The organism is Cupriavidus sp. SW-Y-13 (assembly GCF_009793345.1).
GTDB lineage: Bacteria > Pseudomonadota > Gammaproteobacteria > Burkholderiales > Burkholderiaceae > Cupriavidus.
This window is the reverse complement of the sequence record NZ_WHLX01000001.1, coordinates 857,214-1,779,959: the sequence shown is the minus strand read 5'-3', so window position 1 is coordinate 1,779,959 and position 922,746 is coordinate 857,214. Positions and strand designations below refer to the sequence as shown.

The 922,746-nt window shown below is 63.5% G+C and carries 794 protein-coding genes, 14 tRNA genes, 4 pseudogenes and 2 riboswitches (2 of these 814 running past the window's edge); of the genes and pseudogenes, 372 read left to right on the top strand and 440 right to left on the bottom strand.

Features of this window, described 5'->3' with window-relative positions; translation table 11 throughout:
- The 4 genes from GA566_RS07930 to GA566_RS07915 form a co-directional block, all read left to right on the top strand.
- Positions 1 to 474, top strand: the end of a protein-coding gene (locus GA566_RS07930; RefSeq protein ID WP_237380096.1) for a site-specific integrase. The gene continues 1,122 nt to the left of window position 1, outside the view; the window shows 474 of its 1,596 coding nt (coding positions 1,123–1,596); the start codon falls outside the window, past its left edge; its stop codon occupies positions 472 to 474.
- A gap of 26 nt (positions 475 to 500) precedes the next feature.
- Entirely contained in the window at positions 501 to 2,795 is a 2,295-nt protein-coding gene (locus GA566_RS07925; RefSeq protein ID WP_237380094.1) for a hypothetical protein, read from the top strand.
- Positions 2,788 to 3,267 carry a hypothetical protein gene (locus GA566_RS07920; protein ID WP_008648465.1) on the top strand — a complete coding sequence of 160 codons (480 nt, stop codon included), beginning with the start codon at positions 2,788 to 2,790 and terminating at the stop codon, positions 3,265 to 3,267. Before GA566_RS07925 ends, GA566_RS07920 begins: the two co-directional genes overlap by 8 nt.
- Before the next feature lie 112 nt (positions 3,268 to 3,379).
- Positions 3,380 to 3,877 carry a hypothetical protein gene (locus GA566_RS07915; protein WP_008648464.1) on the top strand — a complete coding sequence of 166 codons (498 nt, stop codon included), beginning with the start codon at positions 3,380 to 3,382 and terminating at the stop codon, positions 3,875 to 3,877.
- A gap of 333 nt (positions 3,878 to 4,210) precedes the next feature.
- On the opposite strand, the gene GA566_RS07910 is transcribed toward GA566_RS07915, so the two are convergent.
- Positions 4,211 to 5,770 (bottom strand): methyl-accepting chemotaxis protein, encoded by a 1,560-nt coding sequence (locus GA566_RS07910; protein WP_137924760.1) that lies wholly within the window; start codon positions 5,768 to 5,770, stop codon positions 4,211 to 4,213.
- A gap of 196 nt (positions 5,771 to 5,966) precedes the next feature.
- Positions 5,967 to 6,890 carry a LysR family transcriptional regulator gene (locus tag GA566_RS07905; RefSeq protein ID WP_160472418.1) on the bottom strand — a complete coding sequence of 308 codons (924 nt, stop codon included), beginning with the start codon at positions 6,888 to 6,890 and terminating at the stop codon, positions 5,967 to 5,969.
- Positions 6,891 to 7,030: 140 nt separating this feature from the next.
- Between GA566_RS07905 and GA566_RS07900 the strand changes: the two genes are divergently transcribed.
- The 6 genes from GA566_RS07900 (at position 7,031) to GA566_RS07880 (ending at position 13,487) form a co-directional block, all read left to right on the top strand.
- A complete protein-coding gene (locus GA566_RS07900) occupies positions 7,031 to 8,119 on the top strand; it encodes a tartrate dehydrogenase (RefSeq protein WP_160472417.1) in 1,089 nt (362 codons plus the stop codon).
- 161 nt (positions 8,120 to 8,280) lie between these two features.
- Positions 8,281 to 8,433 carry a hypothetical protein gene (locus GA566_RS32885; RefSeq protein ID WP_171020366.1) on the top strand — a complete coding sequence of 51 codons (153 nt, stop codon included), beginning with the start codon at positions 8,281 to 8,283 and terminating at the stop codon, positions 8,431 to 8,433.
- A 10-nt stretch (positions 8,434 to 8,443) separates the two neighbouring features.
- Positions 8,444 to 9,715, top strand: coding sequence for a glycerate kinase (locus tag GA566_RS07895; protein ID WP_370459280.1), 1,272 nt, complete (start codon positions 8,444 to 8,446; stop codon positions 9,713 to 9,715).
- Positions 9,716 to 9,727: 12 nt separating this feature from the next.
- Positions 9,728 to 11,146, top strand: coding sequence for a pyruvate kinase (gene pyk, locus GA566_RS07890; RefSeq protein WP_160472415.1), 1,419 nt, complete (start codon positions 9,728 to 9,730; stop codon positions 11,144 to 11,146).
- Between the two features lie 11 nt (positions 11,147 to 11,157).
- Positions 11,158 to 12,450 carry a phosphopyruvate hydratase gene (gene eno / locus GA566_RS07885; RefSeq protein WP_160472413.1) on the top strand — a complete coding sequence of 431 codons (1,293 nt, stop codon included), beginning with the start codon at positions 11,158 to 11,160 and terminating at the stop codon, positions 12,448 to 12,450.
- A 44-nt stretch (positions 12,451 to 12,494) separates the two neighbouring features.
- Complete coding sequence (locus tag GA566_RS07880; protein WP_160472411.1) at positions 12,495 to 13,487, top strand: tripartite tricarboxylate transporter substrate binding protein; 993 nt, start codon at positions 12,495 to 12,497, stop codon at positions 13,485 to 13,487.
- 232 nt (positions 13,488 to 13,719) lie between these two features.
- Here the strand turns inward: GA566_RS07880 and GA566_RS07875 are convergent, their stop codons facing one another.
- Positions 13,720 to 14,994: an MFS transporter gene (locus tag GA566_RS07875; RefSeq protein WP_370459279.1), complete on the bottom strand. Its 1,275-nt coding sequence runs from the start codon at positions 14,992 to 14,994 to the stop codon at positions 13,720 to 13,722.
- Between the two features lie 178 nt (positions 14,995 to 15,172).
- On the opposite strand from GA566_RS07875, the gene GA566_RS07870 reads away from it, so the two are divergent.
- Positions 15,173 to 15,655 carry a (2Fe-2S)-binding protein gene (locus GA566_RS07870; protein ID WP_137924755.1) on the top strand — a complete coding sequence of 161 codons (483 nt, stop codon included), beginning with the start codon at positions 15,173 to 15,175 and terminating at the stop codon, positions 15,653 to 15,655.
- Positions 15,652 to 17,958, top strand: coding sequence for a xanthine dehydrogenase family protein molybdopterin-binding subunit (locus tag GA566_RS07865; RefSeq protein WP_160472410.1), 2,307 nt, complete (start codon positions 15,652 to 15,654; stop codon positions 17,956 to 17,958). The genes GA566_RS07870 and GA566_RS07865 overlap by 4 nt, the downstream gene beginning before the upstream one ends.
- Here the strand turns inward: GA566_RS07865 and GA566_RS07860 are convergent.
- Both GA566_RS07860 and GA566_RS07855 read right to left on the bottom strand, forming a co-directional pair.
- Positions 17,930 to 18,865, bottom strand: a complete 936-nt coding sequence (locus GA566_RS07860; RefSeq protein WP_137924753.1) for a LysR family transcriptional regulator — start codon at positions 18,863 to 18,865, stop codon at positions 17,930 to 17,932. The genes GA566_RS07865 and GA566_RS07860 overlap by 29 nt on opposite strands.
- A 231-nt stretch (positions 18,866 to 19,096) precedes the next feature.
- A complete protein-coding gene (locus tag GA566_RS07855; protein WP_160472408.1) occupies positions 19,097 to 19,960 on the bottom strand; it encodes an alpha/beta fold hydrolase in 864 nt (287 codons plus the stop codon).
- 249 nt (positions 19,961 to 20,209) lie between these two features.
- On the opposite strand from GA566_RS07855, the gene GA566_RS07850 reads away from it, so the two are divergent.
- Positions 20,210 to 20,785 (top strand): redoxin domain-containing protein, encoded by a 576-nt coding sequence (locus GA566_RS07850; protein WP_160472406.1) that lies wholly within the window; start codon positions 20,210 to 20,212, stop codon positions 20,783 to 20,785.
- 34 nt (positions 20,786 to 20,819) lie between these two features.
- Here the strand turns inward: GA566_RS07850 and GA566_RS07845 are convergent, their stop codons facing one another.
- Positions 20,820 to 21,308, bottom strand: a complete 489-nt coding sequence (locus tag GA566_RS07845; protein WP_160472404.1) for a VOC family protein — start codon at positions 21,306 to 21,308, stop codon at positions 20,820 to 20,822.
- A 241-nt stretch (positions 21,309 to 21,549) separates the two neighbouring features.
- Here GA566_RS07845 and GA566_RS07840 point away from each other — a divergent pair, with 241 nt between their 5' ends.
- The 3 genes from GA566_RS07840 to poxB all read left to right on the top strand — a co-directional run bounded on the left by GA566_RS07840 (position 21,550) and on the right by poxB (position 25,895).
- On the top strand, positions 21,550 to 21,711 hold the full coding sequence (locus GA566_RS07840) for a hypothetical protein (RefSeq protein WP_160472402.1): 162 nt from the start codon (positions 21,550 to 21,552) through the stop codon (positions 21,709 to 21,711).
- A 63-nt stretch (positions 21,712 to 21,774) separates the two neighbouring features.
- The gene (locus GA566_RS07835) at positions 21,775 to 24,009 is read left to right on the top strand and encodes a phosphocholine-specific phospholipase C (protein WP_160472399.1); all 2,235 of its coding nucleotides are present in this window, start codon (positions 21,775 to 21,777) and stop codon (positions 24,007 to 24,009) included.
- A 152-nt stretch (positions 24,010 to 24,161) separates the two neighbouring features.
- Positions 24,162 to 25,895: a ubiquinone-dependent pyruvate dehydrogenase gene (gene poxB, locus GA566_RS07830; RefSeq protein WP_160472397.1), complete on the top strand. Its 1,734-nt coding sequence runs from the start codon at positions 24,162 to 24,164 to the stop codon at positions 25,893 to 25,895.
- 30 nt (positions 25,896 to 25,925) lie between these two features.
- Here poxB and GA566_RS07825 read toward each other — a convergent pair whose 3' ends face one another.
- A complete protein-coding gene (locus tag GA566_RS07825) occupies positions 25,926 to 26,921 on the bottom strand; it encodes a tripartite tricarboxylate transporter substrate binding protein (RefSeq protein WP_137924747.1) in 996 nt (331 codons plus the stop codon).
- Between the two features lie 65 nt (positions 26,922 to 26,986).
- Complete coding sequence (locus tag GA566_RS07820; RefSeq protein WP_160472396.1) at positions 26,987 to 28,201, bottom strand: CaiB/BaiF CoA-transferase family protein; 1,215 nt, start codon at positions 28,199 to 28,201, stop codon at positions 26,987 to 26,989.
- Positions 28,202 to 28,345: 144 nt separating this feature from the next.
- Here GA566_RS07820 and GA566_RS07815 point away from each other — a divergent pair, with 144 nt between their 5' ends.
- On the top strand, positions 28,346 to 29,209 hold the full coding sequence (locus GA566_RS07815; protein WP_137924764.1) for a LysR family transcriptional regulator: 864 nt from the start codon (positions 28,346 to 28,348) through the stop codon (positions 29,207 to 29,209).
- A gap of 62 nt (positions 29,210 to 29,271) precedes the next feature.
- On the opposite strand, the gene GA566_RS07810 is transcribed toward GA566_RS07815, so the two are convergent.
- On the bottom strand, positions 29,272 to 30,750 hold the full coding sequence (locus tag GA566_RS07810) for a SulP family inorganic anion transporter (RefSeq protein ID WP_237380090.1): 1,479 nt from the start codon (positions 30,748 to 30,750) through the stop codon (positions 29,272 to 29,274).
- Positions 30,751 to 31,045: 295 nt separating this feature from the next.
- Between GA566_RS07810 and GA566_RS07805 the strand changes: the two genes are divergently transcribed.
- Complete coding sequence (locus tag GA566_RS07805; protein WP_160472394.1) at positions 31,046 to 31,483, top strand: DUF2501 domain-containing protein; 438 nt, start codon at positions 31,046 to 31,048, stop codon at positions 31,481 to 31,483.
- Positions 31,484 to 31,494: 11 nt separating this feature from the next.
- On the opposite strand, the gene GA566_RS07800 is transcribed toward GA566_RS07805, so the two are convergent.
- Entirely contained in the window at positions 31,495 to 31,899 is a 405-nt protein-coding gene (locus GA566_RS07800) for a DUF1801 domain-containing protein (protein ID WP_160472393.1), read from the bottom strand.
- 109 nt (positions 31,900 to 32,008) lie between these two features.
- On the opposite strand from GA566_RS07800, the gene GA566_RS07795 reads away from it, so the two are divergent.
- The 3 genes from GA566_RS07795 to GA566_RS07785 all read left to right on the top strand — a co-directional run bounded on the left by GA566_RS07795 (position 32,009) and on the right by GA566_RS07785 (position 35,586).
- Positions 32,009 to 32,554, top strand: coding sequence for a GNAT family N-acetyltransferase (locus GA566_RS07795; protein WP_160472391.1), 546 nt, complete (start codon positions 32,009 to 32,011; stop codon positions 32,552 to 32,554).
- 178 nt (positions 32,555 to 32,732) lie between these two features.
- On the top strand, positions 32,733 to 34,529 hold the full coding sequence (locus tag GA566_RS07790) for an FAD-dependent oxidoreductase (RefSeq protein WP_160472390.1): 1,797 nt from the start codon (positions 32,733 to 32,735) through the stop codon (positions 34,527 to 34,529).
- Between the two features lie 55 nt (positions 34,530 to 34,584).
- Complete coding sequence (locus GA566_RS07785; protein WP_160472388.1) at positions 34,585 to 35,586, top strand: aldo/keto reductase; 1,002 nt, start codon at positions 34,585 to 34,587, stop codon at positions 35,584 to 35,586.
- Between the two features lie 22 nt (positions 35,587 to 35,608).
- Here the strand turns inward: GA566_RS07785 and GA566_RS07780 are convergent, their stop codons facing one another.
- On the bottom strand, positions 35,609 to 36,043 hold the full coding sequence (locus GA566_RS07780; RefSeq protein WP_160472386.1) for a nuclear transport factor 2 family protein: 435 nt from the start codon (positions 36,041 to 36,043) through the stop codon (positions 35,609 to 35,611).
- Between the two features lie 415 nt (positions 36,044 to 36,458).
- On the opposite strand from GA566_RS07780, the gene GA566_RS07775 reads away from it, so the two are divergent.
- From GA566_RS07775 to GA566_RS07730, 10 genes are all read left to right on the top strand, one after another.
- Positions 36,459 to 39,452 carry a metallophosphoesterase gene (locus GA566_RS07775; RefSeq protein ID WP_160472384.1) on the top strand — a complete coding sequence of 998 codons (2,994 nt, stop codon included), beginning with the start codon at positions 36,459 to 36,461 and terminating at the stop codon, positions 39,450 to 39,452.
- A 68-nt stretch (positions 39,453 to 39,520) separates the two neighbouring features.
- The gene (locus GA566_RS07770; protein WP_160472382.1) at positions 39,521 to 40,744 is read left to right on the top strand and encodes a pentapeptide repeat-containing protein; all 1,224 of its coding nucleotides are present in this window, start codon (positions 39,521 to 39,523) and stop codon (positions 40,742 to 40,744) included.
- Between the two features lie 249 nt (positions 40,745 to 40,993).
- Positions 40,994 to 42,217: a hypothetical protein gene (locus tag GA566_RS07765; RefSeq protein WP_160472380.1), complete on the top strand. Its 1,224-nt coding sequence runs from the start codon at positions 40,994 to 40,996 to the stop codon at positions 42,215 to 42,217.
- A gap of 180 nt (positions 42,218 to 42,397) precedes the next feature.
- Positions 42,398 to 43,690: a hypothetical protein gene (locus tag GA566_RS07760; protein ID WP_160472378.1), complete on the top strand. Its 1,293-nt coding sequence runs from the start codon at positions 42,398 to 42,400 to the stop codon at positions 43,688 to 43,690.
- A 296-nt stretch (positions 43,691 to 43,986) separates the two neighbouring features.
- The gene (locus GA566_RS07755; protein WP_160472376.1) at positions 43,987 to 45,531 is read left to right on the top strand and encodes a glycosyltransferase family 39 protein; all 1,545 of its coding nucleotides are present in this window, start codon (positions 43,987 to 43,989) and stop codon (positions 45,529 to 45,531) included.
- A complete protein-coding gene (locus tag GA566_RS07750) occupies positions 45,528 to 45,998 on the top strand; it encodes a GtrA family protein (protein WP_137924732.1) in 471 nt (156 codons plus the stop codon). The genes GA566_RS07755 and GA566_RS07750 overlap by 4 nt, the downstream gene beginning before the upstream one ends.
- The gene (locus GA566_RS07745; RefSeq protein WP_160472374.1) at positions 45,995 to 47,422 is read left to right on the top strand and encodes a UbiA family prenyltransferase; all 1,428 of its coding nucleotides are present in this window, start codon (positions 45,995 to 45,997) and stop codon (positions 47,420 to 47,422) included. Before GA566_RS07750 ends, GA566_RS07745 begins: the two co-directional genes overlap by 4 nt.
- Complete coding sequence (locus tag GA566_RS07740; RefSeq protein WP_160472373.1) at positions 47,419 to 48,753, top strand: FAD-binding oxidoreductase; 1,335 nt, start codon at positions 47,419 to 47,421, stop codon at positions 48,751 to 48,753. The genes GA566_RS07745 and GA566_RS07740 overlap by 4 nt, the downstream gene beginning before the upstream one ends.
- A complete protein-coding gene (locus tag GA566_RS07735) occupies positions 48,750 to 49,487 on the top strand; it encodes an SDR family oxidoreductase (RefSeq protein ID WP_160472371.1) in 738 nt (245 codons plus the stop codon). The genes GA566_RS07740 and GA566_RS07735 overlap by 4 nt, the downstream gene beginning before the upstream one ends.
- A gap of 410 nt (positions 49,488 to 49,897) precedes the next feature.
- Positions 49,898 to 50,440, top strand: a complete 543-nt coding sequence (locus tag GA566_RS07730; RefSeq protein ID WP_137924728.1) for a cupin domain-containing protein — start codon at positions 49,898 to 49,900, stop codon at positions 50,438 to 50,440.
- A 41-nt stretch (positions 50,441 to 50,481) separates the two neighbouring features.
- Here the strand turns inward: GA566_RS07730 and GA566_RS32880 are convergent, their stop codons facing one another.
- The 15 genes and pseudogenes from GA566_RS32880 to tssB form a co-directional block, all read right to left on the bottom strand.
- The gene (locus tag GA566_RS32880) at positions 50,482 to 51,105 is read right to left on the bottom strand and encodes an OmpA family protein (RefSeq protein ID WP_370459302.1); all 624 of its coding nucleotides are present in this window, start codon (positions 51,103 to 51,105) and stop codon (positions 50,482 to 50,484) included.
- 9 nt (positions 51,106 to 51,114) lie between these two features.
- Positions 51,115 to 51,699: pseudogene (locus GA566_RS33660) on the bottom strand (DotU family type IV/VI secretion system protein); the annotation flags it as partial.
- Positions 51,699 to 55,562 carry a type VI secretion system membrane subunit TssM gene (gene tssM / locus GA566_RS07720; RefSeq protein ID WP_160472367.1) on the bottom strand — a complete coding sequence of 1,288 codons (3,864 nt, stop codon included), beginning with the start codon at positions 55,560 to 55,562 and terminating at the stop codon, positions 51,699 to 51,701. The gene tssM and the pseudogene GA566_RS33660, both read right to left, overlap by 1 nt.
- 12 nt (positions 55,563 to 55,574) lie before the next feature.
- The gene (gene tssL / locus GA566_RS07715) at positions 55,575 to 56,888 is read right to left on the bottom strand and encodes a type VI secretion system protein TssL, long form (RefSeq protein WP_137924725.1); all 1,314 of its coding nucleotides are present in this window, start codon (positions 56,886 to 56,888) and stop codon (positions 55,575 to 55,577) included.
- A complete protein-coding gene (gene tssK / locus GA566_RS07710) occupies positions 56,888 to 58,231 on the bottom strand; it encodes a type VI secretion system baseplate subunit TssK (RefSeq protein ID WP_137924724.1) in 1,344 nt (447 codons plus the stop codon). Before tssK ends, tssL begins: the two co-directional genes overlap by 1 nt.
- 3 nt (positions 58,232 to 58,234) lie before the next feature.
- Positions 58,235 to 58,753 (bottom strand): type VI secretion system lipoprotein TssJ, encoded by a 519-nt coding sequence (gene tssJ / locus GA566_RS07705; protein WP_137924723.1) that lies wholly within the window; start codon positions 58,751 to 58,753, stop codon positions 58,235 to 58,237.
- A gap of 2 nt (positions 58,754 to 58,755) precedes the next feature.
- The gene (locus GA566_RS07700; protein WP_137924722.1) at positions 58,756 to 59,037 is read right to left on the bottom strand and encodes a PAAR domain-containing protein; all 282 of its coding nucleotides are present in this window, start codon (positions 59,035 to 59,037) and stop codon (positions 58,756 to 58,758) included.
- Positions 59,038 to 59,155: 118 nt separating this feature from the next.
- Entirely contained in the window at positions 59,156 to 60,355 is a 1,200-nt protein-coding gene (locus GA566_RS07695) for a type VI immunity family protein (protein ID WP_160472366.1), read from the bottom strand.
- A gap of 43 nt (positions 60,356 to 60,398) precedes the next feature.
- A complete protein-coding gene (locus GA566_RS07690) occupies positions 60,399 to 61,598 on the bottom strand; it encodes a type VI immunity family protein (protein WP_160472364.1) in 1,200 nt (399 codons plus the stop codon).
- 43 nt (positions 61,599 to 61,641) lie between these two features.
- Complete coding sequence (locus tag GA566_RS07685; RefSeq protein WP_160472362.1) at positions 61,642 to 62,841, bottom strand: type VI immunity family protein; 1,200 nt, start codon at positions 62,839 to 62,841, stop codon at positions 61,642 to 61,644.
- A 24-nt stretch (positions 62,842 to 62,865) separates the two neighbouring features.
- On the bottom strand, positions 62,866 to 64,050 hold the full coding sequence (locus tag GA566_RS07680) for a VRR-NUC domain-containing protein (protein WP_137924719.1): 1,185 nt from the start codon (positions 64,048 to 64,050) through the stop codon (positions 62,866 to 62,868).
- A 14-nt stretch (positions 64,051 to 64,064) separates the two neighbouring features.
- Positions 64,065 to 66,686, bottom strand: coding sequence for a type VI secretion system Vgr family protein (locus GA566_RS07675; RefSeq protein WP_160472361.1), 2,622 nt, complete (start codon positions 66,684 to 66,686; stop codon positions 64,065 to 64,067).
- A gap of 145 nt (positions 66,687 to 66,831) precedes the next feature.
- Positions 66,832 to 67,317, bottom strand: a complete 486-nt coding sequence (locus tag GA566_RS07670; protein WP_137924717.1) for an Hcp family type VI secretion system effector — start codon at positions 67,315 to 67,317, stop codon at positions 66,832 to 66,834.
- 109 nt (positions 67,318 to 67,426) lie between these two features.
- On the bottom strand, positions 67,427 to 68,920 hold the full coding sequence (gene tssC, locus GA566_RS07665) for a type VI secretion system contractile sheath large subunit (RefSeq protein ID WP_160472359.1): 1,494 nt from the start codon (positions 68,918 to 68,920) through the stop codon (positions 67,427 to 67,429).
- A gap of 58 nt (positions 68,921 to 68,978) precedes the next feature.
- Positions 68,979 to 69,512 (bottom strand): type VI secretion system contractile sheath small subunit, encoded by a 534-nt coding sequence (gene tssB / locus GA566_RS07660; protein WP_160472357.1) that lies wholly within the window; start codon positions 69,510 to 69,512, stop codon positions 68,979 to 68,981.
- A 706-nt stretch (positions 69,513 to 70,218) separates the two neighbouring features.
- On the opposite strand from tssB, the gene GA566_RS07655 reads away from it, so the two are divergent.
- The 9 genes from GA566_RS07655 (at position 70,219) to GA566_RS07615 (ending at position 81,050) form a co-directional block, all read left to right on the top strand.
- Positions 70,219 to 70,737, top strand: a complete 519-nt coding sequence (locus GA566_RS07655) for a TagK domain-containing protein (RefSeq protein WP_160472356.1) — start codon at positions 70,219 to 70,221, stop codon at positions 70,735 to 70,737.
- Complete coding sequence (locus tag GA566_RS07650; RefSeq protein WP_160472354.1) at positions 70,727 to 71,566, top strand: type VI secretion system accessory protein TagJ; 840 nt, start codon at positions 70,727 to 70,729, stop codon at positions 71,564 to 71,566. Before GA566_RS07655 ends, GA566_RS07650 begins: the two co-directional genes overlap by 11 nt.
- Positions 71,567 to 71,748: 182 nt before the next feature.
- Complete coding sequence (tssF, locus tag GA566_RS07645; RefSeq protein WP_160472352.1) at positions 71,749 to 73,629, top strand: type VI secretion system baseplate subunit TssF; 1,881 nt, start codon at positions 71,749 to 71,751, stop codon at positions 73,627 to 73,629.
- Between the two features lie 2 nt (positions 73,630 to 73,631).
- A complete protein-coding gene (gene tssG, locus GA566_RS07640; protein WP_160472350.1) occupies positions 73,632 to 74,672 on the top strand; it encodes a type VI secretion system baseplate subunit TssG in 1,041 nt (346 codons plus the stop codon).
- Between the two features lie 3 nt (positions 74,673 to 74,675).
- A complete protein-coding gene (tssA, locus tag GA566_RS07635) occupies positions 74,676 to 75,746 on the top strand; it encodes a type VI secretion system protein TssA (RefSeq protein ID WP_160472348.1) in 1,071 nt (356 codons plus the stop codon).
- Positions 75,743 to 78,256, top strand: a complete 2,514-nt coding sequence (locus tag GA566_RS07630; RefSeq protein WP_160472347.1) for a type VI secretion system Vgr family protein — start codon at positions 75,743 to 75,745, stop codon at positions 78,254 to 78,256. The genes tssA and GA566_RS07630 overlap by 4 nt, the downstream gene beginning before the upstream one ends.
- Positions 78,253 to 79,266 (top strand): DUF4123 domain-containing protein, encoded by a 1,014-nt coding sequence (locus GA566_RS07625; RefSeq protein ID WP_160472345.1) that lies wholly within the window; start codon positions 78,253 to 78,255, stop codon positions 79,264 to 79,266. The genes GA566_RS07630 and GA566_RS07625 overlap by 4 nt, the downstream gene beginning before the upstream one ends.
- Positions 79,267 to 79,338: 72 nt before the next feature.
- Entirely contained in the window at positions 79,339 to 79,758 is a 420-nt protein-coding gene (locus GA566_RS07620; protein ID WP_160472343.1) for a hypothetical protein, read from the top strand.
- 68 nt (positions 79,759 to 79,826) lie between these two features.
- On the top strand, positions 79,827 to 81,050 hold the full coding sequence (locus GA566_RS07615) for a hypothetical protein (protein ID WP_160472342.1): 1,224 nt from the start codon (positions 79,827 to 79,829) through the stop codon (positions 81,048 to 81,050).
- A gap of 29 nt (positions 81,051 to 81,079) precedes the next feature.
- Here the strand turns inward: GA566_RS07615 and ampC are convergent, their stop codons facing one another.
- Complete coding sequence (ampC, locus tag GA566_RS07610; RefSeq protein ID WP_160473251.1) at positions 81,080 to 82,243, bottom strand: class C beta-lactamase; 1,164 nt, start codon at positions 82,241 to 82,243, stop codon at positions 81,080 to 81,082.
- A 157-nt stretch (positions 82,244 to 82,400) separates the two neighbouring features.
- Between ampC and GA566_RS07605 the strand changes: the two genes are divergently transcribed.
- Both GA566_RS07605 and GA566_RS07600 read left to right on the top strand, forming a co-directional pair.
- Positions 82,401 to 84,146 (top strand): Na/Pi cotransporter family protein, encoded by a 1,746-nt coding sequence (locus tag GA566_RS07605; protein WP_137924705.1) that lies wholly within the window; start codon positions 82,401 to 82,403, stop codon positions 84,144 to 84,146.
- Entirely contained in the window at positions 84,143 to 84,565 is a 423-nt protein-coding gene (locus GA566_RS07600; protein ID WP_137924704.1) for a VOC family protein, read from the top strand. Before GA566_RS07605 ends, GA566_RS07600 begins: the two co-directional genes overlap by 4 nt.
- Positions 84,566 to 84,571: 6 nt before the next feature.
- On the opposite strand, the gene GA566_RS07595 is transcribed toward GA566_RS07600, so the two are convergent.
- Complete coding sequence (locus tag GA566_RS07595) at positions 84,572 to 84,934, bottom strand: glyoxalase superfamily protein (RefSeq protein ID WP_160472340.1); 363 nt, start codon at positions 84,932 to 84,934, stop codon at positions 84,572 to 84,574.
- Positions 84,935 to 85,102: 168 nt separating this feature from the next.
- Here GA566_RS07595 and GA566_RS07590 point away from each other — a divergent pair, with 168 nt between their 5' ends.
- Positions 85,103 to 86,266: an AAA family ATPase gene (locus GA566_RS07590; RefSeq protein WP_137924702.1), complete on the top strand. Its 1,164-nt coding sequence runs from the start codon at positions 85,103 to 85,105 to the stop codon at positions 86,264 to 86,266.
- A gap of 29 nt (positions 86,267 to 86,295) precedes the next feature.
- On the opposite strand, the gene GA566_RS07585 is transcribed toward GA566_RS07590, so the two are convergent.
- Positions 86,296 to 86,490: a hypothetical protein gene (locus tag GA566_RS07585; RefSeq protein ID WP_137924701.1), complete on the bottom strand. Its 195-nt coding sequence runs from the start codon at positions 86,488 to 86,490 to the stop codon at positions 86,296 to 86,298.
- Between the two features lie 306 nt (positions 86,491 to 86,796).
- Between GA566_RS07585 and GA566_RS07580 the strand changes: the two genes are divergently transcribed.
- From GA566_RS07580 to GA566_RS07555, 6 genes are all read left to right on the top strand, one after another.
- Complete coding sequence (locus GA566_RS07580) at positions 86,797 to 87,492, top strand: FadR/GntR family transcriptional regulator (RefSeq protein ID WP_160472338.1); 696 nt, start codon at positions 86,797 to 86,799, stop codon at positions 87,490 to 87,492.
- Positions 87,493 to 87,535: 43 nt separating this feature from the next.
- Positions 87,536 to 88,948: an FAD-binding oxidoreductase gene (locus tag GA566_RS07575; RefSeq protein ID WP_160472336.1), complete on the top strand. Its 1,413-nt coding sequence runs from the start codon at positions 87,536 to 87,538 to the stop codon at positions 88,946 to 88,948.
- Between the two features lie 115 nt (positions 88,949 to 89,063).
- Positions 89,064 to 90,272 (top strand): efflux RND transporter periplasmic adaptor subunit, encoded by a 1,209-nt coding sequence (locus GA566_RS07570; protein WP_160472335.1) that lies wholly within the window; start codon positions 89,064 to 89,066, stop codon positions 90,270 to 90,272.
- Positions 90,273 to 90,275: 3 nt separating this feature from the next.
- Complete coding sequence (locus GA566_RS07565) at positions 90,276 to 91,007, top strand: ABC transporter ATP-binding protein (protein ID WP_137924697.1); 732 nt, start codon at positions 90,276 to 90,278, stop codon at positions 91,005 to 91,007.
- A 12-nt stretch (positions 91,008 to 91,019) separates the two neighbouring features.
- On the top strand, positions 91,020 to 92,174 hold the full coding sequence (locus GA566_RS07560) for an ABC transporter permease (protein WP_160472333.1): 1,155 nt from the start codon (positions 91,020 to 91,022) through the stop codon (positions 92,172 to 92,174).
- 3 nt (positions 92,175 to 92,177) lie between these two features.
- Positions 92,178 to 93,344, top strand: coding sequence for an ABC transporter permease (locus GA566_RS07555; protein WP_160472331.1), 1,167 nt, complete (start codon positions 92,178 to 92,180; stop codon positions 93,342 to 93,344).
- A gap of 172 nt (positions 93,345 to 93,516) precedes the next feature.
- On the opposite strand, the gene GA566_RS07550 is transcribed toward GA566_RS07555, so the two are convergent.
- Positions 93,517 to 94,407, bottom strand: a complete 891-nt coding sequence (locus GA566_RS07550) for a LysR family transcriptional regulator (protein WP_160472329.1) — start codon at positions 94,405 to 94,407, stop codon at positions 93,517 to 93,519.
- A 126-nt stretch (positions 94,408 to 94,533) separates the two neighbouring features.
- Between GA566_RS07550 and GA566_RS07545 the strand changes: the two genes are divergently transcribed.
- Together GA566_RS07545 and GA566_RS07540 are read left to right on the top strand one after the other, a co-directional pair.
- A complete protein-coding gene (locus tag GA566_RS07545; protein WP_160472327.1) occupies positions 94,534 to 96,426 on the top strand; it encodes an FUSC family protein in 1,893 nt (630 codons plus the stop codon).
- A 133-nt stretch (positions 96,427 to 96,559) separates the two neighbouring features.
- Positions 96,560 to 96,877 carry a hypothetical protein gene (locus tag GA566_RS07540; RefSeq protein ID WP_137924692.1) on the top strand — a complete coding sequence of 106 codons (318 nt, stop codon included), beginning with the start codon at positions 96,560 to 96,562 and terminating at the stop codon, positions 96,875 to 96,877.
- A gap of 101 nt (positions 96,878 to 96,978) precedes the next feature.
- On the opposite strand, the gene GA566_RS07535 is transcribed toward GA566_RS07540, so the two are convergent.
- The 4 genes from GA566_RS07535 to GA566_RS07520 all read right to left on the bottom strand — a co-directional run bounded on the left by GA566_RS07535 (position 96,979) and on the right by GA566_RS07520 (position 100,106).
- Positions 96,979 to 97,464, bottom strand: coding sequence for an SRPBCC domain-containing protein (locus GA566_RS07535; protein WP_137924691.1), 486 nt, complete (start codon positions 97,462 to 97,464; stop codon positions 96,979 to 96,981).
- Positions 97,448 to 97,813: a helix-turn-helix transcriptional regulator gene (locus GA566_RS07530; protein ID WP_160472326.1), complete on the bottom strand. Its 366-nt coding sequence runs from the start codon at positions 97,811 to 97,813 to the stop codon at positions 97,448 to 97,450. Before GA566_RS07530 ends, GA566_RS07535 begins: the two co-directional genes overlap by 17 nt.
- Before the next feature lie 69 nt (positions 97,814 to 97,882).
- A complete protein-coding gene (locus tag GA566_RS07525) occupies positions 97,883 to 98,482 on the bottom strand; it encodes a TetR/AcrR family transcriptional regulator (RefSeq protein ID WP_160472324.1) in 600 nt (199 codons plus the stop codon).
- Between the two features lie 112 nt (positions 98,483 to 98,594).
- Positions 98,595 to 100,106, bottom strand: a complete 1,512-nt coding sequence (locus tag GA566_RS07520; protein WP_370459278.1) for a DUF1254 domain-containing protein — start codon at positions 100,104 to 100,106, stop codon at positions 98,595 to 98,597.
- A 289-nt stretch (positions 100,107 to 100,395) separates the two neighbouring features.
- Here GA566_RS07520 and GA566_RS07515 point away from each other — a divergent pair, with 289 nt between their 5' ends.
- Genes GA566_RS07515 through GA566_RS07485 form a run of 7 tightly spaced genes read left to right on the top strand, consistent with a single transcriptional unit; the run spans position 100,396 to position 107,753 of the window.
- Positions 100,396 to 101,076 carry a CDP-alcohol phosphatidyltransferase family protein gene (locus GA566_RS07515; protein WP_137924687.1) on the top strand — a complete coding sequence of 227 codons (681 nt, stop codon included), beginning with the start codon at positions 100,396 to 100,398 and terminating at the stop codon, positions 101,074 to 101,076.
- A 37-nt stretch (positions 101,077 to 101,113) separates the two neighbouring features.
- Positions 101,114 to 101,926, top strand: a complete 813-nt coding sequence (locus tag GA566_RS07510) for a 2OG-Fe(II) oxygenase (RefSeq protein WP_137924686.1) — start codon at positions 101,114 to 101,116, stop codon at positions 101,924 to 101,926.
- Between the two features lie 6 nt (positions 101,927 to 101,932).
- Positions 101,933 to 102,967, top strand: a complete 1,035-nt coding sequence (locus tag GA566_RS07505) for a flippase-like domain-containing protein (RefSeq protein ID WP_137924685.1) — start codon at positions 101,933 to 101,935, stop codon at positions 102,965 to 102,967.
- A 39-nt stretch (positions 102,968 to 103,006) separates the two neighbouring features.
- On the top strand, positions 103,007 to 103,762 hold the full coding sequence (locus GA566_RS07500) for an NTP transferase domain-containing protein (RefSeq protein ID WP_160472322.1): 756 nt from the start codon (positions 103,007 to 103,009) through the stop codon (positions 103,760 to 103,762).
- Positions 103,759 to 105,465 (top strand): phosphoenolpyruvate mutase, encoded by a 1,707-nt coding sequence (gene aepX, locus GA566_RS07495; RefSeq protein WP_160472321.1) that lies wholly within the window; start codon positions 103,759 to 103,761, stop codon positions 105,463 to 105,465. The genes GA566_RS07500 and aepX overlap by 4 nt, the downstream gene beginning before the upstream one ends.
- Positions 105,462 to 106,649 carry a phosphonopyruvate decarboxylase gene (gene aepY / locus GA566_RS07490; protein ID WP_160472319.1) on the top strand — a complete coding sequence of 396 codons (1,188 nt, stop codon included), beginning with the start codon at positions 105,462 to 105,464 and terminating at the stop codon, positions 106,647 to 106,649. Before aepX ends, aepY begins: the two co-directional genes overlap by 4 nt.
- A 36-nt stretch (positions 106,650 to 106,685) precedes the next feature.
- On the top strand, positions 106,686 to 107,753 hold the full coding sequence (locus GA566_RS07485; protein WP_160472317.1) for a 2-aminoethylphosphonate aminotransferase: 1,068 nt from the start codon (positions 106,686 to 106,688) through the stop codon (positions 107,751 to 107,753).
- Positions 107,754 to 107,830: 77 nt separating this feature from the next.
- Here GA566_RS07485 and GA566_RS07480 read toward each other — a convergent pair whose 3' ends face one another.
- Positions 107,831 to 109,414: a phospholipase D family protein gene (locus GA566_RS07480; protein ID WP_160472315.1), complete on the bottom strand. Its 1,584-nt coding sequence runs from the start codon at positions 109,412 to 109,414 to the stop codon at positions 107,831 to 107,833.
- Between the two features lie 129 nt (positions 109,415 to 109,543).
- On the opposite strand from GA566_RS07480, the gene GA566_RS07475 reads away from it, so the two are divergent.
- Positions 109,544 to 110,644, top strand: a complete 1,101-nt coding sequence (locus GA566_RS07475; RefSeq protein WP_160472314.1) for an alkene reductase — start codon at positions 109,544 to 109,546, stop codon at positions 110,642 to 110,644.
- Positions 110,645 to 110,672: 28 nt separating this feature from the next.
- On the opposite strand, the gene GA566_RS07470 is transcribed toward GA566_RS07475, so the two are convergent.
- The gene (locus tag GA566_RS07470; RefSeq protein ID WP_160472312.1) at positions 110,673 to 111,815 is read right to left on the bottom strand and encodes an aromatic ring-hydroxylating dioxygenase subunit alpha; all 1,143 of its coding nucleotides are present in this window, start codon (positions 111,813 to 111,815) and stop codon (positions 110,673 to 110,675) included.
- A gap of 283 nt (positions 111,816 to 112,098) precedes the next feature.
- Between GA566_RS07470 and GA566_RS07465 the strand changes: the two genes are divergently transcribed.
- Complete coding sequence (locus GA566_RS07465; protein WP_160472310.1) at positions 112,099 to 114,006, top strand: PAS domain-containing sensor histidine kinase; 1,908 nt, start codon at positions 112,099 to 112,101, stop codon at positions 114,004 to 114,006.
- Between the two features lie 70 nt (positions 114,007 to 114,076).
- Here the strand turns inward: GA566_RS07465 and pdeM are convergent, their stop codons facing one another.
- Genes pdeM through GA566_RS07440 form a run of 5 tightly spaced genes read right to left on the bottom strand, consistent with a single transcriptional unit; the run spans position 114,077 to position 120,419 of the window.
- On the bottom strand, positions 114,077 to 114,757 hold the full coding sequence (gene pdeM, locus GA566_RS07460; RefSeq protein WP_160472308.1) for a ligase-associated DNA damage response endonuclease PdeM: 681 nt from the start codon (positions 114,755 to 114,757) through the stop codon (positions 114,077 to 114,079).
- On the bottom strand, positions 114,754 to 117,417 hold the full coding sequence (locus GA566_RS07455; protein ID WP_202126670.1) for a ligase-associated DNA damage response DEXH box helicase: 2,664 nt from the start codon (positions 117,415 to 117,417) through the stop codon (positions 114,754 to 114,756). The genes pdeM and GA566_RS07455 overlap by 4 nt, the downstream gene beginning before the upstream one ends.
- Positions 117,414 to 119,081, bottom strand: a complete 1,668-nt coding sequence (locus GA566_RS07450; RefSeq protein WP_160472307.1) for an ATP-dependent DNA ligase — start codon at positions 119,079 to 119,081, stop codon at positions 117,414 to 117,416. Before GA566_RS07450 ends, GA566_RS07455 begins: the two co-directional genes overlap by 4 nt.
- Entirely contained in the window at positions 119,078 to 120,148 is a 1,071-nt protein-coding gene (locus GA566_RS07445) for a ligase-associated DNA damage response exonuclease (RefSeq protein ID WP_160472305.1), read from the bottom strand. The genes GA566_RS07450 and GA566_RS07445 overlap by 4 nt, the downstream gene beginning before the upstream one ends.
- Position 120,149: 1 nt before the next feature.
- Positions 120,150 to 120,419, bottom strand: coding sequence for a hypothetical protein (locus GA566_RS07440; protein ID WP_137928445.1), 270 nt, complete (start codon positions 120,417 to 120,419; stop codon positions 120,150 to 120,152).
- Between the two features lie 283 nt (positions 120,420 to 120,702).
- Here GA566_RS07440 and GA566_RS07435 point away from each other — a divergent pair, with 283 nt between their 5' ends.
- Genes GA566_RS07435 through GA566_RS07410 form a run of 6 tightly spaced genes read left to right on the top strand, consistent with a single transcriptional unit; the run spans position 120,703 to position 126,281 of the window.
- A complete protein-coding gene (locus GA566_RS07435; RefSeq protein ID WP_160472304.1) occupies positions 120,703 to 121,557 on the top strand; it encodes an STAS domain-containing protein in 855 nt (284 codons plus the stop codon).
- A gap of 34 nt (positions 121,558 to 121,591) precedes the next feature.
- A complete protein-coding gene (locus GA566_RS07430; RefSeq protein ID WP_137928447.1) occupies positions 121,592 to 121,951 on the top strand; it encodes an STAS domain-containing protein in 360 nt (119 codons plus the stop codon).
- 1 nt (position 121,952) lies between these two features.
- On the top strand, positions 121,953 to 122,363 hold the full coding sequence (locus tag GA566_RS07425) for an anti-sigma regulatory factor (RefSeq protein ID WP_249359759.1): 411 nt from the start codon (positions 121,953 to 121,955) through the stop codon (positions 122,361 to 122,363).
- Positions 122,338 to 123,384, top strand: coding sequence for an ATP-binding protein (locus tag GA566_RS07420; protein WP_370459277.1), 1,047 nt, complete (start codon positions 122,338 to 122,340; stop codon positions 123,382 to 123,384). The genes GA566_RS07425 and GA566_RS07420 overlap by 26 nt, the downstream gene beginning before the upstream one ends.
- Before the next feature lie 16 nt (positions 123,385 to 123,400).
- The gene (locus tag GA566_RS07415; RefSeq protein ID WP_160472302.1) at positions 123,401 to 124,312 is read left to right on the top strand and encodes an ATP-binding protein; all 912 of its coding nucleotides are present in this window, start codon (positions 123,401 to 123,403) and stop codon (positions 124,310 to 124,312) included.
- Complete coding sequence (locus GA566_RS07410) at positions 124,302 to 126,281, top strand: response regulator (protein ID WP_160472300.1); 1,980 nt, start codon at positions 124,302 to 124,304, stop codon at positions 126,279 to 126,281. The genes GA566_RS07415 and GA566_RS07410 overlap by 11 nt, the downstream gene beginning before the upstream one ends.
- Before the next feature lie 168 nt (positions 126,282 to 126,449).
- Here GA566_RS07410 and GA566_RS07405 read toward each other — a convergent pair whose 3' ends face one another.
- Positions 126,450 to 127,601: an acyl-CoA dehydrogenase family protein gene (locus tag GA566_RS07405; protein WP_160472298.1), complete on the bottom strand. Its 1,152-nt coding sequence runs from the start codon at positions 127,599 to 127,601 to the stop codon at positions 126,450 to 126,452.
- Positions 127,602 to 127,734: 133 nt separating this feature from the next.
- Here GA566_RS07405 and GA566_RS07400 point away from each other — a divergent pair, with 133 nt between their 5' ends.
- From GA566_RS07400 to purT, 4 genes are all read left to right on the top strand, one after another.
- On the top strand, positions 127,735 to 128,514 hold the full coding sequence (locus GA566_RS07400; RefSeq protein WP_160472296.1) for an IclR family transcriptional regulator: 780 nt from the start codon (positions 127,735 to 127,737) through the stop codon (positions 128,512 to 128,514).
- Positions 128,511 to 129,350, top strand: a complete 840-nt coding sequence (locus GA566_RS07395) for an IclR family transcriptional regulator (RefSeq protein WP_160472294.1) — start codon at positions 128,511 to 128,513, stop codon at positions 129,348 to 129,350. Before GA566_RS07400 ends, GA566_RS07395 begins: the two co-directional genes overlap by 4 nt.
- Before the next feature lie 297 nt (positions 129,351 to 129,647).
- Positions 129,648 to 131,843 carry a TonB-dependent siderophore receptor gene (locus GA566_RS07390; RefSeq protein WP_137926743.1) on the top strand — a complete coding sequence of 732 codons (2,196 nt, stop codon included), beginning with the start codon at positions 129,648 to 129,650 and terminating at the stop codon, positions 131,841 to 131,843.
- Positions 131,844 to 131,968: 125 nt separating this feature from the next.
- Complete coding sequence (purT, locus tag GA566_RS07385; protein WP_160472293.1) at positions 131,969 to 133,171, top strand: formate-dependent phosphoribosylglycinamide formyltransferase; 1,203 nt, start codon at positions 131,969 to 131,971, stop codon at positions 133,169 to 133,171.
- Between the two features lie 163 nt (positions 133,172 to 133,334).
- Here purT and GA566_RS07380 read toward each other — a convergent pair whose 3' ends face one another.
- The 7 genes from GA566_RS07380 to GA566_RS07350 all read right to left on the bottom strand — a co-directional run bounded on the left by GA566_RS07380 (position 133,335) and on the right by GA566_RS07350 (position 140,267).
- Positions 133,335 to 134,675, bottom strand: coding sequence for a mechanosensitive ion channel family protein (locus GA566_RS07380; RefSeq protein WP_137926741.1), 1,341 nt, complete (start codon positions 134,673 to 134,675; stop codon positions 133,335 to 133,337).
- A gap of 165 nt (positions 134,676 to 134,840) precedes the next feature.
- Positions 134,841 to 136,028 carry an HD-GYP domain-containing protein gene (locus GA566_RS07375; protein WP_160472291.1) on the bottom strand — a complete coding sequence of 396 codons (1,188 nt, stop codon included), beginning with the start codon at positions 136,026 to 136,028 and terminating at the stop codon, positions 134,841 to 134,843.
- A gap of 126 nt (positions 136,029 to 136,154) precedes the next feature.
- Positions 136,155 to 136,760, bottom strand: coding sequence for a hypothetical protein (locus GA566_RS07370; protein ID WP_202126669.1), 606 nt, complete (start codon positions 136,758 to 136,760; stop codon positions 136,155 to 136,157).
- Positions 136,757 to 137,470 carry an SCO family protein gene (locus tag GA566_RS07365; RefSeq protein ID WP_137926739.1) on the bottom strand — a complete coding sequence of 238 codons (714 nt, stop codon included), beginning with the start codon at positions 137,468 to 137,470 and terminating at the stop codon, positions 136,757 to 136,759. Before GA566_RS07365 ends, GA566_RS07370 begins: the two co-directional genes overlap by 4 nt.
- Positions 137,436 to 138,086: a cytochrome c gene (locus tag GA566_RS07360; protein WP_160472290.1), complete on the bottom strand. Its 651-nt coding sequence runs from the start codon at positions 138,084 to 138,086 to the stop codon at positions 137,436 to 137,438. Before GA566_RS07360 ends, GA566_RS07365 begins: the two co-directional genes overlap by 35 nt.
- 4 nt (positions 138,087 to 138,090) lie before the next feature.
- Positions 138,091 to 138,678, bottom strand: a complete 588-nt coding sequence (locus tag GA566_RS07355) for a cbb3-type cytochrome c oxidase subunit II (protein WP_370459276.1) — start codon at positions 138,676 to 138,678, stop codon at positions 138,091 to 138,093.
- A 2-nt stretch (positions 138,679 to 138,680) separates the two neighbouring features.
- Positions 138,681 to 140,267, bottom strand: a complete 1,587-nt coding sequence (locus GA566_RS07350) for a cbb3-type cytochrome c oxidase subunit I (protein WP_160472288.1) — start codon at positions 140,265 to 140,267, stop codon at positions 138,681 to 138,683.
- A 304-nt stretch (positions 140,268 to 140,571) separates the two neighbouring features.
- Here GA566_RS07350 and GA566_RS07345 point away from each other — a divergent pair, with 304 nt between their 5' ends.
- On the top strand, positions 140,572 to 141,651 hold the full coding sequence (locus GA566_RS07345) for a J domain-containing protein (RefSeq protein WP_237380086.1): 1,080 nt from the start codon (positions 140,572 to 140,574) through the stop codon (positions 141,649 to 141,651).
- Positions 141,652 to 141,680: 29 nt separating this feature from the next.
- Here GA566_RS07345 and GA566_RS07340 read toward each other — a convergent pair whose 3' ends face one another.
- From GA566_RS07340 to mltG, 7 genes are all read right to left on the bottom strand, one after another.
- Positions 141,681 to 142,424: an ankyrin repeat domain-containing protein gene (locus GA566_RS07340; protein ID WP_137926736.1), complete on the bottom strand. Its 744-nt coding sequence runs from the start codon at positions 142,422 to 142,424 to the stop codon at positions 141,681 to 141,683.
- Positions 142,417 to 143,214 (bottom strand): TatD family hydrolase, encoded by a 798-nt coding sequence (locus tag GA566_RS07335; RefSeq protein ID WP_137926735.1) that lies wholly within the window; start codon positions 143,212 to 143,214, stop codon positions 142,417 to 142,419. Before GA566_RS07335 ends, GA566_RS07340 begins: the two co-directional genes overlap by 8 nt.
- Before the next feature lie 17 nt (positions 143,215 to 143,231).
- Positions 143,232 to 143,741 (bottom strand): GNAT family N-acetyltransferase, encoded by a 510-nt coding sequence (locus tag GA566_RS07330; RefSeq protein ID WP_137926734.1) that lies wholly within the window; start codon positions 143,739 to 143,741, stop codon positions 143,232 to 143,234.
- 42 nt (positions 143,742 to 143,783) lie between these two features.
- A complete protein-coding gene (locus tag GA566_RS07325) occupies positions 143,784 to 144,239 on the bottom strand; it encodes a PilZ domain-containing protein (protein WP_370459275.1) in 456 nt (151 codons plus the stop codon).
- A 143-nt stretch (positions 144,240 to 144,382) separates the two neighbouring features.
- Complete coding sequence (locus tag GA566_RS07320; protein WP_160472286.1) at positions 144,383 to 145,399, bottom strand: DNA polymerase III subunit delta'; 1,017 nt, start codon at positions 145,397 to 145,399, stop codon at positions 144,383 to 144,385.
- A gap of 85 nt (positions 145,400 to 145,484) precedes the next feature.
- Positions 145,485 to 146,087: a dTMP kinase gene (gene tmk, locus GA566_RS07315; protein WP_160472284.1), complete on the bottom strand. Its 603-nt coding sequence runs from the start codon at positions 146,085 to 146,087 to the stop codon at positions 145,485 to 145,487.
- 4 nt (positions 146,088 to 146,091) lie between these two features.
- Positions 146,092 to 147,090 carry an endolytic transglycosylase MltG gene (gene mltG / locus GA566_RS07310; protein ID WP_137926731.1) on the bottom strand — a complete coding sequence of 333 codons (999 nt, stop codon included), beginning with the start codon at positions 147,088 to 147,090 and terminating at the stop codon, positions 146,092 to 146,094.
- A gap of 223 nt (positions 147,091 to 147,313) precedes the next feature.
- On the opposite strand from mltG, the gene GA566_RS07305 reads away from it, so the two are divergent.
- Genes GA566_RS07305 through GA566_RS07295 form a run of 3 tightly spaced genes read left to right on the top strand, consistent with a single transcriptional unit; the run spans position 147,314 to position 149,548 of the window.
- Entirely contained in the window at positions 147,314 to 148,327 is a 1,014-nt protein-coding gene (locus GA566_RS07305; RefSeq protein ID WP_160472282.1) for a folate-binding protein YgfZ, read from the top strand.
- A gap of 19 nt (positions 148,328 to 148,346) precedes the next feature.
- Positions 148,347 to 148,637: a DUF4936 family protein gene (locus tag GA566_RS07300; RefSeq protein ID WP_137926729.1), complete on the top strand. Its 291-nt coding sequence runs from the start codon at positions 148,347 to 148,349 to the stop codon at positions 148,635 to 148,637.
- A 53-nt stretch (positions 148,638 to 148,690) separates the two neighbouring features.
- Positions 148,691 to 149,548: an NRDE family protein gene (locus tag GA566_RS07295; RefSeq protein ID WP_137926728.1), complete on the top strand. Its 858-nt coding sequence runs from the start codon at positions 148,691 to 148,693 to the stop codon at positions 149,546 to 149,548.
- A gap of 196 nt (positions 149,549 to 149,744) precedes the next feature.
- Here the strand turns inward: GA566_RS07295 and GA566_RS07290 are convergent, their stop codons facing one another.
- On the bottom strand, positions 149,745 to 150,179 hold the full coding sequence (locus GA566_RS07290) for a GNAT family N-acetyltransferase (protein WP_137926727.1): 435 nt from the start codon (positions 150,177 to 150,179) through the stop codon (positions 149,745 to 149,747).
- 188 nt (positions 150,180 to 150,367) lie between these two features.
- Between GA566_RS07290 and GA566_RS07285 the strand changes: the two genes are divergently transcribed.
- The 7 genes from GA566_RS07285 to denD all read left to right on the top strand — a co-directional run bounded on the left by GA566_RS07285 (position 150,368) and on the right by denD (position 157,274).
- Positions 150,368 to 151,105: a FadR/GntR family transcriptional regulator gene (locus GA566_RS07285; protein WP_137926726.1), complete on the top strand. Its 738-nt coding sequence runs from the start codon at positions 150,368 to 150,370 to the stop codon at positions 151,103 to 151,105.
- A 33-nt stretch (positions 151,106 to 151,138) separates the two neighbouring features.
- A complete protein-coding gene (ltnD, locus tag GA566_RS07280) occupies positions 151,139 to 152,032 on the top strand; it encodes an L-threonate dehydrogenase (RefSeq protein ID WP_137926725.1) in 894 nt (297 codons plus the stop codon).
- A 4-nt stretch (positions 152,033 to 152,036) separates the two neighbouring features.
- On the top strand, positions 152,037 to 153,308 hold the full coding sequence (gene otnK, locus GA566_RS07275) for a 3-oxo-tetronate kinase (protein ID WP_160472280.1): 1,272 nt from the start codon (positions 152,037 to 152,039) through the stop codon (positions 153,306 to 153,308).
- On the top strand, positions 153,305 to 153,943 hold the full coding sequence (locus tag GA566_RS07270) for an aldolase (protein WP_160472278.1): 639 nt from the start codon (positions 153,305 to 153,307) through the stop codon (positions 153,941 to 153,943). The genes otnK and GA566_RS07270 overlap by 4 nt, the downstream gene beginning before the upstream one ends.
- A 180-nt stretch (positions 153,944 to 154,123) precedes the next feature.
- Positions 154,124 to 155,476 (top strand): MFS transporter, encoded by a 1,353-nt coding sequence (locus tag GA566_RS07265; protein WP_160472277.1) that lies wholly within the window; start codon positions 154,124 to 154,126, stop codon positions 155,474 to 155,476.
- Positions 155,477 to 155,504: 28 nt separating this feature from the next.
- The gene (otnI, locus tag GA566_RS07260) at positions 155,505 to 156,287 is read left to right on the top strand and encodes a 2-oxo-tetronate isomerase (RefSeq protein ID WP_160472275.1); all 783 of its coding nucleotides are present in this window, start codon (positions 155,505 to 155,507) and stop codon (positions 156,285 to 156,287) included.
- 15 nt (positions 156,288 to 156,302) lie between these two features.
- Positions 156,303 to 157,274, top strand: a complete 972-nt coding sequence (denD, locus tag GA566_RS07255) for a D-erythronate dehydrogenase (protein WP_137926720.1) — start codon at positions 156,303 to 156,305, stop codon at positions 157,272 to 157,274.
- A gap of 85 nt (positions 157,275 to 157,359) precedes the next feature.
- Here the strand turns inward: denD and GA566_RS07250 are convergent, their stop codons facing one another.
- From GA566_RS07250 to GA566_RS07240, 3 genes are all read right to left on the bottom strand, one after another.
- Positions 157,360 to 157,797 carry a YbgC/FadM family acyl-CoA thioesterase gene (locus GA566_RS07250; RefSeq protein ID WP_160472273.1) on the bottom strand — a complete coding sequence of 146 codons (438 nt, stop codon included), beginning with the start codon at positions 157,795 to 157,797 and terminating at the stop codon, positions 157,360 to 157,362.
- A gap of 68 nt (positions 157,798 to 157,865) precedes the next feature.
- Positions 157,866 to 158,849, bottom strand: a complete 984-nt coding sequence (locus GA566_RS07245) for a tripartite tricarboxylate transporter substrate binding protein (protein ID WP_137926718.1) — start codon at positions 158,847 to 158,849, stop codon at positions 157,866 to 157,868.
- A 133-nt stretch (positions 158,850 to 158,982) separates the two neighbouring features.
- Entirely contained in the window at positions 158,983 to 159,981 is a 999-nt protein-coding gene (locus tag GA566_RS07240) for an alpha/beta hydrolase (RefSeq protein ID WP_160472271.1), read from the bottom strand.
- A 261-nt stretch (positions 159,982 to 160,242) separates the two neighbouring features.
- Between GA566_RS07240 and GA566_RS07235 the strand changes: the two genes are divergently transcribed.
- Positions 160,243 to 160,764: an O-acetyl-ADP-ribose deacetylase gene (locus tag GA566_RS07235; RefSeq protein ID WP_137926716.1), complete on the top strand. Its 522-nt coding sequence runs from the start codon at positions 160,243 to 160,245 to the stop codon at positions 160,762 to 160,764.
- Positions 160,765 to 160,779: 15 nt separating this feature from the next.
- Here the strand turns inward: GA566_RS07235 and GA566_RS07230 are convergent, their stop codons facing one another.
- The 10 genes from GA566_RS07230 to GA566_RS07185 form a co-directional block, all read right to left on the bottom strand.
- Complete coding sequence (locus tag GA566_RS07230) at positions 160,780 to 161,700, bottom strand: alpha/beta fold hydrolase (RefSeq protein WP_160473244.1); 921 nt, start codon at positions 161,698 to 161,700, stop codon at positions 160,780 to 160,782.
- Positions 161,701 to 161,766: 66 nt separating this feature from the next.
- Entirely contained in the window at positions 161,767 to 162,669 is a 903-nt protein-coding gene (locus GA566_RS07225; protein ID WP_137926715.1) for an SDR family oxidoreductase, read from the bottom strand.
- 180 nt (positions 162,670 to 162,849) lie between these two features.
- Complete coding sequence (locus GA566_RS07220; protein ID WP_137926714.1) at positions 162,850 to 163,785, bottom strand: glutathione S-transferase family protein; 936 nt, start codon at positions 163,783 to 163,785, stop codon at positions 162,850 to 162,852.
- Between the two features lie 40 nt (positions 163,786 to 163,825).
- Positions 163,826 to 164,668 (bottom strand): class II aldolase/adducin family protein, encoded by an 843-nt coding sequence (locus GA566_RS07215; RefSeq protein ID WP_137926713.1) that lies wholly within the window; start codon positions 164,666 to 164,668, stop codon positions 163,826 to 163,828.
- Positions 164,669 to 164,740: 72 nt separating this feature from the next.
- On the bottom strand, positions 164,741 to 165,754 hold the full coding sequence (locus GA566_RS07210; RefSeq protein ID WP_137926712.1) for an NADP-dependent oxidoreductase: 1,014 nt from the start codon (positions 165,752 to 165,754) through the stop codon (positions 164,741 to 164,743).
- 57 nt (positions 165,755 to 165,811) lie between these two features.
- Complete coding sequence (locus tag GA566_RS07205; protein ID WP_160472269.1) at positions 165,812 to 166,243, bottom strand: PaaI family thioesterase; 432 nt, start codon at positions 166,241 to 166,243, stop codon at positions 165,812 to 165,814.
- Positions 166,244 to 166,428: 185 nt separating this feature from the next.
- The gene (locus tag GA566_RS07200; protein WP_160472268.1) at positions 166,429 to 167,211 is read right to left on the bottom strand and encodes an SDR family oxidoreductase; all 783 of its coding nucleotides are present in this window, start codon (positions 167,209 to 167,211) and stop codon (positions 166,429 to 166,431) included.
- 22 nt (positions 167,212 to 167,233) lie between these two features.
- Complete coding sequence (locus GA566_RS07195) at positions 167,234 to 169,093, bottom strand: acyl-CoA dehydrogenase (protein ID WP_160472267.1); 1,860 nt, start codon at positions 169,091 to 169,093, stop codon at positions 167,234 to 167,236.
- A 206-nt stretch (positions 169,094 to 169,299) separates the two neighbouring features.
- Complete coding sequence (locus GA566_RS07190; protein WP_137926708.1) at positions 169,300 to 170,478, bottom strand: acetyl-CoA C-acyltransferase; 1,179 nt, start codon at positions 170,476 to 170,478, stop codon at positions 169,300 to 169,302.
- A gap of 116 nt (positions 170,479 to 170,594) precedes the next feature.
- Positions 170,595 to 172,676 (bottom strand): 3-hydroxyacyl-CoA dehydrogenase NAD-binding domain-containing protein, encoded by a 2,082-nt coding sequence (locus tag GA566_RS07185; protein ID WP_160472265.1) that lies wholly within the window; start codon positions 172,674 to 172,676, stop codon positions 170,595 to 170,597.
- Between the two features lie 506 nt (positions 172,677 to 173,182).
- On the opposite strand from GA566_RS07185, the gene GA566_RS07180 reads away from it, so the two are divergent.
- The 5 genes from GA566_RS07180 (at position 173,183) to GA566_RS07160 (ending at position 175,833) form a co-directional block, all read left to right on the top strand.
- Entirely contained in the window at positions 173,183 to 173,821 is a 639-nt protein-coding gene (locus GA566_RS07180; RefSeq protein ID WP_160472263.1) for a hypothetical protein, read from the top strand.
- Positions 173,808 to 174,053 (top strand): hypothetical protein, encoded by a 246-nt coding sequence (locus tag GA566_RS07175; RefSeq protein WP_160472261.1) that lies wholly within the window; start codon positions 173,808 to 173,810, stop codon positions 174,051 to 174,053. Before GA566_RS07180 ends, GA566_RS07175 begins: the two co-directional genes overlap by 14 nt.
- A 33-nt stretch (positions 174,054 to 174,086) precedes the next feature.
- The gene (locus GA566_RS07170; protein ID WP_160472260.1) at positions 174,087 to 174,377 is read left to right on the top strand and encodes a hypothetical protein; all 291 of its coding nucleotides are present in this window, start codon (positions 174,087 to 174,089) and stop codon (positions 174,375 to 174,377) included.
- Positions 174,378 to 174,956: 579 nt separating this feature from the next.
- Entirely contained in the window at positions 174,957 to 175,595 is a 639-nt protein-coding gene (locus GA566_RS07165) for a DUF2778 domain-containing protein (RefSeq protein ID WP_160472259.1), read from the top strand.
- A 52-nt stretch (positions 175,596 to 175,647) separates the two neighbouring features.
- Positions 175,648 to 175,833: a hypothetical protein gene (locus GA566_RS07160; protein ID WP_160472257.1), complete on the top strand. Its 186-nt coding sequence runs from the start codon at positions 175,648 to 175,650 to the stop codon at positions 175,831 to 175,833.
- Between the two features lie 29 nt (positions 175,834 to 175,862).
- On the opposite strand, the gene GA566_RS07155 is transcribed toward GA566_RS07160, so the two are convergent.
- The 6 genes from GA566_RS07155 to GA566_RS07130 form a co-directional block, all read right to left on the bottom strand.
- Positions 175,863 to 176,576 (bottom strand): ABC transporter ATP-binding protein, encoded by a 714-nt coding sequence (locus tag GA566_RS07155; protein WP_137928123.1) that lies wholly within the window; start codon positions 176,574 to 176,576, stop codon positions 175,863 to 175,865.
- Positions 176,573 to 177,352: an ABC transporter ATP-binding protein gene (locus GA566_RS07150; protein ID WP_137928122.1), complete on the bottom strand. Its 780-nt coding sequence runs from the start codon at positions 177,350 to 177,352 to the stop codon at positions 176,573 to 176,575. The genes GA566_RS07155 and GA566_RS07150 overlap by 4 nt, the downstream gene beginning before the upstream one ends.
- Positions 177,349 to 178,662, bottom strand: a complete 1,314-nt coding sequence (locus tag GA566_RS07145) for a branched-chain amino acid ABC transporter permease (RefSeq protein WP_160472255.1) — start codon at positions 178,660 to 178,662, stop codon at positions 177,349 to 177,351. Before GA566_RS07145 ends, GA566_RS07150 begins: the two co-directional genes overlap by 4 nt.
- Before the next feature lie 3 nt (positions 178,663 to 178,665).
- A complete protein-coding gene (locus GA566_RS07140; RefSeq protein WP_137928120.1) occupies positions 178,666 to 179,613 on the bottom strand; it encodes a branched-chain amino acid ABC transporter permease in 948 nt (315 codons plus the stop codon).
- 145 nt (positions 179,614 to 179,758) lie between these two features.
- Positions 179,759 to 181,018, bottom strand: coding sequence for a branched-chain amino acid ABC transporter substrate-binding protein (locus tag GA566_RS07135; protein ID WP_137928119.1), 1,260 nt, complete (start codon positions 181,016 to 181,018; stop codon positions 179,759 to 179,761).
- Positions 181,019 to 181,181: 163 nt separating this feature from the next.
- Positions 181,182 to 182,807 (bottom strand): 3-(methylthio)propionyl-CoA ligase, encoded by a 1,626-nt coding sequence (locus GA566_RS07130; protein ID WP_137928118.1) that lies wholly within the window; start codon positions 182,805 to 182,807, stop codon positions 181,182 to 181,184.
- A gap of 321 nt (positions 182,808 to 183,128) precedes the next feature.
- Between GA566_RS07130 and GA566_RS07125 the strand changes: the two genes are divergently transcribed.
- From GA566_RS07125 to GA566_RS33540, 8 genes are all read left to right on the top strand, one after another.
- Positions 183,129 to 184,679, top strand: a complete 1,551-nt coding sequence (locus GA566_RS07125) for a YdiU family protein (protein ID WP_160472253.1) — start codon at positions 183,129 to 183,131, stop codon at positions 184,677 to 184,679.
- Positions 184,680 to 184,759: 80 nt separating this feature from the next.
- On the top strand, positions 184,760 to 185,167 hold the full coding sequence (gene msrB / locus GA566_RS07120) for a peptide-methionine (R)-S-oxide reductase MsrB (protein ID WP_137928116.1): 408 nt from the start codon (positions 184,760 to 184,762) through the stop codon (positions 185,165 to 185,167).
- A 107-nt stretch (positions 185,168 to 185,274) separates the two neighbouring features.
- Entirely contained in the window at positions 185,275 to 185,829 is a 555-nt protein-coding gene (locus tag GA566_RS07115) for a septation protein A (protein WP_137928115.1), read from the top strand.
- Between the two features lie 52 nt (positions 185,830 to 185,881).
- A complete protein-coding gene (locus GA566_RS07110; RefSeq protein WP_137928114.1) occupies positions 185,882 to 186,196 on the top strand; it encodes a BolA family transcriptional regulator in 315 nt (104 codons plus the stop codon).
- A gap of 4 nt (positions 186,197 to 186,200) precedes the next feature.
- Complete coding sequence (locus tag GA566_RS07105) at positions 186,201 to 186,995, top strand: peptidylprolyl isomerase (protein ID WP_137928113.1); 795 nt, start codon at positions 186,201 to 186,203, stop codon at positions 186,993 to 186,995.
- 188 nt (positions 186,996 to 187,183) lie between these two features.
- Positions 187,184 to 187,525, top strand: coding sequence for a hypothetical protein (locus GA566_RS07100; protein WP_137928112.1), 342 nt, complete (start codon positions 187,184 to 187,186; stop codon positions 187,523 to 187,525).
- A 133-nt stretch (positions 187,526 to 187,658) separates the two neighbouring features.
- Positions 187,659 to 188,105, top strand: coding sequence for a hypothetical protein (locus GA566_RS07095; RefSeq protein ID WP_137928111.1), 447 nt, complete (start codon positions 187,659 to 187,661; stop codon positions 188,103 to 188,105).
- Positions 188,106 to 188,134: 29 nt separating this feature from the next.
- Complete coding sequence (locus GA566_RS33540; protein ID WP_255459310.1) at positions 188,135 to 188,269, top strand: hypothetical protein; 135 nt, start codon at positions 188,135 to 188,137, stop codon at positions 188,267 to 188,269.
- Between the two features lie 72 nt (positions 188,270 to 188,341).
- Here GA566_RS33540 and purL read toward each other — a convergent pair whose 3' ends face one another.
- The 3 genes from purL to GA566_RS07080 form a co-directional block, all read right to left on the bottom strand.
- Positions 188,342 to 192,388, bottom strand: a complete 4,047-nt coding sequence (gene purL / locus GA566_RS07090; RefSeq protein ID WP_160472251.1) for a phosphoribosylformylglycinamidine synthase — start codon at positions 192,386 to 192,388, stop codon at positions 188,342 to 188,344.
- Positions 192,389 to 192,509: 121 nt separating this feature from the next.
- Positions 192,510 to 193,133 carry a winged helix DNA-binding protein gene (locus GA566_RS07085; protein ID WP_160472249.1) on the bottom strand — a complete coding sequence of 208 codons (624 nt, stop codon included), beginning with the start codon at positions 193,131 to 193,133 and terminating at the stop codon, positions 192,510 to 192,512.
- Positions 193,134 to 193,260: 127 nt separating this feature from the next.
- Entirely contained in the window at positions 193,261 to 193,968 is a 708-nt protein-coding gene (locus GA566_RS07080) for a 4'-phosphopantetheinyl transferase (RefSeq protein ID WP_160472246.1), read from the bottom strand.
- Between the two features lie 357 nt (positions 193,969 to 194,325).
- On the opposite strand from GA566_RS07080, the gene GA566_RS07075 reads away from it, so the two are divergent.
- From GA566_RS07075 to pgi, 6 genes are all read left to right on the top strand, one after another.
- Positions 194,326 to 195,297, top strand: a complete 972-nt coding sequence (locus GA566_RS07075; protein WP_137928107.1) for a TRAP transporter substrate-binding protein — start codon at positions 194,326 to 194,328, stop codon at positions 195,295 to 195,297.
- Positions 195,298 to 195,454: 157 nt separating this feature from the next.
- Positions 195,455 to 196,024, top strand: coding sequence for a TRAP transporter small permease subunit (locus GA566_RS07070; protein WP_160472245.1), 570 nt, complete (start codon positions 195,455 to 195,457; stop codon positions 196,022 to 196,024).
- Entirely contained in the window at positions 196,024 to 197,334 is a 1,311-nt protein-coding gene (locus GA566_RS07065) for a TRAP transporter large permease (protein WP_160472243.1), read from the top strand. Before GA566_RS07070 ends, GA566_RS07065 begins: the two co-directional genes overlap by 1 nt.
- Positions 197,335 to 197,426: 92 nt before the next feature.
- Positions 197,427 to 199,046, top strand: a complete 1,620-nt coding sequence (locus tag GA566_RS07060) for an NAD(P)H-hydrate dehydratase (RefSeq protein ID WP_160472241.1) — start codon at positions 197,427 to 197,429, stop codon at positions 199,044 to 199,046.
- Positions 199,043 to 199,981, top strand: a complete 939-nt coding sequence (locus GA566_RS07055; RefSeq protein WP_160472239.1) for a DMT family transporter — start codon at positions 199,043 to 199,045, stop codon at positions 199,979 to 199,981. Before GA566_RS07060 ends, GA566_RS07055 begins: the two co-directional genes overlap by 4 nt.
- A gap of 213 nt (positions 199,982 to 200,194) precedes the next feature.
- Positions 200,195 to 201,823, top strand: a complete 1,629-nt coding sequence (gene pgi / locus GA566_RS07050; RefSeq protein ID WP_160472237.1) for a glucose-6-phosphate isomerase — start codon at positions 200,195 to 200,197, stop codon at positions 201,821 to 201,823.
- A 16-nt stretch (positions 201,824 to 201,839) separates the two neighbouring features.
- Here pgi and GA566_RS07045 read toward each other — a convergent pair whose 3' ends face one another.
- Positions 201,840 to 202,538 (bottom strand): ABC transporter ATP-binding protein, encoded by a 699-nt coding sequence (locus GA566_RS07045; RefSeq protein ID WP_137924479.1) that lies wholly within the window; start codon positions 202,536 to 202,538, stop codon positions 201,840 to 201,842.
- On the opposite strand from GA566_RS07045, the gene GA566_RS07040 reads away from it, so the two are divergent.
- Entirely contained in the window at positions 202,537 to 203,238 is a 702-nt protein-coding gene (locus tag GA566_RS07040) for an arylesterase (RefSeq protein ID WP_237380083.1), read from the top strand. The genes GA566_RS07045 and GA566_RS07040 overlap by 2 nt on opposite strands.
- Before the next feature lie 94 nt (positions 203,239 to 203,332).
- Here the strand turns inward: GA566_RS07040 and GA566_RS07035 are convergent.
- The 11 genes and pseudogenes from GA566_RS07035 to mnmC all read right to left on the bottom strand — a co-directional run.
- Positions 203,333 to 203,602 (bottom strand): annotated as a pseudogene (locus GA566_RS07035) (IS3 family transposase); the annotation flags it as partial.
- 7 nt (positions 203,603 to 203,609) lie between these two features.
- Positions 203,610 to 204,986, bottom strand: a complete 1,377-nt coding sequence (locus GA566_RS07030; RefSeq protein WP_160472234.1) for an IS30 family transposase — start codon at positions 204,984 to 204,986, stop codon at positions 203,610 to 203,612.
- A gap of 68 nt (positions 204,987 to 205,054) precedes the next feature.
- Positions 205,055 to 206,154 (bottom strand): annotated as a pseudogene (locus tag GA566_RS33195) (IS3 family transposase); the annotation flags it as partial.
- A gap of 84 nt (positions 206,155 to 206,238) precedes the next feature.
- On the bottom strand, positions 206,239 to 208,170 hold the full coding sequence (locus tag GA566_RS07015; protein WP_137924477.1) for a SurA N-terminal domain-containing protein: 1,932 nt from the start codon (positions 208,168 to 208,170) through the stop codon (positions 206,239 to 206,241).
- Positions 208,171 to 208,607: 437 nt separating this feature from the next.
- Positions 208,608 to 208,684 (bottom strand) — tRNA-Asp (locus GA566_RS07010).
- A gap of 40 nt (positions 208,685 to 208,724) precedes the next feature.
- Positions 208,725 to 208,800 (bottom strand) — tRNA-Val (locus GA566_RS07005).
- 242 nt (positions 208,801 to 209,042) lie between these two features.
- Positions 209,043 to 211,454 (bottom strand): endopeptidase La, encoded by a 2,412-nt coding sequence (gene lon, locus GA566_RS07000; protein WP_137924476.1) that lies wholly within the window; start codon positions 211,452 to 211,454, stop codon positions 209,043 to 209,045.
- Between the two features lie 266 nt (positions 211,455 to 211,720).
- Positions 211,721 to 212,998: an ATP-dependent Clp protease ATP-binding subunit ClpX gene (clpX, locus tag GA566_RS06995; RefSeq protein WP_137924475.1), complete on the bottom strand. Its 1,278-nt coding sequence runs from the start codon at positions 212,996 to 212,998 to the stop codon at positions 211,721 to 211,723.
- Between the two features lie 267 nt (positions 212,999 to 213,265).
- Entirely contained in the window at positions 213,266 to 213,916 is a 651-nt protein-coding gene (gene clpP / locus GA566_RS06990) for an ATP-dependent Clp endopeptidase proteolytic subunit ClpP (protein WP_137924474.1), read from the bottom strand.
- A gap of 113 nt (positions 213,917 to 214,029) precedes the next feature.
- On the bottom strand, positions 214,030 to 215,376 hold the full coding sequence (gene tig, locus GA566_RS06985) for a trigger factor (protein ID WP_137924473.1): 1,347 nt from the start codon (positions 215,374 to 215,376) through the stop codon (positions 214,030 to 214,032).
- 168 nt (positions 215,377 to 215,544) lie between these two features.
- Positions 215,545 to 217,485: a bifunctional tRNA (5-methylaminomethyl-2-thiouridine)(34)-methyltransferase MnmD/FAD-dependent 5-carboxymethylaminomethyl-2-thiouridine(34) oxidoreductase MnmC gene (gene mnmC, locus GA566_RS06980; RefSeq protein ID WP_160472229.1), complete on the bottom strand. Its 1,941-nt coding sequence runs from the start codon at positions 217,483 to 217,485 to the stop codon at positions 215,545 to 215,547.
- A 125-nt stretch (positions 217,486 to 217,610) separates the two neighbouring features.
- Between mnmC and GA566_RS06975 the strand changes: the two genes are divergently transcribed.
- The gene (locus tag GA566_RS06975) at positions 217,611 to 218,468 is read left to right on the top strand and encodes a 23S rRNA (adenine(2030)-N(6))-methyltransferase RlmJ (protein WP_160473243.1); all 858 of its coding nucleotides are present in this window, start codon (positions 217,611 to 217,613) and stop codon (positions 218,466 to 218,468) included.
- On the opposite strand, the gene GA566_RS06970 is transcribed toward GA566_RS06975, so the two are convergent.
- The 3 genes from GA566_RS06970 to GA566_RS06960 form a co-directional block, all read right to left on the bottom strand.
- Positions 218,443 to 218,805 (bottom strand): VanZ family protein, encoded by a 363-nt coding sequence (locus tag GA566_RS06970; protein WP_237380081.1) that lies wholly within the window; start codon positions 218,803 to 218,805, stop codon positions 218,443 to 218,445. The two genes, GA566_RS06975 and GA566_RS06970, sit on opposite strands and share 26 nt — an antisense overlap.
- Before the next feature lie 287 nt (positions 218,806 to 219,092).
- Entirely contained in the window at positions 219,093 to 219,806 is a 714-nt protein-coding gene (locus GA566_RS06965) for an Abi-alpha family protein (protein ID WP_160472227.1), read from the bottom strand.
- A 154-nt stretch (positions 219,807 to 219,960) separates the two neighbouring features.
- Positions 219,961 to 220,758 carry a hypothetical protein gene (locus GA566_RS06960; RefSeq protein ID WP_160472225.1) on the bottom strand — a complete coding sequence of 266 codons (798 nt, stop codon included), beginning with the start codon at positions 220,756 to 220,758 and terminating at the stop codon, positions 219,961 to 219,963.
- A 1,012-nt stretch (positions 220,759 to 221,770) separates the two neighbouring features.
- Between GA566_RS06960 and GA566_RS06955 the strand changes: the two genes are divergently transcribed.
- Complete coding sequence (locus GA566_RS06955) at positions 221,771 to 222,280, top strand: hypothetical protein (protein WP_160472224.1); 510 nt, start codon at positions 221,771 to 221,773, stop codon at positions 222,278 to 222,280.
- A 43-nt stretch (positions 222,281 to 222,323) separates the two neighbouring features.
- Here the strand turns inward: GA566_RS06955 and GA566_RS06950 are convergent, their stop codons facing one another.
- Both GA566_RS06950 and GA566_RS06945 read right to left on the bottom strand, forming a co-directional pair.
- Positions 222,324 to 223,355, bottom strand: a complete 1,032-nt coding sequence (locus tag GA566_RS06950; RefSeq protein ID WP_160472222.1) for a phage portal protein — start codon at positions 223,353 to 223,355, stop codon at positions 222,324 to 222,326.
- Positions 223,352 to 225,145: a terminase ATPase subunit family protein gene (locus tag GA566_RS06945; RefSeq protein WP_160472220.1), complete on the bottom strand. Its 1,794-nt coding sequence runs from the start codon at positions 225,143 to 225,145 to the stop codon at positions 223,352 to 223,354. Before GA566_RS06945 ends, GA566_RS06950 begins: the two co-directional genes overlap by 4 nt.
- A gap of 138 nt (positions 225,146 to 225,283) precedes the next feature.
- Between GA566_RS06945 and GA566_RS06940 the strand changes: the two genes are divergently transcribed.
- From GA566_RS06940 to GA566_RS06880, 13 genes are all read left to right on the top strand, one after another.
- Positions 225,284 to 226,132 (top strand): GPO family capsid scaffolding protein, encoded by an 849-nt coding sequence (locus GA566_RS06940; protein ID WP_160472218.1) that lies wholly within the window; start codon positions 225,284 to 225,286, stop codon positions 226,130 to 226,132.
- A 26-nt stretch (positions 226,133 to 226,158) separates the two neighbouring features.
- Positions 226,159 to 227,172, top strand: a complete 1,014-nt coding sequence (locus tag GA566_RS06935) for a phage major capsid protein, P2 family (protein WP_160472217.1) — start codon at positions 226,159 to 226,161, stop codon at positions 227,170 to 227,172.
- Positions 227,172 to 227,894 carry a terminase endonuclease subunit gene (locus GA566_RS06930; protein WP_160473242.1) on the top strand — a complete coding sequence of 241 codons (723 nt, stop codon included), beginning with the start codon at positions 227,172 to 227,174 and terminating at the stop codon, positions 227,892 to 227,894. Before GA566_RS06935 ends, GA566_RS06930 begins: the two co-directional genes overlap by 1 nt.
- A gap of 117 nt (positions 227,895 to 228,011) precedes the next feature.
- Positions 228,012 to 228,479, top strand: a complete 468-nt coding sequence (locus tag GA566_RS06925) for a head completion/stabilization protein (protein ID WP_160472215.1) — start codon at positions 228,012 to 228,014, stop codon at positions 228,477 to 228,479.
- Positions 228,479 to 228,682: a tail protein X gene (locus GA566_RS06920; RefSeq protein ID WP_160472214.1), complete on the top strand. Its 204-nt coding sequence runs from the start codon at positions 228,479 to 228,481 to the stop codon at positions 228,680 to 228,682. Before GA566_RS06925 ends, GA566_RS06920 begins: the two co-directional genes overlap by 1 nt.
- Before the next feature lie 15 nt (positions 228,683 to 228,697).
- Entirely contained in the window at positions 228,698 to 229,105 is a 408-nt protein-coding gene (locus GA566_RS06915) for a putative holin (protein WP_160472212.1), read from the top strand.
- Positions 229,102 to 229,449: a phage holin family protein gene (locus GA566_RS06910; protein ID WP_160472211.1), complete on the top strand. Its 348-nt coding sequence runs from the start codon at positions 229,102 to 229,104 to the stop codon at positions 229,447 to 229,449. The genes GA566_RS06915 and GA566_RS06910 overlap by 4 nt, the downstream gene beginning before the upstream one ends.
- A complete protein-coding gene (locus tag GA566_RS06905; RefSeq protein ID WP_160472209.1) occupies positions 229,427 to 230,242 on the top strand; it encodes an N-acetylmuramidase domain-containing protein in 816 nt (271 codons plus the stop codon). Before GA566_RS06910 ends, GA566_RS06905 begins: the two co-directional genes overlap by 23 nt.
- On the top strand, positions 230,239 to 230,751 hold the full coding sequence (locus tag GA566_RS06900) for a hypothetical protein (RefSeq protein ID WP_160472207.1): 513 nt from the start codon (positions 230,239 to 230,241) through the stop codon (positions 230,749 to 230,751). Before GA566_RS06905 ends, GA566_RS06900 begins: the two co-directional genes overlap by 4 nt.
- Positions 230,748 to 231,188, top strand: coding sequence for a phage tail protein (locus GA566_RS06895; protein ID WP_160472205.1), 441 nt, complete (start codon positions 230,748 to 230,750; stop codon positions 231,186 to 231,188). The genes GA566_RS06900 and GA566_RS06895 overlap by 4 nt, the downstream gene beginning before the upstream one ends.
- On the top strand, positions 231,185 to 231,649 hold the full coding sequence (locus GA566_RS06890) for a phage virion morphogenesis protein (RefSeq protein WP_160472204.1): 465 nt from the start codon (positions 231,185 to 231,187) through the stop codon (positions 231,647 to 231,649). The genes GA566_RS06895 and GA566_RS06890 overlap by 4 nt, the downstream gene beginning before the upstream one ends.
- A gap of 185 nt (positions 231,650 to 231,834) precedes the next feature.
- Positions 231,835 to 232,911 (top strand): AAA family ATPase, encoded by a 1,077-nt coding sequence (locus GA566_RS06885; protein ID WP_160472202.1) that lies wholly within the window; start codon positions 231,835 to 231,837, stop codon positions 232,909 to 232,911.
- Positions 232,912 to 232,914: 3 nt separating this feature from the next.
- Positions 232,915 to 235,113 carry a S8 family peptidase gene (locus tag GA566_RS06880; RefSeq protein ID WP_160472200.1) on the top strand — a complete coding sequence of 733 codons (2,199 nt, stop codon included), beginning with the start codon at positions 232,915 to 232,917 and terminating at the stop codon, positions 235,111 to 235,113.
- Between the two features lie 181 nt (positions 235,114 to 235,294).
- On the opposite strand, the gene GA566_RS06875 is transcribed toward GA566_RS06880, so the two are convergent.
- Positions 235,295 to 236,542: a hypothetical protein gene (locus GA566_RS06875; RefSeq protein WP_160472199.1), complete on the bottom strand. Its 1,248-nt coding sequence runs from the start codon at positions 236,540 to 236,542 to the stop codon at positions 235,295 to 235,297.
- A 289-nt stretch (positions 236,543 to 236,831) separates the two neighbouring features.
- On the opposite strand from GA566_RS06875, the gene GA566_RS06870 reads away from it, so the two are divergent.
- Genes GA566_RS06870 through GA566_RS06845 form a run of 6 tightly spaced genes read left to right on the top strand, consistent with a single transcriptional unit; the run spans position 236,832 to position 241,259 of the window.
- A complete protein-coding gene (locus tag GA566_RS06870; RefSeq protein WP_160472197.1) occupies positions 236,832 to 237,449 on the top strand; it encodes a phage baseplate assembly protein V in 618 nt (205 codons plus the stop codon).
- Complete coding sequence (locus GA566_RS06865; protein ID WP_160472195.1) at positions 237,446 to 237,808, top strand: GPW/gp25 family protein; 363 nt, start codon at positions 237,446 to 237,448, stop codon at positions 237,806 to 237,808. The genes GA566_RS06870 and GA566_RS06865 overlap by 4 nt, the downstream gene beginning before the upstream one ends.
- Positions 237,805 to 238,710, top strand: a complete 906-nt coding sequence (locus GA566_RS06860; protein ID WP_160472193.1) for a baseplate J/gp47 family protein — start codon at positions 237,805 to 237,807, stop codon at positions 238,708 to 238,710. Before GA566_RS06865 ends, GA566_RS06860 begins: the two co-directional genes overlap by 4 nt.
- Positions 238,703 to 239,245, top strand: a complete 543-nt coding sequence (locus GA566_RS06855; RefSeq protein ID WP_160472191.1) for a phage tail protein I — start codon at positions 238,703 to 238,705, stop codon at positions 239,243 to 239,245. The genes GA566_RS06860 and GA566_RS06855 overlap by 8 nt, the downstream gene beginning before the upstream one ends.
- A 3-nt stretch (positions 239,246 to 239,248) precedes the next feature.
- Complete coding sequence (locus GA566_RS06850) at positions 239,249 to 240,583, top strand: phage tail protein (protein ID WP_160472190.1); 1,335 nt, start codon at positions 239,249 to 239,251, stop codon at positions 240,581 to 240,583.
- Positions 240,584 to 240,593: 10 nt separating this feature from the next.
- Positions 240,594 to 241,259, top strand: a complete 666-nt coding sequence (locus tag GA566_RS06845; protein WP_160472188.1) for a tail fiber assembly protein — start codon at positions 240,594 to 240,596, stop codon at positions 241,257 to 241,259.
- Here the strand turns inward: GA566_RS06845 and GA566_RS06840 are convergent.
- A complete protein-coding gene (locus GA566_RS06840) occupies positions 241,216 to 241,572 on the bottom strand; it encodes a hypothetical protein (protein ID WP_160472186.1) in 357 nt (118 codons plus the stop codon). The two genes, GA566_RS06845 and GA566_RS06840, sit on opposite strands and share 44 nt — an antisense overlap.
- Positions 241,573 to 241,733: 161 nt before the next feature.
- Between GA566_RS06840 and GA566_RS06835 the strand changes: the two genes are divergently transcribed.
- Genes GA566_RS06835 through GA566_RS06805 form a run of 7 tightly spaced genes read left to right on the top strand, consistent with a single transcriptional unit; the run spans position 241,734 to position 248,064 of the window.
- Positions 241,734 to 242,903 carry a phage tail sheath protein gene (locus GA566_RS06835; RefSeq protein WP_160472184.1) on the top strand — a complete coding sequence of 390 codons (1,170 nt, stop codon included), beginning with the start codon at positions 241,734 to 241,736 and terminating at the stop codon, positions 242,901 to 242,903.
- 32 nt (positions 242,904 to 242,935) lie between these two features.
- The gene (locus GA566_RS06830) at positions 242,936 to 243,445 is read left to right on the top strand and encodes a phage major tail tube protein (RefSeq protein ID WP_160472183.1); all 510 of its coding nucleotides are present in this window, start codon (positions 242,936 to 242,938) and stop codon (positions 243,443 to 243,445) included.
- A gap of 36 nt (positions 243,446 to 243,481) precedes the next feature.
- Complete coding sequence (locus GA566_RS06825) at positions 243,482 to 243,817, top strand: phage tail assembly protein (protein ID WP_160472181.1); 336 nt, start codon at positions 243,482 to 243,484, stop codon at positions 243,815 to 243,817.
- A gap of 23 nt (positions 243,818 to 243,840) precedes the next feature.
- A complete protein-coding gene (locus tag GA566_RS33655) occupies positions 243,841 to 243,915 on the top strand; it encodes a GpE family phage tail protein (RefSeq protein WP_370459301.1) in 75 nt (24 codons plus the stop codon).
- A complete protein-coding gene (locus GA566_RS06815; protein WP_160472177.1) occupies positions 243,912 to 246,482 on the top strand; it encodes a phage tail tape measure protein in 2,571 nt (856 codons plus the stop codon). Before GA566_RS33655 ends, GA566_RS06815 begins: the two co-directional genes overlap by 4 nt.
- A 3-nt stretch (positions 246,483 to 246,485) precedes the next feature.
- On the top strand, positions 246,486 to 246,926 hold the full coding sequence (locus tag GA566_RS06810; protein ID WP_160472175.1) for a phage tail protein: 441 nt from the start codon (positions 246,486 to 246,488) through the stop codon (positions 246,924 to 246,926).
- Positions 246,927 to 246,963: 37 nt separating this feature from the next.
- Positions 246,964 to 248,064, top strand: coding sequence for a phage late control D family protein (locus GA566_RS06805; RefSeq protein ID WP_160473241.1), 1,101 nt, complete (start codon positions 246,964 to 246,966; stop codon positions 248,062 to 248,064).
- 14 nt (positions 248,065 to 248,078) lie between these two features.
- Here the strand turns inward: GA566_RS06805 and GA566_RS06800 are convergent, their stop codons facing one another.
- Positions 248,079 to 248,399: a hypothetical protein gene (locus GA566_RS06800; protein ID WP_160472174.1), complete on the bottom strand. Its 321-nt coding sequence runs from the start codon at positions 248,397 to 248,399 to the stop codon at positions 248,079 to 248,081.
- A gap of 232 nt (positions 248,400 to 248,631) precedes the next feature.
- On the opposite strand from GA566_RS06800, the gene GA566_RS06795 reads away from it, so the two are divergent.
- Entirely contained in the window at positions 248,632 to 248,838 is a 207-nt protein-coding gene (locus tag GA566_RS06795; protein ID WP_160472172.1) for a Com family DNA-binding transcriptional regulator, read from the top strand.
- Positions 248,792 to 249,523, top strand: a complete 732-nt coding sequence (locus tag GA566_RS06790) for a site-specific DNA-methyltransferase (protein ID WP_160472170.1) — start codon at positions 248,792 to 248,794, stop codon at positions 249,521 to 249,523. The genes GA566_RS06795 and GA566_RS06790 overlap by 47 nt, the downstream gene beginning before the upstream one ends.
- A gap of 34 nt (positions 249,524 to 249,557) precedes the next feature.
- Here GA566_RS06790 and GA566_RS06785 read toward each other — a convergent pair whose 3' ends face one another.
- The 5 genes from GA566_RS06785 to GA566_RS06765 form a co-directional block, all read right to left on the bottom strand.
- On the bottom strand, positions 249,558 to 250,118 hold the full coding sequence (locus GA566_RS06785) for a PH domain-containing protein (RefSeq protein ID WP_160472169.1): 561 nt from the start codon (positions 250,116 to 250,118) through the stop codon (positions 249,558 to 249,560).
- Positions 250,119 to 250,156: 38 nt separating this feature from the next.
- The gene (locus GA566_RS06780; protein ID WP_160472167.1) at positions 250,157 to 250,945 is read right to left on the bottom strand and encodes a hypothetical protein; all 789 of its coding nucleotides are present in this window, start codon (positions 250,943 to 250,945) and stop codon (positions 250,157 to 250,159) included.
- A 126-nt stretch (positions 250,946 to 251,071) separates the two neighbouring features.
- A complete protein-coding gene (locus tag GA566_RS06775) occupies positions 251,072 to 251,557 on the bottom strand; it encodes a BRCT domain-containing protein (RefSeq protein ID WP_160472166.1) in 486 nt (161 codons plus the stop codon).
- Between the two features lie 263 nt (positions 251,558 to 251,820).
- A complete protein-coding gene (locus GA566_RS06770; RefSeq protein ID WP_237380079.1) occupies positions 251,821 to 252,276 on the bottom strand; it encodes a hypothetical protein in 456 nt (151 codons plus the stop codon).
- A gap of 78 nt (positions 252,277 to 252,354) precedes the next feature.
- Positions 252,355 to 252,789 (bottom strand): helix-turn-helix domain-containing protein, encoded by a 435-nt coding sequence (locus GA566_RS06765; RefSeq protein ID WP_160472163.1) that lies wholly within the window; start codon positions 252,787 to 252,789, stop codon positions 252,355 to 252,357.
- 291 nt (positions 252,790 to 253,080) lie between these two features.
- On the opposite strand from GA566_RS06765, the gene GA566_RS06760 reads away from it, so the two are divergent.
- The 4 genes from GA566_RS06760 to GA566_RS06745 all read left to right on the top strand — a co-directional run bounded on the left by GA566_RS06760 (position 253,081) and on the right by GA566_RS06745 (position 256,721).
- A complete protein-coding gene (locus GA566_RS06760; RefSeq protein ID WP_370459274.1) occupies positions 253,081 to 253,332 on the top strand; it encodes an ogr/Delta-like zinc finger family protein in 252 nt (83 codons plus the stop codon).
- A gap of 78 nt (positions 253,333 to 253,410) precedes the next feature.
- On the top strand, positions 253,411 to 256,119 hold the full coding sequence (locus GA566_RS06755) for a toprim domain-containing protein (protein ID WP_160472161.1): 2,709 nt from the start codon (positions 253,411 to 253,413) through the stop codon (positions 256,117 to 256,119).
- Between the two features lie 40 nt (positions 256,120 to 256,159).
- On the top strand, positions 256,160 to 256,369 hold the full coding sequence (locus GA566_RS06750) for a hypothetical protein (protein ID WP_160472159.1): 210 nt from the start codon (positions 256,160 to 256,162) through the stop codon (positions 256,367 to 256,369).
- Positions 256,370 to 256,373: 4 nt separating this feature from the next.
- Complete coding sequence (locus tag GA566_RS06745; RefSeq protein ID WP_160472158.1) at positions 256,374 to 256,721, top strand: hypothetical protein; 348 nt, start codon at positions 256,374 to 256,376, stop codon at positions 256,719 to 256,721.
- Here the strand turns inward: GA566_RS06745 and GA566_RS06740 are convergent.
- The 6 genes from GA566_RS06740 to GA566_RS06715 all read right to left on the bottom strand — a co-directional run bounded on the left by GA566_RS06740 (position 256,695) and on the right by GA566_RS06715 (position 262,434).
- The gene (locus GA566_RS06740) at positions 256,695 to 257,699 is read right to left on the bottom strand and encodes a site-specific integrase (protein WP_160472156.1); all 1,005 of its coding nucleotides are present in this window, start codon (positions 257,697 to 257,699) and stop codon (positions 256,695 to 256,697) included. The two genes, GA566_RS06745 and GA566_RS06740, sit on opposite strands and share 27 nt — an antisense overlap.
- 186 nt (positions 257,700 to 257,885) lie before the next feature.
- Positions 257,886 to 257,972 (bottom strand) — tRNA-Leu (locus tag GA566_RS06735).
- A gap of 193 nt (positions 257,973 to 258,165) precedes the next feature.
- Positions 258,166 to 259,491 (bottom strand): MFS transporter, encoded by a 1,326-nt coding sequence (locus GA566_RS06730; RefSeq protein WP_137924471.1) that lies wholly within the window; start codon positions 259,489 to 259,491, stop codon positions 258,166 to 258,168.
- Between the two features lie 182 nt (positions 259,492 to 259,673).
- Positions 259,674 to 260,996, bottom strand: coding sequence for an amidase (locus tag GA566_RS06725; protein WP_160473239.1), 1,323 nt, complete (start codon positions 260,994 to 260,996; stop codon positions 259,674 to 259,676).
- Positions 260,997 to 261,026: 30 nt separating this feature from the next.
- Entirely contained in the window at positions 261,027 to 261,701 is a 675-nt protein-coding gene (locus GA566_RS06720) for a DUF2848 domain-containing protein (RefSeq protein ID WP_137924470.1), read from the bottom strand.
- A 34-nt stretch (positions 261,702 to 261,735) separates the two neighbouring features.
- The gene (locus GA566_RS06715) at positions 261,736 to 262,434 is read right to left on the bottom strand and encodes a GntR family transcriptional regulator (protein WP_160472154.1); all 699 of its coding nucleotides are present in this window, start codon (positions 262,432 to 262,434) and stop codon (positions 261,736 to 261,738) included.
- 233 nt (positions 262,435 to 262,667) lie between these two features.
- On the opposite strand from GA566_RS06715, the gene GA566_RS06710 reads away from it, so the two are divergent.
- Entirely contained in the window at positions 262,668 to 263,453 is a 786-nt protein-coding gene (locus GA566_RS06710) for an IclR family transcriptional regulator (RefSeq protein WP_137924468.1), read from the top strand.
- An 83-nt stretch (positions 263,454 to 263,536) separates the two neighbouring features.
- Here the strand turns inward: GA566_RS06710 and GA566_RS06705 are convergent, their stop codons facing one another.
- On the bottom strand, positions 263,537 to 264,784 hold the full coding sequence (locus GA566_RS06705) for a Zn-dependent hydrolase (RefSeq protein ID WP_160472152.1): 1,248 nt from the start codon (positions 264,782 to 264,784) through the stop codon (positions 263,537 to 263,539).
- A gap of 191 nt (positions 264,785 to 264,975) precedes the next feature.
- Here GA566_RS06705 and GA566_RS06700 point away from each other — a divergent pair, with 191 nt between their 5' ends.
- The 7 genes from GA566_RS06700 (at position 264,976) to GA566_RS06670 (ending at position 272,652) form a co-directional block, all read left to right on the top strand.
- Positions 264,976 to 266,661, top strand: coding sequence for an ABC transporter substrate-binding protein (locus GA566_RS06700; RefSeq protein WP_160472150.1), 1,686 nt, complete (start codon positions 264,976 to 264,978; stop codon positions 266,659 to 266,661).
- Between the two features lie 199 nt (positions 266,662 to 266,860).
- On the top strand, positions 266,861 to 267,811 hold the full coding sequence (locus tag GA566_RS06695) for an ABC transporter permease (RefSeq protein ID WP_137924465.1): 951 nt from the start codon (positions 266,861 to 266,863) through the stop codon (positions 267,809 to 267,811).
- A gap of 12 nt (positions 267,812 to 267,823) precedes the next feature.
- Positions 267,824 to 268,711: an ABC transporter permease gene (locus tag GA566_RS06690; RefSeq protein WP_160472148.1), complete on the top strand. Its 888-nt coding sequence runs from the start codon at positions 267,824 to 267,826 to the stop codon at positions 268,709 to 268,711.
- 2 nt (positions 268,712 to 268,713) lie between these two features.
- Complete coding sequence (locus GA566_RS06685) at positions 268,714 to 269,796, top strand: ABC transporter ATP-binding protein (RefSeq protein WP_160472146.1); 1,083 nt, start codon at positions 268,714 to 268,716, stop codon at positions 269,794 to 269,796.
- A 17-nt stretch (positions 269,797 to 269,813) separates the two neighbouring features.
- Positions 269,814 to 270,824 carry an ABC transporter ATP-binding protein gene (locus GA566_RS06680; protein WP_160472144.1) on the top strand — a complete coding sequence of 337 codons (1,011 nt, stop codon included), beginning with the start codon at positions 269,814 to 269,816 and terminating at the stop codon, positions 270,822 to 270,824.
- A gap of 44 nt (positions 270,825 to 270,868) precedes the next feature.
- Complete coding sequence (locus GA566_RS06675) at positions 270,869 to 272,059, top strand: amidase (RefSeq protein ID WP_160472142.1); 1,191 nt, start codon at positions 270,869 to 270,871, stop codon at positions 272,057 to 272,059.
- Positions 272,060 to 272,238: 179 nt separating this feature from the next.
- On the top strand, positions 272,239 to 272,652 hold the full coding sequence (locus GA566_RS06670) for a DUF3830 family protein (protein ID WP_137924460.1): 414 nt from the start codon (positions 272,239 to 272,241) through the stop codon (positions 272,650 to 272,652).
- 18 nt (positions 272,653 to 272,670) lie between these two features.
- On the opposite strand, the gene GA566_RS06665 is transcribed toward GA566_RS06670, so the two are convergent.
- The gene (locus GA566_RS06665; RefSeq protein WP_160472141.1) at positions 272,671 to 275,790 is read right to left on the bottom strand and encodes an efflux RND transporter permease subunit; all 3,120 of its coding nucleotides are present in this window, start codon (positions 275,788 to 275,790) and stop codon (positions 272,671 to 272,673) included.
- Between the two features lie 9 nt (positions 275,791 to 275,799).
- Positions 275,800 to 276,948, bottom strand: coding sequence for an efflux RND transporter periplasmic adaptor subunit (locus tag GA566_RS06660; RefSeq protein WP_237380273.1), 1,149 nt, complete (start codon positions 276,946 to 276,948; stop codon positions 275,800 to 275,802).
- A 422-nt stretch (positions 276,949 to 277,370) separates the two neighbouring features.
- Here GA566_RS06660 and hpnD point away from each other — a divergent pair, with 422 nt between their 5' ends.
- Together hpnD and GA566_RS06650 are read left to right on the top strand one after the other, a co-directional pair.
- Entirely contained in the window at positions 277,371 to 278,201 is an 831-nt protein-coding gene (gene hpnD, locus GA566_RS06655; protein ID WP_160472137.1) for a presqualene diphosphate synthase HpnD, read from the top strand.
- A 38-nt stretch (positions 278,202 to 278,239) separates the two neighbouring features.
- Entirely contained in the window at positions 278,240 to 279,505 is a 1,266-nt protein-coding gene (locus GA566_RS06650; protein WP_160472135.1) for a Zn-dependent hydrolase, read from the top strand.
- A gap of 25 nt (positions 279,506 to 279,530) precedes the next feature.
- Here the strand turns inward: GA566_RS06650 and GA566_RS06645 are convergent, their stop codons facing one another.
- Positions 279,531 to 279,905, bottom strand: a complete 375-nt coding sequence (locus GA566_RS06645) for a hypothetical protein (protein ID WP_160472133.1) — start codon at positions 279,903 to 279,905, stop codon at positions 279,531 to 279,533.
- A gap of 286 nt (positions 279,906 to 280,191) precedes the next feature.
- Between GA566_RS06645 and ompR the strand changes: the two genes are divergently transcribed.
- The 6 genes from ompR to GA566_RS06615 all read left to right on the top strand — a co-directional run bounded on the left by ompR (position 280,192) and on the right by GA566_RS06615 (position 285,962).
- Positions 280,192 to 280,914, top strand: coding sequence for a two-component system response regulator OmpR (gene ompR, locus GA566_RS06640; protein WP_010810107.1), 723 nt, complete (start codon positions 280,192 to 280,194; stop codon positions 280,912 to 280,914).
- A 22-nt stretch (positions 280,915 to 280,936) separates the two neighbouring features.
- Positions 280,937 to 282,286 carry an ATP-binding protein gene (locus tag GA566_RS06635; RefSeq protein WP_137924454.1) on the top strand — a complete coding sequence of 450 codons (1,350 nt, stop codon included), beginning with the start codon at positions 280,937 to 280,939 and terminating at the stop codon, positions 282,284 to 282,286.
- A 184-nt stretch (positions 282,287 to 282,470) separates the two neighbouring features.
- Positions 282,471 to 283,769: an MFS transporter gene (locus tag GA566_RS06630; protein ID WP_137924453.1), complete on the top strand. Its 1,299-nt coding sequence runs from the start codon at positions 282,471 to 282,473 to the stop codon at positions 283,767 to 283,769.
- Positions 283,770 to 284,014: 245 nt separating this feature from the next.
- Positions 284,015 to 284,563 carry a peroxiredoxin gene (locus GA566_RS06625; protein ID WP_130390292.1) on the top strand — a complete coding sequence of 183 codons (549 nt, stop codon included), beginning with the start codon at positions 284,015 to 284,017 and terminating at the stop codon, positions 284,561 to 284,563.
- 122 nt (positions 284,564 to 284,685) lie between these two features.
- Positions 284,686 to 285,207 (top strand): carboxymuconolactone decarboxylase family protein, encoded by a 522-nt coding sequence (locus GA566_RS06620; RefSeq protein ID WP_137924452.1) that lies wholly within the window; start codon positions 284,686 to 284,688, stop codon positions 285,205 to 285,207.
- A gap of 173 nt (positions 285,208 to 285,380) precedes the next feature.
- The gene (locus GA566_RS06615) at positions 285,381 to 285,962 is read left to right on the top strand and encodes a GNAT family N-acetyltransferase (protein WP_137924451.1); all 582 of its coding nucleotides are present in this window, start codon (positions 285,381 to 285,383) and stop codon (positions 285,960 to 285,962) included.
- Positions 285,963 to 285,977: 15 nt separating this feature from the next.
- Here the strand turns inward: GA566_RS06615 and ispF are convergent, their stop codons facing one another.
- The gene (gene ispF, locus GA566_RS06610) at positions 285,978 to 286,484 is read right to left on the bottom strand and encodes a 2-C-methyl-D-erythritol 2,4-cyclodiphosphate synthase (RefSeq protein ID WP_160472131.1); all 507 of its coding nucleotides are present in this window, start codon (positions 286,482 to 286,484) and stop codon (positions 285,978 to 285,980) included.
- A 28-nt stretch (positions 286,485 to 286,512) separates the two neighbouring features.
- Positions 286,513 to 287,265, bottom strand: a complete 753-nt coding sequence (gene ispD, locus GA566_RS06605; RefSeq protein ID WP_137924449.1) for a 2-C-methyl-D-erythritol 4-phosphate cytidylyltransferase — start codon at positions 287,263 to 287,265, stop codon at positions 286,513 to 286,515.
- Between the two features lie 177 nt (positions 287,266 to 287,442).
- Between ispD and mfd the strand changes: the two genes are divergently transcribed.
- From mfd to GA566_RS06575, 6 genes are all read left to right on the top strand, one after another.
- Positions 287,443 to 290,895: a transcription-repair coupling factor gene (gene mfd, locus GA566_RS06600; protein WP_160472129.1), complete on the top strand. Its 3,453-nt coding sequence runs from the start codon at positions 287,443 to 287,445 to the stop codon at positions 290,893 to 290,895.
- 64 nt (positions 290,896 to 290,959) lie between these two features.
- Positions 290,960 to 292,168, top strand: coding sequence for an acetylornithine deacetylase (gene argE / locus GA566_RS06595; RefSeq protein ID WP_160472128.1), 1,209 nt, complete (start codon positions 290,960 to 290,962; stop codon positions 292,166 to 292,168).
- An 88-nt stretch (positions 292,169 to 292,256) separates the two neighbouring features.
- Positions 292,257 to 293,111, top strand: a complete 855-nt coding sequence (gene serB / locus GA566_RS06590; protein WP_160472126.1) for a phosphoserine phosphatase SerB — start codon at positions 292,257 to 292,259, stop codon at positions 293,109 to 293,111.
- Positions 293,112 to 293,350: 239 nt separating this feature from the next.
- Entirely contained in the window at positions 293,351 to 293,674 is a 324-nt protein-coding gene (locus GA566_RS06585; RefSeq protein ID WP_160472124.1) for a hypothetical protein, read from the top strand.
- The gene (locus GA566_RS06580; RefSeq protein WP_137924444.1) at positions 293,671 to 293,970 is read left to right on the top strand and encodes a hypothetical protein; all 300 of its coding nucleotides are present in this window, start codon (positions 293,671 to 293,673) and stop codon (positions 293,968 to 293,970) included. The genes GA566_RS06585 and GA566_RS06580 overlap by 4 nt, the downstream gene beginning before the upstream one ends.
- Before the next feature lie 10 nt (positions 293,971 to 293,980).
- Complete coding sequence (locus tag GA566_RS06575) at positions 293,981 to 295,612, top strand: PepSY domain-containing protein (RefSeq protein WP_137924443.1); 1,632 nt, start codon at positions 293,981 to 293,983, stop codon at positions 295,610 to 295,612.
- Positions 295,613 to 295,689: 77 nt separating this feature from the next.
- Here GA566_RS06575 and GA566_RS06570 read toward each other — a convergent pair whose 3' ends face one another.
- The 9 genes from GA566_RS06570 to phaC form a co-directional block, all read right to left on the bottom strand.
- Positions 295,690 to 296,904 carry a cystathionine beta-lyase gene (locus GA566_RS06570; RefSeq protein ID WP_160472123.1) on the bottom strand — a complete coding sequence of 405 codons (1,215 nt, stop codon included), beginning with the start codon at positions 296,902 to 296,904 and terminating at the stop codon, positions 295,690 to 295,692.
- Positions 296,905 to 297,003: 99 nt separating this feature from the next.
- On the bottom strand, positions 297,004 to 297,582 hold the full coding sequence (locus tag GA566_RS06565) for a hypothetical protein (protein ID WP_370459273.1): 579 nt from the start codon (positions 297,580 to 297,582) through the stop codon (positions 297,004 to 297,006).
- Between the two features lie 79 nt (positions 297,583 to 297,661).
- Positions 297,662 to 298,846 carry a beta-ketothiolase BktB gene (gene bktB / locus GA566_RS06560; RefSeq protein WP_160472121.1) on the bottom strand — a complete coding sequence of 395 codons (1,185 nt, stop codon included), beginning with the start codon at positions 298,844 to 298,846 and terminating at the stop codon, positions 297,662 to 297,664.
- Positions 298,847 to 298,958: 112 nt separating this feature from the next.
- Positions 298,959 to 300,332: a 30S ribosomal protein S12 methylthiotransferase RimO gene (gene rimO / locus GA566_RS06555; protein ID WP_160472120.1), complete on the bottom strand. Its 1,374-nt coding sequence runs from the start codon at positions 300,330 to 300,332 to the stop codon at positions 298,959 to 298,961.
- Between the two features lie 187 nt (positions 300,333 to 300,519).
- Complete coding sequence (locus GA566_RS06550) at positions 300,520 to 301,305, bottom strand: hypothetical protein (protein WP_160472118.1); 786 nt, start codon at positions 301,303 to 301,305, stop codon at positions 300,520 to 300,522.
- Between the two features lie 280 nt (positions 301,306 to 301,585).
- The gene (gene phaR, locus GA566_RS06545; protein WP_137924438.1) at positions 301,586 to 302,137 is read right to left on the bottom strand and encodes a polyhydroxyalkanoate synthesis repressor PhaR; all 552 of its coding nucleotides are present in this window, start codon (positions 302,135 to 302,137) and stop codon (positions 301,586 to 301,588) included.
- Between the two features lie 458 nt (positions 302,138 to 302,595).
- Entirely contained in the window at positions 302,596 to 303,336 is a 741-nt protein-coding gene (locus tag GA566_RS06540) for a 3-ketoacyl-ACP reductase (protein ID WP_137924437.1), read from the bottom strand.
- A gap of 143 nt (positions 303,337 to 303,479) precedes the next feature.
- Positions 303,480 to 304,658 (bottom strand): acetyl-CoA C-acetyltransferase, encoded by a 1,179-nt coding sequence (locus tag GA566_RS06535; protein ID WP_160472116.1) that lies wholly within the window; start codon positions 304,656 to 304,658, stop codon positions 303,480 to 303,482.
- 76 nt (positions 304,659 to 304,734) lie between these two features.
- On the bottom strand, positions 304,735 to 306,645 hold the full coding sequence (phaC, locus tag GA566_RS06530) for a class I poly(R)-hydroxyalkanoic acid synthase (protein WP_160472114.1): 1,911 nt from the start codon (positions 306,643 to 306,645) through the stop codon (positions 304,735 to 304,737).
- 318 nt (positions 306,646 to 306,963) lie between these two features.
- On the opposite strand from phaC, the gene GA566_RS06525 reads away from it, so the two are divergent.
- Positions 306,964 to 307,224, top strand: a complete 261-nt coding sequence (locus GA566_RS06525; RefSeq protein WP_137924434.1) for a hypothetical protein — start codon at positions 306,964 to 306,966, stop codon at positions 307,222 to 307,224.
- Here the strand turns inward: GA566_RS06525 and pgeF are convergent.
- Both pgeF and GA566_RS06515 read right to left on the bottom strand, forming a co-directional pair.
- Complete coding sequence (gene pgeF, locus GA566_RS06520; protein WP_160472113.1) at positions 307,221 to 308,027, bottom strand: peptidoglycan editing factor PgeF; 807 nt, start codon at positions 308,025 to 308,027, stop codon at positions 307,221 to 307,223. The two genes, GA566_RS06525 and pgeF, sit on opposite strands and share 4 nt — an antisense overlap.
- The gene (locus tag GA566_RS06515; RefSeq protein ID WP_137924432.1) at positions 308,017 to 309,234 is read right to left on the bottom strand and encodes an RluA family pseudouridine synthase; all 1,218 of its coding nucleotides are present in this window, start codon (positions 309,232 to 309,234) and stop codon (positions 308,017 to 308,019) included. The genes pgeF and GA566_RS06515 overlap by 11 nt, the downstream gene beginning before the upstream one ends.
- A gap of 16 nt (positions 309,235 to 309,250) precedes the next feature.
- On the opposite strand from GA566_RS06515, the gene GA566_RS06510 reads away from it, so the two are divergent.
- The gene (locus GA566_RS06510) at positions 309,251 to 310,081 is read left to right on the top strand and encodes an outer membrane protein assembly factor BamD (protein WP_137924431.1); all 831 of its coding nucleotides are present in this window, start codon (positions 309,251 to 309,253) and stop codon (positions 310,079 to 310,081) included.
- Between the two features lie 119 nt (positions 310,082 to 310,200).
- Here GA566_RS06510 and GA566_RS06505 read toward each other — a convergent pair whose 3' ends face one another.
- The 3 genes from GA566_RS06505 to GA566_RS06495 all read right to left on the bottom strand — a co-directional run bounded on the left by GA566_RS06505 (position 310,201) and on the right by GA566_RS06495 (position 313,515).
- A complete protein-coding gene (locus tag GA566_RS06505) occupies positions 310,201 to 312,324 on the bottom strand; it encodes an ATP-dependent DNA helicase (RefSeq protein WP_370459300.1) in 2,124 nt (707 codons plus the stop codon).
- 159 nt (positions 312,325 to 312,483) lie between these two features.
- Positions 312,484 to 312,687 (bottom strand): DUF465 domain-containing protein, encoded by a 204-nt coding sequence (locus GA566_RS06500; protein WP_137924430.1) that lies wholly within the window; start codon positions 312,685 to 312,687, stop codon positions 312,484 to 312,486.
- 54 nt (positions 312,688 to 312,741) lie between these two features.
- Positions 312,742 to 313,515: a hypothetical protein gene (locus GA566_RS06495; RefSeq protein WP_137924429.1), complete on the bottom strand. Its 774-nt coding sequence runs from the start codon at positions 313,513 to 313,515 to the stop codon at positions 312,742 to 312,744.
- 177 nt (positions 313,516 to 313,692) lie between these two features.
- Here GA566_RS06495 and GA566_RS06490 point away from each other — a divergent pair, with 177 nt between their 5' ends.
- A complete protein-coding gene (locus tag GA566_RS06490; RefSeq protein WP_137924487.1) occupies positions 313,693 to 316,056 on the top strand; it encodes a Tex family protein in 2,364 nt (787 codons plus the stop codon).
- 101 nt (positions 316,057 to 316,157) lie between these two features.
- Here the strand turns inward: GA566_RS06490 and GA566_RS06485 are convergent, their stop codons facing one another.
- The 8 genes from GA566_RS06485 to GA566_RS06450 form a co-directional block, all read right to left on the bottom strand.
- Positions 316,158 to 318,059 carry a potassium transporter Kup gene (locus GA566_RS06485; RefSeq protein ID WP_137924428.1) on the bottom strand — a complete coding sequence of 634 codons (1,902 nt, stop codon included), beginning with the start codon at positions 318,057 to 318,059 and terminating at the stop codon, positions 316,158 to 316,160.
- 356 nt (positions 318,060 to 318,415) lie between these two features.
- Entirely contained in the window at positions 318,416 to 319,132 is a 717-nt protein-coding gene (locus GA566_RS06480; RefSeq protein ID WP_137924427.1) for an ABC transporter ATP-binding protein, read from the bottom strand.
- Positions 319,129 to 319,908 carry an ABC transporter ATP-binding protein gene (locus GA566_RS06475; RefSeq protein WP_137924426.1) on the bottom strand — a complete coding sequence of 260 codons (780 nt, stop codon included), beginning with the start codon at positions 319,906 to 319,908 and terminating at the stop codon, positions 319,129 to 319,131. The genes GA566_RS06480 and GA566_RS06475 overlap by 4 nt, the downstream gene beginning before the upstream one ends.
- Positions 319,905 to 320,969 (bottom strand): branched-chain amino acid ABC transporter permease, encoded by a 1,065-nt coding sequence (locus GA566_RS06470; RefSeq protein WP_137924425.1) that lies wholly within the window; start codon positions 320,967 to 320,969, stop codon positions 319,905 to 319,907. The genes GA566_RS06475 and GA566_RS06470 overlap by 4 nt, the downstream gene beginning before the upstream one ends.
- 159 nt (positions 320,970 to 321,128) lie before the next feature.
- Entirely contained in the window at positions 321,129 to 321,995 is an 867-nt protein-coding gene (locus tag GA566_RS06465; protein WP_137924424.1) for a branched-chain amino acid ABC transporter permease, read from the bottom strand.
- A 56-nt stretch (positions 321,996 to 322,051) separates the two neighbouring features.
- Positions 322,052 to 323,272: an ABC transporter substrate-binding protein gene (locus tag GA566_RS06460; protein ID WP_160472111.1), complete on the bottom strand. Its 1,221-nt coding sequence runs from the start codon at positions 323,270 to 323,272 to the stop codon at positions 322,052 to 322,054.
- An 88-nt stretch (positions 323,273 to 323,360) separates the two neighbouring features.
- Positions 323,361 to 324,176, bottom strand: coding sequence for an alpha/beta fold hydrolase (locus GA566_RS06455; protein WP_137924422.1), 816 nt, complete (start codon positions 324,174 to 324,176; stop codon positions 323,361 to 323,363).
- Positions 324,177 to 324,217: 41 nt separating this feature from the next.
- Positions 324,218 to 325,825, bottom strand: coding sequence for a benzoate-CoA ligase family protein (locus GA566_RS06450; protein WP_160472109.1), 1,608 nt, complete (start codon positions 325,823 to 325,825; stop codon positions 324,218 to 324,220).
- A gap of 244 nt (positions 325,826 to 326,069) precedes the next feature.
- On the opposite strand from GA566_RS06450, the gene GA566_RS06445 reads away from it, so the two are divergent.
- From GA566_RS06445 to aat, 10 genes are all read left to right on the top strand, one after another.
- Positions 326,070 to 327,020, top strand: a complete 951-nt coding sequence (locus GA566_RS06445; protein ID WP_160472108.1) for a helix-turn-helix transcriptional regulator — start codon at positions 326,070 to 326,072, stop codon at positions 327,018 to 327,020.
- 118 nt (positions 327,021 to 327,138) lie between these two features.
- Entirely contained in the window at positions 327,139 to 328,821 is a 1,683-nt protein-coding gene (gene boxC / locus GA566_RS06440) for a 2,3-epoxybenzoyl-CoA dihydrolase (RefSeq protein WP_160472106.1), read from the top strand.
- 40 nt (positions 328,822 to 328,861) lie between these two features.
- Positions 328,862 to 330,286: a benzoyl-CoA 2,3-epoxidase subunit BoxB gene (boxB, locus tag GA566_RS06435; protein ID WP_137924418.1), complete on the top strand. Its 1,425-nt coding sequence runs from the start codon at positions 328,862 to 328,864 to the stop codon at positions 330,284 to 330,286.
- A 34-nt stretch (positions 330,287 to 330,320) separates the two neighbouring features.
- Positions 330,321 to 331,556, top strand: a complete 1,236-nt coding sequence (gene boxA / locus GA566_RS06430) for a benzoyl-CoA 2,3-epoxidase subunit BoxA (RefSeq protein WP_160472104.1) — start codon at positions 330,321 to 330,323, stop codon at positions 331,554 to 331,556.
- 89 nt (positions 331,557 to 331,645) lie between these two features.
- The gene (locus GA566_RS06425; protein ID WP_137924416.1) at positions 331,646 to 332,035 is read left to right on the top strand and encodes an MbcA/ParS/Xre antitoxin family protein; all 390 of its coding nucleotides are present in this window, start codon (positions 331,646 to 331,648) and stop codon (positions 332,033 to 332,035) included.
- A complete protein-coding gene (locus GA566_RS06420; RefSeq protein ID WP_370459272.1) occupies positions 331,995 to 332,759 on the top strand; it encodes an RES family NAD+ phosphorylase in 765 nt (254 codons plus the stop codon). The genes GA566_RS06425 and GA566_RS06420 overlap by 41 nt, the downstream gene beginning before the upstream one ends.
- A 130-nt stretch (positions 332,760 to 332,889) precedes the next feature.
- Positions 332,890 to 332,966: transfer RNA gene (locus GA566_RS06415), tRNA-Met, on the top strand.
- A gap of 261 nt (positions 332,967 to 333,227) precedes the next feature.
- On the top strand, positions 333,228 to 333,644 hold the full coding sequence (locus GA566_RS06410) for a hypothetical protein (protein ID WP_137924415.1): 417 nt from the start codon (positions 333,228 to 333,230) through the stop codon (positions 333,642 to 333,644).
- Between the two features lie 93 nt (positions 333,645 to 333,737).
- Complete coding sequence (locus tag GA566_RS06405) at positions 333,738 to 334,322, top strand: NUDIX hydrolase (RefSeq protein WP_137924414.1); 585 nt, start codon at positions 333,738 to 333,740, stop codon at positions 334,320 to 334,322.
- Positions 334,323 to 334,353: 31 nt separating this feature from the next.
- Positions 334,354 to 335,109, top strand: coding sequence for a leucyl/phenylalanyl-tRNA--protein transferase (gene aat, locus GA566_RS06400; protein WP_160472102.1), 756 nt, complete (start codon positions 334,354 to 334,356; stop codon positions 335,107 to 335,109).
- A gap of 3 nt (positions 335,110 to 335,112) precedes the next feature.
- On the opposite strand, the gene GA566_RS06395 is transcribed toward aat, so the two are convergent.
- On the bottom strand, positions 335,113 to 335,670 hold the full coding sequence (locus GA566_RS06395; protein WP_137924412.1) for a hypothetical protein: 558 nt from the start codon (positions 335,668 to 335,670) through the stop codon (positions 335,113 to 335,115).
- A gap of 213 nt (positions 335,671 to 335,883) precedes the next feature.
- On the opposite strand from GA566_RS06395, the gene GA566_RS06390 reads away from it, so the two are divergent.
- Entirely contained in the window at positions 335,884 to 336,684 is an 801-nt protein-coding gene (locus GA566_RS06390) for an arginyltransferase (RefSeq protein WP_137924411.1), read from the top strand.
- A 69-nt stretch (positions 336,685 to 336,753) separates the two neighbouring features.
- Positions 336,754 to 337,794 (top strand): quinone-dependent dihydroorotate dehydrogenase, encoded by a 1,041-nt coding sequence (locus tag GA566_RS06385; RefSeq protein WP_137924410.1) that lies wholly within the window; start codon positions 336,754 to 336,756, stop codon positions 337,792 to 337,794.
- On the opposite strand, the gene GA566_RS06380 is transcribed toward GA566_RS06385, so the two are convergent.
- Positions 337,778 to 338,854, bottom strand: a complete 1,077-nt coding sequence (locus tag GA566_RS06380; protein ID WP_237380074.1) for a HAMP domain-containing sensor histidine kinase — start codon at positions 338,852 to 338,854, stop codon at positions 337,778 to 337,780. The two genes, GA566_RS06385 and GA566_RS06380, sit on opposite strands and share 17 nt — an antisense overlap.
- A gap of 156 nt (positions 338,855 to 339,010) precedes the next feature.
- Positions 339,011 to 340,429, bottom strand: coding sequence for an aldehyde dehydrogenase family protein (locus GA566_RS06375; RefSeq protein ID WP_160472100.1), 1,419 nt, complete (start codon positions 340,427 to 340,429; stop codon positions 339,011 to 339,013).
- A 224-nt stretch (positions 340,430 to 340,653) separates the two neighbouring features.
- On the opposite strand from GA566_RS06375, the gene GA566_RS06370 reads away from it, so the two are divergent.
- From GA566_RS06370 to GA566_RS06355, 4 genes are all read left to right on the top strand, one after another.
- A complete protein-coding gene (locus GA566_RS06370; RefSeq protein ID WP_137924408.1) occupies positions 340,654 to 341,190 on the top strand; it encodes a cytochrome P460 family protein in 537 nt (178 codons plus the stop codon).
- A gap of 360 nt (positions 341,191 to 341,550) precedes the next feature.
- Complete coding sequence (locus GA566_RS06365) at positions 341,551 to 342,531, top strand: ABC transporter substrate-binding protein (protein ID WP_137924407.1); 981 nt, start codon at positions 341,551 to 341,553, stop codon at positions 342,529 to 342,531.
- 96 nt (positions 342,532 to 342,627) lie between these two features.
- The gene (locus GA566_RS06360; RefSeq protein ID WP_137924406.1) at positions 342,628 to 343,524 is read left to right on the top strand and encodes an ABC transporter permease; all 897 of its coding nucleotides are present in this window, start codon (positions 342,628 to 342,630) and stop codon (positions 343,522 to 343,524) included.
- A 1-nt stretch (position 343,525) separates the two neighbouring features.
- Positions 343,526 to 344,320 carry an ABC transporter ATP-binding protein gene (locus GA566_RS06355; RefSeq protein WP_137924405.1) on the top strand — a complete coding sequence of 265 codons (795 nt, stop codon included), beginning with the start codon at positions 343,526 to 343,528 and terminating at the stop codon, positions 344,318 to 344,320.
- Positions 344,321 to 344,483: 163 nt separating this feature from the next.
- Here GA566_RS06355 and GA566_RS06350 read toward each other — a convergent pair whose 3' ends face one another.
- The 3 genes from GA566_RS06350 to GA566_RS06340 are packed head-to-tail and all read right to left on the bottom strand — an operon-like array spanning position 344,484 to position 346,921.
- Positions 344,484 to 344,750: a hypothetical protein gene (locus tag GA566_RS06350; protein ID WP_160472099.1), complete on the bottom strand. Its 267-nt coding sequence runs from the start codon at positions 344,748 to 344,750 to the stop codon at positions 344,484 to 344,486.
- Positions 344,750 to 346,159 carry a LutB/LldF family L-lactate oxidation iron-sulfur protein gene (locus GA566_RS06345; protein WP_137924403.1) on the bottom strand — a complete coding sequence of 470 codons (1,410 nt, stop codon included), beginning with the start codon at positions 346,157 to 346,159 and terminating at the stop codon, positions 344,750 to 344,752. Before GA566_RS06345 ends, GA566_RS06350 begins: the two co-directional genes overlap by 1 nt.
- A gap of 36 nt (positions 346,160 to 346,195) precedes the next feature.
- Complete coding sequence (locus tag GA566_RS06340) at positions 346,196 to 346,921, bottom strand: (Fe-S)-binding protein (protein WP_160472097.1); 726 nt, start codon at positions 346,919 to 346,921, stop codon at positions 346,196 to 346,198.
- 266 nt (positions 346,922 to 347,187) lie between these two features.
- On the opposite strand from GA566_RS06340, the gene GA566_RS06335 reads away from it, so the two are divergent.
- A complete protein-coding gene (locus tag GA566_RS06335; RefSeq protein ID WP_160472095.1) occupies positions 347,188 to 347,976 on the top strand; it encodes an IclR family transcriptional regulator in 789 nt (262 codons plus the stop codon).
- Between the two features lie 93 nt (positions 347,977 to 348,069).
- Here the strand turns inward: GA566_RS06335 and pbpG are convergent, their stop codons facing one another.
- The 4 genes from pbpG to GA566_RS06315 all read right to left on the bottom strand — a co-directional run bounded on the left by pbpG (position 348,070) and on the right by GA566_RS06315 (position 351,737).
- Positions 348,070 to 349,272, bottom strand: a complete 1,203-nt coding sequence (gene pbpG, locus GA566_RS06330) for a D-alanyl-D-alanine endopeptidase (protein ID WP_137924400.1) — start codon at positions 349,270 to 349,272, stop codon at positions 348,070 to 348,072.
- A 210-nt stretch (positions 349,273 to 349,482) separates the two neighbouring features.
- Entirely contained in the window at positions 349,483 to 350,178 is a 696-nt protein-coding gene (locus GA566_RS06325; protein WP_137924399.1) for a nitroreductase, read from the bottom strand.
- 14 nt (positions 350,179 to 350,192) lie between these two features.
- A complete protein-coding gene (locus tag GA566_RS06320; protein WP_160472094.1) occupies positions 350,193 to 350,660 on the bottom strand; it encodes a thioesterase family protein in 468 nt (155 codons plus the stop codon).
- Between the two features lie 129 nt (positions 350,661 to 350,789).
- Positions 350,790 to 351,737, bottom strand: a complete 948-nt coding sequence (locus GA566_RS06315; RefSeq protein WP_137924397.1) for a histone deacetylase — start codon at positions 351,735 to 351,737, stop codon at positions 350,790 to 350,792.
- 444 nt (positions 351,738 to 352,181) lie between these two features.
- Here GA566_RS06315 and phaP1 point away from each other — a divergent pair, with 444 nt between their 5' ends.
- From phaP1 to GA566_RS06300, 3 genes are all read left to right on the top strand, one after another.
- On the top strand, positions 352,182 to 352,760 hold the full coding sequence (phaP1, locus tag GA566_RS06310) for a TIGR01841 family phasin PhaP1 (protein WP_137928596.1): 579 nt from the start codon (positions 352,182 to 352,184) through the stop codon (positions 352,758 to 352,760).
- A gap of 402 nt (positions 352,761 to 353,162) precedes the next feature.
- Positions 353,163 to 361,145, top strand: a complete 7,983-nt coding sequence (locus GA566_RS06305; protein ID WP_237380072.1) for a hemagglutinin repeat-containing protein — start codon at positions 353,163 to 353,165, stop codon at positions 361,143 to 361,145.
- Between the two features lie 937 nt (positions 361,146 to 362,082).
- Positions 362,083 to 363,852, top strand: a complete 1,770-nt coding sequence (locus GA566_RS06300) for a ShlB/FhaC/HecB family hemolysin secretion/activation protein (RefSeq protein WP_160472092.1) — start codon at positions 362,083 to 362,085, stop codon at positions 363,850 to 363,852.
- A gap of 60 nt (positions 363,853 to 363,912) precedes the next feature.
- Here the strand turns inward: GA566_RS06300 and lpdA are convergent, their stop codons facing one another.
- From lpdA to aceE, 4 genes are all read right to left on the bottom strand, one after another.
- The gene (lpdA, locus tag GA566_RS06295) at positions 363,913 to 365,694 is read right to left on the bottom strand and encodes a dihydrolipoyl dehydrogenase (RefSeq protein WP_137925814.1); all 1,782 of its coding nucleotides are present in this window, start codon (positions 365,692 to 365,694) and stop codon (positions 363,913 to 363,915) included.
- A 39-nt stretch (positions 365,695 to 365,733) separates the two neighbouring features.
- Positions 365,734 to 366,372, bottom strand: coding sequence for an MFS transporter (locus GA566_RS06290; protein WP_237380070.1), 639 nt, complete (start codon positions 366,370 to 366,372; stop codon positions 365,734 to 365,736).
- 168 nt (positions 366,373 to 366,540) lie between these two features.
- A complete protein-coding gene (gene aceF, locus GA566_RS06285) occupies positions 366,541 to 368,211 on the bottom strand; it encodes a dihydrolipoyllysine-residue acetyltransferase (RefSeq protein WP_160472091.1) in 1,671 nt (556 codons plus the stop codon).
- 208 nt (positions 368,212 to 368,419) lie between these two features.
- The gene (gene aceE / locus GA566_RS06280; RefSeq protein WP_137925812.1) at positions 368,420 to 371,107 is read right to left on the bottom strand and encodes a pyruvate dehydrogenase (acetyl-transferring), homodimeric type; all 2,688 of its coding nucleotides are present in this window, start codon (positions 371,105 to 371,107) and stop codon (positions 368,420 to 368,422) included.
- Positions 371,108 to 371,541: 434 nt separating this feature from the next.
- Between aceE and GA566_RS06275 the strand changes: the two genes are divergently transcribed.
- Together GA566_RS06275 and GA566_RS06270 are read left to right on the top strand one after the other, a co-directional pair.
- The gene (locus GA566_RS06275; protein WP_137925811.1) at positions 371,542 to 374,142 is read left to right on the top strand and encodes a PAS domain S-box protein; all 2,601 of its coding nucleotides are present in this window, start codon (positions 371,542 to 371,544) and stop codon (positions 374,140 to 374,142) included.
- Between the two features lie 139 nt (positions 374,143 to 374,281).
- Entirely contained in the window at positions 374,282 to 374,914 is a 633-nt protein-coding gene (locus GA566_RS06270) for a response regulator transcription factor (RefSeq protein ID WP_137925810.1), read from the top strand.
- 82 nt (positions 374,915 to 374,996) lie between these two features.
- Here the strand turns inward: GA566_RS06270 and GA566_RS06265 are convergent, their stop codons facing one another.
- Positions 374,997 to 375,692 (bottom strand): energy-coupling factor ABC transporter permease, encoded by a 696-nt coding sequence (locus GA566_RS06265; RefSeq protein WP_160472089.1) that lies wholly within the window; start codon positions 375,690 to 375,692, stop codon positions 374,997 to 374,999.
- A 155-nt stretch (positions 375,693 to 375,847) separates the two neighbouring features.
- Between GA566_RS06265 and folD the strand changes: the two genes are divergently transcribed.
- The 5 genes from folD to GA566_RS06240 all read left to right on the top strand — a co-directional run bounded on the left by folD (position 375,848) and on the right by GA566_RS06240 (position 382,029).
- Positions 375,848 to 376,705 carry a bifunctional methylenetetrahydrofolate dehydrogenase/methenyltetrahydrofolate cyclohydrolase FolD gene (folD, locus tag GA566_RS06260; protein ID WP_160472087.1) on the top strand — a complete coding sequence of 286 codons (858 nt, stop codon included), beginning with the start codon at positions 375,848 to 375,850 and terminating at the stop codon, positions 376,703 to 376,705.
- Between the two features lie 134 nt (positions 376,706 to 376,839).
- On the top strand, positions 376,840 to 378,945 hold the full coding sequence (locus tag GA566_RS06255; RefSeq protein ID WP_160472086.1) for a M3 family metallopeptidase: 2,106 nt from the start codon (positions 376,840 to 376,842) through the stop codon (positions 378,943 to 378,945).
- A gap of 24 nt (positions 378,946 to 378,969) precedes the next feature.
- Entirely contained in the window at positions 378,970 to 379,368 is a 399-nt protein-coding gene (locus GA566_RS06250; protein WP_137925806.1) for a hypothetical protein, read from the top strand.
- 48 nt (positions 379,369 to 379,416) lie between these two features.
- Positions 379,417 to 380,214: an exodeoxyribonuclease III gene (xth, locus tag GA566_RS06245; protein WP_137925805.1), complete on the top strand. Its 798-nt coding sequence runs from the start codon at positions 379,417 to 379,419 to the stop codon at positions 380,212 to 380,214.
- 3 nt (positions 380,215 to 380,217) lie between these two features.
- The gene (locus GA566_RS06240) at positions 380,218 to 382,029 is read left to right on the top strand and encodes a SulP family inorganic anion transporter (protein ID WP_137925804.1); all 1,812 of its coding nucleotides are present in this window, start codon (positions 380,218 to 380,220) and stop codon (positions 382,027 to 382,029) included.
- Positions 382,030 to 382,184: 155 nt separating this feature from the next.
- Here GA566_RS06240 and GA566_RS06235 read toward each other — a convergent pair whose 3' ends face one another.
- Positions 382,185 to 382,448, bottom strand: coding sequence for a DUF1488 domain-containing protein (locus GA566_RS06235; protein ID WP_137925818.1), 264 nt, complete (start codon positions 382,446 to 382,448; stop codon positions 382,185 to 382,187).
- Between the two features lie 331 nt (positions 382,449 to 382,779).
- On the opposite strand from GA566_RS06235, the gene GA566_RS06230 reads away from it, so the two are divergent.
- Positions 382,780 to 382,855, top strand: a tRNA-Lys gene (locus GA566_RS06230).
- A 129-nt stretch (positions 382,856 to 382,984) separates the two neighbouring features.
- Here GA566_RS06230 and GA566_RS06225 read toward each other — a convergent pair.
- Together GA566_RS06225 and GA566_RS06220 are read right to left on the bottom strand one after the other, a co-directional pair.
- On the bottom strand, positions 382,985 to 384,376 hold the full coding sequence (locus tag GA566_RS06225) for an 8-oxoguanine deaminase (protein ID WP_160472084.1): 1,392 nt from the start codon (positions 384,374 to 384,376) through the stop codon (positions 382,985 to 382,987).
- 123 nt (positions 384,377 to 384,499) lie between these two features.
- Positions 384,500 to 385,399 (bottom strand): LysR family transcriptional regulator, encoded by a 900-nt coding sequence (locus GA566_RS06220; protein ID WP_137925802.1) that lies wholly within the window; start codon positions 385,397 to 385,399, stop codon positions 384,500 to 384,502.
- A 121-nt stretch (positions 385,400 to 385,520) separates the two neighbouring features.
- Here GA566_RS06220 and GA566_RS06215 point away from each other — a divergent pair.
- The 5 genes from GA566_RS06215 to GA566_RS06195 all read left to right on the top strand — a co-directional run bounded on the left by GA566_RS06215 (position 385,521) and on the right by GA566_RS06195 (position 393,187).
- Positions 385,521 to 385,596, top strand: a tRNA-Lys gene (locus GA566_RS06215).
- A gap of 228 nt (positions 385,597 to 385,824) precedes the next feature.
- Entirely contained in the window at positions 385,825 to 386,805 is a 981-nt protein-coding gene (locus GA566_RS06210) for a tripartite tricarboxylate transporter substrate binding protein BugE (RefSeq protein WP_160472082.1), read from the top strand.
- A gap of 158 nt (positions 386,806 to 386,963) precedes the next feature.
- The gene (locus tag GA566_RS06205; protein WP_137925800.1) at positions 386,964 to 387,335 is read left to right on the top strand and encodes a hypothetical protein; all 372 of its coding nucleotides are present in this window, start codon (positions 386,964 to 386,966) and stop codon (positions 387,333 to 387,335) included.
- Positions 387,336 to 387,650: 315 nt separating this feature from the next.
- A complete protein-coding gene (locus GA566_RS06200) occupies positions 387,651 to 388,172 on the top strand; it encodes a MarR family winged helix-turn-helix transcriptional regulator (RefSeq protein WP_137925799.1) in 522 nt (173 codons plus the stop codon).
- A gap of 134 nt (positions 388,173 to 388,306) precedes the next feature.
- Positions 388,307 to 393,187, top strand: coding sequence for an NAD-glutamate dehydrogenase (locus GA566_RS06195; protein WP_160472079.1), 4,881 nt, complete (start codon positions 388,307 to 388,309; stop codon positions 393,185 to 393,187).
- 27 nt (positions 393,188 to 393,214) lie between these two features.
- On the opposite strand, the gene GA566_RS06190 is transcribed toward GA566_RS06195, so the two are convergent.
- Positions 393,215 to 393,601, bottom strand: a complete 387-nt coding sequence (locus tag GA566_RS06190) for a hypothetical protein (RefSeq protein WP_137925797.1) — start codon at positions 393,599 to 393,601, stop codon at positions 393,215 to 393,217.
- A 95-nt stretch (positions 393,602 to 393,696) separates the two neighbouring features.
- The gene (locus tag GA566_RS32865) at positions 393,697 to 393,999 is read right to left on the bottom strand and encodes a hypothetical protein (RefSeq protein WP_202126814.1); all 303 of its coding nucleotides are present in this window, start codon (positions 393,997 to 393,999) and stop codon (positions 393,697 to 393,699) included.
- Between the two features lie 120 nt (positions 394,000 to 394,119).
- Here GA566_RS32865 and GA566_RS06185 point away from each other — a divergent pair, with 120 nt between their 5' ends.
- Positions 394,120 to 394,380 carry a hypothetical protein gene (locus GA566_RS06185; protein WP_137925795.1) on the top strand — a complete coding sequence of 87 codons (261 nt, stop codon included), beginning with the start codon at positions 394,120 to 394,122 and terminating at the stop codon, positions 394,378 to 394,380.
- Positions 394,381 to 394,402: 22 nt separating this feature from the next.
- Here the strand turns inward: GA566_RS06185 and GA566_RS06180 are convergent, their stop codons facing one another.
- Complete coding sequence (locus GA566_RS06180) at positions 394,403 to 395,845, bottom strand: HAMP domain-containing sensor histidine kinase (RefSeq protein ID WP_137925794.1); 1,443 nt, start codon at positions 395,843 to 395,845, stop codon at positions 394,403 to 394,405.
- Positions 395,842 to 396,594, bottom strand: a complete 753-nt coding sequence (locus GA566_RS06175; RefSeq protein WP_160472078.1) for a response regulator transcription factor — start codon at positions 396,592 to 396,594, stop codon at positions 395,842 to 395,844. Before GA566_RS06175 ends, GA566_RS06180 begins: the two co-directional genes overlap by 4 nt.
- A gap of 160 nt (positions 396,595 to 396,754) precedes the next feature.
- Here GA566_RS06175 and msrB (GA566_RS06170) point away from each other — a divergent pair, with 160 nt between their 5' ends.
- The 3 genes from msrB (GA566_RS06170) to msrA all read left to right on the top strand — a co-directional run bounded on the left by msrB (GA566_RS06170) (position 396,755) and on the right by msrA (position 399,952).
- Positions 396,755 to 397,285 (top strand): peptide-methionine (R)-S-oxide reductase MsrB, encoded by a 531-nt coding sequence (gene msrB / locus GA566_RS06170; RefSeq protein ID WP_160472076.1) that lies wholly within the window; start codon positions 396,755 to 396,757, stop codon positions 397,283 to 397,285.
- A 35-nt stretch (positions 397,286 to 397,320) separates the two neighbouring features.
- On the top strand, positions 397,321 to 399,144 hold the full coding sequence (locus GA566_RS06165) for a cytochrome c biogenesis protein DipZ (protein ID WP_160472075.1): 1,824 nt from the start codon (positions 397,321 to 397,323) through the stop codon (positions 399,142 to 399,144).
- 61 nt (positions 399,145 to 399,205) lie between these two features.
- Positions 399,206 to 399,952 carry a peptide-methionine (S)-S-oxide reductase MsrA gene (gene msrA / locus GA566_RS06160; RefSeq protein ID WP_202126665.1) on the top strand — a complete coding sequence of 249 codons (747 nt, stop codon included), beginning with the start codon at positions 399,206 to 399,208 and terminating at the stop codon, positions 399,950 to 399,952.
- Positions 399,953 to 400,262: 310 nt separating this feature from the next.
- Here msrA and GA566_RS06155 read toward each other — a convergent pair.
- The 13 genes from GA566_RS06155 to GA566_RS06095 form a co-directional block, all read right to left on the bottom strand.
- A tRNA-Pro gene (locus tag GA566_RS06155) sits at positions 400,263 to 400,339 on the bottom strand.
- 56 nt (positions 400,340 to 400,395) lie between these two features.
- Positions 400,396 to 400,824 (bottom strand): MerR family transcriptional regulator, encoded by a 429-nt coding sequence (locus GA566_RS06150; RefSeq protein WP_137925789.1) that lies wholly within the window; start codon positions 400,822 to 400,824, stop codon positions 400,396 to 400,398.
- 210 nt (positions 400,825 to 401,034) lie between these two features.
- The gene (locus tag GA566_RS06145) at positions 401,035 to 401,451 is read right to left on the bottom strand and encodes an integration host factor subunit alpha (protein ID WP_137925788.1); all 417 of its coding nucleotides are present in this window, start codon (positions 401,449 to 401,451) and stop codon (positions 401,035 to 401,037) included.
- Positions 401,452 to 401,527: 76 nt separating this feature from the next.
- A complete protein-coding gene (gene pheT, locus GA566_RS06140) occupies positions 401,528 to 403,975 on the bottom strand; it encodes a phenylalanine--tRNA ligase subunit beta (RefSeq protein WP_160472073.1) in 2,448 nt (815 codons plus the stop codon).
- A gap of 73 nt (positions 403,976 to 404,048) precedes the next feature.
- Complete coding sequence (pheS, locus tag GA566_RS06135; RefSeq protein ID WP_171020427.1) at positions 404,049 to 405,074, bottom strand: phenylalanine--tRNA ligase subunit alpha; 1,026 nt, start codon at positions 405,072 to 405,074, stop codon at positions 404,049 to 404,051.
- A 234-nt stretch (positions 405,075 to 405,308) separates the two neighbouring features.
- The gene (gene rplT, locus GA566_RS06130) at positions 405,309 to 405,665 is read right to left on the bottom strand and encodes a 50S ribosomal protein L20 (protein WP_071070014.1); all 357 of its coding nucleotides are present in this window, start codon (positions 405,663 to 405,665) and stop codon (positions 405,309 to 405,311) included.
- Between the two features lie 27 nt (positions 405,666 to 405,692).
- Positions 405,693 to 405,890 carry a 50S ribosomal protein L35 gene (rpmI, locus tag GA566_RS06125; RefSeq protein WP_006575466.1) on the bottom strand — a complete coding sequence of 66 codons (198 nt, stop codon included), beginning with the start codon at positions 405,888 to 405,890 and terminating at the stop codon, positions 405,693 to 405,695.
- A 170-nt stretch (positions 405,891 to 406,060) separates the two neighbouring features.
- Positions 406,061 to 406,582: a translation initiation factor IF-3 gene (gene infC / locus GA566_RS06120; RefSeq protein WP_130390413.1), complete on the bottom strand. Its 522-nt coding sequence runs from the start codon at positions 406,580 to 406,582 to the stop codon at positions 406,061 to 406,063.
- Between the two features lie 47 nt (positions 406,583 to 406,629).
- Positions 406,630 to 408,537 (bottom strand): threonine--tRNA ligase, encoded by a 1,908-nt coding sequence (gene thrS / locus GA566_RS06115; protein ID WP_160473233.1) that lies wholly within the window; start codon positions 408,535 to 408,537, stop codon positions 406,630 to 406,632.
- Positions 408,538 to 408,899: 362 nt separating this feature from the next.
- A tRNA-Val gene (locus tag GA566_RS06110) sits at positions 408,900 to 408,976 on the bottom strand.
- Between the two features lie 21 nt (positions 408,977 to 408,997).
- Positions 408,998 to 411,229, bottom strand: coding sequence for a bifunctional (p)ppGpp synthetase/guanosine-3',5'-bis(diphosphate) 3'-pyrophosphohydrolase (locus tag GA566_RS06105; RefSeq protein ID WP_160472071.1), 2,232 nt, complete (start codon positions 411,227 to 411,229; stop codon positions 408,998 to 409,000).
- A gap of 16 nt (positions 411,230 to 411,245) precedes the next feature.
- Positions 411,246 to 411,608, bottom strand: a complete 363-nt coding sequence (locus tag GA566_RS06100; protein WP_137925784.1) for a RidA family protein — start codon at positions 411,606 to 411,608, stop codon at positions 411,246 to 411,248.
- Between the two features lie 38 nt (positions 411,609 to 411,646).
- The gene (locus GA566_RS06095) at positions 411,647 to 412,528 is read right to left on the bottom strand and encodes an alpha/beta fold hydrolase (RefSeq protein WP_137925783.1); all 882 of its coding nucleotides are present in this window, start codon (positions 412,526 to 412,528) and stop codon (positions 411,647 to 411,649) included.
- A gap of 192 nt (positions 412,529 to 412,720) precedes the next feature.
- Between GA566_RS06095 and GA566_RS06090 the strand changes: the two genes are divergently transcribed.
- Positions 412,721 to 413,497, top strand: coding sequence for a 3-hydroxybutyrate dehydrogenase (locus GA566_RS06090; protein ID WP_137925782.1), 777 nt, complete (start codon positions 412,721 to 412,723; stop codon positions 413,495 to 413,497).
- A 12-nt stretch (positions 413,498 to 413,509) separates the two neighbouring features.
- Positions 413,510 to 413,980, top strand: a complete 471-nt coding sequence (locus GA566_RS06085) for a DUF411 domain-containing protein (protein ID WP_137925781.1) — start codon at positions 413,510 to 413,512, stop codon at positions 413,978 to 413,980.
- A gap of 53 nt (positions 413,981 to 414,033) precedes the next feature.
- On the opposite strand, the gene GA566_RS06080 is transcribed toward GA566_RS06085, so the two are convergent.
- Both GA566_RS06080 and GA566_RS06075 read right to left on the bottom strand, forming a co-directional pair.
- Positions 414,034 to 414,672, bottom strand: coding sequence for a CoA transferase subunit B (locus GA566_RS06080; protein ID WP_137925780.1), 639 nt, complete (start codon positions 414,670 to 414,672; stop codon positions 414,034 to 414,036).
- Between the two features lie 11 nt (positions 414,673 to 414,683).
- Positions 414,684 to 415,382, bottom strand: coding sequence for a CoA transferase subunit A (locus GA566_RS06075; protein WP_160472069.1), 699 nt, complete (start codon positions 415,380 to 415,382; stop codon positions 414,684 to 414,686).
- Positions 415,383 to 415,536: 154 nt separating this feature from the next.
- Between GA566_RS06075 and GA566_RS06070 the strand changes: the two genes are divergently transcribed.
- A complete protein-coding gene (locus GA566_RS06070) occupies positions 415,537 to 416,082 on the top strand; it encodes a PAS and helix-turn-helix domain-containing protein (RefSeq protein ID WP_137925778.1) in 546 nt (181 codons plus the stop codon).
- 64 nt (positions 416,083 to 416,146) lie between these two features.
- Here the strand turns inward: GA566_RS06070 and GA566_RS06065 are convergent, their stop codons facing one another.
- From GA566_RS06065 to GA566_RS06045, 5 genes are all read right to left on the bottom strand, one after another.
- Complete coding sequence (locus GA566_RS06065) at positions 416,147 to 416,548, bottom strand: thioesterase family protein (protein WP_137925777.1); 402 nt, start codon at positions 416,546 to 416,548, stop codon at positions 416,147 to 416,149.
- A complete protein-coding gene (locus tag GA566_RS06060; protein WP_160472067.1) occupies positions 416,548 to 417,576 on the bottom strand; it encodes a DctP family TRAP transporter solute-binding subunit in 1,029 nt (342 codons plus the stop codon). The genes GA566_RS06065 and GA566_RS06060 overlap by 1 nt, the downstream gene beginning before the upstream one ends.
- Before the next feature lie 52 nt (positions 417,577 to 417,628).
- A complete protein-coding gene (locus GA566_RS06055; protein ID WP_137925775.1) occupies positions 417,629 to 418,933 on the bottom strand; it encodes a TRAP transporter large permease in 1,305 nt (434 codons plus the stop codon).
- Positions 418,930 to 419,529 (bottom strand): TRAP transporter small permease, encoded by a 600-nt coding sequence (locus GA566_RS06050; RefSeq protein ID WP_137925774.1) that lies wholly within the window; start codon positions 419,527 to 419,529, stop codon positions 418,930 to 418,932. The genes GA566_RS06055 and GA566_RS06050 overlap by 4 nt, the downstream gene beginning before the upstream one ends.
- 111 nt (positions 419,530 to 419,640) lie before the next feature.
- Positions 419,641 to 420,426 (bottom strand): SDR family oxidoreductase, encoded by a 786-nt coding sequence (locus GA566_RS06045; RefSeq protein ID WP_137925773.1) that lies wholly within the window; start codon positions 420,424 to 420,426, stop codon positions 419,641 to 419,643.
- Positions 420,427 to 420,860: 434 nt separating this feature from the next.
- Between GA566_RS06045 and GA566_RS06040 the strand changes: the two genes are divergently transcribed.
- Positions 420,861 to 422,540, top strand: coding sequence for an electron transfer flavoprotein-ubiquinone oxidoreductase (locus GA566_RS06040; RefSeq protein ID WP_160472065.1), 1,680 nt, complete (start codon positions 420,861 to 420,863; stop codon positions 422,538 to 422,540).
- Between the two features lie 77 nt (positions 422,541 to 422,617).
- Here GA566_RS06040 and torA read toward each other — a convergent pair whose 3' ends face one another.
- From torA to GA566_RS06020, 4 genes are all read right to left on the bottom strand, one after another.
- On the bottom strand, positions 422,618 to 425,098 hold the full coding sequence (torA, locus tag GA566_RS06035) for a trimethylamine-N-oxide reductase TorA (protein WP_160472063.1): 2,481 nt from the start codon (positions 425,096 to 425,098) through the stop codon (positions 422,618 to 422,620).
- Positions 425,088 to 425,756 (bottom strand): molecular chaperone, encoded by a 669-nt coding sequence (locus GA566_RS06030; RefSeq protein WP_160472061.1) that lies wholly within the window; start codon positions 425,754 to 425,756, stop codon positions 425,088 to 425,090. The genes torA and GA566_RS06030 overlap by 11 nt, the downstream gene beginning before the upstream one ends.
- The gene (locus GA566_RS06025) at positions 425,753 to 427,384 is read right to left on the bottom strand and encodes a c-type cytochrome (RefSeq protein WP_160472059.1); all 1,632 of its coding nucleotides are present in this window, start codon (positions 427,382 to 427,384) and stop codon (positions 425,753 to 425,755) included. Before GA566_RS06025 ends, GA566_RS06030 begins: the two co-directional genes overlap by 4 nt.
- A 137-nt stretch (positions 427,385 to 427,521) precedes the next feature.
- Positions 427,522 to 428,460 carry a flagellar brake protein gene (locus GA566_RS06020; protein WP_137925768.1) on the bottom strand — a complete coding sequence of 313 codons (939 nt, stop codon included), beginning with the start codon at positions 428,458 to 428,460 and terminating at the stop codon, positions 427,522 to 427,524.
- A 342-nt stretch (positions 428,461 to 428,802) separates the two neighbouring features.
- On the opposite strand from GA566_RS06020, the gene GA566_RS06015 reads away from it, so the two are divergent.
- Both GA566_RS06015 and GA566_RS06010 read left to right on the top strand, forming a co-directional pair.
- Entirely contained in the window at positions 428,803 to 429,504 is a 702-nt protein-coding gene (locus GA566_RS06015) for a FadR/GntR family transcriptional regulator (RefSeq protein WP_160472057.1), read from the top strand.
- A gap of 64 nt (positions 429,505 to 429,568) precedes the next feature.
- Positions 429,569 to 430,672: an NAD(P)/FAD-dependent oxidoreductase gene (locus GA566_RS06010; protein ID WP_160472055.1), complete on the top strand. Its 1,104-nt coding sequence runs from the start codon at positions 429,569 to 429,571 to the stop codon at positions 430,670 to 430,672.
- Positions 430,673 to 430,834: 162 nt separating this feature from the next.
- Here GA566_RS06010 and GA566_RS06005 read toward each other — a convergent pair whose 3' ends face one another.
- The 5 genes from GA566_RS06005 to GA566_RS05985 form a co-directional block, all read right to left on the bottom strand.
- Complete coding sequence (locus GA566_RS06005; protein WP_237380271.1) at positions 430,835 to 431,965, bottom strand: MFS transporter; 1,131 nt, start codon at positions 431,963 to 431,965, stop codon at positions 430,835 to 430,837.
- Positions 431,966 to 432,033: 68 nt separating this feature from the next.
- The gene (gene aroC, locus GA566_RS06000) at positions 432,034 to 433,149 is read right to left on the bottom strand and encodes a chorismate synthase (RefSeq protein ID WP_160472054.1); all 1,116 of its coding nucleotides are present in this window, start codon (positions 433,147 to 433,149) and stop codon (positions 432,034 to 432,036) included.
- A 54-nt stretch (positions 433,150 to 433,203) separates the two neighbouring features.
- Complete coding sequence (locus GA566_RS05995; RefSeq protein WP_137928204.1) at positions 433,204 to 433,968, bottom strand: glutathione S-transferase family protein; 765 nt, start codon at positions 433,966 to 433,968, stop codon at positions 433,204 to 433,206.
- A 14-nt stretch (positions 433,969 to 433,982) separates the two neighbouring features.
- Positions 433,983 to 435,887: an MFS transporter gene (locus GA566_RS05990; RefSeq protein WP_160472052.1), complete on the bottom strand. Its 1,905-nt coding sequence runs from the start codon at positions 435,885 to 435,887 to the stop codon at positions 433,983 to 433,985.
- Positions 435,888 to 436,079: 192 nt separating this feature from the next.
- A complete protein-coding gene (locus GA566_RS05985; protein WP_137928206.1) occupies positions 436,080 to 436,553 on the bottom strand; it encodes a CBS domain-containing protein in 474 nt (157 codons plus the stop codon).
- A gap of 253 nt (positions 436,554 to 436,806) precedes the next feature.
- On the opposite strand from GA566_RS05985, the gene GA566_RS05980 reads away from it, so the two are divergent.
- The 3 genes from GA566_RS05980 to GA566_RS05970 are packed head-to-tail and all read left to right on the top strand — an operon-like array spanning position 436,807 to position 439,298.
- Complete coding sequence (locus GA566_RS05980; protein WP_137928207.1) at positions 436,807 to 438,114, top strand: O-acetylhomoserine aminocarboxypropyltransferase; 1,308 nt, start codon at positions 436,807 to 436,809, stop codon at positions 438,112 to 438,114.
- Positions 438,111 to 438,935 carry an alpha/beta fold hydrolase gene (locus tag GA566_RS05975; RefSeq protein ID WP_160472051.1) on the top strand — a complete coding sequence of 275 codons (825 nt, stop codon included), beginning with the start codon at positions 438,111 to 438,113 and terminating at the stop codon, positions 438,933 to 438,935. The genes GA566_RS05980 and GA566_RS05975 overlap by 4 nt, the downstream gene beginning before the upstream one ends.
- Positions 438,936 to 438,980: 45 nt before the next feature.
- Entirely contained in the window at positions 438,981 to 439,298 is a 318-nt protein-coding gene (locus GA566_RS05970) for an Mpo1-like protein (protein ID WP_160472049.1), read from the top strand.
- 19 nt (positions 439,299 to 439,317) lie between these two features.
- Here the strand turns inward: GA566_RS05970 and GA566_RS05965 are convergent, their stop codons facing one another.
- A complete protein-coding gene (locus GA566_RS05965) occupies positions 439,318 to 440,682 on the bottom strand; it encodes a YihY family inner membrane protein (protein WP_160472047.1) in 1,365 nt (454 codons plus the stop codon).
- Positions 440,683 to 440,875: 193 nt separating this feature from the next.
- Here GA566_RS05965 and wrbA point away from each other — a divergent pair, with 193 nt between their 5' ends.
- Genes wrbA through GA566_RS05950 form a run of 3 tightly spaced genes read left to right on the top strand, consistent with a single transcriptional unit; the run spans position 440,876 to position 443,358 of the window.
- Positions 440,876 to 441,469, top strand: coding sequence for an NAD(P)H:quinone oxidoreductase (gene wrbA, locus GA566_RS05960; protein WP_137928211.1), 594 nt, complete (start codon positions 440,876 to 440,878; stop codon positions 441,467 to 441,469).
- Positions 441,466 to 441,894, top strand: a complete 429-nt coding sequence (locus GA566_RS05955; RefSeq protein WP_160472046.1) for a DUF2069 domain-containing protein — start codon at positions 441,466 to 441,468, stop codon at positions 441,892 to 441,894. The genes wrbA and GA566_RS05955 overlap by 4 nt, the downstream gene beginning before the upstream one ends.
- Positions 441,895 to 441,924: 30 nt before the next feature.
- Positions 441,925 to 443,358, top strand: a complete 1,434-nt coding sequence (locus GA566_RS05950; protein WP_160472044.1) for an FAD-binding oxidoreductase — start codon at positions 441,925 to 441,927, stop codon at positions 443,356 to 443,358.
- Between the two features lie 59 nt (positions 443,359 to 443,417).
- Here the strand turns inward: GA566_RS05950 and GA566_RS05945 are convergent, their stop codons facing one another.
- The 8 genes from GA566_RS05945 to GA566_RS05910 form a co-directional block, all read right to left on the bottom strand.
- Entirely contained in the window at positions 443,418 to 443,783 is a 366-nt protein-coding gene (locus tag GA566_RS05945) for an ArsR family transcriptional regulator (RefSeq protein WP_370459271.1), read from the bottom strand.
- Entirely contained in the window at positions 443,780 to 445,210 is a 1,431-nt protein-coding gene (locus tag GA566_RS05940; RefSeq protein WP_137928214.1) for a PLP-dependent aminotransferase family protein, read from the bottom strand. The genes GA566_RS05945 and GA566_RS05940 overlap by 4 nt, the downstream gene beginning before the upstream one ends.
- Before the next feature lie 48 nt (positions 445,211 to 445,258).
- Positions 445,259 to 446,092, bottom strand: coding sequence for a formate dehydrogenase accessory sulfurtransferase FdhD (fdhD, locus tag GA566_RS05935; protein WP_137928215.1), 834 nt, complete (start codon positions 446,090 to 446,092; stop codon positions 445,259 to 445,261).
- 51 nt (positions 446,093 to 446,143) lie between these two features.
- On the bottom strand, positions 446,144 to 448,459 hold the full coding sequence (locus tag GA566_RS05930) for an FdhF/YdeP family oxidoreductase (protein WP_160472042.1): 2,316 nt from the start codon (positions 448,457 to 448,459) through the stop codon (positions 446,144 to 446,146).
- A 405-nt stretch (positions 448,460 to 448,864) separates the two neighbouring features.
- Positions 448,865 to 449,773, bottom strand: a complete 909-nt coding sequence (locus tag GA566_RS05925) for an amino acid ABC transporter substrate-binding protein (RefSeq protein WP_160472041.1) — start codon at positions 449,771 to 449,773, stop codon at positions 448,865 to 448,867.
- A 4-nt stretch (positions 449,774 to 449,777) separates the two neighbouring features.
- Entirely contained in the window at positions 449,778 to 451,067 is a 1,290-nt protein-coding gene (locus GA566_RS05920; RefSeq protein ID WP_137928419.1) for a dicarboxylate/amino acid:cation symporter, read from the bottom strand.
- Positions 451,068 to 451,244: 177 nt separating this feature from the next.
- Positions 451,245 to 452,441, bottom strand: a complete 1,197-nt coding sequence (locus GA566_RS05915; RefSeq protein ID WP_160472039.1) for a mechanosensitive ion channel family protein — start codon at positions 452,439 to 452,441, stop codon at positions 451,245 to 451,247.
- 180 nt (positions 452,442 to 452,621) lie between these two features.
- Positions 452,622 to 453,539: a LysR family transcriptional regulator gene (locus GA566_RS05910; protein WP_160472037.1), complete on the bottom strand. Its 918-nt coding sequence runs from the start codon at positions 453,537 to 453,539 to the stop codon at positions 452,622 to 452,624.
- A gap of 164 nt (positions 453,540 to 453,703) precedes the next feature.
- Between GA566_RS05910 and GA566_RS05905 the strand changes: the two genes are divergently transcribed.
- On the top strand, positions 453,704 to 454,990 hold the full coding sequence (locus GA566_RS05905) for an MFS transporter (RefSeq protein WP_160472035.1): 1,287 nt from the start codon (positions 453,704 to 453,706) through the stop codon (positions 454,988 to 454,990).
- A 26-nt stretch (positions 454,991 to 455,016) separates the two neighbouring features.
- Positions 455,017 to 455,766 (top strand): creatininase family protein, encoded by a 750-nt coding sequence (locus tag GA566_RS05900; protein ID WP_160472033.1) that lies wholly within the window; start codon positions 455,017 to 455,019, stop codon positions 455,764 to 455,766.
- Positions 455,767 to 455,787: 21 nt separating this feature from the next.
- On the opposite strand, the gene GA566_RS05895 is transcribed toward GA566_RS05900, so the two are convergent.
- The 4 genes from GA566_RS05895 to GA566_RS05880 form a co-directional block, all read right to left on the bottom strand.
- Positions 455,788 to 456,543 (bottom strand): SDR family NAD(P)-dependent oxidoreductase, encoded by a 756-nt coding sequence (locus GA566_RS05895; protein ID WP_137928414.1) that lies wholly within the window; start codon positions 456,541 to 456,543, stop codon positions 455,788 to 455,790.
- 219 nt (positions 456,544 to 456,762) lie between these two features.
- A complete protein-coding gene (locus GA566_RS05890; protein WP_160472032.1) occupies positions 456,763 to 457,380 on the bottom strand; it encodes a hypothetical protein in 618 nt (205 codons plus the stop codon).
- On the bottom strand, positions 457,377 to 458,768 hold the full coding sequence (locus GA566_RS05885; RefSeq protein WP_160472030.1) for a cytochrome-c peroxidase: 1,392 nt from the start codon (positions 458,766 to 458,768) through the stop codon (positions 457,377 to 457,379). The genes GA566_RS05890 and GA566_RS05885 overlap by 4 nt, the downstream gene beginning before the upstream one ends.
- Before the next feature lie 89 nt (positions 458,769 to 458,857).
- On the bottom strand, positions 458,858 to 461,071 hold the full coding sequence (locus tag GA566_RS05880; protein WP_160472028.1) for an alkaline phosphatase family protein: 2,214 nt from the start codon (positions 461,069 to 461,071) through the stop codon (positions 458,858 to 458,860).
- A gap of 275 nt (positions 461,072 to 461,346) precedes the next feature.
- Between GA566_RS05880 and GA566_RS05875 the strand changes: the two genes are divergently transcribed.
- Entirely contained in the window at positions 461,347 to 462,240 is an 894-nt protein-coding gene (locus GA566_RS05875) for a 2OG-Fe(II) oxygenase (protein ID WP_160472026.1), read from the top strand.
- 160 nt (positions 462,241 to 462,400) lie between these two features.
- On the opposite strand, the gene GA566_RS05870 is transcribed toward GA566_RS05875, so the two are convergent.
- Positions 462,401 to 463,117 carry a CbtA family protein gene (locus tag GA566_RS05870; protein ID WP_160472024.1) on the bottom strand — a complete coding sequence of 239 codons (717 nt, stop codon included), beginning with the start codon at positions 463,115 to 463,117 and terminating at the stop codon, positions 462,401 to 462,403.
- A gap of 12 nt (positions 463,118 to 463,129) precedes the next feature.
- The gene (locus tag GA566_RS05865; RefSeq protein ID WP_137926549.1) at positions 463,130 to 463,351 is read right to left on the bottom strand and encodes a CbtB-domain containing protein; all 222 of its coding nucleotides are present in this window, start codon (positions 463,349 to 463,351) and stop codon (positions 463,130 to 463,132) included.
- Between the two features lie 50 nt (positions 463,352 to 463,401).
- Positions 463,402 to 463,491: riboswitch (cobalamin riboswitch) on the bottom strand.
- 35 nt (positions 463,492 to 463,526) lie between these two features.
- Here GA566_RS05865 and GA566_RS05860 point away from each other — a divergent pair.
- Positions 463,527 to 464,117, top strand: a complete 591-nt coding sequence (locus GA566_RS05860) for a histidine phosphatase family protein (RefSeq protein ID WP_160472022.1) — start codon at positions 463,527 to 463,529, stop codon at positions 464,115 to 464,117.
- Here GA566_RS05860 and GA566_RS05855 read toward each other — a convergent pair.
- Positions 464,092 to 465,288 (bottom strand): hypothetical protein, encoded by a 1,197-nt coding sequence (locus GA566_RS05855; RefSeq protein WP_160472020.1) that lies wholly within the window; start codon positions 465,286 to 465,288, stop codon positions 464,092 to 464,094. The two genes, GA566_RS05860 and GA566_RS05855, sit on opposite strands and share 26 nt — an antisense overlap.
- 176 nt (positions 465,289 to 465,464) lie before the next feature.
- On the opposite strand from GA566_RS05855, the gene GA566_RS05850 reads away from it, so the two are divergent.
- The 3 genes from GA566_RS05850 (at position 465,465) to GA566_RS05840 (ending at position 467,712) form a co-directional block, all read left to right on the top strand.
- Positions 465,465 to 466,211 (top strand): hypothetical protein, encoded by a 747-nt coding sequence (locus tag GA566_RS05850; protein ID WP_160472018.1) that lies wholly within the window; start codon positions 465,465 to 465,467, stop codon positions 466,209 to 466,211.
- Between the two features lie 221 nt (positions 466,212 to 466,432).
- Positions 466,433 to 466,786 carry a hypothetical protein gene (locus GA566_RS05845; protein WP_137926553.1) on the top strand — a complete coding sequence of 118 codons (354 nt, stop codon included), beginning with the start codon at positions 466,433 to 466,435 and terminating at the stop codon, positions 466,784 to 466,786.
- A gap of 146 nt (positions 466,787 to 466,932) precedes the next feature.
- Positions 466,933 to 467,712 carry a helix-turn-helix domain-containing protein gene (locus GA566_RS05840; RefSeq protein WP_160472017.1) on the top strand — a complete coding sequence of 260 codons (780 nt, stop codon included), beginning with the start codon at positions 466,933 to 466,935 and terminating at the stop codon, positions 467,710 to 467,712.
- Positions 467,713 to 467,723: 11 nt separating this feature from the next.
- Here GA566_RS05840 and GA566_RS05835 read toward each other — a convergent pair whose 3' ends face one another.
- From GA566_RS05835 to GA566_RS05825, 3 genes are read right to left on the bottom strand one after another with little or no spacing between them, the layout of a single operon-like run.
- Complete coding sequence (locus tag GA566_RS05835; RefSeq protein ID WP_160472015.1) at positions 467,724 to 468,209, bottom strand: RidA family protein; 486 nt, start codon at positions 468,207 to 468,209, stop codon at positions 467,724 to 467,726.
- Positions 468,206 to 469,054: a PhzF family phenazine biosynthesis protein gene (locus GA566_RS05830; RefSeq protein ID WP_249359512.1), complete on the bottom strand. Its 849-nt coding sequence runs from the start codon at positions 469,052 to 469,054 to the stop codon at positions 468,206 to 468,208. Before GA566_RS05830 ends, GA566_RS05835 begins: the two co-directional genes overlap by 4 nt.
- A complete protein-coding gene (locus GA566_RS05825; protein ID WP_137926556.1) occupies positions 469,047 to 470,018 on the bottom strand; it encodes a tripartite tricarboxylate transporter substrate binding protein in 972 nt (323 codons plus the stop codon). The genes GA566_RS05830 and GA566_RS05825 overlap by 8 nt, the downstream gene beginning before the upstream one ends.
- Positions 470,019 to 470,424: 406 nt before the next feature.
- Between GA566_RS05825 and GA566_RS05820 the strand changes: the two genes are divergently transcribed.
- Positions 470,425 to 471,351, top strand: a complete 927-nt coding sequence (locus GA566_RS05820) for a helix-turn-helix transcriptional regulator (protein ID WP_160472013.1) — start codon at positions 470,425 to 470,427, stop codon at positions 471,349 to 471,351.
- Here the strand turns inward: GA566_RS05820 and boxA (GA566_RS05815) are convergent.
- From boxA (GA566_RS05815) to boxC (GA566_RS05805), 3 genes are read right to left on the bottom strand one after another with little or no spacing between them, the layout of a single operon-like run.
- Positions 471,345 to 472,631, bottom strand: a complete 1,287-nt coding sequence (gene boxA / locus GA566_RS05815) for a benzoyl-CoA 2,3-epoxidase subunit BoxA (RefSeq protein WP_160472011.1) — start codon at positions 472,629 to 472,631, stop codon at positions 471,345 to 471,347. The genes GA566_RS05820 and boxA (GA566_RS05815) overlap by 7 nt on opposite strands.
- 51 nt (positions 472,632 to 472,682) lie before the next feature.
- Entirely contained in the window at positions 472,683 to 474,110 is a 1,428-nt protein-coding gene (gene boxB, locus GA566_RS05810; RefSeq protein ID WP_137926559.1) for a benzoyl-CoA 2,3-epoxidase subunit BoxB, read from the bottom strand.
- Between the two features lie 38 nt (positions 474,111 to 474,148).
- Entirely contained in the window at positions 474,149 to 475,807 is a 1,659-nt protein-coding gene (boxC, locus tag GA566_RS05805) for a 2,3-epoxybenzoyl-CoA dihydrolase (RefSeq protein WP_160472009.1), read from the bottom strand.
- 342 nt (positions 475,808 to 476,149) lie between these two features.
- Here boxC (GA566_RS05805) and GA566_RS05800 point away from each other — a divergent pair, with 342 nt between their 5' ends.
- The 4 genes from GA566_RS05800 (at position 476,150) to GA566_RS05785 (ending at position 481,565) form a co-directional block, all read left to right on the top strand.
- Entirely contained in the window at positions 476,150 to 477,700 is a 1,551-nt protein-coding gene (locus GA566_RS05800) for a 3,4-dehydroadipyl-CoA semialdehyde dehydrogenase (protein WP_160472008.1), read from the top strand.
- 67 nt (positions 477,701 to 477,767) lie between these two features.
- Complete coding sequence (locus GA566_RS05795; protein WP_160472006.1) at positions 477,768 to 479,348, top strand: benzoate-CoA ligase family protein; 1,581 nt, start codon at positions 477,768 to 477,770, stop codon at positions 479,346 to 479,348.
- Positions 479,349 to 479,377: 29 nt separating this feature from the next.
- Positions 479,378 to 480,745 (top strand): MFS transporter, encoded by a 1,368-nt coding sequence (locus GA566_RS05790; RefSeq protein WP_160472004.1) that lies wholly within the window; start codon positions 479,378 to 479,380, stop codon positions 480,743 to 480,745.
- A 349-nt stretch (positions 480,746 to 481,094) separates the two neighbouring features.
- Positions 481,095 to 481,565, top strand: a complete 471-nt coding sequence (locus tag GA566_RS05785; RefSeq protein ID WP_160472002.1) for an adenylyltransferase/cytidyltransferase family protein — start codon at positions 481,095 to 481,097, stop codon at positions 481,563 to 481,565.
- A 28-nt stretch (positions 481,566 to 481,593) separates the two neighbouring features.
- On the opposite strand, the gene GA566_RS05780 is transcribed toward GA566_RS05785, so the two are convergent.
- Positions 481,594 to 482,604, bottom strand: coding sequence for a tripartite tricarboxylate transporter substrate binding protein (locus GA566_RS05780; protein WP_137926565.1), 1,011 nt, complete (start codon positions 482,602 to 482,604; stop codon positions 481,594 to 481,596).
- A gap of 53 nt (positions 482,605 to 482,657) precedes the next feature.
- On the bottom strand, positions 482,658 to 483,839 hold the full coding sequence (locus GA566_RS05775) for a M20 aminoacylase family protein (RefSeq protein ID WP_160472000.1): 1,182 nt from the start codon (positions 483,837 to 483,839) through the stop codon (positions 482,658 to 482,660).
- Positions 483,840 to 483,991: 152 nt separating this feature from the next.
- Here GA566_RS05775 and GA566_RS05770 point away from each other — a divergent pair, with 152 nt between their 5' ends.
- Positions 483,992 to 484,915: a LysR family transcriptional regulator gene (locus tag GA566_RS05770; RefSeq protein ID WP_160471998.1), complete on the top strand. Its 924-nt coding sequence runs from the start codon at positions 483,992 to 483,994 to the stop codon at positions 484,913 to 484,915.
- A gap of 22 nt (positions 484,916 to 484,937) precedes the next feature.
- Here GA566_RS05770 and GA566_RS05765 read toward each other — a convergent pair whose 3' ends face one another.
- From GA566_RS05765 to GA566_RS05745, 5 genes are all read right to left on the bottom strand, one after another.
- Entirely contained in the window at positions 484,938 to 486,440 is a 1,503-nt protein-coding gene (locus GA566_RS05765; RefSeq protein ID WP_137926568.1) for a tripartite tricarboxylate transporter permease, read from the bottom strand.
- Positions 486,441 to 486,450: 10 nt separating this feature from the next.
- Positions 486,451 to 486,912 carry a tripartite tricarboxylate transporter TctB family protein gene (locus GA566_RS05760; protein WP_160471996.1) on the bottom strand — a complete coding sequence of 154 codons (462 nt, stop codon included), beginning with the start codon at positions 486,910 to 486,912 and terminating at the stop codon, positions 486,451 to 486,453.
- Positions 486,913 to 487,184: 272 nt separating this feature from the next.
- Positions 487,185 to 488,114 (bottom strand): dihydrodipicolinate synthase family protein, encoded by a 930-nt coding sequence (locus tag GA566_RS05755; protein ID WP_160471995.1) that lies wholly within the window; start codon positions 488,112 to 488,114, stop codon positions 487,185 to 487,187.
- 32 nt (positions 488,115 to 488,146) lie between these two features.
- Positions 488,147 to 489,457, bottom strand: coding sequence for an MFS transporter (locus tag GA566_RS05750; protein ID WP_160471993.1), 1,311 nt, complete (start codon positions 489,455 to 489,457; stop codon positions 488,147 to 488,149).
- A 30-nt stretch (positions 489,458 to 489,487) separates the two neighbouring features.
- Positions 489,488 to 491,230 (bottom strand): IlvD/Edd family dehydratase, encoded by a 1,743-nt coding sequence (locus GA566_RS05745; protein ID WP_160471991.1) that lies wholly within the window; start codon positions 491,228 to 491,230, stop codon positions 489,488 to 489,490.
- A gap of 224 nt (positions 491,231 to 491,454) precedes the next feature.
- Between GA566_RS05745 and GA566_RS05740 the strand changes: the two genes are divergently transcribed.
- Positions 491,455 to 492,417, top strand: coding sequence for a LysR family transcriptional regulator (locus tag GA566_RS05740; protein ID WP_160471990.1), 963 nt, complete (start codon positions 491,455 to 491,457; stop codon positions 492,415 to 492,417).
- Positions 492,418 to 492,466: 49 nt separating this feature from the next.
- On the opposite strand, the gene GA566_RS05735 is transcribed toward GA566_RS05740, so the two are convergent.
- Both GA566_RS05735 and GA566_RS05730 read right to left on the bottom strand, forming a co-directional pair.
- Positions 492,467 to 493,432, bottom strand: a complete 966-nt coding sequence (locus tag GA566_RS05735; protein WP_202126749.1) for a TerC family protein — start codon at positions 493,430 to 493,432, stop codon at positions 492,467 to 492,469.
- Positions 493,433 to 493,567: 135 nt separating this feature from the next.
- On the bottom strand, positions 493,568 to 494,074 hold the full coding sequence (locus tag GA566_RS05730) for a universal stress protein (RefSeq protein WP_160471988.1): 507 nt from the start codon (positions 494,072 to 494,074) through the stop codon (positions 493,568 to 493,570).
- A gap of 197 nt (positions 494,075 to 494,271) precedes the next feature.
- Between GA566_RS05730 and nhaR the strand changes: the two genes are divergently transcribed.
- Entirely contained in the window at positions 494,272 to 495,204 is a 933-nt protein-coding gene (gene nhaR, locus GA566_RS05725) for a transcriptional activator NhaR (RefSeq protein WP_137926576.1), read from the top strand.
- A gap of 207 nt (positions 495,205 to 495,411) precedes the next feature.
- Complete coding sequence (locus GA566_RS05720; protein ID WP_160471987.1) at positions 495,412 to 495,879, top strand: Rid family hydrolase; 468 nt, start codon at positions 495,412 to 495,414, stop codon at positions 495,877 to 495,879.
- A 2-nt stretch (positions 495,880 to 495,881) separates the two neighbouring features.
- Here GA566_RS05720 and GA566_RS32860 read toward each other — a convergent pair whose 3' ends face one another.
- From GA566_RS32860 to GA566_RS05705, 3 genes are read right to left on the bottom strand one after another with little or no spacing between them, the layout of a single operon-like run.
- The gene (locus tag GA566_RS32860) at positions 495,882 to 496,166 is read right to left on the bottom strand and encodes a hypothetical protein (RefSeq protein ID WP_202126664.1); all 285 of its coding nucleotides are present in this window, start codon (positions 496,164 to 496,166) and stop codon (positions 495,882 to 495,884) included.
- A 7-nt stretch (positions 496,167 to 496,173) separates the two neighbouring features.
- Positions 496,174 to 497,829, bottom strand: coding sequence for a cation acetate symporter (locus tag GA566_RS05710; protein WP_160471985.1), 1,656 nt, complete (start codon positions 497,827 to 497,829; stop codon positions 496,174 to 496,176).
- Entirely contained in the window at positions 497,826 to 498,131 is a 306-nt protein-coding gene (locus GA566_RS05705) for a DUF485 domain-containing protein (RefSeq protein WP_137926579.1), read from the bottom strand. Before GA566_RS05705 ends, GA566_RS05710 begins: the two co-directional genes overlap by 4 nt.
- Before the next feature lie 352 nt (positions 498,132 to 498,483).
- Between GA566_RS05705 and GA566_RS05700 the strand changes: the two genes are divergently transcribed.
- From GA566_RS05700 to GA566_RS05675, 6 genes are all read left to right on the top strand, one after another.
- Positions 498,484 to 498,708 (top strand): hypothetical protein, encoded by a 225-nt coding sequence (locus tag GA566_RS05700; protein ID WP_160471983.1) that lies wholly within the window; start codon positions 498,484 to 498,486, stop codon positions 498,706 to 498,708.
- A gap of 257 nt (positions 498,709 to 498,965) precedes the next feature.
- Complete coding sequence (locus tag GA566_RS05695) at positions 498,966 to 499,481, top strand: sigma-70 family RNA polymerase sigma factor (RefSeq protein WP_160471982.1); 516 nt, start codon at positions 498,966 to 498,968, stop codon at positions 499,479 to 499,481.
- Positions 499,457 to 500,455 (top strand): FecR domain-containing protein, encoded by a 999-nt coding sequence (locus GA566_RS05690; RefSeq protein ID WP_160471980.1) that lies wholly within the window; start codon positions 499,457 to 499,459, stop codon positions 500,453 to 500,455. Before GA566_RS05695 ends, GA566_RS05690 begins: the two co-directional genes overlap by 25 nt.
- Before the next feature lie 93 nt (positions 500,456 to 500,548).
- Positions 500,549 to 502,933, top strand: a complete 2,385-nt coding sequence (locus GA566_RS05685; RefSeq protein WP_160471978.1) for a TonB-dependent receptor — start codon at positions 500,549 to 500,551, stop codon at positions 502,931 to 502,933.
- A gap of 185 nt (positions 502,934 to 503,118) precedes the next feature.
- Positions 503,119 to 503,643, top strand: coding sequence for a sigma-70 family RNA polymerase sigma factor (locus tag GA566_RS05680; protein ID WP_137926584.1), 525 nt, complete (start codon positions 503,119 to 503,121; stop codon positions 503,641 to 503,643).
- Positions 503,644 to 503,772: 129 nt separating this feature from the next.
- Positions 503,773 to 504,030 carry a DUF4880 domain-containing protein gene (locus tag GA566_RS05675; protein WP_137926585.1) on the top strand — a complete coding sequence of 86 codons (258 nt, stop codon included), beginning with the start codon at positions 503,773 to 503,775 and terminating at the stop codon, positions 504,028 to 504,030.
- 54 nt (positions 504,031 to 504,084) lie between these two features.
- On the opposite strand, the gene GA566_RS05670 is transcribed toward GA566_RS05675, so the two are convergent.
- Together GA566_RS05670 and GA566_RS05665 are read right to left on the bottom strand one after the other, a co-directional pair.
- On the bottom strand, positions 504,085 to 505,389 hold the full coding sequence (locus GA566_RS05670) for a lysine N(6)-hydroxylase/L-ornithine N(5)-oxygenase family protein (protein WP_137926586.1): 1,305 nt from the start codon (positions 505,387 to 505,389) through the stop codon (positions 504,085 to 504,087).
- On the bottom strand, positions 505,376 to 506,215 hold the full coding sequence (locus GA566_RS05665; protein ID WP_370459270.1) for a GNAT family N-acetyltransferase: 840 nt from the start codon (positions 506,213 to 506,215) through the stop codon (positions 505,376 to 505,378). The genes GA566_RS05670 and GA566_RS05665 overlap by 14 nt, the downstream gene beginning before the upstream one ends.
- A 172-nt stretch (positions 506,216 to 506,387) precedes the next feature.
- Here GA566_RS05665 and GA566_RS05660 point away from each other — a divergent pair, with 172 nt between their 5' ends.
- The 5 genes from GA566_RS05660 to GA566_RS05640 are packed head-to-tail and all read left to right on the top strand — an operon-like array spanning position 506,388 to position 513,102.
- Complete coding sequence (locus tag GA566_RS05660; RefSeq protein ID WP_160471975.1) at positions 506,388 to 508,076, top strand: cyclic peptide export ABC transporter; 1,689 nt, start codon at positions 506,388 to 506,390, stop codon at positions 508,074 to 508,076.
- Complete coding sequence (locus GA566_RS05655) at positions 508,073 to 508,579, top strand: transcriptional repressor (protein ID WP_160471973.1); 507 nt, start codon at positions 508,073 to 508,075, stop codon at positions 508,577 to 508,579. Before GA566_RS05660 ends, GA566_RS05655 begins: the two co-directional genes overlap by 4 nt.
- Positions 508,580 to 508,605: 26 nt before the next feature.
- Positions 508,606 to 509,757: an efflux RND transporter periplasmic adaptor subunit gene (locus GA566_RS05650; RefSeq protein WP_160471971.1), complete on the top strand. Its 1,152-nt coding sequence runs from the start codon at positions 508,606 to 508,608 to the stop codon at positions 509,755 to 509,757.
- Positions 509,757 to 511,700, top strand: coding sequence for a MacB family efflux pump subunit (locus tag GA566_RS05645; protein ID WP_160471970.1), 1,944 nt, complete (start codon positions 509,757 to 509,759; stop codon positions 511,698 to 511,700). Before GA566_RS05650 ends, GA566_RS05645 begins: the two co-directional genes overlap by 1 nt.
- A gap of 1 nt (position 511,701) precedes the next feature.
- Positions 511,702 to 513,102, top strand: coding sequence for an efflux transporter outer membrane subunit (locus GA566_RS05640; RefSeq protein ID WP_160471968.1), 1,401 nt, complete (start codon positions 511,702 to 511,704; stop codon positions 513,100 to 513,102).
- Positions 513,103 to 513,187: 85 nt separating this feature from the next.
- Here the strand turns inward: GA566_RS05640 and GA566_RS05635 are convergent, their stop codons facing one another.
- The 9 genes from GA566_RS05635 to GA566_RS05595 form a co-directional block, all read right to left on the bottom strand.
- Complete coding sequence (locus GA566_RS05635; protein WP_160471966.1) at positions 513,188 to 521,062, bottom strand: non-ribosomal peptide synthetase; 7,875 nt, start codon at positions 521,060 to 521,062, stop codon at positions 513,188 to 513,190.
- A complete protein-coding gene (locus GA566_RS05630) occupies positions 521,063 to 536,611 on the bottom strand; it encodes a non-ribosomal peptide synthase/polyketide synthase (RefSeq protein ID WP_160471964.1) in 15,549 nt (5,182 codons plus the stop codon).
- 2 nt (positions 536,612 to 536,613) lie between these two features.
- Positions 536,614 to 539,913, bottom strand: coding sequence for a non-ribosomal peptide synthetase (locus GA566_RS05625; RefSeq protein WP_160471963.1), 3,300 nt, complete (start codon positions 539,911 to 539,913; stop codon positions 536,614 to 536,616).
- 18 nt (positions 539,914 to 539,931) lie between these two features.
- A complete protein-coding gene (locus GA566_RS05620) occupies positions 539,932 to 544,491 on the bottom strand; it encodes a type I polyketide synthase (RefSeq protein WP_160471961.1) in 4,560 nt (1,519 codons plus the stop codon).
- Positions 544,491 to 549,761: a non-ribosomal peptide synthetase gene (locus tag GA566_RS05615; RefSeq protein ID WP_237380067.1), complete on the bottom strand. Its 5,271-nt coding sequence runs from the start codon at positions 549,759 to 549,761 to the stop codon at positions 544,491 to 544,493. The genes GA566_RS05620 and GA566_RS05615 overlap by 1 nt, the downstream gene beginning before the upstream one ends.
- Before the next feature lie 58 nt (positions 549,762 to 549,819).
- On the bottom strand, positions 549,820 to 550,803 hold the full coding sequence (locus tag GA566_RS05610; protein ID WP_160471958.1) for a TauD/TfdA family dioxygenase: 984 nt from the start codon (positions 550,801 to 550,803) through the stop codon (positions 549,820 to 549,822).
- Between the two features lie 83 nt (positions 550,804 to 550,886).
- On the bottom strand, positions 550,887 to 551,645 hold the full coding sequence (locus GA566_RS05605) for a thioesterase II family protein (RefSeq protein WP_137925669.1): 759 nt from the start codon (positions 551,643 to 551,645) through the stop codon (positions 550,887 to 550,889).
- A gap of 5 nt (positions 551,646 to 551,650) precedes the next feature.
- The gene (locus GA566_RS05600) at positions 551,651 to 551,887 is read right to left on the bottom strand and encodes an MbtH family NRPS accessory protein (RefSeq protein WP_137925670.1); all 237 of its coding nucleotides are present in this window, start codon (positions 551,885 to 551,887) and stop codon (positions 551,651 to 551,653) included.
- Between the two features lie 145 nt (positions 551,888 to 552,032).
- Positions 552,033 to 554,429: a penicillin acylase family protein gene (locus GA566_RS05595; RefSeq protein ID WP_160471956.1), complete on the bottom strand. Its 2,397-nt coding sequence runs from the start codon at positions 554,427 to 554,429 to the stop codon at positions 552,033 to 552,035.
- Positions 554,430 to 554,650: 221 nt separating this feature from the next.
- Here GA566_RS05595 and GA566_RS05590 point away from each other — a divergent pair, with 221 nt between their 5' ends.
- Both GA566_RS05590 and GA566_RS05585 read left to right on the top strand, forming a co-directional pair.
- The gene (locus GA566_RS05590) at positions 554,651 to 555,616 is read left to right on the top strand and encodes an alpha/beta hydrolase (protein WP_160471955.1); all 966 of its coding nucleotides are present in this window, start codon (positions 554,651 to 554,653) and stop codon (positions 555,614 to 555,616) included.
- 173 nt (positions 555,617 to 555,789) lie between these two features.
- Positions 555,790 to 557,952 carry a TonB-dependent siderophore receptor gene (locus GA566_RS05585; protein WP_160471953.1) on the top strand — a complete coding sequence of 721 codons (2,163 nt, stop codon included), beginning with the start codon at positions 555,790 to 555,792 and terminating at the stop codon, positions 557,950 to 557,952.
- Positions 557,953 to 558,097: 145 nt separating this feature from the next.
- On the opposite strand, the gene GA566_RS05580 is transcribed toward GA566_RS05585, so the two are convergent.
- From GA566_RS05580 to GA566_RS05545, 8 genes are all read right to left on the bottom strand, one after another.
- Complete coding sequence (locus GA566_RS05580; protein WP_137925674.1) at positions 558,098 to 558,829, bottom strand: amino acid ABC transporter ATP-binding protein; 732 nt, start codon at positions 558,827 to 558,829, stop codon at positions 558,098 to 558,100.
- Positions 558,810 to 559,466 (bottom strand): amino acid ABC transporter permease, encoded by a 657-nt coding sequence (locus tag GA566_RS05575; protein WP_137925675.1) that lies wholly within the window; start codon positions 559,464 to 559,466, stop codon positions 558,810 to 558,812. The genes GA566_RS05580 and GA566_RS05575 overlap by 20 nt, the downstream gene beginning before the upstream one ends.
- Positions 559,463 to 560,131 carry an amino acid ABC transporter permease gene (locus tag GA566_RS05570; protein ID WP_160471952.1) on the bottom strand — a complete coding sequence of 223 codons (669 nt, stop codon included), beginning with the start codon at positions 560,129 to 560,131 and terminating at the stop codon, positions 559,463 to 559,465. The genes GA566_RS05575 and GA566_RS05570 overlap by 4 nt, the downstream gene beginning before the upstream one ends.
- 24 nt (positions 560,132 to 560,155) lie before the next feature.
- Positions 560,156 to 560,968, bottom strand: a complete 813-nt coding sequence (locus GA566_RS05565; RefSeq protein WP_160471950.1) for a transporter substrate-binding domain-containing protein — start codon at positions 560,966 to 560,968, stop codon at positions 560,156 to 560,158.
- Between the two features lie 11 nt (positions 560,969 to 560,979).
- A complete protein-coding gene (locus tag GA566_RS05560; RefSeq protein WP_137925678.1) occupies positions 560,980 to 561,744 on the bottom strand; it encodes a GntR family transcriptional regulator in 765 nt (254 codons plus the stop codon).
- Between the two features lie 185 nt (positions 561,745 to 561,929).
- The gene (gene mdeB, locus GA566_RS05555) at positions 561,930 to 564,629 is read right to left on the bottom strand and encodes an alpha-ketoglutarate dehydrogenase (RefSeq protein WP_160471948.1); all 2,700 of its coding nucleotides are present in this window, start codon (positions 564,627 to 564,629) and stop codon (positions 561,930 to 561,932) included.
- Positions 564,630 to 564,742: 113 nt separating this feature from the next.
- Positions 564,743 to 565,717, bottom strand: coding sequence for a tripartite tricarboxylate transporter substrate binding protein (locus GA566_RS05550; protein WP_137925680.1), 975 nt, complete (start codon positions 565,715 to 565,717; stop codon positions 564,743 to 564,745).
- A 139-nt stretch (positions 565,718 to 565,856) separates the two neighbouring features.
- On the bottom strand, positions 565,857 to 566,873 hold the full coding sequence (locus tag GA566_RS05545) for a 1-aminocyclopropane-1-carboxylate deaminase (protein WP_160471946.1): 1,017 nt from the start codon (positions 566,871 to 566,873) through the stop codon (positions 565,857 to 565,859).
- Positions 566,874 to 567,076: 203 nt separating this feature from the next.
- Between GA566_RS05545 and GA566_RS05540 the strand changes: the two genes are divergently transcribed.
- The 5 genes from GA566_RS05540 (at position 567,077) to GA566_RS05520 (ending at position 573,163) form a co-directional block, all read left to right on the top strand.
- Positions 567,077 to 567,631: an Lrp/AsnC family transcriptional regulator gene (locus GA566_RS05540; protein ID WP_237380065.1), complete on the top strand. Its 555-nt coding sequence runs from the start codon at positions 567,077 to 567,079 to the stop codon at positions 567,629 to 567,631.
- 407 nt (positions 567,632 to 568,038) lie between these two features.
- Positions 568,039 to 568,617 carry a hypothetical protein gene (locus GA566_RS05535; RefSeq protein ID WP_160471945.1) on the top strand — a complete coding sequence of 193 codons (579 nt, stop codon included), beginning with the start codon at positions 568,039 to 568,041 and terminating at the stop codon, positions 568,615 to 568,617.
- Positions 568,614 to 571,811, top strand: coding sequence for an autotransporter outer membrane beta-barrel domain-containing protein (locus GA566_RS05530; RefSeq protein WP_160471943.1), 3,198 nt, complete (start codon positions 568,614 to 568,616; stop codon positions 571,809 to 571,811). The genes GA566_RS05535 and GA566_RS05530 overlap by 4 nt, the downstream gene beginning before the upstream one ends.
- Positions 571,812 to 571,988: 177 nt before the next feature.
- Positions 571,989 to 572,735 carry a YoaK family protein gene (locus GA566_RS05525; RefSeq protein WP_137925684.1) on the top strand — a complete coding sequence of 249 codons (747 nt, stop codon included), beginning with the start codon at positions 571,989 to 571,991 and terminating at the stop codon, positions 572,733 to 572,735.
- Between the two features lie 257 nt (positions 572,736 to 572,992).
- Positions 572,993 to 573,163, top strand: coding sequence for a DUF1214 domain-containing protein (locus GA566_RS05520; protein ID WP_160471941.1), 171 nt, complete (start codon positions 572,993 to 572,995; stop codon positions 573,161 to 573,163).
- Here GA566_RS05520 and GA566_RS05515 read toward each other — a convergent pair.
- A complete protein-coding gene (locus GA566_RS05515) occupies positions 573,144 to 573,815 on the bottom strand; it encodes a cupin domain-containing protein (RefSeq protein WP_202126663.1) in 672 nt (223 codons plus the stop codon). The genes GA566_RS05520 and GA566_RS05515 overlap by 20 nt on opposite strands.
- A 226-nt stretch (positions 573,816 to 574,041) precedes the next feature.
- Between GA566_RS05515 and gabT the strand changes: the two genes are divergently transcribed.
- The 7 genes from gabT to GA566_RS05480 all read left to right on the top strand — a co-directional run bounded on the left by gabT (position 574,042) and on the right by GA566_RS05480 (position 584,242).
- Positions 574,042 to 575,343: a 4-aminobutyrate--2-oxoglutarate transaminase gene (gene gabT / locus GA566_RS05510; RefSeq protein WP_160473229.1), complete on the top strand. Its 1,302-nt coding sequence runs from the start codon at positions 574,042 to 574,044 to the stop codon at positions 575,341 to 575,343.
- A gap of 26 nt (positions 575,344 to 575,369) precedes the next feature.
- Positions 575,370 to 576,911 (top strand): acetolactate synthase large subunit, encoded by a 1,542-nt coding sequence (locus GA566_RS05505; RefSeq protein ID WP_160473228.1) that lies wholly within the window; start codon positions 575,370 to 575,372, stop codon positions 576,909 to 576,911.
- Between the two features lie 596 nt (positions 576,912 to 577,507).
- Positions 577,508 to 578,953 carry an amidase gene (locus tag GA566_RS05500; protein WP_160471940.1) on the top strand — a complete coding sequence of 482 codons (1,446 nt, stop codon included), beginning with the start codon at positions 577,508 to 577,510 and terminating at the stop codon, positions 578,951 to 578,953.
- A gap of 70 nt (positions 578,954 to 579,023) precedes the next feature.
- Positions 579,024 to 580,643 (top strand): ABC transporter substrate-binding protein, encoded by a 1,620-nt coding sequence (locus tag GA566_RS05495; protein ID WP_160471938.1) that lies wholly within the window; start codon positions 579,024 to 579,026, stop codon positions 580,641 to 580,643.
- Positions 580,644 to 580,691: 48 nt separating this feature from the next.
- Positions 580,692 to 581,633, top strand: coding sequence for an ABC transporter permease (locus GA566_RS05490; RefSeq protein WP_160471936.1), 942 nt, complete (start codon positions 580,692 to 580,694; stop codon positions 581,631 to 581,633).
- Between the two features lie 25 nt (positions 581,634 to 581,658).
- Positions 581,659 to 582,549: an ABC transporter permease gene (locus GA566_RS05485; protein ID WP_160471935.1), complete on the top strand. Its 891-nt coding sequence runs from the start codon at positions 581,659 to 581,661 to the stop codon at positions 582,547 to 582,549.
- A 31-nt stretch (positions 582,550 to 582,580) separates the two neighbouring features.
- Positions 582,581 to 584,242, top strand: coding sequence for an ABC transporter ATP-binding protein (locus GA566_RS05480; RefSeq protein ID WP_160471933.1), 1,662 nt, complete (start codon positions 582,581 to 582,583; stop codon positions 584,240 to 584,242).
- Here the strand turns inward: GA566_RS05480 and GA566_RS05475 are convergent.
- Positions 584,235 to 585,164: a LysR family transcriptional regulator gene (locus tag GA566_RS05475; RefSeq protein ID WP_160471931.1), complete on the bottom strand. Its 930-nt coding sequence runs from the start codon at positions 585,162 to 585,164 to the stop codon at positions 584,235 to 584,237. The two genes, GA566_RS05480 and GA566_RS05475, sit on opposite strands and share 8 nt — an antisense overlap.
- A gap of 97 nt (positions 585,165 to 585,261) precedes the next feature.
- Here GA566_RS05475 and GA566_RS05470 point away from each other — a divergent pair, with 97 nt between their 5' ends.
- Together GA566_RS05470 and GA566_RS05465 are read left to right on the top strand one after the other, a co-directional pair.
- Positions 585,262 to 585,783: a DMT family transporter gene (locus GA566_RS05470; protein ID WP_160471930.1), complete on the top strand. Its 522-nt coding sequence runs from the start codon at positions 585,262 to 585,264 to the stop codon at positions 585,781 to 585,783.
- 60 nt (positions 585,784 to 585,843) lie between these two features.
- On the top strand, positions 585,844 to 586,650 hold the full coding sequence (locus GA566_RS05465) for a hypothetical protein (protein WP_237380063.1): 807 nt from the start codon (positions 585,844 to 585,846) through the stop codon (positions 586,648 to 586,650).
- Positions 586,651 to 587,150: 500 nt separating this feature from the next.
- On the opposite strand, the gene GA566_RS05460 is transcribed toward GA566_RS05465, so the two are convergent.
- The 5 genes from GA566_RS05460 to GA566_RS05440 all read right to left on the bottom strand — a co-directional run bounded on the left by GA566_RS05460 (position 587,151) and on the right by GA566_RS05440 (position 592,620).
- A complete protein-coding gene (locus tag GA566_RS05460) occupies positions 587,151 to 587,669 on the bottom strand; it encodes a hypothetical protein (RefSeq protein WP_160471928.1) in 519 nt (172 codons plus the stop codon).
- A 291-nt stretch (positions 587,670 to 587,960) separates the two neighbouring features.
- Positions 587,961 to 588,278, bottom strand: a complete 318-nt coding sequence (locus tag GA566_RS05455; protein WP_160471926.1) for a hypothetical protein — start codon at positions 588,276 to 588,278, stop codon at positions 587,961 to 587,963.
- 566 nt (positions 588,279 to 588,844) lie between these two features.
- The gene (locus tag GA566_RS05450) at positions 588,845 to 590,617 is read right to left on the bottom strand and encodes an acyl-CoA dehydrogenase (protein WP_160471925.1); all 1,773 of its coding nucleotides are present in this window, start codon (positions 590,615 to 590,617) and stop codon (positions 588,845 to 588,847) included.
- Between the two features lie 130 nt (positions 590,618 to 590,747).
- Complete coding sequence (locus GA566_RS05445; RefSeq protein WP_160471923.1) at positions 590,748 to 591,791, bottom strand: phosphotransferase family protein; 1,044 nt, start codon at positions 591,789 to 591,791, stop codon at positions 590,748 to 590,750.
- A 40-nt stretch (positions 591,792 to 591,831) separates the two neighbouring features.
- Positions 591,832 to 592,620, bottom strand: a complete 789-nt coding sequence (locus tag GA566_RS05440; RefSeq protein ID WP_160471921.1) for an SDR family NAD(P)-dependent oxidoreductase — start codon at positions 592,618 to 592,620, stop codon at positions 591,832 to 591,834.
- Positions 592,621 to 592,876: 256 nt separating this feature from the next.
- Here GA566_RS05440 and GA566_RS05435 point away from each other — a divergent pair, with 256 nt between their 5' ends.
- The 4 genes from GA566_RS05435 to GA566_RS05420 all read left to right on the top strand — a co-directional run bounded on the left by GA566_RS05435 (position 592,877) and on the right by GA566_RS05420 (position 597,642).
- Positions 592,877 to 594,598 carry a fatty acid--CoA ligase gene (locus GA566_RS05435; protein ID WP_160471919.1) on the top strand — a complete coding sequence of 574 codons (1,722 nt, stop codon included), beginning with the start codon at positions 592,877 to 592,879 and terminating at the stop codon, positions 594,596 to 594,598.
- Between the two features lie 66 nt (positions 594,599 to 594,664).
- Positions 594,665 to 594,979 (top strand): DUF485 domain-containing protein, encoded by a 315-nt coding sequence (locus GA566_RS05430; RefSeq protein WP_160471918.1) that lies wholly within the window; start codon positions 594,665 to 594,667, stop codon positions 594,977 to 594,979.
- The gene (actP, locus tag GA566_RS05425; RefSeq protein WP_160471916.1) at positions 594,976 to 596,547 is read left to right on the top strand and encodes a cation/acetate symporter ActP; all 1,572 of its coding nucleotides are present in this window, start codon (positions 594,976 to 594,978) and stop codon (positions 596,545 to 596,547) included. Before GA566_RS05430 ends, actP begins: the two co-directional genes overlap by 4 nt.
- Positions 596,548 to 596,622: 75 nt before the next feature.
- Positions 596,623 to 597,642 (top strand): NAD(P)H-quinone oxidoreductase, encoded by a 1,020-nt coding sequence (locus GA566_RS05420; protein WP_160471914.1) that lies wholly within the window; start codon positions 596,623 to 596,625, stop codon positions 597,640 to 597,642.
- Positions 597,643 to 597,709: 67 nt separating this feature from the next.
- Here GA566_RS05420 and GA566_RS05415 read toward each other — a convergent pair whose 3' ends face one another.
- Positions 597,710 to 600,481, bottom strand: a complete 2,772-nt coding sequence (locus tag GA566_RS05415) for a LuxR C-terminal-related transcriptional regulator (RefSeq protein WP_160471912.1) — start codon at positions 600,479 to 600,481, stop codon at positions 597,710 to 597,712.
- A gap of 645 nt (positions 600,482 to 601,126) precedes the next feature.
- On the opposite strand from GA566_RS05415, the gene GA566_RS05410 reads away from it, so the two are divergent.
- Complete coding sequence (locus tag GA566_RS05410; RefSeq protein WP_160471910.1) at positions 601,127 to 602,092, top strand: enoyl-CoA hydratase/isomerase family protein; 966 nt, start codon at positions 601,127 to 601,129, stop codon at positions 602,090 to 602,092.
- A 198-nt stretch (positions 602,093 to 602,290) separates the two neighbouring features.
- Positions 602,291 to 603,166, top strand: coding sequence for a glyoxalase III HchA (gene hchA / locus GA566_RS05405; protein ID WP_137925687.1), 876 nt, complete (start codon positions 602,291 to 602,293; stop codon positions 603,164 to 603,166).
- A gap of 558 nt (positions 603,167 to 603,724) precedes the next feature.
- On the opposite strand, the gene GA566_RS05400 is transcribed toward hchA, so the two are convergent.
- Positions 603,725 to 606,520, bottom strand: a complete 2,796-nt coding sequence (locus tag GA566_RS05400) for an autotransporter outer membrane beta-barrel domain-containing protein (protein ID WP_160471909.1) — start codon at positions 606,518 to 606,520, stop codon at positions 603,725 to 603,727.
- 318 nt (positions 606,521 to 606,838) lie between these two features.
- On the opposite strand from GA566_RS05400, the gene GA566_RS05395 reads away from it, so the two are divergent.
- The 3 genes from GA566_RS05395 (at position 606,839) to GA566_RS05385 (ending at position 609,100) form a co-directional block, all read left to right on the top strand.
- Entirely contained in the window at positions 606,839 to 607,612 is a 774-nt protein-coding gene (locus GA566_RS05395) for an SDR family oxidoreductase (protein WP_137925689.1), read from the top strand.
- Positions 607,613 to 607,803: 191 nt separating this feature from the next.
- On the top strand, positions 607,804 to 608,199 hold the full coding sequence (locus GA566_RS33650) for a low temperature requirement protein A (RefSeq protein WP_370459269.1): 396 nt from the start codon (positions 607,804 to 607,806) through the stop codon (positions 608,197 to 608,199).
- Complete coding sequence (locus GA566_RS05385) at positions 608,192 to 609,100, top strand: LysR family transcriptional regulator (protein WP_160471905.1); 909 nt, start codon at positions 608,192 to 608,194, stop codon at positions 609,098 to 609,100. The genes GA566_RS33650 and GA566_RS05385 overlap by 8 nt, the downstream gene beginning before the upstream one ends.
- A gap of 197 nt (positions 609,101 to 609,297) precedes the next feature.
- Here GA566_RS05385 and GA566_RS05380 read toward each other — a convergent pair.
- Positions 609,298 to 609,968: pseudogene (locus tag GA566_RS05380) on the bottom strand (IS30 family transposase); the annotation flags it as partial.
- A 330-nt stretch (positions 609,969 to 610,298) separates the two neighbouring features.
- Here GA566_RS05380 and aspA point away from each other — a divergent pair.
- Positions 610,299 to 611,726, top strand: coding sequence for an aspartate ammonia-lyase (gene aspA, locus GA566_RS05375; protein ID WP_160471903.1), 1,428 nt, complete (start codon positions 610,299 to 610,301; stop codon positions 611,724 to 611,726).
- Between the two features lie 12 nt (positions 611,727 to 611,738).
- Here aspA and GA566_RS05370 read toward each other — a convergent pair whose 3' ends face one another.
- The 11 genes from GA566_RS05370 to GA566_RS05320 form a co-directional block, all read right to left on the bottom strand.
- Positions 611,739 to 612,482, bottom strand: coding sequence for a sulfite exporter TauE/SafE family protein (locus GA566_RS05370; protein ID WP_160471902.1), 744 nt, complete (start codon positions 612,480 to 612,482; stop codon positions 611,739 to 611,741).
- 48 nt (positions 612,483 to 612,530) lie between these two features.
- Positions 612,531 to 613,625, bottom strand: coding sequence for a tripartite tricarboxylate transporter substrate binding protein (locus GA566_RS05365; RefSeq protein WP_160471900.1), 1,095 nt, complete (start codon positions 613,623 to 613,625; stop codon positions 612,531 to 612,533).
- 235 nt (positions 613,626 to 613,860) lie between these two features.
- On the bottom strand, positions 613,861 to 614,775 hold the full coding sequence (locus tag GA566_RS05360; protein WP_160471899.1) for a LysR family transcriptional regulator: 915 nt from the start codon (positions 614,773 to 614,775) through the stop codon (positions 613,861 to 613,863).
- A 78-nt stretch (positions 614,776 to 614,853) separates the two neighbouring features.
- Complete coding sequence (locus GA566_RS05355) at positions 614,854 to 615,687, bottom strand: amidohydrolase family protein (RefSeq protein WP_160471897.1); 834 nt, start codon at positions 615,685 to 615,687, stop codon at positions 614,854 to 614,856.
- Between the two features lie 37 nt (positions 615,688 to 615,724).
- On the bottom strand, positions 615,725 to 616,408 hold the full coding sequence (locus GA566_RS05350; RefSeq protein ID WP_160471895.1) for a fumarate hydratase C-terminal domain-containing protein: 684 nt from the start codon (positions 616,406 to 616,408) through the stop codon (positions 615,725 to 615,727).
- Positions 616,402 to 617,337 carry a fumarate hydratase gene (locus tag GA566_RS05345; RefSeq protein ID WP_137925697.1) on the bottom strand — a complete coding sequence of 312 codons (936 nt, stop codon included), beginning with the start codon at positions 617,335 to 617,337 and terminating at the stop codon, positions 616,402 to 616,404. The genes GA566_RS05350 and GA566_RS05345 overlap by 7 nt, the downstream gene beginning before the upstream one ends.
- Positions 617,338 to 617,349: 12 nt before the next feature.
- Positions 617,350 to 619,098, bottom strand: coding sequence for an L-aspartate oxidase (locus GA566_RS05340; protein ID WP_160471893.1), 1,749 nt, complete (start codon positions 619,096 to 619,098; stop codon positions 617,350 to 617,352).
- A gap of 1 nt (position 619,099) precedes the next feature.
- Entirely contained in the window at positions 619,100 to 619,447 is a 348-nt protein-coding gene (locus GA566_RS05335) for a succinate dehydrogenase (RefSeq protein ID WP_137925699.1), read from the bottom strand.
- The gene (locus tag GA566_RS05330; RefSeq protein WP_137925700.1) at positions 619,444 to 619,779 is read right to left on the bottom strand and encodes a succinate dehydrogenase; all 336 of its coding nucleotides are present in this window, start codon (positions 619,777 to 619,779) and stop codon (positions 619,444 to 619,446) included. Before GA566_RS05330 ends, GA566_RS05335 begins: the two co-directional genes overlap by 4 nt.
- Before the next feature lie 2 nt (positions 619,780 to 619,781).
- Positions 619,782 to 620,516 (bottom strand): succinate dehydrogenase/fumarate reductase iron-sulfur subunit, encoded by a 735-nt coding sequence (locus tag GA566_RS05325; protein ID WP_137925701.1) that lies wholly within the window; start codon positions 620,514 to 620,516, stop codon positions 619,782 to 619,784.
- A 179-nt stretch (positions 620,517 to 620,695) separates the two neighbouring features.
- Positions 620,696 to 621,661 carry a LysR family transcriptional regulator gene (locus tag GA566_RS05320; RefSeq protein WP_137924394.1) on the bottom strand — a complete coding sequence of 322 codons (966 nt, stop codon included), beginning with the start codon at positions 621,659 to 621,661 and terminating at the stop codon, positions 620,696 to 620,698.
- 185 nt (positions 621,662 to 621,846) lie between these two features.
- Here GA566_RS05320 and GA566_RS05315 point away from each other — a divergent pair, with 185 nt between their 5' ends.
- The gene (locus GA566_RS05315; protein ID WP_160471891.1) at positions 621,847 to 623,361 is read left to right on the top strand and encodes a CoA-acylating methylmalonate-semialdehyde dehydrogenase; all 1,515 of its coding nucleotides are present in this window, start codon (positions 621,847 to 621,849) and stop codon (positions 623,359 to 623,361) included.
- A gap of 82 nt (positions 623,362 to 623,443) precedes the next feature.
- Here GA566_RS05315 and GA566_RS33535 read toward each other — a convergent pair whose 3' ends face one another.
- Entirely contained in the window at positions 623,444 to 623,575 is a 132-nt protein-coding gene (locus GA566_RS33535; protein WP_255459302.1) for a hypothetical protein, read from the bottom strand.
- A gap of 401 nt (positions 623,576 to 623,976) precedes the next feature.
- On the opposite strand from GA566_RS33535, the gene GA566_RS05305 reads away from it, so the two are divergent.
- A complete protein-coding gene (locus tag GA566_RS05305) occupies positions 623,977 to 624,336 on the top strand; it encodes a DUF2750 domain-containing protein (protein WP_160471889.1) in 360 nt (119 codons plus the stop codon).
- Between the two features lie 190 nt (positions 624,337 to 624,526).
- Here GA566_RS05305 and GA566_RS05300 read toward each other — a convergent pair whose 3' ends face one another.
- The 6 genes from GA566_RS05300 to GA566_RS05275 form a co-directional block, all read right to left on the bottom strand.
- Positions 624,527 to 625,885 (bottom strand): MFS transporter, encoded by a 1,359-nt coding sequence (locus GA566_RS05300; RefSeq protein WP_160471888.1) that lies wholly within the window; start codon positions 625,883 to 625,885, stop codon positions 624,527 to 624,529.
- 127 nt (positions 625,886 to 626,012) lie between these two features.
- A complete protein-coding gene (locus GA566_RS05295) occupies positions 626,013 to 626,828 on the bottom strand; it encodes an enoyl-CoA hydratase/isomerase family protein (protein WP_160471886.1) in 816 nt (271 codons plus the stop codon).
- A gap of 4 nt (positions 626,829 to 626,832) precedes the next feature.
- Positions 626,833 to 628,386 (bottom strand): AMP-binding protein, encoded by a 1,554-nt coding sequence (locus GA566_RS05290; RefSeq protein ID WP_160471884.1) that lies wholly within the window; start codon positions 628,384 to 628,386, stop codon positions 626,833 to 626,835.
- On the bottom strand, positions 628,379 to 628,957 hold the full coding sequence (locus GA566_RS05285; RefSeq protein ID WP_137928487.1) for a (2Fe-2S)-binding protein: 579 nt from the start codon (positions 628,955 to 628,957) through the stop codon (positions 628,379 to 628,381). Before GA566_RS05285 ends, GA566_RS05290 begins: the two co-directional genes overlap by 8 nt.
- The gene (locus tag GA566_RS05280; protein ID WP_137928488.1) at positions 628,954 to 629,769 is read right to left on the bottom strand and encodes a xanthine dehydrogenase family protein subunit M; all 816 of its coding nucleotides are present in this window, start codon (positions 629,767 to 629,769) and stop codon (positions 628,954 to 628,956) included. Before GA566_RS05280 ends, GA566_RS05285 begins: the two co-directional genes overlap by 4 nt.
- Positions 629,766 to 632,798 (bottom strand): molybdopterin cofactor-binding domain-containing protein, encoded by a 3,033-nt coding sequence (locus GA566_RS05275; RefSeq protein ID WP_160471883.1) that lies wholly within the window; start codon positions 632,796 to 632,798, stop codon positions 629,766 to 629,768. The genes GA566_RS05280 and GA566_RS05275 overlap by 4 nt, the downstream gene beginning before the upstream one ends.
- Positions 632,799 to 633,072: 274 nt before the next feature.
- Between GA566_RS05275 and GA566_RS05270 the strand changes: the two genes are divergently transcribed.
- Positions 633,073 to 633,984, top strand: coding sequence for a LysR family transcriptional regulator (locus tag GA566_RS05270; RefSeq protein ID WP_137928490.1), 912 nt, complete (start codon positions 633,073 to 633,075; stop codon positions 633,982 to 633,984).
- 224 nt (positions 633,985 to 634,208) lie between these two features.
- Here the strand turns inward: GA566_RS05270 and GA566_RS05265 are convergent.
- The 6 genes from GA566_RS05265 to cysS form a co-directional block, all read right to left on the bottom strand.
- A tRNA-Ser gene (locus GA566_RS05265) sits at positions 634,209 to 634,302 on the bottom strand.
- Positions 634,303 to 634,474: 172 nt separating this feature from the next.
- Positions 634,475 to 635,725, bottom strand: coding sequence for an aspartate kinase (locus GA566_RS05260; protein WP_137926290.1), 1,251 nt, complete (start codon positions 635,723 to 635,725; stop codon positions 634,475 to 634,477).
- A 140-nt stretch (positions 635,726 to 635,865) separates the two neighbouring features.
- Positions 635,866 to 637,335, bottom strand: a complete 1,470-nt coding sequence (tilS, locus tag GA566_RS05255) for a tRNA lysidine(34) synthetase TilS (protein ID WP_202126662.1) — start codon at positions 637,333 to 637,335, stop codon at positions 635,866 to 635,868.
- On the bottom strand, positions 637,301 to 638,272 hold the full coding sequence (locus GA566_RS05250) for an acetyl-CoA carboxylase carboxyltransferase subunit alpha (RefSeq protein WP_137926289.1): 972 nt from the start codon (positions 638,270 to 638,272) through the stop codon (positions 637,301 to 637,303). Before GA566_RS05250 ends, tilS begins: the two co-directional genes overlap by 35 nt.
- Before the next feature lie 135 nt (positions 638,273 to 638,407).
- The gene (locus GA566_RS05245) at positions 638,408 to 639,211 is read right to left on the bottom strand and encodes a DNA-3-methyladenine glycosylase (protein ID WP_160471881.1); all 804 of its coding nucleotides are present in this window, start codon (positions 639,209 to 639,211) and stop codon (positions 638,408 to 638,410) included.
- Positions 639,208 to 640,605 carry a cysteine--tRNA ligase gene (gene cysS, locus GA566_RS05240; RefSeq protein WP_137926287.1) on the bottom strand — a complete coding sequence of 466 codons (1,398 nt, stop codon included), beginning with the start codon at positions 640,603 to 640,605 and terminating at the stop codon, positions 639,208 to 639,210. The genes GA566_RS05245 and cysS overlap by 4 nt, the downstream gene beginning before the upstream one ends.
- A gap of 210 nt (positions 640,606 to 640,815) precedes the next feature.
- Between cysS and GA566_RS05235 the strand changes: the two genes are divergently transcribed.
- The 4 genes from GA566_RS05235 (at position 640,816) to GA566_RS05220 (ending at position 643,610) form a co-directional block, all read left to right on the top strand.
- Positions 640,816 to 641,508, top strand: coding sequence for a tetratricopeptide repeat protein (locus tag GA566_RS05235; protein WP_160471879.1), 693 nt, complete (start codon positions 640,816 to 640,818; stop codon positions 641,506 to 641,508).
- A 78-nt stretch (positions 641,509 to 641,586) separates the two neighbouring features.
- Complete coding sequence (locus tag GA566_RS05230) at positions 641,587 to 642,207, top strand: peptidylprolyl isomerase (protein WP_137926285.1); 621 nt, start codon at positions 641,587 to 641,589, stop codon at positions 642,205 to 642,207.
- A gap of 39 nt (positions 642,208 to 642,246) precedes the next feature.
- Positions 642,247 to 642,747 (top strand): peptidylprolyl isomerase, encoded by a 501-nt coding sequence (locus tag GA566_RS05225; RefSeq protein ID WP_137926284.1) that lies wholly within the window; start codon positions 642,247 to 642,249, stop codon positions 642,745 to 642,747.
- A 74-nt stretch (positions 642,748 to 642,821) separates the two neighbouring features.
- Entirely contained in the window at positions 642,822 to 643,610 is a 789-nt protein-coding gene (locus GA566_RS05220; protein ID WP_137926283.1) for a UDP-2,3-diacylglucosamine diphosphatase, read from the top strand.
- On the opposite strand, the gene cysE is transcribed toward GA566_RS05220, so the two are convergent.
- Positions 643,611 to 644,354: a serine O-acetyltransferase gene (cysE, locus tag GA566_RS05215; RefSeq protein WP_137926282.1), complete on the bottom strand. Its 744-nt coding sequence runs from the start codon at positions 644,352 to 644,354 to the stop codon at positions 643,611 to 643,613. It abuts the gene before it with no gap.
- 298 nt (positions 644,355 to 644,652) lie between these two features.
- Complete coding sequence (locus GA566_RS05210; protein WP_160471877.1) at positions 644,653 to 645,564, bottom strand: RNA methyltransferase; 912 nt, start codon at positions 645,562 to 645,564, stop codon at positions 644,653 to 644,655.
- Positions 645,565 to 645,793: 229 nt separating this feature from the next.
- Here GA566_RS05210 and GA566_RS05205 point away from each other — a divergent pair, with 229 nt between their 5' ends.
- The gene (locus tag GA566_RS05205) at positions 645,794 to 646,627 is read left to right on the top strand and encodes an inositol monophosphatase family protein (RefSeq protein WP_137926280.1); all 834 of its coding nucleotides are present in this window, start codon (positions 645,794 to 645,796) and stop codon (positions 646,625 to 646,627) included.
- 20 nt (positions 646,628 to 646,647) lie between these two features.
- Here the strand turns inward: GA566_RS05205 and GA566_RS33185 are convergent, their stop codons facing one another.
- A complete protein-coding gene (locus tag GA566_RS33185; protein ID WP_304523589.1) occupies positions 646,648 to 647,145 on the bottom strand; it encodes a pilin in 498 nt (165 codons plus the stop codon).
- Between the two features lie 609 nt (positions 647,146 to 647,754).
- Between GA566_RS33185 and mutS the strand changes: the two genes are divergently transcribed.
- Together mutS and GA566_RS05190 are read left to right on the top strand one after the other, a co-directional pair.
- Entirely contained in the window at positions 647,755 to 650,361 is a 2,607-nt protein-coding gene (mutS, locus tag GA566_RS05195; RefSeq protein WP_171020443.1) for a DNA mismatch repair protein MutS, read from the top strand.
- Positions 650,358 to 651,431 (top strand): hypothetical protein, encoded by a 1,074-nt coding sequence (locus GA566_RS05190; protein ID WP_237380061.1) that lies wholly within the window; start codon positions 650,358 to 650,360, stop codon positions 651,429 to 651,431. Before mutS ends, GA566_RS05190 begins: the two co-directional genes overlap by 4 nt.
- Positions 651,432 to 651,570: 139 nt before the next feature.
- Here GA566_RS05190 and GA566_RS05185 read toward each other — a convergent pair whose 3' ends face one another.
- The gene (locus tag GA566_RS05185) at positions 651,571 to 652,104 is read right to left on the bottom strand and encodes a peptidylprolyl isomerase (protein WP_137926277.1); all 534 of its coding nucleotides are present in this window, start codon (positions 652,102 to 652,104) and stop codon (positions 651,571 to 651,573) included.
- 11 nt (positions 652,105 to 652,115) lie between these two features.
- On the opposite strand from GA566_RS05185, the gene GA566_RS05180 reads away from it, so the two are divergent.
- Positions 652,116 to 653,324, top strand: a complete 1,209-nt coding sequence (locus GA566_RS05180; RefSeq protein WP_171020441.1) for a cupin domain-containing protein — start codon at positions 652,116 to 652,118, stop codon at positions 653,322 to 653,324.
- A gap of 198 nt (positions 653,325 to 653,522) precedes the next feature.
- Complete coding sequence (locus GA566_RS05175) at positions 653,523 to 653,759, top strand: hypothetical protein (RefSeq protein ID WP_084003951.1); 237 nt, start codon at positions 653,523 to 653,525, stop codon at positions 653,757 to 653,759.
- A 97-nt stretch (positions 653,760 to 653,856) separates the two neighbouring features.
- Here the strand turns inward: GA566_RS05175 and GA566_RS05170 are convergent, their stop codons facing one another.
- The 7 genes from GA566_RS05170 to GA566_RS05140 form a co-directional block, all read right to left on the bottom strand.
- A complete protein-coding gene (locus GA566_RS05170) occupies positions 653,857 to 654,645 on the bottom strand; it encodes an MBL fold metallo-hydrolase (RefSeq protein WP_137926276.1) in 789 nt (262 codons plus the stop codon).
- Between the two features lie 70 nt (positions 654,646 to 654,715).
- Positions 654,716 to 655,963, bottom strand: a complete 1,248-nt coding sequence (gene bamC, locus GA566_RS05165; RefSeq protein WP_137926275.1) for an outer membrane protein assembly factor BamC — start codon at positions 655,961 to 655,963, stop codon at positions 654,716 to 654,718.
- A 58-nt stretch (positions 655,964 to 656,021) separates the two neighbouring features.
- Positions 656,022 to 656,906 carry a 4-hydroxy-tetrahydrodipicolinate synthase gene (gene dapA / locus GA566_RS05160; protein ID WP_160471876.1) on the bottom strand — a complete coding sequence of 295 codons (885 nt, stop codon included), beginning with the start codon at positions 656,904 to 656,906 and terminating at the stop codon, positions 656,022 to 656,024.
- A gap of 137 nt (positions 656,907 to 657,043) precedes the next feature.
- Positions 657,044 to 657,628 carry a bifunctional 2-polyprenyl-6-hydroxyphenol methylase/3-demethylubiquinol 3-O-methyltransferase UbiG gene (locus GA566_RS05155; RefSeq protein ID WP_137926273.1) on the bottom strand — a complete coding sequence of 195 codons (585 nt, stop codon included), beginning with the start codon at positions 657,626 to 657,628 and terminating at the stop codon, positions 657,044 to 657,046.
- Between the two features lie 43 nt (positions 657,629 to 657,671).
- Positions 657,672 to 658,337 (bottom strand): site-2 protease family protein, encoded by a 666-nt coding sequence (locus GA566_RS05150; RefSeq protein ID WP_137926272.1) that lies wholly within the window; start codon positions 658,335 to 658,337, stop codon positions 657,672 to 657,674.
- Positions 658,338 to 658,443: 106 nt separating this feature from the next.
- Positions 658,444 to 659,079 (bottom strand): L-threonylcarbamoyladenylate synthase, encoded by a 636-nt coding sequence (locus GA566_RS05145; protein ID WP_137926271.1) that lies wholly within the window; start codon positions 659,077 to 659,079, stop codon positions 658,444 to 658,446.
- Positions 659,080 to 659,122: 43 nt separating this feature from the next.
- Complete coding sequence (locus GA566_RS05140; protein ID WP_137926270.1) at positions 659,123 to 659,968, bottom strand: 3',5'-nucleoside bisphosphate phosphatase; 846 nt, start codon at positions 659,966 to 659,968, stop codon at positions 659,123 to 659,125.
- A gap of 118 nt (positions 659,969 to 660,086) precedes the next feature.
- Between GA566_RS05140 and GA566_RS05135 the strand changes: the two genes are divergently transcribed.
- Positions 660,087 to 661,148, top strand: a complete 1,062-nt coding sequence (locus GA566_RS05135; RefSeq protein ID WP_160471874.1) for an NAD(P)/FAD-dependent oxidoreductase — start codon at positions 660,087 to 660,089, stop codon at positions 661,146 to 661,148.
- Between the two features lie 157 nt (positions 661,149 to 661,305).
- Here GA566_RS05135 and GA566_RS05130 read toward each other — a convergent pair whose 3' ends face one another.
- Complete coding sequence (locus GA566_RS05130; protein WP_137926268.1) at positions 661,306 to 662,202, bottom strand: alpha/beta fold hydrolase; 897 nt, start codon at positions 662,200 to 662,202, stop codon at positions 661,306 to 661,308.
- 165 nt (positions 662,203 to 662,367) lie between these two features.
- Between GA566_RS05130 and GA566_RS05125 the strand changes: the two genes are divergently transcribed.
- On the top strand, positions 662,368 to 664,107 hold the full coding sequence (locus GA566_RS05125; protein ID WP_160471872.1) for an acyl-CoA synthetase: 1,740 nt from the start codon (positions 662,368 to 662,370) through the stop codon (positions 664,105 to 664,107).
- On the opposite strand, the gene GA566_RS05120 is transcribed toward GA566_RS05125, so the two are convergent.
- Entirely contained in the window at positions 664,104 to 664,952 is an 849-nt protein-coding gene (locus GA566_RS05120) for a ferritin-like domain-containing protein (protein WP_160471871.1), read from the bottom strand. The two genes, GA566_RS05125 and GA566_RS05120, sit on opposite strands and share 4 nt — an antisense overlap.
- Positions 664,953 to 665,082: 130 nt before the next feature.
- On the opposite strand from GA566_RS05120, the gene GA566_RS05115 reads away from it, so the two are divergent.
- From GA566_RS05115 to GA566_RS05105, 3 genes are all read left to right on the top strand, one after another.
- A complete protein-coding gene (locus tag GA566_RS05115; RefSeq protein ID WP_160471869.1) occupies positions 665,083 to 665,607 on the top strand; it encodes a gamma carbonic anhydrase family protein in 525 nt (174 codons plus the stop codon).
- A gap of 33 nt (positions 665,608 to 665,640) precedes the next feature.
- Entirely contained in the window at positions 665,641 to 666,645 is a 1,005-nt protein-coding gene (locus GA566_RS05110; RefSeq protein ID WP_160471867.1) for an Hsp33 family molecular chaperone HslO, read from the top strand.
- A gap of 147 nt (positions 666,646 to 666,792) precedes the next feature.
- Positions 666,793 to 667,185, top strand: coding sequence for a hypothetical protein (locus tag GA566_RS05105; RefSeq protein WP_137926263.1), 393 nt, complete (start codon positions 666,793 to 666,795; stop codon positions 667,183 to 667,185).
- Positions 667,186 to 667,284: 99 nt separating this feature from the next.
- On the opposite strand, the gene ftsB is transcribed toward GA566_RS05105, so the two are convergent.
- The 12 genes from ftsB to edd all read right to left on the bottom strand — a co-directional run bounded on the left by ftsB (position 667,285) and on the right by edd (position 680,420).
- Positions 667,285 to 667,626 carry a cell division protein FtsB gene (gene ftsB / locus GA566_RS05100; protein ID WP_137926262.1) on the bottom strand — a complete coding sequence of 114 codons (342 nt, stop codon included), beginning with the start codon at positions 667,624 to 667,626 and terminating at the stop codon, positions 667,285 to 667,287.
- 182 nt (positions 667,627 to 667,808) lie between these two features.
- A complete protein-coding gene (eno, locus tag GA566_RS05095) occupies positions 667,809 to 669,098 on the bottom strand; it encodes a phosphopyruvate hydratase (RefSeq protein WP_101681942.1) in 1,290 nt (429 codons plus the stop codon).
- A gap of 72 nt (positions 669,099 to 669,170) precedes the next feature.
- Entirely contained in the window at positions 669,171 to 669,461 is a 291-nt protein-coding gene (locus tag GA566_RS05090) for a DUF1330 domain-containing protein (protein ID WP_137926260.1), read from the bottom strand.
- A gap of 112 nt (positions 669,462 to 669,573) precedes the next feature.
- A complete protein-coding gene (kdsA, locus tag GA566_RS05085) occupies positions 669,574 to 670,443 on the bottom strand; it encodes a 3-deoxy-8-phosphooctulonate synthase (RefSeq protein WP_137926259.1) in 870 nt (289 codons plus the stop codon).
- A gap of 24 nt (positions 670,444 to 670,467) precedes the next feature.
- Positions 670,468 to 672,120, bottom strand: a complete 1,653-nt coding sequence (locus GA566_RS05080; protein ID WP_137926258.1) for a CTP synthase — start codon at positions 672,118 to 672,120, stop codon at positions 670,468 to 670,470.
- Between the two features lie 117 nt (positions 672,121 to 672,237).
- Positions 672,238 to 673,056, bottom strand: a complete 819-nt coding sequence (locus GA566_RS05075) for an alpha/beta fold hydrolase (RefSeq protein WP_137926257.1) — start codon at positions 673,054 to 673,056, stop codon at positions 672,238 to 672,240.
- 105 nt (positions 673,057 to 673,161) lie between these two features.
- Positions 673,162 to 673,965 (bottom strand): peptidase, encoded by an 804-nt coding sequence (locus GA566_RS05070; RefSeq protein ID WP_137926256.1) that lies wholly within the window; start codon positions 673,963 to 673,965, stop codon positions 673,162 to 673,164.
- Between the two features lie 91 nt (positions 673,966 to 674,056).
- Positions 674,057 to 674,878, bottom strand: a complete 822-nt coding sequence (locus tag GA566_RS05065) for a transglutaminase family protein (RefSeq protein WP_160471865.1) — start codon at positions 674,876 to 674,878, stop codon at positions 674,057 to 674,059.
- A gap of 93 nt (positions 674,879 to 674,971) precedes the next feature.
- Complete coding sequence (locus GA566_RS05060) at positions 674,972 to 675,931, bottom strand: alpha-E domain-containing protein (protein WP_137926254.1); 960 nt, start codon at positions 675,929 to 675,931, stop codon at positions 674,972 to 674,974.
- Positions 675,932 to 675,964: 33 nt separating this feature from the next.
- Complete coding sequence (locus tag GA566_RS05055) at positions 675,965 to 677,440, bottom strand: circularly permuted type 2 ATP-grasp protein (RefSeq protein WP_137926253.1); 1,476 nt, start codon at positions 677,438 to 677,440, stop codon at positions 675,965 to 675,967.
- A 380-nt stretch (positions 677,441 to 677,820) separates the two neighbouring features.
- Positions 677,821 to 678,339: a gluconokinase gene (locus tag GA566_RS05050; RefSeq protein ID WP_137926252.1), complete on the bottom strand. Its 519-nt coding sequence runs from the start codon at positions 678,337 to 678,339 to the stop codon at positions 677,821 to 677,823.
- A 170-nt stretch (positions 678,340 to 678,509) separates the two neighbouring features.
- A complete protein-coding gene (gene edd, locus GA566_RS05045; RefSeq protein ID WP_160471863.1) occupies positions 678,510 to 680,420 on the bottom strand; it encodes a phosphogluconate dehydratase in 1,911 nt (636 codons plus the stop codon).
- A 287-nt stretch (positions 680,421 to 680,707) separates the two neighbouring features.
- Between edd and GA566_RS05040 the strand changes: the two genes are divergently transcribed.
- Entirely contained in the window at positions 680,708 to 681,646 is a 939-nt protein-coding gene (locus GA566_RS05040) for a MurR/RpiR family transcriptional regulator (protein WP_137926250.1), read from the top strand.
- A gap of 21 nt (positions 681,647 to 681,667) precedes the next feature.
- On the opposite strand, the gene GA566_RS05035 is transcribed toward GA566_RS05040, so the two are convergent.
- The 4 genes from GA566_RS05035 to GA566_RS05020 all read right to left on the bottom strand — a co-directional run bounded on the left by GA566_RS05035 (position 681,668) and on the right by GA566_RS05020 (position 687,298).
- Entirely contained in the window at positions 681,668 to 684,343 is a 2,676-nt protein-coding gene (locus GA566_RS05035; protein WP_237380059.1) for a DNA internalization-related competence protein ComEC/Rec2, read from the bottom strand.
- A 122-nt stretch (positions 684,344 to 684,465) separates the two neighbouring features.
- Positions 684,466 to 685,293, bottom strand: coding sequence for a TatD family hydrolase (locus GA566_RS05030; RefSeq protein ID WP_137926823.1), 828 nt, complete (start codon positions 685,291 to 685,293; stop codon positions 684,466 to 684,468).
- Between the two features lie 24 nt (positions 685,294 to 685,317).
- Positions 685,318 to 686,055: a lipoprotein-releasing ABC transporter ATP-binding protein LolD gene (gene lolD, locus GA566_RS05025; RefSeq protein ID WP_137926822.1), complete on the bottom strand. Its 738-nt coding sequence runs from the start codon at positions 686,053 to 686,055 to the stop codon at positions 685,318 to 685,320.
- Entirely contained in the window at positions 686,048 to 687,298 is a 1,251-nt protein-coding gene (locus GA566_RS05020; RefSeq protein ID WP_160471862.1) for a lipoprotein-releasing ABC transporter permease subunit, read from the bottom strand. The genes lolD and GA566_RS05020 overlap by 8 nt, the downstream gene beginning before the upstream one ends.
- Before the next feature lie 98 nt (positions 687,299 to 687,396).
- On the opposite strand from GA566_RS05020, the gene GA566_RS05015 reads away from it, so the two are divergent.
- The 6 genes from GA566_RS05015 (at position 687,397) to GA566_RS04990 (ending at position 694,743) form a co-directional block, all read left to right on the top strand.
- Complete coding sequence (locus GA566_RS05015; protein ID WP_160471860.1) at positions 687,397 to 688,521, top strand: hypothetical protein; 1,125 nt, start codon at positions 687,397 to 687,399, stop codon at positions 688,519 to 688,521.
- 23 nt (positions 688,522 to 688,544) lie between these two features.
- Positions 688,545 to 690,245 (top strand): single-stranded-DNA-specific exonuclease RecJ, encoded by a 1,701-nt coding sequence (recJ, locus tag GA566_RS05010; protein WP_137926819.1) that lies wholly within the window; start codon positions 688,545 to 688,547, stop codon positions 690,243 to 690,245.
- Positions 690,246 to 690,367: 122 nt separating this feature from the next.
- Positions 690,368 to 691,072 carry an ABC transporter ATP-binding protein gene (locus GA566_RS05005; protein ID WP_137926818.1) on the top strand — a complete coding sequence of 235 codons (705 nt, stop codon included), beginning with the start codon at positions 690,368 to 690,370 and terminating at the stop codon, positions 691,070 to 691,072.
- Positions 691,069 to 692,499, top strand: a complete 1,431-nt coding sequence (locus GA566_RS05000) for an ABC transporter permease (RefSeq protein ID WP_160471858.1) — start codon at positions 691,069 to 691,071, stop codon at positions 692,497 to 692,499. Before GA566_RS05005 ends, GA566_RS05000 begins: the two co-directional genes overlap by 4 nt.
- 145 nt (positions 692,500 to 692,644) lie before the next feature.
- On the top strand, positions 692,645 to 693,463 hold the full coding sequence (locus tag GA566_RS04995; protein ID WP_370459299.1) for an outer membrane lipoprotein-sorting protein: 819 nt from the start codon (positions 692,645 to 692,647) through the stop codon (positions 693,461 to 693,463).
- On the top strand, positions 693,463 to 694,743 hold the full coding sequence (locus tag GA566_RS04990; protein WP_160471856.1) for a hypothetical protein: 1,281 nt from the start codon (positions 693,463 to 693,465) through the stop codon (positions 694,741 to 694,743). The genes GA566_RS04995 and GA566_RS04990 overlap by 1 nt, the downstream gene beginning before the upstream one ends.
- 9 nt (positions 694,744 to 694,752) lie before the next feature.
- Here GA566_RS04990 and GA566_RS04985 read toward each other — a convergent pair whose 3' ends face one another.
- Positions 694,753 to 695,490 carry a peptidoglycan DD-metalloendopeptidase family protein gene (locus GA566_RS04985; RefSeq protein WP_160471854.1) on the bottom strand — a complete coding sequence of 246 codons (738 nt, stop codon included), beginning with the start codon at positions 695,488 to 695,490 and terminating at the stop codon, positions 694,753 to 694,755.
- 210 nt (positions 695,491 to 695,700) lie between these two features.
- Here GA566_RS04985 and prfB point away from each other — a divergent pair.
- The 4 genes from prfB (at position 695,701) to GA566_RS04965 (ending at position 700,238) form a co-directional block, all read left to right on the top strand.
- Positions 695,701 to 696,805 (top strand): peptide chain release factor 2 gene (gene prfB, locus GA566_RS04980; protein WP_137926814.1). Its coding sequence is split into 2 segments (ribosomal slippage): positions 695,701 to 695,781 and positions 695,783 to 696,805, totalling 1,104 coding nucleotides; the frame shifts between segments, so codons are not numbered across the junction.
- Between the two features lie 122 nt (positions 696,806 to 696,927).
- Positions 696,928 to 697,698, top strand: a complete 771-nt coding sequence (locus tag GA566_RS04975; protein WP_160471852.1) for an SDR family oxidoreductase — start codon at positions 696,928 to 696,930, stop codon at positions 697,696 to 697,698.
- 47 nt (positions 697,699 to 697,745) lie between these two features.
- A complete protein-coding gene (gene lysS / locus GA566_RS04970; protein WP_137926812.1) occupies positions 697,746 to 699,287 on the top strand; it encodes a lysine--tRNA ligase in 1,542 nt (513 codons plus the stop codon).
- Positions 699,288 to 699,632: 345 nt separating this feature from the next.
- Positions 699,633 to 700,238: a glycine zipper 2TM domain-containing protein gene (locus tag GA566_RS04965; RefSeq protein ID WP_137926811.1), complete on the top strand. Its 606-nt coding sequence runs from the start codon at positions 699,633 to 699,635 to the stop codon at positions 700,236 to 700,238.
- Positions 700,239 to 700,318: 80 nt separating this feature from the next.
- On the opposite strand, the gene iscX is transcribed toward GA566_RS04965, so the two are convergent.
- From iscX to uvrB, 11 genes are all read right to left on the bottom strand, one after another.
- Entirely contained in the window at positions 700,319 to 700,513 is a 195-nt protein-coding gene (iscX, locus tag GA566_RS04960; protein ID WP_137926810.1) for a Fe-S cluster assembly protein IscX, read from the bottom strand.
- A gap of 22 nt (positions 700,514 to 700,535) precedes the next feature.
- Positions 700,536 to 700,874 carry an ISC system 2Fe-2S type ferredoxin gene (gene fdx / locus GA566_RS04955; protein ID WP_160471851.1) on the bottom strand — a complete coding sequence of 113 codons (339 nt, stop codon included), beginning with the start codon at positions 700,872 to 700,874 and terminating at the stop codon, positions 700,536 to 700,538.
- Positions 700,875 to 700,907: 33 nt separating this feature from the next.
- On the bottom strand, positions 700,908 to 702,773 hold the full coding sequence (gene hscA, locus GA566_RS04950; protein WP_137926808.1) for a Fe-S protein assembly chaperone HscA: 1,866 nt from the start codon (positions 702,771 to 702,773) through the stop codon (positions 700,908 to 700,910).
- 9 nt (positions 702,774 to 702,782) lie between these two features.
- Positions 702,783 to 703,301: a Fe-S protein assembly co-chaperone HscB gene (gene hscB, locus GA566_RS04945; RefSeq protein WP_137926807.1), complete on the bottom strand. Its 519-nt coding sequence runs from the start codon at positions 703,299 to 703,301 to the stop codon at positions 702,783 to 702,785.
- Between the two features lie 114 nt (positions 703,302 to 703,415).
- On the bottom strand, positions 703,416 to 703,736 hold the full coding sequence (gene iscA / locus GA566_RS04940; RefSeq protein WP_092292575.1) for an iron-sulfur cluster assembly protein IscA: 321 nt from the start codon (positions 703,734 to 703,736) through the stop codon (positions 703,416 to 703,418).
- 22 nt (positions 703,737 to 703,758) lie between these two features.
- Positions 703,759 to 704,154, bottom strand: a complete 396-nt coding sequence (iscU, locus tag GA566_RS04935; RefSeq protein ID WP_137926806.1) for a Fe-S cluster assembly scaffold IscU — start codon at positions 704,152 to 704,154, stop codon at positions 703,759 to 703,761.
- A 55-nt stretch (positions 704,155 to 704,209) separates the two neighbouring features.
- Positions 704,210 to 705,430, bottom strand: coding sequence for an IscS subfamily cysteine desulfurase (locus tag GA566_RS04930; RefSeq protein WP_137926805.1), 1,221 nt, complete (start codon positions 705,428 to 705,430; stop codon positions 704,210 to 704,212).
- 74 nt (positions 705,431 to 705,504) lie between these two features.
- Positions 705,505 to 706,059: a Fe-S cluster assembly transcriptional regulator IscR gene (gene iscR, locus GA566_RS04925; protein ID WP_160471849.1), complete on the bottom strand. Its 555-nt coding sequence runs from the start codon at positions 706,057 to 706,059 to the stop codon at positions 705,505 to 705,507.
- 229 nt (positions 706,060 to 706,288) lie between these two features.
- The gene (locus GA566_RS04920) at positions 706,289 to 706,528 is read right to left on the bottom strand and encodes a hypothetical protein (RefSeq protein WP_137926803.1); all 240 of its coding nucleotides are present in this window, start codon (positions 706,526 to 706,528) and stop codon (positions 706,289 to 706,291) included.
- Positions 706,529 to 706,574: 46 nt separating this feature from the next.
- Positions 706,575 to 706,796, bottom strand: coding sequence for a hypothetical protein (locus GA566_RS04915; RefSeq protein WP_137926802.1), 222 nt, complete (start codon positions 706,794 to 706,796; stop codon positions 706,575 to 706,577).
- Between the two features lie 128 nt (positions 706,797 to 706,924).
- The gene (uvrB, locus tag GA566_RS04910; RefSeq protein ID WP_137926801.1) at positions 706,925 to 709,018 is read right to left on the bottom strand and encodes an excinuclease ABC subunit UvrB; all 2,094 of its coding nucleotides are present in this window, start codon (positions 709,016 to 709,018) and stop codon (positions 706,925 to 706,927) included.
- A gap of 156 nt (positions 709,019 to 709,174) precedes the next feature.
- Here uvrB and GA566_RS04905 point away from each other — a divergent pair, with 156 nt between their 5' ends.
- Both GA566_RS04905 and GA566_RS04900 read left to right on the top strand, forming a co-directional pair.
- Positions 709,175 to 710,371 (top strand): amino acid aminotransferase, encoded by a 1,197-nt coding sequence (locus GA566_RS04905; RefSeq protein ID WP_137926800.1) that lies wholly within the window; start codon positions 709,175 to 709,177, stop codon positions 710,369 to 710,371.
- 242 nt (positions 710,372 to 710,613) lie between these two features.
- Entirely contained in the window at positions 710,614 to 711,852 is a 1,239-nt protein-coding gene (locus tag GA566_RS04900; protein ID WP_137926799.1) for a polyhydroxyalkanoate depolymerase, read from the top strand.
- Between the two features lie 72 nt (positions 711,853 to 711,924).
- On the opposite strand, the gene GA566_RS04895 is transcribed toward GA566_RS04900, so the two are convergent.
- Complete coding sequence (locus GA566_RS04895; RefSeq protein ID WP_137926798.1) at positions 711,925 to 712,560, bottom strand: TetR family transcriptional regulator; 636 nt, start codon at positions 712,558 to 712,560, stop codon at positions 711,925 to 711,927.
- A gap of 214 nt (positions 712,561 to 712,774) precedes the next feature.
- On the opposite strand from GA566_RS04895, the gene rsxB reads away from it, so the two are divergent.
- From rsxB to GA566_RS04870, 5 genes are all read left to right on the top strand, one after another.
- A complete protein-coding gene (rsxB, locus tag GA566_RS04890) occupies positions 712,775 to 713,623 on the top strand; it encodes an electron transport complex subunit RsxB (protein ID WP_160471847.1) in 849 nt (282 codons plus the stop codon).
- Complete coding sequence (gene nth / locus GA566_RS04885; protein ID WP_160471846.1) at positions 713,620 to 714,264, top strand: endonuclease III; 645 nt, start codon at positions 713,620 to 713,622, stop codon at positions 714,262 to 714,264. The genes rsxB and nth overlap by 4 nt, the downstream gene beginning before the upstream one ends.
- A 130-nt stretch (positions 714,265 to 714,394) precedes the next feature.
- Complete coding sequence (locus GA566_RS04880; protein WP_160471844.1) at positions 714,395 to 715,960, top strand: NAD(P)/FAD-dependent oxidoreductase; 1,566 nt, start codon at positions 714,395 to 714,397, stop codon at positions 715,958 to 715,960.
- The gene (locus GA566_RS04875) at positions 715,957 to 716,925 is read left to right on the top strand and encodes an alpha/beta fold hydrolase (RefSeq protein WP_370459267.1); all 969 of its coding nucleotides are present in this window, start codon (positions 715,957 to 715,959) and stop codon (positions 716,923 to 716,925) included. The genes GA566_RS04880 and GA566_RS04875 overlap by 4 nt, the downstream gene beginning before the upstream one ends.
- 33 nt (positions 716,926 to 716,958) lie before the next feature.
- Positions 716,959 to 717,684, top strand: coding sequence for a Coq4 family protein (locus GA566_RS04870; RefSeq protein WP_137926794.1), 726 nt, complete (start codon positions 716,959 to 716,961; stop codon positions 717,682 to 717,684).
- A gap of 73 nt (positions 717,685 to 717,757) precedes the next feature.
- On the opposite strand, the gene GA566_RS04865 is transcribed toward GA566_RS04870, so the two are convergent.
- Positions 717,758 to 718,345, bottom strand: a complete 588-nt coding sequence (locus GA566_RS04865) for a malonic semialdehyde reductase (RefSeq protein WP_160471842.1) — start codon at positions 718,343 to 718,345, stop codon at positions 717,758 to 717,760.
- A gap of 97 nt (positions 718,346 to 718,442) precedes the next feature.
- Positions 718,443 to 719,375: a DMT family transporter gene (locus GA566_RS04860; protein ID WP_137926792.1), complete on the bottom strand. Its 933-nt coding sequence runs from the start codon at positions 719,373 to 719,375 to the stop codon at positions 718,443 to 718,445.
- 103 nt (positions 719,376 to 719,478) lie between these two features.
- On the opposite strand from GA566_RS04860, the gene GA566_RS04855 reads away from it, so the two are divergent.
- Positions 719,479 to 719,910, top strand: coding sequence for a DUF1841 family protein (locus GA566_RS04855; protein WP_160471840.1), 432 nt, complete (start codon positions 719,479 to 719,481; stop codon positions 719,908 to 719,910).
- 177 nt (positions 719,911 to 720,087) lie between these two features.
- Positions 720,088 to 721,431, top strand: a complete 1,344-nt coding sequence (locus GA566_RS04850; protein WP_160473220.1) for a phospholipase A — start codon at positions 720,088 to 720,090, stop codon at positions 721,429 to 721,431.
- A 2-nt stretch (positions 721,432 to 721,433) separates the two neighbouring features.
- Here GA566_RS04850 and GA566_RS04845 read toward each other — a convergent pair whose 3' ends face one another.
- Both GA566_RS04845 and grpE read right to left on the bottom strand, forming a co-directional pair.
- Entirely contained in the window at positions 721,434 to 721,838 is a 405-nt protein-coding gene (locus GA566_RS04845) for a co-chaperone YbbN (protein ID WP_137926790.1), read from the bottom strand.
- An 84-nt stretch (positions 721,839 to 721,922) separates the two neighbouring features.
- Complete coding sequence (grpE, locus tag GA566_RS04840) at positions 721,923 to 722,483, bottom strand: nucleotide exchange factor GrpE (protein WP_137926789.1); 561 nt, start codon at positions 722,481 to 722,483, stop codon at positions 721,923 to 721,925.
- A gap of 262 nt (positions 722,484 to 722,745) precedes the next feature.
- Between grpE and GA566_RS32855 the strand changes: the two genes are divergently transcribed.
- Entirely contained in the window at positions 722,746 to 722,937 is a 192-nt protein-coding gene (locus GA566_RS32855; protein ID WP_137926788.1) for a hypothetical protein, read from the top strand.
- A gap of 34 nt (positions 722,938 to 722,971) precedes the next feature.
- Here the strand turns inward: GA566_RS32855 and GA566_RS04835 are convergent, their stop codons facing one another.
- From GA566_RS04835 to hrcA, 3 genes are read right to left on the bottom strand one after another with little or no spacing between them, the layout of a single operon-like run.
- Positions 722,972 to 723,367, bottom strand: a complete 396-nt coding sequence (locus GA566_RS04835) for an RNA-binding S4 domain-containing protein (protein ID WP_160471839.1) — start codon at positions 723,365 to 723,367, stop codon at positions 722,972 to 722,974.
- Between the two features lie 15 nt (positions 723,368 to 723,382).
- On the bottom strand, positions 723,383 to 724,498 hold the full coding sequence (gene hemH, locus GA566_RS04830) for a ferrochelatase (protein WP_160471837.1): 1,116 nt from the start codon (positions 724,496 to 724,498) through the stop codon (positions 723,383 to 723,385).
- 51 nt (positions 724,499 to 724,549) lie between these two features.
- Positions 724,550 to 725,605: a heat-inducible transcriptional repressor HrcA gene (gene hrcA / locus GA566_RS04825; RefSeq protein ID WP_137926785.1), complete on the bottom strand. Its 1,056-nt coding sequence runs from the start codon at positions 725,603 to 725,605 to the stop codon at positions 724,550 to 724,552.
- A 100-nt stretch (positions 725,606 to 725,705) separates the two neighbouring features.
- Between hrcA and GA566_RS04820 the strand changes: the two genes are divergently transcribed.
- The 4 genes from GA566_RS04820 to mprA all read left to right on the top strand — a co-directional run bounded on the left by GA566_RS04820 (position 725,706) and on the right by mprA (position 730,707).
- Positions 725,706 to 726,623 (top strand): NAD kinase, encoded by a 918-nt coding sequence (locus tag GA566_RS04820; protein ID WP_137926784.1) that lies wholly within the window; start codon positions 725,706 to 725,708, stop codon positions 726,621 to 726,623.
- Positions 726,624 to 726,687: 64 nt separating this feature from the next.
- The gene (gene recN / locus GA566_RS04815) at positions 726,688 to 728,424 is read left to right on the top strand and encodes a DNA repair protein RecN (RefSeq protein WP_160471835.1); all 1,737 of its coding nucleotides are present in this window, start codon (positions 726,688 to 726,690) and stop codon (positions 728,422 to 728,424) included.
- Positions 728,425 to 728,464: 40 nt separating this feature from the next.
- Positions 728,465 to 728,914 (top strand): hypothetical protein, encoded by a 450-nt coding sequence (locus GA566_RS04810; RefSeq protein WP_160471834.1) that lies wholly within the window; start codon positions 728,465 to 728,467, stop codon positions 728,912 to 728,914.
- Positions 728,915 to 729,093: 179 nt separating this feature from the next.
- On the top strand, positions 729,094 to 730,707 hold the full coding sequence (mprA, locus tag GA566_RS04805; RefSeq protein ID WP_160471832.1) for an MprA protease, GlyGly-CTERM protein-sorting domain-containing form: 1,614 nt from the start codon (positions 729,094 to 729,096) through the stop codon (positions 730,705 to 730,707).
- A gap of 196 nt (positions 730,708 to 730,903) precedes the next feature.
- Here the strand turns inward: mprA and GA566_RS04800 are convergent, their stop codons facing one another.
- The 3 genes from GA566_RS04800 to glnE are packed head-to-tail and all read right to left on the bottom strand — an operon-like array spanning position 730,904 to position 735,824.
- On the bottom strand, positions 730,904 to 732,154 hold the full coding sequence (locus GA566_RS04800; protein WP_160471830.1) for an IS256 family transposase: 1,251 nt from the start codon (positions 732,152 to 732,154) through the stop codon (positions 730,904 to 730,906).
- A gap of 57 nt (positions 732,155 to 732,211) precedes the next feature.
- The gene (gene rrtA / locus GA566_RS04795; protein ID WP_160471828.1) at positions 732,212 to 732,778 is read right to left on the bottom strand and encodes a rhombosortase; all 567 of its coding nucleotides are present in this window, start codon (positions 732,776 to 732,778) and stop codon (positions 732,212 to 732,214) included.
- Positions 732,779 to 732,830: 52 nt separating this feature from the next.
- Positions 732,831 to 735,824 carry a bifunctional [glutamate--ammonia ligase]-adenylyl-L-tyrosine phosphorylase/[glutamate--ammonia-ligase] adenylyltransferase gene (glnE, locus tag GA566_RS04790; RefSeq protein WP_160471826.1) on the bottom strand — a complete coding sequence of 998 codons (2,994 nt, stop codon included), beginning with the start codon at positions 735,822 to 735,824 and terminating at the stop codon, positions 732,831 to 732,833.
- 99 nt (positions 735,825 to 735,923) lie between these two features.
- On the opposite strand from glnE, the gene GA566_RS04785 reads away from it, so the two are divergent.
- From GA566_RS04785 to tldD, 3 genes are all read left to right on the top strand, one after another.
- Complete coding sequence (locus GA566_RS04785; protein WP_160471825.1) at positions 735,924 to 740,225, top strand: YhdP family protein; 4,302 nt, start codon at positions 735,924 to 735,926, stop codon at positions 740,223 to 740,225.
- A 58-nt stretch (positions 740,226 to 740,283) separates the two neighbouring features.
- Positions 740,284 to 741,132, top strand: coding sequence for a carbon-nitrogen hydrolase family protein (locus tag GA566_RS04780; protein ID WP_160471823.1), 849 nt, complete (start codon positions 740,284 to 740,286; stop codon positions 741,130 to 741,132).
- 69 nt (positions 741,133 to 741,201) lie between these two features.
- Positions 741,202 to 742,662, top strand: a complete 1,461-nt coding sequence (gene tldD, locus GA566_RS04775; protein ID WP_137928025.1) for a metalloprotease TldD — start codon at positions 741,202 to 741,204, stop codon at positions 742,660 to 742,662.
- Positions 742,663 to 742,828: 166 nt separating this feature from the next.
- Here the strand turns inward: tldD and GA566_RS04770 are convergent, their stop codons facing one another.
- Complete coding sequence (locus tag GA566_RS04770) at positions 742,829 to 743,884, bottom strand: class I SAM-dependent methyltransferase (protein WP_137928024.1); 1,056 nt, start codon at positions 743,882 to 743,884, stop codon at positions 742,829 to 742,831.
- A gap of 479 nt (positions 743,885 to 744,363) precedes the next feature.
- On the opposite strand from GA566_RS04770, the gene aroG reads away from it, so the two are divergent.
- On the top strand, positions 744,364 to 745,443 hold the full coding sequence (gene aroG / locus GA566_RS04765; protein ID WP_137928022.1) for a 3-deoxy-7-phosphoheptulonate synthase AroG: 1,080 nt from the start codon (positions 744,364 to 744,366) through the stop codon (positions 745,441 to 745,443).
- A 69-nt stretch (positions 745,444 to 745,512) separates the two neighbouring features.
- Here the strand turns inward: aroG and GA566_RS04760 are convergent, their stop codons facing one another.
- Both GA566_RS04760 and GA566_RS04755 read right to left on the bottom strand, forming a co-directional pair.
- Positions 745,513 to 745,908: a c-type cytochrome gene (locus GA566_RS04760; protein WP_160471821.1), complete on the bottom strand. Its 396-nt coding sequence runs from the start codon at positions 745,906 to 745,908 to the stop codon at positions 745,513 to 745,515.
- 11 nt (positions 745,909 to 745,919) lie between these two features.
- Entirely contained in the window at positions 745,920 to 746,264 is a 345-nt protein-coding gene (locus GA566_RS04755) for a cytochrome c (RefSeq protein WP_137928020.1), read from the bottom strand.
- A gap of 505 nt (positions 746,265 to 746,769) precedes the next feature.
- Between GA566_RS04755 and GA566_RS04750 the strand changes: the two genes are divergently transcribed.
- From GA566_RS04750 to GA566_RS04740, 3 genes are read left to right on the top strand one after another with little or no spacing between them, the layout of a single operon-like run.
- Entirely contained in the window at positions 746,770 to 747,654 is an 885-nt protein-coding gene (locus tag GA566_RS04750) for a MoxR family ATPase (protein ID WP_137928019.1), read from the top strand.
- A gap of 10 nt (positions 747,655 to 747,664) precedes the next feature.
- Positions 747,665 to 748,258: a GNAT family N-acetyltransferase gene (locus GA566_RS04745; RefSeq protein ID WP_137928018.1), complete on the top strand. Its 594-nt coding sequence runs from the start codon at positions 747,665 to 747,667 to the stop codon at positions 748,256 to 748,258.
- A 26-nt stretch (positions 748,259 to 748,284) separates the two neighbouring features.
- Complete coding sequence (locus GA566_RS04740; protein WP_160471819.1) at positions 748,285 to 749,460, top strand: VWA domain-containing protein; 1,176 nt, start codon at positions 748,285 to 748,287, stop codon at positions 749,458 to 749,460.
- 15 nt (positions 749,461 to 749,475) lie between these two features.
- Here the strand turns inward: GA566_RS04740 and GA566_RS04735 are convergent, their stop codons facing one another.
- Complete coding sequence (locus GA566_RS04735; RefSeq protein ID WP_137928016.1) at positions 749,476 to 750,378, bottom strand: LysR family transcriptional regulator; 903 nt, start codon at positions 750,376 to 750,378, stop codon at positions 749,476 to 749,478.
- A gap of 182 nt (positions 750,379 to 750,560) precedes the next feature.
- Here GA566_RS04735 and GA566_RS04730 point away from each other — a divergent pair, with 182 nt between their 5' ends.
- The 3 genes from GA566_RS04730 (at position 750,561) to GA566_RS04720 (ending at position 753,450) form a co-directional block, all read left to right on the top strand.
- Positions 750,561 to 751,547: a tripartite tricarboxylate transporter substrate binding protein gene (locus GA566_RS04730; RefSeq protein WP_160471817.1), complete on the top strand. Its 987-nt coding sequence runs from the start codon at positions 750,561 to 750,563 to the stop codon at positions 751,545 to 751,547.
- 24 nt (positions 751,548 to 751,571) lie between these two features.
- A complete protein-coding gene (locus GA566_RS04725) occupies positions 751,572 to 752,444 on the top strand; it encodes an N-formylglutamate amidohydrolase (RefSeq protein ID WP_160471816.1) in 873 nt (290 codons plus the stop codon).
- A 247-nt stretch (positions 752,445 to 752,691) separates the two neighbouring features.
- Positions 752,692 to 753,450 (top strand): BspC domain-containing protein, encoded by a 759-nt coding sequence (locus tag GA566_RS04720; protein WP_370459266.1) that lies wholly within the window; start codon positions 752,692 to 752,694, stop codon positions 753,448 to 753,450.
- Between the two features lie 65 nt (positions 753,451 to 753,515).
- Here GA566_RS04720 and GA566_RS04715 read toward each other — a convergent pair whose 3' ends face one another.
- From GA566_RS04715 to yaaA, 3 genes are all read right to left on the bottom strand, one after another.
- Positions 753,516 to 754,469 (bottom strand): IS110 family transposase, encoded by a 954-nt coding sequence (locus GA566_RS04715; RefSeq protein WP_160471606.1) that lies wholly within the window; start codon positions 754,467 to 754,469, stop codon positions 753,516 to 753,518.
- Positions 754,470 to 754,762: 293 nt separating this feature from the next.
- Positions 754,763 to 755,905: a M14-type cytosolic carboxypeptidase gene (locus tag GA566_RS04710; RefSeq protein ID WP_137928013.1), complete on the bottom strand. Its 1,143-nt coding sequence runs from the start codon at positions 755,903 to 755,905 to the stop codon at positions 754,763 to 754,765.
- A gap of 42 nt (positions 755,906 to 755,947) precedes the next feature.
- On the bottom strand, positions 755,948 to 756,733 hold the full coding sequence (gene yaaA / locus GA566_RS04705) for a peroxide stress protein YaaA (RefSeq protein ID WP_160471814.1): 786 nt from the start codon (positions 756,731 to 756,733) through the stop codon (positions 755,948 to 755,950).
- Positions 756,734 to 756,773: 40 nt separating this feature from the next.
- Between yaaA and GA566_RS04700 the strand changes: the two genes are divergently transcribed.
- Positions 756,774 to 757,316 carry a putative toxin-antitoxin system toxin component, PIN family gene (locus GA566_RS04700; RefSeq protein WP_160471812.1) on the top strand — a complete coding sequence of 181 codons (543 nt, stop codon included), beginning with the start codon at positions 756,774 to 756,776 and terminating at the stop codon, positions 757,314 to 757,316.
- Positions 757,317 to 757,369: 53 nt separating this feature from the next.
- Positions 757,370 to 758,539 (top strand): pyridoxal phosphate-dependent aminotransferase, encoded by a 1,170-nt coding sequence (locus GA566_RS04695; protein WP_137923064.1) that lies wholly within the window; start codon positions 757,370 to 757,372, stop codon positions 758,537 to 758,539.
- 179 nt (positions 758,540 to 758,718) lie between these two features.
- Here the strand turns inward: GA566_RS04695 and GA566_RS04690 are convergent, their stop codons facing one another.
- Positions 758,719 to 759,360: a glutathione S-transferase gene (locus GA566_RS04690; protein ID WP_137923063.1), complete on the bottom strand. Its 642-nt coding sequence runs from the start codon at positions 759,358 to 759,360 to the stop codon at positions 758,719 to 758,721.
- Positions 759,361 to 759,548: 188 nt separating this feature from the next.
- Here GA566_RS04690 and GA566_RS04685 point away from each other — a divergent pair, with 188 nt between their 5' ends.
- From GA566_RS04685 to GA566_RS04670, 4 genes are all read left to right on the top strand, one after another.
- A complete protein-coding gene (locus tag GA566_RS04685) occupies positions 759,549 to 761,072 on the top strand; it encodes a 3-hydroxyacyl-CoA dehydrogenase (protein WP_160471810.1) in 1,524 nt (507 codons plus the stop codon).
- A 67-nt stretch (positions 761,073 to 761,139) separates the two neighbouring features.
- Complete coding sequence (locus GA566_RS04680) at positions 761,140 to 761,919, top strand: oxepin-CoA hydrolase, alternative type (protein WP_160471809.1); 780 nt, start codon at positions 761,140 to 761,142, stop codon at positions 761,917 to 761,919.
- A gap of 61 nt (positions 761,920 to 761,980) precedes the next feature.
- Positions 761,981 to 763,057, top strand: coding sequence for a phosphotransferase (locus GA566_RS04675; protein ID WP_160471807.1), 1,077 nt, complete (start codon positions 761,981 to 761,983; stop codon positions 763,055 to 763,057).
- A gap of 256 nt (positions 763,058 to 763,313) precedes the next feature.
- Entirely contained in the window at positions 763,314 to 764,318 is a 1,005-nt protein-coding gene (locus GA566_RS04670; RefSeq protein ID WP_137923059.1) for a tripartite tricarboxylate transporter substrate binding protein, read from the top strand.
- A 130-nt stretch (positions 764,319 to 764,448) separates the two neighbouring features.
- Here GA566_RS04670 and ggt read toward each other — a convergent pair whose 3' ends face one another.
- Entirely contained in the window at positions 764,449 to 766,371 is a 1,923-nt protein-coding gene (gene ggt, locus GA566_RS04665) for a gamma-glutamyltransferase (RefSeq protein WP_160471805.1), read from the bottom strand.
- A 210-nt stretch (positions 766,372 to 766,581) separates the two neighbouring features.
- Between ggt and GA566_RS04660 the strand changes: the two genes are divergently transcribed.
- Genes GA566_RS04660 through GA566_RS04650 form a run of 3 tightly spaced genes read left to right on the top strand, consistent with a single transcriptional unit; the run spans position 766,582 to position 770,312 of the window.
- Positions 766,582 to 768,339: a VWA domain-containing protein gene (locus tag GA566_RS04660; RefSeq protein WP_237380052.1), complete on the top strand. Its 1,758-nt coding sequence runs from the start codon at positions 766,582 to 766,584 to the stop codon at positions 768,337 to 768,339.
- A 39-nt stretch (positions 768,340 to 768,378) separates the two neighbouring features.
- Positions 768,379 to 769,008, top strand: a complete 630-nt coding sequence (locus GA566_RS04655; protein WP_137923056.1) for a sigma-70 family RNA polymerase sigma factor — start codon at positions 768,379 to 768,381, stop codon at positions 769,006 to 769,008.
- Positions 769,005 to 770,312, top strand: coding sequence for a hypothetical protein (locus GA566_RS04650; RefSeq protein ID WP_160471803.1), 1,308 nt, complete (start codon positions 769,005 to 769,007; stop codon positions 770,310 to 770,312). Before GA566_RS04655 ends, GA566_RS04650 begins: the two co-directional genes overlap by 4 nt.
- A gap of 49 nt (positions 770,313 to 770,361) precedes the next feature.
- On the opposite strand, the gene GA566_RS04645 is transcribed toward GA566_RS04650, so the two are convergent.
- Entirely contained in the window at positions 770,362 to 771,519 is a 1,158-nt protein-coding gene (locus GA566_RS04645) for a CAP domain-containing protein (RefSeq protein WP_160471795.1), read from the bottom strand.
- Positions 771,520 to 771,725: 206 nt separating this feature from the next.
- Positions 771,726 to 772,670, bottom strand: a complete 945-nt coding sequence (locus GA566_RS04640) for a LysR family transcriptional regulator (RefSeq protein ID WP_160471793.1) — start codon at positions 772,668 to 772,670, stop codon at positions 771,726 to 771,728.
- Between the two features lie 207 nt (positions 772,671 to 772,877).
- Here GA566_RS04640 and GA566_RS04635 point away from each other — a divergent pair, with 207 nt between their 5' ends.
- Positions 772,878 to 774,140, top strand: a complete 1,263-nt coding sequence (locus GA566_RS04635) for an acyl-CoA dehydrogenase family protein (protein WP_137923052.1) — start codon at positions 772,878 to 772,880, stop codon at positions 774,138 to 774,140.
- A gap of 185 nt (positions 774,141 to 774,325) precedes the next feature.
- Positions 774,326 to 775,018, top strand: a complete 693-nt coding sequence (locus GA566_RS04630) for a glutathione binding-like protein (RefSeq protein WP_160471791.1) — start codon at positions 774,326 to 774,328, stop codon at positions 775,016 to 775,018.
- Positions 775,019 to 775,035: 17 nt separating this feature from the next.
- On the opposite strand, the gene GA566_RS04625 is transcribed toward GA566_RS04630, so the two are convergent.
- A complete protein-coding gene (locus GA566_RS04625) occupies positions 775,036 to 775,602 on the bottom strand; it encodes a hypothetical protein (protein ID WP_137923050.1) in 567 nt (188 codons plus the stop codon).
- Positions 775,603 to 776,016: 414 nt separating this feature from the next.
- On the opposite strand from GA566_RS04625, the gene GA566_RS04620 reads away from it, so the two are divergent.
- Positions 776,017 to 776,394, top strand: a complete 378-nt coding sequence (locus GA566_RS04620) for a helix-turn-helix domain-containing protein (RefSeq protein ID WP_137923049.1) — start codon at positions 776,017 to 776,019, stop codon at positions 776,392 to 776,394.
- Between the two features lie 42 nt (positions 776,395 to 776,436).
- On the opposite strand, the gene ureG is transcribed toward GA566_RS04620, so the two are convergent.
- The 53 genes from ureG to GA566_RS04355 form a co-directional block, all read right to left on the bottom strand.
- Positions 776,437 to 777,060: an urease accessory protein UreG gene (ureG, locus tag GA566_RS04615; protein ID WP_160471790.1), complete on the bottom strand. Its 624-nt coding sequence runs from the start codon at positions 777,058 to 777,060 to the stop codon at positions 776,437 to 776,439.
- 16 nt (positions 777,061 to 777,076) lie between these two features.
- The gene (locus GA566_RS04610) at positions 777,077 to 777,769 is read right to left on the bottom strand and encodes an urease accessory protein UreF (protein WP_160471788.1); all 693 of its coding nucleotides are present in this window, start codon (positions 777,767 to 777,769) and stop codon (positions 777,077 to 777,079) included.
- Complete coding sequence (locus GA566_RS04605) at positions 777,766 to 778,353, bottom strand: endonuclease domain-containing protein (RefSeq protein WP_160471787.1); 588 nt, start codon at positions 778,351 to 778,353, stop codon at positions 777,766 to 777,768. Before GA566_RS04605 ends, GA566_RS04610 begins: the two co-directional genes overlap by 4 nt.
- 12 nt (positions 778,354 to 778,365) lie before the next feature.
- A complete protein-coding gene (gene ureE, locus GA566_RS04600) occupies positions 778,366 to 778,947 on the bottom strand; it encodes an urease accessory protein UreE (protein WP_160471785.1) in 582 nt (193 codons plus the stop codon).
- Between the two features lie 3 nt (positions 778,948 to 778,950).
- Positions 778,951 to 780,669 (bottom strand): urease subunit alpha, encoded by a 1,719-nt coding sequence (gene ureC / locus GA566_RS04595; protein ID WP_137923044.1) that lies wholly within the window; start codon positions 780,667 to 780,669, stop codon positions 778,951 to 778,953.
- Positions 780,669 to 780,974 (bottom strand): urease subunit beta, encoded by a 306-nt coding sequence (locus tag GA566_RS04590; RefSeq protein WP_160473218.1) that lies wholly within the window; start codon positions 780,972 to 780,974, stop codon positions 780,669 to 780,671. Before GA566_RS04590 ends, ureC begins: the two co-directional genes overlap by 1 nt.
- A gap of 30 nt (positions 780,975 to 781,004) precedes the next feature.
- Positions 781,005 to 781,658, bottom strand: coding sequence for a HupE/UreJ family protein (locus GA566_RS04585; protein WP_160471783.1), 654 nt, complete (start codon positions 781,656 to 781,658; stop codon positions 781,005 to 781,007).
- 54 nt (positions 781,659 to 781,712) lie between these two features.
- A complete protein-coding gene (locus GA566_RS04580) occupies positions 781,713 to 782,015 on the bottom strand; it encodes an urease subunit gamma (protein ID WP_137923042.1) in 303 nt (100 codons plus the stop codon).
- 54 nt (positions 782,016 to 782,069) lie between these two features.
- Complete coding sequence (locus GA566_RS04575; RefSeq protein ID WP_160471781.1) at positions 782,070 to 782,945, bottom strand: urease accessory protein UreD; 876 nt, start codon at positions 782,943 to 782,945, stop codon at positions 782,070 to 782,072.
- Positions 782,946 to 783,051: 106 nt separating this feature from the next.
- Positions 783,052 to 783,744: an urea ABC transporter ATP-binding subunit UrtE gene (urtE, locus tag GA566_RS04570; RefSeq protein ID WP_137923040.1), complete on the bottom strand. Its 693-nt coding sequence runs from the start codon at positions 783,742 to 783,744 to the stop codon at positions 783,052 to 783,054.
- 2 nt (positions 783,745 to 783,746) lie between these two features.
- Entirely contained in the window at positions 783,747 to 784,595 is an 849-nt protein-coding gene (gene urtD / locus GA566_RS04565) for an urea ABC transporter ATP-binding protein UrtD (protein WP_160471780.1), read from the bottom strand.
- Positions 784,592 to 785,791: an urea ABC transporter permease subunit UrtC gene (gene urtC, locus GA566_RS04560; RefSeq protein ID WP_160471778.1), complete on the bottom strand. Its 1,200-nt coding sequence runs from the start codon at positions 785,789 to 785,791 to the stop codon at positions 784,592 to 784,594. Before urtC ends, urtD begins: the two co-directional genes overlap by 4 nt.
- 1 nt (position 785,792) lies before the next feature.
- Complete coding sequence (urtB, locus tag GA566_RS04555; protein WP_137923037.1) at positions 785,793 to 787,433, bottom strand: urea ABC transporter permease subunit UrtB; 1,641 nt, start codon at positions 787,431 to 787,433, stop codon at positions 785,793 to 785,795.
- Positions 787,434 to 787,646: 213 nt separating this feature from the next.
- Positions 787,647 to 788,903: an urea ABC transporter substrate-binding protein gene (gene urtA / locus GA566_RS04550; protein ID WP_160471776.1), complete on the bottom strand. Its 1,257-nt coding sequence runs from the start codon at positions 788,901 to 788,903 to the stop codon at positions 787,647 to 787,649.
- A gap of 332 nt (positions 788,904 to 789,235) precedes the next feature.
- The gene (cyoD, locus tag GA566_RS04545) at positions 789,236 to 789,586 is read right to left on the bottom strand and encodes a cytochrome o ubiquinol oxidase subunit IV (protein WP_137923035.1); all 351 of its coding nucleotides are present in this window, start codon (positions 789,584 to 789,586) and stop codon (positions 789,236 to 789,238) included.
- Positions 789,587 to 790,231, bottom strand: coding sequence for a cytochrome o ubiquinol oxidase subunit III (cyoC, locus tag GA566_RS04540; protein WP_137923034.1), 645 nt, complete (start codon positions 790,229 to 790,231; stop codon positions 789,587 to 789,589).
- A gap of 5 nt (positions 790,232 to 790,236) precedes the next feature.
- On the bottom strand, positions 790,237 to 792,210 hold the full coding sequence (cyoB, locus tag GA566_RS04535) for a cytochrome o ubiquinol oxidase subunit I (RefSeq protein ID WP_160473217.1): 1,974 nt from the start codon (positions 792,208 to 792,210) through the stop codon (positions 790,237 to 790,239).
- An 8-nt stretch (positions 792,211 to 792,218) separates the two neighbouring features.
- The gene (gene cyoA / locus GA566_RS04530; protein ID WP_137923033.1) at positions 792,219 to 793,187 is read right to left on the bottom strand and encodes a ubiquinol oxidase subunit II; all 969 of its coding nucleotides are present in this window, start codon (positions 793,185 to 793,187) and stop codon (positions 792,219 to 792,221) included.
- Positions 793,188 to 793,777: 590 nt separating this feature from the next.
- Complete coding sequence (locus GA566_RS04525) at positions 793,778 to 794,251, bottom strand: MaoC family dehydratase (RefSeq protein WP_137923032.1); 474 nt, start codon at positions 794,249 to 794,251, stop codon at positions 793,778 to 793,780.
- Positions 794,252 to 794,287: 36 nt separating this feature from the next.
- Positions 794,288 to 794,740 carry a MaoC family dehydratase gene (locus GA566_RS04520; RefSeq protein WP_137923031.1) on the bottom strand — a complete coding sequence of 151 codons (453 nt, stop codon included), beginning with the start codon at positions 794,738 to 794,740 and terminating at the stop codon, positions 794,288 to 794,290.
- A gap of 63 nt (positions 794,741 to 794,803) precedes the next feature.
- Positions 794,804 to 795,922, bottom strand: a complete 1,119-nt coding sequence (locus tag GA566_RS04515) for an acyl-CoA dehydrogenase family protein (RefSeq protein ID WP_137923030.1) — start codon at positions 795,920 to 795,922, stop codon at positions 794,804 to 794,806.
- Positions 795,923 to 795,935: 13 nt separating this feature from the next.
- Positions 795,936 to 797,138 (bottom strand): acyl-CoA dehydrogenase family protein, encoded by a 1,203-nt coding sequence (locus tag GA566_RS04510; RefSeq protein ID WP_160471774.1) that lies wholly within the window; start codon positions 797,136 to 797,138, stop codon positions 795,936 to 795,938.
- Positions 797,139 to 797,230: 92 nt separating this feature from the next.
- A complete protein-coding gene (locus GA566_RS04505; RefSeq protein ID WP_160471773.1) occupies positions 797,231 to 797,698 on the bottom strand; it encodes a DUF1178 family protein in 468 nt (155 codons plus the stop codon).
- Positions 797,699 to 797,879: 181 nt separating this feature from the next.
- Positions 797,880 to 798,551 carry an NUDIX domain-containing protein gene (locus GA566_RS04500; RefSeq protein WP_137923027.1) on the bottom strand — a complete coding sequence of 224 codons (672 nt, stop codon included), beginning with the start codon at positions 798,549 to 798,551 and terminating at the stop codon, positions 797,880 to 797,882.
- A 48-nt stretch (positions 798,552 to 798,599) separates the two neighbouring features.
- Positions 798,600 to 798,908 carry a DUF2818 family protein gene (locus GA566_RS04495; protein WP_137923026.1) on the bottom strand — a complete coding sequence of 103 codons (309 nt, stop codon included), beginning with the start codon at positions 798,906 to 798,908 and terminating at the stop codon, positions 798,600 to 798,602.
- 26 nt (positions 798,909 to 798,934) lie between these two features.
- A complete protein-coding gene (gene nuoN, locus GA566_RS04490) occupies positions 798,935 to 800,410 on the bottom strand; it encodes an NADH-quinone oxidoreductase subunit NuoN (RefSeq protein WP_137923025.1) in 1,476 nt (491 codons plus the stop codon).
- 18 nt (positions 800,411 to 800,428) lie between these two features.
- Positions 800,429 to 801,895 (bottom strand): NADH-quinone oxidoreductase subunit M, encoded by a 1,467-nt coding sequence (locus GA566_RS04485; protein ID WP_137923024.1) that lies wholly within the window; start codon positions 801,893 to 801,895, stop codon positions 800,429 to 800,431.
- Positions 801,896 to 801,922: 27 nt separating this feature from the next.
- The gene (gene nuoL, locus GA566_RS04480) at positions 801,923 to 804,013 is read right to left on the bottom strand and encodes an NADH-quinone oxidoreductase subunit L (protein WP_160471771.1); all 2,091 of its coding nucleotides are present in this window, start codon (positions 804,011 to 804,013) and stop codon (positions 801,923 to 801,925) included.
- Between the two features lie 59 nt (positions 804,014 to 804,072).
- On the bottom strand, positions 804,073 to 804,378 hold the full coding sequence (nuoK, locus tag GA566_RS04475) for an NADH-quinone oxidoreductase subunit NuoK (RefSeq protein ID WP_029050842.1): 306 nt from the start codon (positions 804,376 to 804,378) through the stop codon (positions 804,073 to 804,075).
- 16 nt (positions 804,379 to 804,394) lie between these two features.
- Positions 804,395 to 805,036 (bottom strand): NADH-quinone oxidoreductase subunit J, encoded by a 642-nt coding sequence (locus GA566_RS04470; RefSeq protein WP_137923022.1) that lies wholly within the window; start codon positions 805,034 to 805,036, stop codon positions 804,395 to 804,397.
- A gap of 161 nt (positions 805,037 to 805,197) precedes the next feature.
- Positions 805,198 to 805,689 carry an NADH-quinone oxidoreductase subunit NuoI gene (nuoI, locus tag GA566_RS04465; RefSeq protein ID WP_137923021.1) on the bottom strand — a complete coding sequence of 164 codons (492 nt, stop codon included), beginning with the start codon at positions 805,687 to 805,689 and terminating at the stop codon, positions 805,198 to 805,200.
- Between the two features lie 71 nt (positions 805,690 to 805,760).
- Entirely contained in the window at positions 805,761 to 806,825 is a 1,065-nt protein-coding gene (gene nuoH, locus GA566_RS04460) for an NADH-quinone oxidoreductase subunit NuoH (RefSeq protein WP_137923020.1), read from the bottom strand.
- Between the two features lie 18 nt (positions 806,826 to 806,843).
- Positions 806,844 to 809,213, bottom strand: coding sequence for an NADH-quinone oxidoreductase subunit NuoG (gene nuoG, locus GA566_RS04455; RefSeq protein ID WP_137923019.1), 2,370 nt, complete (start codon positions 809,211 to 809,213; stop codon positions 806,844 to 806,846).
- Positions 809,214 to 809,226: 13 nt separating this feature from the next.
- A complete protein-coding gene (gene nuoF / locus GA566_RS04450) occupies positions 809,227 to 810,522 on the bottom strand; it encodes an NADH-quinone oxidoreductase subunit NuoF (protein WP_137923018.1) in 1,296 nt (431 codons plus the stop codon).
- 1 nt (position 810,523) lies between these two features.
- Positions 810,524 to 811,024 (bottom strand): NADH-quinone oxidoreductase subunit NuoE, encoded by a 501-nt coding sequence (gene nuoE, locus GA566_RS04445; RefSeq protein ID WP_160471769.1) that lies wholly within the window; start codon positions 811,022 to 811,024, stop codon positions 810,524 to 810,526.
- 221 nt (positions 811,025 to 811,245) lie between these two features.
- The gene (locus GA566_RS04440) at positions 811,246 to 812,499 is read right to left on the bottom strand and encodes an NADH-quinone oxidoreductase subunit D (protein WP_160471768.1); all 1,254 of its coding nucleotides are present in this window, start codon (positions 812,497 to 812,499) and stop codon (positions 811,246 to 811,248) included.
- 10 nt (positions 812,500 to 812,509) lie between these two features.
- On the bottom strand, positions 812,510 to 813,109 hold the full coding sequence (locus GA566_RS04435) for an NADH-quinone oxidoreductase subunit C (protein WP_137923015.1): 600 nt from the start codon (positions 813,107 to 813,109) through the stop codon (positions 812,510 to 812,512).
- Between the two features lies 1 nt (position 813,110).
- A complete protein-coding gene (locus GA566_RS04430) occupies positions 813,111 to 813,593 on the bottom strand; it encodes an NADH-quinone oxidoreductase subunit B family protein (RefSeq protein ID WP_008643342.1) in 483 nt (160 codons plus the stop codon).
- 6 nt (positions 813,594 to 813,599) lie between these two features.
- A complete protein-coding gene (locus GA566_RS04425) occupies positions 813,600 to 813,959 on the bottom strand; it encodes an NADH-quinone oxidoreductase subunit A (protein ID WP_137923014.1) in 360 nt (119 codons plus the stop codon).
- A gap of 178 nt (positions 813,960 to 814,137) precedes the next feature.
- Positions 814,138 to 814,222: transfer RNA gene (locus tag GA566_RS04420), tRNA-Leu, on the bottom strand.
- 209 nt (positions 814,223 to 814,431) lie between these two features.
- Entirely contained in the window at positions 814,432 to 814,794 is a 363-nt protein-coding gene (gene secG / locus GA566_RS04415; protein WP_137923013.1) for a preprotein translocase subunit SecG, read from the bottom strand.
- A 50-nt stretch (positions 814,795 to 814,844) separates the two neighbouring features.
- Positions 814,845 to 815,582: a triose-phosphate isomerase gene (gene tpiA, locus GA566_RS04410; protein WP_137923012.1), complete on the bottom strand. Its 738-nt coding sequence runs from the start codon at positions 815,580 to 815,582 to the stop codon at positions 814,845 to 814,847.
- 122 nt (positions 815,583 to 815,704) lie between these two features.
- Positions 815,705 to 816,709: an NAD(P)H-quinone oxidoreductase gene (locus GA566_RS04405; protein ID WP_160471766.1), complete on the bottom strand. Its 1,005-nt coding sequence runs from the start codon at positions 816,707 to 816,709 to the stop codon at positions 815,705 to 815,707.
- A 143-nt stretch (positions 816,710 to 816,852) separates the two neighbouring features.
- Positions 816,853 to 819,012 (bottom strand): polyribonucleotide nucleotidyltransferase, encoded by a 2,160-nt coding sequence (pnp, locus tag GA566_RS04400; protein WP_160471764.1) that lies wholly within the window; start codon positions 819,010 to 819,012, stop codon positions 816,853 to 816,855.
- A 463-nt stretch (positions 819,013 to 819,475) separates the two neighbouring features.
- Entirely contained in the window at positions 819,476 to 819,745 is a 270-nt protein-coding gene (rpsO, locus tag GA566_RS04395; RefSeq protein WP_137923009.1) for a 30S ribosomal protein S15, read from the bottom strand.
- Positions 819,746 to 819,916: 171 nt separating this feature from the next.
- Positions 819,917 to 821,212 carry a branched-chain amino acid ABC transporter substrate-binding protein gene (locus GA566_RS04390; protein ID WP_160473216.1) on the bottom strand — a complete coding sequence of 432 codons (1,296 nt, stop codon included), beginning with the start codon at positions 821,210 to 821,212 and terminating at the stop codon, positions 819,917 to 819,919.
- A gap of 233 nt (positions 821,213 to 821,445) precedes the next feature.
- A complete protein-coding gene (locus tag GA566_RS04385) occupies positions 821,446 to 822,987 on the bottom strand; it encodes a 2-isopropylmalate synthase (protein WP_160471762.1) in 1,542 nt (513 codons plus the stop codon).
- A 311-nt stretch (positions 822,988 to 823,298) separates the two neighbouring features.
- A complete protein-coding gene (gene lysM, locus GA566_RS04380; protein ID WP_137923007.1) occupies positions 823,299 to 823,802 on the bottom strand; it encodes a peptidoglycan-binding protein LysM in 504 nt (167 codons plus the stop codon).
- Positions 823,803 to 823,895: 93 nt separating this feature from the next.
- Positions 823,896 to 824,810: a CDP-diacylglycerol--serine O-phosphatidyltransferase gene (gene pssA, locus GA566_RS04375; RefSeq protein ID WP_137923006.1), complete on the bottom strand. Its 915-nt coding sequence runs from the start codon at positions 824,808 to 824,810 to the stop codon at positions 823,896 to 823,898.
- A 34-nt stretch (positions 824,811 to 824,844) separates the two neighbouring features.
- Positions 824,845 to 825,498 carry a phosphatidylserine decarboxylase gene (locus GA566_RS04370; RefSeq protein ID WP_137923005.1) on the bottom strand — a complete coding sequence of 218 codons (654 nt, stop codon included), beginning with the start codon at positions 825,496 to 825,498 and terminating at the stop codon, positions 824,845 to 824,847.
- A gap of 273 nt (positions 825,499 to 825,771) precedes the next feature.
- Positions 825,772 to 826,788, bottom strand: a complete 1,017-nt coding sequence (gene ilvC / locus GA566_RS04365; protein ID WP_160471760.1) for a ketol-acid reductoisomerase — start codon at positions 826,786 to 826,788, stop codon at positions 825,772 to 825,774.
- 134 nt (positions 826,789 to 826,922) lie between these two features.
- Positions 826,923 to 827,414, bottom strand: a complete 492-nt coding sequence (ilvN, locus tag GA566_RS04360; RefSeq protein WP_137923003.1) for an acetolactate synthase small subunit — start codon at positions 827,412 to 827,414, stop codon at positions 826,923 to 826,925.
- Complete coding sequence (locus tag GA566_RS04355) at positions 827,414 to 829,177, bottom strand: acetolactate synthase 3 catalytic subunit (RefSeq protein WP_137923002.1); 1,764 nt, start codon at positions 829,175 to 829,177, stop codon at positions 827,414 to 827,416. The genes ilvN and GA566_RS04355 overlap by 1 nt, the downstream gene beginning before the upstream one ends.
- 377 nt (positions 829,178 to 829,554) lie before the next feature.
- Between GA566_RS04355 and GA566_RS04350 the strand changes: the two genes are divergently transcribed.
- The 8 genes from GA566_RS04350 (at position 829,555) to GA566_RS04315 (ending at position 835,757) form a co-directional block, all read left to right on the top strand.
- A complete protein-coding gene (locus GA566_RS04350; protein WP_160471758.1) occupies positions 829,555 to 830,121 on the top strand; it encodes an RNA polymerase sigma factor in 567 nt (188 codons plus the stop codon).
- Positions 830,118 to 830,561 (top strand): DUF3619 family protein, encoded by a 444-nt coding sequence (locus tag GA566_RS04345; RefSeq protein WP_160471756.1) that lies wholly within the window; start codon positions 830,118 to 830,120, stop codon positions 830,559 to 830,561. The genes GA566_RS04350 and GA566_RS04345 overlap by 4 nt, the downstream gene beginning before the upstream one ends.
- Positions 830,562 to 830,571: 10 nt before the next feature.
- Positions 830,572 to 831,345 carry a DUF3106 domain-containing protein gene (locus GA566_RS04340; protein ID WP_370459265.1) on the top strand — a complete coding sequence of 258 codons (774 nt, stop codon included), beginning with the start codon at positions 830,572 to 830,574 and terminating at the stop codon, positions 831,343 to 831,345.
- Between the two features lie 125 nt (positions 831,346 to 831,470).
- Entirely contained in the window at positions 831,471 to 832,010 is a 540-nt protein-coding gene (locus GA566_RS04335; protein ID WP_137922998.1) for an RDD family protein, read from the top strand.
- The gene (locus GA566_RS04330) at positions 832,007 to 832,999 is read left to right on the top strand and encodes an alpha/beta fold hydrolase (protein WP_160471755.1); all 993 of its coding nucleotides are present in this window, start codon (positions 832,007 to 832,009) and stop codon (positions 832,997 to 832,999) included. The genes GA566_RS04335 and GA566_RS04330 overlap by 4 nt, the downstream gene beginning before the upstream one ends.
- A 50-nt stretch (positions 833,000 to 833,049) precedes the next feature.
- Positions 833,050 to 834,108, top strand: a complete 1,059-nt coding sequence (locus GA566_RS04325) for a UDP-2,3-diacylglucosamine diphosphatase (protein ID WP_137922996.1) — start codon at positions 833,050 to 833,052, stop codon at positions 834,106 to 834,108.
- A 106-nt stretch (positions 834,109 to 834,214) separates the two neighbouring features.
- Entirely contained in the window at positions 834,215 to 835,333 is a 1,119-nt protein-coding gene (locus tag GA566_RS04320; RefSeq protein WP_137922995.1) for a glycosyltransferase family 1 protein, read from the top strand.
- Entirely contained in the window at positions 835,260 to 835,757 is a 498-nt protein-coding gene (locus tag GA566_RS04315; RefSeq protein WP_137922994.1) for a diacylglycerol kinase, read from the top strand. Before GA566_RS04320 ends, GA566_RS04315 begins: the two co-directional genes overlap by 74 nt.
- Before the next feature lie 27 nt (positions 835,758 to 835,784).
- Here the strand turns inward: GA566_RS04315 and GA566_RS04310 are convergent, their stop codons facing one another.
- The 7 genes from GA566_RS04310 to GA566_RS04280 form a co-directional block, all read right to left on the bottom strand.
- Entirely contained in the window at positions 835,785 to 836,369 is a 585-nt protein-coding gene (locus GA566_RS04310) for a TIGR00730 family Rossman fold protein (RefSeq protein ID WP_137923072.1), read from the bottom strand.
- A gap of 11 nt (positions 836,370 to 836,380) precedes the next feature.
- On the bottom strand, positions 836,381 to 837,091 hold the full coding sequence (locus tag GA566_RS04305; protein WP_160471753.1) for a TetR/AcrR family transcriptional regulator: 711 nt from the start codon (positions 837,089 to 837,091) through the stop codon (positions 836,381 to 836,383).
- Between the two features lie 100 nt (positions 837,092 to 837,191).
- Complete coding sequence (locus GA566_RS04300) at positions 837,192 to 837,800, bottom strand: DUF924 family protein (protein WP_160471751.1); 609 nt, start codon at positions 837,798 to 837,800, stop codon at positions 837,192 to 837,194.
- Positions 837,787 to 838,212: a group II truncated hemoglobin gene (locus GA566_RS04295; protein WP_160471750.1), complete on the bottom strand. Its 426-nt coding sequence runs from the start codon at positions 838,210 to 838,212 to the stop codon at positions 837,787 to 837,789. Before GA566_RS04295 ends, GA566_RS04300 begins: the two co-directional genes overlap by 14 nt.
- 7 nt (positions 838,213 to 838,219) lie before the next feature.
- Positions 838,220 to 840,790, bottom strand: a complete 2,571-nt coding sequence (locus GA566_RS04290; protein ID WP_137922991.1) for an ABC transporter permease — start codon at positions 840,788 to 840,790, stop codon at positions 838,220 to 838,222.
- Positions 840,791 to 840,844: 54 nt separating this feature from the next.
- Complete coding sequence (locus GA566_RS04285; RefSeq protein WP_160471748.1) at positions 840,845 to 841,459, bottom strand: DUF4126 domain-containing protein; 615 nt, start codon at positions 841,457 to 841,459, stop codon at positions 840,845 to 840,847.
- A gap of 115 nt (positions 841,460 to 841,574) precedes the next feature.
- Positions 841,575 to 842,531: a LysR substrate-binding domain-containing protein gene (locus tag GA566_RS04280; RefSeq protein ID WP_160471746.1), complete on the bottom strand. Its 957-nt coding sequence runs from the start codon at positions 842,529 to 842,531 to the stop codon at positions 841,575 to 841,577.
- Between the two features lie 288 nt (positions 842,532 to 842,819).
- On the opposite strand from GA566_RS04280, the gene xdhA reads away from it, so the two are divergent.
- The 7 genes from xdhA to GA566_RS04245 all read left to right on the top strand — a co-directional run bounded on the left by xdhA (position 842,820) and on the right by GA566_RS04245 (position 852,519).
- Positions 842,820 to 844,334 (top strand): xanthine dehydrogenase small subunit, encoded by a 1,515-nt coding sequence (gene xdhA, locus GA566_RS04275; RefSeq protein ID WP_160471744.1) that lies wholly within the window; start codon positions 842,820 to 842,822, stop codon positions 844,332 to 844,334.
- An 11-nt stretch (positions 844,335 to 844,345) separates the two neighbouring features.
- On the top strand, positions 844,346 to 846,703 hold the full coding sequence (gene xdhB / locus GA566_RS04270) for a xanthine dehydrogenase molybdopterin binding subunit (RefSeq protein ID WP_160471743.1): 2,358 nt from the start codon (positions 844,346 to 844,348) through the stop codon (positions 846,701 to 846,703).
- An 18-nt stretch (positions 846,704 to 846,721) separates the two neighbouring features.
- The gene (xdhC, locus tag GA566_RS04265; protein WP_160471741.1) at positions 846,722 to 847,726 is read left to right on the top strand and encodes a xanthine dehydrogenase accessory protein XdhC; all 1,005 of its coding nucleotides are present in this window, start codon (positions 846,722 to 846,724) and stop codon (positions 847,724 to 847,726) included.
- 45 nt (positions 847,727 to 847,771) lie between these two features.
- Complete coding sequence (locus GA566_RS04260; RefSeq protein ID WP_137922985.1) at positions 847,772 to 848,836, top strand: adenosine deaminase; 1,065 nt, start codon at positions 847,772 to 847,774, stop codon at positions 848,834 to 848,836.
- Positions 848,837 to 848,928: 92 nt separating this feature from the next.
- A complete protein-coding gene (gene guaD, locus GA566_RS04255; RefSeq protein ID WP_137922984.1) occupies positions 848,929 to 850,260 on the top strand; it encodes a guanine deaminase in 1,332 nt (443 codons plus the stop codon).
- A 182-nt stretch (positions 850,261 to 850,442) separates the two neighbouring features.
- Complete coding sequence (locus GA566_RS04250; RefSeq protein ID WP_137922983.1) at positions 850,443 to 851,615, top strand: fatty acid desaturase; 1,173 nt, start codon at positions 850,443 to 850,445, stop codon at positions 851,613 to 851,615.
- Between the two features lie 84 nt (positions 851,616 to 851,699).
- A riboswitch (yybP-ykoY riboswitch) is annotated at positions 851,700 to 851,873 on the top strand.
- 67 nt (positions 851,874 to 851,940) lie between these two features.
- Positions 851,941 to 852,519 (top strand): TMEM165/GDT1 family protein, encoded by a 579-nt coding sequence (locus tag GA566_RS04245; RefSeq protein ID WP_137922982.1) that lies wholly within the window; start codon positions 851,941 to 851,943, stop codon positions 852,517 to 852,519.
- Positions 852,520 to 852,652: 133 nt separating this feature from the next.
- On the opposite strand, the gene GA566_RS04240 is transcribed toward GA566_RS04245, so the two are convergent.
- Positions 852,653 to 853,858, bottom strand: coding sequence for a urate hydroxylase PuuD (locus GA566_RS04240; protein WP_137922981.1), 1,206 nt, complete (start codon positions 853,856 to 853,858; stop codon positions 852,653 to 852,655).
- Positions 853,859 to 853,886: 28 nt separating this feature from the next.
- The gene (gene uraH / locus GA566_RS04235; protein WP_137922980.1) at positions 853,887 to 854,240 is read right to left on the bottom strand and encodes a hydroxyisourate hydrolase; all 354 of its coding nucleotides are present in this window, start codon (positions 854,238 to 854,240) and stop codon (positions 853,887 to 853,889) included.
- Positions 854,241 to 854,588: 348 nt separating this feature from the next.
- Here uraH and GA566_RS04230 point away from each other — a divergent pair, with 348 nt between their 5' ends.
- The 6 genes from GA566_RS04230 (at position 854,589) to GA566_RS04205 (ending at position 860,457) form a co-directional block, all read left to right on the top strand.
- On the top strand, positions 854,589 to 855,338 hold the full coding sequence (locus tag GA566_RS04230; protein ID WP_137922979.1) for a GntR family transcriptional regulator: 750 nt from the start codon (positions 854,589 to 854,591) through the stop codon (positions 855,336 to 855,338).
- A gap of 208 nt (positions 855,339 to 855,546) precedes the next feature.
- Positions 855,547 to 856,953 (top strand): nucleobase:cation symporter-2 family protein, encoded by a 1,407-nt coding sequence (locus GA566_RS04225; RefSeq protein WP_137922978.1) that lies wholly within the window; start codon positions 855,547 to 855,549, stop codon positions 856,951 to 856,953.
- A gap of 209 nt (positions 856,954 to 857,162) precedes the next feature.
- Complete coding sequence (gene puuE / locus GA566_RS04220; protein ID WP_137922977.1) at positions 857,163 to 858,107, top strand: allantoinase PuuE; 945 nt, start codon at positions 857,163 to 857,165, stop codon at positions 858,105 to 858,107.
- Positions 858,104 to 858,634, top strand: coding sequence for a 2-oxo-4-hydroxy-4-carboxy-5-ureidoimidazoline decarboxylase (gene uraD / locus GA566_RS04215; RefSeq protein ID WP_137922976.1), 531 nt, complete (start codon positions 858,104 to 858,106; stop codon positions 858,632 to 858,634). The genes puuE and uraD overlap by 4 nt, the downstream gene beginning before the upstream one ends.
- Before the next feature lie 214 nt (positions 858,635 to 858,848).
- A complete protein-coding gene (locus tag GA566_RS04210) occupies positions 858,849 to 859,952 on the top strand; it encodes a porin (protein ID WP_137922975.1) in 1,104 nt (367 codons plus the stop codon).
- A 259-nt stretch (positions 859,953 to 860,211) separates the two neighbouring features.
- Positions 860,212 to 860,457, top strand: coding sequence for a hypothetical protein (locus GA566_RS04205; RefSeq protein WP_137922974.1), 246 nt, complete (start codon positions 860,212 to 860,214; stop codon positions 860,455 to 860,457).
- 128 nt (positions 860,458 to 860,585) lie between these two features.
- Here GA566_RS04205 and GA566_RS04200 read toward each other — a convergent pair whose 3' ends face one another.
- Together GA566_RS04200 and GA566_RS04195 are read right to left on the bottom strand one after the other, a co-directional pair.
- On the bottom strand, positions 860,586 to 862,907 hold the full coding sequence (locus tag GA566_RS04200) for an NADP-dependent malic enzyme (RefSeq protein ID WP_137922973.1): 2,322 nt from the start codon (positions 862,905 to 862,907) through the stop codon (positions 860,586 to 860,588).
- A 212-nt stretch (positions 862,908 to 863,119) separates the two neighbouring features.
- The gene (locus GA566_RS04195) at positions 863,120 to 863,773 is read right to left on the bottom strand and encodes a DUF4136 domain-containing protein (protein WP_137922972.1); all 654 of its coding nucleotides are present in this window, start codon (positions 863,771 to 863,773) and stop codon (positions 863,120 to 863,122) included.
- Positions 863,774 to 863,948: 175 nt separating this feature from the next.
- Between GA566_RS04195 and pepN the strand changes: the two genes are divergently transcribed.
- Complete coding sequence (gene pepN / locus GA566_RS04190; protein WP_160471739.1) at positions 863,949 to 866,642, top strand: aminopeptidase N; 2,694 nt, start codon at positions 863,949 to 863,951, stop codon at positions 866,640 to 866,642.
- Positions 866,643 to 866,719: 77 nt separating this feature from the next.
- On the top strand, positions 866,720 to 867,742 hold the full coding sequence (locus GA566_RS04185) for a class 1 fructose-bisphosphatase (RefSeq protein WP_137922970.1): 1,023 nt from the start codon (positions 866,720 to 866,722) through the stop codon (positions 867,740 to 867,742).
- Between the two features lie 54 nt (positions 867,743 to 867,796).
- Here the strand turns inward: GA566_RS04185 and GA566_RS04180 are convergent, their stop codons facing one another.
- The 6 genes from GA566_RS04180 to GA566_RS04155 form a co-directional block, all read right to left on the bottom strand.
- The gene (locus GA566_RS04180) at positions 867,797 to 868,711 is read right to left on the bottom strand and encodes an aldose 1-epimerase (protein WP_349304708.1); all 915 of its coding nucleotides are present in this window, start codon (positions 868,709 to 868,711) and stop codon (positions 867,797 to 867,799) included.
- 88 nt (positions 868,712 to 868,799) lie between these two features.
- Positions 868,800 to 870,083 (bottom strand): TRAP transporter large permease, encoded by a 1,284-nt coding sequence (locus GA566_RS04175; protein WP_137922968.1) that lies wholly within the window; start codon positions 870,081 to 870,083, stop codon positions 868,800 to 868,802.
- The gene (locus GA566_RS04170; protein ID WP_137922967.1) at positions 870,074 to 870,646 is read right to left on the bottom strand and encodes a TRAP transporter small permease; all 573 of its coding nucleotides are present in this window, start codon (positions 870,644 to 870,646) and stop codon (positions 870,074 to 870,076) included. Before GA566_RS04170 ends, GA566_RS04175 begins: the two co-directional genes overlap by 10 nt.
- A gap of 85 nt (positions 870,647 to 870,731) precedes the next feature.
- Complete coding sequence (locus GA566_RS04165) at positions 870,732 to 871,718, bottom strand: TRAP transporter substrate-binding protein (protein ID WP_202126659.1); 987 nt, start codon at positions 871,716 to 871,718, stop codon at positions 870,732 to 870,734.
- A gap of 34 nt (positions 871,719 to 871,752) precedes the next feature.
- Positions 871,753 to 872,658 carry an SMP-30/gluconolactonase/LRE family protein gene (locus GA566_RS04160; RefSeq protein WP_237380047.1) on the bottom strand — a complete coding sequence of 302 codons (906 nt, stop codon included), beginning with the start codon at positions 872,656 to 872,658 and terminating at the stop codon, positions 871,753 to 871,755.
- A 5-nt stretch (positions 872,659 to 872,663) separates the two neighbouring features.
- The gene (locus GA566_RS04155) at positions 872,664 to 873,500 is read right to left on the bottom strand and encodes an NAD(P)-dependent oxidoreductase (protein WP_137922965.1); all 837 of its coding nucleotides are present in this window, start codon (positions 873,498 to 873,500) and stop codon (positions 872,664 to 872,666) included.
- A gap of 679 nt (positions 873,501 to 874,179) precedes the next feature.
- On the opposite strand from GA566_RS04155, the gene GA566_RS04150 reads away from it, so the two are divergent.
- Both GA566_RS04150 and GA566_RS04145 read left to right on the top strand, forming a co-directional pair.
- Entirely contained in the window at positions 874,180 to 875,241 is a 1,062-nt protein-coding gene (locus tag GA566_RS04150) for a porin (protein ID WP_137922964.1), read from the top strand.
- 263 nt (positions 875,242 to 875,504) lie between these two features.
- Positions 875,505 to 875,580, top strand: a tRNA-Thr gene (locus GA566_RS04145).
- A 104-nt stretch (positions 875,581 to 875,684) separates the two neighbouring features.
- Here the strand turns inward: GA566_RS04145 and GA566_RS04140 are convergent.
- Positions 875,685 to 876,116, bottom strand: a complete 432-nt coding sequence (locus GA566_RS04140) for a response regulator (protein WP_202126658.1) — start codon at positions 876,114 to 876,116, stop codon at positions 875,685 to 875,687.
- Between the two features lie 274 nt (positions 876,117 to 876,390).
- Positions 876,391 to 878,004: a DUF342 domain-containing protein gene (locus GA566_RS04135; protein WP_160471737.1), complete on the bottom strand. Its 1,614-nt coding sequence runs from the start codon at positions 878,002 to 878,004 to the stop codon at positions 876,391 to 876,393.
- A gap of 210 nt (positions 878,005 to 878,214) precedes the next feature.
- Between GA566_RS04135 and GA566_RS04130 the strand changes: the two genes are divergently transcribed.
- Positions 878,215 to 879,054, top strand: a complete 840-nt coding sequence (locus GA566_RS04130; protein WP_160471735.1) for an SAM-dependent methyltransferase — start codon at positions 878,215 to 878,217, stop codon at positions 879,052 to 879,054.
- Positions 879,055 to 879,075: 21 nt separating this feature from the next.
- On the opposite strand, the gene GA566_RS04125 is transcribed toward GA566_RS04130, so the two are convergent.
- The 3 genes from GA566_RS04125 to GA566_RS04115 are packed head-to-tail and all read right to left on the bottom strand — an operon-like array spanning position 879,076 to position 881,643.
- Positions 879,076 to 879,651 (bottom strand): DUF1415 domain-containing protein, encoded by a 576-nt coding sequence (locus GA566_RS04125; RefSeq protein WP_160471734.1) that lies wholly within the window; start codon positions 879,649 to 879,651, stop codon positions 879,076 to 879,078.
- Between the two features lie 2 nt (positions 879,652 to 879,653).
- A complete protein-coding gene (locus tag GA566_RS04120) occupies positions 879,654 to 881,276 on the bottom strand; it encodes an NAD(P)/FAD-dependent oxidoreductase (protein WP_137922960.1) in 1,623 nt (540 codons plus the stop codon).
- Positions 881,260 to 881,643, bottom strand: a complete 384-nt coding sequence (locus GA566_RS04115; protein ID WP_160471732.1) for a hypothetical protein — start codon at positions 881,641 to 881,643, stop codon at positions 881,260 to 881,262. The genes GA566_RS04120 and GA566_RS04115 overlap by 17 nt, the downstream gene beginning before the upstream one ends.
- 176 nt (positions 881,644 to 881,819) lie before the next feature.
- Here GA566_RS04115 and GA566_RS04110 point away from each other — a divergent pair, with 176 nt between their 5' ends.
- Together GA566_RS04110 and GA566_RS04105 are read left to right on the top strand one after the other, a co-directional pair.
- Entirely contained in the window at positions 881,820 to 883,277 is a 1,458-nt protein-coding gene (locus GA566_RS04110; protein WP_160471730.1) for a PLP-dependent aminotransferase family protein, read from the top strand.
- An 86-nt stretch (positions 883,278 to 883,363) separates the two neighbouring features.
- Positions 883,364 to 884,863, top strand: coding sequence for a sensor domain-containing diguanylate cyclase (locus GA566_RS04105; RefSeq protein WP_137922957.1), 1,500 nt, complete (start codon positions 883,364 to 883,366; stop codon positions 884,861 to 884,863).
- Between the two features lie 68 nt (positions 884,864 to 884,931).
- On the opposite strand, the gene lpxO is transcribed toward GA566_RS04105, so the two are convergent.
- The 3 genes from lpxO to GA566_RS04090 form a co-directional block, all read right to left on the bottom strand.
- The gene (lpxO, locus tag GA566_RS04100; RefSeq protein ID WP_137922956.1) at positions 884,932 to 885,834 is read right to left on the bottom strand and encodes a lipid A hydroxylase LpxO; all 903 of its coding nucleotides are present in this window, start codon (positions 885,832 to 885,834) and stop codon (positions 884,932 to 884,934) included.
- Between the two features lie 124 nt (positions 885,835 to 885,958).
- Entirely contained in the window at positions 885,959 to 886,264 is a 306-nt protein-coding gene (locus GA566_RS04095; protein WP_137922955.1) for a hypothetical protein, read from the bottom strand.
- A gap of 24 nt (positions 886,265 to 886,288) precedes the next feature.
- A complete protein-coding gene (locus GA566_RS04090) occupies positions 886,289 to 887,707 on the bottom strand; it encodes a DUF2252 domain-containing protein (RefSeq protein WP_370459264.1) in 1,419 nt (472 codons plus the stop codon).
- 251 nt (positions 887,708 to 887,958) lie between these two features.
- On the opposite strand from GA566_RS04090, the gene GA566_RS04085 reads away from it, so the two are divergent.
- Together GA566_RS04085 and GA566_RS04080 are read left to right on the top strand one after the other, a co-directional pair.
- Positions 887,959 to 888,249: a hypothetical protein gene (locus GA566_RS04085; RefSeq protein WP_137922954.1), complete on the top strand. Its 291-nt coding sequence runs from the start codon at positions 887,959 to 887,961 to the stop codon at positions 888,247 to 888,249.
- A 47-nt stretch (positions 888,250 to 888,296) separates the two neighbouring features.
- Positions 888,297 to 888,560, top strand: a complete 264-nt coding sequence (locus GA566_RS04080; protein ID WP_137922953.1) for a hypothetical protein — start codon at positions 888,297 to 888,299, stop codon at positions 888,558 to 888,560.
- Positions 888,561 to 888,682: 122 nt separating this feature from the next.
- Here the strand turns inward: GA566_RS04080 and GA566_RS04075 are convergent.
- From GA566_RS04075 to GA566_RS04060, 4 genes are all read right to left on the bottom strand, one after another.
- Positions 888,683 to 888,759 (bottom strand) — tRNA-Met (locus tag GA566_RS04075).
- Positions 888,760 to 888,867: 108 nt separating this feature from the next.
- The gene (locus GA566_RS04070; RefSeq protein WP_137922952.1) at positions 888,868 to 889,113 is read right to left on the bottom strand and encodes a hypothetical protein; all 246 of its coding nucleotides are present in this window, start codon (positions 889,111 to 889,113) and stop codon (positions 888,868 to 888,870) included.
- A 165-nt stretch (positions 889,114 to 889,278) separates the two neighbouring features.
- On the bottom strand, positions 889,279 to 889,557 hold the full coding sequence (locus GA566_RS04065) for a hypothetical protein (protein WP_137922951.1): 279 nt from the start codon (positions 889,555 to 889,557) through the stop codon (positions 889,279 to 889,281).
- A gap of 137 nt (positions 889,558 to 889,694) precedes the next feature.
- Positions 889,695 to 889,771 (bottom strand) — tRNA-Arg (locus GA566_RS04060).
- A gap of 124 nt (positions 889,772 to 889,895) precedes the next feature.
- On the opposite strand from GA566_RS04060, the gene greB reads away from it, so the two are divergent.
- Positions 889,896 to 890,468, top strand: coding sequence for a transcription elongation factor GreB (greB, locus tag GA566_RS04055; protein ID WP_160471728.1), 573 nt, complete (start codon positions 889,896 to 889,898; stop codon positions 890,466 to 890,468).
- Between the two features lie 3 nt (positions 890,469 to 890,471).
- On the opposite strand, the gene GA566_RS04050 is transcribed toward greB, so the two are convergent.
- The 4 genes from GA566_RS04050 to GA566_RS04035 form a co-directional block, all read right to left on the bottom strand.
- Entirely contained in the window at positions 890,472 to 892,892 is a 2,421-nt protein-coding gene (locus tag GA566_RS04050; protein WP_137922949.1) for a bifunctional (p)ppGpp synthetase/guanosine-3',5'-bis(diphosphate) 3'-pyrophosphohydrolase, read from the bottom strand.
- Positions 892,893 to 893,205: 313 nt separating this feature from the next.
- The gene (gene rpoZ / locus GA566_RS04045; RefSeq protein ID WP_006578656.1) at positions 893,206 to 893,409 is read right to left on the bottom strand and encodes a DNA-directed RNA polymerase subunit omega; all 204 of its coding nucleotides are present in this window, start codon (positions 893,407 to 893,409) and stop codon (positions 893,206 to 893,208) included.
- Between the two features lie 84 nt (positions 893,410 to 893,493).
- Positions 893,494 to 894,144, bottom strand: coding sequence for a guanylate kinase (gene gmk / locus GA566_RS04040; protein ID WP_137922948.1), 651 nt, complete (start codon positions 894,142 to 894,144; stop codon positions 893,494 to 893,496).
- A 4-nt stretch (positions 894,145 to 894,148) separates the two neighbouring features.
- Complete coding sequence (locus tag GA566_RS04035) at positions 894,149 to 895,084, bottom strand: YicC/YloC family endoribonuclease (RefSeq protein ID WP_137922947.1); 936 nt, start codon at positions 895,082 to 895,084, stop codon at positions 894,149 to 894,151.
- Between the two features lie 206 nt (positions 895,085 to 895,290).
- Here GA566_RS04035 and GA566_RS04030 point away from each other — a divergent pair, with 206 nt between their 5' ends.
- The 5 genes from GA566_RS04030 to hemW all read left to right on the top strand — a co-directional run bounded on the left by GA566_RS04030 (position 895,291) and on the right by hemW (position 900,092).
- Positions 895,291 to 896,367: a serine/threonine-protein kinase gene (locus tag GA566_RS04030; RefSeq protein WP_137922946.1), complete on the top strand. Its 1,077-nt coding sequence runs from the start codon at positions 895,291 to 895,293 to the stop codon at positions 896,365 to 896,367.
- Positions 896,368 to 896,454: 87 nt separating this feature from the next.
- Positions 896,455 to 897,369, top strand: a complete 915-nt coding sequence (locus GA566_RS04025) for a PP2C family serine/threonine-protein phosphatase (RefSeq protein ID WP_137922945.1) — start codon at positions 896,455 to 896,457, stop codon at positions 897,367 to 897,369.
- Between the two features lie 115 nt (positions 897,370 to 897,484).
- Complete coding sequence (gene rph / locus GA566_RS04020; RefSeq protein WP_137922944.1) at positions 897,485 to 898,201, top strand: ribonuclease PH; 717 nt, start codon at positions 897,485 to 897,487, stop codon at positions 898,199 to 898,201.
- A gap of 17 nt (positions 898,202 to 898,218) precedes the next feature.
- On the top strand, positions 898,219 to 898,833 hold the full coding sequence (gene rdgB / locus GA566_RS04015; RefSeq protein WP_137922943.1) for an RdgB/HAM1 family non-canonical purine NTP pyrophosphatase: 615 nt from the start codon (positions 898,219 to 898,221) through the stop codon (positions 898,831 to 898,833).
- A complete protein-coding gene (gene hemW / locus GA566_RS04010) occupies positions 898,830 to 900,092 on the top strand; it encodes a radical SAM family heme chaperone HemW (RefSeq protein ID WP_160471726.1) in 1,263 nt (420 codons plus the stop codon). The genes rdgB and hemW overlap by 4 nt, the downstream gene beginning before the upstream one ends.
- Before the next feature lie 80 nt (positions 900,093 to 900,172).
- Here hemW and GA566_RS04005 read toward each other — a convergent pair whose 3' ends face one another.
- Positions 900,173 to 900,664 carry a glycine zipper 2TM domain-containing protein gene (locus GA566_RS04005; protein ID WP_171020300.1) on the bottom strand — a complete coding sequence of 164 codons (492 nt, stop codon included), beginning with the start codon at positions 900,662 to 900,664 and terminating at the stop codon, positions 900,173 to 900,175.
- Positions 900,665 to 900,985: 321 nt separating this feature from the next.
- Between GA566_RS04005 and GA566_RS04000 the strand changes: the two genes are divergently transcribed.
- A tRNA-Ser gene (locus tag GA566_RS04000) sits at positions 900,986 to 901,075 on the top strand.
- A gap of 84 nt (positions 901,076 to 901,159) precedes the next feature.
- Here GA566_RS04000 and GA566_RS03995 read toward each other — a convergent pair.
- The 5 genes from GA566_RS03995 to gudD form a co-directional block, all read right to left on the bottom strand.
- Positions 901,160 to 901,822, bottom strand: coding sequence for a DUF799 domain-containing protein (locus GA566_RS03995; RefSeq protein WP_137922940.1), 663 nt, complete (start codon positions 901,820 to 901,822; stop codon positions 901,160 to 901,162).
- The gene (locus GA566_RS03990; protein WP_137922939.1) at positions 901,819 to 902,262 is read right to left on the bottom strand and encodes a DUF4810 domain-containing protein; all 444 of its coding nucleotides are present in this window, start codon (positions 902,260 to 902,262) and stop codon (positions 901,819 to 901,821) included. Before GA566_RS03990 ends, GA566_RS03995 begins: the two co-directional genes overlap by 4 nt.
- A 30-nt stretch (positions 902,263 to 902,292) precedes the next feature.
- Positions 902,293 to 902,925: a CsgG/HfaB family protein gene (locus GA566_RS03985; RefSeq protein WP_137923068.1), complete on the bottom strand. Its 633-nt coding sequence runs from the start codon at positions 902,923 to 902,925 to the stop codon at positions 902,293 to 902,295.
- 352 nt (positions 902,926 to 903,277) lie between these two features.
- A complete protein-coding gene (locus GA566_RS03980) occupies positions 903,278 to 904,306 on the bottom strand; it encodes a tripartite tricarboxylate transporter substrate binding protein (RefSeq protein ID WP_137922938.1) in 1,029 nt (342 codons plus the stop codon).
- Between the two features lie 60 nt (positions 904,307 to 904,366).
- Positions 904,367 to 905,716, bottom strand: coding sequence for a glucarate dehydratase (gene gudD, locus GA566_RS03975; protein WP_160471724.1), 1,350 nt, complete (start codon positions 905,714 to 905,716; stop codon positions 904,367 to 904,369).
- 275 nt (positions 905,717 to 905,991) lie between these two features.
- Here gudD and GA566_RS03970 point away from each other — a divergent pair, with 275 nt between their 5' ends.
- Entirely contained in the window at positions 905,992 to 906,741 is a 750-nt protein-coding gene (locus GA566_RS03970) for a FadR/GntR family transcriptional regulator (RefSeq protein ID WP_137922936.1), read from the top strand.
- A 193-nt stretch (positions 906,742 to 906,934) separates the two neighbouring features.
- A complete protein-coding gene (locus tag GA566_RS03965; protein WP_137922935.1) occupies positions 906,935 to 908,512 on the top strand; it encodes an aldehyde dehydrogenase (NADP(+)) in 1,578 nt (525 codons plus the stop codon).
- 68 nt (positions 908,513 to 908,580) lie between these two features.
- Here the strand turns inward: GA566_RS03965 and GA566_RS03960 are convergent.
- From GA566_RS03960 to GA566_RS03940, 5 genes are all read right to left on the bottom strand, one after another.
- Positions 908,581 to 909,944, bottom strand: a protein-coding gene (locus tag GA566_RS03960; RefSeq protein WP_160471670.1) for an IS3 family transposase whose coding sequence is annotated in 2 segments (ribosomal slippage) — positions 908,581 to 909,443 and positions 909,443 to 909,944 — 1,365 coding nt in all. Because the reading frame shifts where the segments join, the coding sequence is not laid out codon by codon here.
- A 139-nt stretch (positions 909,945 to 910,083) separates the two neighbouring features.
- The gene (locus GA566_RS03955; protein WP_137922934.1) at positions 910,084 to 911,301 is read right to left on the bottom strand and encodes a betaine/proline/choline family ABC transporter ATP-binding protein; all 1,218 of its coding nucleotides are present in this window, start codon (positions 911,299 to 911,301) and stop codon (positions 910,084 to 910,086) included.
- Complete coding sequence (locus tag GA566_RS03950; protein WP_137922933.1) at positions 911,298 to 911,942, bottom strand: ABC transporter permease; 645 nt, start codon at positions 911,940 to 911,942, stop codon at positions 911,298 to 911,300. The genes GA566_RS03955 and GA566_RS03950 overlap by 4 nt, the downstream gene beginning before the upstream one ends.
- A gap of 11 nt (positions 911,943 to 911,953) precedes the next feature.
- On the bottom strand, positions 911,954 to 912,892 hold the full coding sequence (locus GA566_RS03945) for a glycine betaine ABC transporter substrate-binding protein (RefSeq protein WP_137922932.1): 939 nt from the start codon (positions 912,890 to 912,892) through the stop codon (positions 911,954 to 911,956).
- Positions 912,893 to 912,907: 15 nt separating this feature from the next.
- Entirely contained in the window at positions 912,908 to 913,621 is a 714-nt protein-coding gene (locus tag GA566_RS03940; RefSeq protein ID WP_160471722.1) for an ABC transporter permease, read from the bottom strand.
- A 744-nt stretch (positions 913,622 to 914,365) separates the two neighbouring features.
- Here GA566_RS03940 and GA566_RS03935 point away from each other — a divergent pair.
- The 6 genes from GA566_RS03935 to GA566_RS03910 all read left to right on the top strand — a co-directional run bounded on the left by GA566_RS03935 (position 914,366) and on the right by GA566_RS03910 (position 920,860).
- A complete protein-coding gene (locus GA566_RS03935) occupies positions 914,366 to 915,283 on the top strand; it encodes a pirin family protein (RefSeq protein ID WP_137922930.1) in 918 nt (305 codons plus the stop codon).
- Positions 915,284 to 915,579: 296 nt separating this feature from the next.
- The gene (locus GA566_RS03930) at positions 915,580 to 917,145 is read left to right on the top strand and encodes an ABC transporter ATP-binding protein (protein WP_160471721.1); all 1,566 of its coding nucleotides are present in this window, start codon (positions 915,580 to 915,582) and stop codon (positions 917,143 to 917,145) included.
- Positions 917,138 to 918,232, top strand: a complete 1,095-nt coding sequence (locus tag GA566_RS03925) for an ABC transporter permease (RefSeq protein WP_160471719.1) — start codon at positions 917,138 to 917,140, stop codon at positions 918,230 to 918,232. Before GA566_RS03930 ends, GA566_RS03925 begins: the two co-directional genes overlap by 8 nt.
- A gap of 15 nt (positions 918,233 to 918,247) precedes the next feature.
- Positions 918,248 to 919,168, top strand: coding sequence for an ABC transporter permease (locus GA566_RS03920; protein ID WP_137922927.1), 921 nt, complete (start codon positions 918,248 to 918,250; stop codon positions 919,166 to 919,168).
- A gap of 97 nt (positions 919,169 to 919,265) precedes the next feature.
- A complete protein-coding gene (locus GA566_RS03915) occupies positions 919,266 to 920,405 on the top strand; it encodes a BMP family ABC transporter substrate-binding protein (RefSeq protein WP_137922926.1) in 1,140 nt (379 codons plus the stop codon).
- Between the two features lie 161 nt (positions 920,406 to 920,566).
- Positions 920,567 to 920,860, top strand: coding sequence for a YkvA family protein (locus GA566_RS03910; protein ID WP_137922925.1), 294 nt, complete (start codon positions 920,567 to 920,569; stop codon positions 920,858 to 920,860).
- A 62-nt stretch (positions 920,861 to 920,922) separates the two neighbouring features.
- Here the strand turns inward: GA566_RS03910 and GA566_RS03905 are convergent, their stop codons facing one another.
- The 3 genes in view from GA566_RS03905 to GA566_RS03895 are tightly spaced (at most 51 nt apart) and all read right to left on the bottom strand, a layout consistent with a single transcriptional unit that may run on beyond the window.
- Positions 920,923 to 921,342 (bottom strand): methylglyoxal synthase, encoded by a 420-nt coding sequence (locus GA566_RS03905; RefSeq protein WP_137922924.1) that lies wholly within the window; start codon positions 921,340 to 921,342, stop codon positions 920,923 to 920,925.
- The gene (locus GA566_RS03900) at positions 921,342 to 922,130 is read right to left on the bottom strand and encodes an SDR family oxidoreductase (protein ID WP_137922923.1); all 789 of its coding nucleotides are present in this window, start codon (positions 922,128 to 922,130) and stop codon (positions 921,342 to 921,344) included. Before GA566_RS03900 ends, GA566_RS03905 begins: the two co-directional genes overlap by 1 nt.
- 51 nt (positions 922,131 to 922,181) lie before the next feature.
- Positions 922,182 to 922,746 carry the 3' portion of a DMT family transporter gene (locus tag GA566_RS03895; RefSeq protein ID WP_370459263.1) on the bottom strand. It continues 368 nt past the right edge of the window, so the window shows 565 of its 933 coding nt (coding positions 369–933); its start codon lies beyond the right edge, outside the window; it ends in the stop codon at positions 922,182 to 922,184.

Below are 922,746 nucleotides of genomic sequence, written 5' to 3'. Positions count from 1 at the left end.
CTCGCCGAGTTCATGGGGCATTCCGATGTACGGACGGGGCTGGTGTACTTTGCGGCATCAGCCTCTCACGCGGAACGGGTCAACAGAGCACTCGGCGCGTCAGATATATACCGGCGGGTGGCAAAGATCGCGCACGATCGGTTCATCTCCCCGGAAGAACTCACCCAGCTCAAGGGAGAACAGCAGATCGCCGGCGTGCCTCACGGCATCCCGATCGCCGGCATCGGCGGCTGCACGTCGGGGCAACCAGCCTGCCCCTACAATCCGGTGACGTCGTGCTACGGGTGCAGGAAGTTTATGCCTTTGCACGACAAAACGATGCACGAGAGTGTGCTGGCCGCAATGCGTGAAGTGGTCTTGCTCTTCGAGCAGAGTTCTCGTGGTGATGCCCAATCGCCGGCCTACCTGCAACTGCAGCGCACGATCGCCGAAATACAGGCGGTCATCGACGAGTTGGAAGGCGAGCGCCGATGAACCCACACTACTCTGCCTTCATCGAGTTGGGCAAGGCACTCGTCCGTGAAAAGGGCCTGCACTGGGACATACCTCTGGACGAGGCAGGCACTGCTCGTGACGGTGTCGGCTGGAATCTGACGGCGGTTACCGGTGACGTGCCACCCCCAAACCACTACCTGCGAGATCTCGGCGCTGAGGCGAAGGCGCTGGCTATCGTCAATGCAGAGCGCGTCGAGCGTGGCCTGATGCCACTGCCCCGGCGAGCGCTGGCTGTCTCGTGGCAAGACCTGATTAAAGCAGCGGTGGCTGAACAGTTGCTGTTCAGGCGTAACACCACGCGGTATGTGGCACATAGCATCGCGCGTCCATTGCGGGTGCTCGCTACGTGCGTGGACAAGGCCCCGTGGCAGCTGACCGCCGACGATCTGCGTGCGGCTGTTCGTATTGCAACAGCATGTCAGGCGACCGGCAAACTGGGGGATCAGGTGGTCGGCATCGTCAAGACGGTGTTTGATGGTCAACACATTTGCGATGCGGGCCCATTGTACTCGTCGCTAGCTGTGCCGCGCATGCAAGTAAAAGGTACGAGCAAGGCAAAGCATACCTGGTCGCAGGATGAACTACGGGCCGACTTGGAGGCTCGCAAGCGCGGCGAACGCCTGCCTGAGCGCCGGGCGTTCTGGGAGCTGACCCGCATCGTGATGACCGAACGGCCACGCACGTTCATGGACGAGCTGCGATTCGCTGCAGTGCGCACTCTGATCGTGACCGGCATGCGTGCAGGGGAAGTTGCGTTGCTGCCGGCCGACTGGAAGCGTGAGCGGACGTATCTGGACTCGAAGGGTCGTCCAGCCGGTGAGTCCGGTGGCATCTCGACATCCTTGATGGTCCGCCACTTTGCGGAAAAGCAGCAGGACGCTGAAACGGACAGTCGCGTCCTGTTTGAAAGCGCTCAGCCGGTCCCGGAAATGTTCCGGGCGTTGCTGACAGAGACACTCGACCGTGTAGCCAAGCTCACAGAACCGCTCCGCGCGACGCTGAAACTGCAATGTGAGACGGAGCGACTATTGCCATGGTATCCGGTCGACAGTCTCGTACCTGTCATCGAGCTTTACACCCGTCTGGCAGGCAACCCGTTCTGGCTAGGCATTGAGCGAGATCCGTTCATAAAACGCTACCGCGATGGCCTCGATCCGTCAGTGTTTGATGAACTGTATGACCACCAGTGTGCGCTGTGGCGAAATGGCACACTGACCCTCGACATGTCTGTCTACGTGTTTGGGAATCGTCTGGTGAAGGCGATGCGTGAAGGCAAGACAAGCATGCGCTTCCGATACGCTAATGGCTCGCCGATCAGCCTTGTAAAGCGAATGGAGTGGCACGCTGCGTACTTGCACGTTGGCGAGCTCGAGGAGCATATGCGGTTCACGACGCCAACGAAGATATCCGACACCATGCGGCTTCCGCTGGCCACTGGGTTCGTTGGGCCCTGGGAGTTACTGTTCGTGCAGCCCAAACGGTCCGTGGCCGAGGAACGCGACGACGGGCTTTGCGATGTGACCCGCTACATGTCGGTCAACCGACCAGACCCTACGTTCATCGGACAGTCACTGGGTGACGCAAAGCAACTGCCGACGCTGTTTGAAAAGTACGGACAGACTGACGAAGACCGGGCCTTGAAGATCGAGGCACACATGCTGCGCCACATGCAGAACACCGAGCTGTTCCGGCTTGGCGTTGCCGACACGATCATCTCAAAGCGCTTCAACCGGCGCAGCGTTGCACAAAGCTATGAATACGACCATCGCAGCCTGGCGGAGGATCTTGACCAGATTGAAATTCCACAGGACGTCGAGATCCTCCTCGGCGAAAAAGCCGGCACGGTTGCCCGACTCATCAAGGGTGGCAAGGCAAGCGGTCCGATCGTCGATGCCTTCCGGCGCATCCAGAAAACGGAGGGCGACGCGGCCGCATACGAGTACCTGCGCGCCGAAGCGGACGGATTCCATGCCACCCCTTATGGGCACTGCCTGAACTCGTTCACGGTCGATCCGTGCGCCAAGCATCTGGAATGCTTTGCCGACTGTCGTCACCTCTCGGCCACTGACCTGCCGGAGCACAGGCGGAACCTGATCCGGCTCGAGGGTCAGCTCAAGCTCGCCGTGGAAACGATCAAGGCCCGCCCATCGATCAGCATTGGTTGGCAAAACCAGCTCGACCACGCGGAAAAACGGCTGACTGGCGTACAAGGGCTGCTCAAAACGCGGCCGGGCGACCGTCCCTTCCCCGACGGCATTGACCTCTCCTTGCCCCGACAACAGGGAATACTTGATGAATAAAGCCAATGAAGCGGCGTCGGCCGATGATGGGAAAATGCGCGAGATTCTTGAGCTGTTGCTGACCGACGACGAGGACATCTCGGCGCGCGCCGTCGCCCGGCTGCATCCGTCCATCAAGGCAGCGTCGTCGATCACCCGCAGCGAGTCACGCCGCAGGCTGCTTGCCGAGTATCAGCAGCGCCAAGCGGAATACCGGCGCTGGCGTGGCCGCGCTGCCAAGCGACCTGGCGCTGACATGGCCGCGACGCTTGCCGACAAGGACCTCAGGATTACGGAGCTTGAAGCCACCGTGCAATTGCTGACGGCTTCCCACCTCGCAATGCTACGTGCCGTTGGTGAGCTGGGCGGATTCAGCAAGTGGGCCAGATTCTACGAGCAGTATCGTGACGCCCGGGACAAGCTTGCAAAACTTGGCGCCCTACCCGAAGCGGCAATCGTCGCGATGCCTGAGAATCCTAAACGCCGGAACTAAGCGCGGCGACGCTGAATGCCATCCGGCGTGATACTGTCTGCATTGATGCTCGCAGCCACGAAATGGCTGCGGTTCCGCGGCGGAAGCCGTCTCTCTCCCGAAAGGAGCGTTCATGTCCTATTGCCCCTTCTTCCAGACCCTGCATGACGAAACCCGCCCTGTGGGCAACCTCGGCCGGGGAACACATTACTCCATCCTTCGGGCGCCGGTCTGGCATGACGAGCTTCTGAACCGGCTCGATCGCTGCGCATTCCTTGACCTCGCAGTCATCTGGGACGAGGACCATGACGATCGCGTGATCGACGCGCTCATGATGCTTTACGTCGGCGGCCTGCTCTCACCTGTGCGGTATATCGGGGAGCGCAAGGGTACGCTCTCTGTGTTGTTGGCTCCAAATGCAATGCGGACCTGGACCCCGAAGGCGCTGCAGCAGTATCGCGACGATATTGAGGATGTTTGCCAGTGCCTGGAAGATCCGTGGACGGCAAAAGTTGACTCCGTCGATGGGCGCGAGCACTCGATCATCCACAGTTCGGCCGAGAACGTCTCCATATATCTCCGCAACATCGACGTGCTGTGGGAACTGGGGGTCAAACCAAGGACGCGATAGTAGTCCCACGCCCAAGTGTGCAACGCGCAACACCGCAGCCGTCAGACTCCCGGCCTGGCGTGTCCTTCCGTTGCGCCTCCACACAAAGCTCAACGCAACGAAGACTGGTGCCACGGGCACGCAACACGTGCTAGCCAAAAAAGTGGGGGCCCTGTGGAAAATCCGTCCGTCTTCCGGCTGAAATACAACAAAATCTGAAAACCAAAACCAACGCAACACTAGGCCATAGGTGCCAAGAATAGCTAATTGCGATTGTAAGGGCCAAATCCCCGGCGGGTAGACCCACACGGCGGATGGTCGCTGTGTTGTTCTCGAACCAGGCGGACGGGCTGCTTAAGCGAATTGGACTGCGGTCTTGAAATACATCACCTCGTCCTTCATACCCACTGCCTGCTCGCGCAGAGCCTGCGCTGCTGCGGAAGACTCCTCGACCAGCGCTGCATTTTGCTGGGTCGCCTGGTCGATCTGGGTAATGGCAAGACTCACCTGTTCAAGGTTCTTGCTTTGCTCGTCGGAAGCCGCGGAGATTTCGCCGATGATGTCCGAGACGCGCTCGATTGCCGTATTGATCCGTTCCATTGCGGCACTGACGCCTTCGGCCTGCTGGGCACCCACTTGCACCTTCACGGTTGATGCCTCGATCAGTTCCTTGATTTCCTTGGCTGCGCCAGACGCCCTTTGTGCCAGCGATCGTACCTCGCCCGCGACAACCGCGAAGCCTCGTCCTTGCTCGCCAGCACGTGCTGCCTCGACTGCGGCATTGAGTGCCAGGATATTCGTCTGAAATGCGATGCCTTCGATCATGCCGGTGATCTCTGCGATCTTCCTCGACTCGGCACTCACCTCCCCGACCGTCTGCACCATCGCGGCCACATCGGAACGCCCGGACTCCGTCATTTCTCTGGCACTGCCGGCGAGGGAAGTCGCCTGGCGCGCATGGTCGGCATTCTGATTCACCGTTTCCGTCAGCTCGACCATGCTCGCCGCAGTCTGCTCGATCGAAGCAGCCTGCTGTTCGGTGCGAGAAGAGAGATCCAGATTGCCGGATGCGATCTGGCCCGCAGCGCTGGCGACCGCCACGCTGGCCGTTCGGATATTTCCGACCGTGCCCCCGAGCTTGTCATTCATGTCCTTCAGCGCTTGCAACAGCTCGCCGGTCTCGTCACTGGATTTCACAACGATCTCGCTGGACAAGTCACCATCGGCCACGCGACGCGACACGCTGACAGCTTGTGCCAGCGGACGGCTGATGCTGCGCGTCAGGAAGTACGCACAGATGATCCCAAGTACCAGGATGAGTCCTTCGAGCACCAGCAGCAGTGCGCGACTCTTGGCGGCAACGCCATCAATCTCCTGGGCGGTATCGTCAATGGTGCGTCGCTGCACTTCAACCAGCTCGCGCATCGTGCCCTGATAGGCGTTCGCCGCTGGGGTGAACACCTTGTCCAGAATACGCGTGGCTTCATCGACATTACCAGCCGCCTTGGCCTTGTTGATCTCGTCGCGAGAACTCAGGTAGGCCTTCCGGGATTCGCCGATCTTGCTGAACAGCGCCCTTTCTTGTTCCGTGGAAATCAGTGCTTCCACTTTTTTCTGAAGTTCGCCCGAGCTCTTGGACGACGCCGCGGCCTCTTCGGCGAAATATGGGCCCAGCGCCGGATCAGTACTCTTCGCAATGGCGCTAGTGCGTCGGATGCCCGATGCCAGATTGGCATACCAGTCGCCAATCAGTCTCTCCTTGAGGAGCGGCACCTTCATCATCTCGCGCGTCGCGGCTGCAACGTTGTCAAGCCGCCAGATGGCGATAGCGGTAATAGCAATGGAAAATGCCAGAATCAGGGAGAAGCCAAGCCCCAGCCGCTTGCCAATCTTCATATTGCCGATAAACGCCATCCGTATCTCCGTTGTCCCTACGCCCTCGGCAATAGGTTCTGCTTGGTTTTTGTCTGCCCTGCCGCGTAGTCGACGCGCAAGATTAGGCACTGTCGCTTGCAGAACGGCTGTTCAATTGCCATCCTCAACCCAACTTTGGTGGGGTATAGATAGCGACCAAGACGGATCCTCGGTCCCTGCTGGCCCAGAGATGGGCCTACTGGCCAAAGGCCGCGAATTTTTCGCCGAGATATTCGACGAACAGCCGGATTCGGGACGACAGTTGGTGCCTTTGCTGGTACACCGCGTAGATGTTTGCCTCCGGGGTGGCATATTGCGGCAGCACCTGCACCAGCCTTCCGCTGCGGAGATAGCGGTCGACGTCCCACTCGGCGCGCAGCACGATGCCGTGCCCCTCCAACGCCCAGTTCACGGCAATTTCGCCATCATTCGTGGTGAGGTTGCCTCGGACATGGATTGCTTCGGTACGTGCCTTGGCACCCTTGACTGGCGTGAGCCGCCAAACGCCGTAGGCATCGCTCCCCTGCCTGATGCCAATGCAGTTGTGGCGCTGCAGGTCTGCGGGCGTTTGCGGCATGCCGTGCTCGCGCAAGTAACGTGGCGAGGCAACCAGCAGCCGCCGGTTTGGTGCGAGTTTGCGCGCCACGATGCGCGCGTCGGGCGGCTCGCCGAATCGCACGCAGACATCGAATGCATCTTCGGTCAGTGGTGGCGGGTCCGCAGACAGTTGCAGTTGGACATCGACTTCGGGGTACATCCGGCTGTAGTCGGAGATCACCGGCGCCACATGCATGCGGCCAAAGCCGAGCGTGGCATTGACGCGGAGCAAGCCGCTCGGCTTGCCCTTGGCACTGGTCAGCAGTTGCTGCAGATCGTCCAGTTCGCCCAGGATACGGCGGGCATGCTCGAGCAAGACCTCCCCTTCCGGTGTCAGGCTCATGCGCCGCGTGGTACGCGTCACCAACGGCATGCCGATGCGCGCCTCCATCTGGCCCAGCCGCTTGCTGACCGCCGCCGTCGTGATGCCCAGATCCCGCGCTGCGGCGCTCAGGCTGCCAGCCGTGGCTAATGCCGCGAAGAAGCCCAGCTCGGCCGGTTGGATCGCACTGTTGGCAACCATATTCACTTTCAACCTACAGGTTAAGAATGGTTTAACTTTAGCCACGATCCAAAACTTCGTCCACCGTCCAGAATCCGTCCCATGCTCTCGACAGCACGAAGGCACCAAAACGGATTTCCAGACCAGACAGGAGACGAAAGATGAAGACGTACAAGATCGCAACTATTCCGGGCGATGGCATTGGCAAGGAAGTGGTCCCCGCTGGCCGCGAAGTCATGGAAGCCTTGGCCGCCGCTGGCGCAGAATTCCGCTTCGAGTTCGAAAACTTCGACTGGGGCGGCGACTACTACCGCCAGCATGGGGTGATGATGCCGGCCGATGGCCTCGACGCCCTGCGCAACAAGGACGCGATCCTGTTCGGCTCCGCTGGCGACAACCAGATCCCGGACCACATCACACTCTGGGGACTGCGCCTCAAGATTTGCCAGGGCTTTGACCAGTACGCCAATGTGCGCCCCACGCGCATCCTTCCCGGCATCGATGGGCCGCTCAAGCGTTGCGCACCGGAGGACCTGAACTGGATCATCGTCCGCGAGAACTCCGAAGGCGAATACTCCGGCGTGGGCGGCCGCGTGCATCAAGGTCATCCGATCGAAGCCGCGACCGATGTGTCAATGATGACGCGCGTCGGTGTGGAGCGCATCCTCCGGTACGCGTTCAAGCTGGCCCAGTCGCGGCCGCGCAAGCTGCTGACCGTGATTACCAAGTCGAACGCACAGCGTCACGCGATGGTGATGTGGGATGAAGTGGCCGTGCAGGTAGCGAAGGACTTCCCTGATGTCACATGGGACAAGGAACTGGTGGACGCCGCCACCGCACGGATGGTCAACCGCCCCGCCACACTCGACACCATCGTCGCCACCAATCTCCACGCCGACATCCTGAGCGACCTGGCCGCTGCGCTGGCTGGCAGCCTGGGCATTGCCCCCACCGGCAACATCGATCCGGAGCGCCGCTATCCGTCTATGTTCGAGCCGATCCACGGCTCCGCCTTCGACATCATGGGCAAGGGCCTGGCCAATCCGGTCGGCACGTTCTGGTCCGTGGTCATGCTGCTGGAACATCTGGGCGAGAACGCCGCCGCGCAACGCGTGATGGCCGCGATCGAAGCCGTGACCGCCAATCCGGCGCTGCATACCGGGGACCTCGGCGGCAAGGCAAAGACCGTGGATGTGACCAAGGCGGTCTGCGACTACCTGGCGGCGCACCACCAGGCCAAGGCTGCATAAGGCTGCGTTCGCCCCTTCACCTGTAGACCCTTCGCACCCGGCCATGGCCGGGCTGCCAGCAGGCGCGCGCCCACCGTGCGTCTGCTTCCTTGCGGACTCCGACAACGGCCAGCAGAGCCCTCGACCGCAGGCGACTCACCTCGAATCAGCAGGAGACAGCCATGATTCAAAGGCTATTGGGCAAGCTGTACGTGCAGGTATTGCTTGGCGTCGCACGCATGAAGAGCAGGAAGGAACTGGGCCGCGTGGGCGTGCGCGCCCTGCTCTGTCGTTTGTCTCGCGTCGCCGATGCGCACGCTGGCCTGATGCACTGAGGCGATGACGATGACATTCGACACCCCACAGGCCAGCGCGTTGCTGCGCAGCATGTTCGATGCGGCCATCGCCGCCGCGCAGCCGTCGCTCACGCTGGCGCGCCATTTGCCAGACCGCCCCAAGGGACGCACCATCGTGATCGGTGCCGGCAAGGCATCGGCAGCCATGGCGCACGCCTTCGAGAAAGCCTGGCAAGGTCCGATGCAGGGTCTGGTGGTAACCCGCTACGGCTATGCGGTGCCATGCGAGCAGATCGAGATCGTGGAAGCGGCGCATCCCGTGCCCGACACAGCTGGCAACGAGGCGGCCCGCCGCATGCTGGAACTGGTATCCGGGTTGACGGAGGATGATCTGGTCGTAAGCCTGATATCCGGTGGAGGTTCCGCCCTGCTACCGCTGCCGCTTGCAGGTATCTCGCTCGATGACAAGCAGCAGATCAATCGCGATCTGCTCAAGTCAGGCGCCACGATCACCGAGATGAACTGCGTCAGACGCCATCTCTCGGCGATCAAGGGGGGACGATTGGCGGCAGCCTGCTACCCGGCCCGTGTCTGCAACCTGCTGCTTTCCGATGTGCCGGGCGATGACCCGATCGACATTGCATCCGGCCCAACGGTCCCCGATCCCACGACGCGCCAGGAGGCGATCGACATTCTCCGGCGCTATGGACTGGCGTTGCCAGAGCACGTCATGCGCGTGCTGGATTCCGATGCGGCCGAGACCGTCAAGCCCGGCGATACGCGGCTGCCGCGCATCGACACGACGTTGATCGCCACACCACGGATGGCACTGCAAGCGGCTGCGAGCGTTGCCCGCGACGCGGGCCTCGGGGTGCATCTGCTGGGCGATGCGATCGAAGGCGAGTCGCGCGACGTGGGGCTGGTGCTCGGCGCTCTTGCGCTGGAATCGGCCAATCACCAGTTGTTTCCGTCGCCGTGCGTGCTGTTGTCGGGCGGAGAAACGACCGTGACCGTACGCGGCACAGGACGTGGCGGTCGCAACGTCGAATTCCTGCTCGCGCTTGCCATGACGTTGCGCGGCGATGCTCGCATCCATGCCCTCGCGGGTGACACCGATGGCGTCGATGGCCAGGAAGAGATTGCCGGCGCCATCGTGACGCCCGACACCTTGCGGCGTGCCTGGGCAATGGGTATCCGTCCGCAGGATGCGCTGGGCAACAACGATGGCCACGGCTTCTTTGAAGCCCTCGGGGATGCCGTCGTAACCGGCCCCACCCTCACCAACGTCAACGATTTCCGCGCGATTCTGATCGCGCCCTGATGGAGTATGACCATGAGACGCCTCCGCAACGCGAAGATCGTGGCGACGCTGGGCCCCACCAGCACGTCACCCGAAATCATCGAGGCCCTGTTCGACGCTGGCGCCGATGTGTTCCGCCTGAACTTCAGCCATGGCAGCCATGACGACCATCGGCAACGGCTCGATACGATCCGGGAAATCGAGCAAGCGCGCGGTCGCCCTATCGGCGTGCTGCTCGATCTGCAAGGCCCGAAGCTGCGGATCGGCACGTTTGCCGACGGCCCCATCCAGCTTCCGGCGGGCGCATCGTTCCGCCTCGACCTGGATCGCGATCAGCCGGGCACGGTTTCCCGCGTCAGCCTTCCGCATCCAGAGATATTCGCCGCACTGCGTGAAGGCACCGAACTGCTGCTTGACGACGGCAAGATCCGCCTGCGCGTGGACCATTGCGGTAGAGACTTTGCCGAAACCACGGTCGTCAATGGCGGGCCCCTGTCCGAACGCAAGGGCGTCAACGTGCCGGGCGTGGTGCTGCCGCTGTCGGCGATGGCCGAGAAGGACCGTCGAGACCTCGACTTCGGACTCACGCTCGGCGTCGACTGGATTGCGCTGTCGTTCGTGCAGCGTCCCGAGGATATCCAGGAGATCAAGGCGATCGTGCAGGACCGCGCCGGAATCGTTGCAAAACTGGAAAAGCCTGCCGCGATCCAGAGCCTCGACGCCATCGTTGCCGAAGCCGATGCGGTGATGGTTGCGCGCGGCGATCTCGGCGTGGAGATGCCGGCCGAGCAGGTGCCATCGCTCCAGAAGCAGATCGTTCGTGCTTGCCGCAAAGCAGGCAAGCCAGTCATTGTGGCCACGCAGATGCTGGAGTCGATGATCGCGACGCCTGTGCCCACGCGTGCCGAAGCCTCCGATGTGGCGACGGCCGTCTACGACGGCGCCGATGCGGTCATGCTCTCGGCGGAATCGGCCTCGGGCCGGTATCCCGTGGAAGCCGTGACGATGATGAACAGCATCATCACACGTACCGAATCCGATCCGCTTTATCACGACGCGATTCAGTCTTCGCATACCCCACCGCGCGCCGAGGCAGCCGATGCCATCGGCTATGCGGTGCGACATGTGGCCGGGCTGCTCAAGGTCCCGGCCACCGTCGCCTACACCAGTTCGGGCTATTCCGCGCTGCGCATGGCACGTGAGCGCCCCGAAGTGCCAATCCTGGGCATGACGCCGCGTATCGCCACGGCTCGCCGCCTGGCACTCGCCTGGGGTGTCCATGCCGTGCTGTGCCATGAAGTCGTGGATGTGCTTGAAATGACCGACCTGGCAAGCCGAACCGTCGTCAAGGAACGCTTCGGCGAACCCGGCGAGTCGATCGTGATCTCCGCCGGCTTGCCGTTCACCGTGGCGGGCACCACCAATCTTCTGCGCATCGCGCAGGTCCAGTAAGGGGAAACCGCATGTCAGTGATCCAGGAAGTGCGTGGCTACGAAATCCTCGACTCGCGCGGCAACCCAACCGTGGCTGCCCGGGTGCTGCTGGCCGATGGCAGTGAAGGGTTCGCGGCGGCCCCCTCGGGCGCTTCGACGGGCGCGCGCGAGGCCATCGAGCTGCGCGATGGCGAGCGGGATCGCTACGCCGGCAAGGGTGTGCGCAAGGCCGTCAGGCACATCGACGGCGATATCGCACGCGCGCTGGCAGGCATGCGCGCATCGGAGCAGGCAGACATCGATCAATGCATGATCCGGCTGGATGGCACAGCGGACAAGTCGCGACTCGGCGCCAACGCGCTATTGGCCGTCTCACTGGCGACGGCGCGGGCCGCAGCCGAGTCGGCAGGTGTGCCGCTCTATTGTTCGATAGGCGGCGACGGCGCACAGATGCGCTTGCCCATGCCGATGATGAACATCATCAACGGTGGTGCGCATGCCGACAACAGCGTCGATATGCAGGAGTTCATGATCCTGCCAGTTGGTGCCCAATCGTTCTCGGAAGCCGTGCGTTGGGGTGCGGAAGTGTTCCATACGCTCAAGGCGCTTCTGAAACAGCGCGGCTTTTCCACGGCAGTCGGCGATGAAGGCGGCTTTGCCCCGGACCTGAAGTCGAACGAACAGGCGCTGGAAGTCATCATGCAAGCCATCCACGCCGCCGGCTTTCAGGCTGGCCGCGATATCGCACTGGGCCTGGACGTGGCGAGTTCCGAGTTCCATCGGGACGGAAGCTATGTCCTGCAGTCCGAGAACCGCAGCTACGACAGCAGCGGTTTTGTCGAACTGCTCGCAGGCTGGGTGTCGCAATACCCCATCGTCACGATCGAAGACGGCATGGCCGAGGACGACTGGCAAGGATGGAAGTTGCTGACAGAGCGTCTGGGCGACCGCGTGCAGCTGGTAGGCGACGATCTGTTTGTCACCAACACCGCCATCCTCCAGGAAGGCATCGACTGCGGCGTGGCCAATGCCATCCTCATCAAGCCGAACCAGATTGGCACGTTGAGCGAAACACTGGCGGCCATCGAGATGGCGCATCGCGCGGGCTATGCATCGGTGATGTCGCACAGGTCCGGCGAGACCGAAGATACGACGATCGCCGATCTCAGCGTCTGCACCGCTGCCACGCAGATCAAGACCGGTTCGCTGTCGCGTTCCGACCGCGTTGCCAAATACAACCGCCTGCTCTACATCGAGGCCGAACTTGGCTGCGCAGCCACGTTCGCCGGTCGTGCTGCGTTTTCAAGTTCGCGCCAGATCTAGCACATCAACACGCATTGCCATCACTACAATCAAAGGAGACAAACATGCGTACATTCACCACTCAACGCGTCCGTAGCCTCTGCGGGCTTTTCGTGATCGGCTTTGGAATCTGCGCAGCGTCGCAGGCATCTGCACAGGACTGGCCGGCCAAGCCGATTAGCCTGGTCGTTCCGTTCCCGTCTGGCGGCACGACCGATGTCCTGGCACGCGCGCTGGGCGATCAGTTGTCCAAAGCGCTCGGCCAGCCCGTCATTGTCGAAAACCGTCCAGGCGCGGGCGCCACGGTCGGAGCTGACTACGTTGCGAAAGCCAAGCCCGATGGCTACACGCTGTTGATGGGCGCTGTGCACCACACCATCGCCACGTCGGTCTACAAGAAGCTCCCCTACAGCTTCCAGAAGGACCTGACCCCGGTCTCCACACTGGCGATGGTCCCCAACGTGCTGGTCATCAACAGCGCGAAGACGCCTGCAAAGAATGTGGCCGAGCTTGTCGCACTGGCGAAGAAGGCATCTCCAGAGTTGTCGTATGGATCCAATGGCAACGGCACTGCGCAACACCTGATCGGCACCCAGTTCCAGGCGACAACCGGCGTCAAGTTGCTGCATGTGCCGTACAAGGGGAGTGGTCCGCTGACCACGGACCTGCTGGGCGGTCAGGTCTCCATGTCCTTCGACACCCTGACGACGGTGCTGCCGCATATCAAGGGCGGCAAGCTGAAAGCGCTGGCAGTCACCACGGCAAAGCGTTCCAGCGCCTTGCCTGACGTACCGACGATGGATGAGGCGGGTCTCAAAGGCTTCGACATTGGTACGTGGTTCGGCGTGCTCGCTCCCGCAGCAACACCCAAGCCCGTCGTCACCAAACTTAACACCGAAATCGTGAAGATTGTCAGCTCACCCGACTTCCAGCAACGTATGCTCGCTGCAGGTGCCGAGCCAATGTCTAGTACGCCTGAAGCTTTTGCCAAGCGCATCAATGATGAGACCAGCAAGTTCGCTGCCCTCGTAAAGGAGGGCAATGTCACCATCGAATAGTTTCGAGATGCTGCCTCAGGGGAAGTGAACAGTGATGCGCGACTGGAGACAGACCGCCGAGTGGGTCTCCTGCGCCCCAGCCGCGCAGAGCATTAGATATGACGTGGCATCTGTCTGATAGGGGATATCAACGGCCCCGCACGCCCGTGCCGACATCTGAAAATGGCCAGCCCTACGACATATGAGCAAAGCCTGGACACGTGATGTTGGCGCATTATCCGGATGAACAACTTCACCGCGCTTTCTCCGGGTGCATATGAGCGAGTGGCTTATTGACAACTTGAGCATCGTCAATCTGCGCGGCACGGGCCGTCATCCATGCCAGTACTGCACCGATGAGCAGCAGCGTTGCGCTGGCTTCAAGCGTGCTGCGGTAGCCGTATGTATCGAAGAGGATGCCACCCACGGTAGAGCCCAGTGCGATCGAAAGTTGGACGACTGCCACCATCAGGCCACCGCCTGCCTCGGCATGGTCCGGAAACGTGCGCGTGATCCAGCTCCACCAACCGACGGGCGCGGCAGTTGCCACCAGCCCCCACAATGCCAGAAGCACGACCACACTGATGGTGTGATGGCCCAGGCCGATCAGTGCGAGTGCGATGGCGGCCATCAACATCGGAATTGCCACGAGCGTGGCGTGGAACGCCCGCTTCAGCACGGCGCCGATCAGCATGGTGCCGACAAATCCCGCCACGCCGATGGCCAGCAGGATCAGGGACAAGCCGGATGCATCGACATGCGTGACCGTTTCGAGAAACGGCCGGACGTAAGTGAACAGCGTGAATTGCCCGGAGAAGAATACGCCGGCTGCGAGCATGCCCAGCCGCACTACCGGGCGCTTCAGGTGCACGAAAACATTGCTGCTGCCTTTGGGTCGGATCGGCACTGGCATGGCGGGAAGGCTGAACCATTGCCAGGCGAGTGCGAGGAGGGCAATCGGGACGAGGCAATAGAATGCGCCGCGCCAGCCGATGAGTGCGCCGAGATAGCTGCCAACCGGTGCCGCCACGACTGTGGCCAATGCGTTGCCGCTATTGAAGATTGCCAATGCGCGTGGCACCTGGTGCGTGGGCACCAGGCGGATTGCCGTGGCCGCCGACATCGACCAGAAGCCGCCGACCACAACCCCGATCAATGCGCGCCCGGCCATGTAAACGCTGTAGTTCGGGGCCGCCGCGATAACGGCACCCGATGCCGCCATGACCGCCGTAAGCCCAAGCAGCAGCAACTTTCGGTTCATGCTGCCCGCCATGGCTGAGATGAACAGACTCGTGACGACGGCAAAGGCGCCGGAGATGGCAATGCCCTGCCCTGTCATTCCTTCAGTGACATGCAGGTCTGCGGACATTGGTGTCAGCAGACTTACGGGCATGAACTCCGAGGCAATCAGCGCGAAGACACAGAGCGTCATCGCGAAGACGCCGCTCCAGTAGGCCGGCGGCTGCGAACCTTGCGCAGGCGAGTCCGGATATGTTGGGGAGGTGCTGGGTAGTGCGGTGTTTTCCATCGGCCGAATGATCCGGGCTACGGCCGCCGGCGACTAGCCGGTCAATACTTGTTGCCTTGATGAGCCGGACTCATGAAACGATTGATGAACTGCTTTCATGATGGCAATGAGCCATTGTGCGTAATCGAAACGCCGCCTATTCGATACCATACCGCGATCCCCCGCCTCTCTTCCGTCCATGACAACGATAAACATCAACGGCCAGGTTCATGAGGTCGACCTCTCCCCCGACACCCCACTGCTGTGGACGCTGCGCGATGCCCTGGGCTTTACCGGTACCAAGTTCGGTTGCGGCATGGCGCTTTGCGGCGCCTGCACCGTACATGTGGATGGGCAACCCGTCCGCTCCTGTGTCACGCCGATCTCCGGGATTGGTACCAAGCGCGTACGCACGATCGAATCGATGGATGCCGATCGCGTAGGCCGGGCCGTCCAGGATGCCTGGGTCGAGCTGGGCGTGGCCCAGTGCGGCTATTGTCAGGCCGGGCAGATCATGACGGCCACCGCTCTGTTGAAAGCGAATCCGAAGCCCACTGACGAGCAGATCGTGGCGGGGATGAGCGGCAATCTGTGCCGCTGTGGCACGTACACGCGCATCAATGCTGCGGTGAAGCTGGCATCGTCACGCCTTGCGGCCAACAAGACGGGAGCCAAGGCATGACTCGCACCGACCTCGAAACCCTCGAACAACCGGCGCGCCGTCGCATCCTGCAGGCAGGCGCGGTGTTCGCGCTGTCTCTGCAGTTCGGCGGACTGGTCACCAAGGCCGCCGCTGCCGAACCCGAGAAGAAATTCGGTGGCGCGGCGATGCCGGGCGGTGTCGTTGACGATCCGCTGGTGTTCGTCTCGATTGCGCGAGATGGCACCGTGACCATCGTGGCGCATCGAGCCGAGATGGGCACGGGTGTGCGAACCAGCCTGCCGATGGTTGTCGCCGACGAGATGGAGGCGGACTGGAGCCGCGTCAGAATCGTTCAGGCCGATGCCAACGAAGCGCGCTACGGCAGCCAGAATGTGGACGGATCGCGCAGCATGCGGCATTTCCTGGCGCCGATGCGCCGGGTGGGTGCGTCGGCAAGGCAAATGCTCGAAGCCGCTGCTGCCGCGCAATGGAAGGTGCCGGTCACGGAGGTGCAGGCGCGTAACCACGAAGTGATTCATGCAGCCACGGGACGCCGGATCGGATATGGCGATCTGGCCGCAGCCGCGATGCAGCAGCCAGTGCCGAAGCGCGATCAACTTCGGCTCAAGCAGCCGGACGCATTCCGCTACATCGGCAAGGGCAGGATCATGCCGGCCGACAGTCGTGATATTGCGCAAGGCAAGGCGACCTACGGTATCGACGTGCGGCTGCCGGGCATGGTCTACGCGGTCATCGCCCGCCCGCCTGTCCATGGTGGCAAGCTGCGCAAGGTCGACAGCACCGATACGCTGAAGGTTCCGGGAGTCCTGCGGGTCGTCGAGCTGAAAGGCTACGACGGTCCGCCGTTGTTCAATCCCGTGGGTGGGGTGGCCGTGGTGGCTACCAATACATGGGCGGCGATGCACGGCCGCGCGGCGCTCAAGCTCGAGTGGGACGATGGCGCCAATGGCCACTACGATTCCGTCGTGTTCCGCCGCACGCTCGAAGCGGCCGTGCGACAGCCAGGCAAGGCGCTACGCAGCGATGGCGATGCCGTGGCGGCGTTGTCGGCGGCCGGCAGCCAGCGCAAGGTCTCGGCCCAGTACTACATTCCGCATCTTGCGCATGCCTCGATGGAAACGCCCGTGGCAACGGCGCGTTTCGTTGACGGCAAGTGCGAGATCTGGGCGCCTTCGCAAGCGCCCCAGGGTGCATTGGAAAGCGTGGCGAAGCACGTCGGCCTCGACGTCAAGGACGTCACGCTGCATGTCACGTTGCTGGGCGGCGGCTTCGGCCGCAAGTCGATGGCCGACTTCATTTCCGAAGCGGCGTTGGTGTCGAAGGCGATGGACGGCAAGCCCGTCAAGCTGCAGTGGACGCGCGACGACGATATCCACCACGACTATTTCCACACGGTATCAGTCGAGCACATGGAGTCCGTGCTGGATGCCAGCGGCAAGCCGACGGCATGGCTGCACCGGTCCGCCGCGCCGACCATTACCTCCACGTTCAAGGTAGGCGTCGAAGGCAAAGCTGCATTCGAAGCGGGCATGACGGCCATCAACGTCCCGTTCCAGATCCCGTCGATCCGGCTGGAGTCGGCTGACGTGCCGGCGCACACGCGCATTGGCTGGTTCCGCTCGGTGTCCAATATTCCGCACGCGTTTGCCGTGCAGAGCTTCGTTGCCGAGCTGGCGCATCAGGCGCGGCGCGATCCGAAGGATTACCTGCTGGAGCTGATCGGCCCGCCGCGCAAGATCGATCCCTCGACACTCTCGGACACGTGGAACTACAACGAATCGCCGGACGTGTATCCCCTGGATACCGGACGCATGCGGCGCGTCATCGAGGAAGCGGCGCGCAGGGCGAATTGGGGTCGCAAGCTGCCCAAGGGGCACGGCCTTGGCATTGCCATGGCGTACAGCTTCGTGACCTATGTGGCCACCGTTGTGGAAGTGGCGGTGGATGGCAAGGGCCAGATCACCATTCCGCGCGTGGACATGGCGATCGATTGCGGACCGCAGGTCAACCCCGAGCGCATCCGTTCCCAGGTGGAAGGCGGATGCGTGATGGGTATCAGCCTGGCGATGCTGGGCGAGATCACGTTCAAGGACGGCCGCGTCCAGCAAAGCAACTTCCACGACTTCGAGATCCTGCGCTCGCACATGGCACCTCGGGCCATCCATACGTGGATGGTCGGTGGCGATTTCGACGTACCGCCCGGTGGTGTGGGCGAGCCGCCCGTGCCGCCCATCGCGCCTGCACTCTGCAACGCGATCTTTGCAGCAACGGGGACACGGATCCGGTCCCTGCCTATCCGTGACCAGCTTTCGCAGGCTTAGCAGCGGTGACGCCATCCGGGTGGTACCGGATGGCGTCGATCACGATCTTGAGCGCGCGCGACGACTGCCTGCGGCTCGGATAGAACGCGTGATAGCCCGGGAAGGTCGGGCACCAGTCCTCCATCACCTTGATGAGTTTGCCTTTCTCCACGTAGGACTGGACGACCGGCGTCGGCAGGAACACCAGCCCAAAGCCATCCAGGGCGGCATTGATCATCTGGTTGACGCTATTGCAAATGACCTGCCCTTCCACACGGGCCTGCAACTTCCTGGATCCCTTCGCCAGTTCCCACGCATAGAGGCCGCCGCTAGTGGGAAGGCGCAGGTTGATGCATCGGTGCGACAACAGGTCGCGCGGCACCATCGGTTTTTCGCGGCCCTTGAAATATGCGGGTGACCCCGCCATGGCCATTTTCACATCGGGACTGATGCGCACTGCAATCATGTCCTTCTCGATCTGGTCGCCAAACCGCACGCCGATGTCGTAGCGATCACCCACAATGTTGGTGAGTCCGTAATCGACCGTCAATTCGACGTTGAGGTCCGGATAGTGCGGAAGTACCTTGGCGAGGCGTGGCCAGATGATGGCATCGATCGGATGGTCGACGGACGTAATGCGAATGGTGCCCGCCGGGCGTTCGCCAAGTTCGGCCACGGCGGACAGGTCGGCTTCGATTTCCTCGAATTTGGGACCAATGGACCGGACCAGCAGTTCGCCCGCGTCGGTCGTCGACACACTGCGCGTGGTCCGCGTCAGCAGCCGCACACCTAGTTTCGCTTCCAGATTGCGGATGGTGTGGCTCAGCGCGGATTGCGTGACGTCGAGGCGCGCTGCTGCGCGCGTGAAGCTCCGCTCGCGGGCGACGGTGACCAATGCAAGCAGATCGTTGAGATTGTGGCGGGGCATCGCAGCTCGCTGTGAAAAAATGCAGCCTGGCGTCGAGAGTGACGCAATGAAACCATTTCATGAATGGTCCGGCTATTGTTCAGCTTGGCACGTGCGACGCGCAAATGTTTTGTGGATAAGCCCTGTGCAACCCTCGGATATTCCAAGTCTCCCCGCTCAGCGTCCTAGCCGACGAAGCACCCATTGCCCGCGAGTTGTAGGTAGCGCAGATGTCCCCGCCCTCTCCTGCTCTCACCCGCTGAAATACTGCGACATCACGCGGATGAACATGCCCGGCGTTTCCGAGAACGGAAAATGCCCGGCATCCTCGAACTCCACCAGCAGCGCACCGGGAATGCCGCGTGCAATGGCGCGGCTGGCGCGCGGCGGGCAGACCCAGTCGTGCTTGCCGACGAGCACCAGGGTCCGGGTGTCGATCTGGTCGAGCCGGGGTCGCAGGTCGTAGGACGGGGCCACGGCGGTCATGAAGTGCCGCATCATGTCGACCGATGCGATGCTGAGCGCGGTCAGGACGGGTGGCACGTCCATATGCGCGGGCGCCGCGTAGTACGGGCCCACATGGCGGAAGAACGCCTCGACGCTTTCGGCGGAGATGTCGCCGCCGAACAGGCGGGCCGCCACGGCCAGTGTTTCCGGGTTGGCGCGCGAGGCCAGCGACGGTGCTGGCTCGTCGGTGTCGTCCATGATCGGCTGCACGGTGGGCGAGCTGCTGCACAGCACCAGCCCCTTCACCAGCGCCGGATGGCGCAGCGCCATGTGCATGGCGACGAAACCGCCTGCCGAGTGGCCGAACACGTGCACGTGATGCAGCCCGAGGTACGCGCAGAGTGCGGCAACGTCATCCGCCATCTGCTCCAGCGTGCAGGTTTCCAGCGGCGGACGCCCCGAGCGACCTTGCCCGCGCAGATCGACGTAGAGCAGTTGTGCCTCGTCGCGCAGGCCGGACAGGCCGGGTTTCAGATAGCCGTGATCGAAGCCGAGTCCGCCGTGGATCACCACCAGCACCGGCTTTTCAATCAGCCTGCCCGCCCCTGGGCGAAAACCTTCGCCGTCGATGTCGAAGAAGATTTCTGTGCCGTTGATCGTGGCCTGCATGAACGTCTCGCGGTGTCTGTGGTTTAAGCCGCGAAGCTTCTCAGGGACGGCGATCGCGATTTGTCGGAATCGCCCGGTTTTTCCGAAGGTGCACCGGCTTTTGGTATTAGCTCGCTAACTTGGAACGCGATGTCTTGCGAAGTGGCGGTCTCGTCGCTGGACGAAAGGATATCTTTCCCGGACGAATTGGCATCCCGGAAGGTCGCCGCGAGCCAATACTAGGGACACCATCCAGCAGGAGATCCCATCATGAATGCCCGCCACCCCCAACCCGCCCCCGCCCTGACCATCCAGCAGTGGTTCAACACCGACCGTCCCATCACGCTGGAGAGTTTGCGAGGCAAGGTTGTTGTGATCGAAGCCTTCCAGATGCTGTGTCCGGGTTGCGTATCGCATGGCTTGCCACAAGCGGTACGGGTGCACCAGACGTTCTCCGCATCAGAGGTGGCCGTGATCGGCCTGCATACCGTGTTCGAGCATCACGACGCCATGACGCCCACGGCACTGAAGGCGTTCCTGCACGAGTACCGCATTCCTTTTCCGGTCGGCGTGGACCGGCCCGACGGGCACGATGGCGTCCCGCAGACCATGCGGGCCTATGCGATGCGTGGCACGCCGACGCTGATCCTGATCGATGCCCGGGGCAATCTGCGCCAGCAGCATTTCGGATCGGTGGCGGACCTCACGCTCGGCGCGCAGATCGCGGAACTGGTGCTGGAAGCGCGGCAAGATGCGGCCCGGACGGACGAGGTTGCGCGTCAGGCGGAAGGTGCCCCAGTCGAGGAAGGCTGCGCGTCAGGTGCGTGTTCGGTTGACGCGCGATGAGTGTCGCGTGAAGCCAGCGTGAGGGTGGCGTGTTTTAGCCGCCTTCGCCCCGCACCGCCGCCTCGATCTTCGCCACGTCGATCTTCTTCATCGTCATCATCGCGTTGAAGGCCCGCTTGGCAGCCGCCTTGTCCGATCCCATCACGGCATCGGTCAGCACGCGCGGCGAAATCTGCCACGACAGGCCCCAGCGGTCCTTGCACCAGCCGCAGTCGCTTTCCTGCCCGCCGTTGTTGACGATGGCGTTCCAGAGCCGGTCGGTTTCTTCCTGATCATCTGTAGCGATCTGGAACGAGAACGACTCGTTGTGCTTGAAGTACGGCCCCCCGTTCAGGCCCATGCACGGAATGCCGGCCACCGTGAAATCCACCGTCAGCACATCGCCTTCCTTGCCGTTGGGATAGTCGCCTGGCGCGCGATGGACGGCCGTTACCACACTGTCGGGAAACGTCTCTGCATAAAAGTTGGCGGCGTCGAGTGCGTCGCCGTCATACCACAGACAAATGGTGTTCTTGCTCGTCATGCGGGTCTCCTGTTTGTCATCACTGCGTAAGAATTGGCGCCGGGCGCGGTGCTGCGCCGATGTGCCTCGCGTGTGTCAATCAATGTACTGCAATGTCGGCGAGCGAATGTGGACACCCGCGTGCGGAGATCGCCCGCAAGTGCGTCTCGCGTCATGAACCTGTCACTGGTGTCTCCTAGTCTTGCGGCCTGCCTCACCGGGCAGCCCCGATTCGAATAACGAGCCGATAAAAAAAGACACCATGGAAGAAACCAGATTCATACGCGGATTCGCAGCCGCGTGCCTCGCCGCGCTGTTGCTGAGCGCCTGCGGCGGGAGCGATGACGACAAGCCCACGCAACCTCCGGCCGGCACGCAACCCGGCGCCTCGGCCCCCGCCGTCGACAAGCGCTGCGCGCCCTGATCCGCTCGCATCGTCTCGCACGCCCGCTCCGCTCACTGACTCATTCGCTCAGTCATAAAAAACATGATCTCCCGCCGCAAGTTTCTGCAGGCGGCCACTGGCACGGCATTCTCCGCCGCCGCCCTGGCCGCCTTCCCGCCCAGCATCCGCCGCGCACTGGCCATTCCCGCCAATAACGCCACGGGCACCATTGCCGATGTCGAGCACGTCGTCATCCTGATGCAGGAAAATCGTTCCTTCGACCACTACTTCGGCACGCTCAAGGGCGTGCGCGGTTTTGGCGATCGCATCACGGTTCCGCTGCCGAACGGTCGCAACATCTGGCAACAAGGCCGCGCCAACGGCAGCATCCTGACGCCGTATCACCTCGATGGCACCAGTAACAACGCGCAGCGCGTGTCCGGCACGCCGCATACGTGGGTAGACAGCCAGAACGCCTGGGACCATGGCCGCATGTCGCGCTGGCCCGTGTCGAAGAACGATGTCTCGATGGGCTACTACAAGGAACAGGAAATCCCGTTCCAGTTCGCGCTCGCCAGGGCGTTCACGATGTGCGATGCGTATCACTGCGCGATGCACACCGGCACCGACGCCAATCGCTCGTTCCACATCACCGGCACCAACGGCGTGATGCCACAGAACCGTGCCTTCGTGAACAACGAGTGGGATGCGATCAACGGCATCGCCGCCGATGCCAACGTGGGCTACACGTGGACCACCTACGCAGAACGTCTGGAGACTGCCGGCATCAGCTGGATCAGCTACCAGAACATGCCCGATGAGTGGGGCGACAACATGCTGGGCGCGTTCCAGAACTTCCGCCGCGCGAACCTGGCTTCGGGCTTCCCGGTCTCCAGCGGCGGCGCGCCGCAGTCGGCTTACACCAACACCGGACAAGCGCTGCCGTACAAGGCTTACGATGCGGCCACGGACAACGCGGCCAATCCGCTGTACAAGGGCATCGCCAACACGCTGCCGGGCACCACGCCTGACCAGTACCTCGACGCCTTCAAGCGCGATGTCACGAATGGCACGCTGCCCAGCGTTTCGTGGATCAATGCCCCGTCGATCTACTGCGAGCACCCGGGCCCGTCGTCGCCGGTACAGGGCGCATGGTTCCTGCAGGAAGTGCTGGACGCGCTGACCAGCAATCCCGAGGTCTGGAGCAAGACCGTCCTGCTGATCAACTTCGACGAGAACGATGGTTACTTCGACCACATCCCGTCGCCGTCCGCCCCGTCGCGTCATCCGGACAACACGCTCGCCGGCAAGAGCACGCTGTCGGATACCGACATGGCTGCCGAGTACTACACGCAGTCGCCGCCCGCTGGCAGCACCGCCCAGCCCGCGCGCGATGGCCGCGTGTTCGGCCCCGGCCCGCGCGTGCCGATGTTCGTGATCTCGCCGTGGAGCCGTGGTGGCTGGGTCAATTCGCAGGTGTTCGACCACACCTCGGTGCTGCGCTTCCTGGAAGCCCGTTTTGGCGTACAGGAACCCAACATCAGCCCGTACCGTCGCGCAGTCTGTGGCGACCTGACCTCGGCCTTCAACTTCAAGACGCCGAACAACGAATTGCTGCCGCAGTTGAACGGACACCAGACGCGCGCCGCAGCGGATGCCCTGCGTGCGTCGCAGGGTGCCCTGCCCGCTGTGCCCGTGCCTACCACCGCGCAATTGCCGCAGCAGGAAGCCGGCTCGGTGCCGTCGCGCGCCCTGCCCTACGAGCTGCACACCAGCGCCCGCGCCAACGTCAACGGCACCGTGCAACTGCTGTTCGCGAACTCGGGCAAGCAGGCTGCCGTGTTCCACGTCTACGATCGCAACGATCTGGACAGCGTGCCGCGCCGCTACATGCTCGAAGCGGGCAAGACGCTGTCCGACACCTGGGCTGCATCGTCGTCCGATGCCGGCCAGTACGATCTCTGGGTGCTCGGGCCGAATGGCTATCACCGCCACTTCAAGGGCGATACCAAAGTGCTGGCCACTGCGCGTGCCAATCCGGAAATCCGCGTCTGCTACGAAGTGACGAATGGCGATGTCTACATCGACCTGATGAACCTGGGCAGCGGCTCGACCACCTTCCACATCACGCCGCTGGCCTACCGGACCGACGGTCCGTGGGAAGCCACGGTGGCGGCGGGCGCCACGCAGACGCTGAACTGGTCCCTCAAGGACAGCGGCAGCTGGTACGACTTTGCCGTCACCAGCAGCAGCGATCTCACGTTCTACCGCCGCTTTGCAGGTCGCGTGGAGACCGGCAAGGATTCAGTGACCGATCCGGCAATGGGACAGTTGTAAGAATTGCTGCCAGGCCAGCGTTGCGGACGGGTTTCCGGCCCGCCGTGACGTAATCCGTGCAAATCGGAAGGCCATGGCGCGAACCTTCAAGCGGGGAACGTGACGAATGACTATGGTTTAAGCCACGCCACCCACAAACAAGGAGCAGCGCCATGGCCAAGACGATTGCAGCGGACCTCATCACCCAAACGCTATACAACGTGGGGGTCCGCCGGATCTACGGCGTGGTGGGCGACAGCCTCAACGGGCTGACTGAATCGCTGCGCGTGCGCGGTGACATCGAATGGATTCATACGCGCCATGAGGAAGCCGCCGCCTTCGCGGCCGGCGCCGAAGCCCACCTGACCGGCGAACTCGCGGTCTGCGCCGGTAGCTGCGGCCCGGGCAACCTTCACCTGATCAACGGGCTGTTCGACTGCCACCGCTCGCGCGTGCCGGTGCTGGCCATCGCTGCCCATATCCCGAGTGCCGAAATCGGCCGGGGCTACTTCCAGGAAACGCACCCGGACCAGTTGTTCCGCGAGTGCAGTCACTATTGCGAACTGGTCACCAGCGTCGAGCAACTGCCCGGCGTGCTGGAGACCGCCATCCGCGCTGCCGTGGGTCATCGTGGCGTGGCCGTGATCGTCATTCCGGGCGATGTGGCGCTACGCGAGGCGGCCACGGCGATGCTCTCTTCGCCGGCTTCGCTGACCTTCTCGCAACCCGTGGTCACGCCGGATCGCGCGTCGCTCGAATCGCTCGCCACGCTGCTCAACGATGGCAGCAAGACCACGCTGCTATGCGGACGCGGATGCGCTGGCAGCCATGAACAGGTGCTGCGCCTGGCCGAAACGCTGAAGGCGCCCGTGGTGCACGCGCTAGGCGGCAAGGAGCACGTGGAGTACGACAATCCGTACGACGTGGGCATGACGGGCCTGATCGGCTTCAGCTCTGGCTATCACGCGATGGAACAGTGCGACACGCTGGTGATGCTGGGCACCGATTTCCCGTATCGCCAGTTTTATCCGACCGATGCGAAGGTCATTCAGATCGATGTCCGCCCCGAGAACCTCGGTCGTCGAACCCGGCTCGATCTCGGGCTGGTCGGTGATGTCGGCGCCACGCTCGATGCGCTGCAGCCGCTGCTGACCGTGAAAGCGGATCGCGCGCATCTGGACCAGAGCGTGGAGCACTACCATCGCGCCCGCGCCCAACTGGATGACCTGGCCACCGGTGACAGCGGCCGAAAGCCCATCCATCCGCAATACCTGGCAAAGCTGGTCAGCGACATGGCTGCCGACGATGCCGTCTTCACGTTCGACGTGGGCACGCCAACGATCTGGGCCGCACGCTACCTCAAGATGAATGGCCGCCGTCGCATGATCGGCTCGCTGGCGCATGGCTCGATGGCCAACGCGTTGCCGCAGGCCATCGGCGCACAGGCTGCGTTTCCGGGTCGCCAGATCATCAGCCTGTCTGGCGATGGCGGCTTCGCGATGATGATGGGCGACTTCCTGACGCTGGTGCAGGAGCGGCTGCCCGTAAAGGTCATCATCTTCAACAACAGCGTGCTTGGCTTTGTGGCGCTGGAAATGAAGGCGTCGGGATTTCTGGAAGAAGGCACGCGGCTGGAGAACCCCGATTTCGCGGCCATGGCGCGCGCCATCGGCGTGCATGCACAGCGCGTGGATGATCCGCTGCTGCTGCCCGATGCCATCGAGGGCTTCCTGCGCCACGACGGCCCCGCCCTGCTGGACGTGGTCACCAACACGCAGGAACTGGCCATGCCCCCTTCCATCAAGGCCGAACAGGTGAAGGGCTTCAGCCTGTGGGCGCTCAAGGCCGTCATGAACGGCCGGGGCGACGAACTGCTGGAACTGGCGAAGTCGAACCTGCTGCGCTAGGCCAGTTCCACCAAGGGGATCGATGCCTGATCAGTTGGCGCTGATCCCCTTCGCCTTGACGATGGCGCTCCAGCGGTCATAGTCCTTGTTGAGCCGCGCCTGCATCTGCTTGCCGTCCTGGAACGAGGCGATGGCACCTGCGGTGACCAGCTTCTGCTGCAGTTCCTTGTCGTTGCCGATGATGTCGCGTGTCTCCTTTGCGATACGGTCCACGATGGCCTGCGGCGTATCCAGCGGCGCAATGAGGCCGCCCCACGAATCGAAGTCGAAGCCCGGAAAGCCCTGCTCGGACACCGTCTTCACATTCGCCAGCAGCACCTTGGCGTTCGGCGAACTCAGCGCGATGGCCTTGAGCTTGCCCGCGCGGATATGCGGCAGCGCTGCCACCACGTCCGCAAACATTACACCCACCTGACCACCCAGCAAGTCGGCCACGGCCGGCGCACTGCCGCGATACGGCACGTGCAGCATGTCGAAATGGCCCAGGTCCTTGAGTTGCTCCATCGCCAGATGGCCAAAGCTGCCGGTGCCCGAGCTGGTGTAGCTCAACGGCGTCTTGCTGGCCTTGGCAAAGCGGATGAGGTCGGGCAGCGTCTCCACGCCTGGCACCACCGCCGGGTTGATGACGATGGCCATCGGCAGCACGTAGACAGTTGCCACCGACGTGAAATCCTTCTTCACGTCATAGGCGTTGGTCTTGTACATCAGCGGCGCCAGCAGCGCGGGCATGCCGAACATCGACAGGTTGTAGCCATCGGCCGGACTCTTGATGAAGCTGGCCGTGCCAATCGACCCCGACGCACCCGGCTTGTTCTCGATGATGACTTGTTGCCCGAGCCGCTCCGACAGCTTCTGCGCGACGATGCGCGCGGCGGTGTCCGTGGGACCGCCCGCGGGGAACGCCACCACCATCTTGATGAACTTGTCGGGCCACTCGCTCTTGGCAAAGGCGGCGGGCATGACGGCCGCCAGCGCGGCAGCGGCGCCAGCCTTCAGTACGTGGCGGCGGGTGATGGTTTGGCTCATGGTCTTGTCTCCTGCTTCCGAAATCTAAATCGTTGAATGTTGTCTTGATGTTCGATGCCTGGTGTTCAGATCACGCCCTGCGCCTGCAGCGCGGCAATGGTGTCGTCATCGAGCTTCAGCAGATCGGTGAACACCTCGCGGTTGTGCTCGCCCAGGTGCGGGGGCGCACGGCGTACCGGCATGCGCTGGCCATCGAGCGCGTAAGGCGGGGCAAGTACGGCCTGCGGACCGGCCTCGCTGTCGTCGAATCGATGCAGCAGCCCGGCCTGCGCGGTGCGCTCGGACTCCAGCGCTTCCATCAGGCCCAGCACCTCGCCACAAGGAATCTGCGCGGCGGTCAGCCGCTCCAGCAGTTCGGCACGCGTGAATTGTGCGAGCGCCTGCCGTACCTCGGCCAGCAGGATCTCCCGATTGGCCGAGCGCGCGGTGTTGGTCGCAAAACGCTCGTCCTCGGCCCATTCCGGACGCCCGATTACCTCGCGGCAGAAGCGCACGAACTGGCCGTTGTTGCCGACCGTAATGACCAGCGGACCATCGGCGGCTTCGAACACGCCGTAAGGCACGATCGACGGATGCGCATTGCCGAACTTGGGCGGATCGCCGGCCTTGAGCAGCGCTTCCATGCCGTAGTACGAGGTGATCATCAGCCCGCAGTCATACAGCGCCATCTGCACGTGGCGGCCCTGCCCGGTGGACTGGCGCGCGAACAGCGCGGCAAGAATGGCCTGCGCCGAGTACATGCCGGTGAACATATCGACGGCAGCCACGCCGAATTTCAGCGGACCCTGCCCGGCTTCACCGTTCGTCGCCATCACGCCCGATTCGCCCTGCACGACGAGGTCGTAGCCCGGACGCTCGGCTTCCGGCGTGAAACGCGCGTAGCCCGAGATCGAGCAATAGACCAGCCGCGGATTGATGGCGCTGAGCTGTTCGTAGCCGAGACCCAGTTTCTCGGCGCCGCCCACCTTGAAATTCTGGATCACCACATCGCTGATCGCTGCCAGTTCGCGGGCCAGCTTCACGCCGGCTTCGCTCTGCAGGTCCAGCGTGATCGCCCGCTTATTGCGGTTGGCGCTGTTGAAGTACGAGGTATTGCGCGATCCGATGCGCACGCCCCAGTCGCGGGTATCGTCGCCGCGCGAGGGGTGCTCCACCTTGATGACATCGGCGCCGAGGTCGGCCAGCGCCATGGCGCACATCGGCCCGGCCAGTACGCGCGAAAGGTCCAGTACCCGCACGCCTGCCAGAGGCAGCGCTGCGGCTGTGTTCGTTGAAATCATGCTGTGTCTCCCCGGTCCACGCGGATCCAGGGAGTGGTCCGGTTGTTTCTGGTGAAGCACGATTGTGGATATGTTCTCGATGCTTGACAATTGCAACGGAATTTCACCATATCTGCATATCAAAGGTTGACAATGGACCCGAATGTGGACCTGAACGCACTGTCCCTGCTGGTCGACATCATCGACGCGGGCAACCTGAGCCGCGCCGCAGCCCGGCTTGGCATGAGCCGAGCCAACGTCAGCAAGCGGCTCAATCACTTCGAACGGCAACTGGGCGCCGAACTGCTCCGCCGCAGCACGCGGCAACTGGAGCCCACGGAACTGGGCTGGCAACTCTATGAAAACGGCCGCGCCATCCGGCACCAGTTGCTGGCCGCGCAGGAATCCGTGCAAAGCCTGGGAAAGAAACTCAGCGGTACGGTTCGGCTCAGCGTGCCGAGCGGCTTTGGGCAACACACGATGTCCGCATGGTTCATCGAATTCATGCGGCGCTACCCCGACATCACGCTCAACGTGATTTTCGACAACGACCTGGAAGACCTGATCAAGGGCGCGGTGGATTTCTCGGTACGGGTGATGGCGGAGACGCCATCGAACGCGGTGGCCTGCAGCCTTGGCGATGTGGAATACGTGGCCTGCGCCACGCCGGGCCTGCTGGCCGAACTCGGCGAACTTCCGGATACGCTCGCCGGCTTTGCAACGTTGCCACTGGTGACATCGGAACTCACGGGCCAGAAACTGCGCGTCAATCGCCCCCGACTGGTGTCGGCCAATTTCTTCTTCCTGCGCGACACCATCCTGCAGGGCCTCGGCGTGGGGCTGGTGCCGCGCTACATGGTGGATCAGGACATCAAGGCCGGGGCACTGGTCCGCCTGCCTCTACCGCAGCAGGAACTGGCATTCCTGCGCACGACGATGTATCTGCTGTATATGCCAGCGCGGTATCAGACAAAGGCAGTGACGACGTTGATTGCGTTTTTGAGGGAGAAGGCGGGGGCGTTAGTCTGACTGCTGCATTGCTCCCCTCTCCCACTTCGCGGGAGAGGGGAGAAAACCGGGAGCGAATCAAATCAGTGCCCAGCCTCGCGAGTCGCCCCCACCTTGTCATGCGTCCCAAACCTCTCCACCATCGTCACGCTCGCACGATTCAGCCCAAACACTTCAACCTCCACCCCATTGCGGCGGAACTTGTGGACGACCCGGTCCAGCGCGTCGATGGCCGTGATGTCCCAGAAATGCGCATGCGAGAGATCGAGCACCACATGGCGCACCGGCTCCTTGAAATCGAACTCGCTGACCAGCGATTCTGACGAGGCAAAGAAGACCTGTCCGCGCACGAAGTAGCGGCGCGTATCGGCTGCGGTGGATTCCGACGTCACTTGCAGTACACGGGTCACCTTCGACGCGAAGAACAGCGCGCTGAGCAGCACGCCTACCAGTACGCCTAGTGCCAGGTTGTGGGTCAGCACCACGATGGCCACGGTGGCCAGCATCACCACCGACGAGCTTTTCGGATGGGTGAGCAAGTTCCTCAGCGACTGCCAACTGAACGTGCTGATCGACACCATGATCATCACGGCCACCAGCGCGGCCATCGGGATCTGCTTGACCCACGGCCCGAGGAACACCACCAGCACCAGCAGCAGCGCACCAGCCACGAAGCTCGACAACCGGCCCCGCCCGCCCGATTTCACGTTGATGATCGATTGCCCGATCATTGCGCAACCGGGCAGGCCGCCGAGTATCCCCGCCACGATATTGGCAATGCCCTGCCCCCGGCATTCCCGGTTCTTGTCGCTGCCCGTATCGGTGAAGTCATCGATGATGGCGGCCGTCATCAGCGATTCCAGCAGGCCCACGACGGCCACCGCCATCGCATAGGGGAAGATGATGCGCAGGGTTTCCCAGGTCAGCGGCACGTTGGGCAAGGCTGGCACGGGCAGATGCTCGGGGAAGGCGCCCATGTCGCCGACGGTGCGCACCGGCAGGTCCAGGTAGATGGCGATGGCGGTCAGCACGACGATGCAGACCAGCGGCGACGGAATCGCCTTGGTAATCCTCGGGAACAGGTAAAGGATGGCCAGCCCGCCTGCGGTCAACCAGTAGACGGCGGCCGGCGCGTGCGTCAGTTCCGGCAACTGCGCAAGGAAGATCAGGATCGCCAGCGCATTGACGAAGCCCGTCACCACCGAGCGCGATACGAAACGCATCAGCGCGCCCAGCTTCAGCCAGCCCGCGCCGATCTGCAGCACGCCAGCCAGCAGCGCCGTGGCGAACACGTATTGCACGCCATGGTCCTTCACCAGCGAGGTCAGCAGCAGCGCCACCGCCCCGGTGGCCGCCGAGATCATGCCGGGCCGACCGCCCGCAATCGATGTCACCACGGCAATCGAGAACGCGGCATAGAGCGCCACCTGCGGGTCCACACCGGCGATCACGGCAAATGCCAGGGCTTCGGGAATCAGCGCCAGCGCCACGACAAGGCCAGCGAGACAGTCGCCACGGATATTGGAGAGCCAGTCCTGGCGAAAGGTGTTGGGGGCGAACAAGGGAAAACTCCAGCGGAAACAGCGACTTAGGCGAGGCGCGGAATGATAGGGGGTTGAGGGGTTTTGAGCAACCTGCGTTGGCTTCCTCACCGCTGGTTTTCTCCCCTCTCCCGCGAAGTGGGAGAGGGGCGGGGGTGAGGGCATGAGGTTCAAATTGCGATTTGTTGGTGATTGCACCGCTGGCCCTCACCCCCAACCCCTCTCCCGCCATGCGGGAGAGGGGAGCCAAAACCCGAGAGGATCGCCCAAACCGCATATAGTAAAAAACCCCGTCCCCGCGTTAAGGAGTCTCCCCATGGCAGCATTTCGCACCGCTACCGTTCTTGCTTTCGCCCTCCTCGTCACCCCCCTCGCCCACGCCCAGCTCGGCGATCTCATGAAATCCGCCCCCGGCGGCACTTCTGGGCAGAGCGCCACCGGTGCCCTGGGTACGCTAGGCAGCCTCGCACCGTCGTCGGTCAGCGCGGGCACGGCCGGCAATGCCGCAGGCGTGATCGAGTACTGCGTGAAGAACAACTACCTGAACGCCGATTCCGCCACATCGGCGGTCAAGGACAAGCTGCTCGGATCGACGTCGGGCGGGACCAAGGACGCCGGCTATGGCGAAGGCGCGAAAGGCATGCTGTCCACCAGCAGCGGCAGCAAACTCGATCTGAGCGGCGGCGGGCTCAAGGCCGAAGTGACGAAACAGGTCTGCGAGAAAATCCTGGCGCAGGGCAAGTCGATGTTCTGAGCCGCAATCTCTCAGCCACGCGGTTTCTTCTCCGTATTGAGCGCCACGGCCGCCCGGATCAGTGCCGTGAGCGCCTTTTCCACCTTGGCATCGATCTTGTCGCCCTCATGGAAGTCGATGGCGCGACGGGTGTTGCCCTCAAGGCTGGCATTGAACAGGCCGGCCGGATCGGGTAGCGACGCCCCCTTGGCGAACGTCATCTTCACCGCGCTCTTGTAGGTCTCGCCCGTGCAGAGGATGCCGTGATGTGACCAGGTCGGCACGCCGCGCCATTTCAGTTCCTCGATGATCCCCGAATCGGCGGCACGGACGATCTTGCGGACCCGCGCGAGGGTCTCGCCCCGCCAGTCGTCCAGCGAGGCAATCTTCTCGTCGATCTGTGCGGACACATCGGATACATCGGAATCCTTGGTCATCGGGTCTCCTTGTCGTTATCGCGGGGGGCTGCGTGTGCGTGAGGATAGTGCCACGGCATCTATCGGCTGTCCTACCATGACAGCACCCGTCCCCACCTTCAGGCCCCCCATGTCCGAGATCGCCTCTCCTGTTGTGCTGCCCCTGCAAACCACCCTCCGAGGCGGCCGGGCCGTGCTGCTGCGCGAGATCTGCGAGGCTGACCGCGCCGGGGTGATCGAAGCCTTCACGCATCTCTCCGACGCGTCGCGTTATACGCGCTTCATGGGTCTGATGAAGACACTGCCCGATGCCCTGCTTGACGATGCCGTGCACTCGGAGCCGGGCCACGACTTCGCACTCGTGGCCATGGCCGTTCCCGGCGAGGGCCTGATCGGCGGCGCCCGCTATGTGGAAATCCCCGACCGTGGCGCCTGCGAGTTTGCCATCACCCTGCTGGACGCCTGGCAGGGGCAAGGACTGGCGCGGCTCTTGTTGCAGACGCTGATCGGGCATGCCCGCACGACCGACATCCGGACGATGGAAGGCTATGTCCTGGCCACGAACCGCCCGATGCGCGGCCTGGCGCATCGGCTCGGTTTCTCCGATGCGCCGTGTCCGGACGATCCCACCGTGCGCATCGTCACGCTGGCGTTGCAGGCCCTCCCCCGCTCCTGAAGTCTCTGACCTATCTGATCCATCCGTGTGGGCAACCGTACGGAAGCGCACCCGTGCGCGCCCGTACATTGAGTTCCGGACAGGTCCGCGGGCACGCCCTGCGGACCATCCGCATGACGCCAACGACAGACGCCCGTAGACAAGACGCCACACCGACGGCGAAACCGGAGAGGCTCCCATGGCACTGACCACCTCGTCGCCGGCCGCGACAATGCAGACGCGTGTCTGCGTGATCGGGTCCGGACCCGCCGGTATCGCGTGCACGCTTGAACTGGCCAAGCAAGGTATCGACGTCATCCTCGTTGAGGGCGGCGGAGATGCGTTGCAGCCAGACAAGCAAGCCGCGAGCGATGCGGAAATCGTCGATGGTCTGCGCCACGCGCCAATGGCCGATGCCGTGGGACAGGCGCTGGGCGGCACTTCCTGGCTGTGGGGGGGCCGCTGCATCCCGTTCGATCCGGTGGATTTTGCGCCCCGTGACCATGCACCGGGCGCGGCCTGGCCGATTGCCTATGAAGACGTGGCGCCGTGGTATCGCGCAGCGTGCGAGTACGCCAACTGCGGCCAGCCGAGCTTCACGCTCGGGGAGATGGACGTGATGGACGCGGCGACGGCCCGGCAGCCGCTGACCGGCTCCTTCCGCGCTGGCGACGTGATTGCCACCGATCTGGAGCGTTGGGCCGGTGAGCCCGTATTTGCGCGCCGCTACGCCGAAACCCTGCGCGACCATCCCAACGTCCGGCTGCTGCTCGACGCGACGTGCATCGACATTGATCTCGATCCCGATACCGAGGAAGTGCGCAGCGTCGTGGTGGCCCAGGGCGGCGCGGAACATGGGCTGCTGCGCATCCGTGCCGACCGCTTCGTGCTGGCCTGCGGCGGACTGGGCGTGACCCAACTGCTGCTGGACGCCAACACGCGATGCGACAACCGGCTCGGCAATCGCAGCGACATGCTGGGCCGACACTACATGGGCCATATTTCCGGCAAGATCGCCAGCGTGCGGTTTCATGCCGACCCCAGGCGCACGGTCTACCACTTCGAGCGCGATCGCGACGGCTTCTATGCGCGGCGCCGACTGACCGTGCCGGCCGAGGTGCAGCATCGCGAGCGGCTGCTCAACACCGCGATGTGGCTCGACAACCATCCACCGGCAGATCCCGCGCACGGAAACGGCGTGCTGTCGCTGGCCTACCTCGCGCTGCGCACGCCCGGGCTGAACCGGATGCTGACGGCGCCAGCCATCGCCAAGGCCGTGACCGCCGCCAGCGCACGCGGCGGGCTCGGCGCGCACTGGGGCAACGTGCTGCGTGCCCTGCCACAGATCGCGGGTTTCGTGCCGCCCTTTATCTATCGACGCTATCTGGCGCGGCCCCGGCTGCCCGGCTTCTTCCTGCGCAGCCCGAACAATGTCTACGCACTGCACTATCACGCCGAGCAGTTACCGCATGCCGACAGCCGCGTGACGCTGGCCGATGCCACGGATCGGCACGGCCTGCGCCGGCTCCGAATCGACCTGCGCTACCAGCAGGCCGATGCCGAATCGGTGGTGCGCACCCATCAACTGCTGGACCGGCACCTGCGCGAAACCGGCGCCGGGCAACTGGATTTCTGGATGCCGGAAGCCGAGCGCGTGGATCACGTCATGGCGCATGCGTCGGATGGCTTTCACCAGATCGGCACCGCGCGCATGGCGTTCGACTGGCGCGGCGGCGTGGTGGATACCAATTGCCGCGTCTTCGGCACGCGCAACCTGCACGTGGCCAGCAGCGCCGTGTTCCCGTCATCGGGGCAGGCCAATCCCACCCTGACCATCCTGGCGCTTTCCGCCCGACTGGCCCACCACCTCGGGGCGCAGTTGCGCGGCGGCGGCACGCTGTACGACATCAACACCCTTGCTGCCACCCCCGCAGTGCCAGAAACGATTGCCGATGTGCCCATGGCTGCGCGCGCAGCCGGAGGAATTGCGACATGACCGCCAAGCCACCCTTGCGATCCGGGCCTGACAACCGTTCACCGAGGAGCCCTGCATGAGCCGGTTGGGATTCGGATGCGGCGCCATGCTCGGTCGGGTTGGCCGCGCGCAAGCACTGCGCGCTCTGGAACTGGCGTTCGATAACGGCATCACCCATTTCGATGTGGCGCGTTCTTACGGATTCGGGGAAGCGGAGATGCTGCTGGGCAGGTTCCTGCGCGGCAAGCACGATGCCGTGACCATCACGACGAAGTTCGGCATCGTGCCGCCTCGCAATGCATCGGGGCTGGGCCTTGCCAAGTCCGCCGCGCGTACCGTGTTGTCGCACCTGCCCGGAGGCCGCCGGCTGGCGCGGGTCGCGGCGCGCAAGATGCTGGCGCATCGCGACTATTCGCCGGCCTATGCCCGCGCATGCCTGGATACGTCATTGCGCGACCTCGGCGTGGAACGCGTCGACAACTATCTCGTCCATGATCCAGCCGAGGCGGACCTGACCGATGAATTGCTGCGATTCCTGGAAGACGCATGCTGCGCGGGCAAGATCGACCGCTGGGGCATCGCCACGGATCATCATCCGGTACTGTCGAGCCCCGCTGCGGCGCATGCCCAGGCGCTGCTCTATGAAGGCAACCTGAACGTGCTCGACGCGCTATGCAAGGCCCCCGACGCCGCCGGCCGCCCGGTATTCCTGGCGCGGCCGTTCGGCGGCGGAGGCGGCGCCGTCCAAGGAGCGGTCATGCGCCCGCCTATCTATCACGTGCTGCAGACACTCGGCCTGACGCCGGTGGATGACAGCACGCTGGCCATGTATTTCGCACTGAGTCACGCCGGGCGAACCGGCATGGTCGTCACATCCATGTTCACCGAGGCGCATCTGCGGCAGAACCTGGCGCTGGTCAGCCAGTTCGAGGCGCTGGGCGAACGCGGCCACTGGATCGCGCCGGCCATCCTCCAGGCCGTATGCCCGCCGGACTGCTCCCGCGACCGCGCCCGCAACGCGCTGGCCACCGCACTGAGCGTGGCGGCCACGGTGCCCGTGACGATGCTGCTCGACTAGATGCTGGCCAACTTCTGCCCGGTCAGCCCTGCCCTTTCAGCACGGCCTGCTGACCGCTCAGCTTCGCACCCATGGCCTCGGCCAGTGCGTGCAGGCCGGACATCGGCCGCACCATCACCTCGAATTCCTCGATCTTGCCGGCATCGTCGAAACGCAGCATGTCGATGCCCTTCATTGCCTTGCCATCGATGGTGGCACTGAACTCCAGCACAAGGCTCTTGCCGTCCTCGGTGGCAAACATGCGGTGATACGTGAAATCGCGGAACACGGTGTTCACGGTCTTCAGCACCAGCTTGATGGCTTCGCGCCCCGGATAGGCCGTATGCGCCACCGGCGAGCGGAACACGATCCTGTCCGAGAGCAGCGGGTCCAGTTCCTCCATGGCATTGCGCTTGAGCAGGTCATGCCACACGGCAAGCGTCGATTGCGCGGCGGGAATCAGGCCAGGTACATGCATGCGTGTCTCCTTGATGTTGACTTCTTTTGCGATGGCTCATGCAGCCTTACATATGCAACTGGTTGCATAACGTCGATGGTAGCCGGTTCTTGGCGAAACCGCCAGTCGGTTGGGCCAACGAGCGCCTGAATACTACCCAGCTCATCTGATCCCGCATCGGACGACGCCTTTCCTGCGATACCCGCTGACCGCAGACCTCCACGAATCCCCTTGCCGCATCGGTAATTTCATTTAATCAATAGATATTTCTTTAAATCGATATGAAATCATTGTCTTCATTTCGGTAAAAATATTCACGTACATATTTAATCGCTTTTCTAGTCGTCATAATTCTCGACTACTGTCCGCATGGACTACAGCAACTCCTCAGAAAGCGGAGGCAATCTGCCAACGCCTTGATTTCGAAGACCGCATCATGAGCACAGCAGATCGCACCATCGCCGAGAAGGTCCGCATCGCAGCAACGACAGAAAGCCATGAACCCGCAATCCTGGGCTGCGTCGACTGCGAGGACAAGGCGCCTATCAGGGCCATCATCCTGTACCCCAATCTGGGCACCCCTTTGATCCTGTCCCCGGGCCAGAACAAGTGCAGCTTGTTCATCGCGGCGGAATCCAATGCGGAACGTTACTTCGGTGTAGTTCCACCGCGCGAACTTCAGCCAACCTGGCATTTCGGGAACCTTGTCAAGGAGACCATGCGAGGTGCTGTCTTTGTCGATCGTCACCTTCGCCTCTATCCGATCAAGGAAAAGAGCAAGGAAAGGGAACCCAAGGACACCATGCTCTTCGCCGACGGCAAGGCCGCGTCCAGAGCCATGGAGGCTGTAGACGTCTGGCAAGTGGGCCGATTCCGTGGCGGCATCATGATCAACCGCCTTGGTGAACCGGTTGCAATTGTCCGCCATTCGACTGCCAGGATGTATGCCGGCCTGACTCACATTTACGAGATCGAGATCGATCTCGCGAAGCTTCCCCCTGGGATTAGCCTGGACAGCATGCACACGTTTGCCTGGATGGTTCCTGTTCCGGAGACGTTCGCGGCGCGCCCCGAGCTCAAGGGGGTCGGCGCGTGGGAATATCAGGATCAGGTCATCCTGGAGTTCCTCGACAAGCAGGTGGCCGATCAACAGCAGAGTCACTATGAACGGCTGTATGAATTCGATCTGACGAAACCGCCGTCAGCAATGGCGATGCCCCCGCAAAAGGCCGACACCACACATCGACTCATGGCATGGCACCCGGTGGTTCGCGGAAAGGCGCCCGCCCTGAAGATCGGCCACCTTTCCGATGTCCATGTGAACGTCAGGCAAACGGCGCTGGCCAAGTCCCCTGCCTATCTGCTTGAGTTGCCGGGTGGCCAACCGGCACCAGGATCGCCCTCCATGCCTCCGGCCGCCAACCTGTGCAACAGCTTCATCGCCCTCCATGGCTTGGTCGAGCAATTCGCAAAAGGTGGCGACGATGTTCCCAGGGCTGATGCGTTGGTCATCACGGGCGACCTTCTGGACTTCAACCGCAACATCGATCCTGACGCCGTAGCACCGAACAGCATTGTTGATCAGTGGAAGGCATTCAACGTCCTGAACAAAGTCCGTGACCGTTCGCTATACAAGCGTGGGCTCGATGACATGCTGGTCTTTTCCCTGCTGCGACACGCGTACCGGGAATTGAACATGCCAGTGTTTCTGACCACAGGCAATCACGAAGCCTACCAGGTTCCGTATGGCATTTCTCCGAGACAGAATGCATGGGTGCTGGCTTCCGGTGTCTTGGAAAACGCCGGCGCGTTTGACAACGCTCCACACGGCCTCCGACCTGTCAACCTTGATGCTGCCGGGCTTGCCGGCGCGGCTGCCCAATACAAGGCACTGATCGCCGCGGGCAAGGATGTCGACGTTATCAATGGTCCCTCCGGAGTTTATGCAGATCCCGAAAGGGCTAGCGAATTTTCCGAACAGAAGGCCAATGATGGCATCGCAGCAGACCATAACCTCACCATCTACGAGGCATGTCTCGCTTATGGTCCCACTTACGGTCAGGTACTCACCGCAAAAAACTACGATCCAGGGCAATACGACTGGTTCTTCACCTTGTTCACCCCCCTTTCCGATTGGCGCCACATCTACGGCAATCAGTGCATGGTCGGCCTGGACTGGGGATCTGGCGAGGAATTCGTCAATCTATCCGGCGTTGTGCCGTTGCGGGCCGACAAGCAAGGCAGTGGGATTCTGCCACGGGCCACGCAAGCGATTAGCGACGCCCAGCGTGCATTGCTCGATCAGTCCCAGCGTCTGGCCAAGGCCAAGTACGCCGCACAGACCCTCGTCTTTTCTCACTTCACGTTCATCAACTATGACCTCAGTGTGGCGTTCTCCGACCCGGACCGTCAAATCAAGCCGTCGGCGACCCTGGGCCGGCTGACCAAATGGGGCGAAAACAGCGGTGGGTGGAACTTCAACAACATGGGTACCTGCGAGCGTAACCAGCTCTGGTTCTTCGAGAACTGCGTCAACCAGACCCGGACGGGCGGCGTCGCTCTTCACTTCAGTGGTCACTCGCACCGGGCCGGTGTCTATTCCGTTACGCAATCGGCGGATACCGTGCACATCGTGAGCGCGTTCGACCCGGGATTGCAGACTACACATCCGGACAATAAACAGATGGCAGGACGCACAAGATTCATTGTGAGTTCTTGCGGCGGACCTATCGGCGTCCAGAATCTGAACCATGAATTTGGCGGCTGGACCTTGACGCCGCCGTCAGGGACGCTCTACGACAGCACGGCGCAAGCCCCCTTCCGTCAAATTGCCCACACGCAAGGCGGCGCGCAACCACGACTCGCGGTGGCACTCGACTACATGCAAATCAGCAAGGTTGAGCGGGTGATTGCGTGGGAACGTGCCAGGGGCAAGGACTTCTTCATGATCGTAGGGCCGAAAACGCACAAGCTCGCGTGCATTGAATCGGTGCGGTTGTGGGGATTCGACAAGCCTCCGGGTAAGACCGATGCCACCTGGTTACAGTTCGAGACGGAACTCGAGTTTCGAAAGATGGCCAAGGGTTCTCCACATGAAACATTCAATGCGGCGCCCCAGAGTGGAATTTACCTGATGAAAATCCCTGTCGCGCAGCAGGAGGTTATTTCTCGCCTCAGGAAAAGCGACGCGACCCGCTGGTTTTGTGAGGTTGGACTCAGAGCACCAATGGGCTTCCCATCGGCTCATTTCAAGCTCGATCCTTGGTTCTTTCCGGTAGATTTCCTTTTACGACCTACGGGTAGCGGACTCATGCCCACGCTGCGCCGCCGGCCGGGCGAGCACGGGGAAGTGCCCGATTGGACGTGGCTGACGAAGACGTTTGAGGGCCGCTACCCCGATCGGCGAAGCGCGACAAAAGTTGATCGCTAATGACCAGTCGCCGAGACTTTCTAGCCATGCTTGGCATGGCCACGCTGACTAATACCGGATGCACACGGATGAACGCCAAACGAATTGAAGACATGCCACACGAGTATGCGTTGCTGATGAACCCCAAACAGCGTCGCAACGCGTTAGGCGATCAACGACTGAAGATTCGTGGGGCCGACTTTGGGATGGGCGGAACGGATTTTTATGAAAAGGAATGGGAGAACATCCACTTCTACAATTGCATTTTTTATGGCGTCATCCATCTAGCCTGCATTCGCAACTGCGTGTTCGAGCGCTGCCAGTTTCCCGGATCCAATTTTCAGGCCTACGACTTCGAAAATGTTGTTTTTCTACGTAGTGATACGCTGGGAGAAGCTAATTTAATGGCCGGTAACACGAGCAGAAATGTGCGATTCGTGGAATGCGATTTTGGCGGAAAAAACTCGGATGAAAATCACTACGGTGCCATCTACTTCAATCAGGATGTCTCCTATGAGGAATGTACTGGGCAGTACATGAGTTTAGCTGGAAATGGCATAGTTCTTTACCGAAACTGCAAGTTCGGTCCCGTTTACGTAAATAGCGGTGAATCAATAAATGGGAAGAAGGTATATTCCACAGTCTTAATCGAGAACTGTGAATTCAAGGGCTCAACGGGACTTGGACCTTCATATTCAACGAGCCTGACCATCCTAAACAGCAAGTTCGACGTTCTCGATATTGGTAGTTCCAACGTAAGCGGTGACGTGCTGATTGAGGATGTGCAGGCCGGAGCGATGATCAACGAGTTTTACAGTGCGCGTTCCATCACTGTTCGCAACAGTAAATTCCGTAGCGTCAACGTTCGACCTCCAGGGGTCTATCCGAAAGTCTACCGGTCATTTAAATGTCTCGTCCCCGTCGAGAACCGAGGGAATCTAAAGTCCGTGGTCCTCGACGGTGTCGAATGCGGGCATGATGAGGGCGACGATGGCTATCTTCCGAATCTGATCGACGACACGGTTTCCGGATGCTGGATCATGGGAGGCGTCGACACCACGGTCATTCGCAACTGCAAGATCCCCAAAGCCTCTCTCTGGCTGGAATCTGCCAACGTAACGATCGAGAACTACGAAGGCGAAAAAGCCAGCTTCGTCACAAGCAAGATCGGATCGCTGACGTTCCGGGCCACCGCTATCGCCAAGGCGATCGACTTTACTGGCGTGCAGGTTCAGAAGCTTGATGCCAAGGGCCTTGTGCGTTTCGCGGGACAAAAGATTGTCACTGCTGACAGCAACGTTTACCTGCCATAAGAAAGCGCCTTGCTTGTAGCGACTTATCAATGGTGCTCCGGCCCAAAACGCGCCAACAGCCGGACCCGTCGCCCAACTGCGCCGGCCGAGCGAGCACGGAATTTCCCGACTAGACGTGGATGAACAAGACGCTTCCTGATCCCTATCCCAATCTCAAGTTTCGATCCGCATTCACCCGCCATGACCAACCGCCGCCAGTTTCTCGCCGTATGCGGAACAGCCTGCCTTAGTACCGGTGGATGTACCCGCATGGCTGCCAAGCGAATCGAAGACATGCCGCGCGAGTACGCGCTGCTGATGAATCCCGAGCAGCGCCGTGCCGCGTTGGGAGACCAGCGCCTAAAAATCAGCGGGGCAGACTTTGGATTCGGGGGGACCGATTTTTATCAACTTGAATGGGATAATGTTCACTTCTACGATTGCATCTTCTACGGTGTCTTCCACTTGACGAGTATCCGAAACTGCGTATTCGAGCATTGCCAGTTTCCGGGCTCCAACTTTCAGGCTTATGACTTCGAAGATGTCCTTTTTCTACGAAGCGATACCATTGGCGAAGTGAACCTGATTGCCGGCGACACTAGCAAGAATGTCCGGTTCATGGAGTGCGACTTCGGCGGAAAGAATTCGAATGTCAACCGCTACGGCGTCATCTACTTCTACCAAGATGTCTCCTTCGAGCGTTGTAGCGGACAGTACATGGACGTCAGTGGCAATGGAATCGTGACGTACCGCGACTGTAGCTTCGGCCCCATCCAAGCCAGCAACGGTACTGCATCAAATCGCAAGAAAGCCTATGCCACCGTCACGGTACACAACTGCACATTCAAAGGGGGCACAAGAATCGCCCGGTCTGCGCTCACAAGCTTGACCATCCGCAACAGCAAGTTCGACGTTCTCGATATTGGCAGTTCCGACGTAAGCGGTGACGTGCTGATTGAGGATGTGCAGGCCGGGGCGATGATCAACGAGTTTTACAGTGCGCGTTCCATCACTGTTCGCAACAGTAAATTCCGTAGCGTCAACGTTCGACCTCCAGGGGTCTATCCGAAAGTCTACCGGTCATTTAAATGTCTCGTCCCCGTCGAGAACCGAGGGAATCTAAAGTCCGTGGTCCTCGATGGTGTCGAATGCGGGCATGATGAGGGCGACGATGGCTATCTTCCGAATCTGATCGACGACACGGTTTCCGGATGCTGGATCATGGGAGGCGTCGACACCACGGTCATTCGCAACTGCAAGATCCCCAAAGCCTCTCTCTGGCTGGAATCTGCCAACGTAACGATCGATAACTACGAAGGCGAGAAAGCCAGCTTCGTCACAAGCAAGATCGGATCGCTGACGTTCCGGGCCACCGCTATCGCCAAGGCGATCGACTTTACTGGCGTGCAGGTTCAGAGGCTTGATGCCAAGGGCCTCGTACGTTTCGCGGGACAGAAGATTGTCACCGTTGGCAGCAATGTCCACCTGCCGTAAGGAAGCGCCTTGCTTGTAGCGACTTACCAATGGTGCTCACGCCCAAAGCGCGCCAACAGCCGGACCCGTCGTCCAACTGCGCCGACCGAGCGAGCACGGAATTTCCCGACTAGACGTGGATGAACAAGACGCTTCCTGATCCCTATCCCAATCTCAAGTTCCGATCCGCATTCACCCGCCATGACCAACCGCCGCCAGTTTCTCGCCATATGCGGAGCAGCTTGCCTTAATGCCGGTGGATGTAGCCGCCTAACCGCCAGGCGAATCGAAGACATGCCGCGCGAGTATGCGCTACTGATGCATCCCGAGCAGCGCCGTGCCGCGTTGGGAGACCAGCGCCTAAAAATCAGCGGGGCAGACTTTGGATTCGGGGGGACCGATTTTTATCAACTTGAATGGGATAATGTTCACTTCTATGACTGCATCTTCTACGGTGTCTTCCACTTGACGAGTATCCGAAACTGCGTATTCGAGCATTGCCAGTTTCCGGGCTCCAACTTTCAGGCTTACCATTTCGAGAACGTGTTGTTTGCGCGCAGTGATACGCTGGGAAAGGCCTATCTCATGGCGGGAAGTTCGAGTAAGAACGTACGATTCATGGAATGCGATTTTGGGGGGAAAAACCAAAATCGTAACAATTTCGGAGCCATCTACTTTCAGCAGGACGTTTCCTATGAACGCTGTACTGGACAGTACATGGACATCGGCGGTAGCGGAGTTGTCAACTACCGGGACTGCAAGTTTGGCCCAATCGACGTCAACTGTGGTGACGTAACTAGTGATGGGAAGAGGCTCTATGCCACTATCCTCATCGAGGGCTGCACATTCAAGGGATCGGCTCATCTCTCGAGATCCGTACTCACCAACTTGACCATCCGCAACAGCAAGTTCGACGTTCTTGATATTGGAAATTCTGAGGTAAAAGGTGACGTCCTGATCGAAGGCGTGGAAGCCGGCGCCATAATCAACATATTCAACACCGCTCGCTCCATCACGATTCGCAACAGTACGTTCCGGGGGCGGAACGTCCGCTCTCCGGAACTGTATCCCGAGATCTACCGCTCGCTTGACTGCGGGGTCGACCTCGATAACCGCAGTGACCTGCAATCCGTGGTCCTCGACGGTGTCGTATGCGGGCGTGACGACGGTGACTTCTCAGTTCCAAACTTGATCGACGATACGGCTTCGGGTTCCTGGGTCATGGGAGGCGTCGACACCACGGTCATTCGCAACTGCAAGATCCCCAAAGCCTCTCTCTGGCTGGAATCTGCCAACGTGACGATCGAGAACTACGAAGGCGAAAAAGCCAGCTTCGTCACAAGCAAGATCGGATCGCTGACGTTCCGGGCTACCGCTATCGCCAAGGCGATCGACTTTACTGGCGTGCAGGTTCAGAAGCTTGATGCCAAGGGCCTTGTGCGTTTCGCGGGACAAAAGATTGTCACTGCTGACAGCAACGTTTACCTGCCGTAAGAGCATCATGGCCGCTGCGGCTTCGCTCCGCATTTCCTATCTGCGAAAGCCCACCATCCTACAGGCCTTGCCGGACGACGAATGACCGCACTTCGTTCGATGCAGTGAAATAAATGTCATTAAAATCATGGGCTTATGCAAGGTCACGTGAATTCCTTGAGGAATTCCGGCTGAACCTCCTCCGCGGCAGTGGGTGCGCTATCCAACAGACCCTCCGAATGCACCGCCAGATACTGCGCTGGTCTGCCCGGGGTCTTTGTTGCCCGGCTGCCTGACGCCTCAAGGAGAGAGCCGACGTGCTGCCCAACGCCAATGCGAACGATGCCGTAGCTGCCCACGTGGTCAGGCCCCGTCTGCCCGCGCATGGGTTGGCGTGGGCGTTCCCGGTGGGTTACGTTCTGCTGTGCATGCTCTATGGTGCCGTGGCCTGGCTGTCCTACGGCTACGACGACGAATTCTCGAACATCCTGCAAGTGGAGCGCCACGGCTTTGGCGTGGTGGCGCTGATGCAGACGCAGGATGTCCATCCGCCCGGCTCCTACTTCATCAACTGGCTGTTCCACAGCGTCACGGGCGATTGGTCGCTGGTGCGGCTGGCCACGGCTTTGCTGACTGTGGCGTCGCTGGTCTACGCCACCGAGGCTATCCGTCAGCGCCACGGCGAACGCGCGGCGGGGCTGCTCTTCGTGCTGCTGTGCCTGAACCCCGCCATCCTGATGTGGTGCACGGGGTTGCGGTGGTACGCCTACTTCGTACCTGTGCTGATCTGGCTCAGCATCACGCCGCGCCGCGATGGCTGGCGCTACTGGGCCAAGTGTTTCGGCGGACTGGTGGTGCTCGGCTACATCGGCTATGCGGTGTTTGTCGTGGCGCTGCCGGTGTTGCTGCTCTACTGGGCGGGCTCGCAGCAAACGGTGCGACAGAAACTCTCAGGCATCTTCTGGGGCGGGCTGATCGGCGCCCTGCTCTATGCCTACCAGTTCCATGTGTTCCTGACCGTCCATCTGCTGTCGAAGGATTCGCAGGTCACGTCGATGGCCAGCAACTTCATGGGCTTTGCCATCGCACAGGTGTCCAATCAGGGCGTGTTCCCGATATCAGTGCCCGCCGTGCTGTCGGCGCTGGGCCTGGCGGGCATGGTGATCTTCGCGGTGCCGGGCAACCCGGCGAACCTGCGCGACCGATACCTGCATGCCTACGGCATCGGCGCGGTAGCGACCATCGCGCTCGGCATCGCCGGCAAATGGCGCAACCTCGTGATCATCTCGCCATGGCAGGCGCTATGGCTGGCCACGCTGGACGTGCCGCAGCGCCGCATGCGCGCGTTCCTGCGGAGTTTTGCGCTGCTGGCCGTGGCCAATCTCTGGGGCGTCTACAACGTGGCGACGCATCAGGACACCACCAAGAACAGTTGGGACCTGCGCATCGGGCCGGTGCTGGCCGATCTGGCGCGCGAACGTGACGCCTGCAATGACGACCTGGTCATCGTGGCGCACGATCCGGCGCTGAGTTGGCATGTGGATCATGCGGGCTTTGTGCAACTGGGACCGTTTTCGCGCCAACACCTGCCTGCAGCCACGCTCGATGCGCCGCACCGCTGCGTGGTGGTGGTGCGCAGTTTTGCGGGGCACCTTGGCGATGACGAATACGCGCGCATGGTCACTCAGCTCGGCACGCTTGGCACCGCCGAAGGCACACCGCGCCAGTATGGCCGCGACAGCTTCTTCCGCATCAAGCAGCGGCTTGACGCGCGCTATCCCGAATACCAGTTCGAGATCACCACGTACCGCAACGTGAACAGCGTGGCGGGCCTCACCGCATGGCAGCCGCTGACACCATGAACGAGACCACCCTGGAACCCAGCGGCGCGCGCATCGCCACCACGTATGCGGTGCTGGCCGCCATCGCTATCGTCGTGAACATCGGTGCGCAGGACGCCTTCCTTCAGGTGTACGACGGCGACTACGCAGCGCTGCTGTCCGTGGCCGTGGGCACTGCCGTGGGGCTGGTGGTCAAGTACGTACTCGACAAGCGCTACATCTTCGATTTCCAGGCCGACAACGCCGCGCACGACGCACGCACATTCGTGCTCTACACCGTCATGGGGCTGGCCACCACTGCCATTTTCTGGGCGTTCGAATTCGGTTTCGACTACGTGTTCGGCACGCTCGCCATGCGCTACCTGGGCGGCGTACTGGGTCTGACGCTGGGCTACTACACCAAGTATCAGCTCGACAAGCGCTACGTGTTCCGGCGCGCCGATACCGAGTCATCTGAACTACCCCTTCGCATGGGAGAAGGACAATGAGCCACGCCGCCGTTCCGCTATGCGTCGATCTCGACGGCACGCTGATCCACGGAGACCTGCTCATGGAGACCTGCGTGGCGCTGCTGCGCAAGAATCCGCTCTACCTCTTCCTGCTGCCGTGGTGGCTGTTCCGGGGCGGCAAGGCACACCTCAAGGCGCAGATTGCCAGTCGTGTGCTGCTCAACCATGCCGTACTGCCTTTTCATCGCGAATTCGTGCAGTGGCTGACCGACGAGAAACGAGACGGCCGGCAGATCTGGCTCTGCACCGCATCGAACCAGCGGCTGGCCGAGGCCGTGGCCACGCACCTGCAACTGTTCGACGGCGTGCTGGCCAGCACCGACACACTGAACCTCTCCGGCAAGCAGAAGGCAGACATGCTCGTGGCCAAGTTCGGCTCGCGCGCCTTCGACTATTGCGGCAACGATCGCGTGGACCTGCACGTCTGGTCCGTCAGCCGTGGCGGCGTGGTGGTCAACGGCCACGGCAATCTGGAAGCGCGCGCACGCAAGGTGACCGAGGTCTATCGCACTTTCGGCTCGCCCGGCCACCATGCCCGCGCCGTGTGGAAGCTGCTGCGTCCGCACCAATGGGCCAAGAACGTGCTGTTACTGGTGCCACTGCTGGCCGCGCATCGTGGGCTCGATCCCACGGCACTGGGTCACGCGGCGCTCGGTCTGCTGGCGTTCTGCCTGTGTGCGTCGTCGGTCTACGTGCTCAACGACATGCTCGATGTCGAAGCCGACCGCCAGCATCCGCGCAAGGCATTGCGACCATTCGCCAGCGGCGCGCTGCCGCTCAAGGCTGGCTTTGTGCTGATTCCGCTGCTGCTGTTCGCCACGGCGGGCATTGCCATGCTGCTGCCGCTCAAGTTCGGCCTCGTGCTCGCCGCGTATTACCTGCTGACGCTCGGCTATACGCTCGGCATCAAGCAGTTGGTGATCGTCGATGTGCTGTGCCTGGCCGGTCTTTACACGATTCGCATCGTGGCCGGTGCCGCCGCCGTGGACGTGCCGCTGTCCCTGTGGCTGCTACTGTTCTCACTGTTCCTGTTCCTGAGCCTGGCGCTGGTCAAGCGCTTTGCCGAACTGCAGGTGATGAAAGGCGAAGGCAAGCTTGAAGCGGCGGGACGTGGATATCGGCTCGACGATCTGGCGCTGCTGGAGAGCCTGGGCACCGGCGCCGGCTATATGTGCGTACTGGTGCTGGCGCTCTACATCAACAACCCTGTGGTGGAGGTCCTGTATCGCCAGCCGCAGGTGCTGTGGGCGCTGTGTCCGCTGATGCTGTACTGGATCACGCGCGTCTGGGTAGTTTCGCATCGCGGCCAGATGCATGACGATCCGGTGATGTTCGCGCTGCGCGACCGCGCCAGCGTGGTCATTGGCGTGCTGGCAGCGGTGGTGGTCTGGGCCGCGACATGATGCAGCAGACGGTCTATGCCTGGGGACACACGACGCCAAGCGATAGCGAGGTGCGCGCACTGCCCAGCCGCTTCGACACCCTGCCACCCGTGCCCGAAGGCCAGACCATGCTGCCATTCGGCAACGGGCGCAGCTATGGCGACAGTTGCCTGAACCCGGGCGGCACGTTGCTCTCCACGCGCTACCTCGACCATTTCATGGCATTCGATCCGGCGACCGGCGTGCTGCGCTGCGAAGCCGGCGTGTTGCTGGCCGATATCCTGCGCGTAGCCGTGCCGCAGCACTGGTTCCTGCCCGTGACGCCGGGCACGCGATTCGTCACCGTGGGCGGCGCCATTGCCAACGACGTGCACGGCAAGAACCACCTCAGCCACGGCACCTTCGGTCGCCACGTGCGGACGCTGGTGCTGCGCCGCTCCGATGGCACGCTGCTGCAATGCTCCCCCACGGAGAATGCCGACTGGTTCGCCGCAACAATTGGCGGCCTGGGGCTGACCGGCGTGGTGCTATGGGCCGAGATTCAGTTGCGGCCCATCGAGTCGCCATGGGTAGCCGAGACCACCGAGCGCTTCGGCAATCTCGACGAATTCTTTGCGCTGTGCCGCGCGGCCGATGACGAATACACGGTGGCATGGATCGATTGCGCGGGCGGTACACGCCGTGTTGGGCGTGGACTGTTCACGCGCGCGCATCACGCCGAGTCGGGCGCCGAGCCAGCCGGTCAGCATCGCACGGCGTCGCGCAGCATGCCCTTCACCCCGCCGTTGTCGCTGGTCAATCGGATCAGCGTCACCGCCTTCAACACGATGCATTTCCACCGCGCCAGCCGCACACCGGCCAGCAGGCTGGAGCATTGCGAAACGTTCTTCTATCCGCTCGATCACATCCTGCAGTGGCATCGCATGTATGGACCGAAAGGCTTCTTTCAGTACCAGTGCGTGATTCCGCCAGAGGATGCGCCGCGTGTATTGCAGACACTGCTGACCGAAATCGGACGCAGCCGTGCGGCGTCGTTCCTGGGTGTGCTGAAACAGTTCGGGCCGCTGGTGTCGCCGGGCTTGCTGTCGTTTCCGCGTCCGGGCTTCACACTGGCTTTGGATTTTCCGAATGCAGGGCACGCGGTGCATGCACTGTTCGAACGGCTCGACGCCATCGTGATCGGCGCGGGCGGCCGGCTGTATCCAGCCAAGGACGGACGCATGAGCGGCGCGTGCTTCCGCGCAGGCTTTCCGCAGTGGGAAGCACTGGCACCGTATCTCGATCCGGCGTTTTCGTCGGGCTTCTGGCGACGCGTCACGGATGGGCCATCCCATCGGGAGTTGGAAACATGAAGAAGACCTTGATCATCGGTGCAACGTCGGCCATTGCCGAAGCCACCGCCCGACGCATGGCCCAGCGCGGCGACGCGCTGTTCCTCGTGGGCCGCAGCGCCCCACGCCTGCAGACCATGGTGGACGACCTGCGCGCCCGTGGCGCCAAGCAAGTGCATATGGCCGTGATGGACGCCAACGACTTCCACGCTCATGACGCGATCCTCCGCGCGGCCGACACGGCCCTGGACGGCATCGACACCGTGCTGATCTCGCACGGCACGTTATCCGATCAAGCCGCGTGCGCGCAGTCGGTTGACCTGACCATGGCCGAGCTTCGCACCAACGCGTTGTCCGTGGTGGCCATGCTGACATTGATCGCCAACCTGTTCGAACGCCGCCGCGCCGGCACCATCGCCGTCATCTCGTCCGTCGCCGGCGAGCGCGGCCGGCAAAGCAATTACGTGTACGGCAGCGCCAAGGCCATGGTCACGGCCTTCATGTCCGGCCTGCGCCAGCGACTCGCCAAGGCAGGCGTGTCCGTGGTCACGATCAAGCCGGGTTTCGTCGATACACCGATGACCAGCGCATTCCGCAAAGGCGCACTCTGGATCAGCCCAGATGCAGCCGCCGGCCACATCGTCAACGCCATCGACAGCGGCGTGGCCGTGGCCTATGTGCCCGGTTTCTGGCGATACATCATGCTGATCATCCGCGCGATCCCCGACGTGGTGTTTCGACGCCTCGCACTTTAAATTTAGTGGGGCTAATGCCTTGTTGTCTGTTAGATCATGCAATGATGCAAAGCCGCAAAATCCCCGCAAACCGTTGGCACGACTAGGCATTCCGCAGGGCAGCTCAATTTCGCCAAACCTGTATAGAAAATGCTAGAAATGCAAAATCAGACAAACTCCTACAGCCGCATGCTGCGACGCACCCTACGATGCATCACAGGACCTTGACCCGTCCTGTATGACAACTCCCCCTGCAGCCCGCCTGACCTCACCGCCAGGCGGGTTCTTTTTTTGGAAGTCGCACCGGGGTGCGATGCCTGTTCCTCCATGAACGTCCACTCTTTGTACGCCACCGCATATTTCCGCCGCGCCGCTTGGTGAACCATCGCTCTTATCCGACCACACCTGCATAGACGGGGGAGAGAGAAGCCATGGGAGACTTGCCCGAACAGCAGCGCCATGCCGGGACCTTCGGGAGTATTCGCGCCCTGCCCGATTCGCCGTGTCCGATCGAGGCATCGTGGATGCGCAGCGGGTCGCCCACCACGCGCTGCAACCTGCATTCGTCCACCGTCGACGGTTTTGCCTGGACCATGGTATGGGACTGCACGCGCAGCTCATTCGAGTGGCACTACGACATCGACGAGATCGTAGTCGTGCTCGAAGGCAGCGTGCGCGTGACTGACAGCCAGGGGGTGACGCACACGCTCGCGGTGGGCGATGTGGGGTATTTCCCGCAAGGTACGTCGTGGTTCTGGGAGGTGGATGACTACGTGCGCAAGGTGGCGTTCTGCCGCAACGAAGTGCCTCGGGGCGTGCGGCTGCCGATGCGGATCGTGCGCCGACTGGTGCGTGAGTTCCACGGCGCCAATCCCATCCGGGCCATTGCACGTATCGCAGGCGAATGCTGGCGGCGCGTGGTCGGTGTGAGCCGGACCACGGCCACGGTGATGCTGATGGGGATTCCGCTGTAGGCGGGCAGCGCAACTATCGCTGCTCTCGGGTGAGACAAAGACTACCGGCGGTGAGAGGTGTCGGCCCTGGTGGGAGGGCCGCCGCTCGTGGCCGGTGCGGCGTCTCGTCGGCTTCGATCAATGACAATCTCGATACGTCGGTTCAACGCCCTGCCCGTCTCGGTCCCATTGTCGGCGATCGGATCCGCGGACCCGCGGCCGAGTACGGTAATCCTGCCGCCTGCGGCGCCTTTCTCCTGCAAGTATCGGCCCACCGCCATGGCGCGGGCTTGCGATAGCGCCAGATTTACAGCCTCGCCGTTGTATGCCCCCAGAGATGCATCGGCGTGTCCGATAACCGTCACAAGACCATCTGTGTCGTCCAGCACAGTGCCAAGCTGATCAAGCTGCCTGGCGAGTTGTGGCTTGATTACCGCGCTATTGGCTGCGAATCCCGAATCGCTGCTGAAAAGCAGGAAGACACGATCCCCCGTCTTGCCCAGGCTCGTCGTGCCCGATGCGATCTCTGGTGCCAGCAATCGCGCCATGCGTTGGTCCATCGAAGCTTGCTCTGAAAGGACGCGCGCCGAGAGTTGCTCGACCTCTCTGACCAGCGCCTGATTGTCATTGTGCTGTCGATAGAGAAAGTAGGCCAGGATGCATAGCAACGCAATGCCGGCTCCCACCCACCTCGCCAGCCACACGCGTCCCGCCTTGCGTTCCGCCAGGACGTGTAGGGTGGCGGGCTCCAAGACCGCTGGCGGAAGGAGTATGTACTGCATAGCCGCCGGAGACAGACTATCGTCGTGCCGCTGCGGTACAACGCCTTGATAATTGGAGATCGGGGCACCCCGCTCGTCGCGTAGCCCACGGGATATCAGATGGCCGATAACTTCCAGCGCATCCGCGTGACGTTTGCCGTTGCGCTGCAATTTGGCAATCCATGGACGACACTGTTCGCCGCTGCCATTCTCTTTGTAGTACTCCTTCAGCAGACTCCGCTGCAGCCACAATCCTCTGCAACTATCCGCCCTGCCTCGGATGCGGCTTCCGGCCTGATCCATTGCGGCACAGAAACAGTAGTGAACTGCCTCGATTGCATCGTGATGTAGCGAAGACGCACGACAAGCAGACCTGAACTTTCCAAGCCCACTGCGGGCTTCGGTCTGCAACACATCCATGTGGGCTGCCGATTCCAGGTCCGGACTCAGCGCGTGGAGTGTCCAGAACAAAGGCTGGGCGTGCTGGAGCAGAGAGTTCGTGGCTCGATGTCCGCTCATCATCCCGACCTTCCCGGGCATTGGAATGATTGAAGCATGCCGGTGGTCCATGGATTTGTAAGACTCCCCGTATTGATGTCCAGTTTTGCCTTGCGACCATCGAAGTCATATTCGGCTACGAAGTGGCTGGCAGATGCGGAACCGGCCAGCCGTCCTTTGGCAATCACCCTCAGCAACGCCCACGGTCCGTCTGCCGAAAGCGTAGAAGTATCCGGCCGTACTCGCGGATTTGCCACAATCCCCGCCCCCTGTCCTCCGCGGGGTCCGGGCCAGGTGATCTTGAGCGGGATCACAGGCCCATGCACATAGCGCTGACTCTGACCATCGAAGTCCATATTCAACTCCATGATCTCGGGGTCGAGCTCTACGACCTTGATATCGACCTTCCACGCCATCTTCTTTCCTCCGGGTTCCCTGAAGAAAACCTCGCGGATATCCCTGGCGCGCTGAAACGGGACGAGACTGGGACCCGCCACGGGCGGCACGTCGGGCGCCGTCAACTTGTAGCGCCACGGTGACACGGTCATGTCGACATGAGGGAGCAGGACCTTCTGGAAAAAATCATCGAGCACACCTCCAGTCGCGAAGATTCTGGCGAAATCCTCTGGATCAACGTCATGCATTGAGTTCACAGAGAACGGATACTTTCCGTCGATTGCGCTTCGGCAGCTTTCCCCTATCACGGCATCCATCTGGGCCACCAGGATATCGCCGATCCCTTTGTTGACGTCGCGCGCGCCCTGCACCACCAGGTCGGCAAGCACGGTTTTGAATGGCGCTGGCAACTTGTCTGCTTCCATGCGGAGTTGCGCGCCCGCGTCCCCCGATGGCGGCAGGTTGCGAGTGTTCAATGCATTGTTGGCAACCACAAGGCTGGTGTAGTACGCGTTGACCAGTCCGGCAATACTATCGAGCTGTGCCTTGCCGGCAATGGTCGTTGCACTCGCGGGGGTGGCGTCCGCATGGCCGGTCACCACTTCCCGCAACGCGGCGAAGCGGCTGTCCACCAGTTCCCGCTCCTGGCGTGCTTCGGCCCGGACTTTCAATCCTGCAAGCCTTTCGGTCTTTTTATCGAGAACAGCAAGCGCCTTGTCGGCTAGTGATTTCTCTTCGTCATCGGTTGGCTTGCTTAATGTCGTTTCATGTACTGTGGCGCGCCCGAGCCGCGCCAGAGGCGAATCCGGCGCAGCGAATGTACGCACGATCTCCAGGTCGAAAGCGAGATTGTTTCCTGTAACGGTCCTGATATCCGAGAGGAACTCGGTCCACAGTTGCGCATACTCGTTCAGATAGAGTCGCCGAATCTCGCGCGTGAGTGGATCGTTAATGGCAAGCTTGCCTGCTACGCTTTCAAGCCTTTTTTTTTGAGCACCGATGCTTTGGCTTCTGCCCATCACCCAGATGTCCATGCGTTGGGCCTCGCCCACAAACTCCGGCAGACGGGAATTGAACAGCTCATGGTAACCCGCGTACGTGAAGAGTCCCGGTATGCCCCGTTCGAGTGGCTCCCCGCTGGCCCGGGTAAATACTGTTCCTGCCTGCGGCCCAACTGCCCGAACCAGCGTGAAATCCTGCGGCGCATCCCCCAGCATGGCCGACTTCGCCCGGTCATACAAACGCTCGACGGACGTACTGCTGTCGAGGAAGTCTCTAGCTGCGCGAATCAATGCCTCATTCTTCGCGTAGGGAGACTGCACCGGTCTCCGACCATCGAGTAATGCGTTCATGTGATCGAGGATGACAACACGATCTCCAAAGGCATCGGCGCCGCTTCCGTTCGTCCAATCGTCTTGCACCCAGTTGCGCACATCCGATGCTTCGTACTTTTCCTTGTCATGCAGCATCAGGTAGATGCGCAAGGTATCGTATGTGTGCTTGGCATCCTGTCTACCAACCGCCTCGCCGAGTACCGATTCGATTCTACGCACAAGAATCGGCACCAACAGGTTGTCTTCCAGCTTGGCATGGGTCAACGTCGCAGCATCCAGAATCTGCGGTGCGGCATACAATCCGTAGCGCCAGTCCAAGGATGGCGCCAGAAGGTTCAAACCGAGGTGGGTCGGCAAATCCTTGGCGGCTGTCAGCACTTCCGGTGTCGCTTGCGGCTGCGGCTCCCTGTAGTACCCCGTCACGGTGCTCGTCAGCATCCTGGCTTTGTCCTGCACCAGATCCAGATAGTCTCGATTGTTTTTGAAGCTGGCATACAGGGATCCCGCCAGCCACAGGAAAAACACCAGTGCGAGACCGTGACCGAGTATTCGCAACAGCCTGAAACGCATTTCCCAGCGAAGATTGGGCTTTACGAGGTGCGCCTCCGGGACGATGATTCCCTTGATGACGTCCTGCAGGAAAAAGCTGCGGCTACCGGTCGCGATAGGGGGGGCAGCATATCCGGCGGACTCTCCCAACGCCGACGGCAGGTAATCCGGGTCATCTCCGGTACTCGACTGGTCGCGGTCAAGCCGTCGCAGGAGCGTTCCATGATCAGCCACCACGCTCCCCTCCGTCTGGGCAGCGCTGGTGAAGTACACGCCCCGCAGCATGTGGGTGCGCTCGGTATCGTCGAAGCGGGATCCGAGGAACACTTGCGAGAGCATGTCGACCAGCGGCTCGGTCAGGCAAGTCACTTCTTGGGGCAGCCCAAAGAGCGCCTTTCGCCGATTGGTGTCGTACTCTTCATACAGCCGCGCGTCCAATCCGCTCTGCAATCGCTTGACCAGCAACGCCATTTCATGGCGGCATCGCTGGTCAAGCGGTACAACCACCTCCCCCCGCTTGCGAGGCCTATTGCGATAGGGCAGCGTAAAGCCCCAAGGCTGTGCGCGCCCCTCGCTGCCGAGATACTGAAAATATTCCTCGAAACCGGAAAGCAGATCCATCTTCGTGACCAGCACGTAGATCGGAAATTGAATGCCGAGGTCACGACGCAAGTCACCAAGCCGAGCGCGCAGGTTCGCCGCTTCAAGCGCACGCTCCTGGTGCGTTTGGGTCAGGAGTGCTTGCACGCTGATTGCAACAATGACGCCATTGATTGGTGCGCGGCTACGGTGCTTGCGCAGCATGCCGAGAAGCCCTGTCCATTCCGCCGAGTCAACTTTCGCGTCCCTTTCGTGGGTGGTGTAGCGACCGGCCGTATCGATCAAGATCGCTTCGTTCGTAAACCACCAATCCGTATTGACGGTGCCGCGCAGGGTTCGCGCCGCCTTGCTCATCTGTTCAGGTAGCGGGAACTGCATGCCGGCATTGAGTAGTGCGGTGGTCTTGCCGACGCCTGGCGCCCCGACCGTCATGTACCACGGCAACTCATAGAGATAGCGCTGTCCCTCGAAAAGGCGCGCCAGGCCGCGGTGGGTGCGCATGCTCTTGAGCTGGTTCAATGCTTCGCAGACGACGATGCGCACCTTTGCGATGTCCTCCTTGCCGACGAGTTCTGGTCGCTTGGCGCCAAAATTGAGAATCTTGTCGAGCGACGATCCATCGGCTTGCGAGCGACGGAGGAACTGATAGACCTCGTAAGACACGACGACGAAAATGAGCGCCGCGATGATAACGACTCGGACCGTCTCGGATGACAGCGGATGCACGCTGTCGAATGCAAGCAAGGGACCTGCATACCAAATCAGCACACAGAGCGCACCCACTGCGATCAGCGCAATGGACCATCGTAGGAGCAGGAACATCCCCAGCGCCAACAAGAGAACAATGACCGTGACCCGAGCTCCGATTCCGGAGAGAGGTTGAAGTCCGCCAAAACTCAATAGCGGTCCAATGAACCAGACGGCGAGCCCCACGACGGCCAACGCCAGGATAAGCAGCGTCTGCCGAGAGCACAGCACGGCGACACAACGTTTCAGGAATTCCATACCGTATCTCTGTTAATGCGTCACCACAATTTCCACACGCCGATTCCGGGCGCGTTCCGCGGGCGTCTTGTTGGGACCTATCGGTATGCTCTCGCCCTTTCCGCTCGCCTCCAGGCGGCCCTTGGCTACGCCTCGTCCTGCGAGGTATTCGACAACGACCGCCGCCCTTTCTTCGGACAGGATCTGATTGGAAGGAAACCGCCTAGTCTTGATAGGAGCATTGTCCGTGTGGCCAACCACCGTCACCTTGCCTTTGATCTTGTTGATTTCGCTTGCGACCTTGTCCAATACCGGAAGAATGTCTTTGCTGACATCGACTTGTCCCGCCGAGAACATGTCGTCGCCGCGGAAGATCACTTCGCTGCGCGTCGCGTCTTCATTGACACTGACAACGCCCCGTGCAATCTCATCCTTCAGCAGATCCGTCAGACGCAATGCCTTGGGAGGCTCCGGTGGTGTGGCGTGACCGATAGCGATGATCTGTTGCTCGATGTCATGCGTGCGGAACAGCAGCTGATACTTGAACCACCCGAACAAGCCGAACAGCACGACCGTGAGCAATGAAAACGTGAGCCATACCGGCACCGTGCGCAGAAGCCCTAGTTTGCCTGCCGCTTCGCCGCGCCAATGTGGTGACAAGTCACGTGGCACGCTCTCCCGTGCACCCGTGAGCAGATTCAGCAAACGTTGTCGAATCGCATCCAACTCGCGTTGTCCATCAGTACGCTTGGCATATCGCCCTTGAAATCCCAGGCACAGGATCTGATAGATCACCTCGATCACGTCCATGTGCTCTTGCGGTGAATTCACTAGCCGGCCAAGCACCTGAAAGACTTTTTCGCCCCCATCGCCCTCCTGATGGCACTGGATAAGAAGGCTCTGGATCGCCCAGTTGCCTTGCCGGCCCCAGTACGTACCATTCGCGGCCTCGTCGAGGGCCGTGCACAGGCTGTATCGCGCGGCCAGTGCGTGCTCCCTCCGAACGTTGGCTCGGTCGCAGACAGCTTGAAATTGACGGACTTCGTCCACCAGCATTCGCTTCAGCGTGCCGCCGACCCGACTCGCATTAGGCAGTTCCACAGGCAGGTCTGCCAGCGCTCTAAGGAGTGGCTGCGCGGCGGCCAGCAGCGGATTGGTGGCCGCGGCGATGCGCGCGGCGCGTGCCTCGAGCGTCTCCGGCGCAGCCCATTGCCACGGAGCACGCGTGGCGCCCTCCAGCAGCCGTCCGCGCTGCGGGGGCTCCGACGAATCCAGCGCTGAATAGTCGTAAGTGCTGGAATTGGAATCGGCAGCAACGCTGCCTGCGATGTTCGGTGAGTTCTCCATTAGTCCCGCACTCCCCACAACTCGAGCCGCAGCTCAGGGAAACTTCCTGCAACATGTAGTGCAAGTCCGCCGTAGCGCTGTACCTGGCCCCACAATGGGTGGTCCTGCATCAGTTCGAAGTAGACCTGCCCGGCATTGAAGGAGATCTGGCGTGGTGGTACGGGCATTGGTTGCATGGGAATGCCCGGCAAATGGGAGCGAATCAGTTCGGACAGACGTTCCGATGGCCCCGCCTTGGCCTGCGCCGGGAATTGTTGGAGCAACACATCCGCCGGCATCTGGGCGCCCACAGCCAGCACAAAGGTTCCGAATCGCTCGAACTCCGCTGGGTCCAGTACTGCCACGCGAATGCCATGAGACTGGTCGCGCAACTCGATGCGTTGCGCACTGCGCTCCAGCACGACGTTCAGGAGGAACCGCAGATCATCCACAACAGGCTTGATGCATGTATGAGGCTCGTCATGGCGATAGGCGTCATAAGCCTTGGGCCTGCGCGTAGCCGTCCGTACGAACGTTGAAAGTTCGCCAGCAAAGGCGATCAATTCAGCGTACATGGCTTCCGGCGAAGCCGCCTTCGCGTCGAGCATGTGTGTCAACACCGGCTCATAGCGATTCAGCAATTGAAGAATGAGGTACTCCGAGACCTCCGCCGACTCCGCTCCCCGCGTGCTTGACGCCGTCAGGCGCTCCGCCATCGCATTCGCACGAAGACGCAGCAATCCATGTACCTCACTCAGCCACGTCTGCAGTTGCGAACTCGCCGTATAGACGTTGACCGGCGGAATCAGCGCGGCATCCAATCGGGCACTACCGTCCGCGCGGATCTCGATCACCCTGGCGAGCGGCAATCCCAGCCAGGATTGCGTCAGCTCCCTTTCGGGCAGCAGTCGCAGGCGCATATCGCCCAGTTGCACCAGCTTTGCCCCCTGGGAAATGGAGTTGGCATCGAGCAACTCTTCCTCGAAGCTACGAAAGCGAGCGAGAGAATCTGCGGCATCCTCGAAGTTCGTCTCTTCCGTGTTCGGCGTGCGGATGGGGACGGCTAGATAGATGATCTGATTCAGGTGTTCATGGCGAAGCGCGAGGGGCGAAGGCAGCTTCGCGTGCGCCGGAGCATCGAAGGGTGTGCCATCCTGGAATATCCCGGCGGCACCGGAGATGACCAGTTTGCCAAGAGGGAGCGCTTCGGCATCGACGACCAGATGGTGGAAGCCCCAGAAAAATGGACTCAGTGCTGCCGCGCGCTTGTGAGCAAAATGCTCCAGGTAGCGTTCCTGCTGCTGGAAAAGCTGAGGGCGCAAGAACAGCCCCTCGCTCCAGACGACCTTGTTATACCAGCTCATGAATCAGTCAGGTTTTGAAACGGTAATCGATTGCTGATCAAGTACGACCTGCAACTTGACCTTGCGTGATGGCACCACCGCGCGATACCAGGAGACCTCTGGCGCCGGCGGCAGCTTGTAGACGGCACGCCATGTGGCCTTGCCGAGATCGCGATAGCCAACCAGAACCCCCAATGCTGTGGTCTCGGGATTCAGCTTGCGCTCGATATTTCGGGATTCGCCAGGCCGCAGAATGAACTCATTGCGCATCAGCATGTCCTGTGTCAGAACGTTTTTGTCGTTTTTGTCGAGCGAGAAATAATCAGCACCCTGAAACGTGAACTCCGTCTTGAGTTCATAAAGGCGTACCTGCACGGGTGAAGCTCTGTCCTTTTCGTCGGGGTTTACGGCCAACCCGGCTTTGATTGCCAAGTCCAACTTGATCGGTTCCTTTGGTGATGTGGCTTGGGGTCCGGTACAAGCTGCAAGGAGGAGGACCGCAAGCAATACGACCGCTGGTGTCGCTCGATGCGATGCGAACATTCCTAGTCTCCCACCGCTGCATTGCCGCTCGCGATCAACACGCAACCACATTCGCTATGGCAGCCGTCCACGGCAACGGGAACGCCACCCATCGTGACAGTGGGATGCGCGTCGACAATCTTGTTGACACCATGCGGACGACCGCCTGGATACTTCTGGGGGCAGTCCACCAGATCACCGAGGCGCGCAATGGCCTTGCCGCCTACGGTGTGCGTCGGAGACCCGCTGATCACCTTCCCGCCGTGGTCGGTAGTGTCACCAACCGTGATAATGCCCAGACTCATATGTACTATCTCCTGCCTTTAAGTTGCGTCAAATTCACGCTGTTCGTTCTCACTTTGACCGCTATCACGAACAATGAGCGCGATGCCGTCAGGGTCCAGTCGAGCACCTCACCGTGATTCAGATCGCGTCATGAATGAGGTGCCAGACGACCTGATTCCCCGCATCGCTACGTTCGGGGCCTGGCATGACGTCCCCGGCTTTGACGTGGACGATTTGATTACCTAGATGGTTGGCCACCCACCGTCCGCTATGGGGACACGTCTGGAATGGCAGTGCGGACATTCCTCGACTCGCCTGCGGCGTGCCGTCATCCATTGAGGCATCCGGTTCGTCGAATCTCGCAACCCACCGCCGTGTTTCCTCTTCGGCAAAGCTCTCGACGCCTTCCATATAGGAATGCATGGATTTTCGAAGCGGATTTCTCAGCCCGTTGATCACACGATTTACGAAGATGTACGGATCAAGCGGGCCTTCCTCCGGTGCGCCCAATAGTGGGAAGCGTCCCGCCCGGATAATCAGCGCATTGCCACAACGCTCGATGTCGATGTCCTCGCGGGCAAGACGCTCTCGTACCGTTTGCTCGCCGCCCAACTTTTCAACGAAGGGCTCGCCGAGTATGGTGTACCAGTTGGTGCTTTTGATATAACCCGCTTCGAACTGGCGGTTCTCCGCGAAGCCCCACGAGTCGACCTCGAGACCCGTGAAGCGTTGCGCAAGTTGATACTCCATCGGCATGTACCGATCGAAGTCATAGGGTAGGACCGCGGACAGTCCGCCATATCCGCCTCTGACCGGAAGTGTTGTACAGCAGAAATTCATGAAGGCGTGGTACTGCGCTAACCCTTCCTCGCGTTCTGCGAAAGACCATGGCAGTATGAATTTTATATAAGACAGGTCACCGTAATGCGTCTCGTGATAATCACGCGCTGTAAGCGATTTGATTAAATATTCCGGTGCAGTGTAGTAATCCGTTGCATCGCAGAAAACAAACTCAACTGCGTAGTTGACGTCGGTCGACAAGATGTACTGTCGCATCGACTCAATGCCTTTAATCGTCTTGCGTGAGTACTTTGTGTCGGCCATTCTTCCGCCACTCAACTTGTCTCCATACGATGCGCGAAATTTGTCGAAGCAATGCAGCAATGCCTGCCGTATGGCCGGTTGAGATCCCCGCTCAAAGAACAGCGTGCCAATCAGTGCAGGACGAATGACTATGCGATTGCCATCCGATGGGTCTGCGAAGGTCAGTTCGTGACCGTAGCGCCCAATGGCTTCGGTGGGTGTCAGCGGCGATAAAGAAGTAACGATTTGAGTCATATCCATTCTTATGCGAAAGCAAGCGGCAGTCAGCAGTCAGCCGTCACTGCGCCTCATGAATGAGGTACCAGACGACCTGATTCCCCGCATCGCTACGCTCGGGTCCTGGCATGAAGTCCCCGGCTTTGACGTGGACGATTTGATTACCTAAATGGTTGGCCACCCATCGTCCGCTACGGGGACACGTCTGGAATGGCAGTGCGGACATTCCTCGACTCGTCTGCGGCGTGCCGTCATCCATTGGGGCATCCGGTTCGTCGAATCTCGCAACCCACCGCCGTGTTTCCTCTTCGGCAAAGCTCTCGACGCCTTCCATATAGGAATGCATGGATTTTCGAAGCGGATTTCTCAGCCCTTTGATCACACGATTCACGAAGATGTACGGATCAAGCGGGCCTTCCTCCGGTGCGCCCAGTAGTGGGAAGCGTCCCGCCCGGATAATCAGCGCATTGCCACAACGCTCGATGTCGATGTCCTCGCGGGCAAGACGCTCTCGTACCGTTTGCTCGCCTCCCAACTTTTCAACGAAGGGCTCGCCAAGTACGGTGTACCAGTTGGTGCTTTTGATATAACCCGCCTCATATTGAAAAGCCTCCGCGAAGCCCCATGAATCCACCTCGAGACCCGTGAAGCGTTGCGCCAGTTGGTACTCCATGGGCATGTACCGATCGAAGTCATAGGGCAGGACAGTGGATAGTCCGCCATAGCCGCCTCTGACAGGAAGCGTTGCGCAGCAGAAACTCATGAAGGCGTGGTACAGCGCTAACCCTTCCTCGCTTTCCGCGAACGACCATGGCAGTATGAATTTTATATAAGATAGGTCACCGTAATGCGTCTCATGATAGTCACACGCTGTAAGCGACTTGATTAAATATTCCGGCGCAGTGTAGTAATCCGTTGCATCGCAGAAGACAAACTCAACAGCATAGTTGACATCGGTCGACAAGATGTACTGTCGTATCGACTCAATACCTTTAGTCGTCTTGCGCGAGTACGTTGTGTCAGCCCTTTTTCCGCCCCTCAACTTTTCTCCATACGACGCACGGAATTTGTCGAAGCAATGCAGCAATGCCTGCCGTATGGCCGGTTGAGATCCCCGCTCAAAGAACAGCGTGCCAATCAGTGCAGGACGAATGACTATGCGATTACCATCCGATGGATCTGCGAAGATCAGTTCGTGGCCGTAACGCCCAATGGCTTCGGTGGGTGTCAGCGGCGATAAAGAAGTAACGATTTGAGTCATATCCATTCTTATGCGAAAGCAAGCGGCAGTCAGCAGTCAGCCGTCACTGCGCCTCATGAATGAGGTACCAGACGACCTGATTCCCCGCATCGCTACGCTCGGGTCCTGGCATGAAGTCCCCGGCTTTGACGTGGACGATTTGATTACCTAAATGGTTGGCCACCCATCGTCCGCTACGGGGACACGTCTGGAATGGCAGTGCGGACATTCCTCGACCTGCCTGCGGCGTGCCTTCATCCATTGGAGCATCCGGTTCGTCGAATCTCGCAACCCACCGCCGTGTCTCCTCTTCGGCAAAGCTCTCAACACCTTCCATATAGGAATGCATGGATTTTCGAAGCGGATTTCTCAGCCCTTTGATCACACGATTCACGAAGATGTACGGATCAAGCGGGCCTTCCTCCGGTGCGCCCAGTAGTGGGAAGCGTCCCGCCCGGATAATCAGCGCATTGCCACAACGCTCGATGTCGATGTCCTCGCGGGCAAGACGCTCTCGTACCGTTTGCTCGCCGCCCAACTTTTCAACGAAGGGCTCGCCGAGTATGGTGTACCAGTTGGTGCTTTTGATATAACCCGCTTCGAACTGGCGGTTCTCCGCGAAGCCCCACGAGTCGACCTCGAGACCCGTGAAGCGTTGCGCAAGTTGATACTCCATCGGCATGTACCGATCGAAGTCATAGGGTAGGACCGCGGACAGTCCGCCATATCCGCCTCTGACCGGAAGTGTTGTACAGCAGAAACTCATGAAGGCGTGGTACTGCGCCAGTCCTTGCTCACTTTCCGCGAATGACCACGGCAGTATGAATTTTATGTACGAGAGTACACCATACTTTTCTTCTAAAAGATTTTGTTTGGTCAAAGATTTAACCAAATACTCCGGTGCGGTCATATGATTCACTGCATCACAAAGTACAAATTCAACCGTTCGATTAATATCAGTCGACACGATGTGCTGTCGCATCGACTCAATGCCTTTAATCGTCTTGCGCGAGTACTTTGTGTCGGCCATTCTTCCGCCACTCAACTTGTCTCCATACGACGCGCGAAATTTGTCGAAGCAATGCAGCAAAGCCTGCCGTATGGCCGGTTGTGATCCCCGCTCAAAGAACAGCGTGCCAATCAGTGCAGGACGAACGACTATGCGACTATCATCCGATGGGTCTGCGAAGGTCAGTTCGTGGCCGTAGCGTTCCATGGCTTCGGTGGGTGTCAGCGGCGAGAATGGCATCGTGATCGAGGTCATATGTAGATGGAGAACGAAGAGGGGTCAGGCAGTAGCCAAGGCTCCCGCGCTCCCGATAGCCAGCAGCGCCAGCAGTGCTGCAAGCAGCGCTTCTGAAATGGCGACAACAACAATGGCGCCGGCAAGCGCCAATGCCACCACTGCTACCGTCGCGGCAACCGTGATGACGATTTGTCCCCAATCGATTTCCTTGATTTGTTCCCACGCCAGATCGGTCTGTCGCTGGACCTCTCGCCAGGCGGCGATCAGGATCTCCTGCGTCCAACGTACTACTGCCTGGCCGCTCTCATTGATCCAGATCCACGTACCGGTTGCGGCATCTCGAATCCACTTTCCGGCTTCGAAAAGCCATGCGGCCTGGCGTCGTAACCACGCCTGCGTTTCGACAGACAAGTCACGGATACCTCGACGAGCTTCGTCGATAAGAGACTTCACATCTCTACTGATGTTTTCCACATCGTCATGGATCTGATTTAGCCATTGTTCATAGAACGCGGGCTCGGCTATGGGACTGCGTGACCGAACTGGTGCTCGTGTTCGGTCATCATTCGGAAACGGAAGCGGCACCGAAGAGGATTGTTGGAGCTCTTGCCGAACCCTCTTCAGATCGCCGTAGCAGTCATTCACATCCACGATAACTAATCGTCGAGCGTCATCCCCAGCGATCTGCAAGTATGCGTCTCTCTGCTCCTCGGGTAGCAAATCACCTGGAAATTTCATTTCCACAACACGGCGCAAATTACCTGGATGAACACTGCCTTCATGGTCAGAGGTTGGTAGCCCGGGCCATCTGACATTGGAGCTTTCGACAATAATGATATCCGGCCGACGCAAGAAGCCAGCAATGTACCCCGGGGGAAACGGGTTAAGGCTATGTCGACGGCTTGGCCCCTCTGCAACGTTTCCTTTGCTCAGAAACGGCTTTGGCGGGATATAACTCATATCAAAGCAAACCTCAGCCTTGTAGTGCCAGTAGAAATCCGCGAGGAATTCATCGGCGCGAATCGCAGCGCTTACTACAAGCTGTTGTAACAATGCCTGGGTCGTGGTGCCATCCTTCTTGCGAACTGTTCGGATTCGCGGGAATCGCAGCGCATATTCTGCCTTCTCGGTGAGATAGCCCTTATCGGCAGGGAGAATGCGCCCATACTCCTTACGCTCCTCCAGTGTGGTGCAAGCGGTTCCCACAGTCCTGTACGTGATGTTCATCTGAATGCCTTGCCTCAGTAATAGTCCCGCCCGATCTGGTTGCTCCCACCCCCGGCAAGGTGCCACGCTTCCGTTTGTTGCGAATCTGGCTGCGGGACGTCCAATGTCACGTCTTCGGCGGTTGCAGAGAACAGCTCCAGTGTTTCGCCGTCGCTATTGCTAAGACCCGCTATCACTCGTCCGGAAGCGGTCTTGATGCGATAGGGAAAGTTGGGAACGGCCTGACCGTCAGTCTTATTCTGCAAAACATACTGAGCGCGATATCCCGGTCGAAGCGCGGGCAGCTTGTAGGGAAGAGTGATTGGCCCCGGCATCTCATGCAACGCGGCATGCGCCCTCCAACTCCCCTTGGTGCCATGCTCGATTCCGCTCGCGTTGATGCGGATGTAGCTGCTGCCGCCGTTGATCAGAATCTCCTTCTTCGCGGCAATCTCCACCACCGCAGAGACACTGATGAGCTTGAGTACCTTCTGGGCGATGATCTCGATGTCGTCGGACTGGGCCTGGATGTCAATCTTCCCTTTGGCGGCGAATAGGCGCATGCCCAGCTTCTGGGCGAACAGCACCGCACGATCCGTGACACTGCCGAGAAAGCTCTTTCCCGCAGCCATCGACAGATGCCCGCCTGTCGTGATCGCCGTGTGCCGGCCACTGTGCAGGTGCGTGGTTTCCGTCGCGGCGCTCACGATGCCTGCGGGGCTCGCCACTACGAGGTGCGGCGCGCTCAGTTCCCCCTGTTCGCCCTTGCCACGGATCTCGTCGCTGAGCGTCTTGAGCGCCTGGGCGACGTCAAGTTGCTCGCCGGATTGCGCCTTCTGGTGTGTGGCCTGATCACCGAGGCTCCTCTGGGTCTCGTCTGCGCGCGCGAGTCGTTGCACGGTTTCGTGCATGTCCTTGTGGTGCCCCTGCGCATCGGGGCGAGCTTCGGTACTGACGAGCATGCCCTGACCCGCGCGAAGTACGCCCCATCCGTCGGTGCGCAACTCAAAACCTTCCCCTCGCTTTTCCTTCCGTCCCTCTGCATCGGCAACGCGCGTGATATAGCCGAGGCTCAGCAGTGACGCGTGGTGGTCGCTGCCGATCTGTGTCTGGATCTGCCCATCCGTGTCGTCCTGCAGGAAGGTATTGTGTCGTTCGCCGTGGAGTTCCTTGCTGCGGAACCCTGACAACGCATGCTGGCTCGGCAACTCCCATTGCGGCATATTCACGCGATTGGGCACTCGCCCAATGATGATCGGGCAGTCCGGATCGCCGTTCATGAAATCCACGATCACCTCTTGTCCGATACGCGGCAAGTGGCTCGCGCCGAACTGGTTGCCCTGCCAGGCGGAGGACTGGCGTAGCCAGCAGGAACTATTCTCGTTGCGCTGTCCGATCCGATCCCAGTGAAACTGGACTTTCACGCGTCCGTACTCGTCCACCCAGATCTGCTGGTCTGCGGGTCCCACGACCATCGCGGTCTGAGGTCCATGCGTGCGGGGCTTCATCACTTCCCGGCCCGGACGATAGACCTCCTTCGTTGCCTGGGCTTCGAATGCGAATGCGCACGCCCAGCGCTGCGCCTGTCCGGATTCTTCCGCCAAATCCTCAAGCGTCAGATGCGTGGCGAAAACCAGGTACTCGGTGTTGGCAGCTTCCTGCGGATGGTGCGCGAGTGTGAAGGTGCATCCCGCCGGTAGCCCTCGAAGGTTCCCCTTCCCCGCCGCCCGGGTGCCGTGTTGGCGCAGCGTTTCCAGGCGGACACGGGAGAGCATGTCCCCTTCCTTCCATGGATCATTGCCAGTGGCAGGCTGCGTGTAATCCCCCGGCCACTCGTAGACCTCGTGTTCAGCGTGCGCCGTGCGACGCGCATCCCGCGTCCCGACGCTCAGGTCCGCCCGAGGCTTGCCGAAATCGTAGTCGTTTGAAACCCACGCGCCCGAAACGAGCGAGTCGATCGTCGAGAACTCGTAGAGATGTTCCTCGTCGATTCGCCCCGTCGAATCGTGCCATCGTACCGCGTGATATGCAGCGCTCGCGGGCTTGCGAAAGGCGCCGTTACCATCCGTCAGCACGAGCCGATGGCGGCCGTCCGAGTGCTCGAAAAAGAAGCTGATTCCCCATTCTTCAGTCAGTCGCTTGAAGAAGGTGTAGTCGGTCTCGCCGTACTGGACCTGGTACTCGCGCGCCGGATAGCGCGCCACATCCAAGCGCTTTTCCACCGGGAACGCATAGTCGACCAGCAATTCATCGAGTATCTCGATGACTGTTTTCTGCTGAAATATCTTGTGGTCCGATGTGAGCGACGCCAGGAACAGCCACGGACGGAGCGTCAGCGTATAGGCGAGACAACGTCCCTCGCTGGTCGGCCCTTTCACCTCGGTGACAAGCCCTGAAATCTCGCGGCTGCCTGAACCGATGCGCGCCGCCCGGCCCGTTCCGCTCCCATCCAGCTCAATGACAATCGTCAGTTCCCGGCCTTGCAACGCAGGCATGTCCAGGTTTGCGGCGGGTCCAGAGACGGCGTTCAGACTATCTGGCGTCTTGAGCGTGACACGGTACTCGAACAAATCGCAAAGGTCTTCGCGACCTTCGACACGCGCAACCGTAAGCGCAGACTGCCCCATCAATGCCGGAAGACCGTCGCCCTTCAGCATGACGGTACGGCTATCGAAGCGGTCAGCCGTGCCCGGCAGATTCAACGAGGCACTCATGGTTCTCCTGCACAACGAACGCTTCGCATACCGAAGCTCGCATAGCCTGCCGAAGCGCATGTTGGTTGCGCTTCGGCAGGCGCATTGATCAAGCTTCCTTGTTGCCCTTGATGTCGTAGCCGGCCGTCACGGCACCACCGCTGCCGCCCTGGGCGTTCTGCACAACGTACTCCTGCTTGATTTTCGAGAACGAGAGCGCCACGGACTCACGCATACGAACCTCATCGTCCACCGAACCCCGCGGCGCTACCTGGGTGACCAGCACGTCGGTCATGGTGAGTTTCAGAAACTCCAAAGGGTTGCCACCGGCCTTGCGCACCACCAGTACAGCCTCGTTGATATGCTTGCCGGTCAGGCAGTACTTCATCAGGTTCGGCGAAGCACGATCGATGAAGTGATCGAACTTCAGGTCGGACACTGTGGCCTTGCCCGCGCCGCCACCGCTGCCGGCATGCATGTTCGACTGCTGCTCGATGCTCCACTCCCAAGCCAGCACTTCAATCTCGTTCTTATGCGACGAATCCTGCGATTCGCCGTCGATCCCATTGATCTTCAGGAAGATGTCCTGTGCCATTACAAAGCTCCTTTACGTTGAGATAGGTACTACCAACAAAGCCACAGTTGCCCCGCAGACCGTGCTCGCCGGCTGCCCGTTGGGCGCTGCGAAGATTCTCTTGGATGCCTTAGGCGGCGTCCTTGACCGAAGGCAGACGCGCCACGAGTCGCAGCGAGACGGTCAGGCCTTCAAGCTGGAAGTGCGGGCGCAGGAAGAACTTCGCGCTGTAGTAGCCCGGGTTGCCGTCCGTTTCCTCGACCACTACTTCGGCGGCGGCCAACGGGCGACGGGCCTTGGTTTCCTGCGACGAGTTGGCAGGATCGGCGTCAACGTAGTTCATGATCCATTCGTTGAGCCAGCGCTGCATGTCCTCGCGCTCCTTGAACGCCCCGATCTTGTCGCGGACGATGCATTTGAGGTAGTGCGCAAAACGCGAGCATGCGAACAGATACGGCAGTCGAGCCGACAGGTTGGCGTTGGCCGTAGCGTCTGCATCGTAGTACTCGGCCGGCTTCTGCAACGACTGTGCTCCAATGAAGGCGGCATAATCGGTGTTCTTCCGATGCACCAACGAGATGAAGCCGTTCTTCGATAGTTCGGCCTCGCGTCGATCCGAGATGGCGATCTCGGTTGGGCACTTCATGTCGATACCGCCATCATCCGTTGGAAAGCTGTGGCAAGGCAGGTTTTCCACCACGCCGCCGCTTTCCACACCCCGAATCAGCGTGCACCAGCCATAGAGCTTGAATGATCGGTTGATATTGACCGCCATCGCATAGGCAGCATTGCTCCACACGTACTTGCGATGGTCTGCGCCGTCGATGTCTTCCTCGAAATCGAACTCATCCACCGGATTGGTCTTGATGCCATACGGCAAACGGGCCAGGTATCGCGGCATCGCAAGACCGACGTAGCGTGCGTCCTCCGAGTTGCGCAAGCTGTTCCACGGCGCGTACTCCAGGTTCTGGAAGATCTTGGACAGATCGCGCGGGTTAGCCAGCTCTTGCCAGGAATCCATCTGCAATACGGATGGAGACGCGCCGGCGATAAACGGCGCGTGGGCAGCGGCCGAGATCTTGGCCATCGAGCTGAGCAACTCCACATCGGGAGGTGTGTGGTCGAAGTAGTAGTCGGCAACGAGGCAGCCGTACGGCTCGCCCCCAAGCTGACCGTACTCTTCCTCATAGATTCGCTTGAAGAAGGGGCTCTGATCCCAGCCGATGCCCTTGTAGCGCCGCAGGGTTCGGCGTAGTTCCTCCTTTGACATATCCATCACGCGGATACGCAGCTTGTCGTCGGTCTCCGTGTTCGAGACCAGGTGGTGCAGGCCGCGCCACGCGGACTCCAGCTTCTGGAAGTCCTCATGATGCAGGATGAGGTTGATCTGCTCGGAGAGTTTGGTGTCGATGGCACCAATAATGGATTCGATGCTCTTGTAGGCATCGTCGCTCATCGTAAAGGTTGACTTCAGGGCCTGTTCGGCAAGCGTCTTGACGGCCAGATCGACAGCTTCACGGGCCTGGTCGGTCTTGGGCGAGAACTCGCGGTTGATCAGGGACGCGAAGTCGCTCTGATCAACGGTCTTGACGGTCTGTTCTTGTTGATGCTGTGCGGAAGCCATGGATTGCTCGATCAATGGTTTGGATCACGAAGACGCTGAATTGCTTCAGCCGTTTCAGTCAGGATTGGGCTACGTCGCTATCGCCCTCGGTGGCCGGGGGCTTTGGCGCCTTGGCCAGTGCCTGCAGCAAAGCCGGGTCCTGCAGCAGTTGGTTGATCAGCGATTCGGCGCCTGACTTGCCATCCATGTAGGTCTGCAGATTGGCCAGTTGGGTGCGTGCCTCCAGAAGTTGCCTGAGCGCATCGACCTTGGCGGCCACAGCGGCCGGAGAAAAGTCCTCGATGCTTTCGAATGTCATGTCAACCATCAACTGGCCGTCGCCGGTCAACGTGTTCGGCACGGCGAATGCTGCACGGGGCCTCATGGCCTTCATGCGTTCATCAAAGTTGTCAATATCGATATCGAGAAACTTGCGGTCGGCAACAGGCGGCAGTGGCTCAGCCGGCCGGCCAGAGAGGTCCGCCAGCACCCCCATGACGAACGGCAGCTCGATGCGTTTCTCGGACCCGTACACCTCGACGTCGTACTCGATCTGCACGCGCGGTGCGCGATTTCGCGCAATGAATTTCTGCGAACTATTCACAACAGACATCAATTCCTCCAACGAGTTGTGTATGAGGCGAGCCGCACGGCGTCGGAGCCGTACTGGCTAAGAGGTTCCCGGCCGCTCTCGCGTGGCGGTCGGCGCGGGGCCAGGGATGACAGGTATCCGATCAGATGCTTTCCTTCCGCCAGATGGGTTTCTAGCGGGTACGCGGCACCTAACCGGATCACGCGGCACCTAACCGGTTCAAATAGGTTTTCTGAGCGCGGAAGCCGCCAAGGACGACCGGCTTTAAAAAGACACCTTTTTTAGGTTATTTGAAAGTAGACGATCGCGCAATTTCATAATTATCCTAAATCACACGAGAAAATTATTTGCGAAATTCCAACATCGTAATATTCCTAAATATTTGTGATGAGCAAGTAACTAGATCGTAAAAATCTACGGTAATTTAGATTTTTTAGGCGAAATATTAACGATTCAGTTGCAAACAAGAAAATTCGTCACAGAAATTAAGTTGATTATCATATGTAAATAGTAGAAGTCTTAAACTTAATTTAAATTAATGATAATCTGAATTTAGTTTTAATAAGATTGAATAATTTCGTGCTCCTAATCTCTTTGAGATGCGATTATCATCCGCGCTTGGAACGATAAGCGGGAGAAAGGTATGCACATGCGGAACTTGGGAGAGGCCGCTTCAACAGGAGACTCTGAGGCGCCTTCTTCCGGAGACTTGTGGGATACAGACCGCGTGTTTGGTCAATCCTTGCCAGAGCTATCCGATCCGTTTGCATTGCTCGCCTCCGCCGCTTGCTCGACGACTATGGCGCAGTCGGATGCAGGAGTTGACGAGACGGTTGATGTGCTCGAGCAATTGAAGCGGGAAGCTGAGGCGGCCCTGCGCGATCCGAACTACGTAAGCGAACATTGGTCTCCGGTCGCTGCGCCTGCGGAGCCAGAGGCGACACAATCGGCGTTGGACCCGCTCGATTCGTTGGTCGCGGCAGGCCATTGCCACAGCAGCTTGCTGGAATTGCTTGAGGGTCCTGCGAGCATCAACCGGTTGACCGATCCCATCGAATCTCTGGAGAGTCATGAACTGTTCTCCGTGGAACGCGCGCCGGACGTCCTGCGCCTCTTTGCCGGAGACATCGTCTCCATACGCCCCCAGGACGTCGCGGCGCCGCTTGCCCGGCGGGAGCATCACCTTGTCTCGATGGACAGTGCCTATCGCCTCGCCCATGCGGAAGGGGCCGAACTTGGAAAATGATGTGATAACAGGCGGCAGCTCTGCCCGCCTAAATCTCAGCCAGCTACTTGGAGAAGTAGGTACGACGTCGAATGCGGTAGCTGCTGCCGAGCGCCTGGTGCGCCAGCACCCGACTGCATTCGAGGCGCGTTGGCAATTATTTCAATGGCTCTGTATTGTCGGCGCCTGGACCCGCTCACTCGGACTGCTGCAAGTTGCCGCACAGTTGAAACCAGACTTTGCGAGTCGGGCACATCTGTATCGGGAACTGGTCCGGTCTGAAGTCTTCCGCAGCGAAGTTTTCGAGGGCAAGCGAGAACCGGGCACGCTGATGCCCATGCCGGATTGGCTGGGACGTCTCAGGGAGGCTGCGACGCGCAGCGGAGCGGGCGATGCATGCGGAGCAGACCGCATCCGTAACCTGGCGTTGGCGGAAGCACCGATGTCGGTGGGAGACCACGACGGCACGTCATTCGCCTGGATGACAGACTCCGACACGCGACTGGGACCCACTTGCGAACTCGTCTCGGCGGGCCGCTATACCTGGCTACCTTTCTCGCAGGTTCGCAAGCTTGCCATGCCTCCGGTCGAGGGGCTACTGGACCTGATCTGGCGGCCGGTGACCGCAACGCTCATGGACGATACCGTCGTGCATGGCTTTGTTCCGGTCCGCTACCCGGGATCGGAACATGGCAGCGACGAGATCCGGTTGTCGCGGCAAACACAGTGGCTCGAATTTGGTAATACCGGAGTCTTTGGTCGAGGCCAGAAGACCTGGATGACCAACAAGGGAGATATCGGAATGCTCGACGTGGACACGCTGAGTTTTACGGTGGCAAACCGTGATTGAGTTTCACACACCGTCCTGGCTCCAGACACCGTGCCGATTGACACCGCCGGATCCGCGGCGGCGCAGATCTCTCGGCCAAGTTCCTTCGGCCCGAAGCCCGGCACTCCTCGAAAAGGCCAGAGTGTCTCGGGATTTCAAGGTCCGCCGCAAGCAACTCCGGTCACCTCGCGCCCACTGACGACATGGATCCAAAACTGCTCGATTACTACAACCGGGAACTCGTCTACATGCGCGAGCTATCCGGCGAGTTTGCACACCAACATCCCAAGGTAGCCAGACGCCTGGGGATGCACGGTATTGAAGTTGCCGACCCCTATGTCGAGCGTCTGATCGAGGCCTTCTGCTTTCTTTCCGCGCGCACGCAGATCAAGCTGGACGCCGAGTTTCCTCGCTTCACGCAGCGTCTGTTGGAAGTGATCTATCCCAATTACATCGCACCGACACCTGCGATTGCCGTTGCGCAGTTTTATCCAAGCCACAAGGAAGGCGACCTGAGGCGCGGCGTTTCCGTCCCTCGCGGCACGGCACTGATGGGGCATGCGCCGGCAGGCGAATCCACGCAATGCGAGTTCCGCACCACCCAGCCGATCTCGCTCTGGCCCGTCGAGCTTGCTGAAGCGCGGCTTACGGGCATCCCCCCCGACATCCATGGGCTGGAACGCTATGTCCCCGCCCATGTCACCGTGCAGGGCGCGCTGCGTCTTCGCTTGCGGTTGACGCGAGACATCACCTTCGATCGCTGCACCGGCCTCGATACGTTGCCGATCCATCTGAGCGGGAATGACCAGACGGCTTCACATCTGTTCGAACTCCTGCATAGCGCCGGCTGTGCCGTGCTGATTGGTCAACCGGGGGCCATGAGTGGGCGGGTTCATGCCGTGACACACAACGCGCTGAGCTATGTGGGTATGGATCCCGAGGAGAGCGCGTTGCCGCTGGCATGGAATAAATTCCACGGGCACAACCTTGTGCACGAGTATTTCGCGTGTCCGCAGCGCTTCTACTTCTTCGGTCTGAATGGCCTCGCAGCGGGTCTCGCCCACGTCAGCCAGCGCGAGGTCGAACTGGTGGTGCTGCTTTCCAAATCCCCTGGTACGTTGGCCAGCCAGGTAGATGCCCGCCAGTTTGCGCTGTTCTGCACGCCCGTCGTCAATCTCTTTCCGATGCGCACTGACAGGATGGAGGTCCAGCCTGGCCGGACGGAGTTTCACCTCGTAGCTGACCGGCGGCGCCCGCTCGACTATGAGATTTTCTCGGTCCAGAAACTGTCGGGGCAGGTTCATGAGCACAGCAGGCCCAAGGAGTTTCGACCGCTCTTCGCTACGCTCAACAGCGATGAAGGCAATCACGGCCGCTACTTCTCGGTGCGGCGCGAGCGCCGCCTGGCGTCCGATCATGCGCGCAAGTATGGCACGCGTACTTCGTACACCGGTACTGAAGTATTCCTCTCGCTCGTGGACCAGAACGAAGCCCCCTACGCCAATGACCTGCGCTACCTGTCAGTGGATGCGATGGCCACAAACCGCGACCTGCCGAACGTGCTACCTCGCGATGGTGTGAACGATTTGCACTCTCCCGACTCCATCCCCGTTGCCAGTGTTGGGCTGATCCGTCCACCCTCCGCACCGCGTGCACCGTTTGCCGAAGGCGAGACTGCTTGGCGTCTGATCCGACAACTGGGCTTCAATTACCTTTCGCTCACGGATCTCGACCACCGTGAAGGTGGTCAGGGCTTGCGCAGCATGCTCCGCCTGTTCGTCGCGGCCGGCGACACCTCCCAGCAGCGCCAGATCGAAAGCCTGATCGGTTCCTGCGTAAAGCCTGTCACGCGGCGTCTGCCGGGCACTGGCCCCATCCTCTATGGACGTGGCGTGCAATGCCAGTTGACCGTGGATGAAAGCGGGTTTTCCGGCATCAGTCCATATTTGTTCGGCGTGGTGCTGGAGCACTTCCTTGCTCGACACGTTTCGGTGAATGCCTTCAGCGAGACGGAGTTGTATGCGATGGAACGTGGCTTGATCCACCGTTGGCGGCCACGCATGGGTGGTCGCAGTATGGTTTAAGCATGTATCAGATACACGACCCCATTGCCCCGCCGGCGGCCCGCACAACGAAGCGCTCACAGTGTTATGCCGACCAGCCCGCCTGGAAACTGAGTTTCCTCGGTCTGCTGCGAGGACTTTCCGCACAGCATCCGGAACTGCCGCCGGTCGGGTTCGCGCCACGTCCACAAGCTGAACCGTACCGCATCGGACAGACGGCATCGTTGATCTTTGCGCCGCGAGAGATCGCGAAGATCGAAGTCGGTGGAGAACGCATGCGCATCCAGTTGTTCGGTCTCGGCATACTCGGGCCCAACGGTGCATTGCCGATCCACATGACAGAAATCGTCCGCGAGCGTACGGAGGCGCATCGCGACGGCACCACTGCTGCGTTCCTCGATGTCTTTCATCATCGCGCCTTGACGCAGTTCTATCGGGCGTGGGCAGGATCGCAGTCCGCCGCAGGCCTCGATCGCGCCGACGAGGAAGTGTTCTCGCGCTATATCGGCTGGCTGGCGGGTGCCGATCCCGACGAGATCGCCAGAAGCCCATTGCCGCCGCACGCACGCTTGGCCGCCAGTGCCCATCACGTTCGCGAGTCGCGTTGCCCCGACGGGATCGTGGCGGCACTCTCCCAATTCTTCGACGTCAGGGTACGTCTCGAGGAGTATGTGCTGCACTGGATCGTACTGGATCCTGGTGAACATAGCTATCTCGGACGCCCGGGCGTCGCCGGCCTCCTGGGTCAAGGCGCGTTGCTCGGTGAAACCGTGCCCGACCGGCAACATAAGTTCAGGCTCGTGATCGGCCCACTTGCACTGCAGGAGTACCTCACCTTTACACCCAATGGGCGTGATTTGCCCGTGCTAGTGGAATGGGTCCGCAGCTTCATTGGCTTCGAGTTCGAGTGGGAGGTGGAATTGCAGGTGCAACCAGAATCCGCACCAGCCGCAGTCCTTGGGGCGGAAGAACAGTTGGGCTGGTCGACGTGGCTGGGACAGCCGGATACGCACCGGGCGGTGACGGGAATGGTGTTTCAGCCCGAGCAATACATGACCAGGTAACTCATGAAAGCCAAACCTAAGGATTCGACGACGGTACCGATTCCCGCCCTCCGACTTGCGGACCTGGTGGAACCGGTGGATGCGAACCGCCCGTGTGGCGACGACCTCGAATATGACGCCGAGTTTCTGGTGTTGCAGGCCAAGGCTGCATCGCGAGAGTCCGCGCAATATGGCGATTTTGTCGCGCCTGCCGAGACACCGAACTGGACGGAACTGGAGCGCGATTGCCGACGATTGCTGTTGCGTACGAAGGATATCCGTCTGTTCACGCTGTTGTTGCGCTGTCGTACGCGGATGGCGCACGCCGAAGGATTGAGGGATGGCCTGGCGTTGCTGTACGCCATGCTAGTTGCTTATCCCGAGCAGGTGCATCCGCAGCTGATCGTGGATGGCGATGTTGATCCGGCGCTTCGGGCCAACGCGCTTGCGGCCCTCACTGACCCCCGTGGTCTTCTAGCCGATGTGCGCGAGATAAGCTTGGCTGGTAACAGCGCGGTGCGACTTCAGGTTCGTGACATAGAGCGCGCGCTCGGTAGTCCGCGCCCCCAAGACGCTCTCTCGCCCGAATACGTCCGCCAACAATTGGAAGCGTTACGGCGACAAGGTGCCATGGCACTTGCTGCCATGGATGAAGCTAGCAGGTTGGCGATTTCGTTACAGCAATGGTGCCGGGAGAACATGCCGGATTTCGCACCGAATCTGGATCCTCTCATTCACCTGTTGGTGCTTGCAGGCAATCCCGAACTTGGGGCACCACCACTCGCAGACAATAAAGCGCCAGCCGCTGGCTCGTCCACGAATACTTCCGCGCTCAATCGAGCGCCTGCCATTGCCAAAGTTCCGACTGGCGTGCAACTCGTCTCCTGTGAGGAGGCGGCCGAGAGGCCTGCTGACCGCCGCGTCGCGCTCATGGAGATACGCAATGCTCGCGAGTGGTTCGAGTGCCATGAACCGAGCAGTCCCGTTGCACTGCTGCTGCGTCGCGCCGAGCAACTGGTCGGCAAGCCTTTTGCCGAAGTATTCCAGACGATACCGGCCGATCTCGTCGAAATTTGGACCCGGGAGGAGAAATGATTCGCCTCAATAGGATATTGGATTTTGCTGCCCAGCCGCTCCTGCCTCAGCGAACCGTTACGATAAAACACGGACAGCTGCCCACGCTGAACGGGGAACAACTGACGGTCGCCCGCCTCAAGGGACGCGAAGATATCAACGCGCTGTTCGCTTATGAGGTCGAACTCCACACACCCGATCGCGGTGCGATGGCTTTCCGCCCCGATGCAAATGTGGATCTGCCGTCCATGCAGGGTAAGGAAGTGAGCATCGAAATTCAGCTCGACGGCACTGGCATCGGAACCACGGGAAGCCAGGTCGCCGGCATTCGGGAAATCACGGGTCTTGTGCAAGTGGTGCGCGGGCCGATTCCCGTCGGCCGACAATTCGCATATCGGCTCACCCTCCGACCATGGCTTTGGCTCGCGACACTCACCACCAATTACCGGATATTCCAGCAAAATTCTGTGGTCGAAATCCTCGACTCGCTGCTGGCGAACTACACTTTCCCGGTGGAAAAGCGGCTCGACGTAGCGCGGTATCCAAAGCGGGAGTATCAGGTCCAGTACGGGGAAACCGACTTTGCATTCTTCAGGCGCCTGACTGAGGAATGGGGGATATCCTGGTTTTTTGAGCATGCAGGTGGCGGACATCGGCTGGTATTGACCGATAACAATGGGGCTTTCAGGCGCTCAGTCAGTCCCGCCTACCATACGCTGCGCTGGCAGCCCACCGCCGATCGGATCGATGAGGAGCATCTGTTCGATTTTAGGCTCGTCGACCAATTGGTGTCGGGTAGGTGGACGGCGAACGACTATGACTTCGCAAAGCCGCGGGCAAACCTCACGGTTGGCACGGCGGATCCTCGCGCAACCGGGCATTCGCATGGTGAGGTGGTGGAGTGGCCCGGTGGTCATGCGCAGCCTGCCACCGACAACGATCCCTGGCTAGAAGGAGATCATCTCTCACGCATACGGATGGAGTCCATTCGACAGCATGGCAGTCGAGCCAGCGGTCGTGGCAATCTGCGGAGCGTGGTGCCAGGCTGCACTTTCACGCTGGCAAACCATCCCAGCCAACAGGCAAATCGAGAGTATCTGGTCTACGCAACCCAGCTTGAGTTGGAAGATGTTGCACAGGTATCGGGTCAAGAGCAGCAGTGGCGCTGCGAAGTTGAATTTGAAGCCCAGCCGACCACGGAGATATTCAGACCCGACCGCAGCCAGTCAGCGCCGCGTACGTTTGGCCCGCAAACGGCCACGGTGGTGGGCCCGGAAAACCAGGAGTTGTGGGTAGACCAGTTCGGCCGAGTCAAAGTGCAGTTTCACTGGGACCGAATTGGGCAAGGCAATGAACACAGCTCCTGTTGGGTTCGCGTAGCATCCGGCTGGCAAGGTGACTACTACGGCAGCATTCAATTGCCACGGATTGGCCAGGAGGTCATCGTGGATTTCCTGACCGGTAACGCAGATCTACCAGTTATCGTCGGACGCGTGGCCAATCGCCTCAATATGCCGATGTGGTCCCTGCCCACTCAGCACGCGCTATCCGGCTTCCGGAGCAAGGAGCTGTTTGGAGAGCGACACAACACGTTCGTTCAGGACGATACTCCGCACCAGATTCAGACCCAGATCGGCAGTGATCACCTGACATCCATGCTCAGCATGGGCTATATGGTTCGAATACGGGATCACGCCGGTCGCAAGGACAAGCGGGGGGAAGGATTCGAGTTGCGCACAGATGGTTGGGGCGCCACCCGAGCTGGCTCCGGGCTGCTGATAACGACGGAGCGACGCGATGGAGCTCGTGGTCACCACAAGGACCTGACAGAAACTGCTACACGATTGGACAGTGGTCAGGATATCCATTGCTCACTGGCGGAGTCAGCCGACATACAGCACGCGCTCGCTGGCGAGCAAGTTGCTGTCTGTGATGCACTGAGCAGCCAGGCAGACGCCATCAGAGGCAACGGCGAGCAAGACGAACTCTCTCAACCGTTCCTGGTACTGGCGAGCCAGAACGGCATCGCCATGACGGCTGGCAGAGATCTCCATCTGCACAGCGACCGCCATACGGCCATCACCAGCGGGCAACATCTGACACTCGCAGCAAGCAAGAGCTTTGTTGCCAGCGCCCGGGAACGTTTCGTGCTCTTCGCTCGCAAGCAAGGCCTGCGTTTCATTGCCGCAAAAGGAAAAATAGAAGTGCGAGCTCAGAATGACGGCATCGAAGCGATCGCAGAGCAAGTACTGCGTGTCATCAGTGCGCAAGATCGCATCGAGATCGTTTCCCCTCAGGCCGTGGCCCTCTTCGCCGGAGGGAGCTTCCTGAAAGTTGCCGACGGTGACATCGTCCAAGGCACAGCTGGAACATGGCGAACGCACGCGGCGACGCACGACTTCCCGGGAGCAAAGTCCTTGCGCACGCCAGTTGGCCTGCCAGCATCCGACGTTTGTCTTCCCTGCGCCGTGGAGGCAGCCCAGCAAGGAGCGATGATCACCAGGCGCAGCAACTCAGGGCGCGAGGCATGAGCGGCATGCTCCCGTTCGATTCTGACTGGCGAGAGCCGGTGCTGCGCGAATCGTTTCGTGCTGCCCTTCGCGCAGATTTGCGGCACTGGCTCAAAGCGATTGGCCCGATCCCAGGCTATGCGCTGGTCGATGCCGGACAACTTCACCTCACCGAGGTCCAGTTGGTTCCACTGTTGCAGACGCATGCCCTGCCCTTCGAGCCAATACTGCGACATACGCCGGAAGCCGGGATGGAAGCTGTCGGGCCCTATCTTGTCGAACTAGAGAATGCAACTGCGGACGCCGTCGATGCGGTGGTCGGGCTGATGGAGTATGGCTGGGTGGTGAGCTTTCTTAGCAGCCGCCTTCCGCTGTTCAAGCTGCACTCCCATTTGCGCGGCTGCCTGAACGGCATACTCGAGGACGGCGCTCATGTGCAGTTGAGATATTACGATCCACGTATTCTCGCGCAGCTTCTTCAGGTCGCTCCGGACGAGATCCGCACTGCCCTGACAGGTCCAATCGACACCTTCGCGTGGTGGGACCGGCAGTTGTGCTGGCAGTCGCGCAGAGGACAAGACAGTTCGACCTTCCAATCCCCGCAGGCGGCGCTGTCCTTGCCGGACCGCCTCATTCGGACGGTGGGCCAATCCGCACAAGCGGATCTCACGTACAGCCTGATCCTCTCGGAACTTCCGATGTCGGACCAGATGGAAGCACTGTCTCCGCATCTGCGATATCAGATCGTCGCGGAGCTACTGACGCGCGCGCGCGGATACGGACTGATGACCCAAGCCAACCTCAGTCTCTTCTGCACCTTGGGATTGACCATATCTCCCACCTTTGACCAAGTGACATCGACATTCAAGACCGTCTGGGCGAATCCGGCAGGTGCCGATGCCGTTTTCGCAGCAGCAGTGGATGGGTTGTCGGCTACCGACTGGCAAGCCATCGATCGCCTGGGGCAGCAAGAACGGATGGCAATGCGCGAGCGATTTGCCATGGGTATGCGAAGGAAAACGCTGTCATGACAACCCCACCCGAACTCACCGCAACAGAGAGGGTGCGCGTTGCACGCGCTGCCGTCACGTTTGAGCCAAAGCTTGAAGGATGTCCCGATTGCGAGTAGGGAGCACATCAAGGACAACGCGTTTTTCATGATCGTTGGTCCGAAAACCTCAAGCGCTCGACTGCGTATTGCGGCAAAGCAGAGCGGCATCTACAGGATGACATTTCCAAACAATCGGCGGGAAGATATCGCGCGCTTGCGAAAGTCGCACGCGACTCGCTGGTTCTGTGAGGTACGACTTAAATCGCCCAAAGGTTTTCCGTCAGAACATTTCAAGCTTGATTCGTGGTTCTTTCCTGTGGATTTTGTTGTGCGTCAGACCGGGATCGGCCCGATGACTGATCTGGGGCGCAGAGGGGGAGAGAATGGAGAAGTGCCGGATTGGAAGTGGCTGAACACCTCCTTGAATGGTGATCGATATCCTCACCCCTCCACCGTCACAGAAATCGATTAATGACGGACCGCCGCCAGTTCCTTGCCGTGCTTGGCATGGCCTCATTCACAACGACTGGATGCTCTCGCATGATCGCAAAAAAAATCGAAGACATGCCACATGAATATGCGCTGTTAATGCATCCAGAACAACGTCGAGCGGCACTGGGGGATGCTCAACTGAAAATCAGTAACGCCGACATCGGCATGGGTGGCACGGACTTCTACCGGAAGGAATGGGAAGGTATTCATTTCTACAACTGCATTTTCTATGGCGTGATTCATCTGGCCATTCTTCGCAATTGCGTGTTCGAACACTGCCAGTTCCCAGGCTCGAATTTTCAGTCGCTTGCCGTGGATAATGTGCTGTTTCTGCGCACCGACACTCTGGGCGGAGCTTATCTCATGTCCGGCGCATCCAGTCAAAGCAAGAATGTACGTTTTGTGGAATGTGATTTTGGGGGGGATGATGCCAATCCTAATCGCTATGGCGCCATATCCTTTCATGATGTGTCCTATGAACGATGCACGGGCCAATACATGGTCGTAAAAGGTCACGGTGTCGTCATCTACCGTGATTGCCGGTTTGGCCCGATCTATGCTGCGAACGGATCAAAAACAAGCAGGAAAATACGTCGTGCGACGACTTATATAGAAAACTGTACATTCAAGGGGCAGACTGACATTGCTAGATCCATGCTCACGAGTCTGACCATTCGCAACAGCAATTTTGAGGTCCTTGAGATCGGAAAATCCACCGTAGAGGGCGACGTTCTCATCGAAGATGTTCAAGCCGGCGCGATGTACGGGGAATTTTGGACCGCCCGCTCCATAACCATTCGCAATAGCAACTTCCGAGGAATCAACGTCAATCCGAAGGATTGGTATCATGAACTCTATCGCGCCCTGGATTGTGCGGTGTCCAAAGAGAATCTGGATAAGTTGCAGGCCGTGACGGTGGAAAACGTCGAATGCGGCCGTGATGATCTTGAGGAGTGGTGGCTGGCGCATCAGATTGACGACGAAGTAACCGGCTGCTGGATTCTGGGAGGCCGCGCTACGACCGTCATCCGGAACTGCAAAATCCCCAAAGCGCTTCTAGCCCTCCAATCCGCAAATGTCCTCATCGACAACTACGAAGGCGAAAAAGCCAGCTTCGTCTCAAGCAAGATGGGTTCACTGACCTTCCGCGCGACAAACATTACCCAGGCCATCGACTTTACCGGTGTGCAGGTGCAGAAACTTGACGCGAAAGGTCTGAACCGATTTACCGGGCAAAAGATCGTGCTTGAGGGCAGTAACGTCAGTCTGTAGTACACGAAGAGCAAATTGTCGTGGAGCCGTTAAGAGCTTGGCGTAGCACGCTCCAGCGCCTGCAAGATCCGATACGCACCCTCGATACGCGCCGGTACGGGCAGATTCCGATTCGCCAGGATCACCACGCCAATCCGCCGCGCGGGCACGAACGCTACGTAGGTGCCAAACCCGTTCGTCGAACCTGTCTTGTTGAAGAGTGCCGAGACCGGCTCAGGCTCGGGTGGCGCGATGCGCTGTACGGCGTGCGATTCCAGCACGATGCGCGCGTCGTTGCCGGCCTGCAGGTCCGATAGCGCCACGGGCCAGCCGTATCGCTCCCACCCCAGACCCTGCGTCATGCCACCAAGCCGGAAGTAGCCAGTGTGCGTAGCCACCAGTGCCCGCTGCAGCGTCTCGTCCTTCACCGTGCGGCCGTCGATATTGAGTTCCACAAAGCGGATCATGTCCGTGGCCGTGGTCTTGATGCCATAGGCCTGCGCATCGAACACGCCCGGCGTGACGCGCACCGGCTTGTTGTCCTTGCCGATGCCCCATGCGTAGTCGCCCATTCTCGCCTTGGGAACCTGCAGCCACGTATGGTGCAAACCCATTCCGCCGATGATCCGCTGCGTCATGATCTGGTCGAAAGGTTCGCCCATCGCTTTCGCGGCGAGGTGGCCGAACAGGCCGATGCTGACGTTGGAATAGCGGCGTTGCGTACCGGGCGCGGCCTCGGGTTGCCAGTGGCGCAGCCATTCGGTCATCTGGGCGAGATTGCCAGCTTCGGGCGGTGGCTGCAGCGGCAATCCTCCCGCCGTGTACGTGCCGAGTTCCAGCAGGCTGATGCCGTCGAACGCGCTGCCTGATAGCGCCGGAAGATACTTCACGGCGCTATCGTCGAGCGACAGCGCGCCGCGTGCCTGCACGTACGCGCCGAGTGTGGCCGTGAACGTCTTGCTGACCGAGCCGATCTCGAAAATCGTGGCATCCGTGACCGGCTGGCCCGACTGACGGGATGCCACGCCGAAGTTGAACACGCGATGCTTGCCATCCACCGTGACCGCTGCCGCCATGCCGGGCACCTTGTACTCGGCCAGGATCGGGCGGATGGCGGCGTCCACGGCCTCCCGTACCGGATCGACCGAGGGTGCGGCGACGACACCCGCGCAGGCGATCGACAAGACCAGCGAAGCCAGGATCTGGCGAGACATCGAGCGCGATGGCAGCAGCGGTAGCGAGGGCATGGAACATTCCGATAGCCGCAAAACCCACGGCGGGATGGCATTGTATCTGCCCCCCTGCGCCGTACAATGGCTGCCTCGGCTGACATCCCAGTCGCATCTGGCGGGCTTGCCCGCGCCTGCATCCATGCCAAACGGTGACGCGCTGAACGTAATCGAAATGGGTGGCCTGCTCGTCGGTGGGCTGGCGTTGTTCCTGTACGGGCTCGAATGCATGACTGCCGGGCTCAAGGCGATTGCCGGCTCACGGCTTCAATCGCTGCTCGGCACGTTGACCGCCAGTCGCTGGCGCGGCGTGCTGGCGGGTGCTGGCATCACCGCGCTACTCAATTCCTCCACGATCACCACGGTCCTGCTGGTCGGCTTTGTGTCGGCGGGGCTGCTCTCGCTGGCGCAATCGGTGCCGGTGATCATGGGCGCCAACATCGGCTCCACGCTGACTGCCCAGATCATCGCGTTCAACATCTCGGCCGTGACGCCGTTCCTGCTTGCGGGCGGCTTCGTCATGCAGGCGTTCGCCAGAAAGGAACTACTGCGCCAACTGGGTGGCGTGCTGCTCGGGCTGGGCCTGCTGTTCCTGGGGATCGAGTTCATGGGCGATGCCACGCGGCCGCTGCGCAACTACCAGCCGTTCATCGCCACGATGCAGGACATGCGCAACCCGGCCATCGGCATCCTGATTGGGGCGCTGTTCACGGCGGTCGTGCAAAGCTCGGCTGCCACACTGGCGATTGTCATCGCGCTCGGCAGCCAGGGGCTGATTCCGCTGGAGTCCGGCATCGCGCTGATCCTCGGCGCCAACGTGGGCACCTGCGGCACGGCGCTGCTGGCGGGCATCGGCAAGAATGCGGAAGCGACACAGGTGGGCATCGTCCACCTGCTGTTCAACGTGCTGGGCGTGTTGTTCTTCGCCTTTCTGATCCCGCAGTTTGCCGATCTGGTGCGCGCCATCTCCCCCAGTGCGCCCGAACTGACCGGCGCCGCGCGGCTGGCCGCCGAGACACCGCGCCAGGCGGCCAATGCCCACACCATCTTCAGCGTGTTTAGTACGGCGATCCTGATCTGGTTCGCGGGTCCGATCGGTCGGCTCGCGCAGCGTCTGGCGCCCGCATCGCCCAGGCCACTGCACGATCCGGGCGTGCCGCGCTATCTGGACGACGCGCTGCTGGCCACCCCGACGCTCGGCATTCCGCGTGTGCAGCTCGAACTTGGCAGCCTTGGCACTCAGGTGCGCGAACTGCTGGAGTGCAGCGCCCAGGTCGCGTTGAACGGCTCGGCACAGGACATCGTCACGCTGGCTGATCGCGACAACTCGGCCGAGGCGCTGAGCACGGCCATCCTGGCCTATATCGGCAGGTTGTCCGACGCAAACGAATCCGAAGACGAAAGTCGGCAACTGCTCGATCTGGCGCGTATCGGCGCCGGACTTGACGCCATCCGCGAGGTGGCTACGACGAGCATGCTCGCACTGAGCCAGCGGCGTATGGCGCTGGGCGCGGATATCGAAGGCATGCGCAATGACCAGACCACGGCGTTCGCGAGGACGGTGCTCGGCTACTTTGATGAGACGCGCGATGCCATCGTGCATCCCGACGCCACGGCGGTGGGCCGCATCGTCGGCGCCAAGGCCGAAATCGAAGCACTGGCCGGTGCCGCACGTGAATCGATCGTCGCCGCACTGCCGCTACGCAGCGCCGAGGACGTCAGGAATTTCCGGCTGGCGAACGACATGCTGGAACACATGAACGAGGTGGCACGTTTGTCGCGTGCCGTCGCCAAGGCCACCACGAAACTGCGCGATGTGCGAATGGCCGAAGGTGCCGAGGCGACCCCTCCGCCAAATACGGCCCCTACCTTGCAGGAGATGCCATGAAACCGCGAATCACCGTACTGACATTGGGTGTGGCCGATCTCGACCGCGCCGTGGTGTTCTATCGCGATGGACTCGGACTGCCCACCGGAGGCGTCATCGGACGTGAGTTCGAACACGGCGCCGTGGCGTTCTTCGATCTGCAGCCGGGGCTGAAACTGGGACTCTGGCCGCGCAAGGATCTGGCCTGGGACACGGGGCTGCCTGCATCCGCACCCTGCCCGACCGGCTTCTCGATCGGGCACAACGTCGCGGACAAGGCCGAAGTGGATCGTGTGATGGCGCAGGCAAAACAGGCCGGCGGACACATCGTCAAACCGGCGCAGGACACCTTCTACGGCGGCTATGCCGGCTACTTCCAGGACCCTGACGGCAACCTGTGGGAGGTGGTCTGGAATCCGCAGATCCTGCCGGCTGACTGACCGCGCTTATTCCTTCGGCTGCGAGAAGCAGAGCCGGTTGCCGAACGGATCGGTCAGCCGCACCTGCCGCGCCCATTCCACATCCTCCACGCCGGGCTTGGCATGGCGGTAATCCTTGGCGATCAGTTCGCGCTGCAGCGCGTCGGCATCGTCGATAGGGATATAGGCGGCCGAGCCGGGGGTGGCGTCGCCGTAGTGCTCGCTCAGATGCAACGTCAGACCGGAGCGCGACACCTGCATGTACAGCGGGAAGTTCTCGCCGAAGGTGTGCTCCCAATCCACCTTGAAACCCAGGAAATCGATGTAGAACTCGCGCGCCTTCTCGACAGAGAAGATCCGCAGGATGGGAATGGCTGGAGACAGGTTCATGGCGAGGGCGACAAATTCAAGGAAAGTGCGTCGTATTGTGCCTGCACTCCATGCTTTCGCCGATAACCCCGCCAAAAAGTTATTGATGACGCACTAAAATCGGCTTTTACTTCGCTTTATGAAATCCCTATAATTATTGGAATTCAATAATTCACGATAAACCGGACGATGAGCGACATCTACCGCCGCCCTGAACTGGCGCGGCAAATGGCAAAACAGTTGCTGTTTCCGGGCGTGCTTGACGAGGGCCTGCGTTCGGGGCTGTTCCTCTCCGGCCTGCGCCGCATCGGCAAGACCACGTTCGTGATGAACGACCTGATCCCGGCGCTGGAGGAAATGGGCGCGCTGGTCATCTACGTCGATCTCTGGAGCGATACCCAACGCAGCCCTGCCGCCCTGATCCTTGCCGCGGTAAAGAAGGCGCTCGGCGAGCTGGAGTCGCCGACCAGCGCCATCACGCGCCGGCTCAGGCGACTGACCGGTGCGGATGTGGGCGCGCTGGGATTCAAGTTCGGTTTCAAGCTCGATAGCCTGGGCGATCCGGGCGGCGCCACGCTGGCGCAAGCACTGACCGAGGTGGTGGATCAGGCGCGCACGGATGTGGTCCTGATCGTCGACGAGGTGCAGCACGCCATCACCTCGGACGAAGGCAACCAGATGCTGCTGGCCCTGAAGGCGGCGCGCGATGCGATCAATCCCCGGCCCGATACGCCAGGACATTTCCTGTTCGTCGGCACCGGCTCGCACCGGGCACTCGTCGGCGAACTCACTGCGCGGCGCAACCAGGCGTTCAGCGGGGCCACGTCGGTGGCCTATCCCGTCCTCGACAAACGCTATGTCGATCACCTGCTGGAGCGGCTAGCCGCCGAAGGCGCCACCGCCCTGCCCTCGCCCGACGTGGCGATGAAAGCGTTCCAGACGCTGGGGCACCGACCCGAGGAAATGATCCGGGCGTTGCGGCAGTTGCACTTCCACCTGCCGGAAGGCAGCAACCCCGACGAATACCTGCCGGTCATCGCGAACACATTGCGTTCTGCGGCGGCCGATCTGGAACTCGTCAAGCTGGAGCAACTGGGCGGGCTGGCCACCGCAATCTTTGACCGGATTGCCTCAGCGGAAGGCGATGCGCGCGGACTGTTCTCCGCCGAAGCGGCGGTGGCGTATTCGAAGGCCATCGGCCGGGAGGTCAAGGTCGAAGAAGCCCAGCCGCTGGTCAATGAACTGATGGCCGGCAACCTCATCATGCGCAAGGGGCACGGGCTGTATGGGGTGACAGATCCGTTTGTGCAGGAGATGTGGAAGGAACGAAAGGCGTTGGAAGGCAAGCTCTGACCGCCTGCCTTCCAGCATTTACGCCCGCATCAGCACTCGCCCTTTTTCGCCTTGCCGGGCGGGCAGAACGATTCGTTTCCGTATCCGTCCACGCGGCAGTTGCCCTTCTTGGCCTGCCCCGGCGGACAGCCGGGACCACCGCCGCCCGGTTGATCGTAAGGCGCTACCACGCACCCGCCAAGCAGCACCGCGCATGCTGCCATCAGCAACGTTAGTTTTTTCATTGTGTTTCTCTTTGTTGTGTGAGGACGCGGCGAGGATAGCGTCTGGTGAAGGTTGGGGCTGTAACGAAGTGAAAGGTGCGGGCGTTTGATGTGGTTTGCTCCCCTCTCCCGCAAGGCGGGAGAGGGGCTGGGGGAGAGGGCCAGCCGTGAAAATTGCGATGTGGCCGGCAAGCAGAACTTCCAGCCCTCTCCCCCACCCCTCTCCCACTTCGCGGGAGAGGGGAGCAAACCGAGGGAAAGGAAACAGAATAACTACGGGTTTACATCAGGTTTTCATATAACCAGAAAAGCCTAAACTCCCTCCCCATGCAAACCAGGCCGATCACCCTTACCGAGCGCGTCATCCAGCAGTTGCGCGCCGAAATAGCCGATGGGACGTTTCCCGTGGGCGAGCGGCTGCCTACGGGCAAGCAGCTTTGCGAGCGCTTTGGCGTCAGTGCTGCGGTGATCCGGGAAGTGACGGAGCATTTGCGTTCGCAGGGCATGATCGAGAGCCGGCAGGGGCTGGGAAGCACCGTGCGGTCGCGGGTCAGCGACAGCGGGTTTCGGCTGGCGGGTGGCACCGATACCACCGACCTTGCCGCAATTTTCGAACTACGAATCGATCTGGAGGGATCGGCGGCGGCCATGGCGGCGCGGCATCGTACCGAGCAGGACGTCACCCGCATGGCCGCGTTGCTGGCCGAACTGGGAACGCATCTGAACGATCCCGAGCAGGGCGTGGAGTCCGATATCCAGTTCCATATCGCCGTCGCCACCGCCACGCACAACCCCTATTACCTGCAGTTGCTCCAATACATGAACCTGCAACTGCATCACGCCGTGCAGACCGCGCGCACCAATTCCAGCAAGCAGCCGGGGCTGCCGCGCCAAGTGCACGCAGAGCACCTGTCGATCTTCCAGGCGATTCGCGACCGCGACGTCGATCTGGCACGCCAGCACACCACGCAGCACCTGCGCAACGCCGCCCTTCGCCTGGGCCTGAACATGCGCGACGCCTGATTTCCGCCGACTTTCCCGTTTTCCTTCTTTTCCCTTGCCGATCATGTCCGATACGAATTTCGCCCAGCGCCTGACCGAAGCCCTTGGACCCGACGTGGTGTCTACCGCCGCCGATGCCGTGGCGCCGTGGTTGTCCGACTGGCGCGGCCTCTACAAGGGCCAGGCCCAGGCCGTGGTGCGCCCGCGCTCGACTGAACAGGTGGCGCAGGCACTGGCGATGTGCCAGCAGGCCGGCGTGCCCGTGGTGCCGCGTGGCGGCAATACCGGCCTGTGTGGCGGCGCGGCGCCCGATGGCAGCCAAACCAACGTGGTCCTGAGCCTCGACCGCATGGACAAGATCCGTTCGATCGACACCATCGCCAATACGATGGTGGCCGAGGCTGGCTGCATCCTGGGCAACCTGCGCCGTGCCGCCGAGGAGAACGACCGGCTGTTCCCGCTCTCGCTGGCAGCCGAGGATTCGTGCCAGATCGGCGGCAATCTCGCCACCAACGCGGGCGGTGTGAACGTAGTGCGCTACGGCATGACGCGCGAACTGGTGCTCGGCGTGGAAGCGGTGCTGCCGAACGGCGAGATCTTTCATGGGCTGCGCACGCTGCGCAAGGACAACACCGGCTACGACCTCAAGCAGTTGCTGATCGGCTCCGAGGGCACGCTCGGCATCATCACCGCTGCCGCGCTGCGCCTCTCGCCACGCGCCGATTCGCGCGCCGTGGTGCTTGCCGCCGTGGAATCCTCGCAGCAGGCGCTGCAACTGTATTCGCTGCTGTTCGCCCGTTGCGGCGCACGCTTGCAGGCGTACGAGTTCTTTACCGGCGAGTGCCTGGAACTCGTGCTCAAACATGCCGAAAACGTCCAGGCGCCCTTCCCCGATCGCCATCCGGCCTATGTGCTGCTGGAGATCGCCGATACCGCGTCGGAGGACGTGCTCAACACGCTGCTGGAATCGGTGATTGGCGAGGCGCTGGAACAAGGGCTGTGCCTCGACGCCGCCGTCTCCGCTTCGCTCGCCCAGTTGCAGGGCCTGTGGAAGCTGCGCGAGGAAATCTCGGAAGCGCAGCGCATGGATGGCCTGCATCTGAAGCACGACGTGTCGCTGCCCATCGAGAGTATCCCGGCGTTCATGGAATCGATGGAAGCGCGGCTCAAGGCGCGCCACCCCGGCATCCGCCCGTTCATCTTCGGGCACTTCGGGGATGGCAACCTCCACTACAACCTGTCGCGCCCGCTCGGTGCCGATCCCAAATGGGCGCTGGGCGAAGGCAAGCCCGTCAGCGACGAAGTCATGGAGGAAGTGGCGCGCTACAACGGCAGCATCAGTGCCGAACACGGAATCGGCCAACTCAAGCGCGACGCCTTCCTGACGCTCAAGGACCCGCTCGAACTGCGCCTGATGCGTGCCATCAAGCAAGTGTTCGACCCCAGCGGCATCATGAATCCGGGCAAGCTGCTGTAACGCCGCTTTCCTGCGTTTCAGGCGGGCCACGCCGCTATACTGGGAGCCTTTTCCGGCATGCGGGGGATATCCACCCATCGCATGCCGCTCCCCCACGGTTCCCAGGGTTTCCAAATTGGCTGACCAAGACCTGAGCAAGCTGAAAATCGACCGCAGCGCCATGGCGCCCGCGCCTCGCAGGCGTCGCCGCTGGGTGCGCTATGCGGTCATCGCAGTGATCCTGTTGGCCGTGGTTGGCGTCGGCCTCAAGCTTACCGGCCCGCAGGCCGTGGAAAGCACCACGATCACCGCCGCCTACCCCTCCCAGAATTACACGATGCTGAACGCCACGGGCTACGTGGTGCCGCAGCGCAAGGCCGCCGTCGCGTCGAAGGCACAGGGCCGCCTGGAATGGCTGGGCGTGCTGGAAGGCTCGCGCGTGAAGAAAGACGAGATCATCGCCCGCGTGGAAAGCCGCGACGTGGAAGCGTCCGCCGCGCAGGCCCGCGCCCAGGTGCAGGTGGCCGAGGCCAATCTCCAGTTGCAGCAGGCCGAGCTGCGCGATGCCGAGGTCAATCTGAAGCGCTCGGAAATGCTGCTGGAACCGAAGGCCATCTCGAAGCAGCAATACGATGCGGATCTGGCGCGCTTCAACAAGGCGCGGGCATCCATCGGCAACGCGCAGGCGTCGATCACCTCGGCCAAGGCCAATGCCCGCGCGGCAGAGGTGTCCGTGGAGCAGACTGTGATCCGCGCCCCGTTCGACGGCGTGGTGCTGATCCGCCATGCCAACGTAGGCGACAACATCACGCCGTTCTCCGCCGCCGCCGACACCAAGGGCGCCATCGTCACGATTGCGGACATGGATACGCTGGAAGTGGAAGCGGATGTCTCCGAATCGAATATCGCCAAAATCACTGTCGACCAGCCGTGCGAGATCCTGCTCGATGCGCTGCCGAACCTGCGCATGGCTGGCAAGGTCTCACGCATCGTGCCCACCGTAGATCGGTCCAAGGCCACCGTGCTCGTCAAGGTGCGTTTTGTCGATCGCGATCCACGCGTGCTGCCCGACATGAGCTCGAAGATCGCCTTCCTGTCGAAGCCGGTGCCACCCGAGGACAACAAGCCGCAGACCGCCGTGCAACCTTCGGCCGTGGTCGAGCGCGATGGCAAGCCCGTGGTGTTCCTGATCGCCGACGGCAAGGCCAGGCAGGTGCCGGTGACACGCGGCGCGAAGATCGGCGAACTGGTGGCCGTGCAGGGTGTGAAGGCTGGCGACATCGTGGTACTGGCGCCCGGCGACAAGCTGGCCGATGGCGCCAAGGTCACCGTGACCAAGAAGTAAGCCATGGCCGAAGCCTCCGCTGTGACCCACCCCGCCCCGCTCGTCTCGATCCGCCACCTCGCCAAGTCGTACCAGCGCGGCGCGCAGACTGTGCCGGTGCTGTCCGATATCTCGCTCGATATCGCCGAGGGAGATTTCATCGCGCTCATGGGGCCGTCCGGTTCGGGCAAGAGCACGCTGCTGAACCTGATCGCCGGCATCGATCGTCCTGACAGTGGCGAGTTGCTGGTGGGCGGCGTCGATATCTCGGAACTGCCCGAGGCATCGTTGGCGGACTGGCGTGCCGCGCACGTCGGCTTCATCTTCCAGTTCTACAACCTGATGCCGGTGCTGACCGCTTATGAAAACGTGGAACTGCCGCTGATGCTGACGCGGCTGGGCCGCGCGGAGCGGCGCGAGCGTGTGGAAATGGTGCTGCGGATGGTCAACTTGGGCGATCGCATGGATCACTATCCGTCGGAACTGTCAGGCGGCCAGCAGCAGCGCGTAGCCATTGCCCGCGCGCTGATTACCGACCCCACGCTGATCGTGGCCGACGAGCCAACCGGCGACCTGGACCGCACCTCCGCCACCGAGATCCTGACGATGCTGCAGCGGCTGAATGCGGATGTCGGCAAGACCATCATCATGGTCACGCACGACGCCCACGCCGCCGAAGCCGCCAAGTCGCTGGTCCATCTGGAAAAAGGCGAGTTGCTACAGACCGAACGCCGCCAACCCGGGCCACGTGCCTGAGCATCGCAAACCATGTACCTGCCCAAGCTGATCGCCCGCAACGCCATGCGCCACAAGCTGCGCACGACGCTGACTGTGCTCGGCCTCGTGATTGCGGTGCTGGCCTATGGGCTGCTGCAGACGGTGGTGGATGCCTGGTACGCGGGGGCTTCGGCAGCGTCGAATGCGCGGCTCGTGACGCGCAACGCGATTTCTCTGACGTTTGCGCTGCCGCTGCATTACGAATACCGCATCAAGGGCGTGGATGGTGTGACGCAGGTGGCGCGCTCCAACTGGTTCGGGGGCGTCTATCGCGATCCCAAGAACTTCTTCGCGCAGTTCGCCGTCTCCGACAACTATCTCGATCTTTATCCCGAATTCATCGTCAAGCCAGAGGAACGCGCGGACTACCAGCGCGACCGGCGCGGTGCGCTGATCGGTCGCCAATTGGCCGATTCGTATGGCTTCAAGGTGGGCGACGTCATCCCGATCAAGGGCACGATATATCCCGGCACCTGGGATTTCGTCGTGCGCGGGATCATGGAGGGGCGGGATGAGTCCACCATCACGCGCCAGATGATCTTCCACTGGGACTACCTCAACGAGACCGTGCGCAAGAAGACCGCGCGGCAGGCGGATCAGGTGGGCGTATTCGTGGTCGGCATCGACAATCCGGACAACGGCGCCGCCATCTCGCGCGCCGTGGACAACGTCTTCAAGAACTCGCTGGCCGAGACGCTGACCGAGACCGAGCAGGCGTTCCAGCTCGGTTTCGTGGCGATGTCCAACCAGATCATCGCGGCGATTCGCGTGGTGTCCTATGTGGTGATCGTGATCGTCATGGCCGTGATGGCCAACGCGATGGCAATGAGCGCCCGCGAGCGCATCACCGAGTACGCCACGCTCAAGGCACTGGGCTTTGGCTCGGGTTTCCTGTCGTTGCTGGTGTTTGGCGAGTCGATGATCATCAGCATGGTGGGCGGCGCGATTGGGATGTTACTGACGCCACCCGCCGCGAGCTTCTTCAAGCAGGCCGTGGGCGGCGTGTTCCCGGTGTTCACGGTCTCGCACGACACCATGGCGATGCAGGCCGCGTGCGCCGTGGTGGTCGGATTGGCGGCTGCCATCGTACCCGCCGTGCAGGCCGCGCGCGTGCGCATCGTCGAGGGCCTGCGGGCCATCGGGTAATTTATGGCGATTCCGCTTCACTACATCGCCCGCAATGTCTGGGCCCGGCGCCTGACCACGGCGCTCACCGCCGGCGGACTCGCGCTGGTGGTCTTTGTGTTCGCCACGATGCTGATGCTCGACGCCGGACTCAAGCAGACGCTGGTGACCACGGGCGAGCGCGATAACGTGGTGGTCATCCGCAAGGGCGCCGAGACCGAGATCCAGAGCGCGATTTCCCGCGATCAGGCGGCGGCGCTGGAAATGCATCCCGCCGTAGCGTTGACCACGGAAGGCCGCCCGATGGCTTCGCGTGAAGCCGTGGTGCTGATCTCGCTGACCAAGACCGGCTTTACGACCCCGTCGAACGTGATCATCCGGGGCGTGTCGCCGCTCGGTGTAACGATGCGGCCGCAGATCCGGCTGACCGAGGGGCGCGTGTTCAAGCCCGGCTCGGCGGAAATCATCGTCGGCAGCAGCATCGCCAAGGGCTACGGCAACGTGCGGATTGGCGACCACATACGTTTCGCGCAGCGCGACTGGACCGTGGTGGGCCACTTCGATGCAGGCGGCAGCGGCTTCGATTCCGAGATCTGGGGCGACATCGACCAGTTGATGCAGTCGTTCCGTCGCACGAGTTATTCGTCGATGGTGATGCGGCTGTCGAACGCAGACGGTTTCGACAAGTTCCGCGCCGATATCGACGTGGACCCCCGCCTGGCGAACGAGGCCAAGCGCGAGCAGCAGTTCTACAGCGACCAGTCGAAAGCGCTGTCTGCATTCATCAACATCCTGGGCCTGACACTGACCACGATCTTCTCTGTGGCCGCAATGATCGGCGCGATGATCACGATGTATGCATCGGTCGCCAACCGCGTTGGCGAGATCGGCACGCTGCGCGCGCTGGGCTTCCAGCGCAACAACGTGCTGATGGCCTTCCTGATCGAAGCGGTGCTGCTGGGGCTGGTGGGTGGTATCGCCGGTTTGCTGTGCGCCGCGCTGATGCAGTTTGCGTCTTTCTCCACGACGAACTTCCAGACGTTCGCGGATCTGTCGTTCCGCTTTCTGCTGACGCCGGGGATTATTCTGAAAACCCTGCTGTTTTCGATGGCGATGGGACTGATTGGCGGGTTCTTGCCTGCGCTCAGGGCATCGAGGCTGAATATTGTGGACGCGTTGCGGGCGCGGTAGCCTGCGTGTCTCTCGCCTGGTGTTGCTCCCCTCTCCCGCAAGGCGGGAGAGGGGCCGGGGGAGAGGGCCAGCGGTGCAAATTGCCAATGGTCGGCAAGCAGAACCTCGCGCCCTCTCCCCCAACCCCTCTCCCATTTCATGGGAGAGGGGAGAAAAAACAATGCGGTATTGCCTACCCCATCACCTCCTCGCATACCTCCAGCCAAGCCCTGGCCGCGTGCGACAAATACCTGCCCGGCGACCAGATATGAGCCAGCGCCCAGTCCATCGTCGGCTCGGCGAGCCGCGCCACTGACAGCTTGTCGCGCGTCTCCAGCCTGGACAACAACGGCTCCGGCAGAAACGTCGTCCCCAGCCCCGCCGCTGCCATCGACGCCAGAAAATCCCAATGGCCGCTTTGCGCCACCACTTGTGGCTCGATGCGCGCCTCCAGAAACGCCTGCCGCAGCTTGCGCGTCAGCGAGAACTCGTCGGTCAGCATCACGAGAGGCTCGTCGCGCAATGCCTCCAGCGTGACCGTACGGCCGCTGGCCCATCCCGCGCGGGGCGGACCGACAACCCAGATCGGATACTTGGCGAATTGGCGCGTCTCCAGCGCCAGCCCCGTATCGCCGGGCAGCACTGTTGCGCCCACCTCCAGTTCGCCGCTGGCCACCTGCTGCTCCACCACCTGACCGCCGTGCTCGGATAGCGTCAGTTGCAGATTGGGATACCGCTTTCGGAAAGCGCTGACCGCTGGCGAGAAGAACAGGTTGACCATCGGTGGAATGCCAACCGTCAGTTGCCCCCGTCCGAGCGATGACAGATCGGCCACTTCCAGCGTCAGCCGGTGCACAACGCCCAGCGCCTCCTGACCCCGGTCGTAGACCACCTTGCCCACATCGGTGAGCCGCACCGACTTGCCTTCGCGGATCAGCAACGGCTGGCCAACCTCATCCTCCAGTTGGCGAACCATCTTGCTGATGGTCGATTGCGTCACATAGAGCGACGATGCCGCCTGGGTGAAGCTCTTGAGGCGCGCAGTCTCGACGAAGTAGCGCAAAGCCCGGATGTCGATCGGCATCGCAAAATCTCCATGAAAATTCCGACTGAGGCGTGGAATTTTAAATCATGACGAGAATGTTTGCTGGGCCATTACACTGGCGATCCCTCGCCCCCACCATCGCCGGATACGCCGGCGAACACCAACATGGCTAGCAGGCCGCATGCCCAACAGTGGCTGTTTTCGCTGAAGGCATTCGCGGCCGCGATGCTCGCACTCTATATCGCCTTGTGGTTCGGCCTGCCCCGCCCGTACTGGGCCATGGCCACCGTCTATTTCGTCTCGAATCCGCTCACGGGCGCCACACGCTCCAAGGCCGCCTATCGCGTGGCCGGCACGATGCTGGGTGCTACGGCAGCCGTGGTGACGGTGCCCGGACTCGTCGGAATGCCGATCGTCCTCACCGCCGCCATTGGGTTGTGGATCGCGGTGCTGGTCTACCTGTCGCTGCTGCAGCGCTCGCCGCGCAGCTATGTGTTCCTGTTGGCGGCCTACACCTTGCCGATCGTTTCGCTACCCGCCGTGATGCATCCGGGCGAAATCTTCGACATCGCCGTGTCGCGGATCGAGGAAATCGTGATTGGCATCGTCTGCGCCGCGCTCGTCCACGGCATCGTCTTCCCGGCCCGGGTGGCGCCCGCGCTGCGTGCCCGCGCACGGCTCTGGCTCGACGACGCAGCGGCGTGGGCCAGCGATATCGCGTTGGCCAACCAGCATGCCGACGTAAGTCGGCACCGGCTGGCAGCGGACATGCTGGCGCTAGACCAGTTGATCGTGCAGCTATCGTTCGATACCGAGAGCCGCCAGACCCACGATCATGCGCGGGCACTGCGTGCGCGGATGTCGGGTCTGATGCCCGTGCTCTCGGCACTGGAAAGCGTGCTGCACGCGATGCGGGCCAAGGGTCGCCACGCCTATACGCAGCCCGTCCTGGCCGAAGCGGCACGCCATCTGCAATCCACCTATGACACGCTGATGCGACGCTGCGTCGCGCTGCAATCGGCTATTGGCGATCGGACGGCGCCGCGTCCCACGTCGCTCCGGACGGATACCCCCGAGGACGCCACCGCGCTCCACCACGACCACGCGATGCTTCTGTTCGGATCGGTCTCGGCGGGGCTCGCGGTGTTCTGCGCGGGGCTGTTGTGGATTTTTTCCGGGTGGGAGGATGGCGGCGGTCCTGTGGCCGTGTCGGCCATCGCCTGCTGTTTTTTCGCCTCGATTGACGAGCCGCGCGCCATGGTCAAGCCGTTTATCCGATGGAGCGCGATCTGTCTGCTGATCTCGTCGTTCTACCTGTTCCTGGTGGTGCCGCTCGCCCAGAGCTTCGAGATGCTGGCCGGCATGCTGGCCGCACCGTACCTCGCCATCGGCATGCTGATTCCACGGCCCGGGTTCCAGTTGATTGCGATGCTGCTGTCGGTCAACACCGCCTCATTCGCAAACGTGCAGAGCGTCTACGATGCCAATCTCGTCGGGCTGTTCAACACGAGCCTGGCAAACGCCGCCGCCATGCTGTTCGCGCCAATGTGGGCGATGCTGGTGCGGCCTTTCGGCGCCCATGTGGCCGCGCGACGGCTGATCCACGCGAGCTGGCGAGACCTGGCTCGTGCCGCCACATGGCGGGTGTCCGACGAGTACACCCGCGCAGGCGCACGCATGCAGGACCGGCTCGGGCAACTGATGCCGCGCCTGGGTGCCAGTGGCGACAAACTCGCTTCGGATGGCTTCACGGAGTTGCAGATTGGCTATTGCACGCTGGCGCTGCAACGTGCCCTGCCCGGTCTGCCCGGCGTCGTACGTAAGCCCGTGCGGCGCGTGCTCAGCATCGTCGCCAGGCATTTCCGGGCGCGCGTGAAAGCGGGCAGCAGTGAGGATGTGCCGGTCTCACCTGACCTGCAGGCGTCGATTCACACCGCGCTGACGGCGCTGGCGAACGTACACGATCGCCACCTGGCCGCCGACGTTCACAGCGCGCTCGTGGTGCTTGGCATCACGATGCATGCACATGAAAAAATCGACTCGATGGAGGACGTTTAAATCATCACGGGAATGATTTGGGGTGACTACACTGCAGTCCGTGCCGTACCACTCCGATGCGGCATCGCCCACAAGGCGTTCCCTGGGCGGCGCATCCCCCCCCATCCCTGCCGATGCGCCGCCCAACCAAACCGTGAAGACTTCCATGCAACACAAGACCAAGACCCTGCTCGCCACCCTGCTGCTGAGCGTCTGCACCGTGGCCGTCGCCAGTACCGGCGCCGCTCCTGAACAAGACGGTATCCCGCGCGACCGCTACAACCACACCCAGCACAACGGCCAGCGCGACGTCTACACCGAAGGCGCGCACGGCATCCGCGAACGCGATGTCTACACCGACGGCGCCTACGGCACCCGCAAACCCGATCCGTACACGGATGGCGCCCGCCTGGCCCGCCCGGCCGACCTGGCCGGGATGGACCTGCGGGGTGTGTCAGCCCAACCGGCCTGACCGTAATACCGGGTTCTCAACAGAGCCCAGCTTCGTTTTTCAGAGACATTGAGACTTGATGCCGCGTCCGGTGACGGACGCGGTTTTTTTGCTTGGGAAATTCAGGCTGCCCCCATCCTCTCCAACTCCTTCCCCAGCCGATCCAGCGTTTGCGCCCAGCCTTCTTCCGCGCCGCGCGTGAAATCGCCCATCGACGGATCGAGCGCGGTGTAACGCTGGTTCACCGTCATCTCGGTCCCGCCCGCAACGGGCTGGATGCCTACCGTCGTCAGTGCGCTGAACAGTGGTTTGCCTTCGAGCGTGATGACGGCGACGTCGAGCACGAGCCGGGAGTGCGGCACGATTTCGACATAGTGGCCACGCAGCCATTGGTCATAGGTGCCATCGTCGGACTTCATGCGCAGCTCGAACTTGCCGCCTGGGCGGAACTCCACTTCGCATTCGGGGATGGTGAAGCCGTGCGGGGAGAACCAGTGGCTCAGGTGCTCGGCAGCGCTCCATGCCTTGAACACGAGTTCGGGCGGCGCGTTGAACGTACGGGATACGTCGAGCGACTGCCGGGGAGTCGATTCATTTGCGGTGGCCATCGGGGGCTGTCTCCTTTTTCATCGTTTCGAGGTAATCGCCGAGGCGATCGAAGCGGGCTTCCCATTCTGCGCGGCGGGCGCTTAGCCATTGCTGGGCTTCGCCAAATGCCTCCGGCGCGATGCGGCAGGTGCGCACGCGCCCTACCTTCTCGGTTGTCACCAACCCGGCCTGCTCCAGCACGCCCAGGTGCTGCATCACTGCGGGCAGCGACATCGCCAGCGGCCGCGCCAGTTCCGCTACGGACTGCGGGCCGCGCGTCAACTGCATCAGCATCGTGCGGCGCGAGCTGTCGGCCAACGCCTTGAATGTGGCGTCAAGAGGATGGGTGGAATCGGAATGGTTAAGCATGTTCTTTAGTATAGAAATGCCCGATGGTTAAGCAAGAACTTTAGTGTTAAGCGGGGTGGGGAGGAGAGGTTACCGCTGCATCGCGGCGATGCGGGCCATCACGGCCGGCAGTTCGGGCGGCGTTTCAAGCTGGTCGATCAGCCACTGCACGGCGTCGGCGAGTCTGTTGGGATCGTAGTCCGCGGCAAAGCTGTGGAGCGTGGCACCGTGGAGGACGAGCCGCAGGGCGAGCAGTTCCGGCTCCGGCACGCCTTTCGGGTCCTGCCCAAAGAGTCGCTCGGGCACGGCGGCGAGCAACGGACCCACGGAGTCGGCCAGTCGCTCGTCGCCCCGTGCGGCCATCCAGACTTCCAGGATGGCCAGCGAGGTATGTCGATGGCGACGATGGACCAGCGTATGGAGCATCAGGTGCATCCGCACACGGGCCGGCATCGGCCCCAGCGCGTCGAGCTTGCCGGCTTCGGTGTCGATCAGCGATGCCACCATCGCAGGCAACAGGTCATAGCGGCCGTTCGGAAACTGGTGTCGCAACGAGCCCCGGCTGATCCCGGCGATCTCGCAGACACGCGCCTCACCGAACGCGGCATAGCCTTGCTCGATCAGCAATGTGGTGGCGGCATCGATCAATGTCTGCCGGGTGGATGCGCTACGTTCTGCTTGAGTGGCCATGGCGCGATTGTAACGAGAACGTCATGGCGCCGGGTTGAGGGTTCAACGAATGAGAAAGGGGCAGAGCGTCGTCCTGGACGGCCTGCCCCCTCATGTCCACCGGCTCGCAGACTCAGTTTGCGCCGACCTTCTGCACCGGCGGCGGCGACCACGTGTTCTGCAGGATCTCAGCCTTGGGCCAGTAGGCCCGGATGAACAGTTCGAAGTCGCCCGCTGGCGCCGGCAGCCAGTTCGCCACCTTGTCCGCCGCCGGCCGCTTGTTCTGGACGTACAGCGTCAGCGAGCCATCCTGGTTGTAGACGAGGTCCTTGTTCTTGGTGCCGAGCGAGTAGCGCTTGATCTCGTTCGGTGCAAAGAAGTGGGCAGCATCGTAGAGCGTCAGCGACCAAAACCCATTCACGGGTGGCAAGCCGCCTTTCGGGAAGGTGATCGTATAGGCGTTTGCGCCGTTCAGCCGCGCTTTGCCAGCGTCGTACTCCTGTCCGAAATAGGCTGACTCCCTGCGCGGATTGACGAAGATGTTGGCCTTGGCCGCCGCCGCGCGGCTGTAGTAATCCGTGCCGAACTCCGCCCCGTTCATCGGCGCCACCCAGCCGTTGCCCACCGGCACGCCCGCGCGGGAGTACTGGTGCATCTCGGTCATCATTTCCTTGTCGGCCTCGACAGCAGCCTGCGCCAGGGTGTCGGCCACGGCCGGGTCCCTGGCAGCGGCGTCGAGCAGCGACTGGAACCATGCGTACAGCGCTTCCTCGCCGCGCTGCGGCGGCACCTCCTTCATGATGGCAGGCAGTTCCTTGAAGAACGCCTCGGGCTTGACCCACTGGGTCTCGGCACCGCTGCCCTGCTTGCCGCCTGCCGGATCGGACAGTTTCGGAATCTTCGACCAGTCCTTGGTCTTCATCTTGCCGTCGTACTCGCTGAGCGGATAGGCCACGATCTGGCTGACCACGGGCTGCACGGCCTTGCGATCCGCGGCGGTATCGTCGAGAAAGGCGCGCGGGATGATGTACGCGATGTTGGTCGGCGATCGGTACACGCCCTTGATGCCCTTGGGCGTCGCGCCCTTCCAGTTCGGCCCCACCACCATATAGAAGCCGGGTTTGGTGCCGTACATCCGGCCTGCGCCGCCCAGGGTATCGGTACGCTGGTCGCCCAGTTGGTAGACCCAGAATCTGTTGCCGAAGTCAGGCACCTGGAACACCACCGGCTCCTTTGCCAGGGAGAGGATGCCGAAACCGTAGACCACGTCCTGGTTCGGCGTGGCCACGGCGCGCTCTTCCGGCTGGATGTAGTCGGTCAGCATGGTGAGCCGGTTCAGCGGCGCCACGGGCAGCACGCCATCGCCCAGCCCGTTCTCCGGCACCTTGGAAAACACCATGTGCCGGTTGTGGATGTTGACCATCGGCCAGCCCCAGATGTACGCCATCTTGGCCAGGTTACGTACGTAGCTCTGCGGCAACTGCGTGCCGGCTACCGGGCCGGGCGGGAGTTTGGACGACGCGTCGCCAGCGGCGGACGGGGCAGACCACGCCGGGACAGACAAGGTCAACAGGAGCGCCGTGGTAGCGAGGATGGTTCGGGAATTCAGGGAGGCCATCTGGGAGTCATGGGTAGAGGAAGACACGTCATGCTCCCCCGCTCCCATCTCGATCGGAATTCAATTCTTTTGTGGCGCGGTGTAAATCCGTTCGCGGGAGTCGCCTCCGATCAGCGGATGAATTGTTCGCGTGGCGGGTTGCTGTTTCCTTGATCCGGCGTGTGGCGCTTTCGCCTCCGGAATGGCCGCCCCGCGTGCAGCGGTGCGGGAAAGGGCGTATTCTCACGACCTTGTCATTCCCGCGTCGCAGGCGTAGTGTTTTGCATCGCCTGGCGCTCCGGGGTGCCCCGAGCCGCCCCACCCTGATTGTTGAAGGATGAACCAGAAATCCCCCAAATTCCCGGATGAACCGCCGTTGCCGGCCACCTGGGATGCCCGCCTTGCCCGCCATCTGGTGCGGCCTCTCAAGAACACCCGTGTCACCCCGAACCACCTCACCACCCTGCGCCTGCTGATTGGCGTGGCTGGCGTCGCCTGTATCGCACAGGGCGGCTACGCGTGGACGAACTGGGGGGCGCTGCTCGTGGTGCTATCCAATTTTGTCGACCATACCGATGGCGAACTGGCGCGGATCAGCGGCAAGGGCAGCAAGCTCGGCCACTTCTACGACCTGGCCGCCGATGCGCTGGTGACGGTGCTGCTGTTCGTCAGCTTCGGGCTGGCCGTTGCCAATACCACTGCCGAGGCAGCTGGCGCGCTGGGTCCGAGTTTCGGTCCAGTCCTGCGCGGCACCGTGGCCGGCCTGGCCGTGGCGCTGATCTTCTTCCTGCGCATGCGTATAGAATCGCGGGTTGGCAAGAGCGGCACGAAGCAGGCATCGGCGGCCGGTTTCGAGACGGAAGACGTGCTGTACCTGCTGCCGCTGGTCACGCTGACCAACGGTATCGGCCCGTTCCTGACTGCCGCGTCGATTGGCGCCCCGCTGTTTGCCTTGCTGGTCATCATCGACTACTGGCGCATCATGCGCCGGCCCGTTTCCACGACGACGGACCACTGACGCAGCCCCCTGAAATACCGAGATTCCCCGAGATCCCATGAGCGAGCACGCCACCAGCGACCTGACCCTTGCCGCCACGGCCAGCCATGCGAAAACGCCGGCTACCCAGGCCACACTCCCCGGCCGGCCCGATGCCGCCGTGGCACGTGTGACCAGCCAGCTTGACACCCCGGCGCTGCGCGCCGACTTCGAGCGCCAGGGCGCCTTCCTCTACCTGGACAAGTTCCTGGCGCCTGAAGAGACCGCCCAGCTGGTGGCGCTGGCCCGTGCAATGCAGCCGGGCCTGAACCGTAACTACCTGCCCGGCCACAAGCAGGGCGGCAGCGTCAGCCGCCATACCATCGACGAGCAGGCGCCGTTCATCGCCGAGTTGTACCGTTCGAAAGCGCTGATCCATTGGCTCGAACAGATCAGCGGCGACAAGTTGCAGGTCTGCCCCGATGCAGACCCCCACGCCTACGCGCTCTATTACTACACGCGCCCTGGCGACCATATCGGCTGGCACTACGACACGTCCTATTACGATGGCCGCCGCTACACGCTGCTGATCGGCGTGCTGGACGAATCCTCCTGCCGGCTCGACTACGAGTTGCACACGCGCAATCCCGATATTGCCGACGAGCCGGGCTCGGTGCAGATCCCGCCGGGCGGCATCGTGCTGTTCGACGGCGACAAGCTGCGCCACCGCATCACCCCGGCCGGCCCGAACGAGATCCGTGTCTCGCTGACGTTCGAATATGTGACCGATCCGGGCATGCGCCCGTGGCTGCGCTTTATCTCCAACATGAAAGACGCGGTGGCCTACTTCGGCTTCCGCCAGGTGTTCCGACGCCTGCTGGGTGGGAAGTAACCGGTCGTGAGTCGTGCTGCTTTCCTCCTGCTGTCGATAGGCGCGGCGCTGTTTGTCGGCCTGCTGGCCTGGCAGGGCTTTGGCGCGGTGACCACCACGCTGATGTCCGCCGGCTGGGGGCTGGCCGTGGTGGCCGCGTTCCATCTAGTGCCGCTGGTGCTGGATGCCGGCGCTATCGCTGTGCTGCTGGACCGCAAGACGCGCCACGGCTCGTTCTGCAGCGCGCTCAAGGCCCGTTGGACCGGCGAAGCGGTCAACAGTCTGCTGCCGGCCGGCCAGATTGGCGGTCCGGTGCTGATGGTGCGCTACCTGTCGCATCGCGGCGCCCGGATGCGCGATGCTGCCGCCGCCATCACCGTCAGCACCACCACGCAGGCGCTCTCGCAAATGCTGTTCGCGCTGCTGGGGATCGTTGTCTTTGGCGCCCAGGGCGACCTGTCCGGCTACCAGACGCCAATCATCGCGGTCACCGTGGTTCTGGCGGCCTGCGTGCTGGCCTTCTGCGTGCTGCAACGGCGTGGCATGTTTGGCCGCGTGATGCGCATCGGCCAAAAGCTGTTCGGCAAACGCAAGGCCGCCGAAGACGGCCACGCAGGCGCGGGTCGCTGGGCCGGTCTGGCGCTGCGAGCCGACGCCGTGGACAGTGCGATTCGGGAACTCTATCGCGATCGCAAAAAGGTGGCCGCGAGTTTCGGGCTTAACCTGCTCGGCTGGATCGCCGGTACCGGCGAGGTCTGGCTGATCATGCATTTCCTCGGCCATCCGGTGAGCTGGGCCGAGGCATTGCTGCTGGAAAGCGTGGGTCAGGCCATTCGCGGTGCCGCCTTTGCCATTCCGGGCTCGCTCGGCGCACAGGAAGGCGGCTACCTGCTGCTGGCCCCGCTCGTGGGCCTGCCCCCGGACGCCGCGCTGGCCCTGTCGCTGGCCAAGCGCGTGCGCGAATTGATACTCGGCATCCCCGGGTTGGTGTACCTGCATTTCAGTGAACGGAAGTACCAGCGCCGCCGTGCCGCCACCACGGCACTGCAAGGGTCAGACTGACACGATTGGGCCCGTCCCTTAAACATTGAGAAAAATACGATGCGCGCAATCATTCTCGCTGCCGGCCTCGGCCTGCGGCTGCAACAACAGCAAGGCAAGCAATTTCCGAAGTGCCTGTTGCGCTTCGATGGCATGACGTTGCTGGAGCGTCACCTGCGTCTGCTCGATGCCGCCGGCGTCAAGGAAGTGGTACTGGCCCTCGGCTTCGAGCCACAACAGGTGCAGGACGAACTGGCCAGCCTGGGCCGCGATCTGGAAATCGTGATCAACCCGCGCTACGACCTGGGCAGCGTACTGACCGTGCACACCGTGGCCGATGCCATGACGCGTGGCGGCGATGTGCTGCTGATGGATGCGGATGTGCTCTACGACGAGCGCATCATGAGCAAGCTGGTGGCGGGCGAGACCGTCAACCGCCTGTTGATCGACCGTGACTTCGAAGCCGGCGATGAGCCCGTAAAGCTCTGCCTGCGCGACGGCGTGCCCGTGGAACTGCGCAAGCAGCTGATGGCCGACCTGCAGTACGACACCATCGGCGAATCGGTCGGATTCTTCCGTTTCAAGGAAGACTGCGCGCGCCGCCTGGCCGAAATCGTCAAGGGTTATGTCGATTCGGGCCGCGCCAACATGCCGCACGAAGAAGCCGTGCGCGATCTGCTGCTCGAGCAATCCCATGTATTTGATACGGCCGACGTGACCGGCGCCCCGTGGATCGAAATCGATTTCCCGGGCGACGTCGCACGCGCCGCTGAAGAAGTCCTGCCCCAACTTCTGCCTGTAGGAATCGCACAATGAACGCCATCGACCCGAACCTGCTTGCCTCGTCCAATGCCACGCCGCTGTCGCGCGCGGCGCGTCTGCGTCAGATGCTGACGTCGAACGAACTGGAATTCATCATGGAAGCCCACAACGGCCTGTCCGCGCGCATCGTGCGCGAGGCCGGCTTCAAGGGCATCTGGGCATCCGGCCTGGCCATCTCGGCCCAGTTCGGCGTGCGAGACAACAACGAAGCCAGCTGGACCCAGGTTGTTGACAACCTCGAGTTCATGGCCGACGCCAGCGACCTGCCCATCCTGCTCGATGGCGACACCGGCTACGGCAATTTCAACAACATGCGCCGCCTGGTGCGCAAGCTGGAGCAGCGCGGCATTGCCGGTGTCTGCATCGAGGACAAGATTTTCCCGAAGACCAACAGCTTCATCGGCGGCGAGCAACAGCCGCTGGCCGATGTGGACGAGTTCTGCGGCAAGATCAAGGCCGGCAAGGATTCCCAGGCCGATGACGATTTCTCGATCGTGGCCCGTGTGGAAGCGCTGATCGCCGGCTGGGGCATGGAAGAAGCCCTGCGCCGCGCCGAGGCGTACCACGAGGCCGGCGCAGACGCCATCCTGATCCACAGCAAGCTGTCGAAGGCCGACGAGATCGTCACCTTCGCCCGCGAATGGGCTGACCGCAGCCCGCTGGTGATCGTGCCGACCAAGTACTACAGCACGCCGACCGATGTCTTCCGCAAGGCGGGTATCAGCCTGATCATCTGGGCCAACCATTTGATTCGCGTGGCGGCGTCGAGCATGCAGGCCGTGGCCAAGGACATCTACGAGAACGAGACGCTGGTCAACGTGGAAGACCGCATCGCCACCGTCAACGAAATCTTCCGCCTGCAGGATGCCGACGAGTATTCGGCGGCCGAGAAGATCTACCTGACTGGCGGCCAGGCGCCCGGCGCGGCCGTGGTGCTGGCGGCAGGCCGCGGCAAGGGTCTGGAAGCGCTGACCGAGGACAAGCCCAAGGTCATGCTGCCGGTAGCCGGCAAGCCGCTGCTGCGCTGGCTGGTGGATGGCTTCAAGAACCAGGGTATCAACGACATCACCGTGGTGGGCGGCTACAAGGCCGAGGCCATCGACGCCGCCGGCATCACGCTGGTGCGCAACGACCGCTACACCGAGACCGGCGAACTGGCTTCGCTGGCCTGCGCAGCGGATTCGCTCAAGACCGACACCGTGATCGCCTACGGCGACCTGCTGTTCCGCAGCTACATCCTGCGCGATCTGATGGATACCGAGGCGCTGTTCAGCGTAGTGGTGGATTCGTCGGAATCGCCGTCGAACCAGAGCGTTCGCGACTTTGCATGGTGCTCGGCTGGCGACGACCGCGACCTGTTCGGCCAGAAGGTCACACTGAAGAAGATTGCCGACGAGGTGCCGGCTGGCGATGCGCCCAACGGCCGCTGGATCGGCCTGCTGAACGTGCGTGGCGAAGGCCGCGTGCGTCTGCAGAAGCTGCTGGGCGAACTGCGACAGCGCGCCGATTTCGACAAGCTCGACCTGCCTGACCTGCTCAACGCGCTGGTGGCTGCGGGCGAGGAAGTCGAGGTCAAGTACGTGCACGGCCACTGGCGCGGTGTGAATGACCTGGACGACTTCCGTCGCGCCGGTGACTTCGCGCACACGCAGACGCCGTACGCACTGGGCAACAACGCCGGCGAGGCGGCCCGATGATCGAGGCAGTCCAGTTTGTGGAAGCCGCGCGAGAGCGCGGTTTTTCGTGGTACGCGGGCGTGCCCTGCTCGTACCTGACGCCGTTCATCAACTACGTGGTGCAGGATGACTCGCTGCACTACGTCTCCGCCGCCAACGAGGGCGATGCCGTGGCGTTTATCGCCGGGGTGACCCAGGGCGCCCGCGACGGTGTGCGCGGCATCACGATGATGCAGAACTCGGGACTCGGCAATGCGGTGAGTCCGCTGACATCGCTGACGTGGACGTTCCGGCTGCCGCAGTTGCTGATCGTGACGTGGCGCGGCCAGCCGGGCGGCGCCTCGGACGAACCGCAGCACGCGCTGATGGGTCCGATCACGCCGGCCATGCTCGACACCATGGACATTCCGTGGGAGCTGTTCCCGACTGAAGCCGATGCCGTGGGTCCCGCGCTCGATCGCGCCATCGCCCATATGGACGCCACGGGCCGGCCGTACGCGCTGATCATGCAAAAAGGCAGCGTCGCGCCCTACCCGCTTAACGCCCAGACACCGCCCGTGGCCCGTGCCCGCGCGACGCCGCAGGTGTCGAACACCGGCGCCGCCGAACTGCCGAGCCGTCAGCAGGCGTTGCAGCGCGTGATCGCGCATACGCCGCTGGCATCGACGGTCGTGGTCGCCTCCACCGGTTTCTGCGGACGCGAACTCTATGCGCTCGACGACCGGCCCAACCAGCTTTACATGGTGGGCTCGATGGGCTGCCTGACGCCGTTCGCGCTGGGCCTCGCCATGGCGCGTCCGGACCTGAAAGTCGTGGCCGTGGATGGTGATGGCGCCGCGCTGATGCGCATGGGCGTGTTCGCCACGCTGGGCGCCTACGGCCCGGCCAACCTGACGCACGTGCTGCTGGACAACAACGCGCACGATTCGACGGGTGGGCAGGCGACTGTCTCGCACAATGTATCGTTTGCGGGTGTAGCGGCGGCTTGCGGCTACGCATCGGCCATCGAGGGCGACAACCTTGCCATGCTCGATACGGTGCTGGCGAACGCGGCAACGGCCACGTCGGGACCGAACTTCGTCTGCGTGAAGACCCGCCCCGGCTCTCCCGATGGCCTGCCGCGCCCATCGGTCACGCCGGTGCAGGTGCGCACCCGCCTGGCGCACCAGATCGGCGCGGATCTGGGTACGACCGAACACGCCTGAACAAGTCTGAACCCGTCTGAAAGATTGAGGAATCGCATGCTGCTGCTGAACCCGGGCCCCGTGACGCTGACTGAGCGCGTCCGCCAGAGCCTGCTGCAAACCGACCTGTGCCACCGCGAAAGCGAGTTCTTCGACTTGCAGGACGAAGCGCGCCAGCGGCTGGTGGGGGTCTATGATCTCGATCCGGCCCAGTGGACGGCCGTGCTGATGACCGGCTCCGGCACTGCCGCGCTGGAAAGCATGATTGCGGGTCTGGTGCCGGCACAGGGCAAGCTGCTGATCGTGCAGAACGGCGTCTACGGCGAGCGCATCGCGCAGATTTCCGCGCAGTACGGCATCGCCCATACCGTGGTGAAGCACGAGTGGATGGAAGCGCCGGATATGGCGCGCATTGACGCCGCGCTGGAAGCCGATCCCGCCATCACCCATGTGGCGGTGATCCACCACGAAACGACCACGGGCCGTCTGAACGACATCCCGGCGATCGATGCCCTGTGCCAGAAGCACGGAAAGCGTCTGTTGCTCGACGGCGTGAGCAGCTTCGGCGCGGAAGCGATCGATTTCGGCGGCAATATCGACGCGGTGGCTGCCACGGCCAACAAGTGCCTGCACGGCGTACCCGGCGCGGCCTTCGTGGTGACGCGACGCACGGCGCTCGCCAACGCCGCCAGCCGCACCTATTACCTCGACATCGCCCGGCTGGCGAAGCTGCAGGACCAGCGCAACACGCCATTCACACCGTCCGTGCACGCGTACTACGCACTGGTGGAAGCGCTGCGCGAGCATCAGGAAGAAGGCGGCTGGCAAGGCCGCCACCAGCGCTACGCCGCATTGGCCGAGGAAGTCCGTTCGGGTCTGGCTGCGCTGGGCATCGACGCGCTGTGGCCGGCCACGCAGTCATCGGTGGTGCTGCGCGCGTACAAGCTGCCCGAAGGCGTGAGCTACGAGCAGTTGCACGATGGGCTGAAAGCGCGCGGTTTCGTGATTTATGCCGGCCAGGGTGGCTTGTCGTCGCAGCTGTTCCGGGTTTCGACGATGGGTGCGCTGACGGCTGCGGATATGCATCGGCTGGTGGCGGGGTTCAGGGAGTTGGTGGGGAAATAAGCGCTGTGCCTCCTCACCCAGTGTTTTCTCCCCTCTCCCGCTTGCGGGAGAGGGGAGAAAACCGAGGGAGACTGACATCAAAGCTCCTCTTCCACCGGCAACAACCGCAACACCGCCTGCTTGAACTTGTCCCAGGCGTTCATATCCGGTTCGCTCTTATAGATCCGCAGTACCCCATCCTCCCGCGTCACCCATTCCAGCGATTTTCCGTCTTCGGACAGCACCACCTGGTAAGCCGCGTCCAGCAGGGACTCGTCCACGCCCTGGCTCAGCATGTCGCACAGTTCCTTGCTATCCACCACGATGCCCATCTCGGTATTGAGCCGGGCCGAGCGAGGGTCCAGGTTCAGCGAGCCGATGAACAACTGGTGACGATCCACCATATACGTCTTGGCATGCAGGCTGGCCCGGCTGCTGCCGCCGGGGCCGTGGCGCCGTTTCTGCTTGGCCAGTTCGGCATAGGCTGTGGGTTTCAGTTCATACAGGATCACGCCCGCCTCCAGCAGTGCGCGGCGGCGGTGCGCGTAGCCTGCGTGGACGGCTGACACATCGGTGGCGCCATAGGAGTTCGTCAGGATGCGGACCTGCACGCCGCGCTTCTGCATGTCGGTCAACCACGTCATGGCGGAATCGGGCGGCACGAAGTATGGCGAAATCAGCGTCAGGTCGTGCCGGGCGCCTTCGAGGAACTTCACAAGCTGTGGAATGGCGTGCGTGGAGTTGTCGTCGGGTGGGGCCATGACTTTGGCGGCGCGGTCGGCAATGACGGTGGCCTGCCCCCAATAGCTGATCAGCTTGTCCTGCGACAGCAGTTGCACGATGCCGGTTTCGAGCACCGATTTGCCATAGGGCGTGGCGCGCATGGCTACCGCGTGTTCGTCGAGGTAGGTGCGCAGCTTCTGCCGCTGCGTGTCACCTTCCTCCCCGGAGAGCGGCTTGGCCAGTGCGGATAGCGGATAGGCCGCCTCGCTGTTCCAGTAATCGTCGAATACCGCCGACACCCGGGGCACCACCGGTCCACCCGCCAGCAGGTCGAGGTCCGTGAAGTCGGTATCCGCTGCGCCGTAGTAGGCATCGCCCACATTGCGGCCGCCGACGATGGTCAGTTGGTTGTCTGCGGTCATCGACTTGTTGTGCATGCGCCGATCGATACGCCGGAACGCCGTCACATACTCGAACAGTCGCACATTGCGGCTGGCGAACGGGTTGAACACCCGTACCTCGATGTTCGGATGTGCGTCCACGGCCGAGAGCGGTTTGTCCTGCCCTGCCAGATGGATGTCATCGAGCAGCACCCGCACGTGCACGCCACGATCCGCCGCCGCCATGATTTCCGCGAGCAGGGTCAGGCCGGTGCTGTCGGCGTCGAAGATGTAGTACTGGATGTCGAGGCTGCGCTGGGCCGTGCGCGCCAGCGCAATGCGCATGGCAAAAGCGTCGGTGCCGGCCAGCAGTGGATAGAACACCGATTCGCCCGGGTGTTCTGCCAGCCTTGGCGCAAGGCCACGGGCCAGCGCTGTATCGGCCGTATCCCGCAACGCGGTTTCAGGCGGCAACTGTGGCCGAGGCGGCAGGCTTGTGCACGCCGAGACCACCCCGGCCACCAGCACCATCCATAAACGCGACGCCCAGCCAGGCGCCGATCGAGTCCCGAAGGTCATGCCTTCTCCTGTAATTGTTCCAGTCGGAACAATGGAGTTACGCAAAACAGACGCTTGCGATAGTACTCCGCCCTGCTAAGCTATCGATACTTTCATCTTGCAAGTCTTATAGCTTCCGCAAATATCGTTATGTCCACTCAGCCTAATCAGCCTGCCCACGTTTCCCTGTTCGATCCCCTGTCGATTGGCGACTTCCACCTGCCCAATCGCATCGTCATGGCCCCGCTGACGCGCCTGCGCGCGGCCGATCCGGTACACGTTCCCAACGCGGTCATGGCCGAGTACTACGCGCAGCGCGCCAGTGCCGGCCTGCTGATTTCGGAGGGTGTGCCGGTGTCGCCAGACGGCGTCGGATATGCCAACGTGCCGGGTATCTGGACCGATGAGCAGGTGGCGGGCTGGAAACAGGTGACCGATGCCGTACATCGCGCCGGCGGCCGTATCGTGGCGCAGCTTTGGCACGTCGGCCGGATTTCGGACCCGGCACTGTTGCAGGGTCGGCAGCCGGTGGCGCCGAGCGCCATCGCCGCCACGGGTCACGTCAGCCTGCTGCGCCCGCAGCGTCCGTACGAGGTGCCGCGCGCACTGACCGTGGAAGAGATCCAGTCCGTGGTGGCCGATTTCGGGCGTGCCGCGGCCAATGCCAAGGCGGCCGGTTTCGACGGCGTGACGATCCACGCGGCCAATGGCTATCTGCTCGACCAGTTCCTGCAGGATGGCAGCAACGCCCGTGACGACGCCTACGGCGGCCCGGTCGAGAACCGTGCACGCATCCTGCTCGAAGTCACGGATGCGGTGACCGCTGTCTGGAGTCCTAACCGCGTGGGTGTTCATCTGGCGCCGCGTTCACCCAGCCATTCGATGTCGGATACGCAGCCCGCACAGACCTTCGGCTACGTGGCGCAGGCGCTCGGCCAGCGTGGCGTTGGGTTCCTGTTCGTGCGTGAAACCCGTGGCGAAGGCGCCCTGCTGCCCGCGCTCAAACGCGCATTTGGTGGCGTGGTGATTGCCAATGACGGTTTCGATCAGGCTGCCGCGCAGGCTGCGCTGGACAGCGGCGCTGCCGATGCCGTGGCATTCGGGCGCGCCTACATCGCCAATCCGGATCTGGTGGAGCGCCTGCAGCAACAGGCGGCGCTCAATGCGGTAGACCCGACCACGCTGTACGACACAGGTGGCCTGGGTGCACGCGGTTACACCGACTACCCGACGCTGGCTCAGGCAAGCTGAGCCAAACGCCGAAGCGAAACGAGGACGTTCACCCCTGCACGGGGTGAATCGGAATCACGGTGCGGGCGCCGCATTCACGCAGCAGCTCGCGCAATTCCTTGATGACGGGGAAGACCTCGTGATTCCAGTCCTCGCCCTGACTATCGTGGGCACGTTGCTCCATTTCCACGATCTCGCGGTCTTCCTTGAAGATACGTTCGGTGAACCAGACCAGCAGCGGCCAGGCGAGGTCGAGCGCAAACGGCACGCCGGGACGCCGGATCGACAACGTGCCGAAGGTGCGATTGGTGCGCTGCGCCGCGTCAAGCGGCACATAGGCAATCCACAGGTCCATCACCAGCGTGCCTGACGAAGTACGAATCTGCAGCGTCTGATACGGATAGCCGGTGCGAACCGTCATCACGTCCTTGTTGTTCTGCCCCCCGTCCTTGCCGAACACCAGGGCTTCGCCCACGGGCTGCTTGCCCTGCTCGCGTTCGAACGTGTAATCGACCTCCACATAGCCCTCGCCCCGGCGCCGTCCCAACGAGCGCGCGCGCATCATGCCCATCTGCTTGCGATGCAGGAACTGATGGTTCATGTCCATCAGATTCTCGTGCATGAACGAGTAGTGGCACTTCACTGCACGGCCCAGGCGGCGAGTCTTGTACTTCGGATCGGTCACCGACGCGAACTCGGGCAGCGGCTGCTCGGCAGCCAGCGCCGGGTTGCCCGGAAACACGAAGATCAGCCCGGCGCGCTCTTCGCACGGATAGGCGCGCACGCCGTTGGGCAGGCGCTCTTTGCCGAGATAGGGCACGTCGATGCAGCGGCCCGAGCAATCGTAGGTCCAGCCGTGGTAGCAGCAGCGGATGGATTCGCCGTCCACCACGCCAGCATGCAGCGGCACCTGCCGGTGCGCGCAGCGATCTTCCAGCGCGAACAGCTTGCCTGTGGCGGTGCGCACGATCACGATCGGATCGCCCGCGAAGGTCACGCCATGGGCCTTGCCGGCCTTGACTTCGCGCGACCACGCCAGCGGATACCAGTAGTCGGGATGGATCGGCACGCGGCGCAGGTCTCGCGGCGGCGCCTCGGGCCGCACCGCATTTGCGGAACCGGCCGAGGCATCGGCCACCGCTCCCGTGACGGGATCGGTGGAACGGCGGTCTAGCGCGGACTCTGCGTACATGCGGGCGTCTCCGGGAGCGGCGGTGAAGATTGTGAGATCGGGATCATGGGTGCGGACCCTTAGACAATCGACTCTAGCGTAACGGCCATGCCGCGGTCTGTCAGCTTTTATCCGACTGGCGTCTGCGGGGCGTACGTGCCGCGTCAACCTCCGAACGGGTGGAGCGCCATGTAGCGCCCTGTCCGGACGACTGATTTGCAACACAATTCAGTCCGAATCCTCTGCCTGCCGCAAACGGGGGTATGCTTGCCGGCAACTTACATACCGTCGTGTACGTATCGACATGACCCGCGCCGCCCCTGCGCCGGGATCTCGCCCCGAGACCGGCAAGAACCCTGCCTCGTATCGCACCCTGGTGGAGTCGATCACCGACTACGCCATCTTCTCGCTCGATGCCACCGGGCATATCACCAGCTGGAATCCCGGCGCGCAGCGGATCAAGGGCTGGACGCGCGAGGAAATCCTCGGTCAGCATTTTTCGGTTTTCTATACCGACGAGGCCAACGCCCGCAACTGGCCGGCCATCGAACTGGAGGCGGCTGCCCGCCAGGGGCGGTTCGAGGACGAAGGCTGGCGCCTGCGCAAGGATGGGTCTCGGTTCTGGGCCAACGTCATCATTACTGCGCTGCACGACGAACAGGGCGAACTGATCGGCTTTGGCAAGGTCACGCGCGACATGACCGAGCAACAGCGCACTGCCGATGAACTGCGCCAGAGCGAGGAGACGTTCCGGCTGCTCGTGGAAAGCGTCAAGGACTACGCCATCTTCATGCTCGACGTGGGCGGCCATGTGGTCAGCTGGAACTCGGGCGCCTCCTATATCAAGGGCTATCGCCGCGACGAGATTCTTGGCAAGCATTTCTCGGTGTTCTATCCCCCCGAGGACCTGGCCACCGACAAGCCGGGCCGCGAACTGGTCATCGCCCGCGAGGTAGGCCGGGTCGAGGACGAAGGCTGGCGTGTGCGCAAGGACGGTTCGCTGTTCTGGGCCAACGTGACGATCACGGCCATCTACGACGAGAAACGCGCCTTGCGCGGCTTCGCCAAGGTCACGCGCGACATGAGCGAGCGCAAGCGGCTGGCGGAACTGGAGCAATCCGAACAACGCATGAACGAATTCCTGGCCACGCTCTCGCACGAACTGCGCAACCCGCTGGCGCCCATGCGCAATGCGTTGACGGTGATGCAGTTGCGCCCGGACGATTCCGCCGCAATGCAGAAGAGCGTGGGGCTGGTCGAGCGCCAGATGTCGCACCTGACGAGGCTGGTTGACGACCTGCTCGATGTCGGCCGCATCGCCGCCGGAAAAATCGACCTGCGTCACGAAGCCGTGGATGCCACGGAGATCCTGACCCTCGGCATCGAAGCTGCCGAGCCGGCCCTGGCCGCGAAATCGCAGACCGTCACGGTCACCACCGACGCCGGCGCCTTGCCGCTGTTCGTCGACAAGACGCGGCTCACCCAGGTCATGCAGAACCTGCTGCTCAACGCATCGAAATTTTCGGCGCCGGGCGCAGCCATCGCTGTGGCCGCCTCGGTACGCCAGCGCACGCTGGTCATTCAGGTGATCGACCACGGGCGTGGCATCTCCTCCAGCTCGCTCGAATCGATTTTCAACCTGTTCGTGCAGGAGGATCGCCCCGGCAGCAGTGCGCAGGGCGGCCTGGGCATCGGTCTGTCGCTGTGCCGCTCCCTCGTGGAAATGCACGGCGGCTCGATCACTGCCACCAGTGAGGGGCCGGGGCTGGGTGCCGCGTTCACGGTGCAGCTACCGCTGGCCGCGACACACGACACCGCTCATCCCCCCGACGGGGGCGCCACCACGCCCGGCCACCGCCTGCGTATCCTGCTCGTCGACGACAACCGGGATGCGGCCGACAGCATGTCGATCCTGCTGGAAATGTCTGGCCACGAAGTCACCATCGCCTACGACGGCATGGAAGCCATTCACGCCGCCGCCCGCGTCCGTCCCGAGGTTGCCTTGATCGACCTTGCCATGCCCGGCATGGACGGCTTCGCCGTGATCCACGCGCTGCGCGGCATGCCTGCGCTTTCCAATACACGGTATGTGGCGCTCACCGGCTTCGGCCAGACCTCGGATCGGGAGCAGACCAAGGCGGCGGGGTTCCATACGCACCTGGTGAAACCGATCGAGCTGGATGTGTTGCTGAAGGTGATCGGGGGGGAGTGAGGTAAATAGCGAACAAATCCCGCTGGTTTTGCTCCCCTCTCCCATGCAATGGGAGAAAACCAGCGGTAGGTCATGGGCTAGCAGGCACCGCCCAAACCCGTCCATCCCCCACCACAAACACCCGCTCGCCCTCTTCCGGCCTGACCGTCGCCAGCCCGGTAAATGCCCCGAACGCCGGCAGGATCGCGGCCCGATTGCCCACGACAAAACACGGCAGGCGCAATCGATCGCCACCCGCACCTCGCAGCACAACCCCCGGATGCAAGTGGCCCGCCAAGGCGTAGCCTTCCTGCCGAGGTCCCGGTTCATGGCACAAGGCAAAAGGCGCCACTGCCAGCGGCTCGGTCACCACCGTAAACCCCAGCGTCTCAGGCGGGTCTCCTGCGTGGGTGTCGTGATTCCCCCGCACCAGCGTGCAATGCACACGCGATGGCATCGCGCGGCGCCAGTCGTGCAGGGCCAGCAGTACGGCCGCAGTCCGCGCCGCGCGGGCGTGGAGGAAATCCCCCAGAAACACGAAGTCTCGCGCCGGGTAGCGGCGAGCAAGGTCGAGCAGGCGCGCAAGGTTGTCGGCGGTGGTGCCGTGCGGCACCGGTTGTCCCCAGGCACGGAAGGCGGCAGCCTTGCCGATATGGATGTCGGCGGCCATCAGCATGGCGGCGCGTGGCCACCAGATGGCGTGTTCGGGCAGTAGCCAGATGGCTTCCCCGGCCACCTCGATCACCTGTGCGCCTGCTTCGTTCGGTGTCATAGCAGCGGCAACGGTTTCGATGGTTTGCGGGCGCGCCTCGGCTTGCGCGGGCCGCCCGATTTCGCGTGGTCGGCCATGCCGAAGCGTGCCACCTCGGCCACCTGTTCGGCATTGAGTGCCGCCTCATCATCAGCGCCAGCCTCCTCCCTCGATGCGGCGTGCTCCAGATCGGCCAGCATGCGCGCGATGCGATCGGCCAGTTTCTCCGTGCTCAGTTTCTCGCGCAGGAACTCGACGATCAGCGGGAAGGACAGCGGCGATGGCCGTTTCAACGCGCGCAGGTCGAGTCGAAGGCCGGCCATCCGGGCCAGTGTGTCGGCCAACCGGTGTGCGTCCAGTTCCTGCATCAGCACCTCGTGCTCGGCCTGCCCCAGCAGCAGGTTGCCGGGATCATGCTTGCGGAAAACCTCGTAGAACAGGCTCGACGATGCCTGCAACTGCCGCGCGCTGTGGTGTGCCCCCGGATAGCCCTGGAAGATCAGACCCGACACGCGCGCAATCTCGCGGAAGCGGCGCAGCGACAGTTCACCGGCATTGAGACTGCCCATCACATCGGCGGCAAGATCGCGCTGGCGTTCATCGGCCAGCACCTCGGGCAGCCACCGCGACCAGTCGAGCGGCGCCGATGCCAGCAGTTCCAGTCCATAGTCGTTGACCGCCACCGAGAACGTGGCCGGCACCTTCTGCCCGAGCCGCCAGGCCAGCAGACTGCCAAGCCCCAGGTGCACGGAGCGGCCAGCGAACGGGTAGAGGAACAGATGCCACCCTTCGCGCGAATGGAGCGTTTCGGCCAGCAGTGTGTCGGGCGACGGCAGCGCGGACCAGCGCGCCTGCAATGCCACGAGCGGGGCGATCAGCGGGAGTTCGGGTGTGGTGGCGGGATCGAGCCGGCCAGCCTGCACCGCATCGAGCGTGGCCACCACCGCCTCGGCCAGTTCGGTGGAGAGCGGCATCTTGCTGCCGTTCCAGCGCGGCACGGTCGGGCGCTTGCCCGTGGCGCGGCGCACATAGGCGGTCATCTCCTGCACACGAACCAGTTCGAGCAGACGACCGCCAAACAGGAAGCAGTCGCCCGGCGTCAGCCGCGCGATGAAGCCCTCTTCCACCGTGCCCAGCGAAGATCCGCCACCGCCCGCCCGCGTCCAGAACCGCACCTGCATCGTGGCATCGCTGACGATGGTGCCGACGCTCATGCGATGGCGTCGCGCCAGCCGCGAATCGGGCACGCGCCACGTGCCGGTCTCGTCGGGCTGCGCGCGCCGATAGTCAGGATATGCGGCCAGCGTGGGGCCGCCCTGCCGCACGAAGTCCAGGCACCAGCGCCATTCGTCGTCGGTCATGTTGCGGTACGCCCAGGTGCTGCGCACCTCGTCGCGCAAATCGTCAGCCTGAAAACCGCCGCCGAGTGCCACGGTCACCAGATGCTGCACCAACACGTCGAGCGGCTTGTCGGGCGACTCCCGCGCCTCCATCTTGCCCGCCTGGATGGCATGGCGCGCCGCCACGGCTTCCACCAGTTCCAGGCTATGCGTGGGCACCACCGTCACGCGCGATGCGCGGCCCGGCGCGTGGCCGGAGCGCCCTGCCCGCTGCAGCAATCGCGCCACGCCTTTCGGGGAGCCGATCTGCAGCACGCGCTCCACGGGCAGGAAATCCACGCCGAGGTCGAGGCTCGACGTGCAGACCACCGCGCGCAGCGCACCGTTCTTGAGATTGACCTCGACCCACTCCCGCACCGCGCGATCCAGCGAACCATGATGCAGCGCGATCTGGCCGGCCCAGTCGGGCCGCGCGTCGAGGATGGCCTGATACCAGAGCTCGGATTGCGAGCGCGTGTTCAGGAACACCAGCGATGTGCTGCTCGATTCGAGTTCGCGCAGCACATGCGGCAGCATCGACAGGCCGAGGTGCCCCGCCCACGGAAACCGGCTCGCAGCATCGGGCAGCAGCGTATCGACGATCAGCGTCTTGGGTGTATGGCCATGGACGATCACGCGACGCTCAGGCGGCACCCCGGCCAGCAACACATCGCGCGCATGGTCGAGATTGCCGAGCGTGGCGGACAGGCCCCAGATACGCAGGTCAGGCTGCCAGCGATGCAGCCGAGCCAGCGCCAGCTGCACCTGCACGCCGCGCTTGCTGCCGATCAGTTCGTGCCACTCGTCGACGACTACCAGCTTCACGCGGCCCAACGCCTCCCGGGCATCGGCACGCGTCAGTAGCAGCGACAGGCTCTCCGGCGTGGTCACCAGCGCCGTGGGCAGGCGCCGCGCCTGGGCTGCGCGCTCGGTGCTGCCGGTGTCGCCCGTGCGCAGCGCCACGGCCCAGTCGAGGCCGAGTTCGGCCAGCGGCGCCTGCAAGGCGCGCGCGGTATCGGCGGCCAGCGCGCGCATCGGCGTGAGCCAGAGCACGGTCAATGGCGGCGTTGATGCATTGGCACGCGCAGGCGGCGTGGCAAATGCCAGCAGCGCCCCAAGCCACGCCGCATAGGTCTTGCCCGTGCCGGTGGTGGCATGCAGCAGGCCGCTCTGCCCTCTGCCGATGGCGTCCCACACCGCGCGCTGGAAATCGAAGGGCTGCCAGTGCCGCGCGGCGAACAGCGCCGGCAGCGATTCCGCCACGGACGGGGCCTGCACGAACGGGGCGTTCTCGCCCTTCATGCCGGTTCCTTGACGCTCGCCGGCGGGAGCATGGCCTCCAGCGTGGCAAGGGTGTCGGCTTCCTCGATGGGCTTGTCCGTCCGCCAGCGCAGCATGCGTGGGAAGCGCACCGCGATCCCACTCTTGTGGCGCCCGCTGCGGCCGATGCCCTCGAAGCCCAGTTCGAATACCTGCGTGGGCGTGACGCTGCGCACCGGGCCGAACGATTCCACGGTGGTGCGACGCACGATCGCATCGACCGCGCGCATCTCCTCGTCGGTCAATCCCGAATACGCCTTGGCGAACGGCACCAGCGCGCGGTCGGGTGTGCCGGGCGGCGCGTTCCAGACCGCAAACGTGAAATCGGTATAGAGGCTGGCGCGCCGGCCGTGACCGCGCTGGGCGTAGATCAGCACGGCATCTACCGAGTAAGGGTCGATCTTCCATTTCCACCACAGGCCCACATCCTTGGTGCGACCCGCGCCGTAGGCGGCATCCACGGCCTTGAGCATGAAGCCTTCCACGCCGAGGTCGCGCGAGGCGTCGCGCAGCCGTGCGAAGTGCTCCCAGTCATCGGCTTCCACTTGCGGACTCAGTTCCAGCGCCGGATGGATGTGCTCGGCCACCACACGCACCAGTTGCGCACGGCGCTCCGACTGTGGACGGGTACGCCAATCCTCGCCCCGCCATTCGAGCAGGTCGTAGGCCATCAGGATGGCCGGGGCATCGCGCAGCAGCCTGGCGCCCACCGTCTTGCGTCCGATTCGTTGCTGCAGCAGCGCGAACGGCTGCACACGGCCATCGATCCAGATCACGATCTCGCCGTCGAGCACGGTGCCGTCGGGCAGCGATTCCGCCACGGCGGCCAGCTCGGGAAAGCGCTCGGTGATCAGTTCCTCGCCGCGCGACCAGAGCCAGGTCTGCCCGTCGCGCCGCACCAGTTGCGCGCGGATGCCATCCCACTTCCATTCCACCTGCCAGCGGGATGGCGCGCCCAGCAACGCGTCGAATTCTTCGACGGGTGCCTGTAGAGGATGGGCAAGGAAAAACGGGTAGGGCTGGCCGCCACGCGTGACCGCACTACCCTCGCCTTCGGCAGGATCGACGAGTGCGAGGAAGCGGTCTGGCGTCGGTTTCTGTGAGATATCGGTGTAGCCGACCATGCGCTCGGCCACGCGCTTGGGGTCGATGCCAGCCACCTCGCCCAGCGCACGCGTGACCAGCAGCTTCGATACCCCGACGCGGAAGCTGCCCGTGATCAGCTTGAACAGGACGAGCCGCTCGCGTGCATCGAGCGGCGGCCAGAGCGCGTCTAGCGCCGCCGTCAGCACCTCGGGCGACTGGCCGCGCAACGGTAGCAGGCGCCGCTCCACCCATTCGGCCAGCCCGGCATCATCCGCTTGTGCGCCCTCGGGCAACAGCAAGGCGATGGTCTCGGCCAGATCGCCCACGGCCTGGTAGCTTTCCTCGAAAAGCCATTCCGGCAGCCCAGCGGCGCGCTGCGCCAGTTCGCGCAGGGCCGATACCGGGACGATCTGTCGCGGCTTGCCGCCCGACAGAAAATACGCGGCCCACGCGGCATCCTCCGGTGGCGCGTGGCGGAAGTATTCGCCCAGCGCGGCCAGCTTCGCCTTGTTCGATGTGGTGCCGTCGAGCGCACTGTAGAGATCGGCAAAGGCTTTCATGCGCTGGCCTCCACAGCACTGCCGGGCTGCGCATCGCTCGGATCTTCCACGTCGTCCACATCGCCAAACTCGGTCTTGAACGCCTGGGCGTCCAGCCCCTGCTCGGACAGGTATCGCACCATCACCGGCACATTGCCATGCGTGACGATCACGCGCTGCGCGCCGGTGGCGCCGATGGCCTGCAGCAGGCCCGGCCAGTCGGCGTGGTCCGACAGCGCAAAGCCGCGATCCACGCCGCGTCGGCGGCGGGTGCCGCGCAGTTGCATCCAGCCACTGGCGAACGCATCCGCCGCTTCCGCCCCAAAGCGGCGCAGCCACGTGGACCGTTGCGCGGACGGCGGCGCCACCACAAGCGCCCGCTGCAAGGCCGGACTGCGGGCAGGCAGGTCGGACACGATCATCGTCGGCGCCAGTTCCACCCCGGCTTCAGCGTAAGCGCGATTCAGGCCGGTCATCGCGCCATGGACGATGATCGGCCCCGGCATGGCCAGATCGGTGCCGGCGTGGCGCAACAATCCGTGCAGGACGCGCTGCGCCTTGCCGAACGCGTAGCAGTACAGCACGCTGGCGCGGCCCGCTTCGGCGTTGAGCTGCCACCATCGGAACACCTCGGCCATCAGCACGGGCTGGGACTGCCAGCGGTAGATGGGCAGCCCGAAGGTGCTTTCGGTGATGAAGGTGTCGCAGCGCACCGGCTCGAAGGGCGCACAGGTGCCGTCGTCCTCCACCTTGTAGTCGCCCGAAGCCACCCAGACCTGCCCGCCGTGTTCGAGCCGCACCTGCGCGGAACCGAGCACATGACCCGCCGGATGCAGGCTCAGCGTGACCCCGTGATGGGTAATGCGCTCGCCGTAAGGCAGCGTATCCAGCGTGATGCCGGGCAGCCGCGCCAGCAGCACGCCGCGCCCCGGCTCGGCGCAGAGGTAGTGTTCGTGCCCAAAGCGGGCATGGTCGGAATGGGCGTGCGTGATGACGGCGCGCGACACAGGCCGCCAGGGATCGATATAGAAGTCGCCGGGCGGGCAGTACAGGCCTTCCGGCCTGGCAACGATCAGATCCGACGGCATGTCATCCGGCCTCGGCCCTGGCAGGCGTCTGGCTCTGCTCGGCACGCCGCGCCTTGGCCTGGCCCCGTATGTTCAGTACCGCCAGCGCGAATTGGAGCACCACCAGCGCCCACCCTCCCGTATGCAGCCCCCACGCTACCCACAGTGCATTGCTGGCCAGGAATATCCAGAAACCGGCCTTGCGGCGCCCGGCGCTTGCCGATCCCACCAGCCAGGTGGCCAGCACAGTGATGACCATCGCTGGCCATTGCAGGGCATCCAGCCAGTCCATCGTTGTCTCCACAGTTCCCGAGTTGGCCCGAGTTGGCCCCATGGATCAAGACTAGGCTTCTGTGCCTGTACCGTCAGCCGTGCCGCTTCCCGTTCCGGTGTCGGTGGTTTCTCACACGGAATGTGTTGTTTCTGCGGCACATCATGCCGCAATGCCGATTTCAGTTGCGGCGTCAATCAGCGGGCCGCCGATAGTGTGAACTATCAATCCCTCCTAGAATCGTTTTTGTTTGATGTGCGCACCTTCCTGCGCCCCCCTTTCACCCCATCACGAAAGACGCCCCATGCGCCGAGAAAACCAGCGACTAGCCGACCTCCTCCGGGACGACCAGGCCAACCTCCTGAGCGGCTGGGCCGCGGAGTATCACAAGTACGCCGAAGGCCGCGGGCTGACCCGTGATTTGCAGGCGCAACAGACATCGATCCTGCGCGAGCTGGAAGCCGGCATCCGGGCCGACGGCAATGCCGACAATTTCAACGATCCGGCCTGGCGTGTCCTGCGCGAGGTGCTGGCGCAGCTCTCCAACGAACGCGCGGCCCAGGGCGAGACCGCCGACGTGACCAGCGGCTTCGTGCTGGCGCTCAAGCGCCCGATCTTCGACGGCCTGCAACGCCAGACCGGTGGTGCGGTAGAAGGCCAGATCGACGTGATCTGGCTGACCTCGGCCGTGGTGGACCGCATGGCGCAGTGGACAGTCGCCAATTACCAGAAGACGCGCGAGGACATCATCGTGCGTCAGCAGCACGAACTGATGGAACTGTCCACGCCAGTCATCAAGCTGTGGGACGGCGTGCTGGCCGTGCCGCTGATCGGCACGCTGGACAGCAGCCGGGCGCAGATGGTGATGGAATCGCTGCTCGAACGACTGGTGGAAACCGGCTCGGAACTGGCGATCATCGACATCACCGGCGTGCCCACCGTGGATACGCTCGTGGCGCAGCACCTGATGAAGACCGTCACGGCCATCCGCCTGATGGGTGCCGAGAGCATCATCAGCGGCATCCGGCCGCAAATTGCGCAGACCATCGTCCACCTGGGCATCGACTTGCAGGGCATCGTCACCAAGTCCACGCTGGCCGACGCGCTGCGCACGGCCATGCGCATGACCGGCCACACGGTAGCCCGGGCCGCCAGCTAAGCCGGCCGCATACAAAGATCGGGAAGAGAGCCACATGGAACGCATTCCAATCCTGCGGATGGGCAAGCACCTGCTTGTGACCATCCAGATCGACATGCAGGACCAGACCGCGCTGCAGTTGCAGGAAGACCTGGCCACGATGGTGGACAAATCCGGCGCCAATGGCGTGCTGATCGACGTCTCCGCGCTGGAAATGGTGGATTCCTTCATCGGCCGCATGCTGGTCAGCATCTCCGATATCGGCCGGCTGCTGGGCGCCACCACCGTGGTAGTGGGCATCCGCCCGGCGGTGGCCATTACGCTGGTGGAACTGGGCCTGTCCCTGGGCGGCGTGAAGACGGCGCTGAACGTGGAGCGCGGCATGGCCCTGCTCGACGCCAACCGGACAATCTGACGTGGCGACCGAACTGGCCCCCACCGGCAGCGCACCGATTCGCGACGAGCGCGACATCGTGCAGGCCCGCGCCCTGGTGCGCACCCTCACCGCCCAGCTGAAGTTCTCGCTGGTGGAGCAGACTAAGATGATTACGGCGGCCAGCGAACTGGCGCGCAACACAATGGTGTATGGCCGGGGCGGCGAAATGCGCTGGGAAATCGTGGCCGAAGGCATCCGGCGCGGCTTGCGGCTGCATTTCGAGGATCAGGGCCCGGGCATTCCGGATGTGGAGCAGGCGCTGGTGGATGGCTGGACCACGGGCAGCGGACTCGGCATGGGCCTGTCCGGCACCAAACGGCTGGTGAACGATTTCGCCATCCGCACGAAAGTTGGCGAGGGAACCTGTGTCAGTATCACTCGGTGGAAGTAAGCATCACGGCCCACACCGTGCGGTGCCGATGGGCGATCCGAGCCGCGTGGGCGAGGCGCGGCGGTACGTGGCCGATCTGGCCACGCGGCTGGACTTCGACGCCATCCAGCGTGGCCGGCTGGCGGTAGCCGTCAACGAACTGGGCAACAACCTGCTGCGCCACGCCACCAACGGCCGGCTGCTCATGGCCGCGCGCGACATCAACGGCGGCATTGCCATCGAGTTGATGTCGATCGACGATGGTCCCGGCATGGCGGACCTGCAGACGTGCATGCGCGATGGCTACTCCACGGCAGGCAGCGCGGGCGAGGGCCTGGGCGCCGTGCAGCGCCTGGCCGACGATTTCGACGTACACACGCGTGCTGGCGACGGCACGCTGATCCTGGCCCGCTTTTATCGCAGCCGCGACGCGGCGGGCAACGCCGTGCGACCCCGCAAGGGGTTCACGTTCGGCGCCGTCTGCGTGCCTGCACCCGGCGAGCAGGTCAGCGGCGACGGCTGGGAAGTGGCGCTGCTCGACTCTCACGCCGACGTGGTGATGGCCGATGGCCTGGGCCACGGTCCGGACGCCGCCGATGCCGCCGACGCCGCGCTGGCGGTGTTCGACGCCGCACAGGGCGCGATGCCCGGCGTGTACGTGGATCGCGCCCATGTTGCGCTGCGCGGCACCCGTGGGGCCGCTGTGGGTGCCCTGCGGCTCGATGCCGAAGCCAACCGCATCCGGTTTGCCGGGGCGGGCAACATCATGGGCCGGGTAATCTCGGGCCTCGCGGACCGCACGCTGGTCACGCAGAGCGGCACCGCCGGCCTGCAGGTGCGGAGCGTGCAGGAGCAGGAAATCGAATGGCCATTGCATGCGCTGGTGATCCTGCACTCGGATGGCATCCAGTCACGCTGGCAACTGGGGGACCCGAGCCTGCTGCAGCGCGACCCGGCCATCGTGGCCGCCTTCATCTTCTGGAAATTCGGCCGCGGCCGCGACGACGCCACGGTCGTGGTGGTGCGACGCACCGAAGCCTGACATCGAGCGATTCCTCATGAGCAGCTCCCCTCCCACCTCCGCCGCGCCGTCCCAAGACCTTGCCGCCCTGCGTGAAGCGCTCGACGCCCGTACGCAGGAAGTGGAGGCGCTGCGCGCCGAAATCGAGGAAACCAATCGCGGCGTGCTGGCGCTGTACTCCGAACTCGACATGCAGGCCGACCAGTTGCGGCAGGCCACCGAACTCAAGAGCCGCTTCCTGGCGTACATGAGCCACGAGTTCCGCACGCCGATCGTCTCGATCCAGAGCATCACGCGCCTGCTGATCGACCGCGTGGACGGGCCGCTCACGCCCGAGCAGGAGAAGCAGGTCATGTTTGTGCGCGACACTGCGGCCGAGTTCGCGGAGATGGTCAACGACCTGCTCGACCTGGCGCGGCTGGAAGCGGGCCGCGTGGACGTGTCGCCGGCCTGGTTCGACATGGTGGCCCTGTTCGACGCGCTGCGCGGCATGTTCAAGCCTGTGCTGACCAATCCAGAGGTGTCGCTGATCTTCGAGGAACCGCACGGCGTGCCCAAGCTGTTCAACGATGACCGCAAGCTCTCGCAGATCCTGCGCAACTACATCTCCAATGCGCTGAAATTCACGCCCAGCGGCGAGGTGCGCGTGGCGGCGCACTACGACGATGAGAACACCATCACCTTCTCCGTGCGCGATACCGGCATCGGCATCCCGCCCGAATCGCACGGCGAGGTCTTCCAGGATTTCGTGCAGATCGACTCCCCGCTGCAGCGGCGCTATCGCGGCTCGGGTCTCGGGCTGGCGCTATCCAAGCGGCTGGCCGAACTGCTGGGCGGCCGTGTCGGCTTCGAGAGCGAAGTGGGTGTGGGTTCGCGCTTCTACGTGACCGTGCCGGCGACCCTGCCGGGCACGGCTGGCATGTCTTCCGGAGATGGCCATGGCGGGTGAAATCCTGGCGCCGGTGCCCCACCCCAACCACGATGGCACGCCCCCGCGGGTGCTGGTGGTGGACGACAACCCCGTCACGCGCTATGCCACGGTGCGCGTGCTCAGCGCGGCGGGTTTCCAGACCATCGAGGCCGAGAGCGGACAGGAGGCGCTGCAGCGCGCCGACACCAGCGTGTCCGCCGTGGTGCTCGACGTCAACCTGCCCGATATCGACGGCTTCCAGGTCTGCCGCACGCTGCGCAGCCGGCCGGAGACGGCCACTGTGCCGGTGGTCCACCTGTCCGCCACCTATGTAGCCGACTACGACAAGGTGCGCGGGCTCGATGCCGGCGCCAGCGCCTACCTGATCCATCCAGCCGAACCGGCCGTGCTGGTGGCCACGATTTCCTCGCTGCTGCGCGCCAGCGCAGCCGAGCGCTCGATGCGCGAAAACGAGGCCCGCTTCCGCGCCATCTACCACCAGGCCATTGGCGGCATCTGCACGCTGGACCTGGCCGGACGCTTCGTGGACGTGAATCCGGCGCTGCTCGACATGCTCCAGCGCCCCGAGCCCGAACTGCTGGGCCAGCCTGTAGCCGCCTTCGCCCCGTTGGAATGGCGCGACAAGGTGGCCGAGGCCACCGGCTATTCGCAGCAGGACGGCTGGCAGGGCACGTTCCCGCTACAGGATGCCCATGGCGAGACCATGCACCTGGAATGGAGCATCTCGGCGGTGCTGGAGAACGGCGTCAAGGTGGCCGTGGTGTCGAACATTACGGACCACATCAACCTGGAGCGCCAGCGCCAGCAGTTGATCGAGCGCGAGCAGGCCGCGCGTGCGGCCGTGGAGCGGCTTAACCGGATGAAGGACGATTTCATCGCCATCCTGTCGCACGAACTGCGCAACCCGCTGAACGTGATCTCGGTCTGGACGCACGTGCTGTCGCGACATGTGGAGTCCGAGGAAGGCCGGCGCGGACTGGCGGCGGTGGAGCGCAATATCGCGATCCAGCGGCGGCTGGTGGCGGACCTCGTCGATGTATCGATGCTCAACGTCGGCAAGATGAAGCTGGAGCGCGAACGCGTGAATCCTGCCGAGGTGGTGCGCGCCGCGCTGGACAGCATGCAGACGCAGGCCGAGGAGCGTCACGTGAAGCTGGTGGCAGAACTCGCACCCAGGCTCGCCCCGGTGGCGTGGCTCGATGCCGCGCGCTTCCAGCAGATCCTCTGGAACCTGGTGTCGAACGCCATCAAGTTCTCGCCCGAGGGCGAGACCGTGCGCATCGTCGCCACGTCCGACAGCGACTACCTGCACGTCAGCGTGATCGACCGAGGACGCGGCATTCCCACCGATTTCCTGCCGCTGCTGTTCGACCGATTCACCCAGAGCGAGGACGCCAACCGCCGCAAGCACGGCGGGCTGGGCCTCGGCCTGGCCATCGTCAAGCACCTGTCCGAGATGCACGGCGGCACGGTGCGCGCGGCAAGTGCCGGTCCAGGGCTGGGTTCGACATTCGAGGTGCTGATTCCGCTCGACGATCCGTCCCGCGCCGATGATGCCGGCACCCGCCCACCCGTCCCGGCCACCGAGCCGAGCGTCCCGCTCAATGCGCTGGACGTGCTGCTGGTGGAAGACGATGCCGATGCCGCCGCTGCGCTGTCAGCCATCCTCGGCAACTACGGCGCACGCATCCGCACCGCACGCGACGCCGAGGAAGCCATCGGACAGATCGAGCAAAACACCCCGGACCTGATCATCAGCGACATCGGCCTGCCCGGCCGCGACGGCAACGACTTCATGCGCGAACTCCGCGTGCGCGAAGCGGTGGACTCGCTGCCTCGGACTCCCGCCGTGGCCCTGACCGCGTTCACCCGCCAGCAGGACCGCCGCGCGTCCATCGAGGCAGGGTTCGATGCGGTGTGCGGGAAACCGCTGAGGTTGCAGGAGTTGATGGATGCGATCGATGCGGCGCTGGCGCCGGGAAGTTAACTCCCCTCTGCCGCTTTTCCTATTCCCCTCTCCCGCTCTGCGGGAGAGGGGTTAGGGGAGAGGGCAGACGGTTCTGCTTGCCGACGTGTCGCAATTTGCACTGCTTGCCCTCTCCCCCGCCCCTCTCCCCAAGGGAGAGGGGAGAAAACCTCGAGACCAACAGCAAACTCACCGCCCCAGCCCAAACGTCCGCTTCGCAATATTGATCTGATGGATCTGGCTCGTTCCCTCATACAGCCGGAACAGCCTGACATCGCGATAAAACCGCTCGATGCCGTAGTCCGCGATATACCCGTACCCCCCAAACAGCTGGACGCAACGGTCCGCCACGCGGCCGCACATCTCGGACGCAAAGTATTTGCAGATCGACGCCTCCATGGTCACGTCCTTGCCGTCATCGCGTTTGCGGGCCGTCTCCAGGATCAGTGCGCGGGCTGCGTGAATATCCGTCTGGCAGTCGGCAATCATGGCCTGCACCAACTGGAAATCCGCCAGCAACTGGCCGAACTGCTTGCGCTCGGTGACAAAGCGCACAGCATCGTCGAGCATCCGGATCGCCGGCCCCGTACACAGCGCGGCCAGGTGGATGCGCTGCTTGTTGAGCACCTTCATCGCCGTGCGGAACCCCTGCCCTTCCTCGCCGCCGATCAGGTTGGCGGCCGGCACGCGGCAGTTGTCGAAATGCACTTCTGACACTGGTGAGCCGGCCTGCCCCATCTTCTGGTACGGCTGCCCCGTGGTCAGCCCCGGCGTATTGCGCGGCACAATAAACGCCGAAATGCCGCTCGCACCCGGCTTGTCAGGATCTGTGCGCGCCATCACCGTGAACATCCCGGCGATGGGCGCATTGGTGATGAAGCATTTGGTCCCGTTGAGGATGTAGTGGTCCCCCTCGCGCCGCGCGGTGGTCTGCAGCGCCGTGGCATCGGAACCGGCGTCGGGTTCGGTCAGTGCGAAGGCGCCGGTTACCTCGCCCGTGGCCAGCAGCGGCAGGTAGCGCGCCCTCTGCTCGGGCGTGCCGTCTGCCACCAGGGCCTCGGAGCCGATACCCGTGTTGGTGCCGACCCGCGCCCGGAACGCCACCGAGCACTGCGACAGTTCCATCGCGGCCAGCACCAACTCCTCGGTGGTCATGCCCGCGCCGCCGTATTCCTCGGGGATCGAGTAGCCGAACATGCCCTGCGCGGCCATGGCGTCGACGAGGTCCTGGGGCACCTCGTCACGCGCGGCCACCTCGGCTTCGCGCGGGACCAGCCTCTCGCGCACAAACCGACGCAGCATCAACAGAAACGGATCAAATACTTCGGGATCTCTAATCATTGGCGTCTCCCCATTCTTGTTTTCCATCTTTAAGGAAAAGACTACGCCGGGGTTCGGAATAGTGGGATGACTGTTTCGCTATCTGGAACATCACGGGAACTTTCCGAGGCTGGGTCGGCTAAGATTCTTTCGCATGGCACCCTCTCGTCCGCACCACCCCGATCCCGAATTTGCGACCACCCTGGCGCATGGACTCTCGCTGCTGCAATGCTTCCGAGTCGGTGAACCGCTGCTCAGCAACAAAGAACTTTCCGAACGCACCGGCCTGTCCAAGGCGACCATCAGCCGGCTGACCTATACCCTGGCCGTACGCGGCCTGCTGTTCTACGACACGCGCCTGCGGCGATACCGGCTAGGCTCCACGTCGCTGGCGCTCGGCTACCCGCTGCTGGCCAGCCTGCGTGTGCGCCAGGTGGCCCGGCCACTGATGAAGGCGCTGGCCGACCGTGTGGGCGGCTCCGTCTCGCTAGGCTTGCGCGACAGGCTGCGCATGGTCTACGTCGAATCCAGCCGCGGCCATGACGCGATCGTTTTTCGTCCAGATATTGGCGCGTCGCTGCCGATATTGCCTTCGGCAATGGGTCGGGCGTGGCTGGCGCAGGCCCCGGAAACCGCACGGGCCGAGGTGCTTGAAGCCGTCCGCCTTACGGATCTGCCGCTCTGGCAGCGCCATGCCGACAGAGTGCAGGTGGCATGCGACGATCTGGCCCAGCGCGGCTACACGCGCTCGCCGGGCGACTGGCTCATCGATATCCACGCCGTGGCAGTACCGATGCATAGGCCCATCGAAGGTGAGATCCTGGTGTTCAATTGCGGCGTGCCCACCGCGCGCATGTCGGCTGACAAGCTCGATCGCGACATGGGGCCTGCGTTGATTGCGCTGGTCAACGAAGTCGAGGCACTGCTCGCATGAATCCGAATTCCCCTTATTCCCAGCCTGATCCGGTACACCCGGCCAATCCGCCCGATCCCAATAATGGCGGCAACAAGGATCGCCAGTTCGCCACCACGCTGGCCAACGGCATCGACATCCTGCTGGCCTTCCGCCCGGGCGAATCACTGCTCGGCAACAAGGATTTCGTGCAGCGCACCGGGTTGTCGAAGTCCACGGTGGCGCGGCTGACCCATACGCTGGTGGTGCTTGGCTACCTGCGGCACGATACGGCGCAAGCCAAGTACCGGCTGGGTGCGCCGGTGCTGGCACCAGGCTACCCGCTGCTTGCCAGCATGCAGATCCGGCAAGTGGCGCGGCCCCTGATGAAAGCGTTGTCCGACGAGGTGGGTGGATCGGTGTCACTGGGCATCCGTGAGCGCACCGGGATCATCTATGTGGAAACGGCCCGCTCCATCGCCAACTCGCTGCTGCTGCCCGATATCGGCGCCACGCTGCCGATGCTGACCACGGCGGTGGGCAAGGCGTGGCTCTCGCGCGTACCCGCCGATCTCCGCGAGCCGGTGTTGAATCGGTTGCGGCTCCAGGACCCCGACCAGTTCACCCGCGCAGTGCCCCATCTGGCGCAGGCGCGACAAGATCTGGCGACGCTCGGGTTCTGCTCGAACCGGGCCGAATGGCGCCATGACGTGTTCGGCTTCGCCGTGCCACTCTGCAAGCCGGTGGACTCCCAGTGGTTCGTTGTGAACTGCGGCCTGGTGGCACGACCCGACGCCTTCGCGGCGCTCCAGAAACAGGTGGGGCCACGGCTGGTGACGTTGGCCCAGACTCTCGAAGCGCTGCTCGGCCTGCGCTGAACCGGAGGCTCCGCCATGCGGCGTTCAGACCAGTTCAGACCGGTTCAGGCGGATTCAAGGTTGTATCCATCAAGTCTCATCCACGTATCCTTTCCGTGACAAATCGGCGTAACGGCATGCGATTCTCGCCGATTCCGACGCCTTCCTTCGCGTAAAAGCGACATTCCCCGACACTCCTGCGCGTTGTGGGCACCTTCACCTTGACGGCGTTACCCGGCTTACGCATTATTCGCGCTTGAGAACGTTAACAGGAATCATTCCTAGTAGCGTTCGCATTTCAAGTCCGGATAAGACACCATGACCCAGAGCCAAATCGCGGCCGCCACGAGCCGCAAAAACGCCGTCCCCTCAACCATCCGCCCGCTGGCAGCGTTTGCCCGCATGGCGGTATTGGCCGGCTTCCCGCTATGCACTGCCGCCGCGTTTGCGCAGTCCGCCGACGCACCCGAACAGGCGCTGCCGTCGGTCACCGTGAGTGCAAAGCAGGAAGTCGACATCGGCCCGCAGTTGCAGAAGAAAGCCTCCAGCGGTGCCCTGGGCAGCAAGTCGCAGCTCGATACGCCGTTCTCGACGACTGTCGTGTCCGGCGAAGACCTGGCCGAGCGCCAGGTCACCAAGATCGGCGACGTGTTTTTCAACGACGCGTCGGTCTCGGACAACAGCAACGCCAACAATGCCTGGGCGTCGTACACCACGGTCCGCGGCCTGCAGCTCGACTGGCGCAATGCGTACAAGATCAACGGCATGCCGTTCATCGCCTACGGCATCACCATGCCGTATGAACAGCTCGAACAGGTAGAACTGCTCAAGGGCGCGTCGGGCTTCATGTACGGCTTTGGCAACCCGGGCGGCACGGTCAACTACGTGACCAAGAAGCCGACAGACCAGTTCACGGCCAGCGTGGACCTGGGCTACCGCTCCTCGCACGTCTGGACCGAGCACGTGGATCTGGGCGGCCGCGCCGGCCCGAACAACATGTTCGGCTACCGCCTGAACGTGACCCACGAGGAAGGCAAGCCGTCCAACGCTGTCGGCATCAACCGCAACTCGGTATCGCTGGGCCTGGACGCACGCATCACGCGCGACCTGACGTGGACGTTCGACGGGATCTATCAGGACCGCAATACGTGGGGGGCGACGCCGTCGTTCTATGCGGGCGCGCTGTCGACCACCGGCGCCCAGCTTCCGGGCGTGGTGAGCGGCCGTGGCGGCCTTTACAGCGGCAATGACGCGCACTTCTACTCGAACCTGCAGGTCTACCAGACCGGCCTGCGCTACAACCTGAATTCGGACTGGACCGTCAGCTCGATCTACAGTTTCAGCAAGCAGTCGCGCAGCCGTAACGAGACCACGCTGAACCTGTCGAATTCGGCCGGCGACTACAGCGATTTCCGCTACGACGGCGCCGAAAGCCAGCAATTCAGCAACTGGACGACGATGGTCGAGGGCAAATTCCGCACCGGCCCGTTCCGCCACGAACTGGTGGCCGGCCTGAGCTGGCAGAAGCAGATCGACCGCTACAGCAACAACTTCGTCTACACCGCACTGGATAACGGCAACATCTACGCGCCGTACACGGGCGTGTATTACAGCCAGACCGCGTTCCAGAAGTACCGTGCCGGCGACACCGAACAGAAGGCCGCATTCGTCAGCGACACGATGCACCTGACCGACAAGTGGTCCATCCTGGGTGGCCTGCGCGTGACGAACTACGAGCAGAACAGCTACACCGGCACTGGCGTGGGCGATACGAACTACAGCAAGAATGGCCTGATCACGCCGACCGCTGCGATCATGTTCAAGCCGATGCCGAGCACGACGCTGTATGCCAGCTACGTGGAATCGTTCGACGGCGGCGGCGTGGTGGCAACCAACTACGCCAACGCCGGCCAGGGCCTGACTCCAGCCAAGAGCCGCCAGTACGAAGTGGGCGCCAAGACCGACCAGGGCATCTGGACGGGTACGGCCGCACTGTTCCGTATCGAGCGCCGCAGCGAGTTCGCGCGCAACAACGGCCTCGGCGCGCTGCCGACGTTCGTGCAGGATGGCGAATCGGTCTACCAGGGCCTGGAACTGGCCGGCTCGTCGCGCATCGGCTCGCAGTGGGAAGTGGGCGGCAGCGCGATGTTCCTGGACACCGAGTACACCAAGGGCGATACCAACATCGGCAACCGCGTGGCCGGCGCACCGAACTTCATGCTGACGGGCCGCGTGTCCTACCGCATCCCGTTCGTGCCGGGCCTCAAGGTGGGCGTGGATGGCAAGTACACCGGCCCGACCAAGATCGATGCAGCCAACAACGTGAACATCGGCGGCTACACGATCTTCAACGTTGGCGCCTCGTACAACACGCGCCTGTACGGCAAGGAACTGACGCTCCGCGCGGCGCTGACGAACCTGACCAACAAGCGCTACTGGGCCTTCCAGTACGAAAACTACGTCCAGCCGGCTGATCCGCGCACCATCAGCCTGAGCGCGAAGATCGCGTATTGATGGTTGCAGTACCACTGCAGGACTCCCCTCTCCCCGTTCGCGGGAGAGGGGAGAAAACAAGCGGCAGATTCCGGGTTACGCCTTGCTACAATCGCGTCTTTTCTTCCCTGCCGCGAGCCCCCGCCATGACCACCCTTGGAACCCCCCTCTCCCCGTCTGCCACCAAAGTGATGCTGTTGGGCTCCGGCGAGCTTGGCAAGGAAGTGCTGATCGCGCTGCAGCGCCTGGGCGTGGAAACCATTGCCGTGGACCGCTACGAGAACGCCCCGGGCCAGCAGGTGGCGCACCACTCGCGCACCATCACCATGAGCGATGGCGACCAGCTCAAGGCGCTGATCGAAGCCGAGCGTCCGCATCTGGTGGTGCCTGAGATCGAAGCCATCGCCACGCCGATGCTGGAATCGCTGGAAGCTGCCGGCGTCGTCCGCGTGATTCCTACCGCCCGCGCCGCCCGTCTGACCATGGATCGCGAAGGCATCCGCCGCCTGGCCGCCGAGACGCTGGGCCTGCCCACCAGCCCATACAAATTCTGCGATTCGCTCGAAGAACTGCAAGCCGCCATCGACGACGGTATCGGTTATCCGTGCGTGGTCAAGCCCGTGATGAGCAGTTCCGGCAAGGGCCAGAGCAAGATCGACGGCCCGGCTGACGTCAAGGCCGCATGGGACTACGCCATGGCAGGTGGCCGCGTCAGCCACGGCCGGATCATCGTCGAGGGCTTTATCGATTTCGACTACGAAATCACGCTGCTGACCGTGCGCGCGCTGGGTGCCGATGGCAAGGTGGACACCCAGTTCTGCGATCCGATCGGGCACGTCCAGGTTGCCGGTGACTACGTGGAAAGCTGGCAGCCGCACCCGATGCACCCCAAGGCGCTGGAAACCGCCCAGCACATCGCCCGTGCAGTGACGGCCGACCTGGGCGGACAGGGGCTGTTCGGCGTGGAACTGTTCGTCAAGGGGGAACAGGTCTGGTTCAGCGAAGTCAGCCCGCGCCCGCATGACACCGGTATGGTGACGATGATCACGCAGTACCAGAACGAGTTTGAACTGCACGCCCGCGCCATTCTGGGCCTGCCGGTGGACACCAGCCTCCGCGCCCCGGGCGCCAGCGCGGTGATCTACGGCGGCGTGGATGCCGAAGGCATCGTCTTCGACGGTGTGGACGAGGCGCTGCGCATCCCGCAGACCGAACTGCGCCTGTTCGGCAAGCCGGAGTCGTTCACCAAACGCCGTATGGGCGTGGCGCTGGCGTATGCGGCAGATGTGGATACAGCACGGGATCGTGCGAAGGAAGCGGCGAGCAAGGTCAAGCCGCGCAAGGCTTGATTTAGTCCATTCTCCGCGCTTGTATTACTCCCCTCTCCTGCCATGCGGGAGAGGGGTTGGGGGAGAGGGCCAGCCGTTCAAGCACTAACCACGCTCCGACGTAACGACGTCCTGCCCTCTCCCCCCGCCCTCTCCCGTTTCACGGGAGAGGGAGCAAAAATCATCAAACCACCCGATCCGCCCGGTCCATATGCGCTTGCGCCGGTTCCCTGGCCCCCGGATCCGTCGCCGCAGCCGCCAGCGCTGCATGCGCGCCATACTGCGAATCCTGGCGCAACGCGCTCAGGTCCGCGCCTGACGGCGACTGGTACAAGCGCAGCCCCAATTCCGGCAGGATCGCGAACAGGTGGTCGAAGATATCGCCCTGGATGCGTTCGTAGTCCGTCCAGCCGGTGCGATTGCTGAAGCAATAGACCTCGATCGGAATACCCTGCGAGTCCGGCTCCATCATCCGCAGGTTGAGTAGCAGGTCGTGGTGGATTTCGGGATGCGCGCGCAGGAAGGCGATGCCGTAGGCGCGGAAGGTCCCGAGGTTAGTCAGCCGGCGGCGGTTGACCGGGTCCGTGTTCTCGCCGAGCAGTACCCGATTGGTCTGCTCCACCTCCTGCTGCTTGACCTCCAGGTAGTCGTGCAGCAGCCGGAAGCGCATCAGCGCCGTTACCTCGTTATCGTCGAGAAACCGCACGGTCGAAGCGTCGATGCGAAGCGTCCGCTTGATCCGCCGCGCGCCGGACTCGAACATGTGCCGGTAGTTGCGGTAGCTCTCCGAGAACAGCTTGTACGTGGGCACCGTGGTCACGGTGTTGTCCCAGTTCTTGACCTTCACCGTATGCAGCGCGATGTCCATCACGAAGCCATCGGCGTTGGACTGCGGCATCTCGATCCAGTCGCCGATGCGCAGCATGTCGTTGGACGTGAGCTGCGTGCTGGCCACCAGAGACAGCAGCGTGTCCTTGAACACCAGCAACAGCACCGCCGACACCGCACCGATACCGGAAAGCATCCACAGCGGCGAGCGGTCGATCAGGATCGACAGCACCAGCACGCCGCAGACCAGCCACAGCGCCAACTGGGCCACCTGCACATAGCCCTTGATCGAGCGCGTCTGCGCACGACGGCTGGCCGCGAACACGGTCTGCCAGGCGTTCAGCACGCCGGACACCATCAGGAACACGCTGACCCAGGTGCCGGCATGCGCCAGCCGTTCGATGAGGATCGAGAACTTGCCGAGATCGGGCACCTGGCTGATGCCGACCGTGATGACGGCGAGAAACACCGCATAGCCGAGGCGGCGGTAGGTGCGGTGCCGCATGAGCGCGGCGGCCCACTCGCGGTTGCCGGAAAGGCTCAACACGCGGTAGACCACCCGGCCCACCACACGCGCGACGAGCCATTGCGCGAGTCCGGCGATCAGGACGAGCGCCAGCACGTAGAGCGAAATCTGGGCCCAGGGATGGGCGGGAATGCGTCGCTGGAACAGGTCCAGCAGTGCGTCAAAAGTCATGAGGGCGAGGCTTGGTTGCTGACAGTCAAGCCACGAGTCTACTAGCGTTGCGCCGCGCTGCCGCGAATTCTGGCGCGACTGGCCGCAGAATCAGAATCGTCTCAGATCCAGAATCCGCGGCCAGCCCGCTACCATGCCGCTTCTTCCCTTCTTCCTTTCTTTCCCCTAGTTCGCATGCGGCGCGTACATTGCCATCAACTGGTCGTCGGTGAAGCCCCACTGCCGCGCATCCTCGAAAGCGGTCACGGTGTCGTCGCTGTGGGTCAAGTCGATCACCTCGGGCGGCAGCGGTTTGGAGTCCGTCACCGAATAGAAGGTCATCACACGCGGGCGCAGCGTCTCGCCCTCGTTCTGGCCGCACACCACGGCCAGCCGGCCGGAGCGCAGGCGCAGCACGGTGCCCAGCGGGTAGATGCCCATGGTGCGCGTGAAAGCCTTGAACACACGCCGGTCGAAGAGCGTGTCCACGCGCACGGCGATGTACTCCATGGCCCGTGCCGGCGACCACGCCGGATGGTTCGGACGCGGCGAGGTCAGCGCATCGTAGGTGTCGCAGATGGCTGCGATCTTGGCGTGGACGCTGATTTCGTTCTCGTGCAGGCCGAACGGATAGCCGCGCCCGTCCACGCGCTCGTGGTGGTGGACGCAGACGTCGAGCGGGATATTGCTGTAGAGCCGCGCCTCGTTGAGGATGCGGTAGCCCGCCGACGGGTGGCGCCGCATCTTCTCCTCGTCCGCCGGGGACAGGTCACTGCCCTTGAGCAGCAGCGATTCGGGCAGCGTCAGCTTGCCGATATCGTGCACCAGCCCGGCCAGTCCCAGTTCGCGCACCTCGCCATCGGGCAGTTTCAGGTTGCGGCCCACCGCGATCATCAGCGCGCAGACCGAGAACGAGTGCAGGTAGGTGTAGTCGTCCTTGGCTTTGAGGCGCGCCATGGCCAGCAGCGCCTGCGAATGGCGAGACAGCGAGGTGGACGCCGAATCCACCAGCAGCAGCGCGCCGTGCGTCTCCAGTGCGCGGCCCATGCGGACGTCGTTGAACAGGTTGCCGATCAGCATGCGCCCGGTCTTGATCAACTCGCGCGCGCGCTCCAGCTCGCTCTCGAAGCTGGCTTCGGGCTCGTCAACCTCGTCGGCCTCCATCATCTCCGGCGCGGCCGGCGTGGGCAGGTTGCGGCCCTTGAGGATGTCGATCCACACATCCTGCACGTTGGCTGCCTGGATCTGCTCCACCTGCTCGTCGCTGGACACCAGAAAGCGCGAGCGCCAGAACGGATGGTTCATCCATGGCCCGCCCAGCCTTGCCACGAACATGCCTATCTGCAGTTGTTCTGCCTTGATTCTTCTCAGCATGCACTTGCCCCAGTTCAAATGGGCGCGGAGAGGGACTCCGCGATCCCGGTCAAGCGGGGCTCTTTCCAGGCCCCGTTCTCTGACTTCTCTCGTTGGCCGCGTTTATCGGCAGGTCCGAGACATTCTTTAGTTTTTTCTTTGCGATGGCACTGTCATGACCCGTTCACCATCGTCATCGCCCGCATCGGCCTGCCGCGCGGCGCGAATGAGCAGCCACGAGCCGATCACCGCCGCGTAGACCACCAGCCCGGCGCCTGCCAGCCGCTGGTCGCCCAGCAGGTAGCTGGCGCACAGGCGATTGGGCGAGTCGATGAACAGCATGCCAAAAGTCAGGGCCATCCAGACCATGTTTCCGCCAAAAAACAACACCAGTGGCCACGGCGCCACACGCAGGCCGACACTCGCGGCCAGGCCCGCGAGCACCATCGACGCGTCGCGCGCCAGACCCATCGGCAGGGACATGCGCGAGAGATCCACGGCGATCGGCAGCATCCAGATGCCGTAGGCCAGCGTGCCCACCACCCCTAGCGCCAACGCATACGGACGCATCCGCGGCACCATCTCCACCTGCCGTCGCGCGCTCAGCATGCCGGGGGTCAGCGCGCCGGCCGCAAACAGGCAGGGCATCAGGCCGAGCATCAGCCATGCCATGGATGCCTCGAAGAACGTACGCATAGGAGGCAGCGCCAGCAGCAAGAGCACGCCGGCCAGCCTCACGTTGGCGCGATTCATGGCCGATCCCCGCGCAAGTGGGCCAGCGCCGCCGCATAGGCCTGCTGGAAATCCTCTAGCGCATGGACGGACAGCACCCTGCCCTGAGCGTCCACCACATGCAGCCCGCCGTTGTGCTCGAAGCCGCCGAGACCATCCGGGATGGCGATCACGTCAGCCTGTCGCAGCAGTTTCGTCATCGCGTCCGGCGAGATGGCGGCCACCACCTGCCAGCCGGGGGCATTCGCCCGATAGCTGGTGGCATAGCCGAGCAGATCGTTCACGGTGTCGCGTGGATCGAAGGAAAGGGAAATCAGTTGTACCCGTGGCGCCATGCCATCGGCGGCAATCTGGCGTTGCAACTGCGCGAACTCGGCGCCCAGCGCCCGGCAGACCGTGGGACAGCGGGTGTAGATGAAATCGACGATGTAGATGGACGGTGTGACCGATGCGGCCGGCGTGTGCAACGCGGACGAACTGGAGTCCGCCGCCTCGAACAGCCGCAGGTCGTGGCCCTGCTGGTTCCACACGTCGATGGCGGGTAGCCGCAGCGCCTGGCGGGCGATGCGCGCCTCGCGTGACTGGTCGAGTGTCCAGGCGCGCAGCCCGTCGGTCACGAAGTAGACTGCCGCCGCGCCGAGCAGCAGCGCGGCGGCCAGCGCCAGCCAAGGGCCTGCCGACGCGGGGGCGACGGTCCTAACTGCCCGGGGAGCCAAGCGCCGCGTCGCCATCGAAAGGTGCCTGCATGCTGGCCGTATCGGCCCGTGCCGCCGCGACGGTCTCCGCCGTCACGGGCGGTGCGGCATTGCCCCACTGGCTGCGCACATGCGTGAGCACGGCGGCAATCTCGGCATCACCGAGCTGCGCCGCGAACGCCGGCATCGCCCCGTTGTAGGCCGTGCCCTTGACCGTGAGCTTGCCGGTGACGCCGCGCAGGACGATCCGCGCCGCCTTGGCATCGCTGCCGGTGACCCACTCGGAGCCGGCCAGCGGCGGAAATACGCCCGGCAAACCCTGGCCCGTGGCCTGATGGCAGGCCACGCAATGACTCTGGAAGATGGCAGCACCATCCACCGCCGCGCCCGCCGCCGCCTTCGGCTTGCCATGCAGGTCCGCCACGGTGCGCTTGTCGCCGAGCGCCGGAGGCTGGTCGATCGGGGCCGTGACGATGTAGTACACGCCCCACGCCACCAGCGCGGCTACCATCGCCAGCACATAGCGCGGAATCGGCATGCGGTTCTCGTGCGGGTCTTCATGCTCGCGGGCACGCGCGGCGGCGGCCTGCCGCTGCTCCGAGCTTTCTGCCGAACCATCTGCCGCACCACGGGGATCACGGAAATCGCTCATGGCCTCATTCCTTCGTGGCCGGCAGCACGGCACCGGTCCGGTTCAGCGATTGCAGGTAGGCCACGAGGTCCAGTGCGGCGGCCGTCGGCACCACCACCTTGCCCAGCGGCGCATAGCCCGGCGGCAGCGGCACGGCCTTTTCGCCGGCATCGGGTGCATCCTTGGCATCGAACAGATACGGATAGGCTGGCATGATGCTGCCGCTCACGTACGCACGTGGCTGGTACAAGTGCCCCAGATGCCAGTCCGCGCTGGGCTGGCGCACGCCGATGTTCATCAGGTCCGGACCTGTGCGCATGGTGCCCAGCAGGTGGGGCTTGTCGTAGTAGTAGTCACCGGCTGTGGTTGCGCGGCCCCAGCCGCGCTTGGCATCGGGCGCGAACGCGGCATCGCGGGGTTGCTGCGAGTGGCAGTAGACGCAGCCATTGGCAATATAGACCTCGCGGCCGCGCAACTGGGCGGCGGTGTAGGGCTTCAACCCTTCGGTGGGCTTCACCTCGTGCAGTTGCATGTAGGGCAGCACCACCAGGGCGCTGGTGGCCAGTGCCAGCATCGTCATGCCGCCCGCCAGCAGGGCGCTCTCGTTGTTCACGTTCAGGCTCCCTGTGCGGGCTTGTTGCCCTGGTGGAACATCGCAGGCCGGTTGCGGTTCGGCCCCAGGCCGAATGCCACGCAGATGAAGTTGGCCACGAAACAGAGGTGGCTGGTCAGCATCATGAATCCGCCGATGGAGCGGATCTTGAGGTACGGCACGGTCACCGCCACCGAATCCATGAAGGGCTTGGCGGCGTCGAGCATCGCCTTGCCCTGTAGCCAGCCGCCGATGCTCAGGCCGATGAAATAGACGCCGATGCCGCCCACGGCCAGCCAGAAATGCGCGTAGATCAGCCAGCGGTACGGCCACTCCCGGCCCGTGATGCGCGGCACGATGAAGTAGATGGCGCCGAAGAATGCAAAGCTCACGAACGCGTACAGCCCCAGGTGGGCGTGCGCCACGGTGTAGTGCGTGAAGTGGGTCACGCGGTTGACGGCGCGTAGCGCCTCGAACGACCCCTGGATCGAACTCAACGTGTACATCATGCCGCCGAAGGTCATGAAGCGCAGCGTGGGCGAATCGATCAGCCGGTGGAAGTTGCCGCGCAGCGTCTGGTGCTGGTTGATCGAGAACGCGATCACGGGAATCAGCATCATCATGCTCTGCACGATCGACAGCGTGATCAGCCAGCCCGGCACCGGCCCGCCCACCAGGTGATGGCCGCCCACCTGCCCGTAGAAGAAGGCCAACGCCCAGAAACCCAGCAGCGACAGCCCGTACGATTTCACCGGCTGGCCGATCACCTTCGGCAGGAAGTAGTAGATCGATGCCAGCGCCAGCGGCGTATAGAACAGCCCCAGCACGTTATGGCCGAACCACCAGTTCATGGTGGCCTGCTCCACCCCGAAATGCAGGCCCGGGATGTTGGCCACCAGGAACAGCACCGGGAACCAGAACAGTGCACAGCCCATGTACCAGACCGACACGTAGAGGTGATCCACCTTGCGGTTCACCAGTGTCAGCACCAGCGGAATGCCCACGAACGCGCCGCCAGCCACGAAGAGGATGTCCACCTGCCACGGAATCTCCAGCCACTCCAGCCCGTCGGAGATGCCGGCGGCGATGCTGCCGATACCCGCGATCAGCCCAGCATTCCAGACCGCCGCGCCCAGCAGCGCCCAGCGCGCCCCCACCAGCTCCGTCTTGAGCAGGCGCGGCAGCAGGAACATGGCGATGCCGAGTCCGGCCATCGGCGCCCAGCCGTAGGCCACGGCGTTCAGGTGGATGGTGCGGATGCGCCCGAAGGTCAGCCAGGGGATCGAGGCCAGCCAGTCGGGTTCATGCAGCTTGATGGACGAGGTCAGGCCGGCGGCAGATGCCACCAGCAGCCAGACCATCGCGCAGCAGATAAACAGAAAGACCACGGGTGCCGACGACTGGTCGGCGGCGGTGCGGGCGGCGTCTGCCACGCCGGTGTCGCCGCGCGCCGAGGCTGGGTCTTCGGGATGCGCCCCTTCGTCGTGGAAGATCACGCGGGCGGCGGCGCTGGACGTATCGAACAGGCCCTTCTGCATGCTCCAGATGAACGCGCCCAAGGCGATCACGGACAGCAGAAAAGCCGACAGCAGGATGGCGACTGTATTCATGGGGGACTCGCAGGCGGGGGCAGGCGACGGGGAAGTTCCGACGCGCAGAGTACGAGTCCGTGTCCGAGCGGCCAATCATCCTTACGTGTAACTGGCGTTTTATGCGTGCGATTCCTAGAATTCAGCCTCGGGCGTTATTGCCCTGCCCGGCGTTCTGTTCGGCATCCCTCAGACATCACTCCCGCACCCACGCGATAATGGCGCACGGTTCGATCCGCGCGCCGTCTGTCGTGCAGCAGCTTGCCGTGCATTCTGCGCTTGAGATTCGCCACGACTTGCCGTTATCAGTTGTCGACCTCCGATATTGCGTCTTTCCCGCCTGATGCATAGCCACTACGACAACCTCAAGGTCTCACGCGACGCGCCCGCGGAAGTCATCCGGGCCGCGTACAAGTCCCTGAGCCAGAAATACCATCCCGACCGCCACGCCGACAGCGAGGAGGCCAACCGCATCATGCGGCTGCTGAACGCCGCCTATGACGTGCTGCGCGATCCGGAGAAGCGCGCCGAGCATGACCAGTGGATCGTCGCGCAGGAGAAACGCGAAGCCGACCAGAAGCAGCGCCAGGCCACGCAGCAGCGGCAGGCCTACCGCGCCGCCCAGGCCCAGCAACAACGACAGGCCGCGCAACGACAGCAGGCCCAGCGTCCCGCTCCGCCCCCGGCCGCCAGCGAACCCGAACCGGCTGCCGAACAGCCCGCCCGCACACGCAAGCCGCGCCGCTCATGGCGCGATGCGCCGCCCAACAGTGGTCCCGCCACCCCGTTGCCGAAGCTCGGCTCGTTTGCGCTCTACCTGGGAATCGGCGCGCTGATCGTAGTGTTGTTGAGCGACTGGTCGGGGGATAACGCTGCCGGACGCGGCGTACCGGCGGCCGCCACCGCATCGACCCTGTCGTCCTCCGTGCCGCCCTCTGCGTCATCGCTGACGCGCACCGTAGCGCCGGGCTCGACCCGTGACAGCAAGTACATCCGGCCAACGTTGACCCCGCGTGGCCTGCCGTGGCCGACACGGTCAGGCTACCTGCCCGGCTATCCGGTGCTCAACGACAGCGGGTTGTCGACGCTGACCGTCGACAACTCGGCGAGCCCGTCAGATGTCATGGTGAAACTGGTGTCCGTGGAGGGCAACACGCCGCTCCCGGTGCGCACAAGCTACGTGCGGGGCGGCACGTCATTCACGATGGATGAGATTTCTCCCGGCAGCTACGACCTGCGCTACCAGAGCCTGGATACGGGAGAGTTGTTCCGGTCGGAACGCTTCGAACTGGCGGAACTGAGGGAGTCCGGCGGCACCAGCGCCAACCGGAACGTGTTCCGCCTCTACGGGGTGCCGGGCGGCACCTCCCGCTCCGTACCGATCTCGGAGCGGGATTTCCCCTGAGCGGGCGCCCAGGGGAAGGATGTCTTTACTCAGTAAGGCTTGGGTTGCGGCTGGCTGTTAGGCGGCGTCCACGGCTTGGGCGCTGGCGCGGGGGCCGGCACGTTGCCATAGACCTTCTGCCAGCGCGATTTCAGGCCGGCCGCGATTTCCTTCTGGTTGTACTGCTCGGCGAAGTCGATCACCGTCATGCCCTGCTGGTTCTTGAGCCGCAGGTCGGCGCCCTCGTCCAGCAGCAGCTTCACCGTGTCGATATGGCCGCCGCGCGCCGCCATCATCAGCGGCGTGGTGCCATTCGGGCTTTCAGCGTCGATATAGGCCGCGTGATCCACCAGGTACTTGACCACGTCGTTGTGGCCATTGGTTGCCGCGTAGTGCAGCGGCGCCCAGCCCTTCTTGTTCACCTCGGCCTCTTCGCCATCGACCATCAGCTTCATGCTCTCCAGGTCGCCCTGCAGCGCCGCCATCATCAGCGCGTTCTCGCCAGCCGGGTTGGTCTTGTCGAGGTCGATGTTCTTCGCCTTGATCAGCACCTTGGCCGCCTTGGTCGATTTCTCGCGCAGGGCCAGCACCAGTAACGGATTGCCGCGGTTGTCCGTCAGGTTCGGGTCCACGCCTTTCTGCAGCAGTTTCTGCACCGTGTTGCCGTCGTCGAATTCCACGGCCTTGCGCATGTCGTCCGCTGGAGCCGCCTGCACCAGCGCGCAGCCGGCCATCGCGGACAGGCCCACGAGCGCCATGGCGGAGGCCATGCGTCGCATCTTCAGATCAAACATGAGCATTCCTGTCGATGTGCTTGAAAAGACGGAAGAAATTATCCGTCGTCTGTTCGGCAATCTGTTCTACCGGCACGCCGCGCAGATGGGCGATGAATTCGCCCACGTGACGCACCCAGGCCGGTTCGTTGGTCTTGCCGCGATATGGCACCGGCGCCAGATACGGCGAATCGGTCTCGATCAGCATGCGGTCCAGCGGCACTTTTTTCGCGGTCTCCTGCAGGTCCGCCGCGCTCTTGAACGTCACGATGCCCGAGAACGAAATATAGAAATCCTCGTCGAGCGCCCGCTTGGCGATGTCCCAGGTCTCGGTGAAACAGTGCATCACGCCTCCGGCTTCCCGGGCGTTCTCTTCCTGCATCAGCCGGATCGTGTCGTCGGCTGACGAGCGCGTATGGATGATCAGCGGCTTGCCGGTTTGCCTTGCGGCACGGATGTGGGTGCGGAAACGATCGCGCTGCCACTCCATGTCTTCGACGCTGCGACCGTTGAGGCGGTAGTAGTCGAGGCCCGTCTCGCCGGTGCCGACCACGCGCGGATGGTTGGAGAGCGTCACCAGCCGTTCCAGCGTGGGCTCCTCGGCATCCTCCTCGTAGTCCGGGTGGACACCCACGGACGCGTACAGGTTCGGATGCTGTTCGGCCAGCGCCAGCACGCGCGGAAAATCTTCCAGCGTCACGGAGATGCACAACGCATGCGTCACCTGGTTGGCCTTCATGTTCGCGAGCAGTTCAGGCAGGCGCGCGGACAGGTCGGGGAAATCGATATGGCAGTGGGAATCTACGAACATCGGCACTCTCTTGAAACTCAATCGAGCCGGCGGCCCAGGATCACGAGGTCGCGTTCCACGCCGTCGAGCACGGCGACGCGCGGCAGATCCCCCCAACGGGTAAAGCCATGCCGCTCGAACAGCGCCAGGCTCGGCGCATTGTGGCCGAAGATAAAGCCGAGCAGCGTCTTCACGCCGACCTTCGGCGCATGGGCCACGGCCTCGGCCAGCAGGAAGCGGCCAAGGCCCTTGCCGCGCTGGTCCTCGTGCAGATAGATCGAGACCTCGGCCGTGGCGCCATAGGCGGGCCGGCCATAGAAATCTGAAAAGCTCACCCACCCGGCCATGCGGCCTTCGGCATCCTCGCACACCCACAGTGGACGACGCTCTGGCAGATGGGCATCGAACCAGCCCTCGCGGGATGCCACGCTGACCGGCTCGGTATCGGCCGTCACCATGCGCGAGGCCACCGTGCTGTTGTAGATCTCGACGATGCCGGGCAGGTCCTCGCGCGTGGCAATCCGCACGGTAAATCCAGAATGACTCATAAATCCAATAACTTGCGAGGCAAACCTCGCATTTTCCTTGAGTTATATCGTTTGCGTGGGCTTGCCCGATTCGATCGTCTTGCCCAGCAGTTCTTCCACCGCACGCTTGAGCATGCGGCCATTGTCATCGTCCGGCAGATGCACGCCCACGCCGGGCGTCTTCATCGGCGTGCCAGCCGGGGTAATCCACGCCACCACGCCTTGTATCTGGTACTTCTGCGGGCGGTCCAGCAACGACAGCACCAGGAACACCGGCTCCCCCAGCCGGAACGGGCGGTTCGACGGCACGAAGATGCCGCCGCGCGCCAGGAACGGCATGTAGGCCGCGTACAGTCCGGCCTGATCCTTGATCGACAGCGACAACACATTGGGACGCTGTGGAGTCCCGGGAGCCGGACCGGCTCCCGCTGGGGGGGTGGCCGGACGGGCGGGTGCCGGATTCCTCGGCGGTACGCCTGCCGCTGTCAGCGGTGGCGTCGTGGCTGGTGCATTCATCATTGACCCCATGTTGCCCGCTTTGCGCAGGCTATTTATCGTGACTGGCCGGGCATGGAAACCCGTGGCTCGACTTTTACCACGCGCGCACCGCCGTGCCTACGGGCGGCGCGCAGTTTGAGACGCATCGCAAACTTGCGTTTCGTCTAGCGAAAAATCTGCCGGTAATCGAGAAAGACCGACTCCATGACCAGGCGTGCCGCCAGCGGATGATTCTCGCTGCGCCGATGATTCACCAGCCGCCCGGCAAACCCCTGCAGGCGATGGGCATCGGTTGCGCCGGCGCAACGTCCCAGCGCGGCCTGTTCCTTGGGGAAATAGCGGGCCGGGCCCGTACCCAGCGAGATTGACAGCAAATCGTAGGTCCAGCGTTGCAGCGTGCCCAGTACCATCGGCACCGGCAGTTTCTGGAGTTGTTCGGCAGCAGCCAATGCGTCAAAGGTCGGACCTGCGCCAAGCTGGCTCACCAGCAGGCGCAGCAATGGTTGCTCCTCGGCCTCGGCGGCATGCAGCGCGGTCAGCGGCGCACCGCCGGCCTGCGCCAGTTGCGCCTCCACATCGGCCACGCCCTGGCTGCGCAACCATTCCAGTGCCGCCGCCGCGCTCGGCGGCGCCACGGAGAACTGGCGGCAGCGCGACAGGGTAGTCGGCAGCACGCGGTCGATGCGGTCTGTGACCAGCAGGAAGACCGTCGATGGCGGTGGCTCTTCCAGCGTCTTGAGCAGTGCGTTGGCACCTTCGGTCTGGAGCGCATCGAGCGGATACACCACCACCACGCGCAATCCGGCGCGGTGCGTGCCAACGCCTATTGCCTCGATCAGCTGGCGCACCTGTTCCATGCGGATGATCTTGCTCGGCGCCTTCTTCTTGCTGCTCGATCCGGACTCGGCATCCCCCTCGCCGCCTTCACCGGCCTCCAGCGCCTCGGGCCGAACCACGGTGAAGTCAGGATGGTTGCCCTGGCCGAACCAGTGGCACGCACCACAGTGGTTGCATGGCTGACCGTCGGCGAGCGGCGCTTCGCAAAGCAGGCCCTGCGCAAAATGCAGCGCCAGGTCGCGCTTGCCGATGCCTTGCTGGCCGTGCAGCAGCAGCGCGTGGGGCAGCCGGTCGCGCAAGGCGGTCAGCCGCTGCCAGTCTTCTCGTTGCCAGGGATAAAGCATGCGAATCAATCGGTTAGCGCCATGACGTCATGTATTGTCGGAGAGATGCACACCGACATCACGGCGCGGATATAAGTCATAAAACTCAGAGACTTGCGATGATGTCTTCGAGCGTCACGCGAATCTCGTCGATGGAGCGCGTCGAGTCGATGACCCGGAAGCGCTGCGGTGCCTGGGCGGCCCGTCGCAGGTATTCGTTGCGTGTCCGCTCGAAGAACGCGCGGGACTCCGCCTCGAACTTGTCTGGCTCGCGCGCATTGGCCAGCCGCGCGGCGGCGGTTTCCAGCGGCACGTCGAACAGCAGCGTCAGGTCCGGTTGCAGGCCGCGCTGCACCCAGGCCTCCAGCGCTTCCAGCCGGTCGAGCGCCAGCCCCCTGCCCCCGCCCTGATAGGCAAACGTGGCATCGGTGAAGCGATCGGAAATGACCCAGTCCCCGCGTGCGAGGGCCGGGGCGATGACTTCGGCAATATGCTCGCGTCGTGCCGCGAACATCAGCAGCGCCTCGGTTTCGAGGTCCATCTTGCGATGCAGCAGCAACTGGCGCAGATCCTCGCCCAGCGGCGTGCCGCCCGGCTCGCGCGTAGTCACGACGTTGCCACGGGCGCGCAGGCGCTCGGCCACCCATTCGATATGGGTGCTCTTGCCCGCGCCGTCGATACCTTCAAACGTGATGAATTTGCCGCCCATGTGATTACGGTTTGCCGCGCTGGTACTTGTCTACCGCGCGGTTGTGTTCGGGAAGTGATGTCGAGAAATGGCTGCTGCCGTCGCCACGCGCCACGAAGTACAGCGCGTCAGACGGCGCCGGCGTGGTAGCCGCGGCCAGCGAGGCCAGGCCCGGCAGCGCGATCGGCGTCGGCGGCAGGCCGGCACGGGTGTACGTATTGTACGGGGTGTCCGTGGTCAGATCCTTCTTGCGGATATTGCCGTCGAAAGTCGGGCCGATGCCGTAGATCACGGTCGGATCGGTCTGCAGCATCATGTTCTTGCGCAGCCGATTCACGAACACCGCCGCAATCATCGGCCGCTCCGACGCCTGCCCGGTTTCCTTCTCCACGATCGACGCCATGATCAGCGCCTCGTACGGCGTCTTGTAGGGCAAGTCCGGCGCGCGCGCGTTCCAAGCATCGTTGATGCGTTTCTGCATCGCGCGGTAGGCGTGCTTGTACAACTCGATATCGCTGCTGCCGCGGGCAAAGAGGTAGGTATCGGGGAAGAACAAGCCCTCGGGCGAGGTTTCCGCCGCGCCAATCGCCTTCATCAGGTCGGCGTCCGACATGCCCTGCGTGTCATGCTTCAGCGCCGGGCTGGCATCCACGGCCGCGCGCATCTTGCGGAACTCCCACCCCTCGATCACGGTGACCACGTAGTGCGACACGTCGCCCTTCGCGATTTTCTCGACCACTTCGAACGGCGTCACGCCGGTTTCGAACTGGTAGCCCCCGGCCTTCAGGTCGGTGGCGTGGCCCGTGATCCGGGCCAACAACTGGAACATGCGAGGGTCCATGGTCACGCCGCCGCGCTGTAGTTGGCGGCCGACGCTGGCCACGCCCGAATTGGGCTTGACGATGACTTCTATGGGCGAGGCGGACAGGCCGAGCGGCTGGTTTGCCCACCAGGCAAAGCCACCCGCAAGCGCTGCTGCGGAGACAATCAGCACCCCGACCAGGCGCAGGAACAGGCGTTTCATGTAGTGATTGGAACAATCGAGGGACTATCGGCGGAAAGCATACGGCGCTGGCAAGACGCGCGGCCGGTCGGAATGACGGCAGGCCCATATAATACCGGGAGCCTTGTGGCCTATGTGTCACCACACGTTACAGGCGACGCAGCACTACGCTGCGTATGACCTTGTACGATGGCACTGCCGCCCCCAATTTCACCACCGATCACCGTCTTCCGGGACCGTCTGCATGTCCGCCACTGAATTCCCCTCGCTCGCCGATAGCTTCGCCGCCCTGCCGCACGCCGGTATTGTCACTGCGCCCGCCGGGCTGGGCTTGATCCGCGTGGCCGGCGATGACGCCGCCACCTTCCTGCACAGCCAGTTGACCAACGCGGTGGAAGACCTGCCGGCCGATGCAGCGCGGCTGGCCGGCTACTGCTCGGCCAAGGGCCGGCTGATGGCCAGCTTCCTGGTCTGGCGCGACGCCGAAGGCATCGTGCTGCAACTGTCGGCCGATATCCAGCCGGCCATCCAGAAGCGCCTGTCGATGTTCGTGCTGCGCGCCAAGGCCAAACTGTCCGACCTCTCCGCCACACACCGCGTGCTGGGCGTGGCCGGCGCAGGTGCCGAAGCCGCGCTGAAACAAGCCGGCCTGCCCGCACCGCAAGGGCCGCTGTCCGCTGCGCATGCCGATGGCGTGAGCGTGATCCGCCTGGCCGACGCCGAGGGCGAAGCGCGCTGGCAGATCGTGGCGGAGTCCGCGCGCGCCGAGGCGCTGCAACAGGCGCTGGGCGCGACGCTGGCGCAGGCGGCACCGGCATTCTGGGACTGGCTCGACATCGGCGCCGGCATCCCGCGCATCGCCGCCGCCACGCAGGAGCAGTTCGTGCCGCAGATGATCAACTTCGAGCTGATCGGCGGCGTCAATTTCCGCAAGGGCTGCTATCCCGGCCAGGAAGTGGTGGCGCGCAGCCAGTATCGCGGCACGCTCAAGCGTCGTATGTGGCGTGTGGGCGGCGAAGGTACGGTGCCGGCCGCTGCCACCGAGATTTTCCGTCCCGAAGATCCCTCGCAGCCGTGCGGCATGGTGGTCAATGCCGCCCCGTCACCGCTGGGTGGATGGGAAGGACTCGCCGAGCTGAAGATCGATGCAGCCGTGGCCGGCACGCTGCATCTGGGCGCAGCGGACGGCTCGCCGGTCTCCACGCGTGCGCTGCCGTACGAAGTGCCGCTGCCGAACGAGGCTGAATCCGCCAGTTGAACGACCGGGGAACCAAGACATGAGCGATCATCTCTACGTCTACTTCAAGGTGCCGGAGGACCGCGCCGCCGAGGCGTTGCCGCAGTGGCACCGCTGGATGGAAACGGTGGCCGAGGCCACCGGGATTGGTGGTACGCTCATGCGAAGGCCGGAGACCCGCGCCGGGCTGCAGACGTGGATGGAGAGCTACGCGGACATACCGCCCGCCTTCGATGCCACGCTCGATGGCCTGTGGCGCCAGAGCGGCCTCGCTCACTGGATCAGTGGCGAGCGTATGGCCGAGAAGTTCGTAGACCTGGACGTGCTGTGACGTAGTCACTGCAGTCACTGTAGTGAAGCCGCAAGAGAAGCAAAGGAAGCGACATGTGCCTGATTCTGGTGGCCTGGCAATCGCACCCGGACTATGCCCTGGTGGTGGCCGGCAACCGTGACGAGTTCTATGCCCGCCCCGCGGCGGCCGCGCACTGGTGGCAGGATGCCCCCGAGGTGCTGGCCGGCCGCGACCTGGCCGAGGTGATCGGCGATGCGGGCACCTGGATGGGCGTGGCCAACGCCGCCTCGTCCGAATGGCCCGGCGATTCGCGCGCGCGTTTCGCCGCGCTGACCAACTACCGCGCCCCCTCCGAAAAACGTACCGATGCCCGCTCGCGCGGCGAACTCGTCGCGCATTTCCTGCGCGGCGAGCAGACCCCGGACGAGTACCTCCACGAACTGGCCGGCGCCCATGGCGCCTACAACGGGTTCAACCTGCTGGCCAGCGATTTGCACGACCTCTGGTGGTACAGCAACCGCTCGAAGACACGCCAGCCGCAGAAGCTGAAACCGGGCCTCTACGGATTGTCCAACGCACTGCTCGACACGCCATGGCCCAAGGTCCGCAGCCGCGTCGGCGCGCTGTGCGAAGTCCTGGCCGCCGACCGTGGCCAGTTCGGCTCGGACGCCGAACCCTACCTGCAGATGCTCGCCGACGAGAAACAGGCGCCGGACTGGGAACTGCCGAGCACCGGCGTGGCGCCGGAGTGGGAGAAGCTGCTGTCGTCATCGTTCATCCGCTCCCCGCATTACGGCACGCGCGCCAGCACCGTGCTGCGCGTACGGCATGACGGACGATTCGATTATGTCGAGCGGAGTTTCGATGCAGAGGGGAAGACCGGCGAGGTGTCGTATCAGGGCCGGCTGAATGTGACGCGGGATACAGGGACGGTGCCTGCGCCGCGCTAGAACTACCCTTGGGGTTCACTCCCCTCTCCCACAAAGTGGGAGAGGGGCTGGGGGAGAGGGCCGGCGGTCCTGCTTGCCGACCTGTCGCAATTTTCACTGCTGACCCTCTCCCCCGACCCCTCTCCCGCTGCGCGGGAGAGGGGAGCGCATAGCAACGGATAGCGGTAAACGGATAGCGGTATCGCGCAAACTTAAGTCACCCCACCTGCTTCCGCATCTCCACATGCGGGATCCCCGCTTCCTCGAACTCCGCCCCAACCTGCTCGAAACCCACACGCGCATAAAACGGCGCCGCATGCGTCTGCGCGTTGAGGATCAGCTCCGCATAGCCGAGTTCGGCGGCCTTCGCCATCAGTGCGTCCAGAACCCGGGCGCCCATGCCGGTGCCGCGCGCCACCTTGAGCACGGCCATGCGGCCGATGTGTCCGTCGGGTAGCAGGCGGCCCGTAGCGACCGGGGTGCCGTCGGCGGCGAACGCCAGGGCGTGCCAGCTTGGCTCGTCCATGTCATCCCATTCCAGTTCCACCGGTACGCCCTGCTCTTCCACGAAGACGCTGTAGCGGATGGCGCGGGCGCGCTCGCGGGCTTCATCCCATTGGCAGACCAGGACTGGGGCGGTAGTAACGGACATGGATGACTCGTAGCGGAATGTCTGAAGAGAGGCGCAATCATACGCCCGGCAGGTCGCCAATGCGCGCGCACAGACTGCGAGCATTGGTGCGATTATCGGCCAGTCAATGCACCGTATCAGGGATAACCCCGCCTACCATCGTTGCGTGAAATTTGTATGATGACCTGACTACCTGATGATGCGATCCCATGTTCCAGAAGATTCCTGCTCGCGCGCTGACTGACAGCGTGGCCGAGCAACTGCTCGACAAGATCCAGGGCGGCACCTTTGCCCGGGGTGCCAAGCTGCCTACCGAGGCCGTGCTGTCCGAAGAGTTCGGCGTCAGCCGCACCGTGATCCGCGAGGCCATTGCCCGGCTCAAGTACGAGGGGTTGGTGGAATCTCGCCAGGGCAGCGGCGTGTTCGTGACCGATCAGGCTGGCATCCGGCCACTGCGCATTGATTACACCGATGTCGATACGCTGGAAGCGGTGCTGCAGATCGTGGAACTGCGCCGTTCGATCGAGGCCGAGGTCGCCGCCCAGGCGGCGCGCCGCCGCAGCGATGCTGCGATGGCCGGCATCGACGCCGCGCTGGCACGCATCGACACCGAAGTGGCCGAAGGCGGCGACGGCGTTGCCGCCGACGTGGCCTTCCACCGTGCCATTGCCGAAGCCACCGGCAACCCGTATTTCCTCAAGACGCTGGCCTTCCTGAGCCAGTACCTGGAAACCGCCACGCGCGTGACCCGTACCAACGAGGCGCGCCGTGCCGATTTCTCGCGTCAGGTGCGCGAGGAACACCAGGCCATTGCCGCCGCCATCCGCGCGGGCGACCCCGATGCCGCACGCAACGCGGCGCAGAACCACATGTACAACGCGGCGCGCCGGCTCTCGCAACTCGGCGACGACGAAGGCATCGACCTGCCCGTCAGCCCGTCGCACTAGTCATCCATACACATCAGGTTTAGGAGAATTTCGATGTCCAAGAACATTGGCGTCATCGGCTTGGGCGCGATGGGCAATGGCGTGGCGCAGTCGCTGCTGCGCGCAGGCTTCAAGACCCACGCCTACGATCTGCGTGCCGACGTGCTGCAGCGCTTTGCCGATGCCGGCGGCGTGCCGTGCGTGAGCCCGGCCGAGGTGGGCCGACGCTGCGATATCGTGATCACGCTCGTGGTCAACGCGGCGCAGACCGAGGCCGTGCTGTTCGGCGAACAGGGTGCGGTGCCGGCGATGTCCGAGGGCAAGCTCGTGATGGCCTGCGCCACTGTGCCGCCCGGTTTTGCCGAGACGCTCGGCAAGCGGCTGGCCGAAAAGGAACTGCTGATGATCGACGCGCCGGTGTCAGGTGGCGCCGCGCGTGCCGCCAGCGGCGAAATGACGATGATGACGTCGGGGCCCGCCGAAGCCTACGCCAAGGCCGAGGCCGTGCTGGCCGCCATCGCAGGCAAGGTGTACCGCCTGGGCGATGCCCACGGCGCGGGCTCCAAGGTCAAGATCATCAACCAGTTGCTGGCGGGCGTGCATATCGCCGCCGCCGCCGAAGCCATGGCGCTGGGCATGCGCGAGGGCGTGGACCCGGACGCGCTCTACGACGTGATCACGCACAGCGCGGGCAACTCGTGGATGTTCGAGAACCGCGTGCCCCACATCCTGTCGGGCGACTACACGCCGCTGTCGGCGGTGGACATCTTCGTCAAGGACCTGGGCATGGTGCTGGACACCGCCCGCACCAGCAAATTCCCGTTGCCGCTGTCGGCTGCCGCGCACCAGATGTTCATGATGGCGTCCACGGCCGGCCATGGTGGTGAAGACGACTCTGCCGTGATCAAGATTTTCCCGGGCATCGAGTTGCCGAAGGCGAAGGAGTAATCGCATGAGCAATCGTCCCCTCCTTGGCTGCATCGCCGACGATTTCACCGGCGCCACCGATCTCGCCAACACGCTGGTCCGCAACGGCATGCGCACCGTGCAGACCATCGGCGTGCCGGTGGGCACTGTCGAGGCCGATGCCGTGGTCGTGGCGCTGAAATCGCGCACGATTTCCGCCGATGACGCCGTGGCCCAGTCGCTGGCCGCGCTCGAATGGCTGCGCGCCCAAGGCTGCCGCCAGTTCGTGTTCAAGTACTGCTCGACGTTCGACTCCACCGACGCCGGCAATATCGGACCCGTGGCCGAGGCGCTGCTGGGTGCGCTGGGCAGCGACTTCACCATCGCCTGCCCCGCCTTCCCCGAGAACGGCCGCACGATCTTCCGCGGCCATCTGTTCGTGGGCGATGCACTGCTCAACGAATCGGGCATGGAACATCATCCGCTGACGCCGATGACCGATGCCAACCTCGTGCGCGTACTGCAGCGCCAGAGCCAGTCCAAGGTCGGACTGCTGCGTCACGACACCGTTGGCAAGGGACCGGAAGCCGTGCGCGCACGCATCGACGCCCTGCGCGCCGAAGGCGTGAAGCTCGCGATTGCCGATGCGGTCTCCGATGCCGATCTGTTCGCGCTGGGCGAAGGCTGCGCCGCGCTGCCGCTGATCACGGGCGGCTCGGGCATTGCGCTGGGCCTCCCCGAGAACTTCCGTCGCGCCGGACTGCTGCCGCAACGCGACAACGCTGCCGAGGTGCCGGCGGTCGATGGTCCTGGCGTGGTGCTGGCAGGTAGCGCGTCGCGCGCCACCAATGGACAGGTTGCGCACTGGATCGCGCAAAACCGCCCCGCCCTGCGTATCGATCCGCTACGTCTGGCGCGCGGCGAAGCCGTGGCCGATGAAGCGCTGGCCTTTGCTGCATCCCACAACGAACCCGTGCTGATCTACGCCACCGCACAGCCCGAGGAAGTGAAAGCCGTGCAGGCCGAACTGGGCGTGGCGCGTGCCGGTGAACTGGTCGAGCACGCGCTGGCTGCGGTAGCGGCGGGCCTGAAGGCACGCGGCACGCGGCGCTTCGTGGTGGCCGGTGGCGAGACCTCGGGCGCCGCGGTGCAGGCGCTCGGCGTGCAGTCGCTGCGTATCGGCCGCCAGATCGCGCCCGGTGTGCCGGCCACGGTAACGCTAGGAGATGACCCGCTGGCGCTGGCGCTGAAATCTGGCAATTTCGGTGGCGAGAACTTCTTCGACGAAGCGCTCAATGCGCTGGGAGCGGCACGATGAGCCAGGAAAGCGCACTGCGCGAAGAGATCTGCCGCGTCGGCGCGAGCCTGTACCAGCGTGGCTACACGGTGGGCTCGGCAGGCAATATCAGCGCGCGGCTCGACGACGGCTGGTTGATCACGCCGACCGACGCCTGCCTTGGCACGCTCGATCCGGCGGCTGTGGCCAAGGTGGCGACCGATGGAAGCTGGGTGTCCGGCGACAAGCCATCGAAGACGCTGACGCTGCATCGCTGCGTGTACGACAACAACCCCGATGCGCATGGCGTGGTCCATACGCACTCCACCAACCTCGTCGCGCTGACGCTGGCCGGTGTCTGGCAGCCGGACGACGTGCTGCCGCCGATCACGCCTTACTACGTGATGAAGGTGGGCCATATCCCGCTGATCCCCTACCACCGCCCCGGCGATCCCGCCGTGGCCGCCCGTGTGGCGCAGTTGGCGCGCGAGGTGCGTGGCGTACTGCTGGCGCGGCTGGGTCCGGTCGTATGGGAGGACAGCGTGTCCCGCGCGGCCTACGCGCTCGAAGAGCTCGAAGAAACCGCCAAGCTGTGGATGATGTTGCGCGACAAGCCGGCGCCGCTCGATGAGCAGGCGCTGGTGGAGCTAAGGGATACGTTCAAGGTGAAGTGGTGAAGGTGAAATCCCACGCCTAGTTTTGCTCCCCTCTCCCGCTTTGGCGGGAGAGGGGCTGGGGGAGAGGGCAAGCGCCCGGTCTGGCGACATCGAATAACAACGCCCTGCCCTCTCCCCGACCCTCTCCCGCCCTGCGGGAGAGGGAGAACACCGACCGGTTCAAATCCAAGGAGACTTCCAATGACCGCATCCAACCCCGCGGCGGGGACTGCCGACGCTCGGCTAGACGCCGACAGCACCGTCGAGAAACGCGCCTACAACAAGGTGTTCTGGCGCATCATGCCGTTCCTGATGCTCTGCTACGTGATCGCTTATCTCGATCGCGTAAACGTGGGCTTTGCCAAGTTGCAGATGGCGCAGGACCTGCAATTCTCCGAGACCGTGTTCGGCCTGGGCGCCGGCCTGTTCTTCATCGGCTACTTTCTGTTCGAGGTGCCCAGCAACCTGCTGATGCACCGCATCGGCGCGCGTATCTGGATTGCGCGGATCATGATCACGTGGGGCATCATCTCGGCGGCGTTCGTGTTCGTGCAGACGCCGACGCAGTTCTACGTCATGCGCTTCCTGCTCGGCCTGGCCGAAGCGGGCTTCTACCCGGGCGTGATCCTGTACCTGACGTACTGGTATCCGTCGCACCGCCGCGCCAAGATGATCGCGCTGTTCATGTCGGGCATCCCGGTGGCTGGCATGTTCGGCAACCCGTTGTCGGGCTGGATCATGGACGCGTTCAACGGCACGCACGGCTGGGCCGGCTGGCAGTGGATGTTCTTCATCGAGGCACTGCCTGCGCTGGCCATCGGCATCGTGACCGTGTTCGTACTGCGTGACGGTATCGACAAGGCGCCCTGGCTCGACAACGACGAGAAGCGTGTGCTCAAGCGCAATATCGAGGAAGACGAGCGCGCCGCCAAGGCCGCTGCCGCAACGGCTGGTGGCCGCGACGTGCATTCGCTGGGCGCCGTGTTCAGCGACCGTCGCGTGTGGTGGATGTGCCTGATCTACTTCTGCTTTGTGACCGGCCAGTACGCGCTGACGTTCTGGATGCCGACACTGGTCAAGGCCAGCGGCGTCACCGGCAACCTCAACATCGGTTTGCTGTCCGCGATTCCGTTCCTCTGCGCCATCGTGGTGATGAACATCCTGGGCCACAGTGCCGATGCACGCCGCGAACGTCGCTGGCACCTGATCGTGCCTGCGCTGATGGGCGCCACGGGCTTTGCCATCGCCGCCTCGTTCACCCACAATACGACGGTGGCCATCGCGGCGCTGTCGCTGGCCGCCGCTGGCGTACTGACCTGCGCACCGCTGTTCTGGTCGCTGCCTACCGCCTTCATGAGCGGCATTGCCGCCGCATCGGGCATCGCCGTGGTCAACTCGGTGGGTAACCTGGCCGGATTCGTGTCGCCGTACATGGTGGGTGCACTCAAGGACATGACCCAGAGCACGCAACTGCCGATGTATGTGCTGTCCGCGATCCTGGTGGTGGGTGCCCTGCTGGTCTGGCTGACGCCGGCCAAGATGGTCAATCGCTGATCCCGATCTTCCGATACAAGGAGCCGACATGCCGCGCTTTGCCGCGAACCTCTCGATGATGTACACGGAGCACGACTTCCTGGACCGCTTCGGCGCTGCCGCGAAGGATGGCTTCCAGGCCGTCGAGTACCTGTTCCCGTTCGATCATCCCGCCGCCGAGATCCGCAAGCGGCTCGACGACCATGGCCTGACCCAGGCGCTGTTCAACGCGCCGCCCGGAGACTGGGCCGCTGGCGAACGCGGCACGGCCGCCCTGCCGGGCCGCGAGGCCGAGTTCCGCACGGGCTTTGCCAAGGCGCTGGAATACGCCTCGGTGATCGGCAACGACCGCATCCACGTCATGGCAGGACTGGTGCCCGCCGATGCGGATCGCGCCCGTTGCCGCGCGGTCTATCTCGAAAACCTGGCCTACGCCGCAGCCTCGGCTGCCGCGCACGGCGTGACTGTGCTGATCGAGCCGATCAACACACGTGACATGCCGGGTTACTTCCTGAACCTGCAGGGCGACGGCCAGACCATCTGCCAGCAAGTGGGCGCCGCGAATCTCAAGGTGCAGTTCGACTGCTACCACTGCCAGATCATGGAAGGCGATATCGCCAAGAAGCTGCAGCGCGACTTTGCCGGCATCGGTCATATCCAGATCGCGGGCGTGCCCGAGCGGCACGAGCCGAGCCTCGGCGAACTGAACTACCCCTACCTGTTTGACGTGATCGACCAGCTTGGCTACACGGGCTGGATCGGCTGCGAGTACCGGCCCCGCGCCGGCACGTCGGAAGGCCTGGGCTGGTTGAAGCCTTACCTGAATCGATAAGACCTGGATGTTGCGATGAAAGTATTGATTACCGGCGGCGCCGGATTTCTGGGCCTGCAGTTGGCCCGCCTGCTGCTCAAGCGCGGCACGCTGAACCTCGGCGGCAAGGCCGTCACCATCGACCAGCTCACGCTGCTGGACGTGGTGGCGCCGCAGATCGACGATGCGCGCGTGCGCGTGGTCACCGGCGACCTGTCGGATCCGGCCGTGCTGGCGCAAGCCATCGACCGCGAGACTGGTGCGATCTTCCACCTGGCCGCCGTGGTCAGCGGGCAAGCCGAGGCCGATTTCGACCTGGGCATGCGCGTGAACCTGGACGCCTCGCGCGCCCTGCTCGAAACCTGCCGCACGCTGGGCCACGCCCCGCGCGTGGTGTTCACGAGTTCGGTGGCCGTCTATGGTGGCAAGCTGCCGGCCGTGGTGCAGGACGATACCGCATTGAATCCGCAATCGTCGTATGGCGTGCAGAAGGCGATTGGCGAGCTGCTGCTGACGGACTACAGCCGGCGCGGTTTCGTCGATGGCCGCGTGCTGCGACTGCCGACCATCAGCGTGCGCCCGGGCAAGCCCAATGCGGCGGCGTCGTCGTTCGCCAGTGGCATCATCCGCGAACCGCTGTCGGGCGAGGCAGCGAACTGCCCGGTGGACCCGGCCACGTCACTGTGGCTGCTGTCGCCGCGCGGTGCCATTCAGGCGCTAGTCAACGGTATCGAACTCGACGGCGAACGCTTCGGCAATCGTCGTGTGGTGAACCTGCCGGGGTTGTCGGTGACGGCTGCGCAAATGGTGGAGGCACTGCGTCGCGTGGCGGGCGATGCCGTGGCGGATCGGGTCACGTGGAACCGTGAAGAACGTGTCGAGAAGATCGTCGGGACCTGGCCGGCCGCGTGGGATGTGTCACGCGCGGTGGCGCTGGGGTTCGAAAGCGATGCGAGCTTTGATGATGTGATTCGGGGGTATGCGGAGGATGTGGGGGTGTCTATCTAGACCCCTTGGTGTTCTCCCCTCTGGTGGTTTGCTCCCCTCTCCCGCTTGCGGGAGAGGGGAGAAAACCAACAGGGGTCGGGGTCTTTCAAGAAGCCGGCACCACCACCTCCCACCCCCCGATCTTCTCCCTCACCTCCCCCGGAATCGGCGCCGATTTCTGCGTTTTCGCATCGGCGCAGACGTACACGATCTCGCCGGTGATCAGGTGCTCGTCCCCCCGGTACATCTCCACGCGGAACAGCATGCTCGATCGGCCTAGCCGCGCCATGCGTCCACGGATCTCCAACTCATCGTCGAAGCGTGCCGAGGCGTGATATTCGAGCGTGGACTTGACCACGAACATGTCTACGCCATGCGCATGCAGCACGTCTTCGGGATAACGGATGCCCACCGCGCGCCAATACTCGGTCACGCAGATATCGCAATACGTCAGGTAATGGGCGTTGAAGACGATTGATTGTGGATCGACTTCTGACCAGCGCACGCGCAGCGGCACGCTGTGGCGAAAATCCTCTTTGGCCATCGGTTGGCGCTCCCCATGAAAAACGGGGCGCCCTGTTCTCGTCAGGAGCGCCCCGTGATCGGCTTGGCTTACTGCGGCTTGGCCAGGCCCAGTTTCTCGATGATCGCGCGCTCGCGCTTGACCGTGTCCGCGGCAAACGCGGCGTACTGGCTGGTGCTCATGTAGTACGGCTCCATATCGAACTTGGCAAGCGATTCGCGGTAGTTCGGCATCTCCATGGCTTGCTTGAAGGCGTCATGCAGCTTCTTGACGATGGCCGGGTCGGTGCCCTTGGGCGCCACGAGGCCGAACGGCGAAGTCTGCACGATGCCCATGCCCAGTTCCTTGAGCGTCGGCACGTTCGGGAAACGCGCCGAGCGCTTGTCGCCCCAGGTCGACAGCAGACGCAGCTTGCCGGTCTCCACGTACTGCGCCCAGGCCGGGGTGTCCGCCACGGACATCACGTGGCCGCCCAGCAGAGCCTGCATCGATTCCGAGTTGCCCTTGTACGGAATGTGCGAGAACTGCACGCCCTGGCGCAGTGCCAGGTCTTCCATGGTCAGGTGCAGCGTGGTCATCGAGCCCGGCGAGCCATACGTCAGCTTGCCCGGGTTGGCCTTGGCGTAGGCGATGTAATCCTGCATCGTCTTGATCGGCGAATCGGCCGGCACGACCAGGCCGAACGAGTAGCCAGCCAGGTTGATCACGTAGCTGAGGTCCTTGACCGGGTCCCAGTTGATCTTTTGCGTGTACGGCAGACGGTAGACAGGCATGGCGACCTGCGCCAGCGTGTAGCCGTCGGGCGGCGTGGCCTGCATCATCTGGGCGGGCAGCACGCCACCAGCGCCGGGCTTGTTCTCGACGATCACGGGCTGGCCCAGGATCTTGGAGGCGTTTTCAGCCAGCACGCGGAACGGAATGTCGGTGGAACCGCCCGCGGTGTAGCCGATCACGAGGCGGATCGGCTTGGTCGGGAACTTGTCCGCCTGGGCGTATGCCGGCACGGCGGCGGTTGCGATCGCTGCGGTGGCGGCGATCAGGCCCATCTGGGCCATGAATTGGCGGCGTTGCATGAGTCTTTGTCTCCTTCTGCTGCAAAAATGCACTGTTGCGACTTCGATCAAACCGATAAAGCGATAAACAGTTGCAGGCTCGCCCCGGTGTTGTTGTGTGGGGTCGGGCGCGTTGTGCTGGACTGCGTGGTCGTTAGCTGTCGAACGCCTCCCGCAATGCGGCAACGGCATCGGCATGCGCACCCGCAACAGCGTGAATGAAACGTCCGAGCTTGAAAAAATCGTGAATCATCGTTGGGTAGTCCGCCAGCGTGGCCTTGACTCCGGCTGCCTGGAGCTTGGCCGCATAGGCCACGCCCTCGTCGTGCAGCGGGTCGTAGCCGGCCACGGCGATCCAGGCCGGACACACGCCACGCACATCGGCGCCCTGCCCGCCACCGTCGAGCGGCGCAAAGCGCCAGTCGTCGCGGCTCTCATCGCGGTCGAGGTACTGGCCGAAAAACCACTGGATCATGTCCGCCGTCAGCAGGTAGCCATCGGCCAATGCACGATTCGATGGGGTGTCCTGCCTCGCACTGGTGCCGGGATAGATCAGCAGTTGCAGCACGGGTTCCAGGCCGGTGTTGCGCGCCTCGATGGCGCAGGCTGCCGCGAGCGTGCCACCCGCGCTATCGCCACCGAGTGCGATGCGCGCCGGATCGGCACCCAGCTTGGCTGCTTCGGCAAAGACCCAATGGAGGACGTCGAACGCGTCGTGGGCCGCCGTCGGAAACTTCCAGTCGGGCCCGAGCCGGTAGTCCACCGACAGCACCAGGCAGTCGGCATCGTTGCAGAGCATGCGGCACAGCGGATCGTGCGAATTGATGCTGCCGACCGTGAAGCCGCCACCGTGGAAATACACCAGCAGCGGCAGCGGATCGGCCCAACTGGCTTCGCGCGGCGCATAAAGCCGCACCGGGATGTCGTAGCCGTCGCGCGCGGGAATCGTGAAATTCTCCACGCCATGCACGGCGGCCGGCGGAATATCCAGAATCAGCGCGCTCTTCTCGTAGCCGATCTTCGCGTCAGCGGGCTCCATCGTATGGATGGCCGGGCGTTTGGCGCGCGCGACCAATTCCAGCAACTGCGCGACTTGCGGGTCGAGCGGCTGATCGGGCAAGCCGGGAACGGACGGAGAGGGCTGAGCGGACATCGGAAGCAATCGAAGTCGGGGCACGCGGGCATGTTAGACCCGAATGCCGACCGGGGGCGCACCAGTACGGCGTTCAAAATGTGAACGACCATTTGTGAACGGTCGTTCGATTTCCATATCATGCCAGCGTTTCCGCTACGCAGCATTACGAAATAACCCTTGGCGAGCCGGTTGCTCCACCTTTTGCGCGATCATCGGTCATGTCATAAGCGGCGTTTGCCGCCTATGCTTGGAATACAACCCCATGACCCAGGAGACACCATGACGGGCGAACACTTGCAGGTTGTGCACGGCGATATCACGCGGATGGAAGTCGATGCCATTGTCAACGCGGCCAACAATGGCTTGCTGGGCGGAGGCGGTGTGGACGGCGCGATCCATGGTGCGGGCGGCCCGTCGATCATGGCGGCGTGCCGTGCGCTGCGCGACAAGCAAGGCGGATGTCCCACCGGGGAGGCGGTGATCACCACGGGTGGCCTGTTGCCGGCACCCTATGTCATTCATGCCGTGGGTCCGGTGTGGCACGGGGGCGGACAGAACGAGGATGCACAACTGGCGAGTGCCTACCGGAGCAGCATCCGGCTGGCCGCCGAACACAACCTGCGCACGGTGGCCTTCCCGAACATCAGCACCGGTGTCTATGGATTCCCGCGCGAGCGGGCCGTGGACATCGCCATTGCTGCGGTCCGGGAGGCACTGGCCAAGGCGCCCACCATCGAACAGGTCACGTTCGTCTGCTTCGACGACGAGAACTTCAAGCTCTACCGCGATCGGCTGCGGTAGAACGGAAGGCTTCGTTCAGGGCAGCGCGCTGCGGATCAGCAGGTTGATCCGCTCGGGCTGCTCGTGGATGACCCAGTGCGTGCCTTCCGGAATGCGTTCGAGCCGCATGTCGGGGACGAACTCGTCCAGGCCGTCCACCAGCGTCTTCGGCAGCGCGCGGTCGTTCTCGCCCCAGATCACCAGCGTTGGCACCCGCACCACGAACATGGCCGGGTCGAGCCGCGAGATATCGGGTGCGGTCTCGCCCGTGGCGGGTGGATGCATCGGCGTGGCGCGGTAGTAGTTCACCCCGCCAGTCAGCGAATGCGAGCCGTTGTCGCCGGGTTCGGACCACGCCCCGTGATAGCGCACGCGCGTATCGCCCGAGAACCACGCGGGTAGCGCGCCAGCCTCGCCAGTCAGCATTTTCTCCAGCAATGCAAACTCGTTGGCGGCCAGCGCCTGCTCTGAACCGGGCTTGCGCAGCCAGTTCATATAGGCCGATGCCTGCTGCTGCGCCGGATCGGCCGACAACGCGCGCGCGAACAGATACGGATGTGGCGAATTGATGATGACGAAGCGCTCGATCAGCTCGGGATGCTGCGCCGCAAGATTCCAGCACACCGCGCCGCCCCAGTCATGCGCCACGATTACGCATTTCTCGTAACCCAGCACGCGGATGAACTGCACGAGGTCTTCGACGAGCAGCTTGGGCCGATAGGCCTCAGGCTCGGCCGGCTTGCTCGACAGGTTGAAGCCGCGCAGGTCAGGCGCCACCGCAAAATGTGTCTGACCGAACTCGGCAAGCTGGCGCTCCCAGGCGTACCAGAATTCGGGAAAACCATGCACGAACAGGATCAGCGGCTTGCCCGGCTCGCCTGCGCTACCGTAATGCAGCCGCGTGCCATTGGGCAGGTTGGCGAACTGCAGGTGATGAATCACGGCAGGCGCGGTCATCATGGTCTCCCTCTTCGCTTCCGTCATCGCGGATCTCCCGAAAGGCTATGCAAGAACGTGACCAGGTCAGCCGCGCAGCGCGGCAACCAGGCTGGCGCGAACTTCTGACTTGTCACCGAACGGATCGCCCGGATTGCGCTGGTTGACGATGTCCTCCATGCGCTGGCGAACCGTGGCAAGGGCCTGCGGGTGGGAATAAATATAGAAGCTTTCGTTGCGGATGGCGTCGAACGTGAGCTGCGCCACATCGGCCGCGGAGACCTTGCCCGAACCCACTGCCTTGTCCGACAGCGCTTGCGACACCATCTGCGAACGCGTGGGCGGTGCGTCGTTGGCAAGCCCGGCGGGACGATTGCGGTGCGACTGGCTGATGCCGGTCGGCACGAAGTACGGGCACAGCACCGAGCAGCGCACCTGTTCGGTGACCAGGCTCAGGTCTTGATAAAGCGTTTCCGTCAGCGCTACCACGGCATGCTTCGACACGTTGTACACACCCATCGCCGGCGGATTCAGCAACCCGGCCATCGACGCCGTGTTGACGATATGGCCCTGGAACGAGGGGTCCTTCTTCGCGGCCTCCAGCATCAACGGCGTGAAAATCCGCACGCCGTGCACCACGCCATACAGGTTCACGCCGAGCACCCACTCCCAATCTTTCTCGGTGTTCTCCCAGACCAGTCCGCCCGCACCGACGCCAGCATTGTTGAAAACGAGGTTGACCTCGCCAAAGGCTGTCATCGCCGCATCGGCCAACGCTTGCACCTCGGCAGCCTTCGACACATCGGCACGCAGTCCGATCACCTGCGCGCCCTGGGCCTTGAACTCGGCCACGGTGGAATCGAGCGCGTCTTCCTGAACATCGGCCAGCACAAGCTTCATGCCACGTTGCGCACCGATCTTCGCGAACTCCTTGCCAAACCCCGATGCCCCACCGGTGATCACGGCAACCTTGCCTTCGAACTGGTTCATGGTGTCTCCGTCGATGTGTTTTGTTTTGTGTTTGTTTGCTCCCCTCTCCCGCGCGCGGGAGAGGGGTTGGGGGAGAGGGCCAGCGGCTCTGCTTGCCGACTTATCGGAATTTGAACCGCTTGCCCTCTCCCCTGCCCCTCTCCCATAGGGAGAGGGAAAAACCAACGGGGTCGGTGATGCTCAGACTGCCGCCTGCACCCAATACCCCTGCCTAGGAAAATGAACATTCACCGCCCCGGCCCGGGAATCCTGGCGGCGGATCGTCACCACGTGTTCCGTCAGCGTCAGCAGCACGCCAGCGACGGGGTCCTTCGCGTAGTCGGTGGGCGTCACGGTCACGGCGTCGCCTGCGGAGAAGCCGCTGCCTGGCAGGATCGTCGTGTCATGCGGCAGTGGATCGTGGTCATACGCATCGGCCAGCGCGGATTCGGACGGAATCACGCGCAGCTTGCCGTGTCCGTATGCCTGCATCCGCGTGAACCACGTCTTGACCAGCGGATAGCCATCGAGCACTGCCGCCAGCGGCGTAGCCCGCCGGATAAACCAGATGCAGTGGAACAGCGAGAAATCCGCAATCGACAACTCCGGGCCAGCCACGTGCTGCACGCCAGCCGCAAACTGGGTCTGCAGCCGGGCAAAGGTCTCGTGGAGCATCGCAGCGGCTTCGGGCAGCGGCATGCGCAGCGCATTGGTGTCGCCACGCATCGCCTTGCGGTCGGCCATGAACGCCTGGATCTGCCCGGGGCTCAAGTGGGCTAGCATCACCTGCACGCCAGCCGGTTGCATCGTGTACGTGACCGATGCCGTGAACAGCGCGCTGTCGATCCACGCTGCCGTCATGCGCGCCTGCGCGGCCTGGAAGGCCGGATACAGCGGCGGCTGGGGCGCCAACCGGTCGAGCACATCGCAAATCAGTGCGGTATCGCAGTAGATGTCTGCCCCGATCTGCATGACCGGGGTACGCCGATAACCGCCAGTCAGCGCCGTCACATCGGGCTTCGGCATGATTGGCGGGATCTCCACCGCGCACCATGACAAGCCCTTGGCGCCCAACACCAGGCGGACTTTCTCGGAAAACGGCGAAGTTGCGTATTGATGCAGGATGATGTCAGGCATCCATTCCTCTCCAGGGAGTGATTAAAAGGGTCTACCCCTGTTAATCGAGCAAATCCGGCTGTTCCTTAACAATACGTGCGTATAACGGCTGGAACTGGAACCATCCGGCCTGCGCTGTGCCGACGATGGAATACGACTGGCGCGCCGCTGCGTCACTGATCGTCTTCGGCGCCTGACCAGTGCGTGCAGCAGCCGATTCGGCCAGGATCTGCACCTGGCAGGAGCGCTCCATCGTGATGAACCACCAAGCGGCTTCGTCCACTGTCTTGCCCACTGTCAGCAGGCCATGGTTCTGCAGGATGGCTGCCTTGTTGGAACCAAGGGCGTTCGCAATGCGCTGGCCTTCGTCCAGTTCCACCACCACGCCGCCGAAATCGTCATAGAGCGCGTGGTCGTCGTAGAACGCGCAGACATCCTGCGTCAGCGGGTCGAGCTTGCGACCGAGCGTGGACCATGCCCGCCCATAGGTGCTGTGGGAGTGCGCCGCCGCCACGGCATCTTCGCGTGTCTGATGGATGCGCGAATGAATCGCGAAGGCCGCTGCGTTAACGGGGTAGTCGCCCTCCACCACATTGCCGTGGTGATCGCAGCGAATCAGGTTCGAAACATTGACCTGACTGAAATGCACACCGAACGGATTGACCCAGAAGGTATCCGTGAACTCGGGGTCGCGAGCCGTGATATGACCGGCCACCCCTTCGTCGAAACCAAACTTGGAGAACAGCCGGAACGACGCCGCCAGCCGCTGCTTGCGATGCAGCCGCTCTTCCGCCGCCGTCTCGAACCTGGGCGGGCGTGGCAGCATGCGATAACGGGCCTTGACCTCTTCGGACAAACCGGACGCGATCTCGTCACGGTCTGCGGGCGCTTGCGGTGCGTTCATGGGCTGTCTCCTGTGAGTGGGGTGCGCCCCTTTGCGAGGCGTCTTTCCCGGATGGCTTTGTGGCTTTGCGATTTACGACAGTTTCACAAGCTGCTTGCCGAAGTTCTTGCCCTTGAGCAGGCCGATAAAGGCTTCCGGCGCACTGGCCAGCCCTTCGGCCACGCTCTCGCGGAATTTGATCTTGCCTTGGGCCACATAGCCGCCCAGTTCCTTCAGCGCCTGCGGCCACACTTCCATGTGCTCGGACACGATGAAGCCTTCGATCTTGCAGCGCGAGACCAGAATGGCGCGCGGGTTGCGGATCGGCATGTCCTGGCCGTCATAGCCAGCGATCAGGCCGCATACCGCGATGCGTGCGAACGGGTTCAGGCGAGCCAGCACCACATCGAGGATGTCGCCGCCGACGTTCTCGAAGTAGCCATCCACACCCTTCGGCGTCACCGCCTTGAGCATGCCGTACAGTTCCTTGGCATCCTTGGCGGCCTTGTAATCGATGCAGGCGTCGAAGCCCAGCTCCTTCGTCACGTAGTCGCACTTGTCCTTGCCGCCGGCCACACCCACCACATAGCAGCCTGCCAGCTTGGCGAGCTGACCCACCACGCTACCCACGGCACCCGATGCGGCGCTGACCACGATGGTCTCGCCAGCCTTCGGCGCGATGATCTTGTTCAGGCCGTACCATGCCGTCACGCCGGGCATACCGACCGAACCGAGATAGGCCGACAGCGGAATATGCGTGGTATCCACCTTCTGCATGCCACCGCCATCGGTGACGCCGATCTCCTGCCAGCCGAACATGCCGACGACCTTGTCGCCCACGTTCCACTTCGGATTCTTGCTGGCAATGACTTCACCCACGGTGCCACCGATCATCACTTCATCAAGCGGCTGCGGGTCGGCGTAGGACTTGCCTTCACCCATGCGGCCGCGCATATACGGGTCCAGCGACAGGAAATGGTTGCGCACCAGCACCTGACCATCGGCCAGTTCGGGCACGGGCACGTCTTCCAGGCGGAAGTTGTCGGGGGTGACGGCTGCGGTGGGGCGCGAGGCCAGGACGATACGCTTGTAGGTTTGGTTCGACATATTCGTTTCCTTCACTCGGTGGGAGGTCGGTCTAAGTTTGAACAGGGCGCGCCGGGATCAACCGTCCGCGCCCGAATCGGCCGCCCCGCTCTCGCGTTTGGGCGGCATACGCTTGATGAACTTGAACGTACCGGATGCCTTGGAAACGATCTTTCCATCGGCATCGACAATCTCGCCTTCGCAGAACACCATCGTCGAAGTGCGATGCACGACTTGCCCGCGCGCGGTCATCTTGCCGCGTCCCGGCGCCATAAAGCTCGTTTTCATTTCGATGGTGACCACGCCGCGTCCATCCGGATCGGACGAGCGGCCAGCAATGGCCATGGCGACATCCAGCAGCGTCATGAGCACGCCGCCGTGGGCCATGTCCCAGCTATTTTGGTGCCGTTGCTGCACCTCGAGTTCGATCTCGCTGCGGCCATCCTCCATGTAGTTACAGAGGACGCCCATATCGGCGAGGAATGGGATGGTGAGGGGGCGTTGGGTCATTTGGGGCTGAACTGAAAATTGGCTTGCATTATGCCTCTGGTTGGCTCCCCTCTCCCGCCTGCGGGAGAGGGGTTGGGGGAGAGGGCCAGCGGTTCTAACACCACAAGTCGTGGCTTGAACCTCCGACCCTCTCCCCCTGCCCCTCTCCCGTTTTACGGGAGAGGGGAGCAAACCAAGGGCAACGGTTACACAGCGCTCACGCCCCCATCCACCGCCAGCACCTGCCCCGTAATGTGCTTGCCTGCATCCGAAGCAAACAGCAGCGCCGCACCCTTTAGATCTTCGTCATCGCCCAGGCGGCGCAGTGGCACGCCTTCGCACATCTTGTCCACGCCGATGCGTTCCAGCGAGCCGCGCGTCATCTTCGACGGGAAGAAGCCCGGTGCCAACGCGTTGACCGTGATGTTGTGCTCGCCCCATTCCGCCGCCAGCGTGCGCGTGAAGTTGATCACGGCGCCCTTCGACGTGTTGTAGGCAATGGTTTCCATCGTGCCCGGCGGGTTGCCGGCCAGCCCTGCAATCGACGCCACGTTGATGATGCGGCCGTGGCGACGCGGGATCATCGACTGCTTGCCGATTGTCTGCGACAGCAGGAACAGCCCGCGGATATTCAGGTTCATCACCTTGTCCCAGGCTTCGACCGGATGGTCTTCGGCCGGGGCGCCCCACGTGGCACCGGCATTGTTGACGAGGATGTCCACGTGGCCGAGCCGAGCCAGAGTCTCGTCAGCCAGCCGGGCGATCTCGTCATCGCGTGCAGCATCGGCAGCGATGAACGACGCGTCGATGCCGCGCGCCTTCAGGTGCGCCTGCGCGGACTCCAGTTCGTCAGCCTTGCGCGCCGACAGCACCACGCGCGCGCCCTGCTCGCCGAGCGCCTCGGCAATCTGAAGCCCCAGGCCGCGCGAGCCGCCGGTGATCAGCGCGGTGCGGCCCTTGAGGTCAAACAGTTGCTGGATGGTTCTCATGGTTGTCTCCCGTTCTAGTTTTTTAGAACCAGCTGTCCTGCATATCCAGCGTGGTCCGGTCCAGCGAGGCGAGCAGGTCGAACTGCGGATACACCTTCGGCAGTTCGAAGCGGAAGAAGTACGCTGCTGCCGCCAGCTTGCCGCGATAGAAATCGATATCGTCGCCCTGCGCCGACGCCAGCGCGGCCTGTGCGACCAGCGCCTGTTCCAGCCAGATCCACGACACGACCACGTGCCCGAAGGCTTCGAGGTACACGGAAGCATTGGCCAGCGTCACGTTCGCATCGCCCGCCGCCCACAGTTCGCGCGTGACCTCGGCCAACCGTCCGGAAGCGGCGCCAAGCGCCTTGGCCTGTTCGGCCAGCGTGGCATCGCCAGTACCCACCGCCCGTGCGCAGGTGGCCTGCACCCTTTGGCCCAGCAACTGGAACGCTGCTCCGTCCTGCATCACGACCTTGCGGCCCAGCAGATCGAGGCCCTGGATGCCATGCGTGCCTTCGTGGATCGGATTCAGGCGGTTGTCGCGATAGAACTGTTCGACGTTGTATTCGCGCGTGTAGCCATACCCGCCATGTACCTGGATGGCGAGGTTGTTGGCTTCAAGGCACCACTGCGACGGCCAGCTCTTGGCAATCGGCGTCAGGATGTCGAGCAGCAGCGACATTTCGCGATGCTTTGCTGCATCGCCCGCCGCCTTGGCCGCGTGCTCGTCGTCCACGAGCCGGGCGCAATACAGGTTCAGCGCGAGGCCGCCTTCGACATAGCTCTTCTGCGCCAGCAGCATACGGCGAACGTCGGCGTGCTCGACCAATCGGACTTGCGGCGACGCCGGGTCCTTGCCTTGCGGTCCGACCGGACGCCCTTGCGGCCGGTTGCGCGCGTAGTCGAGCGAATGGAGGTAGCCGGTGTAGCCAAGCGCCACGGCGCCCAGGCCCACGCCGATGCGCGCCTCGTTCATCATGTGGAACATGCAGGCCAGGCCCTTGTGCGGCTCGCCCACCAGATAGCCGACGGCACCGGCCTTGCCGCCCGGCTGATACTTCATGCCCTCGCCGAAGTTCAGCAGGCAGTTGGTGGTGCCGCGATAACCCATCTTGTGGTTCAGGCCAGCCAGCACCACGTCGTTGTGCTCGCCCAGCGAACCATCGGCATTGACCAGATACTTCGGCACGATAAAGAGCGAGATGCCCTTCACGCCCGGAATCAGCTTGCCATCGGGGCCGGGGATCTTTGCCAGTACCAGATGGACGATGTTCTCCGACAGTTCGTGCTCGCCGGCCGAGATCCACATCTTGTTGCCGCGCAGGCGGTATTGCTGGCCCAGTGGCGATTCGCCTTCATAGTCGGCGCGCGTCGCGACATCGGACAGCGACGAACCCGCCTGCGGCTCCGACAGGCACATCGTGCCGAAGAAGCGGCCTTCCAGTTCGGGACGCACAAAGGTGTCGATCTGCGCCGGGGTGCCGTGCGTCAACAACAGGTTCGAGTTGCCGATCGTCAGGAACGGATACGAGCTGGTGCCAACGTTGGCGGCCTTGAAATAGGCAAACGCCGCCTTTTCCAGGGTGACCGGCAACTGCATGCCGCCGTAGTCGTAATCCTGGCCGGCGGCCATGAGGCCAGCCTCGCAGAACGCCTTCAGCGCGACCTTGACCTCAGGAATGATCGTAACGGTCTCGCCATCGAAATGCGGTTCGTGCGCATCGCTTTTCTTGTTGTGCGGCGCGAACAGGTCGGTGGCGATTTTTTCGCAGGTATCGAGCGCGGCATCGAAGGTCTCGCGCGAATGGTCTGCAAAACGGGGAATCTGCGTCAGTGACTCGGCATCGAGCCATTCGTACAGCACGAAATTGAGATCACGACGGGAAAGGATCAGCGACATGGAATGCGAAGCTCCGGGCTGAAACGAGAAGGAAGTGTATAGCTGGCTTAGCTCCCCTCTCCCGCCCAGCGGGAGAGGGGTTGGGGGAGAGGGGCAGCGGTTCAAATTGCCACAAACCGGCAAGCAGAACCTCGTTCCCTCTCCCCTGCCCCTCTCCCGGAGGGAGAGGGGAAACAACAACGACAACAAGAAGCAGTCGAAATGCCTTACAGCACCTCGAACAGCCCAGCCGCACCTTGGCCGCCGCCGATGCACATCGTCACCACGACGTACTTGACGCCGCGACGCTTGCCTTCGATCAGCGCGTGGCCGACCAGGCGTGCGCCCGATACACCGTACGGGTGGCCCACGGCGATGGCGCCGCCGTTGACGTTCAGGCGATCCATCGGGATGCCCAGCTTGTCGGCGCAGTACAGCACCTGCACGGCAAAGGCTTCGTTCAGTTCCCACAGGCCGATATCGTCGACCTTGAGGCCAGCCTTCTTGAGCAGCTTCGGCACCGCGAACACCGGGCCGATACCCATTTCGTCCGGCTCGCAGCCTGCCACGGCAAAGCCGCGGAACACGCCCAGCGGTTGCAGACCCTTGGCAGCGGCCACGCGTGCATTCATCACCACGGCTGCCGAAGCGCCGTCCGAGAATTGCGATGCGTTGCCGGCCGTGATCACGCCACCCGGCATGGCCGTGCGGATCTTCGAGACGCCTTCCAGGGTGGTGTCGGCGCGAATGCCTTCATCGGCGTCGATCGTGACTTCCTTCGTCAGCAGTTGACCCGTGGCCTTGTCAGCCACGCCAGCCAGCACCGTCATCGGCACGATCTCGTCCTTGAACTTGCCGGCTTCCAGGGCGGCTGCGGCACGCAGCTGGCTCTGCACGCCGTACTCGTCCTGGCGATCCTTCGAGATGTTGTAGCGCTTGGCCACGTTCTCGGCGGTCTGCAGCATGCTCCAGTAGATTTCCGGCTTGTTCTTGTTGAGCCAGCTTTCCTGAATCATGTGGCGATTCATTTCCTGCTGCACGCACGAGATGGATTCCACGCCGCCGGCCACGAAGATGTCGCCTTCATCGGCGATCACGCGCTGCGCGGCCATGGCGATGGTCTGCAGGCCCGACGAGCAGAAGCGGTTGACGGTGGCGCCCGGCACGGTGACCGGGCAGCCGGCGCGCAGGGCGATCTGGCGCGCGATGTTGGCGCCGGTGGCGCCTTCGGGGTTGGCACAGCCCATCAGCACGTCTTCCACTTCGCCGCCGTCGATCTTGGCGCGGGAAATGGCGTGCTGCACCGCATGGCCGCCCAGCGTGGCGCCGTGCGTCATGTTGAAAGCGCCCTTCCAGCTCTTGGCCAGCGCGGTGCGCGCGGTGGATACGATGACTGCCTCGTTCATGTGTTGCTCCTCGGATTCTTTGTGTCTCTGCGTCTAGCGGAGGGATGTTCGGTGTCTGCGAAGGGATGGCATCGTTGCCCTCCCTTCGCGTATCGGCCAGTCAGCTTTTCAGCTTGTCAGCCGTTGAAGCCCTTGCCTTCGTCGGCCAGCTTCTGCAGCAGCGGCGCAACGGTCCAGGCTTCGCCGTGGTAACCCTTGGCGTAGCGCTTCATCGACTGGGCCACGTTGAACAGGCCAACCTGGTCTGCGTAGAGCATCGGGCCACCGCGGAACAGCGGGAAGCCGTAGCCGGTCAGGTAGACCATGTCGATGTCCGACGCCTTCGAGGCAATGCCCTCCTCCAGGATCTTGGCGCCTTCGTTCACCAGGGCAAACACCAGGCGCTCGACGATTTCCTCGTCCGAGATCTTGCGACGCGTGATACCGAGCGACTTCGAATGCTCGACGATCATGTCGTTGACCTGCTGGTTCGGGTACGGCTTGCGGTCGCCCGCCTTGTAGTCGTACCAGCCCGCGCCGGTCTTCTGGCCGAAGCGGCCCATTTCGCACAGCAGGTCGGCGGTCTTCGAATACTGGATGTCCGGCTTGTCCACGGCGCGGCGCTTGCGGATGGCCCAGCCAATGTCGTTACCGGCGAGGTCGCCCATGCGGAACGGACCCATGGCAAAGCCGAACTTCTCGACCGCCTTGTCCACTTGCTCCGGCAACGCGCCTTCGTCCAGCAGGTAGCCAGCCTGGCGGCTGTACTGCTCGATCATGCGGTTGCCGATAAAGCCGTCGCAGACGCCCGAGACCACGGCCGTCTTCTTGATCTTCTTGCCGATCTGCATGACGGTGGCCAGCACGTCCTTGCCGGTCTTCTCGCCGCGCACCACTTCCAGCAGCTTCATCACGTTGGCCGGGCTGAAGAAGTGCATGCCGACCACGTCCTGCGGACGACGCGTGAACGAGGCAATCTTGTTCACGTCGAGCGTGGAGGTGTTGGAGGCCAGGATCGCGCCGTCCTTCATCACTTCGTCCAGCTTCTTGAAGACGATTTCCTTGACGCCCATTTCTTCGAACACGGCCTCGATCACGAGGTCGGCGTCCTTGATGTCGTCATAGGACAGCGTGGTGCTCAGCAGGCCCATGCGCTGCTCGACCTTCTCGGCCGTCAGCTTGCCCTTCTTGGCGCTGTTGTCGTAGTTCTTGCGGATGATGCCGACGCCACGGTCGAGCGCTTCCTGCTTGGTTTCCAGCATGATCACGGGGATGCCGGCGTTCAGGAAGTTCATCGTGATGCCACCGCCCATCGTGCCGGCGCCGATCACGGCAACCTTCTCGATCTTGCGGACCGGCGTGCCTTCCGGCACATCGGGGATCTTGCTTGCGGCGCGCTCGCCGAAGAACGCATGGCGCAGCGCGCGCGATTCCGGCGTACCGACCAGGTACATGAAGCCTTCGCGCTCTTCCTTCAGACCTTGCTCGAACGGCTTCAGCGATGCGGCCACGGCGTCCACGCACTTCGACGGCGCCGGGAAGTTCTTTGCCACGGCTGCCACGGTGTTGCGAGCGAAAGCGATGAAGCCTTCGGCGTTTTCATGGCGCACCTTCAGGTCACGCACCTTCGGATGCGGGCCGCTTGCAGCGCCCACGTTCTGTGCGAACTTGACGGCGGCAGGCAGCACGTCGCCGTCAACGACTTCGTCGAACAGCTTCGAACCTGCGAACTTTTCGGAAGGAATGGCCGTGCCGGACACGATCATGTTCAGCGCGTGCTCGAGCCCGATCAGGCGCGGCAGGCGCTGCGTGCCACCGGCGCCCGGCAGCAGGCCCAGCTTGACTTCGGGCAGCGCAATCTGCGCGCCCTTGGCGGCCACACGGTAGTTACAGCCCAGTGCCAGTTCCAGACCACCGCCCATGGCCACGGAGTGGATCGCAGCGACGACCGGCTTGGTCGAGGCTTCCAGCACACGGATCACCGAGTGGAGCGTCGGCTCCTGGGTGGCCTTGGGCGTATTGAATTCGCGGATATCGGCGCCGCCCGAGAATGCCTTGCCGGCGCCGGTGATGACGATGGCCTTGACGGCTGCATCGTCCAGCGCACGGGTCATGCCTTCGACGATGCCGAGGCGGGTGCTATGACCCAGGCCATTGACGGGGGGATTGTCGAGCGTGATGACGGCGACGCCGTCCTGAACCTGATACTGCGCTGTCATACAAGTTCCTCTGGTGTGTGCGAGTCCTTGGGCCTTGCCTCTGGGGACTCCAGTTGTCTCGGGATTCGAATTCTCGAATAAAGGTGTTGCCGTACTGCGGTCTTGCCAGGATCGCGGCGGCTATGTTTTTGTGTCCGCAATCCCTTGCTCCACAAGCCCCTCCGGCTTGAAAGCGGGTCAAGCATACACAAAATAGCACGGTCGTTCAATTTCATTTTTCGACCATGGAAGTCCCGTCATGCGCAGGCTTCATGCCGGGATTTTCCGGCGTTCATGGTGAGCCGCCCGACCCCGCAAATCCCTCAGGGGGAACCCGTAGGAAATCGGTTTCGCTGTTGAGCTTTATGTCTTGTGCGCCACTTTTTTTGCCAGGCGACTTTGCGAACGCATTCATTGGAGGGTGGCCTCCAATCGTTGAAGAAGTCTTGGGTTGATGGCCCGCAAGGACGTTGCTGACTGGTCCTGTCTATCGTGGAGGCTTCGCAAAAATGCGGAGTCGTCGAACCATGGCCGTCGTCACATACTCCATGGCCCTAGAGTTTGAAAGAGACCCAGAACTCAAAAAGGCCTTAATCGAAACTCATCGTGCCAAGTTCGGGCTTGTCGGACAAACCACTGATGTCCGACTCATGGTGAAGATGCTGGGGCTTGAGGAAACCGTCCGACGCATAGAAAGTCGAAGCGCATCGCTGGAATTCGATGGTCAATTCTTACGTTGGATGGAGAACGGCATGTCTTGCCGCGCCTGGATCGCAGCCTCGGGCAAGATCAAATTTCACGAAAAGCGCTACCAGTACCTAGCGGGGATGGGTCCGATACCTGAAGGCCACTACATTGCCCGGCAGCAGGAACTGCAGAGGTGGGAAGATTATTCACTCTTTAGTCGCCGGGCCTGCTTTCTGCGCGCCCTCCGCATGACTCGATTCACAGGATCATGGCCCGGATGCACACGTGCCTGGGGCGATCGAAGGATCTGGCTGCGACCAAGCGTCGGCACCGTTACGTTGGGCCGAGACAATTTCTCGATACACGGTGGTACGGTCTTGGGGTCCGCGGGCTGCATTGATCTCACGTCCGGAATGCCCGACTTCGTGGACTCCTTCATCAAATATGGAAAGGACATGGACCTGAATGTCCGTTATTGACTTCCTTGGCCGTCTGTCCGTCCTCGCGTTTGCGTTCTTCGTTGCATACGGCATGATCTGCCACCTCGTCGAAGGCTACTACCCGGAATACTTCTGGCCTATCGTGGCCTATCTGGCAACCGCGCTCAGTGCGTCGGCAGCGCTGCTGTGGCCCCACCTTCGCTCGCGGAACCGGTGGGCACTTTCGGGACCTTTTATTCTTTTAACCCTTGCTGGCTTTCTGTTTGCCTGAAGTTTCTCAAATATGGCAAGGACATCCAACTTCGTGTTTGTTATTGAAGTCGTCGTAAGGATCGCTATCGGTATCGTGGCAGCCTTGTGCGCGCTAGGCATGATCGAACACTTGATGTCGGGCCTATATCCGAACTTCACGGGCGCGATGGTTGCCTATCTAAGCGGCGCGCTACTAGCTTTTGGATCCTTGGCATGGCCGACTCGGCTGAACGCCACCCGATGGATTCTATGCGCGCCGTACTTCACGCTCACCCTCTTGGGGATGGCCGTTGCTTACTCGCCTTCCATCTCGGCATGGGTGTTCAAGCATCTTTTTTACTAACAGCCGGTAACGTGCTCAGCCGCCAAAAAATCTATCCGCTTTTATGGCAAAGACCTCGAACTTCGCGTTTGTTGTTGAAATCCTCGCCAGGATCTTCATCTGTATCCTGTCGGCTCTGATCGCGACAGGCATGGCCCAAAATTTGATATTGGACCTCCACCGAGATTTCACGGGTGGGATCGTGGCCTATCTTGCCAGCTCGCTACTAGCTCTTGGATCCATGGCATGGCCGTCTCGGTTGAATGCCACGCGATGGTATCTATGTGGGCCGTTCTTCGCGCTAACAACGCTGGGAATAGTATTTTCCCACTGCTCCATCTGCTGGTCGGGACTGTTCAAGGTCCATGAGTGGCTAGGAACAGACCCATATTCTTGACTCTCGCTCCCTCCCCCTAAACCTCAAACCACTCCTTCCTCACCTGCGCATTCGCCTTCAGTTTTCCACGTCTATGCCCCATAGGCAGACGGCCTGCCTTCAGCAGTGTCGAGATTCTCAGTCTTGGTTGATGCCCAGCAAAGACGATGCCGACACTCATTCGATATCGTCGACGCCTCTCGTTCCCTGCGGAGTCGCCAACCATGGCAGTTGTTACGAATTCCCTTGTCTGGGCAATAGAGAGGGATCCAACTCTCAGGAAGGCGCTAGTAGAGGCACATCGCGAAAAGTTTGGGCTAGTCGCAGGCACCACCGATGTCCGGCTTATGGTCGAGATGCTTGGACTTGCAGAGACCGCCCGGCGCATGGACCGTCGAAACGCCTCACTGGAGTTCGATGGGCAGTTTTTGCGCTGGATTGAGCGTGGAATGGTTTCGAGAGCATGGATCGCTGTCTCGGGCAAGAAAGACTACAACGATAAGACTTATCAGTTTCTTCGTGGCGTGGGTCCGCTGCCAGCGGGCGACTACGTCGCAAGACAGTCTGAATTGCAGCGATGGGAAAACTACTCGCTCCTGGATCGCCGCGTCTGCGTACTCAGATGGATCGGCGTGAAAAAATTCACTGGCGCATGGCCGGGTTGCGCCTACGCGTGGGGAACTCGGCGCGTCTGGCTGGAACCTCGTTCATGGACCGTAACGTTGGGAAGGGACAATTTTTCAATCCATGGGGGCAAGGAACCTGGATCAGCAGGCTGCATTGACCTCACGTCCGGAATGCCCGACTTCGTCGACTATTTTCTAAAATATGGCAAAAACATGGACCTTCGCGTCCGCTACTGAGGTTGCGGCGCGAGCAATCGTGGGGGTTCTCGCACTCTTAATGGTAGTGGCCATGGCCCTCCACCTGATTGATGGCACCTATCGCGAGTATTACTGGTACGTCGTGGCGTACCTGGCAGTTGCAATCCCCGCGTCGGTGGGCCTGCTTTGGCCCGGCACCCGACCGCGAGTTCGCTGGTCACTCGCCGCACCTTTTGTCTTCATGACCTTTGCCGGTCTCATGGAAGCCTGGGGGTAGGCAAGAGAGGATCCTCGCCTCCCAAACCCCTAAACCTCCAACCACTCCTTCCTCACCTGCGCATTCGCCTTCAGATCCCTCGGCGTTCCTTCGAAGACGATATGCCCGTGTCCCATCACATAAACCCGCTGCGAGATGTCCAGTGCGATAGCGAGTTTCTGTTCGATCAGCAGCACCGACACGCCGCGTTCCTTGAGCGTTTTCAGGAAATCGCCGACCAGCGTGACGATCATCGGGGCGAGGCCCTCGGTGGGTTCGTCGATCAAGATCAGGTCGGGGTCGCCCATCAGGGTGCGGCAGAGCGTCAGCATCTGCTGCTCGCCGCCCGATAGCACGCCGGCCGATGTGTTCTCGCGCTCTTTCAGGCGGGGGAACATCCGATACATGTCCTCCACTGTCCAGCGCGGCTTCTGCTGGCGCGGGTTGCGTTTTTCGCCGAGTAGCAGGTTCTGGCGGACGGTCAGCGTCGGGAAAATGTCGCGGTTCTCGGGTACGTAGCCGATGCCTGCGTGGGCGATTTCGAACGTGCGCCGTCCGAGCATTTCCTGGCCACGGAACTTTACCGAACCTTCCGCGCGAACCATGCCGAGGATGGCCTTGGCCATGGTCGAGCGTCCCACGCCATTGCGGCCGAGCAGCGCCACGATCTCGCCATCGTCGATATGGGCATCCACGCCATGCAGGATGTGGCTCTTGCCGTAATAGGCGTGCAGACCGGAAACTTCGAGCATGGGCTGGCTCATCCGAGCGCTCCTTCTTCGGCGTGTTCGTCGAGCGTGGTGCCGAGGTAGGCTTCCTTGACGCTCCGATTGTTGCGGATGGCTTCGGGGGTGTCGGTGGCGATGACCTCGCCGTAGACCAGCACCGAGATGCGATCGGCAAGGCCGAACACCACGCTCATGTCGTGCTCCACCATCACCAGCGTCTTGCCTGCCGTGACCTTGCGGATCAGTTCCACCGCGTGGTCCGATTCCGAGCGGCTCATGCCCGCCGTGGGTTCATCGAGCAGGATCACGTCGGCGCCGCCCGCAATCGTGATGCCGATTTCCAGTGCGCGCTGTTCGGCGTAGGTCAGCAGGCCGGCCTGCGAATTGCGCCGATGCTGCATGCCGATCAACTCCAGCACCTCGTCGGCGCGCTCCTTGGCGTCGCGCAGCGCCGAGAGCCTGTGCCAGAACGAATACTTGTAGCCGAGCGACCAGAGCACCGCGCAGCGCAGGTTCTCGAACACCGACAGCCGATGAAAGATGTTGGTGATCTGGAAGCTGCGCGACAAACCCATTCGATTGATCTCGAATGGTCGCAGTCCCGCAATGCTCTGCCCGTTCAGCTTCACCACGCCCGACGTCGGCGCAAACCGCCCCGAGATCAGATTGAACGTGGTGGACTTGCCCGCGCCGTTCGGGCCGATCAGCGCGTGGCGCTCGCCCTTGCCGATCGTCAGCGTGACGCCACGAATGATTTCGGTCTGGCCGAACTTCTTGCGGACGTCGGAAAGTTCCAATGCGGCCACTGTCATGCCAGACCTCCCGTTTCAGCCTGGATGGCATCCAGTTGCGCGCGGACCTTCGAGCCGGCCCATCGCCAGGCAAAGCAGCCTATCGCCCAGAGCACCGCCGCCACGATCCACGGCGTCAGCGTGCCCGCATCGAAGGCAATGCCGAACAGGCTCATGACGGTGCCGTTGGCACTATCTACCTGCACCTTGTAGATCAGTTCGACGCTCAGGATCGCAGCGGCAAGCAGAATCACCCCCGCCACAGCGCCCTGCGCATAAGACGGCAGCATCCGGCCGAACTGCTTCTTCGCCACGAGCGGCAATTGCATCAGCAGCAGGCTGGCAATGCCACCCGGCACGAACATCACCATCATCACGAAGAAGAGCCCGAGATATAGCAGCCACGCCTTGGTCAGATCGGACAATGCCACCGCGAACAGCGTGAAGACGATGGCGCCGATCACGGGACCGAAGAACACGCCGGCACCGCCGATGAACGCGGCCAGCAGCACGCCGCCGGAGCGCACCGCGCTGACGTTCTCGGCGGAAACGATCTCGAAGTTGATGGCCGACAACGCACCAGCAATGCCCGCGAAGAACGCCGACAGGATCAGCACCAGATAGCGCACGCGCTGCGTGTTGTAGCCGATGAATTCCACGCGCTCGGGGTTGTCGCGCACGGCATTGGCGATTCGGCCCAACGGTGTCTGCGTCCACGCGTACATGGCCACCATCGACACGAAGCACCAGATCGCGATCAGGTAGTACACCTGCCGGCCCGGACCGAATGTCAGGCCGAGGAATGATTCACCCACCACGCGATTGGTGGAAATGCCACCCTCGCCGCCGAAGAAATCCGGGAACATCAGCGAACTCGCGAAGACCATTTCGCCGATACCCATCGTGATCATCGCGAAGGTCGTGCCGGATTTTTTCGTCGTCACATAACCGAACAGCACGCCGAAGAACGCGCCGGCCAACCCGCCCACCAGCGGCAGCATAGACACCGGCAACCAGACCTTGCCTGCGCCCACCATGTTCAGCACATGCACAGCGATAAACGCGCCAAGGCCCGAGTACACGGCATGCCCGAACGAGAGCATGCCGGTCTGGCCCAGCAGCATGTTGTAGGACAGCGCGAAAATGATCATGATGCCCATCTGCGACATCAGGGTCACCGCGAAGCCGCCGGTGAAGATCAGCGGCATCACGATCATCAGCAGCGCCGTGATCGACCAGATCACCCAGCGCGCCAGGTTCAGCGGCCGGTAGCGCATCGTGCGGCCCGTGATCACGGGTGCGGAGCTTTGTTGCATCGTTGTGGACTCCATGGCTCAGCTCTCCCGGGTACCCATCAGGCCGCGCGGGCGGAAGATCAGCATCACCACGAGCAGCAGGTAAGGCAGTACCGGAGCAACCTGGGCCACGGTGAGCTTCCAGACCGAACTGAATGGCGTGGCATCGGTAACGGCGACACCGAAGGCACCGAACAATCCGGCCAGCGAGGCATCGATCGTTACCGCAAAGGTCTGCAGCACGCCGATCAGGATCGATGCGATGAACGCCCCGACCAGTGATCCCATGCCCCCTACCACGGCTACCACGAACACGATGGAACCGACCGCTGCCGCCATCGACGGCTCGGTGACGAATGCATTCCCGCCAATGACACCGGCCAGCCCGGCCAGCGCCGCACCACCGCCGAAAACCATCATGAACACGCGCGGCACGTTGTGGCCCAATGCCTCGACCGTTTCCGGATGCGTCAGTGCCGCCTGGATGACCAGGCCGATGCGTGTACGCGTCAGCACAAGGTAGATCGCCACCAGCATGCCCAGCGAAACGAGCATCATGAACGCGCGATATTTTGGGAAAGAGGACGTGAAGACCGTGAACAGTGGCCCGTCAAGCTCGGCGGGTATCCGGTACGGCACGGCGGCCAGTCCCCAGACGAGTTTCACACCTTCTTCGATCAGATAAGCCAATCCGAACGTGAACAGCAGTTCGGCCACGTGCCCGTATTTATGGACGGTGCGAAGTCCGAACCTTTCCACGAGTGCGCCCGCAGCGGCCACCAGTAGCGGCGCGAAGATCAGCGCCGGCCAGAAGCCGATCTTGGAAGCGATGGTGTAGGCAAAGTAGGCGCCCAGCATGTAGAAGCTGGCATGCGCAAAGTTCAGCACGCCCATCATGCTGAAAATCAGGGTGAGCCCCGACGACAGCATGAACAGCAGCAGCCCGTAGCTGAGGCCGTTCAGCAGCGAGATGACGAAGAATTCCACGGCAAAGTCCCCGGTCCGGAGCCTGATTCGACAAAGGCGACATTGTCAGGGGTTCCCGCGCTGGCGGGAACCCTTCGCGCGCACAAGGCGTGGAGATTGAGCCGGCAACGCTCGGCTCACTCCCAGCCCGACTTCAGCGTGCAGGCTATTGCGACGATCCTGGCCGCTTCATCTGGCAGGAGGTGGGCTGCGCGGCCACGAACTGGTCGAGCGCGGCATCGGTCTTCCAGCCGTACCCGGTGTTCTCCTGGTCGTACTTGACGTCCTTGCCGTTGACCTTGGTCCAGGTGGCCACCACCAGCGGCTGCTGGGCCTGGTGGTCGGACGCGCGCATTTCCACGGTGCCGTTCAGGCTTTCCACCTTGATGTTCTCAAGCGCCTTGGCCACCTTGACCGGATCGGTCGAGCCGGTGTCCTTGAAAGCCTTTGCCAGCATGGCGATGCCCGTGTACGACGCCATCACGTAGAAATCGTCGTTGTACTTCTTCTTGTAGCCTTCGATCACGTCGGCACCCTTGAAGCCGGCGTTGTTGGGGTTGTAGTAGCCCACGTACTTGACGTGCTCCGCACCGGCCGCGCCCATGGCTGTCGGCACGCCCGTGGTGCCGGCGTAATACGTGTAGTAGTCCACGGGCAGGCCCGCGTCCTTGCCGGCCTTGATCAGCAATGCCAGGTCGCTGCCCCAGTTGCCGGTGATGACCGTATCGGCCCCGGCCGCCTTGATCTTGGCCGCGTACGGCGCAAAGTCCTTGACCTGGGCCAGCGGGTGCAGGTCCTCCCCCACGATCTGGATGTCAGGACGCTTGCGCTTGAGATAGTCCTTGGCGGCGCGCGCCACCTGATGGCCGAACGAGTAGTTCTGGTTGATCAGGTAAACCTTCTTGACCTTCGGATCCTTGGCCAGGAACGTGGTCAGCGCCTCCATCTTCATGTCCGAGTTGGCGTCGAGCCGGAAATGCCAGTAGTTGCACTTGCTGTTGGTCATGTCCGGGTCCACCGCCGCGTAGTTCAGGTAGACGATTTCCTTGCCCGGATTGCGCTCGTTGTGCTTGGCCACTGCATCTTCGAGCGCCAGGCCCACCGACGAGCCGTTGCCCTGCACGATATAGCGGATATTCTGGTCGACCGCCTGCTTGAGGATAGTGAGGCTTTCCTGCGGGCTCAGCTTGTTGTCGAAGCCGACCACCTCGAACTTGTGTGCTCCACCCCAGTTCTTCTGGTTAGCCAGTTCCGCCACGTACTGCCAGCTTTTGAGCTGGTTCTGCCCAACCGGGGCCATCAGGCCCGACAGCGGATCGATGAAGGCGATCTTCACCGTATCGGCAGCCGCCACGCCAGACACCAGCGCCGAACCCATCAGAACGACTGCAGCCACTCCGGTTACCAGCGGACGCAACTTGGTCATACCTGTCTCCTTCGATTATTGTCGTTGGCGAATCGCAGCGGCCGGCGCCCTCCAGTGCGCGGACGGCCGTCTTCGCGAGATCCCGCGCTCTTTGGCGTGAATCCCGCAAACTGGCGCTGCCTGGTCCTGTGCGGAAATGCCCCGGATCACTCCGGGGCACCCATCAGGCGCCGGGCAGCCGGTAGTCCTTGAACTGCTCCCGCAGCTTGAGTTTCTGCATCTTGCCGGTGGCCGTCAGCGGAATTTCGGTCACGAAGGCGACATCATCGGGAATCCACCACTTGGCGACCTTGCCCTCGAAGAAGGCCAGCAATTCCTCGCGCGTGACGTTGGTGTCCGGGCGCTTGACCACCACCAGCAACGGGCGCTCGTCCCATTTCGGGTGGAAGGCAGAAATGCAGGCGGCCATGTGAACGGCCGGATGCGCAGCGGCCACGTTCTCGACATCGATCGACGAAATCCATTCGCCACCAGACTTGATCACGTCCTTGCTGCGATCCGTGATCTGCATGTAGCCCTCTGGATTGATCGTAGCCACGTCGCCAGTGGGGAACCAGCCGTCCACGAGCGGGCTGCCTTCGGCCCGGTAGTACTTGCTGATGACCCACGGCCCGCGCACCAGCAGATCGCCGAACGCCTTGCCGTCCCACGGCAATTCGTTGCCTTCGCCATCGACGATCTTCATGTCGACGCCATATATGACGCGACCTTGCGTCTCCAGGATCTTGTGGCGTTCGTCCTCGGACAGATCCTTGTGCCTTGCCAGCAGCTTGCACGAGGTGCCCAGCGGCGACATTTCCGTCATGCCCCAGGCATGGATCACTTCCACGTCGAGCGCTTCCAGCGCGCGGATCATCGCGGGCGGCGCCGCCGAACCACCGATCACGGTGCGGCGGAACGTGGAGAATGTCAGATTGTTCGTCTTCACATGCTGCAGCAGGCCCAGCCATACCGTCGGCACACCGGCGGAGAACGTCACGCCCTCCTGTTCGAACAATTCATAGAGCGAGGCACCATCGAGCTTGGCGCCCGGGAATACGAGCTTGGCGCCGACCAGCGGCACCGAGTAAGGCAGGCCCCACGCATTGACGTGGAACATCGGCACGACGGGCAGGATCACGTCCTTGGCCGAGCAACCCAGCGCATCGGGCAACGCCGACGCATAGGAATGCAGCACCGTGGAGCGATGCGAGTACAGCGCGCCCTTCGGATTGCCCGTGGTGCCCGACGTGTAGCAGAGGCTCGACGCGAGGTTCTCGTCGAACTCCGGCCACTCGTAGTTGCCATCGTGACGGTCGATCAAGTCTTCGTAGCAGATCAGATCGACCTTGGATTCGGCGGGCATATGGGCCCGGTCGCTCATCAGCACCCAGCCCTTCACGTTCGGGCAGTGCGGCGCCACGCCTTCCACCAGCGGCAGGAAGGTGGCGTCGAAGAACACATAGCGGTCTTCGGCGTGATTGACGATGTAAGCGATTTGCTCGGGGAACAGTCGCGGATTGATCGTATGGCAAACCGCGCCCGAGCCGGACACGGCGTAATAGATCTCAAGGTGCCGGTAGCCGTTCCACGCCAGCGTGCCCACACGCTCGCCCTGCCCCACGCCCAGCGCCCCGAGTGCCTGGGCCAGCTTGCGGGCACGCAGTTCACAATCGGCATACGTATAGCGGTGCAGGTCGCCCTCGGTACGGCGAGAGACGATTTCCGTGCTCCCGTAGTAACGGGCGGCGTGCTTGATGATGGAGGAAATGAGCAGCGGCGCGCTCATCATTTGACCCATCAATGCCATGAAACGGTCTCCTTGTTCTATGTTCGGGCACGAAAAACGAACAATCGTTCTTATTTTTGACCGATCGTTCCCTCGCGCGGCGAATGCGTCGACAAAAGCGAATAGCGGTTGAAAAAATCGATGAACTGACGCGCAAGAGGCTCTCTCCAACCGCTTGCGGACCCTGCCATGCATGGGATTGATGTCCGCCATTTGCAGCGCTTTTCGATGGTCTGCGTTGCGGCGGAAACCCTTGGTCAACAGGGGAAAACCGGTGCAAGTACAATACTGCGACCCCTGACGCGCCTCAATATGTCGTTTTCCCCTAGCGCCGCCGCCCCCATGCCCACTGACTCCACCGAAGCCCTCCCCCGCACCGCCTGCGCTGTTCCGTTCACTACGGCGCCCGGCATTGCCGCGCTGGGCGAACGCTTTTTTACGCGCCTCGCCCCCACGCCACTGCCTTCCCCCTATCTGGTCAGCGTGGCGCCTGCGGCAGCCGCATTGCTCGGCTGGGATGAAGCGGGACTGGCCCGCGCCGCGCAGGATCCTGCATTCCTCGATACGTTCATCGGCAATGGCGTGCCCGACTGGTCTGATCCGCTGGCCACCGTGTATTCCGGCCACCAGTTCGGCGTATGGGCGGGCCAGCTTGGCGATGGCCGCGCGATCCGCATTGCCGAGGCACAGCGACCCGATGGCCCGTGGGAAATCCAGCTCAAGGGCGCCGGACTGACGCCGTACTCGCGCATGGCCGATGGCCGCGCGGTGCTGCGTTCTTCGATTCGCGAATACCTGTGCTCGGAAGCCATGTACGCACTCGGCGTGCCCACGACGCGAGCGATGTCGATCATCGGCTCGGATGCGCCGGTCCGCCGCGAGACGCTGGAAACGTCCGCCGTGGTGACGCGCCTTGCGCCGAGCTTTATCCGCTTCGGACATTTCGAGCATTTCGCCGCGCGCGAGGATCATGCCAGCCTGAAGCAACTGGCCGATTTCGTGATCGACCGCTTTTATCCGGCTTGCCGCGATGACGCCAGCCCCTATCAGGCACTACTGCGCGAAGTATCGCTGCTGACTGCCGACATGGTGGCGCACTGGCAGGCAGTAGGGTTCTGCCACGGCGTAATGAACACCGACAACATGTCGATCCTCGGCCTGACCATCGACTACGGCCCGTTCGGCTTTCTCGATGCATTCGACGCCAACCACATCTGCAACCATTCGGATCAGCAGGGCCGCTACGCCTACAGCCAGCAGCCGCAGATCGCGTTCTGGAATCTGCATTGTCTGGCTCAGGCACTGCTGCCACTGTGGCGCGAGACCGATGCAGCGAATCCCGAAGCGGCCAAGCAGGCTGCGATCGATCTGGCTCACGAGGCACTGGACCCCTTCCGCGACCGGTATGCCTCCGCCTTCTTCCGCCACTATCGCGCCAAGCTCGGCCTGCGCGCCGCTCAGGACGACGATGAAGCGTTGATGACCAGCCTGTTCCAGTTGCTGCACACGCACCGTATCGACTACACGCTGTTCTGGCGCAATCTCGCCGAAGTCAGCGCGAATGGTGCCGGGCAAGACGCGCCCGTGCGCGACCTGTTCATCGACCGCGCCGCCTGGGACGCCTGGGCGAGCGAATATCGGGCGCGGCTTCAGCAGGAACAGTCGGACGACGCCGCACGCGCCGTTGCCATGCGGCAGGTCAATCCCAAGTACGTATTGCGCAATCACCTGGCCGAAACCGCGATCCGCGCCGCACGGGACAAGGACTTCTCGGAAGTGAACCGCCTGCTGGCCGTGCTGTCGAAGCCCTTCGACGAACAGCCCGAGGCAGCCCAGTATGCGGCGCTGCCGCCGGACTGGGCTTCCGGCCTTGAAGTCAGTTGCTCCTCGTAATTTCACGGCTTTCTTTCGCGCAGTTCATCCCCATATCGCCGAGGCAGCCCCCCCCGGCCACAACAACGAGAGGAAACAAGATGACCACGACCAAGACCGACGCCGAATGGCGTGAGCAGCTTTCCGATATCGAATACCGCGTGGCACGTGAATCCGCCACCGAGCGGCCCTTCACGGGCAAGTACTGGGACCACTGGAACCAGGGCATCTACCATTGCGTGGGCTGCGGCACACCGCTGTTCGAGTCGGCGACCAAGTTCGACGCCGGCTGCGGCTGGCCAAGCTATTTCAAGCCGATCAACGGCGAGGTCATTGCCGAGCACGCCGACCACACGCACGGCATGACGCGCGTGGAAGTCCGATGCAAGGAATGCGGCAGCCATCTGGGCCATGTCTTCGAGGATGGCCCCGCGCCAACCGGTTTGCGCTATTGCATCAACTCGGCTGCGCTAAAATTCGACGATCGCGATCCGGACGAACGTGGGTGACCACCGCCGCACACTCCGGACGCCCGTCCAATCCGATGTGCGGATTGCCAGCGGGCCGGCCTTGCCGGCTGGCCCCTCACCTTGCGCGTCACTTTGACCATCACCGCATGAAATTTCTTTTCGACCTGTTCCCGGTCATCCTGTTTTTCGTCGCATTCAAGCTGTTCGGCATCTATCCCGCTACAGCGGTGGCCATCGCGGCCACGGTGCTGCAGATCGTCTGGGTCCGCATCCGGCACGGCAAGGTGGAGCCGATGCAATGGGTCAGCCTCCTGATCATCGGTGTCTTCGGCGGCGCCACGATCGTGCTGCACAACGACACGTTCATCAAATGGAAGCCGACGGTGCTGTACTGGCTGTTTGCCGTGACGCTGATCGGATCGGTCATCGGCTGGCGCAAGAACCTGATCCGCGCCATGATGGAAAAACAGGTCACGCTGCCCGAACCGATGTGGGGCAAGCTCAACGCTGCCTGGGCCGCGTTCTTTGCGCTGATGGGCGTGCTGAACCTGTACGTGGCGTACCAGTTCTCGACCGATACCTGGGTCAATTTCAAGCTCTTCGGCGGCATGGGACTGATGGCGGTATTCATCGTGGCACAGAGCCTCTGGCTGTCGCGCCATATCCAGGAAACACCGTCGCAGGAAAGCGGTCCCAAGTAACGGGCGCCCACCTTTCTTTCCCTGTCCGTATTCCCTTATCAAGGATCTTCGTTTGGCAGCCGACCCCGTCCACATCGAGGCATTGCTACGCGCAGCGCTCTCCCCTTCCCACGTGCATGTCCATGACGACAGCGCCGCCCATGCCGGGCATGCCGGTGCGGCGTCCGGCGGGGGGCATTACAACGTCCTGATCGTCAGCGAGCGCTTTGCCGGTCACTCGCGCGTGGCGCGCCATCGTATGGTGTATGATGCGCTGCGCGAACTGTTCCCCGTGCAAATCCATGCGCTGGCAGTCATCGCACATACCGAACAAGAATATCAATCCCGCGAAGCATCACGCGACGCGACCCGCAACTCTCAGAACTGATTCCATGAAGACCACCGTCCTCTCGTTCAGCCTGGCGGCTGTGCTCGCTGCAGGCAGCCTGCCCGCATTCGCCCAGAACGCCGCCGTTGTGAATGGCAAGCCCATCCTGTCGGCAAAAGTGGACAAGCTGATCGCCGGCACCGGACAACCCGCGTCGCCCGAACTGCGCGACCGTGCCCGCACGATGCTGATCGACCGCGAACTGCTGCTGCAGGAAGCCACCAAGCGCGGCATCACGCAACGCGACGATATTCAGGAACAGCTCGAACAGGCCCGCCTGAACGTGCTGGCCGGTGCAGTGTTCGAGGACTACGTCCGCACGCACGGCGCCAATGACGAAGAACTGCGCAAGCAGTACGACAAGATCAAGACGCAGTTCGGCAACGGCAAGGAGTATCACGCCCGCCACATCCTGGTGGAAAAGGAAGCGGACGCCAAGGCCATCATCGCCAAGATCAAGGCCGGCGCCAAGTTCGAGGACCTGGCCAAGAGCTCGTCAAAGGACACCGGCTCCGCGGCCAACGGCGGCGATCTGGACTGGGCCAACAGCAGCAGCTACGTGCCGGAATTCTCCGCCGCGATGACCGGCCTGAAGAAGGGCCAGATGACAGACACGCCGGTCAAGACCCAGTTCGGCTGGCACATCATCGAACTCGTGGACACGCGCGACGCCAAGGTCCCGACCTTCGAGGAAGTGAAGCCGCAGCTGCAACAGATGCTGATGGGCGATCAGGCATGGCAGCGCGAGCAGTTCCAGGCCATGATGAAGTCGATCAAGGACAAGGCGAAGATCCAGTAACGGGCGCCTTTCCCGCTACCACAGTAAAAAAAGCCGGCACCTGAGTGCCGGCTTTTTCATTTGGCTCAGTAGATATGCGCGCTCGTGAACATTTGGCACCCAACGGGCGTGCGAGGTTTAGTACCATCTCTGAACCATCGGCATTGGGGCCGGGGTAACTTGCGCGATGCTGTCAGGAGACGTCTTTCATGGGGGCCACTAGCGGCTACTGGAACATGTGGCACCTCTACTCGCGCGGCATCGTCTATTGCGCGCTCGGCATGCCCCATATCGCCTGCACCGGCGACCACTGGCGCCAGATCCATCCTCACCTCCCCACGCGCGACCGCTACGCGCAATCAAAGGCCCTGCAGGCGACTATCGCGTTCATGGAAGTCCGCGGCGAAATCAAGGTGCCACCCGATGCGGACCGCCTGCGACTGCTTTACTCCCGCTATCTGCCGTGGAGCGCACGGGTCGAAGTGACCGCACCCAAGACGGACAACTACGCGCGCAATCACCCTTCCTACCAGCATACGGACGTCGCTTGAGAATCCTCTCAAATCGTCCATGATCAAGCGCAAACCGCCCCTCATCGGACACCAAAAGTTCACAAATTCGGTCTAGGCGCATGTGCTGAAAGCGCCTAGCATGGCTGCGTCCATTTCATTTCGAAGGAGCGCCATGGCCCACGTGTTCGACCTGTTCGGCTGGTTCCTCTTCAACGTCGCCATTCCGCTGCTCGCCCCGCTCGCGCTGCTGCCGTTGGCGCGCTTCGCAGAGTTCTCACGCTCGCGAAGCAACGGCATCGTCCGACGATCGGTCGAAAACGGTCAGTTGCTGTGGGCGGCAATTCCGATGAGTGCGGCGGGCTGCCATGTGCTCGCAGGGTGGATCGATCAGGCGACTGGCGGAAGGCAGTTGGCGTGGAGCCTGCTTGCTATCAACGTGTTCATCATTGTCGCGGGGTCCGTACTGGTAATGCTGGGCTCTCTCCATAGCGCTCCACGCCGCCGGCGCCGCCAGCACATGGGTACCCACCGCATCATCCAGGGTTCCATTGCGATCAGCCTCGCCAGTGCCATTACAACCTCTGTCGCGCATGCCACGCTGATTTCTAAACACTGTTAACCACTTTGCAATTCATTCAGGAGAAAGATATGAAGGCCTTCTTTATACGCATGGTCGACGATGACGATTTTCAAGGAAAGGTCGTGATTCGCGTTTCCTGCGCGATCCTCGGCTGCTCTCTGATTCTGATGGTCTGGGGTATCTACGACATCGCCACACGTTAATGTCCCGCCCAAAGAAAAACGCCTGCAATTGCAGGCGTTTTCCATTTACCAGCCAGACGTAGCTACGTCCGCTCAGCCCACCCACTTGCGGGCATTGCGGAACATGCGCATCCACGGGCTACCGCCACCGGGGATGTCCTTCCATGCGTCCGGTGCCCAGCTCATCGTTGCGGTGCGGAACACGCGCTCCGGGTGCGGCATCAGTGCCGTGAAGCGGCCGTCAACGGTAGTGACCGAGGTGATGCCTTCCGGCGAACCGTTCGGGTTCAGCGGATAGGTTTGCGTCACGGCACCGCGGTTATCGACGAAGCGCAATGCCACGTTGACCTTGCCGATATCGCCTTGCTGCGAGAAGTCGGCGAAACCTTCACCGTGCGCCACGGCGATAGGAATGCGGCTGCCTTCCATGCCGGCGAAGAAGATCGACGACGACTGCTGCACCTCCACCGTCACGAAGCGGGCTTCGTATTGCTCCGACTGGTTGCGCGTGAACTTCGGCCATGCACCGGCGCCCGGGATGATCGGGGCCAGGTTGCTCAGCATCTGGCAACCATTGCACACGCCCAGCGCGAACGTGTCGTGGCGGTTGAAGAACGCGGCAAACTGCTCGGCCATCTGGCCATTGAACAGGATCGTCTTGGCCCAGCCTTCGCCGGCGCCCAGCACGTCACCGTAGCTGAAACCGCCGCAGGCCACGAAGCCCTTGAAGTCCGCCAGGCTGGCACGGCCCGCGATCAGGTCGCTCATGTGGACGTCGACCGTGTCGAAACCGGCCAGGTCCATGCTGTAGGCCATTTCGATCTGCGAGTTCACGCCCTGCTCGCGCAGGATCGCCACGCGCGGACGATTGCCAGTAGCGATGAACGGCGCGGCGATGTCCTGAGCCGGATCGAACGTCAGCACGGGGCTAATGCCGGGGTCTGCCGCGTCGAGTACGCGGTCGTATTCGCTGTCGGCGCAGGCTGGGTTGTCGCGCAGGCGCGCAATGCGCCAGCTGACTTCCGACCACGTACGTTGCAGGTCCGCACGCGGCGCACCGAACACCTTCTTGGCATCGCGGTACACCTCGATCTGGTCTGTCGTGTTCGGCTTGCCGATCACGTGGCTGCAAGCGGACAGGCCCGCTTCGCGCAGCACCGCAAACACGGCGTCGCGTTCTTCCTGACGCACCTGGATCACCGCACCGAGCTCTTCGGAGAACAGCGCGCGCAACGTCTGGTCGTTGCGGCGCTCGGCAATCTGCTGCGTCCAGTTCTTGGCGTCGCCGTAATCCTGCTCCTGCGTCGGATCGAGCGCGAGCATGTCGACGTTCAGCGAGACACCGGTACGGCCAGCAAAAGCCATTTCCGCCACGGCTGCCATAAAACCGCCGTCCGAGCGATCATGGTAGGCCAGCAGCTTGCCTTCGCGGTTCAGGCGCTGGATCACGTTGAAGAAGTTCTTCAGGTCTTCGGGGCTATCGACGTCCGGCACGCTGTCGCCCACCTGCTGCGACACCAGTGCCAGGATGCTGCCACCCATACGATGCTTCGCACGGCCCAGGTCGATCGCGATCAGCGTGGTGTCACCGAGATCGGTGCGCAGTTGCGGCGTCAGCGTGTTATTGACGTCGTCCACGGCGGCGAAGGCCGAGATGATCAGCGAGACCGGCGCCACCACTTCCTTGTCGCCATCGGCATCGCTCCACTTGGTGCGCATCGACAGCGAATCCTTGCCCACCGGAATGCTGATGCCGAGTGCCGGGCACAGTTCCATGCCCACGGCATGCACGGTGTCATACAGCTTGGCATCCTCGCCATCCACACCACACGCTGCCATCCAGTTGGCCGACAGCTTGACCTTGTTCAGGTCCTTCACCGGCGCGGCGGCCAGATTGGTCAGCGCCTCGCCAATTGCCATGCGGCCCGATGCGGCAGCATCGATGACGGCCAGCGGCGTACGCTCGCCCATCGTCATCGCCTCACCGGCACGCCCCTTGTAGTCGAGCGTAGTCACGGCCACGTCGGCCACGGGCACCTGCCACGGGCCGACCATCTGATCGCGGGCATTCATGCCACCCACAGTACGGTCGCCGATGGTAATCAGGAACGATTTGCTGCCCACCGTGGGGTGGCGCAGCACATCGCGCACGGCCTGTTCCAGCGAGAGGCCGGTCACGTCCACCGGGGGCAGTTCCTGCTCCACGCGGCGCACGTCGCGATGCATGCGCGGCGGCTTGCCAAGCAGCACATCCATCGGCATATCGACAGCGAAGTGTTCCTTCAGCGATGCGTCGACATTGGCGTCGACGAGCTGCAATTGCTTCTCTTCCGTGGCAATACCGACCACGGCGAACGGCGAACGCTCGCGCTCGCACATGGCCCGGAAGCGCGGCAGATCGTTCGGTGCGATGGCCAGCACATAACGCTCTTGCGATTCGTTGCACCAGATCTCCGCCGGCGACAGGCCGGACTCTTCCAGATGCACCTGGCGCAGATCGAAGCGCGCGCCACGGCCAGCGCCATCCACCAGTTCGGGGAAGGCATTCGAGATACCACCCGCGCCGACGTCGTGGATCGACAGGATCGGGTTGTCTTCGCCCAGTTGCCAGCAAGCGTTGATGACTTCCTGCGCACGGCGTTCCATTTCCGGATTGCCACGCTGCACCGAATTGAAATCGAGTTCAGCGGTATTGGTGCCCGTCGCCATCGAGCTGGCGGCCCCGCCACCAATCCCGATGCGCATGCCCGGACCGCCTACCTGGATCAGCAGCGTGCCAGCCGGCAGCGGGTCCTTGTGCGTGTGATTGGCGTCGATGTTACCGATGCCGCCGGCGATCATGATCGGCTTGTGATAGCCGCGCACGGTGCCGCCCACGTTCTGCTCGTAGACGCGGAAGTAGCCGCCCAGGTTGGCACGGCCGAATTCGTTATTGAACGCGGCGCCGCCGAGCGGGCCGTCAATCATGATCTGCAACGGCGAGGCGATGCGGTCCGGCTTGCCGGTCACACCCGGCTTGTCGTCCGGGTTGCGATGGGCCATCGGCTGGGCCGCGTCACGCGCGTTTTCCCAGGATTCCACGGCATCCGGCAACATCAGGTTCGACACGGTGAAACCGGTCAGGCCGGCCTTGGGCTTGGCGCCCCGGCCGGTGGCGCCTTCGTCGCGGATTTCACCGCCAGCGCCGGTGGACGCACCCGGGAACGGCGAGATCGCCGTGGGGTGGTTGTGCGTTTCCACCTTCATCAGCGTATGGGTCAACGCCTCGTGGCGGCCATACTGCTGGCCGTCTCCGCGCGGGAACCAGCGCTCGGCCACATCGCCTTCCATCACGGCCGAGTTGTCCGAGTACGCGACGATGGAACCTTGCGGGTTCAACTGGTGCGTATTGCGGATCATCGCGAACAGCGACTTGTCCTGCGCCACACCGTCGATCGTCCAGGTCGCGTTGAAGATCTTGTGGCGGCAATGTTCGCTGTTGGCCTGCGCGAACATCATCAGTTCGACGTCGGTCGGGTTGCGACCCAGCTTGCCGTAGTTTTCCAGCAGGTAATCGATTTCGTCTTCCGACAACGCCAGGCCCATGGCCGTATTGGCATTCTCCAGCGCCGTGCGGCCGGCGGAAATGTCGATGAACTGGAGCGGCTTGGCCGGCAGTTCTTGGAACAGGCCGGCGGCCTCGTCGCGCGAGGCGATGACCGTTTCGGTCATGCGGTCGAACAGGTGTGCAGCCACGGCGGCGCGCGTGCCAGCGTCCAGCGTCTTGCGGCCGCGCAGCAGGCCCTTCTTGCAGATGACGGTGATTTCGATACCGCGCTCGACGCGGTGGACATGCGTCAGGCCGCAGTTATGGGCGATATCGGTGGCCTTGCTGGCCCACGGCGAAATCGTGCCGAAGCGCGGAATCACCACAAAGCGGTCGCCATCGGCCGGCGCCGTGAATGGTGCGCCGTAGGTCAGCATCGCGCCTATGCGCGTCTGTTCCTCGGCAGTGAGCGGGGTATCCGAATCGACAAAGTGCACGAACTGGCCATGCACCGATTCGATATCGGCGTCGATTTGCTGGAGAGCGGCAAGCAGGCGTTGCTGACGGAAGGCAGAAAGCGCCAAAGCGCCAGGGAAGCACGAAAAATGCGCCATGATCGGTACGGGCAGGAGGCTGGAGGGTCGGGGCTCGCGGCCGCCGGCACTGCTGAATGGAATGCCGGCTGGCGGAAAACCGCTATTGTACCTTGTTACACCGCCCTCAACGCCGCCAATCTCAGAGAGAAGTCGCCGAGCGTGCGGCCTGCTCGTAGAGACCGGTCAATACGCGCAGCAAGCGCGCCAGTTCGCCGATTTCCACGTTCTCGTCGCTGCCCTCGGTGAAATTGCTCGTCAGGCACTGTTCGCGGATCTCGCGGTACCGGGCGCAGGCTTCCGTCCCGGCCGTCGTCGTGGCGTAAGTGGCTTCCTTGCCCACGCGCTCGCCCGCGACCAATCCCAGGCCAACAAGCTTCTTCAATGCGTAAGTGACGAGGTGAGTGTCTTCCACGTTGAGCACGAAGCAGATGTCCGCCAGCCGCTTGGCCCGGCCGCGATGGTTCACATGGTGCAGCACCAACACATCCAGGAAGGTCAGGTCGCGCACGCCGGCTGCGCCCATGCAGCGCACCACCCAGCGGCTGTAGGCGTTGTAGGCCGTGTTCAATCCGAACTCGAATTCGGAAAGCTCCGGGCTGCGTACCGAAACGAGATGTGACGAAGAAACGATATTGACGCCAGGGGCCCGGGTCAGCGGTGCGGGTCGCGCGCTGACGCCGCCGGTTGCGTCGGAACTCTCCAACACTTCGGAACCATGGGATGAAGCGTCTGCCTGACGGTCCTGCGCGGGCTTGCGTGGCATGGTAGCGAACCTTCTTTTCTGTGACGAGTGCGAGGGAATGCAGCATTTTATCGGCAAATCACCCTCGATCTGCGATCAAACCCGACGGAAATTGGGCCTTATGACGGGGCCGCCTGACCTCGCTCCCTCAGTCTTCCACCCATACCGCCGTGACCACCGCCTCCGGGGTCGCGGCAAAGCGAACCTCGAACAGCGTGCCAACGGGCCATCGCGCATGCCAATCGCAAGTCAGCGCCAGTTCCAGTACACCGGGTGCGCAGCCGGCCAGCCGCGCAGCCTCGAAATCGAAGAAGCGGCGCACAGTGGGGAACAGCGCCTTGTAGAGCGATTCCTTCGCGGAGAACAGCAGTGTCACAGCGTCGGCGCGGGTGCGCCCGAGGCCGGCAGCCAACGCCGCGATGTCTTCGGGCAATGCCACCATTGCGGCGATTTCCTCGGCACGGTCAGGCGCCAGCCACTGCTCCACGTCGATGCCAACGGCACCGAGTTCTCCCACCTGCGCCACCGCTGCGGCCAACGCCACGGCCCGGTCGGTCGTATGGCTGATCGAGCCGATCCAGCCGACCGGCCATACCGGCAGTCCTTCGTCATCACGGGCCGGGGTCACCGCCCCGGCACCCGCATGCACCAGTGCGTGGCGCGCGCAGTGCCGACCCGCGCGAAATTGGGTCCGGCGACGCGGTGACGCCGCAGCCAACGACGCAGGTAATGGCTCGTTCGCAAACGCCGATGCATCGTCGCTGCGCCACGTCACGGCATGCATCGACACGGTTGCAGGCAGGCCCAACCCGGCACGGAGCGTCTCCGAATCGAACCCGCATACTGCATTGTTCATGGCGTCCCTGGATCGAGGTTGAGCGGCAGCCGAGCGGCGGAACTCCGCATTGGCCTTGCCGCAACATACAGACCATCCCTATCTGTCGGGGCAGGCCGCTTCTTGCTAGGCTGAGGTGTCCCCGCGCGCACGCCCCGAACAGGCCGCAAGTGTAGCGTGCCGGGCACGAGCCTTGCATCAGCCCCGAACGTTCGACGTCGCGGCAGGTGGCCGAGCCACCACCATGTTGCGACCATTGAAGTGACCACAATCCTGCGCCATGTATCAGACAAAGCGACCATGGCGCGCTGGCAGTTCCAGGTAGTCCAACCCGCGCAGTCGGGCAGGCGCCCACGCGCAACACCAGGAGAGATCGAGATGCGAGTCAAGGCATTGGCAGTCGCGGCGGCGGCATTGCTGCTGGCCGCCACGGCGGCACGGGCAGACACCAAATGGGACCTCCCCACGGGCTACCCGGCCACCAACCTGCACACCGAAAACCTGCAACAGATGGCCGCGGATGTAGACAAGGCCACGGGCGGCAAGCTCAAGATCGTGATCCATCCGAATGGCTCGCTGCTCAAGGCCAACGAGATCAAGCGCGGGGTACAGACCGGCCAGGTACAGATGGGCGAGATCCTGATGTCGCTGCTGGCCAACGAGAATCCGGTCTTCGGCGTGGATGCGGTGCCGTTCCTGGCCACCAGCTATGCAGACTCCTACAAGCTCTGGCAGGCATCCAAACCCACCACGGACAAGGTGCTGGACCGCCAGGGCATGAAGCTGCTCTACGCCGTGGCATGGCCGCCGCAAGGCATCTACGCGAACAAGCCGATCAACAGCGCCGCCGACATGAAGGGCCTCAAATGGCGCGCCTACAACCCGGCCACGTCGAAGATTGCCGAGATCGTGGGCGCCCAGCCCGTGACCATCCAGGCCGCCGACCTGGCGCAGGCTTTGGCTACCGGCACCGTGAACTCCTTCATGTCGTCCGGCGCCACGGGCGTGGACACCAAGGTCTGGGAATCGGTCAAGTACTTCTACACCGTCGATGCCTGGCTGCCCAAGAACATGCTGGTGGTCAGCAAGAAGGCCTTCAACGCGCTGGACAAGCCCACGCAGGATGCCCTGCTGAAGGCGGTAGCCGATGCCGAGAAACGCGGCTGGCAAATCTCCGAGCAGAAGACCAAGGAATACCTGGCCACGCTGGCGAAGAACGGCATGACCGTGGCGCCGCCGTCCGCGCAACTGAAGGGCGACATGCAGAAAGTGGGGGAGACCATGGTCAACGACTGGGCCAAGAGCGCGGGCGACGATGGCAAGGCCATCCTCGACGCCTACAAGAAATAGGCCATCGAAACAGGCAGCCGGCGGTAGACAGCCGCCGTTGCCGCAGTGCGCCTTGGCCCGGCGGGCATGCCTCGTGCAGCCTGCCGGGTTCTCTTTGTTCATGGTTGCGTGGGGCGATCTCAGGTCGCCGCGCGCATCACAGGTAGCCCGCCCCCCCATGCAAGCCCCCTATCCTGCCAAGCCTGCCGAACCTTCCAAAAGATGGCTCGACCACCTGCTTGACTTGTTTGCCGCGCTCGGCGCGCTCTGCATCCTGGCCGTCTGCATCGTCATGATCGCGATGTCGATTTCGCGCGAGACACAAATCGTGCTCAAGGGCGGCGACGACATCGTCTCCTGGCTCTGCGCCGCATCGGCCTTCCTCGTCCTTGGCCAGACCTTCCAGCACGGCGGCATCGTCCGCGTGGAAATGCTTCTTGAGGCCGTAGGTCCGAAGCGCCGATGGGTGCTCGAAGTCCTCTCGCTCTCCATCTGCCTCGTGTTCGCCGGTTATGCCGCGTGGGCGCTCGGCACGTTCGCGTGGCAAAGCTGGGACATCGGCGATGTCTCGCAAGGCCAGATCGTGATTCCGCTATGGATTCCGCAAAGTTTCGCCGTAGTCGGCGCGCTCGGCTTCCTGCTGGCCGTGGCCGACGAATGGCTGCGCGTGGTGCGCCACCAGAAGCCGCGCTACCAATTGGCACAGGAAGCCAAGCTGGCGTCGGGCGATTTCGGGGAGACGGTCTGATGAGCACCGTACTTGTTGCATTGATCCTGCTGCTCGTGATGATCGTATTCCTCGCGATCGGCGCATGGATTCCGGTGGCTATCGCAGTCACGTCGTGGGTGGGACTCGTCGTGTTTTCGGATCACGACGCACTGGTCAACCTTGCCAACTCCTGGTGGTCGTCGAGCGCGTCCTACACGCTGGCCTCGCTGCCGCTGTTCGTGTGGATGGGCGAGATCCTGTTCCGCACCAAGCTCTCCGAGCAGATGTTCAACGGCCTGTCGCCGTGGTTGAACTGGCTGCCGGGACGGCTGATGCACGTGAACATCCTGGGCTGCGGCATCTTCGGCTCGGTGTCGGGGTCATCGGCGGCTACCTGCGCGACCATCGCCAAGTCCGCCCTGCCCGAACTCACGCGGCGCGGCTACGACGAGCGCATTACGCTGGGCTCGCTGTCCTGCGCCGGCACGCTTGGCATCCTGATTCCGCCTTCGATCACGATGGTGGTCTATGCGGTGTCCGCCGATGTGTCGATCATCCGCGTGTTCCTGGCAGGCTTCCTGCCCGGACTGCTGCTGATGCTGCTGTTCTCGGGATACATCGTGGTCTGGGCGCTGGCCAATCCGTCGAAAACACCCAAGGCCGAAACCTTCGGCTGGCGGGCGCGGCTGGCGTCGATCAAGCAACTGATGCCCTGCATCATCCTGATCGCGTTCATCACGTGGATCATGATCACCGGCTACTCCACGGCGACCGAGGCGGCGGCGTATGGCGTGGTGGCATCGCTCGGGCTGGCCTGGGCGGGCGGATCGCTCACGCGCAAGGCGTTCTGGGAGAGCCTGATGTCGGCCACCCGGCTGACCGCGATGATCATGTTCGTGCTGGGCGCCACCTCGTTCCTGTCCGTGACGATGAGCTTCACCGACATTCCGCGTGCGTTGGCCGAATGGGTGGCGGCGCTGCATCTCTCGCCCTGGGCGTTGATCGCGGTGCTGACCGTCATCTACATCATCCTGGGCACGGCGCTCGACGGCATCTCGATGATCGCGCTAACCACCGCAACCGTACTCCCGATGGTGCAGGCCGCGGGCTTCGACCTGGTGTGGTTCGGCATCTTCATCGTGCTGCTGGTGGAGATTGCAGAGGTGACACCGCCCGTGGGCTTCAACCTCTTCGTCCTACAGAGCATGACCGGGAAGGACAGCAACTACATCGCCCGCGTGTCGCTGCCGTTCTTCATGATGATGGTGGTTGCCATCGGGATCATCACCATCTGGCCCACCGTGGTGACATGGCTGCCGGACCTCGTCATGGCGAAGGAACTCAAGTAGCGGCAACGCAAGCAACACGGAGGCGGGGTGGGCGCGGCGCGTCGGATGGGGCAGAATCGTGGAAGATCCGCTCGCGCCCCGCACAGCACCCGATGAACACTGCCGCGCCACCCTGCTCCGCGTCACCCTCCGCGCCGGTCCCCGACGCCGCATGGAGGTCGCTCGACGCTGCCGCCATCGCCAATCCCACGCCGCTCTATGACGTGGCCGCGATCCGCCAGATCGAGCAGGCCGGACTCGACACCACGCCGCCGTTCACGTTGATGTCGCGTGCCGGTACAGCGGCGGCGGACTGGGTGAGCCAGCACGTACCCGAGGGCCGCATCCTGTTTCTGGCCGGACGTGGCAACAACGGCGGCGACGCGCTGGTGGCGGCCACGCGCCTGCACCAAGCCGGCCGGCTCGTGGAAGCGTGGCTGATCGCCGAGGCCGACCAGTTGCCCGCCGATGCCGCGCGCGCCTGGCTCGACGCGCGCACGGCCGGCGTGCCGCTGCTCGCCATGCATCCCGATCCCGACGCCGCCCTGCCGCCATGGCCGGCCGGCTGCGCCGCCGTGGTCGATGGCCTGCTCGGCATCGGCCTGAACCGCAGCGCGGACGGCAACGTGGCGCGCTGGATCGCGCATCTCAATACCTCGCACCTGCCTGTGTACGCCCTCGACGTGCCGAGCGGACTGTTTGCGGATACCGGCGCCGGCCAACCCGCCGTGCGTGCACAGCGCACCCTGACCTTCCTCGCCGCCAAGCCCGGACTGCTGACACTCGATGGGCGCGATTGCGCAGGCGATATCGATATCGCACCGCTCGGTCTCGGCGCCAGCCAGCCCTCCCCTGCGCCCGTGGCCATGGTCAACCAGCCGGGCGGCTTCGTGCGCGCCCTGCCCCGGCGCGATCACGCCGGCAACAAGGGGCGCTACGGCAACGTGGCGGTAATCGGTGGCTGCCATGGCATGACCGGCGCTCCCCTGCTCGGCGCCCGCGCGGCGCTCCATCTTGGGGCCGGACGCGTGCATGTGGGATTCCTCGCGCAGCCCGCGCCGGCCATCGACCCCGTGCATCCGGAACTGATGCTGCATGCGCTATCCGAACTGGCGCTCGACGACATGTCGGCCATCGTTGCCGGCCCTGGCATGGGCAACGGCACCGCCGCCCGCAAACACCTGTCGCAACTGTTCGATGTGTGCGCCAATGCGGAACCCACCATTCCGATCGTGCTCGATGCCGACGCATTGAACCTGCTCGCGGCCGACACTGGCTTGCGCGACCAGATGCGAGCCAGCGGTCTCGACTGCATCCTGACCCCGCACCCGCTCGAAGCCGCCCGCCTGCTGGGCAGCAGCGTGTCCGAGGTCCAGCGCGACCGCCTGGCCACCGCACACGCGCTGGCAGCCCAGTGGCACGCGACCATCGTGCTCAAGGGGTCCGGCACGATTATCGCCACTCCCGATGACGCACCACCTGCCATCAATCCCACTGGCAATGCCGGCCTGTCCACCGCCGGCACGGGCGACGTGCTGGCGGGCATGATCGGTGCCTTGCTCGCCCAAGGCGTACCCGCGGCCGCCGCCGCACGAGCCGCCGTCTGGATCCATGGCCGCGCGGCGGATCGGCTCGTCGACGCCGGCACCGGGCCGGCTGGCATGACGGCGAGCGAACTCTACCTGCCCGCCCGGGCCACACTCAACGCATTGCTCGAAGGCCGTCCGGCATGAGTCGTTTTGCCATACTGGACGGCGACGATAGCTCGCGCCGTCAACTCCTCACGGGCATCGGTCTGCTCGTGATCGGTCAATGGATACTGAGCCTGCTCGACGCCACGGGCAAGACCCTGACACAGCAAGGCTTGCCCGTGGTGGCCGTGGCCTGGGTCCGCTATCTCGGCCACGTCGCGGCCATCTTCCTGCTGATCGGCCCCACGCGCTGGCAGCAGCTATCGCGCCCCGCCGTGCCCCGGCTGCAATGGCTGCGCGGTGCGCTGATGCTGGCCTCGACGCTTGTTTTCTTCAGCGTATTGAAGCTGATGCCGTTGGCTACCGCCACGGCGCTGAACTTCTGCGCACCGCTGATCGTGGTAGCGCTGTCACCGTGGCTGCTTGGCGAGCGTCCCGGCGTGCATGCTCGCTGGATGCGTTGGATCGGCGTCATCATCGGCTTTGGCGGCATGCTCGTGGTAGTGCGTCCCGGTGGCGAACTCAACTCGCTCGGGGTGGGATTGGGGTTGCTGTCGGCGCTACTCTTCGCGCTGCTGCAGATGCTCACGCGCCGCATCGCCGCGTATGACGCACCGATGACAACGTTGATCCAGAGCGGCGTGACCGGCGCCACGCTGACCACCCTGCTCGTGCCCTTCTTCTGGTTCGAGGCCATGCCGACGCCGATGCAGTGCGCGCTGCTGCTGTCGGCCGGACTGACCGGCTCCCTCGGCCACTACTTCGTGATTCGTGCCTTCCAGTATGCCGATGCTTCGTTCCTGAGCCCGTTCCTGTACCTGCAGATCTTCTCCGCGACCATCGTCGGCTACCTCGCTTTCGGGCACCTGCCCGACTGGACCACCGCGCTCGGCATCGCCGTGATCTGCGTAGGCGGCCTGTGCGTGGCGGGCGGCGAACCGCTGCTGCGCCGTGTGGCCGCGCGGTTGCGGCGTTGAGGCGTACCGCGCGTGCGATGGCGCACATAGGGCGCCAGGCGTCGGACAACGACCGATAGGTGGTCGCGCTACAGGCTGTTAAGGTTGCCGATGATGCAAGCGCCGTTACTTTTTGCAGCCACTTCAGGCTTTTGACATCACATCTGCGCGAATATACTTGTCACTGCCCCCGCCAACGTAGCCGGGCCGTCTCACCGATTTCCAGAAGAACGCATGCCGACTGAACTCCACGCCTGGACCACCCTTCGCCAACACTTCGATGCCATCCGCCATACGCCGATGCAGCAGTGGTTTGCCGAAGCCGAGGCCGCACGCCGGGTCGAGGACTTTTCGCTGGAAGCCGCCGGGCTCTACCTGGACTACTCCAAGAACCGAATCACGTTCGAAACCTTCGCACTGCTGATGAAGCTGGCCGAAGAAGCGGGCGTCACCCAGCGCCGCGACGCCATGTTTGCGGGCGAACACATCAACACCACCGAGGATCGCGCCGCGCTGCACGTGGCGCTACGCGCGCTACCCGAGGCGCCGTTCAAGGTCGATGGTCAGTCGGTGATGCCGGGCATCCACGACGTACTGCGCCGCATGCGCGATTTCGCGGACCGCGTGCGCACCGGCGCCTGGACCGGCTTCACCCGCCAGCCCATCTCGGACATCGTGAACATCGGCATCGGCGGCTCCGACCTCGGCCCGCGCATGGTGTGCCGCGCCTTGGCGCACCTGGCCGATCCACGCGGCCCGCGCATGCACTTCGTGTCGAACGTCGATGGCACCGAACTGGCGGAGACGCTGGTACGGCTCGATCCGGCCCGCACGCTCGTGATCGTCTGCTCCAAGACGTTCACCACGCTCGAAACCATGGCCAACGCGTGCAGCATGCGCGAGTGGTTCCTCCAGAACGGTGTGGCCGAGAACCAGTTGGCACGGCATTTCGTGGCGGTTTCCACAAACCGCGAGGCGGTGGTCAAGTTCGGCATCGACCCGGACAACATGTTCGAATTCTGGGATTGGATCGGTGGGCGCTTCTCGCTGTGGTCGTCGGTTGGCTTGTCGATCGCGCTGGCCGTGGGCTTCGATGCGTTCGAAGACCTCCTGCTCGGCGGTCGGGCCATGGACGACCATTTCCGCACCGCCCCGCTCGCGCGCAACATGCCCGTGGTGCTGGGGATGCTCGGCATCTGGTATCGCAATTTCTTCGGCATGCCCACGAGCTGCATGGCGCCCTATTCGACGTCGCTCGAACTGTTTCCTGCGTTCCTGCAGCAACTGGAGATGGAGAGCAACGGCAAGTCGGTGCAGCTCAATGGCGATCCGGTGCACGTGGACACCTCGCCCGTGGTCTGGGGCACGGCCGGCACCAACGGCCAGCATGCCTATTTCCAGATGATCCACCAGGGCTCGCAGGTGGTGCCGGTGGACTTCGTCGCCCCGCTGGTACCACCGCGCGAATTGCCGGGACATCATGCCAAGCTGCTGGCCAACTGCTTCGCACAGGCTGAGGCACTGATGCGTGGCCGCAGCGCGGAGGAGTTGCGCGCGGCCGGCGTCAACGACGAAGCCCGTATCCCGCACATGGTGTTCGACGGCAACCGCCCGAGCAATACGTTGCTGATGGAAGACCTGACGCCGCATGTGCTGGGCGCACTGATTGCGCTCTACGAACACCGCACGTTCGTGCAGGGCGTGGTCTGGAACATCAACTCGTTCGACCAATGGGGCGTGGAGCTTGGCAAGATTCTCGCCCGCCCCATCGAATCCGAACTGACCGGCAAGGGCACGGCCGTGCACGATGCATCGACCGCCTCGCTGATCGCCCGCGCCCGTGACGTGCTGGCGCGCGGCTGATCCGCCTTCCTTCGATTCAGATTTCCGTACCCATCAACTCGTCGCTGGCCACCCGGCCGGCGTCGATGGTCAGGATGCGACCGCAACGCGCCGCCACGGAGCGGTCATGCGTGACCAGCACCAGCGTGGAACCGGCATCGCGGTTCAGCTCGAACATCAACGCGATCACGGCCTCGCCCGTGGCCGTATCGAGGCTCCCTGTGGGCTCGTCCGCAAACAGGATGTCGGGCCGGGCCACGAATGCGCGAGCCAGCGCCACGCGCTGCTGCTCGCCGCCCGACAGCGTGCGCGGATAATGCGTCAGCCGCTTGCCGAGTCCCACGCGCTCCAGCATTTCCGTGGCACGCTCGCGGACGCGATCCGTCTCGCCGCGCAACTCAAGCGGCAGCATCACGTTCTCCAGCGCGGTCAGGTGGCCGACCAGCTGGAACGACTGGAACACGAAACCGACATGGCGTCCCCGCAGCGCGGCGCGCTGGTCTTCGTCGAGCTGGAACAGATCCTGCCCGTGCAGGCGCACTGCCCCATTGCTCGGGAGATCGAGCCCGGCGAGCAGGCCCAGCAGCGTGGACTTGCCGGAACCCGATGCACCGACAATGGCCAGCGTTTCGCCAGCCGTGACGGAAAACGAGACGTCGTGCAAAATCGTCAGCGAACCCGTCGTGTCGGCTACGGTCTTTCCGAGTGACTCGACAGCAAGAATGGAAGAGGACATGCGCGAGAAGATTGGAAACGGAATTGGAAATGGGGCACGCCGACGATTGGTGGCGGCTTGTATTGCGACCACGGCCGCCGCATTCGGTTCGCTGGTGTTGCCGGCAGTTGCACAAACGTCCACCCAGACGTCGGCACCCTCAGTGCTCGTCCTGGGCGACAGCCTCTCGGCCGAATACGGCATTGCGCGTGGCACCGGATGGGTCAGCCTTCTGCAGGAGCGCCTGCGCCGCGAGCGGTTCGATTATAGCGTCGTCAATGCAAGCATCAGTGGCGAGACCACGGTGGGCGGCAAGACGCGCCTGCCTGACCTGCTCAAGCGCCACAAGCCCGCCGTGGTCATCGTGGAACTCGGTGCCAACGATGCCCTGCGCGGTCTCTCGCTGCAATCGACCGAGACCAACCTGCGCGGCATCGTTAGCGACGCCAAGAAGACCGGCGCCAAGGTCGTGCTCGTAGGTATGCGTATTCCGCCGAACTACGGGCAAGACTACACCGAACGCTTCTTCGCGCTGTACACAAAGCTGGCCAAGGAACTCGGCACGCAGTTGGTGCCGTTCTTCCTCGACAAGGTCATCACGCGCGCCGACTGGTTTCAGGACGATCGGATCCACCCCACCTCGGCAGCCCAGGCCACGTTGCTGGATAACGTATGGCCGGCACTGCAACCGTTACTCAATGCACCCGGCAAGGCACGCTGAACGCACGACATTTCGACAATGCATTGCCAAACAAAAAGCCCCTGAGACAGGCAATATCTGAACTGAACCCCAGAAGTTGGACGGTTCAAGAAGACTAGGCTTGCAAGGGCTGGGTCCTGTACTGCACGGGACTCAGCCCTTTTAGCTTCAGTCGGATACGTTCGTTGTTGTAGTAGTGGATGTATTGTCGGATCCCACTTTGCAACTGCTTCACGCTGTCGAACTCGTTCAGGTAGAAGAACTCCGACTTGAGCGTTCCGAAGAAGCTTTCCATCGCGGCATTGTCGAGGCAATTTCCCTTACGGGACATACTCTGACGGACCTTTTTGCCCAGGAGCCGTCGATAGGCGGGCATCCGATATTGGGCGGATTCAACCGGTCGTCGCAACACCAGATTGTTGAGCAGATTTTAGATACTCTTCCAGGGCTTCTGCGGGTGTCTTCCAACCAAGCGTCTTGCGCGGCCTAGTATTCAGTGCATTGGCAACGGCTTGGATATCTCGAGCGCTCCACCGTGATAGGTCGGTGCCTTTCGGGAAGTACTGTCGCAGGAGCCCGTTCGTGTTCTCGTTCGTGCCACGCTGCCATGGACTGTGCGGGTCGGCGAAGAATACCTGCACTCCGGATTCAACGGTAAAGCGAGCATGATCGGAGAGTTCCTTGCCACGATCCCAAGTCAATGATCGCCACAACTGGCGAGGCAAGTCCACTACAGTCCTCTTCAGTGCATTTGCCATCGTGACAGCTCCGTAGCCGGCCAGCGCAGGGCCATTCTTCGTCCTGGGGATTAGTCCGTAACCCTCCTCTCGAGGCAGGTGAACAAGCATAGTGAATCGGCTTGATCGTTCGACCAGCGTCCCGATTGCGGAGCGGTTCAGGCCGATGATCAGGTCACCTTCCCAATGCCCCGGCACAGCACGATCCTCCGCTTCTGCAGGACGGCTGGAGATCATCACATCCTCGCTAACGTGCGCCCAGGTCTTGGCTTGTGCCCGGCCTCTCGGTACGCGCAATGCCCGCCCGGTGCGCAGGCAACTGACCAGTTCGCGCTTGAGAGCGCCTCGGCCTTGGATATAGAGAGCTTGGTAAATGGCTTCGTGAGAGATGCGCATGGATTCCTCATCCGGGAAGTCAATCTGCAGCCGGTTGGAAATCTGTTCGGGCGACCAGCCATGGACCCATTTACGGTCACCTCGATGCGGTTTGTTTCTCCCTTTGAACTGCGATGGCCGAGGCCCAGAGATCTCGCCCCCATCCGAAGCACGTACCTTGCCCTCCAAACGCTCTTGCACATAGCGGCGCAGCTGCGGGTTGGCTACCAGTTTCGACGGCTTGGGTCTTTTGGCAACCAGTTCCGCCTTCCACTGTGCAACCGACGCCCGATACTCGAGCTTGCCGCCACGAGTCGCGGCGTTACGCTTCAGTTCCCGCGAGACCGTTGACGGGCTACGTCCGATCCGGCGCGCGATCTCGCGTATTCCAATGCCTTGCAGCGAAAGTAACCCAATCTCTTCTCGCTCCTGGAACGACAAGTACCTACCGGATATGGGGATCGACATAAATAGTGGCATGCCGCCACTATGCCGGAACCATCGCGTGCCTACTGCCTGCGACACGCCAACCGCCTCTGCAGCCTTCTCACTGGTAACCCCTGTCGCGATTTGCTCCCAAAATCGCCGCTCGGTCTCACGCCGATGCGATGGTGCACCTGGCGACCGCATCACTCCTCGGCCTGTCAGCTTCTGCATCCATCCCGCTGGTCGTCCCATAAACACCTCCTTGGTGAAAGGTGTTGCGACGACCGGTTGAATCCGCCTTGCCAGCCCTGATCCGAATGCAACAATGGCCGCTCACTACGCTTGAGGCGTGAGATCGCTTTCTTCAGCATGCCGCTGACCAGATCGAACGTGGGCCGTGTGGAACTCTGCCACGCGACGATCTCGCCGTTGTACAGATCCATGACCGGCGACAGGTACAACTTCTGCCCCTTCACGTTGAACTCGGTTACGTCCGTTACCCATTTCTCGTTAGGCCGTTGTGCGGCGAACTGTCGGTTGAGCAGGTTCGGAGCTGCCAGTCCGAGCCCTCCCCGGTAAGAGCGGTATTTCTTCGGTCGTACCAGCGACTTCAGGCCCAACTGCAGCATCAGGCGCCGGACCAACTTGTGATTGACTACCTCGCCGTCCTGCCGAATTGCCGCAGTAATGCGCCGATAGCCATATCGGCCTCGATGGCGCTCATAGATCGCTCGAATGCGCTGCTTGAGTTCAGCGTAACGGTCTCCTGCCAGCAGGGCCTTCTGCTGATAGTAGAAGGTGCTGCGCGCCAGTCCTGCCACCGCCAGCAGAACGGCCAATGGATGATGCTGCCTCAATTCGAGTACTACTTGCGCTTTGCGCGCGGCGCCTGACGCTGCTCCGCTCGAATCAAGGCATCGAGTTTTTTTAGGTACGCCACCTCCGCGCGCAGGTATTCGTTCTCCTTGAGCAACTGCTCACGGGTACGCTGGTCCTGTTCGGATTCCGGCGCAATGGGTTCGGGTGGTGATGAGTTCGGCATCTTCCGGGGACGTCCCTTGGGACGAGGCAATAGTGCAGGCAGACCACCCTCATGATACTGGCGCTCCCAACGGCTGATGGCACCCGGATCACGAATCCCCCAGATCGCTCGCGCCTCAGATTGCGACAGGTTGTCCCGCTGGATGCCTTCAAGCACCGCCAGCTTGAATTCCGCGCTGTACTTGCTGTGCCCCTTGCGTCGTAACCCGCGTCGACCGTGAAGCTCATGCAGCGCAACCCACTCGCGGGCCAGCGTACGGCCCACCCCATACTCCCGCGCTAGCTCCCTAAAGCCTATACCTCCGGCCAGATATCGCTTTACTACTCTGAGCTTCAATTGCTCGTCGTGCTTCGCCATGAAAAACACCCCAAGGGTTGGATCAGTGTCCAACTCTTGGGGTGCAGTTCATATCTCAGGGGCTTTTTGCTGGGATCAGCCAGCTCAGTTGGCTGGCTGGCTTTCCTCGGCCTTTGCCGGGCGCAGGATCTTGACCTTCGCCTTGGCCTTGAGCGCGTCATAGTACGCGGCCAGTTCAGTCTGACCAGCCAGTTGGCTCAGTTGCTGCGCATCGGCATCACGCTGGCCCGGATTCGCTGCGGGGGGCGTGCTCACCTTCGTCACGCGATAAATCGCGTACCCCTCGGCACCCAGATCCACGCCCACCACTGACGGCAGCTTGGTGGCATCGGCACGCATGATCGCATCGACAGCCTTCGGCGGCAGGCCATCGGCCTTGGCGCGCGATACCACGATCGTGGCGCCGAAACCGTCGGCGTTGCCGCCCTTCTTCAGCGCCTCAAGGCGTGCTTCGCCATCCTTGCGTGCCAGTTCGGCTGCCTGTTGCGCAATGTAAGCCTGACGCACCTGCGCTTCGACATCCTCGAACTTGCGCGCCGCCGCCGGACGATAGTCCACGACACGGGCCGCCACCAGGGTGGTGGGACCCACTTGCACGGCTTCGGTATTGCGCTTGTTCTTGAGCACGTCGTCGCTGAACAGGGCCTTGAGCAGCTTCTCGTTGTTCAGCGGGCTATCCTTGCCCAGCGCCGGGTTTGGCTGACGCGTGACGTTGTCCGCGGTCTGGATCGTCAGCTTGAACTTGTCGGCAGCCGGCTTGAGGCTGTCGGACTGCTCGTACACCGTATTGCCGAACGCATCCGCCTGCTCCGCATACTTCTTGCTGGCCAGTTGCTTCTTCAGCTCGGCTTCGAGTTCCGGACGCACGGCATCCAGCGGCTGCGTTTCCGCTGGCTTGATGCCGGTCAGCTTGATGATGTGATACCCGTAGTCGGTCTCGACCAGATCGCTGATCTGGCCATCCTTGAGAGCATACATTGCGTCCTCGAACGGCTTGACCAGTGCGCCATGACCCATGAAGCCGAGGTCTCCACCCTTCTCCGCCGAACCCGGGTCTTGCGAGTTCTTCTTCGCCACGTCAGCGAACGTCTCGGGATGCTTCTTGACTTCGGCCAGCAGCTTCTCGGCCTTCTCCTTGGCAGCCTTACGGTCGGCGTCCTTGCCGTCCTTCGGCGCGGCGATCAGGATGTGGCTCGCGCGGCGTTGCTCTTCCGTGCGGAAGCGCTGGATGTTGCTGTCGTAGTAGGACTTCAGTTCTTCCGGCGTTACGGCCTGGCTTGCGGCCAGCGCTTCGCCCGACAGTACAACGTACTCGACCTTGGCCTCTTCGGGCGTGGTGTACGCCGACAGGTGCGATTCGTAGTATGCCTTCAGCGCGGCCTCATCGGGCTTCACCTTGGACGTGAAGTCAGCCGACTTGATCGTCAGCGGCTGCACATCGCGTTGCTGGTCGCGGATGGCGATCAGGCGATCCAGCAACGACTTCGGTACGAATGACGTGGTACCGACGGCGGCGCCCAGTTGCTGCGTGGCCAACTCGAAGCGCATGCGGCTATCGAGCTGCTCGGGCGTCATGCCCTGCTGCGCAAGCAACTGCACATAGGCTTTCTCGTCGAACGTACCATCGGGGCCACGCAGTTGCGCAATCGCCGGAATGGCCTGGATGGCATCGCGCACTTGCGTGTCGGACACGGTCAGGTGTTTCTTCTCGGTGGCATCAGCCACCACGCGCTGCTGGATCAACTGGTCCAGCACAGACTGGCGCGCTGCCGCGCCTTCGAACATGCGCGGGTCATAGTTGTTGCCCAGCATCTGGCGCATGCGCTCGCTCTGGTCTCGCACCACGTTGTCGACTTCCTGCACGGTGATGGTACGGCCATCCACCTTGGCCACATCGTGCGAGCCATCCATGAAGCGCGAGTAGCTCTCGACGCCGAAGAACACGAACGACGGGAAGACGAGCACCAGCAGCAGCAAAAGCATCAGGCGCCGGTTATTGCGTACGAAATCAAGCATGCTGATCGGAAAATGGGTTGGGCCGAAGGCCGATGGACAAACCCTGCGATTCTAGCAGGAGCGGGACACCAGACCTGCGGAAAGTGCGGTGTGGCTTTCTGTGAGGTCAGGAGATGCTGCTAACGAACGATGGACGCGCATGACGGGTCCATCGTTCGGGGGCTCGCCTACATACCGCAGGCCGCGGAATCGCTTGCAAGCGATTCCCTTCTCGCCCCGCCAGGAGCTGCGCAGGCAGCTCCCTCCCCACCACCAAAAAAAATGCCCGCTTGCGCGGGCACTCTCTTTTTTTGGCGGAGTGGACGGGGCTCGCCTACATACCGCAGGCCGCGGAATCGCTTGCAAGCGATTCCCTTCTCGCCCCGCCGGGAGCTGCGCAGGCAGCTCCCTCCCCACCACCAAAAAAAATGCCCGCTTCCGCGGGCATTCTCTTTTTTTGGCGGAGTGGACGGGGCTCGAACCCGCGACCCCCGGCGTGACAGGCCGGTATTCTAACCAACTGAACTACCACTCCTGAATTGGGCCCTTCGAGGCAGCTGCAGCGCGATGGTGAATGGTGGGTGCTGAGGGGCTCGAACCCCCGACCTACGCCTTGTAAGGGCGCCGCTCTACCAACTGAGCTAAGCACCCATTCGACCATCGCAAGCCATTTGCCTGCTGGGTAATCCCGCTGCGCACGACTCGGCAGTTACTGCTTCGTTGCCGCTGTTTGCGTTGCGAGGCCGCGATTGTAATACGAGAGTTTTCGATTTGCCAAGCGTTGTTTGCGAGATATGCGCCACATCGCCTCATTGGCACCTCAAAACAGAAACGCCGCAGGTTCTACCCTGCGGCGTTTCCGATTTTCACAGCGATTCCTGCAGCGTTACGACTCAGTGATGAATGCGTTCCACCTGCGAAGCTGCCTTGTCTGCCACATCGGCAGGCTTGGCTTCTTCATCGGGCAGCGCCTCGGGCTTGCGCTCCAGCGCCAGCTCCAGCACCTTGTCGATCCAGCGCACCGGCACGATCTCGATGGCGTTCTTGACGTTATCGGGAATGTCCGCGAGATCCTTGACGTTCTCCTCGGGGATCAGCGCCAGCTTGATGCCGCCACGATGGGCTGCCAGCAGCTTTTCCTTGAGGCCACCGATCGGCAACACTTCGCCGCGCAGCGTGATCTCGCCAGTCATCGCCACGTCGGCACGCACCGGAATCCCGGTCAGCACCGACACCAGCACGGTCGTCATCGCGATACCGGCCGACGGACCATCCTTCGGCGTGGCACCTTCAGGAACGTGGATGTGGATGTCGCGCTTTTCGAACATCTCATCCGCGATACCCAGGCGACGCGCCCGCGAACGCACCACCGACCGCGCAGCCTCGACCGACTCCTTCATCACGTCGCCCAGCGAACCCGTGCGAGAGATGTTGCCCTTGCCCGGCATGATCGCGGCTTCGATCGTCAGCAGGTCGCCGCCCACTTCGGTCCATGCGAGGCCAGTCACTTGCCCCACCTGGTTTTCCTTGTTGGCCAGGCCGAAGTCGTACTTGCGCACGCCAAGGAATTTGTCGAGGTTCTCTGAATCCACCTTGACCGCGCCCGACTCCTTCTTCAGCAGCAGCAGCTTGACCACCTTGCGGGCGATCTTCGACACTTCGCGTTCCAGCGACCGCACACCCGCTTCACGCGTGTAGTAACGGATGATGTCGCGAATCGCAGCTTCCGTGACTTCGATCTCGCCAACCTTCAGGCCATTGTTGCGAATCTGCTTGGGCAGCAGGTAGCGCGTGGCGATGTTGACTTTCTCGTCCTCGGTGTAGCCCGACAGGCGAATCACTTCCATGCGGTCCAGCAGCGGCGGCGGAATGTTCAGCGAGTTCGACGTCGCCACGAACATCACATCGGACAAGTCGAAGTCCACTTCGATGTAGTGGTCCTGGAACGTGTGGTTCTGTTCCGGGTCCAGAACTTCGAGCAGTGCCGACGACGGATCGCCACGGAAATCCATGCCCATCTTGTCGATTTCGTCGAGCAGGAAAAGCGGGTTGCGCACGCCGACCTTCGACAAGCTCTGCAGGATCTTGCCCGGCATCGAACCGATGTACGTACGACGGTGGCCGCGGATCTCGGCTTCGTCACGTACGCCACCCAGCGCCATGCGCACGAACTTGCGGTTCGTCGCACGTGCCACCGACTGGCCCAGCGAGGTCTTGCCCACGCCGGGAGGCCCAACCAGGCACAGGATCGGCGCCTTGACCTTGTCCACGCGCTGTTGCACGGCAAGATACTCAAGGATGCGTTCCTTGACCTTCTCCAGACCATAATGATCTTCGTCGAGTACACGCTCGGCGTTGGTAAGGTCGTTGTTGACCTTGCTCTTCTTGCGCCACGGCAGGTTCACCAGCGTGTCGATGTAGTTCCGTACGACGGTGGCTTCCGCCGACATCGGCGACATCAGCTTGAGCTTCTTGAACTCGGCATCGGCCTTCTTCTTGGCCTCCTTGGGCATGCGGGCAGCCTTGATGCGCTTGTCCAGCTCTTCAAGGTCAGCACCTTCCTCGCCCTCGCCCAGCTCCTTCTGGATCGCCTTGACCTGTTCGTTCAGGTAGTACTCGCGCTGGCTCTTCTCCATCTGGCGCTTGACGCGGCCACGGATGCGCTTTTCCACCTGCAGGATGTCGATCTCGCCTTCGAGCTGCGACAGCAGGCTCTCCAGGCGCTCGGTCACCTTCACCATTTCCAGGATCTTCTGCTTCTGCTCGAGCTTGATCGGCAGATGCGCGGCAATGGTGTCGGCCAGGCGGCCAGCCTCGTCGATACCCGACAGCGACGTCAGGATCTCGGGAGGAATCTTCTTGTTCAGCTTCACATACTGGTCGAACTGCGACACGATCGCGCGGCGCAGGGCCTCGGTCTCGGCCGATTCGACGGCAGCGGGCGGCACGGGCACGGCTTCGCACATGAAATGCGAGTCGTCTTCGCTCACCTCGGTGATGTTTGCACGCTGCGTGCCTTCCACGAGCACCTTCACGGTGCCGTCAGGCAATTTCAGCATTTGCAGGATGTTGGCGATGCAGCCGACCTCGTACAGGTCTTCGGCAGTAGGTTCGTCCTTGGCAGCCGTTTTCTGGGCCACGAGCATGATGCTCTTGCCCGACTCCATCGCAGTCTCAAGCGCCTTGATGGACTTCGGGCGACCCACGAACAGCGGGATCACCATGTGCGGAAACACCACCACGTCGCGCAGCGGCAACAGTGGGAGGCGAATCGGCTCAGCCGGGAGGAGTTGTGTTCCGGACATCATTTTCCCCAGTCAGTCATATAAGGCGTAAATAGGGTCGCGGGTTTCGATTGCAAGATACCCATCATCAATTCCCGGCGCAGACCAACATGCTGCAAACTGCACTTGCGACCCCCAGTGAAACAGCATACCCGCGTTTTCTCCGGTTCGTTTGTGGAATTGAAGAAAAAAAGCCGCTCGCTTCCCAGCGAACGGCCGCTTGAATTTTCGCCTGTGTTGCAGGGACCACGTGGGTCCATCCGTTGGGCGTCAGATAACCTCGCGTGTCAGTTGGACCCGGCCACCTTGGGCTGCTGCTCTTCGTACACCAGGAGCGGCGGCGCATCGCCGGTGATCGTGTTTTCGTCGATCACCACTTTCTGCACACCCTTGTAGTTCGGCAGTTCGTACATCACGTCCATCAGCGACTGCTCGAGGATCGAGCGCAGGCCGCGCGCGCCGGTCTTGCGACGGATCGCCTTGCGGGCGATGGCGGTCAGTGCGGCCGGACGAATCTCGAGCTCCACGCCTTCCATGGCCAGCAGCTTCTGATACTGCTTGACCAGCGCGTTCTTGGGCTCGACCAGGATCTGCATCAGCGCCGCCTCGTCCAGCTTGGCCAGCGTCGCCACGACGGGCAGGCGCCCGATGAGTTCAGGAATCAGGCCGAACTTGATCAGGTCTTCCGGCTCTGTCTGCGGCAATACCTCGCTGACTTCCCGTTCTTCCTTGCTCTGCACCTGCGCGTCGAAACCGATGCCAGTCTTGTCGGAACGTTGCATGATGACCTTTTCCAGGCCATCAAACGCACCGCCGCAGATAAACAGAATGTTGGTCGTGTCGACCTGCAGGAAATCCTGGTTCGGATGTTTCCGACCACCTTGCGGCGGTACCGAGGCCATGGTGCCCTCGACCAGTTTCAGCAGTGCCTGCTGTACGCCTTCGCCGGAAACATCGCGCGTGATCGACGGGTTGTCCGACTTGCGCGAAATCTTGTCGATTTCGTCGATATATACGATGCCCCGCTGCGCCTTCTCGACTTCGTAATTGCAGTTCTGCAGAAGCTTCTGGATGATGTTCTCGACGTCCTCACCCACATATCCGGCTTCGGTCAGCGTGGTCGCGTCGGCGATCACGAACGGCACGTTCAGCAGACGGGCCAGCGTCTGCGCCAGCAGCGTCTTGCCGGAACCGGTCGGACCGATCAGCAGGATATTGCTCTTCGACAACTCGACTTCATCCTTCTTGCCGAGGTGTTTCAGACGCTTGTAATGGTTGTAGACCGCGACGGCCAAAATCTTCTTGGCCTGCTCCTGCCCGATCACATACTGATCCAGGCTTTCACGGATTTCGTGGGGCGTCGGCAGATCCGAGCGCGTCGTGGCGGCGGCGTCCTTGTCGGTCGCGGCGGCCTCGTCACGGATGATCTCGTTGCACAGGTCGATGCATTCGTCGCAAATGAACACCGACGGGCCGGCGATCAGCTTCTTGACCTCGTGCTGGCTCTTGCCGCAGAACGAGCAGTACAGAAGCTTCTCACTGGATGAACCTTTTTTATCCGCCATAGGAATCGTCACATTAGCAGTGTGGTTCCCGTCGGAAAGAGCCCAACGGGAAACGCATTAAACGCATCATACGCCAAAACAATTGGCACAGTCGGCGGCGGCCCCCACGTGTGGGGCAAAACGCAAAAACGAGGCGCGTGGCCTCGTTCCGGTGTAGCCTGCGTCATTCAACGCAGCCATGCGGCAGGCGTCCGGCCTGTCGACACTACCCGGACGGTTCCGAGCATATCGCAACCGGACAGGCATGCCGGCACACCGGCCCGAACCTTAACCGCGGCGGGAAATCACCTTGTCGATCAGACCGTAGTCCACTGCCTGATCGCCACTCATGAAGTTGTCGCGATCGGTGTCGCGTGCAATCTTCTCGACCGGCTGACCAGTCACCTCGGACAAGATGCTATTCAGGCGTTCGCGCAGATACAGGATCTCGCGTGCCTGAATCTCGATGTCCGATGCCTGACCGCGTGCACCACCCAACGGCTGATGGATCATGATGCGCGAGTTCGGTAGCGCGCTGCGCTTGCCCTTGGCGCCTGCTGCCAGCAGGAAGGCGCCCATGCTCGCGGCCATGCCCATGCACAGCGTCTGCACGTCCGGTTTGACGAACTGCATCGTGTCGTAGATCGCCAGACCCGCGGAAACAGAACCACCGGGCGAGTTGATGTACAGCGACACGTCCTTGTCCGGGTTTTCACTTTCCAGGAACAGCAGTTGGGCCACTACGAGGTTTGCGGTCTGGTCGTTAACTTCACCGACCATGAAAATGACGCGTTCCTTGAGCAGGCGCGAGTAGATGTCATACGCGCGCTCGCCCCGGCCGGACTGCTCGACAACCATCGGCACCAGCCCGAGGCCCTGGGTTTCCAGGGCCGAAGCCTGCGTGGTGGCCAGACGATCAAGCAAATCATTGCGGGTCATGCAGGTTCTCCAGATATTCAGGAATGGCGTCGATCAGCCAGCGCGCGAGGCCGATCGACGTTGGCCGGTGCCGCCTGGCTATCCAGCCCGGCAGCTTCCGGCCATGCCCGACCTCAGGCTTGCTCGGGCGCGGCAGTCAATTCCTCGAACGAAACCGACTTGTCCGAGACCTTGGCCTTGTCGCACACGAAATTTACCACGTTGTTTTCGAGCACGTAGGCTTCCATCTCGGCCAGGCGCTGCTGGTCACCGTAGTACCAGCGCATGACTTCCTTCGGGTCTTCGTAGCTCTTGGCGAAGTCTTCGATCTCGGCCTTGACCTGGTCGGGCTTGGCTTCCAGGCCGTTGGCCTTGACGATCTCGGCCAGGATCAGGCCCAGCTTCACGCGGCGCTCGGCCTGTTGCGCGAACATCTCGGCCGGAATCGGCATGTCCTTGGCGTTCGGCATACCGCGCTGTTCCAGATCGCGACGAGCCATTTCCACCAGACGCTCCTGATCCTGCTCGACCAGTGCCTTCGGCACGTCCAGCTCGCTGACCTTCAGCAGGGCTTCCATGACCTGGTCCTTCAGCATGGAATGCGTACGGCGCTTGACTTCGCGCTCCAGGTTTTCGCGGATGTCGGCGCGCATCTTCTCGACGCTGCCGTCGGCGATACCGAGCGACTTGGCAAACGTGTCATCCACTTCCGGCAGGTGCGCCCACTCAACCTTCTTCAGCGTGACCGTGAACGAGGCGGTCTTGCCGGCCACTTCCTTGCCGTGGTAGTCCTCGGGGAACGTCAGCGGGAACGTCTTGCTTTCGCCTTCCTTCAGGCCCAGCGTGGCGGCTTCGAACTCGGGCAGCATGCGGCCTTCGCCCAGCACGTACACGAAGTCTTCGGCCTTGCCGCCGGCGAATTCCACGTCGTCGATCTTGCCGACGAAGTCGATGGTCACGCGGTCGCCGTTCTTGGCTGCCACGTCGCCGCCACCGTCACCATGCGCGCCGGCTTCGCCGCGCGGGTGGTAGTGAACACGCTGCTTGCGCAGGATGTCGACGGTCTTGTCGATTTCGGCGTCGCCGATTTCGGTCTTGGTACGCGTCACTTCGGCGGCCGTCAGGTCACCGATCTTGACTTCCGGGTACACCTCGAAGGTGGCTTCGAATGCCACTTCATCTTCCGACACGCCTTCGGTCTTGAGATCGAACTTCGGCTGGCCGGCCACCTTCACTTCCTGGGCCTGCGTGATGTCGAAGAACTTGCGGGCAGCCTTGTCGAAGCGGACTTCGAACTCGACCTGCTGGCCATATTGCTTCTCGACCATCTTCATCGGCACCTTGCCGGGGCGGAAGCCGGACATCTTCACGGTCTTCGACAGACGGACCAGGCGTTCCTGGGTTTCCTTCTGCACTTCGGCCTTGGGGATAGCCAGGGTTACCTTGCGGTCCAGCTTGCCGAGGTTTTCAATGTTCGACATGGTCGTCAATCCAATCCAGAAATGTTGTGGTCAGCGCAAGCATTTGCGCCCTACTGTTTGCGCCTGTCTGCGCGCCGCTCGCCTGGCCGCGACCAGCACTTGCGGAAAAGCCCCGCGCAGACGGAAAACGCGGATTATCGCACGATTTTCTTTGGGTTCCGGCAGTTTTTACCCTATGCGGTCCTGATCCGGCTCCGGACGCGGGACTGCCGCATCGGTCAGTTGCCCGTGGCGCAGTGCCCGCAGCAGCAGGCGGGCGGGGTCGATGGCATCGGCCAGGTCGGACTCCAGCGGCAACGGCTCGCCCTCTACCTGGCTGGCGATCAGTTCCGCGCCCAGCGTTGCCCATGTGAGGCCGCGCGACGCATATGCAAGTGCCGTATAAAGACCCGGCATGCGGGGCAGATCGCGGAGGTGTGCCCCGCGCAGGCCACCCTCCTGCGCCATCGCCAACACTTGTGCCGCATCGGGCATGACCCCGATGAGCGGCAGGCGATTGTGAGTGACCGTGCGCACGCCCACATAGCCGTGCAGGGTCTTGGGATCGATGGCTTCGATGGCGGCAGCCTGCGCCGGCAGCAGCGACGCCAGCCGCGCAAGGTTTTCAGCATGGACCGAAGCGCTCTGGACGAGCGGGCCTTCGTCGTCCTCATAGCTGGAGCCGAAGCGCGCACCGCCGCTCTCATCACGCGGCAGCAGATACCCGTTTCCCGTCACCACGCAGTCGGGCCAGCTACCCGCCGCGACGGCCTGGGCGGCATCGAAATCTGTCAATTGCCCGCGCACGCGGCGCAGCGCCAGGAACTCGTTGGATACCAGCCGCTCGGCCTCGTGCGCATTGGCGAGCACCAGCACGGGAGCGCTGGCCAGCACGTTGCCCGAGGCATCCCGTGCCACCCATTGGCCTTCCACATGTGCGATCGCCGCGACGCGGTGGCCGAAGTGCGCGTCAACCGCCTCGCCGGCCTGCGCCAGTTGCGCCCGGCAGATATCGGGGGGCGCGACCCAGCCCCCGCGTGGAAACCACAGACCACCGCGCGGCACGGCGGCGCCATGGCGCGCGGCCGCCTCTTCGGCAGTCATCCAACGCACGAACGACTCGGGAAAACCCAGCGTGGCCAGCGCCGCGTTCTGCACGGCGCAGTCGGCCTCGTCCTCGCCAATCTGCAGCACGCCGCAGCCATGCCAGCCTACGGGGTGGCCTGCTGTTTCAAGGGCCTCCCAAGCGCGCAACGCATGCAGGTTTCCAGCCCGCGACAAGCGCGACAACTGGCTGTCATCAGGAGACATGTGCGCATGCATGGCCGCAGCACGGTGGCCCGAGGTCTGTCGCGACGGACCCTCGTGAGCATCGAAGAGCGAGATTCGCCAACCGCGTGCGGCAAGCCGTTCGGTCACCGCGCAGCCGGCCAGACCGGCACCGATCACGATGGCATGGCGGTCCGGCCACTGCGCGGCATCGGGCGGCGCATGACGGCGCACCTTCCAGGCAGGCGCAAAGCGCGCCGTGATCATCTCAGTTCCGCTATCGACCTCGAAGCCCATGGACCGCAGCCCTCCCACCACGTCGAGGGTGGCTGGTGTCGCCAGCGTGGCGCCCTTGCGGGCGAGTCGCGCCAGGCCGCGCAGGATCGCATCGACGTTCGTTTCATCGCTGAAGGTGTCGTCCAGATAGAACGCATCGGCGCCGAGCGCCAGCTTGGACAGCATCGCCTCCACGTTGCCGAACGCCAGCGTCAGCACAACGGCCCCGCCTTCAAACGTAAGGCGATGCAGGCCCGGCAATGCATCGGGCCATGCCCGCTCCAGTGCCTCGGTCAAGGGCGCGAGGGCATCCTCGTCGACATGCCACGCAGAGAGATCACGCGGCGAGGCGTCGATGGCCACAAAGTGAAGGCGGCCACACCGTTGCGGATCGCGCCGCCACGCTTCCCATGTGGCGAGGAAGTTCAGGCCTTGTCCGAAGCGGGTCTCGACCACAACGAACTGGTCACGTCCCGACCAATTTCCGGGCAATCCGTTGCCGCCCAGGAATACGCGTTGTGCTCGCGCAAGCGGCGTCTCGTCATCGACGGAATGAGGGGCGGGAGGTGCGATATCGCGCGGCATGGTGAGGATGGATACGACCGGAAATGGCGGCGGATGGTAGCATAGCGCCCTCCTCGCAAACCGCCCGGCAGGCCTCGTCTGGCCGCTGTCTGGCGATCGTTTGCGTGCCGTCATTTCCCCCTGCCATGCTCAGCTATCGTCACGCCTTCCATGCCGGCAACCATGCCGATGTCCTCAAGCACGCCGTTGTGGTTCAGTTGCTGGACTACCTCACGCAAAAGGACAAGCCGTTCTGGTACGTCGACACCCATGCAGGCGCCGGCCTGTATGCGCTCGATCATGCCTACGCCCAGAAGAAGTCCGAGTTCGAGACCGGCATTGGCCCGCTGTGGCGCGCGGCGCAAGGTGGTAACGAACTGCCCGAGATGCTGGAAGCCTACCTGGAGCAGGTGCGCGAATTGAATCGTGATGGAACCCTGAAGCACTATCCGGGGTCCCCGTGGCTGGCCTGGCAGATGCTGCGCGAACCGGATCGTCTGCGCCTGTTCGAGTTGCACAGCACCGAGATCCAGGTACTGCGCGACAACTTTCGGGGCGCAGGCCGCAAGGTCATGCTCTATGACGGCGACGGCTTCAACGGCATCAAGGCCATCCTGCCTCCGCCGCCGCGCCGCGCGCTGGTACTCATCGACCCATCGTATGAGGACAAGCAGGACTATGCGCGCACGCTCGACACGCTAAAAGCCGGCCTGGAGCGCTTTGCCACGGGCATGTATGCGATCTGGTATCCCCAGGTGCAGCGCCGCGAATCGATGCAGTTGCCCACGCAACTCGAACGCCTGCCGCTGAAAAGCTGGCTGCACGTGACGCTCACCGTGAAACATCCCGTGGAGGGGGGGCTGGGCCTGCACGGCAGCGGCATGTTCATCGTCAATCCGCCGTGGACACTCCACGCCGCACTTGAGGAAGCGATGCCCAAGCTCGTGGAATTGCTGGGCCAGGACGGCGGCGCGGCATTCACGCTCGAATCGCTCGAAAACTGAGCATCATGCCCACGCCGATGCCCACCGCATCGGCGCACAGATCGAGCCAAGACGCTTCGCGATATCCGGTCATGGACTGGAGCCACTCGATCAATACCCCATAGACGATCAGCCCTCCTGCCACTCGCCAAAGGCGACCGGGCCATGCCCGCGCGGCCAGCCACGTGAGTACGCTGAAAGCCAGGACATGATTCGACTTGTCCCAGCCGGTGGTAGGTTCGGGCATGCCGGGCGGCAACAAGGAAAGCGCCAGCACGGCCACCGAGCAAACGGTGAACAGTACGCGGCACTGAAAAAGCGTGGGACGGCGCATCCAGAAGTCCATGGCGAGAGACAAGCGCCATCGTACACGCCACTGTCACCACGTTGCGTGGGACAAAGCCAGACGATACAGGCGATTCTCAGGACAAGATTCTGAGATTGACGCAAAGAAACGCTTTAGCCAAGCAGTGTGCGAACTGCCTGAGAACTAGCGGAATTTGGCCGATGATTGGCGGACTATGGAATGGATGGTGACGTGTAGATATTTCGTCACAAAAAGATGGTTGGTGCGAGGGAGGGGAAACGTAAACCGCACCACGACAAAGGCTTAGATTAGTTTCGGGGAAATCCTGGGGGAACAAATTACCGTGTTTTCGCGCGGCATGCTTGCACGAACGTCTTCCCCATGAGCGTCGGCATGACACGTCCGTAGGCCTCCCCGCCGTCGAAAAAAGAGTCTGACGTCAGGCATCCCAAGCGCTTCAAGTTCGCCAATGACAGAACGACGTCATCCGTTGGTTCAAGCCCCTGTACCTCGACCGGCCCGTTCGCGTCATTCGTGCCAGCGACAACCCTGTCCGGCAGAAGCGCTGTCCATACACCTACAACTTTCGACTCCGCGTACGGAATCTCGTAGATCTTGTCCAGGACGAGCGCATCGAACGACGATAGTTCCTCCAATATTGAAATCACTGCGCGACTCAATTGGATTGAACTCGCGGGATTCGTTGCATTCACCAGCAGCGCCGCCCAGCGGTCCTGGAGGTCATCGTTCTCCTCAAGGCTCGCGCCCTGAAAAAGGGGAATTGCCAGTTTCATCGGCAACGGTTTAATCACCGTGATCCCCGATTCCTCCTGCAACCGCTCAACCCGTTGCATGAGTCGAACCTGCCTCTCAAGACGCATGTAGGCAAGGCGGTCGCTGACCATGCCAGAAACGTGCTCAAGTGGTTCCCCGACAAATCGGCCGACGAACGAGCCGAGATCCCGGCCAGCATCGATCGCCTTCCCAGTGGCCTTTGCGACTTCCTGAGTCGCCCTGGCCACTTCCGAGGTTGTATCAAGGGGATCCGCCATGTGCGCTTTTCTCCAAGAGGTGCCAAATTCACAGTTAGATCTGTATAAATATACAGTACCGACAGCACCTTATGAGCAACACCAAACTCGCCAACCGGCTTCACATCCCCTCGGGCAAAACACAGAGCAACACCGCCGCCACTGAAAGCTCTGACTACTGCGGCCCTGGCCGAGGGCTAAGGCTGTCAACTTGCTTTCGCAAACACGCACCGTAGGCAACCGGCCCGTTCCTCCGCTCCGACCCGCAAGCCATCTCCATTGTCATTCGCGTTTCATTGTCGTAGCTGCTCAGGCTTGGCACGCCTGGCGAGCCTTGCAGCGAAGCGATCTGACGGTTCAGGCATGCGCCATAGGCGACCGGCCCATTCCTTCTTTCCGATCCGCAAGCCATCTCCATTGTCATTCGCGTCTCGTTGTCGTAGCCGCTCAGGTTTGGCACGCCTGGCGAGCCTTGCAGCGAAGCGATCTGACGGTTCAGGCATGCGCCGTAGGCAACTGGCCCGTTCCTCCGCTCCGATCCGCAGGCCATCTCCATTGTCATTCGCGTCTCGTTGTCGTAGCTGCTCAGGTTTGGCACGCCTGGCGAGCCTTGCAGAGAAGCGATCTGACGGTTCAGGCATGCGCCGTAGGCAACTGGCCCGTTCCTCCGCTCCGATCCGCAGGCCATCTCCATTGTCATTCGCGTCTCGTTGTCGTAGCTGCTCAGGTTTGGCACGCCTGGCGAGCCTTGCAGAGAAGCGATCTGACGGTTTAGGCATGTGCCGTAGGCGACTGGCCCATTTCTTCTTTCCGATCCGCAAGCCATCTCCATTGTCATTCGCGTCTCGTTGTCATAGCCGCTCAAGTTAGGAACTCCTCCCGCCGCGTTCTGCGCCTGAGCGAGCGTCGGCGCAATGATGTAGGCGGCAAAGAAAATGCAGATCGCTGCGAGCAGCCATAACTTCGCTCTCATGCTTTTACCCCCCCGAATATCCGCTCTTGGTCGCAGATTCAACCGACTGATGCACCCTCATCTTAGGTGCCCATACCGCCTATCTGTGCGTGGCGCCTACACGTCTCGTCAAGCGGAGGCGTATGCCAACGTCGCACCGCGTGTTGCGGGAATGTGGCGGCGTGCGTGCGGTTGATAGCGTCCTGCAACGGCTTTCGAAGCCGACTGGATATCCATACAGTGCAATTCAGCGTATCGCGGGAGATTCTGGGAGGGGTCCGGGAATAGGTAACATCGCTAACCAGCCAGCAAAGAAATCCCGCAAACCGTTACGGCACAAGGGATTGCGAGCTTTGTAGAGAAGGTAACTTATAGGTAATTTCTAAGTAACCAGATTACCTTTCTGGAAAGACATCGTCACAGCGACATCGACCCAATGAAATCAACAGCTTAGTTTCACGTTACCTTTGTGGTTACCTCAAATTAGCTTCGTCGGGTAACTTACAGCGCCTTTTAAAATCAATAACTTAACGTTACTTTCGAGGGGCCGGTTAGTAAAGTTACCGTTTTCCGAACCCTCCCCCCCGGCCCCTGGATTACAGCGGGCCAGCATCGTCACCCTCCCCCTACTCACGTCATCTACTCTGGGTGCGTCAATCCGCGTACCAAACCGCGACTTCCGTCTGCCGGCCGCGCGTTGACAGCCCACAACAGGCCAGCACTTGCACGCTGCGAAAAAACAACTCGAAAAAGCGCGGGGGCGTGGCGGGGTCTCGATGGCGCGCGAAAGGTCGATAGACGTGCTGGCGGCCCCTGAGCGGCTGAGCATAGAGGCGCGGACACACCGGATCTTTCCGAAGACGCCCGCAGAGCCACGAGACGACCCCTGGCGCCACGCGTGGGGTGCGAGCGAGCCTCGGGCATGCGATAGGGGAAAAGAGGAGCAGAGACGCTCTGAGCGCCTCACAGACGGCAAAAGCTGGGGTAGCGTTTATGATGCGGGGCGCACCACACAATCACAGCCGAGAGATCCATGCGATCGATGCTTTCCAAGCTTTTCGCAAGACCATCCAGCCAGGCCGATTCGGCCGAAGCGCGCCCGCAACCGCTGGACTACGAAAAAATGGTCACCCTCGATGCCGAAGAGCTTGCCGAGCAAGGCATCGTCGCTGCGTATCAGCGATTGCTCCCCCAGCTCAAGAATCACGTTGCTCGACCGGCCCTGATATCGGAGGAAGTCGAAGCCAACGAACCTTCGTACAAGGTCCAATTCCAGGGCAATGAATTTCTCATCTACTCAGGCAGTGACCGGGACGCCGAAGCGGAGAGCTGGGGCAGAGCCACTTACTATTTTTTTCTGATCGTGAACTCGCAACTCAACGGAAGCGATGTGCGCTTCTACGCCATCAATAGCGGCAACGATCTGGGGGGCATCTTTCTCACCCCAGCGCAGGCAGAATCAGCGCAGCGTTCCATCGAACGAAGAACCGATTGGCCCTACATCCCTTCGCTGGATGGCCCTTGGTACGGCCAATACCACTGATCTTCGCGGCGGCTTTCTTGCAGAGCCAGCCACTCTGACCCTCTCACGTCAGCGCGTATGGTTCAAACCTCACCACCTCCATCCCCAGCCATTCGTTCACCTCGGTCAGCCGATCCTGCAGCGGCTTCACCTCGTTCCTGGCGAACACCATTGCCGCCTTCTCCGCATCCCCGAACCCGCCAGTGTTCGAAGGAATAATCCCCATCAACTGAGGCGGCACACGATGCGCCGCCAACTGGTCATCCCGCGTAACGTTCTTAATATTCCAAAACTCATCCTTCGCCGCCACCTCAGACACCGGGATTAACTGAATCCCGTCCTTCTTGCCGGCCGGCGCATACATGAACAGGTTCCGGAAATTCCCCGGTCCCTTGCTCGTTTTCAACGCCTCGCGCAGCGCGTCCACATCCTCCTGTTTCTGCGCCGCGTCGGTCATGTAGAGGATGAACCCGGCATGGCTCCCGTTCTTGTAGTACCGCCGCCGGAACAGCGTCGCTGACTCGTTCAGCCAGGTCGCATTCAGCGCTGACAGATACTCCGGCAGCCCATACACCTCCTGGTTGATATCCGGCTCCATCAGGTGGAACACGCTGCCCCGCTTGAATCGATGGGCATCCTGCAGATTCTGGACGAAGAAGTACGCGTCCAGATCGATCCCACGCCGCATGTACTTCGCCAGGGCCGGCTCCAACGCCACAGGCCTCCCCAGCACGTTATCCCGCCGCTCCAGATACCCATTGCCAAAGACCAGAAAGTCCTGCACCCACCGCGCGAAGGCCGTGCGTGAAAGCAGCTTGTGCGGAATGAACGTCGACACCAGGATGTTCCGCTTCACGTAGATCGGCGAGCTGTTATGCACCGCCGCGCGGAACGTGCGGGCGAGGCCGTCCCAGGGCATCGGCGGCTCGTACCAGTCGCCCACACGTTGGCACTCGACATAGTCCAGCAGCTCGCGCCGGTCGAGCACTGCAACGGGATCTCCAAACGTGAAGGCTTCCACTGATGCCGATGCGGTTGTCGGTGCCGCATCAGGCTTGCTTACGACCGCAGCGGGGCGTTGCTTCCTACGACTCATGACATCTCCATAAAGCTCGAATTCGTTGAACTGACGCCCTCGTAGGGCTCGTGCGCGATGGCATGCATGCACGCCCACGCCAGATCCGCGTGGCTCGTTTCCTCCGAGCGCCCTGCCTGATACGTGACACGCCCGCCGGCGGCGGTGGTCGTCTTCTTGATCGACATGAACGACGCGGCGAAGTCCGTCCACCCGGCGTCGTACTCCAGCCGGCCCTTGCTCATCACGTCGAACGCTTTCAGCACCAGACCGGTCTTCACCTCCACCGAGTACGTGAACCCCTTCGCGTCGGGGCGGAACTTGGTGACGAGCTGGTACACCGCATCGCCAATCCCCGTCCGGTCAATGCCGATGTACGTCACGTTGTAGCGGCCACAGACCCGCTCGATAGCGGCGGCCTGTTCCTCGTAGTCGATTCCGCGGAACTGATGCTTCTCCAGCACGCGAAACTTGCCGCCTGGCACCAGAGGCGGTGCCACCACCACCAGCGCGGCACTGTCACCGCCCCCACCGTTCGGGTCGTAACCCACCCACACCTCGCGATTGCCAAAAGGACGCGGGGACCAGTGCCGGAAGTCTTCCCACACCTCCCAGCTATCGACCATGCATCGCATAAGCATCGACAGCGGGAACACCGATGCTGTGTCATCGATGAAGCCGCACAACAACAGGTTCTCGAAGTCCGCATCGCTGTACTCCAGCCGCAGTTGCGCGATGTCGAAGAGGTTGCAGCCGCCCGCAATGGCGTCCTCGACCGTGACGATCTGCCGCCATTGTCCGTCCGCACATCGCCGACCGCGCTGCAGGTTGGCGTGGCTCACATCCACGCTGATACGGTTCTCTTTCTTCCGCCCGCGATTGAACAGCGCCCCTGACCAGAACGGATATGCCTCGTGCGCCAGGCTCGACGGTGTCGAGAAGTAGGTCTGTCGCCACTGTGCGTGGATCGCCATCCCCGACGCCACCTTCCGCAGTTCCTGGAATCGCTGGATCCAAAAATACTCGTCCAGATACAGATTGCCGTGATAGCTCTGCGCCGTGCGCGCATTCGTGCCGAGAAAATACAGCGTCGCGCCATTCGGCAGCACGATGGGATCACCCCGCAGGTCGATGCCAGCGGCATCGCGCACAAACGCGATGATGTACTGCTTGAAGACGTGCGCCTGCGCCTTACTGGCTGAGAGGAAAATCTGATTGCGCCCCGTCGTCAGCGCGTCAATGAACGCCTCCCGCGCGAAGTACCAGGTGGCGCCAATCTGCCGGCTCTTGAGGATATTGCGGATGCGTTCGGTCAGCCCTGCCTCGTACCAGACGCGCTGGTAGTCGAACATCGAATCCTTGAACGCATCGACCAGCTTGTCCTGGTCCTCATCGCTGATCGCATTGCGCTCGGGCTTCTTCTTCGGCCCCTTGTTTCGGTTCGCCACGTTGGGATTCAGATCCGCTTCGTTGCCCGTGCCTTCATATCGACGCACGCGCGCCAGGCGCTCGATCTGCCGGCCCAGCAGATCGATTTCCTTGTAGTCCTTCCCCTCCTTCTTGTCCTTCGCGATCAGCTGCTCCATGCGCGCCTCGATGCTGGTCCCCACGCGCTCGACCACATCCGCCTTGTCCCATCCATCACGCTGTTTCCAGCTATGCACGGTCGAGGGTCGCAACCCCAGCATCTCGGCGATACGCGCGACGCGATAGCCCTGCCAATACAGGGTACGGGCGATGCGGCGCGGCTCCATTTCTGCATCGAAACGAAGCCCCGAAAGCGGCGGCAATGATGGTGGCAGCGTAGTCATGCCGCAACGCTACCGTCCACGCGCGCGCGTGCCACGCCACTTCTGTTGTCAGCCCTGCCACCACAACAGCCCATCGTTGCCCTCGCGCGGCAGCCCGTCCGAACATGGCTACACCGAACACCTACCGAAGAGGACACCATGCCAGGCAGCAAGAAGTTCTTCCGCATCGCCACCGAAGGCGCCACCAGCGATGGCCGCGTTATCGATCGCAACATGCTCCTGCAGATGGCCGGCAGCTACGACCCGAAGACGTACGGCGCGCGCATCAATCTGGAGCACATTCGCGGCATCGACCCCAAGGGCTTGTTCCAGGCGTACGGCGACGTCGTTGCGCTCAAGGCCGAAGAGCAGGCCGGCAAGATGCGCCTCTTCGCACAACTCGATCCCACTACCGAGCTGGTCTCGCTTACCCAGGCACGCCAGAAGATCTTCTGCTCGATGGAGGTGACGCCCGTTTTCGCGGACACCGGCGAGGCGTATCTGACCGGCCTGGCCGTGACCGACAACCCCGCGAGCCTCGGCTGCGAGATGCTGCAATTCAGCGCGAAGGCCAAGATCAACCCGCTGGCCGACCGCAAGCAGCACCCCAGCAACCTGTTCTCCGAAGCCGTGGAAATCAATCTCGATTTCTCGGACGACACGCCGCAGGATCCGGCCCCGCCGACGAACGGCCTGGCTGCTTCCATCAAGCGCCTGTTCGGCAAGGTCGAGCGCAATGAGACCGGCCGTCAGGCGCAGCACGCTGACACGCACGAAGCCGTCAGCACGCTGGCCCAAGAGATCCATGCGATGGGCGGCCAGTTCTCAAAGGTGACTGCTGCGCTCGAATCCATTGCCACCCGCATCGACACGATCCAGACCGAGCAGCAGAAGGACAAGGCCGAGTTCGCCAGCTTGAAGGCCGCGCTGGAGTCCACCGAGACCTACAGCCGTCGCCCACCGGCTACAGGTGGCGATGGCAGCGCCGCCCCTGAAACCGACTGCTGATCCGCCCATTCACACGGAGCTATCCCATGCGTAACCCCACCCGCCGTCTCTTTACGGAATACGAAGCAACCGTCGCCAGGCTGAACGGTGTCGACCGTGTCGATCGCAAGTTCAACGTTGCGCCCAGCGTACAGCAGACGCTGGAAACCCGCATTCAGGAATCGAGCGAATTCCTGCAGCGCATCAACATCATCGGCGTGCCCGAGATGGAAGGCGAAAAGGTCGGTCTCGGCGTGTCCGGCCCCGTGGCAAGCACCACCGACACCACCGAGAAGGAACGCGAGACGAGTGATTTGAGTACGCTCGATCGCCGCCGCTACCGCTGCGAGCAGACCAACTCGGACACGCATATCTCCTACCAGCGCCTCGACATCTGGGCGAAGTTCAAGGACTTCCAGACCCGCCTGCGTGACGCGATCCTGCGCCGCCAGGCACTGGATCGCATCACTATCGGTTTCAACGGCGTCAAGCGCGCTGCCACGTCCAACCGCACGGCCAATCCGCTGCTGCAGGACGTCAGCCGAGGATGGCTGCAACTGCTGCGCGAGGATGCACCGGAGCGCGTGATGCGAGGCACAGGAGACGATGGCGCGCTGGTAGTGGGCAAAGGCAACAGCCCGCAGTACGCCACCCTCGATGCGCTTGTTTTCGACCTGTGCAACAGCATGATCGCGCCCTGGCACGCGGAAGATCCCGACCTCGTCGTCATCTGCGGTCGCCAGTTGCTGGCCGATAAGTACTTCCCGCTCGTCAACAAGGACCGCGAACCATCAGAGCGCCTGGCCGCTGACCTGATCATGAGCCAGAAGCGCATCGGCAACCTGCCGGCCATCCGCGTGCCCTTCATGCCGCCGAACACGCTGCTGGTCACGCGCCTGGACAACCTGTCCATCTACTGGCAGGAAAGCAGCCGGCGCCGGACCATCGTCGACAACCCGAGGCGCGACCGCATTGAGAACTACGAGTCGAGCAACGACGCCTACGTGATCGAGGATCTCGAATGCGTGGCGATGGCCGAGAACATCGAACTGGTGGAATGATGAGCAGCCCTGCCCGCGACCACTTCCTGCGCGTCACGGCGGCGCGCACTGCCGCCGCAGCGGATGCTGCGAATCCACTGCGCCATGCCACCGGCCACGAGCTGATGCTGGCGCAGCTGGCCGAGCACAAGCGCGCGCTCAAGCAGATCCAGTCCATCGAGCGCAAGGCCGACGCCAAGCGCGCGATGCTGCCCGTCTATGCCCCGTGGATCGAGGGGGTGCTGGAGGCCGATGCCGGCATTCAGGACGAAGTCTTCATGACCGTCATGGTTTGGCATATCGACGTCGGAGACTTCCCCGGCGCCCTGCCCCTCGCCCGCTACGCCATCCGCCATCACCTGGTGATGCCCGACCAATACCAGCGGACCACGGCCTGCCTGATCGCCGAGGAATACGCCACGATGACCATCAAGGCGTCCGAGGCCGGCCAGCCGGTGGACATCGAGGCACTGGCCGAGGTCGCCGAGATCGTGCAAGGCGAGGACATGCCCGACGAGGTACGCGCCAAGCTCCACAAGGCGCTGGGATACGCCAGCCTGACGCTGATCGACGACCTACCGCCCGACGAGCAGCAGACGCGCCGCCGAGCCGCCCTGGTGAACCTCCAGCGCGCGCTCGAGCTGCACAGCAAGGTCGGCGTGAAAAAGGACATGGAGCGCCTGGAGCGCGACATCAAGAACGCTGTCCCGGCCGCTGCGCAGGAGGGCAGCAGCCAGGACTGACACCGAGCGTGACCCCACGCGACAGGCGGCACGGGGTGGCCCTCGGCAACGCCGGAAGGCCAGCCCGAACGGCCACCCCGTCCACCGCCTCCCAACCCTCTCGCGAATCCGAAACCTATGTCTTCGTTCCTCGCCGCCGCACCCGCTCAAGCCGGGCAGCACGTCATCCGCAATGACGGCTTCTTCCCCGACATCGATATCGACGCCGCGCTGTCAGCCATGCGCCAGGACGGCACCGTGACGCCGGATCGGCTGCGCGGCGCGCTGGTCGAGGCCGTGCTGTCGATCAACGGCTGCCTGCAGCCGTGGCGACTCACTCAGGCAGCCGCCGGCCATGCCTCACTGGAGGCAGTACCGGCAGAGAAGATCGACGGGAAGTCCGCACACCTCCACCGCTACCTGCGCGCGGTGTACTGCGAGGCGCGTGCCGGACTGATCGAGCGTTATCGGGACTACGACGCCACCGCTGCAGGCGACAGCAGAGCCGAGGCATTGATGCAGGCCGTCGAGGATCTGCGGCGCGATGCACGCTGGGCCGTCAGCGATATCGCCGGGCGACCACGCAGCACCGTGGCGCTGATCTGATGCGCGTGATCGCCATGCAGGGGGACACCGTCGACGCGATCTGCCACCGGATCTACGGCCAGACCGCCGGCATCACGGAAGCCGTCCTCGAAGCCAACCGGGGCCTAGCCGAACTCGGCCCGGTCCTCCCTCACGGCACGGTCATAGACCTGCCAGATCTCCCGCAGCAGGCCGTGGTGTCCCGCGTCCAGCTTTGGGACTGACCCTCAAGGATCTCCATGGCTGAACCCATCTCCACCAGCTCGACCGCCGCCGTTGCTGTGACGGGCATCGGCGCTGTCTCGCTGATGCCAGGCGTCGATGCGGCCACCGTGCTCGGCGCCTTCGCCGGCGCGGCGGTCTTCGCACTGAACTCGGACGAGTTGTCGAACGGGAAGAAGATCGCCTTCCTGATGCTCTCTATCGTGATCGGCTGGCTCACCGCGCCGCTCGCCGCCGCGCTGATCGCCTCGGTGCTCCCGGGCGACCTTCACGTCAGCCACGGCGTCGGCGCGCTGGTAGCGTCCGCCGTGATGGTGAAGGTGCTGCTGGCGCTGATTCGCCTGGCTGACAGGAGCGACCGCCTGATGTCCGGCCTGCGCGGCCCTCGAGGTCCACACCGCCCCAACGATGGAGCCGACCAATGACCACGCTCACCCTCATCCAGGCGCTGCTCTGCGCGCTGATCGCCGTCCGCCTGCTGCTCTTCCGCCGCGACGGCTGCACCCACCGGCCATGGGCTGCCGCGTTGGCCTACGGCCTGATCGTGATGGCAGGCACGGTTGCCATCGGCGTGCTGTTTGGCCGGTACGAGTGGGCGCTGCTGGCGCAGAACGGCATCCTGGCCATCCTGTGCGCCGCCGTCTACGCGGTGCGCGGTAACGTAGTCGAACTGTTCCGAATGACCGGCGACAGCGGCACCAGCGAGAACGAATCGCTGCTGCTGCGCTGCCTCAGGAGATCTCGCCATGACGATCCTGCGACGCGGTGACCAGGGCGCCGACGTGCGCGAACTGCAGCGCCTCCTGCGCACGCGCGGCGCTCGCTTGGAACTGACCGGCGAGTTCGATGCGGAAACGGCCGTCGCCGTCCGCTCGGCGCAGCGACTCTACGGCCTGGTCGTGGATGGCCTGGCTGGCACCAAGACTTTGCTCGCCCTCCAGCTCGACGGCCGACAGCCTGGCCAGCTCGGCGCCGACGACCTGCGCCGCGCCGCTGCCACCCTCAACGTGCCGCTTGCCGCCGTCCGCGCCGTCAACGAAGTAGAGAGCCTGGGACCGGGCTTTCTGCCCGATGGGCGGCCCGTGATCCTGTTCGAGCGCCACATCATGTATCGCCAGCTACGCGCCACCGGCCGCGACGCCAATACCCTGGCGCTGCGGTATCCCAACCTGGTCAGCGCCAGGCGCGGCGGCTACATGGGCAAGTCGGCGGAACACGGGCGCCTGGCTGCTGCGTCGCAGATCGATATCGCATGCGCGTTGTCATCGGCCAGTTGGGGCATGTTCCAGGTCATGGGCTACCACTGGGAGCGGCTGGGGTATCCCAGCGTCGAAGACTTCGCAGACGCCATGCGCTGCGGCGAGGCCGAGCAGCTCGACGCCTTCGTGCGCTTCATCATCGCCGACCCGGCTCTGCACAAGGCATTGAAGGCAAGACGCTGGTCCGCCTTCGCGCAGGGCTACAACGGCCCGGCATACAAGGACAACCTCTATGACGTGAAGCTGGCACGCGCCTTCGCACGCTATGAGGCCGAGGACGAGGAAAGCGAGGTGCCCGCATGAGACGCACCCTCATTGCCGCCCTGGCTGTGGTGCTCGCCCTGGTCAGCACGGCCAGCGCCGGTGCCTGGCTGACCGAGCGATATCGCCAGGTCCTGCGCCGCGCCGCCGATGCCGAGAAGCTGGCGGCATCCCTTCGCGCTCAACTAGACAGCGGCGATACGGCCGTCGTCGAGGTCATCCGATACGTCGATGTCGTCAAGACCATCCACGTCAAAGGCAAAACCATCGTCAAGGAGATCCCGCGCTATGTCACCGTCGAAGCTGATGCTGCCTGCACTGTGCCTGTCGGCTTTGTCCGCCTGCACGACGCCGCCGCCACCGGCACCCACCTGCCCGATCCGGATCCCGGAGGCGCTGATGCGGCCCCCGCAGGCATTCCGCTCTCTGCCGTCACCGAAATCGTCGCCGACAACTACACCACCGGCCACCTCAACGCCGCCCAACTGACCGCCCTCCAGGACATCCTGCGCGCCCAGGGCGCCACCATCATCGGCGAGGACACCCCATGAGAAAACCCGCCGAACTCCGCACCGCCATCACGGCTGCCGTGCCCGACCTGCAGCGCAACCCCGACAAGCTGCGCCTCTCAGTCGAGGAAGGCCGCGTTGTCGCCACTGGCGGCAAGACGATCTCTTTCGAGTATCACTACACCCTCACCCTCCTAGTCATCGACTTCGCCGACAGCGCCGACGCCATCACCGTGCCCGTACTCGCCTGGCTGCGCGAGAATCAGGCCGAGCTATTCAACAACCCGGACAAACGGCCCGAGGGCTTCCGCTTCGAAACCGACATCCTCAACCACGATAGCGTGGATTTGCTGATGCGGCTGCCCCTGACCGAGCGCGTAATCGTCAAAGTGGAGGGCACCCGGTATGCCATCACCCACGCCGCCGAGCCAGTGGATCCCTACGACGATCCCTCAGGCTGGAAGCTCCCCACCCCATGAAAGCCGACCTGGACGATATCGCCGGCTGGGCTGGCAGCTTCCTGCAGCAGCTCCAACCGACCCAACGCCGCAAGCTGATGCGAGCCGTGGCCACCGAACTGCGCCGCCGGCAATCGAAGCGCATTGCCGAACAACGCAATCCGGATGGCTCGGCGTACGAGCCACGCAAGCCGCGCCTACGCGCGCGGGCTGGGCGGGTCAGGCGGCAGATGTTTGGGAAGCTACAGACGTCGAAGTTCTTGAAGGTGCAGGCGGGGCCGGACAGCGCGGTGGTGGAGTTTGCGGGCGGCGTGCGGCGGATGGCGGCGGTTCACCAGTTCGGCTTGCGGGATCGGGTGAACCGGAATGGCGGGCTGGAGGTGGAGTATGCGCGGCGGGAGTTGTTGGGATTTGGGGAGGGGGATGTGGGGAGGTTGGCAGATGCCGTGCTGGGACTGGTGGCAGCCGGGGAGGCGCTGTGAAGTACTACCGCCTTGGCTCCAGCCCAACGCAGGAGTCAGCAGCACTCGAAGACGAAGGAAAGCCGCACTGTTTGTATCGTTCGCAACTTAGAAAGCCACCCGTCAAAGTTCCATTGGCATGCCGGTACATCAGCTGGTACACTAACTAAATTATATGTACCGCCCCACGCTACGAACGGAATTACATGGTTCAAATCGACGAAAAAGAACTTTCTCTGCTGTTCCAGCAGGGCATCCAAGGAAACGCCTCCAGCTTCGTCCTCCTCGCCCGGAGATTGGTCAGCCGCCTGAAGAAGAGTGACCCCTCAGCCGCCCAGGTCCTTGCCGAAACTTTGTTGTCAATGCCGGCTACTACGCGATCGGTGACACAACCAGTGGACGCCGACAGCCGCCGGGGCTTGCTCAGAGAAGACGCATCCGTCGTGCTCCAGTACGAACCGATTTGGCCACCAGAGATAGCATCCAAACTCGCCCGTGTCATTGAGGAGCGCAAGCTTGCGACGAAGCTGCGACTATCGAATCTCGAACCCATTAAGGCTTTGCTGTTTAAGGGACCGCCCGGCGTTGGAAAGACAATGGCTTGCCAATGGCTCGCGCGCGAACTCGGCCTCCCCCTCTTAACGCTCGACCTGGCTACTGTCATGAGCAGCCTGCTCGGCAAGACCGGAACGAACGTCCGAGCCGTGATCGATTACGGACGCGAATTTCCGTGCGTCCTTCTGCTCGACGAATTCGATTCGATAGCAAAACGCCGGGACGATGACCGCGACGTTGGGGAATTGAAGCGCTTGGTCACGGTGCTGCTGCAAGCTATCGATGAATGGCCGTCCACTTCATTGTTGGTAGCGGCGACCAACCATCCAGAACTACTCGACCCAGCTGTTTGGCGACGATTCGATCTTCAACTCGAATTCGATGTTCCGTCTGAACAAGCCATTACTCAGTTCCTGCTCGCCGAGGACGTTTCCGCTGCTGCAGCAAAGGAGCTGGCGTCATCGTACATCGGTTCATCGTACGCAGACCTTCGACGCTTTGTGCAAGGAGCTAGGAAGGTGGCAGTCCTTTCGGACCGCCCTTTTGAAGAAGTTCTCGCCGAAGAAGGATTGAACGCTGCGGCCGACTCTCAGGGTTCGACATTCCTTCGCGACGTCAAGATCAGAAAACTCGCAGCTGAAGGTGTATCTCACAGAGACATTGCACAACAACTTGGTATTTCACACCCCACCGTGGGCAGAACTCTCAAAAAGGGAACGAGGAATTAAGCCATGCCGAACAAAAATCTGCTGCTGGGAGGCGGCGAAAAACTTGCGGGCAGCGCAAAGATTGTACGTGGCGGCGGCCCGAAGAAGAGGCCATACACTCTTGACGAGGTGCGCGCAGAACTGCTGGAGCCGGTGAATGACATTGCCACCGCATTGCGTAACGTCTCGGTCGGCGCGAAACCACGGGGGGAAGCGGTATTTGAAATGACGCTACATCCCTCATTCCTTGCGCGCAGCTACTATCCCGCCAAGCTGCTGAACGCCACTGGTCTCCGTGACGTTGGCAGCAAAGAAAGGACCATTGTTCCAAGGAAAGCTTCGGAGGATCGCCTCGAAGGCAAGCCTCATGCGACGGCGTCGATTCTTGTGGCCGGGAAGGAGGATGGCATCAACAGACTGGCGTCATTTCTCAGTTCCGTCAGCGTGCCCGACTATATCGGCCAGCAGCTTACCGAAATTGAGTCAGTAAAATGGCTGAACTCAGAAGACAAAGTGCGTGGCGAGCTCCCAGTGGACGACGCAAGTCACTCTTTCGAAGTCGCGTTGCATGCTGGCCCTAACGAAGACGACATCGTCATTGGCTTTCAGCGATTTGCGATGCAATTGGGGGCTGATGTCGACCTGAAACGAAGGATCAGGGTCGGCGGCCTCACCTTCGTTCCCGTAAATGCAACTTCATCGCAGCTGCTCGCACTTTCGGAGTTTACCTTTCTGCGCGTCGCACGCCCAATGCCAGCCCTGCGGATTGCTGTGCCAAACATGGTGCGTCAGACTATGAATGGCATTCCCTTCGCGCTACCGACTGGCGGGCCGATTCACACAAGCGAGCGGGTGGCCATCTTTGATGGTGGGCTGGGGACTGCTGACCTGTCGGCTTGGGCGACGGAGTATACGTTCCCAGAGACCTCGGACACCTCCGGCGCGCTACTGATGCATGGCAGCGAAGTTACATCAACGTTCCTTTTCGGTCGACCTAAGGCAGGTGCACAGATTAATCGACCATTCATGGGCGTCGATCACTATCGCGTGCTGGCACCGACATCAGGCAAAGACCCCGACCTGTTCGATGTGCTGCTCCGTATCAAAGGCGTTCTCGAAGCCGGGCGGCATAGGTTTGCGAATCTCAGCCTCGGCCCCCGCATGCCCGTCTATGACGACGAAGTTCACGTTTGGACTGCGACTCTGGATCAGCTGTGTGCCAATTACGACATACTGCTGACTGTTGCAGTCGGCAACGACGGCGAAGCAAAAGGCGCGGATCGTATCCAGCCGCCGGGGGATATGGTGAATGCCATAGCAGTCGGAGCGTCCAACTCCGCAGGCCCCAAATGGAAACGAGCTCCATACAGTTGCATTGGACCAGGACGTAGTCCGGGGTATGTCAAGCCAGATGGCGTAGCGTTCGGAGGCAGCGCGGGGGAACTGTTCGAGGTCTTTAATCCCCTTCTCGGAAGCGTTGTCGGCGTTTCCGGAACAAGCTATTCCTCGCCGCTAACCCTTCGCACGGCTGCTGGAGTCGCAGCAACAACGAACTACGACCTGTCGTCCATAGCTCTCAAAGCACTTCTGATCCACCATTCCGAGCACTCAGCCCGACTCCCTCGCGCCGAAGTGGGATGGGGTCGATTTCGCGAGGACGCCCTGACGCTATTGGAGTGCGGACCCGACTCCGCAACAGTCATATTCCGGGCGGCACTGGCAAAAGGTGAATTCCGACGTTGCCCCGTTCCGTTTCCCGACGTCTTGATCTCCGGGAAGGTGACGGTCCGAGCGACATTCTGTATTTGCGCACATACCGACCCGGAGCATGCGATTAACTACACGCGCTCCGGAATGGGAGTTACCTTCAGGCCCTTACTGGGTCTCGGCGATGAAACTTCTACCGAATTCTTTGGCATCAAGTCGCAGTACAAGGCTGCAGAACGTGAGATGCGAGATGCAGGACATAAATGGGAGACCGTGCTTCATCGCAGCAGGGACTTCACTGATGGCACGTCGCTATCCTCACCGGTTTTCGACGTGGAGTATCACGCACGGGAAGTCAGCCGATCGGTTCCGCCAGCATCCGCACCAGATGTATCGTTTGCACTTGTAGTGACGGTGCACGCTCCGGGCGTGACCAACTTGTACGATCTGATTAGACAGAAGTATCCGGTACTGCAACCGGTTGAACTACGTTCCGATGTGGTCATTGACACTTGACCGGCGAAGGTAGAAAGCTCGGCTCGGAACTGCCCATGCGGCATCTTATCGAGGTATCAAAAGCAGTTGCCGGAGTCGCCAGCGCGCTCCGGCAACTGCTTTTTTACGCCGATAGCTTGGTCTTAGTCGAGTATCGTTGCCCCACCTCATCTCACCGGACGAAGACTGCCACCCACCATGATCAAATGTTGCGAATGGCCGTCATGATCTGCACACCCAACTGCCTGGTATTGAATTCATTACCATTGGAGTTCTCAAGACCGATCTGAAGCTCAGCCGCCAACTGGCGCAACACCGGCTTAACGGGCAGAACCGCAACACCGTCTTCCTCCACCTCGATAGCACCACTCTCGCGCTGGCGGACGACATATTTGCCATACGTGGCCTCGTCGGCCACGGCAGTCGTCGGCGCGTAGCTGATTTCGTCGCCAGTCGGCATTACCTTCAGCACGTTCTCTACCGCTCTCAAGGTGCGTGTACCCCATTGAGTCGTGAAGGCGAGTGTCTTGCCCGCGACGTGGAACAAGTCTTCGTCGCCTGTGTAGCAGCGCAGCTTCTTTTGACCCAGAGCTGCAAGGAAGCCGGATTCGTTGAGGTTACCGTCCGCGGACACGAACAGGCTTCCTTTCCATGGAATTGCAGCCTCAATACTCTCGGCGGACAACCCACGTCGTATAGCTTCAGCCACTACTTCATAGACTAAGCGGCGCTTTGGAAGATTGCTTAGCGATAGGTCCCCGATAGACAGATCGTATCTAGTCAAATCCCGATCTTGGGTGCGAGCTGCATCTTGCTCCATCGATTTTTCACGAACGGCTACCTGATACTGTTCGGCCTCTGGCAACGGAATGACTTGATGTATGTCGAGCAAAACACGTCCGTCAACAGCGTGCGGTCGCATTTGTACGCATCGAATGTCTAACCTCTGCTTGTTGAGCCACAAGACCGCAGTGGTGAGTTCTTGCGAAAATTCCGACGAAGCCAGAACTATCCTGACTGTGTCAGAGAGCGCGACAGCGCCCTCCTCTCTATCGAGGAACTCTCTAATGGCCTGCTCAGCATCCTCTTTTGCGCCGATTGATAGCAGATACTTCCGATGGGCTTCCACGGCTTGATCGAATCTCATCGTGGAAATCATCGCCGCGTACCGCAACGCCTGCAGCTCCATGTGCGCGCCATCGTCTCGCTTCAACTCCACCACCACGAGCCGAGCGTTCTCATCCAGGCAGAGAAGGTCAATGCGTCTATTCGCGCCCACCCAGTCTCCGAATTCTTCCGCAAGAACCATTGTCCGAACACCCGGAGTGATCGCTGCAATATGGGTCCGGACCGCACGCTGAATATTTGCTCGTTCTAGCAATCCGAGTTCAGCGAAAGTTCTTTGGCCGATAGGCGTCAGCTTTTCGCCGGAAATTTCGTATAGCGCCATGTCACTTACCTGTTGGTTGAATTTTCTTCGGTGAGGAAGTTCATCAGCTGTGGATGTTTACAAAATGCATACTTTTGAAGTTTTGCGTACCAAGTATTTCTCCATGCATTGGCTGACCCAGCTTAGATTTCACGGACTATTTACGGCCACAGCCTTACGAGTGATAACCCCACCTTGGCCGGGTTGCCCGAATGAGGAACGTGACTCACGCAGCCTGACGTGTTGTCTACCAACTCGCGACAACACCCACCCAATGACCGCCCCGCGCGCCTGAGGCACGCTGGTGGTCATGCCTTCCGCCGAACTCCTCCGTCTCATTGAAAACCTGCTGCGCTTCGGCACCGTCGCCGAAGTGCGGCATGCCAAGCCCCCGCGCGTCCGCGTAACGACCGGCGGCATCGCCACCGACTGGCTGCCCTGGATAGAAGCCCGAGCCGGCCGCACTCGTACCTGGTCTCCACCGACAATCGGCGAGCAGGTTCTGCTGCTCTGCCTCGGCGGCGATCTGCGCAATGCCGTCATCCTGTGCGGCATCCCGTCTAACGACTTCGATACACCGAGCCACAGTCCGGACGAGACCGTGACGCAGTATCCGGATGGGGCGACGGTCACGTACAACCACGCCAGCGGCACGCTGTCGGTCAGCGGGATTCAGCAGCTCATCATCGAGGCTGCGACGAGCGTTCTGGTGCGATGCCCTGAAACCACGTTCGACGGCAACGTGATCGTCAAGGGCTTGCTCTCCTACCAGAACGGCATCGCTGGTCAGGGCGGCGGCCACGGCAACACCATCTCGGGTGATTTCATCCACCAGGGCGGCAAGCTGTCGTCGAATGGGGTGGTGGTCGATGAGCATGACCACGGCAATGTGCGGCGTGGCGGTGACAGGACGAGTGGCCCGCGATGACCTATCTCGGACTCGACAGCACCACCGGACGCGCCAGCACGGATCTGGCCCACATCTGGCAGTCCATCCGCGACATCCTGACCACGCCCATCGGCACACGCGTCATGCGGCGTGCATATGGCTCGGATGTGCCGGAGCTGATCGACCAGCCGATGAATGGCGTTACGCGGCTGCGCGTGATGTCGGCGTCTGTTGCCGCCATCGTCCGATGGGAGCCGCGCGTCAGCATCAATGCCGTGTCGTTCCAATCGGATGCAGAAGGCGCCTGGTCCGTCAGCATCGATGCCGAGCGCGTGGACGGCGCACGCCGCGCAACACTCCCTCCCCTGACCATCCCACTGCAGCGAGGCCGGGCATGACCACACCGATCGATCTGTCGCGCCTGCCGCCGCCCAACGTGGTCGAGGTTATCGACTACGAAGTGATACTGGCCGAGCGCAAGGCGTATTACCTGAGCCTGTACCCCGCCGAGCAACGCGAAGCCGTCGCGCGCACGCTGGCGCTCGAATCCGAGCCGGTGGTGAAGCTGTTGGAGGAATCCGCGTATCGTGAGATGGTTCTGCGCCAGCGCATCAACGACGCTGGCCGCGCGGTCATGCTGGCCTATGCCCAGGACAAGGATCTCGACCACCTCGGCATGCTCTTTGGCATCGAGCGGCTCACCATTGCCCCTGCCGATTCGGATCGCAACACCCCCGCCGTCATGGAGCGCGATGCCGATTTGCGCATGCGGATCCAGCTCGCCCCGCAAGGGTTCTCTGTCGCAGGCCCAGCCGGCGCCTACCGCTCGCACGCCCTTGGCGCCGACGGCCGCATCCTCGATGCCCTGGCGACCAGCCCGGCCCCCTGCGAGGTGCTCGTCACCATCCTCTCGCGCGAGGGCGACGGCCATGCTGACGAAGCACTCTGTCAGGCTGTTGCCGAACGGCTGACCGCCGCGCACGTCCGCCCGCTGACCGACCTCGCGACCGTGCGTTCGGCGGAGATCGTCGGGTACAACGTGCGCGCCCGGATTTACACCTTCCCCGGCCCCGATTCCAGCGTGGTGCTGACGACCGCACAGGCCCGGCTGGATGCGTATCTCGCCGAGACCCATCGCATCGCCCGCGAGGTCACACTTTCCGGCCTCTACGCCGCGTTGCACGCCGACGGTGCGCAACGTGTCGAGTTGCTGGAGCCCCTCGCCGATGTGAAGGCGACGCACACACAGGCGCCCTACTGTCGCGCCGTCGATATCCAGCACGGCGGCACCCATGGCTGACCTGCTCCCGCCCAACGCTTCGCCCGTCGAGCGCAGGCTTGCCGAGACTGGCGCACGGCTTTCCGAGATCCCGTCGCCGCTGCGCGATCTCATGCGGCCTGACAACATCCCGCTCGAACTGCTGCCCTGGCTTGCCTGGCATCTCGGCATCGACGCATGGAAGAGCTACTGGCCGGAGTCGATGCGCCGCGCGCTGGTCGCGTCCGCGATTCCCGTCGCCCGCATGAACGGCACCGCCGCCGCTGTCCGCGAGGTCATCGGCGCATTTGGTCGAGGCATCGTCCTGCGCGAATGGTGGGAAACCACGCCACGCGGCCGGCCCGGCACCTTCGAGGTCATTCTGTCCGCCGGCGACGGCCACGGCGTGCCGGCCACGGCTGATCTGGTCGGCGACATCATGGCCGAGATCGACCGCACCAAGCCTGTCAGGGCGCACTACACCTTCACGCAGGCCGTTCGCGCCGCCTGCCCGATTGCTGTCGCCATGGCCGCGCGCCCCGCCGTGTATCGACGGCTCACCCTCTCTGCTGCCTGACCCATGTCCGGAATCCTGCTCAAGCTCACTACCGCTGGCCGCGCCGCCCTGGTCAACGCGGACAACACCGGAACCGCCGCGCATCGCATTGCAGCCGTAGGGCTGTCCACGGCGGCTTTCAAGCCAACAGCCACGCTTAGCGCCGTACCAAACGAGATCAAGCGCGTCGAGACCATCGCCGGCGTCAATGTGGGCGGCGGCATTATCCATCTGACGATCCGCGACGACAGCGCCGATCAATATCCGCTCCACGGCTTCGGGATCTACCTGGGCAACGGCGTGCTGCTCGGCACCCACAGCGCGAAGACGCCCATTCTGGAAAAATCCGCCGCCGCTATCCTGCTGCTGTCCACCGATGCCGAGTTCGTGGATGTCGACACTGCAAGCCTCACGTTCGGCGATGCTTCCTTCGCCAATCCGCCCGCCAGTCAAACCGTGCCTGGCATCGTGGAACTGGCTACGTGGGGCGAGACCGAGCTGGGGAGGGACAACCGGCGAGCGGTGACACCAGCTGGTCTCACCGCTCGCCTCAGGGCTTTCGCGCCCCTCGCCTCGCCTGGACTCTCCGGCATGCCGACTGCCCCCACTGCACCCGCTGGCACTGTCTCTGACCAGATCGCGACGACGGCATTTGTTCAGTCGACTGTCCACCAAGCATCCGTCGGGCAGATTGTGTTGGAGCCTCGCACATCCGCACGGGCCGGTTTCATGAAAGCGAATGGTGTGGTCCTGCGACGCAGTGATTACCCGCAACTGTGGGGCTATGCCGTATCGTCGGGCGCACTGGTGACCGAAGCCCACTGGCAAGCCGGTAGCCAAGGTTGCTTTTCCAGCGGCGATGGCGAAGAGACGTTTCGGATCCCGGACCTGCGCGGCGAGTTTCTACGCTGTTGGGATGACGGACGCGGCATCGACGCAGCCCGGCGCATCGGCAGCTACCAGGCAAGCCAGAACCTCGCCCACGCCCACCCGGCCAGGTCCGGCCCTGCCGGGCGGCACGGCCATCGCGCATGGTCCGAGCCGCAGGGACGGCACAACCATGGGGGCCGAACTTCGGATGATGGCGAGCACACCCACGCTTCGGGCATATCTCGCAACGCCATGGTGTATGGGGGTGGCGGGCCTCAGGATGACATCGGCGAAGGCCGCAGCAATGACATTCGCACGAGCGCCGATGGACGGCATGGCCACACCATTCCGCAGGATGGCAGTCACGTCCATATCGTCGGCATGAACGAAGCCGAAGACCACATCCACCCAATCACGATCGATACCGATGGGGGCGGCGAAGCACGCCCCCGGAACATCGCCTTGCTGGCGATGATTCGCGCCTACTAGGGAGCCACGCATGCAGATCCACAACTTCGACCCGCAGACCGGCCAGTACACCACCAGCACCTTTGCCGAACCCGATCCACTCAACGAAAGCCGCTGGCTGCAGCCGGCCTTCAGCACGCACCTTTCACTTCCTGAGCGCGAACGCCACACCTGGCCCTACTTCGTCGGCGGCGCGTGGGAATTGCGGCCGGACTTCCGAGGCATGCTGCTCTACCGGCAAGCCGATGGCTCCGCCGCCGAGATCCTGACGCCGGGTGTCACGCCGGACCAGGCCGGCCTTACCAGCAAGCCGCGCCCTTCGGACATCCATCGTTTCGAGAGGGGCGCATGGGTGATCGACCAGGAGGCTGCGCGCAAGCAGAAGCACGACGCAGCGTTGGCCGACTTCGAGAAACGCATGGCGCTCGCGAAATCGCGCACTGCCGGCAAGGCCGATGCCGTAGCAGCCGGGATACTCGACGCGGTAGAGATGGCCGTGTTCCGGGCGTGGGCGGCGTATCAGGTGGCGTTGGTAGCGGTGCTGGAGGACGGCTCTTTCCCGGATAGCCCCGCGTGGCCTGAAGTGCCTGATGAAACCGCCCTTGCGTTGAAAATTAACAGCTCGGAATCGATTGAAGCTGCGTCGGTGGCACTCAATCGGAGTCCAAATGATCCCAGGAAAGGATCCAGAACTTAGGATTGCCTGCTAACGAATATGCGCCAGGTGTGGCACGTCGCTTGTACTTCTTCTCATTGAGTTCCACAACTTGGCCGTGACGCGCATCGGGAAAAAGTTTGTCTAGCTCGAAGCCCAGCTTCTCCACCTCAGTTGCAGGTAGCTGCCCGGATAACTTCATCTCGCGCTCGATGATGTAGAGGCGCTCAGTCGCGTCTGCAATCGGCGCTCGGAATTTGTTCGGATTGTTGCCGTCATAGTTGTCCGATCGTTGCCGAAGCTGCTCCAAATTGCTTTTCGCTGCATCGTAGTCTTGAAGCGTGTAGTAGGCCATCTCGTCCCCTTGCCATCCCATCGTGGACTTGCATTCTACGGAAGATGCCAGTGAACTGTTGTCAGAAGCACCGGGACAACACCCACCGCGCGACACCTCCGCGCGCGCGCCGCATCCTACTGGAACGATCTGCTCTCGCCTGATCCATCCAGGAGGACTCAATGCCATCAAACTACCACCACGGCGTGCGCGTGGTCGAGATCAACGGAGGTACTCGGCCAATCCGCACCATCTCCACTGCCGTGATTGGCGTCGTCTGCACGGGCGACGATGCCGACTCATATCTCTTCCCGCTCGACACGCCGATCCTGCTGACCAACCCGATGGCCTACATCGGCAAAGCCGGCAAGCAGGGAACACTGGCGCGCACGCTCGACGCCATCGCTGACCAGGCGAATCCCTTTACGGTAGTGGTGCGGGTAGCAACAGGCGCGACCGACGAAGAGACCGTCAGTAACCTGATCGGCACCACGGACGCCCATGGTTGCTTCACCGGCATGAAAGCGCTCCTTTCCGCCAGGAATCGCCTGGGTGTCACGCCCCGCATCCTGGGTGTGCCAGGGCTGGACAGTTTGCCTGTTGCCGTCGAGTTGGCCAGCATCGCCGCGAAGCTCAGGGCGTTCGCCTATCTCTCGGCGTTTGGTTGTGCGACCAAGGAAGAGGCCGTCGCATACCGCCTCAACTTCACGCAGCGTGAAGTGATGCTGATCTGGCCGGATTTCCTCGGCTGGGATCTCGATAGCAAGGCACAGGCCATCCAGTTCGCCACCGCACGCGCCTTGGGTCTGCGAGCCAAAATCGACCAGGAGATCGGCTGGCACAAGACCTTGTCGAACGTTGGCGTCAATGGTGTTACGGGCCTGTCGAAGGACGTCTTCTGGGATCTGCAGAATCCCGCCACTGACGCGGGGTATCTGAACTCCAATGAGATCACCACGCTCGTGAACTTCAATGGATTCCGGTTTTGGGGCTCTCGCACCTGTGGAGACAAACTCTTCGCCTTCGAGAGCTACACGCGCACCGCACAAGTGCTGGCCGACACGATGGCCGAGGCCCATGCCTGGGCAGCAGATCTGCCGATGACGCCCACGCTGGTGCGCGACATGCTCGAAGGCATCAACGCCAAGCTGCGCACCTACACACGCAACGGCTACCTGCTCGGTGGCTCTGCCTGGCTCGATGCCGATTTCAACGACAAGGACCAGTTGAAAGACGGTCGGCTTGCTGTCGACTACGACTACACCCCCGTCCCGCCGCTGGAGGACCTCACCTTGCGCCAGCGCATCACTGACCGTTATCTCATGCAGTTCGCGCAGGCCGTCGCCGCGTAAGCGGCACCGCGCACCCCTGAAAGGAGCAACCCATGGCAATGCCAAAAAAGCTCAAGAACTTCAACGTCTTCGCCGACGGCGTCAGCTTCATCGGCGAGGTGGAGGAATTTACTCTTCCCAAGCTGACCCGCAAGCTGGAGGAATATCGCGCCGGCGGCATGAACGGCCCCGTCGAGATCGACCTGGGCGCCGAGAAGATGGAATCGGAAGCCACGTACGGCGGCATCATGCGCGAGATATTCAAGTCGTGGGGCATCTCTTCCGTGGACGGCGCCATGCTGCGATTCGCCGGCGCCATTCAGCGCGACGATTCCGAAGCTGTCGATTCCCTCGAAGTCGTCATGCGCGGCCGTCATACCGAGCTGGATCTCGGCAACGCCAAGGCCGGCGACAACAGCCAGTTCAAGGTGAAGTCCGCCATCAGCTACTACAAGCTGTCCGTCAACAACGAAGTCTGGTGCGAGATCGACCACAACAACTTCATCGAAGTCGTCTTCGGCGTAGACCGCCTGGCCGAGCAGCGCCGCGCGATGGGCGTGTAAACGCCACCCTTCCCTTTTCTCACTCTGGAGCCATCCATGACTCAGCCCACGACCACCGACACCGATATCACTCTGGAACAGCCACTCACGCGCGGCAAGGAAATCATAAAAAAGATCACCGTGCGCAAGCCTGGCGCAGGCGAGTTGCGCGGCTGCAGCCTGATCGATCTTCTGCGCATGGAAGTCAACGCACTGCATGTGGTCCTGCCGCGCATCACCACCCCCACGCTGACACAGCACGACGTCGGCCAGCTCGATCCCGCAGACCTCATGCAGTGCGGCACGGCGGTCAGCAATTTTTTGCTGCCGAAGTCGGCGAAGGACGACAGCTTCCAGAGCGAGTCGAAGACGCCATCGCCGACGTTGCAGTGATCTTCCACTGGCCCCCTGAGGTCATGTACGCGATGGGGGTCGCAGAACTGATGGCGTGGCGACAGCGCGCCTACGACCGTAGCGGAGCCGACGAATGAGTACCTCGCGCAATCTCAGGCTGGAGGTTCTGCTGCAGGCCGTGGACCGGGTAACGAGGCCGTTCAAGGCGGTCATCGACAGCAGCAGCAAGCTGGCGAAGACCGTCAAGGCAACCCGTGACGAGTTGAAGGCGCTGGAGCGTACGCAGGGAAGCATCGACAGCTTCCGCAAGCTGTCGAAGGAAGTGACGATCACCGACGCGCAACTGCGCAAGGCCGACGCCCACGTCAAAGCTCTCGGACAGCAGATCGACGCAGCGGCACGCCCCACTGCTGCCATGACCCGTGCGTTCCAGAAAGCCAACATCGAGGCCGACAGACTGCGCAAGCACAGCACCGGCCTGCAGACCAGCCTCACAGGCGTCAAGGACCGGCTGACCGCAGCAGGCATCAGCACGGCTACGCTGCGGCGCGGCCAGGGCAACCTGACCACCCAGATCCAGACCACGACGGCGGCGCTTGCGCGGCAGGAAGCGCAGTTGAAGGCGGTGGGGGAACGGCAGCGGCGTGTTGCCGCCGCCACGGCTTCGGCCGACAGGATGCGGGGTGCTGCTGGAACCCTTGCTGCGGGTGGCGCGACCAGCGCCGCGTTGGGCGCCGGAACCTTGCTTGGCGCCAGAAGGCTGCTCGCGCCGGGCGGCGAATACAACGCCGAGATGTCCAGGGTCCAGGCCCTCAGTCGGCTCGACAAGAACTCGGAGGCATTCCAGGCGTTGCGTGCGCAGTCCCGACACCTCGGCGCCACGACGAGCTTCACCGCCACGCAGGCCGCTGAGGGTCAAGGCTTTCTGGCGATGGCCGGCTTCACTCCGGACGAGATCATCAAGGCCATGCCAGGCACTCTCGCGATGGCCAAAGCGGGAACCACGGACCTCGGCGTCGCGGCGGACATCTCGTCGAATGTCATGAGCGGCTTTGGATTGGAGGCGGACCAGATGGGCCGCGTGTCCGACGTATTGACCATGGCCTTCACGTCGTCGAACACGACGCTGCAAATGCTCGGCGACACGATGAAATACGCGGGTCCAGTAGCCAAGGCAGCCGGAATGTCATTTGAGCAGGCAGCGGCGACTGCGGGCCTGCTCGGAAATGCCGGGATACAGGGTAGCCAGGCCGGCACAACCTTGCGCGCAATGATCCTCCGCCTGGCATCGCCAACATCGAAAGCCAGCAAGGCACTAGGGGAACTTGGCGTCTCGTCGCTCGATCTGAAGGGCAACGTTCGGGACATCCCGTCGATCCTCAGCGACGTCGCGGCCCAGACCGAGAAAATGGGTTCTGGCGACCGGCTCGGCTATCTCAAGCGCATATTTGGCGAGGAACCCGCCGCTGGCATGGCCGAACTCATCGAGCGACAGGGAACGAAGGGAATCGACAAGTACACGCAGATCCTGACGGAATCCGCCGGCACCGCAAATAGAGTTGCGGCCACCATGGCAGATAACCTGAAGGGAGACCTGCAGACGTTGGAGTCTGCGTGGCAGGATCTGGGCATCTCAGTGTCCGATACCGTGGACAAGCCGCTGCGTAGCGTCACGCAGACGATTACGGACGCCATTCGTACCGTCAGCCAGTGGACGAAGGAGAACCCGGAGCTGGCCGGCACATTGGCGAAGGTGGCCATCGGGCTGGGAGTTCTGTTCGCAGCGCTGGGAACGATTTCGCTGACGTTGGCAGCCGTACTCGTTCCGATGGCGGCGATCAAGGTGGCCTTTGGAGTGCTCGGCGTCAAAGGCAGTCTCGCCACCGGGGTACTACGCGGGATGGGCAAAGCACTGAAGCTGGTCCTGCGCGGTGTGGTCATCCTCTCGCGAGCGCTGCTGATGAACCCGATCGGCTTGGCGATCTCGGCCATCGCCGTTGCAGCATTGCTGATCTACAAATACTGGGAACCCATCAAGGCGTTTTTCGTCGGCCTGTGGGGAAAGATCTGCGGCGTGTTCTCTGGCGGCATCGGCAGCGTAACCGCCTTCATCTTGAACTGGTCGCCCTATGGCCTGTTTTACAGCATCTTCACGCGGGTGCTGAGTTGGTTCGGCGTGGACATGCCGGAGAAATTCACCGACTTCGGCGCCAACCTGTTGAAAGGGCTGATCAAGGGCGTTACGAGTCTGCTCCCCAAGGTGCGCGAGACCATCGGCAGTATTGGCGACGGCGTGGTCGGCTGGTTCAAGGAGAAGCTCGGCATCCGCTCGCCCAGCCGCGTGTTTGCCCGCCTGGGTGGCTTCACCATGGAAGGGCTGGATCAGGGGCTGGAGAACGGCCAGGGCGGCCCGCTCGGCACCATGGCGAGGGTCGCCAAGGTCATGACCGGACTCGGCGCCGGGATTTCGTTCGCGGCTGCAGCGCCAGCCATCGCCGGCGTGACGTTCGACAAGCGACCTCCCCTCGCTGCGTCGTCGGCCGGCAAGGGCGTCGGCATGGCACCTGCCCCGATCGTCATCAACGTCTATCCGCCCGCCGGCACGAATGAACAGACCATCGCCCGGATGGTGGCCACCGAGATCCAACGCGTTGAAGCCCGGCAGCAAGCCCGCGTGCGATCCCGTCTCACCGACCAGGACTGAACCATGATGATGGCGCTCGGCCTATTCGTCTTCGCCCTGGAGACGGCGCCCTACCAGGAGTTCCAGCAGCAGATCGGCTGGCGCCATCCGTCGAACAACCGCGTCGGCCGTCGCGCATCGCGCCAGTACACCGGCCTGGACGACGAGACGGTGACGCTCTCAGGCGTGCTGCTGCCCGAACTGAGCGGCGGCGACAACACCATCGACCACCTTCGGCAGATGGGCGACACAGGCCAGCCATACGTGCTGATCGAAGGCTCCGGCCGATACTACGGCATGTTCGAGATCGATTCGCTGTCCGTCACCCGCAGCCTGTTCTTCCCGGATGGCAAAGCGCGGCGCATCGAGTTCACGCTGAACCTCACACGCGTCGACGAAATCCACGAGCCACTCGCCAACGAACCTGCCCAGCCTGGAGCGCCCGATGTTCGCCCCATCCACTAATGGCCCCACGCCCACCACGGCGCCGCTGGCCGACGCCATGGCGGGCACGGCTGCCGTTCCCATCTACCAACTGCGCCAGGGCAAGAAGGACGTCACAAGCCGATTCCAGGGCCGGTTGATCTCCCTGACCCTGACCGACAACCGCGGCTTCGAGGCGGACCAGCTCGACATCGAGCTGGACGATGCCGACGGCCTACTGGATCTGCCCGAGAAAGGCGCCACGCTCTCACTCGCACTCGGCTGGCAAGACACCGGCCTGGTCGAGAAAGGCCAGTTCAAGGTGGACGAGCTGGAGCACACCGGGCCGCCCGACCGCCTGACGATCCGCGCACGCAGCGCAGACCTCTCCAGCGGCCTGACCACCCGGAAGGAACAAACGTACCGAGACCAGACCCTCGGCGCCATCGTCCGTGTCATCGCCACGCACAACGGCCTGGAAGCTGCGGTCGCGCCCGCCCTAGCCGACCTGGTCATCGACCATATCGACCAGACCGGCGAATCCGACGCCAACTTCCTCACCCGCCTGGCGAAGGACCACGACGCCATTGCGACGGTCAAGCAGGGCAAGCTGTTGTTCATCCGCGCCGGCGCCGGCCAAAGCGCATCAGGCATCGACCTGCCTACTGTCGAGATCACTCGCGCCAGCGGCGATACCCATACGTTCAGCGTGGTCGCGCGCGATAACTACAACGGCGCGAAGGCGTATTACCAGGATGCGCGGCAGGCGAAGAAGGGGGAGGTGGTGGTAGATGCTTCGAATGTGGTGGTAGTGGCGGAGGCTCCTACCGAAGGCAAACGCCAGGGGAAACAGAAGAAGACCCGCAAAGCTGCGGACGTCATCGACAACCGGAATCTCGACAACGTGAAGGTGTTGCGCCACACCTACGCCACGAAGGCCAACGCCGAGCGCGCGGCGCGTGCGGAGTGGCAGCGGATACAGCGAGGGGTGGCGGCGTTTCGGATCACGCTGGCGCGCGGACGGCCGGAGTTGTTTCCGGAGCTACCGGCAACCGTCAGCGGGTGGAAGGCGGAGATCGATGGTACGGAGTGGCTTGTGACGAAGGTAACCCACACTCTGTCGGACGGGGGGTATTTGACGGGGGTGGAGTTGGAAGTGAATGTGCGAGAAGGGGCATAACGCCCCAACCAACTTCATCTCATCGCGAAGCCCCAGTTGCCGTGAAAATCGCGATCTACAGTCTCTTGAGACTCAAATAAGAAATTGATTCCTGAAATAGACTCTTCCGGATACCCACGAGAGCGGAAGACACCTTCGAACTCGTCGCGCAACGCAGGATTGTTGCTCAACATGGTGCGTTCTTCGTCTGTCATCGTCTTGACCCAGACGCCCAAAGCGAGTGTTGTTGCGTCGGGTCCGATACATTCGACCAGACAGTGACTGACATACTGTTTAGCGATAGCGCGTATTTCAACTTCGGCGTAGTGAATAATCAGCAGGATGTCTGATCGCATCAAAATCTCCCCATACCTCTGACCTATCGCTTCTGCTGTCGATACTCGACAGACAACACCGGTGCCTGTCACTCAGCCTACTCCCCGTCGATAATCAAAAGACGCGGCGACATAACTGGTGTTAGCGCACCAGTCACGCCCCATTCCAGCAGATCGTTCCTGCCAGTCCGGCCAGGGCCGCGCCACCTCGCGAGGCGCGGGAATCCTAGCACAACGCTGGAAGACAACCGACATGCAGGACATCCGCTGTGGTAGCTGCAACCGCAAACTCGGCGCAGGCGAATACCTTCGACTCGCCATCAAGTGCCCACGCTGCGGCACGATGAACCAACTGAGGGCCGAGCGCCCCGCATCAGAAGGCCCAAGAGCTTCGTGTATCGGAGATACCGTCCATGAAGCCCGTCATTCCCGCCAAGCTGTTGAACCGCCTTCATCGTAAGGATGCACTCGAAGTCTTGCGCAGCCTTCCCGACCGATCTGTCGATCTGTACTTCACCGACCCGCCCTACTCGTCCGGCGGCCTGCACGCCAGCACTCGGGCGCAGTCGCCGGGCCAGAAGTACATCGGGTCCGACGTGAAGACCCTCTACCCTGAATTCCACCACGACAACAAGGACCAACGCTCCTGGACATTCTGGTGCATGAGCTGGCTCGGCGAGGCGTATCGCGCCGCGAAGGACGGTGGGCACTTGGTGTGCTTCACTGATTGGCGGCAGTTGCCAAGCCTCACCGACGCCGTCCAGGCTGCCGGATTCATCTGGCGCGGCATCGCCGTGTGGGACAAGATGTCCGGCGGCGCACGGCCCCGTCTGGGCGGCTTCTCGCAGCAGGCCGAGTTCATGGTGTGGGCGACGAAAGGCGCGGTTCGCACGGACCAGAAGGTTCACCTACCGGGCGTGTTCTCCGAACGGTTGCCTCGGCCGAAGGTGCATATGTCGCAGAAGCCTGCCGGCCTGGCACAGGAAGTGATTCAGCTCGTTCCGGCGGGCAGCGTCATGTGCGATCCGTTTGCAGGGTCGGGGACTTTCCTCCTGGCGGCTAAGGAACGAGGGTTGTGGTGGATTGGGTGTGAGATCGAGGAGACGTATCACGCAAAGGCGACGGAGAGGCTGTCCGCCGCCTGACCCGCGCAGGTCAGCCCTCACAGATAGTCTTCCTTCAGCTCAGAATTTTCGCCTTCTGTTCGGCGAACTCGGCGTCCGTAAGGATGCCTCGTTCCTTCAGCGCCGCCAGGCGTTCCAGCTTCGAAACGATGTCATCCTCGGCAGCTTGTTGCGGTGGTGCTGCAGGCACACCTTTGGGCTGCCGATGCGCATGAAGCGCGTCGCGTACCTTGTTGGTGAAGGGGACGACCGTCTTCTTCCAGACATTCTTGATGATCCGTTCACTGGCGCCATCCTGGATCCGAATCTCGCCTAGCATAAGTCCGGTCTTCCCCGACACCGAATTTATCTTGTCGAGATTGATCGACACCTGCTTAAGCCCGTAGATCATCCCCTTGTCGAGGAAAAGAACACGGTGATCCGTCAGCACGATGAGCCACGTGTTCCCGTCCATCAGACCGGATGTGAAAGCCAGCACCTGTTCCCGATCCATCAGGATCTCGGGAAGGTGGTTGAGTTCCTTCTTCGTGAAAAACTGATCGTCGCCAATCTCACGTGCGATGCGGTTGTACTCGACCTTGAGCTGTTCCTTGCTGGAATTCTTGAAATCAAACATTCTGTAGTTGCCTTGTTATAGAGCGCTGAACACTGAATCTACTTGTTGCGGGACTTCCCCACTAACGTAAAGCCGATGATTGCCAGAATAACCAGTATCTGCATAGTGGGATCCCAATGGAAAAGACCTCGGACCTGTGGATGGCTCACCCGCACGTAGACGAAGGCATTGACGCATTGAAGTAGCATGAACGAGGCGAACGCGGTCAGCAGTACGCCGGCCACCTCCCGCGCAAGGTCTTTGTCACCCCAGAGCAAGCTACCGAACCACATCACCGCCAAAGCCATGCCAAGGCAGACTATTGCACCGCTGCTCGTCATGGCTGGCGAGGTGGCCGTCGGCGACGTCCCGCTAAACAGCGACGCTACGGTCACGTACATTGCGAGAGTCGCACAGATATAGATGCCGAAGCCTGCGATGCGACCGACGCGCTGGGACCGTGAAATGCGGCGTTGTGGTATTGCAATGATCGGTGCACGACAAATCATTAGCAGGGGCACTGCAGATATGAACATCCACCAGGCGTCGACAACGAGCTTTCCCGTCGATAGGAACCATATGAGAAGAGCGGCTGCAACCAACTGGGCCAACACGGCGGCTTTAGCCCATGACCGCCGCTGCAGTAGCGCCGCTGCACAGATGAGATTGACCAAGGTGCAAGCACCGTTGAGCGCCCACTGCCATGTTATTGGCATAGTAGACCCCGGATACAGCGGCGCCGCGCGAACCTGCTCGGAAGCATAGACCCAGTAGAAGGTCACTAACGAAGAAATCGACGCAAAGAGGTAGAAGTACCCGGCAGCGTCGGGCAGATCGGAACGGTTCATGTATGCGGATGGCTAAATATTTCAACAGGTGACGCAAGCCTCAAGGGCAAGCCGGCCCTCAGACGTTATCGGCCAATTCCCTCCGTCATTTAGCCTTGCTGAGGACCCCTCCAGTTTCCAGCCGCTCTAATCCCAGCAGTCGTCGGGCAATTCGCCTGTCTCCAGCAACACGTCCAGTTGCGGTTCCGTAAGGATGTAGACCCGCTGCGCCTTTGCCTTCGCCACCTTCTTCGGCCCAGCGTTACCACCCGTGCAAAGGAACGTCAGCGATTGCGTGACCGACTTGACCACTCGAAGGCCCATTGTTGCGGCCTGCTGCTCAAGCGCCGCGCGGTGATCCTTGCCGAACCCGGTGAAGGCAATCTGCGGCACATTGGGATCGTGTGCCGGAGCTTTCGTCCGCAAGATTTTTGGTGGTGCTGGCGTAAATGGATCGACCAGTAGCGAGCTGCCCCCATGAAGATATTCGAGCACCCGGTCTTTTCGGAATGTGCGGAAGGCGCGGGAGGTCAGACTGTAGCCATCGATGTAGTGGCCAGCTTCCACCCAGTTCGCAACTTCGTACTCTTTGGTCTCGCCTTTGGCGTTTCGATACAGGAATTGCAGGTTCATAGCCCTCCTTTCGACCGCGATAGGTCGTTGGGAAAGGGGCGACATGAAAACGTCTACCAGGCGCCGGCGTACGTGGCACCGACCTTTAAGATGGCAGTCCGACTAGCGAGTCGGTGACCGCTTCTTTCGTACCTGCTTCGCAATGGGCAACTCACCCTCCTGTTTAGACACGTGCCTGCTGCACCTTGATGGCGAAAGGCAGACACATCCGATAGTCCGCCAAGGACCACGGGAAGTTAGGGGGCGCTTGAACTGGTGAAAATCTAGATTGGTCGCAGCGGGTACTCCGACCACTTGAGCGACCTTCCGCTGCCTGCATCGAGGCATTCGCGGGAGAGGCCGTCCATCATCTTGACGATGCTTCCTGCCGAGTATTGACGTCCATCGAACTGGCACTGGGTTGCGACCGCTGGCGGTGGTGCGGCCTCGGCGACATGGCTTCGCGCGGTTGCCCCAATGGCACCGCACATGGCGGCTCCCATCAGTGCCAGAGCGAGCTTGAATCGGCGCAACTGTTTCGCCAGGGCGGCGCATCTACCGCAAGAGATCGAGGCGTTGCATGCTGACGTTGCCACCCCGCTATGCGCATGCTCGATAGAGCCGCCCATGTTGATGGCGTTGTTCATTTGGCCTGGACCACTGCCAGCGTGGTACACGACGCTCGATGCGACCACGACTTGACCTACATCTCCCTCAACGATCACATCGTGTTTCTTCATTGCATTCCCAAGAAAGAACCTACGACTACGGCAGACCCCATACCCGTGGCGCGCGTCGTTGCGCGCGCCTTGTTTGAGTCAGTTCTTGCGCTTCTTTCCCATGTTGATCGTCATCGGCGCCGACACCTGGAGATCGCCCTCGACGAGCTGGCCAACGTCGCCCTTCACGCTGACGCGTTGGGCCGACTCGGGCTGCATGCCGCTGAGCAGGGCTAGGACGCCCGCGCGAGCGCGCGCGTCGAGTTGGCGGTACGCAGAGACCACCCTGCTCTCTTCGGCTGACAGCGGCTCAAATGCGCGCTCGCCGACGAGGATGTACATCACGTCGAAGTTCTCGCGCGCTATGGCAGCGAGATAGGAAGCGTCAGGGACGCGCTCAGACTTCTCATAGAAGACCTGCGTTTTCGGCGAGACCCCGCCTATCGCGGCGAGAGCTGCCTGGGTGAGTCCGGCTCGCTTGCGCTCATCGAATAGGCGTTTTCCTAAACATTCCCTTTCTTCCCTCTGGATCATTGAAAAAACTTCCTTTCGGTAAGATACTGAAGTTGTGCAACGCTAACTTTCACACTGAGTATATCCGCCATGTCTCGTGCGAAATCACCGGTATCGCGTGCCCCGCGTGGGGTGCTGAAGGACAAGCCAATCAGCATGCGTCTGCTTCCCACTGAGCACGCGCAACTCGAAGAATTAGCCGCTGGTAGAGAACCGCTCGCTGTCTTCACTCGCACGCTTGCTCCTACTTGAAGGACTGTTGACGTATCGCAGCAGACCGGAGCACTCGACCTCATCCCGGAGGGCCATCTGATGTCGATGGATCTCTGCCCACACTGCAAGACCCGCGTCACTATCCGGACCAGTCGCGAACTCTCCGATCTCACCCGTGAGAAGTACTTCCAGTGTCCAAACATCTTCTGCGGCACGACCGGCAAGATCCTGTCGACCGTCGTCCACACCATCGTGCCAAGCCTGAACCCGAATCCCAAGGTGTTCCTGCCGCAATCCAGAGCGCGCGACATCCCACAGGACACTCGCCAGCTAGATCTCCTGCAGACCTAGCGGCCTAACCGCCCTTCCCTTTCGCTGACCGTCTTCATGCCCTTTCGGGGCGTGAGGGACTTCTCTTGCCCGGATTCCATGAACCCATCCCTTCATACCGACGTCACCGCCCGCCTGCTGCGCGACTACGCGTTCAAGGAGAAGCGTTCCGGCGAGAAGCTGGAGGCCGGGCTATGCCCGTCGTGCGGCAAGAAAACCCTGTGGGCCTTCGGCAATGCCCCGTGGGTGATCCGCTGCAACCGGCTTAACAAATGCGGCGTCGAGCTGCACATCAAGGATCTGTACTCGGATCTCTTTGAGAGCTGGTCCGACCGCTACGCGCCGACACCGGAGAACCCGAAGGCGTCCGCCGATGCCTACCTGCACGATGGCCGGGGCTTCGACCTGGCGACGATCGGCACCTGGTACACGCAGGAGAGCTACTACAGCCACGAGTTGAAGATCGGCAGCGCGACGGTGCGGTTTCCGCTGGCGCCACGTGTGTACTGGGAGCGGATCATCGACCAGGCGCATCGGTTCGGCGACCGCAAAGCAACGTTCTACGGCAGCTATCGCGGGATGTGGTGGCAGCCGCCGGGAGCCAGCCACGCTCAGGAGAAGGAGGTATGGATCGTTGAAGGAATCTTCGACGCCATTGCGCTGATCCTGCGTGGCATTCCCGCCGTGGCGGCAATGTCCTGCACCAACTACCCCTCGCTGGCGCTGCAGGGGCTGGCCGAGCAGTGCGCCGCCGGCGGACGTGCGCGGCCCCAGCTCGTGTGGGCAATTGATGCCGATAAGGCCGGCACGCGGTACGGGAAGGAATGGTTGAAGCGCAGCCGCGAAGAAGGCTGGGAGGCGACCATTGCGCTGCCCAAGCAGGTCGGATCGAAGAAGCGCGACTGGAACGACCTGTACCAGCTCGACAAGCTGTCGGCGCCTGAGATTGAGGAATACCGCTACCTCGGCGCCCTTGTGGCCGCTCCGACCGCCGCCGAGAAGGCGCGGCTGATCTACGGCCGCACCAGCATGAGCCAGTTCGCTTTCGACTTCGAGAGCCGGCTGTACTGGTTCAAAGTGGACCTCGACGCGCTGAACCGCGAGATGGACGCCGTGCGCCAAGCGCACGACGAGATGCCGGAAGACGAGATCCGCGATGCGGCGATGTTGAAGGCTGGTGTGGTCACGAACATCGCTACATGCCTGCCCACTGTCCTTTACTACCAGGCTAACGCGGCCACCGATGAGGCCTGGTACTACTTCCGCGTGGCGTTCTCCCACGATTCCGATCCGGTCAAGAACACGTTCACCAGCTCCCAGGTGGCGTCCGCCGGCGAGTTCAAGAAGCGCTTGCTGGCCGTGGCGCCGGGCGCCTTCTACACGGGCACCAACGGCCAGCTTGACGCCTACCTGAAAGAGCAAATGCACCGCATCCGCAGCGTGCAGACCATCGACTATGTGGGCTACTCGAAGGAGCACGAATGCTACGTATATGGCGACGTGGCCGTGAAGAACGGCAAGCGGCATGCGCTCAATGACGAGGATTTCTTCGACGTGGGTCGGCTGTCGATCAAGACCATCGGCGGTTCGGCCGGCCTTTCGATCAACACCGAACTGCAGAAGATGCGGCGGGACTGGGTGGACCTGCTGTGGCGCGCCTTTGGCGCGAAGGGCATCGTTGCATTGGCGTTCTGGCTCGGATCGTTCTTCGCTGAGCAGATCCGCAAAGGCGAGGCGATCAACCAGAAGAGCTTTCCGTTCCTGGAGATCGTCGGGGAGCCAGGCGCCGGCAAATCGACGTTGATCGAGTTCCTGTGGAAGCTGTGCGGCCGGCGCGACTATGAAGGGTTCGATCCATCGAAATCATCGCTGGCCGCACGGGCGCGCAACTTCGCCCAGGTGGCAAACCTGCCCGTGGTGCTGATCGAGGGCGACCGGGGCGAGGACGGCAGCAAGGTCAAGGGCTTCGACTGGAACGAGCTGAAAACGGCCTACAACGGCCACGCCACGCGCGCACGGGGCGTGAAGAACGCGGGTAACGAAACCTACGAGCCGCCCTTCCGCGGCACCGTGGTCATCAGCCAGAACGCCGAGGTCAACGCCAGCGAGCCGGTGCTGCAGCGGATTGTCCATCTCTACTTCGACCGGGCCGGGCAGAACGCCGACACGTTCGCCGCTGCCCGCGCGCTGGAGCAGATGCCCGTGGAGGACGTGTCCGGCTTTCTGCTGGCCTCGATTCTCAAGGAGAAGGACATCCTCGGCGGCTTCGTCGCACGCATGCAATGCCACCAGGACGTGCTGCTGCGCACGCCGGGCGTAACGACCGCTCGCCTGGCGAAGAACCACGCACAGGTGATGGCCATGGTTGACGCACTCGACATGGTGTTGCCAGTGCGCCCCGAGTATCGCGACGCCGCGCTGCGCCAGCTCGTAACGATGACCGTCGAGCGCCAGCAGGCCATCGCCTCCGATCACCCGCTTGTGCAGGAATTTTGGGATCTGTACGAGCACATCGAATCAGCCGACGACGACCGCGCCGTGCTGAATCACGCGCGAGGCAATGGCCTGATCGCCATCAGCCTGCGCCATCTTGAACAGGAGGCCAACGAGCGCCGCCTGAACCTTCCCCCGCTGGCCGACCTGAAACGCGTGCTGAAGACATCCCGGCACCGCAAGTTCATCGATCTGCGGGTCGTCAACAGCGCGATCAACGCGCGTTTCAATGCCGAGCATCTGCATCTTCCGAAACGTCCGAGCACCTTGAAGTGCTGGGTGTTCGAGGATCGCTCGGGGAATAAAGGAGCGTGAGTATGTCTTCGTTCAATGTGAGCTTGCTTGGGAGGGCGTCATGAACATGCCGATTGTCACTGAGGCGCAGTTGCGCCACGCGCACCAGGTGCTGCGGATCGTTACGCCGTTTGAGGGGATGTCGGAGCTGCTGCGACGAACGGTAGTGGCGGCGGCTCGGGCGATGGCGGTCAAGGTGCCTGGCCGCATGGCGGATCGTACGGCCGTGGTGGATTTGAAGCGGCAGGCTGGTGGGGACTTTGGGGAGTGAGGGGATGGCTGAAAGCAGCAACGCATTTTCATCCGAACTCGTCGACCAGCTCGCCCTTGCAGTCGCGGAGCATGTGAACGCCCCCGTTCCGCTCAATGTCGCGCTATGGAACGTCGAATGCATTGCCCGATATCTGATGCGGTCGATCCGCGTAGTGCGGGAACGCATCGTTGTCCAAACCGACTTCCCGGCGCCGATCCGTATCCCCTCGATGCAATCCGGCGGCAATGAACTGACGCAGGCGACGCCGCTTTGGGAAGCCGCTGAGGTCATCGCCTGGGCCAGGTCGTACAAGCAGCGCGCAAAGCGCACTGCTCGGCATGCCTCACCCCAGACGCTCCGCGATGCTTGAAGCCGGCTCGTTGTAGTACGTAAGCAGCTCCTGGATGTTGGTGTGCCCGGTCATCCTGGCCAGATCCAGCGGCTGCAACTTCTTCGCCAGGCGCGTGATGGCTTCGTGTCGCGTGTCGTGGAACGTCAGGCCGGCGATGCCGGCCTTTTCTTTTGCCTTGCGAAACAAGGCGTCGCGGCTGGCGGCGGACAGATTGAACAGTGGCTTGCCGTCGTCCACGGCCGGCAACATCCGAAGCAACTCCACCGCCCTGGTCGACAACGGCACGTTCCGAGCGCCGCCGTTCTTCGTCAGCGGCAGATGGGCCACACGGCGTTCATAGTCAACAGTACGGCTGGTCAGACCGAGCATCTCTCCGGACCGCATGGCGGTCTCGATCGCTAGCAGGAAGGCGACGGCCACACGCTGGGAAGGTAGGGCTACTGGTAGCCCTTCGACATATCCCATGGCAGCGGTGAGCAGGTCGATTTCCTTGGCGCTGATAAGCCGCGTCCGGGGCGGATTCTCCGGTGGTCGGCGGACGTCTTTCATTGGATCTCGCACCAGCCAGCCCCATTCCTTGCGGGCAACTTCCAATGCGTGGGAGAGCAGCGACATTTCGCGAGAGACAGAGGAACCGGAAACCTCACGCACGCGGGCATCACGCCAGGCAGCGATATCGGCCGGCTGCAGGTCGGCCAGGCGGATGTCTCGGAATTGGCGGCCCGCGATCTTCTTCCTTCCGATCACCTCGAGGCGCAGCTTTTCCCATCGGGCGCCCCGCTTCTGAGGGCTGACACTGCGCTGATACTCGTCCAGGACATCACCGACGGTGCACGTCTTGCTACCCAACCCTCCGGCAATCGACCGGATCTCGGTTTCGCGCTGCGCCGCCCATGCCTGAGCCGCTGCCTTGGTTTCGAAGGTGCGGTCGTCCCGCTGACCGCCAATACGGATCTGGACTCGCCAGCCCGTCGCCACTTTTTGGATAGATGCCATACGCCCTTGCCGCGGGGAGTTCGCGGGGAAAATTCGGGGAGCGCGGGGTGATTATATAGTGGCGTGAAGTGGCGTGGCGTGGACGAAGCCGCTATGCAAAACACCCGGGGAGCCTTGTCTGGCTTCGGATTACGGACGTTTAGTGGGGGATAGTGACGTGAGGTGTATTCGTCACAAAAAGATGGTTGGTGCGAGGGAGGGGACTCGAACCCCTACACCATTGCTGGCGTCAGGACCTAAACCTGGTGCGTCTACCAATTTCGCCACCCTCGCGGTCCTTGGAAACGGCTTCGGAAAACAAAAAAGGCGGCTGGAGCTGCCCGCCTTTTCTTGCTTGTGGCGCATGGCGCGCCGGAAGCCGGTCCGTGCCGCTGGCGTGACTGCAGCCTGCGGCGTAATGAGGATGCGGATTGTATCGTAAGGCGAACAGGGAATCCAGCCCCCTGCCCGCTTCGTCGATCTTCGGTTACTTCCGTCCCCGGATAAACGCAATCACCAGCACGGTGGCACACGCTTCCAGTGCGGCCACGAAATACAGCCCCGATGAGAGCTGGCCGGTGGTGCTCTTGAACCAGCCGATGGTGTAAGGCGCCACGAAGCCGGCCAGGTTGCCGATCGAGTTGATCAGGGCGATGCCGCCCGCTGCTGCGGTGCCGGTCAGGAAGGCCGAGGGCAACGACCAGAAGACCGGGAACGCAGCCAGGATGCCGATGGAGGCGATGGTTAGTGCCACCAGGGCCAGCACGGCGCTGTGCAGCCAGAAGCCGGTCAGGGTCAGGCCCACTGCGGCGATCAGGGTTGCGATGGCGCAGTGCATGCGGCGCTCGCCGGTGCGGTCCGAGTGGATGCCGTTGAGCACCATGGCGATGGTGCCGGCCACGAACGGGATGGCTGAGATCAGGCCGATCTGCAGGTTGCCGTGTACGCCCAGCTCCTTGATGATCGACGGCGACCAGAACGCGATGGTGGCGTTGCCGCTGACCACGCAGAAATAAATCGCGGCGCAGATCCATACGCGCGAGTTGGCAAACGCGTCCTTCAGGTGTGCATGCTTGGACGGGTCGCGGGCTTCGGCGTCCACGTCGCTGGTAACGATGGCCTGTTCGCGGGCGCTGAGCCACTTCGCATTGACGGGCTTCTCGGGCAGGAAGGCGAGCACGGCAAAGCCAGCCAGCACCGACGGGATGCCCTCGATCACGAACAGCCATTGCCAGTTGGCCAGGCCATCCACGCCATCCATCACGCTCATGATGAAACCGGCGAGCGGGCCGCCGACCACGCCGGCGATGGCGAACGAGGTCATGAACAGGCCGTTGATGCGCGCACGGCGGGCGGCCGGGAACCAGTAGGTCAGGTACAGCACCACGCCCGGAAAGAAGCCGGCTTCGAAAATGCCCAGCATGAAGCGCAGCGTGTAGAACTGCATCGGCGTCTTCACGAAGATCATCGCCATCGACGCCAGACCCCAGAGGATGGTGATCCGCGCCAGCGTCTTGCGCGCGCCGATCTTCTCCAGCAGCAGGTTGCTCGGCACTTCGAACAGAAAGTAGCCGATGAAGAAAATCCCTGCGCCCAGGCCGTACACGGCCTCGCTGAACTGCAGGTCCTGCAGCATCTGGAGCTTGGCAAAGCCCACGTTGACGCGGTCGATCCACGCCAGGATGAACAGGAAGACGAGGAACGGGATCAGGCGCACGGTGATCTTGCGGTACGCCTCGCTGCGTTGCTGGGCCAGTTCCGCAGGCGGCAGGCTGTCCAGGGCGCCAGGGGCGCCGGTCATCACGGAAGACATCGGTGACTACTCCTTGGGTGTGGTGGGCGGGACCTCGCTACGTTGGCGAGGCCCTCTCGCAATGCGCTGTGCTGGCGCTGGCGACGGGCAGCAGAATCCCTGCCCGGTCCGGTTGAATCAGCAACCGGGTATCGGGAATCAAAAAACTTCGGCGAAAACTTCAGCGAGAAATCAGGCCGGTATCAGCCCAATGCGGCTTCGATCGCAGCGGATACCTGCAGCACGCGGGCATCGCTGCCGCGCAGGCCGCACACACCAAGCCCCATCCCTTCGCCCATCGGCAGCGAGCTGGCGCAACCGTCGAGGAAGTTGATGACGCTGGCGTTGCGCAGCACCAGGCCGTTGATCGCGAAGAAGTCCTCGTCGCGCGCAATGGCGTCGAGGCGCGGCGCACGCACGGCCACGCTGGGCATCAGCCACGCATCGGCATCGCGCAGCAGTTCGGCGGCGCGTTGCTGCATGGCGCGGCGTTCGGCCAGCAGCACGATGTAGTCGGCTGCCGTCAGCTTCTCGCCGCGGCGGATACGTTGCGCCACGCGCTGGTCGTACTGGTCGCCCTTGGTCTGCAGCAGTTCACGGTGCCAGGCCCACGCTTCCGCCGCAGTCAGGCCACCTGCCGCGTTGATTTCGGGCAGACGACGCAGTTCGGCAAAGTTGAACTCGACGATCTGCGCGCCTTGTGCCGACAGTCGGGCCAGCGTGGCCTCGAATGCCTGCGCGACTTCTGCGTCCATGCCATCGAGCACGAAATCGCGCGTCACATACAGGCGCAGACCGCGCAACGCTGCGGGACGGGTGTCGAGCGTCTCGCCGCTAAGCACGGCGTCCACGGCCGCGCAGCACGCTACCGAGCGCGCCAGCGGGCCGGCGGAGTCGAGTGAGGTCGAGAGCGGCACGGCGCCGTCGAGCGGCACGCGGCTGGCGGTCGGCTTGAAGCCGGTCAGGCCGCAGAATGCCGAGGGGATGCGAATCGAGCCGCCGGTATCGGTGCCGAGTGCGGCCACGGCCATCTGCTCCGCCACGCTCACGGCGCCGCCCGATGTGGAACCGCCGCTGAGGCGCTCCGGGTCGAACGGCGACCGCGGCGTACCGTAGTGCGGATTGAAACCCAGCCCCGAGAACGCAAACTCGCTCATGTTCGTGCGGCCAATCAGCACGGCGCCTGCGGCACGCAGACGCGCCACGGCAGGTGCGTCGGCCTGCGCGGGCGCATTGCCTTCCAGCGCCTTCGAACCCGCGCGCGTCACCTGTCCGCGCACATCGAACAGATCCTTGATCGATACGGGCAGGCCAGCAAGCGGCGACGCCACGTTACCGGCCGTGCGGGCCTGGTCGGCGGCACGGGCCTGGGCCAGCGCGCCATTGGCGTCCACGCTCAGGAACGCTGCACCGCCAGCTTTCTGATGGCGGTCGATATTCGCCAGCGCGGCCTCGGTCAGCGCGACACTGGTGGTACGGCCTGCTGCCAATGCGGCGGCGAGTTCGGCAATGGTCGGGGCTGTCATCGTCATCCTCTGTTCCTCAATCTTGTCTGGTCAGGCTACAGCAAGCGTTTCCACGCGATAGGTATGACGCAGCGTACGGTTCCGCACCGGATCGTGCAACGCCACTTCAAACGATTCGCCGTGACCCATCTCGCCGATCACAGCCTGCGTGCCGCAGAACATGGCCGTGCCGGGCGGCAATTGCGCCTCGCCAGTCAGGCGCTGGATCAGATCGCGCGGGTCCAGCAGGCGCGTGACCTTGCCTTCCTGATACAGATTGCGCTGGCCGTCGCGTACACGCCAGCAGCGCATTTCCAGCACGTCCCAGTGATCCGCCACCTCATCGAAACGCCACACGTCGCGGCCCATCGGCTTGGCGCACATCTGCTTGGAGACGGTCACGTCATAGGCTTCCACCTTGCGATCGGTGTGGTCGGAGCCGATGCCGATATACAGCGCGTCCTTGCCCTGCAGCAGCACGAATTCGGTCTCGCCCGAGGAATCATCGCGCGGTACTTCAAGCACATCGTCGGTGGTCAGAAGCTGCGCGGCCAGCGGATAGAACGTGGGCACGGTGGCGGGCGGCTTCACGCCAATGGCGGCCAGTTCGTCGATGTGATGCTGCACGGCGTCGCGGTCGCGGCCGGTCCAGCCAGCGATGATCAGTCGTTCGATGTCGAGGGCGAGTGCGCCCCCGCCGGCTACCTGAAGTTGCAGTGTCGGCATGATTACTACCTTGTTACGGAGGGGAAAAATTCGGTCAGAGTGTCCGGATGATGTTCTTCCGGAATTCGTCGATGTGTTCGCGGATGGATTCGCGCACGGCTGGGATGTCGCGGCGCTCAAGGGCGTCCACGATCTCCAGATGCTCCTGGTACACGTTTTCCAGATGCTGCGGATCGGATAGCGAGAGGAACCAGAAGCGCGCCTGCTTCTCGTGCAGGCCGCGCAGCAGTTCGGCCAGCACGCGGTTGCGCGAGGCGGCCGACATGGCAGTGTGGAATTTCAAATCAAGCGAGGCGAGTGCCGGGATGTCGCGCCGGGCAATCAGGTCCGGCGAGCGATCCACGATATCGCGCATCGCCTTGAAATCGCTGTCGTGCCCGCGCTCGCAGGCCAGCGTGGCGCACAGCACCTCGTTGGTGGCGCGTACCTCGATCATGTCGAGCACTTCATTCAGGGACAGCGGCGTCACCAGCACGCCCTTGCGCGGCAGGATCGACACCAGCCCTTCCACTTCCAGCCGATGCAGCGCCTGATGCACGGGCGTACGGCCCAGGCCGATCAACGCGGCAACCTGCGCTTCGATCAGCGGCTCGCCGGGCCGGAATTCGCACGCGATGATGCGGCGCTTGATCTCGGTGTAAGCCTGCTCGCGCATCGCCGCGCCACTCTGGGCAGGCGTCAGCGCGGTGGGAACGGGATCGGAAGCACCGACCAGTCGGATGGGATTCACCATGGGCGTGAAATCTTGATGCTGCTGTCTTTGAAGTTGCAGTGATACTAGTGTGATATTTCACAGAGCACAACCCGAATCAGATTAGGGTAAACACGATGCGTGAACATGAGGTTCATAGAGTGGCGTATCATCAACCACTCGCCTCGAATCGATTACCGATTCGTTAGTATCTTGGTGCAATATGCGGCCATCGTGGTGCAGCGAGTCACGTCGATGGTGCCAAGGTCCAATCCATGAATGACACCGACAGCGAACGCCCTGACCCGCTGTTCAACCAATCGCTCGAAAAAGGTCTGGAAGCGCTCCGCGCCTTCAGCGCCGTGCATCGCACGTTGACACTCGCCGAACTGGCGGGGCTCACGGGCATGACCAAGAGCTCCGCCCAGCGCACCGTCCATACCCTCGAACGGCTGGGCTATATCGACAAGCACCCCCAGACCCGTCGTTTCCGGCTGACGCCCAAGGTGATGGAGATCGGCTTCAACTATCTGGCCGCCGATTCACTGATTCCGATTGCCAGCCCTTATCTTGCGCAGCTTGCCAACGCCAGCGGTGAAACGGCCAACCTGACCGAGCCTGTGGGGCTGGACATGGTGTACGTCGCGCAACTCATGACAGCGAAGCACATGCCTGTGCTGACGCCCGTGGGCATGCGGATTCCGATGTACTGCACAAGTTCAGGCCGCGCCTACCTCAGCAAACTGCCGGACGATCAGGTGCGCTCGGTGCTGGAGGCATCCACGCGTGCGCCCCGCACGCCGGCCACGCTGACCGATGTGGATGCGATCTTTGCGCAAGTGGTGGCGTGCCGCAGCCTGGGCTATGCGTGCAATGAGGAAGAGTTGTTTCTCGGGGATATGGGCGTGGGCGCGCCGATCGTGAATAGCCGCGGTGAAGCGGTGGGCGCCGTGCATGTGTCGCCGCCAGCGAGCCGGTGGACGATGGCTGAGGCGCAGAGGAAACTGGGGCCGCTGGTGATCGAGTGTGCGTGGGCGATTTCGCGGTCGATCGGGCATTGATCGCGTGCCTCTACCACTGGTTTTCTCCCCTCTCCCGCATGCGGGAGAGGGGAGAAAACCACAGGGCATAGCCATCGATATCGCTATCCCGCATGCTCCAACATCGCCACCAGCAACACATTCGCTCCGGCCTCGATATGCTCCGGTAGCGCGTCTTCCAGTTCGTTGTGGCTGATGCCGTCCTTGCACGGCACGAAGATCATGCCGGTGGGCGCGCGCTGGGCTACGTACACGGCGTCATGGCCGGCGCCGCTGACCACGTCCATGTGCGGCAGGCCCAGTTGCGCAGCAGCGCGGCGCACGCTATCCACGCAGGCCGGCGCGAAGATGCAGGGTTCGAACTTCACCACCTGCCGGATCTCGACAGTCACACCGGCCACGTCCGCGATGCCACCGAACGCCGCGTGCATCGCCGCATCCATGCGGTCCAGCCCTTCCTGCGCGAGATTACGGAAATCGACCGAGAAATCGACGCGCCCCGGAATGACGTTGCGCGAATTCGGCGTGACCTCGACAAAGCCCACCGTACCGCGACCATGCGGCGCCTCGTCACGCGCGATGCGGTTGACGGCCTCGATCATGCGGGCCGAGGCCAGCAGCGCGTCGTGACGCAATGCGAGTGGCGTGGGACCGGCGTGCGCATCCTGACCGATCACGGTCACGTCGTACCACTGCTGGCCCAGCGCGCCGGACACCACGCCAATCGGCAGCCCCGCCGCCTCCAGTACCGGACCCTGTTCGATATGGGCCTCGAAATACGCCGCGTACATGCCGCCAGGCACCTCGCCCGCGCGCTGCGTGCCGAGGTAGTCGATTGATCTCAGCGCATCGCCCACGCTGATGCCGTCGCGGTCCTGCTGGGCGCGCGCATCCTCGGCATCGAACACGCCCGCGAAGACGCCCGAACCCATCATCACCGGCGTGAAGCGCGTGCCCTCCTCGTTCGTCCAGAACGCCACCTCCAGCGGTGCGCGTGTGGCAATGCCGAGGTCATCGAGCGTGCGCATGACCTCCAACCCCGCCAGCACGCCAAAGTTGCCGTCGAACTTGCCGCCAGAGGGCTGGGTGTCGATATGGCTGCCCGTGGCCACGGCCGGTGCATCGGGGTCGGTACCGGCACGACGCGCGAAGACATTGCCGATCTCGTCCACGCGGACGTCGAGCCCGGCATCGCGGCACCACTGCACCACGAGATCCCGGCCCTTGCGGTCTTCATCGGTCAGCGCGATACGGCACACGCCGCCCTTCGGCGTGGCGCCGATTGCGCCGAGGTCCATCAGCGATTGCCACAGGCGGGCGCCATTGATGCGGGGAGTGAATTGCGAATCCATGTCTTGGTTGTCTGCAGTGGGTGAGCGTAGGAGGTGCACCGCTTCAGCAAGATCCAGACCACGCCGCATGGATTAGCGAAGGCGTTTGCGATGGTGCATGGCTACTGGCACATCACTTGCTAGATCGAACGCAGCACCCTGTCATCACCCCATCCGCACCATCGGACGTTCATCCCCATCCATCAGGAGCCATGCCTGTGACCCACCCCACGTCTTCCCGCGCGAAAGGTTTCTCCACCACGATCCGTTGCGTCTCTACCGCCGTCGCACTCTCGCTACTCGCCCTGCCCGGTATCGCGATGGCCGAGAAAACGCTGCGCATCGGCATGACCGCCGCCGATATCCCCCGCACCCTCGGTCAGCCCGACCAGGGCTTCGAGGGCAATCGCTTTACCGGCATTCCGATGTACGACGCGCTCACGCAGTGGGATCTCTCGAAGAGCAACGGACCGAGCCTGCTGATTCCTGATCTCGCCACCGAATGGAAGGTCGACGACAAGGACAAGACGAAGTGGGTGTTCAAGCTGCGTTCCGGCGTGAAGTTCCACGATGGCTCCGCCTTCAATGCAGACGCCGTGGTCTGGAACGTCAACAAGGTACTCGACAAGACCGCCAAGCAGTTCGATGCCAGCCAGGTGGGCGTGACCGCCTCGCGCATGCCCACGCTGCGCAGTGCGAAGAAGATCGACGACCTGACCGTGGAACTGGTTACGTCCGAGCCGGATTCGTTCGTGCCATACAACGTGTCGAACCTGTTCATGGCCTCGCCCACGCAATGGGAGAAGAAGTTCGCGTCCGTGCCGGCCTCCGTCACCGATGCTGCCGAGCGCAGCAAGCAGGCATGGGTGGCCTTTGCTGCCGATGCCTCGGGCACGGGTCCGTTCAAGATGACGCGCTTCGTGCCGCGCGAGCGTCTGGAACTGGCGAAGAATGCGTCGTACTGGGATGCGAAGCGCGTGCCGAAGATCGACAAAGTGGTGATGCTGCCGATGCCTGAAGCCAACGCGCGCACCGCCGCGCTGCTGTCCGGCCAGGTCGACTGGATCGAAGCACCGGCACCCGATGCCGTCGCACAGATCAAGAGCCGCGGCTTCGAGGTCTATGCCAACGCGCAGCCGCATATGTGGCCGTGGCAGCTCTCGTTCGCACCGAACTCGCCTTGGCTCGACAAGCGCGTGCGCCAGGCCGCCAACCTCTGCGTGAATCGCTCTGGTCTGAAGACGCTGCTGGGTGGCTACATGGCGGAGGCCAAGGGCATTGTCGAAGCTGGAAACCCGTGGTGGGGCAATCCGAAGTTCGACATCAAGTACGACCCCGCCGCCGCCCGCAAGCTGATGACCGAGGCAGGTTTCTCGGCCGCCAAGCCGGTGAAGGTCAAGGTGCAGGTCTCGGCATCGGGCTCTGGCCAGATGCAGCCGTTGCCGATGAACGAGTACGTGCAGCAGAACCTGAAGGAGTGCTTCTTCGACGTGGACTTCGATGTCGTGGAGTGGAACACACTGTTCACGAACTGGCGCATCGGCGCCAAAGACGCCAGCGCCCACGGCGCCAACGCCATCAACGTGAGCTTTGCCGCAATGGACCCGTTCTTCGCGATGGTCCGCTTCGTCAGCACCAAGACGCAGCCGCCGGTCTCGAACAACTGGGGCTTCTTTGGCAACGCAGAGTTCGACAAGCTGATCGAGACCGCACGTACCTCCTTTGGTGAAAAGGACCGTGACGCCGCGCTGGCCAAGCTGCATGCGCGCATCGTCGAGGAATCGCCGTTCGTGCTGATCGCCCATGACGTGGGCCCGCGCGCGATCTCGAAGAAGGTGAAGGGCGTGGTGCAGCCGCAAAGCTGGTTTATCGATATCGCGACGATGTCGATGGATTGAGGCGGGGTTGTCATCTCCCGCTGGTTTGCCCCCCTCTCCCGTGCAACGGGAGAGGGGCTGGGGGAGAGGGCATGTCGTTCTGCTTGCCGACATATCGCATGTTTGAACCGCTGGTCCTCTCCCCTACCCCTCTCCCGCAAGCGGGAGAGGGGAACCGAGTTCAAACAATATTGGTTCACCCCACAGCCGGCCACCGCCCATGACCTACCTGCTCCGCCGCATCGTGTATGCGTTGCCGATCCTGCTTGGGGTCGCCCTGCTCTGCTTCTCGCTGGTCCACATTGCGCCCGGCGATCCACTGGTCTCGGTGCTGCCGCCGGATGCCTCTGAAGAACTGCGCCTGCAACTGACTGCGCTGTACGGCTTCGACAAGCCCTTCCTCGAACAATTCATCCACTGGCTGGTGCGCGCGCTGCACGGCGACCTGGGTACATCGATCGCCACGAACCGGCCCGTGATGGCCGAAGTGTCGAAGGCAGTGATCAACTCGATTCGTCTCGCCACGGTAGCTACGTTGATCGGCTTCACGTTTGGCTGCCTGTTCGGTTTTGTCGCGGGCTATATGCGCGATTCGGTGTCCGACCGCGTCGCCTCATTCATCTCGGTGCTCGGCGTCAGCATCCCCCACTACTGGCTGGGCATGGTGCTGGTGATCGCCTTCTCGGTGGTGCTGGGCTGGCTGCCCGCAACCGGCGCAGGCCCCGGCGGCTCGGGCGACTGGACGTGGGACTGGGAGCATATCCAGTACCTGATCCTGCCGGCCGTCACGATGTCCGTGATCCCCATGGGCATCGTTGCCCGCACCATCCGCGCCCTGGTCGCTGAAATTCTCTCTAACGAATTCATCGTCGGGCTACGCGCGCGCGGGCTATCCGACATCGCCGTGTTCCGCCATGTGGTCAAGAACGTGGCACCCACGGCGCTGTCCGTGATGGGTCTGCAACTCGGCTACCTGCTGGGCGGCTCGATCCTGATCGAGACGGTGTTCTCGTGGCCCGGTACGGGCTTCCTGCTGAACGCAGCGATCTTTCAGCGCGATTTTCCGCTACTGCAAGGCACGATCCTGATCCTGGCCGTGTTCTTCGTGATGCTCAACCTCGTGGTCGACGCGCTGCAGACGCTGTTCGATCCGCGCATCCAACGCAACTAAGGAGGCACCGCCATGGAAATGACGCTGAACAAGGGCGTGGCCGCGCTGCCGGTGGAGCGCTCCCCGGGTTACTGGAACACGGTCGGCCGCCGGCTACTGCGCAACAAGCTTGCCATGCTGGCAGCACTGATCCTGCTGGCATTGATCGTGATGGCGATCTTCGCACCGGTGTTGATGCCGGCCGATCCGTATGCGTCGTCGATCCTGAAGCGGCTCAAGCCCATCGGCTTCGAGGGTTATCCGCTCGGCACCGACGAACTGGGCCGCGACATGCTGTCGCGCCTGATGCTTGGCGGACGGCTCTCGCTGTTCATGGGCATCACGCCGGTCCTGCTGGCCTTTGTGATTGGCAGCGCCATCGGCATCGTGGCGGGCTACGCGGGTGGCTGGACCAACACCGTGATCATGCGACTGACCGATGTGCTGTACGCCTTCCCCTCCGTGCTGCTGGCGATTGCGCTGTCGGGCACGCTGGGCGCGGGCGTGGGTAACGCACTGCTGTCGCTGACCATCGTCTTCATTCCGCAGATCGTGCGCGTGGCGGAGAGCGTGACCACGCAGGCGCGCAATCGCGAATTCGTCGATGCCGCACGCGCATCCGGCGCGTCGTCGCTGACCATCGTGCGCGCGCATGTACTCAACAATGTGCTCGGCCCGATCTTCGTCTACGCGACGAGCTTGATTTCCGTGTCGATGATCCTCGCATCGGGGCTGTCCTTTCTCGGCCTCGGCGTGAAGCCGCCCGAACCCGAATGGGGCCTGATGCTGAACACGCTGCGCACGGCCATCTACACGCAGCCATGGGTCGCGGCCCTGCCCGGCGCGATGATTTTCCTGACGTCGATCTCGTTCAACCTGCTGGCCGACGGCATCCGCTCGGCCATGGAAATCAAGGAGTGAACATGACCGATACGCTTGCTCCCCTGCCCGCCGCACCCGCCATCGACATCGGCGGCCCGGCACAACCACTGGTCATCGCGCGCGACCTCGTCAAGCATTTCCCGCTGAAATCACCCGTGCCGCTGCGCAAGGGCGGCGTAGTACGCGCCGTCGATGGTGTCAGCTTCGATGTACTGAAAGGCGAGACGCTTGGCGTGGTGGGTGAATCCGGCTGCGGCAAGTCCACCACCGCACGCCTGCTGATGCAACTGACTCCACATGATCGCGGCGAGCTGATCTTCGACGCACAGGGTGTGGGCTCTGCACAGTTGCCGCTGAAGGCTTACCGCAGCCAGGTGCAGATGGTGTTCCAGGACAGCTACTCATCGCTGAACCCGCGCCTGACCATCGAGGAATCGATTGCCTTCACGCCGCGCGTCCATGGTGTGCCAGCAAAGGAAGCCACCGAGCGGGCGCGCTATCTGCTGGAGCGCGTGGGGCTGGAGCCGAAGCGCTTTGCCGGTAGGTATCCGCACGAACTCTCGGGCGGCCAGCGTCAGCGCGTGAACATTGCGCGGGCGCTGTCGCTGCGGCCCCGGCTGGTGATTCTCGATGAAGCCGTCTCCGCGCTCGACAAATCGGTCGAGGCCCAGGTGCTGAACCTGCTGCTCGATCTGAAGGCTGAGTTCGACCTGACCTACGTTTTCATCAGCCACGATCTCAACGTGATCCGCTATCTGTGCGATCGCGTGATGGTGATGTATCTCGGCAAGGTCGTGGAGATTGGCGATACGGAATCCGTCTACGCCAATCCCGCGCATCCGTACACACGCGCGTTGCTGGCGTCGATGCCGTCGATGGACCCCGACCACCGCACGCTGGCCGCGCCACTGGCTGGCGATCCCCCCAATCCGATCGATCCGCCACCCGGATGCAGTTTTCATCCGCGTTGCGCCCGCGCCGAGCCGGTTTGCGAGCGCCGCACGCCGACGCTGTCCGACGCGCTGGCCGGCCATCCGGTGTCCTGCCTGATGGCGATGCCCGATGGCGGCCACTCGCTGCCGCTGCGCCGCATGACGCCCGGCCTGCACGCGGCCACGCCTTGACCACGCGGAGAACCATCATGTCTCAAGACCCCACTGCTTCCGCATCCGCCGTCTCCGTCCGCGATCTGCATGTCACGTTCTCGGGCGGCGGCAAGACCATCCGCGCCGTCAACGGCGTCTCGCTCGATGTCGCCCCCGGCGAAGCTGTTGCGCTGATCGGCGAATCCGGTTCCGGCAAGAGCGTGACGCTGCGCGCGATGATGCGCCTGCATCCGCCGCGTCGTACCAGGATGACCGGTCAGATTCGTGTCGACAATCAAGACGTGCTCGCGCTCGACAAACGCGCGCTGGCCCGCCTGCGCGGCGGCACCGTGGCGATGGTGTTCCAGGAGCCGCTGCTCGCGCTCGATCCGGTTTATACGGTAGGCCAGCAGATCATCGAATGCATCCGCACGCATCGCAAGGTGTCGAAGACCGAAGCCCAGGCGCTGGCGCTCAAGGCGCTCGAAGCCGTGCGCATCCCAAGTCCGGAGCGACGGCTCGCGGCCTATCCGCATGAAATGTCAGGCGGTATGCGGCAACGCGCCATGATCGCCCTCGCACTGTCCGCACAGCCGAAGATCCTGCTGGCCGATGAGCCGACCACGGCGCTCGATGCCACCGTGCAGATCCAGGTGTTAATCCTGCTGCGGGAACTCCAGCGCGAGTTGGGGCTGTCGATCGTATTTGTCACGCACGATATCGGCGCCGCCGTGGAGATCGCCGATCGCGTGGCCGTGATGTATGGCGGGCGCATTGTCGAGGAAGGCCCGATCCGCACGCTGCTGCGCGACGCACGCCACCCGTACACCATCGCACTATTGCAAAGCCGCCAGCACGGCATGGACCGTGGCCAGCGCCTGCAGACCATCGGCGGCGCGCCGCCCGATCTCGCCGCGCTGCCGCCGGGCTGCACGTTTGCGCCGCGCTGCGCGCATGCTCGCGCGGAATGTATGGCCGATGTGCCGCGCGCGGTCTCGCTCGGCAACGGCCACCGCGTGAGCTGCACGCTGGTCGAGGCGCCCGCCGTCAGCGAATGCGCTGCCTGACTCCACTTTTTTCCGTCATATCGCCACAAGGACCGCCCGACACCATGAGCCTGGCTACCCATCCCGCCCGCGCCTTCCTGCCCTACCCCGATGTCGATGTGCCAAACATCGCGACCGGGCCCCTGCAAGGTCTGACCTTCGCTGTGAAGGATCTGTTCGATGTTGCCGGCTATCCCACTGGCGGCGGCAATCCGCATGTACTGGCCCGCTCGGGTATCAAGACCTCTACCGCACCAACGGTCCAGAAGCTGCTCGATGCGGGCGCCACGTTCGTCGGCAAGGTGCATACCGATGAACTCGCGTTCTCGATGAACGGCCAGAACTATCACTACGGCGGCCCCTACAACGGTGCGGCGCCGGATCGCATCACGGGGGGCTCGTCGTCTGGATCGGCCTCGGCGGTATCGAACCGGCTGGCTGATTTCGCGCTCGGCACCGACACAGGCGGCTCGGTGCGGGCACCGGCCAGCCACTGCGGACTGTTCGGCATCCGTCCCACGCATGGCCGCATCTCGCTGGAACAGGTCATGCCGCTGTGCGAATCGCTCGATACCTGCGGATTCTTCGCGCGAGACATCGCCACGTTTGCCCGCGTGGCAGATGTGTTGCTCGGTGCCGATGGCGATCCGCTGCCCGCCAAACCCAAGCTGCTGCTCGCCTCCGACCTGTTCGAACTGCCCACCCCTGAAGCGCGCGCGGCATTGGCGCCAACCGTGGCGCGGATCGAAGCGGTGTTTGGCAAGGCTGTGCCCGTCGATGTGGCCGACCGTCCGCTGTCGGACCTGTACTGGGCGTTCCGTTATGTGCAGGGATGGGAAGCGTGGCAGGCCGATGGCGCGCTGATCGAGAACTACGGCTTGCAACTCGGCCCGGATGTGGCGGGCCGTTTCGCCTTCAGCAAGGGCGTGACACAGGCCCAGTTCACGCACTCGACCACGGTCCGCAACGAGTTCATCGTTCATCTGGGCCGATTGCTCGGTCACGACAGCATCCTCGTGCTGCCCACGATGCCCGACATTGCACCGCTGCGCTCCGCGCCGATGGAATCCCTCGAAGACTACCGCACCGCTGCTGCGCATACGCTGTGCCTGACGCCGCTGTCGGGGTTCCCGCAACTGAGCCTGCCACTGTCCGGCCGCGATGGCGCACCGCTGGGGATTTCGCTGATCGGTCCGAAGGGGAGTGACAGGAGCTTGATTGCGGTGGCGGAGGTGTTGATGACGGCGTTGGTGTGAGTTAGGGTTCCGCAATGCCATCTGTTTCCTCCCCTCTCCCGCATCGCGGGAGAGGGGCCGGGGGAGAGGGCATCGAGGCTCTGCTTGCCGACCTGTCGCAATTTGAACCGCTTGCCCTCTCCCCCGCCCCTCTCCCACAAGTGGGAGAGGGGAGCAAACCGAACGGGATAACCAACAATATGACCAAACTTCGCATCACCACCCCCACGCACACCTTCATCGCCGAGACCCACCCGGACGCGCCCGAGACCGTGGCCGCTTTCATGAAGCTGCTGCCCTATCGGCAGAAACTGATTCACGTGCGCTGGAGTGGTGAAGGCTGCTGGATTCCGCTTGGCGAGTTCAAACTTGGCGTGGGCTTCGAAAACCACACCAGCCACCCGTCCGTGGGCGACATCCTGTTCTACCCGGGCGGCTACAGCGAGACCGAGATCATCCTGGCCTATGGCAGTTGCTGCTTCGCCAGCAAGATGGGGCAACTGGCCGGCAACCACTTCCTGACCATCGTGGAAGGCAAGGAGAACCTGCGCGCCCTCGGCACCAAGGTGCTGTGGGAAGGCGCGCAGGATGTGGTCTTCGAGCTGGCGGAATAAGGGGAGTCAGGCGCGGCGTCAGCCCGCCAGCACACCCCGGTCGCTCCGATTGCCATCGGGCGGCGCCACGCGGAACCACGCGGCATAGAGCGCCGGCAGGAACAGCAGCGTCAGCAACGTGGCCACGATCAGGCCGCCCATGATGGCGGCCGCCATCGGCCCCCAGAACACGGACCGCGCCAGCGGAATCATGGCCAGTACCGCTGTCGCTGCCGTCAACAGGATCGGCCGGCAACGACGCACGGCCGATTCCACGATGGCCTCCCAGGGCGGCAGGCCGGCAGCGATATCCTGCTCGATCTGATCCACCAGGATCACGGAGTTCCGGATGATCATGCCCAGCAGCGCGGTAATGCCGAGCTGCGCGACAAACCCCATCGGCGCACGCAGCAGCAACAGCGCGGCGGCAGCCCCGATGAGGCCCAGCGGGCCGGTCAGGAACACCATCACCGAACGCGAGAAGCTGTGCATCTGCAGCATCAGCAGCGTGAAGATCAGGAAAATGCAAAGCGGTAGCTGCGCGGCAATCGACGCTCCAGCCTTGCCGCTTTCCTCATCGGCTCCGGCAATCGTGATGCGATAGCCGGCGGGCAGAGACGCGCGGATCGGATCGAGCTTCGGATTGATCTGTGCGGTCACGGTCGGGCCCTGGATGCCTTCGACGATATCGGACTGCACCGTAATGCCGAAGTCGCGGTTCTCACGCCAGATCACGCCGGGCTCCGAGCGCAGCGTGACGCGGGCCACCTGCGTCAACGGCACGGCCCGGCCGCTGCTGGTGGGCACCAGCACGTTGTTGAGATCCGACATTGCATCGCGTTCTTCGCGCGGCGTGCGCATGATGATGTCGATCAGCTTGTCCGCATCGCGGTACTGCCCCACCGGCACGCCAGTGAGCACGGCCTGCGTGGCACGCGCCACGGCATTGGTCGTCACCCCAAGCGCGCGCGCCTTGTCCTGGTCGAGCTCGAGCCGCAGCATCTTGACGTTCTCGTTCCAGTTGTCGTTCACGCCAACCGTTTTCGGATTGTCGGCCATCACGGCCGCGACCTGATCTGCCACCTTTCGCACAACGGCGGCGTCCGGGCCGATCACGCGGAACTGCACCGGATACTGCACGGGCGGCCCGTTCGGCAACAGCTTCACCCGGCCGCGCAACTGCGGGAACTCGGTAGCGATCACGCGTTCGACGCGACGGCGCAAGGGATCGCGCTTCTCCACCGTCACCGGCATCACGATCACCTGCGCCACGTTCGACTGCGGGAAGATCTGGTCCAGCGGCAGATAGAAGCGCGGCGAGCCGTTGGCCACGAACGTGGTGATACTGTCCACATCCTCGTCGCGGCGCATCGCCTCCTCGAATCGCTTGGCAACGGTCTCCATCTCCCTGTAGCTGGTGCCTTCCGGCATCCACAGTTCCACCATGAGTTCGGGACGGCTCGAATCGGGGAAGAACTGCGTTTCGATAAATTTGAACGCGAGCAGCCCCAGCGCGAACATCGCCAGCGTAATCACGATCACAGACTTGCGCCACGTGACACACCAATGCACGAGCTTGCGGAAGCCCTTGTAGAACGGCGTGTCGAAGACCTCGTGATGGCCACCGTCCGCGGTCCGCGTCTTCAGCAGCAGATAGCCGAGATACGGCGTGAAATACACCGCCGCCAGCCAAGACAGCATCAGCGCCATCGCCGTGACCGCGAAGATCGCAAAGGTGTATTCGCCCACTGTGGACTTGGCCAGCCCCACCGGCAGGAAGCCCGCCGCCGTGATCAGCGTGCCGGTCAGCATCGGCATGGCCGTGGAGGTGTAGGCAAACGTGGCCGCCTCCATCTTGGAGAAGCCTTCTTCCAGCTTGCGGACCATCATTTCCACGGCGATGATCGCATCATCCACCAGCAGGCCGAGCGCAATGATCAGCGCACCCAGCGATATCTTGTGCAAGCCGATGCCGAAGATGTTCATGAACAGGAACGTCACGGCGAGCACCAGCGGGATAGTCAGCGCCACCACCAGCCCGGGGCGCACGTCGATCCGCAACGGCCGGGTATGCAGCCCCAGCGAAACAAAGCTGACACCCAGCACGATGACCACGGCCTCGATCAGCACGTGCACGAACTCGCCCACGCTACGCTGAACCGCCTTGGGCTGGTCCTGCACCTGCTCCATCTCGATGCCCATCGGCAACTGGCCCCGCAGCCGATCGGTCACGCGGCGCAGTTCCTTGCCCAGCGCGATGATGTCGCCGCCCTTCTCCATCGAGATGCCCAGCCCGATCACGTCCTTGCCGTTGTACCGCATGCGGCTGACGGGCGGATCGACATAGCCGCGATAGACGTTGGCGATATCGCCTAGCCGGATGTTGGCAATACCGTTCGGACCGCGCAGCACCAGATTCTTCAGGTCCTCCACATCTCCCAGTTGGCCCGTGACACGGACCTGCAGGTTATCGGTGGGCGTGACCAGCACCCCGCTGCCGGTGGGGTTGTTCTGCTCGGCAATCTGGTTGGCAATGGCATTGATATCGAGGCCAAGCTGCGCAAAGCGCGTCTGGTTGAACTCGATATAGAGCTTCTCGTCCTGCAGTCCGATCAGCGCGACCTTGGCCACGGCGGGAATGCGTAGCAGATCCTGGCGCACCAGGTCGGCGTATTCGCGCAGCTCCTTGTAGTTGAAGCCATCTGCGCTCAACGCATAGATGGAGCCATAGACATCGCCGAATTCATCGTTGAAGAATGGCCCGCGCACACCCTGCGGCAGCGTCTGCTGGATATCGCCGATCTTCTTGCGAACCGTGTACCAGATCTGTGCGGTGTCCTTGGCCGGTGCGTTGTCGGCCAGTTGAAAGATCACCGTGGTTTCGCCCGGCTTGGAGAAGCTGCGGATCTTGTCCGCGTACGGCACTTCCTGCAGTTGCCGCTCGATCTTGTCCGTGACCTGCACGGCGATCTGCTCGGCCGTGGCGCCGGGCCAGTACGCCTGCACCACCATCACGCGGAACGTGAACGGTGGGTCTTCGTCCTGACCCAGTTGGAAGAACGCGATCAGGCCGCCGATCAGCAGCACGACCAGCAGATAGCGCGTCAGCGGCTGGTGCTCCAGCGCCCAGCGCGACAGATTGAAGCGGGAATGTTCCATGGGCCGGCCTCAGCCCAGATGGCGATCGAGGGCGCTGATGCGCACGCCCGGGTTCGACGCCGGCTGGGCCGGCGTGACAGCCTGCATCGGCTTGACGCGCTGCCCGGTCTTGAGCAAATGCACGCCGGCGGTGACGATGGTCTGGCCCGGTGCCAGGCCCTGCCGGATCTCGATCAGGTTGCCCTGCGCCTCGCCCAGCGTGACGGGCACGGGTTTCACTGTGCCGCTACCACCCTCGCCCGGGGTATAGATCCAGACCTGATTGCTGCCCTTCTGCTGGAGCAGTGCCGTCAAGGGAATCCGGATCGCCGCGTTCTCGCCTGTGCGAGTGAATTGCACGACAGCCGTCATGCCGATGCGCAGGTCGGGCGGGGGATTCGGAATCGTCACGCGCGTGGGATAGGTACGCGTGACCGGATCGGCCGCCGCGGAAATCTCGCGTACGCGCCCAGGCAACGCCCGGCCGGGTTCCGACCAGGTGTGGACCGTGACATCCGAGACGCCGCGCAGCATATCGACCTGATCCTCGGGCAGGCCGATGGCCACTTCCTTCTCGGCCGTCTGGGCCACCCGGACCACGGACTGCCCCGGCGACACTACCTGGCCCACTTCCGCGTCGATGGCCGTCACCACGCCATCGGCATCGGCCGTCAGCACGGCGTAGCCGGTCTGGTTCGACTGATTGCGCAGGTTGGCCTGCGCCTGTTCCAGCCGCGACGCGGCCGAGTCATAGGTAGCTTGGCGGCGGGTCAGTTCTGCCGAACTGATGAAGTTGCGCGCAGCCAGCTCCTTGTAGCGCTTGAGATCGGAAGCCGACAGGTCTCGGTCGGTCTTGGCGGCGTCATATTGCGCACGGGCGCCCGATTCGGCCAGTGCCAGATCGGTAGGGTCGAGCCGCGCCAACGGCTGTCCCTTACGCACCGTGGCGCCCACATCCACCAGACGCGCGGCGATCTTGCCGCCCACGCGGAAGCCGAGCCGGGATTCGATGCGGGGACGGACATCGCCAGAAAACTCGAAAGCAGTCTTGCCGGCCGTAGGGCTCAGTTGCATCAGTCGAACCGGACGGACCGGTGCTTCCCCTTCCGCCTTCTTCCCGCAACCGGACAAGCCCAGCACCAGCACCAGACCTGTCAGGCCGGCGCCGACGGTGCGCATGCGGCGCCCCCACGCCGAGGCAGTGCCACGCGGCACCTTGCAATCCTGGGTTTCATCGGCCGCGACTTCCGGCCTGGCAAATGGCACTGGCATGGACAAGCGTCTTTGATAGAGAGGTGGAGCGAACGTCGGGAATTTCTGGCGCGGCCGACCGGCCGTGGGGGTCTCGTCAACGCCTCTTCCGGACGTCTTGCCAATGCCGCGCCATCTGGGCGGACACTTACTAACTGGCCGGTCAGTAATATAGCCATCCGGCTCGAGTGCGTCAAACGGCGGATGACAAATGGCGCGCTGACGCGACGAAAAGTCGCGGAGCGGGCGTCACCTGCAACATCGGGGAGCGGACGCCGATGTTACAATTCGCGGCCTCGGCGCCCCTACGTCGCCCGCCTCCCCACCCGCCTTACCAGAAAGAGATTGGCGTGACGCCCGATCAGTATTGCCAGGACAAAGCCGCGAAAAGCGGTTCGAGCTTTTATTACAGTTGCCTGCTGCTTTCCCCCGAGCGCCGGCGTGCCCTGACCGCCTTGCAGGCGTGGCGCCTGGAGCTCGATGCCATCGTTCACGAGAATCATGATGCCGGCGTGGCCCTGCAGCGACTGGACTGGTGGCGCGCCGAACTACGCCGCCTGTATGACGGCAAGGGCGCCCATCCGGTGAGCCTCGCCCTGCAGCCGTTCCTGGCCCAGTTGCCCGTGGCCGAGATGACCCAGGCACTCGACGGCACCGAGATGGATCTGGCGCAATCGCGCTATATAGACGAATCCGCGCTGGCTAAGTACAGCCGCGCCGTGGGCGGCACGTTCGGCAAGCTGGCGGCACGGCTGCTGGGCTGCACTGATCCGCAGACGCTGGCCGCTGCCGAGAAGATCGGCCTGTCGCAACTCCGCATCCGCATCATTCGCGAAATGGGCCGCGACGCGCGCCAGGGCCGGATCTACGTGCCGGTGGACACATTGCAGCGCTTCGAGGTGCCAGCCGCCGACATCATGCAATCGCGGTACTCGCCCCAATTCGCGGTGATGATGCGCGACCAGGCGGCGCAGGCCCGGACGCTGTATCGCGAAGCGCTCGACACCCTGCCGCGTGCCGATCGCCGCGCGTTGCGCGCACCGCTGGCGCTGGCAGCCATCCACCACGCGCTGCTCGATGAAATCGAGGCAGGCGAGTTCCAGGTACTCACGCAACGCACCGCGCTCACGCCGATGCGCAAGCTCTGGCTGGCGTGGAAGACCTGGCTCCGGAACGGCTGAAGCAACACCCCCCATTCAGTAGTCACCAGAAAGCAATCATGACCTCCGCCCAGCCCTCCCTCGGCCAGTCGATCCTGGACCGCGCCGACCTCCTCGCCCAGCATTCCGACATGGAAGGTGGGCTGACCTGCGCCTTCCTGACGCCCGCGCACGCTCAGGCGCAAGCGCAACTGGTTCGCTGGATGGAAGAGGCAGGAATGAGTGTGCGCATTGACGCCATCGGCAATGTGATCGGCCGGTATGCCGCCGATCCCGCCGAGGCGGATCCCAAGGTGCTGATGACCGGCTCGCATTTCGATACGGTGCGCAACGGTGGCCGCTACGACGGCCGGCTGGGCATCCTGCTACCGATCGCAGTTGTGGGGGCGCTGCGAGACGCGGGCATCCGCCTGCCCTACCACTTCGAAGTTATAGCGTTCGCCGAGGAAGAAGGGCTGCGCTTCAAGACCAGCTTCCTGGCCAGCAGCGTGCTGGCCGGACGCTTCGACCCGGCACTGCTGGATCGCGTGGACGCCGATGGCATCACGATGGGCGCCGCATTGGCGGCAGCCGGATTCCCGGGCAGTGGCTCGATCGATGCGCTGCGCGCCGCAGCGGTAGATCCCGCCACACTGGCAGGCTTTGTCGAAGTGCATATCGAGCAGGGGCCGGTGCTACTGCATCGCGGCTTGCCGCTGGGTATCGTGACGCAGATCGCCGGCAGCAGCCGCTTCCAGGTGCGGGTGGAGGGCCTGGCCAGCCATGCCGGCACCACGCCGATGGACATGCGCCGCGATGCGGCCACGGGCGCGGCGGAGATGATCCTGCTGGTGGAAGAACGCTGCGGGCAGGTGCCTACGCTAGTCGGGACGGTGGGCCAGTTGCAGGTGCCCGATGGCTCCAGCAACGTGATTCCGGCCGCCTGCACGTTTTCCATGGACATCCGCGCGGGCGAGGATGGCATCCGGGAAGCCGCCATCGCCGACATTGTGGCGGGGATCGAGAAGATTGCCGCGCGCCGCGCCCTGCAGGTAAGTGTGGAACGCGTGACGCCGGTCAACAACGCGCCATGCGCGCGCTGGCTGATGGATCAATTTGCGGCTGTACTGAAAAAGCGGGGACTGGAGACGTTCGAACTGCCCTCGGGTGCGGGTCACGACGCGATGATGATGCAGCGGATCACCGACGTGGCCATGCTCTTTGTGCGTTGCGGCAACGAGGGCATCAGCCACAACCCGCTGGAAACCATCACCGAGGACGATGCCAGGCAGGCGGCGGAAGTCTTTGTCGACTTCCTGAGGCATTTCCGGCCGAAGGGCGGATAATGGCTTCGCAAGGAAGGCGGCGGCATCAACCGCCGCGGTACATTTCCTTGCTGTAGTCGTAGAGATTCTTGCGCAGCGTCTTGCGCTCGTCGGGCGAGAGGTTCTGATGGCCGCCGCGCTGGCTTTGGCGGGCGGCACGCTCGGCCATGTCGCGCTCGGTTTCGGCGCGGTCGTTACGGCGCGGGGGCGAGGGCTGGCGGTTGCGGTCAGGCGGTGGCGCACTGCCCTGTGCCCCAGGCGGCTGGCTGCGCGGATGGAGCAGATGTGCCATCCCTGCCGACTGCGCATGGGCCGGCGCGGATGCCATTGCCAGTAGCAGGGTCATGCCGGCAAGCCATCCCGATGGCGCGCGGGTAGCGCGACGCAGGGTTTGCCCGTGCCGGTTTTGCTTCACTTTCATTGGATAATGGCGGTTTTCGACAGTGCCTCCGGACTAGTCCTCCGGACCCTCCGTTTGCCGGCATCCGCATTGCCCTTGTTTGCAGCAGGCAGCGTGCCAGTGCCGGAAACGCGGGAAGCGAAATACCCGTGGTGACCATGTTTTCTCGGGCCATGCAGGACGGCCTCTGACAACGGTTTGCGGAGTGTAATTGCACAGAAGGTGCATGCCGCCATACCACGGGGTAAAGTATGTAACGTTTTGTTAAGCCATTTTGAGCGAAAGCGATAATCGCTAAGATACCGCCATGGAAAATACCAGCCACAAGATTCTCGTCGTGGATGACGACCCGCGCCTGCGCGACCTGCTCCGCCGCTACCTTGGCGAGCAGGGCTTCACGGTTCTCGTAGCGGAAAACGCCACGGCCATGAACAAGCTCTGGCTGCGCGAACGGTTTGACCTGCTGGTGCTTGACCTGATGATGCCGGGCGAGGATGGCCTCTCGATCTGCCGTCGCCTGCGCGGCGCCAACGACCAGACACCGATCATCATGCTCACCGCCAAGGGCGAGGATGTGGATCGCATCGTCGGCCTCGAAATGGGCGCTGACGACTACCTGCCCAAGCCTTTCAACCCCCGTGAACTGATTGCGCGCATCCACGCGGTGCTGCGCCGCAAGGGGCCGGCCGAAGTGCCGGGCGCTCCGTCGGAGACGCCGGAAACGTTCGCCTTTGGCGATTTCGTGCTGAACCTGGCCACGCGCACGCTGACCAAGAACGACGAGGAAATCACGCTCACCACGGGCGAGTTCTCGGTGCTCAAGGTCTTCGCCCGCCATCCGCGCCAGCCGCTGTCGCGCGAAAAGCTCATGGAAATGGCACGCGGCCGAGAATACGAGGTATTCGACCGCAGCCTGGACGTGCAGATCTCCCGCCTGCGCAAGCTGATCGAGCCGGACCCGAGCAACCCGCGCTTCATCCAGACGGTCTGGGGCCTCGGCTACGTCTTCATCCCCGATGGCGTGAAGTAAAGCCGGTCCGCACAGCAGCATCGTGTCGACCGCTCTCGGCCGTACCGCAACGCGGTTCTTCGGTTCGCTATTCTGGCGAACCTTCATGCTGATCGCCCTGTTGCTGGCGATCTCGCTGGGTATCTGGTTCCAGAGCTACCGGCTCTTCGAACGTGCACCGCGCGCCCAGCAGATCGCCATGCAGGTGGTCAGCGTGGTCAAGCTCACGCGCGCCGCCCTGCTCTACTCCGACCCCGCGCGGCGCCGGTTCCTTCTGCTCGACCTCGTCCAGAACGAAGGCATCAAGGTCTATCCGCGAGAAAAGGACGACGACTTCGCCGCGCCCAAGGCCAACCCGTTCCTCACCCAGTTGGTACAGCAGGAGATTCGCAGCCGCCTGGGCGAAGACACGGTACTCGCCACCACGGTCAACGACATTCCCGGCGTTTGGGTCAGCTTCGAGATCGAGGGCGACGATTACTGGGTGGCCATCAGCCCCGAGCGTTTCGAGCGCGTACCGGGCATCCAGTGGCTATGGTGGAGTATTGCCGCGCTGCTGCTGTCGATTATCGGCGCCGCATTCATCACGGCGCGCGTCAACTATCCGCTCAAGCGGCTGACCAATGCCGCCAAGCTGATCGGCACGGGTGGCGATCCACCGCCGCTGCGCGAGCAAGGCGCCAGCGAAGTGGCCCAGGCCAACCGCAGCTTCAACCAGATGGTGCGCGACCTGCGCCAGCTCGACGACGACCGCGTGGTCATGCTCGCTGGTATTTCCCACGACCTGCGCACGCCGCTCACGCGTCTGCGCCTGGAAACCGAGATGTCGCCTGTGGATGCCACCACGCGCGACGCGATGATTGCCGACATCGAACAGATGGACGCCATCATCGGTCAGTTCCTGAACTATGCCCGACCGGGCCAGGAGGTGGTGGAGCCGGTGGATCTCTCCGCGCTGGTGCAGGAATCGGTGGGCGTCTATGCCGCGCACGACGATGTGCGCGTGCACGTGCGGTCCAACGGTCCGGTCATGGCCGTGGCCAATCGCATGGAAATCCAGCGCATTCTGGACAACCTTGTGGAGAACGCCCGCCGCTATGCCAAGGACGAGGAAACGGGCATGGCCGAAGTGGAAATCACTACCAGCCTGGACGACAAGGACGCTGTGCTGACGGTGGCCGACACCGGCCCCGGCGTACCCCACGAGCAGCTTTCGCTGCTGACCCGACCGTTCTACCGGCTCGACAGCGCCCGTAGCGAAGCCAAGGGCGCTGGCCTTGGCATGTCGATCGTGAACCGCATCCTGCAGCGCAACGGCGGACGCCTGGTGCTGGCCAACCGCCAGGCACCGAAGAGCGGACTCGTAGTCAGCGCCATGTTCCGCCGCGCCTGACGTCGCTTCCGGACGACACGGCTTTGCCGATTCGCGCCACGTCCTTCGCATTGACAGGTTTTCTTCAGCTACTGATATCGGATTGAAAGGCTGCTGACAGCCGAATGACAGCGCCGACGCGCACACTGGCTGAACAATCGACTACAGGCACCCGCCCCACGGGACGCCAGACCGAGAGACAGCCATGTCCAGCACTCCCAGCACACCGACCTCCCAACACGGGTTTCGCACCGTGTTCCGCGTTGTCAGCGGCAACTTCCTCGAAATGTATGACTTCATGGTGTACGGCTTCTACGCCGCTGCCATCGCCCGTACGTTCTTCCCCTCCGGCAATGAATTCGCGTCGCTGATGCTGTCGCTCGCCACCTTCGGCGCGGGCTTCCTGATGCGTCCGCTCGGCGCCATCGTGCTGGGCGCATACATCGACCATCACGGGCGCCGCAAGGGCCTGATCGTCACGCTGGTGCTGATGGCGCTCGGCACGCTGCTGATTGCGCTGGTGCCCGGCTATGCGTCGATCGGCGTGGCGGCGCCGCTGCTGGTGCTGTTCGGCCGGCTGTTGCAGGGCTTCTCGGCAGGCGTGGAACTGGGCGGCGTCTCGGTCTACCTGTCCGAGATCGCCAAACCCGGCCAGAAAGGTTTCTACGTGGCATGGCAGTCAGCCAGCCAGCAGGTAGCCGTGATCTTCGCCGGGCTGCTCGGCGTGATCCTGCATGCCACGCTGGCACCGGCGCAGATGGACGACTGGGGCTGGCGCGTGCCGTTCCTGATCGGCTGCCTGATCGTGCCGTTCCTGTTCATGATCCGCCGCTCGCTGGAGGAAACCGAGGCGTTCCGCACACGCAAGCATCGGCCGTCCACCCGCGAGATCTACCGCTCGATGCTCGACAACTGGGGCATCATCGTCGCCGGCTGCATGATGGTGGTGATGACCACGGTCTCGTTCTACATGATCACCGCCTACACGCCCACCTTCGGCAAGACCGTGCTCAAGCTCGATGACGTGGACAACCTGATCGTCACGATGTGCGTCGGGCTGTCGAACTTCATCTGGCTGCCGCTGATGGGCGCCGTGTCCGACCGCGTGGGCCGCAAGCCGCTGCTCGTGGTGTTCACCATCGCCACGCTGCTGACCGCGTACCCCGCCGTATCGTGGCTGGTAGCGGAGCCATCATTCGGCCGCCTGTTGATGGTGGAACTGTGGCTGTCGTTCCTGTACGCGAGCTATAACGGCGCGATGGTCGTGACGTTGGCCGAGGTGATGCCGGCAGCCGTACGGACCACCGGCTTCTCGCTGGCGTATAGCCTGGCCACCGCGCTGTTTGGCGGCTTCACGCCGGCCATCTCCACCTATCTGATCCACGCAACGGGCAACAAGGCCGCGCCGGGCCTGTGGCTCACATTCGCGGCAGTGTGCGGCCTGGTAGCCACGCTGATCATCTTTCGTGCGCAGCGAGAGCAGGCAGCGCTGCGTACGGCCTGACAGCCGATACGTGCGCTGTCACGACACTGTCCGTCCATGCGTGGCATACTGCGGCTTCGCTGTTTGCTGCACTGCGGCAGTCGAGATTGCCTATCGCGGCCTTTGAGATTTTCAATTGGCTCCGGCAGTGTCTGACGGCGCATAATCACAGATTGTTGCGATTGCTTCCGTGTATCGGGTGATGCCCGTGAACACGGTGGCGTGTCGCTCGCCTCACTCTCTTCAAACCGTATCAGGAGAAGTCCATGAAGACCGTTGGTCAAAAGCTCGAAGCGTTCCAGATCGTTGGCGTGAAGCCTGGTTTCAACAACCACGAGGAAAACGGCCAGTCGGCTTTCGAAGACATCACCGAGAAATCGTTCGAAGGCAAGTGGAAGGTGATCTACTTCTACCCGAAGGATTTCACGTTCGTGTGCCCGACCGAAATCGTGGCCTTCGCCAAGCTGAACGGCGACTTCGCAGATCGTGACGCGATCGTCCTGGGCGGCTCGACCGACAATGAGTTCGTGAAGCTGGCATGGCGCCGTGAACACAAGGACCTGAACAAGCTGGACCAATGGCAATTCGCCGACGTGACCGGCTCGCTGGTTGACCAGCTGGGCGTGCGTGACGTGGCTGCCGGTGTTGCCCTGCGCGCCACCTTCATCGTCGATCCGGACAACGTCATCCAGCACGTTTCGGTGAACAACCTGAACGTCGGCCGTAACCCGGAAGAAGTCCTGCGTATCCTGGACGGTCTGCAAACGGACGAACTGTGCCCGTGCAACCGTGCTGTGGGCGGCGCCACGCTGTAATTGGCCCTGCCTGCCCGTCGCCGCAAGGCGATTCGGCACCTCGCGTGGAGGGGCGATGCGCCCTTCCACGCCGAAACCCGCTATGTGCGGGTTTTTTGAGCCCTCGTCGATAGGAGAAATAAATGGAATTCCTCAGCACGATCAAAAATCTTATTCCCGACTACGCCAAGGACATCCGTCTGAACGTGGACGGTACGATCGCGCGCTCATCGCTGGAAGGCAACGATGCCGTGGCCGTGGCACTGGCTGCCGCGTTCGCCGCCAAGAGCAAGGTGATCGTCGACGTGATTCGCAACGCCAACGTGCTGTCTCCCGAGGAAGTCACCGCCACCCAGACCGCATCGGCGCTGATGGGCATGAACAACCTCTGGTATCCGTACGTCGAGATGGCCGAAGACCCCGATCTGGCCAGCCAGCCGGCTGGCCTGCGCATGAACGCATACGCCACGCACGGCGGCGTGGACAAGCGACGTTTCGAGATGTACGCGCTGGCCGCGTCGATCATCGGCAAGTGCCATTTTTGCGTGAAGTCGCACTACCACCTGCTGAAGAACGAGCAAGGCATGAGCGCCCAGCAGTTGCGTGACGTGGGCCGCATTGCCGCCGTGATCGGCGCCGCAGCCAATGTGATCGCAGCCGAGTAAGCCGCCCATCGCGCGGCTCCCGGCGATCCTGAACCGGCCGGCATCGAACGATGCCTGGCCGGTTTTTTATTGGCGGATGGATGTTCTCTGACACGGTCTCGCGCCAATGAGGCGGTGCATTTGTGCTGCGGTCGGCCTACAATCCAGCCAAGGTCACGAACATCGCAGTCGCCATGAGCTCCTTGCCTTCGCACACTTCGCCGCGCTTCCGTTTCCGGCTGGCCGCGGTGTATGACTGGGGCGATATCGCTGCCGTCACGCAACAAGCCTACGGTCAATATGAACTTGGCATCATGGAAGATTGCCGGGCATCATTCCAGCGCGGCATGCATTCCGTACTGGCGGCCAAGGACAATCCGGACATGGAATGGTGGGTGGCGGAAACCGATCACGGCATCAGTGGCGCCGTGCTGTTTTGTCATCCAGGGGCCACGGTGCCCGCGCTCGATGACAGCACGATCACGCTGACGCAGCCCGAGGCGCGGCTGCTTTCGGTCAGCCCGCAGGCGCGCGGGATGGGACTTGGCAAGCGATTGATGCAGATCTGCATCCAGCGCGCCCGTGACATCGGCGCGCATTCGCTGGTCTGCCGCGCCATGCCCGAGATGGACTCCGCCATCAGACTCTGCGAACAGATGGGCTTCCAGAAACGTACGGAGGCCGGTGCACGCCATGGAGCCATGGCGCGCCTCATCGACTACGTCTACACGATCACGCCAGAAGAAGCACCGATGCCTTCGCCACCGCCCCTCTGAGGTGTTGCCCGGGACTCAGTCCTGGGTGTCTGCCGGGCGGCGATAGATCAGCACCGCCGCCTGCGCGACGATGCCTTCCTCCTTCCCCTCGAACCCGAGCTTCTCGTTCGTCTTGGCCTTCACGTTGCAATGCGTGACCGGCAGGCCGAGATCCTCGGCCAGGTTCGCCACCATGCCCTGGATGTGCGGCGCGAGCTTCGGCTTCTGCGCAATCACGGTGGCATCGACATTGCCGATCTCGAATCCCGCTGCGCGTACGCGGCGCGCGGCTTCGCGAAGCAGCACCCGACTGTCGGCCCCGGCAAAATTGGGATCGGTATCCGGAAAATGCCGGCCGATATCGCCCAGCGCGGCGGCACCGAACAGCGCGTCCGTCACGGCATGCAGCAACGCATCGGCATCTGAGTGGCCCAGCAGGCCGCGATCATGGGGGATATCCACGCCGCCCAGGATCAGCTTGCGCCCCGGAACCAGCGCGTGCACATCGTAGCCCTGCCCTACACGGAAATCGAACGGATTCAAAACGGCTCCTTCTGGATTCAGGAAAATATCAGGACGCCGACGGCGCGGCGCCCGCGCGCAGCAGTACGTCTGCCAACGCGAAGTCTTCGGGATACGTGACCTTGAAATTGCGCAGCGACCCATTCACCAGTCGCGGACGCAGGCCCAGCCGCTCGATGGCGCTGGCCTCATCGGTGACCACGGCGCCAGCAGCCATCGCATCCTCCAAGGCATGACGCAGTACGCCGATGCGGAACATCTGAGGCGTCTGCGCCTGCCACAGGCCATCGCGTGGCACGGTCGCGCCAATCCGCGCGGCGGTCGGCACACCCTGCTCTGCCCGCTTGAGCGTATCGGGCACGGGCACCGCCAGGATGCCGCCGATCGGCTCGCTGGCCGCATCGTCGGATTCCACGGCGCGGACCAGCGTATCGATCATCGCCGGCGTCAGGCCCGGTCGTGCGGCATCGTGGACCAGCACCCAGTCGGTGTCTGACGCGCCCAGTGTCTGGAGGTGATGGAGGCCCGCCAATACCGAGGCATGGCGTGAATCGCCACCCACGAAAGCCGTATCGAAACGCAGCCCCGCAAACGCCTGTGCGCCAAAGCGGGACTCCAGTGGCATGTCGTCGGGTGCCAGTACCAGGGCCGTGGCGCTGATCGCTTCACAAGCCGAGAACGCCGCCAGCGCGAACCAGAGCATCGGCCGCCCGGCCACGGTCTGGTACTGCTTCTGCACGGTGCCTCCGGCGCGGCTGCCGGTACCGGCACAGGGAATCAGGGCGAATCGACGATCGGACACAGGTTCTGCGGGTGGATGATAGGAAGCCCGGCTGCAAGCCGGCCGGACCGCATTCTATAATACGGCCCTTGTTCGCCGCCATGGCCTCCGGGCCGTGGCGGCATCGCCAACACCCCTGCCCGCGCGTGCCCCAAGCATCGCCGGCGGGGTGGCGTCGTTTTTGCATCCTTGCTACCCATGCCTGACACATTGCCCGACTTTCCTTCCGCCGCCCTGCCGCTGGTCAAGCCGGGCATGCGCCATGCCGTAGCAGGACTGCCCGGCGCCTCCGACGCCCTCGTGGTGGCCGCTTACGCGCGCCAGCATCGTGGCAGCGTGCCAATGGTGGCCGTGGTCTGCGCCAATGCCATGGATGCGCAACGGCTGGCCGACGAGATTGCGTGGTTCGCGCCGGAACTGCGCGTCCGACTGCTACCTGACTGGGAAACGCTGCCGTACGACAGCTTCTCGCCGCACCAGGATCTCGTTTCCGAGCGGCTGGCAACGCTGCACGACATCCAGACCGGCCAGTGCGATGTCATGATCGTGCCGGCCTCCACAGCGCTGTATCGACTGGCGCCGCCGTCGTTCCTTGCGGCGTACACGTTCTTCTTCAAGCAAGGCGAGCGGCTCGATGAAGCCGCGCTCAAGGCCCAGTTCACACTGGCCGGCTACGAGCATGTCAGTGCGGTGATGCGCCCAGGCGAGTACAGCGTGCGCGGCGGACTCATCGATCTCTATCCGATGGGTTCGGCGCTGCCATACCGGATCGACCTGTTCGGCGAGGAAATCGAAACCATCCGCGCGTTCGATCCGGATACGCAGCGCAGTCTCTACCCGGTCAAGGAAGTCAGGCTGTTGCCCGGTCGCGAGTTTCCGCTCGACGAGGCCGCGCGCACGGCGTTCCGAGGCCGCTGGCGAGAAGTTTTCGAAGGCGACCCCACCAAGTCGCCCATCTACAAGGACATTGGCAACGGCGTGCCGTCCGCCGGTATCGAGTACTACCTTCCGCTGTTCTTCGAACAAAGCGCATCGTTGTTCGAGTACCTGCCGCAGGGCACGCAACTGGCGTTCGCGGGCAATGTCGACGAAGCCATTCGGCGCTTCTGGGCCGACACCATGCAGCGCTACACTTTCATGCGCCACGACCGCGAACGGCCGCTGTTGCCGCCCGCGGACCTCTTCCTGTCCGAGGAACAGTTCTTCGTCGGCGCAAAGCCGCTCGCGCGGCTGGTGCTGCAGCGCGAACCGGCACCTGCCGAAGCCACGCCCTTCGCAGCGGGCCTGCCCGACGTCTCGGTGAATCGCCGCGCCGAGGACCCTCTCGTCAATCTGGAAGCCCTGCTGCTGAACAAGACCACGCGCGTGCTGATGTGCGCGGACTCCGCTGGCCGGCGCGAAACACTGCTGCAGTTCTTCGCCGAAAGCGGCCTGCGCCCGATGATCGTCGAGGATTTCGCGGCGTTCCTGGCAGGGGAATCGCATTTCTCGATTGCCGTGGCACCACTGCAGAGCGGCTTCGCGCTGCCCTCTGCATCGCTCGCCTTCGTAACCGAGAACGAGCTCTACGCGGGCACCACGCGCCGTGCCGGACGTCGCAAGCAGGAACAGGCCAGTACCGTCGACGCCATGGTTCGTGATCTGGCCGAGCTCAAGATCGGCGACCCCGTGGTACATAGCGAGCACGGCATCGGCCGCTACCAGGGGCTGGTCACGCTTGACATGGGCCAGGGCGACGAGGAGTTCCTGCATCTCGATTACGACCGCGCCAGCAAGCTCTACGTGCCCGTGCATCAACTGCACGTGATTTCGCGCTACTCGGGCGCCGATCCGGAAACCGCGCCGCTGCATTCGCTCGGTACGGGCCAGTGGGACAAGGCCAAGCGCCGCGCCGCGCAGCAGATCCGGGACACCGCCGCCGAACTGCTGAACCTCTACGCGCGCCGCGCGCTGCGCGAAGGCTTTGCCTTCCCGTTGCAGCCGAAGGACTACGAGACTTTCGCCGAGAGCTTCGGCTTCGAGGAAACACCGGATCAGGCTGCAGCGATCTCGGCAGTCATCGCCGACATGACCTCGGGCAAGCCGATGGACCGTCTGGTCTGCGGCGATGTGGGCTTCGGCAAGACCGAAGTGGCTCTGCGCGCCGCATTCGTGGCCGTGCTCGGCGGCAAGCAGGTGGCGATGCTGGCGCCCACCACGCTGCTGGCCGAGCAGCATTTCCAGACGCTGTCAGACCGCTTCGCCGAATGGCCGGTGCGCATCGTGGAACTGTCGCGCTTCAAGACGAAGAAGGAAATCGACGCGGCCATCAAGCAGATCAACGACGGCACCGTCGATATCGTGATCGGCACGCACAAGCTGCTGTCCGATCAGGTGAAGTTCCAGCGCCTGGGTCTGGTCATCATCGACGAGGAACACCGCTTCGGGGTACGCCAGAAAGAAGCGCTGAAGACGCTGCGTGCCGAGGTAGATGTGCTGACGCTGACCGCCACGCCAATCCCGCGCACGCTGGGCATGGCGCTGGAAGGGCTGCGCGATTTTTCGGTCATCGCAACGGCGCCGCAAAAGCGGCTGGCCATCAAGACGTTCGTGCGACGCGAGGAAGACGGCGTGATTCGCGAGGCTATCCTGCGGGAGCTCAAGCGCGGCGGACAAGTCTACTTCCTGCACAACGAGGTGGAGACCATCGAGAACAAGCGCGCCCGGTTGGCCGAACTGGTGCCCGAGGCGCGCATCGCCGTGGCGCACGGCCAGATGCACGAACGCGAACTCGAACGCGTGATGCGAGATTTCGTGGCACGCCGCGACAACATCCTGCTCTGCACGACGATTATCGAAACCGGTATCGACGTGCCGACGGCCAACACGATCCTGATCCACCGCGCCGACAAGTTCGGCCTGGCGCAGTTGCACCAGTTGCGCGGACGCGTGGGCCGCAGCCATCACCAGGCCTACGCGTATCTGCTCGTGCACGACCCCGAGGGGCTGACCAAGCAGGCGCAGCGCCGGCTCGAAGCCATCCAGCAGATGGAGGAACTGGGTGCGGGCTTCTATCTGGCCATGCACGACCTGGAGATTCGCGGTGCGGGCGAAGTACTTGGCGACAAGCAATCGGGCGAGATCCACGAGATCGGCTTCCAGCTTTACACGGACATGCTCAACGCCGCCGTGAAATCCCTCAAGGCCGGCAAGGAACCGGATCTGATGGCGCCGCTGGCGGCCACTACCGAAATCAACCTCGGCACGCCGGCCCTGCTGCCGAACGATTACTGCGCCGATGTGCATGAACGCCTGTCGCTCTACAAGCGTCTGGCCAACTGCGAAACCGGCGAGCGCGTGGACGATATTCAGGAAGAACTGATCGACCGTTTCGGCCGTCTGCCCGCGCAGGCGCAGGCACTGATCGAAACGCACCGGCTACGCATAGCCGCTGCGCCGCTGGGCGTGCGCAAGATCGACGCGGGCGAGGCCACGGTCAGCATGCAGTTCGTGCCGAACCCGCCCATCGACGCCATCAAGATCATCGAACTTGTGCAGAAGAACCGGCACATCAAGCTGGCCGGACAGGACAAGCTGCGTATCGAGGCCAAGATGGAAGACGTGGCCGCCCGCGCGCAGACGATCAAGCACACGCTGCGGCAGTTGGCCTGACTGACGCGCCGGGTGTAGGATCTCATCCTTGACGAATCAACGTTTTCTCACGACACATCGCCCCATGCCAACCACTCAAGACACCATCGCCGCCCAAGACACCCCGCCGCGCGGCAGCGCGCTCGACTGGACCCAACGGCTGGTGTCGTTCGATACCACCTCTCGCCATTCCAACCTTGGCCTGATCGAATCGGTACGTGACCATTTCCTGGCCAAGGGACTGCGCCCGCATCTGAGCTATAACCCGCAGGGCGACAAGGCCAACCTGTTTGTGACCGTCCCCGCTGCGAATGGCGCCACCGATGGCGGGATCGTGCTGTCGGGCCATACCGACGTGGTGCCCGTGGACGGCCAGAACTGGTCCACCGACCCGTTCAAGCCTGTGATCCGCGACGGCAAGCTGTATGGCCGCGGCACCTGCGACATGAAAGGCTTCATCGGCACAAGCCTGTCGCTGCTGCCGACCATTCTCGAAGCCAAGCTGCGCGAGCCGGTTCACTATGCGCTGTCGTTCGACGAGGAAATCGGATGCATGGGTGCGCCGTACCTGCTGGCCGAACTGCGCGATCGCGGCGTGCGACCCTCGGGCTGCATCGTGGGCGAGCCGACGAGCATGCGCACGATCGTCGCGCACAAGGGCATCAACGCGTACCGCTGCTGCGTGAAAGGCCAGGCCGCGCATTCATCGCTCACGCCCAAGGGGGTCAACGCCATCGAATACGCCGCGCGGCTGATCTGCTATATCCGCGACATCGCTGACGAGTTCAAGGCCAATGGCCCCTACGACCGCGCCTTCGACGTGCCTTTCACCACGGCATCGACCGGCACGATCCAGGGCGGCATCGCGCTGAACACGATTCCGGCCGAATGTGAGTTCGTGTTCGAGTTCCGCAACCTGCCGGGTGTCGATCCCGAAGCCATCCTCGCGCGCATCCAGGGCTATGTTGCCGATGTGCTGGTGCCGAAGATGCAGGCCGAGCATGTGGACGCCAGCATGGCCATCAGCAAGATTGCCGCCGCGCCGTCGCTCGATGCCGCTGAATCGGACGCCATCACGCAACTCGTGCGCGCGCTGACCGCTGACCGCGAAACCAACAAGGTGGCCTATGGCACCGAAGCCGGCCTGTTCCAGCGCGCCGGCATCCCGGCCGTGGTGTGCGGCCCCGGCGATATCCAGCAAGCGCACAAGCCGGACGAGTTCGTCGCGCTCGACCAGCTGGCTGACTGCGAGACCTTCCTGCACAAGGTAGTGGACAGCCTGCGGGTGGCCTGAGTTTTCCATCCCGTGCTACCGGGCGCCACGCGTTGGCGCCCGGGTACAATATCGCCCTTTCGCATCGCCCCTTTTCCTTCCTGTTGTCATGCCCCTGATTCTCCAGAGCCTGTCCCCGCTGTCCGCAGCCGATCTCGATGCCGTGCGCGCGGCTGCCCATGCCTCGGCCTTCGTGATGCGTGCCGAAAACGTGGCGGCTGCCGATGACTGCGATCCGCTGACCCCGGCACTGCGCGTGGCGCTCGACGAAATTTGCGGCGTCCGTGGCATCGACTGGGCCGTGGTGCCGGCGGGGCGCAAGCTGTCGGACTTCCGGCTCGTGGCCATGGACATGGACTCGACGCTGATCACCATCGAGTGCATCGACGAAATCGCCGATTTCTGCGGACTGAAGGCCGAAGTGTCAGCGATCACCGAAGCGGCGATGCGGGGCGAGATCACCGACTTCAACGAGAGCCTGCGCCGCCGTGTGGCCCTGCTGAAGGGCCTCGACGCCAGCGTGCTCGACCGCGTGTACGAAGAACGACTACGCCTGTCGCCGGGTGCCGAGAACATGCTCCAGACGATCCAGGCACTGGGCCTGCGCACGCTACTGGTGTCCGGGGGGTTCGTCCACTTCACCGACCAGCTCAAGCCGCGCCTGAAACTCGACTTCACCCGAGCCAACACGCTGGAGATCGTGGATGGCAAGCTGACCGGCAACGTGGTGGGCGAGATCGTCAATGCGGACGTAAAGGCACGTACCGTGCGCGAGGTGTGCGAGCAGATCGGCGCCGAACCGTCGCAGGCCATCGTCATGGGCGACGGTTCGAACGACCTCAAGATGATGGCAGTAGCGGGCCTGTCCGTGGCCTTCCGCGCCAAACCCGTCGTGCGCGAACAGGCCAGTGTGGCGTTCAATCATGTGGGGCTGGACGGGCTGCTGAACCTCTTCCCGCACTGATTCCCGTTTCAAGGCGTGCCTTGCGTCACCTGCAAGGCACCCGCTCCCTCGCTTTCCCTCCCCACTCGCCCCCTCTTGCCACACCTCCGGGCGTTTCCCGCATTACATTTTCGTCATTGGCGCTGACGCGACCAAATCCACGAGATCGCAACATAACGCCTTGATTTCCTTGTGGAATCAAATGCGAATGATTATTATTGTTCGCCTCCCTACATCGTCGTTTTCCGACTGCACAACGCATGCAAGCGTTAGCTATATTCCTATCCCTGGCCGCCGCGGCGTGCCTGTACCTCGCGGCGCCAAATCAACTGCTGGTTGTCGATGCCGAGGGTAAAGGTCGCTCGCCGCTGTCCTCCCGACTGCTCTGCTGGATCGGTGTTGCACTCGCCGTGGCCGGCACCTGGGTCATGAGCGTGCCCGAGGGCTGGGCCGTCGCCATTGCCGCCACCCTCGTGGTCATGACGTGCTTCCTGTCCTTCTGGCCGTTCATTGGCACCTGGCTCCATCACAACCGGGCGGACGACGAACCATCAGAGGTCTCGAAAGAAGGGAGCGCATCATGATCGGCACCAAATGGCTTGCCGGCACGCTGTTGGGCCTGCCCCTGGCCATCGCGCTGTGCACACTCGGCATCTTGTGGCTGCCCGGCGGCTGGGAAGGTGGCGTGGTCCTTGCCATCATGCTCAGCTTCGTCCTATGGGTGGCCATCATCAGCCTGAGCCTGCTGTTCGAGACGAGCCTTCGCGCCTGGCTGTGGCTGGTGGGCGGGAATCTGGTCTGTTACGGCATCCTCGTGGCATTGCGGCTGCTGCACGCGATGCCCCCTGCCTCGGCGCTCTCCGCCGTCACCGGTTCATGAGGCGATACACATGAAAGCCAATACCCTCCGCGTGTTCAACACGCTGCATACCTGGGTCGGCCTGATGGCCGGCTGGGCGCTGTTCATCGCGTTCTTCGCAGGCGCGATCACCGTCTTCCACCACGAACTGCACGTCTGGCAGAATCCGGACCGCCTGGAAGGCAAGCATGCCGCCGAGGTCCATGTCGAGGGCCCCGCCATCGATGCCTTCGTGCAGAAGCTGATCGCCGTTCACCCTGACGCCGCAAACAGCGTCTACGTGGGCCTGCCCAGCCATGAGGAACCGGACTTCAACGCCTACTGGCAGGACAAGGCCGGTGAATGGCACACGATGAACGGCGAGCGCCTGAACGGCGACAAGGCAGCGCAGAACAGCACGTCGCTCGATCACGTCACGGGGGAACTCTCTGCCTTCCTGAACGCCCTGCACTACTCGCTCGGCCTGGGCCTGAACGGCACGTATTTCATGGGGATCATCTCCATCCTGTACGGGCTGGCGCTGGTGTCGGGCGTCATCCTGCATCTGCCGCGACTCAAGAAAGACCTGTTCGCGGTGCGTCCGGGCCGCAACCTGAAGCGGTTCTGGATGGATTCGCACAATGTGATCGGCCTGTTCAGCCTGCCGTTCCACCTGATCTTTGCCATCACTGGCGCGATGTTCTGCCTGTCGCTGGTCATGGTCATGGTGTTCAATGTGCTGACCTTCGACGGCAAGCTGTTCGAGACGATTCCGCGCGTCACGAGTGGCACGTCCGAAGTGTCCGCATCGGGTCGTCCATCACCCACGATGCCCTCGGCGCAGTTGCTCGCCATCGCACGCGAGCACGGCGGCGAACACTTCACGCCGACCGCGATCCGGTTCCAGCGCTATGGCGATGCGAATGCCGTGGCCGACGTGCGCGGCGAGAGCGCCCGTGCACTGGGCAATGGCGGGTCCGTGGGCATCCACGCGGCAGCCAACGAACCCAACGCCGGCAAACTGATCGCCAACCAAACGGCTAGCGGACGCGACACCAACCACATGGTCTATAGCGCGATGTTCGCGTTGCACTACGGCACCTACGGCGACATGGCCGTGCGCATCGTCTACCTGATCGCGGGCCTGGCGGGTGCCTTCCTGTTCTACTCCGGCAACCTGCTCTGGATCGAAACCCGACGCAAGGCGCGCCAGGCCGAGCAGCCACGCGTACACAAGCTGCTGGCGCAGGCCACAGTGGGCGTCTGCATTGGCACCTGCATCGGCGTGGCGCTGTGCTTCCCGGCCGCGTTGCTGTGGCCAGAGCGTGCCGTGAGCTATGTGTTCTGGCCGGTCTTCGGCGTGGCGGTGGCTTGGGCGCTGGTCCGGCCGCCGATCCGTGCAGCGGTCGAGCTGCTGTACGTGGCCGCCCTTGCCACGCTGACCGTGCCCTTGGCGGACCTGATCCTGGCCGGAGACAATCTGTTCTCGGCCGCGCTCCAGGGTCGTTGGGTCATTGCTGGCTTCGACATCGCCGCCATCGCCATGGCAGTCGGGTATGTCGCGCTGGCACGTGCCACACAACGCCGTGCGCAGAATGGTCCGGTTGAATCGGTCTGGGCGCCACCCGGCGCCGCCGCTCAGGCCGCGCCGCAAGCCACGATGCGCAAGGCCGACGCCTCCTGATTGCAGGTGTCGACGCCTCAAACAAAAAGCCCCGCCATCACTGGCGGGGCTTTTTGTTGAGCGGTTCGCGGCAGCACTCAGCGCAACTGTGCTTCCATGGCTTGCTTGATGTCCCCGATCAGATCGCGCGTATCCTCGAGGCCAATGTAGAAGCGCACCAGTTCGCCAGCGTTCTCCCAATCGGCGGGTGGCCATGTTCCCACCGGCCGCATGGTGTCGACGTGATACGGCACCGCAAGGCTGTGCGCCCCACCCCACGACCAGCCGATGGCGAACAGCTTCAGCGCTTCGACAAAGGCATCGACCTGTTCTCGCGCGTAGCGGCTGTGCAGAATGATCGAGAACAGACCGCTGGCGCCGGAAAAGTCCCGCAGCCACTCGGCATGGCCGGGGCAATCTGGCAGCGCAGGGTGCAGTACGCGCGAGACCTCGGGTCGCTGCTTGAGCCATTCGGCGATTTCCCGTGCCGCGCGGTCGTGGGCGGCCAGCCGGACCGGCATGCTGGACAGGCCACGCAGCACCAGGAAGCAGTCATCCGCCGACACGCCCCAGCCCATGATCATGCGCGTGCGCTTGAGTCGGTCGTGAAGCATGTCGTCACGCGTGATCACCGCGCCCATCAGCACATCGCTGCCGCCGGACTGGTACTTGGTCAACGCCTGCACCGAGATATCGATGCCCTTGTCGAACGGCTTGAAATACACGCCCGCCGACCAGGTATTGTCGATTGCCGTCACCACGCCGCGTGCCCGTGCTGCGGCCACAATCGCCTCGGAATCGGGCACCTCCATCGTCACGGACCCAGGCGCCTCCATCCAGATCAGCTTGGTATTCGGCTGGATCAGCGCCGCAATGCCCGCTCCGATGGATGGATGGTAGTAACGCACTGTCACGCCAAACTCCCGTGCCAGCCACTCGCCATGATCGCGGTTGGGACCATAGACGTTGTCCGGCACCAGCACATCGTCACCGGCCTTTACCAGCGCAAAGTAAACCAGTGATATTGCCCCCATACCCGACGGCAGCAGCAGCGTCTGGCTGCCACCCTCGATCTGCGCCAACTGCTGGCACAGTGCCTCGCTGGTGGGCGTGGCGTGCAAGCCATAGCGCCAATAGGTTTTGCTGCGGTCGCCATAGGCGCGCAGTTCGGCGAGATTGCGGAAAACGATGGTGGAGCCGCGATACGTCGGCGTCGAGAACGATTCGAAGCCCGGCGCGATGTCGAGGTCGGGTTGGACTGCGGTGGTCTGGGTATAGCGGGACGGATGGCGGGGCGAGTCGGAAGCAGACACGGCGCGTTTCCTCGGAAGTCTGGACAGGCGTTCGAGCTTACCAGCAATCAGAAATCCGTCCACCCCTGCGCCGCAACCGCCGCTTGGGGATAGGAAAAACTAGCGCGACTTGCCCGTCGAGATCGACGATTTCGGCGGTGGCGGCGCGTAGGTCACACCACTGCTGGGTTGCATGTCGAACGGTGGAATAACGAGGAACCCGCCAAACGGCCGGATGAAGAATGGCAGGACGATGGCCGGGTTGTAGGGATCGGTCCACGTTCCGCGCACGGCACCGTTACGGTCAATCTGGCCGTCCCAGTTGCCGGAGACACGCGTACCGTCGTCGGACTCTTCCATCAGGAAGTTGCCGTTATCCCACTCGCCGGACAACAGCCGGACGCCCTTGCCATCGCCCACCGAGTATTCGCCCTGCAGGCTGTCCCGGGTATCGGACTTCGGCGCCACGCGCATGCGCACCGGCTTGTCGCCAAGCGTGCCCACGTAGACGGGATATTGGGAATACTCGGCACGCGGCGCCAGCACAGTGGCTGCACCGGTGGAGAGCGTTGTTCCGCGCCGGGACTCCCCGGCGCGAATCGCATCATTGATACCAAAGGAGCCGCCCTGCCCCCCCGCCGTCGACAAACTATCGCCAGCCGCCGAGGCGGCCATCGGTGCCGCCAACATCGCGGCCATCGAACATGCGCAAAACGCGTGCAAAGCTGAAGAAAAGCGGGGCAAGGCGGACTTCCTTGGGATGGGGGCTGCCGTGACTTTAAACGCGCTCGAAGATCGCGGCAATCCCCTGGCCGCCGCCGATGCACATCGTCACCAGCGCATAGCGGCCTTGCACGCGCTGCAGTTCGTGAAGCGCCTTCACCGTAATCAGCGCGCCCGTGGCACCGATAGGATGGCCCAGCGAAATGCCCGAACCGTTGGGGTTGACCTTGGCCGGATCGAGTCCCAGCGCCTTCGTCACGGCACAGGCTTGCGCGGCAAACGCTTCGTTGGCCTCGATCACGTCGAGATCCTTGACCGACAGCCCTGCGCGCTCCAGTGCGATCTTTGTTGCCGGAACCGGGCCGATGCCCATCGTCTTGGGATCGACACCTGCATGGCCGTACGACACCAGGCGCGCCAGCGGCTTCAGGCCGCGGCGCTCCCCCTCGGCACGCTCCATCAGCACCACTGCAGCAGCGGCATCGTTCAGACCCGATGCATTGCCCGCCGTGACCGTGCCGTTCTCCTTGACGAAGACCGGCTTGAGCTTGGTCATGTCATCGATGGTCGCATCGTGGCGCACGTGCTCGTCGGTATCGAAGACGACATCGCCCTTGCGGCTCTTCAGCGTGACGGGAACGATCTGGCCCTTGAAATGGCCGGCCTTGATGGCAGCCGACGCGCGGCGATGCGATTCCAACGCTGCCTCGTCCTGCTGCTGGCGCGAGATGTTGTATTCCTTGGCAACGTTCTCTGCGGTCACACCCATGTGGATCGCGTGGAAGGGGTCGTGCAGCGCGCCGAGCATCATGTCGATCAGCTTGGCATCGCCCATGCGCGAACCCCAGCGGGCCATCGGTGCGAGGTACGGCGCGCGGCTCATGCTTTCCGCACCGCCACCGATGGCGACATCGGCATCGCCAAGCAGAATGGTCTGGGCAGCACTGACAATCGCCTGCAGGCCAGATCCGCACAGGCGGTTGACCGTCAGCGCCGGGGCATTGATCGACACCCCGCCGTTCACGGCGGCCACGCGCCCCAGGTACATGTCTTTCGGCTCGGTCTGGATGACGTTGCCGAATACCACATGCCCGACGTCGTCGCCGGACACCTTGGCGCGGGCCAGCGCTTCGCGCACCACGAGCGCGCCCAGGTCAGTCGGAGCCAGATCCTTGAGGCTGCCGCCAAAGGTACCAATCGCGGTGCGCACACCGCTGACAACCACCACTTCACGCGTCATGTCTTGTCTCCATGCGAAATGTTGCGGCGCACAGTATAGACCGCGGAGCGAAAAAGTGAACGACCGTACTTTTACCTAATGGCAGCAGGCCCCGGTATCCGGAAGCCTGTCCTCAGGCGATTTCGCCCCACAGGTCATGACCGTCGGCGCCGGTGATTTTCACGTTGACGAATTCGCCCGCCTTGTAGCGCTGCGACGGCTTGGCGGCCGGATCGATATAGACCAGGCCGTCAATCTCGGGAGCATCGGCGGACGAACGGCCGATACCGCCATCCTGGTTGATTTCATCGACCAGCACGCGAAGCGTTTGACCGACCTTGCGCTGCAGGCGGCGTGCCGAAACTTCCTCGGCCACTTCCATGAAGCGCGCACGACGCTCTTCACGCACCTCGTCAGGCAGTGCACCGGGCAGATCGTTGGCCGTTGCACCGTCCACCGGGGAATAGGCGAAGCAGCCTACACGATCCAGTTCGGCTTCGGCGATGAAGTCGAGCAGCGTCTGGAACTCCTCTTCCGTCTCGCCCGGAAAACCCGCGATGAACGTGCTGCGAATCGTCAGGTCCGGACAGATCGCACGCCAGGCACGAATCCGGTCCAACGTCTTCTCCGCATTCGCCGGACGCTTCATACGCTTGAGCACGTCCGGATGTGCGTGCTGGAGCGGTACATCGAGGTACGGCAGCACATTACCCTGGTTCATCAGGGGAATGATCTCGTCCACGTGCGGATACGGGTACACATAGTGCAGGCGCACCCACGCGCCATACTGGCTGGCGAGTTCGCCGAGCGCCGCGACCAGTTCCGTCATGCGCGTCTTCAGCGGGCGACCTGCCCAAAAACCGGTTCGGTACTTCACGTCCACGCCATAGGCACTGGTGTCCTGCGAAATCACGAGCAGTTCCTTGACACCGGCCTTGAACAGGTTTTCCGCCTCAAGCATGACCTCGGCCACCGGGCGCGATACCAGATCCCCGCGCATGGACGGGATGATGCAGAACGAGCAGCGATGGTTGCAGCCTTCCGAAATCTTCAGGTATGCGTAGTGCTTGGGCGTGAGCTTGATGCCGGCAGCCGGCACCAGGTCAGTGAAAGGGTCATGCGGTTTCGGCAAGTGCGTGTGAACTGCCTGCATGACCTCGCCCAGCGCGTGGGGACCCGTCACGGCGAGCACCTTGGGATGCACCGAGGTCACGATGTCTTGTCCGGCGGCATCCTTCTTCGCCCCCAGGCAGCCGGTCACGATGACCTTGCCGTTCTCGTTCAGCGCCTCGCCAATGGCATCCAGGCTCTCCTGCACCGCCTCGTCGATGAAGCCGCAAGTGTTGACCACCACAAGGTCGGCGCCGTCATAGGTGCCGCTGATCGCGTAACCTTCGGCGCGCAGTTGCGTGATGATCTGCTCGGAATCGACCAGTGCCTTGGGGCATCCAAGTGACACAAAGCCGACTTTCGGCGCAGGAGTGGACAAAATGTTTTCAGACGACATGGGGCACCGCGTATGTGGGGATTGGGCACGTCCTACCGTCCCCGGTGGCGCGCCGCTGGCTTAAGGGCATCCGGCGAGCCTGCCGGGCGCCGCAATTGCCATGAAAGGCGGAGATTTTACCTTGATCGGGCCGCCTTGGCGTGAGGTTCGGAAGGAGCCGGCCCGGCTGGCTGGAAACGCGTCCTGGTTATAGACCCAGAAGGCCGGTCAACCGATCCATCACGACGTCTCCGCCGATGGCGTATCCGAGCATGGCTCCACCTCCCGAGGTGAACCAGATCACCTTGTTGACACGGTCCCGCAAGGCAAGTATCCGGCCTTCGTTACTCTTGATCTGGGCGGACAGGTTATCTTCCAGACGATCACAACGGGCCTCGGTCTTGTCCTCGCATTTCTGGATGCGATCACCGAGGTCCGTTGCCACGCGATCGATGCGAATTTCGAGGTCGCCCCTGCTCTCCCGGATCTGCCTACCAAGGTCCGTTCGCACATGCTCGATCTTGTTTTCCGTCGCATCGATGCGGGTGTGCAGATCCACTTCCATCCTGTCGACGCGCGTCTCGAACTTGTCGAATCGCGTTGCAAGCTGTTCGATTGCCGCCAACACCCTGGACTCCGAGGCGTCGATCCGGTCGAGCAGGTATGCATGACCAGCGGACATACGCGTATCAAGCGTCGACAAACGTGTATCGAACGTCGACATACGCGAGTCGAGCGTCGAGATTTGCCCGGCAAGCCGCCCCTCCACCTCGCGCAAATCATTGCGCACTCCCACCTCCACCGCATCGAGCTGACGCTCCCCGCGCTCGACGCGCGCTTCAAGCGCCTGCTGCGAAGCCTTCACCTCGCCTACCTCGCGCTGGATGCACGTCAGTTGGGTGTAGATGCCACCGGCGAATTCGACGAGCCGGGTCAAGCCGGTTGGATCGGCGGGTTCAGGCGCCATGCGCCAGAGATTCGCGCTGTCAGACATAAGTTACCCTCCGGACCAGACCGGATGGCATGCAAGGCGGGATACGCTTGGAAAAAGCCATCGTGCAGTGAAAGCAGGATTGTTATCGGGTCGCCCAGTGCTCAGGGCGTTGGCCGATTGGAGCACATGGCGGCTCCCAACATCCTTGCTCTGCAATCAATAGCGGAGAAAAAAGGCTAAAAGACGCACATCGGACACGCATTCACAAAAATGCGTGGCAAGCCAACAACTCAAAACGACCCTGCATTGCACAGGGCCGTCGCGGCGTGCGTTCGTGAGGCTACTTCTTGTCCTGCTGGTTGAACGGGAACGTGCCGAACATGTTCTTGGCCTGGCTCTGCATCTGTTCCTGCATCTGCACGAAGAGGTTTTTGCTCTGCTCGATGTAGTTGCTCATCATGCCCTGCATCATCGGACCCTGCAGGTTCATGAACTGCGACCACATGTCGGGGCTGAATGCCTCGCCCGAGTACAGACCCTTCGAGTTCTCGGCCAGCTTGCCCTGAATGTCGATGAATGCCTGGATGTTCTTTTCGAGGTAGGTGCCCATCATGCCCTGCATCGCGTGGCCGTAGAAACGGATGATCTGCGAAAGCATGGCGCTAGAGAACATCGGCACACCGCCGGTTTCCTCTTCCAGGATGATTTGCAGCAGGATGCTGCGTGTCAGCTCCTCGCCGCTCTTGGCGTCGACGACCTTGAAGTCCTCGGTATCCATGACCAGCTGCTTCACATCAGCGAGCGTGATGTAGGTGCTGGTTTGCGTATCGTAGAGCCGGCGATTGGGGTATTTCTTGATCAGTCGCTCTGCGCCTTTTTTGGTCGTGGCCATCGGTGCTCTATCCTTTTGTCGTCGCTGGTGCCGTGGGTCGGCACCGCTGCTGCGCCTTGACTCGCGCTGCTGCACCGCATGCAGTGCAGTGCGCAATGGAGCGCGTCTTCCCCGCCGAGAAACACGCTGCAGGCGCGCAAGAAACAACCGGACCAGACCCATGTGGACCGCGCCACTTTGGTGCCGGTTGCGCCATTGCCCTGATTCTATGCTCAAGAAAGCACTATGGAAAGCTGGCCGCGTTTAAGGAAAACCCGCAGCATTTGATTGTCTAGCCCCCAAAAGCAAACCGTCCGCATGCCAGCGACATGCGGACGGTGATGCGAATTACCAGGGCATCTCGGTGCAGCACTCAATGGTTTGTGCAGCGCGCCAGATGCGCCGCATCAACGGCAACCTCCGTGACGGCCTGCCGCCCCTCGCGGGCAACGCGCCGTCGCAGATGGCCGCCTCGACCATCAGCCCATGTGCAGGCCGCCGTTCAGGGAGAAGTCCGCACCCGTGGAGAAACCGGACTCTTCCGAAGCCAGCCAGGCGCAGATCGATGCGATTTCAGCCGGCTCGCCCAGGCGCTTCACCGGGATCGTGCCGACGATCTTGTCCAGCACATCCTGACGGATCGACTTCACCATGTCCGTGGCGATATAGCCCGGCGACACGGTATTGACCGTCACGCCCTTCGTGGCCATTTCCTGCGCCAGGGCCATCGTGAAGCCGTGCAGGCCAGCCTTGGCTGTCGAATAGTTGGTCTGGCCGAACTGCCCCTTCTGGCCGTTCACTGACGAGATGTTGATCACGCGGCCGAAGCCACGATCCGCCATGCCATCGATGACCTGCTTGGTCACGTTGAACAGCGACGTCAGGTTGGTGTCGATCACCGCATCCCAATCGGCACGCGTCATCTTGCGGAACACCACATCGCGCGTGATGCCGGCGTTGTTGACCAGAATGTCGACCTCACCCACCTCGGCCTTCACTTTCTCGAAAGCCGCCTTGGTCGAATCCCAGTCCGCCACGTTGCCTTCGGACGCCACGAACTCGAAACCGAGCGCGCGTTGTTGTTCGAGCCACTTCTCGCGACGCGGCGAGTTCGGGCCGCAGCCCGCCACCACCTTATAGCCCTCTTTTGCCAGGCGTTGGCAAATCGCGGTTCCGATGCCACCCATGCCGCCGGTCACGTATGCAATGCGCTGAGTCATATCCACTCCTAGTTGGCTCGATCGGTTCGTTGTTGTCGAAACTTTTCGGTCGTTGTTGTCAATGCCGGCGGCGGTTCCTCGGTACGTACCGCCGGCATACCCCTCATGCACGTCTAGCCAATGCTTTTGTTATGTATTGCAGTTCAACGTTCGACTGCCAGCGCCACGCCCATGCCACCGCCGATGCACAGCGAGGCCAGGCCCTTCTTGGCGTCGCGGCGCTTCATCTCGTGCAGCAGCGTCACCAGGATGCGGCAGCCGGATGCGCCGATCGGGTGGCCGATGGCAATCGCGCCACCGTTCACGTTGATCTTCGACTGGTCCCAGCCCATTTCCTTGTGCACCGCCAGCGCCTGCGCCGCAAATGCCTCGTTGATTTCCATCAGGTCGAGATCCTGCACGCCCCAGCCCGCACGCGACAGGCAGCGTCGGCTGGCCGGCACCGGGCCCATGCCCATCACGGCCGGGTCCACGCCGGCATTGGCGTACGCCTTGATCGTCGCCAGCGGCGTCAGGCCAAGTTCCTTGGCCTTGGCGGCCGACATCACCACCACGGCGGCAGCGCCGTCGTTGAGGCCGGAGGCATTTGCGGCCGTCACCGTGCCCGCCTTGTCGAACGCCGGCTTCAGGCCCGACATGCTATCCAGCGTGGCGCCCTGACGCACGAACTCATCGGTCTTGAACGCCACCGGATCGCCCTTACGCTGCGGAATCATCACCGGCACGATTTCCTCGTCGAATTTGCCGGCCTTCTGAGCCGCTTCGGCCTTGTTCTGCGAACCGACTGCGAACTCGTCCTGCGCTTCGCGCGTGATGCCATATTCCTTGGCCACGTTTTCGGCGGTGATGCCCATGTGGTACTTGTTGTACACGTCCCATAGGCCATCGACGATCATCGTGTCGACGAGCTTGGCATCACCCATGCGGAAGCCGTCGCGCGAGCCCGGCAGCACGTGCGGGGCCGCGCTCATGTTCTCCATGCCACCCGCCACGACGATCTCTGCCTCGCCGGCGATGATGGCATTGGCGGCCAGCATCACGGCTTTCAGGCCCGAGCCGCACACCTTGTTGATGGTCATGGCCGGCACCATGTCCGGCAGGCCGGCTGCGCGCGACGCCTGGCGGGCCGGGTTCTGGCCCGAGCCGGCCGTCAGCACCTGGCCCATGATCACTTCGCTCACCTGGTCGGGCTTGACGCCTGCGCGCTCCAGCGCGGCCTTGATCACGAGTGCGCCCAGCTCCGGTGCGGGGATCTTGGCCAGGGAGCCACCGAATTTGCCTACGGCGGTGCGAGCTGCGGAAACAATGACGATGTCGGTCATGTGAGGTCCTTTCGAGAAAACGAATCGCGGATCGGTTCGAAACGGGGCCGGCGGCTCATCCGCCGCCCCGGCAAAATCAGGCGCGCTGCTTGACGTAGCGTCCCGGTGCAGGCTCGATCGCCTTGTAGTGGGCGTTGCCGTAGGTATCAGGCGCCGCACGCTTCTGGCCGGCCTGCTTGCCGAGCCATGCCATCCAGTCCGGCCACCAGCTACCCGGATGTTCCTCCGCGCCAGCCAGCCATTCATGGGCCGAAACGGGCAGCGTATCACTGGTCCAGTGACTACGCTTCTTCTTGGCTGGCGGGTTGATGACGCCGGCAATGTGCCCAGAGGCGCCCAGCACGAAGCGCAGCTTGTTTTTCAGCAGTGCGGTGGAAGCATACGCAGCCGACCACGGCACGATATGGTCCTCGCGCGAGCCGTAGATATACGTCGGCACGTCGATGGCACCCAGGTCCACCGGGGCATTGCAGACGGTCAGCTTGCCCGGCACCTTCAATTCGTCCTGCAGGTAGGTATGGCGGAGGTACCAGCAATACCAGGGTCCGGGCAGGTTGGTGGCGTCGCCGTTCCAGAACAGCAGATCGAAGGGCACAGGCGTGTTGCCCTTCAGGTAGTTGTCGACCACGTAGTTCCAGACCAAATCGTTCGGACGCAGGAACGAGAACGTGTTCGCCAGTTCCACTCCCCGCAGCAGACCGCACGGCGCACCCGATGCGCCGCCCAGCGTAGCCTCGCGCAGTTGCACATGCGATTCATCGACAAAGACGTCGAGGATGCCGGTGTCGGCAAAGTCGAGTAGCGTGGTGAGCAGGGTCAGGCTGGCTGCGGGCCGCTCGCCGCGTGCCGCCAGCACGGCAAGCGCCGTGGAAATGATGGTGCCACCCACGCAGAACCCGAGCACGTTGATCTTGTCGAGACCGCTGATGTCGCGCGCCACCTCGATCGCGCGGATGGCTGCATGCTCGATGTAGTCGTCCCAGGTCCGCTCGGCCATCGAGGCATCGGGGTTCCGCCACGACACCAGGAACACCGTGTGCCCCTGCTCCACCGCGTGCCGCACCAGCGAGCTTTCGGGCTGCAGGTCAAGGATGTAGTACTTGTTGATGCACGGCGGCACCAGCAGCAGCGGCCGCGCGTAGACCTTGTCGGTCAGCGGCTTGAACTGCAGCAACTGGAAGTATTCGTTCTCGTAGACGACAGCGCCTTCGGTTACGGCAACATTGCGGCCCACCTCGAAGGCGGTCTCATCGGTCTGCGAAATCTTGCCGCGCCCCAGATCCTCCAGCATGTTGCGCACGCCGTTGCGCAGCGATTCGCCGCCGGACTCGATCAGGCGCTGCTGGGCATCCGGATTGGTCGCCAGGAAGTTGGCCGGCGACATCGCATCGACCCACTGCGAAACCGCAAAGCGGATGCGTTGGCGCACCTTGGGATCGGCTTCCACAGCATCGGCAAGCTCGGTCATGGCGCGCGCCGTGAGCAGGTAGAACGCGGCCGTGTAGCGATATGCCGCATTGTTGCGCCATGCATCGCTGGCAAAGCGGCGATCGGACAGACGCTGGCTGGCAGCACCGGCTTGCCCGGCCTGCGGCGCACCATTCGGCACCATGGCCCCGGCACCCATTTCACGCCAGAGTTCGGTGAAATCCTTCAGATAGCGTTCCTGGATGCTGGCGAGCTGCGTGGGCGCGATCTTCACCGCACCATTGGCACCATTGCCCTGCAGAGCCTGGAACGCCTTGGCGAATGCATCGCCGCCCGGAAAGCTGCCGGGGAAACCGTTCGGAAGACCATTCGGGAAGCCACCGGGGAATGCACCGGCCAAGCCGGCGGGAAAACCAGGCGGCATCGCGCCGTTGGTTTCGGGTGCCCACTGACGGGACCACTCCAGCCAGGCGGCTGGGTCGAATGGCCCCGGCGCAAATTGAAACGGTTGGGACTTGTCTTCCTTTCCGGAAGATGCCGCACCTTTGCCGGTCGCCATGATGTATTCGTCTCTCTGCCGTCGTGATGGTTGACGGGCACGGGGTAACTGTCTCCCGACCCGCCCCGGAATCCGGGATGCGTTAGCGGGCCGCCTGAGCGGCTCGCCACTTACGCTATGCTTGCCGGCGAAACCCTGATACTTCCTCGGTTCCGATACATTTGAAGGCATTGTTGCCTTGCAATGTAGAGGCTGTCAATGCGGAATTCCGCATTCCCATGCGGGCGCCAGGGAAGTGATGTCCGACCTACCGGACGGTAATTCCCAAGCGGGTTGCCGGGGTTCGGAACTCGCCTACCAGAGAGAGATGAACGGCTGATGTATATCGTGGCAATTGGCTGGCTATATGTGGCGCTGATGATGGCTATCACGGAGACAAACGTGGTGGCCGGTGTGGCCACGTTCCTGTGCTACGGGCTGGCGCCCGTCTCGCTGGTGATGTACATCCTGGGCACACCGGGCAGGCGGCAGCGGCGACGCGCACGGGAAGAGGCGGAAGCCCGCGCAGCGGTGGACGCGGCGGAAACCCCGGGAACTTCGAGCGCGCCGTCTTCTGCCGTGCGGGACGGCGACGCCTAGGCTCCCAGCCAGACCATCGTGGCCATGCGACCCGTAGTGCGGTCGCGGCGATAGGAGTAGAAGCGGTCTGCGTCGGTTACCGTGCAGGTATCGCCGCCAAAGACCTGCGTGCAGCCAGCTCGCGCCAGGCGTATGCGTGCCAGCGCGTAGAGGTCGGCCATGTACTTGCCCTGCCCCACCGCGACGAATGCCGCATCGACTTCGGCCTGTTCGTGTTGGAACGCGCGATCGAGGAATGCTGCGCGGACTTCCGCGCCCACTTCGAACGCATCGGGGCCGATCGCAGGCCCCAGCCACGCCAGCCATTGTGGCATGCCGCCCGCGCGCTGCGCCATGCGCGACAGCGTGGCCTCGATCACGCCATCGCACAGACCTCGCCAGCCGGCATGCGCCGCGCCGACGACAGCACCCGCCGTATCGCAAAGCAGCACGGGCAGGCAATCGGCTGTCATGATCGCGCAAACGTCGCCCGGCCGCCCCGAAATGCTGGCATCGGCTTGCTGGATCTCGCTCCCGGCATCGCCATGCTCTGCCGTGGCCACGCCACAGCCATGCACCTGTTCCAACCAGAGCGGCATGGCGGGCAGGCTGCGGGCCAGCCGCGCACGGTTGGCCGCAACGGCGGACGGATCGTCGCCGACATGGGTGCCGAGATTCAGCCCGCCCGTCGAGCCATCGGCCAGCCCATAGGCGCCGCGACTGACACCGCCCTGACGCGTGGTAGACAGCGCGCGCACATTTGCCGGGGCCGGCCAGTCCGGGACGAGCCACGAAGTTGAAATAGCTGTCGATTCAGTCGTCATCGGCCTCGCCTTCGTACCACGTGCCTTCGTCGTGGTAATCGTCGTAGTCATCGTCCTGTTCCGCGTGCCCCTCAAAGTCGAGCGCGGCAATCAGCGCCTGCAGGTCCTCGGGTGGCTGGGTTTCCCAGGAGATCTTGCGACCCGTGGCCGGATGCACGAGTCCAAGCTTGTAGGCATGCAGCGCCTGGCGCGTATACGGCACCGGCAGCGGCACCCGGATTGCCTGCCGCTGACCGCGCTGGGTGGCCTTGTAGTAGACCGGATCGCCCACGAGCGGATGACCAATGGACTCGAAATGCACGCGAATCTGGTGCGTGCGGCCCGTTTCAAGCTGGCACATCACCATCGACACGTGCGAGCGGCCCAGCGGCACGGTGCCGAGCGTCTTGAAATGCGTACGCGAAGGCTTGCCGCTGTTCGTGTAGACGATGGCCATGCGGGTCCGCTCGCGCGGATCGCGGGCAATCGGTGCGTCGATGGTGCCTTCCTCGGGCGTTTCGCCCCACACCAGCGCGAGATAGGTCCGCTTGACCGTACGCGCAGCCAGTTGGCGCACCAGATCGGTCTGCGCGGTCAGCGTGCGGGCCACCACCATCAGGCCGGATGTCTCCTTGTCCAGCCGATGCACGATACCGGCGCGCGGCAGCCGTGCCGCGTGCGGATCGCGATACAGCAGGCCATTGAGCACCGTGCCGCTCCAGTTTCCTGCAGCAGGATGCACCACCAGACCGGGCGGCTTGTCGATGACCAGCAGCGTATCGTCCTCGTAGACCACGTTGAGCGGCACATCCTCGGCCGTGAAAGCCGTGGATTCGGGTGCCGCCTGCGGGCGGATCTCGATCTGCTGCCCCATCTGCATCGATGCCTTGGCGCGGCTCGGTTCTCCGTCCACGCGCACGGCGCCCTCTTCGATCCATTGCTGGATGCGGCTGCGGGAGAACTCGCTGAAGTGGCGTGCGAGCAATTTATCGAGCCGTTCGCCGTGATCGGCACTGCCGACTTCCATGAACTGGGGCACGAGATCGGGGGCGGCAGGCGCTGCCACGAGCACGTCGTCCTGCAACTCCCCACCTTCGTCGAGGACCTCGAATGGGTCGTTCAAGTCCCCATTGACGGGGGCTGCGGCCTCCCTGGATTCGACCTGACTGTCCAGACCGGTTTCGGCGCTGGGGCTTCGGCTATAATGCTTGGCGGTATTTTTCTTCATCCGGAACAGGTTGCCCATGCAATTGCAGAGCATGAAACGCGCGGATTGGCGCGCGAAAATTGGAGCGGTTTTGCTCGCAGGCGGCTGCGTCATGCTGTCGGCATGCGGCCTGCTTGGAGACCAGCCTGACGAAACAGCCAGCTGGTCGGCTAACAAATTATATTCGGAAGCCAAGGATGCCCTCGACGGCGGCGACTATACGCGTGCCGTGAAGCTCTATGAAAAGCTCGAGGGCCGCTATCCGTTTGGCCGTTACGCGCAGCAGGCACAGATCGACACTGCCTATGCCAGCTACAAGGATGGCGAGACCGCTGCCGCGCTGGCAGCCGTGGACCGGTTCATCCAGTTGCACCCGAGCCATCCGAATATCGATTACGCCTACTACCTCAAGGGCCTGATCAATTTCAACGACAACCTGGGCTGGCTGGGCCGCTTCTCGGGCCAGGATCTCAGCGAGCGCGACCCCAAGGCCGCCCGCGCTGCCTACGATGCGTTCCAGATCCTGATCACGCGCTACCCTGACAGCAAGTACACGCCCGATGCCACGCAGCGGATGCAGTACATCGTCAACTCGCTGGCCCAGCACGAAGTGCATGCGGCACGCTACTACTACCGTCGCGGCGCCTACCTCGCCGCAGTCAATCGCGCGCAGCAGGCGCTGAAAGACTATGACGGTGCTCCGGCCAACGAGGAAGCGCTCTACATCATGGTGCGCTCGTACGACGCGCTTGGCATGAAGGATCTGCGCGACGACACCGCACGGGTGATGGAACGCAACTACCCGAACAGCGACTTCATCAAGTACGGTGCGCGCAAGAAGGACAAGGCGTGGTGGGAAGTCTTCTGATCTGGAAGCACTGACCATGCAGCATTGACTGCCTGAAAGCAAAACACCCCGAATGCCGGTCACTGGCTTCGGGGTGTTTTGTTTTGCGGGGCCGTCTGCGCATCGGCCTCAGGCATTACTCAGGCATCGGCGTCGCTGGTCTCAGGCCCTCCCGCTCCTTCGACCGTCTTGCCGTTCAGCCCTTCCAGGAAGCGGATCACCGTCTCGGCCTCACGCGTACGCGTGAACGGCGGCAGGCTCTGCCAGATCTGGCGACCGTAGGGTTTTTCCACCAGCCGTGTATCGCAGATCATCAGCACGCCGCGATCGGACTCCGACCGGATCAGGCGTCCAGCGCCCTGCTTCAGCGTGATGACCGCATGCGGCAACTGATGCACGGCAAACGGACTCAAACCCTTCTTCTGCAGCACCTCCATGCGCGCCGCGAGGACGGGATCATCGGGCGGCGCGAATGGCAGCTTGTCGATGATGACCAGTGAGAGCGCTTCGCCGCGCACGTCCACGCCTTCCCAGAAACTCTGGCTGCCCACCAATACGGCATTGCCGAGTTGGCGGAAGCGGTCCAGCAGTTCCGTGCGGCTCGCCTGGCCCTGGACGAGCAGCGGCAGATCCAGACCCTTCTCGGCAAACAGGTCGTAGAGCATGTCCGACGCCTTCTGCACCGCGCGCAGCGTGGTGCAGAGCAGGAACGTGCGACCTCCGGCCGCCTCGATCAGCGGCAGCGCCTTCTCCACGACGGCTTCCGTAAACTGCGGGGAATTCGGCGCCGGCATCTCGCGCGGCACGTAGAGCAGGCCCTGCTTCGCGTAGTCGAAGGGGCTAGGCAACGTCAACGAGCGGTCCTTGTCGAGTCCGAGCTGCGCGGCGTAGTGCGTGAAATTGCCCTTGACCGATAGCGTGGCCGACGTGAATACCCATGCGCGCGGATGCCCGGCGCGCTGGCGCGAGAAGATCGGCGCAATCGAAAGCGGTGTGCGATGCAGTTGCACCGTGTGAGAGAAGACCTCTACCCAACGCACGGTTTCCGGGCCCAGTGACATCGGCTCGGGCGCTGCAGCCGTCTCGGCACCATCCGCACCTTCTTCCGCCACGGCGGGTGTCGGGGTGACACTCACGCGGTCATCGCGCCATGCCGCCAGTCGCTGCGCCAGTTCCACGGCGCGGCGATGGCACTGCTCGAGCGTTTCGGCACGCTCGGCCTGCGACTCCAGCGCCTCGACAAAATCGGACAAGGCAGTGTCCAGCGCATCGAGCGTTTCATTGAAGGGTTCGCGCATGCGTGGATCGGCCTCGATCTGACCCAGCGCCAGCCGCATGTTCTCCTTGCTGAACGCCAGCCGCAGGTCGCGCGCGGCGCGTTCGAGCGGCGCACCCAGGGCCACCCAGTCCACGGCATCGCGTGCATGGGACAGCCCTTCGGCCACGGTATCGCGCGCCAGTTCAAGCAACTGGCTCGTGGACAGCGTCTCGCCGAAGAACAGCGTGGCCGTTTCCGGCAACTGGTGGGCTTCGTCGAAGATCACGGTATTGGCGGCGGGCAGCAGCTCGGCCATGCCGGTATCGCGCAGCACCACATCGGCAAAGAACAGGTGGTGGTTGACCACCACCACGTCCGCCTGCTGGGCCTCCTTGCGCGCCCGCATCACAAAGCATTCCTTGTACTGCGGGCATTCGCTGCCCAGGCAGTTGTCGCGCGTGGACGTGACCATTTGCCAGACGGGCGCGTTTTCGGGCACGGCAGCCAGTTCGGCCTTGTCACCGGTCGCGGTGGTCTTGGCGAACTTCGCGATGTCGCGCAACCATGCCGCATCCTGCTTGGATGCCAACCGGCCATTGGCCTGCGCGCGCTCCAGGTGGTAGTGGCACAGGTAGTTGGCACGGCCCTTGAGCAGCGCGATCGATATCGGCACGTTCAGTGCATGACGCACCGTCGGGATATCGCGCAGATAAAGCTGGTCTTGCAGGTTCTTTGTGCCCGTGGACAGGATGACCTTGCCGCCCCACAGCATCGCCGGTACGAGGTAGGCAAAGGTCTTGCCGGTGCCGGTGCCGGCTTCGACGATGACCGTATCGTTCTGCGAAATGGCATCCGCCACCGCCTCGGCCATCTTCTGCTGCGAGGCCCGCGGACGATAGCCGGGAATGGCCGTCGCCAGCGTGCCGGTCTCCGCGAACATCGTCGACAGTTGCGACTTCTGCAAGGCCACCTGGCTGGCAGAGGCCACCGCTACCGCTTCGCCGATGGATTCGGGAGGCTCGGCGGGTTCGGGCGTGTCGGCGGCTGGATCACCGGGCAGGTCTGCGGCGTCGGAGAGGAGATCGGGCTGGGGCAAGATGTTTGGGTGGGGTTTTCTTTTGGGCGGGCTCGCCTGATGCGAACGGGCCGGGCACTGCTACCGGGGTCAGGCCGGTACGTCCGGTTCCACGTGCAGTTGCAGCAGCGTGATGGCGTCCTTGAGCTTGAGCCGGCGCTTCTTGAGCCGACGCAACTGCAGTTCGTCATGCGCGGGATCGGATGACAGTCGGTCGATCAGGAAATCGAGATCGCGGTGTTCGATCTGCAATTCAATGATCTGCCGTTCCAGGGTGTTCAGATGTTCATCCATGATGCCTTCCTGCTGCACTGCGGCGGCGGATGCCACCGCAAAGGGCGCGCCGAATCAGAAGCCGAACGGACTCGGACTCTTCCCGCTGCCCTGCCCTTCCTTCTGCTTTTCCTCGGCCTTGGCCCGGCGTTCATCCAGATCCTTCTGGCGCTGCACCGCGTCCTGCTGCTTCTGCTCGTAGGCCTTGACGTTTTCTTGTCGCTGACGCGCCTGCTCGGCCCCCTTCTGACGGGCTTCCTCGATGCGGGCGTCGCGCTCGCCCTGCTTCTGCTGGTACGCCGCCGCGTTGGCAGCGCGCTCAGGCGCCTGCGCATTGGCCTGCGCATCGCGCGCCGCCTGCTCCTGCTGCTTGCGGTCGAACGCGTCGCGGCTGGCCTGTTCGTTGGCCGCGCGGCCCGGCTGGCCCGCTTCGTACTCGGCGCGGCGGATAGCCTGGTTGCGGTCGCGCTGGGCGGCCCGGAAGGCCCGCTCGGCATCGCCCACCTCAAGATCCTTGGCGCGCAGCACCTGCAACTCCGCGCGCTGCTGATCCTTGGCCTTGTCGATGCAGTTGTTGGTCAGGAACTTGCTGTAGCACTCGCGCTCGGCCACCGCAAAACGGTACTTGGCCCATGCGCGCGAATCGTCGATGGCGCGGCGCTCGGCCTGGAAGTCGCGCGGCGTGCCCGGATCGGCCGGAATAGCCGGATTGGCAGCCGCCGCGGATGGGGCCGACGCCTGCGCGTGCGCAGCATGCGGCGCGACGGCCAGCAGTGCGGCCAGAGCGAAGGCGGAAACAGTAAGGGAAAGCGGGAGAGCCATGACGGCCGCTTGGGGCTTGACGATCATGGCGCGATTCTAGCATCCGGGGCCACATCGGGCCCCCGCGCGAAGCGTTACGAAGTGAGCCCGGGACCATGGCCGCGCGCATCGTGCCGAATTGCGGGTGTAAAAGGTGTCTCTCCGTCACCGGAACGGTCCTGCGCTTGTGGCACAATGCCCCGCTTTCGACTGACCGTTTTCTCGATGTCCAAGCTGCCTGCTGCCGTCCTGCAAAAGATTGTGTCGCTGATCGCGGCCGAACTATCCGTGCAACCCCGCCAGGTGGCGGCTGCCATCGACCTGTTGGACGAAGGCGCCACGGTCCCCTTTATCGCCCGCTACCGCAAGGAAGTCACAGGAAACCTGGACGACACCCATCTGCGGAATCTCGAAGAGCGCCTGCTCTACCTGCGCGATATGGAAGACCGCCGCGCCACGATCCTGGCCTCCATCGAGGAACAGGGCAAGATGACCGATGCACTGCGCACGGCCATCGAAGCTGCCGAGACCAAGCAGACGCTCGAAGACCTCTACCTCCCCTACAAGCCCAAGCGCCGCACGCGTGCGCAGATCGCCCGCGAATGCGGTCTGGAGCCACTGGCGCAAGCGCTGCTGGCCGATCCCACGCTCGACCCGCAAGCCGAAGCCGCCAAGTTCGTCAACGGCAACCCGACCGCCGATGGTGGCGTGCCCGACGTGAAGGCTGCGCTCGATGGCGCGCGCGACATCCTCTCCGAACAATTTGGCGAAACCGCCGAATTGCTCGGCAAACTGCGCGAGCACCTCTGGAACAACGGCGTAGTGGCCTCGTCCGTCATGGAAGGCAAGGAAACCGCCGAGGAAGAGAAGTTCCGCGATTACTACCAGTACAGCGAGACCATTCGCACCGTGCCGTCGCACCGTGCACTGGCCCTGTTCCGCGGACGCAATGCGGGCGTGCTGCTGATCAAGCTCGGCCTGGGCGAGGAACAGGACGCGATGGTGCCGCATCCGTGCGAAGGCATGATCGCGCGCCATGTCGGCATCGAGAACCGTAACCGTCCGGCGGACAAGTGGCTGGCCGATGTGTGCCGCTGGTGCTGGCGCGTGAAGGTGCAGCCGCACATCGAGACCGAACTGCTGACGCAACTGCGCGAGACCGCTGAAGCCGAGGCCATCAAGGTTTTCGGTCGCAACCTGCACGAACTGCTGCTGGCCGCACCGGCGGGTCCGAAGTCTGTGATGGGTATCGATCCGGGCATCCGCACCGGCTGCAAGATCGCCGTGGTCGATCACACTGGCAAGCTGCTGGAAACAGCTACGATCTATCCGCACGAGCCGCGCCGCGACTGGAATGGCTCGCTGGCTGTGATGGCTCGCCTTGCCAAGCAGCACAACGTGGCACTGTGCTCGATCGGCAACGGCACCGCCAGCCGCGAAACCGACAAGCTTGTGCAGGACCTGATGAAGAACCTGCCCGATCTTAAGCTGACCAAGATCGTGGTCAGCGAGGCTGGTGCCTCGGTGTACTCCGCATCGGAACTGGCTGCCAAGGAGTTCCCGGAACTGGACGTGTCGCTACGTGGCGCGGTGTCGATCGCCCGCCGCCTGCAGGACCCGCTGGCGGAACTGGTCAAGATCGATCCGAAGTCGATTGGCGTGGGCCAGTATCAGCACGATGTGAACCAGCGCGAATTGGCCCGCGCGCTCGACGCCGTGGTGGAAGATTGCGTGAATGCGGTGGGCGTGGACGTGAATACGGCCTCGGCGCCGCTGCTGGCGCGGGTATCGGGCCTGAACTCGGTACTGGCACGCAACATCGTCGATTTCCGCGATGCCAACGGCGCCTTCGCGAATCGCGATGCGCTGAAGAACGTGCCACGCCTGGGCGACAAGACGTTCGAGCAGGCCGCCGGCTTCCTGCGCATCAACACCGGCGACAATCCGCTGGACCGCTCGTCGGTTCACCCGGAAGCCTATCCGGTGGTGCAGAAGATTCTGGAACACATCAAGAAGGGCTTGTCCGACGTGATGGGTAACCGCGAGGCACTGCGCGGCGTATCCGCCCAGCAGTTTGCCGATGACAAGTTCGGCCTGCCCACCGTGCGCGACATCCTGACGGAACTCGAAAAGCCGGGCCGCGACCCGCGCCCCGAGTTCAAGACCGCGACGTTCCAGGAAGGCGTGGAAGACGTGAAGGACCTGCAGCCGGGCATGATCCTGGAAGGCGTGGTCACCAACGTGGCCGCCTTCGGCGCGTTCGTCGATATCGGCGTACACCAGGACGGGCTGGTCCACATCTCGGCGCTGTCGACGAAGTTCGTCAAAGATGCGCATGAAGTGGTCAAGGCCGGCCAGATCGTCAAGGTCAAGGTGATGGAAGTGGACGTCAAGCGCAACCGGATCGGCCTGACCATGCGCCTGGACGACGAACCGGGCCAGACGGCTGCGCGCGTTGGCGGTGGTGGCGATCGCGGCAATGATCGCGGCCAGCGTAGCGGCGGTGGCAATCGCAATGCTGGCGGCGGTCAGCGTCAACCGGAAACGCAAGGTGCGATGGCGGCTGCGTTTGCGAAGTTGAAGCGGTAAGCGTTTTCAACTTCCGCTTGGTTTGCCCCCTCTCCGGCAAGCGGGAGAGGGGAACAAGATTCAAAAACAAAAAACCCCGCAACTGCGGGGTTTTTTGTTCCTTAAATTTCCACCTTCGTCCCCAACTCCACCACCCGGTTGGTCGGGATCGAGAAGAAGTCCGAGGGCTTGGCGCCGTTCTGATGCATCCAGGCGAACAGGCTCTCGCGCCACATCGACATACCCGGCAGCTTGGATGGGATCACCGATTCCCGGGCGATGAAGAACGAGGTCTCCATCAGTTCGAACTGCATGTTGAGCTTGCGCTGCGCAAGGTCCAGCACGCGTTGCACGTCGGGGGTTTCCTTGAAGCCATATTCGGAATTCAGGATGAACACGCCGCCGCCGAGATCCTTGCAGCTCAGGCGCTGGTCATCGTCGACATAGGGAATGTCGCGCGTTACGAAGCACAGGAACACCACGCGCTCATGCAGCACGCGATTGTGCTTCAGGTTGTGCAGCAGCGACACCGGCACCGATTCGGTATTGCCCGTCAGGAACACGGCGGTGCCCTCCACCCGATGCGGCGGGTGGGCCAGCAGGCCGGCGATGAACGGTTCGAGCGGAATGCCATCCTCGAGGCTGCGGGCGCGCAGCAGCTTGCGGCCGTTGTGCCAGGTCATCAGCAGGAAGAACGCCGTGGAGCCCATCAGCAGTGGGAACCAGCCGCCCTCTGCCACCTTGAGCAGGTTGGCCGAGAAGAACGACAGGTCGACGATCAGGAATACTGCGCCGAGTGCCACCACCAGCACGCGGTTCCACTTCCAGAACCGGCGCATCACGATGACGGCCAGGAACGTGGTAATCAGCATCGTCGTGGTCACGGCAATGCCGTATGCCGCAGCCAGATTCTCGGACTTCTTGAACGACAGCACCACGCAGATCACCAGCACCAGCAGCGCCCAGTTGATCACCGGCAGATAGATCTGGCCGATCTCCGCCGCCGACGTGTACTGGATACGCATGCGAGGCAGGAATCCAAGCTGGATGGCCTGGCTCGTCAGCGAGAACGCGCCGGAAATCACTGCCTGCGACGCGATGACGGTGGCCGCCGTGGCCAGCAGCACCATCGGCAGTTGCAGCAGGTCAGGCACCATCAGGAAAAACGGATTGGCGATGGCCGCGGGGTTGCCCAGCAGCATGGCGCCCTGGCCGAAATAGTTCAGCATCAGGCACGGCATCACCATCACGAACCAGCCGTAACGGATCGGCCGGGCACCGAAGTGGCCCATGTCGATATAGAGCGCCTCGGCCCCGGTCAGCACCAGGAACACGCTGCCCAGCACGATGAACGCCTGCAGCGAATGATCCAGGAGGAACGAAATCCCGTACCACGGGTTGATCGCCTTGAGGATCTCGGGCGATTGCATCAGGTTGTACACACCCAGCGCACCAAGCGCCAGGAACCACGCCACCATGATCGGGCCAAAGAACTTGCCCACGGCGGCCGTGCCGTGGCGCTGGATGAAGAACAGCACGCACAGGATGGACAGGGTGATCGGGATCACGAAGTGCGACAGCCCCGGTGCGGCGATCTCCAGGCCCTCCACGGCCGACAGCACCGAGATAGCCGGCGTGATGACCGCGTCGCCATAGAACATGCAGGCGCCGAAGATGGCCGACATCATGATGATCTTGGCCATACGCGAACGGGGGGCCGCCGTGCGCAGCGCCAGCGCCATCAGCGCCAACACCCCGCCTTCGCCGTTGTTGTCGGCACGCATCACGAACAGCACGTACTTGATGGACACCACGACGATCATTGCCCAGAACAGCAGCGAGATGATGCCGAGCACGGCTTCGGGACTGAACGGAATGCCGTGGTCCTTGCTGAAGCATTCCTTGAGGGCGTAGAGCGGGCTAGTGCCGATGTCGCCGAAGACGACGCCGATCGCGCCGATCATCAGGGCACGCGTGCTCGGACTTTCGACGAAGTAGTGACTGGTTGTGGACTGGGTGGTCATGGATTTGGGTCAGGTGGACCGGCTCGCGGCCTCCGCACGCCAAAGTGACTTGACGGGCACAGTTTCTCTCTCGCAAGCGGTTCCGGTCCCCGATGGGGCGTGTTGGCCTTCTCAGTTTCTATTGCGTTGCACAAACGCGCGCATTCTAGAGGAAGTGCCGTAGGACGACCACTGTTGTAATTCCCAGCACAGCCGCACGATCGATCAAGGATGGGAAAGAAGGCTCGCCGGGTCAAGCTCGGCACGCGCTCGAACCGTGGGACATCACACCGTGCCGCCGTTGCGAGAGCACGACAGACATGGATCAAGCTCCACTTTTAGTAATGTGATGGTTTCAAACGCCCGTCTTCGCGATGTCAGACGCCAAGGTATCGATCCAGCGCAGCGGGCGCAGCGGCCAACTCGGCGGCTGGGCCCGCCATGGCGACGAGCCCTTTCTCCAGCACCACCACGCGCTCGGCATGGGCCAGGACGGCCCGATAGTTGCGATCCACAACGATCGATGCAATCCCGGTGGCACGCACCGTGGCAATCACGTTCCAGATCTCGTGGACGATCTTCGGTGCCAGGCCCTCGGTGGCCTCGTCGAGGATCAGGCAATCCGGGTTCGTCATCAGCGCGCGACCAATCGACAACATCTGCTGTTCGCCGCCGGATAGCTGCTGCCCGCCGTGCGAGAGGCGCTCCTTGAGCCGGGGGAACAGGTCGAGCACGCGCGACTCGTCCCAGTCGCGGCGCCCGTTGCAGCCCGGTCGCGCCGCCATCAGCAGGTTCTCGCGCACGCTCAGGTTCGGAAAAATTCCGCGCCCTTCCGGCACATAGGCCACGCCGAGCCGAGCTACCTCATGGGGCCGGGCACGCGACATATCGCGTCCGGCCACCCGGATCGCGCCCTCGCGCTCGCGGACGTGGCCGAGGATGGTGCGCAGCAGTGTGCTTTTGCCCATCCCGTTACGACCCAGCAGGCCCACGGTCTCGCCAGCCCCAACGCGGAAGTCGACGCCGCGCAGCACGTGGCTGGAGCCATACCAGGCGTTGACGCCAGCAATGTCGATGATGTCTGCGGCGCTCATACCGATTCTTCCTCGCCGAGATAAGCCAGTTGCACCTCGCGATTGGCGCGGATCGAAGCCGGATCTCCCGATGCGATCACGCTGCCGTTGACCATCACCGTGATGCGGTCCGCTACCGCGAACACGGCTTCCATATCGTGTTCGACCAGCAGGATCGCGTGCCCGTCGCGCAGGCCGCGCAGGAGATCGAGCATGCGGGCCGATTCCTCGGCACCCATGCCGGCCAGCGGCTCGTCGAGCAGCAACGCCACGGGCTCCGTCGCCAGGCACATCGCCACTTCGAGTTGACGCTTCTGCCCGTGGGCGAGTTCGCTGGCCACGCGATCGGCGTGCTGCACCAGCCCGGCGCGCTCCAGCGCATCGTCGGCCAGGCTGCGGCTGGTACGGCAACCCTGCGCCGGCTCCCAGATCCGCCATGCCCGCTGCGCGCGAGATTGCGCAGCGAGCCTGCAGTTCTCGCGCACGGTCAGCGGCAGGAAGATGTTGTTGCGCTGGTAGCTGCGCCCCACCCCTTGCCGGGCCAGCTTCGGCTGCGGCCAGCCGGTGACATCCTGTCCCTGCAGGTCGAGGCGGCCTTCGCTGGGCGGCAGTTCTCCCGACATCAGGTTGATCAGCGTCGACTTGCCCGCGCCATTGGTGCCGATCACCGCGTGGATCTCGTGCAGGTGAAGCGACAGATCCACCTGGTTCACCGCCGTCAGGCCACCGAAGCGGCGCGTCACCGCATGCGCCTGCATCACTGGTGCGGCGCGATTCGTATTCGAATCCGTGTTCATACGGCCTCCCGGCTGCGTGCAGCGGATTCCGGCGCTTCGCCCTGCTGGCGTTGGCGACGCGGCGAGCGATGGCGCAGCACAGTGGGCACGCTGACCAGTCCGCGTGGCAGCAACGCTACGGCGGCGATGATGAAACCGCCCATCAGCAGTTGCCAGTGTTTGGTCAGCGCGCCGAACCATTCGGCCAGCAGCACGAACGAGAACGCGCCCAGCACCGCGCCGGCCAGGCTGCCCACGCCGCCCAGGATCACCATCAGCATCGCATTGCCCGACTGGTGCCACGAGGCGATCTCCGGATTCACGAAACCGAACTGGATGGCGTAGAGAAAGCCCGCCACCCCCGCCAGCATCCCGCCCGCCACGAAGGCGCCGAGCTGGTAGCGATACGTGGCGTATCCCGCTGCGCGCATGCGCTGCTCGTTGTGACGAATGCCAACCAGTGCATGGCCGAACCGCGACCGCAGCAGCAGCGCGAGCACGGCAACTGTCAGCACCAGCGCCGCCAGCACGAGCCAGTAGAACTGCACGGGCTCGTTGACGGTCATCGGCTGCTCGGAGAACAGCCCGAACTCCGGGCGGAAGTAGATATAGGTGCCGTCGCTGCCGCCCGCGATCTTGGTGTCGTGGAACACGAAATACACCATCTGCGCGAAGGCCAGCGTGACCATGATGAAATAGATGCCCCGCGTGCGCAGCACCAGCGCACCCACCACGAGGGCCAGCAGTCCCGACGCGCCCACCGCCCCGAGCAGCAGCAGCCAGCCGTTGCCTGCCCCGCCCTGGGGCGCGAGCATGGCCGTGGCATAGGCGGCCATCGCAAAGTACGCCGCATGACCCAGGCTGACCAGCCCTGTGTATCCGATCAGTAGTTGCAGCGACAACGCGAAGATCGCCATGATCATCACCTTGCTGAGCAGCTCGACGTAGTACTTGTGGCTATCCGCAGTCAGCAGCAGCGGCGCGGCGCAGAGTAACGCTAGCGCGATGACCCAGCCAGCGGCAGCCAGCCATGCGGGACGGCGGACTTCGAGCGGCGGCGGGGTTTCGGTGTTGGTTTGCATTTGAATCCAGCTCGGTTACGCGCTCCCCTCTCCCGCCTGGCGGGAGAGGGGTCGGGGGAGAGGGCCAGCGCCTCGTTCCAGACGAATTGCAATTTGCACCGCCTACCCCCCTCTCCCGCGTAGCGGGAGAGGGGAGCAAACAATCGGTCATCCTTCGTTCTACCCCGCCTTGAACAACCCCTGGGGTTTCCAGATCAGAATCACCGCCATCAGCAGGTACACCAGCACCCCTGCGGCGTCCTGCCAGAAGACCTTGCCGAAGGTATCGACGAAGCCGATCAGCAGCGATGCCACGAGCGCGCCCTTGACCGAGCCGATGCCGCCGATGACCACTACCACGAAGCAGATGATCAGCACCTGCCCGCCCATGCCCGGATAGACCGACGACACAGGCGCCGCAATCATCCCCGCCAGTACGGCCAGCGCCACACCCAGGGCGAACACGAAGCGATACAGCACATTCACATTGACGCCGAGCGACTGCACCATCTCGCGGTTCGAGGCGCCGGCGCGGATCATCATCCCCACGCGGGTGCGGCGAATCACGTAGTACATGGCACCGGCCACCAGCAGGCAGACCGCCGAGATGAAGAGCCGGTAGACCGGATACGTCATGTCGTTGCCGATGGGCAGCGACCCGGCCAGCAGCTCTGGCACGGACACGCCGTGCACATCGTCGCCCACCAGGATGCTTCGCAACTCCTCGAAGACCAGGATCAGGCCATAGGTCATCAGCACCTGCTGCAGGTGGTCGCGGTGGTACAGGTAGCTGAAGAAGGCCCATTCAAGCACGTAGCCGAATGCCACCGCCAGCACGATGCCGAGCGGCAACGCAATGAACAGGTTGCCGGTCAGGCTGGCCAGCGTGAATGCCAGGTAGGCGCCCAGCATGTAGAAGCTGCCATGGGCGAGGTTGATCACGCCCATGATGCCGAAGATCAGGGTCAGCCCGCTGGCCACCAGGAACAGCAGCAAACCGTACTGCACGCTGTTCAGGCATTGAATCAGAAACGAAACGAGGTCCATGCGGGCTTACCGTTGCACCAAAGTCACCAAAGTCACGAAAGACAAAGCAGGAACGATCACAGGCGGCAGCCGCGCGCCGGATCGGCCAGCGCCTTCACCGCCACGGTGCTGACCTTGTTCTCGCGACCATCTACCTTGCGCAAGTAGAAGTCCTGCACCGGGTTATGCGCCTTCGACAACGTGAACGCACCGCGCGGGCTATCCACCTTGGCCGCTTCCATGGCCTTGATGACTTCGGGCTTGCGCGTCATGTCCCCCTTCACCGCGTTGGCGCCAGCCGCCAGCAACTGCGCGGCGTCGAAGCCCTGCACCGCGTAGACATCGGGCTGCAGCTTGTATTGCTTGGCGTAGTCCAGGCGGAAGGCCTTGTCGCGCGGATTGGTCAGGCCATCGGCGTAATGCAGCGTGGTCTCCAGCCCCTGTGCCGCCGCGCCCTGCGCCTCCAGCGTGCCGTCGGTCAGGAAGCCCGAGCCGTACAGCGGAATCTTGTCCTTGAGGCCCGCAGCCTGCCAGTCTTTGACGAACTTGACTGCGCCACCGCCAGCGAAGAATACGAACACGGCGTCAGGCTTCAGCGATGCCACCTCGGTAATCAGCGCCTGGAACTCGACGTTCGGGAACGGTACGCTCAGTTCCTTGACGACCTTGCCGCCCTTGGCTTCGAACGCCTCCTTGAAGCCCTTGACCGACTGCTCGCCCGCCGCGTACTTCCACGTCAGCGTGACCACCTTCTTCATGCCACGCTCGGCCACCACGTGGCCCATTGCGTAGCCGGGCTGCCAGTTCGAGAACGACGAGCGGAAGATGTTCGGGCCGCACAACGGGCCAGTGGCCTCGTCTGCACCGGCATTGGGAATGATCAGCAGCGTGTTGTTTTCCTTGGCGACCTTGACGATGCCCATCTGCACGCCGGAATGCACCGTGCCCACCACCACATCGACCTGATCGCGCTTGATCAGCTTGGTGGCGTTTTCCGGGGCTTTGGCCGGGTCCGATTCATCGTCGACCTTGAAGTACTCCACATCGCGCCCGCCGAGCTTGCCGCCCTGCTGCTGCACATACATCCGGAAACCGTTCTCGATGGCCGTGCCGAGCGCCGCGTAGGTGCCCGTGTAGGGCAGCATGAAACCCACCTTGATCTTGGCGCCCGATGCGGGTGCAGCCGGCGCAGCGGTCTGGGCGACGGCGCCCGTACCGGCCGCGAGCAGCGCCGCGGTGCCGAGCCAAAGGGACAAACGACGAACGCGGGGCGGCCTGCGCGATGCATTGCGATGCATGAAATCTCCTCCTGGTGGTCTGAAGCCCGAGGCACGCCTTGCAGCCCGGAGCGTTGAAACCCGGGAACCGAGAAGCCGGCGGCGCCAATTATTTTAGGATTGAAGTATGTGTGTTTATAAACGCCACGGTGGCCGCCGTCAATGCACCGGTCTGGTCGCGGTGCGGCGAGTGCCCACAGCGCGCGAGTTTAAGCAGCACGGTTTGCGGGGCAAATTGATGGATACCCTCGATCTGCGCCATCGTGCCGTACTCGTCGTCCTCGCCCTGCACGGCCAGCACCGGGCAACGAATACCGTCGAGCAGCGGACGCAGGTCGAAGCGACGGAACGCCGGATCGAGCCAGATATCGTTCCAGCCCCAGAACGCCGAGTCCACATCGTTGTGGTGGCGTGCCAGCCGCGCGCGCAGGTCGGTGGTCAGGTAGGTGTGGCGTGTGGCGGCAATGCTGCGCACGGACAGATCCTCCACCTCGATATGCGGCGCCAGCACCGTGATGCCGTCCACTGCATCGGGGAAGCTGGCCGCGTGGATCAGCGCGATAGACCCGCCATCACTGTGACCAAGCAGCCAGGGCTTGCCATGGCGACGCCCCGGGCCGATGTCGAGCGCCTCGAACAGTGCGGGCAATGCCTCGCGCGCCTGGCGATGCATGAAGTCGACGCCCCACTTTTCGTCGTGTGGCCGGGGCGTGGAACCGCCATAGCCATACCGCGAGAACACCAGTCCACGAAAATCCCCAGCCTCGCACAGCTTGTGCGGGAAGTCGCGCCACATGGCCACGGAGCCCAGCCCCTCATGCAGAAACACCACCAGCGGACGCCGCGCGCGCTCGGGCCGCAGCCACTGGTATTCAATCTCGATCTGCCGCCCGTCAAACGGAATGCGCACCGCTTCACTGCTCATGTCATCACCCTGCCTCGCTGCCCTTCACTTCACGCCGCGCCTCACGCCACCCGTGCTGCGTCCTCGCGCTGGCGCAGGCGGAACCGTTGGATCTTGCCAGTGGCCGTCTTCGGCAACTCGGCCACGCATTCGATCTGGCGCGGATACTTGTACGGCGCCAGCTTCGTCTTGACGAACGCCTGCAACTCGCCCGCCATGCCGTCGTGCCATTGCTGTCCGGGGCGCAGTACCACGAATGCCTTTGGCTTGACCAGTTCATCGGCATCGGTCACGCCAATCACGGCGGCTTCCAGCACGGCCGGATGCTGGGCCAGCGCCGCCTCTACCTCGAACGGCGATACGTAGATGCCGCCCACCTTGAGCATGTCGTCGCTGCGGCCCGCGTACGTGTAATAGCCATCCGCATCGCAGACATACTTGTCTCCGCTGCGCGTCCAGGCGCCCTGGAACGTATCGCGGCTCTTGTCACGATTGCACCAGTACATCAGCGCCGCCGATGGCCCCTTGATATAGAGATCGCCGATCTCACCCGCTGCGCAGGGCTGCCCCTGTTCGTCGAGCAACTTCAGCTCGTAGCCGGGCACAGGCTTGCCCGTGGTGCCGTAGCGTACCTCGCCCGGACGGTTCGACAGGAAGATGTGCAGCATCTCCGTGGAGCCGATGCCATCGAGGATGTCGCAGCCGAAATGCGCCAGAAAGCGGTCACCAATGTCGCGCGGCAGCGCCTCGCCGGCCGATGTGCAGACGCGCAGCGCTACGCTGGCCCGCTCGGGCAGGTCTGCGCTGGCAAGCATGCCGGCGAACAAGGTCGGCACCCCGCAGAACACCGAGGGACGATGCGCGGTCAGCCGCTGGAATACCGCTTGCGGCGTGGGCCGCTCGGCCATCAGCACCGTCGTGGCGCCCACCGACATCGGAAAGGTCAGTGCATTGCCCAGTCCGTAGGCAAAGAACAGCTTGGCCGCCGAGAACACCACGTCGTCCTCGCGAATGCCGAGCACCTGGCGTGCGTAGAGATCGGCGGTATGAAAGAGGTTGCCGTGGGTATGCACTGTGCCTTTCGGCCGCCCTGTGGAGCCCGACGAGTAGAGCCAGAACGCGATATCGTCCGGGCCCGTCGCCACGGCATGTTCGAGAGGCGCGGCGGTGTCCGCCAAGTTCCCCACGGTCGGCAATCCCTCGCCCGGGTCGGTGTGGGGAGCGGCCGCGATGATCTCTGGCGACAGCGCTGCCTTGTCCATGGCGTTGCGCATCATGGGCAGCAGGGGAGCGGACACCACCACGGCGCGCGCGCCGCTGTGCTCCAGCATGTACGCGTAATCGTCGACGGTAAGCAGTGTGTTGACTGCCACCGGCACCACGCCAGCCAGCAGGCAGCCAAGAAATGCGGTGGGAAAATCGATGGTGTCGAGCGCGCATAACAGCACGCGCTCCTCACGACGAAAACCTGCCTGACGCAGCGCCCCCGCAAAACGCCGGCTGCGCGCATCGAGTTCGGCATAGGTGAGCGCGCCCGCATCATCGATATATGCGGGCTTGCCGCCACGGCCGGCGCGAAGATTGCGCGAGAGCAAGTCGTCGGCGGCGTTGTAGCGCGCAGGAAGCGCCGTCACCGGGGTCGCCTCGGCGGCACTGGAAGTTGGGGGCATGTCTCACTCCTCTGGCCAACCGGGTCATCGAAAGTCCAAATGCGGCCCGTGTGGCTGTCAGCAGTTTGTCTTCTTGTCCGGTCAGCGCGTCCGCCGGAGGTTATGCGATGCATTTTATTTCATATCGACTATTATGCAAGCGAGGGTATGCACTATATAACCGCGGGTAGCCGCCGTATAATGCGCGCGCCCCGCTTCACCGCATTACCGAAACGTCTCACATATTTTTCTGACCGAACCCAGCATGCGCCGAGATCCCGAATCGCTCCTGACGCCAGGCACCAGCGCCGAACCTCGCGCCACGGGCGAGCGCGACCCCTATCTCACGCACCTGGGCGAGCGCATCCGCTCGCTACGCGCGGCGCGGGGCATGTCGCGCAAGGACTTGGCGCGCGGCGCCGATGTCTCGGAACGTTATCTCGCCAATCTGGAGACCGGCACCGGCAATGCGTCGGTGCTACTGCTGCGCCAGGTGGCCAGCGCACTCGACGTACCCTTGCCCGTGGTACTGGCAGAGGTGGATGGCCATATCGATGGTGCGGGCCAGTCCGGCCATCGCGCCGCCGAGTTCTCCCAACTGGTGCAATGGCTCGCCCAACTGCCAGCCGGCGATCTGGCGCGCGTTCGCGACGCCGCCCGCCACGCGCTTGCCCCTGCGGAATCGCGCGATGCACGGCATCGACGCATCGCGCTGATTGGACTGCGTGGCGCCGGAAAGTCCACGCTGGGGCGCGCACTGGCCGCCGCCGAGGGGATGCCGTTTGTCGAACTCAATGCAGTCATCGAGCGGGAAGCCGGCGCCAGCCTGTCTGAAATCCACTCGCTATACGGCCAGGCCGCCTATCGTCGCTATGAAAGTCGCGCACTGGATCGCGTGCTGCGCGAGCACGACTCCATGGTGCTGGCCGCGCCAGGCAGCCTTGTCTCAGAACCGGCCACATTTAACCTGCTGCTGGCCCGGTGCTTCACGGTTTGGGTACGGACCTCGCCCGAGGAACACATGGCGCGTGTGGTGGCCCAGGGCGACATGCGCCCCATGGAAGGCAACCGCGAAGCCATGGCCGATCTGCGCCGCATCCTGCAGGCCCGCACGCCGCTCTACTCGCGTGCCGACGTATCGCTCGATACCAGCGGTCAGGACGCTTCCACTTCCCTCAAGGCGCTGCAGACCATGCTGGTCCCGGCGCCGCATTGACGCCCCTCGACCCGGGCCCAAAAAGGTAGGGTTCCGGCGGCCTTGCAACGCGCCTGACAGTGCACTATATTTCATGCCAAACGATACGGCACTATAGTGCACCGAAGGAGACATCCCCATGCCGACGGCCCCCAATCCCGCCGAACCCGCGCCCCCGCCTGTCACGTTCGAGCGCGATCCTGCGCACTACCGCCACTGGAAGCTCGCGTTTGACGGCCCGGTCGCCACGCTGGCGATGGGCGTTGATGAGGAAGGTGGGCTGCGTCCCGGCTACACGCTGAAACTCAACTCCTACGATCTGGGAGTGGACATCGAACTGCACGACGCGCTGCAACGCATCCGCTTCGAGCATCCGGAAGTCCGCACTGTGGTCATTACTAGCGCCCGTGACCGCATCTTCTGCTCGGGCGCCAATATCTTCATGCTTGGGAAATCCAGCCACGCGTGGAAGGTGAACTTCTGCAAGTTCACCAACGAAACACGCAATGGCATCGAGGACGCGAGCCGCCACTCCGGCCTGAAGTTCATCGCCGCCTGCAACGGCACCACGGCTGGTGGCGGCTATGAGTTGGCGCTGGCCTGCGACGAGATCGTGCTCGTGGACGACCGCTCGTCAGCCGTCAGCCTGCCCGAGGTTCCCCTGCTCGCCGTACTGCCCGGCACCGGCGGTCTCACCCGCGTGACGGACAAGCGCCGCGTCCGCCGCGACCACGCCGACATCTTTTGCCTGACCACCGAGGGCGTGCGCGGCCAGCGGGCTCGCGACTGGCGGCTGGTGGACGAGGTGGTCAAGCCAGCGCGATTTGCCGAGCACGTGCGCGAACGTGCGCAGGCACTGGCTGCCCAGAGCGATCGGCCCTCGGACGCTGCTGGCATCACGTTGACGCCGCTCGCACGCAAGGTCGAGGACAACGGCTATCGCTATGACACCGTACACGTCGATGTCGATCCCGACACGCGCCGCGCCACCATCACGGTTGCGGCACCTGCATCGGACCAACCGACCGATCTGCCCGGCCTGCTCGCCGCTGGCGCCCAGTGGTGGCCGCTCAAGATGGCGCGCGAACTCGACGACGCCATCCTCACACTGCGCACGAACCATCTCGACATCGGCATGTGGATTCTGAAGACCGAGGGCGATGCCGCGCAAGTACTGGCCGCCGATGCGCTGATGGATGCCAACGCCAGCCACTGGTTCGTGCGGGAGACCACCGGCATGTTGCGCCGTACGCTGGCGCGGCTCGATGTGTCCTCGCGCAGCCTTTTCGCGCTTGTCGAACCGGGTTCGTGCTTTGCCGGAACGTTGCTGGAACTCGCGCTTGTGGCGGACCGCACCTACATGCTGCAGTTGCCCGATAGCCCGGAGGCAGCGCCCCGCCTTCATGTTCACTCGGCAAACTTCAGCCGATATCCGATGCCGAATGGCCTCACGCGGCTCGCAGCGCGCTTCTACGAGGATGCATCCGACATCGCCGCTGTGCGCGAAGCGGTGGGACAACCACTCGACGCCGATCAAGCCGAGCAATTGGGACTCGTCACGGCAGCGCTCGACGACATCGACTGGGACGATGAAATTCGCATCGCGCTCGAAGAACGCGCAAGCCTCTCGCCCGATGCATTGACCGGGCTGGAAGCCAACCTCCGCTTTGGCGGCAAGGAGACGATGGAAACCCGTATCTTCGGCCGCCTGACCGCGTGGCAGAACTGGATTTTCAATCGCCCCAATGCCGTGGGCGAACAGGGCGCGCTCAAGGTTTTCGGCACGGGCAACAAGCCGCGCTTCGACTGGGACCGGGTCTGACCCCTCCCCTGCCAAACCCATTCATATAAGAGGAGACCCCATGAACATCGACTACAGCCAGAAGATTCCGAACAACGTCAATCTGGCCGGGGACCGCACGCTGCAACGCGCGCTGGAACACTGGCAGCCGGCGTTCCTCGACTGGTGGCAGGACATGGGTCCCGATGGCTCCCACGGCTACGATGTCTACCTGCGCACGGCCGTATCGGTCGATCCTTCCGGCTGGGCGCATTTCGATCACGTGAAGATGCCCGACTATCGCTGGGGCATCTTCCTCCAACCGGCCGATGCCGAGCGCCGCATCCACTTTGGCGAGCACAAGGGCGAAGCGGCCTGGCAGGAAGTACCCGGCGAACATCGTGCCAACCTGCGCCGCATCATCGTCACGCAGGGCGACACCGAGCCGGCCTCGGTGGAGCAGCAGCGTCACCTGGGCCTGACAGCGCCATCGCTGTACGACTTGCGCAACCTGTTCCAGGTGAACGTGGAGGAAGGCCGCCACCTCTGGGCGATGGTCTACCTGCTGCACCGGCACTTCGGCCGCGATGGCCGCGAGGAAGCCGAAGCGCTGCTGGGCCGACGATCCGGCGACGAGGACAATCCGCGCATCCTGGGGGCCTTCAACGAGCGCACGCCGGACTGGCTGGCCTTCTTCATGTTCACGTATTTCACGGACCGCGACGGCAAGTTCCAGCTCTGCGCGCTGGCCGAATCGGGTTTCGATCCGCTGGCCCGCACCACCCGCTTCATGCTGACAGAGGAAGCGCATCACATGTTCGTGGGCGAGTCCGGGGTGTCACGCGTGATCCAGCGCACCTGCGAGGTGATGCGCGAGCGCGATATCCGCGATCCCGCCGATGTGCGCGCGGCTGGCGTGATCGATCTGGAAACCATTCAGCGCTACCTGAACTTCCACTACAGCGTGACCATCGACCTGTTCGGCGCTGACCAGTCGTCGAACGCGGCCACCTTCTATAGTGCCGGCCTCAAGGGCCGCTTCGAGGAAGGCAAGCGCGCCGACGACCACGTGCTCAAGAGCGATGTCTACCGCATTCTCGAAGTCAAGGATGGCCGGCTCGGCGAACGCGAGGTGCCGATGCTGAACGCGCTGAACGAGGTGCTGCGCGACGACTACATCAAGGATTCGATGGGCGGCGTGGCGCGCTGGAACAAGGTGATCGAGAAAGCCGGCATCGACTTCCGCCTGACCGTGCCGCACAAGGCATTCAACCGCAAGATCGGTACGCTGGCCAACCTGCACGTGTCGCCCGCTGGCGAGGTCATCAGCGAGGCCGAATGGAACGCGAACGAAGACAAGTGGCTGGCCACGGAAGCAGACCGCCGCTTCGTGGCGTCACTGATGGGCCGCGTGGTAGCCCCGGGCAAGTTTGCCAACTGGATCGCACCGCCGGCCATCGGTATCAACCGGCAACCCGTGGATTTCGAATACGTGCGCTTCAACTGACTCCGACCCAACCCGACACGAACTTCGACTCACCATGGGCGCCGCCGACCTCATCAAGCAACACCTGATCGATCCGGAAATCTGCATTCGCTGCAACACGTGCGAAGACACCTGCCCGATCGACGCCATCACGCACGACGACCGCAACTACGTGGTCAAGGCCGATGTCTGCAATGCGTGCGGTGCCTGCCTCTCGCCCTGCCCCACGGGCGCCATTGATAACTGGCGCACGGTGCATAAGACCGATGCCTATCCCATCGACGCGCAGTTGCTGTGGGATGAGCTGCCGGCGGAGGTGCCAATCGCGGTATCCGCTGACGACATCGCTATCGATGCCGTACCCGATGCGCCCGGTGCAACGGACGCGCCCGTGCAACAGGTGGAAACCAGCCGCCACACCTCGGCCCGCGCGCCGTGGTCGGCCGCGCACCCCTATGTCAATCTCCACGGCCTGCGCACGCCTGCCACCGCGACGGTGGCAGGCAACTACCGGCTGACCGAGGCCGATGCATCGAGCGACATCCATCACATCGTGCTCGACTTCGGCAACCAGTTCTTTCCGATCCTCGAGGGCCAAGCCATCGGCATCGTGCCGCCTGGTGTGGATGCGTCCGGCAAGCCGCACTACATCCGCATGTATTCGGTCGCCAGCCCGCGCGATGGCGAGCGCCCCGGCTACAACAACCTCGCCCTGACCGTGAAACGCGTGGATGTCGATCACGATGGCAATCCGGTGCGAGGCGTGGCGTCGAGCTTCCTTTGCGACCTGAACAAAGGCGACACGGTGCAGGTGGTCGGGCCGTTCGGCAGCACGTTCCTGATGCCGAACCATCGCGAGGCCAGCATCATGATGATCTGCACCGGCACGGGTTCTGCACCGATGCGCGCGATGACCGAGCGCATGCGTCGCAACATGGAGCATTTCGCCGGCCGGCGGCTGCTGTTCTTCGGCGCGCGAAATCGCCGGGAGCTGCCGTACTTCGGCCCATTGCTGAAGCTGCCGAAGGACTTCCTCGATATCCACTTCGCGTTCTCGCGCGACGCCGACGTCCCACGCCGCTACGTGCAGGACGCCATCCGCGAGGCGTCGGCCAGCGTGGCCGCCCTGCTGGCCGACCCGCATGGCTACATTTATATCTGCGGGCTCAAAGGCATGGAGGAAGGCGTGTTGCGGGCATTCGCCGATGTCTGTGCGAGTGCGGGGCACGCGTGGTCCGAGATCGAGACGGCCCTGCGCGCCGAGGGACGCCTTCACATCGAAACCTATTAAGGGTTGCCCCTAGCGCCCTCGCCCGGAAATCCACCTTCCCTTCTGAAACCTGCTACCTATAATGTTTCTCAAGAAACAGGAGCAGAGCGATGCAATCGAGGCAGATTCCGGAGACCGAACCCGGCGGCAGCCCCGACCCTGGCGTGACGCTGACCAAGGCCGTCATGCGGGCGGCCGGCTTCCTGGGCATCAGCCAGGCCATCGTGGCCAGCGTGCTGGGCATCAGCACCGCATCGGTGTCTCGCATGGCCTCAGGCGGCTATGTACTCGATACGCATCGCAAGGAATGGGAATTCGGCGTCCTGTTTGTGCGCCTGTTTCGCTCGCTCGACGCCATCCTGGGCCATGATGAACAAGCCCGTCTCTGGCTCACCCATGACAACCTCGCCCTCGGCGGCAAGCCGCTCGAACTGATCCGTACCACCGAAGGTCTCGTCCGTGTCGTTCACTACCTGGACGCCACCCGTGGTCGCATCTGAGCGCAAGCCATTCGCGCTCACACTGTGGCGGGCTGTGGAAGCCCAGCATGTGGTCTCGACCATGCCCCTCGTCGACACACTGGAAGAACAGGCTGTCCTCGAAGCCGTGCTCGACGCCGGCAAACCGGCGATCCCTCCCGACGCCCGTCACCTGCACTACCTGATGTTCACCCCGTTCCGTTATCCACCCACGGCGTGGGGATCGCGCTTTCGCGGCGGCCCGGACCCCGGCGTGTTCTATGGCGCCCAGACCGTCCGCACGGCTTGCGCGGAACTGGGCTACTGGCGCTGGAGCTTCCTGATGGACTGCCCCGACCTGCCTCGCATCGACGCTCGTGCGCAGACGCTGTTCCAGGTAGGTGTGCGCACGGACGGCATTGCGTTGACCGCCCCTCCTTTCGACCAGGCGTCGGAAAGCTGGTTGGCCCCGAACGATTACTCCGCGTGCCAGGCACTGGCCCAATCGGCTCGGGATGCCCGCATCGGCCTGATCCTCTACACAGCCGTGCGCGATCCCGAGCCTGGCATCTGCGGCGCGGTGCTGACGCCCAAGGCATTCGACCCACCCCAACCGCTGGCCACCACCACATGGATGCTGACGGTCCGCCGCGACCGCGTGATCTGGCAGCGCGACGACCTGCAGCAGCGCGACAGCTTCGAGTTCGAAAGTTCTTATTGGCAGACCCTGCGGCACCGCACAAGCGAAATACCGCCCACCGCTTGAACGACGCCGAGCATCCGCACTCCAATGCTTTACGGACGCCGTGAAGCGCCCGGTCGAGCGTGATAAAGGGATCGGCAAAGTTTCTGTTGCAATGCGCCAACAGGTCACCTATAATCACCTCTTCGACGGACGCGGGGTGGAGCAGTCTGGCAGCTCGTCGGGCTCATAACCCGAAGGTCGCAGGTTCAAATCCTGCCCCCGCAACCAAGCATCGCAACCTGTCGAAATCAAACAAACCCGCCTTCCTTGGCGGGTTTTTTGTTTGGGTTTCTGCTTTGCATTTCGCTGCAGCGCCCCCGCCCCCTCCCTCTGCACAACCTCCCCGCAAATTCTTCATCCGTGTCCCGCGCATTCTTCAATCGACATGGCGCGCGCATCACAACTCATGGTGATTCGGGCGATAAGCCCGGCCGGAACGGGAATTGCAGACCCTCTAGCTCCTTCGCAACGAATTCCAAGGAGTCCGAGATGAAGATGCAAAAGACCATGGCAGTATTGGCAGCCTCAGCGTTGCTCGCTAGCGGCGCAGTTTTGGCACAGGGTTCTGGTGGTGGCGGCTCCGGTGGTGGGAGTGCAGGCACTGGTGTGAGCGGCGGTGCGCCGGGCACCAGTACCAACCCCGGCCCCACAGCCACCAAACCCGGCAATGCAACCGGCGCGTCCCCGCGCTCGGATGGGACGGCCACTGGGTCCACGTACGACTCGGGCCGCAACACAGATAGCACCCGCCGCAACAACACGACTGGCCGCACCACCACCGATCCGGGTGGCATGCATCCGCGAACCGCACCGGGGACTACGCCACCGGCCGTTGGCACGACCCCGGCCACGACTCCGGGCACGATGCCGGGCACCGGCACAACCGCGCCGGGTAGCGGACGCTAACTGCGTTTCACAGGGTTTTTCACTCATGGCGCCACAGGAGCGACCGGGCGGCGCGGTGTTACACTTGGCGCCATTCTTCCCGGACGCTCCTCCATGAAATTCTGCTCGAACTGTGGTCATGCGGTGGTCCTGCGCGTGCCTCAAGGTGACAATCGTCCGCGCAGCGTTTGCGACGGCTGCGGCACCATCCACTATGTGAATCCGCGCAACGTCGTTGGCACGATCCCTGTCTGGGAAGACAAGATCCTGATCTGCAAGCGTGCCATCGAGCCGCGCTATGGGTTCTGGACACTACCTGCCGGTTTCATGGAAATCGGTGAGACCACGGCGCAAGCGGCAGCACGCGAGACACTGGAGGAAGCCGGTGCCCGCGTGCAGGTAGGCGAACTGTTCTCGATGCTCAACGTGCCGCACGTCCATCAGGTGCATCTGTTCTACCTCGCACAATTGCAGGACCTCGATATAGCCCCCGGCGAGGAAAGCCTCGAGGTCAAGCTCGTCGACGAGTCCGAGGTGCCATGGGACGAACTGGCCTTTCCCACCGTCATTCACACGCTGCGCAGCTTCTTCGCCGATCGTGCGTCGGGCAGGATTGCGGCAGGCGATTTCCGACTGCACACGATGGACATCGACAAGCCGATGCGTCCGCTGACCAGTCCCGCCACGGTCGCACCCTGACGGCTGCCAGGCGCTTCGCACCCTCCCGCGCATGATCACCTGGCTTGACCCGCAGGATCCGTTTCCACCCGTCGAGCACGCGCTTGGCGCCACAAGTGACGCGCCCGGTCTTCTCGCAGCCAGCCGAGACCTCACACCCCAGCGGCTGTTGCTCGCCTACCGGCAGGGCATCTTCCCGTGGTACTCCGATGGTCAGCCGGTGCTGTGGTGGAGCACCGACCCCCGCATGGTCCTGGTCCCTGCGGCCCTCAAGATATCCCCCTCCCTGCGCAAAACGCTGCGACGGGTACTGCGCGACCCGGATTGGGAAATCCGCGTGGACGACAACTTCGTCGCCGTGATGCGGGCCTGCGCCATGACGCCGCGCGACGGACAGCTCGGCACGTGGATCACCGACGAGATCGTTTCCGCCTACAGCGCACTGCACCGGGGAAGCCGCGCACACTCCGTGGAAACCTGGTATCAGGGAGAGCGCGTTGGCGGGCTGTATGGCGTGGCGCTGGGCCGCATGTTCTATGGCGAATCAATGTTCGCGCATCGCACGGACGCGTCGAAGATCGCGCTGGCGGCCCTGTGCGGTTTCCTCGCGAATCACGGTGTCGCCATGATCGACTGCCAGCAAGAGACGGATCATCTGGCCTCCCTTGGCGCCCAGCCAATTCCGCGCGGAGAATTTGTGGCCCAAGTGCGGCAAGCGACTGCCGCGTCGGACATCCAACCCTGGCGCTTCGACAAGACGGCTCTGACCCATTGGACCGGTTCGCAGGCCAACGCCGCTCACGGCTGACCGCTACTGGCGCGGCAGCAGCGCCCCTTCCAGCCGGCCGATGCGGGAGTTGAGCTGCGAAGCGTTATCGGACAGGAACTCCAGCCGTCGATCCACCCGGTCCAGCCGGCGCTCGACCTTGTCGATCTGGCCCGATAACCGCTTGTCCATTTCATCGATCCTGCCGGTCAGCCGCTTGTCCATTTCTTCGATTCTGCCGGTCAGCCGCTTGTCCAATTCGTCGATGCTGCCGGTCAGCCGCTTGTCCATCTCCTCAATCTTTGTTTCGAGTGGCGCAAGTTCGCTCCGGATGGCTTGCGGAAGTACACGCTGCACCTCGTCGCGGACCACCTGCGGGACAACCCGCTGCACCTCCTCGCGGACAGCCTTCCCGACTTCCGCGCGAATGCTCTGCTGGATCATCCCCGTCTGCTGCTGCAGCATGCCAAACACGGCGGCGATCACTGTGATGCCGACCGCGACAACCGTTGCCATGTTGGCGTATCGGCTCCATCGTCCGCCGTCCCCCGCCAACCCGGCATTTCCTGCCGTGCCAGCGTCCGTTATCGCCAGGGTTCTCATGTTCTTCTCCATTCATGTGCCAGATGCCCCACATGGTAAGGAGTGATGGCGCGAAAGCGATATGGGACGACTCTCAAAATGCATGCCGCCTTCGTAACGCGCAAATGAGCCGCGCCGGACCCCGGCTCACCGTCCTCCATCGTGTCTGATAGACTGCCTATCACACCCTTGGAACAGCCCTGAGCCGGTGCTCGACCTCCGCCCCTAGACGTCATGAGCAAGCTAAAGGAACTACCGCTATCCGCGCTGCAGTTTTATGCGACGGCGCCCTACGCCTGCAGCTATCTCGATGGTCGCATGGCGCGCTCGCAGGTGGCCACGCCGGCCCACCTGATCAATGCCGACGTCTATTCACGGCTGGTACGCGCCGGCTTCCGCCGCAGTGGCATCTTCACGTATCGCCCTTATTGCGACGAATGCCGTGCCTGCACGCCCTGCCGTGTGGTGACAGACCAGTTCCGGCCCGATCGCAGCCAGCGCCGGGCCTGGCGCCAGCATCAGGGGCTGCAGGCGCTGGTGGCGCCGCTGACCTATGTCGAAGAACACTACGCGCTCTATCTGATGTACCAGTCGATGCGTCATGCCGGGGGCGGCATGGATCAGGACAGCCGCGACCAGTACGAGCAGTTCCTGCTGCAGAGCCGCGTCAACTCCCGGCTCGTGGAGTTCCGCGAGCCGCCTGGCTCGGCCGAGGCCGGCAAGCTGCGCATGGTCAGCATGATCGACGTGCTCGATGACGGCCTGTCTTCGGTCTACACGTTCTACGATCCGCTGATCGAGGGCGCCAGTTATGGGACGTACAACATCCTCTGGCAGATCGCCCAGACGCGCGAACTTGGACTGCCACACCTTTACCTGGGCTACTGGATCGCCGAAAGCCGCAAGATGGCCTACAAGGCGCGCTTCCAGCCGCTGCAGGTGCTGACGGGCAACCAGTGGCAGGCATTCGATGAAGCGTCGGCACCCGCCGCTCCACCGCCTGCGCCACGCCAGCCGGGTCCGGCACAGGAATGAGCCATCGCTGAGCGGCTACAATGCCGGCCTGATACCGACTTCACGCCGGCCGCCGGCCGCTCCTGCCCCGTGCTCAACGCGCTCTACCCCCTGTTTCGCCCCGCCCTGTTCTCGATGGATGCGGAGGACGCCCACCATTTCACGCTCAACAACCTGATGCGCGCCCGGCGCCTGGGGCTGGCCGGCTGCATCGGCAACAGCATTGCCAGCGATCCGCGCACCGTGATGGGCATCCGCTTTCCGAATCCTGTGGGCCTGGCAGCCGGACTCGACAAGGACGGCGCCTATATCGACGGCCTGGCCGCTTTCGGGTTCGGCTTTATCGAGGTGGGAACCGTGACGCCCCGCGCGCAGCCCGGCAATCCGCGTCCGCGCATGTTCCGGCTGCCGCAGGCGGATGCGCTGATCAACCGGATGGGTTTCAACAATGGCGGCGTGGATGCGTTCGTGCGTAACGTGCAGGCGTCGCGCTGGAAGGCCGAGGGTGGCGTGCTGGGACTGAACATCGGCAAGAACGCCGATACGCCAATCGAGCGCGCGGCGGACGACTACCTCTATTGCCTGGAACGCGTCTATCCGCACGCAAGCTACGTGACGGTCAACATCTCGTCGCCGAACACCAAGAACCTGCGCCAGTTGCAGGGCGCCAGCGAACTGGACAGCCTGCTGTCCACGCTCAAGGCCGCGCAACAGCGGCTGGCCGACCAGCACAAGCGCTACGTGCCGGTCACGCTGAAGATCGCTCCCGATCTCGATGACGATCAGATCCGCAATATCGGCGATGCACTGGTGCGCCACCAGATTGATGGCGTGATCGCCACCAACACGACCATCTCACGCGATGCGGTCAAGGGCCTGCCCCATGCCGAGGAAGCAGGCGGGCTGTCGGGCCGCCCCGTATTCGATGCGTCGACGCGTGTGGTGCGAGAGCTGCGCAAGGTGATTGGCGATGCGCTACCGATCATCGGCGTGGGCGGCATCTTCGACGGTGCCGGCGCGCGTGCAAAGATCGATGCCGGTGCCGAGCTGGTGCAGGTGTACAGCGGCCTGATCTATCGCGGCCCCACGCTCGTGCGCGAGTGTGCCACGGCGCTCAGAGCGGCAACGTAAGGCGCGCTTCCAGGCCGCCTTCACTGCGATTGGCCAGCCGCAGGTCCGCGCGAATCGCCTGCGACAGCCGTCGGGCAATGGCGAGTCCGAGCCCGCTGCCCTGTGCGCGCGCCGCCGTTTCCGGCGCGCGATACCAGGGCTGGAACACCGTTTCGAGTTGCGCGGGAGAGATCCCCGGGCCGGAATCGACGACGCAAACCGTCAGCCGCTGCGCCTCCACGCGCACCGACATCTGCACATTGCAGCCGTAGCGCAGTGCATTGTCGATCAGGTTGACGAGTATCCGTCGCAGCGCATGGGGGCACGTCAGCACGGGGCATCCGATGCGGCCCTCCAGCGGGATGGGACGACCGGCGTCCCGATAGTTGACCAGCAGCGCATCGAGCAAATGATCGGCATCGACATGCCGCAATGACTGGGGCGCACTGCCCTGCATGCGGGCGCAGGCCAGGCTGGCCTCGGCTAGTTCGCGCATTTCGTCGAGATCGCGCTCGATGGCACCGCGCAGCACGGCATCGTCGATCAGTTCGCTGCGCAGCATCAACCGGGTCATCGGCGTGCGCAAGTCGTGGGCGTACGACGCCTGCACCGCCAGCAATTCCGATTCACGCTCCACGCATTGCTGCTTCGCCAGATTGATTGTCTGTACGAGCCGCCTGACGACGGCCGGCCCCTCCACTGGCAGGAACTGGCCCACATCGTCGGACGGTGGCGGATTCTCGATCCGCGAGGCGAGCGTACCCAGGGCCGCCTGCACCGCCAGCAGATGCGCCGCACAGAGCGCGGCAACGACGGCGAAGCCCATCACGCAGGCCAGCAACACGAAAATTGCGATCTCCGCCGCGGCGGTCACGCGTCCCATCACCCCATGCAGGCCGACCCACGCAGCAACCCCGAGCAGCATCACCAGGAGCGCCGACACACCGATGCGTACGCGATCGTAGCGCGCAAAAATATCGCCGCAGCGACGCAGGACGCCCTTGGCCGGCCCGGTCTCAGCCGCGGTCAGTGGCGCCGCAGGCGCGGCGACGCGGTGCGAAAGGGTCGGTTGCATGGTCATCACATTCTCCGTAAGCCGCCTCACAGAACGGCTGAACGGTATGACACCATGGTCGCAGTGCATGCACCATTGAACGTGAGTTCGCCCACCCTATACGTTCATTTACTGCACCCTATGCGAGGTGACGATATCGCCACCCCGGCTGTTTCGGGAAAATCAGCGCACCGCCACCGTCTTCGGCTCAAGGTATGAAACGAGCCCCGCGAGGCCGAACTCCCGGCCCACACCCGATTGACGGACCCCGCCGAACGGCGCCAGCACCTCCGGATCGATGCGATTGACCAGCACCGATCCGGTCTGCATCCGCGCCGCCACGCCCCGCGCACGCGCCACATCCGCCGAGTACACGTAGCCGAACAGGCCGTAGACCGAGTCGTTAGCAAGATCGACGGCCTCCTGTTCGGTCTCGTAACCGATGATCGACAGGACCGGGCCGAAGATTTCCTCTCGTGCAATCTCCATATCGTTGTGGACGCCGGCGAATACCGTAGGCTTCACGAAGAAACCTTCGGGCAGACCTTCCGGACGGCCTTCGCCACCGGCCACCAGCACGGCGCCCTGCTCCAGGCCGCGACGGATGAAACGCTGCACGCGATCGAACTGTGCGCGACTGGCCAGCGGGCCGATCGTCGTGGCCGGGTCGCGCGGATCGCCCACCTGGAGCTTCCCGACGATCTCGCGCACCCGCTCCGTTACTTCGGCCATGCGCGCATGCGGCACCAGCAGCCGTGTGCCGGCCACGCAAGCCTGGCCGTTGTTCATGAACGCCCCGCCCACCGCCAACGGCAGCGCGTGTGCCAGGTCGGCGTCATCGAGCACGATGGCCGCCGACTTGCCCGATAGCGCCAGCGTCACGCGCTTCATGGTCTCCACTGCGGCCCGCGCAATGACCTTGCCGGTCTGCGTGGAGCCGGTAAAGGAAATCCGCGCGACATGCGGGCTGGTACTGATCTCGTCGCCCACATCGGCGCCACGGCCCAGCAGCACATTGAACACACCGGAAGGCAGGCCAGCCTCGTGCAGCGCTTCGCAAAGAACCTGGGTCTGGAGCGGACTCAGTTCGCTCGGCTTGATCACCGTGGCGCAACCCGCCGCCAGCGCGGACGCCAGCTTGCTGCACACCGTGCCCGCCGTGCTGTTCCACGGTGCGATCAACGCCGAGACACCTACCGGTTCCATCGTCACCGTGGCCGTGCCCACCTCGTAGCTCAGCGGGTAATCCTCCAGCGCCTGCGCTGCACTGGCGAAACATTGCGACGCGTACTGGCTGACCCACTGGGCCCGCGCCACCGGCGCTCCGTACTCTTCGATGGTGACATCCCGGATCGCATCGGTGTAGCGCAACACCGCAGTCTGCAGACGCCGCAACATGTCGATGCGCTCGGCCTTGCCAGTCTGGCGCAGCAGCGCCTGGGCATCTCGCGCGGCGGCGATGGCGCGGCGTGCGTCGGCACGATTTGCCAGCGTCACCACGGCGAGCGGCGCACCGGTTGCGGGGTTGGCAATCTCCAGGGTTTCCGTGCCCTGCACGCGCACGAACTGGCCATCGATATAGGCAGTATTCAGGTTTCGCATGGTATTTCTCCAAATGCACGGCAACGTTGAATCGCGCTGCCATGAGGGCCACTGTAAGGCGCCGACGTATCGCATCCGTAGCTTGCGGTGGGCGTTGTGTGATCCGACGTATCGCGGCAAAGCCGTGATACACGCCGATACAAGCCCGCCCCTTCCCAGACACAAAGGCAATACACGGCCCCGTCTCAATGGAGCCCAGACCAAACCCCGCCTGGAGAAGCCCCATGAAGAAGATCCACACTGCCGCCATCGTTGCAGCAGGCGCCGCCACGTTGTGCGCCACGCTCTTCGCCGCGCACGCCATCGCCGCAGAGAAGTCGGCGGACAAGGCCGCAGCGAATCCGAATGCCTCGCCGATCTACGGCGTGACGATTCCCGAGGGCTATCGCAAGTGGGAACTGGTGGCACCGGCACTGGAACACGAGCCACTCAACGAACTCCGTACCGTGGTGGGCAACCAGATCGCCATCGACGCCTACAAGAGCGGCAAGCTGCCGTTCCCGGACGGCGCGGTACTGGTCAAGCTGGCGTGGAAATACACGCAGTCGCCCGACTTCGCCTCCGCGCTGGTTCCAGGCAAGGCCACCACCGTGCAGGTCATGGTCAAGGACTCGAAGAAGTACGCGGCATCGGGCGGTTGGGGCTACGGGCGCTTCATTGACGGCAAGCCGGCCGACCTGGCGCAGCATCAGACCTGCTTTGCCTGCCACAACGCGCTCGTGAAGGACCGGGACTATGTGTTTACCCGCCTTGCACCGTGACGCAATTTGTAGCAGGAGCCGCTTGCGGCAGGTGAGCCAAAACACGCCAAAATCGGCTTTTCGGCGCAATTTCTTGCGGTAGCCTCGTCCCCCGGAGGCGTTTTACGGCAGGATATGCCGCTATGCAGCACTAAAAGCGAGCCATCCCACCCCCGAAAATGGTATCCTCGCAGGCTTCGCGCCGTCGCATCCGATGCGGTCACGCGCGCGCCTGCACCTGCCGCCAGGCGCGCAGCGTCCTCCTTGGACCGCCGGGCCGTCATGCAGCACGCTTTTCGTGTACGTGGTCGCCCTGGCAGGACGGCCGTGTACCGCTTGCGGCTGACTGATAGCACCGATCCTTCGGGGGAGAACAATTACATGCTGCGTCTCAAGGCATCCACCACCCAGACCATCCTCGGCAGCGCGGTCGCGCTGGCCCTGCTCTACGGCGGCGCCGTGCAGGCCCAGACGGCTACCGTGAAGGTCCTGTCGATCGTGGATCACCCGGCGCTCGACGCCATTCGCGACGGCGTGCGCGACGAACTGAAGGCTGCCGGCTACGACGCCGACAAGAACCTGAAGTGGGAATACCAGAGCGCCCAGGGCAATCCGGGGACCGCCGCACAGATCGCACGCAAGTTCGTGGGCGACCAGCCGAGCGCCATCGTCGCCATCGCCACCCCGTCGGCACAGGCCGTGGTCGCCGCCACCAAGACCGTTCCCGTGGTGTACTCCGGCGTGACCGATCCGGTGGCTGCCCAGCTCGTGAAGACCTGGACCGCCACGGGCACCAACGTCACCGGTGTTTCGGACAAGCTGCCGCTCGACAAGCAGGTCACGCTGATCAAGCGCGTCGTTCCCAACGCCAAGACCGTCGGCATGGTCTACAACCCCGGTGAAGCCAACTCGGTGGTGGTGGTCAAGGAACTGAAGGAACTGCTGGCCAAGCAGGGCCTGTCGCTCAAGGAAGCCGCCGCACCGCGTACCGTGGACATCGGACCGGCTGCCAAGAGCCTGATCGGCAAGGTCGACGTGATCTACACGAACACCGATAACAACGTGGTCTCGGCCTACGAGTCGCTGGTGAAGGTGGCCAACGAATCGAAGATCCCGCTGGTGGCGTCCGACACCGACAGCGTGAAGCGTGGCGCCATTGCCGCACTGGGCATCAACTACGGCGATCTCGGCCATCAGACCGGCAAGGTCGTGGTTCGCATCCTGAAGGGCGAGAAGCCCGGTGCGATTGCCTCGCAGACTTCCGACAACCTGGAACTGTTCGTCAACACCACCGCCGCTGGCAAGCAGGGCGTGACGTTGGCCCCGGATCTGGTCAAGGAAGCCAAGACCGTCATCAAGTAATACCGCCGCGCCGCGCGCCCTACCCTGCGGCGCGCGGCCCGAAGCGCCCCCATGGCCCTACCCGGGCCATCCGGACGGCCCGCAAAGGATTCCCCCATGTCCCTGTTTTCCCTGATGGGCGCCCTGGAGATCGGCCTGATCTTCAGCCTCGTGGCGCTCGGGGTGCTGATCTCGTTCCGCATCCTCAATTTTCCCGACCTGACCGTCGATGGCAGCTTCCCGCTGGGTGGCGCCGTGGCGGCCACGCTGATTTCCGCCGGACAAGACCCGTTCGTATCGACGCTGGTGGCGATCGTCGCCGGCGCGATGGCGGGTTTCGTCACTGGCTGGCTCAATGTGCGGCTTAAGATCATGGATCTGCTCGCCAGTATCCTGATGATGATCGCGCTGTACTCGGTCAACCTGCGCATCATGGGACGTCCCAATGTGCCGCTGATCACCGAGCCGACAATCTTCACGATTCTCCAGCCCGAATGGCTGCCCGATTACTTGCTGCGTCCGCTGGTGCTGTTTGTCGTCGTGATCCTTGCCAAGCTCGCGCTGGACTGGTTCTTCTCGTCGCAGCTCGGCCTCGCCATGCGCGCGACCGGCGCCAACCCGCGCATGGCGCGCGCCCAGGGCGTGCCCACCGGCCGTGCCACGCTGGCCGGCATGGCCTTGTCGAACGCGCTGGTGGCGCTGGCTGGCGCGCTGTTCGCCCAGACGCAGGGCGGCGCCGATATCTCGATGGGTATCGGCACGATCGTGATTGGTCTGGCAGCCGTGATCATCGGCGAGACCATCATTCCGGCGCGTCGCCTCGTCTACGTGACGCTGGCCGTCGTGATCGGCGCGATCCTGTATCGCTTCTTTATCGCGCTGGCGCTGAACTCGGAATTCATCGGCCTCAAGGCGCAGGATCTGAATCTTGTCACCGCCGCGCTCGTGACGCTGGCGCTGGTGCTGCCGGCCACGCGCAAGAAGCTGTTCGGCCGCAAGAATGGAGGTGCCTGAGATGCTGCGCGCTGAAAATCTGAAACTCACGTTCAACCCGGGCACGCCAATCGAAAACCGCGCACTGCGCGGCCTGAGCCTGGAAATTCCGGCGGGTCAGTTCGTCGCCGTGATCGGCTCGAACGGTGCGGGCAAGTCCACGTTCCTGAACGCGGTGAGCGGCGACACGATGGTCGACACCGGCCGGATCATGATCGACGACACCGACGTCACCCGGCAGCCTGCGTGGGATCGCGCCCATCTGGTGGCGCGCGTGTTCCAGGACCCGATGGCCGGTACGTGCGAGGCGCTGACGATCGAGGAGAACATGGCGCTGGCCATGGCACGCGGCTCGCGTCGCGGCTTCCGCCCGGCGCTGAACAAGCCCTCGCGCGAGTTGTTCCGCGACAAGCTGCGCTTGCTGAACCTCGGCCTGGAAAATCGCCTGACGGACCGTATTGGTCTGCTTTCGGGCGGCCAGCGTCAGGCAGTGAGCCTGCTGATGGCATCACTGCAGCCGTCGCGCATTCTGCTGCTCGACGAGCACACCGCCGCGCTGGACCCAAAGACTGCAGCGTTCGTGCTGGAACTGACCGCACGCATCGTCGAGGAAAGCAAGCTGACCACGATGATGGTCACGCACTCGATGCGCCAGGCGCTGGACTATGGACAGCGCACAGTCATGCTGCACCAGGGCCAGGTCGTGCTCGACGTGTCCGGCGAGCAGCGCAAGGGGCTCGACGTGCCGGATCTGCTGAAGATGTTCGAGCAGACACGGCACGAGCAGTTGGATGATGATGCGTTGTTGTTGGGGTGATTACCTCTAGAAGTTACTCCCCTCTCCCGCCTGCGGGAGAGGGGTCGGGGGAGAGGGCCAGCGGTTCAAATTGCAGCATGTCGGCAAGCAGAACCTCCTGCCCTCTCCCCCAGCCCCTCTCCCACGATGTGGGAGAGGGGAGCGCTACCGCGGTAGGTTCAGATCAAACCGTCCCCGCCTTCTCCAGCCATTTTCCCAACTGATCCGTCACGGCCGTGCTCGAAAACGAGCAGCTGTCTTGCGCAAACGCTGCAGCCATCTCCATGCGGCGCAGCAATTCTTCCATCGCCTGACCGAATACCGGTGGCAACGTCAGCGACGCCGCCGAGGCACGCCATTGCGCGACCAGTTCGCTGACCGGCAACTGGCCGGCGATGTGCGAATCGAGTGTCTGCCGCATCGCGGCCAGCGTAGATTGATTGGCGCCCATCAACGCGCCCTCCTTTCTTTATAAAGTTCTCGGAACGTGCGACCGCTTGGGGCCGGCATGTCGCGGGTATCGGTCCACCCCTTGCCGGCCATCGGCAATCGGGAAATCAGTTTGCCACGCCCGCCCATGCGCGCCATCAGCCGCGCGCCGAGGCGAGTGACGAACGCGTAGAGATCCGGTCGACGCGCCACATAGCCCCAGACCTGCAGCGCCATGCGCTCCTGCCAAGGCCGCAGGCCGCGCTCCATCTGCTTTTCGCGTAGCTTGCGCAGCAGGTCGGACAACGGGATCGACGCCGGACACACGCGGTTGCATTCACCGCACAGCGTAGCCGCCTGCGGCAAGTCCACGGCGTTGGCCAGCCCCACGTAACTCGGCGTCAATACGCTGCCCATCGGCCCCGGATACACCCAGCCATACGCGTGCCCCCCAATCTTCTGGTAGACCGGGCAATGGTTCATGCAGGCCCCGCAGCGGATGCAGCGCAGCATCTCCTGAAACTCGCCGCCGATGAGCCCGCTGCGTCCCCCATCGACCAGCACGAAGTACATATGTTCGGGACCATCGCGCTCGCCTTCCGCGCGCGGCCCGGTCAGGATCGAGAAATAGTTGGAGATGGCCTGCCCGGTCGCCGAGCGTGGCAGCAGGCGCATCACCGTGGCCAGGTCCTCCAGCGTCGGAAGCACCTTCTCGATACCGGTCACGGCCACATGGACGCGCGGCATGATCGTACACATGCCTTCGTTGCCCTCGTTCGTGACCACGGCCACCGAGCCGGTCTCCGCGATGATGAAGTTGCCGCCCGTCACGCCCATGTCTGCGGACAGGAACTCCGGACGCAGTACCTCGCGGGCCTCGCGCGTCATCTCCGGAATATCGGTCAGGCGCGGCTTGTTATGGACCTTGGCGAAGAGATCGGCAATCTCGTCCTTGTCCTTGTGGATCACCGGCGCAATGATGTGCGACGGCGGTTCGGCATCGTTGATCTGCAGGATGTACTCGCCGAGATCGGTCTCGATGCTCTGCACGCCCATCTCGCCAAGCACCTGGTTCAGCCGCATTTCCTCGGTCACCATCGACTTGCTCTTGATGACCTTCTTCACGCCGTGCTTCTGCGCGATCTCGGCCACAAGCCTGGCTGCGTCCGCAGTGGACTCCGCGAACAGCACGGTGGCGCCGCGCTTCGTTGCGTTCTCCTCGAACGTGGCGAGCCAGACGTCGAGGTTTTCCAGCGCCCGGTTGCGACGCTCCTTGAGCGCGGCGCGCGTGGCATCGAAGTCGATATCGCGAATGGCATCGGCCCGCGCGGTCACGAACTTCGTGGAGAGCTTCTTGAGGTTCTGCTGCAAGCGCTGGTCGGCCAGCTTCTGGCCTGCGCGCGCCTTGAATTCCATGCTGTGGACTTGCATCGTGGGGGCTCCGATTGTGGGTTGGCGTGGACGCGTTCAGGCGTCGCCCGCCAGCACCTGCGCGATGTGGAGCACGCGCGTGCGCGAATCGCCGGACCGCCGCAAGCGGCCTTCGATATTGAGGATGCAGCCGAGGTCTCCCAGCACCACGGCATCGGCGCCGCTGGCCTGGATATTGGCGCATTTCTCATCGACGATTGCCGTGGAGATGTTGCCGTACTTGACCGAGAACGTGCCGCCAAACCCGCAGCATGATTCGCAATCCTTCATCTCGGTCAGTTGCACGCCGGGCAGTTTGCCAAGCAGCGCGCGCGGCTGCTGCTTGACGCCGAGTTCGCGCAGCCCAGAGCAGGAATCGTGATACGTAACGTGCCCGGAAAAACCCGAGTCGAGCGACTCGATCTTCGCCACGTTGACCAGGAAATCGGTGAGTTCGTACACCCGTTCCCGCAGCCGCTCGTAGCGGCCATTCAGTTCGGGATCGTCGCGCAGCAAGTCGTGATAGTGCTGGCGGATCATGCCGCCGCATGAACCTGAAGGCACCACCACGTAATCGAACATCTCGAACTCGCGCAGGAATTTCTCGGCCAGATCGCGCGAGACGGTTCGTTCTCCGGAGTTATAGGCAGGCTGACCACAGCAGGTCTGCGCCTCGGGCACCATGACCTCATAACCCGCCGATTCCAGCAGTTTCAGCACCGAAAACCCGATTTCGGGACGCATGAGGTCCACCAGACAGGTGGCGAACAGTCCGATTCGCATCGTTGAACCTTTATTCCAGACCCGGAAACCCCGCAATTATGCCTGCCTGCCCCGCCACTGCGGGTATCGGCATGCATGGGGAAACCCTTGGGCGGTGCTTTCTGCCCCACTTTCGACATGCGGCCAATACGGCATCCCACGTAGCCGCTCATCGCGCAATGTCTGGAAGGAAATCTCGGGAATCGCATTTCACCAGTTGAAATTTTCACAATGCGAGATAGAATCAGGCAGACGCTTAATTTTTGCCGCACGGCAACATTTTCCCTATGGCAGAAGCAGACAAGTCACCCGGCAAGACCTCGATCCAGGTGATCGAGCGCATGATGACGCTACTGGATGCGCTGGCCCAGCACGCAGACCCCGTCAGCCTGAAGGAACTCTCGCTGGCTACCGGCCTGCACCCTTCTACCGCGCACCGCATCCTCAACGATATGGTGGCGTGCCGCTTTGTCGATCGTTCCGATCCAGGCAGCTACCGCCTGGGCATGCGGCTGCTGGAGTTGGGCAATCTCGTCAAGGCGCGCCTGTCGGTGCGCGACGCGGCGCTGGCGCCGATGCGCGCACTGCACCGCGTCACCGGCCAAACCGTGAACCTGTCGGTACGCCAGGGCGATGAGATCGTGTATATCGAGCGCGCGTACAGCGAGCGCTCCGGCATGCAGGTTGTGCGCGCCATCGGTGGCCGCGCGCCGCTGCATCTGACCTCGGTCGGCAAGCTGTTTTTGGCCGCTGACGAATCGGCTCGCGTACGCAACTACGCCACGCGCACCGGCCTGGCCGGCCATACGCGCACGTCGATCACCGAGATTGCCCGGCTGGAACGCGAGCTGAGCTGGGTCCGCTCGAACGGTTATGCACGCGACAACGAAGAACTGGAGCTTGGCGTGCGCTGCATCGCCGCCGGCATCTACGACGATTCGCGTCGGCTGGTGGCTGGCCTGTCGCTGTCAGCACCCGCGGATCGGCTGCAGGATAGCTGGCTGCAGAACCTCAAGGAAACCGCGCTGCAGATCTCGCGCGGCATGGGCTATGTACCCGATACCGTGATGGCCTGATCGCAGACCGGCTCGGCCAGCGATTCAATGAAAAACGCGCCGGGGGCCAAGCCCTCCGGCGCGTTTTTCATGTGCAGCAGATACTGAATGCGATCAGGTGCCGTGGGAGTGGTGCGACACCAGGACCATCGCAGGGGACTTAGGACCCTGCGTAAGATTGGGCGTCGAAGGAAAAGGGCGAGGTTGGCCCCCTGCCGACGGAGGCTGGTGCTCAAGCCAGCTACGCACCCGGGTGGCATCGGCAAAGCGCGACAGCTTGCCCACCGAATCCAGGAACACCATCACCACGTTGCGGTCGTTGACGCGCGTCTGCATCACCAGACACTGGCCGGCCTCGGAGATATAGCCGGTCTTCTGCAGGCCGATCTCCCAATTGCCGCCGCGCACCAGGCGGTTGGTGCTGACGTAGTGCTGCGAGCGGCCCAGCACATTCACTTCATGCTCGGTCTGCGTGGAAAACTCGCGGATGGTGGGGTTTCGGTACGCAGCGTTGACCAGGCGGGCCAGATCCATCGCACTGGAGACGTTACTGCTCGACAACCCGCTGGAGTCGACGAAGTGGCTGTCGTTCATGCCCAGTTCGCGCGCCTTCTTGTTCATCGCGCTTACAAACGCCGGCAGGCCACCCGGATAGCTGCGGCCCAGCACGGACGCGGCGCGGTTCTCGGACGACATCAGCGCGAGCAGCAGCATCTCATGGCGCGTCAGCGTGGTCCCAAAGCGCAGGCGCGAGCTGCTGTGTTTCTCGGTATCCCGGTCATCCTCGGAAACCGTCAGCATTTCATCCATCGGCAACCGGGAATCCATCACCACCAGCGCCGTCATCAGCTTGGTAATGGAGGCGATGGGCAGCACGGCCGTGGAATTCTTTTGGAACAGCACCTCGTTGGTGTTTTGATCCAGCACCAGGGCGACGGACGAACGCAGCGACAGCGCGTCATCGGTATCGCGCAGGCCCATGGCCTCGCCCAACGACGGCTTGGCCGGCACGAACGCGGCACGGACCGGGGCGGCACGGCTGGCCACCACGGTGCGTTTGCCGTTCTTCACGACAATCACCTTGCGCGAGGACGGCGCGGCACTAACGGCTGCAGTCTTCTTCGAGGATTTTACGGATTTAGCGGATTTTGAAACTTTTTCGGTCTTTTTGGCCGACGATTTCGTCGCAGTCGACTTCGTCGCTGCGTACGCTACCGGTGCGGTCATCAAGGCAACGGACACCAATGCCGTGGTGGCAAAGGCCGTCAGTTGGGGAAGGCCGAAGAGTCGAGACATAAAGGATTCGGTCCGGAACATGGTCTGCTCAGCGCGGCTGCGGAATGGCGCTAGTTTAGAAAATTAAGAAATCTATAGCAAGATTAATGACTTACAGCGGCTCTTTAAAGTTGGAATTACAAACATTTCCACATTATGAAAAATGAGCCGCTTAAGTCATTCACTCGCTACCACAAATACAACAAAGTGCAACTACTCCCGGCGATACCGAAAGGTTTCGCCGCGGATAAATCAGGACAGAAAACGCGCGAACTGTCCAACTGGTTCACGCTCCGTCATCAACTGGTTGGCCGTAGCATCGGGATCGGCAAAGCCGAGGGACATGCCGCACACCACCATCTCCTCATCGGTCAGTTTCAGGTGTTCCTTGATGATGCGATGAAACTGCGTGAAAGCCGCCTGCGGACACGTATCGAGCCCACGTGCGCGCGCCGCCACCATGATGCTCTGGAGGAACATGCCGTAATCCAGCCAACTTCCCTGCTCCATGATGCGATCGATGGTGAAGATCAGTCCGACCGGCGCATCAAAGAAACGGAAGTTGCGCGCGTGCTGCTCGTGCATGCGCGATTTATCCTCGCGGCGGATATCGAGCAGGCTGTACAAGTCCCAGCCCACCTTTCGGCGGCGCGCCAGGTAGGGATCGACCCACTCACGCGGGTAGTACGGATATTCCTCGCGATACTTGGCATCGCGCTCAGGATCGTCGTATGCCGTCAGCACATCGGTGCAGAAACGCACCTTGGCGTCGCCGGACAGTACGTAGACCTTCCACGGCTGCGTATTCGTGCCCGAAGGCGCACGGCTGGCCACGGCCAGGATGTCTTCGATGGTCTGGCGCGGCACTGGCGTATCCAGGAATGCGCGCACCGATCGACGCGTGGTGATGGCGCGATCGACGCAGGCTGCCTCATCGGGGTTCGACATACTTGGCGGTCTCCTTAGTTCTTGTTCACTGCGTTGTTGTCATGGGGCTGGTTCACGACCAGCCTCTCAAGTGCCTGGCGCAACGGCTGCGGCAACGCCACCGGCCTCCGCGTCTCGCGATCCACGTAGACGTGCACGAAATGGCCCTGCGCCGCAGCGATCTCGTCATCCCCGCGAAACAGCCCCACCTCGTAGCGCACGCTCGTATTGCCAAGCTTCGCCACACGCAATCCGGCCACCACCGTGTCCGGGAAAGTCAGCGACGAGAAATAATTGCACTGCGTCTCGATCACCAATCCGATAGTGCTGCCTGCTTCGATATCCAATGCACCCGCATGAATCAGGTACGTGTTCACGACCGTATCGAAATAACTGTAGTAGACAACGTTATTCACGTGGCCATAGACATCGTTATCCATCCAACGTGTGGTGATCGGCTGGAAGTGCTTGTACGCGGAGCGGTGAGCAGGTTCGGGCTTCATCGAGAGGAAGTCAGTCGGACTACAACGGCAACAGGCCAGTGGGATAGCGCTGCCGACGCCACACGAAAGGTCGTATGAGCACGCGGCACGCCGCAAGGTTCCAAACTTTTTGCGATGACTGCAACAAAGTCATGATGCGGTGACAAAGGCCGCTGCATCTTGCACGCAGCTTTCTGTCGAATGGCGCGCATGATACTGCGCAGCCAGAGCCACCGTCTGCGTATGCACAGCCACGGTGTTTTCGATCTGGTTGCCATAGCCACCGGCCATTGCCACCGCAACGGGAAGACGTTGCGACAGCGCGAAGTCGAACACCATCTTGTCGCGTCGCGCCAGGCCCGCCATGGTCAGCCGCAGGCGCCCCAGTCGATCGTCTTCATGGGGATCGGCGCCGGCCAGATAGATCAGCAGGTCGGGAGCAAAGCGGGCATGAAGCATGTCGAGCGCGCCGGCGAGCGCCGCCATGTACGTATCGTCGTCGCACCCATCGGGCAGGCCTACGTCGAGATCGCTCGCTTCCTTGCGGAAGGGGTAGTTCTTCTCGCCATGCAGCGAGAGCGTGAAGATGCTGGAATCGTCCCGCAAAATCGATGCAGTGCCATTGCCCTGATGGACATCGAGGTCGATCACGGCCACGCGACGCACGGCGCCATCACGCTGCAATCGACGCGCGGCGATGGCGGCATCGTTGAACACACAGAAACCGCCGCCCTTGTCGGCATAGGCATGGTGCGTGCCGCCGGCAAGGTTCACGGCGATGCCCTGCGTGAGTGCGGTCTGGCATGCGGCAATCGTGGCACCGGCCGAACGTCGAGAGCGCTCCACCATTTCATGGGACCACGGAAAACCGATCTCGCGCTGACGCGCGGCATCGAGTTGTCCGGATGAGACTTCGGCAACATACGCAGGGGTGTGGGCCAACGTCAGGTCGCTATCGTCGGCTCGTGGGGCTTCATGCAGCACCAAGCCCGGCACCTCTCGGACCACGGCATCGCGCAGCATGCTGTATTTGCGCATCGGGAACCGATGGCCGGGAGGCAGCGGCAGGACGAAGTGGTCGGCGTAGAAGGCGAACATGGGAACGGGGCGGAGCAGATACGGACGGCTTGTGATGGCTTCACATCATTGACCGACCGGGCAGTCAGCGATGGTAGCACCGTCCTGCACGCAATGCGTCATGGCGCTTCAAACGCCTGCCTTTCGTGCATCGCACCAAGTTGCCGTATCGGTATTTACCCTTGTAGGACACTGCGTACGTGTAGCACCCTGCCCTTATCATCCCCACCCACCCTCTATTTTTTGTGCGATGCACAAAAACCGCTTGACACCTATCGCCGAATTCTTAGAATTGGAATTGTTGCGGCGCATCAAAGCCCTCAGGACCAATAAAAGGCCGGGGACGCGGCGCTGACAAACGGACATACGCTCGGGCTAGCCAAGATACAAACAAGTCATGGCTTTGACATCTGGGCGGCTTAATTTCACTTTGCTAGACCTTGAAGTTCACCACTGGAGACCAGCATGATTCTGACCCCGGAACAAGTTGCAGCCGCACAAAAAGCCAACCTCGAGACCCTGTTTGGTCTGACCTCGAAAGCCTTTGAAGGCGTGGAAAAGCTGGTCGAGCTGAACCTGCAAGTGGTCAAGGCAACGTTCGCCGAAAACGTCGACAACGCCAAGAAGGCACTGTCGGCCAAGGACGCACAGGAATTCCTGACCATCCAGGCCGCGCTGGTTCAGCCGGTTGCCGAAAAGACCCTGGCCTACACGCGCCACCTGTATGAAATCGCTTCGGAAACCCAAAGCGAGTTCACCAAGGTAGCAGAAGCCCAACTGGCCGAAGGCTCGAAGAACGTGCAAGCCCTGGTCGACAACTTCGCCAAGAACGCCCCGGCCGGTTCGGAATCGACCGTAGCCATCGTGAAGTCGGCCATCTCGGCTGCCAACAACGCTTACGAGTCGGTCCAGAAGGCCACGAAGCAAGCGGTTGAAATGGCCGAAAGCAACTTCCAGGCTGCCGCCACGGCCGCTTCGAAGGCTGCCCAGCAAGCCAGCGCCACTGCACGCACGGCTGCCAAGAAGCCGACGGCTGCTGCCTAAGCTTCAGTAAGCTCCAGCGAACCGGCTCCGGCCGGTCCGTTGGCCAAGCGCCCTGCTCTTTTCCTTCGGATGGCAAGACGCTTCGCCAACGGTGGCGACACCGTAAGCCCTCGTCGCCCGCACCGTACCCATGTCTCCTCGGTGCCGATCCAAAGGTATCGATTCAAACCCCGGCCCCTGTACGCAGGCAGCCGGGATTTTTTTCGTCCCGGCATTCGTAGTCGTTCAATGCGCTGGGCGGTTAATTGAATAATAAGATGCTGCTGCCGCTCCCGCTTTCCGCCTAACCGGTTGATGTAAATAGAAAAAAATCCAAAATAACTGATTCCAGATGCCTTGATCGTCGTTAAGTCCTGACCAGCAACCCGCCGGTTACAGTCCGCGCCATCCCGCACTACACGCATGGCCGAACCTATGAACCGCAGTCGCTACCGTCTCGTCTTCAACCCGCATCGCCGCATGCTCATGGCCGTGGAGGAATGCGCCGTGAGCCGAGGTAAAGGCCGGGATGGTGGCAGCCGGGTCCAATCGGACTGCGCTGGCGCGCCTCCCGTGCGTTTCACCCTCCGGTGGCTGGCGCTTTCGGCCTGGATTGCAGCGGGCGTGCCGGTGCACGGGTGGGCGCAGGTGGTGGCGGACACCCACGCTGGCCCGCATCGCCCGACCATCGGCCAGACTGCGAACGGACTGCCCCAGATCGATATCACGCGGCCGTCGGGCGCCGGGGTCTCCATCAACGACTACACGCGGTTCGACGTGCCGAGGTCGGGTGTCATTCTCAACAACTCGCCGACCGCCGTGCCGACCCAGCAGGCCGGCTTCATCAACGGCAACGCCAACCTGCTGCCAGGCGGTTCCGCGCGGATCATCGTCAATCAGGTCACCAGTTCGAACCCAAGCCAGTTACGGGGCTACCTCGAAGTGGCGGGGCCGCGCAGCGAGGTGATCGTGGCCAACCCCACCGGCATCCTCGTCGAAGGTGCGGGCTTCATCAACACCAGCCGCGCCACGCTGACCACGGGCACGCCCATGTACGGCGGCAGCGGCAGCCTGGATGCCTTCCGGGTGAGTGGCGGCCAGATCGCGGTGCGCGGAGACGGGCTGAATGCCGCCCATGTCGATCGGATCGATCTCATCGCGCGCGCGGTGCATGTCAATGCCGCGACGTATGCGAACCAACTCAACGTCATCGGCGGCGCCAACCAGGTCAGCCGCGACACGCTCGCGGCTACGCCAATCGACGGCGCCGGCCCTGCCCCGTCCATCGGCATCGACGTGGCCGAGCTCGGCGGGATGTACGCCAACAAGATCCTGCTGGCATCCACCGAGCACGGCGTGGGCGTGTCACTGCGCGGGGTGGCAGCGGCGCAGGCCGGAGACCTGACGCTGACGTCGGCGGGGCGACTCGTCATGGCCGGGCAAACTTCAGCCAGCGGCAATCTGGACGCGCGCTCGCGCGGCGGTATCGAGCACAGCGGCACGACCTATGGCATGCAGCAGGTGTCGATCCACGCGCACGGCACGCTATCGAACAGCGGCACGCTGGCGGCGCAGCGGTGGCTCTCCGCCACCGGCGGCAGTGTGGCATCCACCGGCACGCTGGCCGCGGGCGTGAGCCCCGATGGCACAGTCGCCTCGCCGGCCGACCTCAGCGTGACCGCCACCACCGGCAAGCTCGCCGCTACGGGCCAGAACCAGGCCAGTGGCAACGTGCTGCTGCAAGGCGCGGGACTCGACCTCGCGGGCAGCCAGAGCACCGCTGGCGGGAATCTTGACTTGCAGGCCGGCGCGGCCGATCTCGACCTGACGGGCGCCACAAGCATATCGGGCGGAAATCTGTCCGCCTCCGCTCGAGGCGCCCTGCTCCACGACCGGGCCCAGATGGCGAGCCAGGGCGCACTGGCACTGACGGCCGGGAGCGCGTCGAACCGGGGTGGAAAGATCAGCGCCCAGGACACGGCCACAATCGCCTCGGCGGGCCGCTTCGACAACGACGACGGCTCGGTGCAGGCTGCCGGTGGGCTGCGGCTCGACGGCGCGATGGCCGTCAGCAATCGCGGCGGTATCTTCCTCGGCGGCAGGGGCTTCACGTTCGACCACGCTGGCGCCACGCTCGACAACGCTGGCGGCCAACTCCTCGGCGGCACCGATGTCAGCCTCCAGGTCGCCTCGCTCGACAATCGCCGGGGCACCATCAAGGCAAACCGGGACGTGGCCGTGGCGGGCGCGATCTCGGGAAGCGGCGAGATCGCGGCGGCGCGCAACCTGTCACTGGACGTCGCGGGCAGCTACGAGAACGACGCGAACAACAGGCTGCGGGCCGATGGCGACATGCGCGTCTCGACCACCGGCAAGCTCACCAACACCGGCACGCTCGCAGCAGTCGGCGGCCTGACCGTGCTAGGTGCAGAGGTCGTGAATGCCGCGGGCGCCGGCATGGTTGGCACGCGCACCACAGTCGAAGCGTCGCAATCGCTCGCCAATGCGGGCCGCATCGAAGGCGATACCGTCCAGACCCGCAGTGCGACAACCACCAACACCGGCGCGATCATCGGCAACGACGTCACCGTGCAAGGTAGCGAGGTGGTCAACCACGGGCCGGCTGCGCTGGTCGCGGCGGTGAGGAACCTGCATGTCTATGCCGCCGACTTCGTGCAGAACCTCGATGGCGCCACGCTCTACAGCGCAGGCAACCTGCAGGTGGCCCGCGACGGCGAGCGCGATCCCGAGACGGGTCTGCTGCGCAACCAGGTGGGCGAACTGGTCAACCGATCCGCGACGATCGAGGCCGAGGGAGACATCGACATCGCCGCGAAAGAGGTCAGCAATACGCGCACGAACATCGTGACCGAGGCGGGTACGCCAGTGCAAACGGCCGTGAAGACGCTCAGGCTCTGGCAGGCGGGTCTTCCGGACGGAGAGTTGAACTGGCATCGCAGCATCACCTTTCCGGGCTGGACATGGGGCACCGGTCGCGCGCCGGTCAGCACGCCCCAGACAAACGCACTGCGCACGCCAATCACGGTGACCGTCGACAAATCGACCGTCACCAAACTCGACACCGCCAAGCGGACGCTCTCCTTCACGGAATCCCCAATCGAGGAATATCGTCTGGGCGTCGGACTGCCAAGCAACTGCAACGCCGAAACCGGCATCTGCTCACGCCCGATCGCCACGCGCGCGACGCAGTATTACGAGGCGATCCTCGACAACGGCGACACCTACAGCATCACCTTCTGGCCCGATTGGGACCCGAACATCCACATCCGGCCGGACGATGTGCGTCAGCAAAACTTCGGCGCCGACTACACCGAGATTTCTCGCGATACCGTCACGACAACGGCGACGGACCGGCTCATCAGCGCCACCGAAGCCGCGAAGATCCAGGCTGGCGGCAACATCCGCATCAATGGCGAGGGCGGCAGCATCTTCAACCAGTCATCGACCATGGCAGCGGGTGCGAACCTCGTGCGTGTTGCCGGGAAGGTCGAGGATGTCGGCACGGTGTTGCAGCAAAAGATCACGACGCAGGACACCTCTACGTTCTACTGGCACCAGCGAACTGGGTACAGCAGCAAGACCGAGGTCGTTCCCCATCCGAGCACGCCGCAGGCGCCCACCACTGTGGCGGCGCTCGCGGCCATCGCCACGGCGAATCAGGCGGTGAAGACCAGCACCCCGGATGTCAGCGTGAGGTCGGTGGATACCGTGGGGGCAACGGTGACGGGCGGTGGCGACGGCAGTACCGGATTGGCCGCCGGCGCGGCACCCGGGGGAGGCATTCCAAACCTGACTCTGCCGACCAACGGGCTGTACACGATTCGTTCGGCGCCGGGCGACACCTACCTCGTCGCCACGGACCCGCGCTTCACGCAATACTCGCGATTTATCTCCAGCGACTACATGCTTGGGGCCTTGGGCATCGATCCGCAGATGACGCAGAAGCGTCTCGGTGACGGCTTCTACGAGCAGAAGCTGGTCCGCGACCAGATCACCCAACTGACGGGCAGGACGTTCCTCGCTGGCCACACCAGTCAGATGGAGGAATACCAGACGCTGATGAGCCAGGGCGTAGCCGTCGCCAGCGCCTTCGGCCTGATGCCCGGTATCGGACTGACCGCCGAGCAGATGCGCCAACTCACGACAGATATCGTGTGGATGGTGTCGCAGGACGTCACCCTGCCCGATGGCTCCACGCAATCGGTGCTGGTGCCAAAGGTCTATCTTGCGCACGGCAATGGTATCGACCTGTACAGCACGGGCGCGCTGGTCGCCGGCAACAGCGTGGAGATTCAGGCAACGGACAATGTCGCGAACAGCGGCGCCATCGTTGGCGATAAGTCCACGAAGGTGATCGGCCACAACATCGTCAATCGTGGGCGGATCGGTGGCACGGGTACGACGGTGGTGGCGGCGCAGGAGGATGTGCGCAACCTGGGCGGCCGGATCACCGGCACCGATACGCTGGTATCGGCCGGGCGCGATGTCATCAACGCGGCGCAGACGATCACCAACACGACGACACTGGCCAACGGCAACAGCGCAAGCGCCACGGGTGTGGGTGCCATTGGCACGATCTCGGCCACCAACAACGTTGCTGTGCTGGCTGGTCGCGACATCGGTATGGCGGGCGGTAACGTCAGCGCCGGCAAGGATGCATTGATCGGCGCAGGCCGCGACCTGAACCTCGGCACGGTCGCCACGGGTACCACGCAGGATGCCACCGCGCATGGCGGTCGCGACTACCTGCGTGAACAGACCACCCGTGGCGTCGGCAGCCGTGTGCAGGCGGGCGGCAGTGTCACGGCGGTAGCCGGGCGCGATGCCACACTGACCGGCTCGGCTATCCAGGCGGGCACGGACGCCACGCTGCTCGCCGGACGCGATGCTACGGTCACGGCATCGCTCGATACACAGACGAGCAGTGCCGGTTCGTCGAGCAACAAGCGGTCGCAATTTACGCAATCGTCCTATGACGAAACCGCGCGCGGCAGTGCGGTGCAGGCGGGCAGCAATGCCACGCTGGGCGCGGGACAGGCTGCAGCGGCGGCGATTCTCGAAGCCAACGGCATCAAGGCACAGCCGACCGAGGCTGGCAGCACCGGCAACCTCGCCGTGCTCGGTTCTTCCGTCAGCACTGGCACATCCACAGAGAAAGGTGGCGCGGTCGCACTGGTGGCCACGGGCGACGTGACCATCGGCACGGTCACCGAGCAACACAGCGCCGAGAACTGGTCGCAGACGAAGACATCCGGATTCCTGTCGAAGAAGGAGACGACCACGATCACCCATTCGCGCGACACCGTGGCGGTGGGCTCGGTGATATCGGGCGATACCGTATTGGGCAGCGCCGGACGAGATCTGGCGATCAGCGGATCGACGGTGGCGGGCACTCAGGACGTGGGTCTGGAAGCAGGCCGCAACCTGACGATCGGTGCGGCGGAGAACACCAGCGAGAGCCACAGCTATTCACGCACCAAGGCAACGGGCTTCGGCGCCACGGGTGGCGGCCTCTCCTACGGCTCGCGTGACCAGAAGGACACGATCAACGACAACGCCGTCACGCAGACCGGCAGCCTCGTCGGCAGTACCGATGGCAATGTCAGCCTGAGGGCGGGGAGCACGCTACGCGTGACAGGCAGCCAGTTGATCGCCGCCAAGGATCTGACGGGCACGGGTGCCGATGTGGCCATCGAAGCCGCCAAGGGCCGCGCGCATCATGACGAAACCCACGAGATCAAGCAGACCGGCCTGACGCTGGGTGTCAGCGGCGGCGCGCTCGGCTCGGCCATCAATGCGGGCCAGAAAGTCAGCTCGGCGACCAAGAGCCAGGATGGCCGGGCGTCGGCGCTGTGGGGTATCGCAGCAGGTCGCGACGCCTATGACGCGGCCAAGGGCGCCGGAGATGCCATGAAGAGCCTTGCCGGTGGCTCAGGACCGCTCGGCACCGCCGTGACGCTGTCGCTGGGTACCAGCAAGAGCAAGAACACGCTCACGCAGGACAGCACCTCGCACACGGGCTCGAAGGTGCAGGCTGGCGGCAAGGCGGTCTTCATCGCCACGGGTCAGGATGCCAATGGCAACAAGACCGCTGGCAATCTGGATATCGTCGGCTCCAGTATTGCGGCCACGCGGGTGGGACTGGCGGGCCAGGGCAAGGTCAATATCGTCTCTGCGACCGATACCTACGAGACCCACACCACGAACAAGTCGAGCAGCGGCAGCATCGGCATGTCCTACAGCGCGCAGGGCTTCGGCGTGTCGGCGTCAGGGTCGACGAACAAGGGCAACAGCGACACCACCGGCTCGACACAACTCAACAGCCGGGTCACGGGCAGCGAATCGGTGTCGATCGTCTCGGGTGGCGACACCAACGTCCTCGGTGGCCTGGTCAGCGGCCGCAAGGTGTCGGCCGATGTCGGTGGCCACCTCAACCTCGCCAGCCGCCAGGACACCGAAGGAAGCCGCGCCCGCCAGACCGGCGCGGGGGGTGGCCTCAGCTTCAGTCAGGGCGGCGGCTTGAGCGGCTCGCTCTCGGCATCGACAGGCAAGGCCGACGGCAACTTCGCCAACGTGGCCGAGCAATCCGGCATCTACGCGGGCGACGGCGGCTTCGACTTGAACGTCAAAGGCAACACCGACCTCCAGGGCGCCCTCATCGCCAGCACGGCCACGAAGGACAAGAACTCGCTGAAGACGGGCACCCTGAGCTGGGGCGATATCGAAAACAAGTCGGACTACAAGGGCACGTCGTTCGGCGTGGCCGGCGGCTTCACCTTCGGTCCCAAGGTCAAGGACGAGAAGACCGGCCAGACCTCGGGCAAGAACACCGGCGGCATCAGCCCAATGATTCCGCAGCACGAAAGCGGCAAACAACGCGGCACCGCGCAGTCCGCCATTGCGGATGGCGCGATCCATATCACGGACGACGCCAACCAGAAGCAAGACGTGGCGACACTCAATCGCGATACGACCGATACCAATTCGACCGTCCGCAAAGGCCCCGACCTCAACAACTTGCTGAACAAGCAAGCCGACACGATGGCGGCCGCTCAGGCGGCTGGCGAGGCGGTGGCGAAGTCGGTGGGAGATATCGCCAGCAGCAAGCTCAAGGATGCAGCGATAGCCCAGGACAAGGCGCAGAAAGCATTCGAGGCCGACCCCAGCGACGACAACCGCGCCAACCTGGAAAAGGCCACCGCCGACGTCGAAGGCTGGAGGGAAGGCGGCGACTACCGCGCCGGTCTGCACGCTGCGGGCGGCGCAATGATCGCCGGGCTGGGTGGTGGGAATGCGATTGCTGGCGCGGTCGGTGCCGGGGCGTCATCGCTGGCGGCTGGGAAGTTGGCGGAACTGGGTAGTGCTGTGTCAGGTGGCGTTGGCAGTGGGAATGCCAATCTCGATGAAGCGATTGGGAATCTCGCGGCGAATATCGTGGCTGGTGGGATTGGGGCGGCTGTAGGTGGTGGGGCTGGAGCGGCTACCGGGGCGAATGTGGATCGGTTTAATCGGCAGTTGCATCCGGAAGATAAAGCAACGGCCCGACGAATTGCCGAGAAAGCAGCAGCCGACGGTATCACTAACCCAGATGGCTCGCCTATCACGGCAAGCCAAATTGAGACCGCCATGCGATCGGCGAATAACAGCACCTATGGGGAAACAGCTGCCACAGGCGTCGTGGTGCCGTTGAACGCGGATACAACAGCTAGTCAAGTCTATGACCCCACTGGCATGGTGCTTCGAAAGGATGACGCCGGCAACAGCTATCTCGTGCAGAACTACTCGATGCTGGTACCCCCTTCGCAGGTAATACAAGACCTGATCCTTCAGAACACTGGTGATGAACAATCTCCATATAGCTGGGATGGATCGACATCTGCACCCAACAATGCGGGAACCTACACGACCTCGAATCCATACATTCCTCCCCTCAATGCTTGTATATCAACAGACTGCATTCCGCAGGGGAAACCTGGTGGGACCTCGTGGTCGGTTGGTCTCGGGTTGTATTACGGTGTTGGGGCCGAGGCGGAAGTCGGGTTTGCCGGGCTCGTTCCAATGGAGGGAAAAATGGGCTTTGGTGTCGGCTTGGGAGGGCACGGATGGTTTAAGGGCGGCAGTTCGACAGTCACCTCCAATCTATTCGCAAAAGGTAGTGAGGCAAATGCTGGGGACTATCGCGTCGGCTCATCAATCTCATTCGGCGCTCAGATTGGACCGGCGACAGCATCTATAGGAGGGCAAGCAGGGATTTCGTCAAACATATCCACCGGGGCAGATGGTTACGCACAAGCAAAGGGGACACTTGGACTAGTGCCGAGTGTGGGTTTAGGTATAGAAGGAAAGCTCAATCTCATGGAGTTCCAGTACAGGGCAAGGAAATAGTGATGAAGAATAGTAAAATTTCTGACGAAGACGTTGTCAAGCAATTTAAATGGCGACGACTTTGTCTATTATTAATTTTCTTTCCAGGATTTATATCTCTTTTTGTTTTGTTGGCAATAAATGTTAGCGTCAAGATATTTTTTTGCGTCCTCTTGATATGGTTTCCGGTGGCAGGATGGTATCTGGCGTTGAATTATCGCTGCCCGCGATGCAATGCCGTTCCGTGGAATCCTTCAGGGCCCGGTGTGACACTTGTTCCGTATTGCTGCTCTCAGTGCAAAGCCCCTCTGAATGAATCCTTTCTGAAAAAGGTCGGATGAATATGAATAAAAATTGCAGACCTGACTGAGGGCATCGCTGGCGCCTAGGAAGTTCGTGGAGCTGGGCAGTGGCCGTTTCTGGAAGCGTTGGCAGTGGGAATGCCAACCTTGATGAGGCGATCGAGAATCTCGCGGCGAATATCGCGACTGGTGGAATTGGGGCTGCGGCGGGTAGTGGTGCAGGTGCGGCTACCCGGGGTCGTCGCTCTCATCGCATTTTTGGATCCCGCTATTAATCCATTGCTTATCACGATATTCCACAATCATCCATCATGGTGCGGCATGACCTCGCAATATCAAGGCTACTCTGAACTACTCTTAACCATAGCTTTTTCAACTTCTGCTAGCTGGCGCACCTTGGTGAAACGGGGTATCTGAATCTTTTTGGAAGATATTGGAATAGAAGCATTGGTCTGAGCAATCTTGGGATTTTTATCTGTGGTGGTCAATATATTCAAAAGATAAAATATTTTTCACAATCCTTGGCCTGAGCTTTAAGACGCAAAAAATGAGCCATTAAAATAAAGAAGAAATTAATACGTACGCTCAGACCCGTCACTCGAACTCATTCACTTTTTTAGCCGGCCCGGACGCCCCCTCTGGCCTCTCCAACGCCGATGTTTCTAAAACTCACCCAAACTGCCACCGTTGCTTCGCTGGCCGTCAGCCTCCTTGGCACTTCAAATTCCATCAACGCCCAGACCCTGCCAGTTCCCCGGCAAGCGGCGGCCCTGAATAATGCCGAGCAGGAACAACGCCATCGCCAGCAGCAGGAGGCGCGTGAGCGTAGCGCCGCGGTGAACGCACCATCAGTACTCGCCCCCGCGACCGAGCATGCCGAGCGCCCGTCGATGCCGAAGGAAGCGCCCTGCTTTCCGGTTCAGCGTTTCGTATTGGAAGTTCCCTCCGATCTCCCCGTCTATCTGCAAGCCGGCGGCGCCTCGGCCCTGCCGATGGATCCGTTTGCCTTTGCCCAGCTCTGGCTGGATCACTACCAAGGAGAATGCCTGGGCAGCCAGGGCGTCGGCATGCTGATCAAGGAGTTGTCCCGAACGATTCTCTCGCGGGGCTATGTGACCACGCGCGTGTTGGTGCCCGAGCAGGACCTGACGTCGGGCACGCTGAAACTGGCGCTGATTCCCGGTGTGATCGGCGAGATCCGTTTCAGCAAGCCGGACTTGTGGGGCACTTGGAGCGCGGCTTTCCCGACCTCGGCCGGCCAGTTGCTGAATTTGCGCGATCTTGAACAAGGGCTGGAGCAGATGAAACGCGTTGCCAGTCAGGACGTGGACATGCAGATCATGCCGACGCCCGTTCCGGGCCTCAGCGATGTGGTAATCACGGTCAAACGCGGCAAGCCGTGGACGCTGGTGGCGTCTGTCGATAATTCGGGATCGCGCTCGACGGGCAAATGGCAGGGAAATCTAAGTCTGGGCATCGACAATCCGCTGGGCCTGAGCGACATTTTCAACGTCGGTTTCAGTCAGGACGTGATGGTCGAGGACAAGGAGTTTGGTACCCGGGGCTGGAACACTTTTTACTCGATTCCCTGGGGATACTGGACCGCCACCCTCTCAGCTTCCAGCAGCAACTACTTCCAGCAGATCGCGGGCGCCAATCAGACGTTCATATCCAGCGGCAAGTCGGAGAATATCGATCTCAAACTGCATCGGGTATTGCACCGCAGCCAAAACGACGTGCTCGGCATGCACATGCGTTTGACGCGTCGATTCGGCCGGAGCTTCATCGAGGACTCCGAAATCTCGCACCAGCGGCGGAATAATACGATCCTGGAACTTGGCCTGACGGATCGTCACTATCTCGGCCGGTCCCAACTCGATGCCACGCTGTCTTACCGCCAGGGTCTCGGGGCTTTGGGCGCGCAAGACGACCTGTTGGCCGTGAACGGCGGCCCAACATGGCGGTATCGGATGATGGTTCTAGACGCCAATTTCTCGGTGCCGTTCAAGCTTGCCAATTTGCCTTTCCGCTACATCACGACGGTACGGGGGCAATATACCGATGATCGTCTCTATTACGTCGACAACCTGACGATCGGCAGCCGCTATACGGTGCGAGGTTTCGATGGGGAAAGCATGCTGGCTGGCGAGAGGGGATTTTACTGGCGCAACGAATTGCAGGTCCCACTAGCCACGGGACAGGCGTTCTATGCCGGGCTCGATTATGGGCGGGTGGCTGGACCCACCACGCGCAACCAAGCAGGAACGCAGCTAGCCGGCGCCGTCATTGGCTTCCGCGGAGGATTCGGCACCTCAAGGCTGGGCAGCCTATCGTACGACGCGTTTGTCGGAATGCCGGTTGACAAGCCGGAGCGCCTGCATACGGCAGGAGTGACAACCGGGTTGCAGGTGGCGTATCGATACTGATATCGCGGCACTAAAGAAAAACCCGCCTTCCGGCGGGTTTTTCTCATCCAACAACCAAACTCAACGCTTGCGCGGCGGTGGCACATCGGTGCACACCCCTTCGTAAATCTCCGCAGCCATGCCGATCGATTCGCCCAGCGTCGGGTGCGGGTGGATCGTCTTGCCGATATCCACTGCGTCCGCGCCCATCTCGATGGCCAGGCAGACTTCGCTGATCAGGTCGCCCGCGTGGGTGCCGACGATGCCGCCGCCGATGATGCGGTGGGTTTCCTCGTCGAAGATCAGCTTGGTGAAGCCTTCGTCGCGGCCATTGGCGATGGCGCGGCCTGATGCGGCCCACGGGAACGTGCCCTTGCCGTACTTGATGCCCTGCGCCTTGCACTGTTCTTCCGTCAGGCCGGCCCAGGCCACTTCCGGATCGGTGTAGGCCACCGACGGAATCTGTTTCACGTCGAAGTACGCCTTCTCCCCGTGGGCGGCTTCGGCGGCCACGTGGGCTTCATGCACGGCCTTGTGTGCCAGCATCGGTTGGCCGACGATGTCGCCGATGGCGAAGATGTGCGGCACGTTGGTGCGCAGTTGCTTGTCGACGTCGATGAAGCCACGGTCGGTCACAGCCACGCCAGCCTTCTCGGCGCCGATCTTCTTGCCGTTGGGCGTGCGGCCCACGGACACCAGCACGGCGTCGTAGCGCACCGGCTCGGCGGGCGCGCCCTCGCCTTCGAACTTCACATAGATGCCATCCGGCTTGGCTTCCACGCCAACCGTCTTGGTCTTGAGCATCACGTTGTCGAAGCGATGCTTGTTCATCTTGTCCCAGACCTTGACGAGGTCGCGGTCCGCGCCCTGCATCAGGCCGTCGAGCATTTCCACCACGTCGATGCGGGCGCCCAGCGTGCTGTACACCGTGGCCATTTCCAGGCCGATGATGCCGCCGCCGATAACCAGCATCTTGTTCGGGATGTCGCGCAGTTCCAGCGCGCCAGTCGAATCGAAAATGCGCGGATCTTCAGGGATGAACGGCAGCTTCACAGCCTGGCTACCGGCCGCGATGATCGCCTTTTCAAAGCGGATCACGGTCTTCTTGCCCGTGGTCGCCTTGGCGTCGCCCTCGGTTTCCTGCACTTCGAGGTGGTTCGGGTCCAGGAACGTGCCGATACCGCGCACAGTCTGCACCTTGCGCGCCTTGGCCATGCCGGCCAGCCCGCCCGTCAGCTTGTTGACGACGCTTTCCTTGTAGTGGCGCAGGCCGTCCAGGTCGATCTTGGCTTCGCCGAACAGGATGCCGTGCGCGGCCAGTGCCTTGGCTTCGTCGATCACGGCCGCATTGTGCAGCAGCGCCTTCGACGGGATGCAGCCCACGTTCAGGCAGACGCCGCCGAGCGTGCCGTAGCGCTCCACCAGTACCGTGTTCATGCCCAGATCGGCTGCGCGGAACGCTGCCGAGTAGCCGCCAGGGCCCGCGCCCAGCACGAGCATGTCGCACTGGATATCGGCCGAGCCGCTGTGCTTGCCAGCCACGGGTGCGGCGGCAGGAGCCGATGCCGCCGGAGCGGCAGCAGGAGCCGGTGCAGCCGCGGGTGCGGGCGCCGGTGCAGCCGCGGCGCCGCCTTCGATCGTGCAGATGACAGTGCCCTTGGCCACCTTGTCACCCACCTTGACCTTGACGTCCACGATCTTGCCAGCCGACGACGACGGCACTTCCATGCTGGCCTTGTCGCTCTCGAGCACGAGCAGCGACTGTTCTTCCTCGACCGTATCGCCGGCCTTGACCAGCACTTCGATCACTTCCACCGCGTCGAAATCGCCGATATCCGGCACTTTGACTTCGATCACACTCATGCTTTCCTCCTGGGATGCGCGCCCTGCCCGCCTGGGGGCTCAGGCCGCGCCGTCGTTGTTGGTTGCCGAGCCGTCCTGTTGCGCCGGCTGCTGGGGCTGTTCAGTCTGCTGCTGGAGCTTCACCGTATGCACATCGATCGGACCCGCCGAACTCTTGTCGAACTCGATCCCGGCATCCACACCTATCCGCGCGATCGCGCCGGCATCCATGCCCGGCATGTCGTAGACCGCGTGCATCGCGCCCAGCGCATAGTTGCGCCCCGATCCGATGCCCCAGAAACGGTCGAACGAAAACACCTCGCGATAGGAATAAACGCCATAGATGCCGCCCGGATTGGCGATCAGGCAAACGATCTGCGATGACTCGTAGGGGTCGTCGTCGTCTTCCTTGGTGTTGATGAAATACTCGTTCTTGAGCTTTTCATGCACTTTGAGGAAGGTTCGGAACACCTCGTCGCGGCTCATCAGGCGGCATTCGTCGCCCATGCCCGTCAGCAGTGCGCGCATGACCGGAAAATGCGCGGTGGTACCCGCCAGCGCGACGAAACTCTCGCCCACGGGAATCACCTTCTGGTTGCGCTCGTAGGCACGCGACAGCCGCGTATCGCCAAACGTCACCAGCGCATCGGCCGCGATCGCCACCTCGTCACCCTTACGTACGACAACGCAGGTCGTCATGGCTCGCCCCCTACGTTACTTTGACTCTTCGCACGCCGGCATTGCCGGCGTGCGTTGCGGTTGCTTCAACATGAAGCGAAGCGGTTCTGGCTAGGCGCGCGGCCGCAGACAGTACAAGTGGTACGGCAAGGCCGCGCAACGACGCCAGAATCATGTTTAAGCGACCGCTTACAGCAAGATGCGGCGGAAATCGGCCAGCAACGCGGCGAAGTACGTATTGAAGCGTGCAGCCTCGGCACCGTCGATCACGCGGTGATCCCACGACAGAGACAGCGGCAGCGTCAGTTGCGGCACGAACTGCTTGCCGTCCCAGACCGGCTTCATGTACGACTTGCACACGCCCATGATGGCCACTTCCGGCGCATTGATGATCGGCGTGAAGTACGTGCCGCCGATGCCGCCCAGCGACGAGATCGAGAAGCAGCCGCCCTGCATCTGATCCGGCTTCAGCTTGCCGTCGCGCGCCAGCTTGGCCAGTTCGCCCATTTCCTGGCTGATCTCCAGCACGCCCTTCTTGTCGGCGTCCTTGATGACCGGCACGACCAGGCCGTTCGGCGTATCGGCAGCGAAACCGATGTTGAAGTACTTCTTCAGCACCAGATTGTCGCCGTCGAGCGAGGCATTGAAGTTCGGGAACTTCTTCAGCGCCGCCACCGTGGCCTTGATCATGAACGCCAGCATCGTGACCTTGATGCCGGACTTCTCGTTTTCCTTGTTCAGCTTCACGCGGAACGCTTCGAGCTCAGTGATGTCCGCCTCGTCGCAGTTCGTGACGTGCGGGATCATGACCCAGTTGCGGTGCAGGTTGGCGCCCGAGATCTTCTTGATGCGCGACAGCGGCTTGGATTCCACCTCGCCGAAGCGCGTGAAATCGACCTTCGGCCACGGCAGCAGATCCAGACCCACGCCCGAACCGCCAGCAGACGCAGCAGCAGCCGGCGCAGCGGTCTGGCCGCTCATCACGCCCTTGACGAAGTTCTGCACGTCCTGCTGCGTGATGCGGCCCTTCGGACCGGAACCCGGTACGCGCGACACATCCACACCCAGTTCGCGCGCGAACTTGCGCACGGACGGGCTGGCGTGGGCGGCCTTGCCGGTCACGCCCTGAGCCGGTGCGGCTGCTGGCGCGGGGGCCGGAGCCGGTGCCGATGCAGCGGGAGCGGGAGCCGGGGACGGTGCGGCAGCAGGTGCTGCAGCCGGGGCAGGAGCCGGCGCTGCAGCGGCAGCACCCGCCGCGCCAGCGGCTTCGAGAATCAGGATCAGCGTGCCCTGGGCCACGTTATCGCCAACCTTGACCTTGACTTCCTTGACCGTGCCGCCTTGCGGGGCAGGCACATCCATCGTGGCCTTGTCGGATTCCAGCGTCACCAGCGCGTCTTCCGCGTTGATGACGTCGCCCGGCTTCACATGGACTTCGATGACGGGAACGGCGTCGTAGTCGCCGATGTCGGGCACCTTCACCTCGACGATGCCACCGCCGGCAGGCGCGGCAGCCGGGGCCGGCGCAGCAGCGGCCGGAGCGGGTGCCGGGGCAGCGGCGGCTGGCGCCGGTGCGGGTGCGGGGGCAGCCGCCGGTGCGGGCGCAGCGGCGCTCGCGCCTGCAGGTTCCAGCATGACGAGGATCGAGCCCTCGGCCACGTTGTCGCCCACCTTGATCTTGACTTCCTTGACCGTGCCGGCCTGCGGCGACGGCACATCCATCGTGGCCTTGTCTGACTCCAGCGTCACCAGCGCGTCTTCCGCGTTGATGACGTCGCCCGGCTTCACATGGACTTCGATGACGGGAACGGCGTCGTAGTCGCCGATATCCGGCACCTTGATTTCAATCGCTTGACTCATTCAGTGTCTCTCCTGGGCAGCCGGCACCCTGGTTGTTGGCGACGTAGCGACAATCGGACAAACGCAATCGGCGAGGTTACTCCGGCCTCACGCATCTGTCACGCTGCCGCGCATCACCAGCGGCCGTGGGCACCGCCGGTCCAGCCGGGGGCGCCCACGGCACGGCGGCATGCCGTGCTGCGGGGGGTTCAGTCGTGCAAGTCCGGGGTCAGACCGACATCGGGTTCGGCTTGTTCGGGTCGAGGTTGTACTTCTTGATGGCTTCCGCCACCTTTTCGCGACCGATCGCACCTTCGTCGGCCAGCGCCTTCAGCGCGGCCACCGTCACCCAGTTACGGTCCACTTCAAAGAAGTGGCGCAGCTTCTCGCGGGTATCCGAGCGGCCGAAGCCGTCGGTGCCCAGCACCACATAGCGGCGCGGCACGAACGAGCGGATCTGCTCGGCGAACGCACGGATGTAGTCGGTCGAGGCGATGACCGGGCCGCGCACGCCCTTGAGCTTCTGCGCGACGAACGATTCGCGCGGCGTCTCGGTCGGATGTAGCAGGTTGAAGCGTTCCGTGGCATGGCCTTCACGGGCCAGTTCGGTGAAGCTCGGGCAGCTCCAGATGTCCGATTCCACGCCCCAGTCCTTCTTGAGCATCTCGGCGGCGGCAATCACCTCGCGGAAGATCGTGCCCGAACCCAGCAGCTGCACGCGCGGCGCATTGCTGTTTTCCACACCCTTGCGGAACAGGTACATGCCCTTGACGATGTCCTTCTCCGAGCCGGCCGGCATTTCCGGGTGCTCGTAGTTCTCGTTCATCACCGTCAGGTAGTAATACACGTCTTCCTGCTCTGCATACATGCGGCGCAGGCCATCCTGCATGATCACGGCCAGTTCGTACTGGAACGTCGGGTCATACGAGATGCAGTTCGGAATCGCGGCGTGGAAGACGTGCGAATGACCGTCCTCGTGCTGCAGGCCCTCGCCGTTCAGCGTGGTCCGGCCGGCGGTGCCGCCCAGCAGGAAGCCGCGCGAGCGCATGTCGGCAGCGGCCCAGCACAGGTCGCCGATACGCTGGATGCCGAACATCGAGTAGTAGATGTAGAACGGAATCATCTGCACGCCATGCGTCGAGTACGACGTGGCGGCGGCGATCCAGTCGCACATGGCGCCGGCTTCGTTGATGCCTTCCTGCAGGACCTGACCCGTCTGCGATTCCTTGTAGAACATCAGTTGGTCGTGGTCTTCCGGCACGTACTTCTGGCCCTGCTGGTTCCAGATGCCGACTTGGCGGAACAGGCCTTCCATGCCGAACGTGCGCGACTCGTCCGGGACGATAGGCACCACGTGCTTGCCAATCTGCTTGTCCTTGAGCAGCGTGTTCAGGATACGGACGAAGGCCATCGTGGTGGACACTTCGCGGCCTTCGCCGGTGGCCTTGAGCAGCGCGTCGAACGCCGTCAGTTCGGGCACCTTGAGCGCTTCGGCCTTCTGGCGGCGGGTAGGCAGGTAGCCGCCCAGGTTCATGCGCGCCTGGCGCATGTATTCCAGTTCCTTCGAGCCTTCCTCGAAGGTCAGGTACGGCACTTCCTCGAGCTTGTCGTCCGGCACCGGGATGCTGAACTGGTCGCGGAACGCGCGGATGGCGTCCACCGGCATCTTCTTCTGCTGGTGGGCCACGTTCATGGCCTGGCCCGCATCGCCCATGCCATAGCCCTTGATGGTCTTGGCCAGGATCAGCGTCGGCTGGCCCTTGTGCTCGCTGGCAGCCTTGTAGGCGGCGTAGACCTTGTGCGGATCGTGGCCGCCACGGTTCAGGCGCCAGATGTCGTCGTCGGACCAGTCGGCCACCATGGCCTTCAGTTCCGGCGTATTGAAGAAGTTCTCGCGCACGTAGGCGCCGTCCTTGGCCTTGAAGGTCTGATATTCGCCGTCCACGGCTTCCATCATCCGCTTCATCAGCAGGCCCTTGGTGTCGCGCGCCAGCAGTTGGTCCCAGCGGCTGCCCCACACCACCTTGATCACGTTCCAGCCCGAACCGCGGAATTCCGATTCCAGTTCCTGGATGATCTTGCCGTTGCCGCGCACCGGACCGTCCAGGCGCTGCAGGTTGCAGTTGATCACGAAGACGAGGTTGTCCAGCTTCTCGCGGCCAGCCATGCCGATCGCGCCCAGCGATTCCGGCTCGTCGGTCTCGCCGTCGCCCAGGAACGCCCAGACCTTGCGGTCGCCAGCCTTGGCCAGGCCGCGGCTGTCCAGGTACTTCATGAAACGGGCCTGGTAGATGGCCATGATCGGGCCCAGGCCCATCGACACGGTCGGGAACTGCCAGAAGTCCGGCATCAGCCACGGGTGCGGGTACGACGAGATGCCCTTGCCGTCCACTTCCTGGCGGAAGTTGTCCAGTTGCTCGGTCGTCAAGCGGCCCAGCAGGAAGGCGCGCGAATACACGCCCGGAGCCGAGTGGCCCTGCACGAAGACGAGGTCGCCGCCGCTCTGTTCCGAGGGCGCGCGCCAGAAGTGGTTGTAGCCCACGTCATAGAGCGTCGCCGCCGAGGCGAACGAGGAAATGTGGCCGCCGACGTTGGTGTGCTTGTTGGCGCGCAGCACCATGGCCATGGCGTTCCAGCGCGTGTACGAGCGGATACGGTGCTCCACGTCCTGGTCGCCGGGAATGCGGGCCTGCAGTTCCACCGGGATCGTATTGATATACGGGGTCTCGGCGTGGAACGGCTGCGTCACGCCATTCACGCGTGCGTATTCGATCTGCTTGTCGATCAGGAAGGCCGCGCGTTCGGCGCCTTCCGCCTTCAGGACGCCCTGCAGGGCATCCAGCCATTCATGCGTTTCCTGGGGATCTGCGTCGTTGGCGCTGCTGGCGCCGAGGATCTGCTCTGGTACAGCGGACATGACTGTCTCCTGGTGAATTCCTGCCCCGGGTGTCCGCCACGGTATGGCGGGAGACCGGTTGGCTCGGTCTGACGATTCTGACGCGTGCGGCGGAACGCTATTCTTGCCCTGGCATCGGTTCTGGCCAGTGCCCGGATCCTCTCGTGGGTGCTTTCGCCCGGATCTCGGCCTCGGCAAACGCATGGCGCCCGCCCGCATTTATTCGGTCGAAGCGATTCTATGGAAGCACAGCAACGGCTGACAAGCGAAATTTTCAGATTACGAAGTCATTTTTTATAATGCGGAATATTGCGGCAGCGCACCAGAAAGCGTCACTGCAACCGGGTTTCCGACCTCCAGGCATCGTCTTCTATCCCTTGTGGCGAATAGGCGGTTTCCCCAAGCGACGCACCGCAATAATCTCGATACACTGGCCGGTCAGCCGTTAATCCCTTATGCAGTTCCTCAACCGAATCCTCTCCGGCCTACGCACGGCTATCCTGCCTTCCGGCGCCGCCGACGCGGCAGGCGAATCCGTCACTGGCGCCTCCCCGCACCCTGCCCGTCATGCCGGCACGCACGCCGATCACGGCGCGGATGTCATCGACCATGGCGACACCACCGAGCCGCTGGCGCCAGCCCCGCGCCGGCTCTGGATCCTGCGCTGGCGCAACCTGGTGGCGACGAGCTGGTTCATGTTCATCCCGCTCGTGGCCATCGTGCTGTTCACGGTGGCGATGGGCGTCATCCTATGGTCGCTGCACGAAACCGAGCGGCAGCAGCAGCGCGACGCGCTGTACCGCGATGCCGCCTGGGCCCAGCAACGCGTGCGGCTCTCGCTGCTGAGCAACCAGGACCAGATGGCCTCGCTGGCGCGCGACATCGCTGCCGCGCAGCTGGACCAGGGTGCGTACCGGACCGCCGCGCAGGAGATTCTGCGCGAGAACCCAGAGATCGTCTTCGTCAACTGGCTGGACGCCACCCGTAAGGGGCGCTGGTCGCTGCCGTCCACGTCCGAGTTCGCCGGCCGCCTTCGGGAAACGGTGGACAAGCCGCTGGAGCCGGAGGTACTCGATACCTTCGACGCCGCCCGCGAGACGCAGCGCGTGGTCTACTCCCGGCCGCTGACCAACGACCGCGGCGACAGCTTCATGCTGATGGAAGTACCCATCGTCCGCGACAACGAGTTTCTGGGCACGCTGGGCGCGCTCTACTCGATCAACGGCATCCTGACCCATCTGCTGCCGCCAGAGCTGACGGAGCGCTACCGCTTTTCTCTGATCGACAAGAACAACCAGACGCGCGCGAGTACATCCGTGCGGCCCGTGCCGGGCAACGCGCTGTCGTACGAAGTGCTTCTCGATCCGCCGGGCCATTCGCTGTCGCTGCGCGCCGACGCCTATCCGCCGCCGTCCAACCTGCCCAACAACATGCTGTTGTGGCTGGTGGTGGGGCTGTCGTGTTTCCTGCTCTGGAGCCTGTGGAGCATGTGGCGGCACACCAGCCGCCGCTCCGAGGCGCAGCGCGCGCTACTGGCCGAGACATCGTTCCGGCGAGCGATGGAGAACTCGATGCTGATCGGGCTCCGTGCGCTGGACCTCAACGGCCGTATCACCTATGTGAACCCTGCGTTCTGCCGCATGACCGGCTGGACCGAGGCCGATCTCGTGGGCCGCGTGCCGCCCTTCCCCTACTGGCCGCCCAATGACCAGCAGGAGATGCAGAAGCAGATCGACCTGACGCTCCAGGGCAAGTCGCCCGCCACCGGCTACGAGATGCGCGTGATGCGCCGGGATGGCAGCAGCTTCTTCGCCCGGATGTACGTCTCCCCACTGGTGGACAGCCGGGGTCGCCATACCGGTTGGATGAGCTCGATGACGGACATCACCGAGCCCAAGCGCGCCCGCGAGGAACTGGCCGCCGCGCACGATCGCTTCACTACCGTGCTGGAAAGCCTGGACGCCGCCGTGTCCGTGCTGGCCACCGACAAGGCCGAACTGCTGTTCGCCAACCGCTACTACCGCCAATTGTTCGGCTGGGAGGCGGAAGGACACCTGAAACTGGCCGGCGACGATTTCGACAAGGACCAGATGTCGAGCGACAACACCGACTTTGTCGATGCGTACGCCGGCCTGCCCGCCTCGGAACTGATGCCGTACGCCTCGGACGCGCGTGAAGTGTTCGTGCCGGACATGCAAAAGTGGTTCGAAGTCCGCCGCCGCTACATTCAGTGGGTGGACGGCCACCTGGCGCAGATGCAGATTGCCACCGACATCACGGTCCGCAAGGCAGCCGAGGAAATGGCGCGGCAGCACGAGGAACGCATCCAGTTCACGAGCCGCCTGACGACGATGGGCGAGATGGCATCATCGCTGGCGCACGAACTGAACCAGCCGCTGGCGGCCATCAATAACTACTGCATGGGCGCCGTGGCGCGCCTGCACTCGGGCCGCAGCACGCCCGAAGACCTGATTCCGGTGCTGGAGAAGACCTCCGCACAAGCAGTGCGCGCCGGGACGATCATCAGCCGTATCCGCGGTTTCGTGAAGCGTAGCCAGCCGCAACGGCGGGAAGCCGCGCTGCACGACATCGTGGCCGACGCCGTAGGACTGGCCGATCTGGAAGCCACGCGCCGCCGCGTGACCATCCTGACCCGCCTGCCCGCCCCGCCGCTGATGCTCTACGTCGATCCGGTGCTGATCGAACAGGTGCTGGTCAATCTGCTCAAGAATGCCGTGGAAGCCATGGCCGGCCTGCCCGCGATGCGCGCCACCGGTGTGGTCCGCTTGCATGCCCGCATCGAAAACGTTGAGTTTGGTCAATGTTGCTGCATCGACGTCATCGACCAAGGCCCGGGCGTGGACGAAGCCACCAAGGAGCGCCTGTTCGAGCCGTTCTTCAGTACGAAGTCCGACGGCATGGGCATGGGCCTGAACATCTGCCGTTCGATCATTGAGTCGCACCAGGGACGCCTCTGGGTCGAAAACAATGTGGACGGGATCGGCTGTACGTTTAAAATCACGCTGCCACTGCAATCGGCGCTAACCGAACAGTAACGGGAGCATCCCTGGCATGCCGGACGACCCTCTGCCGCGGGGCATCGGGAGGCCGTCCGGACTTTGATCCGCCGGGGGTGTTGCGCGCCGCCGCATGCAGTTACACTTCGTTGCAAACGACTTTGCCCCAGGAGACTTCATGACCGCAACGCCCAGCCCCACGCCGCATCGTGGCGAGACCGTCTATATCGTCGATGACGATGAAGCGATGCGTGACTCGCTGACCTGGCTGCTGGAGGGCAACGGCTATCAGGTGCGCAGCTTCAACAGCGCCGAGCAGTTCCTCTCCGCCTACGACACGAATGCCGTGTCCTGCCTGATCCTCGATGTGCGCATGCCCGGCATGAGCGGCCCCGAGCTGCAGGAGCGCATGATCGCCGAGAACATCGAGATCCCGATCGTCTTCATCACCGGCCACGGCGATGTGCCGATGGCGGTCTCCACGATGAAGAAAGGCGCCATCGACTTCATCGAGAAACCGTTCGACGAATCCGAACTGCGCGCGCTGGTGGAGCGCATGCTGCTGAAGGCCCGCTCGGACCACTCCACCGCCCGCGAACAGCGCGCCGCCAAGGACCTCCTCGGCAAGCTGACCACGCGCGAGCAACAGGTGCTGGAGCGCATCGTGGCCGGCCGCCTGAACAAGCAGATCGCCGACGATCTGGGTATTTCCATCAAGACCGTGGAGGCGCACCGCGCCAACATCATGGAAAAGCTCAACGTCAACACGGTGGCGGACCTGCTGAGACTGGCGTTGTCGCGGAACGCCTGATTCTTGTTCCCTGCTGCATGTTTGCTCCCCTCTCCCGCACAGCGGGAGAGGGGAGCCGGTTTAGAAGCGGTTTCGGCTTCGACTACCTCCCCCTCAAATACTCCCCCTCATCAAACGTCACCAGCCACTGCGGCCGGTAGACGACAAAAATCGCGACCAGCATCCCCGTCAGGAACGCCTCGCCAAACGCGATGATGACCGCGCCGGTCAGGCTGTCGGCCAGTCCGAGTCCACCCTGGGCCACGCCCATCCGCACTTGCCAGATCGCGCGCAAGCCGCCAGCCACCACGGCCGCGACCAGAGCGCTGAAATACCCGTGCCCGAGAATGAACACGAAGGGATGTCGCGGCACCCACCGCCGTAGCGCGGCCTGCAGCGCTGCCGTGAGCGCACCCGGCACCAGCGCCATCCAGAAGAAGCGCGGCCCCAGCGACACCCAGTCGATCTGCGCCCAGCCTCTCCCCGACAGGTAGGCCAGTCCCAGCAGCGACACCACATCCACGATCGCCAGCGTCACCATCGCCAACGGCAGGCCGAACATCGTGACTGCCAGCGAGGCGCCCATCAACTGGATCACCACGCCCTCACCCACGGTTGCGCGCGCAGACCACAGCAGCGTCAGGAAAACCAGCGACCCTAGCCACGCGTGCTGGAGCGTTTCCCGGCGCAAGGTCAGCCACGGACGCTGCACCAGCGCCCAGAACAGCACCCCGACGCCCAGCGTCGGGAGCGGCCAGGTTGCAAGGAACGCCAGAATTGAAGATTCTTCGATGTGCATAACCGGATGCTAGCAGCGAGGGGCCAAGCGCTGCTTGCACGTGATCAAGCCCGCCGGGAGGCCTTCGCCCCGCCATGGAACCTTTATAATCGCGGTTTCGCGCCGTCGCCCCCGGCCCGGCGCCCGCCTTTCCAGTCATTCCCGCTACGAATCCCATGTCCGCACAACTGATCGACGGTAACGCCCTCGCCAAACAAATCCGCGCCGAAGCCGCCCAGCGCGCCGCCCGCCTGACCGCCGCCGGCCACCAACCCGGCCTCGCCGTCGTGCTGGTGGGCGAAGACCCGGCCAGCCAGGTCTACGTGCGCAACAAGGTGAAGGCCTGCGAGGACAACGGTTTCCACTCGTCGCTGGACCGTTATCCGGCCGACCTGTCGGAAGCGGACCTGCTGGCGCGCATCGACGCGCTGAACAATGACCCGAAGATCCACGGCATCCTGGTGCAACTGCCGCTGCCGAAGCACATCGACAGCCACAAGGTCCTGGAAGCCATCGCCCCGGAAAAGGACGTGGACGGTTTCCACGTGGCCAATGCCGGTGCGCTGATGACCGGCGCCCCGCTGTTCCGCCCCTGCACGCCGTACGGCTGCATGAAGATGCTGGAATCGGTGCAGTTCCCGCTGCGCGGCGCCAATGCCGTGGTGGTGGGCGCGTCGAACATCGTCGGCAAGCCGATGGCGATGATGCTGCTGCAAGCTGGCGCCACGGTCACCATCTGCAACAGCAAGACGCGCGACCTCGCCGCCCATACCCGTAACGCCGATGTCATCGTGGCCGCCGTGGGCCGCCGCAACATCATCACCGCCGATATGGTCAAGCCGGGCGCCGCCGTGATCGACGTTGGCATGAATCGCGACGATGCCGGCAAGCTGTGCGGCGATGTGGACTTCGCCGGCGTGCGCGAGGTGGCTGGCTACATCACCCCAGTGCCGGGTGGCGTGGGTCCCATGACGATCACGATGCTGCTGATCAACACGCTGGAATCCGCCGAACGCGTAGCCGGACTGGCCTGAAGCACGCCCGGATGGCGCTTCAATCGCGCCGATAGCAAAGTCGTACTGGATATTTGGCCTCAAAGGGCTCATCTTGCACAGGTAACGTGCCGCGCCACCTCCCCTTCGCGCGGCACACCAAGCCGGGAATTGCCATGACTGATACCACCGACCGCGCCAACAACCCGTTACTCGATTTCTCCGATCTCCCGCGCTTTGCCGAGATCCGCCCCGAGCACATCGCCCCCGCGCTGGACGTGCTGCTGGCCCAGGCCCAGGCCGCCGTCGACCGCGCCGAAGACCCGGCCACGCCAGCCACCTGGCTCAGCGCCGTCGAAGCGCTCGAAACTGCCACCGAACCGCTGGGCCGTGCCTGGGGCGTGGTCGGCCACCTGAGCGCTGTGGCGGACACACCCGAACTGCGCAAGGCGCACACCGACAATCTGCCCCGCATGACCGAATTCTGGTCGTCGCTGGGACAAAGCCTGGCGCTGTATGAGAAGTACAAGGCCGTGGCCGCCGGCCCCGAGTTCGCCGGACTGTCGCCGGCCCGCAAGCAGTTGCTGGAAAACGAACTGCGCGGCTTCCGTCTGGGCGGTGCGGAACTGGCTGAAGACCGCAAGCCGCGCTTCGCCGAAATCCAGGACGAGCAGGCCCAACTGTCCAAGGCATTCTCGGACCATGTGCTAGACGCCACCAACGCCTACGCACTCCATATCGAGGATGGCGCACGACTGGCCGGCATTCCCGCCGATGCGCAGGAAGCCGCGAAGCTGGCCGCCGAGAAGGACGGCAAGCCGGGATACAAATTCACGCTGCACTTCCCTTCGTACTTCCCGGTGCTGCAGTACGCCGACGACCGCGCACTGCGCCGGACGATGTACGAGGCCAGCGTCACGCGCGCGTCCGAACTCGGGCCCCAGTACAACCAGGGCCAGGCCGACTGGGACAACACAACGAACATGCGTGACCAACTGGCCCTGCGCCGGGAAGAAGCGCAGATGCTGGGCTATGCCAACTATGGCGAAGTCTCGCTCGTGCCGAAGATGGCCGAGTCTCCTGCCGACGTGCTGAAGTTCCTCGACGAACTCGCCGTCAAGGCCCGCCCGTACGCCGAAGGCGACTGGAAGGAACTGCAGCAGTTTGCAGCCTCCGAACTGGGCCTCGACAAGATCGAGCCGTGGGACGTGGCCTATGCCTCGGAAAAGCTGCGCCAGAAGCGTTATGCCTTCTCCGATGACGAGGTGAAGCAGTACTTCCAGGAGCCGAAGGTACTGGAAGGCTTGTTTGGCGTGGTCGAGAAGCTGTTCTCGGTCAGTATCCAGCCGGATACGGCCCAGACCTGGCATCCGTCGGTGCGCTTCTTCCGCGTGGTGTCGCCGCAGGGCGCCCTGCTGGCGCAGTTCTACATCGATCTTTACGCACGCGAAGGCAAGCGTGGCGGCGCGTGGATGGACGATGCGCGTGGCCGCAAGGAACGTGACAACGGCACGGTGCAAACACCGGTGGCCTACCTGACCTGCAACTTCACGGCGCCGGTCGGTGGCAAGCCCGCACTGTTCACGCACGACGAAGTCATCACGCTGTTCCACGAGTTCGGCCACGGCCTGCATCACATGCTGACGCAGGTGGGCGACCTCGGCGTGTCAGGCATCAATGGCGTGGAATGGGATGCCGTGGAGTTGCCGTCGCAGTTCATGGAGAACTTCTGCTGGGAATACGAGGTGCTGGAAACCATGACGGCCCATGTGGAGACCGGCGCGCCGCTGCCGCGCGTGCTGTTCGACCGCATGCTGGCCGCCAAGAACTTCCAGAACGGCATGATGACGCTGCGCCAGATCGTGTACTCGTCGTTCGACATGCATCTGCACACCGATTACGATCCGCAAGGTCCGGTATCGGTGCTGGAACTGTCGCGCCAGATCAACGACAGCAAGCATGTGGTGCCGCAGTCGGCGCTCTCGCGCTGGCCGAACACGTTCAGCCACGTTTTTGCGGGCGGCTATGCGGCCGGTTACTACAGCTACAAGTGGGCCGAGGTGCTGTCCGCCGACGTCTACGCCGCGTTCGAAGAAGCCAGTAACCTGTCCGGCAGCGTGCTCGATAGCGATGTGGGCGAGCGGTATCGCCGCGAGATCCTGTCGGTGGGCGGCAGCCGCCCGGCGATGGAATCGTTCGTGGCGTTCCGCGGCCGCGCACCGCAGATCGACGCGCTGCTGCGGCACGGCGGCATGGCCGAGACGGCGGCAGCCACGGCCTGATCCCCGCCAACGGGCGCCCGGCATATGGACCTTCCTTTCCCGATTCGCAAGGAATGTCCGCCGGGCGCCTGCGTCTGCAACCGAGAGGTATTGCTGGCCGATCCTTCAGCGGATCGGCGTATCCTGCAACTGACACAGCAGGAAGAAAAGAAGCTTGTCGAACGGCTGGAAAACATCGCAACCCTCGACGAGTTGCAGCGCATGCAGGCCAGGATGCGCGACCTGCTCGGCATGGAAATCTCGATCACGCCCAGTGACAACGTGGTGCGCACCACGCGTGGCTTTCGGATCGAGATGGCCGATCAGCCAGGTCTGTGCCGCAAGACGCGGCAGGCCATTCCGGCTGCGATCCGGCGCAGCATGGACACGCATCCGGAAATCGCTTTCGCTATCCTGAACCAGCGCGACCTGCTGGGCGGTTAGCATGCTGTCCGGCCCGGACCACCCCAAAGAAAAACGACAGAGCTACACATGAGAATCGCGAGCTGGAACGTCAACTCCCTGAAAGTGCGCCTGCCCCAGGTCCTGCAATGGCTTGCCGCGCAGGACGCCGCCGGCACGCCGGTCGATGCGCTGTGCTTGCAGGAATTGAAGCTCCCCGACGACAAGTACCCGCTGGCCGAGCTTGAAGCTGCCGGCTTCCACAGCATCTACACGGGCCAGAAGACCTATAACGGCGTGGCCATTGTGGCACGCGACGGCACCATGCCGGCGCCCACCGACGTGGTGCGCAACATTCCCGGTTACGAGGACGCACAGCAGCGCGTGGTGGCCGGCACCTACGGCGACGTGCGGCTTATCAGCGCGTACTTCCCGAACGGCCAGTCTCTCGAATCCGACAAGTTCGTCTACAAGCTCGACTGGCTCAAGGCGATGACCGACTGGCTGCGCGCCGAGATGGTCAAGTATCCGAAGCTCGCACTGCTGGGCGATTTCAACATCGCGCCCGAAGACCGCGACGTCCATGACCCCGCCAAGTGGGAAGGCCAGAATCTGGTCTCACCGCAGGAGCGCGACGCGTTCAAGGCGCTGATCGCGATGGGGTTCGTCGATTCGTTCCGCATGTTCGAGCAGCCCGAGAAAACGTTTTCGTGGTGGGATTACCGGATGATGGGTTTCCGCCGCAACGCGGGCCTGCGCATCGACCATATCCTCCTCTCCCCCGCGCTGGCGGCGCATTGCAGCACCTGCCTGATCGACAAGGAACCGCGCCGCTGGGAGCAGCCGTCCGACCATACGCCGGTGGTGGCCTCGCTCGACCTCGGCTGATCGATGATCGTTGCTGCCCGCCCCCCTGCCCTGCAGCGCTGGTTCCCGTGGACGCGGCGTATCACCCCGCTGACGCTGCGCGCCGATGTCATCGCCGGACTACTCGGCGCCGTGCTGGTGCTGCCGCAGGGCGTGGCCTTTGCCACGCTGGCGGGCCTGCCGCCGCAATACGGCATCTACACCGCCGTGGTGCCTTGCATCGTCGCAGCGCTGTTCGGATCGAGCTGGCACGTGATGTCGGGGCCGACCAACGCCAACTCGCTCGCACTGTTCGCGATGCTGAGCCCGGTGGCATTTGCGGGCAGTCCGGCCTATATCGCGCTGGCGCTGGCCGTGACGATGCTCGTCGGCATCCTGCAGCTGGCAGTGGGCGCCCTGCGGCTCGGGTCACTGGCCAATTTCATCTCGCCATCGGTGCTGCTCGGCTTCACCTGCGGCGCGGCCACGCTGATCGGACTCTACGCGCTGAAGGACCTGTTCGGCCTGGCCGTGCCCACGGGAACCAGCGCGTTCGGCGTGGTGCGTTTCCTGTTCGACAACTTCGATACGATCAATGGCAGTGCGTTGATCGTCGGTGCCGTGACGCTGGCGGTGACAGTTGGCATCAAGCGTGTGTCGCGCCGGCTTCCGTTCATGCTGCTGGGGCTGCTGGCCGGCTTCGGCACCGCGATGGTGCTCAACCATAGCGGCTGGAGCCTCGCGCAGCACGTCAACGTGGTTGGCCCCATCCCGGCCGCCATTCCGCCGTTCCACGTCCCCGATATCAATTGGCGCACCGTGCCGGACCTGCTTGGCATCGCCGCCGCACTGACCATCGTCGCGCTGGGCCAGTCGATCTCGATCGCCAAGGCGGTGGCGCTGCGCTCGGGCCAGCATATCGACGCGAACCGCGAGTTCATTGGCCAGGGCCTGTCGAATATCGCGGGCGGACTGTTCTCGGGTTATATCTCCTGCGGCTCGCTGAACCGGTCGATGCCGAACTTCGAGGCGGGCGCGCAGACACCGCTCGCCAGCGTCTTCTCGGCGTTGCTGCTGGTGGTGCTGGTGATGGTCAGCGCGCCGCTGCTCGCACAGATTCCGCTGGCGGCCATCGCGGCCATGCTGCTGCTCGTGGCATGGGGCCTCTTCGACTTCCAGCGCCTGCGCCGTATCGCGCGGTTGTCGCGTACGGAGTTCGCGATTGCAGTGGGCACGTTCTTGGCCACGCTGGTCATCCGCCTGGAAATGGCGGTGCTGCTTGGCACGATCCTGTCGCTGGTGGCGTACCTGTATCGCACCGCGCGCCCCGCCGTGCGCAGTCTCGTACCCGATGCGGATGATCCGGGCCGACGCTTCACACCGCTGGACGAGCTACGTCGTCCGCAGCCGGAATGTCCGCAGTTGAAATTGCTGCGCATGGAAGGCGCGATCTATTTCGGCGCGGTGCAATACGTGACGGACCGCCTGCATTGGCTACGCACGGTCGACGCCGAACAGAAGCATCTGCTGGCGATGACCAAGAGCATGAACTTCATCGACCTCGCTGGCGCCGAGATGTGGGAAGCGGAGTTGACCGAACGGCGCGCCGAGGGCGGCGACCTCTACTTCCATCGGCCGCGCACGCAAGTGCTCGACACGTGGAAACAGACTGGCTTTATCGACAAACTGGGCCAGGACCATATCTTCCCGACCAAGCGGCAGGCACTCCACACGATCATCGAAACCCTTTCACCGGAAATATGCGCACAGTGCCATGTGCGCATCTTCGAAGAGTGCGCAGGGCGTCCCGGTGCCGCGAACCATCGCGCAGCAACGGACACGACTCATCCTGCCTGAGCGGCAATCGGGATCGAAACAACCGGACGGAAAGTACTACGAGAAGTACTACGAGAAGGTGTTACGAACTTCAGTAGGCTTGTAGCGCGCCGGCCGGCCTGTCGTGACAACAGGACCGGAACCGGCGGCGGAGGGTTGCTGCCGTCGGTCGGTCCTTAGACCGGCGCCACGTGCGCGCGCTTGACCACGACCGGCTGGGGCACGCCCTGCTCGATCAGCACCACGGCCGCGCGTTCGATCGTGTCACGACCGGCGCGGAACGCCTCTTCCAGCGACAACACCTGGTCGGCACTGAAGCCTTCCCAGAGCGCTTCGCGTGTTACCACGCAGGTCACGTGCTCACCATTGACCACCGCATGAAACAGCAAACCCTCATTGTTGATGTCGTAGCGGTCTTGCTCTTGGAATTTGATTTCCATCATCACAGCCCTCCATATGCAAGTGGAGAAGCATCCTAACATGGCTTTGCGGAAATCGTCTGTGATCCCCTGCACCATGCATGCCGAATGCGATTCGTCTCAATCATCGCGCGCCCGGCAGTACGTTCCGCGAACACTGCCACATCAGACCGCGATGACACGAGCATGACGGACCCATGTGTCAGCGTGATGTGCCGATCGTATGGCGATCCGATCCCCGATCGAATCGATCACGCATGTGGATGCCACGCGCAGCGAAAACCCGCTTTTCGACACGTCACACGAAACGTTTGACAAGCGTAAAAATCCTGCTAGAATCTCGGTCTTCGTCGGGGCGTTAGCTCAGTTGGTAGAGCAGCGGACTCTTAATCCGTAGGTCGAGTGTTCGAGTCACTCACGCCCCACCAGACACAAGAAAGGCCGGAAGCAGCGATGCTTCCGGCCTTTTGCTTTTGCGCCGCACTCCGCTTTTGCGCCGCATTCCAGCGCGGCCTTCGCGAGGCGCGCGCTCATGCGCCCCGCTCATCAAAACCCGATCAAACCCCTGCCTGCTGCGCGCGCTCGAACAACATGCGCGCCAGACGCCGGTGATCGGCCAGTACATTCGGCAGGTCGGCGGTCAGCAGCACACCATCGCGCACCACGGGACGTCCGTTGATGATGCTCGTCGATACGTTGGCCGGCGTGCAGAATACAAGCGCCGCCACGGGGTCATGACCTGCACCGGCAAACCCCACGCCCGACATATCGAACGCAACGACGTCCGCCGACATGCCCGGCGCGAGCGCACCGATATCATCACGGTTCAGCACACGGGCACCGCCAAGCGTGGCAATCTCCAGCGCCTCGCGTGCGCTCATCGCCGCGGGCCCGAACCCCACCCGCTGAAGCAGCATGGCCTGCCGCGCCTCGCCAAGCATATGTGCGCCATCGTTCGACGCACTGCCATCGACACCCAGCCCCACCGGTACGCCGGCATCGCGCATCCGACGGATCGGCGCAATGCCCGAAGCCAGCCGCATGTTCGAGCACGGGCAATGCGCCACGCCCGTGCCCGTGCGCGCGAACAGCGCCACGCCCTCCTCGTCGAGCTTCACGCAGTGCGCATGCCAGACGTCATGCCCGACCCAGCCCAGGTCTTCCGCATACTGCGCCGGCGTCATGCCGAACTTCTCGCGCGAGTAGGCGATGTCGTTGTCGTTCTCGGCCAGGTGCGTGTGCAGAGATACGCCGTGGTGCCGCGCCAGCACCGCCGACTCGCGCATCAGGTCTCGCGACACCGAGAACGGCGAACACGGCGCCAGCACTACGCGCAGCATGGCGTGACGCGAGGCATCGTGATATTGCTCGACCAGCCGCTGGCTGTCGCGCAGGATCGCCGGCTCGGTCTCCACCACCACGTCCGGCGGCAGGCCACCCTGACTGCGGCCCACGCTCATCGATCCGCGCGCCGCATGAAAACGCATCCCGATCTGTTGGGCGGCCTCGATCGAATCGTCGAGCCGGGAGCCGTTCGGAAAGAGATAAAGATGATCGCTCGTGGTCGTGCAGCCGGACAGCATCAGTTCGGCCATCGCGGTCTGTGTGGACACGCGGATCATCTCCGGCGTCAGGTGCGACCAGATCATGTAGAGGTTGGTCAGCCACCCGAACAACTCGGCATCCTGCGCGGCCGGCACGGCACGCGTCAGGCTCTGGTACATGTGATGGTGCGTGTTGACCAGGCCCGGCGTGACCACATGGCCACGCATGTCGATGACTTCGGCACTGCCGTCGTCGATCAGGCGACGATATTGTTCGGGCAGTTCGGCGGTTGGCCCCACCCACTCGATGGCCGGACCGTTGGCGACCAGCGCGCCATCAGTAATTTCGCGGCGCTGGGCGTCCATGGTGACCAGTACGTCGGCGTGCTGGAGGATCAGGGTCATGGCGGGTCGTCTCGCGTATCGGTTGTGAACGAGGCCAAGTCTACTTGCCGCTTGCGCAGCACCCCAAGCGCAGAATTTCGCGTGAGGTGTGCGCAAAATGTGCACACCCAAAACTTCATTCGCCTACCGGAACAGGTTGGCCAGCGTCGACGACATCGCCTCAGCCATCAACTCGGCGGCAGGCGTTAGCGGACCCTTGCCACGTGCCACGAGCCGCAGCGTCTGCCGCTGCAGGCCAGCCTCTTGCAGCGGCACGAACACCACCGCGCCACGCGCGCGGTCGTCCATCACATCGAGGGGATTGAGCAGCGCCACGCCGGCGCCCGCCGCCACAAGCCGCTGGATCAGCACGACCGACGTGGATTCCACCGCCGGTGCCACCTCGATCGATTCCCGCGCGAATGCGTCATCCACCAAAGCCCGGATCGACAGCGACGGTGCGGGCAGAATCAGCGGATAGCCGGCGCACTCGGCCAGCCGCGCGGAAGGCTGCGCCGCCAGCGGATGCCCAGGCGCCACCACGGCACCGATCGACCATTCGCGACTGGCCAGCACGCGGAAAGCCGCCATTTCGGGAAGATCGTAGCCAAGTCCGAGATCGGCATCGCCCTGCTCCACCGCTGCGACGATGCCGCCCACTGGCAGGTCCGCCACGCGCACGACGATGCCCGGATGATGCTGCCGAAAATCGTGAACCAGCGAAGGCATCAGCGCGCCGGCGAGACCCGAGGTGGTGGCCACCGTGACCATGCCGCGCCGCGCACCCTTGATTTCGGCCACGCGCGCCTGGAGGGCGTCGTGCTCGCGCAAGGTCTGCCGCACATGCGCCAGCACCATCTCGCCGAGCGGCGTCAGTTGCAGGCGTCGGTTGATGCGATCGAACAGCGGCGCACCGAGCGATGCCTCCAGATCAAGGATCTGCCGGTTGATAGCCGTGGGCGCAACATGGAGGATTTCCGCCGCGCGCCGGATCGATCCGCGCCGGACAACCTCGTCGAGATAGCGAAGCACGCGCGCATGCATGGCAGCAGGTATCGGGTCAGTTCGGGACGCGCGCATTGTAAGCCGCACGAACCTTTTTCGAGAAAAACGCAAAAGGGGCTTGCGCGATACTCTTTGCCTTGCTAGAATCTCTTTCTTCGTTGGGGCGTTAGCTCAGTTGGTAGAGCAGCGGACTCTTAATCCGTAGGTCGAGTGTTCGAGTCACTCACGCCCCACCAGCGAATTCCAGAAAGCCCGAAGCCCTCAAAAGCTTCGGGCTTTTCTCATTGCGGCGCACGCCTCTGCCGTCCTTTCCGCACCCGCTTCCACTGGTCGTCGGACCTCCACGGGTTCCCCCCAATTTCGCGGCGCCACCCTTTCGGGGTTGAATGCTCATCGACGCACATGACGGAACGAAGTTCCGTATTGCGGAACTTAGAAGAGCAACACCCTCGGAGGAGCATCTCTTGAAAGCAGTTCTGAAAGCGGGCGCCCTGGGCGCCCTCGCGGCGCTCGGCCTGATGCAGGCCAGCCTGGTCCACGCACAGTCATATCCGAACAAGCCTATCCGCCTGATCGTGCCATTTGCCGCAGGCGGCACCACCGATATCGTTGGCCGCGCCGTATCCGACGCGCTTGGCCGTGAACTGGGCCAGCCCGTCGTCGTGGAGAACCGCGGCGGTGGCGGCGGTGCGATTGGCGCGGATGCACTGGCCAAGTCCGCAGCGGACGGCTACACGCTGGGCATCGCTACGGTCAGCACCATGGCCACGAACCCGGCTACCAACGCCAAGAATCCTTACGACCCATTGAAGGACTTCGCGCCGATCACGAACCTTGTGAACGTGCCGAATGTGCTGACGGTCAACCCGAAGGTACCGGCCAAGAACCTCAAGGAGTTCATCGCGCTGTTGAAGGCGAATCCGGGCAAGTACAGCTACGCCTCAGCCGGCAAGGGCAGCATTTCGCATCTGGATGGCGAACTGTTCAAGTTCATCACCAAGTCCGATATGGTCCACATCCCGTACCGCGGATCGGGTCCGGCGCTGAACGACACGCTGGCCGGCCAGGTCAACGCGCAGTTCGACAACCTGCCGTCGTCGATGCCCTTCATCCAGAGCGACAAGCTGCGCGCGCTGGCCGTGGCCGCGCCCAAGCGCGTCGAAGGCCTGCCCAACGTACCGACCTTCGCCGAGGAAGGCATGAAGGACATGAACAACATGGCCTGGTACGGCCTGGTGGCACCGGCAGGTACGCCGCCGGCTATCGTCGCCAAGGTCCACGATGCGGCCATCAAGGCGCTGCAGGACCCGGCCGTGAAGAAACGCCTGCATGACGCCGGCGCTTACCCGGACGGCAACACCTCGCAGCAGTACGCCGCCCAGATCAAGCGCGAGCTGGAACTGCGCAAGAAGATCGCAACGGACCAGAACATCACGTTGGAGTGATGTCCACTTAACCGGTTACGTGGTGTCCGCGCCGCCTGAGTATCCCCACTACAACATTCGGTCGGCGGATCGCCACGAACCCCGGTACAGTATCGGTATCGGTTTCCCGCGTTTCTATAGGCCGGAAAACATCCCGGCCGTCACCTGTGAGGATGATGATGCTGAAGAAGACTGTACCGGCCCTGATCGTTGCGGCCCTGACTGCCGTCGGCGCCGTGCAACTGGCCCACGCGCAGAAGAACTACACCGAAGGCGGCGATCTTTACAGCGGCAGCCGTTCCAAGGACAAAGCCAATCCGAACCAGAACCCGGCCAAGTCGGGCAAGTTCGACCCGTACACCGACGGCGCCAAGAAATCGACGCGCTCGGACCTGACGCCGCGCAAGGCCGATCCGTACACCGATGGCGCCAGGGGCGGCACCCGCGACCCGTACCTCGACGGCGCGCGCACGGGCAAGCCTGATCCGTACACGGACGGTGCCAAGACCGGCAAGGCTGACCCCTATACGGACGGCGCCAAGAAGCAATAAGCACACGCCGGGCAACCGCCCGGATCGCTGCATCGATCGAATGGCCCCTGCGCTCGCGCCGGGGCCATTTCTTTTTGCATGAGATCGATGCAGCGCACCGTCAGGCACCGTTCGTCACCTCGTCCAAAAGATTGACTAGGACATACCCGATCTGTCATGCAATTGTCTCGACATTACTGCTAGTGTTGCGCCTACTGATTTTTTGTCGTTCCGCGACCGGCCCGGATGAGGCTGGCGCCCATGCCGCCCGGGCCGGCCAATGCACCGGCCCAAGAAGTGTCAGGCGGCAAACCCTAATACGGGAGACCTGAGCCAATGCAGCCAAAAGCACTCGAAATTCACGAACCTGTGGTGATGTCGCTGGTGGATGCGGTCACCGCATGGCAGACCGCACTGGATCGCACCCTGAACGTCTCGGGGCTGAGCTATCCGAAATGGCTGCTGCTCCGCGCCATCCGCCAGAACGAATTCACGCGTGGACAGCCTTGCGCCGGCGCCATCTTCCTGGATGTGCCGCAAACCGAGCGCCTGCTGCGCGAACTGCATGCCGACGGCTGGATCGAATTTCCGATCGACGATGCCCCGCAGATCTCCCCCGCAGCCAAACCGCAGATTGAACGTGCGGCGCGTGCTGTGCGTGCGCTGCATTCGGTATCGGTCTGTGACCTGAGTGCAGCCGAGCGCGCGGCGCTCAGCAGCCTGCTGCATCGCATGACCGGCACGCTGGACGATCACGCAGCCCGGCACGCGCGCCATGCGGCATGGGATCACCATCCGATGTCGATCGTCGTGCCCGACGAGCCTGCCCACGGTAGCCGCCACGCACTGGCTGCCTGACTTCACGGCTTCCTGCTGCACCGCGACGCCCCGCCACTGTGCGGGGCGTCGCCGTTTTGTCGCCCGGCGGACGTAAATCTTTCCTACAGTGTGAGAGCACCGGCACATGACCGGGCACTACCGTGGAGAAATTCATGCCCCCGGAAAACGAAGAAAAGGTTGCGCAACTGCTCGATGATCTGGTCGCCTTTGCGCGGGAGCGCCTGCCAGCGGCCACCTTCGAGATTGTCGAGCCATTGCTGCGCCATTACTACGACCTGGCCGATGCCGAGGATCTCCTCGCGCGCAACGTGGCCGATCTGTACGGTGCCGTGATGGCGCACTGGCAGACCGCGCAGAAGTTTGTGCCTGGCACGGCGCGGCTGCGCGTCTATAACCCGAATTTCGAAGAACACGGCTGGCACTCCGACCATACGATCATCGAGATCGTGAACGACGACATGCCGTTCCTCGTCGACTCGGTGGCTATGGAGATCAACCGGCACGGCATGACACTGCATTCGGCCATCCACCCCGTGTTTCGCGTCTGCCGCGATGGCCGGGGCGCCATCGAGAGCCTGGGACTCGGCGGCAGCGAGACCGCCACCGATAGCTGTCGGCTGGAGTCATTCATCCACTTCGAGGTGGATCGCACGGGCGAGAGTACGCGACTCGACGCGCTGCGCTTCGGCATCGCCAGTGCGCTGGGCGATGTGCGCGCTGCCGTGGAGGACTGGCCGCGCATGCGCCAGATTGCCCAGGAGACCGTGGCCGGCATGGCGCAATCGCGCGACGCTGGCTCTCCCGATGCGAAGGAAGCGCGCGCCTTCCTCGAATGGATGCTGGATGACCATTTCACGTTCCTCGGTCATCGCGACTACGAACTGATCGCGCGTGACGGGCAGTTCTTCCTGCGCGGCGTGGCAGGGTCCGGCGCGGGCATCCTGCGCGAGGCGCTGCGCGATCCGGGCTCCGACGATCTCACGCCACTGCCCGCCGCCGCGCGCGCCATCATCGAAGGGGCTTCGCCGATCTTCATCACCAAGGCCAATTCGCGCGCCACGGTGCATCGGCCGGGCTATCTGGACTATGTCGGCGTGAAGCTGCTCGATGCCGATGGCAAGATCTTCGGCGAGCGCCGTTTCGTGGGGCTTTACACCTCCACGGCGTACATGGTCAGCACGAGCGAGATTCCAATTGTGCGGCGCAAGTGCGCCAACATCCTGGAGCGCGCGGGCTTCCTGACCAAGGGACACCTCTACAAATCGCTGGTGACCATCCTCGAACAGTATCCGCGCGACGAGATGCTGCAGGCCGACGAGGATGAACTCTTCGACATTACGCTGGGCATCCTGCGGTTGCAGGAGCATCAGCGCACGCGCCTGTTCGTACGGCGCGACCGCTTCGACCGCTTTATCTCGTGCCTGGTCTTCGTGCCACGCGACAAGTACAACACCGACCTGCGCCAGCGCATCCAGAAGCTGCTGGTGCAGGCGTTCAACGGCACCAGTTGCGAGTTCACCCCGCAGTTGTCCGAATCTCCGCTTGCCCGCATTCACCTGACCGTGCGCGGCGAGCCCGGCACGATGCCCGAAGTGGATACGCGCGAACTGGAAGCGCGCATCGTGCAGGCCACCCGGCGCTGGCAGGACGATCTCTCGCAAGCGCTGCACGAAAACCGTGGCGAGGAACTCGGCAACCGGCTGCTGCGCCGCTACGGCGATTCGTTCCCGGCCGGGTATCGCGAGGATTACGCGGCGCGTACCGCCGTGCGCGATATCGAATTGATGGAGCATGCACGCCAGCATCCGGGCGGACTAGCGATGAACCTGTACCGGCCCATCGAGGCCGCGCCGGGCGCGTTCCGCTTCAAGGTCTATCGCGCCGGCCAGCCCATTGCGCTGTCCCTGAGCCTGCCGATGCTCGAACACCTCGGCGTGCGCGTGGACGAGGAGCGTCCCTACCTGATCGAACCCGATGCCGGCGAGCCGGTGTGGATCCACGACTTCGGCCTGGAGATTGCCGCCGACCCCGACGGCAAACCGGTCGACGTGGATCTGGAGAAGATCAAGCCGCTGTTCGAAGATGCCTATGGCCGTGCCTGGCATGGCGAGATCGAGAACGACGATTTCAACCGGCTGGTGCTGCGCGCCGGGCTGGCCGCGCGCGACGTGACCATCCTGCGCGCCTATGCCAAGTACCTGCGCCAGGTGGGCTCCACCTTCAGCAACGCCTATATCGAACGCGCCCTGACCGCGAATCCCGATATCGCATCGATGCTGGTCTCGCTGTTCGTGGCGCGCTTCGATCCGGCCCTGGCCGCGCCGGACGCTACAGCCGCTGCCACCGAGGCGCGCAGCCGCAAATGGCTCGACGAGATCGACGCCGCGCTCGACAAGGTGCCCAACCTCGACGAGGACCGCATCCTGCGGCTGTTCCTCAATGTCATCAATGCGACGGTGCGCACCAATTATTTCCATCGGGGCCCGGACGGGCAACCGCGCCCCTACGTCTCCTTCAAGTTCAATCCGGCGCTGGTGCAGGGCCTGCCCGAACCGCGTCCGATGTTCGAGATCTGGGTGTATTCCCCACGTGTGGAAGGGGTGCACCTGCGCGGCGGTCGCGTGGCACGCGGCGGCCTGCGCTGGTCTGACCGGCGCGAGGATTTCCGCACGGAGGTGCTGGGCCTGATGAAGGCGCAGATGGTCAAGAATACGGTTATCGTTCCCGTGGGTTCCAAGGGTGGATTCGTGGTCAAGCGGCCGCCACCCGCCACGGATCGCGATGCGTTCCTGGCCGAAGGCGTGGCGTGCTACCAGACCTTCCTGCGCGGCCTGCTCGACCTGACGGACAATCTCGTCTCCGGCACGCTGGTGCCGCCGCCCGACGTGGTTCGTCTCGACGACAACGACCCCTACCTTGTCGTGGCCGCCGACAAGGGCACGGCCACGTTCTCGGACTACGCCAACGCGATCTCCGCGGAGTACGGCTTCTGGCTTGACGATGCCTTCGCCTCGGGTGGTTCGGTCGGCTACGACCACAAGAAGATGGGGATCACGGCGCGCGGCGCCTGGGAAAGCGTCAAGCGCCATTTCCGGGAGATGGGCATCAACATCCAGACCACACCTTTCTCCGTGGTGGGCGTGGGCGACATGTCGGGCGACGTGTTCGGCAATGGCATGCTGCTGTCCCCGCATATCCGGCTGCATGCGGCGTTCGACCATCGACATATCTTCCTCGACCCCGATCCGGATTGCGCGAAGAGCCTGGCCGAGCGCCAGCGCCTGTTCGATCTGCCCCGCTCCAGCTGGGCCGACTACAACACCACGCTGATCTCCGCAGGCGGCGGCGTATATCCGCGCACGGCCAAGACGATTCCGCTCTCGCCCGAAATACGTGCCGTGCTCGGCGTGGAGGCGGTCACGCTATCGCCCAACGAACTGATGCATGCGATCCTGACCGCGCCGGTGGACCTGCTCTACAACGGCGGCATCGGCACCTACGTGAAGGCCAGCACCGAGACGCATCTGCAGGCCGGCGACCGCTCCAACGATGCCATCCGCGTGAACGGCAACGAACTGCGCTGCAAGGTGGTGGGCGAAGGCGGCAATCTCGGCTTCACGCAACTGGGCCGCATCGAGTTCGCGCGCAACGGCGGGCGCATCAACACCGATGCCATCGACAACTCGGCCGGCGTGGATTGCTCCGACCACGAGGTCAACATCAAGATCCTGCTGGGACTGGTGGTGGCCGAAGGCGAGATGACCGAGAAACAGCGCAACAAGCTGCTGGCCGAGATGACCGACGAAGTGGGCCTGCTGGTGCTGCAGGACAACTACTACCAGACGCAGGCGCTGTCGGTGGCCGGGCGCGAGGCAGTGGCGCTGGTCGACGGCGAGGGCCGGCTGATCCGCTGGCTCGAACGCGCGGGACGGCTTAACCGGCCACTGGAATTCCTGCCATCCGAGACCGAGATTGCCGAACGCAAGGCGCTGGGCCAGGGGCTGACCTCGCCCGAACGCGCCGTGCTGCTGGCGTACAGCAAGATGTGGCTCTATGAAGAACTGCTGGCGTCGGACATTCCGGAAGACGCGCTCGTCGCGAACCTGCTCGTCGACTATTTTCCCGAGCCGCTTCAGCAGCGCCACGCCGACGCCATGACGCGCCATCCGCTACGGCGCGAGATCCTGGCCACGCACCTGACTAACCTGCTCGTGAACCGGATCGGCGCCACGTTCGTGCATCGGCTGATGGAAGAGACCGACGCACGGCCCGCCGACATCGTGCGGGCCTGCCTGCACGCGCGCGACGTGTTCGGGCTGAGCGACCTCTGGGCGCGTATCGACAAGCTCGACAACCATGTGGACGATGCGGTCCAGGCGCGCATGTTCGGCGCCCTGTCACGCCTGCTGGAACGCGGCACGCTCTGGTTCATCCGCTTCCTGCGCGGCGGTGGCACCGTGGAGCCCGGCGCCACGCGCTTTGTGGACGCCGCCCGGTGGCTGACGCCGCAACTGGCGACGCTGCTGCCCGAGGAGGCCTCGAACCAACTGGCCGAGCGCGCTGCGGCGCTGACCGAGGCTGGCGTGGACGAGGACCTGGCGTTGCGTGTGGCGGCCAGCGATATCGCCGCAGCCGCACTCGATATCGCGGAGGTGGCCGGCACGTGCCAACGCAGTCTTGGCGCCGTGGCGGCGGTGTACTTCGCGCTCGACACCGAGATGAACTTCGCATGGCTGCGGGAGCGCACGTTGTCCTTGCCATCGGATACGCACTGGGATCTGCTCGCCCGCACCACCACGCTCGAAGACCTGGGCCGGCTCAAGCGCGCGCTGACCACAAGCGTGCTGGCGCAGTCAGCGGATGGCGAAGAAGCGCCATCCATGATCGAACGCTGGCGCGGCCATCGACAGGTGGCGTTGGAACGCTATGCGCAGATGCTGACGGATCAACGCGCGTCCGGGGTATCGGGCGCGGCAGCGCTTTCGATGCTGTCGGTGGCGGTCAGGGAAATCGGACTGCTGGAGCGGGCCTGAGGTGGAAGGCGCACCGGAACGCGCGTTTCAATCCTCGTCGATGACGTCGTCGTCATCCATGTCGCGCAGCGGCGGCGGGTCGTCGCCGTCTGCCGTCAGGTCGTCGTCGCCATCGCCGCGCGCGCGGAACTCGATATCAAGACGCAGGAAAAGTTCGAAGGCATCGGCCAGGAGATGTTTCTGGCGAGGCAGCAGGCTCGCGTAGGGCATGTCGTAGATGGACTGATGCGTACCCCGCGCGCCCTTCAGCCCGCGGTCGCGCGCGATATCGGACAGCAACGCGGCAAAGCCCGAGAGATCCTGGGCCGCCAGCGCCGTGTTCAGTACGCGCGCAATCACCTGCGGGGAAGCACCCGACCATCCAATGACTTCGGCATTGGAGGCGGAATCGTGGGAAAAATCGCTGATATCCATGTCTAGCCTTAACGGTCCGGCCTCCCACCGCCTTGAGCGAACTTAGGCGACAGGGGCTGTCGTTTTTGGCGTCGCCCCTCTTGAGAGGGGGGAAATCAGGCGCGCTTGCCGCCGCGCCGCGCGCCGGCCGGCGGACGCGAGCCTTTCTTCGCGGTGTCGCCGGGGGCTTCTTCGGCGGGTGGCTTGCCGGATGCCTTGGCACGTGGCGTCGGGGCGGCTTTGTGCACCTTGGCGATCTGGCGATACGTTGGCGTGTCGCCAGATCCCGGCCTGACTTCGAGCAGGTTGCGCGCGCCACATTGCGGGCAGCGGAACAGCGGGCCCTGGCCCTCGTTCCGGATTTCTACCTCGTCATCCGCCCAACGGGCGCCGCAAGGCTGGTTCTGACAGACAAACATTCGTGGACTCCGATGAAGCGGGGCATCCTAACACGTGGACCGGGTGGATAGCACAGGCACTGGAAGGTCGCTATACTACTGTACGTTTATACAGTATCGATCAACGACCGCCCCTGCCCCATGCCCGCCTATCAAGCTGCCTCGATCCTGCTGGAAGCCCACTACTTCGGCGACGACGCCGAACTCCTGCAACTGCCCTGTGACAGCGTGACGGTGCAAGGCGGCGCCATCCTCGTCGAAGGTGTGGAAGTCCGCCACCTGCGCGGCCTGCGCTGGACGCCGGACTACCTGTCCTTCCAGGCGGGCAGCGATCATCATCGCTATCCGGTCGGCCGCCCCGCTTTGGTCGGGCCACAAGCGGCGCGGTTTGCGATGTTGTGAGGTCACCGGGCGCAACAGGAAACTACCGCGCCGCCCGTAACGCAAACGTCAGCGTCGTACCCACCCCCTTCTCCACCAGCTTTACCTGACTCCCGTTCAACTGCAGCATCCGCTGCACGATCAGCAGGCCCAGCCCGCCGCCGCGATGCGCGCCGCCGGATGGAAACGGCCGCTGGAAGATCGACTCCCTCAACGTAGCCGGAATACCCGGCCCGGTGTCGCTGACCGTCACGGCCACCTTGCCATCCTGGCTGGCGAGGTCGATTTCCACGGTGCCGCCAGTTGGCGTGTGCCGGATCGCGTTGTCGAGCAGGTTCGTCAGCACACGTTCGATCATGCCGAGATCGGCTGACACGGTGGGCAGCGCGGGCGGCACGCCGGCTCGCAGGTGAAGCTGCTTGGCTTCGGCGGACAGTGCGAATTTTTCGAGGACATCCTGCGTGAGATCGACCATCGAAAACTCTTCGGGCGTCGCCTGCACCATGCCGTGTTCCAGCCTGGCCAGTTCGAACAACGACTGCGCCAACCCGCCCACCTTGGCACTCTGTGCCAGTGCGATGGCCAGATAACGCTGGCGGTCGGCGGTGCTCAGGGTATCGGCCTTGACCGACAGCGTCTCCAGATAACCGTGCAGCGAGGTCAGCGGCGTACGCAGGTCGTGCGAGATATTGGCCACCATTTCGCGGCGTTCCTGATCCTGCTGCCGCAGCGTCCGCCATTGCGATTCAATGCGCCCGGCCATCTGCCGGAAGGCCGTCTGCAGCGCGGCAATCTCGTTGCGAGGCAGCGGGTCGGCCAGCTTGTCCGAAGCGGCGGTCTGGTCCTCGCCAGAATCAAAACGGCGGATGTCATCGGTCAGCCGACGCAGCGGGCGCGTGATCAACGCGAAGGCCACCAGACCCGCCACAAGACACAGCGTGGCCACCAGCGCCATCGACCACAGCGTGGTGCGCATCACGGAATCTTCCGACGCCTGCGCGGCCAGCTTGTCGTGCGCTTCGCCCATCAGCACCACGTAGATGTAGCCCCCCTGACGCAACGGCGCGGCGCTGAACACCTTGCGCCCCGTGGCACTGCGCGGATCGTCACCAAGAATCGGTAGTGCCCCGCCATCGAGCAGCTTCTTCACCGGTGCCAGATCCACACGGTCACGCACCAGATGCCCGCTCGGTGCATCGTGGCCCCGGATGCGGCCCTCGTCGTCGAGCAAGTAGACCTCCACACTGGGATTGACCACCATGAGCTGCCCGAACAATTGTCGCAGCGCCTGGGGTGCAATCGCGCTCTGGTCTTCCAGCAGCGCGTTGCGGGCGATGTAAGCAGCCAGTCCGCGCGAAATATCCTGGATGACCTCTTTCTCGTGCATCGCATTGGCACGCACCTGGAGCCATGCGGAAGCGCCACAGCAAGCCAGCAACAGCGCGGCGAAGACGACGGAAAGCCGCTGGGTCAGCGAGAGATTCATGACAAGGCTCCCGGCTCGGAAGTATCCGACGCGCCTTCAGCCTGCGGATCGGCCACGAAGCGGTAGCCGCGGCGCCAGACCGTCAGGATGCGCTGCGGCGCGGCCGGATCGACCTCGATCTTGGTGCGTAGCCGGTTGATGTGCGTGTTGACCGTGTGTTCGTAGCCTTCGTGCTGGTAGCCCCAGACCGCGTTGAGCAGGTCCATGCGCGAGAACACCTTGCCGGGATGGCGAGCGAAGTAGTAAAGCAGGTCGAACTCGCGCGGCGTCAGGTCCAGCCGCTTGCCATCGAGCGTCACCACGCGTGCCAGTGGGTCGATGGTCAGGCCAGCCAGGTCGAGCGTGCCGGCGTCGGAACGCACGTCGCGCGCCATCGCTTCCACGCGGCGCAGCAGCGCCTTGACGCGCGCCACAAGTTCGAGCACCGAAAACGGCTTGGCCAGGTAGTCGTCGGCACCCAGCTCCAAACCCAGGATGCGGTGCACCTCGCTGGACCGCGCACTCGTGATGATGATCGGGGTGTAGCGCGTCATGGCGCGCGCGCGCCGGCAAATCTCCAGGCCATCGACGCCGGGGAGCATCAGGTCCAGCACCAGCGCATCCCAGCCGCCCTGCTCCAGCAGGCGCAACCCTTCGGCGCCGTCGGCGCTGTGTACCACCTCGTATCGCTCGTCGCGCAGGTGCATGGCCAGCACGTTGGCGATGCCGACATCGTCTTCGACCAGCAGGATCCGTTTGGCTTGTTCCATGTTCTCTCGCCCGGGTGGCGTCCGGTGCGCCCCGGCATGCCGCTATTGTGCAGAAATCCGCGCGACCGGGTGTTCACGAATTGTTTAAGGTTTGGCGAAGACTCCGATACCGGTCGTTGCCTAGCATTCGTTTCATCCCGCATTCGATTCGGAGTCCATCATGCGCATCACCCGACGCTTCCTGCTGTCCGGCGGCACCCTGACCGCCGCAGTGGCCGCCGTGGGCGGCTGGCGGCTGCTGACCGACAACCTCGCCAGCGCCGCCTCGGCCACGCCCGGCGCACCGGCCCCACAGACGTTCGAGGTCACGATGACCGACGCCGAATGGCGCAAGAAGCTGACGCCCGCCCAGTACGACGTGCTGCGCCGGGAGGGCACCGAACGCCCCTACAGCAGCCCGCTGAACGGCGAGCACCGCAAAGGCATATTTGCCTGCGCCGGCTGCGCGCTCGACCTGTTCTCCTCGAATACCAAGTTCGAAAGCGGCACGGGCTGGCCCAGCTTCTGGGCGCCGCTGACCGGCGCTGTCGGCACAACCTCCGACCGCACCTTCGGCATGGCCCGCACCGCCGTGCATTGCCACCGCTGCGGCGGGCACCTCGGCCACGTATTCGATGACGGCCCGAAGCCCACCGGCCTGCGCTACTGCATGAACGGCGTGGCGATGACATTCCGCGCCACATCGGCCTGATCCCACGTCCTGACAAACCCTGCCGAGGCTTCGCCATGTTGCTGCTGATTCTTTCCTACCTGGGCGGCGTGCTCACGATCCTGAGCCCCTGCATCTTGCCCGTGCTGCCATTCGTCTTTGCCCGCGCTGACCAGCCGTTCGTGCGAAGCGGCCTGCCACTGCTGGCCGGCATGGCGTTGACCTTCGCAGGTGTCGCGACGTTGGCCGCCGTCGGTGGCGGCTGGGTGGCGCAGGCTAACGAGTATGGCCGCTGGCTGGCCATCGCGCTGCTGGCCGTGTTCGGTATCACGCTGCTGTTTCCCAGCGTGGCCGAGCGCCTCACCCAACCGCTCGTGCGCGCCGGCAGTCGCCTGACCAACTTCGCGCAGGCCGATGGCAAGCCCGCCAGCCCCGCCTCGTCCTTCCTGCTTGGCATCGCCACGGGGCTGCTCTGGGCGCCCTGCGCCGGGCCGATCCTGGGCCTGGTGCTGACTGGTGCCGCGCTGCAAGGCGCCAGCGTGGGGACGACATTGCTGCTGCTGGCTTATGCGCTGGGAGCAGCCACCTCGTTGGCCGTGGCACTGCTGATCGGCGGCAAGGTCTTTGCGGCGATGAAGCGTTCGCTGGGTGCAGGCGAATGGGTGCGGCGCGGCATCGGCGCGGCCATGCTGGTCGGCGTAGGCGCCATTGCGCTCGGACTCGACACCGGCATCCTGACGCGCATCTCCACGGTCGCCACGGGCCGTCTTGAGCAACGCCTTGTCGACGAGTTCGCCGGCCAGAAGAATGATGCCGGCGGCGCGATGATGATGCAGGCCAACCCCACCTCGATGGCGATGTCGGCCAAGCCCGAAGCCGGGAACTCGATGATGATGCGCGCCGCAGGCTCGGACCCTGCCGCGAACCTGCCGGTCGAGGGCAAGTTCCCCGGCCTCGACGGCGCCGTGGCCTGGATCAACTCGCCCCCGCTGACCGCCGCGGAACTGCGCGGCAAGGTCGTGCTCGTCGATTTCTGGACGTACTCGTGCATCAACTGCCTGCGCACCCTGCCCTACGTCAAGGCATGGGCCGACAAGTACCGCGACCAGGGACTCGTCGTGATCGGCGTGCATGCTCCCGAGTTCGCGTTCGAGCGCAACCTCGACAATGTGCGCAAGGCCGTCAAGGACCTCGGCATTACCTACCCCGTTGCCGTCGACAACAACTACGCGATCTGGCGCGCGTTCAACAACAACTACTGGCCCGCGCACTACTTCATCGACGCACAGGGACGCATCCGCTTCCACCATTTTGGCGAGGGTGAATACGCCAAGTCCGAACAGGTCATCCGCGCATTGCTGGCCGAGGCCGGACACACCGGCGTGGACAAGGTGGCGATGACTGGCCCTGAAGTCTCGAAGGGTGTGGAAATGGCCGCCGATAGCGAAGCGCTGCGCTCGCCCGAAACCTACGTCGGCTATGGCCGCGCCGACAACTTCGCCTCGCCCGGCGGCCTGAAGCCAGACGCCACCCAGGATTACAGCGCGCCGGCAAAGCCCGCGCTGAACCAGTGGGGGCTGGCCGGCGACTGGAAAGTCGGCGAGGAACACGCCACGCTGACCCAGCCCGATGGTCGCATCGTCTACCGCTTCCACGCACGCGACCTGCACCTCGTGCTTGGCCCCGGCGCGGACGGCAAACCGGTGCGATTCCGCGTGACGATAGACGGTCAGGCCCCTGGCGATTCGCATGGCACTGACGTCGCCGCCGATGGCAGCGGCACCGTCACCGCGCAACGCCTCTATCAACTCGTTCGCCAGAAAGGTGATATCCGCGACCGCACGTTCGATATCGAATTTCTCGACCCCGGCGTACAGGCTTATGCCTTCACCTTCGGTTGATGCCGGACACGCCCACCGCCTTCTTTCTTGAATCTGCCAGACGTCAAACAGGAAACCGATCATGAAGACCGATACCGCTACCATGACCACGCTGCAACGCTGGATGCGCCCCACCACGCTCAAGATGATGGGCCTCGCAATGCTCGCCGCAGTCGCCACCACGTGGCGCATCCCCGCAATATCCGCCGAGCAGGCCGTGAAGATTCCCGCGCCCCTCGTCGATGAGAAACCCGGCACCAGCCACGCCGAAACAGCCGTGTTCGCAGGCGGATGCTTCTGGGGTGTGCAGGGCGTGTTCCAGCATGTACGTGGCGTGACACTTGTCACATCCGGTTACGCCGGCGGCGCGGCCAATACGGCGCAATACGAGAAAGTCGGCACCGGCAACACCGGCCACGCCGAAGCCGTGGAGGTCCGTTACGACCCCACACAAGTCACGTACGGCAAGCTGCTGCAGATTTTCTTCTCGGTCGCCCATAATCCGACCCAACTGAATTACCAGGGCCCCGACCACGGCACGCAATATCGCTCGGCCATTTTCCCGCGCACGCCGGACCAACGATCGATTGCGGATGCCTATATCGCCCAACTCGGCAGCGCTAAAGCATGGTCGTCACCGATCGTGACGCGCGTGGAAACCGACAAGAAGTTCTATGCCGCGGAGAACTACCATCAGGATTTCCTGGTCAAGAACCCGAATTATCCGTACATCGTCTTTAATGACTTGCCCAAGGTCGGCAACCTGAAGACGATGTTCCCCGAGGTATATCGGAAGGACCCAGTACTGGTGAATGCCAAAGGCAGCTAATCGCCCGGGATTCAACTGGAGAATCTGACCGCCATCGTCATGATCCATCCCACCAGCACGCAAGCTCCTACCCAGCCAACACCGATTACAAAAACGTCACGCCAACTCATCAGCTAACACCCGGCCGCACGACGATACCCTTCGCGTGCGGCGCCTGTCCGGTTCAATGAATGGGGTTAAGGCTAGACGATCTCCCGCACGGAACAATGTCGGAGATGTAAGGAAAGGTTGCGGTTTGATGCAGGTGATACGTAGCAATTCGCGCAAATGAAAAAACCCGCTTGGCTCACACCAAGCGGGTTTTTAATTCTGGTCGGGGCGAGAGGATTTGAACCTCCGACCACCTGCACCCCATGCAGGTACGCTACCAGGCTGCGCTACGCCCCGAAGAAGAACGAGAGTATATCAGAGCCATCGTGAATGGCTAGTGGTTTGCGCGCAATTTATTCGATCCGTGCAATCTGCTTGAGTTGCGCGAGGAGATGCTGCACATCGACGAGTTCGTTGCGCAGTGTATTGAGGTCGACCGATAGCAGTGGCGCCGGTGTCGCGTCTGTCGTTTGCACTTCGTCAATCTCTGCATGCATCGCTGCATGGTGACGCCCTTCGTCGAGGCGGTTGCGAGCACCGTTGATCGTGAAGCCTTGTTCGTAGAGCAGCTCGCGGATGCGGCGGATCAGCAAGACTTCGTGGTGCTGGTAGTAGCGACGATTCCCGCGTCGCTTGACGGGCTTGAGTTGGGTGAACTCCTGCTCCCAATACCGCAGCACATGCGGCTTGACGGCGCACAGCTCGCTCACCTCACCGATGGTGAAGTAGCGCTTTGCGGGAATCGGCGGCAACGCGATGCGCTCGCTGGCTTTGTCCGTCATGCGATGGAGGTGCTGGTATCAGGCCGTCGGCCCATGCTGTTGGCGCAACGTACGCGCGGCATTGCAGGATACAGACTGCCACCCCCTCGGGCAATCCACCCGTATGGGGCAGGTGTGGCAAGTGTGTGGCAACCGCGACGGACTGTGCCGATGTCTCGCATGCATCGCCGGAATTTGCTCCGACCATGCATGCGCAGGCAACGGATCCGCTTAGCCGGGGACAGCCGCGTCCGCGCGCTCCTCGACCAGGCTCTTGAGCTTCTGGCTGGCGTGGAACGTCACCACCCGTCTTGCGGTGATGGGGATGATTTCGCCTGTCTTGGGGTTACGGCCGGGGCGTTGTGCCTTGTCGCGCAACTGGAAGTTACCGAAGCCGGACAGCTTGACGCTGTCGCCCTGCTCCAGCGCTTCGCGAATGACGTCGAAAAACGCTTCGACCATGTCTTTCGATTCGCGCTTGTTCAGGCCGACCTGATCGAACAGCATCTCTGCGAGTTCGGCCTTCGTCAGCGTGGGCACCTCGGTCGCGCGGGCTTCCGGCGATGCGTCGTCGAGGGAGGCAGCGTGCCGGTCGCTCGCCTCGCCAAGGTCTGCAGCATTCATGGAAATCGCGTCTCGATCGTTCATCCTTGATCGCTCTCTTAGTACTGTCTGGCGATCCGCCCGGAAGCTGTGTCCGGGCGCTCCTGATGCGGGCTACCGCTCAACCGCGCAGACGGGCATCAAAGCCTGCCGTCAGCGCATCGACCATGCAGCGCACCGCGTTGTCGACGGTCTCGTCCTGGAGGGTCGCCCCAGTATCTTGCAACGTCACGCGGAACGCAAGGCTTTTCTCGTCGGCCCCAATCGACGCCGAAGCGGCCTTGGGACGGAACTCGTCGAACAGCACCAGCGCTTGCACGAAGTGACCAAGACCGGCCTTGTCCAGCGCCGTACGCATCGCGTCCGCCATGTCCTGCACGCGGACGGACTGCTTGACCACGACGGCCAGATCCCGCACGGCAGCAGGGAATTTCGACACTTCGGTATAGACGGGCATGCCCACGTCACGCAGCGCGTCCAGTTCCAGTTCGAACACCACTGGCGCGTTCGTCAGTTCATACTCCTGCAGCCATCGCGGATGCAACTCACCCACCACGCCCACCGGCTTGCCATCCACGATGACGCGCGCAGCACGGCCCGGATGCAGCGCCGGATGCGCGACCGGTTCGAAGCGCGGCGTGCGCGGATGGAACAGCGCCTCGACATCGCCCTTGATGTCGAAGAAATCGACCTGGCGCGTGGCCACGCCCCACTGCTCTTCGAACGCCGGACCATAGGCAATGCCCGCCGCCATCATCGGTTGATGGTAGCCAGCCACGGTGAGGCCGCCGTCGGCCACGTTTGCATCGCGGTGGAACACGCGACCCACCTCGAACAGACGCACGCGCGAAGCCTTGCGGTTGAGGTTGTAGCGCACCTTGTCGACCAGTCCGCCGATCAGCGTCGAACGCATCACGGCCAGTTGGCTGGCAATCGGATTCAGCAGGCGGATCGGGTTGTCGTTGGCAGCGAAATCAAGCTCCCACTTCTCTTCGACAAACGCGAAATTGATGACTTCGTTCAGGTCACGCGCGGCCAGCGCATGGCGCACCACGTGCTGCGAACGACGGGCTTCGTTGGTCGGACGCATCTCGCTCTCGGCGATCGGCGGACGTGCCTGGATACGCTCGAAGCCATAGATACGCGCCACTTCCTCGATCAGGTCTTCCTCGATCTCGATGTCGAAGCGATAGCTCGGCGGCGTGACCTCGAACACTTCGCCCTCGGCACCCTGCACGCGCGTGAACGGGAGTTTGAGACGCAGGAACACGTCGGCAATTTCCGCCGACGACAGCTCGATGCCCAACACGCGCTCGGCACGCGCCACACGCAATTGCACCGGCTTGCGCTGCGGCAGGTTGACGATCTGGTCATCCACCGGGCCAGCCTGGCCACCGCAGATATCGAGAATCAGCGATGTGATCCGCTCGATATGTTCGACGGTCGTGGCGTAATCCACACCACGCTCGAAGCGATGCGCGGCATCCGTCGAGAAGTTGTAGCGACGCGCGCGACCCTGGATGGCGTTCGGCCACCAGAACGCGGCTTCCAGATAGATGTTCGTGGTGTCGAGCGTGACAGCGGTGCTGTCGCCACCCATGATGCCGGCCAGGCTCTCGATCTCCTTGTCGTCGGCGATCACACCCACCTGTTCGTCCACTTCGACGGTATTGCCATTCAGCAGCTTGATCTGCTCGCCCTTGCGACCCCAACGCACGTCGAGGCCGCCGTGAATCTTGTCCAGATCGAACACGTGCGACGGACGGCCCAGCTCAAGCATCACGTAGTTCGAGATGTCGACCAGTGCCGAGATGCTGCGCTGGCCCGAGCGCTCCAGGCGCTGAACCATCCACGCCGGCGTGGCCGCACGTGCGTTCACACCACGGATCACGCGACCGGAGAAACGGCCGCAGAGGTCCGGCGCCGAAATCTTGACCGGCAGCTTGTCCTGCAGGGTCACTGCAACCGGCATCATCGACGGCAGCGTCAGTTCCGCGCCGGTCAGCGCCGACACTTCACGCGCCACGCCATGGATCGACAGGCAGTCGGCCTTGTTCGGCGTCAGCTTGATCGTGAAAACCTGATCGTCCAGATCGAGGTACTGGCGGATGTCCTGGCCGACCGGCGCATCCTCGGGCAGCACCAGAAGGCCACCAGCATCTTCCGACAGCTTCAGTTCGCGCGCCGAGCACAGCATGCCGTAGCTTTCCACGCCACGCAGCTTGCCCATCTTGATTTCGAAAGGCTTGCCGCCGGTCTCGGCCGGCGGCAGCACCGCGCCCACCAGCGCGCACGGCACCTTGATGCCGGGCTTGACGTTGGGCGCGCCGCACACGATCTGCAGCGGCTCACCCGTGCCGACGTCGACACGGCAAACGTTGAGACGATCGGCATCTGGATGGCGCTCGGTGGCCAGTACATTGGCCACAACGATCTTGTTGAACGGTGGCGCAACCGGGCCCACCTCTTCCACTTCGAGCCCGGCCATGGTCAGGGCGTGCGAAAGCGCGTCGGTGGAAATCTTTTCAGGATTGGCGAAAGTACGAAGCCAGGATTCCGAGAATTGCATGGCGCTTCTGATCCGGTAGGTATTCTGTGATGTCTTTGACGATGCGGTCGGTCTTGGGGCCTGTCTTGCAGGCTCAGGCGAACTGGCGCAGGAAGCGCACGTCGCCTTCGAAGAACAGACGCAGATCGTTGATGCCGTAGCGCAGCATCGTCAGGCGCTCCAGGCCCGAGCCGAACGCGAAGCCGATATAACGCTCCGGGTCCAGACCCATATTGCGCAGCACGTTCGGATGCACCTGACCCGAGCCCGAAATCTCGAGCCACTTGCCATTGCCGAATGCCATGTCGATTTCCGCCGACGGCTCGGTGAACGGGAAGTACGAGGGGCGGAAACGCACCTGGATATCGTCGCGCTCGAAGAACTTGCGCAGGAAATCGGTATAGACGCCCTTGAGGTCGGCGAAGCTCACGTCCTCGCTGATCCACAGCCCTTCCACCTGGTTGAACATCGGCGAGTGGGTGGCGTCGCTATCCACGCGGTACGTGCGGCCGGGGCAGATCACCTTGATCGGCGGCATCGGCTTGCCCGCGTACTTTTGCACATGCATGCGTGCGTAGCGGACCTGCATGGGGCTGGTGTGGGTGCGCAGGAGCAGCAGCTTGTCGTCGCTGTCGCGGCCGTCCACGTAGAACGTATCCTGCATCGAACGTGCCGGATGGTTGTCCGGGTTGTTCAGCGCCGTGAAGTTCATCCAGTCGGTTTCGATCTCCGGGCCGTCGGCCACATCGAAACCGATCGAGCCGAAGATCTGTTCCACACGCTCCCAGGTACGCATCACGGGGTGGACGCTTCCGCGTGCCACGGCACGGCCAGGCAGCGTCACGTCGATGGCCTCGGCGGCCAGACGTGCGTTCATCAGCGCGTCGGCCAGCGCCTGTCGGCGCGCCTGCAGCGCGGCTTCCACCTGCTGCTTGACCTGATTGATGCGGGCCCCCTCGGTCTTGCGTGCCTCGGGGTCCAGCTTGCCCAGGCCCTTGAGCAGTTCGGTCAACGCGCCCGTCTTGCCCAGGAAGCGGGCTTTTTCGTTTTCCAGCGTGGCGTTGTCGTTGGCGCCGGCGAAGGCGGCCTGTGCGTCAGCGACGATTTGTTCCAGATCCAGGGACATGACGGCAATACGTGGACAGTACGTGGAAGAGTTGCCAATCCCGTGCGGCAGATCACGCGCGGGCTGGCTTCGGCATTGCGAATGGCGTTTCGAAGATCGACACGGCATTCGCAATGGATCGCAATGGCATCTGCAATGAAAACGGGGCTCGGTAAGGAGCCCCGTTTCAGCGAACCTTGCGGTCGGTGCTTGCCCGGAAACGCCTTTCAGCGCTTCCAGCAGCCGGCATCAGGCAACGGTGGCTTTCACCTGGTTGACGATGGCAGCAAAGGCAGGCTTGTCATGGATAGCCATGTCCGACAGCACCTTGCGGTCCAGTTCGATCGAAGCGCGCTTCAGACCGTTCATGAACACGCTGTAGGTCATGCCATGCTCACGCGTCGCGGCATTGATACGTGCAATCCAGAGCGCGCGGAACACGCGCTTCTTGTTGCGACGATCGCGGTATGCGTACTGGCCAGCACGCATGACCGCCTGCTTGGCGATACGGTAGACATTATTGCGACGGCCGCGGTAACCCTTGGCAGCGTCGATGACTTTCTTGTGACGGGCCCGTGCAGTGACCCCACGTTTTACTCGAGGCATATGAAGCTCCTTTCGTTATCGTTGAGGTTATGCGTAGGGCATCATGGCGCGAACCGACTTCAGGTTCGTCTCATGGACGTCCTGGGTGCCGCGCAGCTGACGCTTGTTCTTGGTGGTCTTCTTGGTCAAGATGTGACGCTTGAAGGCCTGGCCACGCTTGAACGAACCGTTCGGGCGTGCCGTAAAGCGCTTGGAGGCGCTTTTTTTGGTCTTCATCTTAGGCATGAATAACTCCAGCTCTATGACATGCATGCAGGTGGACGGCTGACGCCATCGCTTGCAAGACCCGCATCCACTTGTTTTTGTACGCAGCCTCCCGAAGGTGGCTCCGCACGGCTTCCGCACAAGGCAACGCCGGGATGCATGGCATCCCGGCCGTCGACCCCGCACAGGAATTACTTCTTCTTCTTGGGCGCGATGACCATCACCATCTGGCGACCTTCCATCTTCGGCATCTGCTCGACCTGACCCAGTTCGTCCAGGTCCGTCTTCAGACGCTCCAGCACGCGCGCGCCGATTTCCTGGTGGGCCATCTCACGGCCGCGGAACCGCAGCGTGATCTTGGTCTTATCCCCTTCTTCCAGGAAGCGCTTCAGGTTGCGCAGCTTGACGTTGTAGTCGCCATCATCCGTGCCAGGACGGAACTTCACTTCCTTGACCTGGATGATCTTCTGCTTGAGCTTGGCCTCATGGGCGCGCTTGGCTTCCTCGTACTTGAACTTGCCGTAGTCCATGATCCGGGCTACGGGCGGAGCCGCGTTAGGCGCGATCTCCACGAGATCCAAGTCCTTGTCCTCGGCCATGCGCAGTGCGTCCATGAACTTGACGATGCCGAGCTGCTCGTTATCAACCCCTACCAGGCGCAGCTCAGGCGCGCTGATCTCACGGTTGATACGGTGACCTTTGTCTGTAGCGATGTTCCGTTACCTCAAGAAGACAAAAAAACAAGCCGTGCTTCACACCCTCAGGCCTTGTCGGAAACGTCTTTCTCGAGACGCTCGACAAACGCGGAAACAGGCATGACACCCAGATCCACATTGCCACGGGCACGCACGGCCACTTGATTGGCGTCCCGCTCCTTGTCCCCCACAACCAACAGGTAAGGGATCTTCTGAAGCGAGTGCTCGCGGATTTTATACGTAATTTTCTCGTTACGCAAATCCGCCTTGGCCCTAAACCCTTGTTTTTGCAAGAGTTGCACAACGCTCTCGGCATATTCGGACTGGGATTCGGCGATGTTCATCACCACGACCTGCTCTGGAGCCAGCCAGGCAGGCAATGCACCCGCGTGATTTTCCAGCAGGATGCCCAGGAAGCGCTCGAAGGAACCCAGGATTGCGCGATGCAGCATGACCGGACGTTTCCGCGAATTGTCCTCGGAGACGTACTCGGCATCCAGGCGTTCCGGCAGCACCAGATCCAGTTGCAGCGTACCGCACTGCCAGGAGCGGCCGATCGCATCCTTGATGTGATATTCGACCTTCGGGCCGTAGAAGGCACCCTCGCCCGGCAGCTCTTCCCATTCCACGCCGCAGGCGCGCAGGGCCGTGCGCAAACCGTCTTCGGCGTGATCCCAGATCTCGTCCGAGCCGGCACGCTTTTCCGGACGCAGCGACAGCTTGACCTTCACATCCTTGAAGCCGAAATCGTCATACACCGAGAAAGCGAGTTCGTTGAACGCCTTCGCCTCGGCAACGATCTGCTCTTCCGTGCAGAAAATGTGCGCATCGTCCTGGACGAAGCCGCGCACGCGCATCAGCCCGTGCAGCGCGCCCGACGGCTCGTTGCGATGGCAGGCGCCAAATTCTGCGAGGCGCAGCGGCAGGTCGCGGTACGAACGCAGACCATGATTGAAGATCTGGACATGGCCCGGGCAGTTCATCGGCTTGATCGCGTAATCGCGCTTCTCCGACTCCGTGACGAACATGTTCTCCTTGTAGTTCTCCCAGTGGCCCGACTTTTCCCAGAGCGTACGATCCATCACCTGCGGCGTACGCACTTCCTGGTAACCGCCGTCCGTCAGGCGGCCGCGCATGTATTGCTCCACGGCTTGCCAGACGCTCCAGCCCTTCGGATGCCAGAACACCATGCCCGGCGCTTCTTCCTGCAGGTGGAACAGGTCGAGCGTCTTGCCGAGACGGCGATGGTCGCGCTTCTCGGCTTCTTCCAGCATCGTGAGGTACGCTTCCTGGTCTTCCTTCTTCGCCCAGGCCGTGCCGTAGATGCGCTGGAGCATCTCGTTGTTCGAGTCGCCGCGCCAGTAGGCGCCCGCCACCTTCATCAGCTTGAAAACCTTGAGCTTGCCCGTTGACGGCACGTGCGGGCCACGGCACAAATCGACGAAGTTACCTTCGCGATAGAGACCGATTTCCTGATCTGCGGGAATCGAGCCGATGATCTCGGCCTTGTATTTCTCGCCCATCGACTCGAACAGCGCCACAGCCTCGTCGCGGCTCAACACCTCGCGCGTGACCTTTTCGTCCTTGCGGGCGAGTTCCGTCATCTTCTTCTCGATGGCGGCGAGGTCTTCCGGCGTGAAGGGGCGCTTGTAGGCGAAGTCGTAGTAGAAGCCGTTCTCGATAACCGGGCCAATCGTGACCTGGGCATCCGGGTATAGCTCCTTGACGGCGTAGGCCAGCAAGTGAGCCGTGGAGTGGCGGATCACGTCGACGCCATCGGCATCCTTGTCCGTGATGATGGCCAGCGAGGCGTCACCATCGATCTGGAAGCTCGTGTCGACCAGGCGGCCATCGACCTTGCCAGCCAGCGCGGCCTTGGCCAGGCCCGAGCCAATGCTCTGCGCCACTTCTGCCACCGTGACGGGGCCGGGGTACTCGCGACGGGAACCGTCCGGCAGCGTGATTGCGATCATCATTGCACCTTTTGTGGATTCCTCCGCGCTGGCATCTGGTGCCTTGGCGAGCGGAGCATAGCAACTTTTGTAGCGCCAGCCCGTCAGATGCGATCAGACGCACATCGGACGAAACCGGCAATGGCATTCTTCTGGCTACCGCACTCCCGCGAAAACATGGGCGGATACGGGCGACGCGGCAGCATAGCAGCACGCTGGCAGGCGACAGACGAAAAAAAACGCGGCCAAGGCCGCGTTTTTCTGTGAATCCCCCGCATCCGCTGCGGGTCGAAGGCGCACCTCGACTACTGTCGCTAACCAGCGGTAGTAGTTCGAGTTGTCATGTTCATGATGCGCTTCCGGCGTTGTACTGCATTGTGCGTTGGTAGGCTCGATTGGACTCGAACCAACGACCCCCACCATGTCAAGGTGGTGCTCTAACCAGCTGAGCTACGAGCCTAGCGAAGCGCAGAGTATAACCTTATTTTCGCCGCGCGTGCAACACCCCCTGCACTTCTTCGATCAACGATACCGCGCGCTGCAACTGTGTGGCTTCCGCGACCTCGGCCGTGAACTGCATGCGCGCCACGCCCTTGCTCGACAAGGTCTTCACGCCCGTCACGTTGATCTTCTCGCGCGAGAGTACTTCGGAAATATCGCGCAACAAGCCCTGGCGGTCGATCGCCTCGACGTGAATATCCACCGGATACACCGAGTCGCTGCGCTTGCCCCATTCGGTCTGGATCACCCGCTCTGGTGCGCGCGACGACAGTTGCTGGAACGTATTGCAGTTGCGGCGATGGATAGACACGCCACGTCCGCGCGTGACAAAGCCGACGATATCGTCGGGCGGCGCCGGCTTGCAGCAGCGCGACATCTGGGTCATCAGTGAATCGACGCCTACCACGAGCACACCGCTCTTGGCGCCGCGCGCCACACTGGTCGCGCGACTCTTCTTGGTGACGGCCTCTTCTTCGTTGATTTGCGGCTGGGCCTCACCTTCCGGATGTCGCAGCGCCTGCTCTACATGACGCAGGCTGAACTCTTCCTTGGCCACCGCGGCGTAAAGCTCGTCCGTGGACTTGAAGTTGAGCCGCGTCGCCAGATCATCGAGATTGACTGCGGTCTTGCCCTCGCGCTGCAGCGTCTTTTCGATCAGCGCACGGCCCTGCGCGATGGTTTCCTGCGAATCCAATGCATTGAACCATGCGCGCACCTTGGAACGGGCTCGGTTGCTGGCCAGGTAACCGAGATCCGCGTTGAGCCAGTCGCGCGACGGGCCGCCCTGCTTGACCGCGACGATCTCCACGGTCTGCCCGTTCTTGAGCGGCGTATTGAGCGGCACCATGGCACCGTCCACACGCGCGCCGCGGCAACGGTGGCCCAGATCGCTATGCAGGTAGTACGCAAAGTCCACCGGCGTGGCGCCCTGCGGCAGCGCCACCACGCGCGCCTGGGGCGTCAGCACGTAGATATGGTCGTCGATGGCCGCATGCTTCAATTGCTCCCACGGAGAATCTTCGTGGGCTACGGTATGGTCGGCCTCGTCCTTCCATGCCAGCAGTTGTCGCAGCCATGCGATCTTCTCGTCGTAGCTGTTATCGGCCGCGAACTGCCCGGTATAGCCCTTGCCGCCAGCCTCCTTGTAGCGCCAATGCGCGGCCACGCCGTATTCGGCGAAGTGGTGCATCTCCTGCGTGCGGATCTGCACCTCGAACGCGCGGCCATCGTCACCGATCACCACGGTGTGCAGCGACATATAGCCGTTGGCCTTGGGCCGCGAGATGTAGTCGTCGAACTCGCGTGGAATCGGCTGCCAGATGTGATGCACGATGCCGAGCACCGTGTAGCAATCCTTGATGTCATTGACGATCACGCGGAACGCGCGCACGTCGTAGAGATCGGCAAAGTCGAGCTCCTTGCCGCGCATCTTCTTCCAGATGCTGTAGATATGCTTGGGACGCCCTGTGACTTCCGCGCGGATGCCTGCCGTATCCAGTTCCGAACGCAGTCGCTCGATTGCGCCCGAGATGAAGCTCTCGCGCTCGATGCGCTTTTCGTCGAGCAATTTGGCGATGCGCTTGTAGGTCTCCGGCTGCTCGAAGCGGAAGGCCAGATCTTCGAGTTCCCACTTCACCTGCCAGATCCCGAGCCGATTGGCGAGCGGCGCATAAATATCGAGCGTTTCGCGCGCCACGCCGGGTAGCGGGAGCGACTTGGTCTGCGCCAGCCAGCGCAGCGTCTGCAGACGCGATGCCAGGCGTACCAGCACCACGCGAATATCCTGCGCGAAGGCCAGCAGCATCTTGCGCAGCGCCTCGACCTGCTCGTGCCGTGCAGCCGCCTGCGACTTCGACGATTCCGATACATCTGCCTGCGTCACGGCAATGGCGCCGATCCGCAACAACTGGCGCACGCCACGTTCGAGCCGGCACACTTCCTCGCCGAATCGTTCGGCAATACCGGCCTCGGTGCCAGGCACGAAAGCCGCTACCGCGAACAGGCAGGCAGCTGCGCGTGCGGCATCGTCCACGCGCAGGCCATCGAGGATGCGCAGCATGCCTTCGGCGTGCGACAACACGCTCTCGCCCGTAGGCAACAGTGCCGGGTTGTCTCCACCGGCCACTTCGCGCACGTAGGCGAGTGCGCGCTCGACGAGTCCGGCGTCCGGAACGCCAGCCGTCTGTCCCGTCAACTCCGTGGACGTCACCATGTCACTGCACCTGCCATCAGTTGAGCGCGGCGGTCACCACCACTTCGATCAGGTAGTCGGGATTGGCCAGGGCGGCCTCAACCGTGGCACGCGGAGGCGTGTTGCCCTGCGGCACCCATGCATCCCAGACCTCGTTCATCTCGCCGATGCGCGACACGTCGGTCAGAAAGATCTGGCACATCAGGATGCGTGTCTTGTCGCTGCCGGCCTCGGCCAGCAGACGGTCGATATGGCCCAGCACCTCGCGTGTCTGGCCGCGCAGATCGGCCTTGGGATCGACTTCGGGAACCTGGCCAGCCAGGTAGACCACGCCGTTGTAGACCGCATATTCGGACAGGCGCTTGCCCACATGGGCGCGCTTCAGGGTATTGGTGCTCATAACAATGTCTACGTTGTGAATTCAGGTTGTTCGGTGGTTCAGGTGCCCAGGAAAAAGCGCCGGGCAATATCGATCTGCTCCGCGTTGACGAACGTCGGGGCGTGCCCCACGTCGGGCACATCGATGGTCTCGACCTGCTTGCCGCGCGCCACCATCTCGGCGGCTGTCTCGCGAAGCAGCAGGTCGGATTGCGCACCGCGCACCACCAGCGTGGGGCCCGGTGCGGCTTCGAACAGGTGCCACAGGGCGGCTTCGCCAGCCTGCACGACTTCAGGTGTCGTGTTGCGGAACGGCACGGCCAGCGCCGGATCGTAGTGGAGGCCCCACTCCAGGCCCTCGTCACCCTGTACGGGCTTCAGGATCGCGCCATTCAGTTCGCGCCACTGCTCCGGCGTGTGGCGGCCAAACGATGCACTGATTGTCTGCAGGTACGCCAGTCCTTCCTCGAACGTCTTGAAGCGGACAGGCAGCCCCAGGTAGGCGCCGATACGCTCGATGGCCTGCGCCGTGATGCGCGGCCCCACATCGTTGAGCAACAGCTTGCGCACCGGCGACTTTGGCAAGCCTGCCAGTCCCATGCCGATCAGGCCGCCCATCGACGTGCCAAACCAGTCCACCTGCTCCACATTGAGCCGCGCAATCAGTGTGACCATGTCGGCCACGTACTGCGGCAGGATGTACTGCTTCGGATCAGCCAGCCATTCCGAACGACCCCGGCCCACCACATCGGGACAAACGACGCGGTACTCGTCGGACATCGTATGCGCCAGCGTGTCGAAATCACGCCCGGTTCGCGTCAGTCCATGCACGCACATCAGGACGCGCGGATTGGCCGGGTCGCCCCATTCGTGATAGGCCATGCGATGCAGGCCGGCGGGACTGATGCATTGAACAAAGCCGAGGCGCGGACTGGAGGACATCGGAACTCCTGTGCGAGGCCGCCGCATCCCCTGCGGCGTAGAGTTTTGGGAATGGCTGCGAAAATCGGAAAGCCAATGGCAGTCAAACGCCGCGCAAAAAGCAGAGCAGCTGCTGCCAAAGACCAAAGCCGGATTGTACGCCCTGCGAGTACAATGCCCCAGCACATCCTGACACTCCCGACGGAGGCTTACATGCTCAAAGGCAAGACGGCACTGGTCACGGGCTCGACCAGCGGTATCGGACTTGGCATCGCGCAGGCACTGGCCGCGCAAGGCGCCAATATCATCGTCAACGGATTCGGTGACGCCGACGGCGCAAAGGCGGAAATCGCCGCCGCCGGCAGCGGCATCCAGGTCGGCTATCACGGCGCCGACATGAGCAAGTCCGCCGAGATCGAAGACATGATGCGCTACGCCGAGAAGGACTTCGGCGGCGTGGACATCCTAGTCAACAACGCCGGCATCCAGTTCGTGGCACCCATCGACGAGTTCCCGGCCGACCGCTGGGACGCGATCATCGCCATCAACCTGACCTCCGCATTCCACACCACCCGTCTCGCCCTGCCGTCGATGAAGGCGAAGAACTGGGGCCGCATCATCAATGTGGCCTCGACCCATGGCCTGGTCGCCTCGGCAAACAAATCTGCCTACGTGGCGGCGAAACACGGCATCGTCGGATTCACCAAGGTCACCGCGCTGGAAACCGCGCAGACCGGCATCACCGCCAACGCGATCTGCCCGGGCTGGGTGCTGACGCCGCTTGTGCAGAAACAGGTCGAGGCGCGTGCCCAGAAGGAAGGCATCCCGGTGGAGCAGGCCAAGCGCGAGCTGGTACTCGAGAAGCAGCCTTCGGGCCAATTCGTCACGCCTGAAGAACTCGGTGCGCTGGCCGTCTTCCTGTCGGGCGAGGCTGCGCGTCAGGTGCGCGGCGCGATCTGGAACATGGACGGCGGCTGGGTGGCCCAGTAAGGAGCGGTAATCATGAAAACGCGTCGCGATGCATTGCGAACGCTGGGCGCCGGAGCCTTGATGCTGTCGCCGCTAGTGGCGACAGCGCAGTCCGCCAAGCCGCTGGCTATCGTCGTCTACAAGACACCGACCTGCGGCTGCTGCGGGGATTGGGTCAAGCATCTGCAGGACAACGGCTTTACGGTCACCACGCATGATGTGGAAGACACGGGTCCGTATCGCCAGAAATACGGGATTCCGGAGCGCTTCGGTTCGTGCCATACCGGTGTGATCGCGGGGTATGGCATCGAAGGGCATGTGCCTGCGGCAGATATCAAGAAGCTGGTGGCGACAAAGCCGAAGGCGACGGGTCTTGCTGTGCCAGGTATGCCGGTCGGATCGCCGGGCATGGAAATGGGGCCGCGCAAGGACCCGTTTGATGTGCTGCTGGTGAAGGCGGATGGAGCGGCTTCGGTGTTTTCGAGTTACAACAAAAAGGCGTGAGGTTTGTTGTTACTCCCCTCTCCCGCCATGCGGGAGAGGGGAGAAAACCCGGCTTAAACCAGCTCCGCGCCAGTCTTGGCCTGGACTTCCTCGCGGGTGACGCCGGGCGCCGTTTCCACAAGTTTCAGGCCTTGCGGCGTGACGTCGATCACGGCGAGGTCCGTGATGATGCGATTCACCACGCCTACACCGGTCAGCGGCAGGTTGCAGTCCTTGAGGATCTTGATGTCCTCCGTGCCGTCCTTCTTCTTGGCGGTATGCTCCATCAGCACGACCACACGGCCCACGCCGGCCACGAGGTCCATCGCGCCGCCCATACCCTTGACCATCTTGCCCGGAATCATCCAGTTGGCCAGGTCGCCTCGCTGGCTGACCTGCATGGCGCCGAGGATGGCCAGGTTGATCTTGCCGCCGCGAATCATCGCGAACGAATCGGCCGACGAGAAGATCGACGAGCCACGCAGCGTGGTCACGGTCTGCTTCCCGGCATTGATCATGTCGGCGTCCACTTCTTCCTCGGTCGGGAACGGGCCGATGCCGAGCAGGCCGTTTTCCGATTGGAGCCACACTTCCATGCCTTGCGGCACGTGGTTGGCCACCAGCGTCGGCAGGCCGATGCCCAGGTTCACATAGAAACCGTCCTGCAGTTCCGCGGCCGCGCGCGCGGCCATTTCATCACGTGTCCATGCCATGATCTGTCTCCTTACTTGGCACGCACGGTGCGCTGTTCGATGCGTTTCTCGGGGGTCTTGTTCAGCACGATACGGTGAACGAAGATGCCCGGCAGGTGGACGTCGTCCGGATCGATCTCGCCGGTCTCGACGATTTCCTCGACCTCGGCCACGGTGATCTTGCCCGACATCGCGCACACCGGATTTAAGTTGCGTGCAGTACGGCGGAAGACCAGATTGCCGGCCTTGTCAGCCTTGTGTGCCTTGACCAGTGCCACGTCAGAGACCAGCGCCTGCTCCATGACGTACTTCTCGCCATTGAACTCGCGTACTTCCTTGCCTTCGGCGACGATCGTGCCGACACCGGTCTTGGTGAAGAATGCCGGGATGCCCGAGCCGCCAGCGCGCAGCTTTTCGGCCAGCGTGCCCTGCGGCGTGAAATCGAGCTGGAGTTCGCCGGCCAGGTACTGGCGCTCGAACTCCTTGTTTTCACCGACGTACGACGAGATCATCTTGCTGATCTGGCGGGTGGCCAGCAGCAGGCCCAGGCCGAAGCCATCGACGCCCGCGTTGTTCGAAATGCAGGTGAGCTGCTTGGCGCCACTGTCGCGCAGCGCGGCGATCAGTGCTTCAGGGATGCCGCACAGGCCGAAGCCGCCTACGGCGATCGTCTGGCCGTCGCGCACGACGCCCGCGAGCGCCTCGGCGGCGCTGGCGTAGACCTTGTTCATGTTTGCTCCTTCCTCGGTAGTCCCGCTACGCGGCCGGGTAGCCCCGCGCGGAAATTGTAACGGTACAATCGGCGGTCAGGCGCCGCCGTTGACGCCCCAGAGCATACGTCAAGGGATGCCGCGAGCGCCATTACGTAAAAGTACATAAGGGATAATGCCGTCCATCGACTACCAGACCGCTTTCCAGTTGGCCCCGGTTGGCCTGGTGCTATCGCGCGCCCGGGTGATCGAGGATTGCAACGACGAGGTCTGCCGGATCTTCGGCACCACCCGCGAGGCCCTGATGGGCCAATCGTTCCAGGTGCTCTATCCCACCGCCGACGAGTTCGAGCGCACGGGCGCGCGCATCGTGCCGGTGATGAACACCAAGGGCCTGTATTCGGACGAGCGAATCATGAAGCGCGCCAGCGGCGAGCTGTTCTGGTGCCACGTTACCGGACGCTCACTGGATCGCAAGGACCCGTTGGGCGCCGGCATCTGGACGTTCGAGGATCTGTCGCAGAAGCGGCCGGTCACGGCCGAACTGACCGCGCGGGAGCGCGACATCGCCGCGCAACTTGTGGAAGGCAAGACTAGCAAGCAGATCGGGAAGCTGCTGGCAATCAGTCCGCGCACCGTGGATATCTACCGGGCGCGGCTGATGAAGAAATACGGGGCCCATACGGCAGTGGACCTGGTGCAGCGGCTGGTGAACCACTGAGGTGTTGTCTTACTCCCCTCTCCCGTTGCACGGGAGAGGGGACCTGCCGGCGATGATCAGACGCTTACGCTTCGATCAGTTGCCGAATCGCCTCCGGCACCGGCACGCTCTTCTCCACCGCATAGTCGCACCACACCACCTTTGCCCCGCCTTCCGCCCAGACCACGTCAGGCAGATCGGTGCGCCGCACCTCGATGCGCGTCTCAAAGCTCGAACGCCCCAACTCTCCCGCGTACACCCGGCACTCGATGTCGCCGGGATAGCGCAGTTGCTTCAGGAACGTCATGTGGGCGTTGATCAGCACGGGGCCGTGACCATTGGCGTCTCGGCCATTGCGGCCGATCGACTCGAACCATTCGATCCGCGCCTGCTCCAGATAGCGGAAGTAAACGGTGTTGTTGACATGGCCCATGGCATCCATGTCACCCCACCGGATCGGCATCACGCAGGTGAAGACGTGCTTCATCAGCGCTTGGCGATCGAAGCTTCGGCCTTGGTCACGAGGTCGGCGCCGATTTGTTTCTTCCACTTGTCGTAGACCTTGGCCGTGGCCTTCTTGAAGGCGTCGTGCTCGGCCGGCGTCAGCGACGTGACCTTCACGCCGTGCTGCTCCATGTCCTTCCACGCCGGGGCGCCAGCCTCGACCAGTCCCTTGCGGGCCAGTGCGATTTCCTGCTTGCCGGCGTCGATGGCCGCCTGCTTCACGATCTCGCGATCCGCCGGGGTCCAGCTTTCCCAGATCTGCTTGTTGACCACGAAGATCAACGGATCAGCCACGTAGCCCCAGGTCGTCACGTACTTCTGGCCCACCGTGTACAGCTTGGCGGCCGCGAACACGCTCTGCGGATTTTCCTGGCCATCCACGGCGCCCGACGCCATGGCGGGCTGGGCGTCGGCCCAGCTCATCTGCGTCGGGTTGGCGCCGAGCGCGTTGAAGGTTTCGATATAAAGCGGCGAACCCACCACACGCAGCTTCATGCCCTTGAGGTCTTCCGGCTTGCGGATCTCACGCTTCGAATTCGACACTTCGCGGAAACCGTTCTCGCCCCAGGCCAGTGGCACCACGCCGGCCTTGTCCAGCGTCGTGAACAGTTGCTTGCCCACTTCACCCTGCGTCAGCGAATCCAGCGCCTTGTAGTCGGGCATCAGGAACGGCAGCGAGAACAGGTTCAGTTCCTTGACCTGCGGCGACCAGTTGATGGTCGAGCCAATGGCCATGTCGATCACACCCTGGCGGATGGCCGAGAACTCGCGCGTCTGGTCGCCGGCCACCAGCGACGTACCCGGATACAGCTTGATGTTGATGCGGCCACTGGTCCGCTGGCGCACCAGGTCGGCCCAGATCTCGCCGCCCTTGCCCCACGGGAACGCGGGGCCGAGCACCAGCGACATCTTGTATTCGGACTTGTACGTCTGGGCCGATGCGGCAGCCGGCAACAGGGCGGCGGCGGCGATCGAAGCGGCAACGGACAGCATCAGGGCACGGCGTTTCATGCGGGAATCTCCTCTTTTCAATCTTGTCGATGTCTTCAACGTCTTCAGCAAATCAGTAGCCCAGATAGTCTGGCAGCCATGTCGCCAGCGGCGGGTAGGCCAGCACCATCAGCATGGCGATGAACATCGCCAGCAGCATCCAGATCACCCAGGGCACGGTTTCCTCCATCCGTACCTTGGCGATGCGGCACGACACCATCAGGTTCACGGCCAGCGGCGGCGTGAACTGGCCCAGCGCCACCTTCAGCGTCAGTACCACGCCGAACCATACCGGATTCCAGTGGAAGGCATTGGCGATAGGCAGCAGCAGCGGCACGAAGATCAGGAAGATCGAGATGCCGTCGAGGAACATGCCTACCGTCATCAGCAAAAGCACGATCAGCGCCAGCACGCCGTACTCGCCCAGGCCGGAGTTGGCAATGGCGTGAGCCAGCGGATCGATCACGCCGAGCGTGGACAGCGCATAAGCAAAGATACCGGCCAGCGCGACCACAAGCAGGATCACCGCCGAAGTCTCCGCGGCTTCCTGGAAAATCGTGAACAGGTCGCGCATGCCGATGCTGCGGTAGATCACCATGCCGACGAACAGCCCGTAGACCACCGCCACCACGGCGGCCTCGGTCGGCGTGAACCAGCCCGCGCGCATGCCACCGAGAATCAGGAACGGCGCGACCAGACCCCACGCGGCTTCGCGCAGGCTCTTCCAGAACGGCGGACGCGGCAGCGCGGCCTCCACGGCACCCATGTTGTGCTTGCGCGCCAGCCAGACGGCCGGGACGATCAGCGCCACGCCGGCCAGGATGCCCGGGATCAGGCCGGCCGCGAACAGCGCCGGCACCGAGGCCCCCGGCACCAGTACGCTGTAGATGATGAACGCGACCGATGGCGGGATCAGGATGTCGGTGGCGGCTGCCGCGCCCACCACGGCGGCACTGTACGAGCCCGGATAACCGGCCCGCGACATCGCCGCGATCATCACGCCGCCCACCGCTGCCGCGTTGGCGGGGCCCGAGCCCGAGATACCGCCGAGGAACATGGCCACGAGAATGGCCACCAGCGGCAGCATGCCCGGCCCACGCCCCACCACGGCAATGGCAAACGTGACCAGCCGCGCCGCCACGCCCGAGCGGTCGAAGATCGACCCTACGAGCACGAACATCGGAATGGCCAGCAGCGGGTACTTGGCCAGCCCCGCATAGAAGTTCTGCGGCACGGCCAGCAGGCCGAACATCTGCGTGTCGAGATTCGACAGGCCGATGGCCACCAGCCCGCCCAGCCCCAGCGACACGCCAATCGGCACGCCCAGCAGCATCAGGCCGATAAAGACCACGAAAAGAGTGATGGCGACGAGCGTCATTGCGCGCCCTCCCCGCCCTGCTTCGAAGTCGTCAATGCCTTCAGCGCACGGACATTGCGCCAGGCCAGCGCCAGCGCGCGCAGCCCGATGGCTACCGACAACACCGGCAGCCAGATCGAATACCACCAGGCGGGCACGCCAATACCGGGAGAGGTTTCGCCAAACGCGTACTCATCCCAGGTAATCCGTACGCCGAGTACGGCCAAGGCCAGGAACATCACGGCCACGGCCAGCGCGGACAGGATGGCCAGCCGCTTCTGCCGGGTGGGGCTGCCGCGCTCGAAGAAATACTCGATGCGGATATTCCGGTCGCGCGCCACGGCCGCGCTGCCCGCCACGAGCGCCAGCACGATCATCAGGAAGACCGAGAACTCCTCGGTCCAGGCGAACGATTCGTCGGTGAAATAGCGCACCACCACGTTGGCAAACGTGATGGCGACCAGCAGCACCATGACGATGACGCCGATCCAGTCCTCGATACGTGGGGAAATGCGGAATTCGCTGTCGCGTGCCTCGTCGGACGCTTCGGGAATGATCGCCGAATCGACGATATGCTGCGGCCCGGCGTCGCGCCGTGCCTGATTGTCTTGATCCATTTTTTGCTACCCGGCCTCCGGTCCCGGGCCGCCCGGGGGCCTTGCCGGCCGCCGGGGCGTCTCTCTTCTTATGTACTTGTCGGCCTGTCTCCTCCCGGGGGCGGGTGGAAGTCAGACCATGCCATCGTCGGCTGTGATCACCGCGCCATTGATAAAGCGCGATGCATCGGACGCCAGCAGCAGCAACAGGCCATCGAGGTCTTCGGGTTGGCCCAGGCGCTTGCGCGGCAGCATCTGGATCAGCTTCTGCCCCGCATCGGTATCCCAGTGGTGGTGGTTGATGTCGGTATCGATGTAGCCCGGGCAGATCGCGTTCGTGTTGATACCGTGACGCGCCCACTCCAGGGCCATGGCCTTGGTCATGTGGACCACGGCCGCCTTGCTCATGCAATACACACCAATCTGCGACAGTACCTTGAGACCGGCTACCGACGCAATATTGACGATGCGTGCCTGGGGCAACGGATTGCCCTGTTTCTCGGCGCCCTTGGCCCGCGCGATCATGCGCTTGGCCACTTCCTGAGCCACGAAGAACGCGCCGCGCGTGTTGGTATCGAACACGAAATCAAAGTCGTCGGCGGTCACGTCGGTCAGCTTCTGCGTGGTGGACACGCCCGAATTGTTGACCAGGATATCGATGGAACCGGCTTCGGTTTCCGCGTGTGCCACGGCCGAACGGATGCTGTCGGGGTCGGTGACATCGAGTCGCACCACGTGGGCGCTGCCGCCGTCGGCCTCGATGGCCGCACGCAGTTCCTTGAGCAGTTCCACCCGGCGCGAGGCCAGCACCACCTTGGCGCCCGCAGCCGCCAGCACATGGGCGAAACGCGTGCCCAGTCCGCTCGAGGCACCGGTCACCAGCGCGACCTTGCCTTCCAGATTGATCGACAAACCCATTGTTTACCTCGGCGTTGAAGCATCCGGCCCTGCCGGACGGTGCGGTTCCAGTTCCGCTCTGCGGGAGCCGGACATGCGTTCCGGCTATCGCCCAAAAAAAAGAACGGTCGTTCCAAAAAATTGCTTGCCTGAGGTTGGCGAGTCCCGGACAATGCCGAAGATTCTAAGAACTTGGTCCCCAAAGGGAAAGAGGAAAAACGCCTAGTTCAGGCCCGGTCATCCGCCGGAGAGCCTGTTCCCGCGCCATGTCCGCACGCGGACGACACCCCGGCCACCCCGGGCCGCGCGCAGTGCCCGCCTCGCCCCGCCCGTTCCCGGTTCCGCAGAGCACGATCACCGCATCCCACAAACCGCAGTCACGCGTCACGCAACCAGTCACGCGCTGCAACCATGCGGCAGTATTGCCGCCCAGAAGAAACAGAGGGTTAGAGACAATGGATCAGCAACAGCTCGTCGAGCAGTTCGGCCCGCGCGAAGCCATGGAGTACGACGTCGTCATCGTCGGCGGTGGCCCCGGCGGTCTGGCCACGGCCATCCGCCTGAAGCAGCTGGCCGCGGAGAAAGGCGGCGACGTCAATGTCTGCGTGCTGGAGAAGGGCTCCGAGCCGGGCGCGCACATCCTGTCGGGCGCCATCATGGACCCGATTGCGCTGAACGAGCTGATCCCGAACTGGAAGGAACTGGGCGCACCGCTGAACCAGCCGGTCACGGAAGACAAGTTCCTGTTCCTCGACGCCAATGGCTCCAAGGGTGCCCCGCTGCTGCCCGAGTGCTTCCACAACGAAGGCAACTACATCGTCAGCCTGTCGAACTTCGTGCGCTGGCTGGGCCAGCAGGCCGAAGCGCTGGGCGTGGAAATCTTCCCGGGCTTCCCCGCCGCCGAAGTCCTCTACAACGAGGATGGCTCCGTCAAGGGCGTGGCCACCGGCAACCTCGGCATCAACAAGGAAGGCGAACCCACCGAGAACTTCCAGCTCGGCATGGAGCTGCACGCCAAGTACACGATCTTTGCCGAAGGCGCACGTGGCCACCTGGGCAAGCAACTGATCGCCAAATACAAGCTCGATGCCGGGAAGGATCCGCAAAGCTACGGTATCGGCCTGAAGGAACTGTGGGAAATCGATCCGGCCAAGCACCAGCCCGGTCTGGTCGTCCACACGGCCGGCTGGCCGCTGGACCCGGCCACCTACGGCGGCTCGTTTCTCTATCACATGGAAGACAACAAGGTGGCCGTGGGCTTCGTGGTCGGTCTCGACTACACGAATCCGTGGCTGTCGCCGTTCGAGGAATTCCAGCGCTTCAAGACGCACCCGGAAATCCGCCAGTACTTTGAAGGCGGCAAGCGCATTGGCTACGGCGCGCGCGCCATCACCGCCGGTGGTCTGCTGTCGCTGCCGAAGACGGTATTCCCGGGCGGTGCACTGGTGGGCTGCGACGCGGGCTACCTGAACGCCTCTCGCATCAAGGGCAGCCACGCCGCGATCAAGACCGGCATGATGGCCGCCGAAGCCGCGTACGACGCGCTGCAGGCGGGCCGTCAGCACGACGAACTGTCCGACTACCCCGCTGCTTTCGAAAAGAGCTGGCTGCACAAGGAACTGCTGCAGGCCAAGAACTTCAAGCAGTGGTTCAAGAAGGGCCGCACCACCGCCACGCTGATGACCGGTATCGAGCAATGGCTGCTGCCGAAGCTGGGCATCCGCAACCCGCCCTGGACGATCCACCGCGAGAAGCCGGACCACGTGTACCTGAAGCCGGCTGCCGAATGCCAGAAGATCGAGTATCCGAAACCGGACGGCAAGCTGACCTTCGACCGACTGTCGTCGGTCTTCATCAGCAACACGAACCACGAGGAAAACCAGCCGGCGCACCTGACGCTCAAGGACGCCAGCGTGCCGGTGAACATCAACTGGGAACAGTACGCCGGCCCCGAGTCGCGCTACTGCCCGGCCGGTGTGTACGAATTCGTGCAGAACGATGACGGCAAGGAACGCCTGCAGATCAACGCGCAGAACTGTGTGCACTGCAAGACCTGCGATATCAAGGACCCGACCCAGAACATCGTCTGGGTGACGCCGGAAGGCGGCGGCGGTCCGAACTACGTGGGGATGTAAGTAGTACGCCGCAAGGCTGCTACTGCATGACGAAAAAACGCCGGTACTTTACCGGCGTTTTTTCATGGCTGCATGGCTCAGGACTCCGCGCCGCGCGGTGCCTTGAACACCTCCACGGGCGGCGGCACGCCCTTGAACTTCTCCACATCGGCCATGGCCGTATGGCCGCAATTGGCTTGCGCGAGTTTCGACGTGCCGATGCCGGTCGTCAGGTTGTTCACGTCTCCATAGCGGCAAAGCGTGCCTGGCTTGCCACCCTCGGCCGGGTCGTACCACGCCCCCTCGCAAACCCGGATCGCACCGCGCCGGATGCCGTCCGTCAGCTTCACGCCAACGAGCATCTGGCCCCGGTCGTTGAACACCCGCACGATGTCTCCGTCGGCGATGCCACGCGCGCGGGCGTCCGCCGGATGCATCAGGCAAGGTTCCCTGTCCTTTATCGCATAGGACTCGCGCAGTACCGTCCCGCATAGCTGGGAGTGCAGCCGGCTCTTCGGATGGCTTGTCACGATATGGAGCGGATACTTCGTGGTCGGCCCATCGAGCCGCTCGACCGGCTCCATCCATGTCGGGTGCGGCGGGCAATCGTCGTACTTCATCCGGGCGATATTCGACGAGTAGATCTCGATGCGGCCCGACGCCGTGCCCAGCGCGTTCAGCAACGGATCGTCGCGGAACGTCTTGTGCCGGATATAGCCCCTGGCTTCCTCGCCGATCGGGAACGCCAGCGGCTTGTTGCTGTTCCAGAACACGTCGAAGACCGGCATCTCCATGCGCTTGCCGCGCGCCTGCACGCGCGCCGCCTCGTAGAACGAGCGGATCCAGCCCATCTCGTCGCGCCCATCCGTGAAAGCCTTTCCAGTGCCCATGCGCTCGCAGATGTCGGCAAAGATGTCGTAGTCGTTGCGCGCCTCGTAGACCGGGTCGATGACTTTGCGCATGGCCAGGATATGGCTCATCGCATAGTCACCAATGCCCTCGATATCGTTGCGCTCATAGCTCGTCGTGCACGGCAGCACGATATCGGCGTGCCGCGCGGTGGCGGTCCACTGGAAATCATGCACGATGAAGGTGTCGAGCTTCTGCCATGCCTTGAGCATGCGGTTGCGGTCCTGGTGGTGCATGAATGGATTGCCGCCCACCCAGTACGCCAGCTTGAGATCGGGATACGTCGAACGCCGTCCGTTGAAATCGTAGGGCTTGCCGGGGCTCTCCAGAGCCTCGACGATGCGTGAGACGGGAATCGTCTCGGTGCCGCCTGCCTCCAGCCATTCCGACCCCGGTGGCGGCTTGGCCCCCCCGACGATGCCCGGCAGCACCGGACCCGTGGCCGTGGGGCTGCCGCCATTGGCGTAGTGATACGTGAACCCATAACCCCCACCGGGCAAGCCGATCTGGCCGAGCATCGACGCCAGGGTGACCATCATCCAGTGGGCCTGTTCGCCATGATGCTGCCGCTGGATCGACCACCCACCAGCCAGCATCGTCCGGTTTCCGGCAAAGCGCCGGGCCAGTCCGCGAATCACGTCTGCGGGCAGCCCGCAGATGCCCGATGCCCAGTTGGCGTCCTTGGGCACACCATCGGATTTGCCGGTCAGGTATGGGACGAATCGTTCGAAGCCCGTCGTGTAACGCGACAGGAACTTCGCGTCATGCAGGTTTTCGGTATAGAGCGTATGGGCGATACCCAGCATCATCGCCACATCGGTCTGCGGCCGGGGTGCAAGCCACTCGGCGCCGAAGTACTCGCAGGTTTCCGTGCGCACCGGGTCGATGCAGATGACCTTGATGCCCTTCTTCTTCAACGCCTCCATGCCGGGAAACGCGCCGTGGTCCGGAACCTGCCAGCCGATCTGGTTCGTGACAATCGGATCGGCACCCCAGAACACCATCAACTCGGTATGGGCTTCGAGCACGGGCCACGTCGTAGGCTGCTCGTACACATCGATCGACCCCACCACGTACGGCAGAATGACCTGTGCAGCCCCGGTCGAATAGTCACCGCTGCGGCTCACGAAGCCGCCGTTGACTGTCAACGCACGCGACAGCAGCGTCTGGCAGTTGTGGAGCTTTCCGGGACTCTTCCAGCCGTAGGAACCGCCGAAGATCGAGGTCGGCCCGTGCTTGCGCCGCACCCGGTCAAGTTCCTTTGCCACGAGATCCAGCGCCTTCTCCCAACTCACTCGCACGAAGTCACCCTTGCCCCGCCCTGCCGGATCGGCGCCCGGCCCGTGCTCGAGCCACGCGCGGCGCACCATCGGATAGCGAATCCGCGTGGGCGAATAGATCGAATCGAGCACACCGGGCAGCATGTGCGAAGGCCGCGGGTCCTTCTCCCACGGACGCAGCCCCGTGACGCGGCCGTTTTCCACCTTGGCGTAGAACGCGCCCCAGTGCGAACCGGTCAGCACCTCGGACGTTCCGACCGAACCTTGTCGGCTGGCGCCGGTTGCCAGCAGTGCGGGACTCGCGGAGCCCAGCGCACCCGTAGCGAGGGCGCCCTGGATGAAACGACGGCGCGACACGCGCGTGTCGCGGTGATTGTTGTCATTCGGCATGGTGACTCCATTCCTGTGTTTCCTGCGATTCTTGTGGTGCCAGGCATGGCTGGAATTCCAGCAGCACGCCGAGCAGGCTGGCGGTGGCGCCGTAGAAGCCGCTGGGATCGTTGGACCGGCACAGTGCGATCAAGCCGGGAACCCACGCAACCAGCCTCGCGTGCATCAGTGCGATGCCATCGGCGTCATCGCGGCGCAGCAGCGAGGCGTACAGCGCCAACTCCACCGCCACGTGATCGGCCGGCTCGCCCGGCGAAGCGATCGATACGTCGAACCGCATCAGCAGTTCGTTGACCTCGTCGACCGCACAGCCGAACGGGCGCAGACCCGGGTGCTCGTCATCGACCGCATAGGCGCTTTCGTAGAGCGATATGGGCGGCGTGCCCATGACGCCTTCGAACAGACGCGTCCAGGTCACGGCGATGTCGAGCGCCAGTTGCGGGGCCGGTGCCGCCGACAGTGCCGTGCGCAACTGCGCGACTGCATCCAGGCAATCGAACTCCCCGCCAATGGCATCCAGCAGTGCCTGTCCTTCCGGCGACTGCAGTTGCGCAACCACCGCCTCCGTGGGCGGCATCGCGAGCCATCCGCCAATCCAATCGATTGTCGAGGCACGGATCTGACGTGGCGTGCAGGCAGCGGTGCCAGCCGGGCTCATTGCGGACCACCGCCGTGTGCAGTGCCGGCAGGGTTGCCGGGCGTATCATGTCCGCCGCCCACATCCTTGGAGTGGTTCTGCAGCCAGGACAGCATCAGGCGGTATTCGGCATCGTCGAGCAAGGTGTAGCGCTTCATCGCTCCCAACGTGCCGATCCACTGGTTGGCCAGGTACTCGTTGGCATGCGGTAGCGCATGGCACGACGCGCAGGACTGGCGATACGTCTCGTCCGCATGCCGCCAGAGTTGCGCCACATCGGCCGACAGCCCGGCGGAGGGGATCCAGACCGTGAGACTGCCTTCATGCCAATCCAGGCCTGTCTCCTCGTCGCGCACCGTCTGCTTGCGCTGCACCCGTGCAATGGCATCCGGAGACAACACCGCCTGCATGATCCGCTGGCCCTTGAGCGCATACATCGCGCTCTCGGAACCATCCTGCTGCCAGCCATCGACGCGCACCTGGAGGCGGTCGCCCTCGCGTGTCAGCACCTTCAGACGCGTGGCGCCAAGCAGCTTGCCGTCCTCGCCCGCTCCGCTGGTATCGAGCTGGAACGGCGTCGGGGATACGACGAAGAGTTCGTCGCGGCGCGCCAGTTCGGCCGGCGGCGCCGCCAGCGACGTCAGGCGCGATGGCCCGACGTGTCGCTGGTCCTCCGGCAGCATCACCACTTCCTCGGTGCGGTTCGGCCTGGGCGCGCCTGCGTTCGGCGCTTCCACTGCGGGGACGGATTTCAGGTAGACCGCCATCGCCAGCCGGTCCGCTTCGGACAGCCGCGACGTGTTCATCACGACCTCCTTCATGTCCCCGCCGGCCTTGATGCCAATCGGGTTGAGGCCGTCCTCAAGATATCGGGCGATATCGTTCACGGACCAGTAGCCGATACCCGTCTCGTCCTGCGTGATATTGGGGATGTAGCCCGTGCCCTCGGGGTTCGGTCCGCCCGAGAAGCGCCTGGCGAATGGCACGGCACCCATCAGGTTGCGCGGCGAATGACATTCCACGCAATGCGCCGAGCTTTCCACGAGATAGCGCCCGCGATTCCACTGCTCGGTCTGCGTCGGATCATCGGCAACAGGCTTGCCGTCCAGGAACGCCAGTCGCCACAGGCCCACGCCGCGCCGGATGGAATACGGAAATTTCAGTTCGTGGTCTGCCACCTTGCCGGGTATGGCCGGCAGCGTCTGCATGTAGGCGAACAGATCGCGCAGATCGTTTGCCGACATGCGCTGGTAGGACGTGTATGGGAAGGCCGGATAAGCGTTGCCCTTGCCCGGAATCACGCCCTCGCGCATCGCCATGATGAACTGCTCGAGCGTCCATCCACCAATGCCATCGGTCTTGTGTGACGAGACATTGGGCATATGGAACTTGCCGAACGCGGTCTCCAGCGAGCGGCCACCTCCAAGCACTGTCTCGTCGTTCTTGCCTGGCGATGCGTGGCACGTGGCGCAGTCGCCAGCAAGAAACTGCGTGCGCCCGTTTACCAGATCGGGCATGGACGTATCGGGTACGTCCCGCGCGGGATGGAGGAGTCGCCAGGTGGATGGTGCGGTGAGCACCAGGAATGCGACGATGCCGATCACCGCAACGGCGGCGGTGACGATCAGGGACCTTCTTCTCGTTGTCATGCGGTTACCTCGTTGAGCAATCCGTGATTGCTCGTAACCGTATGCCTGACTGCCGAGGTGGTTATTGATGCGAGGCAACCCTCGCATCGGTCGGGACGGGGCTAACGCAAACCGTCCCGATACAACTTGCTACGACATCAATTGCCCGAGACCGGCATGCAGGTGGATGCCAGCAACTGCTCGTAGATGAAGCACTGCAGCAGCGTCAGTTCACGCTCGCCCAACGCTTCGAACGCCACGCCGAACGCGGGGAATTCCTCGTCGTCCTGCGACGGCGCGCTGCGCACCGTGCCATCGACCGTCACCTCCGTATCGAGCGATGCCGTGCGCAACTGGAAACGCAGCCTCACGCGCTGGCCTACCGCTGGCGCCGGGGTGGAGGTTTGCACCAACGCACCGCCCGTGCTGAGGTCCGATAGCAGCCCAAGCCGCGCAAGCCCTTCGCCCATCTGGTCATCGAGACTGACATCGGCACCCTGCTGCGTCGATTCGGCACTCCCTTCGTCTCCGCTCTCGCTGGCAGCCTCCACCAGATAGGCAGCCATCCGCGTGGGCACGCGGGCGGCGCGCCGTACCGGCATCTGCTCGGTCTGTGCCGGCGCCGACAGCACCAGATAGCGGAACGGGCTGCGGCAGACCGCCGTGACCGTCGATGTGAAGCTGTGGATCGCGTGCCCCGAGAAGCCGCGCAGCAGCAACGTTTCGCCCGCATTGATCGACAATTCGCGGCCACCCAGCGTGGGCCACGTCACGAACAGGCCATGTTCGATGAAACCGATCAGCCGGCTGGCAGCCGCGCGGGCCGTGTCGCCGGGCGTCTTCACGTGCAGCAGCGTCCCGACCTGGAGACCGAGCGGCCCCGAACTCAGCCTCGACCCACCATGCGCGTCGGGCTCGTTGCCGGCTTCGGGCATGTCGTCGGGGCGGCAGACCGTGCCATGTCGGAACATGAGCGCGAGGTCGCGCGCGTCAGGGATGATGCTGCCGCTGCCGAGCATGAGATTGCCCTGGCCGTCGAGCAGCGCCCACGGCAAGGGTTGCCCGACCGGCAGATCCTGTGGGGTCAATGGAATCATGGCGCGATGGCTCCCCATGAAGCAATGCACCGGTACGCGTCAGCCGCCAGTGCGAGGGTAAATCGAAGACGATGGGCCCGCCCCGCCACATTTCCTGCGTGGCGTGCAACCCCGGATGAGTCAGCTATCGACAGTTGCGAACGAACCTTGACACCCCTCGCAGGGGGCATGCGGGCGCAACAGAGGTTACCGGGCAGGCATCCGAAAACGCATCAGTCTTGGACGGCTGGCTTGACGCGGCACAAACAACATCGCAAAATCTCCAAAACGCCGAATGCTGTCAGACAGCCTGACATCTTAAAACTGCCGACCGAGCCCCTCTCGCCCTCACGCCCACTCCCCATGGACCGACTGTCCCGCCCTGCCACCCTCGCCTCCCGCATCGCCCAGACCCTGCGCGACGACATTGCCGCCGGCCGCTTTGCCACCGGTGCGCGGCTGCCGGCCGAGGCCACACTGGCGGGCACCTTCGACGTCAGCCGTCCGATCGTGCGCGAGGCGATTGCGCTACTCAAGGCCGACGGCGTGCTGGTGACGCGCAAGGGATCGGGGGCTTATGTTTCCGAAACGCCCGGCGGGCAGGTCTGGCGTGTGGCCAGCGCGCCCGAAGGCGGGCCGACGCTGGCGCAACTGTTCGAACTGCGCCGTGTGGTGGAAACGGCGTGTGCGGAGATGGCTGCGTTGCGCCGCACCGATGCGGATATCGCCGCCATGCGTCAGGCGCTCGACGCCATGCAGCGTCAGGCCGATGATTTTCCGAGCGCCGCAGCCGCCGATATTGCCTTTCACCACGCCATCGCCCAGGCCGCGCACAACCCGTGCTTCACGGGCCTGACCGATTTCGTCAGCCAGCAACTGCTGGCCGCCCGGCAGCGGGCCTGGGAAAACACCGCGCGCCTGCGCGACAGCGACGGCCAGCCACGGGCGGCCGATGCCGAACACGCGGCGCTCGTCGATGCCATCGCCCAGGGCGATCCCATCGCTGCGCGCGCTGCGGCTACCGCCCACCTTGGCGCGTCGGCGGCGCGCATGGGCCTGGCGTGACATCGGACCCGAGTACCGACTCGGAAAAATCAGCATCCAGGGATCAGGAATCAGGAGCAGACAGATGGAACAGGTAGATTGCGTCGTGATCGGCGCTGGGGTGGTCGGGCTCGCCGTAGCCCGCGCCATGGCGCTGCAAGGCCGCGAAGTCATCATTCTCGAAGCGGAGAATGCCTTTGGCACGATCACGAGCGCGCGCAACAGCGAGGTGATCCACGCCGGCATCTACTACCCGGCCGGCTCGCTGAAGGCCGAGCTTTGCGTGCGCGGCAAGGCCATGCTCTATGACTACTGCGCCAGCCATCACGTGGTGCACCAGCGCTGCGGCAAGTTGATCGTGGCCACCAGCGAGGCTCAGGTCGCCACGCTCGCCGGCATCCGCGCCAAGGCCGAGGCCAATGGCGTGCACGACATGCAACTACTGACGCGCGACGAAGCGCGGGCCATGGAGCCGCAGCTCGAATGCCACGCCGCGCTGCTGTCGCCGTCGACCGGCATCATCGATAGCCACGGCTTGATGACCGCACTGCTTGGCGATGCGGAACAGGCCGGTGCGATGCTGGCCGTGCAGTCGCCCGTGCGATCGGGGGCGGTGACGCCCGATGGCATCCGCCTGGACATCGACAGTCCGGACGGCGCCACCACGCTGCTGGCCCGCACGGTGATCAATTCGGCCGGGTTGACCGCGCCCGATCTCGCCCGTCGGATCGACGGCATTCCCGCCGCGCACATTCCACCGCAGTTCTACGCCAAAGGCTGCTATTTCACGCTGGCAGGCCGCGCGCCATTCTCGCGTCTGATCTATCCGGTGCCCGAAGCAGCCGGCCTTGGCGTCCATCTGACGCTGGACCTGGGCGGCCAGGCGCGCTTCGGCCCGAATGTGCGATGGATCGACGACATCGAATACAGCGTGCCGCCGCACGACGCGGATAGTTTCTATGACGAGGTTCGCCGCTATTGGCCGGGGCTGGCGGACGGTGCCTTGCAGCCGGGCTACGCGGGCATCCGCCCGAAAATCAGCGGCCCAGGCGAGACGGCTGCTGATTTCAGGATCGATGGACCGGAAACGCATGGTGTGCCGGGGCTGGTGAATCTGTTTGGGATCGAGTCGCCGGGGCTGACGTCGTCGCTGGCGATTGGGGAGAAGGTGGTGGGGTTGTTGGGCTGAATTCGACCTTTCGGCTTTGCTCCCCTCTCCCGCATGGCGGGAGAGGGGCTGGGGGAGAGGGGCGGAGGCTCTGCTTGCCGACCTGTCTCAGTTTGCACCGCCCGCCCTCTCCCCCGCCCCTCTCCCGCTCGCGGGAGAGGGGAGAAAACCACGCGGGAGGAGTTAACGCTCCCTCCCCTCACCCCGAAAACTCATCACCGCACACCCCGCCCCCAGCATTGCCGCTACAGCCGCGAGCCCGAACGTATGCATGGGCGCGAGCGTCTTCCACGTCCAGCCCATTGCGAGCCCGCCCAGCGTGCCGCCGAGTCCGTAGGAAATGCCGGTGTACAGCGCCTGTCCTCTGCCTTGCAGGGGTCCGGCAAACCAGCGTTGCAGCCGCTTGAGGCTGGCGCTGTGGTGCGCGGCAAACGTGGCGGCGTGCAGGATCTGCACCGCGGCCATCAGCCACGCGAACTGCGCGAAGTAGCCGGTCAGGCCGAAGCGCAGCGCCGCCAGCACGAACGTGCCGGCCAGGATCGTGCGCAGTGCCAGTGCGCCGAACAGCCGGCCCTGATAGAAGAAGAACACGATCTCCGCCACCACGCCGATGGTCCACATCGCGCCGATGGCGATCTTGCTGTAGCCCAGCCGTTCCAGATAGAGCGAATAGAAGACGTAGAGCGCTGCGTGCGCGAACATCATCAGGAAGGCCGAGGCAAGGAACCACGCCACGTCAGGGCGACGCAGCAGAGGCAGCGCGGGCGGCGGCTTGACGCGTGGCCCTTCGTCCGTGGCATCGCGCATGCCGAAGACCACCACCGCGAACAGCGCCAGCGTGGCGCTGGCCAACCACGGGAAGGCCGGCATGCCGAAGTGCTCGAAGAATGCCCCGCCCGTCAGCACGGCCGCGATGAATCCGACCGAGCCGAACATGCGCACGCGGCCGTAGCGATGATCGAAAGCGCCATGGCGGCGCAGCGTGGAAATGGTCAGGGCATCGCCCAGCGGCGACATGGCGCTCGTGATCAGGTTCAGGCCGATCATCATCGCCATCATGCCGCCGTAGCTGGTGATCCCCGGTACGGCCAGGAATGCGAGCAGCGCCGTCACGGCCGCGAGCCGCAACAGCTTCACGCGCGTGTGCATGACATCGGACAGCCAGCCCCACAGATAGGGGCCGACGATGCGACTCAACTGAAAGCACGCCATCAGTACGCCGATCTGCACGGGCGAGAAGCCCCGGTCGGCGAAAAACAGGCTCACATACGGCGAGATGACGCCGACGTAGGCGTAGTAGCCGAGATAGAACAGCCCGAAACGAAGGTAGGTGGCTCTGTCGATCGAACCCGACGGAGCCGTCGTCGTGCCCAGGGGGTGGCTCAGGGCGTGTCCTGAACCGGGACGTGAGCCGGAATGCGCGGCGTATCGACGTGGACATCGCCACACTGCGCGCGATGGCGCAATGCGTGGTCCATCAGCACCAGCGCGAGCATGGCCTCCGCGATAGGCGTCGCACGGATGCCCACGCACGGATCATGACGGCCAAACGTCTCGACGCTGGCCGTATTGCCACCCTTGTCGATCGATTCGCGCGCGGTGCGGATGCTGGACGTCGGCTTGATCGCCAGCGATACCGTGACGTCCTGACCGGTCGAAATCCCGCCCAGCACGCCACCTGCATTGTTCGTACGGAAACCCTGCGGCGTCAGCTCGTCACCATGGACCGTGCCGCGTTGTGCCACGCTGTCGAAGCCCGCGCCAATCTCGACGCCCTTGACCGCGTTGATGCCCATCATCGCGTGTGCGATATCGGCGTCGAGCTTGTCGAACAGCGGCTCGCCCAGGCCCACCGGCACGCCGCTGGCCACCACCTCGATGCGCGCGCCCACGGAATCGCCATCGTGGCGCAGCGTGTCCATATAGGTTTCGAGCTCGGGCACGATATCGGCATTCGCCGCGAAGAACGGGTTCTCCGGCACGTGCTTCCAGTCGGTGAACGGCACTTCCACTTCACCAAGTTGCGACATGTAGCCGCGAATCTCGGTGCCGTACTGCTCTTTCAGCCATTTCTTGGCAATTGCCGCCGCGGCCACCACGGGCGCGGTGAGGCGGGCCGACGAACGGCCACCGCCGCGATAGTCGCGGATGCCGTACTTGTGCCAGTAGGTGTAGTCAGCGTGGCCGGGACGGAAGGTCTCGACGATGTTGCCGTAGTCCTTGCTGCGCTGGTCCGTATTGCGGATCAGCAGGCAGATCGGCGTGCCCGTGGTCTTGCCTTCGAACACACCGGAGAGAATTTCGACCTGATCGGCTTCCTGGCGCTGCGTCACATGGCGCGAGGTGCCGGGCTTGCGGCGATCCAGGTCGATCTGGATATCGGCCTCGGTCAGCGACATTCCCGGCGGGCAACCATCGACGACCGCGCCAATCGCGGGCCCATGCGATTCGCCGAAGGTGGTGACTGTGAAAAGCAGGCCGAGAGTATTGCCAGACATGATCGAAACCGCGCAGGAATTGGGGACGGCCTACATTGTACGGCCATTACCCGCTTAGGCGGCGACACCAACCTCGCCGCCCTGCCCCACCAGCGCCGGCGCAAACACCCCGCTGCCCGCGAAGTCGGGGTAGTACTGCTTGCGCATGCGTGCCAGATACGCCTGGAGGTTCGCATGCGTTTCAGCCGCTGCGCGGATCGGGGTTTCGAACACGGGCGACTGCAGGCTCGCCGCGAATGCAAACAAAGTGGCGTCTGCACCGCATGGTCGATCACCCATCAGGTACGGTTTGTCGCCCAGGATATCGGCCACCGATTTCACGCCATGGGTAGCCATCGTCGTCATGTCGGCCTCGCTATGGCGCCCCAAACCCTGCGCCCATAGCATTTGGCGAACCTTTCGCCGCACCATTGTCTTGACCAGTCCTCGCACTGGCGCGGGCACGATGTTGAAGAACTGCGCGGGGCCGCGTTCGAAGTTGCCGCGCTCCAGCCAGCGCACCCGCGCCACGGCCCAGTACAGGTTGTCTTCCAGCAGCTTCTCCACGGCCCACGCCGTACCGCGCTCGGCGGGCGACAGGCCTTCGTCGAAATCGATGTGGTAGGTCTTTTCCAGGTGCCAGCGGATCAGCGTGGAGTCCGCTACCAGCCGGCCCATGTCGTCCAGATACGGCAACTTGCCCTTGGGGGCGCGCCGCACATCGCCACGCTTCGTCTGGTACGGCAGGCCGGCGAGCTTGAGCAGCATCTCGGCCTTCATCACGAACGGGCTGGCATCGGGCAGCCCGAATGCCGGGCCAAATGTGTAAAGCGTGATCATGGGCGGGTTTCCGTTCATTTCCAGTCGCCGCGCAGGGCGAGCACCATTTGCTGCAGGGTTTCGGGTGTGGCGGCTTGCGGTGGCACCGGCTCGCCCACCACCAGCTCCAGACGATTCAGGATGCCGCGCCGGAATGGCTTGGTCATCGCCGACCCACCCTTGCGCGAGAAGAAGCTGCCCCACAGGCCGCGCAGCGCCATCGGCACCACGGGCACCGGCGTGCGCTGGATGATCTGGTGCACACCGTTCTTGAACGGGTTGAGTTCCCCCGTGGCCGTGATCTTCCCTTCGGGGAAGATACAGACCAGTTCGCCATCGGCAAGCGCCTCCGCCACGGCGTCGTAGGCGCGCGCCAGCATTTCCGGATGCTCGCGCGCCGGGGCGATCGGAATCGCCTTGGCCTGGCGGAAGAACCATGACAGGCCCGGCACCTTGAAGATGTTGTGATCCATCAGGAAGCGCACCGGCCGGGGGCTGGCCGCCATCAGCACCACGGCATCGACAAAGCTCACGTGGTTGCAGACCAGCACGGCGGCGCCTTCCTCCGGAATGCGCTCGGCGTCGATGCGGCGCAGCCGGTAAAGGGTATGCACGAGCAGCCAGGCGATGAAGCGCAGCAGGAACTCCGGCACCAGCGTGTAGATATAGATCGCCACCACGGCATTGAGCAGCCCCACCACCAGGAACAGTTGCGGGATCGAGTAGCCGGCCTGCATCATGAACACGCCAAGCAGCGAGGCGGCAATCATGAAGAAACTGTTCAGGATGTTGTTGGCGGCGATGATCCGTGCGCGGTGCGTGGGCGCCGAGCGGCTCTGGATCAGCGCATAGAGCGGCACGCTGTAGAAGCCGCCGAACATCGCCAGGAAGAACAGGTCGAACAGCACGCGCCAGTGCCCCGGCTGGGCGAGGAAGCCGCTCACGCCACTCAGTGTGGCGCCAGTCGACTGTCCATGCGTGGCGAAGTAGAGATCTACCGCGAAGACCGTCATCCCGATGGAGCCGAATGGCACCAGCCCGATTTCCACATGCCGGCCCGACAGCCGCTCGCACAGCAGCGACCCGATGCCGATGCCGATCGAGAACACCGCCAGCAGCAGCGTGACCACGTTCTGGTCACCGCCGAGCACATCCTTGGCAAAGCTGAAGAACGAGGTCAGGAACGTGGCGCCCAGAAACCACAGCCACGAGATACCGAGCAGGCTCAGGAACACCACGCGGCGTTCGCGCGCCAGCATCAGGTTGCGCCACGTTTCTGTGATCGGATTCCAATTGATGCGCAGGTCCGGTTGTGGCGCCGGGGACAGCGGCACGCCCTGCGACACCGCGCGGCCCGCCACGGCAATCACCACGCAGGCGATGCCCACATAGAGCGGGCCCACGATGGTGCCGTCGCCCTGCGTCAGCCCCGCCATCTCGCCGCCCAGCAGCGTGCCGAGCAGGATGGCCACGAAGGTGCCCATTTCCACCAGTCCGTTGCCGCCCACGAGTTCGGTCTGGTCCAGATGCTGAGGGAGGTAAGCGAACTTGACCGGCCCGAACAGCGTGGAATGCAGGCCCATCAGGAAGGTGCCCAGGTACAGCAGCGGCGCGCTGTGCAGGTAGAAGCCAGCCAGCCCAAGGAGCATGATGCCGATCTCCAGCGTCTTGACCAGCCGGATCAGTTTCGATTTCTCGATCTTGTCGGCGATCTGTCCACTGGTTGCGGAGAACAGCACGAATGGCGCGATGAAAATCGCAGAAATCAGGAAAGCCGCACTATGAGGATCTACGCCCTCGAAGAGCGCCGCGTGGTACGTGACCAGCGACGTAAAGGCGACCTTGAAGACGTTGTCGTTCATTGCCCCCAGGAACTGCGTCCAGAAGAACGGGGCGAAACGGCGCAGACCCAGCAGGCGAAACTGGCTTTGTTGGCTCATGAATGGCAATCGGATGGCAACTGCAATGGGCCCCGGTGACCCGCCGGGGCATCAGTTCGCCGCCATCATGCCAGCAGCCGGCGGTTGCGGCTATGGGACGATTCTCAATTCGGATAATTCAGAGAAAAACGACGCGGCCCGTGGAGGGCCGCGTGTGAGTGCCGTGGGCGCCGGGGAAAACGCCAGGAGTCGTCAGCCGACGCGGTCCGGCTCGCTCTTGCGTTCGCCACCCTCTTCCGGCCAGTCGCGGATATACGCCTTGAGCATACGGTTCTCGAAGCTCTGCTCTTCCACCACGGCCTTGGCCACATCGTAGAACGAGATCACGCCCATCAACGTGCGCTTCTCCAGTACCGGCAGGTAGCGGGTGTGGCGCTCCAGCATCATGCGGCGCACTTCGTTGACGTCGGTTTCGGGGGTGCAGGTCAGCGGCGCGTCGTCCATGACCTTGCGGATGCTGTGGGTGCCCAGCGTGCCCTTGTTGGCGGCCACCGTCTCGATGATCTCGCGGAAGGTCAGCATGCCGACGAGATCGCCATATTCCATTACCACCAGCGAGCCGATGTCGTGGCTGGCCATGGTGTCGATGGCCTCCTGCAGCGGCGTATCCGGCGTAACGGTATAGAGCGTATTGCCCTTGATTTGCAGGATGTCGCTGACTTTCATGGTGGTGTCTCCGCTGCCTCGATGCATGTGCCCGTTGGCGGGCTTGAAATAGGGATGGGGGGCTCAGGCCCGATGATGGCCGATCCTAGCCCAATTTGACGCCGCAAGTAAAGCGAGGGCGGCCTCGGGGCCAGACTGCCTGGCGGGACAGCCCCCGAGCGGGCCTCCCGGCGCCGCGTATCCCCCGATGGCGCTGGCGCCGCATGGTGCTAGGATGCCGGGCAGAGACAATCCATCGATCGAGAGAAGCCCAATGTCCGGTACCCGATTCGACACGCTGGCGCTGCACGCCGGCGCCGCGCCCGACCCCGCCACAGGGGCCCGCGCCACCCCGATCCACCTGACCACGTCGTTTGTGTTCCGCGATAGCGAGCACGCCGCGTCGCTCTTCAATATGGAGCGCGCCGGCCACGTCTATTCCCGCATCAGCAATCCCACCGTCGCCGTGTTCGAGGAACGCGTGGCCGCGCTGGAGAACGGCGCCGGCGCCATCGGCACCGCCTCCGGCCAGGCCGCGCTGCATCTGGCCGTGGCCACGTTGATGGGCGCGGGATCGCACATCGTGGCGTCCACCGCGCTGTATGGCGGCTCGCACAACCTGCTGCACTACACGTTGCGCCGCTTCGGCATCGAGACCACGTTCGTCAATCCGCGTGATATCGACGCCTGGCGCGCCGCCATCCGGCCCGAGACCCGCCTGCTGTTCGGCGAGACGCTCGGCAATCCGGGGCTGGATGTGCTGGACATCGCCACGGTGGCGCAGATCGGGCGGGACCACCGCATCCCGCTGCTGGTCGATTCCACGTTCACCACGCCTTACCTGCTGCGTCCGTTCGACCATGGCGCCGGGCTGCTGTACCACTCGGCCACCAAGTTCCTGGGCGGACACGGCACCACCATCGGCGGCGTGCTGAGTGAAGGCGGCACGTTCGATTTCGAGGCATCGGGCAAGTTTCCGGAGTTGTCGGAGCCGTACGAAGGCTTCCACAACATGGTGTTCACCGAGGAAAGCACGGTGGCGCCGTTCCTGCTGCGCGCCCGCCGCGAAGGGCTGCGCGATTTCGGCGCCTGCCTGAATCCGATGGCTGCGTGGCAGTTGCTGCAGGGCATCGAGACGCTGCCGCTGCGCATGAGCCGCCACGTGGACAACACGCGCCGCGTGGTGCAGTTCCTGGCCGGGCATCCGATGGTGGAATCGGTGGCCTATCCGGAACTGGAAACCCATCCGGACTACGAGCTGGCCAAGCGATTGCTGCCCAAGGGCGCGGGGGCGGTGTTCAGCTTCAACCTCAAGGCCGATCGCCAGGCCGGCCAGCGCTTTATCGAGAGCCTGTCGCTGTTCTCGCACCTGGCCAATGTGGGCGATGCGCGGTCGCTGGTGATCCATCCCGCTTCGACCACGCACTTCCGCATGGATGCCACCGCGCTCAAGGCCGCCGGCATCGGCGAAGGCACGATCCGGCTGTCAGTGGGACTGGAAGACCCGGACGACCTGATCGAGGATCTCAAGCGCGGCCTGAAGGCGGCGGAGAAGGCCATGGAGAAGGGAGGCAAGCAATGAAGCTCGACCTCTCCGGCAATCCGGCCTACGCCTACACCGGCGGCAAACCCTTCGACGCCGCCCTGCCCTGCGCGGTCTTCGTGCATGGGGCGCAGAACGATCACAGCGTCTGGGCGCTGCAGACGCGCTGGTTCGCCAACCATGGTTTTTCGGTGCTGGCCGTGGACCTGCCCGGCCACAACCGCAGCGAAGGCGCGCCGCTGGATACCGTCGAGGCCATGGCCGACTGGGTCATGGCGCTGGTGGCTGCCGCCGGCGTGACGGCACCCGTGCTGGTGTTCGGCCACAGCATGGGATCGCTGATCGCGCTCGAATGCGCGGCGCGCCATCCGGCCGCTGTGCGCGGCATCGGCCTGCTGGCCACGGCCTATCCGATGAAGGTGTCGGATGCCCTGCTCGACGCCGCGCTGCACCGCGAGCCGGAGGCCATCGCCATGGTCAACCAGTGGTCGATTTCCAGCCTCGCCAGCAAGCCATCCTCGCCGGGACCGGGTGCCTGGATGCACGGCGGCAGCCAGCGCCTTATGGAACGGGTGGCCGCGCGCAATCCGGACGTGCGCGTATTCCACAACGACTTCTCGGCCTGCAACGGCTACGCGCAAGGCGAGGAAGCGGCGGTGGCCGTGACCTGCCCGGCGTTGTTCGTGGTCGGCAGCAAGGACATGATGACGTCGCCCAAGGCCGCGCAGGCGCTGGCCGGCAAGATGCGGCAGGCCAGCATCGTGACGGTGCCGAGCGGGCACGCGATGATGGGCGAGAAGCCGGACGAGGTACTCGACGCGCTGGCAGCCTTTGCGCGCAAGGTTGTGGCAGCCCGATAGCCGGCTGCCTGCATTGCAGTCCCACCAGAAAAACAGGAGACCGCCATGGCCCACGCCCCCACGAAGGAATTCGCCAGCTTCGCCGAGTTCTACCCGTTCTATCTGAACGAGCACCGCGACCGAACCTGCCGCCGCCTGCACTTCGTCGGCTCGACGATTTCCCTGCTCTGCCTGGGGACGCTGCTGGCGACGGGCAACCTGTGGTGGCTGCTGGCCGGGTTCGTCTCGGGTTATGCCTTCGCCTGGGTGGGCCATTTCGGCTTCGAGAAAAACCGCCCCGCCACCTTCCGACACCCTTTCTACAGCTTCATGGGAGATTGGGTGATGTACGCGGATATCTGGCGCGGACGGATTCCGTTCTGATCCGGCACCGTCAGCGGTCTCAGACCTGGCCGTGCCAACCCGGTGGGACCAACTCGACGAGCTTGCGCGCATCGCCCTGAGGTCCCGGCACTTCACCCGCCTCGTTGGCGGCTGCATTGGCCGTCTGCTGGCGGAAAACGGCTTCTAGCGGCTGGTCGAGCTGGGGATTGTCCAGGATGCCGCGCAATACCTCGACACCCTGCATCTGCTGGGCCAGCGCGGTTCGCGGCAGCCGGGCCATGTTCAGCACCAGCCGGTCATGCAGCATGCGCAGCGTCACTTGAGACGGATCACAGAGCAGCGCCCAGTGCGCCTGCCCCCGGTCCTGCTGGAGCTTGCCCACCAGATGCATCGCCTTGAGCTTGCCGAGCAGCACGGCCAGGTAGTCGGCTTCGACCCGCAGCTTGCGGCCCAGGTCGAGCTCGCCCACGCTGCGCGGCACATCCTCACGCGCGCGGTACAGCACGTACAGCACGCCCAGCGCGTCAAAGAACTCGCTGCCCGCGAACGTGCGCCGGCGCCAGTGCCCTTCGCGGATCACCGGCAGGTTGGCCGCGATGGTGGCGCCCAGCAACGTTACCAGCCAGCTGACATACATCCACAGCAGGAACAGCGGCAGCACCGCGAACGTGCCATAGACAGCGGTGTAGGTGGGGATATGGGTGATGAAGTAGCCAAAGGCGCGCTTGGCCACCTCGAAGGCCACGGCGGCCACGATGCCGGCGGTCAGCGCATCGCGCCAGTCCACGTAGGCATACGGCACGGCCATGTACAGGAATGCGAAGGCAACGGCCGACAGCAGCACTGGCACCACGCTGACAAACATCGTCACGCCGAACGGGAGGTTGCCGACGTATCCCATCGAGATCGACAGCAGGTAGGAGCTCACCGAGAGGCTGGCACCGATCAGCACCGGGCCCATCGTCAGGACGGCCCAGAACACCAGTACCCGCTGCGCCAGCGGCCTGCGCCGTTTGACGCGCCAGATGGCGTTGAGCGCATCCTCCACGGTCAGCATGGTCAGCACCGAGGTCACCATCAATCCGCCCAGGCCCAGTGCAGTGAGGCCGCGCGCGCTCTTGGAGAACTGGCCGATGTAGCGCGAGACCGAATCACTGACGTTGCCACCGGGAATCAGGTTCTGGAACAGGAACATCTCGATCTGCCCGCGAAAATCGCGGAACACCGGGAACGCGGCCAGCAGCGCGAACGCCACGGTCAGCACAGGCACCACGGACAGGAAGGTGGTGAAGGTCAGGCTGGCCGAGACCTGCGGCAGGCGATCCTCCCCAGCGCGACGCAAGGCGTAACGTGCCAGCGCACGCACCTTCTGCAGATTCCATTCCCTGCGGAGGCGGGCGATACGGGCAGCGGCAGCAGACATGCGGGGGCGAACTCCTCGATGAAGACTATTCTCAAAATGGCAGCCGACGTGCCATCGATGCGGCACCTGGCGCGGGGGCACAACTATAATACGCGGATTGTTTCGCGGCGCCTTTCGCCATTTTTCGTTGCAAATTCACGGCCTTGACCCGGTAGAACGTGCCATTTTGCCGATCACCCCGTCGCCGATCCCGATGACCGACATCCTCGTTCTCTATTACAGCCGTCACGGCAACACCCGCAAGCTGGCCGAACTGATCGCCGCCGGTATCGACCGCGTGCCGGGCGCCCAGGCGCGGTTGCGTACCGTGCCGCCCGTCTCCACCGTCTGCGAAGCCACCGCGCCTGATATCCCGCCCGAAGGCGCGCCGTACGCCGAACTCCGTGACCTGGAGGAATGCGCGGGCCTGGCGCTGGGCAGCCCTACCCGGTTCGGCAACATGGCCGCGCCCATGAAGTACTTCCTCGACGGCACCATCGCGCAATGGCTCTCCGGCGCGCTGTCGGGCAAGCCGGCCTGCGTGTTCACGTCGACGGGCAGCCTGCATGGCGGACAGGAAACCACGCTGTTGTCGATGATGCTGCCGCTGCTGCACCACGGCATGCTGATTGTCGGCCTGCCGTACTCCGAAGCCGGGCTGATGACCACCACCGCGGGCGGCACGCCCTATGGCCCTAGCCATCATGCCCACGTCGACAACTCCGGCCCGCTGACCGACCACGAGGCGTCGCTGGCCATCGCCATGGGTCGCCGGCTGGCCGAATCCGCACTGAAACTCGCCGCATGACGAACCCATCCCAAGCCACCGCTTCCGTCGAGTCCGACGGCGCCCTGCACAACCCGGCGCTGTGGCGCCTGAGCGTGGCCAGCCTTGTGGCGCTCATCGTGCTCTGCATCGCCTGGGAGTGGTTCCTCGCCCCATTGCGGCCGGGCGGATCGTGGCTGATCCTGAAGTTCGTGCTGCTGCTGCCCGTGCTGCGCGGCGTCTGGCAGCGCAATCGCTATACGATGCAGTGGTCGTCGATGCTGATCCTGCTGTATTTCACCGAGGGCATCGTCCGCGCCACCAGCGACCGCGCGCCCTCGTCGTGGCTGGCCTGGGGCGAAGTGGCCCTGACGGTGCTGTTCTTCGTGGCGACGGTCTGCTACCTGCGCCCCTACAAGCGCCGGGCACGCGCCACCGCCAAGGCTTCCGCGCAATCTTCGTCCTGATTCGTTTTCATTTCGTCGCCCCTGACTGCCATGACCGCTGCGCATACCGATTCCTTCCTCGATCTCTGCCGCGCCGCCGTGGGCCCGCAGAATGTGCTGACCGAGCCTACCGACAAGGCGCCCTACCTGACTGACTGGCGTCATCGCTATACCGGCGATGCACTGGCCGTGCTGCGCCCCGGATCGACGGAAGAAGTGGCCGCGGTGATGCGAGCCTGCCATGCGCACAAGCTAGCCGTCGTGCCGCAGGGCGGCAACACCGGCCTTTGCGGCGGCGCCACGCCGCAGGCTGGCGAGAGCGCGGCGCGTGGCACGGTCGTGCTGTCGTTGCAGCGCATGAACCGCGTACGCCAGGTGGACCCGCTCAACAACACGATTACCGTAGAGGCAGGCGTGATCCTGCAGCAGTTGCAGGAAGTGGCCCAGCAGCACGGCAGGTTGTTCCCGCTATCGCTGGCGGCCGAAGGCAGTTGCACGATCGGCGGCAACCTGTCCACGAACGCTGGGGGCACGGCGGTGCTGCGCTATGGCAATACCCGCGAGTTGTGCCTGGGGCTGGAAGTGGTCAACGTGCGGGGCGAGGTCTGGGACGGCTTGCGCGGCCTGCGCAAGGACAACACCGGCTACGACCTGCGCGACCTGTTCATCGGCGCCGAAGGCACGCTCGGCGTCATCACGGGGGCGGTCATGAAGCTGTTCCCGGCACCGCGCGCCCGCGTCACGGCGCTGGCCGCCGTGCAGAGCCCGCGCGCGGCGCTGGCGCTGCTGGCTATCGCCCAGTCCCATGCCAGCGCCATGCTGACCGGCTTCGAACTGATGTCCGCGATGTGCCTGCAACTGGTGACAAAGCACTTCCCGCAACTGCGCTATCCATTCGACGCCCCGCATCCGCAACTGGTACTGCTGGAACTGTCCGATAGCGAAAGCGAAGAGCATGCACGCGGCATCTTCGAGAAGATGATGGAAGCCGCGTTCGACGCCGGCGTGGTCACTGACGCCGTGGTGGCGGAGTCCGTGCAGCAATCGCGCGATTTCTGGAACCTGCGCGAACACATCCCGCTGGCGCAGGTAGAGGAAGGCAAGAACATCAAGCACGATATCGCCGTGCCGATTTCGCGCGTAGCGGATTTCATCGAGACCACCGACGCGCTGCTGCAGGACGCCTATCCCGGCGCGCGCATGGTCACGTTCGGCCACCTCGGCGATGGCAATCTGCATTACAACGTGTCGCCACCCGTGGGTGTGGATCACGAGCATTTCCTCACGCATCAGGACGCCATCAACCTGATCGTCCACAACAGCGTCCACGCCCACCACGGCTCCATCTCGGCGGAACACGGCCTGGGGCAACTGAAGGTCGAGGAAAACCAGCGCTACAAGAGCCCTGTGGAACTGACCATGATGCGCGCCATCAAGCACGCCTTCGACCCGCAGGGTCTGATGAATCCTGGGAAGGTGGTCTGACAGTTTGGTGAGGACGGCAATTGTGCAGCAGGCTGCTGCACAATTGGCGAAGGCGAAGGCTAGTGCACCGTCTGGTTATCCTGCCCCTCTTCCCCCTCCCCAAACAACTGCCCGCACAACGCTTCGCCCTCCTCCGTCAACCGGGCCGTACCACGTCCGTCTTCCTCCATGGCAGTCACCACGAGATCGGCTTCGGATAGTTGGGTCAGCATGCGTCGCAACACGCTCATCTGCACGCTGGCGCGCTTGCTCAGGCGGGCCAGCGAGAGATCCTTCGCCGCGGCTTCGGGCTGCGCGGCGACGCTGCGGGTGTGGTCCCATAGCGTCTGCAGGATCGCCCCGAGCACCGGATCGAGGTCATCGTCGGCATCTTCGTTTCGGTTGCTGTCGTCGCTCTGGTTGTCGTCGTCTGCCATGTCTGTCATATCGTCTCCCGTTGCTGCAAGGTCGCCACGAGCTTGCCCAGCGTGACCACGGCAGCTTCCACTTCCGCAGTCCAGGCGCCGCTGTAGTTCAGGCGAATGCAGTTCGTATAGGTCGGCACCGGCGAGAAGATATGGCCGGGCGCCACGGTGATCTGCCGCTCCAGCGCGGCGTGGTACAGCGACATCGCGTCTACCTCTTCCGGCAACTCCACCCACAGCACGTAGCCGCCCGCCGGTCGCGAAACCCTTGTTCCCGCCGGGAAAAAGCGCCGCACCGCCGCCGCCATGATATTGGCCTGCTGCGCGTAGGCCTTGCGCACGCGGCGCAGGTGGAAGTCGTAGCCATCCTTTCGCAAAAACTCCGCGATGGCAAGCTGGGGAATCGTCGAGGTTGTCAGCGTGTTCAGGAACTTGAGCCGCTCCACTTTCTCCTTGTAGCGGCCCGGCAGCGCCCAGCCGATGCGGTACGCGTTGGTGAGCGTCTTGGAGAACGACGAGCAGTGCAGCACGATGCCGGCCGTGTCATAGGATTTCAATGACGTGGGATGGACGTCGCCGTAGTACAGCTCGCCATAGACATCGTTCTCGATAACCGGGGTATCGCGATCCGTCAGCAGCTGTACCAGCGCCTGCTTGCGTTCGTCGGACATCTGGAAGCCGAGCGGATTCTGGAAATTCGGCATCACCATGCACGCGGCCACAGGGCGCTCGTCGAGCAGTCTGGCCAGTGCTCCAACATCGATGCCTTCCACCGGATCGGTCGCTACCTCCACGGCCTGCATGCCCAGCCGCTCGATGGCGTGCAGCATGGCGTAGTACGTGGGAGATTCCACGGCGATGGTGTCGCCCGGTTTGGCCACGGCCTGCAGGCAGAGGTTGATGGCCTCGGTCGCGCCGATGGTGACGATCACCTCGTTCGGATCCACGGTGTAGCCGTTTTCCAGATAGCGGCGCGTGATCTGGCGGATCAGTTGCGGCGAGCCGGGCGGCAGGTCGTCGAGCACGCTCCAGGTGTCGTAGCGTTTGCCGATGGCATTGGCGTACTGGATGATCCGCTGCCATGGGTAGAGCTTGGGGTCCGGATACGGCGAACCGAGCGGAACGGCATCGTCCGCGCGGATCGAGCGCAGCGTGGAGAGCACCAGCGCGCTGACATCGACGGCCGAGGGCCGCGCGGCGGGGCGGCTGGGCTGCAGGTCGATGGCTGGCTCGCCGGGGCGTGCCCGCACGAAGTAGCCCGATTGCGGACGGCTTTCGAGGATGCCGCGCGACTCCAGCAGCAGATAGGCACGGATGACCGTGGTGATGCTGAGCCGATGATGCTGGGCGGCCTGCCGCACGGACGGGATCTTCTCGCCGGGCAGCAGCACGCCCTGCTGCACCAGCGCTTCGATATCGGCGGCAAGCTTTTCGTACAGGGTGACCAACGGGGGCGCCTTTCAGGTTATCCGGCCGCGCCGGGCAACCCTGGGCGGTCAGCCTGCGGTCACCGGCGGATCGGTAGCGATCTCGGAATCTGTCGAAGTGTATTCGACGTAGCCGTCCTGGCGGCAGAAACTGAGCAGGCGCAGCCCCGCCTGTTCCGCGATGCGGATGGCGAGCGAAGTGGGCGCGGAGATGGTGGCCAGCATCTGGATGCGCATCCGCGCGGCCTTGCGGACGAGTTCGTAGCTGGCGCGGCTGGAGAGAAACACGAAGCCATCGCCGAACGATTCCCGCGCACGCGCGAGGTGGCCAATCAATTTATCGAGTGCGTTGTGGCGCCCCACGTCCTCGAAGATGGCACGCACCTCGCCATCGGGACCGCACCACGCCGCGGCATGAACGCCGCCCGTGGCGGCCATCAGCGGCTGGCGGGCCCGCAGGGCGTCCGCAGCGCGGCGCATCAGGGCCGGGGTTGGCGTGATGCGATGCACGGGGCGGCCAATCGGATCGGGAATCAGATCGAGTAGCGCGAGACTTTCAATCCCGCACACGCCGCACCCGGTGCGCCCGGCCAGCGTGCGCCGCTGGGCCTTCATCGCCATGAAGGCGCGTTGCGAAATCTCGATGCGGACCTCGATGCCATCGCAGCCCGGCTCCACCTCGATATCGTAGATCTCGCCGATACCGTCGACGATGCCTTCCGTCAGCGAGAACCCCACGGCAAAGACCTCGAGATCGAGCGGCGTGGCCATCATCACGGCATGCGAGATGCCGTTGTAGACCAGCGCCACGGGCACCTCGTCGGCCACCATGTCGATTTCCAGCGCCGTGTTGTCGCCCTGGTGGCGGCGGATATCCCGCGCGACGTAACCTCGTTCGGCCATGATGCCCTCCTGCAATCCGGGGATGGAATCCCGGCGCGTCTACCCGCGCTATTACGCCGATACCGCCGCGCGTTGCAGCAGTACCGGGATCGACTTCGACGTTGGCGTACCGGACCGGTCGCCGATGCTTTCCAGCGGCACCAGCGGATTGGTCTCCGGATAGTAGGCGCCGAGGCAGCCGGCCGGAATGTCGTAGTCCACGAGCAGGAAGTCTTTCACATGGCGCGTGATGCCGTCTTCCCAGACACTCGTGACATTTACGCGTTCGCCCTCTGCAAACCCGAGGCGCTCACGATCGGCACGGTTGATGAAGATGACGCGGCGCAGGCCGAACACGCCGCGATAGCGGTCGTCCGGACCGTAGATCGTGGTGTTGTACTGGTCGTGCGAGCGCGTGGTCATCATCACCAGCAGGTCGTCGCCATAGCGGTCGCGGGCGCGCTGGATCGGCGTGTCGCGGTCGATGGGGTGCACCAGGAACTGCGCCTTGCCAGACGCCGTGCGCCATACGCGATTGCGCGAAGCCGGTGTCAGGTGGAAGCCGCCCGGCTTTGCCACGCGTTCGTTGAAGCGCTCGAATCCCGGAATGACCTTTTCGATGGCATCGCGAATGCGCGCGTAATCCTGCGCATACCAGCGCCAGTCCACCTTCTCGGCACCGAGCGTGGCCTCGGCCATGCGCGCCACGATCATCGTTTCCGACAACAAATGCGGCGAGGCCGGCTTGTTCATGCCGTACGACATATGCACCATGCAGACCGAATCCTCCACGGTCACGCCTTGTGCCACGCCATCCTGCTCGTCGATCTCGGTGCGGCCGATCGTCGGCAGCAGCAGCGAGTCACGGCCGATCACGAGGTGGCTGCGATTCAGCTTGGTGGCGATATTCACCGTCAGGTCGCACTGGCGCAGCGCTTCCCAGGTACGCGGCGTGTCAGGCGTGGCGATCGAGAAGTTGCCGCCCAGCCCCACGAATACCTTGACCTTGCCTTCGAGCATGGCGGCGATGGCGGCCACCACGTCCTGGCCGTGCTCGCGCGGCGGCTCGAAGTCGAACACCTGGCCCAGGCGGTCCAGGAACGCGGCATCGGGTTGTTCCTCGATGCCCATGGTGCGGTCGCCCTGCACGTTCGAATGGCCGCGCACGGGCATCAGGCCCGCGCCGGGGCGGCCGATATTGCCGCGCAGCATCATCACGTTCGACAGCAACTGGATGGTTCGCACGGACTCCTTGTGCTGGGTCAGGCCCATGCCCCAGCACATGATCGTGCGCTCGCTCTTCACGTAGACGTCGGTCAGCGCGTCGATATCCTCGCGCGTCACGCCGGACTCGGCCACGATATCGGCCCAGCTTTCGGCGCGCAGGTCGGCGGCGAAGGCTTCGTAGTCAGCGGTATGCTCGGCGATGAAATCGACATCGATCACGCGCTTGCCGCCCGTGGCCACGGCCTCATCGTCGAGTTCGATCACGCGCTTGGCCATGCCCTTGAGCAGCGCCAGGTCGCCGGCCAGCTTGGGACGCACGAACATCGAGGCGATCTTGGTGCCGCCGCCGCCCAGCATCTCGGTCACGTGCTGCGGGCTGACAAAGCGCTCCAGGCCGCGTTCCTTCAGCGGATTGATCGAGATGATCGTGGCGCCGCGTTTGGCGGCGTCGCGCAGTTCATTGAGCATGCGCGGATGGTTCGTGGCCGGGTTCTGGCCCCAGACCATGATGGTGTCCGCCAACTGGAAATCGTCGAGCAGCACCGTAGCCTTGCCCACGCCCACCGTCACCGGCAAGCCGCGGCTGGTGGCCTCGTGGCACATGTTCGAGCAATCGGGGAAATTGTTCGTACCGTACATCCGGACGAACAACTGGAACAGGAATGCTGCTTCGTTGCTGGCCCGGCCCGACGTGTAGAACGTGGCCGCATCGGGATTGTCCAGCCGCTGCAGATGCGCGGCGATCAGCCGGAACGCCTCGTCCCAGTCCACCGGCACGTACTTGTCCGTGGCGGGGTCATAGCGCACCGGATGCGTCAGGCGGCCGTGCTGCTCCAGCTCATAGTCCGACTGCTGCATCAGCTCCGCCACCGTGTAGCGGCCGAAGAACTCGTTGGTCACACGCTTGCTGGTGGCCTCGGCCGCCACGGCCTTGACGCCGTTTTCGCAGAATTCAAACGTCGACGCGTGCTGGCGATCCGGCCAGGCGCAGCCCGGGCAATCGAAGCCATCCGGCTGGTTTTGCTTGAACAGCGTCTTGTACTTGCCGCCAGAAACCTTTTCCTTGACCAGGTTGATGGCGACCTGCTTGAGCGCGCCCCAGCCGGCGGCCGGGTGCGTATAGGGCGAAACGTGTCCCTTTTCGGGTGTCGGGGTACTCATCGGGGGCGACTTCCTGCAAAACCAGCAAAAGACCTGGGCGCCCGGCCCGGTTTTCCGTGTGCCCAGGCGCCCGCAACGATGGATGCAGACTATTGCCGGAATGTGATGCGGGAAACGTACAGTGTCAGGGCAGCACAAAGAGTACAGTTTGCACGGTTGCAGTGCACAATCTGAAAACTGTGCTTGTCAATTATGCATGGGTGTGTTGGATTCAGTCCTATGAAGCATCAAACCGCTCGGGTTTTCGTTCCCCTCTCCCGCGCAGTGGGAGAGGGGTTGGGGGAGAGGGCGGGAGGGGGTCTGCTTGCCGGCCATGTCGCAATTTGCACGGCTGGCCCTCTCCCCCGCCCCTCTCCCGCATGCGGGAGAGGGGCGAAAACAATCGGAAGAGTGGGGCCGAGGCCCCTACTCCGGCTCCTTCGGCGTCGCCGCAATGATGTCCTCCAACTGCGCGCTCATCGGGATGCCGAGCCGTTCGCCAGTTGGCAACCTGTTCAGGAACCACTGCTTGTAGAGCCGTTCCAGTTCGCCGGAGGTGATCAGGTCGCGCACGGCCTTGTCGACGATGCTGGCAAACTGCGGGTCGGCGCGGCGCAGCATGATGCCGTAGGGGTCGTAGGAAAGAAAATCGCGCGTGACCACGAACTGCTTGCCGGCGTCGGCGCGGGCGAGAAAGCCGTAGAGCAGCACGTCGTCGCCCGCGTACGCATCGGCGCCGCCGTGGCGCAGCACTTCGAAGGCATCGGCGTGATCCCTTGCGCGGATCAGCTTTGTGCCGAGGTTGAAGCGCTGCGACAATTGCTCGATGGCATCCGCATTGGTCGTGCCGGCCGTCGCCACCACGGTCTTCCCTTTGAGATCGCGGAAAGTCTTGATGGACGAATTACGCGGCACCATCAGCTTGGTGCCCGCCACGAAAATGACGGGCGAGAATCCGACGGTTCGCATCCGTTCGGCGTTGCGCGTGGTGGAGCCGCATTCGAGGTCTACCTTGCCGGACGTGATGGCATCGAAGCGGTTCTCCGATGTCACCGGCACCCACTGCACCGTCAGTTCCCGGCTGATCTCGGCGGACGCTGCCGTGACGATGGCCTGGCAGATATCGATCGAATAGCCAATCGGCCGCTTCGCCTGATTCAGATAGGAGAACGGCAGCGAAGACTCTCGGTAGCCAATCACCAGCACGCCGGTATCGCGCGCCTTCTTCAGCGTGCCGGCCAGCACCACGGGTTCGGGTGCGGTGGTCTGCGCCGTCACACAAGGCGCGAAGATGCCGAGCCACGCGGCCAGCGCGGCAGCCAGGACGTAGTGCATGGCGTCAGGCTCCGGCCGATTCGGGCTTGGTGCCGGGGATGTCCTTCTCGGTCTCTGGCACCGGCCCCGTGGTCAACTGCCCTTCCCACTTGGCCACCACGGCAGCGGCAATCGAGTTGCCGACGGCATTGGTCGCGGAGCGTCCCATGTCGAGGAACTGGTCCACGCCCATGATCAGCAGCAGTCCGGCCTCGGGAATGCCGAACTGGTTCAGCGTGGCCGCAATCACCACCAGCGACGCGCGCGGCACCCCCGCCATCCCTTTCGACGTGAGCATCAGCAACAGCAGCATGGTGATCTGCGTCGCCATCGGCAGGTGGATGTCGTACGCCTGCGCGATGAACAGCACGGCGAACGTGCAATACATCATCGACCCGTCGAGATTGAACGAGTAGCCCAGCGGCAGCACGAAGCTGGAAATCTTGCGACTCACGCCGAAGCGATCGAGCGAGTCGAGCATCTTGGGATACGCCGCTTCCGAGCTCGCCGTCGAGAACGACAGCAGGAACGGTTCGCGGATCAGTCGGATCAGGTCGAAGATGCGCCGCCCGAGGAACACGAACCCGGCCAGCGCCAGCAGCCCCCACAGCACGAACAGCGCCAGATAGAAGCTGCCCATGAACTTGGCGAAGGTAATCAGGATGCCCAGCCCCTGCGTGGTCACAGTGGACGCTATCGCCGCGAACACGGCCAGCGGCGCCATCCACATGACTGCGCCAGTGATCTTCAGCATGATCTGCGCGAGATCCTCGATCACACCGGCCATGCGATGTCCGCGCTCGCCCAGCGTGGAGAGCGCCGTACCGAAGAAGATCGAGAACACCACGATCTGCAGGATCTCGTTGTTGGCCATGGCCTCGGCCACGGATTTCGGCACCAGGTGCGAGATAAAATCCTTGAGCGTGAACGCGTTGGTTTTCAGGTTCGTGGCAGCGCCCACGTCAGGCAACGGCAGGCCGATATTGACGCCCGGCTGCAGCAGCGTGGCCATGATCAGCCCCAGCGTCAGCGACACCAGCGATGCGGTGATGAACCATCCCAGCGCCTTGATGCCCACGCGCCCTACCGTGCTGGCATCGCCCATGTGTGCAATGCCCATGACGAGCGTGGAGAACACCAGTGGTGCGATGATCATCTTGATCAGCCGCAGGAACACGTCGGTGATGATCGAGATATAACCGGCGATGTCCTTCGCCACCTTGGGGTCAGGGAACGCGGTATTGCACGCGTAGCCGACCCCGGCGCCGAGAACCATCGCTATCAGGATCCAGGTCGTGATACTTGACTTGCTCATGGCATCTCCAAGGAGTCGACCGATGGCCGCGGTGCCGGGGCCCGTGGATAACCATAGGTCGCAGAAGCGCCTGAACGCAAATCTTCACGCACACCGCCGCGCACCTGAGCACGCGGAAAATGCACGGGATGCCACCTGCTGAAGCCCTATACCATCGATTCGTCACATCGCAGCGGCCTACCGCTTCTGCCATACCCTCAGCCCGAACAGCGGCAGCACGCCATAGACGTGATCGAACAGGTCCGACTGCGTCTGTTCATACGATTCCCAACGCGTGTCGTTGACGAACAGGAAGATTTCGAGCGGCAGTCCCTGACTGGTCGATTGCACGTGGCGCACCACGAGCGGCAGGTCCTGACGGATGGCGGGATGCTGGCGGAAGTAGCCCAGCATGTAGCGGCGCAGCAGGCCCAGGTTGGTGAGCCGCGCCTCGTCTGCCTGCATGGCGAGCGGCATCTTCATCTCTGCATTGACAGCCAGTTGCGCCAGCAGGTCGTCATCGCAAAACCGCACACTGTCTGCATCCACAGGAATGCTGTGCCGCACGCGCCGCGCGCCGGACTCCAGCATGCCGCGCCAGTTTTTCACGCCGCTGGTCAGCAGCACATAGCTTGGCAGCGTGATGATGGTGTTGTCGAAGTTCTGCACCTTGATGGTGTTCAGTGCGATGTCGGTCACCACGCCATCGGCCACATAGCCGGGCACCTCGATCCAGTCACCGATGCGCAGCATGTCGTAGGCGGCCAACTGGATGCTGGCGACGAAGCCCAGCAATGAATCGCGAAACACGATGATCAGCAGCGCCGTCATCGCGCTGACGCCGGTCAGGAAGTACGTGGGCGAGCGGTCTAGCAGCAGCGACACGATTGCGATGAAAGCGACGAGGTACAGCACGATCGTCGAGACCTGCAGGAAGCTCTTGATCGGCCGCGTGGCGGCATGCGGAAAATGGTTGTAGCGGTCTTCGATGCTGGCGAGGAACGCAAACCCCGCGCGCAGCCCTGCCACCACCATGAAGCTCGCGGCCAGCACCGCAACCGGCGTGCCCAGCATGGAGATCACGGGAAACGTCACGCCCTTGAGCAACGGCGCCGACAGGTAGACGATCAGCGCGGGCACGATCGGCGCCAGTCGATGGAACACGCGTCGATGCGCGGCGGCCCGCAGCCATTTGCGATGTTCGCCACGCGCCAGGCGATGCACCGCCCACAGCATGATCCAGCGCGTCAGGTAGTAGCAGAACACGCTCGCCAACACGATGGCGATCAGCAGCCCCGCCACGATCACGATGGCTACCGGCAGGCTGTCGGTATGTGCGTAGATGTGATGCGCACCGTCCGGCCCGGTCTCGATGCGGAACATGTCTCCCAGCATGGCACCTCGCGTCTGCCGGGGCTATGGGTCAACGTCGATGTCGGCAGATCGGCCACCTTGACGCATCGCGCGCGCGGGATCGGTGCGGTGGCATACATGCCGATACAAAAGCCGCCCTGCGCCACACATGACAGATACGCCACGCCGCGATCATCGCCTCACCCCAGAGGACACCCCCGATCAGGCCCCATGCGCGAATATCGCCATCCGCCGCTCGATGAAATCGAGCACCTCCAGCACCGCCGCAGGCAATGGCCTGCCTGCCTTCACGAGCAGTCTCGCCTGGGTGCCACGGAACAGCGGATGATCGATGGGCACGGTCGCCAGCGACCCGGCGGCCACTTCGCGATAGGCGGCGAACTGGCCGATCAGCGTCACGGCATCACTATTCGCCACGAACTGCTTGAGCGCCGCCAGCGAGTTGCTCACCAGCGTGGGATGGATCGACAGGTTCTCGGAAAATTCGAGCATCCGGGCCGCATGGCCAATGCCGTACGACTCGGGCATCAGGGCCAGCGGATACTCCAGTACCTCACGGATAGTGGCCGAACCGCCGCGCACCGCCAGCGGATGGCCCTGGCGCGACAGCATCACGATGGGCTGCGGCGAACTCGCGCGATACTCGATGCGCGGATGCAGCGGCGGGTTGTAGGCCAGCCCGATATGCGCGCGGCTCTCGGCCACCTCGTCCAGCACATCATCGACGGGCAGGATTTCCATGCGGATATCGACACGTGGATATTGGGCGCTGAACGGTGCGATGACCTCGTTGACCAGCGCATCGACATAGCCTTCGCTCAAGACGATTCGCACCATGCCCTGCTGCAATCCCTGCAGCGCATGCAGTTGATCTTCGAGCTTCTCCTGATGCGCGCGATATCCGCGCCAGAACTCCAGCAGATGTGCGGCGGCCTCGGTGGGCCGCACGCCGCGCGGCTGGCGCTCGAACAGCGTGATGCCGAGTTCTTCCTCCAGCAGCCGGATCTGCCGCGTGATCACCGACGGCGACGTGTTGAGGCTTTCCGCCGCGCCCCGGATCGTGCCGTGCGCCAGCACCTCGCGGAAATAGCGCAGCCGCTGCTGATTGATCTCTCGCATCCCTCTACCCTTTTATCTTTTTTAAGTCACATTTTCGCGAGCACGCGCGGCTGCGTTGCTCTGGCAAGAACGATCTGTGGACTTTGTTGCTGTTGGTGCAAGTCTAAGCCGCTGCCACTATCCAAGCCAATCCCCCAACCATCACAACGCTCTGGAGACTGGCAATGTTAGTGATGTCGAATACTGGCGCCCTCGACGGCACCTCTGCCCTGTACAACAAGATCAACCTGCGACTACTGCCCTTCCTGCTGGTCTGTTACCTGTTTGCCTATCTGGATCGCGTGAACATCGGCTTTGCTAAGCTGCAGATGCAATCGGACCTGGGCTTCTCCGATGCCGCATACGGGGTGGGCGCCGGCATCTTCTTCATCGGCTATGTGCTGTTCGAAATCCCGAGCAACCTGATGCTGCCGCGTGTTGGCGCGCGCAAGACATTCAGTCGCATCCTTGTCTTGTGGGGCATCACCTCGGCCTGCATGATGTTCGTGCGCGACGTGCCCACGTTCTACGCGATGCGCTTCCTGCTGGGCGTATTCGAAGCGGGCTTCGCGCCGGGCATGATCTATTACCTGTCGTGCTGGTACGGCCCGCAGCGCATGGCGCGTGCGATTGCCATCGTGTTCCTGGCGGGTCCGATTGGCGGCATCATCGGCGGCCCGGCTTCGGCCTGGCTGATGACGTCGCTGGCAGGTCACGGCGGACTGGCCGGCTGGCAGTGGATGTTCCTCGTCGAAGGGTTGCCGTGCCTGCTGCTTGGCGTGCTGGCGCTCAAGATGGTGCCGGATCGTCCCGCCGACGCCAACTGGCTGACCGCCGACGAAAAGCGCCTGCTGGAGCAGGAACTGGCCGTGCCCGCCGCACACAAGCATTCGTTCGGTGCCGTGGCGCGCGACCCCAAGGTCTATGTGCTGGCCACCGCCTACTTCTGCGTGATCGCCGCCATCTACGCGCTGAGCTTCTGGCTGCCGACGCTGATCAAGGCGCAAGGCGTGACCGATACCGTGCGGCTGGGCTGGTACACGGCCCTGCCCTATCTGGGTGGCGCCATCGGCATGGTCTATATGGGCCGCCGTTCAGATCGCAAGGGCGAGCGCCGTTTCCATGCTGCCATTCCCGCGATGGCCGGTGCCGCGCTGCTCGCCGGATCGACGCTGGCCGACGGGCACCTGTTCATCACACTGGCGCTGCTGACGCTGGGCACAACCGCTCTGTGGATGACCTACACGGTGTTCTGGGCCATGCCGCCCGAGTACATCAAGGGCCCGGCTGCGGCAGGCGGCATTGCGCTGATCAACACCATTGGCCTGTCAGGCGGGTTCTGGGGTCCGGCCATCATCGGCTGGGCCAAGACGGCCACTGGCAGCCTGCATCCCGGCGTATTGGTGATGGCGGCCATGCCGCTGGCCGCCGCGCTGATCATCCTCGCCAACAAGCTTCCGACGCGCCGCTGAGCGCGACCCCACTCCTGGAGAACACCATGTTGCTGCACCTTTCCACCTGGTCCGAAATCGAGCAATACCTGCAACGCAGCCGGACCATCGTCATCCCGATCGGCTCCAATGAACAGCACGGCCCCACGGGCCTGCTCGGCACGGACTGGCTGTGCCCGGAGATCATCTCCCGCGCCGCGCAGGCACACGGCGACATCCTCGTGGCACCCACGTTCAACATCGGCATGGCGCAGCATCACCTCGGTTTCGCGGGCACGATCTCGCTGCGGCCCACCACGTTCATCGCGGCGATCATCGACTGGGTGCACTCGCTGACGCGCCACGGCTTCGAGAAAATCCTGTTCCTGAACGGGCACGGCGGCAATATCGCCTCGATCGAGGCCGCATTCTCGGAGATCTATGCCGAGTCGAGTTTCGCCGGGCGCCGCGCCGGCTTTGCATTGAAGCTCTGCAACTGGTGGGATCTGGAAGGGGTGAACGAACTGGCCCGCGAGATGTTCCCCACGGGACACGGTGCGCACGCCACGCCGTCTGAAATCGCGGTCACGCAGTTCGCGTTTCCGGATGCAATCAAGCACGCGGACTACGCGCCGAAGATCGCGCCGTCGGGCCCGATCCGCGAGGCGCTGGAATTCCGGGGACGCTTCCCCGATGGCCGCATGGGTTCGGACCCGAACCAGGCCACGCCGGAGAAGGGCCAGGCGCTGGTGGAACTCGCCGCGCGCAGCCTGGTGACCGAACTCGCCGCGTTCACCGACGAGTTCGTACCGGCCTGATCGGCTGGATTGCCTGGAGGGTCAGGCTTTCTCGCGGGTAATCGACAGCGCGCTGAACGATTGCGAGACGGGCATGACTTCCAGGAAGTTGATGTTGACGCGCGAGGGCAGCGTCGCGGACCAGAACACGGTTTCGGCAATGTCCTCGGGTGTCAGCGCATCGGCGCCTTCGTAGATCTTCGCCACGCGCGACTGGTCGCCATCGAAACGCACCGCCGAAAACTCGGTGCCGCCCACCAGACCCGGCGCCACGTCCGTCACCCGGACGCGCGTGCCGGTCAGGTCGGCGCGCAGGTTCAGCGAGAACTGACGCACGAACGCTTTCGTCGCGCCATACGTGTTGCCGCCCGGGTAGGCGTATTCACCGGCCACCGAACCGATGTTGATCACGTGGCCGCGATTGCGCGCCACCATGCCCGGCAACACCGCGCGGGTCATATAGAGCAGGCCCTTGATATTGGTGTCGACCATCGCGTCCCACTTGTCGAGATCCGCGTTCTGCGCCGATTCCAGACCCCACGCCAGACCGGCGTTGTTCACCAGCAGGTCAACTTCTGCGAATTCGGCCGGCAACGCAGCTACGGCAGCGGCCACGGCATCACGGTCGCGCACATCGAGCACGAGCGGCAGCACCTTGTCGCGGCCCAGGGCATCGGCCAGCGCTTCGAGCCGGTCTTCACGCCGCCCCGCGGCAATCACGCGATGGCCGGCCTCGGCAAATCGACGGGCAATGGCAGCGCCAAATCCTGCGGTGGCGCCAGTGACGAATACGATCATGGTTGCTCTCCAGCATGTAAACGGTTCGGTGGCGATGGTACACCGGGTTGCGGGAGATGGTGTTTTGCTCCCCTCTCCCGCGCAGTGGGAGAGGGGTTGGGGGAGAGGGCCGGAGGGTCTGCTTGCCGGCCACATCGCAGTTTTCACCGCTGGCCCTCTCCCCCGCCCCTCTCCCGCCATGCGGGAGAGGGGGGAAAACCAGCGCGGGGAGTTAACGCATCACTCCGTCACCCACCCTCCACTCGTCGCCACCATCATCTGCTTCAGCTCCATCGTCCCGCTGCCTTTCACCACGCGCGCCAGCAACGGAAACGCCTGCTGCACCCTCGTGTCCGCAGCCCATGGCGCCGCATCCAGCGTGTAGGTATATCGCACCGCAGTCGTGAGCCGCGATGCATTGTCGTGAACCGGCTTGTCCCAGCCGGTCACCTTCGCCAGCTTCACATGACCGTAACAAAGGTCCGGCGTATCCGCTTCAGCACCATGCGCCGCAGTCTTCGGATGCGCATTCACAAATCCGCGCCCCTTTTCCGTCAGGTCATAGCGCAGCGCCTTGACCGTTTCGCTCGATCCATCCTGATGTCGCAGCGTCATTTCCGCCGCCACATGCGACACCAGCCCAGCATGCTCCAGCGCGGGCATCTGGATGCCGTCACGCATCTGGGCGGCCACGGGCAAGTCGGGCACATCAACGGGCCACGTGTGCCGGCCGATGCAGAGATCGCCATGCTCGGCAAGCTGCTTTTCAAGCCCGGCGCGGAAGTTGGCTTCGTTCGCCGCGTCGGGATGGCCACACGCGGTCAGGGCGATGGCCGTACACAAGAGGATTCTCTTCATTTCGATTTCACGGCATGCGCGCCATGTTCGGCGGCGAATTCAGCGGCGGCATTCGCCACGGTGTTGGCGGGCTGCGCTGCGTTGGCCGGCGGCACAAAGCCATCGGTCAGCGTTTTCAGGAAGGCGATGAGGTCCTGCGTCTCCGCATCGGTCATCGGCGTCTTGCTGCCGGCGCGGCGCTGGTCCAGCGGCATTTGCTCGTCGAGATTGGCGCGATACTGCGCGGGCAGATCGTCGTACTTGTTGACGCGGCCCTTGCCATCGCTCGGATACCATGTCTGCGGTGCTGTATCGCGCGTGTTGTAGAAGCGGACCACATCATCGAGCGAGTGGAACACGCCGTTGTGCATGAACGCCTGACGCGTGGCCACATTGCGCAGCACCGGCGTCTTGAACATGCCGCACGTTTCCTTCGCACCCTTGTCGCGGCCCGGCCGATGATCGGTGCGCAGCGGTCCGCACAGGCCCAGATCGAAATACTTCGGGTCTGCATTGGCCGGAATCTCGCGATTGCGCGGCACGCCGATGGCTGCGAACGAGTAATCGCTCGTCATGTCCTGGCTGCCATCGTTACCACCACCGATCAAGTGGCACGCCATGCAGTTGCCCTTGTTCGGATCGAGGAACACACGCAGGCCGCGCAGTTCCGCATCGGTCAATGCACCGCCCACCTTGTTGGTGCGATAGCGATCGAACTTGCTGCTGTATGGATGAAAGCTGCGGTCCTCCACCTGGAACGCCTGCAGCGCCGCACCCACCAGTGAAAACGCGCGATCCGTGTCATCGAACACATTCGCGCCATATGCCTGGCGGAACGCATCGGCATGAGCGCCCTGCCGCACGGCACCCACCACAGCCGCCTTGCTGTCCGCTGCCATCTCGTTGGGAGCCAGCAGCGGAATGGCTGCCTGCTCGGCGATGGTGTTGGCGCGGCCATCCCATGTCAGTCCGCCACCGGGACCGGGCGCGCTGATCATGTCGGGATTCTCGAACGTATCGGAATACGCGTTCGTGTATTCCTTGTACATCAGCGTCGGTACGGCACGCGTGCCGGGCTGCTTGCCATCCTTGCCGCCCAGTTGCACGGAGAGGTTATTGGCCGGTGCATAGGCGTGATTGGGATCGTGGCAGGTGGCGCACGACATCTTGCCGGAGCCCGACAGCGACGGATCGAAGAACAGCTTCGCGCCGACCTGTGCGGCGGGTGTCAGTGCGGGCGAGGCGGGTGCCGATGGGGTGACAATCTGGGCCACCTGGACGACAGCAGGCTTGGGAAGCATGGCGGCATGGGCCGCAGCGTGCGGTGCGTCGTCGGCAGGCTTGCAGCCTCCCAACACGGCAATGCACGCGGCCGCCAGGAAACCGGCGGCTTGAATGGAAATACGCATGATGCTCGAGGATCGGTAACTACGCAGAAACAGCGGCACGGCGGGGACGAATCCACCGCCGTGCGTGCATCGGAACTAACGCGACAGCATCAGGACTTGATCGCCCAGATGCTGGTCTGCGAAGCATCCGGCCCTGCAGCCGTGTTGCCGCCACTCAGCGAGCCGCTGCCGCTGACGCCCTTCGTCGCGCCGCCGGAGACGATGTCCCCGGACTTGACCACGTACTTGTGGTTCATCGGACGTACCGAGTCAAAGTGCGTGTTGGCGCTGCCCGAGTATTCGGCCAGATTGGCCAGGTTCTGCGCGATGTACTGCTCGGTGTACTTCGAGCGGTTCATGTACGACGTGGCCACACCGGGGTCTGCCAGCGCAAACATGTCCTGCATCGTGCGCACGAACGAGAAGTGGCTGTAGGCATCGGAGTCGATGACCTGCTTCGGCGCGTTGGGCTGGTTGGTCAGCAACGAGAAGATGGTGGGGCCATCGCCCTTGTTGCCGCCGTTGTAACGCGCCACGGCCGTGCTGATGCCTTCGCCAAGCGGCCAGCCGCTGGTGGCGCCACCGCCCACGTTCCAGCCGCAGCACGACGAGCTGCCGTAGAAGCTCGAACCTTCGTCAAACAGCATGACGATGGCCGAGCGGCGGTTTGTGTTCTTCCAGATGGGCGAAGCCTTGATGGTTTCCACAAGATACTTGGCGTAGGCATCGCCCCGCTTGATACCCGCTGCGGCGTTCGTGCAATCCGCCACCGCCGAACCCGTGCCGTGGATGTCATCGCACTGGTCGGGCACGATGTAGTTCAGCGCGCCGATGTCGCCGCTCTTCAGGTCATCCTCGAACTGGTGCGTGTTCCATGTTATGCCCTTGCTCTTGGCATAGGTGTCGATAGCCGCATCCCACTGGCCACCACCCACCGTGCGGTTCAGGTTTCGGAAGAAGTCCGGGCGATTGCGCACTTCATCGAAGTTCACCGCCGGATGGTGCTTGGTCTTGTAGAGACTGGAAATCATCGGTTCGGTCGCGCCGAGGCCCGACGTCACGTTGACTGCCGTGATGGCCGCATTGCCGGCGCCATCCTTGCGCGGGTCCTGGCCCGGGTCCATCGATTCGCTGTAGACGCGCGCGCCCATGCCGGCGTTGTACAGCGCCGTGAACATATTGCGGCGACCCTTGAGGTTGTGGACCTTGGTGTCGGCGTTGCATGCATTCACCGGCACATAAACATCGGTCGGCTGATTGGCGGTGTCGCCGGCCGGCAGGCAGTTCCACGCGTTGTCGTCGGCCACGCCCCAGTCGTCGGCACTGGCCAGCGAGATGTAGTTCGGCTCGCTCGGATTACCCGTGGAGAAATAGTTGGCCGCCTTGTTGCCTTCCTGGTTCAGGTACTTGTAGAAGTTCGGATAGGCAGGATCGTCGATGGTCTGGTTGCTGTGGTTCTCGAACACGACCACGAACAGGTGGTCATAGCGCGGGATACCTTCCGGATTGAACGCGGCGTCCTGCGCGGCCTGGATCGTCGTGACCGGGTCGGCGGCCACGTCGCTGGCATAGCCGCGATCGAGAATCTTCGATGCGAGCTGGAAGCGGCCTGCCAGCGTGTTGGCTTCCGTCAGCAATGCGGCGGAAGCGCGGGCGTCAGCCACATTGGCCGGCAGCGCGACCACATCGTCGGCCTTGACCGTGACATCGGCAGTGCCGCCCGTCAGGCTCAGACGGCCCGCGATAGCGGTCTTGGCATCGGCCACGCTCAGGTGCTCGGCTTCGACCAGACGCACGACTTCCGTCGACAACGGACTGATGACAACCCTCGCGCCGTTGGCGGCCTGCTCTGCCACGCTGCGCAACACCATCTTGCTCGCGACCTTGGTCGTGGCGCCGCTGGCGTCGGTATAGGTGGCGTCGGTATCCACCACGGCCACGAGGCTTGCCGCCGGCGTGGTCAGTGTGAAGCTGCCATCGGCGGACGAACGCGTGGACGCCTCGCCGTTGTCGCACAGGCCATTGCCGTTGGTGTCTGCACAGACCGTGGCATTGGCGTAGACCGTCGGCACGATCTTCTGCTGCACGTCATCGCCCGTGGTGCTCTTTGCGTAGTCGACGCCCGTGGCCGACGATGCCGCAAAGCCAGTCGGGTTCTTGATCGCCGTGCCGCCAACCACACCGCTGACCGTAGCAGCGGGCGTGGTGCCGCTGGTGCCGGAAGACGGGGTGGAACTGCTACCGTCGCCGCCGCATGCGGCGAGCGTGGCGGCTGCCGCGAGCGCGGTCAGCAGCGGGACAAAGCTGGAGTTTTTTGGGTGCATGTTCTGGCTTCGCCTGGACAAGGGCGAGTTTCTTAGTGGGAGGTAGGACTGCAGCGATGGTGGGCATGGCTACAGCGGCCCCGATCCTAGAAGCCGAATGTGACGGTTTGATTGCGCCGCATGTATCAACGTTGACGCATCAAGTTACGGAATATTTCATGGCGGACGGCATTGGCAGACATCCTGGAAAAGCGCATATTTGCGGCCTTTCCAAGCCTTTTCGTGGCCCCGAACCTTTCAATGGCTGAAAGGTTTTTCCTCTCGCTCCGTCATCGATGTCAGCCCGCCAACTCGCCACCCTCCACTTCTCGAACGAACTCCGCGACTGGATCGTCAATGCGCTGCGCCGTGGCGGTTCCGCAGACGACATCGTGCGTGCACTGGCCGGGCAGCGCTTCGATGCAGGCGTGGCGCGCGAACTGGTGGATGCGTTTGGGCGGGTATTACGCGACGGATCGCCGATGCCGGAAGGCAGCCTCACCATCGAGCGCGAAGCCGCAGGCCCTGCACTGCCGAGATTGCCGCGCAGCGCGATACTGCACGGCGGCGACCGGGATATCCACGTCCTGACACGCACGGACAAGCCGACCATCGCCGTCCTTGAAAGCGTGCTGACCCACGACGAATGCGACGCGCTGATGGCCGCCGCGCGTCCGCGCCTCGAAGCCTCGACGATTGTCGATCCGCGTACGGGCGAGCAAGTGGTGAGTCCCGACCGCACCAGCCAGGGCATGTTCTTCCGGCTGGCGGAAACACCGCTGCTGACGAAGCTCGATGGCCGCATTTCCGCATTGATGCAGATGCCGATGGAAAACGGCGAAGGGCTGCAGGTCCTGCAATACGCGCCGGGCGCGCAGAGCCGTCCGCACTTCGACTTCCTCATGCCCGGCAATGCCGCCAATCAGGCATCCATTGCGCGCAGTGGCCAGCGCGTCAGCACGATGGTGATCTACCTGAACGATGTGGAAGACGGCGGCGAAACGGTATTCCCCGAGACCGGCCTGTCAGTGGTGCCGCGCAAGGGCAATGCGGTGTATTTCGAGTATTGCGACAGCCAGGGACAACTGGATGGCCGCACATTGCATGCGGCGGCCGAGGTGCTACGCGGGGAGAAGTGGGTAGCGACGAAGTGGATGCGGGAGAGGAGGTTTGTGGCGGCGGGGGAATGAACTACCTCTCGGTTTTCTCCCCTCTCCCGCGTGCGGGAGAGGGGTTGGGGGAGAGGGCCAGCAGTTCAAATTGCGACAACTCGGCAAGCAGAACCGCCTGCCCTCTCCCCCGCCCCTCTCCCTGAGGGAGAGGGGAGAAACCAGAGCGCGGCGAGAAAACCTACCGCTCCACCACCCCCCTCGCAAACCCTGCAAACACCACGCCCAACGCCCCCCAAAGCACCGCCTGAATCCCGAACGTTGCCACGCGGTATTGCCACAGCAGCGTTGCCGGGAAATGCTCAGGCACTTCGTTGATCGAAGGCAGCAGCGTCTGGATCAGCACCACCAGCAGCACGAACACGCCAGCAGCGCCCAGCCACGCGTGCCATGCACCCATTCGCACAATAAGCTTGCGTGCGACGATGACCGATACCACCAGCGCAGCCAGTGACAGGCCGATCATCGTGAAGAACAGTGCGGTGCGCAGGCCGATGGTGGACGGGTCCCCGATGGCCGGCGGGTTCGGCGGGTACTTGACGAACGGCACCAGCACGATGGCGATGTAGCCGAGCGTGGCCATCAGCATCGCCGTGGCCCGTGCGCCAAGCGCGCCGATGCGGCCATACACATACGCGAAGGCCAGTGCGAACAGCCCGCCCACGGCGGCGCCGAACACGGCCAGGCCGACGAACAGGCCGAGCCCGGACTGTGTTTCGCGGCTCACCAGTTCGGGCATCTCGTGCGCGTGGCTGCCGCCCATCGCGTGCGTGGCCTGTTCCTCGAACGCGATGGCACGGTCCACCTGGGGTTCGCCCACGACATGGGCAAAGGCAAAGGCCAGCAAACTGGCCAGAAAGCCCGCGAGCATGCCGCGGACCAGCAGGTCTCTCACCATGGTGCTACCGGTTCAGTGGCACGGAAAGCCGAGCAGGTGCCGGCCATCGTGAACGAACTCGTGCACGTACATCGTGTTGAAGATGGCAGCGGCGCCCTCTTCCACCCCGACGAAATAGATCGCCAGCAACATCAGCATGCCGCCGAAGATGGCCCAGGGCAGCAGTTCGCGCAGCGGAATGGAAACGGGGACGATAGCCGGCACGGCGACCGGATGATGCAGCGTGGCTTGCATGGAAGCTCCTGAAGGATGACGCGTCCTGTGGAAGGAAGATTCGATGCAGAGGTCTGGCTTGTCTTCCCGCGCATCGCTGTCTGGCGATGGTCAGGTTGATATACAGTGGCGCGACCGCGCCGGATTTGAACCGGCTTCCCCGCATCGAGAGTCCGCGCATTATAGACCCCTCACCATGACCACGCCTACCGTGCACCGGATCACGTTGTTCTGCCCGCCCGCTATCGCGGCATTGCGCGCCGGCCGCTTTCCCGATGACGACGCGCTGGATGACGACGCCGTGGCTGGCATCACGGCATGGAAGGTGGGCCACGCGGTGTGCAGTCCCGCACGGAGCGCGCAGGAAACCGCCGCCGCTTTGGGATTCACGCCATTCATCGCAACGGATCTACGCGAACTCGACTATGGCCGATGGACGGGCCAATCGCTCAAGACGATCTCCGAAGAGGAACCGGAGGCGCTGGCCGCGTGGCTATCGGATGCCGATGCCAAGCCGCACGGCGGCGAATCCATTGCCGAGGCGTTGCAGCGGGTGGCGGCATGGTTCGGCACCTACCCATGGCAACCCGGCCATACGCTGGTGATCGCGCCACCCGCCATCCTGCGCGCCATCGTGCTGTGCGCGCTCGATGCCCCGGCGCGCGGCTACTGGCACCTCGACATCGCACCGATGAGCATCAGCACGCTGTCCGGGCATCCCGGGCATTGGCGGCTGTCGTCACTGAGCGTACCGGTCGCGACTACAGCAGCACCGTCAGCAGCTTGAGCAACGTGGCCTTGAGCGGATACTGCCCCGCCACGAGCAGCAGCATCGGCAGCGCCGCCGGCACGGCAATGGCCAGCAGCACGCCCTTGTTCAGGATGATGGGACGGATCTTTGTCACGGATTCGTAGATGGTCTGCGTATCCGCCGTCGCACCCAGTTCCGGCGCATTGAGCATCGCGTCGTCGTCGAGTCCGGGCTCACGCGCCAGCCAGCGCCGCTGCACCTTGCGACCGTGCTCCGACAGCAACGCGCCATATTCGAGCATGGCGATCTTCTTCGTGCGCAGCAGCAGCGGCGTGAAGCACAGTAGCGGCAGCGCCACCAGCATGATCAGCACGATGGCCAGCACCACCATTTCGATATAGAGCGATGGCACCGACGTGCCGTGATAGGCCACCTGATGCGCCCAGGAGGCGGCCACCACCGACGACACCGCCAGGGTGAACGGCGCAAACACCACGGGCAGCCGCGAGAGAAAGCCCAGCCCGCCGACATGATCGGGGTGGGTCGGCACCAGATGCAGCGGCAACTTCGCCACGCGCCACAGCACCACGGCGGCCAGCACCAGGCGCCAGATCCACGCCAACAGCAATACGGTAAACAGCGGCCTGACCACCAGCAGGAGCCACCACGCGCCGAAATTGCGACCCGTCGCGTCGCCAGACCAGGCGATCTCATCGGGATTCGGAGCCACCATCACCGAGGCCGTCCAGGCGACGACCAGCGCGCCGATCACGACCCACGGATAGGCGCGATCCCGCAGACGCGTGGCGGAACGTATCACCGCGTGGAAACGCGGCAACAGTGCCTCGTCAACGATCCCGTTGCGAACGAACTGGCGGAAGCACAGTGGCACCAGTCCCTGCGCCAATGCCTCGCCAAGGATCATCAGCGGAATGGCAACCAGACACCGCACATGCACGCCGTAATGCCCCAGCAGCGGCTCGCCCGCACTGCCCGGCATCATGCGCCCCGCCGACCATGCCCAGATCACCAGCGGCAGCCAGCACAGCATGCTGTAGAACAGCGCACGTCGCCCGATGCCAAGCCCTGCGGCCGGAATCAGCCCGAGCCCGCGTTGCAGGCGAAACAGCAGGTCATTGCGAACGAGGGAAAAGCCCTCGGCATCAGCGATTCCGTCCGGGGCAATGCCTGGTGAGGGTCGGGTCATGGCATGGTCCGGAAGCCGTGGCAAATGACGCAATGTGACGTGACGTCACAGGTCCATCGACCCGCATCGATAGTCGACCATCCACTGTCCAGACAGAAGTGAATTCTTTATTTTTTGCGTGAAACGCTTTCGGATACGGATGGGGCCCGGCTGGCCAACCGATTTACACTCCCGGCATGCGCAATGCCGACCGCCCCGCTTTCCTCTCGTCGCCGACCGCCTTCTTCTGGAGCGGCGATGCCCTGCGCAGCCGTCGCCTGGGGCAGGCCGTGCTGTCCGCAAAGGTCGACATTCCCGAGGCACCGGCACGTCTGCGCGCGGACTGGGCACGGGAGATCTCGACGCGGATGACCCTTGAACCCGGAGACGTCGAGGTCATGCCGCTGGCCCGCGCACGGACGCGCTGGCCGGAGTATCCCGGCTGCGTGCGCGCGATGTCGGCGTGGCTATCCACGCACGGCCTCGACGGCCTGCTTGCCGACGCCGACGTGGCACTGATGGCGTGCCGGGGTGCGCGTTATCACCACGATGGCGAACAGTACGGCGGCGCGGCGTTCTGCAATCTCTTTGTGAGCGAGGGAAAGGGGCAGGCGGTTCACTTTCCAGCGCTGGACCTGCGCATCCCCATCGTGCGCGGCACCGCGCTGGTGTTCGATCCCAGCCAGCCGCATGCCGTGATTGCCAGCGGCAATCCGGGCTTCGACGCGGCGGATTTCCCCGTGGAGCCGGATACCACGCAGCTATTCCTGACGTGGGAACTCCCGATCGAGCATCCTGCGGTGGCAAGGGCACTTGGCGTCTCCTTCGACCCCGGCCAGCCCGTGCCCGCGACCGTGGAAGACGAGCAGATCTGGCGCGATGGCGCGAAAGCGGATGTGTGTCCCAATACGGGAGCATGGCAACGCGCGCGGCGTGCCGGCTAGCGGCAGCGCCCCTTGTTCAGAAAGCGCCACATGAATAGATGCTGACCCTGCCGTGATTTTTTTGCCTCATCGGAAGGCTGGTGCCTAGACTGTTACCTTGTACGGACCTGATCGCCTGCGCATCCCTGTCAGGTCACGTCAGCGGCATCGGCGCGCCGCGACAGACTCGCACGCGTGGCCGTTGCTTTTCGCGATCCGACAGGAGTACAGGAGTCAATAACATGAAATATCCGATCCTCGCCGTTCTCGCCTCTGCCGTTGTTGTGGCAGGCTGCGCAACCTCTCCGTACATTCCACCGCCAACCCCGGAAACCCGGGCAGTCGGCCAGAGCAAGCTGGCACCCAAGGAAGCCGCGCAATGCATCGGATCGCAATGGGCCAACAGTTCCAGACAGCAGGTGTGGATGCAGTACATGCTGGCCAACGACGGTGCCTACGATGTCTACGTGCCGGGGCAGAACCCGCCCTCCGGCTCGGCCGCCATCGTGCGCAGGTCTCCGACCGGCCAGGGTTCGTGGCTGGGCTTCCGGGGGAGCGATAGCGCCGCCGCCGGTGCCTTGAACCAGTGCATGTAGCGCGCCACGGGATGTGAGTTGCCCCCGCGATGGCCACGCCGGCCATCGCTTTCCCGATTTCGTTTTCTATTTCGTTTTCGATATCGACGCGCCGTGCCGTATGATCGATGGCATTCCGCCCTTTCCTGCCTGACGGAACGCCCCCGATGACCAACGCCCCTCACCTGTCTCCCAAGCTTCACCTGACCGCGCAGCACGGATTCGCGCTGCACGACAGCCGGCAGCCTTCCTTTCAGCGGAACTGGCACACCCATGACTGCGGCATGCTGCTATGGCCACGCGTGGGCAGGCTCAAGGCCGTATGGGACGACACAACCGAACCATCGGCCAAGGCGGGCGCACTGCATGCCACGTCCCTGGTGCGCGGCACGGCGGTGCTGCTGCCGGCATCGACCGCGCATCTGACGGCTTCCGAACACGAGCGGCAGCAACACGGCGAGTTGTATCTGCCGCCGGATCGCCTGCCCGGCTCGCGGCCATTCGGCGCGATGCATCTGGATGGCGCCACCATCGCGATGCTCGAAGCCCTGCTGGCCCCGACCATCTCCGCAGGCAGCGCATCGTGGCTGGTACGCGCCATCGTCGAGCAACTGGTGGGCAGCAAGCCGCTGACAATGCCCGAGGAACCGGCTTCCGTGGCCCTGCGCATGGTCCGGCGTTTTCGACACGCGCTCGAACGCGACCTGCCACTGCCATCGATCGATGCCGTGGCCGAGGAACTTGGCACCTCCATCCGGCAATTGCAACGCGCCTGCCAGATCGAATTCGGCGCCACGCCCGTGGCCGTCCGGCGCCGCGTGCTGGCCGCGCATGCCCGCGCATTGATCGCTCAAGGCCAGTCCGTTGCCAGTGTCAGCGTGGATCTTGGCTTTGCCTCCAGCGGGCATCTGCACCGGCTATTGCGCGAAGCCAGCGATATTTCCTGACGGCAATCGTTTCAGCCCATTGCCACCAGCGCGTCGATCTCGATCTCCGTCCACGCGCGATCCGGCAGGCTGGACACGCCCAGCGCGCTGCGTGCGGGTAGCGGCTGGTCGGGGAAGGCCGCGCGCAACACGGCGGAGGCGGCGTCGAGCACTGCCGGATGCCGGGCGAAGTCCGGTGCCGCGCGGATAAAGCCACGCAGCCGCACCACCTGGATCACGCGCGACAAATCGCCGTCGCAAGCCAGCCGCAACGCAGCCAGCGCATTCAGCATCGATACCTCGGCGGCACGGCGGGCAGGCTCCACATCGTCGTCGTCCCTGCACTGTCCTGCCATGGCGATCCCTGACTGCCGACACACTTGCCCGGCAATCGACACCCACTGCGTTGTGCCCATCTGCACCACGCTATACGGCGCATAGTTGCCGCGCGGCGTGGATACCTCGGGCAGCGTGAAACCCGCTGCAGCAAGCCGGACTTCGGGGGCGTCGATTGTCATGCCTCGCCCCATGCCACGCTGCCGCTGAGCCAGCAGCCGTCAGGCTCGCCAGAATCGGTCTTGCGCGGCGCGACCAGGATTTCCGAGGGGCTCCCCATGGCATCGCCCTGCCACACCGCAATGGCGCCACTCACTTCACCTGCCGCATGCAAGTATCCCCACAACGCGGCCGCTGCAATACCGGTAGCCGCATCCTCGGGATAGCCCGACGACTTCGGAAACTGCCGCGCGTGGACCACGCGCATGCCGTCCGCCTTGGGCACGCCGAACGCATAGGGATACAGCCCGGTGGAATCGATCGATGCGCACAGCGATTCCATGCTTGAGAAATGGGGATCGAGGCTGTCGAGCATGGCCACGGACGGCAGCTCCACCAGCGTCTTCACGCGACTGGTAGCGGCGTTGATGGCCGGATAGCCCTTGCCCAGCAGGCCGATCTGCATGGCAACGCGGTCCGCCGCCTCAGCGTTCAGTGCGCCGATCCGCACCGCCGGCTGCGAGATCCAGACACGTTGCGCGGCATCGTCCCAGTACGCCTGCACGATGCCGCTCATGGTTTCGATACGCGCGGTGGGCGTGGTCCATTGCCCCCATTGCCGCATCGCCCACAGCGTACCCACGGTGGCATGGCCACACATCTCCATCTCATGCTGCGGCACGAAGAAGCGGAAACGCCAGTCGCAGCCGTTATCGCTCGGCAGTACGAAGGCCGACTCATGGCCATGCGTCGCGGCCACATCCTGCATGGCTGGCGCGCTCATGCCCCGTGCATCGGCCACCAGCGGCACCGGATTCCCGCCCTGCCCGTCGCGCACAAACACGCGGATCATGCTGACTTCACTCACCTGTGGCTCCCACGGACTTGGCGATCTTGCCCCAGTAGGGAATGTCGGATTGCACCGTCGTTTGCAGCGAGGCCGGCGTACCAGGACGCGCCGTCACGCCCTTGCTGGCGAGGTCGTCGGCCACGGCCTTGTCGGCCAGGACCTTGTTCAGCGCCGCGTTGAAGCGGTCGACAATGGCAGTGGGAGTGCCCTTCGGGAACGCGATGCCGTACCACAGTTGCTGGTCGAAACCCGGCACGCCCTGGCTGGTGAAGGTCGGCACACCGGGCAGCAGCGGCGTAGCGGCGGTCACGGCAATCGCGGAAATCTTGTGCGCCTTGATATAGGGGGCGAGTCCCACGGGATTGTCGAACATGATCTGCACCTGCCCGCCGATCAGATCGGTATAGGCCGGCGCCGCGCCGCGATACGGCACGTGGGTCATCGGCACATTGACGAGCTTCTGGAACTGCTCGCCCATCAGGTGCGACACGGTGCCCACGCCCACCGATGCAAAGCTGTGCTGCGACTTGTCAGCCTTCAGCTTCGCAACCAATGCCTTGGCATCGGGCACCTGCAATGCGTTGTTGACTGCCAGTACGTAGGGCGAGGTGCCGATGAAACCCGCATAGGCGAAGTCCTTCGCGGGGTTGTACGTCAGCTTGGGATAGAGCGCCACGCTGACCGCGTGCGTGCTCGTCGTGACCACACCGGCGGTGTAGCCATCCGCCGCGGCACGCGCCACGAAGCCCGACCCGATCGTGCCGCCCGCGCCGCTACGGTTGTCGATCACCACAGGTTGGCCAAGTTCACGCTGCAGCAAGGGCTGGATCGTGCGCACCACCAGATCGGTGCCGCCGCCAGCGGGAAATGGCACCACCATGGTGATCGGCTTGGCCGGCCAGGTTTCCGCATGGGCGGCAACGGATGACGCCGCCACAGCGCCGGCCAGCATGACGCGGGCTGAAATAGACAGGATAGACACGCGCACTCCCCTTGTTTGGAATGCATCGAGTCTAGGAATGGGGCGAACGGCCTTCAAACCGGAATGCGACGTGGGGTGATCCGGAATGCGGCAGTCTCTCTCCCCTCTCCCTCTGGGAGAGGGGTTGGGGGAGAGGGCTGGAGGGTCTGCTTGCCAACGCAGTCGCAATTTGAAGCGCCGGCCCTCTCCCCCGCCCCTCTCCCACCGCGCGGGAGAGGGGAGAAAATCGAGGGTACTTGATGAGCCTGGTGTGCTCCCCTCTCCCGCCGCGCGGGCGAAGGGAGAAAACCGAACAGGAGAGGGGCGTAAAGCAGCACATCAGCGACGCGGGCTTTCCCGATAACCCCGCGCGCTTTATCATGCGCCTCTGACCCTTCGAGCCGACCTATCTGCGTACGCACCCGCCATGAATGCCACCCCGGAACCGCAGCCTGCCAACGAAAGCAGTGCGCCGCGCTCGCCCCTGCTGCTTGCCATCGGGGAGCGCACGCGCAGCCTGCGCGCCCGGCGCGGCCTGACGCGCCGGGCGCTGGCGGAAGCCGCCGATGTGTCCGAGCGCCATATCGCCAATCTCGAACATGGCACGGGCAATGCATCGATCCTGGTGCTGCAGCAGATTGCCAACGCGCTGCAGTGCGCGCTGACGGAGTTGCTCGGCGATGTCACCACGAGTTCGCCGGAATGGCTGCTGATCCGCGAGTTGCTGGAGAACCGTTCCGAATCCGATCTGCGCCGCGTGCGGATTGCCGTGGGCCAGTTGCTTGGCACCGATCCGGCAGACCCGCTGCGCTCGCGCCGCATCGCATTGGTGGGCTTGCGCGGCGCGGGAAAGTCCACGCTCGGACGCATGCTGGCCGAGGCGCTGGACATGCCCTTTGTCGAACTGAACGCAGAGATCGAACGTGTGGCCGGGTGCAGCGTGCAGGAAATCCACGGGCTGTATGGCACCAACGCGTATCGACGCTATGAGCGACGCGCGCTTGAAGAAACGATCCAGTTGTACGGAGAAGCGGTGATTGCCACGCCGGGCGGCATCGTGTCGGACCCGGCCACCTTCAACGAACTGCTGACGCATTGCACGACAGTCTGGTTGCAGGCCGCGCCCGAGGAACATATGGCGCGCGTGGTGGCGCAAGGCGATACGCGACCCATGGCCGACAGCCGCGAGGCGATGGAAGATTTGAAGCGCATTCTCGAAGGCCGCGCGGCGTTCTACTCGAAGGCAGATGCGATTGTCGATACCAGCGGCAAGCCGCTCGCCGACGCCTTTGCAGTGCTGCGCGAGGCGGTAGTAGCCGCCACCTCGGCGCAGCAGGCCCTGATCGGTCAGTAGGTTTCCAGATGCAGCCGGCCTTGCTGCTTGAGGTCGGCGCCGAGCTTGTCCCAGTCCATCCCTGCCTGCACGGCGATATCGCGCAGCGCCAGCACCACCCCCTCTTCCATGCTCTTCAACCCGCAGACATAGAAATGGCTGTTGGTGTCGGCGAGCAGCGCGGCCAGATCCGCTGCGCGTTCGCGCATGGCGTCCTGCACATAGCGGCGCGGCTGCCCCGGCGTACGCGAAAACGCCAGGTTCACATCGATGAAATCCTTCGGCAGATTCACGAGCGGACCAAAGTACGGCAGTTCCTCGCGCGTACGGGCGCCGAAAAACAGCATCAGCTTGCCGCCCTCGAACTTGCCTGACTTGCGCAGGCGGCGGCGCCACTCGGTCATCGCACGCATCGGTGCGCTGCCCGTGCCGGTGCAGATCATGACGATGTGCGAGCGCGGATGGTTCGGCATCAGGAAGCTGTTACCGAACGGCCCGATCACTTCCACGGTGTCGCCGATCTGCAGGTCGCACATGTAGTTCGAGGCCACGCCGCGCACGGCATTGCCCTGGTGATCTTCCAGCACGCGCTTGATCGTCAGCGAGAGGTTGTTGTAACCCGCCCGTTCGCCATTGCGCGCGCTCGCCACCGAATACTGGCGCGCATGGTGAGGCCGACCGCTGGCATCCACGCCGGGCGGCACGATGCCGATCGATTGCCCTTCCAGAACGGGAAACGGCACCGTCCCGAAATCGAGCACGATATGGTGCGTGTCGTAGTCGCGCCCCACTTCGGTCGCACGCAGATTGCCGGTCACCGTGGCGCGTGCCGTGGTGGCTGACTTGCTCGCCTTGCCGCCGTAGAGATTCGTATAGGCATGCGCCGCCGACCACGGCGGCACCGTGGCGCCGTATTGCGCGCTCTGGAACGTCTCGCCGCCTTCAAATGCCGCAGGCAGCGTGACCACTTCCGGCGCGGGCGGCAGGCTGGCTGCTGCCGAGACACCGGCCGCCGCGAGTTCATCCTCGCTGAGTTCGGCAGGCAGTTCGTCCCAGCCCAGTTGCTCGTCCACGCTGTAGGCGCGGGCACGCGGCATGACGCGCCAGTTGTCGATCGATCCCGTGGGGCACGGCGAGATGCACGCCATGCAGCCGTTGCACGTCTCGGCGTCCACCACGTAGTTGCGGGAATCGTGCGTGATCGCGGCCACGGGGCAAGTGGCCTCGCAGGTGTTGCAGCGGATGCAGATCTCGGGATCGATCAGGTGTTGCCTGATGACCTGGATGTCGGACATGTCCATGGTGTTCTCCGGGTAACGCGGCGCGCCACGGCTGGCGCGCCTCCCGACGGGTCAGTTGAAGCGCACGTACTCGAAATCCACCGGCTGGCGGTTGATGCCCATGACCGGCGGCGCGATCCAGTTGGCGAACTTGCCGGGCTCGACCACGCGCCCCATCAGGCCCGCCACGAACGCGCGGTCTCCCGGCGTGGGCAGCCATTGATCCACGTAGTCGCGCCATTCCGCATCGGGAATCACGCGCCCTTCCGGCGACACCTTCACGCCAGCCAGTGCGCCGATATTGCGATGGAACGCCTTGTGCGGCACCTTGAGCCGGAACGGAATGCCCGCTTTCTCGATGACCTTGTTCCAGCGTTCCACACCGGCCACGCTGTCCTTGATGTAGTCATCGCGCAGCACCTCGTTGAGCGCGTTGAGCATCGGCACTTCCTTCTCCACCAGCTTGCCGCCCACGGCCTGCAATACCTTGTACGTCTGGTTCTTGAGTACGTGGTCGTCAGTGCGCTTGCCTTCCTCGTACCGACCCTTGAGACCCGTGCTGTAGAACGTGGCCGCATTGCTCGACTCATCGGCGCCGAACAGATCGATCGTCACGCTGTAGTGGAAGTTCAGGTAGCGCTGGATCGTCGGCAGGTCGATCACGCCCGCGGCGCGCAGCTTGGCCGGATCATCGGTCTTCAGTTCGTTCATGACCTGACAGGTACGCTGGATCACGCGCGACACGCCGCTTTCGCCCACGAACATGTGATGCGCTTCCTCGGTCAGCATGAACTTGGTGGTGCGCGCCAGCGGATCGAACGAGCTTTCTGCCAGTGCACACAACTGGAACTTGCCGTCGCGGTCCGTGAAATACGTGAACATGAAGAACGAGAGCCAGTCCGGGGTCTGCTCGTTGAACGCCTGCAGGATGCGCGGATTGTCTTCCTGACCGCTGCGCCGTTCCAGCAACGCCTCGCCTTCCTCGCGACCATCGCGGCCGAAGTACTTGTGCAGCAGATACACCATCGCCCACAGGTGGCGCCCTTCTTCCACGTTCACCTGGAACAGGTTGCGCAGGTCGTACATGCTCGGCGCGGTCAGGCCCAGGTGGCGCTGCTGTTCCACCGAAGCCGGTTCGGTATCGCCCTGCGTGACGATGATGCGGCGCAGGTTGGCGCGATATTCACCGGGGATTTCCTGCCACACGTCTTCGCCCTTGTGATCGCCAAAATGAATCTTGCGATTGGCCTCGGCCGGGTTCAGGAAGATGCCCCAGCGATAGTCCGGCATCTTGACGTGGCCGAAGTGCGCCCAGCCCTGCGGGTCCACGCTGATGGCCGTGCGCAGGTAGATATCGAAATCCTGCGAGCCATCGGGGCCCATGTCGTTCCACCAGCTCAGGTAGTTCGGCTGCCACTGTTCGAGCGCGCGCTGCAGGGTGCGGTCTTCGCTCAGGTTGACGTTGTTGGGAATCTTGTCGCTGTAGTTGATGCCGTTCATCGTGGTCTCCAGATTCGCTTGTCGCTTGTGCGGCGGGTTCAGACGCGGTTCCAGTCGAAGGCGGCCTTGTCGCCCTTGCCGTAGACCTTCAGCGCACCCTTCTCGCCCACGGCGTTCGGGCGCTGGAAGATCCAGTTCTGCCATGCCGTCAGGCGTCCGAAGATCCGCGTGACCATGTTTTCCTGACCGTTGAAGCGCAGGTTGGCTTCCATGCCGGTCAGCGCATCGGGCGACATCGCCGCGCGTTCTTCCAGCGCGATCCGCACTTCGTCGGCCCAGTCGATATCGTCCGGATTCGATGTCACAAGACCCAGCGCGAACGCAGCATCGGCATCGAGCGGCTGCCCGGCCTTTGCGCGCACGGCTTCCATGGCGGGGACTTCGTCGTAGAAGCGGCGGCCCAGGCGGCTCTGGCCCGTGGCCATCGGATACAGGCCGAAGTTGGCGTCCGCCACGGTGATGGCCGGTGCGCGCGCTTCATCGTCGGGCAGCGCGAGGTGATAGATGCGGTCGCAGGCCAGCGCCAGCTCCAGGAACGATCCGGCGAAGCACGAACCCGGCTCCACCAGCGCGAACAGGCTGCGCGACGAGACATCGAAACGCGAGAACGTGCGGCGCAGCAGGCCGATGGTTTCGCGTACCAGCCAGTGGTCCTTGTGGGCGAGCAGCGTCGCGTCCATCGCCAGCACATCGGCGGCGTCACCTTCGGTCTTGATCAGCCACGTACCGATATCGAGTTCGTTGGTGCGCATCGACAGAATCGCGTCTTCCAGTTCGCGCGCCAGTTGCAGCGGATACCACGCGGCGCCGGCTTCGGCGATGGCGGCGGGGGTGGACGGCTGCGCGCCGCTCGGTCCCTTGACGATAAACGTGGCGCGGCGCGCGGGACGGTCGATCTCCACGGTGACATAGGCATAGCGCAGGGCATCCGCTTCGATCGTGCGTTGCACCGGTACGAGCGCCACGCCCTTGGCATCGGCGGGACGATCGCTCTGTGCGGCCAGTGCCTCGGCGCGCTCGCGCACCTTCTGTGCGAAGACGGCGGGCTTGGCGATATCGTCCACCAGACGCCAGTCCTTGGCACGCTGGCCGCGCACGCCTTCGTTGGTGGTGCAGAAGATATCGGCCAGGTCATGGCGCACGTGGCGCTTGTCAGTCACGCGGGTCAGGCCGCCGGTACCGGGCAGCACGCCCAGCAGCGGCACTTCGGGCAGGCTCACCGCCGATGACCGGTCATCGATCAGCAAAATTTCATCGCAGGCCAGCGCCAGCTCGTAGCCACCGCCCGCGCAGGCACCGTTGACCGCCGCCAGGAATTTCAGGCCGCTGTACTTCGACGAATCTTCCAGGCCGTTGCGCGTTTCGTTGGTGAACTTGCAGAAGTTGACCTTCCACGCATGGCTGCTGACGCCGAGCATGAAGATATTGGCGCCCGAGCAGAACACCTTCTCCTTGCCGCTGGTCACCACCACCGTGCGCACTTCGGGATGCTCGAAGCGGATACGGTTGGCCGCATCGTTCAGTTCGATATCCACGCCAAGGTCATAGCTGTTCAGCTTGAGCTTGTAGCCATCGCGCAGGCCGGCGTTCTCGTCGATGTTCAGCGTCAGCGTGGCAATCGCCCCGTCGAACGACATGGTGAGGTGCTTGTACTGGGAAGGATCGGTCTGGTAATCGACGCGGGGCGCTGCAGTCATTTGGGTCTCCTGGGGAAGCACGATAGTTCGGTGTGCGGCCGTGTTGTGATGGAACTATAGTTCATCGCCATTCGGAATTTCAAGCATTATTTTGCATGTTTCGCGTTGAGCGACCGAAGCGGCACACTCCCGCACCGCGCACGTCGCACTCCTCACAAATCCCAGGCTTCCCGGGCCATTCCGGCGTTTCTTGCTCGTGGCGTGGCCCGCCAATCGTTAACCCTGCGCCATGCAATATATTGCTTGACACCCCTCCTGCTGGCCTCTATGTTTCAGACCTGCACAATAGTGCAGTCACAACATTGGCCCGCGCCCCCTGCGAGGCCAGGCTGGAGATCACGAATGTCCCTACCCGAATTGCTTCCCAACTATCTGGCCGGCCAGTGGCAACATGGCACCGGCGCTGGCGTGACGCTGGCCGATCCGGTGACCGGCGCATCGCTGGTGCGCGTGGACGCCACGGGCCTCGACCTGCGCGCCGGATACCGTCATGCCCGCGAGCGCGGCGGCGCGGCACTGCGGGCCATGACCTATGCGCAGCGCGCAGCCATGCTCGGCGCCATCGTCAAGGTGCTCCAGGCACACCGCGACACCTATTACGAGATCGCCACCGCCAACAGCGGCACGGTGCGCAACGATTCGGCCGTGGATATCGATGGCGCGATCTATACGGTCGGGGTGTATGCGAAGCTCGGCGAATCATTGGGCGATCGCCATTACTTGCTTGATGGCGACAGCGTGCGTCTCGGCAAGGACCCGTTGTTTGTGTCGCAGCACGTTCGCGTACCGAATCGGGGCGTGGCGCTGCTGATCAATGCGTTCAACTTCCCCGCGTGGGGACTTTGGGAGAAGGCCGCGCCCGCCCTGCTGTCCGGCGTGCCGGTCATCGTCAAACCCGCAACGGCCACCGCATGGCTCACGCAACGCATGGTGCGCGACGTGATCGATGCGAACGTGTTGCCGGAAGGCGCGCTGTCCATCGTGTGCGGCAGCGCCGCGGGATTGCTCGATCCGCTGGAACCGTTCGACGCGATTTCGTTCACAGGCTCGGCAGATACTGGTGCACTGATTCGTTCGCACGATGCCGTGACACGCCGCTCGGTACGCGTGAATGTGGAAGCAGACAGCGTCAACTCCGCACTGCTGTTGCCCGGCGAAGGATCGGACAGCGAGGCGTTCGATCTGCTCGTACGCGAAGTGGTGCGCGAGATGACCGTGAAGTCCGGCCAGAAATGCACGGCCATCCGGCGCATCTTCATACCCGAATCTTTGTATGACGCTGCGGCGCAAGCCATCGGCGCCAAGCTAGGTCGTGTCTCCGTGGGCAATCCTCGCAACGACGCCGTGCGCATGGGCGCACTGGTCAGCCGCACGCAATTCGATGCCGTGAAAACCGGCCTTGCCCATCTGCGCGAACAGACCGAGGTGCTGTTCGATGGCAGCGCCACGCCGCTGGTGGATGCCGACCCATCCATCGCCTGCTGCACCGGGCCCACGCTGCTGGGCGCGCGCGATGCCGATGGCGCAGCGCGTGTGCATGAAACCGAAGTCTTCGGCCCCGTCGCCACGCTCGTGCCTTATCGCGACACCGCGCATGCCCTCGCCCTGATCCGGCGCGGCGAAGGTTCGCTCGTGGCGTCGCTCTACGGCAGCGATACCGCAGCGCTCGCGCAGGCTGGCGTGGCATTGGCCGATAGCCATGGCCGCGTGCATGGGGTCTCACCCGATGTCGCATCGATCCACTCCGGCCACGGCAACGTGATGCCGCAATCGGTACACGGCGGACCGGGCCGCGCAGGCGGTGGCGAGGAACTAGGCGGATTGCGCGCGCTCGATTTCCATCATCGCCGCTGCGCGATTCAGGCCAGTCGCGCCGTGACCGCCCTGCTCTGAAACGTCCTTCCACCTTTCTTTACCTTCCACCACCCACAACAATAACAATCACTTGGGGAGACAACCCATGCAATCGCACCCTGCTGCCCTGCCCCCGGGCACTCCCTTCAACCTGGCCGATCATCTGCTGGCCTGCAACGCTGCACGTCCTGACAAGACCGCCTTTATCGACGATGCCGGCGCACTCGACTACGGCATGCTGGCCGACCGCGTGCGCCGCATGGCCGCTGCACTCAAAGCACTGGGCATTCACCGCGAGGAACGCGTGCTGCTGCTGATGCACGACTGCAACGATTGGCCGGTGTCGTTCCTCGGTGCGATGTATGCAGGGGTGGTACCCGTTGCGGTCAACACGCTGCTGACCGCCGATGACTACGCCTACATGCTTCGGCATTCGCGCGCGCAGGCGGCGCTGGTATCGGCCTCGCTGTTGCCGATCTTGCGCGAGGCCATGGCACAGGGCGGGCATGAGTTGCAGAACATCCTCGTCAGCGGTGAACCCGACAGCGCGCAGAGCGATGAAGTCAACGTCGACACCATCGACGATCTGCTCGCCGCTCACGCGCCATTGCCCGCACCTGCCTCGACGCATCCAGACGATCCCGGTTTCTGGTTGTACTCGTCAGGCTCCACAGGTCGCCCGAAGGGCGTGCTGCACAGCCAGGCCAATGCGTACTGGACCGCCGAACTCTATGGCAAGCCCGTGCTGGGCCTCACCGAGCACGATGTGTGTTTCTCCGCCGCCAAGCTGTACTTCGCCTATGGTCTCGGCAATGGCCTCACGTTTCCGCTCAGTGTGGGTGCCACGGTGGTGTTGATGGCGGAGCGTCCCACGCCTGACGCTGTGTTCCGTCGCCTCACTGCGCATCGCGCCACCGTCCTGTTCGGCGCGCCCACCGGCTATGCGGGCATGCTGGCCTCGCCCGCGTTGCCCGCGCGGCAGGACGTTGCGCTGCGGTTGTGTTCGTCTGCGGGCGAGGCGCTGCCTGCGGAAATCGGTGAACGTTTCACGCGACATTTCGGGTGCGAGATCGTTGATGGCATCGGCTCCACGGAGATGCTGCACATCTTCCTGTCGAACCGTCCCGGCCAGGTGCGCTATGGCACCACGGGCTGGCCCGTGCCCGGCTACAGCGTGGAGTTGCGCGACGACGACGGACAGCCCGTGCCCGATGGCGAAGTAGGCGATCTCTACATCCAGGGCCCGAGCGCCGCGCTGATGTACTGGGGCAATTGCGAGAAATCGCGCGACACGTTTCGCGGCACCTGGACGCGCAGCGGCGACAAGTACCTCCGCAACGTCGATGGCACCTACCAGTACGCGGGCCGCAGCGACGACATGCTCAAGGTCAGCGGCATCTACGTCTCGCCCTTCGAGGTAGAAGCCACGCTGATCCTGCATCCGGCCGTGCTGGAAGCGGCCGTGGTGGGTGTGCCCGATGCCGAAGGACTGACGAAGACACGCGCATACGTGGTGCTCAAGCCGGGCGCCGCCGTCGAGGAATCCGAACTGAAGGCATTCGTGAAGGATCGGCTCGCCCCGTACAAGTACCCGCGCACGATCATCTTCCTGCCCGCGCTGCCCAAGACCGCCACCGGCAAGATCCAGCGCTTCCGGCTTCGCGAACTTGAAGCGGTGCCCGCCTGAATCCAGACGTCCTTTCCAAGGAGCCCTTCATGCGTCAGATCGACATGTATCGCCTTGCCGACGAGGCAAGATTCAATCGCTTCCACGCGTCGCTGCTGTTCTGGTGTTCGATCATCATCATCTTCGACGGCTACGACCTGGCCGTGGTGGGCATCGCCCTGCCGTCGATCATGAAGGAGATGGGCGTCGATGCCACGCAGGCCGGCTTCATGGTCAGCTCTGCACTGTTCGGCATGATGTTCGGCGCCGTGGTCATGGGCACCATCGCCGACCGCATCGGCCGCCGCCTGACCATCGCCATCTGTGTGGGCCTGTTCAGCGTCTTCACCGCTGCCGCAGGCTTTACCTCCGATCCGGTGAGCTTCAGCATCACGCGCTTTCTGGCGGGACTCGGCATCGGTGGCGTGATGCCTAACGTGGTGGCGCAGATGACCGAATTCTCGCCCCGCAAGATTCGCGGCACCATGGTCACGCTGATGTTCAGCGGCTATTCGGTGGGCGGCATGCTCGCCGCGCTGCTCGGCAAGGGATTGATCGAAAGCCACGGCTGGCAATCGGTGTTCCTGGCCGCCGCCCTGCCCGTCGTCGTCATTCCTGCCGTGCTGCGCTCGATGCCGGAATCGCTGCCCTACCTGATCCGACGTGGCCGCATCGGTGCCGCGCAAGCCATCCTGCATCGTATGTCACCGGGCTATGTGCCGCAGGCATCGGACCACTTCGCGCTGCCATCGACGGACACAGCCGCGCGCGCGCCGATCCGCCAGTTGTTCGAGGACGGACGCGGCTTCAGCACGCTCATGTTCTGGGTGGCGTTCTTCATGTGCCTGTTCATGGTCTATGCGCTGAGTTCGTGGCTGGCCAAGCTGATGGCGGGCGCCGGCTACAGCCTGGGCTCGGCCCTGACGTTCGTGCTCGTGCTCAACTTCGGCGCGATGGCGGGCGCAATCGGCGGCGGCTGGCTGGCCGACCGCTTCAACATCAAGTACGTGCTGGTGGGCATGTACGCGCTGGCCGCCGTCTCCATCACGCTGCTGGGCTACGGCATGCCCACGGGTGTGCTGTTCGTGGTGGTGGCATTGGCGGGCGCTTCCACCATTGGCACGCAGATCGTCACGTACGCCTATGCCGGCCAGTTCTATCCGGCCGCGATGCGTGGCACGGGTATCGGCTGGGCATCTGGCGTGGGCCGCAGCGGCGCCATCCTCGCGCCAATCGTGATCGGTGTGCTGGTGGGCATGCAACTGCCGCTGCAGCAGAACTTCATGGCGATGGCCCTGCCGGCCGTGGTCGCCGTGGTGGCGGTGCTGCTGATCGACCATCGCCGGTCGGCGTCGGGCCTCGCGACGGAGCGGGGTGAGCCAGCGGCCACAAAGGTCTCCCGCAAAGCCATCGCCTGACGTGTCCGACCTGTCCACGAATGTGGACATCTCATCGCGACAAGCGTGGCATTAGCGCCGCGGGCACGTCTTCGCTATCGCTGTGCGCCCCGGATTCGCATGATGGTTTGGCGCGAGACCGGACACGCTGGCGCTGGAATTGTGGCGTGACGAGGCATCCGTTACGTAACACGTAACGCCATCCGCCCTGCTGGCGCTCACGCCCGGATCGAGGAGAGCGACCCGCCAAGCCTTGCCCAGCAAGGCTTGGCGCAAACAAACACCGGTTTGAAGCGGCGCTGCCCGCCGTGGCACGGTCGTTGCGCTATTCGTGATACCGGCATCCGCCCCTTCATCACGACACCGCGCCATGACCATTCACACGACCGATCACCGGTCCGCCCTGCGACCCAGCCGTGCTGTCATCACCTATGGCACGTTCGACCTGTTCCATATCGGCCATGTCAGGTTGCTCGAACGCGTCAGGCAAATGGGAACCACGGTCATCGTCGCCGTATCGACGGACGAGTTTGCCGCCGAGAAAGGCGAGCGGACCGTGGTCAGCTACGCGCACCGTGCGGAGATCGTGAGGAATTTCAAGGGCGTGGATTTCGTGATTCCCGAGACGAGCTGGGACCAGAAGGCCAAGGACATCGCGGCCTACGATATCGACACGCTGGTCATGGGAATCAGGTGGCGCGGCCAGCTCCGGCACCTGAACGACCTGTGCGACATCCAGTATCTGCAGGAAGAACGCGGCGTCTCGGAAGACATCCTCACGGTACGTGACTCTCGTCACTTCCACGCCGCCACGCTCTCCCTGGCCATCAGCATGCATTGAATCGGCTGATGTTGCCGCCACGCAGGTGTCAGGCGGCGTTCGTCTGCCGGCCTACGCTGCGGATCAGTTGCGTGACCCGGTTCATATAGCCGTCGAACGCCTGGTTCGCCTGCGCCTGCGAAGTGATCGGCGACGCAACGGTACGGCCTTCCGCCTCCAGCTTTGCGCGAATCTCCGGATTTGCCAGGGCTTCACCAATCGCCTTGCGCAGGACGGCCACACGATCCTCGGGCGTGCCGCGCTTCACGAAATATCCTCCGCTGATCGCATACTCGAAGTCGGGCACCTGCTTGCTCTGGGAGATCAGCGGGATATGCTTGAGCTGCGTCGGCACCACCTTCGAGAAACAGGTCAGGAGCTTGAGCCGGCCCTGCCCTGCCATGGCGTCGAAGCTCGTCTGGTACGGCAGGATCGCAAAATCCACCTCGCCACCTGCCAGCCCCTGCAGCGCCGGGGCGCCGCCCTTGTAGGGCACATGCAGAAACGGCGCGCCGATGCGTGCGCCCAGTGCATCGCCCATCAGGTGATACATGGAATCGACACCCACGGTGGCGTAGGTCATCGGCTTGCCCTTGTTCTGTTTGGCGAGGTCGAGGAACTTGTCGAACGTGTCGGCGGCCAGGCCATTGCGTACCATCAGGACGATCAGGGTTTCGCTGATCGGCGCGGCCAGAGAGAAATCCTGCGGCTTGTAGCGTGCGGCGGGATTCAGCATCGGCGCCAGGAACACCTCGTTGATCGAGCCGTGGAAGAACGTGTAGCCATCGGCGGGCGCGGACAATACCTTGTTTGCGCCGATCAAACCCGTGCCGCCCCCGTAGTTCTCCACCACCACCTGCTGCTTGACGCTGCGGCCGATCGATTCCCCGAAGATCCGTGCGGACGTGTCACTGGCACCGCCCGCCGGATACGGCACCACCAGTGCCAGCGGACGACTGGGGAACACGTCTGCGGCCCACGCGGGCAAGCCAGCGAGCATCGATGCGCCGGCCGTCAGGCCTGCGTGTTGGAGGAAGCGGCGGCGTGGCTGCGATGTCATGGTTGTCTCCTTGTTGTCTTCTGGATCAAGCGGCTCGGATCAGGCGGTTTGTATCAGGCGAGGTAGCGCGTGGCCAGCGCGGCCCAGAACGCCGCACCGATGGGCAGGGCGCGGTCATTGAAGTCGTACAGCGGGTTGTGAACCATGCAGCCGCCATCCTCCCCGAGACCATTCCCCAGGCGCACGTAGGCCCCCGGTCGGTGCTCCAGCATGTACGCAAAATCCTCGCTGCCCATCACTGGCCCACGTGCGACGACGTTGTCCGCGCCCAGCAGGTCGATCGCCACCTCCCGCGCCCGCGCGGTCTGGGCTTCGTGATTGACCAGCACCGGGTACATGCGCTCGTATTGCACATCCGCCTTCAACTGGAAGCTCTGGGCCTGCGCCAGGATGAACGCGTGCAAACGGTTCTCCACATGGTTGCGCACCTGCGGATCGAGGGCCCGGATGCCGATCTTGATCGTCGCACTCTCAGGCACCACGTTGTAGGTTGCACCGGCCTGGATCGAGCCGACTGTAATGACTGCGGACTTGAGCGCGTCAACCTCGCGACTCACAATCGATTGCAGGCCGAGCACCATGCTGGCGGCGCCCTGCATCACGTCGATGCCGTGGTGCGGCATGGCGCCGTGCGCAGAGCGGCCGGTCAGCGTCACGGTGGCACGATCGAAGGAGGCCATCGCGGGGCCGGCGATCATGCCGATCTGGCCGACGGGCAAGCCCGGCGCGTTATGCAAGGCGTAGATCTCATCGCACGGAAACAGATCAAAAAGCCCCTCCTGCACCATGCGCAGCGCCCCGCCTTCGTTTTCTTCGGCAGGCTGGAAGATCAGGTTGAGCGTGCCGTTGAAGTCCGCCGATTCCGCCAGGTAACGCGCGGCACACAGCAGGATGGCCGTGTGGCCATCGTGCCCACAGGCGTGCATCTTGCCGGGCAATGTGCTGGCGTAGTCCAGACCGGTCTTCTCCTGGATCGGCAGCGCATCCATGTCGGCACGAATGCCCAGCGTCCTGCTGCCGCTTCCTTTCTTCAGCGTCCCCACCACACCCGTCGTGCCGAGGCCGCGATGGACCTTGTAGCCCCAGGCGGCCAATTGCTCCGCCACGAGATCGCTGGTGCGGCGCTCCTCGAACGCCAGTTCCGGATGGGCGTGGATCTGATGGCGAATCGCCACGAATTCGGGCGCAATCGTCTGGATGGACTTCTGCAGCGCGGCGCTGGAGTCTGGTGTCATGGTGTTGTGGGCGTCGACAGGGATAAGGCATTATCTGCAGACTCGACCGTGGCATCCATGACAACTCATTGTCGTGATTGTTGTATAACTTGCAACGTTTGGAACCGCAGTCAACACCGCAGTCATCACCACAATCAAAGCGCCGGAAACCTATGGAAGACGTACTGGACCGCAAGCGGGCGCTGTGCCTGCTGCAGATCATCGAGACGGGATCGGTGCGCGGCGCGGCGGACGCGCTGTCGGTCGACCCTTCAATGGTCAGCCGGGCCGTGGCCCGGCTCGAACAGGACACAGGGCTTACCCTACTGGAGCGTCGCGGCCGTGGCGTGGTCGTCACTGACGCAGGCCGCATGCTGGCCCTGTTCGCGCGCCGCCAGCAAGACCTGCACGAGACGTTCCTGGCGGAGATGGATAGCCTGAAGAATGCGCAGCAAGGTCACATCGAACTGGTATTCGGCGAAGGCTTTGTGGATATGGTGCTGGAGCCGGTATTGAGCGATTTCATGCGCGACCGGCCAGGCGTCACGTACAACCTGCGGGTTGCAGGCACGGAGGATTCGGTGCGCTGGCTTTTTGAAGACATGGCGCATATCGGTCTGGTGTTTCAGCCGCCCAACGATGACCGCTTGCGGTCCCACTACTCCCGGCTGTCTCCGATCCGCGTCTACGTCCGCCGCGACCATCCGCTGGCCAAGCGCCGCAAAGCGCTGACGCTGGCGGAGTTGGCGCCGCATCAGGGTGCCGCGCTCGTGGGATCGTTCGGTGTGCGCAAGCACGTCCAGGCGGCGGAACTGGACGAGCACGTGACGCTGAGACCCATGGTGGAAACGAACTCGTTCCGCGTCTTGTGGGAATTCGCGGCGCTGGGCCTTGGCTACATCATGACGCCGCGCTCCGTGCCACTGAAGGGCACGCAGTTTGCCGATCTCGTACCGATCGCGCTGGCCAATCCCATCCTGAACAACAGCCGCATCCACGTGGTCACGCGCGCCGGACGTCCGCTCTCGCCCGTTGCCAAGAGCATGCTCGCGCACGTGGTCAGGAAATTGCCGGCGGCATTGGGGCCGGGCACCTGACGGCACCCGACCCGACACAGCCCTACTCTTCCTGGAAAGCCTCCTCGCGCTTCGCCTTGATCGACGGCAGCGCCACCACCGCAACCAGCGCGAGTGCCGCCACCAGCAACCCGAGCGAGAGCGGGCGCGACACGAACACCGAGAAATCCCCGCGCGACAGCAGCAAGGTGCGCCGGAAGTTTTCCTCCATCATCGGGCCCAGCACAAAGCCGAGCAGCAACGGCGCAGGTTCGCAGCGCAACTTCAGGAACAGGTAGCCCACCATGCCGCAGGCGGCTGCCACGAAGACGTCGAACACGGTGTTGTTGACCGAGTAGACACCGATGCTGCAGAACACCAGGATCGCCGGATACAGAAAGCGATAGGGCACCGTCAACAGCTTCACCCAGATGCCGATCAGCGGCAGGTTCAGCACCACCAGCATGAAGTTGCCAATCCACATCGAAGCGATCAGGCCCCAGAACAGCGACGGGTTGCTGGTCATCACCTGCGGACCCGGCTGGATGTTGTGGATCGTCATGGCACCCACCATCAGCGCCATCACGGCGTTAGGCGGAATGCCCAGCGTGAGCAGCGGAATGAAGGAGGTCTGTGCTGCCGCGTTGTTGGCGGACTCGGGACCCGCCACGCCTTCCACCGCACCCTTGCCGAATTCGTGCGAGTACTTCGACGTCTTCTTTTCCAGCGAATACGCCGCGAACGAAGCGAGCGACGCGCCGCCTCCGGGCAGGATGCCGAGCGCCGAACCCAGCATCGTGCCACGCAGGATGGCCGGAATCATGCGGCGGAAGTCTTCCCGCGTGGGGAACAGTCCGGTCACCCTGTCCGTGAACGTCTCGCGTGTCTCCTTCTGCTCCAGGTTGGCAATGATCTCCGCGAAACCGAACAGGCCCATCGCCAGCGCGGTGATGCTGATACCGTCGGTCAACTCTGGCACGTCGAACGAGAATCGTGCCGCGCCCGAATTGACATCGGTGCCCACCAGCCCGAGCAACAGGCCCAGCACGATCATGGCCACCGCCTTGACCAGTGACCCCGACGCCAGCACCACCGCCCCGATCAGCCCGAGCACCATCAGCGAGAAGTACTCGGCTGGCCCGAACTTGAAAGCCAGTTCGGACAGCGGCGTGGCAAACGCCGCAAGGATCAGCGTGGCGACGCTGCCAGCAAAGAACGATCCGATGCCAGCCGTTGCCAACGCCACACCCGCGCGACCGCGACGAGCCATCTGGTAGCCATCGAGCGTGGTACAGACCGACGAGGATTCGCCCGGCAGGTTGACGAGAATCGCGGTCGTGGAGCCGCCATACTGCGCGCCGTAGTAAATACCGGCCAGCATGATCAGCGCTGCCACCGGCGGCAGCGTGTATGTCACCGGCAGCAACATGGCGATGGTGGCCAGCGGCCCCAGGCCCGGCAGCACGCCAATCAGCGTGCCGAGCACGCAGCCGAGAAAAGCGTAAGCGAGATTCTGCAGCGATAGCGCCGTGGAGAACCCCAGCGACAAATGGCTCAACAGTTCCATCGTGGGTCTCCTAGTTGGCGAGGAATGCCGGCCATACCGGCATCTGCAGGTTGATGCCATACACGAATGCGAACGTGCTGATGATCACCAGCACCACCGCGTTCAATATCGCGCCCTTCCAGCTGAACTCGTGACTGGCCATCGACGACACCAGCACAAGCACCAACACCGACAAGACCATGCCGAGCGGCTTGAGGATCAATCCGAACAGCACCACCGAGCCCAGCACCCACAACAGCGTCTTGATATCCCAGCGCGCCATGCGATCCGCTTCGGCCTTGGCCGACACCGATCCCACGGCCACCCCGACACCCAGCAGCGCCAGCACGATGCCCAGCCAGAACGGGAAATAGCCTGGCCCCATGCGCGCCGCCGTTCCCATCGTGTAACCACGGGCGACCCACGAAAAAGCGAGCCCAACCGCGATGAACATCAGTCCGGACAAGAAGTCCGTCTGTCTCCGTATCTGCATTGCCTTGTCCCCGTATCCATATCCATGTGACGGACAGAGAGTGCCTGCCACGCCCCCTCGCACCGCCCTCTACTGGCGTTTCCGGTGCGTGGGAGAGCGTGACAATACATCATGTCGTGATGTATTTGGGCAAAGCTAGGGGAAATCCCGGACGAATCCGCAGAGGGTGGAGCCAGGTGATTGGCGTGCCTATAAAGACAACACCCCGGAAGACCGTGATCTTCCGGGGTGTTGCAGCCTATGCCGATGGGGCGATGCGACTCAGCCCAGGATCAGCCACCCCAGCGCAGCACAAGCGGATCGAGCCGTCGCGCAATCGCGAGCAGTTCCTTGCGCGTTTCGGGATGCATGGCCGGCATGGGATGGCGCGGTGCTTCGCACGCAATCACGCCACCTTCCTTCATGAGCGCCTTCGCGGTCAGGATGCCCCCCTGGCGGTTCTCATGATTGATCAATGGGAGCCATCGCTGGTATAGCGTGAAGGCCAGTTCGGCGTCGCCCTGACGATGGGCGTTCAGGATCGGCCGGATACCGTCCGGGAATCCACCGCCGGTCATGGCGCCAGTCGCCCCCGCTTCGAGATCGGCCAGCAGCGTAATGGCCTCCTCGCCGTCCCATGGACCTTCCACTGCATCGCCACCCAGGCGGATCAACTCCCGCAGCTTGTTGGCCGCCCCCGGCGTTTCGATCTTGAAATACGACACCTGCCCGATCTCGCGCGCCATGCGTGCCAGGAACGGCGCCGACAGCACCGTGCCACTGGCTGGCGCGTCCTGGATCATGATCGGGATGTCGATCGCGTCCGACAGCCGCGCATAGAAGTCGTAGATGCCGGCTTCCGGCACACGGAACGTGGCGCCGTGGTAAGGCGGCATCACCATGACCATCGCTGCGCCCATTCGCTGGGCGTGCAGGCTACGCGCGATGCAGACGCGCGTCGCGTAGTGCGTGGTCGTGACGATCACGGGCACGCGCCCGGCCACGTGTTCAAGCACCGTGCGAGTCAGCACCTCGCGCTCGTCGTCGGTGACAGCAAACTGCTCCGAGAAGTTGGCCAGGATGCAGAGACCGTCCGACCCCGCGTCGATCATGAAGTCGACCGCGCGCTTCTGACTCTCGAGGTCGAGCTCACCCGCTTCGTCGAACGTGGTGGGCACCACAGGGAAGATGCCGCGATAGCGCGGGTTCTGCAGGTTGGGCATGGCGGTTCCTTCAGGTGGCGTTCAGATGGCGTTCAGGTGGCGGTGTGCGGCGCAGGCGCCGCGGCCGGGCGCGGTTCCAGCGCGGCACGTACCACAAAGGTCATGACGACCGCGAACAACAGCATCGCGGCGAGGAAGTAGAGGCCGGCGGCCAGGCTGCCCGTGGCGTCCTTGATCACGCCGATACCGAACGGGCCCAGGTAGCCGCCCAGGTTCGCCAGCGAGTTGATCGTGGCAATGCCCACCGCCGCGCTGGCGCCGGTCAGGAACTGGCCCGGCAGCGCCCAGACCACGGCCTGGATCGAATAGATCGAGAATGCGGTCAGGCAGATGAACAGGAATTGCAGCGCTGGCGTTTGCACCCAGGCGCTGGCCGCCATGGTGACCGCCGCTGCCGCCGAGACCACCACGATATGCCAGTAGCGCTCACCCTTGCGGTCGGAATGGCGCGGCACCAGGTAGAGCCCCGCCACGGCAAACAGGTAGGGGATCGCCGACAACCAGCCTGTGGTCACGTCGCTCACGCCGAATTGCTTGATGATCGTCGGCAGCCACAGCGACAGCCCGTAGATACTCAGCGGGAAAGGCAGGAACAGCAGCGACAGCAGCAGCACGCGCTTGTCCTTGAGCGCAGCCAGCGGGTTGCCGTGCGACTTCAGCCCGAAAGTCTTCTGGTCGGCACCGAGTTCGCGCTCGATCCAGGCCCGGTCTCCCGCCGCCAGCCACTTCGCGTCGGCGGGCGACTCCGGGATCAACCGCAGCGTAGGAACGCAGAGCAGTACCGCAGGAAGACCGCTGATGACAAACAGCGTCTGCCAGTTCGACAGCCCGAACAGGCCCGGCGTCGACAGCACCCACCCGGCGATGGGGCCGGTAATGATCAGCGCGATGGGTTGCGCCAGCACCAGCAATCCGATGATGCGTGCGCGGTGCCGCATCGGGAACCACTTGGTCAGGAAGTACAGGATGCCCGGATACAGCCCTGCCTCCGCCGCACCCAGCAGGAATCGCAGCACGTAGAACGTGGTGGCGTTGTGGATCAGCGCCATCAGCATCGTGATCACGCCCCAGGTGAACAGGATGCGCGCAAACCAGCGGCGCGCACCGAAGCGCTCCAGGGCCAGGTTACTCGGCACCTCGCACAGGAAGTAGCCGATGAAAAACAGTCCGGCGCCCAGCCCGTAGGCGGCATCGCTGATGCCAGCCGCCGCGTTCATGTGCAGCTTGGCAAAGCCCACCACCGAACGGTCGATATAGGCCACCACGTAAATCAACGCCAGGAACGGTATCAACTTGCGCGTCAGCATCGCGATGATGCGCGACTCTTCCGATTGATTGCTCATCGTTGTCTCCTCGTCTTGTTTTTGGTTTGTTCAGTGGGAATGGCGCGGCACGTCAGCGCCGCGGCAACCTACCAGGAAGTCGAGATCGCATCCCTCGTCGGCCTGCAGAACGTGCTGCACATAGAGCCGTTGGTAGCCGCCCTGCCCGGCCCGCCCATCGGGACCGGGCGGCTGGAATCCCTCCATACGGTCTGCCAGTTCCTCCTGCGTGATGTCGAGGTGCAGCGTGCCGGCGTCGCAGTCGAGTTCGATCCAGTCGCCATCGCGCACGGCAGCCAGCGGGCCACCGGCCGCGGCCTCGGGCGCTACGTGCAGCACCACGGTGCCGTAGGCGGTGCCGCTCATGCGCGCATCGGAGATCCGCACCATGTCCTTGACGCCCTGGCGCAACAGCTTGGGTGGCAGGCCCATGTTGCCCACCTCGGCCATGCCGGGATAGCCCTTGGGTCCGCAGTTCTTCATCACGAGTATCGAGTCGGCATCGACATCGAGCGACTCATCGACGATGCGCGCCTTGTAGTGCTCCAGGTTCTCGAACACCACAGCGCGGCCACGGTGCTTCAGCAGTTCAGGCGTGGCGGCCGACGGCTTGAGTACCGCACCGCGTGGCGCCAGGTTGCCGCGCAGCACGCGGATGCCGCCATCGGCAATCAGCGGTTGGTCGAGCGGGCGGATGACCTCGTCATTGAAATTGGGCGCCTCGCGGACGTTGTCCCACAGCGAGCGGCCATTGACGGTCAGCGCATCCGGATTCGGCAGCAGCCCCGCTTCGCCCAGCCGGCGCAGCACCGCAGGCAATCCGCCCGCGTAGTAGAACTCCTCCATCAGGAAACGGCCGGACGGTTGCAGATCGACAATGGTCGGCGTATCGCGGCCAATGCGGGTCCAGTCCTCCAGTTCCAGCGGCACGCCCATGCGGCCCGCGATGGCCTTCAGGTGGATCACGGCGTTGGTAGAACCTCCGATGGCCGCGTTGGTGCGGATCGCGTTCTCGAACGCTTCGCGCGTCAGTACCTTGGACAGGCACAGCCCGTCGAGCGCCATCTCGACGATGCGGATGCCGGACATGTGCGCCAGCACGTAGCGGCGTGCGTCCACCGCCGGAATTGCCGCGTTGTGCGGCAGCGTGACGCCTAACGCCTCGGCCATGCAGGCCATCGTGGATGCGGTGCCCATGGTGTTGCAGGTGCCAGCCGAACGCGACATGCCGGCTTCGGCCGACAAGAAGTGATGCAGGTCGATCTCGCCGGCCTTGAGCGATTCATGCAACTGCCAGACGGCCGTGCCTGAGCCGATGTCCTTGCCGTCGAGCTTGCCGTTGAGCATCGGTCCCCCGCTGACCACGATGGCCGGGACATCGCAGCTTGCCGCGCCCATCAGCAGCGCCGGCGTGGTCTTGTCGCAACCGGCCAGCAGCACCACGGCATCGACGGGGTTGCCCCGGATGGCTTCCTCGACGTCCATCGCCGCCAGGTTGCGCGTGAGCATCGCCGTGGGACGCAGGTTCGATTCGCCGCTCGAAAACACCGGGAATTCCACCGGGAAACCGCCCGCCTCGTAGACGCCGCGCTTCACGTGTTCGGCAATTTTCCGGAAGTGCGCGTTACAGGGTGTCAGTTCCGACCACGTATTGCAGATGCCAATGATCGGCCGGCCATCGAACTCGTGATTGGGAATGCCCTGGTTCTTCATCCAGCTTCGGTACATGAAGCCGTTCTTGTCGGCGGTGCCGAACCAGTGGGTGGAGCGGAGCTTGGGTTTCGAATCCGGCATGAGGGTTCCTGAATACGGCGGACGCATGCGGCGAGGCGGGACACGAGGCCGGCGTCGGGCATGACATCGGGTTGGGGCAATGAAGGGCGTCTCCCGCCCGGGGTGCGCGAGTGGCGCGGGCGATTGTTGTTTTCGAATGAGCGGCAGTCTACGCACCTATCGGATATGCTTCCAATGAAAAAGCACGCCGCTGCGATACCGATTCACGCATTGGTAATAACCCTATGCCCACCGCTCCCCCGTGGTACATCCGCGCCCGTCTCAAGACACGGCAGTTGCTCTTGCTCGTGGCGTTGGCCGAAGAAGGCAACATCCACCGCGCCGCTGCCGTGCTGAACATGACCCAGCCGGCGGCATCTAAGCTGCTTCGTGAACTCGAGGAAATGCTGGGCGTTCCGCTGTTCGAACGCTTGCCACGCGGGATGCGGCCAACGCGCTATGGCGACGCCATGATCCGTCACGCGCGCGCCGTGGTCGGCAGCCTGGATCAGGCGCAGGAGGAAGTCATGGCGCTGCAGGCCGGGCGGCTCGGCCACGTGGCCGTTGGCGCGATCACCTCGCCTGGCGTCACGCTACTGCCACCGGCCGTGGCAATGCTCAAGCGGGAAAGCCCCGGCCTGCGCATATCGCTGGAAATCGAGAACAGCAACGTACTGCTTGAACGGCTGGCACAGGAGAAGCTCGACCTCGTGGTGGCACGCCTGTTCGCCGAGCATGACAAGCTGCATCTGCGCTACGAGCCACTGGCCGCCGAGCCTGTCTGCGTGGTGGTACGCCGCGATCATCCGCTGCTGCGCGCGGCGGCGCTGTCGCTGGCCGATCTCGACCGCGCGGGCTGGATCGTCCCGCCAGCAGGCAGCGTGCTGCGCCACCGCTTCGACCTGATGTTCCAGCGCGCCAGCCTGATTCCACCCACCAATGTCGTGGAAACTGCCGCGCTGTTGTTCGTGACGCAGATGATCGAGTCCAGCGACATGCTGGGCGTGCTGGCCGCCGATGTCGCCGCGTACTACGCCAGGCACGGCATGGTGGCAATCCTGCCGCTCGACGTGCCTTGCCACATGGATGATTTCGGCATCATCACGCGCACTGACCGGCTGCTGTCTCCGGCCGCCGAGCAGATGGCCGAAGCACTGCGTACCGTATCGGGTGCGATATACGGCGACGCGGAGAGCGCCAGACATTGAATACGGTGACGCCTCGATACGGTGGAGCGTGGGATACGCGCTTCGTCCTTCATGAAACGCGCTCGCGAAGCCTGCGCGGCGAGAACTTGAGACTCAGCAGCACGGATAGCAGGATCACCGTACCGACAATGGCGAGCGACCATTGCACGGGCATATGAAACCACGGGGCAGCCAACATCTTGCCGCCGATGAAGATCAGCACCAGGGCGAGCCCGTACTTGAGAAGGTGAAAGCGCAGCGACATGTCTGCCAGCAGGAAATAGAGTGCACGCAACCCCATGATGGCAAAGATGTTGGAGGTGAAGACGATGAAGGGGTCGGTGGTGACCGCAAAGATTGCCGGGATGCTGTCCACGGCGAAGACCAGGTCGCTGGCCTCGATCATGATCAACACCAGGAACATCGGCGTGGCCCAACGCATACCGTCGATCCGCACAAAGAACTTGTCGTTGTGAAATGCAGTTGTGATGCGCATGTGGCGGCGCAGCCAGCGCAATAGCGGGTTCCTCTCCAGGTCAGGCTGTTTCTCCGCAAATACAAGCATCTTGATGCCGGTGATCACCAGAACGACACCGAAGACATACAGGACCCAGGCGAATTCGCTGACGAGCCATACACCGGCCAGGATCATGCCCGCACGCATCACGATGGCGCCGAGTACGCCGTAGAGCAGCACCCGCCGCTGCAATTCGGGGGGCACCGCAAAGAAGCTGAAGATCATGACGAAGACAAACATGTTGTCGATCGACAGCGACTGTTCGATCAGGTAGCCGGTGATGAACTCCAGTGCCTTGCTGTTGGCGATGTCGCGGCTGGCATGCGTGTCGAGATACCACCAGAGCAGACCGGCAAACGTGCCCGCCATCGTCATCCATGCCACGACCCAGATACCCGCTTCCCTGACCGAGACGCGATGCGCCTTGTTGCCACCGAAAACGAACAGGTCCAGCGCCAACATCGTCAGCACGAACACCACGAAGCCAGCCCACATCGGACCGGTAGCGAACGATTCCATCATCATGATTGCGTGGGCAAGGGATGCCGGCCGTACGTCCGATTTGCAGCGGCCGGCAGATTGGCGATCCAGAATCCGGCGCGGAAGCGCTTTACTCTCTCAGCCGCCGAGCAGGTTTCCGACGCGCGATGGCATTCATGCCTGACTGGCCAGAAGCAAGGCGAGACCGGCACCCAACCCTGCCGGTATGCCGACGCGCTCGATCAATGGGGCGGGCGGGCCGCCAATGACCTCGACGGGAACGGGGCAACTCTCCAGCAACTGGTTGGTGAGGGAATGCTCCACCGCACGCACCAGCGCGCTCTTGCGCGCGGTGCCGATCAGCACGCGGTCGCAGTGCAACTGCTGCGCCACATCCACGATACTCCGCACCGTCTCGCCTATCTGGAGGTGCTCGGCAAACGGCACGCCAGCCGCATGGAACATCGCTCTGGCCGCGGCAAGCTCCTCGTCGGCACGTTCGCGCTGGAAATCGTCGCGTAGCGTGCGTTCGATGTAGTGGTTCACATTGCGCGAGAACGGGGGCTGAACGTTCAACAAATGGATATGACGGGCCTCGCCCTGAAGGTATTCTCCGATAGCCTGCCGTACCGCCAGCAATGCGCTCGGCGAACCGTCGCAAGGTACAAGTAGCGTGGCCATGTCTATGCCTCCGGGAGGGGCGTGCACGCACGTCAGGGCCGCGACCGCCGGGGTCCTGATGGTCTGCACTCACTGCAGTCGATAACTGCAATCTAGGGGGTAAACCTCCCAGCGAAAAGCAGATTGTTCGGATACCATCATTCGAAAAAACGGGAGGATTTCGCCTGCGAGAGCGGGCGCCGACAAGGGCAATCCTCATGAACTACAAGCACCTGCACTACTTCTATCACGTAGCCAGGCTGGGTAGCGTCAGCCTGGCCAGCAAACGCCTGCATCTGTCGCCACAGACCATTAGCGGACAGATTCAGTTGTTCGAGGCATGCCTGGGCACACCGCTGTTCGCCAAGAGCGGCCGTGGCTTGCAGCTCACGGAATCGGGACGCATGGTGTTGGGGTATGCCGAAGCCATCTTCTCGATGGGCGCGGAACTTGAAGAAGCCGTACGGGCGTCGCCCTGTCAAGGCAAACCGCTGGAATTCCGCGTGGGCGTTGCTGACGCGGTGCCGAAAACCATCGCTTGCCGGCTGATCGAACCGGCGACGCAATTGCCTGGACCCGTCCGCATTGTGTGCCGCGAATGGAAGCTCGAACTGTTGCTTGCCGAACTGGCCCTTCACCGCATCGATCTCGTCATCGCCGATGCGCCGATTCCTTCGGCAGTCAGCATACGCGCCTTCAATCACCGGCTCGGCGGCTCGGGGATCAGCTTCTTTGCCGCCCCGGCGCTGCACGACCTCTGCAAGCAGCCCTTCCCTGCGTGTCTCGACGGGGCGCCAATGCTCATGCCCGCTGAGGATTCCGCGGTTGGGCAGCGACTGCGGCAGTGGCTGCAGTCGCTGTCGCTAACCCCGCGCATCGTTGGCGAATGCGATGACAGCGCACTCGCCAAGGAATTTGGCCGTCGCGGGCTCGGCATCTTTATCGGACCCACCGTGCTGGAGCAAGACATCGAAAACCAGTTCGGTGCGCGCGCACTCGGTGCGACCTCGGAAGTTGCAGAAGAGTTCTTTGCCATCTCCGTTGAACGCCGCATCACGCATCCATGCGTGACAGCGATTACCGCGTCCGCGCGTAACGAACTGTTTGCGAGGACAGCACGAGATCGACGGTCACGTCGCCCCGGCACCTGAGCCCGATTCGTGCACGGGTTTCGATTGTCTACGACGGAGGGCGTAACGGCAGCAGACGATGGTCGCACCACCCGGCGCTTCCCCTGCAAAAATACTGCGTCGAAGCGCATGTTTTGCGCGCGCAATCCGCTTTGGGAATGCTAGGCTGAAGCCCTTTTGCAAGCTGGGCACCGACTCTGCGGTTGCCATTTCTCAAGGAGCTTAAGCATGACGACTCAACCAGGTTCGCCCGAAAAGAAAACCGCCTACTGGGGCGTTCCGTGGGAAGACGCCTATGGCTATGCGCAAGCGGTGCAGGTAGGTAACGACATCTACGTGTCCGGTCAACTCAGCCACGACAGCCATGGCAATCTGATCGCGCCAGCCGCGCTTGACGCGAACGGCAAGCCGAGCGACTTCTCCACCATGGAAGCCCAGATGCGTGCCACCTACGAGAACCTCGCCACCCTTCTCGGTCGATTCGGCGCAACGCTGGACAATGTCGTGGAAGAGACCGTCTACGTTCTCGATGTCGACGCGGCCTTCGCCGTGGCAGGCAAGGTCCGCAAGGCGGCATACGGCACAGAGCGCCCGCAATGTGCCAGCAACCTGATCGGCGTCTCCCGACTGGCCATGCCGCCGCAGTTGATCGAAATTGCCTGCAAGGCCGTGCTGAGTCCGACAGCAACGGCCTGAGGTCAGCGCCCGCGTGTGGTGACGTCGGGCAGCGGACGGCAATCGCTGCCATTCCAGCTCGCTGGAGATAGCGATACGCCGCCGCTTCTTCCCCAAGCACCGAAATATGGCGTGCAGCGGCGCGCGGGGTCCAGCGGCACGAACACTGCGGTGTCATCGTCGTAGATCTCCGCAACGAGACAATCCGACGGCGAGCCGGGATCGCAGGCGAGCGCCCGGCATTCGAGCACATGGCCGACGTGGTATGCCAGGCCTGCATCAATGCCGCGCCGGATCATGTAAGACACCCTGCGTTCAGTGCGCGGCAGCTTCTCCTGCACCGATGCCGGTTTCCGAGCGCAGTTCCTGCGCCTCGAATCCCGCCTTGTCGAGCAGGGCCCGTTTGGACCTGTCGGTGACCGAGAACAGCCAGATGCCGACGAATCCGATCGTCATCGAGAACAGTGCCGGCGAGGTGTAGGGGAACGGCGCGCTCTTGAAGTGGAACACGTCGACCCACACTGCCTGCGACAGTACGGTGAGTACCACCGCCGACAACAGGCCCAGGAAGCCACCGATCATCGCACCGCGTGTGGTGCAGCCCTTCCACAACACCGAGAGAAAGAGCACCGGGAAGTTGGCCGATGCCGCTACCGCAAACGCCAGTGACACCATGAACGCGATGTTCTGCTTCTCGAACACGATGCCCAGCACCACGGCAATGACGCCGAGCACAACCGTGGTGATCTTGGACACGCGCAACTCCATGGCACTGGTTGCCTTGCCGTGCTTGAAGACGGTCTGGTAGAGGTCGTGGGACACCGCCGAGGCGCCCGCCAGCGTCAGCCCTGCCACAACGGCCAGGATGGTCGCGAATGCCACGGCCGAGATAAAGCCCAGGAAGACGTTGCCACCCACCGCATTGGCCAGGTGAACGGCCGCCATGTTGACGCCGCCCAACAGCTTGCCGCTGCCATCCTGAAAACTGGCATTGGTACTCACCAGCACGATCGCACCAAAGCCGATGATGAACGTGAGGATGTAGAAATAGCCAATCCAGGTGGTCGCCCAGAACACCGACTTGCGGGCTTCCTTGGCATTGGGCACCGTGAAGAAGCGCATCAGGATGTGCGGCAGGCCGGCAGTGCCGAACATCAGCGCAATCCCGAACGAGATGGCCGATATCGGATCCTTGATGAAGTTGCCCGGACTCATGATGGAGTCCTTCTTCGCATGCACTTCTACCGCCTTGGCAAACAGCGCCTCAGGGCTGAAATGGAACTGGGCCAGCACCATGAACGCCATGAACGACGCGCCGCCCAGCAGCAGGCATGCCTTGATGATCTGTACCCATGTGGTGGCCGTCATGCCACCAAACAGCACGTAGATCATCATCAGCGCGCCCACGATGACAACTGCCACCCAGTACTCGAGCCCGAACAGCAACTTGATCAACTGGCCAGCCCCCACCATCTGCGCGATGAGATAGAACGCCACCACCACCAGCGTGCCGGATGCCGCGAACGCTCGGATGGGTGCCTGCTTGAATCGATACGCGGCCACGTCGGCAAACGTGAAGCGCCCCAGGTTGCGCAGCCGCTCGGCCATCAGGAACGTGATGATCGGCCACCCCACGAGAAAGCCGATCGAATAGATCAGCCCGTCATAGCCGCTGGTGTACACCGCTGCGGAAATCCCGAGGAAGGACGCTGCAGACATGAAGTCACCCGCGATGGCCAGACCGTTCTGGAAGCCGGTGATGCCACCGCCGGTGTAGAACGTGGCGGCGGATTTGGTCTTCTTGGCCGCCCACTTGGTGATGAACAGCGTACCGACCACAAACACCACGAACATGCCGATGGCCGTCCAGTTGGTGGCCTGTTTCACGGCCTGTCCCAAGTCTCCCCCGGCAGCGAAGACGCTGGCGGAAAGCAGCAGTGCGGCGGCGCCGAATACATGTCGAGACTTCATGCGACCTCCTGCTTGATGCGGTCGGTGAGGTCGTCGTACACGCGGTTGGCGTGCCACACGTAGAGTCCCGTGAGCAGCACGGTAAAAAGAATCACGAACAGCCCGATCGGCATGCCCCAGGTCATCACACCCTGCCCCACGCGTGCGGCCAGCAGTTCCTTGTCGAACGCAATGACCAGCACGTAGCCGTAGTACACCACGAGCATTACCGCCGTCAGCATCCATCCCAGCCGCCCACGCCGCCGCACCAGTTCACGATATTGCCGGCTGGCCTTCAACTTCATGATCAGATCGTCTTGCATCGTTGTCTCCTGCACATCCTTGCTTCACCACGCGGTACTTGCCGCATGGCCCGGAGACAAGGTACTGCGCCCCCCTTACCCTGTTCTTACACGGCTCGTGGATCGATTCGGGGTAAACGCCAATCTGCGTGGAGAACGGAGGCGCGCAGCGCATGGGACCCACTCGGTGGCGCCAATGTATGAAGCACGGTGACAGGACGAGGCCCGTCACATGGCCGCTTGGATACGACCCTTTCAATTGATCGCTATCAAACAGCTACAGGTTTTGGCGCACTAACGATTCCACAGTGGCTATCTTCACAAGGCAAAAGACGAGACACACAGAGTTGCTGCTGCCAAGGGGAGAGTTGCCATGTTGAGTGCCCACGAAATCGCCGCGTTGATGGTGCTGGGATCGCTGGGTTCGTGCCGCGATATCGACCCGCGCGACCTGGCCGCGCTTGCCACCCGCCGCCTGATCGACATGACCCACGCACCGGCCGCGTCGCCCGCGGTGCAACTGACCCCGGCCGGCTATCACGTGCTGGGCGCCGTGCACCGTACCTCCCCGGCGCGGTCGTCGCAGCGGAACGCGTAGCCATTGCGGCGCCAGAAAACCTGGAGCATCCAACACCGGGGGTCATTTTCTCCCCTATGTGCGTCATGCGTGGCTCCCAGGCGGGGAGGAAGGCTGGAGACGTCGCATGCCGCCACCCCGCGCCGCGCCCTTTCGCTCACATTTGCAGAATTTGCAGAATTGCCATTTGCGCGGTTGCAGCGGCATCGCACAATCTTTAGAATGCAAATCGTTCTCAATAACGCAGGGCGCCGTGGCGCCGCGACGGGATCGACGCCATGGCTGGGACAGAGGCTGCTTCAAGCGGCAGGCATGCAATCGCGAGCATTTACCGCAGTCACCATGGTTGGCTGCTCAACCTGCTATCGCGCAAGCTGGGCAACATGGAGTGCGCTGCCGATCTGGCGCACGATACGTTTGCACGCCTGATCCATGCGGGCGATGCGGCTTCGCTGCGGGAGCCGCGCGCCTATCTCACGACCGTTTCCACGAACCTGACCGCAGACTATTTTCGGCGGCAGGCGCTGGAGCGTGCCTATCTGGAAGCGCTCGCCTGCCTGCCCGAGCCCAGCGTCCCGTCGCCTGAGGATCGGGCGCTGATTCTCGAATCCCTGACCGCCATCAGTTGCGCGCTGGATCGCCTGCCCGCGCGGGTGCGCGATATTTTTCTGCTGTCGCAGGTCGATGGTCTGCCCTATCGGGACATTGCCGACGAGATGGGCATCACCGTCAATATGGTGCAGAAGGCGATGGCGAAAGCCTACGTGCAATGCTGTCGCGTGCTGCAACGATGATGGCACCACCCAGCGACGAAGTTCTGGAAGAAGCCGCGATGTGGCTGGTCACCTTTGAATCGGGTGAAGCCACCGTGGCCGACCAGGCGGCCTGTGCGCGCTGGCGTGTCGATGATCCCAGCCACGAAATGGCGTGGCAGATGATGACCGACACCATCGGTCAGCTTCGCCAGGGGCTGGTCGGTGTGCCGTCCGCCGTCGTGCGGCAGACCTTGCAGGCGGATACCCGCGTTCCCTCGCGCCGCCGCGCCCTCAAGGCGCTGGCGGGCATCGGTGCGCTTTCGCTCGCCGGGACCAGCGGATGGATGCTGACCCGGACCGCCGCCTATGACCGCATGGCTGCGGATCATTCCACAGGGCCAGGAGAAAGACGGACGCTGCGGCTATCCGATGGCTCCGTGGTCACGCTCAACACAGCGTCCGCCATCGATGTGGCATATGGCGCGCAGCATCGCCGGATTCGGCTCCGCGCAGGCGAGATCGAGGTGCATACCGCGCCAGACGCCCAGGGGCGCCCGCTGGTGGTTGCCACGCGATTCGGCACGATCACGCCGCTCGGCACGCGCTTCGTGGTGCGCGATGTGGCGACGGGCGATGCCTCGATCACGGTGGGTGTCACGGCCGGGGCCGTGCGTGTGATGTCGGAAGGCGGCGCGTCGTCGCGCATCGATGCGGGTCAGCAAATCAGCTTTGGTTCCCTCGCGGTGGGTGATCCCGCACCGATGGACCCCGCCATCCGGTCGTGGATCGACGGGATGCTGGTGGCGCGCCGCATGCCGCTGCCGGCTTTCGTGGCGGAACTTGCCCGCTATCGTCCCGGCCTGTTACGTTGCGATCCGGCGCTGGCCTCGCTCAGTGTCTCCGGCGCATTTCCCCTCGATGACACCGACGCGGCACTGGCGTTACTGGAGAACGCCCTGCCCGTGCGCACACGCTCGGTCACGCCGTACTGGGTAACAGTCGTCCCCCGCTAGCCCTGTGCCATCACGGCCCGCCGCACCCCGAATCATCCGAAGTCCTACGCCGCCTCAGTCATCGTGCCTCGTCGATCCGGTCGTCCCAGTTTCGTGAGCGCGCATCTCGCCGACGTGCTTCGCGCCAGCGTCATGGCCGCGTCCGTCGCGGCTGCGCTGACGATGGCGGGCAACGCCTGGGCGCAGACCGCTGCCGGCGCACGCTCGTTCTCGATCGGGCCCGGTCCGCTGGACGTGACCCTCGCCCGTTTCGGCAATGAAGCGGGGGTGCCGATCGCCGTCGATCCCGCGCTGACCGTGGGACTCGACAGTCCCGGCTTGCAGGGCACCTATACCGTCGAGGAAGCGCTGCGTGTGCTGCTCGCCGGCCAGCCGGTGGAGGCGGTGTCGAACCCCGGCGGGAGCTACTGGCTGCGCCCACGCACATTGCCCGCGCCCGCTACCGCCGAGACATCGGTGCCGATCCCGACCCTGACGCCGGTCATCGTCACGGGGGCGGCCGACGACATCGACCACTATCGCGCGCCGGCCGCGAGCCTGGGCGTGCTGGGAGACCGGCCCATCATCGAAGCGCCCTACAGCATCGAGGTGGTGACACGTGACCTGATGGATAACCAGCAGGCCGACTCGCTCGTGGACGCACTGAAGAACGATGCCTCGGTCACGCCGATCAGCAACAACATTGGCGGGCTCTCCTCGCAGATCGCGGTGCGCGGTGTGGGACTCGATCTCCTGAGCGGGCGCAAGGTTGACGGCCTCAATATCTTTAGCTGGAGCAGCGATCTGCCGCTTGAACACTTCGAGCAGATTCAGTTGCTCAAGGGCGCCAGTGGCTTCCTGTACGGCTTTGCGCAGCCGGGCGGGATCGTGAACTTCATCAGCAAGCGGCCGACCGATACCCCGCTGCGCAACGTGTTGACGTCCGTGACGGATAGCGGCACGTTCCTGCTAGGCGGCGATCTGGGCGGACGTTTCGGATCGGAAGACCGATTCGGCTATCGCGTCAATGTGGTGGGCGAGACCGGCGACAGCTACGTCAAGGACGGGGGGCGAGTCCAGCGCGGTTCCGCGTCGCTGGCGCTCGACTGGCGCATCCTGCCGAAGCTGGTCTGGCGCGCCGATGTGCTGGCCGTCGATCGCCAGGTCACCGCCTCGTCGACCTGGGGTATTTTTCCGAATGCCACGGGCAGCGACACGGATTTCGTCGTGGCGCAACCGCCGGCCGCCATCCCCGGCAGCAAGCGGATCTTCTCGCCATTCACGCGTTACGAAACGCGCTCGTGGGTGTACGGCACCGGCGTCGAATGGACCTTCGCCGACGACTGGCGTGCCAGCCTGCTCTATCGTGGCTCGGTGATGACCCGTGGCTATCTCAATGGCTCGATCTTTGCCAACGCGGCGGGCAACTACACGGAAGTCCAGTACGCCGGCACGGACCGCTTCGACACCGATGACGTCCGCGCGCTGGTGACGGGCAAGGTACGCACCGGGCCGGTCTCCCATGACCTGACCTTCGGACTGTCCTATGGCCGCATTCGCACCTTCTATTCGAGCGGCTCCACCTCGGCGGTGCTCGGCACGGGCAACCTGTCTCGCCCCGGCAATTTCCCGAATCCCGGCCTCACGGTTCCGCCTGCCGATGCGCTGGGCAGCGACACGATCCAGCGCGCGGTGTTCATCTCGGACACCGCCCATTTTGGCGATCACGTCGATGTGATCCTCGGCCTGCGGCACAACGGCCTCAAGGATACGGTCAACGGCTACGACAAGGGTGCCTATACGCCAACCGCCGCCGTCGTGCTGAAGCCGTCGCCGTGGCTCTCGGTCTACACCAGTTACGTCGAGGCCCTGGAGCAAGGCGCAACGGCGCCTCTGAGCGCGGCCAACGCGCAGGAGGTGTTCGCGCCGCTCAAGACAAAGCAGCTCGAGGCTGGCATCAAGGCCGAACGCGCCCGGTGGTCTGCCAGCGCCGCCCTATTCCGGATTCGGCGTGGCCTGACCTATACCGATGCCAACAATGTCTTCACCCAGAACGGGGAATCCCGCTACAACGGGCTGGAACTGCTGGCGAAGGCCCGCCTGACGTCGCGCTGGCAGGTGATCGGCAGTGTGATGTTCCTCGACGCCCGCAATGAGACCGCCACGGCGGGGCTGGCAGGCAAGTTTGTCGATGGCACGCCGCGGCAGCAGGCCAAGCTCTATTCGGAGTACCGGCTGGCCGATACCGGCTTCACGCTCACGGCCGGTGTCCAGTACTACGGGTCGCGGCCGATCGATGCGGCCAATACCGCGACCGTGGCGGGGTTCACGCTATTCGACGCGGGTCTGCGATACGAGACGCGTCTCGGCAGTACGCGCGCCATCGTCCGCTTCAACGTCGACAACATTGCCAACCGGGCGTATTGGCTGGCCAGCGCGTCCTACCTCACGCAGGGCGCACCCCGCACATTCAAGCTCGGCGCGCAGTTCGAGTTCTGACCGCACATCCTCGATGGCGAGATTCCGCAAAAAAGTTGGCGGATTCCGAAAGCTCGTCCGTCATACCTTGAGAAGCATCCAAAAAAGCAAAGCCATCCCGGATGGCAAGTTTTAAATGTATGTCCTTCGCGACATATTAGGAATGATTTGCATTTGTATTGGCATTTGCAACCAGGGAGACCAGCATGATGACGAGCGCCCCCGTAGCGACGCTTGCCGAGGTATTCATGGACAATCGCGCCCAACTGCGGCGGATTGCCCATGGCATTGTCAGGAGTCCCGAGACCGCTGAAGACATCCTCCAGGACGCCTGGATCCGCTTGTCGGATGGCGACCGGCTGGGCGAAGTCCAGCGTCCCTTCTGCTATTGCTGCCAGGTGGTACGGAACCTGGCGCTGGACCATTGCCGCCGGCAGAGCCTGGAATCGTCCTATCGCTGCTATGACATAGAGGTCGAGACACTGGAGTTGCCGTGCGCCACCTCGCCGCACAAGTCCTTCCAGGACTACGAGGTGCTCTGCGCGATCGATCGCGAACTGTCGAAGCTTCCCGCCCGCACGCGGCTGGCCCACGAGCTGTACCGCATCCAGGGCCTGACGCAGCGGCAGATTGCCGAACACCTGGGCTGTGCGCTCGGCCTCGTCAATGCGCTGCTGGCCGACGCGGCGCGGGCCATCGAGTCCTGCCGCACGCTGATGTACGCGGACTAACTCCGTGACGCGCTGCCCAGCTTCGTAAACGGCTGAAATGTTCCCGTGACAGGGCGTGGGCGACAACGCGTGCTTGACGTGTCAAAATTCCGCCACTTTGCTTCGTTTCGCTGGATCGGATTGGCACGCATGACACAACACAACGAGGATGCCGCCTGGGCAACGGCCTGGGCATGGGTGCAACGTGAGCATGATCGTGAGCGATTCAGCGACGATGCACGGGCCCGGATGATGGAATGGCTCGCGGCCGATCCCGCGCACCGGCGCGCCTATGACAAGGCCGCGCGGCTGTGGTTGCTGGCAGGGCTGGTGCCGCCGGTGAACGATCTCGACGGCGCACCCGAACCCTCGCCACCCGCCCCCTGGCCACGCGACGCCACGGAATAGAAAATGCCACCTGGACGGTGGCATTTCTTTATGCAGCAAGGCTTCGTTTCCGCATTACGCCATGATCGTCGCCGCGCGTCGCTCGCCATCGAAGGAGCGCCCTGATTGCCGCCCCGCTGCCTCCAGCGCCGTCGTGATTTCCCCCGTGCGGATCGCAGTCACCGACAGCAAGGTATCGCTGATGCCATGGCTGGTCTCGCACGCACCCTGCAGGAAGATCCCCGGCCGGAAGCCCGGTGTGGCGAGCACCCGGTAGTCACGGTCTACCGCGCATTCGCCCACCCATGGTTCGAGCTGCGCGAGGATCGAGCGATGCTGTTCGCGTGCATAGCCCGTGGCCAGCACCACGAGGTCATAGGGGTTCTGGCTCGCGCGGCCAGCATTGAGGTCGCGCAGATCGAGCCGGACGCTGTCGGTGTCGGCCTGCGCACCGCAGACTTCGTGGCGGCGCAGCAGACGGTGGCGTTGATCGCCGCGCACCCGTTGCTCGTAGAACACCTTGAAGATGCTCTCGATCAGTTCCAGGTCCGGACAGGCGTAGTTGGTATGCCAGAACTCGCGCAGCATGGCCTCGCGCTCGTCTTCGGGACGGTGGAACACGTGATCGACATAGTCTGCATTGAAGATCTCGTTCACGAATGGACTGTTGTCGGACGGCCGGATGGCATGCGCGCGCACCACGAGGTCGATCTGTGCTTCGGGGTAGCGGCCATGCAGATCCATGAACAACTCCGCGGCGCTCTGCCCTGCCCCGATCACGGCGATGCGCCGGGGCGCAGCGTGCTGCGCGATACGGCGCAGGTACTGGCTCGAATGGAGCACCCGAGCGTCGTCGCGCAACGCGCGGAAACTGTCTGGAATATTGGGGCTGCCGCCCACCCCCACCACCAGATTCCGGCCCAGGCGTTCGCGCGTTTCGCCGTCCGCGGTCCGGGATCGCACACGTAGCAGCGCCACTTCGCCGTCCCGGTGCTCGGGCGTCACCTCCACCACCTCCTCGCCATAGGCACATTGGCCCTGGAAATGGCTGGCTGCCCAGGACAGGTAGTCATTGAACTCGTGACGGCTCGGGAAAAACGTCTTGAGGTTGATGAAATCCTGCAGACGCCCCTTCTGATGCAGATAGCCGATGAACGTGAAGCGACTCGCGGGATTGCGCAGGGTGGCCAGATCCTTGAGGAAGGAAATCTGCATGTGCGAGTTGTCGAGCAGCATGTCCGGGTGCCACGCAAACGCCGGCTGCTTCTCGATGAAGAACGCATCGGGGCGCTGCTGCCCGGCACACTGCTCTTCCAGTGCGATGGCCAGCGCCACATTGGACGGCCCGAAGCCGACGCCAATCAGGTCATGAACTTGCATGGGAAGCCTTGGGCGATAGTGTTGTCGGATGGCCGACGTTATCGGCCGTGTCGTCTGACTGCGGCATCCAGAGCGCCTCGCCGAAAAAGCGCTCGCGTGGCAGCACGCCCAGCACAGCGCGTTTGTGGGGGAAATCGAACTCGCAGACCAGGTCGTAGCCGCAGCGCGACAGGCTCTTGCGCATTTTCGCGTTGTCCGCGCGCGGCTCGATGACCAGCCGCTGGGTGCGGCAATCGTCGAGAAACAGATAGTGCGAAATCGAAGGCATCCACGCCGTCAGCCACGATTTGCCGCGAAAGCCCGGCTCGCCCACCAGCACATGCCAGCCCCGGTCGTAGTCGGTGGCGTCGCAGAATGGCGCGATGCGGTCCTCGCGTGCCCAGTAGACCTCGAAGTATCCGAACGGCTCGCCATCGAAGCATCCGATCAACTGTGTGACATGTGGATCGGCATGCACGCGCTCCAGGTAGGCGCGTTGATGGTCGATGTCGCCTTCTTCCTGCCAGAAATGCGCCACGTCGGGATCGTTCATCCAGCGGTGCATGCGCGTCACGTCCTCGTCGATATCGAGCGCGCGGAACGTCAGCGTCTGGTCGAGCCAGGGGATATGGCGGGTGTAGACCACCCCGTCAGGCTTGGACGGCCGCAGCGGGTGGCGCGTGCCGGCGGTGGTGACGGGATATTGCGGAAATGGCTCGCACGGGGCATTCAGCCAGGGGCGAGCCCGCTGCCACTGCATGGCCGGATGTCCGGCAAGGGAGGAAGTGGTGTCGTTGTCTGGCACGGGCGTCGGACGTGATCGATAGGTAGCGCGGTCCGGCGCCATGGCAGCCGTCCGCGTGCATACCCCACAAGACGGGCGGCATGAAAAAATGTTCAGGCAACGTGACGCCGCATGGCACGGCCTGAACATTCCAGTTGGCCTCTCGTCTACACAGTATCCGGCGCCCATCGCCGCCCATTGCCGCCCAGCGCCGCCGCCGCGGCCATGCCTCGCCATGAATGCTTCTCGCAGTTCCGCCGCTGAAACCCTGAACCTGCTCAAGCCGTTTGCCCCGTGGATCGTGCTGTCCTCGGTCACCGGTATCACGGCGGGCGTGGCAACCGTAGCGCTGCTCTCGACCATCAATACGGTACTGAACCGCCCGGGCGGCATGGCCGGTGGACTGCTGCTGACGTTCGTGGGCCTCTGCGTGCTCGCATTGGCGGGCCGTGCGATCTCCGATATCTCCACCAATCTCGTGGGGCAGCGGCTCGTCGCCATGGTGCGCAAGGGGCTGGCCCGCAAGATCCTGGCCGCGCCCATCGATGCGCTGGAGCGCTACCGCACCCATCGCCTGATGCCGGTACTGACGCAGGACGTGGACATGATCAGCGATGTGGCCTTCAGTCTGTCGGCCACCGTGATCTCGATGGCGGTCGTGATGGGATGCCTCGGCTATCTGGCCTACCTGTCGCCCACACTGTTCGGCCTGCTGGTGGTGATGCTCGTGCTCGGCGCTGCGATCCAGACCCGCGCCATGGCACGCGGCATGGCGGGCTTCTGGCAGGCGCGCGACTACGAGGAGCAGTTGCACAAGAGCTATCGCGGCATCAGCGAAGGGGCCAAGGAACTGCGCATGCACCGGTCCCGCCGCATGGGGATACTCGATGGGCAGGTCGAACGGATCGTCGATGCCATCCGCGACATCAACCGCCGCGCGATCAATACCTATGTGCTGGCGATGGCCTTCGGCTCGGCGCTGTATTTCCTGCTGATTGCCGTGATCCTCGGCTGGGCAGCGTTCCGGCAGGTCGAGCCGCAGGTGCTGAGCGGATTCGTGCTGGTGCTGCTGTTCCTGAAAGGCCCGGTCGACCAGATCGTCGGCGCCCTGCCTGGTATCGGCCGCGCCAAGGTTGCGTTCTCGCGTATCGCGGATCTGTCGGCCCGCTTTGCCAACCCCGAACCCCACCTTGCATTGCAGCAGCCTCCGGCTCCGGTCAGGTTCGACCAGTCGATCGCGCTGCGCGGCATCGGCTATGCCTTCGATGCGCCCGAGGGCAAGACGGCCTTCGTACTCGGCCCCATCGATCTGGATCTACATCCGGGCGAACTGGTGTTTGTCGTCGGCGACAACGGGTCAGGCAAGACCACCCTTATCAAGCTACTGCTCGGTCTCTACGCCCCCCACTCCGGCCAGATTCTGCTAGACGGCACGCCTGTCACCGCCGAGACGCGCGACGACTACCGGCAGTTGTTCACCACCGTGTTCTCCGATTTCTACCTGTTCGAGGATCTGGTCGCGCCCGGTGACGGCGGCGCCGTCTTGCCCGAAGCGGCGCGCCCCTATCTGGAACGGCTCGAGATTGCCCACAAGGTCAGCGTCGAAGGCGGCGTGTTCAGTACCGTTGACCTGTCTACCGGGCAACGCAAGCGCCTGGCGCTGGTTCACGCGTATCTGGAGGGGCGTCCCGTGCTGGTCTTCGACGAATGGGCAGCCGATCAGGACCCCACCTTCCGGCAACTGTTCTATACCGAACTGCTGCCCGAACTTCGAGACCGGGGTCATCTCGTCATTGTGATCTCGCACGATGACCGCTATTTCCCGCTGGCTGACCGCGTCATCCACATGCAGGCGGGCCGCATCCGCGCCATCGACGTGCCTGCGCGCAGCACTGCGGGGGACAACGAGGCCGTTACCGCGTGACGCGACGCGCCCTGACACCGGCCAGCGGCGACGAGCCGCTGAAGGAGGCGCTGCGCCGCGCCCAGCTCAAGCCGACGGTCCAGATGGTGGCCACCCTCCGCGTGCTCGCACGGGCCGAAGGCGAGTGGCTCGGCGGCGAGGATATCTATCGCCAGTTGATGATGAGCGGACAGCCCGTCTCGCTTGCCACGATCTATCGCGTCGTGAAGAAGCTCGTGAGCTGCGGCATTGTGGTGCGCATGTGGCAAGAGCAGTACGGCAGCCGGCGCGCGCTGTATTGCCAGCGCGCCGACGAACCCGCGCCGGCCGGGCTGCCGCCTGGCGGACTGCGCATTCGCGACAGCGATGCGAACGTGTGGATTCCAGTTGGTGACAAGAACAAATGCGAGATCCTGCTCGACGCCCTGCGGCAATGCGGCATTTCGCCCGGCCATCGTTGTGAAATAGAAATCGACGGAATGCCTGATTTGCATCCCGCCAAGCATGAGGAGCCGCAGTGTTGAAGGGCAGTCCTGCACGGCGCACACGCATGAAGCGTTGGGCGACGCTGATCGCCGGTGTGGCCATTGCAAGTGCGGTCGCTGCGGTCATGGCGCGGAGCAAGGAGACGCCGCCCGCGTCGGCGCCGGTCAGTGTGGAGACGCTTGAATCCAAAGTCACGGCACTCGGCATGATCCAGCCGCGCCGCTATGTGGATGTCGGCGCGCAGGTATCCGGACAGATCCAGAAGATCCTGGTCCAGCCAGGCGATGTGGTACGCCAGGGGCAGTTGCTCGTGGAAATCGACCCCAGCGTGCAGCAGGCCACCGTGGATGCGGGACGCGCGGCACTGGCGGCGTTACGCGCCCAATTGTCCGGCAATCAGGCCCAGTACAGGCTGGCCGCGCAGCAGCATGCGCGGCAGCGGAAGCTGGCCAGCGCCGACGCCACGCGCGAGGAAGACATACAGGCCGCCGAGGCCGCGCTGGCGCTGGCCGACGCCAATATCCGAAACCTCCAGGCGCAGATCGCGCAGACGCAGGCCACCCTCAAGGCTGATGAAGCCCGGCTGGGCTACACGCGGATCTATGCGCCGCTGGCCGGCACCGTGGTGTCGATCGATGCACGCGAAGGCCAGACGCTCAACGCCACCTACCAGACGCCCAACGTGATGCGCGTGGCGGACCTGGGCACGATGACGGTCTGGTCCGAGGTCTCCGAGGCCGATGTCCGGCGGGTCAAGCCAGGCATGCCGGTCTACTTCACCACGCTCGGCGGCGAGGGACGCCGCTGGCACGGCAGCGTGCGGCAGGTGCTGCCTGCCCCGCCCCCACCTCCTGAAAAGGCATCGGGCGACAACGCCGCGACGCCGGCCAAGGCGGGCGGACGGGTGATTGTCTATACCGCCCTGTTCGACGTGGACAATGCCGATGGCGAACTGATGCCGCAGATGACGGCGCAAGTGGCATTCGTCGAGGCCAGTGCAAGAGACGCCATCGTCGTGCCGGTTGCTGCATTGGCACCCGCCGAAGGACGCGGCCGCTCGGTGGCTCGCGTGCTGCGCGCCGATGGCGGCATCGAGCGGCGCGAAGTCGAGACCGGTGTCCGTAGCCGCTTCCAGGTGCAGGTGCTCAAAGGGCTGTCTCCCGGCGAGCGCGTACTGGTGCAACAGTCCACGGGCGAGGCGGAGCCCAGTTCGTGATGGCTGGATCGCCCACACCGCTGATATCGTTGCGGGATATCCGCAAGACCTATGGCAATCGCAACGGCGCGCCGGCCACCGATGTGCTGCGCGGTATCTCGCTCGATATCCACGCGGGCGAGTTCGTGGCGATCGTTGGCGCATCGGGGTCGGGCAAGTCCACGCTGATGAATATCCTGGGCTGCCTCGACCGGCCCAGCGCTGGCCAGTACCTGTTCGAAGGGCAGGACGTGTCCGGTTTCGATGCCGATGCGCTGGCGTGGCTGCGCCGCGAGGCATTCGGCTTTGTGTTCCAGGGCTATCACCTTGTCCCCAGCGAGTCCGCGCGCGAGAACGTCGAGATCCCGGCGCTGTACGCGGGCATGCCAGACGCTGCACGCTGTGCGCGCGCCACGGCGCTGCTGGAGCGGCTGGACATGGGGGCTCGCGTCAATCATCGGCCTAACCAGTTGTCGGGCGGACAGCAGCAGCGCGTGGCCATCGCGCGTGCGCTGATGAACGGCGGCCGCATCGTGCTGGCCGACGAGCCCACGGGCGCGCTCGACAGCAGGAGCGGCGCCGAGGTCATGGCGCTGTTGCGCGAACTGGCCGCCGAAGGCCACACGATCATCCTGATCACCCACGACCGCGAGATCGCCAGCCGCGCACGTCGCGTCATCGAGGTGCGCGATGGGCAGGTCATTGCCGACTCCGGTGCCGTGGCGCCTGAATCGCCGCGTGAGCCGCTGCCGGGGGCTTCCGCGCACGGACACGCGAGCCTGGTCACCGATCTGCGCGAGGCCATGCGCGCTGCATGGCGCGTGATGTGGGGAAACCGTTTCCGTACGGGCCTGACCTTGCTTGGCATCGTGATTGGCGTGGCATCGGTCATCGTGATGCTGGCCGTTGGCAGCGGTTCGCAGAACAAGGTCATGCAGGAACTGGAAACGTTCGGATCGCGGACCATGTTCGTCGCGGCCAATCCGGCATCGTCGCGCGAACGTGGCACGCCGCTGACGCTCGACGATGTGCGCACCATTGCCGAAACGCCCAATGTGGAGGCCGTGGCGCCCTATATCGAGAATCGGGTGGTCGTGCGCCGGGGCGGCGTCGATCACAATACCGAAGGCGGCGGCGCCACGGGCGCCTTCGTCAAGGTGCTGCGCTGGCCGGTGGTGGCGGGCAGCATGTTCGATTCCGCCGATGAAGCCCGCACCGCCAAGGTGGCCGTGATCGGCGAAACCGTGCGCAAGCGGCTGTTCGCGGATGGCAGCAACCCACTCGGCCAGGACATCCTCGTCGACAAGGTGCCTTTCGAGGTGGTGGGCGTACTGGGTTCCAAGGGATCGACCGGTGGCGAAGATCAGGACGACCGCGTGCTGGTGCCGCTCTCTTCCGCCATCGCCCGTCTGTTTGGGCAACCCAACCCGACCTGGATCGCCGTGGAGATCCGCAATCTGGATCGCGCCACCGAGACCGCCGCCGAGATCGAGGCGCGCCTTGCCACGGCCCGTCGGGCCCGCGACGTGCGGATCTGGAACCAGGCGGAAGCAATTCGCGTGCAGTCCGCCACGGCGCGGACGATGACGGTGATGCTCGGGCTGATCGCTGCGGTGTCGCTGGTGGTCGGTGGCATCGGCGTGATGAACGTGATGCTGATGACCGTGCGCGAGCGCAAGCGCGAGATCGGCATTCGCATGGCCACCGGCGCGCGGCAGCGCGACATCCTGCGCCAGTTCATGGCCGAATCGATGCTGGTCACCGCCGTGGGCGGTGGTGTGGGCGTGGCGATCGGACTCGTGACCGTCGCAGCCATGGCGCTGGCTGGCGTTCCGGTTACCTATTCCCCTGCCGCGTGCGCACTGGCGTTTGGCTTCGCGGTACTCACGGGTCTGGTGTTCGGCTACACGCCCGCACGCGGCGCCGCGCGGCTTGACCCGGTCGTGGCGCTGGCAGGCGACTGACATGATCGAATTTCCTCACTGCGGCTGGAGAAGCCTTTCACGCGTGTCGTACCTGCTTGGCGTCATGGTCCTGGGCGGTTGCGCCATCCATGGCGATCCCGCCCCGCGCGCAGTGGCCGTGCCGGCCGCATGGCATGCCACGTCCAAACAGGTGGGCAACGATGTGACGGACGCCTGGTGGCGAAGCTTCGGCAGTGTGGAACTCGACGCGCTGGTGGCACGCGCCGGCCAGCAGAGCCTGGACCTTGCCGAAGCGGCCGCACGGATGCAGGAGGCGCAGGCACTGGCGCGTATCGCTGGCGCATCGATGTGGCCGTCGCTGTCGGCTGACGGCAGTGCTTCTCGCCAGGGACGGCTCGGCGGCAGCAACAATGTGGCCGGCAATGCATGGCAACTGGGCTTCGTGGCGAACTACGAGGTGGATCTCTGGGGCCGACTGGCCGCGTTGCGCGAAACGGCCGGCCGGGAAGTGCAGGCATCTGCGTTCGACCTCGATACCGTGCGGCTGACCGTCACCGCCAATGTGGCGTCGGCATGGGTCCAGCGGCAGGCCACACGCGAGCGTATCGCCATCGGCGAACAGAACCTCGCGAGCGCCGATCGCGTGCTGCGGCTGGTCGAGGCCCGCCGCCATGCCGGCGCCGCGCTGCAACTGGAACTGGCCCAGCAACGCGCACTCGTGGCGGCACAGCGCCGCACCATCGAGGCACTGCGCCAGCAACAGGACGCATTGAACATGGCGATCGCGGCCCTGCTTGGCGAAGTCGTACCGCTGCCGCCTTCGACAGATGCCACGCTCGCCACGCTGCAGTTGCCCGACATCACGCCCGATACGCCATCGTCGCTGCTCGCCCGCCGGCCCGACATCGCCGCCGCCGAAGCCCGGCTGGCCGCCGCCGATGCCAATCTCGACGCCGCGCGTGCGGCACTGTTTCCGACTGTCAGCCTTGGCGCCGGTCTTGGTTTTGCCGGCACCACGCTCGGCACGTTGTTCAGCGGCCCGGCCTATACGCTGGCCGCCGCGCTGGCCGCGCCGATCTTTGACGGCGGCCGGCTGGCCGGTCAACGCGACCTCGCCGCGGCACAGCGCACCGGCCAGCTGGTGCGCTACCGCGCCACCATCGTCAACGCCTTCGCCGACGCAGAGACTGCGCTGAGCAATGTCAATGGCGCAGACGCCCAGGCACGGGAACAGGCCGAAGAACTCACGCAATCCGAACGGGCCGTATCCCTCGCCGAATCCCGCTACCGCGCAGGCGCCGACACCTTGCTCAACCTGCTGATCAGCCAGCGCAGCTACTACACGGCGCAGGACCAGGCCGTGCAACGGCTGGAGGCACGGTTGCTGGCCCGTGTGGGGGTGTACCGGGCGCTGGGCGGCGGGTGGGGGACGATGCGGTAGACGTTGCGGTTTGTCTTACCCCCCTCTCCTGCAACGCGGGAGAGGGGGGCGCACAGCGACGGGTAGCGCGGCTTTCGATACGGGCCTATACCACCACGACCTCCTGCTCCGCCAGCATCGCAAACGCCTCCAATTCCGCACGATAGGCGTCCACCAGGCTTTGCACCGTGGCTTGCCGGAACATGGCGTCGCTGAAGATCCAGCTGACGGACAACTGTCCGTCGTACACGCGGCCCACGATTTCGATCCAGTTGGGGAGTGGGCCTGCGGCGCTGCGCATGGCCCCGCCTGCTTCCTCGGCTGGCTGGAAATCGGTGCTGTTGCGGAAGGTCTGGTCGAACTGGCCCAGGTAGTTGAAGGTGATGCGTGGTTCGGCGGCGGCCAGTGCGGTGCGTACGGCAAGGTCCCCGCCAAGGTAGCGCAGCACACCGTAGCCGATGCCCTTGCCAGGCACGGCGCGCAGTGTATCGCGCACGCCGAGGATGCTTTGGCTGGCGCTGTCGCGTCCGTGCGCGAGCCGCACGGGATAGACGCTTGTGAACCAGCCCGCGGTCTGGCTCAGGTCGAGTCCTGCGGCATCGCCCTCGCGGCCATGCCCTTCCAGGCTGACCAGTGTGGCGTCGTGGCCGGTCCAGCGTGCCAGCACGCGAGACAGCGCTGCGAGCAGCAGTGTTTCGATACCGGTTTCGAAAGCCGCTGGCACGGCGCGCAGCAACCGGGCCGTGATATCGCGGTCGAGGATGGTGCGCACCGATGCGGTGTATGCCGCGAGCGCAGAGACGGTGGCGTCATCGCGCGGCAGGTCCTGCGCATCGGCGAGTTGTGCCTGCCAGTAGCCGGCCTCGGCGCGCAAGGCCGCCGACTTGCCGTGGTCGCGCAGGTAGTTGGCCCAGGACTGGAACGAGACGCCGGCAGGCGGCAGCACCGCCGTTTCACCGGCCGCCAGTTGCGCGTAAGCGGCCTGCAGGTCGTCGAGCAGCACGCGCCACGTCACGCCGTCCACCACCAGATGATGGATCACCAGCAGCAAGCGCGCGCTGCCATCGGCAAGGCGCATGTGGACCACGCGCCAGAGCGGGCCACTGGCAAGGTTCAGGCTGCGCTGGGCGGCCTCCCCGACTTCGGTGACTTCGGCGGCTCCGTCCGCATCGCGCGTCCAGAGCACGTCTGCCGCGTGATCGCGCGGCACGGCATAGCCCTGCTCCCACGTGCCATCCGGGCGTTGCGTGAAACGCAGCCGCAGCGCGTCGTGACGCTGTGCAAGCGCGTCCAGTGCACGCAGCAGGTGCTGGCCATCCAGCGGACGTTCGGATCGCAACATCACCGACTGGTTGTAGTGATGACGCTCCGGAATCGGCTGGTCGAAGAACCACGACTGGATCGGGATCAACGGCACATGGCCCGCCGCAGTGGCCGGCCATGGCGATGCAGGACCGACGACAACCGGCGCGTCATCCCGTGAACACAGCGCAGCAATGGTCTGGTGCCGCATCAGGTCACGCAGCGTCAGCGTCAGGCCAATCCTGGCGTTGCGCACGCGGGAAATGACTTGCAGGCTGAGGATCGAATCGCCGCCAAGCTCGAAGAAGTTGTCGGTAATCCCCACGCGCGGCACTCCGAGCACCTGTTGCCAGATATCCGCCATCCGCTGCTCGATCTCGTTGCGCGGCGCCTCCCACACTGTTTCGGTCCTGACCGTCGGCTCGGGCAGCGCGGCGCGATCGAGCTTGCCGCTGATCAGGCGCGGCAGTGCGGGCAGCACCACCACGTGCGCGGGCACCATGTACTCCGGCAGACGGACACCCAGCTGCTGGCGCGCCCGCTCGGGCAGGTCGCCAGCAGGCACGCCCGGCAGCGGCACCGCGTAGGCCACAAGCTGGTTGCCGGACGGCCCCTGCCGGGTGACCACGGCCACATCGAGCACGCCCGGCACCTCGCGCATGCGCGCCTCGATCTCGCCCAGTTCGATGCGGAACCCGCGCACCTTCACCTGATGGTCGGCGCGGCCGATGTACTCGATCACGCCATCGTCCATGTAGCGCACGAGGTCGCCGGTGCGATACAGCCGGCCGCCATCGTTCGAGAACGGGTTGGCCACGAAGCGCTCGGCGCTCAGGCCCGGACGGCGCAGGTAACCGCGCGCCACGCCTTCCCCGCCCACATACAGCTCACCCACCTCGCCCGGTGGGACCAGCCGCAGGTCTTCGTCAAGTACCCAGTTCGACCGCTCGCCCACGGGCCGCCCAATCGGCGCATAGGCACAATCGAAGGCACTGTCAGCCGGCGTCTTCCAGATCAGCGGCGTCACCACGGTTTCCGTGGGGCCGTAGCCATTCAGCATGAAGCGCGGACGCAGCGTGCGACGCACGAGGTCGTAAGTGGCACGCGGCATCGCCTCGCCGCCGAACACGTAAACCTCGACGGGCGGCACATCGTCGCGCCCCACGGCCCATTCGGCGATCTGTCCGAGATAGGCCGGTGGAAATGCCACGTGGGTCACGCCATAGCGGTTCAGCGCGTGGTAGGTCTGCTCCGGCGTCCACAGTTCGTCGTCGCGCAGCACCAGCGTGGCGCCGGTAGTCAGCGTGGTCAGCCAGCGCTCGTGCGCGCCGTCGAACGAGAACGACATGAAGACCATCTCGCACGAGTCATGCGTCATGCCATAGATGCGCGATGTGGCCCGGCAGTGCATCGCCAGCGGACCGTGCGACACCGCCACGCCCTTCGGACGCCCCGTGGAACCCGAGGTGTAGATGATGTACGCCAGGCCCTGGCGCGGCACCGCCACGCGCGGATCGGTCTCGGGCCACGCATGGCCCGGCAGGTCTTCCAGTTCGAGCACGTCCACGGCGTGGCCCAGGCCCAGTCCCGCGCGCACATCGCGCTGCGTGACCAGCAGGCTCAGACGCGCATCGTCCACCATATACGCGAGCCGGTCAGCCGGATAGGCGGGGTCCAGCGGCACATAGGCCGCGCCCGTCTTGAGCACGGCCAGCAGCGTGACGATCATCTGCGGCGTGCGGCGCAACGCCACCCCGACCAGACTCTCCGACGTGATGCCGCGTGCCAGCAGCGCGTGCGCCAGTTGGTTGGCGCGGGCATTGAGCGTGGCGAAACTGATGGCTGCGTCGCCCATGCGCACCGCGATGGCGTCCGGGCGTGCGGCGGCATGTTCGGCGATGGACTCATGCACGAGCGCGGCCGGACGTTCGATGGCCGCATCGACCACACCCTGCGACTGGTGCGCCAGCACGGCCAGCGCCTGCGCAGCCTCCGTCCCCAGCCACGACAATTCGCCGAGCGGACGTGCGGCAGCCTGCACGAAGCCAGCCAGCAACTGCTCCATCTGCGCGCGCAGTGCCACGGCGAACTCGTCCGATACCTGGTGACTGGCGTAGCAGAACTCGATTTCGAGATGGTCGTGCATCAGCACCTGCAGGTCCATCGCGTAGCCGGTCAGCGACAGGCTGTCCACAGGGCCAAACGTCAGGCCGTAGCTTTCGGCATTGCGCAGCGTCTGCGAGATCGGGTGATTCTCGAACACGATGATGGTGTCGAATAGCGGACGGCCCGATGACCCCTGCCAGCGCTGGATATCGGCCAGCGATGTGTGTTCGAACTCGCGCAGGCCCAGGTTCAGGCCCTGCAGCGCGCGCAGCCAGTCTCCGAGCGGCTGGGCCGCCGGCATCGTCACCGGCACGGGAATCGTGTTGATGAACAGCCCCATCATTTCCTGGGCGCCGTCGAGCGATGGCGGACGCCCCGCCACCGTGGCGCCGAACGTCACCGTGTCGCGATTCAGGCAGCGCTTCAGCGTCAACGCCCAGGCAGCCTGCACGACCGTGTTCATCGTGACGCGCTCGCGTTGCGCAAACGCCTGCAGGTCGCGCGATGCTTCGGGCGTCATCCGCGTGTAGATCTTGCCGTAGCCCGGTTCGCGCTGCGGGGCACGCGAAGCTTCGGCCAGCAGCGTGGGGCCGTCCACGCGACGCAACGTATCGCGCCAGAACGTCTCGGCCACGGCCTTATCCTGCGCGGCCAGCCAGCGCACGTATTCGCCATAGCCGGGTGCCAGCGCGCCCAGTGCCTCGCCGGCATAGGACTGCAGCCATTCGCCCATCAGCCGCGTCTCGCCCCAGCCGTCCAGCAGCATGTGGTGGCCGGTCCAGACGATCTGGCAGAGATCGTCATCGAGCCGCACCACGCAAACGCGCGACAACGGCGGCGCCATCATGTCGAAGCCCCGACGCAGTTCGGTGTCCGCCAACGCCTGGAGCCGCGCCTCCGTGTCGGGCTGCCCGCGCCAGTCGAGTTGCGCGATGCTCGCCCGCACCGCGCGCCGCACCGCCTGCACCGCGCGCGCCATGCCGGCTTCCCAGATGAAAACACTGCGCAGGATGGGATGTCGATCCACCATCGCCTGCCACGCCTGTGCCAGACGCGCGGGGTCCAGCCCACGCACCGATACACTGCGCTGGTTCATGTAGAGGCCGCTGCCCGCCGATTCCAGCGTGTGGAACAGCATCCCCTCCTGCGTGGGCGACAGCGGATAGACGTCCTCGATCTCGTTCGCGTCGAAGCCGAGCGCGGCGATCTGTGCGGCGTCCAGATACTCTTCCAGCTTGCCGCGCACCGTGGCCTTCGCCATGGGCGCAGCGGTCCCGATGCGCTCCACCACCGATGCCAGCGCCGCAACGCTCTGATGCTCGAACATCTGGCGCGGCGTGATCTGCAAACCGGCGACACGTCCGCGCGACACGATCTGCAGGCTCAGGATGGAGTCGCCACCGAGCGCAAAGAAGTTGTCGTGCCGGCCCACGGCAGGCAGGCCCAGCACCTCGGCCCAGATCGCGGCCAGCGCCTGCTCGGTCTCGCCCTGCGGCGGTTCGGTCGGCTGCGTGCTATCGCCAATGACCGCTTCCGGCGCCGGCAGCGCATGCCGGTCCACCTTGCCGTTCGGGTTCAGCGGCAGGCGTGCGAGCACCACCAGCGGAGCCGGCACCATGTAGTCCGGCAGCTCGGCGGCCAGCGCCTGACGCAGGATGTCGCCATCGAGTTCGTAACCCGGTTGCGGCGAGACATAGGCCACCAGTCGCGTGCCCCCACCCGGTGCCCCTTGCGCCAGCGCCACCGCCTCGCGCACGCCCGGCTGCGCAAGCAGGCAGGCTTCCACTTCGCCCAATTCCACACGGAAGCCGCGAATCTTGACCTGATGGTCGATCCGGCCGAGGTACTCCAGTTCGCCTTGCGCCGTCCAGCGCACCAGGTCGCCCGTGCGATACAGCCGCGCGCCCGCTTCGCCGTATGGATCGGCCACAAAGCGCTCGGCGCTCAGGCTGGCCCGGCCCAGATAGCCGCGCGCCAGCAGATCGCCGCCGATGCACAACTCACCCGGCACGCCAGCCGGTGTGGCCTGCATCTGGCCGTCGAGCACATAGACCCGGCGACCCGCCAGCGGCGTGCCAATCGGCATCTGCACCGGCAACGGCTTGCCTTCGACGTACGGCGCGCAGTCCAGCACGGTAGCCGTGACCGTGGCTTCGGTCGGACCATACGTGTTCAGCAGCGTCACGTGCGACAGCCCCGCTTCGCGCCAGGCCTTGAGCCCTTCGGGCGGCATCGCTTCGCCGCCTGCGTGGACCTGGCGCAGCACGCCGTAGTCACGCGGACCCTGGCGCGCAAAGTCCTGCACCAGCAGGAACCAGTAGGCCGTGGTCAGATCGACCACGCTGATGCGCTGCGCGATCAGGCGTTGATGGAAAGTCTCGCTATCCCACAACTGCGGGCCACGCAGCACCACGGCGGCGCCCGCGCACAGCGGCGGGTACAGCTGCTCGACAAAGCCGTCGAAGTTCAGCGTGGCGAACTGCAGCATGCGGTCCGCCGGGGTCAGGCCGAAGAAGCCGATCGACACCTGCGCGTGGCCGGCCAGCGCGGCGTGAGACATCCCCACGCCCTTGGGACGGCCCGTCGAGCCGGAGGTGTAGATCACATACGCCAGCTGGTCGCGATGGACCGGCACCGCCGGGTCGCTATCCGGGCCGTCGATGTCGAGCAAGGCCGCGAGATCGAGAACGGGCACCGTGCCCTGCGGCAGCCGGTCGCGCACGGCATGGTGCGTCAGCAGCAAGGCAATGCCGCTGTCTTCGACCATGTACGCCAGACGCTCCGCCGGATAGGCGGGGTCCAGCGGTACGTAGGCCGCACCGGCCTTGAGGATGGCGAGCAGCGCCACGACCATGTCCGTCGAACGCGGCACCGCGAGGCCCACGCGGTCATCGGCGCGCACGCCCTGTGCGATCAGTCGATGGGCCAGCCGGTTCGCGCGACGTTCCAGTTCGCCGTAGGACAAGCCCGCGGCCTCATCCTCGAACAGCACGGCCAGTGCGTCGGGGTTGCGACGCGCCTGCGCCTGGAAGGCCAGATGCACGAGCGGCGCATGGTCTTGTTGTGTGCCCGTGCCCCAGTCAGCCAACTGGCGCGATTCCTTGCCCGACAGCAGCGGCACATCGCCCAGTGCGCGGTCCGGTTCTTCGGCCAGCGTTGCAAGCATGGACAGGTAGTGCCGCCCCAGCCGCTCGATCGTGGCGGGTTCGAACAGATCGGCAGCGTAGGTCATCCGCACGCCCACCACGCCCGAGGCACGCTCGACGGTATCCAGCATCAATTCGAAGCGCGAGTCTGTCTCGGTGGCGCCCAGGTCCACGCCGGCCACGTGCAGCCCCGGCAGGTCGTGGCTGGGTTGCACGTCTTCCTGCTGGTGGTTGATCAGCACCTGGAACAGCGGATTCGCGCTCAGGCCACGCTCGGGCCGCAGCACGTCGAGCAGCGCGTCGAATGGCAGGTCCTGATGGGCCTGCGCCTCCAGCACGCAATCCTGCGCCTGACGCAATGCCTCGCTTAACGGCATCTCCGCGCGCAACCGGTTGGACAGCACCTGTGTATTGACGAAGAAGCCGACCACACCCGCCGTCTCGGCGCGCTGCCGATTCGCCGTCAGCGTGCCGACGCGGATATCCGGCTCGCCCGTGTAGCGATGCAGCAACGCCTGCAGACCGCCGAGCAGCGCCGCGAACAGCGTACCGCCCTGCTGCCGCATGCGCTGCCGCAGCGCCGCCACCAATGGCGCGGGGACGTCGAAACCGTGCTTGGCGGCACGATACGTGGCGACGGTTCGCCGCACGTGATCGGCAGGCAGTTGGAGGACGGGATGCCGGGTGCCCAGCCGTTCTTGCCAGTAGGCCAGTTGGCGCGCCTGCTCGCCGGCCGCGAGCCAGTTGCGCTGCCAGAGCGCGAAATCGGCGTACTGCACGTCGAGCGCCGGCAGGCCGCTGGCTTCCCCGCGCACGTGGGCACCGTAGAGCGCCACGAACTCGTCGACGATCACCTGCATCGACCAGCCGTCCGAAATGATGTGATGCATGGTGACGACGAGCAGGTGCGCGTCGTCGGCCAGTCGCAGCAGCGCCACGCGCAGCAGTGGCCCGGTTTCGAGATCGAACGGGATGCGTGTCAGGCGCAGCGCTTCATCGCGGGCGCGGACGTCGCGTTCGCTGGCATCGATGGCACCGAGATCCAGCCGCGCCACCACCAGCCCGGAGGCGTCGCGGATCTCGGGCACCGCCATGCCGTTGGCATCGCCGTGAAACACCGTGCGCAGCGATTCATGACGCGCGGCCAGTGCCTGAAAACTGGCATCGAGCGCATCGGCATCGAGCTGCCCTTCCAGGCGCAGCGCACCGGCAATGTGATAGGCGGCACTCTGCGGATCGAGCTGCCACAGGAACCATTGACGCTGCTGCGCGGGCGAGGCGACCTGACGGTCGGCGGCCGGGGCCGGCACGATGGGCAGCAGGCCAAAATCCACACCCTGGCGCTGCAAGGCCGCCAGGAAGTCCTTCCGCTTGTCCGCGGGCAGTGCCAGGAATCGCTCGGCCAGCGCCCGTTTACGTTGTTCCATTCAGCTCTCCAGTGATGCGAGTAGATCGTCGATCTCGTCCAGTCCGGTGGACTCCGCTGCAGTCTGCGCTTCCAGATGCGCCGCCAGTTCGGCGGCCAGCGCGTGCAGCGTGACGTGTTCAAAGTAGGCCCGTAGCGGCAGGCGCGCGCCCATGCGCTGCTGGACGCGCGCCTGCGTCTGCAGGACGGCCAGCGAATGTCCGCCGAGCGCAAAGAAGTTGTCGTGCCGGCCCACGGCAGGCAGGCCCAGCACCTCGGCCCAGATCGCGGCCAGCGCCTGCTCCGTCTCGCCCTGCGGCGGCTCGGTCGGCTGCGTGCTATCGCCAATGACCGCTTCCGGCGCCGGCAGCGCATGCCGATCCACCTTGCCGTTCGGGTTCAGCGGCAGGCGTGCGAGCACCACCAGCGGAGCCGGCACCATGTAGTCCGGCAGCTCGGCGGCCAGCGCCTGACGCAGGATGTCGCCATCGAGTTCGTAACCCGGTTGCGGCGAGACATAGGCCACCAGTCGCGTGCCCCCACCCGGTGCCCCTTGCGCCAGCGCCACCGCCTCGCGCACGCCCGGCTGGGCGAGCAGGCAGGCTTCCACTTCGCCCAACTCCACACGGAAGCCGCGAATCTTGACCTGATGGTCGATCCGGCCGAGGTACTCCAGTTCGCCTTGCGCCGTCCAGCGCACCAGGTCGCCCGTGCGATACAGCCGCGCGCCCGCTTCGCCGTATGGATCGGCCACAAAGCGCTCGGCGCTCAGGCTGGCCCGGCCCAGATAGCCGCGCGCCAGCAGATCGCCGCCGATGCACAACTCACCCGGCACGCCAGCCGGTGTGGCCTGCATCTGGCCGTCGAGCACATAGACCCGGCGACCCGCCAGCGGCGTGCCAATCGGCATCTGCACCGGCAAGGGCTTGCCTTCGACGTACGGCGCGCAGTCCAACACGGTGGCCGTGACCGTGGCTTCGGTCGGACCATACGTGTTCAGCAGCGTCACGTGCGACAGCCCCGCTTCGCGCCAGGCCTTGAGCCCTTCTGGCGGCATCGCTTCGCCGCCTGCGTGGACCTGGCGCAGCACGCCGTAGTCACGCGGACCCTGGCGCGCAAAGTCCTGCACCAGCAGGAACCAGTAGGCCGTGGTCAGATCGACCACGCTGATGCGCTGCGCGATCAGGCGTTGATGGAAAGTCTCGCTATCCCACAACTGCGGGCCACGCAGCACCACGGCGGCGCCCGCGCACAGCGGCGGGTACAGCTGCTCGACAAAGCCGTCGAAGTTCAGCGTGGCGAACTGCAGCATGCGGTCCGCCGGGGTCAGGCCGAAGAAGCCGATCGACACCTGCGCGTGGCCGGCCAGCGCGGCGTGAGACATCCCCACGCCCTTGGGACGGCCCGTCGAGCCGGAGGTGTAGATCACATACGCCAGCTGGTCGCGATGGACCGGCACCGCCGGGTCGCTATCCGGGCCGTCGATGTCGAGCAAGGCCGCGAGATCGAGAACGGGCACCGTGCCCTGCGGCAGCCGGTCGCGCACGGCATGGTGCGTCAGCAGCAAGGCAATGCCGCTGTCTTCGACCATGTACGCCAGACGCTCCGCCGGATAGGCGGGGTCCAGCGGTACGTAGGCCGCACCGGCCTTGAGGATGGCGAGCAGCGCCACGACCATGTCCGTCGAACGCGGCACCGCGAGGCCCACGCGGTCATCGGCGCGCACGCCCTGTGCGATCAGTCGATGGGCCAGCCGGTTCGCGCGACGTTCCAGTTCGCCGTAGGACAAGCCCGCGGCCTCATCCTCGAACAGCACGGCCAGTGCGTCGGGGTTGCGACGCGCCTGCGCCTGGAAGGCCAGATGCACGAGCGGCGCATGGTCTTGTTGTGTGCCCGTGCCCCAGTGGGACAGCACCGCGTGTTCCGCGTCGTGCAGCGCCACCAATCCGCCAACTGCCGCCGATGCATCGGCGGCCAACGCTTGCAGCAGACGCACAGTGTGATCCGCCACGCGTGCCGCATCGCCCTCGCTCAGCGCCGCGCGATCGAAATCGATCTGCAGATGCCATGTCGGCGCGGCGTACGCAGTGACGGTCACCGGATAACTGGTTTCGTCGCGACGATGGATGACAGTTGCCTGCAAGTTGTCCGGCAGCGTTTCGCGCAGCGCGGCATCGACCGGATAGTTCTCGAAGACCAGTACCGAATCGAACAGCGCCTGTCCGGCCTGCCCTGCCCAGCGCTGGATGTCGTAGAGCGGCGTGTGCTCGAATTCGCGCGACGCCAGGTTGTGCGCCTGCAGATCGCGCAGCCAGTTGCCCACGGTCTGCCCCGACTTCGGCGCCGCCACCACCGGCAGTGTGTTGATGAACAGGCCAAGCAGCGTCTGCGCACCCGGTACGTCGTCGGGACGTCCGGCCACCGTCGCGCCAAAGCTGACGGTCTGCTGTCCGGTATAGCGCTGGAGCACCAGCGCCCATGCGGCCTGCATCAGCGTGTTGAGTGTAATGCGTTCGCGACGCGCAAACGCGGTGAGCGCAGCGGTGGCGGCATCGTCGAACACGCGCGTCTCGCGGCCCTTGCCCATGGCGCTGGCCGGCGTCGGCAGCGTCTTCGCCAGATGTGTGTTCCCCTCCAGCCGCGCCAGTTGCGTGCCCCAGTATTGCCGCGCCGCGTCGGCGTCCTGCGCCTGTAGCCAGCCGATATGGTCGCGGTAGCGACCGGACTTCGGCGTGGCGGGCTGCCCCGCGTAGGCGCGCAGCACCTCGCCCATCAACTGCGACGTGCTCCAGCCATCGAGCAACAGGTGATGGCTGGTCCAGACCAGGTGATGCCGCTGCGCAGCCGTGCGCACGAGCACGAGCCGGATCAGCGGCGGTGCGGCAAGGTCGAAGCCGCGCGCCAGTTCCGAGGCGGCCAGTGCTTCGAGCGCCGCGTCGTGCTGGTCCGTGGATCGATCACGCCAATCGTGTTCGGTCAACGGCAGCGCGCCGGGACGCGCCACCCATTGCAGCGGTGTCTCGCCTGTGAGGAAGCCGGTACGCAACACTTCATGCCGTGCAAAGACCTGCTGCCACGCGGCACGGAAGCGTGCGACATCGAGGCCGTCGAAGTCGATACGCAACTGGTTCAGATACGCCGTGGCCTCGGGGTCGAGCAGCGCGTGGAACAGCATGCCGGCCTGCATCGGCGAGAGTGGATAGAGGTCTTCCAGCTCTGCCGTCGCGCCCGCCGCCATTGGCAGCGTATCGAGTTGCGCCTGCGTGAGACCGGCAAGCGGTACGTCCGAAGGCGTCACACCACGGTTGCCGGCGAGGCAATGCGCGATCAGCGATTCCAGATGCGTGCGATAGCGCTCCAGCAGCCCCTGCACTGTAGCGTCGTCGTGCAGCGCGCGGCTGAACGACCAGCTCAGGCTCAGGCGCCCGCCATGGACCATCGCGCCCACGTCGAACCATGTGCGGCGCCTGCTTTCCGGTGCGCGCTGGCGCCCTGCCGATTCGCGCGCCGCCTGCCACACGGCGCCCTTGCCGAACGCCTGGTCGAACTGCCCCAGATAGTTGAACGTGACCTGCGGATACGGCAGATCACCCAGTGCGCGGCCTGCCTCGGTCATATGGCGCAACACGCCATAACCGAGCCCCTTGCAGGGCACGGCGCGCAACTGTTCCTTGATGGCCTTGAGCGATTCGCCTTCTCCACGGCTACCGGGCGTCAGCCGCACCGGGAACAGCGACGTCAGCCAACCCACCGTGCGCGTGAGATCGATTCCCTCTTCCAGTTCCTCGCGGCCATGGCCTTCGAGTTCCACGACCACGCTGTCCCGGCCATCCCATTCGCAGAGCGTGCGGGCCAGCGCGGCCAGCAGGATGTCGTTGATCTGCGTGCGGTATGCCTGCGGCACCTCGTTGAGCAACTGGCGTGTCGTTGCCTCGTCGAGCGTGACGCTCAGTGCGTGCGCATCGGCCACGGTGTTGCTGCCGCCCGCCTTTGCGGGGAAGCTGCGTGATTCGCCCTGTTCGACGTGCCACTGCGCCTGCCAGTAAGGCAGTTCGGCGGCCATCGCGGCACTACCCGCGTGGCGTTGCAGCGTTTCGACCCATGCCTGCAGCGTGCTGGTCGACGGCGGCAATGTCACTGCCTGCCCTTGACCGAGTTGCTCGTACGCGGCGTGGAGATCCTCGACGATCACGCGCCACGACACGCCATCCACCACCAGGTGATGGGCGGCCAGCAGCAGCCGGCCCGGGCGCGACGGCCCGAGGTCGATCCACACGGCCTGGAAAGGACGGGACAGGTCGAGGCTGCGCTGGACGGCATCCGCTGCCTGCGCGATGGCCTGCGATGCATCCTCGGCGTCGGCCTGCGACACCATCTTGAACGATGACGTCCCCAACGCGGCCAGCGATTGTTGCCACGCGCCGTCGCGCTGCGCGAACCGTAGCCGCAATGCGCCGTGTTGGTCCACCACATGCGCCACGGCGCGGCGTACCCGTTCGACATCGACCGGCGCGCTGCTCTCCAGCATCAGCGACTGGTTCCAGTGGCTGGTGGCAAACGGATGCACGGCGGCGTGGGCGAAGAACCAGTGCTGGGCCGGCGTCAGGGCGAACCAGGTTTCGGTGGCCGGCGTCGCGGCCGGCGCCGGTACGGCAGCGCTCTGCACGCGCGTTGCCACGGCCGCGACCGCTGAAACGGTCTGCCCTTCCATCAACTGGCGCGGTGTCAACTTCACGCCGCGACGGCGGGCCCGCGCCACGATCTGCAGCGTCAGGATCGAATCTCCGCCCAGTTCGAAGAAATTGTCGTGACGGCCCACGCGCGCCACGCCGAGGATCTCTGCCCAGATGGCAGCCAGCGTGGTTTCGACTTCACCCTCTGGCGCCGCGAACCCGTCGCCGTCGTCGCCCTGCTGCGCTGCGGGTTCTGGCAACGCCCGGCGATCCACCTTGCCGTTTGGCGTCAGCGGCAGCGCGTCGAGCACCATGATGGCGGCCGGCACCATGTAGTCCGGCAGCGTCGCGGCCAGTTGCTCGCGCAGGCTTGCCACATCGGGGTGGCCCTCGCCGTTGCCCACCACATAGGCGTGCAATTGCGTGCGCCCATCATCGGCGTCGCGAGCAATCACCTCGGCGCGGCTCACGCGCGGCAAGGCCGCCAGCGCCTGCGCCACCTCGCCCAGTTCCACGCGATAGCCACGCACCTTGACCTGATCGTCCACCCGACCGAGGAATTCGAGGCTGCCGTCCTCGCGCATCCGCACGCGGTCGCCCGTGCGATACAGCCGCGCGCCATCGCCCATCGGATTCGCCACAAAGCGCTCGGCGGTCTGTGCGGCACGCCCCTGATAGCCACGCGCCAGTCCGGCCCCACCCAGGTACAGCTCGCCCACGCCACCGCGCGGCACGGCGTTCAGGCCCGCATCCAGCACGTAGGCGGCATTGCCCGCCAGCGGATGGCCGACGGGCAACGTCGCGGCGGCGCGGTCCGCCGTGGCGGCCTCCTGCGTCAGGATGCCCACCGTGGTTTCAGTCGGGCCATAGTGGTTCATGACGCGCGTTTCCGGGCGCAGTTCGGCGATGCGCGCCAGCAGCGGCCAGCGCGTAGCCTCGCCGCCCAGCACCAGCCGCGCACGCGGCAGCACCGCCGCAGCGTGCTGGGCGCTCAACAACGCCTGCAGATGGCCGGGCACGATCTTGAGCACGTCCACGGCATGGCGGTCCATGTAGTCCGCAAACCGGTCCGGATCGAAGGCACGCTCCGGTGCCAGCATATGAAGCAGGCGCCCGGAGCACAGCGCGCCGAACAGCACCGTATGGCCCAGATCGGCGCCCACGGTCGAGGCCATTGCCATGCTGCGCGCTGTCTCGGGCAGGTCCATCCGCTGCAGCACGGCCCGCACGTAGTTGGCAAGCGCGCCATGGCTGATGACCACGCCCTTGGGCTGCCCGGTCGAGCCGGAGGTGTAGATCAGATAGGCCGGCAACGCGGGATGCAGCGCGGCGTCCGGCAACGCCGGCAGCGCCTGCGCATCACCGGAGTCGGTCAGCGACATCACGGGAACGCCAAAGCCGCTGGCGCTACCCGTTGCATCGAGCACCAGCGATGCCTGGCTATCGTCGACCACGTAGGTCAGGCGCGATGCCGGCAATGCGGGATCGAGCGGCACATACGCGCCACCGGCCTTGAGCACCGCCAGCAGGCCCAGCACCATTTCGATGGAGCGCTGCGCATGCACGCCCACGCGCGATTCCGCGCCGATGCCCTGCGCGCGGAGCCGTTGCGCCAGCCGGTTGCTGCGCGCGTCGAGGTCCGCGAACGTGACACTGCGGGCGCACTGATCCACCTCGTCGGCCACGGCCTGCGCGGCAGGGGTGCGACGCACGGCATCGCGCCAGAGGGCCAGCACATTCGGGGCGGGCTCTGCGGCCGGCGCGTGCGCCACGACAGGAACGGGGGCGAGCGCGCCCAGTGCCACGTCCGGGTGCTGCTGTCCCACGTGGACCATGTCATGCAGCACGCTGTCGAAGGCGTCCGCGATGCGTGCGGCCATGGCCTCATCCACGTGCGCCAGATCGTGCAGGTAATCGAAACTCAACGTGGCGCCGGTCTTCACGCGCAGCGTCAGCGGATAGTGATTGCCGTTGCCAGAACGGACATCGGTAAATGTCAGTCCGGCCGGGTTGCGCGACAGCGCTTCGTCCACGGGATAATTTTCGAAGACGATGATGGTATCGAACAGCCCCTGCCCGCTGGCACCGGCCGTGCGCTGGATGTCATGCAGCGGCAGGAACTCATGCTCGCGCGAGGCAATGCTCTGGGCCTGCAACGCATCAAGCCAGGCATTCAGCGCATCGCCGGGGCGCGGCTGCGCCACCACGGGCAGCGTGTTGATAAAGAGTCCGACCATGCGCTCGACACCCGGCACATCCATCGGACGTCCCGCCGTGGTCGCGCCAAAGCACACGGCGTCCTGGCCGGTGAGACGGTGCAGCAGGATGGCCCACGCGCCTTGAATCAGCGTGTTCAGCGTGACGCGGCGCGTCCGCGCAAACGCCTGCAGGCTGTCGTTCCGCGCCGCGTCGAGCACGCGCGGATAAGCGCGGTAGCCGTGGCGACCCACCGGGGCGGTCAATGCATCGGCCACGCGAGTGGGTGCGGTGAGGATCGCCAGTTGACTGCCCCAGTGGCTGCGCGCTGCGGCGGTGTCCTGCTGTCCCAACCAGCCGATGTAGTCGCGGTAGCGCGCGGTCTGGGGCGGCAGCGACTGGCCGGCATAGTGACTCAGCACCTCGCCGAGCAGTTGCGACGTGCTCCAGCCATCGAGCAGCAGATGGTGATGGGTCCAGATCAGGTGATGGCGTGTGGCGCCGATGCGTACCAGCGCCAGCCGCATCAGCGGCGGTTGCGCCAGATCGCAGCCCTGGTCGCGCTCGGCCTGCGCCAGCGTGTCCAGCGCCGGGGCGAGATCGTGGGGCGCCTCGGCTTCGACCCCATCGATCACGGTCAGCGGCAACGGCACGGTGCGTGCCACCCATTGCAGTGGCGTTTCGCCGGCGAGGAAGCCGGTCCGGAGAATGTCGTGCCGGTCCAGCACGGCCTGCCACGCCGCGCGGAAGCGTTCGACATCGAGGTGGTCGATATCGGCGCGCAACTGGTTCAGATACGCATCGCCCTGCGCCGCGTGGGCACTCAGGAACAGCATGCCGGTCTGCATCGGCGCCAGCGGGTACAGGTCCGCGATGTCAGCCGCATCCACTGGCAAGGCCAGCGTGTCGAGCGCTGTTTGCGTCAGGCCCGCCAGCGGGAAATCCGATGGCGAGACACCGCGCGCACCGCTGGTGCAATGCGCAATCAAGGCTTGCAGCTCGCGCTGGAAGCTGGCGGCAAGGGCCTCCATCGCCGGGCGCGCGTGGCGGTTGCGGCTGTAGTGTACTGTCAGCGTCAGCGTCTGGTCGTAGACCTGACCATTGATCGCCAGCGCGTGCATCAGCGGCGCGTCGGCATCCATGGCAGGACCGGCGCTTTCGTTGGCGGGTTTCCAGCCGCTTTCCGCATCGAACGCACCGTCGAACTGGCCCAGGTAGTTGAAAACAACTTCCGGACGCGGCAAGGCTTTCATCGCCGCCTGCTGCGCGGGGGTGCCCATGTCGCGCAGCACGCCATGGCTCAGGCCACGTCCCGGTACGGCGCGCAGGTGTTCCTTGACGCGTCGCAGCGCATCACCCGGTTCGCCCAGCGGCGCCAGCGCCACCGGATACAGGTTCGTGAACCAGCCGACCGTACGCGAGATATCGAGGTCAGACACGGCCTCGCGGCCATGGCCTTCGAGATCGACAAGGATCTGGTCGCTACCGGTCCAGCCACACAGCGCACGGCCCAGTGCCGTGAGCAGGATGTCGTTGACTTGCGTGCGATAGGCGCCCGGTGCCTCGCGCAGCAATGCCGACGTGGCGGCTGCATCGAGCGTCAGCGTGACACTGTCGCGCTCGCCAACCGTGCCGAAGGCTGCCGCGCCATCGCGTGGCAGCGCCACCGGCACGTTGCGCAATGCCTCCCACGCAGGCAAATCGGCGGCGTGCGACTCGGCATGGTCGCGCAGTGCCAACGCCCACGTTTGCACACTGGCTGTGCGCGGTGGCAACGCCACGGACTGGCCCGCGCATCGTTGCTGATACGCGGTGCGGAGATCGTCGAGCAGGATGCGCCATGACACGCCATCCACCGCCAGATGGTGGATCACCAGCAGCAGCCGGTGGGCAGGTGTGGCGCCATCGATCTCGATAGAGACTGCGCGCACGAGCGTGCCGGTGTTCAGGTCCAGGCTGCGTTGGGCCTCGACGCACAGCGCATCGAGACCGTCTGCCGGGGTCTGCCGTGTCCACAACACGTCGTGCCTCGGCGTGCTACCGGCGGCCGCACACGTCTGGTGCCAGTGGCCGTCCACATCGCAAGTGAACTGCATGCGCAGCGCGTCGTGATGGGCGATCAGCGCGGCCAGTGCCTCGCGCATGGGCTGCGCGGCGATGGGGCCAGCCGATTGCAGCAGCACCGCCTGATTCCAGTGGTGGCGCACTGGCATGTCCATGCCCAGGAAAGCGGCCTGGAATGGCAGCATTGGCACTTCACCCGAAGCCGGCGCGTGCTCACGCACCGCCAGTTGGGCGGGGACGGCCACGGCAGCCAGTCGGGCAAGCGTCTGCGACTCGAACATCTGGCGCGGCGTCAGTTGCCAGCCGGTACGCCCTGCGCGCGACACGATCTGCAAGCTGATGATGGAATCGCCGCCCAGTTCAAAGAAGTTGTCGTGGCGGCCCACGCGTTCGATGCCGAGTACCTCCGCCCAGATGGCAGCCAGCGCGATTTCCGCTTCGCCTTCCGGCGCTTCGTAGCTGGCCTGCGTTTGCGCTTCCGGTGCCGGCAGCGCCTTGCGATCCAGCTTGCCGTTGGCGTTCAGCGGCAGACGATCCAGCACCATCAACGCGGACGGCACCATGTACTCGGGCAATGCTTCACCGAGCCTGACACGCATCGTCTGCGCATCGAGCGACTGCCCTGCCCGGCATGCCACGTAGGCCACCAGTCGCGTGCCGCCTACGGCAACCACCACCGCCTCCGCCACTTCGGGCAGCGCCAGCAACTGCGCCTCGATCTCGCCCAGCTCGATCCGCAGGCCGCGGATCTTCACCTGATGGTCGATCCGGCCCAGGTATTCCAGTTGCCCATCGGCACGCCAGCGCACCAGATCGCCCGTGCGATACAGGCGCCCGCCTGCCTCGAAGGGATCGGCCACGAAGCGCTCGGCCGTCAGGCCCGGACGACGCAGATAGCCGCGCGCCAATCCCACGCCGCCCAGATACAACTCGCCCGCCACGCCCTGCGGCACGCGGTTCAGGCTGCCGTCGAGCACATGCGTGCGGATGCCCGACAGCGGTCGGCCAATCGGCACTTGCCGCCCTTCGGCGCGGCAGTTCCAGTACGTGACGTCGATCGCCGCCTCGGTCGGGCCATAGAGGTTGTCGAGCGAGACCCACGGCAAGCGCGCCAGCACCTGCGCCTGCACCTCTGCGGGCAACGCCTCGCCGCTGCACACGATGCGCCGCACGCTGCGGCAGGCTTCCACGCCATCGTGGGCCATGAACGCGGCCAGCATCGACGGCACGAAGTGCAGCGTGCTCACGTCATGCGCCGCGATGCGCGCCACGAGCCGCGCCGGATCGCGATGCTCGCCCGGTGCTGCCAGCGCCAGACGCGCACCGACCATCAGCGGCCAGAAGAACTCCCAGACCGAGACATCGAAGCTGAACGGGGTCTTCTGCAGCACCGTATCCGCATTGCTCAGTGCATAGGCCTGCTGCATCCACGCGAGCCGGTTATGCAGCGCGCCGTGCCGATTGGCCGCGCCCTTGGGGCGTCCCGTGGAGCCCGAGGTGTAGATCACGTAGGCCAGGCTCTCGGCGTGCAGCGGCACCGCTGGCGCGTAGGTCGGCCACGCACTCCAATCGAGCGTATCGAGATCGAGCCACGTGGCGGCCAGCCGGGCCGGCACCCGTTCGCGCAGATGCGACTGCCCGAGCAGCAGCGACACCGCGCTGTCCTCGACCATGTACGCGATGCGCTCGGCCGGATACTCGGGATCGATGGGCACATAGGCGCCACCAGCCTTGAGGATGCCGAGCAGGCCCACCACCATCTCGATCGAGCGTTCGGCCACGATGCCCACGGGCATCTCGGGACGCACGCCCAGTGCGATCAGTTGATGCGCCAACCGATTGGCACGCGCATCCAGCTCCGCGTAGCGCAGCGACTGCTCGCCGAACACCAGGGCCACCGCATCGGGCGTGGCCGCAGCCTGTCGGGCGATGAGGTGATGCACCGGCTCCGGCGTGCCGTGCGTATCCGTGTTGATGCTCCAGCCATCGAGCCGCGCGCCTTCCTCGGCGGCCAGCAGCGGCACATCGGCCACAGCCGTATCCGGCTGTGTGGCGAGCGCTTGCAGCATGGCTTCGTAGTGCGCCGCCATGCGTGCCATGGTCTCCGGTTCGAACAGTTCGGCGGCATAACGCAGCGTCAGTTGCAGCGTGCCGTCGTCGTGTTCGATGGAGTCGAGGACCAGTTCGAACTGCGCGGCCTGCGCGCCAACGGCCCACGGCGTCACCGACAGATCGCTCGACCCGGCCAGCGCGGCCAGCGCGGCGCGGTTGTCACGCTGGTGATTGAACATGACCTGGAACAGCGGCGGATGGCTCAGGCTGCGCTCCGGCTGCAGCGCATCCACCAGTTGCTCGAATGGCAGGTCCTGATGGGCCTGCGCGCCCAGCGCAGCTTCGCGGGTCTGTGCCAGTGCCTGCGCCAGTGTCATGCGCGGGCCGGCTTGCAGCCGCATCACCTGTGTATTGACGAAAAGCCCGACCGTGTCCTGCACATCGCCACGATGCCGATTGGCGATGGGCACGCCCACGCGAATATCGGCCAGCCCGGTGTAGCGCGACAGCAGCGTCTGGAACGCCGTCAGCAGCGCCATGAACACGGTGGCACCGCTGGCCTGCGCACGCTGGGCCAGTGCATCGCGCACGGTTCTGGGCAGCGTCGCCACGTGACGAGCCTCGTGGTAGCCGTCGGCGGCCAGCCGGGGGGCGTCGGCGGGCAGTTGCAGCACCGGATGATCGTCGCCAAGCTGCGTGCGCCAGTAATCGAGTTGGCGGGTCTGCTCGGCGGCATCGAACCAGCCGCGCTGCCATGCCGCATAGTCCACGTACTGGACGGCCAGCGGTGCCACCGCCAACGCCTGCCCGTTCCGCAGCGCGCCGAATCGCGTCACGAACTCGTCGACGATCACGCGCATCGACCAGCCATCCGAGGCAATGTGATGCATCACCACGACCAGCCGATGGTCGTCCTCGGCCATGCGGATCAGCGCCGCACGCACCGGAATCTGGCCTTCGAGATCGAATGGCGTCAGCGCCAGACGGGCGGCCTCTTCCGTGGCCGATGCCTCGGCGTCCGCCGTGTTCCGCAGGTCGATTACCGGCACCTCGAACGTCGCCTCCGGCAGCACCCGCTGCATGGCCTTGCCATCGGCGTCGGCCACGATCACCGTGCGGAATGCTTCGTGCCGCGCCACCACGGCACGCAGTGCCTGCACCAGCAGATCGATGTCGAGCGCGCCCTGCAAGCGCAGGCCACCGGCGATATGGTTGGCCGTGCTGGCTGGGTCCAGCTTCCAGAGGAACCACTGGCGTGCCTGCGCCGGGGACAGCGGTTGCGGGTCGAAACGGACATCGTCGGCCAACCGGGGCATGGCGGGCAACGGCGCCGCGTCGGACTGCGCGACGGCCACGGGCGCCACGGCAGCGGCGTGTGCCGCGGCGAGCGCCGCCAGCGTCTGGTGCTCCAGCAACTGGCGCGGCGCCAGCTTGATGCCCTGCTTGCGTGCGCGGGCCACCACCTTGAGGCTCAGGATGGAATCGGCGCCCAGCGCGAACACGTTATCGTTGCGTCCCACGCGCGCCACGCCCAGCACCTCGGCCCAGATCGCGGCCAGCTTTTCTTCGAACTCGCCCTGCGGCGCTTCGTAGCGCGCGCCGCCATCGCGTTCCGGACGCGGCAATGCCTTGCGGTCGATCTTGCCGTTGGCGTTCAGCGGCAGTGCATCGAGCAGCACGATCGCTGCCGGCACCATGTAGTCGGGCAGTGTCGCGGAGAGCCGCTCGCGCAACGTGTTGGCATCGGCGCTGCCCACCACATACGCGCACAGCATCGCGCGGCCATCGTCGGCCTGGTCCGCCAGCACCTCGGCCTCGGCAACGCCCGGCAGGGCCAGCATGGCGCGGCGCACCTCACCGGGCTCCACCCGATAGCCGCGAATCTTGACCTGGTCATCGACCCGGCCCAGGAACGCGAGGCTGCCATCGGGCAGCATGCGCACCTTGTCGCCGGTCCGGTACATGCGCTCGCCCGCGCGCAGCGGATGGGCGACAAAGCGTTCGGCGGTCTGTCCGGGACGGGCCGCGTAACCGCGCGCCACGCCGGGGCCGGACAGGTACAACTCGCCCGCCACGCCCTGCGCCACCGGGTTCATGTCGGCGTCGAGCACCATGGCCTTGCCGTTGGCAAGCGGCTTGCCCAGCGGCAGGCCCGCCGCCGTGCGATTGGCCGTCTGGCCGTCCTGCGTCAGCACGCCCACCGTGGTCTCCGAGGGACCATAGTGATTCATCACGGCACAGCCGGGGCGCAGCGCGTGGATACGGTCGAGCAGATCCCACGAGGTGGACTCGCCGCCAAGCACCAGCAAATGGCGCGGCAACACCGACGCGGCATCGCGGGCCTGCAGCAGGGCCTGCAGATGGCTCGGCACGATCTTGAGCGCATCCACGCCGTGCGCGGCCATGTACTCGCCGAAGCGGTCGGGATCGAACGCACGCTCGCGGCTGATCAGGTGCAGCGTCCGTCCGCTGCACAGCGCGCCGAAGAAGCTCGTGTGCCCCAGGTCGGCGGCCACCGTGGAGATCATCGCCAGGCTCCCGGCTTCCGCCGGCAGCGCCATCCGGTCCAGCACGGCGCGCACATAGTGTGTGAGCGCGCCACGCGCGACCGTGACACCCTTGGGCTGGCCCGTGGACCCCGATGTGTAGATCACGTAGGCAGCCTGCGCCGGATGAACCGGCGCAGGCTGCCAGTCCGGCACCATGGCCGGCGCCTCGCCCTCGCAAGTCAGCGGCCAGACTTCGACATCGGGCGTCCACGCCGGCGCCACTGCGGCAAGCAGCAATGCGGCGCCGCTGTTTTCCACCTGATAGGCCAGGCGGTCGGCCGGCAGTTGGGGATCGAGCGGGACATAGGCGGCACCTGCCTTGAGCGCGGCGAGCACACCCAGCACGAAGGCATTCGAGCGCTCGGCGAGGATGGCGACACGGCTCTCCGCGCCGATGCCACGCGCCTGCAGCTTGCGAGCCAGCGCGTTGGCGCGGGCATCGACGCTGGCGAAGTCATGACCGCCGGACTCGTCGTGAACGGCGAGCCGCGTGGGCACATCGCGCACGGCCTGATCCCACGACGCCATGAGGTCTGCCACGGCGAACGTTTGCGCGGGACCGCACAGCGCCGTCTGCGCGCCCGGTACGCGATATGCGGCCAGCGGCAATGTCGGCGCGGACACCGCCTGCTCGGCGATGGCAGCCAGTGCGGTGCCAAAGCGCGCGATGGTAGCTTCGTCGAAGCGTGCGGCAGCGTAGGCCAGTACGCATTCGATACCGTCCTGGCGATCCGTGAAATCGAAGCTCAGGTCGAAGTGGGCATGGCCGCCGCTCAGTTCCTCGATCCGGATCTCAAGGCCCGCTGCGTGGAAGTTCGCGGGCCGGTCCTGCTGCTCGGTGCACTTCACCTGGAACAGCGGATGCACGCCCGGCTGACGCTCCGGCGCCAGCGCATCGACAAGCATCTCGAAGGGCAGGTCCGGATGTGCGTGTGCGTCGAGCACGGCATCGCGCACACGGGCCAGCAGTGATGCGAACCCTTCGCGTGCATCCAGCTCGGCGCGGATCACCTGGACATTGAGCAGGCAGCCGATCAGGCCCAGCGTCTCGGCTTTTTGCCGGCTCGCCAATGGCGATCCCACGCGCAGATCGGCCTGTCCACCGTGCCGATACAGCGCCACGTCCAGCAGCGCGAGCATCACCATGTACACCGAGGCGCCCTGGGCACGGGCCAGTGCGCGCAGGCGCTGGCTCAGTTCGGCGGAAAGCACCATGCGGTGGCGCCCTTCGCTTGCGGCGAGATGGGCCGGTGCGGCAACGTCGCGCTCGCGGTCGAACGGCAGCACGGCGATGGCGTGGACGTCGCCAAGACGCCCGGTCCAATGCGCAAGCTGCCGCTCGGCCACGCCAGCTTCGAGCCAGTTGCGTTGCCACACGGCGTAGTCGGCGTACTGGATCGGCAGCGGGGGCGGCGCGGCCACGCCGCCCTGTGTCAGCGCCTGGTAGTGGCCGAGCAGTTCGTCGATGGCGATGCGGATCGACCAGCCATCGGCGGCGATATGGTGGACGGACAGCGCCAGCACATGCTCGGCATCGCCGGTCTGGAACAGCGCGGCGCGGATCGGTGCCTCGATATCCAACTGGAACGGCTTTTCGCGGAAGGTGTCGAGCCGCACGCGGAGCGTCGCTTCGGTGTCTTCACCGCGCAGATCTTCGAACGGCAGCGGGACATCGACGTGTTCCAGCACATGCTGGGACGCCTCGCCATCGTCGGCCACACGGTAAACGGTGCGCAGGATGTCGTGCCGCCGGGTCAATCCGTTCAAGGCTGCGTGCAGTGCCGTGCGATCCAGTGTGCCGCGCAGATGCAAGGCGCCCGGCAGGTTGTAGGCCGGGCTCGTGGGATCAAGCTGCCAGGTGAGCCACATGGCGCGCTGTGCGTACGAGAGCGGCAGCGGCGCATCGCGGCGGGCCGGAACGATCGGCAGCTCGGCCGCGCTCAGGCCCATGGCTTCGAGCTTGCTCAGGAATTCGCGGCGGGCTTGCGGTGCCAGTGCGGCGAAACGTTGCGCGATCTGTTGTGCGTCCAATGCCATGGTTATTCCAGTCCTTCCAGTGCGTTGAGCAGGTCGTCCATTGCAGACAGGCGCTGCTGCTGGCCACCCAGCGTGTTGGTGTCGCTGGCGGCGATATGTCTGGCGAGCGCGTGCGGCGTGGGGTGATCGAACAGGTGCCGCATCGGGAGATCCCATCCGTGGCGGGACACGAGCAGCGCACTGACGCGCACCGTGGACAGCGAATCGCCGCCCAGTTCAAAGAAGTTGTCGTGGCGGCCCACGCGTTCGATGCCGAGTACCTCCGCCCAGATGGCAGCCAGCGCGATTTCCGCCTCGCCTTGCGGCGCTTCGTAGCTCATCTGTGCCTGCACGTCGGGTGCCGGCAGCGCCTTGCGATCCAGCTTGCCGTTGGCGTTCAGCGGCAGACGATCCAGCACCACCAACGCGGACGGCACCATGTACTCGGGCAATGCTTCACCGAGCCTGACACGCATCGTCTGCGCATCGAGCGACTGCCCTGCCCGGCATGCCACGTAGGCCACCAGTCGCGTGCCGCCTACGGCAACCACCACCGCCTCCGCCACTTCGGGCAGCGCCAGCAACTGCGCCTCAATCTCGCCCAGTTCGATCCGCAGGCCACGGATCTTCACCTGATGGTCGATCCGGCCCAGGTATTCCAGTTGCCCATCGGCACGCCAGCGCACCAGATCGCCCGTGCGATACAGGCGCCCGCCTGCCTCGAAGGGATCGGCCACGAAGCGCTCGGCCGTCAGGCCCGGACGACGCAGATAGCCGCGCGCCAATCCCACGCCGCCCAGATACAACTCGCCCGCCACGCCCTGCGGCACGCGGTTCAGGCTGCCGTCGAGCACATGCGTGCGGATGCCCGACAGCGGTCGGCCAATCGGCACTTGCCGGCCTTCGGCGCGGCAGTTCCAGTACGTGACGTCGATCGCCGCTTCGGTCGGGCCATAGAGGTTATCGAGCGACACCCACGGCAAGCGCGCCAGCACCTGCGCCTGCACCTCTGCGGGCAACGCCTCGCCGCTGCACACGATGCGCCGCACGCTGCGGCAGGCTTCCACGCCATCGTGGGCCATGAATGCGGCCAGCATCGACGGCACGAAGTGCAGCGTGCTCACGTCATGCGCCGCGATGCGCGCCACGAGCCGCGCCGGATCGCGATGCTCGCCCGGTGCTGCCAGCGCCAGACGCGCACCGACCATCAGCGGCCAGAAGAACTCCCAGACCGAGACATCGAAGCTGAACGGGGTCTTCTGCAATACGGTGTCCGCATTGCTCAGTGCATAGGCCTGCTGCATCCACGCGAGCCGGTTATGCAGCGCGCCGTGCCGATTGGCCGCGCCCTTGGGGCGTCCCGTGGAGCCGGAGGTGTAGATCACGTAGGCCAGGCTCTCGGCGTGCAGCGGCACCGCTGGCGCGTAGGTCGGCCACGCATTCCAATCGAGCGTGTCGAGATCGAGCCACGTGGCGGCCAGCCGGGCCGGCACCCGTTCGCGCAGATGCGACTGCCCGAGCAGCAGCGACACCGCGCTGTCCTCGACCATGTACGCGATGCGCTCGGCCGGATACTCGGGATCGATGGGCACATAGGCGCCACCGGCCTTAAGGATGCCGAGCAGGCCCACCACCATCTCGATCGAGCGTTCGGCCACGATACCCACGGGCATCTCGGGACGCACGCCCAGTGCGATCAGTTGATGCGCCAAGCGGTTGGCACGCGCATCCAGCTCCGCGTAGCGCAGCGATTGCTCGCCGAACACCAGGGCCACCGCATCGGGCGTCGCCGCTGCCTGTCGGGCAATGAGGTGATGCACCGGCTCCGGCGTGCCGTGGGCATCCGTGTTGATGCTCCAGCCATCGAGCCGCGCGCCTTCCTCGGCGGCCAGCAGCGGCACATCGGCCACAGCCATATCCGGCTGTGTAGCGAGCGCTTGCAGCATGGCTTCGTAGTGCGCCGCCATGCGTGCCATGGTCTCCGGCTCGAACAGTTCAACGGCGTAGCGCAGCGTCAGTTGCAGCGTGCCGTCGTCGTGTTCGATGGACTCCAGCATCAGTTCGAACTGGGCATTGCCATGCGGCAGGTCGATGCGCGAAACGGCCAGGCGGGGCCAGCCGGACAACGCGCTGTCATCGCGCCGCACGTGGTTGAACATCGCCTGAAACAGCGGATGGTGGCCGGGCGTGCGTTCCGGCTGCAACGCCTCCACCAGTTGCTCGAACGGCAGGTCCTGGTTTGCCTGGGCGTCGAGCGCTGCGGCGTGGATGTGGTGCAGCACCTGCCCCAGCGTCACGCGCGCGGCCATGCGCGATTGCAGCACCACCGTGTTGATGAAGAAGCCCACGACACCAGCGGTTTCCGCGCGATTGCGGTTGGCAAACGGCACGCCGGTCCGGATCACCGGCAGATCGGCGTAACGGTGCAGCAGCGCGTGAAAGGCAGCGAGCAGCACCGAGAACAACGTGCTGTCGGCCGCCTGCGCGCGCTGGCGCAACTGGGCCAGCAGCGCGGGCGGCACAGCAAAGACATGCGCCGCAGCGTGATAGCCCGCCGATGCCAGACGGGGCCGGTCCGTCTGCAGCGACAGCACCGGATGCGCATCGCCAAGCTGCGTGCGCCAGTAACCGAGTTGACGCGCCTGTTCGCCGTCCTTGAGCCAGTCACGCTGCCACGCGGCGAAATCGGCATAGTCGATGTCAGGCGGCGGCAGTGCCTCGACACGCCCGGCCACGTGAGCGCGATAGGCGCGCGACAGATCCGCCAGGATCACCTGCGTCGAGACGGCGTCCGACACGATGTGGTGCATCACCACCACCAGCTCGGCATCGTTGGCCGCGCGCTGGCACAGCGCCACACGCATGAGCGGGCCACGCTCCAGATCGAACGGCGTATCGCACAGGCGACGGATGGCGCCGTGCGATGCCGCATGGTCCACCACTTCCAGCACGATGTCAGCGGTGGGCTGCACGCATTGTTCGGCCTCGCCAGCTTCATTGGTGCGAAACACCGTGCGCAGTGCCGCGTGCCGCCCCACGAGCACCGCCAGGGCATGCCGCAGGGCAGACACGTCGAGCGTGCCCTGCAGCCGCAAGCCGCCGCAGAGATGATAGGCGGTGCTGGCGGGATCGATCTTCGACAGCACCCACAGCCGTTGCTGCGCAAACGACAACCGTGCCGGGCCATCGGACGCGCGCCGCACGATACGGTCGGTGGCCGCCTGCGTAGCGGCGCCAGCGGCAGCCCCCCCGCGCAGGCGCTGGCGCAGCAGGGCCAGTTGCGCCGGATTGAGGCTGGCGCGGCGAGCAGAAATATCTTGCATCGAACGATTTCGCTAGGGTCAGACGGGGAGCGTGGCGGCGGTGTCCGGGGTGTCGTCCTGCGCGATCTGTTCGATCAGGAGCAGTTCCACCAGCACCGCAAGCGCCTCCACCGTGGGGGTCTTGAAGAAGTCGACGGGTCGCACGGAGACGCCCCAGGCCGCACGCACGCGGGCCAGCAACTGGATGGCCAGCAGGGAATCGCCGCCCAGTTCGAACAGGTTGTCGTGGATACCTACGGGCGCCACACCCACCAGTTCGCCGAACAGCGCCGCCAGCCCCTGCGACAGATCGTCCTCCGCCCCCACGTATGGCACGCCCAGTGCCGGGCGCGGATGCTGCGGCCGGCTGGAGCGGCGGGCGTCGAGGGTGTCGAGCGTGTCGAACATCGCGAGATCGACGCCGCGCAGACGCTGCGTCAGATCGGTGGTGACGACAAGCACCTGCGCACGAGGCGGACCGGACAGCACGCGTTCCAGCGCGGCACCGCCCTGTGCTGCCGGGATGCCGACGCCTTCGGGAAGCGCCATGGCCGCCGCCATGCCCACATCGCGCCAGCCGTCCCAGTTGACGGCGATGACAGGAAACGACGCGTCGCGCAGTGCCGCCGTGGCGCGCGCATCGAGCCAGGCATTGGCCGCGGCATAGTCGGCGCGGCCAATGCCACCGGCGATGCTCGCCAGCGACGAACACAGCAATACGAAGTCGGGCTGCTGGCCTTGCAGCGCGGCCAGCAGGTGACGCGTGCCGTCAACCTTTGGCGCCAGCACCCGCGCGGACTGTTCCTCGCTCCACTGCGCGAGGTACGCGTCGGCGGACTCGCCAGCGGCGTGGATCACGCCATGCAGCGTGCCGAACGTCTGCCGTGCTTCGGACATCGCCACTCGCATGGCCGTGGCATCCGTCACATCGGCGGTCAGCGTCATGACCTCGGCGCCGAGCGATGCGAGGGACTGCAGTGCGGCCAGCCGCTCGCGCAGCGCCTGTGGTTGCGAGGCATCGGCGATGCGCGCGGCCCAATCCGTACGCGGCGGCAACGCCGAGCGCTGCAGCAGCACAAGGCGCGCCTGCCAGTGTTCGGCAAGATGACGCGCAAGCGCCAGGCCCACACCGCCAAGCCCGCCCGTGATCAGGTACGTCCCGCCCTTCCGCAGATGCACCGGGGAATCCGGCGCATGGCGCAGCGCTTCGTGGCCGCGCACCCAACGATGCGGCCCGCGATAGGCGCTCATCGGCAACGGCTCGGCATCGTGCAGCGCGTCGCAAAGCTGCGTGACGAGGCGCGTTTCGGCGAAGCTGCCGGACGCGGGCACCTCGATATCGACGACGCCGCACACCACGTCCTGCAGTTCCTGCGGCATCACCAACGCGGGGCCGAGCAGCAGCGCACGGTCCGGATCGAGGGGCTCGGTGCCCGTGACATCGGCCAGTCCCTGCGTGACGATCTGCAGGACGAGCCGGCCCGGTGCACGAGATGCCGGCGCTGCCTCGATGGCACGCGCAAGGGCGACGAGGCTCGTCATGCCATGGTCGCCATTGAGCGTCCACAAACAGCAAATCCGCGCAATTGCGCCCACCTCGCGGCCAATCGCGCGCAACGCATCGGCCAGTGCCTCGGCATCGGCGGGCGGCGCGACGTGGTGGTGAGCATCCAGTCGGGCGTAGGTGGCACCCGCCGCGATGCTCGCCACGGTGCCCATACCGGCCAGCCGCTGCAGCACACGATCATCGACACTGCCCGACCCGCCCAGCACCACTGTGCAGCCTTCCTGTGCCGAGGATGCAGCGGGCAACGTCACGCGCTGCCAGGTGGGCACGTGGAACCAGTCATCGATTCCGCACGGACCGGACGCGATCCCGGGCGCCTTGTCCGCCACGGCGGGGGCGTCGACCCAGAACGATCGATGTTCGAACGGATAGCCGGGCAGCGGAATACGGCGGCGTGCCGGACCGATCCGCTCGGCAAGTGCCACATCGATATCGACGCCGGCAGTCCACAGTTGCCCAAGGCAGCGCAGGTGCTGCAGCGCCTGCAGGTCTTCGCGCCGGGCATGGGGCAGCGTGGAGAGCGCCATGCGCCCTTCTGCCAGCGGATGACGCTTGACCAGCGACGTGAGCGTATCGCCAGGACCCACTTCGAGCGCAATGCAATCGGCCCGTTCCAGCAGACGCCCCAGCCCCGCCGCGAAGCGCACCGTGCCGCGCAGATGCTCTGCCCAGTAGCGCGGATCGCATGCCTGCGCGGCGGTGATCCAGTCGCCGGTCACGTTGGACACATAGGGAATCGACGGCGCGCGCAACGTCAGGCGGCCCACGACGGCCTCGAATTCCGCGATCACCGGATCGAGCAATGCAGAGTGAAACGCGTGCGAGACATGCAGGCGCCGGACCACCGCACCCTGCGCCAGCAACGCCTGTTCAGCCTTGCCGATAGCGTCCACGGTGCCGGCCAGCACACACAGTTCCGGCGCATTGACCGCTGCCAGATCGCAGCCGGCCTCGATCCACGGTGTCAATGCGCTTTCCGGGAGACCCACGGCCAGCATCGCGCCGGGTGGCGTCGACTGCATCAGGCGGCCACGTGCGGCCACCAGCACCAGTGCGTCGTCGAGCGTGAAGACGCCCGCCAGGCACGCGGCAACGTACTCGCCAATGCTATGCCCGATCATTGCGGCGGGCTGGACGCCCCACGACATCCACAGTTTCGCCAGGGCGTACTCGATGACGAACAGCGCGGGCTGCGTCAGCGCGGTACGCGACAGTTCCGCGCCTGCCTTTGCGATGGCGTCGGGGCTGGCGCTCGTGTCTTCCGGCCAGATCCATTGCCGCAGATCGGTGCCGAGCGGCTCGCGCAGGCGCTCGCAGCATGCATCCACCGTCGAACGGAATAGCGGCGCTGTGTCGTACAGCGCGCGAGCCATGCCCACGTGTTGCGCCCCTTGCCCCGGGAACAGGAAGGCGACCGAAGGCGGTTCATCGGCAGCCGCGCCGCTGACGAGGTGTGTCGCGCTGCGCGTGTGCAGCGCCTGCGCCGCCTGCGCCAGATCGCTGGCGATCACCACGGCGCGATGGGCAAACGGCTTGCGGCCCATCGCGAGCGTGTGGGCCACATCGGCAAGCTGCAGGTCCGGCTGGTGGTCAAGGTGATGCGCCAGCGCGTGGGTGGCATTCGCCAGTGCGGATTCGCTGCGCGCCGACAGCAGCAGCAGTTGGGCGCCTTCACTCGGCGTGCCGGCAGGACGCAGTGCCGGTGCTTCCTCCAGCACGGCGTGCGCGTTCGTGCCGCCCATGCCGAACGAACTCACGCCCGCGCGGCGCGGCACCGGGCCGGCGCTCCAGTGCGTGGCGCGCGTGTTGACGAAGAAAGGACCGGACGCGAAATCGATGCCCGGATTCGGTGTCTCGAAATGCAGGCTCGGCGGCAAGGTGCGATGGCGCAACGCCATCACGGCCTTGATAAGGCCCGCCACGCCAGCCGCCGCATCGAGATGGCCGATATTGGTCTTGACCGAGCCAATGGCACAGAAGCCGCGCCGCTGCGTGCCTTCACGGAACGCCTGGGTCAGTGCCGCGATTTCGATGGGATCGCCAAGCGTGGTGCCCGTGCCATGCGCTTCGACGTAGCCAATGGAGTCAGGCGAGACATCGGCCAGCATCTGGGCCAGCCCGATGGCATCGGCCTGCCCCGCGACGCTCGGCGCGGTATAGCCCACCTTGTTGGCGCCATCGTTGTTGAGCGCCGTGGCCTTGATGATGGCGTGGATCGTGTCGCCATCGTCCAGCGCCTGTTCCAGCCGCTTCAATGCCACGACACCGGCACCGCTGCCCAGTACCGTGCCATCGGCGCGTGCATCGAACGCCCGGCAATGCCCGTCCGAGGACAGGATCGCGCCTGCCTGATAAGCATAGCCCTGCGCTTGCAGCAGGTTCAGCCAGACCCCTCCGGCCAGTGCCATATCGCATTCGCGCGCCAGCAGCGCCTGGCATGCCTGATGCACGGCCACGAGCGACGTCGAGCACGCGGTCTGCACCGTCAGCGCCGGACCGCGCAGATTCAGCTTGTACGCCACGCGCGTGCTCAGGGCATCGCTGGCGTTGCCATTCATGAGTCCGATCAGTTCGGCAATGCCGGCATCCGTACCAAGCGCGCGCTGCGGCAGCAGATGCGTCATGAGATACAGGTTCGCGCCGGCGCCGGCATAGACGCCCACGGCCGCCTGCAACCGCGCCACGTCATAGCCCGCGTGCTCCATCGCATGCCATGCGCACTCCAGGAAAATGCGCTGCTGCGGATCGAGATACTGGGCCTCGCGCGGCGCGTAGCCGAAGAACGCCGCGTCGAAGCGGTCGAACCCTTCGAAGCGGACACCAGCCTTGACGTAGGCGGGGTCGGCGATTCGCTCGGGTGGCACACCGGCTGCCGCAAGTTCCGCGTCGGAAAGCGTCGACACCGACTCGACACCGTTGCAGATATTGCGCCAGAACGCGTCCACGTCCGGCGCATCGGGGAACCGGCCCGCCATGCCCACGATGGCAATCTCGATCCCGGTCAGATGGGTGGGCGTTTCGTACACCGGCATCAGTTCACTCCCGCCTCGGTACGGCCCCGGCGCAGGCGCGCGGCCCGCTGGTCCTGCGCCCGTTGGCGCGTGTCCGCCACGGGCGCTGTCGTGCCGGCTTCCAGGTGGCGCCGCAAGGCGTCGATGGTTGGATACTGGAAGAGATCCACCAGCGGCACCCTGGTAGTCAGCCGTTCTTCCATCAGCCGGTGTACGCGGATCAGCAGCAGCGAGTGACCGCCGATATCGAAGAAATTGTCTTGCTGGCCGACGCGCTCCAGGTGCAGCACCTCGGCCCAGATTGCGGCCAGCGCCTGCGCCAGTTCCCCAACCGGCGCTTCGAACGCGCGCGGACTTGCGGCTTCAGGCGCGGGCAGCGCCTTGCGGTCGATCTTGCCGTTGGCGTTGAGCGGCATACGCGCCAGCATCATCACGAGCGACGGCACCATGTAGTCCGGCAGCGTCTGCGCCAGCGCGGACTTGATGGCAGCTGCATCACCGGTATCCGATGCATCGGCCTGGACGTACGCCACCAAGCGGTGCCCGGCGCCGGTATCCTGCGCCACCACCACGGCCTCGCGCACAGTGGGCAGCGCCAGCAGTGCCGCTTCCACCTCGCCCAGTTCGATGCGGAAGCCGCGGATCTTGACCTGATGGTCGATGCGGCCCAGGTATTCGATCTGGCCATCGGCACGCCAGCGCACGAGGTCGCCCGTGCGATACAGGCGCCCACCGCTGTCATCCAGCGGATCGGCAACAAATCGCTCGGCCGTCAGGCCCGGCCGGTTCCAGTAGCCACGCGCCAGACTCAAGCCACCGAGGTGAAGCTCGCCGGCCACGCCCTGCGGCACGGGACGCAGCGCGGCATCGAGCACCCACGCCTGCGTGTTGCCAACGGGCTTGCCGATGGGCACGGTCAACGCGCCATCGTCGTGGCAGTCCCAGTACGTGACCTCGATGGCCGCTTCGGTCGGACCATACAGGTTCAGCAGCGTGGCCTGCGGAAATGCCTGCAGCACGCGCGCCTGGAGATCGGCCGGCAGCGCTTCGCCGCTGCACACGATGCGGCGGATGCGCTGGCACGCGGCGGTGGCACCGTGCGCCATGAACGCCTGCAGCATCGACGGCACGAAGTGGATCGTCGTCACGCGATGCAGGTCGATCAGCGCCACGAGCCGGGCCGGATCGCGATGCTCGCCCGGTCCCGCCAAGGCCAGCGTGGCGCCAGCCGTCAGCGGCCAGAAGAACTCCCAGAACGAGATATCGAAGCTGTACGGGGTCTTCTGCAGCACGGTGTCCGTGCCATCCAGCGGTTGATGCTGCTGGCCCCAGGCCAGCCGGTTGCATAGCGCGCGATGCCGGTTGCCGGCACCCTTCGGACGCCCCGTCGAGCCCGATGTGTAGATCAGGTAGACGAGGTTTTCGCCATGCACAGCGATGTCGGGATCGTGTGCGGGCTCGGCGGACAGCGCCGCTGACAAGCCATCCACGTCGATGACCTGCAGGCCATCGACCACCGGCAGACGCTCCCGCAGATGCGCCTGCGTCAGCACCAGTGCCACGGCACTGTCGTCCAGCATATAGGCCACGCGGTCGGCGGGATGGTCGGGATCGATGGGCACATAGGCGCCGCCCGCTTTCATCACGGCCAGCAGGCTGACCACGAGTTCGACGGAGCGCTCCATGGCGATGCCGACGCGGGTCTCGACACCCACACCGTGGCGGCGCAGGTGGTGCGCAAGCTGGTTGGCACGGGCGTTCAGTTCGGCGTAGTTCAACACGGCATCGCCGAAGCGCAGCGCCACGGCCTGCGGCAATCGCTGCACCTGCAGTTCGAACCAGCGATGCACGGTGTCGGGCGACAGACGCGCGACGGCGTCGCCGTGGCTCCATTGGGCCAGCGTTTCCTGCTCCACGGCACCGAGCAATGCGGCATCGCCAACGGTGGTGTCCGGCTGGCGGGCCAGCGTGTCGAGCACGCGCAGATAGTGTTCGGCAAAGCGCGCCATGGTGGCGGCTTCGAACACTTCGCGCGCATAGACCAGGCGCAGCGCCGCCGAGCCGTCGCGGTTCTCGCGAATCTCGACGGACAGTTCGAACTGCGCCGCAGTCCCCGGCAGCGCGGCACCGCTCGCCACCAGTCCCGTGATTGCCGAGAAGCGGCTGAAATCCTCGTGCTGGTGGTTGAACAGCACCTGGAACAGCGGCGCGTGGCTGAGGCTGCGTTCCGGCTGCAATGCCTCCACCAGTTGCTCGAAAGGCAAGTCCTGATTGGCCTGCGCGCCAAGCGCAGCCTGCCGTGCGGTGGCCAGCACTGTACCCAGCGGCGTACGGTCATCGAGCACGTTGCGCAGCACCACCGTATTCACGAACAGGCCGATCACCCCCTGCGCAGCGGCGTGATGGCGATTGGCGACGGGCACGCCGACGCGGATATCGGTCTGGCCGGTGTGCCGATGCAACAGTGCCTGCAATGCGGCAAGCATCGCCATGAACGGCGTGGCCTCGCGGGCGGCTGCCGTGGCACGCAGCGCGGTCAGCAGCGACGATGGCAGCGCCATGTCGTACGTGGCAGCGCGGTATCGCGCCACGGCATCGCGCGGATGATCGACGGGCAGCGCCAGCACGGGATGCGTATCGCCAAGCTGTTCGCGCCAGTAGGCCAGTTGCCGATCCCGCTCGCCGCCCGCGAGCCACTGCGTCTGCCATGCCGCGAAATCGGCGTACTGGCGCGGCGCGGGCAGGTTGTTGTCATTGGTAAGTGCCGCGCGATAGTGCTGCGCGAGTTCGTCGATCCAGATACCCATCGACGTGCCATCGGACACGATGTGGTGCATCACCACCACCAGTTGATGGCGGTCCTCGGCCAGCCGGATCAGCGCGACACGCCACAGCGGACCGGTGGCGAGATCGAACGGCTGGTCGGCCAGATCGCGGGCTGCGGCAGATGCGCTTGCGGCCTGCTGTGCGGCCGGCAGGCCGGAGACATCGTGGATGACCAGCGGCACCGGCTGATGGGGCCGCACTGTTGCGATGGGTTCGCCCTGCGCATTGGCGACGAAGACGGTTCGCAACATCGCATGACGCCCGACCAGTGCGTCGACCGCGCGCCGCAGGGCGTCGGCATCGAGCGCGCCTTGCAGCGTCAGCACCCCGGCCACGTGGTACGCCGTGCTCGCCGGTTCAAGATGCCAGAGGAACCATTGCCGCTGCTGCGCATACGAGAGCGGTGCCACACCGCTATCGGGCAACGGTGCAATGGCCGCAACCGCAGCGTTGCCCGCCGCGATCACGCGTTTCAGCGCCGCGACGGCATCGCGCAGACGCGGATGCTCGAACAGCACGGACACCGGGAACGTCACGTTCCAGCGCGCCGCCACGGCAGCCGCAACCCGCGCTGCCGCCAGCGAGTTGCCGCCCTGCAGGAAGAAATGCGCGTCAGCCGGCAGCGGTTCGCCGGACTTGCGATCCAGCACGTCGCCCCAGATGGCGGCGAGTTCCGCCAGCAAGGGGTCCGATGTGTCGCGCGGCACCGCCTGCGGCACCACCGAAGCCGCCGCCTCGCCAATGAGTTCGATCCGGCCCTGCTCGAAGAGCGCATAGGCATCGAGCGTGCGCGTCTGCCAGCCCTGCCGGCACGCGCTGCGCTGCAGCTTGCCGCTCGACGTCTTGGGCAGCGCGCCCGGATTGAGCAATACCACCACGGACAGCGGCTCGCCGCAGGCTTCGCTGACGGCTGCGCTCAGCGCTTCCACCAGCGATGGCGGCGGCACGAGCTTGCGCGTGCTGCGCGAGACCTCCGCAGCCAGGCCGATGCCCTCCCGCCCGTCGACCTGCACCGCGAAGGCCGCCACGCGTCCCTTGCGCACCACATCGACCTCCGCTTCGACTGCCCGCTCCAGATCCTGCGGATAGAGGTTGTGGCCGCGCACGATGATGAGATCCTTGACGCGCCCGCTCACGTACAGGTGCCCTTCGTGCACAAAGCCCAGATCGCCGGTGCGCAGCCAGCGTGCGCCATCGTGTTCCACAAACGCCTCGGCCGTGGCAGCCGGATTGCCCCAGTACCCTGCCCCGATGCTCGGGCCGCTGGCCCAGATCTCGCCGATCACGCCATCGGCGGCAGGCTGCAGCGTGGCAGGCGCGACGATGCGAACCCTGTGATCGGCCGTGACCGTGCCGCAGCCAACAAGCGCGGTGCCAGCCTCGCTCGATCGCGCGGTGCCGCTGGCAAGTGCCTGTGCGTCGAACGTCTGCACCGGCATGCCCGCGCCGCGCTGGACGCCCGTCACAAACAGCGTGGCTTCGGCAAGTCCGTAGCACGGGTAGATGCTGTCGGCGCGGAATCCCACCGGGCCGAAGCGCTCGGCAAATGCCTGCATGGTGTCCGCGCGCACCGGCTCCGCGCCCGTATAGGCCACGCGCCAGCACGACAGGTCGAGCCTGGCAAGCTGCGCATCCTTGACCCGGTCCAGGCACAGTCGATAGGCAAAGTCCGGACCGCCGCTCAGCGTGGCACGGTGGTGCGAGATCATCTCCAGCCAGCGGATCGGCCGCTCCAGGAAGAACTGCGGCGACGTCAGCACGCATGGAATCCCGCTATAGAACGGCTGCAGCAGGCCGCCAATCAGGCCCATGTCGTGATACAGCGGCGCCCAGACCGCGAACTTGTCTGCCGGTCCGATGCCGAGTCCTGCGCGAATCGCACGCTCGTTGGCGATCAGGTTGCCATGCGTCACCATCACGCCCTTGGGCGCCGAGGTGGAACCCGAGGTGTACTGCAGGAAGGCCACATCGGTGAGCGCCGGGGTGCATGGTGCCCAGTGGGCGGCCTGCGCTGCATCGATGTCGTCGACCTCGATCACCGCAACCGCAGCGCCGATGGCAACCGCCACGTCGGCGCCTAGCCCGGCCGTGGTCAGCACGAAGCGGGCTTCGGCATCGGCCGCGATGCCGGTCAGGCGCTCCAGTTGCTGCTGGCGCGCCGCGTCCGGCGCGAACACGGGCACGGCCACGGTGCCGGCGTAGAAGCACGCAAACATCGCCACGGCATAGTGGTCGTCGTTGTCGAGCATGACCAGTGCACGTTCGCCGCGCGCGCCACGCTGCTGCAGGACGGCGGCCAGCGCCCGCACGCGTGCGGCAAAGGCGTGATACGTCCAGGACGATTCCGCCAGCCCCGTGCCATCGTCCCCGACGGTCACCAGTGCAATGTCATCGGGGCGATGCGTGGCGAGTGCCTCAAGATGGCTGACAAAGTCCACCGGTTCCTGCCAAGTCTGTGTGTTCATCTCTGCTTCCATCGTCCGCTGTGCGGGGGTCACGGGGTTGGCGCGCGGCCGGGGGTCATCACTTGCCGAGGTTGCCGTGCGGCTCGGCCATGGCCACCACCACCTTGCGCGGTCCCTTGAACGGCGCACGGGCGTGAGCCGCCAGCATGTTGTCGAGCATCAGCACATCGCCGGATTCCCAGCGGAACGACACGGTTTCCGCGTCGAGCACGGCGCGCACCTCGTCAAAGATCGCATCGGAGATCGGTGAGCCATCCGCGAAATACGTGTTGCGCGGCAGGTTGTCCTCGCCGAGCAGTTCTTCCAGCGATTCGCGCACTTCGGGTTGCAGGTTCGACACGTGAAACAGGTGCGCCTGGTTGAACCAGACCATTTCGCCGGTCACGGGATGCCGCTCCACGGCCTGGCAAAGCTGCGTGGTACGCAGGTCGCCATCGTCCTTCCATTCCCACCGGATATCGGCCCGCTTGCAGAACGCTTCCACTTCGGCGCGGTTTTCGGTGTTGAACACCTTCTGCCATGGCACATCGAACTCGCCGTAGTTGCGCACGTAGAGCACGCCGGGCGCGAAACGTTCGCGCAGCGCATCGGGCATGCGGCGGTAAATGGCGCGGCTGTCGGCAATCGGTGTCTCGCCGCCTTCGGGCGATGCCGTGACGCAGTGAAACCAGATCTTCATCGGCCATTCGCGCGTGTACGCCTGCTCGTTGTGCAGGGGGATGTGCTGGTGCGCGGGGTATTCCGTGGACGTGTAGATGCCGGCGCCGGCTGCGTCCACGGCGCTGCGCGGCGTCGACGCGAACTCGTACTTGAGCAGCGGATGGCCAAACGATGCGGCGAACTTCTGGAACACATCGACGGATGGCACATCGAATCCACGCAGCAGCACGCCGCCTGCGCGCTGCACGGCTTCATCGATGGCGGCACGGTGCTGGGCGAGTCCATCGAGCAGCGGCTGGCCCGGCGCATCGGGCACGATCAGCACGGGCAGTTCGGAGCCAACGGGCGCCCGGCGTTCCAGGCGGTTCAGGGTTTCGTTCATGCAGACTCCTTGATGGCAGTCCCGCGCGGCGGCATGATCGCCGGGCACGGGCGGCGCGAATGCATTGGAAGTGACGCCTGGGATCAGGCGGCAACGTGCGCGCTATCGTTGGTATCGGCGGCATCGGCGGCGCCTGCGCGCAGGCTCTGCGCGAGCCGCCGCTGCACCGTGTCCAGTACCTCGGCCTCCTGATGGCGCACGAAGAAATGATTGCCGTCGAACCAGTCGAGCGTGAAGGTGCCCTGGCCTTCCTCCTGCCAGGCGCCGATGCGTTCCGCCGTGATCGGGTCCTGGCGGCCAGCCAGCACATGCAACGGCATCGGCAGCGCGGCAGGCGTGGTGTGACGGAAGCTCTCGCAGATCCGGTAGTCCGCGCCCAGCACATCGAGCGTGATGCGCAGCAGTTCGGGGCTGTCGAAGACCTCATCGGGCGTGCCGCCCTGCCGCCGCAGATCCTCGATCAGACCGGCATCGTCGTCCTTGCAGGCAAAGCGCTCGGCGTCGCGCTGCGAGGGGGCCGGACTGCCCGACAGCAGCAATGCCAGCGGCAAGGGCTTGCCCTGCGCCTGCAACCGGCGCGTGATGCCATACGCGAGCAGCGCGCCCATGCTGTGGCCGAACAGCGCGTACTTTCCTTGCAGATGCGGCGCCTGCTCGTCACATAGCTGCGCCGCGAGCGAATCGAAGTCCTGGCAGAAGTCCTCGGCAAGCCGTCCGCCGCGCCCGGGCAACTCGACGGGCAGCACGTGTACCCACGCGGGCAGCGTGCGGCGCCAGCGCAGGTACATCGTTGCACTGGCCCCGGCGCAGGGCAGACACAGCAGTGTGACCGGATCGTGCATACCGCTCAACCGGCCTGATCGCTGGTCTGCTGCGCCATCCACTCCTTGAGCGAGCGGGGACGCATGTCGGTCCACGTCTTCTCGACGTATTCGAGCACCGTCTTCTTGTCGCCCTTCACGCCGTCGACGGCAGTCCAGCCGCCGGGCACCGTCTTCCAGTGCGGCCAGATGGAGTATTGCTCTTCCTGGTTGACCAGAACGATGAAGGTTTCGTCCTCGCGGTCGAAGCAGCTCGTAGACATGTGGAATCCTGTAGCGATGAGGGAAGTTGAACCACTGCGCGCCGGATCGTGGCGCCAGCAGTGGCTCTCCGCATCTATGACGAATCAGCCCGCGATCTGTTCAGCGGCCTGCTGCGTCACATGCGCGATGCCCTCGCACAGGATGTCAGCGCTGCAGCACCGTGCGGCGCAATTGCGGATCGCGCCGGATGTCGGCATCGCGAAACGGAAAGACCAGCCAGTCCTTGCGCGCGTAGCGATTGACCGGTGCATCGCCCGCACCGCTGTCGATGGCGGTATCGCGCTGCCCATGCGCGAGCAGCGTGTGTGCCGTCACGCCGTCACGTGCAAAGCGCACCACCTGCAGATAGCTGTTGCCCTGAGATTGCGGACCCATGCGCAAACTGTCATCGGCATTGCACTGCACGGCGAAATAGCCCATCTCCTGGCAGCCGCCGAAGATCGGCACGTCCTTGCCCGCGCTACGCACGAACTGCGCGGCGCCCAGCACGGCGTCGGGCGCCAGGCCCTGTGCGGCCAGATCGCGCACGGCCGCTTTCAACGCGTCGGCGGCCTGCTGGCCGGACGTGGCAGCCACCGGATCGCGCGGCGTATGCAGCGGATCGGCGGGCGAGAACGGTACTTGATAGAAGCCCTGCATCGGCGGCTTGGCAAGACGGCGCCAGAACGCGTTCCACAACAGCGCGCCCCGCTGCGCGCTATCGGCGGTATTGGGCCAGCGCCGCAGCACCTCGCACGGTTGCACGAGGCTGGCATCGACGCAGGCGCGCGCCAGCAGCGCTTGCTTGAACAGATCCGCCGACAGTGCGCGCGGTGCCAGGGCACGATCCATCAACGCACGCGCGACGTCGCGCGATGAGTGCGGCGACTGCCCGCCGATGTCGGCGGCGATCCGATACCCTTCGCGGCTGCGCAGCGACAGCGCCTGACGCTCGCCACCCATCGACAGCGGAAAACCTTCGAGCGGCTGCGCGGGATTGGTCAGCCAGTAGCTGTCGTTCATATTGGCGACATAGTCATCGCGAATCAGCGACGGCATGGCGGAGGCCGGCATGGCGCCCGCCTGCACAGCACCCGCATCGGCCTTCCAGTCGCAGGCGGACTGGCTGCCGTCGAGCACTGGCGTCAGCGGGTCCACAGCCGCGAAGCCCTTCGACAAGGCGGTGCCGCAGCGCGCGCGCAGATCGTCCGGTGTATTCGGCATGGCGCCCATGTCGGCATACCAGACGCGGTTGTCGCGGCGACCGATGGCGATGGTATTGACCCACGGCGCCGCCACCATCCTGCGCTGGATCTGCATGAATGCATCGAGCGACCGTGCACGGTTCCACGCGAAGAACTGGGAGAAGATCCGATAGTTGTCCGCGTTGACGTCGCGGATTGCCAGCGCATGGGCGCGGCCCCAGCCAAACGCGGGATGATGCGCGCCAAGATCGAGCACTAGGCCGAAACGGGTGCGATACGACATCCGGTGCACGGGGCGCACCACGCCATCGTTGCCGCGTACGTCGATGGTGACATTGCGGGCTTCCATCGCAACCGGAACGTTGTCCACGAGATAGCGCGTCGGGTCCTGCGGGTCCAGCTTCAGATCGAACACGCCGAAGCGGCGCGCGGCGGAAACCGTGTGGCTCCACGCGATATCGGCATTGAAGCCGATCATCACGACGGGAATGCCGAGAAAGGCCACGCCGGCCACATCGAGCTTGCCCGGCAAGGTCAGGTGCATCTGATAGAAACGGTCCGGGCCACCCCAGTACCAGTGCGGATTGCCAAGCAGCACGCCGCCCTGCCCGCCCGTCACCGCGCCGCCGAACGCCACGGCGTTGCTGCCGAGTCCGGCCTGATCGCCAATCGGGATCGCCAGCCGATCCTGCAGCGCCTGCAGGGCCTGCGGTGGCGTGCCATCGCCCTCACGCCGGCCCACGGCCTCCTGCACAGGTGGCGCGGCCTTTGCCATATCGGGGATGAAGCGCGCATAGCCCGCCGCAATCTGCGCGGCGTACATGCGGCGATAGATGTCCTGCGCGCTGATATGGCGCACCCATGGCGCTGCCACGCAGGCAGGCGTGTTCGCGTCCGCCCGGGCCTTGCGCGCCTGATCGAGATAGCGGTTATAGCCCTCGGCAAAGCCGTCGATCATCGCGTTGAGTTCAGGCGGATGTTCGCGGCGGTAGCGCGCCACCACGGCGTCATCGGCATTGGCCAGAAAGAACGTGTCGAGGTCGAGATTGCGGGAGCGGCCGAACGTCGAGTTCGTCAAAGGCTTGGCCTCCGCCCCGAAGTACTGCGACCGCTGCCCCGAGAACGTCACGAAGCCGTCCGCCATCGTGCACAGCGCGTCTTCCGCCTGCGCGTACCCCACCCCGAGGCCAAGGTCACGCCAACGGGTGGCGCGGATATGGGGAATGCCATCGGCGGTACGGCGAATCTCCACGGCAGGCGCCACCGTCTGCGGTTTGGCCTGGGCGCCCGGCGCGATGAGCCATGCCACGGCCACTGCCGCCGAAATCCGTCCCCACACCGTGTTTGCCCGCCGCATCGCGCCTCCGCCCGTCCGTTGATCGATCAACCCGGCATGCGTGACGCGGGCAATGACAAGACGATTGCGGGACCGGCATGTTCATCGATGAGGCGCAGGACCGGTCGGGTGTCCATGGATCTGAACAAATTTCACCACTGTTCGTCCTGCTAGCGGATGTCATCGCGTCACGGGCCACGCCCGGCGATGAAACGACCGTTTGAATACGTACCGCAACCATCATGCCCCTGCACCCCGACCTCGACGCCTTCCTGGAAATGGCGAATCTCGCCAGCCAGTCACGTCGCCCGATGAGCGAGATGACGCCCGACGAGGCGCGCGCCACTTATGACGCGTCGACACTGGCGCTCGACGCGCCGGGCGCCGAGATTCCGGTCGAGGCGCTGCACATCCCCGCGCGCGATGGTCACGCGCTGCCGGCACGGCTGTATCGCGGATCGGATACAGCCGCCCCCGCGCCCGTGCTGCTGTACTTCCACGGCGGCGGCTACGTGGTGGGCGGACTGGACTCGCACGACTCGCTGTGCCGCGATCTCGCGGACGCCGCGCAGTGTGCCGTGCTCTCGATCGACTACCGGCTGGCCCCCGAGCACAAGTTCCCCACCGCCTTCCACGATGCCGAGGATGCCTGCGCCTGGCTCCGCGCCAATGCCGCCAGCCTCGGACTCGACCCCGAACGGATCGCCATCGGCGGCGACAGCGCAGGCGGCACGCTGGCGACGGCGCTGTGCATTGCCGCGCGCCACGCTGGCACGCCGCAGCCGCGGCTTCAGGTGCTGCTGTACCCATGCACCAGCGCGCATCAGGACACCGCTTCGCATGCCCGCCTGGCCGTTGGCTATCTGCTGGAGCAGCGCACGCTGCAATGGATGTTCGGCCACTACCTGCGGCATGCGGATGACCGGGCGGACTGGCGCTTCGCTCCGCTGGAGGCCACGGACCTGGGCGGCCTCGCGCCGGCGCTGATCGTACTGGCCGAGTTCGATCCCCTCGTCGATGAAGGCCATGCCTACGCCCGCAGGCTGCAGGCCGCAGGCGTGACCGCCCAGACGGTGGTCTGGCCCGGCGTGGTGCACGACTTTGCGCGGCTCGGCAACGTTGTGGACGAAGCCGCCCGCATGCGCGCACAAGTGGGACGCGCCATTGCCGAAGCCTTCCATCACCGGGAGCCATCCACCCCTTCGTAACCAACACTTCGGCCTGCGTTTTCAAGGGAGATGGCTGCGTCGTGCGGCCAGGGGAACGCAGATCGATGAACGCCAGCGCATGCGTCTTGCGCTGGATAGTGCAACCGGCAGCAGCGGCCTAGACGGGACACCGAAGCCAGCCGGCATCTCAACCCTGCTCGATAACTAGACTGATGGAAACCACCTCGCATTTCACCCCTGCCGTTGTGCCATTCCGGCGCAAGCGCCTGGATCAGGCGCTGCACGGCGCCCTGCTCACCCTTGCCCTGTCCGCCAGCGTCGCGCACGCCCAGGAAACGCCCGCTCCGGCCGGCGACAACGCCCCCACGCTGCCCACGGTCACCGTCAGCAGCAAGGCCGACACGCTGGACGAATACCGCGCCGACAAGGCCAGCATGGGCGCGTTCGGCAACACGCCGCTGCAGGACACGCCATTCAGCGTGGACGTGGTGACGCGCGACCTCATGGACAACCAGCAGGCCACGTCCATCGTGCAGGCGCTGAAGAACGACGCCTCGGTTTCGATGACCAGCAACAACATCGGCGGCCTGTCGTCGCAGATCGCCGTGCGCGGCATCACGCTGGACCTGCTGAACGGCCGCAAGGTTGACGGCCAGAACATCTTCGGTTGGAGCGGCGACCTGCCGCTGGATCACTTCGAACAGGTGCAACTGCTCAAGGGTGCGGGCGGTTTCCTCTATGGCTTTGCCGCGCCGGGCGGCATCATCAACTTCATCCGCAAGCGTCCGACCGATGTGCCGCTGCGCAGCGTGACCACCTCCTTCACGAGCCGTGGCACGTTCATGCTGGGCGGTGACCTGGGCGGCCGCTTCGGCCCCGACGACCGCTTCGGCTATCGCGCCAACGTGGTCGGCGAAGAAGGCGATACCTACGTGAAGGACGGCGGGCACATCAAGCGCGGTTCGGCATCGCTGGCCCTGGATTGGCGCATCATGCCGAACCTGGTCTGGAGCGCGGACGGTCTGGCGCTGGATCGCGTGGTCAAGGGTTCCACGAGCTGGGGCCTGTTCCCGAATGCCAGCGGCGAAGCCGGTGACACCGCCATCGCCCCGCCGCCCGGCGCCATCAGCGGCAGCAAGCGCATCTACTCGCCGTTCACGAGCTACGAGACGCGCGCCAAGATCTGGGGCACGTCGGTGGACTGGGGCTTTGCGGAGAACTGGAACGCGCGGATCGCGTATCGCGGCTCGACCATGGATCGTGTCTACCTGAACGGCACGATCTACGCCAACGCCGCCGGCGACTACACCGAGGAACAGTACGGCGGCATGGACCGCTTCAAGACCGATGACGTCATCGGCATGGTGACGGGCAAGGTCAAGACCGGCTTCATCACACACGACCTGACCTTCGGCCTGCAGTACAGCCGCAATCGCTCGTACTATTCGAACGTCTTCAACTACGCGGTACTGGGCAGCGGCAACCTGGCGAATCCCGGCAACTTCGACAATCCCCACCTGTCCGCCGAATCGCCCGATACGCTGGGCAGCTACACGGCGCAGCGCGCGGTCTTCGTATCCGACACGATGCACCTTGGCGAGAAGTGGGACCTGGTGGTCGGTGTGCGCCGCAACAGCATCAAGGACTCCGTCAACGACTACGACAAGGCCGCGACGACGCCCACCGGCGCCATCATCTTCAAGCCGCTGCCGGGCGTGTCCACGTACGGTAGCTACGTGGAATCGCTCGAACAGGGCGCCACCGCACCGCTGACCGCCGCCAATTCGCGCCAGGTCTTCAGCCCGCTCAAGAGCAAGCAGGTGGAACTGGGCGTGAAGGCACAGCGCGAGAACTGGTCGGCCAACGCGGCCCTGTTCCGCATCAATCGCGGCCTGACCTACACGAACAACAGCAACGTGTTCACGCAGGACGGCGAGGAACGCTATGACGGCCTGGAACTGGGCGGCAGCGTCCGCGTGACGCCCCAGTGGCTGGTCAACGCCAGCGTGATGTTCCTGAACGCCAAGAGCGAAACCGCTGCGGAAGGCATCTCGGGCAAACGCGCCAACGGCACGCCGAAGCAACAGGCATCGCTCTACACCGAGTACCGCCTCTGGGATACGGGCTTCACGCTGACGGCAGGCATGCAGTACTACGGCGCCCGCCCGATCGACGCAGCCAACACGGTGTCGCTGCCGTCGTACACGCTGTTCGATGCGGGCGTGCGCTACACCACGCGCGTGGCCGGCAAGCGCACGACGGTGCGCTTCAACATCGACAACCTCACGAACAAGGCCTACTGGATTACCAGTGCGTCCTACCTGACGCAGGGCGCGCCACGGGTCTTCAAGCTGGGGGCACAAATCGACTTCTGACCGCACGAACCGCCCGGGCCCGAAACCCGCCCGGGCGGGGTCGGTCCCGCTCGGGCGGGGAGCGAGCTGACGACCGTGTCCATCGGCCAAATGGCGCACGGCGGATCGGCGCTCCGCCTGGCAAGCCGTGCGCATCGGGATGCGCTCAGGCCTCCACCATCCCCAGGAATTGCTGCAACTCCGGCGTCTGCGGCCGTGCGAATACCGCATCGGGCGCGCCCATCTCATGCACCTTGCCCTGGTGCATGAAGACCACGCGGTCGCACACCTCACGTGCGAAGCGCATTTCGTGCGTCACCATCAGCAAGGTCATGCCATCGGCAGCCAGGCCGCGCACGACCTGCAGCACTTCGTTCACGAGTTCGGGATCGAGCGCCGAGGTAATCTCGTCGCACAGCAAGGCGGTCGGCTGCATGGCCAGCGCGCGCGCAATCGCCACGCGCTGCTGCTGCCCGCCGGACAACTGATCCGGATACGCGTCGAACCTGGCAGACAAACCCACCCGTGCCAGGTTTTCCTCGGCCAGTTCACGGGCGCGTGCCTCCGGCACGCCCTTCACCACCATCGGCGACAGCATCACGTTGCGCCCCGCACTCAAGTGCGGAAACAGGTTGAACTGCTGGAAGATCATGCCCACTTTCAGGCGAAGCGCACGCAGTTGCAGTTCGCTGTCAGCCAGGTGCGCGCCGGCCACGGTGATCGCACCCGAGTCGATGGTTTCCAGTCCGTTGATGCAACGTAGCAGCGTGCTCTTGCCCGAACCGCTCTTGCCGATGATGGCAATGACCTCGCCCGGTTCCACCGAAAGGGATACACCCTTCAGGACCTGATTGCTGCCGAACGACTTGCGGACCTGGTCAATGGCGATGAGCGGCATGGAATTTCCTCTCCAGCATCTTGCTGTATTGCGAAAGCGGCCAGCACAGCGCGAAGTACATCAGCGCCACGGCCGCATACACGGTGAACGGTTGGAACGTGGCGTTGACGATCATGGTCCCCGCCTTGGAAAGCTCGGTGAAGCCGATGATCGACGCCAGTGCCGTGCCCTTGACGACCTGCACGCCAAAGCCTACGGTCGGCGCCACCGCGATGCGCAGCGCCTGCGGCAGAATCACGTGGCGCATCTGCTGGACATAGTTCATGGCCAGGCTGCCCGACGCCTCCCACTGACCGCGTGGAATGGCCTCGACGCAGCCGCGCCAGATTTCTGCCAGGAACGCCGCGGTCCACAATGTCAGCGCCAATCCGGCGGCAAGCCACGCAGGGACTTCGATGCCCATTAATGCCAGCCCGAAGAACGCCAGGAACAACTGCATCAGCAGTGGCGTGCCCTGGAAAATCTCGATATAGGCCCACGTTGCGCGACGTAGCATCGGGCGCTTGCTGGTTCGCATCAGCAGGACCAGCAACCCCACGATGCCTCCGCCCACAAAGGCCACCAGCGACAGCAGCACGGTCCAGCGTGCCGCCAGCAACAGGTTGCGGACGATATCCCACGTTGAGAATTCGATCATCGGACGCCCCGCGCAAAAAGCTGCCGGCCAATGCCGCGCAGCAGTTGGCGCAACACCAGCGCCAGTAGCAGGTAGATCAGGGTACTGACCAGGTACACCTCGAAAGCCCGGAAATTGCGCCCCTGGATAAAGTTGGCCGCATAAGTCAGGTCTTGCGCCGCAATCTGCGAGCAGACCGCCGACCCCAGCATCACGATCACGATCTGGCTCGACAGCGCCGGCCAGATCTTCTGCAACGCGGGGCGCAGCACCACGTGACGGAATACCTGGAACGGCGACATGGCCAGACTCGCGCCAGCCTCGAACTGCCCGCGCGGGGTGGCGGCCAGCCCGGCGCGAACGATCTCGGTGCCATATGCCCCCAGGTTGATGACCATGGCCAGCGACGCCGCCAGCATCTCGGGCAGATGCACGCCCAGACTTGGCAACCCGAAGAAGATGAAGAACAACTGGATCAGGAACGGCGTGTTCCTGATCAGCTCCACATAGGCGCTGACCACGGTGCGCAGCCACGCCGGCCCCTGGGTCTTGGCCCAGGCACCGGCAACGGCCACCGCCACGCCCAGCACACCGCCCGTCAGCGTCAGTTGCGCGGTGACGGCAATGCCCTTGAGCAGCACATCGGTGTGGTCAAGCACCGACAGGAAATCGAACTGGTAAGCCATGCTTCAACCCGGTGGCGGCGCGAATCAGAGTTGTGCCGGCAGCGGACGCAGGAGCCACTTGATCGACAGCGAGTTCAGCGAACCGTCCTTCTTCGACTCTGCGAGGATCGCATTGACCTTGTCCTGCAGCGCCTTCTCGCCCTTGTTCATGCCGATAAAGCATGGCGAGTTCTTGATCAGGAACTTGGTTTCCGGTGCCTTGGGCGGATGCTTGGCGATCAGCGTCGATGCCACGACATTGCCGGTGGCAATCAGTTGCACCTGGCCAGACAGGAACGCCGAGATCGTCGCGTTGTTGTCTTCGTAGCGCTTGATCGTGGCGCCGGCCGGTGCAATCTTGCTCAGTTCCAGGTCTTCCACGGCACCGCGTGTCACACCCACGGTCTTGCCGGCGAGGTCGGCCGCGCTCTTGACCGGCAGGTCGGCCGGACCGAACACGCCGTTGAAGAACGGTGCGTAGGCTTCGGAGAAATCGAGCACCTTCTCGCGCTCGGGGTTCTTGCCCATGCTCGAAATCACCAGGTCGACCTTGCGCGTCTGCAGGTATGGCACGCGGTTGGTACTGGTCACCGGCACCAGTTGGAGCTTGACGCCCATCTTCTTCGCCACCAGCGCGGCCACGTCGATATCGAGGCCTTGCGGTGCCATGTCGGCGCCAATCGAACCAAACGGCGGGAAGTCCTGCGGCACGGCCACGCGCAATACGCCAGCCTTGGTGACGTCCGCAAGTGTGTCGGCATGGCCCAGCGTCGGCAAGGCCGTTGCGCACAGACCGGCCAGCATGGCAACCATCAGGCCACGACGGGAAAACTTCTTGAGGGCGTTGACGTGGAACATCGCGAGTTTCCTTAGCTTCGAGAGGGAGTGGATGGGTTCGGGGACAGATTCCCGGACGGTAAAACGGAAGTTGATACGCGTTGCGGGTCCACTGGCGCCAGTGCGTGGCGCAGGTGCGCGAGCGGATCGAGGGGCGGCACGGCGTCAAGGCTCGTGTGGACTTCGCCCAGATGTTCGGCCATCAGGCGCGCGGCCAGCGCGCCATCGCCATCGGCCAGTGCGTTGACGATGTCTTCATGCTGGCTGCATGAGCGCCCGGCATCCGCGGCCGACTGATTGCGGCTGGCCACCAGCGTGGTACGCGCGGTCAGGTCACGCAATGTATCGGTGAGCAGGCCATAGCCAAGCGAGGCACACAGGCATACGTGGAAATCGCCAAGCAGGAAGCTGCGTACGCTGGCGTCGTCGCCATCGAGCGCGGCTTTTTCGCGGGCGATATGCACCTTGAGCGAATGAATCGCCTGAACGCCTGGCGGCCGTTCCGCACTGACTTCGCGCAGCAACCCGGTTTCGATGATGCGGCGCGCGTCGAACGCAGCGCGAATGTCATCGGCGCTCGGTTCCACCAGGAACCAGCCGCGCCGCGAGCTGACAGTCACCATGCCACGCGCGGCCAGGCGCATCAGCGCTTCACGCACCAGCGTGCGGCTCACGCCAAAGAGCGCAGCAAGTTCCTGCTCGCCCAGGCGCGATCCAGGAAGCAGCTTCTGGCCAAGCATCGCCTCGGTGATGCGGTTGGCGATGTCAGCGGGAGATTTGTCGGTGGTTTCGGTCACGGCAATCACTTGAGCAAGTGGTATGCCATGCTTGTATGCAAGATTTGTCGGCAAACAGCCCCATTCCACGCGCAAGAATCGGGCATGCGCCGTGCCATGACTCCCCAGCGCGGTGCGCGACGCGCGGCCTTGGTGCCGAACCGGGCCGCGCGTCAGGTAGGAAACAACGGTGGATCAGGCGCGGGTCATATCGATGCCAACGCAATCACGTCGGCCAGGTGCCGCCGCTCCGCGACCGTTTCCTGGGCCACGATTTCCTCCACGGCACGCAGGCTGGCCTGCACGATCGCCGCCGCATCCACCTCGAAATGGCGCCGCAACGCCGCGCGCGAATCGCTGCGGCCGAAGCCGTCGGTACCCAGCGTCACGTAGCGTCGGCCGGCCGGCAGGAAGGCACGCACCAGTTCCGGCAGTGCACGTACATAGTCGGTGGCGGCAATGATCGGCCCAACACTGGGCTGCAACTGCCGGCCCAGCCAGCTTTGGTCAGCGGGCCCCTTGCCATGGCGCCACTGCTGTTCGCAGTCCGCGCCCTCGCGCGCAAGCTCGATATAGCTGGTGACACTCCATACATCAGCCGCCACCCCGTGCTCCTGCTCAAGCTGCCGCGCGGCCTTGAGGACTTCGCCCATGATGGCGCCGCTGCCAAACAGCTGCACCCGGTGCGCAAAGTCGCCGCCGGGGCGGTGCAGATAGATGCCGCGCACCACGCCTTCATGCGCTTCGGGCCGCAGGCTCGGGTTCTCCACAGCCTCATTGGTCACGGTCAGGTAATAGAACTCGTCGGCCTGCTGTTCGAGCATGCGGCGCATGCCGTGGTCGACAATGACCGCCAGTTCGCCCGCAAACGCGGGATCATAGGCGCGGCAGTTCGGGATGGTGGCCGCAGCAAGATGGCTGCTGCCGTCCTGATGCTGGAGCCCTTCTCCACCGAGCGTGGTGCGTCCCGACGTGGCGCCTACCAGGAAGCCGCGAGCGCGCTGGTCAGCCGCAGCCCAGATCAGGTCGCCCACGCGCTGGAAGCCGAACATGCTGTAGTAGATATAGAACGGCAGCATCGGCAGGCCATGCGTGGCATAGCTGGTGGCCGCCGCCGTCCACGACGACAGCGCACCCGCCTCGGTAATCCCCTCCTCCAGGATCTGGCCGTCGCGCGTTTCGCGGTACGACAGCATCGACGCCGAGTCTTCCGGCTGGTAAAGCTGGCCGAATGGCGCATAGATGCCAACCTGCCGGAACAAGCCAGCCATGCCGAACGTGCGCGCCTCGTCGGCCACGATCGGAACAATACGCGGACCCAGCACCGGATCCTTGAGCAGTGCGCCAAGCTGCCGCACCAGTGCCATGGTCGAGCTCATCGCCTTGCCATCGGCATGGAGTGCGAAGGCGGCGGTAGCTTCCAGACCGGGCACCGCCAGGGTGCCGCCACTGGTACTGCGTACCGGCAGATAGCCGCCCAGTTCGGCGCGCCGCGCCTGCAGGTATTGCATTTCGGGACTGTCTTCGTGTGGCCGGTAGAATGCCGCATCCATGACCTGCTGGTCAGACAGCGCCAGACTGAAACGATCGCGGAACGCCATCAGGTCGGCCTGGCTCAGCTTCTTCTGCTGATGGGTGGTCATGCGGCCCTGCGCAATGGTGCCCATGCCGTAACCCTTCATCGTCATGGCCAGCACGACGGCGGGCCGGCCCTTGCAGCCCGCGGCTTCGGCAAATGCCGCATGAATCTTGACGGGATCATGGCCGCCCCGGCGCAACTGGTCGATCTGCGCATCGGAAAGATGCGCCACCAACGCGCGCAACTCCGGAGTCTTGCTGAAGAAGTGGGCGCGGTTGAACGTTCCGTCATTGGCGGACAAGGTCTGGAACTCGCCATCGAGCGTCTGCGCGAACGCACGGCTGATCGCATGGTTGTGATCGCACGCCAGCAGTGCATCCCATTCCGAGCCCCACAGGCACTTGACCACATGCCAGCCTGCGCCGGCGAACAGCGCCTCCAGTTCGTCGACGATGCGCCCATTGCCGCGCACCGGACCATCGAGCCGCTGCAGATTGCAGTTGATCACGAAGGTGCAGTTGTCGAGCTGTTCGCGTGCGGCAAGCGTCAGTGCGGCGACCGATTCGGGCTCGTCCATCTCGCCATCGCCAAAGAAGCCCCATACGCGACGTCCACCGGTCTCGCAAAGACCCCGGTTCTGCAGGTAGCGCATGAAGCGCGCCTGATAAATCGCGTTGAGCGGGCCAATGCCCATCGAGCCGGTGGGAAATTGCCAGAAATCCGGCATCAGGTACGGATGTGGATACGAACTCAGTCCACGCAGCCCCTGCGCTTCGGCCACCAGTTCCTGTCGATAGTGGCACAGCGCCGATTCATCGAGCCGTCCTTCCAGAAACGCGCGCGCATAGACGCCAGGCGCCGAGTGCGGCTGGAAGAAAACCAGATCGGCACCGTGAGGTGCGGCATTGCCACGGAAGAAATGCTGGTAGCCCACCTCGAACAGATCCGCGGCCGATGCATAACTGGCGATATGACCGCCGAGTTCGCCGTGCGCGCGATTGGCACGTACCACCATGGCCAGCGCATTCCAGCGCAGGATGGCCGACAGGCGCTGCTCGATTGCCAGGTCGCCCGGATACGCCGGCTGGTCCTCCACCGGCACCGTGTTCAGGTACGGCGTGACCTGCGCCGGACGCCATGGCAAGCGCCGTTCGCGCGCATGGGCCAACAGTGCATCCAGGATTTCGCAGGCACGCTCGCGGCCCCGCTCCGCGCCCCACGCCGATAGCACGCCATCGAGCGCCTCGCACCACTCCTGAAGCTCCTGCGGATCTGCCTGGGCGTGTAGCGCGTTCGCGGCTGCACTGACGCGGTCATGCTGTTCCATCGAGTGTCTCCTGCGAGGTTCAGGCTGGGTCCACCCCAACCAGTTTTCGGGCTGGTCGTGGTGTCGCAGCAAATTCAGCGAACAAAGTCAGCGAACAAGGTCAGCGAACAAGGTCAGTTGGCCTGGATACCTGACTTCTGTGCAACCGTACGCATGCGCGGCAATTCGCGGTCGATCATGACACTGACCTGCTCCGCCGGCGCGTATTTGGGTTCCAGTCCATTGGCCAGCAGCTTCTGCCGCACCTCGGGGTCCTTCATCGCTTGTGCCAGCGCACTGTCCAGCCTGGCCCGTACATCGGCGGGCAAGCCACGTGGCGCCGCAATGGCCACCCATGAATCGGCATCAAAGCCGGGATAGCCGGCTTCCGCCACCGTGGGCACCTCGGGCAACAACGATGCACGTGTGGCGCCAGTCACCGCAATCGGCTTGATCTTTCCGCTGCGGATATGCGGCAGCGACGCGGCCACGGTGTCGATCGAGAACGGAATCTGCCCACCAATCAGGTCGGCGATGGCCGGTGCGCTGCCCTTGTACGGAATGTGTTGCATCTTCATGCCCGTGGCACTCAGCAGCAGCTCGCCGGCAAAGTGCCCGGTGGTGCCGCTACCAAACGACCCATAGACATACTTGCCCGGCGCCGCACTGACCGCACTGACCATCTGCGGCAGGTTGTCGACGGGCACCGACCGATTGGCGACCACGATCAACGGTACACGGGCCACCAGCCCCACCGGTTCGAAGCTCTTCACCGGATCGTACGGCAGGCTGGCATTGATGGCCGGATTGACGGTGAATGTCGATCCCGAACTGATCAGCAGTGTGTAGCCGTCGGCCGTGGCCTTGGCCACGTATCCTGCCCCGACAATCGTGCCGGCTCCGGCGCGGTTCTCGATCACGACCGGCTGGCCCAGCGCATCGCCGAGCGATTTGCCGACCAGCCTTCCGATGATGTCTACCGCACCGCCGGCCGGAAACGGCACCACCAGCACCACGGGCCGCGTCGGATAGCTCGCGGCGTGGCTATTGGCCGCATGGGCAGCAAGCATGGCCATGGCCGGCAGCGCGCACACGCTGGCCGTCGCCATGATCCTCCGTAGAAACTCCTTCCGTAGCGAGGCAATCATTTGCGTTCCCCTGCGTGAAACGAACATGAAGCGAAGCGAGACCTCCGCACCGGTGGTCAGTGCCGGCGCGGATACGTGCACGACGACAGCGCTGGTGCGTTCAGCCGTTGCGGAACAGGAAGCTGTAGGCGCTCAATGCAGGTGCACCGCCCAGATGGGCGTACAGCACGCGCGAACCGGCCGGGAATTCACCGCGCTGCACCATGTCGATCATGCCGTGCATCGATTTACCTTCGTAGACGGGGTCGGTCATCATGCCTTCGAACTTCGCGCACATCCGGATCGCTTCCATCGTGCCGGCGGACGGCAGGCCATACTCGGGACCACCGTAGCGGGTATCGAGCACCACGTCGGCATCGACGATATCGCGGTCGAGTTCGACCAGGCCGGCCGTATGCTTGGCGATACGCAGGATCTGTGCGCGCGTTTGCTCTGGCTTGGCCGATGCGTCGATACCGATCACGCGATCGGCGCGGCCATCTTCCGCAAACCCCACCACCATGCCCGCCTGTGTACTGCCGGTTACCGAGCACACCACGATGTAGTCGAACTTGAAGCCGAGCTCGGCTTCCTGCGCGCGGACTTCCTCGGCAAACCCGACAAACCCCAGGCCGCCCAGCGGATGCTCGGAGCAACCGGCCGGGATCGGATACGGCTTGCCGCCCTCCTTGCGCACGCTTTCCATGGCGTCTTCCCAGCTCTTGCGGATACCGATATCGAAACCATCGGCCACCAGTCGCACGTCGGCACCCATCATGCGCGAGAGCTGGATATTGCCCACGCGGTCATATACGGCATCGGCATAGTTGACCCAGTTCTCCTGCACCAGTACGCACTTCAGGCCAAGGTGCGCCGCCACGGCCGCCACCTGGCGTGTCTGGTTCGACTGGATGCCGCCGATCGACACCAGCGTGTCGCATCCCTGCGCCAGCGCGTCGGGAATCAGGTATTCGAGCTTGCGGGTCTTGTTGCCGCCGAACGCCAGGCCGCTATTGCAGTCTTCGCGCTTGGCAAACAACTCCACCTTGCCGCCCAGGTGCGCGGACAAGCGTTTCAGAGGCTGGATCGGGGTGGGTCCGAACGTCAGGGGATGGCGAGCGAAACGCTTGAGATTCATGGTGGCAACTCCAGGGTTGAGGGGCTATCCCGTCATCGACGTGCCGCGCAGTAACGCTTGCGCCTGCGAGCGGCAGATCAATGTTGCGATGGGTTCCATCCTAAGAAAAAACTCACGAAACGTGCTTGCAAAAAACTCGCTTTTTGAACACGATTAAAAGGAACAACAAGCCTTGTAACTTCAAAAATTCTTTCTCTAACCCCATGAAAGAAACAAAATTTCGCACCAAATCCGGCCCGGATGCACCGCCCCATGCACCATCTTCGGCACCGTCGAATACGGCAGCTTCGCCGCACATCGAGGCCCTGGATCGTGCGGACAAAGCCATCCTGCGCACGCTGCAACAGGACGCTTCGATATCCAATGTGGCGCTGGCGGCCAAGGTCAACCTGAGTCCGCCCGCGTGCCTGCGGCGCGTGGAACGTCTGAAGGAAATGGGATTGATCCGCGGCATCGTGGCGCTCTTGAATCCCAGTGCGCTCGATGCGGGAATGCTGGTGATGATCGGCGTGGTGCTGGACCGCTCCACGCCGGAGTCTTTCGCGCAGTTCGAGACCGCTGCCCAGCAGGTCTCGGGCTGCATGGAATGCCACGTGGTGACTGGCGAGTTCGACTACTTCATGCTGGTGCGCACCAAGGACAGCGACAGCTTCAACCGGCTCCATGCAGAGCAACTGCTCTATCTGCCGGGTGTGCGGCAGATCCGCTCGTTCATGGTGCTCAAGCAGGTGTTGTCGACGACGCAGTTCCCGATCTGAGTTAGGACGTTGTGCCCGAACGGTCGCCTACCGGCTGAACAAGGGACCCGGGAAGGTCAATGTCAGCGCGCTGCAGGCATTCAACACACAGGATGCATCGGGCAATGTCGCGCTATTCAACACGGGCGATGCAGGCGTGATGGTGAAGAACGGGCCGATCTATGCTCTCATCATGAACCCGAACAAGTACTATCCGTTCGTTCAGTTCGGCATGGCCAGGTAGCCATTCGCCGCGCATTCCCGCGTTGCGGGCGGCGCCACCTTGGCAACTCAACCAAAAAACTTAATGATCCTGTTAAAAACGCTCACTATGACAAAGTGATTCCGTTTGCTGTAATCGACTCATCAGGAATTTTGCACTCTGGTTTCCCCACGGCGGGTACGGCCGCACCGCGAGGACAGTCGATATGCAATGGCGCTCATCGATTCTCAGAGTTTCGGCGTACCTGACGTGGTGCGTGCCTCTTCTGGGGAATGCCGCCTCCACAGACGCCCCCTCCAATGATGTGCCGCGTGGTGCATATATGGCCAGCCAATGTACGCGCGCCTCCCAATGTCCACGTTTCGACGACGCGTATGCAACCACGCCTGCGTTCCGACATGCCCTCTCCCTGGCATTGCGTCATGCCAATCAGGACGTCCCTGTCTGGGTAAAGGACAAGCTTCCTGGCGCCAGCACGCACCGTGACTCGCCGTCGGGTAGCGCGTCTCCCATGCTACCTCTACGGATCGATGACCAGCCGTACGTGCTTGGCACAATGGCCGATCCAGAGAATCCTGATCACAACATCGCCGCTCTTTACGACACGCAGCGAGGTTTTATCACGGTGCACTATGTCAATCCGAGTGGCGAAGAATTACTGATCGGGGATTCAACAGAGATTCTCCGCAAGGTAATGGTCGACTACCTGAATCCGGCCTCTGCATTTTCTCGGTCGCTGGTCCGGCCCGACGTTGCCCTGCCCATTCCCGTGAGCAGTAAATGACACGCTTTCTCGGCATCGCGGCGTTCCTGACCACCGGGGCTGTGTCCGCACAAACCATCGGACCCGGGCCCGTAACCGCGCCCGTGACGAACAATGGCGCGACAGGCGACCGTACCGTCGTCGGCAACACACAGATCTCGACCACCGTCGCGGGTTCGGGCACTAGCGTGACTGCCGGCACCCTGACGTTCGACCCCAATGCAGCAGGCTTCCCGGCGGGTCCGATCTCCATACAGACCACCACCGGCCACGGCCTGTTTGTCAATTCCGACATCACGCCAGCGGCGATCATCGCACGGCCCGGTGTCTCGGTTTCTACGACTTCCCTCGGCTCTGGTGCGGTGGCGCTGGGCCAGGCCGCTAGTATCACCGCCAGCGGACTCACCATCAACAACGCGACCGCTGGCACAGGCGGCGGATATGGCGCCGTCGCGCAGAACGGCGGACGTGTGTCGCTGACCGACACATCGATCACCACATCGCGTCAGGGCGCGATCGTGTTGGGAACTGGCGGCGTGGGTAGCAGCATGACACTGCAAGGCAACAACAGCTTGACGAGCAACGGCGCGCAGAGCGTAGGCGTCTATGTGCAGAATGGTGGCACGTTGTCGCTGCCAGCGAGCACCGTCCTGAATCTGAACGGCCAGGGGAGCACGGGCCTGGTGCTGGAGGCGGTGACGCAGGGAACCGCGACCGTTGGAAATGGCCTGACCATTCACCTGACAGGGTCGGGCGAAAGCTATATCAACGGCGGCACGGGGATTGCAGCTTTTGGCGGTACGACGGTCAGCTTCCAAGGTCTGGTCATAGACGGCGCAAATGCCAGTTCCGGTGTGATTGCAGTGGCGGGAGACCCGCGCGCGACGGCTGCGGTCAATGCGCCACGCAGTACGCAAATAGATCTGTCGGATGCCACGATTACGATAAATCGCGCTGGAACGTCGACCTACTCGGTGGCTGCAACACCCCTTACACAACTGGTTGCGAACGCCGGCGAATTGACTCCCGCACTGAACACCGTGAACAGCAGCGCGCCAGCGGGTCTTCGCGCGACACCCGGTGCACAAGCCACCGCAGCCGCAACTTCCACAATCAATGCCACCAACACGACCATCAACATGAACGCGGCCAATGGCTTTGGCGTCTATGCGGGTGCACGTGCGGTGTCGGGCTTGAATACCGTCAACCTGACCCAGAGCACCGTGAACGGGAATGGCACGGGCGTGTACGGCCTGGGCGCCGATCAGAACGGCCTGGTCACGGCCACGGGATCTGCCATTAACACGTCCGGCACCGGCGGCGCGCTTTACCTGATTACCGGTATCGATGTGGCAGGAGGTGTCGGACCGACCATCCAGCTCGGCAACACGAACGTCACCACCAGCGGCGACTCGACCGGCATTGTCTCTCGGAATTTTTCCAACACGCTCACCAATCGCGTCACGATGTCGGGTGGCACGATGAACGTCCCAGATTCGGTGGCCATCGTAGCCACCGGGGGGCCAAGCAGCATTACGACTGACAATGCCGCCATCAGTGGAGGCAACCTGTTGCTGCAGGCAATCGGCTCGGGTTCCGCGCCTCAGCCGACCACAGTGGAGTTGATCGCGCGCAATGGCAGCAGGCTCAACGGCAACGCCTTGGCAGATGCCACCGCAGTCGCCAACATCTCATTGCAGACATCCTCCACATGGCGCGGCGCGGCACTGGATGTCACCAACGTGACAGTAGATCCCACGAGCACATGGTCGATCACGGGCAACTCGCGGGTGACGCAGCAAGTGAACAACGCCGGAACGGTGTCATTTACCCCGCCTGTGGCTGGCGCGTTCAAAACCCTGACCACCCGCAACTACGTCGGCAACGGTGGCGTTCTTGGCGTCAACACCTTTCTCGGCGCGGATGGTTCCGCATCAGACCGACTTGTCATCGATGGCGGCACGGCCTCCGGCACGTCGGGAATTCGCGTAACCAATGCAGGTGGCCAGGGCACGCTGACCACGCAGAACGGGATTCTGATCGTCGATGTTGCCAATGGTGGGACGACCAGTGCGAGTTCCTTCACCCAGTCGGGCCGCGCAGTGGCCGGCGTCTATGAGTATCGCCTCTTCCGAGGCGCCGCCGATGGGTCCAATCCCAACGCCTGGTATCTGCGCTCCGAACGGGATGTGCCTCCAACCCCTCCGGTTCCACCGGTACCGCCTCCCCCCAACCCAGACATTGTGGTTCCGCTGCTGCGCCCGGAGGTTGGCGCCTATCTTGCCAATCAACGCTTGGCCGCCGGCTTCCTGGTACATAGCTTGCACGACCGTCTCGGTGAACCGCAGTGGACGGAACAGCAGACCTTCGAGAACGATGACAAACGTCGGGGTGCGGGCTGGGTGCGCCTGGTGGGCAAGGACATCGGCTCACGCACGAGTAACGGTACCTTCGACGTGCAAAGCACAGCATGGATGCTCCAGATGGGCGGCGACGTAGCGCAGTGGTCCATCTTCCGCGGCGACGACAGAATGCACGTTGGCGGGATGCTTGGCTACAACTGGGGCTCGAGTACGGGGCGCGCCGACGGCAACCGCTTTACCGCCGACAGCGACGTCCAAGGCGTCAACGTTGGCATATATGGCACGTGGTTTCAGAACAATCAGTCTCGTTTGGGCTGGTACACGGACCTGTGGGCGCAATTCGGCTGGTTCACCAATCATGTCAACGGCGAATTTCTTCCTACAGTCAGCTACCACTCGAAAGTGCTCGCGCTGTCGGCGGAGACCGGATATGCGTGGTTGCCCAAGATGTCACGCGATTGGGTAATAGAACCGCAAGCGCAGGTGATTTATGTCCATAGCTACCAGGGCACCTTTAACGAGCCCACCGGCACCCAGGTCGGTGGCGCCGACGCCGACGGCGTGATCACGCGTCTTGGCGTCAGGTTCCACCGCACCTGGATAGACGGCAAGGGCTATCGATATCAGCCATACCTCACACTGAACTGGTGGCACGACTTCATGAATAACACCATAGCTCTGAATGGTGTAGGCATGAGCGACCTCTACCCCAGCAACCGTTATGAAGTGAAAATTGGCTTTGACGGGCAGGGACGTCGCGGTTGGACCGGTTGGAGCAACGTTGGATGGCAATGGGGGTCCCAGGCCTATCACGCATTCATCGGACGCCTTGGCGTCAAGTACACGTGGTAGCTGAACGTCTGTGGGCTCCGCTGCTCCCCAGGACGATCACCGAAGTACCAATGTTCACGACATACAAGCGAACTCGACCGACTCAAGGAGATCCGGACCGCGGCAAGGGCCCGCACACCTTGCGCCTGCCCTGGTAACGCAATATTCTGGTCAGGCCGACTGAAACACGCTGGAACCATGAGACGCCTTCGCTATCTGACCCACCGGCACCGCACCCCCTCGTCAAACCTTACTCTTGGCCTACTACTCGCGCTGAATGCCGGCGCGGTTAATGCGGGCGGCTATATCGTGCTGCAACGCTATACCTCGCATATGACCGGCTTTGCCTCGCAGGTCTCGGACGGCGTGATACTAAGGGATTTCACGATGGTGGTCGCGTCCGCAGCGGCAATCGTCTCATTCACCGTCGGGGCAGCCGCCACAGCAATCCTGGTGAATTTCTCCCGCCGAATCCGGGCGCGCAGCATCTACGCGCTGCCTTTGCTGCTGGAAGCAGCGCTGCTGTTCCCATTTGGCGTGCTCGGGACCGCAACGCTGAGCTGGCAAACGCCATTCGCCGCACCAGCCACCGTCTTGCTGCTCTGCTTCATGATGGGGTTGCAAAACGCGATCGGCTCCAAGACATCCGCCGGAAGTGTCCGCACCACGCATATGACCGGCAACATCACCGATTTTGGGATGGAGTTGGGCAAGATGCTCTACTGGAACCGACGCGCGTTGCCGGAACACGCCCGTATCTGCGCCGACCTCCCTCGCTTGAAGCGCGCGGGCGGCCTGCTGCTGTCTTTCGTGCTCGGCGGCATGGCCGGTGCTGCAGGCTTCCAAAGCATCGGCTTTATTTTCGTCACGCCGTTCGCCTGTTTGCTGTTCGCGCTGGCGTGGATGCCCGCCAGAGCCGACTTCTCCAGGCGCCGCGGCGCATAGACTTCGGATGCGCACCGCACTGCTCAAGAGCCGGCGCGGCAGACCCCAGCGGACGACGATGCTGACGATCTGAAAGAGATCGCGCAAGAGGCCTATATATATCTGTACCCGCTGGTGCTGATGGACGTCACACGCAAGCAGTTCAGCAACCTGGATCCCGAGGTCAGCCCCTTCGGCGGTCCCGCCATGGTCGATGAATACCGACACGATGGGGGTATATGGCAACTACTACCTGAAGCGAGCCATCATCGCTCAGGTTGAAGTACAACCCTGATGGGTCGCTGGACCTCTACATTCAGACTGACGATCCAGGACCGAGCAAAACGTCGAACTGGTTGCCCGCCCCAAAGTCAGGGGCACTTGGACTGACACTACGTCTATATGCCTGTCGCGCACGCTTGCGTCGGGTCAGTACGAAGGCGGCGTAACGACCCACACCAATTCCGCATCCGATGCGCCGGGGTTCCGATATCGGTGGGGAGTTCCACTTGGAAAGCTGAAACTGTCACCTTCGCTGAGAACGAAGTGTTGTTCACCCACCCACAGTTCGAGTTCACCCTTCAGCAGCACGCCTGCTTCGTCCCCCGAATGTTGATAGGCAGATCCACTGTCGGCGCCAGGCTGCATGACCGACCACAACAGTTCCAGAGGTCCGTTCAGGTTTGGCGACAGCAGAAAGTCCGCGATCCCTGAGGCGAAGCTAAGCTGGCGCCTCTGTGACTTGCGCACAATCACTGACCGCTCGAGGGGATCCACAGCGTCGCCTGGAGGGAAAAACCACCCAATCTGGACGCCCAGGATCTGGGCAATCCCGTGCAGATCGCTGATCGATGGGACGCTGAGTCCTCGCTCCACCTGACTGAGAAACCCAATAGATTTCCCGCAGCCCGCGGAAAGCTGCTGGAGAGACATGCCCTTCGCTTTTCGCAGACTCTTGATTTCCTCGCCAATCCTGCCAAACGACGGTGCGTCAGGAGTCACGGTTACGCCGGCTTCTTGCCCAGCCTTGGTTTTCCTGGCCAGAGGCGCCATGGGACTGGCCTTGCCCTGCTTTTCAACGCTCTTGCTCTTGCTCTTCATCGGACTGTTCGACCTCTCACGGGGCCTCGGAATGAAGCGCGATTCTAACGTACGACCGTATTGCAGAGCACCAGCCTCCTCTCACCGACTTCCGCGCACACCGCAAATTTGGCGCACTAAATTCACATTCGTGAAATTTACGTTGATTTTTTTCACGTCGATAGTACAGTTGCGTGGCGCGTTGGCGTCAGAGTCCAAGGCGACCCTCCCAACTTTCTGGAAGATCATGCTGACTACATTGAACGCCACCGACCTCGAACGCCGTCGACAAGCCGCTTGTCCTCCAGGGGTGGCAGTGCAGACCGATCGCTTCGTCCAACATGCGCAGAACGCGGAGATATGGGATGTCGACGGACGACGCCTGATCGATTTCGCGGGTGGTATCGCCGTGCTGGCAACGGGCCATCGCCATCCACGCGTGATCGAAGCGGTCAAACAACAACTGGACCACTTCCATCACACGTGCTTCCAGGTCACTCCGTACGAGAGCTATGTCACGCTCTGCGAGCGACTCAACGCGCTGACGCCCGGCGCATTTGAAAAACGGACCGCGTTGTTCACGACTGGCGCCGAGGCGGTTGAAAACGCGGTCAAGGTGGCGCGCGCCGCAACGGGTCGGTCGGCAATGATTGCGTTCTCTGGCGCGTTTCATGGCCGCACGATGATGGGGATGGCCCTGACCGGCAAGGTGAACCCCTACAAAGCGGGCTTCGGATCGATGCCGGGTGACGTGTGGCACGTACCGTTTCCCGCCGAGGCCCTGCGCGTGACGGTGGACGACAGCATCAAGGCACTGGAGCAACTCTTCAAGACCGACGTAGATCCGCGGCGCGTGGCGGGCATCATCATTGAACTGGTCCAGGGCGAGGGTGGGTTCTATGTCGCACCTCAGGATCTGCTGACGCGACTGCGCAGGATATGCGACGAGCATGGCATCCTGCTCATCATCGACGAAGTTCAAACCGGCTTCGCGCGCACCGGCCAGATGTTCGCGCTTGGGCACTACCCTGTGGAAGCGGACTTGATGACGATGGCCAAGAGCCTGGCAGGCGGCTTTCCCCTGTCCGCGCTCACTGGCCGCGCGACACTGATGAATGCAGCATCGCCGGGCGGTCTGGGCGGAACCTATGCGGGCAGTCCGGTTGCGGTGGCGGCGGCGTTGGCCGTCCTGGACGTTATCAAGGACGAACGCCTGATCGAGCGCGCCAATGCGCTCGGGCAAACGATGGTGGACCGCCTGAATAGCCTGCAGGAATCGATCGCCTCCATTCGGGAGGTTCGCGCTCTGGGCGCCATGGTGGCCGTCGAATTTTCCGATCCGGCGACAGGGCTTCCTGCCCCCGAGATCGCCAAAAGGATTCAGCAGTGCGCCCTTGAGAAGGGGTTGCTCCTGTTGACCTGCGGCGTCAATGGCAATGTCATTCGCTTCCTGTTCCCGCTGACTACGCCGGACGCCGTATTCCAGGAAGGTCTTGCCCTGCTGGAAGAGGCCGTTCGCGAATGCGGCCAGCCGGATCGCCCGAGGTAACAGTCCACATGACGACAAGCCACTCCATGAATGGCGCGAAAAGCCTTGTCAAGACGCTGCTCGCGTCGGGCGTCGACACGTGCTTTGCCAATCCCGGCACCAGCGAAATGCACTTTGTTGCCGCGCTAGACGAGACGCCGGGCATGCAATGCGTACTCGGACTTCAAGAGAACGTTGTGACAGGCATGGCGGATGGGTACTACCGCATCGCCAGAAAGCCGGCTTGCACCCTGCTCCACTGTGGCCCGGGGCTGGCGAACGGTCTGGCAAACCTTCACAATGCGCGCCGGGCACGCAGCGGCATCGTCAATCTCGTTGGCGATCAGGCCACCTATCATCGACAGTTCGATGCGCCCCTGACCAGCGACATCGATGCGCTCGCCAGATCGGTTTCCACTTGGGTGCACATGTCCGCGAGCGCGCACGACGTTGCGCGAGATGGCGCGGCTGCGGTACAGGCGGCAAGCACCTATCCCGGCAACATTGCCACGCTCATCCTGCCATCCGATACCTGCTGGGAAGCCGCCGCGACTGTCGCAGCGCCTCTCCCGGCGGTTGCACCGCCGCCAGTCGATCCCTTTGCGTTGGAGAACGCTGCGAGGGTGCTGCGAACGCATGGCAGCGTACTGATGCTGCTGGCCGGCAACGCGGTGCTGGGCGATGCGCAGACAATCGCCTGGAGAATCGGTCACGCCAGCGGCGCTACCATCCGGGCGGACTTCGTGACGTCGCATCTGCGCCGGGGACGAGGATGCATGCAACTCCAGCGCATCCCTTACAACACCGATCATGCGGTCGATTTCCTCAAGCAGTTCGACCACATCATCCTTGTTGGCGCGATTCCCCCGGTTGCCTTCTTTGCCTATCCCGGAAAGCCTTCGCGCCAATACTCGCCCGATACGCAACTCCACGTCCTCTGCCGTCCAGACCAGGACGCCATGGCGGCGCTCGCATTGCTGGCGCAAGCCATCGATGCCCCCGTCGTACCGGTACCGGACCCCGGAGAAAGACCTCCGGTGGCAACCGGTGCGCCCACGCCTGAAGGGCTGGCTCAAACGCTATCTGCACTGATGCCGCCCGAAGCCATCGTTTCAGACGAGAGCATTACCTGGGCAAGGAGCTTCTACCAATACACGCATTCGGCTCCGGCCCATGATTGGCTTCATCTCGCCGGCGGCGCCATCGGCGACGGCCTGCCGGTTGCCACCGGCGCGGCCATCGCTGCCCGCGGCCAGCGCCGGGTCATCAGCCTGCAGGCTGACGGCTCTGCGATGTACTCGCTCCAATCCCTGTGGACGCAAGCGCGGGAACGCCTTCCCTGCACGACCATTCTCCTGAACAACCGGAAGTACAACATCCTCATCAACGAGTACAAGAGCGTTGGGGCGAATCCCGGCGAGACGGCCATGCGCATGCTGGATCTTTCGGATCCGGACATTGACTGGGTGAAGCTCGCGGAAGGGATGGGCGTGGAGGCTGCCAGCGCGACATCCCTGGAGCAGGTGGGGGATCTTCTGAAGGAGAGTTTCGCCAGACCCGCGCCTTTCCTGATCGACCTGCGTATCTAGGCGTTCGCCCTCGATTTTGTTCTGCAGGAAGGTAACGAGAATTACCGAAAGACCTGCCTTTCGGCTTTCTCCATAATCGCTGCCAATATTTTTTTCGAGAATGCCGCGTGTGTGAATGACACACGCGGCATTTTTCCATTCTTGGCGTGAGCACATTATCACTGGGCCTTCTCCAACATGCACGTTTTAAGCGCCAATCGGGCACCGCTTCGGCACCCCGCGCACTGACGCGGTGCCCTTGTTTGGCAGGCAAAAAGGACGTCGCATTCGGGATCATCCACCGTCGCGTTTTGGTTTGGCCCGCGCCACATCGGCCCCTAGACTCGGTTCCAGCTTCAATCAACCGCGCTACTTGCGGGTGGCAACAGACCTGTTGCAAGGGCGGAGATGGCACACTCCCGCGAGGACCACGCGATGAGAGGAAACCAGAGCAGCGGGGACCCGAGATAGTCAGATCCTGGCTTCGCGTCCACCACCCGGCGTATTGGTTAATGCCCTGTTGAAAGGCGGCATACAACGTGCCGTTGCAATTAGCGAAAAATCGTCTTGATGATTATCACGCCTGAATCAGACATAAAAGGCGAACTGGGGGAGAGATGCAGTCGAACGAATATGAGAATCTCGATGGCCTGGCCCTGGCCGATCTGATCGAGCGCGGCGAGGTGACTTCCGCCGAGTTGATGGACTGCGCCATCGACCTGGCCGAACAGCGTAATCCCACGCTCAACGCCATCACGTATCCGCGCTTCGAGGAGTCTCGCGGGATCGCCGCGGACTGGATACCACGTGGCCCCTTCCGCGGCATACCGTTCCTGCTCAAGGACTCGGGATTTGCCCACAAGCGGTTTGCGTCGAGCATCGGCTCGAATCTGTTTAACGACACCACGTTCCAGTACAACGCCACCGTTGCCGATCGATTCGAGGCGGCCGGCCTGATACCGTTCGCGCGCACCACGGTGCCCGAGCTGTGCATGGCAGGCACGACCGAAGCCGTCCGCAATGGCGGACCGACCTTGAATCCGTGGGACGCAACGCGCTCGGTGGGCGGCTCGAGCGGCGGCGCGGCGGCGGCGGTGGCCGCGCGCATCGTGCCCGTCGCCCATGGCAGCGACGGCGGCGGCTCCATTCGCATTCCGGCCGCCTGCTGCGGTGTCTTTGGGCTGAAGCCATCGCGCGGGCGTGTGCCAATGGGTCCGGTGCGCGGCGAGGGCTGGGCCGGCATGGCAACGGACGGCGTGCTGAGCATGACGGTGCGCGACACCGCCGCAGCGCTGGACATGATTTGCGGCTACGAGGCTGGCGCGCCCTATGCCGCCCCGCCCCAGCCGAGATCCTTCCTCGACGCCGTGCGCGAGACAACGGTGCGACCACTCAGGATTGGCATCCTGCGTACTGGCTGGGAAGACATCGGCATTGCGCCCGAGTGCGATGCCGCCGTCAGCTTCACGGCGTCCCTGCTCGAGCAATTGGGGCACGACGTGTTCGAAGCCCAACTCCCCGCCATCGACTACAGCGGCTTTGTGCACGCCCACGGCAGCATCCTTGCCAGCAACATCGTGGTCGCCGTGGAGGCGCGCCTGAAGGTCCTGGGTCGCACCCTGCAAGACGGCGACCTGGAGCCGGTGCTCGTGGACGGCTACCAGGTGGGGAAAGGACTGGACGCAGCATCGTACGTGGACGCGGTCGCGCGACTGCATGGCGTGGGCCGAGCATTCGCCACAGCCATGGCGCAACTCGATGTGCTACTGACGCCAACCCTTGCCCAGCTCCCATGCAAGCTGGATTACCTCTCGCTGAGTCCGTCCGACAACCTCGGCTTCCGCGCCTACCGCACACGTGCATCGACGTATTCGACGTTCCTTCCCGTGATCAACGGTGCAGGTCTGCCAGCGGCAAGCCTGCCGCTCTCGTGGACCCGCGAGGGGCTTCCGGTGGCTACCCAGTTGATCGGCCACTTCGGGTGCGAGGACACGCTGCTCGAACTCTCGGCACAGCTCGAACGCGTGGCGCCATGGGCAGCCCGTAAGCCGGTCTTCGCTTGATGGTCGTGCGCCACAACGATCCCCCCACGCTGTTCGCGTTTCGCCGTTCTCTCATCTTGAAGGTCCTGCCATGAACAAGAATTTGTTTGGGCTCGCGCGCATTCCCGCGCCGGCCGTCCTCGTCCCCGCCGTCCTGTCCGCCGCGGTCACGTTCGCAGGGATGCACGCCACGCCCGCCCGCGCCCAGAACGAGACGATTGCGAAAGTCGTCATGCAGGCACCGCTGCGTGTTGTCGATCCCATCCTGACGAACGCCTATGTGACGCGTAACCACGGCTACATGGTCTTCGATACGTTGTTCGCACTGGATGCCAACGGCAAGCCGCAACCTGAAATGGTGGAAAGCTGGAAGGAAACACCTGACAAGCTCACCATGACGCTGACCCTGCGCAAGGATCTGAAGTTTCACGACGGTGCGCCGGTCACGGGCGAGGATGTCATCGCTTCGCTCAAGCGCTGGGCCGAGCGCGATGCATTGGGCCAACGCCTGATGGCAGCCACGGCAAAGCTCGAAAGCCCCGACCCCCGAACCGTCGTCTTCCGACTGAAGACGCCATTCGGACTCCTGCTGGAGGCGCTGGCAAAGCCCGGCTCCCCCGTGCCGTTCATCATGCCCAAGCGCATTGCCGCTACGCCAGCTTCGCAACCCATCAGCGAGGTCATCGGATCGGGCCCCTACAAATTTGTCGCCGCGACGTTCCAGCCCGGGGTCAGGGCCTCGTACGTGAAGTTCGCCGACTATGTGCCACGCAAGGAGCCAGCAAGCGGGTTCGCGGGCGGCAAGGTCGCGGTGGTCGACCGGATCGAGATGGTCAACATCTCCGATGCGCAGACTGCCGTCAACGCGCTGCGTCGTGGAGAGATCGACTTCGTGGAGGACGTCCCTCCCGACCTGGTGTCGCAGTTGGAAGGGGTAAAGACGGTCGCGCTCAAGTCCTACGGCAAGAGCACGAACATGTTCACCCTCCGCATGAACTGGCTGCAACCGCCGTTCAACAACGTCAAGGTACGCCGCGCTGCGCTGGCCGCCTTGTACCAGGCCGACTATCTCGACGCCCAGATTGGCGACGGAAAGATGTATCAGGTATGCGGCGCGGTTCTGAGTTGCATGTCGCCTTACGCATCGGAGGATGGCGCCACGCAGACGAAGAAGCCAGATCTGGCACGCGCCAAGGCGTTGCTCAAGGAGAGCGGTTACGACGGCAGCAAGGTGGTGATCCTGCATCCGACGGACCTGCCTATCCTCGCCAGCCTGGCCTCCGTGACGGCGCAGGCGCTGAAGTCGATCGGGATGAACGTCGAGATCCAGTCGATGGACTGGGCCACCCTGCTGTCACGCTACTCGAAGAAGGACGGCGTGGCCCAGGGCGGCTGGAGCATCTTTCAGACCGGCTTCAGCAGCCTCGACCTGATGAACCCGATCACGAATCCGAACCTGGACGGTCGCGGTGAAGCCGGCTACGTCGGTTGGTCCAGGAGCGAGGAGATGGAAAAGCTCCGCGACCGGTTCGCCGACGAATCCGACCCCGCCACGAAGAAGCAGATCGCACTCGCCATCCAGAAGCTCAACTACGACCAGGTCTTCTTCATTCCCCTGGGCGCCTATTCCAAGGTCAAGGGCTATAACGCCGTAAAACTGGGAAGCATGACGGATGCCCAGATTCCCCTGTTCTGGTCTGGGAAGAAGTAAAGCACCTGCCGGGCGCGCGAAAGCTTCAACCAAAGGAGAGGCGAAGCAATGTTGGAAATTATTCTCAAACGGCTACTGGCAGCGGTTCCCGTCATGCTCATCGTCGCCACGGTGGTGTTTCTGCTGCTTCGGCTCGCGCCAGGCGATCCGGCGCGCGTCATCGCCGGTGATATGGCAAGCGAGGAAGCCATCGCGCAAATCCGGACGGACATGGGCCTCGATCAGTCCATCGGTACGCAGTACGTGCGCTGGATGGCCGCCCTCTTGCAAGGCGATCTTGGCCAATCGGTCCAGACCCGGCAAAGCGTGGCTTCGCTGATCAAGGCGCGGCTCGGCCCGACCTTCTCTCTGGCTGCCTGGGCCATCCTGCTAACCATCGCGGCGGCGGTTCCGCTCGGGGTGCTGGCAGCCTGGCGGCATCGCAGCATCACCGATCGCGGCATCATGGCCGGGGCGGTACTGGCGTTCTCCGTGCCTGCATTCGTCGTGGGGTATCTGCTGATTCTCGTGTTCGCCGTGAAGCTGGACTGGTTGCCGGTGCAAGGGTATTCGCCGCTGGCGGACGGCGTGGGCGAGTATGCCGCCCACCTGGTGCTACCCACGGTGACGCTGGCGATGGTCTTTGTTGCCCTGATCACGCGAATCACGCGGGCCAGCATGCTGGATGTACTCGGCGAAGACTTCGTGCGTACCGCACGTGCCAAGGGCGTGACCGAACGCATCGTGCTGTTCCGCCACGCGCTGCGTAACGCCGCCATTCCGATCGTCACGATTGTGGGCGTTGCGCTCACCACGCTGATCAGCGGAGTGGTCGTGACGGAGACCATCTTCAACATCGCAGGTGTCGGCCGCCTGATTGTCGATTCGGTTCTCGCCCGCGATTACCCGGTCGTACAGGGAACCATCCTTTTCTTCTCGTTCATCTATGTCTTCATCAACCTGATGATCGACCTGGCCTACGTCGCCCTCGATCCGCGAATTCGGTATTGATCGCCGCCCGCCCCGGAGCTACCTGATGTCATCGTCCTCCCTGCCCTCACATTCGCTGGCCGCGCCGCCCTCCCAGCTTCGCGTGGCTGCCACTGCCGTGCTCAAAGATCCGGTGATGCTCGGGTCCCTGCTACTGCTCCTGCTGCTGGTCGCCGCCACGGTAGGGGCTCCGCTGCTGGCGCAACACGATCCCGGCGCCCTGACGCCACGCGCCCGGCTGAAGCCATCGTCCGAGGTCTACTGGCTGGGTACGGACTCGCTTGGCCGCGACCTGCTGTCACGCGTGCTATACGGCGGACGTCTCTCCATCACGCTCGCCGCACTCGTCAGCGCGATCTCCGTCGCCGCAGGCCTGTTCATCGGACTGGCAGCCGGCTATGTCCGCCAACTCGATGCGCCCATCATGCGCCTCATGGACGGCATCATGGCGATCCCAGGCCTGTTGCTGGCGGTGGCGATGGTTGCACTGGGCGGCGCGAACATCGTGACCATGGTCGCTGCCATTTCCGTCCCGGAGATTCCGCGCATCGCCCGCCTGGTGCGCAGCGTCGTACTGTCAGTCCGCGAGGAGCCCTACGTGGAGGCGTCTATCGGCGCTGGCACGCCGGCATTGAAAGTGCTGTGGCGACACATCATGCCAAGCACCATCAACCCCCTTGTCGTGCAAGCCACCTTTGTTTGCGCGGCGGCCATCCTGACCGAAGCCGTGCTGGGCTTTCTCGGTCTCGGGTTTCCGCCGGAGATTCCCAGCCTGGGCAGCATCATCGCGGAAGGCCGCCCGTTCTTCCAGCGCGCGCCGTGGATCGTGCTCTACCCCGGTGTGTTCCTCGCCCTGCTGATCCTGGCCGTCAACATGTTTGGCGACGCCCTGCGCGATCGCCTCGACCCGCGTCTTTCCCGTCAATCCAAGGGCTGAAGCCATGAACGACTCTTATTCCGGACCTGTCATGGCAAACAATCAGGACGACCTTCCGCGTACGCCGATCCTCGCTATCCGCAACCTCAAGGTCCGTCTGCCCGGCGGTGGCGATCGCCGTTATGCAGTGGATGACATTTCGCTCACCGTGCATGCCCGCGAGATCGTCTGCATCGTCGGTGAATCCGGCTCGGGCAAGTCCGTGACGTCCAGTGCCGTCATGGGCCTGCTGCCAAAGGGGATTCTCACGCTGGAGAGTGGCCAGATCCTGTTGGCCGGGCGCGATGTCACCCATGCAGGACTCGACGAACTGCAGAAGCTGCGCGGAAATCGCATGGCCATGATCTTCCAGGAGCCGATGACCGCGCTCAATCCCCTCATGCGGGTGGGCGACCAGATTGCAGAAGTATTCGAGTTCCACGGAAAAGCGCTAAGCCGTGACGCGGTCGCCGATCGCGTGCTGGCTTTGCTTACGGACGTCCGGCTACCCTCGCCCGAGACGTTGCGGCATGCCCACCCGCATCAGCTTTCGGGCGGCCAGCGTCAGCGCGTGATGATTGCGATGGCCCTTGCCATGGAGCCCGGCCTGATCATCGCCGACGAACCTACTACGGCACTTGACGTTACGTCGCAGGCCCAGGTGCTACGCTTGCTCAACGAACTGCGCGGCCGCCACGACAACGGGGTTCTGTTCATCACCCATGACTTCGATGTCGTGGCGGAGATTGCGGACCGGGTCGTGGTCATGCAATCGGGCCGTATCGTCGAACAGGGTACGGCGGCGGAAGTGCTCGAGCACCCGCGTCATCCTTATACCCAGCGTCTGCTCGCTGCACGCCCGCGTGGCGACTTCCGCGCCGTGGCGCGCCCACCTGCAGCGGCGCCTGTCCTGGAGGTACGGGATCTCACCTTGCGCTTTGAAACGAAATCGATTTTCAAGTCGAAGCGCCGAAGCGTGGACGCCCTCGGCGGCGTGTCATTGAAACTGGAGCGCGGAGAGACCCTCGGCATTGTTGGCGAATCGGGTTCGGGAAAGACCACGCTGGGACGTTGCCTGGCGCGTTTCGCAACCCCCACCTCCGGCGCGATCCTGCTCGATAACCAGCCGATCTCCGCACTCCGGGCGGGAGATGCGCGCAGTTACTGCAAACGCGTGCAGATGGTGTTCCAGGACCCGTTCCGCTCCTTCAATCCGCGCAGGACTGTTGGACGCACACTCGCCGAAGGTCCCATGAACTTTGGCGCGGACCGTCGGCAGGTCCATGCGCGCATGCTGGAGCTACTCGATCTGGTCAGCATGGACCCAAGCGCGCTCGACCGTTTTCCGCACGAATTCTCCGGCGGTCAGCGGCAACGCCTGTCGATTGCACGAGCGCTGATGATGGAACCGGAAATCCTGATTGCGGATGAAGCCGTTTCCGCGCTCGATGTGTCCGTTCAGGCGCAGATCCTGGACCTGTTCGAATCGATCCGCGAGCGCCTCGGCGTCAGCATGATCTTCATCACGCATGACCTTCGCGTCGCCGCACGCCTATGCCATCGCATTGCAGTCATGCAGCGCGGCAAGGTTGTGGAGATCGGAACCGCGCGTGACGTTTTCCTACGGCCCTCTACCCAGTACACGCGTGAACTTATAGCCTCCATTCCAGGCGAATCGGCAGCCGGGCAAGCGACCCTTCGCGAACTCATGTAGGGTGATCTTCGTTAACGCTATTGCACCCGCTCATCATCACCTGACGGAGCCACGTTAGCGCCGGGTCATTGTCCTTTCGAGCGTGCCAAGCCTGCTGATATGCGATCTTGGGGAGGTGGAACTCCGTCGGAGGCGAAAATTGCCGGAGCCCCCGCAGCAATCGCTGCGGACCTACTGCACGACGCGCAATCGTCAGGACAAGATCAGTTTTTGGCAACAACTCAACTGCGGCACTCCAGTGTGGCAATGCCACCGCGATTCGTCTCGTCATTCCTTTGGAGGCAAGTACCCGATCGATTTCATCGTTCGCATCGGGTCTCATCGCAACCATGACATGGGGGCGATCCAGCCATTCTTTCAGGGACAAGCCACGTCGTTCTGGAATGGTTGTCTTGTCCGCCAAGCAGATGAAGTCGTCCACGAACAGCGTTTCGATCTGGATTTCCTGAGGGGGATCGGGAAACACGCCCAATGCCAGATCCAGTTCACCGTCAACGAGTTGAGTCAGCATCGCATCCCTGCTGGCCTGACTGATGGCGAGGTCAAAGCCGGGGGCATGCTCCCGAACAAATCGAACCAGGCTCGGCAGTACCAGACGTGCTGCGTAATCAGAAAGTGACAGTCGAAAGCTCCGCCTTGCCTGCAACGGATCGAATTGAGGTGCGCCCAGCAACGTATTGAGGCTACTTAACGCCTCCGTCAGTGGCTGTATCAACCCCCTGCTGCGCGTTGTCAGCTCCAGCTTCCCATCTTTTCGAACCAGCAACGGGTCGTTGAAATGCTCGCGGAGCTGCGCCAATGAATGACTCACAGCAGGCTGACTCTTGTGCAGCCTCAGTGCTGCTCTGGTCACGTGTTTCTCCGTGAGCAACGCATACAAGGTAAGCAACAAGTTCAAATCCATGCGGCGCAGTTCATCCATACGGCGAATGGTACACGTGCATGCAAACGATTTCCATCCGTGATTCATATGCCCGACTATTCAAGCGTTGGCTTTGACGTGCGAGGGAGTCGCAAACATGAACAGCAAGATGGCTTTGATGGCGTTCACCTCTTTGGGAATGGCCTTGCTGGCGGGAGCAGTCCTGCCTTTTCAGGCCGCCGCAAATGCAAGTGTGGGGCGCGCCTTGGGCCACCCCTTCTGGGGCGCGACGACGTCGTTATTGATCAGCCTCGCCGTGATGGTGCCGATGTTGGTGCTGGCTAAAGCCCCCCACCCAAATTTCGCAAACGCTTTTCAAGGGCCTTGGTGGCTTTGGATCGGTGGTGTTCTTGGAGCCGTCTATGTGGCCAGCGCTACGGCTCTGACGCCCAAGCTGGGCGCCGGTGGCTTTTTGGTGGCAGTGGTCGCGGGGCAAATGGCGACTGCGGTGGTCGTGGACCATTTTGGCCTGATGGGACTCGAGCCGAGGCCGATCAACCTGATGCGCGTGTTTGGTGTGCTCCTGATTCTTGGCGGTGTGTTCTTGATCCAATCTGGTGGAGCAAAGAGTCGAGTCGCCGTATCGGCGCCCGTGCATACCCATGTCACTGCGCCCTAAGCCAAGTCATTGATTTACCTCCTCGCGCAGCTACGCGGAACCTCTCAAAAGGAAATGAAAATGAACGAAATCAATACAAGCAAGCTGGGGCTGACCGCCGTTGTGGCCGCTGCCGCCGTGAGCCTCACTTCCCCGGCCAGCGCCTCGGACTTTGTCAAGCTCCAGTTCAGCGATGGACGTCCCGACGTGCACGGTACTGAAAGCGTCAATGCCGTGCTACGGGCTGTGGGAGTGCGCGCGAGCACCGTAGCGATTCCTGATGCGGTCAGGCCCATCTTGAAAGCGTCTCAGACTCGCGCCACCAACGACGATGAGCAACAACAGTTGCTCAAGAGCTTCGCGCTGAATCGGGCGGAGTTGCTGGAGCAAATTCGTCTGGCCGGACGCACGCCTGAAGTGGCACGCGGCGGTCTGTTGGGCACGCGTGAGGGCGACACCGCGCCGTATCCCAAGGTCTACGACATGAAGGCCTTGACCCCGGAAATGCAGACATGGGCGCTCAATCGCTACGGCCGCCTGCATGTCAACTCGTCGGATGCCGGCCCTGGCATCGACGAAGTCATGACGGTCGTATCCGGCGGACCTTTCACATGGATGTTCGTACTGCCAGACGCAACGGTTGCGCGTTTGACGGTGGATCGCATCGGCGAGAGCGGTCCCGCTGTGCGGCTAACTTATCCGGGTATGGGCACTCACGCAGGCTATATGGATCCGAAAGATGGGCTGATCGTAGCCTACGCTCATGGACCGGAAAGCTTTGTCATCCGCTTCGACGAAACGACGGCTCCCAACGCCCAACTGCTCAACACCAATCCATGGGTTGACTTCACAGGTCCTGTGCCGACACTTCGCACTAAAGTAAATTAAGGCAACGCCGGGCGTGGCTCGGCAGCAGCACATCATCAAGCGCGGAGTCAGGCTCGTCTCCGCACTTGATGACGCCGACCTCACTAGTAAAGCTCTCGCTGGCCGAATTCGGAGGACAGCGATGACGGCTTGGATGTTCGGTGCGGTCATTCGTCCACGGCTCATGCAATGACTCCGTTGGGTCGACTACCGAAGTCCGGCCGGGCAGCGGGACCTGGAGGAAGGGGGACTTCCGCCTTCGGCCAGGAGCGGCCTTCGAGAACCCGGCCTTAAACTGTGCGCAATCGATGAGAGAATCGAAGTCTCGTTGAAGGACGGAACCACACTGGATCAATCCATAACCTCTGGCACATGACAAAGGAAGAGTTACACGAACTACTGACAGGTGATTTCGGCCTTGTTAACGACAAAGTAGAACGTGGAGATCGGCGATCCTACTTTCTCAAGCGTGTCGACTGGCACCCCTCATCGACGACGCGCATTCTCCATGTTCAGTATGATCAGAATGGCCGCGTCACGCAGGTCAAGCGCTGCGTGTCATCGGACAACAACAACAGCGTTTTCGTAAGAGGCTCATTGGAGCGGCTCGTTTTACGACAAGCGGTTGAGGAGGAAATCGCAATGTACAACGCGTTAAACATGCAGGCCTGAGTGGCAACGCCCACGGCCACGAATTGGACGCCGCCTGAGAACGGGCCATTAGCAGACTGTCGACGTGACCGCCCTGATCGTCGACAATTCTCCCCGAGCGTCCCTCCTTTACCGACCATCCAAAGATATCGATGACAGCCAGTTTTCGCCTCATAGCGATCTACGCCGAAGCTGACATGCGCGGGCTTGCTCAACGATACGTAGCAGACTGTGCCGTAACTGCGCTTGCCCTTGAGGAAACCCAACCCTGGTTTTTGGTCAAGACAAAGACAGATGAGGAACGCGATCTCCTCACGAGAAACGAGGCGCTCCTGAGCGACTTTAAAGCGGTGTTTCTCGCTCGTGAGTGCCCTGATGAAATCGTCCAACGTCTCACATTCACGTTCCAGTCAGAGGAGACCGTGGACCGAGACTACGCGGGCAGTTGGTACTGGGCGTTGAAGTAGCCAGTATTCCGAGTGTCCGTTAGCGTACGCCTCCGCTGACAGCCTTGGGTCGGTCGTTGACGTTGGGTGGCAACCTGGAAACAGGTGGTCCAATTCGGGGCTCAAGCTTTCCAAGCTAGGCACCAATTTCTGTAGGCTGGTGCCATGATTGCGGTTGAGCTGTCCTTGTTGGACACCCCCCGCGGCGCCGCGCAGCCGAGTGAGGGCCTTTTCCTATTTCGATTTCCGGCTGAACTCGAGGTTTCCCCGGCAATCCACAATTGCGTAGTATTCCCCCCAGCCTTGGCGTAAGGCAATCATAGATAGCTGGGAATCGTAGACTGAGCCCTCGATGAATTCGAGGCCCTCGGTGGCCAGGTCGTTGCGCTTGAAGTGGTCGAGTACCGCCTGCTGGTAAAACTCAGGTGGCTCGGCACATGAAGGCAACTCGCCGTCATAGTTGCGAAAAATAACGAGACCAGCAGCGACGACGACCAGCACGACAAATAAAAGCACCACGCCGATGGTAGCTCGAAGCAGCGTTTTCCTCATACAAACCCGTTCTTGGCTAGTTGGTATCCGCATACTAGCAATCAGCCGTTCCGATACGGTGAAGCCTTTGTGAAGTAAAGATTTTCACGACTGATGACTACTATCAGAAAAGGGCCCTCCCAGCCTCCGAGAGGGCCCCCCCGACTAGCGCAGCTTTGTGGCCTGCTGCTTCCGGAATTGTCGGAAGCACCGGCGCTCACGTTTGCGGATCGATAATGCCGTAGAACAGCAGTCGGTCATCACTTGTAGTTCACTTCATAGTCCTTGTGACCGTAGATGGCGAGGACAGTCTCTGACGCCTTCAGCAGCTCAATTGAAGACACGAGACGTGATGGCGGTTCGTTGTTTGTCGAGTAGGAACATCATCAGGAATAGTTGGTGGGCCGCAGCCGAGTGCACCGGAGAAGCCCCTTGTGTGTCCGCTTTGGGGCGATCCGGCAGTCCGCTAAGGGTCGCTCTGCGACGGTCGCATCTTTTGACACGGTTGACTCCCAATTGCCCGCCAGGAACTGGCAGCTACCGACTACTCTCCTCGGCGAAAATAGCGACACGGCGCATGCCAAAAGCTATACCAAATAATTGCTCGGCACATCGCCCGCCAACGATGCATCACGTAGCCCGAACGATTGGGACAAAATATGCTGGGCGAAGAAGAGTGCCGTTGCAATCTTGGCCTCGGAGAAAGCCGGATCATCTGCCCGTCTCGCGTCCGCGACGAGCATGGCGCGGCCAAGCTGCCAGCCCGAGAAGACAATGCCGCATAGCTTCAGGTACGGCACGCTGCCGGCAAACACAGCATTCGGGTCCGACTTTGCATTGGCAACAACGAATTCAACTACGGCCTCCAACGCGGCACGCCCCCTAGCCAGATGCTCCTTCACCGTCGCAAATGCGGCACCTCCATGCTTGCCCAGAGCCGCTTCGGTTTCAGCAATGCTGGCGCAGATGGCGCGCGCCACCGCACCGCCGTCGCGCACGGTCTTGCGCCCCACCAAGTCGTTCGCCTGGATTGCTGTTGTACCTTCATAGATCGGCAGGATGCGTGCATCACGGTAGTGCTGGGCAGCGCCGGTTTCCTCGATGAAGCCCATGCCGCCATGCACTTGCACGCCGAGGCTGGTCACATCGATCGATAGTTCAGTGCTCCAGCCTTTCACGATCGGCACCAGGAACTCGTAGACCGCCTGGTTCTGCTTGCGCACGGTCTCGTCCGGATGATTCTGCGCAGCGTCGCTGGTAGCGGCAGCCACGTAAGCCACCGAGCGGGCACCTTCGATCAGACTGCGCATTGTCATGAGCATGCGCTTGACGTCGGGGTGGTGGACGATTGCCACCGCCTCGCGCGCCGAACCGTCGACCGGACGGCCCTGCACACGCTCCCGCGCATAGGCAACTGCCTGCTGGTAGGCGCGCTCTGAGACGGCGATGCCCTGCATTCCAACCGCAAATCGCGCCGAGTTCATCATGACGAACATGTACTCCAGGCCGCGATTTTCTTCACCGACCAATGTGCCAATGGCACCGCCATGGTCGCCGAACTGCAAGATCGCGGTCGGGCTGGCCTTGATGCCCAACTTATGCTCGATCGATACACAATGCACATCATTGCGCGCGCCCGTGGAGCCATCCGCATTGACCAGGAACTTGGGCACGATGAAGAGCGAGATGCCCTTCACACCTTCCGGCGCATTGGGTGTGCGGGCCAACACCAGGTGGACGATGTTGTCCGCCATATCGTGTTCACCGTACGTGATGAAGATCTTGGTGCCGAAGACCTTGTAGGTGCCGTCACCCAGCGGCTCGGCACGCGAGCGTACCGCAGCCAGGTCAGAGCCGGCCTCGGGCTCCGTCAGATTCATCGTGCCAGTCCACTCGCCGGAGATCAGCTTCGGCAGGAATATCGCCTTCTGTTCCTCAGATCCCGCTGTCAGCAGCGACTCAATAGCGCCATCGGTAAGCATCGGACACAGTGCAAATGACAAGTTTGCCGAATGCAACATCTCCTGGCATGCCGTCGCCAGCAACTTTGGCAGTCCTTGCCCACCAAATTGCGGCGGATGCAGTATCCCTTGCCAGCCCCCTTCCCCGAACTGGCGAAACGCGTCACTGAACCCTGGCGTCGAAACCACCGCGCCTTCACTCCAGTGGCTTGGTTCAAGATCACCAATGCGATTCAGCGGTGCAATGACCTCCTCACTGAACCTGGCCGCTTCCTCCAATACTGCGCATGCGACATCCCATGATGCGTCTTCGCATCCAGGCAGCGCGTTAACAGTCTCAAAACTCGCGATCGCGTCTAAAGTGAAACGCATCTCTTTTAATGGTGCGCGGTACGTCATCGGGAACTTCCTCTGTTGGGGGTAGATCGCCTCAGCGCCGGAATTGACTGCGAACTCACGCAACTCCGATTTTTGCCAGCCCTTCCGTCATCCGTGGCAGGCAGCGCCATTGTTTGGTCTGCAATATCGACTATTGAATCAGTCGCCGCCCGGCTTGATAGCGCATCGCGAAATGCCAACCCAGTTCTGCCATGGGCCCAGCCTTGCGGCCGGTTTCAACCGCATCAGCGGCCGCCGCATTGCCTTGCCGCGCCCTCTCTGCGATGCCGAACATGATGGCAGCCAGTCGGAAGAGGTTGTATGCGATGTAGAAATCCCAGTGCTCCATACCAGCGGTGCCATTGGCTTCGATATACCACTGCATATATGTCGTTTCGCTCGGTATCCCAAGGCTTGGGAGGTCGAGATCGGCAACTCCGCGCCATAGCGTTGACGGGATGTGCCAGCTCAGGCAGTGATAGGCAAAGTCGACGAGCGGATGTCCGAGTGCCGACAACTCCCAATCCAATACCCCGATGACTCTCGGCTCGCTCGGGTGGAAAACCAGGTTGTCCAGCCGGAAATCACCGTGAACGAGACGTGTCTCTTCGATTTCAGGGATGTTCCTCGGAAGCCAGTTCATCAGCGCTTGCATGGCAGAACTGTCACCGGCGCCCGTGGTGCGGCACTGACGCGTCCATCCAGCAATCTGGCGCGCAAGGAAATTGCCGTGCGGACTGTAATCACAGAGTCCAACCTGTTCGACGTCAATGCGGTGGAGGGAAGCCAGTACGCGATTCATCTCTGCGTAAATGGCGTTGCGCTGCTCGGGCTGCATACCCGGCAACGACTGGTCCACCAGCACCCTACCGTCCAGGTACGCCATCAAATAGAACGGGCTGCCCACGATGGCCAGATCCTCGCTGTACAGGTGGACTTCGGGAACCGGCACGGCGCTGCGTTGCAGTGCACGCATCACGCGATACTCGCGGTCGATGGCATGCGCCTTGGACTGGATTAACCCCGCGGGCTTCATGCGCAGCACATATCGACGCTCGCCAGACGAAACCAGATACGTGGGGTTGGACTGACCGCCGGTAAGGCGCGTGACGCTAAGCGATGCATGGTCTATCAGTCCGTGCCCATGTAGGAGTTGTGCCAGCGCATCCCAATTGCCGTGCGTCGTATCGTTCATTGGAACGTGTCCTGGATGATATTGAGCGTTGCGTGGTGAGTCACAGCGTGCTGACCAGATGCCCGCCGTCGACGGGCAACACAGCGCCGGTGATGTAGTCGGATGCCTCCGATGCCAACAGGAGCAGAGCGCCATCAAGCTGCGAGGGCTGCCCCAGGCGCCGCTGGGGAATACGCCGGACCATCGCTTGGCCACCGTCTGTCTCAAAGAAGGCGCGATTGATGTCAGTGGCGAAGTATCCCGGCGCGAGTGCGTTGACGCGAATGCCGTGACGTGCCCATTCGAGCCCGAGCGATCGCGTCAGGTGAATTAAACCGGCCTTGGCAGCCGTGTAAGCGGGAAGCTGCTGCGCGACCCTGATGCCGAGGATGGACGCGATATTGATAATGGTGCCGGGCCGGTTTGCTTCTCGCATCTGTTGCGCCGCGTACTGCGTCACACGCCAGGCACCTGAAAGATTGGTGTCGATGACCCGCTGCCATTCCTGCTCCGTTGTTTCCAGCGCGGGGCCTGTCGTTGCAATGCCAGCACTGTTGACGACAATTTCGACGATACCCAGTGCTTGCTCAGTCTTGAAGAAAGCACCGGACACGGAATCGGCGTCGCATACGTCGAGTTGCACGACGCAACCGCTTCCGCCCATTGCGAGAATTTCGTCTTTCAAACGGTCCCCTTCTGCCACGCGCCTGCCTCCGAGCGCCACCCGGCATCCTGCCTTTGCAAGTGTCAATGCGAAGTGACGACCGAGACCACTAAACGCGCCTGTGACAAGAGCTACCTTGCCCTCCAGGTCGGAAAAGACAGGGGTAGAACGGGGTGCGGAAGCCATATTTTCAGTCTCCTTCGAAGCGGTATGCGGAGCGGATACTTTTCAAGAAGTTGGTTCGTCACCCGCTCCCGAATGGTCCGCACAGATTAAGCGGCCGCATTCGAGCGGCCAGCCACCCTGATGGGGAGGCCCCCCTATAGGGGAGCCCCGGCAGGCAGCGGCCCCTCCCTTATCGGGGGGCTGGAAAGTGGGTCCATGGCGCTTACGCTGCCAGAAATCCGGCGGCCTTCGCACCAGCATGCCCAGACCTCAACGCATGCTTTCCCGCCCGCCGCCACAACGATCGAGGAGTCTCTCCGTGTCACGGCCCATTCCTATTCCCCGCACGCCATCCGCGTACGCCTATCCACTGCTCATCAAACAGTTGTTGCACACCCCCCTGGCGGTCAACCCAGAGCAGGAGGTCGTATATCGCGAGCAGGTTCGGCATTGTTACTGGACAATGCGGCACCGGATCGGACAACTGGCCAGCGGCTTGCATTCGCTCGGCATCGAACCCGGGGATACGGTCGCAATGATGGACTGGGATAGCCACCGCTATCTCGAAGGCTATTTCGGCATCCCGATGATGGGCGCGGTGTTGATGACGGTAAATATACGGCTCTCGCCTGAGCAGATCGCCTACACACTGAATCACGCACGGGTCAAACTGCTGATTGTCCACGCAGATTTCCTGCCGGTAATCGAGGCGATCCGTGGGCAACTCGAATCCGTCGAGCGCCTGGTTCTGATCGGTGAAGAAACACTCTCAATCGAGAACACTCCGCTACCTGAATGCTGTGTCACGGAGTACGAAGTGCTTCTGAACGCGTCTCCACCCGACTATGGCTTTCCCGACTTCGACGAGAACGCGCGGGCGACAACCTTCTACACAACAGGCACTACAGGGCTGCCCAAGGGCGTGTACTTCAGCCATCGGCAGATCGTGCTCCATACGCTTGCGACCATGGCCGCGCTCACGAGCGCCCCGAGACAGGGACGCGTGCATCGAGACGATGTTTACATGCCGCTCACGCCGATGTTCCATGTGCATGCCTGGGGGATGCCCTACGTAGCCACGGCTCTCGGCATGAAACAGGTTTATCCGGGACGATATTCCGCGGAGCACCTGTTGCAGCTGATACAACGCGAGCGTGTGACGTTCTGCCACGGCGTACCCACGCTACTGCACATGATCCTCTCGCACCCCGATTCACCCGGAGTCGACTTGAGCGGCCTGAAGATGATCGTTGGTGGGTCGGCACTGCCACGCGGCCTGGCGCAGACCGCTATCGATCGCGGGATCGATGTCTTTACCGGCTACGGCATGTCCGAGACGTGTCCCATTCTCACGCTGGCGCAGGTCAAAACGACGCTGCTTGATGATGTCGAAACCGCGCTCGACGTGCGCACCAAAGCTGGACTACCAATCCCTCTTGTTGACCTGCGTATCGTCGATGAAGGTATGCGGGATGTCGCTCACGACGGCAAGGCCAGTGGTGAAATCGTGGTACGGGCGCCATGGCTCACGCAAGGCTACCTTGGCAACCCAGCAGAGTCCGAAAACCTTTGGGCCGGTGGCTACCTCCATACCAACGATATCGGCGCCATCGACAGCGATGGATATCTGCAAGTCACGGACCGCATCAAGGATGTGATCAAGAGCGGCGGCGAGTGGGTGTCGTCACTCGAACTTGAGGACCTGATCTCGCGTCACGCCGCGGTCAACGAAGTGGCTGTCATCGGGGTAAAGGACGCGCGGTGGGGCGAGCGTCCGCTGGCGTTGATCGTACTCCGGCCAGGGCAGACGGTCAGTACCGCCGACATTCAGGGTCATCTGCACGACTTCGTCCGTCGCGGCGTCATCTCAAAGTATGCCGTCCCGGACCGCGTGCACTTTGTTGACGCGATCGAGAAAACAAGCGTGGGAAAGATCAACAAACGTGTGCTTCGCGAAAAGTACCAGACCGACCTGCCCGCTCCAGTCTCACATCCATAGCTGCGGCAGTCCTGCCAGGCGTGGAAGGTGCGTTTTCACTACTCATACAACTCAGGAGACAAAGCCATGCAACATCGCACTACTACGGAGCGCATCCGGCGCCACCCCAGGTTTGGCGAACTGATCCGTCGACGCTTTCGACTTTCGTTGACGATGCTGATCCTCGTTCTAGTGCCCTATCTCGCGTTGATGCTTGTTGTCGCGCTGGAGCCGCAGCGACTGACTCAGTCCCTTCAACCCGGCACATGGCTCAATCTTGGCATCGTCACTGCCGTCGGCATCGTGCTGCTGGGTTGGGGCACGACATGGTTCTACGTACGCCGGGCCAATGGTGAGCTGGAGACGATAGCGCAACAAATCCTGTCGGAGGCCGCCCAATGAATATTCAGGCCATCGCGATGTTCCTGCTCTTTGTCGCGCTCACCCTCGGCATCACATACCGAGCCGCTTCACGCAGCCGGACAGCCAACGACTTCTTTACTGCCGGTGGTGGTATCACCGGCACACAGAATGGACTCGCCGTAGCTGGCGACTACATGTCAGCCGCCACCCTGCTGGGCGTTGTCAGTCTCGTCTATGCACGTGGTTTCGATGGACTACTGTACATCGTCGGCTTTTTCATTGGCTGGCCGGTGATGCTGTTCCTGATGGCCGAGCGGTTACGCAACCTCGGAAAATTCACCTTTGTGGATATCATCTCGGACCGTCTCGACCCGGTCAGCACGCGCTGCGTCGCTGCCGGCAGTAGCCTGGTGGTCGTGCTGCTCTACCTGATCGTACAAATGGTAGGCGCTGGCGAGTTGGTCCAGTTGCTGTTCGGCATCGACTATGCTTACGCCGTGGTCGGAGTGGGCGCGCTGATGATGATCTATGTGACTGTGGGTGGCATGGTCGCGACAACGTGGGTCCAGATCATCAAGGCTGTGCTACTGATGTTTGGCGGCTCTCTGCTGATGCTGCTGTCCTTGGCACACTTCGATTTCAGCTTCGAAACCCTTGCCGCCAGGGCGGTTGCTGTACACCACAGCGGCGCTGCCCTGCTCGCCCCCGGCACGCTGTTCGCCGATCCAATCTCCGCGCTTTCCCTGTGTATGGCGACGGTACTCGGCCTGTCCGGGCTTCCGCACATTCTGATGCGCTTCTTTACGGTGCCGAATGCGCGCGAGGCGCGCAAGAGCGTGCTGGTGGCGAGCACTTGTATCGGCTACATGTTCCTCGCCATGTTCGCAATCGGGCTCGCAGCCATCGTCATTGTCGGCACTGACCCTCAGTACTTTGAAGGCGGTCAAGTCGGAGGGAAGTTGCTCGGCGGTAGCAACATGGTCGCGATGCATCTCGCCAGCGCAACCGGAGGCAACGTGTTTCTCGGGTTCCTGGCGGCAGTCGCATTTGCCACGATTCTCGCCGTGGTTTCGGGTCTGACGTTGGCGGGCGCCGCCGCGATCTCACATGACATCTACGCCAGTGTATTGTGCCGCGGCACCGCCACCGAGGCTGCGGAGATCGCCGTCACCAAGAAAGCCACGTTGATCATCGGCGTCATCGCGGTGCTGTTGGGGATCGGCTTTCGTGGGCAGAACCTCGCGTTCCTGGTCGCGCTTGCATTCAACGTTGCAGCCTCCGCCAATTTCCCGGTGCTGGTACTGTCGATGTACTGGCGCGGCCTGAGCAGCCGTGGCGCGGTCTGGGGCATCGTGGCCGGCCTGGTGTCATCGGTCACGCTCGTCGTCCTCTCCCCTGCAGTCTGGAAGAACGTGTTGGGACACCCCACTGCCATCTTTCCCTATGATCATCCTGCGCTGTTCACAGTCCCATTTGCGTTCCTGATCACCTATCTGTGCTCGCGCTTCGACACCAGTGCGCGAGCGAAAGCCGAGCGACAGGCGTTTGACGCGCAACTGGTGCGCGCACATACCGGCCATGGCGCTGCGGCCGCTGCCAAGCACTGACGCCCAGCACCCAACAGCGACGGCCATCCGTGATGGATGGCCTCAGCGCGCTTCACGAATGAACCAGGACAATCCATGCATTTTCCTTCGAACAATATCCCCGAGATGATGACGGCCGTCGAGATCACGCATCCTGGTGGCCCGGAAGTACTGGTGCCCACACGGCGACCTGTGCCTGTGCCCGGCCCGGGCGAACTACTGATCCGTCATCAGGCGGCTGGGATCAATGGCCCGGATGTATTCCAGCGCAAGGGGCTGTACGACCCGCCTCCTGGCGCCTCCGACATTCCCGGTCTCGAAGTCGCAGGAGAAGTTGTGGCCATCGGCGCTGGCGTGACAAGATTCCAGGCAGGTGACCTCGTTTGTGCATTGATCCCTGGGGGTGGCTACGCTGAATATGGCGTCGCCAACGAGCACAATACGCTGTATCTACCCAAAGGCTTGCGACCGGTGGAAGCCGCTGCCATGCCGGAAACGTTCATGACGGTATGGCTGAATCTGTTCCAGAGGGGGCAGTTCAAACGGGGCGACTCGGTGTTGATCCATGGCGGCGCATCCGGCATCGGTACTGCGGCCACCATGCTCAGCAAGGCTTTCGGCGCGGCGAAGATCATTACCACCGTCGCCACGGCAGCGCAACGCGACGCCAGCCTCGCCCTCGGCGCTGACTATGCCGTCAATTATCTCGAAGAGGATTTTGTCGACGCTGCCATGCGCGTCACCGACGGCAAGGGTGTTGATATCGTAGTTGATATCATCGCCGGCGATTATGTCCCCAGGAACTACGCCGCTGCGGCCATTAACGGGCGTATTGTGCAGATCGGCGTCATCAAGGGCGTAGCGAAGGAAGTCGATCTCTTCCCCATGTTGACCAAGCGACTCACACATATTGGCTCGACCCTGCGCTCGCGCTCGCCTCAGGATAAGGCCGACATCATCCGCGAACTCGAAGCCCGGGTATGGCCTCTGATGGCGGCCGGAGCGGTGAAGCCTGTCATTTACCGAACCTATCCGCTGGAGCAGGCGCGGGCCGCGCACGAACTGATGGACACTGGCACTCACATCGGCAAGATCGTCTTGACGATGGGCCGGTAGCGGCAGCGACGGACGTGAACGACGCCATCCACGTCCGGCTGGTGACACCCTCGTGGGCGCGCGCCGACTAGTTCCGCGACGCGCCACGTTCCGCGACCCAAGGCAGATCACGCCCCAGGCCACTGCGGACAGCCTGAATTCGGGAGTTCACCTTCAGCTTCTCAAAGATATTTTTCAGATGCCATTTCACGGTTTCTGGTGCAACACGAATAGCTCGGGCGATCTCCTTGTTAGAAAGCCCCCTCGCCACGTGGTCCAAAATTTCCACCTCGCGGGCACTCAGCCTGCTGCCGGTCGTCGGCTCTGGCTGATACGGTGATACGGTGTCGGAGACAATGTCAGGTGCACTGGCTGATGCATCAAAGCCGGCACAGAGCCCGTTCACATACCAGGGCTCCACGTCTGCTGGCGGGCTCGCCATTTGATGCAGGCCCTCAAGGATCTCACGCGCCACCGGACCGGCGTCAAGAAACACGCGATGCAGGCCGTTTTTCTGACCGAATGCGACCGCATTCGCCATCGCCCGCAACGCCTGCTCACCCTGCCCGGCGGCATGGAGTGCGACGGCGAGCACCACCGAAATTTGCGCTGTCAGGTACTGCATGCCTGTTGTACGCAGTTCCGCCTGCACGCTTTGCAGGATATGCGCAGCTTCGTCGGGGCGGTCACAAGCCACAAGCAGGCGGCAATGGGCTACCTGAAAGCGCTGCCAGGTCTCCAGGTAGCTGCCCTGCAGTGTCGTTGGCTTCGGCCCCACCAGGATTTCCAGTTCGTGGCCAATCCGCGCAGCACGGGTCAAATCGCCAGACCGGATGCTAATCCGAATCGCTTCGGCCTTACACGCAACCTGCATGCGCATCCATTGCCGGCTCCTGGCAACGGCTTCCGCGTCTTCAAGCATCCGGTAAGCCTCGTCCTGCTTGCCGGCAAGCAACTGCAGCCTTGCCAGGGTCACGCAGAAGCCAACCAGCGGACCCAGCGAGCACGATTGCATGGCAATCTCGAGCCGCCCTTCCAGCAATTCCGCAACACGGGCCAGATCATTCCATTCGTAGTGGATGGCTGCGAGGTAGCCGACCGGGAGTACCGAAGCGGCGGACTGCCTGCCGGCACGGGTATTGGACTCGCGCAGAACATCTTCGAGCGTCTGGACAGCCTCGCCTAGCCTGCCTTCCACAAACAGGCTGAGTCCGATCATGCTCTGCCGGTACACCGCCGCATAGATTGGCGCTTCTGTCCCGATACCAAAGCTCAGCTTATGCCGCAACCGTTCGACCTCATCGAACCTGGAGGCATAGCTGAGCCCGAAGATCAATGTTGTCAGGCCGATGCCCTCGGCCCACGAACCTGCCGCCGGACCAAGCTCCAGAACCTCTCGCCCCATTTCCAGGGAACGTTGACTCTCATCCGACAGGCCAGCGATTAGCGCCTTGACCGCTTCCAGCTCGACACGCACTACCGCGGTCAAAGGAAGCTGCCCGCTCCCGATGTCATCCTCCACTGCCTGCAATGCAGATCTGGCCGCAACGGTCTCCATCGTCAACGCAAGTGCCCAGGCGTGCGCCAAGCGTAGGCGCAGCCGGCCGTGCACCGCCTCTGGGGGCAGCTTGGTCACCCAGCTCAGGACGATGCGGACGTCACTGGCCTCAACCAGATGCATCGCGCATTCCTCTACCCAGCCGGCGGCGCGGCCGACATCTCCGGCCGCCAGGGCATGCTTGACTGCTTCCGTCCAGAGCGATTGCGCCGCAAACCATTCGCTGGCTCGGCGATGCAGTCCGGCTACCAGATGCGGTTGCTCGCGGACCAGGCGTTCTCTCAAGTAATCGGCAAACAATGCATGAAAGCGATACCAGTGGCCTTCGGCATCCAGCAGCCTGACGAACATATTCCGTGCGACCAGCCAGTCCAAGCTGGAACGTGCGGTATCGGTGCCGACTACCGCATTGCACAGGGGCACGGACATACGTTCTAACACCGAGGTCTGCAGCAGAAAAGCCTGCAGTGGCTCCGGGATATGAACAAATACGTTTTCGTTGAGATATGCATCGATACTGCGCCGGGCGAAAGGCAAGCGGCCTGCCAGGACGCCAGTCGAATCGTCCGCACTCCATGCGAAAGAGGCCAACTGCAAGCCCGCCACCCAGCCTTCCGTCGCCTGCAACAGCAGCTCCATCTGAGTGGGGCTTGGTACACGGCCTGCTACAGCCGAAAAAAAATCCTGTGCCTCCGCACCGTTGAAACGCAGGGCTTCCGCATCCAGCTTCAGCAGTTGACCTCGTGCTTCGAAATAGCTGAGAGGCAAGGCTGGCTCACCACGCCCGGCAACAAGAAGGTTCAGGTTCTCCGGCGCATAACGCAGCAACCGAAACACGGCTTCGTGAATAGTGGGCGACGCCAGCCGGTCGAAATCATCCAGTACCAGTAACACTCGCCGAGGCTGCGCCGCGACCGCATTGAGCAGTTCGGCAAACATCGCGTCGGCCGGTGCCAGCGGATCCGGCTCCAGGCGGCGCAAAAAGGAACTGCTACCCTCCGCTAACGTGCCACCACTGGTTTCAGTGCAGCCTGTTTCGAAGGCATCCCTGGTTGCAGCGAGCAGGTAGGCACCGAACTGGAACAGGTCGTCGTCATCATGGTCGATGCTCAGCCAGCCAACAGCCCAGCCCTCCTCCGCCAGAACTGACTTCCACTCACTCAACAGCGATGTCTTGCCGAACCCGGCAGGAGCGGTCAGCACTGTCAGCTTTCGCTCCATACCAGAGCGGAGCAGTGCAATGGCGCGCTGACGCTTGATGTAGTGGCGCGTGCGCGGCGGGACCAGCTTGGTCTGGATCATGGCTGGTGGCCATTGTGGCTGGTTCGCTGCGATAGCTGGTGAGGATCGGGACATCAGACGCGCTGGTAGTTGGTGGGGTTCGCTAGACGATCACATCCCATTCGTTAAGTCTGCTCAAGTCGCACCATCTCGACGGCAGACTCAGGTCTTACGGTGCGGTAGCGATGTGAGTCGGCGACGATGACTTCAATCATCTGCTTGGCAACGCTCTGCGCCACCTCAAATGCCGCAAGCACTGCTATCGAAGACCCGTCGCACTACGTGCGATGGGAACGTGTGCCACCGGCCCGGTCTCTGCCGAGGTGACTGCGGGTACCACTACGGTAGATGATCGCCCAAACGAAAGGCGGGCCACAAGCGCATGGGAGTCCAACAGAGGGGGGGAAGGCGGGGGGCTCTCCAAGCCATGCCATTTTCTCGCTATTGCCGAGCGTCCATTGTGCGGTGCCAAAGACTCCTGCGCTTTTGCAGAACCCTGCTTCGACATCGCCTACATTGCTAAGACCTGACTCTGGCTGCCCCCCCCCAAACAGGGAGGCTTCTTGCTATCGCCGCAACGATGCGCGGATCATTGCGTTAGCGAGACTTGTTTCTCCATCTGCCGAACCAGCAGGTGCGAGATACATTCAACCAAGGAATCCCGCCATGTCGACTCTCTCACGACGTTCGTTTGTCCAGTCTATCGGTGCCGCCACGCTTGCGCCAGGAGTCTTGGTTGCCTCTGCGGAGGCAAAGGCTGCGGTCGGAATCTCCACCCCGCCCCTGGGGGCCGCCGCGAACTATGCCGACTACAAGCATATCCTGGTCGCCCAGGATCGCGGTGTAGCCACCGTTACATTGAACTATCCTCCTTTCAACCTCCTCGACGAAGTTCTGTCGGAGGAATTCGACCGGCTTACCCGTCAGCTAGAGCAGGACGCAAGCGTACGAGTGGTGATCCTGCAGAGCGCCATTCCAAAGTTCTTTATCGCGCACTCCGGCCTGCACCGTGTCGGTTCGGCGCCAAAAACCACTTCGAATACACGCACCTTCCGCCTTACCCAGATGCTCGGGGAGCGCCTGCGCAACATGCCGAAGGCGGTGATCGCCAAGGTCGAAGGCATCGCCCGAGGTGGTGGATGCGAGATCGCGCTGGCTGCGGACATGTGCTTCGGCGCGATGGGCAAGGCTGTGTTCGGCCAGCCGGAAGTCATCTGCGGACTCGTCCCAGGAGGCGGTAACACGCAACGCCTGCCGCGGCGCATGGGACGTGCCCGCGCTCTCGAAGTACTGCTGGTTGGCGGAGATTTCTCCGCGGAACTGGCTGACCACTACGGTTACATCAATCGGGCGCTGCCGGCCGGGGAATTGGGACCATTCGTAGACAAGCTCGCACGCCGCATTGCGACCTTCCCACCCTCCACCATCGCCCACCTGAAAGCGGCGGTTGACATGGGGTCCGACACATCCTTCTCCGAAGGGCTGTTGATAGAGGCACACGAGGCCGATCTTTGTGTCGCCAACGACGCCATACAGGCGCGCGTGAAAGCGATACTCGCAGCCGGCGCGGAAACCTACGAAGGCGAACTTCATTTTCCCGACCTGTCCGCGAAGCTGCCGCCCGCCGACTAGGCGATCTAAACATGCCTCCAGACATTGATTTGCCCGCCAGTGCGCGGAGGCCTCGGTACAAGCGGGCAAGTGCAGGAAACGCAGCAAGGCATCCGACATACCTGGCACATGCCGTGATTGATGCTTTTCTCTCGTATGGCGTAAAAGCCAGTGGAAATTAATCTCTAAAGCGCGTTCTTACTTAGAAGGAAGGTCATCATGACAACCCAGACAGACAGCAAGGAACCCACGCCTGATCCAGCCGAACACAAGGCGTTTTTCCCTTCCCCCTACTCGCTCTCACAATTCACTTCGCCAAAATCGGATCTCTCCGATGCGAACTATCCGGATGCGTATCATGGGGGCCGCTGGAAAGTACTGCTAGTCGCTGCGGATGAGCGTTACCTATTGACCGGAAGCGGTACTTTTTTCTCCACTGGCAACCATCCGATCGAAACACTCCTTCCCATGTATCACATGGACCGCGCAGGCTTCGAGTTCGACATCGCCACTTTATCCGGCAATCCCACCAAGTTCGAATGGTGGGCGTTTCCCTCGGAAGACGACGAGGTAAAGTCTTTCTACACTAAATACGAGAAAAAATTCCAGCAACCGCTCAAGCTTTCCGACGTAGTAACGTCCCTGGACAAGGATGCGAACTACATCGCCGTCTTCGTGCCCGGAGGGCATGGTGCTCTGATGGGGCTACCCTTCAGCGCAGATATGAAAGCCACCTTGCAGTGGGCGATGCAAAACGACAGATACATCGTCACGCTGTGTCACGGTCCTGCCGCTTTACTTTCCGCGGGCGTCGACGAACCTGACGGTGGAGATCTCTTCCGCGGCTACCGCATCTGTGCATTCCCCGATAGCCTGGACAAGCAGACACCGGACATTGGCTACATGCCTGGTCCATTGCGCTGGTTCTTCGGCGAAAAGCTTGCTGCGATGGGGGTTGAAATCGTAAACAAAAACATTGATGGCAGCACGTTCCAGGACCGGAAACTCCTCACGGGAGACAGCCCATTCGCGGCCAACAACCTTGGCAAGCTGGCTGCACGCACATTGCTGGACGAAGTGCAGAAAAACAGTTGAACGCTAGCTCTTGCACAGCCAGGGAAGTGCCGTTCCCAGGCATTTGATTTCCGCATCCTCTCGTAGAATTGATTCTCCTCTTGCCGCGGCGCGTAATTCAAAAAATCGCGCCGCGCAGTTTTCCGTATGACATGGTGACCACGGGCCGCTAGCGTGCCCTCGCTGCGTTTGAAGACGCAGGGGCTGCCAATAGTCCCGTTTCCTCCAATCTGCCTGCCCTATTGGTCGATGTCCCAGAACGGCCAGAAACCGCCATTTACGCTCGTAGCATGGGATGACCGCCTCCCTACCCAGAACGGTCATAGCTGCAAGCTCTCTACCGCAATCTCGGGAACGACAGTCTCACGAACGCGCGTCTCGCTCTATCCCTGTGTGTCGCTGGTAGGCGGCGCTGCCCAGTAGGTCGCGATCAATCCTAAGCTGAGGGGCTGATCACGGCTTGGTGACGCCTCATGGATCGGCAGGCTCCATTGCGCTTTTCCAAGTAATAGGTCGGCGTTGACCGTAAAGGTCCGGACAGTGGGCGATGCATAGACGGCAACCTATTTTCCCATCCTGCTAGTAGACGTACTTGATGCCGAAATGACCACCGATAGAATAGCCGGTGTGATCGAGGCTGACACTGCTATCAATGGCTACGAACGCGTTGATTTTCTTTGTTATCTGGCTATTCACGCCAACCTTGAACTGCCCCCACGAACCGCCCAGCAGCGAAGTCGTCGTCGTCGGGTTGTTGCCTTGCAAGTTGGTGAAGGTCGTCTTCGCGTTCCTGTCGCCGAGTTGACTCCACAGGCTGAACTCCCCGAAGAGCTGTGTCTTGTCGTTATTGGTGGCCGTCCAGTCCTTTGACACTCTCGCGCCGAGACGGCCATAGAGTTCATTGGTCGGTCCGAACGAGATCAGTGCCGCGGAGTCGGCAGTGCTACCGATACTGACGCGTTGATAGATCAGCGACAGCTTCGGGGTAATCGCCCAGCCATGGCCGAGTCCGAATTGGTAGCCGGCTTCAGCTTGCGCCGTGGTGCTGTTGCCGCTGGTCGAGATGTTCGAACCACCATGGGTCGATGCCTTTAGGTTTCCATACCAGGCTTCCTGAACGGCGAGGTCCGTGTAGAGGCCGTTGCCGTACAGATGAGTCCAGTAGACTCCCACCGCATAGGCGTCATAGGCCACTCTGCCTGCCCTACCTCCCTCGATATCCCGAACGGTACTGTCCCAGCGGCCATAGCCAAAGTAGAGGCCGGCCAGGTCACTGGCCGTGCGCACGAGATCGATACCGGTCTGGATACCATAGAGTCCGTAGTCATAGGCCGGCGTTCCGTTGGCATTGGAGGCGCTACCGCCCTGATTGCCAAGCTGCCCAATGATTCGGGCCCACAGCGTGCCCGAGCATGCGCCTAAGTAACCTTTGTCACCAGCACCTTTGGTCCGGGCGTTGTCCTCATCGGTGCAAACGATAGCACCGGCACCACGGGCGGCCGCCTTACTCATCAGAGCGAGACCGCCGGTGCTTACCGACGAGCCGATCGTTGAGTCCACTACCGTCTCGGGACGAAGCGAGGAGCGCAAGTACCAATCGCCATCCGAGTTGTCTACCCCGTTCTGAACGAGTTTGTAGTGGTAGGCGCCGGCAGCGACCGGGCTCAGGAGGTTGAACGTACCGTTGGAGGTACCAGTGACCTGAATCAGTTGGATGCCGTTGCCAGTGGTCTGAGCGCCCAAGCCTCCCGCATTGACAACCTTGACGCCCGTCTGGCCCGCCGTATTGCCGTTGACGACGAGCTTGTCGGATGGCGAATTGTCCGCGCCGAGCACGGTATTGATAACCATCGTGCCGCCATTGCCGACATAGTTGCCGTTGACAGTGAGCACCGTCCCCGGCGCGGTGCCAGAGCCCATGGTAACGACACCGGCATTGGAGAGTCCCGCGACGATCTGCCCGGACCCAGCCAGATCGATCGTGCCAGCAGAGGCGATGGCGACCGCTGATTTCGGGCTGAACGTGTTCACAGCGCCGGCTTGCAAGATGCCGGTCTGAACGTTCGTCGTGCCGGCGTAGGTGTTGGCGTTCATCAACTTCAGCGTGCCAGCGCCTTGTTTTGTCAGGCCGCCTACACCAGACATCACCGTCGACGCCGTAACATCGAAACCATTGGAATCGATGTACATGCCTCCAGCGCCGATGGTGAAGGCGCCCGGCGCAAAGGCATCAATCAGGGCTGACTTGGGAGTGCTGTCGGTCGTCGCGCGCAGGGTTCCGTTGTCAAAGGTTACCGTCGCCGTACCGTTGCCCGGCCGCAGCCTTGATGTTTGGAGGACACCGTTGCTGTTGACCGTAAGCGCCGCGGTCGTGCCGTTGTCGACGCCCACGATCACCCCTTTCAATGCAGAGACAAGTCCGCCGTCACTAACAGTCACCACTCCTTGTCCCGGCGTACTCCCAAACGAGAATGCGCCAATGCTGAGGCTACCGGAAACCGCGAATTGCGAACCGATGCCGTCGACAAGTAGCGAACCAGCGCCATTTATGCCGATACGGGAGTCGGCCGCCTGGATCACGGCGCCATTGGAAACGGTGACATCGACACTATTCGTCGCCCCGCCGGCTTCGAAGGTGCCAGTGTTCCAGCGCGTACCTGGGCCGTCCACCAGCACGGTGATAGTGGACGCGGCAGTCGTCCCAGGCCCCTCCCCGATACTCGCTACGCGGGTCGTCAACTGACCGCCGTTTGTCAATGCGATCGTGGCGTCACCGCCCCGGCCAACGGCAAGGTAGCTTGTTGTCAGCGCGGATCCGCTTCCGGTGATCTCCAGGGCGCCAGCGTCGAAACTCAGGATGCCTGGACTTGAAGAGCTCGGGCCATCCTGGATGCGGAGTTGAGCACCGTTGGATACAGTTAGTCCGCCGCCGCCACTAATCCCGAAATAGAAATAGCTTCCGGTATTCCAGACCGTACCCGGCCCATTCAACGTCAAGGTCGAGCCGGATGTGTTGATACCCAATGTGGTTGGATTGGTGCCAACGTCAAACACGGTGCCACTGGCGGTTGTGATGTTCTGCGACAGCGTGATATCCGTGTTGTCGTCACCATCGGTATTCGCGGTGGCTACTGCCTGGGTCAGGCCGCTTGAGCTTGAGACAGTGTAGCTGGCCGCCGAAGCAATCGACGTGAAGAGCGTTGTGCCGCCTGCCAGTCCTCCGGCCAACACAAGCCAGGCATGGCCGCTGGCAAGCGTCTGGCGATGCTGCCGACGCGCGTGGCGTTGCGTCGGGCGTGGCCATTTCCCCCCTTCTTGCGTAGCGGTGCGCCCCCCGGATGCCGCATCAATCAACACTGCCCTGGTCTTCTCCATCACTGATCCTTCCTTCTCAACTTCGCCCATTGGTATTTGTTTGATGACTTTTTCTACAACCACCCAGAAGACTTGTCGGACAACACCGGTGACACATGAGGGGATACATGCCGCGATATATGTCTTATCGGCACGCTGAAGCAGCGCTTGAGGGTGGGCGGGCCGTGTGCGATGTTCTTTTCATGGTGGACGGGCAGCAAATCCAATGTAAGCCGATTGTTTCGATTCTCTGGATTGTCTATCCAGCGATCGCCAGTTTATGCATGAGCACGGCGCCTCTAACGTAGAGACTCCCAACGTTTCACAAAGGAAATGCAGATGACAGATCATTCCATTAAAGGCAAGACTGTACTCATTGCCGGCGGTGCGAAGAACTTGGGCGGACTCATTGCTCGCGACCTGGCCCAGCAAGGTGCCAAAGCCGTTGTCATCCACTACAACAGTGCCACCAGCAAAGCCGATGCGGACGCGACAGTCGCCGCCGTCAAGGGCGCTGGTGCGCAGGCGATTGCGATCCAAGCGAACCTGACGACCGCTGGCGCGGTCGAGAAGCTGTTCGTCGATGCAATTGCAGCAGTGGGCAGCCCTGACATCGCGATCAATACAGTCGGCAAGGTACTCAAGAAGCCCTTGGTCGAAATCAGCGAGGTCGAGTACGACGAGATGGCTGCGGTGAACTCGAAATCGGCGTTCTTCTTTCTTAAGGAAGCCGGCAAGCACGTCAACGACAACGGCAAGGTCGTCACAGTCGTCACCTCCTTGCTGGGAGCGTTCACACCGTTCTATGCGGCTTACGCCGGCACCAAGGCTCCGGTCGAGCATTACACCCGCGCGGCCGCCAAGGAGTTTGGCACGCGTGGGATCTCGGTGACTGCGGTCGGCCCCGGTCCAATGGATACGCCGTTCTTCTACCCGGCGGAAGGCGCCGATGCGGTGGCCTACCACAAGACGGCCGGCGCTCTGTCGCCATTTAGCAGGACCGGTCTCACCGACATTGAGGACGTCGTTCCGTTCATCCGCCATCTGGTCAGCGACGGTTGGTGGATCACCGGCCAGACCATCCTGATCAACGGCGGTTACACGACCAAGTAATCAAGGTGGGGCGGGCACACACCTTCGGGCTGGTGTGCGCGCTTGCAGCGCTGTCACCAGCGAGTTCTCCTGATTGTTTTCCCCACGCCCGCCACACTCGCCACTATCGCGGCCTGGCGCTGTGGCACGCATGATCGGATGAATGACTTCGCCGTCCCTCGTTGGTCAGCACCCCCATTGGGTCAGCGCGAATGGCCTCCATGCGAAGGTCGGTTACTCAGAAGACTGTCCTTCGATCTCGTCTACGTATTTGCTCTCACTCCACTCAGCCACCAGATACTGCACCACTTGACGCGATGGGCAGGACGGAATCTCTACGCATCTGGTTCCCGGTGTGGCCAGGCTGGCAGTACACTTGCTGGGTCAAAGACTGGCTCGATCCGGATACGCTGCACATCCGCAGTCTGTTGCTCGTCAAGATGCTATTGCGCCTTGTCATGGTAGCGAGCATCCCTCAGGCTTGCGGCGAGCACGGATTGATGTTCGCCGGTGGGATTTCGGGATCGCATTGGCTTCACCGGATGGACGGAAGCTGTAGCGAATTCGACCAGTCCCGAAGCCTCGAGCAAAGAGAGGAGCATGGATAAATTTGAGCGGTATCGAGTTTTCGTGCAGGTGGCGGAGATGGGCAGCTTCATCAAGGCGGCACATGCACTGGAAGTGCCGCGCGCCTCCGTCTCGGCCGCCATCCGGCAGTTGGAGGACGAAGTTGGCACCCGTCTACTGCACCGAACCACGCGCCAGGTTCATCTGACCGCGGATGGCACGCGATTGCTCGAGCGCGTGCGTCCGCTACTGGCCGACGTGGAAGAGATCGACCTGCTGTTCCACGCCGGCCAGCGCCAGGTGTCGGGCCAGCTCCGGATTGACGTGCCCAGTCGGATCGCTCGCCGCCTGGTAGCGCCGGCATTGCCGTCACTTCTGTGCCGGTATCCGCAGTTGCGCTTGATCTTGGGGTCGAACGATCGCGCGGTCGACTTGGTGCGGGACGGTGTGGATTGCGCAGTGCGGGTCGGCACTCTGAAAGACAGCAGCCTGGTGGTGCGTTCGCTGGGAACAATCGCGCTGATTAACTGCGCCAGCCGCAGCTATATACAAGAACGAGGCATACCCGAACGACCCGACGATCTCGTGTCGGGGCACCGGATGGTGGGTTACACATCGCCTACAACGGGGCGAGAGTCACCTTGGGAATATGTGTCCGATGACAGGATGGAGCACGTCGTGGACGTCCCCTGCCAGGTGGTAGCGAACAACGCCGAAGGCTATATTGCTTGCTGCCGAGCCGGCCTGGGGCTGATTCAGATTCCACGCTTCGACGTGGAACACCTGTTGGACGCCGGCGAGTTGGTGGAGGTTTTGCCCGCCCATCGCCCAGCTTCGATGTCGGTCTCCTTGCTATACACCCATCGCCGCCAGCGTTCGAGACGGCTGGCGGTGTTTCTGGATTGGTTCGAGGAACTGATCCAGGCGCATCTGGAGCGGTAGTCAAGCCGAGGTTGACTTTCTGCCGGCAAAGATCAACGCTTCTACAGCATGCTTACCATTGGTGGGGACTACCCCTTCCTCACCCTGCGGCGGACGTTTGCCGAACAAGGTTCAGCCGGCCGCAATAGGTCGGCTACGGAAGTTCGGCCCGGATCCGAGGCCCGGTGGGCGACGAACTTCCGGACTCGGCTGCGGATTCAACCGGTCGATGCAACGTACTGGTGAAACCTTTCAGCCGGCGTATCGAAGTTCAACGTCTTGCGAGGGCGCTCGTTTAGTCGCCTGGCTACGGCGTTGAGTTTCGTTTGCGAATATGCTGAGAGGTTGGTGCCCTTCGGAAAATACTGCCTCAGCAGTCCATTCATGTTTTCATTCGAACCGCGTTGCCAGGGGTGCTGAGGGTCGCAGAAATAGACTTGATATTTGTCGCCACAGTGAAACGCTTGTGCCCGGCCATTTCTGTGCCCCGATCCCAAGTCAGCGATTTGTAGAGCTCCTGCGGCAGCTTCCTGACGTGCTTGATCAGCGCGTTGACCACGGCCTCAGAATCCTTGCCAGCCGTCTTCACCAGCATCACGAACCGGCTCTGGCGTTCAACCAGCGTTGCGATTTGGCTGTTAGCGTCGCCGAATAGCAGGTCGCCCTCCCAGTGCCCTGGTATCGCACGATCTTCGGCCGTGGCAGGACGTTCACTGATCGAGACGGCGTTCGCGATATTGGTGCGTCCCTCAGTCTTCATTGTGTACTGGCGCGACCGACGCATGACCCTCGAGCGCCGCAAATGCTCCAGCAACTCCTTCTTCAAAGCGCCACGCGCCTGAATATAAAGGCTACTATAGATCGCCTCGTGTGACACTTGGTAGTCCTTGCGATCTCGGAAATGCTGCCTTCCTGCGCTCGGATGCAGCCCGCGAAGTAACGGAAGTGGTCCACGGCCAGCGGTAAGTCGGCAGCAGCCGTCTCGCGTACCGGCTTGCCGTTGTCGATGGCATGTGTGAAGGAGGTGTTCCAGAATGGAACAGGTGTGCCAGGCGCGAACACTGTGGGCACGGCCACGATGCGGGCTTCCATGCGCTTCTTGCATAACCTCCGCACGGCCTTCGACAGTCATACCGTCTTTGCATGGCGACGATAACGGCAACGCTGAAGGACTACACTGCCCCCATCCATTGCAGGCGCACCGTACCCGGAGACCATCATGTCCAATGCAGGCTTCAGAACCGAACACGACCTACTCGGCGAACGACAGGTTCCTGCGGATGCCTACTACGGCGTCCACACACTGCGCGCCGTCGAGAACTTCCCGATCACGGGTACGCCGATTTCCATCTATCCCGAACTCATCAAGGCGCTGGCCGCGATCAAGCAAGCGGCTGCACTTGCGAATCATGAACTCGGCTTGCTAGACAAGCAGCGTTGCGATGCGATCGTCAATGCGTGCAAGGAGATCGCCGATGGCGCGCTCCATCAGCAGTTTGTCGTCGATGTGATACAAGGCGGCGCCGGCACCTCGACGAACATGAACGCCAACGAGATCATCGCGAATCGGGCGCTGGAGTTGCTTGGCCACGGCAAGGGGGAGTATCAGCATCTCCACCCGAACGAGCACGTCAACATTGGCCAGAGCACGAACGACGTCTATCCGAGCGCACTCAAGGTAGCCACCTGGTTCGGCATTGGAGGGCTGGTGGATGCCATGGCCGTCCTGCGCAAAGCCTTCGAGGCAAAGGCGGACGAGTTCGCGCACATCATCAAGATGGGACGTACGCAATTGCAGGATGCCGTACCCATGACGCTCGGACAGGAGTTCAGTACCTATGCGGTGATGCTGGGGGAAGACGAGCAACGCCTGCGTGAGGCCGCCATGTTGATCTGCGAGATCAATCTCGGCGCTACGGCCATCGGCACAGGCATTACCGCGCATCCTTCGTATGCACCGCTTGTGCTGCAGCGGCTGCGTGATATCACCGGCATCCCGCTCTCGACAGCGCCCAACCTGATCGAAGCCACGCAAGACTGCGGATCATTCGTGCAGCTCTCGGGCGTGCTGAAGCGCGTGGCCGTCAAGCTTTCCAAGACTTGCAATGACCTGCGCCTACTGTCCAGCGGACCCAGGGCGGGATTCGGCGAAATCAACCTGCCACCCATGCAGGCGGGGTCGAGCATCATGCCCGGCAAAGTCAATCCCGTTATTCCGGAAGTCGTGAACCAGATTGCCTTCGAAGTCATCGGCAACGATGTCACGGTCAGCTTCGCGGCAGAAGCGGGACAGCTTCAATTGAATGCCTTCGAGCCCATCATTGCGCACAGCCTCTTCAAAAGCGTCAGCCATCTTCGCGCGGGCTGCCTGACCTTGGCGGAACGCTGCGTAAGCGGCATCACGGCGAATGAAGACAAGCTGCGCGCCGCGGTTCAGAACTCGATTGGCGTGGTCACGGCGCTGAACCCCTACATCGGATACGAGAACGCGACGGCGGTCGCTCAGGAAGCGCATGTCACCGGTGGCAGCGTCTATGAAATCGTTCTGCGCAGAGGACTGCTGTCGCAGGATGAACTCGACAGGATCCTGCGTCCGGAGTCGCTGACGCGCCCTGTTCCGCTTGATCTCCATACGAAGAAGCCCTGAATCCTGCTGCCCTCAATGCATCAGCAAACCGCGACAAAGCACGGAAACGCCGCTTGCGGCAAGAAAGAGCAATAGCGCGCGCCGCACCGCGTCAGCGGAGATGGCGCGGCGCAAGCGCGATCCAATCGCGAGCCCGAGCAGGCTGAAGGGCATCGCAATTGCGGCGCTGCGCAGCAAGTCTGCTTGCTGCAGCAGTCCACTGCTGGCGAAAGCCGCCAGACGCACCAGAGCACTTAAAAGGATCACCGCAGCGATCGTCGAACGGAATGCGTCGATCTGCGGAAGCCTGCGCGACAGATACATCGTATAGATGGGGCCTCCAGTTCCAAACAGTGCGCTGAATATGCCTCCCACGACGCCAGCCGGTACCGCCCAGCCTTTCGGCACGTCCTCCGCTCGTGTCGAAGCGCTTAGCAGCGCTCTCCCCGTCATGAAAAGCACGAAGAGACCGAGGGCGACGAGGAGCCAGCGCGATTCGACTTGGGCAAGCACCGTCGTACCCAGCGCCACGCCCACCATCATGAACGGCAAGAGGCGAAGCAGTTCGGGCCGGGACACCGAATTCCAGTTGCGCAGCCCGACCATCGAAGTGGTCACGAGGTCGAGGAGGAGGAGCATGGGCACAACGAACTGCAGCGGAAGGAACTGCACCAGGATCGGCACGGCCACCATCGCCGCGCCGAAACCAGTGAGTCCGAAAACCGTGTAGGCGCCTACGACCGTCGCTCCCAGCACTGCGTAGTGTTCCGTACCCATGGCTCTCCAGTTTGCGGCCGAAATGCCTCGCAAGTTACAGCGCTTCAGTTAGTTGGCAGAGATCTTCCGCTTGGTGACCAGTTGCTTCCAGCGCCCGGATTCTTGCGCGATCTCCTGCGGAAGCTGCCCCTTTGGTGTCAGCGTTCTTGTCATGCCTTGTGCCGCGAGATACTGCTGCATGCTCGGCCCAGCGGTTGCCTTCTCCAGATCGGCGTACATCCTGGCGGTCAATTCCTTGGGCGTTCCTGTTGGCGCCATCAACGCGAACCACCCAAAGAAGGTAAAACCTGGAAGCCCCGCTTCGGCGGTAGTGGGTACATCAGCCAATAGCGGGGAACGTTCCTTCCCGGTGACTGCCAGCGCACGGAGACGATTGCCTTTGAGCAGCGGCGAGATGGCATTGATGTTCCCCACGGTCATATCCACCGTTCCCGCCATCAGGTCTGCGTAGGCAGGTCCTTCCCCCTTATACGGCACGTGCACGACATCAATGCCCGCGGCTTCCGCGAAGGCTTCGTTTGCAATGTGTACCTGGCTGCCATTGCCGGCCGACGCAAAGGTCAGTTTGCCAGGATGCGCCTTGGCATAGCTGATGAATTCCGCCATCGTTTTCGCCGGCAACTTGGTATTCACCGTCAGCACCATCGGACCGCTGGCGATCTTGCTGATCATCTCGAAGCTCTCGGCCGAGTACGGCAGCTTCTGATAGATGAATGGATTGACCGTAAACATGCTTCCGGACGCAAGCAGTAGCGTGTAACCGTCAGGAGCCGACTTGGCAACGGCTTCTGCTCCAACCGCACCACCAGCCCCAGGCCGGTTGTCGACAACAACGGGCTGCTTCCACTGCTTGCCAAGCTCGACAGCGACTGCGCGAGCCAGCAGGTCTGTGGCGCCTCCTGACGCAAACGGGACAACAAGACGAATTGGCTTGCTCGGCCATTCTTCCGCGTGGGCTGGCACCATCGCCACCGGCGCAATGACGAACGCAAACATGGCCACTCCGGTCGACATGCTGAACTGCGGTGCATCGCGGTCCCGGCACAACTCCTTGACGATGGAATGTTGGCGTATGCGGCGCCACCACTGCCGCCCTCGCACAAGCCAATTGCCAATGGCCATCTCCGTACCGTTCGAGTCCATCGTTGTCTCCTTTGTGGCGTCACCATCAGGCGGCGACTATTGTGTGTAACTCACTGTCTTCCAGATAATCCTAATTACGCGCATGCCAAAGCCGAAACGAGTGATTGCGTTTAACGTTATCGATTGCGTTTTTTATGCTTATTCTTGGCGAAATAATCCCCTGACCCATCCCTCTCAGGATGGGCCTGGACAATGACGTTTGGTTTTGTTTTCTACTCCGGAAGATCCGATATGCTCAGCTCTTCTGCACTAGCCTCGGACGACCGTCATCCGGCGCACTGGTGGGCCGTGTCACATCGGTGAGCGCCTCCAGCAGCAGGTGTGAAAGATGCGCACGCGGATTATCCCGGGGAACCAGAATGCCGAGGCGCCTCATCAACGGAGGCGAACCAAACGGAATGGTTCGGATCGATGCCGGGAACTCGTTTTCCACACCACGGGCCGGGACAACCGACGAGCCCAGACCATTGGCTACCATCGCGATCACACCTTCCAGCGTGTCGATCTCCATGGTCGACCGGACCGCAATCTGACGCCGTACCATTTCCTCCTGGACGAGTAGCCCCACCCGGGCGGTGCGATTGAACCGCACATAGGGCGTTGTTTCCAGGATTCCCTTGTCCGAGTCTCCTCGTGTCGTGATGTGTGTGATCACCACGAACTCCTCATTGAAGAACGGCATGAACTGCAAGTCCAGGCGCGGGACCTCCGGTTCGGTCACGACAGCCACGTCCAATTGCCGTCGATGCACCGCCCGCTCCAGATCATGGGTAAGGCCCGTGGTCAGGTGGATGTCTACGCGATGCCCCTGCTGGTGCAGTCGCTTCAGTGCAAGAGGCAGGACGCCGGAAACGCAGGTATGCACGGAACCCAGTTTCAGCACGCCTCCGGCCGCCTCTCGCTTGAGCGCAGCACTCATGCTTTCCCAATGGGTCAGAAGATCACGTGCACGATTGGTAAATGCCAGCCCTGCGTCAGTTAGCACGGGGGGCCGTCGACTCCGATCGAAGATGGTGATGCCAAGTTCCTCTTCGAGCGCCCGCATTTGCATACTGACGGCCGAAATCGTCAGCCCGATAGCGTTGCCAGCCTCGGCAAAACTGCCCCGATCAGCGATGGCTACAAGCGTATAAAGCGTTTTGACGTCCATGTCTGACAAATTGGTTTGTGATGCATTCCGCTAGCGCGTGACGCCGACATTTTGCCGCATGGACATCGCGCACGCGGACTAGAGCCCCAGCAGGCGACGCGCATTGCCGCCCATGACCTTTTCCAGGTTCTCCGGACGAATCGGCAACGTCTCGAACCATTGCTTGTAGTCCCGCACCGGACAGAATGGAAAGGAGCTTGCATACAGCATGCGGTCGGCAAGGAACGTGTCGGCCGCCTTGACGTATTCTTCCCAGCCCGGCATGCGCGAGAAGTACATATCCGGCGACAAATACATGTTCGGCCGTCGGAAAGCGATGTGCAGGATCTCCGTAACCCAGGGCCATCCGCCATGTGCAACGACGACCTTGAGCCCCGGAAAGTCCGCCAGGACGCGGTCGGTCTTCACCGGATCGGAATAGCTCAGGTCAGGACCTGCGGTGCCACCGACCATCATGATCACGGGCACGCCCAGATCTTCGCAATGCGCATAGATCGGGTACAGCCGCCGGTCATCGGCATACATCGGAATCGGGTATGACCCAGGCTCGATGTTGATAGCCTTGAAGCCACTGGCCACCGCATCCGAGATCGTCTTGCATGCCGCGACCCGATTGGTCGGATCAATGGACGCGGCGCCAATGAAGCGTTGCGGATAGTCACGCACGATCCGCGACACGTCCTCATTCGACACACTGCCCAATGTCCCGGCGAGACGCCCGACCACAACGCCCTTGTCCACGCCGGCTTCGTCCATTTCCTTGACCAACAATTCCATGGACTGCTGCTGGGCCGCAGGAGACGGCTCGAAGCCAACGGTACGGGTAAAGCCATCACGGCGCTCCCCTGCTGAATACATCAGCGTGTCGAGGAATCCGCCTACTGGTGGTCGAAGTCTGAAATCGATAATCATGGCTTGTCCTGGGTCGGTTTTGCTGCGGAGATGGTCGTCACATCACTTCGTTTTTTCGGTCGTCAGTCTCGCCGTACCTGTGCAGTGCTGGCGGCTTCAACCCTGCGTAGAGCTTTTCGATCCCAGCGTTGATCACTTCGGCGTGCTGCGCAAACAGCGAATTGCCATCCAGATCGCTCTCGACAATGAACGGACCGAAGTTCTCCACCTCGAACATCCACATCGCCTGCGCAATGCCAAGCTCGTCGAGCCAGAACACGTCCTTCACCTGCTTGATACCGCGACCGAGCAGTGCGCCAGTGCCATAACCGACCGTCGTGAGATAGATCGCCCCACCGGGTGCGAGCACGCGCTTGTAGTCGTCGGCAGGCATGCCCCCCTTGCCGATGAAGATGCGGCACGCGGTCTTCTCCATCCACTTCGGTATCCACTTCGAAAAGCGGAAACTTGCGGTGGCCGTCACGGCGCCGACGTTATAGCTACCATCGTCGTTAGGCGCGGCGGCAGGTGAGCAATGAAAGTTGACATTGCTCAGGCCACGAAGCTCGACCGGCGGCTCCAGGCCCTCGTCGAGCACCTTTTTGTAGACGCCTTCCCGCGCTGTGTAGACCACGCCTGTCAGGTAGACGGCAGCTCCCAGTTCGAGCTTGGCAATGTCTTCCGTCGTGGCGGGCAGGTTGATGTGGAAGACCTGCAGTTCATCGTCTTGCGGGCTTACCATTCGACCGTCTCCCTGCGCAGGTATGGGGTGAACCACTGTGGGTCCGTCCGGTATTCGATGTTGCCGTCTGCATGGATTCGCGCAGTGGCGCGTCGTGACGACAGGCAGAACGTATGGAGGCTGATTGGCATCCCACCGGTATGCGTATGGCCGACCTCGATATGGCAGTCGACCACCATCGAGGAACCCACGAAACCCATGGCGCCCATGCCTATGGAGTTACCCAGCTTCATGAGCTCGAGTTCAAGCTCGGCGATCTTCGGATCGGGATTGCGGTCGCCCACCACCCGAAGGCAGGCTGCCTGTTTGCCGAGCTGCATGCACGTATCCTTCGATCCGCCCAGACCGATGCCGACGATCGCAGGCTGACAGGCCAGGCCGCGCTTTCCGAACGCGATCAGGGTATCGAGCACGAATCGTTTGATGCCGTCGATGCCATCGCCGGGAAACAACATCCGGTAATCGGTCCCGAACAGCCCGCCCTTGTGGACAGTGGTGATGTCCACCCAGTCCGAATCGGGCTCGAAGGACCACTCGATCTCGGGTGCATTGATGCCGACGTTGTTGTTGTTATCCGTGCGCCAAAGTGGATGTACCCGATTGGGTCGCAGCGGAACCGCCAGCGTGGCGTCGGCCGTGGCCTTGCGCAACGCGCGCTCCACCGCGACAAAGCCGCGTTGCACCGTGGCGTTATTGCCTACCTTGACGTAGTAGCGAGGCAGGCCGGTGTCGGCGCACATGGGCCGGCGGTCCTGGTCGGCGGCCTCCCAGTTGTCCTGCATGGCGTGGATCACGAATCGCGGCAGTTTGCCGGTTTCGGTCCTTTGCAATGCCTGGATGCCCTGCTTGTAGTCCTTGGGGATCTCGATCGCGGCGCGTTTCATGATTTCGAACGCGGCTTCCTCGACCCGGTCGATAGAGATGGTCATCGTAGCGGTCCTCTATGCTGCAACTTTTGGGGGTTGACCGGCCTCACCGGTAATCAGTGATGTGCCGGGCCTCACGATGTCGAACTTCACCGGAACCATCTCCAGACGAATATCATCGCCATCCGCTGTCACGCGGGTGTAGCGACTGCTATGCAGATCGCCGGGCTCCGGAAAATCCTCGCGAGCATGGGCGCCGCGGCTGTTTTCACGGGCCAGCGCGGAAACAGTGATCACGCGGGACATGTCGACCAGACTTTGCAGATTCAGCCAGTCGTGCCAGGTCACGTTGTAGCGGCGATCCCCATCGGGCACGCCCATGGCCATCAGCGCGTTGCGGTGGTCCGCGACCGACGAGAGTCCTCGGCGCATCGCCTGCTCGTTACGCAGCACGCCAACGTCATCCCACATCGTCTGGGCCAGCGCGTCGCGGAGTTCGTGGATTGCACCCGGCGTCTTTGAGAATGGATATTCCGCGCGTTCGATGCCGCTGAGGATGACCCGCTTGTCCGGCTCTTTCCAGTGCTGAACCTTCGCTGCGTATGCGGCCATGGAATCGCCCGCGATGCCGCCGAAAACGGTTGAGTTCGCTACGCCATTGCCACCCAGACGATTGGCACCGTGCACGCCTCCGCAGTCCTCGCCGGCTGCGAACAGGCCGGGGGACGCCGTGCTGCAGTCCACATCGAATTCCACGCCACCCATCAGATAGTGGGCAGTCGGCACGACTTCCACGCGGCCGCCCGCCAGGTCGAAGCCGCAGTCCTTGCAACGGTTGACCATCCCCGGAAAGGTTTTTGCCACCTTCTCAGGCCCCAGATGACTCATCTGGATATAGACCCCGCCCATCGGGCCGGTCCGGCCTGCGCGCATTTCGGAGTAGATGCCACGGCTGACCACGTCGCGCGTCGCGCGCTCGCCGCGAGGGTCGTAGTTGGTCATGAAGCGATCCCCGTTGCCGTTGATCAGCCAGCCGCCCGCACCGCGCAAGCCCTCCTCGAGCACCGTTCCAGTCATGCGGGTATCCGGCCCACCCAGCAAGCCAGTCGGATGGAACTGCACCATCTCCATGTCGCGAAGGCTCAACCCATAGCGCATGACCATCGCCAGGCCGTCGCAAGTCTTGTCACCGGATGGCGTGTGGTAGCGGTACATCGTGGGTCCGGCGCCCGTCGCCAGCAGTACGGCCTTGGCCTGCACGAACCGATAGGTGCCTTGACGCATGTCGATGAAAAGCACGCCGGAGATACCCGAACCGTCCGCAGCCGGAATCAGTTCGATAGCCCGATGCTCTTCCAGCTCTTCCACATCGAGCGCCCTCACCTGCTCCATCAGGCGGTTGATGATCTCGATGCCCGTCAGGTCAGCCTTGTGGACCGTGCGATCGAAGCTCTGGCCCGCGAATGCCTTCTGATGCAGTGTGCCGTCCGGATTGCGGTCGAAGAAGCAGCCGATCTCGTTTTCAAGTTCACGTACGCGCTCAATGGCACCTTCAACGAGGCGCCAGGCCAGATCCTGGCGCGGCAACCACTTGCCACCTTCGATCGTGTCCATGAAATGACGCTCTACCGAATCGCCCGTGGACAGCGCCACGTTGTAGCCGCCCTGGACCATCCGCGTACAACCGCACTTACCCAGCAGACCCTTGACTGCCACCGATACTCTCAGCGTTGGATTCGCCTTCTTGGCATGCAACGCTGCGAACAGCCCTGCGCCACCAGTGCCAAGGATCAGGATGTCTGTCTTGTAGTTCTCGATCTGCATTTCAAATTACCCCCATGGCAAAGATCACGCCGATACACAGTGAGAGCGCACCTCCCCAGCTAATCCATGACAGGCGCGCATCGCGCGTCGTACTCCATGGCAGAAGCTCCAGCGCCAGCAGCCGAAGGCCAAACGACATGTGGATGGACAGAAGCAGCACGAGGCCCCATTCGCCAAACTTGACTGCGCCCATATCAGCGAACTTCAGGAAGGCGTCCATGCGGGCTTGCTGGTCAAGTGCGAGACCCAGGACGTAGAAGTGAGCCGGCAGGAAAATGCCAAGCGCGAGACCCGACAGCCGATGCCCAAGAAACGCCCAGTAGGCACGGTGATTTCTTGGTGACTTCATGATCCGAGCCCTCCTACCGCGGCCACGGCGCGCAGGCCCATTGAAAGCAGCATCAATCCGAACAGCAGGCAGCAGACCGATGCTGTGCTTCTGCTCAAGCGGCCCCACTCGATCAAAATGTTGCGCAGACCAATGGGCACGTGGACTGCCACGCTGATCACGAACAGGGAGTAGAACGGAATCCAGAGAAGGCTGCCTTGTGTACGGGAAAGGATCTCCGCTGCGGTCAGCCCACCCCGCACCGCATACAGAATGACGCCGAGATGCACGAGCACGAAAGGCGCCATGACCATCGCGCTCAAGCGCTGGAGTGCGAACAGACGCTGCTCCATAGTCAGTCACCTCCCTTCAGGAACTGAAGCAAGGCATTCTTCTTCAAGCCCGCAATGCTTCCAGTGGGACTCAGACTGACCGGGCAGTGGGTCATGCAGTTGCCTTGCGTATGACAGGAATTGCATCCACTGCCCGAGGTGGCCTTCTTCAAGACGTCCTTCGGATCTGCATGACGCTCGTCGTTGTAAAGCGTCCATGCACGATTCAGCGCCGCAGGGCCGAGGTATTCCTTGTCCCATGCCACCACGTCGCACGAGGCATAGCAGACGCCACAGTTGATGCACTCGATGGCAGCATCAGCCATCTTCCGCTTCTTGCTGGTCGGGGACACTGCGGCGGGCGGGTCATGACGTGTGGCAGTGCCAACGAACGTGTTACCCGCTTTCTTCCATTTGTCGAAGAACTCCGACATGTCCACCACGAGGTCCTTGATGCGTGGCATGTTGCGCATCGGCTCGATGACGATCACACCGTCCTCTTCCACGCGACTCACATGTGTGCGGCATGTCCAACGCGGCTTGCCGTTCACCGTCATGGCGCAGGAGCCGCACACGCCAACACGGCAGGCGAATCGATACGACAGTGTTGGATCGATACGGCGCTGCACCTCGGTCACCACATCCAGCACGGTCTGGTTTTCGCGCCACGGCACCTCATACGTCGCGAAGTTTCCGTCCTCGGTGCCGCGGGCAATCTTCACCGTGAGCATGCGTTGCGCGGCCTTTGTCGCCTCCATCACTGTCTCCCGTCTCGTTCGATCCGCGGACGCGCAAACCTGAATGCGTGGCCGTGGTCTTTTGTGGTGTGTTGAAACGAGTTTAAGTAATCGATATTTCTTAATCAATAATTTATAACTCGATATTTTTTTAACTTAAACCCAAAAAATGCCCTTCGGGACACTTCTTTCTTAGAAAGTCAGATCAGCGCCGGAGGAGTGGACGCAAAACCATCCGAATAGATCTCTCGCAGGTAGTCCACAAACACCTGCGACACCCTTGAGGCGTGGGCGGAATAAGGGCGAATGGCGTACAACCAATCGCCAAATGCCCCTGTCGATCGCCACTGCGGCAACACTTCGACCAGGCGGCCGGTCTCCAGAGCGGATTGGGCGCTGAAGTCCGGAAGCAATGCGATGCCCACCCCTTCGATCGCTGCATCACGCAATGCTTCACTGTTGTTCACGGTCAGCGGCCCGGTGACTGGGACGGTTACCGGATCGGCATGCTTCGACCCCGGACTTGCCACCGAAGGCACGAACGTCCAGGTTGTCGCCCCTTGCCGCCTCGGATAGTGCAAACAGGCGTGGTCAACCAAGGCTTGCGGCGTTTCGGGAGACCCTCGGGTGCGCAGGTACGCCCTGCTCGCGACCAGAATTGCGCGCGTCGATGACAGCGTCCAGGCGACGTGGGTTTCCGGCGGGGCTGACGTATGTCGGACTGCGATGTCGAAGCCCTCTTGCGCCAGCGGCCGCAGGCGATCCGACATATCCAGTTCCAACTGGATCTGGGGATACTTCCGCAGGAACTCCGGAAGACGAGGCACAAGCTGTTGTCTGGCAAATGCCACGGGAGCGGTCACGCGCAGAAATCCCCTTGGCGCCCCGGCCAGGTCTCGAACATTGGCGTAGCCCGTGGCAATTTGCTCGAAGGCGCCGCGCATCGACTCCACCAGTTGCCGACCAGCATCGGTCAGGCTCGCGCTGCGCGTGGTCCTCTGAACCAGCGCGATGCCGGTTGCCTTTTCAAGGTCGGTAATGTGCTGGCTCATGGACGCCTTGCTGACGCCGAGACGCGCGGCGGCCTTGCTGAAACTGCCTTGCTGCTGCAGAACAACCAGCCAATGCAGGTGTTCCCAGAGTTCTTCGACGTTCTCTTTGCGCATCCCCATGCTCCCTAAACCGCACATATTCGGTCGATATTTCGTAGCCGTAGCATGCCACCGGATCAAATTCCTGAACAGTAAGTTCGGCGCCACCGGACTACCGAGGGTTCAGGCCGGTCCATACACTGCAGGCATCCACAACGCGGAGGACGATTCCTCCCGCCCCGCACTGACAGGAGATGCCCATGACTGCGCCCTATACCAATACGTCCGAGGTCATTCATTTCATTTCCGGCGAGCCGTATGCAGGCAATGGCAAGCGGTCGCAGGCCGTCTTCAATCCCGCCACCGGCGCGGTAGCACGGCAGGTTCGCCTGGGGACCGTCGAAGACGTCGACGCCGCAGTCGCCTCGGCAGTCGCGGCATTTCCCAAGTGGGCAGATACGCCGCCCATTCGACGCGCCCGGGTGATGCTGAAGTTTTTGGAGCTTATGAATCAGCACAAAGACGAGCTTGCGGCGATCATCACCGCCGAGCACGGCAAGGTCCTCAGCGACGCAGCGGGCGAAGTCAGCCGTGGCATCGACATCATCGAATTCGCCTGTGGCGTGCCGCAACTACTGAAGGGCGACTTCACGGATCAGGTGTCGACCGGCATGGATAACTGGACGCTGCGCCAGCCGCTCGGCGTGGTTGCAGGAATTACGCCGTTCAACTTCCCGTGCATGGTCCCGTGCTGGATGTTCCCGGTTGCGATCGCAACGGGCAATTGCTTCATCCTCAAGCCGAGCGAGCGCGATCCCTCCGCATCGCTCTTCATGGCGCGCCTGCTCAAGGAAGCGGGACTGCCCGACGGCGTGTTCAATGTCGTCCAAGGTGACAAGACCGTGGTGGATGCCCTCCTCCATCATGACGACATCAAGGCGGTCAGCTTCGTGGGCTCCACCCCGATTGCGAACTACATCTACGAAACGGGCGCGAAGCTGGGCAAGCGCGTCCAGGCACTGGGCGGCGCGAAGAACCACATGGTGGTGATGCCCGATGCAGACATCGACCAGGCCGTGGACGGATTGATCGGCGCTGCCTACGGTTCCGCTGGCGAGCGCTGCATGGCGATTTCCGTTGCGGTGCTCGTTGGCGATGTGGCCGACAAGATCATGCCGAAGCTGGAAGCCCGCGCACGCGAACTGATCATCAAGAACGGCATGGAGGCCGACGCCGAAATGGGCCCGGTTGTCACCGGGCAAGCGCTTGAACGGATCGAGAACTACATTGCGCTTGGCGTCGAAGAAGGCGCGAAGCTCGTCGTCGATGGCCGGAACTACAAGGTTCCCGGCCATGAACAAGGCTTCTTTACTGGCGGCACGCTCTTTGACAACGTCACGCCCGAGATGCGCATCTACAAGGAAGAGATCTTCGGCCCGGTGCTGTCATGCGTGCGCGTGGATGATTTCGCGGAAGCGGTAAAGCTGGTCAACGCACACGAATTCGGCAACGGCGTCGCATGCTATACGCGGAATGGTCAGGTGGCCCGCGAGTTTGGTCGCCGCATCGAAGTGGGCATGGTCGGTATCAACGTACCCATTCCTGTCCCGATGGCATGGCACGGCTTTGGTGGCTGGAAGCGCTCGTTGTTTGGCGATACGCACGCATACGGCGAAGAAGGCGTGCGGTTCTACACCCGGCAGAAGAGCATCATGCAACGGTGGCCGAACGACACGGCGCGCGGCGCGGAATTCGCCATGCCGACTGCAAAGTAACATTGTGGAGGACGGGGCCGCGCTGTTCTGCGCGCCTCGTCCAGGCGCGGATTTTACGCAGCCACGCGATCTGGCTACCGTATTAGTGCGGGGTGGCTGCAGACGCCTCCCTGGCTGCCGTCTTCTTCGCCTCCGCACCATATGTCTTGACGAGGTAGTCCACGATGGGCTCGACGTCCTCATCCTTCAGCGGCGCACCGAAAGGCTTCTTCATCTTCTTTACCGTTGCATCCCAATAGGCGCGGGGTCCTTGCCGAAATGAACGACACTCCGATCAGAGACCGTCGCCTGCTTGACATCACGTCGTCTCACGGCAAGCCGGGCACGCTGTAAGGGCCGGCGCTCCGACGCGCGTCGGCACCGATATCTGCAGGCATTGGAAAACAATCGCTACATCATGTGCGGGGCGCTGGCCAGCTACGTGGTATCGCACGTGGAAGACCCTGCGTCCGTTCCTCTCGCCGAGTTTCGCTCCCCTCTTCAGCCCAAAGTTGGGTATCACTAGAATGCGCATGCGACCCGAACTGCTCGACGATGTCGACGGGAGCAGATCCAACAACCGCTGCTGACCGATCTGGCAATATTCTAGGCACAGCAGATGACCGTAAAGCCGAAATGAGTACTGCCGCGTCCCAAGCTTCAGCCTTCTATCGCGAGATCGCTGAGTCGGGAGTGATTTGGTCTATCCGCGACGACAATGGTTTCCCAGCACCGCTCACCTTCACCGGCAGGCGGGCCATGCCGTTTTGGTCGAGCGAATCAAGAGCTCTGGTGGTGATTGGAGGCGTCGCTGCGTATCACGGCTTCCGCCCGGTGGCCATCTCGTGGAACGATTTTCGGGAACGTTGGATTCCGGGACTCACTCGCGACGAACTGCTCGCGGGCATCAATTGGTCTGGCTCCCGGGCAATCGGCTTTGACATCCTGCCCAGTGATCTTGCGAGAAACGTGGAAGCACTGCGCAACTCAGGCTAACTTGAACATTCGCCAAGGGGTCGGCTCTTGCCGTATGGCCCGGGCATGTCAGCGGGCGGCGTCGATCACGCGCGTGCCGGCCAATCTGGGACATTCATCGTTCCGCGTATGGACGGCTCATCAGCGAAGTACATGGATCATCGCGCCGTCCCATACATCGCGGAACGATTCCCGGAACGACGGGCCGTACCTATTTCTCGCCAAGGCGACCCAGTGTCTCCGGCACGATGACGGCGCCCGCCAAATAAATCAGCGTGACGACCCCGAGGAAAATGCTGAGGGTCAGCGGAAGATCTGCTGGTGTGCGGGCAGAAAGCGAGGCAAGCGTGGGCATCATCCCACCAATGGCGAAGCCGATGTTCCAGGACAGACCGGTACCGGATGCACGGATGCTGGTGGGAAACCGCTCGTTCAGGAAGATCAGGATGGGCGCGAAACCCGCGCACCCCAGCATCGAAAGCGCCACGGCATAGACGCCGCGCATCGTCGAGGTTGGCGCGACAGCCATCCACTGATAGAGCATCGGCATCAGAATCAGGCTGGCGAAGCCGATCACCAGGAACGCTTTCTTGCGCCCCACCAGCGTGCTGAAATGCCCCGCCGCTACCGACGCCACGATCACACCGAGGCTGCTCGCCATCAGAATGGCGGAAGACTCGCCAGGCGATGCCTTGACCACCACCTTGAGGAAGGTGGGAAGGTAACCGGATGTCAGGTAGTACGCACTGCCACCGCCCACGGTCAACAGGATGTTGGCGAGCAGAATGCCACGGTACTCACGAGAGAAAAGCGTCCGCAGCGGATGCGCCTGCGTTGGCTGCCCACTGGATTTCTTCGCGGCCTGCAGTTGCTTCCACAGCGGCGATTCCTCGAGCGAGTTGAAGATCACAAGACCCAGCACAGAGCTGAGAATGCCGGCGAAGAACATGCAACGCCATCCCCATGCGTCAAAGGCGTCGCCAGGAAAAAGCGCCGTCATTGCCATGTACGTGACGGAAGCCAGCAACGCACCAATGCCCGCGCCGCCGCCGCCCACCAGGCCGGACACCGCGCCGCGCCACGACGGTGGCACCGATTCCGTGCCGATTGTATGGGTGGAAGCCACCACGCCCCCAACGAAGACACCCTGTATGAGCCGCAGCAGAATGAACAAGACCGGCGCGAACATGCCAATCTGGTTGACGGTGGGGAGCAATCCGAACGCGGCCGTGGACAGGCCCACACCCGTCACGGCCACGACCATCGCACCCTTGCGGCCATTGCGATCCGCGTAGGCGCCGAAGATCGCCGAGCCGAGCGGCCGCATCAGCAGCGTGACGGCAAACGACGCATACACGGCAGCGAGCGAGAGCATCGCCTGTTCAGACGGAAAGAACAGCTTGCCGATCACCGGGGCCACGAACAAGAGAATGAACAGGTCGAACAGGTCAAGCGCCCAACCCATGCAGGATGCCGTCACTGCACCCAGCACCTGCCTGTTACTTGCGGCCACTGGCGCCGCACTTTGCGCGCCGTCCGACGGCACCGCCTGGTTTGCCAGCACTTTCATCTTTGTCTCCTGGTGTTTCTAGTTTTCTTTGACGAGTGCGGGCGACACTCGCGTGGAGCGTCGCCTTCCCTCGTTATCGATCGATGCGCGCCCCGAAGGGGGGCCGAAGGGGGCCGACGGCGTACGATCAGCGTCCGCTGAACTCGGCCTTGCGCTTGGCGTGGAACGCCTCGACGCCTTCGCGGAAGTCTTCCGAACTGCGCAACCGGCTGTAGCAATGCCCTTCCAGTTCGATGGCGATGGACAGCGGCGCGTCCTCGGTATCGTTCAGGAGCTTCTTGGCGGTTCGTTGCGCCAGCGGCGAGAAGGCGCGCAGTTCGTCGACCAGCGCATCCGTAGCGGCCTCCAACTCGGCATCTGCCACGCAGTCCACTGCAATGCCCCATTCGTATGCCTGCTGGCCGCCGATGCGGCGCGAGCGCATGACGATGTCTTTCGTGCGCCCCACCCCCACCATTTTCTGAAGCCGTGCGGAGCCTCCCGATCCCGGAATCTGTCCGAGCTTCTGCTCCGGCAGTGCGTATTCCGTGGTGTTGGTGGCGATGCGGAAATCGCAAGCCAGCGACAACTCGAAGCCCACGCCGAAACAGTAGCCACGGTTGGCTGCAATCACCGGCTTGCCGCATCGCGTGGGCGCCGCCACATTCCACGCGAGCTTCGATACATGCTCGGGCGAGGCTTCGAGGAAGCCGCGGATGTCGCCACCGCTGGAGAAGTGCCGGCCCTCCCCCCGCAGCACGATGACCCGCACCCGGTCATCGGCATCCAGCGCCTCGAATGCGGCCCGCAACTGGTCGCGTGCAGCCATCGAGATCACGTTGTAAGGGGGACGGTGCAGGACGATGTCCGCGCGTTCGCGCGCGGGATCGATCGTGACGGAGAAGCCATCGAGTTCCTGCAGGCGCTGCTGGTCGGGATGAATCAATCGGAATTCCTGGGTCATGTCGTTACTCCGTGATGGGATCGCTATAGGGAAGGGATGAAATGGCGTGGTACTCGCCCGCCGACAGCTTGCGGCGCAGGATCTTGCCGACGGGCGATTTCGGGATGTCATAGACAAACACGTAGCCGCGCGGACGCTTGAAGTTGACGAGATCGGAACCGCGGCAGTAGTCGTCCAGTGCCTGGGCATCCACCGCGCCCCGTGGCTTGACGAATGCCACCACCTTCTGTCCCCAGCGCGCATCGGGCACGCCAGCCACGGCTACCTCATCCACGCCTGGGTGCAGCGACAGCACCGATTCGATGTCGGCGGGCGAGATGTTCTCGCCGCCGCTGATGATCATGTCGTCCACGCGACCGGTAACGTACAGGTCGCCATCGGCATCGAAGTAGCCAATGTCGCCAGTGAAATACCAGCCGTCGCGCAGGGATTTCGCATTGGCGTCGTCGCGGTTCCAGTAACCCTCGAACGCTTCGTCGCCGCGCAGGTCGGCAATGATCTGGCCTTCCTCGCCGGTTGCCACAACATCTTCTGGCGAGTCAGCGTCGAGCCGGGCAATGCGCAGCCGCGTGTTCAGGCCAGCACGGCCGGCACTGCCGGGCTTGCGCGGTGCGTCCTGGTGGATGCTGCAGGTATAGACCTCGGAGGACCCATAGTGATTGACGAAGAGTTCTGGCCGGAACGCGTCTTCCAGCCGGTTCAGGAGCCCATCGTTCATGGCGGCGCCAGCGAAACCGAGCTTCGTGACGGTGCGCACGTCCGTGCCCGCGAAGGCCGGGTCCGCCAGCAGGTCGTGGTAGAGCGTAGGCACCAGATAGAGACAACTCACCCGATGCGTGGTAATTGCCTGCAGCGCCTGCGACGCATTCCATCGCCGCACGCAGACAAACAGCCCGTCGACCAACGCCATGGCCAGCAGCGAGCGCACACCCATCGTGTGATACAGCGGCATGACGCCGAGGGTCCGTTCGCCATGCCGGTACAGGTTCTGCGCGACGTGCGCCAACGCTGCTGCACGTTCCTGCCGGTGGCGGCGCGGCACGCCCTTGGGTCTTCCGGTGGTGCCGGAGGTGTACAGCATGAGCGATACATCGCCGGCTTCGGCCAGCGCACCCTCGCCATGGGGCGTCGCGCCCAGAAGCAGGTCGAATGAGAGCGAGCCGCCGGGTGCATCGTCCAGACCAATGCAGGGAATATCGCCCGCGCCATCGCAGTCCAGCACGGCATCGGCGCTCACCGGTTCGTACACCAGCGCCTTCACGGCGGCATCACGCAGGCAGTAGTCCAGTTCATCCGGCTTGGCGCGCCAGTTCAGCGGCACGATGACGATGCCCGCGAACTGGCATGCCCAATGCAGCGTCGCCATCTCCCAGCGGTTCTGCAACAGCGTGACGATGCGATCGCCGGGGTGCAGGCCCATATCCAGCAGGCCGGCGGCCACGCAGCGGATGCGCGCCAGCCACTGCTCGTAGGTCAGCATCAACTCGCCGTCGACGATGGCAAGTGCGCGAGGACTCCGCTCCACGCTTTGCAGAAAGGTCCGACCGAGATCAAGCATGGCAAGGCTCCCCGGCGGCGGATCGGGCGCTCTCGCTCTGGCGCGCTTGCGCACGGCTGGCCGCCACGTCGAGCACGGCGGCGACAATCGGCGTGTATCCGGTGCAGCGGCACAGGTGGCCGGACAGCATGTCGCGAACCTGTGCCTCGGTTGGCTGTGGCACGCGTTCCAGGTAGTCCGCGCATGACATCAGGATGCCCGCGGTGCAGAAGCCGCACTGCAGCGCGTGATGGCGCCGGAATGCTGCCTGCAAATCGCCCAGACCTGCGTCGGACCCGAGTCCTTCGACAGTCTCGATGTCACGGCCATCGGCCTGAACGGCCAGCATCAGACACGAACGCGCGGCCACACCATCGACGCGAACCGTGCAGGCACCGCAGACGCCGTGCTCGCAGCCCACATGGGTGCCGGTGGCACCGAGTCCGTGACGCAGGAAATCGGACAACAGTTCGCGCGATTCGCATTGGCCTGTCCTGTTCGCGCCATTCAGGATCAAGGTGATGTTGTGGCGCTCGTCACGCCGCATCACCGGGAACGCACTCACCGGTGCGGCCTTGGGGGTCTTGCTCATCTTGCCTCCTCGATTACGCGCATGCCCAACTGCCGCACCAGATGCCGGCGGTACTGCGCGCTGATATGGGCGTCGTCCTGCGCGCCCAGCTTCCAGCTAAAGTCGTTGATCGCATCCAGCAGCGCCTTGCCATGCAGGCGCGGCCATGTCTCCAGCACGGGCCGGTCCGATACGCCACCCACCGCGAGCGCGATGGCGTCGTCAGTGACCACGGCAGCGCAAGCGACCAAGGCAAAATCACCATGCCGCGCCGAGAACTCGGAGAAGCCATATCGCGCGCCCGGCTTCCGCAGCGGAAAGCGGACCGCCTCGACCAGTTCGTCCGGCTCACGGCATGTCATCAGCATCCCTTGGAAGAAATCGGACGCGGGCAGCACGCGGCGGCGGCGCTGCGAACGCAGTACAACCTCGCCACCCAGCGCGGTCAGCACGAGCGGCAGTTCGGCGCTCGGATCGGCGTGCGCGATGGAGCCGCACACCGTGCCGCGATTGCGAATCTGGAAATGAGAGATGTGCGGAAAGGCCATGGCGAGCAACGGAACCTCGTCCATCAAGGACGGCCGCCATTCCACGCGGCCCTGCGTGGCGGCTGCACCCACCACGAGCTTTCCGTCCTCGACACGCACGGTGTCCAGCTCCGTGGTGCGCGAGATATCCACGAGCAGTTGCGGCTGCGACAAACGCATGTTCAGCACGGCCATCAGCGACTGTCCGCCGGCCATCACGCGCACTCCGTCGTCGCCCGAGGCCAGTGCTTGCAGCGCATGCTCCGTCGTTTCGGCACGCAGGTAATCGAATGCTGCGGGCTTCATTTGCGCACTCCCAGTCGCACCAGCAGGCGCGTGATCCAGCCTGGCCTGGAGGTTGGCTTGCCACTGGCTTGCCGGCCGAGCGATTCGAACAACTGGCGCAGCACCACCTTGGCGGCACCTTCAAGCATGCGGCCGCCGACTGCGGCGACTTTCCCGGATACCTCGGCCTCGTAGTCGTACGTCAGCCGCGTGCCAGAGCCATGTGGTGCCAACTCGACCAGCCCTGCTCCGCGCGCACTTCCCAGCGACGACAGACCCGCCCCTTCGAGACGCAGCCGATGGGGTGGCTGCAGGTCCGACAGCGCGATCTCGGCTTCATAGCGCGCCTTGATCATGCCGATCCCTACGGTTACGTCAGCGCGATAGCGGTTGTCGCCGATGCGTGTGAGGGCGTGGCACCCCGGCACGACGTTGGCGAGCGCGACCGGGTCCAGCAGGACGGCAAAGATGGCCTCCGGCGTTGCATCCAGATCTACCGAGCCGCGCGCGGTCAGTGCCTTGCCACGCTCTCCGCCTTTGCCATTTGCCGGGGCGTCTCCAGATGCTTCGGCCAGCGCGGGCGTCGACGGCGGCGGATCGTCGAAGCCGATCATCGACATCACCTTGGCGGGTACGAGCGGCAGGCGTATATCGCTCACGCCGAGCGCATCCGCCACCGCGTTGGCGATGCACGGCGGCGTGCTCATGTTGTTGCCTTCGCCCAGGCCCTTTGCACCGAGAGGTGTGAAAGGGCTCGGTGTTTCCAGATGGACGATCAGCGGGTCAGGCACTTCGCAGGTGGTGGGCATCAGATAGTCCGCCAGCGTGCCGGACTGGAAGCTGCCATCGGCGCCATAGCGCAGCTCTTCCATCAGTGCCGCGCCAAGCCCCTGCGCGAACGCGCCGCGGATCTGCCCATCGGCCAGTGCCGGGTTGAGTAGCTTGCCGGCGTCGTGCGCGGTGACATAGCGGTCAATGCGAACGCGTCCAGTCGCCCGATCGATCTCCACACCGCAAAGGTCGAAAACAAAGCCATAGCAGGCGGAAGTATTGACACGATCCTGTTCGTCCGGCGCATCGAGGTTGGGCGGAGACCAGAAGACCGTTTCGCGAAGACCTGGCTCCTCGCCTGCCGACAACAACTGCGGCGACCAGTGCGGCGCATTGCTGGCTGCGCGTGCGAACGGCACGGCAGTATCGGGAGCACCGTTGCGCTGAATGCGGCCATTGGCAAAGTCGATATCGGCAGGCTCGCAACCCAGTTGGGAGGCGACGATGCGCGCCAGCTTCTCGCGTACCCGCATAGCCGCCAGATGCACGGTGCCGGCGACGGCACCGGCGAAACGGCTGGAGTAGTTGCCGGCCGCGACCGACCAAGCATCCTTGTGGGTATCGAATTCGACGTTGACGACGACATCGTTCGGGTCAACGCCCAGCACGTCGGCCACCACCTGTGCGCAGACCGTCATGTGTCCCTGGCCTGCCGGGGTGGATGCGATGGTCACCACCACGCCGCCAAGCAGGTCCACGCTGACCGTCGCGCTGGCAATGGCACCATTCTTCGGACCGGCCTTGCGACGGGCCTCCACCGGCGTGGCCGTGGTGATGTAGCCCATGTTGGACACCGAGGGCTCGACAATGGCTGCAAACCCGATGCCGTACAACCTGCCGTCCGCACGCGCGGCATCCCGTCGCGATTTCAGTTCGTCGTAGCCACCAGCTTCCAGCGCGCGAGACATCGCCAGTGGGTAGTTGCCGGAATCGAGCAGCGCGCCCGCTGCCGCGTGATAGGGAAACGCATCGGCCGGAACAAAGTTTCGACGATAGACATCGAGCGGGTCCAGACCGAGTTCCACGGCGATCCGCTGGATCAAACGTTCCAGTGCAAAGTACACCTGCGGCCCGCCGAAACCGCGCACGAGGCCGGTCGGCGTCTTGTTGGTCAAGACCACGCGGTTGCGCACCAACAGGTTTGGAATCGCATAGGCGCCCGTCAGCAGGCCGTGCATGCGATAGAACGTGGCGGGTTCCGGCGCACGCAGGTAACCGCCGCAATCTTCAAGCTGGTCATACGACAGCGCGACGATGCGGCCATCTGCCTCGACTGCTGCTTCCAACGTAGACAGCCGAGCCGTTGCAGAGGTGGCCGCCGTCAGATGTTCGAGACGATCTTCCACCCACTTCACCGGTGCCCCTGCCTTGCGCGAGGCCAGACACATCAGGACGACATAAGGAAACACCGCCTGCTTGACGCCGAAGCTGCCGCCTGAGTCGCGCGGCGCCACATGGCGCAGGCGATTGGCCTGCACGCCCAACGCCATCGCCATCACGGCGTGCAGGGAGAACGGCCCCATGAAGTTCGATGTCACCTGGTAGCCTTCGTTACCCGGCAGATGTTCGGCAACAACCACCCCGCATTCGATCGGCGTGCAGGTGCTGCGTGGGTAGTGGGCCGTCAACGATACGCGGTGCGGCGCTGCCTGGAATGCGGCCTCCGGCTCCCCATAACGGAAATGACGATCGCTGACGATGTTGCTGTCGAGCTTGGGATGGAGCACCGGTGCGTCCTCGGACGCTGCGGCCTCGATGGAAACCAGCGGGGGCAGCACCCTGTACTCCACTCTCATCAGGTCAAGCGCGTCTTCTGCCAGCGCGCGACTTTCCGCCACGACAACTGCCACCGGCTCCCCGACGTATCGGACACGGTCCATGGCAAGCGCCCATTGCTCCATGGGCAACTTCACGCCGACCACGAAGGGCCGGGACCAGGCGGGAAGATCGGCGCCGGTCAGGATGGCGCGCACACCCGGCGCCTTGAGTGCGGCGGCGGCGTCGATGACGCCCAGTTCGGCATGCGCATGAGGCGAGCGCAGTACCGCAGCGTGCAAGGTGCCGGGCCGAACGCCGAGGTCATCGGCAAACCGGCCCCTGCCACTCAGGATGGCGGGGTCTTCAAGGCGCTCCATCGGCCGGCCAACGTGCCGCGCCGGCGATATCGCCTGTGTCTCCTGTGCCGTGCCGGTCATGTCGCCAGCATCGAATCTCTTCATTTGCTACTCCAGTCTGCGGGTCAGCTCCGGGCCGATGGGCCACTGGAACCGTGCAACGTCAGACGGAGATTAGAGAGATTGCGATATAACGACTAATATTGTTTTTTGATTCGGTCCATCATTTCATATGATATGAAGAACATATGCTTTGAGACATCCTCAAAGCCTGGAAATAGGCGGCCACGGCGCATCACCGCAAGCGCGTCTATATTTTGCGCTAGCGCGCGTCATCATAAATATTGATGTATTCACCAAATAATGACTGATATCGGCAATGGACCTTAAACAGATTCAGTACTTCTTTGCCTTGTTCGAAGATGGGTCGGTGACCCGCGCGGCCAAGCGCCTGAATATCGTGCAGCCGGCACTGAGCATGCAGATTGCCCGACTCGAAGAAGAGTTCGATCAGAAGTTGTTCGAGCGCATTCCACATGGCATGGTCCCCACGCCAGCGGGCCGCATGATGTATCGCCTGTTCCTGCCGATCATGCGTGACATTGCCGGCGCCCGGCAGCAGATGATGCAGCGCGAAGAACAGATGGCGGGGCACATCACCATTGGCATGGTGGCCTCGGAGACCGAGAGCGTGCTGGTGGATTCGCTGGCACGTTTCAACCAGCGATATCCGAACGTGGAGGTGTCCGTTGCGGACGGCATGAGTGCGGCGCTGATGGATCTGGTTGCCGCAGGCCAACTCGATGCAGCCGTGCTTCATTTGCAGCGCGGCCGCCCGTCGCTTCAGGTGCTGCCCATGCACGACGAAGAAATGGTGCTGGTGGCAAGTGCCAGTCACGGCCCGGTGCTGCCGGAATCCGTGGAGATGGCAAGGCTCCCCGCCCTGGAACTCGTGCTACCCACCAAGCGGCACGGCCTGCGCGTGGTGCTCGACACCGCCACGCAGGCCCAGGACGTCACGCTTTCCCCCAAGTTCGAGATCGATATTCTCGGCACCATCGTGCGGTTCGTGGAAGCCACGCGTTTTGTCACAGTGCTTCCGCGCATTATCGTGCAACGTGCGGTGGATGACGGCAGGTTGCGCATGCACACCATCGTCGCGCCGCGCATTGTCCGCCATCTCGTTTGCGTCAGCCATCCACTCAGGCCACTCAGTACTGCAACCGAAGCGTTGATTTCCATCGTCACAGAGGAAATCAAACGCGTATGCGGCGTGCCTGAGTCCAAATAGCGCCGCGCGCATGAGGCCAGGTGTTCCTTCGCGGGCCTGCCAAGAGGCAAGGGCATGCTCTCGGCGGGGATGGATTCGGAGTTCGACTCTGCCCGCGCCGAGCGGCGCGGGGCTTCTCACTGGTTGCCCAAGTCCACAGATACGCGTCGCGGAAACCCGCTCCAAAAAACAAAAACCCCGGAAGACCGCGATCTTCCGGGGTTTCGCCGCCTATACAGATGTACTGGCGGAGACGGAGGGATTCGAACCCTCGATCCGGGTTTTAGCCCAGATGCTCCCTTAGCAGGGGAGTGCCTTCGACCTCTCGGCCACGTCTCCCAAACCTGCGTTGTGCGAGGGAGGCCACACAACGAAGCGCGTATTCTAGCGAGGCAGGTGCGAGTGGTCAATGAATTTTCGATGACTCGTGACAAAAATCACCGCATTCGTCATCGCATTCCAGGACCATAAACCGCGAGGTCCCGCCACGCCAGAAAACTTCAGAACCGGATCACGCCTGATCGAGTTCGAACACCTTGTGCAGCGCGCGCACGGCGAGCTCCATGTACTTCTCGTCGATCAGCACCGAGATCTTGATTTCCGACGTGGAGATCATCTGGATGTTGATGCCCTCTTCCGACAGCGTGCGGAACATCTTGCTGGCGATGCCAACGTGCGAGCGCATGCCAACGCCCACCACCGAGACCTTCGACACCTTCGGGTCGCCCGAGATATTGGCCGCGCCGATATGGGCCTTCACGCTGTCGTTCAGGATCGTCAGCGCGCGTTGATAGTCGCCGCGCGGCACCGTGAACGTGAAGTCGGTCTTGCCGTCCACGGACTGGTTCTGGATGATCATGTCGACGTCGATATTGGCGTCGGCGATCGGGCCCAGGATCTGGTAGGCGATGCCCGGCTTGTCAGGCACGCCCAGCACGGTGATCTTGGCCTCGTCGCGGGCAAAGGCGATGCCGGAGATGACGGCTGCTTCCATTTCAGAATCTTCCTCAAAAGTAATCAGCGTGCCCGAGTGCATTTCCTGCTCGAGCGGCAACAGGGGGTCGGTCAGCGACGACAGCACGCGCGTCTTCACGCGGTACTTGCCGGCGAACTCCACCGAGCGGATCTGCAGCACCTTGGAGCCCAGGCTGGCCATTTCCAGCATTTCCTCGAAGGTGATCTTGTCCAGTCGGCGGGCGTCCTCGACCACGCGCGGATCGGTCGTGTACACGCCATCCACGTCGGTATAGATCAGGCACTCGTCAGCCTCGATGGCAGCGGCAATGGCCACAGCCGAGGTGTCCGAACCGCCACGGCCCAGCGTGGTGATATTGCCGTCGTCGTCGATACCCTGGAAGCCGGTGATAACCACCACCTTGCCTTGCTCCAGGTCACCGAGGATGCGCTCGTCATCGATCGATTCGATGCGGGCCTTGGTGTAGGCCGAGTCGGTCTTCACCGGCACCTGCCACCCCGTGTAGCTAACCGCATCGATGCCTTCGCCGTGCATGGCGATGGCAAGCAGTGCCACGCTGGCCTGCTCGCCCGTGGAGGCCAGCATGTCCAGCTCGCGCGGGTCCGGCTGCGCGGAAATTTCCTTGGCGAGCCCAAGCAGGCGATTGGTCTCGCCCGACATGGCCGAAGGCACCACGACTACGCGGTGACCGGCGCGGTGCCACTTGGCTACGCGCTTGGCGACATTCTTGATGCGTTCCGTGGAACCCATCGAAGTGCCGCCGTATTTGTGAACGATGAGAGCCATCTTCTATCGACGCCAGCGGTTGTGCAAACCGTCGAAGATATACGATCCGGGCTTGCCAGTAAAGGCGCGGAGGCCGAAAACAGCCCTGAAAAAGCCCCGTATTTGCAAATTTTCTTGTGAATAATTTTCACAAGAAGGATTCACAAGGCGTGTCCGGCGCGCAAGGACGGCAGTTCTTTCCACTCCACTCGCCAGCGTGGCGCGCGTGCTGCGTCTGCTGGCCAGCGCCGCTGCATACCAAGGCCGGCGACCATCACGAGCACCGCGTCGGCAGCCGTTCCGCTCCAAAGCAGGGGCAGAAACGTCCGACGCCAGGCAGGGACTCCCGCCTCCTGGTAAGCCTGCTTGAGCGCGCGGGCCGGGCCGCCGGGCCGCAGCACGATGCGCTCGCCGCCCGCCCTGGCGGCAAGGCGCAGCGGCTGCTCCATCACCGCCTGCGGCACACCAAAATCGTCATCGCGCGTGATATGGAGTTCGCCACGCCACGCCGGCACCACGATGCGAGACTCGCCTCGCCAATCGAACAGGAACGGCGCGGGCGTCTCGGCCGGCACGGCACGGCAGGCCAGCACCCGATCGCGAAAGCGGCGCAGGACGAGGCCGTCGTGCGCGATGGCCGGCTCGCCGCCGCCATGCTGGATCAACTGGGCCCGCATCGCGGCCAGACGTGCGGTAGTGGGCGGCTGCGCGCCGAGGTCACGCAGCCAGTGGCGCAGCACTGCATCGGCATGTTCCGATGGCAAGGCGCGCAGGCCAGACAGTTCGAGTTCGGAAAGGGTGTCGGCGTCGCGACCGGACTTGACGAGGTGCGCGAGCGTGCTGGCTGCCTGCGCGTCGAGCATGGCAGCGGCCTGCCCGAAATGCGCGGCGGCCTGCGTCACGTTGCCATCGAGGCCAGGAAACGCCTGGCGTAGCAGTGGAAGCTTGGCGCGCAGCGCATTGCGCGCGAAGCGTGTATCGGCATTGGACGGGTCATCGATCCACGATAGCGACTCGGCCGCGCCATACGCCTCGATATCCGTGCGCGGCACATCGAGCCAGGGACGCAGCAACTGCACGTCGCCCTGCGCGTCGAGCGGCCGGCGCGCCGGCATGCCGGCCATGCCCGCCACGCCGGTTCCACGAAACAGGCGCAGCAGCACCGTTTCCACCTGATCGTCGCGATGATGGGCAAATAGCAGCAGCGTGGCACCCTGCTCGCGACACATGCGTCCCAGCGCCGCGTAGCGGGCACGGCGCGCGGCAGCCTCGATGCCCTCACCCGCTTTCGCTTCCACCACAACGCGTGCGGTCAGAAGCGGCACCTGCCAGCCAGCGCAGCGTTGCTCGCAGAACGCGCTCCACGCATCGGCCTGCACCTGCAGTCCGTGATGGACATGCAGCGCGACGAGACGCACGAGTGGGAACGACTCGGCCAGTGCGGCGCGTGTGGCGTGGAGCAGCGCCACGGAATCGCGGCCGCCTGACAGCGCCACGGCCACCGTCACTGGCGAGGGACCGCCAGAAACAACAAAGGCCGCACCGGCCTGGAGAGCCTGTGCGACCTTCGCGGTCAAAGATTGTTCAACGCTCACGTCATTCCTGGACGCCGGTTTCCTTGAACTTGCCATACGCCATCAGGCGTTCGTGGCGACGCGCCTGCAGTTCCTTGACGCTCATGCCCTGGAACTGGCGCAGCGACTCGGCCAGCGAGCGCTTGAGCATGGCGGCCATGCCCTTGGGATCACGGTGCGCGCCGCCCAGCGGCTCGCTCACGATCTTGTCGATCAGGCCCAACGCCTTCAGGCGGTGCGCGGTCAGGCCCAGCGCCTCGGCGGCTTCCGGTGCCTTCTCGGCAGTCTTCCACAGGATCGACGCGCAGCCTTCCGGCGAGATCACGGCGTACGTGGCGAACTGCGTCATCTGCACGACGTCGCCCACGGCAATCGCCAGTGCGCCGCCCGAGCCGCCTTCGCCAATGATCGTCGCGATCAGCGGCACACGCAGGCCGGCCATCACGAAGAGGTTATGGCCGATGGCTTCGGACTGGCCGCGTTCTTCGGCGTCGATGCCCGGGAATGCGCCCGGCGTATCGACGAACGTGAAGATCGGCAGGCCGAACTTGTCGGCCAGTTCCATCAGGCGCTTGGCCTTGCGGTAGCCCTCGGGCTTCGACATACCGAAGTTGCGCAGCGCGCGCTCCTTCGTGTCACGACCCTTCTGGTGGCCAATCACCATGCAAGCCTGGCCGTTGAAGCGGGCCAGGCCGCCAACGATCGACAGGTCGTCCGCAAATGCGCGGTCGCCATGGAGTTCGTGGAAGTCAGTGAAGATCTCGCGCACGTAGTCCAGCGTGTAAGGACGCTGGGGGTGGCGGGCAATCTGCGCAACCTGCCACGGGGTCAGGTTGGCGTAAATATCCTTGGTCAGTTGCTGGCTCTTGCCAGCCAGCCGCGAAATCTCTTCGGAAATGTCGACAGCCGAATCGTCCTGCACGAAACGCAGTTCTTCGATTTTTGCCTCGAGCTCGGCAATCGGCTGCTCGAAATCCAGGAAGGTAGTTTTCATAAAGCGCGGACCTGTCTGTGAAGGGGCGCATTCTACCGGAAAATTTGCCGGTTACTGCCACCCAATATGTTGATTCTTATGCGCTTTTAGCAGGAATCAACGCCTTCACTACAACAATAAGGGCTTACCCGGTGCCTAATACGTCACGGGTAAGGGATCAAGGCTACGCCACATGTACCACGTGGCAACCGTTCGCCAGGGCTCCCAGTTGGCCGCCACCTCGCGCGCTTCGCTGCGCGTGACCGGCTCGCCACTGAAATAATTGGCCGAGATCGCGTTGATCAATCCTACGTCGTCGAGCGGTAGCACGTTGGGACGCGTCAGGTTGAACATCAGGAACATTTCCGCCGTCCAGCGACCAATGCCACGGATCTGCGTCAATTCGGCGATCACGGCCTCGTCATCCATGCTAGCCCAATCGTCGACATGGACACTGCCCGACTTGAAATGCTGGGCCAGATCCGTGATGTACTCGGCCTTGCGCTTGGACAAGCCGCAGCCAGCCAGTTGCTCGGTGCCCGCCTTCAGGAACTGGGCAGGCGTCACGCGCGGACACAGCGCCGCCAGCCGGTCCCAGACGGATTGCGCGGCCTTGACCGAGATCTGCTGGCCGACGATGGCGCGCGCCAGCGTGATGAACGGATCGCCGCGCGACACCAGATGCGCGGGGCCGTACGTCGGAATCATCTTGCGCAGGATGCGGTCGCGCTTCATCAGGTCGGCGCAGGCTTCGTCCCAGTAGGCGGGACGCTCGGCGTCGATGACGGTCTCGACCGGTAGCGGAACGGCATCCGCTTCGGGCAGCGCTGGCTTGCCTCGCGTGCCAGCCAGCCTGGCAGCCTTCGCGGCCGGCGCTTTCGGCGCCTGACGGGCCGCGGCCTTTCCGGCAGGTGCCGGACCGGTAGCGGCAGTCTTTGGCTTGCGCGCGGCAGCGTTCAAGCACGCCTCCACTCGGTGGCGCCGCCCGGCTTGTCTTCGAGCACCACGCCGGCCTCCAGCAGCTCGGCACGGATGCGGTCTGCTTCGGCGAAATTGCGCCCGGCCTTGGCGGCCTTGCGTGCGGCGATCTGCGCTTCGATCTGCTCGCCGCTGAGCGCGCCCGCCACGCTGCCACCTTGCAGGAAGGTATGCGGATCGCGTTCCAGCAGGCCCAGCGTGCCCGCCAACGCCTTGAGCTGGCGCGCGGCCATGGCCGAGTGGGCGCCACTGGTGCGATTGACCTCGCTGGCCAGGTCGAACAGCACGGACACGGCGATCGGCGTGTTGAAATCGTCGTTCATCGCATCGGCAAAGCGCTTCGCATGGGCTTCTTCCCAATCCACGGCGCAGCCGCCGGGCTGCGATTCCTTGAGTGCCGTGTAGAGGCGCGTCAGAGCATGGCGGGCGTCGTCCAGGTGCGCATCGCTGTAGTTCAGCGGGCTGCGATAGTGCGCGCGCAGGATGAAGAAGCGCACGACTTCGGCATCGTATTCCTTCAGCACATCGCGGATCGTGAAGAAATTGCCGAGTGACTTCGACATCTTCTCGTCGTTCACGCGCACAAAGCCGTTGTGCATCCACATATTGACGAACGGCTTGCCGCTGGCCCCCTCGGACTGCGCAATCTCGTTCTCGTGGTGCGGGAACTGCAGGTCTGCGCCACCGCCGTGGATGTCGAAGTGCTCGCCCAGCAGCGTGCAGCTCATGGCCGAGCACTCGATATGCCAGCCCGGACGCCCGCTACCCCACTTGGAGTCCCACTTGCTTTCGGGCGGCTCGCTTGCCTTGGCGGACTTCCACAACACGAAATCGAGCGGATCCTGCTTGGCGTCGTTGGCGCTCACGCGCTCGCCAGCGCGCAGGTCTTCCAGCGACTTGCCGGACAACTTGCCGTAGCCCGGGAACTTGCGCACCGAGTAATTCACGTCGCCGTCGGCGGCGTGGTACGCCAGCCCCTTGGCCTCCAGCTTCTCGATGATGTTGAGCATCTGCGGCACGTACTCCGTGGCGCGGGGCTCGTAATCCGGACGGATAATGCCCAGCGCAGCCGCATCCTCATGCATGTACTGGATGAAACGGGTGGTCAACTGCCCGATGGTCTCGCCGTTCTCGGCGGCGCGGCGGATGATCTTGTCGTCGATATCGGTGATGTTCTGCACGTACGTCACCTCGTACCCGGCGGCGCGCAGCCAGCGGTGCACCATGTCGAACACCACCATCACGCGCGCGTGGCCCACGTGGCAGTAGTCGTACACGGTCATGCCGCACACGTACATGCGGACCTTGCCGGGTTCGATAGGCACGAGAGGCTGCTTTTCACGCGCGAGCGTGTTGTAGATGTTCAATTGCTGCATGAAGCGGATAGGAGTAGGTGACAGCGGTAGGTGACGGCGCGAAGAACACGTGCGCCATGGCGCGCAGGCCCCATATCTTACCGGAAGCTTTCGGGTCCGGCCGGGGCGCGGGCCGCGCTGCGGACCGGCAACCCAGCGGCGCGTGCTGCACGCCGCGCCGCTTTGCTAGAATGCCGCGGAGTATAACGAACCGCCACGATCTGCCTCTACATGCGCCTGCCTCTGCCCATCCTGCACTTTGCCGCTGCCCGCCGTGGCGCCTCCCTCTCCGCGCTGACCGGCGCCCTGGCGATGGCTGCCACGCTGACGGCCATGCCGGCCGTCGCGCAAAACGGGCCGGTGTCGCTGGAGGCCCCCGCCGCGCCGCCTAGCGGGCTGGCATCGGCAGATCCCGGCATGGCGCCCGCCCAGAAAGCCGTCAACGACAAGCGTTACGAAGACGCCATCAAGGGTTTCGACAAGGTACTGGCCGAGAATCCGCGCAACGTTCAGGCCCGGTTCCAGCGCGCATGGGCCCTGGCCAAGCTGAACCGCGACGATGAAGCCGTGCAGGCATTCTCCGAAATGGCACAGGATTTCCCCGAACTGCCAGAACCGCATAACAATCTTGCCCTGCTCTACGCCAAGCGCGGAGATCTGAAGCGCGCCGAGGCCGAACTGCTGTTGGCGTTGCAGGCCAAGCCAGACTACGCCATCGCGTCGAGCAACCTGGGCGACGTCTATCGCCGGCTGGCCCAGCAGGCCTATGGCGAAGCCGTCCGCCGCAACCCCGCAGATACGCGTGCCGCCGCCAGCCTGCGCCAATTGCAAGGCGCGGAGGCTACGTCCGCCGCACCGGCCAGCGCGCCCGCTGCGGCGCCTGCTGCGCCCGCGTCGCGCGGCAAGACTCCCGCTGCACGGTAGTCAGCCGCCGGGTTCTGCCGCCTCCCTTTTTAGCTCTCTCTGATCGACTGCTTTTGTTCTGAATTCCGGAGTCCAGACATGACCTTCTCCCGCCGCTTTTCCCGACGCATGGCCCTGACCGGTGCCCTGGCCGCCGCAATCGGCCTCAGCCCGCTGGCCGCCCTGGCCCAGGGCGCCAGCCCGGCAGCCGCCGCGCAGAAGACCGAGCGTGTGCAGTTCACCACCAGCGCCGGCAAGTTCACGATCGAGGTGTACCCCGACGCGGCGCCGAAGACCGTGGCCAATTTCATGGAATACGTGAAGAGCGGCTTCTATACCGGCACGATCTTCCACCGCGTGATCAACGGCTTCATGGTCCAGGGCGGCGGCTATGACCGTGACATGAAGGAAAAGCCCACGCGCGCCCCGATTCCGCTGGAGTCCCAGAACGGGCTGAAGAACAAGACGTACACCGTGGCCATGGCGCGCACATCGAACCCGAACTCGGCAACCGCCCAGTTCTTTGTCAATGTGGTGGATAATCCGAACCTCGACTATCCGCAGCCCGATGGCAACGGCTATGCCGTATTCGGCAAGGTGGTGGAAGGCACCGATACGATCGACAAGATGAAGACCACGCCGACCACGGCCTACGGCGCCATGCGCAACGTACCGGCCACCCCGATCGTGATCGAGTCCGCCACCGTCGTCACCAAGTAATATCCGCAACCCGAACACCGAACACCGAGAGGTAACCCCATGAGCAAGGTACAACTCCAGACGACGCAAGGCGTCATCACCATCGAACTGGATGCCGAGAAGGCCCCGAAGTCGGTGGAGAACTTCCTGTCGTACGTGCGCAAGGGCCACTATGACAACACGGTCTTCCACCGCGTGATCAAGAACTTCATGATCCAGGGCGGCGGTTTCGAGCCGGGCATGAAGCAGAAGGACACTGATGCCCCGATCGAGAACGAAGCCGGCAACGGCCTGAAGAACGATCGCTACACCGTGGCAATGGCCCGTACCAACGCGCCCCACTCGGCTACCGCCCAGTTCTTCATCAACGTGGTGGACAACGATTTCCTGAACTTCAGCTCGCCCACGCCGCAAGGCTTCGGCTACGCCGTGTTCGGCAAGGTCGTGGAAGGCACTGACGTCGTGGACGCCATCAAGGGCGTGCGCACCGCCAGCTCGGGCTTCCACCAGGACGTGCCGATGGAAGACGTCGTGATCCAGAAGGCCACGATCGTCGAGTAATTCCGGCAACCCGTGCCATCCGATTGCGGGCATGCCGCTCGTGGTGAACAAGTCAACACGCCCATCCGACACGCATGACCGCAACCACCCACACGCCGGTGGCCGCACCGATTCCGGTGCAGGCGCCGGCGTGGTTCATTTCCGATCTGCACCTGACTCCCGGCATGCCCCGCACGCTGGAGGCATTCGACCAGGTATTGAGCGACGCCGCGCGACACGCGGGCGCCTTGTTCATCCTGGGCGATTTCTTTGAATTCTGGGTCGGGGACGAGGAGACCGACACGCCGTTCGCGGCAGGCGTGGCCGCTGCGCTGCGCCGTGTGGCCGACACCGGCCTGCCGGTCTACCTGATGCATGGCAACCGTGATTTCCTGATCGGCAAGCGCTTTGCCGCCGCCGCAGGCGCCACGCTGCTACCCGATCCCTCCATCATCGACTGCGCCGGCCGCCGCGTGGTACTGAGCCACGGCGACATGCTCTGCACCGATGACGAGCGCTATATGCGCTTCCGGCGCTGGACACGCAAGCGCTGGGTGCAACGGCTGTTCCTGATGTTGCCGCTTTCCACGCGGCTTGGCATTGCGCGGCGCCTGCGCGCCGACAGCGAGGCCGGCCGTGCACGCCAGCCTGCCGATGCACCGCCGCCCACCTATGGCGATGCCGCGTCCGAAGCAGTCGAGAAATTGCTGACAGACAGCGCCGCCAGCACGCTCGTCCACGGCCACACGCACCGGCCGGCCCTGCACGCGCACACTGGTGGTGAACGGTGGGTGCTGACGGATTGGGATCTCGACGGCCGCCACCCACGTGCCGCCGTGTTGCAGCTCGGCGCCAGCGGTTTCAGCGTGCTGCCGCGCGCCTGACTACTTCATCATCTTGCGCAGTTCGCTGGCATCGAAACGGTCGTTCGGGGTGTTCTCGAGATGTTCGCCAAGGCGATCGAGCGCGGCCAGCACGGCCTCGATGCGGTCATGCTGCTTGGCCGCATTGTCGATCAGGCTCTTGAGGGCCAGCGACACTGGATCGTCCGCATTCGGCGTGATGCCGTAGGCCGAGAACTCCTGCTTCGCGCCCTGCTGCGAGGCCGGCGCATCGGGCATGATGATGCGCGCCGGAATACCTACCGCAGTCGCACCGGGCGGCACCGGTTTCAGTACCACGGCATTCGAACCCACGCGGGCGCCATCGCCCACCTCGAACCCGCCCAGCACCTTGGCGCCGGCACTGACCACCACGCCCGTACCCAGCGTCGGATGCCGCTTCTGCCCCTTGTAGAGCGACGTGCCGCCCAACGTCACGCCCTGGTAGATCGTGCAGTCATCGCCAATCTCGGCAGTCTCGCCAATCACCACGCCCATGCCGTGGTCGATGAACACACGTCGCCCCAGCTTTACCGCCGGATGGATCTCGATGCCGGTCAGGAAGCGCGACCAGTGCGAAATCCAGCGCCCCAGCCAATGGAATCCGGACCGCCAGCAGGCATTGGCCACGCGGTGGAACATCACGGCATGCAGGCCCGGATAGCAGGTCAGCACCTCGAGACGGCTGCGCGCGGCGGGGTCCCGCCGCATGATGGCGTCGATTTCTTCCTTCAGGCGAGTGAACATCTTTGTCGTGTCGTGTTGCCGCGCCGATGCGCCATCCATGCAAGAGCACGACGGTCGCCGGCGCGGTCATAAGCGGTAAGCGGGTACTGCGCTCTGTGCGGCCGTGGGGGGACGGTCCGGTCGCATGCGAGCAGCGAGTGTAAGAGATTTGCGAGCCTGCCGCCGCCCCTGACGCTGTCAGGGCCTTTGGGGTCGCAGTGCCCTCAACATCGATCCGGCAGCCGGCAACAGCCGCACGACCCCAGATGGCGGGAGGCGCCTCGGGTATCGTCGTGCGGTGCGAATGCCGGGTAGAAATTCACGGATGGATGTCCTTGTCGATATCGTCGTCAACCTGCCCTGCAGCGTCCGCGCCGGCGGGCTTGCCGCCCGTCAGCAGCATCCGCTTGGCGATGCCGCGCAGGATGTTGACCTCCTCGCGCTCCAGGCCGGCGCGGGCAAACATCCGGCGCAGGCGCGGCATCAGCTTGCGCGGATTGGCAGGATCGAGAAACCCGATAGCCGCCAGCCCCGCCTGCAGATGCCCGAACATCGATTCGATCTGCTCGGTCGTGGCAGGCTCACCAGAATAGCCGATATTGGGCGTGGCGTCCGAGGCCGCCTCGCCGCGCGGCACTTGCCCATCGAGCAGCGCCAGGCGCATTTCGTAGGTGATCAACTGCACCGCCTGCGCGAGATTCAGCGAGCTATAGGCCGGATTGGCCGGGATATGGGTCACGGCGGAGCAGCGCAGCACCGCCTCGTTGGGCAGGCCATAACGCTCGTTGCCGAACACGAAGGCGATCATGGCTGCGTCGTCCGCACCGGCCAGCACCGTGTGTGCCTGCGCCGCCGCCGCACGCGGCAGCAGGCGGGGCGGGCCGAATTCACGCTGGCGCGCCGTCATCGCGACGGTAAAGGCCGTTCCGGCCAGCGCGGTCTCGATATCGGGGACGATACGGGCGCCCGCCAGCACATCGTCCGCGCCACTGGCCATGGCCACGGCATCGGCATGGGCCAACACATCAGGCTCGCGCGGCGACACCAGCACAAGGCCGCCCGGCGCTGCACCGAAGCCCATGGTCTTCATCGCACGCGCCACCGAACCCACGTTGCCCGGGTGGCTTGTCTCCACGAGCACCACACGGACCCGGGAAAAAATGTTCCCCGGATCACACGATGCCGGGGATGCCGGATCTGGTCCGGCCGGTTGATTCAACGCTTCAGTCATTTGGGATGGCCCGTCGTCACCGATTACCGCATCGAGGCGTGCGGCGGGCCGGGTTTCCTATACAATGCTGCCTTCAATTTGCGGCGCGTCGCCAGAACCGGCGGCGCCCCTCGTTCTTCTACAATCCGTTGTGTTGTTCGGCCAACGCCGGGCATTCGCGCATTCCTGACCACCATGCTGGCGGGGACGCCGCGCGATCCATGCCTTGCTGCGCCGTCTGGAGAGATTCATGCATCCGATGCTCAATATCGCCGTCAAGGCGGCCCGCAAGGCGGGTTCCATCATCAACCGTGCGTCGATGGACGTCGACCTGGTGCGCGTTTCGCGCAAACAGCACAACGATTTCGTGACCGAAGTCGACCGCGCAGCCGAAGCGGCGATCATCGAGATCATCAGCACCGCCTACCCCGAGCACGCCATTCTAGCGGAAGAGTCCGGCCAATCCTGGGCCGAAGGCGAAGAGCAGAGCGAATTCACCTGGGTCATCGACCCGCTCGACGGCACGACCAACTTCATCCACGGCTTTCCCCAATACGCGGTTTCGATCGGCCTGCTGCACAAGGGCGTACCCTCGCAGGCGGTGGTCTACGACCCCACGCGTGACGAACTGTTCACGGCCAGCAAGGGCGCCGGCGCGTTCCTGAATAACCGCCGCATCCGCGTGACGCGCCGCGACAAGCTGGCCGACTGCCTGATCGGCACGGGCTTCCCGTTCCGTGATCTCGACGGCATGGACGAGTACCTCGAAATCTTCTCGCTGATGACGCGTAGCTGCGCTGGCCTGCGCCGCCCGGGCGCCGCAGCGCTGGACCTGGCCTATGTGGCCTGCGGCCGCCTGGATGGCTTCTTCGAAACCGGCCTGAAACCGTGGGACATGGCAGCCGGCATGCTGCTGATCACCGAGGCCGGCGGCCTGGTGGGCAACTACGCTGGCGAATCGCGCCAGATGGAACAAGGCGAAGTGCTGGCCGGCAACCCGAAGGCATTTGCGCAGATGGTGCGCCTGCTGACGCCGTTCTCGCTGGACAACGCCAAGCCGAAGCTGAAGCCGATCCAGGACTGATCTTCGCCGGGGGGGCGCCGTCAGGCGCTCCTGTCGAGGGTACAGGCCGTGGGCAGGTAGTTCTGTTTGAAACCATCGCTGCCGCCTCGCACCGCGCAGTTCCACGTCCCATCGGTCAGCCGCCCCACCGTGATACGCGTGTTGCGGGCGGCCACATGCACATCGCCATCCAGCAACACCACGATGGCACCAGACCCATCCGCGTTGAACACGAAAGTATTAGGCGTGGCGGTCAGCGGCGACTGGATATAGCCCAGTGCGTCCCTGGCATCGGGGAATGCATGCACGCCGTGCTGCAGCCGCTCCTCCACCGGGATCTTGTAGGCCGATGCCTCCCAGAACGCTCGCGCCACCTGCGCCTTGACCGTGTAATCCTGGTAGGTCGGGATGGCAATGGCGGCCAGGATCCCGATGATTGCCACCACGATCATCAATTCGATCAGCGCAAAACCCCTTTCGAGCCTGCCGCGCTTTCTTTCGGATTGTTCCGGCCCCATTCCCGCTTTCTTGCTGCGCATACTTACTCGTCCCGTTGTCGGCGTTTTATTGGATTCGTGCCGGTGCCTGCGGTCCTATCCAAGCTTTGTGCCATGTCTGAACGACCCCGGAAGTGACAAATTCTGTCCGCCGGTCACGTCGCGCGTACCTTCGGGCTGACAAGTTCGATGTGCGCTGCCGGACCAGGTGACAAATCCCGGCATGCTGCACTTCGCCAAGAAGCGTCCCACCAAAAATTCGTCAGAGGCGAAACGTCTCATTCAAAAATGAGAATCCGCCGCATGGGCCGAGGGTTGACCAGGCAGTAAAATGCCGCTTTGCGCCACGGAAGGAATGGCTTGGCCGCGCGGATGCCCCGAGGCATCCGGACGTACCGCCAGCCATCCCCGATGTGGCAACCGATACACCGGCGGCCCTGCCAGACCGCCCGCGAGGAACGCATGTCCGCAGAAACCCTTTCCAACCTTCCCGCAACCGACAGCGCCACGGTCGGCGACAACCGCTCTGACGCCGTTGACGCAATAGCCACCCAAGGCGACTCGGCTGTCCCGGAACATTCCGAGAAGCCGGCCAAGACGGCCAAGGTGGATAAAGCGGCCAAGTCCGGGCAAGCCGAAAAACTCTCCCCGATGATGCAGCAGTACACCGGCATCAAGGCGGACCACCCGGACACGCTGCTTTTCTACCGGATGGGCGACTTCTACGAGCTGTTCCATGACGACGCCGAGAAGGCCGCTCGGCTGCTCGACATCACGCTGACCGCACGCGGCCAGTCCGGTGGCGTACCCATCCGCATGGCGGGCATCCCCTTCCACTCGGCGGATCAGTACCTCGCACGACTGGTCAAGCTGGGCGAATCCGTGGCGATCTGCGAGCAGATTGGCGACCCGGCCACCAGCAAGGGGCCGGTCGAGCGCAAGGTCGTGCGAATCGTGACGCCGGGCACGTTGACCGATGCCGCGCTGCTGTCGGACAAGGTCGACTCGTTCCTGATGGCCGTCCACCAGCAGACCACGCGACGCGGCGTCAGCAAGACCGGTCTTGCATGGCTGAACCTCGCCAGCGGCGAACTGCGGCTGATGGAATGCGATGGCGCGCAACTGTCGCGCGAACTGGAACGTGTCCGCCCCGCCGAACTGCTTTACGCCGATGGCATCGAACTGCCCGCCCTGGCCTGTGCGCGCACGCGGCTGCCCGAATGGCATTTCGACCAGGAAGCCGGCACGCGGCGCCTGCGCGAGCAGATCGGTGTCGCCAGCCTGGAGCCGTTCGGCTGCGCAGGACTTGGCGCGGCACTGGGTGCTGCGGGCGCGCTGCTCAACTACGCGGCAAGTACGCAGGGCCAGTCCTTGCGCCACGTGCAAGGCGTGACCGTCGAGCGCGAATCGGAGTTCGTGGGCATCGACACCGCCACGCGCCGCAATCTCGAACTGACCGAGACGCTACGCGGCGGCGAATCGCCCACGCTGTTCTCGCTGCTCGACACCTGCTCCACGACAATGGGCAGCCGCGCGTTGCGGCACTGGCTCCATCATCCGCTGCGCGATCCGGCACTGCCGCGTGCCCGTCAGCAAGCCATTGGCGCGCTCATCTCACAAGACCCCGACGCTGTCCGGTCGCATCTACGCAAGCTGTGCGACGTCGAGCGCATCACGGCGCGGCTCGCACTGCTGTCGGCACGGCCGCGAGACCTGTCGGCCCTGCGGGATACGCTGCGTGGCCTGCCGCTGGTACAGGCCAGTGTCACCTTGGCCGATGACGCCGCGCTGCTGGCCGAGACGCTCGAGGAACTCGATGTCCCGCAAGACTGCCTGGATCTGCTGGCGAGCGCCGTGGCAGACGAGCCGTCGACCGTGATTCGCGACGGCGGCGTGATCGCGCGCGGCTATGACGCGGAGCTAGACGAACTGCGCGACATCTCAGAAAACTGCGGGCAATTCCTGATCAGCCTGGAAACCCGCGAGCGCGAACGCACCGGCATTTCCAATCTGCGCGTCGAGTACAACCGCGTGCATGGCTTCTATATCGAGGTCACGAACGGACAAGCCGACAAGGTACCCGACGACTACCGGCGCCGCCAGACGCTCAAGAACGCCGAGCGCTACATCACGCCAGAACTGAAAGCCTTCGAGGACAAGGCGCTGTCGGCGCAGGACCGTGCGCTGGCACGCGAGAAACAGTTGTACGAGGCGCTGCTCCAGACGCTGCTGCCGCATATCGGCAGCCTGCGTCGCGTGGCCGCCGCGCTGGCGCGTCTCGACGTGCTGGCCACGCTCGCGGAGCGCGCGCGAACGCTGGACTGGACACAGCCGGAACGCGTGACCGAGAACGTGATCGACATCTCGCAGGGCCGGCATCCGGTGGTCGAGGGCCAACTGGCGGCGGAGTCGGTCGCGTTTATCGCCAATGACTGCCACCTCACGGAGGCGCGCAAGCTGCTGCTGATCACCGGCCCGAACATGGGCGGCAAGTCGACGTTCATGCGCCAGACCGCGCTGATCGTGTTGCTGGCCTGCGTGGGCGCCTGGGTGCCCGCACGCCGCGCCGTGATCGGTCCCGTCGATCGCATCTTCACGCGCATTGGCGCCGCCGACGATCTGGCGGGCGGGCGCTCGACGTTCATGGTCGAGATGACCGAGGCCGCCGGCATCCTGCACAACGCCACACCGTCGAGCCTTGTCCTGATGGATGAAATCGGACGCGGTACATCGACGTTCGATGGCCTGGCACTGGCGTGGGCCATCGCGCGGCACCTGCTGTCGCACAACCGCAGCCATACGCTGTTCGCCACGCACTACTTCGAATTGACGCAGCTGCCGCAGGAGTTCCCGCAGGCCGCCAACGTCCACCTGTCCGCTGTGGAGCATGGCGACGGCATCGTGTTCCTGCATGCGGTGCAGGACGGTCCGGCGAGCCAGAGCTACGGCCTGCAGGTGGCGCAGTTGGCTGGCGTGCCACAGCCGGTGATTCGTGCCGCGCGCAAACATCTGGCGTGGCTCGAACAGCAGTCGGCCGATGCCACGCCGACACCGCAGATGGACCTGTTCGCCGCACCGGCCACGCCGCTGGACGACGAGATGGAAGTGCCCGCGCCGATGCAGACACAGGTCATGGGCGAATCTTCCGCTGCGCTCGACGCGTTGGAGGAAATCGATCCGGACAACCTGTCGCCGCGCGATGCGCTGGAAGCGTTGTACCGGCTCAAGACGCTCGCGCAGTCCGCTACCCGGCCATGACGGCACCTTGCCCGACTGGCTCGACCTGCCATGGCCGGCGCGCGCTCGGCGTCGCGCTCCTGACCGTCGTATGCAGCGCGTGGCTGAGCATACCCGGCCCGGCCTACGCCGCTCGTACCACTGCGGTTCGTCCCCCGCCCGCGCCGGTGGTCCAGCCGACGCGTATCGGACTGATTGCCGACGTGCCGCAATGGCCGGAGGCCGAGACTGACGCCTCTGCGCTGTTCGATCTGATGAACGCCCGACAGATGGCGCTGATCATCCATGCAGGTGGCATCAAGGGCGATACCGAATCGTGTGCGGACACCATTCTGGGTGCGCGGCAGCGCGTGCTGGATGACTCGCCTGCCCCGCTGCTCTTCGTGCCCGGAGAAACCGACTGGGCCGAATGCCACAAGCCCGTCAACGGCAAGTTCGACGCCGTTGAGCGCCTGAACCGCCTGCGCGAACTGTATTTTCCGGTGGACACGACGCTGGGCCGTCGAACGCTGCCGGTGATCCGGCAGTCGGACCAGGCGATGTTCCGCAGCTTCCGCGAGAACGTGCGGCTGATAGTGGGTGGCGTGATGGTAGTGGGCCTGAACCTGCCCGGCGACAACAACCACTATCGGAGCGAGGGCGGCCGAAACGGCGAGTTCGAGGACCGTCGCGAAGCCAACCGGCAATGGCTGCATCGCGCGTTCTCGGTGGCCAAGCAACGCGACCTGCCCGGCATCCTGGTGGTGGCGCATGCCGACCCGGAGTTCGGGAATGGTTGGGAAAAGCGCGGCAAGCCGTCGCTGCTCGATGGCTTCATGCGACGTGGCACCCGCGACGGCTATCTGGAATTCAAGAATCAGATGCGCGAACTCAGCGCAAAATTTCCGGGACAGGTGCTGCTGATACACGCCAGCGACAGCGGCTTCAGCATCGACAAACCCCTGAAGGACAAGGACGGCAAGATCCTCGGCAATTTCACGCGCGTATCGCTCCCGATCGGGACGCCAGCCCGTTGGGTCGAATTGACTGTCACGCCCAACACACGATCGGTTTTCCAGGTGACGCTGCAGGATGGGCCGAAAAACAACTGACCAGGATCAAACGAAGTGGATGGCAGACAAACAGTCTGCGCAGCCAAGCAAAAAGCCGGCAAATGCCGGCTTTTTGCTTGCTTCTTGCGATGACCTGTCGCGTATCGCCCGGAAGATTCGTAAGGGAATCGAGAGTGGATCAGTGCAGCGTGCGCGGGCTTTCGCCTTCGCCGTCGTCGTCTTCGTCGACGACTTCGATGCCCGAGGCACCGTGGGCGTGGCCATGCTCGACTTCGTCGTCGGTGGCTTCACGCACTTCGGAAACTTGCAGCCAGAAACGCAGGGCCATGCCGGCCAGCGGGTGGTTGCCGTCAAGCACCACCTTGTCTTCCGCCACATCGGTCACGGTGTAGACGATCGTATCTTCATCGTCGCCGTCTTCGGGTACGCCCTCGAACTGCATGCCAACTTCGAGCGGCTCGGGGAAGCGGTCACGCGCTTCCACCTTGACCAGTTCAGCATCGTAGTCGCCAAATGCGTCTTCGGGTTCGAGCTGCAGCTGGGTTTCGAAACCGACGTCGTGGCCGTCCAGCGCTTCCTCGATCTTGGGGAACGTGCCATCATAGCCGCCGTGCAAATAGACCATGGGCTCATCGGACTCTTCGATCAGATTGCCCTGCGCGTCCGACAGCTTGTACATCACGGACACCACCGTGTTCTTAGCGATTTTCAATTCTTGACTCCATGAGCGATTCCGCATTATACGCGCAGGCCCTGCCTGCGGGACCCATTGATCCTGACGCGCCGCTCACGCTGCTCGGGGGCATGACACCCGCGGCATTCATGCGTGACGTCTGGCACCGCAAACCGTTGCTGATTCGACAGGCCGTGCCTGGAATCGTGCCCCCAGTGTCGCGCGAAGCGCTTTTGGAACTGGCGGACCGCGACGATGTGGAATCGCGGTTGGTGTCGTACTTTCGCAACCGCTGGAAGCTCGAACATGGACCCTTCTCGGAGGACAACCTGCCGTCACGAAAGACTGGCAAGTGGTCCCTCCTGGTCCAGGGCGTGAACCTACACAACCAGGCCGCGGCAGACCTGATGAGCCAGTTCCGCTTCGCGCCCGATGCACGGCTCGATGACGTGATGATCAGTTACGCGACCGATGGCGGTGGCGTGGGACCGCACTTCGATTCCTATGACGTGTTCCTGCTGCAGGTATCGGGCCGGCGCCGCTGGCGGATTTCGTCACAGACAAAGCTCGACCTGATCCCCGACATGCCGCTCAAGATCCTCGCCGACTTTACCGCCGAAGAGGAATGGGTCCTGGAGCCAGGCGACATGCTCTACCTGCCGCCGCAGTATGCGCATGACGGCGTGGCCGAAGGCGAGTGCATGACCGCATCCATCGGCTTCCGCGCCCCCACCTACCGTGAACTCGCCGGGCACTTTCTGGCCTGGTTGTCCGAGACCGTGGAAACCAACGAAGGGCTCGATGGCCGCTATGCCGACGCAGGCGAAAAGGCCACATCGACCCCGGCAAAGCTCCCGGCCGGGCTGGCCCGCGCCGTGACGGAGCGGCTACAGGCACTACGCTGGAACGCCGCCCTGGTCTCCGAGTTCCTGGGCAGCCACCTCTCCGAGCCCAAGGCGTCGGTGCAGTTCAACGAGGTCGAAGAGATCACGTTGAAACAGTACATGAAGCTGGCCAAGGCGCATGGCGTGGTCCTTGCTCCCGGTACGATTGCGCTCTACGACCGCACGAGCTTTTTCCTCAACGGTGAAGCCTACGAGCCGCCGCCGACGCTTGCGATGTGGCTGCAACGTCTGGCGGACAATCGTCAACTGACCGCAAAGGAAGTCAACGCATGCGCTTCACTGCCGGACCTGATGGACACATTTCATGACTGGACCATGGAAGGTTGGCTGCAATTGGCACCTCCTTCGGTGTAATAATGCGTAACAGGGCGAACCAGAAGATTTCGGCTATACACAAGCCGGGGAAACGCGGATATAATCGCCCGCTGGCTAGTACTGTGGACCACTGCACGGTCGGCACCCGGGAGAGCCTATATTTGCAGTACAAGAGCGATAATTACCGGTAATTATTCATCGCCTGTTTTCGTTTTATTAAAAGTTAAAGGACGAACAATGAAGAAGTCTCTCCTGATCGCATCCCTGCTGGCTGCAGTTGCTCTGGCCGCCTGCGGCAAGAAGGAAGAAGCAGCTGCTCCGGCCGCTGACACGGCAGCTTCGGCTCCGGCTGCTGCCGCTCCGGCTGCTGACGCATCGGCTCCGGCCGCTGCTCCGGCTGCTGACGCATCGGCCCCGGCCGCTGACGCCTCGGCCCCGGCTGCTGACGCTTCGGCTCCGGCTGCCAAGCAGTAATCGGATTCTTCCGATAAAAAAGCCGACCTTCGGGTCGGCTTTTTTATTTCCGGATTATGCCGGAACCCCACCAAATACAAGGTTGCCGACTGCAGGATTATGACCGCACGGACTGCCAGCCCAACCCCTCGTCCTGATCCGCGATGAGAATGTCCTGAGCCAGGACACCCAGCACCCCAGCGAGCGCATCCCCCACCAGTTCTCGCGTGTTGTTCTGCTTGCTCAAATGGGCCGCCACCACGCCTGAGAGCTGTGGATGGTTGACCTGGGACAGAATGCTGGCAGCGATGTCATTCGCCAGATGGCCGAAATCGCCGCCGATGCGACGCTTCAGCGAGTACGGATAGACCGAATTGCGCAACATTTCACGGTCATGATTGCACTCCAGGACGAGTGCATGAACGCCCGCCAGCCGCGCCGTCACATACGGCGTCTCCATGCCCGCATCGGTGAGCACACCCAGTCGCACCTGGCCATCGGTAAGTACAAATTGCAATGGCTCGCGCGCATCGTGCGGCACTGTATAGGGGTGGATCTGCAAGCCGCCGACGGAGAACGCGTGGTCGGCGCAACACACCCGGACATCCGCCGCGTCGGCGCCTCGCATGTGCGAGGTCGCCAGCCAAGTCCCATGGCTCGTATGCACGGGCAATTTGTGACGGGCTGCGAACGCGTACGCCGAGCCGACATGGTCGCCATGCTCATGCGTGACGAGCACCGCGTCGAGCTGATCCGGCGTGACGCCCAACCGCTCCAGCCGCCGCGCAGTCTCCTTGATGCCAAAACCGCAATCGAGCAGCACCCGCGTGACCGCGGTGCCTTCCGTGGCTTCTATCAGCAGGGAGTTGCCGTCGCTGCCGCTCCCCAAAAAAGCAAAGCGCATCATCGATGCGCTCGCTGGGGAAGATGCGCGACGGCGGGCGCCGTCGGCATCGAACCAATACAAACTACGGTCATCAGTGCAGCTGTTCGTCGAGCAGCGACAGAATCCGCTTGCCGATCTCGGTGTTCTCCGGCTGGCCGGCATCGTTCTGCACAGTCACCGTGGTGCCCGTACCGCTGCCCTTCAGCGACACGCGATACTTCTTCGCGGTCTTGCCATCGTTGGCCTTGGTGAAGATCTTCGAGAGGAAGCCACGATCATCCACAGCCTGCTTCGGGTCCACGTAGCGCACGTAGTACAGGCCCTGCGCACGGTCGCGGTCTTCCACTGTGAAGTTCACGCGGTCGAGCGAAAGACCCACCGAACGCCAGGCGCGATCGAACGGCTCCGGCAGTTGCAGCGCCGGAGCGCCATTGACCTGCGACAGGAACGACTTGCCGTCGCCCTGGCTGGCCGCAGCGCCCGTAGCAGCGCTGGCGGCAATGCCGGTCGCTGCGCCCGACGGTGCCGGCGCAGCGGCTGCTGCGTTGCCCACCGGGGTCGGATTCTTGGCCATCAGGTTGGCCTGTTCCTTCTGCACGCCGAGGCGCTGGGCCAGACGCGAGAGGAATTCGGCTTCCAGTTCCGGATCTGCCGGACGCGGCGTCCAGACGGTCGACGACTTGTCGACGCCCGTCAGTTGCTCCTGCGCACCGCGGTGGCTGATGAACACTTCGAGCTGGCCGTTCTGGGCACGCTCGACGCGCGTGCGGAACTTGTCGCGCTCAGACGTCGAGTACAGGCCGTCGAACACCTTGCCGATGGTGTTGCGGATGATGTCCTGCGGAATCTTGGCGCGATTTTCCGCCCAATCCGTTTCCATGATGCCGGTCTGCGGCGAATCCTGTGTCAGCAGGAAGCCGTTTTCCTGCCAGAAGCCGCGCAGCGACTCCCACAGCTGATCGGCACGCATGCCGTTGCTGACCACGAGCCAGCGCTGATTGCCGTCGCGCTCCATGCGGATGCCCTGGGCGTTCGGCAGCACGTTGGCGCCGGGTTCGGCTTCGCGAGTCTTGGTGGCCTGCTGGTAGTTCGACAGCGTGGACGTGCCCGCAGCGTCAGGCACCGTGTAGCGGCGGTCGCCATCCAGCTTGGTCAGGTCCGGCGGAATGTCCAGCGATGCGGTCTTCTTGCCCTGGGACTTGTAGTCGATCTTGTCGGGCTGCATGGCCTCGTTGATGCTGCTGCAGCCAGCGGCCAACAGGGTCAGGGCCAGCACGGGCGCAACCACGGCGACACGGCGGACTTGCGTCGCGCCGCGACGGTTAAGCTTCTGTTTCATTGACACGTAATCCTGGTTTCAAGAATCGGCGAATAGCCGAACGTTCAGCCGGCGAATCTCAGCCAAGCAGGCCGGCCGCTGCCAGCGCGCGGCGCACGGTTTCATGCTGCCCCTCAGCCAGCGGGGTCAGCGGCAGGCGGATACCGCCGGCCATCTTGCCCATCTGCTGGAGTGCCCACTTCACCGGAATCGGATTGGCTTCCACGAACATCGCGCGGTTCAGGCCGATCAGTTCCATGTGCAGGCGGCGGGCCGTGACGACATCGCCCTTCAGTGCCGCCACGCACATCTCATGCATCTTGCGCGGCGCCACATTGGCGGTGACCGAGATATTGCCATGACCGCCCAGCAGAATCAGCGCCACTGCGGTGGGGTCATCGCCACTGTAGATGGCGAAGCCTTCCGGGGCGTCCTTGATCAGTTGCGCGGCGCGGTCGATATTGCCCGTGGCTTCCTTGACACCGACGATACCCGGTACCTGCGCCAGGCGCAGGATGGTGTCGTTGGCCATGTCCGCAACGGTGCGGCCAGGCACGTTGTACAGCAGCACGGGCAGTTCCACGGCTTCCGCAATGGTGCGGAAATGGCGGTACATGCCCTCCTGGGTCGGCTTGTTGTAGTACGGCACGACCTGCAGCGATGCATCGGCACCCACCTGCTTGGCGAAAGCCGTCAGTTCGATGGCTTCGCGCGTGGAGTTGCCACCGGTGCCGGCGATGATGGGCACCCGGCCCGCAGATTGTTCGACCGCCACGCGGATCAGTTCGCAGTGCTCCTCGACGTTGACCGTCGGCGACTCGCCCGTGGTACCCACGATCACGATGCCATCGGTGCCTTCTGCCGCGTGCCAGTCGATGAGGGCGCGCAAGGCCGGGTAATCCAGGCTGCCATCCTCATGCATCGGGGTGACGATGGCCACGATGCTGCCGGTAATCTGTGTCATAGCTCAAGGAATCGGAAATTCGAAACAACCGGGATTGTACCGGAACCGTCAGGCGCTCCGGACCCCCGAGGATGAGGGAAAACGTGAGCACGCGTAACCGCTGGTCCGGCCAGCGGCACAAGGGGCGCGCGGGCGCGTCACCCGGGCAGTCGGTAGCGTGGCGGTGCCGCCGCGCCAGAAGCGTCGCCGGCCTCGGAAACCGCACAAATCCGCTGCACGAAGGCCAGTTTCGGCGACTCCACCAGACCGTCCTCGAAACCCACGACGCGCAGCCGCCCATGCGTCACATCGAGCAATTCGCCCGGCTTCAGCAGGAACTCGGGCCGGGAGGGTTTGCCAATCGTCTCGTTGCCGGCGGCGAAGGTTTCATAGATCAGCACGCCGCGCGGCGCCAGCGCATCGAGCAGGTGTGCCCAGAGCGGCCTATGCAGATAGTTCGTGACGACGATGGCATCGAAAGTACCCGCATCCGCCAGCGGCCAGCTACCCAGTTCGAGGTCCGCCACCCGCCCTTGCACGGATGCAGGCAGGCGGGCGATCGCTTCGGCATCGCGGTCCACAGCCAGCACGCGGAAACCCTGTTCGGCCAACCAGGACGCGTGCCGGCCGTTGCCGCAGGCCAGGTCAAGCACCCGGCCGCCCGGCTGGATCAGGTGGGTCCAGCGGACCAGCCACGGTGAGGGCACGGTGGGTGGGACAGGCGTGGGATGCAGAAGCGTCATGGGGACAAACCGGGGAAATTCGATTGTCGAGAAGGCGGCGGCGTTACTGAAGAACCATCAGCACGGGTTTCAGCATCAGCTCGACCATCGACAGCAGCACGGTCATCACGGGCTGCATCCAGATCTGCGTGATCACTCCGGCCGCCACCAGCGCCAGCACGATGAAAATACCGTATGGCTCGACCTTGCCCACGGCTTCGGCGGCGCGGCGCGGCAGGAAGGCGGTCAACACCCGGCCGCCGTCGAGCGGGGGAATCGGAAACAGATTGAACGCGGCCACTACCGTATTGACGATGATGCCGGCGCGCGCCATCTGGCTCCAGAACGGCTCCTGCACATGACCCACCGCCAGCGCCAGGGCAACCAGCGCCCACAGGAACGCCTGGATGATATTGCTGGCCGGACCCGCCAGCGCTACCCACATGCCATGCCAGCGCGGATTGCGCAGGTGGCTGAACACCACCGGCACGGGCTTGGCAAAGCCGAACACGAACTGGCCGGCCGTGAGCACATACAGCAGTAGCGGAACGGCCACCGTGCCGATCGGATCGATATGGCGAATCGGATTCAGGCTCACGCGGCCCAGCAGCCAGGCCGTGTCGTCGCCGAAGTATTTCGCCACGAAACCATGGGCGGCCTCATGGAGCGTGATGGCCAGCAACACCGGCAGGGCATAGACCGCAATGGTCTGGACGATCGAGGAATCCATCAGGTCATTCTAGAGGGCTGGTGACCAGCATAACTGCCGGCCGTGTCGGCGCATTGTGCGGTATGTATCAAATAACGGGATGGATCAGCGCCGCATGGGCGCCCTTTCAAACGGCGGCATCCAGACCAAAACGCTCGATATCGCCCCGTCCGGCGCGGATCAGCTCGGGCTCACCACCGGTCAGGTCGATCACGGTGGTGGGCTGCGCCGGCGCTGCGCCGCCGTCGATCACCAGATCGAGCTGCCTTTCGAGCCGTGCCCGGATCTCGGCCGGATCGTTCATGGGCGCCTCGTCCCCCGGAACCTGCAGCGTCGCCGAAATCAGTGGCTGACCCAACTCCGCCAGCAGCGCCAGCGGAATCGCTTGGTCCGGCACCCGCACGCCGATTGTCTTGCGCGCGGGATGCGATAACCGTCGCGGCACTTCCTTGGTGGCTTCGAGGATGAACACGTAGGGCCCCGGCGTAGCACCCTTGATCCAGCGGTACTGCCGGTTATCGACCCGCGCAAAGTTGCCGAGTTCCGACAGATCGCTGCACATCAACGTCAGATGATGCCGGTCGTCAATACCGCGCAGCCGGCGCAGGCGCTCCACGGCTGCCTTGTCGTCAAGCGGGCAAGCCAGCGCGTAGCTGGAGTCCGTGGGCAGCGCGATCAGGCCGCCCTGGCGCACGATCTGCGCAGCCTGCTTGATCAGGCGCGACTGCGGGTTGTCGGGATGGATCTCGAAGAACTGTGACATGAAGCGCGGAAATCCCCAGCGTACGTTGGATGCGTTGGATGGCTTACCAGTTGTGCCAGATCGGCGTGACGGTCGAGGGCAGCGGCGGCAGCGTCCCAAGTTCCACGCGGCCCTCGCCGGGTCCGTGGAAATCGCTGCCGCGCGAGGCCATCAGCCCGTAGTGCCGCGCCACGTCGACATACCGCCGGTACTGGTCCGGTGTATGGCTGCCGGTGACCACCTCCACGGCGCGGCCACCCAGTTGCGTGAACTCATCGAATAGCGCGTCGTGCTGGGTATCGGTGTAGTTGTAGCGGCCCGGATGCGCCATGACCGGAATGCCGCCCGATGCGCGAATCCAGCCGATTGCCTCGGCGAGCGTGGACCAGCGGTGCGGCACGAAGCCCGGCCGGCCTTCCGAGAGATATTCGCTGAACACATCGCTGATGGTCTTGCAGTAGCCTTCGTCTACCAGCCAGCGCGCAAAGTGGGTGCGCGAAATCAGGTCAGGGTTACCGACATGGCGCAGGGCGCCCTGGTAGGCGTCGGCAATGCCGATCTTCGCCAGCGCCTCACCGATATCCTGCGCACGGCGCGCACGGCCATCGCGCGTGCGCGCCAGCCCGTCAATCAGTTCCGGATGGAACGGGTCGATCTGCAGGCCCACGATATGCACGGTTTGCCCGGCCCACGTGACCGAGATCTCGACGCCGGGCACATAGCGCATGCCGAGTGCCTCGGCGGCGGCGCGCGCCTCGGTCTGGCCGCCCACTTCGTCATGGTCGGTCAACGCCCAGAAGGCCACTCCGCCTGCGTGCGCCCGTGCGGCCACCTCGGCGGGCGCGAGCATCCCGTCGGACACGGTGGAGTGGCAGTGCAGATCGGCGTTGATGGCGTGGGGGTTTTGCATGGCGATCATTCTACTCCCGGCAGGGGTTTTTGGCCCTGTCGCTAGCGGTGGCGTTGTACGGATGGCGAACTAGCGCGAGGTATGATGGGCGCCTGTTTCGCTCTGCCCTGCCTCTGCCATGTCCGCCACTTCCTCCGATACTTCCGACACCACCCAGACCGACGTACTGATCATCGGTGCAGGGCCGGTCGGCCTGTTTGCGGCCTTCCAGGCCGGCGTGCTGGGGCTGCGCTGCGAGCTGATCGACGTGCTGGACCGCGCGGGCGGTCAATGCACCGAGCTCTACCCTGAAAAGCCCATCTACGACATTCCGGCCGTGCCAGGCTGCCTGGCACAGGATCTGGTGGACCGGTTGCTCGAGCAATGCGCGCCATTCGATTTTCCGATGCACTTTGGCCAGCGCGCCGAATCCGTGACCGACATCACCGGCGCCGACGACCACCCGCGCCTGCTGGTGACCACGGATACCGGCAAGCGCTTCGACGTGGCGGCGGTGCTGATCTGTGCCGGCGCCGGAGCTTTTGCGCCGCAGCGCGTCTCGCTGCCCGAGGCCGCAGCGCTGGAAGACCGTCACGTGCATTACGCCGTGCGCGATGTTTCGCGCTTCTCCGGCAAGCGTGTGATCGTGGCCGGTGGCGGCGATTCCGCGCTGGACTGGGCCATGGCGTTGCGCAAGGTGGCCTCGCGCGTGACGCTGCTGCACCGTCGGGAGGGTTTCCGTGCAGCCGATCACACGGTGAACGCCATGCGTGCATCGGTAGCGGCTGGCGAGATGGACTTCGTAGTCGGCATGCTAGGCAGCCTGCAGACCGATGACGCAGGCGCGCTGGCGAGCGCGGGCATCAAGTCGCGCGATGGCGACCAGACGATTGCCGCCGACGAACTCGTGGCGCTCTATGGACTGGTATCCGAACCTGGTCCGATCGCCCACTGGGATATCGACATGCACGCAGGCCGCATCCATATCGACAACACCACAACCTATGAAACCTCGCGTCGCGGCATCTTTGCGGCGGGGGATATTGCGGTGTATCCGAACAAGCAGAAGCTGATCCTGTCGGGCTTCCATGAAGCTGCGCTGGCGCTGCGTAAGGCGTACCACTACGCCTTCCCCGACAAGGCGCTCGTGCATATGCATACGAGCAACAATCCGGGGTTGAAGGCGAAGTTGACGCAGTAATCTCCTCGCGGAACTAACTCCCCTCTCCCGCGCGCGGGAGAGGGGTTGGGGGAGAGGGCCGGAGGTTCTGCTTGCCAGCTTGTCGCAATTTGAAATGCTGGCCCTCTCCCCCGCCCCTCTCCCGCCATGCGGGAGAGGGGAGAAAACCGCCGGCAAACTAGGGCTCCAAAAACCCCTCGATCAACCCCGCCACCACCTTAGGCTGGTCGTGGTGCAGCATGTGCCCTGCATCCTCCACGATGACCTCCCTGAAGTCCGGGAACGCGCGGAAGCGCTCCCTGAATTCCTCGATGCTCTGCTTGTGGGCGATGTGCTTGAGCGTCTCCGAGTCTCGCGCTTCCACGTGCAGCACCGGCGCTGTGACCTTTTCCCAGATGGCCATGATCTCGTCGATCCGGTACAGCGTGGGATTGGTCATCTTGTGCGCGGCGTCGCCAAGGATCTCCCAACGGCCCTCATCGTTACGACTCGACCAGTGCGTGGCCAGAAAGGCGGCGCGGTCGTCGGGCAGTCGTGGGTTGGTCTTCTGCAGCCGCGCGGCCACCGCGGCCTGGCTCTCGTAGGTTTTCAGCACCGGCGCCTCGCGCAGTTCGTCGAGCCAGCGCGCCAGGCGGCCTGGCGCCTGGTCCGGACGCGTGCGCGTGAGTCCGAAACCCTCCAGGTCCACCACGCGGCGCACCCGCTCTGGCCGCACGCCGGCATAGATGCAAACCACGTTGGCGCCCATGCTGTGGCCCACCAGATCCACCTGCCCTTCCGGCTGATAGTGGTCGAGCAGCGCTTCGAGGTCGGCCACATAGTCCGGGAACCAGTAAGACCGCGTGCCGGGATGGCGCGTGGGGTATTCGGTCTCGCCAAACCCGCGCCAGTCCATCGCAATGACGTGCCAGTCGCGCTGGAGTTCATCGACCAGGAACTGGAACGAGGCCGCCACATCCATCCAGCCATGCAGCATGAAGAGTTTGGCCGCGCCGGGTTGTCCCCAGTGGCGGACGTGCGTGCGCAGCCCACGCAGCGTGATAAATTCGGAACGCGAAGTTTCCGTGATGGTCATGGTGTCTACCCTCGGTGCCCGGGTCTTCTGATGCGCGTGCAGCGGTTGGGTATCCACCGCACAGCCGCCCGGATAAAAAATAGAACGATCGTTCGCTCGGCGGATTATAGCCACAACAGCGGCCCGCCTGCAGCGACACGAACCAGACACACAGGAGACCATGGCATGACTGCCTTGCCGGCCACGCGTCGTGACGACTATCACGCGCTGCATGACTCGTTCCGCTGGAACGTGCCCGAAACCTTCAATCTGGCCGAAGTCTGCTGCGGCCGCTGGGCGCGCGATCCCGCCACGGCGGACCGTATCGCCGTGCACACCGAGCACGAGGACGGGCGGCGTGCCTCCTACACCTACGCGCACATCCAGGCCGAGGCCAACCGGCTGTCTCGCGCGCTGCGCGAGCTTGGCGTGCAGCGCGGAGACCGCGTGGCCATCGTGATGCCGCAACGCATCGAGACCGTGATCGCCGGCATGGCCGTCTACCAGCTTGGTGCCGTGGCCATGCCGCTGTCGATGCTGTTCGGCCCGGAAGCGCTCTCCTACCGCATCGACCATAGCGAAACCCGCATTGCCATTGCCGACGAGACCTCGATCGACAACCTGCTGGCCGCCCGGCCCGATTGTCCGACGCTGAAGACCATCATCGGCGTGGGCAGCGCCATCGGACGCGGCGATGTCGACTGGGACACCCTGCTCGCCGCGCAGCTTCCCGAGTTCACCGCCGAGCAGACCAAGGCAGATGAAGCCGCCGTGCTGATCTACACCAGTGGCACCACCGGCCCGCCCAAGGGCGCGGTGATTCCGCACCGCGCGCTGATCGGCAATCTGACCGGCTTCGTCTGCTCGCAGAACTGGTATCCGCAGGACGACGATGTGTTCTGGAGCCCCGCCGACTGGGCGTGGACCGGCGGCCTATGGGATGCGCTGATGCCCGCGCTGTACTTCGGCCGACCGATTGTCGGTTATCAGGGCCGCTTCACGGCCGAGCGCGCGTTCGAACTGCTCGAACGATACGGCGTGACCAATACCTTCCTGTTCCCCACGGCGCTCAAGCAGATGATGAAGGCGTGTCCGACACCTTCGGACAAGTACGACCTCAAGCTGCGCGCGATCATGAGTGCCGGCGAGGCCGTGGGCGAGACCGTGTTCACATGGTGCCGCGATGCGCTCGGCGTGATCGTCAACGAGATGTTCGGCCAGACCGAGATCAACTACATCGTCGGCAACTGCACGGCGCAATACGATGACGATCGCCTGGGATGGCCCGCACGCCCCGGCTCGATGGGACGTCCCTACCCTGGCCACCGCGTGGCCGTGATCGACGAGGACGGCAAGCCCTGCCCGCCCGGCGAGGACGGCGAGGTGGCGGTCTGCGCCACCGATATCCACGGGCATCCAGACCCGGTGTTCTTCCTTGGTTACTGGAAGAACGACACCGCCACGGCGGGCAAGTATTCGGAATATGGCGGCCTGCGCTGGTGCCGCACGGGCGACCTCGCGCGCATCGACGCGGATGGCTACCTCTGGTATCAGGGCCGCGCCGACGACGTGTTCAAGTCATCGGGCTACCGGATCGGGCCGAGCGAGATCGAGAACTGCCTGCTCAAGCATCCGGCGGTATCGAACTGCGCCGTGGTGCCCTCTCCGGACCCGGAGCGCGGTGCCATCGTCAAGGCGTTCATCGTGCTGACACCGGCCGTGGCACGATCCTTCGACAACGACGCGGCGCTGGTAGCCGAACTGCAGCAGCATGTGCGCGGTCAGTTGGCGCCGTACGAGTATCCGAAGGCCATCGAGTTCATCGACCAGTTACCGATGACCACAACTGGCAAGATCCAGCGCCGCGTGCTGCGGCTGCAGGAACAGGAGCGCGCGCAAAAGACGCAGGGCTCGGCGAGCGCCTAACCTGCCGAGGCTTCGAGCCAGGCCAGTTCATCCTCGTCGAACCCGGCCGCGCGGCGGGCGTCGAGGTTGAACGGGCCGCGCAGCTTCGGCGCCTTGTACTGTTCCGACAGTTGCGCGTAGGTAGCCACCGGTTCCAGGCCGCGCTGCGTGCAGAGCCAGCGGTACCAGTGGTTGCCGATGGCGACGTGGCCCACCTCGTCGCGCAGGATGATGTCGATGATGGCGGCGGCAGCTTCATCGCCCGCCTCGGCCAGTTTGGCGCGGACCGGTGGCGAGGCGTCCAGTCCGCGCGCCTCCAGCGTGCGCGGCACCAGCGCCATGCGCGCCAGCACATCGCCCGAAGTCTTGTCGGTCATTTCCCAGAGGCTGTTGTGCGCCGGAAAATCGCCATAGCTGGCGCCCAGTGTCTCCAGGTGATCCGCCAGCAACGAAAAGTGATATGCCTCCTCGTCGGCCACGCGCAGCCAGTCGCGGTAATAGTCCGTCGGCATCCCGTGGAAACGCCACGCCGCATCGAGCGCGAGGTTGATCGCGTTGAATTCGATATGGCAGAGCGCGTGGATCATGTTGGCCCGGCCTGCCGTGGTGTGGATGGAGCGGCGCCGCGTGACCTGCTGCGGCGGCACCAGTTCGGGGCGCTCGGGCCGGCCCGGGAGTGCCAGGGATGGGTCCGCCACGAGGACGTCATCGGCGTCCACTACGGTTTGCCCGTTACCCAGCGCCGCATAAAGCTGGCGCGCGGCGACGGCCTTGGCCCTGGCATCGGTCATGCATAGCACCGTCAGGGCTTGTCGGCGCGCCGAAAGTGGCGATTCGGCGGGGTGGACGGGTGCAATCACTGGCATAGGCGTAAAATTCGGGAAGCCGCCATTGTAGAGCCTCGCCGGCACGTCGCCGGTGGCGAATCCGGCCCAGCCCCAGGCTCTTTTAATCGGCGCGGCCATCCCCAATTACACGCATCAGGCAGGAGACCCCATGGCGCTTTACCAGCTCGGCGATATCGCCCCGTCCATTCACGAACACGCCTATGTGGCGGCAGAAGCCACCATCATCGGCAACGTGACGCTCAAGGCGCGCGCCAGCGCATGGCCGGGCGTGGTGATCCGTGGCGACAACGAGCCAATCGTCGTGGGCGAGGACACCAATATTCAGGAAGGCTCCGTGCTGCACACCGACCCGGGCCGTCCGCTGACGCTGGGCAACAAGGTGTCGGTAGGCCACCAGGCCATGCTGCATGGCTGCACAGTGGGTGAAGGCTCGCTGATCGGTATCCAGGCCGTGGTGCTCAACGGCGCCGTAATCGGCCGCGAATGCCTTGTTGGCGCCGGTGCCGTGATTACCGAGAACAAGGTGTTCCCGGACCGCTCGCTGATCCTGGGCGCGCCCGCCAAGGTGGTGCGCGAACTGACCGATGACGATGTGGCCAACCTCTATCGCAACGCCGAAACCTATGCGAAGCGACAGGCCGTTTACAAGACCGAACTCAAGCGCATCGGCTGACGCCGAGCGCATCAACGCAAGAAAGACAGACCCGTGACCGCTTCCTCGAATCCCGACACCCTCCAGAAATTCCTGTTCGACGCGGCTCCCGTGCGCGGCGAACTGGTCCGCATGGAGGCCACCTGGCAGGAGGTGTTGAACCGCAACGCCTATCCGGCGCCAGTGCGCCGCCTGCTGGGCGAGATGATGGCGGCTGCGGCGCTGCTGTCGGCCAACCTCAAGTTCAATGGCGCCCTCATCATGCAGTTGCACGGCGATGGTCCGGTGCGCATGCTGGTGGTGGAGTGCCTCTCCGACATGTCGATGCGTGCCACCGCCAAGATCGCCGAAGATGCCGAACTGGCCGATGACGCTACGCTGAAGCAACTCGTCAATGTGCATGGCAAGGGCCGCTTCGCGATCACACTCGATCCGCAGGACAAGCTGCCGGGGCAGCAGGCTTACCAGGGCATCGTGCCGCTGGCCGACGAACACGGTCCGCTGGCCACCATGACCGAGGTGCTCGAACATTACATGCAGGCGTCGGAGCAGCTCGACACACGGCTCTGGCTGGCCTCGAACGATCAGGTTTCTGCAGGCATGCTGCTCCAGAAGCTGCCGTCGTACGGCGGCACGATCGAAGCCCAGGTTGGGGAAACAGGCGCCCCGCTCGACGAACAGGGCCGCGCGCAGGACCTCGACACCTGGGACCGCGCCTGCCAGCTCGGGGCCACGCTCAAGGAAGAGGAGTTGCTGGCGGAATCGCCCGATACGCTGATTCGCCGGCTGTTCTGGGAAGAACTGGAAAACGCCGGCCTGCGCGTCTTCGAGCCGATGACGCCGCACTTCCAGTGCTCATGCTCGCGCGAACGTGTGGGCGCCATGCTGCAATCGCTGGGCCGCAACGAGATCGAAGGCATCATCGCCGAACGTGGTGAAGTGGAAATCCATTGCGACTTCTGCGGCCAGCGGTATGCGTTCGATCCCGTAGATGCGGCGCAGTTGTTTACGGCGCCGGTGGCAACGGGTGCGGGGGAAGGGGCGAAACAGCAGCATTGATCTGCCGCTTGCCGATGTCTTGCTCCCCTCTCCCATAGGGAGAGGGGAGAAAACCGAGAGCGTAGAGAAACGCACCGTACGGAACCCCACACAGGGTTCCGCGGGTCCAATGGCATGCTTGGTATCTGGCTGCCGAAGGAGTCCGACATGACAGCGACAATTCGTTGCACTTCCCTGCTGACCGCTGCTGCGGCCCTCGCCATCCTTGCCGGATGCGCGGCGCCCGTGCCGCGCGATATGGATGGTGTGCCGGCCACGGCGCGCCTGGCACCGGGATCGATCCCGCCGGCCCCGCTCAGCGAGGCCGAACGCCAACGACTATCTGCCCAGAACCAGCAAATCCTGCGCGAGCAGGCCACGGTGATGGCGAGCGAACAGCAGGCCGCAGCCTGGAGCCGCGCGGCGTACGCGTATCCGAATACCAGCTTCAGCCTGTTCTACGGCGGATGGGGTGGTGGAAATTGGGGCGGCGGCGTGGGAATCAGCTCACCGGGGTATGGCGGATACGGATGGGGTGGATACCCCTATGGCTGGTGGTAAGCGGCGACAGGTAAACGATTCTGGCGTCGTTGCGCGGCCTTGCCAGAACCGCTTCGCTTCGTTTGCCTGTCGCCGCTAGCCGGCTATGGCTTCCGAAAACTAATGACCACCCCGTCCGGCGACTGAGTTCGGCGGAGGCGGCAGTGGCGGCGTGGCGCTGACCTTCGGGGCCGGGGCCACGAACTGGACGAAGACTTCACTGTCCTTGACCATGCCCAGCTCGTAGCGGGCACGTTCCTCGATGGCGCCCGTACCGTCCTGGAGGTCCTTGACCTCCCCTTCCAGCTTGGCATTGCGCAGCTTGAGCGCCTGGTTGTGCGTGGCCTGTTCGTTGACCTGGCGATTCAGGTCCCATACGCGCAGCCAGCCACCCTTGCCCAGCCAGAGCGGATACTGGATGGCAATCAGCAACACGAACAACAGCAGGGAAATCAGGCGCATCGGGGCACAGGCGCTAGGGACAAGCCCCGCGGACAGGGCGATCTGGATCGGCACCAATGATCCACCAAGCGGCCGAAGATTGCAAAACAAAAGACGCTACAAAGCGAAACAACGACTCAATACTGTTGCAAATGTCGCGCGCCAATGAAAAACGCCGCCCTGAGGCGGCGTTTTTTCTGACATCAGCGCAGGTTGTAGAACGCGCTCTTGCCCGGGTACGTGGCGATATCGCCCAGGTCTTCCTCAATGCGGATGAGCTGGTTGTACTTGGCGATACGGTCCGAACGCGACAGCGAACCGGTCTTGATCTGACCAGCGTTCGTGCCCACGGCGATGTCGGCAATCGTGCTGTCCTCGGTCTCGCCCGAACGGTGCGAGATCACGGCCGTGTAGCCGGCGCGCTTGGCCATTTCGATGGCGGCGAACGTCTCGGTCAGCGTACCGATCTGGTTGATCTTGATCAGGATCGAGTTGCCGATGCCCTTGTCGATGCCTTCCTTCAGGATCTTGGTGTTGGTCACGAACAGGTCGTCACCCACCAGCTGCACGCGCTTGCCGAGCTTGTCGGTCAGCGTCTTCCAGCCTTCCCAGTCGCCTTCGGCCATGCCGTCCTCGATCGACACGATCGGGAACTTGTCGCACAGGTTGGCCAAGTAGTCGGCGAACTGCGTCGACGACAGCTTCAGGCCTTCGCCTTCCAGTGCATAGACGTCTTCGGCTTCGTGGTAGAACTCGCTTGCGGCGCAATCCAGCGCCAGCAGCACGTCTTCACCGACCTTGTAGCCAGCCTTTTCCACGGCCTGGACGATCGTGTTCAGGCATTCCTCGTTCGACGAGAAGTTCGGTGCGAAGCCGCCTTCGTCGCCCACGGCCGTCGACATGCCCTTGTCGGCCAGGATCTTCTTGAGCGCGTGGAACACTTCGGCGCCGCAACGCAGGGCTTCACGGAAGCTGGTCTGCGACACGGGCATGATCATGAATTCCTGGATATCCAGGCTGTTGTTGGCGTGCGCGCCACCGTTGACGATGTTCATCATCGGCACCGGCATCTGCATGGCGCCCGAACCGCCGAAGTAGCGGTACAGCGGCAGGCCAGCCTCTTCGGCAGCGGCCTTGGCCACAGCCATCGACACGGCCAGCATCGCGTTGGCGCCCAGGCGGCCCTTGTTCTCGGTGCCGTCCAGTTCGATCAGCGTGCGATCCAGGAACGCCTGCTCGGAAGCGTCCAGGCCCATGATGGCCTCGGAGATTTCGGTGTTGATGTGCTCGACGGCCTTCAGCACGCCCTTGCCCAGGTAACGCGACTTGTCGCCGTCACGCAGTTCGATGGCTTCGCGCGAGCCAGTGGACGCGCCCGACGGCACAGCCGCACGGCCCATCACGCCCGATTCCAGCAGCACGTCGCATTCGACGGTGGGATTGCCGCGCGAGTCCAGAACCTCGCGACCGATGATATCTACGATTGCACTCATATTTCCTCTCAGGACTGTTGAATCTTGCCAATCTGCTGCGTCATGACGCGCTCAGGATGCCCGACAAATATGTCAGGCGCCTTCCACCACGATCATGTTCATCTTTGCGGCATGCTCGCGCGACTTGCGGGCGGCCAGGTATTCCTCGCTCGCGTAAAACACCTTGGCGGCGTCGTAGCTGGGGAACTTCAGTACCACCACGCGCGTGGGCGCCCACTCACCTTCGAGCGGCTCCGTCTTGCCGCCGCGCACCAGTACCTCGGCGCCGTGGGCCTGCATGGCTCGCGACGACAGCACCTTGTACTGCTCGTATTGCTGGGGGTCCGTCACGTCGACGTACGCGATGATATAACCGGCGGCCATCCGTTATCTCCAAAGCTTTTGTATTGTCTTTCGATACTGTTGCATTCGCTTTGATGCAACCTCAAGCGACACCGCCCGCGACAGGCGCGGGCGGCGGTTACTGCAGGCTGACTCAGGCGCAGGCTGGCCAGCCGAAGTTGTCTTCGAGGAAGCCGGCGCGCTTGGTCAGCGCATCGAGGTCCTTCAAGACGGAGAGCAGTTCCTTCATGCGCGACAGCGGCACGGCGTTCGGACCATCGGACATGGCCTTGCTCGGGTCCGGGTGGGTTTCCATGAACAGGCCAGCCACGCCCGTGGCCACGGCCGCACGCGACAGCACCGGCACGAACTCGCGCTGGCCGCCGCTGCTGGTGCCCTGCCCGCCCGGCAACTGCACCGAGTGCGTGGCGTCGAACACCACCGGCGCATGGGTCTCGCGCATGATCGCCAGCGAGCGCATGTCCGAGACCAGATTGTTGTAGCCGAAGGAGACACCGCGTTCGCAGGCCATGAACACGTCATCGGGCAGGCCAGCTTCGCGTGCAGCGTCGCGGGCCTTGTCGATCACGTTCTTCATGTCGTGCGGGGCCAGGAACTGGCCCTTCTTGATATTCACCGGCCGGCCGCTCTGGGCGCAGGCGCGGATGAAATCCGTCTGGCGGCACAGGAAGGCCGGCGTCTGCAGCACGTCCACCACGGCGGAAACCGGCTTGATCTCGTCGATCTCGTGGATATCCGTGAGTACCGGCACCCCAATCTCGCGCTTCACCGTGGCCAGGATCTCCAGACCCTTCTCCATCCCCAGTCCACGGAACGACTTGCCCGACGAACGGTTGGCCTTGTCGAACGAGGACTTGTAGATGAACGGGATACCCAGCGCGCTCGTGATTTCCTTGAGTTGGCCAGCCGTATCAAGCGCCATCTGCTCGGACTCGATCACGCACGGGCCCGAAATCAGGAAGAACGGCTTGTCGAGGCCAACGTCGAATCCACACAGTTTCATGGCTGTCTCCTTCGTCGCGGGCCGTCAGGCGCCCTTGCGTTGCTGCGAGGCCAGCGCGGCTTCCACATACGCCTTGAACAGCGGATGACCGTCGCGCGGCGTCGAGGTGAACTCCGGGTGGAACTGCACGCCAACGAACCAGGGGTGCATCGACTCCGGCAACTCCATCATTTCCGGCAGGTTCTCGGTCGGCGTACGCGCCGAAATCACCATCCCGGCGCCTTCGAGCTGCGGCACGTAGTGGTTGTTGACTTCGTAACGGTGACGATGGCGTTCGTTGACTTCGGCACCATAGATCTGCGCGGCCTTCGTACCGGCCTTGACCGGCACGCGCTGGGCGCCCAGGCGCATCGTGCCGCCCAGGTCGGAATCGGCCGAGCGTTGTTCGACCTTACCTTCACGGTCCAGCCACTCGGTGATCAGTGCCACCACCGGATGCTCGGTTTCGAGGTTGAATTCGGTCGAGTTGGCGTCCGTCATGCTGGCCACGTGGCGCGCGAATTCGATCACGGCCAGCTGCATGCCCAGGCAGATGCCCAGGTACGGCACCTTGTGCTCGCGGGCATACTGAATCGCGCGGATCTTGCCTTCCGTGCCGCGCTTGCCGAAACCGCCCGGCACCAGGATGGCGTCCAGCGGCTGCAGCACTTCGAGGTGACCCGATTCGAGTTCTTCCGAATCGATGTACTCGATGTTCACGCGCGTTGCGGTGTGCATGCCGGCGTGGCGCAGCGCCTCGATCAGCGACTTGTACGACTCGGTCAGGTCGACGTACTTGCCAACCATGCCGATCGTGATTTCGTGCTCGGGATTTTCCTGCGCCTTGACCAGCTTCTGCCACATCGACAGATCGGCCGGCTTCGGATCGAGGCGGAGTTCCTCGCAGATCAGGCGGTCGAGGCCCTGCTCGTTGAGCATCTGCGGAATCTTGTAGATGCTGTCGGCGTCCCACACCGAGATCACGGCGTCTTGCGGGATGTTCGCGAACAGCGAGATCTTGGCGCGCTCGTCGTCGGGAATCGGACGGTCGGCGCGGCACAGCAGTGCCGTGGGCGAAATACCGATTTCGCGCAGCTTCTGCACCGAGTGCTGGGTCGGCTTGGTCTTCAGTTCGCCAGCGCTGGCAATGAACGGCACCAGCGTCAGGTGCACGAAGGCGCAATGGTTGCGGCCCATGCGCAGGCTCATCTGGCGCGCGGCTTCGAGGAACGGCAGCGATTCGATATCGCCCACCGTGCCGCCGATTTCCACAAGTGCCACGTCGGCCTTGCCATCGTGCGAGGCGGCTGCGCCGCGCTCAACGAACGCCTGGATTTCGTTGGTGATGTGGGGAATGACCTGCACGGTCTTGCCGAGGTACTCGCCACGACGTTCCTTGCGGATCACCGATTCGTAGATCTGGCCAGTCGTGAAGTTGTTCGACTTGCGCATCTTGGCCGAGACGAAGCGCTCGTAGTGGCCAAGATCCAGATCGGTTTCCGCGCCATCTTCCGTCACGAACACTTCGCCGTGCTGGAAAGGGCTCATCGTGCCGGGATCGACGTTGATGTAAGGATCGAGCTTGAGGAGGGTGACTTTGAGGCCGCGCGACTCGAGAATGGCCGCGAGCGAAGCAGCAGCGATGCCCTTGCCGAGAGAAGAGACGACGCCACCGGTGACGAAGACGAATTTGGTCATAAACCGAGCTTGCCGGGGAAATCGGGATTATACATGAGACCCCGTGCGCCGCCGACCCGGAATTTGTGACAGCGGCATGTCGGGCCGCCGCCCTTTCCTACGCCTTCCGACCTTCTTTCAGCCTGCCTGGCGCATCCCGTCGATCAGTTCGCGCACCAGCCCAGCGGTCTCCAGCGGGCGCTCCATCGGATAGAGATGACCACCCTCCACATAGCGCAGGCGATCGCCCACCAGCTTGCGCGTGGCACCCAGACCTACCTGTCTCACCTCCTTCGAACGCGTACCCGCAATAAAGCTGACCGGCACCGGTGCTCCATGGGCCACGCGTCGTCCCAGACTGGTCGGCAGCGTGCGGTAGATACGATATTCGACATCGCGATCGAAGCGAAGCCTGCGCTCGGCGGCGCGGCCCGTGGGTTCAGTGCCGAGTTCCGCGTAGTCGCGTAGCACCTCGGGGTCCCAGACCTGGAAATTGCGCTTGGCCTGGAAATGGGTCCAGACCGATTCGGTGTCGGGCCAGTGCGTGCGTCGGTTCTTGGTCACGGCTGCGGGACTTGGTTTTTCGTCGAGTCCCAGTACCTGCGAGGCCCGCAGCAACGAGGCCCGCCAACCGGCGATGATCGGAGAATCGAGCATCACCACGCCCTGCACGCGATGCGGCTGGCGCAGCGCGGCCATCAGCGAGAGAAAGCCGCCGAGCGAATGCCCGACGAGCCAGACCTTGCGATGATCGGCCCCGTCGCGTCCGGCCCGCTGCATCTCGCGCAGCAACTCCTCGACGAGGTTCGGCCATTCGCGCGTGACGGGCAGCTTGGGATCGTGGCCATAGCGCTCCACCGCGCGAATCTCGAACGTATCCTCCAGTTGGCCGAACAGCTTGCGATACGTTGGAACCGGAAAACCGTTGGCGTGGGAGAACAGCAGGAGGTCGCGCATGGGGGCTGGGGCGATGAAGAATGAGTTTCGCCGCAAAGTGTACTGCGAGGCCAGGCCCGTTTCGGCTAGGCAAAATCCTCTATCGCCAACCTGCCCCGCTCGAATTTAGTGCTCGCGGCGTGCTCTGACCGGCTGGCCCCAGCGGTCGGCGTCATCGCGCGCCAGCGGAAATTCGGCAGGCTGGGCGGCATCCCATTCGGGATTGCCGATTTCCCCGAACACCTGACGCAGACGCTGGCCCCAGGTGTCGCGGATCATGCGGAAGTACGCGTTGCGTTCGTCGATGTTGACGAAGTGCGTCACGCGCAGCGAATCAGCTTCGTAAACCAGCAGGTCCAGCGGCAGGCCCACCGAGATATTCGACTTCAGCGTCGAATCCATCGAAATCAGCGCGCATTTCGCGGCCTCGCCCAGCGGCAGCGACGGGGACACCACACGGTCGATAATCGGCTTGCCGTACTTGGCCTCGCCAATCTGGAAGTAGCAGTTCTCAGGCGTGGCTTCGACGAAATTGCCTGCCGCATAGATATTGAACAGCCGCGTACGCTCGCCCCGGATCTGGCCGCCGAACACGATGCTCACGTTGAAATCGATGCCGGCGTCGCGCAGCGCGTGGGCATCACGCTTGTGCACGGCACGCACAGCTTCGCCCACGATGGTGGCGGCCTCGAACATGTCGCGGGCCGTCCACAGCGAGCGTTTTTCGTCACGCGCCTCGGCCAGGCATTGGCGCACCGACTGGCTGATAGCCAGGTTACCGGCGGTCATCAGCACCATCATCCGATCGCCTGGCTCTTCGAAAACAGTCATTTTCCGGGCAGTGGAAATGGCGTCCACGCCGGCATTGGTTCGGGAATCGGAGAGGAATACCAGGCCGGCATCCAGCCGCATGGCTACGCAGTACGTCATGAAGTGATTGATTGTTGGGGCTGCCGGGGCGGCAAGCTTGCATTCTAGCCGCTCGGCAAGAACGGAGCGTTTGAACGGGCGGGAGAGGGGACTAGGCCACAGGTGCGATAGAGATATCCACTTCCAACGTCTCGCCCGCGCCACCCTCCAGAATGCCCCGGATTGGTGCGGCGGAAGCGTAGTCGCGCCCCACGGCGAGTCGCACATGGCGAGTATCTGTGACACAACGGTGCGTGACGTCGATGCTGCACCAGAGGCCCTGGTCGGCATCGAGGCAAATGTCGGTCCACGCGTGGCTCGCCATGGCCGTGGCGGCCGGATCGTAGAAGTAACCGCTGACATAGCGAGCGGGAATACCGAGCGCGCGGCACGCCGCGACCATCACCTGCGCCTGGTCCTGGCACACCCCGCTGCCCAGCCGGAATGCGTCTGCGGCCGAAGTGCCCACGTCGGTAGTGTTGGCCTTGTAGCGCACACGGGTGGCCACCCCGTCGGCCAGCGCCAGCAACGCGGGCATATCGTGCCCGGCCGCCAGGTACGGCGCGGCAAATCCCTGCAGATCGGCAGGCGCCTGGGTCAGCGGTGTCCCGGTCATGAAGTAAAGCGGCGATACGCGCGCCTCGCCGGCTTCAGGCAAGTCATGAAAGGCCTGATGGCCGCCCTCGCCCGTCCTGACCTCCACTTCGCCCGTCGCGGCGATAGCGATCCTGCGGGCCGGGCCCGCCATCGTGAAGTTGTGGACGATATTGCCGAAGCCATCCCGTGCTTCGGTCAGGTTGCCGGGAACGTTCAGTTGCCAGTCCGCAACCGATTGCAGCGGCCCCGAGCGCGGCGCCAGACGCAGTTCATGCACGCTGCGGCGTACGGGCTCGGTGTAGTGATAGACAGTCTTGTGGTGGATCCGATATTTCACGATGCATAGTGCGCGCTACGGCACACCTGCCCTCCAGCGTTCCGCGTCCGGCACATAGGGTGCCGGACGGGTGATCCACTCTGCGCAATCGACTCAGGCAGCCAGCGGCACAAGGAAATCGCGGCTGATACCGTTGCCGAGATCGCCGATGCGTTCCAGGAAGCTGGTCAGGTAGGCGTGCAGGCCGACAGCAAAAATGTCGTCGATGCGCGCGTATTTCAAATCGGCGTGGAGTTTACCAGCCTGGCGCATGGTCTCCGCTGACTGCTGGTTGGCCACCAGCGCCAGGATCGCGACTACCTCGTCCATGCTCGACACCAGCGAGCGTGGCATGTCCGGCCGCAGGATCAGCAACTCCGCCACGCGCTGGGGCGTGATCACGGCACGGTAGATCTTGCGGTAGACCTCGAAGCCCGACACCGAACGCAGCACCGCCGCCCAGTGGTAGAAATCGTTCTGCTCGCGGTTGGGATCGTCGGTGTCGCTGTCGTCGCGACCCGATGCCTGGAACTTGACGTCGAGAATCCGCGCGGTGTTGTCGGCGCGCTCCAGGAACGTGCCAAGCCGCATGAAATGAAACGCGTCGTCCTTGAGCATCGTGCCGAACTGCACGCCACGCGCCAGGTGCGAGCGGAATTTCACCCATTCGAAAAAGCGCGACGGGTCCTGACGCAACTCCCCATCCGCGATCATGCGCTGGACATCGAGCCAGGTGGTGTTGATGGTCTCCCAGACCTCGGTCGTCAATGATCCGCGCACTGCACGGGCATTCTCGCGGGCCGCCCGCAGGCAGCTCATGATTGACGACGGATTGGTCATGTCGCGCACCATGAAGTCGATCACATCGTCACGATGCAGCAACCCGTACTTGTGGTCATAGGCGTGCGTCAACTCAGAAATATCGAGCATGGCCCACCAGCCCTGCTCGGCCATTTCGGCCGACTGCGGCAGCAGCGAGGTCTGGTAGTTGACGTCGAGCATGCGCGCGGTGTTCTCCGCGCGCTCGGTGTAGCGGGCCATCCAGAACAGGTGGTCGGCGGTACGGCTCAGCATGATGGGCTCCCGGCTTGTCGTTGTTCGCGGCGTTCAGCGTTCCAGTACCCAGGTGTCCTTGGTGCCTCCGCCCTGCGAGGAATTCACCACCAGCGACCCTTCACGCAATGCCACGCGCGTCAGTCCGCCAGGCACCATCCGAACTTCCTTGCCAGACAGCACGAACGGCCTCAGGTCGATATGGCGCGGCGCGATGCCCGATTCCACATACGTGGGGCAAGTGGACAGCGCCAGCGTGGGCTGGGCGATGTACTGCTCGGGGCGGGACTTGACCACTTCGCGGAACTGCTCGATCTCGGCACGGGTGGCAGCCGGACCCACGAGCATGCCGTAGCCGCCGGCACCGTGCGTCTCCTTGACCACGAGCTTCTCCATGTTGTCGAGCACGTACTGCAGGTCATCGGGGCGCCGGCACATATACGTGGGAACGTTCGACAGGATGGCTTCCTCGCCCAGGTAGAAGCGGATCATGTCCGGCACGTACGGATAGATCGATTTGTCGTCGGCCACCCCGGTGCCAATCGCGTTGCTGATCGTCACATTGCCGGCCCGGTAGACCGACAGCAAACCGGCCGCGCCGAGCGTGGAGTCCGGCCGGAATGCGAGCGGATCGAGGAAGTCATCGTCCACGCGGCGGTAGATCACGTCGATCCGTTGCGGCCCCTGCGTGGTACGCATGTAGAGGTGATCGTCCTCGACAAAGAGGTCGCTGCCCTCCACCAGTTCCACGCCCATCTGCTGGGCCAGGAACGCGTGCTCGAAATACGCGGAGTTGTACATGCCCGGCGTGAGCACCACCACGGTGGGGTCCGCAATGTTCTGCGGCGACACGCTGCGCAGCATGTCGAGCAGCAGATCCGGGTAATGCGCCACCGGTGCCACGCGATTGCGCGCGAACAGTTCGGGGAACAACCGCATCATCATCTTGCGGTTCTCAAGCATGTAGGACACGCCCGACGGTACGCGCAGGTTGTCTTCCAGCACGTAGAACTCGCCCTCGCCCGCACGCACCACGTCGATGCCAGCGACGTGCGCGTAGATATCGCGCGGCACGTCGATGCCGAGCATCTCGGGCCGGTACTGCGCGTTGTTGTAGATCTGGTCAGGCGGAATCACGCCAGCCCGGATGATGTCCTGGCCGTGGTAGATATCGTGTATGAAACGGTTCAGCGCTGCGACGCGTTGCCGCAACCCGCGCTCCAGGGTGGCCCATTCACTGGCCGGAAAAATGCGCGGGATCACGTCGAACGGAATCGTCCGCTCGGTGCCGCTGTTGGACTCGTCCTTGTCGCCATAGACGGCAAAGGTGATGCCCACCCGGCGAAAGATCAGGTCCGCCTCCGCCCGCTTGTTGTCCATTGACCCGCCGGACTGCCCGCCCAGCCAGTCGGCAAAGTTGCGGTAGTGGGGCCGCACCGCCCCGGTCGGCAACGCCTGACCGGCTTCGATGCCCGTCAATGTGCCATCTTCCCGCCCTTCCAGCATCTCGTCGAAAAACCGCGCCGCCATGATGGCCGCTCCTTCGTGGAAATGGGCGCCAGCTGCGTGCAGTCTCCTCGCCTGCCGCTTCCGACGACTGTCTGGCGACGCCGCCGGCCTCCCGTTCATTGATGCTTTATCGAGACAACGCTTTCAGCATACCCGCGCCGGCAATTCCCGCAAGGGTTGCATGTGCGAGACATGCACCGGCACGCAAAACGGTTTAGCAAGATGCTTGCCAGGGGACTACGCCTGGCAGGAGGTTTTGCTCCCCTCTCCCGCGAAGTGGGAGAGGGGTTGGGGGAGAGGGCTGGTGGCTCTGCTTGCCAGCCACTTCGCAATTTGCACGGTTTGCCCTCTCCCCCGCCCCTCTCCCTGAGGGAGAGGGGAGCAAACCGGAGAGACGCAAACTATCGCGCCGTGCCGCCCGCACACGACGCCGACTCCGGCGGGCAGTTATCCAGTATGTCCTGCACCAGCGCCTCCGGCGTCCGGCGGATATCGAGCACCAGCGCGTCGCGCGGCTCCTCCAGTGTGTCGAACTGGCTTTGCAGCAGGGCCGGGTTGAAGAAATGGTCTTCGCGGACCGACAGGCGGCCACCAATCGTCGATGCATCGCCCTTCATGAACACAAAGGTCACGCCGCCTTCCGGAGGGTTCAGCCGATCGCGGTAGACCTGGCGCAGCGCGGAGCAGGTAAACACATGGGTGCGCCCTTCTGCACGGGCTTCGTCGATAGCCGCCCGCATGGCAGCCAGCCACGGCCAGCGGTCGTCATCGGTCAGCGGCACGCCGGCGTGCATCTTGGCCTTGTTGGCCTCGCTGTGAAACGTGTCGGCATCATGGAAGCCGCAATGCAGGCGCTGCGCCAGCATCTGGCCCACGGTGGTCTTGCCGCTGCCAGAAACGCCCATCAGGATATAAATCATGTCTGCTCCATCGATCATGGTGTCGGATGGTGTCGCCACCCTTGTCGGTAGCCGCCACGAACCATTGCGGTTGCACGGCGGTACCCCAGGCACCGTGGCGCCCGGGGAAACGAATAAGAAGAATCTGAAAACGACGGCCCGGAACGAGCCTGCTGTGTGAACGGATGAACCTATTGTGCGACGGCGACGCCCGTTTGGACAGACGCGGGAACACTCGACATGGCATCCGCTTCGGAGAGGTCCAGCGCGCTGCCCCCTTCCTCGGCAATCCGCGCATGGCGGCGGAACAGGCCGAACAGGCCGCGCCCCATGCTGAACTGCGCGAAATTATCCTCAGGCGCGGCAACCGGCTGGCGCGCTGCAAACTCCGCCTGCACCGAGGCATCGCCCACCAGTTCGAGCGTGCCGGCCACGGCATCCACGCGAATGACGTCCCCGTCACACACACGGGCCAGCGGACCGCCTGCCAGCGCCTCGGGGCCAACGTGGATCACGGCTGGCACCTTGCCCGATGCGCCCGACATGCGGCCATCGGTCACCAGTGCCACCTTGTGACCAGCGTCCTGCAACGCGCCCAGCCCCGGCGTCAGCCGATGCAATTCGGGCATGCCATTGGCATTCGGCCCCTGGAAGCGCACCACGGCCACCACATCGCGATTCAGTTCATCGGCGTCGAAGGCGGCCTGCAGCGCCTCCTGCGATTCGAAGACGCGCGCCGGCGCCTGCACCACACGATGCTCGTCGGCCACGGCCGAGACCTTGATCACGCCGCGCCCGAGGTTACCGGCCATCAACCGCAACCCGCCCTCGGCCGAGAATGGCGCCGACGCCGGTGCCAGCACGCTGGAGTCGCCACTGACGGTGGGGCCATCGCGCCAGCGCAACATACCATCGGTCATCACCGGTTCCTGCGTGTAACGCGCCAGGCCCCGCCCGGCCACTGTCTGCACATCCTCGTGCAGTAGTCCGGCCTCCAGAAGCTGGCCGATCACGTAGGCCACACCGCCTGCTGCATGGAAATGGTTCACATCGGCAGCGCCATTCGGATAGACACGCGCCAGCAGCGGCGTGACGGCCGACAGACGGTCGAAGTCGTTCCAGTCGATGACAATCCCTGCCGCGCGTGCCATGGCAACGAGGTGGATCGTATGGTTGGTCGATCCGCCGGTTGCCAGCAAGCCGACCATCGCATTGACGATGGCGCGTTCGTCCACGACCTGCGCCAGCGGCGTGTACTCGCGACCCCGCGCGATCAGCGCCAGGGCGCGCTGCGCGGCGGCGGTGGTCAATGCGTCGCGCAACCCGCTATCCGGATGCACGAACGCCGCGCCGGGCATGTGCAGGCCCATGATTTCCATCAGGAACTGGTTGCTGTTGGCGGTGCCATAAAACGTGCACGTGCCGGCGCTGTGATACGCGGCGCTTTCAGCTTCGAGCAATGCATCGCGCCCCACCTGTCCCGTGGCGTAGAGCTGGCGCACCCGCGCCTTCTCCTTGTTCGACAGTCCGGTAGCCATCGGCCCCGCTGGCACGAACACCACGGGCAGGTGCCCGAACTGGAGCGCGCCCATCAGCAGGCCCGGCACGATCTTGTCGCAGACGCCGAGCATCAGCGCCGCGTCGAACGTGTTGTGCGACAGCCCAACGGCGGTGCTCATGGCAATGGCATCGCGCGAGAACAGAGAGAGCTCCATACCGGCGTTGCCCTGCGTGATGCCATCGCACATGGCCGGCACGCCGCCCGCCACCTGCGCTACCGCACCCACGGCACGCGCCGCCTCCCGGATCACGGACGGATAGCGCTCATACGGCTGATGCGCAGACAGCATGTCGTTGTAGGCGGTGATGATGCCGAGATTCGGCGCATGCTCCACACGCAGCTTGAGTTTGTCGTCCGAAGGCAGCGCTGCGTAGCCGTGAGCCAGGTTGGCACACGACATGCCACGCAGCGGACCTAGTTCCCGCTGGGCCCGTTCGCAGCGCGCGAGGTAGGCGGCACGGCTGGCACGGCTGCGTTCGACGATGCGTTCGGTAACGGCCGAAACTTCTGCGCGGGCGTGGCCCGGGGTAGCTGGGGACATGGCGGATCGATTCTCGTGGGGGTATCGGGCGGCATATCGGGCGGCAAATCTCGCCCTCCATGCTGTAGATTTTCTACATTATAGCCAGGAGACGATTCCCAACGAAAGCCCGGCATCCTCCCGCACTCGACTTATTCAGCGCATTTTCGCACGAAATTCGGGTAAATCCTGAGGCATCGAGCATCTCATCGGATGCAGAAAACTTCCTCCTAACGTGTAGAATCTCTACAAATTCAAGGGCGACATCATTGAGAGCCGCCCGGCACGACTCCACGCCCACCCTCACCATGCGCGACAGAATCCTTGCCGTCTACGACACGCTGCGTCCCTCCGAACGCCGACTTGCCGATTACGTGACCCGTCACGGCGCCAGCGTCATCCGCCTGACCATGCCTGAACTTGCCGAGCGCGCAGGCGTATCGCAGCCCACGATTGCGCGCTTCTGCGCAGCGCTAGGCTACGATGGCTTCAAGGAGTTCAAGCTCCAGTTCGCCCAGAACGTAGGCGGCGGCATCCCGTTCGTGCATCAGGATGTGGCTGCCAGCGACCGGCCGGCCGACATCGCCGGCAAGGTCTTCGACCGCACCATCGCCACGTTGATGACCGTGCGCAATGCCCTCTCCGCCGACCAGATCGAACACGGCATTCGCCTGCTAGCGGATGCAAGGCGCATCGAGTTTTACGGCTGCGGCAATTCAGGCATCGTTGCACTCGATATCCAGCACAAGTTCTTCCGTCTCGGCATCCCGACCACGGCCTACTCCGATCCGCACGTATTCAGCATGTCCGCCGCACTGCTGCGCCCTGGCGATGTGGCCGTGCTGGTATCCAACAGCGGTCGAACCTGGGATATGCTCACCGCCGCCACGCTGGCTCGCAGCAGTGGCGCAAGCGTGCTGGCACTTACGCACAGCGGTTCGCCCTTGGCCGGACTTGCCGATGTCTGCGTGTTCTCCGATGTCGAAGAAGACAGCGAAGTATTCACGCCGATGACCTCACGCATCTGCCACCTTGTGCTCGGCGACGTTCTGGCGGCCGGCGTGGCACTCGGCCGCGCGGAATCGGTGGCCGGCGGGCTGCAACGCGCCAAGGCCCACCTGCGCGAGCGACGCATTGCCGGGGCGGACCCCGCGCCGCTGGCGCCCAATTCGGAGACCTCGGCAGCGAGCGCGACCACCAGGAAAAAAGCCAGAAAGGCGACCCCATCCACGCGCGCTACGCGGTGATAAACCGCTCGCCTTCCGGTCCTACTCCGGGCCAGGTACTTCGGGTGCATCTCGCCAGTAGCGCCGATGTTGCTGGCGATACGTCGTCACCGTCTGGCCAGCACCCCTTGTCTCGATCGTGATCGCGCCTGCTTCATCGCTCCGGTAGCGCGCGATACCAGCGCGGCCATAGCGCCGCCAGACATCATTGCGCGGATGGCCATAGCGGTTCGCAAACCCCATCTGGAAAATTGCCAGCTCCGGCTGTACCGCCGCCAGGAATGCACGATGCGACGACGTTCCGCTGCCATGATGCGGCACGAGGAGGAAGTCGGCATGCAAGCGATCCTCCTCTGAACGACGCACCAGCGCGAGTTCCTCGCGCACGCCAATATCCCCGGTCAGCAGCGCGCTGCGATGCGGGGTCGACACCCGCAACACACAACTCCGCGCATTGCTGGAGAGCCTGGAATTCTCCAGCGCCGCCAGCGAGGGGTGCAGGATCTCGAATGTCACACCGTCCCAGTCCCACGCTGCGCCGGCGAGGCACGCCTGCCAGTTAGTCTTTCCGGCATCGCTGGTCAGCAGCCGATGGTCCGCGACACTCGCCGTCAGCCGTTGCGACACCGGCACTGCAGCCAAGACATCCCTCACACCCCCCGCATGGTCGGCGTCTTCATGGCTCACCATGAGCATGTCAAGCCGACGCACGCCCGACGCACGCAGAAAGGGGACGATGACCTGTCCGCCCGCGCTGGTGCCGGACCCATACGCCGGACCGGCGTCGTAGAGCATGGCGTGCTCGCGCGTCTCGACTAGCACAGCTGTCCCCTGCCCGACATCAAGCGCCGTCATCCGGAACTCGCCATGCGGCACTGGCGCCCGACCTGCCGCCAGCATCGGCACCATCAGCACCCCGCCAAGCCAGCGAGGCAGCGCATGAAGCCGGGCACGAGGCATCAGCACCAGCGCAACACCCAGCATGGCCAGACCAAAAGCCACCGGCCCGGGATGCGCCGCCTCCCAGACTGCCCACGACGGCGCGGCTAGCCATGCGAGGCCCTTCACCAGCCACGCCAACGCGGCGTGAGCCACCGCCAGCAATGGCGAGGCGACGGCGACCGGCATCCCGGCCGCCAGCAGCGCCAGCGGCGTGACCAGCAGGCTGACCACGGGAATTGCCACCGCATTGGCCAGCCCCGATACCAGCGATACCTGTCCGAACAGCAGCAGCGTCAGCGGCACCAAACCAATCGTCACGGCCCATTGCGTCCGAGCCGCACTGGCAATGCCGGCACCCAGCCGCCACACCCAGCCTGCCGGACCGGCCTGCCGTGCCCGCTCTGCGCTCCCATCGCCCTCACGCCGGCTCGCATGCAGGAAGATCACGGCCACGGCCCCAAACGACAACCAGAACCCTGGCGAGAGCACCGCCCAAGGGTCGATGGCCACCGCCACGGCCGCCGCCCACGCCAGCACCACCGACGCTGGTGGCGCCCTGCCACTCCACAACGCCACCGCCGCCACGATGAGCATCGTGACGGTACGCAATGCAGGAATCTGCATGCCTGCGATGGTGGCGTAGGCCAATGCCGTCAACACGGCAACAACGAGCGCGGCTTTCTGGGCAGGCCAGAGGAGGGGGAGGGGTATCAATTTCCAACGGCTCGCGCCGCTCTCCCGCCTGCGGAAGTCCCTTGTGTTTTCTCCCCTCTCCCGCATGGCGGGAGAGGGGTCGGGGGAAAGGGCGCAACGCTTGAATTCGCCGCCGTCGCAACTCGATGCGCCTGCCCTCTCCCCCAGCCCCTCTCCCGCGTGCGGGAGAGGGGAGCAAGCCGCGCGGTATCGGTCGCGGCGGACGTGCACGAACCCCACCCCAAACGACCACCGCCACCCCCACCTCGCCAGTGCCCCGACCATCCCCGACAGCATAGTGATATGGAGTCCCGAGATGCTCACCAGATGGGAAATCCCCGTGCGCCGGAACACATCCCAATCTTGCTGCCCAATACCGCGCTGATCTCCGATCACCAGCGCCACCAGCACCGCACCGAAGCGCGCGTCGGCTGGCATCGCCTGCCGGAGATGATCGCGCAACCCTGCGCGCCAACTGGCAATGCGTACCGTCAATGGCAGGCGCCCATCCTCCCCCATCCTCACCAGTTGACCGCTGCGCACGTACCCCGTTGCGTCGACACCCTGCGACAGCAGCCAGTAGCCGTAATCGAACCCATGAGGATTAGCCAATCCACGCGGCCGGCGTAGTCGCACGTTCAACCGATAACGCTGCCCCGGCTCCAAACCCTCGGGCGGTGAGCGCCACGTCAGCATCAGTCGTTCCGCCGGAATTGAATCGTCGCCCTGTCCTTCCCATACGGATGGCAGGAACAAAAACCGCGTACCGTGAGGCGCCGCGTCTGGCAGCCCTGCCACGAGACCCACCACTTGGAGGTCACGACCTGCAAGTACGGGGTCAAGCCATTGATCGAGACGTACGTCGGCCCGCCACGCCGCCCAGCCGAATCCCGCCAGCACAGCCAGCGCTATCCCGACCACCCATCGCACCCGCCCCCGCCATGGCGCACGCAAGCGCCCCACCGCCCAGCACGCTGCAACGGCCATCGAACCGGCCACAAGCAGCCACCCGAGGCCCGGCAAATTCCCCTGTTGCTGCAGCAACCAGCAGCCCACCACGAAGGCCAGCAGCATCGAGCGCATCCCGTCTCCTTCGTATGCGTGGAAGACGGACGTAGTTGTACCGCGCGGCGATCACGAAAAACGTGTCCGAATGTTGTGGCGATGCGCCAGAAGTGTGAACTCTGAGGAAGGATTGACCGCGCTCAACGCGGGGCCATGATGTCCGCGAAGGCGGCCAGCCGTGGCAGTGCTGCCACGGCATTGCGCCACATGATGGCGGCGAGTTCGGGCTCGCCAAGGCCGCGCAGTTCCGCCATCACGCGCGCCACGCCAGCCACCTCGCCGGGGGTGTTGCGCGCCTTGTGTTGCTCGCCGAACTGGTCGTCCGAGAGCCATGCCGGTGCGATATCGGGCGCGTCGGTTTCGAGCACGATTGCCTCGATGGGCAGTTCGGTGGCCAGCCGCCGTATCTGCTTGGCGCGCGAGAAGGTGACGTTGCCGCCGAAGCCCAGCTTCATCCCGTGCTCCACGTAGCGACGCGCCTGCTCGTTGCTACCGTTGAACGCATGTGCGATGCCCTGCTTCACGCCCACGCGCCGCAACTGGGCATAGACCTGATCCTGGGATTTGCGAACGTGCAGCAACACAGGCAGATCGAACTCGCGGGCGATCTTGAGCTGCTCCGTATAGAGCCAGGTCTGGTGCGCGGCATCGAGGCCGGGCACGAAAAAATCCAGTCCGATCTCGCCGATGGCGACGAGGCGCGGATCATCGATCGAAGCCGCTACCTGCTGGCGCAGCGCGTCGAGATCGGCCTGGCCGGCGCCGGGCGTGCAGAGCGGATGAATGCCGAGCGCATAGACACAGTGCGGATCGGCATGGGCCAGCCCGCGCACCGCCTCGAAATTGGACACCGCCACGGCCGGCAGCACGATGCCGGTCACACCCGCCGCTACCGCGGCTGCCGTCACGCCGCCGCGATCGGCATCGAACTCGCGGGCGTCGAGGTGGCAATGGGTGTCGATCCACATGGAGCGTTGCTTTTGAAGTACAGATTAGCGTTCGACGTGCAGATGTCCGTCGCGCAACCGGAAGATCCGATCGCAACGGCCGGCCAGGTCCATGTCGTGCGTGACGATCACGAAGCTCGTACCCAGCGTGCGCGAGAGTTCGAGCATCAGGTCGTAGACACCGCCTGCCGTATGGTCATCGAGGTTGCCGGTGGGTTCGTCGGCCAGCACACACGCTGGCTGGCCTACCAGCGCACGCGCAACGGCCACGCGCTGGCGCTCGCCGCCAGACAGTTCGCCGGGACGGTGCTTCGAGCGACCGCCGAGTCCCACGCGATCGAGCATCGCCTGCGCGGCCTCGCGAGACTGGGCCTCGTTCAGACCACGGATGCGCATCGGCATTCCCACGTTATCGAGCGCAGTGAACTCGGGCAACAGATGATGGAACTGGTAGACGAAGCCGAGCGAGCGGTTGCGCACGATGTTGCGCTCTTTCTCGCGCAGCGCCGTGAATGGTTTGCCGAGCAGTGCCACGCGACCCGAGTCCGGATCATCGAGTCCGCCCAGCACATGGAGCAGTGTCGACTTGCCCGAACCCGAGGCGCCGACGATCGCCACCTTTTCACCGGCATTCACGCGCAGGTCCACGCCGCGCAGTACCTCCACATCGAGTCCGCCTTGCCGGAACCGCTTGGTCAGGCCCTCGGCCACCAGCACCGGGGCACCGGTACGCGTTGCGGGCACCACCGTCGAGACATCCTGGAGCAATGTCGAATCATTCATAGCGCAGCGCCTCCGCCGGGTTGACGCGGGCAGCACGCCAGCTCGGATAAATCGTCGCCAGCGTAGCCAGCACGAAGGAAATGATACCGATGGTGGTGATGTCGTTCACGCGGGGGTCCGAAGGCAGTTCGCTGATGAAATAGATGTCCTTGGGCAAGAACTGCACGTGCAGGATGCGTTCGATGAACGGCACGATCACGTCGATGTTCGTAGCGATCAGCGTGCCGCCCAGCACGCCGAGCAAGGTGCCGATAAAGCCGATGGCCACACCCTGCACGATGAAGATCTTCATGATGGAACGCGGCTGGGCGCCCATCGTTCGGAGGATGGCGATATCGGCCTGCTTGTCGGTCACCGTCATCACCAGCGTCGAGACGAGGTTGAAGGCGGCTACCGCAATGATCAGCGTCAGGATGATGAACATCATGCGCTTCTCGGTCTGCACGGCGGCGAACCAGTTGCGGTTCTGCTTCGACCAGTCGCGCAGATAGAGGTCGCCGGACATCGTGCCCGCCAACTCCTGCGCCACCTGCGGTGCCTGTTGCATGTCCTTGAGCTTGAGCCGCACGCCGGACGGGCCGTTCTGGCGGAACAGCACCTCGGCGTCCTGCATGTTGATGAGCGCCAGCGCGCTGTCGAACTCATAGTGGCCCGACGAGAAGATGCCGGCCACCGTGAACTGCTTGAGCCGGGGCAGGATGCCGGCCGGTGTGATGGTGCCCTGCGGCGCCACCAGCGTGACCTTGTCGCCCACGCGCACACCCAGTGCGTTGGCCAACTCGCTGCCCAGGGCGATGTCGAAGCCGCCCGGCACCAGTGCATTCATGCTGCCTGCGCGGAACTGGCTGCCGATGTCGGATACCTTCGGCTCCTGTGACGGGTCCACGCCGCGCAGCAGCACGCCGCGCACCGCATCGTCGCGCGTCAGCATGGCCTGCGCCGCCACGTAAGGCGCGGCCCCAATCACTTCCTTGTTGCGCTCGGCCTCGCCAGCGGTCTTCTGCCAGTCCTGGAGCGGCCCGGCGCCAATGACTTCGATATGTGCGAGGACCGACAGCATGCGGTCGCGCACTTCCTTCTGGAAGCCGTTCATCACCGACAGCACCACAATCAGGGCTGCCACGCCCAGCGCGATGCCGAGCATGGAAATCATCGAAATGAACGAAATGAATGTGTTGCGGCTGGCGCGCTTGCTCGCGCGGGTGTACCGCCAGCCGATCTGCCACTCGTAAGGAAATTTCAAGGGAAGTCCTGTAGTTCTGGAAATGCGTCCGGCGGCAGTCTACCTTGGGTGACGGAAAACTGGCGCCTGCCAGCCGGGAGTTTACAATCTCGCCCACGATGACGACGCACCTGACCCTGATTGTGCCCTTTTCCGTCCCGCCAGGTGCTGGCGACGACGCCACGGACGATGTCGTCCCCGGCGCGCTGCTGCGCCAGTTGGAGTTGCCCGCGCTCGGAAAGTTGCTGACGCGCGCCACGCCGGGACCCCGCGAAACCCACGACGATCCCTACCTGCGATCGCTGCCCCAGGAACGCTGGCTGGCCGCCCGCGCCGGCCTGGACGCCGCGCAGGTGGCCACGGCACCCTATATGCGGCTGGCTGACCGGGCTGCGGGCGGGCTGCCTTCGGAAGCCGAGGAAGGCGCCGGATGGGCGTGCCTGCAGCCAGTCCACATCCATGCCGCCCGCGATCACCTGGTACTGCTGCATCCGGACCAGATCGAGATCCGTGCCGAGGAAGCCGAGGCGCTGCGCGCCGCAGTGGCCGACTTGCTGGACGAAGCCGGCATCCGTCTGGACGCGCCCCAACCGGCCCGGTGGTATGTGCCGGAAAATACGTTCGGCGAACTCCTGGCCACCACGCCAGTGCGCGCGACGGGCCGCAATATCGACATCTGGATGCAGGCCGGCGCGCGCGCGCGCGACTGGCGGCGCTTCCAGAACGAGATCCAGATGACGTGGCACGGCCACCCCGTCAACGAGGCCCGGGAAGCCGAAGGCCGCCTGCCGGTCAATTCGGTCTGGCTGCACGGCGGCGGCCGCGTCCAGACCGTCCGCAAGCTGGCCGATACGGTGCTGTCGGACGATCCGTATCTGATCGGACTCGCCCTGGCGGGCGGCAGTCAGGTTGGTCCGCAGCCGGCACGTTTTGCGGACCTCGGGACGAGCGATGGGCAGGCCGACAGCGTCCTGACCCTGCTCGACAGTGCGACCGAGGCGCATATCGCCGCCGACTGGGGCCTCTGGCTCGAACGGATGCACGCACTCGACGCCGAGTGGTTCCAGCCTGTGCTGGATGCGCTGACGGCCGGGCAAATCCAGTCTGCGACCTTCGTGCTCGGCGGCGAGAACCATTTTGCCGAATTCACCGTCACGCGCGCCGACCTGCGCAAGTTCTGGCGGGGCCTTGGCGCGCGAGGCGACTGGCGCGCACTGCTCTCCAACCTGGCCATGGCGGCCTGACCTGTCTCCAAGCGTCTATATCTATGACCCGGATCGCCGTCCGCTCCCACTCTCCCGAACACGCCGGTACGCTGTCCGCTGCGGGACTCCACCCTACCCTGGCGCGCATCCTGGCCGCACGGGGGGTGCTGCACCCGTCCGAACTGGCCACCGACCTGCCGGAACTGGTGCCGCCCTCGCAGATGAAAGGCATCGACCACGCGGCGAAATACCTGGCCGATGCCATCGCCGCCAACCGCAAGCTGCTGATCGTGGCCGACTACGACTGCGACGGCGCTACAGCCTGCGCCGTGGGCGTACGCGGATTGCGGATGCTGGGGGCGCGCGTCGATTTCATCGTGCCGAACCGCTTCGAGTACGGGTATGGCCTGACGCCCGAAATCGTCGAACTGGCTGCGCGGCAGCAACCTGACGTGATCGTCACGGTCGACAACGGCATTGCCAGTGTCGATGGCGTGGCCGCCGCCAATGCGCGCGGCATCGACGTGGTGGTGACCGACCATCACCTGCCCGGCGCGGTGTTGCCCGAGGCCGCCGTGATCGTCAATCCAAACCAGCCGGGCTGCGAATTCCCAAGCAAGAACCTGGCTGGCGTGGGCGTGATGTTCTACGTGTTGCTCGCGTTGCGCGCGGAACAGCGCCAACGTGGCATCTATACGAAAGAAACGCAGCCGCCGCTGCAAACCCTGCTCGATCTCGTCGCGCTGGGCACGGTGGCCGACGTGGTCAAGCTGGACACCAACAACCGCATCCTGGTAGCACAGGGCCTGAAGCGCATGCGCGCTGGCCGCATGCACCCCGGCGTGGCCGCGCTGTTCCGGGCAGCCGGACGCGAGGCGTCGCGTGCCAACACCTTTGACCTCGGATTTGGCCTGGGCCCGCGCCTGAACGCGGCCGGGCGACTGGCGGATATGTCGCTCGGCATTGAATGCCTGCTGACCGACGACGCGAACCGCGCCTGGGAAATCGCCCAGGAACTGGACGGCATGAACCGGGAGCGGCGCGATATCGAGGCCGGCATGCAACAGGAGGCGCTGCAGATCCTGGAACAACCGATTGCCGGCCTGGACCCGGCCTCGCGCTTCACGGTAAGCGTCTTCCACGACACGTGGCACCAGGGTGTAATCGGCATCGTCGCCTCACGGCTCAAGGAAAAATTCCACCGCCCGACCATCACCTTCGCGCCCGGCGACGAAGAACACATCAAGGGTTCCGGACGCTCGATCCCGGGATTCCATTTGCGCGACGCACTGGACCTGGTATCCAAGCGCCATCCTGGCCTGTTGGTGAAATTTGGCGGACATGCCATGGCTGCGGGTCTGACCGTGCGTGTCGAGGACTTCCAAACCTTCGTCGACGCCTTCGAAAAGGTGGGAAGCGAATGGCTGAATGCGGAACAACTCGCGCGCGTGATCGAAACCGATGGCGATATCGAGGACGGCTGCTTCTCCCCGGAATTCGTGACGATGCTCGAAGGCCATGTCTGGGGCCAGGGCTTTCCGCCGCCCACGTTCTCGGGAGAATTCGATGTGCTGCGCCAGACCGTACTGAAGGGAAAGCACCTCAAACTCCAGCTCGGACGCGGCAGCCAGCGCTTCGATGCCATCTGGTTCAACCACGCCGACGCGCTGGATGGCGCCAGCGCATTGGTGGCCTACCGGCTCGACAACAACACGTTCAACGGCGCAACACGCGTACAGCTTATCGTTGAACACGCGCAATAGTTTGCGCATTCCTGCTGGCCGGCGCTCAAGTTTCAGTTTTCTCCGATTTATCGGAAAGTTCGCACTCCATACATTTCAGTCCCTGACTTACCCGTCCCCGGTAAGTTCTACGGAGATACTGAATGGATGCAGTCACCCTTTCCAATGTCAGCCGGCAATACGCCCTGGGCGTCGAACGCGTGGCCGCCCTATCGGATGTATCACTCCGTATTGGCGCGCAACGCTTCACCGTACTCGCAGGGCCATCCGGGAGCGGCAAGAGCACGCTGCTGAATCTGATTGGATGCATCGACCGGCCTGACGCCGGTCGGGTCCGCATCGGCGGCAAGCCGGTCGGTGACTGGTCCGACTCTGCCCTGACAGACTTCCGCGCCCGCCATATCGGCTTCATCTTTCAGAATTTCAACCTGCTGCCGGTGCTGACGGCATCGGAAAACATTGAGTATCCGCTGCTCGTGCGAGGCGTCCCTGCCGCCGAGCGACGCTGGCGCGTGCGCGACATGCTCGAAGCCGTGGGCCTTGGCACCAAGGGGCGTCACCGTCCGAACCAGCTCTCAGGCGGGCAATGCCAGCGCGTGGCCATTGCCCGTGCCCTGATCCACGCCCCGGAACTGGTGCTGGCCGACGAACCCACTGCCAGCCTCGACACCCATACCGCCCTCGACATTCTGAAACTGATGCGCACGCTCCAGCGCACGCATCGCACTACCTTCGTCTTTTCCTCGCACGATCCGATGGTGATCTCGCACGCCGACGACCTGATCCGATTGCGGGACGGCCGCCTCGACGCCGCCGAACCGGTGGCAGCCGCCGGGGTCGCGCCATGAATGCATTTGTACTGGCGGCACGCAACCTGCGCCGCAATGGCCGCCGCTCATTGATCACGTTGCTGGCGTTGGTCATCGGTACGATGGCCATCCTGTTGCTGGGCGGCTACGCACGCGACATCACCTTCGGCCTGCAGACCATCTACGTGCAGCACACCGGGCACCTGCAACTGGTGAAAGCCGGCTACAACGATTTCGGACGCGGCAACCCGGCCGCCTATGGCATTTCCCGTAGCGACGACATCCTGCAACTGCTGCGCGACGACCCCGTGCTGGCGCCGATGCTGACCGTGGCCACGCCGATGCTGCAGTTTGGCGGTATTGGTGCAAATGCCGGCCATGCAACGTCCATTCCCGTAGCGGTTCAGGGCGTGGTGGCGAAGGACCTCGGGCGCCTGCTCGAATGGAACAGCTATGACGTGCCCATTCCTGCGTCGCCGCACGGACTCGACAACACGGCTCCCGATGCAGCGCTGATCGGCATGGGCGTCGCCCGCATCCTGCAGATGTGCGATGCACTCGGCGTGGCCGGGTGTCCGGAGCCACCGCCCGTTGAACGCGACGACAGCGCCGCGGACACGCCGGATGAACTTGCCGCGCTGTCTGCCGGCGACGCGGCACAAGACACAACCCACGACGCAGCCATGGCGCCTGGCGCGTCGGCATCCGCCAGCAGCGCTGCGCAACTTGACGTACTGACGGCCAGCACCGGCAGCGCGCCGAACATCGCCCGCCTGGGTGTGGCGCGTGCGGTCAAGCAAGGCATGCAGGCGGCAGACGACAGCTTCGTCGGCATGCACCTCGCGCAGGCCCAGAAACTGGTGTTCGGCCAGGGCGACCCGAAGGTCACCACACTCGTCATGCAGTTCCAGCACACCGCGCAGATCGACGCGGCGCGCGAACGGCTTGAGCAGTTGCTGGCCGGGCCGTTGCGTGACGCGGGACTGGAAATCCGCGATGTCTTCGAACTCAATCCACCCTACCGCCAGACCATCGACATGGTGGTTGCGCTGTTCGTATTCGTTGCCACGTTGATGGCCGTCATTGTGCTGTTCACGGTCAGCAACACCATGAGCATGGCCATCATGGAGCGCACCGTGGAAATCGGCACGTTGCGCGCCATCGGCATCCAGCGCCCCGGCGTGTTGCGGATGTTCGTCGCCGAAGGCGGATTGCTCGGCATGACGGGCTGGGTGCTGGGCGCGATCCTGGCGCTGGGCATTGCCCTGCTGCTGGAGCGCAGCGGTATCCCGTGGTCGCCGCCCGGCATGGCGATCGAGATTCCGGTCACCGCGCGCTTCTGGAATGCCCCGGAGTTAGTGGTGCTCAGCAGTGTCGGCATTGTTGTGCTGTCGATGGCTTCGGCCTGGCTGCCGTCACGCCGTGCCTCGCGGATGAATGTCGTGGATGCCCTGCGCCATGTCTGAACGCCATCACCGAGTCGATGCCTTGCCGCTGTCGGGTCCGACAGCGGCCCCTTTCCCGACTGCCCTGCCTGCCCCGCCTGCCATGCATCCATCCCTGCCCCGTCCCGCTTCACATCGTCGGCGCTGGCTGCCCGTCGCCGTTGCCATCTTGCTGCCGCTGGCCTGGGTGGCCGCAAGCGGGAACGCCGCCGCCAGCGGCACTGCGTCCGGCAAGGCCAAGTCGCCATCCTCGTCCGCCCAGCGCCTGCTCGAAGCCAGCGACCGGGTGCGTAATCCTTCCACCTCGTTCTCGCTGACGACCACGCTGGTGGAATACCGCAAAGGCAAGCAAAGCGACAGCGCCACGGTCACCGTCTATTCCCATCTCGACGAGGCGCGCGCTCAGTATCGGAGCCTCGTCCGCTACGTGGCGCCGGCCCGGGAGGTCGGCAAGCTCACGCTGAAAAGCGGGAAGGACCTGTGGTTCTATGACCCCGCCAGCCAGGCCAGCATCCGCATTTCGCCGCAGCAGCGCCTGTTGGGACAGGCGTCGAACGGCGACGTCATCTCCGCCAACTTCGCGGCCGACTACACGGCGCGGTTCGAGGCTAACGAGTCGGTGCATGACGGCGACCGCAAGACGCGCAAGAGCGTGCGGCTGCATCTTGGGGCCCGAACCAGCGAGGCCACGTACCACCACGTTCGGCTATGGCTCGACGCCGGCAACAACCATCCCATCAAGGCGCAGTTCCACGCAGACAGCGGGCGCTTGCTAAAGACCGTTTACTACCGGCGCTACCAGCACCAGCTTGGCGGCCTTCGCCCCACGGAGCAGGTCATCATCGACGCGCTGGAGCCGGGCTGGATCACCGTCATGCGCTACAGCAACTTCGTGGAGCGCGCGATTCCGGCGGCATGGCTGCAGCGCGACTACCTGCCGCAATTCAAGCCGGAGGCGGCCGGCCCTGCCCCTTCCGATCGCTGATGCGCCGCCGCATCCTGCACACCTGCATGTGGCTGGCGGCCTCCACGGCATCGCTGGCCCTGGCCGAGACCGACACGGGCCTGATGCCGGAGGACGACCTCGCTGCATTGATGCTCGCCGATGACACCACCGATAGCCACACGCACGAGAAGCCCTGGCAACTGACGGTGGAAGCCGCTGCCGGCATGGAGTCCGAGCGGGATACGTCCGCGTACGCCGTGGCGCGCGGGGCGCTCGACATGGCACTCGACTATCGCGTCACGCCCGCACTGCGTCTGGTGTTTCGCGATCGGATCGACGATTTCTCACGCGCCAACGCCAGCGGCCAGCGTGTAATCAACACATGGAAGGAAGGCTATCTCGCGTGGCAGCCCACCTCGCACGCGAGCGTGGAACTGGGACGGATCAATGTCCGCCAGGGCGTGGCGATGGGATACAACCCCACCGACTGGTTCAACGATGGGGCGGTGCGCGCCGTGCCATCGGTGGCGCCCGACAGTCTGCGCCAGAACCGCCAGGGCAGCATCGTCGCGCGCAGCCAATGGCTTTGGAATGGCGGCGCAGCCTTCGCGCTCTATTCGCCCAAGCTCGCCAGCACCCCCAGTCAGGCATCATTCAGCCCAGATCTCGGGGCCACGAACCGCCGTCATCGCTACCTGCTGGGCGCGTCGGCTCGGCTTTCCGACCGCATCCAGCCTCAGTTGTTGCTGCAGGGCGGACAGGGACAGTCGCCTCAGGTGGGTGTCAACCTCAGCGTGCTGGCCAGCGATGCGGTGACCGCCTACGCGGAATGGTCGGGCGGACGAGACCGGTCACAGTTGAACGAGGCGTTGGGACTGCCACCCGACACCGCCTTCCGGCAACGGCTCTCCACAGGGGGAACCTGGACGATCGGCGGCAAGGTCACTGCGACAGCCGAGTACCAATATGACGGCGCCGCGCCGGATGCCACGCAGTGGCGGCAGTTCTGGCGACTGCCGCCTGCGGCACAGATGGGATACCGCCAGTTCCTGGCCGATTCGCAGGAGCTGGCTACGCGCTCGGGCGCGTTTCTTTACGTAAGCTGGCGTGACGCCATGACACCCGGCCTCGACCTGAACGCCATGGCCCGCCTGGATCTGGTCGATCGCAGCAATATGTTCTGGATCGAGTGGCGCTACCGCCTGCCGGGATGGGATATTGCCCTGCAATGGCAGCGCAATGCCGGCGCGCGGGACACCAGTTATGGCAGCCTGCCGGTGCGCCAGTCGCTGATGCTGCTGACCGCGCTGTACTTCTAGGTCTCGGCGCTATCGCGACGGCAGGTAGCTGGCCGGGTTGACCGGCTTGCCGCTGCCACGCACTTCGAAATGCAGTTCGCTGGCGTTGTTCATGCTGCCCAGTTCCTGGCGTGATGCCACACGTGAGCCCTCCTTGACCAGCGTCTTGTCCAGGTTGCCATAGACGGTCAGCCAGTCGTCGTTGTGCTTGACGATCACAAGCTGGCCGTAGCCGCGCAGCGTGCCGACGTGAATGGCCCAGCCGGAGGCGGCGGCGCGAACCTTGCCGCCAGCCGGCACCTCGATTCGCAATCCCTTCTCCGACGGCGGCGCATAACGGCCGGTGACACGGCCATCGGCCGGCCACTGGAGACTGATCGGCGTGGCTGGCGGCTTTGACGGCGGCTCGGAGGCCGCAGGCTTCTCGGGTGCGCTGGACGCTGCCGGGGCACCTCCCGCCTTGGCAGCGGAGATTCCCGCTCCCGCAGGCGGCTTGATCCGAATCAGTTGGCCCACCTCGATCTGACTCTTGTCCGGGATGTTGCTCCAGCGCGCCAGCTCGGCAACCGAGCGATTGTTGCGACGGGCAATCGAATACAGCGTGTCGCCCCGCTCGACACGGTAATAGCCTTCGGGGGCCGGTTCGCTGGGCGTGGTACTGCAGGCGGCCAGCCATACCGCGAAGGACACGGCGGCGAGATGCGCGGACAGACGCCGGGCGGGATTCTGGGATCGGGGTGCTGCGGAGAGTGCTGTGGAAGTGGTCATGCTCGGGGAGAAACAACCGGGACGTGGCCGCTATTGTCGCCCAAGTGAAGGCAAAGGCGGGCGGAAAGACAGTCGCTACCCCACCACAGACCGTTCGGTACGCGAACAGTTCACCGAAACATGGCCGAAAATGGGCATGCCGGGCCCGGGAGGCCACCGCCGATCCGCTATAATTCCACGTTTTCGCAAGCGCAGAATTCTAGGAATCTCATGGAAGCAGAACGCCTTAACGCCATTTCCGGTGCCATCTCCGATCTCCGTTCCCGGACGGAAGATCTACGGGGGTATCTTTGACTACGATGTCAAAGAAAACCGTCTAGATGAAGTCAACGGGCTGCTGGAAGATCCGGCGGTCTGGAACAACCCCAAGCGTGCCCAGGACCTGGGCAAGGAAAAGAAGGCGCTCGAAGCTGTCGTGCAGACGCTCGGCAAGCTGACCGACGACCTGAGCGGCACGGACGAACTGTTCGAGCTGGCACGCGAGGAAGGCGACGACGACACGCTCGAATCGATCGAGACCGATGTCCAGGGCTTCGAAGCCATCGTCGCGGACATGGAATTCCGCCGCATGTTCTCGGGCGAGATGGACCAGGCCAATGCGTTCATCGACATCCAGGCCGGGGCGGGTGGTACCGAAGCCTGCGACTGGGCATCGATGCTGCTGCGCCAGTACCTGAAGTACTGCGAGCGCAAGGGTTTCAAGGCCGAGGTGCTCGAAGAATCCGAAGGCGACGTGGCCGGTATCAAGAGCGCCACGATCAAGATCGAAGGCGACTACGCATTCGGCTATCTGCGTACCGAGACCGGCGTGCACCGTCTGGTTCGCAAGTCGCCGTTCGATTCGTCGGGCGGTCGCCACACGTCGTTCTCGTCGGTGTTCGTCTACCCCGAGGTGGATGACTCGTTCGAGGTCGAGGTCAACCCGGCAGACCTGCGCGTGGACACGTACCGCGCGTCGGGCGCCGGCGGCCAGCACATCAACAAGACCGATTCGGCCGTGCGTATCACGCACATCCCGACCGGCATTGTCGTGCAGTGCCAGAACGACCGCTCGCAGCACCGGAACCGTGCCGAGGCGATGTCGATGCTGAAATCGCGCCTGTACGAGCACGAGATGCGCAAGCGCCAGGCCGAGGCCGACAAGCTCGAAGCCGGCAAGACCGATGTGGGCTGGGGCCACCAGATCCGCTCGTACGTGCTGGACCAGAGCCGCATCAAGGACCTCCGTACCAACGTGGAAATGTCCAACACGCAGAAGGTGCTCGACGGCGATCTCGATCCGTTCATCGAGGCCAGCCTGAAGCAAGGCCTGTAAGCATCGGCAGGCAACAGCAAGACCGCGACCGCTCGCGGCACCCTCCCCGGAGCGTGCCGCGACGCGGCCGAAGCAACCCGAGCCATTTACCGAAAGCCGTTTCACACAACAAGGTCCAAGTCATGACCACCGGAACGCCCCACTCCGCCCATCTCTATATCGTCACCGGTTCCTCGCGCGGCCTTGGTGCCGCCATCGTGCGTACGCTGCTCAAACCGGGCAACCGCGTGATCGCAGTCGCCCGCAATCGCAATACCGAACTTGAAGCAGCGGCATCGGCCAGCGGCGTGCCGGTGGCCTGGCACCTGCAGGATCTGTCGCAGCCGGGTCCGTCCGCAGGCTGGCTCGGCAGTGTGCTGGATGCGGTGGACGACGTGCCTGCCAGCGTCACGCTGATCCTGAACGCGGGCGTGGTGGAACCGATTGGTCCGATCACCCAGTTGCGCGACAACACCCTGGTGCCGCATCTGCAGACCAACCTGGTCACGCCGATGACGATGACTGCGGCGTTCATCGAACACACCGCACGGTTCGACTGCTCGCGCCGCGTGCTGGCGATCTCGTCGGGCGCCGCGCGCAATCCGGTGCCGGGCTGGAGCGCGTACTGCGCCGGCAAGGCGGGCCTGGACATGTTCATCCGCTCGGTCAACACCGAGTACGCGAGCCTGCCGGACGAACGTGCGGTGCGCGCCGTGGCACTGGCACCGGGCGTGGTGGATACGGGGATGCAGGAGACGATCCGCGAAGCGGATTTCGCCCAGGTGCAACGCTTCCGGGACCTCAAGGCCAACGACCAGTTGGCATCGCCCGAGGATGTGGCCGCGCGCATCGTGGCCTATCTGGGACGTACCGATTTCGGCAAGACCGAACTCGACGACATCCGCAACTATTGAATCGAATGCCGCGCGGGGCTCTGCCTCGCGCAACAGAATTTCACACCATGACCGAACCGACCCGCACGCCAGCCACACCCACCGACGCACCGGCCGTCGACGAAAACAAGATCATCGCTGAGCGTCGCGAGAAACTGCAGGCGCTGCGTGAGCAGGGCATCGCCTTCCCGAACGATTTCCGCCCGACGCATCAGGCGGGTCCGCTGCACGCGCAGTACGACCCGATCGAAGGACCCGAGCTGGAAGCCAGTGCGGTGGAAGTGTCCATCGCCGGCCGCATGATGCTCAAGCGCGTGATGGGCAAGGCGAGCTTTGCCACGATCCAGGACTCCACCGAGCGGATCCAGTTCTACATCAGCCGCGATGCCGTGGGCGAAGAGACTTACGCCAGCTTCAAGAAATGGGACCTTGGCGATATCGTGGCGGCACGCGGCACGCTGATGAAGACCAAGACTGGCGAGCTGTCGGTGTCGGTAACGGAATTGCGTCTCCTGTCCAAGAGCCTGCGTCCGCTGCCGGGCGACTTCTATGGCCTGGCCGACCAGGAAATGAAGTATCGCCAGCGTTATGTGGACCTGATCGTATCGCCGGAAACGCGTGAGACCTTCCGTGCCCGCACCAAGGCGATGTCGTCGCTGCGCCGCCATATGGCGGACGCCGGCTTCATGGAAGTGGAAACGCCGATGCTGCACCCGATTCCGGGTGGCGCGGCGGCCAAGCCCTTCATCACGCACCACAACGCGCTGGATATGCAGATGTTCATGCGTATCGCCCCCGAGCTGTATCTGAAGCGACTGATCGTTGGCGGCTTCGAGCGCGTGTTCGAGATCAACCGCAATTTCCGTAACGAAGGGGTGAGCCCGCGCCACAACCCCGAGTTCACGATGATGGAGTTCTACGCGGCCTACACGGACTACCGCTGGCTGATGGACTTCACCGAAAACCTGATCCGCGAGGCTGCCATCGATGCACGCGGCAGCGCCACGCTGACCTATCAGGGCCGTGAGCTCGACCTGTCGAAGCCGTTCCATCGTCTGACGATCTGCCAGGCCATCCAGAAGTTCGCGCCCGAGTACACGGACGCGCAATTGGCCGACGTGGTCTTCCTGCGCACCGAGCTCAAGGACAAGTTCAAGATCAACGTCAATGCGCCGCAGTTCCTGAACGCGGGCATCGGCACGCTGCAACTGGTGCTGTTCGAGGAAACCGCCGAATCGCAACTGTGGGAGCCGACCTTCATCGTCGACTACCCGGTGGAAGTTTCGCCGCTGGCACGCGGTTCCGACACACAGCCGGGCATCACCGAACGTTTTGAACTGTTCATCACGGGCCGCGAGATCGCCAACGGCTTCTCGGAACTGAACGACCCGGAAGACCAGGCCGACCGCTTCCGCAAGCAGGTCGAGCAGAAGGACGCAGGCGACGAGGAAGCCATGTACTTCGACGCCGACTACATCCGCGCGCTCGAATACGGCATGCCTCCGACGGGCGGCTGCGGCATCGGTATTGATCGCCTGGTCATGCTGCTGACGGACAGCCCCAACATCCGCGACGTGATTCTGTTCCCGCATCTGCGTCGGGAAGATTAAGTCGCGCGCAGGTTTGCCTTGTATTGCTCCCCTCTCCCGCTTTGCGGGAGAGGGGTCGGGGGAGAGGGCGAAGCGGTTCAAACTGCGTAGATCGCATCTTGAGAGTCTGGCCCTCTCCCCCAGCCCCTCTCCCACGATGTGGGAGAGGGGAGCCACAACGTCGGCGGTGAATTAGCCCTCCAATTGTTACCTCCACCCTGTCAGACACCCACTGACATCGCCGTAACCTCCTGATTCCTCAGCGATTTTCGCGCTACACCTCCTTACAAAATCCAACGGAAATAGGCTGCAAATTCGGACAGAATTTCAGTATCCGCTGCCTCGCCAGCGAACTGGAGTGTCGCCATGTCTGGTCCGGAATCTACCCTGCCGTCTCCGCGGCGTCTTCATCCGCTGATTGCGACGGCTGCTATTGCCGTAGTCATTGCAAGCCTGACTGCCGTGGCCGCCGTCACGGGTATCTTGCCGTTTGGCAAGGCCAGCCCGAATCCCGCCGAGCCTGCGGCATCGCCATACAGCCAGACTGCTCCGAGCCAGCCGGCCGGCTCCACGACGCGCCCACCAGCTCGCGACACGGCGCAGCAAGCCCAGGTCGAGCCGAAGCCAACCCCACGTCCCAGCAGCACCGCCGGCCACGTGACCGGCGTACAGGTCGTGGCGGCCGAAAAGCCGACTAGCGGCCTCGGTGCGTTGGGTGGTGCGGTTGTGGGTGGCCTCGTTGGCAACCAGATCGGCAACGGCAACGGCCGCATCCTCGGCACGGTAGCCGGAGCCGCCGCTGGCGGCGTAGGCGGGAACTACGCCGAGAAGAAACTCAACACGGACAAGACATACCGCGTGAACGTGAAGATGGACGACGGCTCACGCCGCACGTTCACCTATCAGAACCCGCCGGGGGTGGAAGTGGGTGAACGGGTGCATATGGAGAAGGGAGTGTTGGTGCGGGGTTGACCTGCTCCCGTTCGTGTCCGCCAAAACAAAAAAGCACGGCTTAAAACCGTGCTTTTTTGTTTCCGGCAACCTTCAGACCCTCAGGCTGCCTCCTCGATCCAAGCCTGCTGAATCGCTTCGAGGATCTTCTCGCCCGAGCGTTCCGGCAGGTCGTCGAACCCATCCAGTTCAAGCACCCACTGGCGCAGTTGCGTGAAGCGCACCGTCTGCGGATCGACATCGGGAAACTTGTCGAACAGCGCTGCGGCAACGTCGTAGGTATCGGTCCATTTCATGGGGAAACTCCTCGCGTGGGCCTTAGTGGCCTTCCTTGGCGTGGTTGATCGTGTATTTCGGAATTTCGACGGTCAGGTCTTCGTCGGCGACGATAGCCTGGCACGACAGTCGCGAGTTGGGCTCCAGCCCCCACGCCTTGTCGAGCAAATCTTCCTCGGTTTCCCCGGCATCTTCCAGCGAGTTGAAACCCTCGCGCACCACCACATGGCACGTGGTGCAGGCGCATGACTTCTCGCACGCGTGCTCGATGTTGATACCGTTCGTCAGCAGCGCATCGCAAACGCTGACGCCGGTGCTGGCTTCGAAAACAGCGCCCTCGGGACACAATTCCACGTGGGGCAAGACGATGATCTGTGGCATTTCTTTCCTGTGCTTTCCGTGCGGACCCGGCGCTTAGCCGAGGTCCTCCACCTTCTTTCCAGCCAGCGCGCTCTTGATCGAACGATCCATGCGGCGCGCGGCAAATTCATCGGTACCATGCGACAGCCGTTCCACCGCCGCCTTGATCGCGTGGTGGTCCTCGCCCCGGGCGATGTCACGCACGCTCGCCATCAGCGCATCCACGTCCGCGCGCTCCGCATCCGAGAGCAGGTCGCCATCGACTTCGAGCGCACGTCCGGTGGCTTCCACCAGACGATCGGCCTCGACACGTTCTTCGGCAAGCGCACGGCTCTTCATGTCGTGCTCGGCTTCGCGGAAGCTTTCCTGCAGCATCCGGGCGATGTCGTCATCGGCCAATCCGTACGAAGGCTTCACGGTCACGGACGCTTCCACGCCCGAATTGGTCTCGCGCGCCGACACCGACAGCAGGCCGTCGGCATCCACCTGGTAAGTCACGCGAATACGCGCCGCACCCGCCACCATCGGCGGAATACCGCGCAGCTCGAAGCGGGCCAGCGAGCGGCAATCGCTCGCCAGTTCACGCTCGCCCTGCAGCACGTGGATCGCCATGGCCGTCTGGCCATCCTTGAACGTCGTGAACTCCTGCGCACGCGCTACTGGAATGGTGCTGTTGCGCGGGATGATCTTTTCGACAAGGCCACCCATCGTTTCCACGCCCAGCGAGAGCGGGATCACGTCGAGCAGCAGCCAGTCGTCGCCCGGTGCGTGGTTGCCAGCAAGCAGGTTGGCTTGCATCGCGGCGCCCAGCGCCACCACACGATCCGGGTCCAGATTCGTCAGCGGCTGCTGGCCGAAATACTCGCCCACCGCCTTGCGGATGGCGGGCATGCGCGTCGCGCCGCCCACCAGCACCACGCCCTTCACGTCCTCGGGGCCCACGCCGGCATCGCGCAGCGACTTGCGCACGGGCGCCAGCGTCTTCTGCACCAGATGCTTCGTGATATCGATAAAGGTGTCGGCGTCCAGCGGCAGATGCACGATCTCGCCGCTGTTCAGTACCGCGTCGATCACGGTCGTATCGCTCGACGACAGCGCTTCCTTGGCCGCACGGGCTCGCACCATCAGCAAGCGCATGTCCTCGGCGGACAGCGGCTGCAAGCCGGCCTGCTCGACGATCCAGCACATCAGGCGCTGGTCGAAGTCATCGCCGCCCAGTGCGGAATCGCCGCCGGTCGACATCACCTCGAACACACCCTTAGTGAGCTTGAGCACCGAGATATCGAAAGTGCCGCCGCCCAGGTCGTACACGGCGTAAATGCCTTCGGCAGCGTTGTCGAGACCGTAGGCAATGGCCGCAGCCGTCGGCTCGTTAAGCAGGCGCAGCACGTCGAGACCAGCCAGTTGCGCCGCATCCTTCGTTGCCTGGCGCTGCGCGTCATCGAAGTACGCCGGCACCGTGATCACGGCACCCACGATATCGTCGCCCAGTGAATCCTCGGCGCGCTGACGCAACGTCGCCAGAATCTCTGCCGAGACTTCCACCGGGCTCTTTACACCCGCCACGGTCTTGATCTGCACCATGCCCGGCGCATCGACGAAATCGTACGGGCTGTGCTCGATATTGGTCACGTCCCGCAGGCCGCGGCCCATGAAGCGCTTGACCGAAATCACGGTGTTCTTGGGATCGCGTACTGCCTCGTCCTGGGCCTTGTAGCCGATATGCGCCGCGCCGTTCGGCAGATAGCGCACCACGGACGGCAGCAGCGCGCGGCCGCTTTCGTCAGGCAGGACTTCGGGAATGCTGTTGCGTACGGCAGCCACCAGCGAATTGGTGGTGCCGAGGTCGATACCCACGGCAAGCCGGCGCTGGTGAGGCGCCGTGGACATGCCGGGTTCGGAAATCTGGAGCAGTGCCATGAGAATCTTCTAATCTTCGAGCCGATCGATCGCCTCGCTGGCGTCGTGTTCGATCTTTTCGATAAACATCAGCTGGCGCGCAGCCGCGCTTGCGGCGTCGTTATCCGCGCCATCGAGCAATGCACCGAGCGCCGCGTGACGATCGCGCTTTTCCTGTCGCAGCTCGCGCAGCAGGCTGTCCAGTTGCCCGACATCGCGCGTTTCCACCGCGTCCTGCAATGCTTCACGCCATTCCATCTGTTGCATCAGGAAGGCAGGCGCCATCGCCGTATTGCTTTCGGCCTGGATATCCACACCGCGCAATTGCAACAGGTAGATGGCGCGCTTCAGCGGCTGGCGCAGCGTCCGGTAGCCCTCGTTAGCATGCGCAGCCCACTGCATGGCCACGCGCCGCTCGGCATCGCCGGCATTGGCGAAGCGGTCCGGGTGGGCCTGCGACTGGACTGTCCGGTAGGCAGCCTCCAGCGCCGCCTCATCCACGTCATACCGGGCGGGCAGCCCGAACAGCGAGAAGAAATCGTCTTTCAAAGCGCGTCTTTCAAAAACTTCGCCAACAGTTCTGCCAACAAAAAGGAGCGGTCATGCCGCCCCCTTGTCGTATTGCCGCGCCGCGCATCTTGCCGATGCGGACGCGGCGTCGGGTCAGACCCGGAACGACTCGCCGCAACCGCACTCGTCCTTGACGTTCGGATTGTTGAATCGGAAACCCTCGTTCAACCCCTCGCGTGCGAAATCGAGTTCGGTGCCGTCGATGTACGGCAAGCTCTTCGGATCCACGATGACCTTGAGGCCACGCGTCTCGAAGACCTGGTCCTCGGGCAGCACCTCGTCCACATACTCAAGCTTGTACGCCAGGCCCGAGCAGCCAGTGGTCTTCACGCCGACGCGCAGGCCCACGCCCTTGCCACGACGTTCGAGGTAGCGGGCGACGTGCTTCGCCGCCTTTTCGGTCATTGTGATCATCTTTGCCTTGCTGTCAGAAAAATTACGCGGCTTGCGCGACGCCGTGCTTCTTCTTGTAGTCCTCGACGGCCGCCTTGATGGCGTCTTCCGCGAGAATCGAGCAGTGGATCTTCACCGGCGGCAGCGCCAGTTCTTCTGCGATCTGCGTATTCTTGATTTCCAGCGCCTGATCCACGGTCTTGCCCTTGACCCATTCGGTCACCAGCGACGACGATGCGATGGCCGAACCGCAACCGTAGGTCTTGAACTTGGCGTCTTCGATCACGCCCGATTCGTTCACCTTGATCTGCAGCTTCATCACGTCGCCGCAGGCCGGAGCGCCGACCATGCCGGTGCCCACCGCGTCGTCGTTCTTGTCGAACGAACCAACGTTACGCGGATTTTCATAGTGGTCGAGAACCTTGTTGCTGTAAGACATTTTGGCTACCTCTGACGAATCTTTATGGGGTTCTTGTTATGACTGCCGGCTACGCTCAGTGCGCGGCCCACTGGATCGAATTCAGGTCGACGCCGTCCTTGAACATTTCCCACAGCGGCGACAGGTCGCGCAGCTTGCCGATCTTGTTCTTGAGCAGTTCGACGGTGTAATCCACTTCCGCTTCCGTCGTGAAACGACCAACAGTGAAGCGGATCGAGCTATGCGCCAGTTCGTCATTGCGACCCAGCGCGCGCAGCACGTACGACGGTTCCAGCGATGCCGACGTGCAAGCCGAGCCCGACGACACGGCCACATCCTTGATGGCCATGATCAGCGACTCACCTTCCACGAAGTTGAAGCTGACGTTCAGGTTGTGCGGCACACGGTGTTCCATCGAACCGTTCAGGTACACCTCTTCCATCGACGACAGGCCGTTCCACAGGCGATCACGCAGCATGCGGATACGCTCGTTCTCCGTGGCCATTTCCTCGCGGGCCAGGCGGAATGCTTCGCCCATGCCGACGATCTGGTGCGTAGCCAGCGTGCCCGAACGCATGCCGCGCTCGTGACCACCGCCGTGCATTTGCGCTTCGATGCGGATACGCGGCTTGCGGCGGACATACAGCGCGCCGATGCCCTTCGGGCCATAGGTCTTGTGGGCCGAGAACGACATCAGGTCGCACTTCAGCTTGCTCAGGTCGATACCGACCTTGCCCGTAGCCTGCGCAGCGTCGCAGTGAAAAATGATGCCCTTCTCGCGGCAGATCTCGCCGATCTGCTCGACGTCCTGGATCACGCCGATTTCGTTGTTCACCAGCATTACCGACACCAGGATCGTGTCCGGGCGCAGTGCCTGCTTGAACACGTCCATGTCGATCAGACCGTCATCCTTGACATCGAGGTAAGTCACCTCGAAGCCCTGACGTTCCAGTTCACGTGTGGTGTCGAGCACAGCCTTGTGCTCGGTCTTCACGGTGATGATGTGCTTGCCCTTGCCCGAGTAGAAATTGGCCGCGCCCTTGATACCGAGATTGTCCGATTCGGTTGCACCCGACGTCCACACGATCTCGCGCGGATCGGCACCCACCAGCGCCGCAACCTGCTCGCGCGCTTCTTCCACTGCACGCTCGGCGTCCCACCCGTAGGCGTGGCTGCGCGAGGCCGGATTGCCGAACTGCTCGCGCAAGTACGGAATCATCTTGTCGGCGACGCGCGGGTCCACAGGCGTCGTGGCCGAATAATCCATGTAGATGGGGAAGTGTGGGGTGGTGCTCATCTTATGACTGCCTTATAGGGATCGCTTATCGCGTACTGCCTACCGATAGTTTAGTATAAATGCTACAGCCTTGCTTACGACTGGGCGAGGCTGAACACCGAATTGACCACGCGGGCGCGCGCAGGCTTTTCCTGTTTTTCGGTTTTATTGCGGGATATGGTGACCGGTTGTTGCGCGGCGTCTTCGCGCCGGTCGTGCAGCACGGCCGGTTGGCGGGCGCGCTGCTGGTCAACCAGATTCTTCAGGGAGACGGAATCGAGGTACTCGACCATCTTCTGGTTCAGCGTGGCCCACAGTTCATGGGTCATGCAGCGGCCTGTGCCTTCATCGCCATTGCAATTGCCTTTGCCGCCGCATTGGGTGGCATCGAGCGGTTCGTCCACGGCGATGATGATGTCTGCAACCGTAACGTCTTCGGCCTTGCGGGCAAGACTGTATCCGCCCCCCGGGCCACGCACGCTTTCCACGATCTCATGGCGGCGCAGTTTGCCGAAGAGCTGTTCGAGATACGACAGCGAGATCTTCTGGCGTTGGCTGATACCCGCCAATGTGACGGGTCCCTGATCCTGGCGCATAGCCAGGTCGATCATGGCGGTTACCGCGAAACGGCCTTTGGTGGTCAGTCTCATGATGCTCGGGGAGAGGGAATACTTGAGGATTTCGGTCGAGTTTACGATATCCCGACTAAATCAGTCAAGTTCCCCGTGCTGCAATGCACTGTTCCGAAAGCTATAACGATGACCCTGAAAACCGCCTGGCAGCGCGCCTTTGGCCGTGATTGGCCGAATCAGGGCGCGATTTTACCGGCTGCGGCAAATTTCGGCACAGCCCGACTTGCTGCTATCACAGTCTGGGAATCTATAGCTGTTCGGCTAGAACCTTGCCACGCGCGAAGCCCGCGGCTTCCGCTTCCTCCGGCGACTTGTAGTGCGCCGAGGCCGGCGCATTCTCCACAAGCGTGCTGGCAGCGCGGATGTTGGTCCCCTTGCGGCAGACCCGTACAGTGAAGTCCCAGTCCACCGGATTGCGAGGTTTCACGAGCACCTGGATCTCGTGCGTCTCGAACACCTTCTTCTTCCATTCACTGCTATACGCCATTCCTGTCTCCCGGCCAGCTGTGTCTTGGCCCAACCTGCGCCCGTGGTCAGTTCACTTCACCGGCGTCGATGGTGCGCATGGCTTCGGCCTCGGCCAGGGCGAGTGCCGCCTCTGGCGTTTCGGCCGTGCCTGTCTCGGTTTCAAACGTGGGGCCGCCCGGCTCCCCAAATGCGTCGGCAATCGTCACCACACCGGCAAAGCCGCCGGCCGCATGTCGGATGGCGCGGGCCACGACAGCATATCCACCGTATTCGAACTGCGTGACCATGGCGCGCTCCTGGTTCGTGATGCGGCACGACGACTGCGGGGCTCCGGACGCGGATGTCCTTCATCACTATAGGATGCCGTGCCGCAACATGGGCACCGGGAGCGCCTCTTGCTGGATCGGGGATTGCCTCAGCTTGACGGCGGCAACAGATGGTCGCCATCGGCGGCGCCACCAAACACCTGCGCACGCAGCTTGGCCAGGCTGTCGCGTACCTGGGCAGCCTTCTCGAATTCAAGATTCCTGGCGTGTTCGAGCATCTGCTTCTCCAGGCGCTTGATTTCCTTGGCCACCTGCTTCTCGCTCATGTCCTCGTACTTCGCGCGCTCCGCGGCAGCGGACAATTCGGCCTTGACGTCGTCCGGGTCATACACGCCGTCGATAATGTCCTTGATCCGCTTGACCACACCGCGCGGCGTGATGCCGTGGGCCTCGTTGTGCGCCATCTGCTTGGCGCGGCGGCGCTCGGTCTCGCTGATCGCCACCTTCATCGAGTCCGTCATCCGGTCGCCGTAGAGGATGGCGGTACCGTTGACGTTCCGTGCTGCCCGGCCGATGGTCTGGATCAGCGATCGCTCGGCACGCAGGAAGCCTTCCTTGTCAGCATCGAGGATCGCCACGAGCGATACCTCCGGAATGTCCAGGCCTTCGCGCAGCAGGTTGATCCCCACCAGCACATCGAACGTGCCCAGGCGCAGATCGCGGATGATCTCCACGCGCTCGACCGTGTCGATGTCCGAATGGAGATAGCGGACCTTGACGCCGTTCTCGGACAAGAACTCGGTCAGTTGCTCCGCCATGCGCTTGGTCAGCGTGGTCACCAGCACGCGCTCGTTGACCTTGACCCGCGCATGGATCTCGCCCAGCAGGTCATCCACCTGCGTGGTGGCCGGACGGACCTCGATCGTCGGGTCCACCAGCCCCGTGGGCCGCACCACCTGCTCCACGACCTGGCCGGCATGTTCCTTCTCGTAGTTCGCGGGCGTGGCGGTCACGAAGACGGCCTGACGCATCTTGCGCTCGTACTCGTCGAACTTGAGCGGCCGGTTGTCCATGGCGGACGGCAGCCGGAAGCCATATTCGACCAGCGTGGTCTTGCGGGCGCGGTCGCCGTTGTACATGCCGTTGAGCTGGCCGATCAGCACGTGCGACTCGTCGAGGAACATCAGCGCGTCCGGCGGCAGGTAGTCCACCAGCGTCGGCGGCGGTTCGCCCGGCTGGGCGCCGGACAGGTGCCGCGAATAGTTCTCGATGCCCTTGCAGAAGCCGAGTTCGGTCAGCATTTCCAGATCGAAGCGCGTGCGCTGTTCCAGCCGCTGGGCCTCGACGAGGCGGTTTTCCTTGTAGTAGAAATCCAGTCGCTCGCGCAACTCCACCTTGATGTTTTCGATCGCGCGCAGCACGGTCTCGCGTGGCGTGACGTAGTGGCTCGACGGATAGACCGTGAAGCGCGGAATCTTCTGACGCACGCGCCCTGTCAGCGGATCGAAGAACTGCAGCGAATCCACTTCGTCATCGAACAGTTCCACGCGAACGGCCATTTCAGCATGCTCGGCAGGGAAGATGTCGAGCGTGTCGCCGCGCACGCGGAACGTGCCACGCTGGAAGTCCGCGTCATTCCGCGTGTACTGCATCGCAATCAGCCGCGCAATGATGTCGCGCTGGCTCAGCTTGTCGCCGTTGCGCAGCGTCAGAATCATCTGATGGTATTCGCTCGGATTGCCGATACCGTAGATGGCCGACACCGTCGCCACGATGATCGTATCGCGCCGTTCCAGCAGGCTCTTGGTGGCCGACAGCCGCATCTGCTCGATGTGCTCGTTGATGGACGAGTCCTTCTCGATGAACAGGTCGCGCTGCGGCACGTAGGCTTCAGGCTGGTAGTAGTCGTAGTAGCTGACGAAATACTCGACGGCGTTGCGCGGAAAGAACTCCCGGAATTCCGAATACAGTTGCGCTGCCAACGTCTTGTTTGGCGCAAATACGATGGCTGGCCGCCCCATCCGCGCGATAACGTTGGCCATCGTGAACGTCTTGCCGGAGCCGGTTACCCCCAGCAGTGTCTGGAACGACAGCCCATCCTCTACCCCTTCCACCAGTTGGCGGATCGCCTCGGGCTGGTCGCCGGCCGGTAGATAGGGCTGATAGAGCTGGAACGGGGACCCCGGAAAAGTAACGAACTTGTCTTCGTCGAGAACGGGGGCGGCTTCAGCGAGATTCGTCATGAAATTAGGGAAATACCTCAGGAAAACGGGCGGATACGCTAGAATCTTGGGGTTGCGCGGAACGGTTCAACCCCATTGCCGATCTGCCGCAGCCCAGCGCAGTCCGAAGCATTCTACGCCCTCCGTTTTGTTACACAGCTGACCACGAGATTCCAAATGAGTTTGTTTTCTGCCGTCGAGATGGCCCCGCGCGACCCGATCCTGGGCCTGAATGAAGCATTCAATGCCGATACGCGTCCCACCAAGGTGAATCTGGGCGTTGGCGTGTACTTCACAGACGAAGGGAAAATTCCGCTGCTGCGCGCTGTGCAGGAGGCCGAAAAGGCACGCCTGACGACCGCCACGCCCCGTGGCTACCTGCCGATCGAAGGCATTGCCGCGTATGACCAGGCTGTCCAGACCCTGCTGTTCGGCAAGGAATCGGCCCTGATCACGGAAGGCCGCGTTGTGACCGCACAAGCACTTGGCGGCACGGGCGCCCTGAAGATTGGCGCCGACTTCCTGAAGCGCCTGTATCCGGATGCTTCGGTCGCCATCAGCGATCCGAGCTGGGAAAACCACCGCGCGCTGTTCGAAGCCGCCGGTTTCCCGGTAGTGAACTATGCCTATTACGATGCCCCGAGCCACGGCCTGAACTTCGCCGGCATGGTGGAATCGCTGAAGTCGTACCCGGCCAACACGATCGTCGTGCTGCACGCGTGCTGCCACAACCCCACCGGCGTGGATCTGAATGAAGCCCAGTGGAAGCAGGTGGTGGAACTGGTCAAGGAACGCAACCTGATTCCGTTCCTCGACATGGCCTACCAGGGCTTTGCCGACGGCATCGAGCCGGACGGCGCCGCTGTGCGCCTGTTCGCCGAGTCGGGCCTGCCCTTCTTTGTGTCGAGCTCGTTCTCGAAGAGCTTCTCGCTCTACGGCGAGCGCGTGGGCGCGATCTCGATCGTGACGACCAGCAAGGACGAAGCGCAGCGCGTGCTGTCGCAGATCAAGCGTGTCATTCGCACGAACTACTCGAACCCGCCGACCCACGGTGGCACCGTAGTCGCCACCGTCCTGAACAGCCCGGAACTGCGCGCCATGTGGGAGCAGGAACTGGGCGAGATGCGCGACCGCATCAAGCTGATGCGCAATGCGCTGGTGGACAAGCTGGCCGCCGCTGGCGTGCCGGGCGACTTCTCGTTCGTCAAGGCGCAGCGCGGCATGTTCTCGTACTCGGGCCTGACCTCGGCCCAGGTGGACCGCCTGCGTACCGAACACGGCATCTACGCCGTGGGCACGGGGCGCATCTGCGTGGCCGCACTGAACAGCCGCAACATCGACGCCGTGGTGAAAGCCATCGCCGCCGTCTACTAAGCGATTTGCTGCATCTGGGCGTTGCACCAAAATGCAACACCCAGTCGAAAAAGGCGACCTGGAAGCCACTCCGGTCGCCTTTTTCCGTTTTGTCGGCGGATGTCATCCCGATATAGCGCCAATGTCCTATTGTCTTCCGCGGCTGGCGGCGTACCTTTGAGAGATATGCTGCAGAGCACGATCGTTCGATTGCGGGCATAATCGTTGTGCGAGTCACTCGCGACAATAAAGGCTAGACAGGCATGCTTTATCAATTGCATGAATTCCAGCGCTCGATGCTGAACCCGCTTACCGCGTGGATGCAGGCGACCGCCAAGACGTTTATCAATCCCCTCAGCCCCCTCTCGCTGCTGCCGGGTGCGCCCCGGCTGGCGGCAGGCTACGAGCTGCTATACCGGCTCGGCAAGGAATACGAGAAGCCGGCGTTCGATATCAAGGCCGTGCGTTCCAACGGGCGCGACATTCCCATCGTCGAACAGACGGTGCTGGAAAAGCCGTTTTGCAAGCTGATCCGCTTCAAGCGGTACGCCGACGATCCCGAGACCATCAAGCTGCTCAAGGACGAGCCGGTGGTCCTGGTGGCCGCGCCGCTGTCCGGCCACCACGCCACGCTGCTGCGCGACACGGTGCGCACGTTGCTGCAGGATCATAAGGTCTATGTGACCGACTGGGTGGATGCCCGGATGGTCCCGGCCGAAGACGGTGCCTTCCACCTTTCGGACTATATCTACTACATTCAGGAATTCATTCGCCATATCGGCGCGGAAAACCTGCATGTGGTCTCGGTGTGCCAGCCGACGGTGCCGGTGCTGGCGGCGATTTCGCTGATGGCTTCGGCCGGCGAGAAGACGCCGCGCACGATGACGATGATGGGCGGCCCGATCGATGCCCGCAAGAGCCCGACGTCGGTCAACTCGCTGGCGACGAACAAATCGTTCGAGTGGTTCGAGAACAACGTCATCTACACGGTGCCTGCCAACTATCCGGGTCATGGCCGCAAGGTCTATCCCGGCTTCCTGCAGCATGCCGGCTTCGTGGCGATGAACCCGGACCGCCATCTCTCCTCGCACTATGACTATTACCTGAGTCTGGTCGAGGGCGATTCCGACGATGCCGACGCGCACGTGAAGTTCTACGACGAGTACAACGCCGTGCTCGACATGGCGGCCGACTACTACCTCGACACGATCCGCGAGGTGTTCCAGGAATTCCGGCTGGCTAACGGCACGTGGGAAATCGATGGTGCGCCGGTGCGTCCGCAAGACATCAAGCGCACCGCCCTGCTGACTATCGAGGGCGAGCTGGACGATATTTCAGGTGCTGGCCAGACGGCTGCCGCACACGACCTGTGCGAAGGTATCCCGAAAGCGCGCAAGCAACATATCACCGCGCCGAAGTGCGGCCACTACGGGATTTTCTCGGGCCGCCGCTGGCGCGAGAACATCTATCCGGAACTGCGCGACTTCATCCGGAAGCACTGAAGGTCTTCTGCCAAAGCAAAACGCCCGCAAATTTCTTGCGGGCGTTTTGCTTTCGGCGGATGTCAGCAACCTTCAGCGATTGGTCAGGTAGGACAGCAGCATGTCCGTATGCAGCTCGGCAAAGCGGGCGTGTTCCTCTTCGGAGGCCACGTCGCGGCCAATCACGGCGCTGATCGTGTACCGGTTCGACAGCACATAGTAGCCGAGCGCCGAAATGGTCAGGTAGAACTGCGGCACGTCGATGCCATCACGGAACACGCCCTGTTGCTGGCCGCGCCGGATGATGTCGGCCAGCACATCCACCACGGGGTTGATCAACTGGTGAAGTTGCGAAGATTTCTTCAGGTGCCGCGCCTCGTGCAGGTTCTCGCTGTTGACCAGCCGAATGAATTCGGGATGCGCGTAGTACCAGTCCCAGACGAATCGGGCGAGCGTGCGGACCGCCGCCACCGGGTCTTCGTCCGTGATGTGAAGCTGCTCCTCGGCCGCACGGAATTCGGCGTACTGCTTTTCGAGCACGGTAAGGAAGAGACCTTCCTTGCTGCCGTAGTAGTAGTACAGCATCCGCTCGTTGGTTTCCGCCCGACGTGCGATCTGGTCGACGCGGGCACCGGCCAGCCCGCCTTTGGCAAACTCTTCGGTGGCGGCCGCCAGGATACGCCGACGCGTGCCCTCGGGATCCCGCTTGGTTCTTGGCTCGTTTGACATGAATTTCCGGTCTGTCGATTGCGCGGATTATGGCACAGCCGTCACCCCCTCCCCTTGTCCCACATACGGGTGACGCCGCATGATCCCCTTTTCTGCATGGCGGCGAAATCGGGGATAATCCTTGCCGCCACGCGTCCGGCAGAGACGCGCCGATGCGCTTGCGTGCCGATGTGCCAGTCGCTCCCCCAGAATCCGTTTTTGCAGTCTCGCAGTCGTGACCCACTCCCAACCCACCGCAGCCGGCACCGCCAGCCTGGCGGACCGTCTTGAAGCCTTGCTGCCGCAAACCCAATGCACCAAGTGCGGGTTCGATGGCTGTCGCCCCTATGCCGAGGCCATGGCCACGGGTCAGGCCGACAGCAACCGCTGCCCGCCCGGGGGTGCCACGGGCATCGTACGATTGTCCGCGCTGCTGGGCACGGCGCCGCAGCCGCTCGATCCCGAACGCGGCATCGAACAGCCCCGTGCTGTGGCCCGAATCGATGAATCGCTCTGTATCGGCTGCACGCTCTGCATCCAGGCATGCCCGGTCGACGCCATCGTCGGCGCGGCCAAGCAGATGCATACCGTGCTGCCCGACTGGTGTACCGGCTGCGATCTCTGCGTGGCGCCCTGCCCGGTGGACTGCATCGCGATGGTCCCCGTGACCGGCGCGAATACCGGATGGGATGCGTGGTCGCAGGAACAGGCTGATGTCGCGCATGCCCGCTATCTGTCGCGACGGGTGCGGCTCGTGCGTGAGCGCGAGGAAAACGACGCACGCCTGGCCGCGAAGGCTGCGGCCAAGCTCGAAGCCCTGCAAACCGAGCCGGTGGAATCGGACGCCGAACGGGCCGCCCAGGCGCGCAAGAAAGCCATCATCGAGGCCGCGATGGCCCGGGCGCGCGAAAAGGCTGCGGCGGCCGCTGCCGCCAAGCCGCGCAATACCGAGAACGTGTCGCCCGCCGTGCAGACCCAGATCGATGCCGCCGAGGCCCGCCGCTCGCGGCTTGGTCTCGGTACGTCGGCTCCGGACGCCTCGCCCAGCCCTCAAGACAACAACAACGATCCGTCCCGCGCATGAACCCAGCCAAGCGCCTTGCCATCTTCGAAACCCTGCGCGAAGTCAATCCCACGCCAGAGACGGAACTCGAATACAGCTCGCCGTTCGAGTTGCTGATCGCCGTGCTGCTGTCCGCGCAGGCCACGGACGTCGGGGTGAACAAGGCCACGCGCCGCCTCTATCCCGTCGCGCACACGCCGCAACAGATCCTGGATCTCGGCGAGGCCGGGCTGATCGAATACATCAAGACGATCGGGCTATACAAGACCAAGGCGAAGCATGTGATGGAGACTTGCCGCATCCTGGTGGAACAGCACGGCGGCAAGGTGCCACCGGTGCGCGAGGCGCTGGAAGCGCTGCCGGGCGTGGGGCGCAAGACCGCCAATGTGGTGCTGAACGTGGCGTTCGGCCATCCCACCATCGCCGTGGACACGCACATTTTCCGCGTGGCCAACCGTACCGGGCTGGCGCCGGGCAAGAACCCCGATGCCGTGGAGCAGAAGCTGCTCAAGGTCACGCCGACCGAGTTCATGCACGATGCCCACCACTGGTTGATCCTGCACGGCCGCTATGTCTGCAAGGCGCGCAAGCCAGAATGCTGGCACTGCGCGATCGAGCCGCTCTGCGAGTTCAAGCCAAAAACGCCAGCCCCAAACGTCTAGACATTCGGACTGGGCCGCAATCCGGGAAAGCGCGAGGTTGGGCGGAACCTTCCAAACGCCGCCCGCCAGCCCCACCGAATCTGGCAACGCTGCTACGCTATGCGGTCATCGCACCCGTCCGGGACCTGTCATGACCGCCCCCTCCGCCCATGCAGCAGACGATGCAGTTCCTGACGCTTCTCACACTTCCGGCGACATTGCCGAGATCCTCGACGTTCTGATTGTCGGCGCCGGGCTGTCCGGCATCGGCGCCGCACGGCAGCTCCAGCAGCGCTGCCCCGGCAAACGCTACGCCATCCTCGAAGCCCGCGACGCCATCGGCGGCACATGGGACCTGTTCCGCTATCCGGGCATCCGTTCCGATTCCGACATGTACACGCTCGGCTACCGCTTCAAGCCGTGGCGTGGCGCCAAGGCGATTGCCGATGGCCCGTCAATCCTCTCCTATATCCGCGAAACCGCCGACGAAGCCGACATCACCGGAAAGATCCGTTTCGGCCACAACGTCGTGAGCGCCGCCTGGCACAGTGCCGAGGCATGCTGGACCGTGGAGGCCGAACGTACCGCCGACGGTTCGCGCCAGCGGCTCAAGGCACGGCTGCTCTACGTCTGCGCCGGCTACTACAGCTACGCCGAAGGCCACCGGCCCGACTTCCCCGGCGAAGAAAACTTCCGTGGCAAGCTGGTCCATCCGCAGTTCTGGGACCCGTCGATCGATTACGCCGGCAAGCGCGTGGTGGTGATCGGCAGTGGCGCCACGGCGGTCACGCTGGTGCCGGCCATGGCCGAGACGGCGGCACAGGTAACAATGCTGCAGCGCTCGCCCACCTACATCGTGACGCGCCCTGGCGAAGATGCCATCGCCAACCGGCTGCGCAAGCTGCTGCCGGCGCGCGTGGCTTACGGCCTGACGCGCTGGAAGAACGTGCTGCTCGGCATGTTCTTCTTCCAGCTTGCTCGCAGGCGGCCTGCGAAGGTCAAGGAGCGGCTGGTCGGCATGGCCGCCGCCCAGCTCGCACCCGGCTTCGATGTCGATACGCACCTGACGCCGCGCTACAACCCTTGGGACCAGCGCGTGTGTCTGGTGCCCGACGGTGACCTGTTCCGGGCCATCCGCAACGGGCGGGCGTCGATCGTCACGGACCATATCGAGCGATTCGATGCGGACGGCATCGTGCTGAAATCGGGCCAGACACTGCCGGCCGATGTGGTCGTGGTAGCCACCGGCCTGAAGCTGAATATGCTCGGCGACATTGCGCTGACCGTGGACGGCCAGCCGCGCCGCCCATCGGAGTGCCTGGCGTACAAGGGCATGATGCTCGGCAACGTGCCCAATATGGTGCTGGCGTTTGGCTACACCAACGCTTCGTGGACGCTCAAGGCGGACCTCACTGCCGAGTACGTCTGCCGGCTGCTGAAATTCATGGACCGGCGCGGCCATCGCATCGCCATGCCGCAGGTCGATCCCGATGTGCAACGGACGCCGTTCCTCGATTTCACATCGGGCTACGTGCAGCGTGCCGCCGCCGTGCTGCCCCGGCAGGGCGACCGCAAGCCGTGGCGCGTGTATCAGAACTACCTGATGGATATGCTGACGATCCGCCATGGCCGCATCGACGATGGCGTGCTGCGCTTCGATACCGCGCAGGCCGCCCCGCTACCTCACCACGATCCACTCCCCGAGGCGCAATCTTGAAGATCCTGCTTGTCATCGTGATTGTGGGGGCGGTGTTGCTCGCCGCCCTGCTAGCGCTGCTGTTCCTGTTCACTTGGCGCACCGCGCGCAAGATCGAGGCGGCGTTCCCGCCCACGGGCCGCTTTATCGATGTGCCCGGCGCGCGGCTGCATGTGGTCGAGCGCGGCGAGGGCCCGCCGATCCTGCTGGTACACGGGTTGTCGGGCCAACTGGAGAATTTCGGCTACGGCATGATCGCCCCGCTGTCGCGGGACCATCGCGTGATTGCGGTGGATCGTCCGGGCGCGGGCTGGTCCACGCGCCCGGCCGGCGCGCCCGCCGACCTCAAGGCGCAGGCCGATACGTTGGCCGCGCTGATCGACAAGCTGGGGCTGGAGCGTCCGCTGGTCGTCGGTCACTCGCTCGGCGGTGCGATCTCACTGGCACTTGCCACCTATCACCCCGAGCGCGTGGGCGGACTGGCGTTGATCGCGCCGCTGACCCATCCGCCGAAGACGATCTCGCCGGTCTTCAAGGCCATGGCGATGGAAAGCGCCTTCGCGCGCAAGCTGATCGCCTGGACGCTGCTGATTCCGATGTCGATCCGCAATCGCGAACAGGTCATGGATATCGTCTTCGGTCCAGACCCGGTGCCTGCGGATTTCCCGACCCGTGGCGGCGGTTTGCTGGCGCTGCGGCCCAGTCATTTCCTGGGCGCCTCGGAAGATTTGCTCGGCGTAGCGCCCAGCCTGCCGCCGCTGCTGGCGCGCTATGGCGATCTGCGCGTGCCGATCAGCATCCTGTTTGGCCGAGAGGACCGCATCCTCGACTACCGGGAGAACGGCGAAGCCTTCGTTGCCAAAAACCCGGCAACCCGGCTGACATTGGTCTCGGGTGGGCATATGCTGCCGGTGACCGCTGTCGATACCAGCGTCGATTTCGTGCGCACCGCAGCGGCCAGCCTGCGTGAACCGGCCACTGTCTGATTCGCATTGAACATCCACCGAAAGGACCTGCCCATGGCTGCCTCCACCGGTTTCAATCCCTACAGGCGCGACCTGCCTACCGCGTTCCAGGCCATCCGCAAGCTGATGGCCGACGGCAACGACACCGAGCAGGTATTCCGCATCATGCGCGCGCTGAACGGGCCCTCGATGCCGCGCAACTATGGCCGCCTGCTGAGCACGCCCGACGGCCGCCGCATGGCGTACCAGCGGATCGAACTGGCGGAGAAGCTCTCGGACCCAGCCTATATCGCCGCCTTTGCACCGGGCACCGTCGGCGCCGCGTATCGCGCCTTTCTGGAGAAGACTGGCTATAGCGCCGATGGACTGGCGAAGGTCTCGAACCTGAATCAGGAACCGATCGTCGAGGATGCCTATATGTGGTTCGGGCGCCGCACCCGCGACATCCACGATATCTGGCATGTGCTGACGGGTTACCGCGCCGATGAAAGCCTGGGCGAAGCGGCGCTGGTCGCGTTCAGCTACGCGCAGACGGGCGGACAGGGCTGGGCCTTTATCGCGCTGGCCGCCTCGCTGAAAAGCTGGCGCCTGACGCGCAGCCTGGCGTTTGCGCGCGCAGTGCTGGAAGGCTACCGGCTGGGCCGGAATGCAGGCTGGCTGCTGGGGGAGGACTACGAGAAGCTGCTGAACGAGCCGATCGACGCAGCCCGGGCACGGCTGGGGATCGCCCAGCCGGTGAAGTACCTGGCCTGTCATCCCGTGGAGGAATGGTCAGCCTGATCGCCATGTTGCCTGTCACCAACGAAAAAACGGCCCGAGGGCCGTTTTTGTCTTTCTGGCAGGTGCCGAATGCTCAGACGATCTTGCAGGCTTCGTCGAACGACAGGCGCGGCAGGCGCGGATGCAGCTTGTCGGCTTCGCCATAGCCCAGGTTGATCAGGAAGTTGACCGACCATTTGCCGTCCGGGAAGAATGCAGCGTTGAGCTTGTCGGCATCGAAACCGGCCATCGGGCCGCAATCCAGGCCCAGCGCACGCGCGGCCAGGATGAAGTAGCCGCCTTGCAGCGAGCTGTTCATCAGCGCGTCGCGCGCAATCTTGGCGTCGTTGCCGGCGTACCAGGCACGGGCATCGGCATGCGGGAACAGCTTCGGCAGTTGATCGTGGAAAGCGTTGTCGAACGCGATGATCGCGGTCACGGGCGCCGAACGCGTCTTGTCGACGTTGCCAGCCGAGACGCACTCCACCAGGCGAGCCTTTTGCTCCGCCGACTTCACGAACACGATACGGGCCGGCGAGCCATTGGCGGCGGTGGGGCCGAACTTCATGGCTTCGTAGATCTGCTTGAGCACGGCGTCGTCGACGTGCTTGTCCTGCCACACGTTGTGGGTGCGTGCTTCAGTGAACAATTGTGCAATCACAGCCTGATCGACGGGTTTCATTGCGCGCTTTCCGGTTTTTATGATGAAAGAAAGCGCGATTGTACTCAAGGCGTTACAGGTGTGCGTGCAGGCCTTCGTCGAAGTCGTTCAATTCCATTCAACCCTCGTCGCTGTCCACCTGTGGCGTGCCGCTGGCGCGACGCGTCAGCCACAGCACGCCCAGCAGGATCAGCGCCCCACCCACGGCCTGGGTCACGCCGATATGCTCGCCTAGCAGCGCTGCGGCAAGCACCACGGTGACTACCGGCTCCAGCGTGGAGAGCATCGACGCCTTTGCCGCGCCCAGTTTCTGCAGTCCAGCGAAGAACGTCATGATGGCCAGCACAGTGGAAACTAACGCAATGGCCAGCAGGGCGAGCCATCCACCTGCGCTGGACGGAAACTGCGGCGGCACACCTACACTCGTGCGGATCACGCCGATCGTCACATAGACCAGCGCTGCCGCCGAACAGATCACCGTGGTCGTGGCGATGGCATTGACGCCGGCCGTCACGCGAGCGCCCACCACGATGTAGATCGAGTAAATTACCGCCGCCGCCACGCCCAGCGCGATACCCAATGGCGCGCCCTCCCCGCCGCCCACCGTCAGCCCGGCACCCACCGAGCACAGCACTAGCGCGATCACCGAGGTGGTGGTCAGCTTTTCTTTCAGGAAGACCGCCGCCAGCAACGTGACGAACAGCGGATAGAGATAGAGCAGCAGCGCCACGAGACTGGCCTGCGCGTGATTGAGCGCGGTGAAGAAGCAATAGGACTGGCCGACATAGCCTATGCCGCCCATCGCCGCCAGCGCCAGCACGCGGCGCCACGGCGGCAGCGCAATGCCGCGCGTGCGCATCACCACGGCCATCGCCAGCGCCGCCACCACGAATCGCACCGCCAGCAGGCCATAGACATCGGCACCGGCTGCATAGGCAAAGCGCGCGAAGATCGCCATCGCACCGAATGCGGTGGCGGACAGGGCAATCAGCAGCACGCCGGCGAACTTGTCGCGGGCCTGGCCCAGAGGGCCGGTGGCGGAAACGGTCATCGTGGAGGAAAAAGAGCGCGGAACGCTGCATTCTACTGACCCTGCGGGGCGCGCGGCGCATGCCCTACGCACATTCCGGCGCTGACTTACAATAGCGGCCATCATGTTCAATCCCTCAAGAGAAGAAGTCCGCCGTTTCTTCTGCGATGCCTGGCAGAAGCGCGTAGCGGGCAGTGTCCTCACCCCCCTGGAGGCCATCGCCGTCGACTGGATCGACCAGCACCCCGACTACCACGCGCTGCTGACCGATACCGAAGGCGCGCTGACGCGCGATTACACGCCCGAAGGCGGCCAGACCAATCCGTTCCTGCACCTGGCGATGCACCTGTCGATCTCCGAACAGGTGTCGATCGACCAGCCGCCGGGCATCCGTGGCGCCTACGAGGCGTTGAGCCGTAGGCTCGACTCGCCGCACGAGGCGCAGCACCAGATCATGGAAGCCCTCGGCCAGATGCTCTGGAATGCCCAGCGCAATGGGATGCCTCCGGACGGCCAGGCATACGTCGACGACATCCTGCGACGCGCCCGGGGCTGATTCTGCGTCTGACACACGGCGCCGTGCAGTAATCGACACTGCGCGGCATCAATACCAGACAACGCCTGACAAGAGCGCTCGGCAGCACGTGCTAGGCTTGCCGGCATCTTGTTCCTGTTGCGCCGCATCACCGGCAAGCGCGCATTCCTTGCGTGGCCGGCGCGGCGCTCCCTGCCCATGCTCTGCTCCGCTGCTGTCCGCGCCGGCTCGCGCCGCGCGGCTTTCCCCTCCCTGCGCTATGCATCGGCCATTGCCGGCGCCCTGCTGCTCTGGTCGCCGCTGGCGGCCCACAGCGCCGTGGCACTGCTGCAACCGCCGCGTGCCATCGATGGCACGAAGCCCCTGACACTGACGCTGCTCATCACTGCCGACGACGACACGCGCCGCTATGCCGTCCCCGATACGCTACAGGTGACTGCCGTGGGCGACCTGGCCGCCCCGGTGCGGATGGAGTTGAAGCGTGTGGGCAAGGGGCCGGAGATTCTGAACCTGCGGCGCGGTGAAAACCGCACAGTCAGCTACGCGACCGACTGGCCCGCAGGCATGCGCGGCATGGTGAGGCTGGACGTGGCGGGCATCGACGCCGCGCCCGTCACCATCACGCTGAACCGCGCGCCGTTGCCGGGCGAGGCCACTCCCACCGCGCCTCTGGTCGTCGCCAAGCCGGCCGCCACGCCCGATACCGAGCCGACCACTGCGGAACGGGACCTGGCCAATGCCCAGGGCACGCCAACGACAGCGCCCGTCACGCCTGTGGTATCCACCGCCGACGGTGCTACCACCGGTCCGGTACCGGCCGATCTTCGCGACTCCCAGCGTCTGGCGTTCAACGAGCCGATGTACCTGATGATCGGCGCGCACGACGGTGCCAACGCCAAGTTCCAGATCAGCTTCCGCTACCGGATTTTCGAAGGCGAGAACCCGAATTCGAAGTCGGTACTAGACAACCTGTATTTCGCATACACGCAGTTCTCGCTTTGGGACCTGGCCGCCGCATCCAAGCCGTTCAAGGACACCAACTACCGGCCCAGCCTGTATTACTACCTGTCCGATACCGGCGTGAAGAACAGCGTGATCAGCCGCCTGTCGATCGCCACCGGCTTCGAGCACGAATCCAATGGCCGCGACGGCGACGACTCGCGCGCGGTCAACACCCTGTTCATCAAGCCGACGATGTACTTCGGCGACCAGACCGACTGGCACTGGCGCGTGACGCCCAAGGTGTACGGGTATGTGGGCAAGAGCGACAACGAGGACATCGCCCACTATCGTGGCTACATGGACCTGAACATCGCCTATGGCCGCCCAGACTCGTGGGAACTCTCCACCACGCTGCGCAAGGGCACGCGCAAGGGCTACGGCAGTGTCGACGCCCAGCTCACCTATCCGCTGTCGCGGCTGCTGCCGGGTACAGCCGGCTACCTGATGGCAGGCTATTTCTATGGATATGGCGAGAGCCTGCTGTACTACAACCAGAAAACCCCTTGGCAATTCCGCCTGGGCTACGCATTGTCCCGCTGAGGTTATCCGGCGAGCGGTTTCCCTTCTGCCTTCAGCCGCGCATTGCCCACCGCCGCCGCGAACTGGCCATGACCGTGCCAGCCCGTGGCGCGGCCCAGTTTCTTGCCCTTGTGGAAGAACATGAACACTGGAATGCCGTGCAGGCCGAAGCGGCGGCCCAGTTCGGGGTGCGCGTAGACGTTGGTGTGCAGCCAGCGCAGGTTCAGCGCGCGGATCGGCTCGGGATTGGCGAGGATCGCCTTCTTTGCCATTTCGCAGTTAAAGCAATCCACACCCCAGAAGAACACGCAGACGAGATCGTCTCCGCTGGCGGCGATTTCCGCATCGATGGTGGACGGGTCCACTTCCTGCATGGCCAGCGCCTCGAAGGCGCGGTGATCCAGATGGGGGGCCGGTGCGTCAGACATCTACATTCTCCAGACACGACAACGCCCGGCAACCTTGCGGCCACCGGGCGTGTGTTTGCTACATGATCCTGCGGAAACTCGGACTCAGCGCGGAGCCGAAACGGTCACCAGCGCCGGGCGCAGCACGCGATCCGAGATCGTATAGCCACGTTGCAGCACGCTGACCACGGTGTTCGGTTCCTGCTCGGACGGGACCATCGAAATGGCCTGGTGGCGATGCGGATCAAAGCGCTCACCGACCGGGTTCAACTCGACGATCTTGCCGCGCTCGAAGGCCGCTGCCAGTTGGCGGGCGGTCAGTTCCACGCCTTCGCGCAGCTTGGCCACATCGCCGCTGTTGTCGGCCAGCGCGGCCTGCAGGCTGTCCATCACGGGCACGAGGTTGTCGGCAAAGCTCTCGATGGCGTACTTGTGTGCCTTCGAGACTTCGTCCTGGGAGCGGCGGCGGATGTTCTCGCCTTCCGCCGTGGCGCGCAGGAACATGTCGTAGTGTTCCTTGGCCTTGGCTTCCAGATCGGCCACCTGCTGGGCCAGGCGTGCCACATCATCGGCACCGGCTGCGGCAGCTTCGGGCGCCTGCGTGCGGGCGGCCTCGTCGGCCGGCGGCTGCATGTTCGGATTCGGCGTCAGATTCTGTTCTTCCATGTCGATTCGTATCAAAGCTAAAAACGCGGCCCATCTGCGGTAACGACAGGCCGAGGGGGGTTCGGATGCCCGGTTCGGGATCAACAGGCAAGTCTAGCCGCACTTGGCGGCACCACTCCAGTTTTTCAAGAGTGGACATTCAGAGACGCCGAAATACGCCGTTACAAAGAGCGGTTTCATGAGATCGAGTGTTCATTGCCTTGCTGCATCGCAATGACTAAGATTCATGCAGTAAAAATGACAAAAATAACGGGAGCCGGAGGTGGATCCATTCGATGCATCCTTGGGACGCTTCACCATGCACAAGCTGCCAGTCGTGACCGTATGCCTGATCGCCGCGCTATCGGCGATGACAGTCTTCATCTGCCTGTCGGAAGCGGTGGGTCCTCGCGACACCGAGTATGGCAGCGGCAAGGCCGTGTTCAAACACTACCTCGTCCACTACGTACGCTGATTTTTCCCGGAATACCGTGGCGACCTGGGCTGGCTCAATGACGAAAATCGTCAATCCGACGGCGGTCGCGCTTGGTTGGGCGGCCCTGTAGCTGGGCGGCCGGCTCTGGCTGCAACCGGCGCGTTTCAGCGTCTTTCTGGCGTCGGGCCTGGCTTTCCGGTGTTTCCTCGTAAGTCGTCTGGGCGATCGGCGCCGCGCCCCGCGAGGCCGGAATGCCCTTCACCAATACTTCCCAACGCTGCTGGTGCGCTTCCAGCACGACGGTATCGCCGGGCTTGACCTCGCGCGAATTCTTGACCGGCTGGCCGTTGACCGTGACCTTGCCGCGCTCCACTGCCTCGGCCGCCAGCGAACGCGTCTTGAAGAATCGCGCGCACCACAGCCATTTGTCGATGCGCATCCGCGCACCGCTCTCGAAATCCACCTGCATTCTCTATCTCCTGCTTCAGCCCGCCGCGCCACGCGCGTGCGCCCGGCTGCGGCGCGCATCGAGTTCATGCGCATGCAACGACGCCAGCGGCCAGCCCTGCAGATGCTGCAAAGCAATATCCGACAGCCCGGCAATCCACACCTCGGAATCATTCATGCATGGAATGAAATGGAAGTCGTTGCCGCCCGCCACGCGGAATTCGGTCTGCCCTTCCATGGCGATTTCCTCCAGCGTCTCGATGCAGTCTGCCGGAAAACCGGGGCAGAACACATCCACCCGCTGCGTGCCGACCTTGCCAAGCTCGGCGAGCGTCGGCGCCGTATAGGGCTGCAGCCATTCGGCCTTGCCGAAACGCGACTGGAAGGTCACCTGATACTGCCCCGGCTGCAAACCCAGCGCCTCGCCCAGCAGCCGGCCGGTCTTCAGGCACTCGCAGTGGTAGGGATCGCCCAGATCCAGCAGCCGGCGAGGCAGACCATGGAAGGACAGGATCAACCGGTCACCCTGCGCGAAATCGGGCACGTCGTGTTGGCGCCAGTAGGCACGCACCTGCTCGTTGAGCGCGCGAATATAGGCTGGATGATCGTGAAAGTGCTTCACAAGCCGGATTTCGGGCTGATTGCGCCATCCCGCCAGGACACGGAACACTTCGTCGAACGCCGTGGCCGTGGTGGTGCCCGAGTACTGGGGATATAGCGGCAGCAGCAGGATCTGCTCCGTGCCCTGCCGGCGCAGCGCCTCCATCACCGATTCGATCGACGGATTGCCGTAGCGCATGGCGCAGGCCACGGTCACCTCATGGCCCAGCTTCTGCATCAGCAGTTGCAGCGCATGGGCCTGCCGTTCGGTGTGGACCAGCAACGGGGAGCCGGTCATATGGGCTTCGCGCAGCCAGATCGACTCATATTTCATGGCCGAGGCGCGCGAACGGAACGGCAGGATCACCCCGTGCAGGATGGGCAGCCACGCCAACCGCGGGATTTCCACCACGCGGGGATCGGACAGGAAGGCTTTCAGGTAGCGCCCCACCGCCTTGGGCGTGGGCGCATCGGGGGTGCCGAGGTTGATCAGCAGGATTGCGGTGCGCGGCGACTGGCCGTGCTGGTATGCCGGTTCAGGCGAAAACGTCATGGGGTGTCCGATTACGACTCCGGGAGCGCCGGGCGATGCCGTGCGAAAGGCTCAAGTCTGATTCTGGCTAAGCGCGCTGGAGAGTAGCCGCGCCGTAATATCGACGATGGGGATCACACGTTCGTACGCCATGCGGGTGGGGCCGATCACGCCGAGCGTGCCGACGATCTGGCCGTCCACCTCGTACGGCGCAGTGATCACGGCCATGTCCTCGATCGGCACCAACTGGCTTTCTCCGCCGATGAAGATCTGCACGCCCTGCGCGTGGCTGGAGACGTCCAGCAATTGCAGCAGGCTGGTCTTGTGCTCGAAGACATCGAACAGCCGGCGCAGCTTGTCCATGCTCGACGACAGGTCCTCCACCTCCAGCAGCTTGCGCTCGCCGGAGATGAACACCTGCTCGTTGTTATCCTCCGCCATCGCGCTGCTACCCGCCTCCACGGCGGCCTGCATCAGCGATGACATGTCACGGCGCAACGCCTGCAACTCCACGCGCAGGTGATCGCGCACCGAGTCGAAGCTCATGCCCGCATAGTGCGCGTTGAAGAAATTGGCGGCCTCGATCAGTTGGGCCGGGGTATAGGACAGCTCGGTCTGGATGATCCGGTTCTGGACGTCACCTTCCGGGCTGACGATGATCAGCAGGATGCGCTTATCCGACAACCGCATGAATTCGACCTGCCGGAACGATTGTGCGCGCCGGGGCGTCATCACCACGCCGGCGAACTGCGACAGGTTCGACAAGGTGTGCGCAGCCGCCGTGATCATGCGCTGGGGTCCAAGCTGCTGGTTGGCCATCTGGCCCTGGATCTGGTCCTTGAGGCCGGCCAGTTCGGCGGGCAGCACCACTTCGCCGTCCAGCGGGCGCGCGGTCAGCATCGCATCGACGAACAGACGATAGCCGCGCGGCGTGGGAATGCGGCCCGCAGACGTGTGCGGGCTGGCGATGAAACCCATTTCCTCGAGGTCCGACATCACATTGCGGATGGTGGCCGGCGACAGGTCCAGCCCCGAGTATCGCGAAAGGGTGCGGGAACCGACCGGCTGCCCTTCGGCGATGTAGCGCTCGATCAGGGTCTTGAGAAGCGTTTTAGAACGTTCGTCCATGATGCCCCGATTCTAATCAAAACTGCGCCGTTCGGGCGGCGTCGCGAGCGCCCACGCCCCGAGGCTGACAATGGTCATGCCGGTATGGTCTAATCCCGCCATGTCTGCCCCCTCAAAGACCAGCGCCCCGCGCGCGCCGTTCAAGACCGTCGCCCTGGTGGGCCGGCATTCGACCGCCGGTATCGAAGGCCCCCTGGAGGAATTGGCGTCCTGTATTTTGCGCAATGGCCAGGATGTGGTGTTCGAGCGCGAGACCGCGCTGGCCACCGGCCTGACCGGCTACCCCGTGCTCACGCCCGAGGAAATTGGCCGCGAGGCCGACGTCGCCGTGGTGCTTGGTGGCGACGGCACGTTGCTCGGCCTTGCGCGCCAGCTGGCCGGCCACGATGTGCCCGTCATCGGCGTGAACCACGGCCGGCTGGGCTTCATGACCGACATCCCTCTGGAGGACGTCACCACCGCCCTGCCTGAAATGCTGTCCGGCCGCTACGAGGCCGAGTCGCGGATGCTGCTCGAATCGCGCGTGATCCGCGACGATACGGTGATTTTCTCCGCGTTGGCGTTCAACGACGTGGTGGTGAACCGTTCGGGTATCTCCGGGATGGTGGAACTGGCGGTCTCGGTCGATGGCAACTTCATGTACAACCAGCGTTCGGACGGCTTGATCGTATCCACGCCCACCGGCTCCACCGCCTACGCGCTGGCCGCTGGCGGCCCGATCCTGCATCCCACGCTGTCCGGCATGGTGCTGGTGCCGATTGCCGCGCACGCACTGTCCAACCGCCCCATCGTATTGCCGCACGATGCCGAGGTCACCATCGAGGTGGCCAGCGCGCGCGATGTCAGTGTCAACTTCGACATGCAGTCTCTGGCGTCGCTGCTGCCTGGGGACCGCATCGTCGTGCGTCGCTCGGCCAAGACCGTGAGCCTGCTGCACCCGGTGGGGTACAACTACTACGCCACGCTGCGCAAGAAGCTGCACTGGCACGAATACCCGACCGAGGACAACCGGCTCTGAGCCGATGCCTCCGGTTCTCCCGTCCAACTCGCCGAATCCTCTACCCAGTTCATAGACGCCCAAGATGCTGCGCAGCCTGTCCATCCGCGATTTTGTCATCGTCGACACCCTCGACCTCGACTTCTCGACCGGCTTCACCGTGTTCACGGGCGAGACCGGCGCGGGCAAGTCGATCCTGATCGATGCGCTGGCGCTGGTGCTGGGCGAGCGTGCCGACGCTGGCATCGTCCGGGAAGGCGCGACCCGCGCGGGTATCGGCGCCACCTTCCGCACGCATCCCGCGCTGGACGCCTGGCTGGCCGAGCGCGAACTGGCTGGCGACGATGATTCTGTGTTGCTGCGCCGGACGGTCGATGCCAGCGGACGCAGCAAGGCGTTCATCAATGGCGCCGCCGCTACGCTGGCCCAGTTACGCGAGGTAGGCGATCAACTCGTGGACATTCACGGCCAGCACGCCCACCAGCAGTTGCTGCGCCCGGACGCCCAGCGTCATCTCTTCGATGCACACGCCGGCCTGAGCGAGCAGGCCGCTGCCGTGGCCGAATCCTGGCGCGCCTGGCGCGTCTGCGTGAAACAGCGAGAGGCCGTGGAGCACCAGTCGCGCGAGATGCAACTGGAACGCGAACGGCTCGAATGGCAGGTCGGCGAACTCGACAAGCTGGCGCCGCAGCCGGGCGAGTGGGACGAGATCCAGTCCGAGTACAACCGCCTTTCGCACGCTGCCGGCCTGATCGACGGCAGCCGCGCCGCGCTCGATGCGCTCTCCGAATCCGATGGTGCCGTAGCCTCGGTGCTCAATGGCGTGGTCCAGCGGTTGCAACAACTGGCGGATGTCGATGTCGCGCTGCGCGATGTTCTGGCCGCACTCGAACCTGCGCTGGTGCAGGTGGAGGAAGCCGCGCACTCGCTGAATCGGTATGTCGACCGGCTCGAACTCGATCCCGAACGCCTGCAGGCCGTGGAAGCACGGATGCAGGCGCTGCACACCACCGCGCGCAAGTACCGGCTACCGCCCGAGCAGTTGGCCGACGAACTGCTGGCGCGCAAGCAGCAACTCGACGACCTGCAGGCCGCGCAGGACATCAACAAGGTGCTGGCTCGCGAAGCTGCCGCACGCGCTGCCTACCTGACGCTGGCCAAGCATCTGTCCGCCGCGCGCAAGGTGGCCGCCGACGCGCTGTCCAGGGCCGTGACCGAGGCGATGCAGGGCCTGTCGATGGCGGGCGGCACGTTCGCCGTGGCGCTGCATCCGCTGGAAGAAGGCCAGAGCCACGGCCTGGAACAGGTGGAGTTCCTCGTCGCCGGCCATGCCGGTGTCAGCGCACGTCCGCTGGCACGCGTGGCGTCGGGCGGCGAGCTCGCACGGATCAGCCTGGCCATCTCGGTGATCACCAGCGAAGCGGCCCCCACTCCAACGCTGATTTTCGACGAGGTGGATACCGGCATCGGCGGCGCCGTGGCCGAAGTCGTGGGCCGGCGCCTGCAGGAACTGGGCCGCGCTCGACAGGTGCTCTGCGTGACCCATCTGCCGCAGGTGGCCGCGCAAGCCGGCACCCACCTGCTGGTCAGCAAGGAAAGCCGCGAGGACAAGGAAGGCGCGGTCACGCGCTCGAAGATCCGCGCGCTGGACGCCGATGGCCGCATCCAGGAAACCGCGCGCATGCTGGGCGGTGCGACGGTAACCGCGACCACTATCCAGCACGCAGAGGAAATGTTGACGCAGGGCGCACGCGCTGCGGCCCTGGCCGCCAACGCGCCCCGCGAAGGCGGCGGCAAGAAGCCGCGCCGGGCGGCCGGCTGAGTCCGGCGGCATGCAATCCGCACACAGGAGTTTCAAACCGATGACCCATGGCAAGCTGCCATCGTTTCCCCGCCAGTTCTCGCGCACGGTGGCCACGGCCGCCTTCGCCGCGCTGGCCATGACCGCCATCTCGGGCTGCGCATCGGAGTCGAAGTCGTTCGCACCGCCGCGCGGTGCCCTCACCAACGACCGCGCGCTGGGCGACATCCTCGTCAAGTTCACGCCACCTGACGTGATGTTGTCCGAAGATGCCGGCAAGCTGCTGGCGGCTATCGAAGGTCCCGCACGTTACGTCGTGAAGCGACCCATGTCCGGTGGCGTGTGGCTGATCACTGCCATCACGACCTCCGGCGATGTGACGATGGATCAGGCCGTGGCGACGCTGAAGGCAGCACCCCGTATCGAATCGGCCACGCCGGACCGCATGCTGAAGCCACACCGGGCACGTCCGACCGGACGAGACATGCCATCCGACATACCGGCCAATTAATCTGCATCCTAAGGTTGGGGTGCCAGATTGCCGATAGCGACGGGTAGCCAACGATGGCTGTCCGCCGCCACTGGAAAGAATGAGCAGGTGCAGTACCGGTATTCCTTAGCAGTTCGTTTCATGCGATCTCCCCAGGAGCCTTGATGCCGTACGAGCCGTCCAATTTCCTTCCGAGGTCCATGCTGCCGGTCCTGCTGCTGGCATTCGGCACCATGCTGGGCCTCCCTTCCGCCGTGCACGCGCAGGCTGATTCCAGCGCCACGGTTCGCCCCACGCCACCGGCTTCCCGATTTACCGGCAACTACATCGTGCGCTGGCGCGATGGCAGCCAGACCGTGGGCACCCAGGCCGACACCACCCGCATGAAGCGCGTGGAATCCAATACGGGGCTGGCCCTCTCGGTCAAGCGGCCGATGGCCGGGACGCTGCAACTGCTGACCGTCAAGGACACGCGAGGCGACGGGCCCGAGGCAGTGGCCAGGCGCCTGCGCAACGATCCGCGCGTGGCCGATGCCGTGCCCGACCGCTGGCTGCAGTTGCACGACACCGTCCCCAACGATACGGAATTCGCCACCAACCAGCGCTACCTCGGCCCGCCCTCGGTGCTGACCGGCGCCGCCAACCTGCCGCGCGCCTGGGACCGCTCTCGCGGCAGCAGCAATATCGTGATCGCCGTGGTGGATACCGGCATCCTGCCCCACCCCGACCTGGCCGGCCGGACCGTGGCGGGCTACGACTTCATCAGCAGCACGACCGTGTCGGTGGACGGCGACGGCCGCGACAGCGACCCGACCGATCCGGGCGATTACGTGCCCACCGGCACCACGTGCTCGGACGGCAGCGGCGCGGCCAACAGCACGTGGCACGGCACGCGCGTGGCCGGCGTCCTGGGCGCGGCCACCAATAACGCCCTGGGCATTGCCGGGGTGGACTGGACGGCCCGGATCCAGCCGGTACGTGTGTCGGGGCGCTGCGGCGCCCTGCTCTCGGATACCGTCGACGGCATGCGCTGGGCGGGCGGCCTGACCGTGCCCGGCGTCCCGGCCAACGCGACACCGGCCAAGATCGTCAACATCAGCCTTGGCGGCGGCAGTTGCTCGTCGATCGAACAGCAGGCCGTCAACGATCTCAACGCGGCCGGCGTGGTCGTAGTGGCGGCGGCAGGCAATTCAGCTGGCGCGGTCGAGGCGCCTGGCGACTGCAGCGGTGTCATCACCGTCACCGCGCACGCCAGCGACGGCGAGAACGCCAGCTATGCGAACGTGGGCCCGCAGGTCGCACTGAGCGCACCGGGGGGCGGCTGCGGCAACTCCAAGGTCATCACGTCGGGTGGCACCACCACCTGCGCCTCCACCACGCCGCTCTACATCACCACGCTGACCAATGCCGGCGCGGCATCACCGGGTGCGTACGCGATCTCCTACACCTCGGCGGGCACCAGCTTCGCCGCACCGATGGTCTCGGGCGTCGCCGCGATGATGCTGGCCGTCAATCCCGCCCTGACCCCGGCCCAGGTCACCGCCGTGCTGAAATCCTCGGCACGCGCGCATCCCGCCAATACGTATTGCACGGCTTCAGGGAACTCCGGGAAATGCGGCGCCGGCTTGCTCGACGCCGACGCTGCGCTGGCGCTGGCGCCGAACCCGCCTGCTACGGCAAGCACGGCGACCTCATCCGGTAGCGGAGATACCAGTGGAGGTGGTGGAGGTGGTGGCGGTGCATTCGCACCGTGGAGTGCGATGGTGTTGCTGGGGATTGGGTTCGTGGGCTTCGTGACGCGGCGGCGGGGGTAGTCGATCAGCTTTCGATCCCGATCGCTGCGTCGCTCCCCTCTGCCGCCGGTCTTGCTCCCCTCTCCCACTTGTGGGAGAGGGGAGCAAACCAGTGGGAGAGGGGGAAACAATTGTTGGCTCAGGGGCCTGTCAGTTTTTTTGTGTGCAGGACAGCTAGAGGCTTGCCGGTCGAATGGATTGGCAAGCCTGCATTCTCTCAGAGGTGCGGGTGGGTAAATCGGTCTTCGTACAACACTGCGAACTGATTCATGGCCGCCTTCCAGTCATGCGTTGCCATCCCCCATTTTCCAGTGATGTTGCGCAGGGCCAGCCACAACAGCTTGGTGGCAGCTTCGTCGCTGGGGAAGTGGCCTCGGGTCTTGATGATCTTGCGTAGCTGCGCGTTGATGCTTTCGATGGCATTCGTCGTGTAGATGATCTTGCGGATCGCCGGCGGGAATGCAAAGAATGGAATGACCTGATCCCAAGCCCGGCGCCAGGCAGCCGGGATCGGTGTGTACCGCTGTCCCCATTGCCCTTGCTCAAAGGCTGCCAACTCGGCCATGGCCGCTTCCGCGCTGGGCGCCGTGTAGATCGGTTTGAGCGCTGCGGCCACCGCCCGACGGTCCTTCCACCCTGCGTAGTCCAGGCTGCCCCGGATCAGATGCACGATGCAGGTCTGCAGCGTGGTGTTCGGGAATACGGCGTTTAACGCGGGCTCCATGCCCTTGAGGCCGTCGGTCACCGCAATCAGGATGTCCTGCGTGCCGCGCGTTTTAAGATCGTTGAAGACCTTCATCCAGAACTTGGCGCCCTCGGTGGTTTCGATCCATAGGCCAAGGATGTCGCGCGTCCCATCGGGCAAGACGCCGAGCGCCAGATAGACGGCCTTGTTGCGCACCACGCCGTCCTCGCGCATCTTGACCCGCAGGGCATCGAAGAACACCACCGGGTACATGATCTCGAGCGGACGGCCCTGCCATGCCGTGATCTCCTCCATCACCGAGTCGGTCACCGAGCTGATGAACTCGGGCGAAACCTCGGTGCCGTACTGCTCGACCAAAAACGCCTGAATCTCGCGAACCGTCATGCCGCGGGCGTACATGGCGATGATCTTGTCATCGAACCCCGTGAAGCGCCGCTCGTGCTTGGGGATCAAGATCGGAGCGAAGCTGCCATCCCGATCGCGCGGGATGTCCAGGCGCAGCGGCCCGTCCTCGGTCAGCACCGTCTTGGCACTCTTGCCGTTGCGCTGATTGGTTGTCTCTGCCGGGCGCTCGGTACCGGCTGGATAGCCCAGGTGATGGCCCAGTTCGGCACCCAGCGCACGCTCGATCAGCGCCTTCTTGAACGCCATGGCCGCATCCTGCACCGCCTCGGCGGTCATCGGGCCTTTGACGAATTGATCAATTAATTCCTTCGGGATGGCGGGCAATTCCCGCAATGGGGCTTTCGGTTTGCGTGGCATACATGCTCCTTAACGACATGTTATGCCCTACACACAAAATTCCTGACAGGCCCTGGCTCAGCGTCCCCGCCTCCCCCACCACTCCCCCAGCAACCAGCACCCCAACCCCGCCATCGCACCCGCCGCGTGCGCGCCGCGCACGACGCCGAACCCCCATGAGGGATCGAACACGATGGCGGCCAGCCACGATTGTTCCAGCCAGACTTTGCCGAGCACGATGACACAGGTCACCACGCCGATCACGCGCGACCAGCCGGCTTCTTGCAGCAGCCTCAGCGCCACCCAGAGCGCCAGTCCATGCGCGGCGCCCGAGAGTCCGCCATACCAGCCCACGGCCGGCATGCGCAGCAGCGCCACCTGAGCGATCAGTCCGCAGATCACCAGCACGGCCAGCATCTCGCGCACGCGTGCAACCCGGCCTGCCAGCAGCAGCAAACCGACGGTCGCCGCCACATCGGACAGGTAGTGCTGCCAGCCCAAATGCACCCACATCGCGGTCACGATGCGCCACCACTGGCCGTCGATGCGTACCGCGTCGCGCAGGTACAGCCCGTGGGCGTGCAGCCAGGGGACGAATGTGAATGCCGCGGCCAGCGCGGCCACACTTGCCGTTGTAGCGAGCATCGCCGGCCACGACGGCAGGCGAACAGGCTTTGGCGGCGCCTCCGCCGACACCTCAGCCCGCACCGAACACCGCGTGCCAGAGCGCCCGCACCGGGGCCACCTGCTCGCTGACGCTGTCAGGCGGCACGCGCGCCTGATCGTGGCCGTCGAGCCGCAGCTTGTGCTGGCGGGCGCGGAACAGCCGGTAAGCGTCGCCCACGGCCAGCGCCAGGCCGGCATCGATCAGGTTCAGTACCCCGGCCATGCGCAGCAGCGCGATATTGCCCGCGTTACGCGTCAGTTCTGGATGTGCGCCGCTGTGCAGCAGCACCAGGTATTGCACCGTGAACTCGATATCGACCATGCCGCCGCGATCGTGCTTCAGGTCGAACAAGTCGGTCGGATTCGGATGGCCCTCGGCCACCTTGGCGCGCATCTGCACGATTTCCTCGCGCAGCGCGGCGGCATCGCGCGGCTGGCGCAGGATCTCGTCGCGCAGGTCTTCGAAGCGATTGCCGATCTCGCGGTCGCCGGCGCCGAAGCGCGCGCGCGTCAGCGCCTGATGTTCCCAGACCCACGCGGTGTTGTCGCCCTCGCGCAACTGATAACGGCGGAACGCATCGAAGCTCGTCACCAGCAGCCCCGCCGCGCCGTTGGGCCGCAGGCGCGTATCCACATCGAACAGCATCCCCGCCGCCGTATGGCTCGTGAGCCAGGTGATCAGCCGCCGGGCGTAGGCTGCGTAGACATCGGGCGCGCGCTCGTGGTCGTCGTCGTAGAGAAAGATGATGTCAAGGTCGGATGCATAGCCCAGTTCCTTGCCACCAAGCCGGCCGTAGGCGATCACCGCGAAGCGCGGGTTGTCGCAATGGCGCGTGGCCAGTTGCCGCCACACAGCCTGCATGGTGACTTCCAGCATCGCATCGGCAAGGTCGGATAGCCGGTCGGCCACCTGCTCCACCGTGAGCATGCCGCGCAGGTCCTGCAGCAGGATGCGGAACGTCTCGGCATGGTGTTCACGGCGCAGGATGTCCATCTGCGTCTCGACCTGTCCGTCCGAGGCATGCAGCCGCTCGGCCAGCCGCTCGCGGAAAGCCGCCCAGTCCGGCGCGGCGGCGAGCGCGTCGCTGTCCAGCAGTTCGTCGAGCAATTGCGGATGGCGCGTCAGGTAGGCGGCCGCCCAGCGCGACGCGTGAAGTGTCTGCGCCACGCGGTCCATCGCCTGGGGGTACTCGGACAGCAGCGACAGATACGATGCGCGCCGGCTGATCGCATCGAGAAAGTCCAGAAAACGGGTAATCGTGCTGTCGGCATCGTCCTGCCTGGCCGCGAGGTCCAGCGCGCGGTTCACCAGTTGGTCGAAGCGGTTGCGGCTCGATTCCGACAGCGCGCGATACCGCATCGACGATCCAATCGCGCGCAGCCGGTCGTACAGCCCCGTGCAATCGCTGAAGCCTGCGGCCTGCAACGCCTGGCATGGCGACGATTGCGGATCGGTCTCGTCGTCCGGGCTGGCCTGCGCCGCGCGCGATGCCATTTCCTCGCGCACCAGTGCCGGCCACAGCGGCTCGCTCTGGGCCGCGCCGTCTTCCGCGAACGGATCGGCGAAGGTGGCTTCGAACTGCTGGGCCACCGGTGCCATCAACGTGTTCATCAGCGCCACCAGCGCGTCCCAGTTCTCGCAGCCCATCATCAGGGCTACGGCCTGGCGTTCCTCGTCGGACGTGGGCAGGTGGTGCGTCTGCGCATCGTCACGATACTGGAGCCGGTGTTCGAGCTGGCGCAGGAAACGGTAGGCATCGGCCAGCTCGCCGGCCTGACCCGTGGGCAGCAGGTTGCGCGCCACGGCTACATCCAGCACTTCCAGCGTCGGACGCACGCGCAGCGCCGGGTCCTGTCCGCCGCGGATCAACTGGAACACCTGCGCCATGAACTCGATCTCGCGGATGCCGCCACGGCCCAGTTTGATGTTGAAGGATTTCTGGTTCACGCCATGGCCGGCCAGCCCACCGCTGCGCTTGGCGGCCTCCGAACGGATCTGCCCGTGCAGCGCGCGGATGGCGGCAATCACGCCGTAGTCCAGGTAGCGGCGGAACACGAACGGCGTGGTCAGTCGCCCCAGCAGCGCGGCGGCCCGTTCCGCGTGCGGAGTGTCGATGGCCGAGACCACCCGACCCTTGATCCACGCGTAGCGCTCCCACTCGCGGCCCTGTACGACCAGGTATTCCTCCAGCATGCCAAAGCTGCAGACCAGCGGCCCGGCGTCGCCGTTGGGGCGCAGCCGCATGTCCACGCGGAACACGTAGCCGTCGCCGGTCACCTCGGACAGCAGCGTGATCAGCCGCCGTCCCAGCCGGATGAAGTATTCGTGGTTCGACAGGCTGCGCTTGCCGCCCTGGGTGTCGCCGTCCTCGTCGTAGAGAAAGATCAGATCGATGTCCGACGACACGTTGAGTTCGCGCCCGCCGAGCTTGCCCATGCCCACCACCACCAGCTCCTGCACTTCTCCGCTCTGCGCGCCGGTGGGCTGGCCATAAGTCGCCGCCAGATCGTCGCCGAGTATACGCAAGCCATGCTGCACGGATAGTTCGGCCAGGTCCGTCATCGCCCCGGTGATCTCCCCCAGCGTGGCCAGGCCGCGCAGGTCGCGCTCGATCAGCGTGCACATCACCTCGGCCCGCAGGCGGCGCAGTGCCTGTGCGGCAACGGCCTCCGCATCGGCGGAAGGGACTTGCAGGGCGTGGAGGCGCTCCACCATCCAGTCGCGCGAAACCGGGCCAATCGCCGCTTCGGCCACCACGCCGGACATGCCGGCGCGCGCGGACATCACGCGGCGCGCGTAATGGGAGTACGCCGCCGAGTACAATACGTGGCCTTCGGATTCGACCGGGGCCAAGCCCTGCGCCGAAACGGTGGCGAAGGCCCCCTGGGCCATGCTGCCGATCGGGCCGGCGGCCCCTTCGAGGGTGGGATTCGATGTGGTGCCGGCGCCATCCTGCATGCGCTGCGGGTCAGTCGGTGCCAGCGGATGGCCCGCGGCGGAACTCGTCGGATCAGGGACAGTCATTCCAGTAACTTTTGCATGTTGGGCAGGCGCCGCGAACAAAGTGGCGACGCTTGCCTGCACCACTTTGGAGAGCGGCTAGTATTGTCGGATAATCTGCGCATGTCCAGCCGCCCCACCGCCCCTCACGACGGTTCCGCGCCCCCTGGCGCGGCTGCCGACGGAGCCGCCGCGGGCGCCGCCGCTTCTTCTGCTTCCCCAGCATCCGCCTTGCGTCCCGCATCAAGCCGTGGCCGACGCGCGGCGGCACTCGTCCGTGCCCTGCTCGGCGGCAGTTGGCGCAACCTCGTGGCAGCCATGCGGCATCCAGCCTGGAGCCGGCTCTGGCGCGTGCTGGTCCGCACCGTCCTGGCCCTGGTGGCGCTGGCCGTGGTCGCCGTGCTGCTGATCCGCTTCGTACTCTGGCCGCAGGCCCATACGGCCCGCCAGTGGCTGGAGCGCGAGGGCTCCTCGGCGCTGTCGGCCCAGCTCACCATCGGCCAGCTCGACACCTATTGGGACGGCTGGCACCCAGCCTTCCGCGCCAGCGACGTGCGCGCCGTGGATCGCCAGCAACGCACGCTGCTGGCCGCCGGCTCGCTGCAGGGCAAGCTGTCCTGGCAGTCGGTGCCCACCATGGCGCTGCAGTTCGCCAGCCTGACCGCCGACCGCACCGATGTGCTGATCCGCCGTACGCGCGAGGGCCACCTGCTTGTGGCCGGCGTGCAAGTGGATGCCAACAAGCGCAGCGACGACAACGATCCGTTCCTGAACTGGCTGCTCTCGCAGGGCCATATCGATCTGGTCAGCGGCAACCTGCGCTGGCTTGACGAGAAAGCCGGGCTGCCACAGCTCGACGTGGCCGACATCCACTTCACGTCCCAGCGCCGGGGTGCCCAGCACACGCTGAGGCTGGAGGCGCGCAGCGAATCGCTGGCACCCCAACCGCTGACGGTGCAGACAACGCTGCGGCACGACTACCTCTATGGCGCCGGCAACTGGCAGCACTGGACCGGCCAGGCCAACTGGCAGTTCAACCAGGTACAGCTTCCGGTGGTGCAGCGCTATCTGGCGATCTTCGACAACGTGCGCAGCGGCGTCTTCAGCACCGACGGCACGGTCGATTTCCGGGGGGGCCATGTATTGCGCAGCCAGACACGGATGCGCGCCTCGGGCGTGGACCTGCACCTGTCCGGCGCACCGGAGCCGCTGCGTCTGTCCAACGCCCAGGCGCTGCTGCTACATGGCGGCGACCGCAACGGCAACAACACGCTGACCATCGACACCCTGCTCTGGCAGACCGAGCCGCTGGCAGGCCCGCCGTCCAACGCAGACGCCTCGTGGCGCGAGGGCATGCGCAAGGTCACGATCTCGTGGACGCGCGACGACGCTGGCCAGCTGCGCAAGTTCGGGCTGAAGGCGCCGACTTTCGACCTGAACACGCTCCGGGCGATGGCCGCGTCCATGCCGCTGGACATGGCCGTGCTGCGACAGTTGCGCGCACTGCAGCCCGCTGGCCACATCGATAATCTCGACGTGGCATGGTCACGCGAGCGCGCCGGCATGCTGACACGCGCCCCCGGCACGCCGCATTACACGGTGCAAGGCACGCTGCGCAACGTGTCGGTCAACAGCCAGCCGGCCGTCCCGGCCGTGGGACCCGACGGCAAACCGCATACGGGTACGCCGGGGTTCACGCAGTTGTCGGGCACCTTCAGCTTCGACGATCGCCAAGGCACGGCCCGGGTGGACAGCAGCGGCGCCTCGATCAGCTTCCCAGGCGTATTCGACGATCCGCGCGTACCGTTCGACACCCTGCGCGGCGAGGTACGCTGGACGCACGAAAACGACCATCTGGTGGTGCGCACGCCGGGCATCCAGTTCGCCAACGCCGACACCGCCGGCAGCGTACGCGGCAGTTGGCAGACCGGTGGCGACGGGAAGAGCGGCATCGCGGACCTGAGCGGGCAGCTGGACCGCGCAATGGCCAATCGCATTCCGCGCTACCTCCCCACGACGATGCCCGCCACGCGGCACTACCTGGAAGGCGCGCTCGTGGGCGGCGAAGCCCACGACGTGAAATTCCTGGTCAAGGGCGACCTGCATCACTTTCCGTTCCACCCGCCATTTGCGCGCGCTGGCGACTTCCGCGTGGAAGTGCCGGTGCGCAACGTGAGCTACCAGATCGCCCCGCACGAGACGGGCCCGAACGTCGGCGGCGCCGCGCCCGGCACGGCCGCCACGGGTAACGGTGGCACGGCGTGGCCTGACTTCACGGACATCACGGGCAACCTGCTGTTCGAGCGCAGCAAGATGTCGTTCGTGGCCAGGCAAGCCACGGTACGCGGTATTCCCGGGGTCACGCTGCGCGACGTCAACGGCCAGATCGACGACCTGAGCGATCACGGCCACCTGCAACTCGACGGCGCGGCCACCGGCCTGGTGCAGTCGTTCCTGCGCTACGTAGCCGTCACGCCCGTCAAGGGCTGGACCGGCAACATCACGGAAAATGCGCGCGCGCCTGGCCACGGTGAACTGAAGCTCAAGCTCGACCTGCCGCTGAGCCACGCGGCCGGCTCGAAGGTCAACGGCGAATTCCGCTTCCCCGGCAACGATGTCACGCTGATCCCGGAACTGCCCCCACTCTACGGCGCCACGGGCGCTGTTGCGTTCGACGAACACGGTTTCCAGCTCAACGGCGTGCGCGGCCGGTTCCTGGGCGGCGAGACGCGCATCGCGGGCGGCACGCAGCCGGACGGCACCACGCACGTGACCGTCGGCGGTACCGCCACGGCACAGGGGCTGCGCGAGGTGCTGGGCGCGGGACTGGGCGCTCGCGTCGAAGGCACCACGCCCTACTCCGCCGTGATCGGCGTGCGCGAGAAGCATCTGCAAGTGCAGGTATCGTCCGAACTGAATGGACTCGCGCTCAACCTGCCAGCGCCGCTTGGCAAGACCGCCGGACACGACTTGCCGCTGCGCATGGAACTGCGACCGGTGGCGGCGCGCGCGGGACTCGACGAACTGTCGATCCAGCTGGGCAGCGCCAACAGCGCCCGCTACCTGCTGCGCCGGGGCGAGAGCACCGACGTCATTTCCGGGGGCATCGGCCTGGGACAGGCGGCGCCCCAACCGACCAATGGCGTGGCGATGGCGGTCAGCGCCGAACGGCTCGACGTGGATGCCTGGCGCAGCCTTCTCGACACGTCCGGTGAAGAGCGCAAGCCCGGTAGCGAAGTGGATCGTTCATCGCCGTTCCTGCCCGAGCGGATCAATGTCCGGACGAAGACGCTCGATGCCTTCGGCCGCAGCATCGATGACGTATCGATCGAGGCCAACCGGCAGGCCGGCGGCTGGAACCTGCAGATGGGTTCGCGCCAGATCACCGGCAACGGCCAGTGGCGCCGCGATGCCAGCAGCCCGGCGGGCCAGCTCACGGTACGGCTGTCGCACCTGGACGTTCCGGATTCAACCGACGACGGCCACATGACCGACGCCATCACGCGCAGCGTCGAGGAAATGCCGGCATTGGACCTCGCCGTGGAGAAGTTCGTGCTGCACGGCCGCGATTTCGGCAAGCTCGAGGTCAAGGCCCATACCAGTCACACCGAGAATCAGCCCGTCTGGACGCTGGACAGCCTGACCATCGAACAACCCGGTGCCACACTGACCGGCAACGGTAGCTGGCGCCTGCCGCGCCGGCTGCGCGAGGCGGCCGCCCAGGGGGCGGCATCGCCTACCGAGGGCCGCCGCACCCTGCTGAACTTCAAGCTGGATATCCGCAATGCCGGAGATGTGCTGGACCGCATGGGCATGGCCCACACGGTGCGCGACGGCAAGGGCTCGCTCGAAGGGCGGATCGCATGGCGCGGCTCGCCCATGTCGATCGACTATCCGACGCTGACCGGCAAGCTGAACCTGCAACTCGAGAACGGCCAGATCCTGAGCGTGGACCCGGGCGCGGCGCGGCTGCTGGGTGTGTTGAGCCTGCAGAGCCTGCTGCGCTTTGCCACACTGGACTTCCGCTCGGTGACCAGCAAGGGCATCGTTTTCGACGATATCAGCGGCTCCGGGACCATCGAGAACGGGGTGGGCCGGACCGACGACTTCCGCTTCAAGGGCAGCCAGGTCATGGCGTCGATGCGCGGCACGGCCGACCTGCTGCACGAGACCCAAGACCTGAACGTGGACGTGACGCCGCGCATCAACGCCACCACCACGTCGGTGGCCGCCGCCTTCATCAATCCGGTGCTCGGCATCGGCACGCTGGCCGCGCAACTGCTGTTTGCGGACGAGTTCTCCAAAGTGTTCACGCAGCACTACCACGTGAGCGGCTCGTGGGCCGACCCCAAGGTGACGAAAACGGAGGACAATGAGCCGCGCCGCGCACCGATCCTGGATCGCTCGGGGGTCTATCCCCGCTAGGCCACCCCGGACAGCCTTCCCACGCTCTGCCGCCACCTCCGACGCCACAGGAAACACGATGACCGCCAGTTCGCCGAGTGCATCCACGCAACCGTTTCACGTGGCCGCCATCCAGACCGTGACGGGCACCTCGCTCGACGACAACCTCGCCCGCGCCGACGCGCTGATCGCCGAGGCCGCGCGAGGTGGCGCCCAGTTGGTGCTGCTGCCGGAATACTTCTGCATGATGGGACGTCACGAATCGGACAAGGTCGCGATTCGCGAGCAGGATGGCGACGGCCCGGTGCAGAGGTTCCTGACGGATGCGGCACGCCGCCATCGCCTGTGGATCGTCGGCGGCACCCTGCCGATGTGGTGCGGCGACGACAAGCGCGTCTACAACACGTCTCTGGCCTTCGACCCGCACGGCAAGCGCGTGGCGCGCTACGACAAGATCCACCTGTTCGGCTTCAAGAAAGGCACCGAAGACTACGACGAATCGCGCACGATCCTGGCCGGCAAGACGCCGGTGTCATTCGATGCACCGTGCGGCCGTGTGGCGATGTCAGTCTGCTATGACCTGCGCTTCCCCGAGCTGTATCGCGGTTTGGCTGCAGGCAAGGGAGGGCCGGGCCTGAGCTTGATTCTGATGCCTGCCGCCTTCACCTACACCACAGGGCAGGCGCATTGGGAAATCCTGCTGCGCGCCCGCGCCATCGAGAACCAGTGTTATGTGCTTGCGGCAGCACAAGGCGGCAAGCACGAGAACGGCCGGCGCACCTGGGGCCACTCGATGCTGGTGGACCCGTGGGGCGAGTTGATGGGGGTGTTGCCGGAGGGTGAAGGCGTGGTGTCGGGCGTCATCGATCCGGCCCGGCTGGCCGAGGTGCGCCAGAACCTGCCGGCGCTGCGCCATCGCGTGCTGTAGGATTGACGACATTAACGATTGCATGCCGCCGTGGCCTGGGTGCCACGGGGTGATAGACCAAGGAAAATCATGAACGCCGGAGATCTCGGAATCCGCAACCTGGCCACCGCGCAACAACTGCTGCTGGCACCGTACGGTCTCGACGAGGCCAAGCTCCAGCGCGTGCTGGCCGATATCTTCACGCACAAGGTGGATTACGCCGACCTGTACTTCCAGCACACGCGCAACGAGGCGTGGAGCCTGGAGGAAGGCATCGTCAAGTCGGGCAGCTTCAGCATCGACCAGGGCGTGGGCGTGCGTGCCGTGTCGGGTGACCGCACGGCATTCGCCTACTCGGACGACATCAGCCTGGCTGCGCTGTCGCAGGCTGCGGCAGCCACGCGCACCATCGGCAAGAGCGGCAGCGGCCGCATCAAGGTGGCCGGTTCGCTGGCCTCGCAAACGGGCCGCAACCTCTATACCCCGAACGATCCGCTCGATTCCATGACGGCCACCGAAAAGGTAGCGCTGCTGGAAAAGATCGAGAAGATGGCGCGCGCCAAGGACCCGCGCGTCGTGCAGGTCATGGCCGGTCTGGCGGGCGAATACGACGTGGTGCTGGTGGCGCGCAGCGACGGCGTGATCGCCGCCGACGTGCGTCCGCTGGTGCGCGTGAGCGTGACGGTCATCGCCGAGCAGAATGGCCGTCGCGAGGTGGGTTCGTCGGGCGGCGGCGGCCGATACGCCTACGGCTATTTCACCGACGCTCTGCTGCGCCAGTACGTGGATGAAGCCGTGTCGTCGGCCCTGGTCAACCTGGAAGCACGCCCGGCCCCGGCCGGCGCGATGACCGTGGTGCTCGGCCCGGGCTGGCCCGGCGTGCTGCTGCACGAAGCCGTGGGCCACGGCCTGGAAGGCGACTTCAACCGCAAGGGCTCGTCGGCCTTCGCGGGTCGCATGGGCGAGCGTGTGGCGGCCAAGGGCGTGACGGTGGTGGACGACGGTACGATCGCCAACCGCCGGGGTTCGCTGAACCTCGACGACGAAGGCAATCCGACGCAGTGCACCACGCTGATCGAGGACGGCATCCTGACCGGCTTCATCCAGGACACGCTGAACGCGCGCCTGATGAAGATGCCCGTCACCGGCAACGCGCGCCGCGAAAGCTACGCCGCCCTGCCGATGCCGCGCATGACCAACACCTACATGCTGAACGGCGACAAGGACCCGGCGGAAATCCTCGCCAGCGTGAAGCACGGCCTCTACGCCGTGAACTTCGGCGGCGGCCAGGTCGATATCACCAACGGCAAGTTCGTGTTCTCGGCCAGCGAGGCCTACATGATCGAAGACGGCAAGATCACGTACCCGGTCAAGGGCGCCACGCTGGTCGGCAACGGCCCGGAATCACTCAAGGACGTGACGATGATCGGCAACGACATGCGCCTGGACTCGGGTGTGGGCGTGTGCGGCAAGGAAGGCCAGAGCGTGCCGGTGGGCGTGGGGCAACCGACGCTGCGGATTGAAAACATGACGGTGGGCGGGACGGCTTAAGGCCTCTCTCTTCCCAATCGCTCTGTTTGCTCCCCTCTCCCGCGCGCGGGAGAGGGGTCGGGGGTGAGGGCCAGCAGTGCAATTTGCGACTGAACGGCAAGCAGAGCCTCGTTTCCCTCACCCCCAGCCCCTCTCCCGCCTTGCGGGAGAGGGGAGAAAACCTCCCCTACGCCTTCACCTCATAAACCAGATTGAACGGCGTCTGCGCCGCCCGTCTGAACTTCCCGAATCCCCCCTGCTCCGTGACGCCGCGCATGCGCGCTTCCCCTGCCTGCGCGCCGAGGCACATCGCACCTTCCTGCGCGCGCGAACCCGGCGTGCAGATAAACGTCGAGGCGGAATAGAACACGCGTCCCACGGGATTGAGATTGTCCTGAAGGCTGTCGTTCGCAAACGGCTCGACGATCATCCAGCAGCCATCCGGTTTCAGTGACTGACGGATATGGCGCGCGGCGCCCACCGGATCACCCATGTCGTGGAGGCAGTCGAACACGGCAACCAGGTCGTAGTCGGTCCCCGGGAAATCCTTGGCGGAGGCCACCTCGAACGAAACGCGGTCACCCACGCCAGCGCGGCGCGCGGCATCGGTCGCGTAGCGGATCGACGGCTCGTGATAGTCGAAGCCCCGGAAGGTCGCGTTCGGAAACGCCTGCGCCATGATGATCGTCGATGCGCCGTGCCCGCACCCGACATCTGCCACCTTGGCGCCAGCTTTGAGCCGCGCTGCCATGCCTTCGAGCGCCGGAATCCATTCGCCGACCAGATGCGCCGCGTAGCCGGGCCGGAAGAATCGCTCCGTGCCGTGGAACAGCGAAGGGTCGTGCTCGTGCCAGCCGAGACCACGACCATTGCGGAAGATATCAAGCATGCGCGGAATCGCGCGGAATTGCGCCACCGCGATCTGGAACGCGCCGGGGATGAATGCCGGACTTCCTTCCTGCGCCAGCGCGAACGCCTGCTCTTCCGTCAACGAGAAGGTATCGCGAGCGGCGTCGTATTCCACGTAGCCACTCGCGGCCTGTGCGGATAGCCATTCTCGTAGATAGCGTGGATCGGTTTTCGTTTTCTCGGCAAGGGTATCGGCGCTCATCGGCTTTTCGGCCAGCGCCTTGTACAAACCCAGTTCATCGCCCACCACTACCGTGGCCGCGTGCATCACCGCGCCCAGATCCTGGACGAACTGTCCCATGAAGGCATCGAGCCTCGCTTCATCGATTGGCATGATCGCTCCCCACTGCTGAATTCTTGTTCGGCACTCGGGCAAACCCGGTACACGATTCCAATATAGGCAGGCGAAACGCTCTGCATTCGCTTAAATGCGATGCAGTTGCCGCTTGCAAGCACTCTGGAAAAGCGATATAAAGATGCTTCGTTGCTACGCGCGTGGCGATTGCACCCCCTCCTTTCCCGGATCGGGGCGCAATAAAATGCCTTTCGATTACGCGCCGCAGCATAAATGTCACGCATCCGCGTAAAACCGACACAAGCTGACCCTAGCCGCTCCGATTTCCGCCATGACCGCCAAGTTTTACTTTTACTTCTTTTGGCATCTCACACCGCTGGCGGATAGAGAGGGACGGCTGTAAGCAGACCCCGAATGCAAAAGAAACCGCCAGCAACCCTGGCGGTTTTTTTATGTCCGCCACGATTGCGAAGCACCATTCCAACAGAATCCATACCTCACAAAAACCCGGAGCCATCATGCTGAAGAACACCGACGACCTGCGTATTCGAGAACTCAAGGAACTGCTGCCGCCAGCACACCTGATCCGCGAGTTCGCCTGCTCGGAAGCCGCGTCCGACGTGATCTACGGTGCGCGCCAGGCGATGCATCGCATCCTGCACGGCATGGATGACCGGTTGATCGTCATCATCGGCCCGTGCTCCATCCACGACACCAAGGCTGCACTGGAGTACGCCAGGCTGCTCAAGGTGCAGCGCGACCGCTTTGCCGGCGAGCTGGAAGTCGTGATGCGCGTCTACTTCGAAAAGCCGCGTACCACGGTGGGCTGGAAGGGTCTGATCAACGATCCGCACATGGACGGCAGCTTCAAGATCAACGACGGCCTGCGCACCGCCCGTGAACTGCTGCTGAACATCAGTGAAATGGGCGTGCCGACGGGGACGGAATATCTGGACATGATCAGCCCGCAATACATTGCCGATCTGGTGAGCTGGGGCGCCATCGGTGCACGCACCACGGAGTCGCAGGTCCACCGTGAACTGGCATCCGGGCTCTCCTGCCCGGTCGGGTTCAAGAACGGCACCGACGGCAACGTCAAGATCGCCGTCGACGCGATCAAGGCCGCTTCACAGCCGCACCATTTCCTGTCGGTGACCAAGGGCGGCCACTCGGCCATCGTGTCGACGGCCGGCAATGAGGACTGCCACATCATCCTGCGCGGTGGCAAGGCCCCCAACTACGACGCCGCCAGCGTGCAGGAAGCCTGCGACGCCATCGCCAAGTCCGGCCTGGCCGCGCGCCTGATGATCGACGCCTCGCACGCGAACAGCAGCAAGAAGCACGAGAACCAGATGCCGGTCTGCGAGGACATCGCCCGGCAGATGGCCGGCGGCGACCAGCGCATCGTCGGCGTGATGGTGGAATCCCACCTCGTGGCCGGCCGCCAGGACCACGTGCAGGGCACCCCTGTGGAAGACCTGACCTACGGTCAATCCGTCACCGATGCCTGTATCGGCTGGAATGACTCGATCGGCATCCTGGAAACCCTGTCCAACGCCGTGAAGCAGCGCCGCCTGGTGTCGGGCAGCGGCAACTGATTCGGACGCGCTGCTTCGGATACAACAACGCCGGCTTCGAGCCGGCGTTTTTTTTCAGCGTCTGGCAGCTTATTTCTTCAGCACCAGATCGCCCTTCAGCGAGCCGATATAAGCGGCCATGTTCTGGATTTCCGCCTTGGTGAAGGGACGCGGCTTGCCGTTCTTGTCGGCGACTGCCGGGTTGCTGTTCATCTGGCCGGCCATGATGGCGTTGGTGCGGCCCACCATGCGGTTGCCGCTGACCTGGTAGGCCGACATCGCGTGAAACAGGTAGTCCGGATGTTGGCCCGCCAGTTTGGGGTAATCCGGAGAGATCGGTGCGTTCAGGTCCTTGCCGTGGCAGGCCACGCAGCCGCCCTTGTCCACCAGCGCCTTGCCCGCGGCGATATCGGCCGCCAGTGTCGGCAGCGCGGCGCCCAGTACCACCGCGCCCAGCGCGTACGAAACTGCTTTCAGCATCTTCATGTTGGCGAGTCCTACTTGAGCGAGTTGTTCTTGGTATCGGACTTCTGCTGCGAGTAGTACGCAGCCACGTCGGCGATGTCCTTGTCCGTCAGGCTCGCGGCAATCGCATGCATGGTCGGATGCTTGCGGTCGCCCTTCTGGTAGCCCTTGAGCGCATTCTCGATGTACTTGGCGCTCTGGCCGCCCAGCAGGGGTACCTGGTAGGTCTCGGGGAACGATGCACGGTAGCCGGGAATGCCATGGCAGCCGATGCACATTGCAACCTTGTCGCGGGCGGTGTCGACATTGCCCTTGTCCTGGGCATGCGCTGCCGTTGCGGCCGCGCCCAACACAACCATCGTGAGGAGCTTTTTCATTGTCGTAGCTGAATGGGAAGTGTTAAACCGCGTGTGACCTGCCCCTTGCCGGGACGCCAGACGGAATGCGGGATTGGGGACGTGAAGCGGATCGCCGCAGATCCGCCGAGTTCATCGGTGGACAGGGCGCAGCCGGGCGTGATGCTGATGTGCCGCGGTGCTTAGACACCATTCTTGCAACCATCTCGCGCTGTTGCCGCCTCCCGATGCTCCGCCATGTCTCTGGTGGCGGAACTGCCGGGCTTGAGGAGGATATTGACTTGGGGGGCGCGTCAAACCGGCGCATTGTACCGCAGCGGGCACGCGCCGGTCCACGCCACACACTTGGGGTGTGCCCCACTGAACACGAACGGCGATCTGCTCTTATACTGGCCCATTCCGGCCGAATTTCCGATTGTTTCGAAGGTTTGTCGGCCCGCTCAGATTGCTGTTACCGAAGTACCGTTCCCCATTGTCAGCCGACCGGCCTGCCTGGCAGACCTGTCGCGAAACACCAGGTTGCCTCATGTCCACCCACGCCAACGCCCAAGCCAATTCGCCCCAGCAGGTCAAGTTCGAAGGTAGTGCCCAGTACGTTGCCACCGACGACCTGAAGCTGGCCGTCAACGCCGCGCGCACGCTGCAGCGTCCGCTACTAATCAAGGGTGAACCCGGCACCGGCAAGACCATGCTGGCCGAGGAAGTGGCCGCCGCGCTGGGCATGCCGCTGATGCAGTGGCACATCAAGTCCACCACCAAGGCGCAGCAGGGCCTGTACGAGTACGACGCCGTGTCGCGCCTGCGCGATTCGCAACTGGGCGATGACCGCGTGCACGACATCCGCAACTACATCGTCAAGGGCGTGCTGTGGCAGGCGTTCGAAGCCGACGAGCCCGTGGTGCTGCTGATCGACGAGATCGACAAGGCCGACATCGAATTTCCGAACGACCTGCTGCGCGAACTGGACCGCATGGAGTTCTACGTCTACGAGACGCGCGAACTGGTCAAGGCACGCCATCGCCCGTTGGTGATCATCACGTCGAACAACGAGAAGGAATTGCCGGACGCCTTCCTGCGCCGCTGCTTCTTCCACTACATCAAGTTCCCCGATGCCGAGACGATGCAGCGCATCGTCGACGTGCACTACCCCGGCATCAAGCGCGAGCTGGTGGCCGCCGCGATGGAATCGTTCTACGAGATGCGCAACCTGCCGGGCCTGAAGAAGAAGCCGAGCACGTCGGAACTGATCGATTGGCTCAAGCTGCTGATGGCCGAGGACATCCCCGCCGAGGCGCTGCGCAGCCCCGACCGCAAGGCCGCGATCCCACCGCTGCATGGCGCGCTGCTCAAGAACGAACAGGACGTGCATCTGTTCGAACGTCTGGTGTTCATGAACCGCGCCAACCGTTGAGCGAATCGCCATGACGAAGTTTGTTCAGCCCATCACGCTGACCGGGAAACACGCCACGCTGGCACCGCTGTCGATGGCGCACGCCGAGGGCCTGCGCGAGGCCGCCGCCGATGGCGAACTGCACAGGCTCTGGTACACGAGCGTGCCCGCACCGGCCGCCGTGGAAGCCGAGATCGAACGTCGCCTGGGCCTGCAGGCGCAGGATTCGATGCAGCCGTTTACGGTGCTCGATGCCGAAGGCCGCGTGGCCGGCATGACCACCTACATGAATATTGACGGGAAGAACCGGCGCGTCGAGATTGGCTCCACGTGGTACGCCAAGCGCGTGCAACGCACGGCGCTGAACACCGAGTGCAAACTGATGCTGCTGCGCCATGCGTTCGAGACACTCGACTGCATCGCCGTGGAATTCCGCACGCACTGGATGAATCACCAGAGCCGCGAGGCCATTGCGCGGCTGGGCGCCAAGCAGGACGGTGTGCTGCGCAGCCACCTGCGCATGCCCGACGGTTCCCTGCGCGATACGGTGGTCTTCTCGATCATCGCCAGCGAATGGCCCACGGTGCGCGCGCACCTGCAATACCAGCTCGAGCGTCCGCGTTAAACACGTACGAGCCGGGAGACACACCCATGCTGATCGACTTCTTTTTTTCGCTGCGCCACGCCAAGCTGCCGGTATCGGTCAAGGAATACCTGACGATGCTCGAAGCGCTGCGCGCGCAGGTCATCGCGCCATCGATCGACGAGTTCTACTACTTGTCGCGCATGACGCTGGTCAAGGACGAAAAGCACTTCGACAAGTTCGACCAGACCTTTGCCGCCTACTTCAAGGGCGTGGAAAATCTGGTGGACTGGAAGAGCGATATCCCGCTGGACTGGTTGCAGAAGACGCTGGAGCGCGAACTCTCCCCCGAGGACAAGGCCAAGATCGAGGCCATGGGTGGCCTCGACAAGCTCATGGAACGCCTCAAGCAACTGCTCGACGAGCAGAAGGAAAAGCACGAGGGCGGCAACAAGTGGATCGGCACGGGCGGCACCTCGCCATTCGGGCATGGCGGCTATAACCCGGAAGGCATCCGTATCGGCGGGCCGTCGAAGGGCAACCGCACCGCGATCAAGGTGTGGGAAACGCGCGCCTACAAGGATTACGACGATCAGGTGGAGCTTGGCACGCGCAACATCAAGGTGGCGCTGCGCCGCCTGCGCCGGTTTGCACGCGAAGGGGCCGAGACCGAACTCGATCTCGACGACACCATCCACTCCACGGCGGCCAACGCCGGTATGCTCGACATCAAGCTGCGGCCCGAGCGCCACAACAAGGTCAAGGTGCTGATGTTGATGGACGTGGGCGGCTCGATGGACGATCACATCAAGCGCGTGGAAGAGTTGTTCTCGGCCACCAAGACCGAGTTCAAGCATCTGGAGTACTACTACTTCCACAACTGCCTGTACGACTACGTGTGGAAGAACAACCGCCGCCGCCACGCCGAGAAAATCGCCACGTGGGACTTGATGCACAAGTACACGCCGGACTACAAGGTGATCTTCGTTGGGGATGCGACGATGAGCCCGTACGAGATCCTGCAGCCCGGTGGCTCGGTGGAGTACAACAACCCGGAAGCGGGCGCGGTCTGGCTCAATCGCATGATCGAGCAGTTCCCGCGCTTCGTCTGGCTCAACCCCGAGCCAGAGGGTCTGTGGCAATACCGGCAGTCGATCACCGTGATCAACCAGATCATGAAGAACCGCATGTATCCCGTGACGTTGGCGGGGCTGGAAGAAGCGATGAAGGTGTTGTCGAAGTAAGCCTCCGACGCAAACTCACGCCACCACGTCGACGCCTTCCATCACCCACTGCCGGAATGTCTGTAGCGCCGGCAGATGGGCTTTCTGCTCCGGATAGCACAGGTAGTAGCCCTTCCTGGCGAGCACCCGCGCCGGGTGTGCCACGATCAGCGTGCCCGTTGCCAGTTCCTCCTCGATCAGGCAACGCGGGATCAGTGCGATACCCAGCCCCGACACAGCCGCCTGCGTGAGCAGCGTGAACTGGTCGAAGCGCGCGCCGGCCCAGGCTTCGCGCGTGGAGATGCCGAGCGCCGCGAGCCAGTCCGGCCATGCCTCGGGCACCGTCGTGTGGTGCAGCAGCGGATACCGCAGCAGCGCGCCCGGTGTCTTGGCCACGCCGCCCGCTTCATGCACGAGCAGGCCGGGACGGCAGACCGGCAACACTTCCCTTCCTGTCATGTAGTCGGCCTGGGTGCCGGGCCAGACGCCATCGCCAAAACGGATGGCTGCATCCAGATCGGGCTGCGAGAAATCGTAGCCCTGCGCATGGGGCACGAACTCCAGCGTGACCTCGGGATAGCGGGCAAAGAACTGCGGCAGCCGGGGAATCAGCCATTTGGCGCCGAGCGTCGGCATGCTGGCGATATGCAGGATGCCGCCCCGCCCTTGCCGCGCAATCAATTCCACGCTGGCCGATTCGATGGTGTCGAGGCTCGGCCCGATGCGTTCCAGATAGCGCGCACCGGCCTGCGTCAGCAGCAGGCGCTGACGCACCCGCTCGAACAGCTCGACCCCAAGGAATGCCTCCAGGCTGCGTACCTGCTTGCTGACGGCGCCCTGCGTGACGTGCAACTCGCGCGCAGCGACCGTAAAACTGCTATGCCGTGCGGCGGCCTCGAAGGCCACCAACTCGGTCATCGACGGGCATAAGCGTCGCATGAACCACCTCACTTCTCACACATCAATACCAAACGGAATGATCGAGGGATTTTATTTCGTTTGCAAGCGACTTCGTTCGGCGCGCAGAATCGGGAAGCCCAGGAAACATAGATTTCCTACTATCTCCGCAGGTCTCCAGCCTTCAGAAGCCCCCTTTCTCTCTTCTTAACGGAATCCCTTCGATGCAACGCCGTCCCCTGCTGAAAGTCCTCGCCGCTGCCACTGCCTTCGCGGCCGCTGGCATGACCCTGCCCGCCTTTGCCCAAGGCACCTACCCGACCAAGCCGATCACCCTCGTCGTGCCCTTCCCCGCAGGCGGCACCACCGACATCGTGGCGCGCATCGTGGCTGACAAGCTCGGCCAGCAACTGGGCCAGGCTGTGGTCGTGGACAACCGTGGCGGCGCTGGCGGCAGCATCGGCACCGGCTTCCTGGCCAAGGCGGCGCCGGACGGCTACACGCTCGGCATCGCCACCGCATCGACGCACGGCATCAACCCGGCCGTGTACCCGCGCCTGCAATACGATGCCACCAAGGATTTCACGACGATCACGAACCTGGCTTCGGTGCCCAACGTGATGAGCATCAACCCGGCGGTCAAGGCCACGGACATGAAGTCGTTCATCGCGCTGGCCAAGTCGGAGCCGAACAAGCTGGCCTATGGCTCGGCTGGCAACGGCAGCGTGTCGCATATGATGGGCGAACTGTTCAAGATGAGCAGCAAGACCGAACTGCTGCACGTACCGTACAAGGGCGTGGGTCCGGCGCTGAACGATGCGCTGGCCGGTCAGGTGCAGATCCTGTTCGACAACCTGCCGTCGTCGCTGCCGTTCATCGAAGGCGGCAAGCTGCGCGCGCTGGCCGTGGCTTCGCCGAAGCGCGTGGCGGCCCTGCCGAACGTGCCGACCTTTGCCGAACTGGGCCTGCCCGAAGTCAACGATGCCGCGTGGTTTGGCCTGATCGCACCGGCCAAGCTGCCCGCCGATATCCAGGCGAAGCTGAACGCCGCCGCCATCAAGGTGCTGGCCATGCCGGAAGTGAAGGCCAAGTTCGAAAAGCTGGGCGCCTCGACCGTGGGCGACACGCCGCAGCACTTCGCGCAACAGATCGCCGCCGAAGTGGCCAAGAACAAGAAGGTGGCCGCCGCCGCCAAGATCTCGCTGGACTAATCCGATTCACCACTGGCAGCACGTATGACTGAAGCAGAACGAAAGACCGCGGAAAGCCCGTACTTCCTGCGCATGCCGGAAGGCGAGAGCGGACCGCTCTTTCTGGATTCACCGCATAGCTGCACCACGTATCCGGCGGACTTCCGTTACGCCGCCGGACTGCCCCTGCCGCTGCTGCGGCAGGCGGAAGACACGTTCGTGGATGCGCTCTACGCCGATGCGCCCGCGCGCGGCATCCCGCTGCTGGAAGCAGGTTGCCCGCGCAGCTACCTCGACGCCAACCGTGGCCTGCAGGAAATCGACGAGAGCCTGCTCGATGCTTCGTGGCCCGGTCCGAAGCAGGAAACGTCCAAAACCCGTCTCGGCAAAGGGCTGGCCTGGCGTGTACTGGACACCGGCGAGGCCATCTACGACCGCAAGCTGACCGTGGCGGAACTGCAGGCGCGTATCGACACGTACTACGTGCCGTACTACGCGCAGTTGCAGCGCCTGTCGGACCTGGCCGTGGCGAAGCATGGCACGGCCTTCCACATCAACTGCCACTCGATGCCGAGCGAGGCCGCGAAGTTTGCGACCGAGCACCCGGGCCTGCAGCATCCGGATTTCGTCGTGGGCGACCGCGACGGCACCACGTGCGACACGCGATTCACGGACCGCGTGGAAGGCGTACTCAAGGAGATGGGCTACGACGTGTGGCGCAACCACCCTTACAAGGGCGTGGAAATCGTGCGTGTGGTGGGCCAGCCGCAAGCCAATCGGCACAGCCTGCAGCTCGAAATCAATCGCAAGCTGTATATGGACGAGGTGGGCCTGACCCGCACGGCCGGCTTCGGCAAGCTTCAGCGCGACCTCAACGCGCTGATGGACGAACTGCTTCGCTTCGCGCGCACATTCTGAGTCCGCTCTCACGGACGCCGCAACGGCGTCCGCTTCCCGGGACACGCCTGATGGGTGTCTCGGGGATCGCCTAGTTGCGCCAGATCATCGTCTTCTGTATTGCATGCGTGAACTTCGTCGCTGATCGCTACCGGATGTAAGCAATTAGAACGAAGAGTAACAAGATTAGGGAACTCTGCCGGAAGGCTTTCCTCTATCATGGCACTCCTTCACCACCTTCCTTGCTTCGACAAGCAACGACGATCCCGTGATTCGACGAATTTCCGAACTGTTGGGCAGCCCGCTCCGCATGCTGACTGCCGCAGTGGCTGGTGCCATCGCCCTGACCGGCTGCGCAACCGCGCCGACCGATGAGGCAGCACCCGCCACCCCCGCACCCGCCGCAGCACCTGCTGCCGCCGCACCCGCTCCGGCCGTTGCCAAGCCGCCGCCGGTCATCAACAAGAACCCGCCTACGACCACCGTCACGCTGCCTGACAAGGGTCGCGTCAGCCTGGCCGAATACCGCAGCCGCATGCGCGAGCAATTGATGAAGTCGGAAAACGCCACCGCACCGGTGGCTGACTGCGCGGCTCATGCAAGCTGGGTCGTGCCACGCTCGGCAAACTACGATGCGTTGAAGATTCCGACCGGTGCGCTGTCCACAGGACAGGCCACCGAGGAAGGCTGGGAAGGCCGCTTCTCGCCCGGCAAGCAGGCTGTGCCGGTCAGCTCGGTGGTGACGTTCAGCGCCACGGCACACAAGCGGCGCGGTGAAGCGCAGTGGCAGCCGGTGAAGGTCCGCTGCGGCTATAACGACGGCATGATGCTGGCGTACGAGCTGCTCGACAGCAACGGCGACACGATCATCGAACCGCCAGCGGCTCCCGCCGTGGCCGTTCCGTCGCAAACGAAGAAGAAGGGCAAGAGCAGCGCGAAATCGACATCGTCCGCGAAGAAGTCTTCGACGAAGTCGACTTCGTCATCGGCGAAATCGTCTGGTTCGAAGACGAAGAAGAAGCAGTAAGGCAGGCGCCTCGTCCCGCCTCTTGGTTCTGCTCCCCTCTCCCGCGTTGCGGGAGAGCAACCGTGTCAAGCAGGTCGGTTGTTCTGCCAAGGCCGACCCGTCTTGACCATGACATTGAGAATCGTCAGAAGCTTCCTCATGCACCCGACGATGGCGACTTTGAACGGCTTGCCAGCCGCTCTCATGCGTTCATAGAACTCGGTGATCGCCGGGTTGTGCTGCATCGCTGTGACTGCAGCCATGAACAGCGCCTTGCGAACATCGGCACGCCCGCCCCTTATGTAACGCTGACCACGCCGCCTGCCGCTATCGTCATTGAAGGGCGCAAGTCCGACCAGCGCGGCGATCTGCTGGCGGTTTAGCGTGCCAAGTTCCGGCAGCCGTCCGAGCAGCGTGAAGATTGTCACCTTGCCCACCCCCGGCATGCTATCGAGCAAATCCACCTTGTTCTTCCAGGCTTCGCTGGTGCGTAGCCGGTGCGTCATGTCGAGGTCGGTGGACTTGATCCGCGCATCCAGCCACGCGATATGCTCCTTCAAGCTCTTCTGCGCGACAGCCGGCGCCTTGTCCAGGCGGGTCTTTTCCTGCGCACGCATGACGACCAACTGACTGCGACGATCCAGCAAATCAGCGAATTCACGCTGCATCTCGTCGGGCAGCGGTCGCACCGGCGGCCGAATTTGCTGGGCAAAGCGCGCAATTACCCGCGCATCCAGCCTGTCCGTCTTGGCCAGGATGCCACACGCTTTGGCAAAGTCGCGGATCTGCCTGGCATTGATCACCACCACCGGCAATCCAGCGGCAGCCAGTGCCATGCTCACAGGGGTCTCATAACCGCCTGTGGCCTCCATGACAACCCGATCCACCTCGCCATTGACGTTGAGCTCCGTCAGGTGCTCCACGAGCAAGGCGATACCCTTCTCGTCGTTGCTGAACTGGCGCGGGCCGCCTTGCGGCACAACATCGATATCCAGGGTCTTCTTGCTGACGTCGATGCCGATTGCTAGCTTGATATCCATTTGGCTTGTCCCATCCTTGTGTCAATCCGGCGTGCTGCCTTACAACCGTTCGGGCTTAGGCTAAACGCTACCAAGAAATGGACACCACGATCCTAGCTCTCCCTCGAACTTGGACTAACGTCCAGAGCATGGGGTTGTCGATCTGTGGCGTCCGGAGACAATGATGCGACATACAAGGGGTTGGGGGAGAGGGCCAGAGGTTTTGCTTGCCGACCAGCGGCAATTTGCACCGCCTGCCCTCTCCCCCGCCCCTCTCCCAAAGGGAGAGGGGAGAAAACCCCAGAGGGCTTGTGTCAGCCCAAATACTCCCCGATCGCCTGCAGCATTGCCGTGCCCAGCAGCGCGCTCTTGGCACCATTCCAGCCGACCACCGCATCGGGCAAATCCGCGTTGTCCTTGAATGGCATTTCCAGCGTCAGCGCCAGGCAGCCGAACGTGTGGCCGATGTACTTCGACGCCAACTTGAGCGCGTCGGCGTTGTACTTGCTGGCCGCATAGCCGTGCACATCCTGAAAGTCCGGCGTGGCGCGCTTGAAGGCGTCGATGAAGCGTGCCTGCTGTTCGCGTTGAGCCTCCGTGAAGCCGGGCAGCATCTCGCTGCCGGCAACGAAGTTGTACGGTAATGCCTCGTCGCCATGGATGTCGAAGAACAGGTCCACGCCTGTCTGCTCGATGGCACGGCGCACGTAGAACACCTCGGGGCTTGTTTCCTCGCTCGGCTGCATCCATTCCCGGTTCAGGTTCGCGCCAGCGGCGTTGGTACGCAGGTTGCCGCGTGCCGAGCCATCGGGATTCATGTTCGGCACGATGTGGAACACAGCTCGATCCAGCAGCGTGCGCGCCACCGGATCGCCATTCCAGATGCCAGTGCCCGTCAGCCGCTGCAGCGTCCCCTCGACAAACCATTCGGCCATGCTTTCGCCCGGATGCTGGCGCGCGATCATCCAGATGGTCTTCTTGCCAGGCCCAGGCTGACCCACGGTCACGCAGGTCAGGTCGCGGCCATCGACGGTGCTGCCGAGGTGCGACAGCTTGGCAAGCGGCGAGCGCTGGCACGTGGCCAGCAGCGACAGGTGGCGCTCCTCGGAGTACGGCTCGAAGTAGGCCAGCCACACACTGTCGTGCTCCGGCGTGAACTCAACCGTCATCGTGGCGCCGTCATAGCGCGTGGGCACGCGGAACCAGTGCGCGCGGTCGTACGAGGCCACCGCGTGGTAATCGCGCCATCCATCGGGGTACGTACACTCGCCCGCATTCAGGAACTTCATCGCGCAGGGCTGGCCCGCTGCACCCTGCAGGCGGAAGTGAAACCACTGGCGGAAATCGGCGTGCGAATCGGCGCGGATGCGCAGGCGGATATCATCGGCGCGCGCGGCGGATTCCACCTCGATGGCGCCGGAGTCGAACAGTGTGGAGATATGCAGTGCTGAGTTCATGCGTCTTATCCTCGGGTCTCAGTCTCTCGGTGTCGATGCGGGTCAGTCTTCCAGGCGGCGGCGGAATACCCAGCGCGCATCGTCGGAAGCTGCCTTGTCGAAAGCGTAGCCGTCCTCGCTGAAACGCTTCAGCTTTGTGGCGTCGGTCACGCGATGGGTCACGGCGTAGCGGGCCATCGTACCGCGCGCCCGCTTGGCGTGGAACGAAATGATCTTGTAGCGGCCGCCCTTCCAGTCCTCGAACACGGGTGTGATCACGCGCGCGTTCAGCACTTTGGGCCGCACGACCTTGAAATACTCCTCGGAAGCCAGGTTCACCAGCGTGGCCGGCCCTTCGTGCTTCAGGTCGGCCATGTCCTTGTTGACGAGCTTCGTCACATCGTCGCCCCAGAATGCGTAAAGGTCCTTCCCTGCCGCCGTGTCCAGACGCGTACCCATTTCAAGACGATACGGCTGCATCCAGTCCATCGGGCGCAGCACGCCATAGAGGCCTGACAGGATGCGGATGTGCTTCTGCGCGAAGGCCAGGTCCTCCGTGGACAGCGTTGTCGCGTCGAGCCCATCGTAGACATCGCCGTTGAACGCCAGCACGGCCTGCTTGCTGTTGGCAGCGGTGAACTCGGGCGACCAGTCGCCGTAGCGGGTCACATTCAGCACGGCGAGCTTGTCGGAGATATCCATCAGCGACCCCACATCCTGCGGCGCGAGCTTGCGCAAGCGCTCGATCAGCGTGGCCGAACGGTCGATAAAGCGCGGCAGCGTGTGAGTCTTGACGCGTGGCGGTGTCTCGTAGTCCAGGGACTTGGCGGGGGACAGGACGATGAGCATGGCAAAATCGAGGCTGAAAACAAAGCTGAGATTGTAGCGAATGCCCACCGAAGTCACCGCCGGCGATCTGCCGCGCACTTCCGCACCCCCTTGCCCCGCCCTCCCGGCACCCCGCGTGGTGCTCGACTCCAACGTCTGGGTGGACCTGCTGGTCTTCCGCGATCCCCATGTGGAGCCGATCCGCGCCGCGCTGGCGGCAGGGACGATCGCTCCCGTGATCCGCGCCGACTGCCGCGAGGAACTGCGCCGCGTGCTGGCCTATCCGCAGTTCGCGCACTTCAACGTCGATATTCCGGCGGCGCTGGCCGAGGTGGACCGACTGACCACGCTCGAACCCTTCCCGGAGCCGGAGCAGATTGACGCCATCCGCCTGCCCAAGTGTCGCGACACCGATGACCAGAAGTTCATCGAACTCGCGCACCACGCCCGCGCGGTGCTGCTGGTCTCGAAGGACAAGGCCGTGCTCAAGCTGAAGGGCCGCCTGCGTCGCACCAGTGGCGTGGAAGTGCTCACGCCGCCCGCGTTCGCCAACTGGCTGGCTGCGTGGACACCAGCACCGGCCACCGTGGACGCGCCTCGCTAGCCACTAGCCGCTAGAATGTCGCAGCCGTTTCTCTCACGTTTCCGCAACCGACCATGTCCGAATCGACGCTCGCTCCCCTGAATCCGCCCCCTTCTCGCCTGCCTAACGTCGGCACGACGATTTTCACCGTGATGTCGGCGCTGGCCGCCGAGAAGAACGCCGTGAACCTGGGGCAGGGTTTCCCGGATTTCGATTGCGATCCGCGCATTGTCGAGGCCGTGGCCGAGGCCATGCGCGCCGGCCACAACCAGTATCCGCCGATGGCGGGCGTGCCCGCGCTGCGACAAGCCATCGCCGCCAAGATCGCCAGGCTCTATGACCACCAGTACGACTGGAACACCGAGATCACGGTGACGGCGGGCGCCACGCAGGGGCTGCTGACCACGATCCTGAGCGTGGTGCATCCGGGCGACGAAGTCATCGTGCTGGAACCGTGCTACGACAGCTACCTGCCTTCGATCGAACTGGCCGGCGCCACCGCCGTGCCGGTGCGTCTGGAAGCGCCGCTGTTCCGCATCCCGTTCGACAAGCTGGCCGCCGCGATCACGCCGAAGACGCGCCTGATCATGATCAACACGCCGCACAACCCCACCGGCACGATCTGGCGCGAAGACGACATGCAGCAACTGGCCGACCTGCTGGCCGGAACGGACATCCTGCTGCTGTCGGACGAAGTCTACGAACACATGGTCTACGACGGCCAGCGCCATGAATCGGTGGCGCGCCATCCCGAACTCGCGCGCCGCAGCTTTGTGGTGTCGAGCTTCGGCAAGACCTATCACGTCACGGGCTGGAAGGTGGGCTTCGTGGCCGCGCCCGTCGCGCTGATGAACGAGTTCCGCAAGGTCCACCAGTTCAACGTGTTCACCGTGAACACGCCGGTGCAGTACGGGCTGGCCCAGTACATGGCCGACCCTGCGCCGTACCTGAACCTCTCCGGCTTCTACCAGGCCAAGCGCGATTACTTCCGCGCAGGACTGGCCGGCTCCCGTTTCAAGCTGCTGCCGTCGGACGGCACGTACTTCCAGTGCGTGGACTATTCGGCCATCTCGGACATGAGCGAAGCCGACTTCTCGATGTGGCTGACGCGCGAGATCGGCGTGGCGGCGATTCCGGTCTCGGCGTTCTATTCCGAGCCGAGGGAATCGGGTGTGGTGCGGTTCTGCTTTGCGAAGAAGGAAGAGACGCTGAAGGTGGCGTTGGAGCGGTTGGGGAAGATCTGATCGCTCTCCCCGCGTGCCTTGCTCCCCTCTCCCGCTACGCGGGAGAGGGGTTGGGGGCGAGGGCGTGGAGGTTCAACGTGCGACTTGTCGTGAATTGAACCGCTGGCCCTCACCCCCGCCCCTCTCCCGCCGTGCGGGAGAGGGGAGAACACCATCATCGGGATCGGCGCTGCAAACCCTCACCGATTCCGGCTCATCATCAACTCCGTATTCGCCTTCCGTTCCGCGTTGACCTTCTGCACGGTCGGGCGCTCGGACATTGCTTTCAGGTATTCCTTCACCGGCAGGCCCGCCAGCAGGTCCTCGCCATAGATGATCTTCGTGCACGACGAGACCAGCGGCAGGTGGCAGATGGCGGCGCAGTCGGCCAGCGTGAAGGTGTCGCCGGCGATGTAAGGCGAGAATTTCGCCAGCTTGCCGAAGGCGGGGATGTACTTGTCCAGCAGCGCGCGCTGGCGCTCCTTCACGCGATCACTGACCTTGCCGCCGAAGAATGCCTCGCCATACAGTTCCCGTGCGGTCAGTTCCAGATACAACTCCAGGAAGGTGACGAGTTCGCGCACCTTGGCGGCCTGATACGGGTCTTTCGGCAGCAGCGGAGACTGGATGTAAGTGGTTTCGATGTACTCGGCAATCGGTTCGGACTCGCACAGCGGGCCGGCATCGGTGATGATGTAGGGCACCTTGCCCAGCGGCGACGCGGCCAGGTCGGTCTCGCCGATCCAGGCCAGCACTTCCTCGAACGGCAGGTTCTTTTCCAGCAACGCCAACTTCACCTTGTTGTAGTAGTTGCTGGCGGCAAAACCGCAGAGCTTCAGCATGTCGTCTCTCTCCGAATGTGTGTGCGAAGGTTTGTCGTATGTCCGGTGTCGCCCCAAGGTCGCACCAGCGTCTTCCGCCCTGCCCCATCTGTCCGATCAGCGCACGCCGCATGCGCGGCCCCACTGTCGCGAAAGGTGCAGAAAACGTACGATCGTGCTAATTTAGCCACAACTTTTTTGGACCAACAATGAGCAATTCCACCATACAGTCGCTCGGCATCGTTGGCACGGGCGCCATGGGCCGGGGCATCGCCCAGATCGCCGCCCAGGCGGGCCTGACGGTCAGCCTGTTCGACGTCAATGCCCAGGCCGTGGCCGCCGCGCGCCAGTACCTGCAGGACACCTTTGCCAAGCTGGCCGACAAGGGCAAGATCAGCGCCGCCGACAGCGAAGCCGCGCTGGCCCGCGTGAAGGCCTGCACCGCGCTGGAAGACCTGGCCGGCTGCGACATGGTGCTGGAAGCCATTGTGGAACGCCTCGACGTCAAGCGCGACCTCGTGGCCAAGCTCGAAGCCATTCTGCGTGAAGACGCCGTGATTGCGTCGAATACCTCGTCGCTGTCGATCACGGCCATCGCCGTGGGATCGAAGAAGCCGGGCCGCGTGGTCGGCTATCACTTCTTCAATCCGGTGCCGCTGATGAAGGTCGTCGAAGTCATCGACGGTCTCTCGGGCGACCCCACCATCGGCGACCGCCTGATGGAGCTGTCGCGCCGCATGGGCCACACGCCGGTGCGCTGCAAGGACATGCCGGGCTTTATCGTGAACCATGCCGGCCGCGGCATGAACATCGAGGGCCTGAAGGCTGCGCAGGAAGGCGTGGCCGAGTTCGTCGACATCGACAACATCATGCGCGAGCAGGCTGGCTTCCGCATGGGTCCGTTCGAACTGATGGACCTGACCGGGCTGGACGTATCGCACCCGGTGATGGAATCGATCTACAACCAGTTCTATCAGGAACCGCGCTACCGTCCGTCGCCGATCACGGCGCTGCGTTCGGTGGGTGGCCTGCTGGGCCGCAAGACCGGCGCGGGCTTCTACGCGTATCCGGAAGGCCAGAAGCAGATTCCCGCAACGAAGGCCGTGCCTGACAGCCGTCCGGCCAGCGTCTGGGTGAGCCGCGCCAACGAGCGTGGCCACGCGATGGCGGTGAAGCTGCTGGGCGCGCTGGGTGCCAACGTCGAAGGTGGCAATACGCCGTCCGCCGATGCACTGATCGTCGTGACGCCGCTGGGTCTGGATGCCACCACGGCGGCGCTGCAGGAAGGTCTGGACGCCACGCGCGTGGTCGCCATCGACACGCTGCTGCCGTTCGAGGCCACCAAGCGCCGCACGCTGATGACCACGCCGGCCACGAGCGCTGCCGCACGCGACGCCGCACACGGCCTGTTCGCCAGCGATGGCGTGCCGGTGACCGTGATCCGCGACTCGGCCGGTTTCATCGCCCAGCGCATCATCGGCTGCATCGTGAACATCGCCAGCGACATCGCGCAGCAACGCATTGCCACGCCGACCGATATCGACCTGGCCGTGAACCTGGGCCTCGGTTATCCGAAGGGTCCGCTGGCACTGGGCGATACGATCGGCGCCAACGTGATCCTGGAAGTGCTGCGCAACATGAACCAACTGACCGGTGACATGCGTTATCGCCCGAGCCCTTGGCTGTGGCGTCGTGCGGGCCTTGGCCTGTCGCTGCTGACCGAAGAAGCCTGATTTTTGAAGCGGGCGCCCCGATGAGACACGGGGCGCCTTTTTGTTTCCCCCAGACAATGAGGCTGCAATGACTGCCCAGCTGCTGTCCGAACGCGTCGGCTCGACGCTCGTCCTGACCATCTCCAACCCGGAAGCCCGCAACGCGCTGCATCCGGACATCTACGCTGCCTCGCGCAAGGCCCTCGACGCGGCCACCACCGATGATTCGATCCGCGCCGTGGTGCTGACTGGCGCCGACGGCGTGTTCTGCGCGGGCGGCAACCTGAACCGCCTGCTCGGCAATCGCTCGCAGCCGCCTTCGGTGCAGGAAGAAAGCATCGGCGTGCTGAACGCGTGGATCGAATCGTTCCATGCCTTTCCGAAGCCGATCATTGCCGCCGTGGAAGGCCCAGCCGCCGGCGCCGGTTTCTCGATCGTACTGGCCTGCGACTTCGTCGTGGCGGCCAGCGATGCCAAGTTCGTGATGGCCTACGTCAAGGTGGGCCTGACGCCCGATGGCGGCGGCTCGTACGAGCTCGCACGCATGCTGCCGCGCCAGTTGGCCAGCGAAATGATGATGGAAGGCAAACCGGTGGACCCGGCCCGTCTGGCACACTTCGGCATCGTCAATCGCGTGGTCGCGCCGGGACAGGCACTGACCGAGGCGCTGGCCATCGGCGCGAGCATCGGCCGCGAGTCGCCGAACGCCGTGAGCGGCATCAAGGCACTGATCCATCACGCGGGCACTGCCTCGCTGAGCGAACATCTGCTTGCCGAGCGCGACAGCTTCGTGGCGGCGCTGCATCACAAGGACGGCGGCGAAGGCATCAGCGCCTTCCTCGAGAAGCGCAAGCCCGACTACCGCTAGGCATCCACTGCCCGGTTCCGACAACGATCACAAAACAAAGACATTGCGGAGAGAGACAACGATGAGCACCAACGTTTCGCACTTTGAAGGCACACGCCCCGTGGCGGACCAGCAGCGCTTCGACATGGACGCGCTCGAAGCCTGGATGCGCGAGCATGTGGAAGGTTTCGCCGGCCCGCTCACCATCGAGCAGTTCAAGGGCGGCCAGTCGAACCCCACCTTCAAGCTGATCACGCCGGGCCAGACCTATGTGATGCGCGCCAAGCCGGGTCCGAAGTCCAAGCTGCTGCCGTCGGCGCATGCCATCGAGCGCGAGTACCGCGTGATGAAGGCGCTGGCCGGCACGGATGTGCCCGTGGCGCATATGTACGCGCTGTGCGAGGACGAGGACGTGATCGGCCGCGCTTTCTACATCATGGAGTTCGTCAGCGGCCGCGTGCTGTGGGACCAGTCGCTGCCGGACATGACCACCAGCGAGCGCGCCGCCATCTATGACGAGATGAACCGCGTCATCGCCGCACTACATTCGGTGGACTACAAGGCCATCGGGCTGGCCGACTACGGCAAGCCCGGCAACTATTTCCAGCGCCAGATCGAGCGCTGGAGCAAGCAATACAAGCTGTCCGAGACCGAGTCGATCCCGGCCATGGACCAGTTGATCGCCTGGCTGCCCGAACATATTCCGCAGGAATCCTCCGAGCTGACCAGCATCGTCCACGGCGACTACCGCCTCGACAATCTGATGTTCCACCCCACCGAGCCGAAGGTGCTGGCCGTGCTGGACTGGGAACTGTCGACGCTGGGCCACCCGATGGCCGATTTCGGCTACCACTGCATGAGCTGGCACATCCAGCCGGGCCAGTTCCGCGGCATCGCGGGACTCGACCATGCGGCGCTGGGCATTCCCGACGAGGCGACGTATCGCCGCCTGTACGAGCAGCGCACGGATCGCCCCATCACCGGCGACTGGAATTTCTACCTCGCCTTCAGCATGTTCCGCATTGCCGGGATTCTGCAAGGGATCATGAAGCGCGTGGTGGACGGCACGGCATCGTCGGCGCAGGCGCTGGACGCCGGCAAACGGGCTAGGCCGATGGCGGAGATGGGGTGGGAGTATGCGAAGAAGGCGGGGGCTTGAGGCTTAGGCATCCCCTCTCCCCAAGGTTTGCTCCCCTCTCCCGCAAAGTGCGAGAGGGGAGCAGACCGGCGGGGGAGCAAAACATACAGTCGTCAGACAACTGATGAACCACCCGAGGCCGTGCTCTTGCCTCCATGTCCCTACATTAGACGCGCGCTCTACGTGTTTTCCCGATAGACCCGGACCGCGCGCCAGCCTACACTTCCCTCCATTCGTTGTACGACAACTGATGATAAGTGTTGACTGGAGACACAGCATGACCTCTTCTCGCCGCCAATTTCTCGGCCAGCTTCCCGGCCTGGCCGCTTTGGGTGCCGTTGGCACGTCTGGCATTCTGGCGCCGGCGTCCGCCTGGGCGCAGGACAAGTGGCCGACCAAGCCGATTCGCCTGGTGGTGCCCTACCCCGCCGGCGGCTCGTCCGACATCATCGCCCGCCTGATCAGCAAGCCGCTGGGCGAAGCGCTGGGCCAGGCCGTCGTGGTCGATAACAAGCCGGGCGCGAACGGCAACATCGGCGCGGCGATCGTGGCGCAATCGGGTACGGACAACCACACGCTGCTGCTCTGCGACGTGGGCGCGCTGGCCATCAGCCCATCGGTCTATACCAAGCTCACGTTCAATCCGGACAAGGACCTGAAGGCTGTGGGCATGCTGGCCTACTCGCCGCACCTGCTGGTCGTGCATCCGTCCGTGCCGGCCAACAACCTCAAGGAACTGGTGGCGCTGTCGCACAAGCAGCCGCTGAACTTCGCCGTGACCGCCATCGGCAGCGCGCCGCACCTGGCCGGCGTGGCCGTGCAGCAAGCAACGCAGGCAGCGTGGCAGTACGTGCCCTACAAGGGCGGTGCACAGGCGATTGCCGACACCGTTGGCGGCACCGCACAAGTGCTGATGAACGGCATGCTGGCCACGCTGCCGCATGTGCAGTCGGGCAAGCTCAAGCTGCTGGCCGTGTCCAAGCGCTCGCGCATGGCGCTCGTCAGCCAGACGCCGACCATCGCCGAAAGCGGCGTGCCGAACTTCGAGTCGGGCACGTGGCAAGGCGTGATGGCGCCATCCGGCATGCCCGACGCGCTGGTGCAACGCATCAACACCGAACTGGTCCGCATCATCCGCACGCCGGAAATCCGCGCCAACCTGGCTGGCCAGGGTGCGGAAGTCGTGACGATGAACCCGGCCGATACCGGCAAATGGTTCAGCGCCGAAGAAAAGCGCTGGGCGCAGGTAGTGAAAGCCGCCGGAGTAAAACTGGACGCATAACAGGCTGGTTCAGGACGATTCTGGCGGCCTAGCCAGAACCGCTTCGCCCTGAACCATCCTGCCACACCGTCAGCAGAGCCATCGAAAACGGGCGCGAACTTCGCGCCCGTTTTTCTTTAGCGGCGAGCCCTCAATCCCCCAGCGCCACACCCTCGCGGCGCGGATCGGCGCCACCGGCCCAGACCTGCTTGCCGTCGACGGTCTTGCGCATCACGGCCTGCGTGCCGCTGGTCATTTCGATCTCGGCCACCTGATGGCCCTGTTGTTTCAGCGCCTCCACCAGTTGCGGTGTCACCAGGCCCCGCTCCACTTCGGTCGGACCATTGCGGCTGCCGAAGTTGGCCATGCCCACGGCCTGCTGCACGTCCATGTTCCAGTCCAGCAGCCCGACCAGCGTCTTCGACACGTACTCGATGATCTGGGACCCACCCGGCGAGCCGAGCGCCGCCACGAACTTGCCGCTCTGGCGATCGAACACCAGCGTCGGTGCCATGGAGGAGCGGGGACGCTTGCCAGGTTCCACGCGGTTGGCCACAGGCTTGCCGTTCTCGGTCGGCGTGAACGAGAAATCCGTCATCTCGTTGTTGAGCATGAAGCCGCGCACCATGATGTGGGAGCCGAAGTACGACTCGATCGTGGTCGTCATCGACAGCGCCCCGCCCCGGTTGTCCACGGCCACGATCTGTGACGTGGAGATGCGCGGCGGCGAACGGTCCGGTGCAAACGACACCTTCACGCCCGGCGGCGTCCCCGGCTGGGCCTTGCCCATGCTCTTGTCGCCGATCAGGGCAGCGCGCTCGGCCAGATAGCCAGGGCTGACCATCGCCGCCACGTCCACCGGCACGAAGTCGGCATCGGCCACATACAGGCCACGGTCGGCGTAGGCGAGCCGGTCGGCTTCGGCGATGGCATGCACGGCAAGAGGATTCGGCTCGACCTTCGAGGGCAGGCTGACGGCAGTGGGCTTCAGGCTGGCCAGCGCGTAGCGCGGATCACGTTTCTCCAGCGCCTCCAGCGTGCCGAGGATCTGCGCAATGGCGATACCACCCGACGACGGCGGCGGCATGCCGCAGATCTTCCATTGCCGATAGTCGGTACAGACCGGCACACGCACCTTGGCCTTGTAGCCTTTCAGATCCGCCAGCGAGAGGCTGCCGGGATTGGCGTGGCCGTTGACCTTGGTAACGATCTCGCGCGCAATTGGCCCGTTGTAGAACACGTTCGGACCATGCCGTGCAATATCGCGTAGCGTCTGTGCCAGTTGCGGGTTCTTGACCATCGTCCCCACGGCTTTCGCCTTGCCCTGCCCGTCGAGAAAGTACGCGGTCATCTCGGGCGAGCCGCCCATGAACTTGTCGGCCGCCACCTGCGTGTACAGCCGCTGCGACATCGGGAATCCGTTCTCGGCCAGCTTGATGGCCGGCTGGAACAGCCGCGCCCACGGCAGGCGGCCATGATCGCGATGCGCCATTTCCAGCGCGCGCAGCACGCCGGGCACACCCACCGAGCGACCGCCGATCTGCCCTTCCGAAAACTCCATCGGCTTGCCGTCAGCGCGCATGAACAGGTTCTCGGTGGCGCCAGCCGGTGCGGTTTCGCGGCCATCGTAAGCCTGCACGCGCTTGCCGTCCCAATACATGATGAAGGCGCCGCCGCCGATGCCCGTGGCCTGTGGCTCCACCAGCGTCAGCACGGCCTGCATTGCCACGGCGGCGTCGATGGCCGAGCCACCCGCGCGCAGGATCTCGCGCCCGGCTTCGGTCGCCAGCGGGTTCGCAGCGGCAGCCATGTGTTTCTGGGCGAAGGTGGTGGTCATGCCGGGCCGGTAGCCCGACGAGACCTCGGGGGCCGGCGGCATGGCGGCCGGGGCAGGCTGTGCGGTGGCAGCTGGCGGTGCGGCAGGCGGTGCCGCCTTCTCCGCCGTGGTACCGCACGCCGCCAGCAACGTGGCCAGCGCCGCAGCCAGTGCGCCGCGCCAGCGCAGGGAATCGGAAGGGGTGGATCGAGTCACCCGGGATGCCTGGGAAGGCGATGTTGCCGCTGCGTCCGTCATGCCGTCACTCCTTGGGGGAAGGTTCGGCGATTGTAGCGGCGATCCGGGCCCCAGGGAGGGGCGAAAATTCTCAAAACTGCACTTGGCGATGTGCTCAGGCTGGGCTCCGGTGGACTTCCGAGGAAAGTTGCGCCGGTGCAAACCCCGCGCAGCCTCCTGCCTCGTTACAGCCTCCAGAACCGGCACGCATGCCGACAAGGAGGCCACACCATGCAACCCCAGATCACCCGCGCCGCTGCACGCATCCTGCTGCCGGCAACGCTCACGTTGCTCGCGGCCATGACGGCGGCCCTGACCGGCTGCGGCGGATCGGCCCGGCTTGGCGAGCCCGCGAATGTGCCAGCTTCCACACCCTTGACACCGCCGCCGCCCCCCGCGCCCACGCCGCCGTACATCCTGCAGCCGCCCATATCGGAGCAGTCGGACAGCCGTGCACCGATGGCGGAATCTGCAATGCGCCACCCTGCCGCGCCGATGGCCGCGATGAAAAGGATGCCGTCGCCATCCTTCTCCCCGATGCCGGCGCCGCAGGATCGCGAGCGCTACGCCGCCATTGCCGAAAACGGCATCCAGCTCGTGGCGAGCCAGCCGGTCTCCACGTTCAGCATCGACGTCGATACGGGCAGCTACAGCAACGTCCGCCGCATGCTTAACGCGGGGCGCCTGCCACCCGCCGATGCGGTGCGTGTTGAGGAACTGGTCAACTACTTCCCCTACGACTACGCGCCACCCTCCGACGGTCGCCCGTTTGCAGTGCATACCGCGCTGGCCCCGTCGCCCTGGCAGCCGGGCAACGTGCTGCTGCGTATCGGCATCAAGGGTCAGGACATGGCGCGGGCGAGCATGCCCTCGGCCAACCTCGTGTTCCTGGTCGATGTCTCCGGTTCGATGGATACACCGGACAAGCTGCCGCTGCTCAAGGCATCGCTGAAGCTGCTGGTAGGCGCGCTGCGGCCGCAGGACCGGATCACGCTGGTGACCTACGCGGGTCGCACGCAGATTGCATTGCCGCCGACCTCGGGATCGGAGAAAGCCGCGATCGTCTCCGCCATCGATCAGTTGCAGGCAGGCGGCAGCACCGCAGGCGCAAGCGGCATCGCGCTGGCCTATCAGGCAGCGCAGCAGAGCTTTGTCACCGGAGGCATCAATCGCATCCTGCTGGCGACCGATGGCGATTTCAACGTGGGCGTGACCGACTTCCGCCAGTTGAAGAGCATGGTCGAGGAGAAGCGCAAATCCGGTGTCTCGCTGTCGACGCTCGGCTTCGGTGCGGGCAACTACAACGACCAGATGATGGAGCAGTTGGCCGATGCGGGCGACGGGGCGTACTCATACATCGACAACCTCATGGAAGGCAACAAGGTGCTGGTGGGCGAAATGCAATCCACGCTGGCGACCATCGCACGCGACGTGAAGATCCAGATCGAGTTCAACCCGTCGACGGTGCGCGAATATCGCCTGCTCGGCTACGAGAACCGCCTGCTGGCGCGCGAGGATTTTCACAACGACAAGGTCGATGCCGGCGACGTTGGCGCGGGACACACGGTCACCGCGCTCTACGAACTGACGCTGGCCGATGGCACGGGTCTGATCGATCCATTGCGCTACCAATCAACCACGCCCGCTACGGACGCACGCAACAACGAACTGGCCCATGTGAAGCTGCGTTTCAAGCGCACCGATGTTTCGCGCAGCGAACTGACCGATTTCACGGTCACGCGCCAGGCTATCCAGCCGCTGGCGCGCGCGGATGCCGACTTCCGGTTCGCCGTGGCCGTCAGCGGTTTCGGGCAGGTGCTGCGCGGCGGCAAGTTCACCGGCAACTGGACACTCGACGATGCCCGCGTACTCGCGGCCAGCGCGAGCGGCGCGGATCGTTTTGGCTATCGAGGCGAGTTCCTCAAGCTTGTATCGCTAGCGCAGTCGCTTTCCACGGCAGCGGTGCCGCAGCGACCCACGCAGCACTGATTGCGGAGACCGCCACGGCTTGCGCCTATACTCGTCGACATGACCGTTACTCCCTCTGCCGCCTCCGCAGGTATCGCCGCAGATATCACTGCGTTGCCCGATGCCGACCTGATGCTCCTGGTAGCCAGCGGCGTCATCGAAGCGCCCATCGCCGAGCTGTTCCGTCGCCATAACCCCGGCCTCTACAACTATGTGGCGTGGTTGTGCAGGGGCGATACGGGCGAGGCCGAGGACATCGCGCAGCGCACGTGGATACAGCTCATGACGCGCTGTGGCGATTACCTGCCCACCGCCGCGTTCCGCACGTTCCTGTTCCAGATCGCGCGCAATGCGTGGATGGATCAGGTACGCAGCGCGCATGCGCGGCTGCGCGAATCGCTCGACGATCACGAGGCCGCCATGCCGGCCGATGACCTCACGCCGGAGGCCGAAGCGCAACTGCGCCAGAACATGGCCGCCGTGCACGACGCGCTGTTGCAGTTGCCGGTGACGCAGCGCGAGGTGGTGGTGCTGCGCTATTTCAGCGATATGAGTGTCGAAGACATCGCCGCGATGCTGGGCGAGAAGTTCGAGACCGTCAAAAGCCGGCTGCGCTATGCGTTCATGCGCCTGCGGGTTGTGCTGGCGGAAGTCTCGCCAGGAGATGCGGGCCGGGAGTTGCGTCCATGACCGATACGCGCCCCCGTCGCGACGCTGCCAACCACGACGCCGTGGACAACTTCATCGATGGTGAAGATCGTCTCTCCGCACTGCTGCGCGACCTGCCGCCGTTCGAAGCTCCGGCGACACTGGCCGTGTCAGTCGCCACAGCGGCACGTGCCGTGCAGGCCCGCATGGCTGCCGAAGCCGAGACCAGCGTGGCACGCGTGACCGCACCGCCGCCCACGTTCACAGCGCCGCCGACGCTCTCCGGCAGCGTGCTGCGCGAGGCCGCACGTCTCCAGCAAGCGCAGACAACACGGCGCAATGCGATGTTCGACCAGATCGATGCCGGCCAGTCTGCACAGGACGTGCTGGGCGCACCCATCAGCGATGCGGGACACGCATGGTTGCGTGAACAGGCTGCGCAACATCGCGACGCGGCGTCGTCGGCAGCCCCTACCCCGCTGCCGAGAAAGCCAAAGCTATCGCGCTGGTGGAAATCGCTCGGCATCGCGGCGAGCGCATTCGCGGTAGCGGGACTCGCCACGCAGATCGTGCTGCGGCAACTCGATGACGGTACGCCGATGACGGCCTCGCTGTCATCGAACGTCATGTTGTCCGATGCACCGCCGCCAGCAACGGTTGCATCGCCGGAACCGGCTGCGGAAATGGCCGCCAGGACCAACGCGACGGACGATGCGTCTTCGGTGCGATCAAAGTCGACCGAGGCGACTAAAGCGACTGAGTCGAGTGTGGCATCCAGGCCCGCCCAGCCGGTAGCGCGAAAGTCCGCACCGATGGCCACGCCACCATCGGACAGCGCCAACGCTGCGCACGAGTCTGCACGGGAACCGGCCGCGGCGGCAGCGGCGGCAGCACCGGCCGCGCCGCCCATCGCCTTCGCGGAACGGGCACCGTCAGAACCCGCACCGCCTCCGGCGCCTGCGCCCGCGTTCGTACAATCGGCGCCGCCCCCACCCGCCGCGTTGCGCGCACGACGCGCGCCGCAAGCCGCGCTCAATGCTGCGGCACCGGAGGATTCGGCAACGGCGGATTCCGCAGCATCGATTCCATCGGCCATCGCCACTAAATCGGCAACCGTCACCATCGAGGACGATCCCGCATCGGTGGCACTGCAATGGCGTCCGGGCAAGGCGCTGCGCATCTGGAGCGCGGAGCCCGATAACGCCGCCGTGCATGACTGGGTGACACGTCTGTGGGCGGCGATGCCTGCGGAAGCGCGCCCCGCCGCACCATATGGCATCGAGCGCGATGAAACGCTGGGGCGCGGACAGTTGCGCATTGCGCAGCCGCCATCGTCGTCGCCATGAAAAAACGGGAGGCCGAAGCCTCCCGTTTTTTCATGTGCGACCCAACCGCTTACAGCGTCGTGAACGACCAGTTCAGGTTCACGCCCTGCCCGTTCAGCGTGCCGCCGACGGTGACGTTGTAGCGCGTCTTGCTCGCCAGCGGCGTGCGCGGCGTGCAGATCGCCAGCCCGCGCGCGGCACTCGACATGCCCGACGTGCGCGCATCCACTTTCTCGCAAGGCACGTTGTTGCCCGAGGCGTCGGTAATCGAGAACGTATCCGCGTTGAACGTCAGCGAGGTATTCACAGATTGCACCGTGACCGGATAGCCCATGGTCTGACCCGCATACGATGGCGCCGGATTCGGGCTTTCGTTATTGACCCAGCTCGTCGGCACATCGGCCTGACCATTCCACGGATACGCCACCATCTGGTTGTCCGCGCCACCCACGCTGCGGTCGGCCAGGTCGATGGTCTGGTAGTAGTTCGCAGTCGTGCCGCCGCTGCTGCCAGCGCCGACGCTTTCAGCGAAACCACTGCCAGCCGATCCGTAGCTGCCGAGCAGTGCAGCGCGATGGAACGGCGCGTTGATCAGATCCACTACGAGCGCGTCCTTCGGGCTCATCGACAGGTTTGCGTTCGCTGCCGAAGTCCAGCGATTGGCGCCTGCCACCACTTCCGCGGTGGCGTTGCTCGCATACGCAGCCTGGATACGGTCGTCCGGCGCGGCGCCGGTGTAGCCGGTCTTGCCCGACTGCTCGTCGTGCGTCAGCGTCTGGTTGGCGAGCATGTAGGCCGTGTGGTTCTGCGCCACGGTGTTGAGCGCATCGCGCGCCGTCAGCGGCGCCAGACCCACCTGCTCGCGCCGGTAGTTGGCATAGCAGAGACCCGCCGCACGCGGTTCGTCGAGCACGCGATAGCCCGAGGCACCGGTGCCGCGTGCAGGCAGCAGGCTCACGGCGCCAGTCACTGGCGTGCCGGCTGTGCCGGTGACCGTGTAGCACGCGCGGTCCGCGCCCGCAGGCAACGACGTCGAAGGCGTGGTGCCAGCTTGCGTGCCGGCCTGCTGCGCGCTCGATGCATTGCCCGCGCTGGGCGTGGCCGAGCTGGCGGAAGATCCGCCGTCACCGCCGCCGCAAGCGGCCAGTGTCAGCGCTGCGAGCGCGGCAGTGGCGCTGGCAAGCGTGGATCGACGAGTGAATGCGTGGTGCAAGTGTTTCCCTGGCATGTGAAGCGGCTCGATATACAGGAATGGGGAGAACTGCCCGCATGCCCGATGTATGAACCGGGAAAACGCCAGGGCGCTGCAGCGCCGTGATGTGATGCGTACTGGAGCAGATGAACGGGGACGATGGTAGGGATGCCCATCATCACCGTCCAGCATCCGAACATTTTCTTACGGTGTGATCCGAGCGCGCCGCACGTGTGAGGGAATCAGGCTGGCGAGGGGCTCGCCACATCGGCCATACCAATCCCGAGCGACGCCATCACCGCCATCAACTGCTCGCGCAGCCAGCGGTTCGCGCCATCGTTCTCGCCACCCGCGTGCCAGTACAAATGCAACTCGAGCGATGGCACCTTGAAAGGCAGCGACAGCAGACGGTTGGCATAGGGTTCGTTGGCGATGCGTGCATAGCGCAGTGGCAGCGTGGCCAGCAAATCCGTGCAACTGACCACGCGGCACGCCGCCGCATAGTGCTGGCAGCGCAGCCGCACGCGTCGCGTCAGACCCATGCGATGCAATGCCTGGTCCTCCAGCCCGGCACCGCGCCGCCGCGACGATACGTGTACGTGTTCCGCCGCGAGATATCGTTCCAGCGTCAGTTCCTTTTTCACCAGCGGATGATCGCGCCGCGCCAGCACTACCATCGGATCAGACATGAATGCCGCGTGATGGATGGCCGGCGATACCGGCAGCAGGATATCGAGCGCGGCATCGAGCGTGCCGGCCAGCAGTTCGGATTCCATCTCGCGCCGGTCGAAGCGGATCGCGGCAATCTCCACGTGCGGCGCGATGGCCGTCACGCGCGCCATCAGCGGCGGCAACAGCGTGGACTCCAAGGCATCGCGCATGCCGATGGTGAAACGCCGCGTGGTGTTGGCAGGATCAAAGTGCGGCGTATCCTGCAGCGTGCGCGCAAACGATTGCAGCGCGCCGCGAATCTCGGCGGCCAGTGAACGCGCCAGCGGCGTGGGCGCCATGCCCTGCCCGCGTCGCTCGAACAGCGGATCGTCGAACAGCGTGCGCAGCCGCCCAAGCGCGTGGCTCACGGCTGGCTGCGTCAGGTTCAACTGCCGCGCGGCGGCGGTGATGCTGCCCTCGCTATGGATGGCGTCGAACACCACGAAAAGGTTGAGATCGATCCGGCTGAGCTGCATGGCACCTTCCTGCGAGATGGCTTTGGCGCATTCTGGCACGGGATGCATCAAATTGATACTGACCAATCCAGAAAATTCATTTTTCTAATTTCACAGCTTGGATTAGAGTAGCCACAGTCGGCACGGCGCGCCCGTCACAAGCGTCATTACGTCACACCCCCAGTCACCAACCCAGCCGAATCCGGCAAGGGTTACCGAGGAGACCCCATGCAATTCGAGTACTCGCCGAAGGTCAAGGAGATGCAGGCCAGGCTGCTGGCGTTCTTTGACCAGCACATCTACCCGAACGAAAAGCGCTTCTATGCCGAAGTGCAGGCCAACCGCGAGGCCGGCAATGCGTGGATTCCGACCAAGGTGGTGGAAGAACTGAAGCCGCTGGCACGCGAAGCCGGTCTCTGGAACCTGTTCCTGCCGCGCTCCAAGCGTGCACCGGAAGGGCTCTCCAACCTCGAATACGCGCCGATGTGCGAGATCATGGGCCGGGTGCCCTGGTCCGCCGAAGTGTTCAACTGCGCCGCGCCGGACACCGGCAACATGGAAACGCTGGAGCGCTACGCTTCGGAAGCCCTCAAGGACCAATGGCTGGAACCGCTGCTGCGCGGCGAGATCCGCTCGGCCTTCCTGATGACCGAGCCGGCCGTGGCCTCGTCCGATGCCACCAACATCGAATGCCGCATCGAGCGTGACGGTGACCACTATGTGATCAACGGTACCAAGTGGTGGTCGTCGGGTGCAGGCGATCCGCGCTGCAAGGTCTACATCGTGATGGGCAAGACCGATCCCGAGGCAGGCCGCCACGAACAGCAATCGATGATCGTGGTGCCGGCCGACACGCCGGGCATCACCATCAAGCGCTTCCTGCCCGTGTTCGGCTACGACGACGCGCCGCACGGCCACATGGAAATCGAACTCAAGAACGTGCGCGTGCCGGTGGGCAACATCCTGCTGGGTGAAGGTCGCGGCTTCGAGATCGCACAAGGTCGCCTCGGGCCGGGCCGCATTCACCACTGCATGCGCAGCGTTGGCGTGGCCGAGCGTGCGCTGGAACTGATGTGCAAGCGCAGCCTGGAGCGCGTAGCGTTCGGCAAGCAGATCGCCCGTCATGGCGTGACGCAGGAACGCATCGCCGAAGCCCGGTGCGATATCGAAATGGCACGACTGCTGACGCTGAAAGCCGCGTACATGATGGATACCGTCGGCAACAAGGTGGCCAAGGCCGAGATCGCGATGATCAAGGTGGTGGCACCGAACGTGGCGCTGCGCGTCATCGACTGGGCCATTCAGGTGTACGGCGCGGCTGGCGTGTCGAACGACTTCCCGCTGGCAAACTGGTGGGCGCACCAGCGCACGCTGCGCCTGGCCGATGGTCCGGACGAAGTGCACCGCAACGCCATCGCCAAGCTCGAACTGGCCAAGCACATGAACCTGAATCCGGACAGCATCCAGATGCCGGTGACGCGCGGTTCGTGATGGCTTCTTGATGTAGCGATACGCGCAAGTCAAAGGCCCGACGGCACTTCCCGTCGGGCTTTTTTCATTGTGGCGTCGGCCTTGCCGCACGCGGCCTTCAGGGATCATGCACCGCCAGCAAGGTTATTCCTTCTGTGCTTAAATGCCTCGGCCCAAACCCCAACCATCCACGGAGCGCGTTGCAAATGATCGACGTCTATTCCTGGGCCACGCCCAATGGCCACAAGGTTCACATCATGCTCGAGGAATGTGGTCTCGAGTACCGGGTGCATCCGATCAACATCGGCGCCGGCGACCAGTTCGGCGAGGACTTCCTTCGCATCAGCCCGAACAACAAGATTCCTGCCATTGTCGATAGCGACGGCCCCGACGGCGAGCCGATCTCCCTGTTCGAATCCGGCGCGATCCTGCTATACCTCGCCAGCAAGACCGGAAAGTTCCTGCCCGAAGATGTGCGCGGCAAATATGACGCGCTGCAGTGGCTGATGTTCCAGATGGGCGGTGTGGGTCCGATGCTGGGCCAGGCGCATCATTTCCGCATCTACGCGCCCGAAAAAATCGAGTACGCCGTGAATCGCTACACCAACGAGGCGAAGCGTCTTTATGGCGTGATCGACAAGCAGTTGTCCAATCATGCATGGCTGGCCGGCGACAGCTATTCGATCGCGGACATCGCAACGTTCCCATGGCTGCGCAGCTGGCAGAACCAGGGCGTGGAACTCTCCGACTATCCGCATCTGAAGCGCTGGTTCGACGAGATCGCGGCCCGCCCTGCCGTGCAACGTGGCGTCGAGGTACTGGCGAAAGAGCGCAAGCCGCTGCACACCGACCGCGAACGGGAAATCCTGTTTGGTGCCACGCAGTACCAGCGACGCTGACCGCGAGGCCGGAACCGTCAGGCAACGGCGTGCATCAACTGCGGAGCGGACATCGGCCGGACTTGCCTGGCGCGTGCGCGCGCGGGGCTGGCCGCCGATCCGCGATGGCAGCACAGCAGGCCGGTTCCGGGCAGCAGCGCGTCGATGCAATACTCCTCGCCGGGAGCCGGGGCAAAGCTCATGCCGGCCTGCAGCAGGATCGTGGCCAGTCCATCGGGCATGGTCGGGTCGCGCCATTGCAGGCTCAGCGCGCCGTGGTGGCAGGCCGCCCAGCACAGCCCGACCGCGTCGAAGTGCTGTGCCCAGTTCGGTTCGCCAGGCTCGATAGCCAGGAACTCGCCACGTCCGGACACGTCTTCTTCGGCGATGCGGCGTTTCAACGCAATGGTCCTGCCGATCACGCTATCGACCACGGTATGGAGCACCAACGAACGCCCCGGTTCCGGCACGAAGACATCGCCGCTGGTCAGGACGGCCAGTTCAAGGCCACCGTCGAGCACGCGGACACCGCCCTGCATGCAGGCGAGCCACTGCGGACGCTCCAGTTGCGGAATCCGATAGCGCGTGGACCCTTGTACCGGCACCGTTTCGGAGACGTGACCAAGCCCGGCCGTTGCCGGAATGACACATATCCGCCGGGATAGGTTTGTTGTAATTGGTGTGATTTCGCACGGCAAGGCACTGCGCGTACGGAGGGTCGAAGACGTGAAAACCTGCATGGCATTCCCTCGAAACGGAGCATGGGACGCAGAAGGTCCCGGAATGCGCAATGGAAGGCGTGATGCGGCTCTCCGCCCGACATCCACTACGCGACTGCCCCGTTTCAGTACGACGTGAGACATCGTACCGGCCATCTCTGGTGCCGCACCCATGGCGGGCGCATCCCTTAATATGCGGATCTGGCACCGATAGAACGACGAACTATAAGTTGTCGTTGCCTATAGGTCAAACCCTTAGGCTCGTCCAACTTAGAGACTTAATATCCACACAGCAGCACTATGACAGCAGACCCACTCAAGCTGTTTGGCCGACATCTGACCTGGCTGCGCAAGCAGCGCGGCTGGTCGCAGGAGGCGCTGTCGCTGGAAAGCGGCCTTGCCCGATCCTACCTCAGCGGCATCGAGCGCGGCACGCGCAATGTTGCGCTATATAACATCTGTACCCTGGCAGACACGCTCGGCGTTGCGCCCAACGATATGCTTGACTTTATCAAGCATCGTGAGGAAAGCGCAACAGAGCCGCCGCGCTCGCCGTTCGACGCGGAGCAGTCTCCCTCGGTACAGGCCACGCTGCGCTACATGTCCGAGCTCAACGACGTGGATCGCGACGTCGTGGCTGGCGTGGCGCGTGCGCTGGCACGCCGCCACGTTCGATAGACTGCCCGGGCGGGTCCGGGCAAGCCTCAGACGCCGAGTTGCTCAGACGTCGAGCATGCCCTGCCGCTCGATGAAGGCGATGATCTCGTCGAGGCCCTGACCCGACTTGACACTGCCCATCACGAACGGACGCTCGCCGCGCATCTTGCGCGTATCGCTCTCCATGATCTCCAGGTTCGCGCCGACGTACGGCGCGAGGTCGGTCTTGTTGACCACCAGCAGATCAGATTTCGTGATGCCCGGCCCGCCCTTGCGCGGGATCTTCTCGCCGCCGGCTACATCAATCACGTAGATCGTCAGGTCCGACAGTTCCGGACTGAACGTGGCGGCAAGGTTGTCACCGCCGGATTCGATAAAGACCACATCGGCATCCGGGAACTTCGCCAGCATGCGATCCACCGCTTCCAGGTTGATCGACGCATCCTCGCGAATCGCCGTATGCGGGCAACCGCCCGTCTCCACACCCATGATCCGCTCGGCCGGCAACGCGCCAGAGACCGTCAGCAGGCGCTGGTCTTCCTTCGTATAGATATCGTTGGTGATTGCCACCAGGTCATAGCGCTCGCGCATGGCCTTGCAGAGCATCTCCAACAGGGTGGTCTTACCGGAGCCCACCGGGCCGCCCACGCCAACGCGCAGCGGAGGATTCTTCTTGGTTCGGGTCATGATGAGAGTCGAGTGATCAGGATCGGAACAGCCGGGAGTACTGCGTCTCGTGTCTGGCGGACAGCAGGCCCAGCATCGGGGAAAACGTCGAGAGTTGCGGCGGCTGTGCGTCGGTGCGGCGCTGCGCTTCGTCAACGGCATCGAGCACCGCAGCATGCAGCCCGCGCAGCATGCGCTGCCCGGCCACCTGCCCCAGCGGCACGGCCTTGATTGCCGCAGCCACCTGGTTCTCGGCCCAGTTGAAGGCATAGGCCCCCAGGCCATCGCGCTCGTCGATGGCGAGTGCCACGCACGCGGCGGTGAATGCGGTGGGCAGGCAAAGCGGCGACATCGCCTGCAATGCCTGACGCATGGCGTCGTCGCCCCACTCCATCTGCGCGATCAACTTCGCCAGCGACCAACCCATCTGCTCCGTCTCCAGCCGCAACTCGGACGTCTCGCGTGTGGCGTGGAACCAGTCGTTCCACTTGGCCACGGATGACGAGTCATTGCTCGCCCATGCGCGATGCAGCAGCAGCCAGATGGGCGCTTCGCACTGGGCTTGGACGTGGGTGAGGTTGTCGTGAATCCACTCGCTCGCGCTATCGGCGTCTTTCACCAGTCCGCAGTCGATGGCGGCCTCCAGGCCTTGGGAATAGCTGAAGCCGCCGATGGGGAGGGCTGGGGAGGCGAGGTGGAGGAGGGAGATGAGTTGGCTTAATGCAGTCATGGAACTCGCCTCGATTTGACGCGCCGGCCCTCTCCCCCTGCCCCTCTCCCGGAGGGAGAGGGGAGAACACAATCGGCTTGCTCCCCTCTCCCGCGTGCGGGAGAGGGGTTGGGGGAGAGGGCAGGCGGTTCAACAAGCCCTTTCGCCAGAACTGTCAATCGAATCGCCTCCAGCACACCATCCGTTTCTTCATGCACCTGGTTGTTCCAGAATCGCAGCACCGTATAACCCTGCGCTTCCAGCCACTGGTCGCGATCGAAGTCGCTGAGGGAACCATGTTGACCGCCATCGGCTTCGACGATCAGCTTGTATTCCATGCAGAGGAAATCGGCGATGTAAGGGCCGATTGGCATCTGGCGTTTGAACTTCAGGCCGAGGAAGCGATGCGCGCGCAGGTGATACCAGAGGCGCTGTTCGGCTGTGGTTTGATTCGATCGGAGCTGACGAATGAATTCGTGGTGAGTCAGGCGCCGGCCCTCTCCCCCTGCCCCTCTCCCAGAGGGAGAGGGGAGCAAACCATCGGTGTTCTCCCCTCTCCCGCGTGCGGGAGAGGGGTCGGGGGAGAGGGTCAGCGGTTCAATCATCGTGAGCTCACATCAGTGCTTGTGCCCACAGTGTTCCCCATGCACATGCCCATCCCCATGATCGTGATCATGCCCATGATGATGCTCGTGAAACACCGCCTGCGCCACTGCATAGTCTTCCGCAAACGTCGCGTCATGCCCATGCTTGTGCCCACCGCCATACGCCCCAGCTTCCGGTTCGAACGGCGCATCAGCGCGCGTGGTCTGTACACCGAGCCGGGTCAGCATGTCGGCCAGCACAGAGTCGTACTCAAGACGGAGATAGTCGCGACCGATCTCCACCGGCGTATGCCGATTACCGAGGTGATAGGCCGCGCGCATCAATGCGAGCGGATCGCTTGCGGACACCTGCAGTACCGCTTCCGCAGCGGCCTGCACTTCGATGAACGTACCGTCTTCTGCTACCAGCAGATCTCCGCCGCGCAACACGGTGCCGCGTGGCAGGAACAATGCGGCTTCCGCGCCGTTGTCGAGCACTGCGCGCAGGCGGCTCTTGCTGCGGTCGCCGAATGGCAGGACGAGCTTGGGTGCGCGGCGCACCAGCACGGGCGCGATGCCGTGCGGCGCGGGCAGGACTTTATCGATCTTGATCACGGGTCAGAACAGGAAATAGCGCTGCGCCATCGGCAGCACGGTGGCGGGTTCGCACATCAGCAACTGACCATCGGCCACGACCTGATAGGTCTCCGGGTCGACGGTGACGTTCGGCTGCCAGTCATTGTGGATCATGTCGCGCTTGCTGACAGTACGCGTGCCGCGCACGGTTGCCAATGTTTTCGCCAATCCATAGCGTCCACCCACATCAGCCGCCATGGCCGACTGCGACACGAACGTTAGCGACGACTTCGGCAACGCACCACCCGCCGAGGCAAACATCGGGCGGTAATGCACAGGCTGCGGCGTCGGAATCGATGCATTGGGGTCACCCATCGCCGCCGCAGCAATCATGCCACCCTTCAAGATCAGGCTCGGCTTCACGCCGAAGAACGCGGGACGCCACAACACCAGATCGGCCCACTTGCCAACTTCGATCGAACCCACTTCATGCGCGATGCCGTGCGTCAGCGCTGGATTAATCGTGTACTTGGCGATATAGCGCTTCACGCGGAAGTTGTCGTGACCACCGCGCGCATCGTGCGGATCGCCGGGCAGCTTGCCACGTTGCGCCGCCATCTTGTGCGCGGTCTGCCAGGTGCGGATGATCACCTCGCCCACGCGGCCCATGGCCTGCGAATCGCTCGAGATCATCGAGAACGCGCCGAGGTCATGCAGGATGTCTTCGGCGGCGATCGTCTCGCGCCGGATGCGGGATTCGGCAAAGGCGATGTCCTCGGCAATCGACGGGTCCAGGTGATGGCACACCATCAGCATGTCCAGGTGCTCGTCCAGCGTGTTGACCGTGTACGGGCGCGTGGGATTGGTCGATGACGGCAGCACGTTGGCTTCGCCGCACACCTTGATGATGTCCGGCGCGTGGCCGCCGCCCGCCCCTTCCGTGTGATACGTATGGATCGTGCGGCCTTTGAACGCGGCAATCGTCGCCTCGACGAAACCGCCTTCGTTCAGCGTATCGGTGTGAATCGCCACCTGCGTGTCGGTGTCATCGGCAACCGAGAGACACGTATCGATGGCCTGCGGCGTGGTGCCCCAGTCCTCATGCAGCTTCAGGCCGATAGCGCCCGCTTCCACCTGTTCCGTCAGCGGACCCGGCTGGCTCGCATTGCCTTTGCCCAGGAAGCCGATGTTCATCGGATAGGCATCGGCCGCCTGCAGCATGCGCTCCATGTACCAGGGGCCTGGCGTCACCGTGGTGGCGAATGTGCCTGTGGCGGGGCCAGTACCACCGCCGATCATCGTCGTCACACCGCTCATCAGCGCTTCGTCAATCTGCTGCGGGCAGATGAAGTGGATGTGCGTGTCGATGCCGCCCGCCGTGACGATCATGCCTTCACCGGCAATCACCTCGGTGCCCGGTCCCACGACAATCGTCACGCCCGGCTGGATATCCGGATTGCCGGCCTTGCCGATCCCCGCGATGCGTCCGTGCTTGAGGCCGATATCGGCCTTGACGATGCCCCAGTGATCGATGATCAGCGCATTGGTGATGACGGTGTCCACGCAGTCCTTGGACATGCGCTGGCTCTGCCCCATGCCGTCGCGAATCACCTTGCCGCCGCCGAACTTCACTTCCTCGCCGTAGATCGTGAAATCCTTCTCCACCTCTACGACCAGTCCCGTATCCGCCAGACGCAAACGATCGCCCGTGGTAGGGCCGAACATCTCGGCATAGGCTTGCCGCGAAATCTTCACGCTCATCACAGCGCTCCCATGATCTTGCCGTTGAAGCCGTAGACGATGCGGTCACCGTCCAGCGCCACCAGTTGCACCGTGCGCGACTGGCCTGGCTCGAAACGCACCGCCGTGCCCGCTGCGATGTCGAGCCGGAAGCCGCGTGCAGCCTCGCGATCGAAAGACAGCGCCGGATTGGTTTCATAGAAGTGGAAGTGCGAGCCCACCTGCACCGGACGGTCGCCGGTATTGGCCACGGTCACGCTGACCGTCGCGCGCCCCACGTTCAGCTCGATCTCGCCGTCCATCGGCATCAGTTCACCGGGAATCATCGCCATGCTCCTTGTGCGTGGATTGGCCGTTCAGGCCACGAGCAGGCCGACGCCATACAGCGCCACGCCCGCACCCGCCACGCGTGCGATCCAGCCCGCATGACGACGCAGGAACGCGCCCGCGCCGATACCCATCACATGCAGCGCCATCGTGCTCACGGCGAAGCCGCCAACGTAGGCCAGCACTGCCGGCAGTGCCTCCGCCGTAGCGGGCAGTTCGGCACCATGTGCATACCCATGGAACAGCGCGAAGCCGCCGACGATGGCCATGCCCGCCATCGCGGACAACTTCGCGCGTGCCGCCACCAACAGGCCGATCACGAGCAGCGATGCGGCAATCATCGGCTCCACGGCCGGCAGCGTCACGCCACCGAGACCGAGCGCGGCGCCAACCAGCATCATCGCGACGAACGCGAACGGCAGTCGCAGCAGATCCATCTTCGATGTGCTGTTATCGAACGATCCCTTCGGCGATGCAGCCAGTGCGCTCCACACGCCCACGGCCGCCATGGCCAGCAGGTGGTCCGCACCCGTGAACGGATGCGCGAGGCCCGCGAACAGGCTGGCGCTAACGGTGGCGCCATCATGGCCTGGATGGGCGAAGGCCGATGCAGTAGCGAGAGTCAGCGTGGCGCCTGCGGTCAGGTGCGAAAAAATCCGGCGCGAGGAAAGCATGCGGTGCATAGGGTTCAACCTCTTCTTGTTGGATGCGGTTCAGATAATCGGACAGTCGATCAATCAGACAATCGGGTGATGCACGGTGACGAGCTTGGTGCCGTCCGGGAACGTGGCTTCCACCTGGATTTCGGGAATCATTTCCGCCACGCCATCCATGACGTCTTCGAGCGCCAGCACCTTGGTGCCTTCGTGCATCAGCTCGGCCACGGTGCGACCATCACGTGCGCCTTCCATGATCGCGGCGGTAATCAGCGCAATGGCTTCGGGATAGTTGAGCTTGAGTCCGCGCGCGCGGCGGCGTTCGGCCAGCAGCGCAGCGGTGAAAATCAGCAGCTTGTCTTTCTCGCGTGGCGTCAGTTCCATATCGGCTTCCGTTCGAGTGTTCTTGTTGTTTGCTTGTTTGGGGCTTCGTCGTGTTCAGGTGGCCCAAAGCCGCAGCGGCCGTGCAGGCACGCCGTGGATCGGCATGCGCAGCATTTGCCAGCTATCGATCATCAGATTTCGCACCGCTTCCATGTCGCGTCCCAGCACGCGCATCAGCAGCATCGGCATCGATGCGCCGCGTGCTGCCAGGCAGGTAACACCGGCGCGCAGATCGGGGCGATATGGCAGGCGCTCGGCCAGTGATTCGGCGAGGTCTTGCGTAGCGCCCTGCCCCACCGCCCACAGCGTGCCAAGGATCGGCAATCCATCCATACCCGCCACGGCGCCGCGCAGCGGCGATGCCGCATCGAAATGCGATTGCTCGATCCACAGCGGGTGTTCGACACCGCCGATCCGTGTATCGAGCCAGAGCGAGCCGCTGGCCCATCGCTCACCGGACGCCAGGCGTCCCAGCACGACGGCATCCCAGCCAATGGCACTACCGCCCTGCGCAACAGTCACGTCCGTGGCAATGCGCGCGCGGGCATCGTCAAAGACGATGTTCTCCTGCGGCAGCCAGTCGAGCTTGCCGCCTTCGGCCACGTCGATGCGCACCTGCTGCGCCGCATCGCGTCCCGCCGACTTGTACCACTTGGTGGCACCGGGCGTCGCCAGCACGGCGTGCGCGTTGGTGCCGACTGCAATGTCGATATCGAGCAGGTCACCACCCGCCACGCCAGCCGGCGGATGCAGCACCACGCCATGGCAGATATCCCCTTCGGGATACAGCGGCTTCTGCACGCGTAGCGGCCCCTCATGGCGACGCTCGACCATGGCGGTCCGGCCCGCACGCACGGCAAAGCGCAGGCACAGGCTGGCGTGCCAGGCCGATGGCAAGGCGAGCGAAGAAGGAAAGTCAGGGTGACGCATGAAGGGGGGCGTGAGTGCGAGAAGATACGCCGAGGCGTTGGCGCAGATCATAGCGCGCAGCCGCCCTCACCGGAAGGTGGCTGTGCGCTGTTCGACCTTGTCGTGCCTACACCGCAATCAGCTCGCGTACGCCGTCCTGTTCCATCGTCGCGCCCGCGCCCTTTGCCACCACTTCGCCACGGCTCATCACCACGTAGTGATCGGCCAGATGGCGCGCAAATTCGTAGTACTGCTCCACCAGCAGCACGGTCATGCCGTACTCATCCACCAACAGACGCAGCGCACGGCCAATGTCCTGGATGATCGATGGCTGGATGCCTTCGGTGGGCTCATCCAGAATCAGCAGCTTGGGTTCGCTCATCAGCGCGCGGCCAATGGCGAGTTGCTGCTGCTGGCCACCCGAGAGGTCGCCGCCACGACGTTGCCGCATCGTGCGCAGCACCGGGAACAATTGATAGATGCGGTCCGGCACGCCATTGGGCTTGCCGCGGCTCGCCGCGCCGATCAGCAGGTTCTCCTCGACCGTGAGACGCGGAAAAATCTCGCGCCCCTGCGGCACATACGCGAGCCCCGCCGAAACACGTTCGTAAGGCGCCTTCTTCTCCAGCGCCTTGCCGTCCCAGCTCACGCTGCCGCTGCGCGTGGGCACTACGCCCATCAGGCATTTCAGCAGCGTGCTCTTGCCTACGCCATTGCGGCCCAGCAGTGTGGTCAGCTTGCCATGCGGTACGTCGAACGAGACGTTGCGCAGGATGTGGCTGCCGCCGTAGTACTGATTCAGTGCATTGACCTGCAGCATCGTTATCTTCCCAGGTAGGATTCGATCACGCGTTCGTCGCGCTTCACCGCTTCGAGCGTGCCTTCCGCCAGCAGGCTGCCTTCGGCGAGTACCGTGACCTTGCCTTTCTCGCCAGCCAGCGCAGCCACGAACTCCATGTCGTGCTCGACCACCATCATCGAGCAGCTGCCGCGCAGGCTGTTCAGCAGCCCCGCCAATTGCATCGTTTCCTCATCGGTCATGCCGGCCACGGGTTCATCGAGCAACAGCAACTGCGGTTGCTGCATCAGCAGCATGCCGATCTCCAGCCGCTGCTTCTGACCGTGCGAGAGCAGCCCGGCCGGGCGATAGGCTTCGTCTTCCAGGCCCGTCAGCGCCAAGGTCTCTTCGATTCGGCGATGACCTTCACCCGTCAATCGTGCCCGCAGCGATGACCACCAGCGCTTGTCGCCCTTCATCGCCAGTTCCAGGTTCTCCCAGACTTCGTGTTGCTCGAACACGGTGGGCTTCTGGAACTTGCGGCCGATACCGGTCTGCGCGATCTTCGGCTCGGTCATGCGCATCAGGTCGATGGTCTGGCCCAGGAACACGCGACCCGTGACGTTGGCGTTGCGCGGTCCCGTCTTGCCGGTAATGACGTCCATCATTGTCGTCTTGCCGGCACCGTTCGGCCCGATCACGCAGCGCAGTTCGCCGTGATCGATCGACAGCGACAGCTTGTTCAGTGCGCGGAAGCCGTCGAACTGGACAGTCAGGTCTTCCACGTAGAGGATCGGTCCGTGCGTCGTGTCGATGACGCCCGGTTCGAGGATGCGGCCCAGCCCGGTGGCATCGCCGCTCTCCGCTTGCTCCACTCCCAACGCGGCGTTCATGCCTTGCTCCCTTGTTGCGGTGCTGGTACGGACGCATCCGTGTCCGCATCGATTGGCTTCGCAGGCTTGCGCATCGCGCGCAGGCGGCGGACCAGACCCACCACGCCATCGGGCAGGTACAGCGTCACGAGCACGAACATCGCCCCGAGCAGGAACAACCAGTATTCGGCGAAGTAAGCGGTGAACATCGTCTTGGCACCGTTGACCAGGAACGCGCCAATGATCGGACCAATCAGCGTGCCGCGTCCGCCCACCGCTACCCACACGGCCATCTCGATCGAATTGGCCGGAGACATTTCGCCCGGGTTGATGATGCCCACCTGCGGCACGTACAGCGCGCCAGCAATACCGCACAGCACTGCCGAGAACGTCCACACGAACAGCTTGTAGCCGAGCGGGTTATAGCCCGAGAACATCACGCGCATCTCCGCATCGCGCACGGCCGTGACCACGCGACCGAGCTTCGACGTCACGATGTAGCGGCACGCGATGAAGCCGCCGATCAGCGCGAGGAACGTCAGCACGAACAGCGCGGTACGCGTTTCCGGCGCTGCCACTGCATAACCCGCAATGCGCTTGAAGTCCGTGAAGCCGTTGTTGCCGCCGAAGCCCGTCTCGTTACGGAAGAACAGCAGCATCGCCGCATACGTGAGCGCCTGCGTGATGATCGACAGGTACACGCCCTTGATGCGCGAGCGGAACGCAAAGAAGCCGAACAGCCACGCCAGCACGCCCGGCACCAGCACCACGAGCAGCAGCGCGTAAGGCAGATGCTCGGTGCCATGCCAGAACCACGGCAGTTCCTTCCAGTCGAGGAACACCATGAAGTCGGGCAGGTCGCTCTTGTACACGCCTTCGCGGCCAATCGACCGCATCAGGTACATGCCCATCGCATAGCCGCCCAGCGCGAAGAACAAACCATGGCCGAGGCTCAGGATGCCGCAGTAACCCCACACGAGGTCGAGTGCGATGGCTGCCAGCGCAAAACACATGATCTTGCCGATCAGCGTCAACGCGTAGGCCGAGAGATGCAGCGGATGGCCTTCCGGCAGCATCAGCGCGCAGATCGGCACGCCGATACCGACGATGACCGTGAACGCTACCAGCAGCGTCCAGATGCGGCCGGAGAAGAGCGGCTGGCGCTCGGGAACTGCGAGCCGGAACGCCTTGCCGGATTTCGATTGGAAACTGGACATGTCAGGCCTCCGCGCTGCGCCCTTTGAGCGCGAAAAGTCCTTGCGGGCGCTTCTGGATGAAGAGCACGATCAGCACGAGGACAAAGATCTTCGCCAGCACCGCGCCGTAGAACGGCTCGATGAACTTGTTGATGATGCCGAGGCCGAACGCGCCCACGATGGTGCCGGCCAACTGGCCTACCCCGCCGAGCACCACGACCATGAACGAGTCGATGATGTACGCCTGCCCCAGGTCCGGCCCCACGTTGCCGATCTGCGAGAGCGCGCATCCGCCCAGCCCTGCAATACCGGCACCGAACGCGAACGCGTAGCTGTCCACCTTCCACGTACGCACGCCCACGCAGGCGGCCATCGTGCGATTTTGCGTCGTGGCGCGCACGAACAGGCCCAGGCGCGTGCGGTTCAGCACGGCCCACGCCACAGCGACCACGCCCAGCGCGAACAGGATGATGACCACACGGTTGTACGGAATCACGAGACCAGCCATGGCTTCAAAGCCACCGCTCATCCACGAAGGATTCGCCACCTCAACGTTCTGCGCGCCGAAGATCGTGCGCACGGACTGCTGCAACAGCAGGCTGATACCGAACGTGGCGAGCAGCGTTTCCAGTGGACGGCCATACAGATGGCGCAGCACGATGCGCTCGATCGCAAAGCCGACCAGACCGGCCGCCAGGAACGATGCCGGAAGCGCCGCCACCAGATACCAGCCGAATGCCTCGGTCGGCATGAAGGCACGGAACAGCGTCTGCACCACATAGGTGGCATAAGCGCCGATCATCAGGAACTCGCCGTGCGCCATGTTGATGACGCCGATCAGGCCATACGTGATCGCCAGGCCCAGTGCAGCGAGCAGCAGCACGCTGCCGAGGCTCAGGCCCGCGAACAGGTTGCCCACCACTTCCGCGCGACGCTCGTTGCTGCGCAACTGATCGAGCGCCTGCTGCGCGGCCACGCGTACGCCTTCGTCGGGCTCCTTGTACTTGCCCGCCTCGTCCTTCTCAACGAAGGGCGTCAGCTTCTGGCGTGATTGCGGATTGCTGTCGGCTGCGAGGATGCGAATGGCTTCGATGCGTGCATCGCGCGTGGCACCTGGACCTTCGGCCAGCACCGTGCTGGCCCAGATCACGTCAAGGCGCGCACGCAGGCCCGCATCGGCCTCGGCCTTGCGCGCCGCTTCCACCGCTTCACGCGTGGCGCTTTCCGGTTGATCGAACAGCGTGTTGATGGCCTGCGTCCGCACGGCGATATCGGGCGACTGCAGCAGCAGGCTGCTCGACGCGCTATCGACAATCGAGCGCAGGCTGTTGTTCAGTGTCAGGGACTCCAGCTCATCGGGCTTGACCGTGACCGGTTGCCCCGTGATGGCGTCGAGCGTCTTGTCGCCCTCGGTACGCACCATGCCGACCGACGGTGCAAACTGCAGCGCATCGTCCTGCAGCGCTTTGAGAATCGGTCCGGCCTGCGCTGCCGGCGCCTGCGTGATCCTGGTCAGCGCGGCGGTCTTGGCGTCGAAGTCGTCTTCGGCCAGCGGTTTCAGGTCGGCCTGCGTCAGCGGCGTGGCCGCCCATAGTGGGGCAGCGGCCAGCAGCAGCACAGCGAACATGGCGCGCAGCCATGAACGGATGTCGGGTCGGTGCATTCAGGAGCCTGTTGATAGCGCGATATGTCGCGTCTTGTGTGTAGAAGATGTCCCGCAGCGGCGGTTTGCTCCCCTCTCCCGCGAGCGGGAGAGGGGTTGGGGGTGAGGGCATGGCGGTGCAAGCTGCCGATATCGCGTCTTGAACTGCTGGCCCTCACCCCCACCCCTCTCCCACTTCATGGGAGAGGGGAGCGCATAGCAAAGGGCAACGTGTTAATTGCTAACCTTGTCCGCCTTGCCTTCGTTACCCGCGATGAACGGGCTCCACGGCTGGGCGCGGATCGGCTTGGCGGTCTTCCACACCACGTTGAACTGACCATCGCCCTTCACTTCGCCGATCATCACGGGCTTGTAAAGGTGGTGGTTGTCGCCCATCGTCAGCGTGAAGCCGTCCGGCGACTTGAAGGTCTGGCCGTACATGGCGGCGCGCACCTTGTCCGGGTCCGTGGTGCCGGCCTTCTTCACGGCCTGTGCCCACATATGGATGCCCACGTACGTGGCTTCCATCGGGTCGTTGGTCACGCGCTTGTCACCGCCGGGCAGGTTGTTGGCCTTGACCCATGCCGCCCATTGCTTCTTGAACGCATCGTTCTCCGGGTTCTTCACCGACATGAAGTAGTTCCATGCGGCCAGGTGGCCCACCAGCGGCTTGGTGTCGATACCGCGCAGTTCTTCCTCGCCCACGGAGAAGGCCACCACCGGCACGTCCTTGGCCTTCAGGCCGGCGTTGCCCAGTTCCTTGTAGAACGGCACGTTCGAGTCGCCATTGATCGTCGAGATCACCGCCGTCTTGCCGCCTTGCGAGAACTTCTTGATGTTGGCGACGATGGTCTGGTAATCGCTATGACCGAACGGGGTGTAGACCTCTTCGATATCCTTGTCGGCCACGCCCTTGCTCTTCAGGAACGCGCGCAGGATCTTGTTCGTGGTACGCGGGTACACGTAGTCGGTGCCCAGCAGGAAGTAGCGCTTGGCACCGCCGCCTTCCTTGCTCATCAGGTATTCCACGGCGGGGATGGCCTGCTGGTTCGGCGCGGCGCCCGTGTAGAAGACGTTCTTGGACATTTCCTCGCCCTCGTACTGCACAGGGTAGAACAGCAGCGAGTTCAGTTCTTCATAGACCGGCAGTACCGACTTGCGCGATACCGAGGTCCAGCAGCCGAACGTCACGGCAACCTTGTCCTTGGTGATCAGCTGGCGCGCCTTCTCGGCGAACAGCGGCCAGTTCGATGCGGGGTCCACCACAACGGGCTCAAGCTTGCGGCCCAGCACGCCACCGCTCTTGTTGATCTCGTCGATCGTCATGAGCGCCACGTCCTTCAGCGACGTCTCGGAAATGGCCATCGTGCCCGACAGCGAATGCAGGATGCCGACCTTGATCGGTTCCTTTGTCTGCGCCATCAGCGGGCTGGTACCGATCATCGCTGCGGCGGCTACGGCCGTCAGCTTCAGCATGTCACGTCGTTTCATTGCAGCTCCCAGTTCGTCCGGTTTATGTGTGTTGGCAGGGACTACGCACCCCGGGTGATGCTTCTGCAACTAGCGTGCCAATGCCGCGAACGCCGGCAATCCCTTGCCAGGCAACGCCTGCGTGACAAATCAGCAATGGGAAAACGGCCGCGCACCAGGACGGTGCCGGCGCGACGAAGCGGAAACGACGAGTGACTGCACCGGAACCGTGCAAGGCCCCGGGTGCGTGCATGGGCGCGTGCGCCCGGTGCCTGACGCACCAATGGGCACCATCGACACAAAAAAAACGGGACCCGCTGGGGGTCCCGTTTCTCAAACAGCGGCGAGGATGCTTACTTGCTCATCCACGGCATCATGTTCGCGTTCATGTTGTGCATGATCCAGAGCGAACCGGCCAGCACGATGAACAGGATCAGGGCCGTGAACAGCAGGGCCATCACGTTCCACTTCTGTCCGTCCGAACCGTCCAGATGCAGGAAGTACTTCAGGTGCACGACGATCTGCACCACAGCCAGGCCCAGGATGACCCACAGCATGGTGGCGCGGTCCATCGTACCGTCCATCACGATCTTGAACGGGATGGCCGTCAGGATGACCGCCAGCACGAAGCCGATCACATACGACTTGACGCTGCTGTGGCCGTGCGAGGCGCCGTGGGCGCCGGTAGCGTGTTGCTGTGCCATTTACATTGCTCCCATCAGATAGACGACGGTGAACACACCAATCCAGACCACGTCCAGAAAGTGCCAGAACAGGCTGAGGCAGTTCAGGCGCTTGGTCACGGTAGGCGTCAGGCCCTTCTTCGACAGTTGGTACATGAGTACCAGCATCCACAGCATGCCGCTTGCAACGTGCAGACCGTGGGTGCCCACCAGCGTGAAGAACGAGGACAGGAATGCGCTACGGCTCGGACCGGCACCTTCATGAATCAGGTGCTTGAACTCGTAGATTTCCATGCTCATGAAGGCAGCGCCCAGCAGGAACGTCACGCCCAGCCAGAACATCACGCGGCCGCGCTGCTGGTTCTGCATCGACACCATGGCAAAGCCGTAGGTGATCGACGACACCAGCAGGATGCCGGTTTCCACCGCCACGAAGTTGAGATCGAACAGCTCCTTGCCCGACGGGCCACCCGCCACTTCGCCGCGCAGGACGGCGTAAGCGGCGAACAGGCACGCGAACAAGATGCAGTCGCTCATCAGGTACAGCCAGAAACCGAAGACGGTGTTCTCGCTGGTGTCGTGATGCGCGTGGTCGTGCGACTCGTCGTGCGAGTGCGCATGCGCGGGGGCTTGCGCCCCGAAGCGGTCAAGAACTTCTGTCGACATGGTTATCAGCCCTGCGCAGCGACGCGCTGCTGGTAGCGGGTTTCGATCTGCTCGACCTCGGCGGCCGGCACGTAGTAGTCGATGTGGTCATCGTTGGCGCGGCGGATGAAGGCCACGATCATGCCAACCAGACCCACGGCGGCGAGCCACCAGATATGCCACGTCAGCGCGAAGCCCAGTGCCAGGCTCCATGCACCCATGTAGAAACCGGCAGCCGTGTTCTTCGGCATGTGGATCTGTTCGAAGCCATCGGTGCCCATCGTTTCGCCACGGGCCTTCATGTCGGCAAACGCGTCCAGGTCACGCACCACCGGGGTGTGCGCGAAGTTGTAGAACGCGGGCGGCGACGACGTTGCCCATTCCAGCGTACGGCCACCCCACGGATCGCCCGTGACGTCGGCCAGCTTCTTGCGGTCGCGGATCGACACGATGATCTGCAGCACCTGGAAGCCGATACCCATGGCCACGAACACCACGCCCACCACGGCCAGATGCAGCCAGGGCGTCCATTCCGGATTGTCGGTGTGGTTCAGGCGACGGGTCATGCCCATCAGGCCCAGCACGTACAGCGGCATGAAGGCGAAGTAGAAGCCCACCAGCCAGCACCAGAAGGCGCACTTGCCCAGACGCTCGTTCAGCTTGAAGCCGAACGCCTTCGGCCACCAGTAGGTGACGCCCGCCAGGTAGCCGAACAGCACGCCGCCGATGATCACGTTGTGGAAGTGGGCAATCAGGAACAGCGAGTTGTGCAGCACGAAGTCGGCAGCCGGTACAGCCATCAGCACGCCGGTCATGCCGCCGATCACGAACGTGACCATGAAGCCCAGCGTCCACAGCACCGGCGACGTGAATTCCACGCGGCCACGGTACATCGTGAACAGCCAGTTGAAGATCTTCACGCCCGTCGGGATCGAGATGATCATCGTCGTGATGCCGAAGAACGCATTCACGTTCGCACCGGAACCCATCGTGAAGAAGTGGTGCAGCCACACGATGAACGACAGGACCATGATCGCGCTGGTGGCGTAGACCATGCCCTTGTAGCCGAACAGCTTCTTGCGCGAGAACGTGGCAATGATTTCCGAGAAGATACCGAATGCCGGCAGCACCAGGATGTAGACCTCGGGGTGGCCCCAGATCCAGATCAGGTTCACGTACATCATGGCGTTACCGCCACCGTCGTTCGTGAAGAAGTGCATGTCGAAGTAACGGTCCAGGCCCAGCAGCGCCAGCGACACCGTCAGCACCGGGAAGGCTGCCACGATCAGCACGTTCGTGCACAGCACGGTCCACGTGAACACCGGCATGCGCATCAGGGTCATGCCCGGGGCGCGCATCTTCAGGATCGTCACCAGGAAGTTCACGCCGGTCAGCAGCGTACCCAACCCTGATATCTGCAAGGACCAGAGGTAGTAATCCACCCCCACGCCCGGGCTGTAGTCCAGGCCCGACAGCGGCGGGTAGGCCAGCCAGCCGGTCTTGGCGAATTCGCCAACGCCCAGCGACACGTTCACCAGCATCGCGCCGGCCACGAACAGCCAGAAGCTCAGCGTGTTCAGGAACGGGAATGCCACGTCGCGCGCGCCGATCTGCAGCGGCACCACGAGGTTCATCAGGCCCGTCATCAGCGGCATGGCCACGAAGAAGATCATGATCACGCCGTGCGCCGTGAACACCTGGTCATAGTGCTCGGGCGGCAGGAAACCGGTGGAACCATTGGTTGCCACGGCCAGTTGGGTACGCATCATGACCGCGTCGGCAAAGCCGCGCAGCAGCATGATCAGCGCCACCAGCGAGTACATCACGCCAATGCGCTTGTGGTCGACCGAGGTAATCCACTCGGTCCACAGGTAACCCCACTTCTTGAAATACGAGATCGCACCGAGCAGCGCCAGCCCACCAAGGGCGACGCAGGTCAGTGTGACCATGATGATCGGCTCATGAAACGGAATCGCCGACAAACTCAATTTGCCAAACATCATTGCTCCTAGATTTGCGCGCCCACGGCCGGGGTGGCCGGCGTGGTCAGGGACACACGCTCTTCGCCGAGCGTGTTACGCGACGTGCAGACCGGACCGCCTTCAAAACCTTCGCGGGCGACCGCACGGCCGTCGTGGCCCATGTACTGATGCAGAATGTCGGTGAACAGACCGTCTTCGACGCGGCCGAAGTACGTCACCGGTTCTGCTTCGCTCGGCTTCGCCAGGACCTTGTAGTCCTCCGAGCCAAGCTGCTTGCTGGACGCGCGCACCTGCTCCACCCACTTGTCGAACTCGAAGTTCGACATGGCGATGGCCTTGAATTTCATGCCCGAGAAGCCGCCGCCGCTGTAGTTGGCGGACATGCCGTCGTACGTACCGGCTTCGTTGGCGATGAGGTGCAGCTTGGTTTCCATCCCGGCCATGGCGTAGATCTGGCTACCCAGGCGAGGGATGAAGAACGAATTCATGATCGAATCCGACGTGATCTTGAAGTTCACCGGCGTGTTGGCCGGAAACGCGAGCTGGTTCACCGTCGCGATCTTCAGTTCCGGATAGATGAACAGCCACTTCCAGTTCATTGCCACGGCTTCCACCTGGATCGGCTTGACGTTGGATTCCAGCGGCTTGTACGGGTCGAGGTCGTGCGACGACTTCCACGTGATGATGCCCAGCGCGATGATGATCAGGCAGGGGATCAGCCACACCACCACTTCGATGCGGGTGGAGTGCGACCAGTCGGGGTCATACGTGGCCGACGTGTTGCTGGCGCGGTACTTCCACGCGAACACGAAGATCAGGACGATGACCGGCACGACGACCAGGAGCATCAGCCAGGTGGCGATCAGGATGATGCCCTTGATGTCCACGCCGACTTGCCCCTTGGGGTTCATCAGTGCGAAGTCGCAGCCGGCCAGCAGGAGCAGGCCAAGGCAAGGCAGGAACCGCATCAGGCGCGGCAATGTTGGTGTCTTCATGTCACGACGGTCTGGTTGTGTCACGCCTGTGCACAAGCGTGGCACCGCCACCTATTGCACAGGGCAACAGGCAGGCTGGGCTGGGGAAAACCGGGGACGTGTCCAAAGCTGGCGCTGCGGATGGGGCGATGCAAACGCCGGCGGACCATGCGGCCGGGCAACGCCATGAGCGCGGCTGGACAGCAACTGACGACTGCGTGCGCGAAACGCCGGGGGCGGGATGCGTGCGCTGAGGTAACCGACTGCCTGAACTGCGATCGTTCCCGGTTCGGAGCAGCCACCGGGAGAAGCGTTGTTTAACGATGCCCACGCGATTTACGCCTGCTTTTGACCGCCTCGCCAGCGCAGCGGGAACGGTCTCCGAGCGGATATCGCATTACATAAAACATCGTTGGCCGCGAATGTACCGCAACGCAACATTCCGGGTAAACCCAAACACAACGGAAACACTGTTCTTTTTATCGGACAATGTTCACAGGTGTCGCACAGAGGAAACAGTCACGCCGTGATCCGATGTTTTGCTCGGAATCTTCTGGACAAATGAAACGGGCCGCGTTCTAGCGGCCCGTACTTTTCGATGCAGCGAGTGCTTACGAGTAGCGCCGGCTGATCGATTCTGCCACGCAGACCGGGCGGTCACTGCCCTCGCGCTCGATCGTGACTTCCCACGTCGATTGCGCGCCGGTCAGGCCGTTCGGCGTCGGATCGAGCCGCTCCACCTTCAGCAGCTTCACGCGACCGCGCAGGCGGCTACCCACCGGCACCGGCGCGGTAAAGCGCACGCGGTTCAGCCCATAGTTGACGCCCATCTTGACGCCTTCCATGTGGATGGCATTCGCCATCAGTTGCGGCAGCAGCGACAACGTCAGGAAGCCGTGCGCCACCGGCGCGCCGAATGGCGACTCCCGCTTGGCACGCTCCACATCCACGTGAATCCACTGATGGTCGCCGGTCGCTTCTGCAAACAGGTTGACCTGCTGCTGCGTGATCTCGAACCAGTCGCTGACGGCCACTTCCTGGCCCTGAAGACCCTCCAGCTCTTCCAGCGATGCAATGGTGCGCATATTCCTTGTCTCCTGATTTTGTTGATGGCCTGGGGCTTACGCCGGGCGGCGCTTGTACATGCCCATGCCCTTGACCGTGCAAACGACCTCGCCCTTCTGGTTGCTGCCGACCCACTGGGTCAGCACCACGCCGCGGTCCGGCTTCGAACCTGACGGGCGCGCTTCCAACACCTTCAGCACGGCGGTCAGCGTGTCGCCTGCGTAGACGGGCTTGAGCCAGCGGACCTCGTCCACACCGGGCGATCCCATGCTGGTCGAGCGGTCGCCCATCGACTGTACCAGCAGACGCATGATGATGCCGCACGTCATCCAGCCACTGGAAATCAGGCCGCCGTAGATACTCTGCTCGGCGGCGGCCTTGTCGATGTGGAACGGCTGGGGGTCATACTGCCTGGCAAACGCGACGATCTCTTCCTCGGTGACGTGATAGCTGCCGAGCGCGATCTCGCTGCCAACGACATAGTCTTCGAAATACATCTTGTCGGACATGGGGGCTCCAAAGCAAAAAACCGCGCTCGGGGTTTCCGGCGCGGTTCAGGGTCATGCTATCGATCAGGCGGCTTCCTGGAAGCCCGGCTGGCTGGCGAAACGGCCCAGGTGATGGTCCACATCGCCAAACGTCGTGTTGATGAACGTCAGCCGCTTGAACATGTGCGCGGCCGGCATTTCATCGGTCACGCCCATGCCGCCGTGAATCTGCACGGCCTCCTGGCCCACCGAGCGGGCCGCCTGCCCCACGCGTGCCTTGGCGGCGGACACGTAGCGGCGGCGTTCCTCGGGGCTGGCCTCGTCGAAACGCGCTGCGGCCAGCAGCGTGATCGAACGCGACTGCTCGGCATGGATGAACATCTCCACCATGCGGTGCTGCAGCGCCTGGAAGCGCGCGATGGGCACGCCGAACTGCTGGCGCGTCTTGGCGTAGTCCAGCGTCGTGGCGTTCAGCGTGTCGAGAATGCCAACAGCTTCCGAGCACAGCAGCACTGCGGCATAGTCCGCCGTGGCTTCGAGTACGTCCCAGCCCTTGCCTTCCGTGCCCAGCAACGTGGCCGGTGCATCCTGGAACGTCACGTCGGCCGCATGCAGGTTATCGAGCGTGCGGTAATCCTGCACCGTCACGCCAGCACCGTTCGTATCGACGAGGTACAGCGAGATGCCGTCCTGGTCGCGCTGCGCACCGCTGGTACGTGCCGACACCACGAGCTTGTCAGCCTGCGCGCCATGCACCACCACGGTCTTCTTGCCATTGAGCTTGCCGCCCTTGGCCGTCACACGCACGTTGTTCAGTTCATAGCGCGACTGCTGCTCGCCGAATGCCGTGGCCAGCTTCACTTCGCCGCCTGCCACCTGTTCCAGCAGCGCTTCCTGGCCGCCGGCCAGCTTCAGCGCCTGCGCGCCGACGACGGTTGCCTGGTACGGCTCCACCACCAGACCACGGCCCAGTTCCTGCAGCACCACCATCATGTCGACGGCCGTGCCCGAGAAACCGCCTTGTTCTTCCGGCACCGGCAGTGCCGTCAGGCCCAGTTCGACCAGTGCGCCCCATGCGTTGGCGCCGTAGCCCTGTTCGGACTTGATGTTTTTCTTGCGCGATTCGAAGTCGTAGCTTTTTTCGACGAAGCGGCGGATCGCATCGGCCAGTTGCTTCTGTTCGTCGCTGAGATTGAAGTTCATGTCGCGTGTCTCCTCACAGCCCCAGAATCATCTGGCTGATGATGTTCTTCTGAATTTCGTTGGAACCACCGTAGATCGACGTCTTGCGGTAGTTGAAGTAGTACGCTGCCAGCGGTGCGGCATCGTCGTAGCCGGTGACCGTATGGGCCTGCTCGCATTCGAGGTAGGCCGGGTCGAACGGCATGGCATACGGGCCGGCGGCTTCCACCATCAGCTCGGTCAGCATCTGCTGGATTTCGGTGCCCTTGATCTTGAGCATCGATGCCTCGGGACCGGGGCCCTTGCCAGCGGCTTCGCTCGACACCACGCGCAGCACGGTGATTTCCAGCGCCATCAATTCGATTTCCAGCGCGGCCACCTTGTTGGCGTACACCGGATCTTCCAGCAGCGGCTTGCCGTTCTTTTCCTGCTGGCGCGCCACGCGCTTCAGGAAAGCCAGTTCGCGCTTGGATGCGCCCACGCGGGCAATGCCGGTACGCTCGTGGCCGAGCAGATACTTGGCGTACGTCCAGCCGCGGTTTTCCTCGCCGACGCGGTTCTCCACCGGAACCTTCACGTTGTCGAAGAACACTTCGTTCACTTCATGGTCTTCATCGAGCATGATGATCGGACGCACCGTGATGCCCGGCGTCTTCATGTCGATCAGCAGGAACGAGATGCCTTCCTGCTTCTTGGCCTCGGGGTCCGTGCGTACCAGGCAGAAGATCATGTCGGCGTGCTGGCCCAGCGTCGTCCAGGTCTTCTGACCGTTGACGATGTAGTGCTTGCCATCCGAAGTCAGTTCCGCCTTCGTCTTGACCGAAGCCAGGTCCGAACCGGAGCCCGGCTCCGAATAGCCCTGGCACCACCAGTCGGTGCAATCCAGGATACGCGGTAGGTAATAGGACTTCTGCTCGGCGTTGCCGTACTTCATGATCACGGGCGCGACCATCGCCACGCCGAACGGCAGCACGCCGGGCGCGCCGACGCGGGCATTTTCCTCATCCCAGATATGGCGCTGCGTGGCGTTCCAGCCCGTGCCGCCGAAGTCCACCGGCCAGTGCGGCGCGGACCAGCCCTTCTTGGCCAGCGTCTTGTGCCAGAGCACGAGATCGTCGCGGCTGGGGCGGCGGTGGTTGAGAACCTTTTCGCGGATATCCGCAGGCAGGTTGGCCTCGAGCCAGCTGCGCACTTCCTGACGGAAGGCGTTGTCGGCTTCCGAGTAGTTGAGATCCATGCCCGTCTCCATGATGTGCCGGCGCTGGCGCCGGCCGTTTGTTTTACCTCGCGCATCGCTGCGCTGGATAAAACCGGGCACAGGATGCTTGTTCAGTGGGCCGTCTGCTTCAATGCGTCCGGCACGAGGAGCGGAAAGGTGTCGATGCCTTCGTCGGCCAGCGCCTGCGCATCCTCGGGAGTGGCCGAGCCGCGAATGCCGCGCTCGGGTGCCTCCTGATAATGGATGCGCCGCGCTTCTTCCACGAATCGGTCGCCCACGTCCTCGGTCTGTGCCATCACCTGCCGCACGGCCTTCAGGTAGGTGGCCTGCAGCGCTTGCATCAACTGCTGCGCATCGGCCGGCCCTTCCTCGCCCTGGCGGGATTGCGTCGGCGCCGGCTTCGCGGTCGCACCCGAAAGATTCAGGCGCGGCGCGCTGGGCAGGCGGCTGACCGCATGGTCGCCACAGACCGGACATTGGACGAGATCGCGTGAAAGCTGCGATTGCGCATCTTCCTCCGAGGCAAACCAGCCCTCGAAACGATGGTCTTGCGCACAGCGCAGGTCGAGCACCTTCATGATCTTTCCAGCCCGTCGGGGCAATGTTAGCCGTGAATCGAAATTTTGTGAACGGTCGTGCTAATTTATTTCTCGACCGTTGTCGCCTGGCAGGACGTGTTCGCGACACATCTCCGCCTGCAGCAGCCTAACTGGGCGCCAGGCCTTGGAAAATCAAGGGAAAACCCTCCCCAGCCCTTCCTCAACCCGTCACCCGGTTCGATGAAGCAGGCGGCTCAGTCTGCTCGCCGGGCACCCACGTACCCGAGATGATCTTCTCCAGCCAGAACGCGCCGATGATCGTCTTCACATCGGTAATACGCCCCTGACGTACCCAGTCGATTACCTGACCGACCGGCGTGACGAATGTCTCCAGGAACTCGCCATCATCGAGCTTCGACTCGCCAGCAGACAGATCGCGCGCCAGGAAGATGTCTATGAATTCGGTGGAATAGGAAATCACGGGATGGATGCGCGTCAGGTAGTCCCAGCGCTTCGCCGTGTAGCCGGTTTCTTCCAGCAACTCCCGTTCCCCGCAGCGCTGCGCACCCTCTTCCGGGTCGAGCTTGCCAGCCGGGAATTCGAGCATGACCTCGCCCACCGGATAGCGGAACTGGCGCTCCATCAGCACGGTGCCGTCGTCGAACAGCGGGATCATCATCACCGCGCCCGGATGCAGCACGTACTCGCGCCCGGCCTGTTTGCCATCGGGCAGGCGGACGATGTCTTGTTTGAGCGTCAGGAATTTGCCGCGATGGATCGTCGCGGATGCGACGGCTGTTTCCCGAAGATGCGCATCAGCCGGCTCGGAAGCGTCGGACTGGTTGGCGGGAAATGCGGCGGAAGAAACTGCTGCGGATGTCTTGTCGGACATGGACGCTCCGGATAAGGCACGGTCCCGGAGCGTCAGGGTGTGGCCGCGTCAGGCCGTGCGATGTTTGACGAGGTATTGCCAGGTGAAGCCGGGAAAGGCAAACACCAGCATCATGCAGCCCGTGATCGCGTAGAACTGCCAGCCCTGCGGGAAGGTGTTGCCAAGGCTGGCTTCCACCGCAAGACCGGCGAGACCCGCCAGCACGTACCACGTGAAGAGTTCCACCAGGCGCAGCCACAGCGGCTTGCGGGCCCATTTCAGGCCAATCGCCGCGAACAGGCGCTGGTTGACGAACGGCAGGTTGGCACACACCAGTGCCAACAAGATGACAAACCAGCCGCCTGCCGAGGAACTCATTGCATCACCTTATAGCGTTACGTTGCTTACGACGCCAGTGTCGCACGGATGGCCTCGTAGCACAGGCTCATCAGTGCCGCCGGGAAGATACCCAGCAGGATCACGGCCAGCCCGTTGAGGCTCAGCATCGCGCGCACGCCGCCCGATGCTTCCAGCGGCTCTTCGCCAGCCGGTGCATCGAAGTACATCAGCTTGACGATACGCAGGTAGTAGAACGCGCCGATCAGCGAGAACAGCACCGCCACCACGGCCAGCCAGCTCATACCGGCCTTGACCACGGCCTGCAGCACGGCCAGCTTGGCGTAGAAGCCCACGGTCGGCGGAATGCCGGCCATCGAGAACATCATCACCAGCATCAGGAAGGCGAACCACGGATGGCGGCGCGACATGCCCTTCAGGTCTTCCAGCGTTTCCGCCTCGAAGCCCTTGCGGGTGCGGATCAGGATCAGGCCGAACGTGCCGAGCGTGGTCAGCATGTACGTGATCGAGTAGAACATCGACGAGCTGTACGCGTTGGCCGCGCCATCCACCTTGTTCGCCACCACGCCGGACAGCATGCCCAGCAGGATGAAGCCCATGTGCGAGATGGTCGAGTACGCCAGCATCCGCTTCAGGTTGGTCTGCACGATCGCGGTCAGGTTGCCGATCACCAGCGAGGCAATCGACAGCACCACCAGCATCATCTGCCAGTCCGTGGCCAGCGGCAGCAGCCCTTCCACCAGCACACGCAGGATCAGCGCGAATGCGGCAACCTTCGGACCCGCCGCGATCAGCAGCGTCACGGCGGTCGGCGAACCCTGATAGATGTCCGGAATCCACATGTGGAACGGTGCGGCACCGAGCTTGAACGACAGCCCGGCCACGATGAACACCACACCAAAGGCCAGCATCGTCGTGTTGACGCGGCCCGACTCCACCACGCGGAACACTTCGCCCAGGTTCAGCGAACCCGTGGCGCCGTACATCATCGACATGCCGTACAGCAGGAAGCCCGAAGCCAGCGCACCCAGCACGAAGTACTTGATGGCCGATTCCGACGTCACGCGCGAATCGCGGCGCAGCGCCACCAGTGCATACGACGACAGCGACAGCAGTTCCAGACCCAGGTACAGCGTCAGGAAGTTGTTGCCGGTGATCATCACGATCTGGCCGCCCAGCGTGAACAGCGCCAGCATGTAGAACTCGCCGGCGAACATGTCGCGGCTACCGAGGTAGTGGCGCGTGTAGACCAGCGTCAGGAACATGCCCAGCGCGCAGAACGCGGACAGCACGTTGGCCATCGGGTCGATCACGACCAGGTTGGCGAACGCGTAGTGCGTCTCGCCGTTGGCCGCGTTCAGGCCGAACCACACCGTCAGGACGAGTGTGACCAGCAGCGAAAGCGGGTACGCCAGGCTCGAGCGGTTCTTGCCGCGTGCGAGGTCGATCCAGTTGATCGCCGCAATGGCGACCGCCAGGAAAATGATTGGCGCCACCGGGGCCAGGCTAGAGGACGATTGCATGTTTATTCTCTCCCCCGCTTACAGCTTGGACTGTGCCACGTGGGACAGCAGGTTCACCACCGATGCGTGCATCACGTCGGTGAAGGGTTTCGGGTACAAGCCCATATACAGCGTCAGGATGGCCAGCAGACCCAGCATCACGAACTCACGCTTGTTCAGGTCCAGCAGTTCGCGCACATGCTCGTGGACGATGTCGCCGAAGATCACGCGCTTGACCATCCACAGCGAGTACGCCGCGCCCAGGATCAGGGCCGTGGCAGCCAGCAGGCCAATCCAGAAGTTGAACTTGACCGCGCCGAGGATAACCATGAACTCGCCCACGAAGCCCGACGTCGCCGGCAGGCCGCAGTTGGCCATGGCGAAGAACACCGAGAACGCCGCGAACTTCGGCATCACATTCACCACACCGCCGTAATCGGCGATCTGGCGCGAGTGCACGCGGTCATACAGCACGCCGATACACAGGAACATGGCACCCGAGATGAAACCGTGCGAGATCATCTGCACGATACCGCCTTCGATACCGATGTCATTGAAGATGAAGAAACCGAGCGTCACGAAACCCATGTGGGCAATCGACGAGTACGCCACCAGCTTCTTCATGTCCGCCTGGACCAGTGCCACGAGACCGATGTAGATCACCGCGATCAGCGAGATCGTGATGATGAACGGTGCCATGTAGTGGCTGGCGTCCGGTGCGATCGGCAGCGAGAACCGCAGGAAACCGTACGCACCCAGCTTCAGCATGATCGCGGCCAGCACGACGGAGCCACCGGTCGGTGCTTCCACGTGCGCGTCCGGCAGCCAGGTATGCACCGGCCACATCGGCACCTTCACGGCAAAGGCCATGAAGAACGCGAGGAAGATCAGGATCTGCTCTTCGAACGACAACTTGGCCTGGTGCCAGGTCAGGATGTCGAACGTACCGGTCTTGTTGTACAGGTAAAGCAGTGCAACCAGCGTCAGCAGCGAGCCCAGCAGCGTATAGAGGAAGAACTTGAACGCAGCGTACACGCGGTTCGGACCACCCCACACACCGATGATGATGTACATCGGGATCAGCGTGGCTTCGAAGAACACGTAGAACAGCATGCCGTCCAGCGCGCAGAACACGCCGATCATCAGGCCGGACAGGATCAGGAACGCGGCCATGTACTCGGCCACGCGCTCGGTGATCACCTCCCAGGCCGAGATCACGACGATCACGGTGATGAACGCGGTCAGGACCACGAACCACATCGAGATGCCGTCCACCCCGAGGTGATAGGCGATGTTGAAGCGCTCGATCCAGTTCGCCTGCTCGACGAACTGCATCGCAGCCGTGGACGTATCGAAGTGAAGGACCAGCGGCAGCGTGACGACGAAGCTGGCGATGGCGCCGAACAACGACATCCAGCGCACGAAGCACTTGCTGTTGTCGGAGCCGAACATCAATACCAGCAGGCCGAAGAAGATAGGCAGCCAGATTGCGAAAGACAGAACCATTTCTTTGTTTTCCTTACTTGGTGCCTATCACTTGGTGCCTATCACGCCAGTGACCGTCAGCGTCAGGAGCACCAGCATGCCGAGGATCATCGCAAAAGCGTAATGGTAGATGTAGCCAGACTGGATGTAGCGGCTGGCTGCGGCAAACGATGCCACCACGCGGGCCGAACCATTGACGAACAGTCCGTCAATGAAGCTCTGGTCGCCGCCCTTCCACAGGCCCGTACCCAGCAGGCGTGCGCCACGGGCGAACACGGCCTGGTTGAATGCGTCCATGTAGTACTTGTTGTCCAGCAGCGTGTAGATGCCCGAGAAGCGTTGCTTGATGGCAGCCGGAATGTCCGGGCGCTTCATGTAGAAGAACCACGAGAGCACCACACCGGCAATGGCCAGCCACAGCACCGGGGTCTGCAGCGAGTGGATCGCCATCGGCACCCAGCCATGGAACATTTCTTCCAGTTCCTTCATGGCGTGATGGTTCTCGCCGACGAAGATCACGTCCTTGAACGCCACACCGTGTTTGAAGAACTCGCCGAACAGCATCGGCTCGATCGCGATGGCACCGATGATGACCGACGGAATGGCCAGCAGCACCAGCGGCAGCGTCACCACCCACGGCGACTCGTGCGGCTTTTCGCCAGCGGCCAGGCCATGGTGATGGTCGTCGTGCGCATCTTCATCATCGTGATGATCGTCGTGACCGTGGCCGTGCGCGTCAGCCTTGCCCCAGCGCTCTTCCCCGTGGAACACCAGGAAGTACATGCGGAACGAGTAGAACGCGGTCACGAACACGCCAGCCAGCACGGCGAAGTACGCGAAGCCAGAACCCGCCAGATGCGACTCGGCCACTGCCTCGATGATCGAATCCTTCGAGTAGAAGCCCGAGAAGAAAGGCGTACCAATCAGCGCCAGCGAACCCACCAGCGACGTGATCCACGTGATGGGCATGTACTTGCGCAGGCCGCCCATGTTGCGGATGTCCTGATCGTGGTGCATGCCGATGATCACCGAACCCGCGCCGAGGAACAGCAGCGCCTTGAAGAACGCGTGGGTCATCAGGTGGAACACGGCCACCGAGTAGGCCGAGGCGCCCAGCGCCACGGTCATGTAGCCCAGCTGCGACAGCGTGGAGTAAGCCACGACACGCTTGATGTCGTTCTGGATGACGCCCAGGAAGCCCATGAACAGCGCGGTGATCGCGCCGATGACCAGGATGAACGACAGCGCGGTGTCCGACAGTTCGAACAGCGGCGACATGCGCGACACCATGAAGATGCCGGCGGTCACCATGGTTGCCGCGTGAATCAGTGCCGAGATCGGGGTCGGGCCTTCCATCGAGTCAGGCAGCCAGACGTGCAGCGGGAACTGTGCCGACTTGCCCATCGCGCCGATGAACAGGCAGATGCAGGCAACGGTGATCATCAGCCAGTCGGTGCCCGGGAAGATCACTGCGGCCAGTTGCTCGCGCTGGGCGAACACGTCCGTGTAGTTCATGCTGCCGCTGTACGCCAGCAGCAGGCCAATACCGAGGATGAAGCCGAAGTCGCCCACGCGGTTGACCAGGAACGCCTTCATGTTCGCGAAGATCGCGGTCGGACGCGTGTACCAGAAACCGATCAGCAGGTACGAGACCAGGCCCACAGCTTCCCAGCCGAAGAACAGCTGCAGGAAGTTGTTGCTCATCACCAGCATCAGCATCGAGAAGGTGAACAGCGAGATGTAGGCGAAGAATCGGTTGTAGCCGGGGTCACCCTGCATGTAGCCGACGGTGTAGATGTGCACCATCAGCGAGACGAAGGTGACAACGACCATCATCATCGCGGTCAGCGAATCGACCAGGAAGCCGACTTCCAGCTTCAGCGTGCCGATCGTCATCCATTCGTACACGGTGGCGTTGTAGCCCGCGCCGTCCATGACGTCACGCAGCACCAGCAGCGAGAGCACGAACGCGATGGCCACGCCGAGGATGGTCGCCGTGTGAGCCGCGATCCGGCCGCCGCGCGTCTCGGATGAGAACGTGCCGAAAAACTTGGTACCGAACAGGCCGGCTATAGCAGCGCCGGCGAGCGGCGCCAGCGGAATCGCCAGCAGCAGGTTGGGGTTGAGCGTGGTTGCCATAGGACGCTTATTGGTGTGCGGTCAGGGAGCAGTCTTGGTTCTTGTCGAGGACGTTCATGTCAGCCCTTGAGGGTATCCATGTCGTCGACGTTGATCGTGTCCAGGTTACGGAACAGCACGACCAGGATTGCCAGACCGATTGCCGACTCGGCGGCGGCCACCGTAAGGATGAAGAAAACGAAAACCTGTCCGGCCAGGTCGCCCATGTAATGCGAGAAGGCGACAAAGTTCATGTTGACCGCAAGCAACATCAGTTCGAGTGCCATCAGCAGCACGATGACGTTCTTGCGGTTCAGGAAGATGCCAACGATGCTGATCGCAAACAGGATGGCACCGAGCACGAGGAAGTGGGCGAGAGACAACACAGCGAATTCTCCGGGCTTAGTTCTTGTTGGCGGAAGCCGCGGCGTCCGCTTCGGCCCGGCCCTCGGCCGGCATTTTCACCATGCGCACGCGCTCGTCGCGACGCACGCGCAGCTGGGCGCCCACGTCCTGCGCCTTCACGTCCTTGCGGCGGCGCAGCGTCAGGGCCACGGCGGCAATGATCGCCACCAGCAGGATGATGCCGGCCACTTCGAAAGCGTAGATGTAGTCGGTGTAGATCAGCTTGCCCAGTGCCGCAGTGTTCGAGTAGTTCGGGTCTTGCGAGCCGGCTGCCGCCACTGCGTTCGTGGTGCCGATGAAGTTGCGCACCAGCACGATCGCCATTTCGGCAATGATCAGCGCGCCCACGATCGAGGCCATCGGTACGTAGGTCCAGAAATCGCGGCGCAGGTGTTCGATGTCGATATCGATCATCATCACCACGAACAGGAACAGCACCATCACCGCGCCGACGTAGACCAGCACCAGCAGGATGGCAAGGAACTCTGCCTTCAGGATCATCCAGATCGCCGCGGCCGTGAAGAACGCGAGGACGAGGAACAGTGCCGAATGCACCGGGTTCTTCGCCGTGATGACTTTCAGTGCGGATAGCACCAGCACCAGGGCAAAGGCATAGAAGATGGCTGTCGTGAGTTCCATGGTCCTTATCGGATCCTCTCTGGGCCGCGCTGCCCGGGCTTCCCGTGACGGGTCGCCTGCATGCCGCGCGGCATCCTTCCGTTGGCCCCTTGCGGGACCGATTCAATGTCGTTGGCAGGGTGCATCGCCATTGGCGACTGCCCCGCCCTGCTTCAATCTGCTTAGCGGTACTTCGCGTCCGCAGCCTTGGCCGCCGCGATCTGCGGTTCGTAGCGGTCGCCCACGGCCAGCAGCATGTCCTTGGTGAAGTACAGGTCGCCGCGCTTCTCGCCGTGGTACTCGAGAATGTGCGTTTCGACGACCGCGTCCACCGGGCAGGCTTCCTCGCAGAAACCGCAGAAAATGCACTTGGTCAGATCGATGTCGTAGCGCGTGGTGCGGCGGGTGCCGTCGTTACGCACATCCGATTCGATCGTGATGGCCATGGCCGGGCACACCGCTTCGCACAGCTTGCATGCGATGCAACGCTCTTCCCCATTGGGATAGCGACGCAGTGCGTGCAGGCCGCGGAAACGCGGCGACATCGGCGTTTTCTCTTCCGGGAACTGGACGGTGATCTTCCGGGCGAAGAGATAGCGGCCGGTCAGTGCCATGCCCTTGAAGAGTTCCTTCAGGAGCAGGCTGTTGAAGAAGTCCTTGATGGCGAGCAGCATGACGATTGCTTCCTAAGTATTTCCGCGCGGCGCGCCCTGCCCCATCGGGCGGCGCGCCGTCGCCAGACCCATCAGGGCCAGATGTTCCACGGCGACTTGATCCAGATCGCCACAATGATCAGCCACGCCACGGTCAGCGGAATGAAGATCTTCCAGCCCAGACGCATGATCTGGTCATAGCGGTAACGCGGGAACGACGCACGGATCCAGATGAAGACCGACAGCAGCAGGAATACCTTGAACACGAGCCAGAAGAAGCCCGGGATCGCATTGGTGATCACGCTCGAGAACGGCGGTGCCCAGCCTCCGAGGAACATCAGCGAGGTCATCGTCGAGATGATGATCATGTTGATGTATTCGGCCAGGAAGAACAGCGCGAACGTCATGCCCGAGTACTCGATCATGTGGCCGGCCACGATTTCCGATTCGCCTTCCACCACGTCGAACGGGTGGCGGTTCGTTTCGGCAACGCCCGAGATGAAGTACACCAGGAACATCGGCAGCAGCGGCAGCCAGTTCCACGACAGCGCGTTGATGCCCATGTTCGCGAAGTAGCCGGTGTTCTGGCTGTTCACGATGGCCGACAGGTTCAGGCTGCCGGAGACCATCAGCACGGTCACCAGCGCGAAGCCCATCGCGATTTCGTACGACACCATCTGCGCAGCAGCGCGCATGGCACCGATGAACGCATACTTGGAATTCGACGCCCAGCCAGCCAGGATCACGCCATAGACGCCCACCGAGCTGATGGCCATCACGTACAGCAGACCGGCGTTCACGTCGGCCATCACCACTTCGGCCTGGAACGGAATCACGGCCCAGACTGCCACCGCGGGCATCAGCACCATCAGCGGCGCCACCAGGTACATGCCCCGGTTCACCATCGACGGGAACATGACTTCCTTGAGCAGCAGCTTCAGCACGTCGGCAATCGGCTGCAGCAGGCCCAGCGGACCCACGCGGTTCGGGCCGATACGGACGTGCATCCAGCCGATCAGCTTGCGTTCCCAGAGAATCAGGTAAGCCACGCACAGCAGCACCGGCACGACGATGACCACGGCACGGACCAGGATCCAGATCAGCGTCCAGGCGCTGCCGAAGATGGCCTGGCCTTGCGAGGTAATGAGATCGATCATGTAGCTCTCTCGCTCTTCTTATACGGTCGCCGTCGCGGGCGCATTCTGCCCGGCCGACAGGTCGATGGCTTTTTCCACGGCGACGTTGCCGAACAGCGCACCCAGCGTCGCGGCAGCCACGGTAGCGGCAGGCACGCGCACGGTGTTCGCCGGCAGCGTCTTTTCCAGCGCCGCGGGCAGCACCACACTGGCGCCATCCTGCGTCACGCGCACCGGGTCACCGGCCTGCACGCCCAGCTTATCGAACAGGTCCTGCGACAGCGCCACCTGCATCGCACGGCGCGCGGCCGCGGTCAGTTGCAGCGATTCGGCACGACGCACGATCGGATCGGCGTGGTAAATCGGCACATCGGCAATGCGCTCGATACCGTTGGCGGCGGCTGCCGTCACGCGAATCGGTGCATCGGTGGCGTTGTTCAGTTGATCCGCGACCAGCTTCGTCAGCGCGGCATCGCGCACGGCTTCGGCGGTCTCGAATTCGAAACCCGGCACGTCCAGCAGGTTGCCCAGCACGCGCAGCACCTTCCAGCCCGGACGCGTTTCACCCAGCGCACGTACCACGCCGTTGAAGCTCTGGGCACGGCCCTCGGCATTCACGAACGTGCCAGCGGTTTCGCTGAACGGTGCGATCGGGAGAATCACGTCTGCATACTGCAGTGCGGCGTCCGAACGGAACGGCGACAGCACCACGACCGTACCGGCCTGCTGCAGCGCGGCCAGGGACTTGCGGGCATCGGCCGAATCAAATTCCGGCTCGGCGTTCAGCACGATGTAAGCGCGGCGCGGCGTATCCAGCATCGCCTGCGCATTGGCACCACCCTGCTGCGGCAGCGCACCGGCGATGTAACCGCCGACGGTGTTGGCAGCTTCGGTCAGGAAGCCCAGCGTTGCGCCCGTTTCCGTGGCGATCCACTGTGCCAGCGCGTGCAGCGCCGAGAATTGCGGGTGACGCACGGCTTCGTTGCCGAGGAACACGGCACGGCGCTCGCCCGACATCAGCGAATCGGCAGCCGCCTTGGCAGCGTCGCCACCATCGAAACCATCGGTGCCAGCCGGAGCGGCCACTCCCTTGGCGGTGGCCACGGCGCGGGCGATACCTGCCAGCGCGGCGGTCCAGCCCGACGGTGCCACGTCGATACGTGCGGCCGTCATCAGCAGATCTTCACCGCCAGCGCCCAGCACGGTAACGCGGGCACCCTTCTTGACAGCCTGACGCAGACGCGAGGCCAGCAGCGGCTGGTCCTTGCGCAGCGAGGCGCCGATAACCAGCGCGCGTTGCAGCGTGGTCACATCAGCGACCGGCATGCCGAGCCACGGCGCGCCCTTCACTGCTGCCGAGAAATCAGTCTGACGCAGGCGGAAGTCGATATTGTCGCTGCCCAGGCCACGCACGAGCTTGCCCAGCAGGAACAGCTCTTCGAGCGTGCTGTGCGGGCTGGCGATGGCGGCGATCTGGTCGGCGCCATGGTCACGCTTGATGCTGGCGAGACCATTTGCCACGTATTCGAGCGCGGTCTGCCAATCCGTTTCCATCCACTGGTTGCCCTGCTTGAGCATCGGGCGGGTCAGACGGTCAGCGCTGTTCAGGCCTTCGTAGGCGAAGCGGTCCTTGTCCGAGATCCAGCATTCGTTGACCTCTTCGTTTTCCAGCGGCACCACGCGCATCACACGTTGGTTCTTGGTCTGGATCACGAGGTTCGCACCCACGCCATCGTGCGGCGACACCGACTTGCGGCGTGCCAGTTCCCACGTACGGGCCGAGTAGCGGAACGGCTTGCTGGTCAGCGCGCCAACCGGGCACAGGTCGATCATGTTGCCGGACAGTTCCGAATCCACAGTCTGACCGACGAACGTCGTGATTTCCGAGTGCTCGCCACGGTTCAGCATGCCCAGTTCCATCACGCCGGCCACTTCCTGGCCGAAACGCACGCAACGGGTGCAGTGGATGCAGCGGGTCATCTCCTCCATGGAGATCAGCGGGCCCACGTTCTTGTGGAACACCACGCGCTTTTCTTCCTTGTAGCGCGACTCCGATGCACCATAACCCACGGCCAGATCCTGCAACTGGCATTCGCCGCCCTGATCGCAGATCGGGCAGTCGAGCGGGTGGTTGATCAGAAGGAATTCCATCACGGACTTCTGGGCCTTGACGGCCTTTTCAGAGTTCGTGAACACCTTCATGCCTGGCGTCACCGGGGTGGCGCAGGCGGGCAGCGCCTTGGGCGCCTTTTCCACTTCGACCAGACACATGCGGCAGTTCGCCGCGATGGACAGTTTGCGGTGGTAGCAGAAGTGGGGGATGTACGTGCCCAGCTTGCGGGCCGCTTCCATCACGAGGCTGCCTTCCGCAACCTCTACCTTCTTGCCGTCGATCTCGAGTTCAACCATGTTCTGCCACGCTTCAGGAATGGGCCGGGACCATGCACTGCTTGTGTTCGACGTGATACTCGAACTCTTTCCAGTAGTGCTTGAGCATGCCGCGTACCGGCATCGCCGCGGCATCGCCGAGTGCGCAAATCGTGCGACCCATGATGTTTTCCGCGACGTTATTGAGCAGGTCCAGATCTTCCTGGCGGCCTTCTCCGTGTTCAATGCGATTGACCATGCGATAGAGCCAGCCGGTGCCTTCACGGCACGGCGTGCACTGGCCGCACGATTCTTCAAAATAGAAATACGACAGACGCAACAGCGACTTGACCATGCAGCGCGTCTCGTCCATGACGATCACGGCGCCCGAACCCAGCATCGAGCCGGCCTTGGCAATCGAATCGTAGTCCATGGTCGAGGCCATCATCAGGTCCGCCGGCACCACCGGCGCCGACGATCCACCCGGGATCACCGCCTTCAGTGCCTTGCCGCCGCGCATGCCGCCCGCCAGCTCCAGCAACGTGGAGAACGGCGTACCCAGCGGAATCTCGTAGTTGCCCGGACGCTCGACGTCACCGGAAATCGAGAAGATCTTGGTGCCGCCATTGTTCGGCTTGCCGATCTTCAGGTACTCCTCGGGGCCGACTTCCAGCAGGAACGGCACCGCGGCGAACGTCTCGGTGTTGTTGATCGTGGTCGGCTTGCCATACAGGCCGAAGCTCGCCGGGAAAGGCGGCTTGAAGCGCGGCTGGCCTTTCTTGCCTTCCAGCGATTCGAGCAGCGCCGTTTCCTCGCCGCAGATGTACGCGCCATAGCCATGGTGCGCATGCAGCTGGAAGTCGAAGCCCGAACCCAGGATGTTGTCGCCCAGGAAACCGGCGCGGCGCGCCTCTTCGAGGGCTTCCTCGAAGATCTTGTATTCGTTCCAGATCTCGCCGTGGATGTAGTTGTAACCCACGGTGATACCCATCGCATACGCGCCGATGGCCATGCCTTCGATCAGCGAATGCGGGTTGTAGCGGATGATGTCGCGATCCTTGAACGTGCCCGGCTCGCCCTCGTCGGTATTGCAGACGAGGTACTTCTGCCCCGGGAACGTACGCGGCATGAAGCTCCACTTCAGGCCGGTCGGGAAGCCCGCACCGCCGCGGCCACGCAGGCCCGATGCCTTGACGTCCGCGATGACCTGCTCGGGGGGCACCTTGCCCTCGAGAATGCGGCGCAGCTGCTTGTAGCCGCCGCGCGCGACGTAGTCCTCGAGGTGCCAGTTCTTGCCGTCCAGGCCAGCCAGGATCAGCGGCTTGATGTGACGGTCGTGCAGAGAGGTCATGTTACTTGTCCCCCTTGGCGGCGGCTTCTGCCTTGAGCTCGTCGACGAGTTCGTCGAGTTTTGCATCGCTCATGAAGCTGCACATGCGGGTGTTGTTGACGATCATCACCGGCGCATCGCCGCAAGCGCCCATGCACTCGCCTTCCTTCAGCGTGAAGCAGGCGTCGGCGGTCGTCTCGTTGTAGTCGATCCCGAGCTTGCGCTTCAGGTATTCGCCCGCCCGGTCGCCGCCAGACAGCGCGCAAGGCAGGTTCGTGCAGACGGTGAGCTTGTACTTGCCCACCGGCTTGGTGTCATACATGTTGTAGAACGTGGCCACCTCTTCCACCCACACGGGCGGCATGTCCAGGTAGCTGGCGACGAACTGCATGACATCGGGGGAAACCCAGCCCACTTCGCCCTGGGCCACGGCGAGTGCCGCCATCACGGCCGACTGTTTCTGGTCGGTCGGATATTTCGCGATCGCGCGATCGATTTCCTTGAGAGCTTCTGCTGATAGCATGGTCATTGCAGTAATACGGCAGAGCCGCGCGTTTGGCGCCACTCCACTGGTTTGCAGCCGTCGCTGCCATGTTCTGCCGGCCCGGACGCCTGAAGCGTCCTCGCCGATCCGTTGCAGGCACCGCCTGCCGCCACCGCTACCGCCGGGGCCGGCCGAACACGCCCGGATCGTCGTCCGGGCAACGGCCTGTGACGGGATACTTGCCGGTTACCGGGTATCCCTTAGCGGTCGATCTCGCCGAACACGATGTCCTGCGTACCGATGATCGTGACCGCGTCCGCAATCATGTGTCCCCTGGCCATCTCGTCGAGCGCGGCCAGGTGTGCATAGCCGGGAGCGCGGATCTTCAGGCGGTACGGCTTGTTCGCACCGTCGGAAATCGCATAGATCCCGAACTCGCCCTTCGGATGTTCCACCGCTGCGTAAGCCTCGCCCGGCGGCACGTGCATGCCTTCGGTAAAGAGCTTGAAGTGGTGGATCAACTCTTCCATGTTCGACTTCATGTCCACCCGCGACGGCGGTGCCACCTTGTGGTTCTCGGTGATCACCGGACCCGGGTTGCGACGCAGCCAGTCGATACACTGCTTGATGATCCGGTTCGACTGGCGCATCTCTTCCACGCGCACCAGGTAACGCGAATAGCAGTCACCGGCCGTGCCCACGGGGATGTCGAAGTCGAGCTGGTCGTACACTTCGTACGGCTGCTTCTTGCGCAGATCCCACTCGATACCCGAACCGCGCAGCATCGGACCGGTAAAGCCCATCTGCAGCGCACGCTCCGGCGTCACCACGCCGATATCCACAAGACGTTGCTTCCAGATACGGTTATCGGTCAGCAGCGTCTCATATTCATCGACATATGTCGGAAAACGGTTCGTGAAGTCCTCGATGAAGTCCAGCAACGAGCCCGAACGGGCGTCGTTCATCACCTTGATGGCCTTCTCGTTGTGCACCTTGGACGCACGATATTGCGGCATCGTGTCAGGCAGGTCACGGTAGACGCCGCCCGGACGGTAGTAGGCCGCGTGCATGCGCGCGCCCGACACCGCCTCGTACATGTCGAACATGTCCTCGCGCTCGCGGAACGCGTAGAGGAACACCGCCATCGCGCCCACGTCGAGTGCGTGCGAGCCGATCCACATCAGGTGGTTCAGCAGGCGGGTGATTTCGTCGAACATCACGCGGATGTACTGCGCGCGAACCGGCACCTCGAGGCCCAGCAGGCGCTCGATTGCCATCACGTAGGCGTGTTCGTTGACCATCATCGACACGTAGTCGAGGCGGTCCATGTAGGGAACGTTCTGGATCCAGGTCTTCTGCTCGGCCAGCTTTTCAGTGGCACGGTGCAGCAGGCCGATGTGGGGATCGGCGCGCTGGATGACTTCGCCATCCAGCTCAAGCACCAGGCGCAGCACGCCGTGGGCTGCTGGGTGTTGGGGGCCGAAGTTGAGTGTGTAGTTCTTGATATCTGCCATGACGCCGTTCTCAGTGCTGCGTGCCGCCGTATGCGTCCTCGCGAATCACGCGCGGCGTGATTTCGCGCGGTTCGATCGTCACCGGCTGGTAGATGACCCGCTTCTGTTCCGGGTCGTAACGCATTTCCACGTAACCCGAGACCGGGAAGTCCTTGCGGAACGGATGGCCGACGAAACCATAGTCGGTCAGGATGCGGCGCAAGTCGTTGTGGCCTTCGAACACGATGCCGTAGAAGTCGAACGCTTCGCGCTCGAACCAGTTCACGGAATTCCAGACATCGTTGAGCGACGGCAGCACCGGCATGTCATCGTCCGGCGCGAACACACGCAGGCGCAGACGCCAGTTGTGCGTCACCGAAAGCAGGTGCGTGACCGCGGCAAAGCGCGGGCCGGCCCAGGTGCCTTCGGCATATTCGGAATAGTCCACGCCGCACAGGTCGACGGCCTGTTCGAAGCGAAGCGACGGATCATCGCGCAGCATCAGGGCCGCTTCGAGATAGTCGGCAGCCTTCACGACCAGCGTCAGTTCGCCGACTGCCTCGCTCAGGCTCTGGATACGCTTGCCCAGCACCTTCTCGAGCGCAGCCTTGAGGGTATCGAGTTTCGCCATGTCAGCCCTTGCGCGCGATGGTGTTGGTGCGCTTGATCTTGTTCTGCAGCTGGATCACACCGTAGATCAGCGCTTCCGCCGTCGGCGGGCAGCCCGGAACATAGATATCGACCGGCACGATGCGATCGCAGCCACGCACCACCGAATACGAGTAGTGGTAGTAGCCGCCGCCATTGGCGCACGAGCCCATCGAGATTACCCAGCGCGGTTCCGCCATCTGGTCATAGACCTTGCGCAGCGCGGGCGCCATCTTGTTGCATAGCGTACCGGCCACGATCATCACGTCCGACTGACGCGGCGACGGGCGGAAAATCACGCCGAAACGGTCCATGTCGTAGCGGGCGGCGCCGGCGTGCATCATTTCCACTGCACAGCAGGCCAGACCGAAAGTCATGGGCCAAAGGGAACCCGTACGGGTCCAGTTGATCAGCTTGTCAGCGGTCGTCGTGACAAAGCCTTCATTGAGAACGCCTTCGATTGCCATTTCACATCACTCCCAATCGAGCGCGCCCTTTTTCCAGATGTAGACGAAGCCCACGATGAATTCCAGCAGAAACACGCCCATGGCGATGAATCCCGGCCAGCCGATGTCCTTGAGGGCAACGCCCCAGGGAAACAGGAAGGCAGTTTCGAGATCGAACAGGATAAACAGGATGGCGATGAGGTAATAGCGCACGTCGAACTTCATGCGCGCATCCTCGAACGCTTCGAAACCGCACTCGTAGGGAGAGAGCTTCGCTGCGTCAGGCTTGTAGGGACCGAGGATCCGACCGATGGACATCAGTACTCCACCGAGCACGATGCCAAAGAGGATAAAGACGAGGACGGGGAAGTAGGCTTCGAGAGTCAAGGTACGGCCAGCCTTATCTGGAATGTTGTCAACAGCACCAGCTAGCGGCGACCTGTTGCCCACCCCAGGCGCCATCCCGTCATAGCTACGGCGCCGCCTTGCGGACTGCCGGACAGTCCATGCAATCCCTCCGCATTGCTGCATCAATGGGAATGCACGAACTTCCGATCAAGTTTTTTGGTGCCGACGGCGAGACTCGAACTCGCACAGCTTTCGCCACTACCCCCTCAAGATAGCGTGTCTACCAATTTCACCACGTCGGCTGGGGGAGAAACAATATTGCCTTGCGCCGGGTTTTTCAGGCCCTACGAAGCTGGGTCAGAAGAGTCTTTCCTCTGGCTTTCGCCCCGCGCTGGGGAATCGTTTCAAGCCTTGCATTCTAACTCATGATTCCTGATTTGTTCAATGCACAACCACAAATAAAATCAGGAATCCGCGAACTCAGTGTTCGATTATTGCGCAGACTTAGCGCTTACTTCGGTACTGCGGGACCAGCGGGTGCCGACGCGCCATTGGCTGCCGGTGCCGAGGCAGCAGGCGCGGACGCCGCTGCCGGTTGTTGTGCCGCGCCCATGACGCCAAGCGAGGCCTGCGGCTTGTAGTTGCCAAGCAACGTCAGTCCCAGCGTACACACGAAAAACAGCGCCGCGAGGACGGCCGTGGTACGCGACAGGAAGTTGGCCGAGCCCGAGGCGCCGAACAGACTGCCCGACGCACCGGAACCGAACGCCGCGCCGACGTCCGCACCCTTGCCATGCTGCAGCAGGACGAGGCCGATCACGCCTAGCGCGGACAGGACCTGCACAACGACCAACAAAGTCTTGAAGATTGCCATTTGGTTAAATTCGTTTCGTACTTGCCTGATCAGACAGTCGCATCCGGCATTCAGGCTTTGCCGATAGCGAGGAAATCATCCGCCTTCAGCGAGGCACCCCCAATGAGGCCCCCGTCGATATCGGACATCGAAAACAGTTCGACGGCATTGTCGGGCTTCACGCTGCCGCCGTACAGGATGGCCATACGCTCAGCCACAGCCACGTTCTTCGCCGCCACCTGGGCGCGCAGCGCCGCGTGTACGGCCTGCGCCTGGTCGCTCGAAGCGGTCTTGCCCGTGCCGATCGCCCAGACAGGCTCATAGGCCAGAACGATCTTGCCAAGCTGGTCGATAGACAACGCATCGAGCACAGCCTGCAGTTGACGACCCACTACCGCTTCGGTCTGGCCGGCTTCGCGCTCGGCCAGCGTCTCACCGACACAGACCACAGGCACGATGCCCGATTCCAGCGCACGCAGCGCCTTGGCAGCAACGGCCGCATCGGATTCGCCGTGATACGTGCGGCGCTCCGAATGGCCCACCAGCACATAGGTGCAACCGAACTCGCTCAGCATCGGTGCCGCGACTTCGCCAGTAAAGGCGCCGCGCGTCTCGGCCGACACATCCTGAGCACCCCAGGCCACCTGGGAACCCGTGAGCAGCGACTGGCACTGGGCAAGATAGGGGAACGGTGCGCAAACCGCCAGTTTCGCCTTGGCGGGTGCTGCCTTGATACCTTCGAGCAAAGCCGCGTTGGCGGCCAGGCTGCCGTGCATCTTCCAATTGCCGATGACCAGCTTTTGTCTCACAACGGTCTCCCCCTTGAATCAAACCCGCTATTGTAGCGTGGTCAAGGGGGTGCCGCCAGCAGCGGGCAGACAATTGCGGAAGACGCCACGCCGGGCAGCACCGCCGGCGTGGCACCGCACGCTTACCAGGTAAGCACGATCTTGCCGATATGCTCGCTCGACTCCATCAGCCGATGGGCGTCGGCCGCCTGCTCCGCAGGGAACACCTTGTGGATGACGGGCTTGATCTTGCCGGCAGCCAGCAGCGGCCAGACGTTATGGTGCAACGCTTGCGCAATGGCGCCCTTGAACGAAGCCGGACGCGGACGCAGCGTGGAACCTGTGATCGTGATCCGGCGACGCAGGATATCGCCCAGCGGAATCTCGGCCTTGCTGCCACCGAGCAGCGCGATGATGACGATGCGGCCGTCGTCGGCAATGCACGACAGTTCGCGCGCCAGATACGAGCCCGCCACCATGTCGAGGATCACGTCGACGCCCTTGCCTTCGGTCAACGCCTTGACCTCGGCCACGAAATCCTGCGTCTTGTAGTTGATCGCGTGGTCGGCACCCAGGTCTACGCATGCCTTGCACTTGTCATCGCTGCCTGCCGTGACCAGGACCTTGAAGCCCATCGCCTTGGCAACCTGGATGGCCGTTGTGCCGATGCCGCTCGAACCGCCCTGGATCAGCAGCGTCTCGGCCGCGCCGCGCGGACCCTTGCCGAGCAGGCCACGATCGAACACGTTGCTCCACACCGTGAAAAACGTCTCGGGCAATGCGGCAGCCTCGATATCGCTGAGACCTTCTGGAACCGGCAGGCACTGCTCGATCGGCGCGGTGCACAGCTCGGCGTAACCGCCGCCCTGGACCAGCGCGCACACGCGATCACCCGCCTTGAGGCCGAAACGATTGGCGGGGTTCGACAGGTCACCGCCCACCACTACGCCTGCCACTTCCAGGCCCGGCAGATCGGATGCGCCCGGCGGCACGGGATAGTTGCCGGTGCGCTGGAATACGTCGGGGCGATTGATGCCTGCCGCCGCAACGCGGATCAGGATCTCGCCGGCCTTCGGCTCCGGGTCGGGGCGCTGGGCGGGTTGCAGGACCTCTGGGCCGCCGTACTCGCGGATCTCGATGGCTTTCATGATGACTCCTCATTAATGGCGATGTCGATGCGCACGCGGACTTCTGCGCGCAGCATGCAGGAAATGGCTGAGCGGCAGTGTAAACAAAAAAGCGGCTGGACATCGCCAGCCGCTTTCATCGGTATCGCTACCTCGGGATCAGCTTACTGCTGCTGTTCCGGCGAGGTCGGTGCATCGCCTTGCGGGTTGATCGGGCTGATGCTGCCGCCCTCTTCCGCCAGTGCTGCCTTCAGCGACAGACGCAGGCGACCCTTTTCGTCGGCCTGGATCAGCTTCACGCGAACCTGCTGGCCTTCCTTCAGCCAGTCCTTGATGTCCTTCACGCGCTCGTTGACGATCTCCGAGATATGGAGCAGACCGTCCTTGCCCGGCAGGATGTTCACGATGGCGCCGAAGTCCAGCAGCTTCAGCACGGTGCCCGGGTAGATCTTGCCCACTTCGGCTTCCGCGGTGATGCCTTCGATACGACGCTTGGCTTCAGCCATGCCTTCGTTGGAGGTCGACGCAATGGTGATCGTGCCGTCTTCCTGGATGTCGATGGACGTGCCCGTTTCCTTGGTCAGCGCCTGGATCGTCGAACCACCCTTGCCGATCACTTCGCGGATCTTGTCCGGATGGATCTTCATCGTGATCATGCGCGGAGCGTGTGCCGACAGTTCCGTGCGGGCATGGCCCATGGCGTCCTGCATCTTGCCCAGGATGTGCATGCGGCCTTCGCGCGCCTGCGCCAGTGCCACCTGCATGATTTCCTTGGTGATGCCCTGCACCTTGATGTCCATCTGCAGCGCGGTGATACCAGCATCGGTACCTGCAACCTTGAAGTCCATGTCGCCCAGGTGATCTTCATCGCCCAGGATGTCGGTCAGCACGGCAAACTTGTTGCCTTCCAGGATCAGGCCCATGGCCACACCGGCCACGTGCGCCTTCACCGGAACGCCGGCGTCCATCAGTGCCAGGCAGCCGCCGCAGACCGAAGCCATCGACGACGAACCGTTCGACTCGGTGATTTCCGAGACCAGGCGGATCGTGTATGCGAACTCGTCTTCCTTCGGCAGCACCGGGATCAGTGCGCGCTTGGCCAGACGGCCATGGCCGATTTCACGGCGCTTCGGGCTACCCACGCGACCCGTTTCGCCAGTGGCGAACGGAGGCATGTTGTAGTGGAGCATGAAGCGGTCGCGGTACTCGCCAGCCAGCGCATCGATGATCTGCTCATCGCTGCGGGTGCCCAGCGTGGCCACGGCCAGTGCCTGGGTTTCGCCACGCGTGAACAGCGACGAACCGTGGGCGCGCGGCAGCACCGACGAGCGGATCTCGATCGGGCGCACCGTGCGCGTGTCGCGGCCGTCGATACGCGGCTCGCCGGCCAGGATCTGGCCACGGACGATCTTCGCTTCGAGGTCGAACAGGATGTTGCCGACTTCCACCTTCTCGGCTTCCACACCGGCTTCGGCCAGCTTCGTCTGCACCGAGGCGTAGATTTCCTTGAGCTTGGCGCTGCGTGCCGACTTCTGGCGCAGTTGATAGGCTTCCTGCAGCAGCGGCAGGCCGATCTCGCCGACCTTGGCGATCAGGGCTTCGTTCTTGGCTGCCGGTGCCCAATCCCACTCGGGACGGCCGCCTTCGCGCACGAGTTCGTGGATCGCGTTGATGGCGATCTGCGATTGCTCATGGCCGTACACCACACCACCCAGCATGATCTCTTCCGACAGCTGGTTGGCTTCCGATTCCACCATCAGCACGGCGCGCTCGGTACCGGCGACGATGAGGTCCATTTCCGACGTGGCGATCTGCGGGCGGGTCGGGTTCAGCAGGTACTGGCCGTCCTTGTAACCCACGCGGGCAGCGCCCACCGGACCATTGAACGGAATGCCCGACACGGCCAGCGCGGCCGACGAAGCGATCAGGGCCGGGATGTCGGCCGGCACTTCCGGGTTGATCGACAGCACGTGGATCACCACCTGCACGTCGTTATAGAAACCTTCCGGGAACAGCGGACGCAGCGGACGGTCGATCAGGCGCGACGTCAGCGTTTCGTTTTCCGACGGACGGCCTTCACGCTTGAAGAAACCACCGGGGATCTTGCCTGCTGCGTAGGTCTTCTCGATGTAGTCGACGGTCAGCGGGAAGAAGTCCTGGCCCGCCTTCGGGCTCTTGGCTGCCACCACGGTGGCCAGCACCACGGTGTCTTCGATGTCGACGATCACTGCGCCAGACGCCTGGCGGGCGATTTCGCCAGTTTCCATGCGGACCTTGTGCTGGCCCCACTGGAATTCCTTGACGATCTTGTTGAACATGGTCATGAGCGTTCCTTGATTACTTGCTTTGCCGGCCGTCAATACTGATACGGCCAGCTGGCGCCTGCGCTCGCAGCGGCAGGCGAACTGCCGGAGTCGCTCCGGACCTCAGTCTCAGGGAAGTGCTATGCCATTCCATCGCGCCACCGTCCGCATTCTGACGATGTACTACGCGATGGAATGACACAAAACCCCGTTTCCTTGGCCGGCTCCGGTGTCACGATGCTTGGAAAAGCACGATAAAGAGCGAGGTAACTTACTCCGTCGCACCGTGGGATGCAACGGCGCCAGGCCCTGTCGCCCAGCCAAATAGTGCAGCAAAGATTACATCAACACTAGCCGGGCACCAGCAAACGCCCGACCAGAAAAGCAAAATGCCTGCCTCAGCATTGCTGACGCAGGCATTGCGGCCTCACGTGAAATCGTGCGCAAACAGCTTTCGCAGGATTCGTGCTGCCATCCGCAGACCTTACTTGCGCAGGCCCAGGGCTTCGATCAGGGCGCGGTAACGATCAGCGTCGTTGGCCTTGAGGTAGTCCAGCAGACGGCGACGACGGCTCACCATGCGCAGCAGACCGCGGCGGCTGTGGTGATCCTTCATGTTGGCCTTGAAGTGGGGGGTCAGTTCGTTGATGCGGGTGGTCAGCAGAGCGACCTGGACTTCGGGGCTACCCGTGTCGTTGGCGCCGCGGGCGAACTTCTGAATGACTTCAGTCTTGTTGATGTTGGCAAATGCCATGATGATTTCCCTTGACTTGCGAACGCTGCAGCGCGGGATGCGCCACTTGCGTCGTGCCTTGTAAAAACTTGGCAACCGCCGCCCTGCCCCCGCACATGGCCGGGATCGAACGACAGCCGCGCATTATAGCTGAAAACCGCGAGCCGGCGACATCCAATGTGCCGGGGCCTGTCAGCGGGCCGGCGGGCGCTCCATGCGGCACGTGGTCGGCAGCGTGGTCTGCGCCGATTTGAGCCGCTTCACCGTGCGGAATCCATAGCCCGAGCCTTCGTTGTCGAACCGCACCTCGCCGCCCTGCTTCGCCATGACGGACACGTAGAGCGGTTGCAGCACCTGATGGTCGTCGGCGCGGATCGTCGCCTCATGGAAGCCGTTGGTGAAACGCATGTTCTCCAGCGCATATGCCACGGCCACGGCATCGGTGGTGCCGGCCTGCTCGATGGCGCGCGCCAGCATCTCCACCATCATCTGCATCCGCAGATGCACGTAGTCGTCGCGCGGATCGGGATAGCGCTTATGGAAAGACTGGTAGAACGCATCGGACGCGGCACCACCCACGTTCGGGTGCCACTCGGCCACGGCCAGCACGCGGCCCACGCCGGCATCGCCCATGGCCGCAGGCGCGCCGAGGCCGTTGCCATAGAACGTGTAGAAGCGCACACTCAGGCCGCCTTCGCGTGCGGCCTTCACCATCAACGTCAGGTCGTTGCCCCAATTGCCCGTGATGACCGCGTCGGCGCCGCTGGCCTTGATCTTGGCGATATACGGCGCGAAGTCCTTGATCTTGCCGATCGGGTGGAATTCATCGCCCACGATCTGGATGTCCGGGCGCTTGGCCGCCAGCATCTCGCGCGCCGAGCGCGCTACCTGATGGCCGAAGCTGTAATCCTGATCGATCAGATAAATCTTGCGCACCGCATGCTCGGTACGAATGGTATCGGTCAGCGCCTGCATGCGCATGTCTGCGCTGGCGTCGAACCGGAAGTGCCAGAAGCTGCAGTTCTCGTTGGTGAGCGAGGGATCGACGGCGGAATAGTTCAGGAACAGCACCCGCGCATCGGGCTGGCGCTGATTGTGGCGGTTGATCGCCGAGACCAGTGCGCCGGCCACGGCCGAGCTGTTTCCCTGCAAGACGAACGGAATACGCTTGTCCACGAGACTGCGGAACTGGATCAGGCTTTCATCGACGTTTCCCTTGCTGTCGAATGTCACCAGTTCCAGCGGATGACGGCCATCGGGTAGCTTCACGCCACCCTTTTCGTTGATACGCTCGATGGCCAGCCGCAGGTTGCGCACCACGGCTTCGCCGGCGTTGGCAAACGAGCCGGACAGGCCATCGATCATCCCGAGCTGGATCGGTTTGCCCTGGCTCCCCGACGCAGGCACCTGCGCGTGAACACCCGCCGCCAGGCAGATGAGCGCTGCCCCAACCCAGGCACCCAGCCCGCGCTTCCCAAATCCGACCATCGACATACTCGCCATACTCCAGTGTTGCCGTGCAATCCCCAACCAAGACGCGCGATGTTACGGCAGTTGGCACCGATGCCGCAACGACACGGAAATCGACGAATTCCTATGTGATTGCGAGAGTTTGCGAGACTTAAAACGGAAAAACCGCCCTGCCACGCTCGATAAGCGCCGGGGGCGGTCCATGATGGACGGGCTTTCTGGGCCCGGCCATCCCATCGCAAGATTCCGAATCAGATCTGCGGATTGATCTTCTGCACAGCCTTGTCGTGCAGCTTGTTCAGTGCAGCCAGGTAAGCCTTGGCCGACGCCGCCACGATATCGGGGTCGGTGCCCACGCCGTTGACGATGCGGCCCGCCTTCGACAGTCGCACCGTGACTTCGCCCTGTGCTTGCGTACCGGCGGTGATGGCGTTCACCGAGTACAGCACGAGTTCTGCGCCGCTGCCGACCTTGCCTTCGATCGCATGCAGCGTGGCATCCACCGGACCATTGCCCTCGGCCTCGCCAACCTGCTCGGTGCCATCGGCGTTGAACACCACGCGGGCATGCGGACGCTCGCCGGTTTCCGAGCGCTGCGACAGCGACACGAAGCGGTAGTGCTCGTTGGCATGCTCCTGCTCTTCGTCGGACACGATGGCCATGATGTCTTCGTCGAAGATCTCGGCCTTCTGGTCCGCCAGTTCCTTGAAGCGCGTGAACGCGGCATTGATCTCGGCTTCGCTTTCCAGTTGGATACCGAGTTCGTTCAGGCGCTGCTTGAACGCGTTGCGGCCCGACAGCTTGCCCAGCACGATCTTGTTGGCGGTCCAGCCCACGTCCTCGGCGCGCATGATTTCGTAGGTATCGCGCGCCTTGAGCACGCCATCCTGGTGAATGCCGGATGCGTGTGCAAACGCGTTGGCGCCTACCACAGCCTTGTTCGGCTGCACCACGAAGCCAGTGACCTGCGACACGAGCTTCGATGCCGGCACGATCTGCGTGGTGTCGATGCCAACATCCATGTTGAAGTAGTCGCGGCGCGTCTTGACGGCCATCACGACCTCTTCAAGGCTGGTATTGCCGGCGCGTTCGCCCAGGCCATTGATCGTGCACTCGATCTGGCGCGCACCGCCGAGCTTCACGGCAGCCAGCGAGTTGGCCACGGCCATGCCGAGGTCGTTATGGCAATGTACCGACCACACCGCCTTGTCCGAATTCGGAATGCGCTCGCGCACCGAGCGGATCAGTTCCGCATAGCCTTCCGGAACGGCGTAGCCCACGGTGTCCGGCAGATTGATCGTGGTGGCGCCTTCGGCGATCACACCTTCCAGCACACGGCACAGGAAATCCATGTCCGAGCGGCTGCCGTCTTCCGGCGAGAACTCGATGTCGTCGGTGAACTGGCGTGCGAAGCGCACGGCCAGGCGGGCCTGTTCGTACACCTGGTCCGGCGTCATGCGCAACTTCTTTTCCATGTGCAGCGCCGACGTGGCGATGAACGTATGGATTCGGAACGAGTTGGCCGGCTTCAATGCCTCGGCGGCACGGGCGATGTCCTTGTCGTTGGCGCGGGCCAACGAGCAGATCGTCGAGTCCTTGACGACCTGGGCGATCGAGCGGATCGCCTCGAAGTCGCCGTTGGAACTGGCAGCAAAGCCGGCCTCGATCACATCGACCTTCAGGCGTTCCAGCTGACGCGCAATGCGAATCTTTTCTTCGCGGGTCATGGATGCGCCGGGCGACTGCTCGCCATCGCGCAAGGTGGTGTCGAAAATGATGAGTTTGTCAGACATTTGTGGAGCTCCTGGGCTGTGCCTTATGTGCTGCTGTATCCGTACCACCGCGTGCCGCATTCCGTACACCGGGCATTCGGTCAGAATGCAAAACGCCCCGGCGTGCATCGATGCAGGCCGGGGCGTTTGAAAATCCTGGTGATTTCCGCGCTAGGGCGAACTGACGATCCCTTAGCGCGCGCGCGACCCGACCTGACGGCCTAGTAGGCCACCTAGAACGGTGCGAGCGATGAGGATCTGGCGCGAAATCATGTCGGCGACTATAGCCGGTTTGCAGCGAGCTTGCAACCAGCGCGTTAACCGAACCAGATTCACTTCGGCGGGATGCGCAACTTCTGGCCCGGGTAGATCTTGTCCGGATGCGACAGCATCGGCCTGTTCGCTTCGAAGATCTTGTTGTACTCGGCGCCATTCCCGTAGGCCGCCTGCGAGATCGCCCACAGCGTATCGCCCTTCACCACCGTGTGCCATTGCGACTCGGCCGTTTCCACGTTGACAGACATCTTGTCCTCCACTGACTCGACGCCCTCGACGTTACCCGCGCACAGAATGATCTTCTCGCGCGTGGCCTGGTCCGGCGCCACGCCAAACACGGTGACCTTGCCCTGCGATCCATCGACGGTCACCGTCAATCCAGTCGCACTCAGGCCCATCTGCGCGATATACGCCTCGATGGCGTCACCGGCTGCCCGATTGGCAGCTTCTGCCTTCTCGGCTGCACCGGGATCTGCCTTTGCCGCTTCCTGCGCCGCCTTGGCCTCGCCCTTGCCGAACAGCTTCTCGCCAGCTTCCTTGATGAAGTCAAACATGCCCATGACGTTCTCCTTGATGTGGAACTAGACTACGAACTAGTGAAACAGCCATCAAAACAAAAAAGGGCGCCCAAGAGCGCCCTTCATCGAAACAACTTAATCATCCTTGCCGACGTTGCCACCAACCCCTGCCGTCCGCGACTTGCGAACACCCCCGGGATCGCCATGGATCGAACGCCAGGCCCACAGGATATAGCCCGAGATCGCATACGCAACGAACAGCCCGAACAACGCCACGGGCGGGTCCGACGAGACCACCACGAACAGCACCAGCACGAGCACCATCATGCCGAACGGCACGCGAAACCGCACGTCGAGTGCCTTGCCGCTGTAGAACGGTGCGTTGGACACCATCGACAACCCGGCATACATCGTGATCGCGAACGCCGCCCATGGCATCCACAACTCCTTGACGGGCAGTTTGTTGTCGATCGCCAGCCAGACGAAACCCGCGATCAGCGCGGCAGCCGCCGGGCTCGGCAGTCCCTGGAAGAATCGCTTGTCGACCACGCCGATATTCGCATTGAAGCGCGCCAGGCGCAGCGCCGCGCAGGTGCAGTAGACGAAGGCCGCAATCCAGCCCCATTTACCCAGGTCATGCAGGATCCACTCGTACATGACCAGCGCCGGCGCCACGCCGAACGATGTCATGTCGGACAACGAATCGTACTGCTCGCCGAAGGCACTCTGGGTGTTCGTGATACGTGCCACGCGGCCGTCCATGCCGTCGAGCACCATGGCCGCGAAAATGGCGATGGCCGCCACGTCGAAGCGCATGTTCATCGCCTGCACGATGGCGAAGAATCCGGCGAACAGCGCCGCGGTAGTGAACGCGTTGGGCAACAGGTAGATGCCGCGCCGGCGCGGTCGCACGTACTCGATGTCGTGTTCGTCGTCGGCGTCCGCGTCGTAGCCTTCGGCCTCGTTGCGTAGCTGGTTATGGCGGAACGGACGCAGATGCGTCACGTTGCCGTTGCTGACGCGTTTGTTGCGTCGATTGAAGGCACCCATGCGAGGTCTCCTGTGCGGACGGGTCCGTGGCCGTTCAGGCCTGGACGTCCAGCTCGGCCAACACGGTCGAGGACGCCGACACCTTCTCGCCGATCGTCACGCGCGGGCGCGCATCCACGGGCAGGTACACGTCAACGCGCGAACCGAAACGGATGAAGCCGTAACGCTGGCCGCGCGACAGCGTATCGCCAACCTTCGTATAGCAGAGGATGCGGCGCGCCACTAGGCCGGCAACTTGCACCAGCGTGACGAGCTGGCCGTCGGCTGCGCGCCGAATGACCACGGCGTTGCGTTCGTTTTCGAGCGAAGCCTTGTCCAGATCGGCGTTCACGAACTTGCCCGGGAAATATTCGAGCTTCTCGACCTTGCCGTCGAGCGAGGCGCGATTCGAATGCACGTTGAATACGTTCATGAACACGCTGATCTTCAGCGCCTCGCGGCCAGCGTACGGATCCATGGTCTTCTCGACCACCACGATACGGCCATCGGCCGGCGCCAGGATCGCGTTGGGCGCCGAGGGAATCGGGCGCGGCGGGTCCCGGAAGAACTGCAGCACGAAGACCGTGATGATCCACAGCGGCAACGCCCACCAGAAACCCGCGCTGACCTGGACCAGCAGCGAGATGATGAATGCGCCGGCCAGGAATGGCCAGCCTTCACGGGCGATCAGCGGATGAGGATAGTTCATGCAAGCATTGTTCTGTTGGTCGCGCGGTTTTTGCAAACCCTGTCGACAGACCCGGTGCGGATTGCTGCACGCACGCGGAATCGGGCTGTCGATGCGAAATATAAGAAAGTTTCAGGCCAGCGCCTGAAAAAGTCCGACAAGGATAACAAAAAGCCGCCCGGTCTCCGCCGAAATGTCTCCCTGATATCAGGGGACTGGCGGCGAACCGGGCGGCTGAGGCGTTCCGCAAGGCACCCGGCCGTCCGGCCAGGGCCCGCTTTCTGCCTGTCCTGCTTAGTTCTTCGACTGGTCGACCAGCTTGTTCTTGGCGATCCACGGCATCATCGCGCGCAGCTTGCCACCCACTTCTTCGATCTGGTGCTCGGCCGTCAGGCGACGACGCGAGATCAGCGTCGGGGCGCCTGCCTTGTTTTCCAGCAGGAAGCTCTTGGCGTATTCGCCGGTCTGAATGTCCTTCAGGCACTGCTTCATGGCCTTCTTGGTCTCTTCGGTCACGACGCGCGGGCCGGTGACGTATTCGCCGTATTCGGCGTTGTTCGAGATCGAGTAGTTCATGTTGGCGATGCCGCCTTCGTAGATCAGGTCGACGATCAGCTTCAGTTCGTGCAGGCACTCGAAGTACGCCATTTCCGGCGCGTAGCCGGCTTCCACCAGCGTCTCGAAACCAGCCTTGATCAGCTCGACGGTGCCGCCGCACAGCACGGCCTGCTCGCCGAACAGGTCGGTTTCGGTTTCTTCGCGGAAGTTCGTCTCGATGATGCCGGCACGGCCGCCGCCGTTGGCGGTGGCGTACGACAGGGCGATGTCACGGGCAGCGCCGGACTTGTCCTGATGCACGGCGATCAGGTGCGGCACACCGCCGCCTTGCGCGTACGTCGAGCGCACCGTGTGGCCCGGGGCCTTCGGGGCGATCATGATCACGTCCAGGTCGGCACGCGGGATCACGGCACCGTAGTGCACGTTGAAGCCGTGGGCGAAGGCCAGTGCTGCGCCTTCCTTGGCGTTGTCGTGCACTTCGTTCTTGTACACGTCGGCGATCTGCTCGTCCGGCAGCAGGATCATGACCACGTCGGCGCCCTTCACTGCCTCGGCCACTTCCTTCACTTGCAGGCCAGCATTGACGGCCTTGTTCCACGACGCGCCGCTCTTGCGCAGACCGACCGTCACGTTGACGCCCGAATCCTTCAGGTTCAGTGCGTGGGCATGGCCTTGCGAGCCGTAGCCGATGATGGTGACGTTCTTGCCCTTGATGAGGGAGAGGTCAGCGTCCTTGTCGTAAAACACTTTCATGATGGTTCCTTCAATTTCTCAAATCTTCGTATTAGGTGGCGGCGGGACGCAACGGCTGTTCGATAACGTGGCGCCGCGCCGCTTCGGGATACTGCTGTCGGCTTGTGGCCGTGCTCTGTTGCCGGGGGCGCCGGTCAGACCTTCAGGATGCGCTCGCCACGGCCGATGCCGGACCCGCCCGTACGGACGGTTTCCAGGATCGCGGTGCGGTCGATGGCATCGAGGAACGCATCCAGCTTGCCGCCGTTACCGGTCAGCTCGATGGTGTACGTCTTTTCAGTCACATCGATGATGCGGCCACGGAAGATGTCGGCAGTGCGCTTCAATTCCTCGCGCTCCTTGCCCACGGCACGCACCTTGACGAGCATGAGCTCGCGTTCGATGTGCGCACCTTCGGTCAGGTCGACAACCTTGACCACTTCGACCAGCCGGTTCAGATGCTTCGTGATCTGTTCGATCACATCATCCGAGCCAGTGGTGACGATGGTCATCCGGGACAGCGACGCATCTTCGGTGGGCGCCACCGTCAGCGTCTCGATGTTATAGCCGCGTGCAGAGAACAGGCCCACCACGCGCGACAGCGCGCCGGGTTCGTTTTCCAGCAGGACCGAGATAATGTGTCGCATCACAGGTCCTCCACGCCAAGCAGCATTTCGGAGATACCCTTGCCGGCCTGGACCATCGGCCACACGTTTTCCGTGGGGTCCGTCTGGAAGTCCAGGAACACGGTGCGATCCTTGAGTCGGAAGGCTTCGCGCAGCGCCGGTTCGACGTCAGACGTCTTCTCGATACGCATGCCGATGTGGCCATAGGCCTCCGCCAGTTTCACGAAGTCCGGCAGCGCAGTCATGTAGGAATGCGAGTAACGGTTGTCGTACTCGATTTCCTGCCACTGGCGCACCATGCCGAGGTAGCCGTTGTTGAGCGAGCAGATCTTCACCGGGGTGTCGTACTGCAGGCAGGTCGACAGTTCCTGGATACACATCTGGATCGAGCCTTCACCGGTGATGGTGACCACTTCCTTGTCCGGAAACGCCTTCTTGATGCCCATGGCGTACGGCAGGCCCACGCCCATCGTGCCCAGGCCACCGGAGTTGATCCAGCGGCGCGGCTCGTTGAACTTGTAGAACTGTGCAGCCCACATCTGGTGCTGACCCACGTCCGAGCAGATGAATGCATCGCCCTTCGTCAGTTCCCAGATCTTTTCCACCACGTATTGCGGCTTGATGATCTCGGAATTGCGGTCGTACTTGAGGCAGTCCACCGAACGCCATTGCTCGATCTGGTCCCACCACTTCGCCAGCGCCTCGCGCTTCGGCTTGGCGTCGCTGGCCTTGATCTGGGCGATCAGTTCCTGCAGCACGTCCTTGACGTTGCCGACGATGGGAATATCCACCTTGACGCGCTTCGAGATCGACGACGGGTCGATGTCGATATGAATGATCTTGCGTGCCTGCGACGTGAAGTGCGCCGGGTTGCCGATCACGCGGTCATCGAAGCGTGCGCCGATGGCAATCAGCACATCGCAGTTCTGCATGGCCATGTTGGCTTCATACGTGCCGTGCATGCCGAGCATGCCGACGAACTGCTTGTGCGAACCCGGGAACGCGCCCAGGCCCATCAGCGTGTTGGTCACCGGGTGGCCCGTCAGGGCTGCCAGCTCGCGCAACTCTTCGCTGGCGTTGGCCAGTACCACGCCGCCGCCCGAGTAGATGTACGGTCGCTCGGCGCCTTGCAGCAGCGCCACGGCCTTGCGGATCTGGCCCGAGTGACCCTTGTTGACCGGGTTGTAGGACCGCATGTCCACGGCCTTCGGGTACTCGTAGTTGCAGGCGTTGCGCGACACGTCCTTCGGAATGTCGACGACCACGGGGCCGGGACGGCCGGTTGCGGCGATGAAGAACGCCTTCTTGATCGTCGCGGCCAGGTCGCGCACATCCTTCACGAGGAAGTTGTGCTTGACGATCGGACGCGTGATGCCGACGGTATCGCATTCCTGGAAGGCGTCCTGGCCAATGGCGTGGGTCGGCACGTTGCCGGTGATCACCACCATCGGGATCGAGTCCAGGTAAGCCGTGGCAATACCGGTCACGGCATTGGTCACGCCCGGACCCGAAGTCACCAGGGCAACGCCGACCTTGCCGGTCGCGCGGGCATAGCCGTCAGCGGCATGCACGGCGGCCTGCTCGTGGCGGACCAGGATGTGTTCGAATTTCGTTTGCTTGTGGAGCTCGTCGTAGATATAAAGCACTGCGCCGCCGGGGTAGCCCCAGACGTACTCGACGCCTTCTTCGGCAAGTGCATTGACGAGGATTTCCGCTCCGATCATTTCTCGGGCGGAGGATGAATTGCTATCTGCGTGGGAAGTTTCCGCGCTGTGCATGTTCATTTTCCTTTGCAATTTTCGGCAAAAAATTGTTTGGATGCTCTCTGCCGGGCTTGTGGCTCGGGTTCAAGCGGTGCGCGTCTGCATGAGAAGACCGCCTTATAAGCGGTCTGATGAGACAACCACTGATGTCGTGTGAACCGTCGATGATACTGCAAGGCTGCGACGCAATAAAAGAACTTTTTGCACTGCCGCACCAGCGCGGCGCATGAACGCCACACCGGCGCCCGCTGCGGAGGCAGCCTTCATGTCTGCACTTGAATACAGCAGTGGCCGAAACGACCTGTTTTTTGCTAGCATCGCAGACATCTTCGGAGTGCCATAGGACTTGGACGGCACATTCGACCCGGCATCCCCGCCCAACTGCTGTTTCTGCCTGCATGGCCACCGACAAGGAACTCTCCGATTTTCTCGCCAGTGTGGAGCGCCGCGCCTTCAAGCAGGCCGTATTCGCCGTGCGGGATGACGAAGCTGCACTGGACATCGTGCAGGACGCCATGATCAAGCTGGCGGAGAAGTACGCCGACAAAAGTGCCGCGGAACTGCCGCCCCTGTTCCAGCGCATCTTGCAGAACACCATCCACGACTGGTTCCGCCGCCAGAAGGTGCGCAATACCTGGGTGACCTTGTTCTCCAACCTTCGCGACGAGCGCGAAAGCGACGACAGCGACCTGCTGGAGACGCTCGAGGCCGAATCCGGCACCCAGATGTCCGAGAGCAGCGCCGACAAGGTGGAGCGCGCCCAGGTCATGCACATCATCGAACAGGAAATACAGCGACTCCCCACGCGTCAACGCGAGGCTTTCCTGATGCGTTACTGGGAGGATATGGACGTGGCCGAAACGGCAGCCGTGATGGGCTGCTCGGAGGGCAGCGTCAAGACGCACTGTTCCCGTGCAACTCACACACTGGCGCAAGCCTTGCGTGCGCGGGGGGTCCGACTATGAGCAGAAACGAACGAGATATTCACGAACGGCGCATTGCGCACCAGATCCGCCTGGCACTCGATGCCTCTGCGGATGCCGTGCCGCAAGACATTTCCGACCGGCTGGCCGCCGCGCGGCGGATAGCGCTGGCCGCCCGAAAGGCGGAGGCACCTGCCCATGCACCGCAACTGGCCATGCCGGGCGCGCCGCGCGGCTTCGCCTTCGAAGACGAGGGCGACACGCCCCTGCACCGTGCTGGCGCATGGATGCGCAAGCTTGCACTGGTCTGGACACTGGTGGCGCTGGGCGCGGGCCTGCTGGGTATCTATCGCTGGCAGGAACAGAAACGCGTCGAGGAACTGGCCGATGTGGACGCCGCGATGCTGCTCGACGACCTGCCGCCCTCGGCCTATGCCGACCAGGGATTCCACGTGTTCCTGAAGCGCGACCGCGACCAATAGGATGGCGCGCATGATTCTCCGGACCGCCGCGCTCCGTCGCCGGCTTGCCGCACTTTGCGTAGCAGGCACGGCGATGGCTGCACTTGGCATCGATGCCGTGGTCGACACCGCGCGTGCACAGGGGCCCGCCGCCAGCCAGCCTGCAGCGCGCCCCGTCGTCAATGCCCATCCGACGTGGGCCGAGCTGACCCCGTCGCACCAGAAGGTCCTTGCCCCGCTGCAACCACTCTGGGACACGATTCCCGAACTGAACCGCCGCAAATGGCAACGCATTGCGGACCTGTATCCCCGGCTCAAACCCGAGGAACAGGCCAGGCTGCAGGAGCGCATGACCGAATGGGTCAAGATGACACCGCAGCAGCGTCGCCTGGCGCGCGAGAACTACCAGATCACGCGTACCTTGCCGCAGGAGAAGAAGTCCGAGGCATGGGATCGCTACCAGCAGTTGCCTGACGACCAGAAGAAGAAGCTGGCCGCCGCCGAGAAAGTACCGGGCCGTCCTGGCGCGGTGAGTGCCCTGCCCTCCGGCAAGCGCCCGTTGCCGGAGTCGGCACGCGCATCGCAGCATCACGGCAGGAAGGCAGCGAGCACGCCCGAGGCCGCGCCCGCATCGGTGCCGGCCGCCGATGCGGTGGCCGCCGCGTCGGCGCCAGTGGCCCCGGCTCCCGTGTTGCCGGCATCGGCCGCCACGGCGGCCGTCGCACCGCCGCAGTCCGAAGGGCTTGCCCCGCCCGTCACGGGCGAGGCCTCCACTGACTTCAACCGGTCAGAACCGACGCGTTAACTTTCCGGTTGCCCGGCCAGGATTTCCGAACGGTTCCGCAGCACCGGCTAGCCGTACTGGCTTGCCGCGATTCCGCCATCCACGCACGCTTGGCATAATGGCCGCTTACCCTGCTGCCTAGCGCCATGCCTGCCGCCACTCCAACCGTGTCCCACCCCTCGCCCGCCGCCACGCCGCGTACACCGCCGGTGCGCCGCCGCCTGTTCTGCATGCTCTACGACGGCGTGCTGCTGTTCGGCGTCCTGATGGCCGCCAGCGCGCTATACGTGGCTGTCCAGCCCGCCCTGCATCGGATCGGCATCGATCACCCCTACGTGCGGCAGGCTTGGGTCTTTGCCGTGCTGGCGTTCTATTTCTCCTGGTTCTGGCAGCGCAGTGGTCAGACGCTGGCGATGCAGACATGGCGTATCCGCGTGGAAAACGCATCGGGTCTGCCGCCGCGCTGGCCGCAGGCATTGCTGCGCTTCGTACTGGCGTGGCTGTGGCTGCCGCCCGCCGCCGCCGTGGGCCACGCCCTCGGTCTGACCAAGGGGCCGTTCGTCGGTGCGCTGGCAGTGGGCCTGCTGATCTGGTTGTCGCTGGCGTGGCTCGATCCGCGACGCCAACTGCTGCATGACCGACTGGCTGGCACGCGCCTGATCGACCTTCGGCCGCAACAGCCGTGAGCCTCACGGCCGCCGCCCTGCGACGCGTTGCCGTGACCTTGCAGGTAGCTGCCATGGCCTCACTGGCCGCGTGGCTGATCCTCTCGGCCGGCTGGACCGTCCCTGTGGCCCTGGTGACAGCCGTCCTTGCCGTGCTCGCGGCATTCGGCCTCAGCATCGCCTTGGCATTCGCGGCCACGCTCGCTGGCGTAGGTATTGCACCGGAACAACGTCCCCCGCTTCCGACCGATGCGCCGCATTGCCAGCCGCTTGGCATCCCCGCGGCGATGCGCGGATATCTGACCGAGTACCGCGCAGTCTTCCGCATGTTCAACTGGCTGCAGCCGTTCCGCTCGCGCCTTGACTTTGCACAGCCGGCCCGCCCCCTGCCTGACGCACCGCACGTGCTGATGGTGCATGGATACGGCTGCAATCACGCGATCTGGCTGGACATGGCCCCCGCGCTCGCGGCGGCGGGATATCAATGTGAGGGCATCGACCTGACGCCCGTGCTGGGCGATATCGACGACTATGCGGCGCCGTTGCTGGCCCGCATGCGAGAGATGGCCGCACGTACGGGACATCCACCGCTGCTGGTCTGCCACAGCATGGGCGGACTCGCCGCGCGGGCCGCGCTGGTGCTGGCGGCGCGCGATGGTTCGACACCGCCCAGCACGGGCATCGTCACACTGGGCAGCCCTCACCATGGTTGCGCGCTGGCGCGCTTTGCCGGTGGCCGCAACGCCTGGCAGATGCGCTGGCAGAGTCCATGGCTGGCCGCGCTGGCTGCCGCCGAAACGCCCGCGATGCGCGCGCATATCGTTTCGGTCTTCAGCTGGCACGATTCGATTGCGGGTCCACCTGGCACCTCGTGGCTGGAAGGCGCTCACCATGTTGCGCTCGACGGCATCGGGCATGTTGCACTACTGCGCCATCCCCGTGCAATCGAAGCCACGCTCGCAGCACTGGCCCAATTGCGCGCGCAAAACGCCCCGGTCCAGCAAGCCTGATTTCCCCCGACGATTTCATGTGACATTCATGTTTCCGTCACGGCTCCGTCATGCCGCGCTGGCTCAATGCAGCCATCGCCGACACCGGGGCCGCCATGCAAGCCATCCGATCTACACGCGGTAGTGTTTCGCGGCTCGCGCAACGCCTGCGCGGCAAGCCCGACGTGGCACTCCCGATATCTGCCCAGATGTCCGCCGCCTTTGCGGCCTTCATGCCGCCGCCCGTAGACCTGCCTGCCGACACCCCCACCGCACACGCCGCGCTGCATCCGGGCGATAGCGCCGCCTGCCGCTCCACCGCCGACAACGAATCGCCGATGCATCGCTACCGGGCGATCTGGCTGTCCGACATCCACCTCGGCACGCCAGGCTGCCAGGCCACCTACCTGCTCGACTTCCTGAAGCACAACGACTCCGACGTGCTGTACCTCGTGGGTGACATCATCGACGGCTGGCAGTTGCGCCGAGGGTGGTACTGGCCGCAAAGCCACAACGACGTGGTGCAGAAGCTGCTGCGCAAGGCACGCAAGGGCACCGAGGTCATCTACGTGCCGGGCAACCACGACGAAGCCGCGCGCCAGTTCGACGGCATGGCGTTTGGCGATATCACCGTGCGCGAGGATACGGTCCACGTGACCGCCACCGGCAAGCGGCTCTGGGTGGTGCACGGCGACCTGTTCGACGGGGTGGTACAGCATGCCAAGTGGCTCGCCCATCTGGGTGACTCGCTCTACACGATGATCCTGGCGCTGAACCGGCACTTCAACCGCGTGCGCGCCCGGCTCGGCTTCGAGTACTGGTCGCTTTCGCAATACCTGAAGCATCAGGTCAAGAACGCGGTGAGCTACATCAACTCGTTCGAACACGCGATGGTGGACGAAGCGCGCCGACGCGGATGCGATGGCGTGGTCTGCGGCCACATCCACAAGGCCGAGATCCGCGAGGTGGACGGCCAGCTCTACTGCAACGACGGCGACTGGGTGGAAAGCCTCTCCGCACTGGTGGAGACCATGGAGGGCGAGCTGAAGATCATCTACTGGACAACGCTGATCGATCCGCCCGAGCCGGTCAGCCGTCGTCGCCGCCGCAGCGCAACAGTCGCCGCCTGAGCGGCATCCCTTCCGTGGTACCGCTGCGATGGCCAACGTGCGCAGCGATACCACGCACCCCACGCATCCCCAACATCCGGCCTGAACCGCCGCAAGGAGTCTCCCGATGAGAGTCATGATCGTCACCGATGCCTGGGAACCGCAGGTCAACGGCGTGGTGCGCACCCTGAAGTCCACGCGTCGCGAACTCGAGGCCATGGGCCACACGGTCGACCTGCTCACGCCGCTGGAATTCCGCACGGTGCCCTGCCCCACCTATCCCGAAATCCGCCTCTCGATCCTGCCATCGGGCCGGGTGCGCCAACGCATCGAACAATTTCGCCCCGAGGCGCTCCACATCGCCACGGAAGGCCCGCTCGGCCTGGCGGCGCGCGCGTATGCGATGAAGCACCGCCTGCCATTCACCACGGCCTACCACACACGCTTTCCGGAATATGTGCAGGCACGCTTCGGCATTCCGCTGGCCTGGACCTACCGCTTCCTGCGCTGGTTCCATGGTCCGGCGCGCGCGGTCATGGCACCCACGCCGGTCGTGCTTGACGACCTGCAGCACTACGGCATCACCAACGGTGTGCTGTGGACACGCGGCGTGGATCTCGATGTCTTTACCGCGCAGCGAGCAAACGTTTTAAACACGGCGCATCCGATCTTCCTCTACGTGGGTCGCGTGGCAGTGGAGAAGAACGTCGAGGCCTTCCTGCAACTCGACCTCCCCGGCTCCAAATGGGTCGTGGGGGATGGGCCGGCCCTGGCGGCACTGAAGTCGCGGTATCCGTCTGCAAACTATCTGGGCGTGCTCAAACAGCCAGAACTGGCAAAGGTGTATGCTTCCGCAGATATTTTCGTGTTCCCAAGCCGGACCGATACGTTTGGGTTGGTTCTACTCGAAGCGCTGGCCAGCGGCCTGCCCGTGGCGGCTTATCCGGTGACGGGGCCGATCGACGTGCTCGGCGACAGCCCGGCTGGCGTCATGCACGAAGACCTGCGGGAAGCCTGCCTGGAAGCCCTGCGCATCGACCGCGCAACGGCCCGCGCGCATGCCGAGAAATTCTCCTGGCGCGCGGCATCCGAGCAGTTCCTCGCGCACCTGCGTCCGCTGGCACCCCAGGCGGGCGGCACCGACAACCCGGTACAACCCGTCGCACCCGATCATGGCCAAGTCTCACCCCACGCAACCGCGAGATCCGTCGCTGCCTCGGCCGACCACCGCCCGAACGGCGGCTGAAGTGGACGCCGACTACTCCGTAGAAAAGAATCCCCACAAGGGCAATCGCGGCTTGAGCCGGGCGTGGCATGCGGGTATCAACTCGCTGTCGGGCCTGCGCTTCGCCGTGCTGGAAGAAAGTGCGTTTCGCCAGGAACTGACGCTGGTGGTCATCCTGGCGCCGTGCGCGTTTTTGCTGCCGGTATCGATCGTGGAGCGCGTGCTGCTGCTCGGCACGCTGCTGCTGGTACTGATCGTGGAACTGCTGAACTCCAGCGTAGAGGCAGCCATCGACCGGATCTCGCTGGAGCGCCACAGTCTATCGAAACGCGCCAAGGATTTCGGCAGTGCGGCGGTGATGCTGGCGCTGGTGCTGTGTGGCGGGACGTGGCTGGCGATTGGCGGGCCACACCTGGTGCACTGGGTGGGAGCGCTGCTGAAATAGGATCAGCAGCGCCGCATCAGGGCGCCGTCAGGTTTTCTCGCGCCCCGCCTGCCATTTGTCGACGTGTACGCGCGGCGCCGCCGCGAGCTTGCCGATCAGGTCTTCGGCGCGATCCGATACATGCAGCATGTCGGCGTGTACCTGTTTCAGGAATCCCTCGCCCACGGCGTGGTTCAGGAAGGCCAGCATCCCATCGTAGAAACCCGCCACGTTGAGGAGCCCCACGGGCTTGTCGTGATAGCCGAGCTGGGCCCACGTAAAGGTCTCGAACAGTTCCTCGAAGGTACCGACTCCCCCCGGCATGGCGATGAAGGCATCGGAGCGGTCGGCCATCATCTGCTTGCGCTCGTGCATATTGCGCACGACGTGCAGTTCGGTCAGGCCGCGATGGCCCACCTCTTTCTGCATCAGCGCATCGGGGATCACGCCGATGGCCGTACCGCCGTGTGCCATCACGCTATCCGCCACGATCCCCATCAGGCCGACCTTGCCACCGCCGTAGACCAGTGCCAGACCTTGCTCGGCCATGCGCTGGCCCAGCGTTCGGGCGGCCTCGGCATACTCCGGCCGGAATCCCGGGCTGGAGCCGCAATAGACGCAGATCGATGTCATCGTGCTCGTGCTCACTTGCGCTCCTTGTCGGCACGGGCCTTGTCGTCAGCGGCCTTCTGCGTGGCGTAGTCGCGCGCCAACTGGTCGAACGCCTCGCGCGCCTTGCCGCGCAGGTAGGGCGCGAGGATCGAGAAGATGTGATAGCTGGAGCCGTGCAGATAGCCGCGAATCTGTTCGGGATCGTTGTACTGGCGCGGGTGCTGCACGAACTGGAAAGACAGCCAGTACGTGGCGATCACGACGATATTGGTGCAGACCGCATCCACCTGTTCCGGCGTGGCATCCATGTCGCCGTCTTCCTGGAACTGGCGGCAGATCTCCAGCGCGAAGCGCTTCTTCTGCTCGACGATGCGCTTGAAGTTGGTTTCCAGCATCCGGTTGCGCGCCAGCAGGTCGTTGATGTCGCGGTACAGGAAGCGGTAATTCCACAGGAACTCGGACATGTACTGCAGGTAGTCCCAGCTCTCGCCCAGCGTAGCCTTGTGGTCCTCCGGCATCTTCAGGCGGCGCTCCATCTCCTGCTCGAAGCGCACGAAGATGGAATTGATGATGTCGTCCTTGTTGCGGAAGTGATAGTAGAGGTTGCCGGGACTGATCTCCATGGCCTCCGCGATCGTCGTGGTGGTGACGTTCGGCTCGCCCAGTTCGTTGAACAGGCGCAGCGAAACATCGAGAATGCGGTCCCGGGTACGACGCGGGCCAGTTTGCGGCTTGGCTTCCATGGATATCTGGACAGAACTTCGATCGGCAGGATTGGGATTATAAGCACAGCGGCCCACCCGCCCCGATTGGGCGGCGCCAAAGGCACGCGGCACTGCGCAGCTAGAAACGCGACCCCGGTTGCTTCAGGAAAGCCGCTTCCTCTTCCGAGGTTGCACGCCCGACCACCGCGTTGCGGTGCGGGAACCGCCCGAAACGGGCGACGAAGTCCCGATGCTTCTCGGCCCACTCCACCACATCGACGGCACCCGCCGTGTCCTCCCGCAGTGCCGTAAATTCCCGTACCGAGATGTTCTGCTGCGCCATGTCCTCTGCATGCTCGAACGGCAGATAGCAGAACATGCGGTGCCATGGCGTGGGCATTTGCCGATCCCGGCCATCGGCCAGCAGGCGTTGCGCCAAGGCCAGCGCCTGACCGTCCGTGGCAAAGCTGCTCGGCTCGCCACGGAACATGTTGCGCGGGAACTGGTCGAGCAGCACGATCCGCGCGCAAGCGCCGGCCGGGGTCACAGACCAGTCATCCGGGGCGCCGTCATGCGCGGCCTGCCAGTCGGCAAGAAACCTTGTGCGGATTTCCGCATCGAACGCATCGGACTTGATGAACCACTCGCGCCGCGTCTGGTTCCACACATTGGAGCCGGGCAAGCCGAACCAGAAATCGAGGACGGCTTGCGCGGCGGCGGGAATCCTCGACGTTTCAGCGCTGGACATTGCGCATCCAGTCGGCCGTCTGGAACAGCGCCTGCATCAACCGCATCTGCAGCGTCTCGGGCACGTTGACATCCTGCATCGCCAGCGCCATGCAGCGCATCCACTGGTCGCGCTCGCTCGTGCCGATCTCGAAGGGTAGATGGCGTGCGCGCAGCTTCGGATGGCCAAAGCGGTCGATGAAGTAGTTCGGGCCGCCCAGCCAGCCGCACAGGAACCAGAACAGCTTGTCGCGCGAACCGTCGAGCGTCGGCGGATGCAGCGCCCGCAGGCCGGCGAACTCCGTCTCCAGGTCCATCAGGTCGTAGAAACGGTCCACGAGTTCGCGCACGCGCGCCTCGCCGCCCAGCAGTTCGTAGGCGGTGATTTCCTCGCGCTGTTCGTTGTTGTCGTTGTTGGTGGTGTCGTCACTCATGGCTGGCTCAATTCACATCGCGCAGCGTGGCCAGTGCCGGTTGGCGCAGCACCTCGCGCAAACCCAGCCAGCCGCCCGCAAAAGCGCACAGCATGCCAGAAACCACGCCCACGGGCAGAATCCACGCGTTGAAACGGTAGGGGAAGTCGAACACGAACTGGGACAGGCCCCAGCCCACGGCGACGGCGCCCAGGCTGGCCAGCAGCCCGGCCAGGCCGCCCACAACGAGAAACTCCGCGTACTGGGTCTGCCGCACCATCGCCGCGGACGCGCCCAGCGCCTTGAGCAGGCCCGCGTCGCGCTTGCGTTCGTCGCGCGCACCGGACAGTGCTGCGTACAGCACGGTGACACCGGCCAGCAGCGTGAAGATGAACAGGAACTCCACGGCGGCGATGACCTGATCGAGCACGCCCTGAACCTGACGCAGGATCAGGTCCGTATTGACCACAGTGATATTCGGAAAGGCCGCAGTGAGCTTGTTGCCGAGTGCCGCCTGGGCAGGCGGCAGATGGAACGCCGTGATGTACGTGGCTGGCATGTCATGCATCCGGGCCGTGGGCAGGATGACGAAGAAATTGACGCGCATCGAACCCCATTCGAGCTTGCGCAACGACGTGACCGGCGCTTCCACGGTCTGGCCCGCTATGTCGAAGCGCAGCGTATCGCCCAGCCGGATGTTCAGGGTCTTGGCGATGCCCTCTTCCACCGAGGCCCCACCATTGCCCTGACCCAGATCCCATTTACCCGCCACCACCTCGTTGCCTTCCGGCAGCGCGTCCATATACGAAAGATTGAACTCGCGCTCCACCAGTCTGCGCGCACGGTCCTCGCGATAGCTATCGGCCTGCACCGCGCGCTCGCCAATCTGGATCAGGCGGCCGCGCACCATCGGGAACAGCCTGTCGTCCACGCCGCTACTGGCCAGCATGTCGCGCAGCGGCTCGCGCTGGTCGGGCTGGATGTTGATGATGAAGCGGTTCGGCGCATCGGCCGGCGTGGCGTTGCGCCACGAATCGATCAGGTCGTTGCGCGTCATGCCGAGCAGCAGCAGCGCCATCAGTCCCACCGCCAGCGCCACCGTCTGCAGCACCGTTACCCCCCGGCGCCGCTCCAGCACGGCCAGCGCAAAGCGCCATCCCACGCTGCCGCGCGCCCGGCCACGCATGGCGCGCGAGAATGCCAGCAGCAGCACCAGCGCCAATACGGCGAACACCGCGCCCGCGCCCACGAAGCCGCCTGCCGTGGTGATGCCGAGTTTCACATCGCGCGCGGCCACCAGCAGCAGCGCCACGAAGGCGACCAGCCCCAGCGCATAGGCGATCCACGCCGAAACGGGCGGCGGACCGATGTCACGCCGCAAGACGCGCAGCGGCGCGACGCGCGTGAGCGCCAGCAGCGGCGGCAGCGCAAACCCCACCAACAGCACCAGCCCGGCCGCCATGCCGACAAGCGCCGGCACCAGCGAAGGATGCGGCAGCGAAACCTGCAGCACGCCGCCCAGCGACTTGAGCAGCCCATAGTGCGCGGCGTAACCAATCGCCACCCCGACCAGTGCACCGCCCAGTCCCAGTAGCAGGAACTCGATGCCGAACGCAGCCAGGATCTGTCGCCGCGACAGGCCCATGCACTTGTAGACCGCGCAGGCGTCGGTGTGGCGCTGCATGTACCGGCGCGCGGACATTGCGATGGCCACGGCGGCGATCATCGCCGACAACACCGCCACCAGCGACAGGAACCGCTCGGCGCGGTCCAGCGTGGCACGCATCTGCGGCTGACCCGATTCGAGCGATTCCACATGCATGTTGCGCAAATGCTTCTGCTCGATCTCGTCGGCGGCCCACTTCTGGTACGCCTGCCCTGCGGCATCGGGGCCCGCCACCAGCAGGCGGTATGTCACGCGGCTGCCCCAGCCGATCAGCCTGGTCGCTTCCAGATCGCTCATCGGGAAGATCACGCGTGGCGCAAAGTTCATGAAGCCGGCGCCCCGATCGAGTTCCTGCGTGATGATGCGTTCGATGCGGAACGTCTGGCTGCCCAGCTGGATGCTGTCGCCCATGCGCAGGTTCAGCGATCCCAGCAGCGCCTCGTCCACCCAGGCCGTGCCGGGGGCCGGGATGCCGTTCGCCGCCGCTTCGTCGCCGCCGGGTGCCTGCGCCAGCTTGAGGCCGCCGCGCAGCGGGTAGCCGTCGCTGACGGCCTTGAGCGCGGCCAGTTGGCTGGCGGCCTCCCCTCCTTCCGGTGCCCCGGCCGGACGCGCCGTGGCCATGCTAGGGAACGTCACGGTCTGCGCCACCTGCAATCCATCGCGCTTCGCCCGGTCGATAAAGGCCGTGTCGAAGGGTTGATCGGCGCTCAGGCGAACATCGGCACCGATCATTTGCCGCGCATCGCGCTCCAGCCCCAGCCGCATGCGGTCGGCCAGAAAACCCACGCTGGAGAGCGCCGCCACGGCCAGCACCAGCGCAAACAGCAGCAGCGTCAGTTCACCAGCCAGCCAGTCGCGGCGGGCCATGCGCAGGGCCTGGCGCCACGCGGAGAATCGGACGGGGGGATCGACGGAAACGGTCTCGGCTGGCATCGGCAGTTGGCTATCGGGAAATCTGTATTCAGGAAGTAAAAAGGGATATCGCAGTCACGGCCGGCGGGGCGGCCCCCCTGCGGAACCACGCCCCACACCGCGCAGCCCCGCGTGCAGCCGCTTGACCCCGCGCCAAAGCCTGGGCAGCAACCAGATGGCCACCAGCAGGAACACGCCCAGCAGCACGAAGAACACCACCGGCAGGAAGATCGCCAGCAGCAGGCCGCCTATCGTGCCCACATCTTCGGTGAATGAGGCCACCCAGTTGGAAAAAGGTTCGGGCGAGACATTGATCAGCGCCCGCGTACCGGCCTTGGTGGCATGGGCGGTGCCTGCCAGCGTACCGCCCACCAGGCCGGCCGCCACGGTCCATTGCGGGTCCATGTGGCCGAACGCGGCGGCAGCCAGGATGGCCCCGGCGGGAATACGGATGAATGTCTGGATGCCGTCCCAGGCGGTGTCGAAACCGGGCACCTTGTCCGCCACGAACTCGGTCACGGTCAGGATGGCGGCTACGCCGATCACCCACCACGATGCCAGCACCTGGAGTCCGGACGGGAGATCGAGCCAGCCAAGACGCGCCAGCACCCCGGCAGTCAGCACGGCCAGATAGAGACGGAAGCCGCTGGCCCAGGACATGCCGGCGGCCAGCGCGGCGGTTTCGAGCATGGGAGTCCTCGTTTGCAGCGCATTGGCGCAATGCGCTTCGAGGCAGTGTAATCCCGTCGCCGCCAGCCTGCGCCTTTGACGCGATTATGCCCCTATCGGCACTCCCCCACCCGATTCAGCCCTGGCTGGCGGGCACCGGTTCGAGGCGCGGCAATTGCGGCAGGTCGGACGCCACTTCGGCAATCATGCGACGCAGCCACATCACGTCCGGCGCGGCGTGGCAGCGCTCGTGCCAGAGCTGGTAGAAGCGCATGCGCGGGAACGACACCGGCGAAGGCACCATCCGGATGGGCAGGTACTGGGCATAGTGAGCGGCAAACTGGCGGCCCGTGGTGAACACCATGTCGGTTTTCATCAGCACGTAAGGCACCAGCCCGAAATACGGCAGCGTAACCTGGATATTGCGCTTGTAGCCCTGCTCGGCCAGCGCCTGGTCGATCATGCTGCGCTGCATCGACGCGTACGGCGCCGGGGCGAGGTGCGGCATTTCCAGGTAGTGCCGCAGCGTCAGCCCGTGGCGGGCCAGCGGGTGCTGGGCGCCGAGCATGCAGACCACTTCATCGTCGAACAGCGGCGAGATGTGCAGATGCTCGGGCGGCGACAGCCAGTTGCCCACCACGATGTCGAGATGGCCCTGCTCCAGCGCATCGAGAAAGTCCGCCGACTGCGTCATCGGATGGATGAACAGCTTGGCGCCCGGCGCCAGCCGGCGCACGCGTTCAACGATATTCGGCAGGAAGAAGGCGTCGAGGTAGTCCGGCGCGCCCAGGTGAAACGTGCGCGTCGTCGTGGCCGGATCGAACTGCTGCGGCGGACGCGCGATGCGGTCCATCGCCGCCAGACTCTGCTCGGCCAGCAGCAACAACTCGCGGCCTCGCTCGGTGGGCACCATGCCGCTCTTGCCGCGCACCAGGATGGCGTCGCCAGTAATTTCGCGCAGGCGCTTCAGCGTATTGCTGATGGCCGGCTGCGACTGGCCCAGCCGGACGGCGGTGCGGGTCACGCTCTGCTCGGTGAGCAGGGTGTGCAGTACCCGCAGCAGGTAAGTATCGAGATGGTCGCGTCCGTGCATGGCAGATGCCGCCACGCGCCTGCGCTCTCTCGGGCGGGGCGTGGCTGGCGTGGGGGAAGGGAACGGCGCATAGTGTATGACAGCCACCCCCGATGCGGTCAATTCGGACGCCCACAGCGCCCCAACTACGGGAAGACCCGGAGAAACGCCGCCAGGCCGCCATGGGGCTGGAGTTCCGGCGCAGGCGCGTCGCCTTGGGCGCGCCTTGATGGGGCATATCACATGGGCCGAATATTGCATCAAAGGGCCAATGCTATGTTTGCAACCATCCCCGAAAGAGAGAAGACCATGGAGACGCAAACCATCCGCTTTTTCCACCGCGGCCAGGTCCAGGAAGTGGCAGACGCCCCCGTCACCCGCACTGTCCTGCAGTACCTGCGTGAAGACGTGCGCTGCACCGGCACCAAGGAAGGCTGTGCCGAAGGCGACTGCGGTGCCTGCACCGTCGTGCTGGGCGAGCTCAAACAGGACGGCGATGTCGAGTTCAAGGCCGTCAACGCCTGCATCCAGTTCCTGCCCACGCTCGACGGCAAGGCGCTGATCACGGTGGAAGACCTGCGCCAGGCCGACGGCGCGCTGCACCCGGTGCAGGAAGCGATGGTGGAGTGTCATGGCTCGCAATGCGGCTTCTGCACGCCCGGCTTCGTCATGTCGCTGTGGGCGCTGTACCAGCAGCACACGCCCGGCGCCGCCCCGCCCCCTCGGCAGGAAATCTGCGATGCGCTGACCGGCAACCTGTGCCGCTGCACCGGCTATCGCCCGATCGTCGATGCCGGCCAGCGCATGATGGCCCTGCCCGCGCCGACGGCCAGCCGCCTGAATCCGAAGCAGATTGCCGATACGCTGCGTAACCTCAAGCGCGGCGAGACCTTCCACTACAGCGTGCGCGGCCAGCATTTCTACGCCCCGCGCACCGCCGCCGAGTTCGGCGCGATCAAGGCCGCCGAGCCTGGCATCCGCATCCTGGCTGGCAGCACGGACGTGGGCCTGTGGGTGACCAAGCAGTTCCGTGAACTGGGCAACCTGCTTTACGTCGGCCAGGTGGAAGACCTGACCGGCATGGCCAAGCGCGATGGCGTTATCGAGATCGGCGCGGCCGTGACGCTGGAAAAGGCTTACGCCGCGCTGGCCGAAACGCACCCCGATCTGACCGAACTGTGGAAGCGCTTTGCGTCGCTGCCAATCCGCAACGCGGGCACGCTGGGCGGCAACATCGCCAACGGCTCGCCGATCGGTGACTCGATGCCGGCCCTGATTGCGCTGGGCACAGAGGTGGTGCTGCAGCGTGGCGAGACCCGTCGTACGATGCCGCTGGAAGACCTGTACCTCGCCTATCAGAAGACTGCCATGGTCGAAGGCGAGTTCGTGGCGGGCCTGCGCGTGCCGGTGAAGGGACCGCAGCATTTCCGCACGTACAAGCTGTCCAAGCGTTTCGACGAGGACATCTCGGCCGTGTGCGCAGCGTTCGGCATCGATGTCGAAGATGGCATCGTCAAGTCTGCCTGCATCGCCTTTGGCGGCATGGCCGCCACACCCAAGCGTGCCCCGCTGGCGGAAGCCGCCCTGACGGGCCAGCCGTGGAACGAAACCGCGGTGCGCGCCGGCATGGCTGCACTGGGTCAGGACTACACGCCGCTTTCCGATATGCGCGCTACCGCGGCCTACCGCTCGCGCGGCGCCGCCAACCTGCTCTATCGCTTCTGGCTGGAGACGCGCGATGGCGCCCTCCCCGCTGCCATGGTCAATGTCCGCGCGCTGGGCGCTGGCGAGGCCGTGGGTGCTGGTGAAACCGCAAGCGTCTGAGGAGAGTCAGCATGAACAAGCAAACCGAACCCTTCCTGCTCGACGCCAGCGTGGCCGCAGAGTCCACGCCGCAAGTGGGCATCTCGCGCCCGCACGAATCGGCCCATCTGCACGTGGCGGGCACCGCCACCTATACCGACGACATTCCCGAACTGGCCGGCACGCTGCACGCCGCGCTCGGCATGAGCACCAAGGCGCATGCGCGACTGAAATCGGTCGGCCTCGACCGCGTGCGCAAGGCGCCGGGTGTGGTGACCGTGCTGACCGTCGATGACATCCCCGGTGTCAATGACTGCGGCCCGATCATCCACGACGATCCGATCCTGGTGAAAGACACCGTGCAGTTCATCGGCCAGCCGATCTTTATCGTCGTGGCCACCTCGCATGACGCCGCGCGCCGTGCCGCACGTCTGGCCGACATCGATTACGAAGACCTGCCGCCGGTGCTGTCGCCCGAGGCCGCGCACGCGGCGGGCAGCTACGTGCTGGCGCCGATGCACCTGACGCGTGGCGAGCCCGCCGCGCATCTGGCGTCGGCTGCGCATCGCGACAGCGGCCACATCCGCCTGGGCGGACAGGAGCAGTTCTACCTCGAAGGGCAGATCGCCTACGCCGCGCCGCGCGAGAACGATGGCATGCACGTGTGGTGCTCCACGCAGCATCCCACCGAAATGCAGCACGCCGTGGCCCACATGCTCGGCTGGCACGCGCACCAGGTGCTGGTGGAATGCCGGCGCATGGGCGGCGGCTTTGGCGGCAAGGAATCGCAATCGGCCATGTTCGCGTGCTGCGCCGCGCTGGCGGCATGGAAGCTGCTGTGCCCGGTCAAGCTGCGTCCGGACCGCGACGACGACATGATGATCACCGGCAAGCGCCACGACTTCACGTTCGACTTCGACGTGGGCCATGACGACGAAGGCCGCCTCGAAGGCGTGCGCGTGGAGATGGTGTCGCGCGCCGGTTTCTCGGCCGACCTGTCGGGCCCGGTGATGACCCGCGCGATCTGCCACTTCGACAACGCCTACTGGTTGCCGAACGTGCAGATCGACGGCTACTGCGGCAAGACCAACACGCAGAGCAATACGGCCTTCCGCGGCTTCGGCGGTCCGCAGGGCGCGTTTGCCATCGAGTACATCCTCGACAACGTGGCGCGCAATGTTGGCAAGGATTCGCTTGAGGTCCGCCGCGCCAACTTCTACGGCAAGGGCGAGCGCAACGTCACGCCGTACGGCCAGACCGTGGAAGACAACGTCATCCATGAACTGATCGACGAACTGGTGGTCTCCAGCGAGTACCAGGCACGTCGCGAGGCCACGCGAGCGTTCAACGCGACGAGTCCGATCCTCAAGAAGGGCATCGCCATCACGCCCGTGAAGTTCGGTATCTCGTTCAACGTGGCGCACTACAACCAAGCCGGCGCGCTGGTGCATGTCTACAACGATGGCTCGGTGCTCGTGAATCACGGCGGCACCGAGATGGGGCAGGGCCTGAACACCAAGGTGGCGATGGTGGTGGCGCACGAGTTGGGTATCCGCATGGAACGCGTGCGCGTGACCGCGACCGACACCAGCAAGGTTGCCAACACCTCGGCCACGGCGGCCTCGACCGGCGCCGACCTGAACGGCAAGGCCGCGCAGGACGCCGCGCGCCAGATCCGCGAACGCCTGTCCGAGTTTGCCGCGCGCAAGGCCGGCGTGGAAGTCTCCACCGTGCGCTTCAACGACGATCTGGTGATCGCCGGCGAACTGCGCATGCCGTTCGGCGACCTCGTGCGTGAAGCCTACGTGTCGCGCGTGCAGTTGTGGTCCGATGGTTTCTACACCACGCCCAAACTGTACTGGGACCAGAAAGCACTGCATGGCCGGCCGTTCTACTACTTCGCCTACGGTGCCGCGTGCTCGGAAGTGCTCGTGGACACGCTGACCGGCGAATGGAAGCTGCTGCGTGCCGATGCGCTGCACGATGCGGGCAAATCGCTGAACCCTGCCATCGACATCGGCCAGGTGGAAGGCGCGTTCGTGCAAGGCATGGGCTGGCTGACCACCGAGGAACTGTGGTGGAACGCGGCGGGCAAGCTGATGACGCACGCACCGTCCACGTACAAGATCCCGACGATCAACGACGTGCCGGAAGGCTTCCACGTGCGGCTGTTCCAGAACGAGAACGTCGAGGACAGCATTCACCGTTCGAAGGCCGTGGGCGAGCCGCCGCTGTTGCTGCCGTTCTCGGTGTTCTTCGCGATCCGTGATGCGATTGCTGCCGTGGGTGACTACCAGGTCAACCCGCCGCTGCGCGCACCGGCCACGAGCGAAGCGATTCTCGATGCCGTGGAAGCCGTGCAGGCCGCACAAGTCACCACCACCGCCTGACGCGAGCAAGGAAACATCATGCAGGACGCCCCGCTCAAGCCATTCCGATTCGCCGATGCCGCCCGCTGGCTGCGAGCCGGCGTGCCCGTGGCCATGGTCACGATCGTCGAGGTCAAGGGTTCCGCGCCGCGCGAGGCCGGCATCCGCATGCTGGTGACGGCCGATGACCTCGTCGGCACGATCGGCGGCGGCCACCTGGAGTGGCGTGGCATGGACATCGCGCGGGCCATGCTCGCCAATCGTCATGTCCGGGGCAATCCGCACCGCCGCATCGAGCGGATTCCGCTTGGGCCCGCGCTGGGCCAGTGCTGCGGCGGCGTGGTGAAACTCGCGTTCGAGGTGCTCGGCACAGCGGATCTGGCGTGGCTCGACGCGCTCGAAGCATCCTTCGCCGAAGGGAAGTCGCTGCAACGGACCGTGGCACTGTCCGGCGACGTTACCGTGTCGGAAAGCCGCGCACTGCTGCCATCAGTGACGCTGCATGCCGACGATACGTGGATCGACACGCTCGTGCCCTCGCCCATGCACGTGGTGCTGTTCGGCGCGGGTCACGTGGGCCACGCACTGGTCAAGGTGCTCGCCACGCTGCCGTGTACCGTGCATTGGGTGGATGAGCGCGACACGCTGTTTCCGGGCGGCCTGCCCGACAACGTCGAGGCGGAAGCCACCGACTCACCGGAAACCGTGGTGGATCAAGCACCTGCCGGCACGTATTTCCTGGTCATGACGCACAGCCATGCGCTCGATCAGAGCCTGTGCGAGCGGATCTTCCGTCGCAACGACTTTGCGTACTTCGGACTGATCGGCTCGAAAACCAAGCGTGCCAAGTTCGAGCACCGCATGGTGGAGCACGGTATCGACCCCGCGCGCTTCCCCGAAATGACATGCCCGATGGGTGTGTCAGGCATCACAGACAAGGCACCGGCTATGATTGCGGTAGCCATCGTCGCCCAGCTGCTTCAGGTTCGCGACCAGCGCATTGCTGCGCTGTCCGCTCACCGGCTGGAGGCGATGCATCCGTAACAAGACGGCCGCGATCCGGCCGTCGTCATAGAAAAATGAGGCCCCATGACCATTGATGCCGCGCTGGCGGACAAGATCCGCCGTACTCCCAAAGCCGAATTGCACGTGCATATCGAAGGCACGCTCGAACCCGAGCGCATCTTCCGGCTGGCCCAGCGCAACAACGTCAAGCTGGCCTATGCCGATGTGGAAGCGTTGCGCGCCGCCTACGCCTTTACGGACTTGCAGTCGTTCCTGGATATCTACTACGCCGGTGCCAGCGTGCTGCTGACCGAGGAAGATTTCTTCGACATGACGATGGACTACGTGAAGCGCGCCGCCGCCGACAACGTGCGCCATGCCGAGATCTTTTTCGATCCGCAAACCCACACCGAACGTGGCGTGCCGATGGGCACCGTGATCGACGGTATTTCCGACGCGCTGGCGCAGGCCAGCACCGAGTACGATTTTTCGAGCAGCCTGATTCTCTGCTTCCTTCGCCATCTTTCCGAGGAAGACGCGTTCGCCACGCTCGAAGCCGCGCTGCCCTACCGCGACCGCTTCGTCGGCGTGGGACTCGATTCGTCCGAGCGTGGCAACCCGCCCGAGAAGTTCGCGCGCGTGTTTGCCCGTGCGAAGGAACTGGGCCTGCGACTCGTGGCACACGCTGGCGAGGAAGGCCCGGCACAGTACGTGACGGATGCCCTGGACATCCTCAAGGTGGAGCGCATCGACCACGGCGTGCGTGCCATCGACGACGACGCACTGGTGCAGCGCCTCGCACGCGAACGCATCGCGCTGACCGTGTGCCCGCTGTCGAACCAGAAGCTGAAGGTGTACCCGGACCTGGCCGATCATTCGCTGAAAAAGCTGCTGGATGCTGGCGTGGCCGTGACGCTGCACTCGGACGATCCTGCGTATTTCGGCGGCTACATGAACGCCAACTGGGAAGCCACGTTCGATGCGCTGCCGCTGGATGCAGCAGACGCCTACAAGCTGGCCCGCAACAGTTTCGAAGCGGCCTTCCTGCCGGACGCGCGGAAAGCCGATTTCCTGGCCGAAGTCGACCACTTCTGGTCGGCCACGCCCACCCACCCGCCTGCAACGGCCAACGTGAACCCCACGACCTGACCGGGCACATACGAAGAATGCCGGCGCCGCGCCCGCTGCAAGATCGCAAGATCCGCGCGGGCGCTGGCTCCGGCCGCCCCTGAGACAAGACGATGACGACGACTGCCCCCTCCTTCCCGAACACCTCCGGCACCCGCGCCGTGCGCGGCCGCATCCTCCATTTCCTGCGCGATCCGCAGTTTCATGAGGATGCCTACGAGTATTGGGAAGACGGCCTGCTGATCGTCACGAACGGCCACATCGCTGCGGCCGGTGCCTACGCAGACCTGTCGCACGACATCCCGGTTGGCGCCGAAGTCATCGATCATCGCGGCAAGCTGATCGTGCCGGGCTTTATCGACACGCACGTCCACTATCCGCAGACCGATATCATCGCGTCGCCGTCGCCGGGCCTGCTGCACTGGCTCGACACGTACACCTTCCCCGAGGAGCGCCGCTTCAGCGACGCCACCTACGCGCGCGGCGTGGCCGACTTCTTCACCGACGAACTGCTGCGCAACGGCACCACGACGGCGATGGTGTGGAGCACCGTGCACGCTGCGTCCGCCGATGCGCTGTTCGCCGCCAGCCAGGCGCGCAACCTGCGCATGATCACCGGCAAGGTGATGATGGACCGCAACTGCCCCGAATTCCTGCGCGACACCGCCGAGACCGGTGCGCGCGATTCGGCGGACCTGATCTCGAAGTGGCATGGCAAGGACCGTCTGGCCTATGCCATCACGCCGCGCTTCGCCCCGACCTCCACCGAGGCCCAACTGGCCGCCTGCGGCGAACTCGCGCGCGCCCATTCGGATGTTTTCATCCAGACTCACGTTGCCGAAAACCGCGACGAAGTGAAATGGGTGGCGGAGCTGTTCCCCGATGCGCGCAGCTACCTCGACGTCTATGACCGCTACAGCCTGCTGCGCCCCGGCGCGTTCTACGGCCACGCGATCTACCTCGACCCCGAGGACCGCGTTCGCCTGGCCGACAGCGGCGCAGCCGTGGCACATTGCCCGACGTCGAACCTGTTCCTGGGCAGCGGCTTCTACGACTTCCACCAATCCGATGCCAATCGCCTCAACGTGACACTGGCCACCGACGTGGGCGGCGGCACGTCGTTCTCGATGTTCCGCACGATGAATGCCGCACACAAGGTGGCGCGCATGGGCGGCTATCACCTGACCGCGCTGCGGATGTTCTACCTGGCCACGCGCGCGGCGGCCGATGCGCTCGGCTGGCAGGACCGCGTGGGCAGTTTCGAGACAGGTTGCGAAGCCGACTTCATCGTGCTGGACCCGGAGGCCACGCCGCTGATCGGACGCCGCAGCAGCCGCTGCGAAACGCTGGAAGAGCAACTGTTCGCGTTCGCCATGCTGGGCGACGACCGCGTGATCGACAACGTCTATGTGATGGGCGAAGCCACCCGCACAATGGCGTCCTGAAAGGTGTCCGAGCGCAAACAACCTTCCGATTCCTGACCAGAAATATCCCTAATAGCCCAAGTGTCTTGATTGGGATCAACACAACAGTCATCAAACCCTTCTAGCCTGTCGGATTCATGCGCCCCTCCGCTTTTGCCGTATAGGATGGGCGCAGCCTCGACTCCGACAAGCCTGACACATCGATGACTGCCCGATCCGACACCCTATCTGCTGCCGACGCCTCGGCCGACGCTGGGGCCAGCAATCCCGGCCAGCCGCATACACGCGGCAACCTTCCCCTGCCCGAACCCATCGCGTTCGAAGCCCCCTTTCCCAATCGCAAGACCATCCGCAGCTGGCTGATCCCGCTCGGGGACCGCAGCACGCCGCGCGCGCTGATGCTGTTCGCGTTCGACTATCTGCTGTTCGCGGCAGTGCTGGCCGGCGTGGTACTGGTGCCGGCATGGTGGGCCAAGGTCGGTCTGGGTGTGCTGGCCGGCCTGATCATCGCCCGCCTGTTCATCATCGGCCATGACGCCTGCCACCAGAGCCTGACCGACAACCGCGGCCTGAACAAATGGCTCGGCCGGCTGACCTTCCTGCCGTCGCTCACGCCGTACAGCCTGTGGGAAGTGGGCCACAACGTGGTCCATCACGGCTATACCAATCTCAAGGGCTTCGACTTCGTGTGGGCGCCCTACTCGCTGGAAGAATTCCGCGCGCTGCCGCGCCGCCGCCGCGTGATGGAGCGGATCTACCGGAATGGATTCGGCGCCGGCCTGTACTACCTCATCGAAATCTGGTGGTTCAAGCTGTTTTTCCCGAGCAAGCGCCAGATGGCAACCCGTCGTGCAATCTTCATGTGGGATTGCGCACTGGTCGCCGCCTTCGGCGCGCTGTGGATCGGTGCGTTGGCAGTGCTGGCGATGGCCACGGAGCAGTCGGTCCTGTTGATGATCGGCACGGGTTTCGTGCTGCCGTTCCTGATCTGGAACACCACGGTCGGCTTCGTCCTGTACGTCCACCACACGCATACGAGCGTGGCGTGGTACGACACCAAGCCGATGTGGTCCAAGGCGCAGCCGTTCGTCTCGACCACGGTCCACCTGCGCTTCGGCATGGGTATCGGCGCCGCGCTGCATCACATCATGGAGCACACCGCGCACCACGTGGACATGAGCGTGCCGCTGTACCGGCTCAAGAAGGCCCAGGCACTGCTCGAACACGCACTGCCGGGCCGCATCATCATCGAGAACTTCTCGTGGCGCTGGTACTTCCGCACGGCGCGCCGCTGCAAACTCTACGATTTCAAGGCACTTTGCTGGACCGATTTCCGCGGTCGCCAGACCAGCGAGAACTCGCCGGTCCCCGTCTGATACGCACCATCTACTGAGAACCGTTCTCAAAAACTAGCATTTACGCCGGATTGGTGGACATCATCCACCGCTCTGGCTACAATGCGGCCTTCCATTGGGGAGTAGCCGCCCTGATCTCACCGCGCCGCGCAATGCGGCATCCGGAAGACAGGGGCGTACGTCAACAGACTTGACTGCCACCGCAGTTATGGCGTGCGCAGCTCTGGACCTTGCGTCCGGCGCCTGGCGAGACCGATGACCATACCTTTCTGGCCGGGCCGGGAAAGGCATGCGTCATTGGCATCTCGCAGATGCGCCTTCGGCCCGGTTATTCGACCTATAAGAAATGGCATCCTCATTCCTCGTCTCCACAGGGATCGTCGCGCTCGCGGAAATGGGCGACAAGACGCAATTGCTTTCGCTCGTCCTCGCAGCACGGTATCGCAAACCCATCCCCATCATTCTCGGCATCCTGATCGCCACACTGGTCAACCACGGTTTTGCCGGGGCACTGGGTGGATGGCTGACCGATGTGCTGGGCGCGAATCTCCTGCGGTGGATCCTGGGCCTGGGCTTTATCGCCATGGCGGCATGGATGCTGATCCCGGACAAGCTGGACGACGCCGAAGACACCAAGCCTGCCAAGACCACGCTCGGCATCCTGGGTACAACCATCGTGGCATTCTTCTTTGCCGAAATGGGCGACAAGACGCAGATCGCCACCGTGGCGCTGGCTGCGCGTTTCCATGGTGAAGTCCTGGCCGTGGTAGCAGGCACGACGCTCGGGATGATGCTCGCCAATGCCCCTGCCGTGCTGCTTGGCGACAAGTTCGCCAACAAGATGCCCATCGCCCTGGTGCACAAGATCGCCGCTGCAATCTTCCTGGTACTGGGCCTGCTGGCGCTGTTCAATGTCGGCGGCTGAGGCACCTACGCAATAATAAAAAAACGGGGCACGAAGCCCCGTTCAAACCCTCGCCGGTTCGGTACAGCCGACTGCCAACTGCGCAGCCTCCGAACCGTCGATCACCGATGCTCGGTCAAATTCAGTTGGTAGTTCAGTTGGTTGTCTTGGCGCCGCCTTCGAACCACTGGCCCAGCAATGCGCGCTCGTCGTCCGTGATCTGCGTGACGTTGCCCAGCGGCATCGCCTTCTGCTGCACAGCCTGCTGATAGATCAGCTGGGCATGCGACTTGATGTCATCCACGGTATCGAGCTTGATGCCCTTGGCAGCCGTCGGCATCATCTTCGGCTGCTCGGCATGACACTGCACGCAGCGCGAGTTCATGATCTCCTGCACCTTGACGAAGCTCACCGCGTTGGCGGCAGCGCCATCGGCCTTGGCCACTTGCGGACGCGGCTGCGGTGCGATCAGGAACGCCACCACGCCCAGGCACGCCACACCAGCGGCCGGCCACGCGATGTTGATCTTGCCCTTGTGCTTCAGGATGAAGAACTGACGGATGAACACGCCGGCCAGCATGATCGCGATCAGCACGGCCCAGTTGTTCTTTGCCGCATACGTCATGCTGTAGTGGTTCGACAGCATCGCGAACAGCACCGGCAGCGTGAAGTACGTGTTGTGCACGCTGCGCTGCTTGGCACGCTTGCCGTGGATCGGATCCACCGGCTTGCCGGCCCGCAGGGCTGCCACCACCTTGCGCTGGCCCGGAATGATCCAGAACAGCACGTTCGCGCTCATGATCGTGGCGATCATCGCGCCGGTCAGCAGGAATGCCGCGCGACCCGAGAAGATATGGCACGCCACGTATGCGGCCACACCCACGTAAATCGCCACGAGGATACCAACCGTCTTGTCGCTCTTGCCGAAGATGCGGCAGATGGCGTCATAGACCACCCAGCCGGCGATCAGGTATGACACCGCGAACCCGACTGCCGCGCCCGGCGACATGTCGAAGACGTTCTTGTCGATCAGGAACGTGCTCGCGTTGAACAGGTACAGCACCACGAACAGCGCGAAGCCGCTCATCCACGTGGAATACGACTCCCAGTAGAACCAGTGCAGATGCTCGGGCAGTTTGGCCGGCGACGAGAGGTACTTCTGCGGGTTGTAGAAGCCGCCGCCGTGCACGGCCCAGAGTTCGCCGCCGACACCCTTCTCCTTCAGGTTCTCGTCGGTGGGGGGCGTCAGGCTGTTGTCGAGCCAGACGAAGTAGAACGATGAGCCGATCCAGGCGATTGCGGTGATGACGTGCAGCCAGCGCAACAGCAGATTGGCCCAGTCGAGAATGTAGCCTTCCATGACTTGTCTCCTTTCCCTTCCGACCGCTTCAGCTACCGCGATAGGTCGAGTACGACCACGGCGAGACCAGCAGCGGCACGTGGTAGTGGCCGCTCGTATCGGCAATGCCGAAACGCAGGGTCACCACGTCGAGGAATGCGGGCTCGGGCAGCCTGGTGCCCTGCGCGCGGAAGTAGTCGCCGGCGCCGAAATCGAGTTCGTAGACGCCAACCTGCAGGTCGGCACCTTCCAGCAGGGGCTGGTCTGCACGGCCGTCGTGGTTGGTCTGGATCGACTTCAGGGTCTCGCGACGATTGTCGACAATTTTATGCAGGGTAACCGACATGCCGGCGCCGGGCGTGCCGGCTGCGGTGTCGAGAACGTGAGTGGTCAAGCGTCCCATCCTGTTCTTCCTTTGGAGTGTGGGTTGTGAGGGGCGCCGCTGCCTTCACTAGCACCATTTGTGGGGAATGGTGCCCGCTCGGTACGTATTTCAACGCATCCCGGCGCTAGGTTGGTGCGTGGCGACAATGCGCCTGCACCGACCCGGTGACAACTCGGTAGATACCCGCGGTTGTCAAAAACCGTACTCGGTTTTGTTGACAATGGTGCTTGCATATCCAAATAATTGTCAACAATTTTTAGATCCATGCAGCCGTATGACCGATATCAAGACGCTTGATGTCGATCTGATGACCGGTCGCTACGATCACTGACCATCGCCCCTTCAGCTTTTTTGCGAGTGTCCAGGATGTCCAAGAATCTCAAGCTCATTGCCCCCACCGCCGCCGACGTACTGCCTGCGTCCCTCGACAACAAGCCTGCCCGCAAGGGATCGGTGGAAGAGCGCATGTATCACGAGATCTACGACGCGATCATGGAGCACCGCCTGCCGCCGCGCACCAAGCTGACGGAGCACTCGCTTTGCGAGATCTATGCCACCGCGCGCCACACCGTGCGCAAGGTGCTGTCGCGACTGGCCGCCGACGGCATGGTGGATCTGGAACCGAACCGTGGCGCGTTCATCGCCAGCCCGTCCACGGACGAGGCCCATGACATGTTCGAACTGCGCCAGATGCTCGAGCGCGCCGTGCTCGACAAGCTGGCTTCCCTGCCGAACGTGCGTGCCGTGATCGCCCCGCTGCGCAAGATGGTGAACGACGAGCGCCAGGCGTTCCTGACTCACGAGCGTCCGCGCTGGATTCGCTTGTCCGCCGAATTCCATACCGCACTGGCCGAGCTGTCCGGCAACGAACTATTGGTAACGATGATGCGCCGCCTGGTGTCGCGCACCACGCTGATGATTGCCAGCGTGGAAGCCCCCGGCCACAACGCGTGTTCGTTCGATGAGCACGACGAGATTCTCGACGCACTGGAACAGGGCGACGCTGCCCTGGCCAAGTCGCGCATGGCGCACCACCTTGGCGCGTGCGCCGATCGCGTGCAACCCGATGAACCAGGCAATTTCGATCTTCGCAGCGTGCTGGGCCGCTCCACCTAGCGCAATGTTCCCGCCGCCGGGCAACAGACATCCCCTGTTGCCGATGCAGACCCACCGGTTTAGCCACCACATTCGCCCGTCATAGGCACGGCAGGAAACCGGACAAGAACCGTCAACAAGTGCCCACGACAAGAGGCGCCGACAAAACGGTCAAGGGTAAAACCCGGCGCGCGTTCCCATCCAAAACCAAAGGAGAGGAGACACACCCATGAATTCCGCAAGCACCACGGTCCCCACGGATCTCACAAACGAGCGGCTGCCCTCCGGGCGGTTGCTGGCGCTGGGCCTGCAGCATGTACTGGTGATGTATGCCGGCACGGTGGCGGTTCCGCTGATCGTCGGCGGTGCGCTCAGGCTCCCCAAGGATCAGCTCGCCTTCCTGATCAATGCCGACCTCTTCGCAGCGGGCCTGGCTACGCTGATCCAGGCCATCGGTTTCTGGAAGTTCGGCATCCGGCTGCCGGTGATGATGGGCGTCACGTTCGCATCGGTGGCACCGATGATCGCCATCGGCAACGATCCCAACGTCGGCCTGCTCGGCATCTATGGCGCGGTGATCGCGTCAGGACTGTTCGGCATCCTGATCGCGCCGATGATGGGGCGCATGTTGGGACTCTTCCCACCCGTGGTGACCGGCACCGTGATCACGCTGATCGGTGTGTCGCTGATGCGGGTGGGCATCAACTGGGCCGGTGGCGGACAACCCACCACCCGCGCCGTGATCGATGGCGTGGTCAAGGAAGTACCCAACCTTGCCTACGGCGATCTGACCAACCTCGGCATCGCCGGGCTGGTGCTGCTGGTGATCCTCGTGCTGAGCAAGTACGGCCGCGGACTGGTATCGAACTGCGCGGTGCTGCTCGGCATCATCGTCGGCACGCTGGTGGCCATGGCCTTTGGCAAGGTGTCGTTCGACGGCCTGCATGACGCGAGCTACGTGGCCGTCATCACGCCGTTCCACTTCGGCATGCCGACATTCGAGATCACCGCCATCCTGTCGATGTGCATCGTCATGCTGATCACACTGGTGGAGTCCACCGGCATGTTCCTGGCGCTGTCCGACATCACGGGCCGCAAGCTGAGCCGCAGCGACCTGACGGCCGGCCTGCGCGCCGATGGCCTGGGCACGGTGATCGGCGGCGTGTTCAACACCTTCCCGTACACCTCGTTCTCGCAGAACGTGGGTCTGGTCACGGTAACCGGCGTGCGCTCACGCTACGTGGCGGCAGCCGGCGGCCTGATCCTGATCGCGTTCGGCCTGTTCCCGAAGATGGCCCACGTGGTGGCTTCGGTGCCGCAGTTCGTGCTCGGCGGCGCCGGCATCGTGATGTTCGGCATGGTGGCGGCCACGGGTATCCGCATCCTGGGTTCGTGCGACTTCAACAAGAACCGCCACAACCTGTTCATCGTGGCGATCTCGATCGGCTTCGGCATGATTCCCACGCTGTCGCCCACGCTGTTCCAGTATCTGCCCAAGTGGACCGACCCGTTCACGCACAGCGGCATCGTGCTCGGCACCATCGTCGCAGTGGCGTTGAACCTGTTCTTCAACGGCATCCAGTCTGCCGATGAAGCCATGCGCAACGCCGCGGCAAACTCGCACGGCACGGAGTAACGCCGCCGACGATTGACCGCCAACAATCTCGAACGACAATCGGGCGGCAACAATTTGTGGCCACGTTGCCGCCACGATGTCAAGCCCGCCGGAGTCTTTCTGGCACGCGCTTTGCATAAGTGAAGCCGCTGCCAGGGACGCCGGACGAGCAAACGTTTTTTTGATTTCTCCGAGTTTTCTCCTGAGGCACCTGAAGCAAACATAACCAGATGAAACACGATAACTATCCACGCGATCTCATCGGCTACGGCGCCCAGCCGCCGCACGCCCGCTGGCCGGGCGGCGCACGCATCGCGCTGCAGTTCGTGCTCAATTACGAGGAGGGCGGCGAGAACTGCGTGCTGCACGGCGACGCCGCTTCCGAGCAGTTCCTGTCCGAGATCATCGGTGCCGCGGCCTACCCCGCGCGGCACATGAGCATGGAAGGCGTCTACGAGTACGGTTCGCGTGCCGGCGTCTGGCGCATCCTGCGCGAGTTCGAGCAACGCAAGCTGCCGCTCACCATCTTCGGCGTATCGATGGCACTGCAGCGCCATCCCGAACTCACGCGCGCGTTCGTCGAACTCGGTCACGAGATCGCCTGCCACGGCTGGCGCTGGATCCACTACCAAGGCATGGACGAAGCCACCGAGCGCGAGCACATGCGCATCGGCATGCAGATCATCAAGGACCTGACCGGCGAGATGCCGCTCGGCTGGTACACGGGCCGCGACAGCCCCAACACACGCCGCCTCGTCGTGGAACACGGCGGGCTGCTCTACGACGCCGACTACTACGGCGACGACCTGCCTTTCTGGACCGAAGTGGAAGTCACCGGTGGCGAGAAGAAGCCGCACCTGGTGGTGCCGTATACGCTCGACTCCAACGACATGCGCTTCGCCACGCCGCAGGGCTTCAATACCGGCGATCAATTCTTCCAGTACCTGAAGGACGCGTTCGACGTGCTGTATGCCGAGGGCGACCCGAGCGGACTCGACGCGCCAAAGATGCTGTCGGTAGGCATGCATTGCCGACTGCTGGGCCGCCCGGGCCGCTTCCGCGCGCTCCAGAAATTCCTGGACTACGTGCAGTCGCACGACAAGGTGTGGATCTGTCGGCGTGTCGATATCGCACGCCACTGGATCGAAACCCATCCCCACCGGAGCCAGGCATGAGCACAACGACCCACAACCCATACACCATCGCGCAGATCAATGGACTGCCCGAAGCAGAATTCGTCAAAGTCCTCGGCGGCATCTACGAGCACTCGCCGTGGTTTGCCGAAGCCGCATCGAAGCAGCGACCTTTCGCCAACACGGCGGAACTCGCCACCGCATTGCGCGGTGCCGTGGATGCAGCCGGCAAGGAGGCCCAACTGAAGCTCGTACGCGCTCACCCGGAACTTGCGGGCAAGGCTGCGGTGCGCGGCGAACTGACCGCGGAGTCCACGCGGGAACAGGCCGGTGCCGGACTGGATCAATGCACGCCGGAGGAATTCCAGCGCCTCCAGAATCTGAATGCGGCCTACAACCAGAAGTTTGGATTCCCCTTCATCCTGGCGGTTCGTGGCTACGATCGCCACGGCATCATCGACGCTTTTGCAAGGCGTTTGGAGAACGCACCCGATGTCGAGTTGCAAACTTGCATCAACCAGATCCATCGCATTGCGCAGTTCCGGTTGAACGACTTAGTATCCGCCTGAAATCAAAACCATAACGGTAGAAGAGAGAGAGAAATTCAGGGACGTTCAGCGAGCCATGCCTGCTGTCAAACAACGTCCCCGGCCGCGCCGGTCCCCAATGCACAGTCAGACTTCCGAGCGCGGCCGAGGGACGTAGTACCAAAGAAACCCTGAAGGGTTCCGGCACACAAGAAAAAACGTTCTGAGCAGCATTACAACCACGGAGGTCTTAAACATGAAGAAGCAGTACAAGCCGGCTTTCAAGCTGGCGGCAATCGCGGCTACCCTTTTCTCCGGCGCGGCCATGGCCCAATCCAGCGTCACGCTGTATGGCCAGGCTGACATGTTCGTCGGTGGCATCAAGAGCGTGGGCGGCGCGGACCGCGCCTACGTTGCCAACTCGGGTGGCATGCAAACGTCGTACTGGGGGATCAAGGGTACGGAAGACCTGGGCCTGGGCACGAAGGCAATCTTCGACCTGAACGGCTTCTTCCGCACCGACTCCGGCAGCATGGGCCGCTTCAACGGCGACTCGATGTTCAGCCGCAATGCGTATGTCGGCCTGCAGAACGATCGCTATGGTTCGGTGAAGCTGGGCCGCAACACCACGCCCTACTTCGTCTCCACGATCCTGTTCAATCCGCTGGTTGACTCGTACGTCTTCAGCCCGATGATTTTCCACACGTACTTCGGCGCGAACAATGGCCGCGTGTACGACCCGGGCATCATCGGCGATTCGGGCTGGAACAACTCGATCGTCTACTCGACGCCGAACTTTGGTGGCCTGACCGCCAACTTCATCTACAGCGCGGGTGAGTCGGCCGGCAACGCCAGCAAGGCCAAGTGGGGCGGCAACGTGACCTACTTCTCGGGTCCTGTGGCAGCCACGGTGGCATTCCAGCAGGTCAAGTTCGACAACACGCCGTTCGACCTGACCAACGCACCGACCACGCCAAACGCCAACACGCCGTACATCGTCGGCTTCGACAAGCAGACGGCAGTGCAGGCCGGCGCCTCGTACGACTTCAAGGTCGTCAAGGTGTTCCTGCAAGGCCAGTACATCAAGACCGACGTGAACAACAATGTGAACGGCGACATCAAGCACATCGACGGTCAGGGTGGCGTGTCGATTCCCGTGGGCGCCGGCAACATCCTGGCGTCGTACACGTATGGCCGTGTGCTGAACGAGCTGTCGAGCTTCAAGCGCAACACGATGGCAGTGGCCTACGACTACAACCTGTCGAAGCGTACCGACGTCTACGCCGCGTACTACTACGACAAGATCACGGGCCTTGAGCACGGCGACAGCTTCGGCGTGGGCGTGCGCCACAAGTTCTGATCGCAAGGTATACAGCAGCCCTGAAAGCCTGCCCTCGCGGCAGGCTTTTTTCATGCGCTTTCGTGCGCGCCAGGCGCCGCTCGCCGGCACAATGCTGCGCACAACATGCTGCGACGCAGCAAGACGTTGCGCAACGGAAGCAGGATGGGAAACGGCTGCTTCATAGTCGCTTTCAATTGGCGACTATGTTCTCTTCTACCTAGATTGGTTTTCCGGACTGTGTGCCGGACCACGTAAATCAGGACGAGAGAGGTGACGCATGCGGCGCTATGTGAAGTCCCGATCGGAACTCATGGCCATATTGAGCCAATGCCTGGACAACAACCCGGAGTGCGGCGAGATGGAATTGCACGCGATGCGTGTGCATCAGCCGGACCATACGGGTTGCAACTGGAGTGCTGAGGTCGATCTCCGCCAGGAGTGCTTCGATGACTTGTCGCAGCAAATGGCCGCCGCCCGTTCGATCATCGTGGTGATGCGGGAGCAGTACAACGTGCTGCAGTGAGCGGGCACGACTGTGCGTACTGACTCGCCGACGCGCTGACACCCCGGCAGAAGTGCCAGCGCACCGACAAAAAAAACCGGGCCGCATATGCGGCCCGGTTTTTTTTCGACTCTACTCGGATCAGCGGATCAGCGGATCGCGTTGGCTTCCGCCACGGCCACGGCCGTCATGTTGACGATGCGGCGGGTGGTGGCTTGCGGGTTCAGGATGTGAACCGGCTTGGCCGCGCCCAGCAGGATCGGACCCACCGTCACGCCCTGGCCGCCCGTCATCTTGAGCAGGTTGAACGCGATGTTGGCCGCATCCAGCGTCGGCATGACCAGCAGGTTGGCGCTGCCAGCCAGCTTCGTGCTCGGCAGGAAGTGGCGGCGCACGTCTTCGTCGAGTGCGGCATCGCCCTGCATTTCGCCTTCGACTTCCAGTTCCGGCGCCACGCGGGCCAGGATCGCTGCGGCTTCACGCATCTTCTGCGCCGACGGACGGTTCGACGAACCGAACATCGAGTGCGACATCATCGCTGCCTTCGGATGCAGACCGAAACGCGCGATTTCCTGCGCCGCCAGTTGCGCGATTGCCGCCAGTTCCTCGGCGCTCGGATCGTCGTTGACGAAGGTGTCGGTGATGAACAGCGTGTGCTTCTCCAGCATCAGCGCGTTCATCGCCGCAAATACCTTGGCATCCGGCGCCAGACCGATCACGTCGCGCACATGTTCCAGGTGTGCTTCGAAACGGCCTACCGTACCGCACAGCAGCGCGTCCGCATCGCCCATGTGCATCAGCATCGTGCCGATCAGCGTGTTCGAGCGGCGCAGTGCCACCTTGGCCATGTCCGGCGTCACGCCATCGCGGCCACGCAGCGCGTGGTAAGCCTCGTGGTAGGCGCGGTAACGCGGATCGTCTTCCGGATTGATGAGTTCGAAATCGACACCCGAACGCAGGCGCAGGCCAGCCTTCTCGATACGCATCTGGATCACGTGCGGACGACCGATCAGGATCGGACGTGCCAGGCCTTCATCGACCACGCTTTGCACGGCGCGCAGCACGCGCTCTTCTTCGCCCTCGGCATAGGCCACGCGCTTCGGCGCTGCCTTGGCGGCGGAGAACACGGGCTTCATGATCAGGCCCGTGTGATACACGTAGCTCGAGAGTTGCTGACGATAGGCGTCGAGATCCTGAATCGGACGCGTCGCCACGCCCGACTCTTCGGCAGCCTTGGCCACGGCCGGCGCGATCTTCTCGATCAGGCGCTGGTCGAACGGCGTCGGGATGATGTAGTCGGGACCGAACTTCAGTTCACGGCCACCGTAGGCTGCGGCCACGGCATCGTTGAGTTCGGCTTCGGCCAGTTCGGCAATCGCCTTCACGCAGGCCAGCTTCATTTCTTCCGTGATCTTCGTCGCGCCGCAATCGAGCGCGCCACGGAAGATGTACGGGAAGCACAGCACGTTGTTGACCTGATTCGGATAGTCCGAGCGGCCCGTGGCGATGATGCAGTCCGGACGCGCGGCCTTGGCCACCTCCGGGCGGATTTCCGGTTCCGGGTTCGCCAGTGCCAGGATGATGGGCTTGTCGGCCATCGTCTTGACCATGTCGCCCGTCAGCACGCCTGCGGTGGAGCAACCCAGGAACACGTCGGCGCCATCGACGATATCGGCCAGCGTACGGGCCGTGGTGTCCTGTGCATAGCGGGCCTTGTTGGCCTCCATGTTGGCATCGCGCCCCTGGAAGATCACGCCCTTCGAATCCACCACGAAGACGTTCTCGCGCTTCACGCCGAGGCTGACCATGGTGTCCAGGCAGGCGATGGCTGCAGCGCCGGCACCCGACACCGCCAGCTTGACCTTGCCGATTTCCTTGCCCACGACCTTCAGGCCGTTCAGCAGTGCAGCGGCGGAGATGATCGCGGTGCCATGCTGGTCGTCGTGGAAGACGGGAATGTTCATGCGCTCGCGCAGTTGCTTCTCGATGTAGAAGCACTCGGGCGCCTTGATGTCTTCAAGGTTCACGCCGCCGAGCGTGGGCTCCAGCGCGGCGACGATTTCCACGATCTTGTCCGGATCGCGTGCATCGAGTTCGATGTCGAATACGTCGATGCCCGCGAACTTCTTGAACAGGCAACCCTTGCCTTCCATCACCGGCTTGCCGGCCAGCGGGCCGATGTCGCCCAGACCCAGCACCGCCGTACCGTTCGTGATCACGGCCACCAGGTTGCCGCGCGAGGTGTACTCGGCAGCCATCGCCGGGTCCTTGTGGATCTCCTCGCACGCATACGCCACGCCAGGCGAGTAGGCCAGCGACAGATCGCGCTGGTTCGACAGCGCCTTCGTGGCCGTTACCTGAATCTTGCCCTTGGTCGGGCTGCGGTGATATTCGAGTGCCGCCAGGCGCAGTTGCGCTTCGGGGCTGTTCGGAACATGTTGCGGTGCATCACTGCGGGTGTTGCTGCTCATCTGCGTGTCCAGGAGAGAAGGCGAAAAAAATCGAGGGGCCATTCTAGCCCAGTCAATACGTGCTGGCGGCCCTTTGCAATGCGCAAATCAAGGTTTTTCACGGGGCTGCGCGCAAAAATCGTGTTGCCGAGTGGCAGGCACTGCGCGTCGTCTCATCAGTGGACGAATGTCGACGAATGCATGCGGCACGCATCCCCTCTGACTTGGCTGCCTTACGGCTTCTTTTCCTTCTCCACTTCGAGCGTGACGCGACGCGGTCTTCCGCTTTCGGCCGGGAAATCCAGGAACGCGCTGCGGATCATGTACGGCATGACACCGGTCAGGCTGCCGCCTTCGGTGGTGTTGCGTGCCGTCACCTGATAGACGCGCTTGCCGCTGGCCGCGTCCTTGAAATAGACGCGGAGGTTCGAGAATGTCACTGGCACGTCGCGTACCACGGTCTGCGGCGGCCAGTATCCCGGCCCCCAGCCATAGGGGCCGTAGGGGCGATACCAGCCATACGGTCCCCAGTAGGGACCCCACGGGCCGTACCAGGGATCGGGGTAGTAGGTTTCCGCCACGCGCACGAAGCCCGGCGTCGCGTCATAGTCCATCGTCACCCGGTAGCGGGCCTGCGCGGCGGGCGTCTGCTCGAAACCAAGGCCGGACAGCGCCTGCGCCAGCCAGAGTTCGTAGGTTTGCCGATCGAGCTGGCCTTCCTGCTGGGGCGCGCGATCAAAGGCATAGGTGCGCGGCGCATCGTTCTGCCAAGTGGCTTCGCGGAATGCGGTCACCTCGGTTGTGATCGTGCTTGCGCACCCCGACAGCCACAGCGCGCCGAGCGCCACCAGGCCCCAGCGTCCCCATCTCAACACGTCTTGCCACATCGCAATACCTCACCCCTGTTGGTCGACCCGTTTCCTCAGACACGAACCGGCTGTGCGAATTCCCATGCAGAAGCTGCCTCAGCGCAAGCCGGCGACCCCTTGGCTACAATGAGGACTTCCCGGACCGTTCCGCACGGCCCTCCGCCCCCGGTCACTCCGAAGACAGGATTTCCCCATGCTGCGCACCGATACGCCCGTTACCGTCTATCGCAAGGACTATACTCCGCCCGCGTTCGCCATCGACCACGTCGAGCTGGTGCTCGACCTCGATCCGCAGCGGACCATCGTCACCAGCACGCTGACCCTGCAACGTACCGCCTCCACGGACGTGCCGCTGGTGCTCACGGGCGAAGCGCTCGAACTGGTTGGCATCCGCCTGGACGGCCATCCGTTCACCGCTTTCAGCCACGAAGACGACACGCTGACGCTGACCGGCCTGCCCGCGCAGGGCACGCTGGAAATCACCGTCGCGTGCAATCCTTCCGCCAACACCACGCTGTCCGGCCTCTATGTGTCGAACGGCAACTTCTTCACGCAGTGCGAGGCCGAAGGCTTCCGCCGCATCACCTACTTCCTCGACCGCCCCGACGTGATGGCCACCTATCGCGTCACGCTGCGCGCGAGCCGTGACGCATGCCCCGTGCTGCTGTCGAACGGCAACCTGCTGTCCGAGCGCGAACTGCCCGATGGGCGTCACGAGGCCGTGTGGGAGGACCCGTTCCGCAAGCCGTCGTATTTGTTCGCGCTGGTAGCCGGCAAGCTCGAACGCATCGAGAAGACGATCCAGAGCGCATCGGGCAAGGACAAGCTGCTGCAGGTCTGGGTGGAGCCGCAGGATCTGGACAAGACACAGCACGCGATGGATTCGCTGGTGCATTCAATCCGCTGGGACGAACGGCGCTTTGGACTGGAACTCGATCTCGACCGCTTCATGATTGTCGCCGTGAGCGACTTCAACATGGGGGCGATGGAGAACAAGGGCCTGAACATCTTCAATACGAAGTACGTGCTGGCCAATGCGGAGACCGCCACCGACGTGGACTTCGCCAATATCGAATCGGTGGTGGCGCACGAGTACTTCCACAACTGGACCGGCAACCGCGTGACGTGCCGCGACTGGTTCCAGCTCTCGCTCAAGGAAGGACTGACCGTGTTCCGCGATCAGGAATTCTCCGCGGACATGATGGGTTCGGAATCGGGCCGCGCCGTGAAGCGTATCGAGGATGTGCGCGTACTGCGTCAGGTGCAGTTCCCCGAGGATGCGGGCCCGATGGCACATCCGGTGCGCCCGGACAGCTTCGAGGAAATCAACAACTTCTACACGGTCACCGTCTACGAGAAAGGCGCCGAGGTCGTGCGGATGTACCAGACGCTGCTGGGCCGCGATGGTTTCCGGCGCGGCATGGATCTGTACTTCAAACGCCATGACGGTCAGGCGGTGACGTGCGACGATTTCCGCGCAGCGATGGCCGATGCCAACGGCCGCGATCTCACGCAGTTCGGCCTGTGGTACAGCCAGGCGGGTACGCCCGTGGTCACCGCGAAGACGCACTGGGATGGCAAGGCTGGCGTGTTGACGCTGACGTTGTCGCAGCGCTGCCCGAAGGTCGGCATCGAAACGCGCGCGGGCTCGCCCGACAAGCAACCGTTCCATATTCCGTTCGCAGTGGGCCTGCTCGATGCCGCAGGCAACGACCTGCCGCTGCAGCTCGATGGCGAATCCCAGGCAACCGATACCACGCGCGTGCTCGATTTCACGCAGGCCGAGCAGACCTTCCGCTTCGTGGGGCTGCCTGCGGGAGACAAGGCGCCCATGCCCTCGCTGCTGCGTAACTTCTCGGCGCCGGTCATCGTCGACTATGAGTACAGCGACAACGAACTGACGTTCCTGCTCGCGCACGATAGCGATGCCTTCAACCGCTGGGAAGCCGGCCAGCGACTGGCCACGCGCGCATTGCTGCAACTGGTGCAGGACGTGCAGGCGAATCGCGAACTGAAGCTCGATCCCGCACTGGTCTCCGCTTTCCGCACGGTGCTGACAGATGGTTCGCTGAACCCGGCGTTCCGCGAGCAGGCGTTGATGCTGCCTGCCGAAGCCTATCTGGCCGAACGCATGGCCGTAGCCGATCCCGCTGCGATCCATCACGCACGATTGTTCATGCGCGAGGGCCTGGCCCGCGCACTCAAGAACGAATGGCTGGCGGCGTATCAATCCAACGCCACGCCGGGCGAGTACAGCCCCGATGCCGACTCGATGGCCAAGCGCGCGCTGCGCAACCTCGCGCTCGGCTACCTGGCGGATTCTGGCGACGCCGACATGCAGGCACTGGCCGATGAACACTATCGCCAGAGCGGCAACATGACCGACCGCTTTGCTGCACTGTCTGCACTGGTCAACAGCTTCGCGCCGGGCCGCGAACACGCGCTGACCGATTACTACGAGCGTTTCGAGAACGACGCGCTGGTCATCGACAAGTGGTTCTCGCTGCAAGGCATGCAGCGCGGCGAAGTGGGTCCGCACGCGGGCAAGCGCACCATCGATACCGTGCGCGCGCTGATGGAGCATCCGGCCTTCAACCTTCGCAATCCGAACCGCGCCCGCTCGCTGATTTTCAGCTTCTGCTCGGGCAATCCGGCACAGTTCCACGCGCAGGACGGCTCCGGCTACGCGTTCTGGGCCGAACAGGTGCTGGCGCTCGATGCGATCAACCCGCAGGTGGCGGCGCGCCTTGCCCGTGTGATGGATCGTTGGCAAAAATACGAAGCGCCGCTGCGCGAGCAGATGCGCAGCGCGCTGGAACGAGTGGCGGCTGCATCGACGCTGTCGCGCGATGTACGCGAGATCGTGGGCAAGGCACTGGCCAGTTAAGCGCCCCAGGGCGACCGAAAACGGGCTGTCCTTAGCGGCAGCCCTGTAGAATGGCGGCCATCCAAGGAGAACGCACCATGTCACGCATCAGCCTCACCCGCTATCTGGTCGAGGAGCAGCGCAAACACAACACGATCCAGCCGGAACTGCGGTTGCTGATCGAAGTGGTTGCCCGTTCCTGCAAGGCCATTTCCAACGCCGTCAGCAAGGGCGCCCTCGCCGGCGTGCTCGGCTCGGCCGGCACTGGCAACGTCCAGGGCGAGACCCAGCAGAAGCTCGACGTCATCGCCAATGAAGTGCTGCTCGACGCCAATGAATGGGGCGGCCACCTGGCAGCGATGGCATCCGAGGAAATGGACTCGTTCTACGAGATCCCGAATCGTTACCCGAAGGGCGAATACCTGCTGCTGTTCGATCCGCTCGACGGGTCGTCGAACATCGACGTCAATGTGTCGATCGGCACGATCTTCTCGGTGCTGCACATGCCCAAGCCGGGCGAGACCGTGACCGAGGCCGATTTCATGCAGCCGGGCACGCAGCAGGTGGCCGCCGGCTACGCAGTCTATGGTCCGCAGACCACGCTGGTGCTGACGGTTGGCAATGGCGTGCACATGTTCACGCTCGATCGCGAGGCTGGCAGCTTCGTGCTGACGCAATCGGACGTGAAGATCCCGGAAGACACCAAGGAATTCGCGATCAACATGTCCAACATGCGCCACTGGGCTCCGCCTGTGCGCAAGTACATCGACGAATGCCTGGCCGGCGAGGATGGCGAGCGCGGCAAGAACTTCAACATGCGCTGGATTGCCTCGATGGTGGCAGACGTGCACCGCATCCTGACCCGTGGCGGCGTGTTCCTGTATCCGTGGGACAAGCGTGAACCCGAGAAGCCAGGCAAGCTGCGCCTGATGTACGAAGCCAATCCGATGGCGTTCCTCGTCGAGCAGGCTGGCGGCGCGGCCACGAACGGCCACGAACGCATCCTCGACGTGCAGCCGACCAAGCTGCACCAGCGGGTATCGGTGATCCTCGGTTCGAAGAACGAAGTGGATCGCGTGACCCGCTATCACCAGGAAGACGGTTCGAAGCCGGTGGTCTGATCACTGGCAATCGAATGAAAACAAGCGGGGCGCCTTCGGGCGCCCCGCTTGTTTTCAGGCGCCAATGTCCCACTGCATGCGCCACGTCACCGACGCATCCGGCTCCAGCCGCCGCAGGCCCGTGCCCTCCCAACCGCGCGCCGCAAGATTCACGGCATCGGCCACATGCGACACCGGTTCCACGCAAAAGAAGTCAGCGCCTGACGGGGCATGCAGCACGAGATGATCGAGCCCTTCGCCGGCACGGATCGTCAGCGCTGCGCCATCGCGGCGCTTCAGTGTGGCCGCGCGCTTCCATGCGCCGTAGTAGCGACTGAAATCACCCTCCGGCAAATCGCGTTCGCGCAGGAAACGCTCGCGCTCCGCCACGGTGGTACGCGCAGTGGCCACGCCTCCGGCGTCCGCAGGCCAGACGTGCGCGGCATCGAACTGCAATCGCATCCCTGGCACGCGGGCAAAGAATGGGTGGAAGCCACCGCCTACAGGCATCGCGTCGTCGCCATCGTTTCGCAAGCTCAGTTCGATTTCGAGTCCTCGTTCGGTGAGTCGCAGGGTCTGCCGCGCACGGAGGGGCCATGGCCAGTCTTCACCGGCCGGTGTGTGGGCGAGCGTCATGACGAGGGTGTCTTCGCTGTCTTCTTCCACGGTCCATGGCCGCGCATGACCGAAGCCGTGCATCGCGTGGGCCTGACCCGGATGAGCGGGCAATTCGATATCGCGGCCGTTCCAGCGAAAGCGGCCCAGACGGATGCGGTTGGAGAACGGCAGCAAAGGATAGCTGCCAGTTTTGGGCCACTGGTGGGCGTCGAAGCCTTGGGTTACGTCGAGTGGAGCCAGCCAGTCGATGACGACGCCGTTGGCACGCGTGGTTTGAAACGATGCCATGCGGCCGCCAAGTGAGGGGGCGATGACGAGGGTGTGGGGGCCGGCCCGGAGGGTGTGGATGGGGCCAGCGGAGAGCAATGGCATGTTCAACATTCCACTTGTTTTTGCTCCCCTCTCCCGCTTGCGGGAGAGGGGAGAACTACAGCGGCAGATTCAACCGCGCTCTTGATACTTACTTCAACAACATCTCCGGCAACCACAGCGAGAACGCCGGCACAAACGTCACCAGCATCAGCGCTGCCAGCAACGCGCCGTAGAACGGCCAGATCGTGCGCATCACCTGCCCCACCGATACACCACCAATCGCGCAACCCACGAACTGCGTGGTGCCCACGGGCGGCGTATTCAGACCCAGCGCGCAGTTGATGAGCATCATCATGCCGAACTGGACCGGGCTCATGCCGTAGTGGATGCAGATCGGCAGGAAGATCGGCGTGCAGATCAGGATCGTGGCTGCCATGTCCAGGAACGTGCCCAGGATGAACAGCATCACGTTGACCATGAGGAAGATCATCCACGGCGTGGTGGACATCGAACTCAGGAACTCGCCGGTCAGCGCAGCCACACCGTACAGGCTGATCATGTAGCCGAACGTAGCGGAGATGCCGATCAGCAGCAGGACCACGCCCGTCGTCTTCACGGCCTTGGCGGCAGCCTTGATGAACTGTTCACGCGTCAGCGAGCGATAGAGGAACACGGTCAGCGTCAGCGCATACAGCACGGCCACCGCAGCGGATTCCGTTGCCGTGAACACGCCCGACAAGATGCCCGCGATGATCAGCACGACGACGAACAGACCCGGCAATGCCGCTGCCAGCGAATGGCCGACGATCTCCCAGCCCGGGAACGAGCCGGCCGGATAGCCTCGCTTGCGCGCCACGAAGTACGCAGCGGCCAGGTTGCAGATCGTCAGGATCAGTGCCGGCAGCAGACCCGCGAGGATCAGCGCGGCGATCGACACCTTGCCGCCCGCAGCCAGCGTGAAGATGATCATGTTGTGGCTGGTCGGCATCAGCGCGCCCACCAGCGAGGCATGCGTGGTCACGTTGACCGCGTAGTCCGCGTGATAGCCCTCTTTCTTCATCATCGGGATCATCACCGCGCCCATGGCCGATACGTCGGCCACCGGCGAACCCGACACGCCGCCGAACAGCGTACATGCCACCACGTTCGACATACCCAGCCCGCCGCGCACATGGCCGGTCAGCGACTTGGCGAAATCGACGATGCGGTTGGCGATGCCGCCGTACAGCATCAGTTCGCCCGCAAATATGAAGAACGGAATCGCCAGGAACGAAAACGCGTTCATGCCTGAGGTCATCTGCTGGAACACCACGGCCAGCGGCAGGCCCTCGTACAGAATCGTTGCCACGGCCGACAGGCCGATGGCAAATGCAACCGGCACTCCGAGAATCAGGAAGCCGAAAAAGCTGATGGTGAGAATGATCAGTGCCATGCCGGCTCCACTTCCGTGCCTTTCAGCACGGCAATCAGGTGTTCGATCGAAAACAGCACGATCAGCACGCCGGCGATGACCGGCGGCAGATAGCGCCAGCCTTCGGAGATGCCGAGCGTCGGCAGCTTGTAGTCGGCCACGGACAGCGCCAGCAGCGCGCAGTTGTAAGCCATGATGGCGCCGAAGCTGCCCACCAGTACGTGGATCAGCAGTTCGATCTTGATACGCACGCTATCGGGCAGCAGCACGAGCAGCGACTCCAGCCCGATATGGCCCGAATCGCGCACGCCCACGGCGCAACCGAACATCGTCACGTAGAGCACCAGCAGCATGGCGATGGATTCGGCCCAGGTCGGCGTGTCGTTCAGCACGTAGCGGCCGAAGACTTGCGTGAGCACGGCCACGACGAGCAGCACCAGTCCGAGGACACCGAGCGCGAGGCAGGTGCGTGCGAGCGTGGCGCAGAGGCGAGTGTAGAAGTTGGCGTGTACGACCGGCGCCTCGATGGCGTCGCCGCGCACGCCCTCCGCCGGGGTGGCCGGCGTAGGGGATGGCGAAAGCATGATGATGGATTCCTGCAGCGATACGACAGCAAAGGGACTGCCCGCGGCCCCGCTTGCTCAAGGGCCGCGGCCACTACGATGAGGCTTACTTCGTGTCCTGCGCGCGCTTTACCAGATCCTTCATCTGGGCGCTGGTGATGAAGCGGTCGTACACGGGCTTCATCGCGGCCTGGAACGATGCCTTGTCCACCTGGATGATCTGCACGCCCGACGCTTCCACCATCTTGCGCGACTTCAGTTCGCGCTCGTCCCACAGCTTCCGCATGAACGGCACCGAATCTTTGGCGGCCTGGCGCACCATCGCTTGGTCGTCCTTCGAGAGGCGATCCCATGCCACCTTCGAGAACAGCAGGATTTCCGGTGCCATCGAGTGCTCGGTCAGCGAGTAGTACTTGGCCACTTCAAACTGGCGCGAGCTTTCATAGCTGGGCCAGTTGTTCTCGGCGCCGTCGACCAGACCGGTTTTCAGCGCGGTGTAGACCTCGCCCCACGGCATCGGCGTAGCGTTGGCATGCATGGCTTCGAGCAGCGAGACCCACAGGTCCGATTGCTGCACGCGAATCTTCATGCCCTTGGCATCGGCCAGCGACTTGATCGGACGCTTGGTCGTGTACATCGATCGCGAGCCGCTGTCGTACCAGGCCAGGCCGATGAAGCCGTTCTTCTCGCACGACTTCAGGATGTCGTCGCCCACCGGGCCGTCCAGCACATGGCGCATGTGTTCGGTGGAGCGGAACAGGAACGGCATCGTCGGCACGATGGTAGCTTCGCAGATGTTGTTCATCGCCGCCGAGTTCACGCGCACCATCGACAGTGCGCCAATCTTGGTCTGTTCGATAGCATCCTTCTCGCTGCCCAGCGAACCCTGCGCAAAGACCTTGACCGTCATCTTGCCGTTGGAGCGTTGCTTGAGCAGCTCGCCCATCTGGCGCACGGCCTGCACCGTGGGATAGTCCTCCGGATGGATGTCGGCGGAGCGGAATTCCACGGCCTGAGCGGCCATCGGCAGGGCCATCGCGGTGGCGAAAGCGGCCATCAGGGTACGCAGGCGAGGGGGCGAAATGCGGGTCATCAGTGTCTCCAGTGTTGTAGTTCTTCGTTCAAAATCAGTCGCGCATGGAATCGCGCAATACCGGCTCCGCAAGGCCACGTACACCAGGGCGTAACGCGACCACGGCGCCGGACAGCGGATCGGTGTCGTCGGTGCGGATCGACGTGACATACAGCGTGTCGAGGCCCGCGCCGCCAAACGCGCACATCGCGGGCTTGGCGAACGGCACGGCCACGCTGCGGTCAAGCCGGCCATCGGGCGTGAAACGATGCACTTGTCCTGCGTCGTTACCGCAAATCCAGTAGCAGCCGTCCTCGTCCACCGCCGCGCCATCGGGACGGCCCGGGTACTTGTTCATGTCGATGAACAGGCGGCCATTCGATGGCGTGCCGGTATCGGTGTCGAAGTCGTAGGCCCACACGGCCTGCCGCGCGGGATGCGAATCGGAGACGTACATCGTGCGGCCATCGGGGCTGAACGCCAGTCCGTTCGGCGTGATCATTTCTTCGCGGACGACATCGAGAGCGCCTGTGCATGCATCGAAGCGATACAGCTTGCCGTCGGTGGCCGCCAGCGACATGTCCATCACCATCGTGCCGGCCCAGAAACGCCCCTGCCGATCGCAACGGCCATCGTTAAAGCGCATGCCACCGTGGCTGTGCTGCACCGTCGCCACGCGTTCGATGGCCGATACCGGTTGCCCCGCCGTCAGCTTGCCGATGCGGAACAGTCCCGTCTCCATCGCCAGCAGCCAGCCACCATCGGCCGTCATCGCCATGCACCCCGCCATCTCGGGCACGGCCCATTGATGGGTCTGTCCGCTCGACGGATCGAAGCGCCACAGTGTGCGATTGGGGATATCGGTCCAGTACAGCGCCGCATCGCCGGCGTGCCAGACGGGGCTTTCGCCCACGCCGCAGCGCATGTCGCCGATGCGTTCGAATTCGGTGTGGCCTGCCATGGCGGTCAGTCTCCGAACGGTCCGGCCTTCACGAAGGCGCCGCCCTGGTACCAGCCTGCCGGATCATCGGCCGGCAGCGGCGGCACCGACTCCACCTTGGCGCGGAACTGCTCGGACGATTCCACGGGCTTGAAGCCCAGCTTCGCCGCCTTGCTGTTGTCCCACCAGCTATCGCGGTTGGCCGACGCGCCATAGACAATCAGGAAGCCGACTTCGGGCACGAAGATCGCGCGCTTGATCAACTGTTCCAGGTCTTCATAACCCAGCCACGTCACCATCATGCGGCGATCCTTGGCCTCCGGGAACGACGAGCCAATGCGCAGCGCCACGGTCTCGATGCCATAGCGATCGCTGTAGAAGCTGCCCATCTGCTCGCCGAATGCCTTGCTGATACCGTAGTAGCCATCGGCGCGCGCTGGCGTATCGGCATCGAGCACCTCGCCCTGCCGGTAATAACCGATCACGTGGTTCGAACTGGCGAACACCACGCGGCGCACGCCATGACGACGCGCCGCTTCGTACAGGTGATAGGTGCCCTGGATGTTGGCCGGCAGGATTTCCTCGAACGGGCGCTCCACGGAGACACCGCCCAGGTGGACGATGGCATCGACACCTTCCACCAGCGCGTGCACAGCCTTGGCATCGGAAAGGTCGCAGGTCAAGACTTCTTCCTGCTCGCCCGCCGGGCCAAGATTGGCGATGTCGGAAACGCGCACCACATCGGCATAACGCTTCAGCCGGTCGCGCAGGACACGGCCAAGGTTGCCGGCCGCACCGGTCAGCAGGATGCGGTGGCAGCGGGTGGCGACGCCATCCAGCGGGTCTTTGAAAGTCTGGGACATGGATTTCGGCTTGCATGGCGCGCGGGTCCTGCTACAGGCGCACTCATGACTAAATTGAGAGTTATTGATCTGTCGTCATACAACGCCACTGGAATCTAATCGCGCCCCGTATTCAGGTCAAGATCACTCTGTCTCAGTGAATTCCCTAGAAGTTTTAAGTTGCAGACATCCAGACTTTAATTGCTGCAATGCGATATTTCTAACTCAAACGAGTGAATTCCCTATTTTGGTGAATGGCGAAATATAGTCGGATAAACACCCTGTAACCCTTATGAATAATGGGATACAGGCTTATTAAGCGATTAGCTAATAAAGCCGATGACAGTCATTTCTCTGCTCCGACTTCACATCGGCAGACGTGGGATTTCCGCTCTGCATCAAGGGCTGGCGGCTGCTGGAATGATTGAACTGGTGTGATTCCACAACGCAATGTCTCATCCTATGTCTTGCGCCGTTATTTTTTTGTAAGGTACGATGTCATCGGACATCAGATCACATGAATTGCCTTTCCCAATTCCATGTTTCGGACGTCCCGGCGCGCGGCGCGCCTTAAATACCGCGCGCCTCCCATGCCCGCCGGTGAAGGAAATGCCTGAGCCAGACGCAGCAGAAGTCAAAGCATTCGCCACCGGCAATTCCACAACAAACGAAATAACAAGCCAGGATGGAGACTCAAACCATGAAGCGAGCCCTTGCGCCCTTCTTCACCACCGCAGCACTCGCGACACTAGGCGTCTCGGCTTCGGCCCAGGCCCAGTCCAATGTCACGCTCTACGGCATTGTCGACACCACGATCCGCTACACCACGAATGAAAACGCCGCTGGCAACGCCAAGGTGCAGATGACCGACGGCGTGCTGACCGGCAGCCGTTGGGGCATGTACGGCGTGGAAGACCTGGGCCGTGGCTATCAGGCGCTCTTCGTGCTGGAATCCGGTTTCTCGCCTGACGCGGGCCAGAGCCTGCAGGGCAACCGCCTGTTCGGTCGCAAGGCGTACGTCGGGATGCAGGGTGATTTCGGCACGGTCACGCTGGGCCGCCAGTTCACGGTGATCCACGAAGTCATTGCCAGCTATGACGCATACGCGCTGGCCAACCTCGCCATCGTCGGCTTCCAGGGTGGCAACTACACGGGCGGCGTGCGCCAGGACAACATGATCAAGTACGCCGGCAAGTTCGGCGGCCTGACCATCGCCGCCCAGCATGCATTCGGCGAGCAGCCGGGCAGCGTGGCGAAGTCGTCCTCGACGGGCGGCAGCCTGACCTACGCGGCCGGTCCGTTCATGGTGGCAGGCGGCTACCAGATCATGAAGGACACCACCACGTACTACGGCGTCACGGTCCCGAACAGCGACCAGAAAGTCTGGACGCTCGGCGGCACATACACCGCAGGCCCGGCCACGGTCTATCTCGGTTACACGAACAGCAACGTGGACAACGCTGGCTACAAGAACCAGGCCGGCTACCTCGGCTTCAAGTACCAGTTCAATCCGGCATGGTCGGTCATCGCGAGCGGCACCTATGACCACCTGAAGACCGGCAGCGATTCGGGCAACCGCTTCACGGGCGCCATGATGCTCGACTACGCATTCAGCAAGCGCACCGACGTCTACCTCGAGGCCGACTACACCACGCTGTCCGACGCCTGGCGCACCCTCGGCGCACAGCCGACGTTCCAGACGCCGTTCTACGGCCACGGCAGCCGTGTGGGCGTGATGGCCGGCCTGCGCCACAAGTTCTGACGCGGCAATCGACACAAGCCGGTCAACGAGAAAAAGGGGGCGACATCGCCCCCTTTTTCCTGGAACGTGGCAGGAATGCCCATGCGATGATTACGCCTGTTGTGACGCGTTGCCCCAGCAAGCTTTGCGAAAAAAATTGCAGGAGGGGCTTCACAAATCCGAGGGGCGCTGCTAAGATTGCTGGCTCTGTTGGACGCGATGCAGATGCAACAAAGCGCAGCAAATCCAGCAAGAAAACAGGTTTCAGACAAGTTTAAGGTTTCGCCGGTGTAGCTCAGTTGGTAGAGCAGCGCATTCGTAATGCGAAGGTCGTAGGTTCGACTCCTATCTCCGGCACCACTTGAAGTAGAAAGGGCAACCCACTCGGGTTGCCCTTTTTGCTTTGGAGCCTGGCTATTGGGCCAATGTTGCCCACCCCATTTGCAAGTGTCCTGCCCTACCGCTCACGACAATGCGGAATGATGCTGGTAGGCGGGCCGCCAGCCATCCCTCGCAGCGGGCATGGGGACAAAGCCATCGTGACCGAGCATCTGGTAGACCACCGCCTCGATACGCTCGATCGATGCCGACTTCGGCAACTGCTCGACCACGCCGCACGACGTGTTCGTCTCCGGTATGCGCAGCCACATGTTGTCCGACAGCAGCAGGATGCGCGCGCTAGGCATGACGTGGTGCAGCCGGCGTAGCAGGTACCAGTTGTCGGCGGTGTCGGCGGACATGCCGAAGACCACGATGGCGGGTTCCGTGGTGTGTTGCAGCGAGACGATGGCAGCGGGTTCCATCACCCGCACCGCACCGATCCCGGCCATGCGCTCCAGCATCCGTTGCATGCCCAGTCGGATCAGCGGCTGGCTTTCGATCACGATCGTGTCCATGGCAATCTCCCCGTATGTGTTTTGAGTGCAGGAGACACCGCAAACCCCGTGCCAGCGGAAAGCCGCTCATCCGATCAGCGTGCACGGCCACACGCGTAACGCCCGCAACCCTTGAAAACCCGGGCTTTACGGGCAGTTGGGGCGCCGCGCCATGCGACTTCCTGGCTGCCACGGCCGGTCATCCCCGACGTTACGCGTGACGTAACGCGTGACGTAACGCGTCACCCTTCCCGGCGTAACGCGTGACGCGGAATACACGAAACGCGCGGCGGGGTCAGCTTACCGTGATGCGATCCTCGACCACGCGCACCTGGCCGCCGGACTTGTCCTCCATGACCTTCAGCACCTTGTGGCCCACCTGCAGCGTCACGCCACCGTGGATACGTCGGCTGGCCGCGATCACGGCATCGTCGGTCGGCTTGATCTGCTCGTTGAGCTTGGCGATTTCCGCATCGAGCTCGAACAGTTCCCGATTGATCTTGTACATCGTGGCCCGAGCCTTCTCACGGACGTCGCCCTGTGCGCGCTCGGGATGCTTGGCAAAGAACGCCACCAGCTGCTGCAGCTTCGCCTGATCGTCGAGTACATGGCGGCGGCGCGCTTCCAGATCTGCCTTCTGCTCGTCAGCGAACGGATTCAGCCCAACATGCACGGCGGTGGCACTGCCGGCGGGCGCGCCCAGGATGGCGGCACTGACCGCCTGCAACGCACGCGTGCGTCCGCCACTGATACTGCCCTGCCCCGTCGGCGTGCCGACCGCCACGCGCTCGCCCGCCGAGACATCGCTCTGGCGGATACCGCTTTCGACAATGACCTCGGTGGCCGCCTCGACAATCGCGTTCTGGATGAAGCGCGCATGCACGGCACCCTTGCTGCGCACGCTGGCGATTTCACTCGGGGCACCGCCATGGGCGGCTTCCGCCTTGCCGATGATACCGCCCTTGACGATCACATCGCCGCCCGCTTCCACATGGGCAGCCTCGATCGTGCCTTGCACCACCACATCGCCGGTCACGCGTACGGTCATGCCCGTGCGGATGTCGCCCGATACCCGCAGCGAGCCATCGAACGTGACATTGCCCGAATGCAGGTCCACGGCCTCCACGTCCACCACCGGGCTGACGATCACGCCATTGGGCAGCACGCGGGGCGAGCCAGCGATCACCGCCAGCAACAGGTTCGGATCATTGGGATCGACGGCCACGCCGGTCATGTCCGCAGCGAACGGGGTGTCCACCACCGCGTCGGCGGCAATCGGCTTGCCGAGCACGTCCATGCCGTCCTTGCCCAGCCGGGCGGGCGTGCGGCGCATCAGCGCGGTGCCCGGATTGACCAGCAGCAGGCTGCCGAGATCGCGCAGATCCACGCGATCGTCTTCGTTCTCCACCTGGGCAGGCCGGGGTTGCTGGACCAGGCTGTCGAAGCGCGCCGTCTCGCCCTGCACGGGCGCCACGCCACGCGCAATCTCGCGGCCTTCGCAACTGCCTGCTTCGAGCGCTACGCCAATGGCGGCAGAGTCGAGCAGTGCCACGATCTTCATTGACGCTGCCGCTGCCGCGATATCTTCCTCGGCTATCGGACGTCCACCCTCGGGCGGCATCAGCGTCAGCAACAGTTGCAGCTTGTCTGCAGTGATTTCCAGTTCGAACGCACCGTCCAGCACGCTGCCGATCACGGCATCGATCTCGCGATCGGTCAACTGGCATTGGGTCAGGAAACCCGTCACGGCAGACGGGTCGAGGCGCGCCCCCTCCCAGCCATGATCGGCCAGTTCGGCGTCCAGCGCCGCCCGGTCGGGCGGCAGGCGCCCCGGCTCGGGCGCAAAGCATGCTCTAACCTGATCGCCGGGTTGGCTCAGCTCCAGGCGCAATCCCATGTCCGCTGTCATGGCTCCCCACTTTCTCGTTCTAAAGTGGCGACAGCCGGCCAGGGTCGATGCCCCGAAGGTTTTCCGCAAAACCCGCCGCAACCGCGCCAACTCTGCTTGTCGTGATCCACAGATCAACGGCAGGAAGCGAAGTGAACTTTAGCCCACAAAAGTAGGGGGCCCTGGTTTTCGGTAAACTGTCGCCCTTTCCAGCATCACCCCCACACCCTGATGTCCAGCCAGAACGAAGTCCGCCCGGGACAATCCATCGAACTGCTCAAGGAGCTTCATATCCTGACGCGCGATGGCAAGATGAACCAGGACAGCCGCCGCAAGCTCAAGCAGGTCTACCACCTGTTCCAGTTCATCGAACCGCTGCTGCGCGAAGTGAAGGACGCCGGCGGCGCCGTCTCGCTGGTGGACCACGGCGCCGGCAAGTCGTACCTCGGCTTCATCCTCTACGACCTGTTCTTCAAGGATCTGAAGGACACCTCCCACATCTACGGGATCGAAACCCGCGAGGAACTGGTGGCCAGTTCCGAGGCGCTGGCAAAACGTCTGGGTTTTCCGGGGATGTCTTTCCTGAACCTGTCGGTCGCCGATTCGATCGAATCGTCGGTGCTGCCGGAGACGGTCGATGTCGTCACGGCACTGCATGCATGCAACACCGCCACCGACGATGCCATCCGCTTTGCACTAGGCAAGCGCGCGCAGCATATCGTGCTGGTGCCGTGCTGTCAGGCCGAGGTGGCTTCCGTTCTGCGCAAGCACAAGGGCCGCATGCTGGCGGGCAATCCGATGACGGAAATCTGGCGACATCCGCTGCACACGCGCGAGTTTGGCAGCCAGTTGACCAATGTGCTGCGCTGCCTGCAACTGGAGGCGCACGGCTATCAGGTCAGCGTGACGGAACTGGTGGGCTGGGAACACTCGATGAAAAACGAACTGATCATCGCCCAGTACAAGGACCTGCCGCGCCGCCGTCCGGCCGAGCGCCTGCAGCAAGTGCTGGAATCAGTGGGACTGGAAGAACTGCACGAGCGGTTCTTTACTGATACCGCTGCGGCATAGCAGCGGCTGCCCTCCGGCGGGTCAGAGATCGCTCTTGCCCGCCATCCATTCGAGCCAGCCGGCGTGTCCCAGCCGGCGCAGCGTCTCCATGTTCCGCTCGTAGATATCTTCAGCTTCGGGAAATACCTCCGCCGCACGCGCGATGCTGTCTTCGCGCAGCAGATGGAAGATCGGATACGGCGCGCGATTCGTATAGTTCTCGATATCGTCCGGCCCGGCCCCCTCGAACTGATACTGCGGATGGAAGCTCGCGATCTGCAGCGTGCCATCCAACCGCAGGCTCTGCAGCAATTGGTCCGCCACGTAGAGAAAGTCGTTGTAGGCGAGGAAGTCCGACAGTGCATGCGGCACGATCAGCAGCGTGGTGTCGATGGCCTCCGGATCGGATTCCACCAGCAGCGTCAGCTCGCGCTCCAGTTCATCGAGCAGGTCCTCGTCGCGCGTGGCATCGCTGACCACGTAGCGGACCTGCCCTTTCACATGCACGCTCTTGGCAAACGGACACAGGTTCAGGCCGATCACGGCACGCGTGAGCCAGTGCCTGACCTCGCCGGTGATGCGAGCGACGTCGTGATCGTCACGAGTGCTGTCCGTCATCGTCACTGCCCGTTGGTGATGTGCAGCGCCACGGCTTCGGCCACTTCGATGCCGTCGATCGCCGCCGAGTAGATGCCGCCGGCATAGCCCGCACCTTCGCCCGCCGGATACAGGCCACGCACGTTGATGCTCTGGCAGTCGTCACGGTTACGGCGAATCCGCAGCGGCGACGACGTACGCGTTTCCACACCGGTCAGCACGGCATCGTGCATCGCAAACCCGGCAATCTTCTTGTCGAGTTCCGGCAGCGCTTCGCGAATGGCATCGATCACGTAGTCCGGCAGCGACGTACTCAGGTCGGTCGGCGTCACGCCCGGCTTGTACGACGGCTCCACCGAACCCAACGCGGTCGATGCGCGGCCCGCCACAAAGTCGCCGACCAGTTGGGCCGGTGCGCGATAGTCGGCGCCGCCCAGTTCGAACGCGCGCTCTTCCCACTTGCGCTGGAAGGCGATACCCGCCAGCGGGCCACCCGGGAAATCCTCGTCGGGGGTGATGCCCACGACGATGCCGGCGTTGGCATTGCGCTCGGCACGGTAATACTGGCTCATGCCGTTCGTCACCAGCCGGCCCGGCTCCGACGCCGCCGCCACCACCGTACCGCCCGGGCACATGCAGAAGCTGTACACGGCGCGGCCATTGCTGGCGTGATGCACAACCTTGTAGTCGGCCGCACCCAGCAGCTTGTTGCCAGCAAACTTGCCGAAACGGCTACGGTTGATCAGGCCCTGCGGATGTTCGATGCGGAAGCCCAGCGAGAACGGCTTGGCCTCCATGAACACGCCACGGTCATGCAGCATGTGGAAGGTATCGCGCGCGCTATGGCCCACGGCCAGGATCACGTGATCGCACGCCAGGTAGTCCCCATTCGACAGCTTCAGGCCGCGCACATGGCCATTGTCGATATCGATATCGTCGACGCGTGTCTCGAAGCGGATCTCCGCACCCAGTTCCAGCATCTCCGCGCGCATCTTCTCGACCATGCTGACCAGCCGGAACGTGCCGATGTGCGGACGCGCCTTGTACAGGATGTCTTCGGGCGCGCCTGCGCGCACGAATTCCTCCAGCACCTTGCGGCCATAGTGCTTGGGGTCCTTGATCTGGCTATAGAGCTTGCCGTCCGAGAACGTGCCCGCACCGCCTTCGCCGAACTGCACGTTCGACTCGGGGTTCAGCACATTCTTGCGCCAGAGGCCGAACGTATCCTTGGTGCGCTCGCGCACTTCCTTGCCACGTTCGAGAATGATCGGGCGAAAACCCATCTGGGCCAGGATCAAACCGGCCAGCAGGCCGCACGGCCCAAGCCCGATCACCACGGGCCGCAGCTTCGGGCCGCCTTCGGGTGCCTTCGCCACGAAGTGGTACGCCATGTCAGGCGTCACGCTCCAGTTCGGCTTGCGGAACATCCGCTTGATCGCCGCGGCTTCGTCCTTGACCTCGATGTCGATGATGTAGGTCAGCTTGATATCGTCGCGCTTGCGCGCATCGTGCGCGCGGCGGAAGACGGTGAACTTGACGAGGCCGTCGCCCTTGACACCGATTTGAGCGAGATGGCTGCGCACGGCAGCCTCCAGGTCGCCCTCGGCATGGTCGAGCGGGAGTTTGACTTCACTGAGACGTAGCATGGGGTACCGATTGTTCTGCGGCCTTGTCGTCTGGTGGCCGGGCGTTACCCAGCAGGAGGCCAGAACGGCCGAGCCGGGATTTTATCAGCCGCCACAGGCTTGGGCGCGGCGGCAGCGCCATGATCTGCAACTGCGCAGCAGAATGCGCCTCGATCCGATACCAGCCCGCCTCTTCGATCACCTGCACACCCTCTCCATCGAGTTCGCTCCCGACAGTGAAGATGCCGCCCGCCAGCCAGCGCGGCGCGGTGTGCAGGGCAATGCGCCCCGCACTCACGCGCACCACCACGCCCGAGGTCAGGTGAGTCATGAGACTTTGCCCGGCTGCAAGGCGAAGGGTCCGGGTGAAGATATCGGGGGCTGGCATGGTGTTTCTCCTGGCAACATTTCGAGCCTCCAGACTATCGGCCGGCCTTTCCCCTCAACAGGCACAAGCGTTTGAGCACGATGCCAGAACAGATACGATGATTTTGCTCTGTTACGATACAGAACCCCTGAATCTGTATCTGTTCCGGACATCGCCCGCGCGCGATGATGCCTCCCATGTCTGCCGTACCCTCCGCCCTTCGTGCTGCATCCGCCCCGCTCTACCAGCAGGTGGCGGGACACTATCGCCAGGCCATTGCGGCCGGCACGCTGACCACGGGCGATCGCATGCCGTCCGTGCGGACGCTGATGGGACTCCACAACGTCAGTTTGTCCACCGCCCTGCAAGCGTGCCGGGAACTGGAAGCGGCCGGTTTGCTGGAAGCGCGCCCGCGCTCCGGCTACTTCGTGGCGGCCCCGCAGCGCCCTGCGCTAGCCCCGATCGAGGAGCCCGCCCCAGGGCTGCCCGACCCGGCACAGTATGTGGGCATTCACCAGCGTATTTCCGCGATCCTTGCCCGCAGCCGCCACCACCAGGTCAACCTCGGCGGTGCGTGTGGCGCGCCGGAGTTGTATCCGGCCGACGACCTGCGCCACGCCGCCATCCGCGCGCTGCGCAAGCAGCCCGACCTCTTCGGCAGTTCCGTCGAGGCTGACGGCCATCTGGCCTTCCGCGCCGCACTGGCCCGGCATGCGCTGCGCCACAAGATCCATGTATCGCCGGAAGAGATCGTCGTCACCCATGGCGCCACCGAGGCGCTGACGCTCGCGCTGCGCGCCGTGGCCGTGCCAGGCGACATCATCGCGGTGGAGTCGCCCACCTACTACGGCCTGCTGCAGATCCTGGAGAGCCTCGGCATGCAGGCACTCGAAATCCCGTGCAGCCCGCAGACCGGGATCTCGCTCGAAGCACTGGAACTGGCCGCGCAGACCTACGACAACATCAAGGCGGTCTGCGTCGTGCCCAACCTGCAGAACCCGCTGGGCTGCGTGATGCCCGACGCCCACAAGCAGCGGCTTGTGGCATGGTGTGCCGCGCGTGGCATCGCCATGATCGAGGACGACTGCTGCTCGGCCACGTTCGATGACGATGTGCCGCTGACCGCCGCCAAGTCCTGGGATACGACCGGCACCGTCATCCACTGCGCGTCGCTGCACAAAATCCTCGCGCCCGGCATGCGGCTCGGCTGGATCACCGGTGGCCGGTGGCAGGCGCGCGTGGAGATGCTGAAGTTCGGGCTGTCTCGCCCCAACGAGATGCTGACCCAGATCGCCGTGGCCGAGTACATGGGCACCGGCGCGTTCGAGCGGCACCTGCGGCGTCTGCGCACGCAGCTCCGCATGCAGCGCGAGTGGGTAGCGCAAAAGGTAGCCGCGACATTCCCATCCGGCACGCGGCTGACGCTGCCGCGCGGCGGGTTGCACATCTGGCTGGAGATGCCCGCCAATGTCTCGTCGGAAGCCCTTTTCGAACAGGTGCTGCGCGACGGTATCCGCGTGATGCCCGGCGCGATGTTTTCGAACTCCAACCGTTTCAATCACTACCTGCGACTCAACTGCGGCAACCTCCGCACACCTCAGCTAGAGGCCGCGCTCGACACCGTGGCCGCCGCCGCACGCCGCCTGGCGGCCTGACCAGCGTGGCGCGGACGCCAACAGGCGTTTCGCTCCCGCAAGATTTCTCCCCAAGTGAGGCGCGCTCGCCTATCCTAATGCGCGATATGCCATCCATCACAACAAGGGAGAAGAACTTGGGGCACGCATCGGTCGCCGCACGGCTCGACAACGACTATCAGACCCTGTTCCAGCTCGCGCCCGTCTCGCTCTGGCTGGAAGACTTCAGCGCAGTGCGCCAGGCGTTCGACGCGCTACGGGCCGATGGCGTCTCCGACCTGCGGGGATACCTGCGCGAGCATCCGTCCGAAGTGGCCCGCTGCTCGGCGCTGATCCGCGTGCTCGACGTCAATCGCCGCACGCTGGACCTGTTCCGCGCCAGTGACCTGGCCGACCTCGTCGCCAACCTCGACACCGTGTTCCGCGACGACATGTTCGACCAGCACGTGGAGGAACTCGGCCAACTCTGGGATGGCGGCCAGCACTTCGAGAGCCAGACCGTCAACTACACGCTCGATGGCGACCGGCTCGACATCCGCCTGGAAGCCAGCGTCATGCCAGGCCACGAGCATGACTGGTCGCGCGTGCTGCTGTCGATCGAGGACATCACGGCACGTGTACGCGCCGATCGCGAGCTGCGCCGCAGCCAGCAATACGCGCGCGGACTGTTCGAACATTCGCCGGTATCGCTATGGGTGGAAGACTTCAGCGTCGTGAAGATGCTGCTCGACGAAGTGCGGGCTGCGGGCATCACGGACTTCCGCACCTTCCTGAACGTCCACCCCGATTTCGTCTCGCGCTGCATGCAGGAAATCCGCGTGCTAGACGTGAACCAGCAAACGCTGTCGATGTTCGGCGCGCCCAGCAAGGACATCCTGCTGTCGCGCCTCGGCGACGTGTTCCGCGACGACATGCGCATCCACTTCGCCGAGCAACTCGTCGATCTCTGGCACGAGAAACTCTGGCAGCAACGCGAAGTCATCAACTACGCGCTCGACGGCCGCGCGGTCGATGTCTTCATGCAATGGTCGGTCTTCCCCGGCTGCGAATCCGACTGGGATCAGGTGCTCGTATCGCTGACCGATATCACCGCGCGCAAGAAGGCTGAAGCCTACGTGGAGTTCCTGGGCAAGCACGACGTGCTGACCAAACTCTACAACCGTGCGTACTACGAGGACGAACTGGCCCGCCTGGGCCGCAAGGGCCCCTGGCCCGTCAGCGTGATTGCCGTAGACCTGAACGGCCTGAAGATCATCAACGACCAGTTCGGCCATAGCGATGGAGACGCCCTGCTGCGCCGCACCGGCGAAGTCCTCAAGAAGGCCGTGGGCGAACAAGCCTGCATCGCCCGCATCGGCGGCGACGAATTCATGGTCCTGCTGGCCGGCCGCGACGAACGTGGCGCCGCCACCGTGGTCGAGCAGATCGAGGAAGTCGTGGGTCTCAACAACCAGTTCTATCCCGGTGCGCGACTGTCTTTCTCCATCGGCGCGGCAACCTGTTCACAAGGGGACCGGCTGACGGACACGGTGAAGCTATCGGACAGCCGGATGTACGAAGCCAAGCGTGCGCACTATGAAGCGTTGGGCAATGAGCGGCGAGGATAGTACTGCTCGATCGCCCAACAAAAAAGCCGGCAATTCAGCCGGCTTTTTTAATACAACGTCCCGTTCGATCAGAGGAAGACGATCAACGCCACCCCACCGATGATCAGACCGAACTTCGTCATCTTGTACACGGTCTTGTTCCATGCCTTGAAGCGGCGACGGTACTGGCCGCCGAGCCAGACAAAGCGGAACAGCTTGTTGATCATGCCGGTCTGGTCGGTATCGTCATTCGGCGAGCTGGCTGCCGTCATGACCTTGCGGCCCATCCAGTGGTTAACGGCCGCGGCCCAGCGGTAGCGCATCGGACGTTCGATGTCGCAGAAGAGGATCAGGCGATCGGTCTCGCTGCGGTTCTCGGCCCAGTGCAGGTAGGTCTCGTCGAAGACCACGCCATGACCATCGCGCCAGCTATGACGCTCGCCATCAACCTCGATAAAACAGCGGTCGTCGTTCGGCGTGGAGAGACCCAGGTGATAGCGCAGCGAACCGGCAAACGGATCACGGTGCGGATTGAGTTTGCCGCCCGGCGGCAGTTCGGCAAACATCGCCGCCTTGACCGTCGGCATCTCGCGCAGCAGCGCTACGGTATTGGGGCACAGCTGCTCGGCGGACGGATGCTGGGCTTCGTACCACTTGAGGTAAAAACGCTTCCAGCCGTACTTGAAGAACGAGTTGAAACCGGCGTCATCGTTCTTGTCCGCGGCCTTGATCTTGCGCATCGCGATCAGCGCCAGGCCTTCGTCGCGAATCTGCGGCCAGGCAGCGCGCAGCTTTTCGAGATCAGGAAAACGCTCGACGGGAATATACGGCGTGCGCGGTACCCCCGAGAACAGATACATAAAGCAATTCACGGGCGCAACCAATGCCGAATGGTCGAGCATCTGGCGCATGAACGGCAACCTGACCTTGCCGCGGAAATGCACATACAAGATGGCACCTACGTAAGCCGCGACGATAATCCACTTGATCACCCGAATTCTCCAAGACAGGCCCACCCAACGGATCGTCCGAACGGGTAGAAACGCCGTATTTTAGCGAATTGGCGCGCTTCGCGCAGTGTGTGCGCAAGTCACCACATCGATAATCGATGCGGGATTATCCCCGCGATTGCCGGGAAATCCGGTCGATCAGCACCCGGGCATCTTCGGCCTTGCCCATCAAGGTCAGCAGGCGCGCATTGAGCACGATGTTTTCGAGCACGAGCTTGGCGGTGGAGACCCAGAGTGTTGCCAACAAGGCATCCTGCGACATGCCCGACGACTCCAGTTCGATGGACCGCTCGGCAATCAGCTTGCACGCCAGCGCCCGCAGCTTGACGTCGTCGAACGGCAGGTTGGCGTAGTCGATGGGATCGGCCTTCTCCACTTCGATGATCAGTTGCAGCAGCATGTCTTCAGTCATCCCGGACTCCTGGAGATGGGCAGATCAAACTCGGAAATCGGCGGCCATATCGGTATCGGTGCGCGCCTCGAGACGCCCCGAGCGGCAGGCATCGACAAAGATCTCGTAATCGCGCTCCACCTGATCAGCATAGGCATTGGCGTAGATCACCAGCGCATCGGCTATGCGGTCACTGGTACCAAGATAGCCGCTGATCTCGGCGGCGAGCCCGCCTGCCTTGGCATGCGCACGCGCCAGCACCCACCCGCACACTCGCGCGTAGAAGTTGAGCAGGTTGGTATCCATCAGCTCCAGATCGGCCGAGAACTTCATGTCGCGCAACTGGCGGATATAGAAGTGCCGGCCGAATGGGCCCTTGGACCAGCCCAGGAACAGATCGCTTGCCGCCTGCATCAGTCGCTGCCCGTCCACTACCCGGCGCCCTTCATGCGCCACTGACGGCGATTTGAAATACCGCGCGACAACGGACTTCGACGCTTCCTTGACTTGCAGGAACAACGGCTTGCCATGGGTATCGATCATCAACTGGATCAGGCACCGCGTACCGACACTGCCGACGCCCACCACCTTGAACGCCATGTCGTGCAGCTTGAAATGCGAGAGCAACTGGCGGCGATCCGGTGCCAGCGTGGCCGTGTAGTCACCGAAACACTTGTTGACGATGGCGGCGGGATCATCGACGCCGAGCCAGTCATCGTCGGGGTCGAACAAGGTTTGCTCACCGCGCACATGGAAGATGGCCGGTGGCGCATCAAGAATGCGCCACCGGTCGCCTTCACCCTCTCGTATGCCGAGCTTTGGCAATAACGCCTCGTGCGTGCGCTCGGCAGCGCGATCCATGGCGCGACGGATCCGCTTCTGAACGTCGGGGTCCGACGCATTGTCGAGCAGCCGCTCGAATGTGATGCGGTCATACCAGGTATCCAGGATACCCATCTCCGCATATTCGGCCATACGGTCGCGATAACTGGAGACGACATGACGAACCATCTCGTCCGCAGCCACTGAACCGTGCCGAAAATGCCGGGCCGCAACCACGAAGCTCGCCACCAGCCGCTTGACATCCCACTCCCAGGGGCCGGGACTTGTCTCATCGAAATCGTTGACGTCGAACAGCAGCGCACGCTCGGGTGTAGCAAATCCACCGAAGTTCGAAAGGTGGCAATCGCCGCAGATCTGGTGGATCACGCCTGAATGCCGGGTGCCGGCCAGGTCATGTGCCTGGATAATCGCGCTGCCTCGGAAGAATGTGAAGGGCGACGCAATCATTCGCCCGTATCGAAGCGGAATCAGCTTGGGCACGCGCCCCTCGCTGCTCTGCTTGAGCAACGCGACGGGGTCGCGATCGATGTTGCCGATCACTTCATGTTCGCGCCGGGGCACCATCTGCCGCAGAGCCCTGCCTCGTTCGCGCCGTTCCTGCAACTCCGCTTGAGTTTCCACAATGCCTCCACGGCTCACCGAGCCAATGACAACATTTGTGCAGCAATGTAACCACGCTAAGACAGCAGCGTCACATTGTCAATTTGCTGGCTCACACAGCATTCCAGCAACGGCTGGCGCACTTTCTGCGCCGCCGCGGCGCCCATGACATGCGATGCCACAAATATCAGACGCTTCCCTACAAAAACGTCACACCCAAGCGTGTAAGCTGTGGTCTCTGTTTCGCATTGCCAACGAGAAGAACAGCAATCATGACAAAGAGTTTTCTTGCAGCCATGCGTCAATACGTGTGGTTCAGAGGGGTGAAGCACCATGTGGTCCAGGGCGTGGAAGCGCTCGGAGATCTTCTGAAGTCGCCGTCCGTCGCCGCGCGTGCCGTTGCCGCCATCGTGTCCGAGACGGAGCATGGCGTCCAGGTATGGGTGTCCTACTTCGGCAAGCCGATGGATCCGCATACCAACTACGTACTATGGCCGCAGCGCGCGCTGAAACCGGCCCGACGACGCGTAGCCATCCCACCGCAATTGTCGCGGCGCGACTAAGCGCCGTTGCTCCCGCATCCCTGATATTCGACAGCCAAGGAGACGCCATGCCCGAGCCGCAACACGACGAAGCATTGGTCAACAATCTTCTGGAGCGCATTTCCGCGCTGTCGGTCAGCGCGTTCGATGGCGCCGACATCGACCAGGAACTCAAGCAACTGATGAAGGACGCCGCGCAACAATGTGGCAGCGGCGGCAATCTTGCCGTGCTGGCATCGCGCCTGAAGGATCGCGCCGAGGCAGCGGAACGCGAAGGTCAGCCACAGGTGCGCGATACGTTCGCACAAGCTGCATCATTGCTGAAAGCGTGACGACACTCTGTGCGCTGAAGCGGTACTGATCGAAGTTTGAGAAGGTTGGCCGAACGGCCTGGGAACTGCTGGGAAACTACTCGATGACTGCCGAGACTCTCAGGGGTTCCAGCACAAGGTACTGGTTGCGGGGGCAGGATTTGAACCTGCGACCTTCGGGTTATGAGCCCGACGAGCTGCCAGACTGCTCCACCCCGCGTCTGAGAAAAGAGATTATGCAGTAATGTGACGCCCCTGGCAAGCACTTCATGCACCAAAATGAAAAAAGCCTCAGGCATGCCTGAGGCTTCTTCAATGAGGCCGGGCGTTACGCACGGCGCCGCCGATCATTTTCCGCCTCACCTTCGAGACGCGCTACGGTCTCCGACACGTATCGATTGACATGCTCCAGCGCCTCTAGCTTTGTATCGAACGGCTGACGTGGAAATGGATTGTGTCGCGCCATCAAGACCTCACCACCGTGCCGCCGAATGATTTCGATCATGATCGCCCACTTGTCCTTGGGCATGGCAAGCACTTCATAGACGATCCTGAAGCCTTCGTATTCGGGCATCGCACCTCCTGTTTTCTGCAGCTGGCACGCACCGCGGCGCGCCTTATCTGCAGACTAGGAGTGATACCCCAAACCAAAAATGATCTCGATCAAATCGACCTTGATGACAGCCTTTTCGCGTCGATATGGACCGTTGCACGCATCGCAAGGAACTTAGTCTCTTATCTACCGAGCGTCACCCAGCAGCTTGTCGATCCACGCATAAGCCGCGGCAAACGCAGCCACCTCGGCCGCATGCCGTGTGGCAAACACATGCGCGCCGCTCGACAGAATTTCTGTATCGCCTGCATCGGCAGGATCCGCACCCTCTTGGCCCACGCGCACTTCGTAGCCCCAGGTCTGTGTATCGCCAACACTGCCGGCCACGGCATCGCGATGCGATGTCACCAGAACGTATGCATCCATGCCGCGATAGCCTTCCACGCGCCACTCTTCTTGCTGCATGTGCGTCCCCTCGATGGGTTGTCGATAAGGATTCGAGCCTTGCAACGCGGCGCCGTTCCCGACTCGATACAAAACAAATCCCGAGCGCCCAATGCAAAAAGGGCTTCCATTTCTGGAAGCCCTTCTCACGTATTGGTTGGCGCGGCTGGCAGGATTCGAACCCACGACCCCTTGGTTCGTAGCCAAGTACTCTATCCAACTGAGCTACAGCCGCAACCGAGAAAAGAGATTATATAGAAGTTTTCAGTTTTGTGAAGCCCCCTGCGCGCATTTTTTCTTCCGAGGCGGAAGGCGCGAGCAACTTCCTATAATGAGAACCCGATGAAGTGATCCGGACCATGAACAAGGCATTTGTCAAAGAGTCGTCCAACGATGACGACGATGATCTTCCCGAAGGCGCCACACCGCTGCCTGCCGGCACCAAGAACTACATCACCGCGACTGGCTATCAACGGCTGCGCGATGAGCTGATGCACCTGATCGATGTGGATCGCCCTGACGTCGTGCAGATCGTGTCGTGGGCAGCATCGAACGGCGACCGCTCCGAGAATGGCGACTATCTCTACGGCAAGAAGCGCCTGCGCGAGATCGACCGCCGCATCCGTTTCCTTACACGCAGACTGGACAAGGCCGAAGTCGTCGATCCCTCGCTGCAGGGCGACAATGACCAGATCTTCTTCGGTGCCACGGTCACTTACGCGAACCAGTTGGGCGAAGAAACGACCATCACCATCGTCGGGATGGACGAGGTCGATCTCGACAGCAATCACGTAAGCTGGATCTCACCGATCGCCAAGGCACTGATCAAGGCCCGCGAAGGGGACACGGTGCCGCTACGCACGCCGGTCGGCGTTGAACAGATCGATATCCTGGAAGTGCGCTACCCCGTGAAAGGCACGGCCGGAGGATAGCGGTCAGCCGTCGTTCCGGTCGCGGAAGATACGGATGACGTCCGGATTGCGACGCAGTGCCCGCATGACGTTCGCGAGATGCAGGCGGTTCTGCACCTGAATCACGAATTGCATATAGGTGGCCTCCTGATGACCGCCCTGCTGCTGTTCCATCGCCACGTGCGCCACGTTGGCGTCGGCAGAGGTCAGGTCCGCCGCCACGCGTGCAACGATACCCTTGACGTTGTGGACCATGATCTTGATCGACACGTCGAACGCACGCGTCGTCTTCTTGGCCCACATCACCTCGATCCAGTGCTCGGGGTCCTTGCTGTGCAGGCGCTTGGCCACCTTGCAGTCCTGTACGTGGATCTGCAGCCCTTCGCCCTTGCCCAGATAACCAACGATGGAGTCGCCAGGGATTGGACGGCAGCACGCCGAGAAGATCATCGACATGCCTTCATCGCCGGTGATCGGCACCGCCGGGGCTTCCTCGCCAGCAAACGTCTGCACGGCGGCCAGCAGCGCGCTGTCGACATCGCCGGAGAGTTCCTGCAGCAGGATTTCCATACGGCGCGCCACCACGGCAGGCACGCGCCGGCCCAGCGCCAGGTCCGCGAAGATATCTTCGCGCGCCTTGTTGCCGGTCCACTGGATCATCCGCTCCCATACCGACTGCGGCACCGCCTTGAGTTCGATACCAAGCTGGCGCGCGGACTGGTCCAACAGGCGCTCGCCAAGCTGGATAGCCTCGTCGAGCTTCGTCGTCTTCAGGAAATGGCGAATCGCCGCACGCGCCTTGCCGGTGCGCACGAAGGCCAGCCAAGCAGGATTCGGCTTCGAGTATGGCGCTGTGACCACCTCGACGATATCGCCACTCTTGAGCTCCGTGCGCAGCGGCAGCATTTCGTTGTTGATCTTGACCGCAACGCACTGGTTACCCAGGTCGCTGTGCACCGCGTACGCAAAGTCCAGCGCCGTGGCACCACGCGGCAGCGCACGGATATGGCCCTTCGGCGTGAAGACATAGACGGCATCCGGGAACAGGTCTATCTTGACGTGCTCCAGGAACTCCTGCGAATCACCAGTCTGACTCTGGATATCGAGCAGCGACTGCAGCCACTGGTGGGCCTGATGCTGGATATCGTTGGCGTGGTCGGCCTGGTGCTTGTACATCCAGTGCGCAGCCACGCCGGCCTCGGCGATCTGGTGCATCCCGCGTGTACGGATCTGGAACTCCACCGGCGTGCCGAACGGTCCCACCAGAGTCGTATGCAGCGACTGATACCCGTTGATCTTCGGAATCGCGATGTAGTCCTTGAACTTGCCAGGCATAGGCTTGTACAAGCCGTGCAGCGCGCCCATTGCCATGTAGCAGTGCATCTGCGTTTCCACGACCACGCGGAAACCATAGACATCAAGCACTTGCGAGAACGACAACTGCTTGTCGTGCATCTTGCGATAGATGCTGTACAGCGTCTTCTCGCGCCCCGAGAGTTCGGCCACGATGCCCGCCTGCGCCAGCGACGCCTGCGCGGCTTCGAGAATCCGCTTCACCACTTCGCGCCGATTGCCGCGCGCGGCCTTGACGGCTTTCTCCAGCGTGGCATAACGGAACGGCGAGCCTACCTTGAACGACAACTCCTGCAGTTCGCGGTAGATCGTGTTGAGACCCAGCCGGTGCGCGATCGGCGCATAGATCTCCATTGTTTCCAGCGCGATCCGGCGCCGCTTCTCGGGCGGCACGAAATCGAGCGTGCGCATGTTGTGCGTGCGATCAGCCAGCTTGACCAGGATCACCCGCACATCGCGCGCCATCGCCAGCAGCATCTTGCGGAAGCTCTCCGCCTGCGCCTGCTCGCGGCTCTGGAATTCGAGCTTGTCCAGCTTGGTCAGACCATCGACGAGTTCGGCGACCTTCGGACCGAATTTCTCGGCCAGTTCGCTCTTCGTGATGCCCTGATCTTCCATCACGTCATGCAGCAATGCCGCCATGATGGATTGCACATCGAGCTTCCAGTCCGCGCACAACTCCGCCACGGCAACCGGATGCGTAATGTACGGCTCGCCGCTCTGCCGGTACTGTCCGAGATGCGCCTCGTCCGAGAACTGGAACGCCTCGCGCACTAATGTCTGGTCAGCCGGCTTCAGATAGGCCAGCTTCTCCATCAGGCGCGTGATGGAGATAACCTGCTGGCGCGGCGGCACCGCCGGCTGCGAGGTCGGCCCGAAGAAGTGCCGGTATGACTGCGCCAGCACCGCGTCGATGAACAGATCACCACCCGGCGGCGCAGGCACGGTACCGGCCACGGGCTCCGCTACCAGATCATTCGCCAGTGCAGCACGCGACTTGCCCTGCTGCATCGGCGGGACAACGGCACGTTCCCCGACGACGTTGTCGCCGAGCGGATCGGGAAGATTGGGAGCACCAGTTCGGGCAGTCACAGAAGGAGATTGTCCGGAGCGCTTACGTCCTGGGACGGTAGCTGACGGTGCGGCAGTCAAGGAGGGAGAGACCGGAACGGCCTCTGGAGACGGCGTACCAGGCGCCACCGAAGTGGCGGATGCGCCGCCCAAAACAGATGAAGCCTTCGTTGCCGGCGCTCCACGCGAGTCGTCCGCGCCGGAGGTTTCCGGCGGTGCGATGGCGGGTTCGGTCGGCAATGAAGGCATGGCGGCGGCCCCTGGAATTCGGCTGGATGCGCGGCTGGATGCGTACGCACGCGAAGCAAGGATGAACCACGGGCCGCCCTGGCAATCAGGTCGGGACCTTCTTCAGCATCTCGATGCCGACCTGGCCCGACGCGATTTCGCGCAGCGCCACAACGGTGGGCTTGTCCTTGGCCTCTACCTTGGGCGTATGGCCCTGCACGAGCTGACGTGCGCGGTAAGTCGCGGCCAGCGCGAGCTCAAAGCGGTTCGGAATGTGTTTCAGACAATCTTCGACGGTAATACGCGCCATATGAAATCCACCTTGGGATGAAACCTGTTCGACAGGCCGTCATTTTACAGCACGCGGCCGAAACCTTGCCGGCCGCCCCTTGCATCAGTGAATGCCGAGCTCGATAAACAGCTCTGCATGCCGCGCCTTTTGCGACGAAAAGCGCAGACGGGTCGCGTGAACGACGTTTTGCAACTGTCGCAGCGCATCCTCGAAGACCTCGTTGATGATCACGTAGTCCGACTCCGATGCATGCGCCATTTCGCTACCCGCGGCCAGCAGGCGCCGGGTGATCACGTTCGGCTCGTCCTGGCCGCGCTTCTTCAACCGTTCCTCCAGCGCCGTCAGCGACGGCGGCAGGATGAAGATCTCCATGGCGTTGGAGAAACGCGTGTGCACCTGCTGGGCGCCCTGCCAGTCGATCTCCAGCAGCACGTCGTTGCCTTGCGCCATCTGCTGCTCGATCCATACGCGCGACGTGGCGTAGTAATTGCCGTGCACCTCGGCCCATTCCAGGAATTCACCGCGGTCACGTGCGGCGCGGAACTCGTCGACGGTCGTGAAATGGTATTCGCGGCCATTCTCCTCGCCCGGACGCGGCTTGCGCGTGGTATGCGAGATAGACAGGCGAATGGACTGATCCTGCGCCAGCAGCGCGTTGACCAGCGTAGACTTGCCGGCCCCTGACGGTGCCACCACCATGAACAGGTTGCCGGGATAGACGGTGTCGATGGCGGTGTGGGTCGTTTCGCTCATGATCTTATTCGAGGTTTTGAATCTGCTCGCGCATCTGCTCGATCAGGAGCTTGAGCTCCATCGAGGCATCGGCGAGTTCCTTGGCAGCGGCCTTTGAGCCGAGCGTGTTCGCTTCGCGGTTGAGTTCCTGCATCATGAAATCCAGCCGCTTGCCCACCTGGCCGCCCTTCTTCAGGATATGCCGCGTTTCGACGAGGTGCGCCTGCAGCCGCGACAGCTCTTCGGCGATATCGATGCGGATGCCATACACCGTGGCTTCCTGGCGGATACGCTCGCCAATCTCGTCACGGGTCATGTTCGGCATGCCGTTCGGCGCGGCCAGGTTGAAGGCTTCCTGCAGGCGCTCGGTCAGTTTTTCTTGATGATGTGCAATGAGTTGCGGAATCGTCGGCGTCAGGCGCTCGACGATGGCCAGCATGGCGTCGATGCGTTCCTCAAGCGTTGCCTTGAGTGCTGCGCCTTCACGGCGGCGGGCTTCCAGCAGTTGCTTGAGCGCCTCGCGAGCGGCACCAGTCACGGCGTCACGCAGCGCCTCCTGGGACAGCTCGGGCTCCACCAGCACGCCGGGCCAGCGCAGCAGTTCGCCCATGCGCATGGTGCCGGCGTTGGCAAAGGTGGCCGACACCGTGGATTCCAGTGCGCGGATCTGGTCCAGCAGACCCTGGTTCAATGCCAGCGTGGCGCCACCGGCATCGGTGCGCTGCAGATTGATGCGGCACTCGAGCTTGCCGCGCGAGAGTTCGCCCATGAGCATTTCGCGCAGGGCGGGTTCGAACGCGCGGCACTCTTCGGGCGCACGGAACAGCAGGTCGAGAAAACGCGAATTGACAGTGCGGAATTCCACCGAAACCGAGGCGGTGCGGCCGCTGGGCTCGCCCTGAGCGTTGGTCAGCGGTGCCTGGCCGGTAGCCAGGCCATAGCCTGTCATGCTGTGGATCATTGTCGTTTATCTCGCGAAAGAGTCGAAAAATAAGGGATCGGCTATAGACGGCGCGATGTACCCGAGCGGACGGCAGAGCGCCCACAAAATCAAGGGAAATCGGTCGTGGAAAAGCGCGGAGTTTTGGCAACACACCCCGCTACGGATTTCTTTACAAGTGACCGATTAGACCGGAGAATCCGGGAGCAAATGAGGTCCCGAATCCTATGACAGAGTCCAAGGGCGCCAATACACCCAAGAGCGCGCCGCTTCCTATCGGCACGCTGCTTGCCAACTACCGTATTGTAAAGAAGTTGGCCAGCGGGGGGTTCAGTTTCGTCTACCTTGCCACGGACGACACCGGCACTCCGGTCGCCATCAAGGAATACCTGCCGTCGTCGCTGGCGCGCCGCAGCCCCGGCGAACTGATTCCTGTCGTTCCCGATGAAAATGCCGCATCGTTCCGGCTCGGCCTGAAGTACTTCTTCGAGGAAGGCCGGTCGCTGGCTCGTATTTCGCATCCCAGCGTGGTTCGCGTGGTGAATTTCTTCCGCGAGAACTCCACGGTCTACATGGTGATGAACTACGAACTGGGCAAAACACTGCAGGAACACATTCTGCAGGCCCGGCAGCAGGGCAAGCCCAAGGTGCTGCGCGAGCGATTTATCCGCAAAGTCTTCCACGACCTCATGAGCGGGCTGCGCGAAGTGCATATCCACAAGCTTCTGCACCTCGACATCAAGCCCGGAAACATCTACCTGCGCGAGGACGAATCGCCGATCCTGCTCGATTTCGGTGCCGCACGCCAGACTCTGACCATGGAAGCCGCACGTTTCCAGCCGATGTACACGCCCGGCTTTGCCGCGCCCGAGCTCTACGGCAAGCACAGCGACCTCGGCCCCTGGACCGACATCTACAGCCTGGGTGCCACGCTGTACGCGTGCATGGCCGGCATGCCGCCCCAGGAAGCCAACCAGCGCGAAAAGGAAGACCGTATGGCGGAATCCATCGCGCGGTTGCGCAGCACCTATACGAATGGCCTCGTGGATCTGGTGGAGTGGTGCCTGCGCCTGACGCCGTCGGAGCGGCCGCAGAGCGTGTTCCGGCTGCAGAAGGAACTGCGCGACCAGAGCAATGCGCTGGGCGAGCAATCGGCTGCCGCAGCAGCGGCCGGCCCCGCAACTGTGCCCGCAGGAGAGCGCATGAACGCCACGAGCCGTTTCATGACGCTGCTGCGCCGCCGCGAGGAACGAAACGCCGACAAGCCATCGCAGACTGCGCAGGCCGACGGCTCCAGCGACTGATGCCCCCGCATGATGCGACGTTCAACACAACGCCCCACGCGCCGATGCCTGCGCAGACAAGCGCACCAAACCGATAACGAATAAAGCATGCGATTCTCCGTCTACCAGGAAAGCCGGAAAGGCGGCCGCCGGATCAACCAGGACCGCATGGGCTACTGCTTTACGCGTGACGCCCTGTTGATGGTGCTGGCCGATGGCCTGGGCGGCCACGCCTTTGGCGAGGTTGCCGCGCAGCAGGCACTGCAAACTCTGGCGCGCCAGTTCCAGGCGCAGGCGCGCCCATCGATCCGCAATCCTGCCGACTTCCTGCAGGACACGATCATGCTGGCGCACCGCGACATCCATCGCTATGCCGAGGCCAATCGCCTCTCAGATGTGCCGCGTACAACGGTGGTCTGCTGCCTGATCCAGAACGGCCAGATCCACTGGGCCCACGCCGGCGATTCGCGTTTCTACCTGATGCGCAAGGCCGCCCTCCTCACACGTACGCGGGACCACTCGAAGATAGAAAACCTGCTGCAGCAGGAGCGCGTCCTGCCCATGGAAGTGGCCAATCATCCCGAGCGCAACAAGCTCTACAACTGCCTTGGATCGCCCAACCTGCCGTTGATCGATATCGGTGGACCAGTGCGGCTGGAGCCGGGCGACGTGGCGATGCTGTGCTCCGACGGCCTGTGGGGCAGCCTGGAAGAGAGCGTGATCGTGGACAAGGTCACGCACCTGTCGGTCGTCCACGCCATTCCCGACCTGATCGAACGCGCGCTCGCCAATGCCGGCGAAGGTGCCGACAACACCACAGCGATCTCGATGATGTGGGAAGCCGACGCCACAGTGCCCGATGACGACGCCGTGCTGACGGATACGCTGCCCCTGAACACCTTCACGACATCAATCCTGGAACGCACCGGCAACGAGACCGATTTGCTCAGCGAAGAGGAAATCGAACGCTCGATTGCCGAGATTCGTGCCGCGATCGACAAGACCAGCAATCTGATGCGCTGAGCCACGGCGGAGAAACGTTCGCTTCAGTTTGCCGGGGTCGCAGCCGGCGCGACAGGCATTCGAAGCCTGTCGGCGTTAGAATCGCGGTCTTACCCGATTCCAACGAAAACTCCCCATGCGACCCAGCGGACGCGCGGCCGATGCGCTGCGACCCATCACCCTGACCCGCCACTACACGCGCCACGCCGAAGGTTCGGTGCTGTGTGCCTTTGGCGACACCAAGGTACTCTGCACGGCCAGCGTGCTGACCAAAGTGCCTCCGCACAAGAAAGGCAGCGGCGAAGGCTGGGTCACCGCCGAATACGGCATGCTGCCTCGTGCCACGCACACGCGCTCGGACCGCGAAGCCGCACGGGGCAAGCAGACCGGCCGCACGCAGGAAATCCAGCGCCTGATCGGCCGGGCCATGCGGTCGGTGTTCGATCTCGCCGCACTGGGCGAGCACACGATCCACCTCGATTGCGACGTCTTGCAGGCCGATGGCGGCACCCGCACCGCTGCCATCACGGGCGCCTTCGTGGCCGCCCACGACGCCGTTTCCACCATGCTGCGCGCCGGCTCGATTTCGACGAGCCCGATCCGCGATTTCGTCGCGGCCATCTCCGTGGGCATGGTCGACGGCGTGCCGGTGCTCGACCTCGACTACGCCGAGGACAGCAACTGCGACACAGACATGAATGTGGTCATGACTGGTAGCGGCGGTTTCGTCGAAGTCCAGGGTACGGCCGAGGGTGCGCCATTCAGCCGCGCGGACCTGGACGCCATGACGCGTCTGGCCGAGGCCGGCATTGCCGAGTTGGTGCGCCAGCAAAAGCAGGCGCTCGGACTCTGAGCGCGGGAGGAGTGACGATGCAACGCCTGGTCTTGGCTTCGAACAACGCTGGCAAGCTGCGCGAATTTAGCGCACTTTTGTCACCGCTCGGCTTTGACGTACTGCCACAGGGCGAACTCGGGATTCCCGAGGCCGAGGAGCCCTTCGGCACGTTCGTCGAGAACGCACTGACCAAGGCGCGCCACGCCAGCCGGCTGTCCGGCATGCCGGCGCTGGCCGACGATTCGGGCATCTGTGTCGATGCGCTCGATGGCGCTCCCGGCGTCTACTCGGCACGCTACGCGCAGATGGTCGGCAAGCCGAAGTCCGACGCCGCCAACAACGCGCATCTGATTTCCCAACTGGCCGGCAAGCTGAACCGTCACGCGCATTACTACTGCGTGCTGGTCATGGTGCGGCATCCCGAAGATCCGTGCCCGATCATTGCCGAGGGCACCTGGGCCGGCGAAGTCGTCGATGCCCCGCGCGGCGCGGGTGGCTTCGGCTATGACCCGCACTTCCTGCTGCCTACGCTCGGCAAAACTGCCGCCGAACTGTCTGCCGACGAGAAGAACGGCGTCAGCCATCGCGCACTGGCGCTGCAGGGCCTGGTTGCCCGCTTGCAAGCTTCGCGCGCCAGGACCAGCGCATGATTCCGATCATCCCGGCGTCGTCCCCGCCTTTGTCCCCGACCCCGCGACAGGTTTCTCCGGCGGACAACCAGCAACTCTGGCTCAAGCCGGGAAAGATCGCCCTGCCCGGCTCACCGCCGCTATCGCTCTACGTTCATATTCCGTGGTGCGTGCGCAAGTGTCCGTACTGCGATTTCAACTCGCACGCGGCACCCGGAAAGGCCGATAGCCACGACATCCCCGAGGACGCGTATCTCGACGCGCTGCGCGCCGACCTCGAGCAGTCGCTGCCCTTGGTCTGGGGACGTCCCGTGCATACGATCTTCATTGGTGGCGGCACGCCGAGCCTGTTGTCGGCGGCCGGCATGGACCGGCTGCTGTCGGATATCCGCGCGCTGTTGCCGCTGGACGCCGATGCCGAGATCACGATGGAAGCGAATCCCGGCACATTCGAGGCCGAGCGCTTTGCGAGCTACCGGGCCAGCGGGATCAACCGCCTGTCCATCGGCATTCAGAGTTTCAACGATGCCCACCTGCAGGCGCTAGGTCGCATCCACGGCGAGCGCGAAGCGCGGGCCGCCATCGACATCGCATTGCAGCACTTCGACAACGTCAATCTGGACCTGATGTATGCACTGCCGGGTCAGACGATGGACCAGTGCGTGAGCGACCTCGAAGCGGCGTTGTCGTACGGCACCACACACCTGTCGATGTATCACCTGACGCTGGAGCCGAACACGCTGTTCGCGAAGTTTCCGCCGGCACTGCCCGATGAAGACATCGCCTACGAGATGCAGGATCTCATCGAGGCCCGCACGGCAGAGGCAGGGTTCCGACATTACGAAACCTCGGCCTACGGTAAGCCACATCGCGAAGCCAGGCACAACGTGAACTACTGGCGATTCGGCGATTACCTCGGTATCGGCGCGGGCGCGCACGGCAAGCTGTCGTTCCCGCACCGTATCCTGCGCCAGATGCGCCACAAGCACCCGGCTACCTATATGGAACAGGCACTGGCGGGCAACGCCGTGCAGGAGTCGCGCGATGTGAGCGCCGACGACCTGCCGTTCGAATTCATGCTCAACGCGCTGCGCCTGACCGATGGCGTCCCGGCATCGAGTTTCCACGACTACACCGGCCTGCCCTTGCACACTATCGGCAAAACATTGGCGGCAGCGGAGAAAAAGGGATTGCTCGAAGCCGACCCGACGATGATCAAGCCCACCGACCTCGGGCGGCGCTTCCTCAATGATTTGCAGGAGATGTTCCTGAAGGATTGAACCGGCTTCGTCGGTTGGCATGCGAAAGCAAAAACGCCACACGGCGCAAACCGTGTGGCGTTTTTTATTACGGCGTTCGATCAGTACGGCGTGGCCATGTCGTTCGCCACCCGGGCGCGGTCACCCACACGCAGATTGCCGATGTTCGATTGCGTCACCGTTGCTACGCGCCCATCGTCGAGCCGGACATTGACGCGATACGCGGTCTGCGTACTGCTACCCGTGCGCTTCTCGATCTGGTTACCTGCCACGGCACCACCCACTGCGCCCACGATCGTCGCCGCCGTCTGGCCGCGACCGCCACCAATCTGATGGCCGAGCAGCCCGCCCGCGGCGCCACCAATCACCGTACCCAGAATGCCCGAGCTACCCTGCGTATTCTGGATCGGCTCGATCGATTCCACTCGGCCGGTGAACACCGAACCCTGCGGCGCCTGATACACGCTGCCGGGCTGTTGATAACCCGTAGGCTGCGGCGTCGAGTTGTAGTTGCCATAGCCGCCATAGCCAGGTTGCGCGCAACCGGCCAGCCCGGCCACCAGCACCAGGGCGCCGAGGCCGCCCAGCGCCATCCACGGCTGACGTTGATCCTTGCGTTGTTCGTTGCGTTGCATCGATTCCTCTCCTCGAATAGCTGTTTGAAAAGCCGACTTCGTGACACGCCAAGATCGCATGTCGTGATCATAGGAGATGCTCGACCCTCACATGGTTCCGCGCTGTCCGACAAACACTGACAACGTCGACAGAGAACGACACATCGTTGAGGCTTTCCCTCATCATCCATGGGCATGCGTCAAGCGCAATACACGCCAGCCCGGCCATCCCTGTATAATGCGCGGCCGGCCGTATCCGCTGACGCGATACAATGCCGGTTCAATCAGAATCGCCTTCAAGGAAGCGTGGCCGAGTGGTTTAAGGCAGCAGTCTTGAAAACTGCCGATGGGGTGACCCATCCGTGAGTTCGAATCTCACCGCTTCCGCCAGATACGAAAATGCCGCAGCACATTCCCTCGAACGAGGGAGCGTGCTGCGGCATTTTTTTCGCGGAAGCCGCGTCAGTGCGGCACTCAATCCACCTTGTCGTACTTCGGCGAACGCGGGCCGTACAGGATGCCGCCCGGCATGCCGGCTGACAGCAAACGATAGCTCGTCGTTCCCGCTATGGGATAGGCCGCATCGGTGAGGTGATTCACCGCCTGGTTGATGGCGGCGCTGATCAGCATGCCGATCAGTCCGCCGCCACTGGTGTTGCCACCATCGTTGGCCGTCACGGCGGTGCCACTCCACAGGACATCGCCGCTGCGCAGATCCACGAGTTTGGCCTTGGCCGCGACGCGCGTGACGCTGCTCAACACCTGGTAACGCGAGCCGTAGTCGGTCACGGTGACATACAGCGCGGCGTCGGCGCCGAAGATCTCGCGCAGCTTGGGCACCGGGACGGTGTGGATCTCACCGGGGACGGTCAAGCCGTTCTGGCGGAACGTCTCGTCGACCAGTGCCACGGGCAGTACGTAGTAGCCCGACTCGGCCAGCGGATACGTGGCCAGCGACAGCATGGCGTACGTGGCCTTGATGTCGGCCGATTCGTTCAGCGGCGGCAGCACCACGATCGAACGCGGCTTGGCCAACCTGAACGCCGAGTAGTCCACCTCGGGCGGCTTCGTGGCACAACCGGCAAACAGCGCCACCGCGGCCAGCGTAGCCATATAGGTCATCACGCGACGGATCATTTGGCGCTCCCGGTGTTGTTGTCAGCCTTGGTTCCTACCGCGGCGGTGGTCGGCTGGGCCGGTACCGCGACATCCTTGCGCGTATCCGTCTTCATATTCCGCGTCAGGAAATCCATGAACGGCGTGGATTCCGGGAAAAGCGTCTTCTCGGTCTGGAACTCCTTGACCATCTGGTCGTCCTTGCCGAGGTTCAGGTACAGCATGCCGAGCTGCGCGTGATAGCCGGGTGGCACCGCTCCCCCTTTCGCCTTGATGGTTTCAAGGCCCTTCTCCAGCGCGATGACCTGCTCTTCCTTCGACTCGCCCTTGAAGTATTGGTAGACCTGAGCCTGATAGCCTTCCCATTGATAGAGCGACGGCTGGGGCGCAGCGCAGCCGGCGAGCACCGCGGCGGCGACCGACAAAAACGCCGCATTGCGCAGCGTGACCAAGTTAATCATTTGTTTTTCTCGTAGTTTGACGAATGCCTGTTACTGCTGGACCGGCTTCCAGATGCCACCGTCGATGGCGCTGACAAGGTTGTTGATGGCTTCGCGCATGGCCAGGTCCATCACCTTGCCGTTCAGCGTGGAGTCATAGCTGGCCGTGCCGCCAAACCCGATGACCTCGCGGTTCGACAGCTTGTATTCGCCAGCCCCCTGGGTGGAGAAAACCACCTCGGACGTCGTGATATTGACGATGTTCAGGTTGACCTTCGCGTAGGCGACCTGCTCACGGCCACGCCCCAGGATGCCGAACAACTGCACATCGCCCACTTCCTTGCGGCCGAACTCGGTGATGTCGCCAGTCACCACGAAATCGGCGCCCTTGAGCTTCTGCGCCTGGTTCTTGATCGTCGCCTCGCGCTTGATCTCGTCGAGATTCTCGCGCTCCAGCACCGTGAAGCGGTTGGTTTGCTGCAGGTGGGTCACCAGGCTCGTCTTGGCCTGGCCGCTCAGGCGGTCGATGCCGTCCGAGAACACGCCGCGCATGTAGTTCGAACGGTTGTCGAACTTGCCCACGGCGATCGGGGTCCGCAGGCCGTTATACGGGCGGCTGGCGCTCTCCACCTTCTGCACCGGCAATGCGGTCGACGTTTCCGTCGCGCAGCCAGCCATGCCCATGGCGGCGACTACACCGAGCAGACAGCAGGACTTCAGACTTTTCACTTCGTTTCTCCAAGAGAGATAGATCGAACGGCAGCCGAAAAGGTGCCGGCGCCCAATGTGGCTGAATGGCAGCCAGGATCAATAGGCAAAACGTGAATTTTTACAAAGCCCCAGCTTTTTCGCCAGATTTGTTGCGTACCTTGTTCACACTGCTTTGACCGATTGAACGCCTTAGCGTCTATCGGTACGAATTCACCCATATTTAGCGCGCGCGAGCGGACGCCCCACTACAGGGGGGAATCGGTTCCTGACGAAAAAAAACCCCGCCGGTTGGCGAGGTTTTGGCGTGGACAGCGACGATGCCGGCTTACTCGGCCGTGATCTTGCCCTGCTCGATCACGGTCTTCCAGCGTTTCAGTTCCTGGTTCTCGAACTCGACGAACTGCTCGGGCGTGTTGGCCACTACCTCGAAGCCTTGCTCGCCCAGCTTCTTCTGCATCGCCGGGTCCTTGAGCGCGCCGACGATAGCGCCGTGTAGGCGCGTCTTCACATCGGCCGGGATGCCCTTGGGCGCAGCGATGCCCTGCCACGAATAGACTTCCACATCCTTGGTGCCGCCTTCGGCCATGGTCGGCACATCGGGCAACACGGCGGAGCGCTTGCCCGACGTCACGGCCAGCGCCTTGAGCTTGCCGGTGCGGATGTGTTGCAGCACCGCGTTGACGTTCTGGAACGATACATCCACCTGCCCGGCGAGCAGATCCGAGATGGCCGGGGCACCGCCCTTATACGGGACGTGCAGCCCTTCGGTGCCGGTCTTTTGCCAGAACAGCGCGGCCGTCAGGTGGTCCGATGAACCGGCACCCGACGTGGCAAACGTGACCTTGCCCGGGTTCTTCTTCATGTACGCCACCAGCTCGGCCAGCGACTTGGCCGGGAAGTTCGGATTGGCCACGAGCACGTTTGGCGCGCGTACGGCCACGGTCAGCAGGTCGAAATCCTTCGCCGGATCATATTGCAGGCTCTTCTGCAGAAACGGGTTGACCGCGAACACGCCAATCGAGGCCACCATCATCGTGTAGCCATCGGCTGGCGCACGCTTGACGAACGTTGCGCCGATAGCGCCCGTGGCGCCCGGCTTGTTGTCGATCACGAACGGCTGGCCCAGCTTCTCATTGAGCGGCTGCGCCAGGTAGCGCGCGATGGTGTCTGTCGAACCACCGGCCGGGAACGGCACGACGATCGACACCGGCTTCTGCGGCCACGCCGCACTCGATGCCTGCGCAACACCGCTGACGGTCACGCCGGCAGCCAGGGCAATCGCCACGCCCGCAAAGCGGCGCAGCAGCGTGGAAATACGGGCCGCGCGCGGGGCGGCCTTCGAGGGTTGAACCATGTTGTGTGTCTCCTGCTGAATCGAAGGTTTTCTATTTCTGGGAATCGTCGAGATGGACGCTTAGCGCACCATGCAAGGCATCTTGTTGTTGAACTTCCAGTTGGGAATCAGGAACTGCATGGCAATCGCGTCATCGCGCGCCCCCAGACCCTTTTCCTGATAGAGACGATTGGCGCGCGCCAGTGCGTCCATATCGAGTTCCACGCCCAGGCCCGGCGTCTTCGGCACCTGCACGAGCCCGCCTTCGATCTTCAGCGGGTTGCGCGTCAGGTGTTCGCCGTCCTGCCAGATCCAGTGCGTGTCGATGGCCGTGACGCGGCCCGGCGCGGCAGCCGCCACGTGCGTGAACATCGCCAGCGAGATATCGAAGTGGTTGTTCGAATGCGAGCCCCACGTGAGACCCCATTCCGAGCACATCTGCGCCACGCGCACCGAGCCCTGCATCGTCCAGAAGTGCGGATCGGCCAGCGGAATATCCACCGACTGCAAACGCACCGCGTGACCCATCTGGCGCCAGTCCGTGGCCACCATGTTGGTGGCGGTCGGCAGGCCGGTGGCCGTGCGGAATTCGGCCATGATCTCGCGGCCCGAGTAACCGTCTTCCGCACCGCACGGATCTTCTGCATAGGCCAGGATGCCGTGCTTGTCGCGGCACAGGCGGATGGCGTCCTTCAGCAGCCAGCCGCCGTTCGGATCGAGCGTCACGCGTGCCTTGGGGAAGCGCTCATGCAGCGCGATGATCGCCTCCATCTCCTCTTCGCCGCGCAGCACGCCGCCCTTCAGCTTGAAGTCGTTGAAGCCATAGCGCTCGTAGGCGGCTTCGGCCAGGCGCACCACGCCCTTGGCATCCATTGCCACTTCGTTGCGCACGCGGAACCATGCGTTTTCGCCATTGGGTTCGGTGCGATAGTCGAGCGTGGTCTTCTGCCGGTCGCCCACGTAGAACAGGTAGCCCAGCATCTCCACGGCATCGCGTTGCTGGCCTTCGCCGAGCAGCGCAGCCACCGGCACCTGCAGATGCTTGCCGAGCAGGTCGAGCAGCGCGGCTTCCAGCGCGGTCACAGCGTGGATGGTGATGCGCAGGTCGAACGTCTGCAGGCCCCGGCCGCCAGCGTCGCGGCTGGCGAACTGCTCGCGCACGCGGTTCAGGATCGAGAGATATTGGCCGATGCCCTGCCCCACCACCAGCGGACGCGCATCCTCCAGCGTCTGGCGGATGCTCTCGCCGCCGGGCACCTCACCCACGCCGATGTTCCCTGCGCTGTCCTTCAGGATGACGATGTTGCGGGTGAAGTACGGGCCGTGGGCGCCCGACAGGTTCATCAGCATGCTGTCGTGACCGGCCACCGGCACGACAGTCAGTTCGGTCACGACAGGGGTCGCGCCATTGGCGAGAGAGGTTGCGTTCATGTGGATCGTCTCAGAGTCCTGGTCTGTTTTACCGCCGGGATCGCGCTCTCCCCATGACGTGGAAATGCGCCCTGCTATCGTAGCTCATACGCTAATACATTAGCTGACCGAAAGAAAATTGCGGCGCGGCTGCCACATTGGCCAAACGGCCGCAATGTCCTGTGCGTTATCGGTCGTCGTATGACTTATGACGCAGTATAATGAGCGCGTGCCCGACCGGTCAACAGTACGACCGTCAGGGTCATCCCCACATTGGTTCCCATACCTGCACGCCCATGTCCAACGTCTCGATGTCTTCGCCCGCTCCCCTGCGCCGCCGCGGCCGCACGCTTGCCGAGGAAGTGGTCAGCAACCTGACCGACAGCATCCAGCAGGGCCAGATCAAGCCGGGTGACAAGCTTCCCACGGAATCCGAAATCATGGCCACGCTCGGCGTGAGCCGCACGGTGGTGCGTGAAGCGCTGTCGCGCCTCCAGGCCAGCGGCCTGGTGGAAACGCGGCACGGGATCGGCACGTTCGTGCTGAACCGCCCACTTGAAACCCACTCCCCATTCCGCATCGATCCTTCGGCCATTGTCACGGCCATGGACGTGTTGGCGATGCTTGAATTCCGCGTGAGCCTGGAAGCCGAGGCTGCCAGCCTGGCGGCCACGCGCCGCAACGACGAACATCTGCTGGCTATGCGCCGCGCGCTGGACGACATGAAGCGCAATGCCGCTGAAGGCAGCGACGCAGTGGGTTCGGATTTCGAGTTTCACCTGTCGATCGCGCGTGCCACGGGAAATCGCTATTTCACGGACATCATGGGCCACCTCGGCACGATGGTGATTCCGCGCAGCCGCCTGCAGGTGAGCCGGCCCGAACGCGAACAGTACCTGGAGCGCGTGAACTTCGAGCACGAAAGCATTTTCGATGCGATCGAGCGACGCGATCCGGAAGCGGCAAAAGCTGCCATGCGCATGCACCTGACCAACAGCCGTGAACGCCTGCGCAAGGCGTCGGCCATGGCCGGATCGCCCGCCTGAGCGGCATGCGCCATCCGCGCGTTGTCCGGACGGATGGTGCGGTTGCGAGACGGGAAGCGATGTCATATGATGTCTTACGACGCTTCCGGTCGGCATCCCATGCAGTTCCATCGGCAGGCACCATTGCCTGCCTCTCCCCTTGCGTGACGGTGTTCTGGCCGTCCTTTCATCACTTTTCCCGCAGGACCCAATCATGACGATTTCTGGCGAAATGCTGATCGGCGCCATCGCCGCGCGCGGCACTGAAGAGACTTTCCACGGCATCAACCCGGCCACCGGCGAGAAGCTCGAACCCGCCTACCAAGGCAGCACCGCCGCGGATGTGGACCGCGCCTGCGCGCTGGCCGAAGCCGCATTCGACACCTTCCGCGCCACCTCGCCCGACCAACGCGCGACGTTCCTGGAAGCCATCGCTACGGGCCTGGAAGGTCTCGGCGATGAACTGATCCAGCGTGCGCACGCTGAAACGGCCCTGCCGATCGCCCGCCTGCAAGGCGAGCGCGGCCGCACCGCCGGCCAGTTGCGCCTGTTCGCACGAGTGCTTCGCGATGGCCGCTGGCAAGGCGCCACGCTCGACAGCGCCCTGCCCGAGCGCACGCCGCCGCGCCCCGACCTGCGCATGCAGCGCATCGCCGTGGGTCCCGTGGCCGTGTTCGGCGCCAGCAACTTCCCGCTGGCCTTCTCGGTGGCCGGTGGCGATACCGCGTCGGCACTGGCAGCAGGTTGCCCGGTGGTCGCCAAGGCGCACCCGGCGCACCCGGGCACGTCCGAACTGGTGGGTCGCGTGATTCAAAAGGCTGTGGCCGATGCGGGCCTGCCGGAAGGCGTGTTCTCGATGGTGCAAGGCGTAGGCAACGCCATCGGCACCGCACTGGTGGCCCATCCGGTCATTCAAGCCGTGGGCTTCACGGGTTCGCGCGCTGGCGGTCTGGCGCTGATGAACGTGGCCAACAGCCGTCCGGTACCGATTCCGGTGTATGCGGAAATGAGCAGCATCAACCCGGTGTACCTGCTGCCGGAAGCGCTCAACGCACGCGGCGAGCAGATCGCCCGTGACCTGGTGGATTCGCTCGTGATGGGCGTGGGCCAGTTCTGCACGAATCCGGGCCTGCTGCTGGCAGTTGAAGGTCCGGCGCTGGAGAAATTCCGTGCCGCTGCGCACACCGCGCTGACCGGCAAGCCGGCTGGCACGATGCTGACGCCGGGCATCCACGCCGCATTCGAGCGCGGTGTGGCGCAACTGTCGGAAGTCGCGGGTCTGACGCGCGCCGCTTGCGGTGTGGACGCAACGGGCCCGAACCAGGCTCGTCCGGTGTTCTTTGAAACGTCGGCAGACAAGTTCGTTGCCGATCACCGCATGCACGCCGAAGTATTTGGCCCGTCGACGGTACTCGTGGTCTGCAAGGACGCCGATGCCCTGGTGGCCGTCACGCGCATCCTGGAAGGCCAACTGACCGCCACGGTACAAGCCGACGCTGGCGATCAGGCAATCGCGGCCAAGCTGCTGCCGGCACTGGAACGCAAGGTCGGCCGTATCCTGTTCAACGGCTACCCGACTGGCGTGGAAGTCTGCTTCGCCATGGTCCACGGCGGCCCGTTCCCGGCCACGTCCGATACGCGCACGACGTCGGTGGGCACCTCGGCGCTGGACCGCTTCCTGCGCCCGGTCTGCTACCAGAATCTGCCGGCCGGCCTGCTGCCTGAAGCGCTGAAGGATGGCAACCCGCTGAACCTGTGGCGCCTGAAGGACGGCGAACTGGGTCACGCTTGATTGGCGTGTTGGAGTGAAAAAAACGGCCACAAATGAACTGACCCCACAAAGTTGGACGGGTAAGTAAGTTAGGCGGCCTGGGGCTGAGTCCTGTATTGCACGGGACTCAGCCCATTTAGCTTGAGCTTGATGCGGTCGTAATTGTAGTACCGGATGTATTCGGCAATGCCGCGTCGCAATTGGTCGATGTCCGCGAAACGCTCCAGCCGGAAGTACTCGGACTTCAGCGTGCCGAAGAAGCTCTCCATCGCCGCATTGTCCAGGCAATTGCCTTTTCGAGACATGCTCTGAGGCAAGCCTCGCTTGGCCAGTTTCCGACGATATGCCGCCATTTGATAGGCCCAGCCTTGATCCGAGTGCAACATTGGGGCGTCTTCAGGGCCTAGCTTTCGCAAAGCCTTATCAAGCATTCCCCGGACCAGTTCGAAGTCAGGTCGCTCGCTGGTTTGCCACGCTATGATCTCGCCGTTATACAGGTCCAGCACGGGCGAGAGATAGAGCTTCTTGCCACTAACGCTGAACTCGGTTACGTCTGTCACCCACTTCTCATTTGGTCTGGTTGCCGCGAATTGGCGCTGTAGCAGGTTGGGGGCCACGCGTCCCACTTGCCCTCGATACGAGCGGTATCGCTTGGGCCGCACAGGTGACTTCAGTTGCAACACCGCCATCAGCCGTTGCACGGTCTTGTGATTGACTCGAATACCGCTGTGACGCAAAGCGGCCGTGATCCGGCGATAGCCATATCGACCCTTGTGCTGGGCAAAGATGCGGGCAATATGCGCTTTCAGCTCGCCATGTCGATCCTGCGCCTTACCTGCGCTCACTTGGTAGTAGAACGTGCTGCGTGCCAGTCCGGCGATCTTGAGCAAGATCGACAGGGGATGATGTTGGCGCAATACGTTCACGACTTGCGCTTTCTCTTTTGCGCCGATTGTTCCTTGGCCTGGCGCAAGGCCCTCAATTTTTTTAAGTACGCGACCTCAGCGCGCAGGCACTCATTTTCTTTGAGCAGATCCTCACGCGAACGGTCTTGAACCGGCACGGACGGGGGGAGAGTTGGCGGCTTGGCTTGGGACATTGTGGGCGCCCGGCCTTTGCGGCGAGGCTGGAGAGCTTCAAAACCACCCTCATGATACTGGCGCTCCCACCGAGCGATTCCATTTGCTTCACGCAGATCGAACAGCGCGCTTACCCGCTGGAAGGACAACTCGTCGCGCCACATGCGTTGCAGCACCTTCAGCTTGAACTCGGCGCTATACGTTTCATGCTTCTTGCGCAGCCCGGCCTGCCCGTGATGCTGCCACCCAGCAATCCAGCGTCGGAGGGTCGAATGGCTGATCTGATGCCTTTCGCTAAGAGCCCGAGTCCCAACCTGGCCCGCCAGATACTCCTGAACCAACTGTCGTTTAAACGCCTCGTTGTACTTCGTCATGAAAAACACCCCAAAGGTTGGATTGATGTCCAACTTTTGGGGTGCAGTTCAAAACGTGGCCGTTTTTTTTGTTCCTGCTTTGGGGTACTCCCCTCTCCCGCAATGCGGGAGAGGGGAGAAAAACAGCAGCGAGGAGAAATTACGCCGCCACCTTCTCCCGCCCCGGCACCGGCGCCTCCGCCGGCCCGATCATCGCCAGCGGGGAACTCGCCGGCGGCTGGATCACTGGCGCGTTGCCGCGCGAGCGTCCCGAGCTCAGGTAGTCGGCGATCGATTCCTGCGTGACTTCACCCAGGTACATGCCATCGCCATCGATCACGGGCAGCCAGCTCGTGTTGTGCTGGTACATGCGCGACAGCACGATGCGCAAGTGTTCGTCGAAGGCCGCCGTGGTGGTGAACTGTCGCATCACTTCCGCGCAGTTGCCGCCCTTGGCTAACGCAGCGCGCACGTCGCGGCGCGTGACGTAGCCGAGGGCGCGCTGATCGTCCACCACGGGCAAATGGCGCACATCCGCTTCGTCCATGACACCGAAGGCTTCCGCCAGCGACATGTCCGGGCGGGCCGTCGGCGGCATCGTGGCGGCATCGCCAGCGCGCACCAGCAGCAGGCGCTTCAGCGTGTTGTCGTGGCCCACGAAGGCCTGCACGAAGTCATCGGCAGGGTGTGCCAGCAGTGCGTCGGGATGATCGAACTGCACGAGCCGGCCGCCGCGGAATACGGCCACCTTGTCGCCAAGCTTGATGGCCTCGTCGATGTCGTGCGAGACCATGATCACGGTCTTGCCAAGCGCACGCTGCATCTGGAAAAACTCGTTCTGGATGCTCTCCCGGTTGATCGGGTCCACGGCGCCGAACGGCTCGTCCATCAGCAGCACCGGCGCGTCGGCGGCGAGTGCGCGGATCACGCCGATCCGCTGCTGCTGGCCGCCCGACAGTTCGCGCGGATAGCGCTTGAGCATCTTGTCCGGGTCCAGTTGCACCATGCGGATCAGTTCGCGCGCGCGCTCGCGGCACTGTTTCTTGTCCCAGCCCAGCAGGCGCGGCACGACCATGATGTTTTCCTCGATGGTCATGTTCGGGAACAGGCCGATCTGCTGGATCACGTAGCCGATCTTGCGACGCAGCGCCACGCCGTCGATACCGGCAGTGTCCTCGCCATCGATGCGCACCGTGCCCGAAGTCGGCTCGATCAGCCGGTTGATCATCTTGAGCGTGGTGGTCTTGCCGCAGCCGGACGGCCCCAGGAACACGCAGATCTCGCCGCGCGGCACGGTCATGCTGACCTCGTTCACGGCCCGCACTTCGGAACCGTCCTTCTGGGGGAAGGCTTTCGTGAGTTTGTCGAGTTCGATCATTGTCGGATTCCTTTCGGTGTCAGTGCGCGCTGCAGGGACTGCAGGGCGACGTCGGCGACGATGGCGAGCAGGCTGACGAGTACCGCGCCCACGGCCACATTGGTCATGTTGGTCTGGCCGATCGCCTGCAGGATCAGCACGCCGAGGCCGCCCGCGCCTACGACGGCGGCAATGGTGGCCACGCCGATGTTCATCACCACGGCAGTACGTACCCCGCCGAGGATCACCGGCACGGCCAGCGGCAGGTCCACCAGCCGCATGCGCTGCCAGGTGGTCATGCCGATGCCGCGTCCCGCCTCCTGGATGCCGGCATCAACGTTGGCTAATGCCGTGTACGTGTTGCGCATGATCGGCAGCAACGAGTAGAGGAAGACGGCGGTCACGGCCGGCACATAACCGAGCGCGTGTCCGAAGCGCGCGAAGATCGGGATCATCAGCCCGAACAGTGCGATGGACGGCAACGTCAGCACCACAGTGGCCAGCGCCAGCAGCGGCGTGGCCAGGAAGCGGTGGCGGGTAATCAGGATGCCGAGCGGCACACCGATCACGATGGCCATGCCCACGGCCGACCCGACGAGGGCGAGATGTTCGCCCGTCAGGCGCAGCAGCATGGCCCAGTTGTTCTGGAGGTAATTCCACATGTTCTGGCTCCTCAGATCAGGCCGTGGCTGCGCAGGAAATCGCCAGCCACCTTGTCAACGGGCTCATGGTTGATGTCGACCTGGTAGTTCATGTCGGTCATCGCGGCGTTGTCGAGCTTTGCTGACAGCGCATTCAGCAGGTTCGCCAGTTCGGGCCGCGCGTCGAGTACAGCCTTGCGCACCACGGGAACAGCGTTATACGGCGGGAAGAAACCCAGGTCGTCCTCGAGCAGCACGAGGTCGAAGCCCTTCACGCGCCCATCGGTCGCGTAGACCAGCCCGAGGTCCACCTGGTTGTTCCTGAGGGCTAGATAGACCAGACCCGGATCGAGCTGGATCACGTCCTTTCGCGTGAAAGGCAGCTTGTAGGCAGCCTTCAGTGGCTCCAGGCCATCGGGACGTGCGGCGAACTCCATGTCCACGGCCAGCGGATGCTTCGTGTCCTCGCCGTCGGCGCGCATCTTCGCGGCGTAGGCCGAAAGTTTGGTAATGCCTGCCGCGCGCTCCTTCGGCATGGCCAGCGCATAGGTGTTGTTGATCTCGGAGGGCGCGAGCCAGACCAGCCCCTTGCCGGCGTCCATTTCCTTCACGCGGGCGTAGGCGGCGGGGCCATCGAGTTTCTCCTCGACCTTGTTGAAAACGATTAGCGCAGTGCCGGTGTAATCCCACACCACGTCGAGCTGGTTCGACTCCATGGCCTGGCGCATCAGCGTGCTGCCCAGGCCCGACGTCAGCGTGGCGTCGATGCCCTTGGCCTTGAGGTACTGCGTGGTCATCGACGACAGGATCAACTGCTCGGTGAAATTCTTGCCACCCACGCGCACTTGGCTGGCGCCTTCCTGGGCGCGCGCCGGGGCCGTGCCAAGCAGCAGTGCGGCGGCGGCCACGCCAATGGCGGCCAGCAGCCAGAACGCCCGGCCTTCGGTCAGGCGGTGTATCGGTTTGGTCATGATGCGATTCCTCACTCAGGCGAGTCCGCGTCGGCGCAGGTACACATGCCCCGCCGCGGCGAACAGCGCGTCCAGCGCCAGGGCCAGCAGCGCGGTGGCGGCGGCGCCCAGCAACAACAGCGGCTGGTTGTTCAGGTAAATGCCCGGGAAAATCATTTCGCCGAGGCTGTTCGCGCCGATCAGGAACGACAGCGGCACGGTGCCGACATTGATCACCAGGCTGATTCGCACGCCGGCAAGGATGACTGGCAGCGCATTGGGCAGTTCCACGCGCACCAGACGCTGGCACGGCGTCATGCCGATACCGCGTGCGGCTTCCTTGAGCGCGGGCGATACCGTGCGCAGCCCTTCATAGGTATTGCGCACGATCGGCAGCAGCGAGGCGAGCCACAGGGCCAGAATGGCCGGTCGCTCGCCGATGCCCAGCACAGCCAGCGCGAGGGCCAGTACTGCCAGCGACGGCACGGTGTTGCCGATATTGAAGACCTGCATCAGCTTGTCCGCCCAGCGGCGCATGCACGGGCGGCTCAGCGCAATGCCTGCCGGCAAGCCGGTCAGCAGCGCAAGCGTCATCGAGATCGCCACAAGGCGAAGGTGGTCGGCTACGTTGTAGAGCAGGCGCTCCTGGTACTGGCGGATGACATCGACGCCGATCCACGAGACGAGCCCGACCAATGCAACGGCAACGACGCTGCCCCAGGCCACAGCCCGGATGGTTTGCTTTGACATACTTCCCCTCTCCAACTCCGAACTGCGACGAAAATGGATCAATCGCCACATTTCAGATGCGGAAAACAATAGGGCCGGCGGTATTTGTCGATGGGTGCCCGCCGGGGCCCGATTCAGATTGCCTTGCCGCCATGACTGGCAGGATTGCCAGCGGACGGACTTGGGTGCGACGCCGACCGGAGATCAGCGAATCACCCGTTGATGGGATTCAGGCGTGAGGCCCGAACCCGCAGGTGCGGCGCAACGCTGAGGTGAAACCCAGGTTGGCCCGTGACGGCGACTGATGTCGTGTTGAACGCGCTTTCGGTTGGCGCCGTCGGTCAATCGGCCGTTGCTGTACAACGGATTGCGGGGGTTCGGAGTGCAGGCTCGCCCACCACAATTCTCAGCAACGGATGACAAAGAGACCGCTATTCTACACAACTTCCGTCATCCTGTCATCTTCCGCCCAAATCCGGCGCTTCCCGGCGGGAAAATCGCGGAAATCCGGCTATTGGGGAACGGGAGGTAGCGCGCTGACCATCGGCGTTTTCCGACGAGGGAGAGACCTCGAGTCCTGATCCGATCCACGCCGCCCTGTCGTTCTATTTTTCACTGCTGTCGCGCCAACTTCGTCCCAACTTTGGAACGATCTGTTGCCGGCCTGCCGTCTACCGCTTTTCCGCCAAACCCTTACATTGCATGGGTAGATCGAACGGCGGGCCTTGCGTTTTCCGGCCCGGCCGTCGCAACCGGAGAACAGACATGACCACTCGCATTTCCACCGTACCAGCCACCGCCACGGAAACCGTGCAGCGCTCACGCGTCGTGGACCGCGTGGTGCGTGGCATTGCCACATCCGACGGCGCCGGCGTCAAGCTGACGCGCGTCCTCACGCAGAACCTGCAGCGCCGCCTGGACCCGTTCCTGATGCTCGACGCCTTCGGCACCGACAACAAGGACGATTACATCGGCGGGTTCCCCGATCATCCGCATCGCGGCTTCGAAACCATCACGTACATGCTGGCCGGGCGCATGCGCCATCGCGACAGCGCCGGGCATGAAGGGCTGCTGGAAAACGGCGGCGCGCAGTGGATGGTGGCGGGTTCCGGCGTGGTGCACTCGGAATTGCCTGAACAGGAAGATGGCCGCATGGAAGGATTCCAGCTCTGGCTGAACCTGCCGGCCGCGGACAAGATGACTACTCCGTGGTATCGCGACATTCCGTCGGCGGAGGTTCCGACCGTGGCGCTGCCGTCGGGCGGCACCGTTCGCGTGCTGGCTGGCGCCTCGCACGGCGTGGCGGGCGCGGTAACGCGGCCCGTGACCGAGCCGCTGTATCTCGACGTGCATCTGCCTGCCGGCCAGACCTTTGCGCAGACGCTGCCCGCTGGCCATAACGCGTTCCTCTACGTGTACCGGGGCACCGTGAAGGTCGGCGAGGCAGATGCCGCCGTGCTCGAAGCCCAGCGAATGGGAGTACTCGACAACGCTGGGCAATCCGACGGCGTGGTGGTGGAAGCCAGCGAGGATGCCCGCTTCCTGCTGATCGCCGGACAGCCGCTGAACGAGCCGATCGCACAGTACGGCCCGTTCGTGATGAACACGCAGGAACAGATCTACCAGACCCTGGCCGACTTCCGCGACGGCCGCTTCGCCACGATACCTGCCAGCGCCGGGTAACCCTGGCCTTGACTGAGGTCAACCCAGACCGCCGCCCTGCCCTGACCGGCAGCGCGGCGGTTTTTCTTTGCCAGTGTGGCCGGCACGCGACTTGCAACCTCCCCGTAACCGTTGTGGGGCACGGTTAGAGGGTCAATGTGGTCCGGCCAGCCCCCACGCACTTATATAATTCAACGCTAATTCCGATCATCACGCATTCATGATGATGAAGGCATGGTGCGCGGCGATGCTGCGCCACGCACAGCCGCCGTCACAAGTGCCCAAACGTTGCTGCCACAATAATTCGAGCCGCCTCAGTGACATTACAAACACCCCCCAGGCTGGCGCTTGCGCATATCACCAAGCGCTACCCCGGCGTGACCGCCAATGACGACGTCAGCCTGACCGTCGCACCGGGCGAGATCCATGCCGTCCTCGGCGAGAATGGCGCCGGCAAATCCACCCTCATGAAGATCATCTTCGGCGCGGTTCGACCCGACGCTGGCGAGATGCACTTCAACGGGGCGCCAGTCTCGATCGCCAGTCCGCACGACGCCCGTAATCTGGGCATCGCCATGGTCTTCCAGCATTTCTCGCTGTTCGACACGCTGACCGTGGCCGAGAACATCGCGCTGGGCCTGCCGCCGAAAGACGCCGGCAACATGAAGCAGCTCAGCGAGCGTATCCGCGCCACGGCCGAACGCTATGGCCTGCCGCTGGAGCCTGGCCGCCACGTTCACACGCTGTCCGTGGGCGAGCGCCAGCGCGTGGAAATCGTCCGCGCATTGCTGGCCGATCCGCAACTGCTGATCCTCGACGAGCCCACTTCGGTGCTGACGCCTCAGGCCGTGGAAACGCTCTTCGTCACGCTGCGCAAGCTAGCCGCCGAGGGTACGAGCATCCTTTACATCAGCCACAAGCTCGACGAGATCCGCGCGCTGTGCCACCACGCCACCGTCATGCGGATGGGTCGCGTGACCGGCGTGTGCGATCCGCGCGAGCAAAGCGCGGCGTCGCTGTCGCGCATGATGATTGGCGGCGAGCCGCCGCGCGAGGCGCGCGTGACCACCGAGCGCGGACCGGTGCGACTTGCCGTGCGCGACCTCACGATGGCGCGCGCGCACCAGTTCGGCACGGCACTGGAACGCATTTCGCTGGACGTGCATGCGGGCGAGATCGTCGGCATCGCCGGGGTATCGGGCAACGGACAACAGGAACTTCTGGCGGCGCTGTCAGGCGAGGACGCACGCGGCGCCGCTGCCGCCGTGCACCTCGACGGCCGCCCCGCAGGAAAGCTCGACGCGCGTGAGCGCCGCCGGACCGGGCTGGCGTTCGTACCCGAGGAGCGGCTGGGACGCGGCGCGGTGCCGGGCATGAGCCTGTCGTCGAACGTGCTGCTGTCGCATCAGACGCCGCCGTACGTGCGCAGCGGCATGGTCTCTACCGGCGCGGCCGAAGGCTTGGCCGCCAGCATCATCAAACGTTTCCGCGTCAAGGCCAGCGGCCCTGACGCGCTGGCGCGCAGCCTCTCGGGCGGCAACCTGCAGAAGTTCATCGTCGGACGAGAAATCGAGGCCGGCCCGAAAGTACTGATCGTCGCGCAACCCACCTGGGGCGTGGACGTGGGCGCCGCCGCGCAGATCCACAACGAGATCCTCGCGCTCAAGGCCACCGGCTGCGCTATCCTCGTCGTCTCCGAAGAACTCGATGAACTGTTCGCGATCTGCGACCGGCTCCACGTCATCGCCAAAGGCCACCTCTCGCCATCGCTCTCCGTCGAAACCGCCACGCGCGAGCAGGTAGGACTCTGGATGAGCGGCCTCTGGGAAGGCGGTCCCGCCAGCGAGCGGGACGCCACCGCGGAGGCACCCACTCATGGCTAAATTGCAATCTCCCATCATGCTCTCGCCGCGCGGCACACCGTCGCGCGCCCTCGCCTACGCCTCGCCCGTCTTCGCACTCGTGCTGACGCTGCTGTTCGGTGCGCTGCTGTTCCTCGCCATCGGCAAGGACCCGGTGGCCGGGCTCAAGGTGTTTCTCGTCGATCCGGTAAAGGACACGCGCGCCATTGGCGAGGTGCTGCTCAAGACCGTACCGCTGGTGCTGTGCGCGCTCGGGTTGTCGGTGTGCTACCGCGCCAACATCTGGAATATCGGCGCCGATGGGCAGTTGATCCTCGGTGGCATTTTTGCTGGCGCCACCGTGCTCTGGTTCGATGTGCCCGGCAACACGACGAGCGGCTTTGTCGTGCTGACGCTGGCGGCCGTGGCCGGTTGCATCGGCGGCATGGTGTGGGCCTCGCTGACCGCGCTGCTCAAGGACCGTTTCAACGCCAACGAGATTCTGGTGTCGCTGATGCTGACCTACATTGCCCAGCAGTTGCTGCTCTGGGTGGTCAATGGTCCGCTGAAAGACCCCAACGGCATGAACTTCCCGCAGTCGAAGGTGTTCGCCTCGGCCTTCCTGCTGCCCAACCTGCTGCCCGGTTCGCGCCTGCATGTGGGCTTTGCGGTGATGCTGGTGCTGGTGGTGATCATGTCGATCTTCATCTTCCGCAGCTTTGCCGGATACCGGCTGCAGGTGGGCGGCACCGCGCCGCTTGCCGCGCGCTATGCGGGATTCTCGTCGCGCAGCGCGCTGTGGAGCGCGCTGCTGATTTCGGGCGCCACGGCCGGACTGGCCGGCGCGTTCGAGGTGACGGGTCCGATCGGACAATTGCTGCCATCGATCTCCCCGGGCTACGGCTTCACCGCCATCATCGTGGCGTTCGTGGGCCGGCTGCATCCGGTGGGCGCCGTGTTCGGCGGCATCGTGATGTCGCTGTTCTATATCGGCGGAGAAATGGCGCAGTCGCGGCTGGGCCTGCCTTCGGCGCTTGGATGGGTGTTCCAGGGCATGCTGCTGTTCTTCCTGCTGGCGTGCGACACGCTGATCGACAACCGCTTGCGCTGGCGCGCTCGTGCCGCCTGACCCGGAGCTGACAACATGGAACAACTCGCTCCCCTGATCGCCACGGCGATCAACGCCGGTACCCCGCTGCTGCTGGCCGCACTCGGCCTGCTCGTCAACGAACGCGCTGGCGTGCTGAACCTCGGCGCCGAAGGCATGATGCTGGTAGCCGCCGCGTTCGGCTTCATGGTCGGCTATCAAACCCAGTCGCCCATGCTCGGTTTCATCGCCGGCGCGGGCGCCGGCATGCTGATGGCCACGCTGTTCTCCTGGCTCGCGCTGGTGCTGGCGACCAACCAGGTGGCAACCGGGCTCGCACTGTCGATCTTCGGCACGGGCCTGTCTGCTTTCATGGCGCAACGCTTCGTCGGCTTCGCCATGCCTGCGCAGGCCAAGGCCGTGCCCGGACTGGCCGACCTGCCCTTCGTCGGCCCCGCCTTCTTCCAGCATCACTGGATGGTCTATTTCAGCCTGCTGCTGTGCTTTGCCATCATGTGGTTCCTGTTCCGCACGCGGGCCGGACTGACGCTGCGCGCCATCGGCGAATCGCCGGAATCGGCCCATGCGCTGGGTTACCCGGTGCGCTGGATCCGGTTCTGCGCGCTGCTGTTTGGCGGCGCCTGCTGCGGACTGGCTGGCGCTTACCTGTCGCTGGTCTACACGCCGATGTGGGTGGAAAACCTTGTCGCGGGGCGCGGCTGGATTGCGCTGGCGCTGACCACCTTCGCCACCTGGCGGCCCGGGCGCGTGCTGATCGGCGCGTGGTTGTTTGGCGGCGTGACGATCCTGCAGTTCTATCTGCAAGGCATCGGCGTCTCCGTGCCATCGCAGTTCCTGTCGATGCTGCCGTACGCGGCCACCATCGTCGTGCTGGCACTGATCTCTCGGAATCCTGCGTGGATCCGACTCAATATGCCGGCGTCGCTAGGCAAGCCGTTCCGTCCAGGCAGCGCCTGAAAACGCATCACCGAAAACGCATCACCAAAGCTTCAACAAGAAAGCATCAACCCGAAGTCAAACCACATCACAAAGACGCTTTATCAAGGAGAGATCGATGATCGTGACACGCAGGACCACGCTGGCGGCCCTGGCCGCTACCGCTGTGCTGGCCCTGGCCGGCTGCGGCAAGAAGGAAGCCGACAAGCCCGCCGAGACCGGTGCTGCCTCGGCACCGGCCGCTGCGGCCGCCGAGCCGCTCAAGGTGGCTTTCGTCTACATCGGACCGGTTGGCGATGCCGGCTGGACTTACGCCCACGATGCCGGCCGCAAGGCTGTGGAAGCCAAGTTCGGCGACAAGGTGAAGACCACGTTCGTCGAGAACGTGCCCGAATCCGCCGCCGATGCGGAGCGCGTGTTCCGTGACCTGGCCAGCCAGGGCAACAAGCTGATCTTCGGCACCACGTTCGGCTACATGGAGTCGATGCTCAAGGTGGCGAAGGAATTCCCGGACGTGAAGTTCGAACACGCCACGGGCTTCAAGACTGCCGACAACCTTGCCCAGTACGATGTGCGCACCTATGAAGGCGCGTATCTGGCTGGCGTGGTGGCGGGCAAGATGAGCAAGAGCGGCAAGATGGGCGTGGTGGCATCGGTACCGATTCCCGAAGTCATCCGCAACATCGACTCTTTCGCCCTGGGTGCGCGTTCGGTGAACCCGAAGGCTACCGTCAAGGTGGTATGGGTGAACAAGTGGTTCGATCCGGGCAAGGAGCGCGAAGCCGCCACCACGCTGATCGGCCAGGGCGTGGACATGCTGATGCAGAACACCGACTCCGCCGCCGTGGTGCAGACGGCCCAGGAAAAGGGTGTCTACGCATTCGGCTGGGATAGCGACATGACCCGCTTTGGCGAGAAGGCCCACCTGGCCGCCTCCGTGATCTCGTGGGGCGTGTACTACAACAAGGTCGTGGAAGACGTGCTGAACAACCAGTGGAAGAACAGCACCATCTGGTGGGGCCTGAAGGAAAACATGATCGACCTGAAGGCGTTCAACGCCGTGGTGCCTGAGGACGTCAAGGCACTTGTGGAAGAACGCAAGAAGGGCATCATCGACGGCTCCGCACCGATCTGGAAGGGTCCGCTCAAGGACAACACGGGCAAGGAACAACTGGCTGACGGCAAGGCCGCAGACGACGCGTTCCTGCACAACGTGAAGTTCTACGTGGAAGGTGTGGAAGGCAACGTGCCGGGCTGATATCCCGTGGCAGCTTCTGCCCTGTGACGAAAACGCCGGCCTCGTGCCGGCGTTTTTTCTGCCGGATTGTTTCGTTCCCCGCGCCGGGGAACTTGAATCGACCCACACCGGCCCAAGCTACTTGCTCATACCCGCTGATCGTGTGACCAAGGAGGCCCATCATGTGGAAGCGATTCTCTGCCCTCTGGACACTGGTGCGCCGTGACGGCCGCCTGTTCTGGTACGCCCTGCGCCACCCCGATGCACCGCCCTGGCTCAAGCCTGCTGCATTCGGCCTGCTGGCCTATGCACTCTCGCCGATCGACCTGGTTCCCGACGTCATCGCCGGACTTGGCATCGTTGACGACGTAGTGATCATCCCCCTGGCTGTCCACCTGATCCTCAAGCGCCTGCCGCCGCATATCCTGAGGCAAGCGGAACTGCGGGCGACGGCGACGACGGTCAGGCCACGCTGATGGTGTCTGCGTCGAGGTAAAAAAAGCCGCTGCATTGGCAGCGGCTTTTTTCGTCTCGCTTACTACTTCTCCGCCTCCGCACACTGCCGCGCCAGTTCCGCAATCAGCAGTTCGGCCGTTGCCAGGTTCGTGGCGCACGGCACGTTGTGGACATCGCATGCACGAACCAGCGCGTTGATGTCCGGTTCGTGCGGTTGAGGCGTCATCGGATCGCGCAGGAAAATCACTGCGGTCACCCTGCCCTCGGCCAGTTGCGAGCCGATCTGCAGGTCGCCGCCCCACGGACCGGACAGCATCCGTGAGACGGGCAACCCGGTTTCGTCGGCGATCCGTCCGCCCGTCGTACCCGTCGCCAGCAGGTCGCAGCGGGCGAGGAATTCGCGATGACGGCCCGCGAAGGCGACGATGTCATCCTTCTTGTGATCGTGGGCAATCAACGCGATGCGGGCCTTGCACCCCCCGTCAGGCCGCAGGACAGCCATCAGAATGTCCCCGGGTAGGCGCCGCCGTCGAGCAGCACGTTCTGGCCCGTCATGAAAGCGGCCTGCTTGCTGCACAGGAACGCGCAGGTGGCGCCAAACTCGGACGCTTCGCCGAAGCGGCGCGACGGATTCAGCGCGGCACGACGCTTGGCCATTTCGTCGATGCTGATGCCAGCCTTCTGGGCACCGCCTTCCATCGTTTTCTTCAGGCGGTCGGTGTCGAACGGCCCTGGCAGCAGGTTGTTCACGGTCACGCCATGCTGCGCCACTTCGCGCGCCAGGCCGGCCACGAAGCCAGTCAGGCCAGAACGGGCGCCGTTGGACAGGCCCAGCACGTCGATCGGTGCCTTGACCGCCCCGCTCGTGATATTGACGATGCGGCCCCAGCGGCGCGCGATCATGCCGTCCACGGTGGCCTTGATCAGTTCGATCGGGGTCAGCATGTTGGCGTCGAGTGCGGCCAGCCATTCGTCGCGGCCCCAATCCCGGAAGTTGCCCGGGGGCGGACCACCGGCGTTGTTCACGAGGATGTCGAGATCACCGAGCTTGGCTACGGCGTCAAGCGCCAGCTTGCGGCCTTCCGGCGTGGTGATGTCGGTCGCCACCGCCAGCACGCGGCGGCCGTAGCGGGCGCGCAGGTCGGCAGCAGCCTTCTCCAGTGCCTCCGCACCGCGCGCGACGATCACCACGTCGACACCTTCCGCCGCGAGCGCTTCGGCACACGCGAACCCGAGGCCCTTGCTGGCGCCGCACACCAATGCATGCTTACCGCGCAGTCCGAAATCCATGGTCTCTCTCCTTCCTTGGTTGAACCGTCAAAACTAGTTTCAGGGTTTGCTTCAGACTTTCTTCATCGACAGCAGATACATGCCGCCCATCACCAGCGCGCCACCGGCCAGTTGCACCCCGGTGATCGGCTCGCCCAGCACCCAGAACGCCAGGGCCAGCGTGGACACCGGGCCGATCATGCCGGCTTGCGACGCCAGCGGCGCGCCGATGCGCGCCACCGCGATCATCGTCAGCGAGACCGGCAGCACCGTGCAGAACACCGCGTTGATGGCCGACAGCCACAGCACCGGCGCCGGTTGCGCCAGTTCGGCTACGGGCCGGCCCAGCACCGCATACTGGATCACACAGCAAAGCGTGGACACGCACATGGCGTAGGCCACAAGCCGCAGCGAGCCCACCCGCTGTACCAGCTCGCCGCTCAGAATCAGGTAGACACCATACGACAACGCACTGGCCAGCACCAGCGCTCCGCCCAGCCAGACCTTCGCGCCACTGACGTCGAGGTCATGCACGAACACGAGCACGATACCTGCGTAAGCCAATAACAGCGAAATCCATTGGCGACCATGGATGGGACGGCGGAACACCAGCGCGGTGAACAGCAGCACGAACGAC

What these genes read in the sequence shown, in the direction of transcription:
- GA566_RS07920 (WP_008648465.1), top strand. Translation starts at nt 2,788, where the DNA reads ATGAATAAAGCCAATGAAGCGGCGTCGGCCGATGATGGGAAAATGCGC.
- GA566_RS07915 (WP_008648464.1), top strand. Translation starts at nt 3,380, where the DNA reads ATGTCCTATTGCCCCTTCTTCCAGACCCTGCATGACGAAACCCGCCCT.
- GA566_RS07910 (WP_137924760.1), bottom strand. Translation starts at nt 5,770, where the DNA reads ATGGCGTTTATCGGCAATATGAAGATTGGCAAGCGGCTGGGGCTTGGC.
- GA566_RS07905 (WP_160472418.1), bottom strand. Translation starts at nt 6,890, where the DNA reads ATGGTTGCCAACAGTGCGATCCAACCGGCCGAGCTGGGCTTCTTCGCG.
- GA566_RS07900 (WP_160472417.1), top strand. Translation starts at nt 7,031, where the DNA reads ATGAAGACGTACAAGATCGCAACTATTCCGGGCGATGGCATTGGCAAG.
- GA566_RS32885 (WP_171020366.1), top strand. Translation starts at nt 8,281, where the DNA reads ATGATTCAAAGGCTATTGGGCAAGCTGTACGTGCAGGTATTGCTTGGC.
- GA566_RS07895 (WP_370459280.1), top strand. Translation starts at nt 8,444, where the DNA reads ATGACATTCGACACCCCACAGGCCAGCGCGTTGCTGCGCAGCATGTTC.
- pyk (WP_160472415.1), top strand. Translation starts at nt 9,728, where the DNA reads ATGAGACGCCTCCGCAACGCGAAGATCGTGGCGACGCTGGGCCCCACC.
- eno (WP_160472413.1), top strand. Translation starts at nt 11,158, where the DNA reads ATGTCAGTGATCCAGGAAGTGCGTGGCTACGAAATCCTCGACTCGCGC.
- GA566_RS07880 (WP_160472411.1), top strand. Translation starts at nt 12,495, where the DNA reads ATGCGTACATTCACCACTCAACGCGTCCGTAGCCTCTGCGGGCTTTTC.
- GA566_RS07875 (WP_370459279.1), bottom strand. Translation starts at nt 14,994, where the DNA reads ATGGAAAACACCGCACTACCCAGCACCTCCCCAACATATCCGGACTCG.
- GA566_RS07870 (WP_137924755.1), top strand. Translation starts at nt 15,173, where the DNA reads ATGACAACGATAAACATCAACGGCCAGGTTCATGAGGTCGACCTCTCC.
- GA566_RS07865 (WP_160472410.1), top strand. Translation starts at nt 15,652, where the DNA reads ATGACTCGCACCGACCTCGAAACCCTCGAACAACCGGCGCGCCGTCGC.
- GA566_RS07860 (WP_137924753.1), bottom strand. Translation starts at nt 18,865, where the DNA reads ATGCCCCGCCACAATCTCAACGATCTGCTTGCATTGGTCACCGTCGCC.
- GA566_RS07855 (WP_160472408.1), bottom strand. Translation starts at nt 19,960, where the DNA reads ATGCAGGCCACGATCAACGGCACAGAAATCTTCTTCGACATCGACGGC.
- GA566_RS07850 (WP_160472406.1), top strand. Translation starts at nt 20,210, where the DNA reads ATGAATGCCCGCCACCCCCAACCCGCCCCCGCCCTGACCATCCAGCAG.
- GA566_RS07845 (WP_160472404.1), bottom strand. Translation starts at nt 21,308, where the DNA reads ATGACGAGCAAGAACACCATTTGTCTGTGGTATGACGGCGACGCACTC.
- GA566_RS07840 (WP_160472402.1), top strand. Translation starts at nt 21,550, where the DNA reads ATGGAAGAAACCAGATTCATACGCGGATTCGCAGCCGCGTGCCTCGCC.
- GA566_RS07835 (WP_160472399.1), top strand. Translation starts at nt 21,775, where the DNA reads ATGATCTCCCGCCGCAAGTTTCTGCAGGCGGCCACTGGCACGGCATTC.
- poxB (WP_160472397.1), top strand. Translation starts at nt 24,162, where the DNA reads ATGGCCAAGACGATTGCAGCGGACCTCATCACCCAAACGCTATACAAC.
- GA566_RS07825 (WP_137924747.1), bottom strand. Translation starts at nt 26,921, where the DNA reads ATGAGCCAAACCATCACCCGCCGCCACGTACTGAAGGCTGGCGCCGCT.
- GA566_RS07820 (WP_160472396.1), bottom strand. Translation starts at nt 28,201, where the DNA reads ATGATTTCAACGAACACAGCCGCAGCGCTGCCTCTGGCAGGCGTGCGG.
- GA566_RS07805 (WP_160472394.1), top strand. Translation starts at nt 31,046, where the DNA reads ATGGCAGCATTTCGCACCGCTACCGTTCTTGCTTTCGCCCTCCTCGTC.
- GA566_RS07800 (WP_160472393.1), bottom strand. Translation starts at nt 31,899, where the DNA reads ATGACCAAGGATTCCGATGTATCCGATGTGTCCGCACAGATCGACGAG.
- GA566_RS07795 (WP_160472391.1), top strand. Translation starts at nt 32,009, where the DNA reads ATGTCCGAGATCGCCTCTCCTGTTGTGCTGCCCCTGCAAACCACCCTC.
- GA566_RS07790 (WP_160472390.1), top strand. Translation starts at nt 32,733, where the DNA reads ATGGCACTGACCACCTCGTCGCCGGCCGCGACAATGCAGACGCGTGTC.
- GA566_RS07785 (WP_160472388.1), top strand. Translation starts at nt 34,585, where the DNA reads ATGAGCCGGTTGGGATTCGGATGCGGCGCCATGCTCGGTCGGGTTGGC.
- GA566_RS07780 (WP_160472386.1), bottom strand. Translation starts at nt 36,043, where the DNA reads ATGCATGTACCTGGCCTGATTCCCGCCGCGCAATCGACGCTTGCCGTG.
- GA566_RS07775 (WP_160472384.1), top strand. Translation starts at nt 36,459, where the DNA reads ATGAGCACAGCAGATCGCACCATCGCCGAGAAGGTCCGCATCGCAGCA.
- GA566_RS07770 (WP_160472382.1), top strand. Translation starts at nt 39,521, where the DNA reads ATGAACGCCAAACGAATTGAAGACATGCCACACGAGTATGCGTTGCTG.
- GA566_RS07765 (WP_160472380.1), top strand. Translation starts at nt 40,994, where the DNA reads ATGGCTGCCAAGCGAATCGAAGACATGCCGCGCGAGTACGCGCTGCTG.
- GA566_RS07760 (WP_160472378.1), top strand. Translation starts at nt 42,398, where the DNA reads ATGACCAACCGCCGCCAGTTTCTCGCCATATGCGGAGCAGCTTGCCTT.
- GA566_RS07750 (WP_137924732.1), top strand. Translation starts at nt 45,528, where the DNA reads ATGAACGAGACCACCCTGGAACCCAGCGGCGCGCGCATCGCCACCACG.
- GA566_RS07745 (WP_160472374.1), top strand. Translation starts at nt 45,995, where the DNA reads ATGAGCCACGCCGCCGTTCCGCTATGCGTCGATCTCGACGGCACGCTG.
- GA566_RS07740 (WP_160472373.1), top strand. Translation starts at nt 47,419, where the DNA reads ATGATGCAGCAGACGGTCTATGCCTGGGGACACACGACGCCAAGCGAT.
- GA566_RS07735 (WP_160472371.1), top strand. Translation starts at nt 48,750, where the DNA reads ATGAAGAAGACCTTGATCATCGGTGCAACGTCGGCCATTGCCGAAGCC.
- GA566_RS07730 (WP_137924728.1), top strand. Translation starts at nt 49,898, where the DNA reads ATGGGAGACTTGCCCGAACAGCAGCGCCATGCCGGGACCTTCGGGAGT.
- tssM (WP_160472367.1), bottom strand. Translation starts at nt 55,562, where the DNA reads ATGGAATTCCTGAAACGTTGTGTCGCCGTGCTGTGCTCTCGGCAGACG.
- tssL (WP_137924725.1), bottom strand. Translation starts at nt 56,888, where the DNA reads ATGGAGAACTCACCGAACATCGCAGGCAGCGTTGCTGCCGATTCCAAT.
- tssK (WP_137924724.1), bottom strand. Translation starts at nt 58,231, where the DNA reads ATGAGCTGGTATAACAAGGTCGTCTGGAGCGAGGGGCTGTTCTTGCGC.
- tssJ (WP_137924723.1), bottom strand. Translation starts at nt 58,753, where the DNA reads ATGTTCGCATCGCATCGAGCGACACCAGCGGTCGTATTGCTTGCGGTC.
- GA566_RS07700 (WP_137924722.1), bottom strand. Translation starts at nt 59,037, where the DNA reads ATGAGTCTGGGCATTATCACGGTTGGTGACACTACCGACCACGGCGGG.
- GA566_RS07695 (WP_160472366.1), bottom strand. Translation starts at nt 60,355, where the DNA reads ATGACTCAAATCGTTACTTCTTTATCGCCGCTGACACCCACCGAAGCC.
- GA566_RS07690 (WP_160472364.1), bottom strand. Translation starts at nt 61,598, where the DNA reads ATGACTCAAATCGTTACTTCTTTATCGCCGCTGACACCCACCGAAGCC.
- GA566_RS07685 (WP_160472362.1), bottom strand. Translation starts at nt 62,841, where the DNA reads ATGACCTCGATCACGATGCCATTCTCGCCGCTGACACCCACCGAAGCC.
- GA566_RS07680 (WP_137924719.1), bottom strand. Translation starts at nt 64,050, where the DNA reads ATGAACATCACGTACAGGACTGTGGGAACCGCTTGCACCACACTGGAG.
- GA566_RS07675 (WP_160472361.1), bottom strand. Translation starts at nt 66,686, where the DNA reads ATGCTGAAGGGCGACGGTCTTCCGGCATTGATGGGGCAGTCTGCGCTT.
- GA566_RS07670 (WP_137924717.1), bottom strand. Translation starts at nt 67,317, where the DNA reads ATGGCACAGGACATCTTCCTGAAGATCAATGGGATCGACGGCGAATCG.
- tssC (WP_160472359.1), bottom strand. Translation starts at nt 68,920, where the DNA reads ATGGCTTCCGCACAGCATCAACAAGAACAGACCGTCAAGACCGTTGAT.
- tssB (WP_160472357.1), bottom strand. Translation starts at nt 69,512, where the DNA reads ATGTCTGTTGTGAATAGTTCGCAGAAATTCATTGCGCGAAATCGCGCA.
- tssF (WP_160472352.1), top strand. Translation starts at nt 71,749, where the DNA reads ATGGATCCAAAACTGCTCGATTACTACAACCGGGAACTCGTCTACATG.
- tssG (WP_160472350.1), top strand. Translation starts at nt 73,632, where the DNA reads ATGTATCAGATACACGACCCCATTGCCCCGCCGGCGGCCCGCACAACG.
- tssA (WP_160472348.1), top strand. Translation starts at nt 74,676, where the DNA reads ATGAAAGCCAAACCTAAGGATTCGACGACGGTACCGATTCCCGCCCTC.
- GA566_RS07630 (WP_160472347.1), top strand. Translation starts at nt 75,743, where the DNA reads ATGATTCGCCTCAATAGGATATTGGATTTTGCTGCCCAGCCGCTCCTG.
- GA566_RS07625 (WP_160472345.1), top strand. Translation starts at nt 78,253, where the DNA reads ATGAGCGGCATGCTCCCGTTCGATTCTGACTGGCGAGAGCCGGTGCTG.
- GA566_RS07615 (WP_160472342.1), top strand. Translation starts at nt 79,827, where the DNA reads ATGATCGCAAAAAAAATCGAAGACATGCCACATGAATATGCGCTGTTA.
- ampC (WP_160473251.1), bottom strand. Translation starts at nt 82,243, where the DNA reads ATGTCTCGCCAGATCCTGGCTTCGCTGGTCTTGTCGATCGCCTGCGCG.
- GA566_RS07605 (WP_137924705.1), top strand. Translation starts at nt 82,401, where the DNA reads ATGCCAAACGGTGACGCGCTGAACGTAATCGAAATGGGTGGCCTGCTC.
- GA566_RS07600 (WP_137924704.1), top strand. Translation starts at nt 84,143, where the DNA reads ATGAAACCGCGAATCACCGTACTGACATTGGGTGTGGCCGATCTCGAC.
- GA566_RS07595 (WP_160472340.1), bottom strand. Translation starts at nt 84,934, where the DNA reads ATGAACCTGTCTCCAGCCATTCCCATCCTGCGGATCTTCTCTGTCGAG.
- GA566_RS07590 (WP_137924702.1), top strand. Translation starts at nt 85,103, where the DNA reads ATGAGCGACATCTACCGCCGCCCTGAACTGGCGCGGCAAATGGCAAAA.
- GA566_RS07585 (WP_137924701.1), bottom strand. Translation starts at nt 86,490, where the DNA reads ATGAAAAAACTAACGTTGCTGATGGCAGCATGCGCGGTGCTGCTTGGC.
- GA566_RS07580 (WP_160472338.1), top strand. Translation starts at nt 86,797, where the DNA reads ATGCAAACCAGGCCGATCACCCTTACCGAGCGCGTCATCCAGCAGTTG.
- GA566_RS07575 (WP_160472336.1), top strand. Translation starts at nt 87,536, where the DNA reads ATGTCCGATACGAATTTCGCCCAGCGCCTGACCGAAGCCCTTGGACCC.
- GA566_RS07565 (WP_137924697.1), top strand. Translation starts at nt 90,276, where the DNA reads ATGGCCGAAGCCTCCGCTGTGACCCACCCCGCCCCGCTCGTCTCGATC.
- GA566_RS07560 (WP_160472333.1), top strand. Translation starts at nt 91,020, where the DNA reads ATGTACCTGCCCAAGCTGATCGCCCGCAACGCCATGCGCCACAAGCTG.
- GA566_RS07555 (WP_160472331.1), top strand. Translation starts at nt 92,178, where the DNA reads ATGGCGATTCCGCTTCACTACATCGCCCGCAATGTCTGGGCCCGGCGC.
- GA566_RS07550 (WP_160472329.1), bottom strand. Translation starts at nt 94,407, where the DNA reads ATGCCGATCGACATCCGGGCTTTGCGCTACTTCGTCGAGACTGCGCGC.
- GA566_RS07545 (WP_160472327.1), top strand. Translation starts at nt 94,534, where the DNA reads ATGGCTAGCAGGCCGCATGCCCAACAGTGGCTGTTTTCGCTGAAGGCA.
- GA566_RS07535 (WP_137924691.1), bottom strand. Translation starts at nt 97,464, where the DNA reads ATGGCCACCGCAAATGAATCGACTCCCCGGCAGTCGCTCGACGTATCC.
- GA566_RS07530 (WP_160472326.1), bottom strand. Translation starts at nt 97,813, where the DNA reads ATGCTTAACCATTCCGATTCCACCCATCCTCTTGACGCCACATTCAAG.
- GA566_RS07525 (WP_160472324.1), bottom strand. Translation starts at nt 98,482, where the DNA reads ATGGCCACTCAAGCAGAACGTAGCGCATCCACCCGGCAGACATTGATC.
- GA566_RS07515 (WP_137924687.1), top strand. Translation starts at nt 100,396, where the DNA reads ATGAACCAGAAATCCCCCAAATTCCCGGATGAACCGCCGTTGCCGGCC.
- GA566_RS07510 (WP_137924686.1), top strand. Translation starts at nt 101,114, where the DNA reads ATGAGCGAGCACGCCACCAGCGACCTGACCCTTGCCGCCACGGCCAGC.
- GA566_RS07500 (WP_160472322.1), top strand. Translation starts at nt 103,007, where the DNA reads ATGCGCGCAATCATTCTCGCTGCCGGCCTCGGCCTGCGGCTGCAACAA.
- aepX (WP_160472321.1), top strand. Translation starts at nt 103,759, where the DNA reads ATGAACGCCATCGACCCGAACCTGCTTGCCTCGTCCAATGCCACGCCG.
- aepY (WP_160472319.1), top strand. Translation starts at nt 105,462, where the DNA reads ATGATCGAGGCAGTCCAGTTTGTGGAAGCCGCGCGAGAGCGCGGTTTT.
- GA566_RS07485 (WP_160472317.1), top strand. Translation starts at nt 106,686, where the DNA reads ATGCTGCTGCTGAACCCGGGCCCCGTGACGCTGACTGAGCGCGTCCGC.
- GA566_RS07480 (WP_160472315.1), bottom strand. Translation starts at nt 109,414, where the DNA reads ATGACCTTCGGGACTCGATCGGCGCCTGGCTGGGCGTCGCGTTTATGG.
- GA566_RS07475 (WP_160472314.1), top strand. Translation starts at nt 109,544, where the DNA reads ATGTCCACTCAGCCTAATCAGCCTGCCCACGTTTCCCTGTTCGATCCC.
- GA566_RS07470 (WP_160472312.1), bottom strand. Translation starts at nt 111,815, where the DNA reads ATGTACGCAGAGTCCGCGCTAGACCGCCGTTCCACCGATCCCGTCACG.
- GA566_RS07465 (WP_160472310.1), top strand. Translation starts at nt 112,099, where the DNA reads ATGACCCGCGCCGCCCCTGCGCCGGGATCTCGCCCCGAGACCGGCAAG.
- pdeM (WP_160472308.1), bottom strand. Translation starts at nt 114,757, where the DNA reads ATGACACCGAACGAAGCAGGCGCACAGGTGATCGAGGTGGCCGGGGAA.
- GA566_RS07455 (WP_202126670.1), bottom strand. Translation starts at nt 117,417, where the DNA reads ATGAAGGGCGAGAACGCCCCGTTCGTGCAGGCCCCGTCCGTGGCGGAA.
- GA566_RS07450 (WP_160472307.1), bottom strand. Translation starts at nt 119,081, where the DNA reads ATGAAAGCCTTTGCCGATCTCTACAGTGCGCTCGACGGCACCACATCG.
- GA566_RS07445 (WP_160472305.1), bottom strand. Translation starts at nt 120,148, where the DNA reads ATGCCGTCGGATCTGATCGTTGCCAGGCCGGAAGGCCTGTACTGCCCG.
- GA566_RS07440 (WP_137928445.1), bottom strand. Translation starts at nt 120,419, where the DNA reads ATGGACTGGCTGGATGCCCTGCAATGGCCAGCGATGGTCATCACTGTG.
- GA566_RS07435 (WP_160472304.1), top strand. Translation starts at nt 120,703, where the DNA reads ATGCGCCGAGAAAACCAGCGACTAGCCGACCTCCTCCGGGACGACCAG.
- GA566_RS07430 (WP_137928447.1), top strand. Translation starts at nt 121,592, where the DNA reads ATGGAACGCATTCCAATCCTGCGGATGGGCAAGCACCTGCTTGTGACC.
- GA566_RS07415 (WP_160472302.1), top strand. Translation starts at nt 123,401, where the DNA reads ATGAGCAGCTCCCCTCCCACCTCCGCCGCGCCGTCCCAAGACCTTGCC.
- GA566_RS07410 (WP_160472300.1), top strand. Translation starts at nt 124,302, where the DNA reads ATGGCGGGTGAAATCCTGGCGCCGGTGCCCCACCCCAACCACGATGGC.
- GA566_RS07405 (WP_160472298.1), bottom strand. Translation starts at nt 127,601, where the DNA reads ATGATTAGAGATCCCGAAGTATTTGATCCGTTTCTGTTGATGCTGCGT.
- GA566_RS07400 (WP_160472296.1), top strand. Translation starts at nt 127,735, where the DNA reads ATGGCACCCTCTCGTCCGCACCACCCCGATCCCGAATTTGCGACCACC.
- GA566_RS07395 (WP_160472294.1), top strand. Translation starts at nt 128,511, where the DNA reads ATGAATCCGAATTCCCCTTATTCCCAGCCTGATCCGGTACACCCGGCC.
- GA566_RS07390 (WP_137926743.1), top strand. Translation starts at nt 129,648, where the DNA reads ATGACCCAGAGCCAAATCGCGGCCGCCACGAGCCGCAAAAACGCCGTC.
- purT (WP_160472293.1), top strand. Translation starts at nt 131,969, where the DNA reads ATGACCACCCTTGGAACCCCCCTCTCCCCGTCTGCCACCAAAGTGATG.
- GA566_RS07380 (WP_137926741.1), bottom strand. Translation starts at nt 134,675, where the DNA reads ATGACTTTTGACGCACTGCTGGACCTGTTCCAGCGACGCATTCCCGCC.
- GA566_RS07375 (WP_160472291.1), bottom strand. Translation starts at nt 136,028, where the DNA reads ATGCTGAGAAGAATCAAGGCAGAACAACTGCAGATAGGCATGTTCGTG.
- GA566_RS07370 (WP_202126669.1), bottom strand. Translation starts at nt 136,760, where the DNA reads ATGAATCGCGCCAACGTGAGGCTGGCCGGCGTGCTCTTGCTGCTGGCG.
- GA566_RS07365 (WP_137926739.1), bottom strand. Translation starts at nt 137,470, where the DNA reads ATGGCGACGCGGCGCTTGGCTCCCCGGGCAGTTAGGACCGTCGCCCCC.
- GA566_RS07360 (WP_160472290.1), bottom strand. Translation starts at nt 138,086, where the DNA reads ATGAGCGATTTCCGTGATCCCCGTGGTGCGGCAGATGGTTCGGCAGAA.
- GA566_RS07350 (WP_160472288.1), bottom strand. Translation starts at nt 140,267, where the DNA reads ATGAATACAGTCGCCATCCTGCTGTCGGCTTTTCTGCTGTCCGTGATC.
- GA566_RS07340 (WP_137926736.1), bottom strand. Translation starts at nt 142,424, where the DNA reads ATGTTTGATCTGAAGATGCGACGCATGGCCTCCGCCATGGCGCTCGTG.
- GA566_RS07335 (WP_137926735.1), bottom strand. Translation starts at nt 143,214, where the DNA reads ATGTTCGTAGATTCCCACTGCCATATCGATTTCCCCGACCTGTCCGCG.
- GA566_RS07330 (WP_137926734.1), bottom strand. Translation starts at nt 143,741, where the DNA reads ATGAGTCATTCTGGATTTACCGTGCGGATTGCCACGCGCGAGGACCTG.
- GA566_RS07325 (WP_370459275.1), bottom strand. Translation starts at nt 144,239, where the DNA reads ATGATGAATGCACCAGCCACGACGCCACCGCTGACAGCGGCAGGCGTA.
- GA566_RS07320 (WP_160472286.1), bottom strand. Translation starts at nt 145,399, where the DNA reads ATGCTTTATCCCTGGCAACGAGAAGACTGGCAGCGGCTGACCGCCTTG.
- tmk (WP_160472284.1), bottom strand. Translation starts at nt 146,087, where the DNA reads ATGGGCGGCAAATTCATCACGTTTGAAGGTATCGACGGCGCGGGCAAG.
- mltG (WP_137926731.1), bottom strand. Translation starts at nt 147,090, where the DNA reads ATGAAACGCCTGTTCCTGCGCCTGGTCGGGGTGCTGATTGTCTCCGCA.
- GA566_RS07305 (WP_160472282.1), top strand. Translation starts at nt 147,314, where the DNA reads ATGTCCGCCACTGAATTCCCCTCGCTCGCCGATAGCTTCGCCGCCCTG.
- GA566_RS07300 (WP_137926729.1), top strand. Translation starts at nt 148,347, where the DNA reads ATGAGCGATCATCTCTACGTCTACTTCAAGGTGCCGGAGGACCGCGCC.
- GA566_RS07295 (WP_137926728.1), top strand. Translation starts at nt 148,691, where the DNA reads ATGTGCCTGATTCTGGTGGCCTGGCAATCGCACCCGGACTATGCCCTG.
- GA566_RS07290 (WP_137926727.1), bottom strand. Translation starts at nt 150,179, where the DNA reads ATGTCCGTTACTACCGCCCCAGTCCTGGTCTGCCAATGGGATGAAGCC.
- GA566_RS07285 (WP_137926726.1), top strand. Translation starts at nt 150,368, where the DNA reads ATGTTCCAGAAGATTCCTGCTCGCGCGCTGACTGACAGCGTGGCCGAG.
- ltnD (WP_137926725.1), top strand. Translation starts at nt 151,139, where the DNA reads ATGTCCAAGAACATTGGCGTCATCGGCTTGGGCGCGATGGGCAATGGC.
- otnK (WP_160472280.1), top strand. Translation starts at nt 152,037, where the DNA reads ATGAGCAATCGTCCCCTCCTTGGCTGCATCGCCGACGATTTCACCGGC.
- GA566_RS07270 (WP_160472278.1), top strand. Translation starts at nt 153,305, where the DNA reads ATGAGCCAGGAAAGCGCACTGCGCGAAGAGATCTGCCGCGTCGGCGCG.
- GA566_RS07265 (WP_160472277.1), top strand. Translation starts at nt 154,124, where the DNA reads ATGACCGCATCCAACCCCGCGGCGGGGACTGCCGACGCTCGGCTAGAC.
- otnI (WP_160472275.1), top strand. Translation starts at nt 155,505, where the DNA reads ATGCCGCGCTTTGCCGCGAACCTCTCGATGATGTACACGGAGCACGAC.
- denD (WP_137926720.1), top strand. Translation starts at nt 156,303, where the DNA reads ATGAAAGTATTGATTACCGGCGGCGCCGGATTTCTGGGCCTGCAGTTG.
- GA566_RS07250 (WP_160472273.1), bottom strand. Translation starts at nt 157,797, where the DNA reads ATGGCCAAAGAGGATTTTCGCCACAGCGTGCCGCTGCGCGTGCGCTGG.
- GA566_RS07245 (WP_137926718.1), bottom strand. Translation starts at nt 158,849, where the DNA reads ATGCAACGCCGCCAATTCATGGCCCAGATGGGCCTGATCGCCGCCACC.
- GA566_RS07240 (WP_160472271.1), bottom strand. Translation starts at nt 159,981, where the DNA reads ATGTCCGCTCAGCCCTCTCCGTCCGTTCCCGGCTTGCCCGATCAGCCG.
- GA566_RS07235 (WP_137926716.1), top strand. Translation starts at nt 160,243, where the DNA reads ATGACGGGCGAACACTTGCAGGTTGTGCACGGCGATATCACGCGGATG.
- GA566_RS07230 (WP_160473244.1), bottom strand. Translation starts at nt 161,700, where the DNA reads ATGACCGCGCCTGCCGTGATTCATCACCTGCAGTTCGCCAACCTGCCC.
- GA566_RS07225 (WP_137926715.1), bottom strand. Translation starts at nt 162,669, where the DNA reads ATGAACCAGTTCGAAGGCAAGGTTGCCGTGATCACCGGTGGGGCATCG.
- GA566_RS07220 (WP_137926714.1), bottom strand. Translation starts at nt 163,785, where the DNA reads ATGCCTGACATCATCCTGCATCAATACGCAACTTCGCCGTTTTCCGAG.
- GA566_RS07215 (WP_137926713.1), bottom strand. Translation starts at nt 164,668, where the DNA reads ATGAACGCACCGCAAGCGCCCGCAGACCGTGACGAGATCGCGTCCGGT.
- GA566_RS07210 (WP_137926712.1), bottom strand. Translation starts at nt 165,754, where the DNA reads ATGTCGAACCAAACCTACAAGCGTATCGTCCTGGCCTCGCGCCCCACC.
- GA566_RS07205 (WP_160472269.1), bottom strand. Translation starts at nt 166,243, where the DNA reads ATGACCCAACGCCCCCTCACCATCCCATTCCTCGCCGATATGGGCGTC.
- GA566_RS07200 (WP_160472268.1), bottom strand. Translation starts at nt 167,211, where the DNA reads ATGAGAACCATCCAGCAACTGTTTGACCTCAAGGGCCGCACCGCGCTG.
- GA566_RS07195 (WP_160472267.1), bottom strand. Translation starts at nt 169,093, where the DNA reads ATGTCGCTGATCCTTTCCCGTCGTGATCTCAATTTCGTGCTGTACGAA.
- GA566_RS07190 (WP_137926708.1), bottom strand. Translation starts at nt 170,478, where the DNA reads ATGAACGAGGCAGTCATCGTATCCACCGCGCGCACCGCGCTGGCCAAG.
- GA566_RS07185 (WP_160472265.1), bottom strand. Translation starts at nt 172,676, where the DNA reads ATGACAGCGCAGTATCAGGTTCAGGACGGCGTCGCCGTCATCACGCTC.
- GA566_RS07180 (WP_160472263.1), top strand. Translation starts at nt 173,183, where the DNA reads ATGGCCGTCGTCACATACTCCATGGCCCTAGAGTTTGAAAGAGACCCA.
- GA566_RS07175 (WP_160472261.1), top strand. Translation starts at nt 173,808, where the DNA reads ATGTCCGTTATTGACTTCCTTGGCCGTCTGTCCGTCCTCGCGTTTGCG.
- GA566_RS07165 (WP_160472259.1), top strand. Translation starts at nt 174,957, where the DNA reads ATGGCAGTTGTTACGAATTCCCTTGTCTGGGCAATAGAGAGGGATCCA.
- GA566_RS07160 (WP_160472257.1), top strand. Translation starts at nt 175,648, where the DNA reads ATGGCCCTCCACCTGATTGATGGCACCTATCGCGAGTATTACTGGTAC.
- GA566_RS07155 (WP_137928123.1), bottom strand. Translation starts at nt 176,576, where the DNA reads ATGAGCCAGCCCATGCTCGAAGTTTCCGGTCTGCACGCCTATTACGGC.
- GA566_RS07150 (WP_137928122.1), bottom strand. Translation starts at nt 177,352, where the DNA reads ATGACAGTGGCCGCATTGGAACTTTCCGACGTCCGCAAGAAGTTCGGC.
- GA566_RS07145 (WP_160472255.1), bottom strand. Translation starts at nt 178,662, where the DNA reads ATGGAGTCCACAACGATGCAACAAAGCTCCGCACCCGTGATCACGGGC.
- GA566_RS07135 (WP_137928119.1), bottom strand. Translation starts at nt 181,018, where the DNA reads ATGACCAAGTTGCGTCCGCTGGTAACCGGAGTGGCTGCAGTCGTTCTG.
- GA566_RS07130 (WP_137928118.1), bottom strand. Translation starts at nt 182,807, where the DNA reads ATGGCATTGATGGGTCAAATGATGAGCGCGCCGCTGCTCATTTCCTCC.
- GA566_RS07125 (WP_160472253.1), top strand. Translation starts at nt 183,129, where the DNA reads ATGCCCACTGACTCCACCGAAGCCCTCCCCCGCACCGCCTGCGCTGTT.
- msrB (WP_137928116.1), top strand. Translation starts at nt 184,760, where the DNA reads ATGACCACGACCAAGACCGACGCCGAATGGCGTGAGCAGCTTTCCGAT.
- GA566_RS07115 (WP_137928115.1), top strand. Translation starts at nt 185,275, where the DNA reads ATGAAATTTCTTTTCGACCTGTTCCCGGTCATCCTGTTTTTCGTCGCA.
- GA566_RS07105 (WP_137928113.1), top strand. Translation starts at nt 186,201, where the DNA reads ATGAAGACCACCGTCCTCTCGTTCAGCCTGGCGGCTGTGCTCGCTGCA.
- GA566_RS07100 (WP_137928112.1), top strand. Translation starts at nt 187,184, where the DNA reads ATGGGGGCCACTAGCGGCTACTGGAACATGTGGCACCTCTACTCGCGC.
- GA566_RS07095 (WP_137928111.1), top strand. Translation starts at nt 187,659, where the DNA reads ATGGCCCACGTGTTCGACCTGTTCGGCTGGTTCCTCTTCAACGTCGCC.
- GA566_RS33540 (WP_255459310.1), top strand. Translation starts at nt 188,135, where the DNA reads ATGAAGGCCTTCTTTATACGCATGGTCGACGATGACGATTTTCAAGGA.
- purL (WP_160472251.1), bottom strand. Translation starts at nt 192,388, where the DNA reads ATGGCGCATTTTTCGTGCTTCCCTGGCGCTTTGGCGCTTTCTGCCTTC.
- GA566_RS07085 (WP_160472249.1), bottom strand. Translation starts at nt 193,133, where the DNA reads ATGCCACGCAAGCCCGCGCAGGACCGTCAGGCAGACGCTTCATCCCAT.
- GA566_RS07080 (WP_160472246.1), bottom strand. Translation starts at nt 193,968, where the DNA reads ATGAACAATGCAGTATGCGGGTTCGATTCGGAGACGCTCCGTGCCGGG.
- GA566_RS07075 (WP_137928107.1), top strand. Translation starts at nt 194,326, where the DNA reads ATGCGAGTCAAGGCATTGGCAGTCGCGGCGGCGGCATTGCTGCTGGCC.
- GA566_RS07070 (WP_160472245.1), top strand. Translation starts at nt 195,455, where the DNA reads ATGCAAGCCCCCTATCCTGCCAAGCCTGCCGAACCTTCCAAAAGATGG.
- GA566_RS07065 (WP_160472243.1), top strand. Translation starts at nt 196,024, where the DNA reads ATGAGCACCGTACTTGTTGCATTGATCCTGCTGCTCGTGATGATCGTA.
- GA566_RS07060 (WP_160472241.1), top strand. Translation starts at nt 197,427, where the DNA reads ATGAACACTGCCGCGCCACCCTGCTCCGCGTCACCCTCCGCGCCGGTC.
- GA566_RS07055 (WP_160472239.1), top strand. Translation starts at nt 199,043, where the DNA reads ATGAGTCGTTTTGCCATACTGGACGGCGACGATAGCTCGCGCCGTCAA.
- pgi (WP_160472237.1), top strand. Translation starts at nt 200,195, where the DNA reads ATGCCGACTGAACTCCACGCCTGGACCACCCTTCGCCAACACTTCGAT.
- GA566_RS07040 (WP_237380083.1), top strand. Translation starts at nt 202,537, where the DNA reads ATGCGCGAGAAGATTGGAAACGGAATTGGAAATGGGGCACGCCGACGA.
- GA566_RS07045 (WP_137924479.1), bottom strand. Translation starts at nt 202,538, where the DNA reads ATGTCCTCTTCCATTCTTGCTGTCGAGTCACTCGGAAAGACCGTAGCC.
- GA566_RS07030 (WP_160472234.1), bottom strand. Translation starts at nt 204,986, where the DNA reads ATGCAGAAGCTGACAGGCCGAGGAGTGATGCGGTCGCCAGGTGCACCA.
- GA566_RS07015 (WP_137924477.1), bottom strand. Translation starts at nt 208,170, where the DNA reads ATGCTTGATTTCGTACGCAATAACCGGCGCCTGATGCTTTTGCTGCTG.
- lon (WP_137924476.1), bottom strand. Translation starts at nt 211,454, where the DNA reads ATGTCCGGAACACAACTCCTCCCGGCTGAGCCGATTCGCCTCCCACTG.
- clpX (WP_137924475.1), bottom strand. Translation starts at nt 212,998, where the DNA reads ATGGCGGATAAAAAAGGTTCATCCAGTGAGAAGCTTCTGTACTGCTCG.
- clpP (WP_137924474.1), bottom strand. Translation starts at nt 213,916, where the DNA reads ATGACCCGCAATGATTTGCTTGATCGTCTGGCCACCACGCAGGCTTCG.
- tig (WP_137924473.1), bottom strand. Translation starts at nt 215,376, where the DNA reads ATGTCGAACATTGAAAACCTCGGCAAGCTGGACCGCAAGGTAACCCTG.
- mnmC (WP_160472229.1), bottom strand. Translation starts at nt 217,485, where the DNA reads ATGCCGCGCGATATCGCACCTCCCGCCCCTCATTCCGTCGATGACGAG.
- GA566_RS06975 (WP_160473243.1), top strand. Translation starts at nt 217,611, where the DNA reads ATGCTCAGCTATCGTCACGCCTTCCATGCCGGCAACCATGCCGATGTC.
- GA566_RS06965 (WP_160472227.1), bottom strand. Translation starts at nt 219,806, where the DNA reads ATGGCGGATCCCCTTGATACAACCTCGGAAGTGGCCAGGGCGACTCAG.
- GA566_RS06960 (WP_160472225.1), bottom strand. Translation starts at nt 220,758, where the DNA reads ATGAGAGCGAAGTTATGGCTGCTCGCAGCGATCTGCATTTTCTTTGCC.
- GA566_RS06955 (WP_160472224.1), top strand. Translation starts at nt 221,771, where the DNA reads ATGCGATCGATGCTTTCCAAGCTTTTCGCAAGACCATCCAGCCAGGCC.
- GA566_RS06950 (WP_160472222.1), bottom strand. Translation starts at nt 223,355, where the DNA reads ATGAGTCGTAGGAAGCAACGCCCCGCTGCGGTCGTAAGCAAGCCTGAT.
- GA566_RS06945 (WP_160472220.1), bottom strand. Translation starts at nt 225,145, where the DNA reads ATGACTACGCTGCCACCATCATTGCCGCCGCTTTCGGGGCTTCGTTTC.
- GA566_RS06940 (WP_160472218.1), top strand. Translation starts at nt 225,284, where the DNA reads ATGCCAGGCAGCAAGAAGTTCTTCCGCATCGCCACCGAAGGCGCCACC.
- GA566_RS06935 (WP_160472217.1), top strand. Translation starts at nt 226,159, where the DNA reads ATGCGTAACCCCACCCGCCGTCTCTTTACGGAATACGAAGCAACCGTC.
- GA566_RS06930 (WP_160473242.1), top strand. Translation starts at nt 227,172, where the DNA reads ATGAGCAGCCCTGCCCGCGACCACTTCCTGCGCGTCACGGCGGCGCGC.
- GA566_RS06925 (WP_160472215.1), top strand. Translation starts at nt 228,012, where the DNA reads ATGTCTTCGTTCCTCGCCGCCGCACCCGCTCAAGCCGGGCAGCACGTC.
- GA566_RS06920 (WP_160472214.1), top strand. Translation starts at nt 228,479, where the DNA reads ATGCGCGTGATCGCCATGCAGGGGGACACCGTCGACGCGATCTGCCAC.
- GA566_RS06915 (WP_160472212.1), top strand. Translation starts at nt 228,698, where the DNA reads ATGGCTGAACCCATCTCCACCAGCTCGACCGCCGCCGTTGCTGTGACG.
- GA566_RS06910 (WP_160472211.1), top strand. Translation starts at nt 229,102, where the DNA reads ATGACCACGCTCACCCTCATCCAGGCGCTGCTCTGCGCGCTGATCGCC.
- GA566_RS06905 (WP_160472209.1), top strand. Translation starts at nt 229,427, where the DNA reads ATGACGATCCTGCGACGCGGTGACCAGGGCGCCGACGTGCGCGAACTG.
- GA566_RS06900 (WP_160472207.1), top strand. Translation starts at nt 230,239, where the DNA reads ATGAGACGCACCCTCATTGCCGCCCTGGCTGTGGTGCTCGCCCTGGTC.
- GA566_RS06895 (WP_160472205.1), top strand. Translation starts at nt 230,748, where the DNA reads ATGAGAAAACCCGCCGAACTCCGCACCGCCATCACGGCTGCCGTGCCC.
- GA566_RS06890 (WP_160472204.1), top strand. Translation starts at nt 231,185, where the DNA reads ATGAAAGCCGACCTGGACGATATCGCCGGCTGGGCTGGCAGCTTCCTG.
- GA566_RS06885 (WP_160472202.1), top strand. Translation starts at nt 231,835, where the DNA reads ATGGTTCAAATCGACGAAAAAGAACTTTCTCTGCTGTTCCAGCAGGGC.
- GA566_RS06880 (WP_160472200.1), top strand. Translation starts at nt 232,915, where the DNA reads ATGCCGAACAAAAATCTGCTGCTGGGAGGCGGCGAAAAACTTGCGGGC.
- GA566_RS06875 (WP_160472199.1), bottom strand. Translation starts at nt 236,542, where the DNA reads ATGGCGCTATACGAAATTTCCGGCGAAAAGCTGACGCCTATCGGCCAA.
- GA566_RS06870 (WP_160472197.1), top strand. Translation starts at nt 236,832, where the DNA reads ATGCCTTCCGCCGAACTCCTCCGTCTCATTGAAAACCTGCTGCGCTTC.
- GA566_RS06865 (WP_160472195.1), top strand. Translation starts at nt 237,446, where the DNA reads ATGACCTATCTCGGACTCGACAGCACCACCGGACGCGCCAGCACGGAT.
- GA566_RS06860 (WP_160472193.1), top strand. Translation starts at nt 237,805, where the DNA reads ATGACCACACCGATCGATCTGTCGCGCCTGCCGCCGCCCAACGTGGTC.
- GA566_RS06855 (WP_160472191.1), top strand. Translation starts at nt 238,703, where the DNA reads ATGGCTGACCTGCTCCCGCCCAACGCTTCGCCCGTCGAGCGCAGGCTT.
- GA566_RS06850 (WP_160472190.1), top strand. Translation starts at nt 239,249, where the DNA reads ATGTCCGGAATCCTGCTCAAGCTCACTACCGCTGGCCGCGCCGCCCTG.
- GA566_RS06845 (WP_160472188.1), top strand. Translation starts at nt 240,594, where the DNA reads ATGCAGATCCACAACTTCGACCCGCAGACCGGCCAGTACACCACCAGC.
- GA566_RS06840 (WP_160472186.1), bottom strand. Translation starts at nt 241,572, where the DNA reads ATGGCCTACTACACGCTTCAAGACTACGATGCAGCGAAAAGCAATTTG.
- GA566_RS06835 (WP_160472184.1), top strand. Translation starts at nt 241,734, where the DNA reads ATGCCATCAAACTACCACCACGGCGTGCGCGTGGTCGAGATCAACGGA.
- GA566_RS06830 (WP_160472183.1), top strand. Translation starts at nt 242,936, where the DNA reads ATGGCAATGCCAAAAAAGCTCAAGAACTTCAACGTCTTCGCCGACGGC.
- GA566_RS06825 (WP_160472181.1), top strand. Translation starts at nt 243,482, where the DNA reads ATGACTCAGCCCACGACCACCGACACCGATATCACTCTGGAACAGCCA.
- GA566_RS06815 (WP_160472177.1), top strand. Translation starts at nt 243,912, where the DNA reads ATGAGTACCTCGCGCAATCTCAGGCTGGAGGTTCTGCTGCAGGCCGTG.
- GA566_RS06810 (WP_160472175.1), top strand. Translation starts at nt 246,486, where the DNA reads ATGATGATGGCGCTCGGCCTATTCGTCTTCGCCCTGGAGACGGCGCCC.
- GA566_RS06805 (WP_160473241.1), top strand. Translation starts at nt 246,964, where the DNA reads ATGGCGGGCACGGCTGCCGTTCCCATCTACCAACTGCGCCAGGGCAAG.
- GA566_RS06800 (WP_160472174.1), bottom strand. Translation starts at nt 248,399, where the DNA reads ATGCGATCAGACATCCTGCTGATTATTCACTACGCCGAAGTTGAAATA.
- GA566_RS06795 (WP_160472172.1), top strand. Translation starts at nt 248,632, where the DNA reads ATGCAGGACATCCGCTGTGGTAGCTGCAACCGCAAACTCGGCGCAGGC.
- GA566_RS06790 (WP_160472170.1), top strand. Translation starts at nt 248,792, where the DNA reads ATGAAGCCCGTCATTCCCGCCAAGCTGTTGAACCGCCTTCATCGTAAG.
- GA566_RS06785 (WP_160472169.1), bottom strand. Translation starts at nt 250,118, where the DNA reads ATGTTTGATTTCAAGAATTCCAGCAAGGAACAGCTCAAGGTCGAGTAC.
- GA566_RS06780 (WP_160472167.1), bottom strand. Translation starts at nt 250,945, where the DNA reads ATGAACCGTTCCGATCTGCCCGACGCTGCCGGGTACTTCTACCTCTTT.
- GA566_RS06775 (WP_160472166.1), bottom strand. Translation starts at nt 251,557, where the DNA reads ATGAACCTGCAATTCCTGTATCGAAACGCCAAAGGCGAGACCAAAGAG.
- GA566_RS06770 (WP_237380079.1), bottom strand. Translation starts at nt 252,276, where the DNA reads ATGAAGAAACACGATGTGATCGTTGAGGGAGATGTAGGTCAAGTCGTG.
- GA566_RS06765 (WP_160472163.1), bottom strand. Translation starts at nt 252,789, where the DNA reads ATGATCCAGAGGGAAGAAAGGGAATGTTTAGGAAAACGCCTATTCGAT.
- GA566_RS06760 (WP_370459274.1), top strand. Translation starts at nt 253,081, where the DNA reads ATGTCGATGGATCTCTGCCCACACTGCAAGACCCGCGTCACTATCCGG.
- GA566_RS06755 (WP_160472161.1), top strand. Translation starts at nt 253,411, where the DNA reads ATGAACCCATCCCTTCATACCGACGTCACCGCCCGCCTGCTGCGCGAC.
- GA566_RS06750 (WP_160472159.1), top strand. Translation starts at nt 256,160, where the DNA reads ATGAACATGCCGATTGTCACTGAGGCGCAGTTGCGCCACGCGCACCAG.
- GA566_RS06745 (WP_160472158.1), top strand. Translation starts at nt 256,374, where the DNA reads ATGGCTGAAAGCAGCAACGCATTTTCATCCGAACTCGTCGACCAGCTC.
- GA566_RS06740 (WP_160472156.1), bottom strand. Translation starts at nt 257,699, where the DNA reads ATGGCATCTATCCAAAAAGTGGCGACGGGCTGGCGAGTCCAGATCCGT.
- GA566_RS06730 (WP_137924471.1), bottom strand. Translation starts at nt 259,491, where the DNA reads ATGTCTTCCGTGATGACCGGCGCCCCTGGCGCCCTGGACAGCCTGCCG.
- GA566_RS06725 (WP_160473239.1), bottom strand. Translation starts at nt 260,996, where the DNA reads ATGACAGCCCCGACCATTGCCGAACTCGCCGCCGCATTGGCAGCAGGC.
- GA566_RS06720 (WP_137924470.1), bottom strand. Translation starts at nt 261,701, where the DNA reads ATGCCGACACTGCAACTTCAGGTAGCCGGCGGGGGCGCACTCGCCCTC.
- GA566_RS06715 (WP_160472154.1), bottom strand. Translation starts at nt 262,434, where the DNA reads ATGGTGAATCCCATCCGACTGGTCGGTGCTTCCGATCCCGTTCCCACC.
- GA566_RS06710 (WP_137924468.1), top strand. Translation starts at nt 262,668, where the DNA reads ATGAATGACACCGACAGCGAACGCCCTGACCCGCTGTTCAACCAATCG.
- GA566_RS06705 (WP_160472152.1), bottom strand. Translation starts at nt 264,784, where the DNA reads ATGGATTCGCAATTCACTCCCCGCATCAATGGCGCCCGCCTGTGGCAA.
- GA566_RS06700 (WP_160472150.1), top strand. Translation starts at nt 264,976, where the DNA reads ATGCCTGTGACCCACCCCACGTCTTCCCGCGCGAAAGGTTTCTCCACC.
- GA566_RS06695 (WP_137924465.1), top strand. Translation starts at nt 266,861, where the DNA reads ATGACCTACCTGCTCCGCCGCATCGTGTATGCGTTGCCGATCCTGCTT.
- GA566_RS06690 (WP_160472148.1), top strand. Translation starts at nt 267,824, where the DNA reads ATGGAAATGACGCTGAACAAGGGCGTGGCCGCGCTGCCGGTGGAGCGC.
- GA566_RS06685 (WP_160472146.1), top strand. Translation starts at nt 268,714, where the DNA reads ATGACCGATACGCTTGCTCCCCTGCCCGCCGCACCCGCCATCGACATC.
- GA566_RS06680 (WP_160472144.1), top strand. Translation starts at nt 269,814, where the DNA reads ATGTCTCAAGACCCCACTGCTTCCGCATCCGCCGTCTCCGTCCGCGAT.
- GA566_RS06675 (WP_160472142.1), top strand. Translation starts at nt 270,869, where the DNA reads ATGAGCCTGGCTACCCATCCCGCCCGCGCCTTCCTGCCCTACCCCGAT.
- GA566_RS06670 (WP_137924460.1), top strand. Translation starts at nt 272,239, where the DNA reads ATGACCAAACTTCGCATCACCACCCCCACGCACACCTTCATCGCCGAG.
- GA566_RS06665 (WP_160472141.1), bottom strand. Translation starts at nt 275,790, where the DNA reads ATGGAACATTCCCGCTTCAATCTGTCGCGCTGGGCGCTGGAGCACCAG.
- GA566_RS06660 (WP_237380273.1), bottom strand. Translation starts at nt 276,948, where the DNA reads ATGCGCACCGTCGGCGCCGGCCTGACAGGTCTGGTGCTGGTGCTGGGC.
- GA566_RS06650 (WP_160472135.1), top strand. Translation starts at nt 278,240, where the DNA reads ATGACCTCCGCCCAGCCCTCCCTCGGCCAGTCGATCCTGGACCGCGCC.
- GA566_RS06645 (WP_160472133.1), bottom strand. Translation starts at nt 279,905, where the DNA reads ATGAAAGTGAAGCAAAACCGGCACGGGCAAACCCTGCGTCGCGCTACC.
- ompR (WP_010810107.1), top strand. Translation starts at nt 280,192, where the DNA reads ATGGAAAATACCAGCCACAAGATTCTCGTCGTGGATGACGACCCGCGC.
- GA566_RS06630 (WP_137924453.1), top strand. Translation starts at nt 282,471, where the DNA reads ATGTCCAGCACTCCCAGCACACCGACCTCCCAACACGGGTTTCGCACC.
- GA566_RS06625 (WP_130390292.1), top strand. Translation starts at nt 284,015, where the DNA reads ATGAAGACCGTTGGTCAAAAGCTCGAAGCGTTCCAGATCGTTGGCGTG.
- GA566_RS06620 (WP_137924452.1), top strand. Translation starts at nt 284,686, where the DNA reads ATGGAATTCCTCAGCACGATCAAAAATCTTATTCCCGACTACGCCAAG.
- GA566_RS06615 (WP_137924451.1), top strand. Translation starts at nt 285,381, where the DNA reads ATGAGCTCCTTGCCTTCGCACACTTCGCCGCGCTTCCGTTTCCGGCTG.
- mfd (WP_160472129.1), top strand. Translation starts at nt 287,443, where the DNA reads ATGCCTGACACATTGCCCGACTTTCCTTCCGCCGCCCTGCCGCTGGTC.
- argE (WP_160472128.1), top strand. Translation starts at nt 290,960, where the DNA reads ATGCCAACCACTCAAGACACCATCGCCGCCCAAGACACCCCGCCGCGC.
- serB (WP_160472126.1), top strand. Translation starts at nt 292,257, where the DNA reads ATGCCCCTGATTCTCCAGAGCCTGTCCCCGCTGTCCGCAGCCGATCTC.
- GA566_RS06585 (WP_160472124.1), top strand. Translation starts at nt 293,351, where the DNA reads ATGCAAGCGTTAGCTATATTCCTATCCCTGGCCGCCGCGGCGTGCCTG.
- GA566_RS06580 (WP_137924444.1), top strand. Translation starts at nt 293,671, where the DNA reads ATGATCGGCACCAAATGGCTTGCCGGCACGCTGTTGGGCCTGCCCCTG.
- GA566_RS06575 (WP_137924443.1), top strand. Translation starts at nt 293,981, where the DNA reads ATGAAAGCCAATACCCTCCGCGTGTTCAACACGCTGCATACCTGGGTC.
- GA566_RS06565 (WP_370459273.1), bottom strand. Translation starts at nt 297,582, where the DNA reads ATGGCCGCGATGTTGGCGGCACCGATGGCCGCCTCGGCGGCTGGCGAT.
- bktB (WP_160472121.1), bottom strand. Translation starts at nt 298,846, where the DNA reads ATGACGCGTGAAGTGGTGGTTGTCAGCGGTGTGCGCACCGCGATTGGT.
- rimO (WP_160472120.1), bottom strand. Translation starts at nt 300,332, where the DNA reads ATGTCGTCTGAAAACATTTTGTCCACTCCTGCGCCGAAAGTCGGCTTT.
- GA566_RS06550 (WP_160472118.1), bottom strand. Translation starts at nt 301,305, where the DNA reads ATGTCTGACAGCGCGAATCTCTGGCGCATGGCGCCTGAACCCGCCGAT.
- phaR (WP_137924438.1), bottom strand. Translation starts at nt 302,137, where the DNA reads ATGGCCACGACCAAAAAAGGCGCAGAGCGACTGATCAAGAAATACCCC.
- GA566_RS06540 (WP_137924437.1), bottom strand. Translation starts at nt 303,336, where the DNA reads ATGACTCAGCGCATTGCATACGTGACCGGCGGCATGGGTGGCATCGGA.
- GA566_RS06535 (WP_160472116.1), bottom strand. Translation starts at nt 304,658, where the DNA reads ATGACCGACATCGTCATTGTTTCCGCAGCTCGCACCGCCGTAGGCAAA.
- phaC (WP_160472114.1), bottom strand. Translation starts at nt 306,645, where the DNA reads ATGGCGACCGGCAAAGGTGCGGCATCTTCCGGAAAGGAAGACAAGTCC.
- GA566_RS06525 (WP_137924434.1), top strand. Translation starts at nt 306,964, where the DNA reads ATGTATATCGTGGCAATTGGCTGGCTATATGTGGCGCTGATGATGGCT.
- pgeF (WP_160472113.1), bottom strand. Translation starts at nt 308,027, where the DNA reads ATGACGACTGAATCGACAGCTATTTCAACTTCGTGGCTCGTCCCGGAC.
- GA566_RS06515 (WP_137924432.1), bottom strand. Translation starts at nt 309,234, where the DNA reads ATGAAGAAAAATACCGCCAAGCATTATAGCCGAAGCCCCAGCGCCGAA.
- GA566_RS06510 (WP_137924431.1), top strand. Translation starts at nt 309,251, where the DNA reads ATGCAATTGCAGAGCATGAAACGCGCGGATTGGCGCGCGAAAATTGGA.
- GA566_RS06500 (WP_137924430.1), bottom strand. Translation starts at nt 312,687, where the DNA reads ATGGATGAACATCTGAACACCCTGGAACGGCAGATCATTGAATTGCAG.
- GA566_RS06495 (WP_137924429.1), bottom strand. Translation starts at nt 313,515, where the DNA reads ATGATCGTCAAGCCCCAAGCGGCCGTCATGGCTCTCCCGCTTTCCCTT.
- GA566_RS06490 (WP_137924487.1), top strand. Translation starts at nt 313,693, where the DNA reads ATGTCCAAGCTGCCTGCTGCCGTCCTGCAAAAGATTGTGTCGCTGATC.
- GA566_RS06485 (WP_137924428.1), bottom strand. Translation starts at nt 318,059, where the DNA reads ATGACCACCCAGTCCACAACCAGTCACTACTTCGTCGAAAGTCCGAGC.
- GA566_RS06480 (WP_137924427.1), bottom strand. Translation starts at nt 319,132, where the DNA reads ATGAGCGCCGCAGACATCATCGACATTGCTGGCGTCAACGCCTGGTAT.
- GA566_RS06475 (WP_137924426.1), bottom strand. Translation starts at nt 319,908, where the DNA reads ATGAACACGGATTCGAATACGAATCGCGCCGCACCAGTGATGCAGGCG.
- GA566_RS06470 (WP_137924425.1), bottom strand. Translation starts at nt 320,969, where the DNA reads ATGCAAACCAACACCGAAACCCCGCCGCCGCTCGAAGTCCGCCGTCCC.
- GA566_RS06465 (WP_137924424.1), bottom strand. Translation starts at nt 321,995, where the DNA reads ATGGACCTCGTTTCGTTTCTGATTCAATGCCTGAACAGCGTGCAGTAC.
- GA566_RS06460 (WP_160472111.1), bottom strand. Translation starts at nt 323,272, where the DNA reads ATGCATCGCAATGCATCGCGCAGGCCGCCCCGCGTTCGTCGTTTGTCC.
- GA566_RS06455 (WP_137924422.1), bottom strand. Translation starts at nt 324,176, where the DNA reads ATGAGCAGTGAAGCGGTGCGCATTCCGTTTGACGGGCGGCAGATCGAG.
- GA566_RS06450 (WP_160472109.1), bottom strand. Translation starts at nt 325,825, where the DNA reads ATGCCCCCAACTTCCAGTGCCGCCGAGGCGACCCCGGTGACGGCGCTT.
- GA566_RS06445 (WP_160472108.1), top strand. Translation starts at nt 326,070, where the DNA reads ATGCGCCGAGATCCCGAATCGCTCCTGACGCCAGGCACCAGCGCCGAA.
- boxC (WP_160472106.1), top strand. Translation starts at nt 327,139, where the DNA reads ATGCCGACGGCCCCCAATCCCGCCGAACCCGCGCCCCCGCCTGTCACG.
- boxB (WP_137924418.1), top strand. Translation starts at nt 328,862, where the DNA reads ATGAACATCGACTACAGCCAGAAGATTCCGAACAACGTCAATCTGGCC.
- boxA (WP_160472104.1), top strand. Translation starts at nt 330,321, where the DNA reads ATGGGCGCCGCCGACCTCATCAAGCAACACCTGATCGATCCGGAAATC.
- GA566_RS06425 (WP_137924416.1), top strand. Translation starts at nt 331,646, where the DNA reads ATGCAATCGAGGCAGATTCCGGAGACCGAACCCGGCGGCAGCCCCGAC.
- GA566_RS06410 (WP_137924415.1), top strand. Translation starts at nt 333,228, where the DNA reads ATGAAGATGCAAAAGACCATGGCAGTATTGGCAGCCTCAGCGTTGCTC.
- GA566_RS06405 (WP_137924414.1), top strand. Translation starts at nt 333,738, where the DNA reads ATGAAATTCTGCTCGAACTGTGGTCATGCGGTGGTCCTGCGCGTGCCT.
- aat (WP_160472102.1), top strand. Translation starts at nt 334,354, where the DNA reads ATGATCACCTGGCTTGACCCGCAGGATCCGTTTCCACCCGTCGAGCAC.
- GA566_RS06395 (WP_137924412.1), bottom strand. Translation starts at nt 335,670, where the DNA reads ATGAGAACCCTGGCGATAACGGACGCTGGCACGGCAGGAAATGCCGGG.
- GA566_RS06390 (WP_137924411.1), top strand. Translation starts at nt 335,884, where the DNA reads ATGAGCAAGCTAAAGGAACTACCGCTATCCGCGCTGCAGTTTTATGCG.
- GA566_RS06380 (WP_237380074.1), bottom strand. Translation starts at nt 338,854, where the DNA reads ATGACCATGCAACCGACCCTTTCGCACCGCGTCGCCGCGCCTGCGGCG.
- GA566_RS06375 (WP_160472100.1), bottom strand. Translation starts at nt 340,429, where the DNA reads ATGCGAAACCTGAATACTGCCTATATCGATGGCCAGTTCGTGCGCGTG.
- GA566_RS06370 (WP_137924408.1), top strand. Translation starts at nt 340,654, where the DNA reads ATGAAGAAGATCCACACTGCCGCCATCGTTGCAGCAGGCGCCGCCACG.
- GA566_RS06365 (WP_137924407.1), top strand. Translation starts at nt 341,551, where the DNA reads ATGCTGCGTCTCAAGGCATCCACCACCCAGACCATCCTCGGCAGCGCG.
- GA566_RS06360 (WP_137924406.1), top strand. Translation starts at nt 342,628, where the DNA reads ATGTCCCTGTTTTCCCTGATGGGCGCCCTGGAGATCGGCCTGATCTTC.
- GA566_RS06355 (WP_137924405.1), top strand. Translation starts at nt 343,526, where the DNA reads ATGCTGCGCGCTGAAAATCTGAAACTCACGTTCAACCCGGGCACGCCA.
- GA566_RS06350 (WP_160472099.1), bottom strand. Translation starts at nt 344,750, where the DNA reads ATGGGCGCCAATCAATCTACGCTGGCCGCGATGCGGCAGACACTCGAT.
- GA566_RS06345 (WP_137924403.1), bottom strand. Translation starts at nt 346,159, where the DNA reads ATGCAAGTCCACAGCATGGAATTCAAGGCGCGCGCAGGCCAGAAGCTG.
- GA566_RS06340 (WP_160472097.1), bottom strand. Translation starts at nt 346,921, where the DNA reads ATGCGAATCGGACTGTTCGCCACCTGTCTGGTGGACCTCATGCGTCCC.
- GA566_RS06335 (WP_160472095.1), top strand. Translation starts at nt 347,188, where the DNA reads ATGGCAGAAGCAGACAAGTCACCCGGCAAGACCTCGATCCAGGTGATC.
- pbpG (WP_137924400.1), bottom strand. Translation starts at nt 349,272, where the DNA reads ATGTTCCGGACCGAATCCTTTATGTCTCGACTCTTCGGCCTTCCCCAA.
- GA566_RS06325 (WP_137924399.1), bottom strand. Translation starts at nt 350,178, where the DNA reads ATGTCGAACCCCGATGAGGCAGCCTGCGTCGATCGCGCCATCACCACG.
- GA566_RS06320 (WP_160472094.1), bottom strand. Translation starts at nt 350,660, where the DNA reads ATGAAGCCCGAACCTGCTCACCGCTCCGCGTACAAGCACTTCCAGCCG.
- GA566_RS06315 (WP_137924397.1), bottom strand. Translation starts at nt 351,737, where the DNA reads ATGTTCGCCTTCTACGCCGACCACTTCGTCCTGCCGCTGCCTCCCGGC.
- phaP1 (WP_137928596.1), top strand. Translation starts at nt 352,182, where the DNA reads ATGATTCTGACCCCGGAACAAGTTGCAGCCGCACAAAAAGCCAACCTC.
- GA566_RS06305 (WP_237380072.1), top strand. Translation starts at nt 353,163, where the DNA reads ATGGCCGAACCTATGAACCGCAGTCGCTACCGTCTCGTCTTCAACCCG.
- GA566_RS06300 (WP_160472092.1), top strand. Translation starts at nt 362,083, where the DNA reads ATGTTTCTAAAACTCACCCAAACTGCCACCGTTGCTTCGCTGGCCGTC.
- lpdA (WP_137925814.1), bottom strand. Translation starts at nt 365,694, where the DNA reads ATGAGTGTGATCGAAGTCAAAGTGCCGGATATCGGCGATTTCGACGCG.
- GA566_RS06290 (WP_237380070.1), bottom strand. Translation starts at nt 366,372, where the DNA reads ATGACGACCTGCGTTGTCGTACGTAAGGGTGACGAGGTGGCGATCGCG.
- aceF (WP_160472091.1), bottom strand. Translation starts at nt 368,211, where the DNA reads ATGAGTCAAGCGATTGAAATCAAGGTGCCGGATATCGGCGACTACGAC.
- aceE (WP_137925812.1), bottom strand. Translation starts at nt 371,107, where the DNA reads ATGTCCGCTGTACCAGAGCAGATCCTCGGCGCCAGCAGCGCCAACGAC.
- GA566_RS06275 (WP_137925811.1), top strand. Translation starts at nt 371,542, where the DNA reads ATGCAGTTCCTCAACCGAATCCTCTCCGGCCTACGCACGGCTATCCTG.
- GA566_RS06270 (WP_137925810.1), top strand. Translation starts at nt 374,282, where the DNA reads ATGACCGCAACGCCCAGCCCCACGCCGCATCGTGGCGAGACCGTCTAT.
- GA566_RS06265 (WP_160472089.1), bottom strand. Translation starts at nt 375,692, where the DNA reads ATGCACATCGAAGAATCTTCAATTCTGGCGTTCCTTGCAACCTGGCCG.
- folD (WP_160472087.1), top strand. Translation starts at nt 375,848, where the DNA reads ATGTCCGCACAACTGATCGACGGTAACGCCCTCGCCAAACAAATCCGC.
- GA566_RS06255 (WP_160472086.1), top strand. Translation starts at nt 376,840, where the DNA reads ATGACTGATACCACCGACCGCGCCAACAACCCGTTACTCGATTTCTCC.
- GA566_RS06250 (WP_137925806.1), top strand. Translation starts at nt 378,970, where the DNA reads ATGGACCTTCCTTTCCCGATTCGCAAGGAATGTCCGCCGGGCGCCTGC.
- xth (WP_137925805.1), top strand. Translation starts at nt 379,417, where the DNA reads ATGAGAATCGCGAGCTGGAACGTCAACTCCCTGAAAGTGCGCCTGCCC.
- GA566_RS06240 (WP_137925804.1), top strand. Translation starts at nt 380,218, where the DNA reads ATGATCGTTGCTGCCCGCCCCCCTGCCCTGCAGCGCTGGTTCCCGTGG.
- GA566_RS06235 (WP_137925818.1), bottom strand. Translation starts at nt 382,448, where the DNA reads ATGGAAATCAAATTCCAAGAGCAAGACCGCTACGACATCAACAATGAG.
- GA566_RS06225 (WP_160472084.1), bottom strand. Translation starts at nt 384,376, where the DNA reads ATGACCCTGATCCTCCAGCACGCCGACGTACTGGTCACCATGGACGCC.
- GA566_RS06220 (WP_137925802.1), bottom strand. Translation starts at nt 385,399, where the DNA reads ATGCATGCGCGCGTGCTTCGCTATCTCGACGAGGTTGTCCGGCGCGGA.
- GA566_RS06205 (WP_137925800.1), top strand. Translation starts at nt 386,964, where the DNA reads ATGCTGAAGAAGACTGTACCGGCCCTGATCGTTGCGGCCCTGACTGCC.
- GA566_RS06200 (WP_137925799.1), top strand. Translation starts at nt 387,651, where the DNA reads ATGCAGCCAAAAGCACTCGAAATTCACGAACCTGTGGTGATGTCGCTG.
- GA566_RS06195 (WP_160472079.1), top strand. Translation starts at nt 388,307, where the DNA reads ATGCCCCCGGAAAACGAAGAAAAGGTTGCGCAACTGCTCGATGATCTG.
- GA566_RS06190 (WP_137925797.1), bottom strand. Translation starts at nt 393,601, where the DNA reads ATGGATATCAGCGATTTTTCCCACGATTCCGCCTCCAATGCCGAAGTC.
- GA566_RS32865 (WP_202126814.1), bottom strand. Translation starts at nt 393,999, where the DNA reads ATGTTTGTCTGTCAGAACCAGCCTTGCGGCGCCCGTTGGGCGGATGAC.
- GA566_RS06185 (WP_137925795.1), top strand. Translation starts at nt 394,120, where the DNA reads ATGCCCGCCTATCAAGCTGCCTCGATCCTGCTGGAAGCCCACTACTTC.
- GA566_RS06180 (WP_137925794.1), bottom strand. Translation starts at nt 395,845, where the DNA reads ATGAATCTCTCGCTGACCCAGCGGCTTTCCGTCGTCTTCGCCGCGCTG.
- GA566_RS06175 (WP_160472078.1), bottom strand. Translation starts at nt 396,594, where the DNA reads ATGGAACAAGCCAAACGGATCCTGCTGGTCGAAGACGATGTCGGCATC.
- msrB (WP_160472076.1), top strand. Translation starts at nt 396,755, where the DNA reads ATGCGCATCACCCGACGCTTCCTGCTGTCCGGCGGCACCCTGACCGCC.
- GA566_RS06165 (WP_160472075.1), top strand. Translation starts at nt 397,321, where the DNA reads ATGTTGCTGCTGATTCTTTCCTACCTGGGCGGCGTGCTCACGATCCTG.
- msrA (WP_202126665.1), top strand. Translation starts at nt 399,206, where the DNA reads ATGAAGACCGATACCGCTACCATGACCACGCTGCAACGCTGGATGCGC.
- GA566_RS06150 (WP_137925789.1), bottom strand. Translation starts at nt 400,824, where the DNA reads ATGACGGACAAAGCCAGCGAGCGCATCGCGTTGCCGCCGATTCCCGCA.
- GA566_RS06145 (WP_137925788.1), bottom strand. Translation starts at nt 401,451, where the DNA reads ATGAACGATCGAGACGCGATTTCCATGAATGCTGCAGACCTTGGCGAG.
- pheT (WP_160472073.1), bottom strand. Translation starts at nt 403,975, where the DNA reads ATGCAATTCTCGGAATCCTGGCTTCGTACTTTCGCCAATCCTGAAAAG.
- rplT (WP_071070014.1), bottom strand. Translation starts at nt 405,665, where the DNA reads ATGCCTCGAGTAAAACGTGGGGTCACTGCACGGGCCCGTCACAAGAAA.
- rpmI (WP_006575466.1), bottom strand. Translation starts at nt 405,890, where the DNA reads ATGCCTAAGATGAAGACCAAAAAAAGCGCCTCCAAGCGCTTTACGGCA.
- thrS (WP_160473233.1), bottom strand. Translation starts at nt 408,537, where the DNA reads ATGATCGCAATCACGCTGCCGGACGGTTCCCGTCGCGAGTACCCCGGC.
- GA566_RS06105 (WP_160472071.1), bottom strand. Translation starts at nt 411,229, where the DNA reads ATGGTGACGTCCACGGAGTTGACGGGACAGACGGCTGGCGTTCCGGAC.
- GA566_RS06100 (WP_137925784.1), bottom strand. Translation starts at nt 411,608, where the DNA reads ATGAGCACCAATACCCTGAAGCGCGCCCATGTGGGCAAGCGCCTGTCC.
- GA566_RS06095 (WP_137925783.1), bottom strand. Translation starts at nt 412,528, where the DNA reads ATGTCCTCCAGTCCGCGCCTCGGCTTTGTTCAATGCATCAGTCCCGCC.
- GA566_RS06090 (WP_137925782.1), top strand. Translation starts at nt 412,721, where the DNA reads ATGCTCAAAGGCAAGACGGCACTGGTCACGGGCTCGACCAGCGGTATC.
- GA566_RS06085 (WP_137925781.1), top strand. Translation starts at nt 413,510, where the DNA reads ATGAAAACGCGTCGCGATGCATTGCGAACGCTGGGCGCCGGAGCCTTG.
- GA566_RS06080 (WP_137925780.1), bottom strand. Translation starts at nt 414,672, where the DNA reads ATGGCATGGACACGTGATGAAATGGCCGCGCGCGCGGCCGCGGAACTG.
- GA566_RS06075 (WP_160472069.1), bottom strand. Translation starts at nt 415,382, where the DNA reads ATGAACAAGGTCTACGCCAGCGCCGCCGAGGCGCTCGCGGGCGTCGTG.
- GA566_RS06070 (WP_137925778.1), top strand. Translation starts at nt 415,537, where the DNA reads ATGCCGTCCATCGACTACCAGACCGCTTTCCAGTTGGCCCCGGTTGGC.
- GA566_RS06065 (WP_137925777.1), bottom strand. Translation starts at nt 416,548, where the DNA reads ATGAAGCACGTCTTCACCTGCGTGATGCCGATCCGGTGGGGTGACATG.
- GA566_RS06060 (WP_160472067.1), bottom strand. Translation starts at nt 417,576, where the DNA reads ATGAAACGCCGTGCCCTGATGCTGTCCGTTGCCGCTTCGATCGCCGCC.
- GA566_RS06055 (WP_137925775.1), bottom strand. Translation starts at nt 418,933, where the DNA reads ATGACGCTCGTCGCCATCACTCTTTTCGTGGTCTTTATCGGCCTGATG.
- GA566_RS06050 (WP_137925774.1), bottom strand. Translation starts at nt 419,529, where the DNA reads ATGGATCAAGACAATCAGGCACGGCGCGACGCCGGGCCGCAGCATATC.
- GA566_RS06045 (WP_137925773.1), bottom strand. Translation starts at nt 420,426, where the DNA reads ATGGGTTTGTCGATCAATCTGGAAGGCAAGGTCGCGCTGGTGACCGGT.
- GA566_RS06040 (WP_160472065.1), top strand. Translation starts at nt 420,861, where the DNA reads ATGGATCAGCAACAGCTCGTCGAGCAGTTCGGCCCGCGCGAAGCCATG.
- torA (WP_160472063.1), bottom strand. Translation starts at nt 425,098, where the DNA reads ATGCCGAATGACAACAATCACCGCGACACGCGCGTGTCGCGCCGTCGT.
- GA566_RS06030 (WP_160472061.1), bottom strand. Translation starts at nt 425,756, where the DNA reads ATGAGCCCGGCTGGCACCGCTGCCTGCACGCCACGTCAGATCCGTGCC.
- GA566_RS06025 (WP_160472059.1), bottom strand. Translation starts at nt 427,384, where the DNA reads ATGACAACGAGAAGAAGGTCCCTGATCGTCACCGCCGCCGTTGCGGTG.
- GA566_RS06020 (WP_137925768.1), bottom strand. Translation starts at nt 428,460, where the DNA reads ATGATTCCATTGACCCCACAGGATCTGCCGGTCGGGCAACCCTTGCCG.
- GA566_RS06015 (WP_160472057.1), top strand. Translation starts at nt 428,803, where the DNA reads ATGGACCGACTGTCCCGCCCTGCCACCCTCGCCTCCCGCATCGCCCAG.
- GA566_RS06010 (WP_160472055.1), top strand. Translation starts at nt 429,569, where the DNA reads ATGGAACAGGTAGATTGCGTCGTGATCGGCGCTGGGGTGGTCGGGCTC.
- aroC (WP_160472054.1), bottom strand. Translation starts at nt 433,149, where the DNA reads ATGTCTGGCAATACTCTCGGCCTGCTTTTCACAGTCACCACCTTCGGC.
- GA566_RS05995 (WP_137928204.1), bottom strand. Translation starts at nt 433,968, where the DNA reads ATGATCACGCTTTACACATTTGGCCCGGCATTCGGGCTGCCCGATGCC.
- GA566_RS05990 (WP_160472052.1), bottom strand. Translation starts at nt 435,887, where the DNA reads ATGAGCCAACAAAGCCAGTTTCGCCTGCTGGGTCTGCGCCGTTTCGCC.
- GA566_RS05985 (WP_137928206.1), bottom strand. Translation starts at nt 436,553, where the DNA reads ATGAAAGTCAGCGACATCCTGCAAATCAAGGGCAATACGCTCTATACC.
- GA566_RS05980 (WP_137928207.1), top strand. Translation starts at nt 436,807, where the DNA reads ATGTCCGGTACCCGATTCGACACGCTGGCGCTGCACGCCGGCGCCGCG.
- GA566_RS05975 (WP_160472051.1), top strand. Translation starts at nt 438,111, where the DNA reads ATGAAGCTCGACCTCTCCGGCAATCCGGCCTACGCCTACACCGGCGGC.
- GA566_RS05970 (WP_160472049.1), top strand. Translation starts at nt 438,981, where the DNA reads ATGGCCCACGCCCCCACGAAGGAATTCGCCAGCTTCGCCGAGTTCTAC.
- GA566_RS05965 (WP_160472047.1), bottom strand. Translation starts at nt 440,682, where the DNA reads ATGTCTGCTGCCGCTGCCCGTATCGCCCGCCTCCGCAGGGAATGGAAT.
- wrbA (WP_137928211.1), top strand. Translation starts at nt 440,876, where the DNA reads ATGACCGACATCCTCGTTCTCTATTACAGCCGTCACGGCAACACCCGC.
- GA566_RS05955 (WP_160472046.1), top strand. Translation starts at nt 441,466, where the DNA reads ATGACGAACCCATCCCAAGCCACCGCTTCCGTCGAGTCCGACGGCGCC.
- GA566_RS05950 (WP_160472044.1), top strand. Translation starts at nt 441,925, where the DNA reads ATGACCGCTGCGCATACCGATTCCTTCCTCGATCTCTGCCGCGCCGCC.
- GA566_RS05945 (WP_370459271.1), bottom strand. Translation starts at nt 443,783, where the DNA reads ATGACAGACATGGCAGACGACGACAACCAGAGCGACGACAGCAACCGA.
- fdhD (WP_137928215.1), bottom strand. Translation starts at nt 446,092, where the DNA reads ATGGCCGAACGAGGTTACGTCGCGCGGGATATCCGCCGCCACCAGGGC.
- GA566_RS05930 (WP_160472042.1), bottom strand. Translation starts at nt 448,459, where the DNA reads ATGAGTACCCCGACACCCGAAAAGGGACACGTTTCGCCCTATACGCAC.
- GA566_RS05925 (WP_160472041.1), bottom strand. Translation starts at nt 449,773, where the DNA reads ATGCACTACGTCCTGGCTGCCGCGCTGGCCGCGTGGCTCGGCATCTTC.
- GA566_RS05920 (WP_137928419.1), bottom strand. Translation starts at nt 451,067, where the DNA reads ATGAGCAAGTCAAGTATCACGACCTGGATCCTGATAGCGATGGTTCTC.
- GA566_RS05915 (WP_160472039.1), bottom strand. Translation starts at nt 452,441, where the DNA reads ATGCTGGGAGACATGTTCCGCATCGAGACCGGGCCGGACGGTGCGCAT.
- GA566_RS05910 (WP_160472037.1), bottom strand. Translation starts at nt 453,539, where the DNA reads ATGCGAGAGATCAATCAGCAGCGGCTGCGCTATTTCCGCGAGGTGCTG.
- GA566_RS05905 (WP_160472035.1), top strand. Translation starts at nt 453,704, where the DNA reads ATGTTAGTGATGTCGAATACTGGCGCCCTCGACGGCACCTCTGCCCTG.
- GA566_RS05900 (WP_160472033.1), top strand. Translation starts at nt 455,017, where the DNA reads ATGTTGCTGCACCTTTCCACCTGGTCCGAAATCGAGCAATACCTGCAA.
- GA566_RS05895 (WP_137928414.1), bottom strand. Translation starts at nt 456,543, where the DNA reads ATGATCGTATTCGTCACTGGCGCCACCGCAGGATTTGGCGCTGCCATT.
- GA566_RS05890 (WP_160472032.1), bottom strand. Translation starts at nt 457,380, where the DNA reads ATGAAGAGAATCCTCTTGTGTACGGCCATCGCCCTGACCGCGTGTGGC.
- GA566_RS05885 (WP_160472030.1), bottom strand. Translation starts at nt 458,768, where the DNA reads ATGCGTATTTCCATTCAAGCCGCCGGTTTCCTGGCGGCCGCGTGCATT.
- GA566_RS05880 (WP_160472028.1), bottom strand. Translation starts at nt 461,071, where the DNA reads ATGCACCCAAAAAACTCCAGCTTTGTCCCGCTGCTGACCGCGCTCGCG.
- GA566_RS05875 (WP_160472026.1), top strand. Translation starts at nt 461,347, where the DNA reads ATGTCAGCCCGCCAACTCGCCACCCTCCACTTCTCGAACGAACTCCGC.
- GA566_RS05870 (WP_160472024.1), bottom strand. Translation starts at nt 463,117, where the DNA reads ATGGTGAGAGACCTGCTGGTCCGCGGCATGCTCGCGGGCTTTCTGGCC.
- GA566_RS05865 (WP_137926549.1), bottom strand. Translation starts at nt 463,351, where the DNA reads ATGCAAGCCACGCTGCATCATCCGGTCGCCGTGCCGGCTATCGTCCCC.
- GA566_RS05860 (WP_160472022.1), top strand. Translation starts at nt 463,527, where the DNA reads ATGACCACGCCTACCGTGCACCGGATCACGTTGTTCTGCCCGCCCGCT.
- GA566_RS05855 (WP_160472020.1), bottom strand. Translation starts at nt 465,288, where the DNA reads ATGACCCGACCCTCACCAGGCATTGCCCCGGACGGAATCGCTGATGCC.
- GA566_RS05850 (WP_160472018.1), top strand. Translation starts at nt 465,465, where the DNA reads ATGCGCAATGCCGACCGCCCCGCTTTCCTCTCGTCGCCGACCGCCTTC.
- GA566_RS05845 (WP_137926553.1), top strand. Translation starts at nt 466,433, where the DNA reads ATGAAATATCCGATCCTCGCCGTTCTCGCCTCTGCCGTTGTTGTGGCA.
- GA566_RS05840 (WP_160472017.1), top strand. Translation starts at nt 466,933, where the DNA reads ATGACCAACGCCCCTCACCTGTCTCCCAAGCTTCACCTGACCGCGCAG.
- GA566_RS05835 (WP_160472015.1), bottom strand. Translation starts at nt 468,209, where the DNA reads ATGACAATCGACGCCCCCGAAGTCCGGCTTGCTGCAGCGGGTTTCACG.
- GA566_RS05820 (WP_160472013.1), top strand. Translation starts at nt 470,425, where the DNA reads ATGAATGCCACCCCGGAACCGCAGCCTGCCAACGAAAGCAGTGCGCCG.
- boxA (WP_160472011.1), bottom strand. Translation starts at nt 472,631, where the DNA reads ATGGACATGTCCGACATCCAGGTCATCAGGCAACACCTGATCGATCCC.
- boxB (WP_137926559.1), bottom strand. Translation starts at nt 474,110, where the DNA reads ATGAACGGCATCAACTACAGCGACAAGATTCCCAACAACGTCAACCTG.
- boxC (WP_160472009.1), bottom strand. Translation starts at nt 475,807, where the DNA reads ATGACTGCAGCGCCCCGCGTCGATTACCAGACCGATCCTTCCCAGTAC.
- GA566_RS05800 (WP_160472008.1), top strand. Translation starts at nt 476,150, where the DNA reads ATGTCCCTACCCGAATTGCTTCCCAACTATCTGGCCGGCCAGTGGCAA.
- GA566_RS05795 (WP_160472006.1), top strand. Translation starts at nt 477,768, where the DNA reads ATGCAATCGCACCCTGCTGCCCTGCCCCCGGGCACTCCCTTCAACCTG.
- GA566_RS05790 (WP_160472004.1), top strand. Translation starts at nt 479,378, where the DNA reads ATGCGTCAGATCGACATGTATCGCCTTGCCGACGAGGCAAGATTCAAT.
- GA566_RS05785 (WP_160472002.1), top strand. Translation starts at nt 481,095, where the DNA reads ATGACCATTCACACGACCGATCACCGGTCCGCCCTGCGACCCAGCCGT.
- GA566_RS05780 (WP_137926565.1), bottom strand. Translation starts at nt 482,604, where the DNA reads ATGACATCGCAGCCACGCCGCCGCTTCCTCCAACACGCAGGCCTGACG.
- GA566_RS05775 (WP_160472000.1), bottom strand. Translation starts at nt 483,839, where the DNA reads ATGACACCAGACTCCAGCGCCGCGCTGCAGAAGTCCATCCAGACGATT.
- GA566_RS05770 (WP_160471998.1), top strand. Translation starts at nt 483,992, where the DNA reads ATGGAAGACGTACTGGACCGCAAGCGGGCGCTGTGCCTGCTGCAGATC.
- GA566_RS05765 (WP_137926568.1), bottom strand. Translation starts at nt 486,440, where the DNA reads ATGGAACTGTTGAGCCATTTGTCGCTGGGGTTCTCCACGGCGCTATCG.
- GA566_RS05760 (WP_160471996.1), bottom strand. Translation starts at nt 486,912, where the DNA reads ATGCAGATACGGAGACAGACGGACTTCTTGTCCGGACTGATGTTCATC.
- GA566_RS05755 (WP_160471995.1), bottom strand. Translation starts at nt 488,114, where the DNA reads ATGCCCAACCTGCAGAACCCGCGCTATCGCGGCATCTTCCCTGTGGTG.
- GA566_RS05750 (WP_160471993.1), bottom strand. Translation starts at nt 489,457, where the DNA reads ATGAGCAATCAATCGGAAGAGTCGCGCATCATCGCGATGCTGACGCGC.
- GA566_RS05745 (WP_160471991.1), bottom strand. Translation starts at nt 491,230, where the DNA reads ATGCCGGATTCGAAACCCAAGCTCCGCTCCACCCACTGGTTCGGCACC.
- GA566_RS05740 (WP_160471990.1), top strand. Translation starts at nt 491,455, where the DNA reads ATGCCCACCGCTCCCCCGTGGTACATCCGCGCCCGTCTCAAGACACGG.
- GA566_RS05735 (WP_202126749.1), bottom strand. Translation starts at nt 493,432, where the DNA reads ATGGAATCGTTCGCTACCGGTCCGATGTGGGCTGGCTTCGTGGTGTTC.
- GA566_RS05730 (WP_160471988.1), bottom strand. Translation starts at nt 494,074, where the DNA reads ATGGCCACGCTACTTGTACCTTGCGACGGTTCGCCGAGCGCATTGCTG.
- nhaR (WP_137926576.1), top strand. Translation starts at nt 494,272, where the DNA reads ATGAACTACAAGCACCTGCACTACTTCTATCACGTAGCCAGGCTGGGT.
- GA566_RS05720 (WP_160471987.1), top strand. Translation starts at nt 495,412, where the DNA reads ATGACGACTCAACCAGGTTCGCCCGAAAAGAAAACCGCCTACTGGGGC.
- GA566_RS05710 (WP_160471985.1), bottom strand. Translation starts at nt 497,829, where the DNA reads ATGAAGTCTCGACATGTATTCGGCGCCGCCGCACTGCTGCTTTCCGCC.
- GA566_RS05705 (WP_137926579.1), bottom strand. Translation starts at nt 498,131, where the DNA reads ATGCAAGACGATCTGATCATGAAGTTGAAGGCCAGCCGGCAATATCGT.
- GA566_RS05700 (WP_160471983.1), top strand. Translation starts at nt 498,484, where the DNA reads ATGTTGAGTGCCCACGAAATCGCCGCGTTGATGGTGCTGGGATCGCTG.
- GA566_RS05695 (WP_160471982.1), top strand. Translation starts at nt 498,966, where the DNA reads ATGGCTGGGACAGAGGCTGCTTCAAGCGGCAGGCATGCAATCGCGAGC.
- GA566_RS05690 (WP_160471980.1), top strand. Translation starts at nt 499,457, where the DNA reads ATGCTGTCGCGTGCTGCAACGATGATGGCACCACCCAGCGACGAAGTT.
- GA566_RS05680 (WP_137926584.1), top strand. Translation starts at nt 503,119, where the DNA reads ATGATGACGAGCGCCCCCGTAGCGACGCTTGCCGAGGTATTCATGGAC.
- GA566_RS05675 (WP_137926585.1), top strand. Translation starts at nt 503,773, where the DNA reads ATGACACAACACAACGAGGATGCCGCCTGGGCAACGGCCTGGGCATGG.
- GA566_RS05670 (WP_137926586.1), bottom strand. Translation starts at nt 505,389, where the DNA reads ATGCAAGTTCATGACCTGATTGGCGTCGGCTTCGGGCCGTCCAATGTG.
- GA566_RS05665 (WP_370459270.1), bottom strand. Translation starts at nt 506,215, where the DNA reads ATGGCGCCGGACCGCGCTACCTATCGATCACGTCCGACGCCCGTGCCA.
- GA566_RS05660 (WP_160471975.1), top strand. Translation starts at nt 506,388, where the DNA reads ATGAATGCTTCTCGCAGTTCCGCCGCTGAAACCCTGAACCTGCTCAAG.
- GA566_RS05650 (WP_160471971.1), top strand. Translation starts at nt 508,606, where the DNA reads ATGAAGCGTTGGGCGACGCTGATCGCCGGTGTGGCCATTGCAAGTGCG.
- GA566_RS05645 (WP_160471970.1), top strand. Translation starts at nt 509,757, where the DNA reads ATGGCTGGATCGCCCACACCGCTGATATCGTTGCGGGATATCCGCAAG.
- GA566_RS05640 (WP_160471968.1), top strand. Translation starts at nt 511,702, where the DNA reads ATGATCGAATTTCCTCACTGCGGCTGGAGAAGCCTTTCACGCGTGTCG.
- GA566_RS05635 (WP_160471966.1), bottom strand. Translation starts at nt 521,062, where the DNA reads ATGGAACAACGTAAACGGGCGCTGGCCGAGCGATTCCTGGCACTGCCC.
- GA566_RS05630 (WP_160471964.1), bottom strand. Translation starts at nt 536,611, where the DNA reads ATGGCATTGGACGCACAACAGATCGCGCAACGTTTCGCCGCACTGGCA.
- GA566_RS05625 (WP_160471963.1), bottom strand. Translation starts at nt 539,913, where the DNA reads ATGCAAGATATTTCTGCTCGCCGCGCCAGCCTCAATCCGGCGCAACTG.
- GA566_RS05620 (WP_160471961.1), bottom strand. Translation starts at nt 544,491, where the DNA reads ATGCCGGTGTACGAAACGCCCACCCATCTGACCGGGATCGAGATTGCC.
- GA566_RS05615 (WP_237380067.1), bottom strand. Translation starts at nt 549,761, where the DNA reads ATGAACACACAGACTTGGCAGGAACCGGTGGACTTTGTCAGCCATCTT.
- GA566_RS05610 (WP_160471958.1), bottom strand. Translation starts at nt 550,803, where the DNA reads ATGAACGAAACCCTGAACCGCCTGGAACGCCGGGCGCCCGTTGGCTCC.
- GA566_RS05605 (WP_137925669.1), bottom strand. Translation starts at nt 551,645, where the DNA reads ATGCACGATCCGGTCACACTGCTGTGTCTGCCCTGCGCCGGGGCCAGT.
- GA566_RS05600 (WP_137925670.1), bottom strand. Translation starts at nt 551,887, where the DNA reads ATGTCTACGAGCTGCTTCGACCGCGAGGACGAAACCTTCATCGTTCTG.
- GA566_RS05595 (WP_160471956.1), bottom strand. Translation starts at nt 554,429, where the DNA reads ATGCGGCGGGCAAACACGGTGTGGGGACGGATTTCGGCGGCAGTGGCC.
- GA566_RS05590 (WP_160471955.1), top strand. Translation starts at nt 554,651, where the DNA reads ATGCCCCTGCACCCCGACCTCGACGCCTTCCTGGAAATGGCGAATCTC.
- GA566_RS05585 (WP_160471953.1), top strand. Translation starts at nt 555,790, where the DNA reads ATGGAAACCACCTCGCATTTCACCCCTGCCGTTGTGCCATTCCGGCGC.
- GA566_RS05580 (WP_137925674.1), bottom strand. Translation starts at nt 558,829, where the DNA reads ATGCCGCTCATCGCCATTGACCAGGTCCGCAAGTCGTTCGGCAGCAAT.
- GA566_RS05575 (WP_137925675.1), bottom strand. Translation starts at nt 559,466, where the DNA reads ATGATCGAATTCTCAACGTGGGATATCGTCCGCAACCTGTTGCTGGCG.
- GA566_RS05570 (WP_160471952.1), bottom strand. Translation starts at nt 560,131, where the DNA reads ATGGCTTACCAGTTCGATTTCCTGTCGGTGCTTGACCACACCGATGTG.
- GA566_RS05565 (WP_160471950.1), bottom strand. Translation starts at nt 560,968, where the DNA reads ATGTTCCACGTCAACGCCCTCAAGAAGTTTTCCCGTCGTGGCCTGATG.
- mdeB (WP_160471948.1), bottom strand. Translation starts at nt 564,629, where the DNA reads ATGGAACAGCATGACCGCGTCAGTGCAGCCGCGAACGCGCTACACGCC.
- GA566_RS05550 (WP_137925680.1), bottom strand. Translation starts at nt 565,717, where the DNA reads ATGGCGACGGCCAGCGTGTGCGCGCTGCCGGCCATGGCCATGCTTGCT.
- GA566_RS05545 (WP_160471946.1), bottom strand. Translation starts at nt 566,873, where the DNA reads ATGAATCTCAAGCGTTTCGCTCGCCATCCCCTGACGTTCGGACCCACC.
- GA566_RS05540 (WP_237380065.1), top strand. Translation starts at nt 567,077, where the DNA reads ATGAAAGAAACAAAATTTCGCACCAAATCCGGCCCGGATGCACCGCCC.
- GA566_RS05535 (WP_160471945.1), top strand. Translation starts at nt 568,039, where the DNA reads ATGCAATGGCGCTCATCGATTCTCAGAGTTTCGGCGTACCTGACGTGG.
- GA566_RS05530 (WP_160471943.1), top strand. Translation starts at nt 568,614, where the DNA reads ATGACACGCTTTCTCGGCATCGCGGCGTTCCTGACCACCGGGGCTGTG.
- GA566_RS05525 (WP_137925684.1), top strand. Translation starts at nt 571,989, where the DNA reads ATGAGACGCCTTCGCTATCTGACCCACCGGCACCGCACCCCCTCGTCA.
- GA566_RS05515 (WP_202126663.1), bottom strand. Translation starts at nt 573,815, where the DNA reads ATGAAGAGCAAGAGCAAGAGCGTTGAAAAGCAGGGCAAGGCCAGTCCC.
- gabT (WP_160473229.1), top strand. Translation starts at nt 574,042, where the DNA reads ATGCTGACTACATTGAACGCCACCGACCTCGAACGCCGTCGACAAGCC.
- GA566_RS05505 (WP_160473228.1), top strand. Translation starts at nt 575,370, where the DNA reads ATGAATGGCGCGAAAAGCCTTGTCAAGACGCTGCTCGCGTCGGGCGTC.
- GA566_RS05500 (WP_160471940.1), top strand. Translation starts at nt 577,508, where the DNA reads ATGCAGTCGAACGAATATGAGAATCTCGATGGCCTGGCCCTGGCCGAT.
- GA566_RS05495 (WP_160471938.1), top strand. Translation starts at nt 579,024, where the DNA reads ATGAACAAGAATTTGTTTGGGCTCGCGCGCATTCCCGCGCCGGCCGTC.
- GA566_RS05490 (WP_160471936.1), top strand. Translation starts at nt 580,692, where the DNA reads ATGTTGGAAATTATTCTCAAACGGCTACTGGCAGCGGTTCCCGTCATG.
- GA566_RS05485 (WP_160471935.1), top strand. Translation starts at nt 581,659, where the DNA reads ATGTCATCGTCCTCCCTGCCCTCACATTCGCTGGCCGCGCCGCCCTCC.
- GA566_RS05480 (WP_160471933.1), top strand. Translation starts at nt 582,581, where the DNA reads ATGGCAAACAATCAGGACGACCTTCCGCGTACGCCGATCCTCGCTATC.
- GA566_RS05475 (WP_160471931.1), bottom strand. Translation starts at nt 585,164, where the DNA reads ATGGATGAACTGCGCCGCATGGATTTGAACTTGTTGCTTACCTTGTAT.
- GA566_RS05470 (WP_160471930.1), top strand. Translation starts at nt 585,262, where the DNA reads ATGAACAGCAAGATGGCTTTGATGGCGTTCACCTCTTTGGGAATGGCC.
- GA566_RS05465 (WP_237380063.1), top strand. Translation starts at nt 585,844, where the DNA reads ATGAACGAAATCAATACAAGCAAGCTGGGGCTGACCGCCGTTGTGGCC.
- GA566_RS05455 (WP_160471926.1), bottom strand. Translation starts at nt 588,278, where the DNA reads ATGAGGAAAACGCTGCTTCGAGCTACCATCGGCGTGGTGCTTTTATTT.
- GA566_RS05450 (WP_160471925.1), bottom strand. Translation starts at nt 590,617, where the DNA reads ATGACGTACCGCGCACCATTAAAAGAGATGCGTTTCACTTTAGACGCG.
- GA566_RS05445 (WP_160471923.1), bottom strand. Translation starts at nt 591,791, where the DNA reads ATGAACGATACGACGCACGGCAATTGGGATGCGCTGGCACAACTCCTA.
- GA566_RS05440 (WP_160471921.1), bottom strand. Translation starts at nt 592,620, where the DNA reads ATGGCTTCCGCACCCCGTTCTACCCCTGTCTTTTCCGACCTGGAGGGC.
- GA566_RS05435 (WP_160471919.1), top strand. Translation starts at nt 592,877, where the DNA reads ATGCTTTCCCGCCCGCCGCCACAACGATCGAGGAGTCTCTCCGTGTCA.
- GA566_RS05430 (WP_160471918.1), top strand. Translation starts at nt 594,665, where the DNA reads ATGCAACATCGCACTACTACGGAGCGCATCCGGCGCCACCCCAGGTTT.
- actP (WP_160471916.1), top strand. Translation starts at nt 594,976, where the DNA reads ATGAATATTCAGGCCATCGCGATGTTCCTGCTCTTTGTCGCGCTCACC.
- GA566_RS05420 (WP_160471914.1), top strand. Translation starts at nt 596,623, where the DNA reads ATGCATTTTCCTTCGAACAATATCCCCGAGATGATGACGGCCGTCGAG.
- GA566_RS05415 (WP_160471912.1), bottom strand. Translation starts at nt 600,481, where the DNA reads ATGATCCAGACCAAGCTGGTCCCGCCGCGCACGCGCCACTACATCAAG.
- GA566_RS05410 (WP_160471910.1), top strand. Translation starts at nt 601,127, where the DNA reads ATGTCGACTCTCTCACGACGTTCGTTTGTCCAGTCTATCGGTGCCGCC.
- hchA (WP_137925687.1), top strand. Translation starts at nt 602,291, where the DNA reads ATGACAACCCAGACAGACAGCAAGGAACCCACGCCTGATCCAGCCGAA.
- GA566_RS05400 (WP_160471909.1), bottom strand. Translation starts at nt 606,520, where the DNA reads ATGGAGAAGACCAGGGCAGTGTTGATTGATGCGGCATCCGGGGGGCGC.
- GA566_RS05395 (WP_137925689.1), top strand. Translation starts at nt 606,839, where the DNA reads ATGACAGATCATTCCATTAAAGGCAAGACTGTACTCATTGCCGGCGGT.
- GA566_RS33650 (WP_370459269.1), top strand. Translation starts at nt 607,804, where the DNA reads ATGGCCTCCATGCGAAGGTCGGTTACTCAGAAGACTGTCCTTCGATCT.
- GA566_RS05385 (WP_160471905.1), top strand. Translation starts at nt 608,192, where the DNA reads ATGGATAAATTTGAGCGGTATCGAGTTTTCGTGCAGGTGGCGGAGATG.
- aspA (WP_160471903.1), top strand. Translation starts at nt 610,299, where the DNA reads ATGTCCAATGCAGGCTTCAGAACCGAACACGACCTACTCGGCGAACGA.
- GA566_RS05370 (WP_160471902.1), bottom strand. Translation starts at nt 612,482, where the DNA reads ATGGGTACGGAACACTACGCAGTGCTGGGAGCGACGGTCGTAGGCGCC.
- GA566_RS05365 (WP_160471900.1), bottom strand. Translation starts at nt 613,625, where the DNA reads ATGGACTCGAACGGTACGGAGATGGCCATTGGCAATTGGCTTGTGCGA.
- GA566_RS05360 (WP_160471899.1), bottom strand. Translation starts at nt 614,775, where the DNA reads ATGGACGTCAAAACGCTTTATACGCTTGTAGCCATCGCTGATCGGGGC.
- GA566_RS05355 (WP_160471897.1), bottom strand. Translation starts at nt 615,687, where the DNA reads ATGATTATCGATTTCAGACTTCGACCACCAGTAGGCGGATTCCTCGAC.
- GA566_RS05350 (WP_160471895.1), bottom strand. Translation starts at nt 616,408, where the DNA reads ATGGTAAGCCCGCAAGACGATGAACTGCAGGTCTTCCACATCAACCTG.
- GA566_RS05345 (WP_137925697.1), bottom strand. Translation starts at nt 617,337, where the DNA reads ATGACCATCTCTATCGACCGGGTCGAGGAAGCCGCGTTCGAAATCATG.
- GA566_RS05340 (WP_160471893.1), bottom strand. Translation starts at nt 619,098, where the DNA reads ATGCAGATCGAGAACTACAAGACAGACATCCTGATCCTTGGCACTGGT.
- GA566_RS05335 (WP_137925699.1), bottom strand. Translation starts at nt 619,447, where the DNA reads ATGAAGTCACCAAGAAATCACCGTGCCTACTGGGCGTTTCTTGGGCAT.
- GA566_RS05330 (WP_137925700.1), bottom strand. Translation starts at nt 619,779, where the DNA reads ATGGAGCAGCGTCTGTTCGCACTCCAGCGCTTGAGCGCGATGGTCATG.
- GA566_RS05325 (WP_137925701.1), bottom strand. Translation starts at nt 620,516, where the DNA reads ATGGAGGCGACAAAGGCCGCGCAACGCATGCTCACGGTGAAGATTGCC.
- GA566_RS05320 (WP_137924394.1), bottom strand. Translation starts at nt 621,661, where the DNA reads ATGCGCAAAGAGAACGTCGAAGAACTCTGGGAACACCTGCATTGGCTG.
- GA566_RS05315 (WP_160471891.1), top strand. Translation starts at nt 621,847, where the DNA reads ATGACTGCGCCCTATACCAATACGTCCGAGGTCATTCATTTCATTTCC.
- GA566_RS33535 (WP_255459302.1), bottom strand. Translation starts at nt 623,575, where the DNA reads ATGAAGAAGCCTTTCGGTGCGCCGCTGAAGGATGAGGACGTCGAGCCC.
- GA566_RS05305 (WP_160471889.1), top strand. Translation starts at nt 623,977, where the DNA reads ATGAGTACTGCCGCGTCCCAAGCTTCAGCCTTCTATCGCGAGATCGCT.
- GA566_RS05300 (WP_160471888.1), bottom strand. Translation starts at nt 625,885, where the DNA reads ATGAAAGTGCTGGCAAACCAGGCGGTGCCGTCGGACGGCGCGCAAAGT.
- GA566_RS05295 (WP_160471886.1), bottom strand. Translation starts at nt 626,828, where the DNA reads ATGACCCAGGAATTCCGATTGATTCATCCCGACCAGCAGCGCCTGCAG.
- GA566_RS05290 (WP_160471884.1), bottom strand. Translation starts at nt 628,386, where the DNA reads ATGCTTGATCTCGGTCGGACCTTTCTGCAAAGCGTGGAGCGGAGTCCT.
- GA566_RS05285 (WP_137928487.1), bottom strand. Translation starts at nt 628,957, where the DNA reads ATGAGCAAGACCCCCAAGGCCGCACCGGTGAGTGCGTTCCCGGTGATG.
- GA566_RS05280 (WP_137928488.1), bottom strand. Translation starts at nt 629,769, where the DNA reads ATGAAGCCCGCAGCATTCGATTACCTGCGTGCCGAAACGACGGAGCAT.
- GA566_RS05275 (WP_160471883.1), bottom strand. Translation starts at nt 632,798, where the DNA reads ATGAAGAGATTCGATGCTGGCGACATGACCGGCACGGCACAGGAGACA.
- GA566_RS05270 (WP_137928490.1), top strand. Translation starts at nt 633,073, where the DNA reads ATGGACCTTAAACAGATTCAGTACTTCTTTGCCTTGTTCGAAGATGGG.
- GA566_RS05260 (WP_137926290.1), bottom strand. Translation starts at nt 635,725, where the DNA reads ATGGCTCTCATCGTTCACAAATACGGCGGCACTTCGATGGGTTCCACG.
- tilS (WP_202126662.1), bottom strand. Translation starts at nt 637,335, where the DNA reads ATGGCAAGTTCAAGGAAACCGGCGTCCAGGAATGACGTGAGCGTTGAA.
- GA566_RS05250 (WP_137926289.1), bottom strand. Translation starts at nt 638,272, where the DNA reads ATGAAAACTACCTTCCTGGATTTCGAGCAGCCGATTGCCGAGCTCGAG.
- cysS (WP_137926287.1), bottom strand. Translation starts at nt 640,605, where the DNA reads ATGCAGCAATTGAACATCTACAACACGCTCGCGCGTGAAAAGCAGCCT.
- GA566_RS05235 (WP_160471879.1), top strand. Translation starts at nt 640,816, where the DNA reads ATGCGCCTGCCTCTGCCCATCCTGCACTTTGCCGCTGCCCGCCGTGGC.
- GA566_RS05230 (WP_137926285.1), top strand. Translation starts at nt 641,587, where the DNA reads ATGACCTTCTCCCGCCGCTTTTCCCGACGCATGGCCCTGACCGGTGCC.
- GA566_RS05225 (WP_137926284.1), top strand. Translation starts at nt 642,247, where the DNA reads ATGAGCAAGGTACAACTCCAGACGACGCAAGGCGTCATCACCATCGAA.
- GA566_RS05220 (WP_137926283.1), top strand. Translation starts at nt 642,822, where the DNA reads ATGACCGCAACCACCCACACGCCGGTGGCCGCACCGATTCCGGTGCAG.
- cysE (WP_137926282.1), bottom strand. Translation starts at nt 644,354, where the DNA reads ATGTTCACTCGCCTGAAGGAAGAAATCGACGCCATCATGCGGCGGGAC.
- GA566_RS05210 (WP_160471877.1), bottom strand. Translation starts at nt 645,564, where the DNA reads ATGACTGAAGCGTTGAATCAACCGGCCGGACCAGATCCGGCATCCCCG.
- GA566_RS05205 (WP_137926280.1), top strand. Translation starts at nt 645,794, where the DNA reads ATGCATCCGATGCTCAATATCGCCGTCAAGGCGGCCCGCAAGGCGGGT.
- GA566_RS33185 (WP_304523589.1), bottom strand. Translation starts at nt 647,145, where the DNA reads ATGCGCAGCAAGAAAGCGGGAATGGGGCCGGAACAATCCGAAAGAAAG.
- mutS (WP_171020443.1), top strand. Translation starts at nt 647,755, where the DNA reads ATGATGCAGCAGTACACCGGCATCAAGGCGGACCACCCGGACACGCTG.
- GA566_RS05190 (WP_237380061.1), top strand. Translation starts at nt 650,358, where the DNA reads ATGACGGCACCTTGCCCGACTGGCTCGACCTGCCATGGCCGGCGCGCG.
- GA566_RS05180 (WP_171020441.1), top strand. Translation starts at nt 652,116, where the DNA reads ATGAGCGATTCCGCATTATACGCGCAGGCCCTGCCTGCGGGACCCATT.
- GA566_RS05175 (WP_084003951.1), top strand. Translation starts at nt 653,523, where the DNA reads ATGAAGAAGTCTCTCCTGATCGCATCCCTGCTGGCTGCAGTTGCTCTG.
- GA566_RS05170 (WP_137926276.1), bottom strand. Translation starts at nt 654,645, where the DNA reads ATGATGCGCTTTGCTTTTTTGGGGAGCGGCAGCGACGGCAACTCCCTG.
- bamC (WP_137926275.1), bottom strand. Translation starts at nt 655,963, where the DNA reads ATGAAACAGAAGCTTAACCGTCGCGGCGCGACGCAAGTCCGCCGTGTC.
- dapA (WP_160471876.1), bottom strand. Translation starts at nt 656,906, where the DNA reads ATGACACAGATTACCGGCAGCATCGTGGCCATCGTCACCCCGATGCAT.
- GA566_RS05155 (WP_137926273.1), bottom strand. Translation starts at nt 657,628, where the DNA reads ATGACGCTTCTGCATCCCACGCCTGTCCCACCCACCGTGCCCTCACCG.
- GA566_RS05150 (WP_137926272.1), bottom strand. Translation starts at nt 658,337, where the DNA reads ATGGATTCCTCGATCGTCCAGACCATTGCGGTCTATGCCCTGCCGGTG.
- GA566_RS05145 (WP_137926271.1), bottom strand. Translation starts at nt 659,079, where the DNA reads ATGTCACAGTTCTTCGAGATCCATCCCGACAACCCGCAGTCGCGCCTG.
- GA566_RS05140 (WP_137926270.1), bottom strand. Translation starts at nt 659,968, where the DNA reads ATGCAAAACCCCCACGCCATCAACGCCGATCTGCACTGCCACTCCACC.
- GA566_RS05135 (WP_160471874.1), top strand. Translation starts at nt 660,087, where the DNA reads ATGTCCGCCACTTCCTCCGATACTTCCGACACCACCCAGACCGACGTA.
- GA566_RS05130 (WP_137926268.1), bottom strand. Translation starts at nt 662,202, where the DNA reads ATGACCATCACGGAAACTTCGCGTTCCGAATTTATCACGCTGCGTGGG.
- GA566_RS05125 (WP_160471872.1), top strand. Translation starts at nt 662,368, where the DNA reads ATGACTGCCTTGCCGGCCACGCGTCGTGACGACTATCACGCGCTGCAT.
- GA566_RS05120 (WP_160471871.1), bottom strand. Translation starts at nt 664,952, where the DNA reads ATGCCAGTGATTGCACCCGTCCACCCCGCCGAATCGCCACTTTCGGCG.
- GA566_RS05115 (WP_160471869.1), top strand. Translation starts at nt 665,083, where the DNA reads ATGGCGCTTTACCAGCTCGGCGATATCGCCCCGTCCATTCACGAACAC.
- GA566_RS05105 (WP_137926263.1), top strand. Translation starts at nt 666,793, where the DNA reads ATGACAGCGACAATTCGTTGCACTTCCCTGCTGACCGCTGCTGCGGCC.
- ftsB (WP_137926262.1), bottom strand. Translation starts at nt 667,626, where the DNA reads ATGCGCCTGATTTCCCTGCTGTTGTTCGTGTTGCTGATTGCCATCCAG.
- eno (WP_101681942.1), bottom strand. Translation starts at nt 669,098, where the DNA reads ATGAGTGCAATCGTAGATATCATCGGTCGCGAGGTTCTGGACTCGCGC.
- GA566_RS05090 (WP_137926260.1), bottom strand. Translation starts at nt 669,461, where the DNA reads ATGGCCGCCGGTTATATCATCGCGTACGTCGACGTGACGGACCCCCAG.
- kdsA (WP_137926259.1), bottom strand. Translation starts at nt 670,443, where the DNA reads ATGAAACTGTGTGGATTCGACGTTGGCCTCGACAAGCCGTTCTTCCTG.
- GA566_RS05080 (WP_137926258.1), bottom strand. Translation starts at nt 672,120, where the DNA reads ATGACCAAATTCGTCTTCGTCACCGGTGGCGTCGTCTCTTCTCTCGGC.
- GA566_RS05075 (WP_137926257.1), bottom strand. Translation starts at nt 673,056, where the DNA reads ATGCGCGACCTCCTGCTGTTCTCCCACGCCAACGGTTTTCCGGTTCCA.
- GA566_RS05070 (WP_137926256.1), bottom strand. Translation starts at nt 673,965, where the DNA reads ATGACGTACTGCGTAGCCATGCGGCTGGATGCCGGCCTGGTATTCCTC.
- GA566_RS05060 (WP_137926254.1), bottom strand. Translation starts at nt 675,931, where the DNA reads ATGCTGAGCCGTACCGCCGACCACCTGTTCTGGATGGCCCGCTACACC.
- GA566_RS05055 (WP_137926253.1), bottom strand. Translation starts at nt 677,440, where the DNA reads ATGGCGGCGCGGTTTTTCGACGAGATGCTGGAAGGGCGGGAAGATGGC.
- GA566_RS05050 (WP_137926252.1), bottom strand. Translation starts at nt 678,339, where the DNA reads ATGATTTATATCCTGATGGGCGTTTCTGGCAGCGGCAAGACCACCGTG.
- edd (WP_160471863.1), bottom strand. Translation starts at nt 680,420, where the DNA reads ATGTCCCCAGCTACCCCGGGCCACGCCCGCGCAGAAGTTTCGGCCGTT.
- GA566_RS05040 (WP_137926250.1), top strand. Translation starts at nt 680,708, where the DNA reads ATGCGCGACAGAATCCTTGCCGTCTACGACACGCTGCGTCCCTCCGAA.
- GA566_RS05035 (WP_237380059.1), bottom strand. Translation starts at nt 684,343, where the DNA reads ATGCGCTCGATGCTGCTGGCCTTCGTGGTGGGCTGCTGGTTGCTGCAG.
- GA566_RS05030 (WP_137926823.1), bottom strand. Translation starts at nt 685,293, where the DNA reads ATGTGGATCGACACCCATTGCCACCTCGACGCCCGCGAGTTCGATGCC.
- lolD (WP_137926822.1), bottom strand. Translation starts at nt 686,055, where the DNA reads ATGAATGATTCGACATTGCTCCAGGATGTCTCGACGGTGGTGCCCGCA.
- GA566_RS05015 (WP_160471860.1), top strand. Translation starts at nt 687,397, where the DNA reads ATGACGACGCACCTGACCCTGATTGTGCCCTTTTCCGTCCCGCCAGGT.
- recJ (WP_137926819.1), top strand. Translation starts at nt 688,545, where the DNA reads ATGACCCGGATCGCCGTCCGCTCCCACTCTCCCGAACACGCCGGTACG.
- GA566_RS05005 (WP_137926818.1), top strand. Translation starts at nt 690,368, where the DNA reads ATGGATGCAGTCACCCTTTCCAATGTCAGCCGGCAATACGCCCTGGGC.
- GA566_RS05000 (WP_160471858.1), top strand. Translation starts at nt 691,069, where the DNA reads ATGAATGCATTTGTACTGGCGGCACGCAACCTGCGCCGCAATGGCCGC.
- GA566_RS04990 (WP_160471856.1), top strand. Translation starts at nt 693,463, where the DNA reads ATGCGCCGCCGCATCCTGCACACCTGCATGTGGCTGGCGGCCTCCACG.
- GA566_RS04985 (WP_160471854.1), bottom strand. Translation starts at nt 695,490, where the DNA reads ATGACCACTTCCACAGCACTCTCCGCAGCACCCCGATCCCAGAATCCC.
- GA566_RS04975 (WP_160471852.1), top strand. Translation starts at nt 696,928, where the DNA reads ATGACCACCGGAACGCCCCACTCCGCCCATCTCTATATCGTCACCGGT.
- lysS (WP_137926812.1), top strand. Translation starts at nt 697,746, where the DNA reads ATGACCGAACCGACCCGCACGCCAGCCACACCCACCGACGCACCGGCC.
- GA566_RS04965 (WP_137926811.1), top strand. Translation starts at nt 699,633, where the DNA reads ATGTCTGGTCCGGAATCTACCCTGCCGTCTCCGCGGCGTCTTCATCCG.
- iscX (WP_137926810.1), bottom strand. Translation starts at nt 700,513, where the DNA reads ATGAAATGGACCGATACCTACGACGTTGCCGCAGCGCTGTTCGACAAG.
- fdx (WP_160471851.1), bottom strand. Translation starts at nt 700,874, where the DNA reads ATGCCACAGATCATCGTCTTGCCCCACGTGGAATTGTGTCCCGAGGGC.
- hscA (WP_137926808.1), bottom strand. Translation starts at nt 702,773, where the DNA reads ATGGCACTGCTCCAGATTTCCGAACCCGGCATGTCCACGGCGCCTCAC.
- iscA (WP_092292575.1), bottom strand. Translation starts at nt 703,736, where the DNA reads ATGATCACAATGACCGAAAAGGCGGCGAAGCACGTCGCCCGCTACCTC.
- iscU (WP_137926806.1), bottom strand. Translation starts at nt 704,154, where the DNA reads ATGTCTTACAGCAACAAGGTTCTCGACCACTATGAAAATCCGCGTAAC.
- GA566_RS04930 (WP_137926805.1), bottom strand. Translation starts at nt 705,430, where the DNA reads ATGAGCACCACCCCACACTTCCCCATCTACATGGATTATTCGGCCACG.
- iscR (WP_160471849.1), bottom strand. Translation starts at nt 706,059, where the DNA reads ATGAGACTGACCACCAAAGGCCGTTTCGCGGTAACCGCCATGATCGAC.
- GA566_RS04920 (WP_137926803.1), bottom strand. Translation starts at nt 706,528, where the DNA reads ATGGCGTATAGCAGTGAATGGAAGAAGAAGGTGTTCGAGACGCACGAG.
- GA566_RS04915 (WP_137926802.1), bottom strand. Translation starts at nt 706,796, where the DNA reads ATGGTCACGCAGTTCGAATACGGTGGATATGCTGTCGTGGCCCGCGCC.
- uvrB (WP_137926801.1), bottom strand. Translation starts at nt 709,018, where the DNA reads ATGACGAATCTCGCTGAAGCCGCCCCCGTTCTCGACGAAGACAAGTTC.
- GA566_RS04905 (WP_137926800.1), top strand. Translation starts at nt 709,175, where the DNA reads ATGAGTTTGTTTTCTGCCGTCGAGATGGCCCCGCGCGACCCGATCCTG.
- GA566_RS04900 (WP_137926799.1), top strand. Translation starts at nt 710,614, where the DNA reads ATGCTTTATCAATTGCATGAATTCCAGCGCTCGATGCTGAACCCGCTT.
- GA566_RS04895 (WP_137926798.1), bottom strand. Translation starts at nt 712,560, where the DNA reads ATGTCAAACGAGCCAAGAACCAAGCGGGATCCCGAGGGCACGCGTCGG.
- nth (WP_160471846.1), top strand. Translation starts at nt 713,620, where the DNA reads ATGAACCCAGCCAAGCGCCTTGCCATCTTCGAAACCCTGCGCGAAGTC.
- GA566_RS04880 (WP_160471844.1), top strand. Translation starts at nt 714,395, where the DNA reads ATGACCGCCCCCTCCGCCCATGCAGCAGACGATGCAGTTCCTGACGCT.
- GA566_RS04870 (WP_137926794.1), top strand. Translation starts at nt 716,959, where the DNA reads ATGGCTGCCTCCACCGGTTTCAATCCCTACAGGCGCGACCTGCCTACC.
- GA566_RS04865 (WP_160471842.1), bottom strand. Translation starts at nt 718,345, where the DNA reads ATGAAACCCGTCGATCAGGCTGTGATTGCACAATTGTTCACTGAAGCA.
- GA566_RS04860 (WP_137926792.1), bottom strand. Translation starts at nt 719,375, where the DNA reads ATGACCGTTTCCGCCACCGGCCCTCTGGGCCAGGCCCGCGACAAGTTC.
- GA566_RS04855 (WP_160471840.1), top strand. Translation starts at nt 719,479, where the DNA reads ATGTTCAATCCCTCAAGAGAAGAAGTCCGCCGTTTCTTCTGCGATGCC.
- GA566_RS04850 (WP_160473220.1), top strand. Translation starts at nt 720,088, where the DNA reads ATGCTCTGCTCCGCTGCTGTCCGCGCCGGCTCGCGCCGCGCGGCTTTC.
- GA566_RS04845 (WP_137926790.1), bottom strand. Translation starts at nt 721,838, where the DNA reads ATGTCTGACGCACCGGCCCCCCATCTGGATCACCGCGCCTTCGAGGCG.
- grpE (WP_137926789.1), bottom strand. Translation starts at nt 722,483, where the DNA reads ATGGAAGAACAGAATCTGACGCCGAATCCGAACATGCAGCCGCCGGCC.
- GA566_RS04835 (WP_160471839.1), bottom strand. Translation starts at nt 723,367, where the DNA reads ATGCAGGTGGATTTCGAGAGCGGTGCGCGGATGCGCATCGACAAATGG.
- hemH (WP_160471837.1), bottom strand. Translation starts at nt 724,498, where the DNA reads ATGACGTTTTCGCCTGAACCGGCATACCAGCACGGCCAGTCGCCGCGC.
- hrcA (WP_137926785.1), bottom strand. Translation starts at nt 725,605, where the DNA reads ATGGACGAACGTTCTAAAACGCTTCTCAAGACCCTGATCGAGCGCTAC.
- GA566_RS04820 (WP_137926784.1), top strand. Translation starts at nt 725,706, where the DNA reads ATGTCTGCCCCCTCAAAGACCAGCGCCCCGCGCGCGCCGTTCAAGACC.
- recN (WP_160471835.1), top strand. Translation starts at nt 726,688, where the DNA reads ATGCTGCGCAGCCTGTCCATCCGCGATTTTGTCATCGTCGACACCCTC.
- GA566_RS04810 (WP_160471834.1), top strand. Translation starts at nt 728,465, where the DNA reads ATGACCCATGGCAAGCTGCCATCGTTTCCCCGCCAGTTCTCGCGCACG.
- mprA (WP_160471832.1), top strand. Translation starts at nt 729,094, where the DNA reads ATGCTGCCGGTCCTGCTGCTGGCATTCGGCACCATGCTGGGCCTCCCT.
- GA566_RS04800 (WP_160471830.1), bottom strand. Translation starts at nt 732,154, where the DNA reads ATGCCACGCAAACCGAAAGCCCCATTGCGGGAATTGCCCGCCATCCCG.
- rrtA (WP_160471828.1), bottom strand. Translation starts at nt 732,778, where the DNA reads ATGCTCGCTACAACGGCAAGTGTGGCCGCGCTGGCCGCGGCATTCACA.
- glnE (WP_160471826.1), bottom strand. Translation starts at nt 735,824, where the DNA reads ATGACTGTCCCTGATCCGACGAGTTCCGCCGCGGGCCATCCGCTGGCA.
- GA566_RS04785 (WP_160471825.1), top strand. Translation starts at nt 735,924, where the DNA reads ATGTCCAGCCGCCCCACCGCCCCTCACGACGGTTCCGCGCCCCCTGGC.
- GA566_RS04780 (WP_160471823.1), top strand. Translation starts at nt 740,284, where the DNA reads ATGACCGCCAGTTCGCCGAGTGCATCCACGCAACCGTTTCACGTGGCC.
- tldD (WP_137928025.1), top strand. Translation starts at nt 741,202, where the DNA reads ATGAACGCCGGAGATCTCGGAATCCGCAACCTGGCCACCGCGCAACAA.
- GA566_RS04770 (WP_137928024.1), bottom strand. Translation starts at nt 743,884, where the DNA reads ATGCCAATCGATGAAGCGAGGCTCGATGCCTTCATGGGACAGTTCGTC.
- aroG (WP_137928022.1), top strand. Translation starts at nt 744,364, where the DNA reads ATGCTGAAGAACACCGACGACCTGCGTATTCGAGAACTCAAGGAACTG.
- GA566_RS04760 (WP_160471821.1), bottom strand. Translation starts at nt 745,908, where the DNA reads ATGAAGATGCTGAAAGCAGTTTCGTACGCGCTGGGCGCGGTGGTACTG.
- GA566_RS04755 (WP_137928020.1), bottom strand. Translation starts at nt 746,264, where the DNA reads ATGAAAAAGCTCCTCACGATGGTTGTGTTGGGCGCGGCCGCAACGGCA.
- GA566_RS04750 (WP_137928019.1), top strand. Translation starts at nt 746,770, where the DNA reads ATGTCCACCCACGCCAACGCCCAAGCCAATTCGCCCCAGCAGGTCAAG.
- GA566_RS04745 (WP_137928018.1), top strand. Translation starts at nt 747,665, where the DNA reads ATGACGAAGTTTGTTCAGCCCATCACGCTGACCGGGAAACACGCCACG.
- GA566_RS04740 (WP_160471819.1), top strand. Translation starts at nt 748,285, where the DNA reads ATGCTGATCGACTTCTTTTTTTCGCTGCGCCACGCCAAGCTGCCGGTA.
- GA566_RS04735 (WP_137928016.1), bottom strand. Translation starts at nt 750,378, where the DNA reads ATGCGACGCTTATGCCCGTCGATGACCGAGTTGGTGGCCTTCGAGGCC.
- GA566_RS04730 (WP_160471817.1), top strand. Translation starts at nt 750,561, where the DNA reads ATGCAACGCCGTCCCCTGCTGAAAGTCCTCGCCGCTGCCACTGCCTTC.
- GA566_RS04725 (WP_160471816.1), top strand. Translation starts at nt 751,572, where the DNA reads ATGACTGAAGCAGAACGAAAGACCGCGGAAAGCCCGTACTTCCTGCGC.
- GA566_RS04715 (WP_160471606.1), bottom strand. Translation starts at nt 754,469, where the DNA reads ATGGATATCAAGCTAGCAATCGGCATCGACGTCAGCAAGAAGACCCTG.
- GA566_RS04710 (WP_137928013.1), bottom strand. Translation starts at nt 755,905, where the DNA reads ATGAACTCAGCACTGCATATCTCCACACTGTTCGACTCCGGCGCCATC.
- yaaA (WP_160471814.1), bottom strand. Translation starts at nt 756,733, where the DNA reads ATGCTCATCGTCCTGTCCCCCGCCAAGTCCCTGGACTACGAGACACCG.
- GA566_RS04700 (WP_160471812.1), top strand. Translation starts at nt 756,774, where the DNA reads ATGCCCACCGAAGTCACCGCCGGCGATCTGCCGCGCACTTCCGCACCC.
- GA566_RS04695 (WP_137923064.1), top strand. Translation starts at nt 757,370, where the DNA reads ATGTCCGAATCGACGCTCGCTCCCCTGAATCCGCCCCCTTCTCGCCTG.
- GA566_RS04690 (WP_137923063.1), bottom strand. Translation starts at nt 759,360, where the DNA reads ATGCTGAAGCTCTGCGGTTTTGCCGCCAGCAACTACTACAACAAGGTG.
- GA566_RS04685 (WP_160471810.1), top strand. Translation starts at nt 759,549, where the DNA reads ATGAGCAATTCCACCATACAGTCGCTCGGCATCGTTGGCACGGGCGCC.
- GA566_RS04680 (WP_160471809.1), top strand. Translation starts at nt 761,140, where the DNA reads ATGACTGCCCAGCTGCTGTCCGAACGCGTCGGCTCGACGCTCGTCCTG.
- GA566_RS04675 (WP_160471807.1), top strand. Translation starts at nt 761,981, where the DNA reads ATGAGCACCAACGTTTCGCACTTTGAAGGCACACGCCCCGTGGCGGAC.
- GA566_RS04670 (WP_137923059.1), top strand. Translation starts at nt 763,314, where the DNA reads ATGACCTCTTCTCGCCGCCAATTTCTCGGCCAGCTTCCCGGCCTGGCC.
- ggt (WP_160471805.1), bottom strand. Translation starts at nt 766,371, where the DNA reads ATGACGGACGCAGCGGCAACATCGCCTTCCCAGGCATCCCGGGTGACT.
- GA566_RS04660 (WP_237380052.1), top strand. Translation starts at nt 766,582, where the DNA reads ATGCAACCCCAGATCACCCGCGCCGCTGCACGCATCCTGCTGCCGGCA.
- GA566_RS04655 (WP_137923056.1), top strand. Translation starts at nt 768,379, where the DNA reads ATGACCGTTACTCCCTCTGCCGCCTCCGCAGGTATCGCCGCAGATATC.
- GA566_RS04650 (WP_160471803.1), top strand. Translation starts at nt 769,005, where the DNA reads ATGACCGATACGCGCCCCCGTCGCGACGCTGCCAACCACGACGCCGTG.
- GA566_RS04645 (WP_160471795.1), bottom strand. Translation starts at nt 771,519, where the DNA reads ATGCCAGGGAAACACTTGCACCACGCATTCACTCGTCGATCCACGCTT.
- GA566_RS04640 (WP_160471793.1), bottom strand. Translation starts at nt 772,670, where the DNA reads ATGCAGCTCAGCCGGATCGATCTCAACCTTTTCGTGGTGTTCGACGCC.
- GA566_RS04635 (WP_137923052.1), top strand. Translation starts at nt 772,878, where the DNA reads ATGCAATTCGAGTACTCGCCGAAGGTCAAGGAGATGCAGGCCAGGCTG.
- GA566_RS04630 (WP_160471791.1), top strand. Translation starts at nt 774,326, where the DNA reads ATGATCGACGTCTATTCCTGGGCCACGCCCAATGGCCACAAGGTTCAC.
- GA566_RS04620 (WP_137923049.1), top strand. Translation starts at nt 776,017, where the DNA reads ATGACAGCAGACCCACTCAAGCTGTTTGGCCGACATCTGACCTGGCTG.
- ureG (WP_160471790.1), bottom strand. Translation starts at nt 777,060, where the DNA reads ATGACCCGAACCAAGAAGAATCCTCCGCTGCGCGTTGGCGTGGGCGGC.
- GA566_RS04610 (WP_160471788.1), bottom strand. Translation starts at nt 777,769, where the DNA reads ATGACTGCATTAAGCCAACTCATCTCCCTCCTCCACCTCGCCTCCCCA.
- GA566_RS04605 (WP_160471787.1), bottom strand. Translation starts at nt 778,353, where the DNA reads ATGATTGAACCGCTGACCCTCTCCCCCGACCCCTCTCCCGCACGCGGG.
- ureC (WP_137923044.1), bottom strand. Translation starts at nt 780,669, where the DNA reads ATGAGCGTGAAGATTTCGCGGCAAGCCTATGCCGAGATGTTCGGCCCT.
- GA566_RS04590 (WP_160473218.1), bottom strand. Translation starts at nt 780,974, where the DNA reads ATGATTCCCGGTGAACTGATGCCGATGGACGGCGAGATCGAGCTGAAC.
- GA566_RS04585 (WP_160471783.1), bottom strand. Translation starts at nt 781,658, where the DNA reads ATGCACCGCATGCTTTCCTCGCGCCGGATTTTTTCGCACCTGACCGCA.
- GA566_RS04580 (WP_137923042.1), bottom strand. Translation starts at nt 782,015, where the DNA reads ATGGAACTGACGCCACGCGAGAAAGACAAGCTGCTGATTTTCACCGCT.
- GA566_RS04575 (WP_160471781.1), bottom strand. Translation starts at nt 782,945, where the DNA reads ATGCGTCACCCTGACTTTCCTTCTTCGCTCGCCTTGCCATCGGCCTGG.
- urtE (WP_137923040.1), bottom strand. Translation starts at nt 783,744, where the DNA reads ATGCTGCAGGTCAATGCACTGAATCAGTACTACGGCGGCAGCCACATC.
- urtD (WP_160471780.1), bottom strand. Translation starts at nt 784,595, where the DNA reads ATGAACGCCGCGTTGGGAGTGGAGCAAGCGGAGAGCGGCGATGCCACC.
- urtC (WP_160471778.1), bottom strand. Translation starts at nt 785,791, where the DNA reads ATGTCCAGTTTCCAATCGAAATCCGGCAAGGCGTTCCGGCTCGCAGTT.
- urtB (WP_137923037.1), bottom strand. Translation starts at nt 787,433, where the DNA reads ATGCACCGACCCGACATCCGTTCATGGCTGCGCGCCATGTTCGCTGTG.
- urtA (WP_160471776.1), bottom strand. Translation starts at nt 788,903, where the DNA reads ATGAAACGACGTGACATGCTGAAGCTGACGGCCGTAGCCGCCGCAGCG.
- cyoD (WP_137923035.1), bottom strand. Translation starts at nt 789,586, where the DNA reads ATGGCACAGCAACACGCTACCGGCGCCCACGGCGCCTCGCACGGCCAC.
- cyoC (WP_137923034.1), bottom strand. Translation starts at nt 790,231, where the DNA reads ATGTCGACAGAAGTTCTTGACCGCTTCGGGGCGCAAGCCCCCGCGCAT.
- cyoB (WP_160473217.1), bottom strand. Translation starts at nt 792,210, where the DNA reads ATGTTTGGCAAATTGAGTTTGTCGGCGATTCCGTTTCATGAGCCGATC.
- cyoA (WP_137923033.1), bottom strand. Translation starts at nt 793,187, where the DNA reads ATGAAGACACCAACATTGCCGCGCCTGATGCGGTTCCTGCCTTGCCTT.
- GA566_RS04525 (WP_137923032.1), bottom strand. Translation starts at nt 794,251, where the DNA reads ATGCGCACCATTGCATCGCTGGAAGAGCTGGAGGGTCTTCAGGGCCAG.
- GA566_RS04520 (WP_137923031.1), bottom strand. Translation starts at nt 794,740, where the DNA reads ATGTCCGACAAGATGTATTTCGAAGACTATGTCGTTGGCAGCGAGATC.
- GA566_RS04515 (WP_137923030.1), bottom strand. Translation starts at nt 795,922, where the DNA reads ATGAACTTCAATCTCAGCGACGAACAGAAGCAACTGGCCGATGCGATC.
- GA566_RS04510 (WP_160471774.1), bottom strand. Translation starts at nt 797,138, where the DNA reads ATGGATCTCAACTACTCGGAAGCCGACAACGCCTTCCGTCAGGAAGTG.
- GA566_RS04505 (WP_160471773.1), bottom strand. Translation starts at nt 797,698, where the DNA reads ATGAAGGTGCTCGACCTGCGCTGTGCGCAAGACCATCGTTTCGAGGGC.
- GA566_RS04500 (WP_137923027.1), bottom strand. Translation starts at nt 798,551, where the DNA reads ATGTCCGACAAGACATCCGCAGCAGTTTCTTCCGCCGCATTTCCCGCC.
- GA566_RS04495 (WP_137923026.1), bottom strand. Translation starts at nt 798,908, where the DNA reads ATGAGTTCCTCGGCAGGCGGCTGGTTTGTCATCTTGTTGGCACTGGTG.
- nuoN (WP_137923025.1), bottom strand. Translation starts at nt 800,410, where the DNA reads ATGCAATCGTCCTCTAGCCTGGCCCCGGTGGCGCCAATCATTTTCCTG.
- GA566_RS04485 (WP_137923024.1), bottom strand. Translation starts at nt 801,895, where the DNA reads ATGGTTCTGTCTTTCGCAATCTGGCTGCCTATCTTCTTCGGCCTGCTG.
- nuoL (WP_160471771.1), bottom strand. Translation starts at nt 804,013, where the DNA reads ATGGCAACCACGCTCAACCCCAACCTGCTGCTGGCGATTCCGCTGGCG.
- GA566_RS04470 (WP_137923022.1), bottom strand. Translation starts at nt 805,036, where the DNA reads ATGGAACTCACGACAGCCATCTTCTATGCCTTTGCCCTGGTGCTGGTG.
- nuoI (WP_137923021.1), bottom strand. Translation starts at nt 805,689, where the DNA reads ATGCTGCTCGCCATCAAGGACTTCTTCAACAGCCTGCTCCTGAAGGAA.
- nuoH (WP_137923020.1), bottom strand. Translation starts at nt 806,825, where the DNA reads ATGATCGATCTCATTACCTCGCAAGGCCAGGCCATCTTCGGCAGCGCC.
- nuoG (WP_137923019.1), bottom strand. Translation starts at nt 809,213, where the DNA reads ATGGTTGAACTCGAGATCGACGGCAAGAAGGTAGAGGTTGCGGAAGGC.
- nuoF (WP_137923018.1), bottom strand. Translation starts at nt 810,522, where the DNA reads ATGACCTCTCTGCACGACCGTCACATCAAGCCGCTGATCCTGGCTGGC.
- nuoE (WP_160471769.1), bottom strand. Translation starts at nt 811,024, where the DNA reads ATGCTATCAGCAGAAGCTCTCAAGGAAATCGATCGCGCGATCGCGAAA.
- GA566_RS04440 (WP_160471768.1), bottom strand. Translation starts at nt 812,499, where the DNA reads ATGGCAGATATCAAGAACTACACACTCAACTTCGGCCCCCAACACCCA.
- GA566_RS04435 (WP_137923015.1), bottom strand. Translation starts at nt 813,109, where the DNA reads ATGGCGAAACTCGATACCCTCAAGGCTGCGCTCGAGAAGGTGCTGGGC.
- GA566_RS04430 (WP_008643342.1), bottom strand. Translation starts at nt 813,593, where the DNA reads ATGGCAATCGAAGGCGTTCTCAATGAAGGCTTTGTCACGACGACCGCT.
- secG (WP_137923013.1), bottom strand. Translation starts at nt 814,794, where the DNA reads ATGGCAATCTTCAAGACTTTGTTGGTCGTTGTGCAGGTCCTGTCCGCG.
- GA566_RS04405 (WP_160471766.1), bottom strand. Translation starts at nt 816,709, where the DNA reads ATGAAAGCCATCGAGATCCGCGAGTACGGCGGCCCAGAGGTCCTGCAA.
- pnp (WP_160471764.1), bottom strand. Translation starts at nt 819,012, where the DNA reads ATGACCATGTTCAACAAGATCGTCAAGGAATTCCAGTGGGGCCAGCAC.
- rpsO (WP_137923009.1), bottom strand. Translation starts at nt 819,745, where the DNA reads ATGGCATTTGCCAACATCAACAAGACTGAAGTCATTCAGAAGTTCGCC.
- GA566_RS04390 (WP_160473216.1), bottom strand. Translation starts at nt 821,212, where the DNA reads ATGGTCGGATTTGGGAAGCGCGGGCTGGGTGCCTGGGTTGGGGCAGCG.
- GA566_RS04385 (WP_160471762.1), bottom strand. Translation starts at nt 822,987, where the DNA reads ATGTCTGACAAACTCATCATTTTCGACACCACCTTGCGCGATGGCGAG.
- lysM (WP_137923007.1), bottom strand. Translation starts at nt 823,802, where the DNA reads ATGGGCATGTTTGACTTCATCAAGGAAGCTGGCGAGAAGCTGTTCGGC.
- pssA (WP_137923006.1), bottom strand. Translation starts at nt 824,810, where the DNA reads ATGGGTGCCTTCAATCGACGCAACAAACGCGTCAGCAACGGCAACGTG.
- GA566_RS04370 (WP_137923005.1), bottom strand. Translation starts at nt 825,498, where the DNA reads ATGAACTATCCTCATCCGCTGATCGCCCGTGAAGGCTGGCCATTCCTG.
- ilvC (WP_160471760.1), bottom strand. Translation starts at nt 826,788, where the DNA reads ATGAAAGTGTTTTACGACAAGGACGCTGACCTCTCCCTCATCAAGGGC.
- ilvN (WP_137923003.1), bottom strand. Translation starts at nt 827,414, where the DNA reads ATGCGACACATTATCTCGGTCCTGCTGGAAAACGAACCCGGCGCGCTG.
- GA566_RS04355 (WP_137923002.1), bottom strand. Translation starts at nt 829,177, where the DNA reads ATGAACATGCACAGCGCGGAAACTTCCCACGCAGATAGCAATTCATCC.
- GA566_RS04350 (WP_160471758.1), top strand. Translation starts at nt 829,555, where the DNA reads ATGGCCACCGACAAGGAACTCTCCGATTTTCTCGCCAGTGTGGAGCGC.
- GA566_RS04345 (WP_160471756.1), top strand. Translation starts at nt 830,118, where the DNA reads ATGAGCAGAAACGAACGAGATATTCACGAACGGCGCATTGCGCACCAG.
- GA566_RS04340 (WP_370459265.1), top strand. Translation starts at nt 830,572, where the DNA reads ATGATTCTCCGGACCGCCGCGCTCCGTCGCCGGCTTGCCGCACTTTGC.
- GA566_RS04335 (WP_137922998.1), top strand. Translation starts at nt 831,471, where the DNA reads ATGCCTGCCGCCACTCCAACCGTGTCCCACCCCTCGCCCGCCGCCACG.
- GA566_RS04325 (WP_137922996.1), top strand. Translation starts at nt 833,050, where the DNA reads ATGCCGCGCTGGCTCAATGCAGCCATCGCCGACACCGGGGCCGCCATG.
- GA566_RS04320 (WP_137922995.1), top strand. Translation starts at nt 834,215, where the DNA reads ATGAGAGTCATGATCGTCACCGATGCCTGGGAACCGCAGGTCAACGGC.
- GA566_RS04315 (WP_137922994.1), top strand. Translation starts at nt 835,260, where the DNA reads ATGGCCAAGTCTCACCCCACGCAACCGCGAGATCCGTCGCTGCCTCGG.
- GA566_RS04310 (WP_137923072.1), bottom strand. Translation starts at nt 836,369, where the DNA reads ATGACATCGATCTGCGTCTATTGCGGCTCCAGCCCGGGATTCCGGCCG.
- GA566_RS04305 (WP_160471753.1), bottom strand. Translation starts at nt 837,091, where the DNA reads ATGGAAGCCAAGCCGCAAACTGGCCCGCGTCGTACCCGGGACCGCATT.
- GA566_RS04300 (WP_160471751.1), bottom strand. Translation starts at nt 837,800, where the DNA reads ATGTCCAGCGCTGAAACGTCGAGGATTCCCGCCGCCGCGCAAGCCGTC.
- GA566_RS04295 (WP_160471750.1), bottom strand. Translation starts at nt 838,212, where the DNA reads ATGAGTGACGACACCACCAACAACGACAACAACGAACAGCGCGAGGAA.
- GA566_RS04290 (WP_137922991.1), bottom strand. Translation starts at nt 840,790, where the DNA reads ATGCCAGCCGAGACCGTTTCCGTCGATCCCCCCGTCCGATTCTCCGCG.
- GA566_RS04285 (WP_160471748.1), bottom strand. Translation starts at nt 841,459, where the DNA reads ATGCTCGAAACCGCCGCGCTGGCCGCCGGCATGTCCTGGGCCAGCGGC.
- GA566_RS04280 (WP_160471746.1), bottom strand. Translation starts at nt 842,531, where the DNA reads ATGCACGGACGCGACCATCTCGATACTTACCTGCTGCGGGTACTGCAC.
- xdhA (WP_160471744.1), top strand. Translation starts at nt 842,820, where the DNA reads ATGGAGACGCAAACCATCCGCTTTTTCCACCGCGGCCAGGTCCAGGAA.
- xdhB (WP_160471743.1), top strand. Translation starts at nt 844,346, where the DNA reads ATGAACAAGCAAACCGAACCCTTCCTGCTCGACGCCAGCGTGGCCGCA.
- xdhC (WP_160471741.1), top strand. Translation starts at nt 846,722, where the DNA reads ATGCAGGACGCCCCGCTCAAGCCATTCCGATTCGCCGATGCCGCCCGC.
- GA566_RS04260 (WP_137922985.1), top strand. Translation starts at nt 847,772, where the DNA reads ATGACCATTGATGCCGCGCTGGCGGACAAGATCCGCCGTACTCCCAAA.
- guaD (WP_137922984.1), top strand. Translation starts at nt 848,929, where the DNA reads ATGACGACGACTGCCCCCTCCTTCCCGAACACCTCCGGCACCCGCGCC.
- GA566_RS04250 (WP_137922983.1), top strand. Translation starts at nt 850,443, where the DNA reads ATGACTGCCCGATCCGACACCCTATCTGCTGCCGACGCCTCGGCCGAC.
- GA566_RS04245 (WP_137922982.1), top strand. Translation starts at nt 851,941, where the DNA reads ATGGCATCCTCATTCCTCGTCTCCACAGGGATCGTCGCGCTCGCGGAA.
- GA566_RS04240 (WP_137922981.1), bottom strand. Translation starts at nt 853,858, where the DNA reads ATGGAAGGCTACATTCTCGACTGGGCCAATCTGCTGTTGCGCTGGCTG.
- uraH (WP_137922980.1), bottom strand. Translation starts at nt 854,240, where the DNA reads ATGGGACGCTTGACCACTCACGTTCTCGACACCGCAGCCGGCACGCCC.
- GA566_RS04230 (WP_137922979.1), top strand. Translation starts at nt 854,589, where the DNA reads ATGTCCAAGAATCTCAAGCTCATTGCCCCCACCGCCGCCGACGTACTG.
- GA566_RS04225 (WP_137922978.1), top strand. Translation starts at nt 855,547, where the DNA reads ATGAATTCCGCAAGCACCACGGTCCCCACGGATCTCACAAACGAGCGG.
- puuE (WP_137922977.1), top strand. Translation starts at nt 857,163, where the DNA reads ATGAAACACGATAACTATCCACGCGATCTCATCGGCTACGGCGCCCAG.
- uraD (WP_137922976.1), top strand. Translation starts at nt 858,104, where the DNA reads ATGAGCACAACGACCCACAACCCATACACCATCGCGCAGATCAATGGA.
- GA566_RS04210 (WP_137922975.1), top strand. Translation starts at nt 858,849, where the DNA reads ATGAAGAAGCAGTACAAGCCGGCTTTCAAGCTGGCGGCAATCGCGGCT.
- GA566_RS04205 (WP_137922974.1), top strand. Translation starts at nt 860,212, where the DNA reads ATGCGGCGCTATGTGAAGTCCCGATCGGAACTCATGGCCATATTGAGC.
- GA566_RS04200 (WP_137922973.1), bottom strand. Translation starts at nt 862,907, where the DNA reads ATGAGCAGCAACACCCGCAGTGATGCACCGCAACATGTTCCGAACAGC.
- GA566_RS04195 (WP_137922972.1), bottom strand. Translation starts at nt 863,773, where the DNA reads ATGTGGCAAGACGTGTTGAGATGGGGACGCTGGGGCCTGGTGGCGCTC.
- pepN (WP_160471739.1), top strand. Translation starts at nt 863,949, where the DNA reads ATGCTGCGCACCGATACGCCCGTTACCGTCTATCGCAAGGACTATACT.
- GA566_RS04185 (WP_137922970.1), top strand. Translation starts at nt 866,720, where the DNA reads ATGTCACGCATCAGCCTCACCCGCTATCTGGTCGAGGAGCAGCGCAAA.
- GA566_RS04180 (WP_349304708.1), bottom strand. Translation starts at nt 868,711, where the DNA reads ATGCCATTGCTCTCCGCTGGCCCCATCCACACCCTCCGGGCCGGCCCC.
- GA566_RS04175 (WP_137922968.1), bottom strand. Translation starts at nt 870,083, where the DNA reads ATGGCACTGATCATTCTCACCATCAGCTTTTTCGGCTTCCTGATTCTC.
- GA566_RS04170 (WP_137922967.1), bottom strand. Translation starts at nt 870,646, where the DNA reads ATGCTTTCGCCATCCCCTACGCCGGCCACCCCGGCGGAGGGCGTGCGC.
- GA566_RS04165 (WP_202126659.1), bottom strand. Translation starts at nt 871,718, where the DNA reads ATGACCCGCATTTCGCCCCCTCGCCTGCGTACCCTGATGGCCGCTTTC.
- GA566_RS04160 (WP_237380047.1), bottom strand. Translation starts at nt 872,658, where the DNA reads ATGGCAGGCCACACCGAATTCGAACGCATCGGCGACATGCGCTGCGGC.
- GA566_RS04155 (WP_137922965.1), bottom strand. Translation starts at nt 873,500, where the DNA reads ATGTCCCAGACTTTCAAAGACCCGCTGGATGGCGTCGCCACCCGCTGC.
- GA566_RS04150 (WP_137922964.1), top strand. Translation starts at nt 874,180, where the DNA reads ATGAAGCGAGCCCTTGCGCCCTTCTTCACCACCGCAGCACTCGCGACA.
- GA566_RS04140 (WP_202126658.1), bottom strand. Translation starts at nt 876,116, where the DNA reads ATGGACACGATCGTGATCGAAAGCCAGCCGCTGATCCGACTGGGCATG.
- GA566_RS04135 (WP_160471737.1), bottom strand. Translation starts at nt 878,004, where the DNA reads ATGACAGCGGACATGGGATTGCGCCTGGAGCTGAGCCAACCCGGCGAT.
- GA566_RS04130 (WP_160471735.1), top strand. Translation starts at nt 878,215, where the DNA reads ATGTCCAGCCAGAACGAAGTCCGCCCGGGACAATCCATCGAACTGCTC.
- GA566_RS04125 (WP_160471734.1), bottom strand. Translation starts at nt 879,651, where the DNA reads ATGACGGACAGCACTCGTGACGATCACGACGTCGCTCGCATCACCGGC.
- GA566_RS04120 (WP_137922960.1), bottom strand. Translation starts at nt 881,276, where the DNA reads ATGCTACGTCTCAGTGAAGTCAAACTCCCGCTCGACCATGCCGAGGGC.
- GA566_RS04115 (WP_160471732.1), bottom strand. Translation starts at nt 881,643, where the DNA reads ATGCCAGCCCCCGATATCTTCACCCGGACCCTTCGCCTTGCAGCCGGG.
- GA566_RS04110 (WP_160471730.1), top strand. Translation starts at nt 881,820, where the DNA reads ATGTCTGCCGTACCCTCCGCCCTTCGTGCTGCATCCGCCCCGCTCTAC.
- GA566_RS04105 (WP_137922957.1), top strand. Translation starts at nt 883,364, where the DNA reads ATGCCATCCATCACAACAAGGGAGAAGAACTTGGGGCACGCATCGGTC.
- GA566_RS04095 (WP_137922955.1), bottom strand. Translation starts at nt 886,264, where the DNA reads ATGACTGAAGACATGCTGCTGCAACTGATCATCGAAGTGGAGAAGGCC.
- GA566_RS04085 (WP_137922954.1), top strand. Translation starts at nt 887,959, where the DNA reads ATGACAAAGAGTTTTCTTGCAGCCATGCGTCAATACGTGTGGTTCAGA.
- GA566_RS04080 (WP_137922953.1), top strand. Translation starts at nt 888,297, where the DNA reads ATGCCCGAGCCGCAACACGACGAAGCATTGGTCAACAATCTTCTGGAG.
- GA566_RS04070 (WP_137922952.1), bottom strand. Translation starts at nt 889,113, where the DNA reads ATGCCCGAATACGAAGGCTTCAGGATCGTCTATGAAGTGCTTGCCATG.
- GA566_RS04065 (WP_137922951.1), bottom strand. Translation starts at nt 889,557, where the DNA reads ATGCAGCAAGAAGAGTGGCGCGTGGAAGGCTATCGCGGCATGGATGCA.
- greB (WP_160471728.1), top strand. Translation starts at nt 889,896, where the DNA reads ATGAACAAGGCATTTGTCAAAGAGTCGTCCAACGATGACGACGATGAT.
- rpoZ (WP_006578656.1), bottom strand. Translation starts at nt 893,409, where the DNA reads ATGGCGCGTATTACCGTCGAAGATTGTCTGAAACACATTCCGAACCGC.
- gmk (WP_137922948.1), bottom strand. Translation starts at nt 894,144, where the DNA reads ATGAGCGAAACGACCCACACCGCCATCGACACCGTCTATCCCGGCAAC.
- GA566_RS04035 (WP_137922947.1), bottom strand. Translation starts at nt 895,084, where the DNA reads ATGATCCACAGCATGACAGGCTATGGCCTGGCTACCGGCCAGGCACCG.
- GA566_RS04030 (WP_137922946.1), top strand. Translation starts at nt 895,291, where the DNA reads ATGACAGAGTCCAAGGGCGCCAATACACCCAAGAGCGCGCCGCTTCCT.
- GA566_RS04025 (WP_137922945.1), top strand. Translation starts at nt 896,455, where the DNA reads ATGCGATTCTCCGTCTACCAGGAAAGCCGGAAAGGCGGCCGCCGGATC.
- rph (WP_137922944.1), top strand. Translation starts at nt 897,485, where the DNA reads ATGCGACCCAGCGGACGCGCGGCCGATGCGCTGCGACCCATCACCCTG.
- rdgB (WP_137922943.1), top strand. Translation starts at nt 898,219, where the DNA reads ATGCAACGCCTGGTCTTGGCTTCGAACAACGCTGGCAAGCTGCGCGAA.
- hemW (WP_160471726.1), top strand. Translation starts at nt 898,830, where the DNA reads ATGATTCCGATCATCCCGGCGTCGTCCCCGCCTTTGTCCCCGACCCCG.
- GA566_RS04005 (WP_171020300.1), bottom strand. Translation starts at nt 900,664, where the DNA reads ATGGCGCTGGGCGGCCTCGGCGCCCTGGTGCTGGTGGCCGGGCTGGCC.
- GA566_RS03995 (WP_137922940.1), bottom strand. Translation starts at nt 901,822, where the DNA reads ATGATCCGTCGCGTGATGACCTATATGGCTACGCTGGCCGCGGTGGCG.
- GA566_RS03990 (WP_137922939.1), bottom strand. Translation starts at nt 902,262, where the DNA reads ATGATTAACTTGGTCACGCTGCGCAATGCGGCGTTTTTGTCGGTCGCC.
- GA566_RS03985 (WP_137923068.1), bottom strand. Translation starts at nt 902,925, where the DNA reads ATGGGCATGGCTGGCTGCGCGACGGAAACGTCGACCGCATTGCCGGTG.
- GA566_RS03980 (WP_137922938.1), bottom strand. Translation starts at nt 904,306, where the DNA reads ATGGTTCAACCCTCGAAGGCCGCCCCGCGCGCGGCCCGTATTTCCACG.
- gudD (WP_160471724.1), bottom strand. Translation starts at nt 905,716, where the DNA reads ATGAACGCAACCTCTCTCGCCAATGGCGCGACCCCTGTCGTGACCGAA.
- GA566_RS03970 (WP_137922936.1), top strand. Translation starts at nt 905,992, where the DNA reads ATGTCCAACGTCTCGATGTCTTCGCCCGCTCCCCTGCGCCGCCGCGGC.
- GA566_RS03965 (WP_137922935.1), top strand. Translation starts at nt 906,935, where the DNA reads ATGACGATTTCTGGCGAAATGCTGATCGGCGCCATCGCCGCGCGCGGC.
- GA566_RS03955 (WP_137922934.1), bottom strand. Translation starts at nt 911,301, where the DNA reads ATGATCGAACTCGACAAACTCACGAAAGCCTTCCCCCAGAAGGACGGT.
- GA566_RS03950 (WP_137922933.1), bottom strand. Translation starts at nt 911,942, where the DNA reads ATGTGGAATTACCTCCAGAACAACTGGGCCATGCTGCTGCGCCTGACG.
- GA566_RS03945 (WP_137922932.1), bottom strand. Translation starts at nt 912,892, where the DNA reads ATGACCAAACCGATACACCGCCTGACCGAAGGCCGGGCGTTCTGGCTG.
- GA566_RS03940 (WP_160471722.1), bottom strand. Translation starts at nt 913,621, where the DNA reads ATGTCAAAGCAAACCATCCGGGCTGTGGCCTGGGGCAGCGTCGTTGCC.
- GA566_RS03935 (WP_137922930.1), top strand. Translation starts at nt 914,366, where the DNA reads ATGACCACTCGCATTTCCACCGTACCAGCCACCGCCACGGAAACCGTG.
- GA566_RS03925 (WP_160471719.1), top strand. Translation starts at nt 917,138, where the DNA reads ATGGCTAAATTGCAATCTCCCATCATGCTCTCGCCGCGCGGCACACCG.
- GA566_RS03920 (WP_137922927.1), top strand. Translation starts at nt 918,248, where the DNA reads ATGGAACAACTCGCTCCCCTGATCGCCACGGCGATCAACGCCGGTACC.
- GA566_RS03915 (WP_137922926.1), top strand. Translation starts at nt 919,266, where the DNA reads ATGATCGTGACACGCAGGACCACGCTGGCGGCCCTGGCCGCTACCGCT.
- GA566_RS03910 (WP_137922925.1), top strand. Translation starts at nt 920,567, where the DNA reads ATGTGGAAGCGATTCTCTGCCCTCTGGACACTGGTGCGCCGTGACGGC.
- GA566_RS03905 (WP_137922924.1), bottom strand. Translation starts at nt 921,342, where the DNA reads ATGGCTGTCCTGCGGCCTGACGGGGGGTGCAAGGCCCGCATCGCGTTG.
- GA566_RS03900 (WP_137922923.1), bottom strand. Translation starts at nt 922,130, where the DNA reads ATGGATTTCGGACTGCGCGGTAAGCATGCATTGGTGTGCGGCGCCAGC.